This is a genomic window from Nocardioides zeae, from assembly GCF_010686755.1.
Lineage (GTDB): Bacteria > Actinomycetota > Actinomycetes > Propionibacteriales > Nocardioidaceae > Nocardioides > Nocardioides zeae.
This window is the reverse complement of record NZ_JAAGXA010000001.1, coordinates 1-710,491: the sequence shown is the minus strand read 5'-3', so window position 1 is coordinate 710,491 and position 710,491 is coordinate 1. Positions and strand designations below refer to the sequence as shown.

Sequence of the window (710,491 nt, the reverse complement as noted above, 5' to 3'; positions counted from 1 at the left end):
GAGTCGCTGATTGCACGCCGTTCCTTGCTCTTCGGTCCTGTTCCTTCGCAAGTCCAGAACCTAGGCAGGAACGGCGTGTCCTCACTCCCAGACGCGCTCAACCACCCACGGATCAGTCACAAGAGCCCGTTTTCTTTTCCGCGCTCGGCGCGGGGAACGGGTCAGGCCAGGTCGCGGTAGCGCTTCGCCGCCGCGAGCTTCTCCTCGAGGAGCGCGACGGTCGAGCGGTGCGGGTTGGCCCAGTCGTCGCCGTCGACGAAGAGGCCGGCGTACGCCGGGAGGTCGCGCTGGTAGCGCCAGCCCTCGGCGAGCGGACCCACGTCGTAGGCGTCGTAGCCGAGGTCGTCGAGCACCTTCGTCGCGGTCGCCTTGGCCTCCGCGTCGTCGCCCGCGATGGGCAGCACGCTGCGCTCGGGGTCGCCGTTCGGTCGCGCCAGCAGGAGGAGGTGCTGGTAGAAGATGTTGTTGAAGACCTTCACCACGTGCGACTCCGGCAGGTGCGCCTGGAGCAGCTCGCTCGTGGTGGTGCTCTCGTCGTCGAGCTCGGGGATCCGGCCGTCGCGCTCCGGGTAGTAGTTGTTCGTGTCCAGCACGACCTTCCCGGCGAGCGGCTCGACGGGCACGTCGCGGTAGGCCTTCAGCGGGACGGTCACGACGACCACGTCGCCGTCCCGCGCCGCCTGCTCGACCGTCCCGGCGCGGGCCGTGTTGCCGATGTCGGCGACGAGGTCGACGAGCGACTCCGGTCCCCGGCTGTTGCTGAGCACGACGTCGTACCCCGCCGCGACGGCGAGACGTGCGAGCGTGCTGCCGATGTTGCCTGCTCCAATGAGTCCCAAGGTGGTCATGCCGGGGCCAACGGTCGGTGGCGGTCAGGGATTCCCGCCGCGCCTACCCTGCCGCGGTGAGCCTCGAGACCACGCGCGTCGAGATCGACGCATCGCAATGGGCCGACCTCGAGGAGGCTCTCAGTGCCTTGGCGCGTGCCCTGCGGTTCCCCGACTACTTCGGCGGCAACCTGGACGCACTCGTCGACTGTCTGCGCGACGTGGTCGACGGCGACGACAGGATCGGCCTCCCGTCGCGGGCACTCGCGGTCGACGTGCGCGGCTACAGCAGGTTCGCAGCACGGTCCGCAGGCCCGGCCAGCCGACTCGAAGCCACGGTTGCCGACGTGTCGTCCGAGGCGGCGGCAGACGGCTTCACCCTGACGTGGAACCTGGACGGCCGAGCGCCGGTGACCGGGGGCGGCGCTCCCTAGTTGTCGCCGTTGAGCACAGCGATCTCGCCCGACGAGGCGGCCCGGCAGTCGTCGGGGATGTCGGGGTCGATTGCCGCCCCGAAGTCGGTCGGGTCGTCGGTGTAGCCGCCCCCGCCCCGCAGCTCCTCCCCCATCCGCACCCGGATACCTCCCGGCGTGACGATGGCACCGTCCTCGACCTTCGTGCCCCGTGGCCAGACGACGAGGGAGGCATGGTCGGCGTCGCCGACACCGATGCAGCTGCCCACCGGCCGCAGCTCCCCGCCGACGACCGCGTCGAAGCCGAAGCCGTTGTCGCGCTCCGTGTTCGTCACCACCCGCAACCCGTCCAGCTCCGCGTCGGGCGCCGGCGGCAGCGCGCGCCACACCACGAAGCCGCCCACGACGAGCGCCGTACCCCCGAGGACGGCGAGCGCCGGAGAGGGGCGGCGTGCCCAGCGGGATCGCTGCCGATCGTTCACAGGGTCGGTCATCGTCCCATTCTGGGGCAGGACGGGGACCTCCCGACGTGTAACGCGGTGTTCTGGTCACCATGGACGTGGTCGACCACGTGTGCAGTGACACGGACACCGCGTTACACGCCGGGGGGGCCGACCCGGAGCAGCCCCCGCTCAGCCCACCGCGACCGGGAACCGCTCCCAGGCACGGTGCGTCGCCAGCAGCTTGCTGAGTGCGGGCCAGACCGCGCCGGCCTCGAGGTCGGTGAGCACGGCCGGTACGTCGCGCGGCACGGCCGCCGCCGGCAGTGCCTCGGCGCCACGACCCACGGTCGCGATCGCCTTCGCGTGCCGGAAGACCTCCTCGACCAGGAGCGTCACCCGCGGGTCGACGTCGGGCGTGCGCCCCGTCGGCGACGGCGGCACATCGGGGCCGGGCACCGGTGCGTCGGTGAGCACGAGCGCGTCGAACTCCACCGACCGCGCCGTCGCGAACGTGCGCTGCACCGTCGCGCCGGCGACCTCGCCGCCGTGGGGACCGATGAGCAGCGGGACGTTGCCGTCCGCGAGCACGGCGTCGCGGAGCACCTCGACGTCACCGGCGTCGGAGCCCGCGCCGACGACGATGCCGATCATCCGGCCCTCCACCGGCCAGGTCGCACCCAGCTGCGAGAGCGCGGGGCTCGGTGCCGCCTCCGGCAGTGGCTCCGCGGCCGTCGGCACCTCGAGCCCCAGCCCGGCGGCCACCTGCGCACAGAGGTCCGCGTCCACCTGGGCGAGCGCGAGGAGCTGACGCTCCTTGATCGCCTGCTCGTAGCACTTGCCGAGCTCGAAGGTGTAGGCCCGCACGACGTGCTCCCGCTCGACCGGGGTCAGGCTGAGCCAGAACATGCGGGTCTGGCTGTAGTGGTCGTCGTACGACGCGGGCTGGTCGCGCACCTTCCGTCCCTCCGCGACGGTGACCGCCGCCTCGACGAACGCCCGCGTCGCGGGGTCGCTCTGGTCGGTGGTGGCGTGGAAGGGGCAGCCGCCGTCGAGCGAGTTCGGCCGGTACGGCGCGGCACCGCCGTGCACGGCCGTCTGGTGCATCCCGTCGCGCAGCATGTCGTTGACCGGCGCGTGCGGCCGGTTGATCGGGAGCTGGTTGAAGTTCGGCCCGCCGAGCCGGCTGAGCTGCGTGTCGAGGTAGGAGAAGTTGCGGGCCTGCAGCAGCGGGTCGTCGGTGGCGTCGATGCCGGGCACCAGGTGCCCGGTGTGGAAGGCCACCTGCTCGACCTCGGCGAAGAAGTTCGTCGGGTTCGCGTCGAGCACCAGTCGGCCGATCGGCTGCACCGGCGCGAGCTCCTCGGGCACCAGCTTCGTCGAGTCCAGCAGGTCGATGCCCTCGAACATCTGGTCCGGGGTGTCGGGGAAGACCTGCACCCCGAGCTCCCACTCGGGGTGGGCGCCCGACTCGATCGCGTCGTACAGGTCCCGCCGGTGGAAGTCGGGGTCGAAGCCGCCGAGCATCTGCGCCTCCTCCCACGTCAGGGAGTGGACGCCCAGCTTCGGCTTCCAGTGGAACTTGACGAGGTTCGTCTCGCCGTCGGCGTTGGTGCACCGGAAGGTGTGGACGCCGAACCCCTCCATCATCCGGTAGGAGCGCGGGATGCCGCGGTCCGACATGTTCCAGATCGTGTGGTGCTGGGCCTCCGTGTGCAGGGAGACGAAGTCCCAGAACGTGTCGTGCGCGCTCTGGGCCTGCGGGATCTCGCGGTCCGGGTGCGGCTTGCCGGCGTGGATCACGTCGGGGAACTTGATGCCGTCCTGGATGAAGAAGACGGGGATGTTGTTGCCGACCAGGTCCCAGACGCCCTCGTCGGTGTAGAACTTCGTCGCGAAGCCGCGGGTGTCCCGCACCGTGTCCGCCGAGCCGCGTGAGCCGAGCACGGTCGAGAAGCGCACGAAGACCGCGGTCTCCTTGCCCTCGTCGAACACGCCCGCGTGGCAGATCGACGCGGCCGTGCCGTAGCCGGTGAACCGGCCGTGTGCGGCGGCACCGCGGGCGTGCACGACACGCTCGGGGATGCGCTCGTGGTCGAAGTGCATGAGCTTCTCGCGCAGGTGGTGGTCCTGCAGCAGCGTCGGGCCGCGCCGTCCCGCCGTGAGCGAGTGGTCGGTGTCGTGCACCCGCACGCCGGTCGCCGTCGTCAGCCACCGACCCTGCTGCGCGCTGTCGAGCGGGTCGCCGGTGACCGGGACGCCGGTGGGCGAGACGGGCGCGGGGGTGCCCTGGTCGGGCTTGGGTGCCGGCGGGTGGGTGGTGCCCGCGGGGTCGGTCGGTTCCTCGATGGTCGGAGTGGTGCTGGACGGGACACCCGGCACGTGGGGCGTGTCGGGGAGCAGCCGCTCCGCGGCCTCCTCGAGCTTCTGGGCGGCCTTGGCGACGGGCTTGGACGGGTCCACTCTTCCTCCAGGGGAGTCGGGGTACGTCGGGCGCACGGGACGTGCCCCGTCCGGTACCCCGCGCCCGACGGCGGATGCGGGCACCGTCGATCGACGCCCCCGGAGAGCCGCCGGCGACCTCCGCCACCCCAGGCGGTCATGGGCTGAGCCTAGTCAAAATCGGGTAAAGGGCTCGTGGAGCAGTGACGGGACGGCCCGGGAAGAACACTGTTCATCAATGAGCGTGCCTCCGGAATCCCGGGCCGGTGCACGCGATCGGACGAGCGAGATCGATACGAGCGGCCGGGGGTCGAGGATGCGGCATCGCACGGCGAGCGACCACGTGCTGCTGTCCGCGCCGACGTGGATCATCCGGGGTAGTGCGCTGGCCGTCGTGCTCACGTTCGCGGCGCAGCTGGTGGCAGCGGTCGGCGCGTCCTCGGCTCCCAGCGGCCCCGACCGCGCCCAGCTGGCGCTCGTGCTGGCGGCGCCGACAGCGGCGCTCCCCACCCTCGCCGCGCTGTTCCGCTTCCGCATGAGGCCCGACATGCTCACGGCCGCCGAGGTGCTGAGCCTGGCGGTCGTCGCGTGCGGCGGGATGATGCTGACGAGCGGGAAGCCGGCACCCACGCCGGCGCCCGGGGGCCGGGGATCCGCAGCGGACGACCTCGTCCTGATGTCGGCGCTCCTGCTGGCGGCGGCTGGCGCGGTCGCGATCCGTGCGGTCTCCGTGCACGTCGGGCGGACAGGTGTGCCCCCGCCCGCTGCCGACGCGCTCGTCGTCACGGGTCTGGTCGCGCTCGTCCTCTCGCACGTCGCCGGCTGGCGCACGGGCAGCGACCCCGGATCGGTCGCGCTCGTCGTGGGGCTCTCGGCCGTGGCGGTGACCGCCATGAGCAGCGGAGCGGCCGTCGGGATCGCGCGAACAGTCCGGGACCGTGACACCCGGGCGCGTGTCCTCCAGACCCACCTCACCGAGCTCGAGTCCGCCGCCGTCGACCAGCGCCGCACGCGGCACGAGGTGTCGAACGCGGTCGCGACCATCGCGATGGCCTCGAACATCCTCCACAGCTCCTCCGATCTCCCCTCCGGCACACGCTGGCGGTTGGAGGAGATGCTCGAGCGCGAGGCCGAGCACCTGACGGACCTGGTGGGCGCGCCGCATCACCTGCAGACCTCGGAGCAGCGCTCGTCGCGCGGGGGCGACGAGCCGAACGCCCCCGAGAGGCCGGGACCGGGCTCGGGACCGGGCTCGGGACCGGGCTCGGGACCGGTCGAGGGCGTCGTCGACATCGACCGTGCGCTCGCGACCGTCGTGCAGGCCCGCCGCGAGGCCGGCAGGGAGATCGCGTGGTCACCCAGCGGGCTGAGGGCAGCAGGCGTCACCGGTGACGTCTCCCGCGTGGTCGCCGACCTCCTCGACGAGGCCGAGCGCGACGCACCCGACGCACCCGTCCTCATCGACGTGCACCTGGTCGAGGCCACCGTCCGGATCCGCATCCTCCGCGCCGGTCCGTCGAAGATCCGCCGCGGCCGCCGGCGTGCGGCCGCCGTGCTCGCACGACGACGGGCGCTGCTGGGTCTCCACGGTGGGCACCTCACGGGGCACCGCGACGCGACGGGGGCGACCTTCACCATCGGCCTGCCGCTCCTGCGGCCCGACGGTGCGGACCTCGCCCGATGACACGGACTGGACAGGTGGGAACCCGCACCGTGATCGTCGAGGACCACCAGCTGTTCGCGGAGGCCCTGGAGATCGCGATGACGATGGAAGGTTACGACGTCCGTCGTCTCGCCGCGCCCGACGAGACGGTCTCCGTCGCACGCCTGGTCAGCTCGGTGCTCCGGCACCAGCCACGCATCGTGCTGCTCGACCTCGACCTCGGCGGGTTCGGCGACGGTGTGCGGGTGATCAACCCCATCGCCCGAGCGGGCGCGAACGTCGTCGTGGTGACGGCCGCACTCGACCAGGCACGCTGGGGCGAGTGCGTCTGGCACGGCGCCCGCCAGGTGCTGCCCAAGACCCGTCCGCTCAACGAGATCCTGGCGGTGGTGCGCCGTCTGAGCCAGGGCCTGACCGTCATGGACACCGACGAGCGGGAACGTCTGCTGCGCGCCTGGCACTCCCAGCGTCTCGTCCTCCACCGTCACCGGGAGCGGCTCGACCGCTTGACGCCGCGGGAGCGCCAGGTGCTGCAGGGCCTCGTGGGCGGACTGCGCGTGCGCGAGATCGCCGACGCCCGCGTGGTGTCGGAAGCGACGGTCCGCACGCAGGTCAAGTCGATCCTCGCGAAGCTGGAGGTCAGCTCCCAGATCGCCGCCGTCGGCATGGCCCGATCCGCCCGGTGGGAGCCGCCGAAGGAGACGACCCCCTGAGCCGGCGCCGGGTCTCAGTCGGTCGCGTCGACCGCACGGGCGGTGCGGAGGGCGTCGACGGCGCCTGCCACGTCGCTCACCCCGAGCCGGCCCAGCGCGCGCGCGAGCAGGTCCGCGTCCTCCACCGCTCGGCGGCGCACGTCCGCCGCGTCGAGGCCGTCGGCGCCTTCCAGCGCGTCGAGCAGGGTGCGCTCGGCATCGCTGAGGAACGGGACCCTGCCGGCCGCGACCGCTCGCTCCACGCCGTACCGTCGCCACGAGGCCAGGTCCCGCCCTGCGCGTGGGTCGACCTCGTGCTCGCCCGCGGCGAGCTCGCGGAACCGCACGCGCACCTCGGCCAGGCCGGCCGCACTGCTCAGGACCCCGAGCGCGCCCGCCTCGAACATGGCACCCCACAAGGGACCGGGCGGTGCCGCCGTCACGACGATCCAGCTCGTCGTCGGACCGGCCATCGCCAGCTGGGCAGCCTGCACCGCACCCACGGTGTCGAGGTCGCTGAGCAACAGGCCGGCAGCAGGTCGTGCGCCGCGGCGGCGACGGCTGCCGCTGGTCCCCGGCCAGGGAGCCACCACGGTCTCGGTGGACCGGTCGAACAGCGCGGCGGCCACGACCTCGGCCACGAGGGACCTGTCGGACGTCACGACGACGACCTGGCGGCCCGCCTCGGGAGCGCTCCCCCGGACATCGCCCATCTGGTCCACTTCCTCGTCCTGGGGAAGTCACGACTGTCGCGTGAGGCCCCCCTCGCTCCGCCAGCCGTGCGCCACGAGTCCCCAGTTTTCGGGATGAGGTGCACCCGCGGATGCGGCACGATGGGCGCGGGCCGTCACGCACGGCCCGGTCCCGTCGGTCGGCCCGGGCCGGGGCCCGCGCGCGAGTGCCTCGGTGACCCTCGGGGACTCGGGTCGATCGGCGGGCGCCGCCTCACTGACCGGGAGCCGGACCGCACCGCGCCACCGCTCGGTCCGTGGCCGCGATCCGCGAAGACGCAGAGGAGGTCGCGATGAGCGCCGAGTTCGGAGTCCTCGTGCTGGAGCGCCAAGTGCTCCTCGGGGAGGCGCTGCGCTTGGCCATCTCCGTCCACGACCACCCCGTGGTCACGCTCGACACGCCCCTCGGCCCGGCCCCGCACACCGCCTACCTCAACGCGCTCCGGGCGCTCGCCCCGCGGATCGTGCTGGTCGATCTCGAGCCGATCGACGCTGCCGCACCGGCCCTCGTGGCGTCGCTCGCCAGCGCCGCACCGAGCGTCGTCGTCCTCACCGCCTCCGAGGACCCCGCCTGGTGGGGGCTCTGCCTGCATCTCGGTGCGCACAGCGTCGTGACCAAGTCCGAACGGCTCAGCGGCATGCTCGCCACGCTCGACCGCGTCGCGGCGGGCCGTCCCACGATGGGTTCCGCTCGCCGTGAGCGTCTGCTCGTGCTCGGAGGCCTGGCCCACGCCGAGGACACCGAGCGACGCCGACGACTGGCCCTGCTGAGCGATCGCGAGAGCGCGATGCTCGCGCACCTGATGGCGGGCCACCACGTCGCCGAGATCGCCCGGGTCGAGGTCGTCTCCCCGTCCACGGTGCGCACCCAGGTGCGCGCGGTGTTGGCCAAGCTCGAGGTCACCTCACAGCTCGCGGCAGTGGCGCTCGCGCACCGGTCGCACTGGCGCAGCGCCTCCTGAGGGCGCGCCGCCTCCCCCCTCACCCGGATTGGGTAACTGCTGCTGCCGCCACCAGGCCGTCCCGTGCGGCGACCCTACGTTCCCCGCTGAGACCGGGTGCCGCCGTTCCCCGCCGCGGCACGGACGACACCGGGCACCTCGGAGCAGAGGAGCAGCATGACCGACCTGGAGCGGACGCCGGAGCAACGGTGGTCCGGGCACGACGAGCTCGAACCTCGCAGGACGCGGGTGGCCATGTCCGGCTGCCGGGTGGACCTCATGGACCTCGGCGCCGCCATCGCCGCCATCGCCGCGCCCCGCGCCTCCGGCGACGCAGCACTCGCCGTCGCGTCGGTGAACCTCGACCACCTGCACCACTTCGGCACGGGTGCCCGTTGGGAGGGCGTCATCGAGCAGTCGGAGGCCGCCGGTGGCCCCGCCTGGCTCTCGCTGGTCGACGGTGCGCCCCTCGTGGCCCGTGCCGAGCAGATCACGGGACGCCCGTGGCCGCGGCTCGCCGGCAGCGACCTCGCCGACCCGGTGCTCGACGCGGCGGCAGCACACGGGCTCTCCGTCGGGTTCCTCGGCGGCAGCTCGGCCACTCACGAGCGGCTGCGCGCCGTGCTGGCCGAGAGCCGCCCCACCCTCCGGCTGAGCGGCACGTGGGCACCCTCCCGCGCCGTCGTCTCCGACCCGGTGGCCTCGCGGGCGCTCGCTGCCGAGATCCGCGCCAGCCGGACCGACCTGCTCGTCGTGGGTCTGGGCAAGCCCCGCCAGGAGCTCTGGATCGCCGAGCACGGCCACCTCACGGGGGCCCACCGCCTGCTCGCCTTCGGCGCCGTCGTCGACTTCCTCGCCGGCGAGGTGAGCCGTGCCCCCCGGTGGATGGCGGACCACGGGCTCGAGTGGTCCTACCGGCTGGCGAGAGAGCCGCGGCGGCTGGCGAGGCGCTACCTGGTGGACGGTCCCGTCGCCCTGGCCCGCCTGAGGTCCCCGGACACCGCGGGGCGGCCGGCCCCTGCGCCGGTCCTGGCCGCCCCCTCCTTCACCCCGGAGGGCCGGCCCGCCGACGTCACCGTCGTGGTCATCACCCACCAGAGCGCGAGGCAGGTCGACCCGCTGCTGGCCGACCTGCGTCGTGAGGTCGGACCGCTCCGCCTGAGGGTCGTGGTGGTCGACAACCGCTCGACCGACGCGACGGTCGAGCGCGTCTCCCGGCACGCCGACGTGGTGCTGGACGAGGGCGCCAACGACGGCTACGCCGCCGGCGTCAACCGTGGCGTGGCGCACGCCGGGGACAGCCGCGCGGTGCTGGTCCTGAATCCCGACGTCCGGCTCGAGGACGGCGCGCTCCTGGCCCTCTGGAAACGGTTGTGGCGCCCGGGGGTCGGCGTCGCCGTCCCCGCGCTCCTCGGCGACGACGGTCGGCTCGCCCGGTCCCTGCGCTTCGAGCCCAGCCTGCTGCGCTGCCTCGGCGACGCCCTGCTCGGCGACCGCTGCCCCACTCGTCCCACCTGGGCGACCGAGACCGACCACGACGCCGAGTCCTACGCCCACGCCCACGCAGTGGACTGGGCGACCGGAGCCGCCCTCCTGGTCCGCACGGAGGTCCTCGAGCAGGTCGGCGCGTGGGACGAGCGCTACTTCCTCTACTCCGAGGAGGTCGACTTCCAGCGACGCGTGCGGGAGGCGGGTTGGACCACGTGGTTCGAGCCGGCCGCCCGGATGCGGCACACCGGCGGCGGGTCCGGCGGACCCGACGACCTCGGCGCCCTCCTCGCCGTCAACCGGGTGCGCTACCTCGAGTCGGTGCACGGCCGGGCGTACGCCGCCGGTGGCCGCGCCGCCGTCGTCGTCGGCGAGGCGCTCCGCTCGGGTGGCGGTCGGACGAGGCGGCGCCACCGCCGCACGCTCGGCTTCCTGCTGGCGCGCAGCCGCTGGGACCTGCTGCCGCACGCGGAGTCCGACGTGCCGGCACGCGGGGTCCTCGCCTCACCCGGCGTCCGCCACGTGCGGCCCTCGCTCTTGCCAGTGGCGGGTGCCGTCCTCGTACCGGCCCACGACGAGGAGGCCGTCATCGGCCGCGCGCTCGCGCCGCTCGCGACGCTCGCCCTCGACGGCCTCGTCGAGGTGGTCGTCGCGGCCAACGGCTGCCACGACGCGACGGTCGAGCGGGCGCTCCGCACCCCGCGCGCCGTCGTGCTCGACCTGCCCGAGCCGTCCAAGACGGCCGCGCTCAACGCGGCGGACGACGCGACGTCGCGCTGGCCGCGGCTCTACCTCGACGCGGACGTCGAGATCACGGCCCGGGCCGTCGCCGACGTGCTCGCGGTGCTGACCGAGCCCGGCGCGACCGGTGTGCTCGCGGCCCGACCGCCGTACCGCTACGACTGCTCCCGCTCGAGCGTGGTCGTGCGGGCCTACTACGCGGCGCGCGAGCGCCTGCCCGAGGCGTCCGCCCACCTGTGGGGGGCGGGGGTGTACGGGTTGTCCCGAGCGGGCCACGACCGGTTCGGACGCTTCCCCGACGTCGTCGCGGACGACCTGTTCGTCGACCGCGTCTTCGCCCCCGACGAGCGGGCCGTGGTGCTCACCGACCCCGTCGTCGTGCACGTGCCGCGGGACCTGCCCACCTTGCTCGCCACGCTGCGCCGCAGCGGCGCCGGCAACCGGGCCCTGGCGGCGTGTGCCGACCTTCCCCGGGACCCGTCCGGGCCGGCCACCACGCTGCCTGTGATCCTGCGTCAGCTGCTCGCCTCCACCGGGTCTCCCCGGCACCTCGCCGAGGCGCTCGTGTACGGCGCGGTCGCCGTCGCCGCACGGCTCCCCCGGTCACCCCGGGGCGGGGCGCCGGCGTGGGCACGCGACGAGGGCTCCCGGGCTCAGGCGGGACCGCCGGACCCCGACCGGCCGCGCCCGCCCCGGCGGTCGGCGACGACGACGAGCGCCGCGAGCAGCGCCCCCACGCCGAGCACGCCGAGCACCGACCGCGTCGCGCTGCCGACGACCCGGGTGATCTGAGGATGGGCGGGCGAACGCTCCGTGCGCACGCGCTCGGAGGCCCCCACCCCGTCCTGCTGGTCGACGGCCGCCGCCTCCACCCGGGCCAGCACGTCCTCCAGCCGTCCGGCGGCGCCGTCGCGGGTGGGCATGACGACCTGCACCGTGATGAGCGGCTGGTCGAAGGAGGCCTGCCACTGACCCCCCGTGCGCGCGAGCCGCACGGTGGCCGCGGCGCGGACGCCCTCGCCGTACAACGGCGTCCCGTCGGAGGCCAGCACGAGCTCCTGGGGACCGCCCACCACCGCGCGCTCCACGGCGGCCGCGAAGGGCACCAGCGCGTCGTCCTCCCCCTCGAGCGCGTTCCCGGCGCCCTCGGGCGGCAGGAACACCACGTCGGCGCGCGCCCAGTACACCGGCTCCGGGCGCACCACGAACGCGGCGACCGCGGTGCCGACGAGCACCAGCGCGAGCGCGACCAGCGCCGTGGGCGTGAGTCGGCCCGTCAGGCGCGCGAGCCCGGCACGTGCCATCGCCCGTCCTCCTCCCGCGCCGACCGCCCGGTGGGCGCGCGCGCCGTCATCGTAGGTCCCCGAGCGCCCCAGGAGGTGCCGTCGTGCCCGACCACGTCCTGCTGACCCGCTTCAACCTCCCGACGGGCGGCGCCGAGGGGCTGGTCCGCGCACGCGAGGGCTGGCTGCTCGACCGGGTGCAGATGTTCGAGCGGTACTGCCTGCCGTCCGTGCGCGCCCAGCGCGGGGCGGCGGTGACCTGGATCGTCTACCTCGACCCGGAGAGCCCTGACTGGCTCCGGGCGCGCATCGGAGCCTGGGTGCAGCGATCGGGGCTCGTCCCCGTCTTCCGTAGCACCGTCTCCGCGGCCGACCTCGCCGCCGACCTCGCCGCCCACGTCGACCGCCGCCACGCCACGCTGCTCACGACCAACCTCGACAACGACGACGGTCTGGCCGTGGACGCCGCCGCCCGGCTGCAGGCGGCCGCGCGGGCGTGCCCCGCACCGCGCACCGCGCTCTACCTCCGGCACGGCATCGTGCTGGCGACGCCCCGCGTGCACCTGCGCAGCGACCGTCGCAACGCGTTCTGCTCGGTGCACGAGCCCTGGGAGGGCGCCGTGACCTGCTGGGCCGACTGGCACAACCGCCTGCAGCGCCAGATGCCGGCCACCGTGCTCGGCGGCGACCCGGGCTGGGTGCAGGTCGTGCACGGCCGCAACGTGAGCAACCGGGTGCGCGGCCGCCTCGTCGCCCCGGCGCGGTACGCCGCGGTGCTGCCCGCGCTCGCCGACCTCGCGCCGCCCGGTCGGGGTGCGGTGGTCGCCGACCGCCTCGTCGCCCACCCCCTCCGGGAGCTGCGGGCCCGGGTCCGCAGCTCCGTGCGCGACGCCCTCCTGGCCACGACGGGAACGGCGGGCGTCGAGCGTGTCTCCGCGGTGCTCGCCCGGCACCGTCGGGGCACCCGAGCCCGCGCAGCGGCCCGGGCCGACCTGGGTCGGGGGCGATGACGTGGACCTCCACGCCCTCCTCCGTGCGCTGCTGCGCCGCTGGTACGTCGCGGCCGCGGCCCTCACCATCGCCCTGACCGTCACGGTCGCCGCCGCGGGTGCCGCGCCGGCCACGACGACCGCGCGCACGAGCGTGCTGCTGCTGCCGCCCACCGCGGACCTCGACGGAGCCGCGAACCCCTACCTCTACCTCAGCGGACTCGGGCAGGCCACCGACGTGCTCATCGCCCGCCTCAACGGCGACGACGTCGCCGAGCCCGTGCAGGAGCGCCACCCCGGGGTGACGATCCTCGTCGCGCGCGACGGCACCACCACCGGCCCGATCCTCCTCGTCACGGCGACGGGAGCCGACCCGGCCGAGGCCACGTCGGCGGTGCAGGACGTCCTCGCGCTGGTGCCGGAGGAGCTGGCCGACCTCCAGCAGTCCCTGGCCGTGCCCGATCGCTACACGATCACCTCGACCGCCCTCACCGGCGTGGACCTCGAGCCTCCGGACACCACCGGTCGGACGCGGGCGATGCTCGCCGTCGGGGTCCTCGGGGTGGGCGCGGCGGTGCTGGTGACCTGCGCTGTCGACCGTCTGCTGGGTCGGTGGGCGGAGCGGCGCCGTGCCCGGGCCGACCTGCCGGGCGCCCCACCGCAACCGGGCGGCGGCTCCCCCGCGGCGCCCGCCGACGACGAACCGGCCGACGACGATGCGCCTGCCACCGCAGCCTGAGACGGCGGGGCCGTCCGTCGCGGACGGCGGTGCGCGGATCCTCGCGGGCGACCGCGACGCCCTCGCGCTCCTGACCCTGGTCGCGGTGCTTCTCGTCGCCGTGCCCAGCGACCTCCGCGTGTCCGCGCTCGGGGGTGCCGGCGCGCCGTCGGCGCTCGCCGGGCTCGCCTGCCTGGCGGTGTGGGCCGCGCGGGCGGCGACCGGGCGGCTCGACCGGCGCACCCTCCCGGTCCGGCTGGCGGTGCTCGCCCTCGCTGCGGCGGTGCTGGCCTCCTGGACCGCGGCCATGCTGCGACCGACGCCGCCGCTCGAGTCGAGCGCGGCCGACCTCGGCGTCCTGCGCACGGCCGCCTTCTGCGGCGTGCTGCTGCTGGCCGCGGAGCACGCGCCCCGGCCGGAGCGCCTGCTCGTGCTGCAGCGTCGCATCGTGCTGCTCGGGGCCGGCCTCGCCCTGCTGGGCCTGGTGCAGTTCGTGACGGGCCGGACGTTGGTCGACCGGATCACGTTCCCGGGCCTCGCGTCCGCGCAGCAGTTCAGCGCGGTCGGCGAGCGGGGCGGCTTCGTGCGCGCGGCCGGCACGGCGATGTCGTCGCTCGAGTACTCCTACACCCTCGCCCTCGTCCTGCCCGCCGCGATCACGCTGGCCTGCTTCGACATCTCCCGCGGTCGCGTCCGGCGCGCGCTGCCGGCCGTGCTGCTCGTCGCCGCCCTGCTCACCTCGGTGTCGCGCTCGGGCGTCGTCGGGATCGTCGTGGGGGGCGCCGTCCTGGCGGTGGCGTGGCCGGGCCACGTGCGCCGCACCATGCTGCTGCTCGCGCCCGTGGGTGCCGTGCTGCTGTACGTCGCCGTGCCCGGCATGGCCGGCACCATCCGCTACCTCTTCATCTCCACGAGCGACGACCCCAGCACGCAGTCGCGCACGGGCAGCTACGACGTCGCGGCCCACTTCGTCGACGCCTCGCCGCTGGTGGGGCGGGGGGTGGGCACCTTCCTCCCGTCCTACCGGATCCTGGACAACCAGTACCTCCTCCTCACCGTCGAGACCGGGCTCGTGGGCCTCGCGGCGTTCGTCGCCCTGCTCGTCACCTGCGCGGCGCTGACCCGCGGCGGGCGCTCACCGCGGCGTACGGGGGCGAGCACCGAGCCGGACCGGCAGCTCGACCGGCAGCTCGACCGGCAGCTCCGGCAGGCCGCGCTCGCTGCGGTCGTCGTGGGCGCGGCGCTGGCCGCCGTACTCGACGTGATGGCCTTCCCCATGGCGGCGGGAGCGCTCGCGCTCGTCTGCGGGACCGCGGCCGCCCAGGGGGTGGCGCGGCGATGAGCCGCGACCTCCTCGTCTGGGGCGCCGGCGTGCGGTGGGACGACGTGCCCGGCACGGACCACCAGCTCGTGCGTCGGCTGGCCGAGCACCTCGACGTCTGGTGGGTCGATCCCCCGGTGTCGGTGGTGCGCCGTCCCTCCGGCCCCGGGGGTCGCGCGCGGATCGCTCCGGTCGCGCCCGGGGTGCTGCGGGTGCCGGTGGCCTCGGCGCCGTTCCCGTCCCGGCCGGGGGGCCGCGTGCTCGCGCGCGCCGCGAGCGCCGCGAGCGTGCGGCGGCTGCTGGAGCGGGACGGTCGCGTGCCCCGCGCCGTCGTCAGCGCGCGCCCCGAGCCCCACCTGCGGGCCGTGCCGACGTCCTGCCGGGTCTACTACGCCACGGACGACTTCGCGGCCGGCGCCGCGCTGTGGGGACTCTCGGCGGCAGCGCTGCGGCACGCCGAGGAGCGCAGCCTGGCCGCGGCGGACCTCGCCCTGGCGATCACCCCGGCGATCCGCGACCGCTGGCCCACGGACGTGCCGACGGCGCTGCTGCCGAACGGGTGCGACGCGCAGGCCTTCGCCGCGGTCCCGCCCCCCGACCCCGCCGCAGAGCCGGTCGCGGTCGTCGTCGGCCAGCTGTCGGCGCGTCTCGACCTCGGGCTGCTGGAGGCGGTCGCCGTCCGCGGCCGTCGTCTCCTCCTCGTCGGTCCCGCCGCCCCGTCGCTCGACCTCCGGCGGTTCGTCGACCTCGTCGGCCGTCCCTCGGTGACCTGGACGGGACGGCGGCGCCCCGCCGAGCTGCCGGACCTGCTCGCCGGCACCACGGTCGGGCTCACGCCCTACGCCGACACGGCCTTCAACCGGGCCAGCCACCCGCTCAAGACGCTCGAGTACCTCGCCGCCGGCCGCCCGGTCGTCGCCACCCCGCTCCCCGCGGTCGCGGACCTCGGGTGCCGGTACGTCGCGACCGCGGCCACGCCGACGACCTTCGCCGATGCCGTGGACCAGGCGCTGGCGGCGCCGTCCGACCCGGCGGCGAGCCGTGCCTGCCAGGCCTTCGCCCGGCAGCACGACTGGAGCGTGCGGGCCGACACGCTCCTCGCACGGATCGGGGCCGTGGCGGGAACCGGGTCCCTCACACCGGCCGGGCGTTGAAGTCGTCGCGGGCCCGCCGGCCCGCGAGCCGCGCCCGGTGCTCCCGCACCTTGAACCCGGCGAGGCGGGCCACCGTGCGGGCCGGCGCGCCCACGCCGTGGGCGGCCGGCGCCTCGAGCGCCGCGGCGTAGACGTCCTCGAGCAGGGCGGCGGCACGCTCCAGGCTGAAGCGGCGTACGGCGAGGTCCCGCCCCCAGCTGCCGAGCCACGCCCGTCGGACCGGGTCGCCGGCCAGGTCAGCGAGCAGGCCCGCGAGATGCTCGCGGGCCTCCTGCGGGTCACGGTCGCCGACGCCGTAGAAGCCCCGGTCGAGGAAGTAGGGCAGCGTCCGCGGCTCCAGCAGCTCGAAGAACCCGTGCTCGCCCTGCACCACGAGCGGCCGGGCGAACGCCAGCGACCGCAACGCGGAGCCGCCCATGCCGAGGGCGATGTCCGCGGCGTCGTACAGGGGTCGGGGGTCCGCGACGGCACCGAGGAGCCGCACCACCTCCCGACCGTGGCGCTCGTTGACCGCGGCGGCCCGCGCGGCGACGACCGCGCGCGCCGGCCCGTCGCCGGCGATGGTGAGGCGCACGGGCGCGCCGCGGGGCCCGAGGTCGTCGGGCAGGTCACCCACGGCGTCGACGGCGGTGAGGAGACCCTCGAGCTTCAGCTCGGGCACGAGCCGGCACACGACGACCGCCTCGACGTGGCGTTCCCGGCGTCCGGGCAGGCGTGAGGGACGGTCGCCGGCGACGTCGACGGGCGGCTCGACCACGACCACCGGGCCCGAGCGCGCGTCGACGCAGGACGAGCGGATGCGCTCCGTGCCGACGACGAGCGGCACGCGCTCCGGCAGGAACGGGGCGACCGCCATGGACAGGACGGTGCCGACGACCCGCGTCGGCAGGCCGGCCGCGGCGGCGCTGTCCTCCAGCACGGGAGGCCACTCGTAGCCGTGCGCCACCTCGATGCGCCGCTCGGTGAGCACGCGGCGCAGGTGCGCGATGCGGCCCGCGCTGGGGCAGGAGCGACCCCGGGGCGCGGCGACGTGCTCGAGCCCCCGGTCGGCCAGGCCGCCGACGAGCTCGCCCGGCTCGCTGTAGACGACGACCTCGTGGCCGCGGCCCTGGAGCGCGCCGGCGAGGTCGAGCGCGTTCAGCTGGCTGCCGCCGAGCTCCATCGAGTGCGGGTGCACCAGGATCCTCACCGCGCGACCTCCGCCCGGCCGGGTCCGCCCCGCCGCGGCGCGTCCGCGGGGGCGCGGACGTCGTCGGGCAGCCGGAGGTGTCCGCGCACGAGCAGCAGCGACCAGGCGAGGGCCGTCGCGACGGCCGCGGCGGCGAGCACGACGAGGTCCGGTCCCCCGGCGACGCCGGGCAGCCGGACGGCGACCACGACGCCGAGCGCTGCGAGGGCGGGGAGCGCCGCAGCACCGAGCAGCGGGCGCACGGGGGTGCCGGCGGCGCGGAGCGCCAGGGCGTAGGCGGGCAGGACGACCACCAGCCCGACGAGGGCCGACGACGCAGCCGCGCCGGCGAGACCGCCGAGCCGGAGCCCGACGGCGACCGCCGGGACGAGGGCGACGAGCCAGGCCAGCTGCACGGCGAGCAGCCACGAGGTGCGGCCCACCACGACGAGGTAGTCGTAGAGCAGCTCGGCGACGATCCGCACGAGCGCCCCCAGCGCCAACCAGCGCAGGGGTGTCGCCGCGGCGGCCCACTCCGCGCCGTACAGCAGGTGCACGACCTGCTCGGCAGAAGCGGCGAGCGCCACGCAGCAGGGCACGGCCAGGGCGAGCAGGGCCCGTGCCACCGAGCCGAGGGCGGCGCGCACGGCCGGCTGGTCGTCGCGGCGGCGCGCGAAGAGCGGCGGGCTGACCTGCCGCAGCGGCCCGGAGAGCAGGTGCACCGGCCACCCGGCGAGGTTGACGGCGAGCACGTAGGCGCCCAGGGACGCCGGGCCGAGGTGGTGGCCGACGAGCACCTGGTCGACGAAGCCGATCCCGAACACCACCGCGCTCGCGCCCGCGAGGGGCAGGCCGAAGCGCAGCAGGCGGCGCAGCAGGGCGCGGTCCCACCCGAAGCGCAGCGGCAGGGGCGAGAAGCCCAGGAGGAGCACGCCGGAGACGACGGCGCCGGACACGCGTCCGACGGCGAGGCTCATGGCACCCGCGCCGACCGCGGCGAGCACGAGGGAGACGACGGCGCCGAGCCACAGGTTGACCTGGTCGACCACGAGGCGGAGGTCCTGGCGGAGGTCGCGCTGCAGGAGGGCCGCCGCCGTGGCGACGACGCCGTTGACGAGCACGCAGGCGGCGAGCAACCGCACGGCGGGGGCCGCACCCGGCGCCCCCATGGCCGTCGCGAAGGGACCGGCGGCGAGCGCCAGGCCGACGGCCAGCACGGCGCTGCTGAGGACGCTCACGCTCGCCACCGTGGGGGCGAGCCGGCGCGGGTCGTCGGGCCACCGCACGATCGCCAGGCCGACCCCCAGGTCGTTGAGGCTCAGCACGGCCATGAGCGCGACGAAGGCGACGGCGAAGGTGCCGAACTCCGACGGCCCGAGGAGCCGCGCCAGGACGATCCCGACCACGAGGCCGGCGAGCTTGGACAGCGCCGTGTTCGCGGCGCTGAACCCCAGGGCCCGACGCTCGGGCGCGACGCGGTGCCCGTCGCCGCTCACGGGCCGTGCGCCCCCACCGCGACGGGTGCTGCCGCGACCCCGTGCCCGGGGAGCGCGGCCGCGAGGGCCGCGACGACCCGCTCCTGCTGCGCCGTCGTGATCTGCGGGAAGAGCGGCAGCGACAGGATCTCCCCCGCCGCCCGCTCCGCCACCGGGAACGAGCCGGGGCCGAGGCCCAGGTGGCGGTAGGCGCCGGTGAGGTGCACCGGCGTCGGGTAGTGCACGCCCGCCTCCACGCCCGAACCCCGCAGCGCGGTGAGCACCGCGTCGCGGACGGCGGCGCCGCCCGGGACCCGGACGACGTAGAGGTGCTGGGCGTCCAGGGCTTCCACGTCGCGGCCGGGCAGCCGGAGGCCCGCCCGCTCGACGAGGTCACCGAGCAGGGCGTCGTAGCGGTCGGCCGCGGTGCGCCGCGCCTCGTTCCAGCGCTCGAGGCGGGTCAGCTTCGCGCCGAGCACGACGGCCTGGAGGGTGTCGAGGCGCGAGTTGGTGCCGATGACGTCGTGGACGTACTTGCGCGGAGAGCCGTGGGCGCCGAGCAGCCGCACACGCGCGGCGACCTCGGCGTCGTCCGTGGTCACGGCGCCCGCGTCGCCCGCGGCACCGAGGTTCTTGCCGGGGTAGAAGCTCGTCGCGGCGGCGTCGCCGAGCGTCCCGGCGCGGCCATCGGAGCGCCGGGCGCCCTGTGCCTGCGCGGCGTCCTCGACGATCCGCAGGTCGTGGGCCGCCGCCAGGGCGCGGAGGGGTCCGATCGGCACGACCCGGCCGAAGAGGTGCACCGGCACCACCGCCCGGGTCCGCGGGGTGATCGCGTCAGCCACCCGCTCGGGGTCGACGAGCAGGCGCTCGTCCTCGACGTCGACCAGGTGCGGGACCGCGCCGATGCGCGACACTGCCTCGGCCGTGGCGACGAAGGTGTTGGCCGGGAGCACGACCGCGTCGCCCGCGGCCACGCCCACGGCCCGCAGCGCGAGCTCGAGGGCGTCGGTGCCGTTGGCGACGCCGACGCAGTGCCGCGCGCCGACGAACGCGGCGTACGCCGTCTCGAACGCCGCGACCTCGGCACCGCCGACGAAGGCTGCCCTCGCGAGGACGTCGTCGAAACCGGCCCGCACCTCGGCCGCCACCTCGGCCTGCTGCGCCCGGAGGTCGACGAGGGGCACCACCGGTCGGTCCTTCTTGCTGGTCATCGGGCCTCCACGTGCAGGGGATGGGCCGGGATCCCGGCCCAGGTCTCGCCCGGCGGCAGGTCCTCGAGGAGGACGGAGCCCATGCCGAGGACCGCGTCGGACCCGATGCGCACGCCCTCCCGGACGCTCGCGTTCATGCCGAGCAGCGCGCCGCCGCCGACGCGCACCCCGCCGCCGAGGCTGACCCCGGCGCAGAGCGTCGCGAAGCTCTCCACGACGACGTCGTGGGTGAGGGTCACGTGGGGCATGACCACCACGTGGTCGTCGATCTCGACGTCGGTCGTGAGGACGGCACCGGCCAGCACGACCGAGCCGGGCCCGACGACCCACGGCGCCCAGCGGACACCCGGGTCGACGACCCGCGCGAAGCGCTCGGGGTCGACCCCGAGGAGCGTCAGCCGGTCGACGATGCGCCGCCGCGCGGCACCGGAACCGGCGCACACGACGACGGCGGCGTCCGTGCGCTCGACGACCACCTCGAGACCCCCGACCACCGGTCGGCCGGAGACGTGGTGGCCCCAGAGCCGCGGGTCGTCGTCGACGAACGCGATGGTCGCGTGCTCCCCCCGGTCCTCGGCGATCGACGCGACCTCGCGTCCCAGCCCGCCGGCCGCCACGACCAGCAGCGTCGTCACGGGGTCCGTCCGGCGTCGCGGAGCACGTCGACCACCCGCGCCTGCTCCGACTCCGACATGGTGTGGAACAGCGGCAGCACCAGGGTGCGACGCGCCAGCCGCTCCGTCACGGGCAGCTGCGGCGCGCGCCCGGCGTGGTGGCGGTGCGCGCGCTCGAGGTGGATCGCCATGATCCCGCGGCGGGCCGACACGTCGGCCCGGGCGAGGGCCGCGAGGAGCCCGTCGCGGTCGAGCGGGTAGTCGTCGAGCACCTCGACCCAGAACGACTGGAAGTTGGTGCGCCCGTGCGGCGGGTCGGTGACGGCCCGGAGGCCGTCGAGGTCGCCGAGCGCCTTCGCGTACGTCGCGGCGAGGGCCCGACGCCGCTCGACCACCTCCGGGAGGCGTCCGAGCTGCACGAGCCCGATCGCGGCCTGGAGGTCCGTCATGCGGTGGTTGAACCCGACCTCGTCGTACTCCTCCTGCGGGGCCAGCACGTGCTTCTCGCGGTCGGCCGCGCTGCTGCTCATGGCGTGCTCGCGCAGCCGCCGGGCCCTCAGTGCCCAGTCCTCGCGGCCCGTGGTGAGCATGCCGCCCTCCCCCGTCGTGAGCACCTTGCGCGGGTGGAACGACCACGCGGTGACGTCGGCGCCGACGCCGACGGGGCGCTCGCGGTAGGTGCTGCCGAGCCCGCACGCAGCGTCCTCCACGAGCGCGAGGCCCTGGGCGTCGCAGAGCGCCCGGAGCGGGTCGAGGTCGACGGGCACGCCCGCCTGGTCGACGACCACGACGGCCCGCGTCTGCGGGGTGAGGGCCCGTTCGACGGTGGCCGCCGTGACGTTGCCCGACTGGCCCGACACGTCGGCGAACACGGGCCGCGCCCCGACGTAGGTGACGGCGTTGGCCGTGGCGATGAAGGAGAACGAGGGCACCACCACCTCGTCGCCGGGACCGACGCCGGCGACGACCAGCGCCAGGTGCAGCGCCGTGGTGCAGCTCGACGTCGCCACCGCGTGCGGCACGCCGACGGAGCGGGCGAAGGCCGCCTCGAACTCCGCCACCCGCGGCCCCTGGGTGACCCATCCGGAGGCGAGCACGTCGGCGACCGCGGCGGCCTCCTCGGCACCGACCCACGGGCGCATGACCGGCAGGCGGCTCACGACACCGCCCCCACGGGGGCAGGAGCGGGGGCGGCACCGTCCGCCCGCACCTCGTCCCGCAGCGGCCGCCACCAGCGCACCAGCTCGGCGAGGCCGTCCCCGAGCTCGGTGTCGGCGACGAAGCCGAGGTCCTCACGAGCGGCGCGCACGTCGGCGAGCCGGCGCACGACCCCGTTGACGGTGCGGGCGGGGCCGTGGACGGGGGCGAGGTCCGCCCCCATGACCGTCAGCAGCGCGTCGGCCAGCTCGCGGAGGCTGGTCTCGCGACCGCTCCCCACGTTGTAGGTCCCCGAGCGCACCGGCGCGGTCAGCGCCAGCAGGTTGGCGCGGGCCACGTCGCGCACGTGGACGAAGTCCATCGTCTGGGTGCCGTCGCCCTGGATCATCGGTGGGAGGCCGTCGGCGATGCGCTCCATCCAGCGCACGAGCACCTCGGTGTAGGCGCCGTGCACGTCCATGCGCGGGCCGTAGACGTTGAAGTAGCGCAGCGCGACCCAGTCCAGGCCGTGGGTGGCGCGGAAGCTGCGCAGCGTCGCCTCGTTGAAGGACTTCGCCGCCCCGTAGAACGTCTCGTTGGCGTGGTGGTGGTGCCGCTCCGGCGTGGGGAACTCCTCGGCCATGCCGTAGACGGAGGCGGAGGAGGCCACCACCAGCTTCTGGGCACGGTGCTCCGCGGCGGCCTCGACGACGGTGAACGTGCCGTCGACGAGCACCTCCAGCGCGAGCCGCGGCTCCGCGGCGCAGCGGGTGATGCGCAGCGCCGCCTGGTGCAGCACCACGTCGGCGTCGCGCACGAGGTCGTGCACCAGGTCGCGGTCGCGGAGGTCGCCCTCGACGAACGTCAGCCGCCCGGTCGCAGCCGCGTCGGCCAGGTTGCTCCACCGCCCGCGGGAGAGGTCGTCGAGCACGACCACCTCGACCGCACCGGCCGCGAGGAGCTGGTCGACGATGGTGGAGCCGATGGTGCCGGCACCGCCCGTGACCAGGGCGCGGGCGCCGGCGATCTCCGTGCTCATGCCCGGACCCGGTTCGCGACGAGCTGGCGGGCGGGCACGTCGGGCTGCACCGCGGGCACGCTCCCGCCGCCTGCCCTGAGGCCGGCACGGGCCTGCTCGAGCACGGAGAGCACCCGGAGCCCGTCGTGGCCGTCGGTGCGCGGCGCACGCCCCTCGCGGATGGCCGCGGCGAGCTCCGCCACGACGAGCGCGAGCGGCTCGTGCTCGGCCAGCGCCGGGGCCCACGTGTCGCCGAGCCGGTAGGAGACCCCGGCCCGTCGGCGGTCGCCGGCGTCGGCGTCCTGCTGGGCGAGGTCGACCCCGCGGTCGTGGACGCTGAGGCGCTGCGCCGGGTTGAGGTCGTCCCACACGAGCGTGCGGCGCGTGCCGCCGATGACCATCCGGCGGATCTTGGTGGGACTGAGCCAGTTGACGTGGACGTGGGCGCTCGCACCGCCGGGGAGCGACATGGCGAGGTAGCCGATGCAGGCCTTGCCGGCGCCGAGCGGGTCGGCGGCGAACACGGAGACCGCCGTGGGCCGCAGCCCGCCCGGCAGCACGAAGTCGAGGATCGCCAGGTCGTGCGGCGCGAGGTCCCAGATCACGTCGACGTCCGGCTGCACGAGGCCGAGGTTGATCCGCACGGCGTCGACGTAGAGCACGTCGCCCAGCGCGCCCTCGGCGAGCAGGTCGCGGATCCGCAGCACCGCGGGCGTGTAGCAGTACGTGTGGTCGGTCATCAGCACCAGGCCGCGGGCCTCGGCGTCGGTCACCATCGTGCGGCCCGCCTCGAGCGAGTCGGCCAGGGGCTTCTCGACCAGCACGTGCTTGCCGGCGGCCAGCACGCGCGCCACGAGGTCGCCGTGGGTGCGCGCCGGCGTGGCGACGGCGACCGCGTCCACGTCGTCGCGCCGCAGCACCTCGTCGAGGTCGTGGGTCGCGTGCACGTCAGGCCAGCGGTGGGCCAGGGCGCGGGCGCGGGCCAGGTCGAGGTCGCACACCGCCCGCAGCGACCAGTCGGGCGCCGTCGCGAAGTTGCGCACCAGGTTGGGCCCCCAGTAGCCGGCGCCCACCACTGCCACGCCGAGTCGATCCCTCACCATCTGCGTCCTCCTCCGGACGGGACGTCGCGTGCGGTCGATCGACCGCCTCCGGGCCGCATTCGACCGACGTACGCCGCGGAGCACGCGCCGTACCGGCGCAGATACCGCAATCTGGGGAGCGCGCCCGGCGGGGACCGTGCCGCGGTGGCGGTCGCGCCGATGCTCCGGACCACCCGACATCCGCCTCGTCCCGAGGAGCTCCCCGTGTCACGTGCGTCCGGTCCCCGCCCTCCCACCATCACCCGCACCCGCCCGCCCGGGCCCGGGGGCGCCGCGCCCGTCGTGGAGCGCAGCGCCGACGTCGCGCTGTCCGCCGCGATCGGCGCCCACACCCGGGTCTGGCACCTCGCCCAGGTGCGCGAGCACGCCCGCGTCGGCGAGCGGTGCACGATCGGACGGGGCGCCTACGTCGGCCCCGGCGTCCGCATCGGCGACGGGTGCAAGGTGCAGAACCACGCGCTGGTCTACGAGCCCGCCGTGCTCGAGGACGGCGTCTTCGTCGGGCCGGCCGTGGTGCTCACCAACGACCTACGGCCGCGGGCGGTCATGCCCGACCTCCGACCCCAGACCGACGCCGACTGGGAGGCGGTCGGCGTCCGCCTCCGGCAGGGCGCCAGCGTCGGCGCGCGCGCCGTGTGCGTCGCTCCCGTCACGATCGGACGGTGGGCGATGGTGGCGGCCGGCGCGGTCGTCACCCGCGACGTACCGGACTTCGCGCTGGTCGCGGGCGTGCCCGCACGCCAGGTCGGCTGGGTGGGGCGGTCCGGCAGCAGGCTGGTCGAGGTCGCTCCGGGGCGGTACCGGTGTCCGGTGACCGGGGCGGAGCACGCGCTGGCCGACGGTCTCCTGCGCGAGCTCGGTCAGGGCGGGGACCGGCGATGACGACGACGCTCGTGCCCCCGGTCGCCCTCGCGCCGGCTCCGGCGCCGGCGCCCCAGGCGCCACCCGCCGCGGCGCCGGCGGCGGCGCGCGTCTCCGGGCCCGGTCGCCGTCGCGTGCGTCCCGGACCCGTCACGGTGGACGTCGCCACCGCGGTGGCGGCGGTGCTCGTCGTCGTGGTCGCCGACGGTCCGGTGCGGGCCGCCGTGGTGGCGGCCGCGTGCTGGCCGGTGCTCGGCTCCGTCTCGCGGTGGCGGCACGGGGGCGACACGGTCGAGGCGGCCGCCCCCGGTGCCGCGGTGGCGACCGCCGGGCGGGCGGGGACGGCGCTGGCCTTCGTCCTGCTGCTCGTCGACGTGTTCCTCGACCTCGGGCCGCACCCCCGGCACCTGCTCGTGCTCGCCGCGCTGCTGGCCGTGCTCGGCGCGCTGGCCGGGACGACGGCCGCACGGGTGGCACGGCGCCACCCCGGCCCCCTCCTCGTCCTCGGACCGACCGACCAGGTCGTCGGGGCGGTCGCCGAGCTGGCGCGGCAGCCCGGCCGCTGGACCCCGGCCGCCGTGTGCCTCCTGGGAGCCGTGGACCGCACGACGGTGGCCCGCGGGATCGAGGGTCTCGTCGTGGTGCCGAGCCTCGACGACGTCGGCGGTTGGCTGTCCACGGGCGGGCGGGGGGTCCTCGCCCTCCCCGGAGCCTGCCTCCACGCCGCCGAGCTGCGCGACCTCGGCCGCGTCGTCGGCGGCGCGGGGGCCCGTCTCTTCGTGGGGACCGGGCTGGTCGACCTGCCGCTGCGGCACCTGCGCAGCGAGGCCCTCGGCGGCCTGCGGGTGCTGCGGGTCGGGTCCAGCCGCCCCTCACCCGTCGCGCGGGCCGCCAAGGTCACGGTGGAGCGGGGGGCCGCCGTGCTGGGCCTGATCGTGCTGCTGCCGCTGCTGCTGGTGGTTGCGGCCGCCGTGCGGCGGGACTCCGCGGGCCCGGTGCTCTTCCGGCAGACGCGCGTGGGGCTCCACGGGGAGCCGTTCACGATGGTGAAGTTCCGCACGATGCACCACGGCGCCGAGGCCCGACGCGCGGCGCTGGAGGACGCGGTGCGCAGCTCCGGGTCGCAGCCGCGCGGGGTGCTGTTCAAGCTGACCGCCGACCCGCGGGTGACCCGGGTGGGACGGGCCCTCCGCCGCTGGTCGCTCGACGAGCTGCCCCAGCTCGTCAACGTCGCCCGCGGCGAGATGGCCCTCGTCGGTCCCCGGCCCGCGCTCCCGGCCGAGGTCGTGCAGTACCCCGTCGCGATGCGCCGCCGCCTCACCGTGCGTCCCGGGATCACCGGGCTCTGGCAGGTCTCCGGTCGCTCCGACCTGTCGTGGGAGGAGACGGTGCGGCTCGACCTCCACTACGCCGACCACTGGTCGCTCGACCTCGACCTCCGCATCCTCGTGCGGACCGTCGGCGCCGTCGTCAGCCACCGCGGGGCCTACTGAGGGTGGTCGGCAGGGGGTACCGGCGCCACGACCGCCCCGCCGCCCCTCACCCCTGGAGGACCCGTGCTCACCTCGTTGTGGGAGCTCCGCACCGCCTCGTCCGACCGCTCGTCCGCGGCCGATCTGCCCACCGACGCCGGCACCGTCGTGATCGGCGGCGGGCTGACGGGACTGACGACCGCGCTGCTCCTCGCCGAGCAGGGCGAGGACGTCCTCCTGCTGGAGGCGCGGCACCTCGGTGCCGGCACGACGGGCCGGAGCACCGCGAAGCTCAGCCTCCTGCAGGGCACCCAGTTCTCGCAGGTGTCCCGCAAGCACGGCGACGGCGTGCTGCGCCAGTACGCCGCGGCCCACCGCGACGCGCAGGCCTGGGCCGTCGACCTCGCGACCGCCGAGGGCGTGTCCCTGGAGCAGCGCGACGCCGTCACCTACGCCAACGGCGCCCCCGGGCTCCGCGCGCTGCAGCGGGAGGAGTCGGCGGTCCAGCGGGCTGGGCTGTCGGTACGTCGCGGCGACGCCCCCGAGCTTCCCTTCCCCGTCGCCGGAGCGTTGTGGATGGACGGCCAGTACCAGGTCGATCCGCTCGCGCTCGTCGCCGCGCTGGCCCGGCGGGCCCGGGCGGCCGGCGTGGAGGTCGTCGAGGGCGCTCGGGTGACGTCGGTCCGTGACAGGGTCCGTGACGGGAAGCCGGTGCGTCTGGAGGTCGAGCGCTCGGGCGCGGAGCCCACCACCGTGCGAGCCGGGCGCGTCGTGGTCGCGACGAACATGCCGATGCTCGACCGCGGCGGCTTCTTCGCGCGGATGAGCCCGCAACGCTCCTACAGCATCGCCTTCGAGCTGCCCGGTCGCGCGGCTGCGGACCTCCCCCGGGCCATGTACCTCGCAGCCGACCAACCGTCGCGGTCCCTGCGCGAGGCGTCGCTGCCGGGCGGTCCGCCCGTGCTCCTCGTCGGCGGCGCCGGCCACGCGACCGGACGCTCGCGTCCGACGAGCGAGCGGCTCGGCGACCTGCGCTCGTGGACCGCCGAGCACTTCCCCGGCGCGGTGGAGGTGACCGCCTGGTCCGCCCAGGACTACGCGCCCCACCACTCGCTGCCCTACGCCGGCCCGATCGTCCCGGGCAACCACCGGATCCTCGTCGCGGGCGGCTTCTCGAAGTGGGGAATGACGGGGGGCATCGCTGCCGCACTCGCCCTCGCGTCCGACCTCCGTGCGGACCCGCCGGAGTGGCGCGACGCGCTCCGCCCGTGGAGCCGCCACGAGCTCACCGGCCTGCCCTCGTCCGGGGTCATCAACGCCGAGGTGGCAGTGGCGATGGCCCTGGGGTGGGTGGCGCCCGGCGCCACCTCGGTCGACCGCGCGTCCGCCGAGCCGCAGCCCGACGTCGCGCGGCGCTCCCGCTTCTGCGGCCTGCGTCGCGGCAAGGGCGCCGAGGGGTCTGCCGTCTGCACCCACCTCGGCGGCGTGCTCACCTGGAACGACGCCGAGCGCAGCTGGGACTGCCCCCTGCACGGCTCCCGCTTCGACGAGCCGGGCGACGTGCTCGAGGGGCCGGCTGTCCGCGCCCTGCCCACCCCCTGACCGAACGCGTCGAGTTGTCATACGGCGCGGCAGGAGCGTCGAGCTTGGTCGAACCGTTTCACCAAAGTCGACGCCGGAATCGGTCATCCACAGATCACCATCCAGAGGTGGTGTTCGTATGTCTGTTCGACTAGAGTCAGGGGCATGGATCGGGGGACCCACACCACAGCGACCGCGTTGATCGACGCGGTCCGCGAGCGCACGGCTGCGGCTCGTGCGGCGGAGGCTGCTGCGTTCGTCGCCGTGGGTGACTGGGCGGCCGCGCACACCTCGGACGAGGTGGTGGGTGATCCGATCACGACGCTGGGTGAGTGGGACTCCGAGGCTCTGGCTGGGGATCAGTTCCTCGAGCTGGGTGGGCCGGGTGCGCCCGTGGTCGCGGAGTTCTGCATCAGCGAGATTGCCGCCGCCCGGGGGTGTTCGTTCGACGCCGCCCGTCGCCTGGTGGGCGATGCAGTCGAGCTGCGGTACCGGCTCCCCCGCGTGCACGCCCGTGTCGTCGCGGGTGAGGTAGACGTGTGGCGGGGCCGGCGGATCGCCCAAGCCACCCGGACGCTGACCTTCGAGGGGGCCGGGTTCGTCGACCGGCACGTCGCGTACGTCGCGGGCAAGGCCACCGGCCCCGAGGTCGACCGGCTTGTGGCGGAGGCCGCCGCCCGGTTCGACCCCGAGACCACCGAAGCCGAACGGCATGCGGCTGACGGCGACCGATACCTGGCGATCGACCTCGGCGACACGGCCTATACGGACCCGCTGACCGGGACCCTGCGCGGCACCGTGAACGTCCACGGCAGCCTGGACCTCGCCGACGCGCTCGACCTCGAACGGAGCATCGCGCACGTCGCCCACCAGTTGGGCGAGCTCGGCTGCGACCCGAACATCGACATCCGACGGTCCATGGCCCTCGGCGAGATCGCACGGCGCTGCGAGGGCGTCGCGACGTTGGAGTACGCCGCGCGTGATGCCTCCGAGGAAGAGGAGCCCCGGCCGGTTCGGCGCGCGCGGCGCGAGGTCGTGCTGTTCGTGCACCTCGACCAGGCCGCGATCACCGGAGTCACGACCGGGATAGGCCCCGGGATCGATGCCTACACCGGGATGACCGGGATCGACCTCGCCCGCCTCGACACCCCAGGCGCACCTCGCGGGGTCGTGACGGTCGAGCAGGTCCAGTCCTGGTGCGGCTTGCCCGACACTCGAGTGACGGTCAAGCCGGTCATCGACCTCACCGCCGACGTGGCGGTCGATGGCTACAGCCCGCCCGACCGGATCGCCGAGCACGTCCGGGCCCGGTGGCCCAGGTGCGTCTTCCCCTACTGCACCCGCTCATCACGGACCGCCGACCTCGACCACTGCGCCAGATACGACGAGAACGGCCCACCCGGCCAGACCTCCACCCGCAACCTGTTCCCGCTCTGCCGACGCCACCACCGCATGAAGACCCACCCGGAACGACGAACTGGACGACGGTGGGCCTACCGGCCCACCGACCCAGCGAAGAACGAACCACCCAACGCCGTCATCTGGACCAGCCCGCTCGGCCTGCGCTACCTCGTCGACCGCGACGGCACCCGACCCTGGTCGCCACCCGACGAACCGCTGGGCCCTGCGCCCTCCCTCGACGACGCCTGATCGCGGCAGCACGCGCCGCCCGTCCACACCCCCCGTGGCCGGGCGGCGCAGCATGTTCGCCCGGTGGTGCATCAACCATGCCGCTCGCTGCCACCGACGGCACGCCTCGAGCTGTGCACCTGGCGCACCCCAGCTCGACCCGAGCCACCCCGACCGCACAGTTCTCGACCGGCCGGGCAGACGGCCTAGAGCGGGCGCCGCCCGACGCCCGTGAGCTCCGTCTCCCGCGCGAGCGGCGGGACCACGCGAAGGTGTCGACGAGCCGGGCGCGCCACGAGCGGCAGCCGCTCGGCCTGATCGCCCAACAGCTCGCGGACGGCGGAGAGGACGCGCTCGGCCGTGCAGCCGGCCGGCGCGTCGAGGCGCACCGAGATGCCCTGTGCAGCCGCGGCGACCACGGAGGCCTCGAGCACGCGCGTGGCAGCCGCAGACAGGAGCTCGACGTCGCGGAGGTCGACGACGACCTGGCGCGGTCCCTGGACGCCGGTGGCCCGGGCGGCCATGAGGACGGCATCGTCGAGGCCGCGGAGGGTGACGCCGTCGAGCACCCCGCCGAGGCTGACGACGCCGGCGGTGACGTCGACGTCGACGCGGAAGTGGGTGCGACGCGCGAGCTGGTGGGTGGGAACGTGGTGGGTGGGCACGGGTGCCTCCCGACAGGTGTCGCGCCGGAGCGCGGGGCAGCTCCCGCTTGCTGGAGAGCCATTGAACGGTCCGGATCGGCGGACCAACGTCCAGTACAACGTGCCGAGGTCCCGATGTCCATCCGACCGACGCGCCGCCGCACCCCACCGGGTGGCCCGGCCCAGGACGCAGACCGCACCCGGAACGCCAGCGACTCGGAGGTCGGGACGTCACGGCACGTCCTCCCGGCGCAGGCACCACCCCCGGTCGACCTCGTCGAGCCCGAGCCCGAGCCCGACGGGCCTGCCGCTCAGACCCGGGCGGACGTCGCGCCGACCGCCCGGGCGACGGCGTCCACGGCCGCCTGCGCGTTGCCCGCGGCCTCCGCCTCGTCCTCGGAGTCGTGCACGAACGCGGTCGCACCACGACGGATGCCGCAGTAGTCGAGGATGCCGCGCTCGACCTGGGTGGAGAACGACTCCGTGTAGCCGTGCCGCGCGAACGAGCCCGCCGCCGTGCCGGGGGTCGGCACGAGGTGGGCAGTGAGCCGCTGCAGCGACGGCACCACCCGACCCGTCTCGTCGAGGGAGAAGGCCCACGGCGCGACGAACACCCGGTCGACCCAGCCCTTGAGCAGGGCCGGCATCGACCACCAGTAGACCGGGAACACGAGCACGACGTGCTGCGCGGCGTCGAGCCGCTCCTGCTCGGCGAGCACGTCGCGCGGGTGGCCGTGACCCGTCAGGTAGGCCTGGCGGTCGGCCGCCGTGAACCGGGGGTCGAAGCCCTCCTGCGCGAGGTGCGCGACCGTGACCTCGCCCCCGCCGCCGCGAGCGAGCTCGTCACGGAGGCGTGTGGCCACGTGGTGCGTGAGGGACGTCGGGTCGGGGTGCGCGGTGACGACGAGCGTGGACACCCCCTCATCGTCCGGCAGGGATCAACCCGCCGTGCCCGCGACGTACGCGTCGATCTCGCCCAGCACCCGCGCCTTGGTGCCGTCGTCGGCGAACGACGCGCGCACCGCGACCCGCGCCAGGTCCGCCACGCCGGACTCGTCGAGCCCGAGGAGGTCGGCGGCGACGCCGTACTCGCGGTTGAGCGTCGTGGAGAACATCGGCGGGTCGTCGGAGTTGATGGTGACGGTGACCCCCGCGTCGCGGAACGCGCGCAGCGGGTGCTCCTCGAGCGAGGCGACGGCCCGGGTCGCGACGTTGGACGACGGACAGACCTCGAGCGGGATGCCGGTCTCCGCGAGGTGGGCGAGCAGCGCCGGGTCCTGCGCCGCGGACGTGCCGTGCCCGATGCGCTCCGCCCCGAGCAGGCGGAGCGCGTCCCACACCGTCTCCGGACCCGTCGTCTCGCCGGCGTGCGGCACGCTGCGGAGCCCCGCGGCGCGGGCGGCGGCGAAGTGGGGCGCGAACTGCGGCCGCGGCACACCGATCTCGGGGCCGCCGAGCCCGAAGCCGACGAGGCCCGCGGGCGCGTGGTCGAGCGCGAAGCCGAGCGTCGCCTCCGCCGCGGGCAGCCCCGACTCCCCCGGGATGTCGTAGATCCACCGCAGGACCAGCCCGAAGTCACGCTCCGCCGCGAGCCGCGCGTCCTCGAGCGCCTCCGTGTAGGCCTCGATCGGCATCCCCACGCCCTCGAGGTGGGGCTGCACGGAGGTGTACGGCGTGCACGTCAGCTCGGCGTACCGCAACGCCTGTCCCTCGGCCATCTCCCGCGCGACCTCGTAGGTCAGGTAGCGGATGTCCTCGGGCGTGCGGATCAGGGCGACGACCGCCAGGTAGACCTCGACGAAGTGCGCGAAGTCGCGGAACTCGAAGAAGCGGGCGAGCTCGTCCGCGTCGCTCGGCACGGTGCCGGGGTGGCGGGCGGCCAGCTCGGCCACGATCCGCGGGGACGCCGACCCGACGTGGTGGACGTGGAGCTCTGCCTTGGGCAGGCCGGCGATGAAGTCGTGCACAGGTCTCCTCCGGAAGGGTCAGGCGGGGGCAGGCGGGGGCGGCTCAGTCGCGGAGCAACGCGACGTCGCTGACCATCGTGATGTGCTCGTGCATGGCGCGCGCGGCGGCGTCCGCGTCGCCGGCGGCGATGGCGTCGGCGACCGCCCGGTGCCCGGCGAGCGAGTTGCGCGGTCGCTCGGGCTGGGAGAGCGACTCGATGCGCGACTCGCGGATCAGCTCACCGATCGTGTCCATCATGTCGGCGAGCAGGCGCGAGTGGGCGGCGCGCGTCACGGCCCCGTGGAAGAGCTCGTCGCCCTCCACGCCCCGGCCGCCGGCGTCGATGTCCGCCGCCATCGCGTCGAGGGCCGCCTGGATCGCCGCGAGGTCCTCGTCCGTACGGCGCTCCGCCGCCAACCGCGCGATCTTGGTCTCCAGCGCGTCGCGCGCGTCGATCACCTCGGGCAGGCGGTCGGCGTGGGCCCGGATGGCGGAGAGCACCGGGGCGGCCGCGGGCTGGGCGCCCGTGAGCACGGTCCCGTCGCCGTGGCGCACGGCGACCACGCCGACCACCTCGAGGGCCACGAGGGCCTGGCTGAGGGTCGCGCGGCTGACCCCGAGCTGCACGGCGAGCTCGCGCTCGGGGGGCAGCCGGTCGCCCGCACCGAGACCGGCCTGGGCGACCCAGCGGGTGATCTGCTCCGCCACCTGCTCGTAGAGCCGTGTGCGCGCGACGGGCGACGGCAGCGGGGAGTCGGGCGTGCTCACCGGATCAGCGTATTGACACACGGCTCGATCACCTATTGGCTAGGCCAATCAGCCACTAGCGCAGTGGGCCAACGCCAGACGAAGAGGTCGACGATGACGACTGCAGTCCAGGAACCCGCTCCTCGCGCCCGCCGGCTCGGCGCGCCGGAGCTCGTCGACGCCGTGCTCGACCCGGGCACGTTCGAGTCCTGGGACCGCGCCGTCGACACCGCCCACCTCGCGCCGGACTACCGCGGCCAGCTCGCGGCGGCCAGCGAGAAGTCGGGACTGGACGAGGCGGTGATCACGGGGCGCGGCGAGGTCGGCGGTCGTCCGGTGGCCGTCGTCGTCAACGACTTCCGCTTCCTCGCGGGCTCGATCGGCGCCGCGACCGCGGCGCGCATCGTCGCGGCCGTGCGCCGCGCGACCGACGAGGGGCTCCCCCTGCTCGCCAGCACGTCCTCGGGCGGCACACGGATGCAGGAGGGCACCCCCGCGTTCGTCGGCATGGTCGACATCACCCGTGCCGTCATGGCCCACCGCGCAGCGGGTCTCCCCTACCTGGCCTACCTCCGGCACCCCACCACCGGCGGCGTGCTCGCCTCGTGGGGCTCGCTGGCCCACGTGACGGTCGCCGAGCCGGGCGCCCTCGTGGGCTTCCTCGGTCCGAAGGTGTACGAGGCCCTCAACGGTCGTGCCTTCCCCCCGGGCGTGCAGACCGCGGAGAACCTCGCGGCCCACGGCATCATCGACGCCGTCGCCACCGCGGACGAGCTGCGCGGCCTCGTCGACCTGGCGCTCGGCGTCCTCCTCGACGAGGCGCGCCCGCCGCGCCTGCCGCGCCGGGCGCCGTTCGGCACCGTCGACGCGCCGGCGGTCCCGGCGCCCGTCCCCGCCTGGGAGTCCATCGAGCGCACCCGCTCGGCCCGCCGCCCCGGCGTGCGCGACCTGCTCCGCCACGCCGCCGAGGGCTCGGTGCGCCTCAAGGGCACGGAGCAGGGCGAGCGCGACGGCTCCATCCTCATCGCCCTGACCCGGCTCGACGGGCAGCCGTGCGTGCTGGTGGGCCAGGACCGGGCGCGCCAGACGCCGTCGACGCCCATGGGGCCGGGCGCCCTGCGCGAGGCGCGCCGCGCGATGCGGCTCGCCGAGGAGCTCCGCCTGCCGCTCGTCACCGTCATCGACACGCCGGGTGCCGAGCTGTCGCAGGAGGCCGAGGAGGGCTCGATCGCCGGCGAGATCGCGCGGTGCATCGCGACGATGACGACGATGACCGTGCCGACGATCTCCCTGCTCATGGGCCAGGGGTGCGGCGGCGGGGCGCTCGCGCTCCTGCCGGCGGACGTCGTCGTGGCCGCCGAGCACGCCTGGCTCTCGCCGCTGCCGCCCGAGGGCGCGAGCGTCATCGTCCACGGCACGCCCGACCGGGCGGCCGAGCTGGCCGCGCAGCAACGGGTGCGTGCTGCGGACCTGCTGGCCGACGGCATCGCTCACGTCGTCGTCCCTGAGCCGGCCGACGGCACGGACGTCGACCTCGTCGTCGCCCTGGCGGCCGAGTGCGCCCACCACCTCGACCGGCTCACCGCCGGCCACGGGGCCGCCGTCCTCGGCGGCGTGGGACGACGGGGGCTCCCCGCCACCTGGTGACGACCACGCACGCCGTACGGCGCGTGGCGAGGGCGACACGGCGCAGAGGAGCGCCGGGCAGCCGGGCCGTGGTGTGATCGCTCGGTGACGACGCGACGAGGTCGGCGCGGCGCCCGCGAACGGCTCCCGGCGCTGCTGCTGGGCGTCGCCCTGCTCGTGGTCGCCGGCGCGTGGACGCTGGCCGCCGGGGCCGCGAGCGACGACCGTCTCCAGGAGGCGCCGGTCGTGCTCGTCGGGCCCGACGTCGTCACGGCGGCGGTCGCCGCCGAGCTCGAGGCGCTGCCCGGCGCCGAGCTGGCCGTCGGCGGCACCGACGACCTGGACCGGGCGCGGACGCGCCTCGCGGACGGCGAGGTCGTGGCCGTGCTCGTCATCGACCTCGCCGGCACGCAGGACCGTCTGCTGCTCTCCGCCGACCACACCCCCGCCCGCGACCGGGCGCTCGTGGAGCAGGCGCGCGCGATCTCGACCGCCCGCGACCGCAGCGTCGTCGTGGAGCGGGGCGATCGGCTGCCCTCCGCGGTGCCGTCGTCCACCACGGCCTCCTTCCTCGCCGTCGCGGCCGGCTTCGCGCTCGTCGTCCTCGTCTCGATGGTGTGGGGGCCGGTGCCGCGCACGTTCCGCCGCGGTGTCGTCCGCGTCGCCGGGGTCGGGGCCCTCGGTGCCGGCGGTGGTCTCCTCGCCACCGTCCTCGCGAGCCCCCGCGCAGGAGCCGTCGTGCTGGCGGCGGTCGTGGCCAGTGGGCTGGTGACCCTGGCCTGCGAGGCGCTCGCCGGACTGCGCGGGCTCCTCGTCGCGGCCGGGCTGCTCCTCGTCGTACCGCTCCCCCTCGTGCTCGCCGGCGACGCCTGGCTCCTCGCGCAGCCCTGGCGCGCGGTGACGGCCTGGACGATCGTCGGGGCCGCGACAGACGCGCTCTCCCCCGCCGTGGCGACGACGACCGTCGCCTGGCGCTCGGGCGTCGTGCTCGCGGGTTCCGCCGCCCTGGCCCTCCTCGTCCTGGTCGCCACCCGGTTGGTGCTGCGGCGCCTCGAGCGCGACGGTCGGGAGCCCGGGACGCTGACCCCCGCGCCCTGGCGCCGCCAGATGGCGCTCCTCGCCGCCACCCTCGTCGCGTCCACCACCGCCGTCCTCGCGGTCGGTCTCCCCGGCACGCCGCCACCGGTGCCGCCCCGCGTGAACCTCGCCTCCACCACCGAGTGCGTGGGTCCCGGCGAGGTGACGGACATCGACGACCTCAACCGCATCGCCGACCTGCGGGCCACCGATGCCTTCCAGGGCGGCGACGTCGGCGCGAGCGCGACGCTGCAGGACGGGCGGACCGTGTGGATGTTCGGCGACACCCTGCGGGGGCCGGGCGCCAGCGGTGCCCGGTTCGTGCGCAACTCCATGCTCGTCGTCGCCCCCGACTGCCTGCAGGTGGTGCTGCCCCGCTCCGGGGACGCCGTCGTCCCCGACCGCGGCGGCGGCGTCGGCTACTGGCCCATGTCGGTGGTGGTGCTGGGCCAACCGGGCTACGACCTGGTGGAGGTGACCGCGCAGCGGGTCCGCACGACGGACCCCGACGACCCCTTCGGCTTCGAGAACGTCGGACCGGCCGTCGCGACCTTCGTCGTCCCGGTCGGCGGGACCCCCCAGCTCGTCGGCACGACCGACGTCGGTCCGGACGACGCCGACACGACGCGTCCCATGTGGGGCGCGGCCACGACGTCGGTCGACGGGTGGCTCTACCTCTACGGCACCGCCCGCCCCGCCGACCCGGCGCCCGGCACCGGCTTCTCCCTCCGCGTGGCCCGCACCCGCCCGGCCGACGTGACGGACCCCGCCGCCTGGACCTACTGGGACGGCGCCGCCTGGGGCCACGACCCCGGGGCGGCGGCCGAGCTCATCGGCTCGGACCCCGGCGTCTCGCAGACGCTGAGCGTCTTCGAGCGCGACGGCACCTGGTACGCCGTGTCCAAGCGCGGCGAGGTGCTCGGCAGCGACCTGGTGGTGTGGACGGCGCCCGCCCCCGGTGGCCCCTTCACCGCAGGCCCCCCGGTCGCCGAGCTGCCGTCGGACCCCGACGACGGGCTGCTGCGCTACATGCCGCTCGCCCACCCCGACCTCCTGCCGGAGGACGGCAGCGTCGTCGTGTCCTACAGCCAGAACAGCACCGACGTGGGCGCCGTGCTCGAGGACCCCCTGCTCTACCGGCCGCGCTTCATCCGCGTGCCGCTCCCCGCTCCGTCCGCGTCGTAGCCGCGAAGTGGCGGCTGCCCGGCACCAGCGCCGCCAGGGCCGGACCGACGAGGCAGGCCACCGCGCAGCCGAGCAGCACCGCCCGCATGCCCAGCACGTCGACTGCCGGCGCGACGAGCGCGAGCCCGAGCGGTGCGAGGCCGTAGGAGACCAGGAAGTCCAGCGAGGACACCCGGGAGAGGCGGTCCGGCGGCACCTCCCGCTGCAAGGCCGTGAACCACGGCACGTTGAACAGCTCGATGCCGATCCCCACGGCGACGTACGCCGCCACCACGACCGGCAGTCGCGGGTCCAGGGCCAGTGCGAGCGGCGCCACGGCGTAGGTGCCGAGGCCGCCGAGCGCCACCCACCCCGTCGACGGCGGGCGCCAGCGCGCGAGCAGGAGACCGCCCAGGAGCGCTCCCGTGGTGTACGACGTCGCGCCCGCCGCCAGCAGCACCCCGGACCCGGTCGCGTCGGCGCTGACCAGCGGCAGCGCGACGGCCGTCACCGAGTAGCCCGTCATGATCACGGTCGCGAGGGCACCGAGGCCACCGAGGAACCACGGGTGGCGCCGCGCCTCGCGCAGCCCCTCGACGAACTCGGCCCGGAACCCGGGGCGATCGGCCCGTCGCCCCGCGTCCGCCGGGCGAGGCTCGACACCACGGGCGCTGCGGCCGGTGGTGCGGGCCGGCGCGACAGCCGCCACGACCCACAGCACGCCCGTCGCGGCGACGAGCCACGCGGAGCCCGCGACCGCGGCACCCAGGCCCGCCACCGCGGGGCCGAGGAGCACCGAGGCGCGCACCGCCACCGTGATGGCGGCATTGGCGGCCTGGCGGTCGGGCTCGGCGACCGTCGCCGGCACGAGCGCCTGGAAGGCCGGGCGGCAGGCGCCCTGCCCGACACCGACCAGCAGCGCGGCCACCATCGTCGCGACGACCGAGCGTCCCAGCGCCGCTGCGAGGGCGAAGGAGCCGCCGGCGGCGACCGCGGAGGCCACCAGCACGACGACGCGCGGGGCATGGCGGTCGGCGAGCACACCCGCCGCGGGGAGCACCGCCAGGAAGCCGACGGTGCGGGCGGCGAGGGCCACCCCGAGGGCCGGCGCACCCAGCGACCCGTCGACGACCGCGAGCCCGAGCACGAAGGGCATCGCCCACGTCGCGAGGCCGGACGCCGACGTACCGGCCCAGAGCCGGAGGAACCCACGGTCCGTCAGGAGGGCGCGCCGGTCCACCGTCACGTCGTGGACCCTAGACGAGGACCCGACCTCCGGAGCGCCGGCGTCCGCGTGCTGCTAGCGTGCGCCTCGAGTCGAACGCATCCCTTGGATGCCAGGGAACTCCGGTGCAACTCCGGGACTGGCGCGCAGCGGTGAGGGCGACGACGGCACGACGAAGCCACTGGGGCAGCAACGCCCTGGGAAGGCCGTGCCGTCGGGTGAACCCGAGTCCGAAGACCTGTCGGCTCACGTGTTCACGACGGCCCCTCGCGACCAGGGCGCCAACACCGAGAGGCTCCGCCGTGCTCCCTCCCCGACCCACCGTCGCCCGCGCCCGTCACACCCGGCGGTGAGCCACGGCGAGAAGCCGCGGCGCAGCTCCGTACGTCGCCGGCTCGCGTTCTGGCCCCTCCTGCTGCTCCTGGTCCTCGCGACCCTGGGGAGCCTCGTGGCGTCCCTCGCGTTCGGCTCGGAGCGGATCCCGGTCGGCGAGGTCGTCGGCGCGGTCACCGACCGCTTCGCGGGTCGCGACCCCGGCCGGTGGGACGTCATCGTCTGGGAGCTGCGCATGCCGCGGGCCCTGCTCGCCGTGGTCGTCGGCGCCGGGCTGGCGGTGGCAGGCGTCGGGATGCAGACCCTCGTGCGCAACCCGCTCGCCGACCCGTTCCTGCTCGGCATCAGCTCGGGCGCCTCGGTCGGCGCGACCGCCGTCATCACGACAGGCGTCCTGGGCGGTCTCGGCATCTACGCCGTGTCGACCGGCGCACTGCTCGGGGCCGTCGGCTCGGCGCTGCTCGTGTGGCTCGTCGCCACGGCCCAGGGCGGCCTGACGCCGCTGCGGCTGGTGCTCTCCGGGGTCGTGCTCTCCTCCGGCCTCTCGGCCATCGCGTCGTTCCTCGTCTTCCTCAGCGGTGACCCGCGGGCGGCGAACTCGGTGATGTTCTGGATGCTCGGCAGCGTCGGCGGCGCGACCTGGGAGAAGCTCTGGATCCCGGCGGTGCTCGTCGCGGTCCTCAGCGCCGGCATGCTCGCGCTGCACCGCTGGATGGACGCCCTGGCGGCCGGGCCCGACACCGCGTCAGCCCTCGGCGTCAACGTCGCCGCGATGCGCACGACGCTCTTCGTCGGGCTGGCCGTGCTCGTCGGCGTGCTCGTCGCCGTCAGCGGCGGCATCGGCTTCGTCGGCCTCATCGTGCCCCACGCCGCCCGCCTCGTCGTCGGCGCGCGCCACCGCGTCGTCCTGCCGGTCGCCGCCCTCGGCGGCGGCCTGTTCCTGCTGTGGGTCGACGTCGTCGCCCGCCTCGCCGTGCGCCCGCAGGAGATCCCGCTCGGCGTCGTCACGGGCGTGGTCGGCGCGCCCCTCTTCCTGCTGCTCATGGGGCGCGGCCGCTACCGGTTCGGGGGCCAGCAGTGACCGGCACGACGAACGGCGACCGGCTCGCCGCACGGCTGCGCGGCGTGGGCGTGAGCCTCGGGGGCCGCCGCATCCTCGCGGACGTCGACCTCGACGTACCCCACGGGCAGCGGCTCGGGATCGTCGGCGTCAACGGGGCCGGCAAGTCCACCCTCCTGCGGGTCCTGGCCGGGGTGCTGCACCACGGCAGCGGCACGGCGGAGCTCGCCGGTCCGGACGGTCGGCTCGAGGACCTCCACGACGTGCGGGCTCGCGAGCGTGCCCGGCGCGTCGCCTACGTGCCGCAGGAGGAGGTCGTCGCCGCCGAGCTCCTCGTGGGCGAGATGGTGGCACTCGGGCGCGTGCCCCGCACCCGGCCCTGGGCCCGGGGCGGGCGCGATGAGCGGGACGTCGTGCTGGCGGCCCTCGACGCCGTCGGTCTCGCGGACCGGGTCGACAACCCGTGCGACCAGCTGTCCGGCGGCGAGCGGCGCCGCGCGGTCCTCGCCCGCGGACTGGCGCAGCAGTGCCCCGTCATGCTGCTCGACGAGCCCACCAACCACCTCGACGTCGCGTGGCAGCTGCGGCTGCTGGAGGTGCTCGCCGGACAGGCCGAGACCCTCGTCGCGACCATCCACGACCTCGACCTGGCCCTGCGGTACTTCGACGTGCTCGCCGTCGTCGGCTGGCCCGACGACGGGGATCCCAGCGGCGCCACCGGCCCCCGGGGTCCCGCCACCGTCGTCGCCGTCGGCCCGCCCGCCGACGTGCTGGCCGCCGGCCACGTCGACCGCCACTTCGGGGTCGGGTCCGTCCAGGTCCCGCACCCGCACCTCGACCAGCCCCACCTCCTCATCCACGCTCGAAGGGACCACCCATGACGACGACCCGACCCCTCGCCCTGCTGGCGACGCTCGCCCTCTCCGCCCCGACCCTCGCCGCGTGCGCCTCCGAGGGCAGCTCGGGTTCCGCCTCGGGCGCGGGCGCCATCACCGTGCAGAACTGCGGCGAGGACGTCACGGTCGACGGCCCGGTCACCGAGCTCTACGCGTACGACGGCGGCATCATCTCGATCGTGCTCGCCGCCGGCGCGCGCGACGAGCTGGTCGCCGTGACCGGGATGGCGCGCGACCAGGACCTGTTGGAGCTGGCCTACCCCGACGACCGGGTCGACGAGCTCACCGTCGTCGGCGACGAGTTCCCCACGCTGGAGAACGTCCTGGCCGTCGACCCGCAGATGATGTTCGCCGGCTACGGCTACGGCTTCAGCGAGGCCCGCAACCTCCTGCCCGAGATGCTCACCGAGCACGACATCACGCCCTACCTGCTCAGTGAGACCTGCCGGCAGGACGACGGCGCCCGCGGCACGATGGACGCCTGGACGGCGCTCACGACCGACCTCACCAACATCGGCGAGCTGACGGGCCACAGCGACACCGCCGCGGCGGTCGTCGACGACATCGAGGAACGCCGGGCCGCCCTCGAGGCGGCCCCGCGGGGCGACGAGCAGCCGACGGCGTTCCTCTTCGACTCCGGCACCGACGCCATCTTCACGTCGGGCTCGTTCGGCGGACCGCAGGCCATCTTCGACACCGCCGGCATCACCAACGCGACGGCCGAGGTGGACGACACCTGGACCGAGGTCGGCTGGGAGACGCTCGCGGCCTCCGACCCCGACGTCATCTTCTTCGTCGACTACCCGGGCCAGTCCTACGAGGACAAGGTCGCCGTGCTGCGGGCCAACCCGGCCTCGCGCGACCTGGACGCGGTGCGCGAGGAACGCTTCGTCAACCTGCCCTACGCCATGTGGGTCTCGGGGCCGATGAACATCGACGCCGCCGAGTGGGTGCGCTCGGCCATGGAGCACTTCGGGCTGGCGCCGGAGTCCGGCATCGAGCCCACGCTCGACATCACAGCGCTCGACGAGCTGCCGGGCAACGACTGGGTGCGCTGACGCGCCTCCCCGCCACGGTGAGAACAATCCCAACATCTGGGTAGTTACACTGATGCGATTTCCATATATGGTGGTCGACGCAGCTGGTTCGGCCCGTCCTCCAGGCGGGTCGTCGCAAGAGGGAATCCGGTGGAAGACCGGAACTGCCCCGCAGCGGTGAGTGGGAACGACCTCCGTCAACAAGCACTGGGCACGGCCGCCGGCCAGCCTGGGAAGCGACGGACAGTAGGCCGCAGCACGATTGCCCACGAGTCCGAAGACCTGCCAGTGCCTCGCCCCCGACGGGCGAGGGTCCGCGACCCCGAGGGAGGGTCGGAGGATCGACCGCCCATCGTCGTGCGTCCCGTCCGGAGGCACGGTCCTGGTGGCGTCCGTTCCCCCACCCCTCTCGTCCGCGGACGTGCATACCGCGACGTTCCACGAGGGGTGGAGACGACCATGAGCACCACGACCAACGGCCGGATCGAGGTCGTCAAGCGTGACGGCACCCGTGCGCCGTACGACGGCTACGAGATCGCCCGGTCCATCGAGGAGGCCGCCACCGGTCTCGACGACGGGGTCGCCCGCGCGACACAGCTCCGTTCCGAGCTCGAGATCACGCTCTTCGACGGCATCACCAGCGAGCAGCTGGACGAGGCCGTCGTGCAGGTGGCGCTGCAGAACGTGAAGGACGACCCGGCTTACGACACCATCGCCTCGCGCCTGCTCGTGAAGAGCCTCTACAAGGCGATCTTCGGTGAGGGCGTGACGCGCGACGAGGTCTACGCGTTCCACGGCGAGGCGTTCGTCGCGTTCGTCCTCCGCGGCGTCGAGCTCGGGCTCCTCGACCCACGTCTCGGCGAGCTCTTCGACCTCGAGCGGCTCGGCGCCGCCCTCGACCCCGACCGCGACGACCTGCTGCGCTACGTCGGCGTCCAGACGATGCGCACGCGCTACATGATCGCCGGCCCCGACGGACGGCCGCTGGAGATGCCGCAGTTCTTCTGGATGCGCGTCGCGATGGGTCTCGCGCTGAACGAGGAGGACCCCACCCGTGCGGCGGAGCGCTTCTACGACAAGATGTCGCGCCTCGAGTACCTCGCCGCAGGCTCCACCCTCGTCAACGCCGGCACGACCTACAGCCAGCTCTCCAACTGCTTCGTGATGCAGATGGAGGACGAGATCGAGCACATCGCGAAGTCGGTGCGCGACGTCATGTGGCTGACCAAGGGCACCGGTGGCATCGGCCTCTCGGTCACCAAGCTCCGCGCCGAGGGCTCGCCGATCGCCTCCAACAACACGACCTCGACCGGACCGATCCCCTTCATGCACACGATCGACTCGACGTTGCGTGCCGTCAGCCGCGGCGGCAAGAAGTTCGGTGCGCTGTGCTTCTACATGGAGAACTGGCACCTCGACTTCCCGGCGTTCCTCGACCTGCGCCAGAACTCGGGAGACCCCTACCGCCGCACCCGTACGGCCAACACCGCCGTGTGGATCTCCGACGACTTCATGAAGCGCGTCGAGGCCGACCAGCCGTGGTACCTCTTCGACCCGGCCGAGGTGCCCGACCTCGTCGAGCTGACGGGGGCCGCGTTCTCCCGCCGCTACGCGGAGTACGCCGCGGAGGCGGAGGCCGGGCGGCTGCGCCACAAGAAGATCGGCGCCCGCGAGCAGTTCAAGGCCATCCTGACCGCGTTGCAGTCCACCTCGCACCCGTGGCTGACGTGGAAGGACACGATCAACACCCGCGCCCTCAACCACAACACGGGCACGATCCACCTCTCCAACCTGTGCACCGAGATCTGCCTGCCCCAGGACAGCGAGAACGTCGCGGTCTGCAACCTCGCGTCGATCAACCTGTCCCGGCACGTCGTGGGCCGGCGCCGCGGCGCCGGCGGGCAGGGCGCCCGCATCGACTGGGACCGGCTCGCGGAGTCGACCCGCCTCGCCGTGCGTCAGCTCGACAACCTCATCGACGTCACCATCTCCTCGGTGCCTGAGTCGGAGCACTCCAACGAGCTCAACCGCGCCCTGGGGCTCGGGGTCATGGGGTTCACCGACGTCGTCGAGCGCTTCGGCCACAGCTATGCCTCTCCGGAGGCCTACGAGCTCATCGACCAGATCATGGAGTTCGTCTCCTGGCACGCCATCGACGCCTCCGCCGACCTCGCGCGCGAGCGCGGCTCCTACGCGAACTTCCCCGGTTCGCGGTGGAGCCAGGGCCTCGTCCCCATCGACTCCCTCGACCTCCTCGAGGCGGACCGCGGCGTACCGGTCGAGGTCGACCGCACCACCCGCCTCGACTGGCGCACGCTGCGGGAGAAGGTGGCCGGTGGCATCCGCAACTCGACGCTGCTGGCCATCGCCCCCACCGCGTCCATCGGGCTCGTCGCCGGCACCACGCCCGGCCTCGACCCGCAGTTCAGCCAGATCTTCAGCCGCGCCACCAGCTCGGGCAAGTTCCTCGAGGTCAACCGCAACCTCGTCGAGGACCTGCGCGCCGCCGGGCTCTGGGAGGAGGTGCGGGACGACCTGCTCCGCCACCAGGGCGACCTCGCCCAGGTCGCCGCGGAGCGCGACGACCTGACGATCCCCCGCGGGCTCGTCGAGATCTACCAGACGTCGTTCCAGCTGCCGGGGCTCGCCTACCTCGAGGTCGCGGCACGGGCCCAGAAGTGGATCGACCAGGCGATCAGCCGCAACATCTACCTCGCGGACCGGAGCGTCGCGTCGATGGTGGAGCTGTACGCCGCGGCGTGGCGCATGGGCGTCAAGACCACCTACTACCTGCACATGATGCCGCGGCACACGGCCGAGCAGAGCACCGTGAAGGTCAACAAGGCGGAGGCCCGCACCCCGGCGGCCTCCGGTGCCCGCCGGGGGTTCGGCGCAGCGGCCCCCGCGCGTCGCGGCTTCGGGGCAGCGGCGCCGGCAGTCCCCGCCGTACCGGCCGTCGTGCCCGACGACGTGCAGGAGCTCGAGGTGGTGGGCGATGCCGCCTGCCCGGTGGACCCGCAGGAGCGGCTGCAGTGCGAGTCGTGCCAGTGAGCGCCGCGAAGGGCCGCCGGGGCATCCTCGGCACCGGCATCGAGGAGGGCCTGCTGCTCAAGCCCGTCACCTACCCGTGGGCGATGGAGCTCTACGACCAGGCCGTGGCCAACACCTGGTTCCCCAACGAGGTGCAGCTCGGCGAGGACCTCGCCGACTTCGAGCGGATGAGCGACGACGAGCGTCGCGCCCTCACGTTCCTGATGAGCTACTTCAACCCGAGCGAGCTGCTCGTCAACAAGGCTCTCGCGTTCGGGGTGTACCCCTACGTCAACGCAGCGGAGTGTCACCTCTACCTCGCGAAGCAGATGTGGGAGGAGGCCAACCACTGCATGAGCTTCGAGTACGTCCTCGAGACGTTCCCCATCGACCGCGAGTCCGCCTACGCGGCGCACGTCGACGTGCCCTCGATGGCGGCGAAGGAGGAGTTCGAGGTGCGCTTCATCAAGCGGATGACGGAGCAGACCCTGGACATCACCACGGTCGAGGGCAAGCGCGACTTCGTGCGGAACCTGATCGCCTACAACGTCATCCTCGAGGGCATCTGGTTCTACTCCGGGTTCATGGTCGCGCTGAGCTTCCGGCAGCGGAACCTGCTGCGGAACTTCGGCTCGCTCATCGACTGGATCGTGCGCGACGAGTCGCTGCACCTGAAGTTCGGCATCAACCTCGTCCTCACCGTGCTCGAGGAGAACCCGGACGTCGCGACCGAGGAGTTCGCGGCCGAGATCAAGCAGATGATCCTCGACGCCGTCGAGATGGAGGAGGCCTACAACCGCGACCTCCTGCCGAACGGGATCCTCGGCCTCAACGCCGACTACATCAACCAGTACGTGCGCTACCTGGCCGACCGACGCCTCGACGAGCTCGGCTTCGGCCCGCACTACGGCGTCGCCAACCCGGCGAAGTGGATGGCAGCGGCGAACGACACGCTGCAGCTCGTCAACTTCTTCGAGGCCATCAACACCTCCTACGAGGTCAACGCGCGGCAGGACTGAGACGATGTCCTGCATCGGCTTCCTCAGCCCGGCCCACCGGGCCGCCCTCGCCGCCTCCGGCGAGGGCGGCCCCCCGCTGTCCGCCTTCACCTCTCCCCCGGCGTCGGCGAGCAAGGTACGCCGCGTGCGTGCCCTGGCCGCCGATCCGACCCCGGCGATCCGCGAGAGCGCGGCGCTGTCCCACCACGCACCGATCGACGTCCTCGAGCACCTCGCGGACGACGCCGACCCGTCGGTACGGGCGTGCGTCGCGCGCAACCCGCGCACACCGACCTGGGTGCTCACAGCCCTCGCCGCAGACCGCAGTCCCCGGGTGCGGGGCTGGGTCGCCGCCCACCGCCTGTGCCACCCCGACCTGCTCGCCCGGCTCGCCGCCGACCCCGACCCCGCGGTGCGGGCCGTGGTCGCCTGGGCCGCCGGCTGGCAGCACTAGACCGCAGGAGCGAGACCACATGTACGAGAGCAGACGCCTTCGCCGTCGACGACTCTGGGCCGAGCGCCAGCAGGCGAGGTTGCTGGCCTGGTGGGCGCGACGACGTGCCTCATCCCCCAGCAGTATCGGCTGAGGTCCGATCCGGTGGGGCGTCGCAAGGTCTCACCCTGATCTCGGTACCGGACTCTCGGTGCTTCCCGGCGTGCTCCTCGTCGAGATCCCAGGAGGTGGGCGAGGCCGCGCCGACGTGCAGAGAGCAGAGCAGAGAGCAGGGAGCCCGCCGCCTGAGCTCGATGGAGAGACACCCGCCGCGCTTCATGACGAAACGGCGCCGTGCCCGTGTGGGGCACGACGCCGTTCGCCGCCGGCCCGCACATCTGGAACCCGGACCCGGCGTCTCCTCCGTGACCGACTGTGCGTGCAGACGGTCACCCTCGTCGGCTCAGCGAACAGCCTCCTCGAGGAGCTGCTCGCGGTAGGCGATCGAGGTGAGGAAGTCGGGGAGCTCGTCCGCGAGGGTGGTGCGGACGAACAGGTCGTAGAGCACGCGGGCGCGCGGCGCGTCGTACTGCTCGAGCTCGGTCTGGAGGAGGGACTCGACGAGCTCGCGCGTCACGACACTGGTGGTGTCGGCGATCGGCACCGCGTGGCGGATCCACTGCCAGAGCTGGCTGCGGGAGATCTCAGCCGTGGCGGCGTCCTCCATCAGGCCGTTGATGCCCACGGCGCCGCGACCGTCGAGCCAGGCCGAGGTGTAGCCGAGCATGACGGTGACGTTCGTGCGGATGCCCTGCTCGGTGACGGCGCCGGAGATCTTCCCGATGGCGAGGAGGTCTTCAGCGGTGACGTCGACGTCGTCCCGCAGTCGGTCGAGCTGGTTCGGTCGCTCACCCAGGACGGTCGAGAAGGCATCGTCACAGGTGGCGACCAGGCCGGGGTGCGCGACCCAGGATCCGTCGAAGCCGTCAGCCGCCTCGCGGTCCTTGTCCGCGCGGACGGCGGCGAAGGCACGCTCGTTCTCGGCCGGGTCGCGGCTGGGGATCAGCGCCGCCATCCCACCGATCGCGTGCGCACCACGCTTGTGGCAGGTGCGCACGAGCAGCTCGGTGTAGGCGCGCATGTGCGGCACCGTCATGGTGATCGCCGAGCGGTCGGGGAGCACGTACGACGGGTTGTCGCCGAGCGTCTTGATGGTGGAGAAGATGTAGTCCCAGCGGCCGGCGTTGAGTCCGGCAGCGTGGTCGCGGAGCTCATAGAGGATCTCCTCCATCTCGAACGCGGCAGGCAGCGTCTCGATGAGCACGGTGGCACGGATGGTTCCGTGGTCCAGCCCGAGCCACCTCTCGGCGCTCGTGAACACCTCATCCCACCACCTCGCCTCGAGGTGGCTCTCCAGCTTGGGCAGGTAGAAGTACGGCCCAAGGCCCTGAGCAACGAGTCGCTTCGCATTGTGGTGGAGGAAGATCCCGAAGTCGACGAGGGCCCCCGCGACGGGCATGCCCTTGATGCGGACGTTCCTCTCGTCGAGGTGCAGGCCGCGCGGCCTGACGATGATCGTGGCAAGCCGACGGTCCTCGGCGAGCCGGTAGGTCCTGCCGGCCTGCTCGAGCGAGATCACGCGGCTGACGGCGTCGTGGAGGTTGACTTGGCCGTCGATGATGTTGCGCCACGTGGGCGACGTGGCGTCCTCGAAGTCGGCGAGCCAGCAGCAGGCACCGGAGTTCATCGCGTTGATGGTCATCTTGCGGTCGACCGGCCCCGTGATCTCGACGCGACGGTCCTCGAGCCCAGGTCCAGCACCGGCGACGCGCCACGTCTCGTCCTCGCGGATGCTCGCGGTCTCCACCAGGAAGTCAGGCACCGTCCCGGGGTCGCGCGACGCCCGGGCCGCAAGCAGGGCTCGCCGGGTGTCGTCGAACTTGTGGTGGAGCATCCGGACCATGCCGAGCGCTCCATCGGTGAGCATCTCGTGGTCGCGCTCGCCGACGCTGCCGAGCAGCTGCATGTCGTTGCGGGTGGGGGCGCACATCAGAACTGCTCCTCTTCCGTGGATCCCTTGATCGCGGTCGTCGACGAGGCGGGATTGATGGTCGTGGCGAGCGCGTCGAAGTAGCCGGTGCCGGCCTCGCGCTGGTGGCGGGTGGCGGTGTAACCGCGGGACTCGTCGCCGAACTCCCTCTCCTGCAGCTCGACGTAGGCGCTCATGCCGCTCCGGGCGTAGCCGTGGGCCAAGTCGAACATCGAGTGGTTGAGCGCGTGGAAGCCGGCCAGGGTGATGAACTGGAACGTGTAGCCCATCGCGCCGAGCTCGCGCTGGAACTTCGCGATGGTCGCGTCGTCGAGGTGCTTCTTCCAGTTGAAGGACGGCGAGCAGTTGTAGGCGAGCAGCTGGTCGGGGTGCTCCTTCTTGATGGCTTCGGCGTACTGCCGAGCGAGCTCGAGGTCGGGCTCGGACGTCTCCATCCACAGCAGGTCGGCGTACGCGGCGTACGCGATGCCGCGGTCGATGCACGGCTCGATGCCGTTGCTGACCTCGAAGAAGCCCTCGGCGGTGCGTCCGCCGGTGAGGAACCGGCGGTCGCGCTCGTCGACGTCGCTGGTCAACAGGGTCGCGGCCTGGGCGTCGGTGCGAGCGATCACCACGGTCGGGACACCGGACACGTCGGCTGCGAGCCGGGCGGCGTTGAGCGTCCGCACGTGCTGCTGGGTGGGGATCAACACCTTGCCGCCGAGGTGACCGCACTTCTTCTCGCTGGCGAGCTGGTCCTCCCAGTGCACGCCGGCGGCGCCGGCGGCGATCATGGCCTTCATCAGCTCGTATGCGTTGAGCGGCCCGCCGAACCCGGCCTCGGCGTCAGCGACGATGGGCGCGAACCAGTCCTGCGTGACGGTGCCCTCCGCCGTCTCGAGCTGGTCCTGCCGGGCCAGGGCGTTGTTGATGCGGCGCACGACGGCCGGCACGGAGTTGGCCGGGTAGAGGCTCTGGTCGGGGTAGGTCTGGCCGGCGAGGTTCGCGTCCGCGGCCACCTGCCAACCTGACAGGTAGATCGCCTTCAGCCCGGCGCGGACCTGCTGGACGGCCTGGTTCCCGGTGAGCGCGCCGAGCGCGTTCACGTAGTCGACGCCCTCCACCTGCCCCGTCACGTAGTCCCAGAGCTTGCGTGCACCACGATCGGCCAGCGTGTGTGCCTCCTGGACCGATCCGCGCAGCCGGGCGACATCGGCGCCGGTGTAGTCGCGGGCGACGTTCGCCCAGCGCCGGTCGGACGCCCACGCGGCGTCGAGCTCCTCGGCGGTGGGGGAGGTGGTGGTCTGCTCGGTCAAGGGGAGCTCCTCTGCTCGTGGGGCTCCGCCGGAAGGCGGGTGCCCGTACGGGGGCGATGTCGAGGACGACGTTCCCCCGCCCGCATCGAGCAGGGCGAGGCACGCAAGAGGCGAAGTTCTGACAACCACATCCCGCCGTTCTGCGAAGGCTGCGAAGGCATCCTTCGCAAAGATCGGGCTAATGTGCCGCTCATGGACCGCGTCTACGCCGGCGGTCGCCTCCGCCGGATGCGCCAGGACCGCGGGATGACCCAGGTCGACCTCGCCAAGGTGTTGGCCATCTCGCCGAGCTACCTCAACCAGATCGAGCACGACACCCGTCCGTTGACGGTCTCGGTGCTGTTGCGGATCAACGAGGTCTTCGGCATCGATCCCGGGTTCTTCGCCCCGCGCGACACGGCGCGGGCGATGATCGAGCTGCGGGAGGCGCTCCCCGGTCGCCCGGGTGCGAGCCCGGTGCCACTCGCCGACCTCCAGGAGCTCGCGGGACGGATGCCGGAGGTCGCCGAGGCGGTGATCGAGCTGTACCGACGCTACCGCGAGGCCGGCGACCACCTCGCTGCGCTCACCGACTCGCGCTCGTCGGCGACGGCGAACAGCCCCCACGAGATGGTGCGCGACTACTTCTACCGCTACCAGAACTACGTCGACGAGCTCGACCAGGCAGCCGAGCAGAGCGCGCGTGCCGTGGGCACCCGGCGGGGCGAGGTGCGCCGGCGTCTCCGCGAGTACCTGGCGCAGACACACCGCATTACGGTCGCGGTGCGACCCCGCGAGGAGGGCGCACCGACCGGGGAGATGCACCGCTACGACGCGGCGAGCCGCGTGCTGACCTTCTCGCCGCACCTGCGTCCCGGGCAGCAGGCATTCCGGCTCGCCACCGAGCTCGCCTACCTCGAGCAGGGCGACCTGATCGACGGACTCCTCGACGCAGAGCCCTGGCCCAGCGACGAAGCGCGGCATCTCGCGCGGATCGGGCTGGCCAACCACTTCGCCGGAGCCTTCATCCTCCCGTACACGCCGTTCTTCCGAGCGGCGGAGAAGTTCCGCTACGACCTCGAGCTGCTGGCCGACCACTTCGGGGTCTCCTACGAGACCATCGCCCACCGCCTCAGCACGCTGCAGCGACCGGGGATGCGAGGCGTCCCGTTCATCTTCGTTCGGGTCGACCGTGCTGGCAACATCTCGAAGCGACAGTCGGCGACGGGGTTCCACTTCTCCCGCTCCGGCGGGACGTGTCCGTTGTGGAACGTCTACGAGTCGTTCGCCGCCCCGGGCCGGGTGATCACGCAGGTCGCGGAGATGCCCGACGGCCAGCGCTACCTCTGGGTAGCGCGGTCCCTCACCCGCAACCGTGCCGGCCACGGTCAACCCGCCAAGACGTTCGCCGTCGGGCTCGGGTGCGAGGTCCGGCACTCCGGTCGCCTCGTGTACGCCGACGGGCTCGACATCGAGGACTCCCGCACCGTGATGCCCATCGGCCCCGGCTGCAAGACGTGCGAACGTCCGCGCTGTCCCCAGCGGGCAGCGCCGCCGATCGGCGGGCAGCTCGCGGTGGAGGACCACCGCAGCACCTTCGTCCCCTACCCGCTGGCCATGCGCACGAGCAGCTGACACTGTGCACCGGGTGCGGCTGACGGGCTGAGACCGACGCCTAGCATCAGGGACGTGCTGACCGCATTCCTGCTGACGCTGGTGGCCGGACTGGCAACGTCGCTCGGCGGGCTGCTCGCCCTGCACCCGCGCGTGCGGACTCCTCACGGACTCGGGGTCGCGCTGGCCTTCGCTGCCGGCGCGATGCTGGTCGTCGCCGCGGTGGAGATCCTTCCCGCCAGTGCGGCCTCCCTGCGGAGCAGCCTGGGCTCGTGGTCCCAGGCATGGCTCGTGACCACCGGGTCCGCAGGACTCGCAGCGGCGTCGGTCGTCGTGGCGGCGAGACGGCTCGGCAAGGCAGTAGGTGCGTCCGAGCAGAGCGGGCGAGGTCGGTACCACGATGCGGAGGCCACCAGGAGACGGGTACGACGCAGCGGCGTTCTCGTCGCGTTGGCCGTTGCAGCGCACAACATTCCCGAGGGACTGGTGACGTTCGTGACGGCAGTGGACGACCCGAGGGCAGGACTCCTCGTCGCGATGGCCGTCGCCCTCCACAACGTGCCGGAGGGTGTTGCCGTCGCAGCCCCGCTGTACGGCACGGGCATCGGCGGGCCGCGTGCGTTCGCTCTGGCGACCGCGTCGGGCCTCGCCGAGCCGCTCGGAGCGCTGATCGGCTACGTCGTCCTGTCGGCCACGCTGCCACCGGACGTCTGCGGTGTCGTCTTCGCCTCGATCGCCGGCGTGATGGTGGCGGTGAGCTGCGTCGAGCTGCTCCCGAACGCTGATCGACTGGTGTCCCGCGGGCGCGCGGCACGCGCGGCCTCCTGCGGCGCCGTCGTCATGGGCGTCAGCCTCCTCATGCTCGGCACCGTATAGCCGGGCTACCGGTCGGTCTCCAACCCTGACTGGCAGAAATTCGCAGCTTCGCACCCTTCTGCGCGAAGGACGGCACACCGAGCCTTGCGGTCGTCACAGCACGACGACGAACCGGAGGACATGCATGATCGACCACCACGTCCGTACCTATCGCAGTCTGGAGCACCTTCCACGCGAGGAGCAGCTCGCATGGAAGCTGGCGCTCCTCGCGGCCGATCCGGTCGAGGTGCCCGGTGACGTCGCCGACATGGTGGTCAACCGGGTGATCGACAACGCGGCCGTGGCGGTGGCGTCCCTCGACCGTCGCCCGGTCGTGGCCGCACGCGGACAGGCCCTGAGCCGTCCGGTCCAGCGAGGAGCCACGCTGTTCGGGCTACCTGCGTCCGTCCGCGTCGCGCCGGAGTGGGCCGCGTGGGCGAACGGGGTGGCGGTGCGCGAGCTGGACTACCACGACACGTTTCTCGCCGCTGAGTACAGCCACCCGGGCGACAACGTTCCCGCCCTCCTGGCCGCCGCCCAGCACGTCGGTGCCACCGGCCACGACGTGGTGCGCGCGATCGCGACGGGCTACGAGGTTCAGATCAACCTGGCCCGCGGGATGTGCCTGCACGCGCACAAGATCGACCACGTCGCCCACCTCGGGCCGTCCGTCGCAGCGGGCCTGGGGACCCTGCTGGATGCTCCGCCCGAGGTCACCTACCAGGCCATCGGCCAGGCGTTGCACACGACCACCGCGACCCGGCAGTCGCGCAAGGGCGAGATCTCGTCGTGGAAGGCCTACGCCCCCGCCCACGCCGGCAAGCTCGCCCTGGAGGCGATGGACCGGGCGCTGCGCGGCGAGGGTGCCCCGGCACCGATCTGGGAGGGCGAGGACGGGGTGATCGCGTGGCTGCTCGGCGGTCCGGACGCGACCTACACCGTCCCCCTGCCGGGCCCGGGCGAAGCGAAGCGTGCGATCCTCGACTCCTACACCAAGGAGCACTCGGCGGAGTACCAGAGCCAGGCGCTGATCGACCTCGCCCGACGGATGCGCGACCGCGTCCCCGACACGTCGCGGGTGCGCTCGGTCGTCATCCACACCTCGCACCACACGCACTACGTGATCGGCACCGGTGCCGAGGACCCGCAGAAAATGGACCCGAGCGCGAGCCGGGAGACCCTCGACCACTCGATCATGTACATCTTCGCGGTCGCGCTGGAGGACGGCGCCTGGCACCACGTCGACTCCTACGCGCCCGAGCGCGCGAGCCGAAGCGAGACGGTCACCCTGTGGCACAAGGTGTCGACGGTCGAGGACCCGCACTGGACAGCCGCCTACCACGCCGCGCAGCCGCAGTTCGGCGGCCGGGTCGAGATCACGCTCGACGACGGGACGGTGGTGGTCGACGAGCTCGGCGTGGCCGACGCCCACCCGGCGGGGGCGCGACCGTTCGCGCGCGAGCAGTACGTCGCGAAGTTCCGCACCCTCGCGGACGGGATCGTCTCCCCGACCGAGCAGGACCGCTTCCTGGCGGCTGTGCAACGCCTGCCCGACCTCGCCGCGCACGAGCTGCGGGGCCTCACGGTCGAGGCCGACCTCGTCACGCTCGCCGACGCACCGGAGGGTCTGCTGTGAGCGGTCCCGCCCGGAGCTGGGCGCCGTCCGAGCGACGGTGGGCCCTGCGCCACGCCTTGCTCGAAGCGCGCTCCACAGGCCGGCCGCTGCGGTTCCCCGGCGCGTTCACACCGCTCTCCTCCCGGCTGATCCAGGAGCACGGGTTCGACGGCGCCTACATCTCCGGGGCGGTGATGGCCGCCGAACGTGGGCTCCCCGACATCGGGTTGACCACGCTCACCGAGGTGACCGAGCGGGCGCGCGACATCAGCGCCGCCGCCGACCTGCCCACCCTCGTCGACGCCGACACCGGGTTCGGGGAACCGATGAACGCCGCACGGACGACCACGCTCCTCGAGGCAGCCGGCGTCACGGGCTTCCACCTGGAGGACCAGGTCAACCCCAAGCGGTGCGGGCACCTCGACGGCAAGCAGGTCGTCGACGTCGCGACGATGAAGCGGCGCATCCGCGCAGCGGTGTCGGCGCGGACCGATGCGGGAACCGTGATCTGCGCCCGCACCGACGCCCGCGCGGTGGAGGGCTTCGACGCCGCGCTCGACCGGGCCAAGGCGTACGTCGACGCGGGTGCCGACATGATCTTTCCCGAGGCCCTCGCCAACCTGGGCGAGTACGAGCGGTTCGCCGCTGCGCTCGACGTGCCGGTTCTCGCGAACATGACGGAGTTCGGCAAGGGCACCCTTCACGACGTCCGGTCGCTCGGGAACGCGGGAGTCGCGCTCGTGATCTATCCGGTCACCCTGCTCCGCCTCGCCATGGGCGCGGTCGAGAAAGGGCTGGCCCGACTCTCCGCCGACGGCACCCAGGCCGCCTTGGTGCCGCGCATGCAGAGCCGGGCGCGCCTCTACGAGCTGCTCGGCTACGCCGAGTACGCCGCCTTTGACCAGTCCGTCTTCGACTTCGCCGTGCCCGGGCCGACCACGCAGCCCCCTGCCACCCCCGGCACCGACCTCCAGGAGGACCACCGATGAACGCTTCCGACATCCGCCGCGGACTCACCGGCGTGGTGGTCGACACCACCGAGATCAGCCGCGTCGACCACGAGACGAACTCCTTGACCTACCGCGGCTACGCCGTCCAGGACCTCGCGGCCCAGTGCTGCTTCGAGGAGGTCGCCTGGCTGCTGTGGCACGGCGAACTGCCGAACGCGACCGAGCTCGCGGACCTCCGCGTCCGCGAGCGGGCCCTGCGGCTGCCGGGGCGCGGCGTGCAGAGCGTCCTGGGACGGCTGCCCGACTCGTGCCACCCGATGGACGTGCTGCGCACCGCCGTGAGCCTGATCGGCGCCGACGACCCGACCGAGGAGCTGGACGACCGGGACCACGACCTCACGAAGGCCCTGGACCTCCTCGCCAAGCTGCCGACCGTCGTCGCCGCCGAGCAGCGACGTCGGCGCGGTCTCGACCCGATCCCTCCCGACCCCTCGCTCGGGTGGGCGGAGAACTTCCTCCAGATGTGCTTCGGCGCGGTGCCCGCGCCCGAGGTCGTCCGCGCTTTCGAGGTCTCGATGGTGCTGTACGCCGAGCACTCCTTCAACGCCTCCACCTTCACCGCCCGGGTGGTGACCTCGACGCTGTCGGACTTCCACTCGGCGATCACGGCAGCCATCGGCGCCCTCAAGGGCCCCCTCCACGGCGGCGCCAACGAGGCCGTCATGCACATGCTCCGAGAGATCCATGCCGAGGGCGGGGCTGAGGCCGCACCCGTCTGGCTCGCTCGAGCGCTGGCGGACCGACGCAAGATCATGGGCTTCGGGCACCGCGTCTACAAGAACGGCGACTCGCGCGTCCCGACGATGACGGCGCACCTGCGCTCCATCACCGCCGGCGCCGAGGGCGCCACCGCCGACCTGATGGCGACGTACGACGCGCTGGCCGAGCTGATGCTCGAGCGAAAAGGATTGCACCCCAACCTCGACTACCCGACGGGGCCCGTCTACGACCTGATGGGCATCGACATCCCCATGTTCACGCCGCTGTTCGTCATGAGCCGGGTGACGGGCTGGTCGGCGCACGTCGTCGAGCAGCGCGCTGCCAACGCCCTGATCCGGCCGCTGAGCTCCTACACAGGACCTTCGACCCGTGCCGTCCCACGAGGAGCTGAGCGCCTTGTCGGATGACGGAACGATCCGTACCGAGCTCGATGGACGTGTCGCGACCGTCGTGCTCGACCGACCGGACAAGTGCAACGCGCTGACGATGGACATGTGGCGGATGCTGGAGCTCACGGTCCGCGGGTTGGGTGAGGATCCGCGCGTGCTTGCCATCGTGATCGTCGGTGCGGGACGCGACTTCTGTGCTGGTGCGGACATCCGAGAGCTGCCGCTGGACTCCGACGCCTTCCACCGCCTGCACCTGGCAGCCGAACGGACTATCGCGGATGCTCCCAAGCCGGTGATCGCCGCCGTGCGCGGCAGTTGCGTCGGCGGCGGCTGCGAGATCGCCGTGGCGGCCGACCTGTGCTTCGCGGAGCCGACCGCTAGGTTCGGCATCACGGCCAGCCGGCTCGGGGTCGTCTATCCCTACACCCCGACGCAGCGCCTCGTCGCCGCCGTCGGCCGGGGCCGGGCGCGGCGCATGCTCTACGGGGGCGAGCTGTTCGACGCAGCGTGGGCCGAGCGCGCCGGCCTGGTGAGCGAGGTCGTCGACGGCGACGTCGAGGAGTTCGCCCACGGGTATGCCCAGATGCTGGTGCGCCGATCCCAGACCACCATCGCAGCGGCGCGCCAGAACACCGCTGGCACCCCGGCCGATCTGGCATGGCCCGACACGGACTACGTCGAAGGAATCCGTGCCTACCGGCACGGTCGGGAGCCGGAGTTCGGGACACTGCCCCGCCCTCTCCGACTCTGACGAACACACCGCGGCTCCGCACCGCGCGCTGTCGTAAGAGGGGGCTCCGGCACGTGCCGAAGCCCCCTCGTGAGACTCGTCAGCCCGCGGCTTCCTCCAGCTCGGCCCGCACGCGTGCGGCGGCCTCGACGAGATGGGCCAGTGCTGGGCGGACCTCGGCGTACCCGCGTGTCTTGAGCCCGCAGTCCGGGTTGACCCAGAGCTGTTCGGGCGACAGGGCTCGTGTCGCAGCGCGGAGGAGAGCGGCCATGTCATCGGCCGAGGGCACCCGCGGCGAGTGGATGTCGTAGACACCGGGCCCGAGAGCCCCCGCGAAACCGTGCAACGCCACGTCGGCAAGCAGTTCCATGCCGGAGCGGGCGGCCTCCACGCTGGTGACGTCGGCGCCGAGCCCGTCGATCGCGTCGATCACCTCGCCGAACTCCGAGTAGCACAGGTGGGTGTGCACCTGCGTGTCCGCCCGGACCCCGCTCGTCGCGAGCCGGAAGGCGGCGACCGCCCATTCCAGGTAGGCCTGCTGCGCGGCCCGTCGCAACGGCAGCAGCTCTCGCAGTGCGGGCTCGTCGACCTGGATGATGGGAACACCTGCCGCCTCGAGATCGGCGACCTCGTCCCGCAGTGCGAGGGCGACCTGGTCGGCGGTCGTCGCGCGGGGCTGGTCGTCGCGGACGAAGGACCACGCCAGGATGGTGACGGGGCCCGTCAGCATGCCCTTCATCGGACGGTCCGTCAGGCTCGCGGCATACCTGGTCCACCTCACCGTCATGGGCTGCGGCCGTGTGACGTCGCCGTGCAGCAACGGTGGCCGCACGCACCGCGTTCCGTACGACTGCACCCAACCCGAGCCGGTGGTGGCGAAGCCCCCCAGCAGCTCCGCGAAGTACTGCACCATATCGTTGCGCTCGGGCTCGCCGTGCACCAGGACGTCCAACCCGAGGCTCTCCTGCAGCGCGACCACATCAGCGATCTCGGCCTGCATGCGCTCCTCGTAGGTGGCGTCGTCGATCCGTCCCGCACGGTGGGCGGCGCGCGCCGAGCGCACGGCGTCGGTCTGCGGGAAGGAGCCGATCGTCGTGGTCGGCAGTGCCGGCAGGCGGAGCCGATGCGCCTGGGCGACGCGCCGGACCTCGACCGGTTCCCGTCGGCGGTCGTCGGCACGGATCGCGGCGACGCGCTGCGCGACCTCGTCACGCCCTCGGCCGAGGTCGGCAGCGCGGGTGCGGCTCGCACCAGCCGACCCCGCGAACGCCGCACGTGCCCCCGGGTCGTCGCTGCCTTCGCCGCTCAACGCACGCTGCAGTGCCACCACCTCCCCCAGCTTCTGATCGGCGAACGCCACGGACGCACGGACGGCCGGGTTCAGGCCGGTCTCGACCGAGACGTCGTACGGGACATGCAGCAGCGAGCAGCTGCTCGACACCGAGAGTGCGCCGGGTAGCGCCTGCCAGGCGCGCAGCTCACCGAGGCGCTGCTCCAGATCGGTGCGCCAGACGTTGCGGCCGTCAACCGCACCGAGGACGACCTGCGTGGTACCGAACACACGGGCGGGAGGAGGAGCCGGCGACCCGGCAACCAGGTCCAGGGCGATGCCGTCGACTCTCGCGCTGCAGACCGCAGCGAGCGCGTCCGTGGCGTCGCCGAAGTAGGTCGCGACCAGCATCGCGGGTCGCTCTGAGAGCTCGCCCAACCTCCTGTACACCTGGTGCACCCTGGCGAGCGCCGTTGCGTCGAGGTCCCTCACCAGTGCTGGCTCATCGATCTGCACCCACTCGACACCGGCATCGGCGAGGGCGCGGAGCAGGTCGGCGTACACCTCGGCCAGCTCGGTCAGCCGATCGAGCGGAGTGAAGGTCGACGGTGCGTCGGCGGCGGACTTGGCGAGTGACAAGAACGTCCAGGGTCCGACGACGACGGGGCGAGAGCGGACGCCGGCGGCGACAGCCTCGGCGTGCTCCAGCAGCGGCTTGCGCGCGTCGAGCGCGAACGGGGTCGCCGCCCCGATCTCCGGCACCAGGTAGTGGTAGTTCGTGTCGAACCACTTGGTCATCTCCAGCGGCTGCTGGTCGTCGGTGCCCCGGGCCATCGCGAAGTACAGGTCGAGGTCGGTGCCGGACGCCGAGGCTCCGCCGCCGACGTTCGTGAACCTCGGTGGCACCGCGCCGAGGAGCATCACGGTGTCGAGCAGCTGGTCGTACAGGCTGAAGGTGTTGACGGGGACGGAGTCCAAGCCAGCTGCCGACATGGTGGCGAGGGCGTCGTGCCGAACGGCGCTGGCCGTGCGGTCGACATCAGCCGCCGTCGCCTGCCCGCGCCAGTAGGCCTCCAGCGTGCGCTTCAGCTCGCGATGACGACCGATCCGGGGATAGCCCAGGACCGTTGCGCCGATCGGACGCGGTGGGGATTGTGTCGTGCTCATCTTCGTCTCATACCTCGTGAGCTCGTCGGGAGGTCCGACGTGCGCAGCGCGGGGTGCGACCGGGTGCGGCACGACCGCAGCGAGGTCGCACCCGTGCTCCGCAGGTGCCGGACCACCGCACGCGGATGCGCGCGGTGCGCTGGCAGGTCTTCGGACTCGTGGGCACGCCGTTCCGAGACACCTCTCGGAGGACCCCTACTGTCCGTCGCTTCCCAGGCCAGAACCCAGTGCTGTTGACGGAGGTCGTTCCCACTCACCGCTGCGGGACAGTCCCGGACTCTCACCGGGTTCCCTCTTGCGACGACACCCCAGGTACGAGGTGCCGAACCAGCTGCGAACGGCACGCTACCTCCACCATCCGGAGGTCACGCACCATCGTCCACGACCCGAGCCGCGGGCCCCGGTGCGCGGCGGCGGCTCTGGGTCGAGCGCCACAGGCGAGGTTCAGGCCCGGTGGACACGACGCCGCACACCGCCCGCGGCCCCGGCACCGACGCCGAGGAGCAACAGCACCCCGCCGGGCACCAGCACCACCCACGGCGCGACCTCGAGGTAGCGCAGCCCCTCGGCCAGCATCGCGCCGAGCTCGGCGGCGTCGGGATCGGCGCCCAGGCCGATGAAGCTGAGCCCGGCGATCGCCACGGCGTTGAGCGGCAGGCGGGCCACTGCGTGCTGCGCCAGGGGACCCACGACGCCGGGCAGGAGGTGCACGACGCCGACGCGCATCCGCCCGAGGCCGAGGCGGCGAGCTGCCCCGACGTGCCCCGAACCCCGCGCCTCGACGACGAGGCCGCGGGCGTGGACGGCGAGCGGGACCCAGGCGACCGCGGCGACGGCGACGCACGCGCCGAGCAGGCCCGGCCCGAGCGCGGCGGCGACGACCATGCCGACGACGGTGCTCGGCACGGTCACCAGCACGTCCATCGCGCCCACCCGGAGACGGCGGGCGGTCAGCCCCACGAGGAGCGCGACGACGAGTGCCAGCAGGCTCACGAGCACGGCCAGGCCGACCGTGCGGACGGTGGCGTCCGCGACGCGGCCCCAGAGGTCGTGGCCGACCGCATCGGCTCCGAGGGGGTGACGCGCACCGGGACGCGCGAGGCGGGAGCCGAGGTCGGCGGTGCCGCCGTCGCGAGGCAGGCCACCGATCACGAGGAGCGCCAGCGTCGCCGTCACCACCACGACCACCCGGGGCGATCCCTGAGCCGCGTCGGCCGTCACGCCGAGGTCGTCGCGGCCGGTCGCGCCGACGAGCAGGAACCGGTGCGCGAGGAGGGCTGCACCGGCCCCGGCCAGGCCGAGGCCGACGACGGCGAGCAGGCAGGCCTGGAGCACGGGGACGTCCTGCGTGAGCGCCGAGCGCACCGCGAGCGAGCCCACGCCCGGCACGCTGAACACCTTCTCCACGGCGACCGCCGTGCCGAGCATCCCCACCCACACGACGGCGACCTGGGACGCGCCGCGTCCCGCCACCCGACGAGCCAACGCCCACGCCACCGGTGTCGTCGGCACCCCGTTGGCGCGCCACGTGGTGACCCACTGCTCCGTCACCGCCTGGTCCAGCACGCCGGCGAGGAGGCGGGTGAGCAGACCCGCGGCCGGTACGCCGAGGGCCAGCGCCGGCGCGACCACGCTGCCCCAGCCGTCCCAGCCGGTGGCGGGCAGCAGACGGAGGTGCACCGCGAGGGCGATCACCAGGAGGCTGCCCACGATCACCTCGGGGAGGGCCGCGACCGTGACCGCGGCGACCTTGAGCCCGGGCCGCGTCGGCGTGCCCGTGCGCGCCGCCCGGACGACAGGGCCGCACAGCGCGAGCGTCGTGAGGAGCAGGGCGATCGCGATCGCGCAGCCGGCCAGGGTCGCGGAGGCTGCCACCGCGGGCTGCACGCGCTCGAGCACGGACTGGCGGCTGACCCAGCTCTCCCCCAGGTCCCCGCGAGCCGCTGCGGCCAGCCACCGCGCCGCCCCGGTCACCGGGTCCGGCGCCAGGCCGAGCTGCTCGCGGAGCGCCGCCACCGCCTCGGGGTCCTGACCCCGCTGCCGGAACCTCACCCGGAGCACGGTGACGGCCGGGTCCTCGCCCCGGAGCCACGGCAGCGACGCGACGACGAGCACGAGTCCGCCAACGGTGGCGAGGACTCGCAGCACCGCACTCACCGGAGCGCACCCACGCGGTGCCCGGACGCCTCGCGCAGAGCCCGCAGTGCCGGGGATCCTGCGTCGTACGCGCCCAGCAGTGCGACCGGGCCGTCGTCCACGATCCTGCCGTCCCCGAGCACGACGATCCGCGCGGCCAGTCGCGCAGCGACGTCCAGGTCGTGGGTGCAGACGACGAGCGTCGCGCCCGCGGCGTCGGCGTGTGCCCGCACGGCGTCCGCGACTGCGCCGCGCGTCGGGGCGTCGAGCGCGCTGAGCATCTCGTCCCCCAGCAGGACCCGAGGTCCGGCGGCGAGCGCCCGTGCGATGGCGACCCGCTGCCGTTGACCGCCGGAGAGCGTGGCCGGGCGGCGGTCGAGGAGGTCGGCCCCGAGGTGGACGACGCCGAGCAGGTCGGCCAGTCGGGCTTCCTCGAGATCGGTGGCGTCCGGGTGGTCGACGCGGAGCGCCTCGACGAGCAGCTGGCGCACCGTGCGCCACGGCGTCAAGGACCCGCCGGCGTCCTGCGGCACGGACTGCAGCGCCGGCGCCCGCCCGGCTCGCGCGACGACCCGCACGCTGCCCACCGTGGGGCGGTCACGGCCGGCGGCGAGCCGCACGAGGGTCGACTTGCCGGCGCCGGAGGCGCCGAGCACGGCCACGTGCTCACCGGAGCGCACCTCGAGCGAGAGGTCGCGGACGCCGACGGTCGTGCTGCGCCCGCGCCCGCCCCCGCGCGCCGGGGCGCGCCAGGTACGCGACACAGCCGACCAGGTGAGCACCGGCTCCCCCGGCACGCGGGGCACGTGGGGAGCCTGCATCCCCTCGTGCCCGACCTCGGGTCCGAGGCCGTCGTGCACCTGACCGTCCGCGAGCCGCACGACGCGCTCGCACAGTCCGGCGGCCACAGCGGGGTCATGGGTGACGAGCAGCAGCGCGGTGCGTCGGGAGTCGAGCGCGCGCCGTACGGTCGCGACGACCTCGGCGGCGGTCACCGGATCGAGGGCCGAGGTCGGCTCGTCGGCGACGAGGAGCTCGGGCTCCGCCAGGAGCGCGAGTGCAAGCGCCACCCGCTGCCGTTGCCCTCCCGACAGCACGGTCGGGTGGCGCCGGGCCACCGCCGGGTCGAGCCCGAGCTCGTCGAGCACCGCCGCCACGGCACGCCGCGCCGCGCCGCGGTCCGAGGCCCGTGTGCGGGCCACCAGCCCGAGCTGGTGTCCGACGGTGGTCCCGGGGTCGAGCGCGGTGGCGGACTCCTGGGCGAGCAGTCCCGTCCGACCGTCGACGGCGACCGTGCCCTCGAGCCGCAGGTCTGCGGGCGGCGGCAGGCAGGCGAGGCGGGCCGTCAGCGTCTTGCCCGCGCCCGAGGGGCCGACGAGCGCGACCCGCTCCCCCGGCTCGACGGCCAGGTCGAGCGGGCCGAGGACCAGGGAGGCGTCCGACCGCCGTCGCAGGCGGACGCCCTCCCACCGGGCGAGGGCGAGGGTCAGCGGTCGACGCTCGTCGTGCTGGTGACGACCGCGCGCTCGAACGGATCGCTCGCGAGACCGGTCACGCCCTGGACGCCGAACTGCGTGGCGTCGTGCACGAGGGGCACGGCCCACACGTCGCCGAGCACCTGCTGCTCCACCGCCACCGCTGCGGCAGCCCGCTCGTCGGGGTCGGCCACCAGCTGCGCCGCGGCGAGCTCGGCGTCGAGCGTCGCATCGCAGGACCGGCTGATGTTGTAGGTGCCGTCGCACCCGAAGTCCGCCTGCAGGTAGCCGACCGGGTCGGCGGTGTCCTGGCCGTAGGAACGGCTCATGATCACCAGGTCGTAGGTCCCGTCGAGGTAGTCGGTCTCCATCTCGTCGTAGGGGCGCGCCACGACCTCCACGTCGAACCCGACCGCCCGCAGCGCGTCGGCGATCGCCGTCGCCATCTCCGGCAGCTCGGGCCGGTCGGTGAACGTCGCCAGCCTGATCGGCGTCGAGGACGCTGCCGTGGCGGCCGCCGGGTACGTCGCCGCTTCACGGTCGGCCGCCCACGCCGACACCGCGGCGTTGAACAGCCCGCCCGCGGGCTCGGCGCGTCCGGCATAGATCGTGCCGGCCAGGTCGAGCTCCGCCACGGCCGCACGCACCAGCTCCCGCTGCCCGGGGTCCCCGAGCACGTCGGAGGTCTGGGTGAGGTGCAGGCTCACCGTCCGGGGAAGCGGTACGGCGAGGAGCTCGTCGTCGGCGATCTGGTCCAGCTGCGCGGCGGGCAGGGCCTGGGCGAGGTCGACCTGGTCGGACCGGAAGGCCTGGAGCCGGGCGCCGGCATCCCCGACGAACGTGACGTCGACACCGTCCATCGCGGGCGCACCGTCCCAGTAGTCGGGGTTCGCCTCCAGCGTCATCTGGGTCGTGAGGTCGGTGTCGGTGATCTCGTAGGGACCGGTGCCGGTGCCCACCGGCGTCGGGCGCGTCGGGTCCGCGTAGGCGGACGGTGCGAGCACCACGAGCTCCGGGGAGGTCAGTCGCTGGACCAGCACCGGGTCGGGCGCGGCGGTGGTGACCACGACGACGTCGCCGTTCGGTCCCTCCTCCGCCGTGGCGTCGATGCTGCTGCCGGCGAGCGCGCGGGGGGCGGGCTCGGCCGCCGCGGCGGCGTCCAGCGCCGCAGCCACGGTCTCGCCGGTCAGGGGCGTGCCGTCGTGGAAGACGACGTCGGGGCGGATCTCGAAGCGCCACGTCGTCGGGTCGACCTGCTCCCACGCGGTCGCCAGGGCGGGCTCGGGCAGACCGGCCGGGTCGAGGCGCACGAGCGTCTCGGTCGCGCCCGCCGCGTACGCCGTGGTGGCGTCGTCGGAGTACGGCGACAACGCCGTCGTCGGGGTGAAGGCGTAGGCAAAGCGGAGACGGTCGTCGCCCGAGGCGTCGTCGGAGGCCGACGAGCCGCCCGGCGAGCAGGCGGTGAGGAACGCGGCGGCGACGACGAGCGCCGCTGCGGGCGCAGAGGGAGTGCGGTTCACGATGGACCTTCGGCTCGGGTGCGGGTTGACCGCAGACACGCGCCCCCGAGCAGCCAGGACCGAGGAGGACGGACGCACCCGGGCCGCGGCGTACCAGGCCGCCAGCCACCGAACATGTCGTGGAGCCCGCCCTCGAGGCATCCGACCACCGCGGACGTCGCACCCACGGGAGCTGGCAGGTCTTCGGACTCGCGGGCGACCGGCTCCCGTCCGAGGACGGGTGGCCGGACCTACTGGCCGTCGCTTCCCAGGCCCGCACGGACCCAGTGCTTCGTGACGGCGGTCGTTCCCACTCACCGCTGCGGGGCAGTCCCGGACTCACACCGGGTTCCCTCTTGCCTCGCCACCGACCGGCTGCCGGGGCGAACCAGCGACGCCACCCTAGACGGCGACCGCCCCGCGTGACGCCGGGCCCGGCGTGTGGCGTGGGTCGCACGGGATTGGCTGATCGGCCGACCTCGCCGTACGCTCACCGCGCCTCACAACTCCATACCGTCCCCGCGCCGGGGAAGCCGGTCGAAATCCGGCACTGTCGCGCAACCGTGGGTCAGGAGCTCTCCTGACGAGTCGGGTCACCAGCCGGGGACGTCGAACCAACGACCACTGTCGCGCACTGCAGGGGGACGTGCCCCTGGCGCCGCGGCTCGGCGCCGGGTGGGTGCTTCTTCGGGACGCGCAAGGAGCACACCCGGTGAAGACACCACGCCACGCCGCGGCCGGAGCCGCCCTGCTGATCCTGATCGGCGCCCTCGTGACCCTCGTCGCCTGGCCCAGCCAGGCCTACCGCAGCTCGGGCGAGGCCGCGGTGCAGTGGCTCGACGGCGAGCTGTCCGACGACCACCTCTACGACAACCCGCTCTCGCCGGGAAACCCCGACTTCGGGCTCACCATCGATGCCGCCCTGGCGATGTACGCCGTCGGCCGACCGGACGTGGCAGAGCCGCTCACGGCGGCGCTGGACGCCCGCGGGTACGAGTACTGGGGCATGAGCCAGTCCTACGTCGACTTCGGCGTCAACGACCGCGTCGATGCGGGAGCCCTGGCCAAGACGCTGGTCCTCGCCGAGGCCGCAGGCGCCTACAGCGAGCTCTTCGACGAGTACTACTTCAACGAGCGCCTGCTGATCAACGACCTCAAGAACGTGGTCGCGCAGCCCTGGATGGTCGACGCCGGGCTCACCCGGCACCCGGGCATGGTCCACGACTCCATGTACAGCGAGGACTGGTCACGGCACGACTTCGACGTCGAGAACGCCTTCGGGCAGTCCCTCGCCATCATCGCCTTCTCCGGCACCTGGGCCATCGGCGACATCTGGGACGGGGACACCACCTACGGCGAGGCCCTCACCGACGCACTGCTGCGCATGCAGTGCTCGGACGGCTACTTCCTCATCTTCCCCGACTGGCAGGGCCGCACCTGCGACGAGCTCGACGCAGCCGGAGGGGCCTCGCCCGACGGCGACGCCACCGCGATGGCGCTGTCGGCGCTGCTCGCCGCGCAGGACGCCGGCGTCCCCGACCTGCAGGCACCCATCGACCGCACCGTTGCGTGGATCGAGGACATCCAGACGGCGGGCGGCGGCTGGGGCGGTGGCGTCGGCACCGAGAGCGCCAACACCAACAGCACCGGCCTCATCCTCCAGGCACTCGCGGCTGCCGACGGTGACGACACGATCCTCCAGCGCGGGCGCGAGTTCATCCTGTCCGCCCAGGTCACCGCCGAGCGCAACGGCACCTCGAGCCTGCGCAACGAGATCGGTGCGATCGCCTACAACCCGGAGGAGTACCAGCAGGCCCGCCGGAGCGGCACGCTCGGCGGGCGCGACCGCTGGATCCGCGCCAGCGCGCAGGCCACCCTCGGGCTGTCCGGCACCAGCTTCCGCGAGCTCGTGACCCGGACCGTGCCCGCGACGGGACCGGTACGACCCACCGACCCGACGGGCGAGCCGACCGACCCCGGCCCGACCGGCCCCGGAACGACACCTCCGTCGGCCGCCCCGACGACGCCCGGAGCAGGCACCACCACCGATCCCGGCCCCGCGGCCGGCCAGCCCGCGCCACCGCGCGAGGCCACTCGACCCGGGAGCTCCAGCGGATCCGGCGGCCCCGGGTCGCCACGCCCTGTCACGCCGCCTGCTGCCCAGGCACCCGTCACGTCCGTCGCCGACGGACCGCGCGCGCGGCTCGCGGCGTACCTCGCCACCATGCTCGTCGACGGGGACCACGTCGAGGTCGTGGTCGACGGCACGACGTACGTGGACTACGACAGCACCGCCGAGCTGGTGCTCGCGCTCGTCTCGCTCGGCGAGGAGCCGGCCGCACGCGACCGGGCCACCGCGTTCCTCCTCCACCCCGCCTCGATCGCGGCCTACGCCCACGGTGCGCCGTACGAGGCTGGTCGGGCGGCGTACGCCGAGCCCCTCGCCAAGCTGGTCCTCGTCGGCCGGCTCGCGGCCGGCACCGCCGGGCCCGACGCCGAGCGGGACGCCCGGGTCGCCGCGCTCGGCGAGGAGCTGGCCGGCCTCGTCGACGGCGGCACCGTCACCGATGTCGGCATCCAGGCCGACGCGCTCGACGGCGTCACCCGGCAGGCGTGGGTCTCGCTCGCCCTGAGAGCAGTCGACCAGGAGGCTCGCGCGAGCGCCGTCGCCGAGCGCATGACCGAGGCACGCTGCCCCGACGGGTCCAGCCGCGCCCGGCTCTCCGGGGACGGACAGTGCACCGACGACCTGGCCGCGACCGCCGCGGCCGCGATCGTCGCGGCGGCGGTGGCGCCGGTCGAGGTCGAGCACCTCACCGTGACCGGTGAGGACGGCGTCCAGCACCAGGTCGTCGACGACGACAGCTTCATCGACGGCTCCCCAGGAGAGGGGAGCCAGCAGGACGACGACGCTCCTGCGCGTGCGCTCCTCGCCGCTGTCAACAGGCACGGCGTCGTCGTCACGGACGGCGGGGTGGACCGCCTGGCCAGCGCGCGCGCCGCGGCCGGACTCGTGGCTGTCGGGTGGGGCGCTGCCTCGAGCGGGACCACGCTGGCCCAGATGCAGCTGCCGTCGGGCGGCATCGGCGCCGACGACCGGCAGCTCGTCGGTGACCTCGCGACCTCGATCGCCGCGGCACCGGTGCTGTCCGGCCGGAGCTGGTTGCAGGGGGCCACGGCACCGGTCCACGCACGCACCCCGTCTGCTGACGCACTCGCCCCCGCGCCGGCCGGCGCGACCGACGGCCAGGCCTCCGCCTGGCTCACGGTCGCCCTCCCTGCCGGGTTCCTCCTCCTCGGTGTCGGGATCGGCGCCGCCGTCGTGACCCTCCGCCGTCCGACCGGCCGAGCGTCCCAGGACGCGGCATGAGGCGGCTCCTCCCCCTGGCTCTCGTCGTCGCGGTCGTCCTCACTGCGGTGCCGGCGACGGCACCGCCGCCGGCGGTGGTCGGGCTCCTCGAGACGGCGTCCGCCATCGACCACTCGAAGGGGACACCCGGCTTCTGCACCGATGACCGCGGCGTGACGGTCGTCGTCGACTTCCAGGAGCTCGGCGGCACGACCATCGTGCGCTGCTTCCCGGGCGCGACCGACGGCACCGGGCTCGACGCGCTCAAGGGGGCCGGCTTCCAGATCGCCGGTGTCCAGCGCTGGGGCGAGGCCTTCATCTGCCGCATCGAGAACCGACCCGCGGCCAACGAGGCCGTCGCTGTGGACGGCCGTCCGGACTACCGCGAGGCCTGTCTCGACACCCCACCTGCCGGTGCCTACTGGTCGTACTGGCACGCGGGCAACAACTGCAGCTGGAGCTACTCCCAGTGGGGCGTCAAGAACCGCTCGTTCCTGCGCGGCGGCTTCGAGGGTTGGTCGTTCTCCCTCAACGCGTCCGCCGACTCCAACCCCGTGCCGCGGATCGCGCCGGTTCGGCCGGGCACCACCGGTCAGCGGTGCACGACCGACCCCGAGCCTCCGCCGACCTCGACCGACCCCGCAGAGCAGCAGCCGGGCGTCGACCCCGGTGGCTCGAGCGGTGCGGCCGGCTCAGGTGGCGGCTTCGGCGATACCTCCTCCGGTGCAGCGCCGGGGAGCGGTTCCGGGAGCGCCGGTGGTGGTCCCGGTGGCGGCACGACCGGGGGGTCCGGTGGTCCCGGAGGCGAGGCCGACGGCTCAGCGGGAGGGGCGCTGCCCGCGCCGCTCCCCCGGGGCCAGACCACGCAGGACCCCAGCGACAACGTCGTCTTCACCGGCGGCGACGAGGCGCGCGACGTCGACGACGTGATCCGCGAGCAGTCGGGGGCCAGCCGGTACGCACCCTGGGCGACCGCGGGACTCGTCCTGCTCCTGCTCGTCGGGGCAGGCATCACGGCGGCGCGGCGGCGCGCGCGCCGCACGTGACCGGGATGGTCGGGTCTCAGCTGGCGGGGAACCTCCTCCCCCGTGACCTGCACCCGCTCGCATGGTGGGTCTGGGCACTCGGCCTGGCCGTCGCCGCGAGCCGCACCACCAACCCGTGGCTGCTGCTGCTCGTGACAGCCGTGGTCGTGCACGTCGTCGTCAGCCGGCGCAGCGACGCGCCGTGGGCGCTCGCGTTCCGGATGTACGTCTACCTCGGGCTGACGATCATCGCGATCCGGGTGTTCTTCCGGTTCGTCTTCGGCGGCGCCGAAGGCACGACGATCATCCTGCGCCTGCCCGAGATCCCCCTGCCCGTGTGGGCTGCAGGCATCCGGCTGTTCGGTGACGTGTCGGCGGAGTCCGTGCTCGGCGGACTCTACGACGGCATGCGGCTCGCCACGATGGTGATCTGCGTCGGGGCCGCCAACGCCCTGGCCAACCCGAAGCGGCTCCTGAAGTCGATGCCGTCGGCGCTCTACGAGATCGGCACCACCGTCACCGTCGCCCTCGCCGTCTTCCCACAGCTGGCCGAGAGCACCCAGCGGGTACGCCGCGCCCGGGCCCTGCGCGGCACGGGAGGCTCGCGGTTCGAGGTGCTCCGCTCGATCGTGGTGCCGGTGCTCGAGGACGCCCTCGACCGGTCCCTGACCCTCGCGGCCTCGATGGACTCGCGCGGCTACGGTCGTACCGGTTCACCCAGCCGCGCCTCGCGGAGGATCACCGGCACGCTGATGGCGACCGGACTCGTCGGGGTGTGCGTCGGGGTCTACTCCACGTTGGACGGCACGACACCGGCACTGCTGGCCACCCCGATGCTGCTCGCCGGCCTCGGGCTCGCGGTCGCAGGATTCGTCGTCGCGGGTCGACGCGTGGAACGGAGCCAGTACCGCCCCGATCGATGGCGCGCAGCCGAGCTCGCCACCGCCCTCTCGGGGATCGCGGTCGCGGTCGCGATGTTCCGCACCTCCAGCGTCGATCCGACCAACCTGAACCCGTCCCTGACGACTCTTTCGTGGCCGTTGCTGGCCTGGCCCCCCGTGCTCGCGATCCTCGTGGGCCTCCTGCCCGCGATCGCGACGCCGCCCCCCGCACCACCGCACGTCGGCCTCGACGACATGCCCGACGACGCCCCGATCCCTGCGAGGTCCTCATGATCCGGTTCGAGCACGTCACCGTGACCTACCCCCGGCGCAGCGAGCCCGCGCTGCGGGACGTCCACCTCACGATCGGCGAGGGCGAGCTCGTCCTGTGCGCCGGGCGCACCGGCGCCGGCAAGTCGACCCTCCTCGGTGCCGTGAACGGCCTGGTCCCCCACTTCACGGGTGGACGCCTCGAGGGCCGCGTCAGCGTGGACGGCGTCGCGACCTCCTCCCGCCCACCCCGGGAGTTCGCCCACCTCGTGGGAGTCGTGCGCCAGAACCCGCTGGCCGGGTTCGTCACGGACACCGTCGAGGAGGAGCTCGCCTACAGCATGGAGCAGCTGGGTGTCGATCCCCAGGTCATGCGACGCCGGGTCGAGGAGACGCTCGATCTCCTCGGGATCGCCGGGTTGCGCCGCCGCGCGCTGCGGCAGCTCTCCGGCGGACAGCAGCAGCGGGTCGCGATCGGTTCCGTCCTCACCGCACACCCACGAGTCCTGGTGCTCGACGAGCCCACCTCCGCCCTCGACCCCACGGCCGCCGAGGACGTGCTGGCGACGATCGCCCGGCTCGTCACCGACCTCGGCACGACCGTGCTGCTCGCCGAGCACCGCATGGAGCGCGTCGTACCGTTCATCGACCGGCTCCTGTTCGTGGAGGCAGACGGAACCGTCACCGACGGCGAGCCCGCCACCCAGCTGCGACGCACCAGCATCGCGCCCCCCATCGTCGAGCTCGGCCGGCTCGCCGGGTGGGACCCCCTGCCACTGTCCGTGCGCGACGCCCGCCGGCGAGCCTCCACCTGGCGGGACGGCCTGATCCCGCCGCCACCGGCTGCGACCGACACAGAGGCCCCCGCCACGTTGGAAGCTCGCGGGGTGGTGGTCCGCTACGGCCCCAAGGTCGCCGTCCGCGAGGTCGACCTGACCCTCGCGGCAGGTGAGGTCACCGCGCTGATGGGACGCAACGGATCGGGCAAGTCCTCGCTGTTGTGGGCGCTGCAGGGCTCCGGCCCCCGCCACGGCGGCAGCGTCGGGGCGGGTGGCCACGACCCCCAGCGCCTGACCAGGAGCCAGGCTCGCCGGCTCGTCGGACTGGTGCCGCAGGACGCGGCGGACCTGCTCTACCTGGAGAGCGTCGACGCCGAGTGCGCCGCGGGCGACGTCGAGTCGGACAGCCCTCCCGGGAGCTGCCGCACCCTCCTCGACGCCTTCGCACCCGGCATCCGGGACGAGGCGCACCCCCGCGACCTCTCCGAGGGTCAGAAGCTCGCGCTGGTGCTCGCCGTCCAGCTGAGCGCCTCCCCACGGGTGGTGCTCCTCGACGAACCGACCCGCGGTCTCGACTACCTCGCCAAGCGTGAGCTCACCCGGACCGTGCGCGCCCTCGCTGCCACCGGGCGCAGCGTCGTGATCGCGACGCACGACGTCGAGTTCGTCGCCGGTGTCGCCGACCGCGTGGTGGTCATGGCGGAGGGCGAGATCGTCACCGACGCCCCGGTGGCCGACGCGATCGCCGGCTCCCCCGCCTTCGCCCCCCAGGTCGCCAAGGTGCTCGGGTCCCCCTGGCTGACCGTCGACCAGGTGCGCACCGCGCTCGGAGTGGCGTGATGCGTCGGATGTCCAACCCCTCGGATCCCACGGGCCACGCCGCGCTGCCGCCCCGCGGCGGTGTGCGCGTCACGCCGCGCTCCGCGCTGGTGCTGACGCTGGCCTCGATCGCCGGTCTCCTGATGTTCCTCTGGCCCCTGCTCGTCGCTGTGGAGCCGCAGTCGCGCCAGCACGGCCCCGACGCGCCCTTCGTCTTCCTCGGGATCCTGCCGATCATCATCGCCGTCGTTCTCGCCGAGCTCACCGAAGGCGGCATGGACGCGAAGGCCCTGGCCATGCTCGCCGTCCTCTCCGCGATCAACGCGGCCCTCCGGCCACTGGGCGCCGGTACCGCCGGCATCGAGACCGTCTTCTTCATGCTCATCCTCGGCGGCCGAGTCTTCGGGCCTGGGTTCGGGTTCGTGCTGGGTTGCACGTCCCTCTTCGCCTCCGCGCTGCTCACCGCCGGGGTCGGTCCGTGGCTGCCCTTCCAGATGCTCTGCTCGGCCTGGATCGGAATGGGCGCCGGGCTGCTTCCCCGTCGCGTCACCGGCAGACGGGAGATCGCCATGCTCGTGGCCTACGGCATCGCGGTGGCCTACGTCTTCGGGTTCCTCATGAACCTGTGGTTCTGGCCCTTCGTCACCGGAGTCGAGGTGGGCCATCACGACGGATCGATCTCCTACGTCCCCGGCGCACCGGTGCTCGAGAACCTCCACCGCTTCGTCGTCTTCACCCTGCTGACGTCGACGTTCGGGTGGGACACCGGGCGAGCGATCACCAACACCCTCGCCCTCCTCGTCGTCGGACCCGCGCTGCTGGCCACCCTGCGCCGCGCCGCCACGAAGGCCGCGTTCGACGAGACCCCCGTGTTCGACGAGGAGAGGCGCACGACGCGTCCCGAACCGTCCTGAACGGCGGACCCCAGACCCGGTGCGGCAACACGTGCCGCACCGTGCTCCGCGCCGCTCGGGCGGGGCGAACCTCCCCAAGGAGAACTCGATGAGAAGAGTCCTGCTCCGCACCGCGCTCGCGGTCGTCACCCTGGCGGCACCGGCCCTCACGCTGGTCGGCGCCGCACCGACGGCCACCGCGCTGGACAACAGCCTGGGGTACGCCGGGGTCTGCACCGGCGCCGACGCCACCACCGGCACGACGATCGTGGTCGACTTCCAGACCCTGAACGGCAACGGCGGCGGTGCTGCTCCGACGATCACCCGTTGCTCCCCCAACCCCGCCGGCGGCGACCGGACCGGGGTCAAAGCCCTCCAGGACGCGGGCTTCGCCCTCACCGGCCACCCGACCTACGGCCTCGGGTTCATCACCAAGATCGAGAACCGCCCCGCCGCCGCCGACACGAGCCCGTCCGGGTCGTACTGGAGCTACTGGCACGCGAACGGCACCGGCACGTCCTGGACGTACTCCAGCTACGGCGCCGGCAACCGGAAGGTCATCCCCGGCGGCTTCGAGGGCTGGTCCTTCTCCGCCGGCAGCACCAACCCCGCACCCGGCGTCACACCGCTCAACCCCGCAGCCGACGCAGGCGCCACGCGCGCTGCCCTCCAGGTCGACGACCTCGACCGCACCATCACCCTCGGCTCGTCCACCACGCTCACCTGGTCCACTCAGAACGCCACGTCGGTCCTCGCGCAGGGCGTCACCCCCAGCGGCGGCGGCATCTGGAGCGGAGCCAAGGCGACCTCCGGCACCGCGACCATCACGCCGACCGCGACCGGGACCTTCACCTACCACCTCCGCGCCACCGGCGCGAAGGGGACGACAACCACCTCGGCCACCCTCACCGTGGTGCCGTGAACCGTCCGTGGGGCACGGGCCTCGCGGCTCGTGCCCCACGGCGCGCTCTCCCGCAGTGGCAGCCGCTGCGGCGGGGGGCGGCTGCCCCTGCTGCCCGTCAGGAGTGCGTGAAGTCCGGACGACGCTTCTCGACGAACGCCGCCATGCCCTCCGCCCGGTCGGCGAGCGCGAACGTCGCGTGGAACGTGCGGCGCTCGAACCGCACCCCGGCCGTCAGCGTCGTCTCGAAGGCCTCGGCGACGGCCTCCTTCGCCGCGTACGCCGCGGGCAGCGACATCGACGCGATCGTCGTGGCGGTCTCCATCGCCACGTCGAGGAGCTCCGCGGTCGGCACGACGCGCGAGACGAGGCCGGAGCGCTCCGCCTCGGTCACGTCCATCATGCGTCCGGTGAGGACGAGGTCCATGGCCTTCGCCTTGCCGATGGCGCGCGTGAGGCGCTGGGAGCCCCCGATGCCGGGGATGGTGCCGAGCGTGATCTCGGGCTGCCCGAACTTCGCCGACTCCGCAGCGATGAGGAGGTCGCACATCATGGCGACCTCGCAGCCGCCGCCGAGCGCGTAGCCGGACACGGCGGCGATCGTCGGCGTGCGCAGGGCGGCGAACCGGTCCCACGTGGAGAAGAAGTCCTCCAGCGCCACGTCGGCGTACCCGCGGGACGCCATCTCCTTGATGTCGGCGCCGGCGGCGAACGCCCGCTCCGAGCCGGTCAGCACGATGGCGCCGATGCCGCGGTCGGCGTCCATCTCCTCGGCGGCGGCCACGACCTCCGCGCCGAGGGCGAGGTTGAGGGCGTTGAGCGCCTCGGGCCGGTCGAGGGTGATGACGCCGACGCGACCCTCGCGGCGGACGGTGATGTTCTCGTACGTCGCGCTCATGATGCCGCTCCCTCGTTCTGCTCGTCCCGGATGGCGCCGATGATGGCGGAGAAGTCGAGTGCCGCCCCGTCGCCGGAGGCGAACTCGCGGTAGATCGCCGCGGCGAGCTCGCCCATCCGCGTGCCGGTGTGGGTGGTCTCGGCGGCCGTCATCGCCAGCCCCAGGTCCTTGGCCATCAGGGGCGAGGCGAAGCCGGGCGCGTAGTCGCGGTTGGCGGGGCTGGTCGGCACCGGTCCGGGGACGGGGCAGTTCGTGGTGAGCGACCAGCACTGGCCCGAGGCGGTCGACGCCACGTCGAAGAGCGCCTGGTGGGTGAGGCCCAGCCGCTCGCCGAGCACGAAGGCCTCCGAGACGGCGATCATCGAGATGCCGAGGATCATGTTGTTGCAGATCTTCGCGGCCTGGCCCGCACCGCTGTCACCGCAGTGGACGACGCGGCCCGCCATCGGCTCGAGCACGGCGCGGACGGCCTCGAGGTCCGCGTCGGCCGCACCGACCATGAAGGTCAGGGTGCCGGCCGTGGCTCCGCCGACACCGCCGGAGACGGGCGCGTCGACGGCCCGGTGACCGGCCGCGCGGGCGGCGTCGGCCGCGGCGCGCGCGTCGTCGACGGCGATGGTCGAGCAGTCGACGAGCAGCGCGCCCGGGGCCGCCGCGGCGAGCACCGGGGCGTCACCGCTGCGCCCCTCGTAGACGTCGAGCACGTGCTTCCCGCTCGGGAGCATGGTGATGACGACCTGGGCGTCCTGCGCCGCGGCGGAGGCGGAACCGGCGAGCGTGACCCCGGCCTCGGCTGCGGTGCTCGCGGCTGCCGGCGACGGGTCGAAGCCGGTCACGGCGTACCCGGCCCCCACGAGGTTGGCGGCCATGGGGCCGCCCATGTTGCCCAGGCCGATGAAGGCGACCCGGGGCTTGTCCGTGCTGGTCATGGCGATCCTTTCCTCAGCCCTCGGAGCCCGCGGACGCGGGCGAGGGCGGGCGGGTGAGGGCGAGCTCGGCGTCGCCGAGCGGAGCGAAGTACGACGCGACGTCCGCCTCCTGCAGGAGGTCGAGCGAGGCGGGCTCCCACCGCGGGGAGCGGTCCTTGTCGATGACCTGGGCGCGGACCCCCTCGGGGAAGTCGTGGCCGCGCAGCATCCGCAGGGCGATGCGGTACTCCTGCGCCAGCGCCTCCTCCAGGCTCCCCATGGCGCGTGCGGCGCGGAGGGCCCGCAGCGTCACCGCCACCGATGTCGGTGACTTCGTCGCGACGGTGTCGGCCGCCGCGTGCGCCTCGGGCTCGGGCCGCGCGCGCAGCGCGGCGACGATCTCGCGGGGGTCGTCGTGGCCGAAGCCGGCGTCGATCCACGCGCGGGCGGCGGTCAGCGCGCTCTCGGGGGCGGGCACCGCGACGGCGTCGAGCACCGTCTCGATGCTCCCCGCGGACGGGTCGGCGAGCTGCTCCACCAGCCGGTCGAGGTCGCTGGAGGCGACCATGCGGTCGGCCAGGCCGAGCTCCAGCGCGTCCGCGCCGTCGGCGTGGCCGGCGGTCAGCGCGACGTACGTGCCCAGCTCGCCGGGCGAGCGCGAGAGGAGCCAGGTGCCGCCCACGTCGGGGACGAAGCCGATGCCCGTCTCCGGCATGCCGATGCGGGTGCGCTCGGTGACCACGCGGTGCGAGGCGTGCGCCGAGACGCCCACCCCGCCGCCGAGCACGATGCCGTCCATGAGCGCGACGTAGGGCTTGGGGTAGCGGGCGATGAGCGCGTTGAGGTGGTACTCGTCGCGCCAGAAGTCCTCCGAGCCCGTGCCGCCCGTCGTGGCGTCGCGGTGGATCGCCACGATGTCGCCTCCGGCGCACAGCCCCCGCTCGCCGGCGCCACGGAGCACGACGACCTCGATCTCGGGGTCCTCGACCCACGCCCGGAGCGCCTCGTGGAGGAGCCCGACCATCTCGTGGGTCAACGCGTTGAGGGCACGCGGGCGGTTGAGGGTCAGCACGCCGGCCCGCCCGCGGCGCTCGACGAGGACGGTGGGCTCGACGGGCTGCTCCGGCTTCTCGGCCCGCTTCTCGGCCTGCTCGTCGGGGGCGCTCACGCTGCACCCTCCAGCGCCGCCCGGCTCACGATGACTCGCATGATCTCGTTCGTCCCTTCCAGGATCTGGTGGACGCGCAGGTCCCGCACCACGCGCTCCACGCCGTACTCGGCAAGGTAGCCGTAGCCGCCGTGGAGCTGCAGGGCCGCGTTCGCGGCCTCGAAGCACTGGTCCGTGACGAACTGCTTGGCCATCGCGCACAGCTGCACGGCGTCGGGGCTGCCCTCGTCCAGCGCCGTCGCCGCCCGCTCGAGCAGGCAGCGGGACGCCTCGATGCTGGTCGTCATGTCGGCGAGCTTGAACTGCAGCGCCTGCTGCGCGCTCAGCGGCTTGCCGAAGGCGATCCGCTCGCGCAGGTGCGCCGTCGCCCGCTCGACCGCCCACGACGCGCCGCCCAGGGAGCAGGCGGCGATGTTGATGCGGCCGCCGTTGAGTCCGCGCATGGCGATGGAGAAGCCCTCGCCCTCCTCGCCGAGGCGGTGCGACGCCGGGACGCGGACGTCCTCGAGCACCACCTGACGGGTGGGCTGCGCGTTCCACCCCATCTTCCGCTCGTTGGCCCCGAAGGAGAGCCCCTCGCTGTCGGCGGGCACGAGGAAGGCCGAGATGCCGCGGGCGTCCGGTCCGCCGGTGCGTGCCATGACGAGGTACGCGTCGGTGGAGCCCGCGCCGGAGATGAACTGCTTCACCCCGCGCAGCACGTACTCGTCACCGTCGCGCCGCGCGCTCGTGCGGATGGCGGCGGCGTCCGACCCGGCGTCGGGCTCGGTGAGGCAGTAGGAGGCGAGCTTCTGCATCGCGCTCAGCTCCGGCAACCACGCCGCCCGCACCTCGTCGGTGGCGAACGTGTCGACCATCCACGCCACCATGTTGTGGATGCTCACGTAGGCCGCGACCGCCGTGTCGCCGCGGGCCAGCTCGACGAAGACCGCCGCGGCGGCGCGCCGCGGGAGGCCGATGCCGCCGTGCTCCTCGCCGACGTAGAGGCCGCCGAGACCCAGCTCCCCCGCACGCTGCAGCACGTCGACGGGAAAGATCTTCTTCTCGTCGCGCTCCTGGGCGTACGGCGCCAGCTCGGCCTCGGCGAACTTCCGCACCGCCGCGATCATCGCGGCGAGATCGTCCTCGTCGAGGTTCACACCATCTCCGTTCTCGGGTCCGTCGGATCAGCAGTAGGACGTCCAACACTAGGACGTCCTACTAATAGTGCGACCGTGGCAGCCGTCATCCAGGAGTGGCAATGCCCAGCAACGCACGCGGGCTGTGCAGGAACGCACAGCCGGCCGCGTCGGGCCACCGGTCCGTTAATGCAAGTCTTTTGCAGTAGCGATAGGATCGCGATGTCTCGAGAACCCCCACACCCAGGAGCGACCGTTGTCCGACTACGTGCTTCCCGACCTGCCCTACGACTTCGGCGCACTCGAGCCCTACATCTCGGGGGCGATCATGGAGCTGCACCACGACAAGCACCACGCGACCTACGTCAAGGGCGTGAACTCGACGCTCGAGCAGCTCGAGGAGGCGCGCGAGACGAGCACGTTCACGCACCTCACGGGCCTGGAGAAGTCGCTGTCGTTCCACCTGGGCGGCCACCTGAACCACTCGATCTTCTGGCCGAACATGTCTCCCCACGGTGGCGACAAGCCGACCGGCGAGCTCGCTCAGGCCATCGACGAGTTCTTCGGGAGCTTCGACCAGTTCCGTGCGCAGTTCCACGCCAACGCCCTCGGCATCCAGGGCTCCGGCTGGTCGATCCTCGCCTGGGACGTCCTCGGCGAGCGGCTCCACGTCGTGCAGCTCTACGACCAGCAGGGCAACCTGCCCGCGTGCCTCGTGCCCCTGCTCATGCTGGACATGTGGGAGCACGCCTACTACCTCGACTACAAGAACGACAAGGCCACCTTCGTGGCGCAGTGGTGGAACATCGCCAACTGGGCCGACGTGCAGGACCGGTTCGAGCGCGCGCGGGCGCAGACCCCGGGACTCCTCGCATGAGCGCCCGACAGGAGACCGGGCTCGAGGGACTGCTGGGCTCCGCGCAGCAGGTCGCCGGTCTCGTCGCCGCCCGCGGTCGTGGCGACGTCGCCGGCGCCCGCACCCTCACCCGCCAGCTCGTCGAGGGCGGCGACCTCGCCGGCGGCGCGCTCCTCGTGGCGGAGCTCGCCCTCGGGCTCCTGGCCCGCGAGTCCGGCCAGAGCCTCGACGAGGTGGTCGGGCAGCTCAACCTCAGGCTGATGCAGATGCCGCACGGCTGATCGGGTCGATGCCTGACGGGAGACGCAGAACCGCCCCCGACCTGCCTGCTGGCTGGTCGGGGGCGGTTCCGTTGCGGTGGGCGATACTGGGTTCGAACCAGTGACCTCTTCGGTGTGAACGAAGCGCGCTACCACTGCGCCAATCGCCCGCGTGGTGCGGTCGCATACGTTAGCGCACCTCCCCCGTGAACTCACATCGGGGTCGTCCGTGCCTCACGGGTCGATGTCGGCGGCTTCCCGCTCGCGCCAGACCCGCTGGGCCTCGGCCGTCACCGGACCGGGCGCGGGCAGCTCGCGGTCGTTCCAGCGCCGTACCGCCTGGACGTCCCGCGTGGTGCTCACCAGGAACACCTCGTCGGCCGTCTCGGCGACCTCGATCGGCTCGTCGACCTCGCGCGCGCCGCACCAGGCGAGCACGAGCGCCCGGGTCACCCCGGCGAGGCAGCCGCTCGCCAGCGTGGGGGTGCGCAGCTCACCGTCCACGACGTAGAAGACGTTCGAGCCCGTGCCCTCGCAGAGGTGGCCCTGCGTGTTGGCGAAGATCGCCTCGCTCGCGCCCTGCTCGGTCGCGCGGGCGAGCGCGACGACGTTCTCGGCGTACGACGTCGTCTTCAGTCCCGCGACCGCACTGCGCTCGTTGCGGGTCCACGGCACGGTGACGATGTCGGTGACCGGCGGCAGCGGCTGCATGGGGACGGCGGAGACGAGGAGCGAGTACGGCGCGTCCCCCCGCCCCGAGCCGAGCGGGCCCGGGCCGCCCGTGACGGTGACCCGGAGGCGGCCGAAGGCCAGGTGCTCGGCAGCGAGAGCGGCGTCGACGCCCGCACGCACGGCGTCCACGTCCACCCGGTCGAGGCCGATGCCACGCGCCGACGAGACGAGGCGGTCGAGGTGGCGCGTGAGGGCGAACGCGCGCCCGTCCACGACCTTGATCGACTCGAAGACACCGTCCCCGACGGTCACCCCGTGGTCGGTCGCCGTCAGCACGGGCTGGTCGGGATCGTCGATCATGCGGCCGTTCACCCACGTCTTCATGGGCCGATGGTAGGCGGTCTGACCTGGGGATTCACGGCACCCGACACCTGCGGGGCCACCCCCACGACACCCCGTCGTGACCCGGATTTTGCACGCCCCCCGGCATCCGCTAATGTTCTCGACGCACGCCGAACCGGGCGAAAAACCCGGAGCGGAGCGCAAGCGGACGTAGCTCAGTTGGTAGAGCGCAACCTTGCCAAGGTTGAGGTCGCGAGTTCGAGCCTCGTCGTCCGCTCGGAGAGAAGTAGGTACCAGCCTCCACGGTGGAGTGGCCGAGAGGCGAGGCAACGGACTGCAAATCCGTCTACACGGGTTCAAATCCCGTCTCCACCTCGATAGCCTCCGGTCCCGCAAGGGATCGTTGGTCGTCTAGGGCGATTGGCGCAGTGGTAGCGCGCTTCCTTGACACGGAAGAGGTCACTGGTTCAAACCCAGTATCGCCCACCAGCTCGAACCTGCAGGTCAGCCCCCGTTCCGGAGAGATCCGAGACGGGGGCTTTCTCGTCGGCGCGGAAAGGGTCACGAACGACAGCCGGATCCCGCAGGAGCCGGTCGTCCGTGACCCTTTCTGCTGCGTCGTACGCTCGAGCCCGTAGCCAACCCCGCAAGGTCGGCGCACCAGGCCCCCGTCACCCGCGCGGTGACGGGGGCCTCGCCGTCACGACGCGGTCGATGGCGACCGGTCCCCGGGGTCGGCCGAGGGGCGCACCGGGGGCGACGGGCTCGTCGGCACCGACGGGATCCAGCACTGCCGCCACCCCAGGTGCCGGTCCAGCTCGAGGTACCGTCTCTCGCCGTCCACCACGACGAGCTGGGTCCAGCCGTTGCCGACCATCTCGTAGAGCTCGCGGTGCCGCGTCACGATGTCGCGGACGCGTGCGGGGTCGGCGGCCAGGACGACGAGGTGGCGCGCCGGCACGTGGCGCAGGTGGGCCGGGTCGACCAGCGGATCGCTGCCCGCGACCGTCTGCCACGGCAGCCCGACACGCAGGTCGCCGTGGGCTCCCGTCATCACGCCGACGTCGCCGACGACGTTGTGCGTGGTCTTGTCCCCCGCCCCCAACAGGTCGGGCGCCGCGGCGGAGAAGTAGTACTGGGCGCTGATCCAGTGGGTCACGACCACCGGGCCGGTCATGACCTGCTCCAGCACCTGACCGTCGGGGTCGAGGCTCGCGTCGTACGAGTGCAGGAACGTCGCACCGTCGAGGTCACGTCCAGCGGTGAGGTGACGCGGCCCGACGACGAGCGCCCGCACCCCGGCGAGCCCCCACTCGGGCATCGACTCGGCCCAGTCGGCGCCGCGGTCGACGACCGCGGCGAGCCGCCGGCGCCGTCCCGTGGTCGGCAGGGAACGGGCACGCTCGGCGCTCGCCGCGACGCCCGCCCGGGCGAGGTCGTCGGCCAGCGCGTCGAGCACCGTCGTGACCTCGGGTGACTCGTCGTCCCTCCGGCGCAGCAGGACGACCTCGTCGGTGGTGGTGTCGTGGACCGCCGCGACGGCGACCACGGAGGGCGGCACGACGAGCCCCCGCTCCGCCAGGGCGACCCGGACCAGCGGGTCGTTGAGCGCGGCCGCGACGAGCGCGGCGTTGGTGCGCCCGCTGTTCCCTCCGCACGCCCCGCAGTCGTAGGCCGAGGCGAACGCGTTGTTCTCCGTGCTCGACCCGTGCCCGACCACCACCAGCGGCTCGGGGCCGGGCACGGCGCCGTCGCCGAGCCGCGCGACGAGGCCCGTGGCGACCAGCAGCTGCGCGGCCGCGTCCACGGCGACCTCCTGCGGGAGCGGCTCCAGCTCCGGCGGGACCGCAGGGCGGGCGGGGGTGGTGAGCGCACGCCACCGACCGGGCGCCAGGGTGGCGCCCAGGGTGCCGAGGAGCGCCGGGACCCCGCTCATCTCGGCCCAGCCGAACGCGGCGGCGGGGTGGTGCCCGATGCGTCCGACCAGCTGCCGGACGGACGCCGACACCCCCGGCACGCTCGGCCGCTCCGCCGTCGTGGTCACCGGACGCAGGATGCCGGGGCAGAGGTCGGCGACCCCGCCCGAGGCGTCGCGGTGCCGCACGGCGAGGCCGAAGAAGCCGGCGTAGCCGTAGGTCTCGTGCCCGCCCTGCACCTCGAGGTGGCGGCGCATCCGCTCGGAGCGCGCGTCGATGCACCAGACGGAGTGCACGGGCCTCGCCGCCGCGTCCGGGGCGGACGCCTCCTGCGAGACCGGCGTCGACGTCGTCAGGTCGCGCAGCAACCCGTCGCGCACGGTGAGGTCGAGCGCGCGCTGCCAGACGCCGACGAGCTCCGCCGTGGTGGCGGCGTCACGGTCGCCGTACGCGCGGTCGACCGGGCCGGAGGTCGTCGCACGACCGCCGTCGAGCGCGGCACGGGCGACGACGACGTCGAGGGCGAGGGACAGGGCAGCGAGCTGGAGGAGCGCTCCCGTCCCGTCCGCCCCCCGCTCACGCCACTGCGCGTGGGCGGCCCACCCGCGACCGGCCGCGAGCGTGGCCGCGAGGTAGGTGTAGAAGTCGGTCTCCCCCACCAGCTCGACCACGTGGGGCCACAGCGCGGCGATCGCCGCCGCAGGGTCGTCCGGCAGGGAACGCGCCAGTGCCGAGGTCCCGGGCACCCGCCACGCCAGGTCGTGGGCGCGGCGCCGTGCCGACGCCAGCCACAACGACCAGGGGTCGTGCGGCGACCGAGCGTCCACGGTCGTGGAGCTCCAGGCGCGCGCCGCCCACGCGGCCACCTGCAGGTCGAGCACCTCGCCCGGGCGGCGACCCCGGCGGACGGTGATGCGGTCGCAGGCGCGGACGGCCACCGGTCCGTCCACCGACGACCGGTCGGCGCAGGCGCGGGTGAACGCGACGAGGTCGGCGGCGCCGACGCCGGACAGCGCCCCGGTGCGGGGCCGCCCTCCGTGGGGGGAGCGACGCGGTTCCGCGCCCGTCGGCTCCTGCTCGGCCAACGCCCGCCGGACGGCTGCGTCGCTGATGCGCCCGGCGGCGTGCAGGTCGAGGAACGTCGACAGCGAGGGTCGCGGATCGCGCCCGCACAGGATGCTCACCGTGGCGGCGGCGTCCTCCACGGCCAGGTTCTCCAGCGGGGCCAGCGGATTGGCCGCGACCAGGGAGCGCAGGGGCCACGCCGGACCGACCGTCGTCGCCGCGATGCCGACGACCGTCCCGAGCTGGCTCGCAGGCAGGCCGCCCGGCGACGCGGCCGGCTCGGCCGCGGTCAGCCGGACCCTGCCCCGGATCGTCCCGCCCGGGGGCAGCAGCGAGGCGGCCACGACCGTCGCGATCGGCCCGCCGCTCCCGGGCGTCAGCCGGGAGGCGGCGAGCCCGATGCCGACGACCAGGCCGGCCGCGGCCACTGCGAGCACCGGAGGAGGAGCGGAGCCCTCGGCGAACGCGTCGTGGACGGCGGGGTCGACGACGGCGAGCACGCCGACGTACGCCGCCGGCACACCGACCGCGAGCGCGCTCACGAGGAGGCGCGCACCCCGGCCGGCCCGGGGGATCCGACCTGCCTCCGCGAGGCCGAGGACCGCGACCGCCGCCGTGAGCGCCCCTGGGAGCGCGAGCTCCGGGGCCACCGCACCGACGGCGAGGCCGGCGACGACGACGGCAGCCAGCACCGGGACCGGGTGGACGCGGGACGGTCCGTCCGGGTCGGCGGCCGAGGTGCGCGCCCGATCGACCGCGCCACCCGCCCGGAGGAACAGCCACGCCTTCCAGCAGCCGTGCCCCAGCACGTGCACCAGGGCGGCCGCCGGCAGCCCCAGCCCGAGCTGGACGGCCACGAGGCCCATCTGGGCCGTCGTCGACCCGGCCAGCCGCCCCTTGACGTCGGGCCGGAGCCGCATGGCCGCGAGCCCGGCTCCGACGGAGGCGACACCGGCGACGGCCAGCACGACCAGTGCGGCCGGGGACGCGGCCAGCACCGACCAGTGCACCAGCGCGAACATCGCTCCCCCGTTGACCACGCCGGCGTGCAGCAGGGCGGAGACCGGTGACGGAGCCTCGGCCGTCTCGGGCAGCCACCGCTGGACGGGGACCGACGCCGACCGCACGAGCACGGCGATCGCCAGCAGCACGCTCGCCAGCGTCGTACCGGCCGCGGACCCGCCACCGGCGAGGACCGCGACGACCGCCAGCCAGAGCGCCGCGTCGCCCCACGCGAGACGGCTCGCGACGACGCGGGCGGCGCGGCGTGCCCGCTCGTCACCGCGGTGGGCCACGAGGGCCGCCGTCGCGGCGCCGCTCACGGTCCAGCCGATCGCCGACACCACCAGCCCGCCGGCGGAGACCATCGTGAGCAGGCCGCCGACGGCGACGACCAGGAGCACCGCGAAACGACCGAGGCGCGCCTGACCGCGCAGGTTCGTGGCGGCGTACCCCGCGACCAGCCACCCGAGCACCCCGACGTACGTCGCGAGCACCAGCCGCAACCACGTCGACGGTTCGTCGGGTGGGCGCACCGCGACCCCCAGGAGGAGGACGAGGACAGCTCCGAGCACGGCACCGCAGAGGACCCGACGGGTCACGACGAGAGAGTTCATGCGAAACATAAAACCGGAATTGCAATACGTGTGTCTAGATTCCTCTTTCCGTGGTTTGCGTCACTTCCCCACTACAGTGCGGCCATGTCGTCGAGCGATGCGCCCGGATGGACGTTCCTCAGCAACCACGGCCACGTCCTGGTCGCCCTGAGCCGGGATCCCGCCGCGCGCATCCGGGAGATCGCCGCGATCGTCGGCATCACGGAGCGGGCGGCCCAGGCGATCCTCAAGGACCTCGAGGTGGCGGGCTACGTGACGAAGGAGAAGGTCGGGCGGCGCAACGCCTACAGCCTCAACACCGACCTGCGCCTGCGACACCCCGCCGAGACCGAGACGTCGGTCCGCGACCTGCTCGACATCTTCGCCTGACCTGCCGGACCGGGTAGTCACGCACGCCTCCTGGTGTGCGAGGGTTGTTGCATGTTGTTCGCGATAACCACCAGCGGGCGGCCGTGAGCATCCTCGACCGCGCACCCACCGTGGCGCCGATCCCGGTCGACGACCCCGACCGCGACCCCCTCGGCGTCGGTGCGCAGCGCCGCCGCGCGACGCTCTGGGTGCTCGGACTGACCGCCGCGCTCCTCGTGACCCTCGTCGTCGGCGTCGGCGCCGGACCCGTCGCGGTCTCCCCCGGCGACTCGTTCCGCATCGTGCTGCACCACCTCACGGGGATCGGCGACGTCACGTGGGAGCGCCGCCACGACGCGATCGTCTGGCAGATCCGCACGCCGCGGGTCATCCTCGGCGCGGCCGTCGGCGCCGGCCTCGCGATGGCCGGCGTCGTCCTGCAGGCGATGGTGCGCAACATCCTCGCCGACCCCTACGTGCTGGGCATCAACTCGGGCGCCAGCTGCGGGGCGGCGGGGGCGATCCTGTTCGGCGCCGGTGCCGCGTTCGGCGACTACGCCCTCCAGGGCAGCGCCTTCCTCGGGGCGCTCGCAGCGTCCGCCCTCGTGTTCCTCGTCGCGCGTTCGGCGGGGCGGATCACCTCGGTGCGGCTCCTCATGGCGGGCGTCGCCATCGGCTACGCCCTGTCCGCGGCGACGAGCTTCCTCATCTTCGCCTCCGACTCCGCCGAGGGCGCCCGGTCGGTGATGTTCTGGCTGCTCGGCTCCCTGGGCCTGGCCGGGTGGAACGGTCCCCTCGCCGTGGTCGTGGTCGTGGTCGCCGCCACCGCCGCCACCCTCGTGCTCACCGGCCGTCGCCTCGACGCGCTCGTCGTCGGCGACGAGACGGCACTGACCCTCGGCATCCATCCCGAGCGGTTCCGCAGCCTGCTGCTCATCGGTGTCTCGCTGCTGGTGGGCGTGCTCGTCGCGATGGCCGGCAGCATCGGGTTCGTCGGCCTCGTCATCCCCCACCTCGCCCGCCGTCTCGTCGGCGGGGCACACCGCGCGGTGGTCCCCGTCGCCGCGCTCCTCGGCGCCGTCCTGCTCGTCTGGGCCGACGTGCTTGCCCGCACCGTCCTGGCGCCCCAGGAGATCCCGATCGGCATCATCACCGCCCTCGTCGGCGCCCCGTTCCTGCTGCTCCTCGTCCGCCGCTTCCAGGCCGTGCCCTCGTGAGCCGGCTCCGCGCGCACCGCCCCGACCACCACCCCAGGAGAACCGTGAGCAAGCCACCCCGCGCGACCGTCCGTCGCACCGCCTCGACCGCCGCCGCAGCGCTCCTGCTCGTGCCGCTCGCCGCCTGCGGCGAGGACGACGACGCCGCCGCCATCTCGGTCGAGAACTGCGGCGGCACCGTCGAGCTCGACGGCGCCCCCGAGCGGGTCGTCATGCTGAAGAGCGCTGCCGCGGTCACCCTGCACGAGCTCGGCGTGCTCGACCGCGTCGTGGCCCGGGCAGGGGTCTACCCGGCGGAGTACTACGACGCCGACACCCTCGCCGCCATCGACGAGGTCCCCCTGCTCACGGACCGCACCGACACCAGCGGCCACCTCCAGATCTCGCGCGAGGAGGTCGTCGCCGAGACGCCCGACCTGGTCCTGGGGCAGACGGAGACGATCACGCGGGACACGCTCGCGTCGAACGACATCGCCCTCATCGAGGAGCCCGCGTTCTGCGGCTCGCTCGACGGCGACGCGACGTTCGACGACCTCTACGACCAGGTGCGGCTGTACGGCGAGGTCTTCGAGCGCACCGACGAGGCCGACGCCTACGTGGCGGAGCTCGAGGAGCGGGTGGCCGCGGTCGAGGCCCGTGTGCCGACCGACGAGGACCGCACCGTCGCCGTGCTCTACCCGACGGTCGGGGGTGGCGTGACCTACGCCTACGGGCGTGGCTCGATGTCCGCCCCGCTCGTCGAGGCCGCCGGGCTGGAGAACGTCTTCGGCGACGTCGGCGACCGGGTCTTCGAGGTGAGCGCCGAGGAGATCGTGGCGCGCGACCCCGACGTCGTCATCCTGCTCCGCAGCGACGGTGACCCCGCGGAGGTCACGGAGGCGCTGACGTCCCTGCCCGGCGCGGACGCGCTGCGTGCCGTGGAGTCGGGCGCGATCCTCCCGCTGCTGCTCAACTACGCGGAGCCGCCGACGCCGCTGGCGGTCGACGGCCTCGAGCAGCTCGTGGACTTCCTGGAGCAGACGCGGTGATCGAGGCCCGCGACGTCGCCCACCGCTACGGCGACGTCGTCGTCGTGGACGGGGTCGACCTCCGGGTGCCGGCCGGCGGGACCGTGGGGCTCGTCGGCCCCAACGGCAGCGGCAAGACCACGCTGCTGCGCACGCTGTACGGCTCGCTCCAGCCGGCAGCCGGGCGCGTCGAGCTCGACGGGACCGACATCGGGGAGGTCCCCCGCAAGGAGCTGGCCCGCCAGGTCGCGGTCGTCGTCCAGGAGCACAGCGGCGACCTGCCGATGCGCGTGGCCGACCTCGTGCTGCTCGGTCGGCTGCCGCACCAGGGTCTCTCGTCCCGCCCGTCGACGCACGACCGCGACGTGGCGACGGCCGCCCTCCGGCGCGTGGGCGCGCTGCACCTCGCGACGCGGGAGTACGCGGGGCTCTCGGGCGGCGAGAAGCAGCGGGTGCTGATCGCCCGGGCGCTCACCCAGGAGGCGGAGCACCTCCTGCTGGACGAGCCGACCAACCACCTCGACATCCGCTACCAGCACGAGGTGCTCGACCTGGTCGCGACGCTGCCGACCAGCGTGGTCGTCGTGCTCCACGACCTCAACCTCGCGGCGCGCTACTGCGACCACCTCGTGCTCCTCGAGGCCGGGCGCGTGGTCGCGCAGGGCACCCCCGACGAGGTGCTCGTGCCCGAGGTGCTCGAGCCCGTCTACGAGGTCGAGGTGCGCCGCATCGAGCTCGACGGCGAGCTCCACCTGCTGTTCCGCAAGGCCCCCACCCGGATCGACGTGAGGAAGTCCGCATGAGCCACACCACCGCTGCCGAGCCGATCGCCGAGCAGGTCGACGCGGCCGCCCTCCAGGCGCGCCTCGACGAGTACTGGACGGGCCGCGCCGCGGCGTACCACCGCCGTCAGGTGGAGGGCGAGCGCGCCGCGCTCGACCGCGACCTGTGGACGCGGGTGTGGCGCGGAGCCCTGGGGCCGCGGCCGCTGCGGGTGCTGGACGTCGGGACGGGCTCGGGCTACGTGGCGCACGTGCTCGCCGAGCTCGGCCACGACGTCGTCGGCCTCGACAGCGCGGACGGCATGCTCGCCGAGGCCCGGCGCGACGCCGACGAGCGTCGTCGCGACGACCGCCCCGCCGCACGGTTCGTCCGCGGCGACGCGGTGCGCCCCGGGGACACGGACGAGATCGGGCACACCCCGTTCGACGCGGTCACGAGCCGCTGGCTGCTCTGGACGTTGCGCGACCCCGTCGACGCCGTCCGGGCCTGGAGCGCGCTCGTGCGGCCGGGCGGCACCATCGCCTGCGTCGACGCGAACTGGTACCCCGACGGCATCGACCGCGGCGTCGCCGTCGAGTCGGCCGACGGGCCCGACGCCTTCGGACGCACCTACGACCTGAGCGCCGAGGCCGCGCTGCCCCTCGCGACCTCCGCGGACGCGGACGCCTTCGTCGACGTGTTCCGCGCCGCCGGCCTCGTGGACGTCGCCACGACGCCGATCCACGAGGTCGCCGAGCTCGACCGCCGCTTCGGGGTCTCCCCCGGCCACGAGTCGCGGCCCCAGCACCTGGTGACGGGACGGGTCCCCCTCACCTGAGCGCCGTGGCCTCAGCGCGCCGTTGTCCGTGGCGCTGGGGCCACGACCGCCGGGGCGCGGGTGTCACTCGCGATCGCGCCGTCGGCCAGCGCCACGATGCGGTCCGCTCCGGCGAGCACCGCCGGGTCGTGCGACACGCACACGACGGCGGCGCCGCGCGCCGCCTCGTCCGCCATCACGGCGCGGATGCGCTCCCCGCTCGCGGCGTCGAGCCCCGTCGTGGGCTCGTCGAGGAGCACCAGGTCCGCCCGCGCCGCGAGGCCCTGGGCCAGCAGGGCCCGCTGGCGCTGCCCGCCGGACAGCGCGCCGTACGGACGTCGTGCGAGGTCCGCGACCTCGAGCCGCTGCAGGGCCTCGTCCACCGCGGCGCGCGCCGCCGCGTCGGCGCGGCGCCACGCCCCGAGGCGCCCCCACGTGCCCACCGCGACGACGTCGCGGACGGTGATGGGGAGCAGGTCGGAGACCCCGGCGCGCTGCGGCACGACGGCGACCGACCCGGTCGCCGTGCGCGAGCCGCGGGACGGCACACGCGTTCCTGCGACGACCTCGAGCAGCGTGGACTTCCCGGCGCCGTTGGGTCCGGCGACGACCGTCACCGCGCCGGCGTGGAGGTCGAGCGAGACGTCGCGCAGCGCGGCCCGGGCGCCGAAGGCGACGTCGACGTCGCGGAGCTGGACGCAGGGGGAGGAAGGCACGGCTCCACCCTACCGCTTTTGATAATCATTCCCACTTGTGGCTAGGGTCCCGGCCCGTGACCTTCCTCGTCGACGCGCTGCTCGAGCCGTTCTCGCTCGCGTTCCTCCAGCGGGCCCTGCTGGGCGGCGCCCTCGTCGCCGTGCTCTGCGGCGTCGTCGGCACCTGGGTCGTCGTGCGCGGGATGGCCTTCCTCGGCGAGGCGCTGGCCCACGGGATGCTGCCCGGGGTGGCCCTCGCGACCGTGCTGGGGGCGCCGGTGCTCGTCGGGGGCGCCGTCAGCGCCGTCGTCATGAGCCTCGGGATCGGCGCCCTGCAGCGCCGGGGGTCGCTGTCCTACGACACGAGCATCGGCCTGCTCTTCGTCGCGATGCTGGCCCTCGGCGTCATCGTGATCTCGCACTCGGGGAGCTTCGCCACCGACGCGACCGCGATCCTCTTCGGCGACATCCTGGCCATCGCCCCCGTCGACGTCCTGCTGCTCGCGGTCGCCGCCACCGTCGGGCTGGCGGTGGCGGTCCTCGCGCACCGCCCGCTCGTCGCGCTGGCCGTCGACCCCCGCATCGCGGCCGTCCTCGGGCTCCGGCCCCGGCTCGCGCAAGCCGCGCTCGTCGGCCTGGTGACGCTCGCGGTGGTGGCGTCGTACCAGGCCGTCGGCTCCCTCCTCGTCGTCGGCCTGCTCCTCGCGCCGGCCGTCGCCGCCGGTCACTGGACGGTGCGCCTCCCCACCCGCATGGCGCTCGCCGCCGTCCTCGGGACGGTGGCCGTCGCGGCGGGACTCCTCGCGTCGTGGCACGCGGCCACCGCCGCGGGCGCCTCCGTCGCCGCGGCGGCGATCGCGATCGCCTGCCTGTCGTGGGTGGTACGCCGCGGGGTCGCGTCCCTGCGGCCCGCCGCCTGACCCCCGCCACCGGCCCCCTGCCCCCGTCCCGTTCCCGTTCCCGTTCCCGTTCCCGTTCCTGCCGAGAGGATCCCGTGCCCCTCCCCTTCCCCCGCCTCCTCGGCGCCGTGCTGGTGCTGTCCGTGGCCGGCTGCGCCGCCGGCGACACCGACGGAGGCGACGGACCGCCCGCGTCCGTCGCCGGGTCGTCCGACGGACACGGCGCCGTCGCGGGCGCTGCCGAGGTCTCCGAGCCGCCGCTCGGCCTCACGACGGTGGACCCGTCCGGCACCGTCACCCACCTCGACCTGCTCGACGAGAGCACGACGGAGATCGGCACCGTCGGCGCACCGAGCGCGATGACGACCGACGGCCGGTACCTGTTCGTGCAGACCGACGCGGGCGTCGAGGTCGTCGACAGCGGTCGGTGGACCTGGGACCACGTCGACCACTTCCACTACTACCGCGCGGAGCCCCGCGAGGTCGGTGCGGTGAGCGGCGACGGCCCGGCGACGATCGCCACCACGAACTCCTCGACGACGTCGGGCACGGGCGTCTACTTCGCCGGCTCCGGCGAGGCCGTGCTCCTCGACACCGCGGCGCTCTCCGCGGGGGACCTCGTCGAGCGGTTCCGGCTGGGGACCGCCCCGCACGACGGCATGGTGGTGCCGGTCGGGTCGTTCGCGCTCGTGACCGCTGCGGGCGCCGACGGCACCGCGGGCACGGTGCGCGGCTTCACCGCCGACGGCGACCCGACCGGCCTCGAGGAGCCCTGCACCGCGGCGTCGGGCACGATCACCACCCGCGTGGGGGCCGTCGTCGGCTGCGCCGACGGGGCGCTCCTCGCGAGCGTCGTCGACGACGAGCTCACCGTCGAGCGGATCCCCTACCCGGCCGGTACGACGGCAGCGCCGGCCACCGCGTTCGCGAACCGCGAGGGCCGTCCGACGGTCGCCGCGCTCGCCGGCCCCGAGGGCGCCGACGGGGTGTGGTTGCTCGACACGCGCGAGCGCTCCTGGACGCTGCTCCCCGCACCCGGACCGCTCGTGGCGGTCAGCGCGGTCGACGACGAGGACGAGCACGTCGTCGCCCTCGCCACCGACGGCCGGGTGCTCGTGATGGACGGCAACGACGGCACGCTGCTCGCCGCGACGGAACCCCTGGTGGCCGCGTCGCTCGACGCCGGGCTCACCCCCACCCTCGCGACCGACCAGCAGCGCACCTACCTGTCCGGTCCCGTCGAGCAGCAGCTGCACGAGATCGACGTGGCCGACGACGCCCGCGTCGCCCGGTCCTTCACGACCGACACCGAGCCCCTCTTCACCGCCTCGACAGGACGCTGACGTGCGCCGTACCCGCCTCCTCGCACTGCCCGCCGCCCTCCTCGCCGCGAGCGCCCTGACCGCCTGCGACGTCGGCTCCGCGGACGGACCGCTCATCGTGGTCTCCACCAACATCCTCGGCGACGTCGTCGAGAACGTCGTGGGCGACCAGGCCGAGGTGCTCACCCTCATGCGCCCCGACGCCGATCCGCACTCCTTCGAGGTCTCGGCCCAGGAGGCTGCCCGGATGCGCTCGGCCGACCTGGTGGTCTCCAACGGGCTCGGTCTCGAGGAGGGGCTGCAGCAGCACCTCGACGCCGCGGTCGACGACGGGGTCACCGCGTTCGTCGCGGGTGACGAGATCGAGGTGCTCGAGTACGCCGAGGGCGACGCCGCCGGCGCCCCGGACCCCCACTTCTGGACCGATCCCGCCCGGGTGCTCGACGTGCTCGACGCCCTCGAGCCCGCGCTCGCCGAGGTGGAGGGCATCGACGCCGACCGCCTCGCGGACGACGTCGCGGCGTACCGGGCCTCGGTGGCCGGGCTGGAGACCGAGATGGCGGAGGCCTTCGCAGCCGTCCCCGCCGATCGGCGGGCGCTCGTGACCAACCACCACGTGTTCGGCTACCTCGCCGACCGCTTCGACTTCGACGTCGTGGGGGCCGTGATCCCCGGCGGCACGACGCTCGCCGCGCCGTCGGCCTCCGACCTCTCCGACCTGGTCGAGGCCGTCGAGGACACCGGCGTCCCGGCCGTCTTCGCGGAGTCCTCCTCCCCGGACCGCCTCGTCCAGGCGCTCGCCAGCGAGGCCGACGTGCAGGTCGAGGTCGTCGAGCTCTACACCGAGTCGCTGACCGCCGCCGACGGCGGCGCGCCCGACTACCTGACGATGATGCGCGTCAACACGCAGCGCATCGCCTCGGCGCTCTCCTGAGCGCCGTCCCGCTCCCCCACCAATCCACGAAGAGGAACTCGATGCGCACCTTCCACCGACCCCGCGCGGCCGCCCTCGGCGCCGTCAGCGCCCTGGCCCTGACGACGCTCGCCGCCTGCTCCTCCGGCGACGCCGGAGACGCCGCCCAGTCCGACGACGGCACCACCGCCGCGTCCACCTCGAACGCCGGACCCCGCCTGGCGGTCGCTCACGAGGGCGGCATCCTCGTGCTCGACGGCACCACGCTCGAGACCGTCGCCGAGCTGGACTCCGAGGAGTTCACCCGCCTCAACCCGGCCGGGGACGGCCGGAACGTCATGGTCACCGTCGCCGACGGCTTCCAGGTGCTCGACACCGGTGCCGGCACCGCCGAGGGCGCGACCCTGACCGACCTGGTCTTCCCGGCCGACACCCCGGGACACGTGGTGCGCCACGCCGACAAGACCGTCCTCTACGCCGACGGCACGAGCGACACGACGATCGTCGAGACCGCCGCCCTCGCGGACGCCGTCGCCGCCGGGGAGCTCCCCGCGGCGGAGACCGTCCCCGGCGTCGAGGCCCACCACGGCGTCTCGATCGTGCTCGAGGACGGCACCTTCCTGACGACGGTCGGCAACGCCGACGGCCGCTCCGGCATCGAGGTCCGGGACGCCGCCGGCGAGGTCGTCGCACGCAACGACGACTGCCCCGGGGTGCACGGCGAGGGCACCGCCCGGGACGAGGCGGTGGTGTTCGGCTGCGAGGACGGGGCGCTCGTCTACCAGGACGGCACGATCACCAAGCTCGCCGCTCCCGACCAGCCGTACGGCCGCATGGGCAACGCGTTCACCACCGACACCAGCCCCGTCGTGCTCGGCGACTACAAGACCGACCCGGACGCCGAGGGCTACCTCCTCGACGCCGTGACGCTCATCGACACCGCCGCCGGGACGCTCGACGTGGTCGAGCTGCCCGAGGGCGCGTCGTACACCTTCCGCGACCTCGCGCGCGGGCCCGATGACCTGGGCTACGTCCTCGCGACCGACGGCGCGATCCACGTCATCGACCCGACCACGGGCGAGATCGTCGACGCGTTCGAGGTCATCGCGCCCTGGGAGGGTCCCGTCGAGTGGCAGGACCCGCACCCCGCCATCCAGGTCGCGGGCGACGTCGCCTACGTGACGGAGCCCGCCACGAACGGCGTGCACGCCGTCGACCTCACCTCCGGCGAGGTGGTCGCGAGCGCCGAGCTCGACGTCACGCCCAACGAGATCGCTCCCGCGGCGGGCTGAGCCCGGTCACGACGACGGCCCTCCGGCGTCACGGACGCCGGGGGGCCGTTGCCGTTAGGGTCCCCTCCCATGAAGCGAACCTCTCTCGGGACCATCGCGCTCGCCCTCGCCCTCCCCCTCGCCGTCTCCGCCTGCTCGGGATCGGACGACGCGGACGGCGACGCTGCGGAGACGGCGACCCCCGACCCCGTCGCCGAGAACGCGGCCGAGGTCGGCGTGGGCGACGCGGTCGAGCTGCCCGACGGCCTCTCGGTCACCGTCACCGCGATGGAGGTCGGCGGCGACAGCGGCGGACCGTGGGTGTCCGCCGAGGTCGTCGTGGACAACCCCACCGACGTGGAGGGCGCCGTGCCCACCTTCGGCCTCGTGTGTGCCGAGGGCCCCGCGATCGGCGACTACGCCGCGGGCTCGACCATCGTGATCGGCGATCCGCTGGCGGCGGGCGAGACCGTCACGGGCACCCTCAACCTGCTGCTGCCCGGCGACACCCGCTCCGGCACCGAGGTGCCGACCTGCACGGCGCCCGCCTACGTGCAGGCGGCGTCGGTGACCACCGCCGACCTCGAGGCGACCACCGGCCGCGTCGACGTGCCCGCCGCGGTGCTCGAGCAGCTCGGCTGAGGGCGGAGGTCAGCTCTCGGGGTCGACGGGGCCACGCGCTCCCGGCAGCACGACCTCGATCCGCGTGCCACGGCCCGCCGGGTTGTCGCGCACGGCGATCGCCCCCTGGTGGCGGTCGACGATGCGGCGGCAGATGGCGAGGCCGAGCCCCGTGCCGGAGTACGCCGTGGCGTGGGCCCGGTAGAACTGCTGGAAGACGAGGTCCTTGCTGTCGTCCGGGATGCCGACCCCGTTGTCGGTGACCGCGAGGAGCACGGCGCCGTCCTCCCGGGCGGAGCCGTCGACCACCACCTGGGCCGGCTCGCCCGGTACCACGTACTTCAGGGCGTTGCCGACGAGGTTCTCGAACAGCTGCCGCAGCATGTTCTCGTCGCCGTGCACGACGGGCAGGGGCTCCACGCGCACGCGGTCCTCCGCCTCCCGTCCGGCGACGATGCCACGGACGAGGGCCGTCGTGTCGACGTCGACCGGGTGCAGCTCGGCGTCGCGGCTCGTCGCGTGCTGCAGCAGGTGGCGGATGAGGCTCTGCATCCGGACCGAGGCCGACCGGACCTTGCCGACCACCTGGCGCGTCAGCGCACCGTCGGGCGCCTCGCCGTCCTCGATCTCCTCGGCCAGCAGGGCGACCCAACCGTCGATCGTGGACAGCGGGTTCCGGAGGTCGTGCGCCACCACACCGGCGAAGGCCGTGAGCTCGCGCCGCTGCAGCTCCTCCGCGGTGATGTCGCGGAAGACCACCACCGCCCGGGCGGGCGTGTCCGCGTCCCGCGGCAGCGGGGTCGCCCGCACCTCGACGAGGCGCTCGGGCGAGCCGTCCGCCATGCGCACGAGGACCTGCTCGACGGCCTCCTCGCCCCGGAGTGCGCGACGCGACGGCAGCTGGTCGGCCGTCAGCGGACGGCCCGTCAGGTCGTGCAGGGTGTAGTCGCCCACCGGGTCCAGCGCGGCCGCCGGGTTGCGCAGGAGCACCCGGCCGTCCCCCTCGACCACGATGACGCCCTCGTGCATGGTGTCGACCATCGTGCGCAGCAGGGAGAACTGGCGCTGGGCGTCGGCCTGGGCGTGGCGCACCTCGCGCAGGAGCTCCCGCCGCTCGTCGCGGCCGCCGCCGAGGGTGAGAGCGCTGACGATGACCACGCAGACGTAGAGCTGGGCCAGCACCACGCCGACCCGCGGGTCGTCCGTCACCGCGAACGGCCCGGTGCCCACGAGGGTCAGCACCACCACGGCGATGCTGGCGACGACGGCGTGCAGCACCGCGGTGGCCGTCGAGAAGCGGAGCGCCGCCCACCCCGTGACGATGAGCAGGGGGAACGCGAGCGGGACCGACTCCGGCAGGAACGCGACGCCGTAGAGGACGACGGACGTGACCGCCAGGGCGGCCAGCTCCAGCGGACCGCCCTCGTCCCCGGGACGCCCCTGGCGACCGATCGCACGGCGGCGCCCGACGACGAGCGCCGGGGGGACGACGAAGACCACGCCCGCGACGCCCCGCCCGAGCAGGGAGGCGAGGTCGAGGGCCCCGAGCCGCTGGCCCTCGGCGAGCAGACCGAGCACGGTGACCGCACCCCCCGCCACGCCCCCCGCGACGATCGCCGCGACGAGGCGCACGAGATGACGCGGCGCGCTCGCCGCGACGGTGCCGGCACCGATGCCCCAGACGTCCGCGCACCAGCGCCTCAGCAGGGCGACGGTGAGTCCCACCTGGGCGAGCAGACCGACGACCAGAGCGGTTCCCGACGCGAGCGGCACGTCCGACACCGCCACGATCGCGAACAGGCAGGCGGCGAGGGCAGCCCCGTCGAGGCTCGCGAGCGAGACCCCCCGGGCGAGGAGCCACAGCACCGCGAGACCCACGGCGGGCACGACGAGCGACGGAGCGCCTGGTTCGGGTGCCGTCAACCGGCCGATGAGTGCGGCCGCCATGACGAGGACCGCCCAGAGGGGCAACCACCGCGCCCCCGAGCGCGGGCTCGGGGGGACGGGCGGTCTCGCGACCTGCTCCGCGGCGACCACCGGGCTCAGTCCTCGGCCGACGCCGAGGCCTCGCCGTGGGTGCCGGGGCGTGGTGCCCACGCCAGCTCCTGCGCCGGACGCACGACGATGAGGTGGTCGCCACGCGCCAGCTGGGTGACGACCGGGTCGAAGTACCGGTACACGCGCTCGTCGCGGACGACCGCGATCACCTGGTCGGGCAGCGACTGGGGCGCCTTGCCGACCTCCGTCACGAGCAGGTCGCGCTCCGCCACCTCCAACCCCTCGCCGTACGTCAGCAGGTCCTCCATGACGGAGCCCAGCGCCGGGGACAGCGACGACAGGCCGAGGAGGCGGCCGACGGCGTCCGAGGAGGTGATGACGGAGTCCGCGCCGCTCTGCCGCATCAGCGGCACGTTCTCCTGCTCGCGGACGGCGGTGACGATGAACGCCTCCGGGTTGAGCTGGCGCACCGTCAGGGTCGCGAGCACGTTGGTGTCGTCGCGGTCGGTGGTGATGACGACCTGCGTCGCCTCCGCCACCCGTGCACGCCGCAGCACGTCGCGACGGGTCGCGTCACCGATCACGATCGCCAGGCCGTCCGCGTGCGCGTCGTCCATCGCGGTCTGGCGCGGGTCGACGACCACGACGCCGTCGCGGTCCCACCCGTGCTGCACCAGGGTGTCGACGGCACGCCGGCCCTTCGTGCCGTAGCCGATGACGACGACGTGCTCGGCCATGCGCTTCCTCCACCTGTTGACCCGGAACATCTCGCGGCCCTGCGAGGCGAGCACCTCGAGGGTGGTGCCGATGAGCAGCACCAGGAACCCGACACGGGCGGGCGTGATGACGAACGCGTTGACGAGGCGCGCCTGCGTGCTGACGGGGGCGATGTCGCCGTACCCGGTCGTGCTGAGCGTGACCGTCGTGTAGTAGAGCGCGTCGACCAGGTCCACCGCCCGGGTGGGGTCGTTGTTGTCGGTGTAGCCCTCACGATCGACGTACACCAGCAGGACGGTGCCGACGAGGATGCCGATCGCGGCGCCCAGCCGCTTGAAGAGCTCGAACCACGGCGAGCGCTGCCGGTCCGGGAGGGCGACCCGACCGTGCGCCGCGGAGTGGTGGGGAGGGCGGTCGGGCACGGGGGAAACCTAGTCGACCAGGTCGCCGTAGATGAGCACGTTGGCCGATCCGCGGACGCCGCTCGGAGGGTCGTCGGTCAGACGGACGGTCAGCTCGAAGGCGTCGCCGGGACGCGGGGTGCCCGCGTTCTCGGGGCGCATCCAGTAGCCGCACAGCTCGGCGTCGTCGCCCTCGCCGCGCACGTCGTCCCCCGCGGCCCCGGGGAGGTCGACGAGGTCGCTCCCCCGCAGGCAGAGCTCGTTCGTGCCCGGCGCGAAGGACACCACCTCGGCGCGCGCGAGCTCCGAGGGCTCGGCCGTCACGACGACGCCCAGCAGGTAGCCCCCACCGACGCACACGAGGGCACCGACAGCGACCACGGACCGGGGAAGGTGCACGTTCGACACGCCCGTCAGTCTCCCACGACGGCGTCGCCGTCGGCCCGGCGGGAGCGCAGCAGACGGGCGAGCTCACGCCGTGCGGTCGCCGTGACCGTCTGCGGGAACACCTCGTCGAAGGCGGCGTTCACCGCGGCGCCGATGAGCACCGCGATCGCCAGCAGGTAGAGCCAGATCAGCACGTAGATCGGAGCTGCCAGCGGGCCGAAGATCGAGCTGGACTCCGCCGACGTCACCGTGAGGCCCCACCGCAGGGCGGCGGAGCCGAGGACCCAGCAGGCGAGCGCGAAGACCGCGCCCGGCAGGTTGAACGTCCACTTCGTCCGCACCGGTACGGCGACGTGGTAGAGCGTCGCGAGGAAGCAGATGCCGAGCAGGAGGACCGTCGGCCAGTAGAACCCCAGCAGGAACTCGAGGCGGGGCGGCGCGAGGCGGGCGAGCAGCGTCGGACCGGCCACGACGAGCGGGAGCGTCACCGCCCCGATGACCAGGCCGAGCAGGTAGAGCCCGAAGGAGAGGGCCCGGGTGGCCACGATCCCGCGCTTGCCGCCGAGCCCGTGCATGATCGTGATGGTGTCGACGAAGACGTTGAGCGCCCGCGAGCCCGACCACAGGGCGAGCACGAAGCCGATCGAGATCACGTCGAACCGCCCGCCCTCGAGCACCTCGTCGATGGTGGGCACCACGATCCGGTCGACGGCTGCGTCGGTCAGCGCCCGGGAGGAGAGCTCGACGACGAACGAGCGGACCTCCTCGACCTCCGCCTGGGAGAAGTGCTCGGAGACGTAGCCGATCGCGCCGGCCAGGGCGAACACCAGCGGCGGCACCGACAGGATCGCGAAGAAGGCCGCCTCCGCCGCGAGGCCGGTCACCCGGTTCCGCAGGCAGGCGCCCACCGTCGTCACGACGAGGCGCCACAGCAGGTGCCGCGCCCGGGCCAGCCGCGACCGCCCCGACCGCCCCGGGCTGTCCGCGGCGGGAGCGGAGGAGGCGGTCATGCAGGAAACCGTAAGGGGCCCGGGACCGATCGTGTCGGTCCCGGGCCCCGTGGGCCTGTCCCCGTGGGGAGAGGAGGGGTCAGGCGCGGGTGAGCACCTTCTCCTGGGCGGTGCGGGCGGCCTCGTCGTCGGGCGAGACGGCCGGCTCGGTGGCGCCGTGGTCGTCGACCATCGTCGACTCGTCGAACGGGATGGCGCCCGAGATCGCGCCCTTGTACTGGTCGCGGTCGAGGCCGCCGGTCCAGTGGCCGATGAGCACCGTCGCCACGGCGTTGCCGGCAAAGTTCGTGACGGCGCGGGCCTCGGACATGAAGCGGTCGATGCCGACGATGAGACCGACGCCGTCGACCAGGTCGGGACGGTGGGAGCTGAGGCCGCCGGCCAGCGTCGCCATGCCGGCGCCGGTGACGCCCGCCGCGCCCTTCGACGCGATCATCATGAAGACGAGGAGCGAGATCTGCTCGCCGATGCTCAGCGGGTCACCCATCGCGGAGGCGATGAAGAGGGAGGCCATCGTCAGGTAGATCGCGGTGCCGTCGAGGTTGAAGGAGTAGCCCGTCGGGACGACCACGCCGACCGTGGACTTGTCGACGCCGGCGTGCTCCATCTTCGCGATGAGGCGGGGCAGGGCCGACTCGGACGACGAGGTGGAGACGATCAGCAGGAACTCACGGCCGAGGTACTTGAGCAGCGAGAAGATGTTGATGCCCGCGGCGACCTTGAGCAGGGTGCCGAGCACCACGAAGACGAAGAGCGCGCAGGTGACGTAGAAGCCGATCATCAGCACGGCCAGCGACTTGAGCGCGCCGAGGCCGGTGGCGCCGACGACGGCGGCGATCGCGGCGAACGCGCCGACCGGGGCGGCCCACATGATCATCGCGAGGATGCGGAAGACCAGGCGCTGGATGTGGCCGACGCCCTTGATGATGGGCTCGCCCGCCTTGCCCATGGCCTGCAGGGCGAAGCCCACGAGCAGCGCGACGAACAGCGTCTGCAGCACCTCGCCGGAGGTCAGCGCCGAGACCAGGGACGTCGGGATGATGCCGACGAGGAACTCCATCGTGCTGCCGTGGGACGCGTTGTTGGCGATCTCCGCGCCGGAGGCGGCGACCTGGTCGTTGACGACGAGGCCCTCACCCGGGTGCAGGAAGTTGCCGACCGCCATGCCGATGGCCAGCGCGAAGGTGCTCATGCCGATGAAGTAGCCCAGGGCCAGGCCACCGACCTTGCCGACCTTCGCGGCGCTGCGGATCGAGCCGACGCCGAGGACGATCGTGCAGAAGATGATCGGCTGGATCATCATCTTGATGAGGGCGACGAACGCCTTGCCGATCGGCTCGAGCTCGACGGCGAAGTCGGGCACCACGGCGCCGACCAGGATGCCGAGCGCCACGGCCACGATGACCGCGATGTAGAGGTAGTGGGTGCGGGCGCCGCTCTTGCGCTTCTGCGCCGGCGCCGCCGAGGTGCTGCTGCTCATGGTGGAACTCCTGTCTGGGCCCGCTGCGTGAGGGGGACGTGGGTCACACCCTCCTCGGGTTCGTGACCGGGGTCACCGTTGTGGTCGTTGTGTTCGCGACCACGTCCGCGACCCCACCCGTTCGGCGTCCGGTGGGCCGCCGCGGGCTCCGGTGCGGTGCGACGTGCGGCACAATGCGCCGCATGACGCGGCGACGGCACCCCGGCTCGGTCCGGGAGCTCTCGGTCGCCGGGCAGGTGCTCGCCCTCCAGGTGGTCGTCGTGCTCGTGCTCGTCGCGGGCGCGGTGGGACTGGCCGTGGTCGACGCGCGCTCCGACACCCGGGAGAACGCGGAGAACCGCGCCGTGGCGGTGGCCGAGGCGCTGGCCGACTCGCCGGCCGTGGCGGCCGCGGTGGTGGGCGACGACCCGAACGCGGCACTGCAGCCGTGGACGTCGGAGGTCCAGGAGGACGCCGACGTCGACTTCGTGACGATCATGGACCTCGACCGGATCCGCTTCACGCACCCCAACCCCGCCGAGGTCGGCCGCCGCTTCGTGGGGGACGTCGGGGACGCCCCCGAGGGCCGGGTGTTCGTGCAGGAGTACGTCGGCACGCTCGGCCCGTCGGTCCGCGCCGTCGTGCCCGTCTTCGCCGGGGGCGCCGAGGGCGACGGCACCGAGGTCGTCGCCCTCGTCGCCGTGGGCGTGAGCATCGAGCGCATCTCCCAGTCCGTCCGGGGCGACCTCGTGTGGATCTCCCTCGCCGCGGCGGCCGTGCTCGGCGTCGGGCTGGTGGGCGCCGGCCTGGTCGCGCGGCGGCTGCGCCGCCAGACCCACGGCATGGGCGAGCGCGAGATGACCCGGATGTACGAGTACTACGCCGCCGTCCTCGGCGCCGTACGCGAGGGGCTCCTCCTCGTCGACGGCCGGGGGCGCGTGTCGCTGGTCAACGACGAGGCCCGCCGCCTGCTGGACCTCCCCGGCGACGACGTCGTCGGTACGCCGCTGCGCGAGCTCGGCCTGCCCCCGGGCCTGGTCGCGGCCGTGGCCGAGGGCCGCGTCGCGAGCGACGACCTCTACGTCACGGGCGACAAGGTGCTGGTCGTCAGCTCCTCCCCCGCCCGCTGGCGCGACGCCACGGTGGGTTCCGTCGTCACCCTCCGCGACCGCACCGACCTGCAGACGGTCACCGGCGAGCTCGACGTCGTGCGTGCGCTGTCGGAGTCGCTCCGGGCGCAGAACCACGAGGCCGCCAACCGGCTCCACACCGTCGTCTCCCTCGTCGAGATGGGACGCCACGAGGAGGCCGTGGACTTCGCCACGGAGGAGCTCCAGGTCGCGCAGCTCCTCACGGACCGCGTCGTGGCGGCGACCGGCGATCCCGTGCTGGCGGCGCTGCTGCTCGGCAAGACCGCCGAGGCGGCCGAGCGGGGCGTCGACCTGCGCCTGGAGGGCGGCGTCCCGGCCGACCTCCCGGTGCCGCCCCGCGACATCGTCACCGTGGTCGGCAACCTCGTCGACAACGCGCTCGACGCGTTGGCGGAGGTGCCGGCGAGCGCGGACCGCGTCGTACGCGTCGTCTTCCACCCCGGGGCCACCGGCCCCGGCACCCTGCAGGTCGTCGTCGACGACTCGGGTCCGGGCCTGAGCGAGGAGGAGGCGGCCCACGCCTTCGAGCGCGGCTGGTCGACGAAGGCCTCGGCCGACGCGCAGGGCCCGGGACGGGGCCTCGGCCTCGCGCTCGTCGCCCAGGTCGCCCGTCGGCACGGCGGGGACGTCGCGGTCGGCTCGTCGACGCTCGGGGGCGCCTCCTTCACGGTGGACCTGGCCCCGGCCGGCTCGCCGGCCCCGGCGGTGACGCCGTGACCGTCCGGGTGCTCGTCGTCGAGGACGAGGCGACCGCGGCGCAGGCCCACGCGGCGTACGTCGCCCGTGTCGACGGCTTCGCGGTGGCGGCCGTCGCCCGCTCGGCCGCGGAGGCGGCCCGCGCGCTCTCGCGGGAGCAGATCGACCTCGTGCTCCTCGACATGCACCTGCCGGACGGGCACGGGCTGGGACTGGTGCGCGGCATGCGCGCGGCGGGCCACCTGTGCGACGTGATCGCGGTGACCTCGGCCCGCGACGCGGACGTGGTGCGCCAGGCCGTCGCCCACGGCGTGGTGCTCTACCTGCTGAAGCCGTTCACGTTCCCGACGTTCCGCGCGAAGCTCGAGCAGTACGCCGCCTACCGCGCCTCGCTGACCTCGGGCCGCGAGGTCGCCCAGGAGGAGGTCGACGGTCTCCTCGGGTCGCTGCGCTCGCCGAGCGCAGGGAGCGTGCCGAAGGGCATGAGCGCCGAGACGCTGCGCGACGTCACCCAGGCGGTGCGCGCGGCGGACGCGGGGGTGTCGGCGACGGAGGTCGCCGAGCGGGTCGGCGCCTCGCGGGTCACCGTGCGGCGCTACCTCGAGCACCTCGCCGACACGGGCCGGCTGGACCGGGCGCCGCGGTACGGCGGCACCGGGCGGCCCGAGGTCGAGTACCGCTGGCGGGGCTGAGCGCGCGGCTCGCCCCGCCGGCGGGAACCCGGGCTCAGGACAGCTCGAGGCCCGGGTAGAGCGGGTGCTTGTCGAGCAGCTCGGCGGACGCGGCGTGCGTCTTGTCGGCGATGCCGTCGGCGAGCACGTAGGAGGCCTTCGACGCCGCGCCGGCCTTCGTCGTGCCGGCCTCCGTGTTGCGGAGGACGTCGACGACGAGGTCGGCGACCCGGTCGAACTCGTCCTTGCCGAAGCCGCGCGTGGTCAGCGCCGGGGTGCCGAGGCGGATGCCGGAGGTGTACCAGGCGCCGTTCGGGTCGGCCGGGACCGAGTTGCGGTTGGTGACGATGCCGGCGTCGAGCAGGGCCGACTCCGCCTGGCGGCCCGTGAGGCCGAAGGAGGAGACGTCGACGAGCACGAGGTGGTTGTCCGTGCCGCCGGTGACCAGCGTGGCGCCGCGGGTGAGGAAGCCCTCGGCGAGCGCTTGGGCGTTGTCGGCCACCTGCTGAGCGTAGGTCTTGAACTCCGGCCGGCGGGCCTCGGCCAGCGCGACCGCCTTGGCGGCCATCACGTGCGGCAGCGGGCCGCCGAGCACCATCGGGCAGCCGCGGTCGACGCTCGGGGCGTACTCCTCCGTGGCGAGCACCATGCCTCCGCGGGGACCACGCAGCGACTTGTGGGTGGTCGTGGTGACGACGTGGGCGTAGGGCACCGGGTCCTCCTCGCCGGTGAACACACCACCGGCGACCAGACCGGCGAAGTGCGCCATGTCGACCATGAGCGTGGCGCCGACCTCGTCGGCGATCTCGCGCATCTTGGCGAAGTTCACGCGGCGGGGGTACGCCGAGTAGCCCGCCACGAGGATCAGCGGCCGGAACTCCTTCGCCTTCGCCCGCACGGCGTCGTAGTCGAGCAGGCCCGTCTCGGGGTCGGTGCCGTACTGCTGCTGGTGGAACATCTTGCCGCTGATGTTCGGGCGGAAGCCGTGGGTGAGGTGGCCGCCGGCGTCGAGGTTCATGCCGAGGAGTCGCTGGTTGCCGAGCTCGTTGCGCAGCTGCTCCCAGTCGGCCTCGGTGAGGTCGTTGACGTTCTTCGCGCCCGCCTTCTCGAGCCACGGGCCCTCGACGCGGTGGGCGAGGATCGACCAGAAGGCGACGAGGTTGGCGTCGATGCCGGAGTGCGGCTGGGCGTAGGCGTACTCCGCGCCGAACAGCTCGCGGGCGTGCTCGGCCGCGAGGGACTCGACGGTGTCGACGTTCTGGCACCCCGCGTAGAAGCGGTGACCGACCGTGCCCTCGGCGTACTTGTCGCTGAGCCAGGTGCCCATCGTCAGCAGCACCGCCGGCGAGGCGTAGTTCTCCGAGGCGATGAGCTTGAGCGAGGCGCGCTGGTCGGCCAGCTCGGCCCGGGTCGCCTCGGCGACGCGCGGCTCCACCGAGGCGATGACCTCGAGAGCCTGGGAGTAGGTGCTGCTGATCAGGTCGGTCATGGGCGTCAGCGTAATGAGCCCGTGACCTACCGTCGATTCGTCGGACAAGACGGGCCCCGGAGGTCACGGGACTGTGACCTGAGCCTCACCGAGGGCGTGAAAGCGCTGGTGGCGGCACCTCGCGTCCGCATCATGGACGTGAATCCCACATCATGAGATTCGTGGTTGTGGGAAGGGCGTCCGCAGGATGAGACTCCTGCCCATGATCTCTGCTGCGACGCACGCGTACCTCGTGGTTCGACGCCACGTGGACCTCATGCGCACGCGCAGCTCCATGTGTTGGCCTTCCTGACTTCCCTCGTCCGCGCGCTCCCGCACCCCCGCCCGAGCGCGCGCCCCGACCCCGAACTCGTCCGGGTCGCCGGCAGGCCACCATCCCTCCACGCCTCATCGGCGTGAGCGCTGCCCGCGGTCCGACATCCCCGCGAAGGACAGACTGCAGTGAACTCCCCGGCAACTCCCGCCCCCCGTGCCGCCACCCCCCGCCGCAAGCGCGGCGAGGGCCAGTGGGCGCTCGGCTACACGGAGCCGCTGAACAAGAACGAGCAGTCCAAGAAGGACGACAACCCGCTCAACGTGCGGGCGCGGATCATCAACATCTACTCCAAGCGCGGCTTCGACTCGATCGACCCGGCCGACCTGCGTGGTCGCTTCCGCTGGATGGGCCTCTACACGCAGCGGGCCCCCGGCTTCGACGGCGGCAAGACGGCGACGCTCGAGGAGGAGGAGCTCGACGACCGCTTCTTCATGATGCGGGTCCGTTCCGACGGCGCCCTCCTCTCGGCCGACGCGCTGCGGGCCCTCGGCCGCGTCGGCACCGAGTTCGCCCGTGACACCGCGGACGTCACCGACCGCGAGAACATCCAGTACCACTGGATCCGCGTCGAGGACGTCCCGACGATCTGGGAGATCCTCGACGCGGCCGGGCTCGACACGCTCGAGGCCTGCGGCGACTCCCCGCGTCCCTTCCTCGGCTCGCCGGTCGCCGGCGTCTCCGAGGAGGAGATCATCGACGGCACGAGCGCGCTCGAGGAGATCAAGCGGCGCTACATCGGCGACCCGGCGTTCTCGAACTTCCCCCGCAAGTTCAAGACGGCCCTGACCGGCCACCCGGGCCACGACGTCTCCCCCGAGACCAACGACGTGTCCTTCGTCGGCACGGTGCACCCGGAGCACGGCCCCGGCTTCGACCTGTGGGTGGGCGGGGGCCTCTCGACCAACCCGATGCTGGCCCACAAGCTCGGCGTGTGGATCCCGCTCGACGAGGTGCCCGACGTCTGGGAGGGCGTCGCGAGCATCTTCCGCGACTACGGCTACCGCCGCCTGCGCTCCAAGGCCCGGCTCAAGTTCCTGCTGGCCGACTGGGGCAAGGAGAAGTTCCGCGAGGTGCTCGAGACCGAGTACCTGAAGCGTGAGCTGGTCTCGACCCCCTCCCCCGAGGTGCCCGTGCGACCCGCCGACCACATCGGCGTGCACCGCCAGAAGGACGGCAAGTTCTACGTCGGGCTCGCCCCGACCGTCGGGCGGGTCTCCGGCACGATCCTCACCGCGCTCGGCGACCTCGTCGAGGAGTACGGCGCGGCCGGCGCCCGACTGACGGCGTACCAGAAGATCGTCGTGCTCGGTGTCGACGCCGACCAGGTCGAGGCCTTCCTCGACGCCGCGGCCGCCATCGGGCTGGACGGACGTCCCTCGAACTGGCGCCAGAACACGATGGCCTGCACCGGCATCGAGTTCTGCAAGCTGGCGATCGTCGACACCAAGGACCGGGGCCGCGACCTCATCGCGTCGCTCGAGCAGCGGGTGCCCGACCTCGACGTGCCGATCACCGTCAACATCAACGGCTGCCCCAACGCGTGCGCCCGCACCCAGGTCGCCGACTTCGGGCTCAAGGGCCAGCTGGTGCTCGACGAGCACGGCGAGCAGGTCGAGGGCTTCCAGGTGCACCTGGGGGGCGCGACCGGCCTCAACGCCAACTTCGGTCGCAAGCTGCGCGCCCACAAGGTGACCAGCGCGGGGCTGGACGACTACATCACGGCGGTCGTCACGGCGTACCTCGAGGAGCGGGAGCCCGACGAGAGCTTCGCGACCTGGGTCGTGCGCGCCGACGAGGCACGTCTGCGCGGCGAGCAGTCACGTGCGGAGCAGAAGGAGGTGGCCCGTGTCTGAGCGCGCCGCCCCCTACCACTGCCCCTACTGCGCCGACGAGGACCTCCGGCCCCACGAGGTGACCGACCCCGAGACGGGCCAGGTCTCCTCCCCCGCCGGTGCGTGGGAATGCCGAGCATGCCTCCGCGCCTTCACCCTGCGCTACGTCGGCCAGCTCGCCCGCCCCGCGGGCGTCGGCTCGACCTCCTCGAAGGGAGCCACCGCATGATCGCCACCAGCGCCGCCCGCGCCAACCGCGGCAGCGAGACCGCCGGCCGCACGTCCGAGGAGCTGCGCGAGATCGTGCAGCACGTCGGCGCCGAGCTGGAGCTGGCGCCCGCCGAGCACATCATCGAGTGGGCCTTCGCCACGTTCGGCGAGCGCTTCTGCATCACCTCCTCGATGGGGGACGCCGTCGTCGCGCACCTGGCCGCGAAGGTCGCCCCCGGCATCGACGTGGTCTTCCTCGACACGGGCTACCACTTCGCGGAGACGATCGGCACCCGCGACGCGGTCGCGGCGACGATGAACGTCAACGTCATCACCATCGAGCCGAAGCAGACCGTCGCCGAGCAGGACGCGGAGCACGGCCCGGAGCTCTTCAAGCGCGACCCCGACCTCTGCTGCGCGCTCCGCAAGGTGGAGCCGCTGCGCACCTCCCTGGACGGGTACGACGCGTGGGCCACCGGCCTGCGCCGCGCCGAGACGAAGAACCGGGTCATCGCCCCGGTCGTCGGCTGGGACGCGAAGAAGAAGAAGGTCAAGGTCTCCCCGATCGCGCGGTGGAGCGACGAGGACGTCGACACCTACATCGCCGACAACGGGGTGCTGGTCAACCCGCTCGTGTACGACAACTACCCGTCGATCGGCTGTTGGCCGTGTACGCGTCGTGTCGCACCCGGCGACGACCCCCGGAGCGGTCGCTGGGCCGGCACGAACAAGACGGAGTGCGGCATCCACATGTGATGCCGGCTCCGGCCGACCCGCAGCACCTGCACGGCACGCTCACCCCGGACGCGCGTGCCCCTCGACCTCAGCACCACCCCCACCGGGCCGCGTCGGCCCGGAGCCCCAGGAAGGAGGCCACCATGGCCGCCCCTGCACTCATCGCCCTCGCCCACGGCAGCCGCGACCCCCGATCGGCCGCCACCATCAATGCCCTCGTCGCCGAGGTGCGGTCCCAGCGCCCGGACCTGCGGATCGAGTCGGCGTTCCTCGAGCTGTCGAAGCCCGGCTTCCACACCGTCGTGGACCGCCTGGTGCGCGCCGGTCACGAGGAGATCGTGGTCGTGCCGCTGCTCCTGTCGGACGCCTACCACGCCAAGGTCGACGTGCCCGCCGCGATCGCGGAGGCCACGGCCCGCCACGAGGGGCTGCGCATCCGCGCCGCCGGCATCCTCGGCCTGGAGACCGCGTTCCTGCAGATCCTCGACGAGCGTCTCCGTTCGGCGCTGCGCTCCGCGCGCGTCCGAGAGCTCGACGCGCTGGTCCTCGCCGCCGCCGGCTCCAGCGACGCGCTCGCCAACCAGGCCGTCGCCCGCCTGGCCCGCGTCTGGGGCGCCCGGCACAAGCTGCCCGTGACCGCCGCGTTCGCGTCGACCGCCCCGCCGGCCACCGGCGAGGCCGTCCGGGCGTTCCGCGCCGAGGGGCGCCGTCACATCGCGGTCGCCTCGCTGTTCCTCGCACCGGGGTTCCTCGCCGACCGCTCGGCGGAGCTCGCGCTCGAGGCCGGAGCCGTCGCGGTCTCCGACCCGCTGGGCGCGCACCCCGAGGTCGCGCGCACGATCCTCGCGCGGTACGCCGTCGGCGCCGTCGAGCTCGTCCCCGTCTGAGCCCCGGGGGCCCTCCGGCCCCTTCCGCGTCCACAGGGACCAAGCGGCACTTTCCCCGGCCGACCGGGGAAAGTGCCGCTTCGCGTATCAACGTTGATGGGCGAAGTGGCGTGTTCCCCGGTCGACCGGGGAAAGTGCCGCCCCGTCACCCTCCACCTCGGGTGGAGGGCCGGGGGGTCAGACGGCGTGCTGCAGCAGACGCCGGAGGTCGCCGGCGGGATCGGTCGTCGTGCCCCCGTGGACCGGCCCGGGCTGCACCACCGTGCTCCGTGGCGCCTTGAGGAAGCCGAAGCGGGTGCCGATCGGGTGCGAGCCCGCCGAGCCGCCGCGGTCGTCACCCGCGCAGACACCCGCGACGAACTCGAGCGCGCGGCAGAGCGCGGCGAGGTCGAGCGACGGGAAGGCTGCACCGAGGCGGGTCTCGTCCACCGACCATGCGACGTCGAGGAAGCGTGCCTCCTCGCAGTAGAGGACCACGCCCACGTTGAGGAACTCCTCGCGGTCGACGCGCGGCACGCAGCGGAGCACCACGTACTGGTACGGCATCGCCGCGCTCACGAACCTGCCCCCGGGAGCCAGGAGCGCGAGCCCAGCCGCGCGGCGAGGAAGCGCACGTACGCCGCGCGCACTGCCTCCGGCTCCTCGGCGCCCGCCACGGGCTCGAGCCACGCGTCAGGCACCTCGGCGGCGATGTCCGCGAGCACGCCCTCGTCCAGCACGGCGCGCGCGGCGTCGTCGGCGGTCGGGAGGTCCGCGACGCGGTCGGCGAAGACGTGGTCGGCGATGCTCCAGGGCTGGGCGGCGAACCGCGCCGGATCGGTGATGCCGCCGGCCCAGGCGTGGTGGAAGTAGAGCGACGCCCCGTGGTCGATGGCCCAGACGTCCCCGTGCCACCGCAGGAGGTTGGGGTTGCGCCACGAGCGGTCGACGTTGGCCGTGAACGCGTCGAGCCACAGGATGCGCGCGGCCGCCTCCGCGTCCTGGGGCTCGGCGTGGTCGAACCCGAAGGCTCCGGGCAGGAAGTCGACGCCCAGGTTGAGTCCGACGCTCGCGCGGAGGAGGTCCTGCACCTCCTCGTCGGCCTCGTAGCGCGCCAGGTCGAGGGCCAGGTCGAGACCGACCAGTCGAGGGGTGCGGATGTCGAGCCGGCGGGCCAGGCCGCTGACGAGCACCTCGGCGACGAGCACCCGCAGCCCCTGGCCGGCACCCCGGAACTTGCACACGTAGGTGCCGAGGTCGTCGGCCTCGACCACGCCCGGGAGGCTGCCTCCCTCGCGGAGCGGCGTGACGTACCGCGTCACCCGTTGCACCGGGATCACGCGAGCGGGTCCTGCTCCGTGAGGCGGCGACGCTGCTCGTCCGGGTCGAACGACGCCGACGGCCAGCTCAGGTCGAGCGCGCGCAGCTCGTCACGGAGGAGCTGGGCCACCACCAGGTTGCGGTACCACTTCGAGCCCGCGGGCACGACGTACCACGGCGCGTCTTCGCGGTGCGTGCGCTCGAGGGCGACCTCGTAGGCCCGCTGGTAGTCCGCCCACAGGGCGCGGTCGTCGATGTCGGCGGGCGAGAACTTCCAGTGCTTCGCCGGGTCGTCGAGCCGCGCCAGCAGACGCGACCTCTGCTCGTCCGGCGAGATGTGGAGCAGCACCTTCACGAGGCGGGTGCCACCGGCCCGCACACCGGCCTCGAAGTCGTTGATCGCGCCGTACCGGCGTTCGATCTCCTCCGGCGGCGCGAGGGAGCGGACCCGCGCGACCAGCACGTCCTCGTAGTGGGAGCGGTCGAAGACACCGACCTGTCCTGGACCGGGCAGCCGCGGGGCGACGCGCCACAGGAAGTCGTGGGTGAGCTCGTCCGGGGTCGGCGCACCGAAGGAGGCGACCCGCACGCCTTGCGGGTCGAGCAGACCGAAGACCTTGCGCACCGTGCCGCCCTTGCCGGACGTGTCCATGCCCTGGAGGACCAGCAGCACGCTGGGCGCCCCCGCACCGTGGGAGCGGCCGGTCGCCACGAGGCGTTCCTGCAGGTCGGACAGCTCGGCAGCCACCGTGGCGAGCGCCTCCTTGCCCGCCGCCTTGTCGCCGTCGAACCACGGAGAGCCGGACGTGGGGTGGGACGCGAGGTCGACGGGACCCGGCCGCAGGCGCAGGGAGGAGAGATCCACCCGGCCACTATCCCATCCGGCACGCGGGGCCGGAGCAGTGCTCAGTCGGCCTCGCCGGCATCGTCGAGCTCGTCGACGTCGTCACCGCGGGCGGCCAGCTCCTCGCGCACCACGCTGTACGCCGTGCCCGGCGCGTACCCCTTGCGCGCCAGCATGCCGACCAGCCGTCGCGTGGCCACGGGCGCCTCGAGGCCGCTCATGGAACGCAGCTTCTTGCGCACCAGCACGCGTGCCGTCTCCGTCTCGTCGTCGGGCTCGACCTCCGCGAGCGCCTCGCGCGCCACCTCGTCGTCGACGCCCTTGCGGCGCAGCTCCTGCGCCAACGCGCGCCGGGCGAGGCCCTTCGCCGAGCGACGGCCCTCCACCCAGGAGCGGGCGAAGGCCGCGTCGTCGACGAGGCCGACCTCCTCGAAGCGGTCGAGCAGACGGTGCGCGACCTCCTCGGGGACGTCCCGCGACGCCAGCTTCGTCGCCAGCTCCTGGCGACTGCGGGCACGACCCGTCAGCTGGTCGAGCAGGATGGTGCGCGCCACCTGCTCGACGTCCGCGTCGGGAACCGCGACGGCCTCGTCCTCCGGCGGCGGCGCCCAGGGGTCGTCCCCCGGAGCGTCCGCGCCGGAACCACGCGATCCGGCCGCTCGGGCCGTCATGTCAGAAGTCGTCGACGCCGAGCGGCTCGGCCGGCTGGTCGACCTGCGGGCCCACGCCCAGCTTCTCGAGGATCTTCTTCTCGAGCTCGTCGGCGAGGTCGGGGTTGTCGCGCAGGAAGTTGCGAGCGTTCTCCTTGCCCTGGCCGAGCTGGTCGCCGTCGTAGGTGTACCAGGCACCGGCCTTGCGGACGAGGCCCGCCTCGACACCGACGTCGATCAGGCCGCCCTCGCGGCTGATGCCCTTGCCGTACATGATGTCGAACTCGGCCTGCTTGAACGGCGGGGCCACCTTGTTCTTCACGACCTTGACGCGGGTGCGGTTGCCGACCATGTCGGTGCCGTCCTTCAGCGTCTCGATCCGGCGGACGTCGAGGCGCACCGACGAGTAGAACTTCAGCGCGCGACCACCGGTGGTGGTCTCCGGCGAGCCGAACATGACGCCGATCTTCTCGCGCAGCTGGTTGATGAAGATCGCGGTCGTGTTGGCGCCGTTGAGGGCACCGGTCATCTTGCGGAGCGCCTGGCTCATGAGACGGGCCTGGAGGCCGACGTGGCTGTCGCCCATCTCGCCCTCGATCTCGGCCTTGGGCACGAGCGCCGCGACCGAGTCGATGACGATGAGGGACAGGGCGCCGGAGCGCACGAGCATGTCGGCGATCTCGAGCGCCTGCTCGCCGGAGTCGGGCTGCGAGACCAGGAGGGCATCGGTGTCGACGCCGAGGTTCTTCGCGTACTCCGGGTCGAGCGCGTGCTCGGCGTCGATGAACGCCACGATGCCGCCCGCGCGCTGGGCGCTCGCCACGGCGTGGAGCGCGACCGTCGTCTTTCCGGAGGACTCCGGACCGTAGATCTCCACGACGCGGCCCCGCGGGAGACCGCCGAGGCCGAGCGCGACGTCGAGCGCGATGGACCCCGTGGGGATGACCTCGAGCGGCGCACGGGTGTCGTCGCCCAGCCGCATGATGGAGCCCTTGCCGAACTGCTTCTCGATGCTCGCGAGCGCCGTGTCGAGCGCCTTGCCGCGGTCTGCACCAGCCATGGTGTGTCCTTCCCTCCGGGCTCCGCCCGAGTCGTTCGATGGCCGGCGGCCACCGCGTGAGTTCATGAGCACGACGTTAGGCCGAGCCACTGACAACCCTGAGCGCCGCGCGACGCCTGGGGAGAACCCGGCCCGAACTCGTGCCTGTGGACAGCAAGCGTAGACGAACACGTGTTCGACGGGCGACTCCGGCGCACGGCGTGTCGCGCAGGTGCTCAGGACGCGTCGTGCTGCGGGTCCGCGGGCACCGCTCCGGCGCGTACCGTCACCGCGGCCGCGCCGAAGAGCACGAGCACCAGCAGTGCCGCCCCGGCCGCGAGCCAGCCGAAGCCCCAGGCCCCCACCACGACGCCGGCCAGCGCGCCCCCGACGGCGGCCGTCAGGCCCATGACCATGTCGGAGGCGCCCTGCACGTCCGTGCGCGCCTCGAGCGGCGTGCCGTCCGCGATCGCGGTCGACGCCGCCACCGTCGCGAACGACCAGCCCAGTCCCAGCAGGAACAGGCCCGTCGCGATGTGCCAGGAGTGCCCCTCGGGCGACGTTCCGGCGAGCCCCAGGGAGACGAGCAGCACGGCGGCGCCGGTGCCGAGCGCCGGCCCTCGTCCCCAGCGGTCGGCCACGAGGCCGACGAGCGGGGAGAAGGCGAACATGCCCAGCACGTGGATGCTGATGACGAGCCCGATGACGTCGAGCTCGGCCCCGCCGTGCTCCATGTGCAGCGGGGTCATCACCATCACGGCCACCATCACCGCGTGCGCGCAGGACAGCGCCACCACGGCGGCGGTCACCGCCGGGCGGGTCGCCAGCACCTCGCGCACCACCGTCCAGTCGATGCCGCGGCGACGGGTGACGGCCGGCTCGGCACCGATCGCCGCCAGCCTCCGCGCGGTCAGCAGCGGGTCGGGGCGGAGACCCACGCCGACCACGAGCGCGGCCAGCAGCATCGCGACCGCCCCGACGACGAACGGCCCAGTCAGCTCGGGCACGCCGATCCGGGCGGCCATCCACCCCGAGAGCCCCGTGAGGTTGGGGCCGGCGACGGCACCGATCGTCGTCGCCCACACCACCAGCGACAGGGCCCGGCCACGCCGCAGCGGCGCGGCCAGGTCCACCGCGGCGTACCGCGACCCGCTGTTCGCCGCCGTCATCGCCCCCAGGAGCGCGGACCCCACGAGCAGCAGCGCCATCGACCCGACCACGCCCGCGACGACGGCGAGCGCGGCGCCCGCCGCTCCCGTCAGCATCCCCGCGAGCAGTCCCAGGCGGCGTCCCCGCGACGCCATCAGACCCGCGAGCACGTACGACGCGGCGGCCGCCCCGACGACCTGGGCGGTCTGCGCGAGACCGGCCTGCGCGTCCGAGCCGGACAGGTCACGGGCCAGCAGGCTGGCCGTGGCGATGCCGATGGTGATGCCCACGGCACCGACGGCCTGCGCCAGCACCAGGACCAGGACCGTGCGCCGCTGCACCCGCGTGGCCTCCTCGGGACCTCCGGGGAACGGCACGACCGGGGCGGCGGCGTCCGACCCCGCCGTCACCGCTCGGATTCCGGCAGCTCGAGCGTGCGGTGCACGACGGCCCAGACGGCCTTGGGGTCCTCCCCCGCCTCCAGGGCCTCGACCGCCGTGCGGTTGCCGAGGGCCGGCATGACGTGGCTGCTCGCCCACGAGCGGACCCGGGCCGGACCGAGGGCCGACTCCAGGCGCCTCCAGAACTCGGTGTGCCTCACGCCGTGCTCCCGTCCGTGGTGGGCAACGCGGTCGCCGGCACCGGAGCACCGACGTCGTGGAGGTGGTGGAGGACGTCGTGCAGGTGGTACTGCGCCAGCGTCGTCACCGTGAAGGCGGACCCGTTGCTGCGGATGCCCCGCCGCCCCGCGTCCTCGGGCCGGACGGCGGCGTAGCGGTCCGCGACCCGCGCCGAGGCCGCCGCGAGGTCGTGCGCGACCTGCCGGGGTTCGTCGAGGTCGTAGCGTCCCACCGCAGCGGCAGCGTCCTGGTCCCAGTTCGCGAACGTGGCCACGTCCTCGCCGGTGGTGCCCAGCACGAGAGCCAACCGTTCGTCGAAGACGCGGTGCACGTCGCGGACGTGCGCGGCGTACTCGGTGGTGGACCACACCCCCGGTCGAGGGCGTCGCCGCAGGCGCTCGTCCCCGTCGCTCCCGTTGCCGCCGCTGCCGCCGCTGCCGAGCACGGCCGTCCACGCCGCGGCCGCCTCGTCGAGCAGCCGGGGGACGGCGGTCAGCGGGACGGACCCGGCGTCGACGCCGCACGCGGCGCAGGCACGCTCCAGCACCCAGGTCCAGTCCTTGGTGTCGGCGTCGGCCGCGACGAAGGGCTCAGCGGTGGTCACCTCTCTCACGCGGCCCATGATCGCAGGGCCGGCTGCCGCCGGGGAGCGCGGACGCTGCCAACGAGCAGCAGGACACTGCCGCAGGCCCCCTTCCGGCGCGTCGGGCCGGGCGCGGGGGGAGAATGGCCGGATGGACGACTACGCGACGCGGTCCGCCCACGAGCACGACCTCCCCCGGATCTCGGCGATCTACAACCACGCCGTCGAGCACTCCCTCGCGACGTTCGACCTCGAGCCACCCGACCGCGAGTACTGGCGGGAGCGTCTCGACGGGCAGCACCCCGGCGACCACCTCATCGTCGCGGTGGACGGTGCCGACGACGTCGTCGGCTACGCCTACTCGTGGTCCTTCCGGCCCCGACCCGCCTACGACCTGACGCGCGAGACCTCCATCTACCTCGACAACTCGGTGCGCGGCCGGGGGATCGGCCGGCTGCTCTACCCCGCCCTGCTGCAGACGATGGCGGTCTCGGGCGTGCACACGGCCATCGCGGCGGTCGCCCTGCCGAACCCCGCCAGCGAGCGGCTGCACGTCGCGTGCGGCTTCACGAAGGTCGGCGAGTTCAAGGAGGTCGGCAACAAGTTCGACCAGTGGCTCGACATGGCCTTCTACCAGCGCATGCTCGTCAACATGCCCACGGGGGACGCGATCGTGGACTGATCCGCGCGGCGGCACGGCGGCCCGTCAGGACTGTCGGTGCACGCTGCAAGGATGAACGGCATGTCGGCATCCGCGCTCACCCGCTTCTCCGAGGTGACCCAGGCGTGGTTCACGGCTGCCTTCGCGACGCCGACGCCCGCGCAGGAAGGGGCCTGGGACGCGATCGGCTCCGGGAGCCACGCCCTCGTGGTCGCTCCCACCGGCTCGGGCAAGACGCTCGCGGCGTTCCTGTCGGCGATCGACCGGCTGACGACGACGCCCCCGCCGGAGGAGCCGGCCCACCGGTGCCGGGTGCTCTACGTGTCGCCGCTGAAGGCGCTCGCCGTCGACGTGGAGCGCAACCTGCGCACCCCGCTGGTCGGCCTCCGCGCCACCGGCGAGCGGCTCGGCGTGGAGGTCCCGCAGGTGCAGGTCGGCGTGCGCTCCGGCGACACCTCGGCAGCCGACCGCCGTCGCCTCGGCACCCGCCCGCCCGACATCCTCATCACGACGCCGGAGTCGCTCTTCCTCATGCTCACCTCGCAGGCGCGCGAGGCGCTGCGGGGCGTCGAGACGGTCATCGTCGACGAGGTGCACGCCGTCGCGGGCAGCAAGCGCGGCGCCCACCTCGCGCTCACGCTCGAGCGCCTCGACGCGCTCCTGCCGCAACCGGCCCAGCGGGTCGGGTTGTCCGCGACCGTGCGGCCGATCGAGGAGGTGGCGCGCTTCCTCGCCGGTGGCCGTCCCGTCGAGGTCGTCGCGCCGCCCTCGCAGAAGCAGTGGGACCTCGGGGTGGTCGTGCCCGTCGAGGACATGACGGCCCCGGGCGAGTACGACGAGGACGATCCCGACTCCGGACGTGCGGCCACCTCGATCTGGCCCCACGTGGAGGAGCGCGTGCTCGACCTCGTGGAGTCGCACCGCTCGACGATCGTCTTCACCAACTCGCGCCGGGTCTCCGAGCGCCTCACGGCACGGCTCAACACCCTGGCGCAGGAGCGGGCCGAGGCCCGGGAGGGCGACGCCGGAGAGGGGTCCGAGACCCGGGCCCCCTCACGTCCCCCCGCCGAGCTGGCCGGCCAGTCCGGCTCCACGACCGGTGCCGCCGCTCTCGTCGCCCGCGCCCACCACGGATCGGTGTCCAAGGAGCAGCGCGAGATCATCGAGGACGACCTGAAGAGCGGGCGCCTCCCCTGCGTGGTCGCGACGAGCAGCCTCGAGCTGGGCATCGACATGGGTGCGGTGGACCTCGTGGTCCAGATCGGCTCGCCCCCGAGCGTGGCGAGCGCGCTGCAGCGGGTCGGACGCGCCGGTCACCAGGTCGGCGAGGTGTCCCACGGCGTGCTGTTCCCCCAGTTCCGCGCCGACCTCGCGCCGACGGTCGTGGCCGTCGACTCGATGCGCACGGGCTCGATCGAGTCCCTGCGGGTGCCGTCCAACCCGCTCGACGTGCTGGCGCAGCAGGTCGTCGCCGCCGTGGCGCTCGAGCCCGCCCACGTCGACGAGCTCTTCGCCCTCGTGCGTCGGGCGGCGCCGTACGCGACGTTGCCGCGCAGCGCCTACGACGCGACCCTCGACCTGCTGAGCGGCCGCTACCCGTCCGACGAGTTCGCCGAGCTGCGTCCCCGTCTCGTCTGGGACCGCGTGACCGGCAACCTGACCGCCCGCCCGGGCGCGCAGCGCCTCGCGGTCACCAGCGGCGGCACGATCCCCGACCGCGGCCTGTTCGGCGTCTTCATCGTCGGGGGCGACGAGCGCGGGAAGGGTCCCGGACGCCGTGTCGGGGAGCTCGACGAGGAGATGGTCTACGAGTCGCGGGTGGGCGACGTGTTCGCCCTCGGCGCGACGAGCTGGCGGATCGAGGACATCACCCACGACCAGGTGCTCGTCACCCCGGCGCCCGGCGTGCCCGGTCGGCTCCCGTTCTGGCACGGCGACTCCCCCGGCCGCCCGGCCGAGCTGGGAGCCGCCGTCGGCGCGCTCCACCGCGAGCTGGGCGCGCTCCCCGAGCCGCAGGCCGTCGCCCGCGCCGTCGAGAGCGGTCTCGACGAGTGGGCCGCCGGCAACCTGGTGGCGTACGTCGCGGAGCAGCGCGCGACGACGACGGTGCTGCCCAGCGACCGCACGCTCGTCCTCGAGCGGTTCCGCGACGAGCTCGGCGACTGGCGGTTGGTGCTGCACTCGCCGTACGGGATCCCCGTCCACGCCCCCTGGGCGCTGGCGATCAACGCGCGGGTGCGAGAGCGGTACGGCGTCGACGGCCAGGCGCACGCGTTCGACGACGGCATCGTCGTGCGGCTGCCCGACACCGGGGAGGACCCGCCGGGCGGCGACGTGCTCGTGTTCGAGCCCGAGGAGCTGGAGGCGATCGTCACCACCGAGGTCGGCGGCTCGTCGCTCTTCGCCCAGCGGTTCCGCGAGTGCGCGGCGCGGGCACTGCTGCTCCCCCGCCGCCAGCCGGGCCGCCGGTCGCCGCTGTGGCAGCAGCGGCAGCGTGCCTCGCAGCTGCTGGAGGTCGCGGCGAAGTACCCGTCGTTCCCCGTCGTGCTCGAGACCGTGCGCGAGTGCCTGCAGGACGTCTACGACCTGCCGGCGCTGCTCGAGCTGCACCGGCGCGTCGACCGACGCGAGGTGCAGGTCGTCGACGTCGACACGTCGTCGCCGTCCCCGTTCGCCCGCTCGCTCCTGTTCGGGTACGTGGCGCAGTTCCTCTACGAGGGCGACTCGCCCCTGGCGGAGCGGCGCGCGGCCGCCCTCTCCCTCGACCCGGCCCTGCTGGCGGAGCTGCTCGGCCGCACCGAGCTGCGGGACCTGCTCGACCCCGAGGTGATCGCCGAGGTCGAGCACGAGCTGCAGCGCACCACGGCCGACCGGGGCGCCCGGGACGCCGAGGGCGTGGCCGACCTCCTCCGCGTGGTGGGTCCGCTCAGCGAGGCGGAGGTGGCCGCACGCGTCACGGAGCCCGGGGCGGCCGCGGACTGGTTGCGCAGCCTGGCGGACGCCCGCCGGGCGGTCCAGGTGCGGATGGCCGGGGACGAGCGGTGGGCCGTGGTGGAGGACGTCGGCCGGCTGCGCGACGCCCTCGGGGTCGCGGTGCCGCCGGGCGTCGCCCAGGTCTTCGCCGAGCCGGTGGCCGATCCGCTCGGCGACCTGGTGGCGCGGTACGCCCGCACCCACGGACCCTTCACGACCGCCGACGTCGCCACGCGGCTCGGTCTGGGGACCGCGGTCGTGGACACCACCCTGCAGCGCCTGCGCACGGAGGGACGGGTCACGGACGGCGAGTTCCGTCCGGGCGGCAGCGGCGCCGAGTGGTGCGACAACGAGGTGCTGCGCCGGATCCGACGCCGCTCGTTGGCGCGGCTCCGCCAGGAGGTCGAGCCCGTCGACCCTGCCGCCCTCGCGCGCTTCCTGCCGGCCTGGCAGCAGGTCGCGGCCGCTCCGTCGCCCGAGCCCGGCGACGGCCGTGCCCGCCCCGGCGCGCCACGTCCCCGCGGCGCCGGCCGACGCGGCGGGCTCCACGGCGTCGACGGGGTGCTCACCGTGATCGACCAGCTCGCCGGGTGCGCGCTCCCGGCGAGTGCGTGGGAGTCGCTGGTGCTCCCTGCCCGCGTGCGCGACTACGCCCCCGCGATGCTCGACGAGCTCACCGCCGGTGGCGAGGTGGTGTGGGCGGGACAGGGTGCGCTGCCCGGCTCGGACGGCTGGGTCACCCTCCAGCCGGTCGACGCGGCGGACCTGACCCTCCCGCTGCCTGCCCCCCACGACGCCTCGGAGCTGCACGACGCCGTGCTCGCCGCCCTCGCCCCGGGCGGTGCCTGGTTCTTCCGCCAGCTCGGCGACGCGGTCGGCACGACGGACGACGGGGCTCTCGCCGGCGCGCTCTGGGACCTGGTCTGGGCGGGACGCGTCACCAACGACACGTTCGCGCCCCTCCGCGGACGGCTGGGTGGCACGGGTGCCCACCGGTCGGCGCGACGTGCCCCGCGCACTCGCAGCGGCCGCTCCTTCCCGCCCCGCCCCGGTCGCGCGGGGGCCGGCGGGGGCTCCCGCGCCGCCGGGATGGCCGGCCCCGCGACGAGCGGGCGGTGGGCGGCGCTGCCCCCGGTCGACGAGGACGCGACGCGGCGGGGCCACGCCTCGGCGGAGGCGCTGCTCGCCCGACACGGTGTCGTCACCCGCGGTGCCGTCGTCGCGGAGCGGCTGCCGGGCGGGTTCGCCGGGGCCTACCGCGTGCTGTCCGCCTTCGAGGAGTCGGGACGCACCAGGCGGGGCTACTTCGTCGCGGGTCTGGGGGCCGCCCAGTTCGGCACCACCGGCGCCGTCGATCGGCTCCGCACCTTCGCCGAGCCCGCCGGGGGCGTCGACGGTGCTGCGGGCGAACCGGCGACGTACGTCCTCGCCGCGACGGATCCCGCGAACCCGTACGGCGCTGCCCTGCCCTGGCCCGACCGGCCCGGCACCGTCGGGCGCGGCGGGGAGGAGCCTGCTGCGGGCGAGCCACCGGTCGGCGCCCACCGTCCCGGACGCAAGGCCGGAGCCCTCGTGGTGACGGTCGACGGGGAGCTGGTGCTCTACGTGGAGCGCGGAGGCCGCACCCTGCTGACGTTCACCGCGGAGGCCGATCCGCTCGGGCGTGCGGCGCACGCACTGGCCGGCGCGGTGCAGCGCGGTGCCCTCGGCCGGATGACGGTCGAGCAGGCCGACGGCGCCCAGCTCCTCGGCGGCGCCCGCGACACACCCGTGCGGGCCGCGCTCGACGCCGCGGGCTTCGTGGCGAGCCCCAAGGGGTTGCGTCTCCGTGCCTGAGGGCGACACCGTCCTGCAGGCGGCGCGGCGACTCGACCGGGCGCTGGAGGGACGGGTGCTGGACCGGGTGGACCTGCGGGTGCCGCGGTACGCGACGGCCGACCTCGACGGGGCGCGGTACGCCGGCACCATCCCCCGGGGGAAGCACCTGCTCACGCGCCTCGAGCACGCGAGCGGCGCCTGGACGCTGCACACGCACCTCAAGATGGAGGGCATCTGGCAGACCACGACCGCGCGGGACGGCCGGTGGCGCCGGCCCGCCCACCAGGCGCGCGTCGTGCTGACCGCCGGTCCCGTGCAGGCGATCGGCTTCGCGCTCGGGGTCGTGGACCTGTTGCCGACCAGCGACGAGGACGACGTGGTCGGCCACCTCGGGCCCGACTTGCTCGGCCCGGGCTGGGACCCCGCCGAGGCCGAGCGGCGGCTCCGCGAGCGGTCGGAGCGCCCCCTCGTCGAGGCCCTGCTCGACCAGCGCAACCTCGCCGGGATCGGCAACGTCTACGTCAACGAGATCTGCTTCGTCATGGGGATCCACCCGCGTCGGCCGGTGGCCGCGGTGCCGGACCTGCCTCGTCTGCTGGCCCGCTCCCAGGCCATGCTCGACGCCAACCGCGAGCGCTCCTCACGCTGCACGACCGGCGTGCTGCGCCGCGGGCAGCAGCTGTGGGTCTACGGGCGCGCCGGCGACCCGTGCCGTCGGTGCGGCACGACGGTGCAGGTGGTGATGCGGGCGGAGACGGACGCGCCGGAGCGGGGCGAGCGGTCGACGTACTGGTGCCCCCACTGCCAGCCCGAGGGCTGAGCGCAGGACGGGAGCGTCAGGCCGCCGAGGCGACGACGGCGTCGGGCTCGGGACGCGGTCGGGTCGGACGTGCCGACGCGGTGATCGGCACGGGCGCCAGGAGTGACTCCTCACGCGCGACCTCGCTGCTCACCTCGAGCAGCACCGTCGACAGCGGGACGTCGAGGGCGGCGCACAGGGAGGCCAGCAGCTCGCTCGACGCCTCCTTCTGGCCACGCTCCACCTCGGAGATGTAGCCGAGGCTGACCCGGGCTCCCGCAGAGACCTCGCGCAGGGTCATGCCCTGCTGCACGCGACGACGACGGAGGACGTCGCCCAGTGAGTGCCGGTAGAGCACCATGCGGCTGTCCTTTCTGATCGTGAGCCTCAGGTGGTGTGCAACGCTACCCGATCCCTGTTTCATCCCGTCGGCACCATCCGTGAGTCAGCCGCGCGGATCCAGCTCGGCAGCAGCGAGGAGCAGGCGCAGCGCGGCGTCCACCGTCGCGTCCTGGATGCCCGCACGCCCGGTCGCGGCCGACAGGTCGAGACGCTCGCTGCGCACGCCGCCGGGGGTCAGGACACCGACGAACACGGTGCCCACGGGCTTGCCCTCCTGCTCGTCCGGACCGGCGACACCCGTCGTGGCGACCGCGTGGGTGGCGCCGAGCAGCCGGGCGGCACCGCGGGCCATGGCCTCGGCGCAGGCGGCGGACACGACGCCATCACCCTCGACCACGGACGACGGCACGCCCAGCACGTCGACCTTGACCTCCGTCGCGTACGACACGACACCGCCCCGGAACACCCGGGACGCTCCGGGCACGCCCGTCAGCGCCGCGGCGACCCGACCACCGGTGAGCGACTCCGCGACAGCGAGCGAGGCCCCCGACGCGACGAGCGCGTCGAGGGCCTCGACGGCGGCGGGGTGCGGATCAGGGCTCATGGCCCCATCCTCCCCCGCCGCCGGTGGAGCGTCGGTTCCGACCGGTCAGCCGACCCGGATGCTGAGCGTGCCGAAGGCCGGCGACACCGTCGCGCTGCCCTCGTAGTAGACGCTCGCCCGGTGCGTGCCCACCCGGCCCGGCTGCAGCGTGATCGTGGCGAGACCGCGGGTGGCGAAGACCCGGAAGGCCTTGCCGCCGTAGACCACGTTGACCCACCCGGTCGCCGGGAAGCCCGACGAGTTGCCGATGCGGATCGTCAGCGTGCCGCTGCGCCCGGCCGGCAGGGGCTGCGTGGCGCTCAGCAGCAGGTTGGTGCGGGCCTTGCCGACCTGGATGGTGACGCCGCCGTCGGCCGCCTGCGTGGTGGCGTCGCCGCTGTAGCGCACCAGCACGCGGTAGGACTTCGGCGTGAGCACGCGACGCGGCACCTCGACGACGGCCTTGCCGTCGACGACGTCCGCCGAGCCGATGATGCCGCCGTTCCAGTGGAGGTCGACCCGGCCGCCGGCCGCACCCTCGGTCTCGATCTGGACCGGGACGCGGACGACGTCGCCGTACGCGTTCTGCACCGTGCCCGGCGTGACGACCGTCGCGGGGGCCGGCTCGGCCTCGCCCACCGCGATGCCCACGACGTGCGGCTCGTGGTCGGAGGAGCGGTAGGCGTCCGGGGCGTAGAAGTCGGTCGCGTTGTAGTTGGACCGGCTGTACTCGTAGGCCACCGACTCGACCGCGTTGATCTCCCAGATGTCCGAGCCGGTCACCATCGCGGTGGCCGCCTCGTTCGCGAGCACGTGGTCGAGCGAACCGGACATGCCGCTGAAGCTGTAGCTCCACTCGCCCTCGGAGGCGATGTCGGTGAAGCCCTCGCCGTACAGCACCTGCAGCGGGTCCTCCTGGGTGTAGGAGTTGAAGTCACCCGTGAGGAAGACCGCCTCGGTGCCCGCCTCCGCCGCGAACTCCGCGGTGAAGTCGGCGAGCGACTCCGCCTGGCGGACGCGGTCGCCGTTCCAGGCACCCTGCTCCCCGTTGGCGTTGTCACCGCTGGACGGCGCGCCCGAGGTGCTCTTCGACTTGAAGTGGTTGACGATGACGGCGAACGCGTCATCGTCGGCGCCACCGGCCGGCTTGAACGCCTGGGCGAGCGGCTCGCGGGCGTTGAAGAAGACGGCCTCGTCGTCGTGGATGACGGAGTCGCCCACGGTCTCGACCGACGCCGGCTGGTAGATGAACGCCGTGCGGATGACGTCCTCGTCCGCGGGCACCGCCGCCGGCGAGGGCACGTAGGCCCAGTGGTCGGCGCCGGCCTGCTCGTTGAGCGCGGCGACGAGCGTCGCGAGCGCCTCGTCACGGTCGAGACCGAACGCGGCCGAGTTCTCGATCTCCTCGAGCGAGATCACGTCGGCGTCGATGGCGTTGATGGCGGCGACGATCTTCGCCTCCTGGCGCTCCAGGTTGGCCTGGTTGGCCGCGCCGCGGGGGCCGTTGGGGTCGCACCGGTCGTTGGTGACGTTCGCGCCCTCGCGGTCGGTGTAGTAGGTGCACGAGCGCCCGCTGCCGGCCACCGCCCACTCCTCACCGGTGGTCGTGAAGTAGTTGAGCACGTTGAAGGTCGCGAGCTGGAGGTCGCCGCCGACCTCCTCCGGGGCCGCGGTGCGCGTGTCCTCGAAGGTCGCCGGGGCGTCGCCCTCCGCGGTGAGCTGCTCGGTCGGCTGGTACTTCCAGGTGTTGTTGCGCCAGTCGATGACCACCGGGTCCGTGATCGTCGCCGTGGCGTTGACCCGCACGACGTCGCCGCCGCTGACCCACGGCAGCGGGATGGCCTTGTTGGTCGCGCTGCCCAGGAAGTTGGTGCTCGAGCCGTCGTCGATGGCGATCGCCCGCGCGGCGTTGTCCGCCTTGACGTCGTCGAGCTCCGGCGTACCCGGACGGGCCACCTCGGTCGGCGTGATGAGCGGGGTGTCGCCCACCGCGAGGCCGATCTCGCCGAAGTTGTTGAGGTTGAAGTTGTTGGAGACCGTGTAGGCCTCGGTCGGCAGGACGAGCTCGCCCTCGTACTGCTCGCGCAGCTCGGGCGCCGGGAGCACGAGCTCGCGCGGCTTGACCGCCTCTGCGGGCTCCGTGAGCACGGCCGTGCTGCCCTGCGAGGCGGCGCGGGCATCGACCCGCGTGAGCCCGTTGGACTCGGTCGGCAGGCCGACGACCTCGACGTGGTCGCCGATCTCCGGGTAGCTCACGCTCGACGAGCCCAGCCACACGAACACCGCGTCCGACGCGCCGCCCTCGGCCGGCTTCGGGTCGCCGCCCGTGCCGGCGGTCTGGAGGTAGAAGCCGTCGAACCCGCCGGTCGGGTACGACGCGGTGACGACGCCCCGCGTGCGCACGAGCGCGGTGCGGTCGAGCGGGGTCTCGGCGCCCGTGCCCTGGATCTCGGCGATCGTCACGTCGACCGGGTCGACGGGCTCGGGCTCGGGCTCCGGCTCGGGCTCCGGCGCGGGGCCCGAGTTCTGCGGGGTCGGGGCCGCGACCACGAAGTCGAGCGAGTTGTCGTCCCGGTCCTTGCCGTCCGCCGCGCGCTGCAGCGAGGTCGGGTTCGCCGGCGGAGCCGTGACCGGCGCGCCCTCGTAGGACGGGGACGTCGGCGAGGCGCCGAGGAAGTCGACGATGGGAGCGCCGGTGACGTTGCCGACGGGCGGGTTGAGCGCCGTGGTCGTGGAGGCGAGCCAGACCTGCCCACCGGTGGCCGACGCCGAGACGGTGCCCGTCGCGTCCGGGGTGGGGAGCGCCTTGGTGCCGCCGGTGCCCTTGGCCCACTGCACGAGGTAGTGGCCGCCGGCCGGGATCGAGCCGGTCAGCGGGGTGACCTGCGCCGCGCTCGTGCCCGCGTTGTTCCGGTACTGCACGGACCAACCGTCGAGCGAGACCGCGGCGTCCGTCGGGTTGTAGAGCTCCACGAAGTCGTGGGTGTACTCGGCGCCGCCGTTACCTCCACCCCCGTAGAACTCGGAGATGACGACACCGGAGCCGTCGAGGGCAGCGGCAGCGGAGCCGGCGGGCAGCACGGCCAGCGCCGAGGCGGCGAGGCCGAGACCGAGACCGGCGGCGAGGGCGCGGCGCGGCCGACGTGCCTCAGCGGGTGGACGTGACGGGGACGGGCGAGGAGAAGGTTCGAGCACGAGCGACCTTTCACGGGAACCGTGCCGCCACGACATCGGGGGTCGCGCGGCTGGACGACAACCGGTCCAGTCCACCCCGTACCGGTGGATGAAAGCAATGATTCGCAGTGAACGATCGGTAACGGTTCGGTCGAGACGTCCGTTGCAACGCAAGACGTCCGGACCGGGGCCGCTCTCTCAGCCCGCGTCCAGCGCGGGCTCAGGAACGCGGACCGGGCTCAGGCCCGCGCGGGCGCCCGCAGCAGGTGCCGCTGGCGGTAGAGGTCGCGGTAGAACTCGTAGCCGGACCACAGCGTCATGGCGACGGCCGCGGCGAGACCCACCTGCGCGACGTAGAACAGGACGAGACCGGGGACCTCGAGCCACCCGACGACGTCGCCGACCTGCAGCAGGGGCAGGCTCAGCGTGCCGAGCGCGACCCCCTGGAGCGCCGTCTTGATCTTGCCGCTCTGCTTCGCGGCGATCACGACCTGCTTGGCGACCGACAGGCGCAGCAGCGTCACGCTCCACTCGCGGACGAGCACGACGATCGCGACCCACCACCACACGTCGCCCACGATCGCCAGGCCGATGAAGGCCATGCCGGTGATCGCCTTGTCCGCGATGGGGTCCGCGATCTTGCCGAAGTCGGTCACGAGGTTGCGCGCCCGCGCGATGTCGCCGTCGATCTTGTCGGTGATCATGGCGACCGCGAAGATCACCCACGCCACCGTGCGCCACAGCACGGAGTCGCCGCCGTCGACGAGCAGCGCCCAGCCGAAGAACGGCACGAGCACGATGCGCAGCGTCGTCAACGCGTTCGGCAGGTTCCAGTTGCTGGGGCGGGTCGGCTCGACCGCACCCGTCGGCTCGTGGGTCATCGACGCCCTCCTGCGATCTCGGCCACCAGGTCGACACCCTCGCTCGCCACCACGACCGCCGGCACGAGGTCACCGACGCGCACGCCGACCGGCAGGTCGCCGTCGGCGGTCACGAGGGTCGTCGTGCCGTCGACCTCGGGTCCCTGGTGCGCGGCGCGACCCTCGGGCCCCTCCTCGTCGTCGAGGCGCTCGACGAGCACCTCGACGTGCTCGCCGACCCGCTCCTCGGCGCGCTGCGACGTGAGCTGCTCGACGAGGTCCGTGACGTGCTCGGTGCGTGCCCGCACCTCGTCGTCGTCGTGCTTGCCCTCGAACCCGGCGGCCTCCGTGCCGTCCTCGTCGGAGTAGCCGAACACGCCGGTCACGTCGAGGCGTGCCGCCTCGAGGAACGCGCAGAGGGTCTCGACGTCCTCCTCGGTCTCACCCGGGAAGCCGACGATGACGTTGGAGCGGATGCCGGCCTCCGGGGCCAGCGCCCGGATGCGCTCGAGCAGCGCGAGGAAGCTGTCGGGGTCGCCGAAGCGGCGCATGCGCCGCAGCACCGCGTTGCTGGCGTGCTGGAACGACAGGTCGAAGTACGGCGTGACCCCCGGCGTGGACGCGATGGCGCGGATGAGGCCCGGGCGGGTCTCGGCCGGCTGCAGGTAGGACACGCGCACCCGGGCGACGCCCTCGACGGCGGCGAGCTCGGGCAGGAGCGTCTCGAGCAGCTTCACGTCGCCGAGGTCCTTGCCGTACGACGTCGAGTTCTCGCTCACGAGGAACAGCTCGCGGACGCCCTGCTCGCCCAGCCAGCGCGCCTCGCCGAGCACGTCGGCGGGCCGACGGCTGACGAACGAGCCGCGGAAGCTGGGGATGGCGCAGAAGGTGCAGCGGCGGTCGCAGCCGCTCGCCAGCTTGAGCGGCGCCGTCGGTCCGCCGTCGAGCCGCCGTCGCACGGCCCGCGGGCCGCTCGCCGGTGCGGCTCCGAACGGCAGGTCGGGCGCGTGGCCCGGCACGCTGAGACCGCTGGTCACCATTGCCTCCGCACGCTCCACCGGGCTGATGGGGAGCAGCCGGCGACGGTCGGTCGGCGTGTGCGGGTGGTGCGCCTCGCCCGCGACGATGGCGCGCAGCCGCGCCGCGATGTCGGGGTAGTCGTCGAAGCCGAGGACCGCGTCGGCCTCGGGCAGGGAGTCGGCGAGCTCCGCGCCGTACCGCTCCGCGAGGCAGCCGACGGCCACCACGGCGCGGGTCGTGCCGCCCTCCTTGAGGTCGGCCGCCGCCAGGAGCGTGTCGACGGAGTCCTTCTTCGCGGACTCGACGAAGCCGCACGTGTTGACGACGACCGTGTCGGCCGCGTCCGGGTCGTCCACCAGGCGGAAGCCACCCGCCTCGAGACGCCCGGCCAGCTCCTCGGAGTCGACCTCGTTGCGGGCGCAGCCGAGGGTCACCATGGCGACCGACAGCGGCTCGGCGCCGTCGGCGGCGGTGGGGCGGGAGGGCGCGGTGGAAGCAGTCATGATCCCGTCGAGTATGCCCGCACGCGCGGGGCGGCGTCGAAACGGCGCCGCCCCACGGGTGCGGGGACGCGACCGACGCGGACGGCGGTCAGGACAGGGACCGCTGCACGGGCTCGCCGGCCTCGCCCAGCGGACTCGGGTCGCGCCCGTCGATGGACGCGGCGACCGCACCGTCGGAGCTCGAGATGCGCACGGGCGGCGTCGCCCGGACGGCCTGCGTGGCCCCCGGCTCCAGCCGGCCCTGCCACACGACCGCACCGGCGGCGTCGCGCACCGTGACGTCGGCCGCCTGCTCACCCGCCACCAGCTCGACGTCGAGGGGCGTCGCGACGCTCCCCGACGACAGGCCGGCCTGCTCGCCGGCCGTCCCCTCGCTGCCGGCCGGCCGCTCGAAGAGGAACTGCGCGACCGCCCAGAGGAGCACGACGGACATGACGGCGGCCACCAGCACCGACCAGTTCGGGCCTCCCCGCGTCGCGCGCAGCGACCCGCCCGGCACCGTGGCCAGCTCGGCCTCGAACACGCGACGCGCGTCGATGGGGGCGGCGGCGTAGCGCTCGTCGTACTGCTCCACCAGCGGCTGCGGCTCCACCCCCAGCACGCGGCCGAGGGTGCGCAGGTGGCCCCGCGCGTAGAAGTCGCCGCCGCACGGCCCGAAGTCGTCGACCTCGATGGCCTCGATGACGTGCGGGCGGATCCGGGTGCGCTCGGCGACCTGGTCGACGCTGAGGCCGAGCCGTCGACGCGCCTCGGTCAGCACCGGACCGACGACCGGGTCGGGCACGGGATCGGGCTCGGGCTCGGGCTCGGGCTCGGGCGGGACGATGCCGAGGGGCCCGGTCGCTCCGTCGTGGGGGTCGCGGACCTCGTACGCCGCGAGGCCGGGCTCGTCGGGACGGCGGAGGTACGCCGCGGCCTCAGGCAGGCCGGGCAGCCCGGACGGCCCGGTCTCGGGGGTGTCCACACGGGCCGACGCGGGCAGGTCGAGCACGGCCTCCTCGCGGCGCAGCACCTCCGCCCGCACGGCGACGCGCGGCTCGCGCAACGGCGACGGGGTGGGCGAGGCAGGTGCGGCCGGCGCGGCAGCGGGCTCGTCGCCCGGGTCCTGGAGGTCCTCGTGCTGCTCGTCGCGCGGGTCGTCGTCGGCGGGCTCCGCGCGACGGGCGTCCCGTCGCTCGCCGACACGGGCGAGCACGGCTGCGGCCCAGGGCCGGAGCCGCTGGGCGGCGGTCACGACGGGCGAGGGTGCGTCCTTCGTCCCGTCCTCGCCCTCGTTCTCCGTCTCGTCCTCGTCCTCGTCCTCGAGCACGTGCTCCTCGACGACCGGGGCCGGGTCAGTGGCCGCGCGGTCCGTGCCGACGTCGATCGTCTCGACCGTCTCCTCGACCGGCGCCTCGTCCGGGGTCTCGACCGACTCCTCGACCGGCGCCTGGACCACCTGCACCGGCACCTCGGGGTCGGCCAGCGACCGGACCGCCTCGGCGAGGTCCACCGCGCCCGTCACCTTGGTGGACAGCCCGACGGGCAGGGCGAACGAGCCGCCGTACCAGCGTCGTGCGAGGAAGGCGTGCCAGCGTGCGCTGCCGTCGAGGGCGCCGACGACCTCGTCGGTGTCGAACGGCACCACGACGAGGCGGCCGTCGCGCAGCAGGCCCTGGCGGGGAGCGAGCTCGACGCGGTCGACGCTCTCCCACGGCAGGCCCTGCCAGGTGCGCCCGAGACGCATGCGCACGCCCTGCGCGTCGACGACCGCGAGCGGCACGCGTGCGTCCACGAACGCGGTCAGGTAGGCGAGGGCGACGAGCGCGAGGAAGCCCGTGAGGGACCACGCCAGCGCTCCCCCGTCCGCGGCGGCACGGCTGAGCCACGCCACGGCGAGGCCGGCGGCGGCGAGACCGACGACCCCGGCGACGAGACCGCTGCGCCGGAGCTCGACGGCCGCTCCGGCCGCGAGGTCGCGATCGAGGTCGTCGGAGACGACGCCGAACATCTCCCAGTCGGGTCGTCGCGGCAGGTTGAGGCCGAACGGGTCGCGCCGGGTGCCCTGGGCCGCGGCCTCGGGACCGCCGTGCGGGTTCTCGATCGTCTCGTGCTGGCTCACTGCTCCCCCTGCAACGTCAGGATCACGCCGTCGATCTCGTCGGGCTTGACGAGCACGTCCCGAGCCTTGGAGCCCTCGCTGGGTCCGACGACCCCGCGGCTCTCCAGGATGTCCATGAGGCGCCCGGCCTTGGCGAAGCCGACCCGCAGCTTGCGCTGCAGCATCGACGTCGAGCCGAACTGGGTCGACACGACGAGCTCGATGGCCTGGATGACCAGGTCCATGTCGTCGCCGATGTCGTCGTCGAGCTCGCGCTTGCTCTGCGCCGGCGCCGTGACGTCCTCGCGGTAGGTCGGCTCGAGCTGCGCCCGGCAGTGCTTCACGACCTGGGCGATCTCGCCCTCACCGACCCACGAGCCCTGCACGCGGATCGGCTTCGACATGCCCATCGGCAGGAAGAGCCCGTCACCCTGGCCCACGAGCTTCTCGGCCCCGGGCTGGTCGAGGATGACGCGGCTGTCGCCGAGCGACGACGTCGCGAACGCCAGCCGCGAGGGCACGTTGGCCTTGATGAGACCGGTCACGACGTCCACCGAGGGACGCTGCGTCGCCAGCACCAGGTGGATGCCGGCGGCGCGGGCGAGCTGGGTGATGCGCACGACCGCGTCCTCGACGTCCCGCGGGGCGACCATCATCAGGTCGGCGAGCTCGTCGACGATGACGAGCAGGTAGGGGTACGGCGTGAGCACGCGCTCGCTGCCCGGGGGCACCTCGATCTTGCCGGCCCGCACGGCCTTGTTGAAGTCGTCGACGTGGCGGAAGCCGAAGTTGGCGAGGTCGTCGTAGCGCAGGTCCATCTCGCGCACGACCCAGGCCAGCGCCTCGGCCGCCTTCTTCGGGTCCGTGATGATGGGCGTGATGAGGTGCGGGATCCCCTCGTAGGCGTTCAGCTCCACCCGCTTCGGGTCGACCATGATCATGCGCACCTCGTCGGGCGTGGAGCGCATGAGGATCGACGTGATCATCGAGTTGATGAAGCTCGACTTTCCGGAGCCGGTGGCGCCCGCCACGAGCAGGTGGGGCATCTTCGCCAGGTTCGCGACGACGAAGCCACCCTCCACGTCCTTGCCGAGGCCCGCGATCATCGGGTGCGGCTCGGAGCGTGCCGTGCTCGAGCGGAGCACGTCGCCGAGCGAGACGATCTCCTTGTCGAGGTTGGGGATCTCGACGCCCACCGCGGACTTGCCCGGGATGGGGCTGAGGATCCGCACGTCGGCCGAGGCGACGGCGTACGCGATGTTCTTCTGGACGTTGAGGATCTTCTCGACCTTGACGCCCGGTCCGAGCTCGACCTCGTAGCGCGTCACCGTCGGGCCCCGGGTGTAGCCGGTGACCTGCGCGTCGATGTTGAACTCGTCCATCACCTGCGTGAGGCGCTCGACGACGGCGTCGGAGGCCTTCGAGCGCGCCTTGTGCGGCGAGCCCTCCTTCAGCATCTCGCTGGCGGGCAGCGAGTAGGCGATGTCACCCGAGATCGAGAGCTGCTCGACCCGCGGCGGCAGCTGGGCGTGCGGGGGCGGCTCGAGGGCACCGTCGTCGTCGCGCGCCGAGGACCGGCCCGGGACCGCTGCGGCGGCGGCGCCCGCGGTGGTCGCGGCCGGCGCGGCGCGGTCCGGGGTCGGGGTCGAGGGCGCCTCCGGGGCGTCGTCGAAGACGCCCTGGGCGAAGTCGAGGGCGTCGGGACCGACGTCGGCGACGAGCGCCGCCTCGGCCTCCTCGGCCGCGGCGCGCTCCTCGCGCTCGGCCTTGAGCCGGGCGCGGCGCTCCTTGCGGCTCTCCGCGTCCGTGACGAGCGGCGTGTCGTAGGCCGGGTCCCCCGCGTCGAGGTCCACGTCCTCGTCCGCCGCGGAGCGCTCGGCGCGGCCGTCGTGGCCGGGGGCGCCGAGCAGGCGGTCGCGCGCCTCCCGCAGGCGGGCGGGGATCTGGTAGACGGGCGTCGCCGTGATGATGAGGACTCCGAAGAACCCGAGCAGGGCGAGGAGCGGCACGACCACCCACGGCGTGCGCAGCAGGTCGAGCAGCAGGCTGGAGACGACGAAGCCGACGGCGCCACCGGCCTGCTGGAGGTCGTCGGTGTCACCGAGGACGGGCTCGGGGTTGCCGTTGGCGATGTGCACGATGCCGAGGAGCCCGAAGGAGAGGGCGGTCCAGCCGATGACCTGGCGTCCCACCGGGCCGTTGCGCTCCGGGTCGCGCATGTTGCGCCACCCGACGTAGACCAGCGCCAGCGGCACGAACCCGGCCAGCTTGCCGACCGAGCCCGCGACCATGGTGCGCACCGTGTCGAGGGCCGCCCCCGAGAACTGCCACCAGACGGCGCCGGCCACGACGACCGCGAGACCGAAGAACGCGAGCCCGACACCGTCGCGCCGGTGCTCGGGCTCCACCTCGCGTGCCGCGTGGCCGACGCTGCGCGCCGCCCCGCCGACGGCACCCGCGAGGCCGAGCCAGGCCGCGACGATCCCGCGTCCGATCAGCGCGAAGAAGCGCAGGACCGGACCGGGGCCGCTGCGCACCGCCCGGGGAGCGGGGCGCGCCGGAGCACGCTTCGCGCTGCCACCTCGGGCGTTGACGGAACGGGTGGACTTGCCGGCACTCCGGGCGCGAGACCCCGAGCCGCCCTTGGACGCACCCGTGCGGGATGCGCCGTTGCGGGACGTGCTCGAGCTTCGCGACCCCGGCGGGGAAGACGTACGGGTCGCCATGCTCGTGACCCTAGGCGATCGTCACACCCGCACCACGCTTCACTCCAGGCGTGTCGCGCCCCGGTCCTGTGGACCGGGCCACCGCGTGGTACGGCCCAGGTCCGACCCAGGTCCGACCCAGGTCCGACCCGGGTCAGAGGCCCGCGTCGGCGACGGCCGCCAGCCACGGGGCGACGACGAGCCACGTCGGCAGCACGAGCACCGCGAGCGAGACGACGACCAGGGCCGGTCCCTGCGGTCGCGGCGGCGCCGGGTCGCCCAGCACCTCGATGCGCGCGGCCAGGTCGGAGGTCGTCCCGGACCCCGCCCCCATGGCGGCCGCCGGCGCGCGCGACTCGGCGAGCTGCACGAGCGCCTGGGCGAGCGGGCGGCGTCCGGCGGCCCGCGCCGCGGCCCGGTCGGCGCACATCTCGACGAGGAGCCGCACCTCGGCCAGGGCCCGCGCGCTCGAGACCCACCGCGGGAAGGCCCGGTGCAGCACGTCGAAGAACTCGACGACGAGGTCGTGGCGGAACTTGAGGTGCGCCCACTCGTGCGCCAGCACCGCACCCACCTCGTCGACGTCGAGCCGCTCGATGAAGCCGGCCGACACGACGACGCGCGAGCGGTGGATGCCGGGCAGGCAGTAGGCCACCGGGGCGTCGTCGTCGAGCACGCGGACCCCGTCGTCCTGCACCCTGCCGAGGAGGTCGACCTGGTCGGCGTGGCGGCGACGGATGCGCCGCAGGCTGGCCCCGACCCGGTGCGCGCTCACCAGGAGCCGCCCGGCGACGAGGCCGGTGACGCCGAGCGCGACGGCGGCCACGGCGTACTCCGCCGCCCCCGGCATGCGGCCGCTGCCGTCCTCGACGAGCACGTGGGCGGTGACCAGCGCCAGCGTCGAACCGAGGGCCGCGAGGACGGCGGCGAGGGCGACGGCCTGCCAGAGCAGCAGCGCGGCGTACGGCGTGCGGCGCAGCACGTGGGCACGCGCCAGCAGCGCCGGCACGGGGCCGGCGAGCACCACGGCGAGCGCGCCGAGCACGAGCGGGGTCACGGGTCCAGCCTGCCTCAGACGCCCGAGGGAGGAGGGTCGCGGTCGTCGGGGATGCGGGCGAGGGCGTCGCGCAGCGCCTGGAGCTCCTCGGCGCTGGCGTCGCCGACGAACGCGACGAGAGCACCCGTGCGGTCGTCGGAGCCGAGGTCGTCGAGCGTCGTGCGCATGAGCGAGGCGGTCATCTCGCCGCGGGAGGCGCTGGCGCGGTAGCGGTAGGCGCGGCCGTCGCGCTCCTGCACGACGAGCTCCTTGCGCGCCAGGCGGTCCATGACCGTCATGACGGTCGTGTAGGCGACCTCGCGCTGCGCGGACACCTCCTCGTGCACGTCGCGGACGGTGACCGTCTCGTCGACGGACCGGGACCAGAGGACGTCCATCACGGCGCGCTCGAGATCACCGAGCGCCGACCTTGAGGAGTTCTTGCGAGACGAGGGCACGGGAGAAGTGTACCGACGATCTCGGTTGGTACTACGATCTGTAGTAACTACTACGCAACGTCGTAGAAGTCGGACGGGGAAGAGCCCCGCCCGTGCCCTGGCCCCCAGGAGGACCGAGCAATGGAGCTCGTCGACATCGCACGGTGGCAGTTCGGCATCGTCACCGTGTACCACTTCCTGTTCGTACCGCTCACGATCGGGCTGACGCTCGTCGTGGCGATCTTCGAGACGTTCTGGTTGCGCACCAAGAACCCCGACTACCTACGCCTGACGAAGTTCTTCGGGAAGCTCTTCCTCATCAACTTCGCGCTCGGCCTCGTCACCGGCATCGTGCAGGAGTTCCAGTTCGGGATGAACTGGTCCGACTACTCGCGCTTCGTCGGCGACGTCTTCGGTGCGCCGCTCGCGATCGAGGGCCTCCTGGCCTTCTTCCTGGAGTCGACCTTCCTGGGCCTCTGGATCTTCGGCTGGGACAAGCTCCCCCGCGCCGTGCACGCCGCGTGCATGTGGATCGTCCACCTCGGCGTGCTGGCCTCGTCCTGGTTCATCCTCGCGGCGAACTCCTGGATGCAGCACCCCGTCGGCTACGACTACAACCCCGAGACGGGGCGCGCCGAGCTGACCGACTTCGCCGCCGTGATGTTCAACAAGGTGCAGCTCGTCACGTTCCCGCACGTCGTGCTCGCGGCGTACATGACCGCCGCCGCCTTCGTGATCGGCGTGAGCGCCTGGCTGTACGTCTCGAAGCGCCACGGCAGCCGCGTGGCCACCGAGGAGGAGGTCGGCGCCGGCGAGGCGGAGGCCATCGCCGCGACCGCGCGCTCCGACCGCGAGATGTACCGGAAGGGCATGCGCATCGCCGCCGTCCTCATGGCGGTCGCCGGCATCGGCGTCGTCGTCTCCGGCGACGTCCAGGGCAAGGTCATGACCGAGGTGCAGCCCATGAAGATGGCCGCCGCCGAGGCGCTCTACGAGACCGAGGACTCCTGCGCCCCCTTCTCCGTCTTCACCATCGGCACCCCCGACGGCCAGCACGAGAAGTTCGCCGTGACCGTGCCCTGCCTGCTCTCCTTCCTCGGCACCGGCACCTTCGACGGCGAGGTCAAGGGCATCAACGACCTGCGCGAGACCTACGCCGAGCAGTACGGCGCGGACCCGGGCGCGACGTACTACACGCCCGGCGACTACGTGCCCAACATCCCCGTCACCTACTGGACCTTCCGCTGGATGATGGGCTTCGGCGCCCTCGGTGCGGCCGGCTCCGTGCTGGTGCTGTGGCTGACCCGCCGCAAGCGTGACGAGACCGTCGGCGCCGCGTGGATCGGCCGGGTCGGGATCGCCCTGCCCGTCGCCCTCGTCGCCGCCAACTCGATGGGGTGGATCTTCACCGAGATGGGCCGGCAGCCGTGGGTCGTCTTCGGCCTCATGACGACCGAGCAGGGCGTCTCCCCCGGCGTCAGCATCACCGAGGCGCTCATCTCGGTGGTCGCGCTGACGAGCCTCTACGCCGTGCTCGCGGTGGTCGAGATGAAGCTGCTCGCGAAGACCGTCAGGAAGGGCCCGGAGCCGTTCGTCGAGCCGCCGGACCCCGGCAGCGACGACCACGACGCCGACGCGCCCCTCACGTTCGCCTACTGAGCAGGATCGAGGAGACCACCATGTTCGGACTCGAGCTCACCACCGTCTGGTTCGTGCTCATCGCCGTCCTCTGGATCGGCTACTTCGCCCTCGAGGGCTTCGACTTCGGCGTCGGCATGCTGGTGCCGGTGCTCGCCCGCGACGAGACCGAGCGGCGCGTCATGATCAACACCGTCGGCCCGGTCTGGGACGGCAACGAGGTCTGGCTCCTCGTCGCCGGCGGCGCGACGTTCGCGGCGTTCCCCGAGTGGTACGCCACGTTGTTCAGCGGGTTCTACCTGCCGCTCCTGCTCATCATCGTCGCGCTGATCCTGCGCAACCTGTCCTTCGAGTACCGCCACAAGGGCGACACGGCCGCCTGGCGCGCCCGGTGGGACGCCGCGCTGATCGGCGGCTCGTTCCTCACCGCCTTCCTGTGGGGCGTCGCGTTCGCCAACATCGTGGCCGGCGTCCCGATCGACGCCGACAAGGAGTTCACCGGCAACCTGTTCACCCTGCTGAACCCCTTCGGGCTGCTCGGCGGCGTCGTCCTCGTCCTGCTCTTCCTCACCCACGGCGCCATGTTCGTGGCCCTCAAGACGGACGGCGAGATCCGGCACCGGGCACGCGCCCTGGCCGTGCGGATCGGGTTGGCCGCGGCCGTGGTGGCCGTCGTCTTCCTCGTCTGGACACAGGTGCAGACCGGGTCGGTCGGGTCGGCCGTCGCCTTCGTCGTCGCCGCCGTGTGCCTCCTGGCCGGCATCGGGGCGGCCGCTGCCGGACGCGAGGGCTGGGCGTTCCTCGGCACGTTCCTCACCATCGCGCTGGCGGTCGGCGGGCTCTTCCTCGCCCTCTTCCCCGACGTGATGCCGTCGACCACGAGCGCCGCCTTCTCGCTGACGACGACCAACGCGGCCGCGACGCCCTACACGCTCGAGATCATGACCTGGGTCGCGGTCGCCTTCACGCCCATCGTCATCGGCTACCAGACGTGGACGTACTGGGTGTTCCGCAAGCGCATCTCCACCCACCACATCCCGACCGCCGACCTCGCCGCCGCGCGCGGCTGACCCGGCAGCGACCCAGGAGCCGGCGATGAAGCCCCTCGACCCGCGGGTGCTCCCCCACCTCGCACCGGCCCGCGCACCCCTCGCGGTGGTGGTCGCCGGCAGCGTGCTCGGCGCGGCACTGCTCGTCGGGCAGGCCCTGGCGCTGGCGGCCACGGTCGCCCGCCTGGTGGCCGACCCGGCGGGTGCGGCGTGGCACCTCCCCGCGGTGCTGTTCGTGGCGGTCGTGCTCGGGCGCGCGGCGCTGGCGACGGTGACGGACGTCGCCGCCGCCCGCGCCGCCGCACTCGTGGGGGTCCGCCTGCGGGACGTCGTGCTCGCGGCCGCGCTCGCCCGACGTCCCGAGGACGGCGGCGCACGGCGCGGCCTGGGTGCCGACGGCCTGCTGGCGACCCGCGGCGTGGCGGCGGTCGAGCCCTACCTCACGCGCTACCTCCCCGCCCTCGTGCTGGCCGTCGTGCTGCCGGTCGTGACGCTGCTGGCGATCACCTCGCTCGACTGGCTCTCCGGGCTGATCGTCGCGCTCACGCTCCCCCTCCTGCCGGTCTTCGCGATCCTGATCGGGATGAGCACGCGCGAGCGGGCGGAGCGGCAGTGGCGGGTGCTCGGCCAGCTCGCCGGTCACTTCGTCGACGTCGTGCGCGGCCTGCCCACGCTCGTCGTCCACCGCCGCGCCCGGGCGCAGGCGCCGCGGATCCGGGAGGTCACCGACCGCTACCGGCGCGCGAACACCGACGTGCTCAAGCTGGCGTTCGCCTCGTCGGCGGCGCTCGAGCTGATCGCGACCATCTCCGTCGCCCTCGTCGCCGTCGCGGTCGGGCTCCGCCTCGCCGGCGGCGGCCTCGGGCTGGAGACGGCGCTGGCCGTCCTGCTGCTGGCGCCCGAGGCCTACTGGCCGCTGCGGCGCGTCGGGGCCGAGTTCCACGCGGCGGCGGAGGGTACCGCGACCTTCGAGGCGATCCACGACCTGACCGCCGGACGGCGCGACGCGGGCGGGCGCGCCGCCGATGTCTCCCTGGCCGGCGACATCCGGGTCGAGACGCTGCGGGTGCGGCGCGGGGACCGTGAGGAACCCGTCCTCGACGACCTCACGGTCACGATCCCGCGGCGGGGCCTCACCGTCGTCACCGGACCGTCGGGCTGCGGCAAGTCGACCCTGCTCGAGGCCCTCCGCGGCGAGCTCGACCACGAGGGCACCGTGCTCGTCGGGGGCACCGACCTCGCCGGTGTCGACCCCGACGCGTGGCGACGCCACGTCGCCCTCGTCGGGCAGCGCCCCTGGCTGCTCGACGCCTCCGTCGGCGCCAACGTGCGCCTCGGCCGCCCCGACGCCGACGACGCCGCGGTCTGGGACGCCCTGCGCCGGGTGGGGCTGGACGACGTCGTCCGGGCGCTCCCCGGCGGGCTCGACACGCCGCTGGGCGAGGACGGCGACGGCCTCTCCGCGGGCCAGCGGGCGCGGCTCGCGCTCGCCCGCGTCGTGCTGGCCGATCGGCCCTACGTGCTGCTCGACGAGCCGACCGCCCACCTCGACGCAGCGACCGAGGAGGTCCTCGTTGAGGTGGTGCGCGACCTGGCGCGCACCCGTTGCGTCGTCGCGGTGGCCCACCGGCCGGCCCTCGTCGCGGCGGCGGACCACCACGTCGCGCTCCGGGGCCGCTCCGGCGCGAGCGAGGCGCGCGGCGAGGTGGCGGCGGCGGGTGCGCCGCGGCGTACCGCTCCGGCGCCCACCGCCCCTGTCGCGGAGGGTCCCGCGAGCGTCGCCCCGCCGGCGGCGGGGCGGGTGGGCCTCCGCTGGACCGCCGCCGTCGTCCTCGGCGTGCTGTCGTCGCTCTTCGGCGTCGCGCTCACGGCGACCGCCGGCTGGCTCATCGTGCGCGCCTCGGAGCAGCCGCCCGTGCTCATGCTGATGGTGGCGATCGTGGGGGTGCGGGCGTTCGGGCTGGGCCGCCCGGTGTCCCGGTACGCCGAGCGCCTGGTCTCCCACGACGTGGGCCTCCGCGAGCTGGCCGAGCGGCGGGCCCGCGTCTACGACGTGCTCGTGCCGCTCGTTCCCGGCCGGCTCGGGGGCCGGAGGCGCGGGGACCTCCTGACGAGCGTGGTCGACGACGTCGACAGCCTGCTGGACGACCGCCTGCGGGTGCGGATGCCCGTGCTCACCGCCGTCGGCGTGCTCGCCGCGACCACCCTCGTCGCGGCACCCGTCCTGCCCGCGGGCGCCCTGGTGGCCGTCGGGCTCGCGGCCGTCGCGGGCGTCGCGACGTGGGCGACGGCGCGCTTCGGCGTCGCCGCCGGCGCTGACCGCGTCGTCGCCGCCCGGGCCGCGGTGGCCCGCCACGCGCTGACCACCCTCGACGACGCCCGCTCGCTCGTCGCCTGGCAGGCGGACGGCGACGCCCGCCGGGTCGTGCAGGCAGCCGGGACCGAGCTGGGACGCGCGACCACGCGGTCGGCGGCCTGGGCAGCGGTCGCCCGGGCGTGGCCGTTCGTCGGCGCGGCCGTCTCCGTCGTGCTCGTCGCACGGCTCGGGGCCGACGCGCTCGCCGCCGGCGAGGTCGGTGCCCCCGTGCTGGCGCTCTTCCTGCTCCTGCCCCTGGCCCTCGTCGACGTCGTCGCGCCGCTGGCCGACGCGGGCGTGCTCGGGGTGACGACCCGGGCGGCCCGACGGCGCCTCGACGCGCTCGAGGACCTGGAACCGGCGGTCGCCGTGCCGGTGACGCCCGCCCCGCTCCCCGTCGGGCCGGGCGCGGACGACGTCGAGCTCGACGGGGTGGCCGCTGCGTGGGAGCCGGGACGGACCGCCGTCGCCGGGCTCGACCTCGCCCTGCCCGCCGGGAGCCACGTGGGGCTCGTCGGCCCGTCGGGCTGCGGCAAGTCGACCGTCGCGGCGCTGCTCGTGCGCTTCCTCTCCCCCACGGCCGGCACCCACCGGATCGGGGATGCGGACGTCGAGGCGCTGGATCCCGACGACGTACGCCGCCGCGTCGGGCTCGTCGACGACGACCCCTACCTGTTCGCCTCGACCGTGGCGGAGAACGTGCGTCTCGCGCGCCCGTCCGCGACCGACGCCGAGGTGCGGGGCGCCCTCGACGCGGCACGGCTCGACCTCTGGCTCGCCGACCTCCCGGAGGGTCTCGCGACGCGGATCGGGGACGGCGGCGTCGGGGTCTCCGGCGGTGAGCGGGCGCGGATCGGACTCGCCCGGGCGCTCCTGGCCGACACCGCCGTGCTCGTCCTCGACGAGCCCACCGCCCACCTCGACACCGCCACCGCGCGGGCGGTCACCGACGACCTCCTCGCTGCGTGCGCGGGCCGGTCGGTCGTGTGGATCACGCACGACGCGATCGGCCTCGACCGGATGGACCGGGTGGTCGCGCTCGGATCGGCGCCCGTGCCGAGCCTGGTGGACTAGCGCACGGTCCGCCCTCCTTGCCGGTCGACGGCCTGCCACTGGCATGCTGCACGGCGTGCCGCCGCTGCTCGTCCTCGTGACCGCCGCCCTGTTCGTCGTCATCGCCGTCACCGACTGGGTGGCCGTCGCCCAGGAGGACCGCCGCACGGAGGCCGTGGTGAAGCCCGCGGCCCTGCTCGCGCTGGCGACCGCGGCGTTGGCGGGCGGCGCGGCCGACAGCGCGGCAGGGGCGTGGCTGGTCGTCGCCCTCCTGCTCGGCACCGCCGGCGACGCGTTCCTCCTGGGCGACTCCCCGCGGCGCTTCCTCGGCGGCCTGGGGGCGTTCCTCGTCGGCCACCTGGCGTACGTCGCCTGCTTCGCCACCCTCGGGATCTCGGTGTCGTGGTGGCTGGCGGGCGGGGCCGTGGCCCTCGCCGGCGCGCTGGTGACCGGACGCGCGGTGCTCCCTGCGACCCTCCGGTCGGGCGGGATCGGCCTCGCGGCGCCGGTCGCGGCGTACATGCTCGTCATCGCCGCCATGCTGGTGGCCGGGTGGGGAACCGGCCTCGTGCTGGTCGCGGCCGGTGCCGCGGTGTTCGTCGCCAGCGACACGGTGCTGGCGCTCGACCGGTTCGCGCGGCCCCGCGACTGGGTGGCGCCGTGGCCGCACGTGGCCGTGATGGTGACCTACCACCTGGGTCAGGGACTCATCGTGCTCGGCGTCCTGCGGGCGGCGTGAGCCCTCGATCCACCCCCGGGGTGCTCCGAGGGCTTGGACACATCCGGCACCGGGGCCGCGCGTGCGGGGGCGAGGATCGCGGCTCCGTGGGCCGCTACCGGCCCGGAACGAGCTCGCGGCGCCGCCGGTGCACGCGTACGCGGCTCCATCCGGCCGCCGCGGACCCGGCTCCGGTGCCGGATGTGTCCAAGCCCTTTCTGGCGGCGCGGGACCCGTCGGCACCTCGTTCTACCGTGGGCCCATGAGCATCGTCGTCGACCTCGCGGACCTCCCCGACGTGCTGGCGTCGTTCGGCACGGGCTACCTGCTGTCGACCGACGGCACCGGCGTGAAGGCGGTGCACGTCGCGCCGGCCATGGAGGCAGGCCGTCTTCGTCTGCGGACGCCTGGCCGCGGCTCGCTCGCGAACGTCGCCGCGAACCCGCGGGTGACGCTCGTGTGGCCGCCCCGCTCGGCGCCCGGCTTCTCCCTGATCGTCGACGCCGAGGCGCAGCCCGCCCCTGGGGCGCCGTCCGACCTCGTCGCCGTGCCGGTCTCCGCGGTGCTCCACCGTCCGGTGGCCGAGTCCGACGAGACCGCGGGCCGGCCGTTCTGGGTGAGCGCGTTCCTCGACGTCGACGCAGTGCACCGGGACACCGTGCCCGCCTTCTGGGCGGCCGTGACGGGCCACCGGCTCTCGCCTCCCCGCGGCGCGGCCGACGAGTTCGCCACGCTGGTCCCGCCCACCGGTCACGACCACCTGCGTGTGCAGCGGGTCGACGATCCCGGGACCGGCGCACCGACACGGGTCCACCTCGACCTGCACGTCCCCGATCCGAGCCGCGCCGCCGACCGGGCCGTCGCCCTCGGCGCAGAGGTCGTGCACCGCAGTCCCCACGGCTACGTCGTGCTCCGCTCGCCCGGCGGCCTGCTCTTCTGCTGCGTCGGGCACGCCGCCTGTCTCCGCGCCCCAGCCACGACGTGGCCCGACGGATCCCGGTCGACGGTCGACCAGGTGTGCGTCGACGCGCCGGCACACCTGGTGGACGCCGAGCGGACCTTCTGGGCGGAGCTCACGGGGTGGACGCCGCAGGCCTCACCCGTCAGCGACACGTTCTCGTCGCTGCGCCGTCCGGAGGGCCAGCCGCTGCGGTTCCTGTTCCAGCGCGTAGAGGACGAGCGACCGACCGTCACGGCCCACCTCGACGTGGCGTGCAGCGACCGCGCCGCCGAGACCGCGCGCCACCGCGCGTTGGGAGCCGAGCCGGTCACGGAGCACGCGCGGTGGACGGTGCTCCGCGACCCCTCGGGCGCGGCGTACTGCCTCACCGACCGCGACCCCGTCACCGGCGTGCTCTGACGGGGCCCCCGATGCACGTGCACCGCCTGGGCGTCACCCTGCTGAAGGGCGGCACCCACCCCTCGGTGCCGTCGCTGCGGTTCGACGCCGACGGGCCGGTGGGCGACCGCGTGCTCTGTGCGCTCGACGTCGAGCACCGCGCGGTGCTGCGCACCGTGGCGCACCCGCGCCTGCTCGCGGTGCGGGCGCAGCTGCTCGACCGGGAGGCGGGCCTCGCCGGTGGCTGGGTGATCGGCACCCCCGGCGGCGCGGCCTCCGGCCCGGTCGAGCCGGACGGTACGGCGCTGGACGTCGACTACTGGGGACGACGCGTGACGGTGCGGCCCCTCGTCGCGTCGGAGCACGCCGCGCTGCTCTCCACGCACCTGGGCCGCGACGTGACGCTGGCGGTCGCGCCGCGGGGCGGGATCGTCTACGGCGCACCCGTCAGCCTCGTCACCCGGGCGACGGTCCGCGCCGTGGCGCATGCAGCCAGCCTGGCCGAGCCCGAGGAGACCACGGCTGCCCGGCTCCGGGCGACGCTGGTGGTCGACGACGGCGGCACGACCCCCTTCGCGGAGGAGTCCTGGGCGGGCCGCGAGCTCGAGGTCGGCGAGGCACGGATGCAGGTGCGCGCACCGATCGTCCGGTGCCGCGTGATCGACCACCACCCCGTCACCGGGGCGGGCTCCCCAGCCGGGCGCGGGCTCCTGCGCGCCGTGGCCCGTCTCCGCGCCCGTCCGGTCGCCGGTGTCGACGCGGCCATGACGCAGCCCGGCGTCGTCACCGTCGGTGACGCGGTGCGGCTGGCGTGAACGAGCACCACCACCTGCCCCCGAAAGCAGTCGTGGGGGGGGGGCCGGGGGGGGGGGGGGGGGGGGGGCGCCCCCCCCCGGGGGCGGGGCCGCGGCCCCCCCCCCCCCCCCCCCCGCGCGGCCCCCCCCCCCCCCCCCCCCCCCCCCCCCCCCCCCCCCCCCCCCCCGGCGGGGGCCGGCGAGGGCCCGGCGAGGGCCCGGCGAGGGCCCGGTGGGGGCCCGGCGAGGGCCCGGTGGGGCGAGAGAGCCCTCAGGCCTGGATGACCACCGGGACGATCATCGGCCGACGGCGCAGCTTCGTGCCGACCCAGCGGCCGACCACGCGCCGTACGGTCTGCTGGAGCTGGTGGTTGTCGGTCGTGCCGTCCGCGATCGCCGCCTCGACGGCCTTGAGGATCGGGCCGCGCACGGTGTCGAACGCCGACTCGTCCTCCGCGAAGCCGCGGGCGTGGATGTCCGGGCCGCTCAGCACCTTGCCGGTCACCGAGTCGACGACCACGATCACCGAGATGAAGCCCTCCTCGCCGAGGATCCGGCGGTCCTTGAGCGACGACTCCGACAGGCCGCCGATGCTCGAGCCGTCGACGAAGACGTAGCCGCACTCCACCTTGCCGGTGATCGACGCGACGCCGTCGACGAGGTCGACGACGACTCCGTCCTCGGCCAGCAGCACCCGGTCCGCCGGCACGCCGGTCGCCCGGGCGAGGTCGCCGTTGGCCCGCAGGTGCCGCACCTCGCCGTGCACGGGGAGCACGTTGCGGGGCTTGACGATGTTGTAGCAGTAGAGGAGCTCGCCGGCGCTGGCGTGACCGGAGACGTGCACCATCGCGTTGCCCTTGTGCACGACGTTCGCGCCGAGCTTGGAGAGCCCGTTGATGACCCGGTAGACCGCGTTCTCGTTGCCCGGGATGAGCGAGCTGGCGAGGATGACGGTGTCGTTCTCCTCGAGGTGCACGAAGTTGTGGCTGCGCTGCGCGATGCGGCTCAGCGCGGACAGCGGCTCGCCCTGCGACCCCGTCGAGATGAGCACCTGCTGGTGCGGCGGCAGGTCGGTCAGCTGCTTGGCGTCGACGATGAGCCCCGGCGGCACGTTGAGGTAGCCCAGCTCGCGCGCGATGCCCATGTTGCGCACCATCGAGCGCCCCACCCAGGCGACCTTCCGCCCGTGCTTGACCGCCATGTCGAGCACCTGCTGGACACGGTGCACGTGGGAGGCGAAGCAGGCGACGATGATGCGCTGGTCGCTCGCGTAGAAGGTGCGGTCGAGCGCCGGCGTGATGTCCTTCTCGTGGGTGGTGAACCCGGGGACCTCGGCGTTGGTGGAGTCGGTGAGGAACAGGTCCACGCCCTCCTCGCCGAGACGCGCGAACGAGACGAGGTCGGTGATGCGACCGTCCAGCGGCAGCTGGTCCATCTTGAAGTCGCCCGTGTGCAGGACGAGACCGGCGCTGGTGCGGATCGCCACCGCGAGCGCGTCGGGGATCGAGTGGTTGACGGCCACCATCTCGAGCTCGAACGGCCCGAAGGTGATGACGTCGCCGGCCTTGACGACGTGCTGCACGGGGTTGCGCAGCCGGTGCTCGCGCAGCTTGCCCTCGAGCAGGGCGAGGGTCAGCTGCGAGCCGACGAGCGGGATGTCGTTGCGCTCGCGGAGCAGGTACGGCGTCGCGCCGATGTGGTCCTCGTGGCCGTGGGTCAGCACGAGCGCCTCGATGGCGTCGAGGCGGTCACGGATGGCGGCGAAGTCGGGGAGGATCAGGTCGACGCCGGGGTGGTCGTCCTCGGGGAAGAGGACGCCGCAGTCGACGACGAGCAGACGGCCCTCGTGCTCGAAGACGGTCATGTTGCGGCCGACCTCGCCGAGACCTCCGAGCGGGATGACCCGCAGCCCGCCCTTCGGCAGCTCCGGGGGGGCGGACAGCTCGGGGTGAGTATGGGACAAGCGGACTCCTAGTGGATGAGCCCCGACTTCACGAGGCCGGCGCGCAGGGCGGCGACCTCCTCGTCGTCGAGGGGAACGAGCGGGCTGCGCACGTTCCGGTTATCGAGGACGCCGAGGAGCTGGAGTGCTGCCTTGGCGGTGGTGGCTCCGTAGTTGGGGACGCCCATCACGGCGTCGAACGCGGGGAGCAGCCGCGTGAAGATCTCGCGTGCGCCGGCGGGGTCGCCGGCGAAGAAGGTGTCGAGCACCGAGCGCAGCTCGTTGCCCGCGACGTGACCGCAGACCGAGACGAACCCGCTCGCGCCGTGGGCGAGCCAGCCGAGGTTGAGCGCGTCGTCGCCCGAGTAGACGGCGAAGCCGAGCTGGGTGATGCGCAGGCCCCGGACGAAGTCACCGACCGCGTCCTTGACGGCGACGACCGGCTCCCACGCCACCATCTCCTCGTAGGACTCGAGCGCGATCTGGGAGCCCGTGCGCCCCGGGATGTCGTAGAGCATCACCGGGAGCTCGGCCGCCTCCACCACCTGCCGGAAGTGGTGGAGGATGCCCTTCTGGCCGGGCTTGTTGTAGTACGGCGTCACGAGCAGCACGCCGTTCGCGCCGTTCTTGTTCGCCTGCCGGGCCAGCTCGGTGGAGGTGCGCGTGTCGTTGGTGCCGACACCGGCGACCAGGGTGACGTCCGGACCGACCGCGTCGCGGACCGCGGCGAGGATCTCGCCGTCCTCGCCCTGCGTCGTCGTGGGCGACTCCCCCGTCGTACCGGACACCACGAGGCCGTCGTGGCCGTTGGCGACGAGGTGACGGGCGATCTTCTGCGTGCTCTCGAGGTCGAGCGAGCCGTCCGCGTGGAACGCGGTCGCCATGGCGGTCAGGACGCGGCCGAACGGCGCGGCGGGAGCAGCAGTGGTCACGAGGGACAGGCTATCCCTGCCGCGGCACCCCGCTGCACGCGGCGCACCGCGCGCGGTGCCACCAGGTGCCCACGGGCGTTCGTCGTCGCCACAGGCCCGTCGCCGGACCCACCGTCGTGTTCACAACAGCGGAGAACACGGGCCGAAGGCGGCGGCCATGCCCCGGGGACCCTCCGTTTTCCGCCACTGAACGTCACTCACCCGATTGAAACCGTCGGGGAGCTTCAGCGGTCGGGGCCTGGGTCGATGGCGTTCAGATGTGCGGCAGGACCTCGGCGGCGATGAGTCGCAGGTGGTCGAGGTCGCCCAGGTCGAGCACCTGCAGGTAGGCGCGCTGCGACCCGGTCTCGGCGAACTCGCCGAGCCGGTCCACGACCTCGCTCGGCGTGCCGGCCAGCCCGTTGGCCCGCAGCTCGTCGACGTCGCGGCCGATGGCGGCGGCCCGGCGGGCGATCTCCGCCTCGTCCGCGCCGACGCAGACGACGAGGGCGTTGGACCACGTCATCGTGGCCGGGTCCCGGTCGATGGCGGCGCACGCCGCGCGCACCCGCGTGAACTGCGCCCGCGTCGCGTCCAGGTCGACGAACGGCAGGTTGAACTCGTCGGCGTAGCGGGCGGCGAGCTCCGGCGTACGGCGCTTGCCGAGACCCCCGACGAGCACCGGGGGCTTCGCCTGGGCGGGCTTCGGCAGGGCGGGCGAGTCCGTCAGCGTGTAGTGCTCGCCCGCGAACGAGTAGCGCTCCCCCTCGGGCGTCGCCCACAGGCCGGTGACGATCTCGAGCTGCTCGGCGTACCGGTCGAAGCGCTCGCGCGTGTCGGGGAAGGGGATGCCGTACGCCGCGTGCTCGCCCTCGAACCACCCGGCGCCCAGACCGAGCTCGACCCGGCCGCCCGACATCCGGTCGACCTGCGCCACCTGGATCGCCAGCACACCGGGGTGCCGGAACGTCGCGGACGTCATGAGCGTGCCGAGCCGGATCGTGCTGGTCTCGCGGGCGAGACCGGCCAGCGTCGTCCAGGCGTCGCTCGGACCGGGCAGGCCGTCGCCGCTCATGTGCAGGTAGTGGTCGGAACGGAAGAACGCGTCGAACCCGAGGCGCTCGGTCTCCTGGGCGACGGCGAGGAGGTCGTCGTAGGTCGCGCCCTGCTGGGGCTCGGTGAAGATGCGGAGGTCCATGATCCTCAGCCTCTCAGGTGCCTCCCACCGCTCGTCGGGCCGAGCGGATGAGGGTGGTCGAGCGGTCGAGGTGCTCCCGCACGGCGGCGCCGCCCCGCTCGGGGAGGGCGTCGAGGTAGCACCGGTGCTCCTCCGCCAGCGAGCCCGCCGGGTAGTCCGGGCGGAGGTGGGCGAGCACGAGCAGGATCTCCGACTCCAGCTGCGCGTGGGCCGCCGCGATCCGCGGGCTGTCGGCCGCCTCCACCACCGCGCGGTGGACGGCGGCGTGCGCGTGCAGCGTCGCCCGCCAGTCGTCGGCCGCCTCGGCCGTGGCGAGCGCGTCGACGGCCGCGTCCATCGGCATCCGCACGTCGTCCGACCAGGGGTTGCCGTGCCGCTCGGTGACGATGCGGACGGCCTCGGTCTCGAGCGCGGCCCGCAGCTCCTGCAGCGCCACCAGCGCGGTGTCGTCGAGCGTCGCGACCCGGGCCCCGGCGTACGGGACCGCCACGACGAGGCGCTCCGCCCGCAGCAGCGCGAGCGCCGCGCGGGCGGTGTGGCGCGAGACGTCGTGGTCCCGGGCGAGGTCCTCCTCGCGCAACGGGTCACCGGGTGCGAGGGAACCGCGCTCGAGGATCGCGTCGCGGAGGGTGGACGCCAGGCGCTCGACCGCGGTCGGGCCCGGCATGGTCTCACGCCGCCGGGGCGACATCGAGCCTCCTCCCCCGCCCCTGCGGCAGGCTGAGGACCGCCAGCCCGACGACGAGCACGACCAGTCCCACGGACGCGAGCGCGGTGAGGCGCTCGTGGAGCACGAGGAGGCCGAGCAGGGTGGCGCCGAGGGGCTCGGCGAGCGTGAGGGTCGCGACGGTCGTGGGCTCGAGGCGCCGCAGTCCCCAGCCGAACAGGAGGTAGGCGACGGTGGTCGTCACGAGGCCCAGCCACAGGACGAGGAGGAGCCCCCGTGGCGTAGCCAGCCATCCGGTCGAGGTCATCAGCAGGAGCGGGACGCTCGCGACCGCCGCCGTGCCGAACGTCGCGCCCATCGAGGCGCTCGCGCTCCAGCCGCGGTCGAGCAGGAGCTTGCCGGCGAGGGCGTAGAGGGCGTACGACGCGCCTGCCGCCACCGAGGACGCGACGCCCGCGGGGTCGACCGCACCCGCGCCGCTCGTGGCGAGGCCCGAGACCAGGACGACACCGACCAGCGCCACCGTGGTCGCGGCACACCAGCGGAGCGACGGCACGTGCCGCCGGACGACGGCGTCGAGCGCGCCCGTCGCCACGGGCGCCGAGCCCAGCGCCACGACGGTGCCGACGGCGACGCCGTTCTGCGCCGTACCGGCGAAGAAGAACGGCTGGTAGGCGACGACGCCCGCGGCACCCACCGCGACGACGAGCCAGGTCGGGAGGCGGCTCGCAGTCGTCGTCCCGGTCGGGCTGGTCGAGCTGGTCGAGCGCGCGGCGAGGAGGGCGACGAGCCCGAGGATCCCGCCGCCGACGACGATCCGGGCCGCACCGACGGACGTGGCGCTGGCGCCGGCGTCGGCGATCTCCTGCGCGGTGCCGGTCGTCGCGAAGCACGCCGCGGCGAGCAGCACCGCGAGCACGGCGGGGGTTCGACACACCGGGAGATTGTTACACAATCTCCCGGGTGGGGGTGTCCGGCGGGACGCGGGTGGTCACAGGAGTTGACAGTTTTCCCCGGTCAGCCCCGCCGAGCCCGTCAGCCCAGGGAGTCGGAGAACCGCCGGAGTCGCTCGACCAGCACCGGGCCCGTGAGGTCCGGGCGCCCGATCCCGGCATAGTTCGTCGCCCATCCCGCGACCTGCGGCGCGGCCCGGTCGACGGCCCACCGGTCCCACGCGGGTACGTCACCGAGCCGGACCCCGCTGGCCCGCTCGTACGCCTCGAGGAAGATGCGCGCCGCCTCCGTCGACCCGAGGAGCACCAGGTCCTGGCGCGCCCAGGCGACGTCGAGCTCGGCCGGGCCGCGACACGCGCCGGTCCAGTCGACGACGCCGACCGCGCGGCGGCCGTCCCACAGCAGGTTGCCGCTCCAGAAGTCGCCGTGGACCAGCACCGAGCGCGCTGAGGGCGGTGCAGCTACCGCCGAGGAGACAGGCAGGTCCGCGCCGTCCCGCGCGTGCAGGGCAGCCAGTGCCTCGGCCATCGCCGGGGCGAGCTCCTCCGGCGCGGCATCAGGAGGCGGCGCACCGCCCGCGAGCCGCGTGGTGACGAGCACCGGACCCCACGGCGTGGTGCCGTCGATGACGTAGACGGGGGCGAGGGGCGGAGCCATCTCCAGCACCGCGCGCTCGCGCGCGACCGCCTCGTCACCGGGCGGGAACCACCGCGCCACGAGGTCGCGGTCTCCCTGCCGCACGGCGAGGGTCGTCGCGTGGGTGCCACCGCGCAGGAGCACCGGAGCCGCGACAGGTCCGTCGACGAGCGCCGCCAGCGCGTCGAGACGCGCCCCGGTCCAGCGCACCACCACCGTGAACCCCTCGTGCTCGGCGCGCTCGACGACCGGCCAGGCCGCCTCGTCGATCGCCGGGTAGCGCACGTCGCCGTGCACCTCGAGCGGGATCTCGGTCAGCACCTGGGCGTCGACGAGACCGGGCACGGCCAGGGCCGCGGCGTACACCTGCGCACCGCCCGCCACGCTGACGGGAGCACCGAGCCCGTCGGCGATCGAGACCGCCGCGTCGAGGTCGCGGGCGACGTGGACCCCGTCGTGGCCCGGCGACCACCCGGGATCGCGCGTCAGCACCACCGTCGTCCGCCCGGGCAGCGGCCGACCGATCGACGCGTAGGTCGCGCGGCCCATCAGCAGCGTCGTACCGAGGGTGCGGCGCTTGAACTCCGCCTGCTCCCCCGGCACCCGCCACGGGATGTCGGGGCCGTTGCCGATGACCCCGTGGCGGGCGACGGCGGCGACGCAGCTGACGGTGAGGCCGCCGGGGGTGGTCATACGGCGATCGGTGCCTTGATCCCCGGGTGCGGGTCGTAGCCCCGCACCTCGACGTGCTCGAGGTCGAAGCCGTCGATCTCCCGGACCGCCGGGTCCAGCCACAGCGTCGGCAGCGGACGCGGCTCGCGTGTCAGCTGCAGGCGCGCCTGGTCGAGGTGGTTGAGGTAGAGGTGCGCGTCGCCGAGCGTGTGCACGAAGTCCCCCACCTCGAGGTCGAGCACGTGGGCGACCATGTGGGTCAGCAGCGCGTAGGAGGCGATGTTGAACGGCACCCCGAGGAAGACGTCCCCGGAGCGCTGGTAGAGCTGGCACGACAGCCGCGACCGCCCACCGTCGCGGCCGGGCGCGACGTAGAACTGGAACACCGTGTGGCACGGCATCAGCGCCATGTCGTCCACCTGCGCCACGTTCCACGCGCTCACCACGTGGCGCCGCGAGTCGGGGTCGGTGCGGATCTGCTCGATGATCTTCGCGATCTGGTCGATCGAGCCCCCGTCGGGCGTCGGCCAGGACCGCCACTGCGCGCCGTACACGGGTCCGAGCTCGCCGTCCTCGTCCGCCCACTCGTCCCAGATGGAGACACCCCGCTCGTGCAGCCACCGCACGTTGGTGTCGCCGCGGAGGAACCAGAGCAGCTCCGCGAAGACCGACCGCGTGTGGACCTTCTTCGTCGTCACCAGCGGGAAGCCCGCCGTCAGGTCGAAGCGCATCTGGTGGCCGAACACGCTGAGCGTGCCGGTGCCCGTGCGGTCGGACTTCTCCACGCCCTCGTCGAGGATGCGGCGGACGAGGTCGAGGTAGGCCTGCACGCCCGTGAGACTACCGCCGGGCAGCGCTCACGGGTGCAGCGACATCGGCCCGTAGACCCGCCGCTCGCCCTCGAACAGCACGACCGCGTCGACCCCCTGCTCGGCCAGCTCGCCGAACACCTCGCCCACCCACGACTCGGCGTCGGACTGGCTCGGGAACTTCTCCCCCGCGAGCTCGCCGGCGACGGTCACCTCGTTGCCGTCCTTGTCCTCCGTGCGCCACCACCACAGCTGCTCCGGGGGCGTCGGGGAGCGGAAGGCGGACGGCGCGTCGGGGAGGTTCACGCCCCCGAGACTAGGGGCGGTCCCCCGGACCCGACAATGACCCGGTGAGCGTGCGACTCCTCGGCACCGGTGCCGCCGACGGCTGGCCCCAGCCGTTCTGCCGCTGCGCCTCCTGCGGCGCGGAGCGGACGGCCGGGCGGGTACGCGGCCAGACCGCCGCGCTCCTCGACGGCACCGTCCTCCTCGACTGCGGACCGAGCACCCCCGAGGCGGCCACGCGGGCCGGGGTCGACCTCGCGGGCGTGCGCCTGCTGCTCGTCACCCACCAGCACTCCGACCACCTCAGCCCCGCGGCGCTGATGCACCGCGGGTGGGTCACGGACGCGCCGCTGACCGTCGCCGGACCGCCCGACGCGATCGCCGCCGCGCGCGCCTGGCTCCCCGACGACGCGCCCGTCACGTGGGTCCCCGTCGCACCGGGCGAGCGGCACCGCCTGCACGGCTACGACGTGCGGGTCCTCGCCGCCGCCCACACCACCGGCCTCGGCGCCCCCGGCGCGACCGAGGCCGTGCTCTGGGACGTGACGACCCCGGCGGGGACGCGCGTCCTGCACGCCACCGACACCGGTCCCCTGCCCGCGGCGACGGTCGCGGCGGTGGAGGGCGCGGCGTACGACGTCGTGCTCCTCGAGGAGACCTTCGGCGACCGCGGCGACCTCGCCGGTGAGCAGCACCTGGGCCTGGCCGCGTTCGCCGCGCAGGTCCGGCGCCTCCGCGCCGTCGGCGCCGTCACCGACACCACCGACGTCGTCGCCGTGCACCTGTCCCACCACAACCCGCCGACGCCCGAGCTCGCCCGCCGGCTCGCCGCCGTGGGGGCCCGCGTGGTCGACGACGGCACCGAGCTCGTCCCCGGCGCCGCCGTCCCCCGACCCGCCGGCCGCACGCTCGTGCTCGGCGGTGCGCGCTCCGGCAAGTCCGTCGAGGCCGAGCGGCTGGTCGCGGGCGAGCCGCGGGTGGCGTACGTCGCGACCAGCGGCCGACGCGACGGCGACGCCGAGTGGGCCGAGCGCGTGGCGCTCCACGTCGAGCGCCGCCCCGCGCACTGGCGCACCGTCGAGACCCTCGACCTCGTCGGCCTGCTCGCCGACGACGTGCCCGGCGAGGCACTGCTCGTCGACTGCCTCACCCTGTGGCTCACGGGCGTCGTCGACCGGTACGGCGCGTGGGAGCCCTCCGCGCCCGACCACGCCGCCGCCTGGGCCGCGGTCGAGGCCGAGGTGGCCGCGCTGCTCGACGCCTGGCGCGCCACCCCGCGCCGCGTCGTCGCCGTCAGCAACGAGGTCGGGCAGGGCATCGTGCCCGCCACCGCGTCGGGACGGCTCTTCCGCGACGCCATGGGCCGGCTCAACGCGGCGGTCGCCGCCGCGACGGAGGACGTGCGCTGGTGCGTCGCCGGCCGGGTGGTGACGCTGTGAACCCGCCGTCGAGCGGTGACGGCGTCCGGCTCGCCGTCGGCACCCTGTCGGTCCTCCGGGTCCCGCCGCCGCGGCACGTCGACCGCGCCGTCGCGGGCGTCGCGATGACGGTCGCGCCCGGCGTCGGCCTCGTCCTGGCGCTGCTCGTCGCCGTGCCCGTCGGCGTGCTCGCCCGTCTCGGGTCCGCGCCGCTGCTCCTCGCCGTGCTCGCCGTCGCGGGGGTGGCCGCACTCACGCGGGCACTGCACCTCGACGGCCTCGCCGACGTCGCCGACGGCCTCGGATCGGGCCGCTCGGGCGAGCCCGCGCTCGCGATCATGAAGAAGTCCGACATCGGCCCGTTCGGCGTCGCGACCCTCCTGCTCGCGCTGCTGGCGCAGGTCGCGGCCATCGGCACCCTCCTGGCGCACGACGCGGTGCTGGGCGCGGTGGCCCTCGGCGTGGCCGTCGTGGCGGGACGCGCCACGCTGCCCTGGCTCTGCACCCGGTCCTGGTCGGCCGCGCGGGGCGACGGTCTCGGGGCGACGGTGGCGGGAGCCGTGACGAGCACGCGGGCGGTGCTCGCGCTCGCGACGTCGGCCACCCTCGTCGTCGTGGCTGCGGCCGCGGCGGTGCTGCTCCTCGATCCGTTCGCGCCCGGACGCTGGCTCCTCGCGCTCGGCCTCGGCGTCGTCGCGGGCCAGGCCGCGGCGTACCTCCTCGCCCGACGGTGCCGCCGCCGCTTCGGCGGCGTCACGGGGGACGTGTACGGCGCGTGCGTCGAGTCCGCCGTCACCGTCACGCTCGTCGTGGCGGCGCTGGCGCTCGGCTGAGCGACCGGGCTACCGCGCCGACGCCTCCACGAACGGCGGACGCACGACGGTGAACGCCTCGGACCGGCCGCGCACGTCGACGACCACCTCGTCGCCCTCGCCGACCGCGCGGTCGAGCAGGGCCAGGGCGATCCCGGCGCGCAGCGTCGGCGAGAAGGTGCCGGAGGTGACGAGCCCGAGCTCCCCGCCCTCGGCGTCCAGCACCCGCATGCCGGGCCGCGGGATGCCGCGGCGCACGGCCCGCAGGCCGCGCAGCACCCGCTGGGGGCCGGCGGCGCGCTCGGCGAGCAGGGCGTCCCGGCCGGCGAACGCGGGCTTGTCCCAGCCGATCGCCCAGCCGAGCCGCGCCTGCACGGGCGTGATGGTCGGCGCGATGTCCTGGCCGTGGAGCGGGTAGCCCATCTCGGTGCGCAGCGTGTCGCGCGCCCCCAGGCCCGCCGGCAGCAGCCCGTGCGGCTCGCCGGCGGCGACGAGCGCGTCCCAGAGCGGCTCGGCGAGCGCGACGGGGGCGACGACCTCGTAGCCGCGCTCCCCCGTGTAGCCCGTGCGGCACACGACGACCGACCCGCCGTGGAAGGCCGCGTCGCGGAACGACATGTAGGGGTGGCCGGCGGGCAGGCCGGCGTCCTCGAGGACCGCGTCCGAGGCCGGGCCCTGCACGGCGAGCACGACGTGGTCGCGGTGCTCGTCGCGCACCTCGACGCCCGTCGGCGCGCCGGCCTGGAGGATGGCGACGACCGCGGCGGTGTTGGCGGCGTTGGGCACGAGGAAGACGTCGTCGTCCGCACGCAGGTAGGCGATGAGGTCGTCGACGACGCCGCCGTCCTCGGCGCAGCAGAGCGTGTACTGCGCCTGGCCCGGCGCGATCCGCCCCAGGCTGTTGGTGAGCACGGAGTCGACGTACGCCGCCGCCCCCGGCCCCCGCACGCTCGCCTTGCCGAGGTGGCTGACGTCGAAGAGGCCCACCCGCTCGCGGACCGCGGTGTGCTCGGCGGCCGTGCCCGCGGCGTACTCCACCGGCATCGCCCACCCGCCGAACGGCGCCAGCTTCGCGCCGAGCGCGACGTGCCGCTCGTGCAGCGGGGAGCGGAGGAGGTCGAGGGGCTCGGGGGTGGCGGCCATGGGGCCGAAACTACGTCACCACCGCGTCACCTAGCATCGGGCAGCGTGACGTCCTACACGCTCAGCAAGGCCAGCCCCGCCAAGACGCGTGCCGACGCCGTAGTCGTCGGTGTGGTGCGGACGGAGCAGGGACCCCGTCTCGCCGCGGGCGCGGAGGACGTGGCCGCCGCCTACGGGCGTCGCCTCCACCCGCTGCTCACCGCGCTCGGGGTCACCGGCGACGAGGGCGAGACGCGGCTGCTCCCCACCGGTGACGGCGTGACCTCGCCGCTGCTGGTGCTCGTGGGGCTGGGCGGGGAGGACGCCGAGCGCGACCCCGCCGCCGTACGTCGCGCCGCCGGCGCCGCCGCCCGTGCGGCCACCAACGCCGCCACCGTCGCCGTGGCGCTGCCCGCCGAGGACGCCGCCCTCGTGACGGCCGTCGTGGAGGGGTGGGCGCTGGGCGGCTACCGCTTCACCACCTACCGCGAGGAGACGAGGAGCGAGGACACGCGGGCGCCCGAGGTGGTCGTGCTCTCCGGTGCCGCGCGCCGCGCCGACGTGCAGCAGGCCGCGACCGACGCGGAGGTCGTCGCCCGCGCGGTGGCCGCCACCCGCGACTGGGTCAACACGCCGCCGGTCGACCTCACCCCGCCCGCCTTCGCCGACGCCGTCGTCGCCGCCCACAAGGCGGCCACCAAGGGCCGGGGGGCGCCGACGATCGAGCTGACGGTCCACGACGAGGCTTCGCTGGCCGAGCTCGGCTGCGGCGGCATCCTCGGGGTCGGCGCCGGCTCGAGCGCTCCCCCGCGTCTCGTCGAGCTGTCCTACGCGCCGGCCGACGCGGTCGCCCACCTCGCGCTCGTCGGGAAGGGCATCACCTTCGACTCGGGCGGCCTGTCCATCAAGCCCGGCGGCTCGATGACGACGATGAAGTGCGACATGGCCGGCGCGGCCGCCGTCGTGCAGGCGACGCTGGCGATCGCCGAGCTCGGGCTGCCCGTCGCGGTCTCGGCGTTCGCGCCGATGGCCGAGAACATGGTCTCCGGCAGCGCGACGCGGCCCGGCGACGTGCTGCGGATGTACGGCGGCACCACCGTCGAGGTCTCCAACACCGACGCCGAGGGCCGGCTCGTGCTGGCCGACGCCCTCGTGCGGGCCACCGAGCGCGAGCCCGACGTCATCCTCGACGTCGCCACCCTCACCGGCGCGATGGTCGTCGCCCTGGGCGACCGCATCAGCGGCGTCATGGGCTCCGAGGACGTCGTGGCGGACGTCGTCGCCGCCGCGACCGGCGCGGGCGAGGCCATGTGGCCGATGCCCCTGCCGCCCGAGATGAAGGAGCGGGTGCGCAGCAGCAAGGTCGCCGACCTCGCCCAGCACGACTGGGTGCGCTGGGGCGGCGGGCTGTTCGCCGGCGCGTTCCTGCGCGAGTTCACGGACGGACGGCCCTGGGCCCACCTCGACATCGCCGGCCCCGCGTTCCACTCCGGCGGGGCGACCGGCCACCTGACGCCCGGCGGCACCGGCGCGGCGGTGCCGACGCTCGTGGCCTACGCCCGCCACCTGGTTGCGGCGCGGGCTGGTGCTGCCTGACCCTTCGTCGTGTAACGCGGTGTCCGGGCCACTGTGGAAGTGGTCGACCAGGGTGCAGGTGGCAGTAACACCGCGTTACATGTCGTGAGGCCCGGTGGGAACGACGGGATCTCCGCCCCTCCCGCCTGCGGAGGACCGTCGCGTCGACGGGGCGGCGTCCGCCCCCACCGGCCGACACCTCGTCGTGTAACGCGGTGTCCAGGTCACTTCTGCGGTGGTCTACCCCTTCCACAGTGGCCCGGACACCGCGTTACATGGGGTGAGCCCGATCGGTTGGCGGCGCGCGCCGTACCGCTCAGCGGCCCTCGGCCTTCTTCCGCCGGTTGTACTCCCGCATCCGCTGCGGCACGCCCACCACGGCGGCGTCGTACGACGGGATCTGGTGCTTGTTGGCGAAGGCGTGCGCCCACGCCACCGAGGGGACGCGCCGCCGGGTCCACTCCCCGTCGTGCGCGACGAGCAGCAGGGTGACGTCGTTGACCGCCGTGCGCGGCTCGACGAAGCCCTCGATGCCACGACGGGTCTGGATCCACTGCAGGAGGTGCTGCGCGTCGGCGGAGTCGGAGGCCCGCACGCGGGTCGAGCCCGTGCGCAGTCCATCACGGAGCGGAGCGCTGGTCCGGGGGCCCCGGCGGAAGCGGTCGAACAGTGCCATGCGCCCCATTCTGCCGCGCCCCACCCTTTCGTGGAGGCAGGACTCCGCGAACCGCACGACCGACCGAGCGTTCGCCTCCCGACCCCTACCCGGTGGTAGGGGAATCGCCGGACCATCCGGGTGGGCCCGGCTGCGGTGGTAGTGCAAGGATGGTCGTCCGACAGCACAGCTCCGGATGCGTGGAGGCGCCTCGTGACGGACCCTCGATCGACCGGCCCCCACCGGGGCCGTGCCGATGCAGACCGTGCTCTCGCCCTGCGCTCGACGCCACCACCACACCCCGTCGACGTGCACCCCTGACGCGGAGCGCCCCCGCGGCGCTCCGGAACGAACCGGCACACCCCTCCGACAGACGTTCAGAACGAGACGAATAGGAAGCACATGGCGACCGAAGTAACCCTGCCGGCCCTCGGCGAGTCCGTCACCGAAGGCACCGTGACCCGCTGGCTGAAGCAGGTGGGAGACACGATCGCCGTCGACGAGCCGCTGCTCGAGGTCTCGACCGACAAGGTCGACACCGAGATCCCCTCCCCGGTCGCCGGCACGCTGCTGGAGATCAAGGCCGACGAGGACGACACGGTCGAGGTCGGCGCCGTGCTGGCCGTCGTGGGCGACGAGGACGAGGGCAGCGGCGACGCCGGCACGCCCGACGAGACCGCCGCTCCCGAGGCGCAGCCCGCCGACGAGGAGCAGGCCGCGAAGAAGGCCGAGCAGGAGCAGGAGATCGTCGAGGAGAAGGGCGAGCTGCCCGCCGGCGACGAGACCCCCGAGGCCGAGAAGACCGAGTCCAAGCCCGCTGCCTCTGGCGGCTCCGGCAGCGGCTCCGGCACCGCGGTGACGCTCCCCGCGCTCGGCGAGTCGGTCACCGAGGGCACCGTCACGCGCTGGCTCAAGCAGGTCGGCGACGAGGTCGCGGTCGACGAGCCGCTGCTCGAGGTCTCCACCGACAAGGTCGACACCGAGATCCCCTCGCCCGTCGCGGGCACCCTCCTCGAGATCAAGGCCGACGAGGACGAGACCGTCGAGGTCGGCGCCGAGCTCGCGATCATCGGCGACGGTTCCGCCGCCCCGGCGGCCGCCGAGCCCGAGCCGGAGCCCGAGCCGGAGCCCGAGCCGGAGCCCGAGCCGGAGCCGGAGCCCGCCGCGGAGAGCAAGCCCGAGCCCACGCCGGCCCCGAAGGCCGACCCGGCTCCCGGCAAGTCGGCCGAGCCCGGCTCGGCTCCCGCCGGTGCCGCGCAGCCGTCGCAGGCCGCCTCCTCGGAGCAGGACTCCTCCGACGCCGGCACCTACGTGACGCCGCTGGTGCGCAAGCTCGCCGCGCAGCACGACGTCGACCTGGCCACCGTGACCGGCAGCGGTGTCGGCGGGCGCATCCGCAAGCAGGACGTGCTCGACGCCGCCGCCAAGGCAAAGGAGGCCGCTGCGGCTCCGGCCGCCGCTGCCCCGGCCGCGTCGGCGCCTGCCGCCGCCTCGTCCGCCGCCGCGCCGGCCACGCCGTCGCCCCTGCGGGGCAAGACCGAGAAGCTGTCGCGCCTGCGCAAGATCATCGCCTCGCGCATGGTGGAGTCGCTCCAGGGCGCGGCGCAGCTGACCCAGGTCGTCGAGGTGGACGTCACCAACATCGCGCGTCTGCGCGACGCGAAGAAGGCCGAGTTCCTGGCCCGCGAGGGCGTCAAGCTGTCCTACCTCCCCTTCTTCGCGAAGGCGGCGACGGACACGCTGAAGGAGCACCCGGTGCTCAACGCGTCGCTCGACACCGAGGCCGGCACGGTGACCTACCACGACGTCGAGCACGTCGCGTTCGCCGTCGACACCCCGAAGGGCCTCATCACGCCCGTCGTGAAGGACGCCGGCGACCTGTCGATCTCGGGCCTCGCCAAGAAGATCGCGGACGTCGCGGAGCGCACCCGCACCAACAAGATCGGGCCGGACGAGCTCTCGGGCGGCACCTTCACCATCACCAACCTGGGCAGCTTCGGCGCGCTGTTCGACACGCCGATCATCAACAGCCCGCAGGTCGCGATCCTCGGCCCCGGTGCCGTGGTGAAGCGTCCGGTGGTGATCGACGACCCGAACCTGGGCGAGACGATCGCGGTGCGCCACATGGTCTACCTGTCGCTGACCTACGACCACCGCATCGTCGACGGCGCCGACGCGGGTCGCTTCCTGCGCGATCTGAAGGCGCGCCTCGAGGCGGGTCACTTCGAGGTCTGATCGACCCTCTGCTCCACCCGGCAGACGGCCCCGTCCTACTCTGGACGGGGCCGTCCGTCGTCTCCGCAGGAGGACCCCATGCACGTCGTCGTCGCCGGTTCGTCCGGATTCCTCGGTCAGGCGCTCGTGCGCGCGCTGCGCGAGCGGGACCACCGGGTGACCCGGCTCGTACGGCGCGACTCGCCCGCCGAGGACACCTCCCGCTGGGACCCCTGCGCGGGTGAGGTGGACGCCGACCTCGTGGGCTCCGCCGACGTCGTGGTGAACCTGGCGGGCTCGCCCACGATGGGCAACCCGCACTCGAAGAAGTGGGCCACGGAGCTGCGGCGCAGCCGGATCGCGACGACGACGCTGCTGGCGCGCACGATCGCCGACGCGTCGGCACCGCCCGCGTTCCTGGCGGGCAACGGGATCTCGTTCTACGGCGACCACGGCGACGTCGGCGACCCGGTGCTCGCCGAGGACGCCGACTCCCGGGGCGACGCGCTGCTCACCGACGTGACGCGCGAGTGGCAGGCCGCGGCCGAGCCGGCGGCTGACGCGGGCGCCCGCGTCTGCATCCTGCGGACCGCCCCCGTGCTCGACCGCAGCAGCGCGCCGCTCAACCTCCTGCTCCCGATGTTCCGGCTCGGCGGCGCGGCCCGTCTCGGCGACGGCAGCCAGCACTTCCCGATCATCTCGCTGCGCGACTGGGTCGGCGGGGTGGTGCACGCCGCGGAGCACGACACGCTCAGCGGGCCGGTCAACCTGTGCTGCCCCGAGGTGCCGACGAACGCCGAGTTCACCCGCACCCTCGCGGAGCTCGTGCACCGTCCCGCCTTCCTGCGGGTGCCGTCCGCCATCATCAAGCTCGGTGCCGGACGCATGGCCCCCGAGGTGCTGGGGTCGCTCCGCACCGTGCCCGCCGCCCTGCAGGACGCGGGCTACGCCTTCCACGACCACGACGTGCGGGACGTGCTCACGGCGGCGCTGGCTCCGACGGCGTGAGCGCCGGCTGGTCGCCGGGCTCGCTCGACGCCACCAGCCGCCACTCCTCCCCGTCACGCTCCAGCACGAGGCGGCGCTCCGCCTCGCCCCGGGCCGGCAGCCGGGCCACGGCGGCGCCGTCGCCGCGGCGTACCTCCGCCCGCGCCATCCGGTCCCGCACCACCACGACGACCCGGTCGGGCCCGTCGGCCTCGACCGCGAGGTCGACGACCTCGAACCGCAGGCCGTGGACGGTGAGACCGCGCGCGACGTAGGCCGTCAGCACCGCGGCGTCCTCCTCCCCCAGCGCCGAGCCCGGCGGGTAGAGCCCGCGGAGCGCGGCGACGTCGCCCGCGGCGTACGCCGCCGCGCGCCGTCCGTCCCAGCCCTCCACCACGGCACGTGCCCCGGCCTCGGCGTCGGCATCGGCGTCGACGACGGGACGGACCCCCACCGTCGCGCCGCCCGTGCCTGCCAGGGCGAGGGCGACCCCCGCCACCAGCGGGCCGACGACGAGCGCGAGCGCGGCGACCAGCAGCCCGCGCGGGACCCCCGCGCCCGCCCGGCGGGTCGCCCCGTGGATCGCCCCGTGGGTCGCCCCGTGGGTCGCCCGGTGGCGCCCGCTCGCCGTTGATCGCCGCACTCGCACGACGACCACGGTGCCGGAGATCGCCGCGGGGCGTCGGCCGTCATCCACAGGCCCCGCTCCGCGCGGAGGAGCGGAGCCGCGCGGGAGTAGGCTCGCCACCATGGCGCTGGAGATGCGGACCCACGGTCTCGACGACGGTGCGGCGGGGGTCGAGTACCGGGCGGCGTGGGAGCTGCAGCGCGAGGTGCACGCCGCGGTCGTCGACGCTCCGGCACCGGCCGACGGCACCCCGCACGGCACCGTCCTGCTGCTCCAGCACCCGCCGGTCTTCACGTGCGGCAAGCGCACCGACCCCCACGAGAAGCCGCTCGACCCGGGCGGCGCCGACGTCATCGACGTCGACCGCGGCGGCAAGATCACCTTCCACGGTCCGGGCCAGCTCGTGGGCTACCCGATCGTGCGCCTGCCCGACCACGTGCTCGTCGTCGACTACGTGCGCCGTGTCGAGGAGGCGCTGATCCGTGTCTGCCGCGACCTCGGCGTCACCACCGCCCGCGTGCCCGGGCGCAGCGGCGTCTGGCTCCAGGCCGACGACCGCGGGCCCGAGCGCAAGATCGCCGCGATCGGCATCCGTGTCTCCCGCGGCGTCACCATGCACGGCTTCTCGCTCAACTGCGACGTGGACCTGGGGTGGTATGCGCGGTTCACCCCCTGCGGCATCACCGACGCGGGCGTGACGTCGCTGTCGGCCGAGTTGGGCCGCGACGTCACGATCGCCGACGTGCTCCCCCTCGTCGAGCTCCACCTGCGCGACCTGCTCGCCTGGGCGCCGTACGACGCGACCCCGGACTACGAGGCCCGCCCCGAGCCGCCGCGCATCGCCCTCGTCACGCCCGGCGCCTGACCCGCCCAGCCGCCCAAGGAGCCATCCGGCGCGTCGCGCGCGCCGTACCGACGGCCGTGCTCCATGCTGCGCTCGTGGGGGACGACGATGAGTGACCTGGTGGTGGAGGCGCGCGGGCTGCGCAAGGACTTCGGCAGCCACGGCCGCACGGCGGTGGACGGGCTGGACCTGTCGGTGCCGCGGGGCGGCGTGCACGGGTTCCTGGGGCCGAACGGCTCGGGCAAGACGACGACGATCCGGATGCTGCTCGGCCTCGCTCGGTCGACCGGCGGCACGATGCGGCTCTTCGGCGAGCCCGTCCCGGAGCGGCTTCCCGAGGTCATGGGCCGCGTGGGTGCCGTGGTGGAGTCGCCGAAGTTCACGCCGACCTTCTCGGCGCGCGCGAACCTCGAGCTGCTCGCCCGCGCGGGCGGCATCGACGTGAAGCGCGTCGGTGCGGCGCTGCACCAGGTGGGGCTGTCGGGGCGCGAGGGCGATCGCTACCGCACCTACTCGCTCGGCATGAAGCAGCGCCTCGCGATCGCGGCGACCCTGCTCAAGGACCCGGAGCTGCTCATCCTCGACGAGCCGACGAACGGGCTCGACCCGGCGGGCATCCGCGAGATCCGCGAGATGATCCGGGCGCTCGGCGCCCAGGGCGTGACCGTGCTGGTCAGCTCCCACATCCTCGCGGAGATCCAGCAGGTCTGCGACTCCGTCAGCATCATCGGCCGCGGGCGCCTGCTCGCGGAGGGCCGCGTCGACGAGCTGGTGGCGGGCGGCACGACGTACCGTCTCGTCGTCTCCCAGCCCGAGCGCGCCGCGGGCGTGCTCGAGGACGCCGGCATCGTCGTGGGCCGCGAGGCCGACCACCTGGCGCTCGACCTCGGCGACCGCGAGCCGGAGGAGGTGGCCCGCGCGCTGGCGGGCCACGACCTGTGGCCCCGGGAGCTGACGCCGGTACGCCGCGACCTCGAGTCCGTCTTCCTCCAGCTCACCTCGACGGAGCCCCCGGTGCCCGGCGGTGCCGCGTGATGCGGCTGCTGGGGGTCGAGCTGACCCGGCTGCGGATGCGGCGCGCCGTCCTGGTGCTCGTGCTCGTCGGCCTCGTCGTGCCGGTGCTCATCGCGGCCAGTCAGCTCTGGAACACGCGACCCGTCTCCGACGGCGACCGCGCGTGGGCCGAGCAGCAGGCGGAGCGCGACTACCAGGACGCGCTGGAGCTGGTGGACGAGTGCGTGGAGGCACCGGAGTCCTACGGCTACGGCGGGGAGGCGGGCAGCGACGAGGCACGCGAGCTCTGCACCGCGGGTCTGGCCGACCGGGAGTGGTACACGGCCGACAACTACCTCTACCGCAGCGCGCTCGACGTCGAGACCACCCGCACCGACGCGGCGGTCGCCGTCGCGGTCGTCCTGCTGCTGGTGGTGGTGCTCCTCGGCACGACCTTCGTGGGCGCCGACTGGGCGTCGGGGTCGATGTCGGTGCAGCTGCTGGTGGACCCGCGCCGTACGCGGGTGTGGGTCGCCAAGGCGCTGGCCGGCGGGATCGTGGCCGCGGGTCTCGCGACGGTGGCGCTCGCCCTGTTCTGGACGATGGTCGCGGTGACCGCCGCGAGCCGGGGCATCGAGACCCCGTCGGAGACGTGGGGCCGGGTGGTGGTCTCGTCGGTCTGGACGGTCGTGCTGCTCGTCGCGGCCACCGTGGCCGCGCACGCGCTGACGATGCTGCTGCGCTCGACGGTGGTCACGCTCGGCATCGTGTTCGCGGTGAGCGTCGGGTCGACGATCCTGCTCGCCGTGTTCGGGGCGTCGGCGATCCGCTGGACGCTGCCGACGAACGCGGTGGCGGTGGTCGCGGGCGAGGTCGAGTACTACGTCGACGACTGCTACTCCGACGGCAGCACGGGCCTCGTGGAGGACGCGGGCGACGCCTGCCTGCGCACCCTGGACCGTCCTGAGGCGGTCCTCTACGTCGCGGTCCTCGTCGTGCTGGTCGTGGCGCTGTCGATCGCCTCGTTCCGCCGTCGCGACGTGCCGTGAGGGGGCTGGCCGCACGGGCGTAGAGTGGGTCCGTGACCCAGATGCCAACAGCTGATGGCCGCAAGCTCCTCCGCCTGGAGATCCGCAACTCGGAGACCCCGATCGAGCGGAAGCCCGAGTGGATCAAGACCCGCGCGAAGATGGGCCCGGAGTACAAGGCGCTCCAGCACCTCGTGAAGTCCGAAGGCCTCCACACGGTCTGCCAGGAAGCGGGCTGTCCCAACATCTTCGAGTGCTGGGAGGACCGCGAGGCCACCTTCCTCATCGGTGGCGACCAGTGCACCCGCCGCTGCGACTTCTGCCAGATCGACACCGGCAAGCCCCAGCCGCTGGACCGCGACGAGCCCCGCCGGGTCGCCGAGTCGGTGGAGAAGATGCAGCTGCGCTACGCCACGATCACCGGTGTCGCCCGCGACGACTTGGCCGACGGCGGCGCCTGGCTCTACGCCGAGACGGTCCGCGCGATCCACGAGCTCAACCCGGGCACCGGGGTGGAGAACCTGATCCCCGACTTCAACGGCAAGCCCGACCTGCTGGCCGAGGTCTTCGACTCCCGCCCCGAGGTCCTGGCGCACAACCTGGAGACCGTGCCGCGGATCTTCAAGCGCATCCGGCCCGCGTTCCGCTACGAGCGCTCCCTCGACGTCCTCACCCAGGCCCGCGCGGCCGGGCTGGTCACCAAGTCCAACCTCATCCTCGGCATGGGCGAGACGCGCGAGGAGATCTCCGTGGCCCTCGTCGACCTCCACGAGGCCGGCTGCGACCTCATCACCATCACGCAGTACCTGCGTCCCTCGCTGCGCCACCACCCCGTCGAGCGCTGGGTCAAGCCCCAGGAGTTCGTCGAGCTGCAGGAGGAGGCCATGGAGATCGGCTTCGCCGGCGCCCTGTCCGGTCCCCTGGTCCGTTCGTCCTACCGCGCCGGTCGGCTGTACCGTCAGGCCGTCGAGGCCCGGGCCGCCCAGCCGGTCGGACCGGCCATCGCGACGGTCTGACCCGTCCGTCGGAGCAGTCCGTCACCACCCCGTCCTCAGCACCGGACCCCGGTCCGGCGAACGTGAAGAAGGCACCTGAGCGCATGTCGAGCAAGCAGCCCGCCGCCCCGGCCCCGAAGAAGCGTCGGCAGCAGATCGCCGAGACCTACCGGATGGCCAAGAAGGGCGACCCGCGGATCGGCCTGATCCTCGTCGGTGTCTTCGTCGTCTTCGCGGCGCTCGGCTTCCTGGTCTTCACGCTGCTCCCGGGGAGCGGCCTCCTCTCGACCATCCTCAGCGTCGTCACGGCGCTGCTGGTCGGCACGCTGGCGACGCTCATCGTCTTCGGTCGTCGTGCGCAGACATCGATGTACAACCAGCTCGAGGGCCAGCAGGGCGCCGCCGCGGCCGCGCTCCAGATGCTGCGTCGCGGCTGGGAGACCTCGCCCGTCGTGGCCTTCAACAAGCAGCAGGACGTCGTGCACCGCGCGGTGGGCAAGCCGGGCATCGTGCTCATCGGCGAGGGCAACGCCAACCGCCTCAAGCCGCTGCTGGCGGGCGAGCGCCGCAAGCACGAGCGCGTCGTCACGGACGTCCCCGTCACGGAGATCGTCGTCGGCCGCGGCGACGACCAGGTGCCGCTGCCGAAGCTGGTGCGCAAGGTGCAGAAGCTGCCCAAGAAGATCAAGGGCCCCGAGATCACCGACACCATCAACCGGCTCAAGGCCCTCGACGCGCAGCGCGGCAAGGTGCCGCTCCCCAAGGGCCCGCTGCCGACGAACATGAAGGGCATGCGCCAGAACATGCGCGGCCGCTGAGCCCCGCTCTCCCCCACGAACGACCCCGCGTACGACGACGCCCCCGGTTCCGCTGGAACCGGGGGCGTCGTCGTACGTGCAGGGGGCGGTCAGCCGCCCATGGAGGAGCCGCTGCCCAGGGAGCTCATGAACTCCTCGTAGGGGATCGCGTCGGCCGGAGCCTCGATGGTGACGTCGCGGCCGAAGTCGGACCACGACTGGACCGTCTCGGTCTCGGGGCCCATCGCGGTGGCGGGCGTGACCTGCGCGAGCTCGACGACGCGGCCCTCAGAGTCGATGGCCACGGACTGCGTGATCTCCTCCGGCAGCGCACCGGAGGCGGCGAGGTCGTCGCCGTAGCCCAGGATCTCGAACATGACGGCGGGGTCGAGCACGACGTCGTAGGTCTCGGTCGAGACGCCGTCGACCTCCTCCACGCCGGTGAACGTCACCGAGGTCGAGGCCTCGGCAAGGATCTGCTCGTTCTTGTCGGGCGAACCGAGCAGGGCGAAGGCCTGCGCGAACGGGTTGTTCGGGTCGTCGATGGGGAGCTCGACGGGCGCGCCGCCCTCGGCGATCGGCAGGTACATCGTGCCGTCGATGATGATGAGCTCGCCCTCTCCGGCCCCGAAGTCACCGGTGAGGCGGAGCTCGGGGTTCTCGAGGTCGAGCACCTGCTCGCCGCTCATGGTGGTGGTCGCGCCGTCGACGGTGGTCGACTGCTCGATGGCGGCGGTGCCGCCGGCGGTGGACGCGTCGAGGTAGAAGGACGCGAACTCGGCCGGGTCGACCTCCTCGCCCTCGTCGACGTCGAAGGAGGAGCCCTCGACGGTGCCGTCGCTGGAGCCCTCGTCGCTCGAGCCCTCGTCGTCGGAGCCCTCGTTCGAGCTCGACGAGCTGTCGTCGTTGGTGCTCGAGTCGTCGTCGGAGCCGCAGGCGGCGAGACCGGTCACGGCCAGCACGCTCAGGGAGGTGGCGGCGATGGCGCGGCGTACGTTGAGGCGCGTCATGGTTCCTTCCGGGGGTTGCTTCTCGGGGTGGGTGGCTCGGTGAGCCGCCGGCGACTGTGCCCTCCCGCCGACGCCTCAAACGGAATGGTTCAAGAAGTCGTGAATCCCGGGATGCCGTCGAGGAGCGTGACGTCCGCAGCAGGTGGCGCCTCGACGGTGACGTCGGTGCCGTAGTCCCACATCCGCACCGTCAGGGTCGCCGTCTCCCCCGTCGGGAGCGGCAGGTCCATCGTGAGCTCGCGGAGCCGGTCGGCGTCGTCGAGCAGCACCGTCTGCTCCACGGGCTCCGTCGGCAGGGCCTCCGCGGCGTCGGGCACGAGCTCGGCGAGCGCGCTCGGGTCGAGCGTGACCGTGTAGCGCTGCAGCGTCTCGCCGTCGACCGTCTCCTCGCCGTCCCGCTCGATGTCGGCGGCCGAGCCGAGCGTCGCTGCGAGCTGCTCGGGGTCGAACGAGCCGGTCAGCTGGTCGGGGTCGATGCCGAGGGCCCCGAGGTCGACCGTGCTGAGGTCGAGACCCACCCAGGGGCTGCCGCCGCCGAGCATCGCCGCGAGCGGACCGCCGACGTAGACGACCCCGTCCACGACGCGGAGCTCGACGCTCTGGCCCATCGCGTCCATCGTCATGCTCACCGCCGGGCCGGCGCCGTCCTCGGCGCCGCCGTAGGAGACGACGCCCTCCCCGCTGACCTCACCGCCGCCGGGCACCCCCTCGACGCTCAGGGAGACGCGGGCGGAGGTGACGTCCTCGTACGCCGCGGTCATCGCCGAGGCGAGCTCGACGGCGTCGACGGGGCCGGTCGTCGTCGGGCTCCCGCTGGACGCGGCGGCAGGCTCCGCCCCGTCGTCGTCGTTCCCGCAGGCGACCAGCCCGGTGACCGCGGTGGCGGAGAGGGCAAGGGCGGCGACGGTGCGGCGGAGCGGGGCGCGCAGGCTGCGACGGGTCATGCCGTCGATGGTGGCACAACCCGGCGCCGTACGGCGGGGGTCAGGTGCGGCTCAGCCGCGCGGCTGGGGTGCGCCGCCGCCGCGGCGCGGGGCGAGCGGGACCGTCATGGTGCCGGCGACGATGTCGTGGAGGCCGCGGCCGTCGGGCCGGAACACCAGCGGCGGGATGACCAGGGCGACGAGGACCGAGCGTCCGAACGCGCGGATGGGGTCGATGGGGCCGGGGCGGCCGTCGTACCGGACCACGCGGAGGCGCGTCGCGAGCTTGCCGAACGAGCCGCCCGCCAGGCAGGTGAGCACCGTGGACTCCAGCACGAGGAGGCCCAGGGTGAGGAGCGACGGGTTGGCGCCGGCGGCGTCCTCGGCGGTGGCCGGGAAGTAGCGGGCCGGGCCCACGAACGCGATGACGACCAGCATGCAGGCGAACCAGTCGACGAGCAGCGCCAGCATGCGGCGGGCCCAGGAGGCGGTCTGACGGTCGGTGCTGGCCACGGGCGCAGGCTATCGAGCCCGTGTCACCGGAGCGTCATCCGGGCGACCCACCGGCGTACGCCGCGTGCGGCACGCGCGCGAGCGGACGCGGGCTTCACCCCGCTCTCCCCAACCTGTAACACGGCTGAAACAATCGGGATATCGGAGCGAAACTGCCCGTGCATACGTTGCGTCGCAATCGCCGGGTGCAAGGCTGCCCCCGACGACTCACCCGTACCACGAGCGCCACGCCCACCGGCGTGCCGCGTAGGAGGACGAATGTTCGCCAACAGCGAAGAGCTGCTGAAGTACATCAAGGACGAGGGCGTCGAGATGATCGACGTCCGCTTCTGTGACCTGCCCGGCATCATGCAGCACTTCACGGTTCCCGTGTCGTCGTTCGACCAGTCGGTCTTCGACGACGGACTGGGCTTCGACGGCTCGTCGATCCGTGGCTTCCAGGCCATCAACGAGTCGGACATGTCCCTCTTCCCGGACCCGACGACGGCGTACATCGACCCGTTCCGCAAGGCGAAGACGCTCAACATCAACTTCTTCATCCACGACCCGATCACGGGCGAGGCCTACTCGCGCGACCCGCGCAACATCGCCAAGAAGGCGCTGGCCTACCTCGAGACCACGGGCATCGCCGACACGGCGTTCTTCGCCCCCGAGGCCGAGTTCTACATCTTCGACAACGTCCGCTACTCGACGGGCGTCAACGAGGGCTACTACCACATCGACTCCGTCGAGGGCTGGTGGAACTCCGGCAAGGAGACCGAGGGCCAGGCCAACCTGGGCTACAAGACGCGCCTCAAGGGCGGGTACTTCCCGGTCGAGCCCTACGACCACTACAGCGACCTGCGCGCCGACATGGTCAAGAACCTCGAGGCCTGCGGCCTCCAGGTCGAGCGGGCCCACCACGAGGTCGGCACCGCCGGCCAGGCGGAGATCAACTACCGCTTCGACACGCTGCTCAAGGCCGCGGACGACGTGATGAAGTTCAAGTACCTCATCAAGAACACCGCGTGGCAGCAGGGCAAGTCCGTCACCTTCATGCCGAAGCCCATCTTCGGCGACAACGGCTCGGGCATGCACGTGCACCAGTCGCTGTGGAAGGACGGCTCGCCGCTGTTCTACGACGAGGCCGGGTACGGCGGCCTCTCGGACATGGCGCGCTGGTACATCGGCGGCATCCTGAAGCACGCCCCCTCGCTGCTGGCCTTCACGAACCCGACGGTGAACTCCTACCACCGCCTGGTCCCGGGCTACGAGGCGCCGATCTCGCTCGTCTACTCCTCGCGCAACCGCTCCGCCTCGGTCCGCATCCCGATCACGGGCTCGAACCCCAAGGCGAAGCGCATCGAGACCCGCTTCCCCGACCCGTCGGCGAACCCCTACCTGGCGTTCTCCGCGCTCATGCTCGCGGGCCTCGACGGCGTCAAGAACAAGATCGAGCCGGCTGCGCCGATCGACAAGGACATCTACGAGCTGCCGCCGGACGAGATGGCCGAGATCGAGCAGGTCCCCACGTCCCTCGGTGCCGTGCTCGACGCGCTCGAGGCCGACAACGAGTACCTGACGCAGGGCGGCGTGTTCACCCCCGACCTCATCGAGACGTGGGTGTCCTACAAGCGCGAGAACGAGATCGCGCCCGTGCAGCTGCGGCCGCACCCGCACGAGTTCGAGCTGTACTACGACATCTGATTCAGACGTCTGAGCGCACCCCCTTAGCCCCCTGAACTGGGCGGCTAAGGGGGTGTACTCATGCCGGTTGACCTGCATGCACACACGCCGAGCGTCTGGCGCGTGACCCTCGACCTCGACCGACGCGAGCCGCGCTCCGCTGGGCACGCATTGGTCACGTCTGGCGAGCTGCGGAGTTCGACGGCCGCCGCGGCTGGCAATCGCTTACCGTGACGATCATGGCGACCTGGAAAGAGGACATCGCGACCGCACTAGCGGCGCTCGGCGGGGAGGCCTCACTGAGTGAGATCTACGCGGAGCTGCCACGCTTATGTCCCGACCTCCGCAACGAATGGCAGGCCACTGTCCGGGGGGACCTTGGAGCTCAACTCGTCAGACTCGAACAACCTTCGCAACGGTGACGACCTCCTCTACTCGGCCGGGGGAATAGGGCAGGGTTGTTGGGTCTCAGGTGAGTGTCAACCCGTTCGGACCTCTTGCGTGTTGAGGACCAGGCTCTCCCGGTCAGCCCTACGGGCACGTGGTCGATGGTGTGGTGCGAGGTCGCCGGCGTTCATGTGCGGCCCACGAGACATGTCCGCCGTTCTCGCTCGCGGCGGCCCAAACGACGGAGGAATCGGCGACTAGTCGCGGTACGCGACATGACAAGTAACTCATGCGCTGTCGCCCGCCACCCGGATGCTCGTCGTGGCCAAGGCGTCGGTCGACTACGCCGCGGGAATTGACCAGCTATGTGGCCTTTCCCCCACCCGTCGCTCCGAGATGGACCGGATACAGCCCCGAGACGAGTTGTTCCTCTTGAGCACCCGGGGTGTTTTCCGAAACCTGACTCGCGACCACACCCGGGGCATCGGCAGGGCCCTGTCAGCACGCCGGTCCGGTTGGCTCCGGATCCGATCGAGTTGGCCAGGCGCACGTTCAGCCGGATCAGGTCTTTGCAGATAACCGGACTTGCTCCAGCTATGCGGGATCGAACTAACGCCACTCGTGGCCCGGCCTGAGGCGTTCCCAAACAAGCAAGCGTGGTCAATCCGGCTCCGACGCCCGCTACTCCGCCGGACCCAACCGGATGCCGACCCCTGCGACCAATAATGCTGGAGATCGCTATCGAACCCAGCAGGGCGCTACTGGGCTGCCTGGACATCGGCAAGGACAGCCTTTTAGGTCGATAGGCAGTGTGAGACAACAGGGGACGAAACTGCTCAGCCCGAATGCAGGGAATCGTCGAGGAGGTAACGCACAAGGGCCTCCATGTCCTCGAACGGGACGGCTTGGATCGTGCCGTCGTCCCCCATCCCCCAGCTTGTGTACCCCCCAGTATGCCTCTGTTCTAAGTTGTCGTCGTACTTGCCTTTGGAGACAAACTGGACATCCAGTCGCGGACCGTCCTTCGCTGGCCTGATGCGCAGCAGCTTCCTTCGAGCAGTCTCTTGGACGAGGTGAGGCCCCTTGGTGTCGATGCAAATCACGCGCTCCAGCGTCCACACGAGGAAGTCGGGGTAGAAGTTAGAGGTCGGGCCCACGCTGATAAGTGGGATGCCGTAGCCACTGCGCGCAGGGTTACGGGCCCAAGGAAGCCCAGTCTGGTCTAGGGCATCTGCGAACGGGCGCTCGAGCGTGTTCAGACCGGCATAGCCCTCATGCACAGCATTGACGAACGGCACCACCTCGTCCGGGCGCGCGAGAACCGTCCCTACCTTAAAGGGGTTGAGGCGCCGCTGGACCAAGCGAACGCCCTTGACGTAGGCGTTGACCACCTCGTCAGCGAGGTACCGGACTTGCTTGTGGGCGGGGCTGCCAATCCCGACCCTTGCGTCGAGCTTGGAGTCGGCCAGATTGACCACGCCGAGCGCCCACTTGTACTGGCGCTGTACTTCACGGTGGAAGACCCACCGAGCTGAGGCCTCGCTCGAGTGTTCGTACTCCTCCCATCCCGTCTGCGACCCGTCTTGGCCGACCTTCTGCCTTAGGATCCGTCGACTGCCGGTGCCCTTTGTATTTACTCCGCCGTCTCGGTAGTCAGCGAAGTCACTCAGCAGTTTCTCGATCTTGGCGCGCGTGGCACTCGGATCCAGGCCCGTTTCGGGTACGAAGATATCAACCTTGGGGTGGTAGTCCTGAGGCTTAGGCTTGCCCGGGGCAGAGACGACGATCTTGACGCCGCCAGCCTCCTCGCCCAGTTCCTTTCGAACGTCCTCGATGACTTGATCAAACACGCCATTCTTATCGACTCGGATGTAGAAGTGCGCGGAGTTGAGCCTCTCCACCGGGTGGTGAGTCGTCCCCGGTTGACGGAGGACGCGGCCAATCACCTGGGTGATCTGGACCTTCGACTCCATGCTCTTGTCGATGTAGGCGAAGTACACCGAGGGGTCATCCCATCCCTCTTGCAATGTGAGGTTGAAAATGACGTGCTGGTAGTCGCCAGCCGTGAATTCGTCGTAGTCCTTGTCGGCCCCCTTAAACAGGATGAACTCATCCGGAAGCGGGAAGTCCTTGTCGGTCTTCAAATCGGCATACACAGCCACCGTGGCGGGGTCGATGCCCATCTGCTCGACGAGGTACTTCCAGATGAGGATGGGTGGGGCCTGCCGCTGGTTGAACGGCTGTTTCGGGTTGTCGGATAGGTTTGGCGTGTCGGCGACGACGTTCGTGTTGGACACGTAAATCGCCTTCGGCTTGAACTTCAGGCCGAGGGAATCCGCCTCGGCGGTGGCCTCTTTCCAGTCCGACAGGAGCTGAGCGACAGCCTCCTCCATGGGAGTGTTGTAGCCCTCAAGCAGAACGGTGTCCTTGACCAGGCCTTCGGAGACAACGTCCTTCGTCTTGACCTTCGTGATTAGGTCGGCATCCTCATATCCAGCCGTCCTGATGTGTTGGACCTCGGAGCCAATCCGTGCCGGAAGGCGCATCGTTGCCGACGCGAGGAGAAAGCCATCCGGTTCGAGTTCCAAAAGCAATTCAGTCTGCTGGTTGCTCAAATTCTGCGCTTCGTCGTACACCACAATAAGCGGTCGACGGTTCCCATCGGCATCGGTGCGCCGGCGGATCGCGTCCCAGATCGAGGCCTCCATGTTGTCCACGTCGCTCTTGTGGATCAGCAGGGTGCCACTGTCCTTGTCCTTCTGGTTGAAGGTGCCGACGGTGGCGAAATAGACGAGTGGCTTATCAGATTCTGCCACGATCTCGGGGTTGTAATTGGCCAGAGCGTCTACTGACATGCCGTCGAGGAGGCGGTGGTACTTGCCGCCCGGCGAAAGGTTGACGAAGGTCTGGCGGACCACAACCTTGCCACGTGACAGCCACATGATCACGGGCTTCACCGGCATCGTGTCCGCAATCTGTGACACAGCTTCCGCAAGGATCACCGTCTTGCCAGCGCCGGTGAGTGCAGAGAGCGCCTGAAAGAAGGGGGCGACGTGGCGCTTCTTCCTAACCGTCGTAATCGCCGGGGCGTCGAGGTAGTCCGAGACATGCGAAGAGACGGTTGCAGCCGCCTCCTCTTGGAATTGGAACAGCGACAGCATCGGTCAGTCTTCCTCGTCCGTGTACGACTCAGTTCGAACGTCCAGGCCGAAGTCGGCGAGGATACGGTCCGGGATCTGGTACCAATGCACTCCTGGAGTCGTGAACAGATTGAAGCGCGAATAGATGTGGTAGACGGGCTTCAGACCTTCCTTCTCGCCCTCACCGACGCATGCCTCGTAGACGTCTTCAGTGAGGTCGGTGTTCTCCCCGACGCCGCCCCAAACGAGGTAGAAGCCCTCATCCTCGGAGTTCTTGGCCACCAGGTAGGCGTAATCGTGGTCCGTGAACCGGACGAGGCTGGGACCGCGCCGTCGCGAAGAATCGAAGTAGGAGGCGATGACCGTGTCGACCATCTCCTCACGCTCCATCGCGAGCAGTGCCGTGGCATCGACCTGCTTGGTGAGTGCCCGGAACTCATAGCCACCGCCGAGCGACGAGCCCTTACCGTTCGCCCAGTCACCGGTCACCACACGCTGGAGCCGATCGGCGGTCAGAGTCTTCGCGTAGGAGTCCCCCGCCTCCGGGCGTCCCTGCTCAATCAGGATGAATCGACGGCTCGTCTCGGTCGCGTGGTTGAGCGCCAGCACGGCGTGCCCGGTCGTGCCGGACCCCGCGAACGGGTCCAAGACGACACCGTCAGGCGGACACCAGATCTGGATGATTTTCTGCATTAGCTTGAGCGGCTTTACGGTCTCGAAACCATGCCCCTTGCCGACCACCGCGGACAGCTCGGTGATCCCGGACTGGCTGTGGCCCGACTCTTCATGGTCCCAAGAGACGGTGCCGAGGTCCTCGGGGAACTCGTCGTGGTCCTCGTCGGACCAGTACGTCATCGGGACCCGGCCCTTCTTCACGTTCTCGAGGTACTTCTTCTGTTGGGGCCGGCCCGTTCCGTCGAGACCGAAGACGATCTCGGGCCAGACCTCTTCTGCCCGAATTCTCTCCGCCTTCACTGTCGCCGAGGCTAGGTCCTCGGCGAGCATCACTGCACGAACGCGCCGCAAACCATCAGCCGGCTCGCCGATGACCCGGGCGCGCTGGCCCGCATCATCGATGAACCTGAGCTCGTACCCAGCACCCCACTGCTGGACCCACTCGAGGGTGTCCGTCTGCGGGGCTCGCCAGCACTTGCCCTCGGGCGGGTAATGAATCTCGCCGGTGAACGGGGACTGTATCCCGTACACCATGCCTTTGTGTGTCTTGGCCTTGGGACCGCTGAAATTCTCAGCCTTCCATAGCCGCTCGTCGCCGTCAGGGTTCCGGTACCGAGCGTTCATCGCCTCCGTGCGCGGCAGAAGGCCGGTTCTGGCGCGCTCCTCGTCCTTCGCGTATACCAGGACGTACTCGGTTGCGGTCGACACATGCGTGTTGTCTGAACGGGGAGAGTAGGACTTCTGCCAGTTGATGATTGCCAGGCGGTTCCGCTCGTCGAACAGCTCGTCAAGCATCTGGCCCAGGTGGAAAAGTTCCCGATGGTCTATGCAGATCGCGAGCACGCCACCAGGCTTGAGCATCTGCTTCATCAGAAGCAGGCGCGGGTACATGAACTTCATCCACTTGGTGTGGCGAGCCCTGTCGTCGGCGTTCACGAGGTCGCCGATACCGGGATCGTTGGGGTCCTCGTCCCACTTGTCGTTGTAGCGCCAATCGCCGCCCGTGTTGTAAGGAGGATCGGTCAGGATCAGGTCCACGTGGCCGCGCTCGCGGTACAGGGTGGCGAGCGCCTGGAGGTTGTCACCCTCGATGAGGAGGTTTTTGGAGCGCTCCTCCTCCGAGCCTGCGCCGTACTTCACGATGCTGCGCTGAACGCGTGGTCGGACTCGCCGCGTGATACGACGAGTCATTACCTTACCTGGGAATGTGAGTTTGACGCCTACCTCGGCCCGCTCCCTGAGCAGGTCGATCAGTTCATCCTTGCTCAGCAACTCAAGGTCATCCAGTTCGTTCAACGTCGCCTCCTTCTGATCTCAACCTGCGCTCCAGACGCCACCTGCCGAAGCCTCCGAGCACAGCCGATCATCGAGGACCGACAGTTCAGTTCCCAATGCCGTCGAGCGACCCAGGAACCGACGATCACGAGCCGGGCGTGACAGGCCCCACCCTACTGGTCTGTGACGCCCGAAGCCGTCGCGATCGCGCAATGAAGACTCGCACGAAGGTGCCCCGCACCCGACCCTAGTTGCGCTGCCGTCGCCGTACCTGCCCGCCGTCCCTGCCAGACTAGAGAGAGAATGGCGGCTCAGTGTCGTAATCCCTCCCGTCTGGTCCCTTGCATCGGTCGATGAGCTTCCCAGCCGACGGGCCCAGACGGCACCGTCCGAGATGGCAGCCCGCTCAGCGACGGCAACGCGCGCCACCATCAGCTGCTTGCGATCGTCGACCGCTAGGCGATCGTCAGCGGGCATCTACCCCAACGCCCCGGGAAGAGGCCCGAGGTCAGGCGCGGAAGACGGAATACGTCTCGGACGCCGACCAGCGGCAGGAACTCGGGCAGATTGAGGACGCGCAGCAGACGGCTGAGTTCCAGAACGTCCTGCACCAGGGAGCAGATCTCACCGCCGGCCGCGGCGCGCTCCCGGCAAGCGGCTTCGTCGCGGTCAGCACGAGCGATCCCGGCGAACTCCAACGCGCCGTCGTCGCGATCGATTAGGCGGCGATCCAGGCATCCTGCGAGACGCGCGGCGGCTCCGGGGACAAGGACCTGGGCTTCGCCGTGGCCGCGCTACCACTCGCGAGAGATCTCTGGCCGGGTGTCCCGTTGTCCGGCTGCGCCCGCGAAGGTGCTTGCACGGACAATTGTCTCTGAGTAATCTGCAGTCTGTCAGATTACTCAGATTAGAGACTTCAGAGAGAGCGAGACGCTGGAATGCATCGGATCGAGGTTGATGACGAGGTGTGGGCCGAGATGGAGCGGCACGTTAAGGGCTTTGAGCAGCCCAATGACGTGCTCCGCCGGCTCCTCCTGAAGGACACGGCGAAGGCCATAAAGGTCGATGTGACCGCGGGCAAGAAGGGCAGGCTTTTGCCGCTCATCCAGGCCGGAATTGTCAAGCCGGGCGAGAAGCTGAAGCACGAGCAAACCCGGAAGGGCAACGTGTTCGAGGCAGAGGTGACGGACTCCGGTTGGATCACCACCAGCAAGGGCGTGTACCAGGCGCCGTCGCCGGCGTTGGTCGACCTAGTGGGCAGCCAGATCGATGGATGGGCGAACTGGCTGCACGTCCCGACAGGGAAGACGCTGCGCCAGCTGCGGTTCAAGCTGGACCAGCAAAATGGGTCGGGCATGTGATGTAACGTCTGCCAATAGGTCCGTTCAATCCAGGTCACGATCGCGATCGGGAGTTCCCCACGGGTGGTCCAGGTGCGGCGGTCGAGGACATCGTTCCGCAGCAGCGCGAAGAAGCTCTCCATGGCAGCGTTGTCGCCCGCAGCGCCGAGGCGGGCCATGGAGCCGGCCAGGTCGTAGCGGTTGAGCGCGCGGACGGATTCCCGCTGCGGAACTGACTGCTTCGGTCGCTCGTACGACGCGACCAGCCTTATGGCGACCCTCGGCTGCGCGGCGTGCGACGGTGCTGTTCAGCGCTGGGACAGCCAGCCGGGACTTCATCGGCGAGTCGATCGAGTAGCCTAGGATCCGGTTAGAGTGGGCGTCCTTGATCGCGCAGAGGTAGAGCGTGCCCTCACCCGCCTTGCGCTCGGTGATGTCGGTCAGCCACAGCTCGTTCGGCGCCGTCGCGGTGAACTCGCGACGGATGACGCCGTGCTCGTCGACGAACGCGCACAGGTCGTCATGGGCCGGCGCTCCCGGCCTCTTCGCCCTGCTGCGCTTGGGTTTGCCGAACGCCGACCACCAGCCGCTGTCCGAGCAGATCCGCCACGCGGTCCGCTGGGCCATCGCCACGCCTGCCTCGGCTGCCTCGTCGACGAGGAACCGGTAGCCGAATTCGGGGTCATCCTGGTGGGCGTCAAACAGGGCATTGGCGCGGTAGGGCTCCTCGAGGTCCGAGGCGGTGACCGGCGCCGCCAGCCATCGGCAGTAGGGCTGACGGGCCAGCCCGAGCACCCGATACGTCACCGCCGCGGGCACCCTGATCGGGGGCGTTCGCGGGGCCAACTCGCGGACGAGCGGGTAGATCAATTTCCCGGCAGGTTCGCCTGCGAGAGGTAGGCCGCAGCCCGGCGCAGAACCTCGTTCTCCTACTCCAAGAGCCGCACCCGCTTGCAGAGCTCACGATTCTCGACACTCTGCCCGACCGTTGCGCCGGGCTTGACGCCGTCCTCGACTTCGGTCTTCGAGAGCCAGTTCGTCAGACACGACTCGCTGATGCCGAAGTCGGCAGCGATCTGCTTCAGGTGGACTGCCGGCTCGCGGTTGCGAGCGACCCTGACGACGTCGTCGCGGAACTCCTGGGGGTACGGCTTCGGCAAAGCACACATCCTCCCGGCGGTGCTCTTCAGCACCAGAGATCAGATGTCACCTATCCGTGCAGCAGTCCCCTCTGGTTGGACTGTCTCTCTTGCGGCGAAGCCGATTCGCACACCATCACGGCTGTCCGGTCTCAGTCTCAACCGACCCTTGAAGTGGCCGCGTCGATACCGAGCGAGCGCGGTAGAGACGGTGTGGTCGCGGACCTCGTTGGGATGGGCCGGCACAGTCCACACCGTCCAGCTGTGGACGGTCGAACTGCGGTTCAGTTGACAACAGAACCTTGGACGGCCTCAACTGCAAGCCGACATCGCAACGGTGCGTCCGACGCAGATCACCAAGTGATTCGGCGGCTCATGGATTGAAGCGACTTGGGTCGCTAACCATCTGTCGCAGACGCTCAAAAACAGTCGGCTTCAGGGCGACCTGGCTGTTGTACGCCTGCCTGGCGACAATCTCGTGACTGACGCCGAACCGGTTCGAAAGAGACCTGACTGCCCGCACTGCTCCGGATTCATCCGCAGCTTGGCGCAGGCTTGCCCCCGCAACTGCGCGGGGCAACATAACTTCGGCGGCAAACGCTCGCGCTCGTTGCTCCACAGCTACGTCTACCCGACCACCCATTACCTCGGCCGCTGGCAAGGCGTCTTGCCGATCGATCAGCAGGTGGCATATCTCATGCGCCAATGAGGTGTTGCGCCCGTTTGGGCTCGAGGAAAACCAGCCATCTCGGTTGATGATAATCGCTGGACCATTCTGGGGTCCCCACGCGGCGACTGCGTCGATGGTCTTTTCACCGAGACGCTCGTCCTGCACTAGTACGCCCATGTGGTCAAGCCACTGCTCTGGCAGGAAAGGCGAGTTCTCGTCCAATCCGAGTGTCACTCGGAACACCTTCGCATATTCGTACGCTTGCGCGTATGGCGGCGCGGATCGATCCAAATTGGCCGCGGCGATCACTGCATCCGACACAGCAGGGATAGACGTTTCCCTGCCTGGCAGGGCGTTGATCAACCGAAGAACGCGGCCAGCTACTGTTGCCGGCAGTCGAGACGTCATTCGTGCCGCCGCCAAGATTGGACTGTATTCAATCTCACCGATGTCCGAGTCGCGCCAAATCGTGGGGAACGTCAGCGCGTCGATAGTAGCGTCTTGTCCACGCGCGGTCGCCAACAACGTTCCTGAGCTCACAGCGTCTCGCATCTGCCAATTCATTCGAGCTGCCCTGGAGCGCTGGTCGTCCGGGGCCCGCAGCAACCGATGCGCGATCGCATCGCCGATCGATTCAACTGTGGACAGAATGCGGCGCCAATGAGTCACATAGTGCGTTTGTTCGGTCAACAAGTGACCCAAAAGGCCCTGACGCCATATCAGGACTGGCCGAGTATTGGCGCCCGCGAGGGCGCGGCTCAAGTCGTGCGTCTCAATGAAGTCCCACAGCGCCATCTCGGATTGGGTTCGGACACCGTCCGGCTCGTATCGCACTGCCCGCTTTAACTCGTACCTCAGTGCCCCGACGTTTGCGACGTCGGCAGGGAGATCGGCGGGAAGTCCGTCTTCAACTCGAATCCATGTCCAAGAGCTCGTGAGCCACTCGAGTAACTCGATCCAAGGCCAATCCCCATCGTCGACGCTCCAAAGCACGTCATCGCCGACGCGTAGGGTCAAGACGCCCTCAGACGCGGCGGGGCGCCCTCGCCCCTTGACCGTTTCGTCCGTCCAGCTGAATTCCCAGTCAATGGTCAACTCAGGATCTAACTCTTGAACCATTGCTCCACCTCCTCCCGACTCCCATCTGCTGCGGCCAGGTCGAGTATGGCCTCCTTAACCGCGGGATCAGGCGGTAGGTCGTCGGGCTTCAGTTCCGGAAACCCGTGGTAAGAGACTCCCGCTAGGGTGGGAACGGCTCGATAGACAGTTCCTTTGATGACCGCGAAGATGCGGCTTGGATACCCCACCGGTCTACGGCGCTCGAAATACTCATAGCCCGAGTTGAGGGCGGCCTCGGCAAACTCGATGGTGAAGCTCTTTGGGCACTTGCCCACGGTGCGATTTCCCATCGTGACGTGCCCAGGATGATCTTGGTTCCAGCGATGCTTGTAACGACCGTCGCCGCGATCGTACTTCCAGCGCTTTGATTCCGGCACTTCCATTGTCCAGTCGGCTCCCCCCGTGCCGCCCCCACCGCCCAGGTGAACGGCGCCTCTGCTCGGCGTACACAGTGCAGACTACCCATCAGACCGGGTTGGACGTCGACACGCTCGGACACGAAGCCGTCCAGTGCACACCCGTGGCGCCAATCGGGCGTCACACCACTGACCTTTGCTTCCCACAGGACGGCCCGGCGTTCGGGGTGATCAAGACCCGCCGATCGGTCGTCGGCCGTTGCTCTGTGGTGCGCGGCGCTTCGTCGATTACGAGCCCTCTTCACCTGGGGGCGATTACGGAAGCCCCTTTTGCCGCAGCGCTCTACCGACGGCCGGTCAAGCCGCACGCCAAACGGTGTGGTGTCTCACGGTGCGATCGAGACGCAGCGGCCTGCCGCAATCGCAAGCCCACTCGCGGCCCTGCCGTGGAGAGCTTGCACTTGTGGGCTGCTCATCCCCTTGCTGACCGAAGCGGCCTTGCGGTCTCCTCGATGGTCGCTATGGCGTCGACCCATCATGTGGTCGCAGGACTGTCGCGCGACGTACCGTGTCCCACGTCACAGTGGCACCTAGAGTGCTCCCGGGCGCCCCGCACACGCGGCCACCGCCCCCAATCCAAGGAGGACGGCGTGCCGGACCGGGAAGTCTTCACCCACGTGGTGGTCGGAGCCGGCAGCGCCGGTGCCGCGCTCGCCGCCCGCCTCACCGAGGACCCGACAGTCTCGGTCCTCCTCCTCGAAGCGGGCGGTCCGGCCGACGCGGACGAGATCAACATCCCCGCGGCGTTCCCCAACCTCTTCAAGACGCGGTGGGACTGGAACTACCAGACCACCGAGCAGAAGCAGCTCGAGGGCCGCCGGGCGTACTGGCCCCGCATGAAGGCCCTCGGCGGCTGCTCGTCGATGAACGCGATGATCTACATCCGCGGCAACCGCGCCGACTTCGACACCTGGCGCGACGCCTACGGGGCGACCGGCTGGGGCTACGACGACGTGCTCCCCTACTTCGTCCGCTCCGAGGGCAACACCCGGCTCAGCGGGCCGTACCACGGCCAGGACGGACCGCTCCACGTCGAGGACCGGCGCTACACCCACCCGCTGACCACCGCCTGGGTCGAGTCCGCGGTCGCCGCCGGCTTCAAGCCCACCGACGACTTCAACGGCGCCGAGCAGGAGGGCGCGGGGCTCTACCAGGTCACCTGCCGCAAGGGACGGCGCTGGTCGACGGCGAAGGCCTACCTCGAGCCCGCCACGAACCGTCCCAACCTCACGATCCGCACCGGCGCGCTCGCCGAGCGCGTCGTCATCGAGGGCGGACGGGCCGTGGGCGTCGCGTACCAGCACGGTGCGGAGACCCGCACGGCGTACGTCGACGGGGAGGTCGTGCTCGCCGGCGGTGCGATCAACTCGCCGCAGCTCCTGCTCCTCTCGGGCATCGGGCCGGGCACCCATCTCCGCGAGGTCGGCGTGGACGTCGTCGTCGACCTGCAAGGTGTCGGCCAGAACTTGCACGACCACCCGGCCGTACCCCTCGTGTTCCGCACCCGTGACACCACCGACCTGCTCGACCACAACAACCTCGTGCAGTTCGCGCGCGCCAAGGCCACCGGCACCGGACCGCTCACCTCCAACGTCGGCGAGGGCGGCGGCTTCTGGCGCACCCGCGACGACCTGGCCGCGCCCGACCTGCAGGTCCACGTCGCGCCGACCGGCTTCTACGACAACGGCTTCCACGAGGCCACCGCCCGCAGCGTCACCGTCGCGCCGACGCTCGTCTCCGTCGAGAGCCGCGGCACGCTGCGGCTCCGCTCCACCGACCCACGCTGGCACCCCGAGATCGACCCGGGGTACTTCGACGACCAGGCGGACATCGACGCGATGACCGCCGGCGTACGCCGCATGCTCGACACCGTCGCCACCGGACCCCTCGCCGCGCACGTCGCCGGGCCGGGACTCCCGACGATGGAGTCGTGGGGCGCCGACCCGACCGACGCGCAGATCGTGGAACACCTCCGCGCCTACACCCAGACGCTCTACCACCCCGTCGGCACCTGTGCGATGGGCGGCGACGAGCGCGCCGTCGTCGACCCACAGCTGCGCGTGCGCGGCGTGGACGGGCTGCGCGTCGCCGACGCCAGCGTCATGCCGATGGTGACCCGCGGCAACACCAACGCCGCCTCGATCATGATCGGCGAGCGTGCCGCCGACCTCCTGCGCGGAAAGGCCTGAGCCATGACCACCACGAGCACTCCCCCGAGCGCCGCCGACTCCACCGGGCCCGGCGCCCAGCGCCGTACCTTCGCGTCCATCAGCCCCGCCACCGGCGACGTCGTCGGCGCCCACCCCATCCACGACGAGACCGACGTGCGGGCCGCGGTCGCGCGGGCCCGCGCGTCCGCCGGCTGGTGGGCCGGCCTCGGCTTCGCCGGCCGCCGTGAGGTGCTCACCCAGTGGCGCGGCGTCCTCACCCGCCGGCTCGCCCAGCTCTGCGACGTCGTGCACCAGGAGACCGGCAAGCCGCACGCCGACGCACAGCTCGAGTGCACGCTCACCATCGACCACCTGGCCTGGGCCGGGTCGCACGCCGCGAAGGTCCTCGGCCGCAAGCGCGTCTCCCCCGGCCTGCTGCTGGCGAACCAGGCTGCGTCGGTCGAGTACCTCCCCCTGGGCGTCGTCGGCGTCATCGGCCCCTGGAACTACCCCGTCTTCACGCCCATGGGCTCGATCGCGTACGCACTGGCCGCCGGCAACACGGTGGTGTTCAAGCCCAGCGAGCTGACGCCCGGCGTCGGGCTGTGGCTGGCCGACAGCCTCCGCGAGGTCGTGCCCGACCACGACCTGCTGCAGGTCGTCACCGGGTTCGGCGAGACCGGGGCCGCGCTGTGCCGGTCCGGCGTCGACAAGGTCGCGTTCACCGGCTCGACCGCCACCGGCAAGCGCGTGATGGCGGCCTGCGCCGAGACGCTCACCCCCGTCATCGTCGAGGCCGGCGGCAAGGACGCCCTGCTCGTCGACGAGGACGCCGACCTCGAGGCCGCCGCCGGCGCGGCCGCGTGGGGCGCCTTCGCCAACGCCGGTCAGACCTGCGCCGGCGTCGAGCGGATCTACGTGCACGAGCGGGTGCACGACCGGTTCGTCGCCCTGCTCGCCGAGCGCGCCCGCAGCGTGCACGCCGGGGTCGACGTCGACGCCAAGATCGGGCCGATGACGATGCCCGGCCAGCTCGAGATCGTGCGCCGCCACGTCGCCGACGCCCTCTCCAGCGGGGGACGCGCCGTGGTCGGCGGCGCCGAGGCGGTCGGCGACCGGTTCGTGCAGCCGACCGTGCTCGTCGACGTGCCCGAGGACAGCGCGGCCGTCACCGAGGAGACGTTCGGTCCGACGGTCACGGTGCGCAAGGTGCGCGACATGGACGAGGCGGTCGAGCTGACCAACGCGGGGAGGTACGGGCTCGGCTCGGCGATCTTCACCGGCAAGGACGGTCAGGACCTGGCTCGGCGGCTGCGCACCGGCATGACGTCGATCAACTCGGTCATCTCGTTCGCCGGCGTGCCCTCGCTGCCGTTCGGCGGCGTCGGCGACTCCGGCTTCGGCCGCATCCACGGGCCCGACGGACTCCGGGAGTTCACCTACGCCAAGTCGGTGACCCGCACGCGGTTCAAGGCGCCGATCAACCTGACGACCTTCGACCGCACTCCCGAGCAGGAAACCATGGTCGCCACGCTGCTGCTCGCGCTGCACGGACGCGCCTCCCAGCTGCCGAAGCTGCCGCGGCGACCGCTCGCGACGATCCGCGGGCGGCGCCGCAGCTGAGGTGCCGCGACGTACCCGGCCGTTGGGCCCTGTCGGTAGACAGGAACGATGCGAGCCATCGGAGTGACGGAGTACGGCGGGCCCGAGGCCCTGCACGAGATCGACCTCCCCGCGGAGCCGCTGGGCGCCGGGCAGGTCCGCGTGCGGGTGCGGGCTGCGGCGGTGAACCCCACGGACACGTACGTCGTCAACGGGGCGCGCAACAAGACCGGCGTCCCGCGCGAGACGGCCGACGTGCCGGGCATGGACGTCGCCGGGGAGCTGCTCGAGATCGGCCCCGAGGTCGCGACCGACCTGGCCGTGGGTGACGCCGTCATGGGCGTCGTCGTGCCACGGGACCAGCACGGTGCGTACCGCGAGGACGTCGTGCTGCCGGCCGGTTCCGTCACGCGAGCACCCGCGGGGGCCTCCCACGCCGAGGCCGCGACCCTGCCGATGAACGGCCTGACGGCGATCCGGGCGCTCGACCAGCTGGCGCTCGCCCCCGGCGAGACGATCGCCGTGACCGGGGCGGCCGGCACGCTGGGTGGGTACGTCGTCGCGCTCGCCAAGCGCGCCGGGCTGGTCGTGGTGGCCGACGCCGCCGACAAGGACGTCGAGCTCGTCCGCTCGTTCGGCGCGGACCACGTGGTGCCGCGCGGCGACGACGTGGCGGAGCGGGTCCGCGAGGTGTTCCCCGACGGGGTCGACGGTCTCGTCGACGGCGCCGTGCAGGACGAGAAGGTCCTGCCGGCGGTGAAGGACGGCGGCGGCGTGGCGACGGTGCGCTTCTGGAAGGGCGACGGCAACGATCGGCTCCGCTTCCACCCGGTCGTGGTGGCCGAGGTGGCCGAGCGCCACGACTGGCTGGAGCAGCTGCGCGAGCTCGCGGAGGCCGGCGTGCTCGAGCTGCGCGTCGCCGACGTCGTACCGGCGGAGCGGGCCAACGAGGCGCACGAGCGGCTCGCGGCGGGTGGGGTGCGCGGGCGGTTGGTGCTCGACCTCGGGTGAGCCGTCGGCCGGGCGCCGCCCGCTGGGATGCGTCACGATGCATCCCATGGAGACCCTCCCCCTGGCCGGGCTGTACCTCCTCGCGCTCGGCACACTCCTCGGCTGGCCCGTCGCGCTGCAGCACGTTGCGCCGAGCGCGCTGACCCGCGTCGGCATCCAGCACCCGCGGCGGCTGCTGCAGATGCACCTCGACTACGTGCTGATGGGGATCCTGCTCATCGCGGTCGGGGTCGCCCTTCCCGAGGCGCCCGCCTGGGTGGTGGTGCCGCTCGTCGCTGGCGCAGTCGTGAACCCGCTGCTGTTCCTCCCGCTGGCGTTCCGCGAGGACGCGGGTGCGTCGCCCGTCTACCGCGTCGTCAGCACCGCCTCGTTCCTCGCCATGTCGGTCGGCGCGGTCGGGGCCGCCGTCCACGCCAGCGGGCTCTGAGCCGCCGGCGTGGACGGGCCGGGTGCCCTCAGCCGCGGCGCAGCGCGACCGGGATGTTGCCGGTGACCGCACGCGAGTAGGGGCACTTCGTGTGCGCCGCGGCCAGCAGCTGCTCGGCCACCTCGTCGGTCACGTCGGGCAGGGTGGCGACCAGCTCGACGGAGAGCCCGAAGCCCGCCTCCCCCGCCGCGATGGTGACCAGCGCCTCGACGTCCGCGCCCGGGATCTTCACCCGCTGGGCCCGCGCCACCGAGTGCAGCGCGGAGAGGAAGCACCCGGCGTAGCCGGCGGCGAACAGCATCTCGGGGTTGCTCACCGCTCCCCCTGCCCCGCCGATCTCCGCCGGGATCCCCAGGTCGAGGTCCACCAGTCCGTCCGCGGTGCGGACGTGGCCGTTCCGGCCGTCGCCCTCGGCGCGTGCCGCTGCGGTGTAGCTCATCGTGCTCATCGTCGGTCTCCCATCAGGTCCATCAGCTCGTCCACGGCACGGGGGGTCGCGCGGGCGAAGGGTCCGCCCCGCGACACAGGGGTCCCCAACGCGCGCGCCAGCGACACGGCCACCTCGGCCTGTCGCACGGCCAGCAACGTCGGGTTCACGACGAGGGCCCCGGGCACCTCGATCACGTCGTGCGCACTCAGCAGGGCGAACAGCCCGCCCGCCGCCATGACGACGTCCACCTCGCTCTCGGCGACCATCGACTCCGCCAGCGCGACGAACGTCTTCTTGATCGAGGCGTACGCCGCGGGGTCGTCGTTCGCGGCCACCGCCGCGTCCGGGCTGAGCTGCAGCGCGCGCACGTCGACCACCCGGTCCTGGAGGCCGTAGCGACGGATCTGCTCCCGGTGCCAGGACAGGTACACGGTGTCGAGCGTGATGATGCCGATGCGTCCGCCCAGCATGCAGGCCTGCATCATGCTGGCCTCGCCGTGGCCCACGACGGGGATGTCGACGGCCGTGCGCGCCTCGAACAGGCACGCGTCCTGGAAGTGGCCGACGAGGACGGCGTCGAAGCCCTCCCGCTCCGCCTCCACGATGCCCGCGACCGACTGCACGCCACAGCGCAGCTCGCTGAGACGTCCCAGCTGGGTGTCGGCGGGCGAGATGCCGCGCACCTCGTAGGTGACCCCCGGCCCGGCGATCTCGCCGAGGTAGTCCGCGAGGCGGGTGAGGTAGGGCTGGTGGTGGGCCGGGTCGGTGAAGCTCTGGTACATGATCCGCACGGGATCGTTCATGCGGGTGCCTCTCGGGTCGGGGAACAGGTCGGGGTTCAAACGAGGGACGGTCACGGCACGAGCAGCACCTTGCCGAGGTGCCGGCCGCTGGCAACCAGGTCGAGCGCGCGGTCGGCGTCGTCCAGGGCGATGCGCGCGTGGGTCACGGGACGCACCAGCCGCTGCTCGACGAGGGGCCACACGTGCTCGCGCAGCTGCGCGAGGATGCGGGCCTTCTCCGCGTCGGACCGCGCGCGCAGGCCGCTGCCCTCGACGGTCACGTCACCGCGGAGCAGGGCGCGAAGGTCGAGGTCGGCGGTCGGACCGCTCTGGTGGGCGACCACGGCGAGCCGGCCACCGCGGGCCAGCACGTCGAGGTTCCGCGCGAGGTAGTCGGCCCCGACGACGTCGAGGATCCGCACCGGTCGGATGCCGTGGGCGGCGAGCACCGTCCGGAAGTCCTCCCGTGTGTGGTCGACGACCAGCTCGGCCCCGAGCGAGAGAGCGAAGTCCGCCTTCGCCACCGCCCCGACCGTGGTCGCGACCCGCAGCCCGAGCGCCGCGCCCAGCTGGACGGCCATGGAACCGACGCCGCCGCTGCCGCCGTGCACGAGCACCCAGCTGCCGGCGGGCGGTACGTCGGGGACCAGCCCGGCTGCGGTGCGCGCCGTCAGCAGGTTCGACCACACGGTCGCGGCCACCTCGACGAGGCCGGCCGCGTCCTCCACCCCGACCCCAGCGGGCACGGGCAGCGTGTGGTCGGCGCGGACGGCGACCACGTCGGCGTACCCGCCCCCCGGGAGCAGCGCGCACACCTCCTCGCCCACGGCGAGGGCGTCGACGTCCGCGCCGGTGGCGACGACGGTGCCCGAGGCCTCCAGGCCGGGCACGTCCGACGACCCCGCGGGCAGGGGGTAGGTGCCGGCGCGCTGCATCACGTCGGCCCGGTTGACGCCGATGGCCGCGGTGCGCACCAGCACCTGGTCAGGACCCGGCGTGGGCACGGGCGCCTCCTCGCACCGCAGCGGCCCGTCCGCCCCACTGGCGGGCACCCGTACGACGCGCATGGTCGCCGGGAGGGCGCCTCGGGGCGTGACGGTCACGGTGCACCGTCCGGCGTGCCGCGGGGACCGAGCCACGCCAGGGCGTTCTCCCGCAGGAGCATCCGGCGGGACGCCTCGTCGAGGAACTCCGCGCGCCGTACGACGGCGCCCGCAGGGCGCTCCCCCAACGGGTAGGGGTAGTCGCTGCCCACCATGACGCGGTCGGCCCCCAGGACGTCGACGAGGAGGCGCAGCGGCGCCTCCTCGAACACCACGGAGTCGACCGAGAACCGGTCCACGTAGCGCGACGGCGGGTGCTCGCTCGTGCCGATCACGTCGTGCCGCTGGTGCCAAGCGTTGTCCATGCGGCCCAGCCAGTGCGCGAACGACCCGCCACCGTGCGCGAAGCAGATCCGCAGGTCGGGAGAGACACGGTCGAAGACCCCTCCGAGCACGAGGGCCAGGATCGACAGGTGCGTCTCGGCGGGCATGCCGGCGAGCCACTGCGCCATCCAGCGCTCCAGGCGCGGCCCCCCGGGCAGGTCCCACGGGTGGACGAACACGGGCACGTCGAGCGCCGCGCAGTGCTCCAAGAAGGTGACGACGCCGGCGTCGTCCAGGTCCCGGTCACCCACGTGGTTGCCGATCTCCACGCCGACGTGACCGGCGGCCAGGCTCCGCTCCAGCTCGGCGCACGCCGCGTCGGGATCCTGCAGGGGCACCTGGCAGAACGGGACCAGGCGCGGCGACGCCGCGGTGATCTCCAGCGCCAGGTCGTTGAAGACCCGCGCGATCGCGGCGGCCTCGCCAGGCTCGCGGTCGTAGGAGAAGAAGACCGGGGTCGGCGACACCACCTGGAGGTCGACACCGTCGGCGTCCATGTCGGCGAGCCGACGCTCGGCCGACCACGCGGTCGAGTCGATCTTCCGGAACTCCCGCGACCCGATCATCATCGTGGCCTCGTCGGCGGACCGGACGTCCAGCCAGAGCCGGGGCTCCGGCCCGGGCAGCGTGGGCCAGCCACGCGGCACGTAGTGCGAGTGGACGTCGACGGCGGGGACCGTCACGGCGTCAGCGGTCACGAGCTCAGCCCTTGCCCGGGTGCAGGGTCCCGCAGGCGTCGCAGGTGCGGGCGGCCTCGTCCTCGTAGAAGGCCACGAACACCGGCGGCAGGTCCTCGACGATGTCGCGCACCTGCAGCTCGACCTCGTGGACGAGGCCGGAGCAGCCGGGGCAGTACCACTGGAACTTCTCGAGGGTGCCCTCCTCACGGATCCGCTCGATCACGACGCCGATGGAGCCGGCCTCCGGGCGCTGCGGCGAGTGCGGGAGGAACCCCGGCAGCAGCCAGGTCTCACCCTCCTTGATGTGCACGGTGACCTCACCCTCGGGCGTCATCACGTTGACGTGCATGTCGCCCTTGACCTGGTGGAACCACTCCTCGTAGGGATCCACGTGGAAGTCCGTGCGCTCGTTGGGCCCGCCCACGACCTGCACGATGAAGTCGTCGCCGGTGAAGATCGCCTGGTTGTTCACCGGCGGCTTCAGCAGGTGCTCGTGCTCCGCGATCCAGGCCTGGAAGTTCAACGGCTGGATGACGCCGGCGGGAAGGGTCGGGCTCATGGGTGCTCCTTCGTCGTGGGGGGCTCGGGCAGGTAGGCCACGGCCTGGATCTCGATCAGCAGGTGGGGGTGCGGCAGCTGGTGCACCGCGACCGTCGTGCGGGTGGGGCCGGACTCGTCGAAGTGGGCGGCGTAGACCTCGTTGTAGCCGCCGAAGTCGTTCATGTTGACCAGGTAGGCGGTCACCTGGACGAGGTCGGCGAGGCTGCCGCCGACGTCGGCGAGGATGTCGCCGATGTTGTCGAGCACGGCCGCGGTCTGGGCGCGGATGTCGAGCGCGGTGGTGCCGAGCTCGTCGACCTCGACGCCCACGAAGGTGTTGTCGGGCCGGCGGCTGCTCGTGCCGGACACGTACACGAGGTCGCCGGCCCGCTTCGCGTGCGGGAACCGTCCGCGCGGGCGCGCCTTGCCGCTGACGGTGAAGGAACGGGTCACGAGGCCACCTCCCCGCCGTCGACGCCGGTGAGGTGGGCCTCGCCGAGCCCGGCGACGCGGACGACGACGTCGCCGGCGAGCAGCGGGACGGCGGCCGTGGCGGCGCCGGCGAGCACCACCGAGCCCGCCGGGACGGACAGCCCGAGCTTTCGGCCCAGGCTCAGGAGGTGCGGCAGGGTCGACAGCGGGTGGCCCAGGATGGCCGCCGTGCTGCCCTCCGCGGCCACGGCCCCGGCGATGCTGAGGGTGACGGCGAGCTCGCCGATCTGGACGCTGTCGGGGTCGACCCACTCCCCCGTCGTGAACGCGGCGGCGGAGGTGTTGTCGGCGACCACGCGCGGCAGGTCGAAGCTGAACCCCTCGTAGCGGGAGTCGATCACCTCGATGCCCGCGGCGACGCCGTCCAGCGCGCCCTGCAGGTCGGCGACCTGGAGGGCGGCGTCCGCCAGGTCGAGGTCGCGCCCGAACCGGAACGCCACCTCGGGCTCGACCCGCGGGTGCACGAGCGTGCCGAGGTCGACCCGGCCGCCGTCGGGCACCTGCATGCCGTCCGTGAGGACGCCGATGATCAGCTCGTCGATCCCCATCTGGCGCATCTTCGCCTCGCTCGTGAAGCCGAGCTTCAACCCGACCTGCTGCTCGCCCCGCTGCAGGCGCCGGTCCACCAGGCGGGCCTGGGCGGCGTACGCCTGGTCGAGCGACAGCTGAGGCCAGTCCTCCTGCGGACGCACGGGGGTGGCGCTGCGCTGGGCCTCGTCGAGGCGGGAGCAGACCAGCTCGACGGCGGTGTCGCGGGCGCTCACAACGTCACGCACACGTTCGTGGTCTCGGTGTAGAAGTCGAGGGAGTGGCGCCCGCCCTCGCGGCCGATGCCGGACAGGCCGGTGCCACCGAAGGGCGAGCGCAGCTCACGGAGGAACCAGTTGTTGACCCACGAGATGCCGACGTCCATCTGCCCGGCCACGCGGTGGGCGCGCCGCAGGTCGGTCGTCCACACCGAGGCGGCCAGGCCGTAGCTGGTGTCGTTGGCCAGCGCCACCGCCTCCTGCTCGGTGTCGAACGGGATGAGCGCGGCGGCGGGACCGAAGATCTCCTCCCGGACGACCCGGTCCTCGTTGGTGAGTCCGGTCCACAGCGTCGGCTCGACCCAGAACCCGCCGGCGAGGTCGCCGGTCATGGTGGGCACGCCGCCGCCGGTGATGGTCTTGGCACCGGCCTGCTCCGCCGCGGCGAAGTAGCCCAGGACCTTCTCCTGGTGGGCCCGCGAGATGACCGGCCCCGTGGTGGTGGCGGCGTCGCGCGGCGCGCCCAGGCGGAGCCCCTCGGCGGCTGCCGTCAGGCGCTCCGCGACCTCGTCGAAGACGACCCGGTCGACGTAGACCCGCTCGGTGCACAGGCACACCTGGCCCGTGTTGGCGAACACGGACCGCGTCAGGCCGGCGATCGTCACGTCGAGGTCGGCATCGGCGAAGACCAGAGCCGCGTTCTTTCCGCCGAGCTCGAAGCTCACCGGACGGACCCGCGGGGCGACGGCCTTCATGATGCCCGTGCCGGTCGCGGTCGATCCGGTGAAGGTCACGCCGTCGACACCCGGGTGCGACGTCAGGTGCTCCCCGGCCGAGCCCGACCCGAAGCCGTGCACCACGTTGTAGACGCCCGGCGGCACGCCGACGGCGTCGAGGATCTCGGCGAGGACCGTGGCCGAGCCCGGCGTCTCCTCGGACGGCTTCACGACCACGGCGTTGCCGCACGCCAGGGCCGGCGCGAGCTTCCAGGTCAGGAGCAGGAGGGGCAGGTTCCACGGCACGATGGCGGCGACGACGCCCAGCGGCTTGCGCAACGCGTAGTTGAGGGCCTTCCCGCCGTCGGGCAGCTCCTGCAGGAAGGACTCGGTGCCCTCGGCTGCCACCACGTCGGCGAAGCAGCGGAAGTTCGCCGCGGCGCGCGCCACGTCGAGCGCACGTGCCTGGTCGGCGGGCTTGCCGGTGTCCGCGACCTCGGCGTCCAGCAGGTCGTCGGCGCGGCGGTCGATCTCGTCGGCGATCCTGCGCAGGAGCGCAGCGCGCGACGCCACCGACGTGCGCCCCCAGGGGCCGTCGACGGCACGGCGTGCCGCACGGACGGCCCGGTCGACGAGGGCGGCATCGGCCTCGTGGACCCAGGCGACCTGCTGGCCGGTGGTGGGGTCGACGTCGGCGAACGCCTCGGGTCCGGCGACGAACGCGCCGTCGATGTAGTTCTGGTAGTCACGCATGGGAGCTCCCGGTTCGATGGGGATCGGTGGTCACGAGGGGACGACCTGGGCGGCGACCGAGCCCGCGCGCGCGTCGCGGTCGGCCTCCCGGTCCCAGGCCCCGTCGGTCCCGAGGGCACGGAGGGCCGGCTTGCGGACCTTGCCGTTCTCGGTGAGGGGCAGGTCGTCGACGACACGGATGAAGCGCGGGATGGCGTAGCCCGCCAGGCGGGGGCGGCAGAAGGCGACGAGGTCGTCCACGTCGAGCTCGCGATCCGGTTCGGTGACGAGCGCGGCCATCACCTCGTCCTCCCCGAGCTCGGAGTCGACCGCGTAGACGGCCGCGGCGGCGACGGCGGGATGCTGCCCGAGCACCGACTCGACCTCCGAGGCCGAGATGTTCTCGCCCCGACGGCGGATGACGTCCTTGATGCGGTCCACGAAGCGGACCCAGCCGTCGGCCTCGAGGACGACGCGGTCACCGGTGTGGAACCACAGGTCCTGCCAGGAGGCCGCGGTCGCCTCGGGCATGTGGAAGTACCCCGACGCGAAGGCGAACGGCTGGTCGCTGCGCACGAGCAGCTCCCCCGGCTCGCCGGGCGGGACCGGCGCGCCGTCCTCGTCCACCACCCGGGCGGTGAACCCCGGCTGGACCGTGCCGACGTACCCCGGACGCTGCGCCCCCGGCGGGGTCGCGAGCACGGCGTTGGTCTCCGTCGAGCCGTAGCCGTCCAGCAGCTCCACGCCGAACCGCTCGCGGAACGGGCCCACCAGCGCCGCGGGCGTCGCCGGCGACAGGGCGAGGCGCACCCGGTGGGCGCGGTCGAGCGGAGAGGGCGGACGGCGGTCGAGGATGCTCACCATCGCGCCCAGGAGGTAGGTCACGGTCGCGCCGCTCTCCACCATCTGCGACCAGAACCGGGACGCCGAGAAGCGCCCGCCCAGCACGTACGTCGCGCCGGCGACGACGGCCTGGCTGAAGGCGTTGAGCGCGTTGGTGTGGAACAGCGGCAGGCAGGTGTGGAGCACGTCGTCGCTGCGCAGGCCGAGCTGCGCGCTCACGTTGCGTCCCCACCAGGAGAACTGGCCGTGGGGGCACACGACGCCCTTGGAGACGCCGGTCGTCCCCGAGGTGTAGAGGATCGCGGCCGGGTCGCCCGCCCGCACGTCGGCGGCCTCGACCGCCGCCCCGAGGACAGAGGTGTCATTCTCCAGCACCCACCGCTCCCGCAGGTCGGGCAACGGCGGCAGGTCCTGGACGGCCTCGAGGAGCTCCGGCTCGATGACGAGGAGCCGGGCCTGCGAGTTCGTCAGCACGTGGTGCAGCTGCTCCCCGCGGGCCGCGGTGTTGATCGGCACAGCCACGGCACCGATCCAGGCAGCGCCCAGCACCAGGTCGAGGAGCTCCACCCGGTTCGCCGCCATGAGCGCGACCTTGTCGCCACGCCCGATGCCCCGCTCCACGAGCGCGCCGCCCGCCCGGGACACCGCGTCGAGCATCTCCCGCGCCGTACGGCGCACCGGTCCGCAGCGCAGCAGCGGCGCGTCCGGCGTGAGCTCTGCACGGGCACGGAGCAGGCCGGGCACGGTCGCGGAGCGCAGCGTGGGGTCCTCCGGCAGGCGGTGGGCGTCGGCCGGGACCACCGACCCGCTCGGCGTGGTGCCGCCGTCCGGCCGGGGCACGTACGCCGCGGGACCCGGGTGGTCGTCGTGGCCGACGAGCGGCAGCACGTCGCCGGTCGTCACGGCTCCGGCGCCAAGCAGCCGACCGATCACGCGGAGCCCCGCGTCGACCTCCAGCGTGAGCAGGACGTGCCCCTCGGAGGTGCGGGTGTGGTCGGTGACGGTGCCGACCTCGAGGGTCTCGTGGGACAGCTGGGCGCCGCCGCACTCCGGGCAGAGCACCCGGTCGGGGAAGAGGGTCCGGCCGCAGGTCGTGCAGCGCTGGATCACGAGGCTCATGCCGCCTCCAGCACCGCGACGTTGCCGCACGCACCGTGGCGGTAGAGCACCATCCCGTAGCCGGTCACCACGCCGATGCGACCACCGACCTGCCGGCCGTCGGCCTGGCCCCGGAGCTGCCGCACCACCTCGACGAGGCCGTGCATGCCGCCGCCCGCGCCGGGCTGCCCGGCGGAGAGCTGCCCGCCGGAGGTGTTGACGGGCAGGTCCCGCTCGCCCACGAGGGCCAGCAGGCGGGGCAGGTCGTCCGCCCCGGGCAGGCCGAGGTCCGCGAGCTGGGCGACGACCATCGCCGGGTAGTCGTCGTAGACGCTCACGACGTCCACGTCGGCGGGCGCGACACCGGCGTGCTCGAAGGCACGGGGCGCGCACGAGGCGACCCCCGTGGTGAGACCGTCGCCGGCCTGGTCGTCGGTGTTGTACGTCGTGGCCACCGCGAGCACCCGCGCGCAGCGTCCGCTCGCCCGGGTCTCGGCGGCCACCACCACCGCGTCCGCGCCCGTCACGGGCGGCACGCAGTCGTAGCGCCCGAGGGGCTCGGCCACCGTCGGCGCCGCGAGGTAGTCCTCCAGGTCGAGGGGCGTGCGGTAGACGGCCCCGGGGTTGGCGGCCGCCCACGCGCGCTGGGCCACGACGAGGCGGCCGTAGTGCTCCCGCGTCAGGCCGAACCGGTCCATCTGGCGACGCGTGAGCATCGCGAAGAGCGCGTTCGGTCCCGTCATCGGCAGCGGCGCGAGGTGCTCCGCCGTCGCCCGGTTGTAGCGCCGCACCATCTCGACGTGCACCTCGCGGTCCATGAGGTCGCCCGCCACCAGCACCACGACCGACGCGTCGCCGGCCTCGACGGCCCGCACCGCGTGCTGCAGCATGCCGCCGGCACTGGCCCCGCCGTTGGTGTCCTGCATCAACCAGTCGACCTGCAGGCCCAGGCGCCAGGCGAGGTCGACGGCGTGGTCCGGCCCCAGGGTGAAGCTGGACACCCCGAAGCCGTCGACGTCGGCGGTGCTGAGGCCGGCGTCCGCCAGCGCGCGGCGGACCGCGTCGCCGAGCACGCCCGCCGTCGTCGTACCGGCCGCCGGGTGACGGGTGTACGGCGACTCGCCGGCGCCGATGACGGCGACGTGTCCTGACGTGGTGCTGCTCATGGTTCCTCCTGCGGGGCCGCCCCGGGGCGGCTCCCGACCTGTCGCGGTGGGGCGGGACACAGCGGCCCCGTGGGGCCGCGCGGATGGGTCAGTCGAGGTCCCGCCAGAGGTCCGAGGCGTCGAAGGGCTCCTCGATGAGGCCGACCTCGGCCATCAGGTCGATGACGTCCTGGACGCCATCGGCGTCGTACTCCGTCTCGTAGGCCGGCAGGCCCATCGTCTCGGCGGTCTCGGCAGACATCTCGGTGTTGGCCGGCATCTGCGCGACGGCGACGGCGCGCGGGTCCTCCTCGAGGTCCGCCACGGCGCGGGCCATCGCGGCACGGAAGCCCTCGACGACCTCCGGGTCGTCCTCGAGCGTGGAGGTGGACGTCGCGAACAGGCCCTGCGGACCCTCCTGGAAGCCGATGGCCCGCACGTCGAGGTCGGCCTTCGTGGCGCTCAGCGTCGGCTCGGTCTGGAAGATGCCGTCCACGTCGCCCGCCTCCAGCGCGGCCGCCATGTTGGCCTGCGGCAGCTCGACGAACTCGACGTCCTCGTAGTCCAGTCCCTCGTCGAGCAGCACTCCGCGGAACCAGATGTCGCCGACCGAGCCGAGGCTGGGCGTGGCGAACTTCTTGCCCAACATGTCGGCGGGCTCCTCGATGGGCGAATCGGCGAGCACGTAGAGACCGGCCTGGTACTCCTCCGTACCGGCGATCGCGGGGGCCGCGATGGTCACGGGGAGGTCGGAGGCGTAGGCCGTGATGAGCGACGGGTACGAGACGAGCGCCAGGTCGGTGCTGCCGGAGACCAACGCGTTGATCGTGGTGGCACCGTTCGCCGCGGGGGTCAGCTCGACCGACAACCCCTCGTCCTCGAAGTAGCCCTTGCTGATGGCCTGGTAGACGGGCAGCGAGTCACCGACGGGCGGGATCGAGAGCGTCACACGGGTCAACCCGTCGGCGGTCGTGTCGTCGTCGCCGCCGCAGGCGGTGAGCGTGACGGCCGCCAGGGCGACGGCAGCGCCGGACGCGGTCAGTCGGCGCAGCAGGGTGGAGGTGGTGGTCATGGGGTCTCTCCTACGGGTTCTCCGAGACTCGGGGTCGGCACCTCGTCGGGCCGGTGTGCGTCGGGGTACGACGCCTGGTTCAGGCGGCGAGGCCGCCGGGGCCTGCCTGGCGGATGAGCCGCGCGACCTCGCTGCGGGTCGTCACGAAGGCGCCCTCCTCGCGAGTGGTGATCTGGTCGCGCGGGAAGGCGAGCGGGACGGTGACGTCGGCCGTCTGCACGGTCGGCGCCTTGCTGAGCGAGAGCACGCGCGTGCTGAGGTAGACGCTCTCGTCGACGTCGTGGGTGACGAACAGGATGGTCATGTCGAACTGCTCACGCACCCGGAGCAGCAGGTCCTCCAGGTCGGAGCGCGTCTGGGCGTCGACGGAGGCGAACGGCTCGTCCATGAGCAGGAGCTCCGGACGCATGGCCAGCGCCCGCGCGATCGCGACGCGCTGCTGCATGCCGCCCGACAGCTGCCAGGGGTAGCGGTCGGCGGCGGCCGCGAGGCCCACGGCCTCGAGGGACTCCTCCGTGCGACGCCGCCGCTCGGACTTCGGCACGCTGCCGAGGAGGGGGAACTCGACGTTCTCCCCCACCCGGCGCCAGGGGAACAGCGAGCCCCGGTAGTCCTGGAACACCATGGCCAGCCCCTGCGGGACGCCGTCGATGACGGTGCCACCGAGGGCGACCGTGCCCCCGCTGGGGCGCAGCAGCCCCGAGAGCGACCGCAGCAGCGTGGTCTTGCCGCAGCCCGACGGGCCCACGATGGAGACGAACTCGCCGCGCTCCACGGAGAAGGTCAGCCCGTCGAGGACCGTGTGCTCGCCCTGGCGGGTCTGGTAGCTGTGCCGGAGGTCGGTGACCTCGAGGAGGGCAGGGCTCATGGAGATTCCGTCCTTCGGTTCGGGGGGTGCGAGGGGGTGGAGGGGTGGGGTCGATAGGCGGGGCGATCAGTCCTGGATGGCGGCCATGAGGCGGTGCCACCGCAGGATCCGGGTCTCGACGCCCGAGAGGATCAGGTTGGCGACGTAGCCCAGCAGCGAGAGCGCGACGATGAACGACCACATCGCCACGAACTGGAACGACCGCTGGGACTGCGTGAGCCCGAAGCCGATGCCGTCGGTGGCCGCGACCAGCTCGGAGGCGATCAGCAGGATGATGCCGAGCGAGGTCGACACGCGGAGACCGGCGAAGATGCCGGTGCTGGCCGCCGGCAGGATCACCCGGAACAGCAGGGCGGGCCGGGAGACCCGTGCCACCTTGGCGTTGTCGATGAAGCACTCGGGGACCTGGCGCACGGCGCTGTAGGTGTTGAACAGGATGGGCCAGACCGCGCCGAACGCGATGAGCGAGACCCGCATGCTGGTCCCCGTGCCGACCAGCACCAGGGCGAGCGGCAGTAGCACGGGACCGGGCAGCGCCCGCATGAAGTGCAGCAGCGGCTCGAGGTACTCCGCGACGGTGCGTACCCGCCCGAGGACGACGCCCAGCGAGATGCCGACCGCCCAGGCGACGAGCAGCCCGAGCGCGAGACGCTGGAGGCTGGGGGTCACGTCCTGGAAGAACGCGTCGGTCAGGACCCCTCCCCCGATGCCGGCCGAGAACCAGCGCTCGTGGATGTCCGCGACGATCTCCAGCGGCGTGGGGAAGAAGGCCGAGTCGGAGCGGGCCGTGGCCAGCTGCCAGCAGCCGAGGAGCACGACGGCACCGATCCAGCCGATGGCGAAGCGCGTGAGCTGCACCCGGATCCCGGGGGCGACGGCGGTGCTCATGCCTCCTCCCGTCGGGCCCAGGCAGCGAACCGCGTCTCGAGGGCGCTCACCGCGCCGTTGATGAGGAGGCCGAGGCTGCCGGCGATCACGACGCCGGCGCACACGCTCTCGATACCGCCCGGCAGCATGCTCTGCTGCAGCAGCCAGCTGCCGAGCCCCGCGGTGCTGCCTCCGATGAACTCCGCGCCGACGCAGAGGATGAGCGCCACGGAGACGGTGATGCGCACGCCGGTGAGCACCGACGGGATCGCCGAGGGCCACACCACGCGGATCGCCACCTGACGGCGCGACCACCCGAACGACCGGGCGGTGGCGCGTGCGGTGGAGTCGGTGGCGTGCACCCCGTGGATGGTGTTGATGAGCAGCGGCCAGACGCAGCCGAGCGCCACCACGGCCGCCTTCATCTCCAACCCCTGGCCGGCGACGAGCACCAGCAGGGGCACCAGGCCCACCGGGGGCAGGGGGCGCAGCAGCTCGATGACCGTGGAGCTCACCAGGTAGAGCCGGTCCGAGAGGCCCAGCAGCATGCCCAGGGGCAGGGCCACCACGAGGGCGAGGAGGTAGCCGACGAGCGAGGCCCACAGCGTGGCGCCGACGTTGCCGAGGAAGGTCGTGTCGACGACGAGCTCGGCGGCTCGCGCGATCGTGCTGGAGGCCGGGGGCAGAGCGTCCCGGGGCAGCAGGTCGAAGCGGGCGACGACCTCCCACACGAGCAGCGTGCCGAGCACGCCGGTGGCGCCGCGGCGCAGCACCCGACCGCGGCCGGACGCGATGCGTCGCGCCGGTCGCCGCGGCGTACGTCGTTCGGGTGGTCCGGCAGCGGCCGGATCGGTGGTCACGGGCGGTGGTGCCGCCGTGACGCTCGTCGTCGTCTCCACGTCGTCCTCCATCAGGGGTCGGGCAGCCCGGTCGGACATGTCAGTGACCGAAGGCCTCGTGCAGCCACCAGGAGCCCTCGCGGGAGAGCACCTTGGCGTCGATGACCATGGGGCGGGTCGGACCCGACGAGACCCAGTCCTTGACCGGGGCCAGGTCGGCCGTGTCGCGCACCGTGACCGCCTCGCAGCCGTGGCCGCGGGCGATGGCGGCGAGGTCGCCGTCGGGGAAGGTCACGTGGTCGAGCGACTCCCCCGCGCCGAAGTGGTGGACCTCCGCGCCGTACATGGCGTCGTCGTAGACCACGACGAGCAGGGGCAGGCCGAGCCGCACCGCCGTCTCGAGCTCGGAGATGCCCATGAGGAACCCGCCGTCCCCGACCCCGACGACCGGCAGGCGGTCCGGACGGGCGAGCGCCGCGCCGATGCCGGTCGCCAGGCCGAGGCCCACCGACTGGAAGGCCTGGGTGAAGCAGAAGCCGTACTCGTCGGGGACGTCGAGGTACATGCTCGGGAATCCCAGGAAGTTGCCGGAGTCGACCGAGACGATGCGCTCGGCGGGGAGCAGGTTGTTGAGCTCGGCGGTCAGCGCGCGGGGGTCGACCAGGCCGTCGGCGGACTCGTCGACGATGTCGAGCTGGTTCCACCGCAGCCCGGCGCGGATCCGCTCGCCGATCTCGGCGCTGCGGTAGCCGGTGCGCACGGGCTCGTCGCGCAGGTCGAGGAGCCGCGTCGTCGCGGTGGCGGTCGGTGCGACGCCGCCCCACAGGCCGAGGTGGACGTCGCGGTTGCGACCGATCGCCGACGGGTCGATGTCGACCTGCACGACGGTGGCGTCGGGGGCGATCAGGCGGCCGTGCCGCATCGTCCACATGTTCAGCGCGCAGCCGAAGCCGACGACGAGGTCCGCCCCGGCCACCAGCTCGGCCGTGAGCGGCGAGCTGAAGCCGCCGGAGACGTCGATCCCCCAGCTGTCGTCGTTGAACATGCCGCGGGCCACTGCGGACGTCGCGAGCAGCGCCCCGGTGCGGGCGGCGAGCTCGCGCAGCGCCTCCTTCGCGCCGGGCGATCGGCTGCCGCGTCCCGCGACGAACACGGGGCGCTCCGCCGCGAGCAGCAGGTCCGCGAACCGCTCCAGCTCCTCGAGCGCCGGCTGCGGCGGGGCGACGGGCACGAACTGCCGGGTCGCCGCGTCGTCCGGGAGGAGTCGGTCCTGCACGTCGATGGGGACGTTGAGCACGACGGTGCGGCCCTGGTCCTGGCAGGTGGCGAACGCCCGCGCCACGTCGACGAGCGCGGTCTCGGGGGAACGCACCCGCATGGCGACCGCACCCGCACCGACGGCCATGGCGGCCTGGTCGATCGCGAAGTTGGACGTCGGCTCGGTCGCCTCCGCCGTCAGCACGAGGAGCCGGGTCGAGCTCTTGGCCGCCTCCGCGATCCCCGTGAGGGCGTTGGTGTAGCCGCAGCCCTGGTGCAGCGAGAGGACCGTGACCTCGTCGGACATCCGGGCGTGGGCGTCGGCCATGGTGGCCGCCCCGCCCTCGTGCCGCGCGGCGACGAAGCGGGCGCCGCGGGCGGTCATCGCGTTGGTGTAGTGGAAGTTGCCGCTGCCCACCACGCCGAACACGGTGCGCACGCCGAGGTCGACCAGCAGGTTTCCGATGGCATCCCTGACCAGGGTCACAGGACTGCTCCGTTCGTTCGAGGGACGAGGGCCACGACCCGGGCGGGGCTGCCGGACCCGCCGACGATGGGCAGCGGGGCGACGATCACCGCCGCTCCGGTCGTGGGCAGCTGCGACATCTGCTGCAGCTGGGTGAGGCCGTACTTGCCGGCCCCGAGGAGGTGGTGGTGCACCGGGAAGGCCGGCTCGAAGGTGAACGCCTGGCCGGCGTCGGTGCCGACCGTCTCGACGCCGAGACCGAGCACCCGCGTCTCCTCCGCGAGCCACCGCGCGCACTCGGCGGTGAGGCCGGGCGTGTGGGGCCCCTGCTCGTCGGCGTTGAGGAAGAGGTCCTGGTCGTGGGACCGGGACGCCCAGCCGGTGCGGTAGAACAGCCACCCCCGGGGCAGCGGGCCGTGCTCGGCCTGCCACTCCTCCAGGTCCTCGACGGTGAGGAGGTGGTCGGGGTCGGCGGCGACCTGCTCGGTCCGGTCGATCACCGCGACGGGTGCCACCAGTCGCGCCGGCGGGACCTGGGAGACGTCACCGTGCTCGACGCCGGTCACCCAGTGGCAGGGGGCGTCGAAGTGGGTGCCGACGTGCTCGCCGGTGTGGATGCCGTTCTGGTAGGACGTCTCGCCACGCTCGTCGTACCGGGCCAGCTCCTCGAGCTGGAACCGCGGGATCGGAGCCATGCCGTCGGGGAGCGGCAGGACGGGGGTGGCCGAGGAGAGCGGGGCCGTCATGTCGACGACGTCGACGGCGCCGGACGCCAGGGCCGAGAGCAGGTCGGCCACCGGTGCGGAGGTGGTGGAGGGGCGGTGCATGGCCACCATCCTTGGCGTGGCGCAGACCACGGCGCCAATGCCGAAGGAGGGTCTGACATAACCTCAGTGGTATATCCGGACGCTGTGCTACAACCAGATTGCAACAACTGACCCGGGAGGTTTCGTGCAGGTTTCCGAGGTGTTCGGCGGGCGGCTCAAGCTCCGCCAGCTCGTGCTGATCGTCACGATCGCGGACGAGGGTTCGTTCGTGGGGGCGGCGACCGCGCTCTACATCTCGCAGCCCGCCGTGACGCGGGCGGTGCGCGAGCTGGAGGAGATCGTCGGCGTGGACCTCTTCGTGCGCCGGCCGCGCGGGGTCTCCCCCACGGTCTACGGCGAGATCCTCATCGACCAGGCGCGCGCTGCCCTCGGCAACCTGCGTCGGGCCGCCCAGCAGATCGACGAGGTGAAGCAGGCCGGCACGCGGCCGCTGCGGGTCGGCACGAACCTCGCGGGCGCGTACTCGCTGCTCCCCCGGGCCATCGTCGCGCTCAAGCACCACGAGCCCGGGGTGCCCGTGAGCGTGCAGGAGGGGACGGCCGAGGAGCTCTCGACGGCGCTCGTGCGGAGCGAGATCGACCTCATGGTGGGGCGCCTCGACCCCAGCACCTACCGCGGGGCGCTGCACCACCTGCGGCTGTACGACGAGGCCGTGCGCATCGTCGTGCGTCGGGGCCACCCGGCCCTCGCGGAACCTGAGCCGACGCTCGAGGCGCTGCGGGCCTACCCGTGGATCCTGCCGCTGCGCCCCAGCCAGCTGCGACGCGAGCTCGAGGAGGTCTTCGAGCGGCAGGGGCTGCCGCTGCCGGTCGACGTCATCGAGTGCTCGACCATGCTGACGATGCGGTCGATCCTTGTGGAGACGGACTCGGTGGCGCCGCTGCCGACCTACGTCGGGCTCCGCGACGAGGAGCTCGACCTGCTGCCGACGGAGCTCGCCACGGTGCCGCGCGCGATCGGGGTGACGCTGCCCGCCGACCGCTCCGTGAGCTCCCACGCACGGCTGCTCGTCGACGCGCTCGCCGACGTCGCGCGCTCCATCGGCACGGAGCTGCAGGCCGAGGAGCGGCGACTCCGGGGGCGGGGGTCGGGCTCGGGGTCGGGCTCGGAGGGCGCGCCGGACGAGCAGCCGTGACGCGGGCGGGCCGGCGCGGGCTCAGGCCGCGTCGTGCGCGGCGACGAGCGTGAGGGCGACGTCGGTGATCATGTCCTCCTGACCGCCGACGAGGCGGCGACGGCCGCACTCCATGAGGATGTCGCGGACGTCGAGGTCGAAGCGCTCCGCGGCCGCCTCGGCGTGCCGCAGGAAGCTGGAGTAGACGCCGGCGTAGCCGAGGGTGAGGGTCTCTCGGTCGACCCGGACCGGGCGGTCCTGCAGGGGGCGCACGAGGTCGTCGGCCGCGTCCTGGAGCGCGAACAGGTCGCAGCCGTGCTCGAAGCCGGACAGGTCCGCGACCGCGACGAAGGCCTCGATCGGGCAGTTGCCCGCTCCGGCGCCGTGGCCGGCGAGCGACGCGTCGACGCGGCGTACGCCGTTCTCGACCGCGACGACGGAGTTGGCGACGGACAGCGAGAGGTTCTCGTGGGCGTGGATGCCGATCTCGGTGTCCGCGTCGAGGACGTCGCGGTAAGCGCGCACGCGGGCGGCGACGTCGTTCATGGTGAGGCGGCCCCCGGAGTCCGTGACGTAGACGCAGTGCGCGCCGTACGACTCCATGAGGCGGGCCTGCCGCGCGAGCTCCTCGGGGGGAGCCATGTGGGACAGCATGAGGAAGCCGGAGACGTCCATGCCGAGCTCGCGGGCCGCCGCGATGTGCTGGGCGGAGACGTCGGCCTCGGTGCAGTGGGTCGCGACCCGCACGGACCGCACGCCGAGCTCGTGGGCCCGCTTCAGCTCGTGCACCGTGCCCACGCCCGGGAGCAGCAGCGTGGTGAGCCGGGCGCGCTCCAGCACGGAGGCCGCCGCCTCGATCCACTCCCAGTCGGTGTGGGAGCCCGGGCCGTAGTTGAGCGAGGAGCCCGCGAGGCCGTCGCCGTGGGCGACCTCGATGGCGTCGACCCCGGCCGCGTCGAGCGCGGCGACGATCCTCCGGACGTCGTCGGGGCTGATGCGGTGGCGGACGGCGTGCATGCCGTCGCGCAGCGTCACGTCCTGGACGAAGATCGAGGTGGGGCTCGTGGTGTCCATGTCAGCTCCCTGCCGTCGAGGCCGCGATGCGCTCCGCCATGCGGAGCGCCGCGGAGGTCATGATGTCGAGGTTGCCGGCGTACGCCGGGAGGTAGTGGGCGGCGCCCTCCACCTCGAGGAACACCGACACCTGGTGGGTCGGCGCGTCGACGGGTGCGTCGACGAGGGTGCGGACCGGCTGGTCGGCGGGCAGCTCGGTGATCTGCACCTGCTGCTTGAGGCGGTAGCCGGGCACGTACGCCGCGACGTCCGCCACCATCTTCTCAATGGACGCGCGGATCTCGTCCTGCACGCCGGGTTCGGGCGCGTGGACCAGCGCGAACACCGTGTCACGCATGATGAGCGGCGGCTCCGCGGGGTTGAGGATGATGATCGCCTTGCCGGCCGCCGCACCGCCGACCTCGACGATGGCCGCCGAGGTGGTCTCGGTGAACTCGTCGATGTTCGCCCGGGTGCCGGGACCTGCGGAGCGGGAGGCGATCGACGCGACGATCTCGGCGTACGCCACCGGCACGACCCGCGAGACGGCAGCCACGACCGGGATCGTGGCCTGTCCCCCGCAGGTCACCATGTTCACGTTGGGCGCCGACAGGTGGTCGTCGATGTTGACGGCCGGGACGACGTAGGGACCCACGGCGGCCGGGGTCAGGTCGATCAGTCGCTTGCCCAGGGGCTCGAGGAGGGCGGCGTTGCGCCGGTGGGCGCCGGCCGAGGTCGCGTCGAAGACGATCTCGATCTCGTCGAACCCGGGGAGCCTCATCAGTCCCTCGACGCCCTCGTGGGTGGTCGGGATGCCCAGCCGCTGCGCGCGGGCCAGGCCGTCGGAGTCGGGGTCGATACCGACCATCGCGCCCATCTCGAGCAGCGTGCTGGTCCGCATCACCTTGATCATCAGGTCGGTGCCGATGTTGCCCGATCCGATGACGGCGACCTTCGTGGTCATGGTCGACTCCTCACTTCTCGCCGATGACGACGCTCACGGCGCCGAGGCCGGTGAAGGACGCGGTGACGCGGTCACCGGGGTGCACGGCGCGCATCGGGCCGAGGGCGCCGGAGAGGACGACCTGGCCGGCGCGCAGCGGCTCACCGAGCTCTCGCGCCTGTCGGGCCAGCCAGAGGAGGGCGGCCAGCGGGTCGCCGAGACACGCCTCCCCCGTGCCCGTCGCGACCTCCTGGTCGTTGACGGTCATGGTCATGGCGACCTCCCGCGGCTCGACGTCCGTGAGCGGCAGGCGCTGCCGACCGAGCACGAAGGCGCCCGCCGAGGCGTTGTCGGCGACGGTGTCGCCGAAGCTGATGTCCCAGTCGGCGACGCGGCTCCCGCAGATCTCCAGTGCGGCCGTGGCCGACGCGACCGCGGCACGGACCTCGTCGATGCCGAGCGGGCCCTCCGCGAGGTCGGACCCGAGCACGAAGGCCACCTCGGCCTCGACCCGCGGCTGCAGCACGCTCCCGGCCGGGATGGTGTCGCCGTCCTCGTAGGCCATGTCGTCGAGGAGCACGCCGAAGTCGGGCTGGTCCACGCCGAGCTGTGCCTGCACGGCCGCCGACGTCAGTCCGATCTTGCGGCCGACAACCCGGCGGCCGGCGGCGATCCGCTCGGCGACGAGGAGCTGCTGCACGGCATAGGCGGCCGCCACGTCGTCCCGTCCGATCAGGTCCCGCACGGGCGGCCCGGGCACCCCGGCCCGGTCGGCGTCGCGGAGGCGGCCCGCGGCGGCGGACAAGGCGGCGGCGTCGACGCCGGTCGTTGTCTCGGTCATGGCGCCACCTTCGCGCCCGAGGGGCGTCGAGCACAGACGGTTGTTCCGCTCACCGGTACGCTGCAGCGGATGACCTCCGGCACGTCCTCCTCACCCCCTCACCTCGACACGGTCCTGGGCAAGGCCGTTGCCCTGCTGCGCGCGTTCCACGTCGATGACACCGCGTTGTCGCTCGCGGAGCTCGTGCGGCGCACGGGACTGCCGAAGGCAACGGCTCACCGCGTCGCGGGCGACCTCGTCGAGCACCGGCTGCTCGACAGGACGCGGCACGGTTACCGCCTCTCCGGTGGGCTGTTCGAGCTCGGAATGCGTGCGGCGCCCGAGCGTTCGTTGCTGGAGCTGGCCATGCCGTTCCTGCAGGACCTCTACGAGCGCACCCACGAGACCGTCCACCTGGGGGTGCAGGACGGCGTCGAGGTCGTCTACGTCGCCAAGATCGGCGGTCACCGCCAGGCCCGGTCGCCCTCGCGCACGGGCGGGCGCATGCCGATGCACTGCACCGCGATCGGCAAGGTGCTGCTGGCGTACGCCTCCGACGACGTCCGCACCGCCGTGCTGGGCTCGGAGCTCGAACGACGGACACCCCACACCGTCGTCGCCCCGGGCCTCCTGCGCCGCCAGCTCACGCGGGTGCTGGAGACGGGCGTCGCGTTCGAGCGCGAGGAGTCGACACCGGGGTTGCTCTGCGTGGCGGCTCCCGTCCTCGACCCGGACGGACGCACCGCCGTCGCCGCGATCAGCATCACCGGACCCGTCGGCCGCTTCCGGCCGGAGTCGCACCAGACCGCGGTGCGCGCCGCGGCCACGTCCCTGGCGAGCACGCTCGGCCGGCGCGGTCGGACCGCCCGGCAGCCCTAGCGGCCATGGCCACGCCCCTGCCGGGACCTACGATGGGCGGGCGATGACCCCGCCCGACGACACCCCGCGCAAGCTGCTGCTCGTCGTCGACGCCCCCTCGCTGCTGCACCGCAACCACCACGCTCGCGCCCACACGCGTGCCCTCGATCGCGCGGGCCGGCCGGTCTGGGCGCTGCACGGGATGCTCCGCCAGATCATCGAGTCGATCGACCGCTTCGCGCCCGACGCCGTGCTGTTCGGTCTCGATGACCGGACCGGCTCCGTACGACGCGACCGCTACCCCGACTACAAGGCGGGCCGCGCGGAGAAGCACCCCGAGCTCATCGACCAGCTGGAGCGCGCGGGCGCGCTGCTCAACGCCCTCGGCCTGGCCACCTTGACCCCGCCGGGGCTGGAGGCCGACGACGTGAGCGCCTCGGGCGCCGCGTGGGCACGGCGGCACGGCTGGGACTGCATCATCGTCACGTCCGACCGCGACACGTTCGCGCACATCAGCGACAGCACGAAGGTGCTGCGGCTCATCGACGGCGGCATCCACGGCTCACCGCTGCTCGACCCGCGGCGCCTCCACACCATGTACGGCGTCGCGGCCGAGAACTACCTCGCCTACGCCGCCCTGCGCGGCGACGCGAGCGACAACCTCCCCGGCGTACCGGGCCTCGGGGAGAAGACCGCTGCCGCCCTACTCGACGCGGCCGGGTCCATGCAGGCCGTGTGGGCGGACGTCGAGCACGACGAGGGCCGCAACGTCGCCGAGGCCCTCGACTCGTGGTCGCTCGACCAGGGCGGCCGCCGGCTGGGCTCGCGGGTGGTCAAGCACCTCGTGGCGCCGGGCGCCCGTGAGCGCTACGACTTCAACGTGGCGATGATGCGCGGGCACGACGACCTCGATCTGGGCCTCACCCCCGACGTACCGGGCACCCCCGGCCTCCTCCCCCTCGACATCGACCGCGTGAGCCGGGTCGTGGGGTTCCTCAACGTCCAGGCGACGACGGACCTCGCCGTACGGGTGCTGACCGGGACGCCCGCGTCGGCGGCGACGCGGTGGGCGTGATCCCTTGGCGATCGGTCAGCACCACTCTACGATTGTCCGTACATGTGCCGTACATGGACGGAGCGAAGCGGTGACAGCGACCAGGACGAAGCGATTCGAGACCCGGCTCGACGAGGCGACGGACCAGTTGATCACGCGCGCGGCTGAGCTCACCCAGATGAGCAAGTCCGCCTTCGTCACAAGCGCTGCCCGCGCCGAGGCTGAGAAGATCGTCGCTCGGGCCGAGATCACCCTGCTGGATCCGCAGGTCTTCGACGCGCTCGTCATGTCCCTCGACGTCGCCGACGACGCGCCGGCGTTGCGGGACAAGCTGGCCTCGCTCCCCCGGATCTCGTAGGTGTCGGAGCCCCACCACCGTTTCGAGCCAGCGGGTCCCCACCACGACCTGACAGCGTTCGATTGCGGCGATGAGCGCTACGACCGTTGGCTGCAGACCTCAGCCCTGGCTGCAGTCCGAAGCGGCACGGCCGCCGTCACCGTGCTCGTCCGCGATGCGCCGTCCGGGGCGCGGGTGGCGGGCTACTTCGCGCTTGCTCCGACAGGCGTGGTGCGCGGCGCCGTACCGAACAGCGCACGGTCGGGCCGGCTCGATCCGATCCCCGGGTACCTCCTGGCCAAGCTCGCGCTCGATCGCACCTACCGTGGCGACCGGGTGAACCTGTGGGGCACCCAGCTGTTGTTGGGCGCCTTCCGCCAAGTCCTGGCGGCCAGCGCCACCGGGGGTGGTCGACTGCTCGTGGTCGACGCGGACAACGAGGGTCTCGTGCCGTGGTACCGAGGCCACGGGTTCCTCCCCACCGGCGTGGACCCGCTACGCCTCTACCTGAAGATCGCGACGATCCGTCGGTACGTCGATGACTACGACTCCCGTGGCGAGGGGGCCTCCGGGTGAGGTCGCACCGCTCGTAGCTGGAACCGTCACCCCAGGTGCTTCCGGAGGTAGCGCTGCAGCGCGTCGTCGACGACGTATGCGCGGCCACAACGACCTGACCTGGGCCTCACCCCCGACGTACCGGGCACCCCCCGGCCTCCTCCCCCTCGACATCGACCGCGTGAGCCGGGTCGTGCGGTTCCTCAACTTCCAGGCCACGACTGACCTCGCCGTCGTACGGGTGCTGACCGGAACGCCCGCGTCGGCGGCGACGCGGTGGGCGTGACCCACGGGGTCGCAGGCGTCGATGCGTCCCGCAAGGGCCCCCAAGGGCTTGGACACATCCGGCACGCGGACCGCCCCTCGTGGCCGGGAAAAGCAACCCCAGCGGCCATTAGAGGCGTCGAGGTGCGGGATTCGTGGCCTTGAGGGCGGTGCAGGGCTCGTCGGGCGGGCGGCCCGCGTGCCGGATGTGTCCAAGCCGAAAATCAGCTGACGCTGATCTCCACCTCGTTCGGATAGAACGCGACGTGCCCGGCGATCGGCGCGACCGCGTCGTACGGGGCGTCGTAGGTCCACACCGCGTTCTCGGCGCGGGCGTCACCGTCGACGAGGGAGTAGTAGCCGGCGTCGCCCTTGTAGGGGCAGTACGTCGCGTGGTCGGTCCGCTCGAGCACGCTGGCGTCGACGTCGTCGAGGGGGACGTACTGCACGGGCGGGTAGGACGCCTCCTGCAGCGTGAGCGCACGGTCGGTCTCGGCGATCACGCGGCCGTGGCGGGTGACGACGACGCGGCGGTCCGTCGGCGTGACGGTGATGGGGTGGGACGCGTCGGGGACGAGGTGCGGTCGGTTGGTCATGACGCGAGCAACACCCGCGACGCGCCGACCCATCCCGGGTGCGCGATCACAGGTTGATCATGTGGCCCTCGAGCCCGTGGAACACCTCCTGCAACGCCTCCCCCAAGGTGGGGTGCACGTGCACGTTGCGGGACAGCTCGAAGGACCCGAGGTCCCATTTCTGCGCCAGCGTCAGCTCGGGCAGCAGCTCGGCGACGTCGGGACCGACGAGGTGGCCGCCGAGCAGGGCGCCGTCCACGTCGGCGAGCACCTTGACGAACCCGACGGGCTCGCCGAGGCCGTGGGCCTTGCCGTTCGCGCTGAACGGGAACTTCGCGACGCGGATCTCGCCGTGCTCCGCCCGCGCCTGGGCCTCGGTGAGGCCGAAGCTCGCCACCTGGGGCTGGCAGAAGGTGGCCCGCGGCATCATCCGCAGGTCGCCCAGCTCCATCGTCACCGCGCCCGCGAGGGTCTCCGCCGCCACGACGGCCATGGCCTCGGCGACGTGGGCGAGCTGCAGCTGGAGCGTCACGTCGCCGATGGCGTAGATCCCCGGCACGTTGGTGCGCATCCGGGCGTCGACGCTGATCGCGCCGCGCTCGTCGACGACCACACCGGCCGCGTCGAGGCCGAGGTCCTCGGAGTTCGGGACGAAGCCGGTGGCGACGAGGACGCGGTCGAAGGTCTCGACGGTGGCGCTCCCGTCCGCCCCCGTCCACGCGACCTCCACGGACTCACCGCGGTCGGTCACCGACCCCACGCGCACGCCGGTGCGCACGGTGACGCCCAGCCCGCGGTAGGCCTTGGCCATCGCGCTCGAGACGTCGGCGTCCTCGGCGGGGAGCACGCGATCGGCGTACTCCAGCAGGGTCACCTCCACGCCGTACGCCTGCAGCACGTAGGCCATCTCCATGCCGATCGCGCCGGCGCCGACGATGCCGATGCTGCGCGGGAGCGTCGCGTCGAGGACGACCTCCTCGTAGGTGACGACGTTCGCCGAGGCGGTGACGCAGGGGAGCATCCGCGGGCGCGCGCCGGTCGCGACGATCGCGTCGGTGAAGGCGACCGTGCGGGTGCTGCCGTCGGCGGCCGTCACGACGGTCTCGCGTGTGCCGGTGAACCGTGCGCGCCCGTCGATCTCGGTCACCTTGTTCTTGCGCATCAGGTAGTGGATCCCCGCCGCCCGACCGTCCGCGACCTCGCGGCTGCGCGCGTGCGCCCGGCCGTAGTCGAACCGCGCCTCGCCGACGATCCCGAAGTCGTCCGCCCGGTCGCGCCACAGGCTGGCGAGCTCCGCGTTGCGCAGCAGCGCCTTGGACGGGATGCAACCCACGTTGAGGCAGACGCCGCCCCAGAACCGCTCCTCGACGACCGCGACGCTGCGGCCGAGCTGGGCGGCGCGGACCGCGGCGACGTAGCCGCCCGGCCCGGCACCGATGACGACGACGTCGAAGTGCTCGCTCACAGGAACGCCTCCGTGGGGTCGCGCAGGATCGCGGCGGTGTCGGCGAGCACGCGGGACCCCTCCGCGCCGTCGAGGACGCGGTGGTCGAAGGACAGCGCGAGCTGCAGCACCGAGCGGGGCTCGATGCGCTCGTCGGCGCCCTCGCCGACGACCCACGGGGTCCGCCGGATGGCGCCGACCGCGAGGATCGCCGTCTCCCCCGGGTTGAGGATCGGCGTGCCGGTGTCGACACCGAAGACGCCGACGTTGGTGATGGTGGTCGTGCCGTGCGCCATCGATTCGGGCGTGGTGCGCCCGGCCCGCGCGGTCTGCGCGAGGTCGTCGATGGCGAGCGCCAGCTCCCGCAGGTCCATGCGGTCGGCGGCCTTCACGTTGGGCACGACGAGTCCCCGCGGGGTGGCCGCGGCGATGCCGAGGTTGACCTGGCCGGGCACGACGATCTCCTGCGCGGCCTCGTCCCAGCGGGCGCACGCCATCGGCGTACGCCGCAGCGCGTGCAGGTAGGCCCGCGCCACGAACGCCAGCGGCGTCGCGCGCACGTCGCGGAACTCGCGGCGGGCGAGCACCTTCTCGCGCAGCTCGAGCGTGGCGGTGACGTCGACGGTCACGAACTCGGTGACGTGCGGCGCCGTGAACGCCGAGGCCACCATCGCCGCGGCCGTCTGCTTCCGCACGCCCTTGACGGGGATGCGGGTCTCGAGGCCGTACGGCGAGGGCTCGGCCTGCGTCGTCTCGGGAGCCGGCGTCGGAACGGAGGCGGGCGCTGGCTCGTGCATCGGTGCTGCCGCGAGCACGTCGGTGCGCACCACGATGCCGTCGGGACCGCTTGGGGTGAGGGAGGCGAGGTCGACGCCCAGCACCTGCGCGAGCCTGCGGACGGGCGGCTTGGCGCGGGGCTTGTCCGCCACGGCCGTCGACCCGGCCGCGGCCGGGCGCGCTCCCCCGCGGCGGCGACGGCTCGTGGTGGCCTCGCGCGCGCCGTACCCGACGAGGAGCTGGGGCTCCTCCTCCGCCTGCTCGGGTTCGAGCTCGGGGCTGGGCGCGGCCTGCGGCGTACCGATCTCGATGATCGGCGTGCCGACGTCGACGGTCTGCCCCTCGGGCACGAGGAGGGCGAGCACCTGGCCGGCGAAGGGCGACGGCAACTCGACGACGGACTTGGCGGTCTCGATGTCGACGAGCGTCTGGTTGACCTCGACGGTGTCGCCGACGGCGACGTGCCAGGTGACGACCTCGGCCTCGGTGAGGCCCTCGCCGACGTCGGGGAGGAGGAACTGCTGGGGGGTGCTCACGGTGTCTCCGACTTCGGTCAGCAGGCGAGGCTGGCGTCGCAGGCGTCGAGCAGGCGGTCGAGGCCCGGGAGCCACTCCTCCTCGAGGCGGCTGGCGGGGTACGGCGTGTCGTAGCCCGTGACCCGGAGCACCGGCGCCTCGAGCTCGAAGAAGGCGTCGCGCTGCACGCGGGCGGCGAGCTCGCCGCCGATGCCGCCGGACTGGGAGGCCTCGTGGGCGATGACGAGGCGGCCGGTGCGGCGCACGGAGGCCACGACGGTCTCGTGGTCGAGCGGCGCGATCGTGCGGAGGTCGATGACCTCGACCTCGGTGCCCTCGGCGGCGAGCTCGTCGGCGGCCCCGAGCGCGGTGGCCGTGAGGGCGCCGTACGTCGCGATCGTCAGCGCGTCGCCCTCGCGGGCCACGCGGGCGCGGTCGAGGTGCTCGCGGGGAGCGGCGCCGGCGGAGCGGTCGACGGGTCCCTTGCCCCAGTAGATCTTCTTCGGCTCGAGGAAGATGACGGGGTCCTCGCAGCGGATGGCGGCGCGCATGAGGCTGTAGGCCTCCTGCGGGGTGGACGGGCACACGACGCGGAGGCCGGGCGTGTGCGCGAAGTGGGCCTCGGGCGACTCGCTGTGGTGCTCGATCGCGCCGATGCCGCCGCCGACGGGGATGCGCACGACGACGGGGAGGCTGACGCGGCCCTCGGAGCGGTGGCGGTACTTGGCGAGCTGGGTGACGATCTGGTTCATCGCCGGGAAGACGAAGCCGTCGAACTGGATCTCGACGACGGGCCGGTAGCCGGCCATCGCGAGCCCGATCGCGCTGCCGACGATGCCGGCCTCGCCGAGCGGGGACGTCACGACGCGGGTGGGACCGAAGTCCTTCGCGAGGCCGTCGGTGACGCGGAAGACGCCGCCGAGCTCGCCGATGTCCTCGCCGATGAGCAGCACCTTGGGGTCGGTGTCGAGCTCGTCGCGCAGGGCCTGGTTGAGGGCGTGGGCCATGGCCTGGTTCCTCGGCTCGGTGCTCATGCCCGGTCCTCCTCGCCTGCCGCCACCAACGCGAGGTGCTCCTCGCGCTGCCGGGCGAGCTCGGGCGTCATCGTGTGGAGCGTGTGCAGGAACGGGTCGTCGTGGGACGGCACCGGGAGCGCGCGGCAGCCGGTGCGCAAGCGCTCGGCGAGCTCCTGCTCCTCGGCGGCGACCTCAGCGAGGAAAGCGTCGTCGATCTCGCCGCTCTCGAGGAGCGCGGTGCGGAGCCGGTCGACGGGGTCGAGGTCGCGCCAGTGGTCGTTCTCGGCGGCGTCGCGGTAGCGCAGGTCGTCGTCGGACGTGGTGTGCGGGTTGCGGCGGTAGGTGACGGCCTCGATGAGGGTCGGTCCCCCGCCGGCGCGGGCCTGGGCGAGGGCCTGCTCGGTGGCGGCGTGGCAGGCGGCGACGTCGTTGCCGTCGACCTGCACGCCGGGAAAGCCGAAGCCGGAGGCGCGCTGGGCGGCCGGCACGCGGCTCTGCACGCTGAACGGCGCCGAGATGGCCCACTGGTTGTTCTGGCAGTAGAAGACGACGGGCAGGTTTTGCGCCGCGGCCCAGACGAACGCCTCGTTCGTCTCCCCCTCGCTGAGGGCGCCGTCGCCGAGGAAGACGAGTACGGCGCGGTCCCGGTCCGGGTCGCCCGTGCCGACGTCGCCGTCGCGCACGATGCCCATGGCGTAGCCGACCGCGTGCAGCGTCTGCGCGCCGATCACGAGCGTGTAGAGCTGGAAGCCGCGCTCGGCCGGGTCCCAGCCGCCCATGGTCGTGCCGCGGAAGAGCCCGAGCAGCTGGACGGGATCCACACCGAAGCACCAGGCGACGGCGTGCTCGCGGTACGTCGGGAACACGACGTCCCGCGGACGCAGCGCCGAGCCGGCGCCGACCTGGGCGGCCTCCTGGCCGAGCATCGACGGCCACAGGCCCAGCTCGCCCTGGCGCTGCAGCGCGATCGCCTCGGTGTCGACGCGTCGCGCGAGGATCATGTCGCGCAGCGCGGCGCGCAGGTCCAGGGTCGGCTCCATCTGTGTCTCCTCAGGTCCGCGTGTCTGCGCTGGAGCCTGGTGGGTGACGTAGGCCACGCGCAATGAACGCGCTCGTGTTGTGCGAGGACCGCTGTATTCTTCTGCGTCGTGGCGTGTTTCGTGCTTCTTCTTATCGCTGCGCGCAACTATCAGGAAGCGAGCTGTTGCCATGGACGACCTCGACCGCGAGATCCTCGACCTGCTCCGCGCCAACGCGCGCATGCCCACCAGCGAGATCGCGCAGCGGGTAGGCCTGTCCGCGGCCCCGGTCGCGCGACGGATCGCGCGGATGGAGGCGAGCGGGGTGATCAAGGGGTACACGGCCATCGTGGCCGACAGCTCGGTCGGCGAGATCGACGCCTTCACCGAGATCCGACTGACGGGTCAGACGGACACGCGCGAGATCGAGGAGATCGCGCGGCAGGTGCCCGAGGTGCAGCAGTTCTTCACGATCTCCGGCGATCCCGACGGGTTGCTGCGGTTCCGGGTGCGGAGCGTGGAGCACCTGCAGAGCGTCGTGAACGCCATCCGGAGGACGGGGTTGGTGGCGGGGACGAAGACGTTGATCGTGATGTCGACGTGGGATCGGGCGACGGATGTGGGTGGGTCAGGGCGCGAGCAACGTGCACTCGACGCCCCTTGAGCAATGCCCTTCTGCAACTCGAAGATGGGAACCGAGAAGGCGACTTCCCGTTCACGGGCCCATGTGGCAAGAAGGAGCGAACGCCTAGCCCTCCTTACCAATGCAATCAGAGCCGCCGCCCGGATCGTGCTACCCGTTATGGGCAACCGGACGCCACTTCCTTAGGGTCTGGCCGGGCCGGCCGACAAGACCCCGGACGTAGAGTCATTCTCGCAGCCTGCGTTCAACCCGGTTGCTTTAAGCGTGTTCCCTCTGAGAGTCCTTCCTCGGTCACCACGCGGCTACTCCGCCGAGGTCGCTCGCGGGCCTGCTCGTGTTCTGCGGAGCTTCCGCCGTGGCGGTCCACGGCTGCTTCGGCAGCCGGGCCACGCTCGACCGCACGCTCTCCCCGCTCCTCGGTGATCTGGGACTGACGATGACACGGCGGAGCACGCACAGCGACGAGTGGTCTGCGGAGAACCCGGGGGGGCAATTCGCACACCGCCAAACTGAAGTCGACCGGCCAGCAGTGCCGGACCGAGGCACGCCCTGGAACCAACATGTGCTTCAGGCACGGCACCAACGAGCCCGTCATCCAGGCAGCTGCCGCGCGGCGCATTCAGACGTCCGTCGAGAGACGCCGTGGAGCAGCTTCGGAATATGCTCGATGGTCCTGCGGTCTAGGTTCGCGCGACAAGATCAAGATCCCCGACGGCCCCCTCGACCGGGATGGGCTGGGCGCCACCGGCAAGGCGCTCGGCGCGTCGGCCAAGACCGAACCCGACGAGTCGCTAATCCGCGACGTCCTGGCCGACCCGACAGCCCCGGCGGCCTTAACCGCCGATCAGGTGCACGCTCTCCCGGCCAAAGAGGCCGCGGGGACACCGCCGAGGGCCTGGCCGGAATAGACGTCGTCGGGACCTACGTGGCCCACGAGTGGTCGAAGAGCAAGCCGACAAAGGCGAGCGCGATGACGTCGGTGAGTGGTTGCCGGCGCGGCTGGAGGGCCGATACGCCGACGAGGCTCACAGTAAGGGCGGCACCTGGTACTGACGCTTGTCGTCGCAAACGCATGTACGCGGTAGACCACCCCGTAATGGCCCACCATCATCTCGGTCTCCACACGGGTCCATCCGGACCCTGCACACTCCTTACATGTCGCTCGTTCCCTGACCCGCACCCGTCAGTCAGAGCGCCAAATACCGCTGCGTACCAACCGGGAGGGTCAGCGGCAGGAGCTCCAGGGCTGCACCGAGATGACGCTCTGTAGACAGCATGGTCTACAGAACCCGTTGACGCCGTATACCTTCTCTGCCAAACTGTAGACATGAGTGACGACAAATCCGTCGACGACTTCGACGACTTCGAGAAAGAGCCTCAGCCCGAATCGGCCATCGCTGAGGTCAGCGTCACAGGACCAGGCATCTCGATCAAGCGCCCCGTCGACGAGGCCACGATGTCTGACGTCATCGCCCTCCTATTCGGAGGAGCCTTGTCGGCACCCGAAGCGCCCTCGGGACGCGGCGGCTTGGGGACGGTCGGACCGGGTGCGGGCAGCGCTGCAGGTCCCAGCGCCGGAAGCGGTGGCGGCAGATCGCAGCAGTCCCTGCCATGGGACCGGGACCTCACCCTCGGCGAGTTCATCACCGAGGTCGGCGCGCGGAGCTTCCCGCAGAAGATCTGTGCGGCGGGCTACTACCTGATCAACTTCCAGGGTGCGGAGTCGTTTGCCCGTGACGAGGTCCGAGCCGCGCTCGCCGATGCCCACGAGGACATGCCCGCCAACTTCTCGCGCGACTGGGCCAATGCTGCCTCCAGCCACCTAATCGCGGCGAAGCAGGGCGAGGCCGGGCGGTTCATCATTCCGAGGACCGGGCGTACCGCGGTCACGTCGCACTTCCAGGAGGTTCCGAAGCGGAGGGCTGCTCGCAAGACCGCCAAGAAGTCGAGCCCCAATGGAGACGCTGAGTGACCGAGGAGTCGATCGGCATCCGCGTCCAGCGGATGCCGATCGCGGACCAGGCGCTCGTCCTGGCCTCCATCGTCTCCGGCAGATCGGAGGACGGCACGTTCAGTGGACGTGCGGTCACTCAGTTGTTCTACGAGGCGTCGCTGCCAGTGCCGGACAAGATCGCGAACGTCTTCACGACCCTCAAACGAGCCGGACGCGCCACGCCAGCCAAGGCACATGGCGCTTGGACGCTTACGCCTCTCGGTCGGCAACGCGTCGCCGAGCTCGTTGGCGACGACGCCGCCGCGCTTTTGGCCGAGGCGCTGCCGGGCGGCGCCGACCTGGGCCACTTCCGGCACGCCCTGATCCCGGCGTCACTGGCGCCGCCACAGCTCGTGCGCCCGGTCGCGGAGTTCACGAGGACCTCGCCCCCCGCTGCGCACGTGTTCGGCATGACGCGGTTCCCGGACGACGACGAGGAGCCCGACGGGCCTGACCCGGTGGCCGCCGCCCTGGACGTCACGCGTGACGCTTTGGACGGACACGGGCTTCGGTTTCTGCTCGCGTCTCAGCGCGCTTTGGTGGATGACCTTTGGGGGAACGTCGCCGCGCATATGTGGTCGAGCAACTACGGCATCGCCTTCTTCGAGGACCGTCGCGGTCGAGGCATGAACTACAACTTGGTCATCGAGGTCGGCGCCATGCTCATGGCTGGCCGACGCTGCCTGCTGCTCAAGGACTCCTCTATCAAGCGGATGCCGACCGACCTCGTGGGCTTCATCTACAAGTCGGTCGACCTGGACGACCCCGCCACGATCACGCAGGCAGTGCACGAGTGGGCAAGGGAGGACCTGGCACTCGGCCGATGCAAGGGCTGTCCCGAGGATGCCTGACCGTGTGCACTCATCGATGACCCGTCACCTCACGAAGGAGGCAGGTCATGGCAGGCGGGGAGTGGTGAACGGCTGAATCGCCTTGGGTCTGACACGCAAAATGTGGGCCCGGTTCGCCACGTGTTCGGGATGTCTGAGCGCGCCAGAGGAGCGATTCCCGGCAACCCTCACGGGCAGCGCTGCGAGGTGGAGAGAACATGTGGCCATCTCGGCACCCACCTGCCCTCACCGACCGCCAGCGCCGCTGGTTGCTACCGACCTGCGTCCCGCCAGCAACCAGTACGTTGCTTCACTCTGCTCTCGAGGGCGACCCGACCTTCGCCACCCACGGCCGCAGGTGCTGCACGACATCGGCGTAGAACGTCGTCGTCGCGCCCTTCACACTCCCGATCAAGGTCCCCGTTCCAGCGGCGCGCTTGTTCCCCAGCGGCACCTCGAGCGAGATAGTGAACGCCTTGATCTCGCGCTGCTCCTCCGGCACCAGGCACGACGGGTCCTGCCGCGCTTTCCCCAGCAGCGCCGCGGTCGACACCGCACGCGGCCCCGCCATGTGCGCCTCGATCCGGATGGAATCCTTGGCCTCGTCGGGCAGCTGGCGCAGCAGCCAGTTCACCCGCGTCAGCGGACGGGTGTCTCCACGAGGAGCCCCGATCGTGATCGCCGCGCTCGCCTTGTCCGCCCGCAGGTCGGCTCCGACCACCAGCACGTCCACCGCGCCCGGCACCTTCAACCGCCCGAACATCAGCCCAGAGTCGGCGAGCTGCTGCCGCCGGCTCGCATGGTCCGGCGCCTCGCGCGGCGCCAAGGACTGCACCTCGACCCCCAAGAGCCCCGTCATGTGGTGACCCAGGTGCTGGATCAGCTCGTCGAACCGCGCGCTGATCTCCCCCGTCGCCTTGTCCGAGGCGCGCGCTGTCTTCGACTTGACCGCGTCGCGCAGCTTCACCCAGCTCGGCCCCATGTCCCCCAGGCCACCCATGCCCGACCGCGCGTGGGACATGTACCGGATGAACTCCTCCAGCACCTTCGCTTGGGTCGCATCGGAGACGCCGCGGTGCCGTGCGGCAAGGACCGCTTCGGCTCGGATCTGGTCCCACGACAGGTGGTGCAGCGAGACCTTCCGCAGCTTGCGCCGGTCGACCGCGACCGGGTGGTCGGCGTCGCCGCCGGCGAGCTCGTTGCTGATGGTGATCACCGCGTCGTACCCACGCGCCCGCGCGATCTCGACGTACTTCTCGATCTGCTCGACGTTGAGGCGCCCCGTCGACGTCTTTACCTCGACCAGCGCGGTCCACTCGCGGGTGCCGCGGCGTACCTGGATCACGCCGTCGGGGCGGTACGCCTCCTCGTCCTGACCGAACGGCACCTCGATGTACGTCGTGATGGTCCCGCGGGGTGCCCCGCAGCGGCCGGTGAGCGCGGCGCCGAACTCCCGCACCATGCTCATGACGGCCAGCAGCGCCGAGGTGGCACGACGCTCTTGCTCCTCCCCGCTGCCGATCCCCGCGACGGGAAACAAGCGCGCGGCCTGCCAGTCGTTGCCGTCGTCGGCCGGGATGGATGCGTTCCAGTCGACCGGGAGGCGCGGCGCGCGGGTGGGGCGGCGTACCGAGACCGAGCGCTTGGCAGGCGTGGCAGGGCTCGACGTACCGGTGTCGTCATCGACCTCCGCAGGCATGGGCGGTGCGGGAGCCTGCTCAGCGTCCCCGGGCGGCGCGGGAGCTTCGTCGGGCGTCTCGTCGACGGCCGGCGCCTCCGGGCCTTCGGGCTCGTCCGCCTCTTCGGAGACGTCGACGCCGTGCTCGGTGACGAGCGCGGCGAGACCCGCCTGGTATCCGCGCCCGACGGCACGAATCTTCCAGTCCTCGTCGCGGCGGTAGAACTCACCGAACACGAGCGCGCTCTCGGTGGTGGCGTCGTCGATGTCGAAGACGAGCAGGTCGGCGGCATCGGAGCTGCGCTGCAGCCGCAGTCGCACGCCAGCGGCGTCGCCGAAGGTACGGGCGGTCGACGCGTCCAGGCTGGCGGCGACGACGATGCGCTCGATCTCCTGGGGTACGTCGTCGAGCTCGAGCGTCACGACGTCGGACGACCAGCCGGCGGCGGCCTCGTCCGAGTCGGGCTCCGGTACGAGCTTGTCGCGCAGGTGGACGGCGCCGTTGAGCGCGATCGGCTGGTTGTAGAAGACGAAGTCGGCGCTCGACCGCACCTTGCCCGATGCGTCGAGCAGCAGGACGCTCACGTCCGCGTCGATCGTCTCGCCGTCGTGTCCGCGGCTGTCGAGGAAGACGGTGAGCCCGCCCAGCTCGCCGCCGAGGTCACGGATGGCGACATTGGCGCCCTTGCGCAGCTCGCGCGGGGCCGATGTGACGTCGGTCATGGCGGAACGATCACACGGCCACCGGGGCCTCGGGAGCGAATTGAGTAGATCAAGAGCATTCGGGTGACGCAGCCTGAACACGCGTGCCGCTTGCGGCGACCGAGCTCGATGGTCAACATCAATCGGCTGTAATTGTTAATCAGCGAATAAGCGCGGTGGATCACTGAGCACACGTCGGCTCAGTGATCCGCCGCGCTGCCGCCGGCCGCGAGGCTCCACTTCACGAGCCCGAAGGGGCTCCTCGCTGAGCGGCGCCGGGTCTCACGCATGGGAGTCATCGCTCCGGGGCTCGTCTCAGTTCCGGTTGTGCCCCAGCGACCTCGCGAGCAGCACGCTCTTCCAGCACGACTCGCGCTCGAGCACGTGCTCGTCGGACGTCCGCATCGACCAGTACTCCAGCAGTGCGAACCGCATGTTCTCCCGGTAGTACGCCTCACCGTGCTCGGCGAGGTGCGCCTGCAGCCCGAGGTTGTCGCCGTGCAAGGTCTGGGCGTAGTACGACCACCGCTGCCACACCCCCGTGTCGCCGTACGCAGATCCGACGTACCGCGCCCCGGTGACCTGGTCGTGAATAACGTAGACGCCCTTCATGCTCTCGAGCGCGATGCGCCAGTCGGCGCGGCGCTGACCGACGACGACCTGAAGCTCGGCCAGGGAGTGGTCGATCCGGTCGTGGCCCGGGAACGGGTCGCCCGCGAACTCCTCCTCGGCGATGGACGCGACCGTCATGTCGCCGAGCAGCGTCTCCATGTTGCGGCGTCGGTTGCGCCCGGCGAGGGCGAGCCGCACGTAGAGCCGACGCACGAAAGCGCCCATCAGATCGGCGCGGAACCCGACGTCGTACGACGCGGCCCGCGGCTCGGGACGCCGGCCCACGACCTCCCACACTCCGCCGAACAACCACAGCGTCGGGTCGTGCCGGTCCTGCGCCAGCGAGAACACGTAGCGGCGGTTGAAGTCGTCGTTGACGTTGCGCCACGAGTTCCAGCCCTGCCACTCGTCCCACGAGGTGGCGAGCACCTCGATCGGGTGCCGCTCACCGTTGAATACGGCGCAGTGCAGCTTGCACTCCGCTGGGTCGAGCCCGGCGGGCAGCAGCGCAGCGAGCGGGATGGCCTCCATGCCGGGAGACTAGCGACGCCCGATCGCGCGGCCCGTCAGCCGAGCAGCGCCAGGTCGCGCCGTACGTAGCGCAGGTGCGCCCACTCCTCCTCCAGGATCACGCGCACGCAGTCCCCCACCGTCGGCTTCCAGTCGTCACCACCCCACGGGTTCCGGCGCTCCTCGGCCAGCAGCTCCGGCGTCACCGACGCCAGGAACTCCGTCACCATCGCCTGCCGCTCGGCCCGCACCGCGAGCACCTCCTCCACAGAAGGCGTGTCCGCTCGAAAGATCGACATGTCGAAGCCCATCTCCCCCGCGCCAGTGAAGATCAGCCCGAGCTCGTGGAACGGCTGCTCGATCCCGAACACCCCGCCACACAGCCACGCGTCGGTGGCCAGCACGAGGTGGCGGAGGGTCTCGACCAGCGACCACTCGTCCTCGACGTGCGCATCCATCAACTCGGGAGACGTCGACGCCACCGTCACCGCCCACGCCGCCTGCACCGCCTCCCACCCGGCGCGCAGACCCTCCGGCTCCTTGGCGTTCTGCAGCTCGCGGCCCGGGAACTGCCGGTTCAGCTCGGCCTCGACGAGCGGTACGACGTTCACCCCGTTCACGAGCAGCGTGCCGAACGCGAGGTCGTGGCTGTCGATGTCGAGCCCGTCGAGGTCGACGCCCCGCATCGTCATGCCGCTGACGTCGGAGGACCGGAGCGTCGCCCCCTTGAGGCTCGACCGCACGAACCGCGCGCCCTCGAACTCCTTCGTGCTCGCATAGGTCGCCATCGCACCCCACCACCTCGCCGAGAATGATCCGACGGCCAGCATCGGAGCGCCCGAGACCACGGTCAAGGGGCGCACCCGCGCCGTACCCTCGAACCCATGGTCACCGCCGCCGAGCTCGCCGCCGAGGTACGTCGCGCCACGGCGAACACGCCGTACATGGTCGCCGACGAGACGCCCACCGGGTTCACCGTGCAGATCGACATCGTCGACCAGCAGTGGTGGACGCTGATGAAGCGAAAGTCGCTCGAGTCCTCCTTCCAGCACGTCGTGGAGGTCGATCCCGCGGCCGGCACCTACACCGTCACCGACCGGCAGACGACGGTCGCGTGGGAGGCCGGGCTCGACGCCGGCGGCGTCCCGCGGCCGGTGCTGCGCGCCAGGAAGTCGATGCAGCAGGGCACGGTCGTGTCGAAGTCCTTCCGCAAGGAGGTCGGCATGGACGACGACGGCAACGTGGGCGCCGTCGTGAACTACTCGTTCGACTCCAGCGAGGGCAAGCGCCTCATCGACGGCCCGGCCCAGCACCTCGGGCTCACCAAGAAGATGAACAGCACGGCGAAGGTCGGGCTGACCGTCGCCGCCGTCGCCGTCGGCGGCCTGCTCATCGGGCTGGTCGTGCTGCTCGTCGTGCTGCTGCTCGTCCTCTAGGCCGACGCACCGCCGCGGCGCAGCTCCGTGGGTGCGACCCCGAACCGGTGGCGCACGAGTCGGCTGAAGTGCGCGGCATCGTCGAAGCCGCAGGCGCGGCCGGTGGCCGCGATCGACTCACCCCGGTGGCGCGGGTCGACGAGGCGCTCGTGGGCCAGGAGCAACCGCTCCTCGCGGATGAAGGCAGCCACCGTCGACGGCTCCGGCTCGAACAGCCGGTGCAGGTAGCTCACCGAGATCCCGCAGGTGGCGGCGACCGTCGCCGGCGAGAGCCGAGGATCCGTGAGGTGCTGGAGCACGTGCGCCCGGGCGACGTCGACGAGGACGTCCCGCGGGCTGGGCGGCGTCCCGAGCGGGGCCAACCCCGCGACCAGGGCCACCAACGCCTCCTCGAGACCGGCAGCCCGGCGGGCACTCATCGGCGCCGTACCCGCCGACGTCAACGAGGTCACGAGGCGCCACACCAGGGCCTCCAGCCCACGGCCACCCGCGCGGGGGCGCACGGTGAGGTCGCGGTAGTCGTCGGAGGCGAACGCCAGCAGGTCCTTGGGCAGCATCGCGATCGAGTACTCGAACGGGCCGTGGCTGCAGAAGTCGAACGGCCGCGCGCTGTCGTAGAGGAGGAAGTCCCCCGGCAGCAGGGTAGCCGTGCGGCCGTCCTGCTCGACCGTCGTCGCACCCCGGTGCAGGAACACGACGCTGAGCACATCACGCTCACCGCTCCGGCTGATGTCGCGCCCGCGGCGTTGGAAGCGTTGCTCGGTGCCGGCGATGCGGCGTACCCCGACCTCGGCGACCTGCGCCCCCCGGATCCGACCCTGGAGGGCCTCGCGGGACGGCACCGTCGTGCGCAGCGGCACGAAGCGGTCGGAGACGCTGGCGACCCAGTAGTCGTACCGCTCCCGCGCCGGAACCGCCCGGGTGTCGACGTCCACCCGACGAGTGAAGCACACGGGATCCGCCCGGTGGTTTCCGTCGCGTGACACCACTTGTCGATCCGTCGACAGTCGTTGACGCATCCGATCCACCGCTTCCATCGTCGGGCCCATGACCGACACCACCGCCTCGACCGCCGCCGCCGCACCCGCCGACGACGCCAGCCTCTACGACCGCCTCGGCGGCCTCCCGACCGTCACGTTCCTCGCCGCCACGCTCGTCCAGCGCGCGATGCTCAACCCGACCATCGGCCACATCTGGAACCACAAGACCCAGGCCGAGGTGCAGGAGGAGATCAGCGGGTTCGTCGAGTTCCTCGGGGAGCACTGGGGCGGGCCGCACACCTACACCGGCCCCGACATGGCCACGGCCCACCGGGGCATGGGCGTCACCGAGGAGTACTGGAACGCGCTCTTCGACGACATCGTCACTCCCGCCTACGCGGAGTTCGGCCTGCCGGAGCGCGAGGCGAAGGAGATCGACGACTTCCTGCGCTCCTTCAAGCCGGTCGTCGTCGGCAGCCCCACCTTCAAGGAGGTGCTGCAGGCCAACCCGGACATGGACGTCATGGCCGGCATGGAGAGTGTCGGCGTCCGTTGGCCGGCCCCCCGCAACGCTGCGGAGTGACCACCGCGGTCGCGCCCGGCGCTCCTCAGGGAGTCCCGGGCGCGACCGGCCCCATGACGATGGCTTCGACGGGACAGGCCTCGACAGCCTCCACCAGAGCCGCGCGCGCCGCGGGCGTGTCCGCCAGCGGTCGCCGGGGACTCGCGCGCAAGCCGACGAGCTCGAAGCTGTCCGGGGCGATCTCGACGCAGATGCCGGAGGAGATGCACCCCCGTCCGACCTGCACGTCGATGGTCGTCGCTCGCTCGTCCGCCATGCCAGCCTCCGTCACCGCTGCGGTCCCCGTCGGCCCCACCCTCGGAGCGGGTCAGGAACGCGTCAACGACCGTGGACGAATCGTCAAGCGCTCGCGCCCGACCGGGCCGGCCAGCCGCAGCGCGACCACCCCCAGCACCACCCCGACGACGACACCGATCGTGTTGGACAGCCAGTCGTTCGTCGAGCAGGACCGCCCGATCGCCGGCACCAGCGCCTGCACGGTCTCGATCGCCGCGCTCAGAGCGCTCGCAGCGCCCGCCACCACGAGCGGGCGCCGCGTCGCCACGACCGCGAACAGCACCGGCGCGACGAAGAGCACCACGTTGGCCGCCAGCTCGACGCGCCCGACGGTCGGCAACGTCCACGCGACCTCGCACCGCTCGAACGCCCTGCGGTCGGTCGGCAGCATCGTGAGCACCACGACCGGGACCGTCGCCAGGCCGGTCAGCAGCCAGGCGGCAGCCGGCCGACCCGCCACCAACCGTCCCACGAGCGGGCCGAGGACGACGAGGAGGGCGAGCGCCGTGGGCGAGAGCCACGGGTGCTCGACGAGGATGGTCGTGATCACACGAGGACGCTACGGGCGTCCCGGGCTCGCGACCTCCTCCGCAGGTGCCGATCCACCCTCCTCAGGTGCCGCGACCAGCCCGCCCACAGCGCTCCCCCACCCGCGCGAACGCCTCGCGGAGCGCGTCGGGTCCGAGCACCGCGATCTCCGCGTCGTACCGCAGCACCGACGCGACCACCCCCGCCCACGACCACGAGCCGACGGTCAGCCGCGTCCGCTGGTCGTCGAGCGCGACGGCGACGCCGTCCCCGACGTACGGCAGCACCTCGCCCAGCGGCAGCCCCACCACCACCTCGCCCGTGCACGGCCAGCCGACCCCGTCGGCGTTGCCCCGGAACACCCCGGTGAGGTACGCCGCGACGTCGCCGCCCGGCAGCTCCCGAGGCGCGAAGCGTGGGCCGTTCGGGGTGCGCGGCACGATCCGGTCGACGCGGAAGGTGCGCCAGTCGTGGCGGTCGAGGTCGAAGGCGACGAGGTACCAGCGCCCCCGCCACGTCGCCACGTGGTGCGGTTCGGCGCGACGGGGCGCGTCGTCGGTGCCGTAGTCGAAGCGCAGCACCTCCCGGGCCCGAGCGGCCGCCCCCACCGCGACCAGCACGGCAGGATCGACGTCGTCCGCGGCCCCCGGCGCCCGCACCGCCTCGACGGTGAGGGCGTCGATCCGGTGCCGCAGCCGCGACGGCATCACCTGGCGCAGGGTCCCGAGCGCCCGCAGCGCGTCGTCCCCGATGCCCGCCCCTGCCGTCGTCGCGACCTGGAGTGCCACCGTGATCGCGACGGCCTGGTCGTCGTCGAACAGCAGCGGCGGGAGGTCGGCGCCCGCGTCGAGCCGGTAGCCGCCGTCCGGCCCCTTCGCCGTCGTGATGCGGTAGCCGAGCTCACGCAGGCGGTCGACGTCGCGCCGTACGGTCCGCGTGCTCACGTCGAGCCGCTCCGCCAGCACGCCGCCCGGCCAGTCGCGACGCGACTGCAGCAGCGAGAGCAGGGCGAGCATCCGGGAGGAGGTCGAGGGCACATCCCGATGATCGCAGGAGTAGCGGACACACGCTGTCCTCTTCGTGGTGGAACGTGGACGTCGTCCCCGCACCACCACCGAGGAGAGACCCATGTCCGTCACCACCGTCACCCACGTCAACCTCCGCGGCACCGCCCGCGCCGCGCTCGAGCACTACCGCTCCGTCTTCGGCGGAGAGCTCGCCATCGCGACCTACGCCGACGCCCACGCCGTCGGCGACCCCGCCGAGGCCGACCACGTCATGTGGGGCCAGGTCGTCTCCCCCGCCGGCTTCCACGTCATGGCCTTCGACGTGCCGTCGGACCGTCCCTACGACGCCGGCACCGCGTCGTACTTCGTCTCCGTGCGCGGCGACGACGCCGCCGAGCTCACCCGCTACTGGGAAGGCCTGGCCGGTGAGGGCGCCACGGTGGTCGTGCCGCTGGGCCCGTCGGGCTGGTCGCCGCTCTACGGCATGGTCACGGACCCGTACGGCGTGACCTGGGTCCTCGACATCGCCGCGGCTCCCGCGGGCTGAGGCGCGGGGCCGGCCGGCCCCTGTGGATGACGCCCGCGGGCGTCGGCCGATCCGGTGCACGCTTGCTGCTCCCGAGAAGAGGAGGAGCGAATGGCACCACGGGAGACCCCACCGCGGAGACCCCGACCGGCCGGCGCCCGGGCGTGCGACTGTCACGCCTGCCGTCCCGACGAGCACTACGACGACCTCGACCGGCACGTCGTGGACGGCGTCCACCGGCACGGCTGGTCGGTCATGAGCGTCGGGGGCGGCGGGCCGTGCGGCTGCGCCGACGACGGGTGCGGCGATGACGACGAACCCGGCCCCGCGTTCGCCTACACGATCGGGCTGGGCCACAGCGCCGACCATCCCGAGCTGCTGATGTCCGGCCTCGACCACGGTCTGATGAAGCGGTGCCTCGACGAGGTCGCCGCCCGCGTCGTGGCCGGACGCCGGTTCGCCTCCGGCGACCTGCTCGAGAGCGTGCTCGCGGGCGTCCCCGTCCTCCTCGAGCAAGTGACCGATCACGCCCTCCATGACACGGTGATCTGGTCGGGCTGGTTCCACCGCCGCGAGCCATCAGCCCTGGCGGTCGTCTGGCCCGACCGGCGCGGCATCTTCGCCTGGCAACCCGGGGCGCCCGCCGTGCTCGACGACGAGCAGCCGCCGGAGTGGCGCGTGCCGTCGCCGCGCACCGGCGCGCTCGCCGTCGAGCCGCCGTGGCCGTTCGCGCACCCGCCCGAGCACGAGGTCGTCTCGTGCACCCACGTGGTCGAGCGCGGCGATGCCGTGCTCCGGGTCTGGCGCGGCACGGCCGGCGACGCCGACCACTGGATCTTCGACTGCGGCGACCCCGACCACCAGCTCGACGAGATGGCGCTCGTGCACCTCGCGCACCTCGTGCGCGGCGCCCCGGGCATCCGCCCGCTGGCCGACCTGGCGCCGGGCACGGAGGCGCGGCGTACGGACACGGACGCGCCATGGGTGCGGCGCCGTCACTGACTACCGTGCGCGCCGCACCTCGAAGGCGCCTCTCGCCGTCGACGGGTCGACGACCTTCCCGCGCTGCACGATCTCGACCTCGCCACGCGCGACGAGCCGCCGGGCGGCCCGACGGGCGGGCTCGGCGAGGTCCGCCGCCGCTGCGTCGTCGCCGGCAACCGCGAGCGCCACGTCAGCCGGGTCGACCGCCGCGCGCCCGCGGGAGACGCGCTCGAGCAGCGCCGCCTCCAGCCGCTCGTCGACCTCGGTGACGCCCCGGCGGCGGCACGCGGTGGAGCAGTACCGCACCTGGTCCCAGTCGCGCTCCCACTTCTTGCGCCACTCGATCCGGCGTCCGCAGGAGCGGCAGGTCTTCGGCTCCGGCGGCATGACGTCAGTGTCGCGCCCGCCCCCAACCTCCCGGGCTGCTCAACCTCCCGGGTCGTGGTGCCAGGCCTCCGGAAAACGGTGGGCTCACACCACGACCGGGGAGGCAGGAGGAGGAGTTCAGCCCACCAGCAGCGGCACGAGGGTCCGCACCTCGGAACGCAGCGCGTCGAGCGCCGCCTCCGGGGCGTCCGAGCCCAGGTAGGCCAGCAGCGCCTGCTGGAAGACCCCGTCGAGGATCCCGTACGCCGCGTGCTGCGGCACCGTCACGGCACGGCCGCCGAGCTCGGCGTACCGCGTGACCACCCGCCAGATCATGCTCTCGAGCGTGCGGTCGATCTGGGTGACGGCCTCGCGCAGGCTCTCCTCGAACATGCTCTGGGCGCGCAGGTCGTACCAGAGCCGGTGCATCGGGGCCTCGTCGACGATCGTCTCGCAGAGCTTCGCGGCGAAGGCGTCGAGCAGCTCGTCGGCCGACTGCGACGCGCTGACGACCCCGTCGTACCGGGTCACGCACGTCTCCTTGTAGTAGCGCACGCAGTAGACGATCAGCTCGAGCTTGTCGGCGAAGTAGTAGTGCACCATCCCGTGGCTGAACTCGGAGTTGGTGGCGATCTCGCGGAGCGACGCCTTGGCGTAGCCGAGCTCGCCGAGGGTGCGCAGCGCCGACTCGGCGAGCGCGCGGCGACGCACGTCGTGCTTGTCGACGGGGTTCACGCGGGTCGTGGCCATGGGTCCCTCCTGGTGCTCGGCCGCCCAGCCTAGACGACGCCGGACAGGTGTCCAGGATTCCTTTGACAGTCGTCAAGAAAAATCTTGACAATCGTCCAGAACGCCGAGCAGTGTGATGGCCATCACCCCACCCGACGAAGGAGTCGCACCCATGACCAACCAGGACCTCACCGGGCGCGTGGCGCTCGTGACCGGCGGCGCGCAGGGACTCGGCGAAGGCATGGCCCGCGCCCTGGCCGATGCCGGCGCCCGGGTCGTCGTCGCCGACCTCCAGGACGAGGCCGGCCAGGCGGTCGCGACGAGCATCGGCGGGGTCTTCGTGCACCTCGACGTCACCGACGACGCCTCCTGGGAAGCCGGCGTCGCCGCGGCGGTCGAGCAGGCCGGCGGCCTCGACATCGTCGTCAACAACGCGGGCGTCGAGATCACGAGCCTGCTCGTCGACCTCGACCCGGCGCAGGCCCGCACGATGCTCGACGTCAACGTGCTCGGCACCGCGCTCGGCCTCAAGCACGCCCTGCGCACGATGCGTCCCGAGGGCGCGGCCGGCAAGGGCGGCGTCGTCATCAACATCGCCTCCGTCGCCGCCACCATCGCGTTCCCCGCGATCGCGGTCTACTCGGCCACCAAGTCCGCCGTCGACCGCCTCACACGCGTCGCGGCGATGGAGAGCGGCGCGCTCGGCTACGGCGTGCGCGTCAACTGCGTCTACCCGGGACTCGTGCCCAACCAGATGGGCGCGAACCTCGCCGCCGACGTCGCCCGGATCGGGCTCTTCGGGTCGACCGACGAGGCCGTCGGGGCCGTCGTCGCGCAGACCCCGTCGGGCCGCCTCGCGAGCACCGAGGACATCGCTCGCGCCGTCGTCTTCCTCGCCTCCGACCAGGCGGCCTTCGTCAACGGGGCCGGTCTGCCCGTCGACGGCGGCATGGGCATGTGACCCGCGCCGTACCCGCCCCCCTCTCCCACCCCAGCACCAGGAGCACCCCATGAGCAGCAAGCCCGTCGTCGTCTACGGCGCCTCCGGCTACACCGGTCGTCTCGTCTGCGAGTACCTGCGCGAGTACGGCATCCCCTTCACCGCCGCCGGCCGCGACGCCGCGAAGATCCAGGCGTCGATGGACAGCAACGTCGCCGGCATCGAGACCGCTGACTACGAGGTCGTCGAGGTGGCCCACGACGTCGAGTCCCTCACCGAGCTGTTCCGCGGCTCGAGCGTCGTGTGCAACATGGTCGGCCCGTTCAGCAAGTACGGCCCCGAGGTCGTCCAGGCCAGCCTCGCCGCCGGCACGCACTACCTCGACACCACCGGCGAGCAGGACTGGCTCATCACCTGCGACGAGACGTACGGCGCGGACTTCGCCGCCGCCGGCCTGCTGCTCTCCCCCGGCGTCGCGCACATGTACACCACCGGCGAGATCGCGGCTGAGCTCTGCCTCGAGCAGCCGGGCCTCGACACGCTCGACATCGCCGTGTTCTGGGGCGGCTCGCCGACCATCGCCTCGACGCTCACCATCCTCATCAACGCCGCGACCTCGAAGGCGTTCCACCTGCAGCAGAACTCCTACGTCGAGTTCGAGCCCAGCCAGGGCCTCATGCCGCTCGTCGTGCCCGGTCAGCACGAGCTCGCCCAGTCGCTGCCGTGGGGCGGCACCTCCCACCCGGTCTGGTACAAGCGCGACCCGCGCGTCGCGACCTGCAAGGCGCAGGGCGGCGTGTTCAACCCGGCGCTCATGACGGGGGTGCCGCAGATCGTCGCGCAGGCGCTCGAGGCCACGAAGGACATGTCCCCCGCCGACCGCGACGCCGCGTTGACCGAGGTGGCCGCGCAGGTCATGAACGTGATGCCGCCCCGCGAGAACCCGCGTCTCAACAAGTCGCTCGACTCGGTGCACGCCTCGGGTCCGCTCGGGCGCGCGCACTGCGTCATCCACGGCAACCAGAACTACAAGCAGACCGGGCTGCTGCAGGCGTTCGTCGCCTCCTCGCTGCTGCAGCAGGCGCCGAAGCGCGTCGGGTTCGCGTCGGCGTCGAAGGCGATCGGCCACCGCGAGCTGCTCGGTCAGCTGCGGGCGTTCGGCCTCGTCGCCGAGCCGGTCATCACCCGCCAGGGGCACTGATGCGGCTGGTCGACTTCCTCGACAAGGGGGCGTCGCTCGACCGCGACGCCCCCTGCCTCGAGTGCGACGGCGTCACCGCGACGTACGCCGACGTGCAGGCCCTCACCAGCCGCATCGCCGCCGCCCTGGTGGCGGGCGGCGTCGCGCCGGGCGACAGCGTCGCGGTGCTGTCGGCCAACGACCCGACGGCCTTCACCTGCGTGTTCGGCATCAGCCGGGCCGGCGCCGTCTGGTGCCCGCTCAACCCGCGCAACGAGGCCGCGGAGAACCGGGAGCTACTGGCGCTCTACGGCTGCTCCGTGCTCGTGTTCCAGGCTGCGTTCGCGCCGCTGGTCGACGCCATCCGCGGCGACCTCCCCGACCTGCGGACGCTCGTCTGCCTCGACGCCGACCTCCCGTGGGCGACCTCGTGGGAGGCGTTCCTCGCGTCCGGCGAGACGGTCACCGACGTCGTCGACCGGCCGGCGCTCGACGACCTGGCGATGATCGTCGGCACGGGCGGCACGACGGGACGCCCCAAGGGCGTCGAGCTGACGGGCACCAACCTGGAGACGATGACGGCCATCACCTTGATGAGCTACCCGTGGCCCGAGGACCGACCGCCGACGTACCTCGCCCTCGCGCCGCTCACCCACGCCGCCGGGGTGCTGTGCTTCCCCGTGCTGTGCCGCGGCGGGTCGATCGTCGTCATGCGCAGCCCCGACGTCGGCGGGTTCCTCGACCGCGTCGAGCAGCACGCGGTGACCCACACCTTCCTGCCGCCGACGCTGGTCTACATGGTGCTCGATTACCCGGGCCTGGACGAGCGGGACCTGTCGAGCCTGCGGTGCTTCTGGTACGGCGCGGCTCCCATGTCCACGAGCCGGCTGGAGGAGGCGCTCACGCGGATCGGGCCCGTCATGGCCCAGCTGTTCGGGCAGACCGAGGCGCCGATGATGGTCTCGACGATGGCGCCGGCCGACCACTTCCTCCCGTCCGGCGAGGTCGCGCGGGAACGGCTCGGCTCGGCCGGGCGACCGTCGGCCCTGACGACCGTCGCGATCATGGACGAGGACGGTGCGTTGCTGGAGCGGGGCCAGCGCGGCGAGATCGTCGTGCGGGGCTCGCTCGTCATGCGGGGCTACCACCGGAACCCGGAGGCGACCGCCGAGGCGTCCGCGCACGGGTGGCACCACACGGGCGACGTGGGCTACCTCGACGACGACGGCTACCTCTTCATCGTCGACCGGGCGAAGGACATGGTGATCACGGGCGGGTTCAACGTGTACTCGACCGAGGTCGAGCAGGCCGTCATGGCGCATCCCGCCGTGGCGGACTGCGCCGTCGTCGGGCTGCCCGACGACACGTGGGGCGAGCGCGTCACGGCCGTGGTGCAGCTGCGGCCCGGCGCCTCGCTCGAGGCAGGCGAGCTCCAGCGGCTCGTCAAGGAGCGCCTCGGGAGCGTGAAGGCGCCGAAGCAGGTCGAGGTCTGGCCCGACCTGCCGCGGTCGAAGGTCGGGAAGGTGCTGAAGGCGGACATCAAGGCGCGGCTCGTGTCGTAGCCCACCGGGCACCCACCGCGGTGCCACGATGACCGGGTGCATCGACTCGTGGGCCTGCTCCTGACCGTCACGGTCGGTCTCGTGCTGGCCGACTCGGCCATCGTGACGCTGGCCCTGCCCGAGATGCTCCAGGAGCTCGACGCCTCGGTGGCCCAGGTGGCGTGGGTGCTGATCTCCTACAACCTCGTGCTCGGCGCCCTCGCCGTACCGGCTGCACTGCGGCGCGTCCGCGCCCACCCCCGCGCGCTGGCGGCGATCGGCATCGCGGTCTTCGCCGGCGCGTCGGCGTGGTGCGCCGCCGCCCCGACGATCGAGGTGCTCATCGCGGCCCGTTGCGTCCAGGCCCTGGGCGGGGCGTTCGCGCTCGTCGGCGCGCTCGAGCTGCTCGTGGCGCGGATGGGCGAGCGCCGCGGGGTCGCGGCGTGGGTGACGGCGGGCGTGGTGGGTACGGCGGCGGGCCCGGTCGCGGGCGGACTCCTCACCGAGGCGATCTCGTGGCAGGCGATCTTCATCGCGCAGGTGCCCTTCGCCGCGCTGGCCGTGCCGGCTGCCCTCCTGGTGCGCGAGCCGGTGCCGGCGGACGGCCCCGCGGATGGTCCTGTGGAGGAGCCGGACGTGGCACACCGGCCGGTCGTGGGCCACAACGTGACGCTCGGCCTGCTGTCCGCCGCGCTGACGGCCGCGCTGTTCCTGCTCGTGCTGCTGCTGGTGGAGGGATGGCGGCACTCCCCCGCCCTGGCCGCGCTGACCGTGTCGGTCATCCCCGTGGCGGCGCTGGTCGCGCGGCCGTTGGCGCGCTGGCTCCAGCCGCCGCCCGACGTCGAGGTGGCCGCCGGGTGCCTGCTGGTGGCCGGCGGACTGGTCGGCCTCGCGCTGCCGCCCTCGGCCGACCTGATCTGGACCGTGGCGCCGCAGGCGCTCATCGGCCTCGGCCTGGGGCTCAGCGTCGACCAGCTGACCTACCGGGCGATGGAGGGTCGCCGCCCCCGGGCGCGGCACGCTGCCTGGACCATCAGCTCCCGCCACCTCGGTGTCGTCGTCGGCCTGGCGATCCTCACGCCCGTCTTCACCGCGGACCTGCTCGACGCGGAGGAGCCCGCCACGGAGGCGATCGCCTCCCTCGTGATCGACGCACCGCTGCAGCCCGACGACAAGATCGCGCTCGCCCGCGCCCTCGGCGCCGAGCTGACCGGGCAGCGGGGGCAGGTGCCGGAGCTGAGCGGGGCGTTCGCGTCGCTCGACGTCGCTCCCGAGGACCGCGCGGCGGTGGACGACCTCGAGGGCGACCTCGACGACCAGCTCGACCGGGCGGTGTCGCTGGCCTTCCGCGACTCCTACCTCGTGGGCGCGGGACTGGCGCTCGCGGCGATGGTGACGGTGGGTGCGGGGGCCGTGGTGCGGACGGCCCGGGACCGACCGCGGCCGGCGGACCTGGGGGTCGCGCGATGAACGCCGGCGTGCGCATCGCGGCACTGCCCGCCGTCGCGCTCGCCCTCGTGGTGGGCGTCGCGGGCGTGCAGGTCGCCGCCGGAGGCGGGGACTTCCGACCGCTGGCGCCGGCGGACGCCTGCGACGACCGCCCGGGCACCACCTCCCGGGCCGAGGGCATCGCGGGCCTGACGGAGCAGCTGGTGCTGCGCGGCGTCGACGACGCGGCGTGCACGCTCGGCGTGAGCCGCGAGGCGCTGACCCTCGAGCTGGCCCAGCAGGACGAGCCCACCGACGCCCAGGTCGACGCACTGCGCGACGGCCTGCGCACGGCGGTCGGCGAGCTGGCGGAGGAGGACCTCCTGCCGCCCTCTTCGTCGCTCGTGGACGAGGCGCTCGACGGGGCCGACATCAACCGGTTCCTCGCGGCGGGCATCCGCGCGCTGCCGGACTCGGTGATCGACGACGCCCTCCCCACCGAGGACGTGCTGACGCGGGCGGTGGACGAGCTCGACGTGCGCGCGATCCTGTCGGACCTCGACGACGCCGACGCGCTGCGCGACGAGGTCGAGCCCGCCGTCATGCAGGCCGTCCGCGACGAGCTGCTCGACCGCCTCCGCAACCTGGTGTGATGCGCCGAACTGGGTCGTACCGCGCGACGGGTCCCCTCGAGCTGGGTCGCGCCGGGTTGAGCTCGCCGAGTTGTCACGTACGCCGCGTTCGGAGCGTCGGTCGGCCCCCGTGCCCGACAAAGGTGGTGCGCCGCAGTCCCGCGGGACCTAGCCTGCAGCGATGATCGAGCTCGCGCACCGGGCGAAGAAGCTGCCGCCCCCGCCGCACGTCGTGTTCGAGTCGCTGGCCGAGCCGCGCCGTACCGGCGGGAGGCCGTGGTTGTTCCTCGAGCCCGACGAGGTGGACCCCCGGGTGCTCGTCGCCGAGCCGCCCGAGCGCGTCGTCTGGTCGTCGCTGTGGCCGAGTCGCCCCGACGACGAGATCCACTTCGCCGTGCTGCCGCACGAGAACGAGACCCGCCTCGTCTTCACCCACCTGAGCCCGTTGCCGCTGCCGGACGACCCGACGCTCCGCCACCTGCGGCGGCGGATCAACGTGCTGCTGTGGGCGGACCTCCGGGAGTCGTACGACGCGTGAGCGGCATCCGCGGCGTACGTGACAACTCGGCGAGCCTGCCGCGGCGTACGTGACAACTCGACGCTCAGGCCTCGCGCACCTCGTCCAGCGCGACGCCGTCCCGGCGGCGGGCGCGGGCGGTGAGGGCGCGGTCGAGGACGAAGCCCACGGAGAGGCCGATCGCCATGCCCAGCAGCATCGCCAGCACGGGCTGGTCGCTGAGGCCGAAGCCGGCGACACCGCCGATCGCCACGGTGAACGAGGCCCACAGCAGGCAGGCGAGTCCCGCCATCGGGACCCAGTCGCGGTAGCGGAGCGTCCCGCCCGCGACGAGGTTGACGCCGATGCGCACGACGGGGACGAACCGCGCCGTCACGACGATCCGCGCGCCACGGCGCTCGAGCTGGCGGTCGGCGGCATCGAGGAAGCGCACCAGCCACCGGCGGCGGCGCAGCCGTTCGCGCGGCAGGCGGCTGCCGATGAGGAAGCCGGTGCTGTCACCGGCCAGGGCGCCCACCGCGGCGGCACCGAACAGTCCCACGAGCACCCACGCGTGGTCGGCGGTCACGGCCAGAGCACCGACGGCGATGATCACCTCGTCGCTGGGCACGGCCGGCACGAAGCAGTCCGCGAGGACGAGCACGAGCACCGCGACGTAGAGCCACGGCGAGCCCAGCAACGAGCGGGCGAGGTCGAGGAGCGTGTCCACGGGTCCGCCCTCCCGGGCGTCCGGCGGCCCTGCCCCACGGTAGGCCGCACACCCAAGCAGGCGAACGCAGTTGGGCCCGGCCCGACACTGGGCCCATGGGCGCCGACGACCACCGCACGACCGTCGACTGGCGGGGCACCACGGTGCTGACCCTCGCGGACCTCTGGCCCGACCGGCCGCGGGCCATGGTCGTCGGGCTGCACCCCGTGCCGTGCAGCGTCGAGGCCGGCCACTACTTCCAGGGTCAGGTCGGCCAGCGCCAGCTGCACCGTCTCGCGTCGACCGGCCTCCTCCCGGCCCCCACCGACGGGACCTTTTTCGAGCCCGGCGCGCTGGCCGCCGGGGTCGGGTTCGCCAACGTCGTGCGCCGGCCGGCGAGCGGCGCCGCCGTGACGCCCGACGAGGTCGCCGACGGCCGCGAGCGGCTGCTGGCCCAGCTGACCGAGCGTGCCGTGCCCCTCGTCGTCTGCCTGACCCGTCTCCCCGTGAAGGCGTTGCTCGGCCGCGAGGGGCGGCCCGGCTACCAGGACGCCGAGCTGCCCGGCGGCATCCGCGTCTTCCGCATGCCCGGCCCGTTCGCCCCGGCGGTCGAGGTGGCCGACGTGCTCGCCGACCTCGAGCTCCCCCGCTGACCTCAGGCCGCCGCCACCAGCTCGTCCGGCGGCACGATGCCCACGCCGGCGTCGCTGGCGAAGAACACCGGGTACGACGCGAACGGCGCGTCGAGCAGCGCGCGCTGCAGCCCCTGGCACCACGCCCGGTCGGCCCGCGTGAAGGACGGCCCTCCCGGACGGGCCTTCAGGACCGCCAGCGACCCGCCCGGGAAGGAGGTCGCCAGCACCTCCGTGTGCAGCTGCACGAAGCCGTCGAGCAGCTCCGGCGGCGGCGCGTCGGCATGGTCCTCGTCGTACAGGTGCATCAGGGCCGGGCTCACCGAGCCGTCGGCGGCGATGTGGGCCGCCCACAGCTGCGGCGCGCTCCAGCCGAGGCCACCCTTGATGTCGCGCCAGAAGGCGGCGAGGTCGTCGGTGGAGCGGATGAACGTCTCGTCGATGCTTCGCATGCCGGCCAGTCTGGACCGATCGCGCCGCTCGCCGCCGGCGTCATCCACAGGGCCCCAGGGCCGCGGGAGCCAGGCGTCAGCCCGCAGCCTCCGCGACGGTGCGCAGGCGGGCGACGTACCGCTCCCACCACTCCTCGTCCTCGTCCGGCAGGTTGGGGTTGCCGTCGACGAGGCCCCGGCCGCCGTCGAGCGTCTCGCGCAGGATGTCGGCGTGGCCGGCGTGCCGGGCGACCTCGGCGACCAGGTGCACGAGCACGCGCTGCAGGGTGGTGTCCCCGGACGGGCCCCACCACGGCACGTGCCCGACCGTCTCCAGGTCGAGCGCCGCGATCGTGGCGTCCGCGTGGGCGTTGACCCGCTCGTAGAGCGCGACGATCTTCGCGGGCGTCTCCTCGGAGGAGGCCCACATGTCGAGGTTGGCCTCCGAGTCGTCCGCGTCCGCCTCGACCATCCACGCCGGCTTGTCGGGCAACGGGCGTCCGAAGACGTCACCGAGGTAGCCCGCCTGCGTGAACGCGACGTGCTTGACCAGCCCGAGCAGGTTGGTGCCGGTGCTGGTCGCCGGCCAGCGCTGGTCGCGCTCGCTGAGCCCGTCGAGCTTCCACAGGAGCGCGCGGCGCTCGCGGTCGAGGTAGCGCTGGAGCACGTGCTTGAGGTCGTCCACCCCGCGAACCTAGACCGATCGGGGGGCGCGCCGACACCCCGGACGGCTGTTGAATGCGTGTCAACACGAGTACTGCGAGGAGACCACCGTGACCCGAGCCGACATCGAGTTCGCCGTCGAGGGCGAGACCTGCGCCGCGTGGTTCTACCCCGGGGCCGCCGAGCACGCCCCGGTGCCGGTGATCGTCATGGCCCACGGCCTCGGCGGCACCCGCACGATGGGGCTCGAGCCCTACGCCGAGCGCTTCGCCGCCGCCGGCTACGCCTGCCTCGTCTTCGACTACCGCCACTTCGGCGGCAGCACGGGCGAGCCCCGCCAGCTGCTGTCGGTGCGTCGGCAGCTCGCCGACTGGGACGCGGCGATCACCCACGCCCGCACCCTCCCGGGGGTCGACCCGGACCGCGTCGTCGTGTGGGGCACGAGCTTCGGCGGCGGGCACGCGCTGACGCTGGCGGCCCGGGACCCCCGGATCACGGCCGCGGTCGCGCAGTGCCCCTTCACCGACGGCATCGCCTCCTCGCTCGCCGTCGACACCCGCACGAGTGCCCGCGTCACGGTCGCCGCGGTCCGCGACTGGGTGCGAGGACGCCGGGGCGCGAGCCCGCGCTACCTGCCCGCCGCGGCACCGGCCGGCACCCCCGCGTTCATGTCGAGCGCCGACGCCCTGCCGGGCGTCGAGGCCATCTCCGCCGGAGCGCCCGACCACGAGAACCGCCTGACGGCCCGCTCGGCGATCGACGTGTTCCTCTACGCCCCGGGCCGCCGCGCGCGGCGCATCCAGTGCCCGACGCTCGTCACCCTCTGCGAGCACGACACCGTCGCACCCGCCCGTACGGCGCGGCGCCAGCTCCGTCGCTCCCCGCACGTCGAGCTGACGTCCTACCCGGTCGGTCACTTCGACGTGTACCTCGGCGCACCGTTCGACCGGGCGGTCGAGGACTACCTGGAGTTCCTGGGGCGCCACGTGCCGGTGGGATGAGGTCCGCCCACGATCAGGCGCGCAGCACCTTCGCCATCGGTCGCCCCTTGGCCAGCTCGTCGACCAGCTTGTCCAGGTAGCGGACCTGGCGCATGAGCGGGTCCTCCACCTCCTGCACCTTCACCCCGCAGACCGAGCCCGTGATCAGCGCCGTACCGGGGTTCAGGTGGGCTGCGCCGAAGAAGTCGGCGAAGGTCGTGCGCTCCTCGAGGTGGCGCTGCAGCGCCGCGTCGTCGAACCCGGTGAGCCAGCCGATGACCTCGTCGAGCTCCGCACGCGTGCGGCCCTTGCGCTCGACCTTGGCGACGTAGTGCGGGTAGACGTCCGCCACGGCGGTGGTGAAGATGCGGTGCACGCCGTCAGGGTAGGCCGCTCGACCCCCGGTGTCCGTGCGATCCGGCCGCGGGGCACCGGCTGAACGCCTCGGCCAGCATCCGGTTGAGCCTCGCGAACGACTCCGTCTCGTCGGGCGCGTGGTCGGGGTTCACCTCGCAGACCGTCAACGCCCTCCAGGCGGGGGCGCTGACGAGACGTCCCAGGACGGCGCCGAGCTCGTCGAGCGTGAGCCCGTCGGCGCGGCGGCTGTTCTCGGCGATCGGGAAGTCGACCCACCGGAGCACGTCGACGTCCACGTGCACGAGCAACCGGTCGTGCTGTGCGGCCCAGGCGACGGCCTTGTCCGCTGCGGCCACCGGGTCGGCGTGCACCTCCGCGAGCGGGATCACCTCGATCCCCCGCTGCCGCACGATGTCCGCCTCGGAGTCGGTGATGTTGCCCTGGCCGAGCAGCAGCACGTCGCTGCCGGTCAGGAGGGGACGCCGCGGGCCCAGGTCGGCCACCGCGGGGTCCGCTCCCGGGACGTCGAGGAGGTGCGCGACCCCCATCCAGTCCAGGGCGCCCTCGCCCGTCGCCGGCACCTTGAGGTCGGCGTCGAGGTCGATGTACACCAGGCCGACCGATGCGCCCGAGGCGAGCGCGCCGGCCACCACGCCCACCTCGATGGAGCAGTCGCCCCCGAGCACCAGCACGTGCTCCCCCACGTCCAGCAGCTGGCCGACGCGCCGGGCCGCGGACCGGGCGACCTCGACGACGTCGGGGACGTTCATGGCCTCCGGGCGACCGGGGTCCGGCCGCCACCGCACCCCGTGGACGTCGCCGCGGTCCCGCACCCACCACCCCGTGGACGCCAGCGCCTCCACCAGGCCGTGCTCGCGGAACACGCGTGGCGCCCGCTCCTGGCCCGGGGCGTAGGCCCCCGCGCTCGTCGGCACGCCGACGACGTTCAGCACCTCGACCATCTCCGGATCCTCCGCTCTCCCCCGCGACCACGTCGGGAGCCGGTACCCCGTCCGGCCGTGGCCGACCGGCGCCGTCGCCCGTCAGTCGGCCAGCGCCTCCAGCACGGGCCACGCGCCCTCCGCCGTCGTGGCCACGACCGTCACGACGACGTCACCGTCGGGGTCGTGGCTCGTGCGGGCGGAGACACCCGCGTCGTACCCCTCCAGCACCACCGTGCCGGAGTCCTGGGCCAGCCAGAAGCCCCGTGCGTAGCGCATCTGCTCGTCGGGGACGTCCGCCGTCGGCTCCACCAGGCGCCGCACGGTCGGCTCGCTGACGATGCGGTTGGCCCGCAGGGCTCGCCAGAAGCGGGTGAGGTCGGCGGTGGTGGTCACGAGCCCGCCGTCGCCGCTGCCCCGCACGGGCAGGTGGAGCACGTTGGTGCGGAGCCCGTCCTCGGCGAGGTAGCCGCGGGCGACGTCGCCCGGCAGCTCGTCGGTGCGCGGGTATCCGCTGCGCGTCATGCCGGCGGGCTCGAGCACCCGCTCGCGCACCAGCTCGGTGAACGCGACGCCGCTGACACGCTGCGCCACGAGCGCGAGGAGCACGTAGCCGGAGTTGTTGTAGGCGAACGTCGCGCCCGGGACGGAGACCTGGGGTCGGCCGTCGAGCTCCGGCAGGAACGCCTCCGTGTCGTCGAGCTCGTGGACCGGGCGGGTGAGCACGTGGTCGGTGATCTCGCCGCCCGCCGCCTCGTCGATGTAGTCGCCGATGCCGGAGCGGTGGCTCAGCAGGTGGTCGACGGTGACGGCGTCGTCGACGAGGGGGAGGTCGTCACCCAGCACCGGGCGCACCGGGTCGTCCCACCCCAGCCGCCCCTCCTCCACGAGGCTGGCGACGGCGAGGGCCGTGACGCCCTTCGCGACGCTGGCCACGCCGTACCGGTGCCCGGTGGTGGCCGCCACCCCGTGGGCGCGGTCGGCGAGCCCGTAGGCCCGGTCGAGCAGCACCACGTCCCCACGGTCGACGCGGATCGCGCCGGTGAACCCGGAGTCCAGCGCAGCGGTGTGCAGGGCAGCGGTGTCGGGGGCCATGGACCGACCGTACGGCGCGGGGAGCGCCCGGTCACCCGATTTACGAGGCCTCGGGACTAGCCATTCGTGCCCGGCTCAGCCGTAGTGGCAGACGTAGCCGAGCGTCTCCAGCACCTCGATCGAGAACGACGCGTCGCCGGGCACCGCGAACGACCCACCCGCGGCGTGCTCGACCCACGCGTCGGCGCCGGGGAGCAGCACCCGGCAGCGGCCCGCGTTGAGGTCCATGACCTCCGGCTCGCCCGTCCCGAACTCGAAGGTGCCCGGGAAGATGACGCCGGCGGACTTCCGCGTCCCGTCGGCCAGGTGGAAGGTGTGGCTCACGCAGCCGCCGTCGAAGTAGACGTTGGCGCGCGGGTCGAGGGTCACGTTCGCGTAGGTCGCGTCGTCGCTGGTCACGAGCGGTGAGCCTAGAGGGGCGGCGCTCACCACATCAGGTCGCCCCAGAGCACCTCGCCGTGCACGTAGACCACGTGCGTCGTCGCATCGTCGACCGGGCTCCAGAGGTCGATCCAGCCCGGGTGGCTCCGGGCGCGGATCCGCGGGAGGAGGCGTGCCGCGCGACGGCGCTCGGCCGCGTCGTACCACCGCGGCTCGCAGCCCGGTCCCCCACCGCAGCCGCAGCCCTCGAACGCGAGGAGCGCCCCGCCGGCGACGAGCTCGCGCGCCTCGCCGGGCGTCAGCCCCGACCGCACCTCGTCGAGCCGACGCCCGTCGGGCAGCCGTGGCGTCGACGGGCCCTCCGGCTCGGGCCGAGGAGGTTCGGCCAGCGTGCGCGCGACGATCTGCGCGAACGTCTCCCCGCGATCTCGTCCCATTGACGGGTCAGCCTGCACCGAACCGACCGCTGTGACCATCAAGATTGATGGTCAAAGCGGCGTGTTCCCCGGTCGACCGGGGAAAGTGTCAGCCCCCCAGCGCCTCCTCCACCGCGAGCAACGCGCCCTCGACGAGCTCGGTCGGCGCGGGGTGGATCCAGTACTGCCCCCGCGCCAGCCCCCGCACCGGTACGTCGCTGCTGATGGCCTGCACGAGCGGCTGGATCAACGTCGCCGCCATCGGCCCCACGACGTGCGCCCCGACGAGCAGCCCGGTCCGGCGGTCGACGAGCACCTTCGCGAAGCCGCCGGGGCCGGCCGGGTCGTCGTCGTCCGGACCGCTCTGCAACGCCCAGCCGTAGGCGGTGTCCGCGACGTCCTTGCGCCCGACCGCGACGTCGATCCCCTGCTCGCGGGCGGCCGCCTCGGTGAGCCCGACGGCTGCGACCTGCGGCTCCGTGAAGACGGCCTGGGGCACGTGCCGGTGGTCGCTGGCCACCAGGTCGTCGGGGTGGAGCAGGTTGTGCTGCACGACCCGTGCGTCCTGGTTGGCGACGTGCTTGAGCGGCGGGGAGCTGCTCGCGTCGCCGAGCGCCCAGACGCCGTCGGCCGCGCGCTGGTGCTCGTCCACGACGACGAGGCCGTCGTCGTCCACGGGCACCCCGGCGCGGTCGAGGTCGAGGAGGTCGGCGTTGGTCTGCCGGCCGATGGCGACGAGCACGAGGTCGGTCTCCACGTGGGACCCGTCGTCGAGCTCGAGGCGCGCGGACCCGTCGTCCAGCAGCTCCGCGCGCTCGAGCCGCGCCCCGGTGCGCACGTCCCAGCGGTCGCGGGATGCACGCGTCACCACGTCGGCGACGTCGGCGTCCTGCGCGGACAGCAGCACGTCCTCGCTCTCGACCTGCACGACCTCCACCCCGAGCGCGGCGAAGACGTGGGCGAGCTCGCAGCCGACGTACCCGCCGCCGATCACCACCATCCGCCGCGGGAGCTCGTCGAGCCGCATCACGGAGTCGCTGGTGACGTGGGGGACGTCGTGCAGGCCCGGCAGGTCGGGCACCACCGGACGGCTCCCGGTCGCGATCACGACCTCATCCGCCGTGATCGGGGTGATGCCGCCGTCGGCGTCCTCGACCTCGAGCGCGCCGGGGCCGGTGAAGCGCCCCGTCCCCCGCAGGACGTCGACGAAGTCGAGACCCCGCCGGTAGTCCTCGCCGCTCCGCGCCACCGCGTCGATCCGCGACGTGACGCGGTCGCGGAGCCGAGCCCAGGCCGCCTGGTCGGCGGCCGACGCTGCCGTGCGTACGCCGAGGGCGGGCCCCCGCGCGGCGCCGGTCAGCAGGTCGGCGGCGTGCACGTACATCTTCGACGGGATGCAGCCCCGGTTGACGCAGGTGCCGCCGAAGGGCCCGCGCTCGACGATGGCGACGCGCAGGTGCGCGAAGCGGTCGTCGATCACGGTGTTGCCGGAGCCGGCCCCGAGGACGACGACGTCGTAGTGCTCGGTCACTCGGGCAGGGCCTGGGTCGGCAGCGGGCCGAGCCCGGCGAAGTCGTCGAGGAACGGGCCGAGGTCGCCCGCCGCGACGTAGGAGCGCAGCTGCTCCTCGGTGCGACGCGACGTCACCGCGCGTGCGAGGTCGAAGCCCGACGCACGCAGGACGACGGCGGGGTCGCCGTCCGCCGACTGCCAGGTCCAGTCCTCGTCCGTCGCCTCCAGCCGCACCGGACCGCGCTCGCCCAGCCCCTCGCCGAAGGTGTCGGCCATCTGCTCGCGCACCATCGCCAGGCCGCCCGAGGCGCGGCCGCCGGGCGTGCCGAGAGCGCTCCGGAGGTCCTGCTCGTGGATGACGACGTCGCCCAGCGGCGCCGGGTCGGTGGTCGCGACGTGCTCCTCGATCCGCGGGGCCAGCTCGCTCCACTCCTCGAGCAGCTCCGGCACCGTGCGGTCGCGCCGCGCCTCCACGTGGCGCTGCGTCCACTCCTCGCCGAGGTCGTCGTCGACGGCGTCGCGCAGGGTGTCGCTGCCGACCCCGATCATGTGCGCCACGAGGTCGCGTGCCCGCCAGTCCGGGGTCGCCGGCACCGCGCGCTCGAGCGCGCCGGGGTCACGCAGCTGCGTCGTGGCGACCAGCCCGCTCACCCGCTCGTAGGCCTCGCGCCACTCGCGTGCCGCGTCCGTGTCTCCCGCCATGTCGCACCGTCCCGCATCGTCGGGGGCCGTCTGCTCGACCCGTCCCCGTCATTGGAGCAGGGGGGCCGAAACCAGGGGGCGAGCGTGACCCGGACGGGTGAGTCGATGAACATCGATCGCCACTTTCGGGTGTAGCCCCGCGTGCGCGGGGTAAAGGCTCGCGATTCGCCGGCACGGTCCCGTGTCGAGCCCTGCAGGACGGCCGGAAGGAACGCTGCGTGGACGACTTCATCGCGGAGAGACGGCGACAGATCGCCTTCGACATGCTCCAACACGCCAACCTGGTCTTCCAGTGCGTGCTCGTGGCGACCATCGTCGCGATCGCGCTGGCGGTCCTCATCAACCGGTTCAAGGTGCTGGAACCGGTCGCCAACGCCGTCTCGGCGGTCGGGCTCACCCTGCCGTCGTTCGCGCTCGTCGGCCTCCTGCTGCCCCTGTCCGGGCTCGGCACCACGACGGCCTTCCTCTGCGTCGTGTTCTACGCCGTGCTCCCGGTCCTGCGGAACGCGGTGGTCGGGCTGGCGGGGGTCGACCAGACTCTCCTGGAGTCGGCGCGCGGGATGGGCATGGGTCCTGTCGGCGTGCTGCTCAAGGTGCAGATCCCCCTGGCCTGGCCGGTGATCCTCGCCGGCGTGCGCACCTCGATGCAGATGTCGATGGGCATCGCCGCCATCGCCGCCTACGTGCTCGGCCCCGGCCTCGGCTCCTACATCTGGACGGGCCTCGTCCAGACCGGCGGCGCCAACGCCCTCAACTACGCCGTCGTCGGCACGGTCGGCATCGTCATCGTCGCCCTGGTCGCCGACCTCCTGCTGCTCGCGCTCGGGCGCCTCACCATCTCGAAGGGAGTCCGCGTCGCATGACGGACCAGGACACGCACACCACCCCCCAGCCCCACGACGACGCCCGCGACGACCGCGACGGGCGTCGGATCAGCGGCGTCGACATCGAGCTGAGGGACGTCGTCAAGAAGTACCCCGGCCAGAAGGCGCCCGCCGTCCAGAGCCTCTCGCTCACCGTCCCGGCCGGCGAGGTCGTCATGTTCATCGGCCCCTCCGGCTGCGGCAAGACGACGTCGCTGAAGATGATCAACCGCCTCATCGAGCCGACCTCCGGCACCATCACGATCGGCGGCGAGGACGTCCGCGGCCGTGACGCCGACGAGCTGCGCCGCACGATCGGCTACGTCATCCAGGGCGGCAGCCTCTTCCCCCACATGACCGTCGCCGACAACATCGCGGTCGTCCCCAAGCTGCTCAAGTGGTCGAAGCAGGAGATCGCGGCCCGCACGGAGGAGCTGCTCGACCTCGTCGGCCTCGACCCGGCCAGGTACCGCGACCGCTACCCCCGCGAGCTCTCCGGCGGCCAGCAGCAGCGCGTGGGCGTGGCCCGCGGCCTCGCGGCCGACCCGCCGGTCGTGCTGATGGACGAGCCGTTCGGCGCCGTCGACCCCATCACGCGTCAGCGCCTGCAGGACGAGATGCTCGGCATCCAGCGCGAGCTCGGCAAGACGATCGTCTGCGTCACGCACGACATCGACGAGGCCATCAAGCTCGGCGACCGCATCCTGATCTTCTCCGAGGGCGCGCACATCGAGCAGTACGACACCCCGGAGAACATCCTCGCCGCCCCCGCCAACGACTTCGTGGCCGACTTCGTCGGCGCGGGCTCGACGCTCAAGCAGCTCAGCCTCTCGCGCGTCAACGAGCTCCGGATGGGCGAGTGGACGACGGCCCGGCAGGGCGACGACGCCGCCGATGCGGTACGGCGCGCGGAGGCCGCCCGCCAGGACTGCGTCGTGGTGCTGGACGAGCGCGGACGCCCGGTCGCGTGGCCGTGGCTGCGCACCCTGCGGCGCCAGCAGCGCATCGACGTGCCCCGTCGCGACGAGCTCGTCACGCTCGACCGCCGCGCCACCCTCAACGACGCCCTCGACACGATGCTCAGCTCGTCCCACGCCGCCGCGATCGTCACGGGCGACAAGGACGAGTACCTCGGCGTCGTCGACTTCGAGTCCGTGACGCAGCACATCCGGGCCCAGGAGGCCGCCGCCGCGGAAGCCACCGAGGCTGGCGGAGCCACCGAGGCTGGCGAGGCGGCCGGGACCGGGGAGGCGCGCCCGTGAGCGCGGAGACGTTGGAGACGACGACCGGGCCGCCCGACCACGAGCGGCGGACCAGCCCGGACGAGGAGTCCGCGCCGGCCGATCGCGGCGCCCGCGGCTGGCTCGCCCGCAAGAGCGTCAGCCGGGAGACGGTGGCCATGCTGGTCGTGCCGCCCGTGCTCGTCGCCCTGGCCTTCATCGGCTTCCTCGTCTGGCGCCAGACCGCCGAGCTCGACTCGGTCGAGGCCAACCAGCTGAAGTGGAGCACCCTGTCGCGGCTGCTCGTCGACCACCTGCAGCTCACGGTGGTGGCGGCGGTGATCGTCGTCGCGGTGTCGCTCCCCCTCGGCATCGCCCTCACGCGCGGCCGGGTGAAGCGCGCCGCGCCGCTCGTCGTCGGCATCGCCAACGCGGGCCAGGCCGCGCCGTCCGTCGGCCTCATCGTGCTGCTGTTCCTCTGGCTCGGCGGCGGCTTCTGGACGGCGATCATCGGGCTGAGCCTCTACGGGATCCTGCCCGTGCTGCGGAACACGATCACGGGCATCCAGGCCGTCGACCCCACGCTGGTCGAGGCCGCACGGGGCGTCGGCATGACCTCGACGGAGACCCTGCGCAAGATCGAGCTGCCCCTCGCCGTACCGGTGATCATGGCCGGCATCCGCACGTCCCTCGTGCTCATCGCGGGCACGGCCTCGCTGGCCTGCTTCATCGACGCCGGCGGCCTGGGCGAGGTGCTCCAGACGGGCATCTCGCTGTTCCGGTTCTCGCTGATGATCACCGGCGCGCTGCTCATCGCGCTGCTCGCCCTGCTCATCGAGTGGATCGGGCGCCTGCTCGAGCTCGCCTACCGACCGAAGGGGGTCTGACGTGGCACGCACCAGCACCCGCACCGCCCGCCGCCTCGCCGCCGGTGCCGCGGCGCTCGTGGCGACCGGTGCCCTGCTGTCGGGCTGCGCGCTCGGCACGGCCGGCGGCTACGTGCCCACCGGCGACCTCACGGGCGACCTCGCCGACTTCGACGGCGCGCTCGACGGCGCCGAGATCACGGTGGGGTCGAAGAACTTCAACGAGAACGTCATCCTCGGCAAGATGGCGATCATCCTCCTGCGCTCGGCCGGGGCCGAGGTCACCGACCTCACCAACATCCCCGGCAGCGCGGCGGCCCGCCAGGCCCAGACCGACGGCCAGATCGACGCGATGTGGGAGTACACCGGCACCGGCTGGATCACCTACCTCGGCGAGGCGGAGCCGATCCCGGACGAGCAGGAGCAGTACGAGGCGGTGCGGGACGCCGACCTCGAGCAGAACCAGCTGGTGTGGCTGCCGCCGGCCCCCATGAACAACACGTACGCGTTCGCCATGAACCCCGAGGTCACCCAGCGGCTCGGCATCGAGTCGATGTCGCAGATCGCCGACCTCCCGGTCGAGGAGCGCACGTTCTGCGTCGAGTCGGAGTTCACCAACCGCCCCGACGGCCTGCCCGGGATGCTGGAGACCTACGGCATCCCGCTCGACCAGCCCGACGGGACCCCGGAGTCCAACCTGCGCACCTACCAGACGGGCGCGATCTACGACGCGACCGCGCGCGGGGAGTGCAACTTCGGGGAGGTGTTCACGACGGACGGTCGCATCCTCGCGCTCGACCTCACGGTCCTCGAGGACGACCAGGAGTACTTCCCGAAGTACAACGTCTCCCTCGTGCTGCGGGAGGAGACCGCCGAGGAGCACCCCGAGATCAAGGAGCTCATGGCGCCCGTGACGGAGGAGCTCACCGACGAGGTGCTGCTCGAGCTCAACGCCCGCGTGGACGTCGAGGGCGAGGAGCCCGCCGAGGTCGCCTACCAGTGGCTCGAGGAGCAGGGGTTCGTCGAGAGCCCCTGACCGCCCCGGCGGCGGGGGTACGGCGCATGACGGCCCCCGCCGCGGGTACCAGCACCGCTCCCCGAACGAAGGGCCCTCCCGCTGTGCAACCCCGCCTGATCCCCGTCCGCGAGCCGGACCGTCCGACCGCCGCCGTGCTGGTGCTGCACGGCGGCGGCTCGCGTCCGGGCAGCCCCATGGTGAGCCCGACCCAGCTGTCGGTGCTGCGCATGAAGCCCGTGGCGCACCGCGTCGCCCGTCGGGTGCCGGACGCCGCGACGTACCGGCTCCTCAACACCCACCGCGGCTGGGACCCCAGCCGCACGCCGGTCGAGGACGTCCGGTGGGCACTGGGCGAGCTGCGGGATCGGTGGGGCGACCTGCCGGTCGCTCTGGTCGGCCACTCGCTCGGCGGCCGTGCCGCCCTGCTCGCCGGTTCGGCGCCCGAGGTGCGCTGCGTGGTCGCGCTCAATCCGTGGGTGCTGGCGGAGGACCGGCCGGACCTGCGGGGGCGGCGGGTGCTCGTGCTGCACGGGGACCAGGACCGGATCGCGCCGATCGCGCGGGCGCGCGCCCTGAGCGAGCGCGTGGCGCGCACGACCGACGTGTCGTTCGAGGTGGTGGAGGGCGGCAAGCACGCGATGCTGCGGCACGGGCGGCAGTTCGAGCGGCGTGCGGCGGAGTTCGTGGCCGGGTGCGCGGCGACCCGGCTGTAGGCGGGTCCGGCGAGAACCGCGACTGCAGAGGAGATGAGGCGGCCGAAAGCGACGCCGCTCCATCTCCCCCGCAGTACGGGGACCTCCGGCGGGCTCACTGCGTGAGGAGACCACGATCGGACCAGGTCCGGAGGAGATCTCAACAAGCATCGCAGTTGATGTGCAGATTTCCAAGACGACTCACCCGTGAGGGTGGTGGCCCCGGTCACGGGCCGCCACGGGTGCCCGGCTGCTCCGCCGCGCGCCCGGCCGCTCAGGGAGCCTGCAACCGTCGCGCCGGCACCTGGGCGAGCAGCCCGACGGCGGCCGCGGCGGCCACGAGCACCGTGGCGCCCAGCACCGGCGCACCGGAGGCGAAGCCGGCGAAGGCCACCCCGCCGAGGGCGAGCACCGCGCTGATGACGAGGTGGTCGTTGAGCTGCAGGGCGGACGAGGTCGCGCCGGCCTCCCCGTCCGCCGCCGTCGCGAGCGCCAGCACCGACAGCGTCGAGTAGGCCATCCCGATGCCCAGCCCGGCGACCGCCCACCCCAGCACCGGCAGCACGAGCGGCACCGCCGGCGTACCCGCGAGCACCGCACCTCCCGCCCCCAGGACCACGAGCGCCGCGCCGATCCGCACGCGGCGCTCCTCGTCGGCCAGCCGTCCCCAGCGGGACGCGAGCACCGCGCCGAGGCACCAGGTCACGGCACCCGTCGTCAGCACGGCACCGGCCCCCGCGAGGGAGAGCCCGCGCCCGAGGGTGAGCAGCAGCGGCAGGTAGACCTCCGCCAGGTGGAACGTCACCCCCACCACGGCCCGCGTGCCCAGCACGCTGGGCAGTCCCTGTCCCCCCGTCCATGCCCCCCGCGGCAGCAACCGCGACCCGGTCGCGACGCTCAGCGCCAGGCCCGCGGCCACGAGCACCGGCCAGCCCGGGGCCTCCCTCTGCCCACCCACGCTCACCGCGACCACACCGAGGGCGGCGCCGAGCGCCAGCAGCACGCGACGCCGCTCCGGACCGGGCCGGTCGTCGCGCCGTGGACGGGAGAGGTCCGCCTGCCGCACGAGGGCGAGCGCCCCGGCCGCCAGCACCGGCACCGCGAGGAACACCCACCGCCAGCCGACGGTGTCCGCGACCACCGCGGCGATCCCGGGGCCGACCACCGCCGGCAGCACCCAGGCCGCCGTCAGCACGGCGAAGACCCGCGGACGCAGCACCGCGGGGTACGCCTCGGCGACGACGACGTAGAGCGCCACACCGATGACCCCTCCGCCCGCGCCGTGGACGAGGCGGCCGAGCAGGAACACGGGCATCGACCACGCGACGCCGGCCAGGACGACCCCGGCCGCGAAGACGACGAGGCCACCGTGCAGCACCGGTGACGGACCGTGCCGGTCGGCCAGCGGTCCGGCGACGACCAGGGCGACCACCGCAGCGGCCAGCGGTGCCGCGAAGGCCACCGGGTAGAGGGCGAGGCCGTCGAGCTCGCGCGCGACGGCGGGCATCACCGTGGCGACGGCCAGGGCCTCGAAGGCGAACAGGAAGGACAGCCCGAAGGCGCCGGCGGTGACGGCGGCGTACGGCCGCCGCCAGGGCGACAGGGGCTCGGGGCGAGCGTCGACGAGGGTCACGGCACGGGATCCTTCGACCTCAACTAAGGTTCAGGTCAAATGACTGCCACGCCCCTGACCCCCGGAGAGGTGGCGGCCCGGTCGGGCGTCGCCGTGTCGGCCCTGCACTTCTACGAGCGCAACGGCCTCATCACGAGCGAGCGCACCTCAGGGGGCCAGCGCCGCTACTCCCGCGACGTGCTGCGCCGGCTCGCGTTCATCCGGGTCTCGCAGCGGGTGGGCATCCCCCTCGCCGACATCGCCCGCGCCCTGGCCACCCTGCCGGAGGGCCGCACACCGACGCGACGCGACTGGGCCCGCCTGTCCCGCACGTGGCGCGGCGAGCTCGAGGCCCGCATCACCCAGCTGGAGGCCCTGCGCGACACCCTCGACGAGTGCATCGGCTGCGGCTGCCTGTCCCTGCGGTCCTGCGCCCTCGCCAACCCGGCCGACGAGCTCGCCGAGCGCGGACCCGGCGCCGTACGGCTGGAGCGCTGACCCGCGGGACGCCCGGTCCCGCGCGTCAGCGCGAGCGGAAGGTGACGCCCGGCCCCTGGTACGTCGCGAGCGCGGCGCGCACCTCGTCGGAGATCGGCCACGCCGCGCCGGCCTCGTGGTCCCACAGCACCAGCGACAGCTCGGCCACGAGGGCCGGCGGGTGGTCGGCCGCGACGCGCAGCTCGACGCCGAGACCGAACGAGGTGCGGCCGATCCGGTGCACCCACAGGCGCACGAGGAACGGCTGGAAGGCGACGAAGCGCATCTCGGCGTGGTACTCGATGCGCTGCGCGCCCATGAGCTCGGTGACGTGCTCCGGGGCCGAGCCGAGCAGACCGGGTCGCTCGGGCCGCCCAGGCCGCTCCGCCCCCGACAGCACGTCGGGGGCGAAGTGGAGGAACAGCAGCCGCGCCTCGTCGACGATCCGCAGCGCCTCGACGTTGTCGACGTGGCCCGCGAGGTTGATGTCGCGCAGCCGCGCCTGGATCTGGCAGTCGAACACGGTGCCGGTCGCGTCGGTCATCGCCGGAACCGCGGTCAGCGGGCGCGGGAGCTGAACGACGCCGCGCTGTGCGAGCTCGAGCCCGCACCGCTGGACGTCGCGCCCGAGCGCTGGCCACCGGAGCGCTGGCCACCCGACCGCGCGCCACCGGAGCGCTGACCGCCCGAGCGCTGGCCGCCCGCAGCGCCGCCGGACGCGCCCGCGCCGCCACGAGAGCGACCACGACCGCCTCCGCCGTTGGCGCCGCCTGCGGACGAGCCGCCCGCGCCGCCCGCGGCACTGCCCGAGCCGCCGCCTCCGCGACGACGGCTGCGCTTGCGGCCACCACCGGAGCCCGGCTCATCCGAGGAGCGGGTCGAGGTGCGCGCCGGGGCGGGCGCCGCGACGACCGGCTCGAAGGCGCCGGGCAGGCTGCGCTCGCCGGGGGCGAGCTCGACGAGCACGGGGTGGTCGGTGCCGGTGACCCGCGTCGTCGTCGGGTTGATGCCCGCGGCACGCGTGAGGTCGCGGACGTCCCGCTTCTGCTCGGTCGTCATCAGCGTCACGACCGTGCCGGCGTTGCCGGCCCGGGCGGTGCGGCCGGAGCGGTGGAGGTACGCCTTGTGCTCGGTCGGCGGGTCCGCGTGCACGACGAGGGCGACGTCGTCGACGTGGATGCCGCGCGCCGCGATGTCGGTCGCGACGAGCGCCGTGGCGCGGCCGTCGTGGAACGCCTCCATGTTGCGCGTGCGGGCGTTCTGGCCGAGGTTGCCGTGGAGCTCGACGGCCGGGACGCCGCTGCGGTTGAGCTGGCGGGCGAGCGCCTTGGCGCCGTGCTTGGTGCGGGTGAAGACCACCGTGCGGCCCGGCGCGCTGGTGAGGTCGACGAGCACCGGCAGGCGGTGGTCACGCTCGACGTGCAGCACGTGGTGGGTCATCGCGGCGACGGGCGACTGCGCCGAGTCGGCCTCGTGCGTGACGGGCTTCGTGAGGAACTGCTTGACCAGCGCGTCGATCGCCTTGTCGAGCGTCGCGGAGAACAGCAGGCGCTGGCTCTGCTTCGGCGTCTGGCCGAGCAGGCGGCGCACGGCGGGCAGGAAGCCGAGGTCGGCCATGTGGTCGGCCTCGTCGAGCACCGTCACCTCGACGGAGCCGAGCGAGCAGTGACCCTGCCCGATGAGGTCCTCGAGCCGGCCGGGGCAGGCGACGAGGATGTCGACGCCGCGACGGAGCGCGTTGACCTGCGGGTTCTGGCCGACGCCACCGAAGACGGTGCGCGTCGTGAGGCCGGCGGCCTCGGCCAGCGGGGCGAGGGACGCCTCGATCTGGCCCACGAGCTCACGGGTGGGCGCCAGGATGAGGGCACGCGGCGCGCCGGGACGGGCGCTCGCGCCCCCGGACAGCCGGGCGACGAGCGGGAGGAGGAACGCGTAGGTCTTGCCGGAGCCGGTGCGGCCGCGGCCCAGCACGTCACGACCGGCGAGGGAGTCGCCCAGGGTCGCCGCCTGGATCGGCGTGGGGGTGTCGATGCCGAGACCGGAGAGGACGTCGGCGAGGCGCGCGGGGACGCCGAGATCGATGAAGGAAGACAAGAAGAGACCACTATCTGTGCAACGTGTCCCGCCGACAGCCGGGGCTCCGAGGTCTCGGGCCGGCCACGCACGGAGTCACCCACGGGTGCTCGACGTGCAGACAGCCCGCGGCGGGAGCCGGACGAGCTGGCAGGTACGAGCGTAACCGCCCGACCCGCGCGTCGCCGCTTCGACGCGGGTACGACGCGTGTGGGGCATCCCACGCGCCGTACCCGGACGGCGGCGCGTCCGGCTCGATCAGTCCACGGTGACGCGCAGGGTGCGCATCTTGGCATAGAGGGTCGTGCGCGAGATCCCCAGTGCGCGCGCCGCCTGCACCTTGTTGCCGCCGGCGTCGCGCAGCGCCGCGACGACCGCGTCGCGCTCGGCCCGCTCCATGGGCGACAGCGCGCGGCTCGCTCCGGGCACGCGGTGGCTCTCCGGGAGGTCGTCCACCGTGATCGCCCCGCGGCGGCGCCGGCGCACCGCGTGCTCCAGCACCGCCCGCAGCTCCCGCAGGTTGCCGGGCCAGTCGTGGGCCGACAGCAGCCGCAGCACGCCCGGCCCCAGGTGCACGGACTCCCCCGGGGCGCGGCCGGCGCCGGCTCCCAGGTCGTCGATCATCGCGGCGACGAGCTCCGGCAGCTCGGCCGTGCGCGCCGCCAACGGGGCGAGCTCGCGGCGGTCGATGCAGGTCGCGGCGAGCGCGGCCACCGGCCCCTCCAGGGTCTCGGCCGGACCACTGGTGAGCACGAGCTGCGGGGCGTGGCCGGCGGCGGCGTGCGCCGCGACGAGCGCGAGCAGGTCGGCCGGGAGGAGGTCCACGCCCTCGACGCACACGACCCCCTGCCGGGCACGCACGAGCGCGTCGAGCCGGCGAGCCCACTCCGCGGGTCCGTCGAGCAGGGCGGAGGTGGCCGTGAGCACCGTGATCGGTGTCGATCGTGCCGCCGAACGAGCCTGCGTCGTGCGACCGCTGCCGGGAGGCCCGGAGACCAGCACGGGCGCCACGCTCGGTGGAGCATCCAGCCGCGCACCGGTCCCCGCGGACCCGCTGCTCCCGTCGGGACGGCACCCGCCGCGTACCCGCTCGATCTGGAGCACGACACCGTCGCGCACCGACTCCACGGGGAGCCCCCGCACCTCCACGCGCTCCCCCGACTCCAGCGTCAGCGGGACGCGTGGGCCGCCGGTGGACGGCAGGTCCGCCGCCAGGATGCGGAGCAGGGCGATGTCGGTGGCGCTCAGCAGGTCGGTCGCGGCCTGGTTGCAGATGAGGGTGTCGCCGTGCAGCGCCACGACCGGGCGACGCCGGTGGGCCGCGGCCTGGAAGGCCCCGAGGAGGCGACGCTCGGAGACGCGGCTGCCGTCGAGCAGCCGCTGCTCGATCTCGGTCACGACCCCGGCGACCAGCGGGGGCACGAGCGGGTTGACCGTCGTCATCAGCGCGGAGACGTCGAGGACGCCCTCGATGCGGCGGGTCACGGGGTGCACGATCGGGTGCCCGTAGCAGCTGACCGCCCGCAGCGGCTCCGCGAAGTGCTCGTCGGCGTTGACCATCACGCTCCCCCGCGTCTCGAGCACGGTCCCCGGCGCGTTGGTGCCGATCCGTTCCTCGAGGAGGCTCGCGCCGGCGTCGACACCGAGACCGTCGAAGGCGGCGATCGCGCGGTCGTCGCTGCTCCACCGCCGCGCGACGCGGCCGTCGCGGTCGACGAGGAGCGTCGTGAACCCCGTGCCCGTCAACCGCTCGTTGAGGTTGTCGAGCACCGGCGCCGCGGCCACCACCAGGGCGCTGGCGGTGTCGACCGCGCCGTACCGGAGCCCGTCGAACGCGGTCGCCGGCGTGAGGCCGGCGAGCTCGGCCCGCCGCCACGAGTCCGCGATCGTCCGCCGCATGGACGGGTCGTCCTGCCGCGCGGCGAGTCCGCTCGGTCGCATCGAGGTGCCTCCGTTCCCCTGTGAGGAGGGCCACAGCGTACGCCGCGGGACCGGGCGCCGCCCTGTCCAGTTTCTGCACAGCCTTGACGGCGCGGCATGCTGGAAGGTGACCTGGCACACGTCCGTCCGACCCGACCTCGAGGAGCCACCACACGTGAGCGAGTCCTACGCCCGCGGCGAGACCACCCCGGCCCTGCTGGAGGAGACCATCGGCGCCGCGCTGGCGCGCACCGTCGCCGCCCACGGCGACCGCGAGGCCCTCGTCGAGGTCGCCAGCGGACGCCGCTGGACCTGGCGCGAGCTCGACGCCGACGTCGACCGCACCGCGCGGGCGCTCCTCGCGATCGGGATCGCGGCCGGCGACCGGGTCGGCATCTGGTCGCCGAACTGCGCGGAGTGGACGATCGTCCAGCTCGCCACCGCCCGGATCGGCGCGGTGCTCGTGACCATCAACCCGGCGTACCGGAGCCACGAGTTCGCGTACGCCGTCAACCAGTCCGGCCTGCGGCTGCTGTTCGCCGCCTCGCGCTTCAAGACGAGCGACTACGCCGCGATCGTGGCGGCGACGGCGGGCGAGTGCCCGGGGCTCGAGCGCACGGTCTTCCTCGACACCGGCGACCTCGAGGAGCTGCGCGGCGAGGGCGACGCCCGGGCCGACGAGCTCGACGGGGCCGTCGCCGAGCGGGCCGCGACGCTGCGGCCCGAGGACCCGATCAACATCCAGTACACGTCCGGCACCACGGGGCGCCCCAAGGGAGCCACGCTCAGCCACCGCGACATCCTCAACAACGGCTTCTTCACGACCGAGCTGATCAACCTCACCGAGCAGGACCGGCTCTGCATCCCGGTGCCCTTCTACCACTGCTTCGGCATGGTGATGGCCAACCTCGGCTGCGTCACCCACGGCGCGACCATGGTGATCCCCGGTCCCGCGTTCGACCCCGTGACGACGCTCGAGGCCGTCGCGTACGAGCGCTGCACGGCGCTGTACGGCGTGCCCACCATGTTCATCGCGATGCAGAACCACCCCGACTTCACGTCGCACGACCTCAGCTCGCTCCGCACCGGCGTCATGGCCGGTTCGGTGTGCCCCATCGAGGTGATGAAGCGCTGCGTCGAGGAGATGCACATGGCAGAGGTGGCCATCGCCTACGGGATGACCGAGACCTCGCCCGTCTCCTGCCAGACGCGCGTCGACGACGACCTCGAGCGCCGCACCGCCACCATCGGCCGCGTCCACCCCCACGTGGAGGTCAAGATCGTCGACCCCGTCACCGGCGAGACGCTCCCCCGCGGCGAGGCCGGCGAGTTCTGCACCCGCGGCTACTCCGTGATGCTCGGCTACCACGAGGACCCGGAGAAGACCGCCGAGGCGATCGACGCCGACGGCTGGATGCACACCGGCGACCTCGCCGTCATGCGCGAGGACGGCTACTGCGTCGTCGTCGGACGCATCAAGGACATGGTCATCCGGGGCGGCGAGAACATCTACCCGCGCGAGGTCGAGGACTTCCTCTACACCCACCCCGACATCGAGGACGTCCAGGTGGTGGGGGTGCCCGACTCCACGTACGGCGAGGAGCTGTGCGCGTGGATCCGGGTGCGTCCCGGGCGACCGCCGCTCGACGCGGCCGCCGTGAAGGCCTTCTGCGACGGCCGGCTCGCGCACTACAAGGTGCCGCGCTACGTGCTGGTGGTCGACGAGTTCCCCATGACGGTGACCGGCAAGGTGCGCAAGGTCGAGATGCGCGAGCGGTCCGCGACGGAGCTCGGGCTCAGCTGAGGTGGAGCGGGTCGGGGCGTCGCGGGAACGGTCCGGTTGCGGCCGTACGGCCTAGGATGAGCCGCATGCACTCCGCGCGCGGCCCTCGGCAGGGCACCGTCCTGCCGGCGCTGCTCGCGCTCCTGCTGCCGGTCGTCCTGCTGGCGGGGCTCGTCGCCGGCTCCGGTTCCGGCGACTCGGGCTCCGCGCTCGTCGCGCCGCTCGCGGCGGCCCTGCTCACGGCGACGCTGTCCCTGCTCGCCCACGCACGTGCCGCGGCGGTGCCCCGGGCCCGCGCCTCCGTGCTCGGTCCGACGACCGCCGGTCCCCCGGCTCCGTCGCTCCGCGGCAACGCCACCGACACGCCGCACCACCCGCTCCAACCGCGTGCCCCGGAAGCGGTCTGACGCGCGCAGCCGCGCGCTCCGACCGTCCACCCGCCACGCCCCCAGGAGCTCTCCGTGTCCGTGCTCGATCCCATCACCCATGCCCTCGCGGCCGTCGTCGCCACCGCCCACTCCGCCGCCACCGGGCTCGGCGCCGCCCCCGACGGGGTCGGCGCCTGGCTGGTCGCACTCGTCTCCGTCGTCGTCACCGTGCGCCTCCTGCTCCTGCCGCTCGTCGTGCGCGGCGTCAAGCAGGCCCACGCCGCCGCCCGCGCTCGGCCCCACCTCGCCGAGGTGCAGAAGAAGTTCCGTGACGCCCAGGAGAAGGCGCGCGCCAAGGGCGGGGCGGGATCGCGCCCCGACCCCGAGGCCCTGCGCGAGCTGATGGAGGAGCGTCGCCGGATCTCCACCGAGCACGGCGTCTCCCGGCTCGGGTGCCTGCCCATGCTGCTCCAGATGCCGATCTGGATCGGCCTCTACCACCTCATCGGTGGCGCCGCCCGCGGCCGTGCGATCGGCGCCCTCGACGCCGGCCTCGTCGCCTCGCTCGGTGCCGCGACCCTCGCCGGCGTACCGCTGGCCGACCACGGCTACCTCGGAGCCGGCACCGGCCACCTCGCCGTCGTCGCCCTCCTCGCCGGTGCCGCCGCGCTGCTGTCCTTCGTCACGCAGCACTTCCTCGTGCTGCCGAACATGGTGCTCACCGACGCACCAGAGGCCGTGGTCAGCGCGCAGCGGATGATGCCGCTGCTGTCCGCCGGCGGCATGCTCGTCGCCGCGTCCGTCGTACCCGTCGCCCTGCTCGTCTACTGGGTCGTCAACGCCGCCTGGACCTGCGCCCAGTCAGCCGTCGTCTGGCGCTGGTTCCCGACGCCGGGTTCCCCGGCCGCCCTCCGGCACGGGGCTCCCAGCGCGTCCGTGCCCGGCGTGGCCTGACGGCGGGGTACGGCGCTCGTGCGCCCTGGAGCTGCATCCGTTCCGCAGGACGCGGATGTGCATGCGCGGGCATGCTGCGCCGCCCGGCCACGGGGTGTGGGCGGGCGGCGGTGTGCGCGTCGCTCAGGTGGCGTCTGGTTCTCGCCCTGGCTCGGCTGGTGGCCAGGGGCGGGTGCCGTCGCGGTCGGCACCGAGTTGTCACGTACGCAGCGACGTGTCCTCACTCGCGCCACGGCGTACATGACAACTCGACACCCCCGACCCGCGCCGTACGACCCAGCTCGACGCCCCCGCCGCGCCGTACGGGCGAGCTCGACGCGCTATCCCAGCGGTCCGCCGGCGCCGAAGGCGGCAGCGGCGAAGCGCCCGCCGATGAGGCGGTGGGTGGCGGCGTCGGGGTGCAGTCCGTCGGGCAGGGGCAGGCGCTGGGCGTCGGCCTCGCCGTACAGGACCGTCCCGTCGAGGTACGCCAGGTGCGGGTCGTCGCCGGAGCGCTGGGCGACGACCGCCGCGAGCTGCTCGCGGACCACCCGCAGCGTGAGCCGGCCCCGTGCCACCTCGGCCGGGTCGCCGGTCGCGACGAACCGCACGCGGCCCTCCCGGGCCGCCTCCATGTCCGGCATCGCCGGACCGGGCGTGTCCTCGTGGATCCCGCAGAAGATCGACGACACGACGAGCAACGGCGTCGTCGGGTGGCCCTCGCGGATGGTGTCGAGGAACCCGTGCACCGCCGGCGCGAGCGCCCGCAGCCGCATCAGGTCGGCGTTCACGAGGTTGATCCCGAGCTTCACGCTGATCGCGTCCGCCGGCAGGTCCCGCATCGCCCGGGCGGTCGACGGGTCGAGCAGCGCGCTGCCGCCGAACCCCAGGTTGAGCAGGTCGACGTCCGCGAGCGCCGCCGCCACCGCGGGCCAGGTGCCCGTCGGGGTGGCCGCGTTGGAGCCGTGGCTGATCGAGCTGCCGTGGTGCAGCCAGCGGCGCCGCCCGTCCACCGGCACCGGGGCGACCGGGGCGTCGGCCCGCAGCGCCACCAGCTCGGTCTGCTCGTCGTGCGGCAGCCAGACCTCGACGTCCCGCACGCCCGGACCACCGGGCAGCCCCGCGAACCGCACGACCCCGGCGCCGCCGTCGCTCCGCGTCATCGTGCCGGCGCCCATGTCGATGGAGAGGACGTCACCACCGCCGACCGAGCCCGACGCGACGACCGCGCCGCCGACGACGACCTCGTAGACGCCGTCGGGGCGCGGCGGCACCCCGACGTACACCCGCTTCGTCGCCCGCGCCTCGAGCTCGAGGACGGTGGCCGCCGTGCGCAGCGCGAGCCGCACCCCCGACGGCTGCGCCTCGACCATCAGCAGCTGCGGGTCGGGCAGCCGGACGCGGGCCCACGCCGGCAGGCGGTGCGGCAGCAGGCCGCCCCGCGGGGTGTGCTCCACCTCGACCGCACCGCGCAGGTGCTCGGGCGTCAGCGGTACGTCGTGCAGGCCGGTCATGCGTCCTCCGGACGGGTCCAGGTCGTGAGGAGGGCGTCGAGCGCGGCGACGGCGCGGTGCCAGGACTGCTCGGCCGGCGGGTCGCTGTGGTCGAACGACCCACCCAGCTCGAGGCTGACGAACCCGTGGAGCAGCGCACCGACCAGCCGTACGGCGTGGTTGGCGTCCTCGTCGGGCACCGCGTAGCCGCGGAGCAGCGCCCGCGTGGTCGCGGCGTACCGCGGGCCGGCGCTGCTCGCGGCCTCTGCGGGTTCGAGCGGCATCCGCATCGCGGCGTACCGGCCCGGGTGGGCGCGCGCGTAGGCGCGGAACGCCGTGGCGTACGCCGCGAGCGCCTCCCCGCCGGCACGACCGGCGACCGCCTCGGCCGTGGCGTCGGCGAGCCCGGCGAGCGCGAGGTGCGCGATGCGCACCTGCAGGTCCCGCACCCCGCCGACGTGCGCGTAGACGCTCGCCTGCTGGACGCCGAGCCGCTTGGCGACCGCCGTGACCGTCAGCGCCGCGAAGCCCACCTCGTCGGCGAGCTCGGCACCAGCTGCGGTGACGCGGTCGGCGGTCAGTCCGACACGAGGCACGGGACACCCCTCCCCGTCCGGCACCGTGCCGGACGGGGAGGAGCATGCAATTTCCTATGCCTCATAGGCAAATCCCTACAACCACTCAGGGGCCGAGGACCTCCGCCGCCTTCACCTCGCCGTGCGCGTCCTGGATCGCGTCGGCCAGGCGCGCCTGGTCGTGGGCCGGCACGCCGATGCCGGCCTCGTCGAACCCCTTGGTCAGCTCCTCGGCCACCGTGCCCTCGGTCGCCCCGTCCTGCCAGGAGCTCACGCGGTCCACGACCGCCTGGATGGTCTCGATCTGCTCGTCGGTGTAGTCGCTCATGCTGCGACGGTACCCACGACCCGCCAGGGCACCGGGCGGCTTGTGCGGCCCTGGGTACCGTCGCTGCATGGACGCCGACATCGCCCTCATCGTGGACGGGGAGCGGCGCGCCGTCACCGTCGACACCCGCACGACGCTGCTCGACGCGCTGCGCGAACGCCTCGGCGCGACCCAGCCGAAGAAGGGCTGCGACCACGGGCAGTGCGGGTCGTGCACCGTGCTGCTCGACGGCCGTCGCCACCTCACCTGCCTCGCCCTGGCCGTCGCCCACGACGGCGCGGAGATCGTCACCGCGGGCGGCCTCGGCGGCCCCGGCGGCCCCGGCAGCCTCGGCAGCCCGGACGGCGCCCTCCACCCCGTGCAGCAGGCGTTCCTCGACCACGACGGCTTCCAGTGCGGCTACTGCACCCCCGGTCAGGTCTGCTCGGCCGTCGGCGTGCTCGACGAGCTGCGCGCCGGTCACCCCAGCCTGGTCACCGAGGACCTCGCGGCCGAGGACCCCACCGGCAGCGACGACGAGATCCGCGAACGCATGAGCGGCAACCTGTGCCGCTGCGGCGCCTATGCGGGCATACTCGCCGCGGTGCGCCAGGCGGGCACGCAGGAGGCCCGGGCATGAAGGAGCTGACCTACCACCGCGCGACCGACGCAGCCGAGGCCGTCGCCCTCGTGGCCGCCGACAGCGACGCCCGCTTCCTCGGCGGCGGCACCAACCTGGTCGACCACCTCAAGCTCGGCGTCGCCCGACCGGGGACCCTCGTCGACGTGTCGCGGCTCCCCCTCGACGCCGTCGAGGAGCTCCCCGACGGCGGGCTGCGCATCGGGGCCGCCGTCCGCAACAGCGACCTGGCGGCGCACCCCGTCGTGCGTCGCGGCTTCCCCGCCGTCGCCCGCGCGCTGCTGGCCGGCGCCTCCGGGCAGATCCGGCACCAGGCCACCACGGCAGGCAACCTGCTCCAGCGCACGCGCTGCGTCTACTTCCAGGACGTCACCACCCCCTGCAACAAGCGCGAGCCCGGCTCGGGATGCTCCGCGCTCGGGGGCTACGGCCGCTACAACGCGGTCCTCGGCGCGAGCGAGGCGTGCGTGGCCACCCACCCCTCCGACCTCGCCGTCGCGCTCACGGCGCTCGACGCCGTCGCCGTGGTGCTCGGCCCCGACGGCGAGCGGCGCATCCCCCTGACCGAGCTGCACCGGCTCCCCGGCCACCACCCGGAGCGCGACACCGTGCTCGACCACGGCGACCTCGTCACCGCCGTCGAGCTGCCGGGCAGCGCGGTCGCCCCCGCCTCGACCTACGCCAAGGCCCGCGACCGCGCCTCCTACGCGTTCGCGCTCGTCTCCGTCGCCGCGGCCGTCGACCTCGACGGCGACGTGGTCCGCGACGTCCGCCTCGCGTGGGGCGGGGTCGCGCACCGCCCCTGGCGGGCGTACGTCGCGGAGGAGGCCCTCCGCGGCGCCGTGCTCACCGAGGAGACAGCGCGGGAGGCGGCTGCGGCCGAGCTCGCGGCGGCGACGACGACCGACCAGACGGCGTACAAGGTGGCGATGGTGCGGAACCTGACGGCCCACACGCTCCTGCGGCTCGCGGGCGGTGCCCGATGAGCGCCGACATCGTGACCCAGCTCGTCCCGGACGTCGTCGACGCCCGGGCCATGGGGCGGCACCTCGACCGCCAGGACGGCGTCGAGAAGGTGACGGGGGCCGCGACGTACGCGGTCGAGCACCCGGTGGAGGGCGAGGTCCTGCACGCCTGGCTGGTCACGTCCACGACCGCCCGCGGCCGGGTGCTGCGGGTGGACGCGAGCGACGCCCTCGACCACCCGGGCGTGCTCCGCGTGCTCGACCACGAGAGCGCACCCCGGCTCGCCGACACCGAGGACCGCGAGCTCACCGTGCTGCAGGACGACCGGATCGCCTTCCGCGGGCAGATCGTCGCGCTCGTGGTGGCCACCTCGTCGGAGGCCGCCCGCGAGGGGGCGCTCCTGGTGCGCGTGCACCAGGACGAGGAGCCGGCCGAGGTCGTGTTCGACGAGCACAGCGCCACCTACGCCCCCGAGGAGGTCAACGCGGGCGCCGAGACGGACACGGAGGTCGGTGACCCCGACGCCGCGTTCGCGTCGGCGCCGGTGGTCATCGACGCCACCTACGTCACGCCGCACGAGTTCAACAGCCCGATGGAGCCCCACGCCGCGACCGCGACGTGGGACGGCGCGCTGCTCACGCTCCACGACTCCACCCAGGCGGTGCACGCGGTGCGCACGACCCTCGCGCCCGTCCTGGGGCTGGCGCCGGAGCAGGTGCGCGTGCTCGCGCCGTACGTCGGCGGCGGCTTCGGCAGCAAGGGTCTCCCCCACGCCCCCGAGGTGGCGGTGGCGCTCGCCGCGCTCGCCCTGCCCGGCCGTCCGGTGCGTCTCGCGGTGACGCGGCAGCAGATGTTCGCGCTGACCGGCTACCGCACGGCCACCCGCTCGCGCGTGCGCCTCGGCGCGGAGCCCGACGGCACGCTCCTCGTGGTCCGCCACGACGCGTCCTCCCAGACGTCGCGCATCAAGGAGTTCGCCGAGCAGTCCGCCACCGCGGCCCGCATGATGTACGCCGCGCCCCACCGCGCCACGACCCACAGGGTGGCCGCGCTCGACGTCCCCGTGCCGTCCTGGATGCGCGCCCCCGGCGAGATGCCCGGCATGCACGCCCAGGAGGTGGCGCTGGACGAGCTCGCGGTGGCCGCCGGCATCGACCCGATCGACCTCCGGGAACGCAACGAGCCGGAGGTCGACCCGGAGAGCGGGCGGCCGTTCAACGGACGCCGCCTCGTCGAGTGCCTCCGCGTCGGCGCGGACCGGTTCGGCTGGTCGGGACGGCCGGCCGAGGCCCGCGCCCGCGCCGAGGGCGACTGGTGGGTCGGCACGGGGGTCGCGTCGGCGACGTACCCCATGCTCTTCTCCCCGGGCAACACCGCCCGCATCCGCTCGCTGGGCGAGGGCCGGTACGGCGTCGACGTCGGCGCGGTCGACCTCGGCACCGGCGCCCGCACCGTGCTGGTGCAGATCGCCGCCGACGCGCTCCAGGTCGCGCCCGACTGCATCGACCTCGCGATCGGCGACACCGACCTCCCGTTCGCCACGGTCGCGGGCGGGTCGTCCGGCACGTCGTCGTGGGGCAGCGCCATCGCCGCGGCCGCCCAGCAGTTCCGGCACGACCACGGCAGCTCCCCCGACCCCGGGCTGCACACGACCGCGGCGAGCGGGGCGTACGCCGACACCGAGGGCCACGCGATGCACTCCTTCGGCGCGGTGTTCGCCGAGGCGCGGGTGCACCGCTGGACCGGGGAGGTGCGGGTCTCCCGGCTGCACGGTGTCTACTCCGTCGGCCGCGTCATCAACCCCATGACGGCGCGCTCCCAGCTGCTGGGCGCCCTGACCATGGGACTGTCCGCGGCCCTGCACGAGGAGGGGTGGCGCGACCCGCGCACGGGTCACGTCGTCACGCAGGACCTCGCGACCTACCACGTGGCGGCGCACGCCGACGTGCGGGACCTGCAGGCGGAGTGGCTGGAGGAGGAGGACCACCTCGCCACGCCGATGGGATCACGCGGGATCGGGGAGATCGGGATCGTCGGCACCTCGGCCGCCATCGCGAACGCGACCTTCCACGCCACCGGGGTGCGGGTGCGGTCGCTGCCGCTCACCGCGGACCACTTCCTCGACGCCTGAACCGACACCCACCCGACGCCGGACAACGCTACCCTGCGGGCCATGCCCCCGACGCGCGACCTGGTCCTCCTGCGCCACGGGAAGTCGGACTGGTCGACGGGATCGCCCGACCGCGAGCGGCCCGTCGGCCGTCGCGGTCGACGGCAGGCCGCCGAGGCCGGGGCGTGGCTCGCCGCCCACGGACCGCGCCTCGACCTCGCGCTCGTCTCCCCCGCCGTGCGGGCGACGACGACCTGGGACCTCGCGGCCGCCCACCTCGCGACCCCGCCGGCGCTGGTGCTGCACGAGCGCGTCTACACGTTCGACGCCGGGCACCTCGCCGCGCTGGTCGCGGGCCTCGACGACGACCACCACGCCGTGGTCGTCGTCGGCCACGACCCCGGCCTCACCGACCTCGCCTCCACCCTGGCGGGCAGGGACGTCGAGATGCCCACGTCCGCCCTGGCCTGGCTGCGCTGGGAGGGCAGGTGGGACGAGGTGCACGTGCACGCGCGGTTCGGCTCGGCGACCCTGCGTGCGGCCGGGCGCCCGCCCGCGCAGCCCGAGCCTCCCGACCTCAGGGCCTGAGCACCCGCTCCCGCCCGGGCTCGGCTCGGGCGATGCCGCGCAGGTGTACCTCGTCGGGACCGTCGAAGATGCGCATGGCGCGGTGCCAGCCGTACATCATCGCCAGGGGCACGTCGTCGCTGATGCCGGCGCCGCCGTGCACCTGGATGGCGCGGTCGATGACCTCGAGCGCCGCCCGCGGGACGGCGACCTTGGCCATGGAGACGAGCGAGGCGGCGGCCTTGTTGCCGTGGGCGTCGATGACCGCCGCAGCGTGCTGGCAGAGCAGCCGGGCCTGGTCGATGGCGATCCGCGACTCGGCGATGTCGCGCTGGACCATGCCCTGCTCCGCGAGCGGCTTGCCGAACGCGACGCGGCTCGTGGCGCGGCGTACCAGCAGGTCGAGCGCCCGCTCGGCGGCGCCCAGCGCACGCATGCAGTGGTGGATCCGACCGGGACCGAGACGCGCCTGCGCCAGCGCGAACCCCGCACCCTCCTCCCCCAGCACGGACGTCGCGGGCACCCGTACGTCGCGGAGCAGCACCTCGCAGTGACCGTGCTGGTCGTGGCGGCCGAACACCGGCAGGTCCCGCACGATCTCCACCCCCGGGGTGTCGGTCGGGACGAGCACCATCGACTGCTGGCGGTGCTTGGCGGCCTCCGGGTCGGTCTTGCCCATGACGACGAGCAGGGCACACCGTGGGTCTGCGGCGCCGGAGGTCCACCACTTGCGCCCGTTGATCACGTACTCGTCGCCGTCGCGCTCGATGCGCGTCTCGATGTTGGTGGCGTCGCTGCTGGCGACCGCCTTCTCCGTCATCGCGAACGCCGACCGGATCGTGCCCTCAAGCAGCGGGCGGAGCCACTGCGCCTGCTGCTCGGGCGTGCCGAACATGTGGAGCAGCTCCATGTTGCCGGTGTCGGGCGCGGCCCCGTTGGTGGCCTCGGGAGCCAGCTCGAGGCTCCAGCCGGTGATCTCGGCGAGACCGGCGTAGTCGAGCTGGCTGATGCGACCGACGTCGGGCAGGAACAGGTTCCACAGGCCGCGGCGGCGCGCCTCGGACTTGAGGGTCTCCAGCACCGGCGCCGGGGTGTGGTCCTGGGGGCCGACCGCGTGGCGGAACGCGTGGTAGTCCGCCTCCGCCGGGAACACGTGCTCGTTCATGAACTCCACGAGCGAGGCCCGCAGCTCGCGCGCCCGCGGCGACGGGGTCAGGTCGAGACCGGCGACGTCGAACGGGTCGTCGGTGGCGCCGGGGGCGGTCACGCCGCCCCCTCCTCGCGGTCCGCCGGGCGGCGGTCCACGACGGTCACGGCGTCCTCGACCGCGGCCCGCTCGGTGCGGAACCCGTTGGCCGGGTGGTCGAGGTCGGCACGCCCGAGGGAGATGCCGCAGACGATGACCCGGTCCTCCGGGAGGTCGAGGAAGGACCGCACGGCGTCCGAGTACATCGCCAGCGCCGCCTGGGCACACGTGGCGAGCCCCAGCGAGGTGGCCGCGTGGGTCAGGGTCGCGACGTACCCGCCGCAGTCGATCGCGCCGTACGTGCCCTGGAGCCGGTCGCTCGTCACGATCGCGACGTGCGGCGCTCCGAAGAACTCGAAGTTGCGCAGCATCTGGGCGCCGCGGGCCGCGGTGTCCTCCCGCGCGATGCCGAGGCTCTCGTAGAGCGCGAAGCCCGACGCGCGGCGGCGCTCCTGGTAGACGCCCTCGTACCGCTCCGGCGTCGGGAGGTCCGAGGTGCCGGCCGCGCTGGTCACCGCGGCCGCCAGGTGGGCCGCGAGCCCGTCGCGCGCCTCGCCCGTGACGAGGTGCACCTGCCAGGGCTGGGTGTTGCACCACGACGGGGTGCGCTGGGCCAGGCGGAACAGCTGGTCGAGCACCTCCGGCTCGACCGGCTCGGGCAGGAACGCGCGGCAGCTGAAGCGGTCCTCGAGCACCTGCGCGAAGGTGGGATCGGTGGCGTGGGTCACGAGGACACCTTGCCCCACCCGTGCCCCGGGCGACAGCACCCCACCCCGTCGGAGGGGTCTCAGCCCGCGGCGCTCGGCAGGTGGTCGGCCCGGAGCTCGGCCGGGACGAGGCGCTCGAGGCCCCACAGGTCCTCGAGGTCGGGCTGCTCGTCGGGCGCGGCCACGATCGCCGCCAGCTCGTCGTAGGCCGACCCACCCAGCTCGGGGCCGATCAGCACGAGCTCGGTGCCGGCCCGCCGGCCCGGCGCGCCCGGTGCACCCGGGGTGACGCGCACGTGCCGTCCGACCCGGTGGACCGTCCAGCGGGACGTCGCGCCGGGCACGTCGATGGTCACGAACCCCTTGATGCGGAACGCCTCGGGCACCCCCTCGGCCAGGAACGCGGCAAGACGGCGGGGGTGGAGAGGGGTCGCGCTGGTCCAGCTCACGGACCGGTACGCCGCGTGCAGGTGCTCGTTGGCACCCGCCCGGATGTCGCCCAGCGTGAGCTGCCGCTCCGGGTCGTGCCGCAGGTCGAAGAGCAGGGTCGGGTCGAGCGCCCCGTGCACGGCGGTCGTCACCGGTCGCCCGGGCAGGAGGACGCGCAGGCGGGCGCGCAGCCGCGCGAGGTGCCCCGCGTCGACGCGGTCGGTCTTGGTGAGCACGACGAGGTCCGCGTGGACCAGCTGGCCGTGCCGTTCCCCGCCCTCGGCGAGATCGGCGAGGTCGGGCGCCACGTGCTCGGCGTCGAGGAGCACGACCAGGCCACCGAACCGCGCGCGGCGCGACAGGCTGGTGGTCACGCGGTGGACGAGCGCGACCGGGTCCGCCACCCCGCTGGCCTCGACGACCACGACGTCGATGCCCGCTCGCGGCGCGGTCAGCCGCGCGACGAACTCCGCCACGGCGCCGTCGTCGGTGGCGCAGCACAGGCAGCCGCCGCTCGCGGAGAAGAGCATGTCGGCCTGGCCCGCCACGAGGAGGCCGTCGACGTCGATGTCGCCGAAGTCGTTGACGATCACGCCGACGCGCGTGTCGGCGCTGTGGCTGAGGAGGTGGTTCACGAGCGTCGTCTTGCCGGCGCCCAACGGGCCGGCGACGACGAGGACGGGGACGAGGTCGGTCACGGCCGACCTCCTTCCCCGCTCAGACGACGGCGCGCTTCTTCAGCTTGCGGCGCTCGCGCTCGGACAGACCGCCCCAGATCCCGAAGCGCTCGTCGTTCATCAACGCGTACTCCAGGCACTCGTCCCGCACCTCACACGTGAGACAGACCTTCTTGGCCTCGCGCGTGGATCCGCCCTTCTCAGGGAAGAACGCCTCCGGGTCGGTCTGCGCGCAGAGCGCACGCTCCTGCCAGCCCGGTTCCCCGGCGTCTCCGTCAACGAGATTGAGCTCGATCAACGCCACCCGCCCCTTCCCCGGTTCCTCGACCCATTCGGCACACCTCGGCGACGTCGATACGTCACCGTCGGCCGCACCCCGGCTCCTGCTGGTTCTCCACTTCGGCCGACGCCGTCGCGTCTGAAGGGAAAGAACACTGTGGGAATTACATGCCTGTCGTACCCGTAAGTCAAGCCCGCCGTGTGTTACAAGCAGTCTGCTATTGAGCCCGGTTCACGGGCGCGCGGACCCGTCCGGCAGGGTGGTCCCATGAGCCCGACGCCCCCCACCCTGCAGCGGATCACCGTCCTCTCCGGAGGCATGGGCGGCGCCCGCTTCCTGCAGGGCCTGCTCCACGGTCTCGCAGGAGGCCAGGTGCCCGGCGGGTCGGAGGCCACGGAGGTGACCGTGGTGGCCAACACCGCGGACGACATCTGGGTCCACGGCCTCAAGGTCTGCCCGGACCTCGACACCGTCATGTACACCCTCGGGGACGGCATCGACCCCGGCCGCGGGTGGGGTCGGCGCGAGGAGACCTGGAGCGTCAAGACCGAGCTCGCGGCGTACGGCGTCGAGCCCACCTGGTTCGGGCTCGGCGACCGCGACGTCGCCACCCACCTCGTGCGCACGCAGATGCTGGCGGCGGGCTACCCGCTCTCCGACGTCACCACCGCCCTGTGCCGCCGCTGGCTGACGCCCCTCGGCGCGCGCCTGCGCCTGCTGCCGATGACGGACGACCGGGTCGAGACCCACGTGGCGATCGCCGACCCCGACGCGCCGAGCGGACGGAGGGTCGTGCACTTCCAGGAGTACTGGATCCGCCTGCGCGCCGAGGTGCCCGCCGAGACGGTCGTCGTGGTGGGGCTGGACACGTCCACGCCCGCCCCGGGCGTCCTCGACGCGATCGCGCAGGCCGACCTCGTCGTGCTGCCCCCGTCGAACCCGGTCGTCTCGGTGGGCACCATCCTCGGCGTACCGGGGGTGCGCGACGCCGTCGCCGCCACCGACGCGCGCGTCGTGGGCCTCTCCCCCATCGTCGGCGACGGTCCGGTGCGCGGCATGGCCCGCCAGATGCTCGAGTCGATCGGCGTCGAGGTGTCGGCGGGCGCGGTGGGTCGGCACTACGGCGCCCGCGGCCCCGGCAGCACGGGCGTGCTCGACGCGTGGCTGATCGACGAGCGCGACGCGGCCCAGCTCCCCGCGCTCGAGGCCGCCGGCCTCCGCTCCCGCGCGGTGCCGCTGATGATGACCGACCACGACGCGACGGCCCGCATGGCCGCCGCCGCCGTCGAGGCGGCCTTCGCGGGGACCGCGTCGTGAACGGGCTCGAGGTGCTGGCTCCGGACGGCATCGGCGAGGTCGAGGCCGGCACCGACCTGGCCGCGCTCGTCGTCGCCCACCTCGCCCCGCGCGACGGCGACGTCGTCGTCGTCACCAGCAAGGCGGTCGCCAAGGCCGAGGGACGGGTCGTGACCTCCGACCGCGAGTCCGTCATCGACGACGAGACCGTCCGGGTGGTCGCCCGCCGCGGCCCCACCCGCATCGCGCGCACGCGCCACGGGCTCACGCTGGCCGCGGCCGGCGTCGACAACTCCAACGTCGTCGCGGGCAGCGTCGTCCCCCTCCCCCACGACCCGGACGCGTCGGCCCGGGCGCTGCGCGCGGAGGTACGCCGCCGCACCGGCGCCGTCGTCGGCGTGGTCGTCACGGACACGGCCGGGCGGGCGTGGCGCGAGGGGCAGACGGACATCGCCGTCGGCGCCGCCGGTCTCCGGGTGCTCGACGACCACGCCGGCCGCGTCGACTCCTACGGCAACCCCCTCGCCGTCACGGCCCCGGCCGTCGCGGACGAGATCGCCTCCGCCGCCGAGCTCGCCCAGGGCAAGCTCGGCGGGCGCCCCCTCGCGCTCCTGCGCGGCCGCGCCGACCTCGTGCTCCCCGCCGACGAGGACGGGCCCGGGGCCGCGGGCCTGGTGCGCGCGCCCGAGCGCGACATGTTCGGGTACGGCGCGCGCGAGGCCGTCGTCGCCGCCCTGGCGGCCCAGGTGGACGAGGCCGAGCTGCGGGACGGGTTCGGCGGTCCCGCCGCCCCCGCCGACGTGGCCGACGCGTTGACGCGGGTGCTCGCCGTGCCGGTCCTCGTCGACGACGCGGGAGTCGCCGCGCCCGTCGCCGACCTCCACGCCGCGCGGGCCTCCCTCGACGCGCTGACCCGGGTCCTCGGCTGGTCGTGGGAGCCTGTCGGGACGGCGGAGGTCCGCTTCGTCCGGGGTAGTCCGTAAACTCCCCTCTCGTGCGCCGTCGTCGGTGCACGCCGACCTGCCCTCGTCCCGACCCCGTGAGGATTGCCAGACCGTGGCGAAGACCCCGAGCAACGACCGTGCCGCCAAGGCCAAGAAGCAGCTCAAGGCGCACCAGCGCGCCGAGCGGCGCGGCAGCTTCATGATCGTCGGCGTGTGCGCCGTGGTCGCCCTGCTCATCGTCGGTGCGGCGGCGTACCGGCCCGTCATGAACTGGTGGGACCTGCGCAAGTTCGACGACATCGACCTCGCCAGCATCGGCGCCCCGGCCACGGTCTGCGGCCCGGAGATGGTGATCCCGGCGACGGGTGAGCAGGACCACCGCGACTCCGGCTCGATCGAGTACACGACGTCGCCCCCGATCTTCGGCCCCCACCGGTCGGTGCCCGCGGCCATGGAGCGCAAGTTCTACGGCTGGGACGACCGCTCCGAGCTCGAGCAGCTCGTGCACAACTCCGAGCACGGCTACACGTTCCTCTGGTACGACCAGACGGTCGCGGACGACGCGGACGAGGTCAACGAGATCGAGGGCATCGGCAAGAAGCTGCAGGGCACCGACAACTTCCGCCTCAAGTTCAAGGCCGTGCCGTGGTACGGCGCGGACGAGGCCGAGGGCGACCAGAACGAGTGGGCGACCGACATGCAGGCCGGTATGGAGCAGGTCGCGGAGCTGACCGGCAACGAGGCCCCCGAGCTCGAGGGCGGCGTGCACGTGGCGCTGACCCACTGGGCGATCGACCCGGAGCCCGCGGTCGGCGACGCGCCGGAGCTCGTCGCCCCGACGGCCGAGGGCGAGGAGCAGCCCACGAGCTACGGCGTGATCCAGTACTGCAGCGCCCCCAGCGGCGAGGCGCTCAAGGAGTTCATGCTCCGCTGGCCCTACACCAACTCCACGGAGCCCAACGCCATGTGAGCCCCGCACCGCCCGCCCGAGAGCCCCGGCCGCCACGGCCGGGGCTCTCGGGCTTCCGGGACGGCTGCGAAGATGACGACGTGACCGTCTCCTCGCGCCGCCCCGCCGTCTTCCCCGACCTGCTGGCCGGTCTCGTGGCCGCCGACGCCGGGCGCCCCCTCGTGACCTGGTACGCCCACGACGACTCCGGGGTGACGTCCGAGCGCGTCGAGCTCTCCGTCGTGACCTACGCCAACTGGGTCGCGAAGACCGCCGGCCTGCTCACCGACGCGCTCGACCTCGAGCGTGGCGACACGCTGCTCGTCGACCTGCCGACGCACTGGCTGGCGCCCGTGGCGTGGGGGGCGGCGTGGTCCGCCGGCCTGGTGGTCGCCCAGCCCGGTGACGCAGCGGCAGCCGCAGCCGACGCCGTGCTGTGCGGTCCCGCCTCCCTCGAGCGCTGGGCCCCCGAGGCCGACGACCGGGTCGTCGTCGCCGCCGCGCTCACGCCCCTCGCCCGCCCGTTCCCCGCGGGCGTGCCGAGCGGCGTCCACGACCTCGGCGTCGAGGTGTGGGGCCAGCCGGACGGGTACGTCGCGCTCGATCCCCCCACCGCCGACGACGCCGCGCTGCCGGACGTCAGCCAGGCCGAGCTCCTCGGCGGCACGCCCGGCTCCGTGGCGTCCCCCGGCGGCCGGGTGCTGCTCACCGGGCTGGCGGAGCGGGCCGCGTTGCGGCGTACGGTCGCGGTCCTGGCGGCCGGCGGCTCCGTTGTGCTCGTGGACGACGACGCGCCGCTCGCCCCGTGGTGGGACGAGCGGCGCGCGGTCATCGAGCGTGACGAGCGGATCAGCCCAGCGACGTGATGCCCTTCGACGGCTCGGCGATGGTGCGGTTGGTGATGACGCGGCCGGCGGCGTCGAACTGCAGGAGCCGCAGGATGCCCGAGGCCTTGTGCCGCAGCACGATGTCGGTCGTCGTCTTGCCGGTGAGGGACGCCGTCGCGGTCACGAGGTCGTAGGCGCTCAGGTCGCTGCCGCGGAAGTACCAGAACTCGTCCATCGCCTTGCTCGCGGAGAGCGGCGCCTTGAAGCCCGTCGCCCCGTTGCCCGGGAAGATCGTCGGCTTGCCGGCCGCGTCGCGCCCGTAGAAGTCGGGCAGGCCGTCGCCCGTCACGTCACCGACGAACCGGAGCTTCGTCACCGAGCCGAAGCCCGAGCCGAGCGCCACGCCGGGGGCGAACTGGCCCTTGCCGTCGCCCCGCCACAGGGACAGCGCGCCGTCGGGGGCCCGGGTGACGATGTCGCCCTTGCCGTCCTTGTTCCAGTCGCCGACGTTGAAGACCGCGGTGCCGTTGGGCACGACGATGTTGGTGGCCTTGGCGGCGTAGTGGTCGACCGTGCCGGCGTGCGGCACGATGTAGACGGTGTCACCGATCCGTCCGAGCAGGTCGCTCGCGCTGCTGCCCTTCAGGTTGCCCGCGCTGCTGATCTCGCGGAACTTGCCACCCCCGGAGAGGGGACCCCGGGTGGGGCCGAACCGCGCGTTGCCGCCGTTGTAGGGCATCAGGTAGAGCGAGCCGCTCGTGAGCCGCAGGAGGAGGTCGGGCCTGCCGTCGGCGTTGACGTCGCCCCAGCCGCCCATCGCCGCGACCGCGGAGAAGTCGCCGGGCACCGACTTGCGGGTGCCGACCACGAACTGGCGCTCGTTGCCGTTGCGGCGCACGCCGGTCGGGAGCACCCACATCTTGCCGGAGGTGTCCTTCGCGATGATGTCGCGCACCCCGTCGCCGGTGACGTCGCCGATGACCGTGAAGAGCTGGTAGGCCCTCCAGTCGCGGGCGATGGAGACCGCGGAGAACTTCCCGTTGCCGTTGCCGCGGTAGAGGATCGTCTGACCGGTCGCCTTGAACCGGGCGATGAGGTCGTTCTTGCCGTCGCCGTCGAGGTCCCCGACCCCGATGAGGTTCTCGGTGCCCTTGAACATGCCCGGGCTGATGCTCCGCGGCGAGCCGAACTTCCCGGCCTCGGCCGTGCCCGGGTAGAGCAGGGCGTGGCCACGGCTGTCCACCACGACCATGTCCTGGCGGCCGTCACCGGTGAGGTCCGGCGAGATCGTCACGCCCTGGGCCCCGGGGAACGTGCCGACCGCGATGCGCGCGCCGTACGCGTTGAGCCCGCCGGTGGGCAGGATCCAGACGCGGCCGTCGGCCTGGCGGAAGACGAGGTCGGGCCGGTCGTTGCCGATCAGGTTGGACTTCGTGATCGCCGGACGGGACGCGTTGCTGCCCGGGGTCGGCGCCGGCGTCGGGCTCGTGGAACCGCCCGACGTCTGGATGCGCTTCGCCTCGGTGCGGATCCAGCCCAGCTTCGCGTAGAGGTACTTGCCCGGGCACGCCGTCTGGCCGCCGTCGCGGTGGCCGATGATCGCCGGGTAGCGGTCGCCACCGAAGCTCTGCGTCGAGGTGGCGTCGATGCCGTGGATCTTCAGCTTCCACGCGATGAGGTGGGCGATCGAGTTGAGCATCACCTGGGTCGGCTGCGCGGTCTCGTAGTTGCCGATCGCGCTGATGCCGAAGGTGTAGTCGTTGTAGGCGGAGATGTGCGCTCCGCGGACGGCCTTGGTGATCCCGCCGTAGCGGCCCTCCCACAGGCGGCCGAACTTGTCGACGAGGAAGTTGTAGCCGATGTCGGACCAGCCCTGGGACTTCACGTGGTAGGCGTAGATGCCCCGGATGATCCCCGGCACCTGGTCGGCCGTGTAGTTGTTCGCGTTCACCGTGTGGTGGATGACGGCGCCCTTGACGGCGGCGTAGCGCGGCGAGCCGTCGCGCATGCCCTCGTCGGCACCCCACTGGGCGCGGGAGTAGATCGACGGCTGCGACACACCGCTCGCGGCGGCCTGCAGCGCGATGGTGTCGTCGGCGGGCGCGGCACTGGTGTCGGCGCTGTCGCCCTCGCCCTCCGTCGTGGTGGCGCTCGGGTCGGCGGTCGCGTCGGGCGCGGCGTACTCCGGCGCCTCCTCGACGACGTCCGACGTGCCCGGGTCGATGACAGCGACCGTGAGGTCGGCCGGGAGCCCGCCCGGGGCCGTCACCTGCACCTGGGCCTCGTCGACCTCGCCCACGAACACCAGCTCCGTGCCGGGGCGCGCGTCGGCCTCCTCGCCGCTCCCGGCGTCCGCGTTCTCCGCGGCGGTCGCGGCCTCCTCCTCCTCGGCCTCGTACGGCATCGTCTCCCAGTCGCTCCACGTGCCGTCGGTGGCCGTGCGCACGAGGAAGGTGATCGCGTCGCCCGCGACGGGGGTCGCCGGGTCCCAGGTGACGCCCACGGCACCGAAGCCCGTGACGGGCTGAGGGTCGCTGAGCAGCTCGGTCGTCACCCCGGGGAGCGCGAGGCCGTCCGCGTCGGTCGTCGCAGGCGCGGTGGGCTCCTGGGTGGGCTCCTGGGTGGGCTCCTGGGTGGGCTCCCCGGTCGGCTGCTCCGACTCCGGCGCGGGGGCGCGCTGGGCGTCGGGGGCCTCCGGGGTCGCCGAGGGCTCCGGGGACTCCGGGGACCCCGTCGCCTCGGGAGCGGTCGGCTCGGCGGGGACCGCGTCCTGCGTCGCCGTCAGGGCCACCTCCTCGACCGTCGACTCGACCGGAGCCGACTCGACGGGGGCCTCGTCGCCGGGTCCGGCGGCGATGGGCATCGTCGGCGCGACCTCCGGCGAGTGGGAGATGTCGAGGGAGACGACGTTGGCCGCGGGTGCGAGCACGGCGGCCACCGCGAGGAGCGTCAGCGCCTGCTGGCAGACGCTGACGTATCGAGACTTGCTGGCTGACATCGAGAGGGCTCCTGCGCGCGACGGGGGAAGTTGTTCACACGAGACGTCGGCCATCACACACGTCACATGAGTAACAGGCAAGCCGAACGCGAGAACTACAACGGTGTGATTATCAAGCCGCCACGCCGCGCACTTCCGAGATCATTCGTCAAACTGAGCCCGATCGGGCTGTGACACGCCGGCAGGGCCCCGTTTTCGTACCCCTCAGCCATCGGCAGGGGCCCCCCGGATCCGAGGCGAACGTGTCGCGCGCCACCTCGGGTCGGCGAGGGCACACCGTCCCCGGGCGCGCGAAATGTGCGGATGGGACGTGCCCGACACGGATCAGGCCGCACCAACCGCACACTGCTCGCGCCCGCACGACCGACCGCCACCCGGCCCGGCGAGGGCACGCCGCCCCCGGGGAGCGCGAAATGTGCGGACGGGACCTGCCCGACACGGATCAGGCCGCACCAACCGCACACTGCACGTGCCCGCGCGACCGACCGCCACCCGACCCGGCGAACCCGCACCGCCCCACCCCCAGGGGGCACAAAATGTGCGGACGGGACCTGCCCGACACGGATCAGGCCGCACCAACCGCACACTGCTCGCGCCCGCGCGACCGACCGCCACCCGGCCCGGCGAGGGCACGCCGCCCCCGGGGAGCGCGAAATGTGCGGACGGGACGCGCCCGACACGGATCAGGCCGCACCAACCGCACACTGCTCGCGCCCGCGCGACCGACCGCCACCCGGCCCGGCGAGGGCACACCGTCCCCGGGGAGCGCGAAATGTGCGGATGGGACATGCCCAGCACGGATCAGGCCGCACCTACCGCACACAACGCGGTCACCAGCGCCGCCGCGGGCCGATCCGCGCCGTACCGGCCGTCGCCACCCACCGTCCGGCGACCGCCGGCGCGGCGGATCAGCAGGCCGATCCCAGGTCGCTCGTCTCGTTCGCGGAGTAGCCCTCGTCGCGCGAGCCGATCGAGCCACCCGTCACGGTCTCGGGAGCCGCGGCCTCGCCACCGCCCGACCCGCCCGAGCCACCCGAGCCACCAGAGCCCGAGCCGGAGCCGTCCGTCGCCGGCGCCTCGGCCTCCTCGGTCGCGGGGGCGTCGTCGGCCGCGCCCGCGTCGCCCGCCAGCCCGTCGGCGATCATCTGGTGCACGACGTCCATGTCCGGGTCGGCGGTGTTCACGGCCGGGGGCACGATCGAGACGGTCGAGATGGGCTCGTTGCGCGCCTTGAGCGCCAGGTCCACGAAGCGGTCGACCTCGCCGGGCGGGATGCTGGTCTCGAGCATGTTGGCGCCCGCGTCGGCGATCTGGCCGAAGCTGGTCAGGACCGTCGTCGGGTCCATCTGCTGCAGCATCGCGCTCATGACGCACTTCTGGCGGGCCATGCGGGAGTAGTCGTCGGAGTCCGCGCGGGACCGCGCGAACCAGAGGGCGCGGTAGCCGTCGAGCTGCTGCACGCCGGGCTCGATGTAGCCCGAGATCGGGGCACCGACGCCACCGATCGGGATGCGGCCGCGGACGTTGAGCTCGACACCGCCGACGGCGTCGACGAGGTCCTCGAAGCCGCGCATGTCGACCATCGCCCAGTAGTTGACGTCGAGGTCGGTGACGCCCTCGACGGCGGAGATCGTCGCGTCCATGCCGGCGTCGAAGAGCTCGTCGTGGCTGGAGCCCGACGAGAGCCCGAAGAGGTCGGGGTGGTCGGTCGCCCAGGTCGTGACGCCGTTGAGGTAGCAGCCCTCGCAGTCGAAGCCGTCGGGGAACTGCTCGTCCATCACGGAGCCCTCGCGGAACGGGAACCGCTGCATGTTGCGGGGCAGCGAGATGAGCACGGTGCGGCCCGACTCCTCGTCGATGCTCGCCACCGTCATCGAGTCGGCCCGGAGCCCGATCCGTCCCTCCCCCGCGTCGGCCCCGATGAGCAGCACGTTGTAGCGACCGGCGGTCGGCTCGGTGACCTCCTCCCCCGTGAACACACTGGTGACGAAGCCGCGACCGACCTCGATCGCGTGGGCGGAGAAGAGCAGGCCGCCGACCACCGAGAAGCAGAGGACGCCGTTGAGGGTGACCAGCGCGACCCGCTGGCGGCGCTGCAGGGCACCCGGCGCCGCGATCCGCCACGCGTCGATGAACAGCGCGGCCCAGCCGACGGCCAGCACGACCAGCACGAGCCGGATGATGCCGAGGAGGTCCATGTTGGCCCCGAGCTTGAGGAGCAGGCCGTTCCAGACCGACGCGACGAGCGCCACCAGGAGCACGAGGGCCAGCAGCCCGAGCCACACCCGGAGCGCCATCCGTCCGACCCGCTTGTTGCCGGCGACCAGCTGGGCCGATCCCGGGAGCACCAGCGTCATCAGCAGCAGCGTCAGGGCGCGCCGCAGGTGCACGCCCTGGGCGCGCTCGCTGGTGGACCGGCCGGCCCGTACGGCGCGGGGAGCGCGCGCGCCGCGAGCCCGCGTGGCGTCGTCCGGGGTCGCCGGTCCCCGCACGGGGCGCGGACGCGACGGTGCCGAGGGGTCGGTGGGGGACATGGCAGACCTTTCTCGTCGGGGAAGAGACGTCGGCTGCGTGCTGCATCCCACCAGCCACACCGGTCCCAGCGGTGACGCCACGCCGGAGCACCGCGCGGTAGCGTCCCCCTCATGTCAGACGGTCAGTCCGGCGGCCGCCCCCGCGAGGGCACGCCCGAGTACGAATGGCTCTACGGCTCCGGCGGCAGCCGGGGCCCGCAGCCGACGGAGCCGCGCCGCCGGGCCGCCCGGGACGAGGACGAGGCCACGCGGCTGATGGCCGCGGGGGGTGACGACGGGCTCTACCCCGCTCCCCCGCCGCCCGAGCGTCCGCAGGGTCGCCGTCGCTCCGCCCCACCGCCCCGTACGCCGCAGGGCCCGCCCGCGCCGCCTCCGGGACCGCCCCCGGGTCGTGCGCCCGGCCACCCCGCCGCCGGCCGGCCCCGCCGTCGCCGCCGCTTCCCCGTCCTCCGGGTGCTGATGCTGCTCCTCGTGCTGTGGCTCGTCTTCCTCGTCGCCGTGCCGATCTGGGCGTGGAACAACGTCGAGCGGATCGACGCGATGCCGACGGGCGACCGGCCCGGTGAGCAGCCGGGCACGACCTACCTCGTGGTCGGCAGCGACTCGCGCGCCGGGCTCAGCGAGGAGGAGCGCCGCACGCTCGGCACCGGTGACGTCGGCGGTGACCGCACCGACACGATCATCATGATCCACACGGGTGGTGGCGAGCCGGTCGTCGTGTCGTTCCCCCGCGACACCTTCGTCGACCTGCCCGACGGCGGCTCGAGCAAGATCAACGCCGTCTTCGCCGAGGGCGGCGGCGGGGACGACGGCGCGCAGTACCTGGTGGAGACGATCGAGCAGAACACCGGGATCCGCATCGACCACTACGCCGAGATCGGGATGGGTGGCGTCGCGCAGGTCGTCGACGCCATCGGCGGGATCGAGATCTGCCCGGAGGACGCCATCAAGGACGACGGGGCGCACCTCGACATCCCGGCCGGCTGCCAGGAGGTCGACGGCACCACGGCCCTCAACTACTCCCGAGCCCGCTGCTCCAAGAACGGGCCCCCGGAGTGCCCCCTCGTCCGCTCCGACCTCGACCGCGTGCAGAACCAGCGCGAGGTGGTGTCGGCGGTGGGCAGCAAGGCCGCCAACCCGCTCAACGTGCTGCTGCCGTGGCGCTACGTGGGGCTCAACGTCGCCGCGACCTCCTTCATCGCCGTCGACGAGCAGACGAACGTGGTGGAGGCGGCCCGCATGGGCCTCGCCCTGCGGGCCATCGGCGGGGGCGCCCGCAACTGCACCGTGCCCCTCGCCGACTCGTCCGCCGAGTCGTGGGACGAGGCGCGCTCCACGGCCCTCTTCGAGGCGATCGCCACGAACGAGACCGACAGCATCACCGACGACCTCTGCACCGCGACCGGACTGGAGCCCTGATCCCGTGACCACTCCCGACACCCCGCGCTACGAGACCCTCTCCTGGTCGGTCGACGACGACGGGATCCTCACCCTCACGCTCGACCGCCCCGACGCGCTGAACTCCTTCACCGTGACGATGGCGGACGAGCTGGAGGACGCCTTCCGGCGCGTCAACGACCACGACGAGGTGCGCGCCGTCGTGGTGACGGGCGCGGGTCGCGCCTTCTGCGCCGGCATGGACCTGACCCGCGAGGGCAACGTGTTCGGCCTCGACGAGTCCCTCGCGCCCACGCCCCAGGACCTCGTCGACCGCTTCGACGCCCCCGAGATCCGGGACGGCGTCCGCGACACGGGCGGCCGGGTCTCGCTCGCGATCTTCGACTGCCGCAAGCCGGTCATCGCGGCCATCAACGGCGCCGCCGTGGGGATCGGCGCCACCATGACGCTGCCGATGGACGTGCGGCTGGTCTCGACCAAGGCCCGCGTCGGCTTCGTCTTCGGGCGCATCGGGATCGTGCCCGAGGCCTGCTCCTCGTGGTTCCTCCCCCGCCTCGTCGGCCTGCCCCGTGCCCTCGAGTGGGTCTACACCGCCGATATCCTCGAGCCCGCCGAGCTCCTCGAGGGCGGGCTGGTGCGCTCGGTGCACGAGCCGGAGGACCTGCTCCCCGCGGCGTACGAGCTGGCGCGCCGGTTCACCCGCAACCGCTCGCCGTACGGCGTGGCGCTCGCCCGGCAGCTCCTCTACCGCGGCGCGGGGGCCGGGCACCCCGTCGACGCCCACCGGGCGGACTCGCTCGCGATGTTCTACGCCTCGATGGCGGACGGCAAGGAGGGCGTGGCCGCGTTCCTCGAGAAGCGCGACCCCGCGTTCGAGGCCCCGGCCTCGCGCGTTCCCGACGTCTTCGGGGACGCGCGATGAGCGCCTCCACCGACCCCGGCCCGCAGGACCCCGCGGCGGTCGCCCGGATGCTCGACGAGCTCGAGACGTGGGCCGTCGTCGGGCTCTCCGACGACCCGGGCCGCACCGCGTGGCGCATCGCGCAGCTGCTCCAGCAGCGCGGCAAGCGGATCGTGCCCGTGCACCCCAAGGCGCCGACGGTGCACGGCGAGCAGGGCTACGCCAGCCTGGCCGACGTGCCGTTCCCGATCGACGTGGTCGACGTGTTCCGGCGCTCCGAGTTCGCCGGAGCGGTCGTCGACGAGGCGATCGCCGTCGGCGCGCAGGGCGTGTGGCTGCAGCTCGGCGTGGTCGACCAGGACGCGATCGACCGCGCCCGCTCCGCCGGCCTGGTGGCCGTCATGGACACCTGCCCCGCCATCGAGTGGAACCGGCGGGGCTGACGCCTGGGCCGGGGAGGCCCCGGTCGCTCAGAAACCGGCGCGCGACGCGCCGACCGACGACGCCGACCGCACGACCTCGCCCTTGGCGTGGGCGGCGTCGCGCAGCGAGGCCTGGAACGCGACCATCCGCTCGGCCAGCGCCGGGTCGGTCGCGGCGAGGATCCGCACGGCCAGCAGGCCCGCGTTGCGGGCGTTGCCCACCGCGACCGTCGCCACGGGCACGCCCGCCGGCATCTGGACGATGGACAGCAGGGAGTCCATGCCGTCGAGGTGGCGCAGCGGCACCGGCACCCCGATCACCGGCAGCGGCGTCACGGCCGCGAGCATGCCCGGCAGGTGCGCCGCACCGCCGGCGCCGGCGATGATCGCGGCGAGCCCGCGACCGTGGGCCTCGCGGCCGTAGGCCAGCATCTCGTCGGGCATCCGGTGCGCCGAGACGACGTCGGCCTCGAAGGGCACGTCGAACTCGGCCAGCGCGGTGGCCGCGGCCTCCATGACGGGCCAGTCGGAGTCCGACCCCATCACGATGCCGACGCGGGGGGCGGGACGCCCGGTGGACTCGCTCATCTCACTCGCTCTCGTTGCCGAGGTCGCCGGCGAACCAGGCGGCCGCGTGGCGGGCGCGCTCGCGGCACTCCTCGAGGTCGTCGCCGTAGACGTTGACGTGGCCGACCTTGCGGCCGGGCCGCAGGTCCTTGCCGTACAGGTGCACCCGCAGGCCCGGGTCGCGGGCGAGCGCGTGGGGGTAGCCGTCGTAGAGCCGGCCCGCGGTCGCCGGGTCGACGCTCGCCGAGCCGAGGATGTTGACCATGACGCTCCAGCGCGCGCGGGGCGCGGGCGAGCCCAACGGCAGGTCGAGCACGGCGCGCAGGTGGTTCTCGAACTGCGAGGTCACCGCTCCGTCCTGCGTCCAGTGGCCGGTGTTGTGCGGACGCATCGCCAGCTCGTTGACCAGGACGCGGCCGTCGGCCGTCTCGAAGAGCTCGACCGCGAGGATGCCGACGACGTCGAGCTCGCCCGCCACCCGCAGGGCGATCTCCTGCGCACGGGTCGCGAGCCCCTCGGCGAGGTCGGGGGCCGGGGCCGTCACCTCGTGGCAGATGCCGTCGCGCTGCACGGTCTCGACGACGGGGTACGCCGCGGCCTGGCCGCTCGGCGAGCGTGCCACGAGCGCGGACAGCTCCCGCACGAAGTCGACGAGCTCCTCGGCGAGCACCTCGACGCCCGCCTCCCGGGCCGCCGCGAAGGCGGCGTCGGCGTCGGCGAGCTCACGGACGACCCAGACGCCCTTGCCGTCGTACCCGCCCCGGGTGGTCTTGAGCACGCACGGCAGCCCGAACTCCGCCACCTCCTCGGGCGAGGCGACGACCGCGTTGCGCGGGCAGGGCACCCCCAGCTCCGCGAGCCGACGGCGCATCACGGACTTGTCCTGGGCGTGGACGAGCGCATCGGGACCCGGTCGTACGGCGACGCCGTCGGCCGCGAGGGCGCGCAGGTGCTCCGTGGGCACGTGCTCGTGGTCGAACGTGACGGCCACGCAGCCGGCGGTCACGGCCCGCAGGTCGTCGAGGTCGCGGTGGTCGCCCACCCGCTGGTCGGGGACCACCTGCGCCGCGGAGACGTCGGGGCCCTCGGCCAGCAGCCGGAGCGGCACGCCGAGGGCGGCGGCCGGCTCGGCCATCATCCGGGCGAGCTGGCCGCCACCGATGACGGCGAGACGGGGGGCGCGCTCAGACATCGAGACCGGACACGAGCGACGCGAACTGCCGACCCATGCGCTCCGGGGAGCGCTCGGCGGCGAGCGCGGCGGCCGCGGCCCGGGCCTCGCGCGTCGCCGTGGGGTCCGCGAGGATCTCGTCGAGCGCGAGCTTGATCGCCCCGGCCAGCGAGTCGTCGTCCTTCGGCTCGAAGAGCCGCACCTGGGGCCGTCCGTCGAACGCGGCGATCGCACCGGCCCGCGGCGCGACGACCGGGAGCCCGAAGGTCTGCGACAGCAGGAACGAGCCCGAGTTGAGGATGTTGCGGTAGGCCAGGACGGCGAGGTCCGCGGCCTTCATCCACACCTGCAGCTGGTCGTCGGGCACGAACTCGAACTTGGCGATGATCCGCGGGTCGGCGAGGCACTGCGCCTCGAAGCGCGCGGAGCGCGCCAGGCGGCCCGGGCGCCCCGCGATGAGGAGCCGCAGCGACGGGTCGTCCTGGTGCAGCTCGTCGAAGACCGACACGAGCCGGTCCAGGCCCTTGTAGGGACGGACGCCGCCGAGGGCGATGATCGCGCGCTCCCCCGGCTGGATGCCGAGACGCGCGCGGGCACCCTCCCGCGAGACCCAGGTCGGGTAGATCCCGTCGTAGCTGGAGTGCTCGATGACGACGGCCTTCGACGGCTCGATCCGATAGAACGGCGCCGCCTGCTCGATCGTCTCCTCCGACAGCAGGTGGACCGCGTCCGCCTCGTCGGCCAACAGCTGGGCCAGCTCGATCTCGCCCCACTGGAACTTGCCCTCGTGCGGCAGCACGTTGTGCACGGTCCAGATCAGGTGGCCGCCCCGGGCCTTGAACTCCCGGAGCGTCGCCGCGAAGTCGTCGAGCACGAGGCGGGCCGAGAAGGGTCCCCGGGACGGCTGCAGGATCGGGTCGGTCCAGTGGATGTTGAGGATGCCAGGGGCACCGGGAGCGGCCACGCGCGTCTTGAGGTGGCCGAGGGCGTCCGTGACGGGCACCGGGTAGCCGCCGTCGGCCTCCAGCCCGGAGAACAGCATCCGCTGGTAGGGGTTGTTGGAGTAGTCCGGGAAGAAGTGCACGGCCCGCGGCGCCGGGGGCGCGTCGTACCGCGCCGCGCCCTCGGCGAGCGCCGCCGTGAACTGGCGGGCCCGGGTCGTCCACGTGTGGCGCTCGAGCACCACGTTGCGCGTCTGCTCAGCGAGCAGCGCCGTGCGCGCCGGATCGGCGCGGAGCTCGGTGAGGACCTCGGACAGCTCGCGCGCGTCCCGGTAGGTCGGCAGGTGGCCGAAGCCCTGCTCCTCGAGGCCGAGCCGCGTGTTGACGATGGGCAGCGCACCCGACGCGGCGCTCTCGTAGAGCCGCGAGTTGAGCGCCCCGAACCCGACGTTGGACCGGTTGACGTCGTCGATGACGTACGCGTGCTCGCCGTAGACGGCGGGCAGGTCGAAGTACGACCGCACCCCGCCGTGCCAACGACGCAGCCGCGCCGGGGCGCGGCGGGCCTCGCCGTACATCAGCACGTCGGCGTCCGACGGGAGCGAGACGAGCACCTTGTGCACGTCGCGGAGCGAGCCCCAGAAGTTGGCGGTGGTGACCGCGGTCGCCCGCCGGGTCGTGCCGGGCTCGGGCAGCACGAAGAGCTGCTCGTCCGCCGCGATCGGCAGCGCCTCGGGCCAGACCCGGTCGGTCACCTGGGAGAGCCGCTCCACGGCCATCGAGGACGACGCGAAGACCTGGTGGTAGCCGGGCAGCGAGCCCATGCGGCACCAGCGCTCGACCTCGTTGCGGACCCAGGCCACGCGACGCACGCCGGCACGCAGGACCGACGGGTCGAGGTCGGGCAGCATCGCGACGACGATGTCGGCGTCGTCGATCGTCGCCCAGTCCCACTTGGGGACGAGGCGCACGCCGTGGCCGAGCCGCACCAGCTCCAGGCCCATGCCGGCGGCCACGTAGATGTCACCACGACCCTCGTCGAGGTCGTCGGTGTAGACGCAGAAGGCGACGGTGGGCAGCTCGCCCGTGGCGTGCTCGCCGGCGACGAGGGCGTCGTAGGCCGCTCGCCGGGCGGGCGTGAGCGTCCGGGCGGACATCAACGGCTCCGGACGCGGTCCAGCACCCGGCGCGCCGCGCGCTCGAGGCGCGGGTCGGAGCGCACGACGTCCGCGGCGCGGCGCCGGGCGCGCCGGTAGGCCACCTTCACCGCCAACGGCTTGCCGTCGACGCTGACGAGCCGCTCGTACTCGCGCTGCCACTTGTCGAGCTGCTTCTGGATGGCGACGCGGCTCTCGAGGTGACGCTCGATCTCGCTCTGCATGCCCGAGACCTCCGCGGCGCCGAGCCGCAGCTCGGACTGGAAGTGGGCGCGCTCGGCGACGAGCAGCGACCGCACGGTCTCCAGCTCCCGCTCCAGCTGGGCGACCTGGGCGCGGAGGCGCTCCCGCGAGTCGAAGAGCTGCTGCCACTCCTCGTCCCGACCCGCACCTCCCGCAGCCGGGGTCGCGGACACGACGGTCTCGGCGGTGTTCTCGTCGTCGGACAGCTCAGGCATGGCGCCTCGGATCCTCTCCTGGTCGGTCTCTGGCTCGTGGTCGTGCTGCTCGAGGTCGTCCTCGACGCCGGTCGTGGCGACCCGCCGTCGGTCCGTCACCGCGAACCCGTGCCGCTCCAGCAGGCGCCGGAGCTGGTGGACGGTGCGGCGGCGGACGCCGTCCGCGCCGATGGTGACGGTCTCCGCGTACGTCGCGGTGCCCGCCAGCAGCTCCGCGCGCACGTCGGCCCCGCGCACCGGGTCGACACAGACGAGGAGCGTACCGCCCGACGGGAGCGCTCCCGCGCGCAGGAGGTCGAGCGCCCGCGGCAGGTCGACACCCGCCTCGCCGCCTCCGGCGAGCGCCAGCACGACGACGTCGGGCGCACCGTCGGGCGCGTCGTCGGGCGCGTCGTCGGGCGCGTCGTCGGGCGCACCGTCGGCGGGCTGGTCGGACACCACCGTGGCGGCGGCTCCGTCGGTCCGGAGCAGGTCCGCGAGGGCTCGGGCCACGCCCTGGTCGCCGAGCACCCGCACCCGGGCGGCCGTCGTCGGCAGCAGCCGTCGCACGGCCTCGGCGCGGGCCTCCGCGCGGGCCTCGTCGTCAGCCAGCGGCAAGCGTCGACTCCGCGGTCGGGAAGGTCGTCACCGCGTCGTTGCGACCGAAGCGGCCCGCCACGGCGTCCGCGCGACCCATCTCGACCAGCTCGTCGAAGCGGTCCAGCCAGGCCGGGGCCTTGTCGGCGACCTTCGCCCGCCACGGGTCGAGGAACGTGGTCTGGTGGTGCGCCATGGCCGCCTCGGGGTCGATCCGGAGCGCGTCACGCGCGAAGCCGTAGCGGTTCCGCGTCATGTAGTAGACGTAGTAGGGCTGCGGGAGCACACCGCTCGAGCGCTTGAGGTGCACCATCTCGGCGTCGCGGTTGACCATCGTGCGCCAGCCGGCCTCCTGCACCGTGACGCACCAGTGCGTCTCCTCGAAGTAGAGGAAGTAGTGCTCCGGCAGCAGACCGACCCGCTCCAGCGTCGTCCGCCGGATGAGCGGCGCGGCGCCCGTGACGTACCCGACGTCCAGGATCTTGCGACCGCCGACCGCGTCGGTGCTCTTGCCGTTGTTCATGTGGGACGTCGCGCCGGTCGCGCGGTCGATCGTGGCGCCGTCGAACCAGATGCGGTTGCCGGGCGGGCCGTAGAGGATGCGGGCGCTGACGACGCCGCAGTCCGGGTAGGCCGCCATGTGCTCCTTGAGCGTCGGCAGGGTGCGCCGCTTCACCCGGGTGTCGGGGTTGAGGATCCAGACGAGGTCGACGTCCGTCTCCAGCGCCCGCCGCACACCCACGTTGTTGCCGCCCGCGTAGCCCAGGTTCTCACCCGTGGCGATCACCTGGCCGCGGTCGCCGATCGCGTCGCGCAGCGCGTCGTGCCGGGCGTCCGCCGGACCGTTGTCGACGACGTAGAGGTCGATGTCGAGGTCGTCGGAGAGCTCGAGGCTCTCGACGCACTCCAGGGTGTCGCTGGGGTCTCCGTAGTTGAGCACCACGGCGGCTGTGCGCATCGGCTCCCTCTCCAGCTCGGCGACGCGGCCCGGACGCAGCCGGGCGGGCTCGTCCGTCGGACGAACCGCGCCTAACCTGCCACAGCGGCCCGGCCCGGCCCAAACAGGGCCGGCCGGCCGGGCTCAGGAGGGCACGCGCTCCTCGGCCCGCACCGGCGGGGCCAGCTCGAACCGGAGCCCCTTGCCCCGCACCGTCGTGATGAGGTGCGGCGCACGGCTGTCGTCGCCCAGCTTGCGACGGAGCCACCCCAGGTGGACGTCGATGGTCTTCGACGACGTCCAGAAGGTGGTCTCCCACACGGTGCGCATGAGCTCCTCCCGGGTCACGACCTCGCCGGCGCGCGCGATCAGCGCGTGGAGCAGGTCGAACTCCTTGCGGGAGAGCGTCACCTCCACGTCGCCCGACCACGCGCGGCGCGTGTCGGGGTCGAGGCGCACATCCTGGACGACGAACACGGGCTCACGGTAGGAACGCCCGCGCACCGAGGTGGGGCGAACGATCGAAATTTTGCCTTCGCGGTGACCGCGGTCACGTACGGCGCACGGTCACCGGCTCCAGCAGGCCGAAGCCACGCACGGGCCGGGCCGGCAGCCGGCGGCTCTCGAACTCCCGGGCCGGCAGCAGGTCCGCGGTGGCCTGGTCGAGGATGATCCGGTTGCGGCGGGCGATGTTGGTCAGTCGCGAGGCGAGGTTGACCGGGGGCCCGAACACGTCCCCCATCCGGGTCACCACGTGACCCGTCGCCATCCCGACGTGGACGTCGGGCATCCGGGCGTCGCGCCCGATCACCTTGATGATCCCCTCGGCCGTCTCGTACGCCCGGAGCGGGTCGTCGTTGACGAAGAGCACCGAGTCGCCGAGCGACTTGATGATGCGCCCGTGGTGGCCCTGCACCACGTCGTGGCACCGCGACTCGAACAGCTCGACCAGGTCGCCGATCCGGCCCTCGTCCAGCTCGTTGGACAGGGCCGTGAAGCTCACGAGGTCGGCGAAGCCCACGGTGATCTGCCAGGTGTCCGCGTCCTCGTCGAGCTCGTCGACGCCCTCCATGCGGCTCGCGGCCGCGGCGAGGTGGCGACGCCAGGCGTTCACCATGACCCGCTCGAACACGTCGCTGAGCTCCTCGACGAGCTGCGTGGCGGCGCCCAGCCGGCCGCCCGCGGGGTCCGGCCCGGTGTCGACCGCCTCGATGAGCGGCACGAGCACCGAGATCTCCCAGTCGGCGAGCCGGGCCATCGTCTGCCCGATCGCCCGGGTGAGGTTGACGGCCGCGTCCATGGGGATGCCGCCACGGTCCACGGCGTCGAGGAGGGCGCCCATCGTCGTCGTGTCGGCCCCGGTGAAGGTCACCGACTCCTCGTTGAGGGGCAGGCCGAGGGCGCGCCACAGCCGGCGGACGTCGGCGATCGGGATGCCGCCCTCATCGAGGTCGTGCGCCGTGAAGACCGGCACCTCGCCCAGGATCGCCCGCTCGAGGTCGAAGACGGTCGGACGGTCGGCGCCCTCCGCGCGGGGGGCGCCGTCGGGCTCGGGGGCCACCGCCCCCTCCGGATCAGGTGCCATCGTCGTGGGCGACGCCGGAGATGCGGTGCAGCTCCTCCGAGACGAGCAGCTGCACCTTCTCGACGCGCGGGATGTCGGTGAGCTCCACGCGACCCTGGTCGCTCGCGTCCGAGACCACGAGGGTCCCGCAGCCGAAGATGCGGTCGATGATCCCGATCTCGAAGTCGACGCCGCTGATGCGGTTGAGCGGGATCGTGCGGCCCTCCTTCGCGATGAACCCCGAGCGCGCGATGAACCGGCGGTTGGTGAACGTGTAGGTCTTGGTCAGCCACCCGACCAGCGGGCGGAGCACGAACCACACCAGGGTCGCGACGACGACCACCCAGACGAGGATCTCGAGCACGTTCGCCGCGGTCTGGTCGGGCAGCAGGACGGTGGCCACCACGCCCAGCGCGATCATGAGCAGCAGCACGGCGGCAGGCCCGAAGAGCTCCTTGACGTGCGTGCGGGTGCTCACGACGACGTGCTCGCCGGGGTTGAGGAGCCTCTGGGGGAACGACACGGTGGTGATCCTCTCACCCGCTCACGCCGGTCGCACGTGGATGACGTCCCCCGCGCCCACCGTGTGGCGCCGTCCGCCGGCCTCCACGACGAGGCAGCCGGCGCCGTCCACGTCCACGGCGTCCCCGACGAGGGCGTCGCCCTGGGGCAGCTCGACGCGGACGCGACGGCCGACGGTGGCGCAGGCCGCGGCGTACGACGTCCGCAGGTCCGCGAGGTCCCCGCGCTCCCAGCGCACCAGCAGCGCGGACAGGTCGGTGAGCACCTCGCGCAGGAGGACGGTCCGGTCGATCGCCGCCGCGGGGACCCCCGCCGTGCGGAGCGACGCGGCCGTCGGCACGGGGAGCTCCTCGCGGGTGGTGGCGGTGTTGATGCCGATGCCGATGACGGCGGCCGGTCCCGCGGGGGTCTCGATCCGCTCCGCGAGGATGCCGGCGACCTTGCCCGGCTCGTCCGGGTGGGCGGCCGGCGCGACCAGCACGTCGTTGGGCCACTTGAGCGAGACGTCCACCGCGGGATGCTGCCGGGCCAGGGCGCTGCGCGCGGCGAGACCGGTCACGAGGGGCAGCCACGGCCACTGCTGGGCGGGCGCGGACGGGCGCAGCAGTACCGAGAAGGTGAGGGCGGACCGGGGCGGCGTGTGGAAGGTGCGGTCGATCCGTCCGCGCCCCGCGGTCTGGTGCTCCGCGACGAGCACCGTCCCGCTCGCCGCGCCGTCGCGGGCGCGGGCGGCGAGGTCCGCGTTCGTCGACGGCGAGGTCTCCACGACCTCGACGCGCCAGCCGACCGCGCCCGGGACGTCCCCGAGCGCCTCGACGCGCAGCGGCGCGCGTCCCTCCTGCTCCGTCACTGCTCTCCCCTTCCCGCCGTGCCCGGCTGTCCGCAGAACCCTAGACTCGCCCACCATGGCCGAGATGCGCGTGCCCGTCCTGCTCGCCACCAGCAACGGCGTGGGCATGGGCCACCTCACGCGGCAGGTGACCGTCGCGCTCGCGGGCGCCGACCGGCTGGACGTCACCCTCCTCTCGCTCTCCGCGGCGCTCCCGACGGTCGCACGGGCCGCAGCCGACGGTCGGCTCCCCGGAGCCGACCGCATGCGCTTCGAGTACTGCCCCAGCCGCACCAGCCCCTGGCAGGGGTCCGGCGCCGCGAAGGTCGCGTGGCGCACCCACTGGGACGCGTACCTCGCCGACCGCCTCGTCGCCCTCGCCGCCGAGACCGGCGCGCGCGTCGTGGCCTTCGACGGCGTCGTGCCCTACGCGGGCCTCCTGCGCGCCCGGCAGGCCCTCCCGGAGACGGCCTTCGTGTGGGTGCGGCGCGGCATGTGGCGCCCCGGCGTCGGTGCGGCGTGGTTGGCGCGGGCCGAGCACTTCGACGCGGTCGTCGAACCGGGGGACGTCGGCGGCGCGGCCGACGCCGGGCCGACCGCCGGCCTGCCCGGGGTCGTGCGCACCGCGCCGATCTCCCTGACCTCGGCGCTGCCCGCGCTCCCCCGCGCCGCGGCGCGCGCACGGCTCGGGCTCCACCCCGAGCGGCCCGCGCTGCTCCTGGCCCCGGGCTCGGGGGCGTACGCCGACGTGTCGACCCTCCTGCGCACCGTGGTGGCGCACGTGCGCCGCGCCGCACCGGACTGGCAGGTGGCGGTCACCCGCCAGGCGATCGCCCGGCACGCGGCGGACGCCGGGGACACCGGGGACACCGGGGCCCTCGTCGTCCTCCGCGACGTCTACCCCCTGGCCCCGCTCCTCGGCGCGTTCGACGCGGCCGTCGGAGCGGCCGGGTACAACGCGGTGCACGAGCACGTCGCGGCCGGCCTGCCCACGCTCCTCGTGCCCAGCACGGGGCACGAGACCGACGACCAGGTGGCCCGGAGCCGCGGGGTGGTCGACCTCGGCGCGGCCCTGGTCGCGACCGACGGCGCGGCGCTGCGGGCGGGACTCGACCGCCTCCTCGACGCGGACGTGCGGGCGGACGTGCGGACCGCGTGCGCCGCGGTCGCGCCCGCCGACGGCGCGCACGAGGTCGCCGCCCTCCTCGCGCGGCTCGGCGCGGGACGCCCCGCCGTCGACGAGCCCGCGCCCGCCGGGCCCCCGGCATGGCGCCGCCCGGGGCTGGCGGTCGCGGGCGCGCGCCGCGGCGTACCCCTGGTGACGGAGGCGCACGACCCCGTCGGCTCGGAGCGGCCGGTGGAGCACCTGCTGGCGGGCGCGAGCCCGGAGTACCGGGCCCGACGTCGTGCGGCCGCCCGGTGGCTCTACCGCTGACGGGGACGGCGAGCCGCACCCGCGCCCCGGGAGGTGGGACGGAGTTCCTACTGTCCGGTACGCGGGACCCCCTGCACCGACCGACCGATCGCCCGCTACATTGCGGCCCATGAGCGCACAGGTGGGCGAGGGCACCGAGGTGCCGGCCGACATCGACGTCAGCACGACCGCAGGCAAGCTGGCGGACCTCGAGCGACGGCTGGACGAGGCCGTGCACGCCGGGTCGGCCAAGGCCGTCGAGAAGCAGCACGCACGGGGCCGCCAGACGGCGCGCGAGCGCATCGAGCAGCTCTTCGACGAGGGCAGCTTCGTCGAGCTCGACGAGCTCGCCCGCCACCGGTCGACGGCGTTCGGCCTCGAGAAGAAGCGGCCCTACGGCGACGGTGTGGTGACCGGGTACGGCACGATCGACGGCCGCCAGGTGTGCGTCTTCAGCCAGGACTTCACGGTCTTCGGAGGCTCGCTGGGCGAGGTCTACGGCGAGAAGATCACCAAGGTGATGGACCTCGCCATCAAGACCGGTTGCCCCATCATCGGCATCAACGAGGGCGCCGGCGCCCGCATCCAGGAGGGCGTCGTCTCCCTGGGCCTCTACGGCGAGATCTTCCGCCGCAACGTGCACGCCTCGGGCGTCATCCCGCAGATCAGCCTCATCATGGGCAACTGCGCCGGCGGCCACGTCTACTCCCCCGCCGTCACCGACTTCACGGTCATGGTCGACAAGACGTCGGCGATGTTCATCACCGGGCCCGACGTCATCAAGACCGTCACCGGCGAGGACGTCACCATCGAGGAGCTCGGCGGCGCGCGCACCCACAACACCAAGTCGGGCAACGCGCACTACATGGGTGCCGACGAGGACGACGCGCTCGAGTTCGTCAAGAACCTGCTGAGCTACCTGCCGCAGAACAACCTCGACGAGCCCCCCGTCTTCGACGAGGTCGCCGACCTCGAGGTCAACGACCTCGACCGCAAGCTCGACACGATCATCCCGGACAGCCCGAACCAGCCCTACGACATCCGCGAGGTCGTCGAGGCCGTCGTGGACGACGAGGACTTCCTCGAGGTGCAGCCGCTGTTCGCGCCCAACATCGTCGTCGGCTACGGCCGCGTCGAGGGCCGCAGCGTCGGCATCGTGGCCAACCAGCCCATGCAGTTCGCGGGCACGCTCGACATCGACGCCTCCGAGAAGGCCGCCCGCTTCGTCCGCACCTGCGACGCCTTCAACATCCCGGTGCTCACCTTCGTCGACGTGCCGGGCTTCCTGCCGGGCACCGACCAGGAGTACAACGGCATCATCCGCCGCGGCGCGAAGCTCATCTACGCGTACGCCGAGGCGACCGTGCCGCTCGTCACCATCATCACGCGCAAGGCGTACGGCGGCGCGTACGACGTCATGGGCTCCAAGCACCTCGGCGCCGACATCAACATCGCCTGGCCGACGGCGCAGATCGCGGTCATGGGCGCGCAGGGCGCGATCAACATCCTGTACCGCAAGGAGATCAAGGACGCGACCGCCGACGGCACCGTCGACGCGAAGCGCGCCGAGCTCGTCGAGGAGTACGACAAGCACCTCGCCAACCCGTACATCGCCGCGGAGCGGGGCTACATCGACGCCGTCATCGCGCCGCACGAGACGCGGGCCGAGGTCGTGCGGGCCCTGCGCCTCCTGCGCAGCAAGCGCGAGACCCTGCCGCCCAAGAAGCACGGGAACATCCCGCTGTGAGCGACGAGGTGACCGGGGACGGGACGGCCGGCGAGCCGGCCGAGCAGGCGGAGGTCGCGCCCGCGCGACCGTTGCTCCGCGTCGTCAACGGGGACGCCACCCCGGAGGAGGTCGCGGCCGTGGTCGCGGTGCTCGCCGCGCTCGGCGGGGGTGCGCCGGCGCCGGCCCCGCGCCGCACGCCGGAGTGGTCGGCCCCGCGCCGTGCCCTCCGCGGCCCCCACCACGCCGCCCCCGGCGCGTGGCGGGCCTCCGGGTTGCCCCGCTGAGCGGTCGTTTGACAGAAAACTGAGCAGAAGTTCGCGGCAACTCCGGCGCAACGAGCAGGTCGGGGGGAAGGATGCTCCTGTGACCCTCCCCCCCGACGTGCCCGGGCGTCCCGCGATGGGCGACGCGACGGCCAACCAGTACGTCCGCGTGCCGGACCCGACCATGGCCGCCTACGCCGACGAGTTCCTCGCCGGCGTCGAGGACCTGCCGACGTACCGCCCGACGATCGGGTGCGTCATCCCCGCCTACAACGAGGCCGAGACGATCGCGGGCGTGCTCGACGCGCTGCTCGCGCAGACGCGCCTGCCCGACGTCATCCACGTCATCGTCAACAACACGACCGACGACACGGTCGAGGTCGCGGGCTACTACGCCGGCGAGCACGTGCGGATGACGCGCAACGGCGAGCAGATGACCGAGATCTTCGTCCACGACATCGGCAAGAACCCGGACAAGAAGGTCGGCGCCCTCAACTACGGCTACTCGCTCGTGGAGGGGTACGACTACCTCCTCGGTGTCGACGGCGACACCACGCCGGAGCCCGACGCCGTCGAGGAGCTCGTCAACGAGATCGCCAGCGACGACCGCATCGGCGGCATCTCGGCGATCTACAGCATCGACGACTCCGCGCTCGACGGGCCGATGGCGAAGTTCCTCATCGCAGGCCAGCGCGCCCAGTTCTCGGCCTTCAACATGCAGAACCTCCTGCGCGGCCGCAACATGGCGGTGCTCGGCGGCCAGTTCTCGATCTTCGCGACGCGCGCCCTGCGCGACGTGCTCGAGGACAGCCACCAGCGCACCCCGTGGGTCAAGGACTCCGAGGTCGAGGACTCGCTGCTGTCGCTGCAGATCAAGAGCGCCGGCTACCTGACGAAGATCTCCGCCGCGGCCCGCGCCCACGTGGGCGGCATGACCACGCTGCGGTCGCTCGACGCGCAGCAGGTGAAGTGGAACTTCGGGGCCATCGACCTGATGTGGCCGGGCCAGCGCGGTGACACGCCCGGCCAGCCGCTGCACCCGAACCTGCGCCTGCGCTGGTTCGAGCACATCTCGATGGTCATCAACATCACGACCCGGCTCATGTTCCTCACGCTGCTCCTCGGGTCGCTCTCCATCAACGCCTTCGTCTTCTCCCCCTGGTGGCTCATCCCGCCGATGGCCGCGATCCTGCTGAACTTCCGCGTCGCCCGCTCGATGTACTACGGCAACAGGCGCGACTACCTCTTCGCCATCCTGCTGGCTCCAGCCGAGGTCTACATGTGGATCCGGATCGGACACTTCCTCCGCTCCTGGACCAAGTTCGCCTCCCGGGCGCAGACCGACAACTGGGCCGCCCAGGCAAAGGCGGAGCGCGGCGCCGGCCAGGGCTATCTCGCACCCCTGGCGGTGCTGCTCGTCATCCTGGCGGTCCTCGCCGCCATCTGGCTGCAGATTCCCATCAACGCCAAGTCCGACATCCTCGCCGTCGGCTGGCCGATCTTGGGCGTGATCACGATCCTGCAGACCGGCTGGATGATGACGAAGGTCCTGCGCCGCTACAAGGGCTTCAAGGCGTGACGCCCGCACTCCCCGTCCTGCCCCGTCCCACCTCGGAAGAGAGCATGTCCTCCACCACCCGCCGGCCCCGCCGCCGCAGCCGCCTCCTCGTCCTGCCCGCCGTGCTGCTGCTCAGCGCCGTGCTGTCCTCCTGCTCGGTGGTCGAGGACCTCACCAACGGCAACGACCAGCCCGAGCCGACCGCCACCCCGACCACGTCCGCGACGACGGAGTACTACGACTCCCAGTTCACGCGGGACGGCACGTTCCAGTCGCACATCGACGTGGCGGGCCTCGACTTCGTCTACACGCTCTACCCGACGAAGTCGACGCCGCGGACCAACGAGTGGTACCCGCTCGGCAACAAGTACTTCTCCTTCACCTTCCAGGCCTACGACCTCAACCAGGACCTCCGCGCTCCGTTCAACACGAAGCGCAAGGTGTTCCTGGGGCGCATCCAGGTGACGTCCACGACGACGCGCTCGGACGGGGGGCCGTCCGAGTCGCCGTACACCCTCGACGCCGACGCCCGCACCATCACGCTCGACCCCGAGCCGCTCGGCAACTCCTACGGCATGCTCATCACGTCGCCGAAGGGCTCGTTCGAGCTCCGCAACCAGCAGATCAACCCGACCGACCCGGCGACGATCGGGATCGACCTCACCTTCACGGCCACCGTGCAGATGGAGTCGAGCGCCGGCTCGAACCGCTACGTCGAGCAGACCATCACCCAGAAGGTGCCGATCGCGATCTTCGCCTCCGACGAGGCCACCGTCGCGCAGGAGATCCCGATCAACGCCAACTGAGCGTCCGCCCCGCGGGCAGAGCACGAGGCCCCTCCGACCATCGCGGTCGGAGGGGCCTCGTGCTCTGTTCGCGGGGCGGACGGAGATCGGTCAGATGGTGGCCGCCATGCGGTAGCCGACGCCGCGGACCGGCTCGATGAGACGCGGCACGGCACCGACGTCGCCCAGCTTGCGCCGCAGGTCCTCGAGGTGCGCCTCGACGGTGCGCTTGTCGGCCTCGTTGACGAAGTACGCCGTCACGTAGTCCTGCCCGCGCATCGTCAGCACCAGGTCGGCCTTCGAGCGCACGCGGCGCCCGGTGCTGATGAGCGAGGCGAGCAGGTCGAACTCGACCGTCGTGAGGTCCACGCCGCGCCCGTCGACGAGCACCACCCGCGTGCCGGGGTTGAGCGCCAGGTTGTTGTGGCGGACCCAGCCGTCGCTCGCGAGCACCTGCTCCCCGGCACCGGCCGCCATCGCCGACGCCGGCGTCGTGCCGATCACCGGAGCCGCGGCCACCGGCTGCTGGACCGGCTGCTGCACCGGCTGCTGCACCGGCTGCTGGACGGGCTGCTGGTACGCCGCGGGAACGGGCTCGGCGTACGCCGGCGCCGTCGGCGGGATCGGCGGCAGGGGCGGGATCGGGGGCAGCTGCGGCGCCGGCTCGGCGGCCGGCGTCGCGTGGCGCGGTGCGGGCTGCTCCGGCTCCGTCGGCACCGGCCCGATCGTGGCCCGGTTGCCCTGGCTGAACTCGCGGCGCGTCTCGACGGCCCACCCGGTCGCCTCGCGGGCCGGCTCGGCCGGGGCGGCGTCCGGGTGCGGCTCGGGGTCGTGCTCGGCGCCGTCGCCGCGGCCGGCCTCCCCGCGGTCCCGGGGGCGGCGCAGCATCGACTCCGCGCGGGCCCGCAGCTCGCGGGGGCGGAACGGCTTCGTCAGGTAGTCGTCGGCGCCGGCCTCGAGCCCCATCACCACGTCGATCTCGTCGCTGAGCGCGGTGATCATGATGAGGTAGGTCGAGCTGAAGTCACGGATGCGGCGCGCCACCGCGAACCCGTCCATGCCGGGCATCGAGACGTCGAGCGTGGTGAGCACCGGGTCGTGCTCGCGCACCGCGGCGAGCCCGTCGACCCCGTTGCGGGTCACGTGGGTCACGTAACCGCTCTGGGTGAGCACGAGGTCGAGCAGGTCGGCGACGTCCGGATCGTCCTCGATGATGACGGCGATGCGGCGGGCGGGAGGTTGTTCCACCCGCTCAGGCTAGCAACGACCGCGCACGCCCCGAGGCTCCGCGCCACAAGATTCCCGTGGCGTTGCGCTCAAGGCAGACCCTGGACGAGGTCCGGAGGTCACCAGCCGCTGGCGAACGCCATCTCGAGAGCCCGCTCGACCCAGAACGTGCCCGCGTCGGGACCGCCGTTGCACGTGCCGTCGCTCTCCCCCGGGGGCTTGATCCACAGGCGCGCGTCCTGGTGGCTCCCGTCGCCCACCACGGCGGGGTCCTGGCCGAGCAGCCGGGCGGACGGGTTGCACCAGTCGCCCGACGCCGGCGACGGCGCCCCGTTGCGTCCGCTGTCGATGACGTAGTGGGCGCCGCCGAGCGCGGAGCTGAGGGCCTCGGCGTAGGTCCGCTCGTCGGCGTCCGACTGGTAGGCCGCCACGTTGGTCGAGAAGCCGCGCACGCGCGACACGTCCACCCGGCGCAGGAGGTCGGCCATCTCGTCGACCGAGCGCCAGTTGGAGTGACCGGCGTCGACGTACGTCGGCACGTCGGCGTCCACGAGGCTGCCGATGGCGCCCGCCAGCTGGCCGACCCGCTGGTCCGTGTTGCCGCAGTCGAACGTCGAGGCCAGACCGTCCGGCTCGAGCACGACGGCGGCGTGGCCGTCGCCGATGCCGGCGGCGGACGCGATCTCGCCCACCCACGCGGCGTAGTCGGCCGGCGGCAGCCCCCCCGCCGACAGGTCGCCCGAGCAGTCGCGGTCGGTGATGCCGTAGACGACCAGCAGCGCCGTGTCGTCGGCCTCCAGCGCCGCCTCCGCGATGTCCCGCACGAAGGCGCCCACCTGACCGCGAGGCAGGGCCTCGGGCGTGAGCCACGTCGCCGTCGGCACGTCGGCGAGCCGGTCGAGCACCTCGGCGTCGCGCGCCTCTCCCGCCGACCGCGCCGCATCGGCCGCTGCGGACGCCTGGGTCCCGCTCGCGACGTACAGGTCCCGGCCGCCGAAGGGGTTCGTCTCCTGCGGGTCGGGGCCACCGGGGAGCTGGCGGGCCAGGGGCCCGCGGGTGAGCGTGATGCCGATGACCACCGCGGCGAGGAGGACGACCGCGGTGCCGACGAGCCACACCCGCCGACGACGGCGGCGCTGCTGGCGCCGTGCCTCGGCGATCTCGGAGGGCGACGGCCCCCCGCGCTGCTGTCGACCGGTCTGGTTCGCCGCGGCCACCGCGGCAGGGTCGGCGCGCCGCACGTGCTCCGGGCGACGGACGTGGCCGGGCAGGTCGCCGGCGGGTCGACGGGGGGTGCCGGGACGAGCCGGAGCCTCGTCGTCGCCCGAGCCGCTGTTCATGAGGGCTGAGGGTAGTCGGCAGGTCCTCCTAGGGTGGGAGGCATGAGCAGAAGCGTTGACGAACGGTCCGAGCGATTCGTGGCGGACTACGCGGCGGCCGACCCCGTGACCGCCACCGGGATCGGGGTGGCCGGCCACGAGCACGAGCTGACCGACTACTCCCCGGAGGGCTTCGACGAGCGCCTGCGGCTCGCCCGCGCCGCCCTCGCCGACGTGCGGGCCGCCACGCCCGCCGACGACCGCGAGGCCGTGGCCCGGGAGGCGTTCCTCGAGCGTGTGGGCCTCCAGGTCGAGCACGACGAGGCGGGCTTCACCCGCAGCGAGGTGAACGTGATCGCCTCGCCGATCCACGAGCTGCGGCAGGTCTTCGACCTCATGCCGACCGCCACGGCCGAGGACTGGGAGGCCGTCGACGCGCGGCTCGCCGGCGTGCCCGGCGCCCTCGCCGGCCTGCGCGTCACCCTCGCCGAGGAGGCGGCGCACGGCCGGGTGAGCGCGGCGCGGCAGTACGCGGAGGTCGCCACCCAGCTGGAGCGCTGGACCGGCCAGACCGGCGGCACCAGCGTCTTCGCCGACCTCGTCGCGCGCGGTGTCGCGGCGGGCACGGTGCCCGCGGGCCTGCAGTCGTCGCTCGAGCGCGGGGCACGCGAGGCGACGTCGGCCTTCGCCTCGCTCGGCCTGTTCCTGTCCGACGAGATGGAGCCCCGGGGGCGCAGCGTCGAGGCCGTGGGCCGTGACCACTACGCGCTGGCCTCGCGCCTGTTCCTCGGCGCGGCCATCGACCTCGAGGAGACCTACGCCTGGGGCTGGGAGGAGCTCGCCCGCATCGAGGCCGACATGCGGGCGACCGCCGCGCGCATCACGCCCGCCGCGACCGGTGCGGACGCGATCGACGTGGCCGTGGCCCACCTCGAGGGCGACCCGGCGCGACGCATCGAGGGGCGCGAGCCGTTCCGCGCGTGGATGCAGGAGCTGGCCGACCGGGTCGTCGGCGAGCTCGCCGACGTCCACTTCGACATCCCCGAGCCGGTCCGCCGGATCGAGTGCTGCCTGGCGCCCACGAACGACGGCGGGATCTACTACACGGGGCCCAGCGAGGACTTCTCGCGCCCGGGGCGCATGTGGTGGTCGGTGCCGGACGGCATCGACGAGTTCCACCCCTGGCGCGAGACCACGACCGTGTTCCACGAGGGCGTGCCCGGCCACCACCTGCAGGTCGGCCAGACGGCCTACCGCTCGTCGCTGCTCAACCGCTGGCAGCGCACCATGTGCTGGGTGTCGGGGCACGGCGAGGGCTGGGCGCTCTACGCGGAGCGGCTCATGGACGAGCTGGGCTACCTCGACGACCCGGCCGACCGGCTCGGCATGCTCGACGCGCAGGGCTTCCGCGCGGCGCGCGTCATCGTCGACATCGGGATGCACCTGCAGCTCGAGATCCCCGCCGACAACCCGTTCGGGTTCCACCCGGGCGAGCGGTGGACGCCGGCGCTCGGGCTCGCGTTCATGCAGCAGCACTCGCGCGACGACGACGCGACGATCCGCTTCGAGGTGGCGCGCTACCTCGGGTGGCCCGGGCAGGCGCCGTCCTACAAGGTGGGCGAGCGCATCTGGCTCGAGGCCCGGGAGGCGGCGCGCGTCCGGCACGGCGACGCGTTCGACCTCAAGGCGTTCCACCGTGCGGCGCTCGACCTCGGCTCCCTGGGGCTCGACCCCCTGGTCGCCGCGCTCGCCCGGATCTGACGCCGTGGCCCCCACCGGTTCCCCCGGCCCCACCAACACCATCCTCGACGTCCCGGGGATCCGGGTGGGCCACGCCCAGCGCACCGAGCCCGGGTGGCTCACGGGCACGACGGTGGTGCTGCCGCCGCCGTACGGCGCGGTGGCCGGCGTCGACGTCCGGGGAGGTGGTCCCGGCACGCGCGAGACCGACCTCCTCGACCCGCGGAACCTGGTGGAGCGGGTCCACGCGGTGGTGCTCGGGGGTGGCTCCGCGCTGGGGCTCGCGGCGGCGGACGGGGTCGTGCAGCGGCTCCTCGACACGGGGGTGGGCTTCCCGATGGGCGCGGACCCGGGTGACGTGGTGCCCATCGTCCCGGCGGCGATCCTGTTCGACCTCGGCCGGGGCGGGGTGTTCCGGCACCACCCGGACGCGGCGCTGGGCGCCGCCGCGCACGACGCGGCCTCCGCGGACCCCGACGACCCCGGCGCCCCCGGCGCCCCCGGCGCCCCCGGCGCCCCCGGCGCCCCCGCCGGGCTCCTCGGACCGGTCGGCGCCGGCACCGGGGCGCGCGCCGGTGGGCTCCGCGGCGGCATCGGTTCCGCGTCGACGCAGCTGACCGGCGGCGGCACGGTCGGCGCGCTGGTGGCGGTCAACGCCGTCGGCTCGTGCGTCGACCCGGCGACGGGCGAGCTGTGGGGTCTCCCCCACTGCCTCCCCGCCGACCTGCCCGCCGGCGGGGTCCGCCGACCGGACGCGGCCGAGCTGCGCGCGGCCCACGACCTCGCGGCCGCCCTGGACCCGTCCCGGCGCGCCCCGCTCGCCACCACCATCGGCGTGGTCGCCACCGACGTGCCCCTCACCAAGGCGGCCTGCGCGAAGGTGGCCGGCGTGGCGCACGACGGGCTCGCGCGCGCGATCCGTCCGGTGCACTCGATGTTCGACGGCGACACCCTGTTCGCGCTCTCGACGGCGCCGCAGGACGCGCCGGCGCCGGATCCCGCGACGTACCCCCTCCACCTCCACGAGCTCCTCGACGCCGCTGCGACGACGGTGGCGCGCGCCGTGGTCCGCGCGATGCTCGCCGCCACGTCGGTGACGACGCCGTGGGGCACGATGCGCAGCTACCGCGAGGCGTTCCCCAGTGCCGTGGCGCCTGCCTCCCCCGGCTCGCGCGGCGCGGGCGCGTAGGGTCGGGACGTGCCGACGACCTTCCCCACCCTCGCGCGCGCCGAGCGCTCCGCCCTCGCCGACCTCGCCGTCGCGGTGGGGCCCGACGCTCCGACCCTCTGCGGCGGATGGACGGTGAAGGACCTCGTCGTCCACCTGCTGGTGCGCGAGCGCAACCCGCTGGCCCAGGCCGGCGAGCTCCTCCCGCCGCTCTCGCCCCTCACCGAGCGGGCGACGGAGCGCTGGGGCCGCGCCGACCTGCCGCTGCTCGCCGACCAGCTGCGCCGCCCGTTCCTCACGTGGGCGGCCATCGGCCCCGTCGACCGCCTCGTCAACACGGTCGAGCTCTTCGTGCACCACGAGGACGTGCGGCGGGCGCAGCCCGACTGGGCGCCCCGCGACCTGCCCGACGCGGCCGAGGACGAGCTGTGGCGGCTGTTCAAGCCCGTCGCCGTGATGGCGACCCGCAAGGTCGGCGCTCCCCTCGTCGCCGTCGACGCCCGCAACGGCCGCCGGATCGTCCTCCGTCGCGGCGACGGCCCGGCCGTGGTCACCGGCCGCCCCCAGGAGCTGGTGCTCCGCCTCCTGGGCCGCGACCAGGTGCACGACGTCGACGTCTCCGGCCCCGACCTCGCCGTACGCCGCTTCCAGATCGCCACCCTCGGCCTCTGAGCGCGCCGGGCAGGAATGCGCGGGGGTGTCGGCGCGGCGGGCGCGTTCGGCGCGACGAGCTGAGCGAAGTGGGCGGGTTGGGGGTCGGACGGGCCCGGAACTGTGCGTCTGGGACGCGCCTCGGGCGATCGGACGCGTCGCGCCCGCACAGTTCTGACGGCCCGTCAGCAGGTCTCGATCATCGGCCCCCGTCGTCGCGCGCGCGGCGCGATGGCGGAGGGCCCGCCGGACCGAACGCAGGCGCGGGCGGGTATGACGCACTCGCCCCGGCGCCGCCAGACGGTCCCGTCGAGGGTCCAGATGAGCTGCGCCCGGGTCCAGCCGCGAGGGTCGAGCTCGTCCGCCCACCCCACGTCGGGGCACCAGCAGTGGACGTCGTCCACCAGCGTCACCGCACCGGGTAGCCCGCCCGGCCGATGGCGTCCTTGACCTCGCCGATCCGCAGCGTCCCGAAGTGGAACACCGTCGCGGCGAGCACCGCGTCGGCGCCGGCCTCGACCGCGGGCGCGAAGTGCTCCAGGGCTCCGGCGCCGCCGGAGGCGATGACGGGCACGGACACCTCGCGGCGCACGGCGCGCAGCAGCTCGAGGTCGAAGCCGTCCTGGGTGCCGTCGGCGTCCATGGCGTTGAGCAGGATCTCCCCCGCGCCGAGCTCGGCGGCGCGCACGGCCCACTCGATGGCGTCGAGCCCGGCAGAGCGGCGTCCGCCGTGGGTGGTGACCTCGAACCCCGAGGCGGTGCCCTCGCTGCCCGGCGGCACCCGGCGGGCGTCGACGGAGAGCACGAGCACCTGGTTGCCGAAGCGGTCGGCGATCTCCGCCACCAGCTCGGGGCGTCGGATCGCGGCGGTGTTGACGGCGACCTTGTCGGCGCCGGCCCGCAGCAGCCGGTTCACGTCCTCGACGCTGGAGACGCCTCCGCCCACGGTCAGCGGGATGAACACCTGCTCGGCCGTGCGGGCGACGATCTCGAGCGTCGTCGCGCGGCCCTCGTGCGACGCCGAGATGTCGAGGAAGGTCAGCTCGTCGGCGCCCTCCGCGTCGTACGTGCGCGCCAGCTCGACCGGGTCGCCGGCGTCGCGCAGCTCGCGGAAGTTGATCCCCTTGACCACCCGACCGCCGTCGACGTCGAGGCACGGGATGACCCGCACGGCGACGCTCACGCGACCGCACCCTTCGTCAGCGCCAGCGCGTCCTCGAGGGTGAAGCGGCCCTCGTACAGCGCCGTGCCGGCGATCGCGCCCTCGACGCCGAGCGGCACGAGCTCCATGAGGGCCCGGACGTCGTCGAGGGTCGTGACGCCGCCCGACGCCACGACGGGCCGCGACGTCGCCGCACACACGTCGCGCAGGAGCTCGAGGTTGGGGCCGGCGAGCATGCCGTCCTTGTTGACGTCGGTCACGACGTACCGGGCGCACCCCTCGGCGTCGAGCCGCGCCAGCGTCTCGTAGAGGTCGCCCCCCTCGCTCGTCCAGCCGCGCGCGGCGAGCGTGCGGCCCCGGACGTCGAGGCCGATCGCGATGCGGTCGCCGTGGCGCGCGATCGCCGCGGCGCACCACTCGGGGTTCTCGATCGCCGCCGTGCCGATGTTGACCCGACGGCATCCCGTGGCCAGCGCGGCCTCGAGCGACGCGTCGTCGCGGATGCCGCCGCTCATCTCGACGTCGATGTCGAGGCGTCCCACGATCTCGGCCTGCAGGGCCCGGTTGCTCCCCACGCCGAAGGCACCGTCGAGGTCGACGAGGTGCAGCCACTCCGCGCCCGCCTCCTGCCAGCGCAGCGCCGCCTCGACCGGGTCACCGAAGCGCTTCTCGGAGCCGTCGATGCCCTGCACGAGCTGCACGGCCTGGCCCCCCTTGATGTCGACGGCGGGGAGGAGCTCGAGGTACGTCGCGGGCACGGTGGCCTGCCTTTCTTGCGGTTCCGGATCGATCGGCCGACGGACGGCCGCGTGGTTCAGAGCGTGGCGACCCAGTTGCGCAGCAGGGCTGCGCCGGCGTCGCCCGACTTCTCGGGGTGGAACTGGGTCGCCCACAGCGGTCCGTTCTCGACGGCGGCGACGAACCGGTCACCGCCGTGCTCGGCCCAGGTCACGAGCGGCGCGCGGGTGCGGTCGTTGGTGACGAGCTCCCAGCGGCGCGCCCCGTAGGAGTGCACGAAGTAGAAGCGCTCGTTCTCCGCGCCGGCGAACAGGGTCGACCCCTCCGGGACCTCCACCGTGTTCCACCCCATGTGCGGCACGACGGGGGCCTCGAGACGCTCGACCGTGCCCGGCCACTCGTCGCAGCCGACGGTCTCGACGCCGTGCTCGATGCCACGGCCGAAGAGGATCTGCATGCCCACGCAGATGCCGAGGACCGGCCGCCCGCCCGCGAGCCGTCGCCCGATGATCTCGTCGCCCTTGACGGCGCGCAGCCCGTCCATGCACGCGGCGAACGCGCCCACGCCCGGCACCAGCAGCCCGTCGGCGTCGAGGGCCGCCTGCTTGTCGGCCGTCAGCACGACCTCGGCGCCGGCGCGCTCCACGGCGCGCACGGCCGAGCGCAGGTTGCCGGAGCCGTAGTCGAGGACGACGACGGTGGGCCGCTCGCCGTCGGGGCGCGCGGGTGCCGTCACAGCGTCCCCTTGGTGGAGGGCACGCCGGTCTCGCGCGGGTCGAGGGCGACCGCGTCCCGGAAGGCCCGGGCGAACGCCTTGAACTGCGTCTCGACGATGTGGTGCGGCTCCCGGCCGGCCAGCACGCGCACGTGGAGTGCGAGGTGACCGTGGAACGCGATGGTCTCGAAGACGTGCTTGGTGAGCGAGCCCAGGTAGGACACGCCGGAGCCGCCGAGCTGCACGTACTGCTGCCCCTCCGGCTCCCCCGTGTGCACGCAGTACGGCCGCCCCGAGATGTCCACGACGGCCTGCACCAGCGCCTCGTCGAGCGGGACCGTCGCGTCCCCGAAGCGACGGGTGCCCGACTTGTCCCCGAGCGCCTCACGGATCGCCTGGCCGAGCACGATCGCGGTGTCCTCGACCGTGTGGTGGGCGTCGATCCAGGTGTCGCCCTCGGCGCGCACCGTGAGGTCGACGAGCGCGTGGCGCGCGAAGGCCGTGAGCATGTGGTCGTAGAACCCGACGCCGGTGGAGATGTCGTGCGTGCCCGAGCCGTCGACGTCGATCTCGACGAGGATCTTCGACTCGCTCGTGGTGCGCTCGAGGCGTGCGGTGCGGGGGGTGCTCACTGGTTCTCCTGGATGACAGTGGTGGTGACGGTGGTGAGGGCGTCCCGGAAGGCCGCCATCTCGGCCGGGGTGCCGACCGAGACACGGAGCCAGCCGTCGGGGCCGGTCTCGCGGATGAGGACGCCGCGGTCGAGCAGGCCGCGCCACACGGCGTGCCGGTCGGCGAAGCGGCCGAACAGCACGAAGTTGGCGTCGGAGTCGGCGACGTCGTGCCCCTGCTCCCGCAGCCAGTCGACGAGCAGGTCGCGCTCGCCGCGCAGCGCGTCGACCTGCCCGAGCAGCTCGTCGGTGTGCCGCAGAGCCGCGAGCGCGGTGGCCTGCGTCGTCGCCGACAGGTGGTAGGGCAGCCGCACGACGCGGATCGCGTCGGTCACGGCCGGGTCGGCGGCGAGGTAGCCCAGCCGCAGGCCCGCGCCGGCGAACGCCTTGCTCATCGTGCGGGACACGACGAGGTTGCGGTGCGTCGGCAGCAGCTCGATCGCGCTCGGGGTGCCCGCGCGCCGGAACTCGCCGTACGCCTCGTCGACCACCACGAGCCCGCCGCGGCCGTCGTTGCCGTGCTCCGCGGCGGCCGTGCACAACGCGTCCACCGCGGCCGGCGGCAGCGCCGTGCCCGTCGGGTTGTTGGGGCTCGGCAGGAGCACGATGCTCGGCCGGTGCTCCGCGATGAGCTCCCGCGCCGCGTCGAGGTCGAGCGCGAAGTCCTCCCGTCGCCGCCCCGCCACCCACGCGGTGTTGCTGTCGCGTGCGTACTCCGGGTACATCGAGTACGTCGGCGCGAAGCTCACCGCCGTGCGCCCCGGCCCGCCGAAGGCCTGCAGGAGCTGCAGCATCACCTCGTTGGACCCGTTCGCCGCCCACACCTGCTCGGGCACGATCGGCGCCTGGCCGTCCGCGACGTCCCGGGAGAGGTACGCCGCGAGCGCCGTCCGCAACGCCACGAACTCCCGGTCGGGGTAGCGGTTGAGCGTGCGCGCCGCCTCCGCCACCGCCTCCGCGATGTCGGCGACGCACGCCTCGGAGGGCCCGTACGGGTTCTCGTTGACGTTGAGCTGCACCGGGACGTCGAGCTGGGGCGCGCCGTACGGGGCGATGCCCGCCAGCTCCGCGCGGAGCGGGAGCCAGCCGGTGTCCTCGGCGACCGCGTCGGCGGCGGTCACGAGAACCGCACCTTCACCGCGGCCCCGTGACCCGGCAGGTCCTCGGCCTCGGCGAGGGTGACGACGTGGTCGGCGACGTCGCCGAGGCCCTGGCGGTCGTACTCCACGACGTGCACCGACTTCGTGAACGCGCGCACCGACAGGCCCGAGGAGTGACAGGCGCAGCCGCCGGTGGGCAGCACGTGGTTGGAGCCGGCGCAGTAGTCACCGAGGCTCACGGGCGCGAAGCCGCCGACGAAGATCGCGCCGGCGTTGCGCACGCGGGCGGCCCAGGCGGTAGCGTCCACCGTCTGGATCTCGAGGTGCTCCGCCGCGTAGGCGTCGACGACCGCGACGCCCTGCTCGAGGTCGTCGACGAGCACGACACCGGACTGCTCCCCCGTCAGCGCCGTGCGGATCCGCTCGACGTGCTTCGTCGCCGCGACCTGCTTCTCCAGCTCCACCTCGACGGCGTCGGCCAGGGTGGTGCTGGGCGTCACCAGCACGGCTGCGGCCAGCGGGTCGTGCTCGGCCTGGCTGACGAGGTCGGCGGCGACGAACGCCGGGTCCGCGGAGTCGTCGGCCAGGATGGCGATCTCCGTCGGGCCGGCCTCCGAGTCGATCCCCACGAGACCCTTGAGCAGGCGCTTGGCCGTGACGACGTAGATGTTGCCCGGCCCCGTCACCAGGTCGACCTTGCGGCACGGCCCCGTTCCGTAGGCGAACATGGCGATCGCCTGGGCCCCGCCCACGGCGTACACCTCGTCGACCCCCAGCAGCGCGCACGCCGCGAGGATCGTCGGGTGCACCGAGCCGCCGAACTCCTTCTGCGGCGGGCTCGCGAGCGCGATGGAGCCCACGCCCGCGACCTGGGCCGGCACGACGTTCATCAGCACGCTGGAGACGAGCGGGGCGAGGCCGCCGGGCACGTAGAGACCGACCCGGTCGACCGCGACCTTGCGGTGGGTCACCCGGGCACCGGGGCCGAGGTCGGTGACGACGTCGGTCTCCAGCTCCGCGGCGGACGTCGCGCGCAGCCGCGCGATCGACTCGTCGAGCCCGGCCCGGATGGCCGGGTCGAGCTCGGCGAGGGCGCGCTCCGTCGCCCCCGCGGGGACGCGGATGTCGTCGAGCTGGACGCCGTCGAACCGGGCACCGAGCTCGAGGATCGCCTCGACACCGCGCTCGCGCACGGCCTCCGTGATCGCATGCACCGCCGGCACCGCCGCCTCGACGTCGAAGTCGGCGCGCGGCACGACCGCCCGGTAGTCGAGGGAACCGGGGGTCGCTCCACGCAGGTCGATGCGGCGCAGCAGCGCGCCGGAGACGGATGACGACATGACCCCGATCCTAGGCCGCGACGCGCGCCGGAGCCGCACCGCGGGCTCCGGGTGGGACGCATCACCTAGGGTCGGGACGTGACCGAGAGCGCGGGCGGAACCGGTGGAGCCGAGGGCGACGCCACCGAGCGCCTGCCCATGTTCCCCCTCGGGTCCGTCCTGTTCCCGGGGCTGACGGTGCCGCTGCGCGTCTTCGAGGACCGGTACGTCGCGCTCGTCCGCCACCTGGAGGCGGTCCCCGAACCGGCGCGGCGCCTCTTCGGGTCGGTCGCCATCCGCGACGGCTACGAGGTCGGCAACCGCGGGAACCAGTCGCTGCACCGCGTCGGGTGCCGGCTCCAGCTGACCGAGGTCGAGGACTCGGGCGACGGCACGTTCGAGATCGTCGCGGTCTGCCGCGACCGGATCCGGCTCGACCGCCTCGACGTCTCCGGCCCCTTCCCCGTGGGCGACGTCGCGGTGCTGCCCGACCAGCTGACGCCCCCCTCCCCCGGCGCCGTCGAGCACACGGGGGCGTTGTTCGCGGCGTACCAGGCCGTCATCGCCGAGCTCGGCGGCACGGTGGTGGAGGGGTCGCTGCCCGCTGATCCCGTCTACCGCTCGTGGGCGATGTCGGCCGTGGCGCCGCTCCCCCTGTCCGACCGCCAGCGGCTGCTCGAGACACCCGACCCGGAGGAGCGCTACGCGCTGCTGGCCGAGATGTTCTCCTCCGAGCTGCGCGCGATCAACGTGATCCCGTCCCTGCCCGCGACGCACCTCAACCGCACGGGCTGGTCGCCCAACTAGACGCCCACCGGGCCTACGCTCGCCCCGTGGCCAGGAGACGCGGCGCCGGGAGCGGCGGCACCCCCGCGACCACCGCGCTCTCCGCGGCGGGCACGTGGTTCGCGCTGCACCCCTACGAGCACGACCCCCGCACGACGTCGTACGGCGACGAGGCCGCCACCGCGCTCGGCACGGATCCCACGCGCGTCCTCAAGACGATCGTCGTCGACGCCGACGGCGAGCTCTGCGTCGGTGTCGTGCCGGTGGCGGGCACCCTCGACCTCAAGGCCGTCGCCGCCGCGCTGGGCGCACGCAAGGCCCGCCTGGCCGAGGTGGCCGCCGCCGAGCGCGCCACCGGGTACGTCGTCGGCGGCATCTCCCCCGTCGGCCAGAGGCGCGCGCTGCGGACGGTGGTGGACGTCTCCGCCCTCGACCACGCGACCGTGCTCGTCTCCGGCGGCCGCCGCGGGCTCGACATCGAGCTGCGGCCCGGCGACCTCGTCGCGGCCACCGGCGCGGTCGTCGCACCGGTGGCGCGCGGTTGAGCCGGGCTCAGCCGGTCGTCGTCACCCGCAGCAGCGTGTGGGCCACGTCGTCCTCGACGCGCACCGACAGGCCGAGCGCGGCGAGCGGCTCCACGTTGTCGGCGATCTCGTCGTCGCCCTCGTCGCGGAGGAGGTCGGCCAGCCAGCCGCCGTCGGCCGTGAAGTCGACGAAGAGCAGCGCGTGCACGTCGTCGGTCTCCGGCACGACGTCACGGAACAGGTCGGACCCGCCGAGGCCACCGGACGTCGCGAGGTCGTCGGCGTAGCCCGCGGACGGGCTCCCCACCGTCGTGCCGTCGTCGCCCTCGGTGACGTTGAGGTCGAGGTCGCGCGGCGCGTCGGTCGACGTGAGCAGCTCGTCGACGAGGTCCGCGATCGCATCGGTGTCGGAGGAGCGCACCGTCGCGCCGGCCTCGGCCCCCTCGATGTCCCCGTTCTCGAGCGCGTCGAGGTCGACGCCCGCCCCGACGGAGAGCGCGACCCCCTGGCCGAGCAACGTCTCGACGTCGTCCGGCAGGCTCCAGCCGGTCTCGTCCTCGAGGTCGGCGACCGCGTCGTCGATCTCGTCGCGGTCGACCCCGCTCGCCTCGACCTGCTCCAGCAGCGCGTCGTACCACCCGTCCGCCAGCCCCACCGCCGCCACCGCCGCCGTGTCCCCGGGCAGACCGCTGGCGAGGTCGCCGGCCGTGCCGTCGGTCAGGCGCGGGGCGTCGTCCCCCGTCGTGGCCTGGGTCGCCGCCTCGAGCTCGAGCCCGCCGTCGGCGAACCGGAGCGTCAGCGCCGCACCCTCGAAGTCGGCGGCGCTCTCCAGCGCCTCGTCCTCGTACGCCGCGTCGATCAGCCCGTCGTCCACGAGGCCCTCCACGACCCGCGTGGCGCTGTCCGGCGCCGCGTAGGCGCTGAGGATGCCCGCGTCACCGGCCTCCTCCACCCACCGCTGGTAGGTGTCGTCGGAGGCCAGCGAGCCCTCGGCCGCGTCGGCCAGCACGTCCTCGGCGAGGGCGTCGGAGTCGGTCACGACCATCCAGCCGCCGTCGATCGACCATCCCAGCTCGTCACCCGCGCCGCTGCAGTCGGCCAGGTCGTCCATCGCCGCCTCGGCGCCGTCGGCGTCGTCGACCTGCACCACCACGACGACGTCGCCGCCCAGCGCGGGCACCTGGGGTCGGCCGCCGCTCGAGGGCACGACGGCGACCCCGAAGCGGTCACCCAGCCACGGGGCGACGTCGTCGTCGAAGTCCAGGTCGTCGCAGGCCGAGCCGCCGACGATGCCGTCGAAGATCTCGCGCCGGACGTCGTCGTCGCGGTCGAGCCCGACCTCCTCGTCGAAGGCGGGGAACTGCTCGAGGAAGTCGAGCGCCGCCAGCTTCTGCTGCCCGCTCGGGTCCAGGTCGAGCCCCACGTAGAACAAGGTGTCGGCGGGCAGCGCCTCCGCCGCCTGCGGCCCGGTCGCGAAGTACGCCTGCCACGCCCAGATGCCGCCGCCGATCAGCGACAGGCCGAGGACGCCCGCGATCCCGCCGGCGATCCACCGGCCGCGGCGCCGCGGCGCGGGCGGCTGGCCGAACGTGCCCGGGGGCTGGTGCGGGGGCTGGCCAGGGGGCGTGCCGTACTCGCCCGGGCCCATCCAGGGCGGAGGAGGCGGCCCCTGCGGGTAGCCCTGCTGCTGGGGGTAGCCCTGCTGCTGCGGGTGCTGGGGCCACCCGACGGGCGCCGACGGCTGCGTCGATCCTTCCTCGGGACGGCCGGTGCCCTCCGGTGGCTGCATGCTCATCCTGGTCCCCCTCGTCGCCGTGCGGTCGCGACCCTGACCAGCCGCGACCCACGAGTGCCTACCCCGGCAGCGCCGGCTTCACGCGTGGACCGACCCGCGGGTGTCCGCCTGCTCCTCGCCGACCGCTCGGCGACCGTCCCGGACCAGGAGGAGGGCGAGAGCGACGACGGTGGCCGCGCCGGCGGGCATGGCGAAGTACGCCCCCCGGCCCTCGACGACCAGCTCGTAGGGGACCTTCGTGCCGTCGGCGCTGCGCGCTGCGACGGCCACCGGGTCCTCCGGACCGAGCAGGTGCCCGAGCCACGCGAGCACGAGGCCGCCCACCGCAGCCGCCAGCACGGCCCCCAGCAGCCCCACCCAGGGGCGGTCCCGGTTCCACCACGCGGCGACGGCCCCCAGCACGCCGCCGGCGGCTGCTGCCACCACGAGGTAGGCCGCCGTGCCGGTGATCGTGCCCTCGATGCTCGTCACCCGCGGGTAGAACTCGCCTCCGGACGCGACGCCCGAGCCGGGGTGCCACCACCAGACCCAGACCAGGGCACCGATCACACCGAGCTGGGCCGCGACGTGCACCAGACGCAGGACCGCCACCGCGTCGGCGCGCAGACCGGCGGCCCGTCCGGCCCGGTGGGTGACCGGACGCCCGGCGCCGTGGTCAGCCACGGGAGTCGGCGACCGCGAGGCAACCCGGCCCCAGCAGCTGCTTCAGGTCGGCGTACAGCTCCGGGCTCGGGGTCACGCGCAGGCGGTCGTCGATCCGCAGCAGGGTCGTCGTGCCGCGGGTCAGGAGGCGGAGGTGCACCTCGGTCATGCCGGGGTGGTCCCCCAGCACGCTCTTGAGCTGGGCCACGACCGGGGCCGTGCAGCGCGTGGACGGCATCGAGACCACCACGGGACCGCTGGGGCCGTCGCTGAGGTCGGGGACGCTGACCTCCTGCCCCCGGATCTCGGGCTGCTCCTTGTCGCGCGACAGGGTCCCCGTGACCCGGATGATCGAGTCGGGCGCGAGGTGCTGGGCCACGAGCTGGTAGGAGCTCGGGAAGAACAGCACCTCGATGCCGCCCTCCAGGTCCTCCAGCGTGATCGTCGCCCAGGCGTCGCCCTTCTTCGTGATCTTGCGCTGCACGGAGGTCACGAGGCCGCTGACCGTGACCCGGGAACCGTGGGAGCGGTCCTCCCCCAGGAGCAGCTGCCCGACCGTCGTGTCCGTGCCCTGCGCGAGCACGTGCTCGAGGCCCATGAGGGGGTGGTCGGAGACGTAGAGGCCGAGCATGTCGCGCTCGTGCGCCAGCAGCGTCATCTTGTCCCACTCGTCGATGTCCGGCAGCGTCACCGTCACGCCGAAGGCACCGCCGTCGCCGTCGGCGTCGTCCAGCCCGCCGAACAGCGAGTCCTGACCGATGGCCTCGTTCTTCTTGATGTCGACGTACTGGTCCACCGCCATCTCGTGGACCGCCACCAGCGCCCGGCGACGGTGCTTCATGTCGTCGAAGGCCCCGGCCTTGATGAGCGACTCGATGACGCGCTTGTTGCAGGCCTGCAGCGGCACCTTCGACATGAAGTCGTTGAAGTCGGTGTAGCGGCCCTTCTCCTCCCGCGCCCGCACGATCTGGTCGACCACGTTGGCGCCCACGTTGCGGACGGCCGTGAGACCGAAGCGCACGTCGGTGCCGACCGGGGTGAAGTTGTGGGAGGACTCGTTGACGTCCGGCGGCAGCACCTGGATCTTCATGCGCCGGCACTCGTTGAGGTAGATGGCCGACTTGTCCTTGTCGTCCTTCACCGAGGTGAGCAGGGCCGCCATGTACTCCGCCGGGTAGTTCGCCTTGAGGTAGGCCGTCCAGTAGGACACCACGCCGTACGCCGCCGAGTGCGCCTTGTTGAACGCGTAGTCGGAGAAGGGCAGCAGGATCTCCCACAGCGCCGTGATGGCGGCCTGCGAGTAGCCACGCTCCAGCATGCCGCCCTGGAACCCGGCGTACTGCTTGTCGAGCTCCTCCTTCTTCTTCTTGCCCATCGCGCGACGGAGGTTGTCGGCCTGTCCCAGGCTGAAGCCGGCCAGCACCTGGGCGATCTCCATGACCTGCTCCTGGTACACGATCAGGCCGTAGGTCTCGCCCAGCACCGTCTCGAGCGGCTTCTCGAGCTCGGGGTGGATCGGCTCGATCGGCTCCCGGCCGTTCTTGCGCCGCGCGTACTTGTTGTGGGAGTCCGCACCCATGGGCCCCGGGCGGTACAGCGCGCCGACGGCGGAGATGTCCGCGAACTTGTCGGGCCGCATGCTGCGCAGCAGCGCCCGCATCGGCCCGCCGTCGAGCTGGAAGACGCCGAGCGTGTCGCCGCGGGACAGCAGGTCGTAGGTCGCCGGGTCGTCGAACGGCAGGTCCTCCAGCACGACCTTCTCGCCGCGGTTCATCTCGATGTTGCGCACGGCGTCGTCGAGGACCGTCAGGTTGCGCAGACCGAGGAAGTCCATCTTGACCAGCCCGAGCGACTCGCACATCGGGTAGTCGAACTGCGTGATGATCGCGCCGTCCTGCTCGCGCTTCATGATCGGCACGACGTCGATGAGCGGCGCGCTCGACATGATCACGCCCGCCGCGTGCACGCCCCACTGGCGGATCTGGCCCTCGAGGCCGACCGCGGTCTCGTAGATGGTGCGCACGTCGTGGTCGGAGGCGTGCAGCTCGCGGAACTCGCCACCGTCGTTGTACCGCTTGTGGCCCTCGTTGAAGAGCTCCTTCAGCGGCACGCCCTTGCCCATGATGTCGGCGGGCAGCGCCTTGGTGATCTTGTCGCTGACCGCGAAGCCGTAGTCGAGGACGCGCGCCGCGTCCTTGATGGCCTGCTTCGCCTTGATCCGGCCGAACGTCGCGATGTACGCCACGTACTCCGAGCCGTACTTGTTGACCACGTACTGGATGACCTCGGTGCGCCGACGCTCGTCGAAGTCGATGTCGAAGTCGGGCATCGAGGGGCGCTCGGGGTTGAGGAACCGCTCGAAGATCAGGCCGTGCTCCAGCGGGCACAGGTCGGTGATCCGCAGCGCGTACGCCGCGATCGAGCCCGCACCGGAGCCGCGGCCGGGGCCGACGCGGATGCCGTTGTCCTTCGACCACTGGATGAAGTCGGCGACCACGAGGAAGTAGCCGCAGTATCCCTTCGCCTGCACGACGCCGAGCTCCATCTCGACGCGCGCACGGACCTCGTCCGTCAGCTTGTCGCCCGGGTAGCGCGACTCGATGCCCCGCCACACCTCCTTGCGGAACCAGGAGTCCTCGGTCTCGCCGGCCGGGATGTCGGCACGCGCCATGTAGCCGCCGGTCGACTCCGTGAACTCCACGGAGCAGCGCTCGGCGATGGCCAGCGTGTTGTCGCAGGCCTCCTTCATGTCGTACTTGTCGACCCAGAGCTCGCGCATCTCGGCGGCCGACTTGATGTAGTAGCCGCCGCCGTCGAACTTCAACCGGTTGGGGTCGGCCAGCCGGCGACCGGACGCCACGCAGATGAGCGCGTCCTGGGCGTCCGCGTCCTCCGGGTTGTTGTAGTGGGAGTCGTTGGTCGCGACGGGCGGGATGCCGAGGTCCTTGCCGAGGCGCAGCAGGTCGTCGCGGACCCGCTTCTCGATGTCGAGCCCGTGGTCCATCAGCTCGAGGTAGAAGTTCTCCTTGCCGAAGATGTCCTGGAACTCGGCGGCCGAGCGCCGCGCCTCGTCGTACTGCCCCAGGCGCAGCCGCGTCTGGACCTCGCCCGACGGGCAGCCCGTCGTGGCGATGAGGCCCTGGCCGTAGGTCTGCAGGAGCTCGCGGTCGGCGCGCGGCTTGTAGTAGTACCCCTCCAGGCTCGACTTCGACGACAGGCGGAAGAGGTTGTGCATGCCCTCCGTGCTCTGCGCCCACATCGTCATGTGGGTGTAGGCACCACCACCGGCGACGTCGTTGCCGCTCTCCTCCTTGGTGTCGCCCTTGCCCCACCGCACCCGGCGCCGCTCGCTGCGGTGCGTCTGCGGCGTCAGGTAGGCCTCGATCCCGATGATCGGGTTGACCCCGTGCTTGCGGGCCTTCGACCAGAAGTCGTAGGCGCCGTGCAGGTTGCCGTGGTCGGTCATCGCGATCGCGGGCATCCCGAGGTCGACGACGCGCGAGAACAGGCCGTCGAGGAGGGACGCGCCGTCGAGCATCGAGTACTCGGTGTGGACGTGCAGGTGGACGAACGAGTCGGATCCGGCGGCCATGAGGGTCAGCGCGCTCCTAGACGGACGAGGGCGGACGGGGACGAGCGGGAGCCACGGGGAAGGACGTCAGACTACGTGACCACCGGGACCGAGGATGGCACCCTCCGCCGACAGTCCTGAGACCCCCGCGCCGCCCCTGGGGACGAGGCGTCAGTGGGCCTCGCGGACGACCTCGAGCGCGTCGGCGAGATCTGCGGGGTACGGCGACTCGTACGACACCGGCTCCCCCGTGCCCGGGTGCACGAACCCCAGGCGCACGGCGTGCAGCCACTGCCGCTCGAGGCCGACGCGGCGCGCCAGGGTCGGGTCCGCGCCGTACGTCAGGTCGCCGACGCAGGGGTGCTTGAGGGCCGACATGTGCACGCGGATCTGGTGGGTGCGCCCCGTCTCGAGGTGGATCTCCAGCAGGCTGGCGAAGCGGTGGGCCTCGAGGGTCGCGTAGTGCGTCACGCTCGCGCGGCCGTCCGACATCACGGCGAACTTCCAGTCCGAGCGCGGGTGCCGACCGATGGGCGCGTCGACGGTGCCCGTGTGCGGGTCGGGGTGGCCCTGCACGAGCGCGTGGTAGACCTTCTCGATCTCGCGGCGGCGGAACGCGTTCTTGAGGATCGAGTAGGCCGACTCCGACTTGCAGATCACCATGACGCCCGACGTGCCGACGTCGAGACGCTGCACGATGCCCTGGCGCTCGGAGGCGCCCGACGTGGCGATGCGGAAGCCGGCCCCGGCCAGGTGCCCGACGACCGTCGGCCCGCGCCAGCCCGGCGACGGGTGCACCGCGACGCCGACCGGCTTGTCGATGACCACGATGTCGTCGTCGTCGTGGATGATCCCGATGCCCTCGACGATCTCGGGCACGACCGCGAGGGGGTCGACGACCACGGGGATCTCGACCTCGAGCATCGCGCCGGCGCGGACGCGCTCCGACTTGGCCACGGTGGTGCCGTCGAGCACCACGTGCCCCTCGGCGATCAGCTCGGCGGAGCGGCTGCGGCTGAACCCGAACATGCGGGCCATCGCGGCGTCGACCCGTTCGCCGGCGAGGCCCTCCGGGACCAGGACGACGCGGCGGTCGCCGCTCACGCGTCGCGCTCCACGGCCTCGTCGGCCTCGTCGGGCGCGCCCTTCTCCGTCTCCTCGATGCGGCTGCCGTCGACGCGTACGCCGCGGAACGCCTGCACCACGATGAGCACGGCCGCGACGTTGATGCACATGTCGGCGACGTTGAAGATCGGGAAGTTCGGCAGCTCGATCATGTCGACGACGTGGCCGTGGAACGGCGCCGGGTCGCGGAACAGCCGATCGGTCAGGTTGCCGGTGATGCCAGCGAGCAGGATGCCGAGCGCGACGGCCCACAGCGGGCTGCGCAGCCGGGCGCTGACGACGAGCACGACCACGGTCGCGACGATCGCGACGCACGAGATGACGACCGTGAAGTCCTCGCCCATGCTGAACGCCGCGCCCGGGTTGAAGGCCAGCTGGAGACCCAGGAGGTCCCCCACGAGGTCGACCCGCGGACGCGAGCCGTCGGCCTCCTGCAGGTGCGTCAGGGCGAGCTGCTTCGTGGTGAGGTCCAGCAGGTACGCCGCGAACGCGACCACCGCGAAGACGGGCCAGACCCGTCGGCGCGAGCGCCGGACAGCGCCTCCGGAGGAGGTGTCGTCGGGACCGGGACGGCTCTCGTGGTCGCCCGAGCCGGAGCTCAGCGACGTTCCTCGCGCTGCTTGCATGACACGCACAGTGTGGCACGCGGGAACGCGACCACGCGCATCTTGGGGATGGCCTGCCCGCAGCTCTCGCAGAGGCCCAGCTTGCCGTCGCGGGCCCGCGCCAGGGCCCGCTCGATCTGCGCCAGGGCATCGCGCTCGCCCGAGACGAGGGTCAGCTCGTGGTCGCGCTCGAACGTCGCCGTACCCAGGTCCGCGGCGTCCGGTCCGGCACCGTCGCCCGCGTCGCGGAAGAGCCCCGCGAGCTCCTGCTCCTGGGCAGCGACCTGGGACGCCAGCTCCGCCCGCTGGGCCTCGAGCTCGGCCACCACCTGGTCGGCCTCCGCCTGGGTCCAGGGCTCCTCGCCCACGACCGCTTCCGCCATCACGAACCCTCTCGTCCGTCGCGGGCAGGCCGCCCCCGGGGTGTGGGGACCCTAGCCGTCGGTCGCGGTGGGCTCAAGGAGGTGTCCGGGGAAAGAAAGAAAACGCGGACGGGCTGCCCAGCAGGCGAAAGAAAACGCGGACCCCGGGCCCCGACACGCCGAGCAGAGCGCCCGGCCGGTCCGCGTTTCCTTCGGGCCCGTCCCCCACCGGTCCGCGTTTTCCCCGAACGGCCCGACCCCGGCCCGCCGGGCCGCGACCCCGAGACGCGACGACGCCCCGCGACCGGGACGGTCGCGGGGCGTCGTGCTGGCGGTGCGGGGCTCAGGCCTCGTCGTCGCCGAGGATGGAGCGGAGGCGCTTCGGCGCAGCCGCCGAGGACGGCACGTCGGAGACGGGCTGCGACTCCTGCGGGCCGCCGAGGGCCTCGAGCTGCTGCGTGAAGTAGGTCTTGAGCCGCGACCGGTACTCCCGCTCGAACGACCGCAGCCGGTCGACCTCGCCGTTGAGCTTGTCGCGCTCGCGCTCGAGCTCGCCGAACATCTGCTGACGACGCTCGGCCGTCTCGACGTCGAGCATCTCGGAGCGCTTGCGGGCGTCGGCCTCGAGGCGGTCGGACTTGCCCTTGGCCTCGGACTCGAGGCGCTCCGCCTTCGTGCGGGCCTCGCCGATGATCCGGTCGGCCTCGTTCTTCGCCTCGTCGACGAGCTCGTCGGCGTTGCGCGTGGCGATCTCGAGGAGACGGGCCGCGGCGTTGGACGCCTGCGGGACGGTCTCGACGCGGATCGTCTCGACGCCACCGGCGGTCGCGGCCGCGGGGACGGCGGCCGGAGCGGCCTGCACGACCGGCGCGGGCGCCGGGGTCGGCGCGGCGACCGGAGCGGGCTCCGGGGCCTTCTCGAAGACCGGCGCCGGCGCGGACGAGGCGCTGGACTGCGCCGCCGCGAGCTTCGCGCGGAGGTCCTCGTTCTCCCTCGTCAGGCGGGCGAGCTCGGCCTCCACCTCGTCGAGGAACTGGTCGACCTCTCCCATGTCGTAGCCCTCGCGGAGCCGGACAGGAGTGAAGCGCTTGTTGCTCACGTCCTCAGGCGTCAGTGGCATGACCACACCCATTCATCTCGTCGGCTTGCAGAAACAGAGTCAATTGCATCAGTCAGATACGTGAAGTCGGCGCAACACTAGCGCCTCGTGGGGCACTCGGGTCCCACGGTACCCGCCGCGGCTCACGCCGCGAGCAGGGTCTGCCGGTTGACCTCGAGGAGCAGGAAGCAGCCCACCAGCACGATGAGGAAGCTGAGGTCGAGCGAGATGCTTCCCAGACGCAGCGGCGGGATCACCTTGCGCAGGGCCTTGATCGGCGGGTCCGTCGTCGAGTAGACGACCTCGAGCACCACCAGCAGCGGCCCGCGGGGCTCCCACGAGCGGGCGAAGACCTGCACCCAGTCCACCACGAACCGGATCCACATCATGGCGATGAACACGAACAGGATCGCGTGGACGACCTGCCCGATGACGTTGAGTGCCAAGACGACCCGTCAGCTCTGGTTGAAGAAGCCGTTCGTGGCGATCCGCTGCTTCTCCTCGGCGGCGACCGTCACGTTGGGCGGGGACAGGAGGAAGACCTTGCTGGTGACGCGCTCGATGTCGCCGCGGGTGGCGAAGATGAGGCCCGCCGCGAAGTCGACGAGGCGCTTGGCGTCCGCGTCGTCCATGTCCCCGAGGTTCATGATGACCGGGACGCCCTCGCGGTAGTTCTCCCCCACCGCGCGCGCCTCGTTGTAGGTGCGCGGGTGCAGCGTCACGATCTTGGACAGCTCGACGGAGGACGGCGCCGGAGCCGGCACCGGCGCCACCTGCACGCGCCGACGCTCGGCCAGGTCGGCGACGGGCGCGGCCTGCTGCGCGACGGGCTCGGGCGTGCGCCGACGCACGGGGCGCTCCTCGCGCACCTCCTCGCGGTCGTCGGCCCGCTCCTCGAGCTCGTCGTAGTCGTCGTACCCGGGGTCCTCGACCAGACCGAGGTACTCACCGATCTTGCGCATGGCGCCGCTCATACTGACTTCCTCAGGTGTTCTGGGTGTCGCCACGGGTGACACCGGTCGATTCGGACATTACTGGACACGAGGCCGCGCCCCGAGGACCGCGCTACCGACACGCACGTGTGTCGCACCTGCCGCGACGGCCTCCTCGAGGTCGCCGCTCATGCCGGCGGACAGGGTCGTCGCGCCGGGGTGGTCCGCCCGCACGCGGGCGGCGCACGAGGCGAGGCGGTCGAAGGCCGCCGCCGGCTCCTCGCCGAGCGGTGCCACGGCCATGAGGCCCGCGAGGCGCAGGTGCTCGTCGTCCGCCACCCGCTCGCACAGCTCCGCCAGCCGATCGGGCGGGCACCCCGCCCGGTGCTCGGCCCCGGGGGCGTCGAGGCTCACCTGCACGAGGCAGTCCAGCGGCCCCTCCGCCTCGCCGCGGTCGAGCCGTGCGGCCCGGCCCCGGGCCAGCGGACCGACGAGCTTGGCCCGGTCGAGCGACTCCACCACGTCGGCGTACGCCGCGACCGCGGCCGCCTTGTTGCTCTGGAGCCCGCCGATGAAGTGCCAGCGCAGGTCCAGGTCGGCGCACTCGGCGGCTTTCGCCTCGGCCTCCTGATGGCGGTTCTCGCCGACGTCGCGGACGCCGAGGTCGGCGAGGTCGCGCACGTCGGAGGCCGGGAAGAACTTGGTGACGACGACGAGGCCCACGTCGTCCGGTGCCCGTCCCGCGGCGGCCGCCGCGTCGGTGACCCGTCGGCGCACCGCCGCGAGGGCCGCGGCGAGCTCGGCCCGTCGGGCGCTCACGCGACCACCTGCACGATCCCGGCCAGCCGACCCGCGGCCGCTCCGTCGCGGCGGTGGGACCACAGGTCCTCACGCTCCATCGTGCACAGGCCCAGGTGCTCGACCTCGGTCACGCCGACGTCGGCCAGCTGCACCCGCACGGCGGCCCCGAGGTCGAGGGACGGCGTGCCCCACGAGGTCGTGGCACCCGCGGCCGGGATCCGCTCGGCGACCTCGTCCCGCATCGCGACCGGCACCTCGTAGCAGCGTCCGCACACGTGGGGACCGATCCAGGCGCGGACGTCCCGGGCTCCCGCGTCGCGCAGGGCCGCGACCGTCGCCGGCACCACGCCGGCCCGCACGCCCTCCCGGCCCGCGTGCGCCGCCCCCACCACACCTGCGTCGACGTCGGCGAGCAGCACGGGCACGCAGTCAGCCACGCGGACGAGCAGCGCCACCCCCGTCGCGTCCGTGACCAGGCCGTCGGCCTGCGGCACCGGCGCGTCGGAGGCCTCGGCGGGCACCCGCGCGACGTCGGCACCGTGCACCTGGTGCATGCCCTCGACGCGGTCGGCGCCGAGCGCTCGGCGTACCGACTCGAGGTCGGCCGCGACGTCCCCGACCGCTGCGGGCGGGGTGCCCGCCAACGCCAGGTTCAGCGGGCGCGCGCCCGAGCGGGCCGAGGTGAACGCCACCTCGACCCGCCCGACACGGGTGCGTGCCACGAACACGGGGCTCCCTCCGTCGACCTCGCGCACGACCTCACTTGAGGAAGTCGGGCACGTCCAGGTCGTCCTCGAAGTCGACCTGCGGGGCCGGCTGCGCCGGGCGCTGCGCGCCCACGGGCACGCTGGGGCGCTCCTGCGGCTGCGGCGGGAGCGGACGGGGCTGCTGCTGCGGGGCCGGCGAGGGCGCGTACGTCGCCTGCTGCGGCACCGGCGGGGCCTGGCGCTGCTCGGCACGGGCCGGGGCCTGCGGAGCCGCCGGGGCGGCCTCGGTGCGGGAACGACCGAGGGCCGCGCCCTCCTCGCGCTTCTTGGGCTGGCCGCCGTCGAACCCGGCGGCGATGACCGTCACGCGGACCTCGTCGCCGAGCGCGTCGTCGATCGTCGCACCGAAGATGATGTTGGCCTCGGGGTGCACCGCGTCGGCGACGAGCGCGGCGGCCTCGTTGATCTCGAAGAGACCGAGGTCGGAGCCGCCGGAGATCGACAGCAGCACGCCGTGCGCGCCGTCGATGGACGCCTCGAGCAGCGGCGAGGAGACAGCCATCTCGGCCGCCTCGACGGAGCGGTTGTCGCCGCGCGCCGAGCCGATGCCCATGAGCGCGGAGCCGGCGTTGGCCATGACGGACTTCACGTCGGCGAAGTCGAGGTTGATGAGGCCGGGCGTCGTGATCAGGTCCGTGATGCCGGAGACACCCTGGAGCAGCACCTGGTCGGCCTGCTTGAAGGCGTCGAGGACGCTGACGTTCCGGTCGCTGATCGACAGCAGCCGGTCGTTGGGGATCACGATGAGGGTGTCGACCTCCTCCCGCAGCGCGGCGATGCCCTCCTCGGCCGAGCCCGCGCGGCGGCGGCCCTCGAACATGAAGGGACGGGTGACCACACCGATCGTGAGCGCGCCGAGCGAGCGGGCGATCCGCGCCACCACGGGCGCGCCGCCCGTGCCGGTGCCGCCGCCCTCGCCGGCCGTCACGAAGACCATGTCGGCCCCCTTGAGGACCTCCTCGATCTCGTCGGAGTGGTCCTCCGCGGCCTGCTGGCCGACGTCGGGGTTGGCGCCCGCGCCCAGGCCGCGGGTGAGCTCGCGACCGATGTCGAGCTTCACGTCGGCGTCGCTCATGAGCAGCGCCTGCGCGTCGGTGTTGATGGCGATGAACTCGACGCCCTTGAGGCCGACCTCGATCATCCGGTTGACGGCGTTGACGCCGCCGCCGCCGATGCCGACGACCTTGATCACGGCCAGGTAGTTCTGCGCAGCTGCCACGGCGGCTCGCCTCTCACGTTCTCGGGGGTGGTGGGACAGGATCGAGGTCTCAACCTTCACCCTCAGCCTGAGGGTTAGAGTTATGTCAACCTCGTCGTTCCGACGACAGTAGGTTCTCGTCGGGTCCCGTTCCGGGAGGCACGCCGCGTGTCGCGGCGTGGCGCGTCGCGATTCCCGCGTCAGCGCGTGGTGGGGCGGGCCGGCACGCTGACGTCGTACTCCTCGACGTCCAGGTCGTCCTGGGCGAGCAGCACGGCGAGGACCTCGCCCTTCGCGTCGGAGTCCTCCGCGCTCCCCCACACCACGGTGGAGCCGTCGCGCAGCGTCAGGCTGATCTGGTCGACCGAGGTGACGGAGATGCTCGCGACCTGGGCGGCCGTGGCCGCCGGCATCGCCGCGACGACCCGCGCCGCCTCGACGACGGCCTCGTCGTCGGCACCCTCGCCGAGCTCCACGAGCGGGAGGTCGGTCGGGGCCTCCTCGTAGGTGCGGAAGGCCACGCCGTCGGCGTCGATGCCCTGCGCGGTCGTGCCGCGCACCACGACGGCGATGGCGACCCGCTCGACGACATCGATCCGGATGCCGTCGGGCCAAGCACGGGTGACGGTCGCGTCCCGCACCGCCGCGAGCGCCTCGACGCGACGCTCGATCCCGGCGACGTCGACACGCGCCAGCGGCCGCCCCTCGGGCACCCGGGCGGCCGTGCGCACGTCGGCGGCGCCGAGCACGTCGGTGCCCCTGACCTCCACCTCGTCGACCGCGAGCACCGACGAGAAGAACACGAGCCACAGGGCGGCCGCGACGAGGCCGAGGACGACCACCACGCCCGCGACCCAGCGCCACGGCGACCAGCGCGCCCGCCGGCGCCGCTCGAGGAAGAGCTGCCGGGTGTCGTCGTCCGCCCCCCGGGAGCGGGTCGAGGTGGGGCTCATGCCGAGCCGACGTCCCCGGACCCGGACCCTGACAGCCCGGACAGCCCGGCCAGCCCAGCCAGCCCCGCCAGCACCATCGGGCCGACGGTGGTGATGTCGCCCGCGCCCAGGGTCAGCACGAGGTCGCCCGGCCGCGCGCGGCGGACGAGCTCGGCGGCCACGTCGTCGAGCCGCGGTACGAAGGCGACCGCGTCGGCGGGCAGCGGGACCGCGCCGGCCACCAGGGCACCGGTCACCGCGGGGTCGGCCTCCTCGCGCGCGAGGTAGACGTCGGCGACGACGACCTCGTCCGCGGCTCCGAGGGCCGTGCCCATCGCCGTGCCGAAGATGCGGGTGCGGGAGACGAGGTGCGGCTGGAAGGCGACCAGGAGGCGGCCCTCGCCAGCGACGGAGCGCGCGGCCTGGAGGTCGCCCACGATCTCCTGGGGGTGGTGCGCGTAGCTGTCGTAGACCCGCACACCGGCCGCCTCGCCCTTGGCCTCCATGCGCCGCCGGGTGCCCGTGAAGGACTCGAGGCCGGAGCGCAGCGCGTCCGCGTCGTGCCCCAGCAGGAGACCCGCCGTCAGGGCCAGGGCCGCGTCGACGACGTAGTGGCGACCGGGAATCTGCAGGGTCACCGGGCCGAGGGCGTCCGCCCCGTCGGGACCGGTGAGCGCGAAGGTCGAGCGCGTCCCGGCGAACGACACGTCGTGGATGCGCCACGCGGCCGCGGGCGACTCCCCCACGCCGACGGCCCGGATGCCGCGCTCCCGGGCCGTCGCCAGGAGGGCCGCGGCGCCGGCGTCGTCCGCGGAGGCGACCAGCGTGCCGCCCGGCTCGATCCGGTCGAGGAACTGCTCGAAGGCGGCCCGGTAGGCCTCCTCGCTCCCCCACACGTCGAGGTGGTCGGCGTCCACGTTGGTGACCACGGCGAGGTGGGGGCTGTAGACGAGGAAGGCCCCGTCGCTCTCGTCGGCCTCGGCGACGAACTCCCGGCCGGCCCCGTCGTGGGCGTTGGTGCCCAGCTGGGCCAGCTCCCCGCCGACGGCGTACGACGGGTCCGCGCCCGCCGCGACGAGCGCGGTCGTGAGCAGCGACGTCGTGGTGGTCTTGCCGTGCGTGCCGGCCACGGCCACGACCCGGCGATCGGCCATGACCGCAGCGAGCCCGGCCGAGCGGGGCAGCACGCGCAGCCCCCGCGCGTAGGCCGCCACGACCTCCGGGTTGTCCTCGCGCACCGCGGTCGAGACGACCAGGGTGTCGGCGTCGGCGACCTGCTCGGCCGCGTGCCCCACGTGCACGCGCGCGCCGGCCGCGGCGAGGGCGTCGAGGGTCGGCGAGGCCGCGCCGTCGCTGCCCGAGACGCTGATCCCCCGGGCCAGCATGATGCGTGCGATGGCCGAGAGGCCCGCACCGCCGATGCCGACGAAGTGCACGCGGCCCAGCTCCTCGGCGGGCAGGATCTGCTCCGGGACCGGGATCCTCATCGCGTGCGCCCCCGTCCGGCCGCCTCGGCGACCAGGGCGGCCAGCCGCTCGTCGGCGTCGCGCGGGATCAGTGCCGCTGCCGCGGCCCCCATCCCGGCCAGCCGCTGCGGGTCCGTGGCGAGACCGGGCACGGTGGCCGCGATCCACGCAGCGCTCAGCGCGGCGTCGGACACGAGCAGCCCGCCGCCGGCGTCCACCACCGGACGCGCGTTGAGCTCCTGCTCGCCGTTGCCGATCGGCAGCGGCACGAAGACGGCCGGCAGGCCCACGGCCGCGGCCTCCGTCACGCTGGAGGCGCCCGACCGGCAGAGCACCAGGTCGGCGCTCGCGTAGGCCAGGTCCATCCGCTCCACGAAGTGCTCCACGACGTAGGGGACGCCCGCGACGGGATCGGGCTGCGCCTCGCCCTTCGGGCCGACGACGTGCAGCACCTGCACGCCGGCCTCCCCCAGCGCGCGGGACGACGCGGCGACCGCCTGGTTGAGCCGACGGGCGCCCTGGGAGCCGCCGGTCACGAGCAGCGTGGGCAGCGACGGGTCGAGCCCGAAGGCCGCGCGCGCCTCGTCGCGCAGCGCGGCCCGGTCGAGGGTGGAGATCATCTGCCGGATGGGCAGGCCGACGTACGTCGCGCCCTTCAGCGGGGTGTCGGGGAAGCTGACCGCGACGTGGTCCGCGACGCGGGCGCCCACCTTGTTGGCGATGCCCGGCAGCGCGTTCTGCTCGTGGACGACGAGGGGCAGCCGGCGGCGGCGCGCGGCGACGTACACCGGCATCGAGACGTAGCCGCCGTAGCCGACGACGACGTCGGGGCGGAACCGGTCGATGACCGCACCGGCCTCGCGCACGGCGGCCCGGAGGCGGCCCGGCACGCGGAGCAGCTCCATCCCGGGACGGCGCGGCAGCGGCACCGGGGGGATCAGGGCGAGCTCGTGCCCGGCGGCGGGCACGACCCGGGTCTCCAGACCGCGGGCGGTGCCCACGCACAGCACCTCGGTCGCGGGGTCGCGGCGCAGGAGCGCGTCGGCGGTCGCGAGCAGGGGCGAGGTGTGGCCGGCGGTTCCTCCGCCGGCGAGCAGCACGCGCATGATCGGCCTTCCTCGGTCACGGTCCGGGCAGGGGGCCGGACCTCGTCGTCGGTCTCAGGGGTCGGGGGTCAGTCTCGCGGGTGCGCCCCGACGGCGGGGGCACGCCCCCGCGCGGTCAGCGACCGCGGCGGCGTGCGGCGAGGGCCGCGGCGGCCTCCGGCTCGCGCCGGGCGAAGGAGATGAGCAGGCCGAGCGCGACGATGGACGGCACGAGCGCCGATCCGCCGTAGGACACGAGGGGCAGCGGGATGCCGATGACGGGCAGCAGCGTCAGCACCATCCCGACGTTGATCATCGCCTGCCCGAGCAGCCAGACCACGATGCCGAAGCTCGCGTAGCGCACGAACGGGTCAGCGGTGGTCGACGCCATCCGGATCGCCGCGACGGCGATCGTGAGGAACAGCGCGAGCACGAGCATGGTGCCGAACAGGCCGAGCTCCTCGCCGAGCACGGCGAAGATGAAGTCGGTGTGCGCCTCGGGCAGGTCGCCCCACTTCTGCTGGCTGGCCCCGATCCCCTGGCCGAAGACACCGCCCGAGGAGAGCGCGAACAGGCCGTGGGCGGGCTGCCAGCCCGCGTCGTGGAAGTCCTTGAAGGGGTCGAGGAAGTTGGTGATGCGCTTGACGCGCTCCGCGCTCGTCCAGGCGAGGACCAGGGCCAGCACCCCGATGCCCGCGAGCGTGATCGCGAAGTAGCGTGCCGGGAACCCGACCACCCACAGCATCGCCAGCATGATGGCCATGACGACGAGCGCCGTGCCGAGGTCGCGCTGCAGCAGGACCAGCAGCACGATGACGAGCATCACCGGCACGACCGGCACGACCATGTGGCGCAGCTGGTCGAGACGCCGCTCCTTGTTGGCGTAGACGTCCGCCGCCCACAGCACGAGCGTCAGCTTCGCGACCTCCGACGGTTGCACCTGCACGGGGCCGAGCGCCACCCAGTTCGTGTTGCCGTTGACCGTGACACCGAGCGGCGTCTGGGTGGCCAGCAGCAGGGCGACCACCACGAACAGGCCGGGGAACCACATGAGGCGCCGCACGAGCCGCGGCGGCATGCGCACGACGACGGCCGCGACGACCACCCCGATCACCGCCCACATGAGCTGGCGCTTGACCACGAGGTAGGAGTCGCCCGTCGCCTTGAAGGCGTAGACGCTCGAGGCGCTCAGCACCATGACGAGGCCGATGGTGAGGAGCAGCGCGGAGGCGCCGAGGAGCAGGTAGTACGACGTCAGCGGACGCCCGAGGGCGCTGCGCGCCGCGTGGACCCAGCCCAGGCCGCGGCTCAAGTCCAGCCGGCCGTGCCCACCGGCCGGGGCCGCGGCACCACCGGCGGTCGCGGGTCCGGTCGCGGGTCCGGTCGCGGGTCCGGTCGAGACGGGAGGCTCCTGCGTGGTGGTCACCGGTGTCCTTCCCGTCCCTCCAGGTCGAGCCGCTCCGCGAGCGACTAGTCGAGCCCCTGCTGTCCGTCCGGCGGCTGCTGCCCGCCCCGCCGCCGCACGGCGGCGGCGAAGGCGTCGCCGCGGGCTCCGTAGTTCGCGAACATGTCCATGGACGCGCACCCCGGGGCCAGCAGCACCGTGTCCCCCCGCTCGGCGAGCCGGGCGGCGGCGTCGACGACCACCGCCATGGGGTCACCGACGGAGGCAGTCTCCTGCTCGTCGAGCACGATGAGCGGGAGGTCGGGCGCGTGTCGCGTCAACGCGTCCACGATCACCGCACGGTCCTGGCCGTAGACGACGGCGCCGCGCAGCCGCGGTCGGGCCGACTGGACGAGCTCGTCGAACCGGGCGCCCTTGGCGAGGCCGCCCGCGATCCACACGACCGGGTCGTAGGCCTGCAGGGAGGACTGCGCCGCGTGCGGGTTGGTCGCCTTGGAGTCGTCGACCCAGCGCACCCCGTCGAGCACCGCCACCTCGGCGATGCGGTGGCCGTCGGGACGGAAGGCCCGCAGGCCGTCGCGCACCGCCTGCTGCGAGACCCCGTGGGCGCGGGCCAGCGCGGCCGCGGCGAGGGCGTTCGCGACGAAGTGCGGGGCCGGCGAGGCGAGGTCCGCGACGGTGCACAGCTCGGCCGCGCTCGTGGTGCGCTGCTCGACGAACGCGCGGTCGGCCAGGATGTCCTCCACGAGGCCGACCATCCCCACGCCCGGCATGCCGAGCGTGAAGCCGATCGCCCGCGCGCCCTCCACCACGTCGGCGTCGCGCACCATCTGCTCGGTGGCGGGGTCCGCGACGTTGTAGACGCAGGCCCGCTGCACGTTCCCGTAGATCCGCGCCTTGTCCGCGGCGTACCCGCGCATGTCGGCGTACCAGTCGAGGTGGTCCTCGGCGAGGTTGAGCACCGCGGCGGACTCCGCGCTCATCGAGCGCGTGTAGTGCAGCTGGAAGCTGGAGAGCTCGACGGCCAGCACGTCGTAACCGGCCGGGTCCATCACCGCCTCGACGACCGGGCGGCCGACGTTGCCGACGGCGGCGCTCCGGAGCCCGGCCGCGGTGAGGATCGCGTCGAGCATCTGCACGGTCGTGGTCTTGCCGTTGGTGCCGGTGACCGCGATCCACGGCGCCGGACGCTCCGGGTCGCGCAGCCGCCACGCGAGCTCCACCTCGCCCCACACCGGTACGCCGCGGGCGGCCGCCTGCGCCAGCAGGGGCGCATCCGGTCGCCAGCCCGGCGAGGTCACGACGACGTCGACGTCGTCGGGGAGGTCCGCCGTGGCGCCCTGGCCGAGGCGCACGGTGGCCCCGAGCACCTCGAGCAGCTCCGCCTTCTCGGGCCGGTCGCCCGCCGTCGACTCGTCGAGCGCGGTCACCTCGGCGCCGAGGTGGTTGAGGTTGTCCGCGGCGGCGAAGCCGGAGACGCCGAAGCCGGCGACGACGGCGCGCACGCCCTCCCAGGAGTCGGTGCGGCCGAGGTCGGCGGGGTCGCGGCGGACGCCGCTCACAGGTTCGCCACCCACTCGGCGTAGAAGATGCCCATGCCGGCCGCGACGAACGTGCCCGTGATGATCCAGAACCGGATGACGACGGTGACCTGCTCCCAGCCGAGCATCTCGAAGTGGTGGTGCAACGGCGCCATGCGGAACAGGCGCCGCCCCTTCGTCGCCTTGAAGAAGCCGACCTGCAGCATCACCGACAGCGTCTCGAGCAGGAACAGGCCGCCGAGGATGACGAGCAGCAGCTCGGTGCGCGTCAGGATCGCCAGGCCGGCGAGGGCGCCGCCGAGCGCCAGCGAGCCGGTGTCGCCCATGAAGATCCGGGCGGGCGAGGCGTTCCACCAGAGGAAGCCGAAGCAGGCGCCGGTGATGGCCGCCGCGACGATGCCGAGGTCGAGGGGGTCGCGCACCTCGTAGCAGTACTCGTTCACCTGGCCCGGCCCGCACAGCTGGTTGAACTGCCAGATGCAGACGAGCGTGTAGGCGCCGAAGACCATGGTGGAGGCGCCGGCGGCGAGGCCGTCGAGCCCGTCCGTGAGGTTCATGCCGTTGCTGGTGCCGGCGATGATGAACCAGATGAGCAGCACCGCGACGACGGCGGGCAGACCGAGCCAGGCGATGTCCCGCAGGAACGAGACGTGGTTGGACGCCGGGGTGCGGCCGTTCGCCGCCGACTCCAGCCACGGGGAGAGCGCCAGCGCGCCGAAGGTCAGGGCGATGACGGTCTGGCCGATCATCTTCGCCTTGCTCCGCAGACCGAGGCTGCGCTGCTTGTAGATCTTGATGAAGTCGTCGAGGAAGCCGACCATGCCGAGGCCGACGAAGAGGAAGAGCAGCAGCCACGCCGACGCCGACGGGGGCGTCCACGTCACCAGCTTGGCGAACAGGTAGCCGAGCACCGCGGCCGCGATGATGACGATGCCGCCCATGGTCGGCGTGCCGCGCTTGGTGTGGTGGGAGGTCGGCCCGTCGTCGCGGATCTCCTGCCCGTAGCCCTTCGCGGACAGCACCCGGATCGCCACCCGGGTGCCCAGCAGGGACAGCACCAGCGCGAGTCCACCCCCGAGCAGGATCGCCCTCACGTCGTCGGTCCTTCCTGTTGGTCCTTCTCGCCCGTGCCCTCGGCACGGTCGCCCGCCGTCGCCAGCAGCCCCTCGGCCACCACCTCGAGCCCGCCGCCCCGCGATGCCTTGAGCAGCACCACGTCGCGAGCCGAGACATTGTGTCGCAACCAGGCGAGCGCCTCGTGCCGGGTCGACGTGAGGTGCGCCTCGGCCCCCGCCTCGCGCGCCGCGTCGGCGATCCAGCCGCCGACGCCGTCCGCGGCCCCCACGGCGACCACGAGGTCGACGCCGAGCTCTCCGGCCACGCGCCCGAGCGCGACGTGCTCGTCCCGGGAGGTCTCCCCCAGCTCGAGCATCTCGCCCAGGACGGCGATGCTGCGTCCCACCGAGCGCCGGTCGGCGATCGCGACCAGCGTGCGGAGCGCGGCCGCCATCGACCCGGGGTTGGCGTTGTAGGCGTCGTTGACCACGAGCAGGCCGTCGTGCCGCTCCGTGACCTCCATCCGCCACCGCGAGCGCGGGGACGCCCCGGCCAGCCCCGCCACGACGACGTCGAGGTCCACCCCCGCACCCAGCGCCATGGCCGCCGCGGCGGCGGCGTTCGCCACCTGGTGGGCCCCCGAGGCCGCGAGGTGCAGCGGCAGCCACGTGCCGCCGTGGCCCAGCTCCACCTCGGGTCGGCCGAGCTCGTCGAGCGTCAGCCCCCGCCACGCCACGCCGTCCGGGCCGGCCCCCTCGCCGAAGTGCAGCACCCGGGCCGGGGTGCGCTCCACCATCGCGGCGACCCGGGCGTCGTCGGCGTTGAGCACCGCGACCCCGCTGCCGGACAGCGCCTCGACGATCTCGCCCTTGCCCCGGGCGATCGCGTCGACGGAGCCGAACTCCCCGAGGTGGGCCGTGCCGACGTTGAGCACGGCGGCCACGTCGGGCGGCGCGATGCTGCAGAGGTAGGCGATGTGGCCGATGCCGCGGGCGCCCATCTCGACCACGAGGTAGCGCGTGCCGGCGTCGGCCCGCAGCACGGTCAGGGGCACACCGAGCTCGTTGTTGAAGTTGCCGGCCGTCGCGACCGTCGGTCCCGCGGCGCCGAGCACCTGGCTCAGGTAGTCCTTGACCCCCGTCTTCCCCTGGCTCCCCGTCATCGCCAGCACCGTCAGGTCACCCTCGGCACGCAGCCGGTCGAGCACCGTCCGGGCGAGACGGCCGAGCGCGACGGCCGGGTCGGCCACGACGACCGCCGGCACGCCTACCTCGCGCGCGGCCAGCACGGCCGCTGCGCCCTCGGCCACGGCGGCGGCGGCGTAGTCGTGGCCGTCGACCCGCTCGCCGGCGACGGCGACGAAGAGACCGCCGTCGGGGACGTCGCGCGAGTCGAGGGAGGCCGGCCCGGTGACGCGCACGTCGGCGGCCTCGGGCGGGTCGACGCGGCCACCGGTCGCGGACGCGATCTCGGCCAGGGTGAGGGGCAGCATCAGGGACGGTCCTCCTGCACGGGGTCGGCCGCGTCGTCCGCCGCGGGAGGGAGCCGGTCGAGCTCCTCGGCGGCGACCACCCGGTCGTCGAACGGGTGCACGACGCCGTGCACCTCCTGGCCGGTCTCGTGGCCCTTGCCGGCCAGCACGACGATGTCGCCCGGACCAGCGAGCTCCACCGCCGCCCGGACGGCGAGCCGCCGGTCCCCGATCTCCCGCACGTCGGCCCGCACCTCCGTGGGCACCTCGGCCGCGCCCGCCAGCACCGCGGCGCGGATGGCCGCCGGGTCCTCGGTGCGCGGGTTGTCGTCGGTGACGACGAGCACGTCGGCCAGCTCCGCCCCGATCCGTCCCATGAGCGGACGCTTGCCCGGGTCGCGGTCACCCCCCGCACCGAGGACGAGGACGAGGCGTCCGCTGCTGAGCGGCCGCAGGGTGCCGAGGGCGGCCGCGACCGCGTCGGGCTTGTGGGCGTAGTCGACGACGACGGTGAACGGCTGGGTCGTCGGCACCCGCTCGAGCCGGCCGGGCACGCCCGCCGAAGCGGCCAGCCCGGCCGCCACCTCGGCCGGGTCCTCCCCCGCCTCGACGCAGGCGGCGACCGCCGCCAGCGCGTTGGCCACGTTGAAGTCGCCCGGCAGCGGCACGGCCGTCTCGACGCGCAGGCCGCCCGGCCCCAGCAGCGTGAACCGGGATCCCTCGGGCTCCGCCACGACGTCGACGGCGCGCCAGTCCGCGGCCGGGTCGCGCAGGGCGAACGTCACGACCGGCACGCCCGCCTCCGTGGCGAGCCCCACGAGGCGGCGGCCGAAGGGGTCGTCGACGTTGACCAGGGCCCTGCGCGTGCGCTCGGGCGTGAACAGCGAGGCCTTGGCCGCGAAGTACTCCTCCACGTCGGCGTGGAAGTCGAGGTGGTCGCGCCCGAGGTTGGTGAACACGGCGACGTCGAACACGACGCCGTCGACACGGCCGAGCACCAGCGCGTGGCTCGAGACCTCCATGGCGCACACCCGCACGCCGTCCTCGAGCATGCGGGCGAAGAGGCCGTGCAGATCGGGGGCCTCGGGCGTCGTCAGCACCGTCGGCACGTCCCGGCCGAGCACGCGCGTGCCGACCGTCCCGATGACCGCGGCGGGCACGCCCGCGCCGGTGAGCGCCTGCTCCGCGAGCCGCGTCGTCGTCGTCTTGCCCTGGGTGCCGGTCACCGCGATCGTCGCCATCCGCGCCGCCGGCGCGTCGTGCACCGCCGCCGCCAGGGCGCCGAGCACCGCCCGGGGCCGGTCGACGACGAGCACGGGCACGACCGGGCCCGCGTCGGAGGCAGAGGCGGCGGCAGCGGCTGCAGCGGCCACCCGCGCCGCCCCGTCCGCGTCGGTCAGCACGGCGACGGCGCCGGCCGCCACGGCGGCGGGCACGAAGTCGGCGCCGTGGGCGCGGGCGCCCGGCAGCGCGACGTACAGGTCGCCGGGGAGGACCCGGGCCGAGCTCAGGGTGACCCCCGTGACGGCGAGGCCCGTCACGGACGGGTCGTCACCGACCGCGAGGGCGGCGCCGAGGTCGGCGGCGAGCACGGCCAGCGGCACCGGGGCGGGGTCGCGGGGTCGCGCCGCACGCAGCGCGGCCCGGTCGTCCGACGCCGACGGGGAGGGTGTCGAGCTCATCGGAGCAGCCTAGGACGTGCGCTGCACGGACACGGCGTCACCACTCCACGGGGAGGTCGGAGGGCGGCGTGCCGGTCGGTGCCACCGCGTAGGTGCGGAGCACGTGGGACATGATCTGGCTGAACGCGGGGCCCGCCACCGAGCCGCCACCGCCGCTGGCGGGGTCGTGCACGACGACGTACACGGTGAAGCGCGGGTCGTCCGCCGGCGCGAACCCGGCGAAGGACACGGACGTGCCGTCGTAGCCGCCGTCGACCGCGCGCTGCGCGGTGCCCGTCTTGCCCGCCACGCGGTAGCCCTCGACCTGGGCGCCCGGCGCGACGCCGGCGTCCGGGTCGACGACCCGCTCCATCATCTCGGCGGTCTCGGCGGCCGCCTCCTCGCTCACCACGCGTCGCGTCGTCGTCGTGTCGGTGCCGACCTCGAGGCCGTCCGCGGTGGTCGCCTCGCCCTCGACGAGGCTGGGCGAGACGTAGACGCCGCCGTTGGCGATCGCGTTGACGGCGCTGATCATCTGCAGCGCGTTGACCGACAGCGACTGCCCGAAGGCGATGCGGTCGTGCTCCATCTGCGTCCAGTCGGCCGCCGGCGGGAGGATGCCGGAGGCCTCGCCCCGCACACCCACGTTGGTCGGCTGACCCAGCCCGAAGGCGGTCAGGTAGTCGTGCAGCTCGTCGGAGGAGAACGCGTCGTTGGCCAGCACGGTGCCGATGTTGGACGACTTGGCGAGCACGCCCGCCAGCGTCAGGCGCAGCGTGTCGTGCTCCCAGTAGTCGCCGATCCGACGTCCCTGGCGCTCGAGGTGGGACGGCACCGTGATGCGGGTCTCCGGCGTCACCTTCCCCGCGTCGATGAGCGCCGCCATCGTCAGCGCCTTCTCGACCGAGCCCGGCTCGTACACGTCGCTCAGGGCGCGCGACCCGAGGTCCGACTCGTCGGCCTCCAGGGGCTCCCGGGCGTCGTACGTCGGGTAGTCGGCCAGGGCGAGGATCTCCCCCGTCCGGGTGTCCTGCACGATCGCGACGCCCGACTCGCCGCCGGAGCCGTCGACGGTCTCGCGCAGCACCTGCTGCACGTACCACTGCACGTCGCGGTCGATCGTCAGCCTCAGGTCGGACCCGTCGGTGGGCTCCACCGTCGAGCTCTCCCCGCGGGGCAGGCGGTTGCCCCCGCTGACCTGGTACGTCGCGGACCCGTCCTCGCCGGCCAGCAGCGGGTCGAAGGTGCGCTCGAGGCCGTAGAGCGCCTCGTCGGTGCCCATGAAGCCGACGAGGTTCGCGGCGACCTCGCCCGCCGGGTAGTCGCGGACCGGGTCCTGCTCGGTGTAGACGCCCCCGAGCCCCGCCTCCTTGACCGCCGCGACCGCGTCGAGGGCGGTGGTGGCCGGCACGCGGCGCGCGATGTACTCGTAGCGGCTGCCGTCGGTGCGGAGCCGGTCCAGGGTGGAGAAGTAGTCGACGCCGAGACCGTCCGCCAGGATGCGGGCGATCTGCGGGGCCTCGTCCGAGGTCAGCGACGGATCGGCGATCACCATGAGGCCCGTGACCGACACGGCGATCGGGTCGCCGTCCCGGTCGACGATGTCGCCGCGGGCCGCGGGGAGCGTGACCGTGCGGGTGCCGCGCTCGGCCGCCATCGCGGCGTACTGGCCCGGGTCGATCCCCTGCAGCTGCACCAGCCGCGCCGCGAACAGCGAGACGACCATCGCGATGAGCACGAGGCCGATCCGCAGGCGCAGCTGCACCGAGCCCCGCGCACCGGTGCGTCGCAGGGAGGGGCCGGTGGATGCGGGTCGGGGGGGCACGGGACGCTCCGTCTCGGTCGATCGGGGAAGGGACGGGTCCGGCCGGAGCCGGTGGTGCATGTCTACTTGGCGGGCTCGGCGCGGCGCGGGAGGTCGCGAGCGTGTCGGCCCGCGGGGCTCACTGCTGGGCGGGCGCGTCGTCCGTCGGCAGGTCCTGCTGCCCGCCGGCCGGCGCCTGCTCCCCCGCGGTGCCCTGCTCCCCCTGCGGGGTGGCCGTCGCGGGCGGGGTGACGTCGCGGTAGATCGGCGCCGGGTCGAGCACGGCCGGCTTCACGGGCTCCGGGGGTGCCACGTCGAGCGCGTCGTCGGGGCTGGCGGGCACGCCCGGCACCGTGATGCGGCCCTCGCGGAGGTCGATGACCGCCGGCGAGGACGCGGGGACCATGCCCATCGCTGTCGCCTGCTCGGCCAGGCGCTGCGGGTCGCGCAGCTGCTCGGCCTGGCGGGCGAGCGTCTGCTCCTTGGCGTCGAGGAGGTCGACCCGGGACTGCAGCTCCGCGCCCGTGAACGCGGCCTGCTGCATCGAGGTGTTGAAGAGGAGCAGGCCGACCGTGCCGGCGAGCAGCACGGCGCCGACGAGTATGACGAACGGGACGCGCGGAGCGCGGGCCCGCACGCGCGGGACCACCTGGAGGCGGGCACGCTCGACCGCCTCCTCCGCGATGCGAGGGACGCCACGCCACCGGGGTGCGGGTGCACTGCTCATCGTCGAGCTCCTCCGTCCTGCTTGCGGGTGCGGTCAGTGCTGCTGGGGGTGCTGGCGGTGCTGGGGTTGCTGCCGGCGGGACGGACCCGCTCGACGGCCCGGAGCCGCACCGAGGCGGCCCGGGGGTTGTGGGTCGTCTCGTCCGCGTCCGCCTTCTCGGCGCCGCGGGTGACGAGCCGGAGCTCGGGCTCCGAGCCCTCGGGCACGAAGGGGAGGTCGGCCGGCACCTCGCTCCGGCTCCCCGCGGTGAAGGCCCGCTTCACGAGGCGGTCCTCCAGCGAGTGGTAGGACTCCACGACGACGCGGCCTCCCACGCCGATGGCCTCCAGCGAGGCCGGCAACGCCCGCCGCAGCACCGCGAGCTCGTCGTTGACCTCCATCCGGAGCGCCTGGAACGTGCGCTTGGCCGGGTGGCCACCGGTGCGTCGCGCGGGGGCGGGGATGACGTCGTACAGCAGCTCGACGAGCGGCCCCGACGTGGTGAACGGCGTGCGGGCGCGGCGCTCGACGATCGCGTCGGCGATCCGGCGGGCGAACTTCTCCTCGCCGAAGTCGCGCAGCACGCGGGTCAGGTCGGCCGCCTCGTAGGTGTTGAGGAGGTCGGCGGCGGTGGGGCCGCGGGTGGGGTCCATCCGCATGTCGAGCGGCGCGTCCTCGCGGTAGGCGAACCCGCGGTCGCGCTCGTCGAGCTGCAGGGAGGAGACGCCGAGGTCGAAGAGGACGGCGTCCGCGCCGCCGACCGAGGGACGGCCGAGCTCGGCGAGCACGTCGGAGATCTCGTCGTAGACGGCGTGGACGGCCGTGAAGCGGTCGCCGAAGGGCGCGAGCCGTCGACCCGCCCGCGCCAGGGCCTCGGGATCGCGGTCGATGCCGACGACGTGGGCGGTGGGGATGCGCTTCAGCACGGCCTCGCTGTGGCCGCCCATGCCGAGGGTGCAGTCGACGAGGACGGCACCCTCGTCCGCGAGCGACGGCTCGAGGAGCGCGACGACCCGGTCGAGCAGGACCGGGACGTGGGCGTGGGACTGCTCGTCGGCGCTCACGGCTGCAGACCCGCCGTCAGGAGCGCGAGCACGGCGACGAGGGCGGCGGAGAGGACGACCGAGAACGCCATGCGGCCCAGCGCGTCGCGGGCGAGGTCACGGACCCGCGGCAGGGGCGTGTCGCCACCTGCCGCTCCGTCGACCCTGACCTCGGCCATGGAAGTGATCCCTCGCTGCTCGACCCCGCACCTGCGCACCGGCCGGCCCGTCGGCCGGCTCTCCCCCGCGGCGCCCGCCGGGGAACGAGAACGACGTACGACCAGGTCCCTGCCCGCCTCCTGGGGAAGTGCGCGTCTGGAACCGGGGAAGGGACCCCAGACGCGCGTAGGAGGCGGGCCCGAGACCTCGCCGTACGTCGCTGTTGAGTTGCTGCTGTCCTGCTCTCGTGCCGGGCGCCGCTCAGACGCCCGGGAACACCTCGTCGCTGAGCGCCGAGTACCGAGGTTCCTGCTCCTCGGTGTACGCCGCCCACCGCTCGGGGTTCCAGATCTCCAACCGGTTCATCGCACCCACCACCACCACCTCGCGCTCGAGCGAGGCGTAACGCCGCAGGATCGGCGGGATCGTGATCCGGCCCTGCTTGTCGGGGACCTCGTCGGACGCGGCGGCGAAGAGCATGCGGACGAAGTCGCGCGCTCCCTTGTCGGTGAGCGACGCGTCCTGGATCCGCTCCGTGAGCCGTTGGAAACCCGCGGCGGACCAGATCGACAGGGCGTTCTCCTGCCCCCTGGTCACCACGAGGCCGTCCTTCATCGCCTCCCGGAACTTCGCCGGCAGGAAGATCCGCCCCTTGTCGTCGAGCTTGGGCGTGAAGGTGCCGAAGAACATCGGTCACCTCCACCTCGACGGGCGCGGACACCTCCTGCCCCCTGCGCTCCACATTACTCCACATTCCTCCCCCGTCAACCACCACGCTCCACCAAAGGTGCCATCCGCTCCTCCGTGCGCCCCCACCGGGGGCTTCTCGGTCCGGTCGCGCCGGCGGCCTCCGGGGAGCGGTGGGGAGCGCAGAACCGCACAACCGCGCGGCACGTCGCGTCACGGCCGGGTCGTCACACCCCTCCACCGGGACCGTGGTGGAGCGAGGTGGAGCGCGGGTGGAGGACGGGGAGCGTCGGTGGGGTGCCGGGGAGGGCGGTGGCGGGTTGCGCGGCCCGCGGTGGGGGAACGGTGTCCGCCGCTCCGCCGATGTGCCTACGGTGGTACCGGGTCGCGCCGCCGCGGCCGCCCGCACGAGAACGAGGTCCCCACGCCGATGACGAGCAGCACCGAGCCGACGCCCACCTCGCCGCACCCGGCGTCGCCCGCCCCCGCCGACCTGCAGACGTTGACCCGCACGACCACGCGCCTGCGCCGCAACATCGAGAAGGTGATCGAGGGCAAGAGCGACGTGGTGCGCTCCGCCGTCGTCGTGATGCTGGCCGAGGGACACCTGCTGCTCGAGGACGTGCCCGGCGTGGGCAAGACGATGCTCAGCAAGGCGCTGGCCCGGAGCATCGACTGCACCGTGCGCCGCATCCAGTTCACGCCGGACCTGCTGCCCTCCGACGTCACGGGCGTCTCGGTGTTCAACCAGCAGACGCGGGAGTTCGAGTTCCGCCCGGGCGGCGTCTTCGCCAACGTCGTCATCGGCGACGAGATCAACCGCGCCTCCCCCAAGACGCAGTCCGCGCTGCTCGAGTGCATGGAGGAGCGGCAGGTGACGGTCGACGGCACGTCCTACGAGCTCGACAGCCCGTTCCTCGTCGTCGCGACGCAGAACCCGGTGGAGATGGAGGGCACCTACGCGCTCCCCGAGGCCCAGCGCGACCGCTTCATGATGCGTGTCTCGATGGGCTACCCGGTCGAGGCGGCCGAGGTGCAGATGCTCGCCCACCACGCGGGCCGCGACCCGCTCGGCGACCTCGAACCGGTCACCGACGCGAGCGAGATCCGCAAGCTCGTCTCCATCGTCGCGCAGACGTACGTCGCGGAGCAGGTCCAGCGCTACGCCGTCGCCATCGTGCGAGCCACCCGCACCTCGCCCGAGCTCGTGCTGGGCGCCTCCCCCCGGGCCACCCTCCACCTCGTGCGCGCGGCGAAGGCGACGGCCGCGATGAACGGGCGGGAGTTCGTCGTGCCGGACGACGTGCTGGCCCTCGCGGTCCCCGTCCTGGCCCACCGGGTGGTCGTGCGGTCCGACACCCTCGGCGCCCCGCGCTCGGCGGCCGACGTCGTGGGTCGCCTCGCGGCCTCCGTCCCCGCGCCGGGCGGGCCGCTGCCCCGGTGAGCCCTCCGGTGAGCTCCCGACGACGCGACCGGGGCGCCCGGCCCGCCCGGGGCGACCGGCCCTCCCGGGGCGCCCGGCGCAGACTGGGGGGCCTGACGGTGCGGGGGCGCGCGTTCGTGGCCGCCGGCGGCACGGCCGTCGTGTGCGCCGTCGTCCTGGGCCAGGCCACGCTGGCCAGCGCCGGTGTGCTCGCTGTCGCCCTCCCCCTCGTCAGCCTCGTCGCGACCCGCGCGAGCCGCTTCGAGGTGCACCTGCGGCGCGGGCTGTCCCCGACCCACGTCGAGGTCGGCGGCACCAGCACGGTCCACCTGGGTCTCGCCGTCACCGGGCGGGTGCCGCGCGGCACCCTCCTCCTGGAGGACCAGCTGCCCTACGTGCTGGGCGCCCGTCCCCGGATGGTCGTGCGGGGCGTGCGCGGCGCCTGGACGGGCGACGTCTCCTACCCGGTGCGCGCCGAGGTGCGGGGTCGCTACGAGACCGGGCCCCTCGTCGTACGCGTCCGGGACCTCTTCGGCACCGTCGAGCTGGTCCGCGAGTTCCACCACACGGGCACCCTCACGGTGCGTCCGCAGACCCACCCGCTCCCCCGGGGGAGCCTCGGCGAGGGCTCCGGGACGAGCGGCGACGAGCAGCTGCGCGCCGCCGCGGTCGGCAGCGCGGAGGACGCGTCGGTGCGCGACTACCGGATCGGCGACGACCTGCGCCGCGTGCACTGGCGCACCACGGCACGCACCGGCGAGCTCATGGTGCGCCGCGAGGAGCAGCGGCGCGAGACCCATGCCGTGGTGCTGGTCGACAACCGCACGACGTCGCACGAGGGCGTCGGGCACGGCTCGTCGTTCGAGGCCGCGGTCGTGCTCGCCGCCTCGCTGTGCGACCACCTCGCCCGCCTCGGCAACGTCGTCCACCTCCACGACGCCGCTGGGCTGATCGTCACGGCCCCCGCCGGCGCCGCCGGCTCCCGGCGGGCGCTCGACGCGTTGGCCGTCATCGCGCTCGTCGACCGCACCGACCTCGCGCCGCTGGTCCCCCGCGGCGGGTCCGGGCGGCGCGACGTCCACCTCGCGCTGCTCGGGCGGCTCGTCCCCGCGGACGACGCGGTCCTCGCCGCAGCGCGGGGACGGGCCGTGGCCGCGCACGCCGCGGTGCTCGACGTCGCACGCTGGCACCCCGACCACCTGCGGTCGGGCCCGACCGCCGCGCCCCCGCGGGAGGTCGCCCACCTGGCCGCGCGCGGCTGGCACGCCGTACCGGTCGGACCGGAGGACACGGTCACCGGGGTGTGGTCGGCGCTGTCCGCCGCACGTCGACCTGTCGGGACGCTCCGATGAGCCCCGGGCCGGCACGCTTCGTGCGCCAGCTCCTCCTGGGGTTGCTGGCGGCGGCCGCCACGATCGTCACGCTGCAGTCGTGGCGCGGCTTCACCGTGCGTCCGGACGACCTCGTCGGTCCCGCGCTGGTCGCCGCGGCGGGGCTCCTCGTCACCGGCACCGCCCTCCGCCTCCTGCCGCTCCCCGCCGTGGTGGTCGCCTCGCTCCAGCTCGCCGTCGCGGGGGTGCTCGTCGTCGTCCTCGTCGGCGGGTCCCTCCCGACCCCCGGGGGCGTCGCGGAGACGCTCGACCGGATCAGGCTCGCGCTCGAGGTCGCCCAGGTGCAACCACCCCCCGTACCCCTGGACGGGGGTGGCATCCGCGCCCTCCTCGTCGTCGGCGCCGTGCTCTTCCTCTGGATCGCCGACACCGTCGCCGCCACCCTCCGCGTCGGGCCCGCCCTCGGGCTCCCGCTGCTGGCGGCCTTCAGCCTGCCGGTCACCATCCTCCGCACCGGCGCGCCGTGGTGGATCTTCGCCACCGCCTCCCTGCTGTACGTCGCCGTGCTCGCCCTCCACGAGGCCGACGACCTCGGGCGGTGGGGCCGCCGCGTGGTGGCCCGCCGCCAGGGGGCTCCGCACACGGCGGGCGGCGCGGCGTCCGGGCCGCCCGTGGCGGGCACGGCCGTCGCGGTGACCGCCGTCGGTCTCGCCCTCGTCGCCCCCCTCGCGGTGCCGGTGCTCGACCTCGGCCTCCTCGACCGCGCCGGCCTCCGCGGCGGCGCCGGGTCCGCCGTGGTCCTGCGCGAGCCCACGGCCGACCTCCAGGGCGACCTCACCCGGGGGGACGACGTCGACCTGCTCGAGATCACCACCGACGACCCCGGGGCCGCCGCCCCGACGTACCTCCGCATCGGCGGCCTCAACGACTTCGACGCGGACGAGCAGCAGTGGCGTCCCGGCGGCGGCGACGAGCGCGCCCTCGACGAAGCCCGGCTGCAGCTCCCCGAGGGCGCCCGGAGCGGCGATCCGCGGGTGACGTGGAACATCCGGGCGACCGACGCCTTCAGCTCGTCCTGGCTGCCCACGCCGAGCAACCTGACCGACATCTACGCCGACTCCGGGTGGCGGTACCGGCCCGCGGGCGACGACTTCACCCGCGACGACGGGCGCACCACCGCCGGTCAGAGCTGGGAGACGACCGAGGTGCTGCCCTCGTTCACCCGCGAGGACCTCGACGCCGCCGGCCGGGACTACCCGGACCGGCTCGCGCCCTTCCTCGCGGTGCCGGGCGTCGACCCCCGCATCGCGGAGCTCGCCGAGACGATCGTCGCCGACGCCACCACGCCCGCCGACCAGGCCGCCGAGCTGCAGGCGTTCTTCCGCGACCGTGACGAGTTCCGCTACGACCTGCAGGTGTCGTCGAGCTCCGACGACTCGCTCACGGAGTTCCTGTTCGACAGCCGCGCCGGCTACTGCCAGCACTTCGCCTCCGCGATGGCGGTGATGGCCCGGGAGCTGGGCATCCCGGCTCGCGTCGCGGTCGGCTTCCTCACGCCCGAGGTCGTCGCCCCCGGGCGCTGGGAGCTGAGCGCCCACGACCTGCACGCCTGGCCCGAGCTGTACTTCCCGGGCATCGGCTGGGTGCGCTACGAACCCACCCCCGGCCAGCGCGCCAGCGCCACGCCGGACTACTCCGCGCCCGACCCCAGCGGACCCGGCGCCACCTCCGGCACGGACGAGCCCACGCCCACCTCCCGCCCGACGACGACCGCGCCCACCACGGGTCCGACCAGCGCACCCCCGAGCAGCGCTGCTCCCGACGACGGTCAGGAGGGCGCCGACGACGGACGGGGCGGCACCGGCGGGATGCGGCCCGCGGTGCTCCTCGTCGTGACGGGCGCCGGTGTCGGCGTCGTCGCGCTGCTTGCCCTCCTCGTGGCCCCACGCCGGATCCGCGAGAGGCAGCGCCGCCGACGCCGCGCACGCGGGGTCGAGGGCGCGTGGAACGAGCTGAGGGCGACGCTCCTCGACCACCGCGTCCCGTGGCCCCCGGACCGCTCCCCCGCCGACACCGCCCGGATGCTGGTGGAGGACTGGGAGGCCGAGGTCGCCGACCGTGGACAGAGCACCGGGCCGGACGCACGCCCGGTTCCTGACGGCGCGGCGCTCGCGCCCCTCGAGCGGCTCGTCACGCGCCTCGAGCTGGCCCGCTACGCACCTCCCGCGGTCGGCTCGGTCGACGCCCCGGCCTCGTCCGGGTCGGGGGCGAGCGCTCAGGACGACGCGGCGTGGAGCGACGCGCGTGCGTTCGCGGACGGCCGCCTCGCCGGCCGCGGCGGCGCTCGCCGCGCCCGCTGGCTGCCCACCTCCGTCCTCGCGGGTCGACGCGAGCGGCGCGGCGGGGAGCCCGGCCTCGGCGCCGAGGCGCCCGCGACGACCGCGCCCGAGGTGGTCGGCGGCTCCGACGAGGAGGAGCTGGCGCGGCGCTGACCGCGCCCCGTCGTCCCCCTCCCGCGCCCGCCCCGCGCCCGCCCCGGGTCGTGGTGTGAGGCCCCCACTTTCCGGCGGCGCGGCACCACGACCCCGGGTCGGGGCGGGGCGGAACGAGGCGGAACGCGGAACGCCCCCGGCCGGAGGGCCGGGGGCGTTCGGTCTGGTCGTGGGTGGTGGGCCCGGGTGGGCTCAGTAGCCGCCCTCGCGGCGTCGGCGCCACCGCTGCTCCATGCGCTCCATGAACGAGCCGGACCCGCGCGGGGCGCGCTGGCGGCGCGGACGACGGCCGCCGTCGATGACCGTGAGGCCCTGGCTGGCCTGCAGCGCCTGCTCCGGGGTGTCGGGCACCGCATGGCGGGCACGCAGCGCGGTGAGACCGAAGACGGCAGCGCCGAGCATGACGAGGAAGCCGACGATGCCGACGATCTCCTGGCGGGCGACCACGCCCGTCATCAGGAGCGCGATACCGATGACGAACCCGGTCGACGACAGGATGATCCGGCGGCGGACGCTGCCGGCCATGCGCGAGCCCCGCAGGGTCGACGCGAACTTCGGATCCTCGGCCAGGAGGGCGCGCTCCATCTGCTCGAGCATCCGCAGCTCTTCCTCGGAGAGCGGCACGTTTCCTCCCATGGCTGTCGACCACGACGCCGGACGTCCTTCTGCTGCACCTGCACCGGTCGAGACCCCTCGCCGATGACAGGTGACACCTACCCGAGATTCTAGGCAGGCGCTGGTGACGACGGTAGACGGACGTGGAAATTCCCCGACCGCCGCCCCCGCTCGCCCCCGCTCACCACGACCACCAGCCCGTCGCGTCGGGGCCGGGCGCCTCCGCGGCAGCCTGCGGAGGGGCCGCGGCCGCAGGCGTGTCGAGCAGGGTGGCGCGCGCGAGCGCGCCGCTCCCGAACCGCTGACGCACGCGGTCCACCGCCTCGTCGGTGTGGCGCCACCCCCGCTCCGGATCGCCGAGAGCCAGCTGCTCCGCGTGTCCCGAGGTGTCCCGCAGTCCCGCCAGCCGCACCCCTACCAGCCGTACGGCGCGCCCCGGGTCCCGGAGGTCGTCGAGGAGGTGCACGGCGAGGGCGTGGACGTCGCGCGTCGTCGCGGTCGGCTCGGCGAGGGTGCGGGCTCGGGACACCGTCGTGAAGTCGGGGTAGCGCACCCTGACGGCCACCGTCGAGGCCACCAGCCCCGCCCGTCGCGCCCGAGCCGTCACGCCGAGGGTGAGACCCAGGAGGACGCCGTGGAGCTCCTCCGCGTCGCCCACGTCGCGGGCCAGCGTGCGGTCCGATCCGATGGAGCGCTGCCGCTCCTGCGGCCGGAACGCCGCGTGCAACCGGCCACCCTCCGCTCCGCGGAGCAGGGCGTGGACCTGCGCGCCGCCCGCCCGGCCGAGCGCGGCCTGCAACAGCTCGAGCGGTAGGCGCCGGGCGTCGGCGACCGTCGTCACCCCCATGCGCTCGAGGCGGGCGCGCGTGGACGGGCCCACGCCCCACAGCTCCCCCACGTCGAGGGGGTCGAGGAAGGCGCGCACCTCGGTCGGCGGCACGACGACGAGACCGTCGGGCTTGGCCCGGCGCGAGGCCAGCTTGGCGACGCTGCGCGTCGCGGCCACACCGACCGAGCAGGTGATGCCGACCCGCTCGACGACCCGGGCGCGCACCGTCTCCCCGAGCGCCCGCGGTGTGCCCGTGCGACGGGCACCACCGACGTGGAGGAACGCCTCCTCCTGGGAGAGCGGCTCCACCTCCGGGGTGACGGAGGCGAAGGCCTCGAAGACGGCGCCGGACGCCTCGGCGAAGGCCGCGAAGTCGGGCGGCACCACCACGAGCTCGGGGCATCGCCGCCGGGCCTGCGCCGTCGGGGTGCCCGACGTGATCCCCCGCCGGCGGGCGGGATAGGTCGCGCAGAGGATCACGCCCCGGTCACCGCCCCCGGCGACGACCACGGGGACTCCCGCGAGCTCTGGTCGCCCGCGCAGCACCACCGACGCGTAGAACGCGTCCATGTCGACGTGGAGGACCGGGCAGTCCTCGCTGCCGTCGCTCACCGGGTCGCCCCGGGCGCAGCCCGATCAGCGCTGGGCGACCACGTGCAGCTGGCTCGCCAGCGGTTGGAGCTCGGGCCGCTGCGCCGCAGCGCGCTCGAGCTCGACGAGGGCCTGGGACGACCCCGGCTCGGCGTCGAGGAGAGCGCCGGGCACGAGGTCGGCGAAGACGCGCACGCCGTGGACCGACACGGTGCGCAGACCGGCGGCGGCGAGCAGCTGCTCGAGCTCGGCACGGGCGAACCGACGGCCCGTGCGGCCGGCCTGACCGGCGGGGTCGTCGAGCAGCTCTCGCGCTGCGACGAACTGTCCGGCCATGGCGCGCGCGAGCACGGCGGCGTACCGCTGCGCCACGACGAGGCTGAGGTGACCCCCCGGACGCAGGACCCCGGCGAGCGCGTCGAGCGCCTCCTCGGGGTCCGCGACGATCTCGAGCACCCCGTGGCACAGGAGCAGGTCGACGGAGCCGGCCGCGACCACTCCGCCGGGGCCGCGCAGGTCGCCGAGGTCTCCCTGGACCCCCTCGACCCGGTCCTCGACACCGGCCTCGGTCGCCCGCCGGTGGAGCGAGGCGAGCGCGTCGGGGCTCGGGTCCACCACGACGACCCGGTGACCCAGGGCAGCGAGCCGCACCGCGTGGCCCCCGGTGCCTCCGCCGACGTCGACCACCGACATGCCGGGATCGACGAGCAAGGGGTCGAGCGCATCCCGCACGACCGCACCGCGAGCAGCCTCGCGGCGCTCACCCGGACGCTCTCCTGGACGCGCTCCACCGAGCGGCTCTGGCGACATGCGGACCACCCTAGTGACCCACCACCCACCGGACAGACCTCCCCTCCGGACACCTCGACCCCGATCGAACAGATGTTCGATCGGGGTCGATGCTACGTCACCCCGGAGCTCCGCACCAGCGTGCGCGCGCGGACCTGGGGACGAGGCGGACGGTCAGCCCCAGATCTGGTCGGCCCAGACCGGGTTGTCGATGAACGGGTTGCGGTTGCCCTGGAACTCCGACTGGATGAGGTCGTTACGACGCTCCTCGAACGCGTCCGGCGGGTCCTCGGCGTTCCACCGCAGCAGCACCGAGACCCGACCCATGTTCGGCGCCGAACCGTTGCCGACCCGGTCGTTGACCTCGAGGTCGGCGAACCCGTCGCCGCCCTCGTAGCGCACCGACATGTAGAAGATCATCCGCGCCACGTCGCCCTTGACCTCGTCGCGCGGCTCCCACGAGTCACCGTCCGCGAAGTTGCCCGGCGCCTCGTCGTTCTCCGTGCCGCCCTCGTCGAAGTCGAGGTTGCCACGGTCCGAGTTCACCGTGACGTCCTCCGGCCGCAGGTGGTGCAGGTCGGTGCCGGGGCCGGTCGCCGTGCCGAAGTCGCCGTGGGACTTCGCCCAGACGTGCTCCCGGTTCCACTGGTCGACGCCACCACCGTTGTTGCTCTTCGGCAGCGACAGGCCGCTGTAGAGCGTCAGCACCCGCGAGGAGTTCGACGGGTCCTCGTCGGTGACCTTGAGCGCGTCCCACACCTGGGAGTAGGAGAGCGCGTCGACGCCGGTCGAGATGATGTCGTGGAGGGCCGACTCCAGGGCCGGGCCGGTGAGGCCGTCGGCAGCGTCGTAGTAGCCGGCGGGAGCGCCGGCGCCGGTGGAACCACTGACGGCGGTGGAGCCGCTGACGGCGGTGGTCGCGCCGGACGCCGGCGGCGTGTCGGCGGTCGCGGACGGCGCCGCCTGTGTCGCGCCGAGCCCGAGGGCGAGGGACAGGGAGAGCACGAGCGTCGCCGAACGGCGACGCTTCCCGAGAACGTGCTGCATGGATCCAGAGCTCCGATGTGGTCGGGGAGCCGTGACGGCTCCGTTGAGGCGACCCCGGGCGGACCCCGGAGTCCACTCGGCACCCTAGGGGTTGCGGGCGCCTCACCGCCCTCGGCGGGACGACACGTTTCGGCGACGGCCTCGCGACGATCCGAGGAAGGTCAGGCGACGCCCGCACCACCCGCGGCTCCCGTGATGCCCTCGACGATCTCCGACCACGCGTGCGGGATCAGGCCGAGCTCGGCCTCGACGACCGCCAGGAAACGGTCTGCCTCTCCGACCAGCTCGTCGGCCTCGTCCTGCGTCGTCGCGCGCGCCGACCCGGCCTGCGCCGCCGCGTAGGTGCCGGCCCCGGACGCGAAGAAGGCCGCCCAGTCGGACAGCTCGGGCACCGCCTCGCGGAGCAGGACCCATGCGTTGCGCGACCGCCGGCGGGCGCCGGGGGCGGGGACCGTGCGCGCCGCCAGCAGGGCCGCGGCGGCCCGCAGGGCGGCGACGTGGGCGCACGCGTAGCGCGTCGTCGCATCGGGCGCGAGCAGGGCCTCGCGCAGGGACGTCGCCGACCGCGTCAGGTAGGCGTGGGTGGCGGCCGGCAGGACGAGCCCGCCGGGGCGGGCGCCGGGAACCGCGCTGCGTCGCGGGTCGCCGTGCTGCGTCATCGGGGTCTCCTCGGTGGGGGACGTGCTGTCCCCGCGGACACTAGGGAGACCCACTGACAGTCCTGGTCCGCGACGACCGCGGACCCCGTGGGATGACCTGTCGTCAGTCCTCGTCGACCACGCGTGCCCAGTGACCGCTGTGGGCGTTCTGGAAGTAGCGCCGGTTGGCGGGGTGCCACAGGAGCAGCAGCGTCAGGCCGTGCAGCGCGACGGAGACCGCGGCCAGCAGCATGAGGACCAACGGGGTGCCCGGCGTCGTGCCCAGCACCAGCTGCACGACCGCACTCATGGCGACCAGGGCCGTCAGGGTGTAGAGCGCCCACCGCGCCCCCACGCGCACCATGGCGACGAGGACGAGCGCCAGGGGCACGTACGTCGCGAGCATCGTCAGCGCCACGCGGAAGAAGCCGAAGGGCGCGAACGAGGACTCCCGCACGGCGGCGATCGTCTGGCCCGTCGCGGCTGCGTGAGCGGTGATCGAGGCGTCGCGCAGGGTGTCCTGCAGGAGGTAGGTGACCGCGGTCGCGACGGTCATCACGAGCATCTGCGCGACTGCGGCCCGCAGCGCGAGACCGACCATCGGCGGCACCGGAGCGGTCGTGGTGACACGCTCCCCGGTCGCCGACGCTCCTCGATCGATCGCCATGCTCGTCACCGTTCTCCCCGTCCTCACCGCACGCCGCCCACGCGACCCCGCTGGTGCTTACCAACTCGTTACCCGACGTAAACGTCGATGCTACCGAGAAGTCGCCCCCGACCTCGGTTCGGCGGCGGTGGCCCACGCCACACGAAAGGGCCCGCTCACCCTCCACAGCCTGGCCGGCGAGCGACCGGTCATTTCCCCGGTCAGCCGGGGAACACGCCACTCCGCCCATCAAATTTGATGGTCTAAGTGACACCTTCCCCGGTCAGCCGGGGAAAGTGTCGGCACCTCTACGATGACGCGCGTGCCTGCGTCCCCCTCGCCCACCGGATCCCGCTGATGGCGGACGTCGTCGTCGTCGGCGGCGGCTACGGGGGGCTCGCCAGCGCCGCGAGGCTCGCCAAGCAGGGGCACGCGGTCACGCTCGTGGAGGCCGGCGAGCGGCTCGGAGGGGCGCTGGAGCGCGTCGTGCGGGACGAGTTCGCCTGGGACGCCGGTCCGAGCAGCACCCTCCTCCCGGCGGTGGTGCGCGACCTCTTCCGCAAGACGGGCCGCCCGCTCGAGCGCGAGCTGACGTTGCAGCACCGGGACCTGGTGCGTGAGCACCGCTTCGTCGACGGCACCTCGCTCCGGCTCCCCGGCAGCTCGCGGGAGGCCCAGCAGGCCGCCGTCGACGGCCTCTCCCCCGGCCTCGGCGAGGCCTGGCTGGACCACGTCGCGGCGTACGCGGAGACCTGGGAGGTGCTCCGCCGCGAGCACCTGGAGCGCCCCTGGCTGCCCAGCCTCGCCGACCGAGCCACCCGCGCCGTGCTGTTCCCCCGCGAGTCCCTCGCCCGCCGCACCCGCCGCTCGTTCCGCGACCGACGGCTGCGGCAGGTGGCCACCTGGGCCGCCGTGGCCGAGGGCCACGACCCCCGCCAGGTGCCCGCGTGGGTGGGGGTGACGGCCTACCTCGAGCAGCGGTTCGGCGTCTGGACCGTCGCCGCGGAGGACGGCGGGATGTCGGCCCTCGCCGACGCCCTCGAACGGCGTCTCGCCACGCGGCGGGTGGACGTCGTCCGGGACACCCGCGTGCTCGACCTCGAGCTGCGTGGCGGTCGCGTCGCCGGCGTGCGCACCGCAGCCGGGACGCTCGACGCCGACGTGGTCGTCTGCGCGATCGACCCCCGCCGCCTGCCGACCCTCGCTCCCCACGTCGCCCGCACCCTGCCCGCACTGCCGGCACCGGTCGCCCACCTGGGGCTCGAGGCCGACGGTCTCCCGGACCTCCCCGAGGAGACCGTCGTGCACGGCAAGGACGTGGCGTTCTCCATCACGACCGGCGGCACCGCGCCGGACGGCACCCGCGCCTGGACGGTGCGCGGCCGCGGTCGGCTCCACGAGGACGTGGTCGAGGCGCTCGCACGACTCGGCACCGACCTGGACCTGCGCCGACGGATCGTCCGCCGCGTCGACCGCAGCCCCCGCGACCAGGTCGAGACCTGGGGCGGCACCCCCTGGGGCGTGCAGTGGCAGGGCCGCGGCACGGTGACGGCCCGGCTCGGCCCGACCACGCCCGTGCCGGGGGTGTACGCCGCGGGGGCGCACGCCGCTCCCGGCGCCGGCCTCCCGTTCGTCGGGCTCTCGGCAGCCCTCGTCGCCCAGGCCGTCGGCCCCGCCGAGCGACCCCGCTGAGCGGACCCGCTGAGCAGACCCGCCGGCGAGCGCGCTCAGGCCGCGATGCGCAGCGCCGCGAAGATGTCGCGCGTCGCCCGGGAGCGGTTGAGCGTGTAGAAGTGCAGCCCCGGCGCGCCGCCCGCGAGCAGGGCGTCGCACAGCTCGGTGGCCAGCTCGACGCCGATCCGGCGCACCTCGGCGGGTTCGGTGGCACCGTCGAACCGGGCCATGACCTCGGCCGGCACCTCGCAGCCCGAGAGCTCGGCCATGCGCCGCACCGACGCCAGGTTCGTGATCGGCATGATGCCGGGCAGGATCGGGATGTCGGCTCCCGCGGCGCGCGTGCGCTCGACGAGCGCGAAGTAGTCGCTCGGCCGGAAGAACAGCTGGCTGACGGCGAAGTCCGCCCCGGCGGCGGCCTTGGCGGCCAGCACCCGGGCGTCGTGCTCCACGCTCTCCGAGCCGGGGTGCCGCTCGGGGAACGCCGCGACGCCGATGCCGAACCGCCCGGGCGTGCCGAGGCGCCCGTCCAGCGAGCGAGCCAGCTCGACGAGCTCGACCGCGTGGTGCAGCCCGCCCTCGGTGGGCGTCCACGGCGCGGAGGGCCCCTCGGCCGGGTCGCCCCGCAGCGCCAGCACGTCGTGGACGCCGGCCGCGGCGTACGCCCGGAGCACCTCGACGAGCTCCTGCCGCGTGTGGCCGACGCACGTGAGGTGGCCCATGGCGCGCAGCGTCGTCTCGCGGGCGATCCGGCCCGTCATCCCGATCGTGCGGTCCCGGGTCGAGCCGCCCGCGCCGTACGTCACCGAGACGAACGTCGGCTGGTAGGGCTGCAGCTCGTGCAGCGCCGTCCACAGCTGCTCCTCGCCCGCGGCGTCCTTGGGCGGGAAGAACTCGAAGGAGAACGAGCGGTCTCCCCGCCGCAGCAGCTCGCCGATGCTGGGCCGGCCGGGCTCGCTGGGCTGGCGGTCACCGGGCGTCGGGGGGCCGGACAGGTCGTCGCTCACGGTCACCGATCCTAGGTCGCGCCGCACGCCCCGGCCGGAGGCGTCCACCAGCCGGTGGGCACCGCCACCCATGACCTAGGGTCGACACGTGCCGCCCGAGACCTTCGACGTCGCCCGCTTCGACCTCGTGGGGGCGATCGCCGACGCGCTCGAGGAGTTCCTCGACGAGCAGACGGAGCGCCTCGCGCCCCTCGGTCCCGACGCCGCCGCGCTCCTCGCCGAGGCGAGGGTCACGGTCAGCGGCGGAAAGCGGCTGCGGGGGCGGTTCTGCTTCTGGGGCTTCCTCGCCGTGCGCCCCGACCCGACGCCCGCGGAGGTCCGCGCGGTCGTGCGGGCTGCTGCCGCGCTCGAGGTGCTCCAGGCGAGCGCGCTGGTGCACGACGACCTCATGGACGCCTCCGACACCCGTCGCGGCCGTCCCGCGACCCACCGGGCCTTCGAGGCGCGCCACCGCGAGGCGGGGTGGACCGGTGACGCGGAGCAGTACGGCGCGGCCGCCGCCATCCTGCTCGGCGACCTCCTGCTGAGCTGGGCCGACGAGCTCCTGCGACGGTGCGGGCTGCCGCTGCCGGTCGTCGCGCCCGCCCTCGACGTCTTCGACCACTGCCGCAGCGAGGTCGTGAGCGGGCAGTTCCTCGACGTGTCCGTGCAGGCCCGTGGTCGCGCCGACGTCGACGAGGCGATGCGGGTGCTGCGCTACAAGTCGGCGAAGTACTCGGTCGAGCGACCGCTCCACGTCGGTGCCGCGCTGGCGGGCGGCGACGCCGCGCACCTGCGGGCGCTGACCGACTTCGGGCTGCCGCTCGGCGAGGCGTTCCAGCTGCGCGACGACCAGCTCGGCGTCTTCGGGGAGCCCGCCACGACGGGCAAGCCCGCCGGGGACGACCTCGTCGAGGGCAAGCGCACCGTGCTCGTCGCCCTCGCGCTGGACGCGCTGCCGCCGGCCGACGCGGCTGTGCTCGACGCCGCCCTGGGCTCGCCGCTCGACGCGGCGGAGGTGGAGCGCCTGCGGGACCTCTTCCGCGGCAGCGGTGCCGAGGCGGCCGTGGAGGACCTCATCGCCCGGCTGACGGCCACGGCGCTCGACGCCCTGGCCGCCGCACGCTTCCCCGCGACCGCCACCGCGGCGCTCGAGGCGCTCGCTGTGGCGGCCACGCGGCGTACGTCGTGAGGGTCAGTTCATCGCCTGCGCTCGCCGCTTGACCTCGGCCCCGCGGTTCTCCACGAGCGCGTCGACCGGACGTCCCGGCAGGGCGGCGTCGGTGTAGAGCCACGCGATGATCTCGCGGTGGTCGAACCCGTGGTCCGTCATCATCACCGTCAGGCCGGGGAGCCCCTTGAGCAGCTCACCGTCCTGGACGAACAGGGCCGGCACCTGCTGCCCGGCCCCCGGCGCGGGCACGGCCGCCGGCAGCTGGTTCTCGCGGATGAGCGCACGCACGCGGGACACGCTCACGCCCAGCCGCCGCCCGGCCTCGGCCCAGTCGATCCAGTCACCCACCAGCGCCCCGAGGTCCGGCGCTCCCGTCGTCTCGCTCATGCGGCCCATCGTCTCAGGTCGACCGGCGGCGACGAACACGCCGGTCGGCCGCTGCGGCACCGACCGGGGGCGCCTCGTTCCGTATCCTGGCCCGCAGTGCCCCGCCGGACGCGGCGTCGGCCACGACGACGACGAGGACCATCGTGCTGCCCGACGAGCCACCCGCCTCCCGGGGTCCCGGCGGCCCCGCAGGGGTCGGTCCGGACCTCGCCGGGCGCGTGCTCGAGGGTCGCTACCGGATCGCGGAGCTCGTGGCCCGCGGCGGCATGGCGAGCGTGTACGTCGCGACCGACCTCCGGCTCGACCGCACGGTCGCCGTCAAGGTCATGCACCCGTCCCTCGGTGACCCGATCACCGGCAACGAGAGCTTCGCGCAGCGCTTCGTGCGGGAGGCCCGCGCCGCGGCACGCCTCTCCCACCCCAACGTGGTGGCGGTCCACGACCAGGGCAGCGACGACGGGCTCACCTTCCTCGTCATGGAGCACGTGCCCGGGAGCACGCTGCGCGACGTCATCCGCGACCGCGCGCCGCTGAGCCCGGCGCGGGCGCTCGCGTTGCTGGAGCCGATCGTCGCGGCCGTGAGCGCCGCGCACCGCGCGGGGATCGTGCACCGGGACGTGAAGCCCGAGAACGTCCTCATCGCCGACGACGGCCGCGTCAAGGTCGCCGACTTCGGCCTCGCCCGCGCCGTCGACGCGGACTCGCACCACACGACCACCGGCGGCGTCCTCATCGGCACCGTGTCCTACCTGGCGCCCGAGCTCGTCGTCGACGGCACGTCCGACGCGCGCGCCGACGTCTACGCGCTGGGCGTCGTGCTCCACGAGCTGCTCACCGGTCAGAAGCCGCACCAGGGCGAGACGCCGATCCAGATCGCCTACAAGCACGTGCACGCCGACGTGCCCCCGCCGTCGCGGCTGGTGCCGGGGCTCCCGGCGTACGTCGACGCCCTCGTCGCGCGCGCCACCGCCCGCGACCGCTCGCAGCGGCCGGCGGACGCCGGTGTGCTGCTGCACCACGTCCGACGGGTGCAGCAGGCCCTGAACGAGGGCGTGGCGCGCGACGACGACCTCGTGGCCGACCTGCTCCCCCGGCCCGCGACGCCCGACGACACCGACACCTCGCCGGAGCCGTTCGACGCCGCGGACCTCGCGGCGCTGCGCGGGGACGGGTTCGCGGAGGCGGAGCTCTACCCCGCGCTGGCGCAGGCCTCCTCACCCGTGCCCGACGACGGCGCCACCGCGGTGCGCCGCCGCCCGTCCGCCGCGCTCCCGCCGACCCCGCCGCCGACCGCGCCGCCGACCGCGCCGAGCGACCTGACCAGCCGTCTCTACCTGGGGCCGGAGGAGCACGACGACACCGACGACGACACCGACGACGACACCGACGACGCGGACGGCGCCGAGGCCGCCGCCCTCGCCGCGCGCCGCGCCTCGCGCCGACGCGCGCGGCTGCTGGGGTCCGTCGTCATCGTGCTCGCCCTCGTCGGCGGGCTGGCCTTCTACTTCCTGTCGTGGCGCTACGTGCCGGCCCCCCGCCTGCTCGACCTCACGCAGGCCGAGGCGACCGAGCGGGCGCAGGCCGACGGCTTCGACGTCGAGGTCGGCCCGGCCGGGTACTCGGAGACCGTCGCCGCCGGCCTCGTCATGGCGACCGACCCCGAGGGCGGCGAGGAGCTCGTGCGCGGCGGCACCATCACGCTCACGATCTCCCGCGGCCCGGAGCGCTACGCGGTGCCCTCGCTGCGGGGACGCACCGCCGACGAGGCGCGCGAGGCGCTGGAGAGCACGAACCTCGCGTACGCCGAGGCCGAGCCCCGGTACGACGAGGAGGTGCCCGAGGGTGCGGTCATCGCCTCCGATCCCGAGCAGGGCACCGTGGTGCGCCCCGACGAGACCGTGACCGTCGTGCTCAGCCTCGGGCGGCGCCCCATCCCGGTGGAGGACTTCACGGGGCGCTCCCGCGAGGAGGCCGAGGCGGAGCTGACGACCGGCGATCCCGAGATCGAGGGTGACGAGCTGCAGGTCAGCGTCACCGAGGAGTTCTCCGACTCGGTGCCGGCGGGCACCGTCATCAGCCAGGACCCGACGAGCGGCACCCTCAACCTCGGCGACACCGTCACCCTCGTCGTGTCGAAGGGACCGGAGCTCGTCACCATCCCCGAGGGCCTCGTCGGCGGGCGCGTCGAGGACGTCCGCGGACAGCTCGAGGGGCTCGGCCTCGTGGTCGACGAGCAGGGGCTGATCGGCAGCGACGGACCGCGCATCGGCTACGTCACGGGGGTCAGCCCGGGCAGCGGCGAGCAGGTGCGCCGCGGCACCACCGTGACGCTGACCGTGCTCTGAGGCGGGCCACGCCCTAGACTCGCGCCCCATGCGCAACCCGGTCGGAACCCATGTGCCCGTGGGCAGGAACCTCCGCGACGGCGCCCTCCGCACGGCCCAGGAGCTCGGCTGCGAGGCCGTCCAGGTCTTCGTCGGCAACCCGCGGGGCTGGTCGCTGACCCCCGGCGACCCCCGCGTCGACGCCGGCTTCGCCGAGGGCGCGCGCGCCGCAGGTCTCCGCACGTTCGTCCACACGCCGTACCTGGTGAACCTGGGCTCGCCCACCCCCGCGACGTACGAGCGGTCGGTGGCCGTCGTCGCCCACAACCTGGAGCGGGCGGCTCGCATCGGCGCCGAGGGCGTCGTCGTGCACACCGGTTCGTTCGTGGAGGTCGACCCCGAGCGGGCCGAGGAGCGGTACGCCGCGGCGATGCGCCAGGTGCGCGAGGGGCTGCTGCCCGTGCTCGACGCCCTCGGCGAGGACGGCCCCTGGCTGCTGCTCGAGCCGACGGCCGGCCAGGGCCGTTCGCTCTGCGCGGGCGTCGACGACCTCCCGGCCTACCTCGACGCCGTCGACCGGCACCCGCGCGTCGGCGTCTGCCTCGACACCTGCCACGTGTTCGCCGCGGGCGCCCCGCTCGACGAGCCGGGCGGCGCGACGGCGACCCTCGACCGGCTCGTCGAGGTCGCGGGCGAGGGCCGGCTGCGCCTGGTGCACGCCAACGACTCGCTCGACGTGCGCGGGTCGCTGCGGGACCGCCACGAGAAGATCGGCCAGGGCCACATCGGGCTGGGTGCGTTCGAGGAGCTCTTCCGCCACCCGGCGACCGACGGCGTCCCCTTCGTGCTGGAGACCCCCGGCTCGCGCGACGCCGACGACCCGGACCTCCCGCTCCTGAAGAAGCTGCGCGAGGCCGCCGCCGGCCCGGAGGGCGACGGGTGAGCGTCTGCGCCGGGTGCGGCGCGACGATCGGCAGCGGTCGGTTCTGCGGCGCCTGCGGGCGCCCGGTGGACGCCGCCGGCCCGAGCACCCCCAGCACCCCCAGCACCCCGCCGCGGAGCAGCAGCACCACCGGCACCAACGAGCGCATCCCGCGCGTCGACGCGCCGCTGGCGGTGCCGGACGCGGCCCCCACGGGCCCGGGCACCGAGGCTCCACCCGTCGCCTGGACGCCGGGCGGGCACGGTGGCGGACCGCGCTTCCCGCTCTACGCCGACGAGGTCGCCACGGCGTCCGCGACGCCGGCGGTGCCCGCGGCGCCGGAGGCCGCAGCGCAGCCAGCTCCGCACCGACCGCGACCGTCGCGCGCCCTCCCCGTGCTGGTCGTGCTGCTGGCCGTGCTGCTCGTCGGTGTCGTCGTGGGCGGCAGCATCCTGCTGGCCCGCGACACCGAGCCGACGCGGTCGACCGAGGCGTCCGGCAGCCCGGGCGACGGGTCCGACGGCTCGACGGCGCCGGACGCGCAGGACGCCGAGCCCGACCTCGACGTGCCCGAGCCGCGCGCCATCACCTCCCTCGCGAGGGCGTCCGCGTCCCGCACCGCCCCACCGGGCACGAGCCTCGACGGCAGCCGGGTGGAGTACGACGCGGCGAACCTGGTCGACGGCGACACCAGCACCACCTGGCGGGTCGAGGGCGACGGCACCGGCGAGGTGCTGACCTTCGCGTTCGACGAGGAGGTGGCGGTGACGTCCGTCGGCCTCGTCAACGGCTACGACAAGGTCGACACCGACCCCGACGGCGGCGAGGTCGACTGGTACGTCCGCAACCGCCACGTCACGCAGGTGCGCTGGACGTTCGACGACGGTCGGGTGCTGGAGCAGGACCTGGCCGACGACCGGGCGATGCAGACCGTCACGATCCCGGCGGCGCGCACGTCGACGGTGCAGCTGGAGATCGTGGCCGTCTCCGGTCACGGCGGCGCCGACCGCACGCCGATCAGCGAGGTCGAGCTCGACGGCGCGCCGGTGGCCGAGCTCGACTGAGCCCCTCGGGTCGCTCAGCGGGGCAGCGCGGCGAGCACCCGGGCGGCGCGCTCCGCGTCGTCGCGGGACACGTCGAGGTGGGTCACGAGCCGCACCGTGGTCCGGCCCAGCGCGGACACCCGGACCCCCTCGGCGGCCGCGGCCGCGACGTACGCCGCCGCGTCGCCGACCTCCCGCACGACGATGTTGGTCGCGACCCCGGTGGGGTCGACGTCCCACGCCTCGGCCAGCAGCCGGGCGTGGGCGTGGTCGTCGGCGAGCCGCTCGACGTGGTGCTCCAGGGCGTGGAGGCCGGCCGCGGCGAGCACACCCACCTGGCGCATGCCGCCACCCATCCGCTTGCGCCACACGCGGCTCTCCGCCACGGCGTCGGCGCTGCCGACGACGAGGGAGCCGACCGGCGCCCCGAGCCCCTTCGAGAGACAGACGGCGGCGACGTCGACGAGCCCGCCGTACGTCGCCAGCGGCACGCCCGTCGCCACGTGCGCGTTCCAGATGCGGGCGCCGTCGAGGTGGATCCCGACGCCGTGGGTGTCCGCGAACGTCCGCAGGGCCTCGAGGTCCGCGAGCGGGACGACGGTGCCGCCCGCGAAGTTGTGCGTGTTCTCGATCGCGACCGCCCTCGTGGCGACGAAGAAGGGCCCGAGGTCGGGGGCGAACAGGCTCTCGACCGCGGCCAGGTCCACTCCGCCACCGGGGTCGCTCCACGTGCGCATCGTGAGGCCCGTGTAGGCCGCGTGGGCGCCCAGCTCCGCTCGCGCGATGTGGGCGCGGGAGTCGCAGAGCACCTCCTCGCCCACGCCGACGAGCGTGCGGAGCGCGAGCACGTTCGCCATCGAGCCCGTCGGGCAGAAGAGCGCGGCCTCGTGGCCCAGCAGCGCGGCGACGCGCTCCTCGAGCGCCCGGACCGTGGGGTCCTCGCCGTACACGTCGTCGCCGACCTCCGCGTCCGCCATGGCGCGGCGCATCGCGGGGGTCGGCGACGTCAGGGTGTCGGAGCGGAGGTCGACCGGTCGTGCGGTCGCCTCCGTCATGCCCCGGCGGGGACGGCGGCGGGAGCGGCGGTGGGGGTGGCGCGCAGCATCTCGGCGACGTGGAACGCCAGCTCGAGCGACTGGACGCGGTTGAGCCGCGGGTCGACCACCGACTCGTAGCGGTGCGCGAGACCGTGCTCGTCGATCTCCTCGCCGCCGCCGACGATCTCGGTGACGTCGTCACCGGTCATCTCGACCATCATGCCGCCGGGCACGGTGCCGAGCGCCCGGTGCACCTCGAAGAAGCCGCGGATCTCGTCGAGCACGTCGTCGAAGCGACGCGTCTTGTAGCCCGTCGACGCCTCGAAGGTGTTGCCGTGCATCGGGTCGCTGACCCAGGCCACCTGCACGCCCTCGGCGGTGACCTTCTCGACCAGCTGGGGCAGGCCGTCGCGCACCTTCGCCGCACCGAAGCGCGTGATGAAGGTGAGGCGTCCGGGCTCGTTGGCCGGGTTGAGCTTCGCCGCCAGGGCGAGCGCGTCGTCGGCGGTCGCCGACGGGCCGAGCTTGCAACCGATGGGGTTGCGGATGTGGCTGAAGTACTCCACGTGCGCGCCGTCGAGCTGGCGGGTGCGCTCACCGATCCAGACCATGTGGCCGGACACGTTGTAGGGCAGCTCCGTGCGCGAGTCGATGCGGGTCAGCGCGTGCTCGTACTCCAGCACCAACGCCTCGTGGGACGAGTGGAAGTCGACCTTGTGGAACTCGACCGGGTCGGCGCCGATGGCCGCCATGAAGTCGAGCGCGCTCTGGATCTCGCCCGCCAGCGCCTCGTAGCGCTGCCCGACCGGCGAGCTGCGCACGAAGTCGGTGTTCCACTCGCTGACCTGGCGGAGGTCGGCGTAGCCGCCCGTCGTGAACGCGCGCACGAGGTTGAGGGTCGCGGCCGACGCGTTGTAGACGTCGACGAGCCGCTGCGGGTCGGGGATGCGCGACTCGGGCGTGAACTCGTAGCCGTTGACGGCGTCACCGCGGTACGCCGGCAGCGTCACCCCGTCGCGGGTCTCGAGGTCCGAGGAGCGCGGCTTGGCGTACTGGCCCGCGAGACGCCCGATCTTCACCACGGGCACCTTCGCGGCGTACGTCAGCACGACGGCCATCTGGAGCAGGACGCGCAGCTTGTTGCGCACGTTCTCCGCCGTCACGCCGGCGAAGGTCTCGGCGCAGTCGCCGCCCTGGAGCAGGAACGCCTCGCCGCGGGCGACCGCGGCGATCTTCGCCGTGAGGTCGTCGCACTCGCCGGCGAACACCAGCGGCGGAGCGGTCCGCAGGGTCGTCACGGCACCCTCGAGGCGCGCACGGTCGGGATAGGTCGGCTGCTGCGCGGCGCCGAGAGCGTGCAGGGAAGCCAGGTCGGGAATGCTCACCGGCCCAGGGTACGACGCGGGGTCCCTCCCCTCCGAACCCGTTTCACGGCAGGGACGGAGGGGGCGACCCGCGTCGTGCGTCAGCCGTCGAGGTCCTCGACGTCCCGGAAGCCGGTGCGCTCCGAGCGCAGCGCCCGGTTGGCGAACCACGTCACGGCCCACAGCACGACGCCGATGACGAGGAGGGCGCCGCCGATGCGGTACTGGATGTACTGCTCCGGCAGCCGCGCCCAGGGACCGACGAGGTAGAGGCACGCGATGGTGCCGACCACGGGGAGCACGGTCGGCACGCGGAAGGCGCCCTCGGGCGTCGGGTCGCGGCGCAGGATGAGCACGCAGACGTTGACGACCGCGAACACGGCCAGGAGCAGCAGGGCCGTCGTGCCGCCGAGCGCCGGGACGACGGTGCCCTTGCCGTCGGGGTCGGACAGGCGCACGTAGCAGATGAGCCCGATCGCCACCGCCGTCGTGAAGACGATGGCCACCCACGGGGTGCGGCGGCTCGGGAGCACGTGGCCGAGCGAGCGCGGCAGCACGCCCTGCTTCGCCATGCCGTAGACGAGGCGGCTCGCCATCAGCATGTTGATGAGCGCCGTGTTGACGACCGCGAAGACCGTGAGGAACGGGAAGATCGTGTCGACCGGGATGCCCGGGGCCCCGATCTTGACCACGTCGAGCAGGATGCCGGCCTCGCTGGTCGGCGTGGAGATGTCGTCGAGCGGGATGACGAGCACGACGGTGATCGCGACCAGGACGTAGAGCAGCGCGCAGAAGCCGAGCCCGGTGAGCATGACGCGCGGGAAGACCTTGAGCGGGTTCTTGGTCTCCTCGACCATGTTGACCGAGTCCTCGAACCCGACCATGGCGAAGAACGCGATGGCGGTCGCGACAGTCACGGCCGCGAAGAGGTTGCGGTCGTCGCTCGACTCGAACACCGTGATGCGGCCGACGTCGCCCTCGCCCGAGGCGGCGGTCCAGATGCCGATGGTGATGACGATGGCGAGCGCCACGATGGTCACGACCGTCATGACGACGTTGAGCTTCACGCTCTCGCTGACGCCCCGGATGTTGACGAGGGCCAGGAGCACGACGATGGCCAGCGCGGTCAGGAGCGTCGCGACGTTGCCGGTCGGGACGCCGCCGACCACGCGGTCGAGCCCGACGAGGAGGTTGCCGGCGACCAGGTTGGACGAGGTCGCCGCGCTGGTGATGCCCGAGCACATCACGGTGAAGGCGACGATGAAGGTCACGAAGTGCATGCCGAACGCCTTGTGGACGTAGAGCGCCGCACCGGAGGCCTCCGGGTACTTCGTCACCATCTCCAGGTAGGAGCACGCCGTCACGGTCGCGATGGCGAAGGCGACGAGGAACGGCAGCCAGGCCACCCCGCCCACCTGACCGGCCACGCTCCCGGTGATCGCGAAGATGCCGGCGCCGACGATGTCGCCGATGATGAAGAGGAGCAGCAGCCCCGGGCCCATCACCCGCTTCAGCTCGGGCTCCCCCTGCTCCGCTGCCTGTCCCGTCGCTGCGGTCGTGCCTGGTTCCGCCATCGCCTGGTCCTCCGTCCGGCTCACCCGAGCGCCCGGCGGACCGACGTCGTCGTCGGCCCCGTGGCGCTCCACTCTGCCCCCGCGTGGAGGCCACGTCCACCGACGCGCCGCCGAGCAGCGCCCTTCCCCGCCGACGCCCGGTTCACGCCTGCCCGCGCCGTCGACCTGCCGTCAGGTCCAGCGGTCGAGACCGCGGCGGGCCTCGTCCCGCTCGGCGCGGGCGGTGTCGACGGCCTCGCGCTGCTCGTCGCGGGACTCCTCCGCGTCAGCGAGCTGGTCCTCCACCCGCGCCTGCCGGGTCTCGGCCTCGGCGAGCCGCGTGCGGAGCTCCTCCACCCGGGCCCCCGCCTGGAGCGACCGGGCCTCGAGGTCCTCGACCTCCTCCTCGATCTCCTCCAGCTCCGCCTCGGCGACGCCGAGCGCCTCCTCGGCTGCCGCGAGGGCCTCCTCCGCCTCCTGCCGGCGCCGGTCGTCCGCCTCCGCGTCGTCGGGCACGACCCGCAGCGCCGGGCCGTCCGCCCCTGCGGCGCCCGCGGCGTCGGCGGACCCGTCGACCGGTACGGCGACGTGCCCGGTCGCACCCGGGACGGCGAGGGCCGCGTCGACGTCCACGGGGTCGAGGCCCGCGGGCCTCAGGGCGGTCACCAGCAGTCCCGTCCGGACGGCCTCCCCCGCCCCGGCGTCCAGCATCGCCGCGGTCAGCGTCGCCTCGACCTGCTCCGCGACCGACTCGCTCACCTTCGTGCCGAGCTGCCGACCGAGCGCGCGGGCACGGGTGGTGACCGTGGCCGTCAGCTGGCGGCGCTGCTTCGTGAAGGCGCGGAGGTCGTCCGCAGACAGCGTGTCCTGAGCGGCACGCAGGGCGGCGCCCACCTGGAGCAGCTCGTCGACGCGACCCGGCTCGTGGCGGACCAGCTGGTCGACCAACCACGCGGCGACGGAGGGTCGGCGGAGCGCCTTGACGGCGGACGCCAACGCGGCGTCCTCACCCTTGAGCGCCTTGGCCCGGGCGTCGCGGGCGGGAGTGAAGTCGCCGGGCGCGAGGGCGTAGAGGGCGTCGGCCTCCGCGAGGAGGGTCGCGTCGGGAGCCGCGGCGTCCGCCACCGGCTCAGGCGCTCTCGCGGTCGTCGTCCGGGCCGTCGAGGTCGTCCAGCCCCTGCGCGATCGCCCACCGCGTCAGCTCGACCCGGTTGTGCAGCTGCAGCTTGCGCAGCGTGTTCTGCACGTGGTTCTGCACCGTGCGGTGCGACAGCACGAGCCGCTCGGCGATCTGCTTGTAGGACATGCCCTTCGCGACGTACCGGAGGATCTCCGTCTCCCGCTCCGTCAGCCGCGGCGTGCCGTCGTCCTCCGTCGCGCCGCTGGACATGCGCCGGAACTCCCCGAGCACGAGCCCGGCGAGGCCGGGCGTGAAGACCGTGTCGCCCGCGGCGACGCGCCGGACGGCCTCGATCAGCTCCTCGCGCGACGCCGACTTCACGAGGTAGCCGGTCGCACCCGCCTTCACCGCCGCCAGCACGTCACCCTGCTCCCCCGACGCCGACAGGATGAGCACGCGCGAGGAGGGGTCGTGCGCGAGCACCGCGGCCGTCACCTCGTCGCCCGCCGGGGCCGGGATCTGCAGGTCGAGCACCACGACCTGGGGCCGGGCCGCCTTGAACCGGTTGATGGCGTCGGTGCCGTTCGCGGCGACCGCCACGACCTCGAACCCCGCTGCCGCCAGGTCGCGCTCGACGGCGTCGCGCCACATCGGGTGGTCGTCGACCACCATCACGCGGATGCCGCTGCTCTCGCTGCTCACGTCGTCCTCCCCCGCTCCTCGATCGGTCGACGACAGCCTGCCACGAGCAGGTCGGCGACCGCGCGCGTCAGTCCCCGTCGGTCCCGTCGGTCCCGTCGGTCCCGTCGGTCCCGTCGGGCCCGTGGGCCCAGAACGCGACGGCCATGTCCACCGGGCGCCCACCGTCGCGGCGTCGCGGTCGCAGCGGGGTCCCCTCCGCGACGTACGCCGCCAGCGCCTCCTCGTGGAGGTGCGGCGGGAGCGTGCCGTCGGCGCGCACGCAGCGCCACCAGCAGACGCCCGCCCCGTCGCGCGAGAGCACCCGCGCGACCCGCCGGGGCCCGCCCCCGACGAGGTCGGCGATCGCGCCGTACGTCGTCACGCGGCCCCGCGGGACCCCCTCGACCGCGCGGAGCACGAGCTCGGTGTGGTCGAGGACCGGGCCCTGCGGGCCGGTGTCGGGGTCGGGGTCGGCAGCCATGCGCCCATCATGCAGCGGGGGGACCGCCGCCGACCGCCCTGCCGGGGTACGACGAAAGTGCGCGCCGGAAAAGGAAAACGCGGACCGAGAGGCCCCGCCGATCGGCGTGTCGCGGGTCTCGGTCCGCGTTTTCTTTCTCCCAGCCCGGAGCCGGTCCGCGTTTTCCTCCAGCGCGTCCGGATCCGGCCGACGACTCAGGCCTCGGGGCTCAGAGCCCGAGGCCGCCGTTGAACTCCTCGGTGCCCGGCACGAGCTGCAGGCCGTCGATGCCCGCGTGCTCCTGGGCGTAGGCCAGCTCGCTCGCGAGGTCGCCCACGCCGTTCGACAGCGGGACCGGGGCGAGGGCGAGCGTGGACAGGGTGCCCAGCGCGTTGCCGTCGGCGTCGAGGAACCCGGAGCCGGAGTCGCCGGGGACGCCCGGGGTGAGAGTGTAGACGGAGTGCGACCAGCCGTTGCCCGTCTCCCCGAGGCTGACGCCGAACTTGGGCGACAGCACCTCCACGCCGCCGCGCAGGCTCGAGTTGCCGAACGAGAACACCTGCGAGCCCGGCGACGTGCCGGTCGTGGACAGCGCCACGGGGCCGCCGAAGAAGGGCACGGACGGGTTCACGTCGCCGGTGTCCGCGGCGTCGACCTTCACGAGGGCGAAGTCGTTGTAGGCGCAGGTGTCGGCGTCGGTCTCGCCGACGGCGTCCATGGCGAGCCAGCTGGAGTAGACGAGGGTGCCGCCCCCCACCCGCGTGCCCTCGGTCAGGAGCGTGCCGCCCTCGACGAAGTCGACGCGGGTGCCGAGCGGGAGGGATCCGGCCTCGCAGCCGTCGGTGTCGGTCGCCTCACCGGTGCCGGCGCAGTGCGCGGCGTAGCCGACGTAGGTCGAGCCCGCGGTGTCGGTGAACACGAAGTTGCCCGTGCACTGGCCACCCTCGGTGTACATCTGCACACCCGGGTGGATGGTCGCGGTGGCGGCGTCCGCCCACGTCGTGCGGGGGGCTGCCGAGGCGGGCGCGGAGGACGCGGCGACGACGAGCGAGGCGGCGAGGGCGCCCGAGAACAGTCCGACGGCGGCCTGGCGGGCGGTGGGGAGGGGGGTCCGAGAGAGGGTCATGCGGTGATGAACGACACACCCCCGCACAGGGTTACGCGCGGGTAGCCCCGGAGGGCCACCCGCGCGTCCCCGTCGAGCCGTGCGTCAGTACGCCGGCTGGCTCGGGTCGATCTGGTTGACCCACGCGACGACACCGCCGCCGACGTGGACGGAGTCGTCGTAGCCGGCGCCCTTGAGGACCGCGAGGGCCTCGGCCGAGCGCACGCCCGACTTGCAGTGCAGGACGACCTGGGTGCCCGAGTCCACCGACGGCAGCTGCTCGAGCGCCGAGCCGTTGAGGAAGTCGCCCTTGGGGATGAGCACGGAGCCGGGGATGCGGTTGATCTCGAACTCGTTGGGCTCGCGCACGTCGACGAGCACGAAGTCGCGGCTGCCCTCCTCGCGCTCCTTGAGCATGTGCTCGAGCTGCACGACGGAGATGGTCGAGCCCGCGGCGGCGTCGGCCGCCTCCTCGGAGACCGCGCCGCAGAACGCGTCGTAGTCGATGAGACCCGTGACGGTCGGGTTCTCGCCGCACAGGGCGCACTTCGGGTCCTTGCGGACGCGGAGCTTGCGGTACTCCATCTCCAGCGCGTCGTAGATCATCAGCTTGCCGACGATGGGCTCACCGGCACCGGTGAGCACCTTGATGGCCTCGTTGACCTGGATCGAGCCGATCGAGGCGCAGAGCACGCCGAGCACGCCGCCCTCGGCGCACGACGGCACCATGCCCGGCGGCGGGGGCTCGGGGTAGAGGCAGCGGTAGCAGGGCGCGTCGGCCGACTCGCCGTTCTCGTCGACCGCGTGCGGCCAGAAGACCGACGCCTGGCCGTCGAAGCGGTAGATCGAGCCCCACACGTACGGGATCTTCAGGAAGTACGCCGCGTCGTTGACCATGTAGCGGGTCGCGAAGTTGTCCGTGCCGTCGACGATCAGGTCCCAGCCCTCGAAGACCGAGAGGACGTTGTCGTTGTCGAGGCGCTCCTCGTAGACGACCACGTCCACCAGCGGGTTGATCTCCTGCACCGACTCCTTGGCCGAGACCGCCTTGGGGCGGCCCACGTCGGACTGGCCGTGGATGATCTGGCGCTGCAGGTTGGACTCGTCCACCTCGTCGAACTCGACGATGCCCAGCGTGCCGACCCCGGCCGCGGCCAGGTACATCAGCGCCGGGCTGCCGAGGCCGCCGGCACCGATGACCAGCACCTTCGCGTTCTTGAGTCGCTTCTGCCCGGTCATGCCCACGTCGGGGATGATCAGGTGGCGGCTGTAGCGGCGGACCTCGTCGACGGTCAGCTCGTCGGCCGGCTCCACGAGTGCTGGGAAGGACACGGGTACTCCTCGTCCGGGTGGTGCTTCTGGGTGGGGAACCGACCGGAGGCTGGGCGACCGGTCGGACATCGGGCGTCGATCGGGCAACACCGGGTGCGTCGCCCATGTTCCCGCGCGGCCCCGGCAGCGCCGTACCGCTGTCCGTCATCCGGACCGCGCCGACCCGGTACGGCGCGCCGCGGGGCGGCGCAGACCCCAGGTGACCGGGCGGTAGGCTCGGCGCCCGCAGCGCAGCGCAGGACGACGAGGAGACAGGCACGTGGGCATCGGAGACTTCGCACTCGGGGGCGGGAGCGCTCGGCCCCGCGGGAATCGGCTCCCCCGCAAGGAGCGCCGCGCACAGCTGCTCGAGTCCGCGCTCGAGGTGTTCGTCGCCCAGGGCTACCACGCAGCGGCCATGGACGACATCGCCGAGCGCGCGGGCGTCTCGAAGCCCGTGCTTTACCAGCACTTCCCGGGCAAGCTCGACCTCTACCTGGCGCTCCTCGACGAGTCCTGCTCGACGGTGATCGCGAGCTGCCGCGAGGCCCTCGCCTCGACCCCCGACAACAAGCTCCGCGTCGCCGCGACGGTCAAGGCGTTCTACGACTACGTCGCCCACGACACCGGCGCGTTCCGCCTCGTGTTCGAGTCGGACCTCACCAGCGAGCCCGCCGTGCGCGCCCAGATCGAGCGGGTCACCGCCGACACCGCCGACCTCGTCGCCGAGGTGATCGCCGACGACACCGGCCTGCCGGCCGAGGCCGCCAAGCTGCTCGCGGTGTCGCTCGTGGGAATGGCGCAGGTCAGCGCGCGGTTCTGGCTCGCGGAGGCGCAGGGCATCTCGCTGGACGACGCGGTCGCCCTCGTCTCCGGCCTGGCCTGGCGCGGCATCCGGGGCTACCCGAAGTCCGACGAGGCCCACGCCGCCGAGGCCGGGTCCGCCGGCTGAGGCAGCACCCGGTAGAACGGTCGCAGACCCACGGGATCCGCACGGATCCACCCGAGCCCCAGGAGGAACCTCGCATGGAGATCAAGATCGGCATCCAGCACGCACCCCGCGAGCTCGTCCTCGACACGGACCTGGACGCGGAGGGCGTCACGGCGCTCGTCACCGGCGGCTCCGACGTCCTGACGTTCACGGACACCAAGGGCCGCACGGTGCTCGTCCCGTCGGCCAAGCTGGCGTACGTCGAGATCGGCACCCCGAGCGTCGGCACCGTCGGCTTCCGCGGCTGACGCCCCACCCGAGACACGGAACGCCCGGCCTCCCGCTCACGCGGGGGCCGGGCGTTCGTCGTACGGCGGGGGTACGGCGGGGGTGCGGCGCGCTAGTGCGCGAGCCCCAGCGTCGTCATGCGCGCGGCGTGCCGCTCCGTCATGCGCGAGAACATCTTGCCCACGGCCACGAGGTCGAGGCCCGGGCGGTCGACGCCGCCGGCGATGAGGGCGGCGAGGGCGTCCCGCTCGGCGGCGACGCGCTGGGCCTGGGTGAGGGCCTCCCCCATGAGCCGTCGGCCCCAGAGCGCGAGACGACCCGACAGCTGACGGTCGACCGCGAAGGCGGCGCGCAGGCGCTCGACGACGAAGTCGGCGTGGCCCGTGTCGCCGAGCGTCGCGATGACGAGGTCACGCGTCTCCGGGTCCAGGAACGCCGCGATCTCGCGGTAGAAGTCGTGGGCGATGCCGTCGCCGACGTACGCCTTCACGAGCCCCTCCCACCAGTCGGAGGGCGCCGTGTGCCGGTGGAAGTCCTCGATCGGCTTGCGGAACGGGGTCATGGCCTCGAACGGGTCGGCACCGAGCTCCTCCAGCCGCCGCCGCAACGCCGCGACCTGGTCGAGCTGGCCCGCGGCGAGGGTCGCGAGCGCCACCTTGTCCTCCAGGCCCGGGGCGAGCTTCGCGTCCTCCGCGAGCCGCTCGAACGCGGAGATCTCGCCGTAGGCGATGGCGCCGAGGAGGTCCACCACGGCCGCCCGGTAGGCGGGGTCGTCCATCGCGCTCGACGCCTCGGAGAGGTCCGCCGTGGCGCTTCCCGTCGGGGAGTCGGTCATGGGGCGCAGCCTAGGGGATACACTGGCGTGCGCCGAGCGCAGCCCGCGCTCGCCTCTGCGGCGGAGGAACGACTCCGCCGGTATGTGCGTGGCAGACCTTCCTCGCCTCCCGCCCGATCGACCGCGGCCCCTGGGGCCCGACCGCGTCGGAGCGCCTCGAACGGGTCGGCCACACCGATCGATCATGAAAGCGACGAGACACTGACCACCACGTTCCGCACGCTCGGCGTGCACCCGCAGATCTGCGACGCGCTCGAGCGCGCCGGCATCACCACCCCCTTCGCCATCCAGGAGATGACCCTGTCGGTCGCCCTGGCCGGCACCGACCTCATCGGCCAGGCCCGCACCGGCACCGGCAAGACGCTCGCCTTCGGCATCCCGGTGCTGCAGCGCTCCGTCGGCCCGGAGGACGACGGCTACGACGCCCTGCCCGCCGGCAAGCCCCAGGCCCTGGTCGTCGCGCCGACGCGCGAGCTCGCGCTCCAGGTCTCCAACGACCTCAAGCTCGCCGGCTCCGACCGCGGCATCCGCGTGCTGACCGTCTACGGCGGCGTCGGCTACGAGCCGCAGCTCGAGGCCCTCGAGGCCGGTGTCGAGGTCGTCGTCGGCACGCCGGGCCGCCTCCTCGACCTCGCCAACAAGCGGGCGCTCGACCTCTCGCACGTGCGCAGCCTCGTGCTCGACGAGGCCGACGAGATGCTCGACCTGGGCTTCCTGCCCGACGTCGAGAAGCTGCTGTCGAAGACGCCCTCGTCGCGCCAGACGATGCTCTTCTCGGCGACCATGCCGTCGGCGATCGTGGCCCTGGCGCGCATGCACATGCGCTCCCCCATGAACATCCGCGCGGAGTCGTCCTACGAGAACGCGACGGTCCCGGCGACGGCGCAGCACGTCTACCAGGCCCACGACCTCGACAAGCCGGAGATCATCGGCCGCATCCTGCAGGCCGACGACGCCGACAAGATCATCGTCTTCACGCGCACGAAGCGCCAGGCGCAGCGTGTCGCCGACGACCTCGAGGAGCGCGGCTTCGCCGCGTCCGCCCTCCATGGGGACATGGCCCAGGCCGCCCGCGAGAAGGCGCTCGCCAAGTTCCGCGAGAACAAGCTGCGCGTGCTGGTCGCGACCGACGTCGCCGCCCGCGGCATCGACGTGGCCGGCGTCAGCCACGTCATCAACCACACGTGCCCCGAGGACGACAAGACCTACGTCCACCGCATCGGCCGCACCGGCCGGGCCGGTGCCTCCGGCGTGGCGGTCACGTTCGTCGACTGGGCCGACGTGACGCGGTGGAAGGTCATCAACAAGACCCTCGACCTGCCGTTCGACGAGCCGGTGGAGACGTACTCGACGTCGCCGCACCTCTACACCGAGCTGTCCATCCCCGAGGGCACCAAGGGCCGCATCGCCCCCGAGAAGCCCCGCGAGCCCCGTGAGTCGTCGCGGTCCTCGCGCGAGCCCCGCGAGAAGCGCGACGGCGACCGCCCGTCGCGCAACCGCGACCGGACCCGCACGCGCACCCGCAGCGGCGAGCGCCTCGAGGGTGCCGCCTCCCCCACCGCCGCGGCGGTCGAGACGACCGCGGTCGTCGAGGGCGACGGACCGGCCGAGGGCGAGCCGCGCACCGACGGCGCCTCGCGCAACCGCCGTCGCCGCCGTCGCTCGCGCGGCGGTGCGGGTCGTTCCGCCGAGGGCGCCGGCAGCGGCGCCGAGGCCACGGCCGACGCCCCGGCGGCCTCCGCCGGCGCCGAGGGCTGACCCCGCGTCGTACCGCACCTGCTGACGTCCCGCGGACGTCATGCGAACCGGAGGTCCCGATCGCCGGCGCGCATGACGTCCGCGGTGGCGTTTCGGGGCGTCTCCGGTGCCGTTGCGGAGACCGTACCCGGCGTCAGCGTCGAGCGCGCTCCACGAGCGCGGCGGCGACCTCCCGGTACGCCGCGGCGCCCTTCGTCGAGTTCGCGGTCGCGAGGATCGAGCGGCCCTTGGCCGGGGCCTCGGCGAACCGGATGGTCTTCGGGATCGGCGGCGAGAACACCTCCAGCTCGAACGTGCCGGGGATCGACTCCAGCACCGCCCGGGCGTGGGAGGAGCGGCCGTCGTAGAGCGTCGGCAGCACGCCCCACACCGCGAGGCGGCGGTTCGTGAACCGCTTGACGTCGTGGACGGTGTCGAGCAGCTGCGAGACCCCCCGGTGCGACAGCGTCTCGCACTGGAGCGGGATGACGACGCCGTCGGCGGCGGTCAGGGCCGCGACGGTGAGCACGCCCAGCGACGGCGGGCAGTCGAGCAGCACCCAGTCGTGCTCGACCTCGTCGTCCGAGAGCTGCTCGAGAGCAGCCTTGAGCACGTGCTCGCGCCCGGTGCGCGTGAGCAGCTCGGCCTCGGCCCGCGCCAGCTCGATGGTGGCGGGCAGCAGGTCGACGTCGTCCTCGGTGCGGACGATCACCTCCCGGGCGTCGAGGCCCTGGGTGAGCACCTGGTGCACCGAGAGCTCGAGGTCCTCGGGATCGACGCCCAACGAGAACGTCAGCGAGCCCTGCGGGTCGAGGTCGACGACGAGGACGCGCTGACCCAGCTCGGCGAGCGCCGCGCCGAGGGAGGCGACGGACGTGGTCTTCGCGACGCCGCCCTTCTGGTTCGCGATCGCGAGAACGGTGCCCATGGCGCCCCATCATGCACGAGGAGCACCCCCGGACGGAGGTGACGGGCATCATGGCCCCATGAGCGCCCCTGCCTCCCCCTCCCACCCGGGCCCCCGTCCCGTCGCCCTCGTCACCGGCGGCACCGCCGGCATCGGCGCCGGCTACGCCGAGCGGCTCGCCGCCGGCGGGTTCGACCTGGTGCTCGTCGCCCGCGACGCGGACCGGCTCGCCGAGGTCGCCTGGAGCATCCGGGAGCGCCACGGCGTCGCGGTGGAGACGATCGCCGCCGACCTCGTCGACCGCGCCGACCTCGACCGCGTGGCGGCGCGGCTGGCCGACCCCGGCCGTCCCGTGGAGTGGCTGGTCAACAACGCCGGCTTCGGGCTGAAGGGACGGTTCCTCGACAACGACCTCGAGGCCGAGCAGGCGATGCTCGACGTGCTGGTGACGGCGGTCCTGCGGCTCACCCACGCGGCCCTCGGCCCCATGGTCGAGCGCGGCTCCGGCACCGTCGTCAACGTCTCGAGCGTCGCGGCGTTCCTCCCCCGGGGCACGTACGGCGCGGCGAAGGCCTGGGTGAACCGCTTCGGCCTGTGGGCGGCGCAGGAGTACGGACCCGCCGGCGTGCGGGTCACGACCGTCTGCCCGGGCTTCGTGCGCACGGAGTTCCACGGGCGGATGGGGGTCGAGCGCACGTCGGCCCCGAAGGCGCTGTGGCTCGAGGTGGACGACGTCGTCGACGCGACGTTCGACGCGGTGGAGTCGGGACGGGCGCTCGTGGTGCCCTCGCGGCGCTACCAGGTGCTCGTCGGGGCGGCCCGGCTCGTGCCCTCCGGCCTGCTGCAGCGCGCACAGCGGCTGGGGCGGCAGTAGCTCCCCGTCGTGTAACGCGGTGTCCGTGCTACACCGGCGGGTGGGGCCAGATCATCGCCGGCACGTCCCGTCCGGCCGCCCGGGCTGCGGCAGCCGCGGCGTCGAGGAGGCGCTCGAGCTCGTCGGGCGCCGTCAGGTTGCACCCCAGGTCGTGGTCGACCTTCCCGTGCCCGTGGTAGTCGCTCGACCCCGTCACGACCAGGCCGAGGGACCGGGCGATCTCGCGCAGCTCCGCGCGGGAGGCGGCGTCGTGGTCCTGGTGGTCGACCTCGATGCCGACCAGCCCGAGGTCGGCGAGGTGGGCGAGGCCGTCGTGGTCGAGCACGCCGGGGTCGTGGCGGCCCCACGGGTGGGCGACGACGCCGACCCCGCCGGCGGCCCGGAGCGCGGCCAGCATGGTCTCGAGGTCCCCCGCGGCGCGGCTGGCGTAAGCGACGCGGCCCGGGCTCAGGTAGCGGTCGAACGCCTCGCCCCGGGACGCGACGTACCCCTTCGCGACCAGGGCGTCCGCCACGTGGGGGCGCCCGACGGCGGCGGTGGGCCCGGCCAGGCGTCGTACCCCCTCGACGGTCACGTCGAGACCGAGGTCGCGGAGCCGCGCCACCATCGCCGGCACCCGCGCGTCGCGGCCGTCGAGCACCGACCGCAGCTCGGCGAGGAGCCCGGGGTGGGTCGGGTCCGGCAGGTAACCGAGCAGGTGCACCCCGCGCCCGCGGAACCGCGTGCTGATCTCCATGCCCCGCAGCAGGCCGATGCCCGCGGCCCGCGCCGCTGCGGCCGCCTCGTCCCAGCCCACGCTCGTGTCGTGGTCCGTGATCGCCACGACGTCGAGACCGGCGGCGACGGCCGCGCGCACGAGCTCCGACGGCGTGTCGGTGCCGTCGCTCATGCAGGTGTGGGCGTGCAGGTCGATGCGCACGGGGGCGACTCTAGGCCGCCGCGTCACCAGACCGGGCGCTCGCCCCCGAAGGGCAGCTCCACCAGCGGCGGGCCCACCCCCGACAGGTCCTGGAGGATCCAGTCGTCGCGGAGGAGGAGGATCGCGGACGCCGGGCGCAGCACCAGCCAGAGCCAGCGCCCCTCGGCCTCCCCCGCCACGACGGAGCGGTCGAACCGGTCGTCCGCACCGCTCGTCGACACGGTCCACAGCGGCACGGTCTGCTGGCCGATCCGCACGCGCACGTCCGGCGCGCCCCGGCCGACGTCGTCCCCGGGGTCCGGACCCGTCGTGCCCGCGCAGCGGGCACCGAGGCCGATGCCCGGTTCCTCCGCGACCACCATCACCTCGACCGGACCGTCGAGCGCGCTGACCCCGCTCGCGCAGGTCAGCGTGGCGCCGGGGCGCGGCTCCTCCTCGTCGCCCGTGATCTCGACGAGCGCGAAGTCGCTGACGTGCCAGGCCGGGCCGAGGGGCCACGGCAGGTAGGTGGGGAACCCCGGCGTACGCCGCAGGTGGTCCGCGAACGCGTCGTACGAGACCTCCGGGGGGCGCAGCAACGGCGCCGTCGGGCCGTGGACGTCACACGCCCACGTGCCCTCCCACTCGGTGACCGGCGACGTGCACCGGGGGCATCCCGCGACGAGCATGGGGCCTACCGTGCGGGTCGGGCCCGCAGGGCGTCAAGCGTTCCAGCGGCGCAGCACGCGCTGCTCGCGCTCGTGCCCCAGCTCCGTGAGACGGGCGGTGTCGAGGCGGAAGAGACGACCGTCGGCGATGTCCAGCCCGAGCCAGCGCGCCGTGAGCGCCCGGAGCAGGTGCCCGTGGGCGACCAGCAGCACCTCGGGGCCGAGGCCCTCGCCCGGCACGTCACCGCCCCGCTCGTCAGCAACCCGCTCGAGCGTCGCGACGGCGTCCGCGATGACCGCGTCGCACCGCGCGGCCACCTCGGCGGCGCGCTCGCCGCCCGGGACGGGCCCGTCCCAGATCGTCCACCCCGGCCGCTCCTCGCGGATCTCGACGGTGCGTCGGCCCTCGAGCTCGCCGTACGCCCACTCCACGAGACGATCGTCGACCTGCGCGTCGGCGAAGCCGATCAGCTCGGCGGTGCGGCGCGCGCGGAGGCGGGGGCTCACGCGGGCGGCCACGATGTCGAGCGACGCGAGCCGGGGCGCGAGGCTGCGGGCCTGCTCCTCGCCGGTCGCGGTCAGGGGGAGGTCCGTCACGGAGGTGTGCTTGCCCTCCCGGCTCCACGCGGTCTCACCGTGACGCACCAGAACGAGGCCCATGGGGAGCAGTGAACACCCCCGGCCCCCGGCCCCGTGCCGCCGGGGCTGCCGGGGCCTGTCAGGGGTACGGGGCAGGATGGAGCCCATGCTCTCGGGAGACACGACCACGCCCCGCCGCATCGCGGACACCTACGTCGCGGAGCTGGCGGTCCTCGACCCCCTCGTCAGCAGCAGCCTCGGGCTGCGCGAGCACGAGGACGGGCTGCCCGACCTCTCCCCCGACGGCGCGGCGGCCCAGGCCGATCTCGCGCGGCGCACGCTCGGGCTCCTGGACCGGTGCGACGCCGGTGGCGCCGTCGGCCTCGACGACCCGGTCGAGCGCCGGTGCGCGGCCCTGCTGCGCGACCGCCTCGGCGTGGTCGTCGAGGCCCACGACCGGGGCGAGCACCTGCGGACGGTGCGCAACATCTTCGGGCCGCCGCAGGCCGTGCGGAGCTCGTTCTCCCTGATGCCGACGGCCACGGACGACGACTGGGCGGCCATCGGGCGGCGGCTGGCGCGCGTGCCCGCGGCGTACGAGAGCTGGGCCGCCTCGCTCGACGAGGGCCGCCGGCGCGGGCTCCTCGCCGCCGAGCGCCAGGTCGCGACGGTGGTGGGGCAGCTCGACTCGTGGCTCGACGTCGGGGGCCGGTCCTGGTTCCACGACCTCGTGGCCGGCGGTCCGGCGGTGCTGCGGGCCGACCTCGAGCGCGGCGCCGACGCCGCGGCGCAGGGGGTCGCCTCGCTGCGGAGGTTCCTCGTCGACTCCTACCTCCCGGCGACCGCCGGGGTGCCCGACGCGGTCGGTGAGGACCGCTACCTGTTCTCCACGCGCCAGGTCGCGGGCGCGGCGATCGACCCCGCGGAGACCTACGCCTGGGGGTGGGAGGAGTTCCGGCGCATCGACGCCGAGATCCGCGCGCTGGCCGACGAGCTGGTGCCCGGCGCCGGTCCCGTCGCGGCGATGCGCCACCTGGACGAGCACGGCGCCGCCGTGGAGGGTGTCGAGGAGGTACGCGTCTGGCTGCAGCAGATGATGGACCGGGCCATCGACGACCTCGACGGCACCCACTTCGACATCGCCGCTCCCCTGCGGCGGGTCGAGGCGATGATCGCGCCGCCGGGCAGCGCTGCGGCGCCCTACTACACGCGGCCGTCCCTGGGCTTCGCCCGTCCGGGGCGCACGTGGCTGCCGACGCTCGGGCGCACCCGGTTCCCGGTCTACGACCTGGTGAGCACCTGGTACCACGAGGGCGTCCCCGGTCACCACCTGCAGCTGGCCCAGTGGGTGCACCGCGCCGACGACCTGTCCACCTTCCAGGTGTCGGTCGGGTCCACGAGCGGGGCCACCGAGGGCTGGGCGCTCTACGCGGAGCGGCTCATGGACGAGCTCGGCTTCCTCGGCCCCGAGGAGCGCATCGGCTACCTCGACGCCCAGCTCATGCGCGCCGTCCGGGTCGTCATCGACCTGGGCATGCATCTCGGCCTCCAGGCCCCGGCCGACTCGCCCGTCGCGCCGGGCGAGGTCTGGACGCCCGAGACCGCGCGGGCCTTCTTCAACGCGCACACGGGTCGCTCGGCCGACTTCGTCGACTCCGAGATCGTGCGCTACCTCGGCTGGCCGGGCCAGGCCATCAGCTACAAGCTGGGCGAGCGCTCGTGGCTCGCCGGCCGCGCCACGGCGCGCGCCCGCCACGGCGAGGCGTTCGACCTCAAGGCGTGGCACATGGCGGCGCTCGGCCTCGGCGCGCTCGGGCTCGACGACCTCGAGACGGAGCTCGGCGCGCTCTGAGGCGCGGCGGCGAGAGTCACAGGAGTTGACAACTTTCCCCGGTCGACCGGGGAAAGTGCCGCTTCGACCATCAAGTTTGATGGTCGAAGCGGCGTGTTCCCCGGTCGACCGGGGAAAGTGTCGGCCCCCCTCAACCCCAACGCACGGGTACGCCGTGGGGTGAGGCGGTGCCGAGGTCGCGCTCGTCGCGGCCGGTGCCCCACGCCGCCCGCAGCGTCACCGTGAACGGCCGGTCCTCGCCTCGGGGCCGCGGCTCGAGGGCCAGGTGCACGAACGGCGCGTCCGGCGTCGCGGCGTCGAGCAGGTCCGCGATCCGCTGCTCGACCCGCGCGGCCGTGCCCGACGGCAGGTACTGCTGGACGACCGCCTGCCACAGGACCGTCGTCGTGCCGTCGACCAGCTCGATGCGCGAGGCGAGGTCGGCGGCGTCGGTCGCCTCGACCGTCGCCGGCACCGCCGCAGCGAGCGCGAGCGCTGCGCGCAGCCGCTCCCAGCGCTCCGGCTGGTCGGGCCAGGTGTACGCCGCGAGCGTGGTGCGTCCCTCCGTCGTGGTCGGGTCGACCGGGGCCAGGTCGCCGCCGCGGCGGAGCACCACCCGGAGGTCGGGCCAGGGACGGAGGAGGTCGAGCTGCCCCGTCCAGGCGTCCTCGAGCACGACCCGGGCGTCCGTCGGTCCGACGGCCAGGCGCTGGGGGCCGTCCGTCCCCGTGCAGCGCACGTGGTCGGGCCGCAGCAGGAGCCCACCGCTGGCCCCGATCTCGTGCAGGCGCACCGGCAGGCGACAGGCGTCGGGCAGGTGGAGCAGCCCGCCGAGGAGCGCCGCGACGCGGCCGACCTCGTTGGTCTGCGGCGGCCGCTCGAGCCCGGCGCGCACCGCGTCGGGCTCCGTCGCGAGGAGGTCCCGGAACGCCGCCCACCCCGCCTCGTCCGCCCAGGTCCCTCCGACGGACGGGTAGAAGGTGGCGAGCACCCCGGCCCGCCGCTCGAGCACCCGGCGGTGGACGGCGCCCAACAGGCGCAGCGCGAGCGCGTCGGGACCACCGAGGTGGAGGTGGCCGGCCAGCACGTCGGCCGCCGGCCCACCCACGTCCAGGTCGTCGGCGAGCCGGGCGCAGAGCGCGGCGTACATCGGCGAGCCGAGCGCGGCGCAGGCCGCCCCCTGCTGCCGGATCGCCGCGGACGGCGTCACGGCGCTCACCGGGAAGCGGGCCCGCGCGTCAGCGCGGGACGAACGCCCAGTAGTCGAGGTCGAGCAGCACGCCGGCCGCGTGCTTGCCGTCCTCCCCGCGCAGCGTCATCGACTCGTCGCGACCCTTCGTCGCGACGAGGCGCAGGCGCAGCGCGCCCACGCCGGGCGCCGCGGTCTCCGCCTTGTCGAGCACCTCGGACCACGCGTAGACCGTGTCGCCCGCGAAGGCCGGCGCCGTGTGCGCGCCCGCGTTGATCGCCGCGACGAGCTGCGCGTTGGCGAGGCCGTTGAAGGAGAGCGCCCGGGCGAGCGAGATGACGTGACCGCCGTAGACCAGGCGCCGGCCGTCGGGCCGTGCCTCCGTGTTGAAGTGCACCTTCGCCGTGTTCTGCCACAGGCGGGTGGCCATCATGTGCTCGGCCTCGGTCAGGGTGACGCCGTCGACGTGGTCGATGCGCTCGCCCACCTCGTAGTCGGCCCACCGGTGCGGCTCGCCCGCCGCCGCCGTGTCGTAGCCGGTGAAGTCGAGCCCGTCGGGCACGACGAGGTCCTCGGCGGCGACGTACGGCGCGAGCTCGGGCACGACCGCCTCCGGCGCCGGCGACTCGGGGTCGCGCTTGTGGACCATCACCCAGCGGGCCCAGTCGAGCGCCACCCGGCCCTCCTGGTCGGTGGCCGTGGAGCGCACGTAGACGACGCCGCTGCGACCGTTGGAGTTCTGCTTGAGGCCGATGACCTCCGAGCGCGTGCGCAGCGTGTCGCCGGGGTGCACGGGACGGTGGAAGCGGCACTCGGCGTAGCCCAGGTTGGCGACCGCGTTGAGCGACACGTCGGGCACGGTCTTGCCGAAGGCGACGTGGAACGCGACGAGCTCCTCGACCGGGTGGCGCGCCAGGCCGACCGACGCGGCGAACGCGGCCGAGGACGGCACCGCGAACCGCGTGGGGTAGATCGCGCCGTACAGCGCCCGGTCGCCCTCCGTGATCGTGCGGGGCGTGGCGTGCTCGAGCACCTGCCCGACGTGGAAGTCCTCGAAGAAGTTGCCAGGGTTGGTCTTCGCCATGCGGGTCATCATGACGGACCGGCAGCCCCTGTGGACCACGAGGGGCAGGACCGTCGGAGCCGTGGTCCATCATGGGACGGCGGCCCGGACGAGGGCGGGCCGGGGAGGAGCACGGAGCGCGTGGCGAGGTATCCGCAGGTCGGCGAGGCGTTCGGCCCCTACGAGGTGACCGGCGTGATCGGCCAGGGCGGCATGGGCGTCGTGTTCGCGGCGCGGCAGCGCGGCCTCGACCGCACGGTCGCCCTCAAGGTCCTCGCGCCCCACCTGGCGCGGCAGGAGGACTACCGCGGTCGCTTCATACGCGAGGCCGGGGCGCTCGCGCGGCTCGACTCCCCCCACGTCATCCACGTCTACGACCACGGCGAGATCGAGGGGTGCCTCTACCTGGCGACGCAGTACGTCGCGGGGGGCGACCTCGGGCGCCTCCTCGGCAGCCACGGGGCGCTGCCCGCCCGTGCGGCCCTCACCATCGCCGCCCAGGTCGCCGAGGCGCTCGAGGACGCGCACCGGGTGGGGATCGTGCACCGCGACGTCAAGCCCTCCAACATCCTCCTGCGCGCGGGCGGGTCCGAGCCGTTCTCCTACCTCTGCGACTTCGGCATCGCCCAGGAGGAGCGGGCGGAGCTGACCGCGACCGGGGCCGTCGCCGGCACGGTGGCCTACCTCGCGCCCGAGCGGTGCCGCGGCGAGGACGCGACCCCCGCGACGGACGTCTACGCGCTCGGCTGCGTGCTCGTCGCGGCGCTGACGGGTCACGCGCCGTACCGGGGCAGCGACGTCGAGGTCGGCGTGCAGCACCTGCAGGCCCCGGTGCCCCAGCTGCCCGGCAGCGACCAGGGCACCGCGGCGCTCAACCAGGTGCTGCGCCGCGCCCTCGCCAAGGACCCCGCCGACCGGCACGGCAGCGCGGCCGCTCTGCGGGACGACCTCCGCCACGCGCTCGACGCGACGACGCACCGCGACGCGAACCTGAGCGTCCCCGCCCGTCCGCTGCCGGGGCGGCCCGGTGCCCCCGGCCCGCACACCGGCCCGCACACCGGCCCGCACACCGGCCCGCACACCGGGCCGCACACCGGCCCGCACACCGGGCCGCACACCGGGCCGCAGACAGGCCCGCGCACCGGGTCCGGCACCGGGTTCGGCCACGGGCTGCCCCCGGGCGGTGGGCAGCAGCCGGGCGGCCGTGCGCGGGCGCTCCCCTGGGTCGCCGCCGCGCTCGTCGGCGTCGTGCTCGTCGCGGCCACCGTCGTCGGCGCCCTCGTGATGGGCCGCGACGACCCGACGGACGAGAGCAGCGGGGACAGCTCGTCGGAGCCCACCGAGCCCACCGAGCCCGCGGGTTCCGCGTCCGACCCGACCTCCGACCCGACCGCGGCCCCCACCACGGAGGAGACCTCGGACGACCCGCTCGGCGGCAGCACCGCGACGGGCACGACGTTCCCGGCCGCGGCGACGGCGCCGCCGGCGACGGGCGAGGTCGTGACGACGGACGCCCTGACCTACCGCGCGCCCGAGGGCTGGGAGCCCTACGACCACCGGTCCGCCTCCATCACCTCGGCGATGGTAGCCACGGTGCCGACCCGCGGCTTCAGCCACAACATCAACACCGTCGAGGAGGCGGTGCCGCGCAGCACGACGCTCAACCAGGTCGGCATCGGGATGATGACCAGCCTGCAGCAGCTCGGCGCGGAGGACATCGAGGCCCACGGGATCTACGCGCTCGACGGCGTCGATGCCGTCTACCAGTCGGCGACCCTGCTGGCGGCCGGCGACGTGCCCTACCGGGTCCACCAGTTCGTCGCGCTGAAGGACGGGATGGCCCACACCCTGACCTTCAGCCAGTCGGTCGACACGCCGGAGGACGAGGCGGCCGCCGAGATCGGGTCCATCCTGGCGACGTTCGGCTGGCTCTGACCGCCGCGGTCGCCGATCCGCTGCTCACGACGCGTTTCTGGGCGTGTCCCCGGTGGGATAGGTTCGTTCGGCACTGCAAGGACCCGCAGGCCGCAGAGCAGCATCGAGTCGGTGAGGAGGCCGCGTGGCGAAGTTCCCCCAGGTGGGTGACGATTTCGGCGCCTACCGGATCACCGACCAGATCGGCCAGGGCGGCATGGGCGTGGTGTACGCCGCGGAGCAGTCCGGCCTCGGCCGCACGGTGGCGCTCAAGGTGCTCTCGCCGCAGTACGCCGCGCAGGACGACTACCACGAGCGCTTCGTGCGCGAGGCGTCGACGCTGGCACGCCTGGACTCGGTGCACGTCATCCACATCTACGACCACGGCGAGCAGGACGGCTGCCTCTACATCGCGATGCAGAACGTCCGCGGGGGCGACCTGGGGCAGGCCATCAAGGCCCAGGGCGGGCTCCCGGTGCGCGAGGCGGCGACGGTGGTGGCCCAGACGGCGGGGGCGCTCCACGACGCCCACGCGGCCGGCGTCATCCACCGCGACGTGAAGCCGAGCAACGTGCTGCTGCGCGACTCGAGCGACGACCTGCACGCCTACCTGTGCGACTTCGGCATCGCCCAGGGCGACCAGCCCGGGCTCACCGTGGCCGGTTCCGTCGCCGGCACGATGGGCTACATGGCGCCGGAGCGCTGCCGTGGCGAGGTCGCCTCGCCGGCGAGCGACATCTACGCGCTCGGCTGCGTGCTCTGGACGACGCTCGCGGGTCGGCCCCCGTTCGCGGGCACCGACGTGGAGGTGGGGCTCGCGCACCTCAACGAGCCCGTGCCGCAGTTCCAGGAGACGGACCCCCTGGCGCGGATGGTCAACGCCGTCCTGCGGCGCTCCATGGCCAAGGACCCGGCCGCCCGCTACCCCGACGCCGCCGCGATGCGCCGCGACCTGCGTGCGGTCGCCGACCGGGCGCGCACCCGCGACGAGCTGCGCCTCGTCCCGGACCGCGGCGGTGCCGCCGGGCCGGGTGGCGCCGCCGGTTCGGGCGGCACGGGCGGGTCCCACCCCTCCTCGTCGGGCCACAGCGCCGGCTCCAGCCCGAACCGCCGCACGCCCCCGCCCTACCGCGGGGACGCCGCCTCGGCCGGGTCCAGCGCCGGACTGCCCGCGCGGCCCGGTGCGCCGCGGCCGGGCGGTGCGCGGAAGGCGCCCCCGCCGTACGCGCCCCCCGGAGGGGCGAACAGCCGCGGGTCCAGCCCGTCGAACCCCGCCACCCCGTTGCCGCGGCCCGCGCCGCGCCCGGGCGGCTCGAGCCCGTCGAACCCGTCGACGCCGTCCCGCCCCTCGAACCCGGCGCGTCCGGGGCCGCCGCCCCTGCACGGGCCGGGCGGACGCCCGAACCCGCCGGCGTCCTCGGGTGGTCCGTCGGGTGGTCCGTCGGGGCAGGCGATCGCCGCGCTGGCGGTCGCGGCGGCAGCCGTGCTGGTGCTGCTGATCGTGGTGCTGCTGACCGTCTGACGGCGCGGCGTCCGGCGCCGCCCCGGAGCGGTAGCGTTGACCCGTGAGCTCCCCGACCCCGCGCGTGTACGCCGCCCGCCTGCTCGGCCTGCCGGTCTTCGACCCGCAGGGCGAACAGGTGGGCAAGGTGCGCGACCTCGTGGTGGTGCTCCGCAGCGACGGCGGTGCGCCCCGCGTCGTGGGCCTGGTGACCGAGGTGTTCGGTCGGCGTCGCGTCTTCCTCCCGATGACCCGCGTGCTGGCCATCGAGACCGACCACGTCGCCACCACCGGGCTGCTCAACGTGCGCCGCTTCGAGCAGCGCCCGACGGAGATCCTCGTCATCGCGCAGATGCTCGACAGCCGGGTGACCCTGCGCCACTCGGACGTGGCGGGCGTCGTCTTCGACATCGCCGTCGAGCAGGGCCGCACCCGGGACTGGTTCGTCAGCCGCGTGGCCGTGCAGGAGGCCGCCCGCGGCTTCCGGCGGCGCGGCCAGACGCACGTGGTGGAGTGGGGCGAGGTCGAGGGACTGGGCCGGAAGGACGAGGCGCAGGGCGCCACCCAGCTCCTGGCGGCGCTCGCCGAGATGCGCCCCGCCGACGCCGCCCGCATGGTGCACGACCTCCCCGACGAGCGACGCCGCTCCGTCGTGCTCGCCCTCGACGACGAGCGCCTGGCCGAGCTCCTCGAGGAGATGCCCGAGGAGGACCAGGTCGAGATCGTCGAGCAGCTCGGCTCCGAGCGTGCGGCCGACGTGCTCGAGGAGATGTCGCCGGACGACGCCGCCGACCTCATCGCCGACCTTCCGGCCGACACCGCTGCCCAGCTCCTGTCCCTCATGGAGCCGGAGGAGGCTGCCGACGTACGGCGCATGATGGCCTACGCCGAGGAGACGGCCGGCGGCATGATGACGCCCGAGCCGGTCATCCTCTCCCCCGACGCCACCGTCGCCGACGCCCTGGCCCACGTGCGCAACGAGGACATCACGCCGTCGCTGGCGGCCCTCGTGTTCGTGTGCCGTCCGCCGCTGGAGACCCCCACGGGCCGCCTCCTCGGCGCCGCGCACATCCAACGGCTGCTCCGCGAGCCCCCGTCGAGCCTCGCGGCGACGGCGATCGACAAGTCGCTCGACCCGCTGCGTCCGGACGCCACCATGGACGAGGTGGCGGCGCACCTCGCGACGTACAACCTGGTCGCGGCGCCGGTCACCGACGACCAGGGGCGCCTGCTCGGGGCCGTCACCGTCGACGACCTCCTCGACCACCTGCTGCCCGAGGACTGGCGCGAGCGCGCCGCCGAGCGCGCCGAGCGCCGGGAGGCCGGGGCATGAGCCAGCGCGACCGCGCCCGCCTCGACACGCCGCGCGACCCGCGTCGCTCGTTCGTGCGGCGGCGACGCAGCTACGACTCCGACTCGTTCGGGAGCTTCGCGGAGGACTTCGCCCGCTTCATGGGCACGGCGAAGTTCCTCGCCTACATGACGCTCTTCGTCGCCGTGTGGATCGTCTGGAACGTCGTCACGCCGACGAGCTGGCAGTTCGACCCGTTCCCCTACATCTTCCTGACGTTGATGCTCAGCCTGCAGGCCTCGTACGCCGCCCCGCTGATCCTGCTCGCCCAGAACCGCCAGGAGAACCGCGACAAGGTCGTGGCCGAGCAGGACCGCCGCGCGAACGCCCGGGCGCACGCCGACATGGAGTTCCTCGCACGCGAGGTCGCCTCGCTGCGGATGGCGGTCGGCGAGGTCGCCACCCGGGACTTCCTGCGCAGCGAGCTCCGGGGCCTCCTCGCCGAGCTGGAGGAGGCCCGCGACGAGCGGGACGGCGCCGGTGGCCGTGATCCGCGGGCCGAGCGGGACGCCCGGGAGGACCACACCGCTCGGCGCGCACCCGGCGACGGTTAGGCTGGCGTCCATGAGTGGCACCCCCACGGGCACGCCGAGCGTCGAGCAGGTCACGGCCGCGCTCGCCCGCGTGAACGACCCCGAGATCAAGCGACCGATCACCGAGCTCGGCATGGTGGACGACGTCGCGGTGTCACCGGAGGGGGCCGTGCACGTCAAGGTCCTCCTGACGGTGGCCGGCTGCCCGCTCAAGGACACGATCAACCGCGACGTCACCGCCGCGGTGGGCGGGCTCCCCGGGGTCTCCTCGGTCGAGGTCGAGCTGGGCGTGATGAACGCCGACCAGCGACAGGGCCTGCAGGAGACGCTCCGCGGCGGCCAGGCGCAGCGCGAGATCCCCTTCGCCCAGCCCGGTTCGCTGACGCGGGTGTTCGCGATCGCCAGCGGCAAGGGGGGTGTCGGCAAGTCGTCGGTCACCGTCAACCTGGCGCTCGCGATGGCGCAGCAGGGCCTCAAGGTCGGCGTCGTCGACGCCGACATCTACGGCCACTCCGTGCCGGCCATGCTGGGCGTCGCGGACGCGCGCCCCACCCAGGTCGACGACCTGATCATGCCCGTCCCCACCCCGTCGGGCGTCTCGGTGATCTCCATCGGCATGCTCAAGCCCCGTCGCGACCAGGTGGTCGCGTGGCGCGGGCCCATGCTCGACCGGGCGCTCGTGCAGATGCTCTCCGACGTCTACTGGGGCGACCTCGACGCGCTGCTGCTCGACCTGCCCCCGGGCACCGGCGACATCGCGATCTCGCTCGGCCAGCACCTGCCGAACGCCGAGGTCGTCGTCGTCACGACCCCGCAGGAGGCGGCCGCCGAGGTCGCCGAGCGCGCGGGCACGATGGCCTCGATGATGCACCAGCGCGTGGTCGGCGTCGTCGAGAACATGAGCTACTTCGTCAGCCCCGAGTCCGGCGAGAAGCTCGAGATCTTCGGCAGCGGCGGCGGTGACCGCGTGGCGGCGACGCTCTCCCAGCGGTTCGGCTACGACGTGCGCGTGCTCGGTCGCATCCCGCTCGACCCGTCGCTGCGCGAGGGCGGGGACGCGGGCAAGCCCATCGTCGAGTCCGACCCGACGACGCCGGCCGCGCAGCAGCTGCTCGCGATCGCCCAGGGACTGACGGGCCGCGGCCGCGGGCTCGCGGGGATGCAGCTCGGACTCACGCCGACCGCGAAGTTCTGACGTGTTCGGCATCGGCCTGCCCGAGCTCGCCGTCATCGGGCTCGTCGCGATGATGGTGCTCGGTCCCGACCGCCTCCCGCAGGTGGCGAAGCAGGCCGGCCAGATGGTGCGCCAGCTGCGCGGGTTCGCGCGCACGGCGCGCGACGACCTCCGCTCGGAGCTCGGACCGGAGTACGCCGACCTCGAGCTCCGCGACCTCGACCCCCGCACGATCGTGCGCAAGCACATCATGGAGGCGCTGGCCGAGGACGAGATGGACAAGCCGGTGCGCGACGGTCAGCGTCCACTGACGGCCGGCGAGGTCCCGCCGTACGACGCGGACGCGACCTGACCGACTCCTGGGCCGCCGCGGCCAGGCGGCGCCCGCACGCCGCCTAGGCGGGAGCCGACAGCCCGCTGCGCACGGCCGCGATCGCCGCCGTCGCGACGAGCACGCTCCGTCGCTCGCGACCGCCGCGGCCACCTCGCACGGCGACCTCCACGAAGTCGGCTCCCACGCGCCGTACGACGCACTCGTGGCGCGTGCCGGAGCGTTGGTGGAGCACGCACTCGGTCTCGGCGTCGGCGAGCCTGCGGAGCGCGGACCCCAGGCCCAGCCGCTGGACCGGTGACCAGGTGACCTCCGGGCGCGAGCGCTCCGAGGCGCCGCGGACGGCCTCGACGGCTGCGAGGGCCACGACCCAGTCCGCCGCCGCTGCCCGCACGAGGCACCACCCGTCGCCCGTGCGGCCGATCGTGCCCCGCACCGTGCCGACCCCCTCGACCTCGAACGACACCTCGGTGTCGGCGGACGCCACGATCCGGCTGGCCAACGTCACCGCGCGGTACTCCGCCCGGCTCCGGTCCCCCACCTCCAGCGTGCGCTCGCGGTCGTAGGCGGCCGTCGCCTCCTGCTCCAGCTCGTCGAAGAGGGCGAACAGGCGCGCGTCGGAGGTCACGGGATGAGCCTGCCAGCGCCACCAGTTGTGGACAACCCTTTGACGATGCGCTTCACCACGCGTTGAATGAAGCAAACGCACGCAAACGCAAAGGTCTCGGGATGTCTTCCTTCGCTGGCGTCGCGCGGTGGCGGGTGGCCGTCGTCGCGCTCCTCGCCTCCCTCCTCCTCGGCGGCGTCGTCACGCTCGCCCTGCCGGGCGTGGCACCGCTCGTCGACGCCGTCCTCGCCGGCGGCCGCACCGACCCGACGTACGACGCGCTCCTCGTCGCGCTCGCGTCGACGGCGCTCCTCGTGGCGGCGCCCTGGTGCTGGGTGCTCGTGGCGCTCGTCTGCGTCGACGCCCTGCGTGGCAGCGAGCGACGGCGCCGTGGCTGCCCCGCCGCACTGCGCCGCGGGGTGCTCCTGGCCCTCGGCGCGACGACCGCGGTGGCCCTGGCCCAGCCGGCGAGCGCGCAGCCCGCGGCGGGCCCCGCGGGGGAGCCGTCCACGACCGGCGACACGACGGTGGGGGCCGTGACGGCGGCCGGGGCGGTCGCCGGGGGCCGGGGCGCGTCCCCGACGGCGGACCTGCTCGACGGCCTACCCCTGCCCGACCGACCCGGCGGCACGATCCCCGACCCCGGACCCGCCGCGGCCGCTGGCGCCGCCGCGGACCAGCCCGACCAGCCCAGCCAGCCCGACCAGCCCGACCAGCCCAGCCGGCCCAGCCGGCCCAGCCACGTGGTCGTGGCCGGCGACGACCTCTGGTCGATCGCGGCGGCCCACCTGCCGGCCGCAGCCGACGACGCCGCCGTGCTCGAGGCGACCCTCGCGCTGCACCGCGCGAACGCCGCCGTCATCGGGCCCGACCCCGACCTGATCCTTCCCGGCCAGCGCCTCGACCTGGGCGCCCTGTCCCGTCCGAGCGAGTGAGGAGCACACGATGACCACCACCGACCGCCGACCCAGCCCTCCGACCACCTCGACCGCGGCGACTCCCCCGGGCTCACCGCGCGGCCGCGTCGTGCCGCTCGCGGGCCGTCGGCCCGCGAGCCCCGTCCGCGACGCCGTCCAGGGCACGCTGGCTCTCGACCTCGTTCCCGTGCTCGACCCGCCGCCCCCGGCGCCGGCGCGCACGGGTCCTGCCGTCGCGGGTCCGGGTGCGGACGTCGTGCGGGTCGACCTCCGCCGCCGCCGGCGCCTCGAGAGCTGGGCGCACCGCTACGTGCAGGCCGCCGTCGAGATCGCCGGGGGCGACCGTCCGGCCAGCCAGCTGCTGCGCTGGACGGCGGCTCCCGTCCACACCGACCTCGCGCGGCGCGGCCACCTCGTGGCGCGGGCGAACGTCCAGGGCGGCGGCCGGGCGCGCGAGATCGTGCGACCGCAGGTGCGCAGCGTGCACGCCGGCTTCGTGGCCGAGGACGTCGCCGAGATCAGCGCCCACGTGCGCTACGGCCAGCGGTCCCGCGCCGTCGCGGCCCGCTTCGAGCTGCGGGCGCGGCGGTGGATCTGCACCGCCCTCGAGTTCGCCTGAGGAACGGCGACGGCCGCCTCCCCCGGCGGGGGAAGCGGCCGTCGTGGCGCGGGGCGGGCGGTCAGCCGTTGACGCGCGCGGTGAGGCCCGTCGGGCCGCCGGGCGCGCCGTGGCACCGCTTGTACTTCTTGCCGGAGCCGCAGGGGCAGAGGTCGTTGCGACCCGCGTCGGCGTACGGGTCGTCCGCCTTCGTGACGGCGTCACGACGGGCGACGACCTCGCCGTCCTCCGAGGGCCCGGCGTAGGTCAGGCCCTGCGGCTGGCGCGCCGGCTCGAGGCCCTTGGCCCGGATGACCGGCTTCTTGTCGAGGTCGACGGCGCCCTCGGACGAGCCGTCCTCGAGCGCGACGTCGCCCTCGACGACGTCGCCGACCGGCTGCTCCTCGACCTGGACCTCGAGGTTGAAGAGGTAGCCGACGGCCTCCTCCTTGATGGCGTCCATCATCGTGCCGAACATGTCGAAGCCCTCGCGCTGGTACTCGACCAGCGGGTCGCGCTGCGAGTACGAGCGCAGGCCGATGCCCTCGCGCAGGTAGTCCATCTCGTAGAGGTGCTCGCGCCACTTGCGGTCGAGCACCGTCAGCACGACCCGGCGCTCGAGCTCGCGCAGCACCTCGGAGCCCACCTCGGACTCGCGACGGTCGTACGCCGCGAGGGCGTCCTTCGCGAGGTCGGCGGCCAGCTCGTTGCGGGACAGGCCCGCCTTGGAGCCGCCTGCCTTCTCGATCTGGTCGTCGATCTCGAGGCTGACCGGGTAGAGCTGGCGCAGGGCGCCCCAGAGGGCGTGCAGGTCCCAGTCCTCCGGGTACTCCTGGGTCGCCGACAGGACGTACGACGTCACGACGTCCTCGATGAAGCCCCGCACCTGCGTCGAGAGGTCCTCGCCCTCGAGCACCTGGCGTCGCTCGCGGTAGATGACCTCGCGCTGGCGGCTCATCACGTCGTCGTACTTCAGGACGTTCTTGCGCGACTCGAAGTTCTGCGCCTCGACCTGGCCCTGCGCGTTGGCGATCGTCTTGGTGACGCGCTTGGCCTCGATCGGCACGTCGTCGGGGACGCGCATCACCGTCATGACGCGGTCGACCCACTCGGCCTTGAACAGCCGCATGAGCTCGTCCTCGAGCGAGAGGTAGAAGCGCGACTCGCCCGGGTCGCCCTGACGGCCGGAGCGACCGCGGAGCTGGTTGTCGATGCGGCGCGACTCGTGGCGCTCCGTGCCGATGACGTAGAGGCCGCCGAGCTCGCGGACCTCGTCGTGCTCGTCCTCGACCTGCTTCTTGATGCGCTCGAGGGTCGCGGGCCAGGCCGCCTCGTACTCCTCCGGCGTGTCGACCGGGTCGAGGCCCTTCTTGCGGAGCTCGGCGTCGGCGAGGAACTCGACGGAACCACCGAGCATGATGTCGGTGCCGCGGCCCGCCATGTTGGTCGCCACCGTGACGGCGCCCTTGTGACCGGCCTGGGCGACGATCGCGGCCTCGTCCGCGTGGTACTTCGCGTTGAGGACCGTGTGGGGGATGTTCTTCTTCTTCAGCAGGCCCGACAGCAGCTCGGACTTCTCCACGGAGACGGTGCCCACGAGGATCGGCTGGCCCTTGTGGTGCCGCTCCGCGATGTCCTCGACGACGGCCTCGTACTTCGCCTTCTCCGTGCGGTAGACGAGGTCGGGCTGGTCGATGCGCTGCTGCGGCTTGTTGGTGCGGATCGGGACGACCCCGAGCTCGTAGATCTTGTCGAACTCCGCGGCCTCGGTCATGGCCGTGCCGGTCATGCCGGACAGCTTGTCGTACTGCCGGAAGTAGTTCTGGAGCGTGATGGTGGCGAGCGTCTGGTACTCCTCGCGGACCTTCACGCCCTCCTTCGCCTCGATCGACTGGTGCAGGCCGTCGTTGTAGCGACGCCCCGACAGCATGCGGCCCGTGTGCTCGTCGACGATGAGGACCTCGTCGTTCTGCACGACGTACTCCTTGTCGCGGCGGAACAGCTCCTTGGCCTTGATCGAGTTGTTGAGGAAGGAGATGAGCGGCGTGTTCGCCGACTCGTAGAGGTTCTCGATGCCGAGGTGGTCCTCGACCTTGGTGATGCCGGGCTCGAGCACCGAGATGGTGCGCTTCTTCTCGTCGACCTCGTAGTCCACGTCGCGCTCGAGCTTCTTCACGATGCGCGCGAACTCGCCGTACCACCGCACCTCCTCCTGCGTGGGGCCGGAGATGATGAGCGGCGTGCGCGCCTCGTCCACCAGGATCGAGTCGACCTCGTCGACGATCGCGTAGTTGTGGCCGCGCTGGACGCAGTCGCTCACCGACGTCGCCATGTTGTCGCGGAGGTAGTCGAAGCCGAGCTCGTTGTTCGTCGCGTAGGTGATGTCGCAGTTGTAGGCCTCGCGCCGGGCCTCGGGGCGCATCGACGGCAGGATCACGCCGGTGGTCAGGCCCAGGAAGTGGTGGACGCGACCCATCCACTCCGCGTGGTACTTCGCCAGGTAGTCGTTGACCGTGACGACGTGGACGCCCTTGCCGCTCAACGCGTTGAGGTAGGTCGGCAGCGTCGCGACGAGGGTCTTGCCCTCACCGGTCTTCATCTCGGCGATGTTGCCGAGGTGGAGGGCGGCGCCACCCATGATCTGCACGTCGTAGTGACGCTGCCCGATCACGCGGTTGGCCGCCTCGCGGACGACGGCGAACGCCTCCGGCAGCAGGTCGTCGAGGGTCTCGCCCTCCTCCAGCCGCTTCTTGAACTCGGCCGTCTGGCCCTGCAGCTCCTCGTCCGTCATCGCGACGTAGTCGTCCTCGATGGCGTTGACGGCGGACGCGATCGCCTCGAGCTGGCGGATGATCTTGCCCTCGCCGGCTCGGAGCAGCTTGTCGATGATCCCCACGGATCGAACTCCTGTGGCTAGTTCAGTGTGCGGTGGTTCGCAGTGCAGGCGTCGCAGGGGCGCGACGGACGCGCCCGCCATGCTACCCACGCGACAAGGTCGGCGCGCGCACCCCTCCCCGGCGGTCAGCCGCGCGCGGCGATCTCGACCGCGAGCGCGGGCGCGAGGTCGCCGTGCGGCGCGACGACCACGGCGTCCAGGCCCAGCCAGCCCGCCATCCGGTGCAGCTCCACCGCCAGCTCGGCCGCCGTCGCGGGCGGCGCGTCCGGCTCGGCGAACGTCCCCAGCACCTCGAGGCGCCCGCCCCGACGGTCGGCGCGCAGGTCGACGCGCCCGACCAGGCGGTCACCCAGCAGGAAGGGCAGCACGTAGTAGCCGTGCACCCGCTGGTGCGCCGGCGTGTAGATCTCGATGCGGTAGCGGAAGTCGAAGAGCGCCTCGGCCCGCGGCCGGAACCAGACCACCGGGTCGAACGGGCTGAGCAGCGCGCGGGCGTCGATGCGCCGCGGCCGCGCGGCGTCGCGGTGCAGGTACGTCGCGGCGCTCCACCCCCGCACCGTGACCGGCTCCAGCTCGCCCGCCTCGACGAGCTCCTCCACCGCCACGGCCGCCGCCCGCTGGCCGATCCGGTAGTAGTCGGCCAGGCAGGCGACGGTCGCCACGCCGTGGCTGCGCGCCGCCATCGCCACGAGCGCACGGACCGCGTCGGGGCGGTCGGGCACGGGAGCGGCCAGCACCTCGGCCGGCAGCACCCGCTCGGGCAGGTCGTAGCGACGCTCGAAGGCGGCGTTGCGACCGGCGACGGCGAGGTCGCCGGTCCGCATCATCATCTCGAGCGCCTGCTTGGCGGCGGACCAGTTCCACCCCCAGTGGTCGCGTCGCCGGGGACGGCCGTCGTCGAGGTCGCGGGCGGTCAGCGGGCCCTCGGCCGCGACCCGCTGCCGGACCTCCTCGACGAGGTCGGGGTCCTCGACGCCGATGCCGCTCGCGGCGTACCGCTCCCGCCACGCGTCGCGGCGGAGCTGCAGCAGCGGCCAGTGCTCGACCGGAAGGTACGCCGCCTCGTGCGCCCACGACTCCACGACGCGACGGGGGCGCGCGGTCGTGGCCCGCTCGAGCAGACCGGTGTCGTAGGGACCCATGCGGGAGTAGAGCGGCATGTAGTGCGCGCGCTGCAGGACGCTCACGGAGTCGATCTGCAGGACGCGGGTGCGACGCAGCGTGCGGTCGAAGGTGCGCAGCGTCGGGGTGGCGTGGGGCGGGTCGGCGAACCCCTGCGCGGCGAGCGCGATGCGGCGCGCCTGGGCCAGGGTGATCGTCGGCCCGGCAGGGGCCGCGGGGCTCACGGGACGTCGAGGAGCTTCTCGCGCACCGCGTACATGACCGCCTCCATGCGGGAGTGCAGCTGGAGCTTCTCCAGGATGTTGCGCATGTGGTTCTTCACCGTGTTGTCGGTGATGCCCAGCCGGTGGCCGACCTCGCGGTTGTTGATGCCCGTCGCGACGAGGCGCAGCACCTGCAGCTCGCGCTCGGTGAGCTTGAGCGACGGGCCGGGCGTCTTCTCGGCCCGCGACATGTGCTTGAACTCGTCGATCAGCTTGACCGCCATCGACGGGCTGATGAGCGACTGGCCGTCGGAGACCACCCGCACCGCCTGCGCCACCTCGTCGATCGACGAGTCCTTCAGCAGGTAGCCCGAGGCCCCGCTCTTCACCGCCTCGTAGAGGTCGCCTTCCTCGTCGGAGACGGTCAGCATGATGATCTTCGTCGCGGGCACGGCGTCCTTGATCGCCTTGCACGCCGCGATCCCGGAGCCCTTGGGCATCCGCACGTCGAGGAGCACCACGTCGGGAGCGGTGGTGGTCGCGAGCCGCAGGCCGGCCTCGCCGTCACCGGCCTCACCGACGACCTCGATGCCCTCCTCGATGCCGAGGAGCATGGTGAGGCCGCGGCGGAACAGCTCCTGGTCGTCGACGACGATCACGCGCACCGGCTCGGTGCCCGCGGTGCCGTCCGGGGCGGCGGGAGGGGGCGTCACGGGGGCCATCATGGCACGCCGTGACGCCTCCTCCGCCGGTCCGTCAGGCCTCGGCGCGGCCCGCCAGCACCCCGGCGGGTGCGCCGGCGACCTCGGCGTCGACGTCGCCCAGGGCCCCGGCGAGGTCCAGCGCGATCACGCCGTAGTCGTAGCCCCGCCGCCGGTAGACGACGGACGGACGGTCGTTGGCCTTGTCGACGAAGAGGTAGAAGTCGTGGCCGACGAGCTCCATCTCGTAGAGCGCCTGGTCGAGCGTCATGGGCTCGGCGGGGTGCACCTTCTCGCGCACGACCAGCGGACCGTCGCCCTCGACCTCGATCCCGCCGACCTGGCGGCGCTGGGGGGCACCGTCCGCGCGGGCGTCACCGTCGGTGTCCGCGGGCCGCTCGTCGAGCACCCCGGTGCCGGCGAGCGCCTGCGCGACGGAGGTGGGGACGTGGCGGCCGCGGTGGATCCGACGCCGGTCGGCGGCGCGGCGCATCTGCGCGGCCATCCGGTCCAGCGCGACGTCGAGGGCGCCCATCTTGTGGTCGGCGCACGCCTCGGCACGCACCACCGGTCCCTTGGAGAACGCCGTGAGCTGCACCTTCATGCAGCGGTCCGCCTGACGGGGGTTCTTCTCCTCCGAGACCTCCACCTGCACCCTGATGATGCGGTGGTCGTGCTTCTCCAGTCGGGCCAGCTTCTCCTCGACGTGGGACCTGAAGCTCTCCGACACCTCGACATGCCGTCCGGTGACCACGATCTCCATGCGAACCTCCCAGGTGGTTGGTGTGTCAGGTGCGGGGGCGACCGCCGTACGGCCGCACGCACGAGCCACCCACGGTGGCTCGTGTCCCGCCGGTGGATGGAGCCCGCCCGGCCGACCTGGTCTTCGTCCCCACAGTCGCCTGCTGAGGTGTTCGCAGCTTCTCCGCCACTACCGACCTTCTCCCGCCGGACGTCGCATCTGACGACGAGGGCGAGGCAGGACTTACGTCTAAGCCGCACCGTGATCGTCCGGCACCGGCGGACCGGGACGGACTTACGTGGGCCGTTTCGCCTGCGACTGGCATCGGCTTGCCGCACCGCCGTGACCGCACCCCTGACGGGGCTCGGCGCGTCGGGGCGACGCAACCACGGACCCGGGCGGACTCCATGCGACGACGTTAGTCCCCCCTCCCCACGCGGGGAAGGGAACGCGCCTGGGAATCCTCTGAACTCCTCACCCGTCGTCCACCGTGCCGTGGTGTGGAGGTCACCGTGGCGGCGAGGAGCACGGGTACGCCGCCGCTCGCCAGCGCCCGCGCCGCCTCCACGAGCGTCGCCCCGGTCGTCACCACGTCGTCGCAGAGCACCACCGCCCCGCGCCCGTGGCGGCTCGCCGTGGCACGCAGCAGGTGCGCCGGGCACCGCATCGTGCCGACGAGGTTGACCGCCCGACCGGCCGCGTCGAGGTCGCCCTGGTCCCGTGCCCGCCCCGAGCGGAGCAGGTCGACGCGGACCGCGTCGTACCCCTGTGCCCGGAGGGCGCGGACGGCCCGCGCCACGACCGCGCCCGTCGCGTCGTGCCCACGTCGCCGCACCGTGCCGGGTCGGGACGGCACCGGGCAGAGCAGCAGCCGCCCGCGGCCGGGGGGTGGGCCGACGCCCGCCGTCACGGCGGCGGCGAGGAGGCGACCGAGCGGGGCGCGCAGGCCCAGCCGGCCACGCTCCTTGTGCCCGACCACCAGCGCGCGCGCCAGGTCGGCGTGGGGCGCCCCCGCCCACGTCGGCACCAGGCCGGGCGGCCAGGGGTCGACGACCGCGGGCGCGCCCCGGGCGGGCAGGGTGGCCGCGCACGAGGCGCACACCAGCCGCCCCGCACGGGCACACCCCACGCACGCGCTGCCGGTGACGAGGTCGCTCACGGCGTCCACGAACCACCCGGTGCTGCCCACCCGTCGATCCCACCGCACCGGGCGGCACGACGTACCGCTCCCCGGGGCTCCGGTGGAGGACCGCGGCCCGGCGCGGCCCTGGGGACGGGACGCGGGCCGGTCTCAGCCGGGGTAGGTGAGGCCGGCGGCGCGCGCCTCGGACGCGACGAGGCGGGACCCGTCGTACTCCTCGACGAGCGTGGGTCCGACGAGGAGCAGCGGGGTGCCGGGCGCCGTCGAGGTGACGAGCCGCTGGGCCTCGCTCATGAGGAGCGTGGTGTCGTCGTCGGCCCCCGGGGAGCCGTCGACCGGGACGCGCTGCAGCTGCACCAGGGTGTCGTCGATCCGGGCGAGCACGACGACCTCGGTCGCCGAGCGCCAGCCGACGTCGAGCACGGTGAGGCCCGCCGCGTCCGCCGCCAGGTCCTGCGCCGGCTCGACCACGTCGGCGACACCGCCCCGCTCGTCGTAGCGGACCCGGGACACGACCACGCGCTGCGCCCCCTGCGGACCGACCACGGCGACCAGGCGCGAGCCGTCGCGGGAGACGGTCATCGCAGTGATCCGCTGCCCGCTCAGGTCCGGCGCGTCGAGCGGCGTCACGGTGCCGGAGCTGACGACGCGCAGCCGGGCCCGGTCGCCGCCGTCGACGATCCACAGCCGGCCCGCGAAGTCCCAGGACATGCGGGCCGTGCCCTCGGCCGGGATCCGCGTGGTCGGTGCGGCCGGGTCGTCGAGGGGGACGACGACCACCGACCCGTCCGCCACCTGTGCGGCGACACGGGTGCCGAAGAGGTCCACCGCGAGGCGACGCACCCCGGTGCCCAGGAGCTCCTCGGTGCCCGCCACGGGCTCGGTCTCGGCGTCGTCGACCTCGACGACCTGGTCGCCGTCCAGCCCGTAGAGCCCGGCGTCGGCGCCGGCCACGTCGGGGGTGTAGCGCTGCCCCGCACCCACGGCGAAGTCGGTGCCGCCGTCCGGCACCCGGAGCGCGACGTCGTCGACCAGCACCCGGATGCGCACGATGGAGGGCACCTGCCGCAGCGTCCACGCCAGCTGCGCGACCATCGGCTCGGTCAACGCCGCGGGCGCACCGTCGGCGCCGGTCATCCGGACCGACGCGAGGCCCGAGGAGGACACCTCCACCGTCGTGCCGGGACCCGGCCCGCCGAGCGCCGTGCCGATCACGCCCGCGAGCGCGTCCGGCGGCCCCTCCAGGAGGGCGTTGACGAGCCGCGAGGCCAGCTGCTCCCCGCTCGGCACGAACACCGGGGTGGGGACGAGGATCCGGGACGACGGGTCGAGGAAGTAGAGGTCGGCCCGCTGGTAGCGCGCCTCCAGCCACGTCAGGGGGACGATCAGGGCGTTGGGGAGGGTGGCGATGCGCCACTCGCCGTCCTCCTGCTGCATGCCGAAGGTCACGGTGCGGTCGGCGCCGCTCGGCTCCCCCACCCACTGCCCGCGGTCGTCGAGGCTCGCGCTCCCCTGGAGGTCGACGCTCACGCTCGTGCCGCTCGTCGGGCGGGAGGCGTCCTCGTAGACGATGGTGCGCTGCTCGGGCGACCACGCGTCGGCCGTGGCCTCGGTCAGGAACGAGCGGGCCACGCTCGTCTGCAGCGACGTCGCCCGCATCGCGCCGAGGAAGTGCTGGACGATCTCGTCGGGCGTCTCCCCCGGCGTCGGACCGGGCGGCACGTAGTCGACCGCGGCGTTGCCGACGCCCTCCGGCACGTCGTCGGGCACGGTCACGTCGCCCGAGTCGGGCAGCCGCACGCAGCCGGCGAGCACCAGCGCCGCCACCAGGGCGGTCAGCACCGCGGTCAGCACCGCTCGCGACACCGGTCCCCGGGGAGCACGGCGCGTGGCCGCCCTCACCGGACCGGCTCCGCGTCGGCCGGGAGGAGCGGGATGGGGCTGTGCCGCAGCTGGTCGCCGGCGTGACGGGGCAACGTCAGCCGGAACTGGGCGCCCCCGCCGGGGGTGCCCCACGCCTGGAGCCAGCCACCGTGCAGGTGGGCGTCCTCGAGCGCGATCGACAGGCCGAGGCCCGTGCCGCCCGAGGTGCGGGCGCGGGCCGGGTCGGCCCGCCAGAACCGGTTGAACACCATGGCCGACTCCCCCGGCGCCAGGCCGACGCCGTAGTCCCGCACGGCGATCGCCGCGCTGTGCTCGTCCGCGTCGACCGTGAGCACGACGTCGCGCGACTCGGCGTGGTCGATCGCGTTGGTCACGAGGTTGCGCACGATGCGCTCGATGCGCCGGCCGTCCGCCGCGCACACGCAGGGCCGCCCCGGCTCCCGCACGTCCACCCGGACGCCCGAGGTGGCGGCCACGGTCGCCGTCTGGCGCACCACCCGCTCGACGACGTCGCGCAGGTCGACGTCCTCGACCTCGAGCGCGACCGCACCCGCGTCGTACCGGCTGATCTCGAGGAGCTCCCCGAGGAGCCGCTCGAACCGGTCGAGCTCGACCTGCAGCAGCTCGGCGGCACGGGCCGTGGGCGCGTCGAAGTCGGTGCGCGCGTCGTGGAGCATGTCGCCGGCCATGCGCACCGTCGTCAGCGGCGTGCGGAGCTCGTGGGAGACGTCCGCGACGAAGCGGCGCTGCACGCGGCTCAGCTCCTCGAGCTGCTGGATCTGGCGCTGCAGGTTGGAGGCCATCTGGTTGAAGGACGACGCGAGCCGCGCGAGGTCGTCCTGGCCCGACACGCGCAGGCGCTCCTGGAGCCGTCCTGCCGCGAGGCGCTCGGCGACCTTGCGGGCGAGGCGGATCGGCGTGACGACCTGGCGGGCGACGAGGTAGGTGACGCCGCCGATGAGCACCACGAGGAGCGCGTCGGCCACGAGCACCGAGCGCGTCACCAGGGCGAGCGTCTCCTGCTCCTGCTCCATCGGGAACAGCAGGTAGAGCGTGTAGGGGCGGCCGTCGGCCGGCAGCTGCACCTGCGTGCCGACCACGATGCCGGGCACCTCGCTCGTGGTGCCGTCGTCGTCGGTCGTCCGCAGGCTGGTCCACGCCCAGGCGAGCTGCGTGCTGCCGGTGAAGTGCTCCCGCAGCGACCGGGGCACGCTCGTCAGGTCGAGGCCGGGCGAGGAGATCGAGCCGCTGGACGTCAGGTCGCTCGCCGGGTCGGCGTCGGACCGGGCCACGAGCACCTCGTAGCCGCGCACCGCGCCCCGCTGGCTCAGCGGCGCTGCGACGAGCTCGAGCTGGCTGGCGACGTCGAAGTCCGAGCCACCGACGAGCCGGTCCACCGCCTGCACCGTCTCGGTCTCCGCCTCCGCCGTGGCGGAGCGGACCCGGTCGTCCAGCAGGCCGTCGCGCACCTGCACCACCAGCAGCCAGCTGACGGCACCGACCACGACCGCCGAGAGCAGGACCGTCGACACCACGACGCGCGCGGAGACGGAGCGCCGCCACACGGTCAGGGCGCGGCCGACGGCCGCGCCGATCCCGCCCCCGGACACCGACCCCGGTGGTCGACGCAGCCGGTGCGGCAGCCGGCGCGCCAGCGGGGCCAGGCGGGGCGTCAGCACGGGCTCAGGACGGCCCTGCCTTGTAGCCCACGCCGCGCACCGTCAGGACGATCTCGGGGCGCTCGGGGTCGTGCTCGACCTTGGAGCGCAGCCGCTGCACGTGCACGTTCACGAGGCGGGTGTCGGCCGCGTGGCGGTAGCCCCACACCTCCTCGAGCAGGACCTCGCGGCTGAACGCCTGCCACGGCTTCCGGGCGAGGCAGACGAGGAGGTCGAACTCCAGCGGCGTGAGGCTGATGACCTCGTCGCCGCGCGACACCTGGTGCCCGGCGACGTCGATGGTGAGGTCCCCGATCGCGAGCGTCTCCTGCGCGGGGGCGTCGAGGCGCCGCACGCGCGCCCGGATGCGCGCGACGAGCTCCTTGGGCTTGAAGGGCTTCACGACGTAGTCGTCCGCGCCCGACTCCAGACCGACGACCACGTCGACGGTGTCGCCCTTGGCCGTCAGCATCACGATGGGCACGCCCGACTCGGCGCGGACCTCCTTGCAGACCTCGATGCCGTCCTTGCCGGGCAGCATGACGTCGAGCAGCAGCACGTCGGGCCGGAACTCCCGCACGGCGGCGAGCGCCTCGTCGCCCCGCAGGCAGACGGCGGGCTCGAACCCCTCCTGGCGCAGCACGATGGTGAGCATCTCCGCCAGCGAGGCGTCGTCGTCGACGACGAGCACCCGCCCACGGCTGTCGGGGTCGGCGGTGCCGGGGGCCGCGCGGTCGTTGCTGGTCACGGGGCCAAGTATGACAACCGCCGTCCCCGCAGGTGCGGGGACGGCGGTCGTGGGGTCGATCGGGGTCGATCGGGGTCGATCGGGGCCGATCGGGGGCGTGCGAGGCCCCGAGGCGTCAGTAGCGGTAGTGGTCCGACTTGTACGGACCCGCCACGTCGACGCCGAGGTAGGCCGCCTGCTCCTTGGTCAGCTCGGTGAGCTCGACGCCGAGGGCGTCGAGGTGCAGCCGGGCGACCTCCTCGTCGAGGTGCTTGGGCAGCACGTGGACGCCCAGCTCGTACTCGTCGGCCTTGCTGAACAGCTCGATCTGCGCCAGCACCTGGTTGGTGAAGGAGTTGCTCATCACGAACGACGGGTGACCCGTCGCGTTGCCGAGGTTGAGCAGCCGACCCTCGGACAGCACGATGATCTTCTTGCCGTCCGGGAAGATCCACTGGTGGACCTGCGGCTTGATCTCGTCCTTGACGATGCCGGGGATCTTCGCCAGGCCGGCCATGTCGATCTCGTTGTCGAAGTGGCCGATGTTGCCGACGATGGCCTGGTGCTTCATCCGCTCGAAGTGCTCGGTGCGGATGATGTTGAAGTTGCCGGTCGTCGTCACGAAGATGTCGGCGGTCTCGACGACGGACTCGAGGCGCTTGACCTCGTAGCCGTCCATGGCGGCCTGCAGCGCGCAGATCGGGTCGATCTCGGTGACGATGACGCGGGCGCCCTGGCCGCGGAGGGACTCCGCGGAGCCCTTGCCGACGTCGCCGTAGCCGCACACCACGGCGACCTTGCCGCCGATCATCACGTCGGTGGCGCGGTTGATGCCGTCGATGAGCGAGTGGCGGCAGCCGTACTTGTTGTCGAACTTGCTCTTGGTGACCGAGTCGTTGACGTTGATCGCCGGGAAGAGGAGCGAGCCCTCCTTGAAGCGCTCGTAGAGGCGCAGCACGCCCGTCGTGGTCTCCTCGGAGACGCCCTTGATCATCGGGGCGCGCTTCGTCCACCGCTGCGGGTCGTTCTCGAGGGAGCGCGCGAGGACCCGGAGGACCTCCTTGTACTCCTCGTTGTCGGTCGAGTCGAGCGGCGGCACGACGCCGGCCTTCTCGAACTCCACGCCCTTGTGCAGCAGCAGCGTGATGTCACCGCCGTCGTCGAGCAGCATGTTGGGGCCGCCCTCGGCGAAGTCGAAGACCTTCTCGGCCTCGTCCCAGTACTCCGCCAGGGACTCGCCCTTCCACGCGAAGACGGGGACGCCCTGCGGGTCCTCCGCCGTGCCGCCCTTGGCGGGGGGCCCGACGACGACCGCGGCAGCGGCGTGGTCCTGGGTGGAGAAGATGTTGCAGGTGGCCCAGCGGATGTCGGCACCGAGCGCGGCGAGCGTCTCGATCAGCACCGCCGTCTGGACGGTCATGTGCAGCGACCCGGCGATCCGGGCGCCCTGGAGCGGCTGCGCGTCGCCGAAGCGCTCGCGCATCGCCATCAGGCCGGGCATCTCGTGCTCGGCGAGCTCGATCTCCTTGCGGCCGAAGGCGGCCAGGGAGAGGTCGGCGACCTTGAAGTCCATCGGTGTTGTCTCCTCGAACGGGTGGAGCCAGAGCCACGCGCCTGCGCATCTGCGCATCTCCGGGATCTCCCGACGCGGACTCCTCCAGCGTAGGCCGCCCTCCGCGCGATTCAGGAATCCGCGTGACGCAGGCGACCCACGAGCTGCACGACCACGACGACGAGCGCACCGACGACGAGGCCGACCACGGCGGAGAGCGCCGTGTTGACGATCCAGCCGGCGACCGCCCCCACGGCGCCGAGGGCGTCGTGGACGGCGACCTCGAGGTGGTGCACGAGCTCGTACGGCGCGTGCCAGCCCAGGTCGTCCACCCCGACGAGGAGGATGTGGCCGCCGACCCAGAGCATCGCGGCGGTGCCGACGACGGCGATGCCGGCGAGCAGGCCCGGCATGGCCCGGACGAGACCCGTGCCGACCTTCTGCGCCAGGGCGGAGGAGCGCTGGGCGAGGGCCAGGCCCACGTCGTCCATCTTCACGATGAGGGCCACGACGCCGTACACGAGCACCGTGATGCCGATCGCGACCACCAGCAGGATCGCGAGGCGGGCCAGGAAGGGCTCCTCGGCGACCTCGTTGAGGGAGATCACCATGATCTCGGCCGAGAGGATGAGGTCGGTGCGGATGGCGCCGGCGACGAGGGTCTTCTCGGCGTCGGGGCCGGCCTCGACGGTCTTCTCGTGGTGGGCGTGGCCCGAGATCTTCCCCCAGATCTTCTCGGCTCCCTCGAAGCAGAGGAACGCGCCACCCGCCATGAGGATCGGGGTGAGGAGCCACGGCAGGAACTGGCTGAGGAGCAGGGCCAGCGGCAGGATGATGAGGATCTTGTTGCGCAGCGAGCCGATCGCGATCCGCTTCACGATGGGCAGCTCGCGCTCGGCCGCGACGCCCTGGACGTACTGCGGCGTCACCGCCGTGTCGTCCACGACCACGCCGGCCGCCTTGATGCTCGCGCGCCCCGCCGCGGCACCCACGTCGTCGACGGAGGCCGCCGCGAGGCGCGCGAGCGCGGCCACGTCGTCGAGCAGCGCGAACAGGCCGCCGCTCATCGGTCACCGGCCGGGGCGAGGGGCCTCCGCGAGATCGTCACGGGAGGACTGTAGAGCGTCGGGTCCTACTCCGGGACCAGGCCGAGACCGAGGTACGCCGCGACGTAGCGCCCCTGCAGGATGAGGGAGGCGTGACGGGCGACGTCGCTGCGGGCGTCGCTCCCGATCTCCACGACGCGCACGTCGTGGGCGGCGGCCGCCGCGCGGAGCCGTCCGGCCTGCTCCCGCACGACCGCCGCCTCGTCGCCGTCGTCGAGCACGACGAGCGTCGGGCGGGCCACCGCTCCCCCGTCGGTGAACGGATCGGCGAAGACGTCGCGGGGACGGGCCGCCTCCACGACCGGCAGCACCTCCTCCGCGTCGTCCGCGAGCACCGCGCGGCCGGTGACGCGCCGCAGCTCCTCGGCCACCCGGCGCGCGGCCCGGGCCGCCAGGGCGCTGCCGCCCCAGAGCACCGGCTGCGCGTCGGCCAGACCGAGCGCGACCTCCTTGGCCGGGTTGGCCGCGATGTCGCGGTGGGGCGAGCAGCGCACCGCCACGTCGTCCAACGCCGCAGCGACGTGGGCGGCGTCGGCGGCCCGCCCCAGTCCCGCGGAGGCGAGGAGGTCGAGCACCACGACCGCGACCGCCAGCGGGTCCCCGGTGCCGACGGGGAGCACGAGCACGTCGCGCCCGACCGCGTGCTCGGCGACGAGCGAGTCGGGCGGGCAGGCGACGAGCACGTCGGCCCCGCGTCGTACCGCCTCGGCCACCGCAGCGGCGGCCGGCACGTCCGAGCCGGCGGGCGCCAGCATCACGACCAGGTCGAGCGACCCCACCCACCCGGGCAGCCCGGGTCCGGGCCAGGCGACGAACGGCACCGGACAGCTGCCCTCGAGCACGTCACGGAGGAGCCGGGAGCCGGTGCCCGCGACCACGACCGCCCGCGGCCGGGGACGGGACCGGGCCTCGTGCACCTTCTCCGGCGCCAGGTCGAGCGCGACCTGCGCCTCGCGACGCACCCGGGAGCCTGCCTCCGCGAGCGACCGCAGCGTCGGGTCGATGCCGGCCAGCGCCGCCTCGTCGTCGAGGCGGGACTCGTCGAACCACACGGCCGCGTCCCGGCTCAGGCCCGGCGGGCCTCGTCGACGAGCAGCACCGGGATGCCGTCGCGGACGGGGTAGCCGTAGCCGCAGTCGGTGCAGACCAGCTCGGCGCCGTCGGCGCTGCCGCCGGCGGGACCGTCGGCCAGCTCGCCGCGGCAGTTCGGGCAGACGATGATGCGGCGCAGCGTGGGGTCGATGGAGGCGCTCATCCGCGGATCACCGCCAGCACGCGGTCGCGCACGTCGGTCATGGTGGCCTCGTCCTTGCCCTCCACGTTGAGGCGCAGCAGCGGCTCCGTGTTGGAGGCGCGGACGTTGAACCACCAGTCGCCCGCGTCGACGGTCAGGCCGTCGAGCTTGTCGACCGTGACGCCGTCCTGCGCGCCGTACGTCTCCTCCAGCTGCGTCAGCACCGCCTGCTGGTCAGCCACGGTCGAGTTGATCTCGCCGCTCATGGGGTAGCGCTCGTAGTCCGCCAGCAGCTGCGAGAGCGGGACGTCGGTCTCCCCGAGCGCGGACAGGGCGTGGAGCGCCGCGAGCATCCCGGAGTCGGCGCGCCAGAAATCGCGGAAGTAGAAGTGGCCGGAGTGCTCGCCGCCGAACACGGCGTCGGTCTCCGCCATGGTGGCCTTGATGTAGGAGTGCCCCACGCGGGTGCGCACCGGGGTGCCGCCCTTCTCGGTCACGATCTCCGGCACGGCCTTCGACGTGATGAGGTTGTGGATGACGTTCGACCCCGGCACCCGGGCGAGCTCGCGGTCCGCGATGAGCGCCGTCAACGTCGACGGCGAGACCGCACGGCCCTGCTCGTCGACGAGGAAGCAGCGGTCGGCGTCGCCGTCGAAGGCCAGGCCGATGTCCGCGCGCTCCGCGAGCACGCGGGCCTGGAGGTCGACGAGGGTCTCCGGGTCGATCGGGTTCGCCTCGTGGTGGGGGAACGAGCCGTCGAGCTCGAAGTACATCGGGACCAGGTCCACGACGTCGCCCAGGCGCTCGAAGACGGCGGGGGCCGTCAGGCCCGCCATGCCGTTGCCGGCGTCGACGACGACCTTGAGCCTCCGCCCGGTGACGGGGGCGAGGGAGAGCACGTGCGCGGCGTAGGCGGCGAGGACGTCGTGCTCGGAGATGCTGCCCGTGCGCGCGGCGGGGGTCGGCTCGTCACCGCCGACGAGGTCGCGGATCTCGGAGAGGCCGGTCTCGGTGCCGATCGGCACGGCGTTGGCACGGCACATCTTGATGCCGTTGTACTGCGCCGGGTTGTGGCTCGCCGTGAACATGGCGCCCGCGTGGCCCAGGTGCCCCGAGGCGAAGTAGAGCTGGTCGGTCGAGGCCAGGCCGATGAGCACGACGTCGGCGCCCTGGTCGGCCGCGCCCTGCGCGAAGGCGCCGGCCATGCCGGGCGAGGAGGGCCGCATGTCGTGACCGACGACGACCGTGGGCGCACCGGTGACCTGCACGAACGCGGCGCCCACCCGGCGGGCGAACTCCTCGTCGAGCTGGTCGGGGACGGTGCCCCGGACGTCGTAGGCCTTGAAGACGGCGGCGAGGTTGGACGGGGAGAGCGATCCGCTGGGCGCCATGGCGAGGAGCCTAGGGCATGCGCGGGGACCTCGGGTGCGGACCGGGCCGGCCCCGCCCTCAACGAGGAGTGGGGTCCGTCTCCAGCACGCGGAGATGACCACGGCGCTCGCCGCGGTCGGGGCGTCCCGGCGTGCCGGGGCGGGTCCCGCGCGGCTCCTCCTCGGCGTACGTCGGCCGGTCGTGCGGCACGACGTGCGGCGGCCGGTTCGCCGGCGCCGCCGGGCGCACCGCCGCCTCGCGCACGGCGTCGGCGAGGGCGAGCAGGTCGTCGTCGGAGTGCACCGGCGCCGACGGGACGCTGGCGAGCCGCAGCACCTCCCAGCCCCGCGGGGCCGACAGCCGCTCCGAGTGCTGCTCGCACAGGTCGTAGGCGTGCGGCTCCGCGGTGGTCGACAGCGGGCCGAGCACGGCGGTCTGGTCGGAGTAGACGTACGTCAGCGTCATGGCCGCGGGACGACCGCAGGCGGTGCGCGAACAACGACGGGCTGACCTCACGGGGAGCACCGTACGCCGTCACCGGTCACCACCGGACTAGGCTCGCGGCGACGAGAGGAGATGTCGGTGACGCAGCACGGGGACGCCCCCGACCCCGAGCCCGACCCCGAGCCCGAGCCGGCCCCGGGACCCGGTCCCGCCGAGCCTGCGCCCGCGGCGCACCGACCCCGTCGACGCGACCGGCACGGCCGCGGCGGGCGCGGCCCCGGCCTCGCCCCCGCGCCCGACCGGAGGGATCCGCGCCCCACCCGCAGCCAGCGCTTCGACCGCATCGTGCTCGGCGTCGTCGGGCACGTCGACGCGCCCTGGCGGACCGAGCTCGGCGAGCTGGAGTACGTCGTCGAGGAGATGCCGCTGCTGCCCGACGGCTGGACGGACGAGGCGCCGTTGGCCTCCGTCGTGCCGGCGACCGCCGAGCACCCGCCGCGCGTCGTGTTCTTCCGCCGCCCCCTGGAGCGGCGCAGCGAGACGCGGCTCGACCTCGAGGAGCTCGTGCGGCGGGTCGCCACCGAGCAGCTCGCCGAGCTGCTCGGCGTCAGCCCCGAGACCGTCGACCCGGACTACGACCCCGACGCCTGAGCTGCCGTCACTGCCAGGCGCGTCGGGCGGTGGGCACGAGGTCGGTGGTGATGGTCGGCACCAGGGCCAGCACCGAGGCTCGCGAGCCGCTGCCGGTGACGAGCGCGGCGCGCACGTCGACCCGCGGGTCGGTCGGGGCGACGTCGACGCGCGCGGTTCCCTCCGGCAGGTCGAGGGTGGCCGCGGACCCCGCCCCCAGGGCGACGTCCTGCTCGAGCAGGACGTCCCCCGCCGCGCTCCGCGCCACCACCGGCACGGCGACCTCGCCGGGCGCCAGGGAGTCGAGCACGAGCCGGCGGGCGCCCGCACCCTCGGGGAGCAGCCCCGTGAGCGCGCCGGACGCGACGTCGGTGGGCACCTCGGCCGTGGTGACCGAGGAGGTCTCGCCGGCGCCGGAGCCGGAGCGGAGGCTCGCGACGACCGCGCTGCCGGCGGTGACGCGCACGCCGGACGCTCCCCCGCCTCCCTCCGCCAGGGCCTCGCCCAGCACGTCGGTGAGGTCGAGGCTCGCGACCGCGCCCGGAGCGACGACGAGCCCGTCGGCGAGGCTCGTCGGCCGGACCGGACCCGACGGCCCGAGGAGGTCCACGTCGACCCGGGTCTGGGCGTCGCCGGGGTTGGCGACCAGCAGCGTGCGGGCCGTGGTGGCCGCGCCCGGCAGGCCGAGGATCGTCGTCGCGGTGGTGGGCTCGGCGACGAGCGGGGCCCAGGTGGTGCCGCCACGCGACCCGTCGAGGGGCTGCATGGTCTGGAGGGCGGCGATGCCGAGGCGTCCGCGCGTCACGTCCACGTGCACGGCGAGGTCGCCGAGGGTGGGCACGAGCTCGGCCAGGTCGAGGCGACGGGTCTCGCCGGTGCCCACGACAACGGAACGCACCTCCGGCGCGTCGACGGGGCCGGACTCGTCGTAGAGGGACAGGCGGGCGACGGCCGACCCCGGGTCGGGGTTCGTCAGCTCGAGCACGCTCGAGCGCTCACCGCCCGCGCCGAGCCCGACGAACCAGCCGCCGACGTCCGGGGTGCGGCAGGTGGTGCCGATCCCTCCGGACGCGTCGAACCGGGCGGCGGCCAGCCCGGGAGCGGCCGCGCCGGCGCCCCGCAGCACGACGGCGGCGCCGCTGTCGACCTGCCCGGTGCCGCCCGCGGCGGGCGTCACGTCGGCAGCGTCCTCGAGGTCCTCGGCGGCGGCCGGCGTGTCGAGCGGGCTGGCGGTGACGGAGCCGTCGCCCTCGGCGCCCGTCCCCAGGCGCACGACGCCGCTCTCGGGGACCACCGCGTCGGGCTCGTCCGTGCCGGCCAGGACCCCGGCCGACGGGCACACGAGCGTCGCGGACGTGCGCGCCTCGGCGGTCGGCGCGGTCGCCGGCGGTTGCGGCGCGCCCACCCGCACGGCGGCGACGGCCAGCGCGACCAGCAGGGGCAGCACGACGGCGGCGACGATCGCCGGATCGATGCGACGACGGCCGGGCTGGGCCGGCGCGGCCCGACGGCGACCGGTCGGACGGACCTGCTCCTCGCTCACGCGACGCTCCCCTCGGGCTCACGGGCCGGGGCCGCGGACGCGGCACCCGGGGTGCGACCGCGTCCCGGTCGCGACGGCAGGCTCGGACCGGCCATGACCAGCACGACCACGACCGCCACGCCCTGCACCAGCAGCAGGAGCGCACGGCCGACGCCCGTCGACCCGTCGTCGACGGCGTCCGCGGCGGGCTGCTCGGCGAGCTCCCACGCGCGGGTGTCGGGGTCGGCCGCCGAGGCGGGCTGCAGGCCGGCCACCGAGTCGAGCACGGCCCGGATCGTCGGGTCGGCCGGGGCGGGCAGCACGATGTAGGAGATGCCCGCGTCGCGGAGCCGGTCCAGCTGCTCGCCGCTCGGCGTGGAGACGAGGGTGCGCACGTCCTCGACCATCGTCGTGTCGACCGGGGTGAGCGCGGCGATCTCCTCCTCCCCGAGGCGGAGACCGTCCTCACGCCGGACCTCGAAGGTGAGTCCGGTGCGGACCGAGCCGTCGATCACGAGCACGCCGTACGACGGCGAGGTCTCGGACCGCTGCGCCATGTAGGCCGGGATCGCCTCGTCCCGGTCGTCGTCGGCCACCGCGGCGCCGGGGCCGACGAACCACACGAGGCCCGCCAGGGGCACGAGGGCGAGCACGAGGACGGGCACGACGCCGAGGGCGGTGCGCACGCGACGTACCCGGTCGGGGCGGCCGGTCGCGCCGGGACGGTCGCCGCGCGCGGCGCCGAGCTGTCCGAGGCCCTGCGCGCCGAGCACCACCGCCACGACGGCCGCACCCTGCAGCGCTACCACCACGAAGCCGACGGCCGCGGGGGTCTCACCGGCGGCGAGCTCGAAGACGGGCAGGGCGAGCAGGCTGGCGGGTCCCGCGACGGCCAGGGCGATGGCCCAGCAGCCGACGACGGCGAGGCGCGTCGCCGGGACGAGGAGCGCCAGCAGGGCGAGGACGGCCAGCAGGAGGCCGGTCCAGGCCGGGGCGGCGTGGTCGGCGAGGTGGCCCGCGAGCACGTCGGTGGGGCTGAGGATCCCGTAGGGCAGCCGCCCCGCCTCCCCCACGAGCGCGACGAGGTCGCCCTGCAGGAGCGTCGGCACGAGCCACGGCGACAGGAGCACCGCGGGCGTCGCGAGCATGACGCCGACCGGGGCGACGACGCCGCCGAGCACGGAGCGCTCGAGGAGCCGCCCACGGGCGACGAGGGCGGCGAAGACCGCGACGAGCGCGACCACGCCGAGCACGAGCCACCAGGCGGCGGCCACGAACGCGACCACGACGGTGAGCAGCAGGCCCGAGCGCCAGCCGGCCCGCCAGCGCCGGTCGCGCTCCGGGTCGGCGAAGCCGAGCGCCGCGTGGACGAACCACGGCAGCACCGCCGCCGCCACGACGACGCCGAACCGACCCGCGCCCCAGGCGCCGCTGGTGACGGGGACGAGGGCGTACGTCGTCGCGCCGATGCCCAGGAGCCAGGGCGAGGCGCCGCGGGGGTCCACGAGCCGGGCGGCCACGCCGAGCAGGCGCCAGGCTCCCCAGAGGCCGAGGGGCACGGCGAGGAGCAGGAGCACCGACACCGCCACCGACGGCCCCCCCGGCAGCAGCCAGGAGAGCAGGGCGAGCGGGGCGACGTACGCGGGTGCGGGCACGTCGCTGCCGGTGCCGAGGGGGTGCGTCGACGACAGGTGGAGGTCCCACCAGGCACCGGTCGTGGCGGGCGCCGGGGCGAGGGCACCGCCGGAGACGGAGCCGATCGCCTCCCGCGCACCGACGAGGCAGAGCAGGACGACAGCGGTGAGGACGAGGGCGACGGGACTGGTCAGGTAGCGGACCAGCCAGCCGGTCTCCGCACCCAGCTCGTCGTCGTCGCTCCCGCTCGCGGGGCGGTCGGGGCGGTCGCCGGGGTACGCCGCCCGTGTGCCCGCGCGGCCCGCGTCGGCGCGCTCGCGCTCGGCCCGGGCGCGGGCGTCACGACGCCGGTCGGCGACGTCGCTGGCGTGGGTGGTGAGCGAGCCGAGGAGCTCGCCCGCCGCGTCGAGGCCGTGGCGGAACGGCAGCCACCAGGGCGCGAGCAGAGGACGCACCTGGGCGTCGGGGACCGTGCGGCTGGCGCGGCGGGCCGCCCGTAGGCGCCGCAGCTCGCCCGGCCGGGCGCACACCGCGGCCATCGCCACGACCTCGTCGACCGCGACGCCCGGGCGGCGGGTGAGGAGGAAGCCGAGGGCGCGCAGCAGGCTGCCGACGACCACGCGGAGGTAGGAGTTGAGGAAGCGTCGCCGTGAGGAGTTCGCGAGCAGCACGAGGAGGTGGGCGCGGCGCTCCGCCTCGTGGGGGTGACGGCCGACGAGGGTCGAGCTGCGGAGGCCGCGGTGGGAGGCCTCGGCGTGGAAGACCACCGCATCGGGTGCGACGACGACGCGCCGGCCGGCGGAGGCGGCACGCCAGCCCAGGTCGAGGTCCGTGCCGAGGACCGGGAGCGCGGGCTCGAAGCCCCCCAGGTCGCGGAGCAGGCCCGGCCGCACCAGCATGCCCGCGGTGTTGACGGCGAGGACGTGGCGGGGCGCGGCGTACTGGCCCTGGTCGTACTCGCCCCGCTCCAGCCCCGTCTCCCGGCGGCCCGTGCCGTTGATGGTCACGCCGACCTCGAGGAGGCGCTTGAGGGACGGCCACTCGCGCAGCTTCGGCCCGACGACGTCGACCGGCGTGCCCGCCAGGGCCTCCTGCGCCGCGCACTCCAGGAGCCGCTGGAGCGCGTCGGGGGCCGGGGCACTGTCGTCGTGGAGGATCCAGAGCCAGCCGTCGGCCCGGTCGGCCCGGCCGTCCTGCTCGAGGCGCGCGAGCGCGGCGTCGACGGCGTCGGCGAACGGGGTCGAGGCCGGCAGGTCGAGGACGTGGTCGTGACCCAGCGCGGCGTCGAGCAGGTCGCCGCTGCCGTCGGTGCTGCCCGTGTCGACGGCGAGCACCGCTCCTGCGGCGACGGTCTGCCGCGCGAGGGCGTCGAGCACCGTGGGCAGCCAGCTCGCACCGTCGTGGGCGACGACGAGGACCGTGACGGCCGACGCGTCGACGGGAGTGGTGGTCGCCGCCGGGGCGTCCAGGTCCCGCAGGTCGGCCCAGTGGTCCCGGCCCTCGTCGGGCGGCGGCACGACCACCGGCACGGCGCCCGTGGCGAGGCTGGGGTGGCTCGGCTGCGGCGGGCCGTCGGGGGGAAGCACGGCGTCGGTCACGATCGGCCACCCTACGATCCGCGCCTGAGAGGGGGCCAACCCGCTGGGGGCGGGGAGGGGGCCGGCAAGTTCCCCGGTCAGCCGGGGAACATACCGCTTCGACCATCAAATTTGATGGTCGAAGCGGTCGGTTCCCCGGTCGACCGGGGAAAGTGCCATACCCCCCAGGGGTATCAGGCGTGGGCGGCGAGCACGCCGGCTCCCTCGGGGGTCGCGGTGGCGAGGGCCACGTCGCGGCCGCCGGTCCAGCGCGCCCAGCACGCGGCGTACGTCGCGGCGCGGTCCGCGTCGTCCCCGATCACCGACGGGACGGCGAACCAGGCCTCGTCGTCGTGCACGATCCCCTGTCCCGCCAGGATCGCTCGGATTCGGGCGCGGTCACCGTCCGGCCCCGAAGGCGAGAGCAGTGCCACCGAGACGAGGAACTGCGCCTTCTCCAACGGGCCGATCACCTCCGCCAGGGCGACCGAGAAGACCTCCCGCTCCTCCGCGCTCGCTCCCCGGAGGTCAGCGCCGTACGAGCCGTCCGTCCCGATCGTCAACTCGGTCGACTCGGCGGGAACCGTCGTGAGCCGGAGCTCGTGGAGCGCGGCGGCGACCGCGCCGGCGACGTGTTGCAGACCGGGGCGACGACGCGCGTGCTCGAGCGCCTCCTCGGCCGTCCTCACGCGCCACCCACCGCGACGTCGCCGCACGAAGTGGAGTGCCGTACCGAGCGACGCACCCACAGCACCACCAGCAACCATGATCGCTTCGACGAGATCGCTGGCGATCCCCACCCCACCGCCCACCAGGAGACCCACCCCGAAGCCGGTCACGGCCAATCCGCCGACCGTGATGTCGTTCCCCGAGAACGGCAGCTCCGGCGCCACCCGCGGCTCCACCACCGTCCCCGGCGGAGGCAGCTCGACGGTGCGGTGGGTGACGAACCCGCGCAGGGCGCCGTGCGAGGCGCGGCGCCGTCCGACCCCGGTGGGCTCCCCCACCGACCAGGCGTCCCGGATGGCCTCGAGGTCGGTCGCGCGCCGCATCGCGGCGGCGTTGAGCTCGGCGAACCGGTCGACCGGGGGCACCGCCGGTCTGCCGTCGAACCGCTGGGGCCACCACAGCGACCCGGCGCCCACGTCGAGCCCGCCCGCGGGGTGGGGCGCGACGTACCCCTCCAGCTTCGCCACCAGGCGCTCCCAGTCCTGCGCTCCGCTCGGGTGGCCCTCGGCGACGCACACGGGCGTCCAGTTCACGGCCACCTTCTCCGGCCACGCCGGGTCGGTGCGCAGCGACCGGCCCCGCACCTGCACGGCCGACTGGTGGGTGGTCGGGGTGGTGAGGTCGACGATCCCGGTGACGCAGCGCGCGTCCCAGCCCTCGCCGAGCACGCTGCGCGTCCCGACGAGCACCTGCGTGCGGCCCGCCGTGAGGTAGGCGGTCACCTCGCCGATCCAGCGGTGCGCCTGCCACGGCAGCGACCCGTCGGGACGGCGCTCCCCGACGAGCCGGGCGAGCGGCACCCGGCCGGCCTCCGCGCTCGCGAGCGGCACCGGCTCCACCCGGAGGGTGGCACCCAGGTCGGGGTCGCGCTCCGCCACGAAGGACGCGAGGTCCGTCATCGTCGCGGGCGTGCCCGCCACCGTGCGACCCGTGACCAGCACGGGCTGGAGCAGGTCGGTCGCGCGGTCGTGGGTGAGCTCGTCGAGCACGGCCCACGCGGACCCCGCCTTCCCGTCGACGACCCCGCGGACCGTCATCGGCACCGTCGACGACGCGCTCTCGTGGTCGGTGAGCACGAGCATCCGCATCCGTGGCCCCAGCACGCCGACCGTGTGGTGGAGGATCTCCACGCACGCGACCGACTTGGCCTCCGACCGCGCGAGCACGCGGTCGGCCATCTCGCGACCGCGACGGACGCCGTGCCGGGTCCACACCCACCCGACGGCGGGCAGCGTGCGGCGCAGGACCGCCAGCACCTCCGCGTCCCGGGGGTCGTCGCTCGGTGCCACGCAGCGGCGCAGCCAGTCGTCGACGAGCAGCATCCGGTCCTCGAGCGTCGGGGGTCGACGGTGCTCCCGACGGAGCCGCGCTCCGCCCGGCAGGTCGACCTCGCCCGCGTGGGCGTGGCGCAGCAGGGCATCGGCGACGGCCGGGTCGGCCGCGGCCAGGGACGTCCAGGAGACCCGGCGCCGCCACGAGCGGGTCGGCGTCACGAAGCGCAGGCGCAACCAGTCGCGCATCGACGTGCTCCCGAAGCCCGGGGCGTCGAGGAGCGCCACGAGCTCGGCCAACCGCAGCGGCGCCTCCCCCATCCACGTGACCTCCGCGGCGGTGGGCTCGGTGAACCAGGCGAGCTCGGCGTAGGGCGCCAGGTCGCCCTGCCGCACGAGGTCGACGGCGCTCGCCTCGTAGGCCGTCGACCCGAAGTACGTCGTCAGCGCGAGCCGCTGCTCCCCACCGACCCCGCCGCGGGGCGTGCCCGTGAGCGCCACGACGCTGGCGTTGCCCAGGTGGGCGAGGGTCTCGACGAGGAGCGACCCCCACGCCTCGAGCAGGTGGTGCGCCTCGTCGAGGACCACGAGCAACGGGCTGAGCTCGGTCAGGCGCGCGACGAGGTCGCTGCCGTTCTCGTGCAGCCGCGCCCCGATCTCGGTGTCGGCGATCCCGTCGATCTCCTCGGGCAGCTCGAGCGGGTCGCCCTCGGGGTCCACGGCCGCGTCGGGCGGCGGCTCCTCCGTCGGCGGCACCAGGTGGGCGACCGCCTGGAACGTGAGCACGGTGACCTCGGCCGTGACGGACCGGTCCGTGGACGCCTCCAGCCCGAGATCGGCCGCCGCAGCGATCCACTGCCCCTGCACGGCGGTCGTCGGGACGAGCACGACGACCGTCGCCCCGGTCGCCGCCCGGGCCAGCTGGGCGAGCCCGAGGCCGACGTAGGTCTTCCCCGATCCCGGCGGCATGACGACCCACGACCGGAGCGGCACCCCGTCGATCCGCTTGCGGCGCTGGTCTGCCTGGACGGCGGCGAACGCCGCGCGCTGGTGCTGACGCCAGGTCAGGCCGACCGGGGCCGCCTCACTCCCAGAAGACACGGTCGACGACGGCCCGCGCGTGGCGGGTCGTGCGCAGGTGGTCGTTGACGAGCGCGTCCGCCTCCCCGGGGCCGTAGCCCAGCACCGACGCCACGGCCGCCCGCTCCCGCGGGTCACGGGGCAGCTGGTCGCCGGGCTTGCCGCGCACCAGCGTGACCGCGTTGCGCATCCGGCTCACCAGCCGCCACGCCTGGGCGAGGGTGTCCGCGTCCTCCGCGGCGAGGAGTTCGGCCTCCTGCGCTGCGGCCAGGGCCTCGATCGTGCGCGGGGTCCGCAGCCCGGGCACCTGTCCCGCGTGCCGCATCTGGAGCAGCTGCACCGTCCACTCGATGTCGGCGAGACCGCCGCGGCCGAGCTTGAGGTGGGTCGCCGGGTCCGCGCCGCGCGGCAGGCGCTCGGTGTCGACGCGGGCCTTGATGCGGCGTACCTCCGCCACGGCCTCGTCGTCGATGCCCTCGGCCGGGAACCGCAGCGGGTCGATCAGCGCGTGGAACCGGTCGCGCAGGCCCTCGTCACCGACGACCGCGTCGGCACGCAGGAGGGCCTGGAACTCCCAGACGTGCGACCAGCGGGAGTAGTACGCCGCGTAGGAGTCCAACGTGCGCACCAGTGCGCCCTGCCGGCCCTCGGGCCGCAGGTCGGCGTCGACCTCCAGCGCCGGGTCCGGACCTGCCACGCCGAGCTGGGTGCGCAGCTCGCTGACGACGGCCTTGGCGAACGCGCCCGCCTCGTCCTCGCGGCCCGGCAGCGGGTCGTGGACGAACATGACGTCGGCGTCGGAGCCGTAGGACAGCTCGAAGCCGCCGTACCGCCCCATCGCCACCACCGCCATCCGCGTCGGTGCCCCGTCCAGCCGCCGCTGCGCGACGAGGCGTGCCACGACGGCCTGCAGGGTCGCCTCGAGCGTCGCGTCGGTGAGCCGCGACAGCGCGGCCCCGACGGTGTCGACGTCGTTGACCTCCAGCAGCTCGCCGGCGGAGATCCGGAACAGCTCCCGCCGCCGTACGCCGCGGATGACGCGCACCGCGGCCGCCAGGTCGTCGTGGCGCCGGGCGCCGGCGAGCATCTCGGTGGTGAGCGTCTCGGCCGAGAGCGGCGCGAGGTCCTGGGCGAGGATCCTGACGCCCTCCGGCTCGCGCTGGAGGAGGTCCGTCGCGTAGCGGGACGTCGCGAGCAGCCGCGCCAGGCGGTGGGCGACCTCGCCCTCGTCGCGCAGGGTGCGCAGGTACCACGGCGTGGTGCCCAGGCTCTCGGAGATGCGGCGGAAGCCCAGCAGGCCGGCATCGGGGTCGGGTGCGTCCGCGAACCAGTCGAGCAGCGCGGGCAGCAGCGCGCGCTGGATGGCCGCCGTGCGGGACACCCCCGCGGTCAACGCCTCGAGGTGGCGCAGGGCCGCAGCAGGGTCGACGTACCCCAGCGCGGCGAGGCGACGCTCGGCGGCCTCCGGCGACAGCCGGCTCGCCTCCCCGGGGATGCGCGCCACCGCCTCGAGCAGCGGCCGGTAGAACAGCTTCTCGTGGAGCCGCCGCACCTCGCGGCGGTGGTGGCGCCACTCCTTCTCCAGCCCGCTCACCGGCTCGCGCAGGTGCTGCATCGAGCGACCGAGGCGACGCACGTCGGCCTCGTCGTCGGGCACCACGTGGATGCGGCGCATCTGCCAGAGCTGCATGCGGTGCTCCAGCGTGCGCAGGAACGCGTAGGCGTCGTGGAGGGCCGTGCCGTCCTCGAGCCCCACGTACCCCCGGCTGGTCAGCGCCGCGAGCGCGCTCAGGGTCGTGGGCATCCGCACGTGCTCGTCGGACCGGCCGTGGACGAGCTGGAGCAGCTGGACCGCGAACTCGACGTCGCGCAGCCCGCCCGAGCCGAGCTTCAGCTGGCGCTCCGCCTCGCGGGCGGGGATGTGGTCGAGCACCCGGCGCCGCATGGCCTGCACGTCGGTGACGAAGTTCTCCCGCTCCGCGGCACGCCAGACGAATCCCTGGGCCATCGCCAGGTAGTCGGCACCGAGCGCCGCGTCGCCCGCCACCGGACGGGCCTTGAGCAGCGCCTGGAACTCCCACGTGCTGGCCCAGCGGTCGTAGTAGGCCTCGTGGCTCGCCAGCGTGCGCGAGAGCGTGCCGCGCCGGCCCTCCGGACGGAGGTTGGCGTCGACCGGCCAGATCGTGCCCTCCCCGGTGTGGTCGGAGCAGACCTGCATGAGCTGCGAGGCGAGACGGCTGGCGGTGCGCAGCGCCGCGTCGGGACCGACCGCGGGCTCCCCCTCCGGACCGACCGCCGGCTCGTGCACGAACACGACGTCGACGTCGGAGACGTAGTTGAGCTCGTGCCCACCGCACTTGCCGAGCGCGACGACGGCCAGCCGCACGCTGGCGGCTGCGTCCCCCACGCGCCCCCGCGCCACCGCCAGCGCGGCCTCGAGGGTGCCGGACGCCAGGTCGGAGAGCTCCGCCGCGACGTCGTCGACCCCGAGGTGGTGGGCCAGGTCGCGGGACGCGAGCCGCAGCAGCCACCGCCGGTACTCGACCCGCAGCCCGTCCAGCGCCGCACGGTCGAGGTCGGGGGTGCTCACGTCGGCCACCGGGTCGCGCTCCGACGGGTCCGCCCCGACCGCGCGCAGCAGGCCCGCCCGGATCGCCCAGGCGGCCGGCCGCGTCGAGCCCAGCGTGGGGTCGGTCAGCTCCCGCCAGTGGCTCGGGTGCTTGGCCAGGTGGTCGCCGAGCGCCGTGCTCGCGCCCAGCACCGAGAGCAGGCGCATCGCGGTGCCCTCGTCGTCGGCGACGGCGTCGAGGAGCGCCTCGGCGCCGCCCGCGACGTCCTCCTCGTCCACCCGCTCGGCGAGGCGGACCAGCCCGGCCAGCGCGACGTCGGGGTCGGCGGTGCGGCCGAGGATCCCCAGCACCGCGCCGGCCCGCTCGCCCAGGCCCGCGAGACGCTGGCCCGCGGTGTCGACGTCGGCGAAGCCCGCACGCAGGAGGACACCCCGGCTCGGGCCACGACCCGTCACGGCACCGGCCACGTCAGGACGCCTCCGACAGCGGGGCCTCCCGCCGCCCGTCGCCGGGGACGGGCGCGGTGCGGACGAGCCGGGCGAAGCCCTCGGCGAGCACCCGCCACGTCGCGGCCAGCTGGGCGTGGGCGCCCTCGACGGCGTCGAGCAGCGCGGTCTGGTCGAGCCCCCGGGCAGCGTGGGTCGCCGCGTCGGAGGCAGCCCACGCCGCGACGACCGGGCGGTCCGCCTCGGGGTGGAGCTGCACGCCCCAGACGGTCGGCGCTAGGCGGGCGGCCTGCACCTCCCCGCCCGGGGTGCGCGCCAGCACGACGGCGCCGGCGGGCAGCGTGGTGACGACGTCGTTGTTCCAGTGCACCGCGACGGCCTCCGGGCGCGCGGCGACCACGGCCGCGAAAAGCGGGTCTCCCGCCGCCTCGTCGGTCCATCCCACGGGGGTCACGCCCACCGTCTGCCCGTTCGGGTTCCGCGCGACCGCGCCCCCCAGCGCCACCGCCGCGAGCTGGTGGCCCAGGCAGATGCCGAGCGTCGGCAGGCCGCGCTCCGCCGCCTCGCGCACGAGGGCTCGCACCGCGGGGAGCCACGGCGCGACCCCGTCGTCCGTCGCGCCCGGCGAGCCGCCGAGGACGAGCACGCCGGCGTACCCCTCCAGGGGTGGCAGCACCGTGGTCGGGTCGTCGACCCGGCGCACGTCGAGCTCCAGGCCGCCCTCGGCGAGCCACGGCCCGAACAGCGCGGCCGGGCAGTCGGCCTGGTGCTGGACGACGAGGAGGGTGGGCACTCAGATCACCGGCAGCATGAGGTCGCGCTCGAACGCGGAGACCTGCGTGCGGTACTCCTCCCACTCCGCCCGCTTGTTGCGGAGGAAGAAGTCGTAGACGTGCTCGCCGAGGGCCTCGGCCAGCAGCTCGGAGGAGTCGGCGACCTCGATGGCCTCCGACAGGGTCTTGGGGAGCGGGTCGATGCCGAGGCTCTTGCGCTCCCGCTCGGTCAGCGACCACACGTCGTCCTCGGCCTCGCGGGGCAGCTCGTACTCGTTCTCGATGCCGCGCATGCCGGCCGCGAGCACCACCGCGTAGGCCAGGTAGGGGTTGCAGGCGGGGTCGAGCGTGCGCAGCTCGACGCGCGTCGACTGGCTCTTGTTCGGCTTGTACATCGGCACGCGCACCATGGCGGAGCGGTTGTTGTGGCCCCAGCAGATGTAGGACGGCGCCTCGCCGCCCCACAGGAGCCGCTTGTAGGAGTTCACCCACTGGTTGGTGACGACCGAGATCTCGCCCGCGTGGCGCATGATCCCGGCGATGAAGTGGCGACCGGTGCGGGACAGCTGGTATTCCGCGCCCGCCTCGAAGAACGCGTTGCGGTCGCCCTCGAAGAGCGACAGGTGGGTGTGCATCCCGGAGCCCGGGTGGGTCGTGAACGGCTTGGGCATGAAGGTCGCCCAGATGCCCTGGCTCAGCGCGACCTCGCGGATGACGGTGCGGAAGGTCATGATGTTGTCGGCGGTGCTGAGCGCGTCGGCGTACCGCAGGTCGATCTCCTGCTGACCGGGCCCGCCCTCGTGGTGGCTGAACTCGACCGAGATGCCCATGGCCTCGAGCATCGTGATCGCCTCGCGGCGGAAGTCGGAGCCCATCGACTGCGGCGTGTGGTCGAAGAAGCCCGTGCGGTCGACCGGGACCGGGTCGACGCCCACCTCGGGGATGTTCTTCAGCAGGTAGAACTCGATCTCGGGGTGCGTGTAGAAGGTGAAGCCCTTCTCGGCCGCCGCCGCGAGGTTGCGCTTCAGCACGAACCGGGGATCGGCGTAGGACGGGCTGCCGTCCGGCATCACGACGTCGCAGAACATGCGGGCCGTCGACGGCCCGGTCGCGCGCCACGGGAGGATCTGGAAGGTCGAGGCGTCGGGGAGCAGCAGCATGTCGGACTCGTAGACCCGCGCGAAGCCCTCGATCGCCGAGCCGTCGAAGCCGATGCCCTCGGAGAAGGCGCCCTCGAGCTCCGCGGGAGCCACCGCGACCGACTTCAGGTGACCGAGCACGTCGGTGAACCAGAGCCGGACGAACCGGACGTCACGCTCCTCGAGAGAGCGGAGAACGAAGTCTTCCTGCTTGCCCATGGCGTCACCCTAGTGGTCGGCTCCGACACCCCTCGGGGCAACTCCACAAGTCGTGACGCCCGCCCCGTCAGCCGTCGGCGGGCACCCGCTCCAGGTCGGCCAGCCAGGCCGCCGCCGTCGCGTCGGAGGGCATGCGCCAGTCGCCGCGCGGGCTCAGCGTGCCGCCCGCGACCACCTTCGGTCCGTTCGGGAGCGCGGACCGCTTGAACTGGTTCGCGAAGAAGCGCCGGACGAAGACGTCGAGCCAGCGGCGGATCTCCGCGAGGTCGTACTCCGCGCGCCGGTGCTCGGGGAAGTTCGGAGGCCACTCGCCGGCCGTCCGGTCCGACCACGCGTGCCGGGCGAGCAGCGCGATCCGGCTCGGCGCCATGCCGTAGCGCAGCACGTGGAAGAGGGTGAAGTCCTGCAGCGCGTAGGGCCCGACGCTGTCCTCGGTGCGCTGCGCCACGCCGTCCGCGCCCGTGGGGATCAGCTCGGGCGTGATCTCCTGCTCGAGGATCTCGCCGAGCACCTCGTTGGTGTCCTCGCCGAACTGACCGCTCCCCATCACCCACCGGATCAGGTGCTGGATGAGGGTCTTCGGGACGCCGCCGTTGACGTTGTAGTGCGACATCTGGTCGCCCACGCCGTAGGTGCACCAGCCGAGCGCCAGCTCCGAGAGGTCGCCCGTGCCGAGCACGATGCCGCCGCGGTGGTTGGCGAGGCGGAACAGGTAGTCGGTGCGCAGCCCGGCCTGGACGTTCTCGAACGTGACGTCGTAGACCTCCGCGCCGTCGGCGTACGGGTGCTGCAGGTCGGCGAGCATCTGCCGGGCGGCGCCGGTGATGTCGATCTCCTCGAAGGTCACGCCGAGCGACCGCGAGAGCCGCGTCGCGTAGGACTTCGTCGTGTCCCCCGTCGCGAAGCCCGGCAGCGTGAAGGCGTGGATGTCGCTGCGCGGCCGACCGAGGCGGTCCATGGCCTTCGCGGCCACGATGAGGGCGTGCGTCGAGTCGAGGCCGCCGCTGACGCCGATGACGACCTTCGGCTGCCAGGCGTCGCCGCCGATCGCCTCGAGGCGGCGCTCGAGGCCGGAGACCTGGATGTTGTAGGCCTCGTAGCAGTCCTGCGCGAGCCGCTCGGGGTCGTCGGGCACGAAGGGGAACCGGTCGACCTTGCGCCGCAGCCCGACGTCACCGGTCGGCGGGTCGAGCTCCAGCTCGACGACCCGGAAGTCGGCGTCGCCGAGCACCGCCCGGCGGTTGTCGTCGAAGGTGCCGGTGCGGAGCCGCTCGAGCCGCGTGCGGTCGAGGTCGGTGTCGACGATCGTGCGGCGCGGGCCGTCGGGGAACCGCTCCGACTCCCCCAGCAGCTCGCCGTGCTCGTAGACCATCGTCTGCCCGTCCCACGACAGGTCGGTGGTCGACTCGCCCTGGCCCGCGGCCGCATAGACGTACGTCGCGAGGCAGCGCGACGAGGCCGAGCGCGCCAGGAGGTGCCGGTCCTCGGCGCGGCCCACGGTGATCGGGCTGCCCGAGAGGTTCGCCAGGACCGTCGCGCCGGCGAGCGCGGCGAGCGCGCTCGGCGGGACCGGCACCCACATGTCCTCGCAGACCTCGACGTGGAGCACGAGGCCCCGCACGTCGGTCGCCGCGAACAGGAGGTCGTCGCCGAGCGGCACCTCGTGGCCGGCCAGCACGATCGTGCCGCCGAGGTCGTCGCCCGGGGCGAACCAGCGGCGCTCGTAGAACTCCCGGTAGGTCGGGAGGTAGGACTTCGGCGCGACGCCCAGCACGCGTCCGCGGTGCACGACGACGGCGGCGTTGAGCACCCGGTTGCCGTGGCGGATCGGCGCACCGACGACGAGGATCGGCAGCAGGTCCGCCGACCCGGCGACGACCTCCTCGATCGCCTCGAGCGTGGCGTCGAGGAGCACGTCCTGGAGGAAGAGGTCCTCGGCGGAGTAGCCGGTGAGGCACAGCTCCGGGAAGACGGCCACCGCGACCGCCTCGTCGTGGCAGGCACGGGCCTGCTCGAGCACGGCCCGCGCATTGGCTGCCGGGTCGCCGACGGCGACGGGCAGCGTCACCGCGGCCACGCGGGCGAAGCCCTGCCCGTAGATCGAGGCCCAGTCCTGGTCGTCACGCGTCGCCGAGGTCACGGGCCCGAGTCTGCCGCACCGGTCGGCGGTCGCGCGCGGGGCGGGGCTCAGGACCGCACGAGCCGCGCGATCGCCGCCGAGGCCTCCTTGAGCTTCGCGTCGGCCTCCGCGCCCCCGGCTGCCGCCGCGTCCGCGACGCAATGCTCGAGGTGGTCGTCGAGCAGGGCCAGCGCGACGCCGCGCAACGCGCTCGTCACCGCGCTGATCTGGGTGAGGACGTCGATGCAGTACTGGTCCTCCTCCACCATCCGGTGGATCCCCCGGGCCTGGCCCTCGATGCGCTTGAGCCGGGCCAGGTAGCGCGCCTTGTCACCGCTGTAGCCGTGGCCCTCGTGGCCCCCGTGGCCCTCGTGCTCCGTCATGCGGTCGTCCTCCCGGGAGTGCTGGTGCGGGCCGCGAACGTGCGGAGCCGCAGGCTGTTGCCGACGACGAAGACGCTGGAGAACGCCATCGCCGCGCCGGCGAGCATGGGGTTGAGCAGCCCGAGGGCCGCGAGCGGGATGGCGGCGACGTTGTAGCCGAACGCCCAGAAGAGATTGCCCTTGATCGTGCCGAGCGTACGGCGCGCGAGCCGCACCGCGTCCGCCGCCGAGCGCAGGTCGCCGCGCACGAGCGTGATGTCCGCCGCCTCGATGGCGACGTCCGTGCCGGTACCCATCGCGAGCCCCAGGTCGGCCTGTGCCAGGGCTGCGGCGTCGTTGACGCCGTCGCCGACCATGGCGACCACGCGGCCCTCCGCCTGCAGGCGGCGCACCACGTCGACCTTGTCGGCGGGCAGCACCTCGGCGACGACCTCGTCGCCCGGCTGGTCGATCCCGACCTCGGCGGCGACGCGCTCGGCCACGGCCCGGTGGTCGCCCGTCAGCAGGACGGGACGCAGGCCGAGCGCCCGGAGCGCGGCGATCGCCTCGGCGCTCGTCGACTTCACCTCGTCGGCCACGGCGAGCACGCCGCGCACGCGGCCGTCCCAGCCCACGACGACGGCGGTGCGCCCGGCCTCCCCGGCGCCCGCGACGGCCTCGGCCAGCTCGGTCGGTACGGCGAGGCCGGCGTCCGCGACGTACCCCGGGCGCCCGACGAGCACGGTGCGCCCCTCGACCTCGCCCTGCACGCCACGTCCCTCGACCGACCGGAAGCCGGCGACCGCGGGCAGCGGGCCGACCTCCTCGGCCCCGACCACCACCGCGCGGGCGATGGGGTGCTCGGAACCCGTCTCGAGCGCCCCGGCGACGCGCAGCAGCTCCGCGCGGTCCTCGCCGGCCGCGGGCAGCACGTCGACGAGGGTCATCGTGCCCGTGGTGACGGTGCCGGTCTTGTCGAGCACGACCGTGTCGACGCGGCGGGTCGACTCGAGCACCTCGGGGCCCTTGATGAGGATGCCGAGCTGCGCTCCCCGGCCCGTGCCGACGAGCAGCGCGGTCGGCGTGGCCAGGCCGAGCGCGCAGGGGCAGGCGATGATGAGCACGGCCACCGCCGCGGTGAACGCGGCCTCGAGCGGGAAGCCCGCGCCCCACCAGACACCGAGCGTGGCGACCGCGATCGCCATGACGACGGGCACGAACACGGCCGAGACCCGGTCGGCGAGGCGCTGCACCTCGGCCTTGCCGGACTGGGCGTCCTCGACGAGCCGCGCCATCTGGGCGAGCCGCGCGTCGGCACCGACCCGGGCGACGCGCACGACGAGCCGGCCGCTCGTGTTCACGCAGCCGCCGGTCACCGCGTCACCCACGCCGACGTCCACGGGCACCGACTCGCCGGTGAGCATCGACGCGTCGACGGCGGACGCGCCCTCGACGACCTCGCCGTCGGCGGCGATCTTCTCGCCGGGACGCACGACGAAGACGTCACCGACCACCAGCTCGCCGACCGGCACCCGCTCCTCGCGACCGTCGCGCAGGCGCGCGACGTCCTTCGCGCCGAGGTCGAGGAGCGCGCGCAGGGCCGCGCCCGCGCGACGCTTCGAGCGCTTCTCCGCGTAGCGACCGGCCAGCACGAAGGCCGTCACGCCGGCGGCCACCTCGAGGTAGACGTTCGCGGTGCCGTCGGTCGGCGCCACGGTCAGCTCGAAGCCGTGGGTCATGCCGACCTCGCCGGCGGAGCCCCAGAAGAGCGCGTAGACCGACCACGCGAGCGCCGACAGCGTGCCCACCGAGATGAGGGTGTCCATGGTGGCGGCGCCGTGCCGGGCGTTGGTGAACGCGGCGCGGTGGAACGGCCAGGCGCCCCACACCACGACGGGCCACGCGAGGGCCAGCGAGAGCCACTGCCAGTAGTCGAACTGCCACGCCGGCACCATCGCGAGCGCGATGACGGGCACCGCCAGCACGGTCGACCCGACCAGCCGGTCGCGCAGGGCGTGCAGCTCGGCGTCGGCACGCGTCGTACCCGAATCGGCGATCGCGTCGCTCCCGCCGGTCGCCGCGGGCTCCGCCGGGGGCGGGGGCAGCTCGGCCGTGTAGCCGGTGCGCTCGACCTCCGCGACGAGCAGCGCGGGGTCGTAGCCCTCCGGCACGCGCACCCGCGCCTTCTCCGTCGCGTAGTTGACGGTCGCCTCGACGCCCTCGAGCTTGTTGAGCTTCTTCTCGACGCGCATGGCGCACGAGGCGCAGGTCATGCCGCCGATGAGGAGCTCGACGTCCTCGAGCGGCGCATCGGTGCGCGCCTCAGTGCTGGTGGTCATGCCCGCTCTCCTCTCCCCCGTGCTCGCTGCTGTCGTGCTCGCTGCTGCTGTCGTGCCCGCTGCTGTGGTCGTGCCCGCTGCTGTGGTCGCTCGCCCCCGCGTCGAGCACGAACGGCGCGGTGTGGACCTGCCCGTCGACGACGAGGTCGAGGTAGAGCAGGTAGCGACCGGCCGTCGGCGCGGTCGCGTGGAACGCGATCTCCGGTCCGGCGCGGTCGTCCGGCGCCGGCGCGTCGCCCTCGGGGTGGACGTGGAGGTAGCCGAGGTCCGACTGCCGCAGGGCCACGAGGTGCCCGAAGGCCCCGAGGTAGGGCTCGAGCGTCGTCACCGGCTCCCCGTCCCGCTCGACGTGGGCGACGAGCTCGCCCCCGGAGCCGCCCACCGGAAGGTCGCCCTCGAGCCGTACGACGAGACTGCCGACCCGCGCCGTCCGCACCTCCCCGAGGGGTCGGGACGGCACGACCTCACCGCCGACCTCGACGGTCGCGCCGAGGGTGGTGGTCTCCCCGCCCGCCGGGACGAAGTCCGCGATGACGCGGTAGCTGCCCGCGGTGTCCCAGGTCCAGGGCAGCGACCAGGTGCCGTCGGCGGCGAGCGTGGGGTGCACGTGGCGGAACCCCTGCCCGTCCGTGCGCACGACGACCAGGTGGAGGTCGCGCTCGTGGCTCGGGTCGTAGTCGGTCAGCGGCTCCCCGTCGGGGCCGAGCAGGCGGAAGCTCAACGTCCCCGAGCTGGCGGGCGCGGCGGGCGCCGCGAGGTCGGTGAGCTCGTAGCCGTCGGCCGCGGCGGCGAGGCCGCCGACCGCGGGCTCCTCGTGGCCACCGTGGCCGTCGGTGCCGTGCTGGCCGACGTGCCCGCTGGGGGCACGCTCGCCCCACGCCTCGACGACCGACGACGGGACCACCGCGGCGCCCACGGCGTAGGAGCCGCCGAGCACGACGAGCAGCCCGGCGCCGAACGCGGCGAGACGCGGAGCGGTGCGCATCAGGCGCGCGCCGCGACGTACCCGGCCTCGTCGACCGCCGCCACCACGGCGGCGTCGTCGACGGGCGCGGACGAGGTCACCACGAGGCGGCCGGTCGCGGCGCTCACCTCGAGCGACTCGACGCCGGCCACCTGGCCGACCTCCTCGCGCACCGCGGCCTCGCAGTGGCCGCAGGTCATGCCCGTCACCTGGAACTCGGTCGTCGTCATGGGAACTCCCCTGTCGTCGTCGGATACCCCCTGGGGGTATGTCGTCGACGCAACCGTACGCCGCCGGCGGCTATTCCGCGAACGCGGAGGAGCCCGGGCTCAGCGCTCCCCGCGCTCCAGGTCCCGCAGGCGCTGGCGCGCGCCCTCCTGGTCGTACCCGCGTCGGAACTCCCGCCGGAGCACGACCGCCAGCGGGAGCCAGAAGAACAGGACGACGAAGACGAGCACGCCGACCTGCACGGGGGTCGACAGCGGGAGCAGCGCCACGGTCACGACGAAGACGACCAACAGCCAGGTCGGGGCGGACTGCACGCGGGCGAGCGTGCGTCCGTAGCGGGCCAGCACCGGGGTCACCGTCCCATCGTGTCACGCTGCCCGCGTGCCGTTCCTCGCCGCGACCGCGGCGCGCATGGAGGAGCTCGCCGCCGCGCGCCCCGGCTACCTCGGTATCGAGTCGGCGCGGTCCGGCGACGAGGGCATCACCGTGTCGTACTGGCGCGACGCAGCCGCCGCTCGCGCTTGGAAGCAGGTCGCCGAGCACCTGCTCGCCCAGCGTCGTGGCCGCGCGGAGTGGTACGCGACGTACCGGGCGCGCGTCGCGACCGTGGAGCGCGACTACGGCCCGTGACGGGTGCCACAGCGCCGTACCCCGAGGTCCGTCCTACGCTGGTCGCGGTCCGGGGACTCCACCAGGGAGCCGCGAGAGCACACAGCAAGGAACTCGACGATGAGTGAGCAGCCCAGCCCCTACGGGTCGGGGCCGCAGGCCGGCAGCACGCCCGCCGCGGCACCCGTGAAGCGCATCCGCACCCACCACCTGCGCGACATGAAGGAGCGCGGCGAGCGGTGGACGATGCTGACGACCTACGACATGTACACCGCCGAGGTCTTCGACGAGGCCGGCCTCGAGGTGCTCCTCGTCGGTGACAGCGCCTCCAACAACGTGCTCGGCAACGAGACCTCGCTGCCGGTGACCGTGGACGAGCTGATCCCGCTGACGCGGGCCGTCGCCCGCTCCGCCCGCCGCGCGCTCGTGCTCGGCGACCTGCCGTTCGGCTCCTACCAGGCGAGCCCGGAGCAGGCGTACCTGACGGCCGTCCGCTTCATGAAGGAGGGCGGCGCCCACGCGGTGAAGCTCGAGGGCGGCGCCGAGATGGCCGCGACCATCGAGAAGCTGACCCTCGGCGGCATTCCCGTCTGCGCCCACATCGGGTTCACCCCCCAGTCGGAGCACACCCTCGGCGGTTACCGCGTGCAGGGGCGCGGGGACGCCGCGGAGCGGATCCTCCAAGACGCCCACGCGGTCGCCGACGCGGGCGCCTTCGCCGTGGTGATGGAGATGGTGCCGGGTGACGTCGCCGCCCAGGTCACGAAGGAGCTGGCCATCCCCACGGTCGGCATCGGCGCCGGTCCGGAGTGCGACGCCCAGGTGCTCGTCTGGCAGGACGCCTTCGGCCTCCGCACGGGACGCATGCCGCGGTTCGTGAAGCAGTTCGCCGACGTGCGGTCGGTGCTGGCCGAGGGCGCGCGGGCCTACGTCGACGAGGTGCGCGGCGGGACCTTCCCGGGACCCGAGCACACGTTCTGATCCACCTGGGCCCGTCGGCCACCAACGCCGGCACCGCAGGAGGCCGTGGCCCCAGCGCAGCGAAGAACGCCGCGCTGGGGCCACGACTCACGACGAGCTCTCGCCCTCCCACTCCTCGTTGCGCTCCTCGACCTTCTCGAGGGCGTGGGACGCCTCCTCGCGGGTCGCGTAGGGTCCGAGCCGGTCCTTGTTCTTGCACCCGTTGCGCGGTTCGACCGTGTGGTGCTTGAGGCAGAACCACCAGTCGTCGGGCGTGTTGTCGGAGAGTCGGCTCGTCATGACGACACGCTACTCCCGCCACCGACCGACCACCGGCCAGCCACCGGCCAGCCACCCGAGGAGCACCCGTGGAGACCACCGCCAGGACCGTCGTCGACAAGCCGATCGGTGTCGTCTGGGCGGCGCTCGCCGACCACACCGCCATCGAGCAGTGGGGTCCCGGCCTGCGCGTCACGGTCGACGACAGCGGCGCCGAGGAGCCCGGTGGCGTCGGTGCGGTCCGGCGCATCAAGAGCGGCCCGGCACCCGCGATCGTCGAGCGCGTCACCGCCGTCGAGCCGGGACGCTCGCTGTCCTACGTCGCCCTCGGTGGCGTGCCGTTCCGCGGCTACGGCGGCACCGTGCGGCTGACCGAGCGCAGCGCCACGAGCACCGAGGTGGCCTGGACGCTGCACGCCTCGCGCCGCCTCCCCGTCGTCGAGGGCGTCGCGCTCGCGGGCGTGGCCCGGGTGCTCCTGACGCTCTTCACCCGCGCCGTACGCCGCGGTTGAGCCACGCGCGGACCCACGGCCCGGCGTCCCTAGAGTGGGCGTCATGTCCCGCGCCCCGCTGACCCCCGGCACCGTCTCCCCCGTCCGCCCGGTGCCCCGCGCCATCCCGCGCCCGGAGTACGTCGGGCGTCCGGTCCCCGAGCGCTTCGAGGGCGACGAGGTGAAGGACGCGGAGACCATCGAGCGGATGCGCGCGGCCGGGCGGCTGGCGGCGCAGGCGCTCGCGGAGGTGGGGCGGGCCGTACGGCCCGGGGTGACGACCGACGAGCTCGACCGCATCGGGCACGAGTTCCTGTGCGACCACGGGGCGTACCCCTCGACGTTGGGCTACCGCGGCTTCCCCAAGTCGCTGTGCAGCAGCCTCAACGAGGTCATCTGCCACGGCATCCCCGACACGACGGTCGTCGAGGACGGCGACATCGTGAACATCGACATCACCGCCTACCTCGACGGCGTGCACGGCGACACCAACGCGACGTTCCTCGCGGGCGACGTCGACGAGGAGTCGCGGCTGCTGGTGGAGCGCACGCGGGAGGCGCTGGAGCGCGGCATCAAGGCGGTCAAGCCGGGGCGGCGGGTCAACGTCATCGGCCGGGTGATCGAGGCCTACGCGGCGCGGTTCGGCTACGGCGTGGTCAAGGACTTCACCGGCCACGGCATCGGCACGCACTTCCACTCGGGCCTGGTGATCCCGCACTACGACAGCGACTACTACGACGACGTGATCCGCGCCGGAATGACCTTCACGATCGAGCCCATGCTGACCCTCGGCACCCCCGAGCACGACATGTGGGAGGACGGCTGGACCGCGGTCACGAAGGACCGTCGCCGCACGGCCCAGTTCGAGCACACCCTGCTCGTCACGCCGACCGGCGCCGAGGTGCTCACCCTCCCCTGAACCCCGGTCCGGGCGCCGTTCACGGAGCGTCCTGCAACACCCGTGTCACAGGTCCTGGGTAACGTCCGCCCCATGACGGCCATGTTCGAGGGATACAGCGGCGCAGCGGGGCCGGCGTTCGACGAGATGTTCGCCGACGACGGCCTCCGCGCGCCCTACGCACAGCTGTCCGCCTCGCTCGACGACATGACGGAGCCGGAGCTCCGCAGCCGCGTCGACGCGCTCGCGACGGCCTATCTCGACCAGGGCGTCACGTTCGACATCGGGGGCGAGGAACGCGCGTTCCCGCTCGACATCCTGCCGCGCGTCATCGAGATGGAGTCGTGGTCGCGCATCGAGAAGGGCGTCCAGCAGCGGGTCAAGGTGCTGGAGATGTTCCTCGAGGACGTGTACGACGCGGGTCGCGTCTTCGAGGACGGCGTGATCCCCCGCTCGGTGGTCACCACCTCGTCGCACTACCACCGCGCCGCCGCCGGGATCACGCCGCCGAACGGTGTGCGGATCCAGGTGTCGGGCATCGACCTCGTCCGCGACAACGCGGGCGAGTTCCGGGTGCTCGAGGACAACGTGCGGGTGCCGTCGGGCGTGTCCTACGTGATGACGAACCGTCGGGCGATCTCCTCGGCGCTGCCGGAGACGTTCGCGCAGCACCGGATCCGACCCGTGGCGTCCTACCCGCAACGCCTCCTCTCGGCGTTGCGCGCCGCCGCGCCGGCCGGCGTCACCGACCCGACGGTCGTCGTGCTGACGCCGGGCGTCTACAACGGGGCGTACTTCGAGCACGCGCTGCTCGCGCGCACCATGGGCGTCGAGCTCGTCGAGGGGCGCGACCTCGTCTGCCGCCGTGGTCGGGTCATGATGCGCACCACCAAGGGCCTCGAACAGGTCCACGTGATCTACCGGCGGGTGGACGACGAGTTCCTCGACCCCGTGCAGTTCCGGGCCGACTCGCTGCTCGGCTGCCCGGGGCTGATCAACGCCGCGCGTGCCGGCAACGTGACGCTCGCGAACGCGGTCGGCAACGGCGTCGCCGACGACAAGCTCGTCTACACCTACATGCCCGACCTGATCCGCTACTACATCGGCGAGGAGCCGGTGCTCCGCAACGTCGACACCTGGCGCTGCGGCGAGCCGGACCACCGCGAGGAGGTCATGGACCGGCTCGACGAGCTCGTGCTCAAGCCGGTGGACGGCTCGGGCGGCAAGGGCATCGTGATCGGCCCGCGGGCCTCCGCGGCGGAGCTCGACGAGCTGCGCGGCAAGGTGCTCGACGATCCCCGCGCGTGGATCGCGCAGCCGGTGGTGCAGCTGTCGACGGTGCCGACCTACATCGGCGGGAAGATGGCTCCCCGTCACGTCGACCTCCGCCCGTTCGCCGTCAACGACGGTCAGCGCGTCTGGGTGCTCCCCGGCGGCCTGACCCGGGTCGCGCTCGCCGAGGGCGAGCTGATCGTCAACTCCTCCCGCGGCGGCGGGTCGAAGGACACCTGGGTGCTCGCCGGTCCCGGCGGTGGCCACAGGCAGCGCCAGTCGCAGCGACAGGTCGAGATCACGGGCGGCACGGTCCCCTCGGCCGGCCCCGTGACCCAACCCGTGGCGGTGCTCGTGGAGCAGGAGCAGCAACAACAGCAGGGCGCCACCGCCGCTCCGTCGTTCGAGGGAGGAACCCCGTGCTGAGCCGCATCGCGGAGTCGATGTTCTGGATCGGTCGCTACGTGGAGCGCGCGGAGGACACCGCGCGCATCCTCGACGTGCAGACCCAGCTGATGCTCGAGGACCCGACGGTCGACGAGGCGGCGGCCTGCCGCACGCTGCTGTCGATCATGGGCGTGCCCTACGACGACGACACCGACATGACCCGGCAGACGATCCTCGAGCTGCTGGCCTACGACGCCAATGCGCCCGGGTCGATCGCCGCGGCGCTCGGCGCGGCGCGCGAGTCGGCCCGCCGCGCCCGCGAGACGCTGTCGGAGCCGATGTGGGAGGCGGTCAACACGACGTGGCGCGCCCTGCCCTCCGGCCGCTTCCGCACGCTGCGCCCACCCGCGGTCTTCGGCTGGGTCCGCGATCGCGCGGCCCTGGTGAACGGCACCGCCGAGGCGACGATGACGCGCGACGAGGGCTACCAGTTCCTCGTGCTCGGCCGCAGCATCGAGCGCGCCGACATGACGGCACGGCTGGTCGCGACCGCGGCGCTGACGAGCTCGAGCGCGGCCTCCGCCTGGACGTCGACGCTGCGGGCCTGCGGCGCCTACGAGGCCTTCCTGCGGACGTACCGGGGGTTGGAGACCGACCGCGGCGCCGCGGAGTTCCTGCTGCTCGACCGCCTGTTCCCCCGCTCGATCGTGCACTCGATCAGCCGGGCCGAGCAGTGCCTCGACAACCTCGAGTCGGGCGGCGCCCGCGCGGGGTTCGGCAACGACGCCCAGCGGTTGCTGGGCCGCACACGGGCCGACCTGGAGTACCGGTCGCTGTCCGACGTCGTCGCCAACCTGCCGGCGGAGATGGAGCGGCTGCAGTACACCTGCGCCGCCGCCACCGACGCCGTCACCCGTCGTTACTTCGCCGGCTCCGAGGCGACCGAGTGGCACGGAGGTGCCCTGTGAGCATGCAGCTGCGCATCGTCCACACGACCGGCTACGAGTACGACGGCAAGGCGGTGACGTCCTACAACGAGGCCCGCCTGACGCCGCAGACCTCGCCCGAGCAGATCGTGGCCCACACGCGCCTCGACATCACGCCCACGCCGTGGACGCACACCTACCGCGACTACTGGGGCGCGCAGGTCACGTCCTTCGAGGTGCTCGACCCGCACGACGCGCTCACCGTGCAGGCCCAGGCGACGGTCCACACCAACCGCTCGCCGCTGCCGCCGCCGACGCTCGCGTGGGAGGACCTGGCCGCGCCGGACGTCGCCGACGTGCACACCGAGTTCCTCATGCTGCCCGACCTCGTGGCGCCGCCCGCGGACCTGGTCGCCCGGCTGGACACGATCCGCGCGGAGTCCGCCACCCCCGGCGACGCCGCCACGGCGGTCTGCGCGCTCGTGCACGCGGAGGTCGAGTACATCCGCGGCGCCACCGAGGTGACGAGCCGCGCCGCCGAGGCGTGGGAGCAGCGGGGCGGCGTCTGCCAGGACATGGCGCACCTCGCGATCGGCGGCCTGCGGCACCTGGGGATCCCCGCGCGCTACGTCTCGGGCTACCTCCACCCGTCCGCCGAGCCGGAGGTCGGCGTCACGGTCGCCGGCGAGTCCCACGCGTGGATCGAGTGGTGGGACGCCGGCTGGCACGCCTTCGACCTCACCAACGCCCAGCCCATCAGCGACCGGCACGTCGTCATCGCGGCGGGGCGCGACTACGGCGACGTGCGGCCGTTGAGCGGCATCTTCGCCGGGGCGCGGACGTCGCGGATGTTCGTGCAGGTCGAGGTCACGCGGCTGGCGTGAACCGGTCCGTCGGGTACGGCGCGGGCGACCCCGCGCCGTACCCCCCGGTCGGCTCAGACCAGGTCGTCCACCGTGCCCCGCTGCTCGGCGAGACGCCGCTCGATGCGGAGCGCCGTGAGCTCGTGCTCGGGGTCGCCGGTCATCGCGGCGGCGAGCCGCGCGTGCGGGAGCGCGTCGCCGAACCTCGACTGCCGCTCGAGGCTGCGGGCCAGCGCGTGGCGCGCCCAGTCGTCGCTGGGGTTCTCCTCCACGAGGCCGCGCAGCTCCTCCTCCGCACGCTGCAGCTGGGCCCGCAGGAGGTACGCCCACGCGCGCAGGCTGCGCAGGCCGTAGTTCCCGGCGTCCAGCTCGAGCGCCGGCTCGATGAGCGCGAGCGCCTCGACGGGCGCGCGGCGGGCGAGCAGGTCGAACGACGCACGGTGCGCCGACGTGGGGTCCTGCTCCTGGCCCGGGAACACGATCGCGGGGGCGCTGATCTGCTCGACCTGCTCGGTCCAGTCGCTGTGGTCGGTCATGGTGTCCCCTCTCGTCGTGCGTGCCGGCCCCAACGTCACGGCCGGGCCCGTTGTTCCCCTATCCTGCTGCGTGCGGATGGGCTGGCCGGGCGGCCGCGGCGGCACCCTCGGGTGTCGTCGAGGAAGGTCCGGGCTCCACAGGGCGAGGTGGTGGGTAACGCCCACCCGGGGTGACCCGCGGGACAGTGCCACAGAGAACAGACCGCCGCCCTCCGGCTCCGGCCGGCGGGAGGCAAGGGTGAAACGGTGGTGCAAGAGACCACCAGCGCTCCGGGCGACCGGAGCGGCTCGGTAAACCCCACCTGGAGCAAGGTCGAGAAGTCCGCCTCCGCGAGGAGGTGGACGCGCGTGCGTTCGAGGGCTGCCCGCCCGAGCACGCGGGTGGACTGCACGAGGTCGTCGGCAACGGCGGCCCTAGATGGATGGCCGCACATCGGTGCCCGGCAACGGGCCCGAGGACAGAACCCGGCCTACAGGCCAGCCCGTCCGCACCCCGCGCCCTGCTCGCGCCGCGATGCTGCAGCGCCGGGCTCGTGTCGTGCATCGAGCTCGTGCCGCGCGTCGAGCAGCGCGCGCAGGCTGCGGGTGACGTGCGGCGAGCTGGGCAGCGTCTCGGCCATCAGGTCGGCCACCCGGGCGTACGTCGCCGCGAGGTCCCGCTCCGGCCCCTCGGACAGGTGGTGGTAGTCGAACCGCCGGAGCAGCACCTCGTCGTGGGAGGGTCTGGTGTGGTCGTGCACGGCCATCCTTCGCGACGGAGTGGGTGGCTGGCGCGCAGCCTTTACCTCAGCCTGCGGGCCGAATGCGCGGCCCCCAAGCAGTACCGGGAGAGTTGTCGAACCCTTGCGGAAACCCGGCGGTTGGCGCGAGGCCGCCCCGGCGACGTCGGAGTGGGCATCATGGGGGCATGGCACCCACCACGCCCGCCTCTCCCCCGGTCGCCGACGAGAAGTACGTCGTGCTCACCACCTTCACGAAGGACGGCCGCCCCAAGCCGACCCCGGTCTGGATCGTGCCCTTCGAGGGCGCGGCCGCAGTCTGGACGGTCCGCGACTCCTGGAAGGTCAAGCGCGTCCGTGCCAGCGGACGGGTCCAGGTGCAGGGCTCCGACGTGCGCGGCAAGCGCACCCACGGCCCGACGTACGCCGGGGTCGGGCGCCTGCTCGACGACGAGACGTCGGCGCGGGTGGCGCGCGAGGTGGTGCGCAAGTACGGGCTGTTCGGGCGACTCACCGTCCTGGGGAGCCGGTTGCGGCGTGGCGGAGCCGGGACGGTGGGGATCCTGCTCGAGGTGGAGCGGGCGGAGGGCTGACGCCCGCCCCGTACGGTCGGGAGCAGACGACTCGGCCGTACCGAAGGAGATTGCCCGTGACCGACACCCACCTCACCGACTCCGCCCGCGAGATGCTGCGCAAGCCCAACCCCGCAGTGATCGCGACCGTCCGCAAGGACGGGCAGCCCGTGACGGCCGCGACCTGGTACCTCCTCCGCGACGACGACCGCGTCCTCGTGAACATGGACGAGGGTCGGGTGCGCCTCAAGCACCTCCGCCGCGATCCCCGCGTGAGCCTGACGGTGACCGACAAGGACAACTGGTACACCCACGTCACCCTCATCGGTCGCGTCGTCGAGATCTACGACGACCCGGAGCTCGCCGACATCGACGCCCTCTCGAGGCATTACGGCGGCCAGCCCTACCCGCGCCGCGACCGGCCCCGCGTCAGCGCGTTGATCGAGGTCGACCGCGTGCACGGGTGGGGCGAGCAGAAGAACAACGACCAGGCCTGAGTCATCCACAGATCACCATCCAGAGGTGGTGTTCGTATGTCTGTTCGACTAGAGTCGGGGGCATGGATCGGGGGACCCACACCACAGCGACCGCGTTGATCGACGCGGTCCGCGAGCGCACGGCTGCGGCTCGTGCGGCGGAGGCTGCTGCGTTCGTCGCCGTGGGTGACTGGGCGGCCGCGCACACCTCGGACGAGGTGGTGGGTGATCCGATCACGACGCTGGGTGAGTGGGACTCCGAGGCTCTGGCTGGGGATCAGTTCCTCGAGCTGGGTGGGCCGGGTGCGCCCGTGGTCGCGGAGTTCTGCATCAGCGAGATCGCCGCCGCGCGCGGGTGTTCGTTCGACGCGGCTCGTCGCCTGGTGGGGGATGCGGTCGAGCTGCGCTACCGACTCCCCCTCATCCACGCGCGCATCGCGGCAGGAGAGGTCGACGTGTGGCGGGGCCGGCGGATCGCCCAAGCCACCCGGACGTTGACCTTCGAGGCGGCCGGGTTCGTCGACCGGCACGTCGCGTACGTCGCGGCCAAGGCCACCGGCCCCGAGGTCGACCGGTTGGCGGCGGAGGCCGCGGCCAGGTTCGACCCCGAGACGACCGAGGCGGAGCGGCATGCGGCCGATGGCGACCGGTACCTGTCGATCGAGCTGGGCGAGGTCGGTTATGCGGACCCGTTGACCGGGACCCTGCGCGGCACGGTGAACGTCCACGGCAGCCTGGACCTGGCGGATGCGCTCGACCTCGAACGGACCGTTGCGCACGTCGCCCGCCAGTTGGGCGACCTGGGCTGTGACCCGAACCTGGATATCCGCCGGTCGATGGCCCTGGGTGAGATCGCGCGGCGCTGCGAGGGTGTCGCGACGTTGGAGTACGACGTCGAGCAGCCGCCAACGCGGGCGCGGCGCGAGGTGGTGCTGTTCGTGCACCTCGACCAGGCCGCGATCACCGGCACCCTGAACGGGATCGGCCCCCGGATCGATGCCTGCACCGGGATGACGGGCATCGACCTGGCAAGGCTCGACACCCCCGGCGCACCCCGTGGGGCCGTGACGGTCGAGCAGGTCCAGTCCTGGTGCGGCTCGACCGACACGACGGTCATCGTCAAGCCGATCGTCGACCTCAACCGCGACGACGCCGTGAACGGCTGCGCCCCGCCCGACCGGATCGCCGACCATGTCAGAGCCCGCTGGCCCAGGTGCGTCTTCCCCTACTGCACCCGCTCCTCGCGGAGCGCCGACCTCGACCACTGCGAGCGGTACGACGAGAACGGGCGACCCGGTCAGACCTCGACCCGAAACCTGTTCCCGCTCTGCCGACGCCACCACCGCATGAAGACCCACCGCGAGATGGCCACGGGAAAACGGTGGGTCTATCGACCCACCGACCCGACACAGAACGAACCACCCCACGCTGTCATCTGGACCAGCCCGATGGGGCTGCGCTACCTCGTCGACCCCGACGGCACCCGACCCTGGCCACCACCAGGACCGACGCCCGACCCCAACCGCGCCTGACAGCAGACAACCAGCCGCCCGTCCACACCCGTGGCCGGGCGGCGCAGCATGCCCGGCGGCGGGAGATGAGAGCCTGGGCCGGTGCCCGACCGCCCCGAGATCGTCTGCATCTGCGGCTCCGCCCGCTTCACCGACGAGATGCGGCAGGCGAACCGAGAGCTGACGCTCGCCGGCGTGATCGTCCTCGCTCCCGCTGAGCTCGACGGACCGGTCGGCGTCGAGCAGGAGGCCCGGCTCGGCGCCCTCCACCTGCACAAGATCGACCTGGCGGATCGGGTGCTGGTCGTGAACCCGGGCGGATACGTCGGCGACTCGGTCCGGCGCGAGATCGAGCACGCGCGGTCGACCGGCACCCCGGTCACCTTCACCCACCCGACCTGAGCCCAGCCCGGATCCCGGATCCCGCAGCCCAGAGCCCGGAGCCCGCGGCCCGCGGCCCGCGGCCCGCGGCCCGCGGTCCAGCTAAGCGGATCCCTCCGCCAGCCGCCGCAGCACGACGCCGGCCGGCTCGTCCGTCGCCGACCGGAAGCCCGTGCCGGCCCAGATGTTGATGGTCTCCACGTCGCCGGTTTCCGCGGCTGCCTTGCGGATCGGGCTCGTCAGGTGGTGCACGGCGGGGTAGCCGGAGGGCGCGACCGCGTCGTACGCCTCGACGAAACCGTTCCGCAACGCCCGCGCGGGCCGGCCGGAGAACGCCCGCGTGAGGCCGGTGACCGTCCGGGCGGGGTCGGCGAGCGCACGGCGGTACGTCGCCGACGTGCCGGCCTCGGGCGCGCGGAGGAGGGCCGTGCCCACGACGGCGGCCTCGGCCCCCGCCGCCAGCACCGCGGCGACGTCCTCGGGGGACGCCAACCCGCCGGCCGCCCACAGGGGCAGGTCGGTCACGGCGCGCACCTCCTGCAGCAGCGCGGTCAGGGGCACCTCGGGCGGGAGGTCGTCGGGATCGAACGTGCCGGAGTGTCCGCCGGCGACGTGGGACTGCACCACGAGCGCGTCGACGCCGGCCCGGGCGGCGAGCTCCGCCTCGGCAGGGCGCACGACGGTCTGCACCGTCGCCGTCCCGACGTCCCGGAGCGCCCGCACGACCGACGGCGCCGGCAGACCGAAGGTGAAGCTGACGACCGGCACCGGGTCCGCGAGGAGCAGGTCGACCTTGGCGTCCCAGGCGTCGTCGTCCTCGCGTGGTTCCTCGGGCAGGCCCGTCACGCCGTGCCGCGAGGCGAGGGGGCGCAGGCGGTCGGCGTACGCTGCGTAGGCGGCCGGGTCGACCGGCACCGGGGTCGGGACGAACAGGTTGACCCCGAACCGGCCCGTGCGTTCCCGCACTGCGCGGATCTCCGCGGCGAGCACCTCCGGCGTCTTGTACCCCGCCGCCAGGAACCCGAGGGCGCCCGCCTCCGCGGCCGCGACGACGAGGTCGGGCGTGCTGGGCCCGCCGGCCATGGGCGCCGCCACGACCGGCAGCTGCGCGCCGAGCCCACCGAGGAGCTCCGGTCCGTTCGTCATGACCCCATCCTCCTGCCCCGGCCCTGCTCGCGCTGCCCCGCTGTTGCCCCGCTCCCCAGCTCCCGGCAGGCTGGCTCCCATGAGCGACGACCAGCAGCACGGCCGGCACCAGCACGGCCAGGACGCGACGGAGCCGCCCCCGGACTACTTCGAGCCGGAGGGCTGGGAGGACCGCTACGCCGGCGCGGCGAATCGCACCTGGAGCGGCAAGCCCAACGTGCAGCTCGTCGCCGAGGTCGAGGGCCTCACCCCGGGCACGGCGCTCGACGTGGGCTGTGGCGAGGGCGGCGACGTGGTGTGGCTGGCCCGGCAGGGGTGGCGCGTCACCGGCGCCGACTTCTCGGCAGCGGGTCTCGCCCGCGCGGCGCACCACGCCGCCGAGGCGGGGGTCGCCGACCGCGTCGAGTGGTGGCAGGTCGACGCGCGCACGTTCACGGCCGGGGGGCGTCAGTTCGACCTCGTGACGACCCACTTCCTGCACCCGCCGGACGGCGGGATGGTCGCCGTGACGCGACGCCTGGCCGAGGCGGTCGCCCCCGGCGGGCACCTCCTCGTGGTGGGCCATGCTCCGTCGGAGTCGCTCCAGATCAGCGACGCCCACCGGCGGGCGATGTGGGTGGCGGCAGACCTCGTCGACGCCCTGCCCGAGGACGTCGAGGTCGTCGTCGCCGAGCAGCGGCACCGACCCACCGTCCACGACGGCGTCACGATCCACGTCGACGACTCGACGCTGCTGGCGCGGCGTCGCCCCTAGGCGGCCGCGCGGCGGCTGCCCGTGGACCGCAGAGCGTCAGCGGCTGCGTCCCGTGCCCGGCATCCCGAGCGCCGCCTGCGTGACGGCACTGACCAGCAGCCGCCACACCGCCGGGAGCTCCTGTCCGCTGTCGTCGCAGACCGCCAGGAGCCACTGGTGGGCGTCGGGGTCGTATCCGCCGGCGCACACCAGTCCGGTCACCCCCAGCCGCTCATAGGCGTCGCGGAACGGGGTGGCGAGCAGCGGTCCGGCGTAGGACCCACCTTCGAGAACGCGCGCGAGGGTCGGCTCCGCCGTGAGGAAATCGAGCGGCATCCGCTGGAGGACGATGACGCCGGCCGCGTCCTCCGCCCGCAGCCGGGCCTCGTCGGGCCCCTGGGACACCCCCACGACGCTGTCGCCGTCGACACGCGCGACCCACCAGCCCGCCAGTCCGGTGCCCTGGAAGCAGGCCCGCGCGGCGGCGGTCATGCGCTCGGCGGTCGACGCGCGCGGCATCCGGTCCAGCAGGTCCAGGCAGTCCTCGAGGACCTCCGCGGGGTGGCGCGCCAGCGCGCTCGTCGTGTCCGCCGTCGTGGGTGCGCCCGCCACGGTCACCGCGGCGATGTGGGCGGCCAGCTGGTCGAGCTGCGCGAGGTCGGCCGAGGAGAAGGGCAGGTCGCGCGTCAGGTGGAGTCCGACGACGAGCTCCGTCCCGGCGAGCTCGAGGTCGAGCTGGCGGGGGTCGGCCGCAGCCTGGAGGTGGCGGCAGCCGATGGCGCGGCGTTGCGGTGGGGGCGGGACCGCCGACGAGGGATGCGACGACCGAGGTCCGTCGCCGAGGTCACTGCTCCGCACGTGCTCGCCCATCCGGACCCCTCTCCGCGGCCCACCAGGGCCGACTCGGGCGCCCGAACACCAGCCTGAGACAACCGTTTCACCATAACCCCCCCGCCACGATGTCAAACCTGCCGCTACGTGATCGTGGGGCGGTCGGCCGGTCAGCCCGCCGCGGCGCCCTTCGCGCGCGCGACGAACGCGCGCACCAGCCCGGGGTCCTTCACACCGCGGGCCGCCTCGACGCCGCTCGACACGTCGACCCCTCCGGGACGCACCTCGCGCACGGCCGCGGCGACGTTCGCCGGCGACAGCCCGCCCGCCAGTAACCAGGTGCCCTCGAGCCCCAGCGCCGCCACTCCGGTCGTGTCCCACCGCTCCCCGGACCCGGGCACCGGTGCGTCGAGCAGCAGCACCTCCTCGCCGAGGGCGCCGACGCGGGGGGACGGGTCGTCCCGCAGCGAGGTGGCGCGCCAGACCCGCGGCCCGACGGCGCGGGCGGCGGCGACGTCCTCCGCGCCGTACCGTCCGTGCAGCTGCAGCACCGACGCCCCGACCGCGACCGCGGTGCGCGCGGCCTCGACGGCCGGCATGGTGCTGACGACGAGCACGGTGGCGACGTCGCGCCCCTCCTCCGCCGCCGCTTCGGCGGCAGCGGCGAGCAGGGTGGTCGCCTCGTCGGCGGTGCGGTCGCGGGGGCTGCCCGGGCTCATGACGACCCCCACGGCGTCCGCTCCCGCGGCGACGGCGGCACGGACGTTGGCGACGGTGTCGAGACCGCAGATCTTCACGAGCACAGCGTGACCGTAGCCCCTCTCCGACCCCGGTTCATCCTCGCGGCCACCAGGTCGGCACCTCAGGCGGAGGCCCCCGACCGCACGGCCGACCAGCATCGTGGTCATGACGATCCTGCTCAGCGACCCCAGCGTCGCCGCCGTGGCGCTCGCCGAGTGCGGCGACCAGCGGGCGATCATCACGCGGTACGCCGCGGAGGTCGCCACCGCGCACCCCGGCGCCGCCACGCCCGAGCAGTCGCAGGGCCGCTGCTTCACCGACTCCCCCACCATCACCCCCCGGGCCCGCGCCCACCGCGCGCTCCTCGGCGCCGTGCTCGGCTCCGCCGGCCTCGTGAACTACCCGACCGAGTGGTGGCACTGGAGCTGGGGCGACCGCTACTGGGCCCTCACCTCCGGGGCACCGGCGGCGGTCTACGGCCCGGTCGGCCGGGGCGCCGGGGTGGCGGCGTGAGCGCCGCGGCTCCCCTGCCGGCCGCGCCCCCCGCCGGCCCGACCGGTGCGCTCACGGCCGACCCGCGGCGTACCCCCGTGCTCACTGTCGACCTCGGCGCCGTCGCCCGCAACACCCGCGCGCTCGCCGACCGCGCCGGAACGGCGGCCCTCATGGCCGTCGTCAAGGCCGACGGCTTCGGCCTCGGGGCGCCCGACGTCGCCCGGACCGCGCTGGCCCACGGCGCGACCCGGCTGGGCGTGACCTCCCTGCAGGAGGCGCTCGACCTGCGCACGGCCGGTATCGGCGCGCCCTTGCTGAGCTGGCTGAACGCGGTCGACGCCGACTGGGACGCCGCCCTCGCCGCCGACGTCGACGTGGCCGTGCCGTCGCGGGACCACCTCGCCGCGGTCGCCGCGGCCGCCCGCGCCACCGGTCGCACGGCCCGGCTGCACCTCCACCTCGACACCGGGCTGGCCCGCGACGGGGCCGAGCCTCCCGCGTGGGCGGACCTCTGCCGCGCCGCCCGGCGTGCCGAGCTGCGCGGCACGGTCCGTGTCGTCGGCGTCATGGGGCACCTCGCGCGCGCCGACGAGCCGGGCGACCCCGCCAACGCCATCGGCCGCGCACGGTTCGCGCGGGGCGTGAGCGTCGCCCGCGCCGCCGGGCTCCGCCCCCGGCTCCGGCACCTCGCCGCGACCGCGGCGACCCTGGTCGATCCGGCCAGCCGCCACACGATGGTCCGCGTCGGCGCCGGCCTCGCGGGCATCGACCCGTCCGGCACCACGACGCTCGCCGATCCCGTGACGCTCACGGCCCCCGTGGTCTCGGTGCGCCGGGTCCCCGCGGGCACACCCGTCGGCTATGGCGGCACCTGGACCGCCGCCCGGGCCAGGCGGCTCGCGCTGCTGCCCGTCGGGTACGCCGACGGCCTGCCCCGCCTCGCCTCCGGCACCGCCGAGGTGCTGCTGCGCGGTCGCCGCGTCCCCATCGTCGGGCGCATCTCCATGGACCAGGTGGTGCTGGACCTCGGTCCCGCGGAGACGACCGGCCCCCTCGCCACCGTCGCCCCCGGCGACGTCGCCACCGTCATCGGCCCGGCCGGCCCCACGGTCGCCGACTGGGCGCACTGGTCGGGCCTGCTGCCCCACGAGGTGCTGACCGGCCTCGGCACCCGTCCGACCCGGGTCGTCCGCCCCGCACCGCCCACCCCCGTCCTCAGGAGCCTCCCGTGACCATGACCATGACCACCCGCGCCCGCACCCGCGTCGCCGTCATCGGCGGCGGACAGAGCGGCGAGCACGACGTCTCGCTCGCGTCGGCGGCCTCCGTCGTGGCCGCGCTGCGCACGGGGCGGCACGCCGCGACGTACGACGTCGTCCCGCTCACGATCGACCGCGACGGCACCTGGCGCGACGCGGGCGACCGGCCCATCGGGCTCGTGGGTGCCGTGCACGTGCTGCGCTCGTGCGACGTCGTGCTGCCCGTCGTCCACGGTCCCCGTGGCGAGGACGGCACCCTCGCGGCGCTCTGCGACCTCGCGCAGGTGCCCTACGTCGGGTCGGGGGTCGCGGCGGGAGCGCTCGCGATGGACAAGTGGGCGACCAAGCTCGTCGCCGAGGCCGTCGGCATCCGCACCGCTCCGGGGGTGCTGCTGACACGGGCAGGCGCCGCGTCGTACGTCCTCGACCACCCCGTCGTGGTGAAGCCGGTCGCCGCCGGGTCGAGCCAGGGCGTCGCCCTCGTGCGCACCGCCGCGGAGCTGGGGCCGGCGCTCGACGCCGCCTTCGCCCACGACGACCGCGTGCTCGTCGAGGACGTCGTCGTCGGTCGCGAGATCGACCTCGCCGTCGTCGCGACCGGCCCCGACGGTCGGGAGCGCCTCGTCTCCCCGGCGCTCGAGATCGAGGTCGACGGGTTCTTCGACTTCGACGCGAAGTACGGCGGCGGCGCCCGGTTCACCGTGCCCGCCGCCCTCGCCCCCGCGGACCGGGCGGCCCTCGAGGCCGCCGCCCTCGCCACGTACGAGGCCCTCGGCTGCCGCGGCGTGGCGCGCGTCGACTTCTTCCTGACCGCGGACGGGCCCGTGCTCAACGAGGTGAACACGATGCCGGGCTTCACGGCCACCTCGCAGGTGCCGCGGATGTTCGCGGCGGCCGGGCTCGACCACCCCGACCTCCTCGACCTGCTCGTGCGGGACGCCCTGGGCAGCTCCACCTCCGTCGCCGCATGAGGGTCGCCGGGATCGACCTGCTCCGCGGTCTCGCCGTGGGTCTCGTTATCGGACGCCACGCCGTCCCCGACCTCCTCCCCGGCGCGGGGGTCGTCGGGGTGGTGATGTTCTTCGCGCTCAGCGGCTACCTCATCACCGGGGTGCTGCTCACGGAGGCCACCGCGACGGGGCGGGTGCGCTTCGGGCGGTTCTACGCGCGCCGCGCCGCCCGCCTCGTGCCCGCGCTCGTGGTGCTCGTCGCGGCCGTCGCCCTCGTGACGCTCCTCCTCGACCCGCTGGGCGACCGCGACGAGCTCGGCCGCACGGTGCTGGTGGCGCTGACCTGGACGGCCAACCTGCCGATCGACCAGGGCAGCGACGCCACCTTCCACCTGTGGACGCTGGCGACCGAGGAGCAGTTCTACCTGCTGTGGCCCGCGGTGCTGCTGCTCGCGGTGGCCCGCGAGCGCGTCGGCACCGCCCTCGTCGCCGTGGCCGCGGTGTGCCTGCTCGCCTGCAGCGCGACGCTCGTGTGGCTGGCGGACGACCCCGACCTGGCCTACGCACTGCCCACGAGCTGGGCCGTCTGCTTCGTCGTCGGTGCCGCGGCCCGGGTCCTCGTCGAGCGGCGCCCGCACCTCGTCGTGCCGGCCGCCGCAGTGCCGGCGGCGCTCGTCGGCCTCGGGCTGCTCGCCGTGGTTCCATTGCGGGGTCACGCGCTCACCTACCTGGCAGGAGGCCCCGCCATCGCCGCGCTCACCGCCGTGCTGCTCCTCGCGTGGCGGTCCTGGAGTCCCGCGCCGCGGGCGCTGGCGCCCCTCGTGTGGCTGGGCACCGTGTCGTACGGCGCCTACCTGTGGAGCTACCCGCTGACCCTCTGGCTCCGCGCGGCCCTCGCGCACGAGGAGGTCGCCGGGGTGCTGGCCGCCGGGCTCACCCTGCTCGCCGCCGCGGCGAGCTGGCACGGGGTGGAGCGGCCGGCCGCAGCCTGGTGGCGCACCCGGGAGCGCGCCGCCGAGCCCGTGCGCGTCGGGGTGCCGTCGTGAGCGGCGCCGAGCCGCGCACCTGGCGCGCGTGGGCGCCCGACGCGGCCGTCGGCGTGGCGGTCGCCGCCCTCGGCGTGGTCGAGGTGCTGCGACTGCCGTGGCTCCTCGAGGGCGAGCTGTCGGGGCTCGTGCTCGTGGCGCTCGCGACCGGGGCGTCGGTGGGTCTGGCGCGGCGGCTCCCCGGAGCGGCGCTGACCCTCGTGTGGCTCACCTGCCTGGCGCAGGGCCTGCTCGGCGTCCCCGTCCTCCTCGCCCAGGCCAGCGTCGCCGTGGTCGCGTTCGGCACCGCCCGGTGGGGCAGCCGGGTCACCCTCCTCGCCGGTCTCGGGTCCATGCCGCTCGCCGGGTTCGTCTTCCTCACGCTCGCGCAGCTGGGCCAGTTCGACACGGTCGTCTACCGCGGGCAGGGCGGCGGCGCGATCGTCGCGGTGCTCTACGACCGGCTCGGAGCGTCCTGGCCCGTGGCGCTGCTCGCGGTCTTCGTCTCCCTGCTGCTGGCCCCCTGGCTCGTCGGCATCTCCCTCCGCCTGGCCGAGCGCGCTCGGGCCTCCCGCGTCTCCCAGGTCGCCGCCGAGCAGGACGCCGAGCGGGCCCACCGCGAGACCCAGCAGGTGCAGGAGATCGCCCGGCTGCAGGAGGAGCAGGCGCGGATGGCCCGCGACGTCCACGACGTGGTCGGGCACTCGCTCGCCGTGATCCTCGCCCAGGCCGAGTCGGCCCAGTTCCTGACGGGCGAGGAGCGGCTCAAGGAGACCCTGGCCACCATCGCGACCTCCGCCCGCTCCTCGCTGCAGGACGTCCGGCAGGTGCTGTCCGGACCGCAGGCGCCGACGACGGCCGCGGTGGGATCCGTCGCCGACGCCGACGCCCTCGTCGCCGGCGTCCGGGGCAGCGGGTTCGCGGTCGAGCACCACGAGGTCGGTCCCCCGCGGCCGCTGCCGCCCGAGCTCGCGACGGTGGCCCACCGGGTGCTCCAGGAGATGCTCACCAACGCGATGCGGCACGGCCGCCGCGACACCCCGGTGCACGTCGAGCGACACTGGCCCGACGGGGCGTGGGAGCAGGAGCTGAGGATCGAGGTGCGCAACGTGGTGGCGGAGACGGCGGACGAGCAGGCGGTGCCGCTGGCCGCGGCGACCGGTGACCCCGCCGACGGGTCCGGTCGCGGCGTGGACGGCATGCGGCGTCGCCTCGAGGCCGTCGGCGGCCGGCTCGACGTCCGCCGCCGCCAGGAGGCGGACGGGCCGACCTACACGGCGACCGCCTGGGTGCCCGTGCGCGCCGGGGGCGCCGCATGACGATCCGCGTGGTGCTCGTCGACGACCAGGAGCTGTTCCGGGCCGGTGTCTCCGTCATCGTCGACTCCGCCGACGACATGGAGGTCGTCGGTCAGGCGGGCGACGGCTTCCGGGCCGTGCAGGTCGTGGACGAGGTGCAGCCCGACGTCGTGCTCATGGACGTGCGCATGCCCGAGATGGACGGGGTCGAGGCGACGCGGCAGATCTTCTCCCCGGAGCGCGTCGCGCGCCGCGAGCGGCCCGTGCGGGTCGTCGTGCTCACGACCTTCAACCTCGACGACCGCGCCGCCACCGCGATCCGGTACGGCGCGAGCGGTTTCCTGCTCAAGGACACCACGCCGCTGCTGCTGCGCGACGCCATCCGCACGGTCCACCACGGCAACGCGGTGCTCGCCCCGCAGGACCTCGCGACCCTGCTCGACGGACGGCTGCGGACGCAGGCGCCGCCGCCCGCGGCGTACCTCTCCCTCACCGACAAGGAGCGCGAGGTCTTCACGGCGGTCGCCCGCGGCCTGTCGAACGGCGAGATCGCGCAGGACGTCTTCGTCAGCGAGTCCACGGTGAAGACCCACGTCGGCGCCGTCCTGCGCAAGCTCGGGCTGCGCGACCGCGTGCAGATCGTCGTCTTCGCCCACGAGCACGGCCTCGTGGGCTGAGGGACCGGCCTCAGCGGTCGCGCAGCGCCTCGACGAGCTCGTCCTTCGTCATCGACGAGCGGCCCTCGACGTCGAGCTCCGCGGCACGCTTGCGCAGCTCGTCCACGGTCCAGTCCTCGTAGGACCCGGCCTTCCCGCCCCGGCGTCCCACGGTGTCGGACCCCTCCTTGGCGGAGGCGTTGGCGATGCGCGCCGCCTTCTCCTTGCTCGCGCCCTCGCGACGCAGCGCCTCGTAGGTCTCGTCGTCCTTCACGCTCGGGCCGGGGCCCTTCTTCTCCGCCACGGGTGCACCTCCTGGTGATCGCTGCCGGTCGGCTCCCACCGACGGTACGTCGGCACCCGAGCCGCCCGGTTCGCGAGCGTCGTCAGGCGCCGACCGCCACCCCGGTACCCAGGCTCCAGCCCCGCTCCCCCGCGTGCCGCGCGGCAAGCCCCGCCTGCAGGACCTCGGGGACGTCGAGGGGGTGGTCCCGGCGCCACTCCTCCACCCGGGCGCGCGTACGGCGCCGTTCGAACCACCCCGCACCCCGACGCGCGAGGTGCCAGTCGAGGGCGTCGTCCGCGTAGGCCACCGCCGCCACCGGGCGGGCCCCGCGGATGGCGTCCAACGCGTCGACGGGGTCCCAGCCCCGGTCGAGCAGCACCGCGTAGGCGGCGCTCGGTCCGCGGTTCACCCCGAGGTGGCAGTGGGTGAGGAGCCGGGCGCCCGGCGCGGCGAGCGCGGTGCGGGCGAACGTCGCGACCGCGTCGAACCAGGCGCGCCCCACCGGCTGCCCGGCGTCCTCGATGCCGTCCCAGTGGTAGGTCACGCCCGGGAACGCCTCCCACACGTCGCCGTCGGCCGCCTCGGCGCGGGCGTCGAGCACGTGCGTGACGCCCGCGGCGGTCAGCTCGTCGGCCTGGGCCAGGGCCCGCACCTCGTCGGTGGCGAGGTCGCCGCCGACGAGCAGGAAGTCCGTCACCGTGTCGGCGTCGGCCCACTGCAGTCGGTCCCCGGTCTCCGGCGTGCCGTCCATCTCGTGCTCTCCTGTCCCCGGTGCCCACCAGCGCGCGTGGGGGTGGGACGCGGCGGACCTCACCGCGGTTCCCGCGCCGTCGCGACCGCCGCGACGACGGCGGCGACGAGCAGCGAGGCCGCCGCGGTGCCCACGAGCACCAGGACGGCGCCGACCCCCCACAGACCGGTGTCGTCCTCGGCGGCCGCCGTCACCGACCAGGCGACGGTGAAGGCGAGGGAGAGGACGGTCGCCGTGGCGAAGGGCCGCCACCACCGCGCCGCGACCACGCCCACCACGAGCAGGGTCACCACGCAGCCGACCACCTGCCACGCCTCGTAGGGCCCGCTGACCTGGTTGGTGGCCGTGTCGACCTGGTACTCGTCGTCCCAGCCCATCCACCCGAACCACGCCGCGGCGCTGAGGACGGCGACGCCGAGCCCCCAGGCGAGGTCGCGCAGGGGGCGGCGGTCGGGGCGGGCAGGGGTCGCGCTGGTGGCGTTCGTGGACATGGGGACATTCCTACGCCGGGGCGACCCCCGCGGGACTGAGCACCGGTGCTCAACCGGGCGACGCGGCGTACCCGGTCGGGCCCTAGAGTGGCGCGTCGTGCTCCTCCTCCTGCCGCCCAGCGAGGGCAAGTCCGCGCCGACCCGCGGCAAGCCGCTCGACCTCGGCTCGCTGTCCTTCCCCGTGCTCACCCCGGGCCGGGAGGAAGCGCTCGACGCCCTCGTCGCACTGTGCTCCGCCGACCCCGCGGCCGCGGCCGAGGTGCTCGGCCTGGGCCCCACGCAGACCGGGCTGGCGACCCGCAACGCCGACCTCCGGACGGCCCCCACGGCCCGGGCCGAGCAGATCTACACCGGCGTCGTCTACGACGCGCTGGACGCCGCCACGCTCGACGCCCCGGCGCGCCGCCGGCTGCGGCGGGTGGCCGTGACGTCGTCCGTGTTCGGGCTCGTCCGCCTCGCCGACCGGATCCCGTCGTACCGGCTCTCCGGCGACACCACCCTCCCGGGCCTCGGGTCCGTCGCCGCCCACTGGCGCCGGCACCTCGGCGAGGCCGTCGCGGAGGGCGTCGGCTCCGGCGTGCTCGTCGACCTGCGGTCGGGCACGTACGCCGCGTTCTGGCGCCCCGAGGGCGACGTGGCCCGCCGGACCGTCACCGTGCGCGTGCTCCACGAGCACCAGGGCACCCGCAAGGTCGTCAGCCACTTCAACAAGGCGACGAAGGGCCGCATCGTGCGGGCGGTCCTGACCGACGGCGGCACCCCGCGGACGCCGGCCGCGTTCGCGACGCAGCTGCGCGACCTCGGCTGGTACGTCGAGGAGGGCGCCCCGACGGCCCGCGGCACGCAGCTCGACGTGGTGGTCGCCGAGCTCTGACGCCGCCGGCGGACCGTCCGGCGCTCAGGCCCCGAGAGGACCGTCGCCGGGCCGCGCGTTGAAGAGGCGCAGGCTGGCCGTGTCCTCGCCGTCGCGCCCGCCCGGGTAGTGGCTGATGACGGTCACGGACGCCGGCGCGAGCTCCATGCGGAAGAGCGCCGTCAGCGGCGCCCCCAGCGCATGGGCGACGAGCGTCTTGATCGGCGTGACGTGCGAGACCACGACGACCGTGCGGCCGCGGTAGGTCTCCAGCACCCGCTGCAGTCCCGCGAGCACGCGCTCCTCCACCCCGCGGAAGGACTCGCCGCGCTCCCCACCGGCACGGGCGTCGAGGGACCCGAGCCAGGCGTCGAGGTCGGCCCGGTGACGCTCCCGCACCTCGCCGAAGGTGAGCCCGTCCCACGCCCCGAACTCCATCTCCGCAAAACCCGCCTCCTCGACGACGGGCACCTCGAGCGCCGCGGCGAGGATCTCCGCGGACTCCCGCGTGCGGCGCACCGGCGAGGTGACCACCGCGGCCGCCTCGTCGGCGAGAGGACGCAGCCAGTCGGCGGTCGCGCGCACCTGGGCGCGCCCCTCCTCGACGAGCGGCGGGTTCGCCGAGGCGAGCCCGCCGGAGAAGCGCTTCGCGGCGGTGTGGGCGGTGACGCCGTGCCGCACGATGACGAGGGTCGTCGGCGCCACCGGGGCGGCCTGCTGCTCGGCCGCGTCGACCTGCTCGGTGACCTCCGGCTCGTCCGGCGCGACGGCAGCCACGGCGGCCAGCACCTCCACGCCCGACCGCACGCCGTCGAGGGCCTGGTTGGCGAGGCGGTCGGCGGCGGCGTTCTCGGCCCGCGGCACCCAGGTCCACACGGTGCCGGGCGGCGCGATCGCGCTCGCGCGCGCCGCCAGCGGCTTCATGTCCGGGTGCTTGATCTTCCAGCGCCCCGCCATCTGCTCGACGACGAGCTTGGAGTCCATGCGCACCTCGACCCGGGCACCGGGCGCGTACGCCGCGGCCAGCTCCAGCCCGGCGATGAGGCCCGAGTACTCCGCCACGTTGTTCGTCGCCCGACCGATCGTCGCGCCGTCCTGGGCGATGACCGCACCGGTGGCGGCATCGCGCAGCAGGGCACCGTACGCCGCGGGCCCCGGGTTGCCCCGGGACCCACCGTCGGCCTCGACGACGACAGCGCTCGGACCAGCGGCAGGCCCCGCGGCGGGACCCGCGGAGGTCACAGGCCGGACTCGCCCGTGCGGACGAGGATCCGCGAGCACTCCTCGCAGCGCACGACCGTGTCGACGCTGGCGGCCTTGATCACCGCGAGCTCGGCGTTGTCGAGGGTCAGGCGGCAGCCGCCGCACTCCCGCCGCCGCAGCTCGGCGGCACCGATGCCGCCCTTCTGCTGGCGGAGCTTGTCGTAGAGCGCCAGCAGGTCGGCCGGCAGGTCCTCGACGAGCGGCGCACGCTCGGCGGCGACCGCCTCCAGCTCGGTGTCGAGCTCGGCCCAGGCCGCATCGCGCTCGGCGGCCAGCGCCTGTGCCTCGGCGTCGATCTCCGCGAGCCGGGTCTCGGCTGCCGTGAGCCGACCCTGCGCCGCCTCGAGCCGCTCCATGATCTCCAGCTCGGTGTCCTCCAGGGAGCTGATGCGCCGCTCCAGGGAGACGAGCTCGTTCTGCATGCGCTCGAGGTCCTTGGGGTTGGTGACGAGGCCGGCGTCCATGCGCTGCTGGTCACGGGCACGGCGGGCCTTCACCTGCTCCACGTCGGCGTCGGCCTTGCGCTGCTCGAGCGCCAGGTCGTCCACCGCGATCCGCGCGTCGCGCGCCTGGTCGTCGACACCGCGACGGCTCACGGCGAGCTCCTCGAGCCGGGCGAGCTGCGGCAGGTGGGTGCGGCGGTGCTTCAGCTGGTCGAGACGGGAGTCCAGGGCCTGGACGTCGAGCAGCTTCCGCTGGGCGAAGGGATCGGCTTTGATCACGCGCTCCTCTCAGAGCGGTCGGACGGGTCGGAGGGGTCCACGCGGAACTGCCACGGGTCGGTGCGCAGCGTGCTGACGCGCGTCTCCACACTATCGCCGAGCGCGTCGGTGACGCGCTTCGCCACCACGGGCAACCACGTCCACTCCGCTGCCCAGTGGGCGACGTCGACGAGCGCAGGACCGTCCTCGGCCACGAACTCGGCCGCCCGGTGGTGGCGGAGGTCGCTCGTCACGTAGACGTCCACGTCGCTGCCGACGAGCCCGTCGAGCAGGCCGTCGCCCGCACCGCCGCACACGGCGATGCGGCGCACCGAGCGGTCGGGGTCGCCCGCCACGCGCACCCCGCCGGCGGTCACCGGCAGGGCGTCGGCGACCGCCTGGGCGAAGTCGCGCAGCGTGGTGCGCTCGACGACGCCGACGCGCCCCGTGCCGCTCATGAGGGCGTGGGGGTCGGCGAGCTCGACGACGTCGTAGGCGGGCTCCTCGTAGGGGTGCGCCGCCAGGAGCGCGGCGACGACCTGCCGGCGGAGCCGGCGCGGGAGGATCGCCTCGACGCGCTCCTCGTCCACCAGCTCGATGCTGCCGACCGTCCCGATCGTGGGCTGCGCACCGTCCAGCGGACGGAAGCGGCCCTGGCCCGCGACCGAGAAGGTGCAGTGGTCGTAGTGGCCGATCGCCCCGGCCCCCGCCTCCGCGATCGCCGCCCGCACGGGCGCGGCGGCGTCGGTGGGCACGAGCACGGTGACCTTGTCGTAGGGCTCGCTCGGGCCGGGCAGGATCGGCGCGAGGTCGGCGATCCCGAGCGCCACGGCCATCGCCTCGGAGACGCCGCCGACCGCCTGGTCCGCGTTGGTGTGCGCGACCAGCAGGCCGCACCCGGCCTCGGCGAGCCGGCTGAGGGTGCGACCCTTCGGCGTCGTGGCGGCGAAGCCGTGGACGGGACGCAGGAAGAGCGGGTGGTGCACGACGAGCAGGTCGGCGCCCCACGACGCGGCCTCCTCGGCCACCGCCTCGTCGATGTCGACCGCGAACATCACCTTGCGCACGCTGCGCGAGGGATCGCCGTACACGAGCCCCACCGCGTCCCAGTCCTCCGCCGTGCCCGGCGGGAACCACGCGTGCAGCAGGTCGACCACATCGCCCAACGTCGTCATGGGCGTACCGTAGCCGTCAGTTCACCTGGCGGGTCTGCCCCTCCCAGTACGGCGCACGCAGCTTGAACTTCTGCAGCTTGCCCGTCGCGGTGCGCGCCAGCTCGTCGCGGATCTCCACCGACGTGGGGGCCTTGTAGCCCGCCAGGCGCTGCTTGCACCAGGCGATCAGCTCCGCCTCGTCGGCGGACGTGTCGGGGGCGAGCACGACGAGGGCCTTGATGGTCTCGCCCCACTTCTCGCTCGGCACGCCGATGACCGCGACCTCGGCGACCGCGGGGTGCGAGAAGAGCGCGTCCTCCACCTCGATCGACGAGACGTTCTCGCCGCCCGTGATGATCACGTCCTTCTTGCGGTCGTTGATGGTGAGGTAGCCGTCCTCCAGGGTGCCGCCGTCACCGGTGTGGAACCAACCGCCGGCGAGCGCCTTCTCCGTCTCCTCCGGCTGCTGCCAGTAGCCCTCGAGCACCTGGTTGCCCCGCGCCAGCACCTCGCCGTGCTCGTCCACGGAGAGCCGCACCCCGAGCGCCGGCGCGCCGGCGCGCACCAGGTGGGCGGCCCGCTCCTCGGGCTCGAGGTCGTCCCACTCGGCACGCGAGCGGTTCACGGTGAGCAGCGGCGACGTCTCGGTGAGGCCGTAGATCTGGATGAACTCCCAGCCCAGCTCCTCCTCCACCCGCGCGACCGTGCGGGTCGGCGGCGGGGCGCCGGCCACGATGACGCGGACGCGGTCGCGTCCCGGCACCGGCCCGTCCCACGTCTGGGCCGCCTCCAGCACCGACGCGACGACCGCGGGAGCCGCGCACAGGAAGGTCACGCCGTGCTCCTCGATCCGCCGCAGGATCTCGGCCCCGTCGACCTTGCGGAGCACGATCTGCGGCACGCCCAGGCCCGTGGTGGCGAACGGCATCCCCCAGCCGTTGGCGTGGAACATCGGCAGCGTGTGCAGGTAGACGTCGCGGTCGGTGACCCCCGCGTGGAGCGCGAAGGTGGTCGCGTTGACCCAGATGTTGCGGTGGGTGATCTGCACGCCCTTGGGGCGCGCGGTCGTGCCGGACGTGTAGTTGATGCACGCCGTCGCGGACTCGTCGGGCTCCCACGGGCGCGGCTCCGCACCCTCCGGCGCGTAGAGGTGCTCGTCCTGGCCCAGCACGTAGCGGTGCTCGCAGGCGACGTCCGCCAGCGCCTCGTCGATCTCGGGGTCCACGTACAGCACCCGCGCACCCGAGTGCTCGACGATGTAGCGCACCTCGTCCGGGCGCAGCCGGAAGTTGACCGGGACGAACACGCGACCCGAGCCCGCGACCCCGAAGAACGAGGTGAGCAGGCGGGCGCTGTTGTGGGACACCACGGCGACCCGGTCCCCCACCCCGACACCCAGCGCGTCGAGGTGCGCTGCCTGGCGGGCCGCGAGGTCCCCGAGCTCGCCGTACGTCAGGGTGCCGAGGGACGGCGCCGGCTGGTCCGGCTCGTCGACCACGCCGATCCGGTCGGGGTAGACGGTCGTGGCGCGATCCATGAAGTCGCGCACGCTCAGGGGGACGATCACCGGGGCCTCCTCGTCGTGGTGGGGCGTCGTGGTGTGACGCCGACCACCCTAGGACCCGACGGGTTGCGACACTGTTGCCGCCCGGGTGCACGGCCCCACGATGAGAGTCCTCTCATGGTGCTGGGCTCCTCCGCCGACCTGCGGCAGGATCGGCCGCACCATGTCCTCCCTCCTCAAGATCCTGCTCGGCGTCACCGTGGGCCTCCTGGTCGGCGGGTTCGGCGTCAGCGTGCTGGCCGCCGAGAGCCCCGACCCGCAGGTCGGGCCGGTGGTCGCGCCCGCCACGCCCACCGCGGACTCCCCGACGACCGACGCCACGGCGTCGCCCTCCCCCACCGACGCGTCCTCCGCGCCGGCGACGACCGCCCCGGCCGCCCCCACCTCCGAGCCGCAGAACGTCCTGCCCGGCCCGCAGCCCGTCGAGGACGACGACAGCGACGACCACGGCGGGGACGACGGCGACGACGAGGACGACGACAGCGGGGACGACGGGGACGACGGGGACGACGACGGGGACGACGACGGGGACGACGACGGGGACGACGACGGGGACGACGACGGGGACGACGACGGGGACGACGACTGAGCCCGTCGCCTGCCTCCACACCCCGTGCCGTGCGCCCGGGCCTGTCCGTGCGCCTCCGCATCACGACGACGGTCGCCGTGCTCGTCGCCCTGGCGCTCGCGGGTGCGGGGTTCAGCTTCTACGTCATCGAGGACCGCCGCATCGACACCGCGCACGTGCAGGCCGTCGAGCAGGAGCTCGACGAGTTCCGCCGGCTCGCGACGACGGCGGGCCCCTACCACCTGCCCGGCGCGGAGGACCCCCTCACCGGCGTCGCGCCGGTGGGCGTGGCCGACCTCCTCTACGGGTTCGTGCAGCGCAACGTGCCCACGGAGGAGGAGAAGCTCGTCGGCTGGTGGGAGGACGGCGCGCGGATCGACCAGGCCGAGCGCGGCTCGCCGGAGGACGTCGCCGGCACCGCCGCCTTCGCAGCGGCGGTCAGCCCCCTCGTCGCCGACGGCGGCTCGGTGCGCGCCACCATCGAGGGGCAGCCCCTCCTGCTGACCGTGCAACCCGCCTCGGTGGAGGCGGACGGCGTCACGACCCGCGGAGCGTTGGTCGTCGTGACCTACACCGACGTGGCCCACCAGCAGCTCGGCGACACCGTGCGCACCTACACGCTCGTCGCGCTCGCCGCCCTGCTGCTCGTCGTGGGGGCGGCGTCCTGGCAGTCCGGCCGGCTCCTGCGTCCGCTCCGTGTGCTGCGCCGCAGCGCGGAGGAGATCAGCGGCACCGACCTGTCCCGCCGGGTGCCCCAGACCGGCAACGACGACATCACCGACCTCACCCGCACGGTCAACGGCATGCTGGCCCGGCTCGAGGCCGCCTTCACCGGGCAGCGGCAGTTCCTCGACGATGCCGGGCACGAGCTGAGGACGCCGCTCACGATCCTGCGGGGCCACCTCGAGCTGCTCGAGACCGGCTCCCCCGAGGCCCGGGAGACACGCGACCTCCTGCTCGACGAGGTGGACCGGATGGCGCGCCTCGTGGGCGACCTGCTGCTGCTCGCGAAGAGCGACCGGCCGGACTTCCTGACGACCGCCCCGGTGGACGTCGCCGACCTGGTCACCACCGTGCTGTCCAAGGCGCGAGCGCTGGGAGCCCGTGACTGGACCCTCGACGTACCGACCGCGGAGGTCGCGCCACCGGTCGTGGACGCCGACGAGCAGCGCCTCACGCAGGCGCTGCTCCAGCTCTGCGACAACGCCGTCAAGCACACCGCGGACGGGGACGTCGTCGCCCTCGGGTGGGACGCCCCGCAGGACGGCACGGTGCGCCTGTGGGTGCGCGACAGCGGACCCGGCGTGCCCGAGGCGGACCGCGAGCGCATCTTCGAGCGGTTCGGGCGCAGCCACGTGCCCGCCGACGACGAGGGGTTCGGCCTGGGCCTCTCGATCGTGGCGGCCATCGCGGCCGCCCACGGCGGCGACGTCACCGTCACCCGGGCCCCGCGCACCGGTGCGATGTTCGTGCTGACGATCCCGACCCGAGAGGAGCCCGCGTGGCCAGCATCCTGATCGTCGAGGACGAGAGCCGGATCGCGTCCTTCGTCGCCAAGGGCCTGCGGGCCGACGGCCACAGCGTCACCGTGGTCGGCGACGGTGTCGACGGGCTCGACCACGCCCTGAGCGGCACGTTCGACCTCATGGTGCTGGACATCGGGCTGCCCCGCATGGACGGCTTCGAGGTGCTCGACCAGCTCCGCTCCCAGGGATCGCGGATGCCCGTCATCGTGCTGACCGCCCGCGACTCCGCGACCGACACCGTCTCCGCGCTGGACGGCGGGGCCGACGACTACATGCCGAAGCCGTTCCGGTTCAGCGAGCTGCAGGCGCGGGTGCGGGTGCGGCTGCGCAACGCCGGCTCCGGCGCGGGCGGCGACGACGGGCGGGGCTCCGTGCTCACCGCGGGCGGGGTGACCCTCGACCTCCGCACCCGCCGGGCCTCCGTCGACGGCCGCACCCTCGAGCTGTCCGCCCGCGAGTTCACGCTCGCCGAGGTGTTCCTGCGCAACCCCGGCCAGGTGCTCTCGCGCGAGCAGCTGCTGGACACGGTGTGGGGCCTCGACTTCGACCCGAGCTCGAACGTGGTCGACGTGTACGTCGGCTACCTGCGCAGGAAGTTCGGCGCCGGGGCGATCGGCACCGTGCGGGGCATGGGCTACCGCTTCAACGGCTGACGGTCCCGACACGGGTCGTGGGGCCCCCCCCCCCCGGGGGGGGGGGGGGGGGGCCCCGCGCGGGGGGGGGGGGGGGGGGGGGGGGGGGGGGGGGCCCCCCCGGGGGGGGGCCCCCCCCCGCCGGTTGGGCGGGGGGGGGGGCCCCACGGCTCGGGGGTGGGTCAGTCGTCGTCGTGGTCGTCGTCCCCGTCGTCGTGGTCGTCGTCCCCGTCGTCGTCCCCGTCGTCGTCCCCGTCGTCGTCCCCGTCGTCGTCGTGGTCGTCGTCACGGGTCGGTACGGCGGCGGGCGGCGGGCCCACCGGGCGCGGGGACGAGGTCGTGGCCGGTGCCGACGGTCGCGCCTCGGCCCGGTCGTCACCGTGAGCCCGGTCGTCACCGTGAGCCCGGTCGTCGCCGGGCTCGGCGCTCGGGGTGGCGGTCGGCACCGCCGTGGGGTCGGTCGACGCGGTGGGCTCCGGGGTCGGCGAGCCGGTCGCCGCCGCCGTACCGGTCGTGGTGCTGGCCGCCGAGCCGACCACGTCCGTGCGGGTCGTCTCCGGACCACCCACGGAGGGCAGTGCGAGCATCGCCGCCCCGATCACGCCCATGAGGGCGACGAACCCGGGGAGGATGACCTTCATGAGCATGCGGGGCTCCTTCGTCGTGGCCCGCGCACACGGCGGGCCTGCTGGTGGGAGCAACCGTGCTCGCCGGCGGTGAGCGCCGCGTGAGCCGTCCGTGAGAGAGCTCTCACGTGCCCGGACGCGACCGCTACGGTCCCCACCATGTCCGACCGAGCGGCGGCGCAGCGCACGCTGACGAGCCTCGACCCCGCGGCATGGCCGGGGTTCCTCGAGGCCCGCTCCGGGCTCCCCGGCCGGCGCGCCGACGTCACGCTGGTGCAGGCGGCTGCCACCGTCGCCGGCCCCGCCGAGGTGGCGGCGTTGCTGGCCGCCGGCACGGAGTACGCCGCGATGTGTGCCGCCGCGGCACTCGCCCGCCGCGGTGGGACGGAGGGCGAGTCCCGTGCGCGGTCCCTCGCCGCGGACGAGCGCTGGCGGGTCCGCGAGGGCGTCGTGCTCGGCCTCCAGCTCCGCGGGGACGAGGACCCCGAGGGCCTCGTCGAGCTGGTGCAGCGGTGGGTCGACGACGGCGACCTCCTGGTGCAGCGCGCGGCGGTCGCTGCGATCTGCGAACCCCGGCTGCTGCGCACCCCGGTTGCCGCCGCAGCCGCCCTCGCCGCCTGCCGTCGGGCCACCGAGCACGTCGCGGGCCTGCCCGCCGACCTGCGCGCACGCCCCGCCACGCGCGTCCTGCGCCAGGCGCTCGGCTACTGCTGGAGCGTCGCCGTCGCAGCAGCTCCGGCTGCGGGGCTCGCGATGCTCCTGGCCCTGGACACGGACGACCCGGACGTTGCCTGGATCGTGCGCGAGAACCGCAGGAAGAAGCGGCTCGCCCGCCTGCTGGAGGACCGCACGGGAGTGGGCGAAGAGGGGCTCGAACCCCCGACCTTCCGGGTGTAAACCGGACGCTCTGACCAACTGAGCTATTCGCCCGCAGCGGCGCTCAGCCTACGGGACCGCGACCCCGCGAGCGGCCCCGGCACGCGTGCGTGCCCGCTCGGGCGGCGGGGGGTCCGGAAATGCAAGTGTCGCGCCGCCGGAGTCTCGGGTCTCCGGCGGCGCGACATGACGATCATGCATCGTCACGGCAACGAATTCACGTCGACGCCATCCTTCGTCTCACGATGCGACACGTCCCGGTCCGGTGGTCCAGACCTGTCGAACCGATCGTGGGACGTCAGACGGGCTCGCCGACCGCCTGCTGCAGCGCGGCGAGGTGGGCGTCGAGGTCCCGCCCCTGGCGGAGGTCGTTGTGCACCGCCCAGCTGATGGTGCCCCGGGGGTCCACCACGAAGGACGATCGGCGCGGAGCGCCGCGCGCGCTGTCGAACACGCCGTACGCCGCGGAGACCTCCCCGTGCGGCCAGAAGTCGGAGAGGAGCGTCATGTCGAGGCCGTCTCGCTCGGCGAAGGCCCGCAGGGAGTACACCGGGTCGCAGGAGACGGCGACCACCTCCGTGTCGAAGGTGAGGAAGGACGCCAACCGGGCCTGCACGGCTCCGAGCTCTCCGGTGCAGACGCCGGAGAACGCGAACGGGATGAAGAGCACCGCCACCGCCTTGCGGTCGCGGAAGTCGGAGAGCCGCACCGTCTGGCCGAACTGGTCGCGCAGCGCGAAGTCCGGCGCCGCGGCGCCGACCGGGAGCGCGGAGCCGACCTCGCACCCACCGCCCGCGCCGCCGCACGGCGTCGTCGCGCGCACGTCGTCACTCATCGGGAACATGCCGCCCATCCTCCCACCGTGGTCGGCCGGACCCGAGCGGCACCGTCCTCAGCCCGCGTCGAGCTCGCGCTTGAGCACCTTGCCCGTCGCGTTCCGGGGCAGCTCGTCGAGCAGCACGATCTCGCGCGGGACCTTGTAGCGCGCCAGGTTCTGCTTGACCCAGTCCTTCAGCGACTCCTCGTCGGCGTCGGCACCGTCGACGAGCACGACGAAGGCGCGCAGCCGCTTGCCGAAGTCGTCGTCGTCCACGCCCACGGCCGCCACCTCGGCGACGTCGGCGTGACGGGCGAGGCAGTCCTCGACCTCCTTGGGGAAGACGTTCTCGCCGCCGGAGACGATCATCTCGTCGTCGCGACCCTCGACGTAGAGCCGGCCGTCGGGCCCGAAGCGGCCGACGTCGCCCGACGACATCAGCCCGTCGACGACCTCCTTAGTGCCGCCCCCGGTGTAGCCCTCGATCTGCAGGTCGTTGCCGACGAAGATCCGGCCCGGCTCGCCCGGCGGCACCTCCGCGCCCTTCTCGTCGAGGATCTTGACGACGGTCGCGTGCGGCAGCCGGCCGGCCGAGGTCGGCGACTCGCGCAGGTCCTGGGGGTCGGCGATGCTCGCCCAGGCCACCTCGGTCGAGCCGTAGGTGCTGTAGAGGTTGTCGCCGAACCGGTCCATCCAGGTGAGCGCGAGGTCGCCGGGGAGGGCCGAGCCGGAGGACGCCACGACGGCCAGGTCGGGCAACGGGTGGGCGTCGAGCACGTCGGCCGGCAGGGCGAGGATGCGCTGGAGCATGACGGGGATGACCACGAACGAGTCGCAGCGCTCCTCGGCGAGCACCGCGAGCGCCTCCCGCGGGTCGAAGCGGCGGCGCAGCACCAGCGTCGTGCCCAGCAGCATCGCGAGCTGGTAGTGGGCGAAGCCCCAGGTGTGGAAGAGCGGCGCCGCCACGAAGCAGCGCCAGCGCGAGCGCAGGGGCATCCGCGACAGCAGGGAGACCGCAGCCGGCACGCCGCCCTGGGGCCGGGGCGCACCCTTCGGCGTCCCGGTCGTGCCCGACGTCAGGATGATGGTGCGCCCCTCGCGCGCCGGCGGCTCGAGCTCCGCCTCGTCGCCCCGGGCGATGAGCTCCTCGAGCGTGCGTACGCCGTCCCCCCGGCCGGGTGCGCCGCCGTCGTCCCCGTCCACCCAGGCCAGCACGCGGTGCTCGACGTCCGCCGCGGCGAGCAGCTCGGTGAACTCCTCGTCGTGCACGACGATCCGCGGCGCCTCGCGCTCCAGCACGTCGACGAGCTGCGGCCCGGCGAAGGCGGTGTTGAGGTAGAGCACGTCGGCGCCGAGCTTGCTGGCCGCGACGGAGGCCTCGATGAAGCCCCGGTGGTTGCGGCACATGACGGCCACGCCGTCGCCGGCCCGCACCCCCTCCTGGCGCATCGCGGCGGCGAGGGCGTTGGTGCGGCGGTGCAGCTCACCCCAGGTGAGCGCACCGCGCTCGTCCACCACGCCGACCTCGTCGGGCCAGCGGAGAGCCGCGGTGCGGAAGCCGCCCGCCGGACTGGTGCCCCACGACCGGAGGGTGCCGAGCATCCCGGCGAGCACCCGCGGTGAGTAGGGCCGGACGATCCCGGCCCCCGCCAGCACGCGCAGGCTCGTGCCCGCATCCGCCACCTTCGCCCGCACTGCGCCCACGCCGCGCTCCTTCCGATCGCCTGCGCGTCACACTAGCGAGGCGGTCCCCAGATGTGAACAGGAAGTGTCACTCTGAGTTACAGAACACGCACCATCGCCTCTCCGAGGACGGCGGGCGACACCGGGCGCGGGGTCAGGCCTGCTTGGGCGCCTCCAGGCGCACGGCGCTCCACTCACGGCTCACCGTGGCGGTGGTGGTCTGGGTGAGCCCCGCCGTGTCCGCGGCCTCGGCGATGTCGGCGGGCTCCACGGCCCCCGGCCGGCCGACCTTCGGGGTCAGGAGCCAGATCACGCCACCCGCCGCGAGATCGGCGAGGGCGTCGACGAGACCGTCGGTGAGGTCGCCGTCGTCGGCCCGCCACCACAGCACGACGGCGTCCACGACCGTTCCGTCGTCGCCGTCCACCATGTCGCCGTCGATCGCGTCCTCGATCGCCTGCCGCAGCTCGTCATCGGTGTCCTCGTCCCACCCGAGCTCCTGGACGACCGCGCCGACCGTCAGTCCCAGCCGGCTCGCCGCGTTGCCCGCGGCACCGGCGGTCTGGGTGGAACCTCCACCCGACGTCGCACTCACTGAACCCTCCACTTCCCAACCTGTCTCGACCTGTCGGTCCTGCCTGTCCTCGCGTGCCTGCACGCGACGTGCCCCGTAGTCCAGCCGGTTTCCGCAGCCCGCGCAACCCATTCGCCCCCAACGGGCGCCGCGAGTTGCCGACGAGCGCCCTCGTCGACCGCGCTCCTCGCGCGTCCGCGCGCGAGCGGGCCACGTACCCGCGGGTAGATTTCTTGTGACTGCGACACGTGCGACGATGGCGGGCGTGACCGCTGACCCGACACCCCGACCCAGCCAGTCGCGTCCCACTTCGCCGTCCGTGATCCATGAGGGCCTGCCGACCCAGTTGCCCGACATCGATCCCGACGAGACGCACGAGTGGCTCGACTCCTTCGACTCCCTGATCGAGGACCGCGGGCGTGATCGCGCCCGCTACCTGATGCTGCGACTCCTCGAGCGGGCCCGTGAGAAGCAGGTCGGCGTGCCGGCCCTGCGCTCCACGGACTACATCAACACGATCCCGCCCGAGCGCGAACCCTGGTTCCCCGGCGACGAGGAGATCGAGCGGCGCATCCGGGCCTACATCCGGTGGAACGCCGCGATGATGGTGTCGAGCGCGAACCGCAAGGGCCTCGAGGTCGGGGGCCACATCGCGACGTACCAGTCCTCGGCCAGCCTCTACGAGGTCGGCTTCAACCACTTCTTCCGCGGCAAGGACGCCCCCGGCGGCGGCGACCAGGTCTACATCCAGGGGCACGCCTCCCCCGGTGTCTACGCCCGCGCGTTCCTCGAGGGCCGCCTCACGGAGGAGCAGCTCTACCGCTTCCGCCAGGAGGTGCAGCACGGCGTCGGGCAGGGCCTCTCGTCGTACCCCCACCCCCGGCTCATGCCCGGGTTCTGGGAGTTCCCGACCGTGTCGATGGGTCTCACGGCCATCGGGTCGATCTACCAGGCGCGGTTCAACCGCTACCTGCAGAACCGCGGCATCAAGGACACCTCGCAGCAGCACGTGTGGGCCTTCCTGGGCGACGGCGAGATGGCCGAGCCCGAGTCGCTCGGCGCCATCCGCGTCGCGGCCCGCGAGGAGCTCGACAACCTCACCTGGGTCATCAACTGCAACCTGCAGCAGCTCGACGGCCCGGTGACGGGCAACGGCAAGATCATCCAGGAGCTCGAGTCCAACTTCCGGGGCGCGGGCTGGAACGTCATCAAGGTCGTCTGGGGCCGCGAGTGGGACCAGCTGCTCGCCCGCGACGTCGACGGCGTGCTCGTCAACAAGATGAACAGCACTCCCGACGGCGCCTTCCAGACCTACTCGGTCGAGTCCGGCGACTACATCCGGGAGAGCTTCTTCGGCGGCGACCCGCGCCTGCGCGCCATGGTCGAGCACATGTCGGACGAGCAGATCCGCAAGCTCCCCCGCGGCGGTCACGACTACCGCAAGGTCTACTCGGCGTTCGACGCCGCGACCAAGCACACGGGTCAGCCGACGGTGATCCTGGCGCAGACCATCAAGGGCTGGACGATCGACTCCCTCGAGGGCAAGAACGCCACGCACCAGATGAAGAAGCTGACGAAGGACGACGTCAAGCGCTTCCGCGACCGGCTCTACCTGCCGATCTCGGACCGCGACCTCGACCTCGCCTACGAGCAGACGGGCGCCGCACCGTTCTTCCACCCGGGCGAGAAGTCCCCCGAGATGGAGTACATGATGGAGCGGCGCAAGCAGCTCGGCGGCTCGCTGCCGAAGCGCGTCAACCGCTCCACGATGCTCAAGCTCCCGGGCGACAAGGTCTACGCCGAGCTCAAGAAGGGCGCCGGCAAGAACAAGGTCGCCACGACGATGGCCGCCGTCCGCCTGCTCCGCGACTGGATGCGCGACCCGGAGATCGGCGCCCGCATCGTGCCCATCGCCCCCGACGAGTACCGCACGTTCGGCATGGACTCGATGTTCCCGAGCGCCAAGGTCTACAACCCGATGGGCCAGACCTACGAGTCGGTGGACCGCAACATGCTGCTGGCCTACAAGGAGTCGACCTCGGGGCAGCTGCTCCACGAGGGCATCTCCGAGGCGGGCGCCATGGCGTCCGCGACGGCGGCGGGCTCGGCGTACGCCACCCACGGCGAGCAGATGATCCCGTTCTACATCTTCTACTCGATGTTCGGGTTCCAGCGCACGGGCGACTCGATCTGGGCCATGGCCGACCAGCTGTCCCGGGGCTTCCTCATCGGCGCGACCGCCGGCCGCACGACGCTCACCGGCGAGGGCCTGCAGCACGCCGACGGGCACTCGCCGCTGCTGGCGACGACGAACCCCGCGGTCGTGCACTACGACCCGGCGTTCTCCTACGAGGTGGCGCACGTGATGCGCTCCGGCCTCGAGCGCATGTACGGCGCGACCGAGCAGCACCCGCAGGGCGAGGACGTCATCTTCTACATGACGGTCTACAACGAGCCCGTCGCGCAGCCGGCCGAGCCGGAGGACGTCGACGTCGAGGGCATCCTCAAGGGGATCCACAAGGTGTCCACGTCGGAGGCCGAGGGGCCGCGGGTGCAGCTGCTCGCCTCGGGCGTCGGATTCCCGTGGATCGCCGAGGCGCAGCGCCTGCTGGCCGAGGAGTGGGGCGTGGCCGCCGACACCTGGTCGGTGACCTCGTGGAACGAGCTCGCCCGGGACGGCGTCGCCGCCGAGGAGTGGAACCTCCTGCACCCGAGCGAGACCCCGCGCACGGCGTACGTCGCCGACAAGCTCGCCGGCGCTGGCGGGCCGGTCATCGCGGTGTCCGACTACATGGCCGCGGTGCCGCTGCAGATCGCCCGCTGGGTGCCGGAGGACTACCGCGTGCTCGGTGCGGACGGGTTCGGCTTCGCCGACACCCGCCCGTCGGCACGTCGGTTCTTCCACATCGACGCCCAGTCGGTCGTGGTCGCGGCGCTGCAGTCCCTGGCCGAGGCGGGCGAGATCGACCCGTCGGTCGTGCAGAAGGCGTTCGACGCCTACCGCGTCGACGACCCGACGGCCGTGAAGGACGTCAAGCAGGAGGGCGGCGACGCCTGACGCGTCACCACCGACGAGGGGCCGCGGAGCCCGGACCGAGAAAGTTCCACCGGTCCGGGAACATCCGCGGCCCCTCGTGCATCCCACAGACGTGAGCACCCTTCCGAGCCCTCCCGCCGCGCGGGGCGAGCCCCGCGAGTACCCCATCCGGGTGCGGCTGCAGCCGAGCCAGAAGAAGGCGCTCGGCGGCGCGGTCGGCCTGCTGACGAAGCTGGGCATGACGGAGGACGTGGCGCTGGCCATGACGCCGGTGAGCGCCGTGCCGCCCCCGCCGTCGGTGGTCGTCGTGGGCGAGGTCAAGCGCGGCAAGAGCACCCTGGTCAACGCCCTCACCGGCACCGAGGTCTCCCCCACGGCGGCCGAGGTCGTCACGACGGGCGTCATCGCCGTGGTGCCGCCGTCCGACGACCTGCCGGAGGGTACGGCGCGGGTCGAGCTCGCCGACGGCAGCCACCGCCACGCTCCCGTGGCCGACGCCCTCGTCGCGCTGGCCGCCGAGCCCGAGCCGGACGTCGGCTCCCACCCGACCGCGCACCCGGCCGACCCGGCGCCCGACGGGGAGCACGGGGACGAGGGGGACGCCGCACCGGCGGTCGGAGTGCGCGTCGCCGTGACGTCGCGCTGGCTCCCGGGGATCACGGTGCTCGACACGCCGGGCGTCGGCGGGCTGCGCGCCGTCCACGGCCGACGCGCCCGGACCGCGGTCGAGCACGCCTCCCTCATGCTCTTCGTCTCCGACGGCGGCCAGGTGCTCACCGCCCCCGAGCTCGCCTTCGTCAGCGAGGTCGCGGCGGGCTCGGCCTCGGTCGTGTTCGTGCTGAGCCGCACCGACCGCAACCCCACGACCTGGGAGCAGGTGCTCGCGGAGAACCGGCAGCTGCTCGCTACCCACGCCCCACGGCTCGCGGACGCGCCGATGGTGCCCGTCGCTGCCACCTTCGCGCTCCAGGCGGACCGGCACCCCGAGGCGGTCGCCGCGAAGCTCGTCGAGGCCTCCGGGCTCGAGCGCCTCGCCGAGGTCGTGCGGGCGAAGGTCGGCGACGCGGGACGAGCCCGGGTCGTCCACGCCCTCGAGGCGTGCGACGCCGGGCTGGAGCGTGCCGTCGCCGGTCTCGAGCGCGAGGTGGCGCTGCTCGAGGGCGCCAGCCCCGCCGCCGTCGACGCGATGGTGAGCGAGCGTGAGCGGCTCGCCGAGCTGCGCCACGACCTGCGCACCTCCCGGCTCGAGCTGGAGCGCGACCTCGGCCGGGTGCGCCACGCGGCGCTCGAGGTGCTGAACCGGGGAGCCGACGACGTCGTGACGCGCCTGGGCGCGACGATCCGGGGGCAGAAGCGGGCCGGCACCAGGTCGGCGAAGCAGCGCTTCGCCTCGACCCTCGAGGCCGAGCTCGCGGTGCTGGTGCGCCACGTCCAGCACGTGCTCGACACCGGCATCCAACGGGTCGTCGCGGAGGCGTTCGCCGGGCTCGACGCGGCCCCCCAGCGGAAGTTCGGCGTCCCGATCGACCTGCGGGCGGCACGCAGCGGGATCCGCACCCGCGTCTCGGCGACGTCGAGCTCGATGTTCGACCCCTCGGTGGCGACCACGGCGTTCCTCGGTGCCAACGTCGCCGCCCTCGTCGGCCTGGGCGGACCGATCGGCATCCTCATCGCCGGCGGCTGGTTGACGGTCAACATGGGCTTCCGCGGGATGCGCGAGGGGCAGTCGCAGCTCAACGCGATCCTCAACGACAACGTCGCGACGCTGCGGCGCGAGCTCACGACCGCCGTCGACGCGGTGGTGCGGGAGGTGCGTCCCGAGCTGTACGTCGCGATGGAGGACCACCTGAAGTCCTGCATCGGCGAGCTGGACGCCCTCATCAAGGCGAGCGAGACCCAGGCGGCCCGGTCGGCCGCCGAGCAGGAGAAGGCCAGGAGCGACGCACGGCGACGACGTGACACCGTGGTCGCGCAACGAGCACAGGTGCTGGAGGAGCTCGACGCCCTCCGGCGGGAGGTGGCGGAGCTGACATGAGCGAGATCGACGAGACCACGACGACCCCGGTCGACGAGCTGCGGGCAGCGCTGCTCGAGGACGTGCCCGACGACGTGTGGGCGGCGGCCCTGGAGGGCGCGCTCGACGCGGCCCCGGACGCCGCCGACGACCTGGCGGACCTGCTGCCCGAGGACGCGGCGGCCGACGACGTGCTCGACGTGCTGGAGATCGACGACGACGTGTTCGGCGACGACCCGACCGAGCCGACCGAGCCCACCGACCCGGCCGGCGACGCGGGCGACGCGGGCGACGCGGGCGACGCGGGCGCGACGGCCGACCCCGGGTGGGAGGACGGTGTCGCGGACGTCCTCGACGTGCCCGGGGCCGACGACTGGGACGACTCCTGGTCGGGTGGTGCCGACGACGCGAGCGGGACGGACGTCGACGCGCACGACCCCGGCTCCGACCTGTGACGGGGACGCCCGACCGCAGCGGGGTCACGGGGGTCGTCGACCGGCTCCTGGCCGTGCTGGTCGAGGGCCTCCCGCCCGACCTGCGCCGCCCCTTCGAGGAGGTGCGCGAGACGCTCCACGCCCCGCTGCGACTCGCGGTGGTCGGTCGGGTCAAGGCCGGCAAGTCCACCCTGGTCAACGCCCTCGTCGGCCGCCGGGTGGCGCCGACCGCCGCCGGCGAGTGCACCCAGGTCGTCACCTGGTACACGTACGGCAGCCCGGACCGGGCCGAGGTGCAGCTGCGGGACGGCACCTCGCGTCCCCTGGTGCTCGAGAACGGAGCCGTGCCCGCCTCCCTCGACGTGCCCGTCGAGGAGGTGCGTCGGATCGTCGTGCACCTCCAGGCGGGTGCACTGCGCGACCTCACCCTCATCGACACCCCGGGGCTCGCGACCCTGACGGCCGCCAACGAGGAGGCCACCCGCCGGGCCCTGCTCGGCGACGGCTCGTCGACGGCCGCTGCCGGCGACGCCGACGCGCTCCTCTTCGCGATCCGCGAGGCCGAGCGCCAGGACGACTTCGACTTCCTGCGGGACTTCCACCGTGCCTCGGGCTCGCTGTCGGCCACCGCCGTCAACGCCGTCTGCGTGCTCACGCAGGCCGACCTCTTCGGCAGCGGCGACCTGGCGGGCGGCGACCCCTTCGCCCTCGCCCGCGGCGTCGCGGACCGGATCGCGACGGAGCACCCCACCGACTTCTCCGCCGTCGTGCCGGTCTCCGGCCTCCTCGCCCAGACCGCGCGCACCGGCCTCGTCACGGAGCAGCTGGCCCGCACGCTGCGCGAGCTCGCGTCGGCCGATCCCGTGCTGCTGCAGCTCTGGCGCCAGATCGGCACCCCGGAGGGCATCGGCGACGCCGAGATGACGGGCCTGTGGGAGGCGCTGGGGCCGTACGGGGTGGTCGCCGGCCGCTCCGTCGCCCCCGAGGGGGCCGCCGCGCTCCGCACGTGGCTGGGCTCCACCTCCGGGGTCGACGAGCTGGACACCGCGATCCAGCGCCAGCTGCTGCCCCGGGCGCACCTGATCAAGGCCATCCGGGCGCTCTCGGTCGCGGCGACCCTCGTCCCCGGGCTCCCCGACCACGAGGACGCCCGCGCCCGTCTCGAGACCGCGCTCCTCGATCCCGCGCTGCACCCGCTGGCCGAGCTCCGCGCCCTGCGCCTGCTCGGTGCCCACGCGCCGGCCTCGCCGCTGGTCCCCCGTCTCGAGGCGGTCGTCGACGATCCCGACGGGGTGGTCCGCGGAGCCTCGGGGGCGGCGGACGGGCTGCGTCGCGCCGCGGCGTACGCGACCGGGGAGGCCACCCGCTCGGTCGTGCCCGCGGAGATCGAGGCGGCCCGTGTGCTCGCGAGGTCCTACCAGCTGCTCGCGCGCCGCGTGGCAGGATCGCCGTCGTGACGCGCCGCAGTCCTGTGGGGCGTGGACGGCCGTCGACCTGACAGGGGGTGCGCACGCGTGGCGTGGACGCTGTCGATCGACTACGGCACGACGAACACCACGGCCGCCCTGCGCCTCGATGCCGGACCGCCCCGCAGCGTGGGCCTCGGTCCGGACGACACGATGCCCTCGGCGGTGCTGCTGGCGGACGGTCGCCTCGTCGTGGGCAGCGAGGCCCTCGCGGGGCGCCGGTCCGCCCCGGAGCACCACCTGGCCTCCCCCAAGCTCCTGCTCGGCCAGGACTCGGTGCTGCTGGGCGACGAGGAGGTCGAGGTCGTCGCCCTCGTCGCCCGCACGTTGCGCCACGTGCTCGACGTCGCGCGCCGGGAGGCGGCGCACGCGGGTCAGCGCGCCGAGGAGCCCGAGCGGGTCGTGCTGACCCACCCGCAGACGTGGGCGCTCCCCCGCCGCCGCGCGCTGGAGGAGGCGTGGCGACGCACCGGCTCGACCGCGCCCGTCACGCTCGTCGCGGAACCCATCGCCGCGGTCTCCTGGTTCGCCGACGCCGAGCGGCTGCCCGACGGTGCCGACGTCGCGGTGCTCGACTTCGGTGGCGGCACCTGCGACGTCGCCGTGCTCCACCACCGCAGCGGTGCGGCGGCACCGCTGGAGATCACCGCGCACGCCGGGCTCGACGACCTGGGCGGCAGCACCATCGACCACGTCTTCGCCCTGTGGGTCCGCGCCCAGGTGCGGGCGCAGGGGCACCTCGACCTGGACGAGGCCCTCGACCGCCCCGAGCACCTCGCCGATCTCCACGCCCTGTACGACGCAGCGCGCGAGGCCAAGCACCGGCTGGCCGACTGGGAGTACGCCGACGTGCCGGTCTCCGCCGGCGCGACGACCACGTCCGTGACGGTGACCATCGCGGAGTTCCACCAGGTCGTGGCGCACGAGCTCGAGCGGGCACGCGCGCTCCTCGGTCGCAGCCTGGAGGCGGCGGGCGTGCGGGCCGCGTCGCTCCACGGGCTCTACCTGACCGGCGGGTCCTCCCGCCTGCGGTGGGTCCACCAGATGGCGGCGGACCTGCTCGGCGGCCGCCCCGCACACCTGGCGGAGCCGCACCTGGCCGTGGCCCTGGGCGCCCACACGGCGACACGGCTGCGGGTGGTCGAGCGGGCGGACGCGGAGTCGAGCCGGTTCATCACGCTGCGCGGCCTGCAGGCGGTGCCCGACCGATCCCGCAGCGTCCCCCTGCCGCCGCCGGATCCCTCGACGCGCCGCGCCGGCGCACCCCCGCCCGCCCGCCCGCGACCGGTCGGACCGGCGCAGGCCGCGCCACCGCCGGCGTACACGACCCCGGCACCCGGGGCGCACGCCTCCCCGAGCCCCGCAGGTGGTCGCACCGCCGGAGCGGTGCTCCTGGCCGGACACCCCCGGCTGCGGGCCGCGGCGGACGGAGCACCCGAGCTGCGGCACCTCCTCGAGGAACCCCCCGTGCTGGTCGCGCTCCTCGCCGTGCCCGCCCTCCTCGACCAGGTCGCCCGGCACCCGGCGCTGCTCCTCGTCCCCACCCCCGACGGGCGGCCGCGCGCCCTGGGCGCGCCCACCGACGTCGACTCGGCCCTCCTGCCGGTCCGCACCTTCCTCGGGGCCGAGCCCGCCTGGGCACGGGCGCTCGAGGACCCCGCGTGGCGGGCCGACTTCGTCGCCCGGCAGGGCGGTGGGCCGGAGTGGGCGCACCGGCTCGTCACGGCCTGGCCCCGCCTCTCGCCGACGGAGCAGGCCGAGGTCCGCGCCGACGCCGCATGGCAGCCGCCACCGGCCGCCCCGGTCCCGTGGATCACCCGCACCACGGGCCGCGTGACCGTCGCCGTGCCGCCCCCTCCGGCGACGCGCCCGGCGGGAGCGGCCGCGGCCGCCGCACCCCCGTCGGCCGGCGGCAGCAGCGCCCAGGCCGACGTGCTCGACGTGCTGGCGGCGCGCGGGTGCTTCACGGCCCCGCAGTCGTTCCGCCAGCGTCTCGACGCCGCCCGCGACCCCCGGTTGCCGATCCGGCGCGCGCGGGTCACCCTGCAGGCCCGGAACGGTCGGCACGTCGACCTCGATCCCTACCTCTTCCCGGGTGGTCGCCACCGGTCCGGGGGCGGGGCGCCCGACCGCGACCTCCCGCCGTACCTGCTGCTGCTCCCCGTGGCGGAGCGGAGCGAGGGCACGGGCGACCCCGTGCTCGTGCTCACCTCCGATCTCGTCGTCGCCGTCGGCCCGCGTCCCGGCGGGCCCACGGCGGCCGTCGACCCCCGTCCGGGGATCGTCGTCGACCTCGCCGTCGAGGTGGGACCGGCGGACGCCCGGCTGGGACGCCGGCTCGACCTGGCGACGCGCGACGTCGGCCTGGGCGTCGACCTGGCCCGCGCCCTCGGGCGACCGTGGCGCGGGTGAGACCTCCCGGGGCCGGGACCCGCGTGGCAGACTTCCCGCACACCAGCAGCAGCACCGACCGGAGGCACGGATGACCGTCCTGGACGCCCTCGACGACGCCGCGCTGCTGGAGCGGGCCCAGGCCGGCGACGCGGCCGCCTTCGACGCCCTCGTGCGCCCCCGCCGCTCCCGCCTGTGGTCGGTCTGCCTGCGCGTCGTCGGCGACCGCCAGGACGCCGAGGACGCACTGCAGGACGCCCTCACCGCGGCGTGGCTGCACCTCGGCACCTTCCGGGGCGACGCCCGGTTCGACACCTGGCTCTACCGGATCGCCTCGAACGCCGCGCTCGCGGTGGCCCGGCGCCGGCGCGAGCGCGTGGTCGACCCGACGGAGCTGCCCGAGGACACCGACCTGCTCCGCGACCACGCCGACCAGGTGGCCGACGTGGACCGGGTACGTCGCGCGCTCGCCACCCTGCCCGAGCAGTTCCGCGAGGCGATCGTGCTGCGCGAGCTGGCCGACCTGACCTACGAGGAGATCGCCGCCCACCAGGGCATCGGCGTCCAGACGGTGAAGAGCCGTCTCAACCGCGCCCGCGCCCAGCTGGTCGCCGCGCTCTCCTGACCGCGGGTCCACCGCGGCCCGACCGGCCCCGACCGGACCCGGACGCACCGGTGCCGGGCCCGGCGAGCCCCCCGCGCTCTCCGGACCCGGCACGGGTCGGTCTGGTGGATCAGGCGTCGAGCGTGCTCTCCAGCCCGCTGTCGCTCGCGCCGTCGTGCACGACCGTGTCGGTGTACCCGTCACCGTCGGTGTCGGCCTCGACGGTGTCGATGTAGCCGTCACCGTCCGCGTCGTAGGCGACCTCGTCGGTGTAGCCGTCACCGTCGGTGTCCGTCTCCACGACGTCGGCGTACCCGTCGCCGTCCGTGTCGGTGGCGACCGTGTCGATGTAGCCGTCACCGTCGGTGTCGGTGGCGACCGTGTCCACCCAACCGTCGCCGTCCGTGTCGGTCTCGATCGTGTCGACGTAGCCGTCACCGTCCGTGTCGGACTCGCGGGTGTCGACGTAGCCGTCACCGTCCGCGTCGTACTCCGTCGAGCTGGGGGCGGGCGGGGGCGTCGGCTCCGCGTTGGAGGCGTACACGTAGCCGCCCTCGCCGTCGACGCTCACCGTGTCGAGGACCCCGTCGCCGTCGTTGTCGGCGACGTAGCCGGAGGTGTCGACGTAGCCGTCGCCGTCCGTGTCGGTCTCCGCGTAGTCGGGGGTGCCGTCGCCGTCGGTGTCGTAGACGGCCGTGTCGGCGTAGCCGTCGCCGTCGGCGTCCACCAGCACGGTGTCGATCACGCCGTCGCCGTCCGTGTCGATCGCCGCGGTCTCCTCGTAGCCGTCGCCGTCGGTGTCGGCGAGGACGGTGTCCACGAGGCCGTCACCGTCGGTGTCGTAGGCCGAGCCGGCGGCGCCGACGGTCGTGTCCGTGCCGGGGGCGGCGCTGTCGGTGCCGGGCGTCGGGGTGTCGTTGCTCATGTCGATCTCCTCCGGTGTGGTGCGGTCTCGGGTGGTGTCCTGCGGGGTTCCGGCCCCGGGGGCCGGTCCTCGTTGCTCATGGACTAGGAGGGACCGAGGGGGCCGAATGTTCCCCGCGTCACGAGAACTTTTTCGAGGACGCTCCCGCGGCCCGCCTGCGGCGACGTTCCGTGGGCGGAGGAAAACGCGGACGGGCGCCAGCACGGGCGGAAGAACGCGCGGACCCCGAGCCGCGACACGCCGAGCGCTCAGCCCGTCCGGTCCGCGTTTTCCTTCCGCAGCCCGGAGGCCGCGCGCACTCTCCTCAGGCGCCGCGGGCCGCGCGCACGGCCCGGGGACCGCGGGGCAACGGCGTCGGCCGCACCGGGCGGCTCCCGGCCTCCGCCTGCGCCACCGAGGCGGCCGGCCCCTGGGTGAGGTAGCGACGCCAGCGGGCACGGCTGTACGTCGCGGGCCGGGTCGTCGCGACGAACTCCTGGAGGATCGCGACGAACCGTTCGGGATGGTCCTTGTGGGGGAAGTGGCCGGCGTCGGGCACGAGCTCGACCCGGGCCCGTGGTGCGAGGACGGCGGCGTTGGCCGCGTGGGAGGCCGGGATGACACGGTCCTCGGTGCCCCAGACGACGAGCATGGGCATCGCCTCCGTGAGGTACGCGCGGTCCGCCATCGTCACGACCTGCCCCTGCCAGTCGACCACGTGACGCACGACGTGCCGGACCGCCGCCCGTGCCCGCGGGTCGCGGAAGGTGTCGAGGATCGCCGCGATCTCGCCGAGGTCGCGGGTGTGGCTGGTGGGAACCTGCCCGAGGAGCCGGAGGGTGCCGACCACGGCGTGCCGCACGCCCGGCAGCGTGACCGCCCCGATCGCCTGGTGGAACCCCGGGGTGGTGATGGCGCGGATGAACGGGGTGACCTCGGGGCCGAGCCCCCCGCTGGCGACCAGCACGAGGCGCTCGGTGCGCTCCGGGTACTGGTAGGCGAACTGCATCGCGACACCGCCGCCGAAGCTGTGGCCCACCACGGTCACCTTGTCGACCCCGAGCACGGTGAGCAGGTCCCGCATGCCGTTCGCGTAGCCGCCCACGCTGTAGTCGGCGCGCGGCTTGGCCGAGGCGCCGTGCCCGAGCAGGTCGGGCGCGATGACCGTGTGGGTGCGGGCGAGGGCCTGCACCACCGGCGCCCAGGTCGTGTGGTCGCAGCCGAGGCCGTGGAGGAGCAGGAGCACGGGGCCCTCCCCGGCGACGACGTAGGCACGGCGGTGGCCGTGCACCTCGACGTACCGGACCTCGGCGGGTGCGGACGGGGTCGGGATCGTGGCCACGGGTCCTCCTCACGCGCGACGACCGGACGACAGGCATCCAACCAGCCCCGCCACCGGGAGCGGGCACCTGTGACGCAGACGTCACGCAGACGTGACCGACCACTATCCTCGGACGGTGGTCACCCCTCCGCCCCCGCCCCCGCCGGCGGCGGACGACGCCGAGCACCGCGCCCGCACGGCCGACGCGCTGCAACGGGCCCTCGGCAGCCTGAGCACGGCCGCCACGCAGCGCATGGAGTCCGACGTCGCCTGGTTCCGCGACCTCTCCGCCGAGGACCGCTCGTGGGTCGGCTTCGTCATCCAGGCGGGCATCCGCAGCTTCGTCGAGTGGTGGCGCCACGGCGGGGAGGAGCAGCCCGCCGACACCGCCATCGCGGGCACCGTCTTCGGCGCCGCGCCCCGGGCCCTGGCGGGGGTCATCACGCTGCAGCAGACGGTCGACCTCGTGCGCCTCGCCATCGACGTCGTCGAGGCGAACGTCGAGCCGCTCCTCGAGCCGGTCGACCGGGCGGCGGTCCACGCCGGGGTGCTGCACTACGGGCGCGAGCTCGCCTTCGCGACCGCGCGTGTCTACGCCCGGGCCGCCGAGCTCCGCGGCGCCTGGGACGCCCGCCTCGAGGCCCTCGTCGTCGACAGCGTCGTGCGGGGGGACGCCGACGCCGAGGTGCTGTCGCGGGCCAGCGCGCTGGGGTGGGGCCAGGGCCGCGGCGTGTGCGTCGTCGTGGGCGACGTGCCGACGAGCCGCTCGGCTCCCGACCTGGTGGGCGAGGTACGCCGCCGCGCGCTCGCCAGCGTCTCCGACGTGCTGTGCGCGATCCAGGGGCACCGCCTCGTGGTCGTGCTGGGCGGGGTCGGACGCGAGCGGACGGACGCGGACGGGGACGAGCCGGGTGTGCTGGGTGCCGCCGCCTCGGTGCTCGGCCAGTTCGACGAGGGCCCGGTCGTCGTGGGCCCGTGGGTCGAGGACCTGGCCTCGGCGCACGTGTCGGCCCGCGAGGCCGTCACGGCCCACGCGGTCGCCGCGGCGTGGCCCGACGCGCCGCGGCCGGTCCACGCGCTCGACCTCCTGCCGGAACGGCTGCTCGCCGGCGAGCGGGGAGCCGGCGCGCAGCTCCTCGAGCACGTGCACCGTCCCCTGGCGGAGCACCGCTCGGCGCTGGTGCAGACGTTGACGACCTTCTTCGCGCAGCGGTCCTCCATCGAGGCCACCGCCCGGGCGCTGTTCGTGCACCCCAACACCGTGCGTTACCGCCTCGCGCAGGTGGCCGAGGTCACGGGGTGCACCCCGACCGACCCGCGCGACGGCTTCACCCTGCAGATCGCCCTGGCCCTCGGCCGCCAGGGCGTGCGGGACGGTGCACGTGAGGGCACGCGGGAGGAACACGGGCCGACGACCGCCTGAACCCACGACGACGGTCGGAGGGCGGGGACCGAGCAGTAACCCCGTTTTGGAGGGTCTCCACAACGGCGATGCCCCCAACTTCGTTCGCGGCGTGCGCGAGTGGTGGGAACACCACAAGGCACAGTAGTGGGGTGCTCGTCGTACTCGCGCCCGGACAGGGCGCCCAGACTCCCGGCTTCCTCCGCCCCTGGCTGGAGGACTCGACGTTCGCGACGCGTTTCGCGTACCTCTCCAGCGTCGCCGACCTCGACCTCGCCCACTACGGCACCGAGGCGGACGCGGAGACCATCCGCGACACGCAGGTCGCCCAGCCGCTGCTCGTCGCGGCGGGCCTCGTCGCCGCCCTCGAGCTCTTCCCGCACCCGGCCGACGGGTTCGACCGGGTCGGCGCGGTTGCCGGCCACAGCGTGGGCGAGCTGGCCGCCGCTGCCGGTGCCCGGGCGATCACCGCCGAGCAGGCGATGGTGCTCGTCCGCGAGCGCGGTCGCGCCATGGCCGCCGCCGCGAAGGCCACCCCGACCGGCATGACCGCCGTGCTCGGCGGCGACCGCGAGGAGGTGCTGGCCGCGATCGCGAAGCACGGCCTCGTGCCGGCCAACGACAACGGCCCCGGCCAGGTCGTGGCCGCCGGCACGATGGAGCAGCTCGCGACGTTCGCGGACGACGCGCCCGCACGGGCGCGCCTGCGCCCGCTGAGCGTGGCCGGCGCCTTCCACACCCACCACATGGCCCCGGCCGTCGACCACCTCGGCGGGCTGGCTGCCGCCGTCTCGACCCACGACGCACGGATCCCGGTCATCTCGAACCGTGACGGCCGCGTCGTGCACGAGGGCAAGGAGGTGCTGCGCCGGATCGTCTCCCAGATCGCCAACCCCGTCCGCTGGGACCTCTGCATGGAGACCATGCTCGACCTCGGCGTCACCGGTGTGCTGGAGATGCCCCCGGCGGGCACCCTCACGGGCATCGCGAAGCGGGCGATGAAGGGCGTCGAGACGTTCGCGCTCAACACGCCCGACCAGCTCGACGACGCCCGCGACTTCGTGCGCAAGCACGGCGAGCGCTCCCTCATGACCACCAGCCCGACGTGGCGCATGGTCGTCTCGCCCGCGAAGGGCACCTTCGAGCGCGACGAGGAGGCGGGCGCCAGCGAGGTGCTCTCCCCCGACGCGACCATCGGCTCCATCGTCAGCCTCCGCGACCGCACGCCGGTCAAGGCCCTCCACGGCGGCCACGTCGTGGAGTGGCTCGTCGAGGACGGCGACCTGGTCTCCCCGGGCCAGCCCCTCCTGCGCCTCCACCCGTCGGGCGCCGCCTGATGGCCGCGGGCGTGACCCTCGCGGGGGGCAGCGGCGCGGCGTACGCGCGGATCATGGGCGTCGGCGCCTACCGGCCGCGTCGGGTCGTCCCCAACAGCGAGCTCGTCGAGGCCATCGACTCCAGTGACGAGTGGATCCAGCAGCGCTCCGGCATCAAGGAGCGGCGCTGGGCCGCCGACGACGAGACCGTCGAGATGATGTCCGTCGAGGCCGCTCGCGAGGCGCTCGCCGCCGCCGGCATCGACGCCCGCCAGGTGGATTGCGTGGTCGTCGCGACCGTCAGCCACATGCTGAACCTGCCGTCGGCGGCGACCGCAATCGCTCACCGGCTCGGCACGGAGCAGGCTGCGGCGTTCGACGTCGCGGCCGCGTGCGCCGGCTTCTGCCACGGCGTGGCCCTCGCGTCCGACATGGTGCGGGGCGGCTCCGCCCGCCACGTGCTGGTGATCGGCGTCGAGCGGCTCAGCGACATGACCGACCCGACCGACCGCGGCACCGCGTTCATCTTCGCGGACGGCGCGGGCGCCGTCGTGGTCGGACCCTCCGAGACCCCGGCGATCGGCCCGGTGGTCTGGGGGTCGGACGGCGAGCAGTACGACCTGATCCGCCAGAAGGCGGACTGGCGTGACGTCGTCGCCTCCGACTCCCCCTCGTTCCCGTTCATGGCGATGCAGGGCGCGGCGGTCTTCCGCTGGGCCTCGTTCGCCATGGCGAAGACCGCGCAGCAGGCGGTCGACCGTGCCGGCATCCGCGTCGAGGACCTCGACGTGTTCGTGCCGCACCAGGCGAACATGCGCATCACCGACGCGATGGCCCGGGCGATGAAGCTGCCCGAGCACGTGCGGATCGCGCGTGACATCGCCGAGCAGGGGAACACGTCGGCGGCATCGATCCCCATGGCGCTCGCGCGCATGGTCGCCGACGGAGAGGCACGGTCGGGCGATCTCGCCCTGCTCGTCGCCTTCGGCGCCGGCCTGTCCTACGCGGCACAGGTCGTCGTCGTCCCCTGAGAACAGCACGACCCGCAGCACCCGGCTGCACCTCACTGCACCACCCACCCGGAAGGAACCCAGCATGGCCACCACCGAAGAGATCCGCACCGACCTCGCCGACATCGTCAACGAGGTCGCGGGCATCCCGGTCGAGGACGTCCAGCTCGACAAGTCGTTCGTCGACGACCTGGACGTCGACTCGCTGTCGATGGTCGAGGTCGTCGTGGCCTGCGAGGAGAAGTTCGGCGTCACCATCCCCGACGACGAGGTCAAGAACCTGAAGACCGTCGGCGACGCCGTCAGCTTCATCGAGAAGAACCAGGCCTGATCCCAGCCTGACCAGGGCTGACCCGGGGCCTGCCCCCAGGGCCCGACCGACCCGCCCGCCGTACCCCAGCCAGCGAAGGATCCACATGAGCAGCACCCGCGTCGTCGTCACCGGCCTCGGAGCCACCTCCCCCGTGGGCGGTGACGTCGCGAGCACCTGGAACGCGCTCCTCGAGGGAACCTCGGGCGTCCGCGTGCTCACCGAGGACTGGGCCGAGACCCTGGGCTCGCGCATCGCCGCCCGGGTGGCGGTCGAGCCGACCGAGGTGCTCGAGCGGGTCAAGGCCCGCCGCCTCGACCGCTCCGGCCAGCTCGCTCTGGTCGCGGCGCTCGAGGCGTGGGCCGACGCCGGGTTCACCGGTCCGGCGGGCGAGGTCGACGTCGACCCGGAGCGGCTCGCCGTGGCGGTCGCGTCCGGGATCGGCGGCGTCACCACGCTGCTGTCGAACTACGACAACCTGTTGGCGGCGGGCCCGCGGCGGGTCTCCCCCCTCGCGATCCCGATGCTCATGCCCAACGGCCCCGCCGCGGCGGTCGGCCTGCGGGTCAACGCGAAGGCCGGCGTGCACACGCCCGTCTCCGCGTGCGCCAGCGGCAACGAGTCGATCGCCCTCGGCGTCGACCTGATCCGCCTGGGCCGCGCCGACGTCGTCGTCGTCGGCGGCACCGAGGCCGCGGTGCACCCGCTCCCGATGGCCGCCTTCGGCCAGATGATGGCGCTCTCCAAGCGCAACGACGACCCGGCGGCCGCCTCGCGGCCGTGGGACAAGGGCCGCGACGGCTTCGTGCTCGGCGAGGGCGCCGCCGTGCTCGTGCTCGAGTCGGAGGCGCACGCGAAGGCGCGCGGCGCCCGGGTGTACGCCGAGGTCGCGGGTGCCGCGGTCACCGCGGACTCCCACGACATCGCGCAGCCCGACCCGGCCGGGCTCGGCGCCACCCGCGCGATGAAGCGCGCGCTCGTCGAGGGCGACCTCGCGGCGAGCGACATCGTCCACATCAACGCCCACGCGACCTCGACCCCCCAGGGCGACGTCGCGGAGGCGCTGGCCATCCGCAACGCGCTCGGCGACGCCGCCGGCTCCGCGGTGGTCACGTCGACCAAGTCGATGACCGGTCACCTGCTCGGCGCCGCCGGCGCCCTGGAGTCGGTCGCGACCATCCTGGCGCTGCACCACCGCACGGTCCCCGCGACGATCAACCTCGAGGACCCGGAGGACGTCGGCCTCGACCTGGCCGACAAGGTGCGCGACCTCCCCCAGGGCGACATCGCCGCCCTCAACAACTCGTTCGGCTTCGGCGGCCACAACGTCGCCATCGCCTTCCGGAGCGCCTGATGACCCAGACCGCCCAGCCGTCCGCGCCGGCGGCCCCCTCCAACGCGAACCGCACGGTCAAGCCCAAGCTGCCGCGCGCCGAGGACCCCCGCAACCCGCTGACGCGCCTCACCGCCCTCTTCGACGAGGGCAGCCTCGAGCTGCTCACGCCCGACGACCTCTCCGGCATGCTGGCCGCCCTGGGCACCGTGAACGGTGCCCGCGCGGTGGCCTTCTGCTCCGACGCCACCGTCATGGGCGGCGCCATGGGAGTCGACGGCTGCCAGGTGGTCGTGACGGCCTACCAGCGGGCACTCACCGACGGGGTGCCGATCATCGGGCTGTGGCACTCCGGCGGTGCGCGGCTCGCCGAGGGCGTCGCCTCCCTCCACGCCGTGGGCCGCATCTTCGCGATCATGACCCAGGCGTCGGGCCGCATCCCCCAGATCTCCGTCGTGCTCGGCCCGGCGGCCGGCGGCGCGGCGTACGGTCCCGCGCTGACCGACGTGGTCGTCCTCGGGCCCGAGGGCCGCATCTTCGTGACCGGCCCCGACGTCGTGCGCTCCGTGACGGGCGAGGACGTCGACATGCTGCGCCTGGGCGGGCCCGAGCCCCACGGCCGGCGCTCCGGCGTGGTGCACCTCCTCGCCGAGAGCGAGGCGGACGCCCTCGAGCAGGCCCGGACGACGGCCTCCCTCCTCGGCGACCAGGGCACGCTGCGCGTCGAGGACGTCGAGGACACCGACCTCGAGGACCTGCTGCCCGAGTCCCGCAAGCGCGCCTACGACGTGCACCCCCTCATCGACGGCGTGCTCGACGAGGGCTCGGCCCTCGAGCTGCACGCGCGCTGGGCCCCCAACGTCGTCACCTCGCTGGGTCGCCTCGGCGGACGCACCGTCGGCGTGGTCGCCAACAACCCGCTCCGCCTCGGCGGCTGCCTCGACTCGCTCTCCGCCGAGAAGGCCTCCCGCTTCGTGCGGCTGTGCGACGCGTTCGGCGTGCCGCTGGTCGTGCTCGTCGACGTCCCGGGCTACCTGCCGGGTGTGGGCCAGGAGTGGGACGGCGTGGTGCGCCGCGGCGCGAAGCTCCTCCACGCGTTCGCGGAGTGCGTGGTGCCGCGCGTGACGCTGGTGACGCGGAAGACCTACGGCGGTGCCTATATCGCCATGAACTCCCGCTCCCTCGGCGCCACGAAGGTGCTGGCCTGGCCCGGCGCCGAGGTGGCGGTCATGGGCGCGGTCGCCGCGATCCGCATCCTCCACCGCCGCAAGCTGGCCGAGGTCGCGCCGGACCTGCGCGAGCAGGTCGAGGCCGAGCTGGCCGCCGAGCACGAGCGGATCGCCGGTGGCGTCGAGAAGGCCGTCGAGATCGGCGTCGTCGACGAGATCGTCGAGCCGACGCGCACCCGCACGGCCATCGCCGCGGCCATCGACGCCGAGACGCAGGCCCAGGGCGTGCGCCGCGGAGCGCACGGCAACATCCCCCTCTGAGGTCACGCCTCGTCGGGGGCACGCAGACGCAGGTACGCCGGAGGGCGGGCTCCCAGCGGGGCCCGCCCTCCGGCGTACGTGCGTGGTGGGGACACCCCCTCGGGACGTCATGCGCGGCGGTGGCCGGGGCGACCGGCTCGCATGACGTCCCCGAGGTGGTTCCGCCGCCGACTTCCGGACGTCATGCACTGCGGCGGCCGGGGCGACCGTCCCGCATGACGTCCGGAGGTGGGGCGTCGCGCGCGACGGGGGGCGGGTCAGACGACCTGGTGCAGCCAGCGGACGGGGGCTCCGTCGCCGGCGTGCCGGAAGGTCTCGAGCTCGTCGTCCCACGGCTTGCCGAGCAGCCGGTCGACCTCGACGAGCAGGTCCGTCTCGCCGAGCGCGGCCTTGAGCACGGCGGCCTTGAGCCGGTCCTCGGGGATGAGGATGTCGCCGTGCACGCCGGTGACGGCGTGGAAGATGCCGAGCTCGGGGGTCGAGGAGAAGCGCGCGCCCTCGGAGGAGCCGGTGGGCTCCTCGGTGATCTCGAAGCGCAGGTGCTCCCAGCCGCGGAGCGCGGAGACGACCTGGGCGGCCGACCCGACGGCGCCCGTCCAGGACAGCTCCGCGCGGTAGGTGCCGACCTGGGCGGCCTGCGGGGTCCAGTCCAGGCTCACGGGCACGCCGATGACGCCCGCGACGGCCCACTCGATGTGGGGGCACAGCGCGGACGGGGCGGAGTGCACGTAGAGGACACCCCGCGTGGTGACGCGAGCAGAGTTGTGCGCGGTCATCAGACCTCCTTCGTCCCGACGTCGAGCGACGCCTTCCCCAGCGATCTCGAGCCCGGGACGAGCAGACCGGATGACACGTGTGTGGTTTCCGCTCGCCATTGTGACGCACGGTCCCAGGATCCGCCACCCCGCGGCGCGCCGTGGACTGCTCCGTGGCCTGGGTCACTCCCGTTTGACATCGCCGTGGAGCCGTCTGCTTAGGTGAGCCTTGCCTTATCCCCCACCAGGAGGTCAGAGTGAGCTCGGCACTCCCCTTCGTGCCCACCGGCACGCCCCGAGGATCCACCGGATCCCCCGCATCCCCAGGCTCCCCCGCATCCCCAGGCTCCCCCGCGTCCCCCGTCCCCGCACTGCTCGACGCGACGTCCGTGGACGCGCTGCGGCGCGACCTCGACGCGGCCCGCGACCTGCTCGTCGACTCCTTCGCCGCCGCGCGCCGGCCCCTGTCCGGCATCACGCCGGACGCGGCCGCCGCCCTCGTCGCCCAGGTCGACCTGGACCGCCCCCTCCCCTCCACGCACGCGGTCCTCGAGGAGGTCCGCGACGTCTACCTCGACCACGCGGTGTGGTTCCACCACCCGCACTACCAGGCGCACCTCAACTGCCCCGTCGCCCTCCCTGCCGTCGTCGGCGACGTCGTCTCCGCCGCCGTGAACTCCTCGCTCGACACGTGGGACCAGAGCGGCCCCGCGACGTTCATGGAGCGTCACCTCGTCGCCTGGACCGCCCAGCGCATCGGGCTCGGCGAGACCGCCGACGGCATCTTCACGACCGGCGGCACGCAGTCCAACCTCCACGCCCTGCTGCTCGCCCGCGGCGAGGCGCTGGCCGCGGGCGCCGACCTCGCCGACCTCCGCGTCGTGACGTCGGAGAACGCCCACTTCTCGAGCCGCAAGGCCGCGATGGTGCTCGGCATGGGCGAGGACGCCGTCCTCACCACGCGGGCCGACGAGCGCGGCCGGCTCGACGTCGACCACCTCGACGAGGTGCTGCGCCACCTGCGCGCGGAGGGCCGGACCGCCATGGCCGTCGTCGCGACGGCCGGCACCACCGACCTCGGCGCGATCGACCCGCTCGCCTCGGTCGCCCGCGCCTGTCGGCGCCACGGGGTGTGGCTGCACGTCGACGCGGCGTACGGCGGCGGGCTGCTCACGTCCCGGCGCCGCCGCCACCTGCTCACCGGCATCGAGCGGGCCGACTCCGTCACCGTCGACTTCCACAAGACGTTCTTCCAGCCCGTCGCCTGCAGCGCCCTGGTGGTCGCCGACCGCCGCACGCTGCGCCACGCGACGCACCACGCGGCCTACCTCAACCCGGTCGACGACGTCGCCGAGGAGATCCCCAACCAGGTCGACAAGAGCCTGCAGACGACACGCCGCTTCGACGCGCTCAAGCTGTGGACGACGCTGCGCACGCTCGGCCCCGACCGCATCGGCGAGCTGCTCGACGCGGTCGTCGACCTCGCGGCACAGGTGCGGGAGGACCTCGTCGGCGATCCCGACTTCGCGGTCGTGCCCCACGGCGACCTCTCGACCGTGCTCTTCCGCTTCGTCGAGTCCGACGTCGACGCCGCGACGCTCGACGCCGTGAACGAGGCCGCCCGCAAGCGGCTCTACGCCACGGGCCTGGGCGCCGTCGCCCGCACCCGCCACGACGACCGGACGTGGCTGAAGCTGACGCTCCTCAACCCCGCGACCACCCTCGGCGACGTGCAGCACGTGCTCGACCTGGTGCGGGGCCACGCCCGCGAGGCGCTCGCCGCGTTGACCGGGGCCACCGGCCGCACCGAGGAGGTGGCGTGATGCGCGTGCACGACCTCCTCGGCATCGGCCTCGGACCCTTCAACCTCGGGCTCGCCTGCCTCGCGGAACCCCTGCCCGACCTCGACTGCGTCTTCCTCGACGCCCGCGAGGAGCTGCGCTGGCACCCCGGGATGATGCTCCCCGACGCCACCCTGCAGGTGCCGTTCCTCGCTGACCTGGTGTCGCTGGCCGACCCCACCTCGCCGTTCTCGTTCCTGGCGTGGCTCAAGGAGACGGGGCGGCTCTACCCCTTCTACGTGCGGGAGTCCTTCTACCCGATGCGGGCCGAGTACGACGCGTACTGCCGCTGGGCGGCGTCCCGCCTCGGCGACACCGTCTCGCTCGGCCGCGAGGTCACCGACGTCGAGTGGGACGCCCACGCCGACGGCGGCTCCGGCGCCTACGCCGTGCACGCGCGGGACGTCCGCACGGGCGCGACCGAGACCCGGCTCGCCCGGCGCCTCGTGCTCGGTGTCGGCACCCGGCCCCACCGTCCGGCAGTGCTCCGCGACCTCCCCGGTCCGGCCTGGCACTCGGCGGACTACCTCGACGTGCGCGACGCGCTGCTCGAGCACGACGACGTCACCGTCGTGGGCTCCGGGCAGAGCGCCGCCGAGGTCGTCAGCGACCTGCTCGCCTCCGCGCGGCCCGAGGTGCGGCTGCGCTGGGTGACCCGCTCGCCGCGCTTCTTCCCGCTGGAGTACACGAAGCTCACCCTCGAGCTGACCTCACCCGAGTACAGCCGTCACTTCCAGTCGCTCGCCCCCGAGCGACGCGAGCGGCTCCTCGCCTCGCAGGCCGGGCTCTACAAGGGCATCAGCTCCGACCTCGTCGACCAGATCCACGAGCAGCTCTACCGCCGGAGCCTCACCGACGCCGTGCCACCCCAGCTCGTGACGTCCGCGGAGGTCGTCGACGCGGCGTACGACGGGGCGCGGTTCCGCCTCGGCCTGCGGCACCGCGACACCGACGAGGACTTCGCGCTCACCACCGGGGCCGTCGTCACCGCCACGGGCTACCGCTCCGAGGTGCCGACGTTCCTGGCGCCGGTCGCGGACCGCATCCGGTGGGACGAGCAGGGTCGGTTCCTCGCCACCCCCGACTTCACCGTCGACGTCGACGACGGCGGGATCTTCGTGCAGAACGCCGAGCTCCACACCCACGGATTCGTCGCCCCCGACCTCGGGATGGGTGCCTGGCGCAGCTCGGTGATCCTCGCCAAGGTGCTGGGGCACGAGCCCTACCCGGTCGAGCGTCGCGTCGCCTTCCAGGAGTTCGGCGTGCCGGCCGAGCTCGCACGACAGGCCGAGCTCCCCGTGGGGGTGGCCCGGTGACCGCCACGACCGCTCCTCCCGAGCTCTCGACGCGCCCGTTCGACCTGGACCGCGACGTGCCGCTCCTCCACCGGTGGGTCACCAACCACCGGGCCCGGTTCTGGGGCATGGAGCACGCGAGCGTCGAGGACGTGCGGCGGGAGTACGCCGCCATCGCCGCCAGCGACCACCACGAGGCCCGGATCGGGCTGGAGGCGGGCGAGCCGGTGTTCCTGATGGAGACCTACGACCCCCACCGCCACGAGCTCGCCGCGCACCTCCGCCTGCTCCCGGGCGACCGCGGCATGCACTTCCTCGTCGCACCGACCGACCGGCCGCGGCACGGCTTCACCCGGGCGGTCATCACCGCGGTGCTCGCCGAGTGCTTCGCCGACCCGGCGGTCGGACGGGTCGTCGTGGAACCGGACGCCCGCAACACGGCCGTGCACGCCCTCAACGCCGCCGTGGGCTTCGTCGTCGAGGCCGAGGCGCGGCTCAGCGACAAGACGGCCCTGCTCAGCACCTGCACCCGCGCGGCCTTCGAACGGAGCAGCCGATGACCAGCACGCCCACCGACGCCCCCACGCAGCACCTCACCCCCGAGCGCATGGCCCGGGCCCAGCGCGAGCAGGTCGCGAAGATGCTGGCCGAGCTCAGCCACGAGTGCCTCCTGCGACCCGAGCCCCTCGACTCCCCCGCCGCCGTGTCGCCGCGCTGGCGCGTCCGTGGCGACGACCCGGCCGTGGCCTGGGAGTTCGCCGCCCGGCTCCTCCCGCTCGACCACTGGTCGGTCGACCCGGCGTCCGTCCGACGCACGGTCGCCGGAGCGGCGCGCCCGGTCGACGCCCAGCAGCTCGTGCTCGACCTGCGCACGACGCTCGGGATCAGCGCGACGGTGCTGCCGACGTACCTCGAGGAGATCGCCTCGACCCTCGCCGGCCGCGCCTGGAAGCTCCGCCCGGAGGCGCCCACGGCAGCGTCGCTCGCCGACGCCGACTTCCAGACGATCGAGGCGGCGATGACGGAGGGCCACCCCTGCTTCGTCGCCAACAACGGGCGGATCGGCTTCGGCGTCGACGACTACCACGACTACGCGCCCGAGGTCGGTCCCCGCGTGCACCTGGAGTGGGTCGCGGTGCGGGCCGAGCACGCGGTGTACGCCGCGGAGCCGGGCCTCACCGACCAGCGCACCCTGCTCGCCGGGCAGCTCGACCCCGACGAGCTCGACGGCTTCGAGAAGGTGCTGCGCGAGCGGGGCCTGGACCCCGACGCCTACCTGCTCGTGCCCGTGCACCCGTGGCAGTGGCGCAACAAGCTGGCGATCACGTTCGCGCCGCAGGTCGCGGCGCAGGACCTCGTGCACCTCGGCACGGGCCGGCACGCGATGCAGCCCCAGCAGTCGCTGCGCACCTTCTTCGACGTCGACGAGCCGGGGCGGCACTACGTGAAGACGGCGCTGTCGGTGCTCAACATGGGCTTCATGCGGGGGCTGTCGGCGGCCTACATGGAGGTCACCCCGGCCATCAACACGTGGGTCGACGAGCTCGTGACGGGCGACCCGACCCTCCAGGAGCTGGAGTTCTCGGTGCTCCGCGAGGTCGCGGCGGTGGGCTACCGGCACCCGATCCACGACCAGCACGCGTCCTCGCCGTACCAGAAGATGCTCGCCGCGCTGTGGCGGGAGAGCCCCGTGCACCGGGTCGCGGAGGGCGAGGGGCTGGCGACGATGGCGGCGCTGCTGCACGTGGACGGCGACGGGCGGTCGTTCGCCGCCGAGCTGGTGGCCCGGTCGGGCCTGCCCGCCGAGGAGTGGGTACGCCGCTACCTCCGCGCCTACCTGACCCCGGTGCTGCACTGCTTCTACGCCCACGAGCTCGTGTTCATGCCGCACGGCGAGAACGTCATCCTCGTGCTGCGCGACCACGTGCCGGTGCGCGCGGTCATGAAGGACATCGGCGAGGAGGTCGGGCTGTTCGACACGGCGCGGGAGCTGCCGGAGCCGGTGCGCCGGATCCAGGGCGAGTTCCCCGTCGAGCGGCAGGTGCTGGCCATCGCCTCCGACGTCCTCGACTGCTACCTGCGCTTCCTCGCCGCCCGGCTCGACGAGGCGGGCACGCTGGCGGCGGAGCGGTTCTGGGCCGTGGTGGCCGGCTCCGTCGCGGACTACCAGGCGGAGCACCCCGAGCTGGCCGAGCGGTTCGCCCGCCACGACCTGTTCGCGCCCACCTTCGAGCGGATGTGCATGAACCGCTTGCAGCTGCGCGACAACCAGCAGATGGTGGACCTCACGGACCCGGACAGCGCGGTCATGCTGGCCGACGACCTGCCGAACCCGTTGAGCGCCCACCGGCCGCGGACCAGGTAGGCGTACTCAGGCGCGCCCGGCGGCGGCGCGGGAGGCTCGGGAGCATGTCCACGACGACCCGCACCCCCTTCTCGCCCGCCGCCCTGGCCGACGCGACGCCCGCCTCGCGCAACCGCGTCGTCGACCTCCTGCGCGGCGCCGCCATCCTCGTCGTCTGCCTCGGCCACTGGCTGATGGCGGCCGTCTACGTCGACGGCGACGGTGGCCTGCACCGCGCCGGCCTGCTCGGCCAGGCCACGTGGATCCACCCGGTCACCTGGGCGCTGCAGGTGATGCCGGTCTTCTTCCTGGTGGGCGGCTACGCCAACGCGATCTCGTGGCGGGCGGCGCGGGAGCGCGGCACGACGTACGGCGGGTGGCTCCGCGCCCGGCTCCGTCGCCTCGTGCTCCCCCTGCTCCCCCTCATGCTCTTCTGGGCCGTGGTGGCCCCGGCGGCCCACGCCCTCGGGGTGAGCGCCTCGACGCTGCGCATCGCGAGCATGGCCTCGCTCGTGCCGACGTGGTTCCTCGCCGTCTACGTGCTCGTCGTCGCGATCGCCCCGGCCACCCTCGCCCTGTGGGAGCGCTGGGGCTGGTGGACCGTGCTCGCCGGCACGGTGCTCGCCGGGGTCGTCGACGCCGTGAGCATCAGCCAGGACCTGCTGCTCGTCGGCTTCGTCAACTACGTGCTCGTCTGGGGCACGGTGCACCAGCTCGGGTACGCGTGGCGCGACGGCGCGCTCGGCTCGACCGCCCTGCGCCTGGGGATGGCCGCGGTGGGTCTCGTCGGGCTGTTGCTGCTCGTGAACGTCGGCCCCTACGCGGTGAGCATGGTCGGGGTGAACGGCCACGGCGTCGACAACTCCTACCCGGCGCGGGTGACGCTGCTGTTCCTCGGCTTCCTCCAGGCCGGTGTGGTGATGGCCCTCGAGCCGCGCCTCCAGCGCCTCGTCGCGCACCGTCGCGTGTGGATGGCGACCATCCTCGTCAATGCGCGGATCATGACGATCTACCTGTGGCACCTCACCGCGCTGACCTTCGTCGTCGCCGGGTCGCTGGCGCTCGACGGCCTCGGCCTCGGCCTGACGCCGGACACCGGCGCCTGGTGGGCCACGCGGCCGCTGTGGTTCGCCGTGCTGGCCCTGGTCACGACCGTGCTGGTGGCCCTGCTGGGCCGCTTCGAGCAGCCCGCCGACGACGACCGCACCGCACCGCACGCCGCCCTGCCGGTCCTCGCCGTGGTCGCGGTCTGCGCCCCGCTGGCGGTCATGGCCGACCTCGGCATCGCGGGCACCGACGGCACCGTGAACTGGTGGTTGCCGTGGCTGCCGATCGTGGCCGCCGCCGCGACGGGCCTCCTCCGTCGTCCCCGCGCCCTGCGCTGATCGAGGCTTTCCCGGTAGGGCCGCGGGCCAGCGACGTAGGCTTCGCGCGGGCGCCCGCGCGGGCGCTGGTCGAGGAGGCAGCGTGGAGTTCGGTGATCTGTACCGTCAGGTCGTCCGGTCCCTCAGCGACGGCATCCTGGTCCTCGATCTCGACGGCACGATCCGCTACGCGAACCAGTCCTGCGCCGACCTCGTCCGGGCACCGCTCGAGGGCATGGCCGGCCGGCGCGTCGACGACTTCCTCGACGCCGACGGTCGCGTGCACTCGCAGGCCTTCCTCGACCAGGCCGCGCGCGGCCAGCTCCTCGCGGAGGAGGTCGACACGCTCCTCATCGCCGACGACGGCACGCCCGTGTGGGTCCGGCTCAAGCAGACCGGGTTGTTCGAGGGCGACCGCGTCATGGGGGTCATCCTCCGACTGACCGACAACATCGAGACGAAGCTGCTCCTCGACGAGCTGACCGCCAGTCGCCGCACCCTCGAGCAGGCCGAGCAGATCGCCCGCCTGGGGAGCTGGACGTGGGACCTGCGCACCGGCGAGGTGCACGGCTCCGAGGGGCTGGTCGAGCTCTTCGGGGAGTTCACGAGCTCGCTGCTCTCCCGCGACGTCGCGAAGCTCCAGGAGATCACCCATCCCGAGGACCACGACCGGCTCGTCGACGCGATCACCACGCTGATGGACGGCACCAAGCCCCGTGTCGACATCGAGCTGCGCCAGCGCGGCGAGAGCGGGTGGATGTGGACGCGGATGCGAGCGCTCGCGTCCTACGACCGCGACGGGGAGACGGTCGGGATCTCCGGCACGCACCAGGACATCACCCGGGCGCGGGCGACCGAGGACCAGCTCCAGGACCAGGTCACCCAGAACTCCCTGATGCAGGCGGTCGCGAGCGCCGCCAACGAGGCCACCACGCTCGACGACGTCCTGGTGCACGCGCAGACCATGGTGATCCTCCACGACGACTGGGAACGCGGCCGCGCCTTCCTCCCGGTCGAGGGCGGCGCCGACGTCGAGCCGCGGTACTACGCCGAGGAGGACCGGCAGGCCGACCTCGCCCGGCCCGACGTGGCCGCGCGGGAGCTGGCCACCGCGCGACGCTGCCTCGAGCTGCGGGAGGCCGTGTGGGACGACGACGTGCGCCTCACCATCGCCGCACCGATCCTGCTGGGCGACGAGGTGGTCGCCGTCTTCACCATCACCTCGTTCGCCCCTCTCTACCGCCACGACATGATCCGTGGGCTGGTCGAGCAAGCCGCCGTGCAGCTCTCCCGCGTCGCGGAGCGGGAGCGGACGGCGCGGGACCTCGCCGAGGCACGCGACCGTGCGCTGGAGGCGTCGCGGCACAAGTCCGAGTTCCTCGCCACCATGAGCCACGAGATCCGCACCCCCCTCAACGGCGTGCTGGGACTGACCGAGCTGCTGGCCCGCACCCCGCTCGACGCCCAGCAGCGCCACCTCACTTCGGGCATCGCCGTCTCGGGACGCTCGCTGCTCGGGATCATCAACGACATCCTCGACTTCTCGAAGATCGAGGCCGGTCGGCTCGACGTGGAGAGCGTCGACCTCGAGGTGCGCGACGTGCTCGAGCAGGTCACGAGCGTGCTCGCGGAGTCCGCCCGCGCGAAGGGGCTCGACCTGCAGGTGTCGTGCAGCCCCGAGGTGCCGGAGATGCTCTCCGGCGACCCGACCCGGTTGGCGCAGGTGATCACCAACCTGGGGTCCAACGCGGTGAAGTTCACCTCGCGGGGCTCGGTCGCGATCCGGGCGACCTCGACGCCGGCGGACGATGGCACGACCCTGCTGCGGGTCGAGGTGCGCGACACGGGCGTCGGAATCCCGGAGCAGCAGCGGACGCACATCTTCCAGCCCTTCGCCCAGGCCGACACCTCGACCACCCGGCGCTTCGGCGGCACCGGCCTCGGCCTCGCCATCTCCGCGGAGATCGTCGAGGCCTTCCAGGGCGAGATCGGGGTCGAGAGCACCCTCGGCGAGGGCAGCACCTTCTGGTTCACGGCGCGCCTGGGCCGCCCGACCGGCGCGCGGCGCGACGCCCGTCTGCACCGCACCCGCGAGCAGCTCGGCCGCACGAAGGTGCTCGTCGTCGACAACGACGTGCAGAACCGGCTCATCCTCCGCGAGCAGCTCGGCTGGTGGCACGTCACGTCGACCGGTGTGCCCGGCGCGAGCGAGGCGCGCAACGCCCTCGTGGCCGCCCGCGAGGCTGGCGACCCCTACGACGTCGTGCTGCTCGACCTCGCCATGCCGGACGAGGACGGGATCGACGTCGCCCGCTCCCTGCACCTCGATCCGCGCTTCGTCCACGTGCCGCTGCTGCTCCTCTCGTCGTCGTACCTCCCGCTCACCGACGAGCTCCGGGGGATCGGCATCACCGCGTGCCTGACCAAGCCCGTCCAGGCCGCCGAGCTGCGCGAGGCGCTCGTGCGCACCGTGGTCGGCGAGGACGCCGCTGCGGCCGAGCCGCTCACCGAGGAGGCGAGCGAGGAGGCGCGCGGCAAGGTCGTGCTCGTCGTCGAGGACAACCCCGTCAACCAGGTGGTGGCACGCGGGCTCCTGGCCTCGATGGGCTACGACGTCGACACCGCCGACGACGGGGCCGAGGCGGTGGAGCTGACGGAGGTCACGGCGTACGACGCCGTGCTGATGGACCTGCAGATGCCCCGTCTCGACGGGTACGGCGCGACCCGCGCCATCCGCGAGCGCGAGGCGGCCACGGGGGCGCGCCGCACCCCCGTCCTCGCCATGACCGCCGCGGCGATCGCCGGCGAGCGGGAGAAGTGCCTGGCCGCGGGGATGGACGACTTCATCACCAAGCCCGTCGCGCCGGCGACCCTCGCAGCCGCCCTGGCGCGCTGGACCGGGAGCGAGGACGGCGACGGTGCCGTCGCGGGCGGCTCGCAGCCGGAGCGCACGGCGCCGAACGAGGCCCCCGACGCGTCCGACGTCAACCTCGACATCGAGCGTCTCGAGCTGCTGCGCGAGCTGTCGCCGGACGACACGGCGTACCTCGACCGCGTCATCGGAGGGTTCCTGGGGCGTCGTGCCGACGCGCTCGACCGCATCCGGGCGGCCGTCGCCGACGACGATGCCGCGCGACTGGCCGCGGAGGCCCACGGTGTGAAGGGTTCCGCCCTCAACATCGGGCTGCCGGTCGTCGGCGGACTGGCGAGCGACCTGGAGCACCTCGGCCGGGCCGGCGGGACCACCGGCGCCGAGGACCTCCTGCTGCGCTTCGAGGCCGCGCTCGAGGACGCCGAGGAGGGCCTGCTGGCCTACCAGGAGTGGTACCGGTCGCTGGCCACCGGGGCGTGAGGCTCGAGTCCCGGGCCGCCGCACGAGATGTGCGGTTGGGGAGGCTCTGAGCGAGCGGGAGAGGTCCCAGCCGCACCGTTCCCGACCGGTCGAGCGCTAGGGCCGGGGTCGGCTTGGACCGAGCGGCTACGGTCAGAGCATGGAATCGAACACGCATGCGAACGAGGGCGAGGTGCTCGGCGCGGAGACGGCCGACCCGACCGCCACGGAGAAGGACCCGCAGGACTGGGTGACCGGCGACGACCCGGCCACCGGCGCGCAGAAGAGCTACCTCGACACGCTGGCCCGCGAGGCCGGGGAGACCATCCCCGCCGACGGGCTGACGAAGGCCGAGGCGTCCGAGCACATCGAGCGGCTGCAGGAGGAGCGGGACTCCTGAGGCGGCGCGCCCGAGCCGTGCGGCCCTGACGGGGGCCCCGGCTCGGGCGCTGGCCAGGTCCCCATCGAGGTCGCACCAGTAGGGCGGGTGGGGCTCGAACCCACGACCCAAGGATTATGAGTCCTCTGCTCTGACCGACTGAGCTACCGCCCCTCGACGGGCGAGCCTAGTGGTCCCCACTCACCCGTCGACACGCGCCTCGATCATGTGAGCGCGGTCGACGAGCACGAACCCGAAGGCCCGGTTGACGGCCTGCATCGCGGCGTTGTCGGTCGACACCCACGTGTGCACCGACGTGCGCTCCGGGTAGTCGTCCGCCAACAGCTCGAGCGTCGTCACCTTGAGGAGCGTGCCGAGCCGTCGGCCGCGGTGCTCGGGCATGACGAGGGTGTCGCCCTGGTAGACGGCGGTATCGTCGGGCTGCAGCACGAGCACGGTGTAGCCCGCCATCTCGCCGTCCTCCACGCGTCGTACCGCGGCCGTGATGACCGTGTAGTCCGCCGCCCGGCGGCGGTCCTCGTCGCGCCGCAGGCGCTCGGGCGTCATGACCGTCGGCTCGACATCGGCCTCGCCGCGTGGGACGTCCTGGTTCATGCGGGTGCGCATGGCGCAGAAGGCCTCGACGTGCTCGTCGGGGCAGCGGTCGACCCAGGTCACGACCTCGTAGCCCGACGACGCCGCCAACGCCTGCTCGGCCAGGCGGGCGAGGTGGTCGGCGTCCACCGGCACGGGGAGCCGGAGGTGCTCCTCGACGTGGACCGTGGGGATGCCCATGCCGTCGACGAAGGCGAGGCCGGGGGCGGCGCCGTCGACGGGCGCGATGATCTCGAGCGCGACGGTCGTGCGCCCCATCGCGCGGGTGCGCTCGACGACGGCTTCCCACAGCAGACGACCCACGCCCTCCCGGCGGTGCCGCGGCAGCACGTGGATGTCCGCCTCGACGAGGTGCTCGTTGTCGTCCAGCGGCCAGCACATCTCCGCGACGCCCGCGACGTCGCCGCGGTCGTCGCGCGCGATGAGGTGGACACCGTCCTCACCCTCGCCCCAGGCGTCGCGGGTCGCGCGGAGGGCCTCGAAGGTGCGGTGGGGGGCGTCGGGATCCGTGTCCGTGACCGAGGCGCGCTCGATCTCCCAGAACGTGCGCAGGCCCGCGTCGTCGGTGGCCTCCACGACGTGCACCTGCACACGGGTCGGACGAGTCATTGCCCCAGCCAACCACCTTGCCGGTCACCGCGGGGGGAGGTGGGGCCGGGACCTCCCGATTGTCGAGACGGACGCGACGGCCGCAACGGGACGAGCGGAGGGCCGGGGACGCACGAGGGCCCGGTCGATGTTCCGACCGGGCCCTCGTCGTGCTGGCTCCCCCAATTGGACTCGAACCAATAACCTGCCGATTAACAGTCGGCTGCTCTGCCAGTTGAGCTATGGGGGATCGCTCTCAACAGCGGGCAGAGCCTAGCAAGGTGGCACCCCCGGTGCGAATCGGGGTGGTGCGACCGGCCGAGCTTTCCCGGGTCCGCGTTTTCTTCCACCTCGTTCTTCGACCCCGGCCACGCCGGCCACCGCCCGGCACCGCCGGTCAGGCGCCGACGTCGTCCCGCGCGCGGGCGAGGGCCTCGGCGGCGACCCGGCGTACGGCGGCGTCGTCCGGATCGATCCCGACGTCGAAGCGGAACCCCCAGGCGAGCGCTCCCCCGCCGGGCGGGCGCCGCGCGACGACGTGGAGCCCGGCGCGGCCCGCGACGCGGACGTGGCGCTGCAGCACGACGGAGGCGGTGACCCGCTCCCGCACGACCTGCAGCAGGCGGTCCCGGGCGCGGGGGTCGGCCTCGTCGACCACCACGACGTGACGGGGCGCGGCCGCGACGTCGGGGGCGACCTCGGTGACGGTCAGCGTGCCGGCCTCGGCGTCCCACTCGGCGGCGTCGATCCGCTCCCACGGCACACGGGCGGGGGTTGCGTGCTCCCCCGGCAGGTGCAGAGCGTCGCGGTCGGCCAGCACGCCACCCGCGGCGGCCAGCATGCGACCACCGCTCGGTGTCCGACGGGTGCGGGGCAGTCCGACCACCGCCGCATCACCCGCCGATCGCGCGCTCGCGCAGGGTGCGGCGCTGCTGCTCCAGGACCATGAGGTCGCCGAACATCCGGTTGTAGTCGTCGGCCGCGTCCACCGGGTTGGTGCGCTGCAGCTTCGACTTCAGGTCCGCGATGCGCCGCTGGACGGTGAGCTCCTGCAACCGGTAGACGTGGGCGTTGACGTACGCCGGGTCGGGGCTCGCGTTGCCGATCAGCGGCTCGGTGGCCAGCTCCCCCAGCGCCCGGGCCGTCACCTCGTCGGTCGTCGCGTCGCGCAGCCGCGACACCCACGCCGGGTCGGCGCTGCCCGCGGTCACCCCGCCCGCCTCGGCCGCGAGCTGCCAGACCCCCCGGTACGTCGGGTGGGTGAAGTCGTCCGCGTCCACGTCGTCGATCGTGCGACCGACCGAGCCCGGGTGCTGCACGACCAGCTTGAGCGTCTCGCGCTCGATGGCGAACCGCGGATCGCGCAGCGGGGGCAGCTGCCGCTGGGGCGCCTGCGCCGGCGCGGCCTCCTCGGTGCGGTGCTGGGGGGCCGCGCGGTCGGGCGCCTTCTGGGGGCCGCGCGCGAGGGCACGGCGGACCTCGGCCCGGGCCTCGTCCACCTCGATGCCGATCATCTGGGCCAGCTCGCGCGTGAACGCCTCCACCTTCGAACGGTCGCGCACGCTGGTCACGAGCTTCGCGGCCTCGCGCAGGGCGTCGATGCGGCCGTCGGCGCGGTCCAGGTCGAACCGGCCCACGATCCGGGCGAGCACGAAGCGGTAGAGCGGCACCCGTCGGGCGATGAGCTCGCGCACGGCCTCGTCGCCCTGGGCGAGCCGGAGGTCGCAGGGGTCCATGCCGCTCGGCTCCACCGCGACGTACGTCTGCGACGCGAAGTTCTGGTCGCCGCTGAAGGCACGCTCGGCGGCCTTCTGCCCCGCCTCGTCGCCGTCGAAGGTGAAGACGACCTCGCCGCGGAACTCGTCGTGGTCGAGCATGAAGCGCCGCAGCACCCGGGCGTGGTCGTCGCCGAACGCGGTGCCGCAGGTGGCGACGGCGGTCGTGATGCCGGCGAGGTGGCAGGCCATGACGTCGGTGTAGCCCTCGACGATGACGGCCTGCGAGAGGCGCCCGATGTCGCGGCGGGCGAGGTCGATGCCGTAGAGCACCTGGCTCTTCTTGTAGAGCGTCGTCTCGGGCGTGTTGAGGTACTTCGCCTCGATCCGGTCGTCGTCGAAGAGCCGCCGCGCGCCGAAGCCGATGGTGCTGTTCGAGGAGTCGCGGATGGGCCACAGCAGACGACCGCGGAAGCGGTCGTAGGCCGAGCGTCCGACGGCGGTGACCCCGGCTGCCACGGCCTCGTCGGTGGTGAAGCCGCGGCCCTGCAGGTGTCGGGTGGCCGCGTCGCCGTCCCGCGGCGCGAAGCCGAGGCCGAAGTGCGCGGCCGCGGCCTGGTCGAACCCCCGCTCGGCGAGGAACCGGCGCGCCTCGACGGCGGCGGGCGTCGCGAGCTGCTCGGCGTAGAACTCCTGCGCCACCCGGTTGACCTCGACGAGCCGGCTGCGCTGGGGGCCCCGGGACCCCGGCTGCTCGCGCTCGCCACCCTCCTCGCGGTCGAGACGCACCCCGTACCGGTCCGCCAGCCGCTCGACCGCCTCGACGAAGCCGAGCCCGTCGTGCTCCTGGAGGAACCAGATGACGTCTCCGCCCTTGCCGCAGCCGAAGCAGTGGCAGAACTGGCGGGCGGGGGTGACGTTGAACGAGGGCGACTTCTCGTCGTGGAAGGGGCACAGCCCCTTCATGGAGCCGCCGCCGGCGTTGCGCAGCATGACGTAGTCGCCCACGACCTCGTCGATGCGAGCCCTCTCGCGGACCTCCTGGATGCTGGAGTCCTTGATCTTGCCCGCCACGTCGCGGAGTCTACGCGGGCGTGCCGCGCCCGGCGGCCAGCCGTCCCCACCAGGCGACCGCGCTGCCGTCGGTGAGCGAGGCCACCTGGTCGACGACCACGCGGAGCCGCGCGGCGTCGTCGGCCGCGGCCTTCCAGTCCTCGGCGAAGGCGGGCTCGAGCGCGTCCGGGCCGCGCCGCAGCAGCTCGGCGAGGAGCTCGGCCAGCAGCTCCCGCTGCCGCCCCATCAGCGCGATGCGGTCGTCGGTGCGCATGACGAGGTGGGCGGCGATGCCCTTGAGCACGGTGATCTCGAGCCCGGTGCGCGCGGGCACGACGAGGTCCGCCGAGTGCCGCACGGGCACGTCCCCGTCGAGCGACGCGAAGGTCGCCGTCTGCACGGCTCCGCAGAAGCGCCCGACGAGGTCGCTGGTGAGGTTCTTCAGCGCGGCCTGCGAGCGGCGCGTGCCGTCGTACGGCGCGGTCGGCCACGAGCCCATCGTGCGGAGCCCGGCGAGCACCTCGTCGAGCGTGGCGTCGTCGACCCCCGGGGCGTACCAGTCCCGCACCGTCTGCCACAGGCCCTCGCGGTGCCGGTCGAGCGCGGTGAGGTCGATGCGCCCCGCGGCGACACCGTCCTCCACGTCGTGCACCGAGTAGGCGACGTCGTCGGCGAGGTCCATCACCTGCGCCTCCACGCACTGCCGGCGGGGGGCTGCCTCCGGCACCCCGCGGCGCAGCCAGTCGAAGGTGGGGCGGTCGTCGTCGTACACCCCGAACTTCACGACCAGCCGGGGCGAGCCGTCGCCGTGCACGCCTCGGGGGGCGGGCGCGGAGGCGCGGTCCCACGGGTACTTCGTGCAGGCGTCGAGCGTCGCCCGGGTCAGGTTGAGCCCGACCGAGGAGCCGTCGGGTGCGAACGTCTTCGCCTCGAGCCGGGTGAGCAGGCGGAGGGTCTGCGCGTTGCCCTCGAAGCCGCCGCACGGGGCCGCCAGCTCGGCGAGCACCGCCTCTCCGTTGTGCCCGAAGGGCGGGTGGCCGAGGTCGTGCGCGAGCGCCGCGGTCTCCGCGACGTCGGGGTGGGTGCCGATCGCCCGGGCGAGGTCCCGCGCGACCTGGGCCACCTCGAGGCTGTGGGTGAGCCGGTTCCGCACGAAGTCGTCGGTCTGCGGACCCATCACCTGCGTCTTGGCGGCCAGGCGCCGCGTCGACGCGGCGTGCACCACCCGCGCCCGGTCACGCTCGAAGGGCGCCCGCTGCGGGGCGTCGACCCGCTTCGGCGGCTCGGGCAGGTAGCGCTCGCGGTCGGCGTCGTCGTACGCCGCGGCGGCGTGCGCATCGGCCGTGGGGGCGGGGTCGGGTCGGGTCGTCATGACCCGCCCGACCCTACGACGCCCGAGCCGGTCAGTAGACGCTGACGTGGACGTGGTCGTAGTGGTTCGCCGTGTCGGAGCCGCGGTCCTCCATCGACCGCCAGCCCTCGCTCGACCGGTCCACCGACCAGATCTTCTGCTCGTAGATCACGTAGTTGACGTTCCACTGCGTGTAGTTGGCGCGGATGTACTCGGCGATGTCCCAGCCGAGGTCGCCCCGCACCATGATGTCGAGCGCGAGACCGCGGCCGTGGTCGCCGTCGCCGCGCCAGCCGCCGTAGGAGGTGACCTGCGGGAAGGCCGCGCAGACCGACTCGTGGAGGGCCGCGATGTTGGCCGAGACGCTCGAGGGCGTAGAACTGGTGGTGCACTCGCCGCCGGACGCGCGCGCGGCGGCGGAACCGCCGGGCGCGGCCGCCACGGGCTCCTCGCTGTCGAGGTAGCCGGCCGTCACCCACCGCGAGGCGCCGTCGTGGACGACCTCCTCGCGACCGTTGGCGGAGCGGCCGGTGACGAGCACCTCCGCCCCCTCCTCGAGGAGGCCGACGACCTCCGCGGAGGGCGACGCCGTCGTGTGCAGGTTGAGGTCGGTCGTGGCCCAGCGCGTCGTGTCCGCGTTCGCCACCGCCTCCGCGGTGGCGGCCTCCTCGGCCGCGCGCTGCTCGGCCGCGGCCTGGGCCTCGGCCCGCTGGGCGGCGATGGTGTCGACGGAGGCACGCCACGCGTCGTACTGCTCCTGCACGGAACCGGCGGCCTCCTGCGCGGCGAGCGCGGCACGGTCGACCGAGCGGCTCGTCGCGGCCTCGCGGTCGTCGAGGGCCGTGGCGACGTCGGTGATCTCGGCCAGGGACGACGCGGTCGAGGCGGGCGCGGGGTCGGCGTCGGTGAAGCCGACACCGACGGCGACCACGCCGACGGTCGCCAGCGTCGCGAGGGGCCCGGCGACGACGACCCGGCGGGGCGCGCCGCGCACGACGCCGCGGGCCTCGCGGGCCAGGGCTCGGACGCGCCCGGGGAGCGACACCGCACGGACGGCACGGCGGCCGGACGGGCCGGCGGGGGTGCCGTGCGAGGGAGCGTCGGAGGGGTCGTCGGAGGGGGTGGTCGTCGGGGCGAGACGGTCGTCCCGCTGGTGGCTGGGTTCGGCCACTGCGCTGATTCCTTCGGTTGCCGGCAGGGGGATGCGGCCCCGCAGGTCGTGCCGGGCCGCCGACGAGTAGAGCACACCCACCCCGGGGGTCGGCAAGCGCTCGTCCCCAGGGCGGACGTCGGAGCGTCAGCCCCCGGAGGTCTCCCCCGCGTCCTCGGCGAGGCACAGGTCACGCCCGTCGGTGTCGTCGAGCCAGCCCTCCGGGAGCACGACGCGCTCGCGCGGCGAGCCCTGGCGGCCGCGTGGGGCACCGAGCTCGGAGACGGGGTACGGCGCGGTCGGGTCGAGCTGCGCGAGCAGCTCGTCGAGCTCCGCGAGGGAGGCGGCGAGCGCCAGGGCGCGGCGCAGCTCGCCGCCCGCGGGGAAGCCCTTGAGGTACCACGACACGTGCTTGCGGAACTCCTTGCAGCCGTGCAGCTCGTCCCCCACGTGCTCGACGAGCAGCTCGGCGTGGCGCCGCATGATGGCCGCGACCTCGCCGAGCGTCGGCAGCACCTGCACGTGCTCGCCGGAGAAGACGGCCGCGAGGTCGCGGAACAGCCAGGGGCGTCCCAGGCAGCCACGACCCACGACGACGCCCGCGGCCCCCGTGTGCTCGACCATCCGCACGGCGTCACCGGCCTCCCAGATGTCGCCGTTGCCCAGCACCGGGATGTCGACGGCGTCGACCAGCGCGGCGATCGCGTCCCAGTCCGCGACTCCGGAGTAGGCCTGGGCGACCGTGCGCCCGTGCAGCGCGATCGCGGCGCACCCGGCCTCCTGGGCGATGCGGCCCGCGTCGAGGTAGGTCAGCCGGTCCGCGTCGATGCCCTTGCGGGTCTTCATCGTCACGGGCACGCCGAACGGCTCCGCGGCCCGCACCGCCGCGGTGAGGATCTCCTCCAGCAGGCCACGCTTCCACGGCAGCGCACCACCGCCGCCCTTGCGCGTCACCTTGGGCACCGGGCAGCCGAAGTTGAGGTCGACGTGCGCGACGCCGTACTCCTCGCAGAGGATCCGCGTCGCCTGGCCGACGTACGTCGGGTCGGTGCCGTAGAGCTGCACCGAGCGCGTCGTCTCGAGCTCGTCGAAGACGAGCATCCGCCGGGTCGTCGCGTCCCCCTCGACGAGGCCGCGGCTGGTGATCATCTCGCAGACGTAGAGGCCCGCGCCCTGCTCGGCGCAGAGCCGCCGGTACGCCGCGTTCGTGATGCCCGCCATCGGCGCCAGCACGACGGGGACGTCGACGACGAGCGGACCGAGGTGCAGCGGGCCGGGGAGGCTCGCCGTGCCCGCCGGGATCGTCGCAGTGCTCATCCGGCCATTGTCCTCGTCGGCGCGCGCGGCACGGAATCGTCGCGGTCAGCGTGGCGCGACGGCGCCCCAGGTCACGGGTGCGACGTCGTCGGTGGCCTGGAAGGCGACGGCCGCGACCGGCTGGTCGTTCGGCGCCAGGTAGACCAGGCAGCCCTCGGTGGTGGCCCCCGGCCCGAAGGGCGTGGGCAGCGGGGTGCTCGGGCACGGCTCGAACGTCGCGGCGAAGCCCGAGGCGGCGACGAGGGCGCCCTCCTCGCCGTACCCGAGGAACAGCGGCATCGCCGCCGCCGCGAGGTCGTCGTCGCCGACGTTCTCCGCGGTGTAGGTGACGAAGTACGGCGCGACCTGGTCCGCCACGCCGTTGAGGAGCAGCCGTCGAACAGCTCGAGGGGGGCGGGCTGCACGCCGACCACCGTCAGGTCCACGACCGCCTGCCGGTCGGCGCCGACCCGCCACGCGACCGTCGCCGACTCCCCCAGCGGCAGCTCCGTGCCGGCGGCCGTGGTGGAGACGCCCTCCGGCAGCGCGGGCGCCGTCGTCGACTCCGAGTTCGGCGGGGGCACGGCGACGGTCGGGCCACCGTCGACGTCCGACCCCGCGCCGCCCGAACCACCTGGGCCGCCCGAGCCGCAGCCCGTGAGCGCCAGGAGGGCGGCGACGGGGAGGAGCGCGGACCGGGAGCGCGTCATGCGGTCATTGTGCACGCGCTGCCCGGCCCGCCTGTCGGCTCGATCAGGCGCCGGCCAGCCGCGCCCCGAAGTAGGACACGATGCCGTCGAGGCTGACGCGCTCCTGCGACATCGTGTCGCGCTCGCGCACCGTCACCGCGTTGTCCTCCGGGGTGTCGAAGTCGACCGTCACGCAGTACGGCGTGCCGATCTCGTCCTGGCGGCGGTAGCGGCGGCCGATCGCACCGGCGTCGTCGAACTCCACGTTCCAGTTGCGCCGCAGGTCGGCCGCGAGCGCCTTCGCCTTGGGCGAGAGGTCCGCGTTGCGGCTCAGTGGCAGGACGGCGACCTTGACGGGCGCGAGGCGCGGGTCGAGGCGCAGCACGACACGCTTGTCGACGCCGCCCTTCGTGTTGGGCGCCTCGTCCTCGGTGTAGGCGTCCACCAGGAACGTCATGAGGCTCCGCGACAGGCCCGCTGCCGGCTCGATGACGTACGGCGTGTAGCGCTCGTTGGCGGCCTGGTCGAAGTACGACAGGTCCTGGCCCGAGTGCTGCGCGTGGGTCGAGAGGTCGAAGTCGGTGCGGTTGGCGACGCCCTCGAGCTCACCCCACTCCGAGCCCGCGAAGCCGAAGCGGTACTCGATGTCGACGGTGCGCTTCGAGTAGTGGGACAGCTTCTCCTTGGCGTGCTCGTAGTGGCGCAGGTTCGCCGGGTCGATGCCGAGGTCGGTGTACCACCGCGTGCGCTCGTCGATCCAGTACTGGTGCCACTCCTCGTCCTCGCCCGGCTTGACGAAGAACTCCATCTCCATCTGCTCGAACTCGCGCGTGCGGAAGATGAAGTTGCCGGGGGTGATCTCGTTGCGGAAGCTCTTGCCGATCTGCGCGATGCCGAACGGCGGCTTCTTGCGGCTCGAGGTCACCACGTTGGCGAAGTTGAGGAAGATGCCCTGCGCCGTCTCCGGGCGGAGGTAGTGCAGGCCGGACTCGTCCTCGACCACGCCGAGGTAGGTCTTCATGAGGCCGGAGAACTGCTTCGGCTCGGTCCAGGCGCCGCGCGTGCCGCAGTTGGCGCAGACGACGTCCGCCATCGGCACGGCGTCGGGGTCGTCGAGGCCCTTCTTCTCGGCGTACGCCTCCTGCAGGTGGTCGGCCCGGTAGCGCTTGTGGCACGACTGGCACTCCGTCAGCGGGTCGCTGAAGGTGGCGACGTGGCCGGAGGCCTCCCAGGTCTGGCGCGGGAGGATGACGCTGGAGTCGAGGCCGACGACGTCCTCGCGGCCCTGCACCATCGCCTTCCACCACTGGCGCTTGATGTTGTCCTTCAGCTCGACGCCCAGCGGGCCGTAGTCCCAGGCCGAGCGGGTGCCGCCGTAGATCTCCCCGCAGGGGTAGACGAAACCTCGGCGCTTCGCGAGGGAGACGACGTGGTCGACGGTGGTTGCGGGCGGCTTGGCCACGAGTGCTGCTCCTGCTGTGGGGACGGGACGCCGGCTGGCTGCCGGCCGCACGGAGCAGGCTATCGAGCAGCGGACGGAGACGATCGCACCCCCCGGGGTCGGACGTCACACGGCCGGCGAGTTGACAAGCGTTCTCATCGATCTTGAGAATCGCTCTCATGCCTACTCGACGCTCCCCCCTCGTCCGCCGCGCCCTCGGTGCGGCCGTCGCCCTGCCGCTGGTGCTCAGCGGGTGCGGTGCCCTCGGGCTGGGCGACGGGGACGGCGGCGCCGGGGCCAGCGCCTCCGGCGACGTCGGGACGGTCGTGACGGCGTTCTACCCCCTGACCTGGATCACCGAGCAGGTCGCCGGCGACGACGTGGAGGTCGTCAACCTGGTCGAGCCGGGCGGCGAGCCGCACGACCTCGAGCTGAGCGTCGCCCAGACCGGCGAGGTCGCCGACGCGGGCCTCGTCGTCTACCTGTCCGACTTCCAGCCGTCGGTCGACGCGGCCGTCGAGCAGTCCGCCGGCGACCGGAGCCTCGACCTCGCCCCGGACGTCGACCTGCTGCCCCCGTCCGAGGAGGAGCACGACCACGCCGAGGAGGGCCACACGGACGAGGAGCACGACCACGCCGAGGAGGGCCACACGGACGAGGGCCACGCCGAGGAGGAGCACGCCGAGGAGGAGCACGACCACGACCACGGCGACGTCGACCCGCACTTCTGGCTCGACCCCCTGCGCCTCGCCGACGCGGGCGACGCCGTGGCGGCGCGCCTCGCCGAGCTCGACCCGGACAACGCCGGGACCTACGAGGACAACGCGGCCGCGGCGCGGGCCGAGCTCGAGGCCCTCGACCAGGAGTACGTCGCGGGTCTCGCGTCCTGCGAGCGCGACGTCGTCGTCGTGAACCACGACGCGTTCGGCTACCTCGACCGCTACGGCCTCGACTTCCACTCGATCACCGGCATCACGCCCGACGCCGAGCCGACGCCGGCCGTGCTGGCGGAGCTGCAGGAGCTCATCGCCTCCGACGGCATCACGACCGTCTTCGCGGAGCGCCTCGCCTCGAGCCACGACGCCGACGCCCTGGCCGCCGACACCGGGCTGGCGGTGGAGGTGCTCGACCCGATCGAGGGTCTCACCGACCAGACGGCCGACGAGGACTACCTTTCCCTCATGCGCAGCAACCTCGAGGCACTGGTGGAGGCGAACGGCTGTTGAGCGAGGCTCCACCCGTCGTGGCCACCGACTCGATCACGGTCGAGCTCGGTGGCCGTGCCGTTCTCCGCGACGTCTCGGTCAGCGTCGACGCCGGCGAGTTCGTCGCCCTCATGGGTCCGAACGGGTCGGGCAAGTCGACGCTCGTGCGCGCGATGACGGGCCTCCTGCCCACCGCCTCGGGCGCCGTGCGCCTGTTCGGCACGGAGATCGACCGCTTCCGTGACCGGAGCCGGCTGGGCTACGTGCCGCAGCGTGCGGGCGCGTCCAGCGGCGTACCGGCGTCGGTGGCCGAGGTCGTCGCCTCCGGTCGCATCTCGCAGCGACGGCTGCTCCGGCCGGCGCGGCAGGCCGACCGGCGTGCCGTGCGGGAGGCGCTGGAGGTCGTCGGGCTGTCGGACCGGGCCCACGACACCGTGACCGCCCTCTCGGGGGGCCAGCAGCAACGGGTGCTCATCGCCCGCGCGCTGGCCGCGGAGCCCGACGTCTTCTTCCTCGACGAGCCGATGGCGGGCGTGGACCTGCCCAACCAGCGAGCGCTGGCCGACGCCCTCGGGCTGCTCTCGCAGCGGGGCGCGACCATCGTGCTCGTCGTGCACGAGATCGGCGCCGTCGGCGACCTGATCGACCGCTGCATCGTCATGCGCGACGGGCGCGTGGCCTACGACGGGCTCCCGCTGACCGAGCTGCAGGTGCACGCGGCCCACCTGCCCGGCCACCTGCCCGGTCACCTGCCCGGTCAGCTGCCCGGCATCCCGCTCGCCGTCGAGGAGCACCTGCCCCACGGCGCCGAGCACGACCGGCACGCCCACCACCCCGGTGACGAGCACGCCCACGAGCGCGCGCCCCACGACTGCCCGCCCGGGCACTCCGACGTCGCCCCGGGGGTCGTCGGCCCGCTCGACGGCGGCGAGGGCGACCGGGGGGCGCGGCGATGATCGACCTCCTCGGCTACGAGTTCATGCAACGCGCGCTCATCGCGGCGATCGCCACCGGCATCGCCGCGCCCGTGATCGGCACCTACCTCGTGCAGCGTCGGCTCTCGCTCATGGGCGACGGCATCGGTCACGTCGCCGTGACGGGTGTCGCGATCGGGCTCCTCACGGGGTGGTCGCCGACCTGGACGGCGGTGCTGGTCGCCGCCCTCGGCGCGCTGCTCCTCGAGGTCATCCGCGAGCGCGGGCACACCTCGGGCGACCTGGCCCTGGCCCTGCTGTTCTACGGGGGCCTGGCGGCGGGCGTCATGATCACGGGCATCGCGGGGCAGAACGCGGCGCGGCTGCAGCAGTACCTGTTCGGCTCGCTCACGACGATCTCGGTCGCGGACGTGTGGTTCACGATGGGGCTCGCCGCGGCCGTCGTGCTTCTCGGCCTCGGGCTGAGTCCCCAGCTGTTCGCGGTGGCGCAGGACCGGGACTTCGCCGTGGTGGCCGGCTTGCGGGTGCGGGCCTACAACATGCTCATCGCCGTGCTGGCCGCCGTCACCGTGACCGTCGCCATGCGCACCGTGGGCCTGCTCCTCGTCTCGGCGCTCATGGTCGTGCCGGTGGCGGCGAGCCAGCAGGTGGCCCGCTCGTTCCGGGGCACGCTGCTCCTCGCCATGCTGGTCGGGCTGCTCGCCGGCGTGGGGGGCCTCCTGGTGTCGGCGGAGCTCTCGTTCCACGCCACCGTGGCCCCCGGGCCGGCGATCGTGCTCCTCGCGCTGGCGATGTTCGTGCTGGCCTGGCCCCTCGGGGCCTGGCTGCGACGGCGGGAGCGCGGGCGTAGGTTGTCCGCATGACCGACTCGACCGCCCGCGTGTCGCCCGGGGTGCCTGGCACCCGTCCGACCCGCCAGCGCCGCGCCGTCAGCGAGGTGCTCTCCTCGTTCGAGGACTTCCGCTCCGCTCAGGAGATCCACACGCTCCTCGGCCAGCGGGGCGAGTCCGTCGGTCTCGCGACGGTCTACCGCACGCTCCAGCTCCTCGCCGACGCGGGCGAGGTCGACGTGCTGCGCAGCGAGGAGGGCGAGGCGATCTACCGTCGCTGCTCGGCCACGCACCACCACCACCTGGTGTGCCGCTCGTGCGGCGCCACGGTGGAGGTCGAGGGCCCCGCGGTCGAGCGGTGGACGGCCGGCATCGCCGCCGAGCACGGCTTCAGCGACATCAGCCACACCCTCGAGATCTTCGGCACCTGCCCCGCCTGCTCCTGAGCGACCGCCTGCTCCCGGGAGGCGTACGGCGCGGGCTCAGGCGCTGCCGAAGCGGCGGTCGCGCCGCGCGTAGACCTCGATGGCCTCCCACAGGTGCCGCCGGTCGACGTCGGGCCACAGCACGTCGGTGAACACCATCTCGGCGTACGCCGCCTGCCACAGCACGAAGTTGGAGAGCCGCTGCTCCCCCGAGCTGCGCCACACGAGGTCGGCGTCGGGCAGCTCGGGCACGTAGAGGTGGCGCGCCAGGGTGCGCTCGTCGACCTTGTCGGCCCTCAGGCGCCCGGCGGCGACCTCCTGCGCGATGGAGCGGGCAGCGTCGGCGAGCTCGGCCCGGCCGCCGTAGTTGACGCACATCGTCAGGGTCAGCACGTCGTTGTCGCGGGTCAGCTCCTCGGCGACCTGCAGCTCCTTGATGACCGAGCGCCACAGGCGCGGCGCCCGGCCCGCCCAGCGCACCCGCACCCCCAGCTCGTGCATCTCGTCGCGCCGCCGTCGGATGACGTCGCGGTTGAAGCCCATGAGGAAGCGCACCTCGTCGGCCGAGCGCGACCAGTTCTCCGTCGAGAAGGCGTACGCCGAGATCGCCTTCACGCCGATCTCGATGGCGCCCTCGACGACGTCGAACAGCGAGGACTCCCCCGCCTCGTGGCCGGCCGTGCGCGGCAGCCCGCGCTCCTGCGCCCACCGGCCGTTGCCGTCCATCACCACGGCGACGTGGTGGGGCACCAGCTCCGCCGGGATGACGGGCGGACGGGCGCCCGAGGGGTGCGGCCGGGGCGCCCGGACGGGCGGTCGCGCGGTCGGTCGGACGGACGGTCGGACGGGGCGGCTCACGGGGGTGCAGCCTATGCTGACCCCGGACGACGCCGGGGCCGCCCGGGCACGACGGAGGTGACGTGACGACCGAGGACCAGGCTCCCTCGACCCAACGGGTGATCGAGCAGCAGCTGCTCACGCTCTACCGGCGCACCAACTCGGTCCACGTGGAGACCTCGCACGGGGACACGGAGCTCGACCGGTCGACGTACGGCATCCTGTGCCTGCTCGACGACACCGGGCCGATGCGGCTGGGGGCGATCGCCGCGACGTACCACCTCAACCCCTCGACGGTCACCCGCCAGGCCCAGGCCGCGGTGCGCCTCGGCCTCGCGGAGAAGCGGCCCGACCCCGACGACGGCCGCGCCGCCCTGCTCGCGCTGACCCCCGAGGGCGAGACCGCGATCCGGCAGGCGCGGGAGCACCGGCGCGCGATGCTGGAGCAGATGATGGCCGACTGGTCCGCCGACGAGCGGGACGAGCTGGCCCGGTCGCTCCAGCGGTTCAACGCCGCCGTCGACCGCTGGGTGGAGTGAGGCTCAGACCTGCACGCGGCGCGGGCGCCCGCGCTCGACGTACGGCAGGGACCGCAGGTCGCGCTCGAGGTGCCAGGAGAGGTACGCCGCGACCAGCCCGCTGGCCTCCCGCTCGCAGCGCGGCTCCGTGGTGGTCAGGCGCTCGACCTCGGGCCAGTCGCCCGTGAGCAGCGCCCCGAGGAGCAGGAGGGTCGCGGGCGCCGGCGTCGCGCAGCCCGGGATCCGGCAGGTCACGCACAGCACGCCGCCGGAGGCGTTGCTGAAGTACCGGTGGGGACCCTCGATGCCGCAGCCGGCGCAGTGCTCGAACGTCGGCGCGTAGCCGGCCACGGCGAGCGAGCGCAGCAGGTAGGAGTCGAGCACGTGCCCGGGCGCCCGCTGGCCCGTCGCCATCGCCCGGAGGCCGCCGACGAGCAGCAGGAACTGCTGCACGGCCGGCTCCTTCTCCTCGACGACGAACCGCTCGGCCGTCTCCAGCATCACCGTGCCGGCCGTGTAGCGGTCGTAGTCCGTGCCCATGCCGGCGCCGAACGGCGTCAGCGTCTCCGCCTGCGTGATGGTGTCGAGGTTGCGGCCGTCGGCCAGCTGGAGGTCGACGTGGGTGAACGGCTCGAGGCGCGAGCCCCACCGCGAGGTCGTGCGTCGCACGCCCCGCGCCACCGCACGGACCCGGCCGTGGTGGCGGGTCAGGAGGGTGACGATCCGGTCGGCCTCGCCCAGCTTGTGGGTGCGGAGCACGACGGCCTCGTCGCGGTAGAGGGGCACCCGACCATTGTGCCTCGCCGGGCCCCGTGGACCGTGCAGGACACTGGTGCCATGTCGTCGCCCACGCCGCCGCTGAGCGCCTACCCCACCAAGCCCCCGCGGCGCTTCGTCGAGTGGGCGATGCTGCTCCTCGCGGTCGTCTCCGTGGTCCTGCTCCTGTGGGTGACGATCTGGGACGTCGACGACAGCACCGAGATGTGGGTCTTCCGCATCGACACGGCCATCTGCGGCATCTTCGCGATCGAGTTCGGCATCCGGTGGTACCGCGACCGCGGCGGCTGGAGGTACCCGTTCCGCTACTGGTACGAGGTGCTCGGCATGATCCCGCTCGCCCACCCGGAGCTGCGCGCGTTCCGGCTCGTCCGGGTCGTCGTCATCCTCGCCCGGCTGGGGCGCGCCACCGACCGGGCGCTGGGCGACCGCATCACCGCCGCCATCCTCGAGCACTTCATCGACACGATCGTGCGGATCGTGAAGCGTCCGCTGACCGTCGCCGTGGTCGACGAGGTGATCGCCGTGCTGAAGACGGGCCACTACACCGCCAACATCGCGCGGGCCGTCGGGGAGCGCGAGGACGAGCTGAAGGCGACGATCCTCGAGAAGGTCAAGCAGGACCCGGTGACGAGCCGGCTGCGCTACGTGCCCTTCCACGACGACGTCGTCGACCTCGTGGCCGACACGACGTTCCGGATCATCTTCGAGGTGCTCGCCGACCCCCGCACCGACGCGATGGTGACCGGCATCATCGAGGAGAACACCGACCAGATCCGGGCGGCCGTCGAGGCGCGGGACCACGAGCGCCACACCTGAGCCGACCCGATCCCCCACCGACGGGTGGTCGTCGGGGAGTATGTCCCGCGTGAACGCAGCACGGGGGCTCGGCGACACGGGCGTGAACGGGCGCCGCACGACACTCGTGGTGGTCGCGCTCGCGCTGCTCGGTGTCGCCCTGCGGCTGCCGTTCCTCACCGTCCCGCCCGGCCCGGACGAGTCCGGCTTCTTCATCATCGGTCAGCAGTGGCGGGACGGCACGTCGCTCTACGGCGACTACTGGGTCGACCGACCCCCGCTCCTCGTCACGATCTTCTGGCTCGTCCCCTCCATCACCTGGCTGCGCATCGTGGGCTGCCTCGCGGTGGCGGCGGTCGTCCTGCTGGTCGGGTTCGCGGCGTACGCGGCCCGCGGCCACCGCGCGGCCGTGGCGGCCGCCGCCACCGCGGCCCTGCTGAGCGCCGCCCCCTGGCTGGGCGTGGTGCGCGTCAACGGCGAGCTGCTCGCCTCGCCGTTCGTCGCCGGGGCGATGGTGCTGACCGTGCTGATGCTGCGCGACGGCGCGCGCCGACCGCACCTGCTGGCGCTCGGCGCCGGCGCCGCGAGCGCCGCGGCCTTCGGGGTGAAGCAGTCCAGCGTCGACGGGTTCGTCTTCGGCACGGTGGCGCTCGCGGTGCTCGCGCTGACGCGTCCCGAACGGCGCCGGCAGGCGCTCACGCTCCTCCTCGCCGCCGTCGGCGGCGCCCTGGCGCTCGCCGTGCTGCTCGTGGCCTGGGGTGCGACGCGCGGCACGGACCCCGTCGGGCTCTTCCACGCGGTCGTCACGTTCCGGGCCGACGCGGGCGAGGTCATCCGGGAGTCGGCGTCCTCGGCGACGACGGACCGGCTGCGCGAGATGGTGCTGGCCTGGCTCGTCAGCGGGCTCGCCCTGCTCACGCTGGTCGCCCTCGCCCTCGGCGTCCGCCACCGACGGGACCCGGTCGTCGTCGCGACGCTGGCGACGCTCCTCGCCGGTTCCGCGGTCGCCCTCCTCGGCGGCAGCTACTGGCTGCACTACCTGGCGCAGCTCATCCCGGCCGCGGCGCTCACGGCAGCCTGGCTCGTCGGGACACCCGACGGTGCACCCGGCCCCGGGCGCGCCCCGGGCGTCGTGCGCCGGGCGGCGGTCGTCCTCGTGGCAGCGTGGCTCCCGATCGCCACCGTCGTGACGCTCTCCGACGAGCTCTCCCACCCGATCGACGACGGTCCCGCCGAGGCCACGGGGGCGTTCGTCCGCGAGGCCTCCGAGCCGGGCGACACCATCGTCGTGGCGTACGGGCAGCCCAACGTCGTGCTCGACTCGGGCCTCACCGCGCCGTACGAGCACCTGTGGAGCCTGCCCGTCCGCGTGCTCGACCCCGACCTCGCCGACCTGACCGCCCTCGTCGAGAGCCCCGAGCGGCCGACGTGGGTCGTGCAGTGGGGCAAGGACGGCTTCGCCACCTGGGCGGTGCGCACGGACACGTTCTCCGACGCCGTGCACGAGCACTACCGGGAGGCGGGCACGGTCTGCGGCCGCACGATCTGGCTCCGCGACGACGCCGAGCGCACCCTCCCCGCCCCCGAGGCCTGCTGATGATCGCGCCCGCCGCCATCCCCCGCTGGTGGCGGCCGGCTGCCCTGACGGTGTACGGCATCGCCCTCGTCGTCTGGGTCGTCGAGGCGGGCATGCCCAAGGACCCGTTCGTGATGTTCGCGATCCTCTGGCTGGCGAGCGTCGCGTGGTACGCCGGGCACCCCTGGCGCCAGCACGCCCAGTTCTTCAAGGACTGGTGGCCGGCGTTCGCGGCGCTGGTGCTCTACATGTACAGCCGCGGCCTCTCCGACGAGCTCATCGGCATGCCCGTGCACTGGGTGATGCCGATCGAGGTGGACCGCTGGATGTTCGGCGGCCACCTGCCCACCGAGGTGCTCCAGGACCGCCTGTGCGGCGACCCGTGCCAGTCCGCCAGCGACCCGCGGTGGTTCGACCTGCTCTTCACGAGCGTCTACAACACCCACTTCGTCCTGGGGCTGGGCCTGGCGCTCGTGCTCTACCTGCGCAACCGCCGCGAGTGGATCAGCTGGCTGACCCGGTACGTCGCGATCAACGTCGCCGGCCTCGTCGTCTACGTCTTCTACCCGATGGCCCCGCCGTGGCTGGCGGCGCAGGAGGGGTACCTCGACCCGGTGGCGCGGCTCACCGGCCGCGGGTGGCGCGACATCGGGCTCGGCGGCTTCCACCACGCCCTCGCGGCCGTCGGGAACCCCGTCGCGGCCATGCCGTCGCTGCACGCCGGCGTCGCGATGCTGGTGACGATCTACGCGATCAGCCGCCTGAGGGGGCGGGCGTGGCGCTGGGTGCTGCTCGTCTACCCCCTGACGATGGCGTTCGCGCTCGTCTACTACGGGGAGCACTACGTGATCGACGCGATCGCGGGCTGGGCGGTCGCGCTCGCCGTGCACGTCGGGGTGACCGTGTGGGAGCGGCGCTACTTCGCGCGGCACCCGGTGACGACCCGCTCGGGCTCCCTGCTGTCGCAGGCAGCGCCGACGGCGGAATCCTCCGAGTCCCCCGGGTCGCCCGAGTCCCCCGGGTCCCCGCCGCACCCGGTGGGCGGGGCGGGGACCGCGGACGAGCGGGTCGTCAGGCGCGGTTGACCGCGGAGACGATCGCCTTCATGGAGGCGCGCACGATGTTGGGGTCGATCCCGACGCCCCACAGCACCTGACCGCCGACCGCGCACTCGACGTACGCCGCGGCCTGCGCGTCACCGCCGGAGGAGAGCGCGTGCTCGGCGTAGTCCAGGACGCGCACGTCGTGCCCGAGGCTGTTGACCGCGTCGACGAACGCCGCGATCGGCCCGTTGCCGCGACCCTCGATCGTGCGCTGCTCGTCCTCGACGTAGACGTCCACCGTGAGGACGTCCTGGTCGCCGGAGGTCGACGAGGAGTGCACCGAGTTCAGCTGCAGCGGCGACGTGCGGTGGAGGTACTCGCCCGAGAAGATCTCCCAGATGACCTCCGGGGTGACCTCGCCGCCCTCGGCGTCGGTGCGCTCCTGGATGACGCGGCTGAACTCGATCTGCGCGCGGCGCGGCAGGTCCAGCTTGTGCTCGGCCTTGAGGATGTAGGCCACGCCGCCCTTGCCGGACTGGCTGTTGACGCGGATGACCGCCTCGTAGCTGCGGCCGACGTCCTTCGGGTCGATCGGCAGGTACGGCGCCTCCCACGGCATCTCCCCCACCGGCTTGCCGGCCGCCTCGGCCTGGCGCTCCAGGTCCTCCAGGCCCTTCTTGATCGCGTCCTGGTGGGAGCCGGAGAAGGCCGTGTAGACCAGGTCGCCCGCGTAGGGGTGGCGCGGGTGGACGGGCAGCTGCGTGCAGTACTCGACCGTGCGGCGCACCTCGTCGATGTCGGAGAAGTCGATCATCGGGTCGATGCCCTGGCTGAACAGGTTCATCCCCAGCGTCACCAGGTCGACGTTGCCGGTGCGCTCGCCGTGGCCGAACAGGCAGCCCTCGACACGGTCGGCGCCGGCCATGACGCCCAGCTCGGAGGCCGCCACGGCGGTGCCGCGGTCGTTGTGCGGGTGCAGGCTGATCGCGGAGTGCTCGCGGCGCGACAGGTTGCGGATGAAGTACTCGATCTGGTCCGCGTAGGTGTTGGGCGTCGACATCTCGACGGTCGCCGGCAGGTTGAGGATGATCTCGCGGCCGGCCTCGGGCTGCCAGACGTCGGAGACGCGCTCGCAGACCTCCAGGGCGTAGTCCGTGGGCGTCTGCGTGAAGATCTCGGGCGAGTACTGGTAGCCGAAGTCGGTGCCGTCCAGCAGCGACTCCGCGTGCTTCATGACCCACTCGGTGCCGCGCGTCGCGATGGCGATGCACTCGGCCTCGCTGACGCCGAACACGACGCGCCGGAACAGCGGGGCCGTGGCGTTGTAGAGGTGGACGGTCGCCTTGTCCGCGCCGACCAGGGAGGAGACGGTGCGCTCGATCAGGTCCTCGCGGGCCTGCGTCAGCACCGAGATGCGCACGTCGTCGGGGACCAGGTCCTCCTCGATCAGCTGGCGCACGAAGTCGAAGTCGGTCTGGCTGGCCGCCGGGAACCCGACCTCGATCTCCTTGAAGCCCATGCGGACCAGCAGGTCGAACATCGACCGCTTCCGCGCCGGGGTCATCGGGTCGATGAGGGCCTGGTTGCCGTCACGCAGGTCGGTGGACAGCCACCGGGGCGCCCGGGTGATCTTCTGGTCGGGCCACGTGCGGTCGGGCACCGTCACGGGCTCGAACGCACGGTAACGGTGCACCGGCATGCCGCTGGGCTGCTGGCTGGGGATGATGGTCATGAGGGTCCTCGCTGTCGCGTCGTGGGGCGGTGCGAGCCGGGCGCAGCACGATCTCCGCAGCGAGGGGGTCCGGCGTCCGCGTCTCCCTGTGGGAGCGGGTCAGACCTCGCTGCGGCAGCGAAGGAGAAGCTGGCGCATCATCATGACGGTCGGTGACTCTACCACCGGTCGCGGGACCGCTCGGGTCGGGAGGGGCCGGGGGCACCGGTTCGCCGCAGGGCCCGGACCGCGCCGTACCCGCCCGCCAGCGCCACGACCCCCGCGACGGGTACGACGGCCCACCACCAGCCGCCCGCGGAGGCGGCGCGGAGGGCGAGGGCGACCATCACCAGGACGAGCACGACCCCGACGACGACGTCGGTGAAGCGGCTCATGGGGCGAGGGTAGGCGGCCGTTTGCGCGGGGGTGGATCGGGTACGGCGGGTCCGTGGCGGAGGCAGAGCTCGACCCCTGGGTCAGGATCATCCGGTGGCCCTTCGCGGTCTTCTTCCCGTTCGTCGTCCTGGGGCTCTGGTTCAACGACTGGCTGACGCGGGCGGACCAGGTGGTCGCCAGCGTTGGGCTTCCTGCTGCTCTGGGCGCTGACGATCTTCCAGTTCTTCACGGCGCGGGGGCAGGCGTGGGCGGCGGGCCCCCACCGGAAGCGCTGGGCGGACCGACGGACGGGATGGCTGATGGCCGGTTGGGCGGTCGGGCTGGCGGTCGCGATCGTCGCGGTGCTGCTGTGGGTCGGGGCGCCGCTGTCGTCGTACCTGTTCATCGGGGGGATGACCTGGACCTTCGGGATGATGGTCGGCGAGCGCCTGATCCCCCTGACCGACTCGACGCGGGGCCGGGGCGTGCCGTTCCCGTGGGAGGACCCGACCCAGCTGCCCGAGAGCTGGCGATCGTGAGCGGGCCGCGGTGGGAGCGTCGGCGCCACCGGTGGCGCCCGATCTGCTGGGAATCACGCTCTGGACGACGTTCGCGGCCGGCAGCCCGATCGCCGGTCTCTGCTACGGCGTCATCTCGGCGCTCCTCGCGCGCGGCGAGCCTGAGCGGCAGGAGGCCATCGTGTCCACCAGCGAGTTCCGCACCTGAGCGCGCCGAGTTGTCATGTACGACGCGGCGGGGCGCGTCGAGTTGTCTTGTACGACGCGGCGGGGACGTCAAGCTGGGGCTTGTGAACGCTGGTCGCGGTGGTTCTCCACAGCCGGTATGTCGCCGTGTCCGGTGTTGCTCAGAACTGTCAGTGGGTCCGGGTTGAGTGGTGGCTATGACGGGGGTCAGCTCTTCTGGTGACGCCGATGGCTTCGAGCCACCGGTGCCGGAGCCTCCCGCGGATTTCCTGGTCGAGGTGCCGGTGCCGGACTGGTTGGAGCACGCGTTCGCGACCGGGGAGTGGCCTGAGCAGGCGACGCGCGGCTGCCGGATCGTCAGTCGCGAGGGTCAGTACGACGCGGCTGAGCCCATCGCGGAGCCGGAGCCTGGGTGGGTGGTGCCGGGCGTCGGCTCTGGTGCGGGTGGGATCGACGTGGGGCATCCGATGCTGGAGGCGATCCGGGTGGCCACGGCGGTGCTGGACGCCGACGGGCGTACCGGCATCGGATGGTTGAGCGCCCCGCAGACCGGTATCGCGCTCGTCGACGCGCACCGGCTCGTGGCACGGGCCTCGGCGCTGGTGGCGGTGTTGGTGCAGCACGCCGAGGAGGTCGAGCTGTACCGGGAGAACGGTGCCTCTACCGCGGCAGTGTGGCTGGCGAACGCGACCGCTGCGACGCGTCGCGATGCCTACCGGTTCGCTCGCGTCGGGGCCGCCGTCGGCGAGGACACGGGGCGGTACCGGACCCACCTCGGCCCCGGCTGCCTGACCGGCGTCGTGGACCTCGAGCAGGCCGACGTCATCGTCAAGGCCCTCGACGCGCTACCCGACGAGCTACCGGACCAGCTGCGGCTGCAGGCGGAGGAGACGCTGGTCGGGTACGCCGCCGACCACGACGCCCGCGCTCTACGAGCGCTCGGGAAGAAGATCCTCACCGTCATCGCACCCGATATCGGCGAAGCCCACGACGCAGCCCTCCTCGAACGCGAAGAACGCGAGGCCCGAGCCACGTCGCGGTTGTCGATGGTCTCCGACGGCCTGGGACGTGTGTGGGGCCGCTTCGTCCTGCCCGAGCTGCACGGCGCGATGCTCCGCAAGGCCCTCGACGCCTACGCCGCACCGAAGCACCTCAACACCAACGACGACCCCGAGCAGCGGTTCGTCGCCGGACGGCCCACACCCGAACGCTACGGACGGGCCTTCCAACAGCTCCTGGAGATGCTCGACCACAAAGACCTCCCCGCCACCGGCGGCATGGGCGCGACCGTCGTCGTCACCATGACCCTCGAATCACTCCGCGGGGGCCTCGCCTCAGCGTCCCTCGACACCGGCACCACGATCAGCGCCAGCGAAGCCCGACGCCTCGCGTGCGAAGCAGGGATCATCCCCGCCGTCCTCGGCACCCACAGCGAGGTCCTCGACCTCGGCCGCACCACCCGCTTCCACACCCGGGCCATGCGCCTCGCCATGGCCCTCCGCGACGGCGGCTGCATCGCCGAGGGCTGCAACCGACCACCCCACCAGACCCACGCCCACCACCTCACCGCATGGGCCAACGGCGGCCACACCAACACCCGCGACGGCTGCCTCCTCTGCGACCAGCACCACCACCAGATCCACGACCCGCTCTACCTCACCGAGAGGCTCGGCACCGGCAAGCTCCGCTTCACCCGCCGCGAGTGACCGGACCGCTGGACGGTCCGCCGAGGCTAGGTTCGACGCATGTCCACGCTGCTCGTCGTCCACCACTCCCCCACGCGCTCGGTGCGGGCGCTCACCGACGCGGTCCTCGCCGGCGCGCGCGACGACGCGTTGGAGGGCGTCACGGTGCGCGCGGTGTCCGCGCTGGAGGCGACCGCCGCCGACGTCCTCGGCGCCGACGGGATCGTGCTCGGCACCAGCGCGAACTTCGGTTACATGAGCGGAGCACTCAAGCACTTCTTCGACAGCACGTTCCTCGAGATCGGAGGATCACTCGACGACGGCGGGACCGCGGGCGCCGGCACCACGACCGGCACCGGATCCACGACCGACGCCACGGCCGACACCGGCTCCGGCCGCCGCGTTCCGTTCGGCCTCTACGTGCACGGTCGCTACGACACCGAGGGCGCCGTGCGCTCGGTGCTGTCGATCGCCGGCGCACTCCCGTGGCGGCAGTCAGCCGACGTGCTCAGCGTGCTCGGCGAGGTGGACGGGCGTGACGAGGCGGCGGCCTACGAGCTGGGCGGTACGATCGCCGCGCTGACCATCACCTGACGCCCGACACCCGAGGAGTCCCGCACGTGCCCCTGACCCACCGCCGGGCAGCGAGCGTCGTCGGGATCGCGCTGGGCCTCGTGCTGACGGCGTGCTCGGGCAACGGCGACCAGGGCTCCGACGCGGACCCCGACCAGGTCGACGCGGTGGAGACACCTCAGCTGGGCGCCTGCCGCGACCTCACCCCGGACGACGTCTCCCTGCCGAGCAACGCGACCCGCACGGTCGACTGCACCGAGCCGCACACCGCCCAGACGTACAAGATCGGCAACCTCCCCGACGAGTTCGACGACGCCGCCTGGGACAGCCGCGAGCTGGGCGCGTGGGCCTACCGCACGTGCAGCGACGCGTTCTCCCAGTTCCTCGGCGCCGACGAGAGCACGGTGATGCGCGCCCGCGTCACGTGGGCCTGGTTCCGCCCCTCCGAGCAGGCGTGGGAGGAGGGCGCTCGTTGGTACCGCTGCGACATCGTCGGTGGCGGCGAGGCCTCGGAGTCCTACGACGAGCTGCCCGAGACCGCCGAGGGCCTGCTGACGGGTCTGCCGGCAAACGACGACTGGATGACCTGCGCCGACGGCGCGGACGTCGACACCGCACCGCGGGTCGCGTGCTCCGAGCCGCACACGTGGCGCGCCGTCACGACGGTGCAGGTCGGCACCGCGGAGGACGAGTACCCCGGCGACGAGGTCGTCGCCGCCCGCAGCCGCGACTACTGCTCCGAGTCGGTGAGTGCGTGGCTGGGCTACCCCCTCGACTACGACTACGGCTACACGTGGTTCGGCGAGGGCCAGTGGGACGCGGGCAACCGGCGCACGATCTGCTGGGCGAGGACCGACCAGTGACCCGCCGCCCGAGCCCCCGCCCGACCGGCCGCCCGACCCGCGCGGCGACCACCGTGCTGGCCGTCTCCGCCGCGATGGCGGCCGCGCTCGCCGGCTGCACCGGCGGCAGCGACGGCAGCGACGACGGGGCCGCCGACGACCCCTCCACCAGCGCCACCCCGACGGCGAAGCCCACGACGGCCGCGCCGGCGGAGCGCCCGGCACCGGGCGCCTGCTACGACCTCGGTTTCGAGGAGGCGCTCGCCCCCACGGTCACGAACGAGGCCGTGGACTGCGCCGCCGACCACACGGCGCAGACGTACGCCGTGGGCCAGCTCGCGACGTACGCCGACGGCCACCTCCTCGCGGTCGACGATCCCGCCGTCCAGGCCGGGCTCGGCGAGACCTGCCGGTCGTCGCTGGCGGAGTACGTCGGTGGTGACACCGACGCGCTCCGTCTCTCGGTGCTGCGGCCCGTGTGGTTCTCACCGTCGATCGAGGCGTCGGACGCGGGCGAGGACTGGTACCGCTGCGACGTGATCGCGGTCGTCGACGACGCGACCCTCGGCACCCTGCCGCCCACGATGGAGGGCGCGCTGGCCGGCGACGGGCTCACCAGCCTCGGCCTGTGCGGCACGGCCGCCCCCGGCGCGGACGGCTTCCGCCGCATCGCCTGCGGACTTGAGCACTCGTGGCGTGCGATCGACGTCGTGGACCTGGGCTCGTCGTACCCGGGCGAGGACGCGGCGTCGTCCGCGGGCTCCGCGCAGTGCCAGTCCGCCGCAGGCGAGCTGGCGTCGGACGTGCTCGACTACGAGTGGGGCTACGAGTGGCCCACCCAGGAGCAGTGGGACGCCGGCCAGACGTACGGCCTCTGCTGGGCCCCCGCCTGAGGGAGACCCCCCGTCAGAAACCCAGGCGACGCAGCTGGCGCGGGTCGCGCTGCCAGTCCTTGGCGACCTTGACGCGCAGGTCGAGGTAGACCGGCGTGCCGAGCATGGCCTCGATCTGGCCGCGGGCGGCGCTGCCGATCTCCCGGAGCCGCGAGCCCTTGTGACCGATGATGATGCCCTTCTGCGACTCACGCTCGACGAAGACGTTGGCGTGCACGTCGAGGAGGGGCTTGTCCTCCGGGCGGTCGGGACGCAGCCGCATCTCCTCGACCACGACCGCGATGGAGTGCGGCAGCTCGTCGCGGACGCCCTCGAGCGCGGCCTCCCGCACCAGGTCGGCGACGATCGCCTCCTCCGGCGTGTCGGTGAGCTCGCCGTCGGGGTAGAGCGCCGGGCCCTCGGGGAGCAGCGCGAGCAGGAGGTCCGCGAGCAGGTCGACCTGCTCGCCGCCCGTGGCGGACACCGGGACGATCTCGGCCCACTCGGTGTCGGTCGCCCGGCCCAGCTCGGCGATGGCGAGCAGGTGCTCAGCCAGCCGCTCGGGCGTCACGAGGTCGGTCTTGGTGGCGACCGCGACCTTGATCGTGCGGCGCACCTTGGTCAGCTCGTTGACGATGAACCGGTCGCCGGGGCCGATCCGCTCGTCCGCCGGGAAGCAGACGGCGACGACGTCGACCTCCGACCAGGTGGACAGCACCAGGTCGTTGAGCCGCTCGCCGAGCAGCGTGCGCGGCCGGTGGAGGCCCGGGGTGTCGACGAGCACGAGCTGACCGTCCGGCCGGTGCACGATGCCGCGCACCACCGTGCGCGTCGTCTGCGGGCGCGAGCTGGTGATCGCGACCTTCGTGCCGACCAGCGCGTTGGTCAGCGTCGACTTGCCCGCGTTGGGCCGGCCGACGAAGCAGGCGAAGCCCGAACGGAAGCTCCCGTCGCCATCCGGTGCGCTCATCGGCTCTCCTCCTGCTCCCGGGCGGCGTCGTAGTCCGCCCAGATCTGGTCGTCGGTCTTGCCTGCGGCCTTCCCGGCCCGGTAGATCGGGCCGGGGTCGACCGCACGGGGCTGCCGCTTCTGGCCGCCGCCCCGCCAGTAGCCCATCACGTCGTACGCCGTGCTCGGCAGCTTCACGACCCGCATGAGGTGCTTGCGGATGGCGCGCATCTGCGCGGACTCGCCCGCCATCCAGAAGTATCCGTCGCCCTCGGGCCAGGCGATGCCCTCGACGATGTCCGCGAGCGCGCTCTCGCCCTCGGCGGGCGGCGCGGACCAGGTCACGTCGGTGCCCGCGGGCAGGTAGGACCCGAGCAGCGCCGGGTCGTCCGGCACCTCCGCCCACACCCGCACCGGCAGACCGGGCCGCGTGCGGCGCACCTCCTCGACGCAGCGGGCCATCGCCGGCATCGCGGTGAGGTCACCGACGAGCAGCAGCCACGCCGCGTCGGGCGCGGGCAGGAACGAGGCCTTCGGGTCCGTGATCGTCACCGTCTCGCCGACGCAGTCGCGGCGGGCCCACTCGGTGACGAGACCGACCTCGTGGACGACGACGTCGAGGACGAGCTCCCCGGCGCCGTCACGTGCGGCCGGGTCCCACGAGCGCACCGTGTAGTAGCGGCTCTGGAACTGGCCCGGCACGATGAGCCCCACCCACTCGTCGGGCACGCCGGTCGAGCGGAAGCGCTCCAGGCCCGGGCCGGCGAGCACGAGGCGCACCAGGTGCGGCGTGAGCTGCTCCCGCGACGCGACGACGGCGGTGTGCTGCTCGGCCCGGGTGCTCACCGGCCAACGGTAGGTCAGACGCCGAAGGTGTGGCGCAGCGGGTAGCCGCTGTTCCCCTGCTCGTCGGTGCGCGTCGCCAGCACCTGGTGGAGCTGGATCTCGTTGCGCTCGAACGCGATCCGCGAGCCCGTCATGTAGATCCCCCACACCTTGGCCGTGCCCTCGCCGACCTCGGCGACGGCCTCGTCCCAGTTGCGCTCCAGGTTCTCCGACCACCCCCGCAGCGTCCGCGCGTAGTGGGTGCGGAAGTTCTCCGTGTGCTGCACCTCGAGGCCGGCGTCCTGGGCGTCCATCACGATGCGCCCCGACCCGGTCAGCTCGCCGTCCGGGAAGACGTAGCGGTCGATGAACGCTCCCGTGCGCACCGGCAGGTTGTGCGCCCGCGTGATCGAGTGGTTGAGCAGGCGCCCCTCCGGCTTGAGCCGGTCGCGCAGGGAGGCGAAGTACGCCGGGTAGTTGCGCACGCCGATGTGCTCGGTCAGGCCGATCGAGCTGACCGCGTCGAAGTCGCTGTCGACGACCTCCCGGTAGTCGAGGTGCCGGACCTCGGCGAGGTCGGACAGCCCGGCGGCGTCGATCGCCTCCTTCGCCCACTGCGCCTGCTGCAGGCTCAGGGTCACGCCGAGCGCCTTGACCCCGTACTCCTTCGCGGCGTGCATGACCATGCCGCCCCAGCCGCAGCCCACGTCGAGCAGACGCTGGCCGGGCTGCAGGTCGAGCTTGCGGGCGACGAGGTCGAACTTCGCGGCCTGGGCCTCCTCGAGCGTCGCGTCCTCCGTCTCGAACACCGCGCACGTGTAGGCCATCGACGGGCCGAGCACGAGCTCGTAGAACCGGTTCGAGACGTCGTAGTGGTGGTGGATCACCTCGGCGTCGCGGGTGAGCGAGTGCCGCAGGCCCTCGACGGCGCGCCGCCAGCGCGGCAGGTGCTCCTGCGGCGGCACCGGCGGCGGCTTGAGGTGCTGCAGCCCCAGCCCGCGGAGCAGCCGGATCGCCTCGCCCGCGCTCGGCCGCCGGAACGACAGGTTGCTGAGCAGGAGGGTGAGGCCGTCGTACGGGTTCCCCGGGTGGATGCCCGAGATCTGGAGGTCGCCCATGACGTAGGCCCGCGCCATGCCGAGGTCGCCGGGGGCCGTCAGCAGGTACGACAACCCGCGCTCGTTGGCCAGGTGCAGGTGCACGTCCGAGTCCTCGGGACCTGCGGAGGACCCGTCGTACGCCGTGAAGCGCACCGGCATCCCGTGCTTCATCAGCGTGCTGATCGCCTCGCCGATGGTGATCGAGCCGCTGTTGGTCGTGCTCACTTCCTGCGCACCGCCTTCTCGTAGAGGGAGGACAACCGGTCCTCGGGGTCGTAGGCCTTCTTCACGCGGGCGAGGTTGCCGCCCTCGTAGAGCGCGTCGAAGGTGGCCTCGTCGTAGAACGCCTCGGAGTACAGGGACTTGTGGCCCTCGAGCTCGTGCACCCGCTGCTCGATGGCCCGGTTCACCGGGGCGTCCGGCGCCTCCGGCCCGACCGCGACCGTGCCCCAGAAGCCGACGTTCACGTAGGTGCGCCCGGGCTCCAACGGGTAGGTGCCCCACGTGCGCGCCGATCCCGGGCCGTCGGGCTCCCGCAGCCGCAGCGGGCACAGCCACACGGGCCGCATCCCGACCTCGCGGTCGAACCACTCCAGGAACTCCGGCAGCCGCTCCACGGGGACCTCGATGTCCTGCACCACCCGCTCGCGCTGCGGCAGCTTCTTGAGCCGGTCGAGCTTCGCGATGATGCCGAACCGCGTGTCGAGGCCCACCAGCCGGTGGTAGACGTCCGAGCGCCGCTTCGACCGCGGCCAGAGGCGCCGGATCCGCGGGTTCTGCAGCCCGAACGCGCCGGAGCACCAGAACCAGTCGGTGTCCCAGCGCCACAGGTAGTCCTCGACCGTCATCAGGTCGGTCTCCCGCTGCTGGATGGAGCGGTAGTAGATGTCGTCGACGTACGTCGAGGGGCGGTCCCCCGCGCGGGCCGTCTCCGGCGCGTCGGTCCACCGCGCCAGCGTCAGGTAGAGCTCCTCGGGCGAGAAGGCCGTGCCGTCGAGCCCGTCGACGCGCTCGCCGTCCCACTCCCCCGCGACGCTGATCGCGGCGACCGCCTCCGTGAGCGCGGCGGCGTCGGGGAACCGGACGTGACGGAGCGCGGCGTACGCCGGCACCGGATCGAGCTCGATGCGCAGCCGGGTGGCGTAGCCGAGCGAGCCGTAGGAGTTCGGGAACGCGTCGAAGAGGTCCCGGTGCTCGTTGGTGGCGGTCGCGGTGACGATCTCGCCGGCGCCGGTGAGCACGTCCATCTCGAGCACGCTCTCGTGCGGCAGCCCGTTGCGGAACGACGTCGACTCGATGCCGAGGCCCGTGACCGCGCCACCGAGCGTGATGGTGCGCAGCTGGGGCACCACGAACGGGATCAACCCGTGGCGGAGGGTGACCGCCACGAGGTCCTCGTAGGTGCACATCCCCTGCACGTCGGCCGTGCGCGCCTGCCCGTCGACCGCGATCACGCCCCCGAGGCCGCTGACGTCGAGACCCGGGGTCGTGGTCGCCGCCCGCGGGCGGAACAGGTTCGACGTGCGCTTGGCCAGGCGGACGGGCTCTCCGGGCGGGATGGCGGCGTACGACGCGAGCAACGCCCTCGTCGCGGCCTCGTGCGCTGCGGCTCCGACGGTCTCCACCTGGTCGAGGCTAGTGCGAACAGGCCCCGCCGGGTAGCGACTTTGGTCTCACGAAGTTGCGCAGTGCAATCAAGTCGCCGGGAGCCGTCACGGCTTCACGAGCGGGAACAGGATGGTGTCGCGGATGCTGCCGCCGACGATGTTCATCACCAGCCGGTCGATGCCCAGCCCCATGCCGCCGGTCGGGGGCATCCCGTGCTCGAGCGCCCGCAGGAAGTCCTCGTCGACGACCATCGCCTCGGGGTCCCCGGACGCCGCGAGCAGGGACTGCTCGAGCAGCCGGCGCCGCTGCAGGACCGGGTCGGTGAGCTCGGAGTACGCCGTCGCCTGCTCCGCACCGTTGACCACCAGGTCCCACTTCTCCGCCAACCGCGGGTCACGCCGGTGCGCCCGCGCGAGCGGTGCCCCGGCCGCCGGGAACTCCGTGTAGAACACGGGCGCGGTGGTCACCCGCTCGCAGAGCTTGCCGTAGAGCTCCTCCACCAGGACGCCCCACACCCGCGGCCCGTCGGGGTCGAGCCCGTGCCGCTCGGCGTGCCGCAGGAGGACCTCGACCGGGGTGTCGACATCGACCTCCTCCCCCAGGGCCTGCGAGACCGCCGTGCAGATCGGCACGACCGGCCAGTCCCCCGCCACGTCGTGCTCGACCACGCGACCCGCCGCGTCCCGGGCGCGCAGCACCGGCTCGCCGTGGACCGCCACGGCCGCCTCGCGCACGAGCTCCTGCGTGAGCCGGCGCATGGCGTCGTGGTCGGCGTACGCCTGGTAGACCTCCAGCGACGTGAACTCCGGGTTGTGGGTCGCGTCGGCGCCCTCGTTGCGGAACTGCCGGCCGATCTCGAAGACCTGCTCCATCCCGCCGACCACGAGCCGCTTCAGGTGCAGCTCGGTGGCGATGCGCAGCGACAGGTCGAGGTCGTAGGCGTTGATGTGGGTCGTGAACGGCCGCGCGTTCGCGCCGCCGTGCACCGTCTGCAGCACCGGGGTCTCCACCTCGGTGAAGCCGCGGGCGTGCAGCGAGTCGCGCACGCTGCGCACCACCGTGGCACGCTGGTACGCCGCGGTCCGGGCGTCCGGCCGCACGACCAGGTCGACGTAGCGCTGGCGCACCCGCGCCTCGGGATCGGTGAGGCCGCGGTGCTTGTCCGGCAACGGACGCAGCGCCTTCGACGCCAGCACGAGCCGGGTCGCCGCGACGCTCAGCTCCCCCGCGTCGGTGCGCACCACCTCGCCCGTGACCGCCACGTGGTCGGCGAGGTCGAGCAGGTCCCAGACGAGGGCGCTCGTCGGGTCGAGGCGGCCGGTCTCGACCATCGCCTGGAGCTCGGCCCCGCCCGCGTGGAGCGTCAGGAACCCCAGTCCGCCGTGGTCGCGTCGGAGCAGCACGCGACCCGTCACGCTGACCCGGCACCCCGTGCGGGCTCCCCGCGGGATGCCGGCGTGCGCGGCACGCACCTCGGCGAGCGTGTGGGTGCTCGGCACCGCGACCGGGTACGGGTCCACCCCCGCGGCGACCAGCCGGTCGAGCTTCGCGCGCCGCACCCGCACCTGCTCGGGCAGCCGGGCGACGTCGAGCGCCTCGGCGAGGGGGTCGCACGGGGCCGGCATCAGCGCCCGCACGGCCGCGGCGTGCGCCTCGGTCCCGCTGTCGAGCGCGTCGTCGGGAGCCGCGCCCGTCAGCCGGGCGAGCAGGCGCCGGGGCGACGGCGCCTCGAGGAACCCCTCCGCCCGTCCCACGGCCGTGCCGACGCGGGGCAGGTCCGAGACCATCTCGAAGCCGAGGAACCGGGGGCGCCACGCGGGGTGGTACTTGGCGTTGGAGCGGTAGAGCGACTCCAGCTGCCACGTGCGGCTGGCGATCACGAGGATCCGGTGCCAGAGGAGCAGCACGGGGCCGGCCCCCATCTCGGCGCCGCGCTCGAAGGCCTCGCGGAACATCGCGAAGTTCAGGGAGACCTCGCGGACGCCGAGCCCCCGGGCCTGCTCCGCGAGGGTCGCCACCATCAGCTCGACGATGCCGTTGTCGGCGCTCGGGTCGCGCCGCATGAGGTCGAGCGAGACGCCCGCCCGTCCCCACGGCACCAGGCTGAGGAAGCCGCGCACGCGCCCGTCGCCGTCGCGGGCGGTGAGGAGCACGCAGTGCTCGTCGAGCGGGTCCTCGAGGCGACCGAGCGCCATCGAGAACCCGCGCTCGCTGCCGCCGTCGCCCCGCCACCGGCCGGCCGCGGCGCGCAGCTCGGCCAGCAGGCCGGGCTCCAGGTCGCCGTGCCGCGCCACCTGGACGACGTAGCCCCGCCGCTGCAGCCGGCTCACGGACTGGCGCACCGAGCGCATCGACGGCCCGGTCAGGGTGAACGACGTGAGGTCGAGGATCGCCTCGTCGCCGAGGTCGATCATCTTCAGCCCGGCCGCGGCATAGGTCTGCGCCCCGGTCGTGCCCGCGCCCATGACCGCCGGCGTCCAGCCGTGGAGCCGCGCCTCGGCCAGCCAGCGACGGACCGCCTCGGGCCAGCGCCGCGGGTCGCCGACGGGGTTGCCGCTCGCGAGGCTGACGCCCCCGATCACGCGGTAGGACACCCCCGCCCGCGCGTCGGCGGCTGCGTCGGCGTCCCAGACGACGGACTTGTCCCGACGCGTCGCGAAGTAGCCGAGCGAGTCCTCCTCGCCGTGCTCCCGCAGCAGGTGACGCACCCGGGCCTCGTCCTCGACGTCGAGCACGCGGTGGTCGGCGGGCGCGCGGAACAGTGCGATCGCCGCGCCGAGCACCGCGATGCTGCCGAGCACCCCGATCGTGGCCCGCACCCACCACGGTGCGGTCGCGTCGGTCCCGAGGGGCACGCTGCCGATGTCGAGGAGGAGGCGACCCACGACGTACTCGAGGGCGGCCGGGCTGCTCTCCGCGCGCCCGAACCGCTCGACGAGGTGGGCGCCGACGACGGCGCACAGCACCGCCCCGGTCCCGAGGATCGCCGCCGCGAGCGGCAGGCTCCCCGGCACCCGCCGGGCGACGAAGTAGCGCCGCGTGCGCAGCGCACCCACCAGCAGCAGGGAGGACAGCACGAGCCCGGCGGCGGCCGGCCCGACGCTCTCGCCGGACGCCAGCAGCAGGATCCGGTCCACCTGCGGCACCACGAGCCACCAGAGCACCAGGAGCCACCACGCCGCACGCAGCCGGCGCCGCAGCGCCACGGCGAGCACCGCCAGCAGCGAGGCGTAGACGAAGCTCGGCACGATCGCGATCGTCGCGAGCGAGATCGGGTCGACCGTCTGCAGGAAGTACTGGTGCCACGGCTTGACGACCGTCACGACCAGCACCACCGTGGCCAGCACCCAGGTGGCCGACGCGTAGCGCCCCGGCCAGACGTCCTCCGGCGTCGCGGTCAGCTCCCCCGTGCGGCTCACGCCCCAACCTCCCCCGTGCGGCTCACGCCCCTGCCTCCTCCGTCTCATGCTCCGCCCCGGGACCGGTGCGGCGCCCGGCGGCCAGGACCCCCAGGGCGACCATCCAGACGCTGATGGACACGATGTGGATCCGCTGGGTGACCCCTGCCGCCCACCACGGCTCACCCGTCCGGTCGAACCAGGCGAAGGCGAGGCTAGCGCCGATCCCGCCCCCCAGGAGCACCACCACCGCGACGCGTCGCAACCGGGGCCAGGCCCGGGGATCGAGGGCGACCCAGGCGGCCGCCACCCCGAGGAACAGCGCGGAGTCGCTGAGGATGCTCGCGCTGTCGTGGACCAGCGTCGAGGGACCCGGCCCCGGCGCCGTCGACGCCCCGGGACCGTCGCCCGGCTTCGGCACGACGGCCGCGAGCGCCGCACCGGCGCAGAAGAGCACGGTCAGCCACGTCGACGCCTCCCGCGCCCAGCCCGGTCGCAGCCGCGAGCGCGCCGCGGGCAGCAGCGCCAGCACCAGCACGACACAGACGAGGTCGGTGATCCGCAGGAGGTAGGCGTCGGGCTCACCGACGGCCTCGAGGTCGCTGACCACGTCGAGCCAGGTGCCGCGCGGGCCGTTCGACCACGCCAGCAGGAAGTTGGCGTAGAGCAGCGCCGCCACGACGCCGGTCGCGGCGGCGACGCGGCGCCTCACCTCAGGAGACCGTGGTGCCGCGCAGCGTGCCGCGGGGGTCCGCGAGGTGCACGGGCACCCCGGTGCCCGAGAAGTCCCGCACGACGGCGAGGTCGCCGTCGTCGACCGCGTCGGCGTCCCCCAGCACGACGGCCGCCTCGAGGGACCGGGCGCCGGAGGCGATGGCCATCGCGACGCAGACGCCGAGCGCGCTGACCCGCAAGGACGGCAGCGCGACGGTCGCCGCGGCGTACGTGCGGCCGTCCTGGTCGCGCACCGCCGCCCCCTCGGCGGACCGCGCCCGCGCCCGCGTCGCCCGCGCCAGCGTCACCAGCTTGCGGTCCTCGGCCCCCGGGGTCGCCTGCTGTCCCTGCTCGGTGGTCACGCGCGCTCCTCGTCCTCGTCGTCGTCGGCCAGCCGCGTCACGAGGACGGTGCTGACCTGGTTGCGCCGGCCCTTCGTGCCCTCGGCGCGGAAGCCGAGGCCGTGGGCCTCGACCGTGGAACCGGGGATGGGCACGAGGCCCAGGTGCTTGGCCATGAGGCCGCCGACGGAGTCGACGTCCTCCTCCTCGATGTCGTAGCCCTCGAACAGGTCGTCGAGGTGGTCGATGGGGAAGCGGGAGGAGACCCTGTACGACGCGTCGTCGACCCGCTCGACGTCGACCTCGTCGTCGTACTCGTCGGTGATCTCCCCGACCAGCTCCTCCAGCACGTCCTCGATGGTGACGATGCCCGCGGTCCCGCCGTACTCGTCGACGACGACGGCGATGTGCTGCCGCATCGCCTGCATCTCGGCGAGGAGCGCCGCCACCGGCTTGGAGTCGGGCACGAAGTGCGCGGGGCGCATGTGGTCCTCGATGCGCTCGGTGATGTCGGCGCCACCCTCCCGGTCCTCGAAGTCGAGCCGGGCGAGGTCCTTCAGGTAGGCGAACCCGAGCACCTCGTCGAGGTTCTCCCCCACGACCGGCACGCGCGAGTAGCCCGAGCGGAGGAAGAGCGACATGGCCTGCCGCAGGTTGCGGTGCCGCTCGAGGAACACCACGTCGGGTCGCGGCACCATCACCTCGCGGGTGATGGTGTCACCGAACTCGAAGACCGAGTGGAGCATCTTGCGCTCGCCGGACTCGATGACGGCGCTCGCCTCGGCCAGGTCGACGAGCTCGCGGAGCTCCGTCTCCGTCGAGAAGGGCCCCTCGCGGAAGCCCTTGCCCGGGGTGATGGCGTTGCCGACCAGGATGAGGAGCCGGGGCAGCGGGCCCAGGAGCCGCGTCAGGAGCCAGACGGGCAGCGCCGAGCTGAGGGCGACGACCTCCGGGTGCTGGCGGCCCAGCGTGCGCGGCGCGACGCCGATCACGACGAACGACACCACGAGCATGCCGGCGACGGTGAGCAGGATGCTGCCCCAGAAGCTCTGCACGGCCTCGTCGACGCGGAGCGTCACCAGCACGATCGCGAACACCTCCGCGAACAGGCGGAGCAGGATCAGCGAGTTCAGGTAGCGGGGCGGGTCGTCGAGCACGCGCAGGAGGTAGCGCGCACCCCCGCGCCCCTCCGCGCGCAGCTCCTCGGCGCGGGCGCGGGAGAAGACCGACAGGGCCGTGTCGGCTGCCGCGAGCAGACCGGCCACGACGACCAGGCCCGCGGCGGCCACGACCACCCAGACGTCATCCATGGACGACGATGCTCTCAGGTGGTGGCACGCCACCGGGCCAGCAGGTCGTCCTGCAGCCCGAACATCTCCTTGTGCTCCTCCGGCTCGGCGTGGTCGTAGCCCAGCAGGTGGAGGATGCCGTGCACCGTCAGCAGCTCGATCTCGGCGAGCGCGCCGTGGCCGGCGGTCTCGCCCTGGCGGGCCGCGACGGTCGGGCTGAGCACGAGGTCGCCGAGCACGCCCTCCTCGGGCTCCTCGTCGAGCAGGCCGGGACGCAGCTCGTCCATGGGGAACGACAGGACGTCGGTCGGCCCCTCCTTGCCCATCCACTGCTCGTTGAGCTCGGCGATGGTCGGCTCGTCGACGAGCTTGATGCACAGCTCGGCCTCGGGGTGCACGCGCATCGCGTCCATGACGAACCGGGCGAGCCGCACCGTGCGCTCGCCGTCGACGAGGTCGGTGTCGGACTCGTCGATGATCTCGATGGTCACGAGGGTCGCCCTCCCTGCGCCTGCGGCCGGCCGGTACGCCGCGGGGCCGCCCCGCGCGGCCCGTCGGCCCGCTCGGAGCGGTCGGAGCGGTCGCCCCGCTCGGTCCGGTCGGAGTCGTAGGTGTCGTAGGCCGCCACGATCTTGGCCACCAGGCGGTGCCGCACCACGTCGCCGCTGGTCAGACGGTTGAAGGAGACGTCGTCGACGTCCTGCAGGATGCTCTCCACCACGCGCAGGCCCGAGGACTGCCCGTTGGGCAGGTCGGTCTGGCTGGTGTCACCCGTGACGACGATCTTGGACCCGAAGCCGAGCCGGGTGAGGAACATCTTCATCTGCTCCGGCGTCGTGTTCTGCGCCTCGTCGAGCACGATGAACGCGTCGTTGAGCGTGCGGCCGCGCATGAACGCGAGCGGGGCGACCTCGATCGTGCCCGAGGCCATCAGCTTCGGGATCGTCTCGGGATCCATCATGTCGTGCAGCGCGTCGTAGAGCGGCCGGAGGTAGGGGTCGATCTTCTCGCTCAGCGTGCCGGGCAGGTAGCCGAGGCGCTCCCCCGCCTCGACCGCCGGACGCGTGAGGATGATGCGCGTGACGTCCTTGCTCTGCAGGGCCTGCACCGCCTTGGCCATGGCCAGGTAGGTCTTGCCCGTGCCGGCCGGGCCGATGCCGAACGTGATGGTGTTCTGGTCGATCGCCTCGACGTACTTCTTCTGGTTGACCGTCTTCGGGCGGATCGTGCGGCCGCGGTTGGAGAGGATGTTGAGGCTCAGCACGTCGGCCGGGCGCTCGGTGGTCTCGGCCCGCAGCATCGCGACGACGCGCTCCACGGTCTCGCCCGAGACGCCCTGACCCGTGCGGATCAGGGTCACCAGCTCGCCGAGGAGTCGTTCCGCCAACGCGATCTCGGGCGGCTCGCCCTCGAGCGTGATGCGGTTGCCCCGCACGTGGACCTGGAGCCCGAAGGCCTGTTCCAGCGTCGCCAGGTGCTCGTCACCCGGTCCGAGGAGACTCACCATGTCGATGCTCGTGGGCACCGTCACGGTGTGCCGGACGGCATTCTGCGATTCAGTCATTCCAGGCCCGTGCGGGCGGCCTTTCGGTGCGGGAGACGAACTCCGCCATCGTACGCCGCAGCCCCACCCCGGGGCCCACCCGTTTGTCGCGGGCCCGGCTCAGGCGGGCCAGCCCATCGTCGTGCCGCCGATGACGTGCAGGTGCGCGTGGAAGACGGTCTGACCGGCGTCGGCACCCGTGTTGAAGACGAGGCGGTAGCCGTCGAGGCCCTCGGCCTCGGCGACGGCGCGGGCGCTCGTCAGGAGGTCCGCCGCGGTCGCCGGCTCGCCGGCCGCCAGCGCGGCCGCGTTCTCGTAGTGGCTGCGGGGCACCACGAGCACGTGGGTCGGCGCGACCGGGTTGATGTCGCGGAAGGCCAGGGTCGTGGGGGTCTCGTGCACGACCGTGGCGGGGACGTCGCCCGCGACGATGCGGCAGAAGAGGCAGTCGGTGCTCACGCGGCCAACCTAGTGCTCGGACCCGGCGGGATCGAGCCGGCCGACCCACGCAACCGCGGGGGCGGCTCGCGCGTCGTACCCACCAGGCAGCCCGGCCGGCGACTACCGTCGAGCCGACCCCACCCGAGGAGGCACCTGACATGTCCATCCGTCGCACCGTCGTCCCGCTCGCGACCAGCGCCGTGCTCGCCCTGACGCTCGTCGCCTGCGGCGGGACCGACGACTCCGACCGCACCGGCGCCTCGGGCGACGGGGCGAGCAGCGACGCCTCGCCCTCCGCGCCGGTGAGCACGTCCTCGGACGCGGGGTCGGACCCGGGGTCCGACCCGGGCACCGGCGAGGGCGGCAGCGGCGACGCCGCGACGGCGGTCTACTTCGTGACCGCCGGCCCCCTCGGCGACCGCCTCGTGCGCGAGTTCCAGCCCGGCGGGGCCGACCTGGCCTCCGCGGTCGACCTGCTCTCCGGCACGCCGCAGGACCCGGACTACACGAACCCCGCGACGGGGTGGGTGCAGGACGCGACCCAGGACGGTGACGAGATCGTCGCGACGGTGGCGGGCGCAGCACCGGGCGGGGACGACGCGTCCCTCGTGGTGCAGCAGGTCGTCTACACGCTGCAGGCCGCGGTCGCCGACACCCTGCCCGTGCGCTTCGTCGACGCCGACGGCGGCGACGTGACCGCGCTCGCCGGCGCCTCCAACCCCGTCGCTGCCGCGCCGCAGCTCGACACGCTGCTGCTCGTCAACGTCACCGATCCCGCCGAGGGCACGACGGTGTCCGGAAGCTTCACGGCCACCGGGCGGGCCAGCTCGTTCGAGGCGACCGTGCCGTGGGAGCTCCGCCGGGGCGACGAGGTCGTGGACTCCGGGTTCGTGACGCACGAGGGTGACTGGTCGACCGGGCTGGGCGCGTGGGAGGTCACCGTGGACGTGAGCGACCTCGACCCCGGCACCTACACGTTCGTGGCCCGCACCGACGACCCCTCGGGCGGCGAGGGCCCCGGCCCGGCCGAGGACACGAAGGACATCGTGGTCCAGTGACGCGCTGACCCCCGGTCGTGGTGCGAGGCCACCGGAATCCGCAGGTCGCGCACCACGACCGACGGCCTACGCCGCGGCTCAGCCCCAGCGCGACGTGCGGGCCAGCAGGGCGGCGACGGCGGCCAGCCCGGCGGTCGAGGTGCGGAGCACCTCCGCGCCCAGCCGCACGGTCGTCGCCCCGGCCGCCTCGAACGCCGCGACCTCCTCGGGCGCCAGGCCCCCTTCGGGCCCGACCACGACGCCGATGCTCGCGCCGGCCGCGTCGGGCGCCTCGAGCCCGGCGAGGGTCGCCCGGGCCTCCTCGTGCAGCACCACCACGAGGTCGAGCCCGGCCAGGAGCCCCGCGACCTCGGCCGTGGCGGCCATCGGGGTCACCTCGGGGAACCACGCGCGCCGTGCCTGCTTGGCCGCCTCCCGCGCGGTCGCGGCCCACTTCGCGTGGGACTTGACCGCCCGCTCGCCCCGCCACACGGCCACGCTGCGGGACGCCGCCCAGGGCACGATCCGCTCGACGCCGATCTCGGTCAGCACCTCGACCGCCAGCTCGCCCCGGTCGCCCTTGGGCAGCGCCTGCACGACGGTGACCGCGGGACCGGGCCGGGGCTCGTCGACGACCTCGCCGACCTGGACCTCGAGCACCCGCTTGCCGGTCGCGGTGACGACGCCCGTCGCCGACCGGCCCCGGCCGTCCACGAGGCGCAGCTCCTCGCCGACCGCCGTGCGCCGTACGGCGACGGCGTGGTGCGCCTCGTCGCCCTCGAGGCGCACGACGGCACCCGGGCGGGCGTCAGCGAGCGCCGGGCAGAGCTGGACCGGGAGGCTCACCGCTGCCCGCTCAGTGGTTGAACTTGTCGCGCAACCGGTCGAAGAACGACCCGCGGCGCATCTGCACGGAACCGTCGTCGGCCTGCTGCTCGCCCCGCAGCTCCGCGAGCTCGCGCAGCAGCGCCTCCTGGCGCGAGTCGAGCTTCTGCGGCGTCTCGACCGCGACCGTGACGACCAGGTCGCCGCGGGCCGCGCCGCGCAGCCCGGGCACGCCGCGCCCGCGCAGCACCTGCTCGGCTCCGGACTGGGTGCCCGGCTTCACGTCGATGCGCGTCTGGGTCTCGAGGTCGCTGTCCGCACCGTCCTCGACGAGGTCGGCCTCGAGCAGCGGCAGCGTGATCGAGGCGCCGAGCGCCGCGGCGGTCATGGGCACCGTGACGACGCAGTGCAGGTCGTTGCCGTCGCGCACGAAGAACTCGTGCTCGGCGACCCGGATCTCGACGTACAGGTCCCCGGCGGGGCCACCACCCGGGCCGACCTCGCCCTGGCCGGTGAGCTGCACGCGGGTGCCGGTGTCGACGCCGGCGGGGATCTTGATGGTCAGGTTGCGGCGCGAGCGCACGCGCCCCTCGCCCGAGCAGGTGCGGCACGGGTCGGGGATGATCGAGCCGAAGCCGCGGCAGGCCGCGCACGGTCGGAGCGTGCGGATCTCGCCCAGGAACGAGCGCTGCACGTGCGCGACCTCGCCCGCACCACGGCACGTGCCGCACGTCTGCGGGCTCGAGCCCGGCGCGGAGCCGTCGCCCTCGCAGGTCTCGCAGACGACCGCCGTGTCGACCTTCAGCTCGCGGGTGACGCCGAACGCCGCCTCCGCCAGCTCGATGTCGAGGCGGATGAGGGCGTCCTGCCCGCGGCGCTGGCGCGGGCGCGGGCCCCGGCCGCCCTGCCCCTGCCCTCCGGCGCCACCGCCGAAGAACGCGTCCATGATGTCGGTGAACGAGAAGCCCTGGCCCTGCCCGGCGCCGCCGAAGCCACCGCCGAACGGGTCGCCGCCGCGGTCGTAGGCCGCCCGCTTCTGGGGGTCGGACAGCACCTCGTAGGCGCGGCTGACCTCCTTGAACTTCTCCTGCGTCTCCGGGTCCGGGTTGACGTCCGGGTGCAGCTGGCGGGCCAGTCGCCGGTACGCCTTCTTGATGGCGTCGGCGTCGGCGTCACGGCTGACGCCGAGCAGCTCGTAGAGGTCCTGGCTCACGTGTGTCCTGTCCATCGCTTCCGTCGTTCTCGTGTCGGTCGGTGCCCCGGGGCCGGACCCCGGAGGCGTACGTCGCGCGTCAGCTGCCGCTCTCGTCGAGGATGCGCGACATGTAGCGGGCCACGGCGCGCACGGCGGCCATGCTCCCGGCGTAGTCCATGCGGGTGGGTCCGACGATGCCGAGCGAGGAGAGGGCCTCGGGACCCGCGCCGTACCCCGCGGTGACGACGCTCGTGCCCGCGAGCTCCTCGACGGGGCCCTCGGCGCCGATGCGCACCGTCACGCCGCCGCCCGTGGTGGCCTCGCCGAGCAGCTTGAGGAGCACCACCTGCTCCTCGAGCGCCTCGAGCATCGGCCGCAGCATCGTGTCGAAGCCCTCGCCGGCGCGGGCGAGGTTGGCCGCTCCCCCGACGACGACCCGCTGGTCGGAGGAGTGGTCGGCCAGCGCCTCGACGAGGACGGTGACGACCTCGTCGAGCACGGCGTCGCGGACCTCCCCGGGGCCGGTGGCGTCGGGGCCGTCGGCCCGCAGGGACCGCAGGGCCGTGCTCGCGGCGACCAGGCGCTCCCCGACGACCGCCTGGTTGACCTGCGCGCGGAGGGTGGCGACCTGGTCGTCGGCCAGGTCGTGCTGCAGCTCGACGAGCCGCTGCTCGACGCGGCCGCTCGAGAGGATCAGCACGACGAGCAGCCGGCGCGGCGCGAGCGCCACCACCTCGACGTGGCGGACGGTGCTCGCCGACAGCGTCGGGTACTGCACCACGGCGACCTGGTGGGTCAGCTGCGCGAGCATCCGCACGCTGCGGCGCACCACGTCGTCGACGTCGATCGCGCCCTCGAGGAACGTGGCGATGGCCCGCTTCTCGGCGGCCGACATGGGACGGACCGTGGTGAGCCGGTCGACGAACAGCCGGTAGCCCTTGTCGGTGGGAATGCGGCCGGCGCTCGTGTGGGGCTGGTGGATCAGCCCCTCCTCCTCGAGCACCGCCATGTCGTTGCGCACCGTGGCGGGCGAGACGCCCAGCCCGTGCCGCTCGACCAGCGCTTTGGAGCCCACCGGCTCCTCGGTCGCGACGTAGTCCTCGACGATGGCCCGCAGCACGGCGAGCCGACGCTCCTCGACCACCCTCCGCTCCTTCCGCCGATGTCCCGCGCCGAGCCTGGCACTCCTCGCACGCGAGTGCCAATGCTACGACCATCCGCGAATTTCCGGACCCTGGGTGACAGACCCTCGGCGCTAGGTTAGCCTTGCCTAAGTCGCTCAGGAGGTAACCGTGTTCCCCTTGCTCACGTCGGCCGATCCCGACCAGCTCGCCGCCCGTGCGCGCAGCGCGCTGTCCTGCCCCGCCGCCGCCAGCATGGTCATCAAGGGCACCGAGCACCTCTTCGGGGGCGACGACCTCGGTCTGCAGGACCGGGCCGGCGTCCCCACCCTCGTGTGCCGCACCGGCTCGGTCGTCGAGCAGGCGGGACGCGCCCGCCAGAAGGCCCTCCTCCGGATCATCTCGGGCGTCGTGGAGGAGGACGGCACGACGGAGTCGGTCGTGCTCGCCGGCAAGCTGGGCACGCCCCGGCCCTGCTGCGACCCCTCCATGAGCGCCGTCGCGATCGAGCCCACCATCATCATGCTGATCCGCACGCAGGCGGACGGCTCGACGCGGCAGTACCGGGTGCCCACCGCCCTCTTCACGAGCCCCGCGCACGCGCTCAACCAGGGCTACCTGCGGCGCTGCACGGAGCACCTCAACGAGTGCCACGACGCCGAGCTGCGTCAGGCCGTCTCGCTCTGCACCGCCACCCCGGGCCCCCGCCTCATCGGGGCCGCCCTGCACGACCTCTCGCCCACCGGGGTCGAGGTGCGCTGGGTCGACGTCGACGGCGCCCACCTGCGCCGCGTGGACTTCGACGCGCCCGCGGCGACCCCCGACGAGCTCGCCGCGGCCCTCCGCGACCACCTGCACGCCGGTCTCTGCTGACCCGTCCTGCGCGGGCCCGCCTAGGGTGGGCCCGTGCAGGACGGGGCGTTCACCGAGGTCGCGGACCGGGTCTGGGTCGCGCGCCACGCGTGGTACGACGTCAACGTCACCCTCGTCGCGGGCGCAGCCGGTGCCGTGCTCGTCGACACGCTCGCCTCCGAGCGCGCCGCCGCCGGCCTCGTCGAGCGGGTACGCCGCGTGCTCGCCCCCGGCACCCCCCTCCTGGCCGTCGTGGACACCCACGAGCACCACGACCACGTGCTCGGCAACGCCACGGTCCTCGACGCCTGGCCCGGCGCCTCGCTGGTCGGGCACGAGACCGCCGCTGCGCGCATCCCCGCCGGCGTCCCCGCGCAGCTCGACGCCGAGGCCGCGACGAGCCCGGACGATCCCCGGCTCTCCGAGATGCGCGCGAGCCGCGTCGTCGCCCCGACCACCACGTTCTCGGGCGTCCACGTGCTCGACCTCGGCGACCGCCACCTCGAGCTGCTGCACCCGGGACGGGGCCACACGGCGGGCGACCTCGTCGTCCGCGTGCCGGACGCCGACCTCCTCGTCGCGGGCGACCTCGTGGAGGTCCTGCCCGCCTACGGTCCCGACAGCCACCCGCTGGAGTGGCCCGGCTCCCTCGAGCTCCTGCTCGGGCTGCTCTCCCCCGGCTCGACCGTCGTCCCCGGGCACGGCGCCGTGACCCGCCGGGACGCCGTCGCGACGCAGCACGACGACGTCGCCCGCGTGGCGGCGACGATCGCGGAGCTGGCGGGCCGCGGCGTACCGGCGTCGGCGGCGCTCGCCACCGGCACGTGGCCCTACCCGCGGGAGGCGCTCGAGCACGCCGTACGGCGCGGGTACGCCCACCTGCCGCCCGGGGCGCTGCGCCTCCCCCTCGTGTGACCCCCTCGTGTGACCCCCGCGGCGGTGCCCCAGCGGCGTGGCTCGCCAGGACCGTCGGTGGCGCCGCCTAGCGTCTACCGACGTGAACGACCGCTACGGAACCGACGTCCTGTCCGGCGACTGGCGCGCCCCGAAGCGCGGCCGTGCCGTGGAGCACCCGGCCGACCTCGGTATCGTCGTCGAGGAGGTCACGACCGACTGGTGCGGCGAGATCGTCACGGTCGACCGCGACCTCGACGTGCTGACGCTGGAGGACCGGCGCGGCAAGCGCCGCACGTTCCCGCTCGGCCCCGGCTTCCTGCTCGAGGGCAAGCCGGTCATCCTGACGGCGCCCGTGCGGGCGGCCGCGGCGCCGGCGCGGCCCACCCGCACCGCCTCCGGGTCCATCGCCGTCCACGACACGACGGCGCGGGTCGCGCGCGAGTCGCGGATCTTCGTGGAGGGGCGGCACGACGCGGAGCTCGTGGAGAAGGTCTGGGGCGACGACCTGCGCATCGAGGGCGTCGTCGTGGAGTTCCTCGGCGGCGTCGACGACCTCGCCGACCACCTCGTGGGCTTCAAGCCGGGACCGGGCCGCCGCGTGGGCGTGCTCGTCGACCACCTCGTGCGGGGCTCCAAGGAGAGCCGCATCGCCGACTCCATCGCGCGCTCGGCGGTGGGCCGGCACGTGCTCATCGTCGGCCACCCGTTCGTCGACATCTGGCAGGCGGTCAAGCCCGACCGCATCGGTCTGCGGGAGTGGCCCACCATCCCCCGCTCGATCGAGTGGAAGCACGGCGTGTGCCAGCACCTGGGCTGGCCCCACCGCAACCAGGCCGACATCGCGCGCGCCTGGCAGCAGATCCTCGGCCGGGTGTCGTCGTTCGCCGACCTCGAGCCGGCACTGCTGGGCCGGGTCGAGGAGCTGATCGACTTCGTGACGGACCCCGCCGGCTGAGCACGCGCCCAGCCGGGGCGCTCAGGCCAGGAGGTCCCGCACGACGCCGTCCGCGAGCAGTCGCCCCTCGCGGGTGAGCACGACCCGGTCGGGTCCGAGAGCACCGGGGGGCTCGACGAGCCCGCGCGCCACGAGGTCGGGCAGCGCCGCGCGTCCGTCCGCGTCGAGCACGTCCACCGGGAGGCCGTCGCGCAGCCGGGTCTCGAGCAGCACCCGCTCCACGCGCCGCACCTCGGCGTCGAGCAGCTCGCGCTCGTGGCCCGGCGACAGCCCGGCACCGAGGCGGTCGGCGTAGGCGACCGGGTGCCGCACGTTCCACCAGCGCACGCCCCCGACGTGGGAGTGGGCGCCGGGCCCGACGCCCCACCAGTCGTCGCTGCGCCAGTAGGCCAGGTTGTGGCGGCACTCGCTGCCGGGACGCGACCAGTTGGAGACCTCGTACCAGGTCAGACCGGCGGCGCTGAGCACCTCGTCGGCGAGGTGGTACTTGTCCGCCAGGTCGTCCTCGTCCGGGGCGGCGACCTCGCCGCGCCGCACGCGGCGCGCCAGGGCGGTCCCGTCCTCGACGATGAGGGAGTACGCCGACACGTGGTCGGGCGCGCAGGCCAGGGCCGACTCGAGGCTGGCGCGCCAGTCGGCGACCGACTCCCCCGCCGTCCCGTAGATGAGGTCGAGGCTGACCTCGTCGAAGCCGGCTGCGCGGGCGTCCGCGACGGCGCCCGGCACCCGCTCGGGGTCGTGGGTGCGGTCGAGCACCTGCAGCACGTGCGACACCGACGACTGCATGCCGAACGACAGCCGCGTGAAGCCGCCGGCGCGGAGCACGTCGAGGTCGGCGCGGGTCACCGAGTCGGGGTTGGCCTCGGTCGTGACCTCGGCGTCGGGCGCCAGCCCGAACTCGTCGGCGATCGCGCCCAGCACCGCGGTGAGGTGCTCGGGCGGCAGGAGCGTCGGCGTGCCGCCGCCGAAGAACACGGTGTCGACCGGACGCCCCACGTCGCCCAGCACCCGACGGGCCAGGCGGACCTCGGCGACCGCGGCGTCGACGTACGTCGCCCGTGACGCCCCCCGCGGGGCGTCGGCGCCGCCGAGCTCGGCCGCGGTGTAGGTGTTGAAGTCGCAGTAGCCGCAGCGCACCCGGCAGAAGGGCACGTGCACGTAGAAGGCGAAGGGCCGCTCGCCCAGGCCCGCGAGCGCGTCGGTCGGGAGCGAGCCGTCCGCGGGGACGGGATCACCGGGCGGTGGGGTGGACGGCACCGCCCGAGTCTCCCAGAGCCCACGCCGCCAGGCACGTCACGGGGGCCGCCGGCCAGTGCCGACGGCCCCCGTGATCCCGCCTCAGGCGTACAGGTTCTCGATCGTCTCCTGGTTGTTCCGCTCCACCACGGGCCGCTTGACCTTCATCGAGGGGGTCAGCTCGCCCGACTCGATGGTGAGGTCGTGGTCGAGGATCGTGTGCTTCTTGATCGTCTCCCAGCGGTTGAGGCGGGCGTTGAGCTGCTCGACGTAGCCGTCGATCAGCTTCTGCATCGCGGGCGAGCTGACGACCTCCGTGTAGGACTTGCCCTCCATGCCGTTGTGGCTGGCCCAGTCGGTGACCTGGTCGGGGTCGAGCGTGATGAGCGCGACGCAGTAGTTGCGGTTGTTGCCGATCACGAGGAACTGGCTCGCGTAGGGGCACAGGGCCTTGAACTGCGACTCGATCGCGGAGGGCGCGATGTACTTGCCGCCCGACGTCTTGAAGAGGTCCTTCTTGCGGTCGGTGATCCGCAGGAAGCCGTCCGCGTCGAGCTCGCCGATGTCACCCGTGTGCAGCCAGCCGTCGGCGTCCAGGGTCTCGGCGGTCTTGTCGGGCAGGTTGTGGTAACCCTGCATGACGTTGGGACCCTTGATCAGCACCTCGCCGTCCTCGGCGATCTTGACCTCGCCGCCGGGGAAGACGTGGCCGACCGAGCCGAACTTGTACTGCTCCGGGTGGTTCACGAAGGCACCCGCCGCCGTCTCGGTGAGGCCGTAGCCCTCGAGCACGAGGATGCCCGCCGCGTGGAACCACTCCGCCACCTCGCGGTTCAGCGCCGCCGAGCCCGAGATGAAGAAGCGGACACGTCCACCGAAGCGGTCGCGCACCTTGGAGAAGACGAGCTTGTCGAAGAGGCCGTGCTGCACCTTCATCAGCGGCGGGATCGACTGGCCCTCGCGCTTGCGCCGGTCGACCTCCAGGCCGACGGCGAAGGCCTTCTTGAACAGCTTCTCCTTCGCGCCGCCCTCGTTGGCCTGCATCGTGACGATCTTGCCGTGGGCCTTCTCGAAGATGCGGGGCGCGGCACCCATGAACGTCGGCTTCACGACGCCGAGGTTGTCCACGATCCGCTCGACCCGGCCGTCGATCGCGGTCGCGAAGCCGCAGGCCATCTGGACGCTGAGGAGCACCTTGCCGAAGGAGTGCGCCATCGGCAGCCACAGGAACTGCAGGTCGGTCTCGTCGAGGATGCCCTGGCTCTTGATCGCCTCGCCCTCGTAGACCCACGCCCGGTGGAGCAGCCGCACGCCCTTCGGCTTGCCCGTCGTGCCGGAGGTGTAGATCAGCGTCGCGAGCGCGTCGGGCTCGATCGAGTCGGCGACCTTGCGCACCGCGTCCGGCGTCTGCGCGAGCAGGCCGTCGCCGAGCACGGCGAGGTCCTCGAGCCCGATCACCCAGTCGCCGTCGGTGGTGCCGTCGAAGGTGACGACCTTGGTGACGGTCGGCAGCTCGGCGCGGTGCGCGCGCAGCTTGGCGATCTGCTCGTCGTCCTCCGCGAAGACGACCTGGCACTCGGCGTCGCCGACGATGTAGGCCGTGTCGTCGGCGTTCGTCGACGGGTACACCGTGGTGGTCGCGGCGCCCGCGGCCATCACCGCGAGGTCCGCGAGGATCCACTCGTAGCGGGTCGCCGACGCGATGCCCACGCGCTGCTCGGCCTCGATGCCCAGCGCGAGCAGACCGGCGGCGATGCGGCTGACCCGCTCCCCCGCCTCCCGCCACGTGACCGACGTCCACGCGTCGCCCACCGGGTAGCGGTAGGCCTCGCGGTCGGCGGACTTCTCGACGCGGTCGAAGAACTGGACGGCCACGTTGCGCGGCATGTGCTCGAGGAACGTGGCGTCGTGGTTGATCGGCATGCGGTCTACCTGCTTTCTCGGGGTCCGTGCCCTCGTCGCGGGCCCTCGGGGTGTGCCTCCGTAACCTAGATCACTTTGCCTACCCGGCGGTAGCGCTCGGCGGCGAATGTCCAGGACTGCGGCCGGATTCCACGACCGCCGCACTGCTTTCTGCTTGCACAACTGGAAAGCGATGCCTATGGTTTCCATCATGGAAAGCAACGACGTGCGTGCCCAGCTCCACGCCCTCGAGCGCGCCGAGGCCGCGCCGTACGTGGACCAGCGACCGTCCCCCTGGTGGTTCGCCCCGGCGTTCGGGGCCTGGTTCGGCGTGATGGCCGCGGTGCAGGACTTCCACTGGTCCCACGACGTCAGCAGCATGTGGCAGGCCCTCGTGACGCTCGCGATCCTCGTCCCCATGGCGGCCCTCATCGGGGCGTACACGTCCTGGCACCAGCGCTACCACGGCGCGTGGCCCAAGCTCGTCGGCCCGAAGCCGCCGGAGATCCGTCGGGTCTACCGGCTCTACTTCCTCGCGTTCGTCGTCGTGGCCGCCGCGCTCGTCGGCGTCGCGCTCCTCGTGCCGTGGTGGGTCACGGGCGCGGTGACCGCCGTGGTGGCCTACGGCTTCCTCGTGGCCTACGAGCGCGTCTACGAGCGCGCCGCCGCCGCGGTGCGGGAGCGCCTCGCGTGAGCGAGGGCACCCCGTCCGGGCTGGCGGACCTCGACCCCGTCATCCACGCCCCGAAGCGGCTCGCCGCGATGGCGGTCCTGTCGACGGCGGACCAGGTGACCTTCCAGTTCCTCAAGGAGCGGCTCGGCATCGCCGACTCCGACCTGTCGAAGCAGATGTCCGCCCTCGAGGCGGCGGGGTACGTCGCCGTGCACAAGTCCGGCCGCGGGCGCGGGGCGAGCACCTCGTTCAAGCTCACGCGGGCCGGGCGCACGGCCTACCGGGCGCACCGGGCGGCCCTGCGGGCCCTGCTCGGCGAGGACTGAGCCCCGGCGCCGGGAGCCGGGCAGCCGTCAGTCCTGCACCGCCTTGGCGATGGTGAGGCACCGCGTCACGTGGGCGCGGTCGTCGGCTCCCCGGTGCGCGTTGAGCACGCTTCGCACGACGACCCAGTCGCGCGCCCGGTGCTCGTCGAGGCCGGCGGTGTCGACGAGCGTGTGGAACCGGCGACGGATGCCGTCGCGCACGGAGTCGCCGGGCACCGCGCCGTACTCCTCGAAGCGGTTGCGCAGCATCGGCTCCGGCTCGTAGTGCGGGTCGCCCGACACCGGCTTCGGGTCGATCGCCACCCACCCCCGGTCGGCCGCGTGCAGCACGTGGGCGAAGTGGAGGTCGGCGTGGACGATCCTCCCGGTGCTCGCCGGGTCGGCCACCAGGTCGCGGGCGAGCCCGAGGGCCTGGTCGACCAGGCGGCGCGGGAGCGGCACCCGGCGGGCGTCGCGCTCCAGGCCGGCGGCCCACCGACCCACGAGGTCGGTCAACGGGCGCAGCTGCGGGGTCGCGGGGCGGTGGAGCGCGCCGTACAGCCCGCCGACCACCTCGCAGGCCTCGACGTCCCACGTGGTCGTGAGGTCGGCCGGCTCGAGCCGCTCGAGGAGCAGCGCCGAGCGTCCGGGGTCCGCCCGCAGCAGGCGCACCGCGCCCCGGCCGCCCCACCGCTGGAGCGCGAGGTGCTCGTGCGCCGACTCCTCGTCGGGGAACCCGACCTTCAGCATCGCGGGTCCGGCCGCACGCGCGCGTCCCGCGACCGGCACGACGAGGGACGCGAACCCGTGGAGCGCCGGCCCCGTGGGCACGAGCTCCCACGCGTCGAGGAGCTCCCCGACCCGCCGCGGCAGCAGTGTGAGCCAGTCCGCCCGGTCCTCGCCGAGGGCGGCCTGGGCGAGGAGCCCCGGGGGTACGACGACGGGCCCCGCCCCCGCGCCGCTCACGCGTCCGCCCGCGGCTGGTCCGCCAGGTAGGCGCCCGGCGTCGTACCGGTGACCGTGCGGAAGTCGCGGGTGAAGTGCGCCTGGTCGGTGTAGCCCAGCTCGGCGGCGAGGCCCGCGAGCGACCGCGTCCCCGCCTTGAGCGCGAGCACCGCGTCGTGGAGGCGACGACGTTGCACCAGCCACTTCGGGGAGAGTCCCAGCCGGTCGGTCGTCAACCGGTGGAGGGCGCGCTCGCCCAGGCCGACGGCCTCGGCCACCTCGTCGACGCGGGTCACCTCCGGGTGCTCCCGGAGCCACGCGACCAGGTGGTTCACCAGGAGGCCCTGCTCGTCGACGGGGAGGAACGCACGCAGGCGGCGCTCGTAGGCCGCGATGGCTGCGGCGTGGCTCTCCGGCGCGCTCGGCGTGGGGTCCATCGCCGCCCGGACCTCGCCGCTCAGCGCCGCGCCGTCGAGGGTCGTCAGCGTGTCCAGGTCGAGGTGGACGTCGGTCACCGACGCGACCGGGCGGTCGAGCAGCAGACGCCCGGCGGCCGGCGTCAGCATCACGCCCGCGGCGTACCCGTCGCCGGAGAGCGTGACCGAGGAGAGGCCCCGCGTGGGGCCGTAGAAGCGGGCGTAGTCGTTGCTCACGACGAGCAGGCAGACCGGGTGCTGGAGCGTGCGCTGCGTCGACGGTGCGGCGAGCGACCAGACGGGGATCCAGTAGCGCTCGACCAGGTCGACGAGGTCGGGGGACGGCGCGTAGCGGTGGAGCGGCGGCGACGGGCGGCTGAGTCCCGTCAGGTGGGCCCGGTCGACCGGGCCCACGAGCTCCACGACCGGCTGCGCGCCCCCGTCTCCCGCCACGTGTCCGATTATCACAAGAGGACGGCTGCGGCCCCGGCCTAGCGTGCGGCGCATGAGCGAGTCCACCGTTCCCCCCGTCCCCTCGTCCGCCGCTGCGATCCGGGCCGACTACCTCAGGCGGGCCGAACGCTTCGCCGGTGTGCTCGACGGCGCCGACGGACGCTGGGACTCCCCCAGCCCCTGCGCGGGATGGGATGCGCGGGCCGTCGTGCGCCACGTCGTCGAGACCGAGCGCGAGCTGCTGGAGCGGCACGGGCTCCCCGTACCGCCCGCGCCCGACCTGGGCGCCGGACCGCACGGCGACGTCGCCACCGCGTGGCGCGCGCACGTCGCCGCGACGGCCGACGTGCTGACGGACGACGTGCTGTCCCGCACCTACGACGGCTTCTTCGGGCCCACGACGATCGGCGCAACCCTGCGCGACTTCTACACCTGGGACCTGCTGGTCCACGGCTGGGACGTCGCGCGGGCCACCGGGCAGCCCTACGTCGTCTCCGACGCGGACGCGGCCGCGCACGACGCGACCGCGGACGCGTGGGGCGACGCGCTGCACGCCGACGGGATCTGCGCCGCAGCGGTGCCCGTGCCGGCCGGCGCGAGCCCCGGCGACCGGCTGCTCGGCCGCCTCGGCCGCGACCCGGGGTGGACCGCGGCCTGAGCCCCTACTTCTTCTTCTCGGCGGGCTGCGTCGTGGAGAGCGCGGCCACGAAGGCCTCCTGGGGGACCTCGACGCGGCCGACCATCTTCATCCGCTTCTTGCCCTCCTTCTGCTTCTCCAGCAGCTTGCGCTTGCGGCTGATGTCGCCGCCGTAGCACTTGGCGAGCACGTCCTTGCGGATCGCGCGGATGTTCTCGCGGGCGATCACGCGGGCGCCGATGGCGGCCTGGATCGGCACCTCGAACTGCTGCCGCGGGATGAGCTCCTTGAGCTTGCCGGCCATCATCACGCCGTAGCCGTACGCCGCGTCCTTGTGCACGATCGCGCTGAAGGCGTCCACGGGCTCGCCCTGCAGCAGGATGTCGACCTTGACGAGGTCGGCGGCCTGCTCGCCGGAGCGCTCGTAGTTGAGCGAGGCGTAGCCCTTGGTCTTCGACTTCAGCTGGTCGAAGAAGTCGAAGGCGATCTCGCCCATCGGCAGCGTGTAGCGCATCTCCACGCGGTCCTCGGACAGGTAGTCCATGCCGAGCAGGGTGCCGCGCTTGGCCTGGCAGAGCTCCATGATCGTGCCGATGTAGTCGGACGGGGCGAGGATCGTGGCGGAGACGACCGGCTCGCGGACCTCGTGGATCTTCCCGTCGGGGTACTCGCTGGGGTTGGTGACCGTCAGCTGGGAGCCGTCCTCCATGACGACCTCGTAGACCACGTTGGGCGCGGTCGAGATCAGGTCGAGGTTGAACTCCCGCTCGAGCCGCTCGCGCGTGATCTCCATGTGCAGCAGCCCGAGGAAGCCGCAGCGGAAGCCGAAGCCGAGCGCCCCGGAGGTCTCCGGCTCGTAGGTGAGCGAGGCGTCGTTGAGCTGGAGCTTCTCCAACGCGTCGCGCAGCTCGGGGTACTGGTCGCCGTCGATCGGGTAGAGCCCGGCGTAGACCATCGGGGTGGGGTGCGCGTAGCCCCCGAGCGGATCGGTGGCCCCGTGGTGCTGGCTGGTGACGGTGTCACCGACGCGGGACTGGCGGACGTCCTTCACGCCGGTGATGAGGTAGCCCGTCTCACCGACGCCGAGCTCACCGGCCTTGAGCGGCTCCGGGCTGATCACGCCCACCTCGAGCATCTCGTGCACGGCGCCGCTCGACATCATCTTGATCCGGTCGCGGTGCTTCAACGAGCCGTCGACCACCCGCACGTAGGTGACGACGCCGCGGTAGGTGTCGTAGACCGAGTCGAAGATCAGCGCGCGCGCCGGGGCGTCCGCGTCGCCGACGGGGGCCGGGACCTGCTTGACGATCTCGTTGAGCAGCGCCTCCACCCCGACGCCGGTCTTGGCGGAGGTCAGCAGCACGTCCTCCGGCTCGCAGCCGACGAGGTTCGCCAGCTCGAGCGCGTACTTGTCGACGTTGGCCGACGGCAGGTCGATCTTGTTGAGCACCGGGATGATGTGCAGGTCGGCGCCCATGGCCAGGTAGAGGTTCGCGAGAGTCTGCGCCTCGATCCCCTGCGCCGCGTCGACCAGCAGGATCGCCGCCTCGCAGGCCTCCAACGACCGGGACACCTCGTAGGTGAAGTCGACGTGCCCGGGCGTGTCGATCATGTTGAGCACGTAGGTGCCGGGGCCGGCCTCCACGCCGTGCTGGTCGGCCGCCTCCGCGGTGACCGTCCAGGGCATGCGCACGGCCTGCGACTTGATGGTGATGCCGCGCTCGCGCTCGATGTCCATCCGGTCGAGGTACTGCGCCTTGGCCTCGCGCTCGCCCACGACACCCGTCAGCTGCAGCATCCGGTCGGCAAGGGTCGACTTGCCGTGGTCGATGTGCGCGATGATGCAGAAGTTGCGGATGATCGCGGGGTCGGTGCGCCCCGGCTGGGGCACGGCGGACGCAGGCGTAGCAGGCACCGGCGGATTCTCCCACGAGGTCGGGACGGGCACCGAACCCGTGGCGGTCCGCCGGGTCGGATTCGACGCACCTGCGCGGCCCTTGGTAGCGTGACTCCTCGCGTGTCTGGATGCTGCCTGCCCTCGTGGTGGCGTGCATCGAACGCCACCGTACGACGACCCGATTGACGAGCGACCGAAGGCAGAGAACTACCAGATGGCAAACATCAAGTCCCAGATCAAGCGCAACCGCCAGAACGAGCTGCGCCACGAGCGCAACAAGTCGGTCAAGACCGGCCTGAAGACCGCCGTGCGCAAGTTCCGCGAGGCCGCCGAGGCCGGCGAGAAGGACAAGGCGGTCGAGCTCGGCCGCGACGCCGCCAAGAAGCTCGACAAGGCCGCCTCCAAGGGCGTCATCCACAAGAACCAGGCCGCGAACCGCAAGTCCGCGATCGCGAAGCGCGCCGCGTCGCTCTGACGCCAGGCCCACCACCGTCGTACGCGCAGGGCGTCGACTCCTCCGGGAGTCGGCGCCCTTCGGCGTGTCCGGGGTCGGGCCCTGGGGTGAGGCCGATCAGCGCCCGCGCAGGCCGGCGATGGTGAGCACGAGGCGCTCCAGGGAGTAGGCCACGTCGCCGCCCGCACCCTTGACCTCGGAGTCGGCGCGCGCCACCGCCCGGATCGCATCGCGCAGCGCCTGGTCGTCCCAGCCGCGGGACTGGTCGCGCAGCGTGCGCAGCTTCCACGGCGGCACCCCGACCTCGCGGGCCAGGTCGGCCTCGCGCATGCCGCGCGGCGCGGACACGAAGCGCGCCAGGCCCCGGGCACTGCTCGCGAACGCCGAGGTGACGAGCACCGCCGCCGTGCCGGTGTCGAGCGCCCAGCGCAGCTCCTCGAGCGCGCGGGCCTGCCGACCGAAGAACGCGTGGTCGGCCACCGCGAACGACGTCGCCTCGGCGCGACCCCCGAAGTAGCGCCCCACCTCCGCCGTGCCGATCCGTCGCCCCGTGAAGTCGCTGACGAGCTGGTCGGCCGCGGCGGCCAGGGAGCGCAGGTCGTTGCCCACCGCCTGCACGAGCACCTCGGCGGCCTCCTCGTCGATGGAGCCGCCCGCCGATCGCACCTCGGCGGCCACGAAGCGAGGCAGCTCGTGGGCCTTCAGCTCCGCGGACTTCACCTCGGTCACGCTGGCGACCTTGCGCAGCTTCGCGAGCGTCCCGGTGCCCTTCTGCCCGCCCCCGTGGACGAGGACGAGCGCGACGTCCTCGGCCGGTGCCGCGGCGTACTCCAGCAGCCCGGCGACCGACTCCTCCGGCAGGTTCTCCAGCGCCCGGACCACGACGCAGCGCGTCGTGGAGAAGAGCGACGGCGCCGCCATCTCCCCCAGGGTGGCCATCGTGAGGTCCGCAGCGGCGGCGTCGGAGAACTCCGCCTCCGCGTCGTGCTTCCGCACCGCGGCACGGACGCCGACCACCGTGCGCTCGTTGAGGAACTCCTCCTTGCCCGTCACCAGCGTCACGCGGCCCAGCACGTCGGCCGGCGACGGCGGACGAGGAGCAGCGGGCGCGGAGGAGCGGGAGCGCGGCGGCATGGGAGGCAGACTGCCACAGGCTGCCGACACCCCTGGAGCGACCTCGCCCCCGCCGCCAGCCCCGCCGTCAGCCCCGCCGTCAGCCCCGTCCGGTGACGACGCCGACGGAGCCGTCCTCGGTGGTCGGCCGGGTCACCACGAGGTCGCCCGCCAGGTCGGTCCGGAACACCCGGGTGCCACCCGCCTCCAGGGTGTGGAGCAGGTCGGGGTCGGGGTGGCCGTAGGTGTTGTCGGCCCCGACCGAGACGAGCGCGACCTCCGCCCGCACGGCGGCGAGCAGCTCCTGCACCTGGTGCCGGCTGCCGTGGTGGGGCACCTTGAGCACGTCGACGTCGACGCCTCCGGGGCGTGCCGCGACCGTGCGCAGCAGCGTGCGCTGCGCCGGCGGCTCGACGTCGCCGGTGAGGAGCACGCTGACCCCGGCGACCTCGGCCAGCAGCACGAGGCTGGCGTCGTTGGCGCCGCTGCCCTCGCCGTCCCGCTGCCGCGGGCTGCCCGCTGCCGGGGCCGCGGGACGGACGACCCCCGGCAGCGGACCGAGCACCTCGAGGCGCACGTCGCCCACCTGGCGCACGCTGCCGTGGGCGGGCACCGAGACGGGGATGCCCCGGGCAGCGGCCAGGTCGCGGACGTCGTCGGCGGTCGTCCTCGGTTCGTCCAGCGGGCTCACGTCGATGGCATCGACGTCGCGGCCGTCCAGCACGCCCGCGACGGCGCCCGCGTGGTCGTCGTGGAAGTGGGTGAGCACGAGGAGGGCCACGTGGTCCACGCCCAGCCGGTCGAGGCAGCGGTCGACGGACGCGGGGTCGGGGCCCGTGTCGACGACGACCGCGGATCCCGGACCGACCCGGAGCACGAGCGCGTCGCCCTGCCCCACGTCGCACGCCACGACGGCCCAGCGCTCGGGTGGCCAGCCCGGGGTCGGGGGCCGCACGAGGACGACGACGGCGGTGAGGGCGCAGGCGAGGAGCACGAGCCGGGGCCGGACGAGGAACCGCGGCGCCAGGGGGACGGCGGCCAGGCACGCCGCCGTCAGGAGGGCGAGGGCGAGGACCGACGTCCCCCAGCCGACGGAGGCGAGCGGCAGCGCCGCGCCCCACCGCGCGACCGCGATGATCCAGCCGACGCACCAGGCGGCCACCGTGCCCGGGACGCGGGACGGCGGTGTCCAGACGAGGCCCACGAGCCCGCCCGCGAGACCGAGCACCGTCGCCGGTCCGACCACCGGGGCGACGAGCATGTTGGCGAGGACAGCGACGATGCTGACCTCGCCGGAGATCCCGGCCACGACGGGGGTGCACGCGAGCTGCGCCGCAGCCGGTACGGCGACGGCCTCGGCCATCCAGCGCGGCATCCAGCGCGCGAGGGCGTCGCGCCAGGAGGGAGCGAGCAGCAGGATGCCGGCCGTCGCGAGCACGGACAGGGCGAAGCCGACCGTCGTGGCCAGCCACGGCTGGAACAGCAGGAGCACGGTCACGGCCACCCCGAGGCTGCGGGTGCCCCGCCGCAGGCCGTTGCGTCCCATCCCGAGCAGGGCGACCGTGCCCATCGCGGCCGCGCGGACGACGCTGGGCTCCGTGCGCGCGAGCAGCACGAACCCGACGATGCCGACCACGGCGACGACCACCCGCCCTCGGCCCCGCACCCCGACCTGCTGCGCCAGCACGAGCAGGAACGCGGTGATGAGCGTGAGGTTGGTGCCCGACACGGCCAGGAGGTGGGTGAGGCCGGTCGTCGCGAAGTCCTCGGCCAGCGCCGGGTCGAGACCGGCGTCGTCCCCCACCACGAGCGACGGCACGAGCACGGCCTGGTCGGGCGGCCGGTGGTCGACGCTCTCCCGTAGCGCCGCCCGGACCTCGGCCGCGCCCCGCCACCACACGTCCGGTGGCTCCAGCACCTCCGGGTCGGCGCGGGCGCGCAGCACCGCCGCCAGGTCACCGCCCTCGGCGGGCACGAGGCGGCCGGACACCGCGAGCCGCGACCCGAGGGGCACGTCGACCCAGTCGCTGGGCGCCACGACCAGCACGGGAGACCGCACCTCCCAGGCCCGCCCCCTCCCCTCCACCACGGTGAGGCGGCCGCGCACCACGACGTAGTCCGAGAACGGACCGCTGCGCTCCCGCGGATCCCCCGTCACCACCAGCTCGCCCCGCACGGACGCCCGCTCATCGGCCAGCGCCGACACCGGCCCGGTCGTCGTGCCGACGCGGTGCACGGTCGCGACACCGGCGGCGGCCGCCAGCAGGAGGCCGGCAGCGAGGGCCGTCCGGACCACCTGGCCGGTGCCGGGGCCAGCACCGGGGCCAGCACTGGGGAGACCGGCGGCGCGGAGCCGGCGTCCGACCCCGCGGTCGAGGAGCCGCGCCGCGACGCCCAGGACGGCGAGCAGCGCGAGCACCGCGACCGGGATGGCCCGCAGCGGGACCAGCAGCCCGACCAGGGCACCCACCCAGGTCGCCGCCCCGAGCACGGGCATGCGGAGGTCCGCGGACGGCGTCTCCTCCGGGGCGTCCGCCTCGCAGGGGCGCGTGCCGTGACCGGGCCCGACCACCTCAGACCGTCACGAGCGGGGCCAGCTCGGCCAACGTGGCCTCGCCGATGCCCTTCACCTCGAGCAGCTCGTCGACGTGGCTGAAGCCGCCGTTCTCCTCACGCCAGTCGATGATCGCCTGCGCGGTGACGGGTCCGACGCCGGGCAGCAGGTCGAGCGCCGCCAGGTCGGCGGTGTTGAGGTCGACCAGACCCCCGGTGGGCGTCCCAGCGCCGGGCCCGCCGGGGGCCGCGGCGCCGGGCGCAGCGGGAGCGCCCTCCGACGGGTCGAGACCGACGAGCACCTGCTCGCCGTCGACGAGCACCCGCGCGAGGTTCAGCCCGGAGAGGTCGGTGTCGGGGACCACCCCACCCGCCGCCTCGACCGCGTCGGCCACCCGCGAGCCGCCCGGCAGCACCACGATGCCGGGGCGCACGACCCGCCCCGCCACGTGCACGACGACCTCGCCCGTGGAGGCGGCCGTTGCGTCCGCACCGCTCTCCGGCTCCCCCGCGGTCCCCGCCCCGGGATCGGACGGTGGCGTCGCCAGCGGCGTCCCGGCCGCCGACGTGGCCACCGCCAGCGGCTCCACGACCTGCTCCTCCGCCCGACCGGCCAGCACCCACCAGCACGTCGCGGCCAGCGCCAGCGCCACGAGCACCGCGAGGACGGCGACCTGGGGCGGCCCGACCGCGACCCGCCGGCCCCGCCCCGGTCCGTCACCGCCTCCCGTCGCGGCGGGGGTCGGCCCCGCGGCGTACGGCTGCTCGGACGGCTGCTCGGACGGCTGCTCGGACGGCTGCTCGGAGGAGTGGCCGACCGGTGCTCGGTCGAGCAGGGCGAGGGCGGGGGCCGGCAGCTGCCCCCGCACGCGGCCGAGGACGCCGCTGCGAGCAGCCCGGGCGGCGTGGCGGCCCGGGACGGGGAGCACGTCACCCGGGTCCTCCGGCGCAGCGGTGTCTCCCGCGCGGGCGAGCACCTCCGCGCGCCACCGCTCCGCCCGCACGCGGGTGTGGTCGTCGGCCGGGGAGACGCCCGTCAGCCCCGGGAGCCCGGAGAGCCCGGACTCCTCCGCGATGCGGGCGAGACGGGCACGGACGAGGTCGATCGGGGGCCCGTCGTCGGCGGGCAGCGGTCGAGCAGGCATGACCGCCACGCTAGGAAGGAACGGAGCTGTCCCTCCGGCCGACGAGCCGGCCTGGGGACAACCCAGCCGGACCGGCGCCCTGGGGACGACGAGCGGGCTCAGCCGTCCGTTTCATCCACCTCGACGCTCCTCAGACCGGGAGCGGTGCCACGCAGACGGCGACGGTGCCGGGGCCGGCGTGCACGCCGAGCACGGCGCTGAGCTCGCTGCAGCGCACCTCGCGGCCGCCGAGCTGGTCGGCGAGGCGCTCCGTGAGGGCCTCCGTCAGGGTCGCGGCCGCGTCGGGGTTGGCCAGGTGGGCGACCCCGATCTCGACCTGCTGCTCCCCCGACGCCTCGACGGCCAGGGCCTCGAGCCGCGCGAGCGCCTTCGACGCCGTGCGCACCTTCTCCTTGCTCGCGACGGTGCCGTTCTCGATCGTGAGGATCGGCTTGACGGCGAGCACGCCCCCGACGAGCGCGGCGGCGGCACCGACGCGGCCGCCGCGGCGCAGGTACTCGAGCGAGTCGACGTAGAACAGCGACTCCGCGGCGGCGGCCCGGTCGCGGGCGGCCTTCGCGGCGGCGTCGAGCGTCGCGCCCTCCCGCAGGCGGGCGACGGCGGACTCGACGGCGTACCCGGTCGCCGGGCCCACCTGCCGGGTGTCGACGGTGCGGATCGGGACGTCGACGGTGCGGGCGGCGAGCAGCGCCGACTCGTAGGTGCCGCTCACCGCGCCCGAGAGGTGGACGGACAGGATCTCGTCGTGCCCCTCGGCGGTGAGCCGGGCGTAGAGCTCCTCCAGCACCGCCGGACCGGGGCGCGACGTGCTCACCGGCGTGCGGCCCCGCAGCGCCTCGGTGATGCGCTCGGCGCTGCCGGCGTCGGTGTCCTCGTCGTAGACCTCGTCGCCGATGACGACCTGCAGCGGCACGACGACGACGCCGAGCCGCTCCACCGTCGCAGCGTCGAGCTGCGCCGTGGAATCGGTGACGACCGCCGTGCGCCGGGCCGCCACGTCAGCCGACCACCACGTTGACCAGCTTCGGCGCGCGCACGATCACCTTGCGCACCGTCTTGTCGCCGATCGCCGCCACCACGGCGGCGTCGGCCAGGGCCGCGGCCTCGAGGTCCGCCTCGGACACGTCCGGAGCCACCTCCAGCCGCGCCTTGACCTTGCCCTGCACCTGCACGACGGCGGTGACGGACTCCTCGACGAGCAGCGCGGGGTCGACGGCCGGCCAACCGGCGCGGGCGACGGTCGGCGCGTGGCCGAGCCGCTCCCACATCTCCTCGGCCGTGTACGGCGCGACGAGGCTCAACAGGATCGCGACGGCCTCGACGGCCTCGCGCACGGCCGGGTCGGCCGGGCCTGCACCGGAGTCGATGGCCTTGCGGGTCGCGTTGACCAGCTCCATCGTGCGCGCGACCACGACGTTGAACCGCATGCCGTCGAGCAGCGTCGCGGCCTCGTCCAGCGTGCGGTGCGTGACACGACGCAGCGCGACGTCACCCGTGGCCGGGTCGACGCCCGGCTCCGAGGTCACGTCGCCCGACAGCCGCCAGGCGCGCGCCAGGAACCGCAGGGAACCGGAGGGCGACACGTCGGCCCAGTCGATGTTGTCCTCGGGCGGACCGGCGAAGACCAGCGTGAGGCGGACGGCGTCGACGCCGAACTCCTCGAGCTGCTCGCCCAGGTTGACGCCGTTGCCCAGGGACTTGCTCATCTTCTTGCCCTGGTTGATGACGACGCCCTGGTTCAGCAGCGCCGTGAACGGCTCCGTGAAGTCGAGCAGCCCCATGTCGTGGAGCACCTTGGTGAAGAACCGGCTGTAGAGCAGGTGCAGCACCGCGTGCTCGACGCCGCCGACGTACTGGTCGACCGGACCCCACCGCTTGAGGTCCGCGGGGTCGAACGGCGCCGTCTCCAGGTGGGCGGAGGGGTAGCGCAGGAAGTACCACGACGAGTCGACGAACGTGTCCATCGTGTCGGTGTCGCGCTCACCGGGGCCGCCGCACGCGGGGCACGGCACCTCGACCCAGTCGCGCGCCGCGCCCAGGGGCGAGGAGCCCTTGGGCTTGAGGTCGGCGCCCTTGAGGTCGGGCAGCGTCACCGGCAGCTGGTCGTCGGGCACCGGCACCTCGCCGCAGTCGGGGCAGTGCACGATCGGGATGGGCGCGCCCCAGAAGCGCTGACGGCTCAGCAGCCAGTCGCGCAGGCGGAAGTTGACCGCGCGGCGGCCACGACCGTCCTCCTCGAGGTGGGCGACGACCGCGGCGATGCCCGCCGCCTTGTCCCCCAGCCCGTCGAGGTCGCCCGAGTTCACGTAGGTGCCGTCGCCCGTGGTCGCGACGAACGTCTCCTCGGGGTTCTCCTCGCCGGTGTCGACCACGCGGCGTACGGGCAGTCCCATCGCCTTCGCGAAGTCGAGGTCGCGCTGGTCGTGCGCGGGCACGGCCATGACCGCACCGGTGCCGTAGTCGGCCAGCACGTAGTCCGAGGCCCACACCGGGATCTGCTCGCCGTTGACCGGGTTGGTCGCGGTCACGCCCAGCGGCACGCCCGTCTTCGGCCGGTCGGTGGCGAGCCGGTCGATGTCGGAGGCCTTCCGGGTCTCCTCCAGGTAGGCCTCCAGGGCGTCCGCCTGCTCCGGCGCGACGATCTCCGCGGCGAGCGCTGCGTCGGCCGCGACGACCATGAAGGTCGCCCCGTGCAGCGTGTCGGGCCGCGTCGTGTAGACGGTCACCCGCCGGGTCGTGCCGTCCGCCAGGTGCAGGTCGAAGTCGACGTGGGCGCCCTCGGAGCGGCCGATCCAGTTGCGCTGCAGCGTCAGCACCCGGTCGGGCCAGCGACCCTCCAGCTGCGTCATGTCGTCGAGCAGGCGCTGCGCGTAGTCGGTGACCTTGAAGTACCACTGGTTCAGCTCGCGCTTGGTGACGATCGCACCGCAGCGCTCGCACGCGCCGTCGACGACCTGCTCGTTCGCGAGCACGGTCTGGTCGTTGGGGCACCAGTTGACGGCCGAGTTCTTCCGGTAGGCCAGGCCCCGCTCGCGGAACCTCAGGAAGAGCCACTGCGTCCAGCGGTAGTACTCGGGGTCGGACGTGTGCAGCCGGCGCGACCAGTCGAAGCTCAGCCCGTACGTGCGGAACGAGCCGGCCTGCGTCTCGATGTTGCCGTAGGTGTAGGTCGCCGGGTGCTCGTCGCGCTTGATCGCCGCGTTCTCCGCGGGCAGGCCGAAGGAGTCCCAGCCGATCGGGTTGAGCACCTCGTAGCCCCGCTGCCACCAGTACCGCGCCAGCACGTCGTGCAGCGCCGTGACCTCGGCGTGGCCCATGTGCAGGTCGCCCGAGGGGTAGGGGAACATCGTCAGGGCGTAGCGCTTCTCCCGCTCACCGGAGTCGACGAGCGCGTCGTCGGCGCGGAAGGGGTCGAGCGACTCCCACACGGGCAGCCACTTCGCCTGCAGCGCCTCCGGGTCGTAGGTCTCCCGCTCGTCCGCCTGCGTCTCGCTCATCTCTCGCTCTCCCTGGTGCCCTGCTCGTCCGACTCCCGACATGAAAAAACCCCCCACTCAGGGAGGGTTGCCGCGCGACCGGGGCGGTCAGCGCGGCGGGAGAAGGAGCAGGGGGTACGTCGCCACGAGGGGGATGCTACCGCCTCGCGCGCGCCGGGGACGATCGGGACGGCACGGGCCCGCACGTGGGCGACAGGCGCAAGCGTCCCGTGCAAAGAGTTTGTAAAGACCGCCCTCCGGCGTGCCGGGCATGACCGGCGTCACACCTACGGTCCTCGACTGTGCGGCGGACCCACCGGCCGTCCCCGCACGCTCGTCGACCGGCCGGAGAGGTGAGCGTCATGACCACATCCACCGTCAGTCCGTCCCACGGGGCGCCGCAGGGTCCGCCGAGCGTGCAGCGGGCCGTGCTCAACACCGTGAAGGGCTCGCTGGGCAACCTGGTCGAGTGGTACGACGTCTACGTCTACACGGTGTTCGCCAGCTACCTCTCCTCCAGCTTCTTCGCCGAGGGCGAGCCCAACGCCGGCATCTACACGATGGCGATCTTCGCGGTCACGTTCCTCATGCGGCCGATCGGCTCGTGGTTCTTCGGCCGGTACGCCGACCGCCACGGCCGCCGCCCCGCGCTCGTCTTCTCCATCACGCTCATGGCGGGCGCCTCGCTCGTCATCGCCCTCACCCCGACGGCCGACACGATCGGCTCGGCGGCGATCGTGGTGCTCATCCTCTGCCGCCTCCTGCAGGGCTTCGCCACGGGCGGCGAGTATGGGACGTCCGCGACGTACATGTCCGAGGCGGCCGCGCCCGGCCTGCGCGGGTTCTTCTCGTCGTTCCAGTACGTGACGCTCGTCGGCGGCCACGTGCTCGCGCAGGTCACGCTCCTCGTGCAGCAGGTGTTCCTCACCGACGCGCAGATCTCCGCCTTCGGCTGGCGCATCGCCTTCGGCATCGGCGCCGTCGGCGCCGTCGTCGTGCTGTTCCTGCGCCGCACCATGGACGAGTCGCTCCACGACGACGGCACCGAGCGGCGCTCCGGCTCGATGGCGGAGCTCCTCACGGCGTACCCCCGCCAGCTGCTCGTCTGCTTCCTCGTCACGCTCGGCGGCACCATCGCCTTCTACACCTACAGCGTCAACGGGCCGCTCATCGTCAAGAGCACCTACGCCGACGACCCGATGACGGCGACCTGGATCAACCTCGCCGCCCTCGTGCTGCTCATGGTCATCCAGCCCCTCGGCGGTCTGCTCAGCGACCGGGTCGGCCGCAAGCCGCTGCTCGTGGGCTTCGGTGTCGCGGGGGTCCTCTGGACCTGGACGTTCCTCCACCTGCTGCCCCAGGTCACGACGCCGATGGCCTCGTTCCTCCTGCTGGCCGGCACCTACGTCATCCTCACGGGCTACACCTCCATCAACGCCGTCGTGAAGGCCGAGCTCTTCCCCGCCCACGTCCGCGCCCTGGGCGTCGGCGTCGGGTACGCCGTGGCGAACTCCCTCTTCGGCGGTACGGCGCCGCTCATCTACGAGGCCGCCAAGGCGCGCGACGTGCTCGACGCCTTCGGCATCTACGTCACGGTCGCGATCGGCGTCTCGCTCGTCGTCTACGTGTTCGTGCTCAAGAACCGGGCCCCGACCTTCCTCGACCAGGAGCAGGCCGTCCGCACGGACGTCCCCGAGCCCGCGCGCCGCTGACGTCCCTCCCCCACGGCGGGGTGCCCCGGCACCCCGCCGTGTGCGACGCTGGGCCGCTGCCCGGGGTCCGCAGCGACGCGGGCCGGACGGAGGGGCGCAGGAGGGGCGGAGGAGGTCGGGGTGCGCGCACTGCTCGTCGAGGACGACACCGGTCTGGCCGAGGCCCTCGTGCAGGGGCTGCGCGGCCACGGCTGGAGCGTGCGGCACACGACCACCGGACGGGAGGCCGTCGCGATCCTCGGCGAGGACGCCGCGGCCGTCGACCTGGTGCTCCTCGACATGGGGCTGCCCGACCACGACGGGCTCTGGGTGTGCCAGCAGGTGCGGGAGCGCTCCGCCGTCCCGATCGTGGCCGTCACCGCCCGACGCAGCGAGAGCGCGGTCGTCGGCGCGCTGCGGGCCGGCGTCGACGACTACGTCACGAAGCCCTACAGCCTCGCCGTCCTGCTCGCCCGGATGGACGCGGTGCTGCGCCGCAGCCACGGGCGGGCCACCGACCAGCCGACCCCCGACCCGGGGTTCACCCACGACCGGACCGCGCGGGAGGTGCACCTGCCGGACGGCGCGGTCGTCCCCCTCACCGCGAAGGAGTCCGAGCTGCTCGCCGCCCTGGCCCGCACCCCCGGCGAGCCCGTGAGCCGCGCGGCGCTCATGGAGGAGGTGTGGGACACGACCTGGGTCGGTGCCTCGCGCACCCTCGACGTCCACGTCGCGGCGCTCCGCGCCAAGCTCGCCGACGGCGCCCGGATCGAGACCGTCCGCGGCGTCGGCTACCGGCTCCTCCGGCCCGCGCCCGGCGACTCCCCCGGCGACTCCCCCGGTGACGGCACGTGAGGCGTCGCCTGCTGGCGCTCAGCCTCAGCGTCACCGTCGCCGTGCTCGCGGCGCTCGTGGTGCCGCTCGTCGCGGCGTACGCCGAGGGGCGCGCCGTGCGTCTCCACGAGGAGCGGCTGGCGGCGGCCACGCGGTTCGCCACCCTCGCGGGCGCGCCCGGGCTGGACAGCGACCCCGCGCTGCTGGCGGCGGACCTCGCCCGGTTCGACGACGTCACGACGACGACCCGCACCTTCCTGCTCGACACCGACGGGACGGTGCTCGCCCCGCCGGGAGCCGACCTCCCGGCCGACGTGCCGGGCCTCGACGACGCCGTCCGGCGGGCCCTGGGCGGCTCACCGACGTCGCCGCCGGAGGCCCTGTGGCCGTGGAACGACGACCCGGTGGTGGTGGCCACGCCCATCGGCCGCGACGCCCAGGTGCTCGGCGCGGTGCTGCTGGTGGAGGACACGGCGGCGCAGCGGGCCGAGGTGACCCGTCGGATGGTCGTGGCGGGTCTCGGCGGCACGCTGTTCGTCGGCCTGGTCGCGTGGCTGGTGGCGGTGCCGCTCGTCGGCTGGGTCGTGCGACCGGTCGAGGACCTCGAGGAGCGGGCCCGCGACCTCGCCCGCGGTCGCACCGCGCCCGCCGGCCGGATCGAGGGCCCGCCCGAGCTGCGCCGCCTGGTGCAGTCGTTCAACGACATGGCCGCCAGCGTCGAGCACTCCCAGCGCCAGCAGCGCGAGCTCGTCGCCGACGTCTCCCACCAGCTCGCGAACCCGTTGACGGCCCTGCGTCTGCGCCTCGAGGCCATCAGCGCCCGGGACCCCGAGGTCGAGCCGGTGCTCGCCGAGACCGACCGGCTCGCCCGCGCGCTCGAGTCCGTGATCGAGGTGAGCCGCGCCGGCGGGTTCGACCGGGTCGCGGTGCGGGTCGACGCCGCCGCGCAGGTGCGGGAGCGGATCGAGCTCTGGGCGCCCCTGTTCGAGGGCCGTCTCGACGCCCGGGTCCCCGCGGCGCCGCTGCCCGCCGTGCTGGAGGACGACCTCCTCGCGACGGTGCTCGACGTGCTGCTCGACAACGCGCTCAAGTACGCGTCCGGTGCGACCGTCGAGGTCGCCCTCACCCGCTCCGGCGACAGCCTCGAGCTCACCGTGCGCGACCACGGTCCCGACCTCGACGCGGCCGAGGCCGCGACCCTGGGGGCCCGGTTCCGGCGGCTCAAGCGGCACGCCGACGTCGAGGGGACCGGACTCGGGCTCGCGATCGTGCTCCTGCGCGCTCAGGACGCCGGCGGCCGCGCCCGGGTCGAGGCCGCGGGGCCGGGCCTGCGGGTGCGGATCACGTTGCCGACCGGTCCCGCTCCCGGAACCAGCGCAGCGACCCCGGGTGGAGCGGGACCGGCTGCGTGAAGATGCCGGCCGCCGCCGTCGGCTGCCGCACGTCCGGTACGGCGCGCGCCAGCGCCTCCTGCCGGTCGAACACGACCGAGGTGAAGCCGTGCGCGAGGTCCTCCCCCAGGCTCGGCAGGGCCACCAGGTAGGTCTTGACGCTGACCGTCGCGACCGGTGCGGGCAGGCCGTAGGGGCCGGCGGGGAGCGGACCCACGACGTACTGGGGACCCCACAGGTCGACGAGGTCGGGGACGGCGGCGCCGACGTCGAGGGCGCGCAACGGCACCTGGCGGCCGAGCTCCACGAGGGCCGGGACGGGGAACCCGCTGACGAACGCGAGGGCGTCGACCTCGCCGTCCGCGAGGGCGGCGACCCCGGCCTGCAGCGACAGGTCGACGAGGTCGACGTCGGCGACGTCGACGCCGCTGGCCTCCAGGCTGCGGGTGGCGACGACGCGGGTGCCCGAGTCGGCCTCCCCCGCCGTCACCCGCCGTCCGGCGAGGGCGCCGAGGGCGCCGATGTCGGAGTCGGCGCGGACGAGCACCTGGAGGAAGCTGTCGTAGAGCCGCGCGAGGGCGGTGAGGTCCACCGCCGCGATGCCGGGCGCCGCGCCCGCGATCGCCTGCTGGGCGCTGTCGCCGAGGCTGAAGGCCACCTCCGCGCGACCGTCGACGACGGCGAGGAGGTTCCCGAAGGAGCCGCCCGTCGACACGATCGCCGACGTCACGGCCGGCATGGCCCGGCCCACCTCGGCCGCGAGAGCGCGGCCGTAGCGGTCGAAGACGGCTCCCGGGTTGCCGGTCGCGATCCTCAGCGTGCCGGCCACGTCGGCCAGGTCGTCGCCCGACCGGGCCCGCGCGACGCCCACGCCCGCCGCGCCGAGCGCCGCCGCGCCCGCCCCGGCGAGCAGCAGCCCGCGGCGGGTCGGACGGGTCGGGCGGGCCGGCGGGGCGGGCGGGCGCGGCACGAGCCTCAGACCACGCGCTGCTTCGGGGTGGACTCGGCGACCAGCGCCGGGTCGCTCGTCACGACGCCCTCGAGCGCGGCGTCGACGCGGGCGAGCGCGTCCTCGGGCAGACGCACGCCGGCCGCCTTGACGCTGTCGTCGAGCTGGTCGGGACGCGAGGCGCCGACGATCGCCGACGAGACGTTGTCGTTCTGCAGCACCCACGCGATGGCGAGGGCCGGCATCGAGAGGCCGAGGTCCTCGGCGATGGGCTTGAGGTCCTGGACCGCCGAGAGCGTGTCGTCCGCCATGAACCGCTGGATCATCGTGGCGCCGCCCGCCTGGTCGGTCGCGCGGGAGCCCTCGGGCAGCGGCTGGCCGGGGACGTACTTGCCGCTCAGCACGCCCTGCGCCATCGGCGACCAGACGATCTGGCCGATGCCGAGCTCGGCCGAGGTCGGCACGACCTCGCCCTCGATGATGCGCCAGAGCATCGAGTACTGCGGCTGGCTGGAGACGAGCGGGATGCGCAGCTCGGTGGCGAGCTCGTGCGCGGCACGGATCTGCTCGGCGGTCCACTCGGAGACGCCGATGTAGTGGGCCTTGCCGCTGTGGACGACGTCGGCGAACGCCGACATCGTCTCCTCCAGCGGCGTGAACGCGTCGTAGCGGTGGGCCTGGTAGAGGTCGACGTAGTCCGTGCCGAGGCGACGCAGCGAGCCGTCGATGCCCTCGCGGACGTGCTTGCGCGAGAGGCCGGTGTCGTTCTTGCCCTTGGGGTCGGGACCGACGGGCCAGTAGACCTTCGTGAAGATCTCGAGGGACTCGCGGCGCTGGCCCTTGAGCGCGGCCCCGAGCACCTCCTCGGCCTTGCCGTTCGCGTAGACGTCCGCGGTGTCGAAGGTGGTGATGCCGAGGTCGAGGGCACGGTGGACGCACGCGGTGGCGACGTCGTTCTCGACCTGCGAGCCGTGGGTGAGCCAGTTGCCGTAGGTGATCTCCGAGATCTGGAGACCCGAGCTGCCGAGGTGACGGAATTCCATGTCGTTCAGTCCGCCTCGGCCGCCTGACGGGGCGTCCGGCCGGTCCAGCGCCGGTGGGCGTGGATGAAGCTCGACGCCTCGGCGTACCCGAGCCGCAGCGCGACCTCGTCGAGGCTGAGGTCGGTCGCGAGCAGGCCCACCGCCAGCCCGCTGCGCACCTCGTCGAGCAGCTCGGAGTAGGACGTGCCCTCCGCCGCGAGCCGCCGCCGCAGCGTGCGCTCGCTCAGCCCCAGCCGGCGGGCCACGACGCCCGCAGGCGCCCCGCCCGTCACCTCCTGCGCCGCCAGCACGCGCACCTGCTGGGCCAGGCCGCGGCGCGAGCGCCGGCGCTCGACCAGCTCTGCGCACAGCTGCTCGCAGGCGGCCGCCGTCTGGGGGTTGCCCTGCGGCAGCGGGCGGGCGAGGTTGCTCGCCGGGAACGACACGACCGCCCGGCGCGGCGCCTCCACGGGCTCGAGCCGCAGCTCGAGGGGCAGGCCCGGCAGCAGCTCGCGCAACGCCGTGCCGATCGCGCGGGCGTCCCGGGCCACCAGGAGCGGCCGCACGTCCGGCGGGAGGGTCGCGCCGTCCACGTGCACCTGCACGGTGCCGGTCTCGGCGTCGCCCTCGAGCTCGGCCCGTGGCATCGCGAAGGTGAAGCTGAGGTCGATGTAGCGCGTCGCCAGGTCGACGGCGTGCAGGAGGGTGGGGCTGGCGAGCATCGCGAAGCCGAACACCCCGAACGAGCCGAGGTGGTAGGACGCTCCGATCGCCGCCCCCAGCCGCGCGGGCGGCTCGTCGGGGCGGCGCCGGAGCAGCGCCCGCACGACGGTCAGCTCCTGGTCGGCCGTCACCTCGCCCTCCGCGCCCTCGAGGTCGTCCGGCGAGAGGCCGGTGCCGACGAGGAGCGGAGCAGGGTCGATGCCGTTCGCCCGGGCCCACGCGAGGAGCACCCCGATGCCCGTGGTGGACCGGGGGAAGTGCCAGTCGTGCGCGACCGTCGGGGAGAACATGGCCGGAATTCTGGATCACCTGGCCGCGAATGTCTCGCAGGTCACAGGGCGCGTCCCTACGGTCGTGCCATGACCGATCCCTCCCCCGCCCGTCCGGGGCCCCCCGGGGGGCCCACGCCGCTCCGCGCGGTGGTCGTCGGCGCCGGCTTCGCCGGCCTGGCCGCCGCGCTCCGTCTCCGCGACGCGGGCCTCGACGTGGTGGTGCTCGAGCGCGCCGACGACGTCGGCGGGGTCTGGCGCGACAACACCTACCCGGGCGCCGCGTGCGACGTGCCCTCCGCGCTCTACTCGTTCTCGTTCGACTCCAACCCGGGGTGGCGTCGGTTCTACTCCGAGCAGCCGGACATCCTGGCCTACCTCCGCGACGTGGCCGACCGGCGCGGCGTCCGCGACCTGCTACGGACCCGCACGACGGCGGTCGCCGTGACGTACGACGACGACACCGGCCGCTGGGACGTCGAGCTCGACTCGGGCGAGCACCTCGAGGCCGACCTCGTCGTGCCCGCCGTCGGGCAGCTGAGCGAGCCCGTCGTGCCGGACCTCCCCGGCCTCGCCGACTTCGCGGGTCCCGCGTTCCACTCGGCCACCTGGCGCCACGACGTCGACCTCACGGGCAAGCGCGTGGTCGTGGTGGGCACCGGCGCGAGCGCCATCCAGTTCGTCCCCCGCGTCGCCGACGTCGCGGCGAGCGTGACGGTGCTGCAGCGCTCCGCGCCGTACGTCGTGCCGAAGCCCGACGGGGTCTACCCCGCTCCGGTGCGCGCGCTCCTCGTGCGGTCCGCCCTCGCCCGGAAGGTGGAGCGCCGCGCGGTGTGGCACCTCAGCGAGTGGCTCAACGGCGCCCTCACCGGCGAGATCCCGGGGTCGCGGCTGCCCGGGGCGCTGCGCCGCCTCTGGGGCTGGCAGCTGCGCCGCTCGGTCCGTGACCCCGAGCTCCGGGCGCGCCTCGAGCCGACCGACCCGCTGGGGTGCAAGCGGCTGCTGTTCTCCAACGAGTGGTACGCCGCGCTCGACCGCCCCCACGTCGACGTCGTGACCGCGGGCGTCGCGCACGTCGTGGCCGACGGCGTCGTCGACGAGGACGGCCGGCACCACCCGGCCGACGTCGTCATCTGGGGCACGGGGTTCGCCGCCACCGACTTCCTCCGCGGCCTCGAGGTCACCGGGCGCGACGGTCGCCGGCTCGCCGACCACTGGGCCGACGGCGCCACGGCCCACCTCGGCGTGACGGTGCCCGGGTTCCCCGGCCTGGCGATCATGTACGGCCCCAACACCAACCTCGGCGGCTCCAGCATCCTGGGGATGCTCGAGCCCCAGGCCGAGTACGTCGCCCAGCTCGCCGCGGGGATCGCCGAGGCGCGGGAGCGCGGCGCCCTCGGCCTCGACGTGCGGCCCGAGACCGCGGCGACGTACGACGCGGAGGTGCAGCAGCGGCTGGCCGGCAGCGTCTGGGCGGGCTGCGCGAGCTGGTACCGCACCGACGGCGACGGCCGCATCACGACCAACTGGCCGGGCACGGTCGCGGAGTACCAGCGGCGGCTCGCGGTGCTCGCGCCGGCCGACTTCGAGGAGGTGAAGGCATGAGCGACAGCCACTACGACGTGCTCGTGATCGGTTCGGGCTTCGGGGGCAGCGTGACCGCGCTGCGCCTGACGGAGAAGGGCTACCGCGTCGGCGTGCTCGAGGCGGGCCGGCGGTTCGCCGACGACGAGCTGGCCGCCACCTCGTGGCGGGTCCGGGACTACGTGTTCGCGCCCCGGCTCGGGATGTCGGGCATCCAGCGGATGGACCTGCTCGGCGACGTGCTCGTGCTCTCCGGCGCGGGCGTCGGCGGCGGCTCGCTCGTCTACGCCAACACGCTCTACGAGCCGCCCGCCGCCTTCTACGAGGACCCCTCGTGGGCCGGCATCACCGACTGGCGCGACGAGCTGCGCGCGTCCTACGACCAGGCCAAGCGGATGCTCGGCGTGACGACCTACCCGCGGCGTACCCCCTCGGACGAGGTGATGCGCGAGGCCGCCGCCGCGCTCGGCGTGGAGGACTCGTTCGTGCCGACCCCCGTCGGCGTCCTGCGGGGCGAGGACCACGGGGTCGGGCCGGGCGAGGACGTCGGAGACCCGTTCTTCGGCGGGGCGGGACCGGCGCGCACGACGTGCACCGACTGCGGCTCCTGCATGACGGGCTGCCGCGTCGGCGCGAAGAACACGCTGGTCAAGAACTACCTCCACCTGGCCGAGCGGGCGGGGGCCGAGGTGCACGCGCTGACGACGGTGACCGACGTGCGGCCGTTGCCGACGGGGGGCTACGTGGTGGCCACGCGGCCCTCCGGCGGCGTGCGGGCGGGCCGGGTGTTCACCGCCGGCCAGGTCGTGTTCTCCGCGGCCGCGCTCGGCACGCAGAAGCTGCTCCACCGGCTCCGCGCCTCCGGGTCGCTGCCCCACGTCTCCCCCCGTCTCGGAGAGCTGTCGCGCACCAACTCGGAGGCGATCCTCGGCGTGCGCGCGAAGCGCTCCGGGCGGGAGGGCACCACGGACTTCAGCGAGGGCGTCGCCATCACCTCGTCCATCCACCTCGACGAGTCCACCCACGTCGAGCCGGTCCGCTACGGGCCCGGTTCCAACGCGATGGCGCTGCTCATGGCCACCCTCGCCGACCCCGAGGAGGGCGTGCTGCGCTGGCGCGTCGGGCTGCGCCAGATGTGGCGCAACCGCCGCTCCCTGCTGGCCTTCCACGACCCGCGGCACTGGTCGGAGCGCACCATCGTGCTGCTCGTCATGCAGTCGCTCGACAACTCCCTGACGACCGCCCTCCGCCGCCGACGCCTGGGCCGCGGCCCCGGCAAGCGGCTCACCGCGCGGCCCGGCACGGGCGAGCCCAACCCGATCTGGATCCCGGAGGGCCACGCGCTGGCCCGCCAGATCGCCGAGCAGATCGACGGCGAGCCGGCCGGCGCGTGGAACGACCTCGTCGACGTGCCGACCACCGGGCACTTCATCGGCGGGTGCCGGATGGGCGCCAGCGCCGAGGAGGGTGTCATCGACCCCTACCACCGCGTCCACGGCCACCCCGGCCTGCACGTCATCGACGGTGCCGCAGTGTGCGCCAACCTCGGGGTGAACCCGTCGCTGTCGATCACGGCCCTCGCCGAGCGGGCGGTGTCCCTGTGGCCGAACCGCGGGGAGGCCGACCCCCGCCCGGGGCTGGGCGCGCCGTACCGCCGGGTCGACCCCGTCGCCCCCCGTTGGCCGGTCGTGCCCCCGAGCGCACCCGCCGCCCTGCGGCTGGGCCCCACGCGCAGGGCAGAGGCGCACACCGCGGAGTCGGTGTGAGCGTCGCGTACCCGCCGCAGCCCTGGGACCTCACCGGCCGCGGGTGGATCACGGCGTGGTCGCTGCCGGGGCCGCTGCCCGGGCTGCCGGCCGGCGTGCGACCGGTGGGGCGGCTGGCGCTGACGATGTTCGTGGACTACCGGCCGCCGGGGCAGATGGCGTACGCCGAGCTCCTCGCCGGCGTCATCGTGCGGCAGGGGCGCCGCGTCGGGCTCGCGATCACCGACATCTGGGTCGACTCCCCCGCCTCGCGGGACGGCGGCCGGGAGCTGTGGGGGGTGCCGAAGGAGCTGGCGGGGTTCCGCGTGGCCGACAGACCCTCGCCCGACGCCGGCGCTGCCCTCCGGGCCGAGCTCGACGGCGCCGTGCTCGCGGAGGCGCGGTTCCGGCCGGGCCGGGTGCCCGGCCTCCCCCTCCCCCTACGTGCTCCCGCCGCCATCGCCCAGTCGATGCCGCTCGCCGCGAGCGGCACGGCAGCGCGGCCCGGCGCCCGCACCGTGTGGACGCCGGTGGCGGCCTCGGCCCGGTCCGTGCGACCGGCACGGGCCACCTGGTCGGCGCCCGCCGACGGCCCGCTCGGCTGGCTGGCGGGCGCCCGGTCGCGCGGCAGCGTCGTCGTCGACGGGTTCGCGATGCGGTTCGGTCGCTGACGGCCGCAGCCGCCGCTCGGGCTACGGACGCCGGTCGGGGTCGCGGGCGAGGAACGCCATGAGCCGGTCGGAGGCCGGCGCGTCGGCGGCCACCGGCTGGCGGGGGCCGAACTGGCCGCTGGCGCGCAGCATCTCCTCCATGGGCTCCATCCCGGCCAGGACCTCCGCGCACCGGGTCTCGTCGAGCCCCGGTTCCTGCCTGGAGGCCCGGGCGAGGTCCCAGGCGTGGAAGACGACGTCGTTGGTGCAGAAGCGATCGACCGCCTCCGGCACCGGGACGTCGCCGATGTGGGGGTTCGACAGCACGAGCTCCGCGGAGGCCGGGTCGTCGAGCAGTGCCTGCAGGGCGTCCGCGTGGTGGGTCCAGGCGGCGACGGGGTCGTCCGCCGTCGAGGGCCCGGCCGGCAGCGTCACCGTCGGCGCGAGGGGCGCCGGGAGCCAGGTCACGAAGTGGTCGGCGGCGGCGCGGTGCTCGTCCGCGGGGGTCGGGACGGACGTCGGGTCCGACGGGGTGCTCGATGGCGACATCGCTGTGCTCCTCGGGGAGGCGGTCCGCGACACCGCGCGGCGGTCGGGGCCACCCTCCTCCACGAGGCCCCTCCGGTCGAGCCCCGCGGAGGTCCGCCGACCCTGACGCGTCCGTGATGGTCCAGACAACGCTTGGACACAACCGGCACCAGCGCCGCCCTCGCGCGGCGCTGGTGGACCTCGGTTCGTCCCCGCGGCGCGCCCAGGAGCCGCGTCGGTCCATCACCTGGACGAATCAGGCACGAAGAGCCCGGCATGAGTCCGTCGCAGGCCCGGCCCGTGCGCCGGTTCTGTCCAAGCCTTTCGGGACCCCCGGACCCCTGGACCCCCGGACCCCCGGCCCCCCGGCCCCCCGGGACTCCCTGGCCGCCTGCCCTCGCCCGCGTCCACCCGGCCTCCACGCAGGCCGCAGCCGTCGACCCACGCGGCGTAGGCTCGCGTCCATGGCGGGGAAGCGGGTCAAGCGGGTGCGGGCGCAGCGGATCGCCCCCGGCGAGGCCGGTGGCCCGGGGACGAGGAAGACCCGCGAGGAGCACCTCGCCGTCGAGGAACCCCTCGAGATGCGCGTCGGCGGCAGCTCCTACGCGGTCACCATGCGCACCCCCGGCGACGACTTCGACCTGGTCGCGGGCTTCCTCGTCGGCGACGGCGTCGTGCGCTCGGGCACGGACCTGACGGCGCTGCGCTACTGCGCGGGCGTCGGCCCCGACGGCCTGCAGACCTACAACGTGGTCGACGCCGCGGTCTCCCCGGTCGCGCTGGAGGCGACGCGGCACCGCGAGCGGCACGTCGACGGCACCAGCGCCTGCGGCATCTGCGGGGTCGCGTCGATCGACGCCGTCGAGACCACGTCGTCCCACGACCTGACCGCCGACGACACGCAGGTCTCCACGGCGCTGCTGGCGGGCCTGCCCGAGAAGCTGCGCGCCGAGCAGCGCGACTTCGACCGCACCGGCGGCGTGCACGCGGCCGGCCTGTTCCGCGCGGACGGCACCGCGCTGGTGGTCCGCGAGGACGTCGGCCGCCACAACGCCGTCGACAAGGTCGTGGGCTGGAGCCTCCGCAACGGCCTCCTGCCGTTGCGCGGCACCGTGCTGCAGGTGAGCGGCCGCGCCTCGTTCGAGCTCGCGCAGAAGGCGGTCATGGCCGGGATCCCGGTGCTCGCCGCGGTCAGCGCCCCGTCCTCCCTCGCGGTCGACCTCGCCCGTCGCAGCGGCCTCACCCTCGTGGGCTTCTCCCGTGGCGACCGGCTCACGGTGTACGCCGGCGAGGAGCGCCTGGCGCCGTGAGAGCGCGCCGGGCTCAGGGCGCCAGCGTGTAGCCCAGCCCCGCCGATGTGACGAGGTGCCGCGGGTGGGCCGGATCGGCCTCGAGCTTCCCGCGCAGCTGGGCCGCGTAGACCCGCAGGTAGTGCGTCTCGTGCTCGTAGCCCGGCCCCCACACCTCCCGCAGCACCTGCTCGCGGGTGACGAGCCGGCCGACGTTGCGGGCCAGCACCTCGAGGAACCCCCACTCCGTGGGCGTCAGCCGCACGTCCACACCGCCGCGCGCCACCTTCTTGCGGGCGAGGTCGATGGCGAGGTCACCCACCTCGACGAGCGGGTCGGGGGCCGCGGCGGGGCCGGCCCCGCGGCGTACGGCGGCTCGCAGGCGCGCCAGCAGCTCGTTCATCGCGAACGGCTTCGTCACGTAGTCGTCCGCCCCCAGGTCGAGGGCCTCCACCTTGTCCTCACCGTGCTGGCGCGCGGAGAGCACGACGATCGGCACGGTCGTCCACCCGCGCAGACCGGCGATGACCTCGGTGCCGTCGAGGTCCGGCAGGCCCAGGTCGAGCAGCACGACGTCCGGGCGGGTGGAGGCGGCGGCCTCGAGCGCGCCACGCCCGTCGGCGGCCGTCACCACCTCCCAGCCGTGCGCCCGCAGGTTGATCGCGAGCGCCCGGGCCAGGGCCGGCTCGTCGTCCACCACGAGCACCTTCGGGCTCGTCCCGTCGCTCATCCGACGCTCCCTCCTCCGGCCCGCGGCAGCGACAGCACGAGCGTCAGCCCGCCGCCGGGCGTGTCCTCCGCCTCCAGCGTGCCCCCCACCGCCTCGGTCAGCCCGCGCGCCACCGCGAGGCCGAGCCCCAGCCCGCCCCCGCCGGTGTCCGACAGCCGCTGGAACGGCTCGAACATGCGGAGCCGCTGCGCGGGCGGTACGCCGGGGCCCCGGTCCACCACGAGCACGTCGACCCGCTCGGGCCCGGCGTGGGCGAGCACGCGGACCGGTGTCCCGCGGGAGACCCGCACCGCGTTGCCCACGAGGTTGGCCACGACGCGCTCCAGCAGGCCGGCGTCGGTGCGGACCAGGGGCGTCGACTCCTCCACCTCGAGCGACACGAGCCCGGGCGCGTGTCCCGCGACGGCCAGCGGCAGCACCTCGAGCAGGCTCAGGTCGCGGAGCGTCGGGTGCAGCACCCCGGTCTGCAGGCGGGACAGGTCGAGCAGGTTGTCGATGAGCCGTTCGAGCTGCTCCGTCGCGTCGTCGACCGACTCGACGAGGGCGGCCCGGTCCTCCGCGGTGAGCGAGCCCGCGGCCCCCGTCGCCTCGGCGACGAGCCCGTCCACGCTGGCCCGCATCGTCGCCAGTGGGGTGCGGAGGTCGTGGGACACGGCGCGCAGGATGGCGGTGGTCGTCGACTCGGCGCTCTCGAGCGCGGCGGCGCGCTCCTCGCGGGCCCGGAGGCGGCGGTACTCCAGCACGAGCCCGGCCTGCACGGCGAACGCCTCGAGCACCCGGCGGTCCTGCACCCGCAGCGGTTCACCGCACAGCACGAGCACGTGGTCGTCGTCGACCTGCGCCCGCGTCGTGCCCCCGCCCGGTTCGGCGGCGGCGGCGCCGGTGGCGGCCACCGTCCGCCAGGCGGCGCCGTCCCGCGCCAGGAGGGCGACGCCGTTCTGCCCGAACACCTCCCGCACGCGGAGCACGACGGCCTCGGCGGTGTCCTGGCCGGTGAGCACGGAGCGGGACAGGGCGGCCGTCGTCGCGGCCTCCGTGCGGGCCCGCAGCGACTCGGCCGCCCGACGCGACGCCCGGTCGACGACGGACGCGACAGCGGCGGCGACGGCCAGGAAGACCGCCAGGGCCAGGGCGTTGCGCGGATCGGCGACGGCGAGGTTGCCGACCGGGTGCGTGAACCAGAGGTTGAGCGCCACGAAGCCGAGGAGCGCGGCGAGCAGGGAGGGCAGGAGGCCACCCACGAGCGCGACCAGCACCGTGGTCGCCAGCAGGAGGAGGCTCGCGAGCGGCAGGTCGTCGGTGACGGTGACCTCGTGCAGGACGGCCCCGAGCCCGAGGGGCAGCAGCAGGGCCAGCACCCACCCGAGCACCTGCCGCGCCGTGCTCAGCGGGCTGGGGGCCGAGCGGGCCCGCGTCAGGCGGGGCACGTTGTCGTGGGTGACGAGGTGGACGTCGATCGCCCCCGCCAGCGACGCGATCCGGTCGCCCGTCGTGCCGGCGACGAGGCGTCGCAGGCGTCCGTGGCGCGACACCCCGACGACCACCATGGTGGCGTTCACGCCGGCGGCGAAGTCGACGACGGCGCCGGGCACGTCGTCGGCGGCGACCGTGTGGAACGTGCCGCCGAGGGAGGCGACCAGCTGCTCCGAGCGCTCGACGCTGCCGGCGGGCGCGCCCCGGAGCCCGTCCGTCGCGATGACGTGGAGCGCGAGCAGCTCGGCGCCCGCGGCCCGCTGCGCGAGCCGGGCGCCCCGACGCAGGAGCGTCTCGCTCTCGGGGCCGCCCGTCACCGCGACCACGATCCGCTCCTTCGCGGGCCACGACGCCGAGATCCGGTGCTCGCGCCGGTAGTCGCCCAGCGCCGCGTCGACCCGGTCCGCCAGCCACAGCAGGGCGAGCTCCCGGAGGGCGGTGAGGTTGCCGACGCGGAAGTACGAGGTCAACGACGCGTCGACGTTCTCCGGCCGATAGATGTTGCCGTGCGCCATCCGGCGCCGCAGGGCGTCGGGGGCCATGTCGACGAGCTGGATCTGCTCGGCGGAGCGCACCACCTCGTCGGGCACGGTCTCGCGCTGCCGCACGCCCGTGATGCGCTCGACCTCGTCGTTGAGCGACTCCAGGTGCTGGATGTTGACCGTCGTGACGACGTCGATCCCGGCGGCGCGGATCTCCTCGACGTCGGCCGCCCGCTTCTCGTGCCGCGAGCCCGGCACGTTGGTGTGCGCCAGCTCGTCGACGAGCACGACGGCGGGTCGTCGGGCGATGACCGCCTCGGTGTCCATCTCCGTGAGCGTCGCACCGCGGTAGGAGACCGTACGACGCGGCAGCACCTCGAGGCCCTCCAGCTGGGCCACGGTGCGGGGACGGCCGTGCGTCTCGACGTACCCCACCACGACGTCCGTGCCCCGCGCCCGGCGGCGGTGCGCCTCGTCGAGCATCGCGTAGGTCTTGCCGACACCCGGGGCGGCCCCGAGGTAGACGGTCAGCCGTCCACGCGCGGGGGGCTCGGCCGTCATGCGCGCCAACCTAGTCGCCCGCACCGGCGTCGCGGGCGGCGAGCACCGCGATGTTGAGCGCGAGCACGTCCACCCGGGGCTCGCCGAGGATCCCGAGCGTCCGACCCGCCGTGTGCTCGGCCACGAGGGCGCGCACGGCGGCCTCGTCCAGCCCGTTGGCCGCGGCGACGCGGGGCACCTGCAGCGCGGCGTACGCCGGGGAGACCTGCGGGTCGAGCCCCGACCCGGAGGCGGTGACCGCGTCGGGCGGCACGGCGGCGGGGTCCACGCCCTCCCGGGCGGCGACCTCGGCCCGGCGCTCCCCGACGAGCGCGAGCAGCTCGGGGCTCTCCGGGCCGAGGTTCGAGCCACCGCTGGCGAGCCCGTCCCAGCCGTCGCCGGCCGCCGAGGGTCGCGGCTGGAAGAGGCCGTCGTCGTCGGTCGCCTGGCCGAGGAGCACGGAGCCGACGGCCTCGTCGGCGTCGGTGGTGCGCTCCCCCGCCGCGGTGACGAGGGAGCCGTTCGCCTGCCACGGCACGGCGACCTGCGCGATGCCGGTGACGAGGAGCGGGTAGGCGACACCGAGCAGCACGGTCGCGGCGACGAGCACGCGCAGCCCGGCCAGGCTCTGGCGGAGCAGGGCGAGGAGGTCTCTCACTTCGGTTCCTTCGGGTGGGCCGCCGGTCACAGACCGGGCAGCAGGGAGACGACGAGGTCGAGGAGCTTGATGCCGACGAACGGCGCGACGAGCCCGCCGACCCCGTAGACGAGGAGGTTGCGGCGCAGCAGGGCGTCGGCCGGGCCGGGGCGGTAGGAGACGCCCCGCAGCGCCAGCGGGATGAGCGCCACGATGACGAGCGCGTTGAAGACGACGGCCGAGAGGATCGCCGACTCGGGCGACGACAGGCGCATCACGTTGAGCACGTCGAGCTGCGGGAACGCGACGACGAAGAGGGCCGGCAGGATGGCGAAGTACTTCGCCACGTCGTTGGCCACGGAGAACGTCGTCAGCGCACCGCGGGTGATGAGCAGCTGCTTGCCGATCTCGACGACCTCGATGAGCTTGGTCGGGTCGGAGTCGAGGTCGACCATGTTGCCGGCCTCCTTGGCCGCGGTCGTGCCCGTGTTCATCGCGACGCCCACGTCGGCCTGCGCGAGCGCGGGAGCGTCGTTGGTGCCGTCGCCGCACATCGCGACCATCCGGCCGCCCGCCTGCTCCCGACGGATGAGCCGCATCTTGTCCTCGGGCGTCGCCTCGGCGAGCACGTCGTCGACGCCCGCCTCCGCCGCGATCGCCGCGGCGGTGACCGCGTTGTCGCCCGTGACCATCACGGTGCGGATGCCCATCGCCCGCAGCTCGTCGAAGCGCTCCCGCATGCCCTCCTTCACGACGTCCTTGAGGTGGACGACGCCGAGGAGCCGCGCCGGAGCGTCGCCGACCCGCTCGGCGACCACCAGCGGCGTGCCGCCGGAGGCGCTCACCTGCTCGACCGCGGCCAGCAGCGCCGGGGGCTCGGTGCCGCCGGACTCCCGCACCCACCCGCCGACCGCGGACGCGGCGCCCTTGCGCACCTGGCGCTCGCCCGCGTCGAAGCCGCTCGACCGGGTCGTGGCGCTGAACGGCACGAGCGTGGCACCGGCCGGGAGCGCCGCGTCGGACTGCTCGGGCGTGAGCAGCTCGACGATGCTGCGCCCCTCGGGCGTCTCGTCGGCCAGCGACGCGAGGAGCGCGGCCTCGACCAGGTCGGCGCGCGGCACCCCGGGCACCTCGAGCACCTCGTGGGCGCGCCGGTTGCCGTAGGTGATGGTGCCGGTCTTGTCGAGCAGCAGCACGTCGACGTCGCCCGCCGCCTCCACCGCCCGGCCCGACATGGCGAGCACGTTGCGGCGCACGAGACGGTCCATGCCGGCGATGCCGATGGCGGAGAGGAGCGCGCCGATGGTCGTGGGGATGAGGCAGACGAGCAGGGCCGCCAGCACGAGCACCGGCACGGGGGCCCCGGCGAAGTCGGCGACGAACCACAGGGTCACGCAGACCACGACGAACACGGCGGTGAGCGCCCCGAGCAGCACGTTGAGCGCGATCTCGTTGGGGGTCCGCTGCCGCTCCGACCCCTCGACCAGGCCGATCATCCGGTCGACGAACGACTGGCCCGGGTTCGACGTGATCCGCACGACGATGCGGTCCGACAGCACCGTCGTACCGCCCGTCACGGCGCACCGGTCGCCCCCCGACTCCCGGATCACCGGGGCGGACTCACCGGTCACCGCCGACTCGTCCACCGACGCGACGCCCTCGACCACGTCGCCGTCGCCGGGGATGCGCTCCCCCGCCTCGACGACGACGAGGTCGCCGACCCGCAGGGCCGTGCTGGGGACCTCCTCGAGGTGACCACCCGCCGTACGGCGCCGCGCCGTCGTCTCCGACTGGAGCGCGCGCAGGCTCGCCGCCTGCGCCTTGCCCCGACCCTCGGCGACGGACTCGGCCAGGTTGCCGAAGAGCACGGTGAGCCAGAGCCAGGCGGTGACCGACCAGCCGAGCACGCTGGGGTCGAGCGCGGCGAGCACCGTGGTGAGCACGGCGCCGATCTCGACCACGAGCATCACGGGAGTGGCGAGCAGGGCCCGCGGGTCGAGCTTGCGCACGGCGCCGGGCAGGGCGGTGGCGAGCTGGGCGGGGTCGAGCAGTGCGTTCACGAGAGGGACTCCACGATCGGGCCGAGGACGAGCACGGGCACGAAGGTCAGACCGACCACGACCAGCGCGACGCCCACGAGGAGGCTGACGAAGAGGGGACGGTGGGTCGGCAGGGTGCCGGGGCCGACGGGGACGCGCTGCGCGGCGGCGAAGCGACCGGCGAGCGCCAGCACCAGCACGAGCGGCAGGAACCGGCCGAGCAGCATGGCCAGACCGAGCAGGGTGTTCCAGAACGGGGTGCCCGACGTCAGGCCGCCGAAGGCGCTGCCGTTGTTGTTGGAGGCCGAGGCGAGGGCGTAGAGCGCCTCGCTGAGCCCGTGGGCCCCGTCCTCCTGCAGGCCGGCGACGCCGGCCGGGACGCTCAGCGCGAGAGCGAGCCCGACGAGCACGAGGAACGGGGAGGCGAGCACGTAGACGGCGACGAGCACGATCTCGCGCTGGCCGATCTTCTTGCCGAGGTACTCGGGCGTGCGCCCGACCATGAGACCGGCGATGAACACCGTCACGACGGCGAGCACGAGCATCCCGTAGAGCCCCGATCCCACGCCGCCCGGCGATACCTCGCCGAGGAGCATCCCGACCATGGCGACGCCGCCGCCGGGAGCCGTGAACGAGTCGTGCAGGGAGTTCACCGCGCCGGTCGAGGTGCCGGTGGTCACCGCGGCGAAGAGGGCCGAGCCGGCCGTGCCGAAGCGTGTCTCCTTGCCCTCGAGGGCGCCGCCGGCGGCGTGCGGGACGGTGCCCGGGCCCGCCATCTCCGCCCAGGTGAGGAGGGCGACCGCCACGACGAGGAGCAGGCCCATCGCCGCCAGCACGGCGGCGCCCTGGCGCCGGTCCCCCACGATGAGGCCGAACGCCCACGCCATCGCGAACGGGACGAGCAGCATGAGCACGATCTCGATCAGGTTCGTCAGCGGCGTCGGGTTCTCGAACGGGTGCGCCGAGTTCGCGTTGAAGAACCCGCCGCCGTTGGTGCCGAGCTCCTTGATCGCCTCCTGGCTGGCCACGGGCCCGCCGGGCACGGACTGCTCCCCGCCGGTGAGGGTCGTGACGGTGCGGGCGCCGGAGAGGTTCTGCACGACGCCGAGCAGCGCCAGGAGCACCGCGGCGACGAGGGCGCCCGGCAGGAGCACCCGGACGGTGCCGCGCACCAGGTCGGTCCAGAAGTTGCCGATCCGTCCGCCGGCCCCGCTGCGGGACAGGGCGCGGGCGAGGGCGGCCGCCACGGCCATGCCGGTGGCCGCCGAGACGAAGTTCTGCACGGTCAGCCCGGTGGCCTGCGCGAGGTGGCCGAGCGCGGCCTCGCCGGAGTACCACTGCCAGTTCGTGTTGGTGACGAAGCTGACGGCCGTGTTCCAGGCGCCGTCGGCCGGCAGCGCGCCGAAGCCGAGCGAGAGCGGCAGGTGCTGCTGGAGCCGCAGCACGGCGTACAGCAGGAGGATGCCGACCAGGGAGAAGCCGAGCGCCGACAGCGCGTAGGTGCGCCAGTGCTGGTCGGCGTCGGGGTCGATGCGCAGGAGGCGGTAGGCGCCGCGCTCGACCGCCAGGTGTCCGGGGGCGGTGTAGGTGTGCGCCAGGTGGCGGCCGAGCAGCGGCACGGCCAGCGCCAGCACCACGACGAGCACGAGCACCTGGCCGACCGCGGGGAGGAGCTCGCTCACCGGCCGGCACCGCCGTCGGAGGGTCCGGGGGGCGGGGCGGCCGACCGGTCCCGGTCGAGCACGCCGACGAGCAGCGTCAGGAGGGCGATCACCGCGAGGGTGAGCGTCACGTAGAGGGCGTCGTTCACGCTCCGGATCGTGCGTCCGTCCGGGCCGTCGTCACGACCGTCCTGACGGTTCCTTGACGGCCCCGCCGTCGGCGCTGACGGAACCCTGACGGTGGGAACTTCTCAGGGCCTTCTCACCGTGGTGCGACGCGTCTCACTTGGCTCACCCCCGGGGCCTTTGTCACCGTGGAGCGATGCCCTCAGGAACAACCGACCTGCTCGTGTCCACGGGGATCGTCGTCGCCGTGGCCGTCGCGCTGGGGTTCGCCGTGCCCGCCGCCGTCAAGCGCGCGGGACGCCGGTGGCCGCCGGCGGACGCGCTCGTCCGCGCCGCACGCTTCCCGTTCCGGGTGCTGGTGCTCGTCATCGGCCTCAACGCCGTCGTCGCCGCCAACCGGCCGCGCGGCGACGGAGCGGAGGCGTGGGACACCCTGGCGCTGGGCCTGCGGATCCTCGTCATCGTCAACGGCGCGTGGCTGCTCTCCGTCGTCGTCCTCTTCGTCGTGGACGCGGCCCTGCGGCGCGCCGACCTCGAGCTCGACCCCCGCAACGCCAAGCGCATCCGCACGCAGGTGCAGGTCGCGCGCCGCGTCGTCGTGGTCGCGATCGTGGTGCTCGCCTTCGGCGCCGTGCTGCTCAGCTTCGACGGGGTGCGTGCCGTGGGGGCGAGCCTGCTCGCGTCCGCCGGTCTCGTCTCCGTCGTCGCGGCCCTCGCCGCGCAGTCGACCCTCGGCAACCTGTTCGCCGGGCTGCAGCTCGCGTTCAGCGACGCGATCCGGATCGACGACGTCGTCATCGTGGAGGACGAGTACGGCACCATCGAGGAGATCACGCTCTCGTACGTCGTGGTGAAGCTCTGGGACGACCGTCGCCTCGTGCTCCCCTGCACCTACTTCACCAACACGCCCTTCGAGAACTGGACCCGCAAGGACTCCGAGATGATGGGCACCGTCGAGCTCGACCTCGACTGGCGGATCGACCTGCAGGGGCTGCGCGCGGAGTTCGAGCGCTGCCTGGGCGAGACGTCGCTCTACAACGGCCGCTCGAGCGGCCTCGTCGTCACCAACGCGGTGCAGGGATTCGTGCAGGTCCGGGCCAGCGTCACGGCCGACGACCCCGGCACGCTCTTCGACCTGCGGTGCTTCGTGCGCGAGCGGCTCGTGGGCTGGGTGCAGGCGCACAACCCCGACGCGCTGCCCCGCCAGCGGTTCGAGGTGGTGGGCGAGCAGGCGGCGCCGAGCGCGCTGTTCAAGCCGGGAGCGGCCTGAGCCCTGCTCTTCCCCTTGCCCCAGTCGTGGTGTGAGGCCGCTGCTTTCCGCAGGTCTCACACCACGACCGGAGACCCCGGGAGGGGTTCAGCCCTTGCGGAGGCTCGACTCCTTGTGGGCCGCGGTGGCGCCGGTCTTCTCCGACTCGACGATCCAGTAGGGCTCGTCCTCGCTCGCCTTGAAGTCCTGCTTGTCGTGCTGGAACGGCTTGGTCTTCTTCTCCTTCGCCGTGCCCGTCGTCTCGCCCTGCGAGGTGTTCCAGTGGACCGTGTCACCCTTGCTGATCGCCATGACGTGACGCTAGTGCGCACTCCCAAGCCCGTACGCCGCGAGCGGGGCCTTGGGGAAGAAAACGCGGACGAGGCGGGCGGCCGACCCGAGCCGGCGAAAGAAAACGCGGACGCGACGCCGCGACACGCCGAGGGTCACGCCCGCACGGGTCCGCGTTTTCTTTCTCCGCCCGCGTCGGCGCGCGCATTCTTCTCGACCGGACAGAAACCGTCCGACTCAGGACACCTTCGGTTCGAGCACGTCGAGCGGGTCCTGCGAGGTCGCACGCAGGACGGGCCACGTCGAGGCGACGACCAGGACCGCCGCGGCGCCCAGCACCAGGCGCGCCAGCGCGCCCGGGTTCAACAGGTCGGCGTCGGTCCCGAACGTCGAGCGGGCGACCTGGTCGGTGACCGGTTGCGCGAGCACCGCGACCAGGACGGCCGCCGCGACGCCCAGCACGACCGTGAGCACGACGTCGACCGCCACGAGGATCGCGACGTGGAGCCGGCGCGCCCCCAGCGCGGTCCCGAGGCCGAAGAGCCACATGCGGTCCCGGACGACGATCAGCTGGGAGATGAGCAGACCGAGCGCGCCGAGCCCGAGCACCCCCCAGCCGATGACGCCGAAGATCGTCTTGATGCCCTGGCTCGCCGCGCGGACCTGCTGACCGCCGTCGAGCCGTGCGACGTCCACCGTGGCCTCGTCCACGCTGCTGCCGAAGCGGAGGGCGGTGTCGCCGAGCCGCTGCCGCAGGGCGGCGCGGATGGTCTGCTCGCTGTCGTCACGTCCGGTGGTGACGACGAACCGGTAAGCCACGGGTTCGGCCGTCATCAACGCGGCGACGTGCTCGTACGCCGGCGCGACGAACAGCAGGCTCAGGCCCCACCGGCTCTCCTGGGCCGCGGACGGCACGAAGATCCCGGTGGCCGGCACCGCCTGGCCCGCCAGGCACACCTCGGTGTCGCTGGGGACGTCGGCGCCGTACGGCAACGCGTAGGGCGTGCCGTCTGCGTTGTAGACGAAGCGGACCATGCCACGGCCCAGCGTGTCGTAGGGCGGGCACTCCGGCTGGATGTCGGGGTAGCCGACGACGTACGGGATCGGCTCCGAGCTCACCGGGTCGAGCGCGTCGTGGACGGCGTCGACCAGCTGCCCACGGTCCAGCCCGAAGCTGGTCTGCATCTCGACCGCATAGCTGCCGGGCACTCCCGACTCCGCGTCGATCGCCTCGTCGAGCCCCTGGGCGCCGATCGCGGAGAGCTGGGTGACGACCAGGAACACCGTCATGGCGAGCGCCACGAGCACCACGGAGAGCACCAACCTCACCCGCCCGGCCCAGGCGAGCTTGAGCGCGAGCGCCACGGTGCTGGCCACGTCACGGTGCCACACGCGCGAGCACCCCCCGGTCGAGACGCATCCGGTGCTGCGCGAGGGCGGCGATGGTGGTGTCGTGGGTGACCATCACCAGCGCCGTGCCGTGCGCCCGCGGTAGCGCGAGGAGCAGGGCGGCGACGTCGCCGGCCGTCTCCTCGTCGAGGTTCCCCGTCGGCTCGTCGGCGACGAGCAGTGCGGGGCGGGTGAAGACAGCGCGCGCGATCGCGACCCGCTGCCGCTGCCCGCCGGACAAGGCGTGCGGCCGACGGGCCGCGAGGTCGCCGATGCCCAGCTCCTCGAGGTCGGAGCAGGCCCTCTCGCGCGCGGCGGCGCGGGACAGTCCGTGCGGCGCGAAGTGCCACCCCAGCATCACGTTGTCGACGACGGTGAGCGACGGCTCGAGGTGGAACGCCTGGAAGACGATGCCGATGCGTCCGGCCCGCAGGGCAGCGCGCTCGCGCTCGCGCATGTCGCTGACGGCCACCCCCTCGATGCAGACACTGCCCTCGGTGGGGCGACGGAGCAGGGAGAGCACCGAGATCAACGTCGACTTGCCGCTGCCCGAGCGCCCGACGATCGACGTCGACGTCGCCGCCTCGCAGACCAGGTCGACGCCCCGGAGCGCGACGACGGGACCATCCACGGAGCGGTAGGAGACGCCGACACCGCTCAGCTGCGCTGCGGCGGTCACGGCGCACTGCTGTCGACGTCGTCCGGCGGGACGAGGACCTGCCCGGCCTCGATGTCGCCGCTCACGACCCGGCTCACCCCGTCGGTGACGCCCACCTCGACCTCCACCTTCCTGGTGGACCCGCCGTCCTCGACGACCACGAAGTAGCCGTCCGTCCCGGCGTCGTAGCCGATGGACAGGTTCGGCGCGACGAGCACGTCGGGCGGCGCGTCCGCCGTGATGGTGACCGTCGACCGCAGGGCAGGTGCCGTCTGGACCTCGGGCCCCACGCGGCAGTGCAGGGTGGCGGCAGCCTCGGGGGTCGCCTCCTCGACCGGCACGCTCCAGAGAGCGCGACAGCCGACCGTGCGCGGCCCCGTCAGCGTCTCGACCGCAGCCGTCGCCTCGAAGCGCATCGAGAGGAAGCGCAGGTACTGGATCGGGGTGAGCGGGGCCGTGACGTCCATCCCCGGAGCATCGATCCAGGCCTCGCCGTCGCCGCTGGCGAAGGACCCGGCGACCGGCGCCACCGCCGGTCCCTCCTGAGCCTGCAGGCTGGCCAACGTGGACGCGCTCGCGCCCGTGGCGCCTGTGCCGTCGAGCGCGGCACGCACGGCCGGACGGACCACCATGGCGCCGACCGGCTGCCCGGCGCTCACCCCCTGCCCCTCGGTGACGAGCGGGCCCTCCAGGGCGAACTGGGTGCTCGGGAGCAGCGACACCCTGCTTCCCTCGGCCGTGACCGCGTCGAGGGTGTAGCGCACGTCCAACGTCGTCCGCCGGACCTGGGCGACCGGATCCGTCGCCCCGTCCTCCACCGGCGCAGCGTCACCCCCGACGATGTCGTCGCCGGATCGCGTGGAGCACGCGCTCGCTCCTGCGACGATCACGACAACGGCCACGATCACGCCGCGGGCGCGCCTCATCCGATCTCCCCGACCACGTCCTCCACCGTCGGCCCGGAGACGTCACCGGGCTCGGCCGGGATCCAGTGGCCACACGACGACTCGCCGGTGAGGAAGCCGCGCACCTGCGCCGGGTCGCCGCTCGCGTAGAGCGCGGCGAGGTCGTCGTGCATCCGTTGCCAGTCGGCGTAGGACGGCTGTTGCGGACGGGTCGGCTCGGGCAGGGCAGCGAGCGTCGGTACGGCGCCCGTCGTCACCCACGTGCGGTAGTCCGCCGCCACACGACGGCAGACGACGAAGTTGATCGTGATGCCCTGGGCCATGCTCGCGGCTGCCGACGACGACGCCTCGTCCTCGATCTTGCCCACCGCGTCCGGGTTCTCGAGCACCTCCTCGACGACGGCCTGGTCCAGACCGTCGAAGGCGGCGGCATCCGCCGTGAGGCCCGCGGCCTCCTGCTCGGACGACCCGCCACATGCGCTGACGGTGGTGGCGCACGCCAGGGCGCACGCCACCACCAGGGTGTGTCGGAGTGACACGTGGTCAGGACCGCGAGGTGACGGTGTAGTTGACGGTGTAGCTACCTCCGTTGAACGGGAGGACGCTGCAGTCGCTCGGCACGTACTTCTTGGCCTTCACCGTGTACGTCGACGGCCGAACACCGCTCCAGCTCACGGTGTCCCCCGTGCCGGTCATCTTGTATCCGAGCGAGTTGCCGTTGGACGAGACGGCATTCCAGTCGGTCCGACGATTGTCGTCGGCCGAGTCCTGGCGGATCTTGAAGGTGCCGGTGCTGCCCTGGACGATCGTCGTACCCGTGGCCACTGACGTCCCGTTGCACTCGACCTCGAGCGACTTGCTCTTGGAGGCCGCGCTCGCCCCTAGCGCGCTGCCGGCCATCACGACCGCCGCGCCCGCAACCACCGCGCCGAACTTCATCGAGCTGCTTCGCATGTCTCCCCCTTGCTCACGCACCCTGATTGGGGTGCACGAGGACACAGTAGAGACGTGACAGGCCCCTGCGTGGCAGAACACGCACTCAACAGATCGAAGCGCGTCCGACTCATCGGACCACGCCGCCGACGACGACAACGGGGCCCGCGGAGTGCGCCGCGAGCCCCGTGCCGGGTGGTGCTGTGCTGCCGTGGCGCTCAGGCCAGGTCGAACCGGTCCGCGTTCATGACCTTCGTCCACGCGGCGACGAAGTCGCGCACGAACTTCTCCTTCGCGTCGTCGCTGGCGTAGACCTCCGCCAGCGCCCGCAGCTCGGAGTTCGCACCGAAGACCAGGTCCACACGGCTGCCGACGAGGGTCTCGCCGGTCGCCGTGGTGCCCGTGTAGGTCTCCTTGGTGTCGTCGGTCGGCGCCCACTCGGTGCCGAGCTCGAGCAGGTTCACGAAGAAGTCGTTGGACAGCGTGCCGACCTTGTCCGTGAACACGCCCGTGCTGGAGCCGTCCGTGTTGGTGCCGAGCACGCGCAGGCCGCCCACGAGCACGGTCGCCTCCGGGGCGGTGAGGCCCAGCAGGTTGGCGCGGTCGACGAACAGGAACTCCGCCGGGAGGCGGTTGCCCTTGCCCAGCCAGTTGCGGAAGCCGTCGGCGACGGGCTCGAGGTGGCTGAACGACTCGACGTCGGTCTGCTCGAGCGTCGCGTCGGTGCGCCCCGGGGTGAACGGCACCTCGATCTCGACGCCGCCCTCCTTCGCCGCCTGCTCGACCGCCGCGGAGCCCGCGAGGACGATGAGGTCGGCGAGGGAGACGCGCTTCGCGCCGGCCTGCTCGTTGAAGCGGTCCGCGATGCCCTCGAGCACGCCGAGCACCCGGGCGAGCTGGTCGGGGTTGTTGACCTCCCAGCCCTTCTGGGGCTCGAGACGGATGCGCGCGCCGTTGGCGCCGCCCCGCTTGTCGCTCGAGCGGTACGTCGAGGCCGACGCCCACGCCGTACCGGCGAGCTCGCCGACGGACAGGCCGGAGCTGAGCACCTCGCTCTTGAGGAACGCGATGTCCTCGCCGTCGATGGCCTCGTAGTCGGCCGCGGGGACCGGGTCCTGCCAGATGAGGGTCTCGGCGGGGACCTCGGGGCCGAGGTAGCGCTGGATCGGGCCCATGTCGCGGTGGGTCAGCTTGAACCAGGCGCGGGCGAACGCGTCGCCGAAGGCGACCGGGTCGTCCTTGAACTTGCGCGAGATCTGCTCGTAGACCGGGTCGAAGCGCAGGGCCAGGTCGGTGGTGAGCATGCGCGGCTCCTGCCGGCCCTCGCCGTGGGCGTGCGGCACCATGTCGGCGCCGGCGCCGTTCTTCGGCCGCCACTGGTTCGCGCCCGCGGGGCTCTGGAAGAGCTCCCACTCGTAGGCGAACAGGATGTGGAAGAACTCGTTGTCCCAGCGGGTCGGGTGGTAGGTCCAGGTGACCTCCAGACCGCTGGTGACCGTGTCCGCACCGTTGCCGGCGCCGTAGCCGTTCTTCCAGCCGATGCCCTGGTTCTCCAGGGGCGCGGCCTCCGGGTCCGGGCCGAGCTTGTCGTCCTGGTGGGCGCCGTGCGTCTTGCCGAAGGTGTGACCACCGGCGATGAGCGCGACGGTCTCCTCGTCGTTCATCGCCATGCGGCCGAACGTCTCGCGGATGTCGCGGGCGGCGGCCAGCGGGTCGGGCTGGCCCTCGGGGCCCTCGGGGTTCACGTAGATGAGACCCATGGTGGTCGCACCCAGCGGCTTCTCGAGCTCGCGGTCGCCGGAGTAGCGCTTGTCCGTGCCGAGCCACGCCGTCTCGGAGCCCCAGTAGACGTCGTCGTCCGGCTCCCAGACGTCGGCGCGACCACCGGCGAAGCCGAAGGTGGAGAAGCCCATCTCCTCGAGCGCCACGTTGCCCGTGAGGACCATGAGGTCGGCCCACGAGATCTTCTTGCCGTACTTCTTCTTGACCGGCCACAGCAGGCGCCGGGCCTTGTCGAGGTTGACGTTGTCGGGCCAGCTGTTGAGCGGCGCGAAGCGCTGCATGCCGGCGCCCGCGCCACCGCGGCCGTCGAAGACGCGGTAGGTGCCGGCCGAGTGCCACGCCATGCGGATCATGAACGGGCCGTAGGTGCCGAAGTCAGCCGGCCACCACGGCTGCGAGTCGGTGAGGACGTGGGCGATGTCGCGCTTCACGGCCGCCAGGTCGAGCGAGGAGAACTCGGCGGCGTAGTCGAAGTCGGGGTCCATCGGGTCCTTGGCCGGGGCGTGCTTGGCCAGGATGTCGACGTTGAGGCGGTTGGGCCACCACACGCGGTTCGGCTCACCCTGCGTCGGGTGGGGCAGCTGGTCGCCGTGGGCGACGGGGCAGCCCGAGGCCTCGCCGGGAGCCGGTACGGGCTCGTCGGTCGTGATCTGGCCGTGCTCGTTGCCAGGGGTGGGCTCGGTGGACATCAAGTTCCTTCCGGTGGTTGCGAACTGGAGGAGCGGTGGGGTCTCAGGTCCCCGTCGCGGCGTCGGCCGGGACGGGAGCGGCAGCCGCGGTGGTCGCGGCACAGGCAGGGCAGGTGCCCCAGTAGATGACCTCGGCCTCCTCGACGGCGAAGCCGTGGTCGTCGGCGGCGGTGAGGCAGGGCGCGTGGCCGACCGCGCAGTCCACGTCGGCCACGGTGCCGCAGCTGCGGCACACCACGTGGTGGTGGTTGTCGCCGATCCGGGCCTCGTAGCGCGCGACCGATCCGGCGGGCTGGATGCGGCGCACCAGCCCGGCCGTGGTCAGCGCGCTCAGGCAGTCGTAGACCGCCTGGTGGGAGACCGTCGGCAGGTCACGCCGTACGGCTCCGATCACCGTGTCGGTGTCGGCGTGGGGGTGGGCGTGGACCGCGCCCAGCACCGCCAGCCGCGGACGCGTCACGCGGAGGGCGGCACCGCGCAGCATCTGCTGGAGGTCGGGTGCCGGAGTCACGTCCCCCACCTTGCCGCGTTTTCTTGATCGAGTCAAGAAAGGCTCAGGTGGCGGTGAACCGCACCTCGTGCCACCCGCTGGCCCCGTCGGGCACGACGTCCGTGCGCACCGAGGTCTGCGTCTCGCCGTCCGCGTCGGTGGCCCGCACGACCACGGTGTGGTCGCCCGGCCCGCAGGAGACCCGCGTCGACCACTGCACCCAGGTGTCGGCGCTCGGCACGGCCCCGAGCTCGCAGGTCGTCCACGGCCCGCCGTCGACCTGCACCTCGACCTTCGCGATCCCCCGGTGCTGCGCCCAGGCGTCGCCGGCGATGTCGACCTCGCCGGCCCGCACGTCGGCACCGTTGCGCGGCACGAGCACGCGCGACTGGGTCTTGACCGGACCCTCCGGGGCCCACCCCCGCTGGGTCCAGTAGGCCTCGAAGGCGTCGAACCGGGTGACCTCGAGGTCGACCACCCACTTGGTCGCCGACACGTAGCCGTAGAGGCCCGGCACGACGGCCCGCACCGGGAAGCCGTGCTCGATCGGCAGCGGCTGGCCGTTCATCGCGTAGGCGAGCATCGCGTCGCGGTCGTCGGTGAGCACCCCGAGCGGGGTGCCGCAGGTCCAGCCGTCGTCGGAGGTCTGCAGCACGGCGTCGGCGCCGTCCAGCACGCCCGCCTCCGCGAGGAGGGGGGCGATGCGGACACCGGTCCACCAGGCGTTGCCGATGAGGTCGCCGCCGACCGGGTTGGAGACGCAGCAGAGGGTGGTCCACGCCTCGGTGGACGGCCGTGCGAGCAGGTCGGCGAGCGAGAGCTCGAGCTCCTTCTCGACCATCCCGTGGATCCGGAGACGCCAGGCGTCGGGGTCGACGAGGGGGACGGCGAACGCGGTGTCGATGCGGTAGAACTGCTGCCCCGGCACCTGCCAGCGCCCCAGTCCCGGCACGTCGAGCTGCGCGCCCGCCGGCACCTCGCCCGGCGTGGCACGCAGGCGGTCGACGAGCGCCTCCCGCGCCGCCTCGACCGTGCGGCGCGAGCGCCCGGCGAACCGGCCCGCCGCGCCGATGACGACCGAGGTCAGGGCGATCCCGCCGGCGATGACGAGGAAGCGGCGTCGGCCGGCACCGCCCGTTCCGTCCCGCTCCTGCCGCGCGGCGGCGCGGTCCGCGTCCTGCAGCACCGCCAGGCACGCGACGCCGACGCAGGTCGCCAGGCCCGGCGGCACGACGAGGGCCGCCTGGGCCGCCCCCACTCCGCTCTCCCCCGGGTTCACGAGGACGGCGACGCTCGCCAGCACACCGAGGCCGACGAGCACGACCCAGCCGAAGCGCCAGCGGCCCGCCAGCGCGCACAGCGCGAGGGCGCCCACGGTCACGACGGCGACCAGGATCGGCTTGTCGGCGGTGCCGACCAGCTCGATGAACCCCTTGACGAGCCCCGCGGGCGTCAGGTCGCGGACCAGCTCGGCGACGGCGGCCACCGGCCCCGTCCGTTGGCGCAGGAGCGCGGCCAGGACCTCGCCCACCGCCAGCATCGCTGCGCCGGCGACGATCCCCGCGACGTACGGCGCGGTCCGCGCCCCCCGGTTCCCGTCGGTGCTCACGGGCCCAGTGTGCGCGTCGGTCCTCAGAAGACCCTGAGGACCGGCGCGCTCAGCGGTCCAGCGGCTCCCAGCGGCCGCCCACACGACGGCGGAGGAAGGCCTCGAGGGCGTCCAGGTGCGGCTGCCGGAACCGACGCGCCAGCAGCCACCACGCCAGGGCTCCGAAGACCGGGGCGGCCAGCAAGCCGCCGAAGGGACGTTCGAGCCACTCGCCCGGCAGGAGCACGAGCAGGGGTGAGAGCAGGAACAGCAGCGCGAGCCCCACGCAGACCCACCCCAGGGCGCGCCCGCCGGAGCACACGACGACACGGGCCCCCCAGGAGCCACCAGGACGACGTCACCCTGGGCGGCCCGGACCCCCTGCTGGGGGCCGAAGCGCCGGAAGACGGTGCCGCGCCAGCGATCCGCACCCTTCACGACGAACCGGGGCCGACCGTTGAGGTGCGTGAGGTCGGCGCGGTCGCTCGCGGCGTACCTGAGGGCCACCTCCTCCGCTGCGGAGAGCACCACCCGGAACCGCCGCCGCATCGACCGGCGCTCGTCGGTCCCGTCGTCCACCTGCACCCCCTCCTTCTCGACCGGCGTCGAGACGCCGCGCCGGGCAGCACGCGCACGACGGTCACGACGACCTGGAGAGCGTCGACGGACACCGTCAGGGTCGCACGGCCCAGGGCCGTGCCGCGGGTCAGACCGGCGGACCGGCCCCCACGAGCGCATCGAGCACCTGCGGCAGCTTGGTGGCGCCGTCACTCGCGAGGAAGTGCCCCGCACCCGGCACCACGTGCGCGCCCACCCCGAGCTGGGCGGCGAGACGGTCGGTCAGCCCCGGCGGCACGATCGGGTCGTCGTCTGACCGCAGCACCAGCACGCGGTCGACGTGGGCGGCGATCCCGCTCGTGTCGCAACCGGACCCGATGAAACCGCCGAGCTCGGGCAGGACGGGCAGCGGATCCACGAACCCGGCGACGAGCACGAGCGTCCCCAGGCGCCACGACGGGTGCAGGCCGCGGAGGTGGCGCAGCACGGCGAGGCAGCCGAGGCTGTGCGCCACCACGCTCGTGCCTGCGCCGGGCATGCCCAGCGCCGCCGCGACTCCTCGCTCCCACGAGGCAGGGTCGGGGGCGAGCGGGTCCGGCAATGCCGGGACCGTCGTCGGGACCCCGTGCTCCGCGAGGCGGGCCGCGAGCCACGCGAACCAGTGGTCGTCGGGCGTGGCCCGGAAGCCGTGGAAGATGACGGCACGCTCCGCTGCTGCAGGTGTCATGCCGCCGGACGCTAGGGGCTCACGCCGGCGTGAAGGTCAAGGGAACGAGGAGGACACGATGCAGATCGGCCAGCTGTCCCGGCTCACCGGCGTCAGCACGCGGGCGTTGCGTCACTACGACGAGAGCGGGGTGCTCGTCCCCGGGCGCACCAGCAGCGGGTACCGGACGTACACCGACGACGACGTCGTGCGCGTGCACCAGATCAGGGCCATGATCGCGGCCGGGCTGGGCACCCCGACCATCCGGCAGTACCTCGACTGTGCCCGCACCGGCGACCACGGCACCCACCTCGCGATGTGCCCGCGCCTGCGCGCCGACCTGGACGCGGTCGCTGCTCGGCTCCGAGCGCAGCGGGCCGCGCTGGACGCGACCGTCGAGCGGCTGGACGAGCTCGCGGGCTCCGCTCCTGAGGGTGAGCGGCGCACCTGAACCAGGCCCCACCTCAGGACGTCATGCACCCCGGTCGCTCGAGGCACCGCTCCGCATGACGTCCGAGGAGGAGAAGCGCCAGGACGACGAAAGCGCCCCGGGATGATCCCGGGGCGCTTCGTCGACGATGGTGGACCTAACAGGACAACTATCGAACCCCTCCGTCGAGCTGGCGAGGATGCTCGACGGCAAGAAGTCCCAGGTCAGGCGCACATCTGCTGAAGGCGTCCCCTCTCCGAACAAGCAGCGGCAAGTCCGCCTGTCGGACACCCAGCAGGCCGAGCTCGTCCAGCGGCACCGCGACGGGGCGTTCAAGAAGGAGCTGGCGCGGGCGTACGGGATCCACGTCGAGACAGTGAGGGCGATCATTCGGCGAGCCGTACAGGTCTGACTCGTGGGCCGACGAAGTCATGAATCGGGGGTGGCAGGCATGCCACAAGCCCGCTGCTCCGATTCGAGGACCCAGAGTCACCCAGTCTTGAGGCGGATCTCCGCTCGCTCGACAATTCGCAGAAGCAGATCCGCCAGTTGGATCACCTCAGCGGCTTCGATGGGGTCGCTGAACTGCACGGTCCGATGGCTGGCTGGATTCTTGTAGGCACCGATTGCGCCGGCGAACAGATCGGCGGTGGCCTGCTGCTCGCCTCCCTCGGCGCCAGGATCGCGAAGCTTGCCGTCTTTCGGACTGAACGCCTTTCGCATCAGCGCAACGCCGAGAAGCTCGTTCGGGAGACCTGCCGCGCGTCGCACTTCGACTTCAACCGCCTTCATTGCCGCAAATGACGCGGTCTCATAGTCGCCCAGCGCGAAGTTAGACCGAGCGGAAGCCAGACCTGCGTGCAGTTGGCCGGTGAGGCGGTCGGCAGCCCAGACTCTGGAGATGGCATTTGGGTCAGCAAGTGCCTCGCGACCGAGAGCGGTAACTCGGCGCCAGTCTCCTTGGGGATTCTGCGCCGACGGCCCGACCAGCGCGTGGGCCTGTAGCCACGCCCACGCGTCAGACAGCCGCGCGAGAAGTGCGTCCATGTCGGGTGGCTGTGGTGTCCCGTATCCGCCAGCCTGCTTGTATCCCTGGATCAGGTTATTGAAGTTGGCCTGCTCTAGAGAGATCGATCCCAGGAGCTTCAATGCGAGCTGCGGGAGCGGGAGATTGCGGACGTCATCGTGGGAAACGGTCAGCACCGAGTAAGCGTATGAGTCGGCGCCGACAGAACACCGGACGCGAGGCCTGCGCTGCGCCTTGGGTCGTCTCCCGCGCGGGAGCTCAGGCCTGTGGTTTGGAGAGCTTCTCTTTGCCGACCGCAAGAAGAACTATGCCCCCGCCGACCATGACGGCCTTCTGCCCCACTTCCGTCCCGGCTGTCTTCAGCTGGTGCGTGTCACGGAGCGCCGCGCGCCACGGCGTGGGACTCAGTTCCGCTCGACTCGTGCGAGCAATCCCAAGGGGCTCGCGGAACTCCTCGAGGCTCGTTCCGATGTTGTTGAGCGACAAGAAGACGGAGTTGGCTGCCCGCGCGTGCAGGAGGACGTTCTCGTTGGCGACACCCCCGGCGGACGTCAGCTGGTCCATAAGCCGCGAGGTGGTCTCCAAGACGCGAGCACGCCGGTTCTCACGCGCTTCGGCAACCCCTTTGCGGTGCCCGTCCAAGCTCTTGGGCGCCGTCGCGAAGACATAGTCCAGCTCGATGACGCGGAACTGATCCTGCAACTCGAAGCAGCGAGCCAAGATTGCCAGCTGCAACCCCACTTCCTGTTCGAGTTCACGCATCGTCTTCTTGAGCTGGCCGGGGCGGTTGACGTCTTGAACCTTCTCGGCGAGATCGCCCAGCGCGAGGAGCGCCGCGCGCTGCACCTCCAAGATCGTGCCGGACTCGCCATCGACCTTGCTCCACAGCGTCTTGGGATCTCCCCCGTGCTCGTGGATCGTCATGGCTTCCTCGATGGCCTCAGCCGCTCTCCCGACCTTTGCGAGAACAGCGTTCCGCTGACCGCGCCGCACGTCGTCGAGTTTGGCGTCAATTTGTAGAAGCAATGCTTTGAGTTCCTGCGCCTCAGCCTGCTGGGCAAGCTGGCTCAGGAGGCCACCGACGCCCGAGAGGACCGCAGGGTTCGTCAGCAGAGACGCTGGACCGTCCTCCACCTGGAGCCACTTGCCGATGCGGCCAGGGTCGCCCAACATGGCGTGGCTGACGCCGTCGGTCTTGGTCTTCATGAGACCACCGGCATCCTTGAGGGCCTTGGCGGACTCGGGGGTGAGTTTGAGATACATCGCCGACTGCTCCGTGATGCCCGAAGCCACTTCGGCGAGGTCCGAGCCGGTCCGCAGCACGCCGCCGAGCTTGCCCAGCGCGAACTCACGGGCGTGCTCTAACAGCCCCGTGTCGCCCAGGAACCGCTCGATCGTGCCGCGATCGCCGGCAACGACCACGCTCTCGCCGTCACTCAGCAGTTCGATCTCGCCAGTCAATTGCCCAACTCCCCCTTCGTGGCGGCGAGCGTATCCGGGGTCGTCCGGCGGCAGAGCCGAATCAGCGGTCGATGGCGACGCACTGGGCCTGCAGATCGGCGACGGATCACGACTCCCACCGACGTGAACTTGCCTGCGCGAGACCCCTGCTCGCCTCGAACTTGTCGATGATCTTTCCCAGGCGCTCAATACTCGACTCGTGCTTGGTCAGCCGCGCGTAGGCGAGCACCAGATCACGGTCGTACTCGCCGAGAGCGGCGAGGTCGTCGAGCGAGCTGCGCACCATTCGCTCGGAGATGTCGTCCGTCCAGCCCTTGTAGCCCTCGTACACGATGCCTTCGAGGATCTCAGTTGCTTCGTTGCTCAGACCAGCGTGCATGACCTCGCCCGTGACGATGTTGAACGCGCGGTTGAGCTTGGCCCACCACTCCATCTCGCAGGGGACCCACTCCACCAGCACGACGACGCTCTTCTCCAGGTGGTGCAGCTTCTCCAGCGTCTTGTGGCGCGGGCACCAGGCGAGCACGACACCGCCGTCTTCGATCCGGCCGCTGCGCTCCGTCACGATCGTCTGCTTCGCCAGCCCCGGATGGTGGGTGGCGCCGTACTTCTGAACCGACAGCACTGTCAGGCGTGCGCGGTGCCGCCGTGCGAGGGCGAGACCGAGCTGCTTGCCCGGCCCGAGCGTGTCCTTCTCGGTGCCGCGCGGGAGGTAGACGTAGCGATGCTTGAGCGCTTCGCCGAGGCGATCTGACATGTCCTACGTACCTTTCTTACGATCCCGGTGGCGAGGCTAGGTGCGACCACCGACAACTGGTTCTGCCCCGCATCGCGGTGCCGACTGTCCGAGTCCGACCATTGCCCGGACGCACTCGCGGGTCGCACACGCTGGGCATGCGACCCGCGAGTGTGGGGTGGATCGTCAGCCGTTCTCGGTGACGGTCGTGTTCGGGTGCCGCTGGGCGGTGCCCTTGGTGACGTACTTGCCGCTGATCGCGGAGCGGTACGACGTACCCGAACCCTTATTGCCGCCTCGCTCGACCACGGTGGTGCGGGGGTGCCGCGCCGCCGTGGCCTTCGAGACGTACCTGCCCGTGATAGCGCTACGGGTGCTTCCCTTGGAACCGCCGGACCGTGCCATGGGGGCCTCCTTGGGGTCCTCGTGCAGCAGCAGATCGAGTAGTCTTCGGGGTGTCTAGGCGTGAGGGCTCTTCGATCTGCTTTTGCAGGTTGAGGAGCCTCACCTGTTATGGGGCTCCGCCAGGTGCCGTTCGAGCGCCTGACATCTAGGTATAAGTGGCGGGAGTTGGCTTACCCCCCAGGTCACTTGGGTTCAGTTCGGGGCGCCTGCTGAGAGGCGCGAGCGACGACCTTCGAGGCCACCTTGGTAGGAACCGATCGGCGCGCCGCAGCGGCCTGCTTGGTCCCGAACGAGCTGCGCTCGATGGCACGCCGTATGTCTTTGCTCAACCGGCTCTCCTCTTCCTTTGGCGCTGACGCTCGTTGTAGAGCATCCGCTCGACAGTCTTCTCGGTGCAGTCCAAGAGGTCGGCGATCTCGGCCTGGCTGCGCCCAGCGGCAGTCAGCAGCATGGCGCGTTTGACCCGCTCGTCCTTGACCTCGGCCAGGCACCCCTCGATCTCGTCGCGGTGGGCGGCAGCTCGTTGGACGTCATCGGTCCGTATGCCGCCGAGCTCGTTCAGGAGCTCGTGGTCGTCGCTGCGGCTCGCCTGCCGGAACCTCGACTCGTTGCCCCACCAACGTCGGTAGATGTTGGCGAACTGGATGATGCACTGGCCGACGAAGTAGGTCCGGAGAGTTGCCCCGCGGGTGCTGTCCCACTTGCGCTTCATCAGGACGTCGCGGCGGAAGTGGTACAGCGCCTTAGCCACCGTCTCGCTTGTCAGTTCCTCGATCTCGTCCGGCTCGAAGGCCCGGCCGAGCTCGGGTAGGCCAAAGCCCTTGGCGCGGCACTTCTGGTGGATGAGGCCCTTATACATCCAACCGCCGATGACGGCCATGCCGTACTTGGCCAGCTCGGTAGCGAAGATGTCCCAGCGCTCGCCTTCGTAGTTGCTGAGCGCCAGGAGAGTGACGACGTCGACGTCGCCGGCCAGGCGGTCGACCTTGCTGGCCAGCTGACTGTGCTCGGGCTCGCTCGTCCAGTCTTCGGGAATCGAGTCGTCACATGGCTGCAGTTGTACAGGCTCGCTTGAGGAGCCGGGGCCACCCGGCGGTCGCTTCGGCTCGAAGGCCATTGCGTCTCCTCAGTTCGGCGACGTCGGCGAGCAAGCTCGTCGATGTCCCCTCATAAGTGCCGCCCGAGGTGCTACCCCCCAACTTTCTTCGGATCATTTTTCGGGAGTAGCGAGCGACTAGGTCCAGTGTGGCGACGAGCACCGACAGCGAGGGGCTGCCCGAGCGCACGGCGACTACTTGAGGCCGGCTCGCCACACCTTGTTGATCGCTTCGTTGACCTGCGCTCGGCGCTCGGCGACCAGAACGTCAGGCGTCGCATCCCTGACGACCAGTTGGCGACGTAGAACCAGCTCGAGGACAGGCTGTCGTAGCTCACCGCCCCGACCATGGCCATCATGGAGAAGGCCACCGTCTCCGCCATCACCTCCTGCAGCGATCGGCTGTCCTTCGGCCCGCTCCTCTCGAACGAGTGTCCGAGCACGAAGTGCCCCAGCTCGTGGAACAGCGTGTTCAACGGAAACGGAGCGTTCGGCCGGATGGCCACCTGGTCACCCTCAACGAAGCCGAAGCAGTTGTCGCCTTCCTCAACTGGAAAGGCGATCTCCTCGAGCCCGAGGCGCTCCATGGCCAGCCGTGGACTCCACGGGTTCGGATCGGCCTTCCCTGACGGACGCACAAACTCGGTCCAGTCGTCACACTCGGAGATCGCCTTGGTGAATGTCGGCCGGCTCGATGGCACACGCAGCGACCTGCCGTGATCCTGGCGCCGCTGCGGCACCGGCTTTGTGGCGTGGTTGATGAGAACGCGGTACATCACGTGCACGAGCGTCGGGCCGCGCCCCATCCCGCGTCGTGACAGGAAAGTGGCAAGACCCCGGGTGCGCCGGGCTGAGCGCTCACGCCTCCGACGCGGGGCGAGCTATCAACACTTCCGTGGACAAAGACGCGAGAATCCCCAAGTGACGATTCCCATCCGCCGCTCGACTGGAGCAGCCCCGACGTGGGATCGGTACAAGAGCGCGGTCCGCAAGGTCGACCGCGACAGTCTCCTTGTCCAGGCTGCGGTGGCCACCGCCCAGATAGCCCGCGAGGAGCTGCCGGACGAGCTGACCCGGATGGGACTTACGCCCTGGTGCGTCGCTGACGTTGCTCGTACGGCGCTTTCGTGGAGCAGGTTCGAGCGGCCGGAGGCCGACCTGCAAACGCTTCTTCGCCTGTGAAATCAGTGCGTCCAACTCGCCGACGAGGGCCTTATTAAGGACCCGAGCTCGACAGAGGGCCTCGGTCAGGTGCTCGCGCGGCACTTCTTCGAGCAGTTCCCAAGCCAGCGCTCCATCCCGGGCGAGATCGCGCGCACGATCCTTCTCTTTGGGTCCGCAGCCGAGCTGCCTCTCGGCTTCGCCCCAGAGGCCATGACGCCCGGCTGGTTCGAGGGCATCACGGACGGGCTGACACTCGACGAGTACGTGGAGAGCCTGTTCCTGATCTCGACCATGACGCAGCAACACAACGGCGGCTTCTCCCAACGACTGGCTCAGCGGGCCAGGCTGGGACGACCTCAGCGAGGTGATCCCGTTCGATGCAGTCCGGCGCACGTTCACCGAGCACCTCGTCACCACCGCGGCTGACTTCAAGGCGGTGAACCGCCGGTTCCAGGATCCGCTGCCGACAGCGCAGAAGAAGTTCGCGTTCAATCCCCTGACGGACAAGCCGTTCATCGAGGACGTCGCGCCCCTCCCGATCGCACCGTGGGTGCAGGCCATCATGCGAAAGGCGGTCCCGCCATCGATCTACCACCTCGGAACGGGAGCGCTGGGCGACGACTTCACACGCGACCTCGGCCTGGTGTTTTAACACTACGTTGGACGACAGCTCGATCTCATCGCCGGCGACCGTCAGGTCATCCTAGAACTCCGTTACGGCCCCCGGAAGTCGCAGACCGACTCATGCGACTGGCTTCTGGATCTTCCGGGCGCGCTGGTGCTCATCGAGTGCAAGGCTCGACAGCCGGTGGAGTCGCTGCGAGTCGGCAGCGACGACTGGCTCAGTTCGGTCGAGGGCAGCATCGGGAAGGGAATCAGGCAACTCAATCGGTCGCATGCTGACATCCAAGCCATCGCCGACCGCGAGCCGTCGATCGATCCAGCGAAGCCCCGGGTCGGAATCGTGGTCACGCTCGAGCCCTTCTACGCCGACCAGAACTGGATTCTGGCCGAGCGTCTGCCGCAGAGGGAGTTGCCCATCGCCGTAATGTCAGTCGGCGAGCTCGAATCGCTGGTGACGCTCACCGCGGACGAGCTGAGCGACGCCGTTCTAGACACTGAGCATGTCTACGACGGCAACGAGTTGCGACTGAGAAGCGACCTCGCAGGCGAACGACTCAACCCGCTGCTGGTGTCGACGTGGGAAGCGATTGGGCTGTTCGGCCGCGTCGAAGCCGTCAAAGACCGGCTCGCGTCGGAGGCCGAGGAGTAGCTCGACCCAGGTTGTGGTCTCACGGTGGCGCGGGCGTCGTCGCAGGTCGCGCTGTGACTCGAAAGACGCCGACGTAGGCCACGCGGTGCTCGTTGGTGCGGGCAGCGATCAGGTCTACCGAGGACGTCAGCAAGTGATCGATCTGAATACCGGGATGGGTCGAATCCGTCATCGCGACGCTGGCGGAGGTCGTGAGCGCGCGGTGATGCCACTTGAGGTTATCGCCGGTGTTCTTCTCATTTGCGATGCGCCAGAGCAGCACGTAGTTCTCGATCTCGAAGGAACCTGCTACTGGAGCAGCCGTCTCACGGAGGTCGAACAGCTTCTCGGCATCGCCCAGGAGCTTGGATGGGTCTACGCGCCGGGTCGAGGGACGCTTCGGACTGGCGATATCGAAGAAGCCGAACTCCAGCCGCACTTCGCGCCTCTCTGGCGGATCCCCGTCGTTGGCCGACCCGACTTCTCCGAAGAGCGAGATGTCGATAGTCGGGTGCCTACCTGAACCACTACTCCGCTTTGCGACTGGACGCTCCCAGACGGCAGCCAACTGTTGCCGTTCCAACCAGCGCTGAGCAAGGGTGTGAAATCGACCGACGACGGAGACCTCGTAACTCCCGGCGCGCGCGTACTCGCTCAGCTCCTCCGGCGCTTCCAGCTGATCCCGTTCAAGGACGAACCGCTCGGCATCAACTGACTCGATGGCTCCTTGGAGGACCAGCACCAGCTTCTCAAGGTCGAGAGCGACGTTCGCTGGGCGACCGCGACTGCCGTAAGTAACTCTGCGCATGGCGCCCCTTCTGACTGATCACTCACGAGCATCTCCGCTCGTGCCGTACGAGCCTGGGTGTTCCCGGCGAAATCCCGCCTTGGCGGCGCTTAGTGCACCGCGTCGTAGGCCTCGCGGACACCAGCGGGAATGCGACCGCGTGCAGGAACATCGTGTCCGTTGGCGAGCGCCCAGTCGCGCACCTCGGCCGCGCTTGGGCCTCCTGAGGACTTCTTGCCGCGAGGGGTGGCAGTCTTACCAACCTTCCGCCCTGCCTCGATGAACGGCGCCAGCGCCTTCTCCAGCTTGGCTGCGTTCTTGTCGTTGAGGTCGATCTCGTAGGTGGCGCCACCAAGCCCGAAGGTCATGGTCTGCGCGCCTCACCGCCGTCGAGGTCGTCTTCGAGAATGATCTGGACCTTCTTCGCCACGATGCGCTCCTTCTCTTTACGCCGTCTGTACGGGTCAATCCCAGCATGAAGAGGCAGAGATGGACGGCATTTAGCAGCGCGGCGGACTCGTGCGGCTACTCCAGCTCTCCACCAAACTCGCTGACCACCTCGTCGACTGCGTCGGCGACATCCCGCATGAAGCGGTTCTGATCGGGCGAAGCAGTGACGGTCGGGATCGGCGCGCCGCGGTCATACACGTCGTTCGCGATGATCCTCGCGCGGACGAAAGTCGAGCCCGGTCCCTTCTGCAGGTAGGCCTCCTGCCAGCCCGCCCGCACGTCATCACGCAGACGACGCTTGGTCAGCTCGACCAGTCGATTGGTGACAGCATTCGACAGCGCGTCGAGCGTGGCCAGCTTCTCATCGTCGCTGGGCTCACCTCCCGACCACCGCTCCGGCCGCTGCAGCATCAGGTACACCTGCATCTGCAGCTGGTAACGCATGTCCGCGACCGGCTTCAGGTTGTCGTACTCGTCGCTCCAACCCTCGGCGAGGCGGCGGCTCAGCGCTTTCACGCGGGTCCAGTGCTCCTTCGGAGCGTCAGGGTTGTAGTCGAGTCCAAGCAGGCCGCGCCACTTGAAGTGGAAGGTCTTGGCGGCCTCCATGACAGCCAGCGACAGGTTCATGCGGTTGAAGACCGGGCGGCTGGGGCCGGTCTCGGCGGCGTGCTCGGGGTGCGCAAGCAGATCAAGGAGGGCGTCGAGCTGCTCGATGGCCCGGGCGCCAGTGCGCTTCTTCGGGTTAAGCGGCTCGTGAATCCCGCCGACGAAGAAGCGAGCTGCGTCGATCCGTCGGCGGAGCACACGCTCAGCCGACGGACCGAGTTCGTTGCCGATCGCCTTTAGGACGTTCTCGACTGAGGCCAGCACGTGCTGCTCCCGGTCCCCGAAGGTCGGCAGGTTGTCTCCCTTGACCTGGTCGAAGTGGGTGAAGACGACATGCAGCTTGTTGGCGTTACCGCTGACTGCGATGCCTTTGAGAGCGGCCACCGGCGCCGCCTGCATGGGCTGGGCTGCGTTGTCCACGAGCAGCACGGCGTCAACGTTCTGCAGCTGAGTCGCGACGTGCGTCGACAGGGTTGCGACTGACTTCGGCGTGTGCCCAAGGCCCTCGCCATCGACGAGGACCAGGCGCACCGGCTCGGAGGACCAGTCGGGCTGAAACGGACCGCTGACCCGAATGCCGTTGACGAGCGGCGTCAGGAGGCGACCGAAGAGCGGGGCGAAGTTGCTCGAGAAACGCGTGACGACCTTGATGAAGGCAGCACGGTCGTCCGATTCCCACACCCAGGTCGTCGGCCATCCCTGGCGGTTGCGCCGCAACTCCCCCGCATCCAGCGTGCCGAAGCGCTTCTCGATCTCGTCAACGAGCGAGTCCACGATCTCGTGGAACTCGTCGGACTGGCGGAGCTCACTGTCGAGGTTCTCCTCGATGAGTTCCTCGATGACCCGCTCGTCATCCTCGTCGTCATCGCTGAGCGCCTCAGTGATGTCCTTGGCGTGCCGCTCGACCACCGCCCGTACGGCCGCGACCGCCTGTGCGACGGTGGCGTTGGTGGCCGCCAGATCCACCACGCCGTAGTCATCGGGATCGATGTCGTCGATTTCCTCGTCGTCATCATCTGCGAGGTCTAGGTCGTCGGCCTGCTCCACGCCTCGCCCCAGCACGTAGCTGAAGCGGAACCGCTGGTTGACGTGGTCCAAGAGCCGCCGCCGGATCTCGGCGTCTGAGCGACCACGGAGGGCAGCGAGTGCCGCCTCTGAGACGTTCTCGGTGAGGTAGTCGATCACCTCATCTCGCGGCACGAAGGTCACCACCGCCCGGTAGGTGTCGTCCTCGTTCGTGATCAGCTCGGTGTCCGCCACCGTGGTCTTGGCGGTCGACGTCGACGGGAAGCGCTCGGTATCAGGATCGGTGCCAAGGATCTGGCGCACGACGGTCGTCTTGCCGGCGCCCGTGGTTCCAAGCAGGAGCACGGTTCGGTAGTCGTCATCACTCGGGAGCGGCAGGAGCTCCTCGCGAAGGTCGGCGAAGTCGACCTCGCTGACCTCCATGCCGTCGTAGAAGATCTCGACGACTCGCGAGTCGAAGCGGCCCAACGCCGCCGGCTTCGCCGTGACCTCCCAAAGCTCGGGCGAGCCCAGCACCTGGTTGAGCTGGTCGATGAGCAACGAGGCCTCCGCTTCATCGCTCGTCCCGAGGCCCCGCCGGACCCGGCGCCCGGTCTTGCCCGTTGCCAAATCAATCCGCGCAGGGTGGCGGAAGATCACCGACCACGCCTCCCTGCCCTGGTTGCGGCTCTTGCTCGCGGTGTAGAACTTCATGACGACCTCGACTCGTTGTTCCTGCGGTGTACCGAAGCAAGAGTGCACCACACCCATACGCATCATCAAGGGCCTCGGTACACCGCAGGAACAACCGACCGGCGCAACTTCCAGCCGCCTACTCGCTTAGGCGACGTCAGGGCCTGCGGCAGCCAGCGCTTCTTCTGGAAGGAAGCGCGCGTACTTCTTGCGAAGGGACGCGAGGCCAGAGTCGTGGGTTGTCTCGTACTGCAGTGAGTTCTGAATGAACTTCATCCGGTGCTCGGCCGCAGAGATGATCTCGCTCCACTGCTTCACCACAATCCGGTAGGGCGTGTCCTGGATGACCCCGAACGGCAGGTGCTGCTGATTGCGCTGCTCGTCGACCGTGCGAGTCGTCTCGTTGCCAACCAGCCAGAACTCCCACTTCACGTTCGGCTGAGCAAACGCCTCGTCGTTGACGATCGCGCTGGCGTAGGAGCGCAACTGACTGATGTCGTCATCATCAAGGCGGTGCTTCGGGCGCTTGAGTTCGACGACGAGCTGTTCGAAGGAGTCGGCGTTGGTCTCCAGCTGGCGACCGAGCACCAAGTCGGGGATGGCGTCAGAGCCGTCCTCCAGCCGGACCTCCTTGAGGTCCGCCAACTCGACGTCCTTGCCGAGCTTGCCGAGGAACTTCTTGAGCACCTTCGTGAGGCGTTCGTCGTCACCGGTGAGTCCCCACTCCTCGCCGAAGATCCACGTCTCATGGGCAAGGATCCGGTGCAGCTGGCGACGCTCCAGCAGCCGTCTCTTGATCTGGCGATCGAAGAGGATGGTGTTCAGGCCACTCAGGAAGTCGAGCCGCGAGCCGACCTCGTGCCCGGCTTGGATGAGCTGGGTGAGCGTCGTGTGCTTGAGCAGCTCCGCGAGCTCCTCAATACGTGACTTCGGAAGACGTGCGACGTCCGTCAGAATCGGAAGCAGCGACTCCGGGTCGCTCTCGAACGTCTCCTTGAGGAGCCGCAGCGCCAGGGCCTTTGACTGACTGGATTTGGTCTCGTCAACCGTCCTGGACGCCGCCAGTGCCACGACCTTGAACGTGTCCCGAGTGGCTGCCTCGATCGCCGTGGCCGGCTCCTCCTTGTAGGGCCAGACCCCTTCTTCGTGCCAGCGCTGCAACGTTGCGGCCTCGCGAACGCGGAGACGTTCGGCCAAGTACTCCCTGAGCGCCTCGCGTGCTGCAGCGATCAGCCGACCGCGCGGTGTATCCGTGTCGTCCTCAAGTCCAACCGGGTCGTTGTCGGCGAAACCGTCCCACTTCAGATACGCAGTGAACTCCGCGCCCGGCGCCTGAATGCGAGTCTCAACCTCGTCGACGACGCGGTCGTCCTGGTCGCACAGGAACATCGAACGCTTGACGTCCTGGAGCTTCCACTCAATGACCGTCAGCGTTGCCTCGCCCTGCCATCCATCGGGATCAGCGAGGGCAATGACAGCGCGGTCCTCCTCGACGGACGCCGGATCGATGTCCACGCCCAGGAAACGGATGCTGAAGTCCTTGTACCGGTCGAGGTGGAGGGCGAACTCACCCAAGATGGCCTTCCGGAGCTCCTGCGCATCATTGAAGGCCTTGACTGCTTCTGGTGATGCCTGCCCGATCGACACCTGGGTGCCGGTCTGATCGGCAACAGCGTCGCCCACCTCGATCTCGAAACTGTCCAAAGAGGACTTGCGACCACTGACGCGGACAGTGCCCAATCCGCCCTCGACACGCTCAGCCGTCGACTCCCAGCGCACGAGGTTGCCGAGCGAGAAGGCCGCGTAGCGACCTCGCCCGTACCGCCCGTGCACGGTCCGCGAGCCGTTAGGGCTGCGCGTGCCCGGCGTGAGTTTCCAGCTGTCGCCCACGCGGGAGAAGGCCTTCTCTGCGCGCTCCTGATTCATGCCGTTGCCGTTGTCGGCGACGACGATCTCTTCCAGCCCCTGCAAGTCGTTGTACTCGCAGGTCACGGTTACGAGCTTGGCGTCCTCGTCGAAGGCGTTCCAGATCAGCTCCGCAAGGCCGGCGGAGGGCTTGCGGACGTAGCCCTCCAGGATCGACTGCCCGGCTACAACCTTGACGGTGGTCATGCCCCATATGTTTCCACTCGGGACCGACAGAACTGGCGAGACGCGTGTCTATCGTCCTGTCGGATCGATTCAGGTCAAGCGGCAGCCGAACCGGACGGCTTCGGGCGCTTGTAGAAGTAGAACTGCGGTGCAGCCGCGCCAGGTAACGTCCAGTTGCGCCCAAGTAGTGGTGGAAGAGGCGCGAAGTCAGGAAGCACGGTGAACCCGTGGGACTGATAGAAGGTCCGTAGACGAGCGGCCTCGAGATTGACCGTGACGTTGCCGAACCACGTCCGCACCTTGCGCTTCGCAAGCTCGTCCTCGAGGAAGCGAAGGAGGCTCGAGCCAAGTCCCTGTCCTCGGAAATCGTCGTCTACCGCGAGCAGGTCGAGTTCGCTGTGGGCGTCGAGGACGGGCAGCACGTTGAAGCGATCCGGAAGTCCGGCACGCTGCGCCATGACCGAGCCAGCAGCAATCTGTGTTCGGCAGGTCATGGCCGCAGCGATGAGTCGGCCCGACCCATTCCGAACCTGCGCGATGAGCGGTGCGTACAAGTAGTCGTGTTCGACGACCGGCACGGCGTTCGGCTCAATGTCCACGAAAACGGCGCTGAAGAGAGCTTGAACCTGCGCGCGCTCGTCGTTGGTCGTGGCGATGGTGATGGTGATGGACACCCTGTGACCGTACTTGCGGCCACCGACAGTCCCGCGGAACGAAACCAAGCCCCGTTGAGGCTCACCACTCCGTTTGCAGTTCGGTCATCAAGCGTGCCCAAGGGTCGCCACGCAGCGCCTTCGGAGGTGGATCGTCAGGCAAGGTCCGAGCAACCTCTTGAAAGACAAACTGCGTGAGCCCGTGCACCGTCGACCTCAGGTCTGGCCAGTCGCGGATCGTCTCCACTACGTCAACGAACCGTGGTCGGCCAGCGTCATCGGCGATGTGTGAGACAGCCTGCCGATACTGGTTGAACCGCTCGAAATGCCGGTGCAGAACGGTGTACTGGCCCTGCTCCATCGAAGGCTGAGCCTCGTCCCGGAGTCGCCGGAGTGCGTAGCCGCCGTTCGTCTCCTCCGGACGCATCCCCTCGGCGATGCCGTAGCCGCGCCAGTACGCAGCCATGCACATCATCTCGGGCCACGGCTCGGGAAGCCCCTGGAGGAGCAGCACGTGCTCGACCAGACCGATGAAGGCCGTCCGTACGTTGTCGTCCTCGGGCAGCACTGCCGGTGCTGCTGGTAGATCGTCCGTCCCGATGAGCCGGCCGAGGGTCCACCCGTAGATAACTGGCGACAGCGACGCAGGAAGCGGAGCCGCAAGCCCAGGGATCGCCGTAGTCGCCTTCTCCAAGACGCCGGCTGCTACTCCCGAGGACAGGTCGTAGCAGTGCCCAGTGTTGCGCAGACCCGCAAGAATCCAGGTCGCCAGGAGCGAGTGATCGGACTGCTGGACCGCGAAGTCGTCGACGGTACCGGCGTCGATGTACTGCAGGTCGTGCTCCCACTTCGCCTGATACGCATCGGCGGCTTCTTCGAGCCATCCCAAGTCGTAGTGGATGTCTTGCAGACGAAACGTGAGCGAGTCTTCCAGGGCAAAGGTGGTGGCCAGTCGCCGGTACAGCTCGGCATAGACCAAGGGCGAGAGGTTGCAGCTCAGCTCCGCCACAGCGTCTGCTCCAACTGCAACGCCAGCGAGGTGACGGGAGCGTCGATGTGGTGGTCGACCAATGCCTCAGCCGGAACTGGCATCCGCGCAAGGTCCCGCACAGACAGGTGCGGGACTGTCGAGCCACGCAGGAGCATCTGGCGCAGGCCGTAGCCAACGGAACCGTTGAGATAGCAGGCAAGCGCCTCAGCTCGCTGCGGGTTCTTCAACCTGACCCGGATGACGTTGCGATCGAGCACGGATGACTCGGTGGCCACCACTGCGTGCGCCCGGCTGCCGACCGCCGCGACGAGCACGTCTCCTCGGATGGTCAGAACGCCACCGCTACCTAGCGAGCGGGCCCACCGCTTCGGCGGGCGGCCACTCAGCACGCCGATGTCTGTCACATAGAAGGCACCGATCAGCTCATCCGTCGAGACGTCGTCCCGAGACCCGCCTCGCTCGATCTCGTCCGAGAGCGACTCGAGCGGATCGCCGTCGTCGAGGCGCTCGGGCTGAGGTGAGGCCAGCAGCAGTCGCCACTCTTGGCCGCGGAGGTCGGCGCGGCGCCACCACGTAGTGACCGCCTCCTCCTCTTCGACGTGAGTACCGGCTTCAATCCGACGCAGGACGGGTTCAAGCTCGAACTGAATCCCCAGAGTCGGAACCGGGATACGGATGTCCAGGACTCGCGCCTTTGAGTTCCCGACGTTCAGGCTGCCGAGCGACAGGTGGCGTCGGATCTCCTGACCAGACCTGCTGCTTAGAACCGCCCACAGCCAGTAGGGCGAGATCTCCGCGGCCGGACGAAGCGCTGCGAAGCGGGTCGACACGGCGGCGCCCTGCAATCGGTTGGTCACGAGCACGGCTGGCGTATCGGGGTTGCCGGCCACCAGTACGTCGCCTGGCTGCAGATCGCGGCCCACCTGGAGCGCCGAGCCCTGGTAGCGCTCACTCCGGCGTCGAACGCCGCCGCTCTGCGGGTCCAGGCTCGCAGGCGTGATGACGCGCGTTCCCCGCGCGACAACGGAGCCACCACCAACGAGGGTGACGAGATCTGTTAAGGAAACCTCGGGCGCGGCGATGGGCCACTCGAACGTCTCCGCCGTCAGGAGACCCGTGTCCCAGGTAGACCGACCACGCAGATCGACTCGGGCGACGGCAATCATGCGTGCCCCACGATCGTCGGGCCGCCGCCATCCAAGTGCTCTCGCGCGGCAAGGAGCGCAGCGCCTTCGACGTCGATTTGGGCTTCCCAATCCTCCCCAAGCTGAGCGAGGAAGGTCTCGCCCGGCTCGGCGCGGTCAATCACGAGCAAGATAGAACGCATTGTCGTTCCCGGGAACGCGCCAGACGGAAGCCCGACCAGGACGGCGACACGGACCTCGTCGGCAAGGTACTGCCGGTAGCGGTCAAGCGCCTGCTTGAAGGTGAACCCCGTTCCGAGGTGGAAGACAGCACGTCCGCCGGGCTCCAGCGCCCGCAGGCACAGGTCGACCGCAGCTGCCTCACCATCGGTGGTTGAATTGCCATTAAGGAGCACGTGGGGCGCCTGCAGCCGAAGTCCCAGCGGTGGAGCCGTCACGACGACCCGTGCTCTAGGCAGCTCCACGTCGTAGGCATTGGCGTGCTCAATGGTGGTGAGCAGCGGCTCCTGCCGCCCAATCGCCGCGGCTGCTTCGGCGACCTTCTGGTCAACGTCGTAGCCGACGAACTCGACCGGCACATCGAGCTGCTTGGCACGGTCGACTACCGCCCACAAGAACGACCCCGTCCCGCAGAACGGGTCGAGCACCGTGCCACCGACGCGGTCGCCAACCAGAGTCGCCACAGCCTCAGCAATGACGGGCTGCGATACGTAGAAGCCGCCCGACCGCTCCCCCAGCATGTACTCGACAAGCGCGCGACGCCGAGCGCGTCTGAGCACCTCGTGATCGACCGGCACGAACTCGTCGTCACTGAGTTGGATGCCCGGGAGCGCAGGCTCATAGAGAACGTTGTCCGGCCAGATGTAGTCGACCCCCGCAGATGCTTGACGGGACCGTGACTCTTGCCAGAGCTGCGCCGCAAGGAGGTTGGTCGCCAAGTCCTCGTCCGTGAGAGAGCCTCCAGAGCCGTACAGCGGAAAGGTCGGGCCATCGACCGGCTCAAGTGAGCGCACGCTTCGGTCAGCTTGGTACCAACGGCCGTCGATCACGACGTAGTGCTCCCGGGTACCAAGCAAGTCGCGGCTCCGAGCAAGCGCAGGCAGCGCAAGATCGGGGCTCTTGATCCTGCCGGACTTGACCTCAACGGCAGCCCATGGAACGAGGCGGCTATCTCGATCTGAGGCCCAAGCCAGAACGTCGGGACGGGCTCCAGACTTCCCCGCGATATGCGGCTGAAGTTGGACGAAACCGAAGCCTACTTCGCGCATCCGAGTACGCACGTCGGACGCTGCGGAACGTTTGGTTACCACTGGAATCCCCTCCCTTCTACTTCGGCAAAGTCGAGCAACGTATCACGGCACGTATAGCCGCACAACAAAGAATTGCAGATTCGGCAAGGCGCCTCAGCGGCGGGCGACAGCTCGCCCCGAAACGCCTTGGCAAGCACTGCTTGAGCATTCCGCTCAAGTACCGCGCTCGCGCGATCGATCCGTTCGCCAAGCTCATCAGCGACCGTCAGTAGTGCCCCAACTCGAGCGACGATCGCGCGCTGCTCCTCTATCGGTGGCAACGGGAGCGGCATGTCGCCGAGCTTGGTGCCGTTGATGTTGGACTGACTGACACCATCGGTCTTCACATGCCTAGCCCAAAGCGACTGATCTTGATGGTGGCTCCTCCCAGACTCGAACTGGGGACACGAGGCTCTTCAGGCCATCTCTTGACCCCTTTGTCAATGTCCCGACCCCTGTTGCGGGTGCCGCGTGGGCACGTATGAAGCGCATGGTCATCGGGTGCGTTGCCGTCAATCGTTGCCGTCAGATTCCAGACCCTGCGACTCGAGCGGCCGACGCTGTCCGGCTCGCTGGGTACACCGACGCTCGGGACGCCTGGCAAGGCGCGCTGGTTGCGAGACGACTTCCAACACCTATCACTGGCGCACCAGTTGCTGCCGCGCACCCAGCTCGACATACAGGCAGGTGGAGACCGTGCCGCATGAGCTTTCTCGATCGATTCCTACAGCGCCGCCCAGGAGGTCGCATGTCCCTGCTCGCCCATGACCCCGCACCCATCGCGGTGTCCTACCTCCGGGTCTCCACCAAGGACCAGGCCAGCCGTGGCGGACTGGCCGAGGGACTCTCCATTCCGGCGCAGCGCGACGCCACCCGCCTCAAGGCCGACGCTCTCGGCGCCCACATCGTCGAGGAGTTCGTCGATGCCGGCGAGTCGGGACGCTCCGCCGACCGGCCACAGCTCCAGAAGATGCTCCAGTACCTCACGGAGCACCACGTCGACCTGGTCATCGTGCACAAGATCGACCGTCTCGTTCGCAGCCGAGCCGACGACGTCGCGATCAACCTGGCCATCCGGCAGGCCGGCGCCCGGCTGGTCTCCGTCACTGAGAACGTCGACGAGACCCCGCAGGGCTAGCTGGTCCACGGCATCTTCTCCGCGGTCGCCGACTTCTACAGTCAGAACCTCGCCCAAGAGGTCGTCAAGGGCATGGAGCAGAAGGTCCGCAGCGGCGGCACCCTGAGCCTCGTCCCGATCGGCTACCAGAACGTCCGCACCATCGTGAACGGCGCCGAGGCTCGCCGGGCGAGATCGACGAGGACCGTGCCGAGCACGTCCGCTGGGCGTTCGAGACCTACGCGACCGACCCCGACATGACCCTGCACCGGATGGTCGACCTGCTCGTTGAGCGCGATTTGACGATCCGTGCCACCGCCAAGCAGGCCGAGCGGAACCTGCAGCGCAGCCACGTTCACCGGATGCTGACCAACCGCTACTACCTCGGCTACACCACGTTCCGAGGCGTCGAGTACCCCGGCTCCCACACGCCGCTCATCGAGGAAGAGACCTTCCAACGCGTCCAGGACCGCCTCGCCGCCAACCGAGGCGGCGGCAACCGCGAGCGCAAGCACCTCCACTACCTCGCTGGCAGCCTGCGCTGCGGCCGCTGCGGCTCCCGCCTCGTCTACAGCGCCAACAAGGGACGGCGCGGCGGCACCTACGAGTACTTCGTCTGCGTCGGCCGTCAGCTCAAGAAGACCCAGTGCGACGCTCCGCACTTCCCGGCCGAGCAGGCCGAGTCGGCGGTCGAGCGGATCTGGCGCTCAGAGCACGCCCGCTGGCAGACCGACGCCCTACCGGTCATCCGTGAACGCCTCACCGAGCACCTGCGCAGCCTGCGCGAAGACTCTGAGCGCAACACCAGCGCGCTCGCCAAGCGCATCGACAAGGTCCAGCGCGACCGCTAGAAGTGGGCCGAGAACGCCATGGACGGCATCGTCCCGGCCGACATCGCCCGCGAGAAACAGGCGACCCTGGCACGACAGCTCGCCAACCTCGAAGCCGAACTGCGGAGCCTGGAATCTGCCGGGATCGACACTGAGGCCACGCTCAACCGGGTCATCGACCTGATCAGCGACGCCGGCCACGCCTACGAGCATCTCGATCCCGGTGGGCGATGTGCCTACAACCAGGCCTGGTTCGAGCACATCTATCTCGACGCGGTGCCCGACGCCCCTGACGCCGAGCTGACGTCCAGCGCCGAGCGCACGGTCATCGCGGACGCGTTGGAGGCCAGTCGCCAGCTCACCGTCGCGGAGCTGGAAAGCGAATCGGCGGGCCCCGAAGGACCCGCCGATGTCTTGCTACTCAATCTCTCCCACACAAGAGGTTCGATTAAGAGCCCTTTGGTGGAGCTGAGGGGACTCGAACCCCTGACCCTCTGCATGCCATGCAGATGCGCTACCAGCTGCGCCACAGCCCCATCCGTTTCCCTGCGGTCTCCCGCCGAGCAACGAGAAGGAAGATTAGCCTGTCGCCCGCACCGACGCGAATCGGGGGTCCCCCTGCGTGGCGGACAGCTCCTCGACCGTGCGGTTGTAGGCCACGAGCCGCCACCGCGGCTCGTCGTCGCGCCGCAGCGGACGCTCCTGGAGCACGGCGACGCCGCAGTTGTGCATGCCCGCGTACGCCGACGGCTCGCTCTGCGTGCCCGCCACCAGCGCCTCCACGGCGACGCGCAGGGCCGCCCCGTGGGAGACGACCACGGCGGTCTCGCCGGGCGCGACCGCGTCGGCCAGCTCGTCGAGGCACGCCTCGAGCCGCGTGCGCACCTCGGTCAGCGTCTCCGCGCCGGGCACCGCGCTCCACCGGCCGGTGACGAAGTGCTCGTACTCGGCCGGGTGGGCCGCGGCGTACTCGCCGTGCGTCACGCCCTCCCGCTCCCCCAGTCCGAACTCGCGCAGGCGCTCGTCGGTGCGGACCGGCAGGCCGCAGGCGTCACCGACCTGCGCGGCCGTCACGGCCGCACGCTGCAGGTCGGAGCTCCAGATCGCGACGGGGCCCAGGGACGCGACGTACGGCGCGACCCGCGCCGCCTGCGCCCGCCCGGTCGCGCTCAGCTCGGCGTCGACCTGACCCTGGATGCGGTGCTCCGCGTTCCAGGTGGTCTGGCCGTGCCGCAGCAGGACGAGCGCGCGGATACCGGCGCGGAGACCGCTCACGCGTCCGAGGCGGGAGCGCCCTGATCGCCCGAGGCGGCGGGGGCGCTGGCGGGGCCGGTGACGTCGGCCGGCAGGCCGATCGTCGGGCAGTCGCGCCAGAGGCGCTCGAGGGCGTAGAAGCGCCGCTCCTCCTCGTGCTGCACGTGCACGACCACGTCGCCGTAGTCGATGAGCACCCAGCGGCCGTCGCGCTCGCCCTCGCGGCGGATCGGCTTCGCGCCGATCTCCCGCAGCTTGTCCTCGACCTCGTCGACGACGGCCTTGACCTGACGCTCGTTGGAGGCGGAGGCCAGCAGGAACGCGTCGGTGATCGCGAGCTGCTCGCTCACGTCGAAGGCGAGGAGGTCGGTCGCGAGCTTGTCGGAGGCGGCACGCGCAGCGGCGTGCACCAGCTCGACGGCTCGGTCGGTGGCGGTCATGCGGGGCCTTTCGTGGAGGGCTCGTAGAGGTGGTGCTTGCCGATGTACTGCACGACGCCGTCGGGCACCAGGTACCACACCGGCTCGCCCCGCTCCGTGCGCTCGCGGCAGTCGGTCGAGGAGATCGCCAGGGCGGGGATCTCCAGCATGGTGACGCGGTGGTCGGGGATCGAGGCCAGCGACGCGGCGTCCATCGTGTACCCCGGCCGGGTGACCCCGACGAACTGCGCCAGGTCGAACATCTCGGACGTGTCGCGCCACGTGAAGATGTTGGCCAGGGCGTCGGCCCCGGTGATGAAGAACAGCTCCGCCCCGGGCAGCTGGTCGCGCAGGTCGCGCAGCGTGTCGACGGTGTAGGTCGGACCGCCCCGGTCGATGTCGACGCGCGAGACCCGGAAGCGCGGGTTGGACGCCGTCGCGATGACCGTCATGAGGTAGCGGTGCTCCGCGGGCGAGACGTGACGGTCGGACTTCTGCCACGGGTCGCCCGTCGGGACGAACACGACCTCGTCGAGGTCGAAGAAGGACTGGACCTCGGAGGCCGCCACGAGGTGACCGTGGTGGATGGGGTCGAAGGTTCCGCCCATCACCCCGATGCGGCGCCCCGTGGCGGGAGGCGGCACCTCAGCTGTGCTCGCGACCACCGGCGAAGGCGAGCAGACCGGCCAGCAGGAGGAGGAAGATCAGCAGGACGACCCCGCCCACGACGTAGGGCCAGGGGCTGTAGCCCTCGCCACCGGCCTCGGAGGCGACCACGGCGAACTCACTCAGCGACATGCGGCTGATCCTAGTGCCCGCCGCGTCCGACCGCTGCCACGGGTCACCGGACGTGCCCGTCGCCGGTGACGACGTACTTCGTGGAGGTCATCTCGGGCAGGCCCATCGGGCCGCGGGCGTGCAGCTTCTGGGTGCTGATGCCGATCTCCGCGCCGAACCCGAACTCACCGCCGTCGGTGAACCGCGTCGAGGCGTTGACCAGCACCGCCGCGGAGTCGACAGCGGCGACGAAGCGGCGCGCCGCCGACTGCGACTCGGTGACGATCGCGTCGGAGTGGCCCGAGGAGTACCTGCGGATGTGGCCGATGGCGGCCTCGAGGTCGTCGACGACGGCCGCCGCGATGTCGAGCGAGAGGTACTCGGTCGCGTAGTCCTCCTCGGTGGCGGGCTCGATCCCGTCGTACTCCCCGAAGCGCGCGTCGCCGTGGATCCGCACGCCGCGCTCGGCCAGCGCGTCGATGACGAGCGGCAGGAAGTCGTCGGCGACGTCGGCGTGCACGAGCAGCGACTCGGCGGCGTTGCAGACCGACGTGCGCTGGGTCTTCGCGTTGACCACGATGGCGAGCGCCTTGTCGAGGTCGGCTGACGCGTCGACGTACACGTGACAGTTGCCGACGCCCGTCTCGATGACCGGCACGGTCGACTCCTCGACCACCGAGCGGATGAGGCCGGCGCCACCGCGCGGGATGAGCACGTCCACCAGGCCACGGGCCCGCATCAGGGCCTTGACGCTCTCGTGGGTGTCCCCCGGCACGAGCTGGACGACGTCGGCGGGCAGCCCGGCGGACACCACGGCCTCGCGGAGCGCCGCGACGATCGCCCCGTTGCTCGAGCGGGCGCTCGAGGAGCCGCGCAGGAGGACGGCGTTGCCCGACTTGAGGCAGATGCCCGCCGCGTCCGCGGTCACGTTCGGACGCGCCTCGTAGATCATGCCGACGACACCGAAGGGCACGCGTACCTGGCGCAGCTCGAGCCCGTTGGGCAGGGCGCCGCCGCGGACCACCTCCCCCACCGGGTCCGGGAGCGCCGCGACCTCACGCAGGCCCTGGGCCATCTGCGCGAGCCGGTCGGGCGTCAGGCGCAGCCGGTCGACGATGTTCGGCGGCGTGCCGTTCCCCTCGGCCCGCTCCACGTCGGTGGCGTTCGCGGTCAGGATGGCCGGCTCGTGGGTGGCGAGGGCCTCCGCCATGGCCTCCAGCGCCGCGTCCTTCGTCGCGCGGGTCGCCGTGGCGAGCTCGTACGCCGCCTCCTTGGCCCGCGTCGCTGCGGCCAGGACCTCCTCGGTGCTCATGCTGACGAGGGTACGGCGGAAACGCGACCGCGGTGGGAGCGTCCCGTCGAACGGGCGCTCCCACCGCGGCCGGTGGTGCAGGTCCTGCTGGTGCTGCTGGTGCTGCGGTGGCGTGCCGGGCTCAGCCCTTGCGCGCCTCGACGGCGTCCGTCAGGGCCGGCAGGACGCTGTGCAGGTCGCCCACGACGCCGAAGTCGACGAGCTCGAAGATCGGCGCCTCCTCGTCCTTGTTGACCGCGACGATCGTCTTCGAGGTCTGCATGCCGGCCCGGTGCTGGATCGCGCCCGAGATGCCGTTCGCGACGTACAGCTGCGGCGAGACGGTCTTGCCGGTCTGGCCCACCTGGAAGGTGTGGGGGATCCAGCCGGAGTCGACCGCGGCACGCGAGGCACCCACGGCCGCGCCGAGCGCGTCCGCCAGCTTCTCGACCGGCGCGAAGTCGCCGCCGGTGCCACGGCCACCGGAGACGACGATGGCCGCCTCGGTGAGCTCGGGACGACCCGACGCCTGACGCGGCTGCGAGGCCACGATCTGCGCCGTCTTCGCCGCGTCGGAGATCGTCACGGCGACCTCCTCGACGGTGCCGGCACCCTCGCCCTCCTCGGGGCTCGCGGAGTTGGGCTTGACCGTGATGATCGGCGTGCCCTTCGTGACCTTGCCGGTCAGCGTGTAGTTGCCCGCGAAGACCGACTGCGTCGCCGTGCCGTCCTCGGCGACGTCGACGGCGTCGGTGATGAGACCGGAGCCGGTCTTGACCGCGAGGCGGGCGCCGACCTCCTTGCCCTCCGCGCTCGAGACGATGAGCACCGCGGCCGGAGAGGTCTTCTCCACCAGCTGCGCGAGCGCCTCGGACTTCGGGGCCACCAGGTAGCCCTTGATCTCGGCGTCGTCGACGACGTAGACCTTCTCCGCGCCGTACTTCTTCACCGCCGCGGCCGCGTCGGCGGCCTCACCCGCGCCGCCGATGAACACGGCAGCGGGGGTGCCCAGCTTCTTCGCGATCGCCAGCAGCTCGAAGGTCGGCTTGCGGACCGCTCCGTCGACGTGGTCGACGAGGACCAGAACCTCAGACATGTTCGTCCCCAACCCTTCTCAGATGAACTTCTTGGACGCGAGGAAACCGGCGAGCGCCTCGGCGCCGGAGCCGTCCTCGTCGGTCACGATCTCGCCGGCCGTGCGCGGCGGGCGGGCGGAGGTGTCCTCGACCGAGGTCGTGGCGGCACCCGCGCCGACCTCGCCCGGGTCGACGCCCAGGTCGGCCAGCGAGTAGGTCTCGACCGGCTTCTTCTTGGCCGCCATGATCCCCTTGAAGGAGGGGTAGCGCGCCTCGCCGGACTGGTCCGTCACCGAGAGCACGATCGGCAGCGTCGCCCCGATGACCTCGGTCGCGGTGTCGCCGTCGCGCTTGACGCGGACCTGGTCGCCCTGCGTCTGCACGAGCGCGGCGAGCGTCACCTGCGGCAGGCCGAGGCGCTCCGCCACCATCGCCGGGACGACACCGCCCGAGGCGTCGGTGGAGGCCATGCCGAAGAAGACGATGTCCACCGGCTTCTCCGCGCCCAGCTTCTCGATCGCCTTCGCGAGCACCAGCGAGGTGCCGAGGTAGTCCGACCCGGCGATGCCCTCGTCGGTGACGTGGACGCCCTTGTCGACACCCATCTGCAGCGCCTTGCGCACCGCGTCGAGCGCCTTCTCGGGACCCACCGTCAGCGCGGTGATCTCGATGTCCTCGCCCTCACGGCTCTCCCGGAGCTGCAGGGCCTGCTCCACGGCGTACTCGTCGAGCTCCGACAGCAGACCGTCGACGCCCGCCCGGTCCACCGTGTTGTCGGACTCGAACTTCCGGTCCGCCGTGGCGTCCGGGACGTGCTTCACACAGACAACAATGTTCATGGCGTGTGGCCTCGCGGCCCCTCCTGTGACTCGAGTGTGTTGCTGAGGCTACTAGCAGGTAACGCCGATGCGACGTGGTGTGCGTCTCACGGCGAGGTGGTGCTGGCTGCAGGATCAGGGACGGACGAGCCGCTCCGCCACCCGCCCTACCACTAGGTAGAACGCGGCCCCCAGGCCGTAGTTGACGAGGGCGTTCTTGGTCTCGGCGTTGTCGCCGGTGAACGCCATGATGCCGTCGTCGAGGGTGAACACGTTCAGGTCGACGACCTTCGCGAGCTCGAGGACGCGCTCGACGAGGGCGTTCTGCTGGTTGGCGTCGACCGCGATGCAGAGCGCGGCCACGGCGAGCACCGTGGCCGCGACGAGGCACAGCGCCCACAGCACCTGGGCGACGCGGGTGCGCACCTGGTCGACGGAGACCGACGGCCGGGTCCGGGTGGTCGTCGTGCTCGCGTCCGAGGACTCGGACGGAGCGGTCGACGCGGACGCAGCCGTGTCGCTGGTGGGCGTCTCGGCGCCGCGCTTGAAGATTCCGGCCACGTCACGTCCTCGGTGTCGTCGGGGGAAGCCGTCGCGCGCCAGTGTGGCACACGTCTCGGCGTCCGGCGGGGCTCGTCCACGTCGCTCGGTGCTGGTTCATCGGCCGACGAACTGCGCCTTGCCCGGACCGTTCTCGACGAACGACCGGAGACCGATCTCGGCGTCCTCCGTGGCGAACACCGCGGCGAACTGGGTGCGCTCGATGGCCAGGCCCGTCCCCAGGTCGACCTCGAGGCCCTGGTCCACCGACTCCTTGACGGCCCGGAGCGCGAAGGACGCGGCCGCGCTGAACTGGCCGGCCCAGGCGAGGGCCGCGTCGTACACCTCCGCGGCGGGGACGACCCGGTCGACGAGGCCGATGGTGAGGGCCTCGTCGGCCTTGACGAACCGGCCGGTGAACATGAGGTCCTTGGCCTTCGCGGGCCCCACGAGACGTGCGAGGCGCTGGGTGCCGCCGGCGCCCGGGATGATGCCGAGCAGGATCTCCGGCTGGCCGAGCACCGCGTTCTCGGCGGCGATGCGGACGTCAGCCGCCAGCGCCAGCTCGCACCCGCCGCCCAGCGCGTAGCCGTTGATCGCCGCGACGACCGGCTTCGGGATGGCGGCGATGGCCGTCACCGCGGACTGCACCGAGCCGGCCTTGTCGACCATGCCCGTGTAGGACACCTCGGCCATCTCCTTCACGTCGTTGCCCGCGGCGAAGACGCGCTCGCCGCCCCAGAGCACGACCGCACGCACGTCCTCACGCTCGGTCGCCTCCCGGGCCACCTCGCGCAGCTCGGCCTGCACGGCGAAGCTGATGGCGTTCATCTTCGGACGGTCCAGGCGGATGGTGCCGACGCCGTCGGCCACCTCCAGTCGGACGTGCTCACCCATGCCGCTCCCGCTTTCGTCTATCGGTCTGACGGTGTGTCGGTCGGTCCTGCAGCGCCCGGCCGACCGGAGCCGGTTCCCGAGCGCTCGGTCGGCATTGTGCCGTGCCCGGCCGCGGTACGGCGTACCGGGTGACCGGGACCACGGACCGGACGGGGTGTACCGCCACGGTCGCGGCGCCGGTCCACCACAATGGCGCCCATGAGTCCCGGTCTCTGGAGCTACGAGGGACAGGTCTCACCGGTCTGGCCCGGACGCAACTGGCCGCTCGGTGCGACCTGGTCGCCCGCCTCGACCAACTTCGCCGTCTACGCGCCCCACGCCACGGCGTGCTGGCTGTGCGTCTTCGACGACGAGGACGTCGAGACCCGGCACGCGCTGACGGAGCGGTCCCTGGGCATCTGGCACGGTGCGCTGCCCGACATCGCCCCCGGCACGCGGTACGGCTACCGCGTCGACGGGCCGTGGGACCCCGCCCAGGGCCTCCGCTTCAACCCCGCCAAGCTCCTCCTCGACCCCTACGCCCAGGCGGTCAGCGGCACGATCGACCCGCAGCCCGCGCTCTTCGGCTACCGCTTCGACGACCCCGCCCTGCGCAACGAGGACGACTCCGCGCCGTACGCCGCGCGGAGCGTGGTCGTCGACCCGGCCTTCGACTGGGAGGGCGAGCAGCCGATGAAGCGGCGGTGGCGTGACACCGTCATCTACGAGCTGCACGTCAAGGGGTTCACCGCCCTGCACGACCGGGTGCCCGAGCACCTGCGCGGCACCTACGCGGGGCTCGGGTCGCCGGCGGTCACCGACTACCTGCGCGACCTCGGGGTCACGGCCGTCGAGCTGCTGCCGGTGCACCAGTTCTTCTCCGAGCCGGGGCTCACCGAGCGGGGCGCGGTCAACTACTGGGGCTACAACTCGATCGGCTACTTCGCGCCGCACAACGCCTACAGCGCCGCGGGCGACCGGGGCCAGCAGGTCGCCGAGTTCAAGCAGATGGTCAAGGACCTGCACCGCGCCGGCATCGAGGTCATCCTCGACGTCGTCTACAACCACACGGCCGAGGCCGGCCCGCTCGGCCCCACGCTCTCCTTCCGCGGGCTCGACGACCGGGGGTTCTACCGCCGCGTGCAGCGCGGCGAGACCGCCCCCGAGGGTGCGTCCGGACGCTTCGACGACACCTACTGGGACGTGACCGGCTGCGGCAACACGGTCAACAGCGAGGACCCGCTGGCGCTGCGCATGATCCTCGACTCGCTGCGCTACTGGGTCACCGAGATGCACGTCGACGGCTTCCGCTTCGACCTCATGTCGGCCCTGACCCGCACGGGCTCGCGCGTGGACATGAAGAGCGACCTGCTCGTGGCGATCGGCCAGGACCCGGTGCTGCGGCACGTCAAGCTCATCGCCGAGCCCTGGGACGCCTCGATGGACGGCTACCTGGTGGGCGAGCTGCCGCCGCCGTGGGTCGAGTGGAACGACCAGTACCGCGACAGCACCCGGGACTTCTGGCGCGGGCAGACGCCCGGCCTCCACGAGGTCGCGACGCGGCTCGCCGGCAGCAGCGACCTGTACGCCGACGACGGGCGCTCGGCGTACAACTCCGTCAACTTCGTCACCGCCCACGACGGCTTCACGCTGCGCGACCTCGTCTCCTACGACCGCAAGCACAACGAGGCGAACGGCGAGGACAACCGGGACGGGACCGACAACAACCGGTCGTGGAACCACGGGGTCGAGGGCGAGACCGACGACGCCCGCATCCTCGAGCGGCGCCGCCGCCAGGCAGCCAACATGATGGCCACCCTGTGCCTGTCCAACGGCGTCCCGATGATCACCGCGGGCGACGAGCGGGGGCGCACGCAGCGCGGCAACAACAACGCCTACTGCCAGGACGGCCCCACGTCGTGGGTCGACTGGAGCCCCGACGACGCGTGGCTGGACGTCTACGAGGTCACCAAGGCCGCCCTGCGGCTGCGGCGCGAGCACCCGGCCCTGCGGCAGCGGCACTGGTTCGAGGGCCGGCCGACGATCAAGGGCGGACCCAAGGACCTCGCCTGGCTGCACCCGACGGGCCGGGAGATGCGCGCCGAGGACTGGCACGACGGCAACCTGCGCGCGGTCGGCATGTTCGTCTCCGGCGCGCCGCTGCGCGCTCCCGGGCCGTGCGGCGAGCAGCAGGTCGACGCCTCGTTCGTCATCTGGTTCAACGCCGGCCACGAACCCGTCCACATCCTGCTGCCCGAGAACGACTGGGTGCAGACGGGCGCCGTCGTGCTGTCGACCGACGGCGAGCTGCCGCCGGGCACGCCGGTGAAGGCCGGCGACCACTTCGAGGTGCGCAGCCGCTCCGTGCTGGTCATCCAGGCGACCTGAGCAGGTCGCGGGCGCGCCGAGGGGCGTCCGCGAGCCGGCATGGCAGCATCCTCGCCGTGGCGACCTCGACCGGTCCATCCGTTTCCTCCGCGCTCGCGGGCAGCTGGGACTGGCTGCGCGCACACCCGTCGGCGGTGCTGATGCTCACGCAGCTGGGCGGGATCGCGGTCTACCCGTTCCTCGGCGACTCCGGCACGGGCCGTGGCGCCTTCGGCACGATCGGCCTGCTCGTGCTGGTGCTGGCGGTCTTCGCGGTGCGCGCGACGCAGGCGCTGACCTGGGTCTCCCTGGTGCTCGGCGGGCCCCTCGTCGTGCTGACCGTGCTCGAGGCGATGCGCCCCGACAACGGCGCCATCGTGGTCGGCTCGTCGCTGCTCCACGCGGTCTTCTACTTCTACACGGCGTGGGCGCTGATCCGTTACATGTTCCACGACGACGAGGTCACCAACGACGAGATCTGGGCGACCGGGGCGACGTTCACCGTCGTGGCCTGGGGCTTCGCCTACCTGTACATCGCGGTCCAGGTCGTCTGGCCGGGCTCGTTCACCGCGGCGGTCGACCCCGAGCAGCAGCGCAGCTGGGTGGAGCTGCTGTTCCTCTCCGTGACGACGCTGACGAGCACCGGCCTGTCCGACGTGGTGCCGGTGCTCCCCCACGCCCGCTCGGTGGTCATGCTCGAGCAGATCGCCGGGATGCTCTACATCGCGCTGGTCATCGCGCGTGTCATGGCTCTCCTGAGCGCCCGGAAGGCGCGTCGCTCCTCCTGATCCCGTGGCCCCACCCACTAGGTTCGGGGTCATGGTCGGACGCATCCCCGTCATGAACGTCGCGCCCGTCGTCGACCTCGGCCGCCAACCGGCCAAGGCGACCCGGGACGAACCCTTCCGCGTGACCGCCACCGTCTTCCGGGAGGGTCACGACAAGCTCGGAGCCGAGGTGGTCCTCACCGATCCCGCCGGGGGGCAACGCGCACCGGTGCGGATGGAGCTCCACCCCACCGAGCCCAACGAGTACGCCGCGACCGTCACCCCCGACGTCGAGGGGGCCTGGACGTTCAGCATCCAGTCGTGGTCGGACCCGATCGCGACGTGGCAGCACGCCGCCGGGCTGAAGATCCCCGCCGGGGTCGACGTCGAGCTCACCTTCCTCGAGGGGCGGCTGCTCCTCGAGCGCGTGCTCGCGGCCGGTGACCTGACGCCGGAGGAGACCGCCGTCGTCACCACCGGCCTCGAGGCCGCCTCCGCGACCGGTGACCCTGCCGGCGCCCGCCTCGCCGCGCTGCAGGACCCCGCCCTCTCCGCGGTGCTCACCGCCCACCCGCTCCGCGAGCTGCTGACGCTGGAGGGCCCGTACCCCTTCTACGCCGACCGGCCCCGCGCCCTCTTCGGCAGCTGGTACGAGTTCTTCCCCCGCTCCGAGGGCGCCCGCGTCGACGCCGACGGCACGGTCGTGTCCGGCACGTTCCGCACCGCCGCGCAGCGCCTCGACGCCGTGGCCGCGGCCGGCTTCGACGTCGTCTACCTGCCCCCGATCCACCCGATCGGCGAGGTCAACCGCAAGGGCCCGAACAACACCCTGACCCCCGGGCCCGGCGACCCGGGCTCGCCGTGGGCCATCGGCTCGAAGGACGGCGGGCACGACGCCATCCACCCCGACCTCGGCACGTTCGCCGACTTCGACGCGTTCGTCGCGCGCGCCGGTGAGCTCGGGCTCGAGGTCGCCCTCGACCTCGCGCTCCAGGCCGCGCCCGACCACCCGTGGGTCACGAGCAACCCCGAGTGGTTCACCACGCGGGCGGACGGCACGATCGCCTACGCCGAGAACCCGCCGAAGAAGTACCAGGACATCTACCCGATCAACTTCGACAACGACCCGACCGGCATCTGCCGCGAGGTGCTCCGCATCGTCAAGCTCTGGATGAGCCACGGGGTCCGGATCTTCCGCGTGGACAACCCCCACACGAAGCCGGTCGCGTTCTGGGAGTGGCTGCTGCGCGAGGTGCGCCGCACCGACCCCGACGTCCTCTTCCTGGCCGAGGCCTTCACGAAGCCGGCGATGATGCAGGGCCTCGGCGCGATCGGGTTCCACCAGTCCTACACCTACTTCACGTGGCGCACCGCGAAGTGGGAGATCGAGGACTACCTCCGCGAGCTCAGCTCCGAGACCGACCACCTCATGCGGCCGAACTTCTTCGTCAACACCCCCGACATCCTCCACGCCTCGTTGCAGTACGGCGGTCCCGCGGTCTTCAAGATCCGTGCGGCTCTCGCCGCCACCAGCTCCCCGACCTGGGGCGTCTACGCGGGCTACGAGCTCTTCGAGCACGTCGCGGTCAAGCCGGGGAGCGAGGAGTACCTCGACTCGGAGAAGTACCAGGTCCGCATCCGCGACTGGGACACCGCGGAGGCCGAGGGGCGCACGCTGACGCCGTACCTCACCCGCCTCAACGAGGTGCGGCGCGAGCACCGCTCCCTCCAGCTCCTCCGCAACCTCACCATCCACCACAGCGACGACGAGAACGTGCTGGTCTACTCGAAGCGCGCGACGGGCACCGGCGGGCCCGATGGAGCCGACGACGTCGTCATCGTGGTGATCAACCTGGACCCGCACGCCACGCGGGAGACCACCGTCCACCTGGACATGCCCTCGCTCGGTCTCGACTGGGGCGACGCCTACGAGGTCACGGACGCCTTCACCGGCGACACGTGGACCTGGCGCGAGCACAACTACGTCCGTCTCGACCCGGGCCACGAGCCGGCCCACGTGCTGACCCTCAGGAGCCTGCGATGACCGCCCACGACGACCCGCTCCCCCACGGGCCCCTCACCACCGACGTGCCCGAGGTCCCCGAGGCCCCCGACGTCGAGCCCGCCGAGCCCATCGCCAACATCGAGCCCGAGTGGTTCAAGACCGCGGTGTTCTACGAGGTGCTCGTGCGCTCGTTCAAGGACTCCAACGGCGACGGCACGGGCGACTTCCGCGGCCTCGTGGAGAAGCTCGACTACCTCGCGTGGCTGGGCGTCGACTGCCTCTGGATCCCGCCGTTCTTCCCCTCGCCGCTGCGCGACGGCGGCTACGACGTGGCCGACTACACCGGCGTCCACCCCGAGATCGGCACGATCGAGGACTTCCGGCACTTCCTCGACGAGGCCCACAAGCGCGGCATCCGCGTGATCATCGACTTCGTCATGAACCACACGAGCGACGCGCACCCGTGGTTCCAGGCGTCGCGCTCCGACCCGGACGGCCCGTACGGCGACTTCTACGTCTGGTCGGACAACGACGACCTCTACTCCGAGGCGCGCATCATCTTCGTGGACACCGAGCCCTCGAACTGGACGTGGGACCCGGTGCGCCAGCAGTACTTCTGGCACCGCTTCTTCTCGCACCAGCCCGACCTCAACTTCGACAACCCCAAGGTCGAGGAGGCGATGATCGAGGCGATGGCGTTCTGGCTCGACATGGGCATGGACGGCTTCCGGCTCGACGCCGTGCCCTACCTCTTCGAGCGCGAGGGCACCAACGGCGAGAACCTCCCGGAGACGCACGGCGTGCTCAAGCGGGTGCGGAAGTTCGTCGACGAGAACTACCCCGGACGCGTGCTGCTCTGCGAGGCCAACCAGTGGCCGGCCGACGTGGTGGAGTACTTCGGCGACTTCGAGGCCGGCGGCGACGAGTGCCACATGGCCTTCCACTTCCCCGTGATGCCGCGCATCTTCATGGCGGTGCGGCGCGAGTCGCGGTTCCCGATCTCGGAGATCCTCGAGCAGACGCCGGCGATCCCCGACAGCTGCCAGTGGGGGATCTTCCTGCGCAACCACGACGAGCTGACGCTCGAGATGGTGACCGACGAGGACCGCGACTACATGTGGGCCGAGTACGCGCAGGACCCGCGGATGAAGGCCAACATCGGTATCCGGCGGCGGCTGGCGCCGCTGCTCGACAACGACATCAACCGCCTCGAGCTGTTCAACGCGCTGCTGCTCTCCCTGCCCGGCTCGCCGGTGCTCTACTACGGCGACGAGATCGGCATGGGCGACAACATCTGGCTCGGTGACCGCGACGGCGTGCGCACGCCGATGCAGTGGACCCCCGACCGCAACGCCGGCTTCTCGGTCGCCAACCCCGGCAAGCTCTACCTGCCGCTGGTGCAGGACCCGGTCTACGGCTACCAGAGCGTCAACGTCGAGTCGCAGCTCGAGAACTCCTCGTCGCTGCTGCACTGGACGCGGCGGCTGCTGCAGGTGCGGCGCGGCCACCCGGCGTTCGGCCTCGGCGACTTCCAGGACCTCGGCGGGTCCAACCCCAGCGTGCTGTCGTTCGTGCGCGAGCACGTCGGGGCCGACGGGCAGCGCGACGTGGTGCTGTGCGTCAACAACCTGTCCCGGTTCCCGCAGCCGGTGGAGCTCGACCTGCGCCGCTACGAGGGCTGCGACCTCGTCGAGACCCTCGGCGGCGTGCCGTTCCCCCGGATCGGCGAGCTGCCCTACCTCCTCACCCTCGGCGGGTACGGCTTCTACTGGTTCCGCATCACGCCCCCCGACTCCGCCACCACCGGAGGATCCGCATGAGCGAGACACCCGACCCGACGAGCACCCCGCCGACCGGCCCGCCGACGGACGCCACCGCGGAAGCGGCCCAGACCGTCGAGGAGCGCCTCGCCGACCTGCTCGCCCACGCGCGTTGGTTCGGCGGCAAGGGCCGCCCGTTCACGGTCTCCGCGGTACGTCGCGTGGGCGACCTCGGCGGCACCGGCGGCGCCGAGGACCCCCTCGTCGTCGTCGAGCTCGTCGAGGTGACCTACACCGACGTGGCCGACCCCGGTGCCGACCCCGGCGCCGGCCACGAGGCGGCGACCGAGCTCTACCAGGTGCCGCTGTCCTGCTACCGCGACCGCCAGGAGCGCCTCGACCACGCCTTCGTCGGCTGGTGGGCCGTGCCCGGCCTCCCGGCCGACGCGGACGGCTCCGCGTCGTACGCCCACGTCTACGACGCGCCCCACGACCGCGTGGCCCTGCACGCCTGGCTCGTGGCGTTCGACCGGGCCGGCAACGGCGCGGCCGGGGGCGCCTGGCGGGTCGGAGGTCTCGACTTCCACCGCCTGCCGGGCTACGACCTCGAGGTCGACGCGCGCGCCAGCCTCTTCAGCGGGGAGCAGTCGAACTCGTCGGTGATGTTCGGCGAGGACGCGCTGATGAAGATCTTCCGCAAGGTCACGCCGGGCGTGAACCCCGACGTCGAGGTGCACGAGGTGCTCACCCGCGCCGGCTCCCCCCACGCCGCGGAGCTGTTCGGGTGGCTCGACGTCGACGTCGAGGGCGGGGTGGTGCAGCTCGCGATGCTGCAGCAGTTCCTCCGCACGGCCAGCGACGGGTGGGACCTCGCCCAGGCCTCCGTCCGCAACCTCTTCGCCGAGGCCGACCTGCACGCCGACGAGGTGGGCGGCGACTTCGCCGGCGAGGCGGCCCGCCTGGGCGTCGCGCTCGCCGAGACGCACGCCGCGCTCGCCCACCACTTCCCCGTCGAGGTACGCCGCGGCGACGCGACCGCCGGCCTCGCCGCCGCCATGACCGCGCGCCTCGAGGCCGCGCTCGCCGTGGTGCCCGAGCTGGAGGAGCACGCCGAGGGCCTGCGCCGCCTGTTCGCACGGGTCGCCCAGCTCGACGAGGTGCCCGTGCAGCGCGTGCACGGCGACCTGCACCTCGGGCAGACGCTGCGCACCACGAAGGGCTGGAAGATCGTCGACTTCGAGGGCGAGCCGGCCAAGCCGCTCGCCGACCGCGTGCGCCCCGACTCCGTGTGGCGCGACGTCGCCGGGATGCTGCGGTCGTTCGACTACGCGCCCCGCGTCGCCGCCCGCACCCTGGAGGCACCGGACGAGGCGACGGCCCGCCAGCGCCACCACCGCGCCGAGGAGTGGGCCGGGCACAACCGCCGCGCGTTCCTCGCGAGCTACGCCGGACGGGGACTGACCCCCGCCGAGGAGGTCCTCCTCAGCGCCTACGTCGCGGACAAGGCGGTCTACGAGACCGTCTACGAGACCCGCAACCGCCCCGGCTGGGTGGGCATCCCCCTGGCCGCGATCGCTCGGATCGGAGCCGCATGACCTCCACCTCCAGCCCGACCCCGGGGCCTGCCCCTGTCGACGTGGCGGAGCTCGAGCTCCTCGTCGCCGGGGAGCACGGCGACCCCCACACCGTGCTCGGGCCCCACGTGCACGACGGGGCCGTCACCGTGCGGGTGCTGCGGCACCTCGCCACCAGCATCGAGGTCGTCCACGCGGGCGGCACCGTGCCGCTCACCCACGAGCGGGGCGGGATCTGGGTCGGCGTGCTGCCCGTGGCCGACGTGCCCGACTACCGCCTCCGCATCGCGTACGGCGAGGAGGAGCCCGTCGAGGTCGACGACCCGTACCGGTTCCTGCCGACGCTCGGCGAGACCGACCTCCACCTCGTCAACGAGGGCCGCCACGAACAGCTCTGGACGGTGCTCGGCGCCCACGTGCGCCACTACCCCGGCGAGCTCGGCGACGTGCACGGGACCTCGTTCGCGGTCTGGGCGCCCCAGGCCCGCGCCGTACGGGTGAAGGGCGACTTCTCCTCCTGGGACTCGCGCGAGCTGCCGATGCGGCAGCTCGGCGTGTCCGGGGTGTGGGAGGTCTTCCTCCCCGGCGTGGGGGCCGGGGCGCGCTACAAGCTCGACGTCCTCGGCGCCGACGGGGTGTGGCGGGAGAAGGCGGACCCCCTCGCGTTCCACACCGAGGTCGCTCCCCGCACGGCGTCGGTCGTGCACACCTCGCACCACGAGTGGCACGACGAGGAGTGGATGACGGCCCGCGCCGGCAGGCAGCCGGTCGCGGAGGCCATGTCGATCTACGAGCTGCACCTGGCCTCGTGGCGCCGCGGGCGGAGCTACGACGAGCTGGCCGACGAGCTCGTGCCGTACCTGGCCGACCTCGGGTTCACGCACGTCGAGCTGATGCCGGTGATGCAGCACCCGTTCGGCGGCTCGTGGGGCTACCACGTGACGTCGTACTACGCGACGGACGCGCGCTTCGGCGACCCCGACGGCTTCAAGCGCCTCGTCGACCGGCTGCACCAGGCCGGCATCGGCGTCATCCTCGACTGGGTGCCGGGCCACTTCGCCACCGACGAGTGGGCGCTCGTGCGGTTCGACGGCACGCCGCTCTACGAGGACCCCAACCCCCAGCGCGGCTGGCACAAGGAGTGGGGCAGCCACATCTTCAACTTCGGGCGGCGCGAGGTGCGCAACTTCCTCGTGGCGAACGCGCTCTTCTGGCTCGAGGAGTTCCACGCCGACGGCCTGCGCGTCGACGGGGTGGCCTCGATGCTCTACCTCGACTACTCGCGCGAGGAGGGCGAGTGGACGCCGAACGTCCACGGCGGCCGCGAGAACCTCGAGGCGGTGCAGCTGCTGCAGGAGACCAACGCGACGGTCTACAAGCGGGTGCCCGGCGCCGTGATGATCGCCGAGGAGTCGACCTCGTGGCCCGGGGTCACGAAGCCGACCAGCAGCGACGGTCTCGGCTTCGGCTTCAAGTGGAACATGGGGTGGATGCACGACTCGCTGGGCTACGTCGCCCACGACCCGGTGCACCGGTCCTACCACCACGGCGAGCTCACGTTCTCGCTGGTCTACGCGTTCTCCGAGAACTTCGTGCTGCCCATCAGCCACGACGAGGTCGTCCACGGCAAGGGCTCGCTGCTCCGCAAGATGCCGGGTGACCGGTGGCGCCAGCTGGCGAACCTGCGGGCCTACCTGGCCTTCATGTGGGCGCACCCGGGCAAGCAGCTGCTGTTCATGGGCTGCGAGCTGGGCCAGGAGTCGGAGTGGGCCGAGGCCCGCGAGCTCGACTGGTGGTTGCTCGACCACCCGGAGCACCGCGGCGTCCAGTCGCTCGTGCGCGACCTCAACCACGTGTACGCCGCGTCCCCCGCCCTGTTCGGCAGCGACAACGACCCGTCGGGATTCTCCTGGATCGACGCCAACGACGCGGCCCGCAACACGTTCTCGTTCGTGCGGCGCACGCCGGGCGCGCCGGACGTGGTCTGCGTGGCCAACTTCTCGGCGGTGCCCCACCGGGACTTCCGGCTCGGCCTGCCGAGCGAGGGCCGCTGGGAGGAGGTGCTCAACACCGACGCGGAGGGCTACACCGGCTCCGGGGTCGGCAACCTGGGCGCCGTCGAGGCGGTCGCGGGCGAGCACCACGGCCAGCCGGCCCACGCCGACATCGTCGTGCCGCCCCTGGCGTGCGTGTGGTTCCGGAAGGTCTGACCGCCTCCGGCAGGTCGGTAGGGTGGCGACCGTGAGTGCCGCCCCCGCCCCCGTGTCGGTCACCACGCTCTCCCCGGGGGTCGCCCACGTCGCGTGGGGGTCGTCCGTCACCGACCTCGGTTGGAGCGCGGCGGTCGGCCTCGTGCGCACCGCCGTCGAGACCGCGCTGGGCGACCACGCCCGGGTCGAGGCCCGGGTGCGCGCCGACGACGCCCTCGGGCAGCGCGTGGCCACGTGGTCGGGCCTGCGACGCGAGGGCGTGCTGCGGGGCATCCCGCTGCCGGAGGGACCGGTCGACCACGTGCTCTACGCCCGGCTCGCCGACGACGTCCCGGCGGACGCACCGGAGGGGTTCCGGGCCCTGCTCAACTCGTTCCTCCCGCGCAAGCGGGCGATCGGCCAGATGCTGGTGCGCGACCGCGAGGGTCGGGTGCTGCTCTGCCAGCTCACCTACAAGCGCGACTGGGACCTCCCGGGCGGCGTCGTGGAGGTCAACGAGTCGCCCCAGCTGGCGACCGCCCGCGAGGTGCGCGAGGAGCTGGCCCTCGAGATCCCGGCGGGCCGGTTGCTGCTGACGGACTGGCTGCCGCCGTGGAGCGGCTGGGACGACGCGGTCACCCTCGTCTTCGACGGCGGCGTCCACGACGGCGACGACCTCGTCGCGCGTGTCGTGAAGGAGGAGAAGGAGATCAAGGGCATCGCCTTCTGCACCCCCGAGGAGGTGCTCGAGCGGTGCGCCGACTTCACGGCCCGCCGCGTCGTCGCCGCGCTCGAGAACCTGGGCGGCGGCGCACCGGCCTACACCGAGTCCGGACGGCACGGCGTCGGCTCCAGCGAGGGCTGAAGCACCGGCGCCACCCCCTCCGCCGCGACCGCGACGACCACGCCCTCGCGGCGCCGGCGCGCAGGCACCAGCGCCACCGCGGCCCCGGCGAGCAGCACCAGGCCCCCGACGACCTCGAGCGGCGCCGGCCGGTCCCCGAGCAGGAGCCACGCCGACGTCATCGCGACCGGCGGCACGAGCAGGATCCACGGCACGACCTTGCCCGCGGGGTAGCGGCCGAGGAGGCTGGTGAAGATCCCGTAGCCCACCAGCGACGCGAGCACCGCCGTGTAGAGGGTCGAGAGCAGCGCCGGGACGCCGATCGCGGCGAACCCGGCCCCGACCGCCGCAGGACCGTCGAGCAGGAGCGACAGCCCCAGCGCCGGGACGGGTACGACGAGGCCCGACCACACCGTCAGCGACAGCCCGCCGACCGCGCCGGCCGCCCGGGCGGCCACGTTGCCCGCCGCCCACGAGAGCGCGCCGGCGAGGCACAGCAGCAACGCCAGGAGCGGCGTCGTCACGTCGCGGCCGACCGCGACGACGGCGAGCCCGAGGCTACCGACGACCACCCCGAGGGCCTGGCGGGCGCTGGGCCGCTCCCCCAGCACACCGGCCGCGATGACGATGGTGAGGAGCACCTGGGCCTGCAGCACGAGCGCGGCGAGCCCCGGCGGCATGCCGGCGTGCATCGCGGCGTACAGGAACCCGAACTGGCCGAGCGACATCAGCAGGCCGACGCGGGCGATGGCCGTCCACGGCAGGTCGGGGCGAGGCACGAGGAGCACGGCCGGGAGGACCACGACCGTGAAGCGCAGGGCGAGGAACAGCAGCGGCGGGATGCCCGCCATCCCCCACTCGATGACGACGAAGTTCAGTCCCCACAGGAAGGCGACCAGCAGCGCCAGCAGCGCGTCACGACGGCTCATGGGTCCATGCTCGACCACCGTGACCGTGCAGCACCAGCGAATGATTCCGCACGGAACGATGTAGGTTCGCTTCATGATCGATCTGGGCGCCCTCCAGTCCCTGCGCGCGATCGACGAGCACGGCTCCGTCGTCGCCGCGGCCGACGCCCTGGGCTTCACGCCGAGCGCCGTCTCGCAGCAGGTGAAGCGTCTCGAGAAGCAGGCGGGCGTCGAGCTCCTCGAGCGGGTCGGGCGTGGGGTGCTGCTCACGGGCGCCGGGCGCCGCCTCGTCGACGACGGGGCCCGGCTGCTCGCCGACCTCGAGCGCGTGGAGGCCGACCTCCACGCGTACTCCCGCACCGTCGCGGGGCACGTGCGCCTCGCCTGCTTCTCCACCGCGATGCGCGGCCTCGCCGCGCCCACGACCCGACGCCTGCTCGACGCCCACCCCGACCTCCGGGTGACGCTGAGCGAGGAGGAGCCGTGGGACGGGGTCGACCTCGTGGCGCGCGGACGGGTGGAGGTCGCCGTCGCGCACGCCTGGGGCGACGTCGCCCTGGCGGTGCCGGAGCACGTGGTGGCCACCGAGCTGGGACGCGACCCCGCCCACGCCATCGTGCGTCGCGACCACCCGCTGGCCGGGCGCGGCAGCGTCACCGCCGCCGACCTCGCGAACGAGGACTGGGTCGCGACGCCCCCCGGCACCATCTGCCGCCAGTGGCTCGAGCGCATGCACGACGGCACCGGCCGACGCCCCCGCATCGCCCACCAGTCACGCGAGTTCGAGTGCCACCTGGCGCTCGTCTCCGCCGGTCTCGGCACGGCGCTCGTCCCCCGCCTCGGCCGGGCACCGCTGGGCGACGACCTGGTGGCGCTCGGGGTCACCGACCCGGCGCCCACCCGCACGGTGACCGTGCTGCACCGGCGCACCCTCGCCGGGTCGCCCGCCGTGGCAGCGGTGGTCGACGAGCTGCGTCGCAGCTGGGCCGCCGCAGCCTGACCGCCTGGCGTGATCGTCCGGTGCGATCGTCCGGTGTGGTCTCGTCCTCGCACCCACCCGGGACGTCATGCGCCCCGGCGCCCCCGACCAGCGACTCGCATGACGTCCGGAGGCTCCCCGAACTGTGCGCCTGGTGCACCCCCGACCGAACCGGACCATCCCCAACCGCACACTTCCGCGCCCACCGCCCGGCCCCAAGCCACCCCCACTCAGGACGTCATGCGCCCCGGGGCCCCCGACCAGCGACTCGCATGACGTCCGAAGGCTCTCCGAACTGTGCGCCTGGTGCACCCCCGACCGAACCGGACCACCCCCAACCGCACACTTCCGCGCCCACCGCCCGGCCCCAAGCCACCCCCACTCAGGACGTCATGCGCCCCGGCGCCCCCGACCAGCGACTCGCATGACGTCCGAAGGCTCCCCGAACTGTGCGCCTGGTGCACCCCCGACCCAACCGGACCACCCCCAACCGCACACTTCCGCGCCCACCGCCCGGCCCCAAGCCACCCCCACTCGAGACGTCATGCGCCCCGGCGCCCCCGACCAGCGACTCGCATGACGTCCGGAGGCTCCCCGAACTGTGCGCCTGGTGCACCCCCGACCGAACCGGACCACCCCCAACCGCACACATCCGCGCCCACCGCCCGGCCCCAAGCCACCCCCACTCAGGACGTCATGCGCCCCGGCGCCCCCGGACCGCGACTCGCATGACGTCCGGAGGCGGCCCCAGCCAGCCGGCACTCAGAACAGCGCGGACGCCAGCTGCTGACGGCCGCGCGCCACCCGCGGGTCGCTGGTGCCGACCACACCGAAGAGCTCGACGAGGTGCTGGCGCGCGCGCTCGCGCTCGTCGCCCGCCGTGCGTCGCACGACGTCGATGAGCCGCGCGAACGCGTCGTCGACGTGCCCGCCGAGGAGGTCGAGGTCGGCGACGAGGAGCTGGGCGTCGACGTCCTCGGGGGCCGCGGCCGCGGCGGCGCGGGCGGCGTTGAGGTCGGCGTCCGCGGTGCGCTGGAGGAGCTTGGCCCGGGCGAGGCCCACCGCGGCCTCGGCGTCGGCGGGGTTGGCGGCGACCAGCTTCTCGTACTCCGCCACCGCCGCCGCCGCGTCACCCGACGCGATCGCGTCCTCGGCGGCCGCGAACCGCGGGTCGAGCGCCGGCTCGTCGTCGCCCTCGACGACGGGCGCCGCGGACCGGGGCTGGTGGCGGGTCGTCACGCCCTGGGCCACCAGCTGCTGCATCACCTGGGTGAGCGCGGCCCGCAGCTCCTCGAGCGGCACGACGTCCTGGAACAGCGGCATCGGTCGACCGTCGAGCACCGCGACGACGAGCGGGATCGACGGGATCTGCATGGCCTGCGCGATCTGGGGGGTCGCGTCGATGTCGACGAGGCCGAGGAGGAACCGTCCCTCGAACTCGCTCGACAGCTCGGCGAGGTCGTCGGCGAGCTGGCCGCTCTCCGGCATCCGGGTGCGCGAGAAGAACACGAGGAGCACCGGAGCGGTGCGCGAGGACTCCAGCACCGTCTGGAAGTTCTGCTCGTCGACGGTGAGCGCGTACGGCGCGACCGCGCCCCCCTCGCCACCGGACGGCGCGCCGGGAGCGGCCCCGGGCCCGCCCGGGGCGGAGCCGGGAGCCGGCGCGCCCGCCGGACGCTTGAGGCTCGACAGGTCGATCGCACCAGGACGGGAGAACGGTCGCTGCGTCATGGGCGCCATTGTGGCGGATCGTCCGAGGGACCTGCGGGGAGGGCGTCCGCAGGGTGACCACCGCGGCGCGGGTCGTGCATGATGGTCGCTCCTCGTCGACATCTCGGGAAGACAGGGACTGCGTTGAACTACCCCCGCTACGACTACTCCGGCCACCGGGTCGCCGTGCTCGGCGGCACCCAGGGCACCGGGCTGGCGATCGCCCACGCGTTCGCCGACGCCGGCGCCGACGTGACCGTGACCGGCGCCCAGCACCTCACCGGCTTCTACGACGCCGACCTCTCCCGGTTCCGCTACCGCCCCCTCGCGCTGGACCACCCGGAGGCGATCGCCGACTTCGCGACCGGTACGGACCGGCTCGACGTCCTCGTCGTCGCGTCGGCGCCGGAGCTGCCGCGGCACCTCGGGCACGCGGACCGCGAGTTCGTCGTCGAGGCCTGTCGCCTCGGCCTGGCCGGGCCGACGCAGGCGGTGCGCCGCCTCCGTCCCGCCCTGTCCGCGAGCGTCGCCCAGGGCGGCGGCGCGGTCGTCCTCACCCCCGCGGCGGCCCGCTGGTGGGCGCTGGCGGGCGACGGTCCGGACGCGGAGGACGCGTTCCACCGCGCGGTCGCGGGTCTCGCGGGCGGCTTGGACCGACACGGGGTGCGGGTGAACGGGTGCCTCGCCAACCCGACGCAGGGCCCGGCGTACCACGTGCAGATCGAGCGCCACGCCCCCCGCAGCTCGGGCACCCTGCTGGCCCGGCCCCGCCGCGTGCGCGGCAGCCTGACCGAGGCGACCCGGGCGGCCGTCGTCGACCTCGTGCAGTTCCTCGCGAGCGCCGGTGCGGCCGGTCTGACCGGCCAGACGCTGCGGGTCGGCTGAGCCGGGGGCCCGCCACGCCCTAGGCTGGGGCGCGTGGGTGAGGTCTTCGCGGGGCGCTACGAGCTGATCGAGCCGATCGGCATGGGCGGCATGGGTGCCGTGTGGACGGTCCACGACCGTTCGGACGGACGCGTCAAGGCCGCGAAGATCCTCCGCCAGTCCGACGCGGCCTCGCTGCTGCGCTTCGTGCGCGAGCAGTCGGTGCGCATCGCCCACCCCCACGTCGTCACGCCGGAGTCGTGGGCCGGCATGGACGACCGCGTCCTCTTCACGATGCCTCTCGTGGCCGGCGGCTCGGTCGCCGACCTCCTCAAGGAGCGGGGAGCGCTGCCGCTGCCGTGGGTGGGCGTGCTGCTCGACCAGCTGCTCGAGGCGCTGGAGGCCGTGCACGCCGCCGGCGTCGTCCACCGTGACGTCAAGCCGGCCAACCTGCTGCTCGAGCCCACCGGCACCGGGTGGCCCCACCTGCGCCTCACCGACTTCGGCATCGCCGTCCCGGTCGACGAGCCGCGCCTCACCCACGGCCCGATGGCCGTCGGCTCGCCCGGCTACATGGCGCCCGAGCAGTGGCACGGGGGCGACCCCGACCCCCGCCAGGACGTGTACGCCGTGGGCCGGGTCGGTCTCGAGATGCTCACCGGGGTGCGCCCCGAGAAGGGCAGCACCGCCGTGGCCGACGACGCGCTCCCCGAGCCGCGGGACGTCGCCGAGCGGCTCGCGACCGTGCTGGCACGCGCCGCCGCCGAGGAGCCCGCCGACCGCTACCAGGACGCCGGGTCGCTCCGCGCCGCGCTCCGCGAGCTGCGGCTGCTCGACCAGCCGGCCGGCGACGTGCCCGTGGTCGTCCCGCAGCGGCTCGCGCTCGACGCCACCGGGCCGGCGGGGGTCAGCTGGTCGGCGCCGTCCGGCCCCACCGACGTGACGGCAGCCCACGGCGCGCCGACCCAGGTGGGGGGCACCCTCGTCCACGGCGCGGGCGCGACCCGCGTCGACGGCGGCACCCGCGTGGACCGCGGTGGGCAGCGTCCCGCCGCTGCGCCGCGCCGCGGCGTGTCCGTGCCCGGTGTCGCGCTCCTCCTGCTCGGCCTGGTCGCGGTCGTCGCGGGGATCTACCTGCTGCTGACGGCCTGACGCCGCACCAGCAGCCCCCCGCCGGCGGCGAGCACGAGGCCCAGAGCGACGAGCGCGCCACCCGCGACGTACTGCACGGTCGAGGAGGACGCGTCGTCCGCCGGGGCCGGCGCACCGAGCAGCACGGTGTCGGTCGCCTCGCTCCCGGCGAGGAACGGGGGCTCGGTGGTGTGCTCGACCGTGGCCGGCTCGCCCTCGACGCCCACGCGCAGCGTGTACGGCACGTCGTCCAGCCCGTCGAGGTCGACGGTGCCCATCGAGATGACCACCAGGTACTCCCCGGGCAGGTAGGGCCCCTCGAAGGAGTCGAACCGGTTGCGGTGCAGCACCGGCCCGGCGGCCGCCTGGGCGCGCGCGGGCTCGGAGCCCAGCGAGCCGTAGTCGTTGAGCGTGCGCTCCGCGGAGAGCACGGGGTCACGGAGGGTGAGGGCGATGTCGGTGCCGTAGCCCAGCTCGGTGGCGTCGTCGGCGGAGAGCGCCGGGCTCACCACCTCGGCCCGGAGCGTCTGGCCCTCGGCGACGGCCACGCGGTACGCGACCTGACCACCCGCCGGCACCGTCCCGCGCCAGATCCCGTCCCCGACGAGCGGAGCGTCGGCGACGTCGCGCCCGCCCGGTCGGTCCTCGGGCTCACCCGAGACGTCCACCTGGTCACGCTCGGCGCGGGCCGGGTCGGCGAGACCGTCGACGTCGGGGACCGGGGACTCCTCGACGACGCGGAACCACACCTCGGTCGCAGCGGAGCCGGCGCTGGCCCCCCGCTTGAGCTCGACCTGGAGGCTCGAGGCCTCGACGCACGGCTCGTCCGCCGCAGCGCCCGAGGACGCCTCCAGCGGGTCCTCCGGACCGACGAGGGTCGACGCCGTCACCAGGCCGAGCTCGTCCTCCGAGCGCGACCCCGTCGCCGAGGCGCAGTAGGACGCGTCGGAGGTCTCGACGTCGACGGTGACGGACTCGGAGCTGTCCGGGCTCGCGCCGGGCGTGACGGCGGCGACGTGGATCGTGCTGCCCTCCTGCTCCCGGCGCACCTCGAAGTAGCCGATGGCCCCGTCACCGCCCAGTGTCGTGCGGCTCCAGCCCCGCGGCAGGGTCGTGGGCGCACCGGCGTCCGTGCCGTCCACCGCGGGCGCGTCGTCGGGGAGCACGAGCTGCGTGTCCGGCTCGGCGGCGGCAGCCGGGCCGAGCGGCAGCACGGCTCCGGAGGCACTCGCGGGCAGCACGAGGGCGGCGGCCAACAGCAGGCGGCGGGCGGTGGGGGAGGGACGCACGTCAGAAGTCTCCGGCATCACGGCGCACGGGCGCCAACAGGTCGGACAGGGCGCGTTGCTCGGCACCCCCGAGGGCACCGAGCGCGAAGTCCGCGGCGAGGAGGTCCGCGGTCGCCCGCTCGACGAGCGCCCGCCCCTCGTCCGTGATCGCGGCGAGGGTCGCGCGCCGGTCGCCGGGGTGCGGACGACGCTCCACCAGCCCGGCGGCCTCGAGGCGGTTGATGATCGACGTGACGGAGGTGGGGTGCACCTGGAGGCGCTCCCCCATCTTGCCGAGCGGCAGCGCGCCCCGGGAGGAGAAGACGAGGAGCACGAGCGCCTCGTAGCGGGCGAAGGTCAGGCCGTGCGGCTTCAGCAGGGCGTCCAGGCGCCCGATCACGAGCTGCTGCACCCGCATGAGGGAGGTGACGGCGTGCATCGCCTCGCCGCCCGTCCAGCGCAGGTCCCACTGGCGCCGCGCCTCGGCGATGGGATCGAACGGCAGGCCCATCAGTTCACCTGGGGTCGGCCGCGCACGCCGGAGCGCTGCACGACGCGCTGGATGGCCATGTCGCGCTCGTCGGGACGCGCCACGGTGCGGATGTCGCGCAGGCCCTGCGCCTGGGCCGCCGACTCGAACACGAAGTGGCCGTAGCCGAGCAGCCGACCGATGAAGGGCTTCTTCACCGTGATGTCGAGGATGCGCGTCAGCGGCATGGTCGCGAGCTGCTGGGAGAAGACGCCGTGCACCCGGTAGACCCGCATGTTGGTGATCACGAAGCGGTCCATGTGGACGCTGAGGCCGCGGTACCCGCCGTACAGGGCGACGCCGAGGGCCAGCAGCAGCGGGAACCAACCCCAGTCGAGGGGGATGAAGGGCACGGAGACGAGCAGCAGCAGGGCGGCCAGGAGAACGAGTCCCGGCACGATGAACGCGACCCAGTGGTGCCGCACCTCGTCGACGATCACCTCGCCCTCCTCACGGAGCAGGTGCTTGCCGATGTCGGGGTCGGTCAGGGCCGCCAGCAGTCCCACGCGTCCACGCTCCCGCCCTCAGAAGAGGGCGCCGAGGAAGCGGATCGTGGCCTCGAAGACCGACACGAGCCCGTCCCAGGCACCGCCGCCACCCTCGCGGGCGGTCGCGGCCAGACCCTGCGGGTCGGTGAACATCCAGAACCCGAGGAACACGACGAGCAGCAGAAGGATCACCTTCTTCACGGCACTCAGCTCCTCTCGTTCCCGGACACAGACCGGCATGTTTCTACCAAGTCGGACCCGATGAGCGACGAAGGCGCGCCCGGGCGGGACAGAACCTCAGCCGTTCGCCGTCGTGTCGAGGAGGCGGTCGGCCGCGGCGTACGGGTCCCGGCGGCCGGCGACCACGTCGTCGGCGAGGTCGTCGAGGGAGGCGCCGCCGGCGAAGCCCGCCCACGTACGCCGCAGCGCGGTCATCGCGATCGCCTCGACCTCCGCCCGGGCCCGGCGCCGACGACGGCGGTCGAGCGCGCCGGTGTCGGCGAGCCACGCCCGGTGCGCGTCGAGCTGCTCGGCGACGGCGGCCACGCCCTCGCCGGTCTGCGCGACGGTCGGCAGGATCGGCTGCTTCCAGGCGTCGGCCGGACGGTCGGCCAGGTTGAGCATGCCGCGCAGCTCGCGGCGTACCTGGTCGGCGCCGTCGCGGTCGGCCTTGTTGACGACGTAGAGGTCGCCGACCTCGAGGATGCCGGCCTTCGCGGCCTGGATGCCGTCTCCCATGCCGGGGGCGAGCAGCACGACGGTGGTGTCGGCGAGACCGGCGATCTCGACCTCGCTCTGCCCGACGCCGACCGTCTCGACCAGGACGACGTCGAAGCCGGCGGCGTCGAGCACGCGCAGCGCCTGCGGGGTGCTCCACGCCAGGCCACCCAGGTGGCCGCGCGAGGCCATCGAGCGGATGTAGACGCCCGCGTCGGTCGCGTGGTCGCCCATGCGGATCCGGTCGCCGAGCAGCGCGCCACCGGAGAACGGCGACGACGGGTCGACGGCGAGCACGCCCACGCGGCGCCCGAGCCGTCGCAGCTCCGTCACGAGGGCGGACGTCGACGTCGACTTCCCGACGCCGGGGGCGCCCGTGAGGCCGACGACGTGGGCGCGACCGGTGTGGGGCGCCAGCAGCGCCATGGCCTCGCGCAGCCGCGCCGCCAGGTCGTCGCGGTCGGGACGCGACGCCCCGTCCTCCACGAGCGAGACGAGACGCGCGACCGCGCGGGGCGAACCGCCCCGCGCGGCCTCGACGAGCTCCGCGACCGACGTGGCGCCGGTGCGACCTCCGATCACGCGATCGTCACGCGGGGACGCGGATGATGAGCGCGTCGCCCTGGCCGCCGCCACCGCAGAGGGCGGCCGCACCGGTGCCGCCGCCGCGACGCTTCAGCTCGAGCGCCAGGTGGAGCACGATGCGGGCGCCGGACATGCCGACCGGGTGGCCCAGCGCGATGGCGCCGCCGTTGACGTTCACCTTGTCCTCGGAGACGCCGAGCTTGCGGGCGCTGGCGATGCCGACGGCCGCGAAGGCCTCGTTCATCTCGAAGAGGTCGATGTCGGAGACGGCGATGCCCTCCTTCTCCGCGGCCTTGAGGATCGCGTTGGCGGGCTGCTCCTGCAGCGTGGAGTCGGGGCCGGCGACCTGGCCGGAGGCACCGATCTCGGCGATCCAGGAGAGGCCGAGCTCCTCGGCCTTCGCCTTCGACATGACGACCACGGCGGCCGCACCGTCGGAGATCTGCGAGGCCGACCCGGCCGTGACCGTGCCGTCCTTGCTGAACGCGGGGCGCAGCTTCGCGAGGCTCTCGGCGGTGGTGTCGCCCCGCACGCCCTCGTCGGCGGAGACGACGATCGGGTCGCCCTTCCGCTGCGGGATGGAGACCGGGACGATCTCGTCGTCGAAGACGCCGTTCTTCTGCGCGGCGGCGGCGAGCTGGTGGGAGCGGGCGGAGAACGCGTCCTGCTCCTCCCGGCTCAGCTTCTCGGCCTCGACGTTGCGGGCCTCGGTGAGGCCGCCCATCGGCTGGTCCGTGAACTGGTCGTAGAGCGCGTCGTAGGCCATCGAGTCGACGAGCGCGGTGTCGCCGTACTTGAAGCCCTCGCGCGACTTCGGCAGCAGGTGGGGCGCCTGGGTCATCGACTCCATGCCGCCGGCCACGACGATCTCGTGCTCGCCCGCGCGGATCAGCTGGTCGGCCAGGGCGACGGCGTTGATGCCCGAGAGGCAGACCTTGTTGATGGTCAGGGCGGGCACGTCCATGGGGATGCCGCCGGCGACCGCCGCCTGGCGGGCGGTGATCTGGCCGGCTCCGGCCTGGATCACCTGGCCCATGATCACGTACTCCACCGCGTCGCCCGCGACGCCGGCCTTCTCCAGGGCGCCCTTGATGGCGACGCCACCGAGGTCCGCTGCCGTGAGCGTCTTGAGGCCACCGAGCAGTCGGCCGATGGGGGTGCGGGCACCGGCGACGATGACGGACGTGGTCATGAGGTCCTCCTCCAGAGGTGGGGGTTCGCTGCGTGAGGAACGTGCCGCTGCGACGCGAGCGACGGTCTAGGTTAACGAGCCGTCACCTATCTGGCGAGGGGCGACCGTGCGCTCGGTCGGTGTCGCGGTCGTCACACTCCCCGCGAGCCCCGGCCTCGTACCATGCGCCCATGTCTGCAGCGCTGGAGATCCCCGAGCACCTGTTCATCGCCATCGACCACGTCGGCATCGCCGTCCCCGACCTCGACGAGGCCGTGGCGTTCTACGAGACGACGTTCGGCATGAAGGTGGCCCACACCGAGACCAACGAGGAGCAGGGCGTCCGCGAGGCGATGGTGGCCGTCGGCGACTCCGGCTCCTTCATCCAGTTGCTCGCCCCCCTGACGCCCGAGTCGACCATCGCGAAGTTCCTCGACCGCTCGGGCCCCGGCCTGCAGCAGCTGGCCTACCGGGTGGTCGACGTCGAGCAGGTCTCGGCGATCCTGCGCGAGCGCGGCGTCCGCCTGCTCTACGACGCGCCCCGTCGCGGCACGTCCGACTCCCGCATCAACTTCGTGCACCCCAAGGACGCGGGCGGCGTGCTCGTCGAGCTCGTGCAGCCCGCGGAGGGCGCGCACCGCTGAGCCGCTCGTCCCGCCGCTGTTCCCGCCGCCCGTCCCGCCCGCTGGTCACGCCCAGCGGAACACGACCGGGTCGCCCGGCCGCAGCTGGGCGGCCCGGTCCACGTCGGCGTCGACCACGACGCCGACCACCGGGTATCCCCCGGTGACGGGGTGGTCCGGCCCGAAGAGCACAGGTTCCCCCGACGGCGGCACTTGGAGCGCCCCGCGCAGCGCGCCCTCGCTCGGCAGCTGCCGCTCCGGGTCGCGGTGGAGCAGAGGTGGCCCGCCCTCGAGCCGCGTCCCGACCCGGTCGGTGTGCGCCGACGCGCGCCACTCGCCCGTGACGAGACGGTCCGGCTCGGCGATCAGGTCCGCCCGCGGCCCCGGCACGACGCGGAGCACCGGCGTCCCACCGAGGGCTGCCACCGGCACGGCGTCGAGCCGCGGCCAGCCGGCCTCGCCCGTCCCTGCCTCGTCGCCGACCGCGACGACGTCCCCCTCCGCGAGCGGCGCCGGTCCGAGCCCGGCGAGCGAGTCCCGGCTGCGCGAGCCCAGCACTCCGCCCGCGTCGATCCCACCGCGCACGGCGAGGTAGCACCGCAGGCCGCGCGGCGGCGTACCGATCCGCAGGCGGTGCCGCACCGCGACGACGGCGCCCGCCGGGTGCAGACGGTCGTCGACCTCCACCGCCGCGGGGGCACCCGTCAGGCAGCACCAGAGCGGGCCGCCCACGACCTCCACCTCCAGGCCGCCGAGGGTGACCTCGAGCGACGCGGCGCCGGCGCGGTTGCCGACGGCCCGGTTCCCCAGGAGGTACGCCGCGCGATCCGCCGCCCCCGACCGACCGACCCCGACGGCCGCGTGCCCCGGGCGCCCGAGGTCCTGGACGAGCACCGGGCCACCGAGTCCGCGCACGACGAGGGCGCGGCCCGTCACGGCCTGCCCCCGGCGTCGACGAACCGCACGGTGGTGCCGGCCGCGAGCAGCGCGGGCGGGTCCCGGTCCAGGTCCCACATCGCCAGGTCGGTGCGCCCGAGCAGCTGCCAGCCGCCCGGCGACGCGCGGGGGTAGACCCCCGAGAACCCCCCGGCGAGCGCCACCGACCCGGCGGGGACGCGGGTGCGCGGCTCCGTACGACGCGGCACGACCGCCAGTCGCGGGTCGCCGCCGACGAGGTAGGCGAAGCCCGGGGCGAACCCGCCGAAGGCGACGCGCCAGGGGGTGCCGGTGTGGGCGGCGACCACGCCCGCCTCGTCGAGCCCCGTCCGGCCCGCGACCGCGGCGAGGTCGGCGCCGTCGTAGGTCACCGGCACCTCGACCGTGCGCGGAGCCTCCTGCCCCCGGGCGGGCTGCCCGGGACGGACGCCCGCGACCGCCGTCGCCAGCCAGCCGACGTCCTGCGGGGCGCCGGGCAGCAGTGCGACGAGCACCGTCGTGGCCGCCGGCACGAGCTCGACCGGCACGTCCGGCCACGCCACCGCGGCGGCGTCGACCCAGGCGACGACCCGTTCCGCAGCACGGGTCGGGTCGCCCTCCTCGGGGTCCGCGAGGTCGACGAGGACCGCGCGGTCGCCGTACGGCAGCACCCTCACGCGAACGCCCGCACCGCGATCCCGGCCGCGTCCAGGGCGGACCGCACGGCACGCGCCATCGCCACGGCCCCCGGGGAGTCCCCGTGGAGGCAGACCGAGTCGGACCGGACGGCGATGTCCGTGCCGTCGACCGCCGTCACGAGGCCCTCGGTGGCGAGCCGCACCACGCGGGCCGCCACCTGGTCGGGGTCGTGCAGGAGCGCTCCGGGGCGGTCGCGTCGTACCAGGGTGCCGTCGGGCTCGTAGCCGCGGTCCGCGAACGCCTCGGTCACGGCCCGCAGGCCGGCGGCCTCGGCGTGGCCGAGGAGGGCCGAGCCGGGGAGCCCGAGCACGGGCAGCGACGGGTCGTGCTCGCGCACGGCCCGCACCACGGCCGCGGCCTGCTCGTCGTGATGCACGGTCGCGTTGTAGAGGGCGCCGTGCGGCTTCAGGTAGGCCACCCGGCCCCCGACGGCGCGCGCGAGCGCGTCGAGGGCCCCGAGCTGGTAGAGCACGTCGTCGGTGAGCTCGTCGGGCGCGACGTCGAGGAAGCGGCGGCCGAAGCCCGCCAGGTCGCGGTAGCCGACCTGCGCCCCGATGACGACGCCCCGCTCCACCGCGAGCGCGCAGGTGCGGCGCAGGGTGGACGGGTCGCCGGCGTGGAAGCCGCAGGCGACGTTCGCGCTCGTGACCTCGGCGAGCACCGCGGCGTCGTCGCCGAGCACCCACCGGCCGAACGACTCGCCCACGTCGCTGTTGAGGTCGACCGCCGGTCCGTCCATGAGCGGGATTGTCCCCCGGCGTGAGGCGAACCGCAGCAGCCGACCCGGCCACGTCACTGTGATCCGCGGGAGCGATCCGCAACACTGGTCCCCGCACCCCCCGACGAGACGTAGCGGGCGCGAACGTCGCGCCGACCGGCAGAGGAGTTCTTCACCATGAGCGACAAGGGACTGTCGATCTTCGACGACGAGCCGTCGAAGGGCTCCGGCAACCCCGACCAGCAGTCGACGCAGGCCATCCCGGCCGTCGGCGCCGACACCACCACCTCCCGGCAGCCGGCCGCCCGCCCGGACGCCGGTCGCGGTGGCGTGCCACCCCGCCCGCAGCAGCCCGCCCCCGCCGCGGCGGCAGCGCAGCAGCGCGGGGTCGTGCCGGCGCTGCCCGTCGTGCGCCGTGGCGGCTACGACCAGATCGCGGTCAACCGCGCCCTGCAGCAGATCGTCGACGAGAAGGCCGGCCTCGCCGCCAGCCTCCAGGCGACCGAGCAGCAGGTCGGTGGCCTCCAGGCGGAGATCGAGTCGCTGCGCCAGCAGCTCGCCGAGGTGAAGAACCCGACATACGCCGGCCTCGGTGGCCGCGCCAGCGAGATGCTGCGCCTCGCCGAGGAGGAGGCGGCCGACGTCCGCCACACCGCCCAGGAGGAGAGCCGGGAGATCCTCGACCAGGCCAACCGCGACGCGCGGGCCATCCGCGCCGACGCGGCCCGCGAGGCCGAGGACATGCGTGCCGTCCAGCTGCGCGACCTCGAGGACCAGCGCGGCCGGATCCTCGCCGACGCCGAGCAGGAGCGCACCCTGGCCCGCTCCGAGGCGGCCGACATCGTCGCCTCCGCCAAGCGCGAGGCCGCCCAGCTGCGCCTCGCCGCCGAGCAGGAGGTCAACGACCTGCGCAGCAGCACGACCCGCGAGGTCGAGAAGCTGCGGGCCGGCGCCGACCGCGAGGTGCAGGAGGCACGCCGCGCGCTCGCCGTGGAGAAGGAGCGCCTCGCCCGCGAGGCCGCCGACCACCACGCGAGCGCCATGGCCCAGACCAACCAGATCGTCACCGAGGCCGAGGAGCGGGCGGCCGCGGCCGAGGAGCGGGCCCGCGAGGCCATCGCCCAGGGCAGCGCCCAGCGCGAGCAGGCCCAGCGCGAGGCCGAGGCCCTCATCTCCCGGGCCCGGCGCGAGGCGGAGCAGATCGTCGCCTCGGCCCGCACCCAGGCGGAGTCGATCAACGCCTCGGGCCACGCCGAGGCCGCACGCGAGCTCGCCTCGCTCAAGGCCGAGGCCGAGCGGATGGCGAAGCGTCGCGACGCCATCGCCGCCCAGCTCGGCGCGCTGCGCGACGTCGTCGCGGGCTTCGCGGACGACGACGAGCCGAACAAGCCGCAGGCCTGACGCCCGGGGCCTCGGACAAGAAAACGCGGACCGGGAGGGGCGCACGCTCGGCGTGTCGCTCCTCCCGGGCCGCGTTTCCCCTGCCTGGTCCGCGATTCGACCTGCCCGCCCCACGGGACGTCATGCGTCCCGGTGACCGGGGCCACCGGCTCGCATGACGTCCGCCGGGCAGGCCGAGCCGGGTGCCAGAACTGTGCTCCTGGTGCAGCTCGGACCGCGCCAGACCTGCCCTAGCCGCACATCTCGGCCCCCGGCGACCGCCGAGCCGCCCGCCACGGCCAGACCAGCCCGGCTCCGGTACGCCGAGCAACGGACCCGCGCCGTACCCGGACGTCATGCGTTCCGGTCCCCGGGGCGACCGGGTCGCATGACGTCCGGCGGGCGGGGCCGCTCGACCTCAGGCCGTCTCCGCGACCTCCGCCGCCTCGGGCTCGCCGAGGCGCACGTCCTGCACGCCCGACTCCCCCAGCTTCACCACGACGACGCCCGCGAGGATGAGCAGGCCGCCGGCGAGCTGCAGCGGGCCGGGCAGCTCGTCGAGCAGCACCCAGGCGAACACGAGCGCCATGACGACCTCCGCCAGCGCCACGAACGACGCGAGGCGCGAGCCGAGCCGGCGGGAGGCGGCAATGCCCGTCACGTAGGCGAGCGCCGCCGTCACCAGGCCGAGCCCGAGCACGGGGACCCACCAGGCGACCTCGTGCCCGGCGTACTCCACACCCGCGGTCGTCGCCCGCATCGGCAGGATGCCGACGAAGCCGGCGACCCCCAGCACCACGCCGCCGACGGTCAGGCCGCCGGCCGCCAGCGCCGTGCCCGGCAGACCGTTGTCGTTGTCGGCGGAGATGACGAAGTACGACGCCGCGCCGACCATCGCACCGAGGCCCCAGAGGACGCCGACGACGTTGAGGCTCACGCCGCTGACGACGCCGAGCACGAGGGCCAGACCGACGGCGGCGACGGCGGCGCCGAGCACGGTGACGCGTCCGGGCCGCTGCCCGTGCCGCAGCCACATCCAGACGATGACGGCGACGGGCGCCGTGTACTCGATGAGCAGCGCCACCCCGACCTGCAGGTAGGAGACCGCGTAGAAGTAGCAGAGCTGTGCACCGGCGACCGCCAGCACGCCGTACAGCGCCACGGTGCCGAGGTTCCGCGGCTGGCCGAGCAGCACGCCCCACCGGCCCCGCATCGCCAGCGCAGCCGGTACGGCGAGCACGAGCGCCGCGAGGGCGACGCGGGCGGTCACGGCGGCACCCGCGGTCCAGCCCGCGTCGAGCAGGCCACGCGCCAACGACCCCGACAGACCGAACGCCGAGGCCGAGACCAGGGCGAGGAGGAGGCCGGCGCCGAGCTGGGGGCGCGCGGAGGACACGACGTGCGTGTCAGGAGTCAACGTGCTCATGGGTCATGACAGTACGACCCGGTTGGTAAGGTGTCAAAATGCTTTTCACGCATGACACCGAGATCGCGTTGGCGGCGGCCGTCCAGCTCGTCAACACGGCCGCGGAGCCGGACACGCTGACGACGGTGGCGGACCTCGACGCGCACTTCACGGACTACGGCTACACCGGCCGGCACGACCGCACGCGCGCGGAGCTCGACGAGGTGCGGGCGCTCCGACCACGGCTCCGGGCCCTGCTGACCAGCACGCGGGACGAGGCCGTCGACATCGTGAACGCGATGCTCGCCGAGGCCCGCGCGCTCCCCCAGCTGGCACGGCACGACGGCTGGGACTGGCACCTGCACGCCGTCGACTCCGACCGGCCGCTCGTGGAACGCATCGTCGTGGAGACCGCGATGGCCATGATCGACGTCATCCGTGCCGACGAGATGTCGCGCCTCGGCACGTGCGCCGCCGAGGACTGCGAGGGCATCGTGCTCGACCTGTCGCGCAACCGCTCCCGCAAGTTCTGCTCGACCACGTGCGGCAACCGCACCGCGGTCGCCGCCTACCGCGCCCGGCAGGGCTCCTGACCGGTCAGGAGCCGGCGTCGCGCTGGGCCGGGCCGGGCACCGGCACGTCCTGGTACGCCGCCAGGTTGTGCGCGTTGTAGGCGCTGGTGTCCGCGGCGGTCATGGCACCGTCCCACTCCCGCGGCAGGGGGACCGCGACCTCCGGCGCCACCCGCGCGACGATCTCGTCGAGCACGCGCTCCGCCTGCCCGACCCACAGGTGCTTGCCGCCCTCGACGGCGACGACCTCCACCTGCGGCACGGCGGCGAAGCGCTCCCGCGCCTCGACCGGCCGCAGGTAGTCGTCGAGCTCCGGCACGATCGCGGTCAGGGGACGCCCGGCCTCGGCCCAGGCGGCGAGGTGCTCCGGCTGGGAGTAGCGCAGCGGCGGGCTGAGGAGGATCGCGCCCTGCACGAGCGGGTCGAGCCCGTGCATCAGCGTGACGTCGGTGCCGAACGACCAGCCGACCAGCCACACGTTCGGCAGGTCGTGGAACTCCGCGAACTCGAGGGCCGCCGCGACGTCGAACCGCTCCCCCACGCCGTTGTCGAAGGCGCCCTCGCTGGTGCCCTGCTCGCTCCACGTGCCGCGCGAGTTGTAGCGCAGCACCGCCACCCCGGCGAGGGCCGGGAGCCGGAACGCGGCCTTGCGGAAGACGTGGCTGTCCATCATGCCGCCGTGGGTGGGCAGCGGGTGCAGGAAGATGATCGTCGCGACGGGGTCGCGGTCCTCGGGGAGGGCGAGCTCGGCGACGAGCCCGAGCCCGTCCGCGGTGTGGAGCGTCAGCTCCTCACGCCGAGCCGGGAGGACGGAGTTCGCACGGATCTTCTGGCCCACGCGGCGAGGTTAGCCCTCGCACCACTCCCGGTCGCCGTCGGGCGCGAGGTCCACGTCGCGGAAGACGATCGGCACCGTCCCGCCGAGCTCGTCGCACGCGGCCGCGAACCCCTCCTCGGTGTACTCGACGACCAGCACGTGGTCGCCGAAGAACTCGGTGTAGGCGCCGCACTCGTCGTACGCCCCGCACTCCTCGACGACGGCGAAGTCGTAGCCGACGCTCGTGCCGTCCCAGCCCGCCCGGTTCTTCTGGCCGGCCGCGAGCCCCGCGTCGTGGGCGACGCCCACGAGCGCCTCGGCCCAGGCGTCCGCGTCGGCCTCGTCGAGCAGCCCCTGGCTGCGGGTGAAGGAGTCGAGGTTGTCGAGCTCGACGGCGTCGAAGCCGTTGTCGGCGCACCCCTCGATCCACGGACCGACGATCTCGAGCAGCGCGTCCCGCTTGTCGGCCGAGGAGATGTCGAAGATGTACTCCTGCCACACCTCGTCGATGACCGGTTCGCCGTCGGCGTCCCGCAGCACCAGGTCGGAGTCGGTCCACTGCTCGTCGTCGGGCTGCGACTGGAACCCGTTGACGTAGCAGATGTCGTAGCCGCCGAGCGGCTCCGCCGTGCGGTCCCGCTCGACGATCGCCACGTCCTCGGGCACGTCGCGGGGGCCGCCCAGCTGGATGTCCCAGCGGGAGTCGGCCGGCGGGGCCGTCACCTCCGCCGTCTGGCCCTCCTCCGCGCCGTCCGGCTCCTCCTCGGTGCCGGCGCAGCCCGTCAGGAGCAGCGCCGCCACCGCCAGTCCGACGACCGCTCGCCGCATCAGTCCTCCACGTCGACCTCGCTGATCGCGCCCTCCTGCCCGGCGCTCGCCGTCTCGTTGGCGACGCGCACGACGATGTCATATCCCGTGCCGTTCCAGGTGCAGTACGACGAGCCCGCCGCCCCCTCGCACATCGCGAACACGGGGTCGCCCGTCAGGTCGTCCTCGTCGAAGAGGTCGTCGACCTCGTCGGGGTCACGCACGAGCCGCTCGGCGGCGGCACGGTCGCCGGCCTGCCAGGCGTCGATGAGCGCCTGCGCGTAGCCCTGGGCGTCGGTCGGCAGCGGTCCGGTCGCGGCACTCCCCGAGGTGGGCGCGGAGGAGGCGGTCGAGGAGCCGCCGGGCTCGGTCGGCGTCGAGGTGGGCGAGGACGCCGAGGCCGTCGCCGACGAGGTGACGGTCTCCGTCACGGTGACGGTCGGCGACGACTCGTCGTCGCTGTCGGAGCAGGCGGACAGGGCCACGCCCGCGAGGAGGGTGGTGAGCGCGAGGGCCGTGCCGCGGCGTACGGCGTGGGTCGAGATGTCCATGGAACCGAGTGAACACCCGCCCTCAAGCACGGCCCTCGCGCTCCTCCGTGGATCGGCGGTCAGGCGTAGTCGTGGAAGCCGGCGCCCGTCTTGCGGCCGAGGCGACCCTCCGCGACGACCTTCTCCAGGGTGACCGCCGGCGCGAGGCCGGGCTCGCCGAACTCGGCGTGCAGCTCCTTCTGGATGGCGAGCGACACGTCGTTGCCGACGACGTCGAGCAGCTCGAAGGGTCCCATCGGGAGCTTCACCTGCTCCTTGATCGCCGCGTCGATGTCGGTCAGCGAGTGCGTGCCCTCCTCGGAGAGCTTCACGGCGTCGTTGAGGTAGGGGAACAGCAGGGCGTTGACGATGAACCCCGCGCGGTCGCCGCACGAGACGGCCACCTTGCCCGTGCGGGCGCACAGTGCCCGCACGGTCTCGTCCACCTCGGGCGCCGTCTCGGCGGTCGTGACGACCTCGACGAGCTTCATCACGGTCGCCGGGTTGAAGAAGTGCATCCCGATGACGGCCTCGGGGCGGGCCGTGGCGGCCGCGCACTCCCGGATGGGCAGGGAGGAGGTCGTCGTCGCGAGGATCGCGCCCGGCTTGCAGATCCGGTCCAGGTCGGCGAACAGCTCGCGCTTGATCGCGAGGTCCTCGGCGATGGCCTCGACCACGAGGTCGACGTCGGCGAGCGCCTCGCGCGAGGTCGCGCCCGTGAGACGGCCGAGCACGGCCTCCTTGGTGGCCTCGTCGCCGCGACCCTTCGCGATGGCGCGGTCCTGGTTCTTGGTGATCGTGCGGACCACCCCGGCGAGCTTCTCGTCGCTGCGGCCGACGAACACGACGTCGTACCCCGCCTTGGCGAAGACCTCCACGATGCCGGCCGCCATCGTGCCGGTGCCGACCACGCCGACGCGTGCGACGTCGTGACGCAGCTGGGGCGCGTCGTCCGCCGACGGGGTCTCGTCGTCGGCGACGGCCTCGCCCTCGACGTACGTGTAGAAGCCACGGCCCGCCGCGACCCCCGTGCGGCCCTCGCCGACCAGCCGCTCGAGGAGGTCGGCAGGACGGTGCAGCGGGTCACCGGTCTCCGCGAACCGCGCCGCCAGCGCGTCGCGCACCACGTCGAGACCGATCGCGTCGGCCGCGGCCAGGGGCCCGGCCGGGTAGCCGCAGCCGAACCGCATGCCTGCGTCGACGTCGGCGCGCGAGGCGTACTTCTCCTCGTACATGCGCACGGCGTGGTTCAGGTACGGGTAGACCAGCGTGGCGCTGATCTGCTCGTTCGTAGAGGTCATGCTCGGGATGATGGCATCGCGCACTACCCCGCGGTAAGTGCCCGACCGGACGATCCGAGCGATCGATCGGGTAGGTCGGCGCGGCCGGGCGGGCGGGTGGGGCCCCGCCCCCGCCGACCGGTAGATTGCCTCGGCGTGAGACTCGTCGTAGCGCGCTGCCAGGTCGACTACGCGGGCCGCCTCACCGCCCACCTGCCGATGGCCACCCGCGTCATCATGGTGAAGGCGGACGGCTCGGTCCTCGTGCACTCCGACGGAGGCTCCTACAAGCCGCTCAACTGGATGAGCCCGCCGTGCACCCTGCGCGAGGGCACCACCGAGGACGGCGCCGTCGAGTGGACCGTCACGAGCAAGACCGACGACACGCTACGCATCCTCATCGAGGAGATCCACGCCGACACGCGCCACGACCTCGGCGTCGACCCCGGCCTGCAGAAGGACGGCGTCGAGAAGCACCTCCAGGAGCTCCTCGCCGAGCACCCCGGCACGCTGTCGGCCGGCCTCACCCTCGTGCGCCGCGAGTTCCCCACCGCCATCGGTCCGGTCGACCTCATGTGCCGCGACGCCGCCGGCGCCGCGGTGGCCGTCGAGATCAAGCGGCGCGGCGAGATCGACGGCGTCGAGCAGCTGACGCGCTACCTGGAGCTGCTCAACCGCGACCCCGCCCTGCGCCCCGTGCGCGGGATCTTCGCCGCGCAGGAGATCAAGCCCCAGGCCCGCGTGCTCGCCACCGACCGCGGCATCACGTGCGCCGTCGTGGACTACGACGCGCTGCGGGGCATGGACGACGCCGAGGACCGGCTGTTCTAGGGGGCGCAGCGTGAGCCTGCAGCTGCACGACGCCTCGGGGCGGGGCCTCGCCCTCACGGTGCTGCGCTACGAGCTCCCCGAGCTCGACCCGTCCCTGCCCGCGAACGACTGGGACACCAACCGGCTCGTCGTCGACGCCGTGCTCACGGGCGCCGACGGGAGCCATCGCGCCGTCGACCCCTGCCTGCTCACCTCGGAGGCCCGGGCGCTGGCGGACTGGCTGCACGCGGTCGCCGACGGCCGCGGTACGGCGGGCATCGGCTTCGTCGAGCCGCTGCTGTCGTTCCGCCTCGGCCGGCAGGCCGGGGGCACCGCCCAGCTCGGGGTGCGGCTCGGCGACGTGGTCGCGGACCTCGTCGTACCCTCGCGACCACTGCACGCCGCCGCCGACGCGTGGGCGGCCCACCTCGAGGACTTCCCGGAGCGCTGATGCTGATCCACCACGTCGCCACCGCCGCCGACTGGGCGTCCGCCCAGGCCACGGGTGCCTACGACACCTCGACCCGCGGGCGCACCCTCGCCGAGGAGGGCTTCCTCCACGCGGCGCGGCCGGAGCAGGTCGCCGGGGTGCTGGAGCGCTACTACGCCGACGTGACCGAGCCGCTCGTGCTGCTCACCGTCGACACCGACCTCCTCGACGAGCTCGGCGTGCCGTGGCGCGAGGACCCCGTCGGGGACGACACCTTCCCCCACGTGTACGCCGCGCTCCCGCCCCCCGCGGTCGTCGCGGTGGAACCGGTCAGGCCGGGCCCACCAGCCGGGTGACCTCCTCGGCGCACCCCCAGGCCAGGGTGACGCCCGCGCCGCCGTGGCCGTAGCAGTGCACGACGTCGCCCTGCCGCTCCACGCGCACCGCGGCCCGGAGCGGACGCAGCCCCACCTTGTGCCGCAGCACCGTCGCGCCGCGCAGCGCAGGCACGAGCACGGACGCGCGCTCGAGGATGTCGCGCGCCGCCTCCGGCGACGGCGTGCGGCTCCACTCCCCCTCGACGGCCGTGCCGCCCACGACGATCTCGTGCTCCCGCGGCAGCACGTACGTCGGGTGCTCACCGCCCTCGTCCAGCCACCAGCGGTCGAGGCCCACCTGCTCGACCACGACGACCTGCCCGCGGATGGGCACCACGGTGCGGTCGCCCGCCAGCAGGCGCGAGCCGATCCCGGAGCAGTTCACCACCACGTCGGCGTGCGTCGGGAGGGCCGAGAGGTTCATCCGGGTGATCGTGCCGCCGAGCTCCTCGACCCGTCGCGCGAGCCACCGCAGGTGCACCGGCATGTCGAGCACCGGGGTCCGGAAGGTCCATCCGTCGACGTACCCCGGCGGCAGCGCCGTCTCCCGCGCGATCGCCGGGCCGCCGTCGGCCCACCACGGGTCGGGCGTGCGGGAGCGGTGCACCTCGGTGCCCTCGCGCATCCGCACGCCGGCATCGGGATCGGTGTCGCTGAGGGCGTCGAGCACCGCGTACGACGTGCGCCCCCAGTCCCCGACGCGCGCGCGGGGGAAGGCGAGGTACGGGTACCAGATGGCCCCGGCGACCACCGACGTCGTCTCGAGCGGCAGGTCGCGCGCGACCACGTCGACGCGGTGGCCCGCCTCGAGCAGGCGAACGGCCGCCGTCAGGCCGACGACCCCGGCGCCCACCACGATGACGCGGCTCACCGGCGGGCTCCTCCTGCTCCCCCGGGTCCCGGGCTCAGGCGCCCGCGACGGGCGGGGCGGTCGGGTCGCTACCGGCGCCACCCTGCTCGCGGGCGACGTACTCCTCGATGTCGTTGACGTCGTCCTTGCTGCGCGTGACGACCGTCAGCAGGTCGCTCATCGTGGCGATCTCCTCGACCTGCTCCTTGATGAACCACTGCATGAACTGCTCGGAGGCGTAGTCGGACTCCTCGCGCGCGATCCGCAGCAGGCCGTTGATCTGCTCGGTGACCTTCTTCTCCTGCGCGAGCGCCAGCGCGACGGGCGCGACGACGTCGTCGAACGACGAGATCGGGGCCTCGACGCCGGGGATCGTCACCGCGGCGTCGGTGTCGAGGAGGTACTTCACCATCATCAGCGCGTGCTCCCGCTCCTCGAGGGCCTGGCCGTAGAAGAAGGCGGCCATCTGCGGCATCGTCAGCGCGTCGTAGTGGACCGCGCACGCGAGGTACTGGTTGTGGGCAGCGAGCTCGTTGCCGATCTGGACGTTGAGCTGCTCGGCGAAACGGGCTGCGGGCATGAGGGCGTCTCCTGGTCGATCTCGACGGTACGCCGTCGCGGAGCGGCGGCAACGCCGATCCTGCCAGAGCCGCGGCGTCGCGGCACCCCAGGAGAGGCTGGGCTCAGGCGGCCCTCTGCAGCTTCTTCTTGCTGACCTTCTTGCCGTCGACGCGCACGAGGTGCCGGTGCTTGACGGTGTAGCCGTCCGGCAGCGTCCCCTCCTTGAGCATGCGGAGGGGGCAGCGGCTGCACTTCGACTTCGACTCGCAGCACTTCAGCTTGGGAAGCTTCTTCTTCCCCTTGGACTTGCCCACGGCCTGGATGCTACGCGAGACCCGCTCGGATGAGCGAAGCCTTGCCTCAGTCGAGACCGTTGGCAGCGCGGATGACGTCGACGATCCCGCCCATGATCTCGGTGAGCCCGAAGTCCTTGGGCGTGTAGACGGCGGCGACGCCGAGCTCCTGCAGGCGCTTGCCGTCGGAGTCGGGGATGATGCCGCCCACGATCACCGGGATGTCGCCGGCACCGGCGGCCCGGAGGCCGTCGAGCACGTCGGGCACGAGCTCCATGTGGGAGCCCGACAGGATCGACAGCCCCACGCAGTGCACGTCCTCGGCGACCGCGGCCGCCACGATCTGCTCCGGGGTGAGCCGGATGCCCTGGTAGATCACCTCGAAGCCGGCGTCACGCGCACGCACGGCGACCTGCTCGGCCCCGTTGGAGTGACCGTCGAGCCCGGGCTTGCCGACGAGCAGCCGCAGACGACCGCCCAGCTCCTCACCGGTGGCCGCGACCTTCTCGCGGACGCTCGTGAGCTCGGCACCGGCCTCGGCCACGCCGACGGCGCCCGCGACACCGGTCGGGGCGCGGAACTCGCCGAACACCTCGCGGAGGGTCGCGGCCCACTCGCCCGTGGTCGCCCCCGCCCGCGCGGCCGCCAGGGTCGCGTGCATGAGGTTCGCGTCGCCCTTGGCGTCCTCGGCGAGCTTCTCCAGCGCTGCCGTCACCGCGGCCTCGTCCCGCTCCGCCTTCCACGCCTCGACCGAGGCGATGGCCGATCGCTCGGCCTCGGGGTCGGCGGTCTGGATGGCGCCGTCGAGGTCGGCCGTGAGCGGCGAGGACTCCGTGGTCGTGAACTTGTTGACGCCGACGATGACCTCGTCGCCGGACTCGATGCGACCGCGCCGCGCGGCGTGGGACGACACCAGGGCCTGCTTCATGTAGCCCGACTCGACGGCGGCGATCGCGCCCCCCATGGCCTGCACCCGGTCGATCTCGGCCTTCGCGCCCTCGACGAGCTCGGCGACCTTCGCCTCGATGACGTGGCTGCCGTCGAAGATGTCGGCGTACTCCAGCAGGTCGGACTCGTAGGCCAGCACCTGCTGCAGGCGCAGCGACCACTGCTGGTCCCACGGCCGGGGCAGCCCCAGCGCCTCGTTCCACGCCGGCAGCTGCACGGCCCGCGCACGGGCGTCCTTGCTGAGCGTCACGGCGAGCATCTCGAGCACGATGCGCTGCACGTTGTTCTCGGGCTGCGACTCCGTGAGCCCGAGGCTGTTGACCTGCACCCCGTAGCGGAAGCGGCGCATCTTCGGGTCGGCGACGCCGTACCGCTCCGCCGTGATCTCGTCCCAGAGGCGCACGAAGGCGCGCATCTTGCACATCTCCTCGACGAACCGGACCCCGGCGTTGACGAAGAACGAGATGCGGCCGACGACCTTCTCGAAGTCCTCCTCGCTGACCTGGCCGGCGGCCTTCACCGCGTCGAGCACGGCGATCGCGGTGCACAGCGAGTAGGCCAGCTCCTGCGTCGGCGTCGCACCGGCCTCCTGCAGGTGGTAGCTGCAGATGTTGATCGGGTTCCACTTCGGGATCTGGTGGACCGTGTAGGCGATCATGTCGCTGATCAGGCGCAGGGAGTGCTCCGGCGGGAACACGTAGGTCCCCCGCGACAGGTACTCCTTGATGATGTCGTTCTGCGTCGTGCCGGCGAGCTGCTGGGCGACCTCGGCGGGGTCGAGCCCGGGGTTCTGCTCCTCGGCCGTGACCTGGTACATCGCCAGGAGCCACATGGCCGTGGCGTTGATCGTCATCGACGTGTTCATCGACGTCAGCGGGATCCCGTCGAAGAGCTTGCGCATCTCCCCCAGGTGCGGGACCGGCACGCCGACCTTGCCGACCTCGCCGCGCGCGAGCGGGCTCGTGGGGTCGTAGCCGGTCTGGGTCGGCAGGTCGAAGGCGACCGACAGCCCGGTCTGCCCCTTCTCCAGGTTCGAGCGGTAGAGCGCGTTGGACGCCTCGGCGGTGGAGTGACCCGCGTAGGTCCGCATCACCCACGGCCGGTCCTTCGCCGGCCGCTCGGGCACGGCGGCAGGGGTCGGCGCGGCGGCGGCGTCGACGGCGCCGTTCGAGGAGTCGCTCATGGTCGCAGAGTATGTCGCGAGCGACCGATCGGTAACCACCTCCCGTGGGGCATGGATCACCTCCCCGTCCGGTCAGTTACCCCCGGGTCGGGCACCGGCGTCAGGCAGGGACGGCGAGCCGCTCCACCTCGAGCAGCCGGGCGAGGTGCGACAGGTGCATGAGCCGCAGGACGACGGGGCGGGGCGACGCCAGCACGAGGTGACGACCCTCGTGGTGGGCACGCCGGCTGGCCGCGGCCAGCACCCGCAGGGCCGTGAGGTCGACGTTGGCGACACCCGCCAGGTCGACGACGACCCGCGCGTGGGTGGCCATCGCGTCGTGGAGGACCGGTCGCACCTGGGACGTGCTGCGGGCATCGAAGTCCCCCACCAGCTCCAGGCGCGGACCGTCCATGACGATCTGCAGGCGGTTCCCCGCACTCGTGCGCCGTCCGATCGTGCCGATCGTGCCGGTGTCAGCCATGTCGATGCCTCGTTCCCCGGTCTGCCCGGATCGCGTTCCCACAAGCACAGACGTCCCGAGAGGCGGATCGGTTGCACCGGACCGCTGGAGCGACATGGTGTGACGTGTTCCACACTGTACGCCGCGGCGCACCTCCCCGGCCGTAGCCGCGGCGCGGCGCGCCCTCGGCGCGGGCGGCGGGATGACCTACGGTCGTGCCATGGTCAACCTGACGCGCATCTACACCCGCACCGGAGACGCCGGACGCACCCGGCTCGGCGACATGAGCGAGACCAGCAAGACCGACGCGCGTCTCGAGGCCTACGCGGTCGTCGACGAGGCGAACGCCCACATCGGCGTCGCGCTGGCGACCGGCGGGCTCGACGACGACGTGGTCGCGGTGCTGACCCACGTGCAGAACGACCTCTTCGACGTCGGCGCGGACTTCTGCACGCCCGTGGTCGAGGAGCCCGAGTTCCCGCCGCTGCGGATCGAGCCGGACTACGTCGAGCGGCTCGAGGGCTGGTGCGACCAGTACAACGAGGACCTGCCCAAGCTCCGCTCGTTCATCCTCAACGGCGGCACTCCCGCGGCCGCCCACCTGCACGTCGCGCGCACCGTCGTGCGCCGCGCCGAGCGCGCCGCCTGGGCGGCCTGGGACGGGTACGCCGACTCGATGAACGTCGTCGCCATCACGTACCTCAACCGGCTCTCCGACCTGCTCTTCATCCTGGCCCGGCACGCGAACCGCGTGAACGGCGACGTGCTGTGGGTGCCGGGCGGCGAGCGCGGCTGACGGCATCACGCCCGTTCCCCCGAACGCCGCTTCCAGAGCGCCTCGGCGACGTCTACCAGGCCGACCAGCACGAGGACGACACCGAGCGGCCGGCCGTCGAACCATCCCAGCTCGGCGTCGGGGAACCCCAGGGCGAGCACGGCACCGGCCGTGAGGAGCAGGATGCCGACGGCGATCTGGACGGGAGTGGTCATGGCTCGAGCCTCGCCCGGCCGGGCCGTCGGCGGGAGCGACCATGGTCGCGTCGCGGGCGACTTCAGTCGCCGCGCACCCGGTCCGTCCGGTCCGCCCGGTCCGCATGGCCGAGGTCGCGCCCCGGCGCCGCCAGGTCCCGCACCCGTCGCTTCAGCTCGGTGATCTCGGGGAACCCGCCGTCGGTCTTGCGGTTCCACACCCCGTGGCGGTGCCCGTCGACCAGCACGTCGACGCGGAACACCCCGCCCGTCGCCGGGGCCAGGGCGACCTCGTCGAGGTCGCCCTCGAAGGTCTGCAACAGCTCGCCGGCGTACCACGTCGCGCGCAGCAGCCAGCGACACTGCGTGCAGTAGGTGATCCGGACCGACGCCACGCCCGCGATCCTCCCAGACGGCCGGGGCCTAGGGTCGGGGGCATGGAGAGCCCCCAGGACGAGCGCCCGCACCGCATCCCGGACGCCGAGGGGCAGGAGCTCTTCCAGGCGCTGCAGCGAGCGCTGGCCTCGGGCCGGCCGCTGGACCTGCTCGTCAGCGTCGGCTCCCTCCTCGACAGCATCGACGACCGCAACGCCGACCCCACGCGGGCGCTCGGCCCGAGCCTCGCCGACCTGGTGCTGTCCTTTCTCGACACGCCGTACGTCGAGACCACCGCCGCGCTGCTCGTCCTGCGCGAGCTCCACCCGGCCCTCCCCCATGCCGACCGCGTCGATGCCGAGGTGGCCCGTCGTGCCGACGCCGTCCCCGCCTGGCTGCGCGACCTCGCTGGCACCCGTGCCGCGGACAGCACCTGGACCATCACCGAGGTGGGCGGCGACGCGGTCGACCACCTCGCCGGGGTGCGCCTGCCGGACGGCACGGCCCTCGCGACGGCCGTGATCGTGGACCGCGCCAGCGGCGACCACGTGCTCGACGCCGTGGTGCTGCCCCTGGCGGTCGACGACGTCGTCGGCCAGGCCCGCTCCCAGGCGGGCGACGCCATCGACGTGGCGCCGCTCGAGCCCGGTGCGTGGGTCAGGTCCGTGACGCGCGCGATCGACGGAGGGGCGGCGCAGGAGACCCAGGTCGTCACGGCCACGTGGCCGCTCTGCCGCCCGGTCGTCGAGTGGGTGCTGCGCCTCAACGCCCCCACGCTCGACGCCTGACGCGCCCCGGCCCGCGTCCCGGCCCGTGTAACGCGGTGTCCGGGCTACTGAACACGTGGTCGACCACCGCACCAGTAGCCCGGACACCGCGTTACACGGCGAGGGGCGGGCGGCGGCGCCAGCAGGGGTAGGGCGACGGACGGCGTCAGATGTGCTCGGCCGTGCCCGGGGGTGCGGCCTCGATCCACGCCTGCAGGCCCATGAGGGACGACGGGGCGAGCGCGAGCTCGACGGGACCGTCCGGCGTGCGGCACTGCACCACGAGGTGGTCGGCGTAGAGCGTCGCGCACTCGGGGCCTGTCGGGACGCGACGCCCGACGTACTCCAGCTCGGAGCGGCGCCACAGGCGCTTCGGCCGCGGGGAGACGGAGAAGATCCGGAACCACTCCAGCGTGTCGCCCTGGTAGCGGCCCAGACCGAGCACCCACCCGCGGCCCGGACGGTCCTCGCGGAGGCGCACGCTGAGCTCGAAGGTGGCCCCGTGCCGGGAGACGGCGCGCCGACGCACGACGAGCGCGAGGCCGTAGAGCACGACCAGGGCGACGAGGACAGCGACACCGTCGAGCAGCCACTGCCACAGCGGCATGCGATCTCCTCCTCGACGGGTCGACCCGCCGCGCGGGAGCGGGACGGGGAAAGACTACTGCCCGGCCCCGCCAACAGAAGCGGGGGCCGGGCAGCAGCTCACGGCGTCGTACGACGCGGGACGAGCGAGCCTCTCAGGAGGCCGCCTCGACCGCGCGGATGCGGGCCTCGGCCGTGCGGAGGACGTCGAGCGCCTCCGTGTCGTCCTCGCCCGCCGCCTTGGCACGCTCCACGTCGGCGCGCGCCTTCTCGACATCGATCTCGTGGGACAGCTCGGCGTACTCGGAGAGCACGGACACGCGGTCGTCCGCCACCGACAGGAACCCGTCGGAGACGGCCGCGATCCAGGTCTCGCCCTCGGTCGACTGGATGTCGACCACACCGTGCGACAGCGCGGAGAGCAGCGGTGCGTGACCCGGCAGGATGCCGACGTCACCCGCGACCGTGCGGGCGATGACGCGGACGGCGTCGCCCGACCACACCACGCGCTCGGCGCTGACCAGCTCGACGTGCAGGGAACCGGCCATGGTCAGAGGCTCTTCTGGATCTCGGCCCACTTGGCCTCGACGTCGTCGAGGCCACCGCACATGAAGAACGCCTGCTCGGCGACGTGGTCGTACTCGCCCTCGGCGATCTTGTTGAACGCCTCGATGGTGTCGGCGATGGTGACCGTCGAGCCCTCGATGCCCGTGAACTGCTTCGCCACGTAGGTGTTCTGCGAGAGGAAGCGCTGGATGCGACGCGCGCGGTGCACGACGACCTTGTCCTCCTCGGAGAGCTCGTCCACACCGAGGATCGCGATGATGTCCTGCAGCTCCTTGTTGCGCTGGAGGATCTGCTTCACGCGGATGGCGCAGTCGTAGTGCTCCTTGCCGATGTACTGCGGGTCGAGGATACGCGAGGTCGACGTGAGCGGGTCCACGGCCGGGTAGATACCCAGCGACGCGATGTCGCGCGACAGCTCCGTGGTGGCGTCGAGGTGGGCGAAGGTCGTCGCCGGCGCCGGGTCGGTGTAGTCGTCGGCGGGCACGTAGATCGCCTGCATCGAGGTGATCGAGTGACCACGCGTCGACGTGATCCGCTCCTGGAGCTGACCCATCTCGTCGGCCAGGTTGGGCTGGTAGCCCACCGCGGAGGGCATGCGGCCGAGCAGCGTCGACACCTCGGAACCGGCCTGCGTGAACCGGAAGATGTTGTCGATGAACAGCAGCACGTCCTGCTTCTGGACGTCGCGGAAGTACTCCGCCATCGTCAGCGCGGAGAGCGCGACGCGCAGCCGGGTGCCCGGCGGCTCGTCCATCTGGCCGAAGACGAGCGCGGTCTGCCCGAAGACACCCGCCTCCTCCATCTCGACCATCAGGTCGTTGCCCTCGCGGGTGCGCTCACCCACGCCGGCGAACACCGACACACCACCGTGGTTGCGGGCAACACGCGCGATCATCTCCTGGATGAGCACGGTCTTGCCCACGCCGGCGCCGCCGAACAGGCCGATCTTGCCGCCGGTCACGTAGGGCGTCAGCAGGTCGATGACCTTGATGCCCGTCTCGAACATCTGGGTCTTCGACTCCAGCTGGTCGAACGCGGGCGCCTTGCGGTGGATGCCCCAGCGCTCGTTGATCTCGAGGGTCTCGCCCTCGGGCAGGTTCATGCAGTCGCCGGTGGTGTTGAACACCTTGCCGAGCGTCACGTCGCCGACGGGCACGGTGATGGACTCACCGGTGTCGACGACCTGCAGACCGCGGACGAGGCCGTCCGTGGGCTTCATCGAGATGGCACGCACCATGCCGTCGCCGATGTGCATGGCGACCTCGAGGGTGATCGTGGTCGACTCGCCGCCGAGGTCGAACGTGACCTTGAGGGCGTTGTAGATGCCCGGCATGGCGTCGGACGGGAACTCGATGTCCACGACCGGGCCGATGACACGGGCGATACGACCGACGGAACCAGCGGCCCCGCCGACCTGGGTCTCTTCAACAGTGGCAGTCATTGTCTTCACTCACTCCCGGCCTGGGCGTCGGCGAGCGCGTTGACGCCACCGACGATCTCGCTGATTTCCTGGGTGATGCCAGCCTGGCGGGCCTGGTTGGCGATCCGCTTGTACTTCTTGATCAGTTCGTCCGCGTTGTCCGTCGCCGACTTCATCGCCTTCTGGCGAGCGGCCAGCTCGGAGGCGGCCGCCTGCAGCAGGGCGAAGAAGATGCGGCTCTGCACGTACTTCGGGAGCAGCGCGTCGAGCACCTCGGTGCCGGACGGCTCGAACTCGTACAGCGGGAGCAGCTCGTCCTTCTCGGGCGCCTCGGTGCCCTCGACGACCTCCAGGGGCAGCAGGCGGATGGCCTGCGGCTCCTGCACCAGCATCGACTTGAAGCGCGTGAAGACCACGTGCACCTCGTCGACACCCGCGATGTCGTCGACGACCTCGCCCGTCTCCGTCAGGAACGCCGAGATCAACGCCTGCCCGATGGCGCGGGCGTCGTCGTACGACGGCTGGTCGGAGTAGCCCGTCCACGCCCGAGCGATCGGGCGCTGGCGGAACTTGAAGTACGCCTCGCCCTTGCGGCCGCTGATGAACGCGTCCACCTTCTTGCCCTCGCCCTGCAGACGCTCGATGAGGCGCTCGGCCTCCTTGAGGACGCTGGAGGAGTAGGCACCGGCCAGACCACGGTCGCTCGTGACGATGAGGACCGCGGCCCGGGTCGGGTTCTCCGGCTCCGTCGTCAGCGGGTGCTCGACGTTCGAGAACGTCGCCACCGCCGAGACAGCGCGGGTGAGCTCGCGGGCGTACGGCGCGGCGGCCTGCGCCCGCTGCTGCGCCTTGATGATGCGGGACGCAGCGATGAGCTCCATGGCGCGCGTGATCTTCTTCATCGACTCGGTCGATCGGATCCGCGCGCGGTACTCACGCAGCGAAACGGCCATGGGTCAGCCCCGCTTCTGCTTGACGATCTGCTCCTGGCCGAGCTCGTCGTCCTCGAGCGCCTCGTGCGACTCCTTGCCGGCCTTGATCGACTGGCCGTCGGAGGTCTCGAACTGGTCGAGGAACGACTCGTAGGCGTCGTTCAGCGACGACTCGGTCGAGTCCTCGAACTTGAGGCTCTCGCGGATGCCGGCGAGGACGCCGTCGTGCGAGCGGCGCAGGTAGTCCAGGAACTCCTGCTCGAAGCGGAGGACGTCGTCCGTGGGGACCTTGTCCAGGCGACCCGACGTGCCCAGCCACAGCGAGACGGTCATCTCGTCGATGGGGTACGGCGAGTACTGCGGCTGCTTGAGCAGGGCCATGAGGCGCTGACCGCGGTCGAGCTGCTGACGCGACGCGGCGTCGAGGTCGGACGCGAACATCGCGAAGGCCTCCATGGCGCGGAACTGCGCCAGGTCGACCTTGAGCGAGCCGGTGACGGCCTTCATCGCCTTCGTCATCGCCGCACCACCCACGCGGGAGACCGACACACCGACGTCGATCGCCGGGCGCTGGTTGGCCGCGAAGAGGTCGGACTGCAGGAAGATCTGCCCGTCGGTGATGGAGATGACGTTGGTCGGGATGAACGCCGAGACGTCGTTGGCCTTCGTCTCGATGATCGGGAGACCCGTCATCGAGCCGGCGCCCAGCTCGTCGCTCAGCTTCGCGCAACGCTCGAGGAGCCGGCTGTGCAGGTAGAAGACGTCACCCGGGTAGGCCTCGCGACCCGGCGGGCGGCGCAGCAGGAGCGACACGGCCCGGTAGGCCTCGGCCTGCTTGGTCAGGTCGTCGAAGACGATGAGGACGTGCTTGCCCTCGTACATCCAGTGCTGGCCGATGGCGGAGCCCGTGTAGGGCGCCAGGTACTTGAAGCCCGCCGAGTCGGACGCCGGGGCGGCGACGATCGTCGTGTACTCCAGCGCGCCGGCCTCCTCGAGGGCACCACGCACGGAGGCGATGGTCGAGCCCTTCTGGCCGATCGCCACGTAGATGCAGCGGACCTGCTTGGACGGGTCGCCCGAGGCCCAGTTCTGCTTCTGGTTGATGATCGTGTCGATCGCGATCGTCGTCTTGCCGGTCGCGCGGTCACCGATGATCAGCTGGCGCTGGCCGCGGCCGATCGGCGTCATGGCGTCGATCGCCTTGATGCCGGTCGAGAGCGGCTCGTGCACCGACTTGCGCTGGACGACCGTGGGCGCCTGCAGCTCGAGCGCGCGGCGGCCGGTCGTCTCGATGTCGCCGAGACCGTCGATGGCCTTGCCGAGCGGGTCGACGACGCGACCCAGGTAGCCGTCACCGACGGGCACGGAGAGGACCTCGCCCGTGCGCTTGACGGCCTGGCCCTCCTCGATCTTGTCGAAGTCACCGAGGACCACGACGCCGATCTCGCGGGCGTCGAGGTTGAGCGCGAGGCCCAGCGTGCCGTCCTCGAACTCGAGGAGCTCGTTGGCCATGGCGGACGGCAGACCCGACACGCGGGCGATGCCGTCGGCCGCCTCGGCGACGAAGCCGACCTCTTCACGGCTGGCGGTCTCGGGCGTGTAGTCCGACACGAAACGCTGGAGCGCGTCGCGGATCTCGTCCGGACGGATCGAAAGCTCCGTCATCACTCTTCCTTCTGGTTCTCGGCCCGGGTGGTGGGGGCTCGGGGCGGCTGGGTTCGGGGCCGGGGTCAGCCGGCGAGGCGGCGGCGTGCGGTGTCGAGACGGCCGGCGACCGTGCCGTCGATGACGTCGTCGCCGATCTCGACGAGGACACCTCCGACGACCGACCTGTCGACCACGACGTTGAGGTGCACCGGACGGCCGTACTGTCGCGACAGTACGTCGACCAGTCGAGCGCGGTCGCCGTCGGCGAGGGGCTTGGCGACGGTGACCGTCGCGACCCGCTCCCCGTTGACGTCGGCCGCCACGTGCTCGTACGTCGCCAGCGCGACCGCGACCGTGCGGTAGGTGCCGGCCAGGGCCTGGTGCACCAGCGCGACCGTCGCGGGCAACGCCTTGCCGGCGAGCAGGCTGTCGACGAGGCGGGCCTTGTCGGCGACCGAGCGGGCCGGGTCCGACAGCGCGTCGCGGAGCGAGGGCTCGCCCTTGACGACCTGGCCGAACTCGAACAGCTCGTTCTCCAGACGAGGACCGGCGTCCCCCGCCGAACGGACGACCGCGATCTCGCCGAGACGCTCGATGGCGTCGGCGAGGTCGCGGGACACCGTCCACCGGTGGCCGACGGCCGCGTCGACGAGCGACACGGCTGCCTCGCTGGCCTTGCCGCCGAGGATCTGCCGGAGCAGGCCCCGCTTCGCCTCGGCGGGCACCGACACGTCCGTGACGACCCGGCGCAGGGCCGGCTCGCCGCGGAGGATGCCGGCGACCGCGAAGAGGTCGCTGCCGACACGGGCGAGGTCGCTCTCGGCGACGGCCCGCAGCTCGACGGTCAGCGCCGCGAGCGCGTCGGCCGACGTGCCACGGAAGTCCGCCATCAGTTGACCCCGCCGGCGGACTCGAGGTCGGCGAGGAAGCGCTCGACGACGCGGCTCTGGCGAGCCTCGTCCTCCAGGCTCTCCCCGACGATGCGACCGGCGAGACCGGTCGCCAGGGTGCCGACCTCGGCACGGAGCGAGGTGACCGCCTGCTGGCGCTCGGCCTCGATCTGCGCCTTGCCCGCCTCGACGATGCGGGCGGACTCGGCCTGGGCCTGCTCCCGCATCTCGGCGACGATGGTCGCGCCCTGCTCGCGGGCCTCCTCGCGGATGCGCGCCGCCTCGTGGCGGGCGTCCGCGAGCTGCTGCTCGAGCTCGGCGAGCTTGGCGTCGGCCTCGGCCTGCTTCGTCTCGGCCGCGGCCAGGCCGCCCTCGATCGCCGCGGTGCGCTCGGCGAACGTCGCCTCGAAGTTCGGGTAGACGAACTTCTTGACCAGGACGTAGAGCAGGGCGAAGACGACGACGCCGAGGACCAGCTCAGGGATGTGCGGGATGAGCGGGTTCGGCTCTTCGCCCTCTGCCGCGAGGAGGTAGTTCATGGGCCTGTCCTTAGCTGAGTGCCGTTCGGGTTACGTCAGAGGACGAACGCGAGGGCGATACCGATGATGGCGAGCGCCTCGGCGAGGGCGAAGCCCAGGATGGCGATGGTCTGCAGGCGGCTCTGGGCCTCCGGCTGACGGGCGACGCCGTTGATGTAGGCGGCGAAGATCAGACCGATACCGATACCCGGGCCGATGGCAGCCAGGCCGTAACCGATCATGTTGAGGTTGCCGTCCACGGCGATTTCCTTTCGGTTGGTTTCCCCGCGGTGGGTGCGGAGAACTGCGGTGCGGGAGTGCTGGGTGGGATCAGTGCTCGTCGGCGAGGGCGCCGGCGATGTACATCGCGTTGAGCAGGGTGAAGACGTACGCCTGGAGGAACTGGATCAGCAGCTCCAGGAAGAAGATGGCCGTGAAGAGGACCCAGGCGAGGATGCCCACCGGCACGTAGCCGAGCACGCCGCTCTGGAAGATCAGCCAGTACCCGCCCATCGCGAAGAGGATGAGCAGCAGGTGGCCGGCGAACATGTTGCAGAACAGACGCAGCGCCAGCGTGACCGGGCGGACCACGATGTTGGAGAAGAACTCGAGCGGAACGATGAGCAGCAGGATCGGCCCCGTCACGCCGCTCGGCATGCACTGCAGCTTCAGGTAGCCGCCGAGGCCGTGCTTCTTGATGCCGACCCCGTTGTAGACCAGCCAGCTGATGAGAGCGAGACCGTAGACGAGTCCAGCCCGGGAGAACGTCGGGAACTGGAAGAACGGAATGGCTGCGGCCCAGTTGTTGAAGAGCAGCAGGAAGAACATCGACACCAGGTAGGGCACGAACTTCTGGAAGTCGTGGCTGCCGATGATGTCGCGGCCCAGCGAGTTGCGGACGAAGCCGTAGCCGGCCTCACCGACGTACTGGAGCTTGCCGGGGACGAGGGCCCGCTTGCGCGACGCGAAGTAGAGGAACGCGAAGGCCAGCACGGCGAAGAGGACGATCTGCACCATCGGCTTGGTGACGATGGTGCCCTCGCCGAAGATCGGCGGCAGGTCGAAGCTGGAGGGACCCGGGATGTACGGGTCCTCCGTCGCGGCCAGAACGTTGACGCTCAACGCGTGTGCTCCTTCGTGAGGTCGGCCATCAGGTCCGGGTGGTCGATCGCAGCGGTCCGGCTCGGACCGCCCGCGTTCAGGTCGTCGGTTTGTCGGTGGGGGCCTCGGGGGAAGCCCGGTTGTAGCGCGCGAACGTCATGTAGATGCCGAGACCCGCGCCGAGGAGGATGCCGATCGCGACCAGGAAGGTCGTGCCCAGCCACCGATCGGCGAGCCACCCCAGCAGCCCGTACATCAGCACACCCGAGGTCATGTAGCTGAACGACCGCCAGGGGTCGGCCATCGGCCCGTCGGGGGTTGTCCTCGAGGGTTCCGAGGGAGGCTCGTGCGGTGTCATCGCGCCCCGGACGATAGCAGGCAGGAGGGGTCATCACGCACCTGCCCTCTCCGACGGGACGACCGCTCGGTCGGGCAGGTCGTAGAGCGGGATGCGGGCTCGCACGGTGACCGCCACGTGGGCCACGGTCCAGGCGAGGGCCGCGACCACCACGGCTCCGGCGAGCCACCGAGCGCTCAGGAGCGAGTCGGTGAGTCCGGACTCCCCCACCGCGAGCAGCGCGACGAGCACCAGCAGCACGTTCAGCGCGTAGGTCATCAGGCTGACCAGGAACACGGGAGCGCCCGCCGCGGAGGCGACCACGTCCACGACGAGAGCGCTGGAGGTGAGAACGACGAGGAGGAGCACTCCCCCGACCAACGCCCCGAGGGCCGCGGGCGCACCTCCGACGACGGCGCCCACCAGCATCAGCGCGAGCACGGCGAGGGCCACCGGGACGGTCGTCCGCAGCACGAGGCGTGCGGCACCGCGGGGGCGCTGCGTGCCGGCGGCGGGGGCGGTCGTCATCGGGGCGGCCGTTCTCGTCGGGGGTGAGGAGATAATGCGGAAAGCGCGGTCAGACAGCGGCCCGAGCGCTCGTGAAAGTTATCACAAGCCCTCCGGAGCGCCCTCCTCGGGGGGCGTCGCCAGCTCCTCCGGAGGCGCGGCGAGCGCGACCTCGTCGACCGGTTCCGCCGACCGCACGAGCAGCGTCACCGCGAGGGTCGCCACGAAGCCGACGGCGAGCACGGCCGCCACGAGCGCCCCGGAGTAGAGGCTCATCGTCACGGTCCCGAAGCCGACCAGCGCTGCCCACATCCACATGACGAGCACGGCCCGCCGGTGGGAGTGGCCGATCTCCAGCAGCCGGTGGTGGAGGTGCTGCTTGTCGGCCTCGAAGGGCGAGACGCGCTTCTTGGCCCGGCGCAGGACGGCGAGCACCAGGTCGGTGAGCGGGATGATGAGGATCGCCACCGGCAGGAGCACGGGGAGCAGGACGGGCAGCAGGCTCGCCGTACCGCCGTCCGCGCCCGCGGTGAGCTCGGTCGCGGGGAACTGGCCCGTCAACGTGATGGCGCTCGCCGACAGCATGAGCCCGATGAGCATCGACCCGCTGTCCCCCATGAACAGCCGCGCCGGGTGGAAGTTGTGGCCGAGGAACCCGAGGCACGCGCCTGCGAGGAGGGCGCTCAGCAGGGCGCCGGTGTTGGCCAGCGTCGCCCCGTTGACGTTGGCGAGCTGGTAGCAGAACCAGAAGAACGCGAGCGCTCCGATGCCGACCACGCCGGCGGCCAGCCCGTCGAGCCCGTCGACGAAGTTCACGGCGTTGACCGTGACCACGACGATCACGACCGTGAGGAGGGCGCCCTGCAGCTCGTCCATCACGAAGATGCCGCCGCCCGGCAGGGGGACCGAGTAGAACTGCACGTTGTTCAGCACCAGCCCCGAGGCGACGAGCACCTGCGCGCCCGCCTTCATCGGGGGCGAGATCTCCCACAGGTCGTCGGCGATCCCCACGAGGCAGATGACCGCGCCGGCGAGCACCACGACGCCCGCGTCGCGGAACATCGACTCCGAGCCCCGGTAGGACAGGAACGGCAGCTGGCGGGCCACGGCGTACGCCGCGACGATGCCCACGAGCATCGCCATCCCGCCGAAGTACGGGATCGGCGTGACGTGCACGTCCCGCCCCCGCACCTTCGCGACCGCCCCCCAGCGCAGCGCGAGCTCACGGGCCACCACCGTGGCCAGGTAGGTGACCGCGGCGGCGACCAGGACGACGAGGAGGTACTCCCGCACGCGCGCCCCTCAGCCGTTGTCGACGAGCGTGGCGCCCTGGGGCTCGAGCACGGCGTTGAGGTCCTCGAGGCTGAGCGCGCCGCGGCGCAGGACCCGGCCCTGCGGGCCGGTCGCGTCGACGATGGTGCTGGCGCTCCCGCCCGGCGACGTGCCGCCGTCGACGACCACCTCGACCGCGTCGCCGAGCATGCCGTCGGCCTGCTGGGCGGTGGTCGCCGCGGGACGCCCCGTCAGGTTCGCCGAGCTCACGGCCAGCGGGCCGGTGCGCTCGAGGATCTCGCGCGCCAGCTCGTGGTCGGGCATCCGCAGCGCGACGGTGCCCCGCGTGTCGCCGAGGTCCCACTGCAGCGACGCCTGCTGGTGGAACACGATGGTCAGGGGGCCGGGCCAGAAGGCGTCCATGAGGGCACGCGCCCAGCCCGGGACCTCCCGCGCGAGCGCGTCGGCCGTCACGGCCGAGCTGATGAGCACCGGCGGCGGCATGTCGCGACCGCGACCCTTGGCGGCGAGCAGCTTCGCCACCGCCGTCGGGTCGAACGCGTCGGCACCCACGCCGTACACCGTGTCGGTGGGGAGCACGACCACCGCACCGCGGCGTACGGCGAGGGTGGCGGCCTCGACGGCCGACTCGCGCTCCTCGGGGGTGCCCGTCGGTAGCACCCGACCCGATGTGGGCGCCTTCTCCAGGCTGGGCCCGGCTGCCGACCCGGGCGTCTCGGGTGCCTCGAGCGTCTCGGGCGTGCGGTCCTCGGGGGTCTGCGGCTCGCTCACGGGGCTCATCGTGCCAGCCTCGCCGTCGTGTACCGCGCACGACCTGCCAGGTCGCGGTGGTCGCGCACGTCGCTCCAACGACCGTCCGCGACCGCCACCGCCGGTGCGCTCTCCCCCTGCTCGTCGGCGTGCTCGAAGCCGAGGTGCCCCCCGGGGCGGAGCAGCGCTGCCGCGCGACGCACCAGGGAGCGGATCGCGTCGAGCCCGTCGTCGCCGGAGAAGAGAGCCAGGTGGGGGTCGTGGTCCCGGGCCTCCGGGGCGACGGACTCCCAGGCCTCGAGCGGGATGTAGGGCGGGTTGCTCACCACGACGTCCACCGTGCCGTCGAGGTCGGTGAACGCGTCCGCGAGGTCGCCCTGGCGGAGGTCGACGCCGGTGCCGGCCAGGTTGCGCTGCGCCCACGTGAACGCGTCGGGGTCGAGCTCGACCGCGTGGACGCGCGCGTGGGGCACCTCGTCGGCGAGCGCCCGTGCGATCGCGCCGGAGCCGGTGCACAGGTCGACGACGACGGGGTGCTCCCCCGCCTCCCGGACCCGGTCGACGGCCCAGCCGGCGAGGAGCTCCGTCTCGGGGCGCGGCACGAACACCCCGGGGCCGACCGCCAGCTCCACGTGCCGGAACGCGGCCGCGCCCGTCAGGTGCTGGAGCGGCTCGCGCGCGGCCCGGCGGGCCACCAGCCCGTCCAGCACCGCGACCTGGGGTGCCTCCAGGGAGCGCACGAGGGCGAGGTTGCCGAGCCGCACGTCGAGGACGTGCGCGAGCAGCAGCTCGACGTCCCGCTCCGGGCTGGCCACGCCGGCCCCGGCCAGCACGGCGCTCGCCCGCCGCCGGACGGCCGCGAGGGGCTCCGCCGCACCGGCTGCCGAGCCGGTCACCGAGCCGGTCACCGGACCGGCCCCACCTCGACCGACGCGAGCCGCGCCTCGAGGTCGGCGTCGACGGCGGACGCGACGACGGGGCCGAGGTCGCCGTCGAGCACGGCGTCGAGGTTGTAGGCCTTGTAGCCCGTGCGGTGGTCGGAGATCCGGTTCTCCGGGTAGTTGTAGGTGCGGATCCGCTCGGAGCGGTCCACCGTGCGCACCTGCGACCGCCGGGCGTCGCTGGCCTCCGCGGCCGCCGCCTCCTGCGCCGCCGCGAGGAGCCGCGCGCGGAGGATGCGCAGCGCCTGCTCCTTGTTCTGCAGCTGGCTCTTCTCGTTCTGGCAGCTCACCACGATGCCCGAGGGCACGTGGGTGATCCGCACGGCCGAGTCCGTCGTGTTGACGCTCTGCCCGCCGGGACCCGAGCTGCGGAAGACGTCGATCCGCAGGTCGTTCTCGTCGATGCTGACGTCGACCTGCTCGGCCTCGGGCAGCACCAGCACGCCGGCGGCGCTCGTGTGCACGCGGCCCTGCGACTCCGTCACCGGCACCCGCTGCACCCGGTGCACCCCGCCCTCGAACTTGAGGAGCGCGTACGGCGCCGTCCCCGGCTCCGGCGTGCCCTTCGCCTTCACCGCGACGGTGACGGACTTGTAGCCCCCGAGGTCGGACGGGGTCGCGTCGAGCACCTCGGTGGTCCAGCCCTGGCGCTCGGCGTACCGGGCGTACATGCGGAGCAGGTCCCCGGCGAACAACGCCGACTCCTCACCGCCCTCCCCCGACTTCAGCTCGAGCAGGGCGTCCTTGCCGTCCGCGGGGTCGCGCGGCACCAGCAGCCGTCGCAGTCGCTCGGCGGCCTCCTCGCGGCGTACGGCGAGGTCCTCGGCCTCCGCGGCGAAGGCCGCATCGTCCGCGCTCAGCTCACGGGCGGCCCCGAGGTCGTCCCCCAGGTCCTGCCACTCGCGCCAGGTGCGGACGACGGCGCTGACCTCGGCGTACCGCTGGTTGACGCGCTTGGCCGCCGCCTGGTCGGCGTGCAGCGACGGGTCGGCCAGGGTGCGCTCGAGCTCGGCCTGCTCGGCGGCCAGGGCCTCGACGGCCTCGAACACGGGGGCTCCTCGATCGGGTTCAGGGGCGGGAAATGCACAGCGCCGGCTGGCTCCCTCGACATGGAGGCCGAGAGGAGCCAGCCGGCGCTGAGACGGGCCTCAGTTCTTCTTGGCCGCGCCAGCCTTCGCGTAGCGCGCCTCGAAGCGGGCCACGCGGCCGCCGGTGTCGAGGATCTTCTGCTTGCCCGTGTAGAACGGGTGGCACTGCGAGCACACGTCGGCGTGGATCGAGCCGGACGTCGCGGTGCTGCGGGTCTCGAACTTCGCGCCACAGGTGCAGGTGACCTGGGTGACGACGTAGTCGGGGTGGATGTCCTTCTGCATGATGTGTCCTCTTCTCCTCGGCCGCCGGGTCGTCCTCCCCCGGTGGGAGGCCGTGAACCGGAGCCAGCGATGGATTGTGCCACCGGGATCAACACGGAGACCAATCCGTGTGTTCCCCCGGGGGCGCTGCGTCCTCGACCGCCCGCAGGCGGGGGTCAGTGACCGTTCTCGCCGGCGCCCGGCATCGTCTTCTGCACCTGCATGAGGAACTCGATGTTGCTCTGCGACTTCTTGAGCCGCTCGAGCAGGAGCTCCAGCGCCTGCTGGCCGTCGAGGCCGGACAGCAGCCGGCGCACCTTCCAGATGATCGCGAGCTCGTCCTTGCCGAGGAGCAGCTCCTCGCGACGGGTGCCCGACTGGACGGCGTCGATGGCCGGGAAGATCCGCTTCTCCGCGAACTCGCGGCGCAGCCGGATCTCCATGTTGCCGGTGCCCTTGAACTCCTCGAAGATCACCTCGTCCATCTTCGAGCCGGACTCGATGAGCGCCGTGGCGAGGATGGTGAGCGAGCCACCGTTCTCGATGTTGCGGGCCGCACCGAAGAACTTCTTCGGCGGGTAGAGCGCGGCCGAGTCGACACCACCGGAGAGGATGCGTCCGCTCGGCGGGGCGGCAAGGTTGTAGGCGCGGCCCAGGCGGGTGATGCCGTCGAGGAGCACGACGACGTCGTGGCCCAGCTCGACGAGACGCTTCGCCCGCTCGATCGCCAGCTCCGCGACCGTCGTGTGGTCGCCGGCCGGGCGGTCGAACGTCGAGGAGATGACCTCGCCCTTGACGGAGCGCTCGAAGTCGGTGACCTCCTCGGGACGCTCGTCGACGAGCACGACCATGAGGTGGCACTCGGGGTTGTTGCGCGTGATCGAGTTGGCGATCGACTGCATCACCATCGTCTTGCCGGCCTTCGCCGGGGAGACGATGAGGCCGCGCTGGCCCTTGCCGATCGGCGCCGCGATGTCGATGACGCGACCGATGAGGTTGTGCTGGTCGGTCTCGAGGCGCAGGCGCTCCGAGGCGTAGAGCGGCGTCAGCTTGGCGAACTCCGGCCGGTTGCGGGCCTTCTCCGGGTCGTCGCCGTTGACCGAGTCCACCCGCACCATCGGGTTGAACTTCTCCTTGCGCTCGCCCTCACGCGGCTGGCGCACCTGGCCGACGATGGCGTCGCCACGGCGCAGGCCCATCTTCCGCACCATGGGGAGCGACAGGTAGACGTCCTCGGGCGCCGGCAGGTAGCCGCTCGTGCGGACGAACGCGTAGCTGTCGAGGACGTCGAGGATGCCCGCCGCAGGCACCAGGACGTCGTCCTCGAGGATCGTGGTGTCCGGCTCGCGCCCACCCCGGCCGCCGCGGTCGCGATTGTTGCCGCCCCCGCCGCCGTCGCGGTCGCGGCCCCGGCGACGCCGGCTGCGGCGACCGCCCTCGTCGTCGCGGTTGGACTGCGGACCCTGGTTGCCGCCGCGGTCCTGGTTGCCGCCGCGGTCCTGGTTGCGGTTGCCCTGGTTGCGGTCCTGGTTCCCGCCCTGGTTGCGGTCCTGGTTGCGGTTGCCCTGGTTCCCGCCCTGATTTCCACCCTGGTTTCCACCCTGACGGTCCTGGTTGCGGTCCTGGTTGCGGTCCTGGCCGTCGCGGTTGCCCTGGCCGTCGCGGTTGCCGCGGCCCTCGCGCTGGTCGCCGCGCTGGTCGCGCTGGGCGTCGCCCTGCGCGCGGCCGGCGTCGTCGGGGGCACCGGAGCCCTCGCCCGCGTCCGGCTGCTGACGCTCGCGGCGGCGCGCGGGGCGCTCGGCGGCCGGCGCGGACTCGGTCGACGCCGGTGCGGCGGCGGGGGCGTCGGGTGCGGCGGCGGGGGCGTCGGCCTCCGCCTTGCGCGCACGCCGGGCGCGGGCGGGACGCTCGGCGGCCGCGTCAGCCGGGGCGCTCTGCTCGGGCGCAGCGGCCGACGACGCGGCGGACGAGGCAGTCGTGCGGGCGCGACGCGCCGGCGCCGTGCCGGACGACGACGCACCGCCGCTGGACTGGGCCGCCTTGATCGCGTCGACGAGCTGGGCCTTCTTCATGCCGCTCGCACCGGCGATCCCCAGGCCGCCCGCCATCGACTTCAGGTCGGCGAGCAGCAGGGAGTTGAGCCCGCCGCGCTTCTTCGGGGTCTGCTCGGCTGCGGCGGAATCGATCGTCTCAGTCACGTGAGGTCCTTCCCACGTTTGTGCGCTGGGCGGAGAACGCGCGGTCCGCACCGCCAGCTGGGGTCATGGCCTCCACGCCGCAGGGCCGACCCGTCACGGCTCGCGAGCGAGCCAGACGGGCAGGAGTGGTTCCGCGTCGGGGACGTGGAGGAGGTTGCACCGTCCGGGGTGGTCCCGGTGGGCGCCGCGCCGCACGATCGGAGCAGACCGATCGATGACGCGCTGGTTACCGTACCACCACACCACGCGGATCGACCGCGAGGTGGTGGGCGCGCCATCCCTCAGGGCAGCGCGCGAGGAGCGCCTCGGCGCTCGTGAGAGCGCGCCGCGCGTCCGCGGGCGACTCGACGTGGTCGTCGGGATCGGCGTCGCCGACGAACGCGAGCACCGTCGGCCCGGCACCGGAGATGACCGCCGCGACACCGTCCGCACGGAGGGACCTCACCAGCTCGGCGCTGCGCGGCATGGCGGAGGCGCGGTAGTCCTGGTGGAGGTAGTCGCGGGTGGCGGCCGGCAGCAGCTCCGGACGCTGCGCGAGCGCCAGCACGAGCAGCGCCACCCGGGCCGCGTTCGCGGCGGCGTCGGCGTGGGGCACCGTCGCGGGCAGCAGGCTGCGGGCGACCTCGGTCGACACCGGCTCGTCGGGCACGAACACCACGGCGGAGACGCCGGCGGCGACCGGCGAGGGCACCGCGAAGAACGTGCCGCCCTCCGAGCCCGACACCGTGAACCCGCCGAAGACCGCGGGAGCCACGTTGTCGGGGTGGCCCTCGAGCCGGGCGGCGAGGGTGAAGAGGTCGGTGTCGTCGAGCCGCTGGGCGCCGTCGGCCACGAGGGCGCGGGCCAGCGCCAGGCCGCCGACGATCGCGGCCGAGGAGGAGCCCAGTCCGCGGCTGTGGGGCAGCACGTTCTCGCACCGCAGCCGCAGGCTGGGCTGCGCGAGACCCATCTGCTCGAACGCGCAGCGCATGGCGCGCACGACGAGGTGGGACTCGTCGAGGGGCACGTCCCCGGCTCCCTCCCCGACGACTTCGACCTCGACCCGCGCGGGCGTACCGTCGGCGGGCGCGATCACCTCGCCGGTGAGCACGTCACGCAGGGCGAGCGCCAGGCCGAGGGTGTCGTAGCCGGGCCCGAGGTTCGCCGAGGTCGCCGGCACGGAGACCGACACCGGCCCCTGCACGAAGGCGGCACCCGGGTCCGTGCGGTCCAGCGGGGCGTCGAGTGCCCCCACGTCAGGCGAGCCCGGCCGCGCGCGCCACGTCGGCGACGTCGGCGTCGACGACGGAGTCGACCACGTCGCCCAGTCCCTCGAGCGCCGTGACCGTGTCCTTGAGCCCGTGGCCCGTGACCGTCACCGCGACGGTGAGGCCGGCGTAGGACTCCCCCCGGTCGAGGTCGTCCAGCAGGCCGGCCACGCCGGTCGCGGAGGCGGGCTCCACGAAGACGCCGTCACGCCGCGCGAGCTCACGCTGGGCGCTGAGGATCTGGTCGTCGGTCACGGCGCGGAACCGGCCGCCCGACTCCTCGGCCGCGGCGACGGCCAGCTTCCACGACGCCGGGTTGCCGATGCGGATCGCGGTGGCCTTCGTCTCCGGGTCGGCCACCGGGGCACCGTTGACGAGCGGGGCCGCACCGGCGGCCTGGAAGCCGCGCATGACCGGGCGCCGCGTGGCGTGGCCGGCCGCGGCGTACTGGGTGTAGCCGAGCCAGTACGCCGAGATGTTGCCCGCGTTGCCGACCGGCAGCACGTGCACGTCGGGCGCGTCACCGAGGAAGTCGACGATCTCGAAGGCGGCCGTCTTCTGCCCCTCGAGCCGCGCCGGGTTCACCGAGTTCACCAGCGCCACCGGGTAGGACTCCGCGAGCTGGCGCGCGAGCGTCAGGCAGTCGTCGAAGTTGCCGCGCACCATCAGCACCTGCGCGCCGTGCATGATCGCCTGCGCCATCTTGCCGGCCGCGATCTTGCCCTCGGGCACGAGCACCAGCGGGGTGAGACCGCAGTTGGCGGCGTAGGCCGCCATCGACGCCGAGGTGTTGCCGGTGGAGGCGCACACCACGGCACGCGCCCCCTCGTGCTTCGCCACCGAGATGGCCGCCGTCATGCCGCGGTCCTTGAAGGAGCCGGTGGGGTTGTTGCCCTCGACCTTGAGCCACACCTCGGCCCCGGTCAGGCCCGACAGCCAACCGGAGCGCACCAGGGGGGTCCCGCCCTCGCGCAGGGTCACCGCGGGCACCCCCGCGGGCAGGTCGAGCAGCTCGCGGTACTCGTCGATCACTCCGCGCCACTGCGGACGCGCCGTCGTCGTGCTCATTCCGTCTCCCCCTCCACGCGCATCACCGAGGTGACCTCGCGGACGATGTCCATCTGCTGCAGGTGTGCCACCGTGGCGGCGAGCTGGGCGTCCGTCGCGCGGTGCGACACGACGACGAGCTGCGCATCGGCCCCCCGACCCTCCTGGCGGACGGTCTGGATCGAGACGCCGTGCTCGGCGAAGGCCGTCGCGACGAGCGCGAGCACGCCCGCGCGGTCCTCGACGTCGATCGCGACGTGGTAGCGCGTCAGGGTCTCCCCCATCGGGAGGACCGGCCGGGCCGTGTACGCCGACTCCCCCGCCCCCCGGGTGCCCGCGCGGTGGTGCCGCGCGATCGTGACGAGGTCACCCAGGACGGCCGACGCGGTCGGCGCCCCTCCGGCGCCCGGGCCGTAGAACATGAGGCGTCCGGCGGCCCTCGACTCGACGAAGACCGCGTTGTAGGCCTCGCGGACCGACGCCAGCGGATGGCTGCGCGGGATCATCGCCGGGTGCACCCGGGCCGAGACCGCCTGCCCGTCCGGGCCGTCGCGCAGCTCGCAGATGGCGAGCAGCTTGACGACGGCGCCCATGTCGGCGGCCGAGCGCACGTCCGCTGCCGTCACGTCGCTGATGCCCTCACGGTGCACGTCGGCGGCGGTGACCCGCGTGTGGAACGCCAGCGACGCCAGGATCGCGGCCTTCGCCGCGGCGTCGAAGCCCTCGACGTCCGCGGTGGGGTCGGCCTCGGCGTACCCGAGCTCCTGCGCCTCCCCGAGCGCGTCGGCGAAGCCGGCGCCGGAGCTGTCCATCTTGTCGAGGATGTAGTTGGTCGTGCCGTTGACGATGCCGAGGACCCGGGTGACGGTGTCGCCGACGAGCGACTCGCGCAGGGGACGGATGATCGGGATGGCTCCCGCGACGGCCGCCTCGTAGTAGAGGTCGCGGCCCGCCTTCTCGGCGGCCTCGAAGAGCGTCGCGCCGTCCTCGGCGAGCAGCGCCTTGTTGGCGGTCACCACCGAGGCGCCGCTCTCGAGCGCCGCCAGGATGAGGGAGCGCGCCGGCTCGATCCCGCCGATGACCTCGACCACCAGGTCGACGCCGCTCGTGACGAGCGCCGTGGCGTCGGTGGTGAGCAGGTGGGCGGGGACCTCGACGTCACGCGGCGCGTCGAGGCGCCGCACCGCGACGCCGGCCAGCTCGAGCGGAACACCGGCGCGCATCGCCAGGTCGTCGGCCTGCTCGGTCAGCAGGCGCACGACCTGCGAGCCGACCGACCCGCAACCGAGCACGGCGACGCGGAGGGCGTCCTTGGTCTGCATGGTTCTCAACCTTTCCACCGCCGGCCGGACGGCCTGCGGCGCCGGGGAGGGTCGCTCGGGGAAGGCCCCGCGACCGCCTCGGCGTCGTTCTCGAGCACACGGGGAGCCCCCGCACCGTATCCGGCCCGGGGCCCCACCACGGGATCGGCCTCGGGCTGGCTCACTCCTCGGACCCGCCGACGTCGGTCGCCAGGAGGTCGTCGAACGTCTCGCGGCGCACGACGACCCGGCTCTCGCCGTCGCGCACGGCGATCACGGGCGGGCGCAGCGCGTGGTTGTAGTTGGACGCCATCGACCGGCAGTAGGCGCCCGTCGCGGGCACGGCCAGCAGGTCGCCCGGCGCGACGTCGGCCGGCAGGAACTCGTCCTTGACGACGATGTCGCCGGCCTCGCAGTGGTGGCCCACGACGCGGGCGAGCTCGGGCGCCGCGTCCGAGGCGCGCGAGGCGAGGGTGCAGGAGTAGTCCGCGTCGTACAGGGCCGTGCGGATGTTGTCGCTCATGCCGCCGTCGACGGAGACGTACGTGCGGCGGGCGCCGCCGTCGAGGGCCACCTCCTTGACGGTGCCGACCTCGTAGAGCGTGAAGGTCGACGGACCCACGATCGCGCGTCCCGGCTCGATCGAGAGGTGCGGGACCGCGATGCCCAGGCCGCGGCACTCGTGCTCCACGATGGCGCGCATCTCGGTGGCGAGCACCGCGGGCGTCGAGGGGTCGTCCTGGGTCGTGTAGGCGATGCCGAACCCACCGCCGAGGTCCGTCTCGGGCATGGTGTGGCCCAGCTCGGCCGCCACGCGGGCGTGGAGCGCCAGCACCCGCTTCGCCGCGACCTCGAAGCCGGCGGAGTCGAAGATCTGGCTGCCGATGTGGCTGTGCAGCCCCCGCAGCTCGAGGCCGTCGGCGGCCAGCACGCGCCGCGCCGCCTCCAGTGCGTCGCCGGAGGTGATCGAGAAGCCGAACTTCTGGTCCTCGTGGGCGGTGGCGATGTACTCGTGCGTGTGGGCCTCGACGCCGGCGGTCACCCGGATCATCACCGGCGCGCGGCGCTCGGCGCCCGCGGTGAGCTCCGCGAGCCGCTCGATCTCGTGGAACGAGTCGACGATGATGCGACCGACGCCGACCTCGAGGGCACGGCGCAGCGCCCGCACCGACTTGTTGTTGCCGTGGAACCCGATGCGCGCCGGGTCGACACCCCCGCGCAGCGCCACCGTCAGCTCGCCCTCGGAGCAGACGTCGAGGCAGAGCCCCTCCTCGGCCACCCAGCGCGCGACCGCGGTGCAGAGGAAGGCCTTGCCCGCGTAGTAGACGTCCCACCCGGCGAACCCGTCGCGGAAGGCCCGGGCGCGACCCCGGAAGTCGTTCTCGTCCAGCACGTACGCCGGCGTGCCGTGCTCGGCGGCGATGCGGGACACCGGCACCCCGGCCACCGTCAGCTCGCCGGCGGCGTCCTTCGCGACGTTCGCCGACCACAGGTGCTCGACGAGCGCGTTGGTGTCGGCGGGCTCGCGGAGCCAGGCCGGGCCCCTCAGGGCACCCTCGGCGTGGGCCCAGCCGGCCTCGTGCGCGCGGACCATCTCGTCACATCCTCTCGGGAGCAGAGACGCCGAGCAGGCCGAGGCCGTTCGCGACGACCTGGCGCACGGCGTGCGCGAGCACGAGACGCGCCTCGTTCGTCGGCGAGACCGGCTCGTCGCCCTGCGGCAGCATGCGGCACTCCCTGGTGTCGTACCACTTGTTGAACACCGACGCGGTGTCCTCCAGGTAGCGCGCGATGCGGTGGGGCTCGCGCAGCTCGGCCGCGGTCGCGACGACGCGCGGGAACTCGGCGAGCGCCCGCAGCAGCTCGCCCTCGCGCTCGTGGGAGAGCAGCGCCGCGTCGAAGTCGTCACCCAGGGCGTCGGGCAGCCGCATCCCGAGGTCGGCGGCGTTCGCGATCATCCGGCAGGTGCGGGCGTGCGCGTACTGCACGTAGTAGACCGGGTTGTCGGCCGACGCCCGGGTGATCTCGGCGATGTCGAGCGTCAGCGGCGAGTCGGCCGGGTAGCGCGCGAGCGAGTAGCGCAGCGCGTCGACGCCGATCTCGTCGGCGAGCTCGTTGAGCGTGACGATCGTGCCCTTGCGCTTCGACAGCTTCACCTCGACCCCGTCGCGCAGGATCTTCACGAGCTGCCCGATGAGCACGTCGAGCGTCTCGTCGGGGTCGTCGCCCACGCAGGCGGCCATGGCGCGCAGACGGTTGACGTACCCGTGGTGGTCCGCGCCCAGCAGGTAGAGGCAGCGGTCGAAGCCGCGCGCCCGCTTGTCCAGGTAGTACGCCGTGTCGGACGCGAAGTAGGTCAGCTCGCCGTCCGACTTGATGAGCACGCGGTCCTTGTCGTCGCCGAAGTCGGTGGTGCGCATGAAGAGCGCGCCCTCCGACTCGTAGACGTGACCGAGGGCCTTCAGGCGCGCCAGCGTGTCGGGCACCGAGCCCGACTCGTGCAGCGAGAGCTCGGAGAACCACACGTCGAAGTGCGTCTGGAAGGCCTCCAGCGTCTCCCGCTGCTCGCGCAGCTGGATCGCGTAGCCCTCGGCCCGCACGGCCGCGCGGCGCTCGTCGGCCGGCAGGTCGAAGATCCCGGGACGGGCCGCCTCGACGGCGGCGGCGAGCTCCGCGACGTACGCCCCGGCGTACCCGTCCTCGGGAGCCGGCCGCCCCAGGGCGGCCGCGATGATCGAGTCGGCGAAGTGGTTCATCTGCACGCCGCGGTCGTTGATGTAGAACTCGCGCGTCACCACGGCGCCCGCGGCGTCGAGGACGCGGCCGATCGCGTCGCCGAGCACGGCCCAGCGGGTGTGGCCCAGGTGGAGCGGGCCGGTGGGGTTGGCGGAGATGAACTCGACGTTGACCGTCAACCCGTCGAGCGTGTGGGAGCGCCCGTACGTCGCGCCCGCGGCCACGATGTCGGCGGCCACCTGGCCCTGGGCGCCGGCGTCCACCGTGATGTTGAGGAAGCCCGGTCCGGCGATCTCGATCCCGGCGACACCCTCGGCCTGCTCGAGCCGCTCACCGAGGAGCGTCGCGAGGGCGCGCGGGTTGGTGCCCGCCTTCTTCGCGAGCTGGAGCGCGACGTTGGTCGCGTAGTCGCCGTGCCCCTTCTGGCGGGGTCGCTCGATCGTCACCGTCGTCGGGACGTCGGCGTCGGCCAGGGCGAGGGAACCGTCGGCGACGAGCGCCACCAGGGCGTCGCGGACCGTCGTGGAGAGCTGCTCGGGGGTCACCGACCCAGCGTATCGGCGCGGGGCTCCCGGCCCGGCATCGATATCGGGGGCCGACCTGATTCGCGGCGACCCCGGTGGGGTTGTAAGGTCGTCCCAGCCTCAGGACCGGTCGTGACCGGTCGGGCGGGCCTCCGTAGCTCAGGGGATAGAGCACTGGTTTCCGGTACCAGGAGTCGCAGGTTCGAATCCTGCCGGGGGTGCAACACCGAAGGGCCCGGACCGCACGCGGTCCGGGCCCTTCGTCGTACCGGCTGGCCGCGCCGTCCCCCTACCCTGGGCGCGTGACGATCCTGGGCACCCCCCTCTCCCCCGGCGCCACCCGCGCCCTCCTCCTCGGCTCCGGCGAGCTCGGCAAGGAGGTGGCCATCGAGCTCCAGCGCCTCGGCGTGGAGACGATCGCCGTCGACCGGTACGCCGACGCCCCGGCCATGCAGGTCGCGCACCGCAGCCACGTCATCGACATGCTCGACGGCGCCGAGGTACGGCGCGTGATCGAGCTCGAGCGGCCCGACTGGGTGATCCCGGAGATCGAGGCCATCCACACGCCCACGCTGCTCGACCTCGAGGCCGAGGGCGTCACCGTGGTGCCGACGGCCCGCGCGGCGCGCCTCACGATGGACCGGGAGGGCATCCGGCGGCTCGCCGCCGAGGAGCTCGGGCTGCCCACCTCGCCGTACCGGTTCGCGGACACGTTCGAGGACTTCGCTGCGGCGGTCGACGCCGTCGGGACCCCGTGCGTGGTCAAGCCGGTGATGTCGTCGTCGGGCAAGGGCCAGTCCGTCGTGCGCACCCCGGCCGACGTCGAGACGTCGTGGCGCCACGCGCAGGAGGGCGGCCGCGCGGGAGCGGGTCGAGTCATCGTCGAGGGGTTCGTGGACTTCGACGTCGAGATCACGCTGCTCACCGTCAAGCACGCCGCCACCGACGGCGGGCCGGACGTCATCTCGTTCTGCTCCCCCATCGGCCACGTGCAGGTGGACGGGGACTACCGCGAGTCCTGGCAGCCCCAGGCCCTCGACGACGCCGTGCTCGCCCGCGCCCAGGAGGTCTCGGCCGCCGTCGTCCGCGAGCTCTGCGGGGAGGAGGGTCGCGGGCTCTTCGGGGTCGAGCTGTTCGTCGCCGCCGGCGAGGTCGTGTTCTCCGAGCTCTCTCCCCGCCCCCACGACACCGGTCTCGTCACGCTCGTGTCGCAGGACCTCTCCGAGTTCGCCCTCCACGCGCGGGCCGTGCTCGGGCTGCCGATCCCGAACATCCGCGACCGCGGACCCGCGGCGTCGTGCGCCGTGCTGCTCGAGGGCGAGGTGACCGCCCCGCGGTACGCCGGCGTCGACGCCGCCCTCGCCGAGCCCGACACCGCCGTGCGGGTCTTCGGCAAGCCGGCCGTGTCGGGACGCCGCCGTATGGCCGTCACCCTCGCCCTCGGCGAGGACGTCGACACCGCGCGGGCGACCGCACGACGCGCTGCCTCCCGGATCACCGTCGCGGACTGAGGCGGCGGCCGGCGGCCGGTTCACCACCCCCAGGTGCCGGGTGCGCCCTTGAACGGCCCGACGACCCGCGAGGTGATCCAGCCGCCGTAGAACCCGCCGGGCTGGGGCTCGACCTCCTCGCCGTCCACCGTGCAGCGGTCCACGGCTCCCGGCATCACCGCGAAGGTGCCCACGAGGTCGACGAAGCGCGGCGTGGGCGTCGGGTAGGTCCACGCTGCCCGCGGGGCCCGGCGCGTGCCGCCGACGAGATCGGCGTACGCCGCCTCCCCCTTCCACTCGCAGGTGGTGGTGCCGTCGACCGGCTGCACGGCCCCGTCCGCGAACGCGTCGCGCGGCAGGTAGTAGGTGGGCGGGTGGCTCGTCTCCAGCACCCGCCAGGACGTGCCGGTCGACGCGATCCGCACGCCTCCCAACCAGACCTCGACCCGCTCGCTCGAGCGCACCAGGGCCGGCGGGCGCGGGTAGTCCCAGACCGACTCCTGCTCGGGGCCGGGCTTCTCGGGGCGGGGGCGCATGGCACCAGGCTAGGTCGGGGCCGGAACCCCGGGCCGGAGCAGTGCGACGAGACGTGATCTCGGACACGATGAACGGTCCAATCGGACGGGTCGGGCCGGTACCGACGGGTAGGGCGACCGGGTGGCAACCCGGCCCCTGCAATTGTTGCCGCCAGGGACTAGCCTGGGTGGCCGTACCCACCCCGTCGCGTACTCCCGGAAGAGGCGAACCTAGCCGTGCCGCAGTCCCCTGGCAGCCCATCCACATCGACCGTCGACTTCGGAGCCAACGAGTGGCTCGTCGACGAGATGCGTGAGCAGTTCGAGCGTGACCCGGACAGCGTGACCCCGGAGTGGAAGGCCTACTTCACGACGGGCACCACGAACGGCTCGAACGGCAACGGCTCGGCCCCCGAGAAGCCCGCCGCACCCGCTGCCGCACCCGCTGCCGCCAAGGCCCCGGCCAAGGCGCCCGCGAAGGCGCCGGCCAAGGCCCCCACCAAGGCGCCCGAGCCCGCGAAGGCCGCCGAGAAGCCGGCCCCCGCCGCGGCGCGGTCCACGCCCACCCCCCAGGCCAAGCCGCGCCCCGCGGGCCAGGCGTCCGAGCCCGGCCAGGGCGGCACCAAGCCGGTCGCGAAGGAGAACCCCGTGGCGGCCGCTGCGACCACGTCCGACGCCCCGACGTACACGGTGCTCCGCGGCGCTCCCGCGCGCACGGTGCAGAACATGGACGCCTCGCTGGAGGTGCCGACGGCGACCTCCGTGCGCGCCGTCCCCGTGAAGCTGCTCTGGGACAACCGCACCGTCATCAACAGCCACCTCGCCCGCGCCCGCGGCGGCAAGGTGTCCTTCACCCACCTCATCGGCTACGCGCTGGTGCGGGCGCTGAAGACCATGCCGGAGATGAACGTCGGCTACGAGGTCGTCGACGGCAAGCCCAACCTGGTCACGCCGGCGCACATCAACCTCGGCCTGGCGATCGACATCCAGAAGGGCGACCAGCGCCAGCTGCTGGTGCCGTCGATCAAGGCGGCCGAGTCGATGGACTTCGCGGCGTTCTGGACGGCCTACGAGGAGATCGTGCGCAAGGCGCGCGACTCCAAGCTGACCATCGCCGACTTCCAGGGCACGACGATCTCGCTCACCAACCCGGGCGGCATCGGCACGGTCCACTCCGTGCCGCGCCTCATGAAGGGCCAGGGCGCCATCATCGGCGTGGGCGCGATGGAGTACCCGGCGGAGTGGCAGGGCGCCTCCGCGGAGGCCATCGCCCGCAACGGCATCAGCAAGGTCATGACGCTGACCTCGACCTACGACCACCGCGTGATCCAGGGTGCGCAGTCGGGCGAGTTCCTCAAGCGCGTGCACCAGCTGCTGCTCGGCGCCGACGACTTCTACGACGACATCTTCCGGGCGCTGCGGATCCCCTACGAGCCCATCCGCTGGAGCAACGACATCGCGACGTCGCACGACGACGAGATCTCGAAGCAGGCGCGCATCCTCGAGCTGATCCACGCCTACCGCGTGCGCGGCCACCTCATGGCCGACACCGACCCGCTGGAGTACAAGCAGCGCAGCCACCCCGACCTGCGGGTGGAGACGCACGGGCTCACCCTGTGGGACCTCGACCGCGAGTTCGCCACCGGCTCGTTCGGCGGCGAGGGCCGTCGCTTCATGAAGCTGCGGGACATCCTCGGCATCCTGCGCGACAGCTACTGCCGCACGATCGGCATCGAGTACATGCACATCCAGGACCCCGAGCAGCGCCGGTGGATCCAGGAGCGCGTCGAGCAGCCGCACACGAAGACGCCCCGCGACGAGCAGCTGCGCATCCTGCTCAAGCTCAACCAGGCCGAGGCGTTCGAGACGTTCCTGCAGACCAAGTTCGTCGGCCAGAAGCGGTTCAGCCTCGAGGGCGGCGAGACGACCGTCCCGGTGCTCGACGAGATCTGCGAGGCCGCTGCCGAGGCGTCGCTCGACGAGGTCGCGATCGGCATGGCCCACCGCGGCCGCCTCAACGTGCTGGCGAACATCGTCGGCAAGAAGTACAGCCAGATCTTCCGCGAGTTCGAGGGCAACATCGACCCGCGCACGGTCCAGGGCTCGGGCGACGTGAAGTACCACCTGGGCGCCGAGGGCGAGTTCGTCGCGGACAACGGCGACAAGGTCAAGGTGTCCGTCGCGGCCAACCCCTCGCACCTGGAGGCGGTCGACCCGGTGCTCGAGGGCATCGCGCGCGCCAAGCAGGACGTGCTGAACCGCGGCGACGCGTTCCCGGTGCTCCCGCTCCTCGTGCACGGCGACGCGGCGTTCGCCGGCCAGGGCGTCGTGGCCGAGACGCTCAACCTGTCCCAGCTGCGGGGCTACCGCACCGGCGGCACGATCCACGTGATCGTCAACAACCAGGTGGGCTTCACCACCTCGCCCGGGTCGTCGCGCTCGACGCTCTACGCGACCGACGTCGCCCGGATGGTGCAGGCGCCGATCTTCCACGTGAACGGCGACGACCCGGAGGCGTGCATCCGCGTCGCCCGGCTCGCGTTCGAGTACCGCCAGGCCTTCAACAAGGACGTCGTCATCGACCTCGTCTGCTACCGCCGCCGCGGTCACAACGAGGGCGACGACCCGAGCTTCACGCAGCCGCTCATGTACGACCTCATCGAGCAGAAGCGCTCGGTGCGCAAGCTCTACACGGAGTCCCTCATCGGTCGTGGCGACATCACGATCGAGGAGGCCGAGCAGGTCCTGCGCAACTACCAGGAGCAGCTCGAGCGCGTCTTCACCGAGGTCCGCGAGGCGACCGGCCAGCCGTCGGAGTGGACGACCGTGCCGGACTACCCGGAGAAGCCCGCGGGCGAGACGCAGACCGCGATCTCGCTCGAGGAGATGAAGCGCGTCGCGGACGCCTACACGACCCCGCCGGAGGGCTTCACGGTCCACCCGAAGGTGCTGCCGCAGCTGCAGCGCCGTGCCGCGGCGATCGCGAACGGCCCCATCGACTGGGCCACCGGCGAGATCCTCGCCTTCGGCGCGCTGCTCATGGACGGCCGCCCCGTGCGCCTCGCCGGCCAGGACTCGCGTCGCGGCACGTTCGTGCAGCGCTTCGCGACGATGATCGACCGCACCAACGCCGACGAGTGGACGCCGCTGTCGAACCTCACCGAGGACCAGGCGAAGTTCCACGTCTACGACTCGCTGCTCAGCGAGTACGCCGCTCTCGGCTTCGAGTACGGCTACTCCGTCGCGCGTCCCGAGGCGCTCGTGCTGTGGGAGGCGCAGTTCGGCGACTTCGTCAACGGCGCCCAGACCGTCATCGACGAGTTCATCTCCTCCAGCGAGACGAAGTGGCGCCAGCGCTCGGGCGTCGTGCTGCTGCTGCCGCACGGCTACGAGGGCCAGGGGCCCGACCACTCGTCGGCCCGCATCGAGCGCTTCCTGCAGATGTGCGCCGAGAGCGCCTTCGTCGTCGCCCAGCCGTCGACCCCGGCGTCGTACTTCCACCTGCTCCGGCAGCACTCGCTGAGCGAGCGCCACCGGCCCCTGGTGGTCTTCACGCCGAAGTCGATGCTGCGCCGCAAGGAGGCCGCCTCGCAGCCCGACGACTTCACGTCGGGCACGTTCCAGCCCCTCATCGGCGACGCCGAGGCGGACGCGTCGAAGGTGTCGACGCTGCTGCTCTGCTCGGGCCGCGTCACCTGGGACCTCACGGTCGAGCGCGCCAAGCGGGACAACGGCTCGTCGTTCGCCATCGCCCGCGTCGAGCAGCTCTACCCGACGCCCGACACGGCCATCGCCGAGGAGATCGCGAAGTACCCGAACCTCGAGCGCGTGCGCTGGGTGCAGGACGAGCCCGAGAACATGGGCCCGTGGCCGCACCTGCAGCTCAACTCGTGGCCGCTCATCGAGAAGTTCACGGTCGAGCCGGTGACGCGCAAGCAGTCGGCGTCGCCCTCCGTCGGCACGGCGAAGCGCCACGCCGAGGAGCAGAAGGAGCTCATCGCGCGCGCGTTCGCCTGATGCGCTGACGCACGGACGGGCCGGTCACCCTGGGGGGTGGCCGGCCCGTCGGCGTACCGGGGTCGTGGTCGGGTCGTCCGCCGCCGGACGCGGAGGGAGAATGGTCGCCATGTACTTCACCGACCGCGGCATCGAGGAGCTGGAGAAGCGACGGGGCGACGAGGAGGTCACGCTGGCCTGGCTCGCCGAGCAGCTGCAGGCCTTCGTCGACACCCACCCGGAGTTCGAGACGGCCGTCGAGCGGCTGGCCACGTGGCTGGCGCGCCTCGACGACCCCGAGGACTGAGCGTCCCCGGGCTCAGTCCTGGTCCGGCTCCGCCTTGGCGCCCACGATCTCGTCGACCGGCTCCGTGATGATCTCGCCCGACTCGTCGTAGCCGAGCACGCTGAACCGGCCCGACTCCAGGTCGTGGTCCGCGTCGATGGGCGCGTCGACGGCCACCCCGCGGTAGCTGACCTCGTGGCCGCCCTCGAGCAACGCGGCGCAGCGGCGGAAGGTGACGCACTCGGTGCCGCCCTCGCTGCCGGCCACGGCCCGCAGGTTCGCGGCGACGGTGGCGCCGTCCGTCGCCTCTCCCCGCACCGCGGCGAGCGCCGCGAGCACGACGCCGTCGTAGGTCTCGGCCGCGAGCGTCGAGATCGTGAGGTCGGGCCCGTCGGTCGCCGCGGACCAGTCGTCGAGGCGCTGCACGAACGCCTCGTTCGGCCGGGCACCGTTGACGAGGGCGGAGACGGTGCCGAAGAACGCGGGGTACCCCTCCACCGCCAGCTGGAAGCTGCCGCCGATGGTGACGACGTTCGCCCCCGTCTTCGCCGGGGCGTAGGCGTCCATGAACAGCGAGGTCGGCTCGGTGAGGACGACGACGGTCTCGGCTCCGCTCGCGACGACCGCCGCCGCGTCGTCGGCGAAGTCGCTGTCGACGGCCAGCTCGGTGTCGGTGCAGCCGTACACGCACTCCGAGCCCGCCGCCTCCGCCGCCTCCCGCAGCCGGTCGCGGTCCTCGATCTGGTCGGGTGCGCCCCGCTGCGCGACGAAGGCGATGGTGTCGGCCGTGTTCTCCTGCGCGAGCCGGGCGAACGCGGCGTCGTAGGCGGTGGTGTCGCCGATGGTGCGGAAGAAGTAGGGCGAGATCCCCGACAGCTCGCTGTCGGTGGCGCCGACCGCCACGAGCGGCACCTCGGCGTCGCGGAACTCGGGCACCACCGCCTCCGCCACCTCGGACCGCGTCGGTCCGACGACGACGGACATGCCCTCGTCGATGAGGGTCGCCGCACTGTCCTCGCCCGACTCGAGGTCGAGCGCGTCCCCCGCCTCCTCGACGGACTGGCACACGGGCTGGCCGAGCACCCCGCCGGCGGCGTTGATGTCGCTGACGGCGAGCCCGAGACCGGCGGTGGTCGGCCCCCGGTACGTCGCGTCGTTCGACGCCAGCGGCAGCAGGCCGCCGACGCGCAGGGCGTCCGCCGCGGCGCCGCCCTCCCCGCACGGCGTCACGGTGTAGTCGGCGTCGACGACACCGGCCTGGTCGTCGTCGGCGAAGGGGACGTCCGCCAGGGGCACGTCGCCGCCGTCGTCCGCGCGGTCGTCGCCAGCGAGGAGCCGGACGCCGACGATGCCGCCGGCCACGACCACGACACCGGCGAGGCCCGCGGCCAGCCACCACCGGCCGCGGCCCGAGGAGGCCCGGCCGGCGCGGCCGCCGCGGTCGGCGCGCGCCGGCCCTGGGGCGGGGGCGGGGTCGGCGCGTCGGCGCCCCTGGGTCGGCCGGTCTCCGGAGGCCACCGCGGAGGAGGGCAGGGACGGGACCGGGCGGGCAGGGACGGCCCCCGGCGCCCCCGCGCCCCGGGCCACGCGGTCGATCATCGCGAGCAGCGCCCGGGCCGACTCGGGGCGCTGCGCGGGGTCCTTCGCCATCAGCTGCCGCAGGAGGTCGTTGATCGCCCGCTCGAGCGGCCCGTGCTCGGGCAGCTGCGGCACGGGTGCGTTCATGTGGGCGAGGGCGACCTCCATCTCGCTCCCCGCCTCGTAGGGCGTGCGGCCGGTCAGCATGACCCACAGCAGGCAGCCCAGCGCGTAGAGGTCGGTGCCGACCGACGCGGGCACGCCGCGGTGGCGCTCGGGCGCCAGGTAGGCCCACGTGCCGACGACCCCGCCCGTGCGCGTGTGGCCCGCGTCCTCGGTCTGCGCGATGCCGAAGTCGCAGAGGTAGGCCCGCACGCCGCCGTCGCCCAGCCGACGCAGGAGCACGTTCGAGGCCTTGATGTCCCGGTGCAGCACGCCGGCCTCGTGGGCGGCCTGGAGCCCGCTGGTGACCTGCCGCAGGAGGTCCAGGGCCATCGCGGGCGGCATCGCGCCGTACTGGCGCAGCCACGCCGACAGGTCGCCGTCGGGGATGAGCTGCATCGCCAGGAAGAGCGAGGAGTCCCGCTCGCCCGCGTCGTGGATGGTGACGACGAAGGGGGACTCGAGGCGCGCGAGGGTGCGCGCCTCGCTGAGGAACCGCGCGCGGTAGTCCGCGTCGGCGGAGAACTGCTCGGAGAGCACCTTGAGCGCGACCTCGCGCTGGAGGTCGCGGTGGACCGCGCGGTAGACCACGCCCATGCCGCCACGCCCGATGCGCTCGCCGACGTCGTAGCTCCCGAACTCGGCTCCCGGTCGCGGCAGCACGGCTCTCCCCTCGTCTGGTGGAATCAGGCGGGCACCCGGGCCCGCTGGGGCCCGATACCCCGCCCGAGGCTGTCACGAACCTGGGCCGAGCGCGACGACCGGGTGTCCGGCGTCTCGCCGCGGCCGTCAGGGCTGGCGGCCCAGCACCTGGTTCTCGCCGCGCACGGAGGCGCCCGTCTCGTCGAACGTGATGGTGCTGAACAGCGCCTCGGTGAGGTCGTTGTCCTCGTTGAACGGCCCGCGCACGGCCACGCCCCGGTAGACGACCTCCTCCCCGGCCTCCAGCAGGGCGGCGCACCGGCGGAAGGTGGCGCACTGCGTGCCGCCCTCGCTGCCGGAGACCGGGCCCATGTTGTCGGCGATCGTGTCGCCGTCGGTCGCGCCGCCGCGGACCGCGGCCAGCGCGGCCAGCACCACCGCGTCGTACGACTCCGCCGAGAGGAAGGGGGTGGGCACCGTGCCGCCGGAGTCGAGGGCGTACCAGTCGGAGACGCGGGCCCGGAAGTCCTCGGAGGACTGCACGGCGGGGAAGATCGAGAACGTCCGCGCGAGGATGTCGGCGGGCACGTCGACGAAGTCCGTGCTGCTGACGGCCGAGAAGTAGACGGGGCCATCGAAGTCGGTCGCCGCGAGCGCGGTCAGCAGCGCCGACCCGTCGAGGTAGCCGTTGACGAGCACGGCCTCGGCGCCCGAGGTCGCCACCTCCTGCGCGACGGCGGAGAAGTCGGCCGTCGTCTCCGGCAGGTCCTGGCCGGCGCCGGGACAGGCCAGGACGCAGCCCATCGAGACCTTCTCGAGCGCGGCCTCCATGGCGGCGCTGGAGCGGAGCGAGAACGGCTCGTCGGCCGTCACGAACGCGACGTCGTCCCCGCTGCTCACCCGGTCGAGCATCGTGCGCGACAGTGCGTCGGCCATGGTGTCCAGGTCGCCGATCGTGCGGAACGCGTAGCGCGAGACCCCCGAGCGGTCGTTGATCCACGCGGACGGCGAGATGTTGACGACCTCCGCGTCGTCGAGCACCGGCACCAGGGTGTCGGCGAGCTCCGCCTGGATGGGGCCGATCACCACGTCGGTGTCGATGCCGTCCTCGAACAGCGCCGCGACGGTGTCGTCGTCACCGCTGTCGACGACGTCCTGGCAGACGGGCTTCCCCAGCACGCCGCCCGCGTCGTTGATGTCGCTGACCGCGAGCCCGAGGCCGCCCAGGGCGGGCGGCGACTGCTGGGCCAGGACGCCCGTCTCGGGCAGCACCCCGGTGACGCGCAGGCCCTCCGGCGCGTCCTCGCACGGCGTCGTGGAGAGGGTCGCACCGTCGACGACACCGGCCACGGTGTCGTCGGCGAACGGCACCTCGCCGGGGCTGTCGCCGTCCCCGCCACCGTCCCGGGAGACCCACACGCCCACGCCGACGCCCACGCCGACGAGGAGCACGAGCGCCACCGCCGCGGCGACGAGACCGCGGCGGCGCCCGGCCGGCGCCCCGGCGGACGCCCCGGAGGGCCCGGCCGCCGGTCCGGGCCTGCCGGGAACCCCGGGGAGGGTTCCCGTCCCCCCGGTGGGGCCGCCGTACGACGCGGTGCGGGTCCGCTCGGCGGCCGCGGGCAGCGGCGCCCCGCCGGGGCGGACGGCCGCCATGACACCGTCGATCTCGCGCAGCACCTCCCCCGCCGAGGCGATCCGTCGCGCGGGGTCCTTGTCGAGGAGCCGCGCGAGGAGGTGGTTGAGCGCGCGGACCTCCGTCGTGCCGCCGGGGAGCTGCGGCACCGGGGCGTTCATGTGGGCCAGGGCCACCTCCATCTCGGTGCTGCCCTGGTAGGGCGTGCGGCCGGTGAGCATCGCCCACAGCAGGCAGCCGAGCGCGTAGAGGTCGCTGCTGACGGACGCGGGCACCCCGCGGTGGCGCTCGGGCGCGAGGTACGCCCACGTGCCGACGACGGCGCCGGTGCGGGTGTGGGAGTCGTCGGCGGTCTGGGCGATGCCGAAGTCGCACAGGTACGCCCGGGTGGCGCCATCCGGCAGCCGCCGCAGGAGCACGTTCGAGGCCTTGATGTCCCGGTGCAGCACCCCCGCGTCGTGGGCCGCCGCCAGGCCGGTCGTGACCTGGCGGAGCAGGTCGAGCGCCATCACCGGCGCCATCGGCCCGAACCGACGCGACCAGGACGACAGGTCGCCGTCGGTGACCAGCTGCATCGCCAGGTAGAGGGATCCCTCGTGCTCACCGGCGTCGTAGATCGCGACGATGTGGTTCGACTCCAGACGGGCGAGCGTGCGCGCCTCGCTCAGGAACCGACGCCGGTAGTCCTCGTCGCCGGAGAACTGCGGGGCCAGCACCTTGAGGGCGACCTGGCGGTCGAGGTCGCGGTGGACGGCACGGTAGACGACGCCCATCCCGCCGTGGCCGATGCTCTCGCCGACCTCGTAGCTACCGACCACGCTCCCGGGCTGCAGCACGGGCACCTCCTCCACGACACCGGGACGACCGACGGCCCCGGCGGGGGTTACCCCGCCGGGGCCGTCCTGAACCGTACGCCGTCAGACCTCGCGGCCCGGCCCGTGGCCGGGCTCGCGGCCCGGCTCGTGGTCCCGCTCGCGGGCCGGCTCGAGCTCGGCCGTGGCCCGTCGGGCCGCATCGCGGAGCTCGAAGACCTCGGTCGCGCCCTCGCCCACGGCGCTCGCGACGTCGCGCACCGCGCCGGTCACGATCGACGCGACGCGACCCACCGTGGTGGCGGCGATCTCCACCGAGGTCTGCACGACGTCCTTCGCGATCTCGGCCTTGCTGAGGCGGTCGCCCCCGGTGCGCTCGTCGGTCATGGGACGAGTCTCAGGCAGCGTCCGGCACCACGGCAACCGGGGCCGGCTTGCGGCGTCCCAGGAGCCGCTGCACCAGCGAGACGCCCGGCACCTCCGCGACGTCGTCCGGCAGCGCGTACCGGCAGATCTTCTTGGCGACGCTGAGGAGCTGGCGGTGCAGCGGGCCGGTGTTGTACTGCAGCCCGTAGCGCTCGCAGATCTCCCGCACCTCGTCCGCGATCTCCGGGTAGCGCCGCGCCGGCAGGTCGGGGAACAGGTGGTGCTCGATCTGGTGCGAGAGGTTGCCGCTCATCACGTGGAAGAGCGGGCTGCCCGTGATGTTGGCCGAGCCGAGCAGCTGGCGCAGGTACCACTGGCCGCGCGACTCGTCCTCGGACTCCTCCATCGAGAACGACGCGACGCCCGCGGGGAAGTGGCCGCAGAAGATGATGTTGAAGGCCCAGATGTTGCGCACCAGGTTGGCGGTCGCGTTCCCGGCCAGCGTGAGCGGGGCGAGCGGACCGGTGAGTGCCGGGAACAGGAGGTAGTCCTTGAGCGCCTGGCGCTTCACCTTGCGCATGATCCCGCGGTGCAGGGCCGCGTTCTCGGAGATCTTCCGCTTGCCGGCGACGATGTTCTCGACCTCGAGGTCGTGCATCGCCACGCCCCACTCGAAGAAGATCATGAGGAGGAACGCGTAGACCGGGTTGCCCAGGTAGTACGGGTGCCACTTCTGGTCGGGGTCCATCCGGAGGATGCCGTACCCGATGTCGCGGTCCTTGCCGACGATGTTGGTGAACGTGTGGTGGATGTAGTTGTGCGAGTACTTCCACTGCTCCGAGGGGCACACGTTGTCCCACTCGAACATGCGGGAGTTGAGGCCGGGATCGCCCATCCAGTCGTACTGGCCGTGCATGACGTTGTGCCCGATCTCCATGTTGTCGATGATCTTGGAGATGCTGAGCGACGCCACGGCGAGCGGCCAGGCGGGCGGCAGGTAGAACAGCGCGCGGCCCGCGACCTCGAAGGCGCGCTGCGCCTTCACGACCTTGCGGATGTACGCCGCGTCCTCCTCCCCCAGGCTCGCGATGATGCGCTGGCGGATGGCGTCCATCTCCTCGCCGAACGCCTCGAGCTGGCTCGGGGTGAGCGGGAGGTTGGGGCTGATCGGCTCCTCGCCCGGCTCGGGGCTGGGGGTGGGGCGGAGGGCCTCGGCGGGTGCCTCGGTGGTGGCGGCGGTCATGGGGTGCTCCCTTCGTGGGGTGACGACGGGTGGTCGGTGGAGGTCAGAGGTCGACGACGCAGTCGCCGACGGGGGCGGACACGCAGATGCGGACCTCCTCGTCGGGGAGCGAGGACTCCTCGCCGGTGAGCACGTTGCGCACCGTGCCCTCGCTCTTGCGCGCGGTGCAGGAGAAGCAGATGCCCATGCGGCAGCCGAACTCGGGCCGCAGGCCGGCGGCCTCGGCCTGCTCGAGGAGCGAGGCACCCGAGTTGGGCGCCTGCTCGCCGGAGCGGGAGAAGACGACGTCGCCCTCCGCCGTGCCGGCGGTGACGACCGGCGGCTTGAAGCGCTCGAGGCGCAGACGGGGCGAGCCGTCGTAGGCCGTCTCGACCCGCTCCATCAGCCCGGCGGGGCCGCAGACCCACGTGTCGACCTCGCGGAAGTTCGGCACCTCGCGGGCCAGGTCGATCGCGCTGAACAGCGGGTCGCCCGCCGACTCGTGCCGCAGCACGACGCGCACGCCGTTGTCGGCGGCGGCGATCTCGGCGAGCTCGTCGGCGAAGATCTGGTCCTCGGGGCCGCGCGCGTAGTGCAGGAAGGTCACCTTGCGGCCGGCGTGGCCGTCGTACCCGTCCCGCAGCAGCGTGCGCACCATCGACATGGCCGGCGTGACGCCGGAGCCGCCGGTGATGAAGAGCAGGTGGTTGTTCGTCGGGGTCGCGGGGCTCTCGTCGAGGCAGAAGTCGCCCTGCGCCTGCGAGAGGTGGACGAGGAACCCGGGCTGGGCCTGCTCGACGAGGAACCGCGAGACGAGACCCTCCGCGTGCGCGCGCACCGTGAGCGTGAACCGCTCCCCCGGGGCGGAGGCCGCCGAGGAGATGGTGAAGCAGCGCGTCGTGCGGCGGGCACCGGGCACCTCGATGCCGACCTGCACGTACTGGCCGGCGCGGTGCCCGCGCCAGGTCGAGGTCGGCTGGAGGGTGATGGTGGCGACGGGGTGCTCGCCGTCGGTCTCGCGCCGGACGTCGACCACGCGGGCCCGCACCTCGCGGGCGGCCCACATCGGGTTCACGAGCTCGAGGTAGCGGTCGACGCCGTGCGGCGACGCGAGCGCGGCGACGGCGCGGGACCGCAGGAGGGCGCTGGTCAGGCTCATGGCGTGGCTCCAGAGGTCGTCGGGGCGTCCACCGTTCAGTGAACGCTTGTGCACCGACCAGGATGCCGAGAGGGTTACCGCCGGGTCAAGGAGCGGTGGCCCAGGACACACGTGGCCCGGGCCACGCCCCCGACCGCACGGCGCCCCGCCGCCCGTTCGTGGGACGATGAGCCCCGTGTCCAGCCCCTCCGCGCGCCCCGGCGCTGCCGCCGACGGGCTCAGCCGCGTCGAGCGCAAGGAGCTGACCCGGCAGTCGATCCTGGCCGCCGCCCTGCGGTTGGCCGAGACCGGCGGCCTCTCGGCGGTGTCGCTGCGCCAGGTGGCGAAGGACGTCGGGATCGTGCCCACGGCCTTCTACCGCCACTTCGACTCGATCGAGGAGCTCGGCCTCGCGCTGGTCGACGAGGCGTTCGTGTCGCTGCGGGCGATGCTGCGCGACGTACGGTCGGCGGACCCCGCGTTCAAGGACATCATCGACAGCTCGGTGCGGGTGCTGACGGAGCACGTGCGGGCCCAGCGGGGGCACTTCCTGTTCATCGCCCGCGAGCGTTTCGCCGGCCCTGCTGCCGTGCGGTCGGCCATCCGCCACGAGATCGAGCTGTGCGAGCGTGAGCTCGCCACCGACCTCGCGCGCCTCCCCGGCCCCGACGCGTGGGCGAGCGAGGACCTCTACGTGCTGGCCAACCTCATCGTCGGCGCCGTGGTGTCGACCGCGGAGGAGCTGCTCGCCGCCGAGGGGCGTCGGTCGGCCGAGGACGCCGTCGCCGAGCGCGCCCGCACCCAGCTGCGGATGATGCTCGTGGGCGCGCTCAACTGGCGCTCGCGTCCCTGAGGCTCCCAGGCCCGCTCAGGGGCCGGGACGGACCACGACCTCGGCCAGCGTGGCGTCGCGCGGCAGGTCGACGCACGCGACGATCGCGTCGGCCACCGTGCCCGCGTCGATCCACGCCGCGGGGTCGTAGTCGGCGCCTTCCTGGGCGTGCACCTGGGCCTGCATCGGCGTCGCTGTGCGGCCGGGGAAGACGGTGGACACCCGTACACCGTGGGGTGCCTCCTCGGCGCGCAGCGCGTCGGCGACCGCCCGGAGGGCGAACTTCGACGCGGCGTACGAGCCCCACTGCGGGTGCGCCGTCAGCCCGGCGCCGGAGTTCACGAAGACGACCGTCCCCCGGCGCGACCGGAGCGCCGGCAGGAGGCTGCGGGTCAGGAGCGCGGGCGCCGTCAGGTTGACCCGCAGCGTGCGCTCCCAGACCGCCGCGTCGGTGGCGGCGACCGGGCCGAGCTCGACGACGCCGGCGACGTGCAGCAACGAGTCGACACCGTCCAGGTCGGGCCGCCACGCCTCGACCGCCACGGGGTCCGCCAGGTCCAGGGCGACGACGTCGGCACCCGGGTGGGCCGCGGCGAGGTCGTCGACCCGCGCCTCGTCGCGGGCCAGGAGCACCAGGTGGTCGCCGCGGGCCTGCAGGCGCTCGGCGACGGCGGCCCCGATCCCGGAGCCGGCGCCCGTGACGACGTGGGTGCGACGCCGCGCGCCCGGACCGGTCATCGGGTCATCACCACCTTGCCGAAGACGTCGCCCTCGGCCAGCGTGGCGAAGGCGTCCCGGGCGTCGACCATGGGGACCACCCGGTCGACGAGGGGACGCACGCCGGTGGCGTCGAGGAACGCCACGAGGGAGGCCAGCTCGTCGCGCGTGCCCATCGTCGAGCCGATGACCTGCAGCTGGCGGTAGAAGATGCGGGTGAGCTCGGCGTCGTCGGGCTGGGGGCCCGAGGTCGTGCCGGAGATGACGATCTTGCCCCCGGGGCGCAGCGACCGCACCGAGTGCGACCACGTGGCCCTGCCCACCGTCTCCATGACGGCGTCGACCTTCACGGGCAGCCGCGCGCCGCTCTCGAACACCTCGTGGGCCCCGATCTCGAGCGCCCGCTCGCGCTTGCGCTCGTCGCGGCTGGTGGCCAGCACCCGGAGGCCGGCCGCCCGGGCGAGCATGATGAGCGCCGTCGCGACCCCGCCACCGACACCCTGCACGAGCACCGTGTCACCGGGCTTGCACGCGCCCTGGGTGAAGAGCATCCGGTAGGCCGTCAGCCACGCCGCCGGAAGGCACGCCGCCTCCTCGAACGAGAGCGACGGGGGCTTCGGCACCACGTTGCGCCGCGGGACGACGACCTTGTCCGCGAACGTGCCCTGGTGCAGCTCCGAGAGGAGCGTGCGACGCGGGTCGAGCGTCTCGTCCCCCGTCCACGACGGGTCGCACAGCACGGCGTGGACGACGACCTCGTTGCCGTCCTCGTCGTGGCCGGCGGCGTCGCAGCCGAGGATCATCGGCAGGTGCTCGGCCTTCAGGCCCACGCCCCGCAACGACCAGAGGTCGTGGTGGTTGAGGGCGGCGGCCCTGACCGTCACGGTCGTCCAGCCGTCGGGCGCGACGGGGTCGGGGCGCTCCCCCACCACCAGCCCGCTCAGCGGGTCGTCGGTCGAGAACCCCGCGGCGTACACAGCGAACATGACGTCAACCTAGCCGGGCGGACGAGCCGTCGGTCCAGTGCCCGACCGGGTAGGACGCGCCGCCCGGGGGGGTGTGGTCCCTGACGTTTCCGACCGTGTGGATCGATCCAGGGGTCGGAAACGTCAGGGACTACCGGCGGCGTACGGCGGATCAGCGGCGGGCGACGCCGTCCGCGCGGGCCGCGTCGGCCACGGCCGCGGCGACGGCGGGGCCGACGCGCGGGTCGAACGGCGAGGGGATGATGAGGTCCTCGCGCAGGTCGTCGCCGACGAGTCCGGCGAGCGCGTGGGCGGCCGCCAGCTTCATGCCCTCGGTGATCGCCGTGGCGTGCGCGTCGAAGGTGCCGCGGAAGATGCCGGGGAACGCGAGCACGTTGTTGATCTGGTTGGGGAAGTCCGAGCGACCGGTCGCGACGACCCGCGCGTGGCGGTGGGCCACCTCGGGGTGGACCTCGGGGTTGGGGTTCGCGAGCGCGAAGATGATCGCGTCGTCCGCCATCGTGGCGACGACCTCCTCGGGCACGGTGCCGCCCGAGACGCCGATGTAGACGTCGGCGCCGGCGAGCGCGTCCTCGAGGCTGCCGCCCCGGACCGTGCGGCCCGAGGTCAGGCCCGCGAGGGTCCGCTTGATGGGCGTCAGGTCGTCGCGGTCCTCCGAGACGATGCCGTTGCGGTCGGTCACCGCCAGGTCGGTGATGCCCGCCTCGAGCAGGATCTTGGCGACGGCGACCCCGGCGGCGCCGGCGCCGGAGATGACGACGCGGGTGCCGGCGTAGGTGCGCCCGGTGAGCTTGAGGGCGTTCTCCAGCGCGGCGAGCGCGACGACCGCGGTGCCGTGCTGGTCGTCGTGGAAGACGGGGATGTCGAGGAGCTCCTTGAGCCGGTCCTCGATCTCGAAGCAGCGGGGCGCCGAGATGTCCTCGAGGTTGATGCCGCCGAAGCTCGGCGCGAGCCGCACGACGGTCTCGATGATCTCCTCGGTGTCGGTGGTGGCGAGGCAGATCGGCACGCCGTCGACGCCGCCGAACTCCTTGAACAGGACGGCCTTGCCCTCCATCACGGGCATCGCGGCCGCCGGGCCGATGTCGCCGAGGCCGAGCACCGCGGTGCCGTCGGTGACGACCGCGACCGTGTTCGGCACCCAGGTGTAGACCTGCGTCAGCTCCGGGTCCGCGTGGATGGCCTCGCACACGCGGGCCACACCGGGCGTGTAGGCCTTCGACAGCTCCTCGCGGCTGTCGACCGCCGCCGTCGCCGCTACCGCGAGCTTCCCGCCCACGTGGGCGTCGAAGACGGGGTCCCCCTGGAAGGGGTGGTCGGTGATCGGCTGGGGTGCGACGTGTGCGGTCATGGCCTACTTCTCGGTGGGGCTGCTGGGACTGCCGCAGTGTTCCACACCACTCTCGCCCGTCGGGGTGGTTGATCTCACACCCGACGCGGCCGGGGCCAGAGCCGGGCACGGACGACCCCGATCACCGCGTCCGCCGGCACCACGCCCCGGTGCCGCGAGTCCACCCCGACGTCCGGGGCGTCGCTGAGCAGCCACCATCCCGTGGCGCCCGTGCGCGTCGGCCGCGGGTCCGTGGCGCGCTTGACGACGACGGTCCCGTCGACGAACCGGGCGACCACCACGTCGCCGGGGCGGACGGCCGCGTCGTACCGGACCAGGAGGCGGTCGCCGGGCTGCAGGCCCGGGCGCATGGAGTCGCCCGACACCCGCGCCAGGCCCCAGGGCAGCAGCGAGCGCCGGTCGGGTTGCCCGGCGCTCGGGCCGGACTGCCGCCGTCGTGCCATGCGGAGTAGTGTCGCAACCACGCCGCGGCCCTGCCGCGACCGGACCCGCGGAACCGCCGCCGAGGCGGTCCCACCACGACCGAGAGGATGCTCCGCTGATGCGTCTGTTCGCTCCCACCGTCGACGTCAAGGCCCACTGCGACCTGCCCTGCGGCGTCTACGACCCCGCCCAGGCCCGCATCGAGGCCGAGTCGATCAAGGCCGTCATCGCCAAGGTCGCCGACTCCGACGACCCCGACTTCCGCACCCGCGCCGTGCTCATCAAGGAGCAGCGCTCCGAGCTGGTCAAGCACCACCTCTGGGTGCTGTGGACCGACTACTTCAAGCCCCCGCACTTCGAGAAGTACCCCCAGCTCCACACCCTCGTCAACGAGGCCACCAAGCTGGCCGGTGCGACCGGCACCAAGGGCAGCCTCGACGCCGAGGTCGCCGACCAGCTCCTCGCCAAGATCGACGAGATCGCCGAGATCTTCTGGGAGACCAAGAAGGCCTGACGCCTCCCGGCTCCGACGACGCCGTCCGCGCCACCCTCCGGGGTGGACCGGGCGGCGTCGTCGCGTTCGGGGCCGTGCGGGTGGCGCGGCCCACTTTGAACACGTTCAAAACTGTCGTAAGCTCGTGTCGTCCGCATTTTTGAACACGTTCAAACCGGAGGAACCATGGACTGGACCGTCGCCACCTACGTCGGCTACCTCGCCGTCGCCGTCCCCCTCACGATGTGGGTCGCCCACGTCCTCTCGACCAACGGCACGATCTTCCTGGCCGACGTCTTCGAGGGCCGGCACGACCTCGCCGGGGCCGTGAACCGCCTGCTCGTCGTGGGCTTCTACCTGCTCAACGTCGGCTTCGTGCTCCTCTTCCTCCGCGTCGGCGACCCGGTCACCGGCGCCAGCGCGATGCTCGAGAGCCTCAGCGTGAAGCTCGGCGTCGTGCTGCTCGTGCTAGGCGTCGTGCACTTCGCGAACGTCATGGTCTTCAACTCCATCCGGCGCCGACACCGCTTCGAGCAGTCGACCGTGCCGCCCGTCCCGCCGACCCGCGTCGTGCCCGGCGCCTTCGCGCCCTACCCGGGCGCCCACCCCGCCCCCGGCAGGTGAGCGAGCCCGCCGTGCGCCTCGTGCTGCTGTACGACGCGGAGTGCCGCCTGTGCGTGCCGTTCGCCCGCTGGGTGGCGCAGCAGCCGCTGCTCGTCCCGCTGGAGCTCGTGCCGTGCGACTCCCCCGAGGCGCACGCGCGATTTCCCGGCCTCGACCACGCCGCCACCCGCGCGGAGATCACCGTGGTGGGCGACGGCGGCGAGGTGTGGACCCACGACGCCGCCTGGCTGATGACCCTGTGGGCGACCCGTCGGCACCGCCCGCTCGCCCACCGCCTCGCCCGGCCGGGGCTCGGGCGCGGGCTGGCGCGGGGCGCGGCGTGCTCGGCGGCCGGCCTGCGGCACCTGCTCGGCGGCCGGCCCTCGGCCCCGACCGGCCCGGCAGGAGGGGGTGACTACCCTGGCGGCTGTGCCGACGCCTGCTCCCCGCTCCGCCAAGGCTGAGGCGACCCGCGCCGCGATCGTCGGGGCCGCGATGCGGCTCTTCCGCGAGGGCGGGTACGACGCGACCACGATGCGCGCCGTCGCCGACGCCGCCGGGGTGTCGCTGGGCAGCGCCTACTACTACTTCGCGTCGAAGGAGCACCTGGTCCAGGGCTTCTACGACCAGCTCTCGGGCGCCCACCACGACCTCGTCGCCGACGTGCTGGCCACCGAGACCGGGTTCGCCGAGCGGCTCACCGGGGTGCTGGAGGGTTGGATCGACCTGGCGGAGCCCTACCACGACTTCGCCGCCACCTTCTTCCGCAACGCGGCGGACCCCCGCAGCCCCCTCTCGCCCTTCTCCCCCGAGTCGGCGGCCGCCCGTGCGACGTCCGTCGACATCCACCGCCAGGTGCTCGCCGGATCGGACCTCCGCCTCGCCCCCGCGCTCCGCGAGGAGATGCCGGAGCTGCTGTGGCTGCTCCAGATGGGTGTCGTGCTCTTCTGGGTGTACGACGCGTCCGAGGGCCAAGCGCGCACCCGCGCCCTCGTGCACGGCGTCGTGCCGCTCGTCGACCGGCTGTGCCGCCTGACGCGGCTGCCCGTCGTGCGCGGCGTCGCCAACGACGTCGTGGCCCTCGTGCGGTCGCTGCGTGCCTGAGGCGTTCGCGGGACGGCGGCCGGGGCACTGCGCCACCCTGGTCCCGTGAGCCCGAGCCGCGTCCGTGACCTCGCCGCGCCAGCCCTGCTGCCGGCCGTGGCCCTCCTGCTCGTCCTCACCGGTTGCGGGGACGTCGGCGGGCCGGGCGACACCGACCCGGTGCGCGCCGGCGCGGAGACCTCGCTCGAGGTCGTCGTGGGCGAGGCCGAGGAGCTGACGCAGGCGGAGATCGACGAGCAGCTGTGGGGGCCGGAGGACGGAGACCCGCCGCCCTTCGCGGGCAGCAACTTGTGCGGCGACGCGGGAGCCGGCGGCACGGACGAGACCGAGGAGATCGACATGAGCCTCACCCCGGGGACGCCCCTCGAGCAGGCCCTCGCCGACAACCGCACGACGGCGGTCCTCGTCCGCACGGACCGGTCCGACGACGCCGCGTGGGCCCGCCTCACGGAGCTGGTCCTCGCCGGCGCCGACTTCAGCGACGGTGAGCCGGGGCCGTGCGGCGAGGAGCCCGAGCTCTACCAGCCGGCGATCCTCACCTCGGACGACCCGGCGTGGCAGGGCGTGACCGCCGAGGCCGCGATCGCCGACCTGCCACCGACCCACGGCTACCTGCTGCTCGCGGACGAGCGCTCGATGCGCGAGGTCGCCGCCGGTGGCGAGGTGACCGTGCTCTGGGTGGACCTGGGGCCCGCTGCCGACGACGAGACCGACCTGCCCCGCACCTTCCGCAGCACCGTCGACGCCGTCGCCGAGATCGAGGCGAACCTCGCGATCGCCAACCTGGGCTTCTTCGAGTACGCCGACGGCGTCGACCCCGACGGCGTCTACCGCGGCTTCTGAGTCGCGCCCGCCCCCGGCCCGCGGGGCGCGGGGAACCGCGGGGGGCTCGGGCGCGTCGTACCCCCATGCGCCCCTCCACCGCTGCCCTGCTGTCGCTCCCCGTCGGCCTGCTGGTCCTCGTGGGCTGCGCGAGCGACCCGGAGTTCACCGAGGTCCGGATCGTCTCGACGACGTGGAACGGCTGGGACCCGGACTACGAGCCCACCACCACGACGTCGACGCTGGCTCCCGCCGAGGGTGAGGAGACCGTCGTCGGCTGCGGGGTCACCATCACCGTCGTCGGCGTCGAGCACGACCGCGCGCTGCTGCGCAGCGACGAGGCGCTCGCGCCGGTGGGTGACACGGGAGGGATCGACCTGCGGGACACCCAGGACGAGGTCGAGGTGGCGATGGGCGAGGTCGTCGAGATGTCCACCGCCACGATGGACGGAGGCTGCGGCTTCGAGCTGTCGGTGGGGTGACGCCGCGCCGTCCCACCGACGGCGCCCTACGCTGGCCCCGTGCAGCAGCGGACCGCGTTCGGGCGTCGTGTCGCCCTCGCGGGGCGCGGGGTGCGGTCGGCGCGTCCCGCGGTATGGCTCGCAGGGGTCCTGCGATCCTTCGTGCTCTCGTTCGTCGCGATGGCCGTCACGCTGCAGATCGTCCCGGGCGAGCAGGTCCCCGACAACGGCAGCGTCGCCGTCGCACTCCTGGTCGGCACCGTGCTCCTCGTCGGTGCCCTGCTCCGGCCCCTGCTGACCCGGCTCACGGTGCTCACGGGTGTGGTCGGGCTGCTGCTCTCGGGCTTCCTGGCACAGGCACTCATCCTCGCGGTCGCGCTGTCGCTGGTGCCGGCGATCGAACCGATCGACTTCGTCGACGTCGTGCTGATCGCGTGGGGCGTCGGGGTCGTCGCCGCCCTGCTCGACTGGGTCGTCGACGCGAGCTCCAGCGAGGTCTTCCTCGCCCAGGTCATGGGCCGATCCGTGCGCACCGCCCGGCGCACCGACGTGCGCGGCCCGGGCCTCCTCGTCGTGCAGCTCGACGGCGTCGCCGAGCCCCTCGTGCGGCAGGCCGCGGCGACGGGAGCGATCCCGTTCCTCAGCAGCCTCCTGCGGTCGGGCAGCCACCGCCTGCGCACCTGGCACACCGGAGCCCCGTCCACCACGCCGGCGGGACAGGCGGTGCTGCTGCACGGTGTCGACACGGCCATCCCCGCGTTCCGCTGGTTCGACAAGGAGCAGGGGCGGATGCTCGTCTGCAGCCGCCCCGCGGACGCCGCCGAGGCCCAGACGGCGCTGAGCACCGGACGCGGGCTGCTCGCGGAGGACGGCGCGAGCGTCGGCAACCTGTTCTCCGGCGACGCGTCCCTGCCCGCCCTCACGATGGCGCGGGCCCGTCCGCCCGGCTCCGAGCGCGGCGCCGCCGAGTTCGCCGTCACGCGGTCGGGGTTCGTGCGCTCCGTCGTGCTGTTCGTGGGCCAGATGCTGGCCGAGTGGTACCAGGGCCGGCGCCAGCGACGCCGCGGCGTGCTCCCCCGGGTCCACCGCGGGGGATCGTTCGTCGTGCTGCGCGGCCTCACCACCGTGCTGCTCAAGGACCTGAGCGTCGCCATCGTCGCCGACCAGATGGCCCGCGGCGCCCCGGTGGTCTACGTCGACCTGCTCGACTACGACGAGGTCGCCCACCACGCGGGACCGACCCGCCCGGAGGCCATGCGCACCCTCGAGGGGCTCGACCGGGTGCTCCGGTTCCTGCACGACCTGGGACGCGAGGTGGGGCGCGACTACGAGCTGGTGGTGGTCTCCGACCACGGCCAGACGCAGGGCACGACCTTCCTGCAGCGCCAGGGCCGCACCCTCGCCGAGGCGGTCAGCGACCTCACGACCGGTGTCGTGGACGGCGCCGCCGGGTCGGGAGAGACCGTCGGCCCCGCCCACCTGCTCCACTCGACGGGCACCCGGGCGCCAGGACTGCTGCGCCCCACCCTGAGCCGGCTCGTGGCCGACCGCACCGAGCACGTCGGCCCGGGGTCACCCGACGGCCCCGGCACGCCCCACACCGGCACGCGCACCAGCGTCCGCGTCGCCGCGTCCGGCAGCCTCGCGCACCTGTACCTGCCCGAGCACCCCGGCCGGCTCACCCGTGAGGACGTCGCGCGCCTCCTGCCCACGCTGCTCCCCGGCCTGCGCGACCTCGAGGGCGTCGGGCTCGTCCTGACCCGCCGCGCTGACGGCGTGCTCGTCGTCGAGGGCCCCTCCGGGTGGCGCGCCCTCGGCCCCGACGCGGTGGTCGACGGCGACGGCGAGGACCCGCTCGCGCCGTACGGTCCCCTCGCCGCCGACGACCTGCGCCACCTCGACCGGTGCGACCACGTGGGCGACGTCGTCGTGCTGGGCGCCTACGACCCCGTGCTGGGCGAGGTCGCGGCGTTCGAGGAGCTGGTCGGGTCCCACGGGGGCCTCGGTGGCTGGCAGACCGAGGCGCTCCTCGTGCACCCCGACGGCTGGACCGTGCCCGACCGGCCGCTGCGGGGCATCGACGTGCACCGCCTCCTCGTGGACCGGCTCGTCGAGCAGGGGCTGCGTGCGCCCGACCCCCGCCCCGAGACGGCGTCGGTCGCATGACCCGCCTCGCCGTCACGTGGTGGGGCCACGCGAGCACGACCGTCGACCTGGCGGGCGCCCGGGTGGCGACCGACCCCGTGCTGACGCGGCGCCTGCTGCACCTGCGCCGCGCCTCCCCCGCGCCGCCGCCGACGGCCGCGTCGGCCGACCTCGTCCTCGTGTCGCACCTCCACCACGACCACCTGCACCTGCCGTCGCTGCGCCGCTTCGGCCCGCGCGTCCCCGTCGTCGTGCCCCGCGGGGCGCCGCGCGCCGTGCCCGCGCTGCGGCGGCTGTCCTGCATCGAGGCCGCTCCCGGCGACGTGGTCGACGTCGCGGGCGTGCGCGTGGAGGTGCTGTCGGCGCACCACGACGGCCACCGGGACGTGCGCCGTGGGCGCCTGCCCGGCGCCCACGCCGCCCCGGCGCTCGGTTTCCGCTTCGAGCACGGGGGCCGCTCGTGCTGGTACCCCGGGGACACCGGCCCCCAGCCGGGGCTCGCGGCCGTGGCGGCCGTCGACCTGGCCCTCGTCCCGATCGGCGGGTGGGGGCCGAGCCTCGGCGACCACCACCTCGACCCCGCGCAGGCGGTGGCGGCGGTCGCGGCCGTCGGGGCACGCGTCGTCGTGCCCGTCCACTACGGGACGTTCTGGCCCGTCGGGCTGCGCCGGGTGCACCCGCGCAGCCACCGGGAGCTCTTCGTCGACCCGCCCGAGCGGTTCCGCACCGCGGCCCGGGCGGCGGGGCTCGGGGCCGAGGTCGTCGTCCCGGCCCCCGGGGAGCGGGTCGAGCGGTGACGGACCTCGGGATCGGCGGCCTCCTCGGCCTCTACGCGCTGGTCAGCCTCGGAGCGGTCGTCCCGGTCGTCCCCACCGGGGCGCTCGTGAGCGCCGCGGCCGTGCTGGCGGCGGTGGAGCGGCCCTGGGAGATCGTGCTCGTCGTCGCGGTCGGCGCCGCGGGCGCCTACACCGGCGACCTCGTCACCTACGTCGTGCTCCGCCGGGCCGGCACGCCGCTGGCCCAGCGCGTCGGCTGGCTCCACGCCGAGGACCCCGACGGCGCGCTGCGCCGCCTCCGCGCCCGCTTGGAGCGCAACGAGGTGCGCTCGCTGCTGCTCTCCCGCCTCGTCCCCGGTGGCCGGATCCCGGTGCTGCTGGTCGCCGCGCTCGGCGGCTACCCCACCGCCCGGTTCGCCTCGGCGAACGTGGCTGCCGCCGCGCTGTGGTCGGTGGCGTACGCCGCCGTCGGCGTGCTCGGCAACTGGCTCGTGCCCGACCCGACCGTCGCCCTCGCGGTCGTGGTCCTCGTCGTGCTGGCGGTCGGGGTGCTGCCCGGTCTGCTGCGCCGGTACCGCCGGCGCGCGACGGCCGCCCGCGTCCCCGGGTGAAGCGCTCACCGAAGCCCGCGCGGACGACGTTGCGCAGGAGTAGCGTGCCCCTGCGGCACAGCCGTGCCGCCGCGCACTCGAGCCGATCCGAGGTCCCCGCGGTGAACGATCCCGACCGCCCGCGCCGGCGCTACGTGTCGCCGCTGCGCACCGCCGCCCTCGAGGCGACCCACGGCCGCATCATCGCCAGCGCCCGCGAGCTGTTCGCGACGCTCGGCTACCAGGCGACCACGCTCGCCGCCATCGCGGAGGCGGCCGGGGTGTCCGTGCCGCGCGTCAACCTGTCTGGCACGAAGGCGCACCTCCTCGTCGAGGCCTACCAGCGCACGAGCAGCGACCACGGCGACCTCCGGCCGATCACCGACGAGCCGTCGTTCCGGGAGATCATGGCGCTGCCGACCGAGGAGGCCCTGACGACGTACGTCGCGTGGCTGGCCGACCACCACGCCCGCTCCGTCCGGCTGTGGTTCGCGCTCCGCGACGCCGCGAGCACCGACCCCGAGGCGGCGGCGGCGTACGACACGGTCTCCGCCCGGGACGACGACGCGTGCGCGGCGGGGGTGGCCTGGGCCGCCGAGCGGGGGCTGCTCACCGGCGACGTCCCCGCCGCGGACCGCGCCTGCGCCTGGAACGTCGTGGCGTCGGCGGAGATCTACCACCGCTACGTGGAGCGCCACGGCTGGACGCGGGAGAAGTACGGCGCGTGGGTGCGCCGAGCGCTCGACCACCTGGTCTTCGACCTGGCCTGACGGCCTGCGAGGGTGGACCCGGCACACCACCCGGGGGAAGGAGCCACCCGACGATGACGTCGACCACCAGCACGAGCACCACCAGCACACCGTCCGCGCCGGCCATCGAGGTCGAGGCGCTCACCAAGGTCTACGGCGGGCTGCCCGCGGTGGACGGCCTCAGCTTCACCGTGCGACCCGGCGCGGTGACCGGGTTCCTCGGCCCCAACGGGGCCGGGAAGACCACCACCATCCGGATGCTGCTCGGCCTGGCCGAGCCGACCGCGGGGCGGGCCCTCATCGGCGGTCGCACCTACCGGGAGCACCGGCGACCCGCCACCGTCGTCGGCAGCTCGCTGGAGCCCGGGTTCCACCCCGGTCGCAGCGGCATGGACCACCTGCGCTCCTTCGCCGCGCCCTGCGGCGTCGGCGCCGCCCGGTGCCGCGAGCTGGTCGCGCTCGTCGGGCTCGAGGGCGCCGAGCACCGCCGGGTCGGCGGGTACTCGATGGGCATGCGGCAGCGCCTCGGCCTCGCGACCGCGTTGCTCGGCGACCCGCCCGTCATCGTGCTCGACGAACCCGCCAACGGGCTCGACCCGCAGGGCATCGTGTGGCTCCGTCACCTGCTCCGCCAGTTCGCGGCCGAGGGTCGCACCGTCCTGGTGTCGAGCCACGCCCTGCGCGAGGTGCAGCACACCGTGGACGACGTCGTGATCGTCGCGCGCGGCCGCCTGGTGCACGCGTCCTCGCTGGCCTCGCTGGCCGACCTGGCCGCCGTCGCGACGTACGTCTCCTCCCCGGACGGCGCCGCCCTCGGGCGGCTCGTCGCCCACCAGGCGTGGCGCGTGGCGCCGCACGAGTCCGGCCTGCTGGTGCACGACGTGGCGGCCGCGCAGGTCGGCGACGCGGCCTTCGCGGCCGGTGTGCCGCTCCACCGGCTCGAGCCCCGCGACGTCGACCTCGAGGAGGTCTTCCTGCGCCTCACGTCGCCCACCTCGGCGCCGTCGGCCACGGCTCCGCACCCGGCGGCGGTCCGCTGATGGGCGCGGCGATCCGCTCGGAGCTCACCAAGCTGACGAGCACCCGGATGTGGTGGGTGCTGGCGCTGGCCATGTTCGGCTACCTGGCCTTCATCGGCGCCGTGATGGCGTTCTCGCTCACCGTCGCCGCGGGCGACTCCACGGCCGCCGTCGCCCCCGTCGAGGGCGAGGCGGCGGCGACGACCGTCTACGGGCTCGTCAACGCGGTCGGCTACGCCTTCCCGCTCCTCGCCGGCAGCCTCCTCGTGACCGGTGAGTTCCGCCACCGCACGATCGCGCAGACCCTCCTGGTCGAGCCGCGCCGCACGGTCGTGCTGCTGGCGAAGCTGGTCGTCAGCGTGCCGCTCGGCCTCGTCTACGGCCTGGCCGGCACCGTGGGCATCGTCGCCACGGCGGCCCCCGTGCTCGCCTGGCAGGGAGACGGCGCCCACCTCGGCAGCGGCGACGTGTGGCGGGTCCTCGGGCTCACCGTCGTCGCGACGGTGCTGTGGACCGTGATCGGCACCGGCTTCGGCGCCGTGCTCACCCAGCAGGTCGCCGCCATCGTCGTCATCCTCGTGTTCACGCAGTTCGTGGAGCCGATCGCCCGCGTGGCGCTCGGCGCCATCGACGGCCTCGGTCGGGTCGCGGTGTTCCTCCCGGGCGCCGCGGCCGACGGGCTCATCGGTTCCAGCTTCTTCGGGCAGCTCGGTGACGGCGAGCTGCTGCCGCGGTGGGCCGCGGCCCTCGTGATGCTGGCGTACGCCGCGGGTTTCGCCCTCGTGGGCCGGCTCACCACCCTGCGACGCGACCTCGGCTGACCATCCCTCGGCCCGAGGAACAGATCCGCGGGCGAAGAGATTAGATTCGGTGCTCGGACGACGGCCGTGACGGCCGCCTCCGCCCCCGTGCCCCCGACGACGGAAGACTGATGAAGGCGCTGCTGCTCGAAGACATCCACACCTCCTCGCAGGAGGTTTTCGACGACGCCGGGATCGAGGTGCTCCGTCGGCCGGGCTCGCTCGACGAGGACGACCTGATCGCCGCGCTCGACGGTGTGGAGCTCCTCGGGATCCGGTCCAACACACGGGTCACCGAGCGCGTCCTCGACGCGGTGCCGCACCTGCAGGCCGTCGGCTGCTTCTGCATCGGCACCAACCAGGTCGCGCTGACCGCGGCGGCCGAGCGCGGGCTCCCGGTCTTCAACGCGCCGTACTCGAACTCGCGCAGCGTCGTCGAGCTCGTCATCGCCGAGATCCTGGCGCTGGCCCGGCGACTCACGGAGAAGACCGAGCGCCTCCACAACGGCATCTGGGACAAGTCCGCGAAGGGCAGCCACGAGGTGCGGGGCCGCACGCTCGGCATCATCGGCTACGGCAACATCGGCACCCAGCTGTCCAACGTCGCCGAGGCCCTCGGCATGCGCGTGGTGTTCTACGACATCGCCGACCGCCCCGCCCACGGCAACGCGCGGCGCATGCGCTCCATGGACGAGCTGCTCGCGCACGCCGACGTGGTGAGCCTCCACGTCGACGGACGGCCCGGCAACGCCGGCCTCTTCGGCGCCGAGCAGTTCGCGGCGATGAAGCCCCGGGCGCTGTTCATCAACGCCTCCCGCGGCATGGTCGTCGACGACGTGGCCCTGCGCGACAACATCCTGTCCGGTCACATCGCGGGAGCGGCCATCGACGTCTTCCCGATCGAGCCGAAGGCGCAGGGCGACACGTTCGAGTCGGTGCTCCGCGGCCTCGACAACGTCATCCTCACGCCCCACGTGGGCGCCTCGACCCTCGAGGCGCAGGAGGAGATCGGTCGTTTCGTCGCCGGCAAGCTCACCGGCTTCGTGCGCCAGGGCAGCACGGCGCTCTCGGTCAACCTGCCGGGCGTCCAGCCGGCGCCGCTGACCGTCGGCACCCGGGTGGGCCTGCTCCACGAGAACGCCCCCGGCGTGCTCGCCCGCCTCAACCAGACGCTCGCGACCACCGGCAACATCACGGCGCAGGCCCTGGCGACCGCCGGGGAGCTGGGGTACGTCGTGACGGACGTCGACTCCACGACGCCCGAGGACACGCTCGACAAGCTGCGTGCCGACGCCAACACCCGGTGGGTGCGCACCTGGGTGCCGAACCAGGTCGTCTGACCGCCTCGTCCCCGAACCCCTCCCGGACGTCATGCGGAGCGGTGGCCCCGGCCAGCGCTCCGCATGACGTCCCGGGAGGGGGCGGCCGCTCCGACGGCCCTGTGCCCGATGTCCTAGAGTCGGCCGGGACCTCGTCGCCCTTCGGAAGGACGCTCCCCATGACCGTGCCCGGTGCGGCGCCCACCTTCCCCACGGGCCGTGCGGACGTCGAGCTGCGACTGCCGGCCGACGGGGCCTTCGTGTCGGTGCTCCGCACGACCGCCGCCGGGCTGGCCGCGCGCCTCGACTTCACGATCGAGGACATCGAGGACCTGCGCATGGCCGTCGGCGAGGCCACGGCGCTCGTGCTTCCGGAGGCGGATCCCGAGAGCGACCTCCACTGCGCGTTCCACCTCGGCGACCGAGCGCTCACCGTCGAGGTCAGCGTCACCACCTCGACCGCGCCCGAGCCCAACTACGAGAGCTTCGCCTGGCAGGTCCTCACCACCATCGCCACCTCGGCCGAGGAGGTCACCACGGCGGACTCGTTCACGGTGCGCCTCACGATCGTCTCCGGCACCGACCTCTGAGATGACCCCCGCCCTCCCCGGTCGCCCCGACCAGCCCAGCGAGACCGACCCCGACGCTCCGCAGGCGCCGGCCGCGGCAGACGCCGCGCTCGTCGCCGAGGTCGTCGCCTCCATGACCGAGGCCGGCGGCGGCGCTGCGCCGGAGCCGGTCACCGGACCGGAGCCGGACGCGCGCGCGATCGGCATCGAGCAGACGCGGGCGCGCAGCGCAGCGCTCTTCGCCGACCTCCGCCACGAGCTCTCGGGCGAGGCGACCCGCCAGGAGGCCCGCGACAACCTGGTGCACCTGCACCTGCCGCTGGTCGAGCACTGCGCCCGTCGCTTCCGCAACCGGGGCGAGCCGTTCGAGGACCTCGTGCAGGTGGGCACGATCGGGCTGCTCAAGTCGATCGACCGCTTCGACACGGAGCGCGGGGTCGAGTTCTCGACGTACGCGACGCCGACCATCATCGGCGAGATCAAGCGCTACTTCCGCGACAAGGGCTGGGCCATCCGCGTGCCCCGGCGGCTGCAGGAGCTGCGCATGCAGATCAGCGCCACCACCGCGGAGCTCACGCAGCGGCTCGGTCGCTCCCCCACGGTGAGCGAGCTCGCCGAGGCGATCGGCTGCAGCAGCGAGGAGATCGTCGAGGGCATCGAGTCGAGCAACGCCTACTCGACGCTCTCCCTCGACGCGACCGACAACAGCGACGACTCCACGATGACCATGCTCGACACCATCGGGGTCGACGACGAGGGGCTCGAGCACGTCGAGATCCGCGAGTCGCTCAAGCCGCTGCTCGACCAGCTGCCCGCGCGCGAGAAGAAGATCCTGCTGCTGCGCTTCTTCAAGAACATGACGCAGTCGCAGATCGCCGCCGAGATCGGGGTCTCCCAGATGCACGTGTCGCGGCTCCTGGCCCGCACCCTCGACCAGCTCCGCACCAATCTGCAGGCCGAGGACTGACCGTCGGGCCTGCCTACACCCGTTGCAACGGGCCGGCGGCGTCGGGATCCCCGGCCAGGAGCCACCGGTGGCTGCTGCGCCAGAAGAGGGCGAGCAGGGCGAGCACGGCCGAGACCGCGAGCACGACGGCGGCCAGGGTCGTCGGCTCGTCCCGCATGTTCCACGCCAGCCCCAGGTGCAGGAGCTGGGCCAGCACGAGGGGCGACCGCGCCGACGAGCGGCACTGCAGCACGAGCCAGGCGGCCCACCCGATGCCGACGCCGTACGCGCCGAGGAACACCGCGACGGCCACCGCGGTGCCGGAGCGCTCCACCGCGCCGTACACGAGCTCGGTGAGCGCGTAGCCGACGACCACGAGCGCCTGCAGGGCGATGACACCGACCCCGATGCGGAGCGCCGTGGGGACGGGCCCGGGGAGGGACGCTGCGGTGCGGTCGGAGGGGCCGGCGGGGTCGGGGGACGTCACCGCGCCAGGCTACGACCACGAGCAGGACACGGAGAAGTCACGCCGATGTCACACCTGTGACACACCAGACCCCCGAAAGGGCTTGTGCCGCAGTCCACTTCTTGTCAATGTTGAGGCCATACGTGTTCGGGCGCCGGTCGGCGCGCTGCCCGGCTGCGTCTCCACCTGCGAGCGGGCCCTGGGTCCGATCGCTGCCCCCGACTGCAAAGGACTGTCCGATCATGGATTGGCGTCACCGCTCGGCGTGTCTCGACGAGGACCCCGAGCTCTTCTTCCCGATCGGCAACACCGGCCCGGCCATCCTCCAGATCGAGGAGGCCAAGCAGGTCTGCCGCCGCTGCGACGTGCGCGAGCAGTGCCTCGCGTGGGCCCTCGAGGCCGGCCAGGACCACGGTGTCTGGGGCGGGCTCAGCGAGGACGAGCGTCGCGCTCTCAAGCGTCGCACGGCGCGCGCCCGCGTCCGCACCGCCTGAACCACCGCACTCCCGAGCCCTCCGGCGTCGCGCCCCCTCCCGGGGCGCCACCGGGGGGCTCACTGCTCCACCGGCACGTCGACGACGAACCGGGAGCCCGGGCCGTCCTCGCGACGTCCGTGCTCCAGACGGCCGCCGAGCTCCGACTCCACCAGCGTCCGCACGATGGTGAGCCCCAGCCCGCTGCCCCCGTCGAGGTCGAAGCCCACCGGCAGCCCCCGCCCGTCGTCCTCGACGACCACCCGCAGCCGCCCCTCCACCCGTCGGGCGTCCGCTGTCACCGTTCCCGACGCCTCCGGGTCGTCCAACGCCCCGAAGCCGTGCTCGACCGCGTTCTGCAGCAGCTCGGTCACGACCATCGCCAGCGGCGTCGCGACCTCGGACGGGATGGTGCCGAAGGCACCCGTGGTCCGCACCGCGATCCGCTCCCCCGCCGCGCTGACGTCGACGACCATCCGCAGCAGCCGCTCCGTGACCTGGTCGAAGTCGACGTTCTCCTCGACGACCTGGCTGAGCGTCTCGTGGACGATCGCGATCGACCCCACGCGTCGGACGGCCTCCCCGAGCGCCGCGCGCGCCGCGGGCTCGTCGATGCGGCGCGCCTGCAGGCGCAGCAGGGCCGCGACGGTCTGCAGGTTGTTCTTCACCCGGTGGTGGATCTCCCGGATCGTGGCGTCCTTGGTGACCAGCTCGCGGTCGCGACGCCGAAGGTCGGTGACGTCGCGGAGCAGGATCAACGCGCCCACGTGGTCGCCGTAGGGACGCAGCGGGATCGTGCGCAGGATGATCGCGACGGCGTCGGTGGCGACCTCCGTGTCCCGGTGGGCACGGCCGCCGAGCACCGCCGACAGCGTCTCCTCGTCGGGGCGGCGCCGCGGCGGCACGAGCGCGCGGGTCAGGTCGGCCAGGTTCACGCCGACGAGGTCGCCGCGGTGCCCGAGCCGGCGGAAGACCGAGAGCGCGTTGGGACTGGCGTAGCGCACCCGGCCGTCGGCCTCGACGCGCACGAAGCCGTCGCCGACCCGGGGCGAGTCGGCGTTGGCGCTCCGCTGGCCCGCGACCGGGAACTGGCCGCCGGCGATCATGCGCGTGAGGTCGGAGGCGGTCTCGAGGTAGGACAGCTCGAGGCGTGACGGCGTGCGCACGCCGAGGAGGTTGGTGCTGCGCGCGATGACGCCGATGACGCGGCCCCCGCGCTGGACGGGGATGCTCTCGACCCGCACGGGCACGTCGTCACGCCACTCGGGGTCGCCCTCGCGCAGCAGCTTGCGGTGCCGCAGCGCGCCGTCGAGCAGCGGGCGCTGCCCGGCTTCGACGAAGTCGCCCACCACGTCGTCCACGAGGGCGGTCGGCCCGGTCGTGGGGCGCATCTGCGCGACGGCCCAGAAGCCACGCCCCTCGCGGTCCGGCAGCCACATGACCAGGTCGGCGAAGGACAGGTCGGCGACGATCTGCCAGTCCGCCATGAGCAGCTGCAGCCAGACGAGGTCGTCGTCGTCGAGGTCGGTGTGGTCCCGCACCAGGTCGCTCATCCACGCCACGGCACCAGCGTAGGCCGGGCTGACCTGGGGCTTCGCGCAGGGCGGCGCTCGGGCCGCACGACAGCGGTTGCTGAGGGTCGGCTGAGCGCCTGCTGAGGGGCGCCCGGAGCTGCGACCACCCGAGCGTCGGGCCGTCCGCGACTGGCAGGATGGGGCCCATGGTCGGCTCGTACTGGAGGCAGGTGATCGACTCCGGCCTCGGGGTCCCGACCGACCGGCCGCTCGGTGACCTGACGGAGGAGCTCACGCGGATGCTGGGGTCGAGCGACCCCGCCGAGCGGGACCACACGGCGTACCCGATGCTCGCGACCTGGATCGACCGCGGGGTCTACGACGAGCTGCTCGAGGGGCTCGGCGACGGCATCGCGACCGGTCTGCTGACCGGTCTGGGCGAGGTCGGCACCGACTCGGTCTTCCGACGCAGCTTCTCGGCCCTCCTCCTCGGCGAGTGCGTGGCCCGGGACAACCGGCGTGCCCTCGTGCGCAGCACGAAGGTGCTCGACTGGGGCGACCGGCTCGTGTCGTGGTACCTCCGCGAGCGCGACGACCGCGGGTTCGTGGAGGAGAAGGGCTGGGCGCACGCCGTCGCGCACGGCGCCGACGCGATCGGCACCCTGGCCGAGTCGCCCCACCTCGCGGCCCCCGAGCTCACGGTGCTCCTCGACGTGCTCGCCGATCGCGTGCTCGCCGACGGCGCGCGCCTCCTCGTCTCCGGCGAGCCGGACCGCATCGCCGAGGCGACGCTGCGGGTGCTGCGCCGCAACGTGCTGCCGCTCTCCGTCGTCGAACCGTGGGTGCGGCGCATCGCGGCCCGCGCCACGGCGTACCCGAGCGAGCGGCAGGACCCCTACCTGGTGACGGGCAACCCGGAGGCCTTCCTGCGGGCGCTGCACCTGCAGCTCGCGCTGGCGCCGGACCCGCCCCAGGTGCGGTCCGACCTCCTGCTGGTGCTCGTCGACGCGCTGCGGCAGACCAACCCCGGGCTCCGCACCCGCGCCTGACCGGTACCGGCGGCGCGGGGGGCTCCCCCTCGACGTGACCGATGAGTAACGTGGGTCACATGACGACGACCGATCCCACGTCCGACGCCACCGCTGCCGGCTCCGACCCCGCCGCCGGCTCCACGATCGAGGGCCACGCGGGCACGCTGGCCGTCGCGGCCGCCCGCGCGCACGGCGTCGAGACCATGTTCACTCTCTCCGGCGCCCACGTCTTCCCGATGTACGACGGCGCCGTGAAGGCGGACCCGCCGATGCGGCTCGTCGACGTGCGCCACGAGCAGACGGCGGCGTTCGCCGCCGAGGCCACCGGCAAGCTGACCCGACGGCCCGGCCTCGCCGTGCTCACCGCCGGCCCCGGGGTGACCAACGGCGTCAGCGCCATCGCCCAGGCCACCTTCGCCGGGTCCCCCATGGTCGTCGTCGGCGGTCGCGCCCCGGCGAACCGCTGGGGCTCGGGCAGCCTCCAGGAGCTCGACCACCCGCCGATCGTCGCGCCGGTGGCGAAGGACGCGCGCACCCTGCACCTCGCCTCCGACGTGCTCGGCGGCATGGACGCGGCGTTCGCGACGGCCGGGGCGTCCCACCGCGGGCCGGTCTTCGTGGACGTGCCGATGGACGAGTTCTTCAACTCGGCGTCGGGTCCGCTGCCGACGGGGGCGCGTCCGGCGCCCGAGCAGCCCGACCCCGACGCGCTCCGCACGATCGGCCGCCTGCTCGCGGAGGCGAGCCGACCGGTGCTCGTGCTGGGCACCGACGTGTGGGCGGACGGCGCGGAGGAGGCGGCCCTGCGCCTCGTCGAGGAGGCCGGGCTGCCCGCCATCACCAACGGCATGGGCCGGGGCGTCGTCCCCGGCGGCCACCCGCTGCTCGTCACGAAGGCCCGGAGCGCCGCCTTCGGGGGCGCCGACCTGGTCGTCGTCGTGGGCACGCCCCTCGACTTCCGGCTCGGGTACGGCGTGTTCGGCGGCAAGGACGGCGCCACCCCCGCCCGGGTGGCCCACGTCGCCGACTCCGCCGCCCAGGTCTCGGGGCACGCGGAGCTCGCTGCCTCGGCGTACGGCGACCTGACCCTCGCCCTCGACGGCATCCTCGCCGCGCTGCAGGCCCAGCCCCGCAAGCCCGACCACGCGAGCTGGGTGTCCGACCTGCAGGCCAAGGTCGGTGCGGCGGCGGAGCGCGACGCGCAGCTGCTCGCGGCCGAGGCCGACCCCGTGCACCCGGCCCGCATCTACGGCGAGCTCGTGCCGCGGCTCGCCGACGACGCGGTCGTCATCGGCGACGGGGGCGACTTCGTGTCGTTCGCGGGCAAGTACGTCGAGCCGAAGCGTCCCGGCGGCTGGCTCGACCCCGGACCGTACGGCTGCCTGGGCGCCGGTCTCGGTGCCGCCATCGCCGCGCGGATCGCGCGCCCGTCGGCGCAGGTGGTGCTCCTGCTCGGCGACGGGGCCGCCGGATTCTCGCTCATGGACGTGGACACGCTCGTCCGCCACGACCTGCCCGTCGTCATGGTGATGGGCAACAACTCGGCGTGGGGCCTGGAGAAGGGTCCGATGCAGATGCTCTACGGCTACGACGTGGCGGCCGACCTGGCGCCCCGCACGGCCTACCACGAGGTCGTCACGGCGCTCGGCGGCGCCGGCGAGGTCGTGACCGACCCGCGGCAGATCGGACCCGCGCTCGACCGGGCCTTCGCCTCCGGCGTGCCCTACCTCGTCAACATCATCACGGACGTGGACGCGGCCTACCCCCGCGCCACGTTCGGGATCTGACGCGCGTGCTGGTCCGGCGCCTCCGCTCCGACGACGCCGGGGACGCGGAGGCCGTCGGCGCACTCACGGTCGCGGCCTACGAGCCCTTCCTCGACGGCCCGGACGACCCGTACGTCGCCCGCCTGCTCGACGTCGCGCGCCGCGACGCGGAGGCGGAGGTGTGGGTGGCGGTCGACGACGACCACGGGGGTACGCCGCTGGGCGCGGTCACCTACTGCCCCGCCGGCTCCCCGTGGCGGGAGGTCGGTCGGGCGCACGAGGGCGAGTTCCGGATGCTCGCCGTCGCACCGCACGCGCAGGGCCGCGGCGTCGGCCGGGCGCTCGTCACGACCTGCCTGGAGCGGTCGCGCGACGCCGGGTTCACCGGGATGGCACTGTCGTCGCTCCCGGAGCAGACCGGCGGGCACGCGCTGTACCGGTCGATGGGCTTCGAGCGCGCGCCGGAGCGGGACTGGGCGCCGTACCCGGGCGTCGACCTGTGGGTGTTCGCGCGGGGGTTGTAGGGCTGGGCGGCCGGGCGGGCCGGCCGGGCCGGGGGGCGGGCGGGCCGGGCGGGCCGGGCGGGGCGGGGCCGCTTGGGGGCGCCGAAGTGTGCGGTTGGTGCGCCTCTGGGTCAACCTGGACGTCCCCAGCTGCACATTTCGGGACGTGTCACCGAGCGTCGACGGACGACCCCGACGGGCACGGTGCCGGACCTGCCCTGACGCGTGGGGGCGCCGAGGTGTACGGCCGGTCGGGCCATCCGACGGGAGCTACGGCTGCTCCACCACCACGGTGAAGGTGCGGACCGCGTAGGTCGTCCCGTCGACCACGACGGTCAGCGGGACGTCGACCCGACCGGGCCGCTCCGCCACCCAGGCGAGGCGGACGTCGGGCTCCTCGGCACTGATCGGCGTCGGTCGCAGCACGCCGCTGGGCAGGTCCGCGTCGAGCGTTCCCAGCGTGGTCGGCCCGAGGAGCTGGGCCATGTAGCCGGTGGCGATCCGGAGCCGCTCACCGACGCGGATCCGGACGACGGGATCCACGACGAGGTCGATCCGGCTCGACGCGGCCGGCCCGGATCCGTGGAGCACCCGGAACTCGACGCGGTCGCCCGGCGACCGGGGCTCGGAGGCGATCCACACCGCGACCGGTGCGCCCGGCTCGAGCACGACGCCCGGCTGCAGCGAGGTCTGGAGCGTGCCGCCGGGCCGCACGTGGCGGGACTCGAAGGGCACCGTGCGCACCGTCGGGCGGAGACCCGTCTCGCGCAGTGCCGAGTCGATCCGTGCAGCGGCCTGCGCGGCACCCTCCCCGACCACCGCGGGCGGGACCTCGACGTGCGCCAGACCGTCGCCCAGCTCGCCGAACGTGTCGAGCACTGCGGCGACACGGGCGCGGGCAGCCGTCTCCGTGACAGCGCTCGCATGCACCAGGGCCTGCAGCTGGGACCCGACCTCGGCGAGCGGCCGGGCGCAGTAGGAGCCGCCGGTCACCCGACGGCACTGCACCCGCCCGGCCACGAGCTCCCGCCCCGCGACCGTCAGGCGCTCGCCGGCCAGGTGCACGACCTCCCAGTGGTCCGTCAGCGCGACCCCCGTCGTCCCGTGCGTCTCACCGTCTCCGGACACGGTGCAGCGCACCGGCACGAAGCCGCTGGGCAGCGGGGGTGGACCCTCGCCCTCCGGCCACTGCAGGAAGCCGGCGTCGATCTGGCCGGCGCCCTCGCACGTCGGCTCCCCGGGCAGCGCAACGGCCCACAGGCCGTTCGTGACGCGCTGCCAGCCCTCGGGCACGACGCCCGACACGGTGGCCTCATCGGCGTCCGGGACTGCGGGGCCGGCGGGCCTGGCCGCGGTCTGCGGGTCACCGTCGTCCGCGGCTCGGCAGGCGCCCAGGAGACCGACGAGCAGGAGGAGCGCAGCAACGACCAGTCCCCGACGTACCTGCGGCAACGCCCGCTCCCTCCGTCAGACCGTACGGGCGGTGGCGCACCCCCGTGACGCCTCCCGACCGCTGTCGGGATGAGACGCGCGAGGGGGGCGGATCGGTTGCACGATCCGGGAGATTCTCCGAGGAGGTCTCAGAGACGTGCCATGAACCGCTCGGCATCGACGACGACCCGGGTGACCTCACCGGTGGCGAGCACCTTGCCGAGCTGCTCCGTGTCGTCGGCGCCTGCGACGACCTCGCGGGCCGCGACGCTGAAGCGGACCAGGCGGCCGTCGAGGTAGGACTGGGTGGCGTGGACCTCCACCACCCCGCCGACGGGCGTGGCGCCGCGGTGCTCGAGCTCGACCCGGGTGCCGACGCTGGTCGCCCCGTGCGCCATCCCGGGCTCGAGGGCGGCGACCGTCGCGGCCTCCAGCCACGCGAGGAGCCGGGGCGTGCCGAGGACGGGGAGGCTGCCCGAACCCACCGCCTCCGCCGTGTCGTCGTCGGTCACCTCGAACCGGAGACGTGCCTCGACCGTGGGGGTCCCTGCTGCGTCGGAAGGAGCCATGCGTCCATCTTGGCCTGCCTCCGCAACGTCCCGAAATGCGACGCACCCCCGGAGCCGAGCGGCTACGGGGGTGGCGTTGAGTGCGACAGGCGCTCAGGCGTTGGGGCGCTTGCCGTGGTTCGCGCCCTTCTTCTTGCGAGCGCGGCGCTTGCGGCCGGTCTTGCCCATGGTGGGTCCTCCTCGAGTGGTGCGGCCCGAAGGTCGGTCTCCCACAGGCCAGCGGGCATCTTCTCAGATCAGGGTGGGCCGCGCCAAAGCGACCTCGGGGACGACTACTCGCTGATCCGCACCTGCACGGCGCGGATCTGGAGCATCACGCGCTGCCGGAGGGCGTCGGGGGCGGACTCGCGGCACGACCGCGCCACGACCGCCTTGACGGTGCGCTCGAGGTCGTACTTCCGCAGGCACGGACCACACTCGTCCAGGTGCGCCTGCACGACGGAGCAGTCCGTCTCGTCCAGCTCGTTGTCGAGGAAGTAGATGATCTGCTCGAGGAAGTCGGCGCAGCTCTCCACCTCGCCCGACGGGCTGGTGCCGTGGGAGTGGGCGTCGGTGCTCATCGGGCGCCACCCTTCTGCATCGCGGCGCCGACCGTCTCGGGCGAGACGAGGTCGTGGGTGCGCACGTAGTCGGCCAGCATGTCGCGCAGCTGGCGCCGCCCCCGATGGAGTCGCGACATCACGGTGCCGATGGGGGTGTCCATGATCTCGGCGATCTCCTTGTAGGGGAAGCCCTCCACGTCGGCCAGGTAGACGGCCAGCCGGAACTCTTCCGGGAGCCGCTGCAGCGCGTCCTTCACCTCGCTGTCGGGCAGGTGCTCGAGGGCCTCGTGCTCCGCCGACTTCAGCCCCGACGACGTGTGCGACTCGGCGCGCGCGAGCTGCCAGTCCTCCACGTCCTCCGCCATCGACTGCTGGGGCTGCCGCTGCTTCTTGCGGTAGTTGTTGATGAAGGTGTTGGTGAGGATCCGGTAGAGCCACGCCTTGAGGTTGGTGCCCGGCCGGAACTGGTGGAACGAGGAGTACGCCTTCGCGAACGTCTCCTGCACCAGGTCCTCGGCGTCGGCGGGGTTGCGCGTCATGCGCATCGCCGCGGAGTAGAGCTGGTCGAGGAACGGGAGCGCGTCGCGCTCGAAGCGCAGCGCTCGCTCGTCGTCCGTCTCGGTGGCACGGTCGACGGTCTCCGTCGGCTCGACGGTCTCGGGGGTGGCGGTGTCGTCGCTCATCGTGAACGAGCGTACTCCGCCGCGCGCGAGCGGTCGCTCGTCGCACACCAGCATGCGCTGCCTCCTCGGGGCGGGGGTCCCGGGTCGCCCCGGGTGTCGGTACGCCGAGCACAACCCCCGCCGTCGCGGAGCTATTCCGGGCGCACGCGGCCGGGCGTCAGCCGACCGCCTCGCGCACGATCCACTCGAGCGCGGACTCGACGACGAGCGCCCGCACGTCCTCCATCGTCAGCGGCGCCCGCTTCGGGACCTTCAGGCCGTGGTCGGCACCGGGCACCACCACGAGGTCGAGGCCCTCGCCCGCCTCCCCCGTGAACGCGGCGGCGACCTCCTCCGCGCGTCCCATCGCGTCGTTCTCGCCCTGCACCACCAGGGCGGGGACCCCCGCACCGAGCGCACCGGCGAGCTCGTCGCGTCGGGAGCGCTCCGGCTTCCCGGGCGGGTGCAGGGGAAACGCCAGCAGCACGAGGCCCGCCGCCCCCAGCTCCGCGGCGCATCGGGCCGCCGACCGCGCCCCCGCCGACCGACCCCCGAGCACGAGCGGTACGTCGCGGAGCACCCCCGGCAGCCCCGCGACCGCGAGGCGCAGCGCCACGTCGAGCGTCGGAGGGGCTGAGGCCACCTTGCGCCCGGCCACCCGCCACGGCTGCTCCAGCCGTACGACCTCGACGCCCTGCGCGGGCAGGCCGGCCGCCAGCGCCGCGATGTCGTGCGTCTCCACGCCCCCGCCCGCGCCGTGCCCCAGGAGCAGCACGGCCACCGGCACCACGCCTGCGGGCACCGCGTTGCGGTGGAGGCGGGCCGCGCCGTACGGGGTGGGGAGCTCGAGGACCTCGTCGGCGGGGACGTCGAGCGTGCTCACGCGTCCTCGAGCGGGATCGGGCGGACGAGCTCGGGACCGTCGTTGCGGACGTTGGAGACGAGGGTGGAGACCGGGTACGCCGTGAGGCGCCCCGGGACCGCCGGCTCGAGCAGGTCGAGGAGGTCGTCCGAGGCCCCGGTCGTGGGGTCGAGCCAGGTGTCCCAGTCGTCGCGGGCGACGGTGAGCGGCATGCGGTCGTGGATGCGGCCCAGGTCGTCGGTGGCCGACGTCGTGATGACCGTGCAGCTCCAGAGGAAGCGGTCCGGGTCGTCGTCGGCCCGGTCGGGGTCGCGCCAGATCTCGTAGAGCCCCGCCATCGCCAGCACGCCCCCGTCGGCCGGATGGATGTAGTAGGGCTGCTTCACGGGCTTGCCCTTCGCGGTGGTGCGGTCCGTGAGGTACCACTCGTAGTAGCCGTCGGCGGGCACCAGGCACCGCCGGGCCGCGAACGCGCGACGGAACGACGGCTTCTCGGACACCGTCTCGCGGCGGGCGTTGATGAGGCGGGCCGCGCCCTTCGCGTCCTTCGCCCACGACGGCACGAGGCCCCAGCGGAGCGCGCGCAGCTGGCGGCGGGCGTGGTCGATGCCCTCCGCGGGCTTCGGCGGCCGCTCGAGGACCACGTGGACCGGGTCGGTGGGCGCGACGTTCCAGCTCGGGGGGAGCCGGTCGGCGAGGATCGTCTCGGCGACGTCGAACTCGTCGACCAGGTCGTCGGGCTCACGGCTGGAGGCGTAGCGACCGCACATGACGTCAGCCTAGGCCGATCGGTGCGCCGCGACCCTGGGCCGCGTTGGCGCGATCGTGTATCAAGAGGGGCATGACCGTGACGCGACTGATCGCCCGTCCGCTGCTCGCCTCGATGTTCGTCGTGGGCGGCATCAATGCGTTCCGCAACGCGGACGCCATCGCCCCCCGGGCGGCGAAGGTGACCGACAAGATCGTCCCGCCGGTGCAGCGGGCCGGTGTGCCGCTGCCCTCCGACGCCGCCACGCTCGTGCGTGCCAACGCGGCCGTGCACCTCCTGGCGGCAGCCGGTCTCGCGACGGGCCGTGCGCCGCGCGTCTCCGCGGTGGTGCTGGCCGCGACGCTGGCGCCGACCACCGTCGCGGGCCACCCGTACTGGGAGGAGTCCGACGCCGGCGCGAAGGGCAACCAGAAGGTCCACTTCTTCAAGAACCTCTCGATCCTCGGCGGTCTCCTCCTCGCCGCGGTCGACACCGACGGCAAGCCCGGCCTGGCCTGGCGCGCGCGCCGGGCGGCGAAGGACGCGAAGCGCGAGGCCAAGCACGTGACGGCCACCGCGAAGCGCGAGGCCAAGCTGGCCAAGGCGCAGCTGACCTGAGGACCGATACCCTGCGTCCGTGACGACCACGGCCGCTCCCTCTCCCGCCGACCTCTGGCCCGCGCCCCACGTGGCGTCGCCGGTGGACGTCACCGTGACGCTCCCCGGCAGCAAGTCGCTGACCAACCGCGCCCTCGTGCTGGCGGCGGTGGCGACGGGTCCGTCGGTCGTGCGCCGGGCGCTCCGCTCCCGCGACACGCTGCTGATGGCGGCCGCGCTCACGTCCCTCGGCTCCGCGGTGGACACCAGCGGCGAGGACTGGACGGTGACTCCCGGGGCCTTCGACCGCGACGCGGGTGTCGACTGCGGCCTCGCCGGCACCGTCATGCGCTTCGTGCCGCCGATCGCGGGCCTCGCCCGCGGCAGCGTCGCGTTCGACGGCGACGCCCACATGCGCACACGACCGATCGGCGAGGTGCTCACCGCCCTCTGCTCGCTCGGCGTGGAGGTGCGCGACGACGGGCGCGGCACCCTGCCGTTCACCATCGCGGGAGCGGGTGCGGTGCGCGGCGGCTCGGTGACGATCGACGCATCGTCGTCGTCGCAGTTCGTGTCGGCCCTGCTGCTCGCCGGCGCCACGTACGACGAGGGCGTCGAGGTGCTCCACCGGGGCGCGCCGATCCCGTCGCTCCCCCACGTCGAGATGACCACCACCGTGCTGCGGGCCCACGGGGTCGAGGTCGACGACAGCGTGCCCGACCGGTGGCGCGTCGCCCCCGGCCCGATCGCACCGGTCGACCACCTCATCGAGCCCGACCTGTCCAACGCCGGCCCGTTCGTGGCGCTCGCGGCCGCGACCGGCGGCAGCGTCACCGTGCGGGACTGGCCCGCCGTCACGACCCAGGCCGGCGACGCCCTGCGCGACATCCTCACCGCGATGGGGTGCACGGTGGAGCGCGTGGCCGACGGCGTCCGCTTCACCGGGCCGGAACGCCTGCGGGGCGTCGACCTGGACCTCCACGACGTCGGTGAGCTCACGCCCGTCGTCGCGGCGCTGTGCGCCCTCGCCGACGACCCCTCGGTGCTGCGGGGCGTCGCCCACATCCGCCACCACGAGACCGACCGGCTGCGCGCGCTCGCGACGGAGCTCGCCGGCCTCGGCGCCGACGTGACCGAACGGCCCGACGGGCTCGAGCTGCGCCCGGCCGACCTGCACGGGGGCGTGTTCCACACCTACGCCGACCACCGCATGGCCCACGCCGCGGTCGTCGTCGGCGCGGCGACGACGGGCGTGCTCGTCGAGGACGTCGCGACGACCGCCAAGACCTTCCCCGACTTCGCCGGCGCCTGGACGGGCGTCACCGGCGGCTCCGCGGCGAGCTGAGGCAGCGGTGGTGGCACGGGGGTACGGCACGCACGACCACGAGCACTACGAGCGACCCCGTCGCCGCACCCGCCCCCGCACGAAGGACCGCCCGACCTACGACGATGCCGAGGACGGCCGCGTCGTCCGCGTCGACCGGGGGCGCTACACCGTGCTGGTCGACGGCCAGGACGAGCTCGTCACCGCGATGAAGGCGCGGCCGCTGGGCCGCAAGGGCGTCGTCGTCGGCGACCGCGTCCGCCTCGTCGGCGACACGACCGGCGACGACGGGTCGCTCGCCCGCATCGTCGAGGTGCGGGAGCGGGCGACCGTGCTGCGCCGCACGGCGGACGACGACGATCCCGTCGAGCGCGTCATCGTCGCCAACGCCGACCAGCTCGTCATCGTCACGGCCCTGGCGAACCCCGAACCACGCCCCGGGCTGCTCGACCGGGCGCTCGTCGCGGCGTACGACGCCGGGATGGCCCCGCTGCTCGTCCTCACCAAGGCGGACCTGGCCGACCCCGAGGCGTTGCTCGCGACGTACCGATCCCTCGGCGTGCCGTGGGTGGTGACGCGCAAGGGTGCCGACATCGACGAGATCCGCGACCGGCTCGCCGGGCGCACCAGCGTGCTGATCGGGCACAGCGGCGTCGGCAAGTCGACCCTCGTCAACCGGCTCGTGCCGGGCGCCGACCGCGAGGTCGGCCGGGTCAACGACGTCACCGGGCGCGGGCGCCACACGTCGACGTCGGCCATCATGCTGGCGCTCCCCGAGCACGACGGCCGGCCCGGCTGGATCGTCGACACCCCCGGCATCCGGTCGTTCGGGCTCGCGCACGTGCGGCCGGAGCACCTCATCGAGGCGTTCCCCGACCTCGACGAGATGACCGAGGACTGCCCCCGCGGCTGCACCCACGGAGCCGGCGAGCCGGAGTGCGGGCTCGACGCGGCGATCGCCTCCGGGGAGGCCGACGCGGACCGCGTGACGTCCTTCCGCCGTGTGCTCGCCGCACGCGAGGGCGCGGAGGTCTGGGACTAGGCGTCCTGCCCGGGGGCCGGAGCGATGCCCTAGCCTGAGCGCCATGGCCATCGCTGACGGTGCCGACCACACCGACGACCTGCGGCTCGCGCACCTCCTGGCCGACGACGCGGACTCCATCAGCCTCGACCGCTTCAAGGCGGTCGACCTCCACGTGATGAGCAAGCCCGACCTGACGCCGGTGACGGACGCCGACCAGGCGGTCGAGTCCACGATCCGCGCGAAGCTCGGCCGGGTGCGCTCGCGCGACGCGATCCTCGGCGAGGAGGAGGGGGTCACGCCCGGCCAGGGCACCGGCGGGCGCCGCTGGATCATCGACCCGATCGACGGCACCAAGAACTTCGTCCGCGGCGTACCGGTCTGGGCCACCCTCATCGGCCTCGAGGTCGACGGGGAGATCGTCGCCGGCGTCGTCTCGGCCCCGGCGCTGCAGCGTCGGTGGTGGGCGGCCAAGGGCCAGGGGGCCTGGACCGGCCGGTCGCTCCTCAAGGCGACGCGCTGCGCGACCTCAGCGGTGCGGGACCTGGGCGACGCGTCGCTCTCCTACAGCTCGCTGTCGGGCTGGGACGAGCGTGGCCGGCTCGACGACTTCCTCGCGCTGTCGCGGCGGGTGTGGCGCACCCGGGCGTACGGCGACTTCTGGTCCTACATGCTCGTCGCCGAGGGCGCCGTCGACGTCGCGGCCGAGCCGGAGCTCGAGGTCTACGACATGGCGGCGCTCGACATCATCGTGCGCGAGGCCGGCGGCTCCTTCACGGGTCTCGACGGCGCGGACGGACCGTGGAGCGGCAACGCGATCGCCTCGAACGGCCACCTGCACGAGCCGGTGCTCGGCTTCCTCGGTACGGCGGGGGGCGACGACCCCGACGACCCGCCGTTCACCGGCGGCGTGGTGCGCCAGCTGCGCCCCTGACCCTTCCGGAGTGACGGGCGTCACAGGTAGCGTGAGCCGCCAGCGACGCGACCCGGAGGTGGCCATGAGGATCCAGGACGTCATGCGGGGCGAGCCCGTGGTCACGATCGGACCCGACGCGACCGTCGGCGACCTGGTCCTGCTGCTCGAGCGCCACAACATCGGCGCCGTCGTCGTGAGCAGCGACGGCTCCGCGCTCGAGGGGATCGTCAGCGAGCGCGACGTCGTGCGGCGGCTGGCCACCGTCGGCCCCGCGGAGCTGGTGGACGCCTCGGTGCGTGACCTCATGACGACGTCGGTGCGCACGTGCGGGGCCGGCGACGAGGTCGCGCACCTCATGCAGGAGATGACGACCTACCGCATCCGCCACCTGCCCGTGGTGGAGGACGGGGCCCGCATCGTCGGGATCGTCAGCATCGGTGACGTGGTGAAGGCCCGCATCGACGAGCTGGCCTTCGAGCGGGACCAGCTCGACGCCTACGTGCACCAGGGCTGAGCACCAGGGCTGAGCACCAGGGGCTGCCCCCGGTTGAGGGGCGGGCTCTAGGGTGGTCGGCATGGACAAGCCCGAGATCGACTTCTTCGACCCTGAGCCCCCGGCCGACCTGGTCATCACCGACGTCACCGTCGGTGACGGCGAGGAGGCCAAGGCGGGCCAGACCGTCTCCGTGCACTACGTGGGCGTGGCCCACTCCACCGGCGAGGAGTTCGACGCGTCGTACAACCGCGGCGCGCCGCTGCAGTTCCGCCTCGGCATCGGCCAGGTCATCTCCGGCTGGGACACCGGCGTGCAGGGCATGAAGGTCGGCGGCCGCCGTCAGCTCGTCATCCCGCCGCACCTGGGGTACGGCGACCGTGGCGCCGGCGGCGTCATCAAGCCCGGCGAGACGCTCATCTTCGTCGTCGACCTGCTGGGCGTCTCCTGATCCCCGGTCCCCCTCGCTGACGGTCGCCGTCGCTGACGTCATGCGCCCCGCAGGCTCGAGCCTGCGGGGCGCATGACGTTGCGGGGTGCGCGTGGTGTCGCGCTACCAGGGGAGCCCGTCGTCGAAGCCCTCCGCGTCGACGGCCCGGGCGCTCTGGCCGTCGAGCGTGACGACGTCGCCGACCACGAGCTGGCGACCGCGGCGGGTGTCGACCTCGCCGTTGACGAGCACGCGCCCCTCCGCGATGACGGGCTTGGCCTGGGCGCCGGACTCCACGAGGTTCGCCAGCTTGAGGAACTGCCCGAGGCGGATCGAACCGTCGCGGACCGGGACGTCGAAGGGATCGCTCACCGGTTCATCATCGCACCGACCGGACCGCCGACCGCGTTCCCTCCGGTACGGCGCGGGTCAGGGCAGCAGCACGTCGACAGCGTGGATGAGCACGCCGACGAGGCCGCCCACCACGGTGCCGTTGATGCGGATGAACTGCAGGTCGCGGCCCACGTGGAGCTCGATGCGCTGCGCCGCCTCGTCGCCGTCCCACCGCTCGATGGTGGTGGTGATGACGCCGGTCAGCTCCGTGCCGTAGCGATCGACCACGAACACGACCGCGTCGGACAGCATCTGGTCGAGCCGGCGCCGCAGCGCCGCGTCGGTGGTGAGGCGCCGACCGAACTTCACCAGCTCGTGCTCGAGGCGGACGCGCAGCATGCTGGCCTCCTCCTCGAGCCCCGCCACGAGTGCACGCTGGAGGGCCTTCCACAGCGAGACGGCGGTGGCGAGCACCTGCGGGTGGTCGAGCACGCGCAGCTTGAGCCGCTCGGCCCGCTCGGCGGTGTCGCGGTCGTGCACGAGGTCGCGGGCCAGGTCGTGGAGCATCGAGTCGAAGGCCTGCCGAGCACGGTGCTGCGGATCGGCCTGGATGTCCTCGACCCACTTGATCGCCTCGGCGTGCACGCGCTGCGTCACCGCGTCGTTGAGCCGGGTCGGCGTCCACCACGGGGCACGCTCGCCCAGCACCTCGGTGAACGTCTCCTCGTTGTTGCGCAGCCAGCGCAGCAGCTCCCCCAGCCCGAGGTCGACGACGCCGTGGTGGAGGTTATCCTCGACCATCTCGCCCAACAGGGCGGCCGCGATCGGCGCGATGGGTTCCTCGCGGAACCGCGGGAGCAGCACCGCCTCGGCCAGCTCGCTGACGTGCTCGTCCCGCACCTTCGCGAGCCCGATCACCGCCACGTCCGCCACCTCGTCCACGACACGCCGCGCGTGCGCGGGATCGGACAGCCACTCCCCCACGCGGCGGCTCGCCTCGGCCGCCCCGACACGCTCGCGCACCACGCCCTCGGCCAGGAAGTTCTCCTGCACGAACTCCTGCAGGCCCCGGCCCAGCTCGTTCTTGCGGCGCGGGATGAGGGCCGTGTGCGGGATGGGGAGGTGCAGGGGGTGGCGGAACAGGGCCGTCACCGCGAACCAGTCGGCGATCGCACCCACCATCGACGCCTCGGCGCCGGCGTTGACGAAACCGAGGAAGCCGTCCTGACCCCGGGTCGCGACGTAGACGACCGCAGCAGCCACCAGGAGCCCCGTCGCCACGGCCCGCATCTTGTTGAGGTCGCGGCGACGCACCAGGTCGGCCTCGGCGGACCCGGGGACCGTGAACGCGCTCGAGCTCATCGTCACCCTGCTCCTCGTCTCCGGTCCCGCGGCTCGGTCACTCTAGGAGGTCGCGCCAACAGCGGTCGACGGGCCGGGGTGGGGTCGAGGCGGGGTGGGGCTCGGCTGCCGGGCGGGGTGCCGCCTCGGCCCGCGGGTGGGGTGGGCCCTGGCTGGCGGGCGGGGTGCGCCGGGCCGGGAACTGGGACGTTGGTGCGACGCCGCCGCAGGTGGGTCGGTCCCGGGCGCACATTTCTCCAGCGCGGTGGCGGCTGGACGGCGGACGGCCGTCGAAAGGGGCACGAACGACGTATCGGCGGCCGGGGTCGGTGTCGTTGATGACCCTTTTCGGGAGGCAGCTGGGGTGGCCCGTTGGGGTGGTGTCGGGCCTGGGGTCAGTCGGTGAGGACGGGGGTGGCTTCGCGTACCTGGAGGTCGGTGGTGGGGCTGGGCATGTCGACGGTGCCGTTGACGCGTTGCCAGGGGCCGTTGTTGACGCGGAAGTCGGCGGACCAGGTGGTGGTGAGGCGGGTGGGTAGGTGCCGGTGCGGGTGTAGGTGTGGGTGATGTCGAGGTCGGGGTAGGGGGCGCCGGGGGTGGTGGTGGTCGTGGTGGTGCCGTCGCCGAAGTCCCAGGTGTAGGTGGTGGGGGTGATGTCGA

General features: G+C 73.4%; 661 protein-coding genes, 9 tRNA genes, 1 other RNA gene, 1 pseudogene and 5 riboswitches. Of the genes and pseudogenes, 279 read left to right on the top strand and 393 right to left on the bottom strand.

Annotation, left to right across the window (positions count from 1 at the left end; translation table 11 throughout):
- Nucleotides 1–161: 161 nt before the first annotated feature.
- A complete protein-coding gene (locus tag G3T38_RS03340) occupies nt 162–848 on the bottom strand; it encodes an NADPH-dependent F420 reductase (RefSeq protein WP_163770606.1) in 687 nt (228 codons plus the stop codon).
- Between the two features lie 56 nt (nt 849–904).
- On the opposite strand from G3T38_RS03340, the gene G3T38_RS03335 reads away from it, so the two are divergent.
- Nucleotides 905–1,261, top strand: coding sequence for a barstar family protein (locus G3T38_RS03335; RefSeq protein ID WP_163770605.1), 357 nt, complete (start codon nt 905–907; stop codon nt 1,259–1,261).
- Here G3T38_RS03335 and G3T38_RS03330 read toward each other — a convergent pair.
- Entirely contained in the window at nt 1,258–1,734 is a 477-nt protein-coding gene (locus G3T38_RS03330; protein WP_163770604.1) for a hypothetical protein, read from the bottom strand. The genes G3T38_RS03335 and G3T38_RS03330 overlap by 4 nt on opposite strands.
- A gap of 138 nt (nt 1,735–1,872) precedes the next feature.
- Nucleotides 1,873–4,143, bottom strand: a complete 2,271-nt coding sequence (locus G3T38_RS03325; protein ID WP_163770603.1) for a catalase — start codon at nt 4,141–4,143, stop codon at nt 1,873–1,875.
- Nucleotides 4,144–4,438: 295 nt separating this feature from the next.
- Between G3T38_RS03325 and G3T38_RS03320 the strand changes: the two genes are divergently transcribed.
- Both G3T38_RS03320 and G3T38_RS03315 read left to right on the top strand, forming a co-directional pair.
- Entirely contained in the window at nt 4,439–5,806 is a 1,368-nt protein-coding gene (locus G3T38_RS03320; protein WP_163770602.1) for a hypothetical protein, read from the top strand.
- A gap of 14 nt (nt 5,807–5,820) precedes the next feature.
- Nucleotides 5,821–6,498, top strand: coding sequence for a LuxR C-terminal-related transcriptional regulator (locus G3T38_RS03315; protein WP_338037432.1), 678 nt, complete (start codon nt 5,821–5,823; stop codon nt 6,496–6,498).
- A 14-nt stretch (nt 6,499–6,512) separates the two neighbouring features.
- Here G3T38_RS03315 and G3T38_RS03310 read toward each other — a convergent pair whose 3' ends face one another.
- Nucleotides 6,513–7,190: a hypothetical protein gene (locus G3T38_RS03310; protein ID WP_163770600.1), complete on the bottom strand. Its 678-nt coding sequence runs from the start codon at nt 7,188–7,190 to the stop codon at nt 6,513–6,515.
- 311 nt (nt 7,191–7,501) lie between these two features.
- On the opposite strand from G3T38_RS03310, the gene G3T38_RS03305 reads away from it, so the two are divergent.
- The 6 genes from G3T38_RS03305 to G3T38_RS03280 all read left to right on the top strand — a co-directional run bounded on the left by G3T38_RS03305 (nt 7,502) and on the right by G3T38_RS03280 (nt 15,843).
- Nucleotides 7,502–8,170, top strand: coding sequence for a helix-turn-helix transcriptional regulator (locus G3T38_RS03305; RefSeq protein WP_163770599.1), 669 nt, complete (start codon nt 7,502–7,504; stop codon nt 8,168–8,170).
- A 156-nt stretch (nt 8,171–8,326) separates the two neighbouring features.
- Nucleotides 8,327–11,170, top strand: a complete 2,844-nt coding sequence (locus tag G3T38_RS03300) for a WecB/TagA/CpsF family glycosyltransferase (RefSeq protein WP_163770598.1) — start codon at nt 8,327–8,329, stop codon at nt 11,168–11,170.
- A 595-nt stretch (nt 11,171–11,765) separates the two neighbouring features.
- Entirely contained in the window at nt 11,766–12,671 is a 906-nt protein-coding gene (locus G3T38_RS03295) for a glycosyltransferase (protein WP_163770597.1), read from the top strand.
- A gap of 1 nt (nt 12,672) precedes the next feature.
- Entirely contained in the window at nt 12,673–13,389 is a 717-nt protein-coding gene (locus G3T38_RS03290; protein ID WP_163770596.1) for a hypothetical protein, read from the top strand.
- Nucleotides 13,367–14,710 (top strand): O-antigen ligase family protein, encoded by a 1,344-nt coding sequence (locus G3T38_RS03285; RefSeq protein WP_163770595.1) that lies wholly within the window; start codon nt 13,367–13,369, stop codon nt 14,708–14,710. The genes G3T38_RS03290 and G3T38_RS03285 overlap by 23 nt, the downstream gene beginning before the upstream one ends.
- On the top strand, nt 14,707–15,843 hold the full coding sequence (locus tag G3T38_RS03280) for a glycosyltransferase (protein ID WP_163770594.1): 1,137 nt from the start codon (nt 14,707–14,709) through the stop codon (nt 15,841–15,843). Before G3T38_RS03285 ends, G3T38_RS03280 begins: the two co-directional genes overlap by 4 nt.
- On the opposite strand, the gene G3T38_RS03275 is transcribed toward G3T38_RS03280, so the two are convergent.
- From G3T38_RS03275 to G3T38_RS03245, 7 genes are read right to left on the bottom strand one after another with little or no spacing between them, the layout of a single operon-like run.
- Nucleotides 15,824–17,032 (bottom strand): glycosyltransferase, encoded by a 1,209-nt coding sequence (locus G3T38_RS03275; protein WP_163770593.1) that lies wholly within the window; start codon nt 17,030–17,032, stop codon nt 15,824–15,826. The genes G3T38_RS03280 and G3T38_RS03275 overlap by 20 nt on opposite strands.
- Complete coding sequence (locus G3T38_RS03270; RefSeq protein ID WP_163770592.1) at nt 17,029–18,507, bottom strand: oligosaccharide flippase family protein; 1,479 nt, start codon at nt 18,505–18,507, stop codon at nt 17,029–17,031. The genes G3T38_RS03275 and G3T38_RS03270 overlap by 4 nt, the downstream gene beginning before the upstream one ends.
- Nucleotides 18,504–19,697, bottom strand: coding sequence for a DegT/DnrJ/EryC1/StrS family aminotransferase (locus G3T38_RS03265; protein WP_163770591.1), 1,194 nt, complete (start codon nt 19,695–19,697; stop codon nt 18,504–18,506). The genes G3T38_RS03270 and G3T38_RS03265 overlap by 4 nt, the downstream gene beginning before the upstream one ends.
- Entirely contained in the window at nt 19,694–20,332 is a 639-nt protein-coding gene (locus G3T38_RS03260) for a NeuD/PglB/VioB family sugar acetyltransferase (RefSeq protein ID WP_163770590.1), read from the bottom strand. Before G3T38_RS03260 ends, G3T38_RS03265 begins: the two co-directional genes overlap by 4 nt.
- A complete protein-coding gene (locus G3T38_RS03255) occupies nt 20,329–21,471 on the bottom strand; it encodes a DegT/DnrJ/EryC1/StrS family aminotransferase (RefSeq protein WP_338037430.1) in 1,143 nt (380 codons plus the stop codon). Before G3T38_RS03255 ends, G3T38_RS03260 begins: the two co-directional genes overlap by 4 nt.
- Nucleotides 21,468–22,487 carry an NAD-dependent epimerase/dehydratase family protein gene (locus tag G3T38_RS03250; protein WP_163770589.1) on the bottom strand — a complete coding sequence of 340 codons (1,020 nt, stop codon included), beginning with the start codon at nt 22,485–22,487 and terminating at the stop codon, nt 21,468–21,470. Before G3T38_RS03250 ends, G3T38_RS03255 begins: the two co-directional genes overlap by 4 nt.
- Nucleotides 22,484–23,569, bottom strand: a complete 1,086-nt coding sequence (locus tag G3T38_RS03245) for a Gfo/Idh/MocA family protein (RefSeq protein ID WP_163770588.1) — start codon at nt 23,567–23,569, stop codon at nt 22,484–22,486. Before G3T38_RS03245 ends, G3T38_RS03250 begins: the two co-directional genes overlap by 4 nt.
- A gap of 237 nt (nt 23,570–23,806) precedes the next feature.
- On the opposite strand from G3T38_RS03245, the gene G3T38_RS03240 reads away from it, so the two are divergent.
- From G3T38_RS03240 to G3T38_RS03225, 4 genes are all read left to right on the top strand, one after another.
- Entirely contained in the window at nt 23,807–24,451 is a 645-nt protein-coding gene (locus tag G3T38_RS03240; protein ID WP_420846764.1) for an acyltransferase, read from the top strand.
- Complete coding sequence (locus G3T38_RS03235) at nt 24,448–25,923, top strand: exopolysaccharide biosynthesis polyprenyl glycosylphosphotransferase (protein ID WP_163770587.1); 1,476 nt, start codon at nt 24,448–24,450, stop codon at nt 25,921–25,923. The genes G3T38_RS03240 and G3T38_RS03235 overlap by 4 nt, the downstream gene beginning before the upstream one ends.
- Before the next feature lie 63 nt (nt 25,924–25,986).
- Entirely contained in the window at nt 25,987–27,504 is a 1,518-nt protein-coding gene (locus G3T38_RS03230) for an FAD-dependent oxidoreductase (RefSeq protein ID WP_163770586.1), read from the top strand.
- Between the two features lie 144 nt (nt 27,505–27,648).
- A complete protein-coding gene (locus G3T38_RS03225; protein ID WP_163770585.1) occupies nt 27,649–29,133 on the top strand; it encodes an HNH endonuclease signature motif containing protein in 1,485 nt (494 codons plus the stop codon).
- Between the two features lie 185 nt (nt 29,134–29,318).
- Here G3T38_RS03225 and G3T38_RS03220 read toward each other — a convergent pair whose 3' ends face one another.
- From G3T38_RS03220 to G3T38_RS03205, 4 genes are all read right to left on the bottom strand, one after another.
- Entirely contained in the window at nt 29,319–29,777 is a 459-nt protein-coding gene (locus tag G3T38_RS03220; RefSeq protein WP_163770584.1) for an STAS domain-containing protein, read from the bottom strand.
- A 290-nt stretch (nt 29,778–30,067) separates the two neighbouring features.
- Complete coding sequence (locus G3T38_RS03215) at nt 30,068–30,673, bottom strand: NAD(P)H-dependent oxidoreductase (protein ID WP_163770583.1); 606 nt, start codon at nt 30,671–30,673, stop codon at nt 30,068–30,070.
- A 21-nt stretch (nt 30,674–30,694) separates the two neighbouring features.
- Nucleotides 30,695–31,723 (bottom strand): adenosine deaminase, encoded by a 1,029-nt coding sequence (locus G3T38_RS03210; RefSeq protein ID WP_163770582.1) that lies wholly within the window; start codon nt 31,721–31,723, stop codon nt 30,695–30,697.
- A gap of 43 nt (nt 31,724–31,766) precedes the next feature.
- Nucleotides 31,767–32,471 carry an FCD domain-containing protein gene (locus G3T38_RS03205; RefSeq protein ID WP_163770581.1) on the bottom strand — a complete coding sequence of 235 codons (705 nt, stop codon included), beginning with the start codon at nt 32,469–32,471 and terminating at the stop codon, nt 31,767–31,769.
- 93 nt (nt 32,472–32,564) lie between these two features.
- On the opposite strand from G3T38_RS03205, the gene G3T38_RS03200 reads away from it, so the two are divergent.
- Together G3T38_RS03200 and G3T38_RS03195 are read left to right on the top strand one after the other, a co-directional pair.
- On the top strand, nt 32,565–34,097 hold the full coding sequence (locus G3T38_RS03200) for a carboxyl transferase domain-containing protein (RefSeq protein ID WP_163770580.1): 1,533 nt from the start codon (nt 32,565–32,567) through the stop codon (nt 34,095–34,097).
- Nucleotides 34,098–34,181: 84 nt separating this feature from the next.
- Nucleotides 34,182–36,338: a DUF4185 domain-containing protein gene (locus tag G3T38_RS03195; protein ID WP_163770579.1), complete on the top strand. Its 2,157-nt coding sequence runs from the start codon at nt 34,182–34,184 to the stop codon at nt 36,336–36,338.
- On the opposite strand, the gene G3T38_RS03190 is transcribed toward G3T38_RS03195, so the two are convergent.
- Nucleotides 36,301–37,563: an MFS transporter gene (locus tag G3T38_RS03190; RefSeq protein WP_338037429.1), complete on the bottom strand. Its 1,263-nt coding sequence runs from the start codon at nt 37,561–37,563 to the stop codon at nt 36,301–36,303. The genes G3T38_RS03195 and G3T38_RS03190 overlap by 38 nt on opposite strands.
- Nucleotides 37,564–37,618: 55 nt before the next feature.
- Nucleotides 37,619–37,802, top strand: a riboswitch (cobalamin riboswitch).
- Nucleotides 37,803–37,891: 89 nt separating this feature from the next.
- Between G3T38_RS03190 and G3T38_RS03185 the strand changes: the two genes are divergently transcribed.
- From G3T38_RS03185 to G3T38_RS03160, 6 genes are all read left to right on the top strand, one after another.
- Complete coding sequence (locus G3T38_RS03185; RefSeq protein ID WP_163770578.1) at nt 37,892–38,956, top strand: iron chelate uptake ABC transporter family permease subunit; 1,065 nt, start codon at nt 37,892–37,894, stop codon at nt 38,954–38,956.
- A complete protein-coding gene (locus tag G3T38_RS22055; protein ID WP_338037428.1) occupies nt 38,953–39,816 on the top strand; it encodes an ABC transporter ATP-binding protein in 864 nt (287 codons plus the stop codon). The genes G3T38_RS03185 and G3T38_RS22055 overlap by 4 nt, the downstream gene beginning before the upstream one ends.
- The gene (locus tag G3T38_RS03175; RefSeq protein ID WP_163770577.1) at nt 39,813–40,889 is read left to right on the top strand and encodes an ABC transporter substrate-binding protein; all 1,077 of its coding nucleotides are present in this window, start codon (nt 39,813–39,815) and stop codon (nt 40,887–40,889) included. The genes G3T38_RS22055 and G3T38_RS03175 overlap by 4 nt, the downstream gene beginning before the upstream one ends.
- A gap of 66 nt (nt 40,890–40,955) precedes the next feature.
- Nucleotides 40,956–41,172, top strand: a riboswitch (cobalamin riboswitch).
- A 155-nt stretch (nt 41,173–41,327) separates the two neighbouring features.
- A complete protein-coding gene (locus tag G3T38_RS03170; RefSeq protein WP_163770576.1) occupies nt 41,328–43,919 on the top strand; it encodes a ribonucleoside-diphosphate reductase subunit alpha in 2,592 nt (863 codons plus the stop codon).
- 23 nt (nt 43,920–43,942) lie between these two features.
- Complete coding sequence (locus G3T38_RS03165) at nt 43,943–44,917, top strand: ribonucleotide-diphosphate reductase subunit beta (RefSeq protein ID WP_338037436.1); 975 nt, start codon at nt 43,943–43,945, stop codon at nt 44,915–44,917.
- Nucleotides 44,918–44,921: 4 nt separating this feature from the next.
- Nucleotides 44,922–45,350, top strand: a complete 429-nt coding sequence (locus G3T38_RS03160; protein ID WP_206675760.1) for a variant leucine-rich repeat-containing protein — start codon at nt 44,922–44,924, stop codon at nt 45,348–45,350.
- 442 nt (nt 45,351–45,792) lie between these two features.
- Here the strand turns inward: G3T38_RS03160 and aceB are convergent, their stop codons facing one another.
- Nucleotides 45,793–47,379, bottom strand: a complete 1,587-nt coding sequence (aceB, locus tag G3T38_RS03155; RefSeq protein ID WP_206675759.1) for a malate synthase A — start codon at nt 47,377–47,379, stop codon at nt 45,793–45,795.
- Entirely contained in the window at nt 47,379–48,674 is a 1,296-nt protein-coding gene (gene aceA, locus G3T38_RS03150; RefSeq protein ID WP_163770575.1) for an isocitrate lyase, read from the bottom strand. The genes aceB and aceA overlap by 1 nt, the downstream gene beginning before the upstream one ends.
- A gap of 192 nt (nt 48,675–48,866) precedes the next feature.
- Between aceA and G3T38_RS03145 the strand changes: the two genes are divergently transcribed.
- The 6 genes from G3T38_RS03145 to G3T38_RS03120 all read left to right on the top strand — a co-directional run bounded on the left by G3T38_RS03145 (nt 48,867) and on the right by G3T38_RS03120 (nt 55,607).
- Nucleotides 48,867–50,288, top strand: coding sequence for a short-chain fatty acyl-CoA regulator family protein (locus G3T38_RS03145; protein ID WP_163770574.1), 1,422 nt, complete (start codon nt 48,867–48,869; stop codon nt 50,286–50,288).
- A gap of 54 nt (nt 50,289–50,342) precedes the next feature.
- A complete protein-coding gene (locus G3T38_RS03140) occupies nt 50,343–51,143 on the top strand; it encodes a ZIP family metal transporter (protein WP_163770573.1) in 801 nt (266 codons plus the stop codon).
- Nucleotides 51,144–51,267: 124 nt separating this feature from the next.
- Nucleotides 51,268–52,758 (top strand): MmgE/PrpD family protein, encoded by a 1,491-nt coding sequence (locus G3T38_RS03135; protein WP_163770572.1) that lies wholly within the window; start codon nt 51,268–51,270, stop codon nt 52,756–52,758.
- Complete coding sequence (gene prpB / locus G3T38_RS03130) at nt 52,755–53,726, top strand: methylisocitrate lyase (RefSeq protein ID WP_163770571.1); 972 nt, start codon at nt 52,755–52,757, stop codon at nt 53,724–53,726. The genes G3T38_RS03135 and prpB overlap by 4 nt, the downstream gene beginning before the upstream one ends.
- Complete coding sequence (locus G3T38_RS03125; RefSeq protein ID WP_163770570.1) at nt 53,723–54,874, top strand: bifunctional 2-methylcitrate synthase/citrate synthase; 1,152 nt, start codon at nt 53,723–53,725, stop codon at nt 54,872–54,874. Before prpB ends, G3T38_RS03125 begins: the two co-directional genes overlap by 4 nt.
- Nucleotides 54,837–55,607: an enoyl-CoA hydratase-related protein gene (locus G3T38_RS03120; RefSeq protein WP_163770569.1), complete on the top strand. Its 771-nt coding sequence runs from the start codon at nt 54,837–54,839 to the stop codon at nt 55,605–55,607. Before G3T38_RS03125 ends, G3T38_RS03120 begins: the two co-directional genes overlap by 38 nt.
- A 79-nt stretch (nt 55,608–55,686) precedes the next feature.
- Here G3T38_RS03120 and metE read toward each other — a convergent pair whose 3' ends face one another.
- The 4 genes from metE to G3T38_RS03100 form a co-directional block, all read right to left on the bottom strand.
- Nucleotides 55,687–58,023 (bottom strand): 5-methyltetrahydropteroyltriglutamate--homocysteine S-methyltransferase, encoded by a 2,337-nt coding sequence (metE, locus tag G3T38_RS03115; RefSeq protein ID WP_163770568.1) that lies wholly within the window; start codon nt 58,021–58,023, stop codon nt 55,687–55,689.
- 124 nt (nt 58,024–58,147) lie between these two features.
- A riboswitch (cobalamin riboswitch) is annotated at nt 58,148–58,370 on the bottom strand.
- A 97-nt stretch (nt 58,371–58,467) separates the two neighbouring features.
- Nucleotides 58,468–60,171: an ABC transporter permease subunit gene (locus G3T38_RS03110; protein WP_163770567.1), complete on the bottom strand. Its 1,704-nt coding sequence runs from the start codon at nt 60,169–60,171 to the stop codon at nt 58,468–58,470.
- Nucleotides 60,172–60,176: 5 nt separating this feature from the next.
- Nucleotides 60,177–61,763, bottom strand: a complete 1,587-nt coding sequence (locus G3T38_RS03105) for an ATP-binding cassette domain-containing protein (protein ID WP_163770566.1) — start codon at nt 61,761–61,763, stop codon at nt 60,177–60,179.
- On the bottom strand, nt 61,646–63,154 hold the full coding sequence (locus G3T38_RS03100; protein WP_163770565.1) for an ABC transporter substrate-binding protein: 1,509 nt from the start codon (nt 63,152–63,154) through the stop codon (nt 61,646–61,648). The genes G3T38_RS03105 and G3T38_RS03100 overlap by 118 nt, the downstream gene beginning before the upstream one ends.
- Nucleotides 63,155–63,311: 157 nt before the next feature.
- Nucleotides 63,312–63,524, bottom strand: a riboswitch (cobalamin riboswitch).
- A gap of 112 nt (nt 63,525–63,636) precedes the next feature.
- Nucleotides 63,637–63,752: riboswitch (cobalamin riboswitch) on the top strand.
- 93 nt (nt 63,753–63,845) lie between these two features.
- Here G3T38_RS03100 and G3T38_RS03095 point away from each other — a divergent pair.
- From G3T38_RS03095 to G3T38_RS03070, 6 genes are all read left to right on the top strand, one after another.
- On the top strand, nt 63,846–66,503 hold the full coding sequence (locus G3T38_RS03095) for a hypothetical protein (RefSeq protein WP_163770564.1): 2,658 nt from the start codon (nt 63,846–63,848) through the stop codon (nt 66,501–66,503).
- A complete protein-coding gene (locus G3T38_RS03090) occupies nt 66,500–67,528 on the top strand; it encodes an ABC transporter substrate-binding protein (protein ID WP_163770563.1) in 1,029 nt (342 codons plus the stop codon). The genes G3T38_RS03095 and G3T38_RS03090 overlap by 4 nt, the downstream gene beginning before the upstream one ends.
- 5 nt (nt 67,529–67,533) lie before the next feature.
- Nucleotides 67,534–68,682 (top strand): energy-coupling factor transporter transmembrane component T, encoded by a 1,149-nt coding sequence (locus G3T38_RS03085; RefSeq protein WP_163770562.1) that lies wholly within the window; start codon nt 67,534–67,536, stop codon nt 68,680–68,682.
- Entirely contained in the window at nt 68,679–70,277 is a 1,599-nt protein-coding gene (locus G3T38_RS03080; RefSeq protein WP_163770561.1) for an ABC transporter ATP-binding protein, read from the top strand. Before G3T38_RS03085 ends, G3T38_RS03080 begins: the two co-directional genes overlap by 4 nt.
- 8 nt (nt 70,278–70,285) lie before the next feature.
- Entirely contained in the window at nt 70,286–71,170 is an 885-nt protein-coding gene (locus tag G3T38_RS03075; protein WP_163770560.1) for an ECF transporter S component, read from the top strand.
- Nucleotides 71,171–71,258: 88 nt separating this feature from the next.
- Nucleotides 71,259–72,071 carry a cupredoxin domain-containing protein gene (locus G3T38_RS03070; RefSeq protein WP_206675758.1) on the top strand — a complete coding sequence of 271 codons (813 nt, stop codon included), beginning with the start codon at nt 71,259–71,261 and terminating at the stop codon, nt 72,069–72,071.
- A gap of 97 nt (nt 72,072–72,168) precedes the next feature.
- Here the strand turns inward: G3T38_RS03070 and G3T38_RS03065 are convergent, their stop codons facing one another.
- The 4 genes from G3T38_RS03065 to G3T38_RS03050 are packed head-to-tail and all read right to left on the bottom strand — an operon-like array spanning nt 72,169 to nt 76,163.
- Entirely contained in the window at nt 72,169–72,948 is a 780-nt protein-coding gene (locus G3T38_RS03065; protein ID WP_163770559.1) for an enoyl-CoA hydratase, read from the bottom strand.
- Nucleotides 72,945–73,883 carry a 3-hydroxyisobutyrate dehydrogenase gene (mmsB, locus tag G3T38_RS03060; protein ID WP_420846763.1) on the bottom strand — a complete coding sequence of 313 codons (939 nt, stop codon included), beginning with the start codon at nt 73,881–73,883 and terminating at the stop codon, nt 72,945–72,947. The genes G3T38_RS03065 and mmsB overlap by 4 nt, the downstream gene beginning before the upstream one ends.
- Before the next feature lie 7 nt (nt 73,884–73,890).
- Nucleotides 73,891–75,024, bottom strand: a complete 1,134-nt coding sequence (locus G3T38_RS03055) for a 3-hydroxyisobutyryl-CoA hydrolase (RefSeq protein WP_163770557.1) — start codon at nt 75,022–75,024, stop codon at nt 73,891–73,893.
- A complete protein-coding gene (locus G3T38_RS03050) occupies nt 75,021–76,163 on the bottom strand; it encodes an acyl-CoA dehydrogenase family protein (RefSeq protein ID WP_338037427.1) in 1,143 nt (380 codons plus the stop codon). Before G3T38_RS03050 ends, G3T38_RS03055 begins: the two co-directional genes overlap by 4 nt.
- A gap of 235 nt (nt 76,164–76,398) precedes the next feature.
- On the opposite strand from G3T38_RS03050, the gene G3T38_RS03045 reads away from it, so the two are divergent.
- Together G3T38_RS03045 and G3T38_RS03040 are read left to right on the top strand one after the other, a co-directional pair.
- Nucleotides 76,399–77,019, top strand: a complete 621-nt coding sequence (locus G3T38_RS03045; protein WP_163770556.1) for a superoxide dismutase — start codon at nt 76,399–76,401, stop codon at nt 77,017–77,019.
- Nucleotides 77,016–77,279 carry a hypothetical protein gene (locus G3T38_RS03040; RefSeq protein ID WP_163770555.1) on the top strand — a complete coding sequence of 88 codons (264 nt, stop codon included), beginning with the start codon at nt 77,016–77,018 and terminating at the stop codon, nt 77,277–77,279. Before G3T38_RS03045 ends, G3T38_RS03040 begins: the two co-directional genes overlap by 4 nt.
- Before the next feature lie 77 nt (nt 77,280–77,356).
- On the opposite strand, the gene G3T38_RS03035 is transcribed toward G3T38_RS03040, so the two are convergent.
- Nucleotides 77,357–77,428 (bottom strand) — tRNA-Val (locus tag G3T38_RS03035).
- A gap of 64 nt (nt 77,429–77,492) precedes the next feature.
- The gene (locus tag G3T38_RS03030) at nt 77,493–78,314 is read right to left on the bottom strand and encodes an aminotransferase class IV (protein WP_163770554.1); all 822 of its coding nucleotides are present in this window, start codon (nt 78,312–78,314) and stop codon (nt 77,493–77,495) included.
- Nucleotides 78,315–78,476: 162 nt separating this feature from the next.
- Between G3T38_RS03030 and G3T38_RS03025 the strand changes: the two genes are divergently transcribed.
- The 3 genes from G3T38_RS03025 to G3T38_RS03015 all read left to right on the top strand — a co-directional run bounded on the left by G3T38_RS03025 (nt 78,477) and on the right by G3T38_RS03015 (nt 78,761).
- Nucleotides 78,477–78,549, top strand: a tRNA-Gly gene (locus tag G3T38_RS03025).
- Nucleotides 78,550–78,576: 27 nt separating this feature from the next.
- A tRNA-Cys gene (locus G3T38_RS03020) sits at nt 78,577–78,647 on the top strand.
- A gap of 39 nt (nt 78,648–78,686) precedes the next feature.
- Nucleotides 78,687–78,761: transfer RNA gene (locus G3T38_RS03015), tRNA-Val, on the top strand.
- A 211-nt stretch (nt 78,762–78,972) separates the two neighbouring features.
- Here the strand turns inward: G3T38_RS03015 and G3T38_RS03010 are convergent.
- Nucleotides 78,973–82,869 carry a putative inorganic carbon transporter subunit DabA gene (locus G3T38_RS03010; RefSeq protein ID WP_163770553.1) on the bottom strand — a complete coding sequence of 1,299 codons (3,897 nt, stop codon included), beginning with the start codon at nt 82,867–82,869 and terminating at the stop codon, nt 78,973–78,975.
- 84 nt (nt 82,870–82,953) lie between these two features.
- Here G3T38_RS03010 and G3T38_RS03005 point away from each other — a divergent pair, with 84 nt between their 5' ends.
- The 5 genes from G3T38_RS03005 (at nt 82,954) to G3T38_RS02985 (ending at nt 87,041) form a co-directional block, all read left to right on the top strand.
- A complete protein-coding gene (locus G3T38_RS03005) occupies nt 82,954–83,238 on the top strand; it encodes a helix-turn-helix transcriptional regulator (RefSeq protein ID WP_163770552.1) in 285 nt (94 codons plus the stop codon).
- Nucleotides 83,239–83,321: 83 nt separating this feature from the next.
- On the top strand, nt 83,322–84,434 hold the full coding sequence (locus G3T38_RS03000) for a FecCD family ABC transporter permease (protein WP_338037426.1): 1,113 nt from the start codon (nt 83,322–83,324) through the stop codon (nt 84,432–84,434).
- A gap of 44 nt (nt 84,435–84,478) precedes the next feature.
- Complete coding sequence (locus G3T38_RS02995; protein WP_338037425.1) at nt 84,479–85,462, top strand: ABC transporter substrate-binding protein; 984 nt, start codon at nt 84,479–84,481, stop codon at nt 85,460–85,462.
- Nucleotides 85,459–86,244, top strand: a complete 786-nt coding sequence (locus tag G3T38_RS02990) for an ATP-binding cassette domain-containing protein (RefSeq protein WP_163770551.1) — start codon at nt 85,459–85,461, stop codon at nt 86,242–86,244. Before G3T38_RS02995 ends, G3T38_RS02990 begins: the two co-directional genes overlap by 4 nt.
- The gene (locus tag G3T38_RS02985; RefSeq protein ID WP_163770550.1) at nt 86,241–87,041 is read left to right on the top strand and encodes a class I SAM-dependent methyltransferase; all 801 of its coding nucleotides are present in this window, start codon (nt 86,241–86,243) and stop codon (nt 87,039–87,041) included. Before G3T38_RS02990 ends, G3T38_RS02985 begins: the two co-directional genes overlap by 4 nt.
- 11 nt (nt 87,042–87,052) lie before the next feature.
- Here the strand turns inward: G3T38_RS02985 and aztA are convergent, their stop codons facing one another.
- A complete protein-coding gene (gene aztA / locus G3T38_RS02980) occupies nt 87,053–87,736 on the bottom strand; it encodes a zinc ABC transporter ATP-binding protein AztA (protein ID WP_163770549.1) in 684 nt (227 codons plus the stop codon).
- 56 nt (nt 87,737–87,792) lie between these two features.
- On the opposite strand from aztA, the gene aztB reads away from it, so the two are divergent.
- The 5 genes from aztB (at nt 87,793) to G3T38_RS02955 (ending at nt 92,762) form a co-directional block, all read left to right on the top strand.
- Nucleotides 87,793–88,635 carry a zinc ABC transporter permease AztB gene (gene aztB, locus G3T38_RS02975; RefSeq protein WP_163770548.1) on the top strand — a complete coding sequence of 281 codons (843 nt, stop codon included), beginning with the start codon at nt 87,793–87,795 and terminating at the stop codon, nt 88,633–88,635.
- Nucleotides 88,636–88,709: 74 nt separating this feature from the next.
- A complete protein-coding gene (locus G3T38_RS02970) occupies nt 88,710–89,957 on the top strand; it encodes an ABC transporter (protein WP_163770547.1) in 1,248 nt (415 codons plus the stop codon).
- A gap of 1 nt (nt 89,958) precedes the next feature.
- Nucleotides 89,959–90,870 carry a zinc ABC transporter substrate-binding protein AztC gene (gene aztC / locus G3T38_RS02965; protein WP_163770546.1) on the top strand — a complete coding sequence of 304 codons (912 nt, stop codon included), beginning with the start codon at nt 89,959–89,961 and terminating at the stop codon, nt 90,868–90,870.
- Between the two features lie 41 nt (nt 90,871–90,911).
- The gene (gene aztD / locus G3T38_RS02960; RefSeq protein WP_163770545.1) at nt 90,912–92,141 is read left to right on the top strand and encodes a zinc metallochaperone AztD; all 1,230 of its coding nucleotides are present in this window, start codon (nt 90,912–90,914) and stop codon (nt 92,139–92,141) included.
- Between the two features lie 69 nt (nt 92,142–92,210).
- Nucleotides 92,211–92,762, top strand: a complete 552-nt coding sequence (locus G3T38_RS02955) for a hypothetical protein (RefSeq protein WP_163770544.1) — start codon at nt 92,211–92,213, stop codon at nt 92,760–92,762.
- Nucleotides 92,763–92,771: 9 nt separating this feature from the next.
- Here the strand turns inward: G3T38_RS02955 and G3T38_RS02950 are convergent, their stop codons facing one another.
- From G3T38_RS02950 to G3T38_RS02930, 5 genes are all read right to left on the bottom strand, one after another.
- A complete protein-coding gene (locus tag G3T38_RS02950) occupies nt 92,772–94,688 on the bottom strand; it encodes an ATP-binding protein (protein ID WP_163770543.1) in 1,917 nt (638 codons plus the stop codon).
- Nucleotides 94,689–94,783: 95 nt separating this feature from the next.
- A complete protein-coding gene (locus G3T38_RS02945; RefSeq protein ID WP_163770542.1) occupies nt 94,784–95,878 on the bottom strand; it encodes an NAD-binding protein in 1,095 nt (364 codons plus the stop codon).
- 9 nt (nt 95,879–95,887) lie between these two features.
- Nucleotides 95,888–96,265 (bottom strand): hypothetical protein, encoded by a 378-nt coding sequence (locus tag G3T38_RS02940; protein WP_163770541.1) that lies wholly within the window; start codon nt 96,263–96,265, stop codon nt 95,888–95,890.
- 5 nt (nt 96,266–96,270) lie between these two features.
- Nucleotides 96,271–97,254, bottom strand: coding sequence for a YihY/virulence factor BrkB family protein (locus G3T38_RS02935; protein WP_163770540.1), 984 nt, complete (start codon nt 97,252–97,254; stop codon nt 96,271–96,273).
- Nucleotides 97,255–97,333: 79 nt separating this feature from the next.
- Nucleotides 97,334–98,734 (bottom strand): cation:dicarboxylate symporter family transporter, encoded by a 1,401-nt coding sequence (locus G3T38_RS02930; protein ID WP_163770539.1) that lies wholly within the window; start codon nt 98,732–98,734, stop codon nt 97,334–97,336.
- A gap of 182 nt (nt 98,735–98,916) precedes the next feature.
- On the opposite strand from G3T38_RS02930, the gene G3T38_RS02925 reads away from it, so the two are divergent.
- Nucleotides 98,917–100,581: a sensor histidine kinase gene (locus G3T38_RS02925; RefSeq protein WP_241728345.1), complete on the top strand. Its 1,665-nt coding sequence runs from the start codon at nt 98,917–98,919 to the stop codon at nt 100,579–100,581.
- Nucleotides 100,578–101,252 carry a response regulator gene (locus G3T38_RS02920; RefSeq protein WP_163770537.1) on the top strand — a complete coding sequence of 225 codons (675 nt, stop codon included), beginning with the start codon at nt 100,578–100,580 and terminating at the stop codon, nt 101,250–101,252. Before G3T38_RS02925 ends, G3T38_RS02920 begins: the two co-directional genes overlap by 4 nt.
- Before the next feature lie 34 nt (nt 101,253–101,286).
- Here G3T38_RS02920 and G3T38_RS02915 read toward each other — a convergent pair whose 3' ends face one another.
- Nucleotides 101,287–102,720 (bottom strand): glycine hydroxymethyltransferase, encoded by a 1,434-nt coding sequence (locus G3T38_RS02915; RefSeq protein WP_163770536.1) that lies wholly within the window; start codon nt 102,718–102,720, stop codon nt 101,287–101,289.
- 441 nt (nt 102,721–103,161) lie between these two features.
- On the opposite strand from G3T38_RS02915, the gene G3T38_RS02910 reads away from it, so the two are divergent.
- From G3T38_RS02910 to G3T38_RS02895, 4 genes are all read left to right on the top strand, one after another.
- The gene (locus tag G3T38_RS02910; RefSeq protein WP_163770535.1) at nt 103,162–104,889 is read left to right on the top strand and encodes a nitrite/sulfite reductase; all 1,728 of its coding nucleotides are present in this window, start codon (nt 103,162–103,164) and stop codon (nt 104,887–104,889) included.
- A complete protein-coding gene (locus G3T38_RS02905) occupies nt 104,882–105,097 on the top strand; it encodes a hypothetical protein (protein ID WP_163770534.1) in 216 nt (71 codons plus the stop codon). The genes G3T38_RS02910 and G3T38_RS02905 overlap by 8 nt, the downstream gene beginning before the upstream one ends.
- Entirely contained in the window at nt 105,094–105,834 is a 741-nt protein-coding gene (locus G3T38_RS02900) for a phosphoadenylyl-sulfate reductase (RefSeq protein WP_163770533.1), read from the top strand. The genes G3T38_RS02905 and G3T38_RS02900 overlap by 4 nt, the downstream gene beginning before the upstream one ends.
- 122 nt (nt 105,835–105,956) lie before the next feature.
- A complete protein-coding gene (locus G3T38_RS02895) occupies nt 105,957–106,700 on the top strand; it encodes a sirohydrochlorin chelatase (RefSeq protein ID WP_163770532.1) in 744 nt (247 codons plus the stop codon).
- A 177-nt stretch (nt 106,701–106,877) separates the two neighbouring features.
- Here the strand turns inward: G3T38_RS02895 and G3T38_RS02890 are convergent, their stop codons facing one another.
- The 8 genes from G3T38_RS02890 to G3T38_RS02855 all read right to left on the bottom strand — a co-directional run bounded on the left by G3T38_RS02890 (nt 106,878) and on the right by G3T38_RS02855 (nt 112,914).
- Nucleotides 106,878–107,258 (bottom strand): DUF3037 domain-containing protein, encoded by a 381-nt coding sequence (locus G3T38_RS02890; protein ID WP_338037424.1) that lies wholly within the window; start codon nt 107,256–107,258, stop codon nt 106,878–106,880.
- Entirely contained in the window at nt 107,255–108,019 is a 765-nt protein-coding gene (locus tag G3T38_RS02885) for a HipA family kinase (RefSeq protein WP_163770531.1), read from the bottom strand. Before G3T38_RS02885 ends, G3T38_RS02890 begins: the two co-directional genes overlap by 4 nt.
- On the bottom strand, nt 108,016–108,864 hold the full coding sequence (locus G3T38_RS02880) for a PPK2 family polyphosphate kinase (protein ID WP_338037423.1): 849 nt from the start codon (nt 108,862–108,864) through the stop codon (nt 108,016–108,018). Before G3T38_RS02880 ends, G3T38_RS02885 begins: the two co-directional genes overlap by 4 nt.
- Before the next feature lie 41 nt (nt 108,865–108,905).
- A complete protein-coding gene (locus G3T38_RS02875; protein ID WP_163770530.1) occupies nt 108,906–109,514 on the bottom strand; it encodes a regulatory protein RecX in 609 nt (202 codons plus the stop codon).
- 1 nt (nt 109,515) lies between these two features.
- On the bottom strand, nt 109,516–110,553 hold the full coding sequence (gene recA / locus G3T38_RS02870) for a recombinase RecA (protein ID WP_163770529.1): 1,038 nt from the start codon (nt 110,551–110,553) through the stop codon (nt 109,516–109,518).
- Nucleotides 110,554–110,768: 215 nt separating this feature from the next.
- The gene (locus G3T38_RS02865; protein ID WP_338037422.1) at nt 110,769–112,091 is read right to left on the bottom strand and encodes an MFS transporter; all 1,323 of its coding nucleotides are present in this window, start codon (nt 112,089–112,091) and stop codon (nt 110,769–110,771) included.
- Nucleotides 112,088–112,282: a DUF3046 domain-containing protein gene (locus G3T38_RS02860; protein WP_163770528.1), complete on the bottom strand. Its 195-nt coding sequence runs from the start codon at nt 112,280–112,282 to the stop codon at nt 112,088–112,090. The genes G3T38_RS02865 and G3T38_RS02860 overlap by 4 nt, the downstream gene beginning before the upstream one ends.
- The gene (locus tag G3T38_RS02855) at nt 112,279–112,914 is read right to left on the bottom strand and encodes a DinB family protein (RefSeq protein ID WP_338037421.1); all 636 of its coding nucleotides are present in this window, start codon (nt 112,912–112,914) and stop codon (nt 112,279–112,281) included. Before G3T38_RS02855 ends, G3T38_RS02860 begins: the two co-directional genes overlap by 4 nt.
- Nucleotides 112,915–113,035: 121 nt before the next feature.
- On the opposite strand from G3T38_RS02855, the gene G3T38_RS02850 reads away from it, so the two are divergent.
- Genes G3T38_RS02850 through G3T38_RS02840 form a run of 3 tightly spaced genes read left to right on the top strand, consistent with a single transcriptional unit; the run spans nt 113,036 to nt 119,156 of the window.
- The gene (locus tag G3T38_RS02850; protein ID WP_163770526.1) at nt 113,036–113,566 is read left to right on the top strand and encodes a GNAT family N-acetyltransferase; all 531 of its coding nucleotides are present in this window, start codon (nt 113,036–113,038) and stop codon (nt 113,564–113,566) included.
- A gap of 60 nt (nt 113,567–113,626) precedes the next feature.
- Nucleotides 113,627–118,354 (top strand): ATP-dependent helicase, encoded by a 4,728-nt coding sequence (locus G3T38_RS02845; RefSeq protein WP_163770525.1) that lies wholly within the window; start codon nt 113,627–113,629, stop codon nt 118,352–118,354.
- Nucleotides 118,347–119,156, top strand: coding sequence for a DNA-formamidopyrimidine glycosylase family protein (locus G3T38_RS02840; RefSeq protein WP_163770524.1), 810 nt, complete (start codon nt 118,347–118,349; stop codon nt 119,154–119,156). The genes G3T38_RS02845 and G3T38_RS02840 overlap by 8 nt, the downstream gene beginning before the upstream one ends.
- 16 nt (nt 119,157–119,172) lie before the next feature.
- Here the strand turns inward: G3T38_RS02840 and G3T38_RS02835 are convergent, their stop codons facing one another.
- The 9 genes from G3T38_RS02835 to G3T38_RS02795 form a co-directional block, all read right to left on the bottom strand.
- On the bottom strand, nt 119,173–119,496 hold the full coding sequence (locus tag G3T38_RS02835; RefSeq protein ID WP_163770523.1) for a helix-turn-helix domain-containing protein: 324 nt from the start codon (nt 119,494–119,496) through the stop codon (nt 119,173–119,175).
- An 84-nt stretch (nt 119,497–119,580) separates the two neighbouring features.
- Nucleotides 119,581–120,081 (bottom strand): CinA family protein, encoded by a 501-nt coding sequence (locus G3T38_RS02830; protein ID WP_163770522.1) that lies wholly within the window; start codon nt 120,079–120,081, stop codon nt 119,581–119,583.
- Between the two features lie 45 nt (nt 120,082–120,126).
- Nucleotides 120,127–123,255 carry an ExeM/NucH family extracellular endonuclease gene (locus tag G3T38_RS02825; RefSeq protein ID WP_163770521.1) on the bottom strand — a complete coding sequence of 1,043 codons (3,129 nt, stop codon included), beginning with the start codon at nt 123,253–123,255 and terminating at the stop codon, nt 120,127–120,129.
- Nucleotides 123,256–123,473: 218 nt separating this feature from the next.
- On the bottom strand, nt 123,474–124,115 hold the full coding sequence (pgsA, locus tag G3T38_RS02820; RefSeq protein WP_163770520.1) for a CDP-diacylglycerol--glycerol-3-phosphate 3-phosphatidyltransferase: 642 nt from the start codon (nt 124,113–124,115) through the stop codon (nt 123,474–123,476).
- A complete protein-coding gene (gene rimO / locus G3T38_RS02815; protein ID WP_241728443.1) occupies nt 124,112–125,563 on the bottom strand; it encodes a 30S ribosomal protein S12 methylthiotransferase RimO in 1,452 nt (483 codons plus the stop codon). Before rimO ends, pgsA begins: the two co-directional genes overlap by 4 nt.
- Nucleotides 125,564–125,705: 142 nt before the next feature.
- Entirely contained in the window at nt 125,706–127,718 is a 2,013-nt protein-coding gene (locus G3T38_RS02810; protein WP_163770518.1) for a RodZ domain-containing protein, read from the bottom strand.
- The gene (locus G3T38_RS02805) at nt 127,715–130,423 is read right to left on the bottom strand and encodes an FtsK/SpoIIIE family DNA translocase (protein WP_174267481.1); all 2,709 of its coding nucleotides are present in this window, start codon (nt 130,421–130,423) and stop codon (nt 127,715–127,717) included. Before G3T38_RS02805 ends, G3T38_RS02810 begins: the two co-directional genes overlap by 4 nt.
- 133 nt (nt 130,424–130,556) lie before the next feature.
- Nucleotides 130,557–131,459, bottom strand: a complete 903-nt coding sequence (locus tag G3T38_RS02800) for a M48 family metalloprotease (protein ID WP_163770517.1) — start codon at nt 131,457–131,459, stop codon at nt 130,557–130,559.
- 14 nt (nt 131,460–131,473) lie between these two features.
- Nucleotides 131,474–131,896 carry a BlaI/MecI/CopY family transcriptional regulator gene (locus tag G3T38_RS02795; RefSeq protein WP_338037420.1) on the bottom strand — a complete coding sequence of 141 codons (423 nt, stop codon included), beginning with the start codon at nt 131,894–131,896 and terminating at the stop codon, nt 131,474–131,476.
- A gap of 120 nt (nt 131,897–132,016) precedes the next feature.
- On the opposite strand from G3T38_RS02795, the gene G3T38_RS02790 reads away from it, so the two are divergent.
- From G3T38_RS02790 to G3T38_RS02765, 6 genes are all read left to right on the top strand, one after another.
- Nucleotides 132,017–133,534 carry a cytochrome ubiquinol oxidase subunit I gene (locus G3T38_RS02790; protein ID WP_163770516.1) on the top strand — a complete coding sequence of 506 codons (1,518 nt, stop codon included), beginning with the start codon at nt 132,017–132,019 and terminating at the stop codon, nt 133,532–133,534.
- Nucleotides 133,535–133,554: 20 nt separating this feature from the next.
- Nucleotides 133,555–134,583, top strand: a complete 1,029-nt coding sequence (gene cydB, locus G3T38_RS02785) for a cytochrome d ubiquinol oxidase subunit II (protein WP_163770515.1) — start codon at nt 133,555–133,557, stop codon at nt 134,581–134,583.
- A gap of 25 nt (nt 134,584–134,608) precedes the next feature.
- Complete coding sequence (gene cydD / locus G3T38_RS02780) at nt 134,609–137,992, top strand: thiol reductant ABC exporter subunit CydD (protein ID WP_163770514.1); 3,384 nt, start codon at nt 134,609–134,611, stop codon at nt 137,990–137,992.
- 55 nt (nt 137,993–138,047) lie between these two features.
- Nucleotides 138,048–138,710, top strand: a complete 663-nt coding sequence (locus G3T38_RS02775) for a lysoplasmalogenase family protein (RefSeq protein WP_163770513.1) — start codon at nt 138,048–138,050, stop codon at nt 138,708–138,710.
- Nucleotides 138,711–138,951: 241 nt separating this feature from the next.
- A complete protein-coding gene (locus G3T38_RS02770; protein WP_206675757.1) occupies nt 138,952–140,049 on the top strand; it encodes a VOC family protein in 1,098 nt (365 codons plus the stop codon).
- A gap of 11 nt (nt 140,050–140,060) precedes the next feature.
- The gene (locus G3T38_RS02765) at nt 140,061–140,843 is read left to right on the top strand and encodes an MOSC domain-containing protein (RefSeq protein ID WP_163770512.1); all 783 of its coding nucleotides are present in this window, start codon (nt 140,061–140,063) and stop codon (nt 140,841–140,843) included.
- A 250-nt stretch (nt 140,844–141,093) separates the two neighbouring features.
- Here the strand turns inward: G3T38_RS02765 and G3T38_RS02755 are convergent, their stop codons facing one another.
- The 8 genes from G3T38_RS02755 to G3T38_RS02720 form a co-directional block, all read right to left on the bottom strand.
- Complete coding sequence (locus tag G3T38_RS02755; protein ID WP_163770511.1) at nt 141,094–142,785, bottom strand: ribonuclease J; 1,692 nt, start codon at nt 142,783–142,785, stop codon at nt 141,094–141,096.
- Between the two features lie 8 nt (nt 142,786–142,793).
- On the bottom strand, nt 142,794–143,696 hold the full coding sequence (gene dapA, locus G3T38_RS02750) for a 4-hydroxy-tetrahydrodipicolinate synthase (protein ID WP_163770510.1): 903 nt from the start codon (nt 143,694–143,696) through the stop codon (nt 142,794–142,796).
- 253 nt (nt 143,697–143,949) lie between these two features.
- The gene (locus G3T38_RS02745) at nt 143,950–144,873 is read right to left on the bottom strand and encodes an LLM class F420-dependent oxidoreductase (RefSeq protein ID WP_163770509.1); all 924 of its coding nucleotides are present in this window, start codon (nt 144,871–144,873) and stop codon (nt 143,950–143,952) included.
- A gap of 13 nt (nt 144,874–144,886) precedes the next feature.
- Entirely contained in the window at nt 144,887–145,564 is a 678-nt protein-coding gene (locus tag G3T38_RS02740) for a GntR family transcriptional regulator (protein WP_163770508.1), read from the bottom strand.
- A complete protein-coding gene (locus G3T38_RS02735; RefSeq protein ID WP_163770507.1) occupies nt 145,545–146,477 on the bottom strand; it encodes an EamA family transporter in 933 nt (310 codons plus the stop codon). The genes G3T38_RS02740 and G3T38_RS02735 overlap by 20 nt, the downstream gene beginning before the upstream one ends.
- Nucleotides 146,478–146,575: 98 nt before the next feature.
- Nucleotides 146,576–147,823 carry a dihydrofolate reductase gene (locus G3T38_RS02730; RefSeq protein ID WP_163770506.1) on the bottom strand — a complete coding sequence of 416 codons (1,248 nt, stop codon included), beginning with the start codon at nt 147,821–147,823 and terminating at the stop codon, nt 146,576–146,578.
- Nucleotides 147,820–148,632 (bottom strand): thymidylate synthase, encoded by an 813-nt coding sequence (locus G3T38_RS02725; RefSeq protein WP_163770505.1) that lies wholly within the window; start codon nt 148,630–148,632, stop codon nt 147,820–147,822. The genes G3T38_RS02730 and G3T38_RS02725 overlap by 4 nt, the downstream gene beginning before the upstream one ends.
- Before the next feature lie 27 nt (nt 148,633–148,659).
- Nucleotides 148,660–148,917, bottom strand: coding sequence for a hypothetical protein (locus G3T38_RS02720; RefSeq protein ID WP_338037419.1), 258 nt, complete (start codon nt 148,915–148,917; stop codon nt 148,660–148,662).
- A 44-nt stretch (nt 148,918–148,961) separates the two neighbouring features.
- Between G3T38_RS02720 and G3T38_RS22460 the strand changes: the two genes are divergently transcribed.
- A complete protein-coding gene (locus G3T38_RS22460) occupies nt 148,962–150,335 on the top strand; it encodes a bifunctional adenosylcobinamide kinase/adenosylcobinamide-phosphate guanylyltransferase (RefSeq protein ID WP_163770504.1) in 1,374 nt (457 codons plus the stop codon).
- Nucleotides 150,332–151,147, top strand: a complete 816-nt coding sequence (locus tag G3T38_RS02710; RefSeq protein ID WP_163770503.1) for an adenosylcobinamide-GDP ribazoletransferase — start codon at nt 150,332–150,334, stop codon at nt 151,145–151,147. Before G3T38_RS22460 ends, G3T38_RS02710 begins: the two co-directional genes overlap by 4 nt.
- Nucleotides 151,148–151,156: 9 nt before the next feature.
- Here the strand turns inward: G3T38_RS02710 and gcvT are convergent, their stop codons facing one another.
- Complete coding sequence (gene gcvT, locus G3T38_RS02705; RefSeq protein WP_163770502.1) at nt 151,157–152,269, bottom strand: glycine cleavage system aminomethyltransferase GcvT; 1,113 nt, start codon at nt 152,267–152,269, stop codon at nt 151,157–151,159.
- Nucleotides 152,270–152,314: 45 nt separating this feature from the next.
- Between gcvT and G3T38_RS02700 the strand changes: the two genes are divergently transcribed.
- A complete protein-coding gene (locus G3T38_RS02700) occupies nt 152,315–153,844 on the top strand; it encodes a leucyl aminopeptidase (protein WP_163770501.1) in 1,530 nt (509 codons plus the stop codon).
- A 295-nt stretch (nt 153,845–154,139) separates the two neighbouring features.
- Here the strand turns inward: G3T38_RS02700 and G3T38_RS02695 are convergent, their stop codons facing one another.
- On the bottom strand, nt 154,140–154,499 hold the full coding sequence (locus tag G3T38_RS02695) for a copper resistance CopC family protein (protein WP_241728343.1): 360 nt from the start codon (nt 154,497–154,499) through the stop codon (nt 154,140–154,142).
- A 381-nt stretch (nt 154,500–154,880) separates the two neighbouring features.
- On the opposite strand from G3T38_RS02695, the gene sucB reads away from it, so the two are divergent.
- Nucleotides 154,881–156,713: a 2-oxoglutarate dehydrogenase, E2 component, dihydrolipoamide succinyltransferase gene (gene sucB / locus G3T38_RS02690; RefSeq protein ID WP_163770500.1), complete on the top strand. Its 1,833-nt coding sequence runs from the start codon at nt 154,881–154,883 to the stop codon at nt 156,711–156,713.
- Between the two features lie 78 nt (nt 156,714–156,791).
- Nucleotides 156,792–157,700 (top strand): TIGR01777 family oxidoreductase, encoded by a 909-nt coding sequence (locus G3T38_RS02685; protein ID WP_163770499.1) that lies wholly within the window; start codon nt 156,792–156,794, stop codon nt 157,698–157,700.
- Here the strand turns inward: G3T38_RS02685 and G3T38_RS02680 are convergent.
- Nucleotides 157,672–158,376: a hypothetical protein gene (locus G3T38_RS02680; RefSeq protein WP_163770498.1), complete on the bottom strand. Its 705-nt coding sequence runs from the start codon at nt 158,374–158,376 to the stop codon at nt 157,672–157,674. The two genes, G3T38_RS02685 and G3T38_RS02680, sit on opposite strands and share 29 nt — an antisense overlap.
- 52 nt (nt 158,377–158,428) lie before the next feature.
- On the opposite strand from G3T38_RS02680, the gene lipB reads away from it, so the two are divergent.
- The 5 genes from lipB to G3T38_RS02655 all read left to right on the top strand — a co-directional run bounded on the left by lipB (nt 158,429) and on the right by G3T38_RS02655 (nt 162,985).
- Nucleotides 158,429–159,172: a lipoyl(octanoyl) transferase LipB gene (gene lipB, locus G3T38_RS02675; protein ID WP_163770497.1), complete on the top strand. Its 744-nt coding sequence runs from the start codon at nt 158,429–158,431 to the stop codon at nt 159,170–159,172.
- Between the two features lie 87 nt (nt 159,173–159,259).
- Nucleotides 159,260–160,186, top strand: a complete 927-nt coding sequence (locus tag G3T38_RS02670; protein ID WP_163770496.1) for an ABC transporter ATP-binding protein — start codon at nt 159,260–159,262, stop codon at nt 160,184–160,186.
- Complete coding sequence (locus G3T38_RS02665; protein ID WP_163770495.1) at nt 160,186–161,193, top strand: ABC transporter permease subunit; 1,008 nt, start codon at nt 160,186–160,188, stop codon at nt 161,191–161,193. The genes G3T38_RS02670 and G3T38_RS02665 overlap by 1 nt, the downstream gene beginning before the upstream one ends.
- Before the next feature lie 41 nt (nt 161,194–161,234).
- The gene (gene lipA, locus G3T38_RS02660) at nt 161,235–162,188 is read left to right on the top strand and encodes a lipoyl synthase (protein WP_163770669.1); all 954 of its coding nucleotides are present in this window, start codon (nt 161,235–161,237) and stop codon (nt 162,186–162,188) included.
- Nucleotides 162,189–162,271: 83 nt separating this feature from the next.
- On the top strand, nt 162,272–162,985 hold the full coding sequence (locus tag G3T38_RS02655; protein ID WP_163770494.1) for a DUF4191 domain-containing protein: 714 nt from the start codon (nt 162,272–162,274) through the stop codon (nt 162,983–162,985).
- 89 nt (nt 162,986–163,074) lie between these two features.
- Here G3T38_RS02655 and G3T38_RS02650 read toward each other — a convergent pair whose 3' ends face one another.
- The 3 genes from G3T38_RS02650 to G3T38_RS02640 all read right to left on the bottom strand — a co-directional run bounded on the left by G3T38_RS02650 (nt 163,075) and on the right by G3T38_RS02640 (nt 165,410).
- Nucleotides 163,075–163,974 carry a hypothetical protein gene (locus G3T38_RS02650; protein ID WP_163770493.1) on the bottom strand — a complete coding sequence of 300 codons (900 nt, stop codon included), beginning with the start codon at nt 163,972–163,974 and terminating at the stop codon, nt 163,075–163,077.
- An 89-nt stretch (nt 163,975–164,063) separates the two neighbouring features.
- Nucleotides 164,064–164,918: an SCO4651 family lipoprotein gene (locus G3T38_RS02645; protein ID WP_163770492.1), complete on the bottom strand. Its 855-nt coding sequence runs from the start codon at nt 164,916–164,918 to the stop codon at nt 164,064–164,066.
- A 51-nt stretch (nt 164,919–164,969) separates the two neighbouring features.
- Nucleotides 164,970–165,410 (bottom strand): RDD family protein, encoded by a 441-nt coding sequence (locus G3T38_RS02640; protein WP_338037417.1) that lies wholly within the window; start codon nt 165,408–165,410, stop codon nt 164,970–164,972.
- Between the two features lie 258 nt (nt 165,411–165,668).
- On the opposite strand from G3T38_RS02640, the gene glnA reads away from it, so the two are divergent.
- Complete coding sequence (glnA, locus tag G3T38_RS02635) at nt 165,669–167,096, top strand: type I glutamate--ammonia ligase (RefSeq protein ID WP_163770491.1); 1,428 nt, start codon at nt 165,669–165,671, stop codon at nt 167,094–167,096.
- Nucleotides 167,097–168,298: 1,202 nt separating this feature from the next.
- Here the strand turns inward: glnA and G3T38_RS02630 are convergent.
- The 3 genes from G3T38_RS02630 to G3T38_RS02620 all read right to left on the bottom strand — a co-directional run bounded on the left by G3T38_RS02630 (nt 168,299) and on the right by G3T38_RS02620 (nt 173,250).
- Nucleotides 168,299–170,623, bottom strand: a complete 2,325-nt coding sequence (locus tag G3T38_RS02630; RefSeq protein WP_163770490.1) for a DEAD/DEAH box helicase — start codon at nt 170,621–170,623, stop codon at nt 168,299–168,301.
- 3 nt (nt 170,624–170,626) lie between these two features.
- Entirely contained in the window at nt 170,627–172,573 is a 1,947-nt protein-coding gene (locus G3T38_RS02625; RefSeq protein WP_163770489.1) for a site-specific DNA-methyltransferase, read from the bottom strand.
- Nucleotides 172,574–173,007: 434 nt separating this feature from the next.
- The gene (locus G3T38_RS02620; RefSeq protein ID WP_163770488.1) at nt 173,008–173,250 is read right to left on the bottom strand and encodes a hypothetical protein; all 243 of its coding nucleotides are present in this window, start codon (nt 173,248–173,250) and stop codon (nt 173,008–173,010) included.
- A gap of 240 nt (nt 173,251–173,490) precedes the next feature.
- On the opposite strand from G3T38_RS02620, the gene G3T38_RS02615 reads away from it, so the two are divergent.
- Entirely contained in the window at nt 173,491–173,913 is a 423-nt protein-coding gene (locus G3T38_RS02615; protein ID WP_163770487.1) for a restriction system modified-DNA reader domain-containing protein, read from the top strand.
- A gap of 14 nt (nt 173,914–173,927) precedes the next feature.
- Here the strand turns inward: G3T38_RS02615 and G3T38_RS02610 are convergent.
- The 4 genes and pseudogenes from G3T38_RS02610 to G3T38_RS02595 form a co-directional block, all read right to left on the bottom strand.
- Nucleotides 173,928–174,453, bottom strand: a pseudogene (locus G3T38_RS02610) (DDE-type integrase/transposase/recombinase); the annotation flags it as partial.
- A gap of 368 nt (nt 174,454–174,821) precedes the next feature.
- Entirely contained in the window at nt 174,822–175,052 is a 231-nt protein-coding gene (locus G3T38_RS02605; protein ID WP_163770485.1) for a transposase, read from the bottom strand.
- Between the two features lie 352 nt (nt 175,053–175,404).
- A complete protein-coding gene (locus tag G3T38_RS02600; protein WP_163770484.1) occupies nt 175,405–176,496 on the bottom strand; it encodes an ImmA/IrrE family metallo-endopeptidase in 1,092 nt (363 codons plus the stop codon).
- Nucleotides 176,497–176,804: 308 nt separating this feature from the next.
- Nucleotides 176,805–177,203 (bottom strand): hypothetical protein, encoded by a 399-nt coding sequence (locus G3T38_RS02595; protein ID WP_163770483.1) that lies wholly within the window; start codon nt 177,201–177,203, stop codon nt 176,805–176,807.
- Between the two features lie 623 nt (nt 177,204–177,826).
- Between G3T38_RS02595 and G3T38_RS02590 the strand changes: the two genes are divergently transcribed.
- Genes G3T38_RS02590 through G3T38_RS02575 form a run of 4 tightly spaced genes read left to right on the top strand, consistent with a single transcriptional unit; the run spans nt 177,827 to nt 182,426 of the window.
- Nucleotides 177,827–179,425, top strand: a complete 1,599-nt coding sequence (locus G3T38_RS02590) for a GMC family oxidoreductase N-terminal domain-containing protein (protein ID WP_163770482.1) — start codon at nt 177,827–177,829, stop codon at nt 179,423–179,425.
- 3 nt (nt 179,426–179,428) lie between these two features.
- The gene (locus G3T38_RS02585) at nt 179,429–181,009 is read left to right on the top strand and encodes an aldehyde dehydrogenase family protein (RefSeq protein ID WP_163770481.1); all 1,581 of its coding nucleotides are present in this window, start codon (nt 179,429–179,431) and stop codon (nt 181,007–181,009) included.
- A gap of 48 nt (nt 181,010–181,057) precedes the next feature.
- Nucleotides 181,058–181,999 carry an NADP-dependent oxidoreductase gene (locus G3T38_RS02580; RefSeq protein WP_163770480.1) on the top strand — a complete coding sequence of 314 codons (942 nt, stop codon included), beginning with the start codon at nt 181,058–181,060 and terminating at the stop codon, nt 181,997–181,999.
- Nucleotides 182,000–182,045: 46 nt separating this feature from the next.
- The gene (locus G3T38_RS02575) at nt 182,046–182,426 is read left to right on the top strand and encodes a hypothetical protein (protein ID WP_163770479.1); all 381 of its coding nucleotides are present in this window, start codon (nt 182,046–182,048) and stop codon (nt 182,424–182,426) included.
- A 28-nt stretch (nt 182,427–182,454) separates the two neighbouring features.
- On the opposite strand, the gene G3T38_RS02570 is transcribed toward G3T38_RS02575, so the two are convergent.
- The 16 genes from G3T38_RS02570 to G3T38_RS02495 form a co-directional block, all read right to left on the bottom strand.
- Nucleotides 182,455–182,874, bottom strand: a complete 420-nt coding sequence (locus G3T38_RS02570; protein WP_163770478.1) for an Ohr family peroxiredoxin — start codon at nt 182,872–182,874, stop codon at nt 182,455–182,457.
- Nucleotides 182,871–183,659, bottom strand: a complete 789-nt coding sequence (locus G3T38_RS02565; RefSeq protein ID WP_163770477.1) for an aspartate/glutamate racemase family protein — start codon at nt 183,657–183,659, stop codon at nt 182,871–182,873. Before G3T38_RS02565 ends, G3T38_RS02570 begins: the two co-directional genes overlap by 4 nt.
- A 50-nt stretch (nt 183,660–183,709) precedes the next feature.
- Complete coding sequence (locus G3T38_RS02560; protein WP_163770667.1) at nt 183,710–184,705, bottom strand: NAD(P)H-quinone oxidoreductase; 996 nt, start codon at nt 184,703–184,705, stop codon at nt 183,710–183,712.
- A 32-nt stretch (nt 184,706–184,737) separates the two neighbouring features.
- Nucleotides 184,738–185,763 (bottom strand): amidohydrolase family protein, encoded by a 1,026-nt coding sequence (locus tag G3T38_RS02555; protein ID WP_338037416.1) that lies wholly within the window; start codon nt 185,761–185,763, stop codon nt 184,738–184,740.
- 4 nt (nt 185,764–185,767) lie between these two features.
- Nucleotides 185,768–186,304 carry a 3-hydroxyanthranilate 3,4-dioxygenase gene (locus tag G3T38_RS02550; protein WP_163770476.1) on the bottom strand — a complete coding sequence of 179 codons (537 nt, stop codon included), beginning with the start codon at nt 186,302–186,304 and terminating at the stop codon, nt 185,768–185,770.
- On the bottom strand, nt 186,301–186,738 hold the full coding sequence (locus G3T38_RS22455; RefSeq protein ID WP_163770475.1) for a Rid family hydrolase: 438 nt from the start codon (nt 186,736–186,738) through the stop codon (nt 186,301–186,303). Before G3T38_RS22455 ends, G3T38_RS02550 begins: the two co-directional genes overlap by 4 nt.
- Nucleotides 186,735–187,541 (bottom strand): 2-keto-4-pentenoate hydratase, encoded by an 807-nt coding sequence (locus tag G3T38_RS22450; protein WP_338037414.1) that lies wholly within the window; start codon nt 187,539–187,541, stop codon nt 186,735–186,737. Before G3T38_RS22450 ends, G3T38_RS22455 begins: the two co-directional genes overlap by 4 nt.
- Nucleotides 187,538–188,992, bottom strand: coding sequence for a 2-hydroxymuconic semialdehyde dehydrogenase (locus G3T38_RS02535; protein ID WP_163770473.1), 1,455 nt, complete (start codon nt 188,990–188,992; stop codon nt 187,538–187,540). Before G3T38_RS02535 ends, G3T38_RS22450 begins: the two co-directional genes overlap by 4 nt.
- 30 nt (nt 188,993–189,022) lie before the next feature.
- The gene (locus tag G3T38_RS02530) at nt 189,023–190,933 is read right to left on the bottom strand and encodes an ATP-dependent acyl-CoA ligase (RefSeq protein WP_163770472.1); all 1,911 of its coding nucleotides are present in this window, start codon (nt 190,931–190,933) and stop codon (nt 189,023–189,025) included.
- Nucleotides 190,930–192,078, bottom strand: coding sequence for a thiolase family protein (locus G3T38_RS02525; RefSeq protein ID WP_163770471.1), 1,149 nt, complete (start codon nt 192,076–192,078; stop codon nt 190,930–190,932). Before G3T38_RS02525 ends, G3T38_RS02530 begins: the two co-directional genes overlap by 4 nt.
- 88 nt (nt 192,079–192,166) lie before the next feature.
- Complete coding sequence (locus tag G3T38_RS02520) at nt 192,167–193,129, bottom strand: ABC transporter substrate-binding protein (RefSeq protein ID WP_163770470.1); 963 nt, start codon at nt 193,127–193,129, stop codon at nt 192,167–192,169.
- A 79-nt stretch (nt 193,130–193,208) separates the two neighbouring features.
- Nucleotides 193,209–193,997 carry an ABC transporter ATP-binding protein gene (locus G3T38_RS02515; protein WP_163770469.1) on the bottom strand — a complete coding sequence of 263 codons (789 nt, stop codon included), beginning with the start codon at nt 193,995–193,997 and terminating at the stop codon, nt 193,209–193,211.
- 66 nt (nt 193,998–194,063) lie between these two features.
- The gene (locus G3T38_RS02510) at nt 194,064–194,885 is read right to left on the bottom strand and encodes an ABC transporter permease (RefSeq protein WP_163770468.1); all 822 of its coding nucleotides are present in this window, start codon (nt 194,883–194,885) and stop codon (nt 194,064–194,066) included.
- On the bottom strand, nt 194,882–195,802 hold the full coding sequence (locus G3T38_RS02505; RefSeq protein WP_163770467.1) for an ABC transporter permease: 921 nt from the start codon (nt 195,800–195,802) through the stop codon (nt 194,882–194,884). The genes G3T38_RS02510 and G3T38_RS02505 overlap by 4 nt, the downstream gene beginning before the upstream one ends.
- A gap of 1 nt (nt 195,803) precedes the next feature.
- Entirely contained in the window at nt 195,804–197,447 is a 1,644-nt protein-coding gene (locus tag G3T38_RS02500) for a thiamine pyrophosphate-binding protein (RefSeq protein WP_338037413.1), read from the bottom strand.
- Nucleotides 197,444–198,253 (bottom strand): cyclase family protein, encoded by an 810-nt coding sequence (locus G3T38_RS02495; protein WP_163770466.1) that lies wholly within the window; start codon nt 198,251–198,253, stop codon nt 197,444–197,446. The genes G3T38_RS02500 and G3T38_RS02495 overlap by 4 nt, the downstream gene beginning before the upstream one ends.
- A 124-nt stretch (nt 198,254–198,377) precedes the next feature.
- Here G3T38_RS02495 and G3T38_RS02490 point away from each other — a divergent pair, with 124 nt between their 5' ends.
- Nucleotides 198,378–199,388, top strand: a complete 1,011-nt coding sequence (locus tag G3T38_RS02490) for a LysR substrate-binding domain-containing protein (RefSeq protein WP_163770465.1) — start codon at nt 198,378–198,380, stop codon at nt 199,386–199,388.
- Nucleotides 199,389–199,409: 21 nt separating this feature from the next.
- Here G3T38_RS02490 and dmpG read toward each other — a convergent pair whose 3' ends face one another.
- Genes dmpG through G3T38_RS02475 form a run of 3 tightly spaced genes read right to left on the bottom strand, consistent with a single transcriptional unit; the run spans nt 199,410 to nt 202,204 of the window.
- Complete coding sequence (gene dmpG / locus G3T38_RS02485) at nt 199,410–200,441, bottom strand: 4-hydroxy-2-oxovalerate aldolase (RefSeq protein WP_163770464.1); 1,032 nt, start codon at nt 200,439–200,441, stop codon at nt 199,410–199,412.
- Between the two features lies 1 nt (nt 200,442).
- Nucleotides 200,443–201,384, bottom strand: a complete 942-nt coding sequence (locus tag G3T38_RS02480; RefSeq protein ID WP_163770463.1) for an acetaldehyde dehydrogenase (acetylating) — start codon at nt 201,382–201,384, stop codon at nt 200,443–200,445.
- A 10-nt stretch (nt 201,385–201,394) separates the two neighbouring features.
- Nucleotides 201,395–202,204 (bottom strand): 2-keto-4-pentenoate hydratase, encoded by an 810-nt coding sequence (locus tag G3T38_RS02475; RefSeq protein ID WP_163770462.1) that lies wholly within the window; start codon nt 202,202–202,204, stop codon nt 201,395–201,397.
- Nucleotides 202,205–202,273: 69 nt separating this feature from the next.
- Here G3T38_RS02475 and G3T38_RS02470 point away from each other — a divergent pair, with 69 nt between their 5' ends.
- The 5 genes from G3T38_RS02470 to G3T38_RS02450 all read left to right on the top strand — a co-directional run bounded on the left by G3T38_RS02470 (nt 202,274) and on the right by G3T38_RS02450 (nt 205,273).
- Nucleotides 202,274–203,062: an IclR family transcriptional regulator gene (locus tag G3T38_RS02470; protein WP_163770461.1), complete on the top strand. Its 789-nt coding sequence runs from the start codon at nt 202,274–202,276 to the stop codon at nt 203,060–203,062.
- A gap of 43 nt (nt 203,063–203,105) precedes the next feature.
- Entirely contained in the window at nt 203,106–204,116 is a 1,011-nt protein-coding gene (locus tag G3T38_RS02465) for a 5'-3' exonuclease (protein ID WP_163770460.1), read from the top strand.
- Nucleotides 204,117–204,186: 70 nt separating this feature from the next.
- Nucleotides 204,187–204,453 carry a type II toxin -antitoxin system TacA 1-like antitoxin gene (locus G3T38_RS22050; RefSeq protein ID WP_163770459.1) on the top strand — a complete coding sequence of 89 codons (267 nt, stop codon included), beginning with the start codon at nt 204,187–204,189 and terminating at the stop codon, nt 204,451–204,453.
- Entirely contained in the window at nt 204,454–205,008 is a 555-nt protein-coding gene (locus tag G3T38_RS02455; RefSeq protein WP_163770458.1) for an N-acetyltransferase, read from the top strand.
- Nucleotides 205,009–205,084: 76 nt separating this feature from the next.
- The gene (locus tag G3T38_RS02450; protein ID WP_163769956.1) at nt 205,085–205,273 is read left to right on the top strand and encodes a hypothetical protein; all 189 of its coding nucleotides are present in this window, start codon (nt 205,085–205,087) and stop codon (nt 205,271–205,273) included.
- Between the two features lie 202 nt (nt 205,274–205,475).
- Here G3T38_RS02450 and G3T38_RS02445 read toward each other — a convergent pair whose 3' ends face one another.
- From G3T38_RS02445 to G3T38_RS02425, 5 genes are read right to left on the bottom strand one after another with little or no spacing between them, the layout of a single operon-like run.
- A complete protein-coding gene (locus tag G3T38_RS02445) occupies nt 205,476–205,847 on the bottom strand; it encodes a DUF427 domain-containing protein (RefSeq protein WP_163770457.1) in 372 nt (123 codons plus the stop codon).
- Between the two features lie 46 nt (nt 205,848–205,893).
- Nucleotides 205,894–207,291, bottom strand: a complete 1,398-nt coding sequence (gene lpdA, locus G3T38_RS02440; RefSeq protein WP_163770456.1) for a dihydrolipoyl dehydrogenase — start codon at nt 207,289–207,291, stop codon at nt 205,894–205,896.
- On the bottom strand, nt 207,288–208,583 hold the full coding sequence (locus G3T38_RS02435) for a 2-oxo acid dehydrogenase subunit E2 (protein WP_163770455.1): 1,296 nt from the start codon (nt 208,581–208,583) through the stop codon (nt 207,288–207,290). Before G3T38_RS02435 ends, lpdA begins: the two co-directional genes overlap by 4 nt.
- Nucleotides 208,584–208,600: 17 nt before the next feature.
- Complete coding sequence (locus G3T38_RS02430) at nt 208,601–209,596, bottom strand: alpha-ketoacid dehydrogenase subunit beta (protein ID WP_163770454.1); 996 nt, start codon at nt 209,594–209,596, stop codon at nt 208,601–208,603.
- The gene (locus G3T38_RS02425; protein WP_163770453.1) at nt 209,593–210,618 is read right to left on the bottom strand and encodes a thiamine pyrophosphate-dependent enzyme; all 1,026 of its coding nucleotides are present in this window, start codon (nt 210,616–210,618) and stop codon (nt 209,593–209,595) included. The genes G3T38_RS02430 and G3T38_RS02425 overlap by 4 nt, the downstream gene beginning before the upstream one ends.
- 169 nt (nt 210,619–210,787) lie before the next feature.
- Here G3T38_RS02425 and G3T38_RS02420 point away from each other — a divergent pair, with 169 nt between their 5' ends.
- The 3 genes from G3T38_RS02420 (at nt 210,788) to G3T38_RS02410 (ending at nt 214,084) form a co-directional block, all read left to right on the top strand.
- Entirely contained in the window at nt 210,788–211,261 is a 474-nt protein-coding gene (locus G3T38_RS02420) for an Lrp/AsnC family transcriptional regulator (RefSeq protein WP_163770452.1), read from the top strand.
- A gap of 1,306 nt (nt 211,262–212,567) precedes the next feature.
- Nucleotides 212,568–213,212, top strand: a complete 645-nt coding sequence (locus tag G3T38_RS02415) for a hypothetical protein (protein ID WP_163770451.1) — start codon at nt 212,568–212,570, stop codon at nt 213,210–213,212.
- Nucleotides 213,209–214,084: a hypothetical protein gene (locus G3T38_RS02410; RefSeq protein WP_163770450.1), complete on the top strand. Its 876-nt coding sequence runs from the start codon at nt 213,209–213,211 to the stop codon at nt 214,082–214,084. Before G3T38_RS02415 ends, G3T38_RS02410 begins: the two co-directional genes overlap by 4 nt.
- 289 nt (nt 214,085–214,373) lie before the next feature.
- On the opposite strand, the gene G3T38_RS02405 is transcribed toward G3T38_RS02410, so the two are convergent.
- The 3 genes from G3T38_RS02405 to G3T38_RS02395 all read right to left on the bottom strand — a co-directional run bounded on the left by G3T38_RS02405 (nt 214,374) and on the right by G3T38_RS02395 (nt 218,353).
- Nucleotides 214,374–216,464 (bottom strand): TerD family protein, encoded by a 2,091-nt coding sequence (locus G3T38_RS02405; protein ID WP_163770449.1) that lies wholly within the window; start codon nt 216,462–216,464, stop codon nt 214,374–214,376.
- Nucleotides 216,465–216,758: 294 nt separating this feature from the next.
- A complete protein-coding gene (locus G3T38_RS02400) occupies nt 216,759–217,586 on the bottom strand; it encodes a GIY-YIG nuclease family protein (protein WP_163770448.1) in 828 nt (275 codons plus the stop codon).
- 35 nt (nt 217,587–217,621) lie between these two features.
- Complete coding sequence (locus G3T38_RS02395; RefSeq protein WP_163770447.1) at nt 217,622–218,353, bottom strand: DinB family protein; 732 nt, start codon at nt 218,351–218,353, stop codon at nt 217,622–217,624.
- A 96-nt stretch (nt 218,354–218,449) separates the two neighbouring features.
- On the opposite strand from G3T38_RS02395, the gene G3T38_RS02390 reads away from it, so the two are divergent.
- Nucleotides 218,450–219,001 (top strand): hypothetical protein, encoded by a 552-nt coding sequence (locus G3T38_RS02390; protein ID WP_163770446.1) that lies wholly within the window; start codon nt 218,450–218,452, stop codon nt 218,999–219,001.
- On the opposite strand, the gene G3T38_RS02385 is transcribed toward G3T38_RS02390, so the two are convergent.
- Nucleotides 218,998–219,936 (bottom strand): AraC-like ligand-binding domain-containing protein, encoded by a 939-nt coding sequence (locus G3T38_RS02385; protein WP_163770445.1) that lies wholly within the window; start codon nt 219,934–219,936, stop codon nt 218,998–219,000. The two genes, G3T38_RS02390 and G3T38_RS02385, sit on opposite strands and share 4 nt — an antisense overlap.
- A gap of 112 nt (nt 219,937–220,048) precedes the next feature.
- Here G3T38_RS02385 and G3T38_RS02380 point away from each other — a divergent pair, with 112 nt between their 5' ends.
- Nucleotides 220,049–220,564 (top strand): group I truncated hemoglobin, encoded by a 516-nt coding sequence (locus G3T38_RS02380; protein ID WP_163770444.1) that lies wholly within the window; start codon nt 220,049–220,051, stop codon nt 220,562–220,564.
- 25 nt (nt 220,565–220,589) lie between these two features.
- Here G3T38_RS02380 and G3T38_RS02375 read toward each other — a convergent pair whose 3' ends face one another.
- The 3 genes from G3T38_RS02375 to G3T38_RS02365 all read right to left on the bottom strand — a co-directional run bounded on the left by G3T38_RS02375 (nt 220,590) and on the right by G3T38_RS02365 (nt 222,405).
- Nucleotides 220,590–220,820: a ferredoxin gene (locus tag G3T38_RS02375; protein ID WP_163770443.1), complete on the bottom strand. Its 231-nt coding sequence runs from the start codon at nt 220,818–220,820 to the stop codon at nt 220,590–220,592.
- A 51-nt stretch (nt 220,821–220,871) separates the two neighbouring features.
- Nucleotides 220,872–221,390, bottom strand: coding sequence for a VanZ family protein (locus tag G3T38_RS02370; RefSeq protein WP_163770442.1), 519 nt, complete (start codon nt 221,388–221,390; stop codon nt 220,872–220,874).
- 61 nt (nt 221,391–221,451) lie between these two features.
- The gene (locus tag G3T38_RS02365) at nt 221,452–222,405 is read right to left on the bottom strand and encodes a WYL domain-containing protein (RefSeq protein WP_163770441.1); all 954 of its coding nucleotides are present in this window, start codon (nt 222,403–222,405) and stop codon (nt 221,452–221,454) included.
- Between the two features lie 91 nt (nt 222,406–222,496).
- Between G3T38_RS02365 and G3T38_RS02360 the strand changes: the two genes are divergently transcribed.
- Both G3T38_RS02360 and G3T38_RS02355 read left to right on the top strand, forming a co-directional pair.
- Nucleotides 222,497–222,922, top strand: a complete 426-nt coding sequence (locus tag G3T38_RS02360) for a VOC family protein (RefSeq protein WP_163770440.1) — start codon at nt 222,497–222,499, stop codon at nt 222,920–222,922.
- A gap of 90 nt (nt 222,923–223,012) precedes the next feature.
- Nucleotides 223,013–223,903 carry a DUF4262 domain-containing protein gene (locus tag G3T38_RS02355; protein WP_163770439.1) on the top strand — a complete coding sequence of 297 codons (891 nt, stop codon included), beginning with the start codon at nt 223,013–223,015 and terminating at the stop codon, nt 223,901–223,903.
- Here the strand turns inward: G3T38_RS02355 and G3T38_RS02350 are convergent, their stop codons facing one another.
- Nucleotides 223,904–224,272 carry a DUF2256 and DUF3253 domain-containing protein gene (locus tag G3T38_RS02350; RefSeq protein WP_163770438.1) on the bottom strand — a complete coding sequence of 123 codons (369 nt, stop codon included), beginning with the start codon at nt 224,270–224,272 and terminating at the stop codon, nt 223,904–223,906.
- A gap of 117 nt (nt 224,273–224,389) precedes the next feature.
- Nucleotides 224,390–225,001: a TetR/AcrR family transcriptional regulator gene (locus G3T38_RS02345; protein ID WP_163770437.1), complete on the bottom strand. Its 612-nt coding sequence runs from the start codon at nt 224,999–225,001 to the stop codon at nt 224,390–224,392.
- Between the two features lie 151 nt (nt 225,002–225,152).
- On the opposite strand from G3T38_RS02345, the gene G3T38_RS02340 reads away from it, so the two are divergent.
- From G3T38_RS02340 to G3T38_RS02315, 6 genes are all read left to right on the top strand, one after another.
- Nucleotides 225,153–225,941, top strand: coding sequence for an SDR family NAD(P)-dependent oxidoreductase (locus G3T38_RS02340; protein WP_163770436.1), 789 nt, complete (start codon nt 225,153–225,155; stop codon nt 225,939–225,941).
- A gap of 49 nt (nt 225,942–225,990) precedes the next feature.
- Complete coding sequence (locus tag G3T38_RS02335) at nt 225,991–227,121, top strand: DUF5938 domain-containing protein (RefSeq protein WP_163770435.1); 1,131 nt, start codon at nt 225,991–225,993, stop codon at nt 227,119–227,121.
- On the top strand, nt 227,121–228,662 hold the full coding sequence (locus G3T38_RS02330) for an AMP-binding protein (RefSeq protein WP_163770434.1): 1,542 nt from the start codon (nt 227,121–227,123) through the stop codon (nt 228,660–228,662). Before G3T38_RS02335 ends, G3T38_RS02330 begins: the two co-directional genes overlap by 1 nt.
- A gap of 36 nt (nt 228,663–228,698) precedes the next feature.
- The gene (locus G3T38_RS02325; RefSeq protein ID WP_163770433.1) at nt 228,699–230,111 is read left to right on the top strand and encodes an MFS transporter; all 1,413 of its coding nucleotides are present in this window, start codon (nt 228,699–228,701) and stop codon (nt 230,109–230,111) included.
- Nucleotides 230,108–230,722, top strand: coding sequence for a hypothetical protein (locus G3T38_RS02320; RefSeq protein ID WP_163770432.1), 615 nt, complete (start codon nt 230,108–230,110; stop codon nt 230,720–230,722). Before G3T38_RS02325 ends, G3T38_RS02320 begins: the two co-directional genes overlap by 4 nt.
- A gap of 160 nt (nt 230,723–230,882) precedes the next feature.
- Nucleotides 230,883–231,239 (top strand): SRPBCC family protein, encoded by a 357-nt coding sequence (locus G3T38_RS02315; RefSeq protein WP_163770431.1) that lies wholly within the window; start codon nt 230,883–230,885, stop codon nt 231,237–231,239.
- 64 nt (nt 231,240–231,303) lie between these two features.
- Here the strand turns inward: G3T38_RS02315 and G3T38_RS02310 are convergent, their stop codons facing one another.
- A complete protein-coding gene (locus G3T38_RS02310) occupies nt 231,304–231,927 on the bottom strand; it encodes a VTT domain-containing protein (RefSeq protein WP_163770430.1) in 624 nt (207 codons plus the stop codon).
- Between the two features lie 95 nt (nt 231,928–232,022).
- On the opposite strand from G3T38_RS02310, the gene G3T38_RS02305 reads away from it, so the two are divergent.
- Nucleotides 232,023–232,559 (top strand): uracil-DNA glycosylase family protein, encoded by a 537-nt coding sequence (locus tag G3T38_RS02305; protein ID WP_163770429.1) that lies wholly within the window; start codon nt 232,023–232,025, stop codon nt 232,557–232,559.
- A gap of 2 nt (nt 232,560–232,561) precedes the next feature.
- On the opposite strand, the gene G3T38_RS02300 is transcribed toward G3T38_RS02305, so the two are convergent.
- Both G3T38_RS02300 and G3T38_RS02295 read right to left on the bottom strand, forming a co-directional pair.
- Nucleotides 232,562–232,990 carry a hypothetical protein gene (locus G3T38_RS02300; RefSeq protein WP_163770428.1) on the bottom strand — a complete coding sequence of 143 codons (429 nt, stop codon included), beginning with the start codon at nt 232,988–232,990 and terminating at the stop codon, nt 232,562–232,564.
- Nucleotides 232,991–233,066: 76 nt separating this feature from the next.
- Nucleotides 233,067–233,654, bottom strand: coding sequence for a mycothiol transferase (locus G3T38_RS02295; protein ID WP_163770427.1), 588 nt, complete (start codon nt 233,652–233,654; stop codon nt 233,067–233,069).
- A 49-nt stretch (nt 233,655–233,703) separates the two neighbouring features.
- Between G3T38_RS02295 and G3T38_RS02290 the strand changes: the two genes are divergently transcribed.
- Nucleotides 233,704–234,633 (top strand): alpha/beta hydrolase, encoded by a 930-nt coding sequence (locus G3T38_RS02290; RefSeq protein WP_163770426.1) that lies wholly within the window; start codon nt 233,704–233,706, stop codon nt 234,631–234,633.
- A 13-nt stretch (nt 234,634–234,646) separates the two neighbouring features.
- Here the strand turns inward: G3T38_RS02290 and G3T38_RS02285 are convergent, their stop codons facing one another.
- From G3T38_RS02285 to G3T38_RS21310, 7 genes are all read right to left on the bottom strand, one after another.
- Nucleotides 234,647–234,988: a DUF2200 family protein gene (locus tag G3T38_RS02285; protein ID WP_163770425.1), complete on the bottom strand. Its 342-nt coding sequence runs from the start codon at nt 234,986–234,988 to the stop codon at nt 234,647–234,649.
- Between the two features lie 4 nt (nt 234,989–234,992).
- Nucleotides 234,993–235,931, bottom strand: coding sequence for an arginase family protein (locus G3T38_RS02280; protein ID WP_163770424.1), 939 nt, complete (start codon nt 235,929–235,931; stop codon nt 234,993–234,995).
- Between the two features lie 81 nt (nt 235,932–236,012).
- On the bottom strand, nt 236,013–237,005 hold the full coding sequence (locus G3T38_RS02275) for a serine hydrolase domain-containing protein (RefSeq protein WP_163770423.1): 993 nt from the start codon (nt 237,003–237,005) through the stop codon (nt 236,013–236,015).
- A gap of 75 nt (nt 237,006–237,080) precedes the next feature.
- The gene (gene ppnP, locus G3T38_RS22045) at nt 237,081–237,404 is read right to left on the bottom strand and encodes a pyrimidine/purine nucleoside phosphorylase (RefSeq protein ID WP_163770422.1); all 324 of its coding nucleotides are present in this window, start codon (nt 237,402–237,404) and stop codon (nt 237,081–237,083) included.
- Nucleotides 237,405–237,430: 26 nt separating this feature from the next.
- Nucleotides 237,431–237,823 carry a hypothetical protein gene (locus G3T38_RS02265; RefSeq protein ID WP_163770421.1) on the bottom strand — a complete coding sequence of 131 codons (393 nt, stop codon included), beginning with the start codon at nt 237,821–237,823 and terminating at the stop codon, nt 237,431–237,433.
- A gap of 88 nt (nt 237,824–237,911) precedes the next feature.
- Nucleotides 237,912–239,333, bottom strand: coding sequence for a mycothione reductase (locus tag G3T38_RS02260; protein ID WP_163770420.1), 1,422 nt, complete (start codon nt 239,331–239,333; stop codon nt 237,912–237,914).
- The gene (locus G3T38_RS21310; RefSeq protein ID WP_163770419.1) at nt 239,330–240,016 is read right to left on the bottom strand and encodes a maleylpyruvate isomerase N-terminal domain-containing protein; all 687 of its coding nucleotides are present in this window, start codon (nt 240,014–240,016) and stop codon (nt 239,330–239,332) included. Before G3T38_RS21310 ends, G3T38_RS02260 begins: the two co-directional genes overlap by 4 nt.
- Before the next feature lie 218 nt (nt 240,017–240,234).
- On the opposite strand from G3T38_RS21310, the gene G3T38_RS02250 reads away from it, so the two are divergent.
- The 5 genes from G3T38_RS02250 (at nt 240,235) to G3T38_RS02230 (ending at nt 244,696) form a co-directional block, all read left to right on the top strand.
- Nucleotides 240,235–240,879 carry an ABC transporter permease gene (locus tag G3T38_RS02250; protein ID WP_338037411.1) on the top strand — a complete coding sequence of 215 codons (645 nt, stop codon included), beginning with the start codon at nt 240,235–240,237 and terminating at the stop codon, nt 240,877–240,879.
- On the top strand, nt 240,876–242,141 hold the full coding sequence (locus G3T38_RS02245; protein WP_163770418.1) for an ABC transporter ATP-binding protein: 1,266 nt from the start codon (nt 240,876–240,878) through the stop codon (nt 242,139–242,141). Before G3T38_RS02250 ends, G3T38_RS02245 begins: the two co-directional genes overlap by 4 nt.
- Nucleotides 242,138–242,986: an ABC transporter permease gene (locus G3T38_RS02240; protein WP_338037410.1), complete on the top strand. Its 849-nt coding sequence runs from the start codon at nt 242,138–242,140 to the stop codon at nt 242,984–242,986. The genes G3T38_RS02245 and G3T38_RS02240 overlap by 4 nt, the downstream gene beginning before the upstream one ends.
- Nucleotide 242,987: 1 nt before the next feature.
- Nucleotides 242,988–244,001 (top strand): glycine betaine ABC transporter substrate-binding protein, encoded by a 1,014-nt coding sequence (locus G3T38_RS02235; RefSeq protein WP_163770417.1) that lies wholly within the window; start codon nt 242,988–242,990, stop codon nt 243,999–244,001.
- An 83-nt stretch (nt 244,002–244,084) separates the two neighbouring features.
- Complete coding sequence (locus G3T38_RS02230) at nt 244,085–244,696, top strand: alpha/beta fold hydrolase (RefSeq protein ID WP_163770416.1); 612 nt, start codon at nt 244,085–244,087, stop codon at nt 244,694–244,696.
- A 253-nt stretch (nt 244,697–244,949) separates the two neighbouring features.
- Here G3T38_RS02230 and G3T38_RS02225 read toward each other — a convergent pair whose 3' ends face one another.
- Nucleotides 244,950–246,308: an MFS transporter gene (locus G3T38_RS02225; RefSeq protein ID WP_163770415.1), complete on the bottom strand. Its 1,359-nt coding sequence runs from the start codon at nt 246,306–246,308 to the stop codon at nt 244,950–244,952.
- Between the two features lie 39 nt (nt 246,309–246,347).
- Here G3T38_RS02225 and soxR point away from each other — a divergent pair, with 39 nt between their 5' ends.
- On the top strand, nt 246,348–246,785 hold the full coding sequence (gene soxR, locus G3T38_RS02220; RefSeq protein WP_163770414.1) for a redox-sensitive transcriptional activator SoxR: 438 nt from the start codon (nt 246,348–246,350) through the stop codon (nt 246,783–246,785).
- 25 nt (nt 246,786–246,810) lie between these two features.
- Here the strand turns inward: soxR and G3T38_RS02215 are convergent, their stop codons facing one another.
- From G3T38_RS02215 to G3T38_RS02205, 3 genes are all read right to left on the bottom strand, one after another.
- The gene (locus G3T38_RS02215) at nt 246,811–247,308 is read right to left on the bottom strand and encodes an acyl-CoA thioesterase (RefSeq protein ID WP_163770413.1); all 498 of its coding nucleotides are present in this window, start codon (nt 247,306–247,308) and stop codon (nt 246,811–246,813) included.
- Between the two features lie 14 nt (nt 247,309–247,322).
- Nucleotides 247,323–248,858 carry a DEAD/DEAH box helicase gene (locus G3T38_RS02210; protein ID WP_163770412.1) on the bottom strand — a complete coding sequence of 512 codons (1,536 nt, stop codon included), beginning with the start codon at nt 248,856–248,858 and terminating at the stop codon, nt 247,323–247,325.
- 237 nt (nt 248,859–249,095) lie between these two features.
- Nucleotides 249,096–250,778, bottom strand: a complete 1,683-nt coding sequence (locus G3T38_RS02205; RefSeq protein WP_163770411.1) for a sigma-54-dependent Fis family transcriptional regulator — start codon at nt 250,776–250,778, stop codon at nt 249,096–249,098.
- A gap of 154 nt (nt 250,779–250,932) precedes the next feature.
- Between G3T38_RS02205 and G3T38_RS02200 the strand changes: the two genes are divergently transcribed.
- From G3T38_RS02200 to yidC, 3 genes are all read left to right on the top strand, one after another.
- On the top strand, nt 250,933–252,561 hold the full coding sequence (locus G3T38_RS02200; protein WP_163770410.1) for an AMP-binding protein: 1,629 nt from the start codon (nt 250,933–250,935) through the stop codon (nt 252,559–252,561).
- A gap of 65 nt (nt 252,562–252,626) precedes the next feature.
- Nucleotides 252,627–252,947 (top strand): hypothetical protein, encoded by a 321-nt coding sequence (locus G3T38_RS02195; protein ID WP_163770409.1) that lies wholly within the window; start codon nt 252,627–252,629, stop codon nt 252,945–252,947.
- A gap of 54 nt (nt 252,948–253,001) precedes the next feature.
- Nucleotides 253,002–253,862, top strand: coding sequence for a membrane protein insertase YidC (gene yidC, locus G3T38_RS02190; RefSeq protein WP_163770408.1), 861 nt, complete (start codon nt 253,002–253,004; stop codon nt 253,860–253,862).
- Nucleotides 253,863–254,182: 320 nt separating this feature from the next.
- Here yidC and G3T38_RS02185 read toward each other — a convergent pair whose 3' ends face one another.
- The 3 genes from G3T38_RS02185 to G3T38_RS02175 form a co-directional block, all read right to left on the bottom strand.
- Nucleotides 254,183–255,355, bottom strand: coding sequence for an SGNH/GDSL hydrolase family protein (locus G3T38_RS02185; RefSeq protein ID WP_163770407.1), 1,173 nt, complete (start codon nt 255,353–255,355; stop codon nt 254,183–254,185).
- A complete protein-coding gene (locus G3T38_RS02180; RefSeq protein ID WP_163770406.1) occupies nt 255,352–255,930 on the bottom strand; it encodes a WHG domain-containing protein in 579 nt (192 codons plus the stop codon). Before G3T38_RS02180 ends, G3T38_RS02185 begins: the two co-directional genes overlap by 4 nt.
- An 85-nt stretch (nt 255,931–256,015) precedes the next feature.
- Complete coding sequence (locus G3T38_RS02175) at nt 256,016–256,237, bottom strand: hypothetical protein (RefSeq protein ID WP_163770405.1); 222 nt, start codon at nt 256,235–256,237, stop codon at nt 256,016–256,018.
- 67 nt (nt 256,238–256,304) lie between these two features.
- Between G3T38_RS02175 and G3T38_RS02170 the strand changes: the two genes are divergently transcribed.
- From G3T38_RS02170 to G3T38_RS02155, 4 genes are read left to right on the top strand one after another with little or no spacing between them, the layout of a single operon-like run.
- Nucleotides 256,305–256,856 carry a 2Fe-2S iron-sulfur cluster-binding protein gene (locus G3T38_RS02170; RefSeq protein WP_163770404.1) on the top strand — a complete coding sequence of 184 codons (552 nt, stop codon included), beginning with the start codon at nt 256,305–256,307 and terminating at the stop codon, nt 256,854–256,856.
- Nucleotides 256,853–257,842 (top strand): FAD binding domain-containing protein, encoded by a 990-nt coding sequence (locus tag G3T38_RS02165; RefSeq protein WP_163770403.1) that lies wholly within the window; start codon nt 256,853–256,855, stop codon nt 257,840–257,842. The genes G3T38_RS02170 and G3T38_RS02165 overlap by 4 nt, the downstream gene beginning before the upstream one ends.
- Complete coding sequence (locus G3T38_RS02160; protein WP_163770402.1) at nt 257,839–259,953, top strand: xanthine dehydrogenase family protein molybdopterin-binding subunit; 2,115 nt, start codon at nt 257,839–257,841, stop codon at nt 259,951–259,953. Before G3T38_RS02165 ends, G3T38_RS02160 begins: the two co-directional genes overlap by 4 nt.
- A 42-nt stretch (nt 259,954–259,995) precedes the next feature.
- Complete coding sequence (locus tag G3T38_RS02155) at nt 259,996–260,520, top strand: SixA phosphatase family protein (protein ID WP_163770401.1); 525 nt, start codon at nt 259,996–259,998, stop codon at nt 260,518–260,520.
- Here the strand turns inward: G3T38_RS02155 and G3T38_RS02150 are convergent.
- From G3T38_RS02150 to G3T38_RS02135, 4 genes are read right to left on the bottom strand one after another with little or no spacing between them, the layout of a single operon-like run.
- On the bottom strand, nt 260,510–261,766 hold the full coding sequence (locus tag G3T38_RS02150) for an acyl-CoA dehydrogenase family protein (RefSeq protein ID WP_163770400.1): 1,257 nt from the start codon (nt 261,764–261,766) through the stop codon (nt 260,510–260,512). The two genes, G3T38_RS02155 and G3T38_RS02150, sit on opposite strands and share 11 nt — an antisense overlap.
- Entirely contained in the window at nt 261,763–262,473 is a 711-nt protein-coding gene (locus G3T38_RS02145) for a nitroreductase family protein (protein WP_163770399.1), read from the bottom strand. The genes G3T38_RS02150 and G3T38_RS02145 overlap by 4 nt, the downstream gene beginning before the upstream one ends.
- A gap of 59 nt (nt 262,474–262,532) precedes the next feature.
- Complete coding sequence (locus G3T38_RS22445) at nt 262,533–263,579, bottom strand: GTP-binding protein (protein ID WP_163770398.1); 1,047 nt, start codon at nt 263,577–263,579, stop codon at nt 262,533–262,535.
- Between the two features lie 19 nt (nt 263,580–263,598).
- Nucleotides 263,599–263,862, bottom strand: coding sequence for a WhiB family transcriptional regulator (locus G3T38_RS02135; protein ID WP_373459441.1), 264 nt, complete (start codon nt 263,860–263,862; stop codon nt 263,599–263,601).
- 243 nt (nt 263,863–264,105) lie between these two features.
- Between G3T38_RS02135 and cofD the strand changes: the two genes are divergently transcribed.
- From cofD to G3T38_RS02115, 4 genes are all read left to right on the top strand, one after another.
- The gene (cofD, locus tag G3T38_RS02130; protein WP_163770397.1) at nt 264,106–265,155 is read left to right on the top strand and encodes a 2-phospho-L-lactate transferase; all 1,050 of its coding nucleotides are present in this window, start codon (nt 264,106–264,108) and stop codon (nt 265,153–265,155) included.
- Nucleotides 265,152–266,117, top strand: coding sequence for a coenzyme F420-0:L-glutamate ligase (locus G3T38_RS02125; RefSeq protein ID WP_163770396.1), 966 nt, complete (start codon nt 265,152–265,154; stop codon nt 266,115–266,117). Before cofD ends, G3T38_RS02125 begins: the two co-directional genes overlap by 4 nt.
- A gap of 73 nt (nt 266,118–266,190) precedes the next feature.
- A complete protein-coding gene (locus G3T38_RS02120; RefSeq protein ID WP_338037409.1) occupies nt 266,191–267,048 on the top strand; it encodes a DUF3105 domain-containing protein in 858 nt (285 codons plus the stop codon).
- 80 nt (nt 267,049–267,128) lie between these two features.
- Entirely contained in the window at nt 267,129–267,893 is a 765-nt protein-coding gene (locus tag G3T38_RS02115; protein ID WP_163770395.1) for a TIGR03089 family protein, read from the top strand.
- On the opposite strand, the gene G3T38_RS02110 is transcribed toward G3T38_RS02115, so the two are convergent.
- Nucleotides 267,877–270,852, bottom strand: a complete 2,976-nt coding sequence (locus tag G3T38_RS02110) for an FG-GAP-like repeat-containing protein (protein ID WP_163770394.1) — start codon at nt 270,850–270,852, stop codon at nt 267,877–267,879. The genes G3T38_RS02115 and G3T38_RS02110 overlap by 17 nt on opposite strands.
- Before the next feature lie 908 nt (nt 270,853–271,760).
- A complete protein-coding gene (locus G3T38_RS02105; protein WP_163770393.1) occupies nt 271,761–273,386 on the bottom strand; it encodes an LCP family protein in 1,626 nt (541 codons plus the stop codon).
- Nucleotides 273,387–273,497: 111 nt separating this feature from the next.
- Between G3T38_RS02105 and G3T38_RS02100 the strand changes: the two genes are divergently transcribed.
- Genes G3T38_RS02100 through G3T38_RS02090 form a run of 3 tightly spaced genes read left to right on the top strand, consistent with a single transcriptional unit; the run spans nt 273,498 to nt 276,128 of the window.
- A complete protein-coding gene (locus G3T38_RS02100; RefSeq protein ID WP_163770392.1) occupies nt 273,498–274,805 on the top strand; it encodes an LCP family protein in 1,308 nt (435 codons plus the stop codon).
- A gap of 4 nt (nt 274,806–274,809) precedes the next feature.
- Nucleotides 274,810–275,706 (top strand): enoyl-CoA hydratase-related protein, encoded by an 897-nt coding sequence (locus G3T38_RS02095; protein WP_163770391.1) that lies wholly within the window; start codon nt 274,810–274,812, stop codon nt 275,704–275,706.
- Nucleotides 275,703–276,128 (top strand): CoA-binding protein, encoded by a 426-nt coding sequence (locus G3T38_RS02090; protein WP_206675754.1) that lies wholly within the window; start codon nt 275,703–275,705, stop codon nt 276,126–276,128. The genes G3T38_RS02095 and G3T38_RS02090 overlap by 4 nt, the downstream gene beginning before the upstream one ends.
- A 27-nt stretch (nt 276,129–276,155) precedes the next feature.
- Here G3T38_RS02090 and purE read toward each other — a convergent pair whose 3' ends face one another.
- From purE to G3T38_RS02045, 9 genes are all read right to left on the bottom strand, one after another.
- Nucleotides 276,156–276,695: a 5-(carboxyamino)imidazole ribonucleotide mutase gene (gene purE, locus G3T38_RS02085; RefSeq protein ID WP_163770390.1), complete on the bottom strand. Its 540-nt coding sequence runs from the start codon at nt 276,693–276,695 to the stop codon at nt 276,156–276,158.
- 1 nt (nt 276,696) lies between these two features.
- On the bottom strand, nt 276,697–277,866 hold the full coding sequence (locus G3T38_RS02080; RefSeq protein ID WP_163770389.1) for a 5-(carboxyamino)imidazole ribonucleotide synthase: 1,170 nt from the start codon (nt 277,864–277,866) through the stop codon (nt 276,697–276,699).
- The gene (locus tag G3T38_RS02075; RefSeq protein WP_163770388.1) at nt 277,859–279,943 is read right to left on the bottom strand and encodes a glycosyltransferase; all 2,085 of its coding nucleotides are present in this window, start codon (nt 279,941–279,943) and stop codon (nt 277,859–277,861) included. The genes G3T38_RS02080 and G3T38_RS02075 overlap by 8 nt, the downstream gene beginning before the upstream one ends.
- Nucleotides 279,943–280,998, bottom strand: a complete 1,056-nt coding sequence (locus tag G3T38_RS02070; RefSeq protein WP_163770387.1) for a hypothetical protein — start codon at nt 280,996–280,998, stop codon at nt 279,943–279,945. The genes G3T38_RS02075 and G3T38_RS02070 overlap by 1 nt, the downstream gene beginning before the upstream one ends.
- Nucleotides 280,985–281,935, bottom strand: a complete 951-nt coding sequence (locus G3T38_RS02065) for a glycosyltransferase family 2 protein (RefSeq protein ID WP_163770386.1) — start codon at nt 281,933–281,935, stop codon at nt 280,985–280,987. Before G3T38_RS02065 ends, G3T38_RS02070 begins: the two co-directional genes overlap by 14 nt.
- Before the next feature lie 123 nt (nt 281,936–282,058).
- A complete protein-coding gene (locus G3T38_RS02060) occupies nt 282,059–282,391 on the bottom strand; it encodes a winged helix-turn-helix domain-containing protein (RefSeq protein ID WP_163770385.1) in 333 nt (110 codons plus the stop codon).
- 73 nt (nt 282,392–282,464) lie between these two features.
- Nucleotides 282,465–283,475, bottom strand: a complete 1,011-nt coding sequence (locus G3T38_RS02055) for an adenylate/guanylate cyclase domain-containing protein (RefSeq protein ID WP_338037408.1) — start codon at nt 283,473–283,475, stop codon at nt 282,465–282,467.
- Nucleotides 283,476–283,488: 13 nt separating this feature from the next.
- The gene (locus G3T38_RS02050) at nt 283,489–284,001 is read right to left on the bottom strand and encodes a PH domain-containing protein (RefSeq protein ID WP_163770383.1); all 513 of its coding nucleotides are present in this window, start codon (nt 283,999–284,001) and stop codon (nt 283,489–283,491) included.
- Nucleotides 284,002–284,022: 21 nt separating this feature from the next.
- A complete protein-coding gene (locus tag G3T38_RS02045; protein ID WP_338037407.1) occupies nt 284,023–284,850 on the bottom strand; it encodes a biotin--[acetyl-CoA-carboxylase] ligase in 828 nt (275 codons plus the stop codon).
- Between the two features lie 55 nt (nt 284,851–284,905).
- Between G3T38_RS02045 and G3T38_RS02040 the strand changes: the two genes are divergently transcribed.
- The 5 genes from G3T38_RS02040 to G3T38_RS02020 all read left to right on the top strand — a co-directional run bounded on the left by G3T38_RS02040 (nt 284,906) and on the right by G3T38_RS02020 (nt 290,599).
- Entirely contained in the window at nt 284,906–286,264 is a 1,359-nt protein-coding gene (locus tag G3T38_RS02040; protein WP_163770382.1) for a glycosyltransferase family protein, read from the top strand.
- Between the two features lie 109 nt (nt 286,265–286,373).
- Nucleotides 286,374–287,990, top strand: a complete 1,617-nt coding sequence (locus tag G3T38_RS02035; protein ID WP_163770381.1) for an acyl-CoA carboxylase subunit beta — start codon at nt 286,374–286,376, stop codon at nt 287,988–287,990.
- A complete protein-coding gene (locus tag G3T38_RS02030) occupies nt 287,987–288,256 on the top strand; it encodes an acyl-CoA carboxylase epsilon subunit (protein ID WP_338037406.1) in 270 nt (89 codons plus the stop codon). Before G3T38_RS02035 ends, G3T38_RS02030 begins: the two co-directional genes overlap by 4 nt.
- A gap of 79 nt (nt 288,257–288,335) precedes the next feature.
- The gene (locus G3T38_RS02025; RefSeq protein WP_338037405.1) at nt 288,336–289,814 is read left to right on the top strand and encodes a glycosyltransferase family 2 protein; all 1,479 of its coding nucleotides are present in this window, start codon (nt 288,336–288,338) and stop codon (nt 289,812–289,814) included.
- 44 nt (nt 289,815–289,858) lie between these two features.
- Nucleotides 289,859–290,599: a hypothetical protein gene (locus G3T38_RS02020; protein ID WP_163770380.1), complete on the top strand. Its 741-nt coding sequence runs from the start codon at nt 289,859–289,861 to the stop codon at nt 290,597–290,599.
- Between the two features lie 90 nt (nt 290,600–290,689).
- Here G3T38_RS02020 and G3T38_RS22440 read toward each other — a convergent pair whose 3' ends face one another.
- Both G3T38_RS22440 and G3T38_RS02010 read right to left on the bottom strand, forming a co-directional pair.
- Entirely contained in the window at nt 290,690–291,826 is a 1,137-nt protein-coding gene (locus G3T38_RS22440) for a response regulator (protein WP_163770379.1), read from the bottom strand.
- A gap of 98 nt (nt 291,827–291,924) precedes the next feature.
- Entirely contained in the window at nt 291,925–293,145 is a 1,221-nt protein-coding gene (locus G3T38_RS02010) for a glycoside hydrolase family 6 protein (RefSeq protein WP_163770378.1), read from the bottom strand.
- A gap of 42 nt (nt 293,146–293,187) precedes the next feature.
- Between G3T38_RS02010 and G3T38_RS02005 the strand changes: the two genes are divergently transcribed.
- From G3T38_RS02005 to G3T38_RS01995, 3 genes are read left to right on the top strand one after another with little or no spacing between them, the layout of a single operon-like run.
- On the top strand, nt 293,188–294,885 hold the full coding sequence (locus G3T38_RS02005) for a DUF885 domain-containing protein (protein ID WP_163770377.1): 1,698 nt from the start codon (nt 293,188–293,190) through the stop codon (nt 294,883–294,885).
- A 4-nt stretch (nt 294,886–294,889) separates the two neighbouring features.
- The gene (locus tag G3T38_RS02000) at nt 294,890–296,053 is read left to right on the top strand and encodes a P1 family peptidase (RefSeq protein WP_163770376.1); all 1,164 of its coding nucleotides are present in this window, start codon (nt 294,890–294,892) and stop codon (nt 296,051–296,053) included.
- A gap of 9 nt (nt 296,054–296,062) precedes the next feature.
- Nucleotides 296,063–296,704, top strand: a complete 642-nt coding sequence (locus tag G3T38_RS01995; protein WP_163770375.1) for a TIGR03085 family metal-binding protein — start codon at nt 296,063–296,065, stop codon at nt 296,702–296,704.
- Between the two features lie 388 nt (nt 296,705–297,092).
- Here G3T38_RS01995 and hisF read toward each other — a convergent pair whose 3' ends face one another.
- Genes hisF through hisD form a run of 6 tightly spaced genes read right to left on the bottom strand, consistent with a single transcriptional unit; the run spans nt 297,093 to nt 302,385 of the window.
- Nucleotides 297,093–297,866 carry an imidazole glycerol phosphate synthase subunit HisF gene (hisF, locus tag G3T38_RS01990; protein ID WP_163770374.1) on the bottom strand — a complete coding sequence of 258 codons (774 nt, stop codon included), beginning with the start codon at nt 297,864–297,866 and terminating at the stop codon, nt 297,093–297,095.
- Entirely contained in the window at nt 297,863–298,603 is a 741-nt protein-coding gene (gene priA, locus G3T38_RS01985) for a bifunctional 1-(5-phosphoribosyl)-5-((5-phosphoribosylamino)methylideneamino)imidazole-4-carboxamide isomerase/phosphoribosylanthranilate isomerase PriA (RefSeq protein WP_338037404.1), read from the bottom strand. Before priA ends, hisF begins: the two co-directional genes overlap by 4 nt.
- 56 nt (nt 298,604–298,659) lie before the next feature.
- The gene (hisH, locus tag G3T38_RS01980) at nt 298,660–299,319 is read right to left on the bottom strand and encodes an imidazole glycerol phosphate synthase subunit HisH (RefSeq protein WP_163770373.1); all 660 of its coding nucleotides are present in this window, start codon (nt 299,317–299,319) and stop codon (nt 298,660–298,662) included.
- Nucleotides 299,316–299,930, bottom strand: a complete 615-nt coding sequence (gene hisB / locus G3T38_RS01975; protein WP_163770372.1) for an imidazoleglycerol-phosphate dehydratase HisB — start codon at nt 299,928–299,930, stop codon at nt 299,316–299,318. The genes hisH and hisB overlap by 4 nt, the downstream gene beginning before the upstream one ends.
- Nucleotides 299,927–301,090, bottom strand: coding sequence for a histidinol-phosphate transaminase (locus tag G3T38_RS01970; protein WP_163770371.1), 1,164 nt, complete (start codon nt 301,088–301,090; stop codon nt 299,927–299,929). The genes hisB and G3T38_RS01970 overlap by 4 nt, the downstream gene beginning before the upstream one ends.
- Nucleotides 301,087–302,385, bottom strand: coding sequence for a histidinol dehydrogenase (gene hisD / locus G3T38_RS01965; RefSeq protein WP_163770655.1), 1,299 nt, complete (start codon nt 302,383–302,385; stop codon nt 301,087–301,089). Before hisD ends, G3T38_RS01970 begins: the two co-directional genes overlap by 4 nt.
- Before the next feature lie 102 nt (nt 302,386–302,487).
- Here hisD and G3T38_RS01960 point away from each other — a divergent pair, with 102 nt between their 5' ends.
- Together G3T38_RS01960 and ybaK are read left to right on the top strand one after the other, a co-directional pair.
- Entirely contained in the window at nt 302,488–303,195 is a 708-nt protein-coding gene (locus G3T38_RS01960) for an LON peptidase substrate-binding domain-containing protein (protein WP_338037403.1), read from the top strand.
- Between the two features lie 26 nt (nt 303,196–303,221).
- Complete coding sequence (ybaK, locus tag G3T38_RS01955) at nt 303,222–303,719, top strand: Cys-tRNA(Pro) deacylase (protein ID WP_163770370.1); 498 nt, start codon at nt 303,222–303,224, stop codon at nt 303,717–303,719.
- A 7-nt stretch (nt 303,720–303,726) separates the two neighbouring features.
- Here ybaK and G3T38_RS01950 read toward each other — a convergent pair whose 3' ends face one another.
- The 25 genes from G3T38_RS01950 to mraZ all read right to left on the bottom strand — a co-directional run bounded on the left by G3T38_RS01950 (nt 303,727) and on the right by mraZ (nt 331,614).
- Nucleotides 303,727–305,493: a DUF3352 domain-containing protein gene (locus G3T38_RS01950; protein ID WP_163770369.1), complete on the bottom strand. Its 1,767-nt coding sequence runs from the start codon at nt 305,491–305,493 to the stop codon at nt 303,727–303,729.
- A 78-nt stretch (nt 305,494–305,571) separates the two neighbouring features.
- Entirely contained in the window at nt 305,572–306,156 is a 585-nt protein-coding gene (locus tag G3T38_RS01945) for a hypothetical protein (RefSeq protein ID WP_163770368.1), read from the bottom strand.
- Entirely contained in the window at nt 306,149–309,727 is a 3,579-nt protein-coding gene (dnaE, locus tag G3T38_RS01940) for a DNA polymerase III subunit alpha (RefSeq protein WP_163770367.1), read from the bottom strand. Before dnaE ends, G3T38_RS01945 begins: the two co-directional genes overlap by 8 nt.
- A gap of 150 nt (nt 309,728–309,877) precedes the next feature.
- Nucleotides 309,878–310,810: an RluA family pseudouridine synthase gene (locus tag G3T38_RS01935; RefSeq protein WP_163770366.1), complete on the bottom strand. Its 933-nt coding sequence runs from the start codon at nt 310,808–310,810 to the stop codon at nt 309,878–309,880.
- Nucleotides 310,807–311,457, bottom strand: coding sequence for a signal peptidase II (locus tag G3T38_RS01930; protein WP_163770365.1), 651 nt, complete (start codon nt 311,455–311,457; stop codon nt 310,807–310,809). Before G3T38_RS01930 ends, G3T38_RS01935 begins: the two co-directional genes overlap by 4 nt.
- Nucleotides 311,430–311,819, bottom strand: coding sequence for a TraR/DksA family transcriptional regulator (locus G3T38_RS01925; protein ID WP_163770364.1), 390 nt, complete (start codon nt 311,817–311,819; stop codon nt 311,430–311,432). Before G3T38_RS01925 ends, G3T38_RS01930 begins: the two co-directional genes overlap by 28 nt.
- A gap of 322 nt (nt 311,820–312,141) precedes the next feature.
- On the bottom strand, nt 312,142–312,918 hold the full coding sequence (locus tag G3T38_RS01920) for a DivIVA domain-containing protein (RefSeq protein WP_163770363.1): 777 nt from the start codon (nt 312,916–312,918) through the stop codon (nt 312,142–312,144).
- A gap of 122 nt (nt 312,919–313,040) precedes the next feature.
- Nucleotides 313,041–313,343 carry a YggT family protein gene (locus G3T38_RS01915; RefSeq protein WP_241728342.1) on the bottom strand — a complete coding sequence of 101 codons (303 nt, stop codon included), beginning with the start codon at nt 313,341–313,343 and terminating at the stop codon, nt 313,041–313,043.
- Between the two features lie 9 nt (nt 313,344–313,352).
- Nucleotides 313,353–313,871: a cell division protein SepF gene (locus tag G3T38_RS01910; RefSeq protein ID WP_163770362.1), complete on the bottom strand. Its 519-nt coding sequence runs from the start codon at nt 313,869–313,871 to the stop codon at nt 313,353–313,355.
- A gap of 57 nt (nt 313,872–313,928) precedes the next feature.
- The gene (locus tag G3T38_RS01905; protein ID WP_163770361.1) at nt 313,929–314,648 is read right to left on the bottom strand and encodes a YggS family pyridoxal phosphate-dependent enzyme; all 720 of its coding nucleotides are present in this window, start codon (nt 314,646–314,648) and stop codon (nt 313,929–313,931) included.
- Nucleotides 314,645–315,352 (bottom strand): peptidoglycan editing factor PgeF, encoded by a 708-nt coding sequence (gene pgeF / locus G3T38_RS01900; RefSeq protein WP_338037401.1) that lies wholly within the window; start codon nt 315,350–315,352, stop codon nt 314,645–314,647. The genes G3T38_RS01905 and pgeF overlap by 4 nt, the downstream gene beginning before the upstream one ends.
- Before the next feature lie 37 nt (nt 315,353–315,389).
- Entirely contained in the window at nt 315,390–316,616 is a 1,227-nt protein-coding gene (gene ftsZ / locus G3T38_RS01895; protein ID WP_163770360.1) for a cell division protein FtsZ, read from the bottom strand.
- A 179-nt stretch (nt 316,617–316,795) separates the two neighbouring features.
- Nucleotides 316,796–317,548, bottom strand: coding sequence for a cell division protein FtsQ/DivIB (locus G3T38_RS01890; RefSeq protein ID WP_163770359.1), 753 nt, complete (start codon nt 317,546–317,548; stop codon nt 316,796–316,798).
- On the bottom strand, nt 317,545–319,014 hold the full coding sequence (murC, locus tag G3T38_RS01885; protein WP_163770358.1) for a UDP-N-acetylmuramate--L-alanine ligase: 1,470 nt from the start codon (nt 319,012–319,014) through the stop codon (nt 317,545–317,547). Before murC ends, G3T38_RS01890 begins: the two co-directional genes overlap by 4 nt.
- Nucleotides 319,011–320,099, bottom strand: a complete 1,089-nt coding sequence (gene murG, locus G3T38_RS01880) for an undecaprenyldiphospho-muramoylpentapeptide beta-N-acetylglucosaminyltransferase (RefSeq protein ID WP_163770357.1) — start codon at nt 320,097–320,099, stop codon at nt 319,011–319,013. The genes murC and murG overlap by 4 nt, the downstream gene beginning before the upstream one ends.
- Nucleotides 320,100–320,214: 115 nt before the next feature.
- A complete protein-coding gene (ftsW, locus tag G3T38_RS01875; RefSeq protein ID WP_338037400.1) occupies nt 320,215–321,504 on the bottom strand; it encodes a putative lipid II flippase FtsW in 1,290 nt (429 codons plus the stop codon).
- Between the two features lie 44 nt (nt 321,505–321,548).
- Nucleotides 321,549–323,060, bottom strand: a complete 1,512-nt coding sequence (murD, locus tag G3T38_RS01870; RefSeq protein WP_420846753.1) for a UDP-N-acetylmuramoyl-L-alanine--D-glutamate ligase — start codon at nt 323,058–323,060, stop codon at nt 321,549–321,551.
- Entirely contained in the window at nt 323,042–324,118 is a 1,077-nt protein-coding gene (gene mraY, locus G3T38_RS01865) for a phospho-N-acetylmuramoyl-pentapeptide-transferase (RefSeq protein WP_163770355.1), read from the bottom strand. Before mraY ends, murD begins: the two co-directional genes overlap by 19 nt.
- Nucleotides 324,115–325,572, bottom strand: coding sequence for a UDP-N-acetylmuramoyl-tripeptide--D-alanyl-D-alanine ligase (locus G3T38_RS01860; RefSeq protein WP_163770354.1), 1,458 nt, complete (start codon nt 325,570–325,572; stop codon nt 324,115–324,117). Before G3T38_RS01860 ends, mraY begins: the two co-directional genes overlap by 4 nt.
- Entirely contained in the window at nt 325,572–327,233 is a 1,662-nt protein-coding gene (locus tag G3T38_RS01855; protein WP_163770353.1) for a UDP-N-acetylmuramoyl-L-alanyl-D-glutamate--2,6-diaminopimelate ligase, read from the bottom strand. Before G3T38_RS01855 ends, G3T38_RS01860 begins: the two co-directional genes overlap by 1 nt.
- A gap of 37 nt (nt 327,234–327,270) precedes the next feature.
- A complete protein-coding gene (locus tag G3T38_RS01850) occupies nt 327,271–329,037 on the bottom strand; it encodes a peptidoglycan D,D-transpeptidase FtsI family protein (RefSeq protein ID WP_338037399.1) in 1,767 nt (588 codons plus the stop codon).
- Between the two features lie 118 nt (nt 329,038–329,155).
- Nucleotides 329,156–329,743 (bottom strand): cell division protein FtsL, encoded by a 588-nt coding sequence (gene ftsL, locus G3T38_RS01845; RefSeq protein ID WP_163770351.1) that lies wholly within the window; start codon nt 329,741–329,743, stop codon nt 329,156–329,158.
- On the bottom strand, nt 329,740–330,786 hold the full coding sequence (gene rsmH / locus G3T38_RS01840) for a 16S rRNA (cytosine(1402)-N(4))-methyltransferase RsmH (protein ID WP_163770350.1): 1,047 nt from the start codon (nt 330,784–330,786) through the stop codon (nt 329,740–329,742). Before rsmH ends, ftsL begins: the two co-directional genes overlap by 4 nt.
- A complete protein-coding gene (locus tag G3T38_RS01835) occupies nt 330,783–330,944 on the bottom strand; it encodes a hypothetical protein (protein ID WP_163770349.1) in 162 nt (53 codons plus the stop codon). The genes rsmH and G3T38_RS01835 overlap by 4 nt, the downstream gene beginning before the upstream one ends.
- Before the next feature lie 241 nt (nt 330,945–331,185).
- The gene (mraZ, locus tag G3T38_RS01830; RefSeq protein ID WP_163770348.1) at nt 331,186–331,614 is read right to left on the bottom strand and encodes a division/cell wall cluster transcriptional repressor MraZ; all 429 of its coding nucleotides are present in this window, start codon (nt 331,612–331,614) and stop codon (nt 331,186–331,188) included.
- A 427-nt stretch (nt 331,615–332,041) separates the two neighbouring features.
- Here mraZ and G3T38_RS01825 point away from each other — a divergent pair, with 427 nt between their 5' ends.
- Genes G3T38_RS01825 through G3T38_RS01815 form a run of 3 tightly spaced genes read left to right on the top strand, consistent with a single transcriptional unit; the run spans nt 332,042 to nt 336,857 of the window.
- Nucleotides 332,042–333,055: an AAA family ATPase gene (locus G3T38_RS01825; protein ID WP_163770347.1), complete on the top strand. Its 1,014-nt coding sequence runs from the start codon at nt 332,042–332,044 to the stop codon at nt 333,053–333,055.
- Nucleotides 333,056–333,063: 8 nt separating this feature from the next.
- Complete coding sequence (locus G3T38_RS01820; RefSeq protein ID WP_163770346.1) at nt 333,064–334,386, top strand: DUF58 domain-containing protein; 1,323 nt, start codon at nt 333,064–333,066, stop codon at nt 334,384–334,386.
- On the top strand, nt 334,383–336,857 hold the full coding sequence (locus G3T38_RS01815; RefSeq protein WP_163770345.1) for a transglutaminase TgpA family protein: 2,475 nt from the start codon (nt 334,383–334,385) through the stop codon (nt 336,855–336,857). Before G3T38_RS01820 ends, G3T38_RS01815 begins: the two co-directional genes overlap by 4 nt.
- A gap of 192 nt (nt 336,858–337,049) precedes the next feature.
- Here the strand turns inward: G3T38_RS01815 and G3T38_RS01810 are convergent, their stop codons facing one another.
- The 6 genes from G3T38_RS01810 to G3T38_RS01785 form a co-directional block, all read right to left on the bottom strand.
- Entirely contained in the window at nt 337,050–337,481 is a 432-nt protein-coding gene (locus G3T38_RS01810; RefSeq protein ID WP_163770344.1) for a DUF3040 domain-containing protein, read from the bottom strand.
- Nucleotides 337,482–337,653: 172 nt separating this feature from the next.
- The gene (gene dinB / locus G3T38_RS01805) at nt 337,654–338,913 is read right to left on the bottom strand and encodes a DNA polymerase IV (RefSeq protein WP_338037398.1); all 1,260 of its coding nucleotides are present in this window, start codon (nt 338,911–338,913) and stop codon (nt 337,654–337,656) included.
- 24 nt (nt 338,914–338,937) lie between these two features.
- Nucleotides 338,938–339,702 (bottom strand): methyltransferase domain-containing protein, encoded by a 765-nt coding sequence (locus tag G3T38_RS01800; RefSeq protein WP_163770343.1) that lies wholly within the window; start codon nt 339,700–339,702, stop codon nt 338,938–338,940.
- A 153-nt stretch (nt 339,703–339,855) separates the two neighbouring features.
- A complete protein-coding gene (locus G3T38_RS01795; RefSeq protein ID WP_163770342.1) occupies nt 339,856–340,728 on the bottom strand; it encodes an endonuclease I family protein in 873 nt (290 codons plus the stop codon).
- A 161-nt stretch (nt 340,729–340,889) separates the two neighbouring features.
- Nucleotides 340,890–341,387 carry an SAV_6107 family HEPN domain-containing protein gene (locus G3T38_RS01790; protein WP_163770341.1) on the bottom strand — a complete coding sequence of 166 codons (498 nt, stop codon included), beginning with the start codon at nt 341,385–341,387 and terminating at the stop codon, nt 340,890–340,892.
- A gap of 103 nt (nt 341,388–341,490) precedes the next feature.
- Entirely contained in the window at nt 341,491–342,033 is a 543-nt protein-coding gene (locus tag G3T38_RS01785) for a hypothetical protein (protein ID WP_163770340.1), read from the bottom strand.
- A gap of 336 nt (nt 342,034–342,369) precedes the next feature.
- On the opposite strand from G3T38_RS01785, the gene G3T38_RS01780 reads away from it, so the two are divergent.
- Nucleotides 342,370–343,704, top strand: a complete 1,335-nt coding sequence (locus tag G3T38_RS01780) for a phytoene desaturase family protein (RefSeq protein ID WP_163770339.1) — start codon at nt 342,370–342,372, stop codon at nt 343,702–343,704.
- Nucleotides 343,705–343,739: 35 nt separating this feature from the next.
- On the opposite strand, the gene metF is transcribed toward G3T38_RS01780, so the two are convergent.
- The gene (gene metF / locus G3T38_RS01775) at nt 343,740–344,693 is read right to left on the bottom strand and encodes a methylenetetrahydrofolate reductase [NAD(P)H] (protein ID WP_338037397.1); all 954 of its coding nucleotides are present in this window, start codon (nt 344,691–344,693) and stop codon (nt 343,740–343,742) included.
- An 88-nt stretch (nt 344,694–344,781) separates the two neighbouring features.
- On the opposite strand from metF, the gene G3T38_RS01770 reads away from it, so the two are divergent.
- Nucleotides 344,782–345,864, top strand: coding sequence for a polyprenyl synthetase family protein (locus G3T38_RS01770; RefSeq protein WP_163770337.1), 1,083 nt, complete (start codon nt 344,782–344,784; stop codon nt 345,862–345,864).
- A 3-nt stretch (nt 345,865–345,867) separates the two neighbouring features.
- On the opposite strand, the gene G3T38_RS01765 is transcribed toward G3T38_RS01770, so the two are convergent.
- A complete protein-coding gene (locus G3T38_RS01765) occupies nt 345,868–346,233 on the bottom strand; it encodes an Rv2175c family DNA-binding protein (protein ID WP_163770336.1) in 366 nt (121 codons plus the stop codon).
- A gap of 143 nt (nt 346,234–346,376) precedes the next feature.
- Between G3T38_RS01765 and G3T38_RS01760 the strand changes: the two genes are divergently transcribed.
- From G3T38_RS01760 to G3T38_RS01750, 3 genes are read left to right on the top strand one after another with little or no spacing between them, the layout of a single operon-like run.
- Entirely contained in the window at nt 346,377–348,578 is a 2,202-nt protein-coding gene (locus G3T38_RS01760; protein ID WP_163770335.1) for a PASTA domain-containing protein, read from the top strand.
- Nucleotides 348,579–348,606: 28 nt separating this feature from the next.
- On the top strand, nt 348,607–349,500 hold the full coding sequence (locus G3T38_RS01755; protein WP_163770334.1) for a deoxyribonuclease IV: 894 nt from the start codon (nt 348,607–348,609) through the stop codon (nt 349,498–349,500).
- On the top strand, nt 349,497–350,543 hold the full coding sequence (locus tag G3T38_RS01750; RefSeq protein ID WP_163770333.1) for an NADase-type glycan-binding domain-containing protein: 1,047 nt from the start codon (nt 349,497–349,499) through the stop codon (nt 350,541–350,543). Before G3T38_RS01755 ends, G3T38_RS01750 begins: the two co-directional genes overlap by 4 nt.
- A 14-nt stretch (nt 350,544–350,557) precedes the next feature.
- Here the strand turns inward: G3T38_RS01750 and G3T38_RS01745 are convergent, their stop codons facing one another.
- The 8 genes from G3T38_RS01745 to moeZ form a co-directional block, all read right to left on the bottom strand.
- Nucleotides 350,558–351,577, bottom strand: coding sequence for a threonine aldolase family protein (locus tag G3T38_RS01745; protein WP_163770332.1), 1,020 nt, complete (start codon nt 351,575–351,577; stop codon nt 350,558–350,560).
- Nucleotides 351,574–352,944 (bottom strand): class II 3-deoxy-7-phosphoheptulonate synthase, encoded by a 1,371-nt coding sequence (locus G3T38_RS01740; protein ID WP_163770331.1) that lies wholly within the window; start codon nt 352,942–352,944, stop codon nt 351,574–351,576. The genes G3T38_RS01745 and G3T38_RS01740 overlap by 4 nt, the downstream gene beginning before the upstream one ends.
- 80 nt (nt 352,945–353,024) lie before the next feature.
- Nucleotides 353,025–354,497, bottom strand: coding sequence for an APC family permease (locus G3T38_RS01735; RefSeq protein WP_163770330.1), 1,473 nt, complete (start codon nt 354,495–354,497; stop codon nt 353,025–353,027).
- Between the two features lie 171 nt (nt 354,498–354,668).
- On the bottom strand, nt 354,669–355,601 hold the full coding sequence (locus G3T38_RS01730) for a hypothetical protein (RefSeq protein ID WP_163770329.1): 933 nt from the start codon (nt 355,599–355,601) through the stop codon (nt 354,669–354,671).
- 4 nt (nt 355,602–355,605) lie between these two features.
- Nucleotides 355,606–356,268, bottom strand: coding sequence for a response regulator (locus G3T38_RS01725; protein WP_163770649.1), 663 nt, complete (start codon nt 356,266–356,268; stop codon nt 355,606–355,608).
- A 97-nt stretch (nt 356,269–356,365) separates the two neighbouring features.
- Nucleotides 356,366–356,758, bottom strand: coding sequence for an MGMT family protein (locus G3T38_RS01720; protein ID WP_163770328.1), 393 nt, complete (start codon nt 356,756–356,758; stop codon nt 356,366–356,368).
- Between the two features lie 208 nt (nt 356,759–356,966).
- Nucleotides 356,967–357,863, bottom strand: coding sequence for a hypothetical protein (locus G3T38_RS01715; protein WP_174267475.1), 897 nt, complete (start codon nt 357,861–357,863; stop codon nt 356,967–356,969).
- Nucleotides 357,864–357,947: 84 nt separating this feature from the next.
- Complete coding sequence (gene moeZ, locus G3T38_RS01710) at nt 357,948–359,174, bottom strand: adenylyltransferase/sulfurtransferase MoeZ (protein ID WP_163770327.1); 1,227 nt, start codon at nt 359,172–359,174, stop codon at nt 357,948–357,950.
- Nucleotides 359,175–359,433: 259 nt separating this feature from the next.
- Between moeZ and G3T38_RS01705 the strand changes: the two genes are divergently transcribed.
- Together G3T38_RS01705 and G3T38_RS01700 are read left to right on the top strand one after the other, a co-directional pair.
- Complete coding sequence (locus G3T38_RS01705; RefSeq protein WP_338037396.1) at nt 359,434–360,105, top strand: TetR/AcrR family transcriptional regulator; 672 nt, start codon at nt 359,434–359,436, stop codon at nt 360,103–360,105.
- A gap of 74 nt (nt 360,106–360,179) precedes the next feature.
- Nucleotides 360,180–360,392: a DUF3107 domain-containing protein gene (locus G3T38_RS01700; protein WP_163770326.1), complete on the top strand. Its 213-nt coding sequence runs from the start codon at nt 360,180–360,182 to the stop codon at nt 360,390–360,392.
- Nucleotides 360,393–360,484: 92 nt separating this feature from the next.
- Here the strand turns inward: G3T38_RS01700 and G3T38_RS01695 are convergent, their stop codons facing one another.
- Entirely contained in the window at nt 360,485–361,207 is a 723-nt protein-coding gene (locus G3T38_RS01695; protein WP_163770325.1) for a ferritin-like fold-containing protein, read from the bottom strand.
- A gap of 228 nt (nt 361,208–361,435) precedes the next feature.
- Here G3T38_RS01695 and G3T38_RS01690 point away from each other — a divergent pair, with 228 nt between their 5' ends.
- The gene (locus tag G3T38_RS01690) at nt 361,436–362,965 is read left to right on the top strand and encodes a DEAD/DEAH box helicase (protein ID WP_338037395.1); all 1,530 of its coding nucleotides are present in this window, start codon (nt 361,436–361,438) and stop codon (nt 362,963–362,965) included.
- A 133-nt stretch (nt 362,966–363,098) separates the two neighbouring features.
- Here the strand turns inward: G3T38_RS01690 and G3T38_RS01685 are convergent, their stop codons facing one another.
- Nucleotides 363,099–363,872: a ParA family protein gene (locus G3T38_RS01685; protein WP_163770324.1), complete on the bottom strand. Its 774-nt coding sequence runs from the start codon at nt 363,870–363,872 to the stop codon at nt 363,099–363,101.
- A 58-nt stretch (nt 363,873–363,930) separates the two neighbouring features.
- Between G3T38_RS01685 and G3T38_RS01680 the strand changes: the two genes are divergently transcribed.
- Entirely contained in the window at nt 363,931–364,725 is a 795-nt protein-coding gene (locus G3T38_RS01680) for an SDR family NAD(P)-dependent oxidoreductase (protein ID WP_163770323.1), read from the top strand.
- Nucleotides 364,726–364,753: 28 nt separating this feature from the next.
- On the opposite strand, the gene G3T38_RS01675 is transcribed toward G3T38_RS01680, so the two are convergent.
- The 3 genes from G3T38_RS01675 to G3T38_RS01665 are packed head-to-tail and all read right to left on the bottom strand — an operon-like array spanning nt 364,754 to nt 366,951.
- The gene (locus G3T38_RS01675; RefSeq protein ID WP_163770322.1) at nt 364,754–365,644 is read right to left on the bottom strand and encodes a PHP domain-containing protein; all 891 of its coding nucleotides are present in this window, start codon (nt 365,642–365,644) and stop codon (nt 364,754–364,756) included.
- Nucleotides 365,645–365,667: 23 nt separating this feature from the next.
- Nucleotides 365,668–366,312: a DUF6758 family protein gene (locus tag G3T38_RS01670; protein WP_163770321.1), complete on the bottom strand. Its 645-nt coding sequence runs from the start codon at nt 366,310–366,312 to the stop codon at nt 365,668–365,670.
- A gap of 33 nt (nt 366,313–366,345) precedes the next feature.
- Nucleotides 366,346–366,951, bottom strand: coding sequence for a histidine phosphatase family protein (locus G3T38_RS01665; protein WP_163770320.1), 606 nt, complete (start codon nt 366,949–366,951; stop codon nt 366,346–366,348).
- 85 nt (nt 366,952–367,036) lie between these two features.
- Between G3T38_RS01665 and G3T38_RS01660 the strand changes: the two genes are divergently transcribed.
- Nucleotides 367,037–368,722, top strand: coding sequence for a DUF885 domain-containing protein (locus G3T38_RS01660; protein ID WP_163770319.1), 1,686 nt, complete (start codon nt 367,037–367,039; stop codon nt 368,720–368,722).
- 130 nt (nt 368,723–368,852) lie between these two features.
- On the opposite strand, the gene G3T38_RS01655 is transcribed toward G3T38_RS01660, so the two are convergent.
- On the bottom strand, nt 368,853–369,911 hold the full coding sequence (locus G3T38_RS01655) for a DUF2332 family protein (protein ID WP_163770318.1): 1,059 nt from the start codon (nt 369,909–369,911) through the stop codon (nt 368,853–368,855).
- A 28-nt stretch (nt 369,912–369,939) separates the two neighbouring features.
- Nucleotides 369,940–370,974 carry a MaoC family dehydratase gene (locus tag G3T38_RS01650; protein ID WP_163770317.1) on the bottom strand — a complete coding sequence of 345 codons (1,035 nt, stop codon included), beginning with the start codon at nt 370,972–370,974 and terminating at the stop codon, nt 369,940–369,942.
- 120 nt (nt 370,975–371,094) lie between these two features.
- Here G3T38_RS01650 and G3T38_RS01645 point away from each other — a divergent pair, with 120 nt between their 5' ends.
- The 6 genes from G3T38_RS01645 to G3T38_RS01620 all read left to right on the top strand — a co-directional run bounded on the left by G3T38_RS01645 (nt 371,095) and on the right by G3T38_RS01620 (nt 377,778).
- A complete protein-coding gene (locus tag G3T38_RS01645) occupies nt 371,095–372,888 on the top strand; it encodes a protein kinase domain-containing protein (RefSeq protein ID WP_163770316.1) in 1,794 nt (597 codons plus the stop codon).
- 124 nt (nt 372,889–373,012) lie between these two features.
- Entirely contained in the window at nt 373,013–374,389 is a 1,377-nt protein-coding gene (locus G3T38_RS01640) for a protein kinase domain-containing protein (protein WP_163770315.1), read from the top strand.
- Between the two features lie 43 nt (nt 374,390–374,432).
- On the top strand, nt 374,433–375,701 hold the full coding sequence (locus G3T38_RS01635; RefSeq protein ID WP_163770314.1) for a magnesium transporter MgtE N-terminal domain-containing protein: 1,269 nt from the start codon (nt 374,433–374,435) through the stop codon (nt 375,699–375,701).
- On the top strand, nt 375,698–376,273 hold the full coding sequence (locus tag G3T38_RS01630; protein ID WP_163770313.1) for a DUF1003 domain-containing protein: 576 nt from the start codon (nt 375,698–375,700) through the stop codon (nt 376,271–376,273). The genes G3T38_RS01635 and G3T38_RS01630 overlap by 4 nt, the downstream gene beginning before the upstream one ends.
- Nucleotides 376,274–376,283: 10 nt before the next feature.
- Nucleotides 376,284–377,447, top strand: coding sequence for an Mrp/NBP35 family ATP-binding protein (locus G3T38_RS01625; protein WP_163770312.1), 1,164 nt, complete (start codon nt 376,284–376,286; stop codon nt 377,445–377,447).
- Nucleotide 377,448: 1 nt separating this feature from the next.
- Nucleotides 377,449–377,778, top strand: a complete 330-nt coding sequence (locus G3T38_RS01620) for a sec-independent translocase (RefSeq protein ID WP_163770311.1) — start codon at nt 377,449–377,451, stop codon at nt 377,776–377,778.
- 43 nt (nt 377,779–377,821) lie between these two features.
- Here G3T38_RS01620 and G3T38_RS01615 read toward each other — a convergent pair whose 3' ends face one another.
- Nucleotides 377,822–378,385 (bottom strand): hypothetical protein, encoded by a 564-nt coding sequence (locus G3T38_RS01615; RefSeq protein ID WP_163770310.1) that lies wholly within the window; start codon nt 378,383–378,385, stop codon nt 377,822–377,824.
- A 101-nt stretch (nt 378,386–378,486) separates the two neighbouring features.
- Here G3T38_RS01615 and G3T38_RS01610 point away from each other — a divergent pair, with 101 nt between their 5' ends.
- Together G3T38_RS01610 and G3T38_RS01605 are read left to right on the top strand one after the other, a co-directional pair.
- The gene (locus tag G3T38_RS01610) at nt 378,487–379,299 is read left to right on the top strand and encodes a hypothetical protein (RefSeq protein WP_163770309.1); all 813 of its coding nucleotides are present in this window, start codon (nt 378,487–378,489) and stop codon (nt 379,297–379,299) included.
- Between the two features lie 10 nt (nt 379,300–379,309).
- The gene (locus G3T38_RS01605; RefSeq protein ID WP_163770308.1) at nt 379,310–379,900 is read left to right on the top strand and encodes an Rv3235 family protein; all 591 of its coding nucleotides are present in this window, start codon (nt 379,310–379,312) and stop codon (nt 379,898–379,900) included.
- Nucleotides 379,901–379,961: 61 nt separating this feature from the next.
- Here the strand turns inward: G3T38_RS01605 and secA are convergent, their stop codons facing one another.
- The 14 genes from secA to G3T38_RS01535 form a co-directional block, all read right to left on the bottom strand.
- A complete protein-coding gene (gene secA, locus G3T38_RS01600; protein WP_338037394.1) occupies nt 379,962–382,775 on the bottom strand; it encodes a preprotein translocase subunit SecA in 2,814 nt (937 codons plus the stop codon).
- Between the two features lie 125 nt (nt 382,776–382,900).
- A complete protein-coding gene (locus G3T38_RS01595) occupies nt 382,901–384,121 on the bottom strand; it encodes a DNA glycosylase AlkZ-like family protein (RefSeq protein ID WP_163770306.1) in 1,221 nt (406 codons plus the stop codon).
- Entirely contained in the window at nt 384,118–384,813 is a 696-nt protein-coding gene (locus G3T38_RS01590; protein WP_338037393.1) for a response regulator, read from the bottom strand. The genes G3T38_RS01595 and G3T38_RS01590 overlap by 4 nt, the downstream gene beginning before the upstream one ends.
- Before the next feature lie 43 nt (nt 384,814–384,856).
- Nucleotides 384,857–385,564: a ribosome hibernation-promoting factor, HPF/YfiA family gene (hpf, locus tag G3T38_RS01585; protein WP_163770304.1), complete on the bottom strand. Its 708-nt coding sequence runs from the start codon at nt 385,562–385,564 to the stop codon at nt 384,857–384,859.
- A gap of 397 nt (nt 385,565–385,961) precedes the next feature.
- Nucleotides 385,962–386,732 carry a ComF family protein gene (locus G3T38_RS01580; RefSeq protein WP_194247557.1) on the bottom strand — a complete coding sequence of 257 codons (771 nt, stop codon included), beginning with the start codon at nt 386,730–386,732 and terminating at the stop codon, nt 385,962–385,964.
- A gap of 102 nt (nt 386,733–386,834) precedes the next feature.
- Nucleotides 386,835–388,550, bottom strand: coding sequence for an LpqB family beta-propeller domain-containing protein (locus G3T38_RS01575; protein ID WP_163770303.1), 1,716 nt, complete (start codon nt 388,548–388,550; stop codon nt 386,835–386,837).
- A 32-nt stretch (nt 388,551–388,582) separates the two neighbouring features.
- A complete protein-coding gene (gene mtrB, locus G3T38_RS01570) occupies nt 388,583–390,247 on the bottom strand; it encodes an MtrAB system histidine kinase MtrB (protein ID WP_338037392.1) in 1,665 nt (554 codons plus the stop codon).
- A gap of 4 nt (nt 390,248–390,251) precedes the next feature.
- Nucleotides 390,252–390,974 (bottom strand): MtrAB system response regulator MtrA, encoded by a 723-nt coding sequence (gene mtrA, locus G3T38_RS01565; protein WP_163770302.1) that lies wholly within the window; start codon nt 390,972–390,974, stop codon nt 390,252–390,254.
- Nucleotides 390,975–391,089: 115 nt separating this feature from the next.
- On the bottom strand, nt 391,090–392,526 hold the full coding sequence (gene ahcY, locus G3T38_RS01560) for an adenosylhomocysteinase (protein ID WP_163770301.1): 1,437 nt from the start codon (nt 392,524–392,526) through the stop codon (nt 391,090–391,092).
- A 110-nt stretch (nt 392,527–392,636) separates the two neighbouring features.
- Nucleotides 392,637–393,572, bottom strand: a complete 936-nt coding sequence (locus G3T38_RS01555; RefSeq protein WP_163770300.1) for a DUF808 domain-containing protein — start codon at nt 393,570–393,572, stop codon at nt 392,637–392,639.
- A gap of 65 nt (nt 393,573–393,637) precedes the next feature.
- Complete coding sequence (locus G3T38_RS01550; protein WP_338037391.1) at nt 393,638–394,663, bottom strand: SIS domain-containing protein; 1,026 nt, start codon at nt 394,661–394,663, stop codon at nt 393,638–393,640.
- Between the two features lie 14 nt (nt 394,664–394,677).
- Nucleotides 394,678–394,866, bottom strand: coding sequence for a Trm112 family protein (locus tag G3T38_RS01545; RefSeq protein ID WP_163770299.1), 189 nt, complete (start codon nt 394,864–394,866; stop codon nt 394,678–394,680).
- Nucleotides 394,863–396,236: a phosphomannomutase/phosphoglucomutase gene (locus G3T38_RS01540; protein ID WP_163770298.1), complete on the bottom strand. Its 1,374-nt coding sequence runs from the start codon at nt 396,234–396,236 to the stop codon at nt 394,863–394,865. The genes G3T38_RS01545 and G3T38_RS01540 overlap by 4 nt, the downstream gene beginning before the upstream one ends.
- A 58-nt stretch (nt 396,237–396,294) precedes the next feature.
- On the bottom strand, nt 396,295–396,732 hold the full coding sequence (locus tag G3T38_RS01535) for a DUF3499 domain-containing protein (RefSeq protein WP_163770297.1): 438 nt from the start codon (nt 396,730–396,732) through the stop codon (nt 396,295–396,297).
- 66 nt (nt 396,733–396,798) lie between these two features.
- On the opposite strand from G3T38_RS01535, the gene G3T38_RS22435 reads away from it, so the two are divergent.
- Entirely contained in the window at nt 396,799–397,311 is a 513-nt protein-coding gene (locus tag G3T38_RS22435) for a metallopeptidase family protein (RefSeq protein ID WP_163770296.1), read from the top strand.
- Nucleotides 397,312–397,318: 7 nt separating this feature from the next.
- Here the strand turns inward: G3T38_RS22435 and G3T38_RS01525 are convergent, their stop codons facing one another.
- From G3T38_RS01525 to G3T38_RS01470, 12 genes are all read right to left on the bottom strand, one after another.
- Nucleotides 397,319–398,833, bottom strand: a complete 1,515-nt coding sequence (locus tag G3T38_RS01525) for a DUF5719 family protein (protein ID WP_163770295.1) — start codon at nt 398,831–398,833, stop codon at nt 397,319–397,321.
- The gene (locus tag G3T38_RS01520) at nt 398,830–402,045 is read right to left on the bottom strand and encodes a glycosyltransferase (protein WP_163770294.1); all 3,216 of its coding nucleotides are present in this window, start codon (nt 402,043–402,045) and stop codon (nt 398,830–398,832) included. The genes G3T38_RS01525 and G3T38_RS01520 overlap by 4 nt, the downstream gene beginning before the upstream one ends.
- A gap of 173 nt (nt 402,046–402,218) precedes the next feature.
- Complete coding sequence (locus tag G3T38_RS01515; protein ID WP_163770293.1) at nt 402,219–405,125, bottom strand: DEAD/DEAH box helicase family protein; 2,907 nt, start codon at nt 405,123–405,125, stop codon at nt 402,219–402,221.
- Nucleotides 405,109–408,141, bottom strand: coding sequence for a bifunctional [glutamine synthetase] adenylyltransferase/[glutamine synthetase]-adenylyl-L-tyrosine phosphorylase (locus G3T38_RS01510; protein WP_338037390.1), 3,033 nt, complete (start codon nt 408,139–408,141; stop codon nt 405,109–405,111). The genes G3T38_RS01515 and G3T38_RS01510 overlap by 17 nt, the downstream gene beginning before the upstream one ends.
- Before the next feature lies 1 nt (nt 408,142).
- Complete coding sequence (locus G3T38_RS01505) at nt 408,143–408,913, bottom strand: type 1 glutamine amidotransferase (protein WP_163770292.1); 771 nt, start codon at nt 408,911–408,913, stop codon at nt 408,143–408,145.
- Entirely contained in the window at nt 408,914–410,251 is a 1,338-nt protein-coding gene (locus G3T38_RS01500; protein WP_163770291.1) for a glutamine synthetase family protein, read from the bottom strand. It abuts the gene before it with no gap.
- A 67-nt stretch (nt 410,252–410,318) separates the two neighbouring features.
- A complete protein-coding gene (locus tag G3T38_RS01495) occupies nt 410,319–412,391 on the bottom strand; it encodes an NAD(+) synthase (RefSeq protein ID WP_163770290.1) in 2,073 nt (690 codons plus the stop codon).
- Between the two features lie 47 nt (nt 412,392–412,438).
- On the bottom strand, nt 412,439–412,753 hold the full coding sequence (locus G3T38_RS01490) for a metal-sensitive transcriptional regulator (protein WP_163770289.1): 315 nt from the start codon (nt 412,751–412,753) through the stop codon (nt 412,439–412,441).
- Nucleotides 412,750–415,071: a heavy metal translocating P-type ATPase gene (locus tag G3T38_RS01485; RefSeq protein ID WP_163770288.1), complete on the bottom strand. Its 2,322-nt coding sequence runs from the start codon at nt 415,069–415,071 to the stop codon at nt 412,750–412,752. The genes G3T38_RS01490 and G3T38_RS01485 overlap by 4 nt, the downstream gene beginning before the upstream one ends.
- The gene (locus G3T38_RS01480; protein ID WP_194247556.1) at nt 415,055–416,056 is read right to left on the bottom strand and encodes a heavy-metal-associated domain-containing protein; all 1,002 of its coding nucleotides are present in this window, start codon (nt 416,054–416,056) and stop codon (nt 415,055–415,057) included. The genes G3T38_RS01485 and G3T38_RS01480 overlap by 17 nt, the downstream gene beginning before the upstream one ends.
- Entirely contained in the window at nt 416,056–416,265 is a 210-nt protein-coding gene (locus tag G3T38_RS01475) for a heavy-metal-associated domain-containing protein (RefSeq protein WP_163770287.1), read from the bottom strand. The genes G3T38_RS01480 and G3T38_RS01475 overlap by 1 nt, the downstream gene beginning before the upstream one ends.
- Before the next feature lie 99 nt (nt 416,266–416,364).
- Entirely contained in the window at nt 416,365–416,619 is a 255-nt protein-coding gene (locus G3T38_RS01470) for a hypothetical protein (RefSeq protein ID WP_163770286.1), read from the bottom strand.
- A gap of 25 nt (nt 416,620–416,644) precedes the next feature.
- Here G3T38_RS01470 and G3T38_RS01465 point away from each other — a divergent pair, with 25 nt between their 5' ends.
- Entirely contained in the window at nt 416,645–416,893 is a 249-nt protein-coding gene (locus G3T38_RS01465) for an antibiotic biosynthesis monooxygenase (protein ID WP_206675753.1), read from the top strand.
- Nucleotides 416,894–416,992: 99 nt separating this feature from the next.
- On the top strand, nt 416,993–417,853 hold the full coding sequence (gene panB, locus G3T38_RS01460) for a 3-methyl-2-oxobutanoate hydroxymethyltransferase (protein ID WP_163770285.1): 861 nt from the start codon (nt 416,993–416,995) through the stop codon (nt 417,851–417,853).
- Nucleotides 417,854–417,940: 87 nt separating this feature from the next.
- Here panB and G3T38_RS01455 read toward each other — a convergent pair whose 3' ends face one another.
- Nucleotides 417,941–418,132 carry a hypothetical protein gene (locus tag G3T38_RS01455; protein WP_163770284.1) on the bottom strand — a complete coding sequence of 64 codons (192 nt, stop codon included), beginning with the start codon at nt 418,130–418,132 and terminating at the stop codon, nt 417,941–417,943.
- A gap of 68 nt (nt 418,133–418,200) precedes the next feature.
- Between G3T38_RS01455 and G3T38_RS01450 the strand changes: the two genes are divergently transcribed.
- The 5 genes from G3T38_RS01450 to G3T38_RS01430 all read left to right on the top strand — a co-directional run bounded on the left by G3T38_RS01450 (nt 418,201) and on the right by G3T38_RS01430 (nt 422,969).
- Nucleotides 418,201–418,623: an SRPBCC family protein gene (locus G3T38_RS01450; RefSeq protein WP_163770283.1), complete on the top strand. Its 423-nt coding sequence runs from the start codon at nt 418,201–418,203 to the stop codon at nt 418,621–418,623.
- 43 nt (nt 418,624–418,666) lie between these two features.
- Nucleotides 418,667–419,521, top strand: coding sequence for a type I methionyl aminopeptidase (map, locus tag G3T38_RS01445; RefSeq protein WP_163770282.1), 855 nt, complete (start codon nt 418,667–418,669; stop codon nt 419,519–419,521).
- 72 nt (nt 419,522–419,593) lie between these two features.
- Nucleotides 419,594–421,198 carry a circularly permuted type 2 ATP-grasp protein gene (locus G3T38_RS01440; RefSeq protein WP_163770281.1) on the top strand — a complete coding sequence of 535 codons (1,605 nt, stop codon included), beginning with the start codon at nt 419,594–419,596 and terminating at the stop codon, nt 421,196–421,198.
- A complete protein-coding gene (locus tag G3T38_RS01435) occupies nt 421,192–422,127 on the top strand; it encodes an alpha-E domain-containing protein (protein WP_163770280.1) in 936 nt (311 codons plus the stop codon). Before G3T38_RS01440 ends, G3T38_RS01435 begins: the two co-directional genes overlap by 7 nt.
- A gap of 2 nt (nt 422,128–422,129) precedes the next feature.
- Nucleotides 422,130–422,969 carry a transglutaminase family protein gene (locus tag G3T38_RS01430; protein ID WP_163770279.1) on the top strand — a complete coding sequence of 280 codons (840 nt, stop codon included), beginning with the start codon at nt 422,130–422,132 and terminating at the stop codon, nt 422,967–422,969.
- A gap of 53 nt (nt 422,970–423,022) precedes the next feature.
- Here the strand turns inward: G3T38_RS01430 and G3T38_RS01425 are convergent, their stop codons facing one another.
- The gene (locus tag G3T38_RS01425; RefSeq protein WP_163770278.1) at nt 423,023–423,484 is read right to left on the bottom strand and encodes a tetratricopeptide repeat protein; all 462 of its coding nucleotides are present in this window, start codon (nt 423,482–423,484) and stop codon (nt 423,023–423,025) included.
- Between the two features lie 77 nt (nt 423,485–423,561).
- Between G3T38_RS01425 and rnpB the strand changes: the two genes are divergently transcribed.
- The 5 genes from rnpB (at nt 423,562) to G3T38_RS01400 (ending at nt 427,164) form a co-directional block, all read left to right on the top strand.
- Nucleotides 423,562–423,973: RNase P RNA component class A (gene rnpB, locus G3T38_RS01420), an RNA gene on the top strand.
- A gap of 418 nt (nt 423,974–424,391) precedes the next feature.
- A complete protein-coding gene (locus tag G3T38_RS01415; protein WP_163770277.1) occupies nt 424,392–424,796 on the top strand; it encodes a PPOX class F420-dependent oxidoreductase in 405 nt (134 codons plus the stop codon).
- Between the two features lie 56 nt (nt 424,797–424,852).
- A complete protein-coding gene (locus tag G3T38_RS01410) occupies nt 424,853–425,272 on the top strand; it encodes a TIGR03618 family F420-dependent PPOX class oxidoreductase (protein ID WP_163770276.1) in 420 nt (139 codons plus the stop codon).
- Between the two features lie 62 nt (nt 425,273–425,334).
- Nucleotides 425,335–426,783 (top strand): HNH endonuclease signature motif containing protein, encoded by a 1,449-nt coding sequence (locus tag G3T38_RS01405; protein ID WP_163770275.1) that lies wholly within the window; start codon nt 425,335–425,337, stop codon nt 426,781–426,783.
- An 81-nt stretch (nt 426,784–426,864) separates the two neighbouring features.
- Nucleotides 426,865–427,164 carry a hypothetical protein gene (locus G3T38_RS01400; protein ID WP_163770274.1) on the top strand — a complete coding sequence of 100 codons (300 nt, stop codon included), beginning with the start codon at nt 426,865–426,867 and terminating at the stop codon, nt 427,162–427,164.
- Nucleotides 427,165–427,245: 81 nt separating this feature from the next.
- On the opposite strand, the gene G3T38_RS01395 is transcribed toward G3T38_RS01400, so the two are convergent.
- Nucleotides 427,246–428,289 carry an NAD(P)H-dependent flavin oxidoreductase gene (locus tag G3T38_RS01395; protein WP_163770273.1) on the bottom strand — a complete coding sequence of 348 codons (1,044 nt, stop codon included), beginning with the start codon at nt 428,287–428,289 and terminating at the stop codon, nt 427,246–427,248.
- Nucleotides 428,290–428,368: 79 nt separating this feature from the next.
- Between G3T38_RS01395 and G3T38_RS01390 the strand changes: the two genes are divergently transcribed.
- Nucleotides 428,369–429,043 carry a class I SAM-dependent methyltransferase gene (locus G3T38_RS01390; protein WP_163770272.1) on the top strand — a complete coding sequence of 225 codons (675 nt, stop codon included), beginning with the start codon at nt 428,369–428,371 and terminating at the stop codon, nt 429,041–429,043.
- A 36-nt stretch (nt 429,044–429,079) separates the two neighbouring features.
- On the opposite strand, the gene G3T38_RS01385 is transcribed toward G3T38_RS01390, so the two are convergent.
- Both G3T38_RS01385 and G3T38_RS01380 read right to left on the bottom strand, forming a co-directional pair.
- The gene (locus G3T38_RS01385; protein WP_163770271.1) at nt 429,080–429,892 is read right to left on the bottom strand and encodes a hypothetical protein; all 813 of its coding nucleotides are present in this window, start codon (nt 429,890–429,892) and stop codon (nt 429,080–429,082) included.
- A gap of 131 nt (nt 429,893–430,023) precedes the next feature.
- Entirely contained in the window at nt 430,024–430,656 is a 633-nt protein-coding gene (locus G3T38_RS01380; RefSeq protein ID WP_163770270.1) for a phosphoribosylanthranilate isomerase, read from the bottom strand.
- Nucleotides 430,657–430,759: 103 nt separating this feature from the next.
- On the opposite strand from G3T38_RS01380, the gene G3T38_RS01375 reads away from it, so the two are divergent.
- The 6 genes from G3T38_RS01375 to G3T38_RS01350 are packed head-to-tail and all read left to right on the top strand — an operon-like array spanning nt 430,760 to nt 436,298.
- A complete protein-coding gene (locus G3T38_RS01375) occupies nt 430,760–431,107 on the top strand; it encodes a M15 family metallopeptidase (protein WP_163770269.1) in 348 nt (115 codons plus the stop codon).
- The gene (gene alr / locus G3T38_RS01370; protein WP_338037388.1) at nt 431,104–432,321 is read left to right on the top strand and encodes an alanine racemase; all 1,218 of its coding nucleotides are present in this window, start codon (nt 431,104–431,106) and stop codon (nt 432,319–432,321) included. The genes G3T38_RS01375 and alr overlap by 4 nt, the downstream gene beginning before the upstream one ends.
- Nucleotides 432,322–432,323: 2 nt before the next feature.
- A complete protein-coding gene (locus G3T38_RS01365) occupies nt 432,324–433,319 on the top strand; it encodes a D-alanine--D-alanine ligase family protein (RefSeq protein WP_241728393.1) in 996 nt (331 codons plus the stop codon).
- Nucleotides 433,316–434,344, top strand: coding sequence for an acyltransferase family protein (locus G3T38_RS01360; RefSeq protein ID WP_163770268.1), 1,029 nt, complete (start codon nt 433,316–433,318; stop codon nt 434,342–434,344). Before G3T38_RS01365 ends, G3T38_RS01360 begins: the two co-directional genes overlap by 4 nt.
- Nucleotides 434,341–435,642, top strand: coding sequence for a histidine kinase (locus G3T38_RS22430; protein WP_163770267.1), 1,302 nt, complete (start codon nt 434,341–434,343; stop codon nt 435,640–435,642). Before G3T38_RS01360 ends, G3T38_RS22430 begins: the two co-directional genes overlap by 4 nt.
- Nucleotides 435,639–436,298, top strand: a complete 660-nt coding sequence (locus G3T38_RS01350) for a response regulator (RefSeq protein WP_163770266.1) — start codon at nt 435,639–435,641, stop codon at nt 436,296–436,298. Before G3T38_RS22430 ends, G3T38_RS01350 begins: the two co-directional genes overlap by 4 nt.
- Nucleotides 436,299–436,308: 10 nt before the next feature.
- Here the strand turns inward: G3T38_RS01350 and G3T38_RS21295 are convergent, their stop codons facing one another.
- The 3 genes from G3T38_RS21295 to G3T38_RS01335 form a co-directional block, all read right to left on the bottom strand.
- A complete protein-coding gene (locus tag G3T38_RS21295; protein WP_163770265.1) occupies nt 436,309–436,581 on the bottom strand; it encodes a DUF7218 family protein in 273 nt (90 codons plus the stop codon).
- Nucleotides 436,582–436,663: 82 nt separating this feature from the next.
- The gene (locus G3T38_RS01340; protein ID WP_163770264.1) at nt 436,664–437,314 is read right to left on the bottom strand and encodes a protein-tyrosine phosphatase family protein; all 651 of its coding nucleotides are present in this window, start codon (nt 437,312–437,314) and stop codon (nt 436,664–436,666) included.
- A 59-nt stretch (nt 437,315–437,373) separates the two neighbouring features.
- A complete protein-coding gene (locus G3T38_RS01335) occupies nt 437,374–437,805 on the bottom strand; it encodes a hypothetical protein (RefSeq protein ID WP_206675752.1) in 432 nt (143 codons plus the stop codon).
- Between the two features lie 97 nt (nt 437,806–437,902).
- On the opposite strand from G3T38_RS01335, the gene yaaA reads away from it, so the two are divergent.
- Complete coding sequence (gene yaaA, locus G3T38_RS01330; protein ID WP_163770263.1) at nt 437,903–438,679, top strand: peroxide stress protein YaaA; 777 nt, start codon at nt 437,903–437,905, stop codon at nt 438,677–438,679.
- 24 nt (nt 438,680–438,703) lie between these two features.
- On the opposite strand, the gene G3T38_RS01325 is transcribed toward yaaA, so the two are convergent.
- The 4 genes from G3T38_RS01325 to G3T38_RS01310 are packed head-to-tail and all read right to left on the bottom strand — an operon-like array spanning nt 438,704 to nt 443,343.
- Complete coding sequence (locus G3T38_RS01325; protein WP_163770262.1) at nt 438,704–439,900, bottom strand: bifunctional RNase H/acid phosphatase; 1,197 nt, start codon at nt 439,898–439,900, stop codon at nt 438,704–438,706.
- Nucleotides 439,897–440,643: a zinc ribbon domain-containing protein gene (locus G3T38_RS01320; protein WP_338037385.1), complete on the bottom strand. Its 747-nt coding sequence runs from the start codon at nt 440,641–440,643 to the stop codon at nt 439,897–439,899. The genes G3T38_RS01325 and G3T38_RS01320 overlap by 4 nt, the downstream gene beginning before the upstream one ends.
- Nucleotides 440,640–441,797, bottom strand: a complete 1,158-nt coding sequence (locus G3T38_RS01315; protein ID WP_163770261.1) for a Nif3-like dinuclear metal center hexameric protein — start codon at nt 441,795–441,797, stop codon at nt 440,640–440,642. The genes G3T38_RS01320 and G3T38_RS01315 overlap by 4 nt, the downstream gene beginning before the upstream one ends.
- A gap of 16 nt (nt 441,798–441,813) precedes the next feature.
- Complete coding sequence (locus G3T38_RS01310; RefSeq protein WP_163770260.1) at nt 441,814–443,343, bottom strand: AMP-binding protein; 1,530 nt, start codon at nt 443,341–443,343, stop codon at nt 441,814–441,816.
- Between the two features lie 160 nt (nt 443,344–443,503).
- On the opposite strand from G3T38_RS01310, the gene G3T38_RS20965 reads away from it, so the two are divergent.
- The 3 genes from G3T38_RS20965 to G3T38_RS01300 are packed head-to-tail and all read left to right on the top strand — an operon-like array spanning nt 443,504 to nt 446,087.
- Nucleotides 443,504–443,929 carry a hypothetical protein gene (locus G3T38_RS20965; protein ID WP_194247561.1) on the top strand — a complete coding sequence of 142 codons (426 nt, stop codon included), beginning with the start codon at nt 443,504–443,506 and terminating at the stop codon, nt 443,927–443,929.
- A gap of 29 nt (nt 443,930–443,958) precedes the next feature.
- Nucleotides 443,959–445,425: a HAMP domain-containing sensor histidine kinase gene (locus G3T38_RS01305; protein WP_338037384.1), complete on the top strand. Its 1,467-nt coding sequence runs from the start codon at nt 443,959–443,961 to the stop codon at nt 445,423–445,425.
- Complete coding sequence (locus tag G3T38_RS01300) at nt 445,410–446,087, top strand: response regulator (protein ID WP_163770258.1); 678 nt, start codon at nt 445,410–445,412, stop codon at nt 446,085–446,087. Before G3T38_RS01305 ends, G3T38_RS01300 begins: the two co-directional genes overlap by 16 nt.
- 161 nt (nt 446,088–446,248) lie before the next feature.
- Here G3T38_RS01300 and G3T38_RS01290 read toward each other — a convergent pair whose 3' ends face one another.
- The 5 genes from G3T38_RS01290 to G3T38_RS01270 form a co-directional block, all read right to left on the bottom strand.
- The gene (locus tag G3T38_RS01290; protein ID WP_163770257.1) at nt 446,249–446,713 is read right to left on the bottom strand and encodes a hypothetical protein; all 465 of its coding nucleotides are present in this window, start codon (nt 446,711–446,713) and stop codon (nt 446,249–446,251) included.
- Between the two features lie 835 nt (nt 446,714–447,548).
- Nucleotides 447,549–447,622 (bottom strand) — tRNA-Val (locus G3T38_RS01285).
- 244 nt (nt 447,623–447,866) lie between these two features.
- Entirely contained in the window at nt 447,867–448,412 is a 546-nt protein-coding gene (locus tag G3T38_RS01280) for a peroxiredoxin (RefSeq protein ID WP_241728340.1), read from the bottom strand.
- Between the two features lie 48 nt (nt 448,413–448,460).
- A complete protein-coding gene (locus tag G3T38_RS01275) occupies nt 448,461–450,089 on the bottom strand; it encodes an AMP-binding protein (protein WP_163770256.1) in 1,629 nt (542 codons plus the stop codon).
- Nucleotides 450,090–450,222: 133 nt separating this feature from the next.
- Nucleotides 450,223–450,663: a DUF3052 domain-containing protein gene (locus tag G3T38_RS01270; RefSeq protein ID WP_338037383.1), complete on the bottom strand. Its 441-nt coding sequence runs from the start codon at nt 450,661–450,663 to the stop codon at nt 450,223–450,225.
- A gap of 235 nt (nt 450,664–450,898) precedes the next feature.
- On the opposite strand from G3T38_RS01270, the gene aceE reads away from it, so the two are divergent.
- The 6 genes from aceE to G3T38_RS01240 all read left to right on the top strand — a co-directional run bounded on the left by aceE (nt 450,899) and on the right by G3T38_RS01240 (nt 460,609).
- Nucleotides 450,899–453,700, top strand: a complete 2,802-nt coding sequence (gene aceE, locus G3T38_RS01265; RefSeq protein ID WP_163770636.1) for a pyruvate dehydrogenase (acetyl-transferring), homodimeric type — start codon at nt 450,899–450,901, stop codon at nt 453,698–453,700.
- Between the two features lie 91 nt (nt 453,701–453,791).
- Nucleotides 453,792–455,714, top strand: coding sequence for a dynamin family protein (locus tag G3T38_RS01260; RefSeq protein ID WP_163770254.1), 1,923 nt, complete (start codon nt 453,792–453,794; stop codon nt 455,712–455,714).
- Nucleotides 455,711–456,148 carry a hypothetical protein gene (locus G3T38_RS01255; protein ID WP_163770253.1) on the top strand — a complete coding sequence of 146 codons (438 nt, stop codon included), beginning with the start codon at nt 455,711–455,713 and terminating at the stop codon, nt 456,146–456,148. Before G3T38_RS01260 ends, G3T38_RS01255 begins: the two co-directional genes overlap by 4 nt.
- Entirely contained in the window at nt 456,145–457,584 is a 1,440-nt protein-coding gene (locus tag G3T38_RS01250) for a dynamin family protein (RefSeq protein WP_163770252.1), read from the top strand. Before G3T38_RS01255 ends, G3T38_RS01250 begins: the two co-directional genes overlap by 4 nt.
- A gap of 57 nt (nt 457,585–457,641) precedes the next feature.
- Nucleotides 457,642–460,005, top strand: coding sequence for an Hsp70 family protein (locus G3T38_RS01245; RefSeq protein ID WP_163770251.1), 2,364 nt, complete (start codon nt 457,642–457,644; stop codon nt 460,003–460,005).
- Nucleotides 460,006–460,075: 70 nt separating this feature from the next.
- A complete protein-coding gene (locus G3T38_RS01240; RefSeq protein WP_163770250.1) occupies nt 460,076–460,609 on the top strand; it encodes an RNA polymerase sigma factor in 534 nt (177 codons plus the stop codon).
- A gap of 109 nt (nt 460,610–460,718) precedes the next feature.
- Here G3T38_RS01240 and G3T38_RS20960 read toward each other — a convergent pair whose 3' ends face one another.
- Nucleotides 460,719–461,513, bottom strand: a complete 795-nt coding sequence (locus tag G3T38_RS20960) for a hypothetical protein (RefSeq protein ID WP_194247555.1) — start codon at nt 461,511–461,513, stop codon at nt 460,719–460,721.
- A 304-nt stretch (nt 461,514–461,817) separates the two neighbouring features.
- Nucleotides 461,818–462,834, bottom strand: a complete 1,017-nt coding sequence (locus tag G3T38_RS01230) for an alpha/beta fold hydrolase (protein WP_338037382.1) — start codon at nt 462,832–462,834, stop codon at nt 461,818–461,820.
- Between the two features lie 115 nt (nt 462,835–462,949).
- Between G3T38_RS01230 and G3T38_RS01225 the strand changes: the two genes are divergently transcribed.
- The 6 genes from G3T38_RS01225 to G3T38_RS01200 all read left to right on the top strand — a co-directional run bounded on the left by G3T38_RS01225 (nt 462,950) and on the right by G3T38_RS01200 (nt 469,674).
- Nucleotides 462,950–464,236 carry a PucR family transcriptional regulator gene (locus G3T38_RS01225; protein WP_338037381.1) on the top strand — a complete coding sequence of 429 codons (1,287 nt, stop codon included), beginning with the start codon at nt 462,950–462,952 and terminating at the stop codon, nt 464,234–464,236.
- Between the two features lie 131 nt (nt 464,237–464,367).
- Complete coding sequence (locus G3T38_RS01220) at nt 464,368–465,552, top strand: acyltransferase domain-containing protein (protein WP_163770249.1); 1,185 nt, start codon at nt 464,368–464,370, stop codon at nt 465,550–465,552.
- On the top strand, nt 465,552–466,562 hold the full coding sequence (locus G3T38_RS01215) for a beta-ketoacyl-ACP synthase III (protein WP_163770248.1): 1,011 nt from the start codon (nt 465,552–465,554) through the stop codon (nt 466,560–466,562). The genes G3T38_RS01220 and G3T38_RS01215 overlap by 1 nt, the downstream gene beginning before the upstream one ends.
- A 64-nt stretch (nt 466,563–466,626) precedes the next feature.
- Nucleotides 466,627–466,872, top strand: coding sequence for an acyl carrier protein (locus G3T38_RS01210; protein ID WP_163770247.1), 246 nt, complete (start codon nt 466,627–466,629; stop codon nt 466,870–466,872).
- A gap of 85 nt (nt 466,873–466,957) precedes the next feature.
- Nucleotides 466,958–468,205: a beta-ketoacyl-[acyl-carrier-protein] synthase family protein gene (locus tag G3T38_RS01205; protein ID WP_163770246.1), complete on the top strand. Its 1,248-nt coding sequence runs from the start codon at nt 466,958–466,960 to the stop codon at nt 468,203–468,205.
- Nucleotides 468,205–469,674 (top strand): acyl-CoA carboxylase subunit beta, encoded by a 1,470-nt coding sequence (locus tag G3T38_RS01200; protein ID WP_163770245.1) that lies wholly within the window; start codon nt 468,205–468,207, stop codon nt 469,672–469,674. Before G3T38_RS01205 ends, G3T38_RS01200 begins: the two co-directional genes overlap by 1 nt.
- 257 nt (nt 469,675–469,931) lie before the next feature.
- On the opposite strand, the gene G3T38_RS01195 is transcribed toward G3T38_RS01200, so the two are convergent.
- Nucleotides 469,932–470,450: a DUF3145 domain-containing protein gene (locus G3T38_RS01195; RefSeq protein WP_163770244.1), complete on the bottom strand. Its 519-nt coding sequence runs from the start codon at nt 470,448–470,450 to the stop codon at nt 469,932–469,934.
- A gap of 368 nt (nt 470,451–470,818) precedes the next feature.
- Here G3T38_RS01195 and G3T38_RS01190 point away from each other — a divergent pair, with 368 nt between their 5' ends.
- From G3T38_RS01190 to G3T38_RS01160, 7 genes are all read left to right on the top strand, one after another.
- Nucleotides 470,819–472,252: a pyridoxal phosphate-dependent decarboxylase family protein gene (locus G3T38_RS01190; protein ID WP_338037380.1), complete on the top strand. Its 1,434-nt coding sequence runs from the start codon at nt 470,819–470,821 to the stop codon at nt 472,250–472,252.
- A complete protein-coding gene (locus G3T38_RS01185; protein WP_163770243.1) occupies nt 472,252–473,586 on the top strand; it encodes a lysine N(6)-hydroxylase/L-ornithine N(5)-oxygenase family protein in 1,335 nt (444 codons plus the stop codon). Before G3T38_RS01190 ends, G3T38_RS01185 begins: the two co-directional genes overlap by 1 nt.
- On the top strand, nt 473,583–474,125 hold the full coding sequence (locus tag G3T38_RS01180) for a GNAT family N-acetyltransferase (RefSeq protein WP_163770242.1): 543 nt from the start codon (nt 473,583–473,585) through the stop codon (nt 474,123–474,125). The genes G3T38_RS01185 and G3T38_RS01180 overlap by 4 nt, the downstream gene beginning before the upstream one ends.
- A complete protein-coding gene (locus tag G3T38_RS01175; RefSeq protein ID WP_163770241.1) occupies nt 474,122–475,930 on the top strand; it encodes an IucA/IucC family protein in 1,809 nt (602 codons plus the stop codon). The genes G3T38_RS01180 and G3T38_RS01175 overlap by 4 nt, the downstream gene beginning before the upstream one ends.
- Nucleotides 475,931–475,974: 44 nt before the next feature.
- Nucleotides 475,975–477,294 carry an acyltransferase family protein gene (locus tag G3T38_RS01170; RefSeq protein WP_163770240.1) on the top strand — a complete coding sequence of 440 codons (1,320 nt, stop codon included), beginning with the start codon at nt 475,975–475,977 and terminating at the stop codon, nt 477,292–477,294.
- Nucleotides 477,295–477,376: 82 nt separating this feature from the next.
- Nucleotides 477,377–480,625, top strand: a complete 3,249-nt coding sequence (locus G3T38_RS01165; protein WP_163770239.1) for a response regulator — start codon at nt 477,377–477,379, stop codon at nt 480,623–480,625.
- A gap of 139 nt (nt 480,626–480,764) precedes the next feature.
- Nucleotides 480,765–481,004 (top strand): DUF3072 domain-containing protein, encoded by a 240-nt coding sequence (locus G3T38_RS01160; RefSeq protein ID WP_163770238.1) that lies wholly within the window; start codon nt 480,765–480,767, stop codon nt 481,002–481,004.
- Nucleotides 481,005–481,083: 79 nt separating this feature from the next.
- On the opposite strand, the gene G3T38_RS01155 is transcribed toward G3T38_RS01160, so the two are convergent.
- The 10 genes from G3T38_RS01155 to G3T38_RS01110 all read right to left on the bottom strand — a co-directional run bounded on the left by G3T38_RS01155 (nt 481,084) and on the right by G3T38_RS01110 (nt 490,902).
- Nucleotides 481,084–481,157: transfer RNA gene (locus G3T38_RS01155), tRNA-Ile, on the bottom strand.
- 27 nt (nt 481,158–481,184) lie between these two features.
- Nucleotides 481,185–482,207: a GNAT family N-acetyltransferase gene (locus G3T38_RS01150; RefSeq protein WP_163770237.1), complete on the bottom strand. Its 1,023-nt coding sequence runs from the start codon at nt 482,205–482,207 to the stop codon at nt 481,185–481,187.
- A gap of 153 nt (nt 482,208–482,360) precedes the next feature.
- Nucleotides 482,361–482,436: transfer RNA gene (locus G3T38_RS01145), tRNA-Asn, on the bottom strand.
- A gap of 147 nt (nt 482,437–482,583) precedes the next feature.
- A complete protein-coding gene (locus tag G3T38_RS01140; protein ID WP_163770236.1) occupies nt 482,584–483,027 on the bottom strand; it encodes a hypothetical protein in 444 nt (147 codons plus the stop codon).
- A gap of 52 nt (nt 483,028–483,079) precedes the next feature.
- Nucleotides 483,080–484,975 (bottom strand): DNA primase, encoded by a 1,896-nt coding sequence (dnaG, locus tag G3T38_RS01135; protein WP_163770235.1) that lies wholly within the window; start codon nt 484,973–484,975, stop codon nt 483,080–483,082.
- Between the two features lie 10 nt (nt 484,976–484,985).
- On the bottom strand, nt 484,986–486,326 hold the full coding sequence (locus tag G3T38_RS01130) for a deoxyguanosinetriphosphate triphosphohydrolase (protein WP_163770234.1): 1,341 nt from the start codon (nt 486,324–486,326) through the stop codon (nt 484,986–484,988).
- Nucleotides 486,327–486,357: 31 nt separating this feature from the next.
- Nucleotides 486,358–487,476: an SH3 domain-containing protein gene (locus G3T38_RS01125; protein WP_163770233.1), complete on the bottom strand. Its 1,119-nt coding sequence runs from the start codon at nt 487,474–487,476 to the stop codon at nt 486,358–486,360.
- A gap of 126 nt (nt 487,477–487,602) precedes the next feature.
- Nucleotides 487,603–488,772, bottom strand: coding sequence for a tRNA dihydrouridine synthase DusB (dusB, locus tag G3T38_RS01120; protein ID WP_163770232.1), 1,170 nt, complete (start codon nt 488,770–488,772; stop codon nt 487,603–487,605).
- A 45-nt stretch (nt 488,773–488,817) separates the two neighbouring features.
- Nucleotides 488,818–489,129 carry a hypothetical protein gene (locus G3T38_RS01115; RefSeq protein WP_163770231.1) on the bottom strand — a complete coding sequence of 104 codons (312 nt, stop codon included), beginning with the start codon at nt 489,127–489,129 and terminating at the stop codon, nt 488,818–488,820.
- 375 nt (nt 489,130–489,504) lie between these two features.
- Nucleotides 489,505–490,902, bottom strand: coding sequence for a glycine--tRNA ligase (locus tag G3T38_RS01110; RefSeq protein ID WP_163770230.1), 1,398 nt, complete (start codon nt 490,900–490,902; stop codon nt 489,505–489,507).
- A gap of 158 nt (nt 490,903–491,060) precedes the next feature.
- Here G3T38_RS01110 and G3T38_RS01105 point away from each other — a divergent pair, with 158 nt between their 5' ends.
- From G3T38_RS01105 to G3T38_RS01090, 4 genes are read left to right on the top strand one after another with little or no spacing between them, the layout of a single operon-like run.
- Nucleotides 491,061–492,107 (top strand): metal ABC transporter substrate-binding protein, encoded by a 1,047-nt coding sequence (locus tag G3T38_RS01105; RefSeq protein ID WP_163770229.1) that lies wholly within the window; start codon nt 491,061–491,063, stop codon nt 492,105–492,107.
- A complete protein-coding gene (locus tag G3T38_RS01100) occupies nt 492,104–493,042 on the top strand; it encodes a metal ABC transporter ATP-binding protein (protein WP_241728339.1) in 939 nt (312 codons plus the stop codon). The genes G3T38_RS01105 and G3T38_RS01100 overlap by 4 nt, the downstream gene beginning before the upstream one ends.
- Nucleotides 493,039–493,884: a metal ABC transporter permease gene (locus G3T38_RS01095; protein ID WP_174267470.1), complete on the top strand. Its 846-nt coding sequence runs from the start codon at nt 493,039–493,041 to the stop codon at nt 493,882–493,884. Before G3T38_RS01100 ends, G3T38_RS01095 begins: the two co-directional genes overlap by 4 nt.
- Nucleotides 493,881–494,297, top strand: coding sequence for a Fur family transcriptional regulator (locus G3T38_RS01090; RefSeq protein ID WP_163770228.1), 417 nt, complete (start codon nt 493,881–493,883; stop codon nt 494,295–494,297). Before G3T38_RS01095 ends, G3T38_RS01090 begins: the two co-directional genes overlap by 4 nt.
- 36 nt (nt 494,298–494,333) lie before the next feature.
- Here G3T38_RS01090 and G3T38_RS01085 read toward each other — a convergent pair whose 3' ends face one another.
- On the bottom strand, nt 494,334–495,134 hold the full coding sequence (locus G3T38_RS01085; protein WP_163770227.1) for an isoprenyl transferase: 801 nt from the start codon (nt 495,132–495,134) through the stop codon (nt 494,334–494,336).
- Nucleotides 495,135–495,196: 62 nt separating this feature from the next.
- On the opposite strand from G3T38_RS01085, the gene G3T38_RS21290 reads away from it, so the two are divergent.
- A complete protein-coding gene (locus G3T38_RS21290) occupies nt 495,197–495,652 on the top strand; it encodes a MarR family transcriptional regulator (protein ID WP_163770226.1) in 456 nt (151 codons plus the stop codon).
- A gap of 3 nt (nt 495,653–495,655) precedes the next feature.
- On the opposite strand, the gene recO is transcribed toward G3T38_RS21290, so the two are convergent.
- Complete coding sequence (recO, locus tag G3T38_RS21285; protein ID WP_163770225.1) at nt 495,656–496,417, bottom strand: DNA repair protein RecO; 762 nt, start codon at nt 496,415–496,417, stop codon at nt 495,656–495,658.
- Nucleotides 496,418–496,468: 51 nt separating this feature from the next.
- Between recO and G3T38_RS21280 the strand changes: the two genes are divergently transcribed.
- From G3T38_RS21280 to G3T38_RS01060, 3 genes are read left to right on the top strand one after another with little or no spacing between them, the layout of a single operon-like run.
- Nucleotides 496,469–497,227: an ion transporter gene (locus tag G3T38_RS21280; protein ID WP_163770224.1), complete on the top strand. Its 759-nt coding sequence runs from the start codon at nt 496,469–496,471 to the stop codon at nt 497,225–497,227.
- A gap of 49 nt (nt 497,228–497,276) precedes the next feature.
- The gene (locus G3T38_RS01065; RefSeq protein ID WP_163770223.1) at nt 497,277–498,803 is read left to right on the top strand and encodes a hypothetical protein; all 1,527 of its coding nucleotides are present in this window, start codon (nt 497,277–497,279) and stop codon (nt 498,801–498,803) included.
- The gene (locus tag G3T38_RS01060; protein ID WP_163770222.1) at nt 498,803–499,867 is read left to right on the top strand and encodes a phosphatase PAP2 family protein; all 1,065 of its coding nucleotides are present in this window, start codon (nt 498,803–498,805) and stop codon (nt 499,865–499,867) included. The genes G3T38_RS01065 and G3T38_RS01060 overlap by 1 nt, the downstream gene beginning before the upstream one ends.
- Here G3T38_RS01060 and leuA read toward each other — a convergent pair.
- Together leuA and G3T38_RS01050 are read right to left on the bottom strand one after the other, a co-directional pair.
- Entirely contained in the window at nt 499,854–501,557 is a 1,704-nt protein-coding gene (gene leuA, locus G3T38_RS01055) for a 2-isopropylmalate synthase (RefSeq protein WP_163770221.1), read from the bottom strand. The genes G3T38_RS01060 and leuA overlap by 14 nt on opposite strands.
- A 158-nt stretch (nt 501,558–501,715) precedes the next feature.
- Nucleotides 501,716–501,931 (bottom strand): phage holin family protein, encoded by a 216-nt coding sequence (locus G3T38_RS01050; protein WP_163770220.1) that lies wholly within the window; start codon nt 501,929–501,931, stop codon nt 501,716–501,718.
- Nucleotides 501,932–502,114: 183 nt separating this feature from the next.
- Between G3T38_RS01050 and G3T38_RS01045 the strand changes: the two genes are divergently transcribed.
- From G3T38_RS01045 to G3T38_RS01020, 6 genes are all read left to right on the top strand, one after another.
- Complete coding sequence (locus tag G3T38_RS01045; RefSeq protein WP_163770219.1) at nt 502,115–502,450, top strand: hypothetical protein; 336 nt, start codon at nt 502,115–502,117, stop codon at nt 502,448–502,450.
- Between the two features lie 31 nt (nt 502,451–502,481).
- Nucleotides 502,482–502,637 (top strand): hypothetical protein, encoded by a 156-nt coding sequence (locus G3T38_RS01040; protein ID WP_163770218.1) that lies wholly within the window; start codon nt 502,482–502,484, stop codon nt 502,635–502,637.
- A gap of 175 nt (nt 502,638–502,812) precedes the next feature.
- Nucleotides 502,813–504,321 carry an HNH endonuclease signature motif containing protein gene (locus G3T38_RS01035; protein WP_163770217.1) on the top strand — a complete coding sequence of 503 codons (1,509 nt, stop codon included), beginning with the start codon at nt 502,813–502,815 and terminating at the stop codon, nt 504,319–504,321.
- 39 nt (nt 504,322–504,360) lie between these two features.
- A complete protein-coding gene (locus tag G3T38_RS01030; RefSeq protein WP_163770216.1) occupies nt 504,361–504,894 on the top strand; it encodes a flavodoxin family protein in 534 nt (177 codons plus the stop codon).
- Between the two features lie 26 nt (nt 504,895–504,920).
- Nucleotides 504,921–505,736: a septum formation family protein gene (locus tag G3T38_RS01025; protein ID WP_163770215.1), complete on the top strand. Its 816-nt coding sequence runs from the start codon at nt 504,921–504,923 to the stop codon at nt 505,734–505,736.
- On the top strand, nt 505,733–506,608 hold the full coding sequence (locus G3T38_RS01020) for a septum formation family protein (protein WP_338037379.1): 876 nt from the start codon (nt 505,733–505,735) through the stop codon (nt 506,606–506,608). Before G3T38_RS01025 ends, G3T38_RS01020 begins: the two co-directional genes overlap by 4 nt.
- A 13-nt stretch (nt 506,609–506,621) precedes the next feature.
- Here the strand turns inward: G3T38_RS01020 and era are convergent, their stop codons facing one another.
- From era to G3T38_RS00965, 11 genes are all read right to left on the bottom strand, one after another.
- Nucleotides 506,622–507,557, bottom strand: coding sequence for a GTPase Era (gene era, locus G3T38_RS01015; protein ID WP_163770214.1), 936 nt, complete (start codon nt 507,555–507,557; stop codon nt 506,622–506,624).
- On the bottom strand, nt 507,554–508,381 hold the full coding sequence (locus tag G3T38_RS01010) for an SIP domain-containing protein (RefSeq protein WP_163770213.1): 828 nt from the start codon (nt 508,379–508,381) through the stop codon (nt 507,554–507,556). The genes era and G3T38_RS01010 overlap by 4 nt, the downstream gene beginning before the upstream one ends.
- A 14-nt stretch (nt 508,382–508,395) precedes the next feature.
- The gene (locus G3T38_RS01005; RefSeq protein WP_338037378.1) at nt 508,396–509,685 is read right to left on the bottom strand and encodes a class I SAM-dependent methyltransferase; all 1,290 of its coding nucleotides are present in this window, start codon (nt 509,683–509,685) and stop codon (nt 508,396–508,398) included.
- Nucleotides 509,682–511,085 carry an FAD-binding oxidoreductase gene (locus G3T38_RS01000; protein WP_338037377.1) on the bottom strand — a complete coding sequence of 468 codons (1,404 nt, stop codon included), beginning with the start codon at nt 511,083–511,085 and terminating at the stop codon, nt 509,682–509,684. Before G3T38_RS01000 ends, G3T38_RS01005 begins: the two co-directional genes overlap by 4 nt.
- An 87-nt stretch (nt 511,086–511,172) precedes the next feature.
- Nucleotides 511,173–514,487 (bottom strand): bifunctional lysylphosphatidylglycerol synthetase/lysine--tRNA ligase LysX, encoded by a 3,315-nt coding sequence (gene lysX, locus G3T38_RS00995; protein ID WP_163770212.1) that lies wholly within the window; start codon nt 514,485–514,487, stop codon nt 511,173–511,175.
- A 22-nt stretch (nt 514,488–514,509) separates the two neighbouring features.
- Entirely contained in the window at nt 514,510–515,178 is a 669-nt protein-coding gene (locus G3T38_RS00990) for a DUF998 domain-containing protein (RefSeq protein ID WP_163770211.1), read from the bottom strand.
- A 1-nt stretch (nt 515,179) separates the two neighbouring features.
- Nucleotides 515,180–515,542, bottom strand: coding sequence for a cytidine deaminase (locus G3T38_RS00985; RefSeq protein WP_163770210.1), 363 nt, complete (start codon nt 515,540–515,542; stop codon nt 515,180–515,182).
- Entirely contained in the window at nt 515,539–516,831 is a 1,293-nt protein-coding gene (locus G3T38_RS00980) for a hemolysin family protein (protein WP_163770209.1), read from the bottom strand. The genes G3T38_RS00985 and G3T38_RS00980 overlap by 4 nt, the downstream gene beginning before the upstream one ends.
- A 14-nt stretch (nt 516,832–516,845) precedes the next feature.
- Complete coding sequence (gene ybeY / locus G3T38_RS00975) at nt 516,846–517,301, bottom strand: rRNA maturation RNase YbeY (RefSeq protein ID WP_163770208.1); 456 nt, start codon at nt 517,299–517,301, stop codon at nt 516,846–516,848.
- Nucleotides 517,298–518,374 carry a PhoH family protein gene (locus tag G3T38_RS00970; protein ID WP_163770207.1) on the bottom strand — a complete coding sequence of 359 codons (1,077 nt, stop codon included), beginning with the start codon at nt 518,372–518,374 and terminating at the stop codon, nt 517,298–517,300. The genes ybeY and G3T38_RS00970 overlap by 4 nt, the downstream gene beginning before the upstream one ends.
- Nucleotides 518,375–518,473: 99 nt before the next feature.
- Nucleotides 518,474–518,812 carry an HIT domain-containing protein gene (locus tag G3T38_RS00965; protein ID WP_163770206.1) on the bottom strand — a complete coding sequence of 113 codons (339 nt, stop codon included), beginning with the start codon at nt 518,810–518,812 and terminating at the stop codon, nt 518,474–518,476.
- A gap of 140 nt (nt 518,813–518,952) precedes the next feature.
- Between G3T38_RS00965 and G3T38_RS00960 the strand changes: the two genes are divergently transcribed.
- Entirely contained in the window at nt 518,953–519,852 is a 900-nt protein-coding gene (locus G3T38_RS00960; protein WP_163770205.1) for a Gmad2 immunoglobulin-like domain-containing protein, read from the top strand.
- A gap of 78 nt (nt 519,853–519,930) precedes the next feature.
- Here the strand turns inward: G3T38_RS00960 and G3T38_RS00955 are convergent, their stop codons facing one another.
- From G3T38_RS00955 to hrcA, 3 genes are all read right to left on the bottom strand, one after another.
- Nucleotides 519,931–520,677 carry a 16S rRNA (uracil(1498)-N(3))-methyltransferase gene (locus tag G3T38_RS00955; RefSeq protein WP_163770204.1) on the bottom strand — a complete coding sequence of 249 codons (747 nt, stop codon included), beginning with the start codon at nt 520,675–520,677 and terminating at the stop codon, nt 519,931–519,933.
- Nucleotides 520,678–520,687: 10 nt separating this feature from the next.
- Nucleotides 520,688–521,869: a molecular chaperone DnaJ gene (dnaJ, locus tag G3T38_RS00950; protein WP_163770203.1), complete on the bottom strand. Its 1,182-nt coding sequence runs from the start codon at nt 521,867–521,869 to the stop codon at nt 520,688–520,690.
- A 79-nt stretch (nt 521,870–521,948) separates the two neighbouring features.
- Nucleotides 521,949–522,995, bottom strand: a complete 1,047-nt coding sequence (gene hrcA, locus G3T38_RS00945) for a heat-inducible transcriptional repressor HrcA (protein WP_163770202.1) — start codon at nt 522,993–522,995, stop codon at nt 521,949–521,951.
- Between the two features lie 148 nt (nt 522,996–523,143).
- Between hrcA and G3T38_RS00940 the strand changes: the two genes are divergently transcribed.
- The 3 genes from G3T38_RS00940 to G3T38_RS00930 all read left to right on the top strand — a co-directional run bounded on the left by G3T38_RS00940 (nt 523,144) and on the right by G3T38_RS00930 (nt 525,676).
- On the top strand, nt 523,144–523,845 hold the full coding sequence (locus tag G3T38_RS00940; RefSeq protein WP_163770201.1) for a hypothetical protein: 702 nt from the start codon (nt 523,144–523,146) through the stop codon (nt 523,843–523,845).
- A gap of 33 nt (nt 523,846–523,878) precedes the next feature.
- Entirely contained in the window at nt 523,879–524,739 is an 861-nt protein-coding gene (locus G3T38_RS00935) for an MBL fold metallo-hydrolase (RefSeq protein WP_163770200.1), read from the top strand.
- Nucleotides 524,740–524,821: 82 nt separating this feature from the next.
- Nucleotides 524,822–525,676 carry a DUF3097 family protein gene (locus G3T38_RS00930; RefSeq protein ID WP_163770199.1) on the top strand — a complete coding sequence of 285 codons (855 nt, stop codon included), beginning with the start codon at nt 524,822–524,824 and terminating at the stop codon, nt 525,674–525,676.
- Nucleotides 525,677–525,697: 21 nt separating this feature from the next.
- Here the strand turns inward: G3T38_RS00930 and hemW are convergent, their stop codons facing one another.
- Nucleotides 525,698–526,933, bottom strand: a complete 1,236-nt coding sequence (gene hemW / locus G3T38_RS00925; protein WP_163770198.1) for a radical SAM family heme chaperone HemW — start codon at nt 526,931–526,933, stop codon at nt 525,698–525,700.
- An 81-nt stretch (nt 526,934–527,014) separates the two neighbouring features.
- Nucleotides 527,015–528,835 carry an AMP-dependent synthetase/ligase gene (locus G3T38_RS00920; protein WP_163770197.1) on the bottom strand — a complete coding sequence of 607 codons (1,821 nt, stop codon included), beginning with the start codon at nt 528,833–528,835 and terminating at the stop codon, nt 527,015–527,017.
- 190 nt (nt 528,836–529,025) lie between these two features.
- On the opposite strand from G3T38_RS00920, the gene G3T38_RS00915 reads away from it, so the two are divergent.
- Entirely contained in the window at nt 529,026–529,508 is a 483-nt protein-coding gene (locus G3T38_RS00915; RefSeq protein ID WP_163770196.1) for a hypothetical protein, read from the top strand.
- Nucleotides 529,505–529,813 carry a transcriptional regulator gene (locus tag G3T38_RS00910; protein ID WP_338037376.1) on the top strand — a complete coding sequence of 103 codons (309 nt, stop codon included), beginning with the start codon at nt 529,505–529,507 and terminating at the stop codon, nt 529,811–529,813. The genes G3T38_RS00915 and G3T38_RS00910 overlap by 4 nt, the downstream gene beginning before the upstream one ends.
- A gap of 27 nt (nt 529,814–529,840) precedes the next feature.
- Here G3T38_RS00910 and G3T38_RS00905 read toward each other — a convergent pair whose 3' ends face one another.
- Both G3T38_RS00905 and G3T38_RS22425 read right to left on the bottom strand, forming a co-directional pair.
- The gene (locus G3T38_RS00905; RefSeq protein ID WP_163770195.1) at nt 529,841–530,758 is read right to left on the bottom strand and encodes an aminoglycoside phosphotransferase family protein; all 918 of its coding nucleotides are present in this window, start codon (nt 530,756–530,758) and stop codon (nt 529,841–529,843) included.
- A complete protein-coding gene (locus tag G3T38_RS22425) occupies nt 530,755–531,606 on the bottom strand; it encodes a helix-turn-helix domain-containing protein (RefSeq protein ID WP_206675750.1) in 852 nt (283 codons plus the stop codon). The genes G3T38_RS00905 and G3T38_RS22425 overlap by 4 nt, the downstream gene beginning before the upstream one ends.
- Nucleotides 531,607–531,658: 52 nt before the next feature.
- On the opposite strand from G3T38_RS22425, the gene G3T38_RS00895 reads away from it, so the two are divergent.
- On the top strand, nt 531,659–532,264 hold the full coding sequence (locus G3T38_RS00895; protein ID WP_163770193.1) for a TIGR03086 family metal-binding protein: 606 nt from the start codon (nt 531,659–531,661) through the stop codon (nt 532,262–532,264).
- A gap of 4 nt (nt 532,265–532,268) precedes the next feature.
- Here G3T38_RS00895 and lepA read toward each other — a convergent pair whose 3' ends face one another.
- Entirely contained in the window at nt 532,269–534,158 is a 1,890-nt protein-coding gene (lepA, locus tag G3T38_RS00890; protein ID WP_163770192.1) for a translation elongation factor 4, read from the bottom strand.
- 196 nt (nt 534,159–534,354) lie between these two features.
- Here lepA and rpsT point away from each other — a divergent pair, with 196 nt between their 5' ends.
- Nucleotides 534,355–534,615 (top strand): 30S ribosomal protein S20, encoded by a 261-nt coding sequence (gene rpsT / locus G3T38_RS00885; protein WP_163770191.1) that lies wholly within the window; start codon nt 534,355–534,357, stop codon nt 534,613–534,615.
- Nucleotides 534,616–534,711: 96 nt separating this feature from the next.
- Here the strand turns inward: rpsT and holA are convergent, their stop codons facing one another.
- From holA to leuS, 5 genes are all read right to left on the bottom strand, one after another.
- Nucleotides 534,712–535,728, bottom strand: a complete 1,017-nt coding sequence (holA, locus tag G3T38_RS00880; protein ID WP_163770190.1) for a DNA polymerase III subunit delta — start codon at nt 535,726–535,728, stop codon at nt 534,712–534,714.
- 79 nt (nt 535,729–535,807) lie between these two features.
- The gene (locus G3T38_RS00875) at nt 535,808–538,279 is read right to left on the bottom strand and encodes a ComEC/Rec2 family competence protein (RefSeq protein WP_338037375.1); all 2,472 of its coding nucleotides are present in this window, start codon (nt 538,277–538,279) and stop codon (nt 535,808–535,810) included.
- 1 nt (nt 538,280) lies between these two features.
- Nucleotides 538,281–539,405 carry a ComEA family DNA-binding protein gene (locus G3T38_RS00870; protein WP_206675749.1) on the bottom strand — a complete coding sequence of 375 codons (1,125 nt, stop codon included), beginning with the start codon at nt 539,403–539,405 and terminating at the stop codon, nt 538,281–538,283.
- A gap of 130 nt (nt 539,406–539,535) precedes the next feature.
- A complete protein-coding gene (locus G3T38_RS00865) occupies nt 539,536–540,402 on the bottom strand; it encodes a DegV family protein (RefSeq protein ID WP_163770189.1) in 867 nt (288 codons plus the stop codon).
- Nucleotide 540,403: 1 nt separating this feature from the next.
- Nucleotides 540,404–542,902 (bottom strand): leucine--tRNA ligase, encoded by a 2,499-nt coding sequence (gene leuS, locus G3T38_RS00860; protein ID WP_163770188.1) that lies wholly within the window; start codon nt 542,900–542,902, stop codon nt 540,404–540,406.
- A gap of 341 nt (nt 542,903–543,243) precedes the next feature.
- On the opposite strand from leuS, the gene G3T38_RS00855 reads away from it, so the two are divergent.
- The 3 genes from G3T38_RS00855 (at nt 543,244) to G3T38_RS00845 (ending at nt 546,818) form a co-directional block, all read left to right on the top strand.
- The gene (locus G3T38_RS00855; protein ID WP_163770187.1) at nt 543,244–544,593 is read left to right on the top strand and encodes an MFS transporter; all 1,350 of its coding nucleotides are present in this window, start codon (nt 543,244–543,246) and stop codon (nt 544,591–544,593) included.
- 120 nt (nt 544,594–544,713) lie between these two features.
- The gene (locus G3T38_RS00850; RefSeq protein ID WP_163770186.1) at nt 544,714–545,427 is read left to right on the top strand and encodes a winged helix-turn-helix domain-containing protein; all 714 of its coding nucleotides are present in this window, start codon (nt 544,714–544,716) and stop codon (nt 545,425–545,427) included.
- Nucleotides 545,424–546,818 carry an ATP-binding protein gene (locus G3T38_RS00845; RefSeq protein ID WP_163770185.1) on the top strand — a complete coding sequence of 465 codons (1,395 nt, stop codon included), beginning with the start codon at nt 545,424–545,426 and terminating at the stop codon, nt 546,816–546,818. Before G3T38_RS00850 ends, G3T38_RS00845 begins: the two co-directional genes overlap by 4 nt.
- On the opposite strand, the gene G3T38_RS00840 is transcribed toward G3T38_RS00845, so the two are convergent.
- From G3T38_RS00840 to G3T38_RS00830, 3 genes are read right to left on the bottom strand one after another with little or no spacing between them, the layout of a single operon-like run.
- Complete coding sequence (locus G3T38_RS00840; protein ID WP_163770184.1) at nt 546,748–547,767, bottom strand: TAXI family TRAP transporter solute-binding subunit; 1,020 nt, start codon at nt 547,765–547,767, stop codon at nt 546,748–546,750. The two genes, G3T38_RS00845 and G3T38_RS00840, sit on opposite strands and share 71 nt — an antisense overlap.
- A 5-nt stretch (nt 547,768–547,772) precedes the next feature.
- Nucleotides 547,773–548,789: an aldo/keto reductase family protein gene (locus tag G3T38_RS00835; protein ID WP_163770183.1), complete on the bottom strand. Its 1,017-nt coding sequence runs from the start codon at nt 548,787–548,789 to the stop codon at nt 547,773–547,775.
- Nucleotides 548,790–548,794: 5 nt separating this feature from the next.
- Nucleotides 548,795–549,781 carry an AraC family transcriptional regulator gene (locus G3T38_RS00830; protein WP_174267468.1) on the bottom strand — a complete coding sequence of 329 codons (987 nt, stop codon included), beginning with the start codon at nt 549,779–549,781 and terminating at the stop codon, nt 548,795–548,797.
- Nucleotides 549,782–549,850: 69 nt separating this feature from the next.
- Here G3T38_RS00830 and G3T38_RS00825 point away from each other — a divergent pair, with 69 nt between their 5' ends.
- From G3T38_RS00825 to G3T38_RS00815, 3 genes are read left to right on the top strand one after another with little or no spacing between them, the layout of a single operon-like run.
- Nucleotides 549,851–551,365 carry a flavin-containing monooxygenase gene (locus G3T38_RS00825; protein WP_163770182.1) on the top strand — a complete coding sequence of 505 codons (1,515 nt, stop codon included), beginning with the start codon at nt 549,851–549,853 and terminating at the stop codon, nt 551,363–551,365.
- A complete protein-coding gene (locus tag G3T38_RS00820) occupies nt 551,362–553,110 on the top strand; it encodes an FAD-dependent oxidoreductase (protein ID WP_163770181.1) in 1,749 nt (582 codons plus the stop codon). Before G3T38_RS00825 ends, G3T38_RS00820 begins: the two co-directional genes overlap by 4 nt.
- Nucleotides 553,107–553,760, top strand: coding sequence for an acetoacetate decarboxylase family protein (locus G3T38_RS00815; protein ID WP_163770180.1), 654 nt, complete (start codon nt 553,107–553,109; stop codon nt 553,758–553,760). The genes G3T38_RS00820 and G3T38_RS00815 overlap by 4 nt, the downstream gene beginning before the upstream one ends.
- A 21-nt stretch (nt 553,761–553,781) precedes the next feature.
- On the opposite strand, the gene G3T38_RS00810 is transcribed toward G3T38_RS00815, so the two are convergent.
- A complete protein-coding gene (locus tag G3T38_RS00810; RefSeq protein ID WP_163770179.1) occupies nt 553,782–554,288 on the bottom strand; it encodes a DinB family protein in 507 nt (168 codons plus the stop codon).
- A 443-nt stretch (nt 554,289–554,731) separates the two neighbouring features.
- Between G3T38_RS00810 and fdhD the strand changes: the two genes are divergently transcribed.
- Nucleotides 554,732–555,577 carry a formate dehydrogenase accessory sulfurtransferase FdhD gene (gene fdhD, locus G3T38_RS00805; protein ID WP_163770178.1) on the top strand — a complete coding sequence of 282 codons (846 nt, stop codon included), beginning with the start codon at nt 554,732–554,734 and terminating at the stop codon, nt 555,575–555,577.
- A gap of 13 nt (nt 555,578–555,590) precedes the next feature.
- Here the strand turns inward: fdhD and G3T38_RS00800 are convergent, their stop codons facing one another.
- The 6 genes from G3T38_RS00800 to G3T38_RS22020 are packed head-to-tail and all read right to left on the bottom strand — an operon-like array spanning nt 555,591 to nt 563,267.
- On the bottom strand, nt 555,591–556,286 hold the full coding sequence (locus tag G3T38_RS00800) for a response regulator (protein ID WP_163770177.1): 696 nt from the start codon (nt 556,284–556,286) through the stop codon (nt 555,591–555,593).
- Nucleotides 556,283–558,802, bottom strand: a complete 2,520-nt coding sequence (locus G3T38_RS00795; RefSeq protein ID WP_163770176.1) for a sensor histidine kinase — start codon at nt 558,800–558,802, stop codon at nt 556,283–556,285. Before G3T38_RS00795 ends, G3T38_RS00800 begins: the two co-directional genes overlap by 4 nt.
- A gap of 10 nt (nt 558,803–558,812) precedes the next feature.
- A complete protein-coding gene (gene kdpC, locus G3T38_RS00790; protein ID WP_163770175.1) occupies nt 558,813–559,439 on the bottom strand; it encodes a potassium-transporting ATPase subunit KdpC in 627 nt (208 codons plus the stop codon).
- A gap of 26 nt (nt 559,440–559,465) precedes the next feature.
- Nucleotides 559,466–561,478: a potassium-transporting ATPase subunit KdpB gene (gene kdpB / locus G3T38_RS00785; RefSeq protein WP_163770174.1), complete on the bottom strand. Its 2,013-nt coding sequence runs from the start codon at nt 561,476–561,478 to the stop codon at nt 559,466–559,468.
- Entirely contained in the window at nt 561,475–563,139 is a 1,665-nt protein-coding gene (gene kdpA, locus G3T38_RS00780) for a potassium-transporting ATPase subunit KdpA (protein ID WP_163770173.1), read from the bottom strand. The genes kdpB and kdpA overlap by 4 nt, the downstream gene beginning before the upstream one ends.
- Nucleotides 563,136–563,267, bottom strand: a complete 132-nt coding sequence (locus G3T38_RS22020) for a hypothetical protein (RefSeq protein ID WP_275940780.1) — start codon at nt 563,265–563,267, stop codon at nt 563,136–563,138. The genes kdpA and G3T38_RS22020 overlap by 4 nt, the downstream gene beginning before the upstream one ends.
- Nucleotides 563,268–563,440: 173 nt before the next feature.
- Here G3T38_RS22020 and G3T38_RS00775 point away from each other — a divergent pair, with 173 nt between their 5' ends.
- Nucleotides 563,441–564,514 carry a mechanosensitive ion channel family protein gene (locus G3T38_RS00775; RefSeq protein ID WP_163770172.1) on the top strand — a complete coding sequence of 358 codons (1,074 nt, stop codon included), beginning with the start codon at nt 563,441–563,443 and terminating at the stop codon, nt 564,512–564,514.
- Nucleotides 564,515–564,601: 87 nt separating this feature from the next.
- Here the strand turns inward: G3T38_RS00775 and G3T38_RS00770 are convergent, their stop codons facing one another.
- The 11 genes from G3T38_RS00770 to G3T38_RS00720 all read right to left on the bottom strand — a co-directional run bounded on the left by G3T38_RS00770 (nt 564,602) and on the right by G3T38_RS00720 (nt 574,503).
- The gene (locus tag G3T38_RS00770) at nt 564,602–564,805 is read right to left on the bottom strand and encodes a hypervirulence associated TUDOR domain-containing protein (protein WP_163770171.1); all 204 of its coding nucleotides are present in this window, start codon (nt 564,803–564,805) and stop codon (nt 564,602–564,604) included.
- 216 nt (nt 564,806–565,021) lie between these two features.
- Nucleotides 565,022–566,161, bottom strand: coding sequence for an FtsX-like permease family protein (locus tag G3T38_RS00765; RefSeq protein ID WP_163770170.1), 1,140 nt, complete (start codon nt 566,159–566,161; stop codon nt 565,022–565,024).
- 1 nt (nt 566,162) lies between these two features.
- Nucleotides 566,163–566,852: an ATP-binding cassette domain-containing protein gene (locus G3T38_RS00760; RefSeq protein ID WP_163770169.1), complete on the bottom strand. Its 690-nt coding sequence runs from the start codon at nt 566,850–566,852 to the stop codon at nt 566,163–566,165.
- The gene (locus G3T38_RS00755; RefSeq protein ID WP_163770168.1) at nt 566,849–567,757 is read right to left on the bottom strand and encodes an efflux RND transporter periplasmic adaptor subunit; all 909 of its coding nucleotides are present in this window, start codon (nt 567,755–567,757) and stop codon (nt 566,849–566,851) included. The genes G3T38_RS00760 and G3T38_RS00755 overlap by 4 nt, the downstream gene beginning before the upstream one ends.
- Nucleotides 567,754–568,275, bottom strand: a complete 522-nt coding sequence (locus G3T38_RS00750; RefSeq protein ID WP_163770167.1) for a hypothetical protein — start codon at nt 568,273–568,275, stop codon at nt 567,754–567,756. Before G3T38_RS00750 ends, G3T38_RS00755 begins: the two co-directional genes overlap by 4 nt.
- 4 nt (nt 568,276–568,279) lie before the next feature.
- On the bottom strand, nt 568,280–568,690 hold the full coding sequence (locus G3T38_RS00745; RefSeq protein ID WP_163770166.1) for a hypothetical protein: 411 nt from the start codon (nt 568,688–568,690) through the stop codon (nt 568,280–568,282).
- A gap of 197 nt (nt 568,691–568,887) precedes the next feature.
- The gene (katG, locus tag G3T38_RS00740; protein ID WP_163770165.1) at nt 568,888–571,140 is read right to left on the bottom strand and encodes a catalase/peroxidase HPI; all 2,253 of its coding nucleotides are present in this window, start codon (nt 571,138–571,140) and stop codon (nt 568,888–568,890) included.
- 43 nt (nt 571,141–571,183) lie between these two features.
- On the bottom strand, nt 571,184–571,624 hold the full coding sequence (locus G3T38_RS00735) for a Fur family transcriptional regulator (RefSeq protein WP_174267504.1): 441 nt from the start codon (nt 571,622–571,624) through the stop codon (nt 571,184–571,186).
- 70 nt (nt 571,625–571,694) lie between these two features.
- Nucleotides 571,695–573,239, bottom strand: a complete 1,545-nt coding sequence (locus tag G3T38_RS00730; RefSeq protein WP_338037374.1) for a molybdopterin-dependent oxidoreductase — start codon at nt 573,237–573,239, stop codon at nt 571,695–571,697.
- A 49-nt stretch (nt 573,240–573,288) separates the two neighbouring features.
- Complete coding sequence (locus tag G3T38_RS00725) at nt 573,289–573,504, bottom strand: hypothetical protein (RefSeq protein ID WP_163770163.1); 216 nt, start codon at nt 573,502–573,504, stop codon at nt 573,289–573,291.
- 420 nt (nt 573,505–573,924) lie between these two features.
- The gene (locus tag G3T38_RS00720) at nt 573,925–574,503 is read right to left on the bottom strand and encodes an RBBP9/YdeN family alpha/beta hydrolase (protein WP_163770162.1); all 579 of its coding nucleotides are present in this window, start codon (nt 574,501–574,503) and stop codon (nt 573,925–573,927) included.
- A gap of 58 nt (nt 574,504–574,561) precedes the next feature.
- On the opposite strand from G3T38_RS00720, the gene G3T38_RS00715 reads away from it, so the two are divergent.
- Both G3T38_RS00715 and G3T38_RS00710 read left to right on the top strand, forming a co-directional pair.
- Entirely contained in the window at nt 574,562–574,933 is a 372-nt protein-coding gene (locus G3T38_RS00715) for a MerR family transcriptional regulator (RefSeq protein WP_163770161.1), read from the top strand.
- A gap of 178 nt (nt 574,934–575,111) precedes the next feature.
- Nucleotides 575,112–575,324: a helix-turn-helix domain-containing protein gene (locus tag G3T38_RS00710; protein ID WP_163770160.1), complete on the top strand. Its 213-nt coding sequence runs from the start codon at nt 575,112–575,114 to the stop codon at nt 575,322–575,324.
- Nucleotides 575,325–575,401: 77 nt separating this feature from the next.
- Here the strand turns inward: G3T38_RS00710 and G3T38_RS00705 are convergent, their stop codons facing one another.
- The 6 genes from G3T38_RS00705 to G3T38_RS00680 all read right to left on the bottom strand — a co-directional run bounded on the left by G3T38_RS00705 (nt 575,402) and on the right by G3T38_RS00680 (nt 580,416).
- On the bottom strand, nt 575,402–576,115 hold the full coding sequence (locus G3T38_RS00705) for a TIGR02391 family protein (protein WP_163770159.1): 714 nt from the start codon (nt 576,113–576,115) through the stop codon (nt 575,402–575,404).
- An 82-nt stretch (nt 576,116–576,197) separates the two neighbouring features.
- The gene (locus G3T38_RS00700; protein WP_163770158.1) at nt 576,198–577,400 is read right to left on the bottom strand and encodes a hypothetical protein; all 1,203 of its coding nucleotides are present in this window, start codon (nt 577,398–577,400) and stop codon (nt 576,198–576,200) included.
- Between the two features lie 106 nt (nt 577,401–577,506).
- Nucleotides 577,507–578,157 carry a hypothetical protein gene (locus tag G3T38_RS00695; protein ID WP_206675748.1) on the bottom strand — a complete coding sequence of 217 codons (651 nt, stop codon included), beginning with the start codon at nt 578,155–578,157 and terminating at the stop codon, nt 577,507–577,509.
- A 165-nt stretch (nt 578,158–578,322) separates the two neighbouring features.
- Nucleotides 578,323–578,541 carry a hypothetical protein gene (locus G3T38_RS00690; protein ID WP_163770157.1) on the bottom strand — a complete coding sequence of 73 codons (219 nt, stop codon included), beginning with the start codon at nt 578,539–578,541 and terminating at the stop codon, nt 578,323–578,325.
- Between the two features lie 325 nt (nt 578,542–578,866).
- The gene (locus G3T38_RS00685) at nt 578,867–579,658 is read right to left on the bottom strand and encodes an RNA polymerase sigma factor (RefSeq protein WP_163770156.1); all 792 of its coding nucleotides are present in this window, start codon (nt 579,656–579,658) and stop codon (nt 578,867–578,869) included.
- A gap of 71 nt (nt 579,659–579,729) precedes the next feature.
- Nucleotides 579,730–580,416, bottom strand: a complete 687-nt coding sequence (locus G3T38_RS00680) for an ImmA/IrrE family metallo-endopeptidase (RefSeq protein WP_163770155.1) — start codon at nt 580,414–580,416, stop codon at nt 579,730–579,732.
- A gap of 142 nt (nt 580,417–580,558) precedes the next feature.
- Here G3T38_RS00680 and G3T38_RS00675 point away from each other — a divergent pair, with 142 nt between their 5' ends.
- The 3 genes from G3T38_RS00675 to G3T38_RS00665 all read left to right on the top strand — a co-directional run bounded on the left by G3T38_RS00675 (nt 580,559) and on the right by G3T38_RS00665 (nt 582,074).
- The gene (locus G3T38_RS00675; protein WP_163770154.1) at nt 580,559–580,819 is read left to right on the top strand and encodes a hypothetical protein; all 261 of its coding nucleotides are present in this window, start codon (nt 580,559–580,561) and stop codon (nt 580,817–580,819) included.
- A gap of 346 nt (nt 580,820–581,165) precedes the next feature.
- On the top strand, nt 581,166–581,453 hold the full coding sequence (locus G3T38_RS00670; protein ID WP_163770153.1) for a hypothetical protein: 288 nt from the start codon (nt 581,166–581,168) through the stop codon (nt 581,451–581,453).
- Nucleotides 581,454–581,609: 156 nt separating this feature from the next.
- Nucleotides 581,610–582,074: a hypothetical protein gene (locus tag G3T38_RS00665; RefSeq protein ID WP_163770152.1), complete on the top strand. Its 465-nt coding sequence runs from the start codon at nt 581,610–581,612 to the stop codon at nt 582,072–582,074.
- Between the two features lie 19 nt (nt 582,075–582,093).
- On the opposite strand, the gene G3T38_RS00660 is transcribed toward G3T38_RS00665, so the two are convergent.
- From G3T38_RS00660 to G3T38_RS00620, 9 genes are all read right to left on the bottom strand, one after another.
- Nucleotides 582,094–582,795 carry a hypothetical protein gene (locus G3T38_RS00660; protein WP_163770151.1) on the bottom strand — a complete coding sequence of 234 codons (702 nt, stop codon included), beginning with the start codon at nt 582,793–582,795 and terminating at the stop codon, nt 582,094–582,096.
- Nucleotides 582,796–582,950: 155 nt separating this feature from the next.
- Nucleotides 582,951–583,208 (bottom strand): histone-like nucleoid-structuring protein Lsr2, encoded by a 258-nt coding sequence (locus tag G3T38_RS00655; protein WP_174267466.1) that lies wholly within the window; start codon nt 583,206–583,208, stop codon nt 582,951–582,953.
- Nucleotides 583,209–583,365: 157 nt separating this feature from the next.
- Nucleotides 583,366–585,615 carry an ATP-binding cassette domain-containing protein gene (locus tag G3T38_RS00650; RefSeq protein ID WP_163770150.1) on the bottom strand — a complete coding sequence of 750 codons (2,250 nt, stop codon included), beginning with the start codon at nt 585,613–585,615 and terminating at the stop codon, nt 583,366–583,368.
- A 126-nt stretch (nt 585,616–585,741) separates the two neighbouring features.
- Complete coding sequence (locus tag G3T38_RS00645) at nt 585,742–587,706, bottom strand: ATP-binding protein (protein ID WP_163770149.1); 1,965 nt, start codon at nt 587,704–587,706, stop codon at nt 585,742–585,744.
- 74 nt (nt 587,707–587,780) lie between these two features.
- Nucleotides 587,781–588,359, bottom strand: a complete 579-nt coding sequence (locus G3T38_RS22420; protein ID WP_163770148.1) for a GNAT family N-acetyltransferase — start codon at nt 588,357–588,359, stop codon at nt 587,781–587,783.
- Between the two features lie 61 nt (nt 588,360–588,420).
- Nucleotides 588,421–589,347: a hypothetical protein gene (locus tag G3T38_RS00635; RefSeq protein ID WP_163770147.1), complete on the bottom strand. Its 927-nt coding sequence runs from the start codon at nt 589,345–589,347 to the stop codon at nt 588,421–588,423.
- Nucleotides 589,335–590,495 carry a restriction endonuclease subunit S domain-containing protein gene (locus G3T38_RS00630; protein WP_163770146.1) on the bottom strand — a complete coding sequence of 387 codons (1,161 nt, stop codon included), beginning with the start codon at nt 590,493–590,495 and terminating at the stop codon, nt 589,335–589,337. Before G3T38_RS00630 ends, G3T38_RS00635 begins: the two co-directional genes overlap by 13 nt.
- The gene (locus G3T38_RS00625; protein WP_163770145.1) at nt 590,492–591,523 is read right to left on the bottom strand and encodes an N-6 DNA methylase; all 1,032 of its coding nucleotides are present in this window, start codon (nt 591,521–591,523) and stop codon (nt 590,492–590,494) included. Before G3T38_RS00625 ends, G3T38_RS00630 begins: the two co-directional genes overlap by 4 nt.
- A 254-nt stretch (nt 591,524–591,777) precedes the next feature.
- Nucleotides 591,778–592,110: a restriction endonuclease subunit S domain-containing protein gene (locus G3T38_RS00620; protein WP_163770144.1), complete on the bottom strand. Its 333-nt coding sequence runs from the start codon at nt 592,108–592,110 to the stop codon at nt 591,778–591,780.
- A gap of 401 nt (nt 592,111–592,511) precedes the next feature.
- On the opposite strand from G3T38_RS00620, the gene G3T38_RS00615 reads away from it, so the two are divergent.
- Both G3T38_RS00615 and G3T38_RS00610 read left to right on the top strand, forming a co-directional pair.
- Nucleotides 592,512–592,901, top strand: coding sequence for a recombinase family protein (locus tag G3T38_RS00615; RefSeq protein ID WP_163770143.1), 390 nt, complete (start codon nt 592,512–592,514; stop codon nt 592,899–592,901).
- Between the two features lie 173 nt (nt 592,902–593,074).
- A complete protein-coding gene (locus tag G3T38_RS00610; RefSeq protein WP_338037434.1) occupies nt 593,075–593,731 on the top strand; it encodes a recombinase zinc beta ribbon domain-containing protein in 657 nt (218 codons plus the stop codon).
- A 439-nt stretch (nt 593,732–594,170) separates the two neighbouring features.
- On the opposite strand, the gene G3T38_RS00605 is transcribed toward G3T38_RS00610, so the two are convergent.
- From G3T38_RS00605 to G3T38_RS00565, 10 genes are all read right to left on the bottom strand, one after another.
- A tRNA-Ala gene (locus tag G3T38_RS00605) sits at nt 594,171–594,246 on the bottom strand.
- Nucleotides 594,247–594,289: 43 nt separating this feature from the next.
- A complete protein-coding gene (locus tag G3T38_RS00600; protein WP_163770141.1) occupies nt 594,290–594,985 on the bottom strand; it encodes a histidine phosphatase family protein in 696 nt (231 codons plus the stop codon).
- A complete protein-coding gene (rsfS, locus tag G3T38_RS00595) occupies nt 594,982–595,404 on the bottom strand; it encodes a ribosome silencing factor (RefSeq protein WP_163770140.1) in 423 nt (140 codons plus the stop codon). The genes G3T38_RS00600 and rsfS overlap by 4 nt, the downstream gene beginning before the upstream one ends.
- Entirely contained in the window at nt 595,401–596,027 is a 627-nt protein-coding gene (gene nadD / locus G3T38_RS00590; protein WP_338037373.1) for a nicotinate-nucleotide adenylyltransferase, read from the bottom strand. Before nadD ends, rsfS begins: the two co-directional genes overlap by 4 nt.
- 1 nt (nt 596,028) lies before the next feature.
- Nucleotides 596,029–596,181, bottom strand: coding sequence for a hypothetical protein (locus G3T38_RS20840; protein ID WP_174267465.1), 153 nt, complete (start codon nt 596,179–596,181; stop codon nt 596,029–596,031).
- 43 nt (nt 596,182–596,224) lie between these two features.
- A complete protein-coding gene (locus tag G3T38_RS00585; RefSeq protein ID WP_163770138.1) occupies nt 596,225–597,472 on the bottom strand; it encodes a glutamate-5-semialdehyde dehydrogenase in 1,248 nt (415 codons plus the stop codon).
- Between the two features lie 121 nt (nt 597,473–597,593).
- Entirely contained in the window at nt 597,594–598,547 is a 954-nt protein-coding gene (locus G3T38_RS00580) for an electron transfer flavoprotein subunit alpha/FixB family protein (RefSeq protein ID WP_163770137.1), read from the bottom strand.
- A gap of 18 nt (nt 598,548–598,565) precedes the next feature.
- Entirely contained in the window at nt 598,566–599,348 is a 783-nt protein-coding gene (locus G3T38_RS00575; protein ID WP_460786313.1) for an electron transfer flavoprotein subunit beta/FixA family protein, read from the bottom strand.
- Between the two features lie 132 nt (nt 599,349–599,480).
- On the bottom strand, nt 599,481–599,906 hold the full coding sequence (locus G3T38_RS00570) for a hypothetical protein (protein ID WP_194247554.1): 426 nt from the start codon (nt 599,904–599,906) through the stop codon (nt 599,481–599,483).
- 96 nt (nt 599,907–600,002) lie between these two features.
- On the bottom strand, nt 600,003–600,782 hold the full coding sequence (locus tag G3T38_RS00565; RefSeq protein WP_163770135.1) for an enoyl-CoA hydratase/isomerase family protein: 780 nt from the start codon (nt 600,780–600,782) through the stop codon (nt 600,003–600,005).
- Nucleotides 600,783–600,980: 198 nt separating this feature from the next.
- Between G3T38_RS00565 and glgX the strand changes: the two genes are divergently transcribed.
- From glgX to G3T38_RS22415, 7 genes are read left to right on the top strand one after another with little or no spacing between them, the layout of a single operon-like run.
- The gene (gene glgX, locus G3T38_RS00560; protein ID WP_163770134.1) at nt 600,981–603,149 is read left to right on the top strand and encodes a glycogen debranching protein GlgX; all 2,169 of its coding nucleotides are present in this window, start codon (nt 600,981–600,983) and stop codon (nt 603,147–603,149) included.
- 56 nt (nt 603,150–603,205) lie between these two features.
- Nucleotides 603,206–603,916, top strand: coding sequence for an ion channel (locus tag G3T38_RS00555; protein WP_338037371.1), 711 nt, complete (start codon nt 603,206–603,208; stop codon nt 603,914–603,916).
- 31 nt (nt 603,917–603,947) lie between these two features.
- Nucleotides 603,948–605,939 (top strand): alpha-1,4-glucan--maltose-1-phosphate maltosyltransferase, encoded by a 1,992-nt coding sequence (locus G3T38_RS00550; protein WP_163770133.1) that lies wholly within the window; start codon nt 603,948–603,950, stop codon nt 605,937–605,939.
- On the top strand, nt 605,936–607,720 hold the full coding sequence (gene treS, locus G3T38_RS00545; RefSeq protein WP_163770132.1) for a maltose alpha-D-glucosyltransferase: 1,785 nt from the start codon (nt 605,936–605,938) through the stop codon (nt 607,718–607,720). Before G3T38_RS00550 ends, treS begins: the two co-directional genes overlap by 4 nt.
- Nucleotides 607,717–609,255, top strand: coding sequence for a maltokinase N-terminal cap-like domain-containing protein (locus G3T38_RS00540; RefSeq protein ID WP_163770131.1), 1,539 nt, complete (start codon nt 607,717–607,719; stop codon nt 609,253–609,255). The genes treS and G3T38_RS00540 overlap by 4 nt, the downstream gene beginning before the upstream one ends.
- Complete coding sequence (gene glgB / locus G3T38_RS00535) at nt 609,252–611,444, top strand: 1,4-alpha-glucan branching protein GlgB (RefSeq protein ID WP_163770130.1); 2,193 nt, start codon at nt 609,252–609,254, stop codon at nt 611,442–611,444. Before G3T38_RS00540 ends, glgB begins: the two co-directional genes overlap by 4 nt.
- Before the next feature lie 31 nt (nt 611,445–611,475).
- Nucleotides 611,476–612,288 carry an NUDIX hydrolase gene (locus G3T38_RS22415; protein ID WP_338037370.1) on the top strand — a complete coding sequence of 271 codons (813 nt, stop codon included), beginning with the start codon at nt 611,476–611,478 and terminating at the stop codon, nt 612,286–612,288.
- Here G3T38_RS22415 and G3T38_RS00525 read toward each other — a convergent pair.
- Nucleotides 612,243–613,196 (bottom strand): EamA family transporter, encoded by a 954-nt coding sequence (locus tag G3T38_RS00525; RefSeq protein WP_163770129.1) that lies wholly within the window; start codon nt 613,194–613,196, stop codon nt 612,243–612,245. The two genes, G3T38_RS22415 and G3T38_RS00525, sit on opposite strands and share 46 nt — an antisense overlap.
- Before the next feature lie 73 nt (nt 613,197–613,269).
- Between G3T38_RS00525 and G3T38_RS00520 the strand changes: the two genes are divergently transcribed.
- Nucleotides 613,270–614,175: a LysR family transcriptional regulator gene (locus G3T38_RS00520; RefSeq protein WP_163770128.1), complete on the top strand. Its 906-nt coding sequence runs from the start codon at nt 613,270–613,272 to the stop codon at nt 614,173–614,175.
- A gap of 741 nt (nt 614,176–614,916) precedes the next feature.
- Here the strand turns inward: G3T38_RS00520 and G3T38_RS00515 are convergent.
- Nucleotides 614,917–615,885, bottom strand: coding sequence for a tetratricopeptide repeat protein (locus G3T38_RS00515; protein WP_163770127.1), 969 nt, complete (start codon nt 615,883–615,885; stop codon nt 614,917–614,919).
- 123 nt (nt 615,886–616,008) lie between these two features.
- Between G3T38_RS00515 and G3T38_RS00510 the strand changes: the two genes are divergently transcribed.
- The gene (locus G3T38_RS00510) at nt 616,009–616,749 is read left to right on the top strand and encodes an SDR family oxidoreductase (protein ID WP_163770126.1); all 741 of its coding nucleotides are present in this window, start codon (nt 616,009–616,011) and stop codon (nt 616,747–616,749) included.
- A 33-nt stretch (nt 616,750–616,782) separates the two neighbouring features.
- Complete coding sequence (locus G3T38_RS20955) at nt 616,783–617,880, top strand: serine/threonine-protein kinase (protein WP_338037369.1); 1,098 nt, start codon at nt 616,783–616,785, stop codon at nt 617,878–617,880.
- Here the strand turns inward: G3T38_RS20955 and G3T38_RS00500 are convergent.
- From G3T38_RS00500 to G3T38_RS00475, 6 genes are all read right to left on the bottom strand, one after another.
- A complete protein-coding gene (locus tag G3T38_RS00500) occupies nt 617,859–619,148 on the bottom strand; it encodes a hypothetical protein (RefSeq protein ID WP_163770125.1) in 1,290 nt (429 codons plus the stop codon). The two genes, G3T38_RS20955 and G3T38_RS00500, sit on opposite strands and share 22 nt — an antisense overlap.
- A gap of 1 nt (nt 619,149) precedes the next feature.
- Nucleotides 619,150–619,638 (bottom strand): MarR family winged helix-turn-helix transcriptional regulator, encoded by a 489-nt coding sequence (locus G3T38_RS00495; RefSeq protein ID WP_163770124.1) that lies wholly within the window; start codon nt 619,636–619,638, stop codon nt 619,150–619,152.
- Nucleotides 619,638–620,162, bottom strand: a complete 525-nt coding sequence (locus tag G3T38_RS00490; protein ID WP_163770123.1) for a PH domain-containing protein — start codon at nt 620,160–620,162, stop codon at nt 619,638–619,640. Before G3T38_RS00490 ends, G3T38_RS00495 begins: the two co-directional genes overlap by 1 nt.
- Before the next feature lie 18 nt (nt 620,163–620,180).
- Nucleotides 620,181–620,345, bottom strand: coding sequence for a hypothetical protein (locus tag G3T38_RS00485; protein ID WP_163770122.1), 165 nt, complete (start codon nt 620,343–620,345; stop codon nt 620,181–620,183).
- Between the two features lie 96 nt (nt 620,346–620,441).
- On the bottom strand, nt 620,442–621,443 hold the full coding sequence (gene meaB, locus G3T38_RS00480) for a methylmalonyl Co-A mutase-associated GTPase MeaB (RefSeq protein WP_338037368.1): 1,002 nt from the start codon (nt 621,441–621,443) through the stop codon (nt 620,442–620,444).
- Between the two features lie 7 nt (nt 621,444–621,450).
- On the bottom strand, nt 621,451–622,638 hold the full coding sequence (locus tag G3T38_RS00475) for an acetyl-CoA C-acetyltransferase (RefSeq protein ID WP_163770121.1): 1,188 nt from the start codon (nt 622,636–622,638) through the stop codon (nt 621,451–621,453).
- Between the two features lie 170 nt (nt 622,639–622,808).
- On the opposite strand from G3T38_RS00475, the gene mce reads away from it, so the two are divergent.
- Nucleotides 622,809–623,261, top strand: coding sequence for a methylmalonyl-CoA epimerase (gene mce / locus G3T38_RS00470; protein WP_163770120.1), 453 nt, complete (start codon nt 622,809–622,811; stop codon nt 623,259–623,261).
- 45 nt (nt 623,262–623,306) lie between these two features.
- Here the strand turns inward: mce and G3T38_RS00465 are convergent, their stop codons facing one another.
- From G3T38_RS00465 to G3T38_RS00455, 3 genes are read right to left on the bottom strand one after another with little or no spacing between them, the layout of a single operon-like run.
- Nucleotides 623,307–624,176, bottom strand: a complete 870-nt coding sequence (locus tag G3T38_RS00465; RefSeq protein ID WP_338037367.1) for a 5-oxoprolinase subunit C family protein — start codon at nt 624,174–624,176, stop codon at nt 623,307–623,309.
- On the bottom strand, nt 624,173–624,832 hold the full coding sequence (locus G3T38_RS00460) for a carboxyltransferase domain-containing protein (protein WP_163770119.1): 660 nt from the start codon (nt 624,830–624,832) through the stop codon (nt 624,173–624,175). Before G3T38_RS00460 ends, G3T38_RS00465 begins: the two co-directional genes overlap by 4 nt.
- Nucleotides 624,829–625,593 (bottom strand): LamB/YcsF family protein, encoded by a 765-nt coding sequence (locus tag G3T38_RS00455; protein ID WP_163770118.1) that lies wholly within the window; start codon nt 625,591–625,593, stop codon nt 624,829–624,831. Before G3T38_RS00455 ends, G3T38_RS00460 begins: the two co-directional genes overlap by 4 nt.
- Nucleotides 625,594–625,749: 156 nt before the next feature.
- On the opposite strand from G3T38_RS00455, the gene G3T38_RS00450 reads away from it, so the two are divergent.
- Entirely contained in the window at nt 625,750–626,973 is a 1,224-nt protein-coding gene (locus tag G3T38_RS00450; RefSeq protein ID WP_163770117.1) for a coiled-coil domain-containing protein, read from the top strand.
- A 397-nt stretch (nt 626,974–627,370) separates the two neighbouring features.
- Here the strand turns inward: G3T38_RS00450 and G3T38_RS00445 are convergent, their stop codons facing one another.
- Entirely contained in the window at nt 627,371–628,378 is a 1,008-nt protein-coding gene (locus G3T38_RS00445) for an EamA family transporter (RefSeq protein ID WP_163770116.1), read from the bottom strand.
- Nucleotides 628,379–628,416: 38 nt separating this feature from the next.
- On the opposite strand from G3T38_RS00445, the gene G3T38_RS00440 reads away from it, so the two are divergent.
- Nucleotides 628,417–628,950 carry a CGNR zinc finger domain-containing protein gene (locus G3T38_RS00440; RefSeq protein ID WP_163770115.1) on the top strand — a complete coding sequence of 178 codons (534 nt, stop codon included), beginning with the start codon at nt 628,417–628,419 and terminating at the stop codon, nt 628,948–628,950.
- A 4-nt stretch (nt 628,951–628,954) separates the two neighbouring features.
- Here G3T38_RS00440 and G3T38_RS00435 read toward each other — a convergent pair whose 3' ends face one another.
- Genes G3T38_RS00435 through G3T38_RS00420 form a run of 4 tightly spaced genes read right to left on the bottom strand, consistent with a single transcriptional unit; the run spans nt 628,955 to nt 632,384 of the window.
- Nucleotides 628,955–629,767 carry an alpha/beta hydrolase gene (locus G3T38_RS00435; RefSeq protein ID WP_163770114.1) on the bottom strand — a complete coding sequence of 271 codons (813 nt, stop codon included), beginning with the start codon at nt 629,765–629,767 and terminating at the stop codon, nt 628,955–628,957.
- A gap of 9 nt (nt 629,768–629,776) precedes the next feature.
- Nucleotides 629,777–630,574 carry an endo alpha-1,4 polygalactosaminidase gene (locus G3T38_RS00430; RefSeq protein ID WP_163770113.1) on the bottom strand — a complete coding sequence of 266 codons (798 nt, stop codon included), beginning with the start codon at nt 630,572–630,574 and terminating at the stop codon, nt 629,777–629,779.
- Complete coding sequence (locus tag G3T38_RS00425) at nt 630,574–631,104, bottom strand: hypothetical protein (protein ID WP_163770112.1); 531 nt, start codon at nt 631,102–631,104, stop codon at nt 630,574–630,576. Before G3T38_RS00425 ends, G3T38_RS00430 begins: the two co-directional genes overlap by 1 nt.
- A 59-nt stretch (nt 631,105–631,163) precedes the next feature.
- Complete coding sequence (locus G3T38_RS00420; RefSeq protein WP_163770111.1) at nt 631,164–632,384, bottom strand: 3-hydroxyacyl-CoA dehydrogenase family protein; 1,221 nt, start codon at nt 632,382–632,384, stop codon at nt 631,164–631,166.
- Nucleotides 632,385–632,519: 135 nt separating this feature from the next.
- On the opposite strand from G3T38_RS00420, the gene nucS reads away from it, so the two are divergent.
- Genes nucS through G3T38_RS00405 form a run of 3 tightly spaced genes read left to right on the top strand, consistent with a single transcriptional unit; the run spans nt 632,520 to nt 633,959 of the window.
- Nucleotides 632,520–633,194 (top strand): endonuclease NucS, encoded by a 675-nt coding sequence (nucS, locus tag G3T38_RS00415; RefSeq protein ID WP_163770110.1) that lies wholly within the window; start codon nt 632,520–632,522, stop codon nt 633,192–633,194.
- Nucleotides 633,195–633,204: 10 nt separating this feature from the next.
- A complete protein-coding gene (locus G3T38_RS00410) occupies nt 633,205–633,624 on the top strand; it encodes a WapI family immunity protein (protein ID WP_163770109.1) in 420 nt (139 codons plus the stop codon).
- The gene (locus G3T38_RS00405; protein ID WP_163770108.1) at nt 633,624–633,959 is read left to right on the top strand and encodes a DUF952 domain-containing protein; all 336 of its coding nucleotides are present in this window, start codon (nt 633,624–633,626) and stop codon (nt 633,957–633,959) included. Before G3T38_RS00410 ends, G3T38_RS00405 begins: the two co-directional genes overlap by 1 nt.
- On the opposite strand, the gene G3T38_RS00400 is transcribed toward G3T38_RS00405, so the two are convergent.
- The 5 genes from G3T38_RS00400 to G3T38_RS00380 all read right to left on the bottom strand — a co-directional run bounded on the left by G3T38_RS00400 (nt 633,934) and on the right by G3T38_RS00380 (nt 638,278).
- Nucleotides 633,934–634,851 carry an FAD-dependent oxidoreductase gene (locus G3T38_RS00400; protein ID WP_163770107.1) on the bottom strand — a complete coding sequence of 306 codons (918 nt, stop codon included), beginning with the start codon at nt 634,849–634,851 and terminating at the stop codon, nt 633,934–633,936. The genes G3T38_RS00405 and G3T38_RS00400 overlap by 26 nt on opposite strands.
- Before the next feature lie 34 nt (nt 634,852–634,885).
- Nucleotides 634,886–635,410, bottom strand: a complete 525-nt coding sequence (locus G3T38_RS00395; RefSeq protein ID WP_163770106.1) for a ferritin — start codon at nt 635,408–635,410, stop codon at nt 634,886–634,888.
- Between the two features lie 103 nt (nt 635,411–635,513).
- Nucleotides 635,514–635,705 (bottom strand): hypothetical protein, encoded by a 192-nt coding sequence (locus tag G3T38_RS00390; protein WP_163770105.1) that lies wholly within the window; start codon nt 635,703–635,705, stop codon nt 635,514–635,516.
- A gap of 46 nt (nt 635,706–635,751) precedes the next feature.
- Entirely contained in the window at nt 635,752–637,815 is a 2,064-nt protein-coding gene (locus G3T38_RS00385; protein ID WP_163770104.1) for a protein meaA, read from the bottom strand.
- Nucleotides 637,816–637,915: 100 nt separating this feature from the next.
- Nucleotides 637,916–638,278: an STAS domain-containing protein gene (locus tag G3T38_RS00380; protein WP_241728336.1), complete on the bottom strand. Its 363-nt coding sequence runs from the start codon at nt 638,276–638,278 to the stop codon at nt 637,916–637,918.
- Nucleotides 638,279–638,477: 199 nt separating this feature from the next.
- Here G3T38_RS00380 and G3T38_RS00375 point away from each other — a divergent pair, with 199 nt between their 5' ends.
- Entirely contained in the window at nt 638,478–639,053 is a 576-nt protein-coding gene (locus tag G3T38_RS00375; protein ID WP_163770103.1) for a cob(I)yrinic acid a,c-diamide adenosyltransferase, read from the top strand.
- Nucleotides 639,054–639,058: 5 nt separating this feature from the next.
- On the opposite strand, the gene G3T38_RS00370 is transcribed toward G3T38_RS00375, so the two are convergent.
- Both G3T38_RS00370 and G3T38_RS21260 read right to left on the bottom strand, forming a co-directional pair.
- The gene (locus G3T38_RS00370; RefSeq protein WP_163770102.1) at nt 639,059–639,247 is read right to left on the bottom strand and encodes a hypothetical protein; all 189 of its coding nucleotides are present in this window, start codon (nt 639,245–639,247) and stop codon (nt 639,059–639,061) included.
- 62 nt (nt 639,248–639,309) lie between these two features.
- Nucleotides 639,310–639,621: an Rdx family protein gene (locus G3T38_RS21260; protein WP_338037366.1), complete on the bottom strand. Its 312-nt coding sequence runs from the start codon at nt 639,619–639,621 to the stop codon at nt 639,310–639,312.
- A 42-nt stretch (nt 639,622–639,663) separates the two neighbouring features.
- Between G3T38_RS21260 and G3T38_RS21255 the strand changes: the two genes are divergently transcribed.
- Nucleotides 639,664–640,389, top strand: a complete 726-nt coding sequence (locus G3T38_RS21255; protein WP_163770101.1) for a hypothetical protein — start codon at nt 639,664–639,666, stop codon at nt 640,387–640,389.
- 145 nt (nt 640,390–640,534) lie between these two features.
- Here the strand turns inward: G3T38_RS21255 and G3T38_RS00355 are convergent, their stop codons facing one another.
- The 22 genes from G3T38_RS00355 to argS form a co-directional block, all read right to left on the bottom strand.
- Nucleotides 640,535–640,975, bottom strand: a complete 441-nt coding sequence (locus tag G3T38_RS00355) for a DUF2550 domain-containing protein (RefSeq protein WP_163770099.1) — start codon at nt 640,973–640,975, stop codon at nt 640,535–640,537.
- 133 nt (nt 640,976–641,108) lie between these two features.
- Nucleotides 641,109–641,501, bottom strand: coding sequence for a F0F1 ATP synthase subunit epsilon (locus tag G3T38_RS00350; protein WP_163770097.1), 393 nt, complete (start codon nt 641,499–641,501; stop codon nt 641,109–641,111).
- A 2-nt stretch (nt 641,502–641,503) separates the two neighbouring features.
- Nucleotides 641,504–642,961 (bottom strand): F0F1 ATP synthase subunit beta, encoded by a 1,458-nt coding sequence (gene atpD / locus G3T38_RS00345; protein WP_163770094.1) that lies wholly within the window; start codon nt 642,959–642,961, stop codon nt 641,504–641,506.
- A gap of 5 nt (nt 642,962–642,966) precedes the next feature.
- Nucleotides 642,967–643,893 carry a F0F1 ATP synthase subunit gamma gene (locus G3T38_RS00340; RefSeq protein WP_163770092.1) on the bottom strand — a complete coding sequence of 309 codons (927 nt, stop codon included), beginning with the start codon at nt 643,891–643,893 and terminating at the stop codon, nt 642,967–642,969.
- 3 nt (nt 643,894–643,896) lie between these two features.
- A complete protein-coding gene (atpA, locus tag G3T38_RS00335; RefSeq protein ID WP_163770090.1) occupies nt 643,897–645,537 on the bottom strand; it encodes a F0F1 ATP synthase subunit alpha in 1,641 nt (546 codons plus the stop codon).
- A gap of 65 nt (nt 645,538–645,602) precedes the next feature.
- Nucleotides 645,603–646,409: a F0F1 ATP synthase subunit delta gene (locus G3T38_RS00330; protein WP_163770088.1), complete on the bottom strand. Its 807-nt coding sequence runs from the start codon at nt 646,407–646,409 to the stop codon at nt 645,603–645,605.
- A complete protein-coding gene (locus G3T38_RS00325; RefSeq protein WP_163770086.1) occupies nt 646,409–646,948 on the bottom strand; it encodes a F0F1 ATP synthase subunit B in 540 nt (179 codons plus the stop codon). Before G3T38_RS00325 ends, G3T38_RS00330 begins: the two co-directional genes overlap by 1 nt.
- Nucleotides 646,949–646,983: 35 nt before the next feature.
- A complete protein-coding gene (gene atpE / locus G3T38_RS00320) occupies nt 646,984–647,187 on the bottom strand; it encodes an ATP synthase F0 subunit C (protein ID WP_043641909.1) in 204 nt (67 codons plus the stop codon).
- A 70-nt stretch (nt 647,188–647,257) separates the two neighbouring features.
- The gene (atpB, locus tag G3T38_RS00315; RefSeq protein WP_241728335.1) at nt 647,258–648,049 is read right to left on the bottom strand and encodes a F0F1 ATP synthase subunit A; all 792 of its coding nucleotides are present in this window, start codon (nt 648,047–648,049) and stop codon (nt 647,258–647,260) included.
- Nucleotides 648,050–648,125: 76 nt separating this feature from the next.
- Nucleotides 648,126–648,332, bottom strand: coding sequence for an AtpZ/AtpI family protein (locus tag G3T38_RS00310; protein WP_163770084.1), 207 nt, complete (start codon nt 648,330–648,332; stop codon nt 648,126–648,128).
- 87 nt (nt 648,333–648,419) lie between these two features.
- Entirely contained in the window at nt 648,420–648,893 is a 474-nt protein-coding gene (locus tag G3T38_RS00305; protein ID WP_163770082.1) for a hypothetical protein, read from the bottom strand.
- A gap of 81 nt (nt 648,894–648,974) precedes the next feature.
- A complete protein-coding gene (locus G3T38_RS00300) occupies nt 648,975–650,165 on the bottom strand; it encodes an MraY family glycosyltransferase (RefSeq protein WP_163770079.1) in 1,191 nt (396 codons plus the stop codon).
- A 9-nt stretch (nt 650,166–650,174) separates the two neighbouring features.
- A complete protein-coding gene (locus G3T38_RS00295; protein WP_338037365.1) occupies nt 650,175–650,936 on the bottom strand; it encodes an L-threonylcarbamoyladenylate synthase in 762 nt (253 codons plus the stop codon).
- 5 nt (nt 650,937–650,941) lie between these two features.
- Nucleotides 650,942–651,823 (bottom strand): peptide chain release factor N(5)-glutamine methyltransferase, encoded by an 882-nt coding sequence (prmC, locus tag G3T38_RS00290; RefSeq protein WP_420846745.1) that lies wholly within the window; start codon nt 651,821–651,823, stop codon nt 650,942–650,944.
- Entirely contained in the window at nt 651,820–652,905 is a 1,086-nt protein-coding gene (prfA, locus tag G3T38_RS00285) for a peptide chain release factor 1 (RefSeq protein WP_163770075.1), read from the bottom strand. The genes prmC and prfA overlap by 4 nt, the downstream gene beginning before the upstream one ends.
- A gap of 99 nt (nt 652,906–653,004) precedes the next feature.
- Nucleotides 653,005–653,229 (bottom strand): 50S ribosomal protein L31, encoded by a 225-nt coding sequence (gene rpmE, locus G3T38_RS00280; RefSeq protein WP_163770073.1) that lies wholly within the window; start codon nt 653,227–653,229, stop codon nt 653,005–653,007.
- A 155-nt stretch (nt 653,230–653,384) separates the two neighbouring features.
- Nucleotides 653,385–655,406: a transcription termination factor Rho gene (rho, locus tag G3T38_RS00275; protein WP_163770071.1), complete on the bottom strand. Its 2,022-nt coding sequence runs from the start codon at nt 655,404–655,406 to the stop codon at nt 653,385–653,387.
- A gap of 226 nt (nt 655,407–655,632) precedes the next feature.
- Nucleotides 655,633–656,640: a homoserine kinase gene (gene thrB, locus G3T38_RS00270; RefSeq protein WP_338037364.1), complete on the bottom strand. Its 1,008-nt coding sequence runs from the start codon at nt 656,638–656,640 to the stop codon at nt 655,633–655,635.
- Nucleotide 656,641: 1 nt separating this feature from the next.
- Nucleotides 656,642–657,721: a threonine synthase gene (gene thrC / locus G3T38_RS00265; protein WP_163770069.1), complete on the bottom strand. Its 1,080-nt coding sequence runs from the start codon at nt 657,719–657,721 to the stop codon at nt 656,642–656,644.
- Nucleotides 657,718–659,022 (bottom strand): homoserine dehydrogenase, encoded by a 1,305-nt coding sequence (locus G3T38_RS00260; RefSeq protein WP_163770066.1) that lies wholly within the window; start codon nt 659,020–659,022, stop codon nt 657,718–657,720. The genes thrC and G3T38_RS00260 overlap by 4 nt, the downstream gene beginning before the upstream one ends.
- A 160-nt stretch (nt 659,023–659,182) precedes the next feature.
- A complete protein-coding gene (gene lysA / locus G3T38_RS00255) occupies nt 659,183–660,595 on the bottom strand; it encodes a diaminopimelate decarboxylase (protein WP_163770063.1) in 1,413 nt (470 codons plus the stop codon).
- 4 nt (nt 660,596–660,599) lie between these two features.
- The gene (argS, locus tag G3T38_RS00250; protein WP_163770060.1) at nt 660,600–662,282 is read right to left on the bottom strand and encodes an arginine--tRNA ligase; all 1,683 of its coding nucleotides are present in this window, start codon (nt 662,280–662,282) and stop codon (nt 660,600–660,602) included.
- Between the two features lie 127 nt (nt 662,283–662,409).
- On the opposite strand from argS, the gene G3T38_RS00245 reads away from it, so the two are divergent.
- Together G3T38_RS00245 and purT are read left to right on the top strand one after the other, a co-directional pair.
- Nucleotides 662,410–662,482, top strand: a tRNA-Arg gene (locus tag G3T38_RS00245).
- A gap of 81 nt (nt 662,483–662,563) precedes the next feature.
- Nucleotides 662,564–663,772: a formate-dependent phosphoribosylglycinamide formyltransferase gene (gene purT, locus G3T38_RS00240; RefSeq protein WP_163770058.1), complete on the top strand. Its 1,209-nt coding sequence runs from the start codon at nt 662,564–662,566 to the stop codon at nt 663,770–663,772.
- Nucleotides 663,773–663,792: 20 nt separating this feature from the next.
- On the opposite strand, the gene G3T38_RS00235 is transcribed toward purT, so the two are convergent.
- Entirely contained in the window at nt 663,793–664,287 is a 495-nt protein-coding gene (locus G3T38_RS00235) for a DUF427 domain-containing protein (protein WP_163770056.1), read from the bottom strand.
- Nucleotides 664,288–664,503: 216 nt separating this feature from the next.
- Here G3T38_RS00235 and G3T38_RS00230 point away from each other — a divergent pair, with 216 nt between their 5' ends.
- Together G3T38_RS00230 and G3T38_RS20835 are read left to right on the top strand one after the other, a co-directional pair.
- A complete protein-coding gene (locus G3T38_RS00230; protein WP_163770053.1) occupies nt 664,504–668,283 on the top strand; it encodes a multifunctional oxoglutarate decarboxylase/oxoglutarate dehydrogenase thiamine pyrophosphate-binding subunit/dihydrolipoyllysine-residue succinyltransferase subunit in 3,780 nt (1,259 codons plus the stop codon).
- 109 nt (nt 668,284–668,392) lie between these two features.
- Entirely contained in the window at nt 668,393–668,569 is a 177-nt protein-coding gene (locus G3T38_RS20835) for a DUF6104 family protein (RefSeq protein ID WP_174267464.1), read from the top strand.
- A 12-nt stretch (nt 668,570–668,581) separates the two neighbouring features.
- On the opposite strand, the gene G3T38_RS00225 is transcribed toward G3T38_RS20835, so the two are convergent.
- From G3T38_RS00225 to G3T38_RS00205, 5 genes are all read right to left on the bottom strand, one after another.
- On the bottom strand, nt 668,582–670,951 hold the full coding sequence (locus tag G3T38_RS00225) for a protein kinase domain-containing protein (RefSeq protein WP_163770051.1): 2,370 nt from the start codon (nt 670,949–670,951) through the stop codon (nt 668,582–668,584).
- A gap of 126 nt (nt 670,952–671,077) precedes the next feature.
- The gene (locus G3T38_RS00220) at nt 671,078–673,402 is read right to left on the bottom strand and encodes a protein kinase domain-containing protein (protein ID WP_163770048.1); all 2,325 of its coding nucleotides are present in this window, start codon (nt 673,400–673,402) and stop codon (nt 671,078–671,080) included.
- An 81-nt stretch (nt 673,403–673,483) separates the two neighbouring features.
- Complete coding sequence (locus G3T38_RS00215) at nt 673,484–673,765, bottom strand: hypothetical protein (protein ID WP_163770046.1); 282 nt, start codon at nt 673,763–673,765, stop codon at nt 673,484–673,486.
- Between the two features lie 10 nt (nt 673,766–673,775).
- The gene (locus tag G3T38_RS00210; protein ID WP_163770044.1) at nt 673,776–674,987 is read right to left on the bottom strand and encodes a fatty acid desaturase family protein; all 1,212 of its coding nucleotides are present in this window, start codon (nt 674,985–674,987) and stop codon (nt 673,776–673,778) included.
- Nucleotides 674,988–675,030: 43 nt separating this feature from the next.
- On the bottom strand, nt 675,031–676,125 hold the full coding sequence (locus tag G3T38_RS00205; RefSeq protein WP_163770042.1) for a flavin reductase family protein: 1,095 nt from the start codon (nt 676,123–676,125) through the stop codon (nt 675,031–675,033).
- A 175-nt stretch (nt 676,126–676,300) separates the two neighbouring features.
- Here G3T38_RS00205 and G3T38_RS00200 point away from each other — a divergent pair, with 175 nt between their 5' ends.
- Nucleotides 676,301–676,957, top strand: coding sequence for a TetR family transcriptional regulator (locus tag G3T38_RS00200; protein ID WP_338037363.1), 657 nt, complete (start codon nt 676,301–676,303; stop codon nt 676,955–676,957).
- A 15-nt stretch (nt 676,958–676,972) separates the two neighbouring features.
- Here the strand turns inward: G3T38_RS00200 and G3T38_RS00195 are convergent, their stop codons facing one another.
- The 4 genes from G3T38_RS00195 to G3T38_RS00180 form a co-directional block, all read right to left on the bottom strand.
- Entirely contained in the window at nt 676,973–677,674 is a 702-nt protein-coding gene (locus G3T38_RS00195; protein ID WP_163770038.1) for an SDR family oxidoreductase, read from the bottom strand.
- Nucleotides 677,671–678,639, bottom strand: coding sequence for a zinc-binding dehydrogenase (locus G3T38_RS00190; RefSeq protein WP_163770036.1), 969 nt, complete (start codon nt 678,637–678,639; stop codon nt 677,671–677,673). The genes G3T38_RS00195 and G3T38_RS00190 overlap by 4 nt, the downstream gene beginning before the upstream one ends.
- Nucleotides 678,640–678,790: 151 nt before the next feature.
- The gene (locus G3T38_RS00185; RefSeq protein ID WP_163770034.1) at nt 678,791–679,990 is read right to left on the bottom strand and encodes an NAD(P)-dependent malic enzyme; all 1,200 of its coding nucleotides are present in this window, start codon (nt 679,988–679,990) and stop codon (nt 678,791–678,793) included.
- A gap of 74 nt (nt 679,991–680,064) precedes the next feature.
- Entirely contained in the window at nt 680,065–680,433 is a 369-nt protein-coding gene (locus G3T38_RS00180) for a S24/S26 family peptidase (protein WP_163770032.1), read from the bottom strand.
- 98 nt (nt 680,434–680,531) lie between these two features.
- On the opposite strand from G3T38_RS00180, the gene sodN reads away from it, so the two are divergent.
- The 15 genes from sodN to G3T38_RS00105 all read left to right on the top strand — a co-directional run bounded on the left by sodN (nt 680,532) and on the right by G3T38_RS00105 (nt 692,830).
- Nucleotides 680,532–680,927: a superoxide dismutase, Ni gene (gene sodN, locus G3T38_RS00175; RefSeq protein ID WP_163770030.1), complete on the top strand. Its 396-nt coding sequence runs from the start codon at nt 680,532–680,534 to the stop codon at nt 680,925–680,927.
- 165 nt (nt 680,928–681,092) lie between these two features.
- Nucleotides 681,093–681,530, top strand: a complete 438-nt coding sequence (locus G3T38_RS00170) for a hypothetical protein (protein WP_163770028.1) — start codon at nt 681,093–681,095, stop codon at nt 681,528–681,530.
- Complete coding sequence (locus tag G3T38_RS00165) at nt 681,527–681,973, top strand: DCC1-like thiol-disulfide oxidoreductase family protein (RefSeq protein ID WP_163770026.1); 447 nt, start codon at nt 681,527–681,529, stop codon at nt 681,971–681,973. The genes G3T38_RS00170 and G3T38_RS00165 overlap by 4 nt, the downstream gene beginning before the upstream one ends.
- A complete protein-coding gene (locus G3T38_RS00160; protein WP_338037362.1) occupies nt 681,939–682,613 on the top strand; it encodes a TetR family transcriptional regulator in 675 nt (224 codons plus the stop codon). The genes G3T38_RS00165 and G3T38_RS00160 overlap by 35 nt, the downstream gene beginning before the upstream one ends.
- A gap of 45 nt (nt 682,614–682,658) precedes the next feature.
- Nucleotides 682,659–683,456: a DUF6924 domain-containing protein gene (locus G3T38_RS00155; protein WP_163770024.1), complete on the top strand. Its 798-nt coding sequence runs from the start codon at nt 682,659–682,661 to the stop codon at nt 683,454–683,456.
- Between the two features lie 65 nt (nt 683,457–683,521).
- On the top strand, nt 683,522–683,917 hold the full coding sequence (locus G3T38_RS00150) for a hypothetical protein (RefSeq protein ID WP_163770022.1): 396 nt from the start codon (nt 683,522–683,524) through the stop codon (nt 683,915–683,917).
- 39 nt (nt 683,918–683,956) lie between these two features.
- A complete protein-coding gene (locus G3T38_RS00145) occupies nt 683,957–686,062 on the top strand; it encodes an alkaline phosphatase family protein (RefSeq protein WP_163770020.1) in 2,106 nt (701 codons plus the stop codon).
- The gene (locus G3T38_RS00140; protein WP_163770018.1) at nt 686,059–686,838 is read left to right on the top strand and encodes an MBL fold metallo-hydrolase; all 780 of its coding nucleotides are present in this window, start codon (nt 686,059–686,061) and stop codon (nt 686,836–686,838) included. The genes G3T38_RS00145 and G3T38_RS00140 overlap by 4 nt, the downstream gene beginning before the upstream one ends.
- On the top strand, nt 686,835–687,428 hold the full coding sequence (locus G3T38_RS00135) for a VTT domain-containing protein (protein WP_163770016.1): 594 nt from the start codon (nt 686,835–686,837) through the stop codon (nt 687,426–687,428). The genes G3T38_RS00140 and G3T38_RS00135 overlap by 4 nt, the downstream gene beginning before the upstream one ends.
- A 101-nt stretch (nt 687,429–687,529) precedes the next feature.
- Complete coding sequence (locus G3T38_RS00130) at nt 687,530–688,177, top strand: TetR family transcriptional regulator (protein WP_163770014.1); 648 nt, start codon at nt 687,530–687,532, stop codon at nt 688,175–688,177.
- Nucleotides 688,178–688,230: 53 nt separating this feature from the next.
- Nucleotides 688,231–689,196, top strand: coding sequence for an ABC transporter ATP-binding protein (locus G3T38_RS00125; protein ID WP_163770012.1), 966 nt, complete (start codon nt 688,231–688,233; stop codon nt 689,194–689,196).
- Entirely contained in the window at nt 689,196–689,996 is an 801-nt protein-coding gene (locus G3T38_RS00120; protein ID WP_163770011.1) for an ABC transporter permease, read from the top strand. Before G3T38_RS00125 ends, G3T38_RS00120 begins: the two co-directional genes overlap by 1 nt.
- 110 nt (nt 689,997–690,106) lie before the next feature.
- Entirely contained in the window at nt 690,107–691,315 is a 1,209-nt protein-coding gene (gene serA, locus G3T38_RS00115) for a phosphoglycerate dehydrogenase (protein ID WP_163770009.1), read from the top strand.
- Nucleotides 691,316–691,473: 158 nt separating this feature from the next.
- Nucleotides 691,474–691,884, top strand: coding sequence for an ATP-binding protein (locus G3T38_RS00110; protein ID WP_163770007.1), 411 nt, complete (start codon nt 691,474–691,476; stop codon nt 691,882–691,884).
- Nucleotide 691,885: 1 nt separating this feature from the next.
- On the top strand, nt 691,886–692,830 hold the full coding sequence (locus tag G3T38_RS00105; RefSeq protein ID WP_241728334.1) for an RNA polymerase sigma factor SigF: 945 nt from the start codon (nt 691,886–691,888) through the stop codon (nt 692,828–692,830).
- A 13-nt stretch (nt 692,831–692,843) separates the two neighbouring features.
- On the opposite strand, the gene G3T38_RS00100 is transcribed toward G3T38_RS00105, so the two are convergent.
- Entirely contained in the window at nt 692,844–693,296 is a 453-nt protein-coding gene (locus G3T38_RS00100) for a hypothetical protein (protein ID WP_163770005.1), read from the bottom strand.
- 221 nt (nt 693,297–693,517) lie between these two features.
- Here G3T38_RS00100 and G3T38_RS00095 point away from each other — a divergent pair, with 221 nt between their 5' ends.
- Nucleotides 693,518–693,769: a WhiB family transcriptional regulator gene (locus G3T38_RS00095; protein WP_163770002.1), complete on the top strand. Its 252-nt coding sequence runs from the start codon at nt 693,518–693,520 to the stop codon at nt 693,767–693,769.
- A gap of 59 nt (nt 693,770–693,828) precedes the next feature.
- On the opposite strand, the gene G3T38_RS00090 is transcribed toward G3T38_RS00095, so the two are convergent.
- Nucleotides 693,829–695,301: a sensor histidine kinase gene (locus G3T38_RS00090; RefSeq protein WP_174267486.1), complete on the bottom strand. Its 1,473-nt coding sequence runs from the start codon at nt 695,299–695,301 to the stop codon at nt 693,829–693,831.
- Nucleotides 695,302–695,468: 167 nt separating this feature from the next.
- Here G3T38_RS00090 and G3T38_RS00085 point away from each other — a divergent pair, with 167 nt between their 5' ends.
- From G3T38_RS00085 to G3T38_RS00075, 3 genes are read left to right on the top strand one after another with little or no spacing between them, the layout of a single operon-like run.
- Nucleotides 695,469–696,311 carry a DUF2785 domain-containing protein gene (locus G3T38_RS00085; protein ID WP_163769999.1) on the top strand — a complete coding sequence of 281 codons (843 nt, stop codon included), beginning with the start codon at nt 695,469–695,471 and terminating at the stop codon, nt 696,309–696,311.
- A gap of 59 nt (nt 696,312–696,370) precedes the next feature.
- On the top strand, nt 696,371–698,080 hold the full coding sequence (locus tag G3T38_RS00080) for an acetolactate synthase (RefSeq protein WP_163769997.1): 1,710 nt from the start codon (nt 696,371–696,373) through the stop codon (nt 698,078–698,080).
- Between the two features lie 5 nt (nt 698,081–698,085).
- Entirely contained in the window at nt 698,086–698,583 is a 498-nt protein-coding gene (locus tag G3T38_RS00075; RefSeq protein WP_338037360.1) for a GNAT family N-acetyltransferase, read from the top strand.
- Between the two features lie 249 nt (nt 698,584–698,832).
- Here G3T38_RS00075 and G3T38_RS00070 read toward each other — a convergent pair whose 3' ends face one another.
- The 7 genes from G3T38_RS00070 to G3T38_RS00045 all read right to left on the bottom strand — a co-directional run bounded on the left by G3T38_RS00070 (nt 698,833) and on the right by G3T38_RS00045 (nt 703,398).
- On the bottom strand, nt 698,833–700,014 hold the full coding sequence (locus tag G3T38_RS00070) for a hypothetical protein (RefSeq protein WP_163769994.1): 1,182 nt from the start codon (nt 700,012–700,014) through the stop codon (nt 698,833–698,835).
- A gap of 128 nt (nt 700,015–700,142) precedes the next feature.
- Nucleotides 700,143–700,562 (bottom strand): thioesterase family protein, encoded by a 420-nt coding sequence (locus tag G3T38_RS00065; protein WP_163769992.1) that lies wholly within the window; start codon nt 700,560–700,562, stop codon nt 700,143–700,145.
- A 93-nt stretch (nt 700,563–700,655) separates the two neighbouring features.
- Nucleotides 700,656–700,730: a 50S ribosomal protein bL37 gene (locus G3T38_RS22875; protein ID WP_369759046.1), complete on the bottom strand. Its 75-nt coding sequence runs from the start codon at nt 700,728–700,730 to the stop codon at nt 700,656–700,658.
- A gap of 104 nt (nt 700,731–700,834) precedes the next feature.
- The gene (gene rsrA / locus G3T38_RS00060; RefSeq protein ID WP_163769989.1) at nt 700,835–701,122 is read right to left on the bottom strand and encodes a mycothiol system anti-sigma-R factor; all 288 of its coding nucleotides are present in this window, start codon (nt 701,120–701,122) and stop codon (nt 700,835–700,837) included.
- Nucleotides 701,119–701,787: a sigma-70 family RNA polymerase sigma factor gene (locus G3T38_RS00055; RefSeq protein ID WP_163769987.1), complete on the bottom strand. Its 669-nt coding sequence runs from the start codon at nt 701,785–701,787 to the stop codon at nt 701,119–701,121. The genes rsrA and G3T38_RS00055 overlap by 4 nt, the downstream gene beginning before the upstream one ends.
- A gap of 157 nt (nt 701,788–701,944) precedes the next feature.
- Nucleotides 701,945–702,649 carry an alpha/beta hydrolase family protein gene (locus G3T38_RS00050; RefSeq protein WP_194247553.1) on the bottom strand — a complete coding sequence of 235 codons (705 nt, stop codon included), beginning with the start codon at nt 702,647–702,649 and terminating at the stop codon, nt 701,945–701,947.
- The gene (locus G3T38_RS00045; protein ID WP_163769985.1) at nt 702,646–703,398 is read right to left on the bottom strand and encodes an SOS response-associated peptidase; all 753 of its coding nucleotides are present in this window, start codon (nt 703,396–703,398) and stop codon (nt 702,646–702,648) included. Before G3T38_RS00045 ends, G3T38_RS00050 begins: the two co-directional genes overlap by 4 nt.
- 71 nt (nt 703,399–703,469) lie before the next feature.
- On the opposite strand from G3T38_RS00045, the gene G3T38_RS00040 reads away from it, so the two are divergent.
- The 6 genes from G3T38_RS00040 (at nt 703,470) to G3T38_RS00015 (ending at nt 708,178) form a co-directional block, all read left to right on the top strand.
- Nucleotides 703,470–703,994 (top strand): DoxX family protein, encoded by a 525-nt coding sequence (locus tag G3T38_RS00040; protein ID WP_163769983.1) that lies wholly within the window; start codon nt 703,470–703,472, stop codon nt 703,992–703,994.
- 19 nt (nt 703,995–704,013) lie between these two features.
- Nucleotides 704,014–705,318 (top strand): 3-phosphoshikimate 1-carboxyvinyltransferase, encoded by a 1,305-nt coding sequence (aroA, locus tag G3T38_RS00035; RefSeq protein WP_163769981.1) that lies wholly within the window; start codon nt 704,014–704,016, stop codon nt 705,316–705,318.
- A 10-nt stretch (nt 705,319–705,328) separates the two neighbouring features.
- Nucleotides 705,329–706,339, top strand: a complete 1,011-nt coding sequence (rsgA, locus tag G3T38_RS00030; protein WP_163769979.1) for a ribosome small subunit-dependent GTPase A — start codon at nt 705,329–705,331, stop codon at nt 706,337–706,339.
- A gap of 43 nt (nt 706,340–706,382) precedes the next feature.
- Entirely contained in the window at nt 706,383–707,252 is an 870-nt protein-coding gene (locus tag G3T38_RS00025; protein WP_163769968.1) for an inositol monophosphatase family protein, read from the top strand.
- A 64-nt stretch (nt 707,253–707,316) separates the two neighbouring features.
- Nucleotides 707,317–707,748, top strand: a complete 432-nt coding sequence (locus G3T38_RS00020) for a CBS domain-containing protein (RefSeq protein WP_163769964.1) — start codon at nt 707,317–707,319, stop codon at nt 707,746–707,748.
- A gap of 61 nt (nt 707,749–707,809) precedes the next feature.
- Nucleotides 707,810–708,178 carry an FKBP-type peptidyl-prolyl cis-trans isomerase gene (locus G3T38_RS00015; RefSeq protein WP_163769962.1) on the top strand — a complete coding sequence of 123 codons (369 nt, stop codon included), beginning with the start codon at nt 707,810–707,812 and terminating at the stop codon, nt 708,176–708,178.
- Between the two features lie 102 nt (nt 708,179–708,280).
- Here the strand turns inward: G3T38_RS00015 and G3T38_RS00010 are convergent, their stop codons facing one another.
- From G3T38_RS00010 to G3T38_RS22870, 3 genes are read right to left on the bottom strand one after another with little or no spacing between them, the layout of a single operon-like run.
- Nucleotides 708,281–708,529 carry an RNA-binding S4 domain-containing protein gene (locus tag G3T38_RS00010; RefSeq protein WP_163769960.1) on the bottom strand — a complete coding sequence of 83 codons (249 nt, stop codon included), beginning with the start codon at nt 708,527–708,529 and terminating at the stop codon, nt 708,281–708,283.
- Nucleotides 708,530–708,586: 57 nt separating this feature from the next.
- The gene (locus G3T38_RS00005; RefSeq protein ID WP_163769958.1) at nt 708,587–709,852 is read right to left on the bottom strand and encodes a DUF445 domain-containing protein; all 1,266 of its coding nucleotides are present in this window, start codon (nt 709,850–709,852) and stop codon (nt 708,587–708,589) included.
- A gap of 37 nt (nt 709,853–709,889) precedes the next feature.
- A complete protein-coding gene (locus G3T38_RS22870; protein ID WP_420846760.1) occupies nt 709,890–710,486 on the bottom strand; it encodes a PKD domain-containing protein in 597 nt (198 codons plus the stop codon).
- Between the last annotated feature and the right edge of the window lie 5 nt (nt 710,487–710,491).

Coding starts and splice junctions, on each gene's coding strand:
- G3T38_RS03340 (WP_163770606.1), bottom strand. CDS start 848: ATGACCACCTTGGGACTCATTGGAGCAGGCAACATCGGCAGCACGCTC.
- G3T38_RS03330 (WP_163770604.1), bottom strand. CDS start 1,734: ATGACCGACCCTGTGAACGATCGGCAGCGATCCCGCTGGGCACGCCGC.
- G3T38_RS03320 (WP_163770602.1), top strand. CDS start 4,439: ATGCGGCATCGCACGGCGAGCGACCACGTGCTGCTGTCCGCGCCGACG.
- G3T38_RS03310 (WP_163770600.1), bottom strand. CDS start 7,190: ATGGGCGATGTCCGGGGGAGCGCTCCCGAGGCGGGCCGCCAGGTCGTC.
- G3T38_RS03305 (WP_163770599.1), top strand. CDS start 7,502: ATGAGCGCCGAGTTCGGAGTCCTCGTGCTGGAGCGCCAAGTGCTCCTC.
- G3T38_RS03300 (WP_163770598.1), top strand. CDS start 8,327: ATGACCGACCTGGAGCGGACGCCGGAGCAACGGTGGTCCGGGCACGAC.
- G3T38_RS03285 (WP_163770595.1), top strand. CDS start 13,367: ATGCGCCTGCCACCGCAGCCTGAGACGGCGGGGCCGTCCGTCGCGGAC.
- G3T38_RS03280 (WP_163770594.1), top strand. CDS start 14,707: ATGAGCCGCGACCTCCTCGTCTGGGGCGCCGGCGTGCGGTGGGACGAC.
- G3T38_RS03265 (WP_163770591.1), bottom strand. CDS start 19,697: ATGACCAGCAAGAAGGACCGACCGGTGGTGCCCCTCGTCGACCTCCGG.
- G3T38_RS03250 (WP_163770589.1), bottom strand. CDS start 22,487: ATGAGCACGGAGATCGCCGGCGCCCGCGCCCTGGTCACGGGCGGTGCC.
- G3T38_RS03245 (WP_163770588.1), bottom strand. CDS start 23,569: ATGGTGAGGGATCGACTCGGCGTGGCAGTGGTGGGCGCCGGCTACTGG.
- G3T38_RS03235 (WP_163770587.1), top strand. CDS start 24,448: ATGACGACGACGCTCGTGCCCCCGGTCGCCCTCGCGCCGGCTCCGGCG.
- G3T38_RS03225 (WP_163770585.1), top strand. CDS start 27,649: ATGGATCGGGGGACCCACACCACAGCGACCGCGTTGATCGACGCGGTC.
- G3T38_RS03200 (WP_163770580.1), top strand. CDS start 32,565: ATGACGACTGCAGTCCAGGAACCCGCTCCTCGCGCCCGCCGGCTCGGC.
- G3T38_RS03175 (WP_163770577.1), top strand. CDS start 39,813: ATGACGACGACCCGACCCCTCGCCCTGCTGGCGACGCTCGCCCTCTCC.
- G3T38_RS03170 (WP_163770576.1), top strand. CDS start 41,328: ATGAGCACCACGACCAACGGCCGGATCGAGGTCGTCAAGCGTGACGGC.
- G3T38_RS03160 (WP_206675760.1), top strand. CDS start 44,922: ATGTCCTGCATCGGCTTCCTCAGCCCGGCCCACCGGGCCGCCCTCGCC.
- aceB (WP_206675759.1), bottom strand. CDS start 47,379: ATGTGCGCCCCCACCCGCAACGACATGCAGCTGCTCGGCAGCGTCGGC.
- G3T38_RS03145 (WP_163770574.1), top strand. CDS start 48,867: ATGGACCGCGTCTACGCCGGCGGTCGCCTCCGCCGGATGCGCCAGGAC.
- G3T38_RS03135 (WP_163770572.1), top strand. CDS start 51,268: ATGATCGACCACCACGTCCGTACCTATCGCAGTCTGGAGCACCTTCCA.
- G3T38_RS03125 (WP_163770570.1), top strand. CDS start 53,723: ATGAACGCTTCCGACATCCGCCGCGGACTCACCGGCGTGGTGGTCGAC.
- metE (WP_163770568.1), bottom strand. CDS start 58,023: ATGAGCACGACACAATCCCCACCGCGTCCGATCGGCGCAACGGTCCTG.
- G3T38_RS03090 (WP_163770563.1), top strand. CDS start 66,500: ATGAGGCGGCTCCTCCCCCTGGCTCTCGTCGTCGCGGTCGTCCTCACT.
- G3T38_RS03085 (WP_163770562.1), top strand. CDS start 67,534: ATGGTCGGGTCTCAGCTGGCGGGGAACCTCCTCCCCCGTGACCTGCAC.
- G3T38_RS03080 (WP_163770561.1), top strand. CDS start 68,679: ATGATCCGGTTCGAGCACGTCACCGTGACCTACCCCCGGCGCAGCGAG.
- G3T38_RS03075 (WP_163770560.1), top strand. CDS start 70,286: ATGTCCAACCCCTCGGATCCCACGGGCCACGCCGCGCTGCCGCCCCGC.
- G3T38_RS03070 (WP_206675758.1), top strand. CDS start 71,259: ATGAGAAGAGTCCTGCTCCGCACCGCGCTCGCGGTCGTCACCCTGGCG.
- G3T38_RS03065 (WP_163770559.1), bottom strand. CDS start 72,948: ATGAGCGCGACGTACGAGAACATCACCGTCCGCCGCGAGGGTCGCGTC.
- G3T38_RS03040 (WP_163770555.1), top strand. CDS start 77,016: ATGAGCGCCCGACAGGAGACCGGGCTCGAGGGACTGCTGGGCTCCGCG.
- G3T38_RS03030 (WP_163770554.1), bottom strand. CDS start 78,314: ATGAAGACGTGGGTGAACGGCCGCATGATCGACGATCCCGACCAGCCC.
- G3T38_RS03010 (WP_163770553.1), bottom strand. CDS start 82,869: ATGAACTCTCTCGTCGTGACCCGTCGGGTCCTCTGCGGTGCCGTGCTC.
- G3T38_RS03005 (WP_163770552.1), top strand. CDS start 82,954: ATGTCGTCGAGCGATGCGCCCGGATGGACGTTCCTCAGCAACCACGGC.
- G3T38_RS02985 (WP_163770550.1), top strand. CDS start 86,241: ATGAGCCACACCACCGCTGCCGAGCCGATCGCCGAGCAGGTCGACGCG.
- aztD (WP_163770545.1), top strand. CDS start 90,912: ATGCGCACCTTCCACCGACCCCGCGCGGCCGCCCTCGGCGCCGTCAGC.
- G3T38_RS02955 (WP_163770544.1), top strand. CDS start 92,211: ATGAAGCGAACCTCTCTCGGGACCATCGCGCTCGCCCTCGCCCTCCCC.
- G3T38_RS02950 (WP_163770543.1), bottom strand. CDS start 94,688: ATGGCGGCCGCACTCATCGGCCGGTTGACGGCACCCGAACCAGGCGCT.
- G3T38_RS02935 (WP_163770540.1), bottom strand. CDS start 97,254: ATGACCGCCTCCTCCGCTCCCGCCGCGGACAGCCCGGGGCGGTCGGGG.
- G3T38_RS02930 (WP_163770539.1), bottom strand. CDS start 98,734: ATGAGCAGCAGCACCTCGGCGGCGCCGGCGCAGAAGCGCAAGAGCGGC.
- G3T38_RS02925 (WP_241728345.1), top strand. CDS start 98,917: ATGACGCGGCGACGGCACCCCGGCTCGGTCCGGGAGCTCTCGGTCGCC.
- G3T38_RS02915 (WP_163770536.1), bottom strand. CDS start 102,720: ATGACCGACCTGATCAGCAGCACCTACTCCCAGGCTCTCGAGGTCATC.
- G3T38_RS02900 (WP_163770533.1), top strand. CDS start 105,094: ATGATCGCCACCAGCGCCGCCCGCGCCAACCGCGGCAGCGAGACCGCC.
- G3T38_RS02895 (WP_163770532.1), top strand. CDS start 105,957: ATGGCCGCCCCTGCACTCATCGCCCTCGCCCACGGCAGCCGCGACCCC.
- G3T38_RS02875 (WP_163770530.1), bottom strand. CDS start 109,514: ATGACGGCCCGAGCGGCCGGATCGCGTGGTTCCGGCGCGGACGCTCCG.
- recA (WP_163770529.1), bottom strand. CDS start 110,553: ATGGCTGGTGCAGACCGCGGCAAGGCGCTCGACACGGCGCTCGCGAGC.
- G3T38_RS02850 (WP_163770526.1), top strand. CDS start 113,036: ATGGACGACTACGCGACGCGGTCCGCCCACGAGCACGACCTCCCCCGG.
- G3T38_RS02845 (WP_163770525.1), top strand. CDS start 113,627: ATGTCGGCATCCGCGCTCACCCGCTTCTCCGAGGTGACCCAGGCGTGG.
- G3T38_RS02835 (WP_163770523.1), bottom strand. CDS start 119,496: ATGGTGCTCTACCGGCACTCACTGGGCGACGTCCTCCGTCGTCGTCGC.
- G3T38_RS02830 (WP_163770522.1), bottom strand. CDS start 120,081: ATGAGCCCTGATCCGCACCCCGCCGCCGTCGAGGCCCTCGACGCGCTC.
- pgsA (WP_163770520.1), bottom strand. CDS start 124,115: ATGACCCACGAGCCGACGGGTGCGGTCGAGCCGACCCGCCCCAGCAAC.
- G3T38_RS02805 (WP_174267481.1), bottom strand. CDS start 130,423: ATGGCGACCCGTACGTCTTCCCCGCCGGGGTCGCGAAGCTCGAGCACG.
- G3T38_RS02790 (WP_163770516.1), top strand. CDS start 132,017: ATGGAGCTCGTCGACATCGCACGGTGGCAGTTCGGCATCGTCACCGTG.
- cydB (WP_163770515.1), top strand. CDS start 133,555: ATGTTCGGACTCGAGCTCACCACCGTCTGGTTCGTGCTCATCGCCGTC.
- cydD (WP_163770514.1), top strand. CDS start 134,609: ATGAAGCCCCTCGACCCGCGGGTGCTCCCCCACCTCGCACCGGCCCGC.
- G3T38_RS02770 (WP_206675757.1), top strand. CDS start 138,952: ATGAGCATCGTCGTCGACCTCGCGGACCTCCCCGACGTGCTGGCGTCG.
- G3T38_RS02765 (WP_163770512.1), top strand. CDS start 140,061: ATGCACGTGCACCGCCTGGGCGTCACCCTGCTGAAGGGCGGCACCCAC.
- G3T38_RS02745 (WP_163770509.1), bottom strand. CDS start 144,873: ATGGACCTCCGCATCTTCACCGAGCCCCAGCAGGGCGCGACCTACGAC.
- G3T38_RS02740 (WP_163770508.1), bottom strand. CDS start 145,564: ATGTCGCCCCGGCGGCGTGAGACCATGCCGGGCCCGACCGCGGTCGAG.
- G3T38_RS02730 (WP_163770506.1), bottom strand. CDS start 147,823: ATGACCACCCCCGGCGGCCTCACCGTCAGCTGCGTCGCCGCCGTCGCC.
- gcvT (WP_163770502.1), bottom strand. CDS start 152,269: ATGGCCGCCACCCCCGAGCCCCTCGACCTCCTCCGCTCCCCGCTGCAC.
- G3T38_RS02695 (WP_241728343.1), bottom strand. CDS start 154,499: ATGGCACTGTTCGACCGCTTCCGCCGGGGCCCCCGGACCAGCGCTCCG.
- sucB (WP_163770500.1), top strand. CDS start 154,881: ATGGCGACCGAAGTAACCCTGCCGGCCCTCGGCGAGTCCGTCACCGAA.
- G3T38_RS02685 (WP_163770499.1), top strand. CDS start 156,792: ATGCACGTCGTCGTCGCCGGTTCGTCCGGATTCCTCGGTCAGGCGCTC.
- lipB (WP_163770497.1), top strand. CDS start 158,429: ATGGCGCTGGAGATGCGGACCCACGGTCTCGACGACGGTGCGGCGGGG.
- G3T38_RS02670 (WP_163770496.1), top strand. CDS start 159,260: ATGAGTGACCTGGTGGTGGAGGCGCGCGGGCTGCGCAAGGACTTCGGC.
- G3T38_RS02665 (WP_163770495.1), top strand. CDS start 160,186: ATGCGGCTGCTGGGGGTCGAGCTGACCCGGCTGCGGATGCGGCGCGCC.
- lipA (WP_163770669.1), top strand. CDS start 161,235: ATGCCAACAGCTGATGGCCGCAAGCTCCTCCGCCTGGAGATCCGCAAC.
- G3T38_RS02655 (WP_163770494.1), top strand. CDS start 162,272: ATGTCGAGCAAGCAGCCCGCCGCCCCGGCCCCGAAGAAGCGTCGGCAG.
- G3T38_RS02650 (WP_163770493.1), bottom strand. CDS start 163,974: ATGACGCGCCTCAACGTACGCCGCGCCATCGCCGCCACCTCCCTGAGC.
- G3T38_RS02645 (WP_163770492.1), bottom strand. CDS start 164,918: ATGACCCGTCGCAGCCTGCGCGCCCCGCTCCGCCGCACCGTCGCCGCC.
- glnA (WP_163770491.1), top strand. CDS start 165,669: ATGTTCGCCAACAGCGAAGAGCTGCTGAAGTACATCAAGGACGAGGGC.
- G3T38_RS02630 (WP_163770490.1), bottom strand. CDS start 170,623: ATGCTGTCGCTGTTCCAATTCCAAGAGGAGGCGGCTGCAACCGTCTCT.
- G3T38_RS02615 (WP_163770487.1), top strand. CDS start 173,491: ATGCATCGGATCGAGGTTGATGACGAGGTGTGGGCCGAGATGGAGCGG.
- G3T38_RS02600 (WP_163770484.1), bottom strand. CDS start 176,496: ATGGCGCTGTGGGACTTCATTGAGACGCACGACTTGAGCCGCGCCCTC.
- G3T38_RS02595 (WP_163770483.1), bottom strand. CDS start 177,203: ATGGAAGTGCCGGAATCAAAGCGCTGGAAGTACGATCGCGGCGACGGT.
- G3T38_RS02585 (WP_163770481.1), top strand. CDS start 179,429: ATGACCACCACGAGCACTCCCCCGAGCGCCGCCGACTCCACCGGGCCC.
- G3T38_RS02580 (WP_163770480.1), top strand. CDS start 181,058: ATGCGAGCCATCGGAGTGACGGAGTACGGCGGGCCCGAGGCCCTGCAC.
- G3T38_RS02575 (WP_163770479.1), top strand. CDS start 182,046: ATGGAGACCCTCCCCCTGGCCGGGCTGTACCTCCTCGCGCTCGGCACA.
- G3T38_RS02570 (WP_163770478.1), bottom strand. CDS start 182,874: ATGAGCACGATGAGCTACACCGCAGCGGCACGCGCCGAGGGCGACGGC.
- G3T38_RS02565 (WP_163770477.1), bottom strand. CDS start 183,659: ATGAACGATCCCGTGCGGATCATGTACCAGAGCTTCACCGACCCGGCC.
- G3T38_RS02560 (WP_163770667.1), bottom strand. CDS start 184,705: ATGCGCGTCGTACGGGTGCCCGCCAGTGGGGCGGACGGGCCGCTGCGG.
- G3T38_RS02550 (WP_163770476.1), bottom strand. CDS start 186,304: ATGAGCCCGACCCTTCCCGCCGGCGTCATCCAGCCGTTGAACTTCCAG.
- G3T38_RS02535 (WP_163770473.1), bottom strand. CDS start 188,992: ATGCGTGACTACCAGAACTACATCGACGGCGCGTTCGTCGCCGGACCC.
- G3T38_RS02530 (WP_163770472.1), bottom strand. CDS start 190,933: ATGAGCCTCGTGATCCAGCGCTGCACGACCTGCGGCCGGACCCTCTTC.
- G3T38_RS02525 (WP_163770471.1), bottom strand. CDS start 192,078: ATGAGCAGCACCACGTCAGGACACGTCGCCGTCATCGGCGCCGGCGAG.
- G3T38_RS02520 (WP_163770470.1), bottom strand. CDS start 193,129: ATGACCACCACCTCCACCCTGCTGCGCCGACTGACCGCGTCCGGCGCT.
- G3T38_RS02515 (WP_163770469.1), bottom strand. CDS start 193,997: ATGAGCCCTGCCCTCCTCGAGGTCACCGACCTCCGGCACAGCTACCAG.
- G3T38_RS02510 (WP_163770468.1), bottom strand. CDS start 194,885: ATGAGCACCGCCGTCGCCCCCGGGATCCGGGTGCAGCTCACGCGCTTC.
- G3T38_RS02505 (WP_163770467.1), bottom strand. CDS start 195,802: ATGTCCGACCGGGCTGCCCGACCCCTGATGGAGGACGACGTGGAGACG.
- G3T38_RS02495 (WP_163770466.1), bottom strand. CDS start 198,253: ATGCACCGCCCCTCCACCACCTCCGCACCGGTGGCCGACCTGCTCTCG.
- dmpG (WP_163770464.1), bottom strand. CDS start 200,441: ATGGACACCACGAGCCCCACCTCGATCTTCGTCCAGGACGTGACGCTG.
- G3T38_RS02480 (WP_163770463.1), bottom strand. CDS start 201,384: ATGACCACGAAGGTCGCCGTCATCGGATCGGGCAACATCGGCACCGAC.
- G3T38_RS02475 (WP_163770462.1), bottom strand. CDS start 202,204: ATGACCGAGACAACGACCGGCGTCGACGCCGCCGCCTTGTCCGCCGCC.
- G3T38_RS02470 (WP_163770461.1), top strand. CDS start 202,274: ATGACCTCCGGCACGTCCTCCTCACCCCCTCACCTCGACACGGTCCTG.
- G3T38_RS02465 (WP_163770460.1), top strand. CDS start 203,106: ATGACCCCGCCCGACGACACCCCGCGCAAGCTGCTGCTCGTCGTCGAC.
- G3T38_RS02450 (WP_163769956.1), top strand. CDS start 205,085: ATGCGCGGCCACAACGACCTGACCTGGGCCTCACCCCCGACGTACCGG.
- G3T38_RS02445 (WP_163770457.1), bottom strand. CDS start 205,847: ATGACCAACCGACCGCACCTCGTCCCCGACGCGTCCCACCCCATCACC.
- G3T38_RS02430 (WP_163770454.1), bottom strand. CDS start 209,596: ATGAGCACCGAGCCGAGGAACCAGGCCATGGCCCACGCCCTCAACCAG.
- G3T38_RS02425 (WP_163770453.1), bottom strand. CDS start 210,618: ATGGAGCCGACCCTGGACCTGCGCGCCGCGCTGCGCGACATGATCCTC.
- G3T38_RS02420 (WP_163770452.1), top strand. CDS start 210,788: ATGGACGACCTCGACCGCGAGATCCTCGACCTGCTCCGCGCCAACGCG.
- G3T38_RS02415 (WP_163770451.1), top strand. CDS start 212,568: ATGAGTGACGACAAATCCGTCGACGACTTCGACGACTTCGAGAAAGAG.
- G3T38_RS02405 (WP_163770449.1), bottom strand. CDS start 216,464: ATGACCGACGTCACATCGGCCCCGCGCGAGCTGCGCAAGGGCGCCAAT.
- G3T38_RS02400 (WP_163770448.1), bottom strand. CDS start 217,586: ATGGAGGCCATCCCGCTCGCTGCGCTGCTGCCCGCCGGGCTCGACCCA.
- G3T38_RS02395 (WP_163770447.1), bottom strand. CDS start 218,353: ATGGCGACCTATGCGAGCACGAAGGAGTTCGAGGGCGCGCGGTTCGTG.
- G3T38_RS02390 (WP_163770446.1), top strand. CDS start 218,450: ATGGTCACCGCCGCCGAGCTCGCCGCCGAGGTACGTCGCGCCACGGCG.
- G3T38_RS02380 (WP_163770444.1), top strand. CDS start 220,049: ATGACCGACACCACCGCCTCGACCGCCGCCGCCGCACCCGCCGACGAC.
- G3T38_RS02375 (WP_163770443.1), bottom strand. CDS start 220,820: ATGGCGGACGAGCGAGCGACGACCATCGACGTGCAGGTCGGACGGGGG.
- G3T38_RS02360 (WP_163770440.1), top strand. CDS start 222,497: ATGTCCGTCACCACCGTCACCCACGTCAACCTCCGCGGCACCGCCCGC.
- G3T38_RS02355 (WP_163770439.1), top strand. CDS start 223,013: ATGGCACCACGGGAGACCCCACCGCGGAGACCCCGACCGGCCGGCGCC.
- G3T38_RS02350 (WP_163770438.1), bottom strand. CDS start 224,272: ATGCCGCCGGAGCCGAAGACCTGCCGCTCCTGCGGACGCCGGATCGAG.
- G3T38_RS02345 (WP_163770437.1), bottom strand. CDS start 225,001: ATGGCCACGACCCGCGTGAACCCCGTCGACAAGCACGACGTGCGTCGC.
- G3T38_RS02340 (WP_163770436.1), top strand. CDS start 225,153: ATGACCAACCAGGACCTCACCGGGCGCGTGGCGCTCGTGACCGGCGGC.
- G3T38_RS02335 (WP_163770435.1), top strand. CDS start 225,991: ATGAGCAGCAAGCCCGTCGTCGTCTACGGCGCCTCCGGCTACACCGGT.
- G3T38_RS02330 (WP_163770434.1), top strand. CDS start 227,121: ATGCGGCTGGTCGACTTCCTCGACAAGGGGGCGTCGCTCGACCGCGAC.
- G3T38_RS02320 (WP_163770432.1), top strand. CDS start 230,108: ATGAACGCCGGCGTGCGCATCGCGGCACTGCCCGCCGTCGCGCTCGCC.
- G3T38_RS02315 (WP_163770431.1), top strand. CDS start 230,883: ATGATCGAGCTCGCGCACCGGGCGAAGAAGCTGCCGCCCCCGCCGCAC.
- G3T38_RS02305 (WP_163770429.1), top strand. CDS start 232,023: ATGGGCGCCGACGACCACCGCACGACCGTCGACTGGCGGGGCACCACG.
- G3T38_RS02300 (WP_163770428.1), bottom strand. CDS start 232,990: ATGCGAAGCATCGACGAGACGTTCATCCGCTCCACCGACGACCTCGCC.
- G3T38_RS02280 (WP_163770424.1), bottom strand. CDS start 235,931: ATGGTCGAGGTGCTGAACGTCGTCGGCGTGCCGACGAGCGCGGGGGCC.
- G3T38_RS02275 (WP_163770423.1), bottom strand. CDS start 237,005: ATGGCCCCCGACACCGCTGCCCTGCACACCGCTGCGCTGGACTCCGGG.
- G3T38_RS02265 (WP_163770421.1), bottom strand. CDS start 237,823: ATGGGACGAGATCGCGGGGAGACGTTCGCGCAGATCGTCGCGCGCACG.
- G3T38_RS21310 (WP_163770419.1), bottom strand. CDS start 240,016: ATGGCGGGAGACACGGACGCGGCACGCGAGTGGCGCGAGGCCTACGAG.
- G3T38_RS02245 (WP_163770418.1), top strand. CDS start 240,876: ATGACGGACCAGGACACGCACACCACCCCCCAGCCCCACGACGACGCC.
- soxR (WP_163770414.1), top strand. CDS start 246,348: ATGACTGCCACGCCCCTGACCCCCGGAGAGGTGGCGGCCCGGTCGGGC.
- G3T38_RS02215 (WP_163770413.1), bottom strand. CDS start 247,308: ATGACCGACGCGACCGGCACCGTGTTCGACTGCCAGATCCAGGCGCGG.
- G3T38_RS02205 (WP_163770411.1), bottom strand. CDS start 250,778: ATGCGACCGAGCGGACTCGCCGCGCGGCAGGACGACCCGTCCATGCGG.
- G3T38_RS02195 (WP_163770409.1), top strand. CDS start 252,627: ATGCACTCCGCGCGCGGCCCTCGGCAGGGCACCGTCCTGCCGGCGCTG.
- G3T38_RS02185 (WP_163770407.1), bottom strand. CDS start 255,355: ATGACCGGCCTGCACGACGTACCGCTGACGCCCGAGCACCTGCGCGGT.
- G3T38_RS02175 (WP_163770405.1), bottom strand. CDS start 256,237: ATGAGCGACTACACCGACGAGCAGATCGAGACCATCCAGGCGGTCGTG.
- G3T38_RS02170 (WP_163770404.1), top strand. CDS start 256,305: ATGGACGCCGACATCGCCCTCATCGTGGACGGGGAGCGGCGCGCCGTC.
- G3T38_RS02165 (WP_163770403.1), top strand. CDS start 256,853: ATGAAGGAGCTGACCTACCACCGCGCGACCGACGCAGCCGAGGCCGTC.
- G3T38_RS02160 (WP_163770402.1), top strand. CDS start 257,839: ATGAGCGCCGACATCGTGACCCAGCTCGTCCCGGACGTCGTCGACGCC.
- G3T38_RS02155 (WP_163770401.1), top strand. CDS start 259,996: ATGCCCCCGACGCGCGACCTGGTCCTCCTGCGCCACGGGAAGTCGGAC.
- cofD (WP_163770397.1), top strand. CDS start 264,106: ATGAGCCCGACGCCCCCCACCCTGCAGCGGATCACCGTCCTCTCCGGA.
- G3T38_RS02110 (WP_163770394.1), bottom strand. CDS start 270,852: ATGTCAGCCAGCAAGTCTCGATACGTCAGCGTCTGCCAGCAGGCGCTG.
- G3T38_RS02105 (WP_163770393.1), bottom strand. CDS start 273,386: ATGTCCCCCACCGACCCCTCGGCACCGTCGCGTCCGCGCCCCGTGCGG.
- G3T38_RS02100 (WP_163770392.1), top strand. CDS start 273,498: ATGTCAGACGGTCAGTCCGGCGGCCGCCCCCGCGAGGGCACGCCCGAG.
- G3T38_RS02090 (WP_206675754.1), top strand. CDS start 275,703: ATGAGCGCCTCCACCGACCCCGGCCCGCAGGACCCCGCGGCGGTCGCC.
- purE (WP_163770390.1), bottom strand. CDS start 276,695: ATGAGCGAGTCCACCGGGCGTCCCGCCCCCCGCGTCGGCATCGTGATG.
- G3T38_RS02080 (WP_163770389.1), bottom strand. CDS start 277,866: ATGTCTGAGCGCGCCCCCCGTCTCGCCGTCATCGGTGGCGGCCAGCTC.
- G3T38_RS02075 (WP_163770388.1), bottom strand. CDS start 279,943: ATGTCCGCCCGGACGCTCACGCCCGCCCGGCGAGCGGCCTACGACGCC.
- G3T38_RS02065 (WP_163770386.1), bottom strand. CDS start 281,935: ATGCGCACAGCCGCCGTGGTGCTCAACTACGGAGACCCCAGCGACACC.
- G3T38_RS02040 (WP_163770382.1), top strand. CDS start 284,906: ATGGCCGAGATGCGCGTGCCCGTCCTGCTCGCCACCAGCAACGGCGTG.
- G3T38_RS02035 (WP_163770381.1), top strand. CDS start 286,374: ATGAGCGCACAGGTGGGCGAGGGCACCGAGGTGCCGGCCGACATCGAC.
- G3T38_RS02020 (WP_163770380.1), top strand. CDS start 289,859: ATGTCCTCCACCACCCGCCGGCCCCGCCGCCGCAGCCGCCTCCTCGTC.
- G3T38_RS02010 (WP_163770378.1), bottom strand. CDS start 293,145: ATGAACAGCGGCTCGGGCGACGACGAGGCTCCGGCTCGTCCCGGCACC.
- G3T38_RS02005 (WP_163770377.1), top strand. CDS start 293,188: ATGAGCAGAAGCGTTGACGAACGGTCCGAGCGATTCGTGGCGGACTAC.
- G3T38_RS01950 (WP_163770369.1), bottom strand. CDS start 305,493: ATGAGCATGCAGCCACCGGAGGGCACCGGCCGTCCCGAGGAAGGATCG.
- dnaE (WP_163770367.1), bottom strand. CDS start 309,727: ATGGCCGCCGGATCCGACTCGTTCGTCCACCTGCACGTCCACACCGAG.
- G3T38_RS01930 (WP_163770365.1), bottom strand. CDS start 311,457: ATGCAAGCAGCGCGAGGAACGTCGCTGAGCTCCGGCTCGGGCGACCAC.
- G3T38_RS01925 (WP_163770364.1), bottom strand. CDS start 311,819: ATGGCGGAAGCGGTCGTGGGCGAGGAGCCCTGGACCCAGGCGGAGGCC.
- G3T38_RS01920 (WP_163770363.1), bottom strand. CDS start 312,918: ATGCCACTGACGCCTGAGGACGTGAGCAACAAGCGCTTCACTCCTGTC.
- G3T38_RS01910 (WP_163770362.1), bottom strand. CDS start 313,871: ATGAGCGGCGCCATGCGCAAGATCGGTGAGTACCTCGGTCTGGTCGAG.
- G3T38_RS01890 (WP_163770359.1), bottom strand. CDS start 317,548: ATGAGCCCCACCTCGACCCGCTCCCGGGGGGCGGACGACGACACCCGG.
- murC (WP_163770358.1), bottom strand. CDS start 319,014: ATGAGGATCCCGGTCCCGGAGCAGATCCTGCCCGCCGAGGAGCTGGGC.
- murG (WP_163770357.1), bottom strand. CDS start 320,099: ATGCGCGTGCTGCTCGCCGGCGGAGGAACCGCCGGCCACACCTCGCCC.
- G3T38_RS01860 (WP_163770354.1), bottom strand. CDS start 325,572: ATGCTGCCCCTCACCCTGGCCGAGATCGCGTCCGCGACCGGTGGCCGC.
- G3T38_RS01855 (WP_163770353.1), bottom strand. CDS start 327,233: ATGAGCTCGACACCCTCCCCGTCGGCGTCGGACGACCGGGCCGCGCTG.
- ftsL (WP_163770351.1), bottom strand. CDS start 329,743: ATGAGCAGTGCACCCGCACCCCGGTGGCGTGGCGTCCCTCGCATCGCG.
- G3T38_RS01835 (WP_163770349.1), bottom strand. CDS start 330,944: ATGGCCGAGGTCAGGGTCGACGGAGCGGCAGGTGGCGACACGCCCCTG.
- mraZ (WP_163770348.1), bottom strand. CDS start 331,614: ATGTTCTTCGGCACCTTCACGCCCAAGCTCGACGACAAGGGGCGGATC.
- G3T38_RS01825 (WP_163770347.1), top strand. CDS start 332,042: ATGACGAGCAGCACCGAGCCGACGCCCACCTCGCCGCACCCGGCGTCG.
- G3T38_RS01815 (WP_163770345.1), top strand. CDS start 334,383: ATGAGCCCCGGGCCGGCACGCTTCGTGCGCCAGCTCCTCCTGGGGTTG.
- G3T38_RS01800 (WP_163770343.1), bottom strand. CDS start 339,702: ATGTCGCCAGAGCCGCTCGGTGGAGCGCGTCCAGGAGAGCGTCCGGGT.
- G3T38_RS01795 (WP_163770342.1), bottom strand. CDS start 340,728: ATGCAGCACGTTCTCGGGAAGCGTCGCCGTTCGGCGACGCTCGTGCTC.
- G3T38_RS01790 (WP_163770341.1), bottom strand. CDS start 341,387: ATGACGCAGCACGGCGACCCGCGACGCAGCGCGGTTCCCGGCGCCCGC.
- G3T38_RS01785 (WP_163770340.1), bottom strand. CDS start 342,033: ATGGCGATCGATCGAGGAGCGTCGGCGACCGGGGAGCGTGTCACCACG.
- G3T38_RS01780 (WP_163770339.1), top strand. CDS start 342,370: ATGGCGGACGTCGTCGTCGTCGGCGGCGGCTACGGGGGGCTCGCCAGC.
- G3T38_RS01765 (WP_163770336.1), bottom strand. CDS start 346,233: ATGAGCGAGACGACGGGAGCGCCGGACCTCGGGGCGCTGGTGGGTGAC.
- G3T38_RS01755 (WP_163770334.1), top strand. CDS start 348,607: ATGCGCAACCCGGTCGGAACCCATGTGCCCGTGGGCAGGAACCTCCGC.
- G3T38_RS01745 (WP_163770332.1), bottom strand. CDS start 351,577: ATGACGGAGGCGACCGCACGACCGGTCGACCTCCGCTCCGACACCCTG.
- G3T38_RS01735 (WP_163770330.1), bottom strand. CDS start 354,497: ATGGCGGAACCAGGCACGACCGCAGCGACGGGACAGGCAGCGGAGCAG.
- G3T38_RS01725 (WP_163770649.1), bottom strand. CDS start 356,268: ATGGTGGTCGACGACCACCCGATGTGGCGCGACGCCGTCGAGCGCGAC.
- G3T38_RS01720 (WP_163770328.1), bottom strand. CDS start 356,758: ATGGCTGCCGACCCCGACCCCGACACCGGCCCGCAGGGCCCGGTCCTC.
- G3T38_RS01715 (WP_174267475.1), bottom strand. CDS start 357,863: ATGACCCTCTCTCGGACCCCCCTCCCCACCGCCCGCCAGGCCGCCGTC.
- G3T38_RS01700 (WP_163770326.1), top strand. CDS start 360,180: ATGGAGATCAAGATCGGCATCCAGCACGCACCCCGCGAGCTCGTCCTC.
- G3T38_RS01695 (WP_163770325.1), bottom strand. CDS start 361,207: ATGACCGACTCCCCGACGGGAAGCGCCACGGCGGACCTCTCCGAGGCG.
- G3T38_RS01685 (WP_163770324.1), bottom strand. CDS start 363,872: ATGGGCACCGTTCTCGCGATCGCGAACCAGAAGGGCGGCGTCGCGAAG.
- G3T38_RS01680 (WP_163770323.1), top strand. CDS start 363,931: ATGAGCGCCCCTGCCTCCCCCTCCCACCCGGGCCCCCGTCCCGTCGCC.
- G3T38_RS01670 (WP_163770321.1), bottom strand. CDS start 366,312: ATGCTCGTCGCGGGATGCCCCCGGTGCACGTCGCCGGTCACCGAGTGG.
- G3T38_RS01665 (WP_163770320.1), bottom strand. CDS start 366,951: ATGGGCCTCGTTCTGGTGCGTCACGGTGAGACCGCGTGGAGCCGGGAG.
- G3T38_RS01660 (WP_163770319.1), top strand. CDS start 367,037: ATGCTCTCGGGAGACACGACCACGCCCCGCCGCATCGCGGACACCTAC.
- G3T38_RS01650 (WP_163770317.1), bottom strand. CDS start 370,974: ATGGCGAAGACCAACCCTGGCAACTTCTTCGAGGACTTCCACGTCGGG.
- G3T38_RS01630 (WP_163770313.1), top strand. CDS start 375,698: ATGAGCCAGCGCGACCGCGCCCGCCTCGACACGCCGCGCGACCCGCGT.
- G3T38_RS01625 (WP_163770312.1), top strand. CDS start 376,284: ATGAGTGGCACCCCCACGGGCACGCCGAGCGTCGAGCAGGTCACGGCC.
- G3T38_RS01610 (WP_163770309.1), top strand. CDS start 378,487: ATGTCTTCCTTCGCTGGCGTCGCGCGGTGGCGGGTGGCCGTCGTCGCG.
- G3T38_RS01605 (WP_163770308.1), top strand. CDS start 379,310: ATGACCACCACCGACCGCCGACCCAGCCCTCCGACCACCTCGACCGCG.
- hpf (WP_163770304.1), bottom strand. CDS start 385,564: ATGGAGATCGTGGTCACCGGACGGCATGTCGAGGTGTCGGAGAGCTTC.
- ahcY (WP_163770301.1), bottom strand. CDS start 392,526: ATGGACTTCAAGGTCGCCGACCTCTCCCTGGCCGCCTTCGGCCGCAAG.
- G3T38_RS01555 (WP_163770300.1), bottom strand. CDS start 393,572: ATGAGCGGCGGCCTGTTCGCGCTGCTCGACGACGTGGCCGCGCTCGCG.
- G3T38_RS01545 (WP_163770299.1), bottom strand. CDS start 394,866: ATGAGCGCCTCCATCGACCCCACGCTGCGCCGCATCATCGTCTGCCCG.
- G3T38_RS01540 (WP_163770298.1), bottom strand. CDS start 396,236: ATGGCGCCCAGCGGATCGCTCTCCCCGTCCAACCTCGCCGCCGTCTTC.
- G3T38_RS01500 (WP_163770291.1), bottom strand. CDS start 410,251: ATGGGCAAGCAGGAAGACTTCGTTCTCCGCTCTCTCGAGGAGCGTGAC.
- G3T38_RS01490 (WP_163770289.1), bottom strand. CDS start 412,753: ATGACGGAGCACGAGGGCCACGGGGGCCACGAGGGCCACGGCTACAGC.
- G3T38_RS01485 (WP_163770288.1), bottom strand. CDS start 415,071: ATGACCACCAGCACTGAGGCGCGCACCGATGCGCCGCTCGAGGACGTC.
- G3T38_RS01480 (WP_194247556.1), bottom strand. CDS start 416,056: ATGCGCACCGCTCCGCGTCTCGCCGCGTTCGGCGCCGGGCTGCTCGTC.
- G3T38_RS01475 (WP_163770287.1), bottom strand. CDS start 416,265: ATGACGACGACCGAGTTCCAGGTGACGGGCATGACCTGCGGCCACTGC.
- panB (WP_163770285.1), top strand. CDS start 416,993: ATGAGTGAGCAGCCCAGCCCCTACGGGTCGGGGCCGCAGGCCGGCAGC.
- G3T38_RS01455 (WP_163770284.1), bottom strand. CDS start 418,132: ATGACGAGCCGACTCTCCGACAACACGCCCGACGACTGGTGGTTCTGC.
- map (WP_163770282.1), top strand. CDS start 418,667: ATGTCCCGCGCCCCGCTGACCCCCGGCACCGTCTCCCCCGTCCGCCCG.
- G3T38_RS01440 (WP_163770281.1), top strand. CDS start 419,594: ATGACGGCCATGTTCGAGGGATACAGCGGCGCAGCGGGGCCGGCGTTC.
- G3T38_RS01430 (WP_163770279.1), top strand. CDS start 422,130: ATGCAGCTGCGCATCGTCCACACGACCGGCTACGAGTACGACGGCAAG.
- G3T38_RS01425 (WP_163770278.1), bottom strand. CDS start 423,484: ATGACCGACCACAGCGACTGGACCGAGCAGGTCGAGCAGATCAGCGCC.
- G3T38_RS01415 (WP_163770277.1), top strand. CDS start 424,392: ATGGCACCCACCACGCCCGCCTCTCCCCCGGTCGCCGACGAGAAGTAC.
- G3T38_RS01405 (WP_163770275.1), top strand. CDS start 425,335: ATGGATCGGGGGACCCACACCACAGCGACCGCGTTGATCGACGCGGTC.
- G3T38_RS01395 (WP_163770273.1), bottom strand. CDS start 428,289: ATGACGAACGGACCGGAGCTCCTCGGTGGGCTCGGCGCGCAGCTGCCG.
- G3T38_RS01390 (WP_163770272.1), top strand. CDS start 428,369: ATGAGCGACGACCAGCAGCACGGCCGGCACCAGCACGGCCAGGACGCG.
- G3T38_RS01385 (WP_163770271.1), bottom strand. CDS start 429,892: ATGGGCGAGCACGTGCGGAGCAGTGACCTCGGCGACGGACCTCGGTCG.
- G3T38_RS01375 (WP_163770269.1), top strand. CDS start 430,760: ATGACGATCCTGCTCAGCGACCCCAGCGTCGCCGCCGTGGCGCTCGCC.
- G3T38_RS01365 (WP_241728393.1), top strand. CDS start 432,324: ATGACCATGACCACCCGCGCCCGCACCCGCGTCGCCGTCATCGGCGGC.
- G3T38_RS01360 (WP_163770268.1), top strand. CDS start 433,316: ATGAGGGTCGCCGGGATCGACCTGCTCCGCGGTCTCGCCGTGGGTCTC.
- G3T38_RS01350 (WP_163770266.1), top strand. CDS start 435,639: ATGACGATCCGCGTGGTGCTCGTCGACGACCAGGAGCTGTTCCGGGCC.
- G3T38_RS01340 (WP_163770264.1), bottom strand. CDS start 437,314: ATGGACGGCACGCCGGAGACCGGGGACCGACTGCAGTGGGCCGACGCC.
- G3T38_RS01335 (WP_206675752.1), bottom strand. CDS start 437,805: ATGTCCACGAACGCCACCAGCGCGACCCCTGCCCGCCCCGACCGCCGC.
- G3T38_RS01315 (WP_163770261.1), bottom strand. CDS start 441,797: ATGACGACGTTGGGCGATGTGGTCGACCTGCTGCACGCGTGGTTCCCG.
- G3T38_RS20965 (WP_194247561.1), top strand. CDS start 443,504: ATGTCCTCCCTCCTCAAGATCCTGCTCGGCGTCACCGTGGGCCTCCTG.
- G3T38_RS01290 (WP_163770257.1), bottom strand. CDS start 446,713: ATGCTCATGAAGGTCATCCTCCCCGGGTTCGTCGCCCTCATGGGCGTG.
- G3T38_RS01280 (WP_241728340.1), bottom strand. CDS start 448,412: ATGTTCCCGATGAGTGACGACGTGCGCGCGACGACGCCGTGCGGCGGC.
- aceE (WP_163770636.1), top strand. CDS start 450,899: ATGGCGGGCGTGACCGCTGACCCGACACCCCGACCCAGCCAGTCGCGT.
- G3T38_RS01255 (WP_163770253.1), top strand. CDS start 455,711: ATGAGCGAGATCGACGAGACCACGACGACCCCGGTCGACGAGCTGCGG.
- G3T38_RS01240 (WP_163770250.1), top strand. CDS start 460,076: ATGACCGTCCTGGACGCCCTCGACGACGCCGCGCTGCTGGAGCGGGCC.
- G3T38_RS20960 (WP_194247555.1), bottom strand. CDS start 461,513: ATGAGCAACGACACCCCGACGCCCGGCACCGACAGCGCCGCCCCCGGC.
- G3T38_RS01215 (WP_163770248.1), top strand. CDS start 465,552: ATGGCCGCGGGCGTGACCCTCGCGGGGGGCAGCGGCGCGGCGTACGCG.
- G3T38_RS01210 (WP_163770247.1), top strand. CDS start 466,627: ATGGCCACCACCGAAGAGATCCGCACCGACCTCGCCGACATCGTCAAC.
- G3T38_RS01205 (WP_163770246.1), top strand. CDS start 466,958: ATGAGCAGCACCCGCGTCGTCGTCACCGGCCTCGGAGCCACCTCCCCC.
- G3T38_RS01200 (WP_163770245.1), top strand. CDS start 468,205: ATGACCCAGACCGCCCAGCCGTCCGCGCCGGCGGCCCCCTCCAACGCG.
- G3T38_RS01195 (WP_163770244.1), bottom strand. CDS start 470,450: ATGACCGCGCACAACTCTGCTCGCGTCACCACGCGGGGTGTCCTCTAC.
- G3T38_RS01185 (WP_163770243.1), top strand. CDS start 472,252: ATGCGCGTGCACGACCTCCTCGGCATCGGCCTCGGACCCTTCAACCTC.
- G3T38_RS01175 (WP_163770241.1), top strand. CDS start 474,122: ATGACCAGCACGCCCACCGACGCCCCCACGCAGCACCTCACCCCCGAG.
- G3T38_RS01170 (WP_163770240.1), top strand. CDS start 475,975: ATGTCCACGACGACCCGCACCCCCTTCTCGCCCGCCGCCCTGGCCGAC.
- G3T38_RS01160 (WP_163770238.1), top strand. CDS start 480,765: ATGGAATCGAACACGCATGCGAACGAGGGCGAGGTGCTCGGCGCGGAG.
- G3T38_RS01150 (WP_163770237.1), bottom strand. CDS start 482,207: ATGACTCGTCCGACCCGTGTGCAGGTGCACGTCGTGGAGGCCACCGAC.
- G3T38_RS01140 (WP_163770236.1), bottom strand. CDS start 483,027: ATGCTGGCCGCCGCGGGTGGCGTGCTGGCCGACCGCGACGCTCTGCAC.
- G3T38_RS01130 (WP_163770234.1), bottom strand. CDS start 486,326: ATGACGACCCGACCCGACCCCGCCCCCACGGCCGATGCGCACGCCGCC.
- dusB (WP_163770232.1), bottom strand. CDS start 488,772: ATGAGCACTGCGACGATCCCGGCGGGCACGGCGAGCCTCCCCGGCCCG.
- G3T38_RS01105 (WP_163770229.1), top strand. CDS start 491,061: ATGCCTACTCGACGCTCCCCCCTCGTCCGCCGCGCCCTCGGTGCGGCC.
- G3T38_RS01095 (WP_174267470.1), top strand. CDS start 493,039: ATGATCGACCTCCTCGGCTACGAGTTCATGCAACGCGCGCTCATCGCG.
- G3T38_RS01090 (WP_163770228.1), top strand. CDS start 493,881: ATGACCGACTCGACCGCCCGCGTGTCGCCCGGGGTGCCTGGCACCCGT.
- G3T38_RS21280 (WP_163770224.1), top strand. CDS start 496,469: ATGTCGTCGCCCACGCCGCCGCTGAGCGCCTACCCCACCAAGCCCCCG.
- G3T38_RS01060 (WP_163770222.1), top strand. CDS start 498,803: ATGATCGCGCCCGCCGCCATCCCCCGCTGGTGGCGGCCGGCTGCCCTG.
- leuA (WP_163770221.1), bottom strand. CDS start 501,557: ATGACCATCATCCCCAGCCAGCAGCCCAGCGGCATGCCGGTGCACCGT.
- G3T38_RS01050 (WP_163770220.1), bottom strand. CDS start 501,931: ATGAGCCGCTTCACCGACGTCGTCGTCGGGGTCGTGCTCGTCCTGGTG.
- G3T38_RS01035 (WP_163770217.1), top strand. CDS start 502,813: ATGACGGGGGTCAGCTCTTCTGGTGACGCCGATGGCTTCGAGCCACCG.
- G3T38_RS01030 (WP_163770216.1), top strand. CDS start 504,361: ATGTCCACGCTGCTCGTCGTCCACCACTCCCCCACGCGCTCGGTGCGG.
- era (WP_163770214.1), bottom strand. CDS start 507,557: ATGAGCGCACCGGATGGCGACGGGAGCTTCCGTTCGGGCTTCGCCTGC.
- G3T38_RS00980 (WP_163770209.1), bottom strand. CDS start 516,831: ATGGATGACGTCTGGGTGGTCGTGGCCGCCGCGGGCCTGGTCGTCGTG.
- G3T38_RS00970 (WP_163770207.1), bottom strand. CDS start 518,374: ATGACTGAATCGCAGAATGCCGTCCGGCACACCGTGACGGTGCCCACG.
- G3T38_RS00960 (WP_163770205.1), top strand. CDS start 518,953: ATGTCCATCCGTCGCACCGTCGTCCCGCTCGCGACCAGCGCCGTGCTC.
- G3T38_RS00920 (WP_163770197.1), bottom strand. CDS start 528,835: ATGCCGATCAACCACGACGCCACGTTCCTCGAGCACATGCCGCGCAAC.
- G3T38_RS00915 (WP_163770196.1), top strand. CDS start 529,026: ATGGAAAGCAACGACGTGCGTGCCCAGCTCCACGCCCTCGAGCGCGCC.
- G3T38_RS00895 (WP_163770193.1), top strand. CDS start 531,659: ATGAGCGAGTCCACCGTTCCCCCCGTCCCCTCGTCCGCCGCTGCGATC.
- rpsT (WP_163770191.1), top strand. CDS start 534,355: ATGGCAAACATCAAGTCCCAGATCAAGCGCAACCGCCAGAACGAGCTG.
- holA (WP_163770190.1), bottom strand. CDS start 535,728: ATGCCGCCGCGCTCCCGCTCCTCCGCGCCCGCTGCTCCTCGTCCGCCG.
- G3T38_RS00870 (WP_206675749.1), bottom strand. CDS start 539,405: ATGCCTGCTCGACCGCTGCCCGCCGACGACGGGCCCCCGATCGACCTC.
- leuS (WP_163770188.1), bottom strand. CDS start 542,902: ATGAGCGAGACGCAGGCGGACGAGCGGGAGACCTACGACCCGGAGGCG.
- G3T38_RS00855 (WP_163770187.1), top strand. CDS start 543,244: ATGACCACATCCACCGTCAGTCCGTCCCACGGGGCGCCGCAGGGTCCG.
- G3T38_RS00835 (WP_163770183.1), bottom strand. CDS start 548,789: ATGGAATTCCGTCACCTCGGCAGCTCGGGTCTCCAGATCTCGGAGATC.
- G3T38_RS00830 (WP_174267468.1), bottom strand. CDS start 549,781: ATGTTCTCCCCGACGGTCGCGCACGACTGGCACTTCCCCCGGTCCACC.
- G3T38_RS00825 (WP_163770182.1), top strand. CDS start 549,851: ATGACCGATCCCTCCCCCGCCCGTCCGGGGCCCCCCGGGGGGCCCACG.
- G3T38_RS00820 (WP_163770181.1), top strand. CDS start 551,362: ATGAGCGACAGCCACTACGACGTGCTCGTGATCGGTTCGGGCTTCGGG.
- G3T38_RS00810 (WP_163770179.1), bottom strand. CDS start 554,288: ATGTCGCCATCGAGCACCCCGTCGGACCCGACGTCCGTCCCGACCCCC.
- fdhD (WP_163770178.1), top strand. CDS start 554,732: ATGGCGGGGAAGCGGGTCAAGCGGGTGCGGGCGCAGCGGATCGCCCCC.
- G3T38_RS00800 (WP_163770177.1), bottom strand. CDS start 556,286: ATGAGCGACGGGACGAGCCCGAAGGTGCTCGTGGTGGACGACGAGCCG.
- G3T38_RS00795 (WP_163770176.1), bottom strand. CDS start 558,802: ATGACGGCCGAGCCCCCCGCGCGTGGACGGCTGACCGTCTACCTCGGG.
- G3T38_RS00775 (WP_163770172.1), top strand. CDS start 563,441: ATGCCCTCAGGAACAACCGACCTGCTCGTGTCCACGGGGATCGTCGTC.
- G3T38_RS00770 (WP_163770171.1), bottom strand. CDS start 564,805: ATGGCGATCAGCAAGGGTGACACGGTCCACTGGAACACCTCGCAGGGC.
- G3T38_RS00755 (WP_163770168.1), bottom strand. CDS start 567,757: ATGAGGCGCGCCCGCGGCGTGATCGTGGCCGTTGTCGTGATCGTCGCA.
- G3T38_RS00745 (WP_163770166.1), bottom strand. CDS start 568,690: ATGCGAAGCAGCTCGATGAAGTTCGGCGCGGTGGTTGCGGGCGCGGCG.
- katG (WP_163770165.1), bottom strand. CDS start 571,140: ATGTCCACCGAGCCCACCCCTGGCAACGAGCACGGCCAGATCACGACC.
- G3T38_RS00735 (WP_174267504.1), bottom strand. CDS start 571,624: ATGCTGCGCGGTGCCGCCCTCCGCGTGACGCGTCCGCGGCTGGCGGTG.
- G3T38_RS00720 (WP_163770162.1), bottom strand. CDS start 574,503: ATGACACCTGCAGCAGCGGAGCGTGCCGTCATCTTCCACGGCTTCCGG.
- G3T38_RS00715 (WP_163770161.1), top strand. CDS start 574,562: ATGCAGATCGGCCAGCTGTCCCGGCTCACCGGCGTCAGCACGCGGGCG.
- G3T38_RS00710 (WP_163770160.1), top strand. CDS start 575,112: ATGCTCGACGGCAAGAAGTCCCAGGTCAGGCGCACATCTGCTGAAGGC.
- G3T38_RS00695 (WP_206675748.1), bottom strand. CDS start 578,157: ATGTCAGATCGCCTCGGCGAAGCGCTCAAGCATCGCTACGTCTACCTC.
- G3T38_RS00690 (WP_163770157.1), bottom strand. CDS start 578,541: ATGGCACGGTCCGGCGGTTCCAAGGGAAGCACCCGTAGCGCTATCACG.
- G3T38_RS00685 (WP_163770156.1), bottom strand. CDS start 579,658: ATGGCCTTCGAGCCGAAGCGACCGCCGGGTGGCCCCGGCTCCTCAAGC.
- G3T38_RS00655 (WP_174267466.1), bottom strand. CDS start 583,208: ATGACCTTCGGGCTTGGTGGCGCCACCTACGAGATCGACCTCAACGAC.
- G3T38_RS00650 (WP_163770150.1), bottom strand. CDS start 585,615: ATGAAGTTCTACACCGCGAGCAAGAGCCGCAACCAGGGCAGGGAGGCG.
- G3T38_RS00645 (WP_163770149.1), bottom strand. CDS start 587,706: ATGACCACCGTCAAGGTTGTAGCCGGGCAGTCGATCCTGGAGGGCTAC.
- G3T38_RS00630 (WP_163770146.1), bottom strand. CDS start 590,495: ATGATTGCCGTCGCCCGAGTCGATCTGCGTGGTCGGTCTACCTGGGAC.
- G3T38_RS00615 (WP_163770143.1), top strand. CDS start 592,512: ATGTCCCTGCTCGCCCATGACCCCGCACCCATCGCGGTGTCCTACCTC.
- rsfS (WP_163770140.1), bottom strand. CDS start 595,404: ATGACCGCCACCGACCGAGCCGTCGAGCTGGTGCACGCCGCTGCGCGT.
- G3T38_RS20840 (WP_174267465.1), bottom strand. CDS start 596,181: ATGTCGCTGAGTGAGTTCGCCGTGGTCGCCTCCGAGGCCGGTGGCGAG.
- G3T38_RS00585 (WP_163770138.1), bottom strand. CDS start 597,472: ATGAGCACCGAGGAGGTCCTGGCCGCAGCGACGCGGGCCAAGGAGGCG.
- G3T38_RS00580 (WP_163770137.1), bottom strand. CDS start 598,547: ATGTCTGAGGTTCTGGTCCTCGTCGACCACGTCGACGGAGCGGTCCGC.
- G3T38_RS00565 (WP_163770135.1), bottom strand. CDS start 600,782: ATGGGTGAGCACGTCCGACTGGAGGTGGCCGACGGCGTCGGCACCATC.
- glgX (WP_163770134.1), top strand. CDS start 600,981: ATGAGTCCCGGTCTCTGGAGCTACGAGGGACAGGTCTCACCGGTCTGG.
- G3T38_RS00550 (WP_163770133.1), top strand. CDS start 603,948: ATGGTCGGACGCATCCCCGTCATGAACGTCGCGCCCGTCGTCGACCTC.
- treS (WP_163770132.1), top strand. CDS start 605,936: ATGACCGCCCACGACGACCCGCTCCCCCACGGGCCCCTCACCACCGAC.
- G3T38_RS00540 (WP_163770131.1), top strand. CDS start 607,717: ATGAGCGAGACACCCGACCCGACGAGCACCCCGCCGACCGGCCCGCCG.
- glgB (WP_163770130.1), top strand. CDS start 609,252: ATGACCTCCACCTCCAGCCCGACCCCGGGGCCTGCCCCTGTCGACGTG.
- G3T38_RS00525 (WP_163770129.1), bottom strand. CDS start 613,196: ATGAGCCGTCGTGACGCGCTGCTGGCGCTGCTGGTCGCCTTCCTGTGG.
- G3T38_RS00520 (WP_163770128.1), top strand. CDS start 613,270: ATGATCGATCTGGGCGCCCTCCAGTCCCTGCGCGCGATCGACGAGCAC.
- G3T38_RS00515 (WP_163770127.1), bottom strand. CDS start 615,885: ATGACGCAGCGACCGTTCTCCCGTCCTGGTGCGATCGACCTGTCGAGC.
- G3T38_RS00495 (WP_163770124.1), bottom strand. CDS start 619,638: ATGGGCCTGCCGTTCGATCCCATCGCCGAGGCGCGGCGCCAGTGGGAC.
- G3T38_RS00475 (WP_163770121.1), bottom strand. CDS start 622,638: ATGACCACGTCCGTCATCGTCGCCGGTGCCCGCACCCCCATCGGCCGA.
- mce (WP_163770120.1), top strand. CDS start 622,809: ATGTCTGCAGCGCTGGAGATCCCCGAGCACCTGTTCATCGCCATCGAC.
- G3T38_RS00455 (WP_163770118.1), bottom strand. CDS start 625,593: ATGGACGGACCGGCGGTCGACCTCAACAGCGACGTGGGCGAGTCGTTC.
- G3T38_RS00450 (WP_163770117.1), top strand. CDS start 625,750: ATGAGCGACAAGGGACTGTCGATCTTCGACGACGAGCCGTCGAAGGGC.
- G3T38_RS00445 (WP_163770116.1), bottom strand. CDS start 628,378: ATGAGCACGTTGACTCCTGACACGCACGTCGTGTCCTCCGCGCGCCCC.
- G3T38_RS00440 (WP_163770115.1), top strand. CDS start 628,417: ATGCTTTTCACGCATGACACCGAGATCGCGTTGGCGGCGGCCGTCCAG.
- G3T38_RS00430 (WP_163770113.1), bottom strand. CDS start 630,574: ATGCGGCGAGCGGTCGTCGGACTGGCGGTGGCGGCGCTGCTCCTGACG.
- G3T38_RS00425 (WP_163770112.1), bottom strand. CDS start 631,104: ATGGACATCTCGACCCACGCCGTACGCCGCGGCACGGCCCTCGCGCTC.
- G3T38_RS00420 (WP_163770111.1), bottom strand. CDS start 632,384: ATGACCTCTACGAACGAGCAGATCAGCGCCACGCTGGTCTACCCGTAC.
- G3T38_RS00405 (WP_163770108.1), top strand. CDS start 633,624: ATGCTGATCCACCACGTCGCCACCGCCGCCGACTGGGCGTCCGCCCAG.
- G3T38_RS00395 (WP_163770106.1), bottom strand. CDS start 635,410: ATGCCCGCAGCCCGTTTCGCCGAGCAGCTCAACGTCCAGATCGGCAAC.
- G3T38_RS00385 (WP_163770104.1), bottom strand. CDS start 637,815: ATGAGCGACTCCTCGAACGGCGCCGTCGACGCCGCCGCCGCGCCGACC.
- G3T38_RS00380 (WP_241728336.1), bottom strand. CDS start 638,278: ATGGCTGACACCGGCACGATCGGCACGATCGGACGGCGCACGAGTGCG.
- G3T38_RS00375 (WP_163770103.1), top strand. CDS start 638,478: ATGGTCAACCTGACGCGCATCTACACCCGCACCGGAGACGCCGGACGC.
- G3T38_RS00370 (WP_163770102.1), bottom strand. CDS start 639,247: ATGACCACTCCCGTCCAGATCGCCGTCGGCATCCTGCTCCTCACGGCC.
- G3T38_RS21255 (WP_163770101.1), top strand. CDS start 639,664: ATGGAGAGCCCCCAGGACGAGCGCCCGCACCGCATCCCGGACGCCGAG.
- G3T38_RS00355 (WP_163770099.1), bottom strand. CDS start 640,975: ATGCCGCTGTGGCAGTGGCTGCTCGACGGTGTCGCTGTCCTCGTCGCC.
- G3T38_RS00350 (WP_163770097.1), bottom strand. CDS start 641,501: ATGGCCGGTTCCCTGCACGTCGAGCTGGTCAGCGCCGAGCGCGTGGTG.
- atpD (WP_163770094.1), bottom strand. CDS start 642,961: ATGACTGCCACTGTTGAAGAGACCCAGGTCGGCGGGGCCGCTGGTTCC.
- G3T38_RS00340 (WP_163770092.1), bottom strand. CDS start 643,893: ATGGCCGTTTCGCTGCGTGAGTACCGCGCGCGGATCCGATCGACCGAG.
- atpA (WP_163770090.1), bottom strand. CDS start 645,537: ATGACGGAGCTTTCGATCCGTCCGGACGAGATCCGCGACGCGCTCCAG.
- G3T38_RS00330 (WP_163770088.1), bottom strand. CDS start 646,409: ATGGCGGACTTCCGTGGCACGTCGGCCGACGCGCTCGCGGCGCTGACC.
- G3T38_RS00325 (WP_163770086.1), bottom strand. CDS start 646,948: ATGAACTACCTCCTCGCGGCAGAGGGCGAAGAGCCGAACCCGCTCATC.
- G3T38_RS00310 (WP_163770084.1), bottom strand. CDS start 648,332: ATGGCCGACCCCTGGCGGTCGTTCAGCTACATGACCTCGGGTGTGCTG.
- G3T38_RS00305 (WP_163770082.1), bottom strand. CDS start 648,893: ATGACGACCGCCCCCGCCGCCGGCACGCAGCGCCCCCGCGGTGCCGCA.
- rpmE (WP_163770073.1), bottom strand. CDS start 653,229: ATGCAGAAGGACATCCACCCCGACTACGTCGTCACCCAGGTCACCTGC.
- thrC (WP_163770069.1), bottom strand. CDS start 657,721: ATGAGCACGACGACGGCGCGTCCGCAGTGGCGCGGAGTGATCGACGAG.
- G3T38_RS00260 (WP_163770066.1), bottom strand. CDS start 659,022: ATGCAGACCAAGGACGCCCTCCGCGTCGCCGTGCTCGGTTGCGGGTCG.
- lysA (WP_163770063.1), bottom strand. CDS start 660,595: ATGGTCCGCGCGCACGAGGCCGGCTGGGCCCACGCCGAGGGTGCCCTG.
- G3T38_RS00235 (WP_163770056.1), bottom strand. CDS start 664,287: ATGCGCCCCCGCCCCGAGAAGCCCGGCCCCGAGCAGGAGTCGGTCTGG.
- G3T38_RS20835 (WP_174267464.1), top strand. CDS start 668,393: ATGTACTTCACCGACCGCGGCATCGAGGAGCTGGAGAAGCGACGGGGC.
- G3T38_RS00215 (WP_163770046.1), bottom strand. CDS start 673,765: ATGACCGACGAGCGCACCGGGGGCGACCGCCTCAGCAAGGCCGAGATC.
- G3T38_RS00210 (WP_163770044.1), bottom strand. CDS start 674,987: ATGACCGCCGCCACCACCGAGGCACCCGCCGAGGCCCTCCGCCCCACC.
- G3T38_RS00205 (WP_163770042.1), bottom strand. CDS start 676,125: ATGAGCCTGACCAGCGCCCTCCTGCGGTCCCGCGCCGTCGCCGCGCTC.
- G3T38_RS00195 (WP_163770038.1), bottom strand. CDS start 677,674: ATGACCGGTCCGGGCGCGCGGCGTCGCACCCACGTCGTCACGGGCGCC.
- G3T38_RS00190 (WP_163770036.1), bottom strand. CDS start 678,639: ATGTTCGCTGTGTACGCCGCGGGGTTCTCGACCGACGACCCGCTGAGC.
- G3T38_RS00185 (WP_163770034.1), bottom strand. CDS start 679,990: ATGACCGCACACGTCGCACCCCAGCCGATCACCGACCACCCCTTCCAG.
- G3T38_RS00180 (WP_163770032.1), bottom strand. CDS start 680,433: ATGGCACGACGGCGGCAGTCCGGCCCGAGCGCCGGGCAACCCGACCGG.
- sodN (WP_163770030.1), top strand. CDS start 680,532: ATGCGTCTGTTCGCTCCCACCGTCGACGTCAAGGCCCACTGCGACCTG.
- G3T38_RS00170 (WP_163770028.1), top strand. CDS start 681,093: ATGGACTGGACCGTCGCCACCTACGTCGGCTACCTCGCCGTCGCCGTC.
- G3T38_RS00150 (WP_163770022.1), top strand. CDS start 683,522: ATGCGCCCCTCCACCGCTGCCCTGCTGTCGCTCCCCGTCGGCCTGCTG.
- G3T38_RS00140 (WP_163770018.1), top strand. CDS start 686,059: ATGACCCGCCTCGCCGTCACGTGGTGGGGCCACGCGAGCACGACCGTC.
- G3T38_RS00125 (WP_163770012.1), top strand. CDS start 688,231: ATGACGTCGACCACCAGCACGAGCACCACCAGCACACCGTCCGCGCCG.
- G3T38_RS00120 (WP_163770011.1), top strand. CDS start 689,196: ATGGGCGCGGCGATCCGCTCGGAGCTCACCAAGCTGACGAGCACCCGG.
- serA (WP_163770009.1), top strand. CDS start 690,107: ATGAAGGCGCTGCTGCTCGAAGACATCCACACCTCCTCGCAGGAGGTT.
- G3T38_RS00110 (WP_163770007.1), top strand. CDS start 691,474: ATGACCGTGCCCGGTGCGGCGCCCACCTTCCCCACGGGCCGTGCGGAC.
- G3T38_RS00105 (WP_241728334.1), top strand. CDS start 691,886: ATGACCCCCGCCCTCCCCGGTCGCCCCGACCAGCCCAGCGAGACCGAC.
- G3T38_RS00095 (WP_163770002.1), top strand. CDS start 693,518: ATGGATTGGCGTCACCGCTCGGCGTGTCTCGACGAGGACCCCGAGCTC.
- G3T38_RS00090 (WP_174267486.1), bottom strand. CDS start 695,301: ATGAGCGACCTGGTGCGGGACCACACCGACCTCGACGACGACGACCTC.
- G3T38_RS00085 (WP_163769999.1), top strand. CDS start 695,469: ATGGTCGGCTCGTACTGGAGGCAGGTGATCGACTCCGGCCTCGGGGTC.
- G3T38_RS00080 (WP_163769997.1), top strand. CDS start 696,371: ATGACGACGACCGATCCCACGTCCGACGCCACCGCTGCCGGCTCCGAC.
- G3T38_RS00065 (WP_163769992.1), bottom strand. CDS start 700,562: ATGGCTCCTTCCGACGCAGCAGGGACCCCCACGGTCGAGGCACGTCTC.
- rsrA (WP_163769989.1), bottom strand. CDS start 701,122: ATGAGCACCGACGCCCACTCCCACGGCACCAGCCCGTCGGGCGAGGTG.
- G3T38_RS00055 (WP_163769987.1), bottom strand. CDS start 701,787: ATGAGCGACGACACCGCCACCCCCGAGACCGTCGAGCCGACGGAGACC.
- G3T38_RS00045 (WP_163769985.1), bottom strand. CDS start 703,398: ATGTGCGGTCGCTACGCCTCCAGCCGTGAGCCCGACGACCTGGTCGAC.
- G3T38_RS00040 (WP_163769983.1), top strand. CDS start 703,470: ATGACCGTGACGCGACTGATCGCCCGTCCGCTGCTCGCCTCGATGTTC.
- G3T38_RS00025 (WP_163769968.1), top strand. CDS start 706,383: ATGGCCATCGCTGACGGTGCCGACCACACCGACGACCTGCGGCTCGCG.
- G3T38_RS00020 (WP_163769964.1), top strand. CDS start 707,317: ATGAGGATCCAGGACGTCATGCGGGGCGAGCCCGTGGTCACGATCGGA.
- G3T38_RS00015 (WP_163769962.1), top strand. CDS start 707,810: ATGGACAAGCCCGAGATCGACTTCTTCGACCCTGAGCCCCCGGCCGAC.
- G3T38_RS00005 (WP_163769958.1), bottom strand. CDS start 709,852: ATGAGCTCGAGCGCGTTCACGGTCCCCGGGTCCGCCGAGGCCGACCTG.